Annotated in this window: 810 protein-coding genes, 19 tRNA genes, 5 pseudogenes and 3 riboswitches (2 of these 837 running past the window's edge); of the genes and pseudogenes, 313 read left to right on the forward strand and 521 right to left on the reverse strand. The window is 62.4% G+C overall.

Annotation, left to right across the window (positions count from 1 at the left end; genetic code table 11):
• Positions 1-907, forward strand: the 3' portion of a protein-coding gene (locus BLT98_RS03580) for a DUF1501 domain-containing protein (RefSeq protein ID WP_092605305.1). The gene continues 533 nt to the left of window position 1, outside the view; 907 of the gene's 1,440 nt are visible here — the last part of the coding sequence; its start codon lies off the left edge, out of view; its stop codon occupies positions 905-907.
• Here BLT98_RS03580 and BLT98_RS03585 read toward each other — a convergent pair.
• Positions 904-1,758 carry a dioxygenase family protein gene (locus BLT98_RS03585; RefSeq protein WP_092605307.1) on the reverse strand — a complete coding sequence of 285 codons (855 nt, stop codon included), beginning with the start codon at positions 1,756-1,758 and terminating at the stop codon, positions 904-906. The two genes, BLT98_RS03580 and BLT98_RS03585, sit on opposite strands and share 4 nt — an antisense overlap.
• Before the next feature lie 154 nt (positions 1,759-1,912).
• Positions 1,913-2,407, reverse strand: a complete 495-nt coding sequence (locus BLT98_RS03590) for a Spy/CpxP family protein refolding chaperone (RefSeq protein WP_092605309.1) — start codon at positions 2,405-2,407, stop codon at positions 1,913-1,915.
• A gap of 192 nt (positions 2,408-2,599) precedes the next feature.
• Here BLT98_RS03590 and BLT98_RS03595 point away from each other — a divergent pair, with 192 nt between their 5' ends.
• Entirely contained in the window at positions 2,600-3,289 is a 690-nt protein-coding gene (locus BLT98_RS03595) for a response regulator transcription factor (RefSeq protein ID WP_034784412.1), read from the forward strand.
• Positions 3,290-3,291: 2 nt separating this feature from the next.
• The gene (locus BLT98_RS03600; RefSeq protein WP_092605311.1) at positions 3,292-4,791 is read left to right on the forward strand and encodes a HAMP domain-containing sensor histidine kinase; all 1,500 of its coding nucleotides are present in this window, start codon (positions 3,292-3,294) and stop codon (positions 4,789-4,791) included.
• 42 nt (positions 4,792-4,833) lie between these two features.
• Here BLT98_RS03600 and BLT98_RS03605 read toward each other — a convergent pair whose 3' ends face one another.
• From BLT98_RS03605 to BLT98_RS03625, 5 genes are all read right to left on the reverse strand, one after another.
• Positions 4,834-5,175: a FlxA-like family protein gene (locus BLT98_RS03605; protein ID WP_092605313.1), complete on the reverse strand. Its 342-nt coding sequence runs from the start codon at positions 5,173-5,175 to the stop codon at positions 4,834-4,836.
• Positions 5,176-5,287: 112 nt separating this feature from the next.
• Complete coding sequence (gene dcd, locus BLT98_RS03610) at positions 5,288-5,857, reverse strand: dCTP deaminase (RefSeq protein WP_034755486.1); 570 nt, start codon at positions 5,855-5,857, stop codon at positions 5,288-5,290.
• 133 nt (positions 5,858-5,990) lie between these two features.
• Positions 5,991-6,791: an alpha/beta fold hydrolase gene (locus BLT98_RS03615; protein ID WP_034784409.1), complete on the reverse strand. Its 801-nt coding sequence runs from the start codon at positions 6,789-6,791 to the stop codon at positions 5,991-5,993.
• 58 nt (positions 6,792-6,849) lie between these two features.
• Positions 6,850-7,545, reverse strand: a complete 696-nt coding sequence (locus BLT98_RS03620) for an HAD family hydrolase (RefSeq protein WP_092605315.1) — start codon at positions 7,543-7,545, stop codon at positions 6,850-6,852.
• A 21-nt stretch (positions 7,546-7,566) separates the two neighbouring features.
• Positions 7,567-8,328 (reverse strand): sulfite exporter TauE/SafE family protein, encoded by a 762-nt coding sequence (locus tag BLT98_RS03625; protein WP_034784407.1) that lies wholly within the window; start codon positions 8,326-8,328, stop codon positions 7,567-7,569.
• Positions 8,329-8,479: 151 nt separating this feature from the next.
• On the opposite strand from BLT98_RS03625, the gene BLT98_RS03630 reads away from it, so the two are divergent.
• Positions 8,480-9,403, forward strand: coding sequence for a LysR family transcriptional regulator (locus BLT98_RS03630; protein WP_034784406.1), 924 nt, complete (start codon positions 8,480-8,482; stop codon positions 9,401-9,403).
• 3 nt (positions 9,404-9,406) lie between these two features.
• Here the strand turns inward: BLT98_RS03630 and BLT98_RS03635 are convergent, their stop codons facing one another.
• Together BLT98_RS03635 and BLT98_RS03640 are read right to left on the reverse strand one after the other, a co-directional pair.
• Positions 9,407-9,928: a GNAT family N-acetyltransferase gene (locus BLT98_RS03635; protein WP_070254206.1), complete on the reverse strand. Its 522-nt coding sequence runs from the start codon at positions 9,926-9,928 to the stop codon at positions 9,407-9,409.
• 44 nt (positions 9,929-9,972) lie between these two features.
• The gene (locus BLT98_RS03640) at positions 9,973-10,221 is read right to left on the reverse strand and encodes a ComEC/Rec2 family competence protein (protein WP_092605317.1); all 249 of its coding nucleotides are present in this window, start codon (positions 10,219-10,221) and stop codon (positions 9,973-9,975) included.
• 135 nt (positions 10,222-10,356) lie between these two features.
• On the opposite strand from BLT98_RS03640, the gene BLT98_RS28605 reads away from it, so the two are divergent.
• From BLT98_RS28605 to BLT98_RS03650, 4 genes are read left to right on the forward strand one after another with little or no spacing between them, the layout of a single operon-like run.
• Positions 10,357-12,471: a hypothetical protein gene (locus BLT98_RS28605; protein WP_170846276.1), complete on the forward strand. Its 2,115-nt coding sequence runs from the start codon at positions 10,357-10,359 to the stop codon at positions 12,469-12,471.
• Positions 12,461-14,680 carry a hypothetical protein gene (locus BLT98_RS28610; RefSeq protein ID WP_139179022.1) on the forward strand — a complete coding sequence of 740 codons (2,220 nt, stop codon included), beginning with the start codon at positions 12,461-12,463 and terminating at the stop codon, positions 14,678-14,680. The genes BLT98_RS28605 and BLT98_RS28610 overlap by 11 nt, the downstream gene beginning before the upstream one ends.
• A gap of 15 nt (positions 14,681-14,695) precedes the next feature.
• Positions 14,696-15,205 carry a hypothetical protein gene (locus BLT98_RS28615; protein ID WP_139179025.1) on the forward strand — a complete coding sequence of 170 codons (510 nt, stop codon included), beginning with the start codon at positions 14,696-14,698 and terminating at the stop codon, positions 15,203-15,205.
• On the forward strand, positions 15,192-16,664 hold the full coding sequence (locus tag BLT98_RS03650; protein WP_092605321.1) for a site-specific integrase: 1,473 nt from the start codon (positions 15,192-15,194) through the stop codon (positions 16,662-16,664). Before BLT98_RS28615 ends, BLT98_RS03650 begins: the two co-directional genes overlap by 14 nt.
• A 728-nt stretch (positions 16,665-17,392) precedes the next feature.
• Here BLT98_RS03650 and BLT98_RS03655 read toward each other — a convergent pair.
• On the reverse strand, positions 17,393-20,197 hold the full coding sequence (locus tag BLT98_RS03655) for a metallophosphoesterase family protein (RefSeq protein WP_092605323.1): 2,805 nt from the start codon (positions 20,195-20,197) through the stop codon (positions 17,393-17,395).
• A 137-nt stretch (positions 20,198-20,334) separates the two neighbouring features.
• Here BLT98_RS03655 and BLT98_RS29420 point away from each other — a divergent pair.
• Positions 20,335-20,536, forward strand: a pseudogene (locus BLT98_RS29420) (transposase); the annotation flags it as partial.
• A gap of 72 nt (positions 20,537-20,608) precedes the next feature.
• Positions 20,609-21,100: a helix-turn-helix transcriptional regulator gene (locus BLT98_RS03660; RefSeq protein ID WP_092605325.1), complete on the forward strand. Its 492-nt coding sequence runs from the start codon at positions 20,609-20,611 to the stop codon at positions 21,098-21,100.
• Between the two features lie 450 nt (positions 21,101-21,550).
• Here the strand turns inward: BLT98_RS03660 and BLT98_RS03665 are convergent, their stop codons facing one another.
• Complete coding sequence (locus tag BLT98_RS03665; protein WP_092605327.1) at positions 21,551-22,456, reverse strand: DUF4238 domain-containing protein; 906 nt, start codon at positions 22,454-22,456, stop codon at positions 21,551-21,553.
• 444 nt (positions 22,457-22,900) lie between these two features.
• The gene (locus tag BLT98_RS03670; protein ID WP_092605329.1) at positions 22,901-24,139 is read right to left on the reverse strand and encodes a Shedu immune nuclease family protein; all 1,239 of its coding nucleotides are present in this window, start codon (positions 24,137-24,139) and stop codon (positions 22,901-22,903) included.
• Positions 24,140-24,529: 390 nt separating this feature from the next.
• Here BLT98_RS03670 and BLT98_RS03675 point away from each other — a divergent pair, with 390 nt between their 5' ends.
• The 10 genes from BLT98_RS03675 to BLT98_RS03715 all read left to right on the forward strand — a co-directional run bounded on the left by BLT98_RS03675 (position 24,530) and on the right by BLT98_RS03715 (position 35,578).
• The gene (locus tag BLT98_RS03675) at positions 24,530-25,174 is read left to right on the forward strand and encodes a hypothetical protein (RefSeq protein ID WP_139179028.1); all 645 of its coding nucleotides are present in this window, start codon (positions 24,530-24,532) and stop codon (positions 25,172-25,174) included.
• A 684-nt stretch (positions 25,175-25,858) separates the two neighbouring features.
• Positions 25,859-26,965 (forward strand): glycoside hydrolase family protein, encoded by a 1,107-nt coding sequence (locus tag BLT98_RS03680; protein WP_092605333.1) that lies wholly within the window; start codon positions 25,859-25,861, stop codon positions 26,963-26,965.
• Positions 26,966-26,974: 9 nt separating this feature from the next.
• The gene (locus tag BLT98_RS03685; RefSeq protein WP_092605335.1) at positions 26,975-27,664 is read left to right on the forward strand and encodes a hypothetical protein; all 690 of its coding nucleotides are present in this window, start codon (positions 26,975-26,977) and stop codon (positions 27,662-27,664) included.
• Positions 27,651-28,652 (forward strand): MvdC/MvdD family ATP grasp protein, encoded by a 1,002-nt coding sequence (locus BLT98_RS03690; protein WP_139179034.1) that lies wholly within the window; start codon positions 27,651-27,653, stop codon positions 28,650-28,652. The genes BLT98_RS03685 and BLT98_RS03690 overlap by 14 nt, the downstream gene beginning before the upstream one ends.
• 543 nt (positions 28,653-29,195) lie before the next feature.
• On the forward strand, positions 29,196-29,441 hold the full coding sequence (locus BLT98_RS03695; protein ID WP_092605339.1) for a helix-turn-helix domain-containing protein: 246 nt from the start codon (positions 29,196-29,198) through the stop codon (positions 29,439-29,441).
• A 392-nt stretch (positions 29,442-29,833) separates the two neighbouring features.
• The gene (locus BLT98_RS28620) at positions 29,834-30,112 is read left to right on the forward strand and encodes a helix-turn-helix domain-containing protein (protein ID WP_139179037.1); all 279 of its coding nucleotides are present in this window, start codon (positions 29,834-29,836) and stop codon (positions 30,110-30,112) included.
• Positions 30,102-31,514 carry an Eco57I restriction-modification methylase domain-containing protein gene (locus BLT98_RS28625; RefSeq protein WP_139179040.1) on the forward strand — a complete coding sequence of 471 codons (1,413 nt, stop codon included), beginning with the start codon at positions 30,102-30,104 and terminating at the stop codon, positions 31,512-31,514. Before BLT98_RS28620 ends, BLT98_RS28625 begins: the two co-directional genes overlap by 11 nt.
• Before the next feature lie 20 nt (positions 31,515-31,534).
• On the forward strand, positions 31,535-33,811 hold the full coding sequence (locus BLT98_RS03705) for a sensor histidine kinase (protein ID WP_092605343.1): 2,277 nt from the start codon (positions 31,535-31,537) through the stop codon (positions 33,809-33,811).
• Positions 33,808-34,878, forward strand: coding sequence for a hypothetical protein (locus tag BLT98_RS03710; protein ID WP_092605345.1), 1,071 nt, complete (start codon positions 33,808-33,810; stop codon positions 34,876-34,878). Before BLT98_RS03705 ends, BLT98_RS03710 begins: the two co-directional genes overlap by 4 nt.
• Before the next feature lie 10 nt (positions 34,879-34,888).
• Positions 34,889-35,578, forward strand: coding sequence for a hypothetical protein (locus BLT98_RS03715; RefSeq protein WP_092605347.1), 690 nt, complete (start codon positions 34,889-34,891; stop codon positions 35,576-35,578).
• Positions 35,579-36,058: 480 nt separating this feature from the next.
• Here BLT98_RS03715 and BLT98_RS03720 read toward each other — a convergent pair whose 3' ends face one another.
• Positions 36,059-38,293 carry a DNA internalization-related competence protein ComEC/Rec2 gene (locus BLT98_RS03720; RefSeq protein ID WP_092605349.1) on the reverse strand — a complete coding sequence of 745 codons (2,235 nt, stop codon included), beginning with the start codon at positions 38,291-38,293 and terminating at the stop codon, positions 36,059-36,061.
• Positions 38,294-38,477: 184 nt separating this feature from the next.
• Here BLT98_RS03720 and BLT98_RS03725 point away from each other — a divergent pair, with 184 nt between their 5' ends.
• Together BLT98_RS03725 and BLT98_RS03730 are read left to right on the forward strand one after the other, a co-directional pair.
• Positions 38,478-39,311, forward strand: coding sequence for a class I SAM-dependent methyltransferase (locus BLT98_RS03725; protein WP_092605351.1), 834 nt, complete (start codon positions 38,478-38,480; stop codon positions 39,309-39,311).
• A gap of 85 nt (positions 39,312-39,396) precedes the next feature.
• Complete coding sequence (locus BLT98_RS03730; protein ID WP_092605353.1) at positions 39,397-41,382, forward strand: helicase-related protein; 1,986 nt, start codon at positions 39,397-39,399, stop codon at positions 41,380-41,382.
• 3 nt (positions 41,383-41,385) lie between these two features.
• On the opposite strand, the gene BLT98_RS03735 is transcribed toward BLT98_RS03730, so the two are convergent.
• The 11 genes from BLT98_RS03735 to BLT98_RS03785 all read right to left on the reverse strand — a co-directional run bounded on the left by BLT98_RS03735 (position 41,386) and on the right by BLT98_RS03785 (position 56,681).
• Positions 41,386-41,859 carry a T6SS effector amidase Tae4 family protein gene (locus BLT98_RS03735; protein WP_170846277.1) on the reverse strand — a complete coding sequence of 158 codons (474 nt, stop codon included), beginning with the start codon at positions 41,857-41,859 and terminating at the stop codon, positions 41,386-41,388.
• Positions 41,860-41,953: 94 nt separating this feature from the next.
• Positions 41,954-43,195, reverse strand: a complete 1,242-nt coding sequence (locus BLT98_RS03740; RefSeq protein WP_092605357.1) for a PQQ-dependent sugar dehydrogenase — start codon at positions 43,193-43,195, stop codon at positions 41,954-41,956.
• Positions 43,196-43,199: 4 nt separating this feature from the next.
• Positions 43,200-43,997, reverse strand: coding sequence for a TatD family hydrolase (locus BLT98_RS03745; RefSeq protein ID WP_092606860.1), 798 nt, complete (start codon positions 43,995-43,997; stop codon positions 43,200-43,202).
• A gap of 12 nt (positions 43,998-44,009) precedes the next feature.
• Positions 44,010-44,735 carry a lipoprotein-releasing ABC transporter ATP-binding protein LolD gene (gene lolD / locus BLT98_RS03750; RefSeq protein WP_034788536.1) on the reverse strand — a complete coding sequence of 242 codons (726 nt, stop codon included), beginning with the start codon at positions 44,733-44,735 and terminating at the stop codon, positions 44,010-44,012.
• A 16-nt stretch (positions 44,736-44,751) separates the two neighbouring features.
• Complete coding sequence (locus BLT98_RS03755) at positions 44,752-46,017, reverse strand: lipoprotein-releasing ABC transporter permease subunit (protein WP_034788539.1); 1,266 nt, start codon at positions 46,015-46,017, stop codon at positions 44,752-44,754.
• A gap of 32 nt (positions 46,018-46,049) precedes the next feature.
• A complete protein-coding gene (locus BLT98_RS03760) occupies positions 46,050-47,327 on the reverse strand; it encodes a lipoprotein-releasing ABC transporter permease subunit (protein ID WP_092605360.1) in 1,278 nt (425 codons plus the stop codon).
• Positions 47,328-47,421: 94 nt separating this feature from the next.
• Complete coding sequence (locus BLT98_RS03765; protein WP_244517371.1) at positions 47,422-48,714, reverse strand: TolC family protein; 1,293 nt, start codon at positions 48,712-48,714, stop codon at positions 47,422-47,424.
• A complete protein-coding gene (locus BLT98_RS03770) occupies positions 48,714-50,027 on the reverse strand; it encodes an HlyD family type I secretion periplasmic adaptor subunit (protein ID WP_034788545.1) in 1,314 nt (437 codons plus the stop codon). Before BLT98_RS03770 ends, BLT98_RS03765 begins: the two co-directional genes overlap by 1 nt.
• Positions 50,024-52,189: a type I secretion system permease/ATPase gene (locus tag BLT98_RS03775; RefSeq protein ID WP_244517372.1), complete on the reverse strand. Its 2,166-nt coding sequence runs from the start codon at positions 52,187-52,189 to the stop codon at positions 50,024-50,026. Before BLT98_RS03775 ends, BLT98_RS03770 begins: the two co-directional genes overlap by 4 nt.
• A 201-nt stretch (positions 52,190-52,390) precedes the next feature.
• Positions 52,391-53,056 carry a PEP-CTERM sorting domain-containing protein gene (locus tag BLT98_RS03780; RefSeq protein ID WP_092605364.1) on the reverse strand — a complete coding sequence of 222 codons (666 nt, stop codon included), beginning with the start codon at positions 53,054-53,056 and terminating at the stop codon, positions 52,391-52,393.
• A gap of 112 nt (positions 53,057-53,168) precedes the next feature.
• Positions 53,169-56,681 carry an SdrD B-like domain-containing protein gene (locus BLT98_RS03785; protein WP_170846278.1) on the reverse strand — a complete coding sequence of 1,171 codons (3,513 nt, stop codon included), beginning with the start codon at positions 56,679-56,681 and terminating at the stop codon, positions 53,169-53,171.
• Positions 56,682-57,073: 392 nt separating this feature from the next.
• On the opposite strand from BLT98_RS03785, the gene BLT98_RS03790 reads away from it, so the two are divergent.
• The 9 genes from BLT98_RS03790 (at position 57,074) to BLT98_RS03830 (ending at position 65,895) form a co-directional block, all read left to right on the forward strand.
• Entirely contained in the window at positions 57,074-58,126 is a 1,053-nt protein-coding gene (locus BLT98_RS03790; protein ID WP_092605368.1) for a hypothetical protein, read from the forward strand.
• The gene (gene recJ / locus BLT98_RS03795) at positions 58,123-59,823 is read left to right on the forward strand and encodes a single-stranded-DNA-specific exonuclease RecJ (protein WP_092605370.1); all 1,701 of its coding nucleotides are present in this window, start codon (positions 58,123-58,125) and stop codon (positions 59,821-59,823) included. Before BLT98_RS03790 ends, recJ begins: the two co-directional genes overlap by 4 nt.
• A 231-nt stretch (positions 59,824-60,054) precedes the next feature.
• A complete protein-coding gene (gene fos / locus BLT98_RS03800) occupies positions 60,055-60,468 on the forward strand; it encodes a fosfomycin resistance glutathione transferase (RefSeq protein WP_092605372.1) in 414 nt (137 codons plus the stop codon).
• 275 nt (positions 60,469-60,743) lie between these two features.
• Positions 60,744-60,830: riboswitch (cyclic di-GMP riboswitch) on the forward strand.
• An 83-nt stretch (positions 60,831-60,913) separates the two neighbouring features.
• Positions 60,914-63,535: a S53 family peptidase gene (locus BLT98_RS03805; protein ID WP_092606863.1), complete on the forward strand. Its 2,622-nt coding sequence runs from the start codon at positions 60,914-60,916 to the stop codon at positions 63,533-63,535.
• Positions 63,536-63,672: 137 nt separating this feature from the next.
• Positions 63,673-64,110 (forward strand): MbcA/ParS/Xre antitoxin family protein, encoded by a 438-nt coding sequence (locus BLT98_RS03810; protein WP_034755432.1) that lies wholly within the window; start codon positions 63,673-63,675, stop codon positions 64,108-64,110.
• A complete protein-coding gene (locus BLT98_RS03815; RefSeq protein ID WP_070282036.1) occupies positions 64,110-64,811 on the forward strand; it encodes an RES family NAD+ phosphorylase in 702 nt (233 codons plus the stop codon). Before BLT98_RS03810 ends, BLT98_RS03815 begins: the two co-directional genes overlap by 1 nt.
• A 51-nt stretch (positions 64,812-64,862) precedes the next feature.
• Positions 64,863-65,183: a DUF2288 domain-containing protein gene (locus tag BLT98_RS03820; protein WP_070254191.1), complete on the forward strand. Its 321-nt coding sequence runs from the start codon at positions 64,863-64,865 to the stop codon at positions 65,181-65,183.
• 107 nt (positions 65,184-65,290) lie between these two features.
• On the forward strand, positions 65,291-65,563 hold the full coding sequence (locus BLT98_RS03825) for a type II toxin-antitoxin system Phd/YefM family antitoxin (protein ID WP_092606866.1): 273 nt from the start codon (positions 65,291-65,293) through the stop codon (positions 65,561-65,563).
• A gap of 8 nt (positions 65,564-65,571) precedes the next feature.
• Positions 65,572-65,895 carry a type II toxin-antitoxin system RelE/ParE family toxin gene (locus BLT98_RS03830; protein ID WP_092605374.1) on the forward strand — a complete coding sequence of 108 codons (324 nt, stop codon included), beginning with the start codon at positions 65,572-65,574 and terminating at the stop codon, positions 65,893-65,895.
• Between the two features lie 56 nt (positions 65,896-65,951).
• Here the strand turns inward: BLT98_RS03830 and BLT98_RS03835 are convergent, their stop codons facing one another.
• The 4 genes from BLT98_RS03835 to BLT98_RS03850 form a co-directional block, all read right to left on the reverse strand.
• Positions 65,952-66,674: an ABC transporter ATP-binding protein gene (locus tag BLT98_RS03835; protein WP_070254189.1), complete on the reverse strand. Its 723-nt coding sequence runs from the start codon at positions 66,672-66,674 to the stop codon at positions 65,952-65,954.
• A gap of 10 nt (positions 66,675-66,684) precedes the next feature.
• On the reverse strand, positions 66,685-68,628 hold the full coding sequence (locus tag BLT98_RS03840) for a branched-chain amino acid ABC transporter ATP-binding protein/permease (RefSeq protein WP_092605376.1): 1,944 nt from the start codon (positions 68,626-68,628) through the stop codon (positions 66,685-66,687).
• Between the two features lie 7 nt (positions 68,629-68,635).
• On the reverse strand, positions 68,636-69,526 hold the full coding sequence (locus tag BLT98_RS03845; RefSeq protein ID WP_034782923.1) for a branched-chain amino acid ABC transporter permease: 891 nt from the start codon (positions 69,524-69,526) through the stop codon (positions 68,636-68,638).
• A gap of 85 nt (positions 69,527-69,611) precedes the next feature.
• Complete coding sequence (locus BLT98_RS03850) at positions 69,612-70,769, reverse strand: ABC transporter substrate-binding protein (RefSeq protein ID WP_070254187.1); 1,158 nt, start codon at positions 70,767-70,769, stop codon at positions 69,612-69,614.
• A gap of 345 nt (positions 70,770-71,114) precedes the next feature.
• Between BLT98_RS03850 and BLT98_RS03855 the strand changes: the two genes are divergently transcribed.
• Positions 71,115-71,990 carry a hypothetical protein gene (locus tag BLT98_RS03855; RefSeq protein ID WP_139179046.1) on the forward strand — a complete coding sequence of 292 codons (876 nt, stop codon included), beginning with the start codon at positions 71,115-71,117 and terminating at the stop codon, positions 71,988-71,990.
• Between the two features lie 9 nt (positions 71,991-71,999).
• The gene (locus tag BLT98_RS03860) at positions 72,000-72,398 is read left to right on the forward strand and encodes a hypothetical protein (protein ID WP_092605380.1); all 399 of its coding nucleotides are present in this window, start codon (positions 72,000-72,002) and stop codon (positions 72,396-72,398) included.
• 12 nt (positions 72,399-72,410) lie between these two features.
• On the opposite strand, the gene BLT98_RS03865 is transcribed toward BLT98_RS03860, so the two are convergent.
• Complete coding sequence (locus BLT98_RS03865) at positions 72,411-72,902, reverse strand: tetratricopeptide repeat protein (RefSeq protein ID WP_092605382.1); 492 nt, start codon at positions 72,900-72,902, stop codon at positions 72,411-72,413.
• Positions 72,899-74,932, reverse strand: a complete 2,034-nt coding sequence (locus BLT98_RS03870) for a bifunctional 2',3'-cyclic-nucleotide 2'-phosphodiesterase/3'-nucleotidase (RefSeq protein ID WP_092606869.1) — start codon at positions 74,930-74,932, stop codon at positions 72,899-72,901. The genes BLT98_RS03865 and BLT98_RS03870 overlap by 4 nt, the downstream gene beginning before the upstream one ends.
• Between BLT98_RS03870 and BLT98_RS29080 the strand changes: the two genes are divergently transcribed.
• The 4 genes from BLT98_RS29080 (at position 74,927) to lysS (ending at position 78,485) form a co-directional block, all read left to right on the forward strand.
• Entirely contained in the window at positions 74,927-75,097 is a 171-nt protein-coding gene (locus tag BLT98_RS29080) for a hypothetical protein (protein ID WP_170846279.1), read from the forward strand. The genes BLT98_RS03870 and BLT98_RS29080 overlap by 6 nt on opposite strands.
• Before the next feature lie 37 nt (positions 75,098-75,134).
• Positions 75,135-76,239 (forward strand): peptide chain release factor 2 gene (gene prfB, locus BLT98_RS03880; protein WP_115057524.1). Its coding sequence is split into 2 segments (ribosomal slippage): positions 75,135-75,215 and positions 75,217-76,239, totalling 1,104 coding nucleotides; the frame shifts between segments, so codons are not numbered across the junction.
• A 2-nt stretch (positions 76,240-76,241) separates the two neighbouring features.
• Positions 76,242-76,937, forward strand: a complete 696-nt coding sequence (locus BLT98_RS03885; RefSeq protein WP_092605385.1) for an HAD family hydrolase — start codon at positions 76,242-76,244, stop codon at positions 76,935-76,937.
• Between the two features lie 18 nt (positions 76,938-76,955).
• Complete coding sequence (gene lysS, locus BLT98_RS03890; protein ID WP_034782936.1) at positions 76,956-78,485, forward strand: lysine--tRNA ligase; 1,530 nt, start codon at positions 76,956-76,958, stop codon at positions 78,483-78,485.
• 74 nt (positions 78,486-78,559) lie between these two features.
• Here lysS and BLT98_RS03895 read toward each other — a convergent pair whose 3' ends face one another.
• The 11 genes from BLT98_RS03895 to ppnN form a co-directional block, all read right to left on the reverse strand.
• Positions 78,560-79,561 (reverse strand): Gfo/Idh/MocA family protein, encoded by a 1,002-nt coding sequence (locus tag BLT98_RS03895; RefSeq protein WP_092605387.1) that lies wholly within the window; start codon positions 79,559-79,561, stop codon positions 78,560-78,562.
• A gap of 12 nt (positions 79,562-79,573) precedes the next feature.
• Positions 79,574-80,590: a porin gene (locus tag BLT98_RS03900; protein WP_092605389.1), complete on the reverse strand. Its 1,017-nt coding sequence runs from the start codon at positions 80,588-80,590 to the stop codon at positions 79,574-79,576.
• Positions 80,591-80,625: 35 nt separating this feature from the next.
• Complete coding sequence (locus tag BLT98_RS03905; RefSeq protein ID WP_092605391.1) at positions 80,626-81,585, reverse strand: 2-hydroxyacid dehydrogenase; 960 nt, start codon at positions 81,583-81,585, stop codon at positions 80,626-80,628.
• 19 nt (positions 81,586-81,604) lie between these two features.
• The gene (locus tag BLT98_RS03910) at positions 81,605-82,579 is read right to left on the reverse strand and encodes a sugar kinase (RefSeq protein WP_244517373.1); all 975 of its coding nucleotides are present in this window, start codon (positions 82,577-82,579) and stop codon (positions 81,605-81,607) included.
• Complete coding sequence (locus tag BLT98_RS03915; protein ID WP_092605393.1) at positions 82,576-83,322, reverse strand: sugar phosphate isomerase/epimerase family protein; 747 nt, start codon at positions 83,320-83,322, stop codon at positions 82,576-82,578. Before BLT98_RS03915 ends, BLT98_RS03910 begins: the two co-directional genes overlap by 4 nt.
• Positions 83,319-84,053 (reverse strand): amino acid ABC transporter ATP-binding protein, encoded by a 735-nt coding sequence (locus tag BLT98_RS03920; RefSeq protein WP_092605395.1) that lies wholly within the window; start codon positions 84,051-84,053, stop codon positions 83,319-83,321. The genes BLT98_RS03915 and BLT98_RS03920 overlap by 4 nt, the downstream gene beginning before the upstream one ends.
• A complete protein-coding gene (locus BLT98_RS03925; protein ID WP_092605397.1) occupies positions 84,040-84,690 on the reverse strand; it encodes an amino acid ABC transporter permease in 651 nt (216 codons plus the stop codon). Before BLT98_RS03925 ends, BLT98_RS03920 begins: the two co-directional genes overlap by 14 nt.
• A gap of 1 nt (position 84,691) precedes the next feature.
• Positions 84,692-85,384: an amino acid ABC transporter permease gene (locus BLT98_RS03930; RefSeq protein ID WP_092605399.1), complete on the reverse strand. Its 693-nt coding sequence runs from the start codon at positions 85,382-85,384 to the stop codon at positions 84,692-84,694.
• Positions 85,385-85,475: 91 nt separating this feature from the next.
• The gene (locus BLT98_RS03935; RefSeq protein ID WP_092605401.1) at positions 85,476-86,282 is read right to left on the reverse strand and encodes a transporter substrate-binding domain-containing protein; all 807 of its coding nucleotides are present in this window, start codon (positions 86,280-86,282) and stop codon (positions 85,476-85,478) included.
• A gap of 210 nt (positions 86,283-86,492) precedes the next feature.
• The gene (locus tag BLT98_RS03940; RefSeq protein ID WP_244517374.1) at positions 86,493-87,560 is read right to left on the reverse strand and encodes a LacI family DNA-binding transcriptional regulator; all 1,068 of its coding nucleotides are present in this window, start codon (positions 87,558-87,560) and stop codon (positions 86,493-86,495) included.
• 203 nt (positions 87,561-87,763) lie between these two features.
• The gene (gene ppnN / locus BLT98_RS03945) at positions 87,764-89,134 is read right to left on the reverse strand and encodes a nucleotide 5'-monophosphate nucleosidase PpnN (RefSeq protein ID WP_092605405.1); all 1,371 of its coding nucleotides are present in this window, start codon (positions 89,132-89,134) and stop codon (positions 87,764-87,766) included.
• A gap of 311 nt (positions 89,135-89,445) precedes the next feature.
• Between ppnN and BLT98_RS03950 the strand changes: the two genes are divergently transcribed.
• The 4 genes from BLT98_RS03950 (at position 89,446) to BLT98_RS03965 (ending at position 93,884) form a co-directional block, all read left to right on the forward strand.
• Complete coding sequence (locus tag BLT98_RS03950; RefSeq protein WP_034782952.1) at positions 89,446-90,951, forward strand: peptide MFS transporter; 1,506 nt, start codon at positions 89,446-89,448, stop codon at positions 90,949-90,951.
• Between the two features lie 130 nt (positions 90,952-91,081).
• Positions 91,082-91,774 carry a UPF0149 family protein gene (locus BLT98_RS03955; protein WP_092605407.1) on the forward strand — a complete coding sequence of 231 codons (693 nt, stop codon included), beginning with the start codon at positions 91,082-91,084 and terminating at the stop codon, positions 91,772-91,774.
• Positions 91,775-91,786: 12 nt separating this feature from the next.
• The gene (locus tag BLT98_RS03960) at positions 91,787-93,490 is read left to right on the forward strand and encodes a hypothetical protein (RefSeq protein ID WP_092605409.1); all 1,704 of its coding nucleotides are present in this window, start codon (positions 91,787-91,789) and stop codon (positions 93,488-93,490) included.
• A 13-nt stretch (positions 93,491-93,503) separates the two neighbouring features.
• Entirely contained in the window at positions 93,504-93,884 is a 381-nt protein-coding gene (locus BLT98_RS03965; protein WP_092605411.1) for a hypothetical protein, read from the forward strand.
• Between the two features lie 9 nt (positions 93,885-93,893).
• Here BLT98_RS03965 and BLT98_RS03970 read toward each other — a convergent pair whose 3' ends face one another.
• Positions 93,894-94,121, reverse strand: a complete 228-nt coding sequence (locus BLT98_RS03970) for a hypothetical protein (protein WP_034755374.1) — start codon at positions 94,119-94,121, stop codon at positions 93,894-93,896.
• Between the two features lie 146 nt (positions 94,122-94,267).
• On the opposite strand from BLT98_RS03970, the gene BLT98_RS03975 reads away from it, so the two are divergent.
• A complete protein-coding gene (locus BLT98_RS03975; protein ID WP_092605413.1) occupies positions 94,268-95,461 on the forward strand; it encodes a prenyltransferase/squalene oxidase repeat-containing protein in 1,194 nt (397 codons plus the stop codon).
• Complete coding sequence (locus BLT98_RS03980; protein ID WP_092605415.1) at positions 95,454-96,383, forward strand: AAC(3) family N-acetyltransferase; 930 nt, start codon at positions 95,454-95,456, stop codon at positions 96,381-96,383. The genes BLT98_RS03975 and BLT98_RS03980 overlap by 8 nt, the downstream gene beginning before the upstream one ends.
• Before the next feature lie 56 nt (positions 96,384-96,439).
• Here the strand turns inward: BLT98_RS03980 and BLT98_RS03985 are convergent, their stop codons facing one another.
• On the reverse strand, positions 96,440-98,707 hold the full coding sequence (locus BLT98_RS03985; RefSeq protein ID WP_092605417.1) for an OPT family oligopeptide transporter: 2,268 nt from the start codon (positions 98,705-98,707) through the stop codon (positions 96,440-96,442).
• A gap of 199 nt (positions 98,708-98,906) precedes the next feature.
• Between BLT98_RS03985 and BLT98_RS03990 the strand changes: the two genes are divergently transcribed.
• Entirely contained in the window at positions 98,907-101,234 is a 2,328-nt protein-coding gene (locus BLT98_RS03990; protein WP_244517375.1) for a penicillin-binding protein 1A, read from the forward strand.
• 78 nt (positions 101,235-101,312) lie between these two features.
• Here the strand turns inward: BLT98_RS03990 and BLT98_RS03995 are convergent, their stop codons facing one another.
• Positions 101,313-101,987, reverse strand: coding sequence for a TetR/AcrR family transcriptional regulator (locus tag BLT98_RS03995; protein WP_244517376.1), 675 nt, complete (start codon positions 101,985-101,987; stop codon positions 101,313-101,315).
• A gap of 375 nt (positions 101,988-102,362) precedes the next feature.
• Here BLT98_RS03995 and BLT98_RS04000 point away from each other — a divergent pair, with 375 nt between their 5' ends.
• Positions 102,363-103,277: a lipase family alpha/beta hydrolase gene (locus tag BLT98_RS04000; RefSeq protein ID WP_092605423.1), complete on the forward strand. Its 915-nt coding sequence runs from the start codon at positions 102,363-102,365 to the stop codon at positions 103,275-103,277.
• A 10-nt stretch (positions 103,278-103,287) separates the two neighbouring features.
• A complete protein-coding gene (locus BLT98_RS04005; RefSeq protein WP_092605425.1) occupies positions 103,288-104,214 on the forward strand; it encodes a lipase secretion chaperone in 927 nt (308 codons plus the stop codon).
• Positions 104,215-104,217: 3 nt separating this feature from the next.
• Here BLT98_RS04005 and BLT98_RS04010 read toward each other — a convergent pair whose 3' ends face one another.
• The 4 genes from BLT98_RS04010 to BLT98_RS04025 form a co-directional block, all read right to left on the reverse strand.
• Entirely contained in the window at positions 104,218-106,947 is a 2,730-nt protein-coding gene (locus BLT98_RS04010; RefSeq protein WP_170846280.1) for an ATP-binding protein, read from the reverse strand.
• 99 nt (positions 106,948-107,046) lie between these two features.
• On the reverse strand, positions 107,047-107,892 hold the full coding sequence (locus BLT98_RS04015) for a putative bifunctional diguanylate cyclase/phosphodiesterase (RefSeq protein WP_170846281.1): 846 nt from the start codon (positions 107,890-107,892) through the stop codon (positions 107,047-107,049).
• An 86-nt stretch (positions 107,893-107,978) separates the two neighbouring features.
• A complete protein-coding gene (locus BLT98_RS29640; protein ID WP_280141156.1) occupies positions 107,979-109,577 on the reverse strand; it encodes a methyl-accepting chemotaxis protein in 1,599 nt (532 codons plus the stop codon).
• 344 nt (positions 109,578-109,921) lie between these two features.
• Positions 109,922-111,709: a methyl-accepting chemotaxis protein gene (locus BLT98_RS04025; protein WP_092605431.1), complete on the reverse strand. Its 1,788-nt coding sequence runs from the start codon at positions 111,707-111,709 to the stop codon at positions 109,922-109,924.
• A 340-nt stretch (positions 111,710-112,049) separates the two neighbouring features.
• Here BLT98_RS04025 and BLT98_RS04030 point away from each other — a divergent pair, with 340 nt between their 5' ends.
• The 7 genes from BLT98_RS04030 to BLT98_RS04060 all read left to right on the forward strand — a co-directional run bounded on the left by BLT98_RS04030 (position 112,050) and on the right by BLT98_RS04060 (position 120,402).
• Positions 112,050-112,985: a 5'-nucleotidase gene (locus BLT98_RS04030; protein ID WP_092605434.1), complete on the forward strand. Its 936-nt coding sequence runs from the start codon at positions 112,050-112,052 to the stop codon at positions 112,983-112,985.
• Positions 112,986-113,203: 218 nt separating this feature from the next.
• The gene (gene mfd / locus BLT98_RS04035) at positions 113,204-116,647 is read left to right on the forward strand and encodes a transcription-repair coupling factor (RefSeq protein ID WP_092605436.1); all 3,444 of its coding nucleotides are present in this window, start codon (positions 113,204-113,206) and stop codon (positions 116,645-116,647) included.
• Positions 116,648-116,702: 55 nt separating this feature from the next.
• On the forward strand, positions 116,703-117,545 hold the full coding sequence (gene serB, locus BLT98_RS04040) for a phosphoserine phosphatase SerB (RefSeq protein WP_070256887.1): 843 nt from the start codon (positions 116,703-116,705) through the stop codon (positions 117,543-117,545).
• Between the two features lie 98 nt (positions 117,546-117,643).
• Complete coding sequence (locus tag BLT98_RS29645; RefSeq protein WP_139179052.1) at positions 117,644-118,372, forward strand: nucleotidyltransferase domain-containing protein; 729 nt, start codon at positions 117,644-117,646, stop codon at positions 118,370-118,372.
• Entirely contained in the window at positions 118,369-119,295 is a 927-nt protein-coding gene (locus BLT98_RS29085) for a TIGR04222 domain-containing membrane protein (RefSeq protein WP_092605440.1), read from the forward strand. The genes BLT98_RS29645 and BLT98_RS29085 overlap by 4 nt, the downstream gene beginning before the upstream one ends.
• Positions 119,285-120,139: an MbnB/TglH/ChrH family RiPP precursor modification enzyme gene (locus BLT98_RS04055; protein ID WP_170846282.1), complete on the forward strand. Its 855-nt coding sequence runs from the start codon at positions 119,285-119,287 to the stop codon at positions 120,137-120,139. The genes BLT98_RS29085 and BLT98_RS04055 overlap by 11 nt, the downstream gene beginning before the upstream one ends.
• Positions 120,136-120,402: a hypothetical protein gene (locus tag BLT98_RS04060; protein ID WP_092605444.1), complete on the forward strand. Its 267-nt coding sequence runs from the start codon at positions 120,136-120,138 to the stop codon at positions 120,400-120,402. The genes BLT98_RS04055 and BLT98_RS04060 overlap by 4 nt, the downstream gene beginning before the upstream one ends.
• A 4-nt stretch (positions 120,403-120,406) precedes the next feature.
• On the opposite strand, the gene BLT98_RS04065 is transcribed toward BLT98_RS04060, so the two are convergent.
• On the reverse strand, positions 120,407-122,281 hold the full coding sequence (locus BLT98_RS04065) for a serine hydrolase domain-containing protein (protein WP_170846283.1): 1,875 nt from the start codon (positions 122,279-122,281) through the stop codon (positions 120,407-120,409).
• Between the two features lie 86 nt (positions 122,282-122,367).
• Here BLT98_RS04065 and BLT98_RS04070 point away from each other — a divergent pair, with 86 nt between their 5' ends.
• The gene (locus tag BLT98_RS04070) at positions 122,368-122,730 is read left to right on the forward strand and encodes a DUF4870 family protein (RefSeq protein ID WP_070256844.1); all 363 of its coding nucleotides are present in this window, start codon (positions 122,368-122,370) and stop codon (positions 122,728-122,730) included.
• 36 nt (positions 122,731-122,766) lie between these two features.
• Here the strand turns inward: BLT98_RS04070 and BLT98_RS04075 are convergent, their stop codons facing one another.
• The gene (locus BLT98_RS04075; protein ID WP_092606878.1) at positions 122,767-123,933 is read right to left on the reverse strand and encodes a cystathionine beta-lyase; all 1,167 of its coding nucleotides are present in this window, start codon (positions 123,931-123,933) and stop codon (positions 122,767-122,769) included.
• Positions 123,934-124,141: 208 nt separating this feature from the next.
• On the opposite strand from BLT98_RS04075, the gene BLT98_RS04080 reads away from it, so the two are divergent.
• On the forward strand, positions 124,142-124,717 hold the full coding sequence (locus BLT98_RS04080; RefSeq protein ID WP_092605448.1) for a PEP-CTERM sorting domain-containing protein: 576 nt from the start codon (positions 124,142-124,144) through the stop codon (positions 124,715-124,717).
• Between the two features lie 81 nt (positions 124,718-124,798).
• Here the strand turns inward: BLT98_RS04080 and rimO are convergent, their stop codons facing one another.
• Positions 124,799-126,154, reverse strand: a complete 1,356-nt coding sequence (gene rimO / locus BLT98_RS04085) for a 30S ribosomal protein S12 methylthiotransferase RimO (RefSeq protein ID WP_170846336.1) — start codon at positions 126,152-126,154, stop codon at positions 124,799-124,801.
• Between the two features lie 373 nt (positions 126,155-126,527).
• On the opposite strand from rimO, the gene BLT98_RS04090 reads away from it, so the two are divergent.
• On the forward strand, positions 126,528-128,057 hold the full coding sequence (locus tag BLT98_RS04090; RefSeq protein ID WP_139179055.1) for a hypothetical protein: 1,530 nt from the start codon (positions 126,528-126,530) through the stop codon (positions 128,055-128,057).
• Positions 128,058-128,149: 92 nt separating this feature from the next.
• Here the strand turns inward: BLT98_RS04090 and phaR are convergent, their stop codons facing one another.
• Together phaR and phaC are read right to left on the reverse strand one after the other, a co-directional pair.
• Positions 128,150-128,713 carry a polyhydroxyalkanoate synthesis repressor PhaR gene (gene phaR / locus BLT98_RS04095; protein ID WP_010399000.1) on the reverse strand — a complete coding sequence of 188 codons (564 nt, stop codon included), beginning with the start codon at positions 128,711-128,713 and terminating at the stop codon, positions 128,150-128,152.
• Between the two features lie 225 nt (positions 128,714-128,938).
• Positions 128,939-130,684, reverse strand: a complete 1,746-nt coding sequence (gene phaC, locus BLT98_RS04100) for a class I poly(R)-hydroxyalkanoic acid synthase (protein WP_170846284.1) — start codon at positions 130,682-130,684, stop codon at positions 128,939-128,941.
• Positions 130,685-130,766: 82 nt separating this feature from the next.
• Here phaC and BLT98_RS04105 point away from each other — a divergent pair, with 82 nt between their 5' ends.
• Positions 130,767-131,000: a hypothetical protein gene (locus tag BLT98_RS04105; protein ID WP_244517377.1), complete on the forward strand. Its 234-nt coding sequence runs from the start codon at positions 130,767-130,769 to the stop codon at positions 130,998-131,000.
• Positions 131,001-131,016: 16 nt separating this feature from the next.
• Here the strand turns inward: BLT98_RS04105 and pgeF are convergent, their stop codons facing one another.
• Both pgeF and BLT98_RS04115 read right to left on the reverse strand, forming a co-directional pair.
• Complete coding sequence (gene pgeF, locus BLT98_RS04110) at positions 131,017-131,802, reverse strand: peptidoglycan editing factor PgeF (protein WP_092605454.1); 786 nt, start codon at positions 131,800-131,802, stop codon at positions 131,017-131,019.
• Positions 131,802-132,827 (reverse strand): RluA family pseudouridine synthase, encoded by a 1,026-nt coding sequence (locus tag BLT98_RS04115; RefSeq protein WP_034781141.1) that lies wholly within the window; start codon positions 132,825-132,827, stop codon positions 131,802-131,804. The genes pgeF and BLT98_RS04115 overlap by 1 nt, the downstream gene beginning before the upstream one ends.
• 89 nt (positions 132,828-132,916) lie before the next feature.
• Here BLT98_RS04115 and BLT98_RS04120 point away from each other — a divergent pair, with 89 nt between their 5' ends.
• Entirely contained in the window at positions 132,917-133,720 is an 804-nt protein-coding gene (locus tag BLT98_RS04120; RefSeq protein ID WP_034781139.1) for an outer membrane protein assembly factor BamD, read from the forward strand.
• Between the two features lie 37 nt (positions 133,721-133,757).
• Here the strand turns inward: BLT98_RS04120 and yaaA are convergent, their stop codons facing one another.
• A complete protein-coding gene (yaaA, locus tag BLT98_RS04125) occupies positions 133,758-134,528 on the reverse strand; it encodes a peroxide stress protein YaaA (RefSeq protein WP_070281999.1) in 771 nt (256 codons plus the stop codon).
• 30 nt (positions 134,529-134,558) lie between these two features.
• Between yaaA and BLT98_RS04130 the strand changes: the two genes are divergently transcribed.
• The 3 genes from BLT98_RS04130 (at position 134,559) to BLT98_RS04140 (ending at position 137,413) form a co-directional block, all read left to right on the forward strand.
• Entirely contained in the window at positions 134,559-134,993 is a 435-nt protein-coding gene (locus tag BLT98_RS04130; RefSeq protein WP_092605456.1) for a putative toxin-antitoxin system toxin component, PIN family, read from the forward strand.
• Positions 134,994-135,076: 83 nt separating this feature from the next.
• A complete protein-coding gene (locus BLT98_RS04135; protein WP_092605458.1) occupies positions 135,077-136,255 on the forward strand; it encodes a pyridoxal phosphate-dependent aminotransferase in 1,179 nt (392 codons plus the stop codon).
• Between the two features lie 54 nt (positions 136,256-136,309).
• Entirely contained in the window at positions 136,310-137,413 is a 1,104-nt protein-coding gene (locus BLT98_RS04140) for an HD-GYP domain-containing protein (RefSeq protein ID WP_034781130.1), read from the forward strand.
• A 37-nt stretch (positions 137,414-137,450) separates the two neighbouring features.
• Here BLT98_RS04140 and BLT98_RS04145 read toward each other — a convergent pair whose 3' ends face one another.
• From BLT98_RS04145 to BLT98_RS04230, 18 genes are all read right to left on the reverse strand, one after another.
• Positions 137,451-137,909 carry a nuclear transport factor 2 family protein gene (locus tag BLT98_RS04145; RefSeq protein WP_081345643.1) on the reverse strand — a complete coding sequence of 153 codons (459 nt, stop codon included), beginning with the start codon at positions 137,907-137,909 and terminating at the stop codon, positions 137,451-137,453.
• A 235-nt stretch (positions 137,910-138,144) separates the two neighbouring features.
• Positions 138,145-138,807, reverse strand: coding sequence for a DUF2625 family protein (locus tag BLT98_RS04150; RefSeq protein ID WP_092605460.1), 663 nt, complete (start codon positions 138,805-138,807; stop codon positions 138,145-138,147).
• Positions 138,808-138,895: 88 nt separating this feature from the next.
• Positions 138,896-139,786 (reverse strand): alpha/beta hydrolase, encoded by an 891-nt coding sequence (locus tag BLT98_RS04155; protein ID WP_092605462.1) that lies wholly within the window; start codon positions 139,784-139,786, stop codon positions 138,896-138,898.
• A 26-nt stretch (positions 139,787-139,812) separates the two neighbouring features.
• The gene (locus BLT98_RS04160; RefSeq protein WP_244517378.1) at positions 139,813-140,892 is read right to left on the reverse strand and encodes a tetratricopeptide repeat protein; all 1,080 of its coding nucleotides are present in this window, start codon (positions 140,890-140,892) and stop codon (positions 139,813-139,815) included.
• 17 nt (positions 140,893-140,909) lie between these two features.
• Entirely contained in the window at positions 140,910-141,815 is a 906-nt protein-coding gene (locus BLT98_RS04165) for an ExeA family protein (protein WP_092605464.1), read from the reverse strand.
• Positions 141,816-143,600, reverse strand: coding sequence for a pilus (MSHA type) biogenesis protein MshL (mshL, locus tag BLT98_RS04170; protein ID WP_092606887.1), 1,785 nt, complete (start codon positions 143,598-143,600; stop codon positions 141,816-141,818).
• A 38-nt stretch (positions 143,601-143,638) separates the two neighbouring features.
• Positions 143,639-144,028, reverse strand: a complete 390-nt coding sequence (locus tag BLT98_RS04175; protein ID WP_092605466.1) for a hypothetical protein — start codon at positions 144,026-144,028, stop codon at positions 143,639-143,641.
• The gene (gene gspM / locus BLT98_RS04180) at positions 144,013-144,696 is read right to left on the reverse strand and encodes a type II secretion system protein GspM (protein ID WP_092605468.1); all 684 of its coding nucleotides are present in this window, start codon (positions 144,694-144,696) and stop codon (positions 144,013-144,015) included. The genes BLT98_RS04175 and gspM overlap by 16 nt, the downstream gene beginning before the upstream one ends.
• Positions 144,696-145,358: a hypothetical protein gene (locus BLT98_RS04185; RefSeq protein ID WP_092605470.1), complete on the reverse strand. Its 663-nt coding sequence runs from the start codon at positions 145,356-145,358 to the stop codon at positions 144,696-144,698. The genes gspM and BLT98_RS04185 overlap by 1 nt, the downstream gene beginning before the upstream one ends.
• Positions 145,355-146,314, reverse strand: a complete 960-nt coding sequence (locus BLT98_RS04190) for a type IV pilus biogenesis protein PilM (RefSeq protein WP_092605472.1) — start codon at positions 146,312-146,314, stop codon at positions 145,355-145,357. The genes BLT98_RS04185 and BLT98_RS04190 overlap by 4 nt, the downstream gene beginning before the upstream one ends.
• Before the next feature lie 131 nt (positions 146,315-146,445).
• On the reverse strand, positions 146,446-146,898 hold the full coding sequence (locus tag BLT98_RS04195) for a hypothetical protein (RefSeq protein ID WP_092605474.1): 453 nt from the start codon (positions 146,896-146,898) through the stop codon (positions 146,446-146,448).
• Positions 146,895-147,782: a prepilin-type N-terminal cleavage/methylation domain-containing protein gene (locus tag BLT98_RS04200; protein WP_092605476.1), complete on the reverse strand. Its 888-nt coding sequence runs from the start codon at positions 147,780-147,782 to the stop codon at positions 146,895-146,897. The genes BLT98_RS04195 and BLT98_RS04200 overlap by 4 nt, the downstream gene beginning before the upstream one ends.
• Positions 147,779-148,336, reverse strand: coding sequence for a type IV pilus modification PilV family protein (locus tag BLT98_RS04205; protein ID WP_092605478.1), 558 nt, complete (start codon positions 148,334-148,336; stop codon positions 147,779-147,781). The genes BLT98_RS04200 and BLT98_RS04205 overlap by 4 nt, the downstream gene beginning before the upstream one ends.
• Positions 148,326-148,865 carry a prepilin-type N-terminal cleavage/methylation domain-containing protein gene (locus BLT98_RS04210; protein ID WP_092606890.1) on the reverse strand — a complete coding sequence of 180 codons (540 nt, stop codon included), beginning with the start codon at positions 148,863-148,865 and terminating at the stop codon, positions 148,326-148,328. Before BLT98_RS04210 ends, BLT98_RS04205 begins: the two co-directional genes overlap by 11 nt.
• Positions 148,866-149,031: 166 nt before the next feature.
• Positions 149,032-149,622: a type IV pilin protein gene (locus BLT98_RS29650; RefSeq protein ID WP_280141157.1), complete on the reverse strand. Its 591-nt coding sequence runs from the start codon at positions 149,620-149,622 to the stop codon at positions 149,032-149,034.
• On the reverse strand, positions 149,592-150,098 hold the full coding sequence (locus BLT98_RS04220; RefSeq protein ID WP_092605482.1) for a type II secretion system protein: 507 nt from the start codon (positions 150,096-150,098) through the stop codon (positions 149,592-149,594). The genes BLT98_RS29650 and BLT98_RS04220 overlap by 31 nt, the downstream gene beginning before the upstream one ends.
• Positions 150,098-151,333, reverse strand: a complete 1,236-nt coding sequence (locus BLT98_RS04225; protein ID WP_034781100.1) for a type II secretion system F family protein — start codon at positions 151,331-151,333, stop codon at positions 150,098-150,100. The genes BLT98_RS04220 and BLT98_RS04225 overlap by 1 nt, the downstream gene beginning before the upstream one ends.
• Before the next feature lies 1 nt (position 151,334).
• The gene (locus tag BLT98_RS04230) at positions 151,335-153,038 is read right to left on the reverse strand and encodes a GspE/PulE family protein (RefSeq protein ID WP_070256793.1); all 1,704 of its coding nucleotides are present in this window, start codon (positions 153,036-153,038) and stop codon (positions 151,335-151,337) included.
• 207 nt (positions 153,039-153,245) lie between these two features.
• On the opposite strand from BLT98_RS04230, the gene BLT98_RS04235 reads away from it, so the two are divergent.
• The 17 genes from BLT98_RS04235 to BLT98_RS04315 all read left to right on the forward strand — a co-directional run bounded on the left by BLT98_RS04235 (position 153,246) and on the right by BLT98_RS04315 (position 174,069).
• Positions 153,246-153,974 (forward strand): ABC transporter ATP-binding protein, encoded by a 729-nt coding sequence (locus BLT98_RS04235; protein WP_092605483.1) that lies wholly within the window; start codon positions 153,246-153,248, stop codon positions 153,972-153,974.
• Positions 153,971-155,392 (forward strand): ExeA family protein, encoded by a 1,422-nt coding sequence (locus BLT98_RS04240; RefSeq protein WP_244517381.1) that lies wholly within the window; start codon positions 153,971-153,973, stop codon positions 155,390-155,392. Before BLT98_RS04235 ends, BLT98_RS04240 begins: the two co-directional genes overlap by 4 nt.
• Before the next feature lie 106 nt (positions 155,393-155,498).
• Positions 155,499-157,463 (forward strand): secretin N-terminal domain-containing protein, encoded by a 1,965-nt coding sequence (locus BLT98_RS04245; RefSeq protein WP_092606893.1) that lies wholly within the window; start codon positions 155,499-155,501, stop codon positions 157,461-157,463.
• Positions 157,460-158,866, forward strand: coding sequence for a tetratricopeptide repeat protein (locus BLT98_RS04250; protein WP_092605487.1), 1,407 nt, complete (start codon positions 157,460-157,462; stop codon positions 158,864-158,866). Before BLT98_RS04245 ends, BLT98_RS04250 begins: the two co-directional genes overlap by 4 nt.
• Positions 158,867-158,873: 7 nt before the next feature.
• On the forward strand, positions 158,874-160,577 hold the full coding sequence (locus tag BLT98_RS04255; RefSeq protein ID WP_092605489.1) for a GspE/PulE family protein: 1,704 nt from the start codon (positions 158,874-158,876) through the stop codon (positions 160,575-160,577).
• Complete coding sequence (locus tag BLT98_RS04260; RefSeq protein ID WP_070256783.1) at positions 160,577-161,782, forward strand: type II secretion system F family protein; 1,206 nt, start codon at positions 160,577-160,579, stop codon at positions 161,780-161,782. The genes BLT98_RS04255 and BLT98_RS04260 overlap by 1 nt, the downstream gene beginning before the upstream one ends.
• Before the next feature lie 21 nt (positions 161,783-161,803).
• On the forward strand, positions 161,804-163,366 hold the full coding sequence (locus BLT98_RS04265) for a hypothetical protein (RefSeq protein ID WP_092605491.1): 1,563 nt from the start codon (positions 161,804-161,806) through the stop codon (positions 163,364-163,366).
• On the forward strand, positions 163,363-164,034 hold the full coding sequence (locus BLT98_RS04270) for a hypothetical protein (RefSeq protein WP_244517382.1): 672 nt from the start codon (positions 163,363-163,365) through the stop codon (positions 164,032-164,034). Before BLT98_RS04265 ends, BLT98_RS04270 begins: the two co-directional genes overlap by 4 nt.
• Positions 164,031-164,444: a hypothetical protein gene (locus BLT98_RS04275; protein ID WP_092605493.1), complete on the forward strand. Its 414-nt coding sequence runs from the start codon at positions 164,031-164,033 to the stop codon at positions 164,442-164,444. Before BLT98_RS04270 ends, BLT98_RS04275 begins: the two co-directional genes overlap by 4 nt.
• Positions 164,441-165,175, forward strand: coding sequence for a hypothetical protein (locus BLT98_RS04280; RefSeq protein WP_092605495.1), 735 nt, complete (start codon positions 164,441-164,443; stop codon positions 165,173-165,175). The genes BLT98_RS04275 and BLT98_RS04280 overlap by 4 nt, the downstream gene beginning before the upstream one ends.
• On the forward strand, positions 165,172-165,882 hold the full coding sequence (locus tag BLT98_RS04285) for a type II secretion system protein (RefSeq protein WP_092605497.1): 711 nt from the start codon (positions 165,172-165,174) through the stop codon (positions 165,880-165,882). Before BLT98_RS04280 ends, BLT98_RS04285 begins: the two co-directional genes overlap by 4 nt.
• Positions 165,882-166,655 carry an ABC transporter permease gene (locus BLT98_RS04290; protein WP_070281978.1) on the forward strand — a complete coding sequence of 258 codons (774 nt, stop codon included), beginning with the start codon at positions 165,882-165,884 and terminating at the stop codon, positions 166,653-166,655. Before BLT98_RS04285 ends, BLT98_RS04290 begins: the two co-directional genes overlap by 1 nt.
• Positions 166,655-167,380 carry a hypothetical protein gene (locus tag BLT98_RS04295; protein ID WP_070256773.1) on the forward strand — a complete coding sequence of 242 codons (726 nt, stop codon included), beginning with the start codon at positions 166,655-166,657 and terminating at the stop codon, positions 167,378-167,380. Before BLT98_RS04290 ends, BLT98_RS04295 begins: the two co-directional genes overlap by 1 nt.
• A gap of 88 nt (positions 167,381-167,468) precedes the next feature.
• Positions 167,469-168,041: a prepilin-type N-terminal cleavage/methylation domain-containing protein gene (locus tag BLT98_RS04300; RefSeq protein WP_034781076.1), complete on the forward strand. Its 573-nt coding sequence runs from the start codon at positions 167,469-167,471 to the stop codon at positions 168,039-168,041.
• A 27-nt stretch (positions 168,042-168,068) separates the two neighbouring features.
• Positions 168,069-168,434 carry a YgiW/YdeI family stress tolerance OB fold protein gene (locus tag BLT98_RS04305; protein WP_092605499.1) on the forward strand — a complete coding sequence of 122 codons (366 nt, stop codon included), beginning with the start codon at positions 168,069-168,071 and terminating at the stop codon, positions 168,432-168,434.
• Positions 168,435-168,667: 233 nt separating this feature from the next.
• A complete protein-coding gene (locus tag BLT98_RS04310) occupies positions 168,668-173,140 on the forward strand; it encodes a PAS domain-containing protein (RefSeq protein WP_092605501.1) in 4,473 nt (1,490 codons plus the stop codon).
• Entirely contained in the window at positions 173,137-174,069 is a 933-nt protein-coding gene (locus tag BLT98_RS04315) for a diguanylate cyclase domain-containing protein (RefSeq protein WP_092605503.1), read from the forward strand. Before BLT98_RS04310 ends, BLT98_RS04315 begins: the two co-directional genes overlap by 4 nt.
• Here the strand turns inward: BLT98_RS04315 and BLT98_RS04320 are convergent.
• From BLT98_RS04320 to BLT98_RS04345, 6 genes are all read right to left on the reverse strand, one after another.
• Positions 174,060-174,515: a MaoC family dehydratase gene (locus BLT98_RS04320; RefSeq protein ID WP_070256766.1), complete on the reverse strand. Its 456-nt coding sequence runs from the start codon at positions 174,513-174,515 to the stop codon at positions 174,060-174,062. The genes BLT98_RS04315 and BLT98_RS04320 overlap by 10 nt on opposite strands.
• Entirely contained in the window at positions 174,508-174,996 is a 489-nt protein-coding gene (locus tag BLT98_RS04325; protein ID WP_034781070.1) for a MaoC family dehydratase, read from the reverse strand. The genes BLT98_RS04320 and BLT98_RS04325 overlap by 8 nt, the downstream gene beginning before the upstream one ends.
• Positions 174,993-176,138, reverse strand: coding sequence for an acyl-CoA dehydrogenase family protein (locus BLT98_RS04330; RefSeq protein WP_092605506.1), 1,146 nt, complete (start codon positions 176,136-176,138; stop codon positions 174,993-174,995). Before BLT98_RS04330 ends, BLT98_RS04325 begins: the two co-directional genes overlap by 4 nt.
• Before the next feature lie 16 nt (positions 176,139-176,154).
• Positions 176,155-177,345, reverse strand: coding sequence for an acyl-CoA dehydrogenase family protein (locus BLT98_RS04335; protein ID WP_092605508.1), 1,191 nt, complete (start codon positions 177,343-177,345; stop codon positions 176,155-176,157).
• 182 nt (positions 177,346-177,527) lie between these two features.
• Positions 177,528-177,878 carry a VOC family protein gene (locus BLT98_RS04340; RefSeq protein WP_034781067.1) on the reverse strand — a complete coding sequence of 117 codons (351 nt, stop codon included), beginning with the start codon at positions 177,876-177,878 and terminating at the stop codon, positions 177,528-177,530.
• A gap of 97 nt (positions 177,879-177,975) precedes the next feature.
• Positions 177,976-178,563, reverse strand: coding sequence for a TetR/AcrR family transcriptional regulator (locus BLT98_RS04345; RefSeq protein WP_034781153.1), 588 nt, complete (start codon positions 178,561-178,563; stop codon positions 177,976-177,978).
• 155 nt (positions 178,564-178,718) lie between these two features.
• Here BLT98_RS04345 and BLT98_RS04350 point away from each other — a divergent pair, with 155 nt between their 5' ends.
• On the forward strand, positions 178,719-179,927 hold the full coding sequence (locus BLT98_RS04350; RefSeq protein WP_092605510.1) for an MFS transporter: 1,209 nt from the start codon (positions 178,719-178,721) through the stop codon (positions 179,925-179,927).
• 12 nt (positions 179,928-179,939) lie between these two features.
• Here the strand turns inward: BLT98_RS04350 and BLT98_RS04355 are convergent, their stop codons facing one another.
• From BLT98_RS04355 to aceE, 3 genes are all read right to left on the reverse strand, one after another.
• Positions 179,940-181,529 carry an aspartate:alanine exchanger family transporter gene (locus BLT98_RS04355; protein ID WP_092605512.1) on the reverse strand — a complete coding sequence of 530 codons (1,590 nt, stop codon included), beginning with the start codon at positions 181,527-181,529 and terminating at the stop codon, positions 179,940-179,942.
• A gap of 231 nt (positions 181,530-181,760) precedes the next feature.
• Positions 181,761-182,381 carry a glutathione transferase GstA gene (gene gstA / locus BLT98_RS04360; protein WP_092605514.1) on the reverse strand — a complete coding sequence of 207 codons (621 nt, stop codon included), beginning with the start codon at positions 182,379-182,381 and terminating at the stop codon, positions 181,761-181,763.
• 17 nt (positions 182,382-182,398) lie between these two features.
• Positions 182,399-185,074 carry a pyruvate dehydrogenase (acetyl-transferring), homodimeric type gene (gene aceE / locus BLT98_RS04365; RefSeq protein WP_092606899.1) on the reverse strand — a complete coding sequence of 892 codons (2,676 nt, stop codon included), beginning with the start codon at positions 185,072-185,074 and terminating at the stop codon, positions 182,399-182,401.
• A 134-nt stretch (positions 185,075-185,208) separates the two neighbouring features.
• Here aceE and BLT98_RS04370 point away from each other — a divergent pair, with 134 nt between their 5' ends.
• Entirely contained in the window at positions 185,209-185,700 is a 492-nt protein-coding gene (locus BLT98_RS04370; protein WP_092605516.1) for a MarR family winged helix-turn-helix transcriptional regulator, read from the forward strand.
• Here BLT98_RS04370 and BLT98_RS04375 read toward each other — a convergent pair.
• Entirely contained in the window at positions 185,685-186,791 is a 1,107-nt protein-coding gene (locus BLT98_RS04375) for a transketolase-like TK C-terminal-containing protein (RefSeq protein WP_139179061.1), read from the reverse strand. The genes BLT98_RS04370 and BLT98_RS04375 overlap by 16 nt on opposite strands.
• Positions 186,792-186,928: 137 nt before the next feature.
• Between BLT98_RS04375 and BLT98_RS04380 the strand changes: the two genes are divergently transcribed.
• A complete protein-coding gene (locus tag BLT98_RS04380) occupies positions 186,929-187,117 on the forward strand; it encodes a hypothetical protein (protein WP_034781057.1) in 189 nt (62 codons plus the stop codon).
• A gap of 197 nt (positions 187,118-187,314) precedes the next feature.
• Here the strand turns inward: BLT98_RS04380 and metE are convergent, their stop codons facing one another.
• Positions 187,315-189,603, reverse strand: a complete 2,289-nt coding sequence (metE, locus tag BLT98_RS04385) for a 5-methyltetrahydropteroyltriglutamate--homocysteine S-methyltransferase (RefSeq protein WP_092605520.1) — start codon at positions 189,601-189,603, stop codon at positions 187,315-187,317.
• Between the two features lie 285 nt (positions 189,604-189,888).
• On the reverse strand, positions 189,889-190,923 hold the full coding sequence (locus BLT98_RS04390) for a LacI family DNA-binding transcriptional regulator (protein ID WP_092605522.1): 1,035 nt from the start codon (positions 190,921-190,923) through the stop codon (positions 189,889-189,891).
• A 339-nt stretch (positions 190,924-191,262) separates the two neighbouring features.
• Between BLT98_RS04390 and araD the strand changes: the two genes are divergently transcribed.
• The 15 genes from araD to glpK (BLT98_RS04465) all read left to right on the forward strand — a co-directional run bounded on the left by araD (position 191,263) and on the right by glpK (BLT98_RS04465) (position 209,673).
• Positions 191,263-192,999, forward strand: coding sequence for an L-arabinonate dehydratase (gene araD, locus BLT98_RS04395; RefSeq protein WP_070281966.1), 1,737 nt, complete (start codon positions 191,263-191,265; stop codon positions 192,997-192,999).
• A gap of 38 nt (positions 193,000-193,037) precedes the next feature.
• Positions 193,038-193,850, forward strand: a complete 813-nt coding sequence (locus BLT98_RS04400) for an HpcH/HpaI aldolase family protein (RefSeq protein WP_092605524.1) — start codon at positions 193,038-193,040, stop codon at positions 193,848-193,850.
• A 90-nt stretch (positions 193,851-193,940) separates the two neighbouring features.
• Positions 193,941-195,044 carry an ABC transporter ATP-binding protein gene (gene ugpC, locus BLT98_RS04405; RefSeq protein WP_092605526.1) on the forward strand — a complete coding sequence of 368 codons (1,104 nt, stop codon included), beginning with the start codon at positions 193,941-193,943 and terminating at the stop codon, positions 195,042-195,044.
• A gap of 47 nt (positions 195,045-195,091) precedes the next feature.
• Positions 195,092-196,342, forward strand: a complete 1,251-nt coding sequence (locus BLT98_RS04410) for an ABC transporter substrate-binding protein (protein WP_092605528.1) — start codon at positions 195,092-195,094, stop codon at positions 196,340-196,342.
• Positions 196,343-196,418: 76 nt separating this feature from the next.
• Positions 196,419-197,333, forward strand: a complete 915-nt coding sequence (locus tag BLT98_RS04415; protein ID WP_034755235.1) for a carbohydrate ABC transporter permease — start codon at positions 196,419-196,421, stop codon at positions 197,331-197,333.
• The gene (locus BLT98_RS04420; RefSeq protein ID WP_034755232.1) at positions 197,330-198,160 is read left to right on the forward strand and encodes a carbohydrate ABC transporter permease; all 831 of its coding nucleotides are present in this window, start codon (positions 197,330-197,332) and stop codon (positions 198,158-198,160) included. Before BLT98_RS04415 ends, BLT98_RS04420 begins: the two co-directional genes overlap by 4 nt.
• Positions 198,161-198,162: 2 nt before the next feature.
• Entirely contained in the window at positions 198,163-199,050 is an 888-nt protein-coding gene (locus BLT98_RS04425; RefSeq protein WP_092605530.1) for an aldose 1-epimerase, read from the forward strand.
• On the forward strand, positions 199,043-199,951 hold the full coding sequence (locus BLT98_RS04430; protein ID WP_092605532.1) for an SMP-30/gluconolactonase/LRE family protein: 909 nt from the start codon (positions 199,043-199,045) through the stop codon (positions 199,949-199,951). Before BLT98_RS04425 ends, BLT98_RS04430 begins: the two co-directional genes overlap by 8 nt.
• 27 nt (positions 199,952-199,978) lie before the next feature.
• Complete coding sequence (locus tag BLT98_RS04435) at positions 199,979-200,767, forward strand: SDR family NAD(P)-dependent oxidoreductase (RefSeq protein ID WP_092605534.1); 789 nt, start codon at positions 199,979-199,981, stop codon at positions 200,765-200,767.
• Positions 200,768-200,790: 23 nt separating this feature from the next.
• Positions 200,791-202,245, forward strand: a complete 1,455-nt coding sequence (locus BLT98_RS04440) for an NAD-dependent succinate-semialdehyde dehydrogenase (RefSeq protein WP_070281961.1) — start codon at positions 200,791-200,793, stop codon at positions 202,243-202,245.
• Positions 202,246-202,310: 65 nt separating this feature from the next.
• Positions 202,311-203,711, forward strand: coding sequence for a porin (locus BLT98_RS04445; protein ID WP_092605536.1), 1,401 nt, complete (start codon positions 202,311-202,313; stop codon positions 203,709-203,711).
• An 81-nt stretch (positions 203,712-203,792) separates the two neighbouring features.
• Positions 203,793-205,814, forward strand: coding sequence for an alpha-glucosidase (locus BLT98_RS04450; protein WP_092606902.1), 2,022 nt, complete (start codon positions 203,793-203,795; stop codon positions 205,812-205,814).
• 7 nt (positions 205,815-205,821) lie between these two features.
• Positions 205,822-206,583: a TSUP family transporter gene (locus BLT98_RS04455; RefSeq protein ID WP_092605538.1), complete on the forward strand. Its 762-nt coding sequence runs from the start codon at positions 205,822-205,824 to the stop codon at positions 206,581-206,583.
• A gap of 43 nt (positions 206,584-206,626) precedes the next feature.
• Positions 206,627-208,186, forward strand: coding sequence for a glycerol-3-phosphate dehydrogenase (gene glpD / locus BLT98_RS04460; protein ID WP_092605540.1), 1,560 nt, complete (start codon positions 206,627-206,629; stop codon positions 208,184-208,186).
• Positions 208,183-209,673, forward strand: coding sequence for a glycerol kinase GlpK (gene glpK / locus BLT98_RS04465; RefSeq protein ID WP_092605542.1), 1,491 nt, complete (start codon positions 208,183-208,185; stop codon positions 209,671-209,673). Before glpD (BLT98_RS04460) ends, glpK (BLT98_RS04465) begins: the two co-directional genes overlap by 4 nt.
• Before the next feature lie 181 nt (positions 209,674-209,854).
• On the opposite strand, the gene alaC is transcribed toward glpK (BLT98_RS04465), so the two are convergent.
• Positions 209,855-211,072 (reverse strand): alanine transaminase, encoded by a 1,218-nt coding sequence (gene alaC, locus BLT98_RS04470; protein WP_034778578.1) that lies wholly within the window; start codon positions 211,070-211,072, stop codon positions 209,855-209,857.
• A gap of 310 nt (positions 211,073-211,382) precedes the next feature.
• On the opposite strand from alaC, the gene BLT98_RS04475 reads away from it, so the two are divergent.
• Positions 211,383-212,066, forward strand: a complete 684-nt coding sequence (locus BLT98_RS04475) for a pentapeptide repeat-containing protein (protein WP_244517383.1) — start codon at positions 211,383-211,385, stop codon at positions 212,064-212,066.
• 163 nt (positions 212,067-212,229) lie between these two features.
• Here BLT98_RS04475 and BLT98_RS04480 read toward each other — a convergent pair whose 3' ends face one another.
• On the reverse strand, positions 212,230-213,444 hold the full coding sequence (locus BLT98_RS04480; protein ID WP_092605546.1) for an MFS transporter: 1,215 nt from the start codon (positions 213,442-213,444) through the stop codon (positions 212,230-212,232).
• 114 nt (positions 213,445-213,558) lie between these two features.
• Between BLT98_RS04480 and BLT98_RS04485 the strand changes: the two genes are divergently transcribed.
• The gene (locus tag BLT98_RS04485; protein WP_092605548.1) at positions 213,559-214,485 is read left to right on the forward strand and encodes a LysR family transcriptional regulator; all 927 of its coding nucleotides are present in this window, start codon (positions 213,559-213,561) and stop codon (positions 214,483-214,485) included.
• Positions 214,486-214,682: 197 nt separating this feature from the next.
• On the opposite strand, the gene BLT98_RS04490 is transcribed toward BLT98_RS04485, so the two are convergent.
• Positions 214,683-216,950 (reverse strand): carboxy terminal-processing peptidase, encoded by a 2,268-nt coding sequence (locus tag BLT98_RS04490; protein WP_092605550.1) that lies wholly within the window; start codon positions 216,948-216,950, stop codon positions 214,683-214,685.
• 520 nt (positions 216,951-217,470) lie between these two features.
• Here BLT98_RS04490 and BLT98_RS04495 point away from each other — a divergent pair.
• Together BLT98_RS04495 and BLT98_RS04500 are read left to right on the forward strand one after the other, a co-directional pair.
• On the forward strand, positions 217,471-219,441 hold the full coding sequence (locus tag BLT98_RS04495; protein WP_034778592.1) for a methyl-accepting chemotaxis protein: 1,971 nt from the start codon (positions 217,471-217,473) through the stop codon (positions 219,439-219,441).
• Between the two features lie 49 nt (positions 219,442-219,490).
• The gene (locus BLT98_RS04500; protein WP_070256715.1) at positions 219,491-219,763 is read left to right on the forward strand and encodes a putative signal transducing protein; all 273 of its coding nucleotides are present in this window, start codon (positions 219,491-219,493) and stop codon (positions 219,761-219,763) included.
• Between the two features lie 13 nt (positions 219,764-219,776).
• Here BLT98_RS04500 and BLT98_RS04505 read toward each other — a convergent pair whose 3' ends face one another.
• The gene (locus BLT98_RS04505) at positions 219,777-220,325 is read right to left on the reverse strand and encodes a thymidine kinase (RefSeq protein WP_034778598.1); all 549 of its coding nucleotides are present in this window, start codon (positions 220,323-220,325) and stop codon (positions 219,777-219,779) included.
• 316 nt (positions 220,326-220,641) lie between these two features.
• Between BLT98_RS04505 and BLT98_RS04510 the strand changes: the two genes are divergently transcribed.
• Positions 220,642-222,021: a pyridoxal-phosphate dependent enzyme gene (locus BLT98_RS04510; protein ID WP_092605552.1), complete on the forward strand. Its 1,380-nt coding sequence runs from the start codon at positions 220,642-220,644 to the stop codon at positions 222,019-222,021.
• Positions 222,018-223,199: a trans-sulfuration enzyme family protein gene (locus BLT98_RS04515; RefSeq protein WP_070281950.1), complete on the forward strand. Its 1,182-nt coding sequence runs from the start codon at positions 222,018-222,020 to the stop codon at positions 223,197-223,199. The genes BLT98_RS04510 and BLT98_RS04515 overlap by 4 nt, the downstream gene beginning before the upstream one ends.
• 83 nt (positions 223,200-223,282) lie before the next feature.
• Here BLT98_RS04515 and BLT98_RS04520 read toward each other — a convergent pair whose 3' ends face one another.
• Complete coding sequence (locus BLT98_RS04520) at positions 223,283-225,481, reverse strand: penicillin acylase family protein (protein WP_092605554.1); 2,199 nt, start codon at positions 225,479-225,481, stop codon at positions 223,283-223,285.
• Between the two features lie 26 nt (positions 225,482-225,507).
• Positions 225,508-226,344, reverse strand: a complete 837-nt coding sequence (locus BLT98_RS04525) for a hypothetical protein (protein ID WP_070257620.1) — start codon at positions 226,342-226,344, stop codon at positions 225,508-225,510.
• A 227-nt stretch (positions 226,345-226,571) separates the two neighbouring features.
• On the opposite strand from BLT98_RS04525, the gene BLT98_RS04530 reads away from it, so the two are divergent.
• The 7 genes from BLT98_RS04530 to BLT98_RS04560 all read left to right on the forward strand — a co-directional run bounded on the left by BLT98_RS04530 (position 226,572) and on the right by BLT98_RS04560 (position 233,847).
• Positions 226,572-227,264, forward strand: coding sequence for a hypothetical protein (locus BLT98_RS04530; protein ID WP_092605556.1), 693 nt, complete (start codon positions 226,572-226,574; stop codon positions 227,262-227,264).
• Between the two features lie 36 nt (positions 227,265-227,300).
• Positions 227,301-227,747: a DUF2939 domain-containing protein gene (locus BLT98_RS04535; RefSeq protein ID WP_092605558.1), complete on the forward strand. Its 447-nt coding sequence runs from the start codon at positions 227,301-227,303 to the stop codon at positions 227,745-227,747.
• A 125-nt stretch (positions 227,748-227,872) separates the two neighbouring features.
• The gene (locus tag BLT98_RS04540; protein ID WP_170846286.1) at positions 227,873-228,376 is read left to right on the forward strand and encodes a DUF2939 domain-containing protein; all 504 of its coding nucleotides are present in this window, start codon (positions 227,873-227,875) and stop codon (positions 228,374-228,376) included.
• A gap of 79 nt (positions 228,377-228,455) precedes the next feature.
• A complete protein-coding gene (locus tag BLT98_RS04545; protein WP_092605562.1) occupies positions 228,456-228,668 on the forward strand; it encodes a hypothetical protein in 213 nt (70 codons plus the stop codon).
• Between the two features lie 11 nt (positions 228,669-228,679).
• Positions 228,680-229,075 carry a nuclear transport factor 2 family protein gene (locus BLT98_RS04550; protein ID WP_092605564.1) on the forward strand — a complete coding sequence of 132 codons (396 nt, stop codon included), beginning with the start codon at positions 228,680-228,682 and terminating at the stop codon, positions 229,073-229,075.
• Positions 229,076-229,389: 314 nt separating this feature from the next.
• Entirely contained in the window at positions 229,390-231,114 is a 1,725-nt protein-coding gene (locus BLT98_RS29655; protein ID WP_092605566.1) for a methyl-accepting chemotaxis protein, read from the forward strand.
• A 441-nt stretch (positions 231,115-231,555) separates the two neighbouring features.
• Entirely contained in the window at positions 231,556-233,847 is a 2,292-nt protein-coding gene (locus tag BLT98_RS04560; protein ID WP_092606905.1) for a TonB-dependent receptor, read from the forward strand.
• A gap of 247 nt (positions 233,848-234,094) precedes the next feature.
• On the opposite strand, the gene BLT98_RS28635 is transcribed toward BLT98_RS04560, so the two are convergent.
• Positions 234,095-234,310 (reverse strand): hypothetical protein, encoded by a 216-nt coding sequence (locus BLT98_RS28635; protein WP_139144189.1) that lies wholly within the window; start codon positions 234,308-234,310, stop codon positions 234,095-234,097.
• A 549-nt stretch (positions 234,311-234,859) separates the two neighbouring features.
• On the opposite strand from BLT98_RS28635, the gene BLT98_RS04565 reads away from it, so the two are divergent.
• Positions 234,860-235,444, forward strand: a complete 585-nt coding sequence (locus BLT98_RS04565; protein WP_139179064.1) for a hypothetical protein — start codon at positions 234,860-234,862, stop codon at positions 235,442-235,444.
• Positions 235,445-235,578: 134 nt separating this feature from the next.
• Here BLT98_RS04565 and BLT98_RS04570 read toward each other — a convergent pair whose 3' ends face one another.
• Both BLT98_RS04570 and rnc (BLT98_RS04575) read right to left on the reverse strand, forming a co-directional pair.
• A complete protein-coding gene (locus BLT98_RS04570) occupies positions 235,579-236,166 on the reverse strand; it encodes a YcbK family protein (protein WP_092605570.1) in 588 nt (195 codons plus the stop codon).
• Positions 236,151-236,909: a ribonuclease III gene (gene rnc, locus BLT98_RS04575; protein WP_092605572.1), complete on the reverse strand. Its 759-nt coding sequence runs from the start codon at positions 236,907-236,909 to the stop codon at positions 236,151-236,153. Before rnc (BLT98_RS04575) ends, BLT98_RS04570 begins: the two co-directional genes overlap by 16 nt.
• A gap of 81 nt (positions 236,910-236,990) precedes the next feature.
• Here rnc (BLT98_RS04575) and BLT98_RS04580 point away from each other — a divergent pair, with 81 nt between their 5' ends.
• Positions 236,991-237,692 (forward strand): EAL domain-containing protein, encoded by a 702-nt coding sequence (locus tag BLT98_RS04580; RefSeq protein WP_092605574.1) that lies wholly within the window; start codon positions 236,991-236,993, stop codon positions 237,690-237,692.
• A 168-nt stretch (positions 237,693-237,860) separates the two neighbouring features.
• On the opposite strand, the gene BLT98_RS04585 is transcribed toward BLT98_RS04580, so the two are convergent.
• Positions 237,861-238,481, reverse strand: a complete 621-nt coding sequence (locus BLT98_RS04585) for a lytic transglycosylase domain-containing protein (RefSeq protein WP_244517384.1) — start codon at positions 238,479-238,481, stop codon at positions 237,861-237,863.
• A gap of 529 nt (positions 238,482-239,010) precedes the next feature.
• Between BLT98_RS04585 and BLT98_RS28640 the strand changes: the two genes are divergently transcribed.
• Positions 239,011-240,102 (forward strand): CAP domain-containing protein, encoded by a 1,092-nt coding sequence (locus tag BLT98_RS28640; RefSeq protein ID WP_170846287.1) that lies wholly within the window; start codon positions 239,011-239,013, stop codon positions 240,100-240,102.
• Positions 240,103-240,203: 101 nt separating this feature from the next.
• Here BLT98_RS28640 and BLT98_RS29320 read toward each other — a convergent pair whose 3' ends face one another.
• From BLT98_RS29320 to BLT98_RS04675, 19 genes are all read right to left on the reverse strand, one after another.
• Positions 240,204-240,722: a hypothetical protein gene (locus BLT98_RS29320; protein WP_211614830.1), complete on the reverse strand. Its 519-nt coding sequence runs from the start codon at positions 240,720-240,722 to the stop codon at positions 240,204-240,206.
• Positions 240,707-242,296 carry a type IV pilus modification PilV family protein gene (locus BLT98_RS04590; RefSeq protein WP_139179070.1) on the reverse strand — a complete coding sequence of 530 codons (1,590 nt, stop codon included), beginning with the start codon at positions 242,294-242,296 and terminating at the stop codon, positions 240,707-240,709. The genes BLT98_RS29320 and BLT98_RS04590 overlap by 16 nt, the downstream gene beginning before the upstream one ends.
• A gap of 57 nt (positions 242,297-242,353) precedes the next feature.
• Positions 242,354-242,935 (reverse strand): type 4 pilus major pilin, encoded by a 582-nt coding sequence (locus BLT98_RS04595; protein ID WP_092605580.1) that lies wholly within the window; start codon positions 242,933-242,935, stop codon positions 242,354-242,356.
• 9 nt (positions 242,936-242,944) lie between these two features.
• Positions 242,945-244,144 (reverse strand): hypothetical protein, encoded by a 1,200-nt coding sequence (locus BLT98_RS04600; protein WP_092605582.1) that lies wholly within the window; start codon positions 244,142-244,144, stop codon positions 242,945-242,947.
• A 2-nt stretch (positions 244,145-244,146) separates the two neighbouring features.
• Positions 244,147-245,976, reverse strand: coding sequence for an ATPase, T2SS/T4P/T4SS family (locus tag BLT98_RS04605; RefSeq protein ID WP_081345710.1), 1,830 nt, complete (start codon positions 245,974-245,976; stop codon positions 244,147-244,149).
• A gap of 9 nt (positions 245,977-245,985) precedes the next feature.
• On the reverse strand, positions 245,986-246,660 hold the full coding sequence (locus tag BLT98_RS28650; RefSeq protein WP_139179074.1) for a hypothetical protein: 675 nt from the start codon (positions 246,658-246,660) through the stop codon (positions 245,986-245,988).
• Positions 246,650-247,984, reverse strand: a complete 1,335-nt coding sequence (pilO2, locus tag BLT98_RS04615) for a type 4b pilus protein PilO2 (RefSeq protein WP_139179077.1) — start codon at positions 247,982-247,984, stop codon at positions 246,650-246,652. Before pilO2 ends, BLT98_RS28650 begins: the two co-directional genes overlap by 11 nt.
• The gene (locus BLT98_RS04620; protein ID WP_092605588.1) at positions 247,953-249,710 is read right to left on the reverse strand and encodes a type II secretion system protein GspD; all 1,758 of its coding nucleotides are present in this window, start codon (positions 249,708-249,710) and stop codon (positions 247,953-247,955) included. Before BLT98_RS04620 ends, pilO2 begins: the two co-directional genes overlap by 32 nt.
• 18 nt (positions 249,711-249,728) lie before the next feature.
• Positions 249,729-250,454, reverse strand: a complete 726-nt coding sequence (locus BLT98_RS04625) for a TcpQ domain-containing protein (RefSeq protein ID WP_092605590.1) — start codon at positions 250,452-250,454, stop codon at positions 249,729-249,731.
• Between the two features lie 223 nt (positions 250,455-250,677).
• Complete coding sequence (locus BLT98_RS04630) at positions 250,678-252,072, reverse strand: TraB/TrbI/VirB10 family type IV secretion system protein (protein ID WP_092605592.1); 1,395 nt, start codon at positions 252,070-252,072, stop codon at positions 250,678-250,680.
• 2 nt (positions 252,073-252,074) lie between these two features.
• Positions 252,075-252,911, reverse strand: coding sequence for a TrbG/VirB9 family P-type conjugative transfer protein (locus tag BLT98_RS04635; protein WP_070257638.1), 837 nt, complete (start codon positions 252,909-252,911; stop codon positions 252,075-252,077).
• Positions 252,908-253,600: a VirB8 family type IV secretion system protein gene (locus BLT98_RS04640; RefSeq protein WP_070257639.1), complete on the reverse strand. Its 693-nt coding sequence runs from the start codon at positions 253,598-253,600 to the stop codon at positions 252,908-252,910. Before BLT98_RS04640 ends, BLT98_RS04635 begins: the two co-directional genes overlap by 4 nt.
• Before the next feature lie 114 nt (positions 253,601-253,714).
• Complete coding sequence (locus BLT98_RS04645) at positions 253,715-254,587, reverse strand: OmpA family protein (protein WP_092605594.1); 873 nt, start codon at positions 254,585-254,587, stop codon at positions 253,715-253,717.
• A gap of 59 nt (positions 254,588-254,646) precedes the next feature.
• Complete coding sequence (locus BLT98_RS04650) at positions 254,647-255,774, reverse strand: type IV secretion system protein (RefSeq protein ID WP_092605596.1); 1,128 nt, start codon at positions 255,772-255,774, stop codon at positions 254,647-254,649.
• Between the two features lie 301 nt (positions 255,775-256,075).
• Positions 256,076-256,810 (reverse strand): hypothetical protein, encoded by a 735-nt coding sequence (locus BLT98_RS04655; RefSeq protein ID WP_092605598.1) that lies wholly within the window; start codon positions 256,808-256,810, stop codon positions 256,076-256,078.
• 28 nt (positions 256,811-256,838) lie between these two features.
• Entirely contained in the window at positions 256,839-259,331 is a 2,493-nt protein-coding gene (locus BLT98_RS04660; RefSeq protein WP_092605600.1) for a VirB4 family type IV secretion system protein, read from the reverse strand.
• A gap of 345 nt (positions 259,332-259,676) precedes the next feature.
• Complete coding sequence (locus BLT98_RS04665; protein ID WP_139144195.1) at positions 259,677-260,057, reverse strand: hypothetical protein; 381 nt, start codon at positions 260,055-260,057, stop codon at positions 259,677-259,679.
• Complete coding sequence (locus BLT98_RS04670) at positions 260,026-261,015, reverse strand: TadA family conjugal transfer-associated ATPase (RefSeq protein ID WP_070257645.1); 990 nt, start codon at positions 261,013-261,015, stop codon at positions 260,026-260,028. Before BLT98_RS04670 ends, BLT98_RS04665 begins: the two co-directional genes overlap by 32 nt.
• A 598-nt stretch (positions 261,016-261,613) precedes the next feature.
• On the reverse strand, positions 261,614-262,426 hold the full coding sequence (locus tag BLT98_RS04675; RefSeq protein ID WP_139179080.1) for a hypothetical protein: 813 nt from the start codon (positions 262,424-262,426) through the stop codon (positions 261,614-261,616).
• On the opposite strand from BLT98_RS04675, the gene BLT98_RS28655 reads away from it, so the two are divergent.
• The 4 genes from BLT98_RS28655 to BLT98_RS28665 all read left to right on the forward strand — a co-directional run bounded on the left by BLT98_RS28655 (position 262,425) and on the right by BLT98_RS28665 (position 264,666).
• The gene (locus tag BLT98_RS28655) at positions 262,425-262,652 is read left to right on the forward strand and encodes a hypothetical protein (RefSeq protein WP_139144196.1); all 228 of its coding nucleotides are present in this window, start codon (positions 262,425-262,427) and stop codon (positions 262,650-262,652) included. The genes BLT98_RS04675 and BLT98_RS28655 overlap by 2 nt on opposite strands.
• A complete protein-coding gene (locus tag BLT98_RS28660; RefSeq protein WP_139179083.1) occupies positions 262,652-263,647 on the forward strand; it encodes a hypothetical protein in 996 nt (331 codons plus the stop codon). Before BLT98_RS28655 ends, BLT98_RS28660 begins: the two co-directional genes overlap by 1 nt.
• A gap of 264 nt (positions 263,648-263,911) precedes the next feature.
• Complete coding sequence (locus BLT98_RS04685; protein ID WP_092605609.1) at positions 263,912-264,118, forward strand: hypothetical protein; 207 nt, start codon at positions 263,912-263,914, stop codon at positions 264,116-264,118.
• A complete protein-coding gene (locus tag BLT98_RS28665) occupies positions 264,118-264,666 on the forward strand; it encodes an AAA family ATPase (protein ID WP_139179086.1) in 549 nt (182 codons plus the stop codon). Before BLT98_RS04685 ends, BLT98_RS28665 begins: the two co-directional genes overlap by 1 nt.
• Before the next feature lie 82 nt (positions 264,667-264,748).
• On the opposite strand, the gene BLT98_RS29090 is transcribed toward BLT98_RS28665, so the two are convergent.
• Together BLT98_RS29090 and BLT98_RS04690 are read right to left on the reverse strand one after the other, a co-directional pair.
• Complete coding sequence (locus tag BLT98_RS29090; RefSeq protein WP_167468678.1) at positions 264,749-264,889, reverse strand: hypothetical protein; 141 nt, start codon at positions 264,887-264,889, stop codon at positions 264,749-264,751.
• Positions 264,886-265,140 (reverse strand): hypothetical protein, encoded by a 255-nt coding sequence (locus tag BLT98_RS04690; protein WP_070257650.1) that lies wholly within the window; start codon positions 265,138-265,140, stop codon positions 264,886-264,888. The genes BLT98_RS29090 and BLT98_RS04690 overlap by 4 nt, the downstream gene beginning before the upstream one ends.
• A 545-nt stretch (positions 265,141-265,685) precedes the next feature.
• On the opposite strand from BLT98_RS04690, the gene BLT98_RS04695 reads away from it, so the two are divergent.
• Both BLT98_RS04695 and BLT98_RS04700 read left to right on the forward strand, forming a co-directional pair.
• Positions 265,686-266,576, forward strand: a complete 891-nt coding sequence (locus BLT98_RS04695; RefSeq protein ID WP_092605613.1) for a hypothetical protein — start codon at positions 265,686-265,688, stop codon at positions 266,574-266,576.
• 41 nt (positions 266,577-266,617) lie between these two features.
• Complete coding sequence (locus BLT98_RS04700) at positions 266,618-267,124, forward strand: hypothetical protein (RefSeq protein ID WP_092605615.1); 507 nt, start codon at positions 266,618-266,620, stop codon at positions 267,122-267,124.
• Here BLT98_RS04700 and BLT98_RS04705 read toward each other — a convergent pair.
• The 4 genes from BLT98_RS04705 to BLT98_RS04715 form a co-directional block, all read right to left on the reverse strand.
• Positions 267,096-267,716: an IncC plasmid conjugative DNA transfer DtrJ family protein gene (locus BLT98_RS04705; protein ID WP_092605617.1), complete on the reverse strand. Its 621-nt coding sequence runs from the start codon at positions 267,714-267,716 to the stop codon at positions 267,096-267,098. The two genes, BLT98_RS04700 and BLT98_RS04705, sit on opposite strands and share 29 nt — an antisense overlap.
• Before the next feature lie 2 nt (positions 267,717-267,718).
• Positions 267,719-268,237: a hypothetical protein gene (locus BLT98_RS28670; protein WP_070257653.1), complete on the reverse strand. Its 519-nt coding sequence runs from the start codon at positions 268,235-268,237 to the stop codon at positions 267,719-267,721.
• A 95-nt stretch (positions 268,238-268,332) separates the two neighbouring features.
• Positions 268,333-270,186 (reverse strand): conjugative transfer system coupling protein TraD, encoded by a 1,854-nt coding sequence (gene traD, locus BLT98_RS04710; protein WP_070257654.1) that lies wholly within the window; start codon positions 270,184-270,186, stop codon positions 268,333-268,335.
• Complete coding sequence (locus BLT98_RS04715) at positions 270,186-271,340, reverse strand: TraI domain-containing protein (protein ID WP_170846290.1); 1,155 nt, start codon at positions 271,338-271,340, stop codon at positions 270,186-270,188. The genes traD and BLT98_RS04715 overlap by 1 nt, the downstream gene beginning before the upstream one ends.
• Before the next feature lie 565 nt (positions 271,341-271,905).
• Between BLT98_RS04715 and BLT98_RS04720 the strand changes: the two genes are divergently transcribed.
• Genes BLT98_RS04720 through BLT98_RS04730 form a run of 3 tightly spaced genes read left to right on the forward strand, consistent with a single transcriptional unit; the run spans position 271,906 to position 274,265 of the window.
• Positions 271,906-272,946 carry a hypothetical protein gene (locus BLT98_RS04720; RefSeq protein WP_092605621.1) on the forward strand — a complete coding sequence of 347 codons (1,041 nt, stop codon included), beginning with the start codon at positions 271,906-271,908 and terminating at the stop codon, positions 272,944-272,946.
• A gap of 47 nt (positions 272,947-272,993) precedes the next feature.
• Positions 272,994-273,716 carry a hypothetical protein gene (locus BLT98_RS04725; protein WP_092605623.1) on the forward strand — a complete coding sequence of 241 codons (723 nt, stop codon included), beginning with the start codon at positions 272,994-272,996 and terminating at the stop codon, positions 273,714-273,716.
• Positions 273,717-273,731: 15 nt separating this feature from the next.
• Positions 273,732-274,265 (forward strand): FlhC family transcriptional regulator, encoded by a 534-nt coding sequence (locus tag BLT98_RS04730; protein ID WP_071653700.1) that lies wholly within the window; start codon positions 273,732-273,734, stop codon positions 274,263-274,265.
• Between the two features lie 328 nt (positions 274,266-274,593).
• Here BLT98_RS04730 and BLT98_RS04735 read toward each other — a convergent pair whose 3' ends face one another.
• The 20 genes from BLT98_RS04735 to BLT98_RS04825 all read right to left on the reverse strand — a co-directional run bounded on the left by BLT98_RS04735 (position 274,594) and on the right by BLT98_RS04825 (position 296,885).
• Complete coding sequence (locus tag BLT98_RS04735) at positions 274,594-274,821, reverse strand: hypothetical protein (protein ID WP_139144199.1); 228 nt, start codon at positions 274,819-274,821, stop codon at positions 274,594-274,596.
• A 395-nt stretch (positions 274,822-275,216) separates the two neighbouring features.
• Positions 275,217-275,303: transfer RNA gene (locus tag BLT98_RS04740), tRNA-Leu, on the reverse strand.
• A 71-nt stretch (positions 275,304-275,374) separates the two neighbouring features.
• Positions 275,375-276,874 carry a nucleobase:cation symporter-2 family protein gene (locus BLT98_RS04745; protein ID WP_244517385.1) on the reverse strand — a complete coding sequence of 500 codons (1,500 nt, stop codon included), beginning with the start codon at positions 276,872-276,874 and terminating at the stop codon, positions 275,375-275,377.
• Positions 276,875-277,343: 469 nt separating this feature from the next.
• A complete protein-coding gene (locus BLT98_RS29095) occupies positions 277,344-277,502 on the reverse strand; it encodes a hypothetical protein (RefSeq protein ID WP_170846291.1) in 159 nt (52 codons plus the stop codon).
• Between the two features lie 221 nt (positions 277,503-277,723).
• A complete protein-coding gene (locus BLT98_RS04750) occupies positions 277,724-278,074 on the reverse strand; it encodes a hypothetical protein (RefSeq protein ID WP_092605627.1) in 351 nt (116 codons plus the stop codon).
• Positions 278,071-278,568: a glycoside hydrolase family 19 protein gene (locus BLT98_RS04755; protein ID WP_092605629.1), complete on the reverse strand. Its 498-nt coding sequence runs from the start codon at positions 278,566-278,568 to the stop codon at positions 278,071-278,073. Before BLT98_RS04755 ends, BLT98_RS04750 begins: the two co-directional genes overlap by 4 nt.
• A gap of 14 nt (positions 278,569-278,582) precedes the next feature.
• Positions 278,583-279,011 (reverse strand): hypothetical protein, encoded by a 429-nt coding sequence (locus BLT98_RS04760; protein WP_092605631.1) that lies wholly within the window; start codon positions 279,009-279,011, stop codon positions 278,583-278,585.
• 68 nt (positions 279,012-279,079) lie between these two features.
• Positions 279,080-280,909: a hypothetical protein gene (locus BLT98_RS04765; protein WP_092605633.1), complete on the reverse strand. Its 1,830-nt coding sequence runs from the start codon at positions 280,907-280,909 to the stop codon at positions 279,080-279,082.
• Positions 280,910-281,764: a hypothetical protein gene (locus BLT98_RS04770; protein ID WP_092605635.1), complete on the reverse strand. Its 855-nt coding sequence runs from the start codon at positions 281,762-281,764 to the stop codon at positions 280,910-280,912.
• A gap of 382 nt (positions 281,765-282,146) precedes the next feature.
• Entirely contained in the window at positions 282,147-283,997 is a 1,851-nt protein-coding gene (locus BLT98_RS28675) for a hypothetical protein (protein ID WP_139179089.1), read from the reverse strand.
• Positions 283,997-284,827, reverse strand: a complete 831-nt coding sequence (locus BLT98_RS04780) for a hypothetical protein (protein ID WP_092605639.1) — start codon at positions 284,825-284,827, stop codon at positions 283,997-283,999. Before BLT98_RS04780 ends, BLT98_RS28675 begins: the two co-directional genes overlap by 1 nt.
• A gap of 8 nt (positions 284,828-284,835) precedes the next feature.
• Entirely contained in the window at positions 284,836-285,555 is a 720-nt protein-coding gene (locus BLT98_RS28680; RefSeq protein ID WP_139179092.1) for a hypothetical protein, read from the reverse strand.
• Positions 285,556-285,838: 283 nt separating this feature from the next.
• Positions 285,839-287,416, reverse strand: a complete 1,578-nt coding sequence (locus BLT98_RS04790) for a hypothetical protein (RefSeq protein ID WP_092605643.1) — start codon at positions 287,414-287,416, stop codon at positions 285,839-285,841.
• Positions 287,413-288,882 (reverse strand): hypothetical protein, encoded by a 1,470-nt coding sequence (locus BLT98_RS04795; protein WP_092605645.1) that lies wholly within the window; start codon positions 288,880-288,882, stop codon positions 287,413-287,415. The genes BLT98_RS04790 and BLT98_RS04795 overlap by 4 nt, the downstream gene beginning before the upstream one ends.
• Positions 288,879-293,450 carry a phage tail length tape measure family protein gene (locus BLT98_RS04800; RefSeq protein ID WP_170846292.1) on the reverse strand — a complete coding sequence of 1,524 codons (4,572 nt, stop codon included), beginning with the start codon at positions 293,448-293,450 and terminating at the stop codon, positions 288,879-288,881. The genes BLT98_RS04795 and BLT98_RS04800 overlap by 4 nt, the downstream gene beginning before the upstream one ends.
• 51 nt (positions 293,451-293,501) lie before the next feature.
• A complete protein-coding gene (locus BLT98_RS04805) occupies positions 293,502-293,705 on the reverse strand; it encodes a phage tail assembly chaperone (RefSeq protein ID WP_051991236.1) in 204 nt (67 codons plus the stop codon).
• Between the two features lie 140 nt (positions 293,706-293,845).
• Complete coding sequence (locus tag BLT98_RS04810; protein WP_070220938.1) at positions 293,846-294,289, reverse strand: hypothetical protein; 444 nt, start codon at positions 294,287-294,289, stop codon at positions 293,846-293,848.
• 76 nt (positions 294,290-294,365) lie between these two features.
• Positions 294,366-295,571, reverse strand: coding sequence for a phage tail tube protein (locus BLT98_RS04815; protein WP_092605649.1), 1,206 nt, complete (start codon positions 295,569-295,571; stop codon positions 294,366-294,368).
• Positions 295,572-295,907: 336 nt separating this feature from the next.
• The gene (locus tag BLT98_RS04820) at positions 295,908-296,450 is read right to left on the reverse strand and encodes a DnaJ-like cysteine-rich domain-containing protein (protein ID WP_034783962.1); all 543 of its coding nucleotides are present in this window, start codon (positions 296,448-296,450) and stop codon (positions 295,908-295,910) included.
• A gap of 18 nt (positions 296,451-296,468) precedes the next feature.
• A complete protein-coding gene (locus tag BLT98_RS04825; RefSeq protein ID WP_034783960.1) occupies positions 296,469-296,885 on the reverse strand; it encodes a FeoC-like transcriptional regulator in 417 nt (138 codons plus the stop codon).
• Positions 296,886-297,034: 149 nt separating this feature from the next.
• Here BLT98_RS04825 and BLT98_RS04830 point away from each other — a divergent pair, with 149 nt between their 5' ends.
• Entirely contained in the window at positions 297,035-297,748 is a 714-nt protein-coding gene (locus BLT98_RS04830; RefSeq protein WP_092606911.1) for a S24 family peptidase, read from the forward strand.
• A gap of 44 nt (positions 297,749-297,792) precedes the next feature.
• Here the strand turns inward: BLT98_RS04830 and BLT98_RS04835 are convergent, their stop codons facing one another.
• The 7 genes from BLT98_RS04835 to prpB form a co-directional block, all read right to left on the reverse strand.
• Entirely contained in the window at positions 297,793-299,679 is a 1,887-nt protein-coding gene (locus tag BLT98_RS04835; RefSeq protein WP_092605651.1) for a propionate--CoA ligase, read from the reverse strand.
• A 116-nt stretch (positions 299,680-299,795) separates the two neighbouring features.
• The gene (locus BLT98_RS04840; protein ID WP_139179095.1) at positions 299,796-301,037 is read right to left on the reverse strand and encodes a hypothetical protein; all 1,242 of its coding nucleotides are present in this window, start codon (positions 301,035-301,037) and stop codon (positions 299,796-299,798) included.
• Entirely contained in the window at positions 301,037-302,590 is a 1,554-nt protein-coding gene (locus tag BLT98_RS04845; protein ID WP_092605655.1) for an MBOAT family O-acyltransferase, read from the reverse strand. The genes BLT98_RS04840 and BLT98_RS04845 overlap by 1 nt, the downstream gene beginning before the upstream one ends.
• 137 nt (positions 302,591-302,727) lie before the next feature.
• The gene (gene prpF / locus BLT98_RS04850; protein ID WP_092605657.1) at positions 302,728-303,918 is read right to left on the reverse strand and encodes a 2-methylaconitate cis-trans isomerase PrpF; all 1,191 of its coding nucleotides are present in this window, start codon (positions 303,916-303,918) and stop codon (positions 302,728-302,730) included.
• Between the two features lie 116 nt (positions 303,919-304,034).
• Complete coding sequence (acnD, locus tag BLT98_RS04855; protein WP_092606914.1) at positions 304,035-306,629, reverse strand: Fe/S-dependent 2-methylisocitrate dehydratase AcnD; 2,595 nt, start codon at positions 306,627-306,629, stop codon at positions 304,035-304,037.
• 11 nt (positions 306,630-306,640) lie between these two features.
• Entirely contained in the window at positions 306,641-307,795 is a 1,155-nt protein-coding gene (gene prpC, locus BLT98_RS04860; RefSeq protein ID WP_034783952.1) for a bifunctional 2-methylcitrate synthase/citrate synthase, read from the reverse strand.
• 69 nt (positions 307,796-307,864) lie between these two features.
• A complete protein-coding gene (gene prpB / locus BLT98_RS04865; RefSeq protein ID WP_034783951.1) occupies positions 307,865-308,752 on the reverse strand; it encodes a methylisocitrate lyase in 888 nt (295 codons plus the stop codon).
• 50 nt (positions 308,753-308,802) lie between these two features.
• On the opposite strand from prpB, the gene BLT98_RS28685 reads away from it, so the two are divergent.
• A complete protein-coding gene (locus BLT98_RS28685) occupies positions 308,803-309,087 on the forward strand; it encodes a hypothetical protein (RefSeq protein WP_139179098.1) in 285 nt (94 codons plus the stop codon).
• A 33-nt stretch (positions 309,088-309,120) separates the two neighbouring features.
• Here the strand turns inward: BLT98_RS28685 and BLT98_RS04870 are convergent, their stop codons facing one another.
• Together BLT98_RS04870 and BLT98_RS04875 are read right to left on the reverse strand one after the other, a co-directional pair.
• The gene (locus BLT98_RS04870; protein WP_034783948.1) at positions 309,121-309,369 is read right to left on the reverse strand and encodes a hypothetical protein; all 249 of its coding nucleotides are present in this window, start codon (positions 309,367-309,369) and stop codon (positions 309,121-309,123) included.
• 111 nt (positions 309,370-309,480) lie between these two features.
• Positions 309,481-309,717: a hypothetical protein gene (locus BLT98_RS04875; protein WP_070257673.1), complete on the reverse strand. Its 237-nt coding sequence runs from the start codon at positions 309,715-309,717 to the stop codon at positions 309,481-309,483.
• 188 nt (positions 309,718-309,905) lie between these two features.
• Here BLT98_RS04875 and BLT98_RS04880 point away from each other — a divergent pair, with 188 nt between their 5' ends.
• The 6 genes from BLT98_RS04880 to BLT98_RS04905 all read left to right on the forward strand — a co-directional run bounded on the left by BLT98_RS04880 (position 309,906) and on the right by BLT98_RS04905 (position 319,227).
• Positions 309,906-310,763, forward strand: coding sequence for an MBL fold metallo-hydrolase (locus BLT98_RS04880; protein WP_034783945.1), 858 nt, complete (start codon positions 309,906-309,908; stop codon positions 310,761-310,763).
• 290 nt (positions 310,764-311,053) lie between these two features.
• Positions 311,054-311,911, forward strand: coding sequence for a serine O-acetyltransferase (cysE, locus tag BLT98_RS04885; RefSeq protein WP_080753494.1), 858 nt, complete (start codon positions 311,054-311,056; stop codon positions 311,909-311,911).
• 190 nt (positions 311,912-312,101) lie between these two features.
• Positions 312,102-313,502, forward strand: coding sequence for an MFS transporter (locus BLT98_RS04890; protein WP_070257674.1), 1,401 nt, complete (start codon positions 312,102-312,104; stop codon positions 313,500-313,502).
• Complete coding sequence (locus BLT98_RS04895; RefSeq protein ID WP_092605659.1) at positions 313,499-314,641, forward strand: efflux RND transporter periplasmic adaptor subunit; 1,143 nt, start codon at positions 313,499-313,501, stop codon at positions 314,639-314,641. Before BLT98_RS04890 ends, BLT98_RS04895 begins: the two co-directional genes overlap by 4 nt.
• A gap of 9 nt (positions 314,642-314,650) precedes the next feature.
• Positions 314,651-317,791 (forward strand): efflux RND transporter permease subunit, encoded by a 3,141-nt coding sequence (locus BLT98_RS04900; RefSeq protein ID WP_092605661.1) that lies wholly within the window; start codon positions 314,651-314,653, stop codon positions 317,789-317,791.
• Positions 317,788-319,227 carry an efflux transporter outer membrane subunit gene (locus tag BLT98_RS04905; RefSeq protein WP_092605663.1) on the forward strand — a complete coding sequence of 480 codons (1,440 nt, stop codon included), beginning with the start codon at positions 317,788-317,790 and terminating at the stop codon, positions 319,225-319,227. The genes BLT98_RS04900 and BLT98_RS04905 overlap by 4 nt, the downstream gene beginning before the upstream one ends.
• 19 nt (positions 319,228-319,246) lie before the next feature.
• Here BLT98_RS04905 and BLT98_RS04910 read toward each other — a convergent pair whose 3' ends face one another.
• Positions 319,247-320,152: a LysR family transcriptional regulator gene (locus BLT98_RS04910; RefSeq protein WP_034783938.1), complete on the reverse strand. Its 906-nt coding sequence runs from the start codon at positions 320,150-320,152 to the stop codon at positions 319,247-319,249.
• A gap of 213 nt (positions 320,153-320,365) precedes the next feature.
• Here BLT98_RS04910 and BLT98_RS29100 point away from each other — a divergent pair, with 213 nt between their 5' ends.
• Entirely contained in the window at positions 320,366-320,530 is a 165-nt protein-coding gene (locus tag BLT98_RS29100) for a hypothetical protein (RefSeq protein ID WP_167468680.1), read from the forward strand.
• A gap of 8 nt (positions 320,531-320,538) precedes the next feature.
• Here BLT98_RS29100 and BLT98_RS04915 read toward each other — a convergent pair whose 3' ends face one another.
• The 5 genes from BLT98_RS04915 to gshA form a co-directional block, all read right to left on the reverse strand.
• Positions 320,539-321,351 carry an HvfC/BufC N-terminal domain-containing protein gene (locus tag BLT98_RS04915; RefSeq protein WP_092605665.1) on the reverse strand — a complete coding sequence of 271 codons (813 nt, stop codon included), beginning with the start codon at positions 321,349-321,351 and terminating at the stop codon, positions 320,539-320,541.
• A complete protein-coding gene (locus tag BLT98_RS04920) occupies positions 321,341-322,201 on the reverse strand; it encodes an MNIO family bufferin maturase (protein WP_092605667.1) in 861 nt (286 codons plus the stop codon). The genes BLT98_RS04915 and BLT98_RS04920 overlap by 11 nt, the downstream gene beginning before the upstream one ends.
• Positions 322,201-323,712, reverse strand: a complete 1,512-nt coding sequence (locus BLT98_RS04925; protein ID WP_092605669.1) for a BufA1 family periplasmic bufferin-type metallophore — start codon at positions 323,710-323,712, stop codon at positions 322,201-322,203. The genes BLT98_RS04920 and BLT98_RS04925 overlap by 1 nt, the downstream gene beginning before the upstream one ends.
• A gap of 85 nt (positions 323,713-323,797) precedes the next feature.
• A complete protein-coding gene (gene gloA / locus BLT98_RS04930) occupies positions 323,798-324,193 on the reverse strand; it encodes a lactoylglutathione lyase (protein ID WP_034783936.1) in 396 nt (131 codons plus the stop codon).
• Between the two features lie 34 nt (positions 324,194-324,227).
• Positions 324,228-325,859, reverse strand: a complete 1,632-nt coding sequence (gene gshA, locus BLT98_RS04935) for a glutamate--cysteine ligase (protein ID WP_092605671.1) — start codon at positions 325,857-325,859, stop codon at positions 324,228-324,230.
• 428 nt (positions 325,860-326,287) lie between these two features.
• Here gshA and BLT98_RS04940 point away from each other — a divergent pair, with 428 nt between their 5' ends.
• The 3 genes from BLT98_RS04940 (at position 326,288) to BLT98_RS04950 (ending at position 332,403) form a co-directional block, all read left to right on the forward strand.
• Positions 326,288-329,812, forward strand: a complete 3,525-nt coding sequence (locus tag BLT98_RS04940) for an indolepyruvate ferredoxin oxidoreductase family protein (protein WP_092606917.1) — start codon at positions 326,288-326,290, stop codon at positions 329,810-329,812.
• A 67-nt stretch (positions 329,813-329,879) separates the two neighbouring features.
• On the forward strand, positions 329,880-331,283 hold the full coding sequence (locus BLT98_RS04945; protein WP_211614832.1) for an SLC13 family permease: 1,404 nt from the start codon (positions 329,880-329,882) through the stop codon (positions 331,281-331,283).
• A 232-nt stretch (positions 331,284-331,515) separates the two neighbouring features.
• Positions 331,516-332,403 (forward strand): LysR family transcriptional regulator, encoded by an 888-nt coding sequence (locus BLT98_RS04950; RefSeq protein WP_034783934.1) that lies wholly within the window; start codon positions 331,516-331,518, stop codon positions 332,401-332,403.
• A 43-nt stretch (positions 332,404-332,446) separates the two neighbouring features.
• Here the strand turns inward: BLT98_RS04950 and BLT98_RS04955 are convergent, their stop codons facing one another.
• The 8 genes from BLT98_RS04955 to BLT98_RS04990 all read right to left on the reverse strand — a co-directional run bounded on the left by BLT98_RS04955 (position 332,447) and on the right by BLT98_RS04990 (position 338,601).
• Positions 332,447-333,574 carry an acyl-CoA dehydrogenase family protein gene (locus tag BLT98_RS04955; protein ID WP_092605673.1) on the reverse strand — a complete coding sequence of 376 codons (1,128 nt, stop codon included), beginning with the start codon at positions 333,572-333,574 and terminating at the stop codon, positions 332,447-332,449.
• A gap of 66 nt (positions 333,575-333,640) precedes the next feature.
• A complete protein-coding gene (locus tag BLT98_RS04960) occupies positions 333,641-334,333 on the reverse strand; it encodes a glutathione S-transferase family protein (RefSeq protein WP_092605675.1) in 693 nt (230 codons plus the stop codon).
• A 23-nt stretch (positions 334,334-334,356) separates the two neighbouring features.
• Entirely contained in the window at positions 334,357-334,965 is a 609-nt protein-coding gene (locus BLT98_RS04965; protein WP_070257682.1) for a flavoprotein, read from the reverse strand.
• Positions 334,966-335,001: 36 nt separating this feature from the next.
• Positions 335,002-336,222: a MalY/PatB family protein gene (locus BLT98_RS04970; RefSeq protein WP_244517386.1), complete on the reverse strand. Its 1,221-nt coding sequence runs from the start codon at positions 336,220-336,222 to the stop codon at positions 335,002-335,004.
• Positions 336,219-336,941: a glutamine amidotransferase gene (locus tag BLT98_RS04975; protein WP_034783929.1), complete on the reverse strand. Its 723-nt coding sequence runs from the start codon at positions 336,939-336,941 to the stop codon at positions 336,219-336,221. Before BLT98_RS04975 ends, BLT98_RS04970 begins: the two co-directional genes overlap by 4 nt.
• Complete coding sequence (locus tag BLT98_RS04980) at positions 336,934-337,629, reverse strand: peptidoglycan DD-metalloendopeptidase family protein (protein ID WP_034783928.1); 696 nt, start codon at positions 337,627-337,629, stop codon at positions 336,934-336,936. The genes BLT98_RS04975 and BLT98_RS04980 overlap by 8 nt, the downstream gene beginning before the upstream one ends.
• Entirely contained in the window at positions 337,626-338,183 is a 558-nt protein-coding gene (locus BLT98_RS04985) for a hypothetical protein (protein ID WP_092605677.1), read from the reverse strand. The genes BLT98_RS04980 and BLT98_RS04985 overlap by 4 nt, the downstream gene beginning before the upstream one ends.
• Before the next feature lies 1 nt (position 338,184).
• Entirely contained in the window at positions 338,185-338,601 is a 417-nt protein-coding gene (locus BLT98_RS04990) for an acyl-CoA thioesterase (protein ID WP_034783925.1), read from the reverse strand.
• Positions 338,602-338,874: 273 nt separating this feature from the next.
• Here BLT98_RS04990 and gshB point away from each other — a divergent pair, with 273 nt between their 5' ends.
• The 4 genes from gshB to BLT98_RS05010 all read left to right on the forward strand — a co-directional run bounded on the left by gshB (position 338,875) and on the right by BLT98_RS05010 (position 344,995).
• Positions 338,875-339,843, forward strand: coding sequence for a glutathione synthase (gene gshB / locus BLT98_RS04995; protein ID WP_092605679.1), 969 nt, complete (start codon positions 338,875-338,877; stop codon positions 339,841-339,843).
• The gene (paaZ, locus tag BLT98_RS05000) at positions 339,840-341,894 is read left to right on the forward strand and encodes a phenylacetic acid degradation bifunctional protein PaaZ (RefSeq protein ID WP_092605681.1); all 2,055 of its coding nucleotides are present in this window, start codon (positions 339,840-339,842) and stop codon (positions 341,892-341,894) included. The genes gshB and paaZ overlap by 4 nt, the downstream gene beginning before the upstream one ends.
• Before the next feature lie 245 nt (positions 341,895-342,139).
• Positions 342,140-344,185, forward strand: a complete 2,046-nt coding sequence (locus BLT98_RS05005; RefSeq protein WP_092605683.1) for a TonB-dependent receptor domain-containing protein — start codon at positions 342,140-342,142, stop codon at positions 344,183-344,185.
• A 45-nt stretch (positions 344,186-344,230) separates the two neighbouring features.
• On the forward strand, positions 344,231-344,995 hold the full coding sequence (locus tag BLT98_RS05010) for an SAM-dependent methyltransferase (RefSeq protein WP_092605685.1): 765 nt from the start codon (positions 344,231-344,233) through the stop codon (positions 344,993-344,995).
• Here the strand turns inward: BLT98_RS05010 and BLT98_RS05015 are convergent.
• From BLT98_RS05015 to BLT98_RS05035, 5 genes are all read right to left on the reverse strand, one after another.
• Positions 344,992-346,599, reverse strand: coding sequence for an ABC transporter ATP-binding protein (locus BLT98_RS05015; RefSeq protein WP_092605687.1), 1,608 nt, complete (start codon positions 346,597-346,599; stop codon positions 344,992-344,994). The two genes, BLT98_RS05010 and BLT98_RS05015, sit on opposite strands and share 4 nt — an antisense overlap.
• The gene (locus BLT98_RS05020; protein WP_092605689.1) at positions 346,593-347,378 is read right to left on the reverse strand and encodes an ABC transporter permease; all 786 of its coding nucleotides are present in this window, start codon (positions 347,376-347,378) and stop codon (positions 346,593-346,595) included. The genes BLT98_RS05015 and BLT98_RS05020 overlap by 7 nt, the downstream gene beginning before the upstream one ends.
• Positions 347,375-348,313 carry an ABC transporter permease gene (locus tag BLT98_RS05025; RefSeq protein WP_092605691.1) on the reverse strand — a complete coding sequence of 313 codons (939 nt, stop codon included), beginning with the start codon at positions 348,311-348,313 and terminating at the stop codon, positions 347,375-347,377. Before BLT98_RS05025 ends, BLT98_RS05020 begins: the two co-directional genes overlap by 4 nt.
• 64 nt (positions 348,314-348,377) lie before the next feature.
• The gene (locus BLT98_RS05030; protein ID WP_139179101.1) at positions 348,378-349,943 is read right to left on the reverse strand and encodes an ABC transporter substrate-binding protein; all 1,566 of its coding nucleotides are present in this window, start codon (positions 349,941-349,943) and stop codon (positions 348,378-348,380) included.
• 310 nt (positions 349,944-350,253) lie between these two features.
• Positions 350,254-351,702 carry a M20/M25/M40 family metallo-hydrolase gene (locus BLT98_RS05035; protein WP_092605695.1) on the reverse strand — a complete coding sequence of 483 codons (1,449 nt, stop codon included), beginning with the start codon at positions 351,700-351,702 and terminating at the stop codon, positions 350,254-350,256.
• 174 nt (positions 351,703-351,876) lie between these two features.
• Here BLT98_RS05035 and BLT98_RS05040 point away from each other — a divergent pair, with 174 nt between their 5' ends.
• The 3 genes from BLT98_RS05040 (at position 351,877) to BLT98_RS05050 (ending at position 354,093) form a co-directional block, all read left to right on the forward strand.
• Positions 351,877-352,419: a GNAT family N-acetyltransferase gene (locus tag BLT98_RS05040; RefSeq protein WP_034783919.1), complete on the forward strand. Its 543-nt coding sequence runs from the start codon at positions 351,877-351,879 to the stop codon at positions 352,417-352,419.
• A gap of 121 nt (positions 352,420-352,540) precedes the next feature.
• A complete protein-coding gene (locus BLT98_RS05045) occupies positions 352,541-352,987 on the forward strand; it encodes a glycine zipper 2TM domain-containing protein (RefSeq protein ID WP_034751896.1) in 447 nt (148 codons plus the stop codon).
• Between the two features lie 155 nt (positions 352,988-353,142).
• Positions 353,143-354,093, forward strand: coding sequence for a PP2C family protein-serine/threonine phosphatase (locus BLT98_RS05050; RefSeq protein ID WP_092605697.1), 951 nt, complete (start codon positions 353,143-353,145; stop codon positions 354,091-354,093).
• Here the strand turns inward: BLT98_RS05050 and BLT98_RS05055 are convergent.
• On the reverse strand, positions 354,074-354,493 hold the full coding sequence (locus tag BLT98_RS05055) for a DUF2177 family protein (protein WP_034783974.1): 420 nt from the start codon (positions 354,491-354,493) through the stop codon (positions 354,074-354,076). The two genes, BLT98_RS05050 and BLT98_RS05055, sit on opposite strands and share 20 nt — an antisense overlap.
• A gap of 439 nt (positions 354,494-354,932) precedes the next feature.
• On the opposite strand from BLT98_RS05055, the gene BLT98_RS05060 reads away from it, so the two are divergent.
• The 5 genes from BLT98_RS05060 to BLT98_RS05080 all read left to right on the forward strand — a co-directional run bounded on the left by BLT98_RS05060 (position 354,933) and on the right by BLT98_RS05080 (position 361,834).
• On the forward strand, positions 354,933-356,519 hold the full coding sequence (locus BLT98_RS05060; protein ID WP_244517387.1) for an FHA domain-containing protein: 1,587 nt from the start codon (positions 354,933-354,935) through the stop codon (positions 356,517-356,519).
• Positions 356,520-357,043: 524 nt separating this feature from the next.
• Positions 357,044-357,646, forward strand: coding sequence for a metal-dependent hydrolase (locus BLT98_RS05065; protein ID WP_092605699.1), 603 nt, complete (start codon positions 357,044-357,046; stop codon positions 357,644-357,646).
• 105 nt (positions 357,647-357,751) lie between these two features.
• Positions 357,752-358,270, forward strand: a complete 519-nt coding sequence (locus BLT98_RS05070; protein WP_244517388.1) for a sigma-70 family RNA polymerase sigma factor — start codon at positions 357,752-357,754, stop codon at positions 358,268-358,270.
• Positions 358,270-359,238 carry a FecR domain-containing protein gene (locus BLT98_RS05075; protein WP_170846293.1) on the forward strand — a complete coding sequence of 323 codons (969 nt, stop codon included), beginning with the start codon at positions 358,270-358,272 and terminating at the stop codon, positions 359,236-359,238. The genes BLT98_RS05070 and BLT98_RS05075 overlap by 1 nt, the downstream gene beginning before the upstream one ends.
• Positions 359,239-359,353: 115 nt before the next feature.
• On the forward strand, positions 359,354-361,834 hold the full coding sequence (locus tag BLT98_RS05080) for a TonB-dependent siderophore receptor (protein WP_092605705.1): 2,481 nt from the start codon (positions 359,354-359,356) through the stop codon (positions 361,832-361,834).
• 7 nt (positions 361,835-361,841) lie between these two features.
• Here BLT98_RS05080 and BLT98_RS05085 read toward each other — a convergent pair whose 3' ends face one another.
• The 5 genes from BLT98_RS05085 to BLT98_RS05105 form a co-directional block, all read right to left on the reverse strand.
• Positions 361,842-362,729 carry a pirin family protein gene (locus BLT98_RS05085; RefSeq protein WP_092605707.1) on the reverse strand — a complete coding sequence of 296 codons (888 nt, stop codon included), beginning with the start codon at positions 362,727-362,729 and terminating at the stop codon, positions 361,842-361,844.
• The gene (locus tag BLT98_RS05090; RefSeq protein ID WP_092605709.1) at positions 362,726-363,124 is read right to left on the reverse strand and encodes an OsmC family protein; all 399 of its coding nucleotides are present in this window, start codon (positions 363,122-363,124) and stop codon (positions 362,726-362,728) included. Before BLT98_RS05090 ends, BLT98_RS05085 begins: the two co-directional genes overlap by 4 nt.
• A gap of 78 nt (positions 363,125-363,202) precedes the next feature.
• Positions 363,203-363,922 carry an SIMPL domain-containing protein gene (locus BLT98_RS05095; protein WP_244517389.1) on the reverse strand — a complete coding sequence of 240 codons (720 nt, stop codon included), beginning with the start codon at positions 363,920-363,922 and terminating at the stop codon, positions 363,203-363,205.
• 62 nt (positions 363,923-363,984) lie between these two features.
• Positions 363,985-366,312, reverse strand: a complete 2,328-nt coding sequence (locus BLT98_RS05100) for a bifunctional serine/threonine-protein kinase/formylglycine-generating enzyme family protein (RefSeq protein ID WP_170846294.1) — start codon at positions 366,310-366,312, stop codon at positions 363,985-363,987.
• Positions 366,313-366,331: 19 nt separating this feature from the next.
• Positions 366,332-368,653: a coiled-coil domain-containing protein gene (locus BLT98_RS05105; protein WP_092605715.1), complete on the reverse strand. Its 2,322-nt coding sequence runs from the start codon at positions 368,651-368,653 to the stop codon at positions 366,332-366,334.
• Positions 368,654-368,975: 322 nt separating this feature from the next.
• Here BLT98_RS05105 and BLT98_RS05110 point away from each other — a divergent pair, with 322 nt between their 5' ends.
• From BLT98_RS05110 to BLT98_RS05120, 3 genes are all read left to right on the forward strand, one after another.
• Positions 368,976-369,212 carry a hypothetical protein gene (locus BLT98_RS05110; RefSeq protein ID WP_092605717.1) on the forward strand — a complete coding sequence of 79 codons (237 nt, stop codon included), beginning with the start codon at positions 368,976-368,978 and terminating at the stop codon, positions 369,210-369,212.
• A gap of 199 nt (positions 369,213-369,411) precedes the next feature.
• Entirely contained in the window at positions 369,412-370,110 is a 699-nt protein-coding gene (locus BLT98_RS05115; RefSeq protein WP_092606929.1) for a YXWGXW repeat-containing protein, read from the forward strand.
• 116 nt (positions 370,111-370,226) lie between these two features.
• Positions 370,227-371,255, forward strand: a complete 1,029-nt coding sequence (locus tag BLT98_RS05120) for a transporter (RefSeq protein ID WP_170846295.1) — start codon at positions 370,227-370,229, stop codon at positions 371,253-371,255.
• Positions 371,256-371,319: 64 nt separating this feature from the next.
• On the opposite strand, the gene rnk is transcribed toward BLT98_RS05120, so the two are convergent.
• Positions 371,320-371,727, reverse strand: coding sequence for a nucleoside diphosphate kinase regulator (rnk, locus tag BLT98_RS05125; protein ID WP_162835757.1), 408 nt, complete (start codon positions 371,725-371,727; stop codon positions 371,320-371,322).
• A gap of 580 nt (positions 371,728-372,307) precedes the next feature.
• Between rnk and BLT98_RS05130 the strand changes: the two genes are divergently transcribed.
• Entirely contained in the window at positions 372,308-374,200 is a 1,893-nt protein-coding gene (locus tag BLT98_RS05130; protein ID WP_070280342.1) for a putative bifunctional diguanylate cyclase/phosphodiesterase, read from the forward strand.
• Positions 374,201-374,318: 118 nt separating this feature from the next.
• On the opposite strand, the gene BLT98_RS05135 is transcribed toward BLT98_RS05130, so the two are convergent.
• Positions 374,319-375,995, reverse strand: a complete 1,677-nt coding sequence (locus tag BLT98_RS05135) for a peptide chain release factor 3 (RefSeq protein WP_092606932.1) — start codon at positions 375,993-375,995, stop codon at positions 374,319-374,321.
• A gap of 174 nt (positions 375,996-376,169) precedes the next feature.
• On the opposite strand from BLT98_RS05135, the gene BLT98_RS05140 reads away from it, so the two are divergent.
• On the forward strand, positions 376,170-378,227 hold the full coding sequence (locus BLT98_RS05140; protein WP_092605719.1) for a methyl-accepting chemotaxis protein: 2,058 nt from the start codon (positions 376,170-376,172) through the stop codon (positions 378,225-378,227).
• 226 nt (positions 378,228-378,453) lie between these two features.
• On the forward strand, positions 378,454-379,263 hold the full coding sequence (locus BLT98_RS05145) for a Crp/Fnr family transcriptional regulator (protein ID WP_034783188.1): 810 nt from the start codon (positions 378,454-378,456) through the stop codon (positions 379,261-379,263).
• A gap of 94 nt (positions 379,264-379,357) precedes the next feature.
• Here BLT98_RS05145 and BLT98_RS05150 read toward each other — a convergent pair whose 3' ends face one another.
• From BLT98_RS05150 to BLT98_RS05205, 12 genes are all read right to left on the reverse strand, one after another.
• Positions 379,358-380,773 (reverse strand): sensor histidine kinase, encoded by a 1,416-nt coding sequence (locus BLT98_RS05150; protein WP_092605721.1) that lies wholly within the window; start codon positions 380,771-380,773, stop codon positions 379,358-379,360.
• Between the two features lie 144 nt (positions 380,774-380,917).
• Positions 380,918-381,550 carry a response regulator gene (locus tag BLT98_RS05155; protein ID WP_034783185.1) on the reverse strand — a complete coding sequence of 211 codons (633 nt, stop codon included), beginning with the start codon at positions 381,548-381,550 and terminating at the stop codon, positions 380,918-380,920.
• A gap of 210 nt (positions 381,551-381,760) precedes the next feature.
• A complete protein-coding gene (locus BLT98_RS05160; RefSeq protein ID WP_034783182.1) occupies positions 381,761-382,165 on the reverse strand; it encodes a MerR family transcriptional regulator in 405 nt (134 codons plus the stop codon).
• Positions 382,166-382,175: 10 nt separating this feature from the next.
• Positions 382,176-382,523 (reverse strand): integration host factor subunit alpha, encoded by a 348-nt coding sequence (locus BLT98_RS05165; protein ID WP_010399205.1) that lies wholly within the window; start codon positions 382,521-382,523, stop codon positions 382,176-382,178.
• Positions 382,524-382,692: 169 nt separating this feature from the next.
• Positions 382,693-385,119, reverse strand: coding sequence for a phenylalanine--tRNA ligase subunit beta (gene pheT, locus BLT98_RS05170; RefSeq protein ID WP_092605723.1), 2,427 nt, complete (start codon positions 385,117-385,119; stop codon positions 382,693-382,695).
• 78 nt (positions 385,120-385,197) lie between these two features.
• Complete coding sequence (gene pheS / locus BLT98_RS05175) at positions 385,198-386,214, reverse strand: phenylalanine--tRNA ligase subunit alpha (RefSeq protein WP_034751917.1); 1,017 nt, start codon at positions 386,212-386,214, stop codon at positions 385,198-385,200.
• A gap of 270 nt (positions 386,215-386,484) precedes the next feature.
• Complete coding sequence (rplT, locus tag BLT98_RS05180) at positions 386,485-386,844, reverse strand: 50S ribosomal protein L20 (RefSeq protein WP_010399214.1); 360 nt, start codon at positions 386,842-386,844, stop codon at positions 386,485-386,487.
• Between the two features lie 26 nt (positions 386,845-386,870).
• Complete coding sequence (rpmI, locus tag BLT98_RS05185) at positions 386,871-387,068, reverse strand: 50S ribosomal protein L35 (RefSeq protein WP_038493025.1); 198 nt, start codon at positions 387,066-387,068, stop codon at positions 386,871-386,873.
• 227 nt (positions 387,069-387,295) lie between these two features.
• Complete coding sequence (gene infC / locus BLT98_RS05190) at positions 387,296-387,817, reverse strand: translation initiation factor IF-3 (protein ID WP_071650129.1); 522 nt, start codon at positions 387,815-387,817, stop codon at positions 387,296-387,298.
• A gap of 51 nt (positions 387,818-387,868) precedes the next feature.
• Positions 387,869-389,776, reverse strand: a complete 1,908-nt coding sequence (gene thrS, locus BLT98_RS05195) for a threonine--tRNA ligase (RefSeq protein WP_034783228.1) — start codon at positions 389,774-389,776, stop codon at positions 387,869-387,871.
• Positions 389,777-389,986: 210 nt separating this feature from the next.
• Positions 389,987-390,063: transfer RNA gene (locus BLT98_RS05200), tRNA-Val, on the reverse strand.
• An 81-nt stretch (positions 390,064-390,144) separates the two neighbouring features.
• A tRNA-Val gene (locus BLT98_RS05205) sits at positions 390,145-390,221 on the reverse strand.
• A 137-nt stretch (positions 390,222-390,358) separates the two neighbouring features.
• Between BLT98_RS05205 and BLT98_RS05210 the strand changes: the two genes are divergently transcribed.
• Complete coding sequence (locus BLT98_RS05210) at positions 390,359-390,823, forward strand: hypothetical protein (RefSeq protein WP_034783177.1); 465 nt, start codon at positions 390,359-390,361, stop codon at positions 390,821-390,823.
• A gap of 3 nt (positions 390,824-390,826) precedes the next feature.
• Here the strand turns inward: BLT98_RS05210 and BLT98_RS05215 are convergent, their stop codons facing one another.
• Positions 390,827-391,939 carry an acyltransferase family protein gene (locus tag BLT98_RS05215; RefSeq protein WP_170846296.1) on the reverse strand — a complete coding sequence of 371 codons (1,113 nt, stop codon included), beginning with the start codon at positions 391,937-391,939 and terminating at the stop codon, positions 390,827-390,829.
• A 147-nt stretch (positions 391,940-392,086) separates the two neighbouring features.
• Between BLT98_RS05215 and BLT98_RS05220 the strand changes: the two genes are divergently transcribed.
• The gene (locus tag BLT98_RS05220) at positions 392,087-393,040 is read left to right on the forward strand and encodes a M14 family metallopeptidase (protein ID WP_244517390.1); all 954 of its coding nucleotides are present in this window, start codon (positions 392,087-392,089) and stop codon (positions 393,038-393,040) included.
• On the opposite strand, the gene BLT98_RS05225 is transcribed toward BLT98_RS05220, so the two are convergent.
• On the reverse strand, positions 393,041-393,370 hold the full coding sequence (locus tag BLT98_RS05225) for an SMR family transporter (RefSeq protein ID WP_070280339.1): 330 nt from the start codon (positions 393,368-393,370) through the stop codon (positions 393,041-393,043).
• A 23-nt stretch (positions 393,371-393,393) separates the two neighbouring features.
• The gene (sugE, locus tag BLT98_RS05230) at positions 393,394-393,714 is read right to left on the reverse strand and encodes a quaternary ammonium compound efflux SMR transporter SugE (RefSeq protein ID WP_034783172.1); all 321 of its coding nucleotides are present in this window, start codon (positions 393,712-393,714) and stop codon (positions 393,394-393,396) included.
• Between the two features lie 212 nt (positions 393,715-393,926).
• Between sugE and BLT98_RS05235 the strand changes: the two genes are divergently transcribed.
• The 5 genes from BLT98_RS05235 (at position 393,927) to BLT98_RS05255 (ending at position 397,854) form a co-directional block, all read left to right on the forward strand.
• A complete protein-coding gene (locus BLT98_RS05235; RefSeq protein WP_092606938.1) occupies positions 393,927-394,286 on the forward strand; it encodes a DUF1304 domain-containing protein in 360 nt (119 codons plus the stop codon).
• 163 nt (positions 394,287-394,449) lie between these two features.
• Positions 394,450-395,031: a hypothetical protein gene (locus BLT98_RS05240; RefSeq protein ID WP_092605727.1), complete on the forward strand. Its 582-nt coding sequence runs from the start codon at positions 394,450-394,452 to the stop codon at positions 395,029-395,031.
• Positions 395,032-395,111: 80 nt separating this feature from the next.
• On the forward strand, positions 395,112-396,284 hold the full coding sequence (locus BLT98_RS05245; protein WP_034783169.1) for a helix-turn-helix transcriptional regulator: 1,173 nt from the start codon (positions 395,112-395,114) through the stop codon (positions 396,282-396,284).
• A 140-nt stretch (positions 396,285-396,424) separates the two neighbouring features.
• Positions 396,425-396,721 (forward strand): ArsR/SmtB family transcription factor, encoded by a 297-nt coding sequence (locus tag BLT98_RS05250; RefSeq protein WP_092605729.1) that lies wholly within the window; start codon positions 396,425-396,427, stop codon positions 396,719-396,721.
• Positions 396,722-396,789: 68 nt separating this feature from the next.
• Entirely contained in the window at positions 396,790-397,854 is a 1,065-nt protein-coding gene (locus tag BLT98_RS05255) for an alkene reductase (RefSeq protein WP_092605731.1), read from the forward strand.
• A gap of 179 nt (positions 397,855-398,033) precedes the next feature.
• Here BLT98_RS05255 and BLT98_RS28690 read toward each other — a convergent pair whose 3' ends face one another.
• On the reverse strand, positions 398,034-398,255 hold the full coding sequence (locus tag BLT98_RS28690) for a hypothetical protein (RefSeq protein WP_070258079.1): 222 nt from the start codon (positions 398,253-398,255) through the stop codon (positions 398,034-398,036).
• A gap of 250 nt (positions 398,256-398,505) precedes the next feature.
• On the opposite strand from BLT98_RS28690, the gene BLT98_RS05260 reads away from it, so the two are divergent.
• Positions 398,506-399,117 carry a 1-acyl-sn-glycerol-3-phosphate acyltransferase gene (locus BLT98_RS05260; RefSeq protein WP_092605733.1) on the forward strand — a complete coding sequence of 204 codons (612 nt, stop codon included), beginning with the start codon at positions 398,506-398,508 and terminating at the stop codon, positions 399,115-399,117.
• Here BLT98_RS05260 and BLT98_RS05265 read toward each other — a convergent pair.
• The 12 genes from BLT98_RS05265 to tssK (BLT98_RS05320) all read right to left on the reverse strand — a co-directional run bounded on the left by BLT98_RS05265 (position 399,114) and on the right by tssK (BLT98_RS05320) (position 414,079).
• Positions 399,114-399,674, reverse strand: a complete 561-nt coding sequence (locus BLT98_RS05265; RefSeq protein WP_244517391.1) for a HupE/UreJ family protein — start codon at positions 399,672-399,674, stop codon at positions 399,114-399,116. The genes BLT98_RS05260 and BLT98_RS05265 overlap by 4 nt on opposite strands.
• Positions 399,671-400,309, reverse strand: a complete 639-nt coding sequence (gene ureG / locus BLT98_RS05270; RefSeq protein ID WP_034783159.1) for an urease accessory protein UreG — start codon at positions 400,307-400,309, stop codon at positions 399,671-399,673. Before ureG ends, BLT98_RS05265 begins: the two co-directional genes overlap by 4 nt.
• A 22-nt stretch (positions 400,310-400,331) precedes the next feature.
• A complete protein-coding gene (locus tag BLT98_RS05275; protein WP_070258072.1) occupies positions 400,332-401,012 on the reverse strand; it encodes an urease accessory protein UreF in 681 nt (226 codons plus the stop codon).
• Entirely contained in the window at positions 401,012-401,527 is a 516-nt protein-coding gene (gene ureE, locus BLT98_RS05280) for an urease accessory protein UreE (protein ID WP_092605737.1), read from the reverse strand. Before ureE ends, BLT98_RS05275 begins: the two co-directional genes overlap by 1 nt.
• Before the next feature lie 13 nt (positions 401,528-401,540).
• Positions 401,541-403,241 carry an urease subunit alpha gene (gene ureC / locus BLT98_RS05285; protein WP_092605739.1) on the reverse strand — a complete coding sequence of 567 codons (1,701 nt, stop codon included), beginning with the start codon at positions 403,239-403,241 and terminating at the stop codon, positions 401,541-401,543.
• 1 nt (position 403,242) lies between these two features.
• Complete coding sequence (locus tag BLT98_RS05290; RefSeq protein ID WP_092605741.1) at positions 403,243-403,572, reverse strand: urease subunit beta; 330 nt, start codon at positions 403,570-403,572, stop codon at positions 403,243-403,245.
• A 29-nt stretch (positions 403,573-403,601) separates the two neighbouring features.
• Positions 403,602-403,904, reverse strand: coding sequence for an urease subunit gamma (locus BLT98_RS05295; protein ID WP_034751936.1), 303 nt, complete (start codon positions 403,902-403,904; stop codon positions 403,602-403,604).
• 25 nt (positions 403,905-403,929) lie between these two features.
• A complete protein-coding gene (locus tag BLT98_RS05300) occupies positions 403,930-404,796 on the reverse strand; it encodes an urease accessory protein UreD (RefSeq protein ID WP_092605743.1) in 867 nt (288 codons plus the stop codon).
• A gap of 130 nt (positions 404,797-404,926) precedes the next feature.
• Entirely contained in the window at positions 404,927-407,137 is a 2,211-nt protein-coding gene (locus BLT98_RS05305; RefSeq protein ID WP_092605745.1) for an EAL domain-containing response regulator, read from the reverse strand.
• Between the two features lie 175 nt (positions 407,138-407,312).
• Positions 407,313-409,478, reverse strand: coding sequence for a sensor histidine kinase (locus BLT98_RS05310; RefSeq protein WP_092605747.1), 2,166 nt, complete (start codon positions 409,476-409,478; stop codon positions 407,313-407,315).
• On the reverse strand, positions 409,475-412,498 hold the full coding sequence (locus tag BLT98_RS05315; RefSeq protein ID WP_139179104.1) for a sensor histidine kinase: 3,024 nt from the start codon (positions 412,496-412,498) through the stop codon (positions 409,475-409,477). The genes BLT98_RS05310 and BLT98_RS05315 overlap by 4 nt, the downstream gene beginning before the upstream one ends.
• Before the next feature lie 204 nt (positions 412,499-412,702).
• Positions 412,703-414,079 carry a type VI secretion system baseplate subunit TssK gene (gene tssK / locus BLT98_RS05320; RefSeq protein ID WP_348272727.1) on the reverse strand — a complete coding sequence of 459 codons (1,377 nt, stop codon included), beginning with the start codon at positions 414,077-414,079 and terminating at the stop codon, positions 412,703-412,705.
• A gap of 144 nt (positions 414,080-414,223) precedes the next feature.
• Between tssK (BLT98_RS05320) and tssF the strand changes: the two genes are divergently transcribed.
• The 7 genes from tssF (at position 414,224) to BLT98_RS05355 (ending at position 423,455) form a co-directional block, all read left to right on the forward strand.
• Positions 414,224-416,029, forward strand: coding sequence for a type VI secretion system baseplate subunit TssF (gene tssF, locus BLT98_RS05325; RefSeq protein WP_092605751.1), 1,806 nt, complete (start codon positions 414,224-414,226; stop codon positions 416,027-416,029).
• Complete coding sequence (gene tssG, locus BLT98_RS05330) at positions 415,993-417,018, forward strand: type VI secretion system baseplate subunit TssG (RefSeq protein WP_092605753.1); 1,026 nt, start codon at positions 415,993-415,995, stop codon at positions 417,016-417,018. The genes tssF and tssG overlap by 37 nt, the downstream gene beginning before the upstream one ends.
• Positions 417,019-417,047: 29 nt before the next feature.
• On the forward strand, positions 417,048-417,302 hold the full coding sequence (locus tag BLT98_RS05335) for a PAAR domain-containing protein (RefSeq protein WP_092605755.1): 255 nt from the start codon (positions 417,048-417,050) through the stop codon (positions 417,300-417,302).
• Between the two features lie 12 nt (positions 417,303-417,314).
• The gene (locus BLT98_RS05340) at positions 417,315-419,909 is read left to right on the forward strand and encodes a type VI secretion system Vgr family protein (RefSeq protein ID WP_092605757.1); all 2,595 of its coding nucleotides are present in this window, start codon (positions 417,315-417,317) and stop codon (positions 419,907-419,909) included.
• Entirely contained in the window at positions 419,906-421,765 is a 1,860-nt protein-coding gene (locus tag BLT98_RS05345; RefSeq protein ID WP_092605759.1) for an esterase/lipase family protein, read from the forward strand. The genes BLT98_RS05340 and BLT98_RS05345 overlap by 4 nt, the downstream gene beginning before the upstream one ends.
• A 2-nt stretch (positions 421,766-421,767) precedes the next feature.
• A complete protein-coding gene (locus BLT98_RS29105) occupies positions 421,768-422,892 on the forward strand; it encodes a T6SS immunity protein Tli4 family protein (protein WP_244517392.1) in 1,125 nt (374 codons plus the stop codon).
• Between the two features lie 83 nt (positions 422,893-422,975).
• On the forward strand, positions 422,976-423,455 hold the full coding sequence (locus tag BLT98_RS05355) for a GNAT family N-acetyltransferase (RefSeq protein WP_092605761.1): 480 nt from the start codon (positions 422,976-422,978) through the stop codon (positions 423,453-423,455).
• Positions 423,456-423,459: 4 nt separating this feature from the next.
• On the opposite strand, the gene BLT98_RS28695 is transcribed toward BLT98_RS05355, so the two are convergent.
• The 6 genes from BLT98_RS28695 to BLT98_RS05380 all read right to left on the reverse strand — a co-directional run bounded on the left by BLT98_RS28695 (position 423,460) and on the right by BLT98_RS05380 (position 426,930).
• Positions 423,460-423,648 (reverse strand): hypothetical protein, encoded by a 189-nt coding sequence (locus tag BLT98_RS28695; RefSeq protein ID WP_139179107.1) that lies wholly within the window; start codon positions 423,646-423,648, stop codon positions 423,460-423,462.
• A complete protein-coding gene (locus BLT98_RS05360; protein ID WP_092605763.1) occupies positions 423,626-424,003 on the reverse strand; it encodes a DUF2750 domain-containing protein in 378 nt (125 codons plus the stop codon). The genes BLT98_RS28695 and BLT98_RS05360 overlap by 23 nt, the downstream gene beginning before the upstream one ends.
• Positions 423,993-424,265, reverse strand: coding sequence for a hypothetical protein (locus BLT98_RS05365; RefSeq protein ID WP_092605765.1), 273 nt, complete (start codon positions 424,263-424,265; stop codon positions 423,993-423,995). Before BLT98_RS05365 ends, BLT98_RS05360 begins: the two co-directional genes overlap by 11 nt.
• A 1-nt stretch (position 424,266) precedes the next feature.
• Positions 424,267-424,650, reverse strand: coding sequence for an Imm1 family immunity protein (locus BLT98_RS05370; RefSeq protein WP_092605767.1), 384 nt, complete (start codon positions 424,648-424,650; stop codon positions 424,267-424,269).
• A gap of 2 nt (positions 424,651-424,652) precedes the next feature.
• Positions 424,653-426,293 carry a SulP family inorganic anion transporter gene (gene sulP / locus BLT98_RS05375; RefSeq protein WP_092605769.1) on the reverse strand — a complete coding sequence of 547 codons (1,641 nt, stop codon included), beginning with the start codon at positions 426,291-426,293 and terminating at the stop codon, positions 424,653-424,655.
• A gap of 67 nt (positions 426,294-426,360) precedes the next feature.
• Positions 426,361-426,930 (reverse strand): TetR/AcrR family transcriptional regulator, encoded by a 570-nt coding sequence (locus BLT98_RS05380; protein ID WP_092606947.1) that lies wholly within the window; start codon positions 426,928-426,930, stop codon positions 426,361-426,363.
• A 127-nt stretch (positions 426,931-427,057) separates the two neighbouring features.
• On the opposite strand from BLT98_RS05380, the gene BLT98_RS05385 reads away from it, so the two are divergent.
• From BLT98_RS05385 to BLT98_RS05395, 3 genes are all read left to right on the forward strand, one after another.
• Positions 427,058-428,044, forward strand: coding sequence for an SDR family oxidoreductase (locus BLT98_RS05385; protein ID WP_092605771.1), 987 nt, complete (start codon positions 427,058-427,060; stop codon positions 428,042-428,044).
• 3 nt (positions 428,045-428,047) lie between these two features.
• Positions 428,048-428,923 (forward strand): non-homologous end joining protein Ku, encoded by an 876-nt coding sequence (locus BLT98_RS05390; protein WP_092605773.1) that lies wholly within the window; start codon positions 428,048-428,050, stop codon positions 428,921-428,923.
• Between the two features lie 105 nt (positions 428,924-429,028).
• Positions 429,029-431,350, forward strand: coding sequence for a PAS domain S-box protein (locus BLT98_RS05395; protein ID WP_170846297.1), 2,322 nt, complete (start codon positions 429,029-429,031; stop codon positions 431,348-431,350).
• Here the strand turns inward: BLT98_RS05395 and ligD are convergent.
• On the reverse strand, positions 431,334-433,832 hold the full coding sequence (ligD, locus tag BLT98_RS05400; protein WP_092605775.1) for a DNA ligase D: 2,499 nt from the start codon (positions 433,830-433,832) through the stop codon (positions 431,334-431,336). The two genes, BLT98_RS05395 and ligD, sit on opposite strands and share 17 nt — an antisense overlap.
• Positions 433,833-434,045: 213 nt before the next feature.
• Between ligD and BLT98_RS05405 the strand changes: the two genes are divergently transcribed.
• The 5 genes from BLT98_RS05405 (at position 434,046) to BLT98_RS05425 (ending at position 436,915) form a co-directional block, all read left to right on the forward strand.
• Entirely contained in the window at positions 434,046-434,354 is a 309-nt protein-coding gene (locus BLT98_RS05405) for a hypothetical protein (RefSeq protein ID WP_034783132.1), read from the forward strand.
• Between the two features lie 216 nt (positions 434,355-434,570).
• Positions 434,571-434,912: a hypothetical protein gene (locus tag BLT98_RS05410; RefSeq protein ID WP_092605777.1), complete on the forward strand. Its 342-nt coding sequence runs from the start codon at positions 434,571-434,573 to the stop codon at positions 434,910-434,912.
• 223 nt (positions 434,913-435,135) lie between these two features.
• Positions 435,136-436,155, forward strand: a complete 1,020-nt coding sequence (locus tag BLT98_RS05415) for a serine hydrolase domain-containing protein (protein WP_092605779.1) — start codon at positions 435,136-435,138, stop codon at positions 436,153-436,155.
• A gap of 115 nt (positions 436,156-436,270) precedes the next feature.
• Positions 436,271-436,609, forward strand: a complete 339-nt coding sequence (locus tag BLT98_RS05420; protein WP_070258028.1) for a hypothetical protein — start codon at positions 436,271-436,273, stop codon at positions 436,607-436,609.
• 42 nt (positions 436,610-436,651) lie between these two features.
• Positions 436,652-436,915 carry a hypothetical protein gene (locus BLT98_RS05425; RefSeq protein ID WP_092605781.1) on the forward strand — a complete coding sequence of 88 codons (264 nt, stop codon included), beginning with the start codon at positions 436,652-436,654 and terminating at the stop codon, positions 436,913-436,915.
• A gap of 67 nt (positions 436,916-436,982) precedes the next feature.
• Here the strand turns inward: BLT98_RS05425 and BLT98_RS05430 are convergent, their stop codons facing one another.
• The 6 genes from BLT98_RS05430 to BLT98_RS29110 form a co-directional block, all read right to left on the reverse strand.
• Entirely contained in the window at positions 436,983-437,501 is a 519-nt protein-coding gene (locus tag BLT98_RS05430) for a fasciclin domain-containing protein (protein ID WP_170846340.1), read from the reverse strand.
• A 214-nt stretch (positions 437,502-437,715) separates the two neighbouring features.
• Positions 437,716-439,158, reverse strand: coding sequence for an efflux transporter outer membrane subunit (locus tag BLT98_RS05435; protein WP_070258148.1), 1,443 nt, complete (start codon positions 439,156-439,158; stop codon positions 437,716-437,718).
• Positions 439,159-439,202: 44 nt separating this feature from the next.
• The gene (locus tag BLT98_RS05440) at positions 439,203-442,403 is read right to left on the reverse strand and encodes an efflux RND transporter permease subunit (RefSeq protein ID WP_092605785.1); all 3,201 of its coding nucleotides are present in this window, start codon (positions 442,401-442,403) and stop codon (positions 439,203-439,205) included.
• A 2-nt stretch (positions 442,404-442,405) separates the two neighbouring features.
• Positions 442,406-443,650: an efflux RND transporter periplasmic adaptor subunit gene (locus BLT98_RS05445; RefSeq protein ID WP_034783118.1), complete on the reverse strand. Its 1,245-nt coding sequence runs from the start codon at positions 443,648-443,650 to the stop codon at positions 442,406-442,408.
• Positions 443,651-443,921: 271 nt separating this feature from the next.
• Positions 443,922-444,782, reverse strand: coding sequence for an alpha/beta hydrolase (locus BLT98_RS05450; protein WP_092605787.1), 861 nt, complete (start codon positions 444,780-444,782; stop codon positions 443,922-443,924).
• Complete coding sequence (locus tag BLT98_RS29110; RefSeq protein ID WP_161789575.1) at positions 444,779-444,949, reverse strand: hypothetical protein; 171 nt, start codon at positions 444,947-444,949, stop codon at positions 444,779-444,781. Before BLT98_RS29110 ends, BLT98_RS05450 begins: the two co-directional genes overlap by 4 nt.
• A gap of 189 nt (positions 444,950-445,138) precedes the next feature.
• Between BLT98_RS29110 and BLT98_RS05455 the strand changes: the two genes are divergently transcribed.
• The 3 genes from BLT98_RS05455 to BLT98_RS05465 are packed head-to-tail and all read left to right on the forward strand — an operon-like array spanning position 445,139 to position 447,530.
• Entirely contained in the window at positions 445,139-446,101 is a 963-nt protein-coding gene (locus BLT98_RS05455; protein WP_092605789.1) for a LysR family transcriptional regulator, read from the forward strand.
• Positions 446,098-447,075 (forward strand): D-2-hydroxyacid dehydrogenase, encoded by a 978-nt coding sequence (locus tag BLT98_RS05460; protein WP_092605796.1) that lies wholly within the window; start codon positions 446,098-446,100, stop codon positions 447,073-447,075. Before BLT98_RS05455 ends, BLT98_RS05460 begins: the two co-directional genes overlap by 4 nt.
• Complete coding sequence (locus tag BLT98_RS05465) at positions 447,072-447,530, forward strand: hypothetical protein (protein ID WP_092605798.1); 459 nt, start codon at positions 447,072-447,074, stop codon at positions 447,528-447,530. The genes BLT98_RS05460 and BLT98_RS05465 overlap by 4 nt, the downstream gene beginning before the upstream one ends.
• Positions 447,531-447,533: 3 nt before the next feature.
• Here BLT98_RS05465 and BLT98_RS05470 read toward each other — a convergent pair whose 3' ends face one another.
• The 8 genes from BLT98_RS05470 to BLT98_RS05510 form a co-directional block, all read right to left on the reverse strand.
• Positions 447,534-448,046: a DUF1993 family protein gene (locus BLT98_RS05470; RefSeq protein ID WP_244517393.1), complete on the reverse strand. Its 513-nt coding sequence runs from the start codon at positions 448,044-448,046 to the stop codon at positions 447,534-447,536.
• Positions 448,043-448,540, reverse strand: a complete 498-nt coding sequence (locus BLT98_RS05475) for a hypothetical protein (protein WP_092605800.1) — start codon at positions 448,538-448,540, stop codon at positions 448,043-448,045. The genes BLT98_RS05470 and BLT98_RS05475 overlap by 4 nt, the downstream gene beginning before the upstream one ends.
• Before the next feature lie 56 nt (positions 448,541-448,596).
• A complete protein-coding gene (locus tag BLT98_RS05480) occupies positions 448,597-449,472 on the reverse strand; it encodes a CE1 family esterase (protein WP_092605802.1) in 876 nt (291 codons plus the stop codon).
• Positions 449,473-449,548: 76 nt separating this feature from the next.
• Entirely contained in the window at positions 449,549-450,772 is a 1,224-nt protein-coding gene (locus tag BLT98_RS05485) for a sensor histidine kinase (protein ID WP_092605804.1), read from the reverse strand.
• Positions 450,769-451,470 (reverse strand): response regulator transcription factor, encoded by a 702-nt coding sequence (locus tag BLT98_RS05490; protein ID WP_092605806.1) that lies wholly within the window; start codon positions 451,468-451,470, stop codon positions 450,769-450,771. The genes BLT98_RS05485 and BLT98_RS05490 overlap by 4 nt, the downstream gene beginning before the upstream one ends.
• Positions 451,467-452,006 carry a GNAT family N-acetyltransferase gene (locus tag BLT98_RS05495; RefSeq protein WP_092605808.1) on the reverse strand — a complete coding sequence of 180 codons (540 nt, stop codon included), beginning with the start codon at positions 452,004-452,006 and terminating at the stop codon, positions 451,467-451,469. The genes BLT98_RS05490 and BLT98_RS05495 overlap by 4 nt, the downstream gene beginning before the upstream one ends.
• 15 nt (positions 452,007-452,021) lie before the next feature.
• The gene (locus BLT98_RS05500) at positions 452,022-452,375 is read right to left on the reverse strand and encodes an SMI1/KNR4 family protein (RefSeq protein ID WP_139179113.1); all 354 of its coding nucleotides are present in this window, start codon (positions 452,373-452,375) and stop codon (positions 452,022-452,024) included.
• Positions 452,376-452,639: 264 nt separating this feature from the next.
• Positions 452,640-453,203 (reverse strand): GNAT family N-acetyltransferase, encoded by a 564-nt coding sequence (locus BLT98_RS05510; protein WP_092605814.1) that lies wholly within the window; start codon positions 453,201-453,203, stop codon positions 452,640-452,642.
• Positions 453,204-453,383: 180 nt separating this feature from the next.
• Here BLT98_RS05510 and BLT98_RS05515 point away from each other — a divergent pair, with 180 nt between their 5' ends.
• The 3 genes from BLT98_RS05515 to BLT98_RS05525 all read left to right on the forward strand — a co-directional run bounded on the left by BLT98_RS05515 (position 453,384) and on the right by BLT98_RS05525 (position 455,546).
• The gene (locus BLT98_RS05515; RefSeq protein WP_092605816.1) at positions 453,384-454,151 is read left to right on the forward strand and encodes a CPBP family intramembrane glutamic endopeptidase; all 768 of its coding nucleotides are present in this window, start codon (positions 453,384-453,386) and stop codon (positions 454,149-454,151) included.
• A gap of 41 nt (positions 454,152-454,192) precedes the next feature.
• Positions 454,193-454,846 (forward strand): hypothetical protein, encoded by a 654-nt coding sequence (locus BLT98_RS05520; RefSeq protein ID WP_092605818.1) that lies wholly within the window; start codon positions 454,193-454,195, stop codon positions 454,844-454,846.
• Between the two features lie 193 nt (positions 454,847-455,039).
• Positions 455,040-455,546 (forward strand): P-loop nucleotide/nucleoside kinase family protein, encoded by a 507-nt coding sequence (locus BLT98_RS05525; protein ID WP_092605820.1) that lies wholly within the window; start codon positions 455,040-455,042, stop codon positions 455,544-455,546.
• Here the strand turns inward: BLT98_RS05525 and BLT98_RS05530 are convergent.
• Together BLT98_RS05530 and BLT98_RS05535 are read right to left on the reverse strand one after the other, a co-directional pair.
• On the reverse strand, positions 455,543-456,688 hold the full coding sequence (locus tag BLT98_RS05530) for an alpha-hydroxy acid oxidase (RefSeq protein ID WP_092605822.1): 1,146 nt from the start codon (positions 456,686-456,688) through the stop codon (positions 455,543-455,545). The genes BLT98_RS05525 and BLT98_RS05530 overlap by 4 nt on opposite strands.
• 94 nt (positions 456,689-456,782) lie before the next feature.
• Positions 456,783-457,742 carry a phytanoyl-CoA dioxygenase family protein gene (locus tag BLT98_RS05535; protein ID WP_092605824.1) on the reverse strand — a complete coding sequence of 320 codons (960 nt, stop codon included), beginning with the start codon at positions 457,740-457,742 and terminating at the stop codon, positions 456,783-456,785.
• Positions 457,743-457,857: 115 nt separating this feature from the next.
• Here BLT98_RS05535 and BLT98_RS05540 point away from each other — a divergent pair, with 115 nt between their 5' ends.
• Positions 457,858-458,730 carry a helix-turn-helix domain-containing protein gene (locus BLT98_RS05540; protein ID WP_092605826.1) on the forward strand — a complete coding sequence of 291 codons (873 nt, stop codon included), beginning with the start codon at positions 457,858-457,860 and terminating at the stop codon, positions 458,728-458,730.
• A 55-nt stretch (positions 458,731-458,785) separates the two neighbouring features.
• Here the strand turns inward: BLT98_RS05540 and BLT98_RS05545 are convergent.
• From BLT98_RS05545 to BLT98_RS05560, 4 genes are all read right to left on the reverse strand, one after another.
• A tRNA-Arg gene (locus BLT98_RS05545) sits at positions 458,786-458,862 on the reverse strand.
• A gap of 162 nt (positions 458,863-459,024) precedes the next feature.
• Positions 459,025-459,101, reverse strand: a tRNA-Arg gene (locus BLT98_RS05550).
• 78 nt (positions 459,102-459,179) lie between these two features.
• A tRNA-Arg gene (locus tag BLT98_RS05555) sits at positions 459,180-459,256 on the reverse strand.
• 82 nt (positions 459,257-459,338) lie between these two features.
• A tRNA-Arg gene (locus BLT98_RS05560) sits at positions 459,339-459,415 on the reverse strand.
• A gap of 427 nt (positions 459,416-459,842) precedes the next feature.
• Between BLT98_RS05560 and BLT98_RS05565 the strand changes: the two genes are divergently transcribed.
• Positions 459,843-462,326: a hybrid sensor histidine kinase/response regulator gene (locus tag BLT98_RS05565; RefSeq protein WP_092605828.1), complete on the forward strand. Its 2,484-nt coding sequence runs from the start codon at positions 459,843-459,845 to the stop codon at positions 462,324-462,326.
• A 350-nt stretch (positions 462,327-462,676) separates the two neighbouring features.
• Positions 462,677-463,660, forward strand: coding sequence for a GGDEF domain-containing response regulator (locus BLT98_RS05570; RefSeq protein WP_070256637.1), 984 nt, complete (start codon positions 462,677-462,679; stop codon positions 463,658-463,660).
• Positions 463,661-463,732: 72 nt separating this feature from the next.
• Here the strand turns inward: BLT98_RS05570 and BLT98_RS05575 are convergent, their stop codons facing one another.
• Positions 463,733-464,128 (reverse strand): hypothetical protein, encoded by a 396-nt coding sequence (locus BLT98_RS05575; protein ID WP_034783088.1) that lies wholly within the window; start codon positions 464,126-464,128, stop codon positions 463,733-463,735.
• A gap of 309 nt (positions 464,129-464,437) precedes the next feature.
• On the opposite strand from BLT98_RS05575, the gene BLT98_RS05580 reads away from it, so the two are divergent.
• Positions 464,438-465,151, forward strand: coding sequence for a sensor histidine kinase (locus BLT98_RS05580; protein ID WP_034783087.1), 714 nt, complete (start codon positions 464,438-464,440; stop codon positions 465,149-465,151).
• A 27-nt stretch (positions 465,152-465,178) separates the two neighbouring features.
• Here the strand turns inward: BLT98_RS05580 and BLT98_RS05585 are convergent, their stop codons facing one another.
• Complete coding sequence (locus BLT98_RS05585; RefSeq protein ID WP_092605830.1) at positions 465,179-465,778, reverse strand: hypothetical protein; 600 nt, start codon at positions 465,776-465,778, stop codon at positions 465,179-465,181.
• A gap of 147 nt (positions 465,779-465,925) precedes the next feature.
• Here BLT98_RS05585 and BLT98_RS05590 point away from each other — a divergent pair, with 147 nt between their 5' ends.
• Entirely contained in the window at positions 465,926-466,441 is a 516-nt protein-coding gene (locus BLT98_RS05590) for a DUF6265 family protein (RefSeq protein WP_139179116.1), read from the forward strand.
• 41 nt (positions 466,442-466,482) lie between these two features.
• On the opposite strand, the gene BLT98_RS05595 is transcribed toward BLT98_RS05590, so the two are convergent.
• From BLT98_RS05595 to BLT98_RS05655, 13 genes are all read right to left on the reverse strand, one after another.
• A complete protein-coding gene (locus BLT98_RS05595) occupies positions 466,483-467,781 on the reverse strand; it encodes an NAD(P)/FAD-dependent oxidoreductase (RefSeq protein ID WP_034783085.1) in 1,299 nt (432 codons plus the stop codon).
• Between the two features lie 15 nt (positions 467,782-467,796).
• A complete protein-coding gene (locus BLT98_RS05600) occupies positions 467,797-468,300 on the reverse strand; it encodes a hypothetical protein (protein ID WP_092605835.1) in 504 nt (167 codons plus the stop codon).
• Positions 468,301-468,392: 92 nt separating this feature from the next.
• Positions 468,393-469,178 carry a transporter gene (locus BLT98_RS05605; RefSeq protein ID WP_244517394.1) on the reverse strand — a complete coding sequence of 262 codons (786 nt, stop codon included), beginning with the start codon at positions 469,176-469,178 and terminating at the stop codon, positions 468,393-468,395.
• A gap of 76 nt (positions 469,179-469,254) precedes the next feature.
• Entirely contained in the window at positions 469,255-470,910 is a 1,656-nt protein-coding gene (locus BLT98_RS29660; protein ID WP_092606956.1) for a methyl-accepting chemotaxis protein, read from the reverse strand.
• A gap of 183 nt (positions 470,911-471,093) precedes the next feature.
• Positions 471,094-472,476 (reverse strand): multicopper oxidase family protein, encoded by a 1,383-nt coding sequence (locus tag BLT98_RS05615; RefSeq protein WP_092605837.1) that lies wholly within the window; start codon positions 472,474-472,476, stop codon positions 471,094-471,096.
• Positions 472,477-472,478: 2 nt separating this feature from the next.
• The gene (locus BLT98_RS05620; RefSeq protein ID WP_244517395.1) at positions 472,479-473,837 is read right to left on the reverse strand and encodes a TolC family protein; all 1,359 of its coding nucleotides are present in this window, start codon (positions 473,835-473,837) and stop codon (positions 472,479-472,481) included.
• Position 473,838: 1 nt separating this feature from the next.
• On the reverse strand, positions 473,839-474,180 hold the full coding sequence (locus tag BLT98_RS05625) for a hypothetical protein (protein ID WP_092605839.1): 342 nt from the start codon (positions 474,178-474,180) through the stop codon (positions 473,839-473,841).
• A 120-nt stretch (positions 474,181-474,300) separates the two neighbouring features.
• Entirely contained in the window at positions 474,301-474,726 is a 426-nt protein-coding gene (locus tag BLT98_RS05630; RefSeq protein ID WP_092605841.1) for a hypothetical protein, read from the reverse strand.
• Positions 474,727-474,767: 41 nt separating this feature from the next.
• Positions 474,768-475,304 carry a hypothetical protein gene (locus tag BLT98_RS05635; RefSeq protein WP_139144549.1) on the reverse strand — a complete coding sequence of 179 codons (537 nt, stop codon included), beginning with the start codon at positions 475,302-475,304 and terminating at the stop codon, positions 474,768-474,770.
• Positions 475,305-475,439: 135 nt separating this feature from the next.
• Positions 475,440-476,990 carry a sensor domain-containing diguanylate cyclase gene (locus BLT98_RS05640; protein ID WP_244517396.1) on the reverse strand — a complete coding sequence of 517 codons (1,551 nt, stop codon included), beginning with the start codon at positions 476,988-476,990 and terminating at the stop codon, positions 475,440-475,442.
• 167 nt (positions 476,991-477,157) lie between these two features.
• Positions 477,158-477,715, reverse strand: a complete 558-nt coding sequence (locus BLT98_RS05645; RefSeq protein ID WP_092605845.1) for an NADPH-dependent FMN reductase — start codon at positions 477,713-477,715, stop codon at positions 477,158-477,160.
• Positions 477,716-477,803: 88 nt separating this feature from the next.
• On the reverse strand, positions 477,804-478,922 hold the full coding sequence (gene alr, locus BLT98_RS05650) for an alanine racemase (RefSeq protein WP_244517397.1): 1,119 nt from the start codon (positions 478,920-478,922) through the stop codon (positions 477,804-477,806).
• Between the two features lie 13 nt (positions 478,923-478,935).
• Entirely contained in the window at positions 478,936-480,225 is a 1,290-nt protein-coding gene (locus BLT98_RS05655) for a D-amino acid dehydrogenase (RefSeq protein ID WP_034783073.1), read from the reverse strand.
• Positions 480,226-480,330: 105 nt separating this feature from the next.
• Between BLT98_RS05655 and BLT98_RS05660 the strand changes: the two genes are divergently transcribed.
• From BLT98_RS05660 to BLT98_RS05670, 3 genes are all read left to right on the forward strand, one after another.
• On the forward strand, positions 480,331-480,831 hold the full coding sequence (locus tag BLT98_RS05660) for an Lrp/AsnC ligand binding domain-containing protein (protein WP_070222192.1): 501 nt from the start codon (positions 480,331-480,333) through the stop codon (positions 480,829-480,831).
• Positions 480,832-480,979: 148 nt separating this feature from the next.
• Entirely contained in the window at positions 480,980-481,327 is a 348-nt protein-coding gene (locus BLT98_RS05665; protein ID WP_092605849.1) for a hypothetical protein, read from the forward strand.
• 101 nt (positions 481,328-481,428) lie between these two features.
• Entirely contained in the window at positions 481,429-481,995 is a 567-nt protein-coding gene (locus tag BLT98_RS05670; RefSeq protein WP_092605851.1) for a carboxymuconolactone decarboxylase family protein, read from the forward strand.
• A 31-nt stretch (positions 481,996-482,026) separates the two neighbouring features.
• Here the strand turns inward: BLT98_RS05670 and BLT98_RS05675 are convergent, their stop codons facing one another.
• Positions 482,027-482,965, reverse strand: a complete 939-nt coding sequence (locus tag BLT98_RS05675) for a DMT family transporter (RefSeq protein WP_092605853.1) — start codon at positions 482,963-482,965, stop codon at positions 482,027-482,029.
• A gap of 58 nt (positions 482,966-483,023) precedes the next feature.
• Positions 483,024-483,788 (reverse strand): AraC family transcriptional regulator, encoded by a 765-nt coding sequence (locus tag BLT98_RS05680; protein WP_092605855.1) that lies wholly within the window; start codon positions 483,786-483,788, stop codon positions 483,024-483,026.
• Positions 483,789-483,913: 125 nt separating this feature from the next.
• Between BLT98_RS05680 and BLT98_RS05685 the strand changes: the two genes are divergently transcribed.
• Complete coding sequence (locus tag BLT98_RS05685) at positions 483,914-484,774, forward strand: tetratricopeptide repeat protein (RefSeq protein WP_092605857.1); 861 nt, start codon at positions 483,914-483,916, stop codon at positions 484,772-484,774.
• Here BLT98_RS05685 and BLT98_RS05690 read toward each other — a convergent pair.
• Positions 484,751-485,749: a GlxA family transcriptional regulator gene (locus BLT98_RS05690; RefSeq protein ID WP_170846298.1), complete on the reverse strand. Its 999-nt coding sequence runs from the start codon at positions 485,747-485,749 to the stop codon at positions 484,751-484,753. The two genes, BLT98_RS05685 and BLT98_RS05690, sit on opposite strands and share 24 nt — an antisense overlap.
• A gap of 112 nt (positions 485,750-485,861) precedes the next feature.
• Between BLT98_RS05690 and BLT98_RS05695 the strand changes: the two genes are divergently transcribed.
• Both BLT98_RS05695 and BLT98_RS05700 read left to right on the forward strand, forming a co-directional pair.
• Positions 485,862-486,506, forward strand: coding sequence for a cysteine hydrolase family protein (locus BLT98_RS05695; protein ID WP_092605861.1), 645 nt, complete (start codon positions 485,862-485,864; stop codon positions 486,504-486,506).
• Positions 486,507-486,560: 54 nt separating this feature from the next.
• Entirely contained in the window at positions 486,561-487,121 is a 561-nt protein-coding gene (locus BLT98_RS05700; RefSeq protein WP_092605863.1) for a YdcF family protein, read from the forward strand.
• Positions 487,122-487,131: 10 nt separating this feature from the next.
• Here the strand turns inward: BLT98_RS05700 and glpK (BLT98_RS05705) are convergent, their stop codons facing one another.
• From glpK (BLT98_RS05705) to glpD (BLT98_RS05740), 8 genes are all read right to left on the reverse strand, one after another.
• Positions 487,132-488,625 (reverse strand): glycerol kinase GlpK, encoded by a 1,494-nt coding sequence (gene glpK, locus BLT98_RS05705; protein ID WP_034779104.1) that lies wholly within the window; start codon positions 488,623-488,625, stop codon positions 487,132-487,134.
• Positions 488,626-488,702: 77 nt separating this feature from the next.
• The gene (locus tag BLT98_RS05710) at positions 488,703-490,430 is read right to left on the reverse strand and encodes an ABC transporter substrate-binding protein (RefSeq protein WP_034779106.1); all 1,728 of its coding nucleotides are present in this window, start codon (positions 490,428-490,430) and stop codon (positions 488,703-488,705) included.
• A gap of 206 nt (positions 490,431-490,636) precedes the next feature.
• The gene (locus BLT98_RS05715; RefSeq protein WP_244517398.1) at positions 490,637-490,939 is read right to left on the reverse strand and encodes a DUF2160 domain-containing protein; all 303 of its coding nucleotides are present in this window, start codon (positions 490,937-490,939) and stop codon (positions 490,637-490,639) included.
• A 1-nt stretch (position 490,940) separates the two neighbouring features.
• Positions 490,941-491,744, reverse strand: coding sequence for a carbohydrate ABC transporter permease (locus BLT98_RS05720; protein ID WP_170846341.1), 804 nt, complete (start codon positions 491,742-491,744; stop codon positions 490,941-490,943).
• Positions 491,744-492,628, reverse strand: coding sequence for a carbohydrate ABC transporter permease (locus BLT98_RS05725; protein WP_034754965.1), 885 nt, complete (start codon positions 492,626-492,628; stop codon positions 491,744-491,746). Before BLT98_RS05725 ends, BLT98_RS05720 begins: the two co-directional genes overlap by 1 nt.
• Positions 492,628-493,719 carry an ABC transporter ATP-binding protein gene (locus tag BLT98_RS05730; protein ID WP_092605865.1) on the reverse strand — a complete coding sequence of 364 codons (1,092 nt, stop codon included), beginning with the start codon at positions 493,717-493,719 and terminating at the stop codon, positions 492,628-492,630. The genes BLT98_RS05725 and BLT98_RS05730 overlap by 1 nt, the downstream gene beginning before the upstream one ends.
• A gap of 1 nt (position 493,720) precedes the next feature.
• The gene (locus BLT98_RS05735; RefSeq protein ID WP_070280268.1) at positions 493,721-494,809 is read right to left on the reverse strand and encodes an ABC transporter ATP-binding protein; all 1,089 of its coding nucleotides are present in this window, start codon (positions 494,807-494,809) and stop codon (positions 493,721-493,723) included.
• Between the two features lie 74 nt (positions 494,810-494,883).
• Positions 494,884-496,440, reverse strand: a complete 1,557-nt coding sequence (gene glpD / locus BLT98_RS05740; protein ID WP_244517399.1) for a glycerol-3-phosphate dehydrogenase — start codon at positions 496,438-496,440, stop codon at positions 494,884-494,886.
• Positions 496,441-496,632: 192 nt separating this feature from the next.
• Here glpD (BLT98_RS05740) and BLT98_RS05745 point away from each other — a divergent pair, with 192 nt between their 5' ends.
• From BLT98_RS05745 to BLT98_RS05755, 3 genes are all read left to right on the forward strand, one after another.
• Complete coding sequence (locus BLT98_RS05745; RefSeq protein WP_170846299.1) at positions 496,633-497,391, forward strand: DeoR/GlpR family DNA-binding transcription regulator; 759 nt, start codon at positions 496,633-496,635, stop codon at positions 497,389-497,391.
• Between the two features lie 356 nt (positions 497,392-497,747).
• A complete protein-coding gene (locus BLT98_RS05750) occupies positions 497,748-498,251 on the forward strand; it encodes a MarR family winged helix-turn-helix transcriptional regulator (protein ID WP_052139937.1) in 504 nt (167 codons plus the stop codon).
• A gap of 85 nt (positions 498,252-498,336) precedes the next feature.
• Entirely contained in the window at positions 498,337-499,254 is a 918-nt protein-coding gene (locus BLT98_RS05755) for a pyridoxal-phosphate dependent enzyme (protein ID WP_092605869.1), read from the forward strand.
• A gap of 3 nt (positions 499,255-499,257) precedes the next feature.
• Here BLT98_RS05755 and BLT98_RS05760 read toward each other — a convergent pair whose 3' ends face one another.
• The 7 genes from BLT98_RS05760 to BLT98_RS05790 all read right to left on the reverse strand — a co-directional run bounded on the left by BLT98_RS05760 (position 499,258) and on the right by BLT98_RS05790 (position 510,011).
• Positions 499,258-501,252: a diguanylate cyclase domain-containing protein gene (locus BLT98_RS05760; RefSeq protein ID WP_170846300.1), complete on the reverse strand. Its 1,995-nt coding sequence runs from the start codon at positions 501,250-501,252 to the stop codon at positions 499,258-499,260.
• A gap of 25 nt (positions 501,253-501,277) precedes the next feature.
• A complete protein-coding gene (gene cysC, locus BLT98_RS05765) occupies positions 501,278-501,808 on the reverse strand; it encodes an adenylyl-sulfate kinase (protein WP_092605873.1) in 531 nt (176 codons plus the stop codon).
• Between the two features lie 63 nt (positions 501,809-501,871).
• Entirely contained in the window at positions 501,872-504,541 is a 2,670-nt protein-coding gene (locus BLT98_RS05770; RefSeq protein ID WP_092605875.1) for a nitrate reductase, read from the reverse strand.
• Between the two features lie 22 nt (positions 504,542-504,563).
• Positions 504,564-505,790, reverse strand: coding sequence for an NAD(P)/FAD-dependent oxidoreductase (locus BLT98_RS05775; RefSeq protein ID WP_071653678.1), 1,227 nt, complete (start codon positions 505,788-505,790; stop codon positions 504,564-504,566).
• Positions 505,787-506,140, reverse strand: a complete 354-nt coding sequence (nirD, locus tag BLT98_RS05780; protein ID WP_070256593.1) for a nitrite reductase small subunit NirD — start codon at positions 506,138-506,140, stop codon at positions 505,787-505,789. The genes BLT98_RS05775 and nirD overlap by 4 nt, the downstream gene beginning before the upstream one ends.
• 12 nt (positions 506,141-506,152) lie before the next feature.
• The gene (gene nirB / locus BLT98_RS05785; protein ID WP_092605878.1) at positions 506,153-508,705 is read right to left on the reverse strand and encodes a nitrite reductase large subunit NirB; all 2,553 of its coding nucleotides are present in this window, start codon (positions 508,703-508,705) and stop codon (positions 506,153-506,155) included.
• Positions 508,706-508,715: 10 nt separating this feature from the next.
• Positions 508,716-510,011, reverse strand: a complete 1,296-nt coding sequence (locus BLT98_RS05790; protein ID WP_034779126.1) for an MFS transporter — start codon at positions 510,009-510,011, stop codon at positions 508,716-508,718.
• 324 nt (positions 510,012-510,335) lie between these two features.
• Here BLT98_RS05790 and BLT98_RS05795 point away from each other — a divergent pair, with 324 nt between their 5' ends.
• On the forward strand, positions 510,336-512,024 hold the full coding sequence (locus tag BLT98_RS05795; RefSeq protein ID WP_092605880.1) for a CehA/McbA family metallohydrolase: 1,689 nt from the start codon (positions 510,336-510,338) through the stop codon (positions 512,022-512,024).
• Here BLT98_RS05795 and BLT98_RS05800 read toward each other — a convergent pair.
• The gene (locus BLT98_RS05800; protein ID WP_092605882.1) at positions 512,008-512,940 is read right to left on the reverse strand and encodes a LysR family transcriptional regulator; all 933 of its coding nucleotides are present in this window, start codon (positions 512,938-512,940) and stop codon (positions 512,008-512,010) included. The two genes, BLT98_RS05795 and BLT98_RS05800, sit on opposite strands and share 17 nt — an antisense overlap.
• A gap of 128 nt (positions 512,941-513,068) precedes the next feature.
• Here BLT98_RS05800 and BLT98_RS05805 point away from each other — a divergent pair, with 128 nt between their 5' ends.
• The 4 genes from BLT98_RS05805 (at position 513,069) to BLT98_RS05820 (ending at position 517,221) form a co-directional block, all read left to right on the forward strand.
• Positions 513,069-513,497 (forward strand): RidA family protein, encoded by a 429-nt coding sequence (locus tag BLT98_RS05805; RefSeq protein ID WP_092606962.1) that lies wholly within the window; start codon positions 513,069-513,071, stop codon positions 513,495-513,497.
• Positions 513,498-513,625: 128 nt separating this feature from the next.
• Positions 513,626-514,270, forward strand: coding sequence for a DUF4304 domain-containing protein (locus BLT98_RS05810; protein ID WP_092605884.1), 645 nt, complete (start codon positions 513,626-513,628; stop codon positions 514,268-514,270).
• Positions 514,271-514,273: 3 nt separating this feature from the next.
• Positions 514,274-514,933, forward strand: a complete 660-nt coding sequence (locus BLT98_RS05815) for a hypothetical protein (RefSeq protein WP_092605885.1) — start codon at positions 514,274-514,276, stop codon at positions 514,931-514,933.
• A 182-nt stretch (positions 514,934-515,115) separates the two neighbouring features.
• Positions 515,116-517,221: a prolyl oligopeptidase family serine peptidase gene (locus BLT98_RS05820; protein ID WP_170846301.1), complete on the forward strand. Its 2,106-nt coding sequence runs from the start codon at positions 515,116-515,118 to the stop codon at positions 517,219-517,221.
• A 140-nt stretch (positions 517,222-517,361) separates the two neighbouring features.
• On the opposite strand, the gene BLT98_RS05825 is transcribed toward BLT98_RS05820, so the two are convergent.
• Positions 517,362-517,985, reverse strand: a complete 624-nt coding sequence (locus BLT98_RS05825; protein WP_034779137.1) for a glutathione S-transferase family protein — start codon at positions 517,983-517,985, stop codon at positions 517,362-517,364.
• A gap of 262 nt (positions 517,986-518,247) precedes the next feature.
• Between BLT98_RS05825 and BLT98_RS05830 the strand changes: the two genes are divergently transcribed.
• On the forward strand, positions 518,248-520,953 hold the full coding sequence (locus BLT98_RS05830) for a M1 family metallopeptidase (protein WP_092605887.1): 2,706 nt from the start codon (positions 518,248-518,250) through the stop codon (positions 520,951-520,953).
• Between the two features lie 480 nt (positions 520,954-521,433).
• On the opposite strand, the gene BLT98_RS05835 is transcribed toward BLT98_RS05830, so the two are convergent.
• Genes BLT98_RS05835 through BLT98_RS05845 form a run of 3 tightly spaced genes read right to left on the reverse strand, consistent with a single transcriptional unit; the run spans position 521,434 to position 537,519 of the window.
• Positions 521,434-522,474 (reverse strand): OmpA family protein, encoded by a 1,041-nt coding sequence (locus tag BLT98_RS05835; RefSeq protein WP_139179119.1) that lies wholly within the window; start codon positions 522,472-522,474, stop codon positions 521,434-521,436.
• A gap of 53 nt (positions 522,475-522,527) precedes the next feature.
• Complete coding sequence (locus BLT98_RS05840; RefSeq protein WP_139179121.1) at positions 522,528-525,833, reverse strand: hypothetical protein; 3,306 nt, start codon at positions 525,831-525,833, stop codon at positions 522,528-522,530.
• Between the two features lie 52 nt (positions 525,834-525,885).
• Positions 525,886-537,519 carry a DUF11 domain-containing protein gene (locus BLT98_RS05845; protein WP_170846302.1) on the reverse strand — a complete coding sequence of 3,878 codons (11,634 nt, stop codon included), beginning with the start codon at positions 537,517-537,519 and terminating at the stop codon, positions 525,886-525,888.
• Between the two features lie 587 nt (positions 537,520-538,106).
• Here BLT98_RS05845 and BLT98_RS05855 point away from each other — a divergent pair.
• Complete coding sequence (locus BLT98_RS05855; protein ID WP_244517400.1) at positions 538,107-538,844, forward strand: YceI family protein; 738 nt, start codon at positions 538,107-538,109, stop codon at positions 538,842-538,844.
• Here the strand turns inward: BLT98_RS05855 and BLT98_RS05860 are convergent.
• On the reverse strand, positions 538,807-539,436 hold the full coding sequence (locus tag BLT98_RS05860) for a LysE family translocator (RefSeq protein WP_034779141.1): 630 nt from the start codon (positions 539,434-539,436) through the stop codon (positions 538,807-538,809). The two genes, BLT98_RS05855 and BLT98_RS05860, sit on opposite strands and share 38 nt — an antisense overlap.
• Between BLT98_RS05860 and BLT98_RS05865 the strand changes: the two genes are divergently transcribed.
• Complete coding sequence (locus tag BLT98_RS05865) at positions 539,435-542,485, forward strand: hybrid sensor histidine kinase/response regulator (RefSeq protein ID WP_244517401.1); 3,051 nt, start codon at positions 539,435-539,437, stop codon at positions 542,483-542,485. The genes BLT98_RS05860 and BLT98_RS05865 overlap by 2 nt on opposite strands.
• Here the strand turns inward: BLT98_RS05865 and BLT98_RS05870 are convergent.
• Together BLT98_RS05870 and BLT98_RS05875 are read right to left on the reverse strand one after the other, a co-directional pair.
• On the reverse strand, positions 542,470-543,381 hold the full coding sequence (locus tag BLT98_RS05870) for an alpha/beta hydrolase (protein WP_244517402.1): 912 nt from the start codon (positions 543,379-543,381) through the stop codon (positions 542,470-542,472). The two genes, BLT98_RS05865 and BLT98_RS05870, sit on opposite strands and share 16 nt — an antisense overlap.
• 46 nt (positions 543,382-543,427) lie before the next feature.
• Positions 543,428-546,565 (reverse strand): NAD(P)-binding protein, encoded by a 3,138-nt coding sequence (locus BLT98_RS05875; protein WP_244517403.1) that lies wholly within the window; start codon positions 546,563-546,565, stop codon positions 543,428-543,430.
• Between the two features lie 210 nt (positions 546,566-546,775).
• Here BLT98_RS05875 and BLT98_RS05880 point away from each other — a divergent pair, with 210 nt between their 5' ends.
• Entirely contained in the window at positions 546,776-547,324 is a 549-nt protein-coding gene (locus tag BLT98_RS05880) for a phosphohydrolase (RefSeq protein ID WP_092605902.1), read from the forward strand.
• Positions 547,325-547,687: 363 nt separating this feature from the next.
• Positions 547,688-548,287 (forward strand): response regulator, encoded by a 600-nt coding sequence (locus BLT98_RS05885; RefSeq protein WP_083299743.1) that lies wholly within the window; start codon positions 547,688-547,690, stop codon positions 548,285-548,287.
• A 417-nt stretch (positions 548,288-548,704) separates the two neighbouring features.
• Here the strand turns inward: BLT98_RS05885 and BLT98_RS05890 are convergent, their stop codons facing one another.
• Complete coding sequence (locus BLT98_RS05890) at positions 548,705-548,926, reverse strand: hypothetical protein (RefSeq protein ID WP_092605904.1); 222 nt, start codon at positions 548,924-548,926, stop codon at positions 548,705-548,707.
• 219 nt (positions 548,927-549,145) lie between these two features.
• Between BLT98_RS05890 and BLT98_RS05895 the strand changes: the two genes are divergently transcribed.
• Both BLT98_RS05895 and BLT98_RS05900 read left to right on the forward strand, forming a co-directional pair.
• Positions 549,146-549,733: a chromate transporter gene (locus BLT98_RS05895; protein ID WP_052139945.1), complete on the forward strand. Its 588-nt coding sequence runs from the start codon at positions 549,146-549,148 to the stop codon at positions 549,731-549,733.
• The gene (locus tag BLT98_RS05900) at positions 549,730-550,314 is read left to right on the forward strand and encodes a chromate transporter (protein ID WP_034779146.1); all 585 of its coding nucleotides are present in this window, start codon (positions 549,730-549,732) and stop codon (positions 550,312-550,314) included. Before BLT98_RS05895 ends, BLT98_RS05900 begins: the two co-directional genes overlap by 4 nt.
• Positions 550,315-550,316: 2 nt before the next feature.
• Here the strand turns inward: BLT98_RS05900 and urtE are convergent, their stop codons facing one another.
• From urtE to BLT98_RS05935, 7 genes are all read right to left on the reverse strand, one after another.
• Positions 550,317-551,015: an urea ABC transporter ATP-binding subunit UrtE gene (gene urtE / locus BLT98_RS05905; RefSeq protein WP_034779148.1), complete on the reverse strand. Its 699-nt coding sequence runs from the start codon at positions 551,013-551,015 to the stop codon at positions 550,317-550,319.
• Between the two features lie 18 nt (positions 551,016-551,033).
• On the reverse strand, positions 551,034-551,864 hold the full coding sequence (gene urtD, locus BLT98_RS05910; RefSeq protein ID WP_092605906.1) for an urea ABC transporter ATP-binding protein UrtD: 831 nt from the start codon (positions 551,862-551,864) through the stop codon (positions 551,034-551,036).
• On the reverse strand, positions 551,861-552,982 hold the full coding sequence (gene urtC / locus BLT98_RS05915) for an urea ABC transporter permease subunit UrtC (RefSeq protein WP_092605909.1): 1,122 nt from the start codon (positions 552,980-552,982) through the stop codon (positions 551,861-551,863). The genes urtD and urtC overlap by 4 nt, the downstream gene beginning before the upstream one ends.
• Entirely contained in the window at positions 552,979-554,580 is a 1,602-nt protein-coding gene (urtB, locus tag BLT98_RS05920) for an urea ABC transporter permease subunit UrtB (protein ID WP_092605911.1), read from the reverse strand. The genes urtC and urtB overlap by 4 nt, the downstream gene beginning before the upstream one ends.
• A 122-nt stretch (positions 554,581-554,702) precedes the next feature.
• Entirely contained in the window at positions 554,703-555,956 is a 1,254-nt protein-coding gene (urtA, locus tag BLT98_RS05925; protein WP_034779157.1) for an urea ABC transporter substrate-binding protein, read from the reverse strand.
• Between the two features lie 204 nt (positions 555,957-556,160).
• Positions 556,161-556,943, reverse strand: a complete 783-nt coding sequence (locus BLT98_RS05930) for a DUF4349 domain-containing protein (RefSeq protein ID WP_092605913.1) — start codon at positions 556,941-556,943, stop codon at positions 556,161-556,163.
• A 22-nt stretch (positions 556,944-556,965) separates the two neighbouring features.
• Positions 556,966-557,559, reverse strand: a complete 594-nt coding sequence (locus BLT98_RS05935) for a transglutaminase-like domain-containing protein (RefSeq protein WP_092606974.1) — start codon at positions 557,557-557,559, stop codon at positions 556,966-556,968.
• Positions 557,560-557,824: 265 nt separating this feature from the next.
• Here BLT98_RS05935 and BLT98_RS05940 point away from each other — a divergent pair, with 265 nt between their 5' ends.
• The 3 genes from BLT98_RS05940 to BLT98_RS05950 are packed head-to-tail and all read left to right on the forward strand — an operon-like array spanning position 557,825 to position 563,057.
• Positions 557,825-558,403 carry a DUF2760 domain-containing protein gene (locus BLT98_RS05940; RefSeq protein ID WP_070254543.1) on the forward strand — a complete coding sequence of 193 codons (579 nt, stop codon included), beginning with the start codon at positions 557,825-557,827 and terminating at the stop codon, positions 558,401-558,403.
• Positions 558,400-560,271 carry an Hsp70 family protein gene (locus BLT98_RS05945; protein ID WP_244517404.1) on the forward strand — a complete coding sequence of 624 codons (1,872 nt, stop codon included), beginning with the start codon at positions 558,400-558,402 and terminating at the stop codon, positions 560,269-560,271. Before BLT98_RS05940 ends, BLT98_RS05945 begins: the two co-directional genes overlap by 4 nt.
• Before the next feature lie 2 nt (positions 560,272-560,273).
• Positions 560,274-563,057 carry an Hsp70 family protein gene (locus BLT98_RS05950; RefSeq protein WP_092605915.1) on the forward strand — a complete coding sequence of 928 codons (2,784 nt, stop codon included), beginning with the start codon at positions 560,274-560,276 and terminating at the stop codon, positions 563,055-563,057.
• Between the two features lie 15 nt (positions 563,058-563,072).
• Here BLT98_RS05950 and BLT98_RS05955 read toward each other — a convergent pair whose 3' ends face one another.
• The 3 genes from BLT98_RS05955 to BLT98_RS05965 all read right to left on the reverse strand — a co-directional run bounded on the left by BLT98_RS05955 (position 563,073) and on the right by BLT98_RS05965 (position 567,577).
• The gene (locus tag BLT98_RS05955) at positions 563,073-564,614 is read right to left on the reverse strand and encodes a CHASE2 domain-containing protein (protein WP_092605918.1); all 1,542 of its coding nucleotides are present in this window, start codon (positions 564,612-564,614) and stop codon (positions 563,073-563,075) included.
• A gap of 118 nt (positions 564,615-564,732) precedes the next feature.
• Positions 564,733-565,929, reverse strand: coding sequence for a serine hydrolase domain-containing protein (locus tag BLT98_RS05960; RefSeq protein ID WP_244517439.1), 1,197 nt, complete (start codon positions 565,927-565,929; stop codon positions 564,733-564,735).
• Positions 565,930-566,080: 151 nt separating this feature from the next.
• Complete coding sequence (locus BLT98_RS05965; RefSeq protein ID WP_092605920.1) at positions 566,081-567,577, reverse strand: alginate export family protein; 1,497 nt, start codon at positions 567,575-567,577, stop codon at positions 566,081-566,083.
• A gap of 209 nt (positions 567,578-567,786) precedes the next feature.
• Here BLT98_RS05965 and BLT98_RS05970 point away from each other — a divergent pair, with 209 nt between their 5' ends.
• Together BLT98_RS05970 and BLT98_RS05975 are read left to right on the forward strand one after the other, a co-directional pair.
• On the forward strand, positions 567,787-568,929 hold the full coding sequence (locus tag BLT98_RS05970; RefSeq protein WP_092605922.1) for a sigma-54-dependent Fis family transcriptional regulator: 1,143 nt from the start codon (positions 567,787-567,789) through the stop codon (positions 568,927-568,929).
• Between the two features lie 142 nt (positions 568,930-569,071).
• The gene (locus tag BLT98_RS05975) at positions 569,072-570,880 is read left to right on the forward strand and encodes an NAD(P)/FAD-dependent oxidoreductase (protein WP_092605924.1); all 1,809 of its coding nucleotides are present in this window, start codon (positions 569,072-569,074) and stop codon (positions 570,878-570,880) included.
• A gap of 85 nt (positions 570,881-570,965) precedes the next feature.
• Here the strand turns inward: BLT98_RS05975 and BLT98_RS05980 are convergent, their stop codons facing one another.
• A complete protein-coding gene (locus BLT98_RS05980) occupies positions 570,966-571,532 on the reverse strand; it encodes a YceI family protein (protein WP_034779171.1) in 567 nt (188 codons plus the stop codon).
• Between the two features lie 322 nt (positions 571,533-571,854).
• Here BLT98_RS05980 and BLT98_RS05985 point away from each other — a divergent pair, with 322 nt between their 5' ends.
• From BLT98_RS05985 to BLT98_RS06020, 9 genes and pseudogenes are all read left to right on the forward strand, one after another.
• Positions 571,855-572,382, forward strand: a complete 528-nt coding sequence (locus BLT98_RS05985) for an RNA polymerase sigma factor (RefSeq protein WP_092605926.1) — start codon at positions 571,855-571,857, stop codon at positions 572,380-572,382.
• A complete protein-coding gene (locus BLT98_RS05990) occupies positions 572,379-573,389 on the forward strand; it encodes a FecR family protein (RefSeq protein ID WP_092605928.1) in 1,011 nt (336 codons plus the stop codon). The genes BLT98_RS05985 and BLT98_RS05990 overlap by 4 nt, the downstream gene beginning before the upstream one ends.
• Positions 573,390-573,490: 101 nt before the next feature.
• Complete coding sequence (locus BLT98_RS05995; RefSeq protein ID WP_092605930.1) at positions 573,491-576,412, forward strand: TonB-dependent receptor; 2,922 nt, start codon at positions 573,491-573,493, stop codon at positions 576,410-576,412.
• Between the two features lie 35 nt (positions 576,413-576,447).
• Complete coding sequence (locus BLT98_RS06000) at positions 576,448-577,068, forward strand: biliverdin-producing heme oxygenase (RefSeq protein WP_092605932.1); 621 nt, start codon at positions 576,448-576,450, stop codon at positions 577,066-577,068.
• Positions 577,068-577,478: pseudogene (locus BLT98_RS29465) on the forward strand (YbaN family protein); the annotation flags it as partial. The gene BLT98_RS06000 and the pseudogene BLT98_RS29465, both read left to right, overlap by 1 nt.
• Before the next feature lie 315 nt (positions 577,479-577,793).
• Positions 577,794-578,219 (forward strand): energy transducer TonB family protein, encoded by a 426-nt coding sequence (locus tag BLT98_RS29665; protein ID WP_280141175.1) that lies wholly within the window; start codon positions 577,794-577,796, stop codon positions 578,217-578,219.
• Positions 578,220-578,404: 185 nt separating this feature from the next.
• Positions 578,405-579,214 (forward strand): methionine ABC transporter ATP-binding protein, encoded by an 810-nt coding sequence (locus BLT98_RS06010; RefSeq protein WP_070222288.1) that lies wholly within the window; start codon positions 578,405-578,407, stop codon positions 579,212-579,214.
• Positions 579,207-579,881: a methionine ABC transporter permease gene (locus tag BLT98_RS06015; RefSeq protein ID WP_046683994.1), complete on the forward strand. Its 675-nt coding sequence runs from the start codon at positions 579,207-579,209 to the stop codon at positions 579,879-579,881. Before BLT98_RS06010 ends, BLT98_RS06015 begins: the two co-directional genes overlap by 8 nt.
• 32 nt (positions 579,882-579,913) lie before the next feature.
• Entirely contained in the window at positions 579,914-580,741 is an 828-nt protein-coding gene (locus tag BLT98_RS06020; protein ID WP_092605934.1) for a MetQ/NlpA family ABC transporter substrate-binding protein, read from the forward strand.
• A gap of 88 nt (positions 580,742-580,829) precedes the next feature.
• Here the strand turns inward: BLT98_RS06020 and BLT98_RS06025 are convergent, their stop codons facing one another.
• Together BLT98_RS06025 and BLT98_RS06030 are read right to left on the reverse strand one after the other, a co-directional pair.
• Complete coding sequence (locus BLT98_RS06025; protein ID WP_034779183.1) at positions 580,830-581,447, reverse strand: OmpW/AlkL family protein; 618 nt, start codon at positions 581,445-581,447, stop codon at positions 580,830-580,832.
• A gap of 166 nt (positions 581,448-581,613) precedes the next feature.
• The gene (locus BLT98_RS06030) at positions 581,614-582,510 is read right to left on the reverse strand and encodes a LysR family transcriptional regulator (protein ID WP_092605936.1); all 897 of its coding nucleotides are present in this window, start codon (positions 582,508-582,510) and stop codon (positions 581,614-581,616) included.
• A gap of 237 nt (positions 582,511-582,747) precedes the next feature.
• On the opposite strand from BLT98_RS06030, the gene fur reads away from it, so the two are divergent.
• The 7 genes from fur (at position 582,748) to BLT98_RS06065 (ending at position 587,461) form a co-directional block, all read left to right on the forward strand.
• Positions 582,748-583,188 (forward strand): ferric iron uptake transcriptional regulator, encoded by a 441-nt coding sequence (gene fur, locus BLT98_RS06035; protein WP_035820181.1) that lies wholly within the window; start codon positions 582,748-582,750, stop codon positions 583,186-583,188.
• A gap of 79 nt (positions 583,189-583,267) precedes the next feature.
• Complete coding sequence (locus BLT98_RS06040; RefSeq protein ID WP_092605938.1) at positions 583,268-583,633, forward strand: MerR family transcriptional regulator; 366 nt, start codon at positions 583,268-583,270, stop codon at positions 583,631-583,633.
• A 59-nt stretch (positions 583,634-583,692) separates the two neighbouring features.
• Positions 583,693-584,283, forward strand: coding sequence for an NAD(P)H-dependent oxidoreductase (locus BLT98_RS06045; RefSeq protein WP_092605940.1), 591 nt, complete (start codon positions 583,693-583,695; stop codon positions 584,281-584,283).
• 172 nt (positions 584,284-584,455) lie between these two features.
• On the forward strand, positions 584,456-585,673 hold the full coding sequence (locus tag BLT98_RS06050) for a SpoIIE family protein phosphatase (protein ID WP_170846305.1): 1,218 nt from the start codon (positions 584,456-584,458) through the stop codon (positions 585,671-585,673).
• 65 nt (positions 585,674-585,738) lie between these two features.
• A complete protein-coding gene (locus tag BLT98_RS06055) occupies positions 585,739-586,296 on the forward strand; it encodes a SiaB family protein kinase (RefSeq protein WP_034756676.1) in 558 nt (185 codons plus the stop codon).
• A 22-nt stretch (positions 586,297-586,318) separates the two neighbouring features.
• Positions 586,319-586,717 (forward strand): DUF1987 domain-containing protein, encoded by a 399-nt coding sequence (locus tag BLT98_RS06060; RefSeq protein ID WP_092605944.1) that lies wholly within the window; start codon positions 586,319-586,321, stop codon positions 586,715-586,717.
• A 3-nt stretch (positions 586,718-586,720) separates the two neighbouring features.
• Positions 586,721-587,461 carry a GGDEF domain-containing protein gene (locus BLT98_RS06065; protein WP_092605946.1) on the forward strand — a complete coding sequence of 247 codons (741 nt, stop codon included), beginning with the start codon at positions 586,721-586,723 and terminating at the stop codon, positions 587,459-587,461.
• An 8-nt stretch (positions 587,462-587,469) separates the two neighbouring features.
• Here the strand turns inward: BLT98_RS06065 and BLT98_RS06070 are convergent, their stop codons facing one another.
• From BLT98_RS06070 to BLT98_RS06110, 9 genes are all read right to left on the reverse strand, one after another.
• A complete protein-coding gene (locus BLT98_RS06070) occupies positions 587,470-588,183 on the reverse strand; it encodes a substrate-binding periplasmic protein (protein WP_244517405.1) in 714 nt (237 codons plus the stop codon).
• Between the two features lie 157 nt (positions 588,184-588,340).
• Positions 588,341-588,436, reverse strand: a tRNA-Sec gene (locus BLT98_RS06075).
• A 19-nt stretch (positions 588,437-588,455) separates the two neighbouring features.
• On the reverse strand, positions 588,456-590,411 hold the full coding sequence (gene selB, locus BLT98_RS06080) for a selenocysteine-specific translation elongation factor (RefSeq protein ID WP_092605948.1): 1,956 nt from the start codon (positions 590,409-590,411) through the stop codon (positions 588,456-588,458).
• Positions 590,408-591,817, reverse strand: coding sequence for an L-seryl-tRNA(Sec) selenium transferase (gene selA / locus BLT98_RS06085; RefSeq protein ID WP_092605950.1), 1,410 nt, complete (start codon positions 591,815-591,817; stop codon positions 590,408-590,410). The genes selB and selA overlap by 4 nt, the downstream gene beginning before the upstream one ends.
• The gene (fdhE, locus tag BLT98_RS06090; RefSeq protein ID WP_092605952.1) at positions 591,814-592,869 is read right to left on the reverse strand and encodes a formate dehydrogenase accessory protein FdhE; all 1,056 of its coding nucleotides are present in this window, start codon (positions 592,867-592,869) and stop codon (positions 591,814-591,816) included. The genes selA and fdhE overlap by 4 nt, the downstream gene beginning before the upstream one ends.
• A gap of 109 nt (positions 592,870-592,978) precedes the next feature.
• On the reverse strand, positions 592,979-593,650 hold the full coding sequence (locus tag BLT98_RS06095; protein ID WP_034779204.1) for a formate dehydrogenase subunit gamma: 672 nt from the start codon (positions 593,648-593,650) through the stop codon (positions 592,979-592,981).
• Positions 593,637-594,560, reverse strand: coding sequence for a formate dehydrogenase subunit beta (gene fdxH, locus BLT98_RS06100; protein WP_034779207.1), 924 nt, complete (start codon positions 594,558-594,560; stop codon positions 593,637-593,639). The genes BLT98_RS06095 and fdxH overlap by 14 nt, the downstream gene beginning before the upstream one ends.
• A 13-nt stretch (positions 594,561-594,573) precedes the next feature.
• A complete protein-coding gene (gene fdnG, locus BLT98_RS06105; protein ID WP_092605954.1) occupies positions 594,574-597,645 on the reverse strand; it encodes a formate dehydrogenase-N subunit alpha in 3,072 nt (1,023 codons plus the stop codon).
• 286 nt (positions 597,646-597,931) lie between these two features.
• Positions 597,932-600,076 (reverse strand): TonB-dependent receptor, encoded by a 2,145-nt coding sequence (locus BLT98_RS06110; RefSeq protein WP_092605956.1) that lies wholly within the window; start codon positions 600,074-600,076, stop codon positions 597,932-597,934.
• A 382-nt stretch (positions 600,077-600,458) separates the two neighbouring features.
• Here BLT98_RS06110 and BLT98_RS06115 point away from each other — a divergent pair, with 382 nt between their 5' ends.
• Positions 600,459-602,165, forward strand: a complete 1,707-nt coding sequence (locus BLT98_RS06115) for a methyl-accepting chemotaxis protein (protein WP_070254521.1) — start codon at positions 600,459-600,461, stop codon at positions 602,163-602,165.
• A gap of 25 nt (positions 602,166-602,190) precedes the next feature.
• On the opposite strand, the gene BLT98_RS06120 is transcribed toward BLT98_RS06115, so the two are convergent.
• From BLT98_RS06120 to BLT98_RS06265, 30 genes are all read right to left on the reverse strand, one after another.
• The gene (locus BLT98_RS06120) at positions 602,191-602,643 is read right to left on the reverse strand and encodes a hypothetical protein (protein ID WP_092605958.1); all 453 of its coding nucleotides are present in this window, start codon (positions 602,641-602,643) and stop codon (positions 602,191-602,193) included.
• A 33-nt stretch (positions 602,644-602,676) separates the two neighbouring features.
• Positions 602,677-604,164: a SulP family inorganic anion transporter gene (locus BLT98_RS06125; RefSeq protein ID WP_092605960.1), complete on the reverse strand. Its 1,488-nt coding sequence runs from the start codon at positions 604,162-604,164 to the stop codon at positions 602,677-602,679.
• A gap of 279 nt (positions 604,165-604,443) precedes the next feature.
• A tRNA-Cys gene (locus tag BLT98_RS06130) sits at positions 604,444-604,517 on the reverse strand.
• Positions 604,518-604,559: 42 nt separating this feature from the next.
• Positions 604,560-604,635: transfer RNA gene (locus BLT98_RS06135), tRNA-Gly, on the reverse strand.
• An 83-nt stretch (positions 604,636-604,718) separates the two neighbouring features.
• Positions 604,719-604,794, reverse strand: a tRNA-Gly gene (locus BLT98_RS06140).
• Between the two features lie 56 nt (positions 604,795-604,850).
• Positions 604,851-604,926 (reverse strand) — tRNA-Gly (locus tag BLT98_RS06145).
• A gap of 71 nt (positions 604,927-604,997) precedes the next feature.
• A tRNA-Gly gene (locus BLT98_RS06150) sits at positions 604,998-605,073 on the reverse strand.
• Positions 605,074-605,165: 92 nt separating this feature from the next.
• Positions 605,166-605,241 (reverse strand) — tRNA-Gly (locus BLT98_RS06155).
• A gap of 105 nt (positions 605,242-605,346) precedes the next feature.
• A complete protein-coding gene (pgsA, locus tag BLT98_RS06160) occupies positions 605,347-605,931 on the reverse strand; it encodes a CDP-diacylglycerol--glycerol-3-phosphate 3-phosphatidyltransferase (protein WP_034749601.1) in 585 nt (194 codons plus the stop codon).
• Between the two features lie 257 nt (positions 605,932-606,188).
• Entirely contained in the window at positions 606,189-608,069 is a 1,881-nt protein-coding gene (gene uvrC / locus BLT98_RS06165; RefSeq protein ID WP_070280221.1) for an excinuclease ABC subunit UvrC, read from the reverse strand.
• 24 nt (positions 608,070-608,093) lie between these two features.
• The gene (gene acpS, locus BLT98_RS06170; protein WP_070280220.1) at positions 608,094-608,489 is read right to left on the reverse strand and encodes a holo-ACP synthase; all 396 of its coding nucleotides are present in this window, start codon (positions 608,487-608,489) and stop codon (positions 608,094-608,096) included.
• 14 nt (positions 608,490-608,503) lie between these two features.
• A complete protein-coding gene (pdxJ, locus tag BLT98_RS06175; protein ID WP_034779221.1) occupies positions 608,504-609,265 on the reverse strand; it encodes a pyridoxine 5'-phosphate synthase in 762 nt (253 codons plus the stop codon).
• Between the two features lie 42 nt (positions 609,266-609,307).
• On the reverse strand, positions 609,308-610,156 hold the full coding sequence (gene recO, locus BLT98_RS06180) for a DNA repair protein RecO (protein WP_070280219.1): 849 nt from the start codon (positions 610,154-610,156) through the stop codon (positions 609,308-609,310).
• Between the two features lie 28 nt (positions 610,157-610,184).
• On the reverse strand, positions 610,185-611,087 hold the full coding sequence (era, locus tag BLT98_RS06185) for a GTPase Era (RefSeq protein WP_034749612.1): 903 nt from the start codon (positions 611,085-611,087) through the stop codon (positions 610,185-610,187).
• Position 611,088: 1 nt separating this feature from the next.
• Entirely contained in the window at positions 611,089-611,904 is an 816-nt protein-coding gene (gene rnc / locus BLT98_RS06190) for a ribonuclease III (RefSeq protein WP_077406693.1), read from the reverse strand.
• A gap of 92 nt (positions 611,905-611,996) precedes the next feature.
• Positions 611,997-612,914 carry a signal peptidase I gene (lepB, locus tag BLT98_RS06195; protein WP_034749618.1) on the reverse strand — a complete coding sequence of 306 codons (918 nt, stop codon included), beginning with the start codon at positions 612,912-612,914 and terminating at the stop codon, positions 611,997-611,999.
• A gap of 3 nt (positions 612,915-612,917) precedes the next feature.
• The gene (gene lepA, locus BLT98_RS06200; protein ID WP_034749621.1) at positions 612,918-614,708 is read right to left on the reverse strand and encodes a translation elongation factor 4; all 1,791 of its coding nucleotides are present in this window, start codon (positions 614,706-614,708) and stop codon (positions 612,918-612,920) included.
• Positions 614,709-615,026: 318 nt separating this feature from the next.
• Positions 615,027-615,272, reverse strand: a complete 246-nt coding sequence (locus tag BLT98_RS06205) for a glutaredoxin family protein (protein WP_034779226.1) — start codon at positions 615,270-615,272, stop codon at positions 615,027-615,029.
• Positions 615,273-615,326: 54 nt separating this feature from the next.
• Positions 615,327-616,829 carry a DegQ family serine endoprotease gene (locus BLT98_RS06210; protein WP_070255333.1) on the reverse strand — a complete coding sequence of 501 codons (1,503 nt, stop codon included), beginning with the start codon at positions 616,827-616,829 and terminating at the stop codon, positions 615,327-615,329.
• 252 nt (positions 616,830-617,081) lie between these two features.
• Positions 617,082-617,417: a sigma-E factor negative regulatory protein gene (locus BLT98_RS06215; protein WP_092605962.1), complete on the reverse strand. Its 336-nt coding sequence runs from the start codon at positions 617,415-617,417 to the stop codon at positions 617,082-617,084.
• Positions 617,418-617,489: 72 nt separating this feature from the next.
• Entirely contained in the window at positions 617,490-618,113 is a 624-nt protein-coding gene (rpoE, locus tag BLT98_RS06220; protein ID WP_070280215.1) for an RNA polymerase sigma factor RpoE, read from the reverse strand.
• A 66-nt stretch (positions 618,114-618,179) separates the two neighbouring features.
• Positions 618,180-618,728: a hypothetical protein gene (locus BLT98_RS06225; RefSeq protein ID WP_092605964.1), complete on the reverse strand. Its 549-nt coding sequence runs from the start codon at positions 618,726-618,728 to the stop codon at positions 618,180-618,182.
• A gap of 120 nt (positions 618,729-618,848) precedes the next feature.
• Positions 618,849-620,099, reverse strand: coding sequence for a beta-ketoacyl-ACP synthase II (gene fabF / locus BLT98_RS06230; RefSeq protein ID WP_070280213.1), 1,251 nt, complete (start codon positions 620,097-620,099; stop codon positions 618,849-618,851).
• Positions 620,100-620,128: 29 nt separating this feature from the next.
• Positions 620,129-620,368 carry an acyl carrier protein gene (gene acpP, locus BLT98_RS06235; RefSeq protein WP_008449912.1) on the reverse strand — a complete coding sequence of 80 codons (240 nt, stop codon included), beginning with the start codon at positions 620,366-620,368 and terminating at the stop codon, positions 620,129-620,131.
• Positions 620,369-620,546: 178 nt separating this feature from the next.
• Complete coding sequence (fabG, locus tag BLT98_RS06240) at positions 620,547-621,290, reverse strand: 3-oxoacyl-ACP reductase FabG (RefSeq protein ID WP_034749638.1); 744 nt, start codon at positions 621,288-621,290, stop codon at positions 620,547-620,549.
• Positions 621,291-621,339: 49 nt separating this feature from the next.
• Positions 621,340-622,281, reverse strand: coding sequence for an ACP S-malonyltransferase (gene fabD / locus BLT98_RS06245; RefSeq protein WP_092605966.1), 942 nt, complete (start codon positions 622,279-622,281; stop codon positions 621,340-621,342).
• Between the two features lie 32 nt (positions 622,282-622,313).
• Entirely contained in the window at positions 622,314-623,312 is a 999-nt protein-coding gene (locus tag BLT98_RS06250) for a beta-ketoacyl-ACP synthase III (protein WP_034779239.1), read from the reverse strand.
• A gap of 15 nt (positions 623,313-623,327) precedes the next feature.
• Positions 623,328-624,395, reverse strand: coding sequence for a phosphate acyltransferase PlsX (plsX, locus tag BLT98_RS06255; RefSeq protein ID WP_076566622.1), 1,068 nt, complete (start codon positions 624,393-624,395; stop codon positions 623,328-623,330).
• Between the two features lie 210 nt (positions 624,396-624,605).
• Positions 624,606-624,788, reverse strand: a complete 183-nt coding sequence (rpmF, locus tag BLT98_RS06260) for a 50S ribosomal protein L32 (RefSeq protein ID WP_034749653.1) — start codon at positions 624,786-624,788, stop codon at positions 624,606-624,608.
• 267 nt (positions 624,789-625,055) lie between these two features.
• A complete protein-coding gene (locus BLT98_RS06265; protein WP_034779242.1) occupies positions 625,056-625,553 on the reverse strand; it encodes a YceD family protein in 498 nt (165 codons plus the stop codon).
• A gap of 223 nt (positions 625,554-625,776) precedes the next feature.
• On the opposite strand from BLT98_RS06265, the gene BLT98_RS06270 reads away from it, so the two are divergent.
• Complete coding sequence (locus tag BLT98_RS06270; protein WP_092606983.1) at positions 625,777-626,385, forward strand: Maf-like protein; 609 nt, start codon at positions 625,777-625,779, stop codon at positions 626,383-626,385.
• 27 nt (positions 626,386-626,412) lie between these two features.
• The gene (locus BLT98_RS06275) at positions 626,413-627,162 is read left to right on the forward strand and encodes an SAM-dependent methyltransferase (RefSeq protein WP_092605968.1); all 750 of its coding nucleotides are present in this window, start codon (positions 626,413-626,415) and stop codon (positions 627,160-627,162) included.
• Between the two features lie 77 nt (positions 627,163-627,239).
• Here the strand turns inward: BLT98_RS06275 and rlmJ are convergent, their stop codons facing one another.
• Positions 627,240-628,157, reverse strand: coding sequence for a 23S rRNA (adenine(2030)-N(6))-methyltransferase RlmJ (gene rlmJ / locus BLT98_RS06280; RefSeq protein WP_034749665.1), 918 nt, complete (start codon positions 628,155-628,157; stop codon positions 627,240-627,242).
• Between the two features lie 277 nt (positions 628,158-628,434).
• On the opposite strand from rlmJ, the gene BLT98_RS06285 reads away from it, so the two are divergent.
• The gene (locus BLT98_RS06285; protein WP_034779256.1) at positions 628,435-628,863 is read left to right on the forward strand and encodes a thioredoxin family protein; all 429 of its coding nucleotides are present in this window, start codon (positions 628,435-628,437) and stop codon (positions 628,861-628,863) included.
• A gap of 6 nt (positions 628,864-628,869) precedes the next feature.
• Here BLT98_RS06285 and BLT98_RS06290 read toward each other — a convergent pair whose 3' ends face one another.
• Together BLT98_RS06290 and BLT98_RS06295 are read right to left on the reverse strand one after the other, a co-directional pair.
• Positions 628,870-631,143 carry a xanthine dehydrogenase family protein molybdopterin-binding subunit gene (locus tag BLT98_RS06290; RefSeq protein ID WP_092605970.1) on the reverse strand — a complete coding sequence of 758 codons (2,274 nt, stop codon included), beginning with the start codon at positions 631,141-631,143 and terminating at the stop codon, positions 628,870-628,872.
• Between the two features lie 10 nt (positions 631,144-631,153).
• Positions 631,154-634,291, reverse strand: coding sequence for an EAL domain-containing protein (locus BLT98_RS06295; RefSeq protein WP_092605973.1), 3,138 nt, complete (start codon positions 634,289-634,291; stop codon positions 631,154-631,156).
• 259 nt (positions 634,292-634,550) lie between these two features.
• On the opposite strand from BLT98_RS06295, the gene BLT98_RS06300 reads away from it, so the two are divergent.
• A complete protein-coding gene (locus tag BLT98_RS06300; protein ID WP_034779265.1) occupies positions 634,551-635,057 on the forward strand; it encodes a DUF1993 domain-containing protein in 507 nt (168 codons plus the stop codon).
• A 107-nt stretch (positions 635,058-635,164) separates the two neighbouring features.
• Here BLT98_RS06300 and BLT98_RS06305 read toward each other — a convergent pair whose 3' ends face one another.
• Both BLT98_RS06305 and BLT98_RS06310 read right to left on the reverse strand, forming a co-directional pair.
• A complete protein-coding gene (locus BLT98_RS06305) occupies positions 635,165-635,359 on the reverse strand; it encodes a DUF1289 domain-containing protein (RefSeq protein ID WP_034779267.1) in 195 nt (64 codons plus the stop codon).
• Positions 635,359-635,931: a DUF1415 domain-containing protein gene (locus tag BLT98_RS06310; RefSeq protein WP_034779269.1), complete on the reverse strand. Its 573-nt coding sequence runs from the start codon at positions 635,929-635,931 to the stop codon at positions 635,359-635,361. Before BLT98_RS06310 ends, BLT98_RS06305 begins: the two co-directional genes overlap by 1 nt.
• A 337-nt stretch (positions 635,932-636,268) precedes the next feature.
• On the opposite strand from BLT98_RS06310, the gene BLT98_RS06315 reads away from it, so the two are divergent.
• From BLT98_RS06315 to BLT98_RS06335, 5 genes are all read left to right on the forward strand, one after another.
• Positions 636,269-637,681, forward strand: a complete 1,413-nt coding sequence (locus tag BLT98_RS06315) for a transglycosylase SLT domain-containing protein (protein WP_034779271.1) — start codon at positions 636,269-636,271, stop codon at positions 637,679-637,681.
• A gap of 103 nt (positions 637,682-637,784) precedes the next feature.
• Positions 637,785-638,573 (forward strand): enoyl-ACP reductase FabI, encoded by a 789-nt coding sequence (fabI, locus tag BLT98_RS06320; RefSeq protein ID WP_092605975.1) that lies wholly within the window; start codon positions 637,785-637,787, stop codon positions 638,571-638,573.
• Between the two features lie 72 nt (positions 638,574-638,645).
• Positions 638,646-638,924 (forward strand): hypothetical protein, encoded by a 279-nt coding sequence (locus BLT98_RS06325; protein ID WP_092605977.1) that lies wholly within the window; start codon positions 638,646-638,648, stop codon positions 638,922-638,924.
• A 5-nt stretch (positions 638,925-638,929) separates the two neighbouring features.
• A complete protein-coding gene (locus BLT98_RS06330; RefSeq protein ID WP_092605979.1) occupies positions 638,930-639,451 on the forward strand; it encodes a helix-turn-helix transcriptional regulator in 522 nt (173 codons plus the stop codon).
• A gap of 382 nt (positions 639,452-639,833) precedes the next feature.
• Entirely contained in the window at positions 639,834-641,240 is a 1,407-nt protein-coding gene (locus tag BLT98_RS06335; protein WP_035820280.1) for a DEAD/DEAH box helicase, read from the forward strand.
• 88 nt (positions 641,241-641,328) lie between these two features.
• On the opposite strand, the gene BLT98_RS06340 is transcribed toward BLT98_RS06335, so the two are convergent.
• The 4 genes from BLT98_RS06340 to BLT98_RS29125 all read right to left on the reverse strand — a co-directional run bounded on the left by BLT98_RS06340 (position 641,329) and on the right by BLT98_RS29125 (position 642,915).
• Complete coding sequence (locus BLT98_RS06340) at positions 641,329-641,787, reverse strand: acyl-CoA thioesterase (protein ID WP_034750191.1); 459 nt, start codon at positions 641,785-641,787, stop codon at positions 641,329-641,331.
• Positions 641,788-641,871: 84 nt separating this feature from the next.
• Positions 641,872-642,240 (reverse strand): hypothetical protein, encoded by a 369-nt coding sequence (locus BLT98_RS06345; RefSeq protein ID WP_034779283.1) that lies wholly within the window; start codon positions 642,238-642,240, stop codon positions 641,872-641,874.
• A 129-nt stretch (positions 642,241-642,369) separates the two neighbouring features.
• Positions 642,370-642,507 (reverse strand): hypothetical protein, encoded by a 138-nt coding sequence (locus BLT98_RS29120; RefSeq protein WP_162483240.1) that lies wholly within the window; start codon positions 642,505-642,507, stop codon positions 642,370-642,372.
• A gap of 234 nt (positions 642,508-642,741) precedes the next feature.
• Positions 642,742-642,915 carry a hypothetical protein gene (locus BLT98_RS29125; RefSeq protein WP_162835752.1) on the reverse strand — a complete coding sequence of 58 codons (174 nt, stop codon included), beginning with the start codon at positions 642,913-642,915 and terminating at the stop codon, positions 642,742-642,744.
• Positions 642,916-643,049: 134 nt separating this feature from the next.
• Between BLT98_RS29125 and BLT98_RS06350 the strand changes: the two genes are divergently transcribed.
• From BLT98_RS06350 to BLT98_RS06360, 3 genes are all read left to right on the forward strand, one after another.
• Positions 643,050-644,282 (forward strand): glycosyltransferase, encoded by a 1,233-nt coding sequence (locus BLT98_RS06350; protein WP_139179127.1) that lies wholly within the window; start codon positions 643,050-643,052, stop codon positions 644,280-644,282.
• A 187-nt stretch (positions 644,283-644,469) separates the two neighbouring features.
• A complete protein-coding gene (locus BLT98_RS06355) occupies positions 644,470-645,450 on the forward strand; it encodes an EDSAP-1 family PEP-CTERM protein (RefSeq protein ID WP_070280200.1) in 981 nt (326 codons plus the stop codon).
• Between the two features lie 109 nt (positions 645,451-645,559).
• Complete coding sequence (locus BLT98_RS06360) at positions 645,560-646,555, forward strand: EDSAP-1 family PEP-CTERM protein (RefSeq protein ID WP_244517406.1); 996 nt, start codon at positions 645,560-645,562, stop codon at positions 646,553-646,555.
• A gap of 26 nt (positions 646,556-646,581) precedes the next feature.
• Here the strand turns inward: BLT98_RS06360 and BLT98_RS06365 are convergent, their stop codons facing one another.
• The 5 genes from BLT98_RS06365 to BLT98_RS06385 form a co-directional block, all read right to left on the reverse strand.
• Positions 646,582-647,682, reverse strand: a complete 1,101-nt coding sequence (locus BLT98_RS06365; protein ID WP_092605981.1) for a nitroreductase family protein — start codon at positions 647,680-647,682, stop codon at positions 646,582-646,584.
• Positions 647,683-648,552, reverse strand: a complete 870-nt coding sequence (locus tag BLT98_RS06370; protein ID WP_092605983.1) for a ThiF family adenylyltransferase — start codon at positions 648,550-648,552, stop codon at positions 647,683-647,685.
• A gap of 86 nt (positions 648,553-648,638) precedes the next feature.
• Positions 648,639-650,222: a methyl-accepting chemotaxis protein gene (locus tag BLT98_RS06375; protein WP_092605985.1), complete on the reverse strand. Its 1,584-nt coding sequence runs from the start codon at positions 650,220-650,222 to the stop codon at positions 648,639-648,641.
• Positions 650,223-650,366: 144 nt separating this feature from the next.
• Complete coding sequence (locus BLT98_RS06380; protein ID WP_010399555.1) at positions 650,367-650,564, reverse strand: hypothetical protein; 198 nt, start codon at positions 650,562-650,564, stop codon at positions 650,367-650,369.
• Positions 650,565-650,657: 93 nt separating this feature from the next.
• Positions 650,658-653,492 carry a M16 family metallopeptidase gene (locus BLT98_RS06385; RefSeq protein ID WP_092605987.1) on the reverse strand — a complete coding sequence of 945 codons (2,835 nt, stop codon included), beginning with the start codon at positions 653,490-653,492 and terminating at the stop codon, positions 650,658-650,660.
• 185 nt (positions 653,493-653,677) lie between these two features.
• A riboswitch (FMN riboswitch) is annotated at positions 653,678-653,828 on the forward strand.
• 95 nt (positions 653,829-653,923) lie between these two features.
• Here BLT98_RS06385 and ribB point away from each other — a divergent pair.
• Positions 653,924-654,571 (forward strand): 3,4-dihydroxy-2-butanone-4-phosphate synthase, encoded by a 648-nt coding sequence (ribB, locus tag BLT98_RS06390; protein WP_034779300.1) that lies wholly within the window; start codon positions 653,924-653,926, stop codon positions 654,569-654,571.
• A gap of 1 nt (position 654,572) precedes the next feature.
• Here the strand turns inward: ribB and BLT98_RS06395 are convergent, their stop codons facing one another.
• Positions 654,573-655,949 carry an MFS transporter gene (locus tag BLT98_RS06395; protein WP_092606992.1) on the reverse strand — a complete coding sequence of 459 codons (1,377 nt, stop codon included), beginning with the start codon at positions 655,947-655,949 and terminating at the stop codon, positions 654,573-654,575.
• A 134-nt stretch (positions 655,950-656,083) separates the two neighbouring features.
• Here BLT98_RS06395 and BLT98_RS06400 point away from each other — a divergent pair, with 134 nt between their 5' ends.
• The 5 genes from BLT98_RS06400 (at position 656,084) to BLT98_RS06420 (ending at position 661,010) form a co-directional block, all read left to right on the forward strand.
• The gene (locus tag BLT98_RS06400) at positions 656,084-656,959 is read left to right on the forward strand and encodes a LysR family transcriptional regulator (RefSeq protein ID WP_070282232.1); all 876 of its coding nucleotides are present in this window, start codon (positions 656,084-656,086) and stop codon (positions 656,957-656,959) included.
• A gap of 64 nt (positions 656,960-657,023) precedes the next feature.
• Positions 657,024-657,839 (forward strand): MlaE family ABC transporter permease, encoded by an 816-nt coding sequence (locus tag BLT98_RS06405; RefSeq protein ID WP_034779673.1) that lies wholly within the window; start codon positions 657,024-657,026, stop codon positions 657,837-657,839.
• 55 nt (positions 657,840-657,894) lie between these two features.
• Complete coding sequence (locus tag BLT98_RS06410; RefSeq protein ID WP_034779304.1) at positions 657,895-658,926, forward strand: MlaD family protein; 1,032 nt, start codon at positions 657,895-657,897, stop codon at positions 658,924-658,926.
• Positions 658,923-659,594, forward strand: a complete 672-nt coding sequence (locus BLT98_RS06415; protein ID WP_092605992.1) for a hypothetical protein — start codon at positions 658,923-658,925, stop codon at positions 659,592-659,594. The genes BLT98_RS06410 and BLT98_RS06415 overlap by 4 nt, the downstream gene beginning before the upstream one ends.
• A gap of 87 nt (positions 659,595-659,681) precedes the next feature.
• Positions 659,682-661,010, forward strand: a complete 1,329-nt coding sequence (locus BLT98_RS06420) for an ATP-binding protein (RefSeq protein WP_092605994.1) — start codon at positions 659,682-659,684, stop codon at positions 661,008-661,010.
• On the opposite strand, the gene BLT98_RS06425 is transcribed toward BLT98_RS06420, so the two are convergent.
• From BLT98_RS06425 to BLT98_RS06460, 8 genes are all read right to left on the reverse strand, one after another.
• Positions 661,007-662,332: a response regulator c-di-GMP phosphodiesterase, NosR family gene (locus BLT98_RS06425; RefSeq protein ID WP_092606995.1), complete on the reverse strand. Its 1,326-nt coding sequence runs from the start codon at positions 662,330-662,332 to the stop codon at positions 661,007-661,009. The genes BLT98_RS06420 and BLT98_RS06425 overlap by 4 nt on opposite strands.
• A gap of 14 nt (positions 662,333-662,346) precedes the next feature.
• Positions 662,347-663,810, reverse strand: coding sequence for an ATP-binding protein (locus tag BLT98_RS06430; RefSeq protein WP_092606998.1), 1,464 nt, complete (start codon positions 663,808-663,810; stop codon positions 662,347-662,349).
• Between the two features lie 14 nt (positions 663,811-663,824).
• A complete protein-coding gene (locus tag BLT98_RS06435; RefSeq protein WP_034779311.1) occupies positions 663,825-664,664 on the reverse strand; it encodes an HDOD domain-containing protein in 840 nt (279 codons plus the stop codon).
• Complete coding sequence (locus tag BLT98_RS06440) at positions 664,661-665,017, reverse strand: hypothetical protein (RefSeq protein WP_139179129.1); 357 nt, start codon at positions 665,015-665,017, stop codon at positions 664,661-664,663. The genes BLT98_RS06435 and BLT98_RS06440 overlap by 4 nt, the downstream gene beginning before the upstream one ends.
• Positions 665,014-665,862, reverse strand: coding sequence for a response regulator (locus BLT98_RS06445; protein WP_092605998.1), 849 nt, complete (start codon positions 665,860-665,862; stop codon positions 665,014-665,016). Before BLT98_RS06445 ends, BLT98_RS06440 begins: the two co-directional genes overlap by 4 nt.
• A gap of 148 nt (positions 665,863-666,010) precedes the next feature.
• Complete coding sequence (locus BLT98_RS06450) at positions 666,011-666,475, reverse strand: hypothetical protein (protein WP_092606000.1); 465 nt, start codon at positions 666,473-666,475, stop codon at positions 666,011-666,013.
• An 82-nt stretch (positions 666,476-666,557) separates the two neighbouring features.
• Positions 666,558-667,820, reverse strand: coding sequence for a DEAD/DEAH box helicase (locus tag BLT98_RS06455; protein WP_092606002.1), 1,263 nt, complete (start codon positions 667,818-667,820; stop codon positions 666,558-666,560).
• Between the two features lie 85 nt (positions 667,821-667,905).
• A complete protein-coding gene (locus BLT98_RS06460; RefSeq protein ID WP_170846306.1) occupies positions 667,906-668,964 on the reverse strand; it encodes an Lnb N-terminal periplasmic domain-containing protein in 1,059 nt (352 codons plus the stop codon).
• Positions 668,965-669,136: 172 nt separating this feature from the next.
• Here BLT98_RS06460 and BLT98_RS06465 point away from each other — a divergent pair, with 172 nt between their 5' ends.
• Together BLT98_RS06465 and BLT98_RS06470 are read left to right on the forward strand one after the other, a co-directional pair.
• Positions 669,137-669,841, forward strand: a complete 705-nt coding sequence (locus BLT98_RS06465) for a hypothetical protein (RefSeq protein WP_092606006.1) — start codon at positions 669,137-669,139, stop codon at positions 669,839-669,841.
• 42 nt (positions 669,842-669,883) lie between these two features.
• Entirely contained in the window at positions 669,884-670,246 is a 363-nt protein-coding gene (locus BLT98_RS06470) for a glyoxalase superfamily protein (RefSeq protein WP_070255437.1), read from the forward strand.
• Positions 670,247-670,249: 3 nt separating this feature from the next.
• Here the strand turns inward: BLT98_RS06470 and BLT98_RS06475 are convergent, their stop codons facing one another.
• Entirely contained in the window at positions 670,250-671,419 is a 1,170-nt protein-coding gene (locus BLT98_RS06475) for a mandelate racemase/muconate lactonizing enzyme family protein (RefSeq protein ID WP_092606008.1), read from the reverse strand.
• A gap of 98 nt (positions 671,420-671,517) precedes the next feature.
• On the opposite strand from BLT98_RS06475, the gene BLT98_RS06480 reads away from it, so the two are divergent.
• Complete coding sequence (locus tag BLT98_RS06480) at positions 671,518-672,438, forward strand: LysR family transcriptional regulator (protein ID WP_092606010.1); 921 nt, start codon at positions 671,518-671,520, stop codon at positions 672,436-672,438.
• A gap of 42 nt (positions 672,439-672,480) precedes the next feature.
• A complete protein-coding gene (motA, locus tag BLT98_RS06485; protein ID WP_034779327.1) occupies positions 672,481-673,344 on the forward strand; it encodes a flagellar motor stator protein MotA in 864 nt (287 codons plus the stop codon).
• A 26-nt stretch (positions 673,345-673,370) separates the two neighbouring features.
• On the opposite strand, the gene BLT98_RS06490 is transcribed toward motA, so the two are convergent.
• The 5 genes from BLT98_RS06490 to BLT98_RS06510 all read right to left on the reverse strand — a co-directional run bounded on the left by BLT98_RS06490 (position 673,371) and on the right by BLT98_RS06510 (position 677,767).
• The gene (locus BLT98_RS06490) at positions 673,371-673,769 is read right to left on the reverse strand and encodes a VOC family protein (RefSeq protein ID WP_092606012.1); all 399 of its coding nucleotides are present in this window, start codon (positions 673,767-673,769) and stop codon (positions 673,371-673,373) included.
• A gap of 139 nt (positions 673,770-673,908) precedes the next feature.
• Complete coding sequence (locus BLT98_RS06495; protein ID WP_092606014.1) at positions 673,909-675,375, reverse strand: aminotransferase-like domain-containing protein; 1,467 nt, start codon at positions 675,373-675,375, stop codon at positions 673,909-673,911.
• A gap of 10 nt (positions 675,376-675,385) precedes the next feature.
• A complete protein-coding gene (locus BLT98_RS06500; protein WP_092606016.1) occupies positions 675,386-675,970 on the reverse strand; it encodes a LysE family translocator in 585 nt (194 codons plus the stop codon).
• A 242-nt stretch (positions 675,971-676,212) separates the two neighbouring features.
• Complete coding sequence (locus BLT98_RS06505; protein WP_092606018.1) at positions 676,213-676,692, reverse strand: GNAT family N-acetyltransferase; 480 nt, start codon at positions 676,690-676,692, stop codon at positions 676,213-676,215.
• A 79-nt stretch (positions 676,693-676,771) separates the two neighbouring features.
• Entirely contained in the window at positions 676,772-677,767 is a 996-nt protein-coding gene (locus tag BLT98_RS06510; RefSeq protein ID WP_092606020.1) for an AraC family transcriptional regulator, read from the reverse strand.
• A gap of 59 nt (positions 677,768-677,826) precedes the next feature.
• Between BLT98_RS06510 and BLT98_RS06515 the strand changes: the two genes are divergently transcribed.
• Entirely contained in the window at positions 677,827-679,080 is a 1,254-nt protein-coding gene (locus BLT98_RS06515; protein ID WP_034779340.1) for an MFS transporter, read from the forward strand.
• A 129-nt stretch (positions 679,081-679,209) separates the two neighbouring features.
• Here BLT98_RS06515 and BLT98_RS06520 read toward each other — a convergent pair whose 3' ends face one another.
• A complete protein-coding gene (locus tag BLT98_RS06520) occupies positions 679,210-681,027 on the reverse strand; it encodes a DUF4153 domain-containing protein (protein WP_092607002.1) in 1,818 nt (605 codons plus the stop codon).
• A 101-nt stretch (positions 681,028-681,128) separates the two neighbouring features.
• Positions 681,129-681,566, reverse strand: a complete 438-nt coding sequence (locus BLT98_RS06525) for a hypothetical protein (RefSeq protein WP_092606022.1) — start codon at positions 681,564-681,566, stop codon at positions 681,129-681,131.
• Positions 681,567-681,648: 82 nt separating this feature from the next.
• Between BLT98_RS06525 and BLT98_RS06530 the strand changes: the two genes are divergently transcribed.
• Positions 681,649-682,038 (forward strand): MerR family transcriptional regulator, encoded by a 390-nt coding sequence (locus tag BLT98_RS06530; RefSeq protein ID WP_092606024.1) that lies wholly within the window; start codon positions 681,649-681,651, stop codon positions 682,036-682,038.
• Between the two features lie 58 nt (positions 682,039-682,096).
• On the opposite strand, the gene BLT98_RS06535 is transcribed toward BLT98_RS06530, so the two are convergent.
• The 3 genes from BLT98_RS06535 to BLT98_RS06545 form a co-directional block, all read right to left on the reverse strand.
• A complete protein-coding gene (locus BLT98_RS06535) occupies positions 682,097-682,738 on the reverse strand; it encodes a choice-of-anchor C family PEP-CTERM protein (protein WP_244517407.1) in 642 nt (213 codons plus the stop codon).
• A gap of 137 nt (positions 682,739-682,875) precedes the next feature.
• Positions 682,876-683,370: a ribonuclease E activity regulator RraA gene (rraA, locus tag BLT98_RS06540; protein WP_034779352.1), complete on the reverse strand. Its 495-nt coding sequence runs from the start codon at positions 683,368-683,370 to the stop codon at positions 682,876-682,878.
• A gap of 32 nt (positions 683,371-683,402) precedes the next feature.
• Complete coding sequence (locus BLT98_RS06545) at positions 683,403-684,653, reverse strand: MFS transporter (protein WP_244517408.1); 1,251 nt, start codon at positions 684,651-684,653, stop codon at positions 683,403-683,405.
• Positions 684,654-684,753: 100 nt separating this feature from the next.
• Between BLT98_RS06545 and BLT98_RS06550 the strand changes: the two genes are divergently transcribed.
• Entirely contained in the window at positions 684,754-685,554 is an 801-nt protein-coding gene (locus BLT98_RS06550) for an AraC family transcriptional regulator (RefSeq protein WP_070282210.1), read from the forward strand.
• A 112-nt stretch (positions 685,555-685,666) separates the two neighbouring features.
• Here the strand turns inward: BLT98_RS06550 and fliD are convergent, their stop codons facing one another.
• The 4 genes from fliD to alr (BLT98_RS06570) form a co-directional block, all read right to left on the reverse strand.
• On the reverse strand, positions 685,667-687,052 hold the full coding sequence (fliD, locus tag BLT98_RS06555; protein ID WP_092606030.1) for a flagellar filament capping protein FliD: 1,386 nt from the start codon (positions 687,050-687,052) through the stop codon (positions 685,667-685,669).
• 228 nt (positions 687,053-687,280) lie between these two features.
• Positions 687,281-687,601: a PilZ domain-containing protein gene (locus BLT98_RS06560; protein WP_280141164.1), complete on the reverse strand. Its 321-nt coding sequence runs from the start codon at positions 687,599-687,601 to the stop codon at positions 687,281-687,283.
• 131 nt (positions 687,602-687,732) lie between these two features.
• On the reverse strand, positions 687,733-689,109 hold the full coding sequence (gene radA / locus BLT98_RS06565) for a DNA repair protein RadA (protein ID WP_046683923.1): 1,377 nt from the start codon (positions 689,107-689,109) through the stop codon (positions 687,733-687,735).
• Between the two features lie 69 nt (positions 689,110-689,178).
• A complete protein-coding gene (gene alr / locus BLT98_RS06570) occupies positions 689,179-690,276 on the reverse strand; it encodes an alanine racemase (protein ID WP_092606032.1) in 1,098 nt (365 codons plus the stop codon).
• 248 nt (positions 690,277-690,524) lie between these two features.
• Here alr (BLT98_RS06570) and lplT point away from each other — a divergent pair, with 248 nt between their 5' ends.
• Positions 690,525-691,787 (forward strand): lysophospholipid transporter LplT, encoded by a 1,263-nt coding sequence (lplT, locus tag BLT98_RS06575; RefSeq protein WP_034779369.1) that lies wholly within the window; start codon positions 690,525-690,527, stop codon positions 691,785-691,787.
• Positions 691,788-691,862: 75 nt separating this feature from the next.
• Here the strand turns inward: lplT and BLT98_RS06580 are convergent, their stop codons facing one another.
• From BLT98_RS06580 to tsaB, 4 genes are read right to left on the reverse strand one after another with little or no spacing between them, the layout of a single operon-like run.
• Entirely contained in the window at positions 691,863-692,807 is a 945-nt protein-coding gene (locus BLT98_RS06580; RefSeq protein ID WP_244517441.1) for a DUF1853 family protein, read from the reverse strand.
• Positions 692,803-693,702, reverse strand: coding sequence for a uracil-DNA glycosylase (locus BLT98_RS06585; protein ID WP_092606036.1), 900 nt, complete (start codon positions 693,700-693,702; stop codon positions 692,803-692,805). The genes BLT98_RS06580 and BLT98_RS06585 overlap by 5 nt, the downstream gene beginning before the upstream one ends.
• Positions 693,699-694,208 (reverse strand): ribosomal protein S18-alanine N-acetyltransferase, encoded by a 510-nt coding sequence (rimI, locus tag BLT98_RS06590; protein WP_092606038.1) that lies wholly within the window; start codon positions 694,206-694,208, stop codon positions 693,699-693,701. The genes BLT98_RS06585 and rimI overlap by 4 nt, the downstream gene beginning before the upstream one ends.
• Positions 694,205-694,939 carry a tRNA (adenosine(37)-N6)-threonylcarbamoyltransferase complex dimerization subunit type 1 TsaB gene (tsaB, locus tag BLT98_RS06595; protein WP_170846307.1) on the reverse strand — a complete coding sequence of 245 codons (735 nt, stop codon included), beginning with the start codon at positions 694,937-694,939 and terminating at the stop codon, positions 694,205-694,207. Before tsaB ends, rimI begins: the two co-directional genes overlap by 4 nt.
• 224 nt (positions 694,940-695,163) lie before the next feature.
• On the opposite strand from tsaB, the gene dapC reads away from it, so the two are divergent.
• The 7 genes from dapC (at position 695,164) to BLT98_RS06630 (ending at position 703,781) form a co-directional block, all read left to right on the forward strand.
• Positions 695,164-696,396: a succinyldiaminopimelate transaminase gene (gene dapC / locus BLT98_RS06600; RefSeq protein WP_092606040.1), complete on the forward strand. Its 1,233-nt coding sequence runs from the start codon at positions 695,164-695,166 to the stop codon at positions 696,394-696,396.
• 13 nt (positions 696,397-696,409) lie between these two features.
• Positions 696,410-697,237: a 2,3,4,5-tetrahydropyridine-2,6-dicarboxylate N-succinyltransferase gene (gene dapD, locus BLT98_RS06605; RefSeq protein WP_070282206.1), complete on the forward strand. Its 828-nt coding sequence runs from the start codon at positions 696,410-696,412 to the stop codon at positions 697,235-697,237.
• Positions 697,238-697,469: 232 nt separating this feature from the next.
• Positions 697,470-699,017, forward strand: a complete 1,548-nt coding sequence (locus tag BLT98_RS06610; RefSeq protein WP_092606042.1) for an FAD-dependent oxidoreductase — start codon at positions 697,470-697,472, stop codon at positions 699,015-699,017.
• Between the two features lie 133 nt (positions 699,018-699,150).
• Positions 699,151-699,507: an ArsC family reductase gene (locus tag BLT98_RS06615; protein WP_092606044.1), complete on the forward strand. Its 357-nt coding sequence runs from the start codon at positions 699,151-699,153 to the stop codon at positions 699,505-699,507.
• Positions 699,508-699,555: 48 nt separating this feature from the next.
• Positions 699,556-700,692, forward strand: a complete 1,137-nt coding sequence (gene dapE, locus BLT98_RS06620) for a succinyl-diaminopimelate desuccinylase (RefSeq protein WP_092606046.1) — start codon at positions 699,556-699,558, stop codon at positions 700,690-700,692.
• A 56-nt stretch (positions 700,693-700,748) separates the two neighbouring features.
• A complete protein-coding gene (prmB, locus tag BLT98_RS06625; RefSeq protein WP_092606048.1) occupies positions 700,749-701,639 on the forward strand; it encodes a 50S ribosomal protein L3 N(5)-glutamine methyltransferase in 891 nt (296 codons plus the stop codon).
• Positions 701,640-701,777: 138 nt separating this feature from the next.
• Positions 701,778-703,781 (forward strand): ATP-binding cassette domain-containing protein, encoded by a 2,004-nt coding sequence (locus tag BLT98_RS06630; protein WP_092606050.1) that lies wholly within the window; start codon positions 701,778-701,780, stop codon positions 703,779-703,781.
• Positions 703,782-703,818: 37 nt separating this feature from the next.
• On the opposite strand, the gene BLT98_RS06635 is transcribed toward BLT98_RS06630, so the two are convergent.
• Positions 703,819-704,301: a chemotaxis protein CheW gene (locus tag BLT98_RS06635; protein WP_034779394.1), complete on the reverse strand. Its 483-nt coding sequence runs from the start codon at positions 704,299-704,301 to the stop codon at positions 703,819-703,821.
• Positions 704,302-704,496: 195 nt separating this feature from the next.
• On the opposite strand from BLT98_RS06635, the gene arfB reads away from it, so the two are divergent.
• A complete protein-coding gene (arfB, locus tag BLT98_RS06640; RefSeq protein ID WP_034779396.1) occupies positions 704,497-704,895 on the forward strand; it encodes an alternative ribosome rescue aminoacyl-tRNA hydrolase ArfB in 399 nt (132 codons plus the stop codon).
• Here arfB and BLT98_RS06645 read toward each other — a convergent pair whose 3' ends face one another.
• Both BLT98_RS06645 and BLT98_RS06650 read right to left on the reverse strand, forming a co-directional pair.
• Positions 704,896-706,755 carry a FapA family protein gene (locus BLT98_RS06645; RefSeq protein ID WP_092606052.1) on the reverse strand — a complete coding sequence of 620 codons (1,860 nt, stop codon included), beginning with the start codon at positions 706,753-706,755 and terminating at the stop codon, positions 704,896-704,898. It abuts the gene before it with no gap.
• A 159-nt stretch (positions 706,756-706,914) separates the two neighbouring features.
• Positions 706,915-707,304: a hypothetical protein gene (locus tag BLT98_RS06650; protein ID WP_070255514.1), complete on the reverse strand. Its 390-nt coding sequence runs from the start codon at positions 707,302-707,304 to the stop codon at positions 706,915-706,917.
• Between the two features lie 263 nt (positions 707,305-707,567).
• Here BLT98_RS06650 and ompR point away from each other — a divergent pair, with 263 nt between their 5' ends.
• Together ompR and BLT98_RS06660 are read left to right on the forward strand one after the other, a co-directional pair.
• Positions 707,568-708,269 carry an osmolarity response regulator transcription factor OmpR gene (ompR, locus tag BLT98_RS06655; protein ID WP_223278807.1) on the forward strand — a complete coding sequence of 234 codons (702 nt, stop codon included), beginning with the start codon at positions 707,568-707,570 and terminating at the stop codon, positions 708,267-708,269.
• A 13-nt stretch (positions 708,270-708,282) separates the two neighbouring features.
• Complete coding sequence (locus BLT98_RS06660; RefSeq protein WP_034779404.1) at positions 708,283-709,641, forward strand: sensor histidine kinase; 1,359 nt, start codon at positions 708,283-708,285, stop codon at positions 709,639-709,641.
• A gap of 125 nt (positions 709,642-709,766) precedes the next feature.
• Here BLT98_RS06660 and BLT98_RS06665 read toward each other — a convergent pair whose 3' ends face one another.
• Together BLT98_RS06665 and BLT98_RS06670 are read right to left on the reverse strand one after the other, a co-directional pair.
• Positions 709,767-710,246: an Imm26 family immunity protein gene (locus tag BLT98_RS06665; RefSeq protein WP_034779408.1), complete on the reverse strand. Its 480-nt coding sequence runs from the start codon at positions 710,244-710,246 to the stop codon at positions 709,767-709,769.
• A gap of 93 nt (positions 710,247-710,339) precedes the next feature.
• On the reverse strand, positions 710,340-710,645 hold the full coding sequence (locus BLT98_RS06670; protein ID WP_244517409.1) for a ferritin family protein: 306 nt from the start codon (positions 710,643-710,645) through the stop codon (positions 710,340-710,342).
• A gap of 142 nt (positions 710,646-710,787) precedes the next feature.
• On the opposite strand from BLT98_RS06670, the gene BLT98_RS06675 reads away from it, so the two are divergent.
• The 3 genes from BLT98_RS06675 to BLT98_RS06685 all read left to right on the forward strand — a co-directional run bounded on the left by BLT98_RS06675 (position 710,788) and on the right by BLT98_RS06685 (position 716,474).
• On the forward strand, positions 710,788-711,945 hold the full coding sequence (locus tag BLT98_RS06675) for an iron-containing alcohol dehydrogenase (protein WP_034779411.1): 1,158 nt from the start codon (positions 710,788-710,790) through the stop codon (positions 711,943-711,945).
• A 77-nt stretch (positions 711,946-712,022) separates the two neighbouring features.
• A riboswitch (TPP riboswitch) is annotated at positions 712,023-712,120 on the forward strand.
• Positions 712,121-712,205: 85 nt separating this feature from the next.
• A complete protein-coding gene (locus BLT98_RS06680; RefSeq protein ID WP_092606056.1) occupies positions 712,206-714,383 on the forward strand; it encodes a TonB-dependent siderophore receptor in 2,178 nt (725 codons plus the stop codon).
• Between the two features lie 135 nt (positions 714,384-714,518).
• On the forward strand, positions 714,519-716,474 hold the full coding sequence (locus tag BLT98_RS06685) for an alpha/beta hydrolase family protein (protein ID WP_092606058.1): 1,956 nt from the start codon (positions 714,519-714,521) through the stop codon (positions 716,472-716,474).
• A 7-nt stretch (positions 716,475-716,481) separates the two neighbouring features.
• Here the strand turns inward: BLT98_RS06685 and BLT98_RS06690 are convergent, their stop codons facing one another.
• The 3 genes from BLT98_RS06690 to BLT98_RS06700 all read right to left on the reverse strand — a co-directional run bounded on the left by BLT98_RS06690 (position 716,482) and on the right by BLT98_RS06700 (position 718,234).
• Positions 716,482-717,018, reverse strand: a complete 537-nt coding sequence (locus tag BLT98_RS06690) for an AAA family ATPase (RefSeq protein WP_092606060.1) — start codon at positions 717,016-717,018, stop codon at positions 716,482-716,484.
• On the reverse strand, positions 717,018-717,629 hold the full coding sequence (pnuC, locus tag BLT98_RS06695; RefSeq protein ID WP_092606062.1) for a nicotinamide riboside transporter PnuC: 612 nt from the start codon (positions 717,627-717,629) through the stop codon (positions 717,018-717,020). Before pnuC ends, BLT98_RS06690 begins: the two co-directional genes overlap by 1 nt.
• Positions 717,630-717,715: 86 nt before the next feature.
• The gene (locus tag BLT98_RS06700) at positions 717,716-718,234 is read right to left on the reverse strand and encodes a DUF2867 domain-containing protein (RefSeq protein ID WP_092606064.1); all 519 of its coding nucleotides are present in this window, start codon (positions 718,232-718,234) and stop codon (positions 717,716-717,718) included.
• Positions 718,235-718,301: 67 nt separating this feature from the next.
• Between BLT98_RS06700 and BLT98_RS06705 the strand changes: the two genes are divergently transcribed.
• Positions 718,302-718,949 (forward strand): TetR/AcrR family transcriptional regulator, encoded by a 648-nt coding sequence (locus tag BLT98_RS06705; protein WP_092606065.1) that lies wholly within the window; start codon positions 718,302-718,304, stop codon positions 718,947-718,949.
• A 36-nt stretch (positions 718,950-718,985) separates the two neighbouring features.
• Positions 718,986-719,477: a hypothetical protein gene (locus tag BLT98_RS06710; RefSeq protein ID WP_092606067.1), complete on the forward strand. Its 492-nt coding sequence runs from the start codon at positions 718,986-718,988 to the stop codon at positions 719,475-719,477.
• 27 nt (positions 719,478-719,504) lie between these two features.
• Here the strand turns inward: BLT98_RS06710 and BLT98_RS06715 are convergent, their stop codons facing one another.
• The 13 genes from BLT98_RS06715 to BLT98_RS06775 form a co-directional block, all read right to left on the reverse strand.
• On the reverse strand, positions 719,505-719,981 hold the full coding sequence (locus BLT98_RS06715) for a hypothetical protein (protein WP_092606069.1): 477 nt from the start codon (positions 719,979-719,981) through the stop codon (positions 719,505-719,507).
• 168 nt (positions 719,982-720,149) lie between these two features.
• Positions 720,150-722,297: a S46 family peptidase gene (locus BLT98_RS06720; RefSeq protein WP_348272728.1), complete on the reverse strand. Its 2,148-nt coding sequence runs from the start codon at positions 722,295-722,297 to the stop codon at positions 720,150-720,152.
• Between the two features lie 87 nt (positions 722,298-722,384).
• Positions 722,385-724,505 (reverse strand): PAS domain-containing sensor histidine kinase, encoded by a 2,121-nt coding sequence (locus BLT98_RS06725; protein ID WP_244517410.1) that lies wholly within the window; start codon positions 724,503-724,505, stop codon positions 722,385-722,387.
• Positions 724,502-727,096 carry a chemotaxis protein CheB gene (locus BLT98_RS06730; RefSeq protein ID WP_092607010.1) on the reverse strand — a complete coding sequence of 865 codons (2,595 nt, stop codon included), beginning with the start codon at positions 727,094-727,096 and terminating at the stop codon, positions 724,502-724,504. The genes BLT98_RS06725 and BLT98_RS06730 overlap by 4 nt, the downstream gene beginning before the upstream one ends.
• A 139-nt stretch (positions 727,097-727,235) precedes the next feature.
• Entirely contained in the window at positions 727,236-728,666 is a 1,431-nt protein-coding gene (locus BLT98_RS06735; RefSeq protein WP_244517411.1) for an efflux transporter outer membrane subunit, read from the reverse strand.
• Entirely contained in the window at positions 728,663-731,917 is a 3,255-nt protein-coding gene (locus BLT98_RS06740) for an efflux RND transporter permease subunit (RefSeq protein ID WP_092606073.1), read from the reverse strand. Before BLT98_RS06740 ends, BLT98_RS06735 begins: the two co-directional genes overlap by 4 nt.
• Complete coding sequence (locus BLT98_RS06745; protein WP_092606075.1) at positions 731,914-735,033, reverse strand: efflux RND transporter permease subunit; 3,120 nt, start codon at positions 735,031-735,033, stop codon at positions 731,914-731,916. The genes BLT98_RS06740 and BLT98_RS06745 overlap by 4 nt, the downstream gene beginning before the upstream one ends.
• On the reverse strand, positions 735,030-736,400 hold the full coding sequence (locus BLT98_RS06750; protein ID WP_070255545.1) for an efflux RND transporter periplasmic adaptor subunit: 1,371 nt from the start codon (positions 736,398-736,400) through the stop codon (positions 735,030-735,032). Before BLT98_RS06750 ends, BLT98_RS06745 begins: the two co-directional genes overlap by 4 nt.
• Positions 736,401-736,808: 408 nt before the next feature.
• Positions 736,809-737,348, reverse strand: coding sequence for a GNAT family N-acetyltransferase (locus tag BLT98_RS06755; RefSeq protein WP_092607015.1), 540 nt, complete (start codon positions 737,346-737,348; stop codon positions 736,809-736,811).
• An 88-nt stretch (positions 737,349-737,436) separates the two neighbouring features.
• Positions 737,437-739,311: a signal peptide peptidase SppA gene (gene sppA, locus BLT98_RS06760; protein WP_092606077.1), complete on the reverse strand. Its 1,875-nt coding sequence runs from the start codon at positions 739,309-739,311 to the stop codon at positions 737,437-737,439.
• Between the two features lie 75 nt (positions 739,312-739,386).
• Positions 739,387-740,865 (reverse strand): sodium:solute symporter, encoded by a 1,479-nt coding sequence (locus BLT98_RS06765; protein ID WP_092606079.1) that lies wholly within the window; start codon positions 740,863-740,865, stop codon positions 739,387-739,389.
• Positions 740,866-740,934: 69 nt separating this feature from the next.
• Positions 740,935-742,152 carry a YeeE/YedE family protein gene (locus BLT98_RS06770; protein WP_092606081.1) on the reverse strand — a complete coding sequence of 406 codons (1,218 nt, stop codon included), beginning with the start codon at positions 742,150-742,152 and terminating at the stop codon, positions 740,935-740,937.
• Positions 742,153-742,245: 93 nt separating this feature from the next.
• Positions 742,246-743,457 carry an MFS transporter gene (locus BLT98_RS06775; protein ID WP_092606083.1) on the reverse strand — a complete coding sequence of 404 codons (1,212 nt, stop codon included), beginning with the start codon at positions 743,455-743,457 and terminating at the stop codon, positions 742,246-742,248.
• A gap of 144 nt (positions 743,458-743,601) precedes the next feature.
• On the opposite strand from BLT98_RS06775, the gene BLT98_RS06780 reads away from it, so the two are divergent.
• Positions 743,602-743,838 carry a DUF3820 family protein gene (locus BLT98_RS06780; protein WP_034749909.1) on the forward strand — a complete coding sequence of 79 codons (237 nt, stop codon included), beginning with the start codon at positions 743,602-743,604 and terminating at the stop codon, positions 743,836-743,838.
• Positions 743,839-743,844: 6 nt separating this feature from the next.
• Here the strand turns inward: BLT98_RS06780 and BLT98_RS06785 are convergent, their stop codons facing one another.
• Positions 743,845-744,228 carry a glutaredoxin gene (locus BLT98_RS06785; RefSeq protein ID WP_092606085.1) on the reverse strand — a complete coding sequence of 128 codons (384 nt, stop codon included), beginning with the start codon at positions 744,226-744,228 and terminating at the stop codon, positions 743,845-743,847.
• 124 nt (positions 744,229-744,352) lie between these two features.
• Between BLT98_RS06785 and BLT98_RS06790 the strand changes: the two genes are divergently transcribed.
• The gene (locus BLT98_RS06790; RefSeq protein ID WP_070282181.1) at positions 744,353-744,880 is read left to right on the forward strand and encodes a hypothetical protein; all 528 of its coding nucleotides are present in this window, start codon (positions 744,353-744,355) and stop codon (positions 744,878-744,880) included.
• A 51-nt stretch (positions 744,881-744,931) separates the two neighbouring features.
• Here BLT98_RS06790 and BLT98_RS06795 read toward each other — a convergent pair whose 3' ends face one another.
• From BLT98_RS06795 to BLT98_RS06805, 3 genes are all read right to left on the reverse strand, one after another.
• Positions 744,932-745,579 (reverse strand): GNAT family N-acetyltransferase, encoded by a 648-nt coding sequence (locus BLT98_RS06795; RefSeq protein WP_092606087.1) that lies wholly within the window; start codon positions 745,577-745,579, stop codon positions 744,932-744,934.
• A 65-nt stretch (positions 745,580-745,644) separates the two neighbouring features.
• The gene (locus BLT98_RS06800; RefSeq protein ID WP_092606089.1) at positions 745,645-746,466 is read right to left on the reverse strand and encodes an APH(3')-I family aminoglycoside O-phosphotransferase; all 822 of its coding nucleotides are present in this window, start codon (positions 746,464-746,466) and stop codon (positions 745,645-745,647) included.
• A gap of 16 nt (positions 746,467-746,482) precedes the next feature.
• The gene (locus BLT98_RS06805) at positions 746,483-746,971 is read right to left on the reverse strand and encodes an Lrp/AsnC family transcriptional regulator (protein ID WP_092607018.1); all 489 of its coding nucleotides are present in this window, start codon (positions 746,969-746,971) and stop codon (positions 746,483-746,485) included.
• A 77-nt stretch (positions 746,972-747,048) separates the two neighbouring features.
• Between BLT98_RS06805 and BLT98_RS06810 the strand changes: the two genes are divergently transcribed.
• Positions 747,049-747,936 carry an EamA family transporter gene (locus BLT98_RS06810; RefSeq protein ID WP_092606091.1) on the forward strand — a complete coding sequence of 296 codons (888 nt, stop codon included), beginning with the start codon at positions 747,049-747,051 and terminating at the stop codon, positions 747,934-747,936.
• Positions 747,937-747,939: 3 nt separating this feature from the next.
• Here the strand turns inward: BLT98_RS06810 and BLT98_RS06815 are convergent, their stop codons facing one another.
• Entirely contained in the window at positions 747,940-749,163 is a 1,224-nt protein-coding gene (locus BLT98_RS06815) for an MFS transporter (protein WP_170846308.1), read from the reverse strand.
• A gap of 98 nt (positions 749,164-749,261) precedes the next feature.
• Here BLT98_RS06815 and BLT98_RS06820 point away from each other — a divergent pair, with 98 nt between their 5' ends.
• Both BLT98_RS06820 and BLT98_RS06825 read left to right on the forward strand, forming a co-directional pair.
• The gene (locus tag BLT98_RS06820) at positions 749,262-750,170 is read left to right on the forward strand and encodes a LysR family transcriptional regulator (RefSeq protein WP_092606095.1); all 909 of its coding nucleotides are present in this window, start codon (positions 749,262-749,264) and stop codon (positions 750,168-750,170) included.
• Positions 750,171-750,243: 73 nt separating this feature from the next.
• The gene (locus BLT98_RS06825) at positions 750,244-750,777 is read left to right on the forward strand and encodes a DUF4256 domain-containing protein (protein WP_092606096.1); all 534 of its coding nucleotides are present in this window, start codon (positions 750,244-750,246) and stop codon (positions 750,775-750,777) included.
• 11 nt (positions 750,778-750,788) lie between these two features.
• On the opposite strand, the gene BLT98_RS06830 is transcribed toward BLT98_RS06825, so the two are convergent.
• Positions 750,789-752,945 (reverse strand): putative bifunctional diguanylate cyclase/phosphodiesterase, encoded by a 2,157-nt coding sequence (locus BLT98_RS06830; protein WP_070255576.1) that lies wholly within the window; start codon positions 752,943-752,945, stop codon positions 750,789-750,791.
• A gap of 154 nt (positions 752,946-753,099) precedes the next feature.
• Positions 753,100-754,026 carry a LysR family transcriptional regulator gene (locus BLT98_RS06835; protein ID WP_034749931.1) on the reverse strand — a complete coding sequence of 309 codons (927 nt, stop codon included), beginning with the start codon at positions 754,024-754,026 and terminating at the stop codon, positions 753,100-753,102.
• 167 nt (positions 754,027-754,193) lie between these two features.
• On the opposite strand from BLT98_RS06835, the gene BLT98_RS06840 reads away from it, so the two are divergent.
• The 6 genes from BLT98_RS06840 to BLT98_RS06865 all read left to right on the forward strand — a co-directional run bounded on the left by BLT98_RS06840 (position 754,194) and on the right by BLT98_RS06865 (position 761,028).
• Entirely contained in the window at positions 754,194-754,895 is a 702-nt protein-coding gene (locus BLT98_RS06840; RefSeq protein ID WP_092606098.1) for a pirin family protein, read from the forward strand.
• 28 nt (positions 754,896-754,923) lie between these two features.
• The gene (locus tag BLT98_RS06845; RefSeq protein WP_092606100.1) at positions 754,924-755,310 is read left to right on the forward strand and encodes a DoxX family protein; all 387 of its coding nucleotides are present in this window, start codon (positions 754,924-754,926) and stop codon (positions 755,308-755,310) included.
• Positions 755,311-755,466: 156 nt separating this feature from the next.
• Positions 755,467-757,707 carry a PhoX family protein gene (locus tag BLT98_RS06850; RefSeq protein ID WP_034779476.1) on the forward strand — a complete coding sequence of 747 codons (2,241 nt, stop codon included), beginning with the start codon at positions 755,467-755,469 and terminating at the stop codon, positions 757,705-757,707.
• Positions 757,708-757,927: 220 nt separating this feature from the next.
• Positions 757,928-758,581 carry a GTP cyclohydrolase II gene (ribA, locus tag BLT98_RS06855; RefSeq protein ID WP_092606102.1) on the forward strand — a complete coding sequence of 218 codons (654 nt, stop codon included), beginning with the start codon at positions 757,928-757,930 and terminating at the stop codon, positions 758,579-758,581.
• A gap of 69 nt (positions 758,582-758,650) precedes the next feature.
• Positions 758,651-760,051 carry a S1 family peptidase gene (locus BLT98_RS06860; protein WP_092606104.1) on the forward strand — a complete coding sequence of 467 codons (1,401 nt, stop codon included), beginning with the start codon at positions 758,651-758,653 and terminating at the stop codon, positions 760,049-760,051.
• Positions 760,048-761,028: an FHA domain-containing protein gene (locus BLT98_RS06865; RefSeq protein ID WP_070255585.1), complete on the forward strand. Its 981-nt coding sequence runs from the start codon at positions 760,048-760,050 to the stop codon at positions 761,026-761,028. Before BLT98_RS06860 ends, BLT98_RS06865 begins: the two co-directional genes overlap by 4 nt.
• Before the next feature lie 93 nt (positions 761,029-761,121).
• Here BLT98_RS06865 and BLT98_RS06870 read toward each other — a convergent pair whose 3' ends face one another.
• Complete coding sequence (locus BLT98_RS06870; RefSeq protein WP_034779740.1) at positions 761,122-761,778, reverse strand: CCXG family PEP-CTERM protein; 657 nt, start codon at positions 761,776-761,778, stop codon at positions 761,122-761,124.
• 472 nt (positions 761,779-762,250) lie between these two features.
• Here BLT98_RS06870 and BLT98_RS06875 point away from each other — a divergent pair, with 472 nt between their 5' ends.
• The gene (locus tag BLT98_RS06875; RefSeq protein ID WP_225317377.1) at positions 762,251-762,631 is read left to right on the forward strand and encodes an MmcQ/YjbR family DNA-binding protein; all 381 of its coding nucleotides are present in this window, start codon (positions 762,251-762,253) and stop codon (positions 762,629-762,631) included.
• Here the strand turns inward: BLT98_RS06875 and BLT98_RS06880 are convergent, their stop codons facing one another.
• Positions 762,632-763,252: a TetR/AcrR family transcriptional regulator gene (locus BLT98_RS06880; RefSeq protein WP_034779484.1), complete on the reverse strand. Its 621-nt coding sequence runs from the start codon at positions 763,250-763,252 to the stop codon at positions 762,632-762,634.
• A 91-nt stretch (positions 763,253-763,343) separates the two neighbouring features.
• Here BLT98_RS06880 and BLT98_RS06885 point away from each other — a divergent pair, with 91 nt between their 5' ends.
• Positions 763,344-764,558, forward strand: a complete 1,215-nt coding sequence (locus BLT98_RS06885; RefSeq protein ID WP_092606106.1) for an MFS transporter — start codon at positions 763,344-763,346, stop codon at positions 764,556-764,558.
• Between the two features lie 3 nt (positions 764,559-764,561).
• Here the strand turns inward: BLT98_RS06885 and BLT98_RS06890 are convergent, their stop codons facing one another.
• The 34 genes from BLT98_RS06890 to rpsO all read right to left on the reverse strand — a co-directional run bounded on the left by BLT98_RS06890 (position 764,562) and on the right by rpsO (position 796,501).
• Positions 764,562-764,864: a hypothetical protein gene (locus BLT98_RS06890; protein WP_170846310.1), complete on the reverse strand. Its 303-nt coding sequence runs from the start codon at positions 764,862-764,864 to the stop codon at positions 764,562-764,564.
• A 57-nt stretch (positions 764,865-764,921) separates the two neighbouring features.
• Positions 764,922-766,151 carry a PQQ-dependent sugar dehydrogenase gene (locus BLT98_RS06895; protein ID WP_244517412.1) on the reverse strand — a complete coding sequence of 410 codons (1,230 nt, stop codon included), beginning with the start codon at positions 766,149-766,151 and terminating at the stop codon, positions 764,922-764,924.
• A gap of 59 nt (positions 766,152-766,210) precedes the next feature.
• Entirely contained in the window at positions 766,211-768,187 is a 1,977-nt protein-coding gene (locus BLT98_RS06900) for a PKD domain-containing protein (protein WP_139179135.1), read from the reverse strand.
• 220 nt (positions 768,188-768,407) lie between these two features.
• Entirely contained in the window at positions 768,408-768,908 is a 501-nt protein-coding gene (ispF, locus tag BLT98_RS06905) for a 2-C-methyl-D-erythritol 2,4-cyclodiphosphate synthase (RefSeq protein WP_092606110.1), read from the reverse strand.
• 17 nt (positions 768,909-768,925) lie between these two features.
• The gene (gene ispD / locus BLT98_RS06910; protein ID WP_092606112.1) at positions 768,926-769,627 is read right to left on the reverse strand and encodes a 2-C-methyl-D-erythritol 4-phosphate cytidylyltransferase; all 702 of its coding nucleotides are present in this window, start codon (positions 769,625-769,627) and stop codon (positions 768,926-768,928) included.
• A gap of 12 nt (positions 769,628-769,639) precedes the next feature.
• Entirely contained in the window at positions 769,640-770,335 is a 696-nt protein-coding gene (locus tag BLT98_RS06915; protein ID WP_170846311.1) for a hypothetical protein, read from the reverse strand.
• A gap of 8 nt (positions 770,336-770,343) precedes the next feature.
• Positions 770,344-770,901: an NUDIX domain-containing protein gene (locus tag BLT98_RS06920; protein WP_070255807.1), complete on the reverse strand. Its 558-nt coding sequence runs from the start codon at positions 770,899-770,901 to the stop codon at positions 770,344-770,346.
• Between the two features lie 75 nt (positions 770,902-770,976).
• Positions 770,977-771,300 carry a DUF2818 family protein gene (locus BLT98_RS06925; protein WP_070255601.1) on the reverse strand — a complete coding sequence of 108 codons (324 nt, stop codon included), beginning with the start codon at positions 771,298-771,300 and terminating at the stop codon, positions 770,977-770,979.
• Between the two features lie 3 nt (positions 771,301-771,303).
• On the reverse strand, positions 771,304-772,806 hold the full coding sequence (gene nuoN, locus BLT98_RS06930) for an NADH-quinone oxidoreductase subunit NuoN (protein ID WP_092606116.1): 1,503 nt from the start codon (positions 772,804-772,806) through the stop codon (positions 771,304-771,306).
• Positions 772,807-772,822: 16 nt separating this feature from the next.
• The gene (locus BLT98_RS06935) at positions 772,823-774,322 is read right to left on the reverse strand and encodes an NADH-quinone oxidoreductase subunit M (protein ID WP_034749975.1); all 1,500 of its coding nucleotides are present in this window, start codon (positions 774,320-774,322) and stop codon (positions 772,823-772,825) included.
• Positions 774,323-774,351: 29 nt separating this feature from the next.
• Complete coding sequence (gene nuoL, locus BLT98_RS06940) at positions 774,352-776,451, reverse strand: NADH-quinone oxidoreductase subunit L (RefSeq protein ID WP_092606118.1); 2,100 nt, start codon at positions 776,449-776,451, stop codon at positions 774,352-774,354.
• Positions 776,452-776,497: 46 nt separating this feature from the next.
• A complete protein-coding gene (gene nuoK / locus BLT98_RS06945) occupies positions 776,498-776,806 on the reverse strand; it encodes an NADH-quinone oxidoreductase subunit NuoK (RefSeq protein ID WP_010399724.1) in 309 nt (102 codons plus the stop codon).
• Entirely contained in the window at positions 776,803-777,435 is a 633-nt protein-coding gene (locus BLT98_RS06950) for an NADH-quinone oxidoreductase subunit J (RefSeq protein ID WP_034779507.1), read from the reverse strand. Before BLT98_RS06950 ends, nuoK begins: the two co-directional genes overlap by 4 nt.
• A 66-nt stretch (positions 777,436-777,501) precedes the next feature.
• Positions 777,502-777,990, reverse strand: a complete 489-nt coding sequence (gene nuoI / locus BLT98_RS06955; protein WP_010399726.1) for an NADH-quinone oxidoreductase subunit NuoI — start codon at positions 777,988-777,990, stop codon at positions 777,502-777,504.
• Between the two features lie 14 nt (positions 777,991-778,004).
• Positions 778,005-779,087 carry an NADH-quinone oxidoreductase subunit NuoH gene (gene nuoH, locus BLT98_RS06960; protein ID WP_070224109.1) on the reverse strand — a complete coding sequence of 361 codons (1,083 nt, stop codon included), beginning with the start codon at positions 779,085-779,087 and terminating at the stop codon, positions 778,005-778,007.
• The gene (gene nuoG / locus BLT98_RS06965; protein WP_092606120.1) at positions 779,087-781,420 is read right to left on the reverse strand and encodes an NADH-quinone oxidoreductase subunit NuoG; all 2,334 of its coding nucleotides are present in this window, start codon (positions 781,418-781,420) and stop codon (positions 779,087-779,089) included. The genes nuoH and nuoG overlap by 1 nt, the downstream gene beginning before the upstream one ends.
• Positions 781,421-781,442: 22 nt before the next feature.
• Complete coding sequence (nuoF, locus tag BLT98_RS06970; protein ID WP_010399729.1) at positions 781,443-782,738, reverse strand: NADH-quinone oxidoreductase subunit NuoF; 1,296 nt, start codon at positions 782,736-782,738, stop codon at positions 781,443-781,445.
• On the reverse strand, positions 782,735-783,214 hold the full coding sequence (nuoE, locus tag BLT98_RS06975; protein WP_034779513.1) for an NADH-quinone oxidoreductase subunit NuoE: 480 nt from the start codon (positions 783,212-783,214) through the stop codon (positions 782,735-782,737). The genes nuoF and nuoE overlap by 4 nt, the downstream gene beginning before the upstream one ends.
• 12 nt (positions 783,215-783,226) lie before the next feature.
• The gene (locus BLT98_RS06980) at positions 783,227-784,480 is read right to left on the reverse strand and encodes an NADH-quinone oxidoreductase subunit D (protein WP_034749992.1); all 1,254 of its coding nucleotides are present in this window, start codon (positions 784,478-784,480) and stop codon (positions 783,227-783,229) included.
• Positions 784,480-785,073 (reverse strand): NADH-quinone oxidoreductase subunit C, encoded by a 594-nt coding sequence (locus tag BLT98_RS06985; RefSeq protein WP_092606122.1) that lies wholly within the window; start codon positions 785,071-785,073, stop codon positions 784,480-784,482. Before BLT98_RS06985 ends, BLT98_RS06980 begins: the two co-directional genes overlap by 1 nt.
• Before the next feature lie 17 nt (positions 785,074-785,090).
• Positions 785,091-785,567, reverse strand: coding sequence for a NuoB/complex I 20 kDa subunit family protein (locus BLT98_RS06990; protein WP_010399733.1), 477 nt, complete (start codon positions 785,565-785,567; stop codon positions 785,091-785,093).
• 3 nt (positions 785,568-785,570) lie between these two features.
• The gene (locus BLT98_RS06995; RefSeq protein WP_010399734.1) at positions 785,571-785,930 is read right to left on the reverse strand and encodes an NADH-quinone oxidoreductase subunit A; all 360 of its coding nucleotides are present in this window, start codon (positions 785,928-785,930) and stop codon (positions 785,571-785,573) included.
• A 177-nt stretch (positions 785,931-786,107) separates the two neighbouring features.
• A tRNA-Leu gene (locus tag BLT98_RS07000) sits at positions 786,108-786,192 on the reverse strand.
• Between the two features lie 191 nt (positions 786,193-786,383).
• Complete coding sequence (gene secG, locus BLT98_RS07005) at positions 786,384-786,794, reverse strand: preprotein translocase subunit SecG (RefSeq protein WP_070255615.1); 411 nt, start codon at positions 786,792-786,794, stop codon at positions 786,384-786,386.
• 28 nt (positions 786,795-786,822) lie between these two features.
• Positions 786,823-787,572 (reverse strand): triose-phosphate isomerase, encoded by a 750-nt coding sequence (gene tpiA, locus BLT98_RS07010; protein ID WP_092606124.1) that lies wholly within the window; start codon positions 787,570-787,572, stop codon positions 786,823-786,825.
• Between the two features lie 72 nt (positions 787,573-787,644).
• Complete coding sequence (locus BLT98_RS07015; protein ID WP_092606126.1) at positions 787,645-788,625, reverse strand: NAD(P)H-quinone oxidoreductase; 981 nt, start codon at positions 788,623-788,625, stop codon at positions 787,645-787,647.
• Positions 788,626-788,696: 71 nt separating this feature from the next.
• Positions 788,697-789,305 (reverse strand): tetratricopeptide repeat protein, encoded by a 609-nt coding sequence (locus tag BLT98_RS07020; protein ID WP_070255624.1) that lies wholly within the window; start codon positions 789,303-789,305, stop codon positions 788,697-788,699.
• A 63-nt stretch (positions 789,306-789,368) separates the two neighbouring features.
• On the reverse strand, positions 789,369-790,130 hold the full coding sequence (locus BLT98_RS07025) for a GIN domain-containing protein (protein WP_070282256.1): 762 nt from the start codon (positions 790,128-790,130) through the stop codon (positions 789,369-789,371).
• 109 nt (positions 790,131-790,239) lie between these two features.
• The gene (locus BLT98_RS07030) at positions 790,240-790,449 is read right to left on the reverse strand and encodes a hypothetical protein (RefSeq protein WP_092606128.1); all 210 of its coding nucleotides are present in this window, start codon (positions 790,447-790,449) and stop codon (positions 790,240-790,242) included.
• Positions 790,450-790,600: 151 nt separating this feature from the next.
• Complete coding sequence (locus BLT98_RS07035) at positions 790,601-792,544, reverse strand: methyl-accepting chemotaxis protein (protein ID WP_170846312.1); 1,944 nt, start codon at positions 792,542-792,544, stop codon at positions 790,601-790,603.
• Between the two features lie 121 nt (positions 792,545-792,665).
• A complete protein-coding gene (locus BLT98_RS07040; protein ID WP_211614836.1) occupies positions 792,666-792,965 on the reverse strand; it encodes a hypothetical protein in 300 nt (99 codons plus the stop codon).
• A gap of 6 nt (positions 792,966-792,971) precedes the next feature.
• Positions 792,972-793,667, reverse strand: coding sequence for a hypothetical protein (locus tag BLT98_RS07045; protein WP_092606132.1), 696 nt, complete (start codon positions 793,665-793,667; stop codon positions 792,972-792,974).
• Between the two features lie 226 nt (positions 793,668-793,893).
• Positions 793,894-796,011 (reverse strand): polyribonucleotide nucleotidyltransferase, encoded by a 2,118-nt coding sequence (pnp, locus tag BLT98_RS07050; protein WP_010399742.1) that lies wholly within the window; start codon positions 796,009-796,011, stop codon positions 793,894-793,896.
• A gap of 220 nt (positions 796,012-796,231) precedes the next feature.
• Positions 796,232-796,501 (reverse strand): 30S ribosomal protein S15, encoded by a 270-nt coding sequence (gene rpsO, locus BLT98_RS07055; protein ID WP_010399743.1) that lies wholly within the window; start codon positions 796,499-796,501, stop codon positions 796,232-796,234.
• Between the two features lie 185 nt (positions 796,502-796,686).
• Here rpsO and bamE point away from each other — a divergent pair, with 185 nt between their 5' ends.
• Both bamE and BLT98_RS07065 read left to right on the forward strand, forming a co-directional pair.
• Positions 796,687-797,184, forward strand: coding sequence for an outer membrane protein assembly factor BamE domain-containing protein (bamE, locus tag BLT98_RS07060; RefSeq protein WP_092606134.1), 498 nt, complete (start codon positions 796,687-796,689; stop codon positions 797,182-797,184).
• A gap of 136 nt (positions 797,185-797,320) precedes the next feature.
• Complete coding sequence (locus tag BLT98_RS07065; protein ID WP_092606136.1) at positions 797,321-799,378, forward strand: Ig-like domain-containing domain; 2,058 nt, start codon at positions 797,321-797,323, stop codon at positions 799,376-799,378.
• Positions 799,379-799,405: 27 nt separating this feature from the next.
• Here the strand turns inward: BLT98_RS07065 and BLT98_RS07070 are convergent, their stop codons facing one another.
• The 9 genes from BLT98_RS07070 to BLT98_RS07110 all read right to left on the reverse strand — a co-directional run bounded on the left by BLT98_RS07070 (position 799,406) and on the right by BLT98_RS07110 (position 809,133).
• On the reverse strand, positions 799,406-800,950 hold the full coding sequence (locus BLT98_RS07070) for a 2-isopropylmalate synthase (protein ID WP_092606138.1): 1,545 nt from the start codon (positions 800,948-800,950) through the stop codon (positions 799,406-799,408).
• A gap of 48 nt (positions 800,951-800,998) precedes the next feature.
• On the reverse strand, positions 800,999-801,850 hold the full coding sequence (gene pssA, locus BLT98_RS07075; RefSeq protein ID WP_070255639.1) for a CDP-diacylglycerol--serine O-phosphatidyltransferase: 852 nt from the start codon (positions 801,848-801,850) through the stop codon (positions 800,999-801,001).
• A gap of 155 nt (positions 801,851-802,005) precedes the next feature.
• A complete protein-coding gene (locus BLT98_RS07080) occupies positions 802,006-802,764 on the reverse strand; it encodes an SIMPL domain-containing protein (RefSeq protein WP_092606140.1) in 759 nt (252 codons plus the stop codon).
• A gap of 100 nt (positions 802,765-802,864) precedes the next feature.
• Positions 802,865-803,620 carry an SIMPL domain-containing protein gene (locus BLT98_RS07085; protein WP_034779548.1) on the reverse strand — a complete coding sequence of 252 codons (756 nt, stop codon included), beginning with the start codon at positions 803,618-803,620 and terminating at the stop codon, positions 802,865-802,867.
• A 206-nt stretch (positions 803,621-803,826) separates the two neighbouring features.
• Positions 803,827-805,065, reverse strand: a complete 1,239-nt coding sequence (locus tag BLT98_RS07090; protein ID WP_092606142.1) for an MFS transporter — start codon at positions 805,063-805,065, stop codon at positions 803,827-803,829.
• 192 nt (positions 805,066-805,257) lie between these two features.
• On the reverse strand, positions 805,258-805,860 hold the full coding sequence (locus BLT98_RS07095) for a hypothetical protein (RefSeq protein WP_170846240.1): 603 nt from the start codon (positions 805,858-805,860) through the stop codon (positions 805,258-805,260).
• Positions 805,818-806,834, reverse strand: a complete 1,017-nt coding sequence (ilvC, locus tag BLT98_RS07100; protein ID WP_034750044.1) for a ketol-acid reductoisomerase — start codon at positions 806,832-806,834, stop codon at positions 805,818-805,820. The genes BLT98_RS07095 and ilvC overlap by 43 nt, the downstream gene beginning before the upstream one ends.
• Positions 806,835-806,908: 74 nt before the next feature.
• Positions 806,909-807,400, reverse strand: a complete 492-nt coding sequence (gene ilvN / locus BLT98_RS07105; RefSeq protein ID WP_010399754.1) for an acetolactate synthase small subunit — start codon at positions 807,398-807,400, stop codon at positions 806,909-806,911.
• Between the two features lie 2 nt (positions 807,401-807,402).
• On the reverse strand, positions 807,403-809,133 hold the full coding sequence (locus BLT98_RS07110) for an acetolactate synthase 3 catalytic subunit (RefSeq protein ID WP_052139969.1): 1,731 nt from the start codon (positions 809,131-809,133) through the stop codon (positions 807,403-807,405).
• Positions 809,134-809,630: 497 nt separating this feature from the next.
• Here BLT98_RS07110 and BLT98_RS07115 point away from each other — a divergent pair, with 497 nt between their 5' ends.
• From BLT98_RS07115 to BLT98_RS07135, 5 genes are all read left to right on the forward strand, one after another.
• A complete protein-coding gene (locus tag BLT98_RS07115) occupies positions 809,631-810,200 on the forward strand; it encodes an RNA polymerase sigma factor (protein ID WP_034779551.1) in 570 nt (189 codons plus the stop codon).
• Positions 810,197-810,601 carry a DUF3619 family protein gene (locus BLT98_RS07120; protein WP_092606147.1) on the forward strand — a complete coding sequence of 135 codons (405 nt, stop codon included), beginning with the start codon at positions 810,197-810,199 and terminating at the stop codon, positions 810,599-810,601. The genes BLT98_RS07115 and BLT98_RS07120 overlap by 4 nt, the downstream gene beginning before the upstream one ends.
• Before the next feature lie 2 nt (positions 810,602-810,603).
• Positions 810,604-811,368: a DUF3106 domain-containing protein gene (locus BLT98_RS07125; protein ID WP_092606149.1), complete on the forward strand. Its 765-nt coding sequence runs from the start codon at positions 810,604-810,606 to the stop codon at positions 811,366-811,368.
• Positions 811,358-811,894, forward strand: coding sequence for an RDD family protein (locus BLT98_RS07130; RefSeq protein ID WP_092606151.1), 537 nt, complete (start codon positions 811,358-811,360; stop codon positions 811,892-811,894). Before BLT98_RS07125 ends, BLT98_RS07130 begins: the two co-directional genes overlap by 11 nt.
• Positions 811,895-811,957: 63 nt before the next feature.
• The gene (locus tag BLT98_RS07135; protein WP_092606154.1) at positions 811,958-812,386 is read left to right on the forward strand and encodes a group III truncated hemoglobin; all 429 of its coding nucleotides are present in this window, start codon (positions 811,958-811,960) and stop codon (positions 812,384-812,386) included.
• Here the strand turns inward: BLT98_RS07135 and BLT98_RS07140 are convergent.
• The 15 genes from BLT98_RS07140 to BLT98_RS07210 form a co-directional block, all read right to left on the reverse strand.
• Complete coding sequence (locus tag BLT98_RS07140; protein ID WP_092606156.1) at positions 812,383-813,141, reverse strand: rRNA pseudouridine synthase; 759 nt, start codon at positions 813,139-813,141, stop codon at positions 812,383-812,385. The two genes, BLT98_RS07135 and BLT98_RS07140, sit on opposite strands and share 4 nt — an antisense overlap.
• A 163-nt stretch (positions 813,142-813,304) precedes the next feature.
• Entirely contained in the window at positions 813,305-814,222 is a 918-nt protein-coding gene (locus BLT98_RS07145) for a class I SAM-dependent methyltransferase (protein ID WP_092606158.1), read from the reverse strand.
• Positions 814,209-814,403, reverse strand: a complete 195-nt coding sequence (gene iscX / locus BLT98_RS07150; RefSeq protein ID WP_070288776.1) for a Fe-S cluster assembly protein IscX — start codon at positions 814,401-814,403, stop codon at positions 814,209-814,211. The genes BLT98_RS07145 and iscX overlap by 14 nt, the downstream gene beginning before the upstream one ends.
• 1 nt (position 814,404) lies before the next feature.
• Positions 814,405-814,746: an ISC system 2Fe-2S type ferredoxin gene (gene fdx, locus BLT98_RS07155; protein WP_034750070.1), complete on the reverse strand. Its 342-nt coding sequence runs from the start codon at positions 814,744-814,746 to the stop codon at positions 814,405-814,407.
• Between the two features lie 69 nt (positions 814,747-814,815).
• On the reverse strand, positions 814,816-816,696 hold the full coding sequence (gene hscA / locus BLT98_RS07160) for a Fe-S protein assembly chaperone HscA (RefSeq protein ID WP_092606160.1): 1,881 nt from the start codon (positions 816,694-816,696) through the stop codon (positions 814,816-814,818).
• A gap of 108 nt (positions 816,697-816,804) precedes the next feature.
• Positions 816,805-817,320 carry a Fe-S protein assembly co-chaperone HscB gene (hscB, locus tag BLT98_RS07165; protein ID WP_070255677.1) on the reverse strand — a complete coding sequence of 172 codons (516 nt, stop codon included), beginning with the start codon at positions 817,318-817,320 and terminating at the stop codon, positions 816,805-816,807.
• Between the two features lie 66 nt (positions 817,321-817,386).
• Positions 817,387-817,707, reverse strand: coding sequence for an iron-sulfur cluster assembly protein IscA (gene iscA, locus BLT98_RS07170; RefSeq protein WP_010399774.1), 321 nt, complete (start codon positions 817,705-817,707; stop codon positions 817,387-817,389).
• 51 nt (positions 817,708-817,758) lie between these two features.
• A complete protein-coding gene (gene iscU / locus BLT98_RS07175; protein ID WP_034779562.1) occupies positions 817,759-818,148 on the reverse strand; it encodes a Fe-S cluster assembly scaffold IscU in 390 nt (129 codons plus the stop codon).
• A 55-nt stretch (positions 818,149-818,203) separates the two neighbouring features.
• Positions 818,204-819,430 carry an IscS subfamily cysteine desulfurase gene (locus BLT98_RS07180; protein WP_275041781.1) on the reverse strand — a complete coding sequence of 409 codons (1,227 nt, stop codon included), beginning with the start codon at positions 819,428-819,430 and terminating at the stop codon, positions 818,204-818,206.
• Between the two features lie 70 nt (positions 819,431-819,500).
• On the reverse strand, positions 819,501-819,977 hold the full coding sequence (iscR, locus tag BLT98_RS07185) for a Fe-S cluster assembly transcriptional regulator IscR (RefSeq protein WP_034779566.1): 477 nt from the start codon (positions 819,975-819,977) through the stop codon (positions 819,501-819,503).
• Positions 819,978-820,181: 204 nt separating this feature from the next.
• The gene (locus BLT98_RS07190; RefSeq protein WP_034779567.1) at positions 820,182-820,733 is read right to left on the reverse strand and encodes an NADAR family protein; all 552 of its coding nucleotides are present in this window, start codon (positions 820,731-820,733) and stop codon (positions 820,182-820,184) included.
• A 38-nt stretch (positions 820,734-820,771) separates the two neighbouring features.
• Positions 820,772-821,551: a uracil-DNA glycosylase family protein gene (locus BLT98_RS07195; protein ID WP_092606162.1), complete on the reverse strand. Its 780-nt coding sequence runs from the start codon at positions 821,549-821,551 to the stop codon at positions 820,772-820,774.
• Between the two features lie 137 nt (positions 821,552-821,688).
• Complete coding sequence (maiA, locus tag BLT98_RS07200; protein WP_092606164.1) at positions 821,689-822,339, reverse strand: maleylacetoacetate isomerase; 651 nt, start codon at positions 822,337-822,339, stop codon at positions 821,689-821,691.
• 14 nt (positions 822,340-822,353) lie between these two features.
• Positions 822,354-823,376, reverse strand: a complete 1,023-nt coding sequence (locus BLT98_RS07205; protein WP_092606166.1) for a fumarylacetoacetate hydrolase family protein — start codon at positions 823,374-823,376, stop codon at positions 822,354-822,356.
• A gap of 60 nt (positions 823,377-823,436) precedes the next feature.
• Positions 823,437-823,970, reverse strand: coding sequence for a VOC family protein (locus BLT98_RS07210; RefSeq protein WP_092606169.1), 534 nt, complete (start codon positions 823,968-823,970; stop codon positions 823,437-823,439).
• A gap of 126 nt (positions 823,971-824,096) precedes the next feature.
• Here BLT98_RS07210 and BLT98_RS07215 point away from each other — a divergent pair, with 126 nt between their 5' ends.
• Positions 824,097-825,065, forward strand: coding sequence for a LysR family transcriptional regulator (locus BLT98_RS07215; protein ID WP_092606172.1), 969 nt, complete (start codon positions 824,097-824,099; stop codon positions 825,063-825,065).
• A gap of 61 nt (positions 825,066-825,126) precedes the next feature.
• On the forward strand, positions 825,127-825,717 hold the full coding sequence (locus tag BLT98_RS07220; RefSeq protein ID WP_092607027.1) for a gamma-glutamylcyclotransferase: 591 nt from the start codon (positions 825,127-825,129) through the stop codon (positions 825,715-825,717).
• A gap of 192 nt (positions 825,718-825,909) precedes the next feature.
• Here BLT98_RS07220 and BLT98_RS07225 read toward each other — a convergent pair.
• The 3 genes and pseudogenes from BLT98_RS07225 to BLT98_RS07235 all read right to left on the reverse strand — a co-directional run.
• A pseudogene (locus BLT98_RS07225) lies at positions 825,910-826,794 on the reverse strand (PA0069 family radical SAM protein); the annotation flags it as partial.
• 183 nt (positions 826,795-826,977) lie between these two features.
• Positions 826,978-827,367 carry a phospholipase effector Tle1 domain-containing protein gene (locus tag BLT98_RS07230; protein WP_092606174.1) on the reverse strand — a complete coding sequence of 130 codons (390 nt, stop codon included), beginning with the start codon at positions 827,365-827,367 and terminating at the stop codon, positions 826,978-826,980.
• A gap of 9 nt (positions 827,368-827,376) precedes the next feature.
• Entirely contained in the window at positions 827,377-827,676 is a 300-nt protein-coding gene (locus BLT98_RS07235) for a hypothetical protein (protein ID WP_139179138.1), read from the reverse strand.
• Positions 827,677-827,912: 236 nt separating this feature from the next.
• On the opposite strand from BLT98_RS07235, the gene BLT98_RS07240 reads away from it, so the two are divergent.
• Positions 827,913-828,836: a hypothetical protein gene (locus BLT98_RS07240; protein ID WP_139179141.1), complete on the forward strand. Its 924-nt coding sequence runs from the start codon at positions 827,913-827,915 to the stop codon at positions 828,834-828,836.
• A gap of 222 nt (positions 828,837-829,058) precedes the next feature.
• Here the strand turns inward: BLT98_RS07240 and BLT98_RS07245 are convergent, their stop codons facing one another.
• The 4 genes from BLT98_RS07245 to BLT98_RS07260 all read right to left on the reverse strand — a co-directional run bounded on the left by BLT98_RS07245 (position 829,059) and on the right by BLT98_RS07260 (position 838,639).
• On the reverse strand, positions 829,059-830,231 hold the full coding sequence (locus BLT98_RS07245; protein ID WP_092606180.1) for a hypothetical protein: 1,173 nt from the start codon (positions 830,229-830,231) through the stop codon (positions 829,059-829,061).
• Entirely contained in the window at positions 830,228-833,977 is a 3,750-nt protein-coding gene (locus BLT98_RS07250; protein ID WP_092606182.1) for a hypothetical protein, read from the reverse strand. The genes BLT98_RS07245 and BLT98_RS07250 overlap by 4 nt, the downstream gene beginning before the upstream one ends.
• Positions 833,978-834,441: 464 nt before the next feature.
• Entirely contained in the window at positions 834,442-835,599 is a 1,158-nt protein-coding gene (locus BLT98_RS07255; protein WP_092606184.1) for a hypothetical protein, read from the reverse strand.
• A 40-nt stretch (positions 835,600-835,639) separates the two neighbouring features.
• Positions 835,640-838,639 (reverse strand): DEAD/DEAH box helicase, encoded by a 3,000-nt coding sequence (locus tag BLT98_RS07260; protein WP_092606186.1) that lies wholly within the window; start codon positions 838,637-838,639, stop codon positions 835,640-835,642.
• Between the two features lie 402 nt (positions 838,640-839,041).
• On the opposite strand from BLT98_RS07260, the pseudogene BLT98_RS29475 reads away from it, so the two are divergent.
• The 3 genes and pseudogenes from BLT98_RS29475 to BLT98_RS07275 form a co-directional block, all read left to right on the forward strand.
• A pseudogene (locus BLT98_RS29475) lies at positions 839,042-839,203 on the forward strand (IS21 family transposase); the annotation flags it as partial.
• Positions 839,204-839,444: 241 nt separating this feature from the next.
• Positions 839,445-841,550, forward strand: a complete 2,106-nt coding sequence (locus tag BLT98_RS07270) for a hypothetical protein (RefSeq protein ID WP_092606190.1) — start codon at positions 839,445-839,447, stop codon at positions 841,548-841,550.
• Between the two features lie 466 nt (positions 841,551-842,016).
• Complete coding sequence (locus BLT98_RS07275) at positions 842,017-845,301, forward strand: metallophosphoesterase (RefSeq protein ID WP_092606192.1); 3,285 nt, start codon at positions 842,017-842,019, stop codon at positions 845,299-845,301.
• Positions 845,302-845,580: 279 nt separating this feature from the next.
• On the opposite strand, the gene BLT98_RS07280 is transcribed toward BLT98_RS07275, so the two are convergent.
• The 16 genes and pseudogenes from BLT98_RS07280 to BLT98_RS07355 all read right to left on the reverse strand — a co-directional run bounded on the left by BLT98_RS07280 (position 845,581) and on the right by BLT98_RS07355 (position 863,611).
• Positions 845,581-846,060 carry a hypothetical protein gene (locus BLT98_RS07280; protein WP_139179143.1) on the reverse strand — a complete coding sequence of 160 codons (480 nt, stop codon included), beginning with the start codon at positions 846,058-846,060 and terminating at the stop codon, positions 845,581-845,583.
• On the reverse strand, positions 846,047-848,248 hold the full coding sequence (locus BLT98_RS07285) for an integrase (RefSeq protein WP_092606196.1): 2,202 nt from the start codon (positions 848,246-848,248) through the stop codon (positions 846,047-846,049). The genes BLT98_RS07280 and BLT98_RS07285 overlap by 14 nt, the downstream gene beginning before the upstream one ends.
• A 4-nt stretch (positions 848,249-848,252) precedes the next feature.
• The gene (locus BLT98_RS07290; RefSeq protein WP_092606198.1) at positions 848,253-850,187 is read right to left on the reverse strand and encodes a hypothetical protein; all 1,935 of its coding nucleotides are present in this window, start codon (positions 850,185-850,187) and stop codon (positions 848,253-848,255) included.
• Complete coding sequence (locus tag BLT98_RS07295) at positions 850,184-851,452, reverse strand: tyrosine-type recombinase/integrase (protein ID WP_092606200.1); 1,269 nt, start codon at positions 851,450-851,452, stop codon at positions 850,184-850,186. Before BLT98_RS07295 ends, BLT98_RS07290 begins: the two co-directional genes overlap by 4 nt.
• 192 nt (positions 851,453-851,644) lie before the next feature.
• Positions 851,645-851,950 (reverse strand): annotated as a pseudogene (locus tag BLT98_RS07300) (hypothetical protein); the annotation flags it as partial.
• A gap of 80 nt (positions 851,951-852,030) precedes the next feature.
• Complete coding sequence (locus tag BLT98_RS07305) at positions 852,031-852,738, reverse strand: tRNA-uridine aminocarboxypropyltransferase (protein ID WP_092606202.1); 708 nt, start codon at positions 852,736-852,738, stop codon at positions 852,031-852,033.
• A 71-nt stretch (positions 852,739-852,809) separates the two neighbouring features.
• Positions 852,810-854,567 carry a methyl-accepting chemotaxis protein gene (locus BLT98_RS07310; protein ID WP_092606204.1) on the reverse strand — a complete coding sequence of 586 codons (1,758 nt, stop codon included), beginning with the start codon at positions 854,565-854,567 and terminating at the stop codon, positions 852,810-852,812.
• A 263-nt stretch (positions 854,568-854,830) separates the two neighbouring features.
• Positions 854,831-855,343, reverse strand: a complete 513-nt coding sequence (locus BLT98_RS07315) for a lipocalin family protein (protein ID WP_034779768.1) — start codon at positions 855,341-855,343, stop codon at positions 854,831-854,833.
• A 35-nt stretch (positions 855,344-855,378) separates the two neighbouring features.
• Positions 855,379-856,170, reverse strand: coding sequence for a substrate-binding periplasmic protein (locus BLT98_RS07320; RefSeq protein WP_244517413.1), 792 nt, complete (start codon positions 856,168-856,170; stop codon positions 855,379-855,381).
• A gap of 42 nt (positions 856,171-856,212) precedes the next feature.
• A complete protein-coding gene (gene tssA, locus BLT98_RS07325; RefSeq protein ID WP_092606209.1) occupies positions 856,213-857,244 on the reverse strand; it encodes a type VI secretion system protein TssA in 1,032 nt (343 codons plus the stop codon).
• Between the two features lie 20 nt (positions 857,245-857,264).
• A complete protein-coding gene (gene tssH, locus BLT98_RS07330; RefSeq protein ID WP_092606212.1) occupies positions 857,265-859,907 on the reverse strand; it encodes a type VI secretion system ATPase TssH in 2,643 nt (880 codons plus the stop codon).
• On the reverse strand, positions 859,904-860,377 hold the full coding sequence (gene tssE / locus BLT98_RS07335; RefSeq protein ID WP_035820620.1) for a type VI secretion system baseplate subunit TssE: 474 nt from the start codon (positions 860,375-860,377) through the stop codon (positions 859,904-859,906). The genes tssH and tssE overlap by 4 nt, the downstream gene beginning before the upstream one ends.
• A 66-nt stretch (positions 860,378-860,443) precedes the next feature.
• Positions 860,444-860,935, reverse strand: a complete 492-nt coding sequence (locus BLT98_RS07340) for an Hcp family type VI secretion system effector (protein WP_034779593.1) — start codon at positions 860,933-860,935, stop codon at positions 860,444-860,446.
• A gap of 31 nt (positions 860,936-860,966) precedes the next feature.
• Positions 860,967-862,466: a type VI secretion system contractile sheath large subunit gene (tssC, locus tag BLT98_RS07345; protein WP_092606215.1), complete on the reverse strand. Its 1,500-nt coding sequence runs from the start codon at positions 862,464-862,466 to the stop codon at positions 860,967-860,969.
• A 1-nt stretch (position 862,467) separates the two neighbouring features.
• On the reverse strand, positions 862,468-862,977 hold the full coding sequence (gene tssB, locus BLT98_RS07350; protein ID WP_034779597.1) for a type VI secretion system contractile sheath small subunit: 510 nt from the start codon (positions 862,975-862,977) through the stop codon (positions 862,468-862,470).
• Positions 862,978-863,014: 37 nt separating this feature from the next.
• Positions 863,015-863,611 (reverse strand): tetratricopeptide repeat protein, encoded by a 597-nt coding sequence (locus BLT98_RS07355; RefSeq protein ID WP_092606217.1) that lies wholly within the window; start codon positions 863,609-863,611, stop codon positions 863,015-863,017.
• A gap of 278 nt (positions 863,612-863,889) precedes the next feature.
• On the opposite strand from BLT98_RS07355, the gene tssJ reads away from it, so the two are divergent.
• Genes tssJ through icmH form a run of 3 tightly spaced genes read left to right on the forward strand, consistent with a single transcriptional unit; the run spans position 863,890 to position 866,692 of the window.
• Complete coding sequence (gene tssJ / locus BLT98_RS07360; protein WP_092606219.1) at positions 863,890-864,489, forward strand: type VI secretion system lipoprotein TssJ; 600 nt, start codon at positions 863,890-863,892, stop codon at positions 864,487-864,489.
• A gap of 50 nt (positions 864,490-864,539) precedes the next feature.
• A complete protein-coding gene (gene tssK / locus BLT98_RS07365) occupies positions 864,540-865,910 on the forward strand; it encodes a type VI secretion system baseplate subunit TssK (protein ID WP_092606221.1) in 1,371 nt (456 codons plus the stop codon).
• The gene (icmH, locus tag BLT98_RS07370; RefSeq protein ID WP_092606223.1) at positions 865,907-866,692 is read left to right on the forward strand and encodes a type IVB secretion system protein IcmH/DotU; all 786 of its coding nucleotides are present in this window, start codon (positions 865,907-865,909) and stop codon (positions 866,690-866,692) included. The genes tssK (BLT98_RS07365) and icmH overlap by 4 nt, the downstream gene beginning before the upstream one ends.
• A gap of 11 nt (positions 866,693-866,703) precedes the next feature.
• On the opposite strand, the gene BLT98_RS07375 is transcribed toward icmH, so the two are convergent.
• From BLT98_RS07375 to BLT98_RS07390, 4 genes are all read right to left on the reverse strand, one after another.
• Positions 866,704-867,483 carry an OmpA family protein gene (locus BLT98_RS07375; protein WP_092606225.1) on the reverse strand — a complete coding sequence of 260 codons (780 nt, stop codon included), beginning with the start codon at positions 867,481-867,483 and terminating at the stop codon, positions 866,704-866,706.
• A 9-nt stretch (positions 867,484-867,492) separates the two neighbouring features.
• On the reverse strand, positions 867,493-868,473 hold the full coding sequence (gene tagF / locus BLT98_RS07380; RefSeq protein WP_092606227.1) for a type VI secretion system-associated protein TagF: 981 nt from the start codon (positions 868,471-868,473) through the stop codon (positions 867,493-867,495).
• Positions 868,470-872,303 (reverse strand): type VI secretion system membrane subunit TssM, encoded by a 3,834-nt coding sequence (tssM, locus tag BLT98_RS07385; RefSeq protein ID WP_092606229.1) that lies wholly within the window; start codon positions 872,301-872,303, stop codon positions 868,470-868,472. Before tssM ends, tagF begins: the two co-directional genes overlap by 4 nt.
• A 217-nt stretch (positions 872,304-872,520) precedes the next feature.
• Positions 872,521-873,360 carry a M15 family metallopeptidase gene (locus BLT98_RS07390; protein ID WP_092606231.1) on the reverse strand — a complete coding sequence of 280 codons (840 nt, stop codon included), beginning with the start codon at positions 873,358-873,360 and terminating at the stop codon, positions 872,521-872,523.
• Positions 873,361-873,495: 135 nt separating this feature from the next.
• Between BLT98_RS07390 and BLT98_RS29130 the strand changes: the two genes are divergently transcribed.
• Positions 873,496-874,179 carry a hypothetical protein gene (locus BLT98_RS29130; RefSeq protein WP_170846313.1) on the forward strand — a complete coding sequence of 228 codons (684 nt, stop codon included), beginning with the start codon at positions 873,496-873,498 and terminating at the stop codon, positions 874,177-874,179.
• 26 nt (positions 874,180-874,205) lie between these two features.
• On the opposite strand, the gene BLT98_RS07400 is transcribed toward BLT98_RS29130, so the two are convergent.
• Positions 874,206-874,583, reverse strand: a complete 378-nt coding sequence (locus BLT98_RS07400; protein WP_092606235.1) for a VOC family protein — start codon at positions 874,581-874,583, stop codon at positions 874,206-874,208.
• Positions 874,580-875,371, reverse strand: a complete 792-nt coding sequence (locus BLT98_RS07405; RefSeq protein ID WP_070255744.1) for an alpha/beta fold hydrolase — start codon at positions 875,369-875,371, stop codon at positions 874,580-874,582. The genes BLT98_RS07400 and BLT98_RS07405 overlap by 4 nt, the downstream gene beginning before the upstream one ends.
• A 325-nt stretch (positions 875,372-875,696) precedes the next feature.
• Here BLT98_RS07405 and BLT98_RS07410 point away from each other — a divergent pair, with 325 nt between their 5' ends.
• Entirely contained in the window at positions 875,697-876,080 is a 384-nt protein-coding gene (locus BLT98_RS07410) for a hypothetical protein (RefSeq protein WP_244517414.1), read from the forward strand.
• A gap of 152 nt (positions 876,081-876,232) precedes the next feature.
• Here BLT98_RS07410 and BLT98_RS07415 read toward each other — a convergent pair.
• Positions 876,233-876,308, reverse strand: a tRNA-Asn gene (locus BLT98_RS07415).
• A 260-nt stretch (positions 876,309-876,568) separates the two neighbouring features.
• Here BLT98_RS07415 and BLT98_RS07420 point away from each other — a divergent pair.
• On the forward strand, positions 876,569-877,276 hold the full coding sequence (locus tag BLT98_RS07420) for a GntR family transcriptional regulator (RefSeq protein ID WP_092606239.1): 708 nt from the start codon (positions 876,569-876,571) through the stop codon (positions 877,274-877,276).
• Between the two features lie 81 nt (positions 877,277-877,357).
• Here the strand turns inward: BLT98_RS07420 and BLT98_RS07425 are convergent, their stop codons facing one another.
• The 6 genes from BLT98_RS07425 to BLT98_RS07450 form a co-directional block, all read right to left on the reverse strand.
• The gene (locus BLT98_RS07425) at positions 877,358-878,656 is read right to left on the reverse strand and encodes an NCS2 family permease (protein ID WP_092606241.1); all 1,299 of its coding nucleotides are present in this window, start codon (positions 878,654-878,656) and stop codon (positions 877,358-877,360) included.
• A 71-nt stretch (positions 878,657-878,727) separates the two neighbouring features.
• Positions 878,728-879,129 (reverse strand): GtrA family protein, encoded by a 402-nt coding sequence (locus BLT98_RS07430; RefSeq protein ID WP_034788967.1) that lies wholly within the window; start codon positions 879,127-879,129, stop codon positions 878,728-878,730.
• Positions 879,130-879,280: 151 nt separating this feature from the next.
• Positions 879,281-880,741 carry a c-type cytochrome gene (locus BLT98_RS07435; RefSeq protein ID WP_244517415.1) on the reverse strand — a complete coding sequence of 487 codons (1,461 nt, stop codon included), beginning with the start codon at positions 880,739-880,741 and terminating at the stop codon, positions 879,281-879,283.
• Positions 880,738-882,396, reverse strand: coding sequence for a GMC family oxidoreductase (locus BLT98_RS07440; RefSeq protein ID WP_092606243.1), 1,659 nt, complete (start codon positions 882,394-882,396; stop codon positions 880,738-880,740). The genes BLT98_RS07435 and BLT98_RS07440 overlap by 4 nt, the downstream gene beginning before the upstream one ends.
• A complete protein-coding gene (locus BLT98_RS07445; protein ID WP_092606245.1) occupies positions 882,393-883,052 on the reverse strand; it encodes a sugar dehydrogenase complex small subunit in 660 nt (219 codons plus the stop codon). Before BLT98_RS07445 ends, BLT98_RS07440 begins: the two co-directional genes overlap by 4 nt.
• A gap of 119 nt (positions 883,053-883,171) precedes the next feature.
• The gene (locus tag BLT98_RS07450) at positions 883,172-884,200 is read right to left on the reverse strand and encodes an SAM-dependent methyltransferase (RefSeq protein ID WP_092606247.1); all 1,029 of its coding nucleotides are present in this window, start codon (positions 884,198-884,200) and stop codon (positions 883,172-883,174) included.
• 148 nt (positions 884,201-884,348) lie between these two features.
• Between BLT98_RS07450 and BLT98_RS07455 the strand changes: the two genes are divergently transcribed.
• The 4 genes from BLT98_RS07455 (at position 884,349) to BLT98_RS07470 (ending at position 887,735) form a co-directional block, all read left to right on the forward strand.
• Complete coding sequence (locus tag BLT98_RS07455) at positions 884,349-884,873, forward strand: GNAT family N-acetyltransferase (protein WP_092606249.1); 525 nt, start codon at positions 884,349-884,351, stop codon at positions 884,871-884,873.
• Positions 884,858-885,595, forward strand: a complete 738-nt coding sequence (locus BLT98_RS07460) for an aspartyl/asparaginyl beta-hydroxylase domain-containing protein (RefSeq protein WP_092606251.1) — start codon at positions 884,858-884,860, stop codon at positions 885,593-885,595. Before BLT98_RS07455 ends, BLT98_RS07460 begins: the two co-directional genes overlap by 16 nt.
• Entirely contained in the window at positions 885,592-886,635 is a 1,044-nt protein-coding gene (locus BLT98_RS07465; RefSeq protein ID WP_092606253.1) for a sulfotransferase, read from the forward strand. Before BLT98_RS07460 ends, BLT98_RS07465 begins: the two co-directional genes overlap by 4 nt.
• 77 nt (positions 886,636-886,712) lie before the next feature.
• Positions 886,713-887,735 carry an alpha/beta fold hydrolase gene (locus tag BLT98_RS07470; protein WP_230520921.1) on the forward strand — a complete coding sequence of 341 codons (1,023 nt, stop codon included), beginning with the start codon at positions 886,713-886,715 and terminating at the stop codon, positions 887,733-887,735.
• Between the two features lie 323 nt (positions 887,736-888,058).
• Here the strand turns inward: BLT98_RS07470 and BLT98_RS28710 are convergent, their stop codons facing one another.
• On the reverse strand, positions 888,059-888,694 hold the full coding sequence (locus tag BLT98_RS28710) for a hypothetical protein (RefSeq protein WP_139179146.1): 636 nt from the start codon (positions 888,692-888,694) through the stop codon (positions 888,059-888,061).
• 401 nt (positions 888,695-889,095) lie between these two features.
• Between BLT98_RS28710 and BLT98_RS07475 the strand changes: the two genes are divergently transcribed.
• Positions 889,096-889,710, forward strand: coding sequence for a hypothetical protein (locus BLT98_RS07475; RefSeq protein ID WP_139179148.1), 615 nt, complete (start codon positions 889,096-889,098; stop codon positions 889,708-889,710).
• A 272-nt stretch (positions 889,711-889,982) separates the two neighbouring features.
• Here the strand turns inward: BLT98_RS07475 and BLT98_RS07480 are convergent.
• The 5 genes from BLT98_RS07480 to BLT98_RS07500 all read right to left on the reverse strand — a co-directional run bounded on the left by BLT98_RS07480 (position 889,983) and on the right by BLT98_RS07500 (position 892,234).
• Positions 889,983-890,058, reverse strand: a tRNA-Asn gene (locus BLT98_RS07480).
• Positions 890,059-890,151: 93 nt separating this feature from the next.
• Entirely contained in the window at positions 890,152-890,478 is a 327-nt protein-coding gene (locus BLT98_RS07485; protein ID WP_083299945.1) for a Dabb family protein, read from the reverse strand.
• Between the two features lie 123 nt (positions 890,479-890,601).
• A tRNA-Asn gene (locus tag BLT98_RS07490) sits at positions 890,602-890,677 on the reverse strand.
• A 135-nt stretch (positions 890,678-890,812) separates the two neighbouring features.
• A tRNA-Asn gene (locus BLT98_RS07495) sits at positions 890,813-890,888 on the reverse strand.
• Between the two features lie 131 nt (positions 890,889-891,019).
• Complete coding sequence (locus BLT98_RS07500; protein WP_170846314.1) at positions 891,020-892,234, reverse strand: amino acid aminotransferase; 1,215 nt, start codon at positions 892,232-892,234, stop codon at positions 891,020-891,022.
• Between the two features lie 112 nt (positions 892,235-892,346).
• Between BLT98_RS07500 and uvrB the strand changes: the two genes are divergently transcribed.
• On the forward strand, positions 892,347-894,434 hold the full coding sequence (gene uvrB, locus BLT98_RS07505; RefSeq protein ID WP_034788988.1) for an excinuclease ABC subunit UvrB: 2,088 nt from the start codon (positions 892,347-892,349) through the stop codon (positions 894,432-894,434).
• A 24-nt stretch (positions 894,435-894,458) separates the two neighbouring features.
• On the opposite strand, the gene BLT98_RS07510 is transcribed toward uvrB, so the two are convergent.
• Complete coding sequence (locus BLT98_RS07510; protein WP_244517416.1) at positions 894,459-894,956, reverse strand: DUF3224 domain-containing protein; 498 nt, start codon at positions 894,954-894,956, stop codon at positions 894,459-894,461.
• A gap of 56 nt (positions 894,957-895,012) precedes the next feature.
• Between BLT98_RS07510 and BLT98_RS07515 the strand changes: the two genes are divergently transcribed.
• On the forward strand, positions 895,013-895,855 hold the full coding sequence (locus BLT98_RS07515; RefSeq protein ID WP_244517417.1) for a helix-turn-helix domain-containing protein: 843 nt from the start codon (positions 895,013-895,015) through the stop codon (positions 895,853-895,855).
• On the opposite strand, the gene denD is transcribed toward BLT98_RS07515, so the two are convergent.
• From denD to BLT98_RS07545, 6 genes are read right to left on the reverse strand one after another with little or no spacing between them, the layout of a single operon-like run.
• Positions 895,852-896,829, reverse strand: coding sequence for a D-erythronate dehydrogenase (denD, locus tag BLT98_RS07520; protein ID WP_092606259.1), 978 nt, complete (start codon positions 896,827-896,829; stop codon positions 895,852-895,854). The genes BLT98_RS07515 and denD overlap by 4 nt on opposite strands.
• A 2-nt stretch (positions 896,830-896,831) precedes the next feature.
• On the reverse strand, positions 896,832-897,623 hold the full coding sequence (gene otnI / locus BLT98_RS07525; RefSeq protein ID WP_092606261.1) for a 2-oxo-tetronate isomerase: 792 nt from the start codon (positions 897,621-897,623) through the stop codon (positions 896,832-896,834).
• Positions 897,624-897,643: 20 nt separating this feature from the next.
• On the reverse strand, positions 897,644-898,288 hold the full coding sequence (gene otnC, locus BLT98_RS07530; RefSeq protein WP_034788996.1) for a 3-oxo-tetronate 4-phosphate decarboxylase: 645 nt from the start codon (positions 898,286-898,288) through the stop codon (positions 897,644-897,646).
• Positions 898,285-899,586, reverse strand: coding sequence for a 3-oxo-tetronate kinase (gene otnK / locus BLT98_RS07535; RefSeq protein ID WP_083299943.1), 1,302 nt, complete (start codon positions 899,584-899,586; stop codon positions 898,285-898,287). The genes otnC and otnK overlap by 4 nt, the downstream gene beginning before the upstream one ends.
• 20 nt (positions 899,587-899,606) lie before the next feature.
• Positions 899,607-900,506, reverse strand: coding sequence for an L-threonate dehydrogenase (ltnD, locus tag BLT98_RS07540; protein WP_092606263.1), 900 nt, complete (start codon positions 900,504-900,506; stop codon positions 899,607-899,609).
• Positions 900,507-900,520: 14 nt separating this feature from the next.
• Positions 900,521-901,831 carry an MFS transporter gene (locus tag BLT98_RS07545; protein ID WP_034789170.1) on the reverse strand — a complete coding sequence of 437 codons (1,311 nt, stop codon included), beginning with the start codon at positions 901,829-901,831 and terminating at the stop codon, positions 900,521-900,523.
• A gap of 208 nt (positions 901,832-902,039) precedes the next feature.
• Here BLT98_RS07545 and BLT98_RS07550 point away from each other — a divergent pair, with 208 nt between their 5' ends.
• Positions 902,040-902,852 carry a FadR/GntR family transcriptional regulator gene (locus tag BLT98_RS07550; RefSeq protein WP_092606265.1) on the forward strand — a complete coding sequence of 271 codons (813 nt, stop codon included), beginning with the start codon at positions 902,040-902,042 and terminating at the stop codon, positions 902,850-902,852.
• An 8-nt stretch (positions 902,853-902,860) separates the two neighbouring features.
• Here the strand turns inward: BLT98_RS07550 and BLT98_RS07555 are convergent, their stop codons facing one another.
• The gene (locus tag BLT98_RS07555) at positions 902,861-903,487 is read right to left on the reverse strand and encodes a flavin reductase family protein (protein ID WP_070282101.1); all 627 of its coding nucleotides are present in this window, start codon (positions 903,485-903,487) and stop codon (positions 902,861-902,863) included.
• Positions 903,488-903,681: 194 nt separating this feature from the next.
• Between BLT98_RS07555 and BLT98_RS07560 the strand changes: the two genes are divergently transcribed.
• From BLT98_RS07560 to BLT98_RS07575, 4 genes are all read left to right on the forward strand, one after another.
• On the forward strand, positions 903,682-904,743 hold the full coding sequence (locus BLT98_RS07560; RefSeq protein ID WP_092606267.1) for an AI-2E family transporter: 1,062 nt from the start codon (positions 903,682-903,684) through the stop codon (positions 904,741-904,743).
• A 293-nt stretch (positions 904,744-905,036) separates the two neighbouring features.
• Positions 905,037-905,501 (forward strand): hypothetical protein, encoded by a 465-nt coding sequence (locus BLT98_RS07565; protein WP_139179151.1) that lies wholly within the window; start codon positions 905,037-905,039, stop codon positions 905,499-905,501.
• A 74-nt stretch (positions 905,502-905,575) separates the two neighbouring features.
• Entirely contained in the window at positions 905,576-907,003 is a 1,428-nt protein-coding gene (locus BLT98_RS07570) for a Dyp-type peroxidase (protein WP_092606269.1), read from the forward strand.
• 125 nt (positions 907,004-907,128) lie between these two features.
• Positions 907,129-907,782 (forward strand): glutathione S-transferase family protein, encoded by a 654-nt coding sequence (locus tag BLT98_RS07575; RefSeq protein ID WP_244517442.1) that lies wholly within the window; start codon positions 907,129-907,131, stop codon positions 907,780-907,782.
• 19 nt (positions 907,783-907,801) lie between these two features.
• On the opposite strand, the gene BLT98_RS07580 is transcribed toward BLT98_RS07575, so the two are convergent.
• The 15 genes from BLT98_RS07580 to ispG all read right to left on the reverse strand — a co-directional run.
• On the reverse strand, positions 907,802-908,107 hold the full coding sequence (locus tag BLT98_RS07580; RefSeq protein ID WP_092606271.1) for an NIPSNAP family protein: 306 nt from the start codon (positions 908,105-908,107) through the stop codon (positions 907,802-907,804).
• Positions 908,104-909,030, reverse strand: a complete 927-nt coding sequence (locus BLT98_RS07585; protein ID WP_092606273.1) for a WD40 repeat domain-containing protein — start codon at positions 909,028-909,030, stop codon at positions 908,104-908,106. Before BLT98_RS07585 ends, BLT98_RS07580 begins: the two co-directional genes overlap by 4 nt.
• Positions 909,027-909,536, reverse strand: coding sequence for a GNAT family N-acetyltransferase (locus tag BLT98_RS07590; protein ID WP_034789022.1), 510 nt, complete (start codon positions 909,534-909,536; stop codon positions 909,027-909,029). Before BLT98_RS07590 ends, BLT98_RS07585 begins: the two co-directional genes overlap by 4 nt.
• A 67-nt stretch (positions 909,537-909,603) precedes the next feature.
• On the reverse strand, positions 909,604-910,149 hold the full coding sequence (locus BLT98_RS07595; RefSeq protein WP_034752020.1) for a phosphoribosyltransferase: 546 nt from the start codon (positions 910,147-910,149) through the stop codon (positions 909,604-909,606).
• Between the two features lie 66 nt (positions 910,150-910,215).
• Complete coding sequence (locus tag BLT98_RS07600) at positions 910,216-911,529, reverse strand: adenylosuccinate synthase (protein WP_034789024.1); 1,314 nt, start codon at positions 911,527-911,529, stop codon at positions 910,216-910,218.
• Positions 911,530-911,532: 3 nt separating this feature from the next.
• Positions 911,533-912,693: an ATP phosphoribosyltransferase regulatory subunit gene (locus tag BLT98_RS07605; RefSeq protein ID WP_070254058.1), complete on the reverse strand. Its 1,161-nt coding sequence runs from the start codon at positions 912,691-912,693 to the stop codon at positions 911,533-911,535.
• A gap of 270 nt (positions 912,694-912,963) precedes the next feature.
• Positions 912,964-913,851: a protease modulator HflC gene (gene hflC / locus BLT98_RS07610; RefSeq protein ID WP_034789029.1), complete on the reverse strand. Its 888-nt coding sequence runs from the start codon at positions 913,849-913,851 to the stop codon at positions 912,964-912,966.
• Complete coding sequence (gene hflK / locus BLT98_RS07615; RefSeq protein WP_070254060.1) at positions 913,851-915,143, reverse strand: FtsH protease activity modulator HflK; 1,293 nt, start codon at positions 915,141-915,143, stop codon at positions 913,851-913,853. Before hflK ends, hflC begins: the two co-directional genes overlap by 1 nt.
• Before the next feature lie 2 nt (positions 915,144-915,145).
• Complete coding sequence (hflX, locus tag BLT98_RS07620) at positions 915,146-916,369, reverse strand: GTPase HflX (protein ID WP_034752026.1); 1,224 nt, start codon at positions 916,367-916,369, stop codon at positions 915,146-915,148.
• Positions 916,370-916,483: 114 nt separating this feature from the next.
• The gene (gene hfq / locus BLT98_RS07625) at positions 916,484-916,720 is read right to left on the reverse strand and encodes an RNA chaperone Hfq (protein WP_008450615.1); all 237 of its coding nucleotides are present in this window, start codon (positions 916,718-916,720) and stop codon (positions 916,484-916,486) included.
• A gap of 241 nt (positions 916,721-916,961) precedes the next feature.
• The gene (der, locus tag BLT98_RS07630) at positions 916,962-918,308 is read right to left on the reverse strand and encodes a ribosome biogenesis GTPase Der (RefSeq protein ID WP_034752028.1); all 1,347 of its coding nucleotides are present in this window, start codon (positions 918,306-918,308) and stop codon (positions 916,962-916,964) included.
• Positions 918,309-918,312: 4 nt separating this feature from the next.
• Positions 918,313-919,458, reverse strand: coding sequence for an outer membrane protein assembly factor BamB (gene bamB / locus BLT98_RS07635; RefSeq protein ID WP_070254062.1), 1,146 nt, complete (start codon positions 919,456-919,458; stop codon positions 918,313-918,315).
• A gap of 85 nt (positions 919,459-919,543) precedes the next feature.
• A complete protein-coding gene (locus tag BLT98_RS07640) occupies positions 919,544-920,212 on the reverse strand; it encodes a YfgM family protein (protein WP_034752031.1) in 669 nt (222 codons plus the stop codon).
• Between the two features lie 53 nt (positions 920,213-920,265).
• Positions 920,266-921,627, reverse strand: a complete 1,362-nt coding sequence (gene hisS / locus BLT98_RS07645; RefSeq protein WP_034789042.1) for a histidine--tRNA ligase — start codon at positions 921,625-921,627, stop codon at positions 920,266-920,268.
• Positions 921,628-921,710: 83 nt separating this feature from the next.
• Positions 921,711-922,746 carry the 3' portion of a flavodoxin-dependent (E)-4-hydroxy-3-methylbut-2-enyl-diphosphate synthase gene (ispG, locus tag BLT98_RS07650; protein ID WP_034789045.1) on the reverse strand. It continues 239 nt past the right edge of the window, so only the last 1,036 of its 1,275 coding nucleotides appear in the window; its start codon lies beyond the right edge, outside the window; the stop codon is at positions 921,711-921,713.

Consider the following 922,746-nt stretch of genomic DNA (forward strand, 5'->3'; position numbering starts at 1 on the left):
CTGGGGCGGCCGCGTGGCCGACGTGGCCGGCTCGCTCAATACGAATGCCATGTTCACGGCCATTTCCGCTGCGGGCAACACTGTCTTTCTCAGCGGGCGCCAGGTGCGCCAGTTCCAGGTGGGCCAGGCGGGCGCCGTGCCCATCCGCGGCTTGAGCGGCAACCTGTTTGGCAGCACGGGCGGTGCGGGCGCATTGCAAGCCATCATCAACGATGCGGGAAGCGACCTGATCGAACAGGAGCACGTGGCCGTCGTGCAGCGCGCCATTTCCAGCCAGAGCATCCTCAGCGGCGCCATGCTGGCAGCCGGCGCGGGCGGCGTGCCCAATCCCCCGCCCTACATCAATCCGAACACGGGCGTGTCCGGCGTCAATCCGCTGGCCGTGCAATTGCAGACCGTGGCGCGCATCATCGGCGGGCGCGGCGCCCTGGGGGCGAAACGGCAAGTGTTTTATGTGACACTGGGCAGCTTCGACACGCATGACCGGCAAAAAGTGCTGCATGCCGACCTGATGGCGCGCCTGGCCCATGCGCTGGCGTACTTCGACACGACCCTGGCGGCCCTGCAGGGCGCGGACCTGCGGCGCCAGGTGACGACGTTTACAGCGTCGGACTTCGGCCGCACCTTCAGCAGCAACGGCGACGGCACGGATCACGGCTGGGGCGCGCACCACTTTGTCGTGGGCGGCGCCGTGAAGGGCCGCGACATCTACGGCGCCTTCCCCGTCACGGGCCTGGGCCATGAGCTGGACGTCGGTTCCGGCGCCCTGCTGCCGACCACCTCCGTCGACCAGTACGGCGCCACCCTGGCCAAGTGGTTCGGCGTGGCCGACAGCCAGCTGGCCGGGGTCTTCCCGAACATCGGCAACTTCAGCCGGCGCGACCTGGGTTTCATGACGACAACTTAACCGTTCACGGCGACAATCAGGGTGATGACATAGCCCTGCGTGGCATTGCCCGTCACCGTGGCCATCTGCAAGCTGGTGCCGTCGCTGAAGACATTGTCGGTGGCATAGCTAATCTGCGACAGATTACGCACGCTGGCCGTGTAGCCGCTGGCCGTGTAAGCCTCGCTCAACGTTGCCATCGGGAAAGTGAATTGCGACGTCTTGATGCGGTTCGCGGCAGAGGCCGCCTTGACCAGGCTGGGATAGACCTCGAAATGCACGTGCGGCATGCGTCCCGCGTAGCAGCCGGGAAAGATGGTCGTGAAGCTGAGGTTGCCGGCGCTGTCCGTTTCCTGCACGCCGCGCAAGTAATTCTGCGCCGTCACGCCGCTCGAATACAGCGAATACAAACCTTCGCGGTCGCAATGCCACAGATAGACGGCGTAGCCGGCCAGACTGGCGCAATTGCCGCTGGCGTTAAGCAACTGCAAATTGATGGTCAATGGCACGCCCGCCGCCACGCCCGTGGCGCCATTGAAACTGGCGCGGATATCGCTGCGCACGACGCCTGACTGGTTCAGCACGTTGATGATGCTGCCGCCATTCGTGTTCGTGCCGTCGGCCGGGTACGGCCCGCCCGTTTCTTCTGGAATCACCGTGCAGGCGCCCGTGGTCGGTATCGTGACGGTGCCGGCGCTGCCAGCGGCAGCGCTGCTGCTTCCCGTGCTGCTGGCGTCCGACCCGCCGCCGCAGCTCATCAAAGGCAAGGTGGCGGCGCCGGCCAGCAGCCAGCGCAACACTTGCCGCCGCTCAGCTGCCTGCTGCCGCATCATTTCGAGGTCGGATGCCAGGCCGTGATCATGTAATTCCATACATACTCCATCAAGGCAAGCCCGCCAAGGCGGGGCTCAGGCTGGCGCACAGGAACAGCGCCTGTGTCGCATGTCGCGAGAGCGCCTGCAAGCTGCTGCCCGGACGCAAGGCATGGATGCGCATGCTGACTCTCCCTGTGATCGCGCGTGCGTTTTACGGGAGGCGCCGGGGGCCGCGCGGAACTTGGCGGCTGTCGTGCCACTGCTGCGCCTGCTGGCGCTGTTCCGGCGTCAGCACGGCCAGCAATTGCTGCTCCAGCCGCGCCTGCTGCAAGCTGATCTTTGCCATGGCTTGCGCCGCCGTATTCGCCAGCGCGCTGGCCTTGGCATCGTCGTAGGCGCTGGATCCGGCCAGCGCGCGCAGCTGCGCATGGGCCTTGAAGGCGATCTTTTCCTGTTCCCGCAGCAAGGGCGCCTGGGCATAGGTGGCGGCGAAGACCTTGTCCTGCTGCGCTTCGCTCAAATCGATGCCGTGCAGGAACGGCGGCAAGCCTGGCGCGCCCGGGCCATGGCCGAAGCCGGGCGGCGGCCCTTCCACGGTGCGCGCTGGCGGGCCGTCCGGTGCAGATTCTTGCTGGGCCAGTGCCAGCAGCGGCATGCTGCAGGCGGACAGCAGCAACAGGGATACGGCAATACTCAGGTATTTCATCGGGCTTTCCTTTCGTGGCGATCAGCCCTGATTGTCGGCGCCTGACGTGTAAAGCAACGTTAGGGCCGCGTAAAAGCGTGTAAAGGAAAGGGGCGGAATGTAAGCAGACGTATGTAAAAGCGGGTAAAACCACCGTGAACAGCCCCCTTTGACTGCTATCATCGGGCGATATTCACCCGAAAAAGCACAGGCATGAGCAAGGTTTTGTTAATCGATGACGACGTGGAACTGGTCGGCATGTTCCAGGAATACCTGACGCAGGAAGGTTTTGACGCCCGCGCCGTGCATGACGGCGAAAGCGGTGCGGCCGAAGCGCTGACGGGCCTGTATGCCATCGCCATCCTCGACGTCATGATGCCGCGCATGAATGGCCTGGAAACCCTGCGCCGCATCCGCGCCGGCAGCAATCTGCCCATCTTGATGCTGACGGCGCGCGGCGACGATACGGACCGCATTGTGGGGCTGGAGCTGGGCGCCGACGATTACGTGACCAAACCGTGCACGCCGCGCGAGCTGACGGCGCGCATCCGCGCCATCCTGCGCCGCGCGCAAGCGGCGCCACCCGATACGTCGGGCCTGGCGCCGCTGACCGTGGGCCAGTTGACGATGTGGCCCGAACAGCGCCGCGCCGCCTGGGCCGGCATGCACCTGGAGCTGACGAGCACGGAATTCAACCTGCTGGAAGTGCTGGTGCGCCATGCGGGCAAGCCCGTCAGCAAGAATCAGTTGTCCGAACTGGGCCTGGGCCGGCCCATGGCCCGCTTCGACCGCAATATCGACGTGCACTTGAGCAGCCTGCGCCGCAAACTCGGCAGCCTGGCCGACGGCCGCTCCTGCCTGCAAACCGTGTACCGTCTCGGCTATCAGCTGATCAAGGAGTAAGCGTGGGCCGCCTGTTCTGGAAGTTTTTTCTGTGCATCATGCTGGCGCAAGTGACGGCCACCATCGGCATCGGCGGCACCTTCTGGCTGAAAAACCGGGCCGCGCAGCAGGAGCGGGCCCTCGACATCGATACCAGCCCGCCCGCGCAAATGATCATCGAGGCCGCCAGCGCCACCCTGGAAGCGGGCGGCAGTCAGGCATTACGGCAATTCCTGGGCAAGCTCGAACGCATGCGCGTGTTCGCCGTCGATGCCAAAGGGCAAGAATTGATGGGCCGCGCCGTGCATCCCGCCATGCTGGCCAAGGCGCGCGCCATGCTGAAACAGGGCCAGGCCCATCCTGTCGTGCGCGAAGCGGCCGGCAGCGACGGCCAGCGCTACCTGCTGTTCCTGCCCTCGTCCGAACGTTTCCGCAATGCCGAGGCGGGCGCCGCGCGCGACACGCTCATCGCCGTCGCCATGAGCGGCCCGCGCGCCATGGGACCCGGCCCACGGCCCAACGACGCGGGCGCCCCGCCGCCACGCGGCGAATTCGGCCGCGGCATGCCGCCGCGCATGGACAGCCCCTACCGCACCTTCATTCCCCTGGCGGCCGCCATCGCCGCCAGCCTGCTGTTCGCTTTTTTGCTGGCCTGGTATTTTGCGCGCCCCATCCGCGACTTGCGGCAAGCGTTCGAAGCCGCCTCGCACGGCAACCTGGCGCCGCGCTTTCACCCCAGCGGCAAGCGCGGCGATGAATTGACGGACCTGGGCCGCGATTTCGACCGCATGACGGGCCGTTTGCGCAGCCTCATGGATAGCCAGACGCGTTTGCTGCATGACGTCTCGCACGAGTTGCGCTCGCCGCTGGCGCGCTTGCAGGCCGCCATCGGCCTGGCGCACCAGCAACCGGAAAAGATGGCCGCCTCGATGCAGCGCATCGAACGCGAAAGCGAACGCATGGATAAGCTGATCGGTGAACTGCTGACCCTGTCGCGGCTGGAAGCGGGCGCCGTGCAAGCGGGCGCCGGGCACGCGCACAGCGAAGACGTCGGCATCGCCGACCTCGTGCACGACATCGTGGACGACGCCCGCTATGAAGCCAGGGCGCGCCTGATGGGCATCGACCTGGCGGTCGACGCGGCCATGGCCGACGCCAGCGTCACGGGCCAGCCCGAACTGCTGGCGCGCGCCGTGGAAAACGTGGTGCGCAATGCCGTCAAGCATAGCCCCGATGGCGGCACGGTGGACGTGGAGCTGTCGCGCCTGCATGACGGCAAGCAGGAGTGGCTGCGCATCGCCGTGCTGGACCGGGGGCCCGGCGTGGCCAGCGCCGACCTGGCCCGCATTTTTGAACCGTTCTTCCGCGCCAGCAATACCCAGCACAGCACGGACGGCCACGGCCTGGGCCTGGCCATCGCCCGGCACGTCATCAACGCCCATGGCGGCAGCATCGGGGCCAGCTTGCGCAGCGGTGGCGGACTGTGCGTGGAAATGCTGCTACCCGTCAAAACGCCAGGCTGACCTGTCGGCGAGCCTGGCGTCTTTTACGCGCGGAGAATGCTGTTACGCCTGCGTATCGATGATACTGCCCAAGGTGGACGAGGTCGATTTGGCCGGGCTCGTCGCCGTATCGGCGCTGCTGGCCGGCTGAGCATCCTGCTGCGCCGCCTTCTGCGCGGCCGCCGCCTGTAACTGGGCAATTTGCGCCTGCAAGGCCTGGATTTGCTGCGCCAGCTGCTGCTGCAGCTTTTGCGACGCCTCCGTCTGCTCGCCCTTCTGCGACTCCGTCAACTGCTTTTGCGCCGCCGTGATCTGCTTTTGCAGCGCCGCGATCTGCGAACCGCTGCCCGCACTGGCGCTACTGGCTGCGCTGACCGCGCCGCCTGAACCGATTGCCGCTACCATACTGCCTCCTCAGTGTTTCAATACCAAGGTTAACGGCAAGCATGGCGCGTGGATGTAGGGCGGCAGGTGTAAAGGCAGGTAAAGACGGCTGGCACCCCTCCCTGCACGGCGATCAGGTCTTCGGCAATGTCACGCCAACCTGGCCCTGGTACTTGCCGCCGCGGTCCTTGTACGACGTTTCGCACACTTCATCGGACTCGAAGAACAGCACTTGCGCCACGCCTTCGTTGGCGTAGATTTTCGCCGGCAACGGTGTCGTATTCGAAAATTCCAGCGTCACATAGCCTTCCCATTCCGGTTCGAACGGGGTGACGTTGACGATGATGCCGCAGCGCGCATACGTGCTCTTGCCCAGGCAAATCGTCAGCACATTGCGGGGAATGCGGAAATACTCCACGGTACGGGCCAGCGCGAACGAATTCGGCGGAATGATGCAATAGCCCTTGCCGGACACGTCGACGAAGTTGTTCGCGTCAAAATCCTTCGGGTCGACGATGGTGGTGTTGATGTTGGTAAATAACTTGAACTCGTCGGCGCAGCGGATGTCATAGCCATAGCTGGACGTGCCGTAGGAAACGATGCGGTTGCCGTCGCGTTCCTTGACCTGGCCCGGTTCGAACGGCTCGATCATGCCCGTTGTTTCCGCCATGCGGCGTATCCATTTATCGCTTTTAATCGTCATCGCAGGGGTATCTTTCTAGAATATCGGAATGGCTGGGGCCGCACGCTTGCTGCAGGCGCGGCCCGGATGGCAGGATTTTACGCGAAAATCCACCGTTGTTGGCCCCCATCCCCTGAAAATCCTTGGCGATATTCTATTGCTTCGCCAGCAATGCCGTGATCATCTCGCGCACCACTTGCGCCGTCAGTTCCGGGTTTTCCATGGGAAACAGATGCCCGCCCGGCACCTGACGGAAAAACTTGCCGACCAGCTTGCGCGTGGCCTTCAAGCCCGCTTGCCGGCATTCCACCGATTCCGTGCCGCCGATAAAACCGATGGGAACAGGAAAACCATCCTTGACGAGGCCGCCGATGTGGTGCGGCAGGCTGCGGTAGACCTGCGTTTCCACTTCGCGCGTAAAGCGCAGCTGCACCCCTTCCGGATGGGGAACCAGGCCGCTGTCGATGTAGTCGCGCAACACATGCGGTGCCCAGATGGCGAACATGTCCTTGGCCGCGAAGTGTTCATACGCGGCTTGCGCGTCCGGCCACAGCTTGCGCCGCCGGGCGGAAAAACGTGACGGCGAGAACCGCTCGCCCAGCGCCGTGTTGCGCGCCAGCCGCACCAGCAAGGCGCGCCAGCCCGCCACCACGGGCGAATCGAGCAAGACCACGCAGCGCACCAGGTCGGGCCGCTGCTTGGCCACCATCACGCTGAGCATGCCGCCCAGCGAATGGCCGACGAGGATCACGGGCGCACTGTAGCGGCGCTCCAGTTCATCGATATACTCGCGCACCAGCTCGGGCCAGCCCGTGCTGACGGGGTAAGCGGGGTCGTGTGCATGCATGTCGAGCGCCTGCACGGTGTAGTGCTGGCCCAGCAAGCCGAACAGCTTGCGGTAAGTGCCGGCAGGATAACTATTAGCGTGGGCAAAGTGCAGTTGCGGGAGGGTCATCGTGGGACGGTGCCGGTGAATGCGATAAACAATTGTAATGGCATGCCGGCAAGACGTATCAGAGGAAGGCCTCTAATTGCCGGGGCGCATGGGCCATGCCGGGCACGAACGCCGCCAGCACTTCGCCCAGCTCGGCGTTTGAATCCACCACGCAAAAAGCGTCGTCAAACGCGTGGTGACGGTTCATGGAATTGCGCACGACGATGCATTCCAGTCCGGCCGCGTTGGCGGCGCGCAAGCCGCGCGGCGAGTCTTCCACGGCCACGCAGTCGGCGGCGGCCAGCCCCAGGCGCTGCAAGCCCAACTGGTAGCCGTCGGGCGCCGGCTTGCTTTCGCCATACATTTCCCGCGTCAGCACGAAGTCGAAGTGGCCGAGCAAGCCCGTGGCAGCATGGCTGATGTCAAAGTGCTGCGCATACGCGCTGGTGACGACGCCCATCGCCACATGCGGGCGCAGCGCCGCCAGCACTGGCCCGATGCCGGGCATGGCCAGCTGGCGCGCCTGGCGCAGGCGCTGCGCGAACAGCACGGTGCGCTCGGCCCGCAGGCGCTCGACCAGCTCGATCTCATGGCCCTGCCCCAGCAGCACATGCCAGGCGCCGTAGTTATTGTCCAGGAACCAGTCAAAGAATTGCTTCGGCGTCAGGTCTATGCCGTAGGGCAGGAGCAAGTCGCGGTTGCTTTCGTAAAACAGCTGCTCGGTGTTGACCAGCACGCCATCGTTGTCCCACAGCACGCCCTGGATGGTTTTCATGGCTTGTTGTCGTTCAGAAACTTACTTGAAGAAAATGTCGTAGGACAACTTGACGATCAGCAGCACCAGCAGCACGAGGAAGAGGATGCGCACGAAGGCGGCGCCGCGGCGCACGGCGATCCAGGTGCCCGTCAGGGCGCCCAGGATGTTGCACACAGCCATCGGTGCGGCCACGGCGTACACCACGTGGCCGGCAGGAATGAAGAAGGCCAGCGCGGCCACGTTGGTGGCGATATTCACCAGTTTCGAGCAGGCCGAGGCGAGGATGAAATCGAAGCCGAAGACGCGGATGAACAGGAAAATCAGGAAGCTGCCCGTGCCCGGCCCGAACAGGCCGTCATAAAAGCCGATGGCGCCGCCGATGACGATGGCGAGGATGCGTTCGCGCGATCCGATGGGGCGCGCTTCGCGCGTCGTGCCGAAATCCTTCTTGATGAAGGTGTAGATGGCCATGATGATGATCAATACCAGCACCATGGGACGCACCACCTGTTGCGGCACGTAGGACACGGCGGCCGCGCCGATGAAGGACATGACGAAAGCGCTGGCCACGGCCGGCAGCACCAGCAGCCACGGGATGTGCACCTTGCCGACAAACGAGCGGGCGGCAAACGTGGTGCCGCAGGCGGACGCCAGCTTGTTCGTGCCCAGCAAGGAGGTCGAGGCCATGTTCGGCATCAGGTTGAACAGGGCCGGCAGCTGGATCAGCCCGCCCCCGCCCACGGCGGCATCGATCAGGCCGGCAAAGAAGGCAAATAAACACAGCAGCGAGATGGTCAGCATGATAGGCAGTAAGGAATGGGCGACAGCGGCAGTATAGGCGTCGTGGATTTTTCCGGATGCAACTTCATATTGCGGAAAACGCAATCAGGCGTAACGCTTGACGGAATGCGCCCCATGCGGTCTACTGGCCTCTTTTGCCGGGAGCCGCACGATGTCGATGAAACTGATGTGGGAGATCCGCGCCTTCTGCACCGTGGTCGAAAAGCGCAGCTTCATCCACGCGGCGCGCATGCTGGGACGCTCGCCGTCGGCCGTCACGCGCGCCATCCAGTTCCTCGAAGACGCCATCGGCGCCGAGCTGATCCTGCGCACGCAAAAGCAGTTCACCCTGACGACGGCCGGCGAAACGTATTACGCGTCGGCCAAGCACTTGCTGGAAACGCAAGCCGAAGCGGAAGACCAATTGGCGGAATTGAGCAACTCGCCGCAAGGCTGGGTGCGCCTCTCGGCACCGGAAATCCTGTCGCTGGGGTTCTTGCCGAAAGTGGTGGCGCAATTTTCGCGCGACTACCCGAATGTGTCGGTGGACATCCATTTCTCGGACAAATCGATCGACCCCATCCAGGAAAAGCTGGACTTCGCCATCCGCGGCGCCTTTCCCCAGTCGAGCGAGCTGATCGGCTACCCCTTGTGGAATTACCGCCGTTACATGTATGCCTCGCCCGACTATATAGAGCGCATGGGCGCGCCCGGAGAACCGGAGGAACTGGCCGGCCACGACATCATCATGCACTCGGCCCCCCGCATCCTGCGCGACTGGCATTTCGTTTCCAGCGAGCGCAACGTGCGCTACCAGGTGCAACCGCGTTTCCGCTTCACCTCCGGCATCGCCACCTTCCAGGCGGCACTGGAAGGCGCCGGCATCGTGCGTCTGGCCAGCTGGCTGGCGGAACCGGCCGTGGCAGCTGGCACCTTGCGGCGGGTCTGCACGGCCTACCGTCTCACGTCGTCGAAGGAGCTGGACCCCAGCATCCACGCCGTGTATGGCACCTCGCGCATGGCCAAGGGGGCGCGGCTGTTTCTGGAGTATGTGCGACAGCGGGGGCTGGAAATACCGGATGAACGTGTAATTTAAGGACTATTTCCCGACGATAGCATCGCTATACACGGCAAACTGCGCGCCATCGAAGTCAAAAGCGGCCACCTCATACATGCCCAGCCGTTCATGCGCGCGCAGCGAGCCTGGATTGTCGCGCCGGATGAACAGCACTGCTTCCTTGCCCGCATGCTGCTCGCGCATGGCAGAGTACAGCAGCGCCAGCAAACCCTGCCCACGCTCCGAGTCCGCAATGCAGACGGGGCCGTACACATAGGCGTTGCCACTGCCCGCATACGCGGCCAGCATGGCCAATACCACGGGCGCCTGCGCAGCGGCTGGCGCCGCGCTGAACAACACGCCAACGACAGGTCCGTCCGCTGCGCGCCGCGCCACGATGACGGGCGACGCGCCATCCGCCATGCTGGCCACCTTGTCGCGTGAAAACTCGCCCGTCAGACTGCCGCCCTGCGAGGGGGAATTGGCTTGCAGCAAGGCTGTGATGGAGTCGATGTCGGCGGCCTGGGCCGTGCTGACAAGATAAGGATGGCTGGAATGGCGCAATCTGGACTCCCGGGACGATGTTGCGGGAGCGTAGCATGAAAGCGCTAGCGCCCATGCCAGTAACGCGGCCGGCTTGCCCGATACAAGGTCACGCCGATACCATCGCCAAACGCCAGCACCACCGCTCCTTCCACATCCGTGCGCAGCCGCGCAATCCCCATGTCCCCATAGCGCGCATACACCTGCGCCTTCGGATGCTTATAACGGTTCCTGTGTCCCACCTGGAAAATCGCCAGGGTCGGATGGACGGCGTTCAGGAACGCCGGCGTCGACGAGGTGGGCTTGTTTTCCATACACCATATCCTGTCAATCGTATATTTTTGTGCAACTGTAGTACGGTCCATCCGACGAACAGCTAGTCGGATTTGCTTGCCTGACATGCAACAACCTGATACTTTTTCTCTGACAACTTCATTGCAGGTGACAACTTGGGCTTGAGAATAGAACAGAGTGACAACTCACTGAAAGCTGTTTTTTCTGGCGATTTCGGGGAGGATTTTCGATCGGACCTAACACCCCTCCTTATCCTTGGAAGAGACCTTGATCAGCTGTTGTTACCAATCCTAGACGGCATTCGCCTAAAGAGGCCAGCCACAATTAAGACCCATCTCCTCAAACTACGCTCACTTGGCGAAACTTTTATTTTTCTCGGTATAACAGAACTTCCTACAACCGAAGACGACTGGCAAAAACTTGTTTTGGATGTTCACCGACACGTTCTCACTCGCAAGGATAGAACAGCTAGTCTGAAAACACGGTCCATCGCCGACTGGCAGATGACCCGCAGCTTTTTCTTAATCTTAGCCGAGTCTGGAATAATGCCGATTTCAGTTATTCTGCCAATAGTAAGAGAAAATATGGCGTCGCTCGATATTTCACCATATCAAAATAAACTACTTGGAAAATCAAATCCTGTCGTGGTTACTGCAGATACACGGATGGATAAACTATTATATTCTATATCCCTATCTAGAACCGATGCTGAATATCTTGATGAAGTCCGAGACTCACTTACGCTGCGACGAAACACACTAAAGAAATCACTGACGGAATATTGGAAAACATTAAAGGAAAATCTAAACTTCGGCATAGAACTTAGAGCATCAGTTAACTGGGAGCAATTGACCCAGAAAATAGATTTAGCCACAAGCAAATCTAGCAAAAACAACTTACTCAATCCCAACAACGGACGCATCCAGCTTGCCAACTATCTAACAGTCATACAATATAAATTTAATGGATATCCGCCATCTGATGACAAATTACGCGCGGTCTTGGGTGGGGTTAGAAACTGGCCGTTGGTGTCATCGAATGGTGTAATTAGCTCGTGGGCAGAAAACAACGGTGGACCAGCCGCATTCTATGAAACGTCTGGATGGTCACACCGTCAAGCATTATGGTGGTGGTTAGGAAGAATCAGTCATTTTGATGTATCAATGCTGACGGCGCTACTTATTCTCCTACAACCATCGTGGACACCAGGATCAATTATTCAGGCAAAAATAGAAAATCGGCATGGGAAATCATATCTCGATTTTAGAGACGACGAAAAAACGTACACAGTTGAAAAACCTCGAGCTAAGGCAATGAAAGAAGAAATACTCGATCCAATTGCACTCGATATAATTTCAACATTAATTGAATGCAACAAAGATCTGCGGAATAAATTAATTAAGAGCAACGACCCCAAAGCGCATCTACTTTTCCTGCCGTATGGTAAAACCGTAGTCAGTGTTCCCAGTCCCGTGTTTGCGACCGCTTATCTTAGCGGGTCTGGAGATAAGCCGAATCACGTTCAAAGTACGCGGTCACCCGACTATATATGGATTGGAAATTTGTTCCCAGAGCTTGTCAAAATCGGACTAGGGAAAGGAACGATCAGCTTTAAGAAAATTCGGGCAACAGAGGGTGTACTAGAATGGTTCAGAACAAAGAGTTTACGCGCAGTTTCGAAAAAACTTGGAAACACGGAGAGAGTTGCACTTCAGCACTACATACCGAAGGCGCTCCTCGACTCCTGGAACACGCGAATCGTTCGACGATTTCAGAACCTGCTAATTGTGGTCGCAGCGGCAGACACGCAGTTTCTCCTCGATGTAAGCGATTTCGCGAACACAGCTGATCTACATGCATTTTTAGTAGACATGCTTCGACTACATGGACCTACTGAAGCTCCGCTAGCTCAACTTCTACATGAAAAATTTGGATTTGTAACCAATGATGGAAAGTCGAAGGTGCCTAAGATGTATGCCAACCCCAATAGTCAACTGCACGTTTCCATAGGCAAGGCCGCACTAACTGCTTTGTACTCATATCAAACAGCTCTGCAGAATTCCCCTTTTCCAGCCGACTTTTTGGACAAGGTCGATCCAGTCACAGGGCTATCCCCCAGGCACTTTATTTCGCTTACCGATCTATTGCAAATGAGATTACCAAAAGATAAAAATCCCGAATATGTCGCGTGTCATCAAGAGGCACTCGCAATTGCAGGATCTCCAAAAAATCTCGAAAAATGGGAAAGGTTATTAAGAAATGTTAAATAATTTCAAGATCTTTCCAGTAGAATTTACGCCTTTAGAACAAGCCCAGGCGCTCGTGTTGCTAGACGAGGCGAACCGTGCATCAATAACGTACAAAGGAAGTTATCAATCAAGCTGGCTACTATGCGATGTACACTCTAAAGTCTGGAGAATAAGTAAAGGTAACGAAACTAGAGATTTCAGCGGTGAAATTAAGGGCTTCTACGAGTATAACTGGGCCACCAAACTCTACGATGGAACTGAACTAACGGACAAGATAAATCAGGAAGCTTTGCACGGACTTCAACGTCTGGCGTTTTTGGCTCGAGAACTTCCTCGGGGCCCCGACACTCTATCGACCTATAAAAATTTTCTTTGGAGCCTTAATTTTTTGATTCGGTGGTGCTACCTCCACAGCGACATACTCAATCCAAGACAATACCTCTTCTCTAAGCTCGAGCACAATCATTTTGTCGACTTATTTACTCAATTAGGGGAAGGCGGCACCGCTTTCGCTCTTCGATACCCTGAACAATTTATGAGAACTGTCTTCCCTTTCGTGCTCGGACGCGATCCTTCATTGGATGAACTCGCGAATCCGCTATCCATAAATTTTGACGACCGTAAATCGGTGCGCGATTGGTTCTCATCGCATGGAGAAATGGAGCGTGTAATGCGCACGGAGCGGACTTTTACCATTAAAAAGTCCACGATCGCTAGGCTTTTAGGAGTAGATGTCAAGTTCGTAAGAGGCGGACAACGCTGGAGGGCATTTCTCAATCAATTTTCAATTAGTGACGAGTTGAGAGACGATCAAACCATCCTAACCTCTTCAAGACGAGAACACAAATCACAGCGCGATCTCTCATCAAACGAGATGCGTGATAGTGGAACAAAAGAGAAAACCCTACAAAAATATTATGATGATATCAAACACATAGTTTCATTGCACCGTAATTTACCTAATTTTTGCCCGCACCCAATTCACTTTAATCCAAAGAAATTGCGGCGGGTGATAATAGAAGTAAGCGTAGTGTCAAGTCGTACTCCGTGGATTCCACTTGACATAGCACTAGCCTACACGACTCAAGCCCTTCAATGGATACACGTGTACGGTAAGGATCTAGTTACCACATTTCTTTACGCATACCGCGAGTTGCATGCCAGAGGATTACTTATATCAGGGCCAGAACCCGACAAAGAGGCCCCTACAAAAGCAGATTATGTCACAGCAGCCCGGAGCCTAGCCGCAGCTCGCGACAAGTTTGTACAGAGCCTAGAAATACCGGAATCCCTTCGAGCACTGAAGCTTGAGGGATGGGGATGCCATGTACACCTAAACGGAAACAAAGCATTTTCGAAGCTGAGAGATAACCCTTCCTTACTAGATGCTTTAATGATTCTTGTTGGAGCAATAACAATAGTCGTGGCAACGATGAAGCCGATCCGCGAGTCGGAATTCCGGGCGTTAAAACGTGATTGTCTGCTGTTTGTCGACGGAGATGGATATTGGTTATCTCAAGACATGCGAAAGAAAAACGTAGGTGACGTGTGGCCAAAAGACGCGCGCCCAATACCCACTGTGGCTGCAACGGCACTTCAACTGCTCAAAGTACTCACAGATGAACTTAAGAACATTTTAAACGTAGAGGACCCTTGGATCCTAGATAGCTTGCTCACACTTCCATCATTTGGACGATATGAAGCTGAAGTGGATGGAACGTTATCAACGCATCAACTTAACGGAATACTGGACGCCTTTTGTGACCATGTAGCGCTACCACCTGACGCTACTGGGCGTCGCTGGTATCTAAGAATTCATGAAATGCGGAAGAGCTTTCTTATTACTTTTTTTTGGATGTACCGCTACTCGAACCTTGATGCCGCAAGGTGGATCGCAGGGCATAATAACCCAGAGCACCTTTATACCTATATTCAAGCAAATTTTCCTGGCGACGAGCTCCCCGCTATTGAGGCGGAATATGCCAGCCAGATTTTACGTGACTATGACAGGTGTTCGACTAGCGAAAAATTGAAAAATATTGACGCGTTGCATCAAGAAGTATGCACGCATTTCTCAGTCGGCGACGTTTCCTTAGTAGACGACGAGACGCTTAGAGCTTGGTTAGAAATCCAGTTTTCCACTGGCGAATTTGAGATCTTACCATACTCAATAAAGAATCCCGATGGCGGCCTTCGTACCGAAATCGGCTTCCGCATCACACCAATTTGATTAGGAATTAGGTAAATGAATACACGCGATAGCACATTAGCTCGCTTTGCGTTACTAGAAAAGGCGCTTAGAGGAGAAAAATCAATTCCGGCATCCTTAAGGCACGCTTGTAGGTCCCAAGGTAAGTTAGCGAGGCTTAGTTTACCGAATTTAGGCATTGAACCGATGTCTCTTAACACGCTAAAAAACCAGGCTGATGTTGCCATTGAGAGTGGTGGATGGGAGAAGTTGGACGAGATGAGGCAGTCATATTTACATGCAATAGAAGGTTCCGCACCCTCTTCGGAAAAACCACTCTCAGCAACAGAGCAGTTAAAGACAGCTATCGCTCGACTAGAGGAGTCGCTTGCAATTGAGCGACGCTATCGTCTACGACTCCAGACTTCTTATGCTGCCCTAATTAGAAGGATGCGGATATCAGCAGAATCTGATCAAGATCTCGCGATTTTTTTGAACAGACATCTCGCTGCCTTCTCTTTAAAAACTCTTTCAATCGCAAGCCGAACGGACGATGATGCGCCCTGACAAACAGCTATTCACACTTCTGCGTGACGTAGACGCGACTCATGAATCGGCATATAGCCCCGTTTCAGCGGTCTTTACCGCCAGAGAGCTTGTTCTTCCAGTCGCTTTTGCCATTTCTTGGCCAGACGGCACCCCCTGCAGCCTTGTGGAGAACTACTTGATTGAGCAGTATCGCGATGGTGCGTCCGTTCGCGAAGACGGCGGTAGCCTACGTGCTATCGCGTCGAAGCTAACCCATTTGATTAGGCATTGCTGGATGCTTAAGCGCGATTTTTGGGAACTCGACGATGACGACATATTCATCCTTATCAAAAATCTGATGGAAGAACGAAAAAAAACTGCACCCTTGGTACGTGCCAGGGATAACAACACGGTGCGAGCCATCATCTCAACAGTAGTGACCTTTCTCTCTTGGCTACAAAAGGAGTTTTTAATAAACCAGAAACTGATAGGCCCTGGAGCCGGGTACCGGATACGGCTTGCCGAGCGCAAAACTTTTGATCCATATAGCAATAAGTCGACGGTGCGTCTAGTCTACGGGAGGTTACCTCCAAAAGATTCTAAAGAGCCGAAACGTCCGATTTCACGAGAGAAGCGTAACCGGCTATGGGAAGGAGTTGGCGAACTAACAAAATCAAAATCCTTTGTGGTCGGACACAGTCATGACGCCCGACTGGGTAACTTTCTCAGCCATTATTTAAAACAAAGACGCGAGCTCCTGTTAGAGTTACTCGAAGCAACAGGCGCCAGGCCCGGCGAATTGGCTAGACTAAGCGTCCTCGCAAACGAGAACTGCTACAAAGCACAGGAATTGGTTTTAGACACGCTGAAGCGCCGTCGTGAAATACAGCGAAAAATCAAACTGCAACCGGGGGTAGCAATGCGGCTTACAGTCTTCATAAAAAAGCATCGTGCATCCCTCATTTCTGAACTGAGCAAGAAAGGAATAGTGAGCTTTCCAGACGACCGGGTATTCATTGGCGCCAATGGTCGGCCGCTATCCGAAAGAACTATGGGTTGCGAATTCAGGAGGATATCAACCGCTGCGGGATTGACGGACGTCCAAAGCTGTATGTCGATGTTCCGTCATAGATATATAACGAAACAGGTTGCTTTACATCTCGAAGCATACTTAGGAGCAAGCGGCCGGACGCAACAGATGATGACAGATATCGACTACCGAACAATCCTTAAGAAAGTTGCAACTACTACCGGGCACGGTAGCGAGACCAGCTTGTTACATTATCTGGATATGGCTTGGGATGAGCTTGGCCATGGCAGAAAGGTTGATGCTGCAAACTCAATAGATGCCGCCATTGATAGCGCTATGACGGGCATAATCTCATTGATCGGAACCCTTAGCCAATCGCAGCTAAAAACAAACATTGGGTTACAGTCTGCACGAGATTTCCTTGAGAAAATTCGAATGGAGTTACGAACAGCCCATCTAAAGTCGTAACGCAATGTAAGTAGCCATTGCCGTTGCCTAGCGCCCATCGCGGCCCTCTATGCTGATCGCCACTCCTTCCCAAAGCAACGCATCGATGCCACCAGCATATGTGCAAATAAGCCTGATGCGATGCTTCGCGCAATCGACCAACTCGGCACTGGCACCAGCACCATGGTGTCGCATCAGTTGCGAGCCAGTTTGAGACGCACGTATCAAATCAAACCGCAGCAGTCCGTTATGAGCTCCGCCCCCTCTAACGTTCCAGTTACCCCCCGCTGCCCAAGCGGGATAGCGGCATATGGTGCACTAGATGTCGTTAGAAGAAAGATGGTTAATAGAGATGGGTGTAAAAAAATCCTCCCACCTCACAACCATCTAACCCGGCTAGCACAATGAGAGCATTATAAAAAAAATAATAAAAAATTTTGTTTAATGACGCTTGCAAGCAGAAAGCGTAAATTCTTCAAATGCAAATTCCGCTTTACTAGAAATTTCAACTAGATATTCCGCAGTATCAATGCGAATCCCGGTCGAAATTTCGGTTGCTAGGATACTGTAAAATCCACAATTATTGTTACTCATTAACGCGACGCATCAACAAGTTAAATATTATTGACAATCACTAAAAATATGATACATCAAAGATGATGTGAATTTCATAGAGAAATTAATAATTAGAAAAATTTAGACACGGCTATATAAACCTCAAAAAATTACCCAGAAATATAGCGAAATTTTCATCCTTGAATATTCTGAGCGAGTCGCTCGACGCCTGAATAATCTTCGAAAGACATATTGAGCGATGACAATACATTATCACTTATACCATAATTTTTCAACCGACTAGTAGCATCTTTTATTTTCTTAATTGCATCATTACTTTTAAAAAGTGTCGCTCTCTTTCTTCCTACCAGTTTCAAAAAATCAGTCGTATTATAGCCAGATCTCTCTTTTATTGGTATTTTAGTTTCAAAAATAGAAAGCAGTGAACTGGCGGCATGCGATGCTTGTTCGAATATTGGATCGACATAACGATTATAGAGTTGATTGTAACATTGCGATAATGCATTAAGCATTTTGCAGCACGATTCCAGACTGATTGCGGTCTTCTCGATATCATCGCTCATTGCATATGCTATTAGCAAAGCGTTCTCAGAAAAGTTCCTTTCCTTACCTTCGCAGACGCCCCATTCAAAATAAAAACCACGATGAGCCGGATAATATGATGATTCTCGGAATAGCCTTATTGACTCCGCTGCATTATTTTCGCGCCGATACAAAGATGCGAGTTTTGTCAATAAATGAAAATTACCCTCTTCGTTCTCGTATAAATTTCTTGCCACATCGATAGCCAAGCCGGTTTTACCTGATTTAAAAAGACCTTCTGAGAGTTCAAAAAACCAAAAATTTTTATTTAGAACTTGCTCAGTCTCTGATCTTCGTTGCTCAGACAAGGCCAATTCAATAAAATATCGAGCAACATCTTTATTAAAACGACTTTCCAGCACTTCCACAATTGCGTCTGCAATATATTTATGGCGCGTAAAAATAAAATTAGCCGTTGTCGCGGCTGCAGCTTCCCTGCCAAGTGGGCGGATGACCTTTGCTACCATTTTGGAGATTGGAAGGTTTAAAACTCCAGCTAAAGTCGCAAAACTAAGCTTATCAAAGCCCTCAGAATGCATTGCAGCGATATAGCCTAATGCATCCATCAAACTTTGATCATCATTTAAGTTGTGCCCCTCAAGTCTAGCAAGCATTTTTTCAGCGTGGTCAAGCAAATCATTTCCGTGACGTGCGACAAGAAGTGCGCCAAAGAAAGCTCCATAATTACCCTTCGCCTCCTTCTTTGCGTAATATTTAAGTTTGTCGACACGTTTTGTCTCATCTAACGCCGATAATTCGGCACCAAGTCCATCTTCCCCATAGGCAGCCCACGCGTCAACAATAAATTCCGCATCACGAGTGCTTAAATCCTTTAGGATTATTTCTTTATACTTTGCGGTGTAATCCCATGCCAGTACGCTTGCTCCAGAAGAAAACCAATCCGAATCACGACTGGCCAATATAAAGCTAATTTGGCCATCGTAGCCATCGAAACCGTTATCGATAAACCGGAGTATTTCTTTTGCAGACTGGTCGGCCTCATCGATCACCATTAACCAGCTGTGATGGGTTTTTAAAATAGGCAATAAATCAATTACGGAAAATGGGCGAACATGGTTAGTTCTAATAAGTGCCTTTTTCTCCTGATCAATTTGCAGAATTTCTAAGCATGCCTGAAATAAAGCTGTAGTTTTCCCCTCACATCCAGCACCGACTACAGCAGAAACTATCGGATCAGCGCTAATCGATGAGAAATTATTAGTTATTTTCGAAACAATGTCTCGGCGAGGTATAGACTCAGAAAGAACTGTATTCCAAGTGGGCGCGGCGCCGTCGAAATAGCGCAATGCTTGATCTTTATCAAGAAATATTCTACATTTCTCTAATTCATCGAGACTTTTTACTATCCAGCCTGTTGGTGGATCAACTCTCTTTCTAGGAGTATAATCAACCTTTATTTTATTCGTAGGAGCTAAAAATCGCCATATCCCACCAATACGATTATTTTCATGAAATGTTTCTCCGCTTAATGTCCAACATTGATTGCTAAAACTCCATGTAAAGGGTTCCAAATCAATATTTTTTCGGTCGTCTGATAATTCCGCCCAGAGAAAACCATTTTTCCACTTACTTCCCTCAGGTGCTTGCCAAGCAGCACCACTCTGTATACAAATAAAATCTCCTGTTGCGCTTAACGCTGGCTTAGCCCAGGATTTATGCATATGGCCATGAAGGTAAATGACATTATGTTCGCCAAATATGACTTCTATCGGTTGAATTACACGTTCGTGAAACCACGAAAGAGGATGATGTCCAAGAACGATTTTTATTGAAGAATTTTTTGTTTTCGCTAAATTATCACGTAGGATTTGTAGCCCAGGTGTAATATTTCCGAAATCGCCCTCACCATCACAAAGCCAAGCAGTATTTATTCCGACAACACTAATCTCTACGTCATCTATTAAAAATTCCTGTACATAACCACCTACTTCGCTTCCGAAATTAACCAAATTATCGTTACCTACGCCAAAAATATAATTTTCAAAACGATCTGCCAGCATTTTTCTTTTTCTAAGGGATTCCACCGTTGGATAAAATGCTCCAGCATCATCCCTCAAAAATTTCTCTTTACTAAAGCCCGGATTGATTTCGCGGTCTAAGTCATGATTACCTGGCACCGTAATAATTCGATCAATAAATTCATTTCCAAAAATTTCCAAAAGCTTCTTGACTATTAAACTATTAAATAAATCATATTCATCCAACCGCCCAGAATTTGCAATATCTCCAGTAATAAAAACAAAATCAGGAAAAATTCCAGCACTTTTTTTCTGTTCAATATGCTCAATCAGTTTCTGCGCAGAAAATTTCTGCTCATATAAACTTTTACCAAAATGAAAATCTGAAAGGTGCAACCAATTAATTTTTCTGTTCATCTTTAATTTTCTTGTGTTTTTGCGAAAAAATTATGCAGTTAGAACCCTAACTGCACAATATTCTGGAGGATGTGCAATTAGACTAGGAACAACGGTTAAACTTAGCAGTACAGCATAGCATGTTGCCACAAGTAAAAATAGCCAAAGCACTTGTTCCTGATGCACTATGGCCACGGATCCAGCCTTTATCAACCTTCTCCCAAGGGAGGACGTCCTCGCTTTGACGACCGCGGTGCTTTGACCGGCATCCTGTTCGCCCTCTAGACCGGCTAGCCTTGGGAGTATCCGCCCCATGAATTTGGCAGTGGCAGTGGCGTCAGTTTCTGGAGGCATCTGCATGCATGACATTAGATGAGCGTAGGCGCCTAAAATGAATGTAAAATATTTTATATATCCGTCGAAGTCTAACGCATGAAAATTTATGAAGTCGGGAAAGCAATCCGCGTTCGTCGCCTGGCAGTTGGACTAACCCAGCTACGCCTAGCGAAGTTAGCTGGTCTCTCGCGCCAGACAGTGCAGCAACTTGAGGCTGGAACAATTGCCGACTTGAGTTTCGGACGGTTGGTTAATCTATTGGGGGTACTCGGACTCAGTTTTTCCCCGCCGTCAATTATGGCTAGGGAGAAAAAAAGCGGCTTGTGGATGGCGGCGAAAAACACCAGCATCAGCTACAGGGGGGAGTTAACTATCGACCAGCTGCAGCAAGCGTTGGCTACTGGACAGGTACCGGCAAAGCATAAGTCAAACTTACTACACTTCCTTGACGAAACTCCCTTGCAGGTAATTGTAATGGCGGTAGAGGAAACTGCGTATTTGGAGTCCGTTTCGCCGACCCGCATTTGGGCAAACGTCGGCCAGTTGGCCCGTCAACTAGAAAGTGTACGCAGCGATCTCTGGCTGTAGCTGTTGCTGCTCGGATTTTCATAGCAGCATGCTTAGTCTAGCGAGCTTTGACGATCCGTGTACGTGCCCCCCTGAATCGCAGGCGAGCGAACTGCAAACTGAGTTTCCTCATTGCCGCCCCACCCACCCATTCTCATAACTCACCGTCACCAAATCGTATAAAGCACCACCACCGGTACTCACAATTCACAGCCAGGTTCCCGCGATTATTGGATAAAGGGAGACATCTGATGTTGGTCAACTCAGATTGGTTGCTGGAGGCTCAGCGTTCCGATCGCCATTAGCTGATCGTATAATTCGTCGCCACCTCATTTTTGTCTCTGCTCAGATTACTCTGCCAAGTCCCGAGCGAGCCTGTCACTTCGCGTCGACAATCGCATGAACGCTCCCCCCTCGGCGCATTTTCCTTGAGTAATCGTTTGCGTACAACTTCCACGCATAGAAAACATCTTAAGTGCATTCGAGCCCACCTAGGATGTCGTCTTGAAGACGGAGAATTCCGGGCAAACCCTCATAGTTCGCGGCTAGCGCAATCACCTTGGTCAAATAGTCCTTGTTCGACGCAACTACATATCGATTTGCCTGCAGAAAGGAGAGGATCGAAATCTTCGCCGAAATAATGGAGTCTTGGGAGCCGAAATCGCGCGCGCGGTGTCCTCCAACGAGGAGCCTAGTGTTCGTCAACGGGAAGATAAATGGCGCTGAGAATGTCATGAAGTCTCCTGGTTGGGCAAAGATGAACGGAGTATCTGTGCATAGGTGATTAGACCAGCCACTTTCAGGTACCGCCTCGAGGACTTTCCACTCCATGTGGTCTGGGATCGGTCGGTTTAAATCAAATGTGGTTAGTGGAAGAAAAAATGCCCTCGCAAATTTCCGGTACCCCTCATCACTTTGCAGAAGCTTATGGATTTCACTAGCAGGTAACGGCGGAACAGTGATTGTGCACATCTGTGCGACTTGCTCGATAGTGCGCGATTTCAGAAATTGATCCGAAAATTGATCAAATCGAGGCAGCCGCCAAAACTGAAGCGCCATGTGAAATTTAAGCAAGAGAATGCCATCTGGACTGAGCAAAGTTGTCATTGAGGTTCCATTTCGAATTAACTTGAACAAATCAGATAGGGATGCCTCCAGACGTGAAAATTGTTGCTCAATGATATCTGTTGTTTTTCCCCGGTACTTGATGTTATTTCGCTTAGGTTCAAAGAATACAATTGCAGGAGTCTGTGGTGCTTTTTTGAATTTTCCAATGCTCTTGTCGTACACATCGAATGTACCGTCGTCACGACAGAAGCCCTTCAGGTAGAACTGTGGAATATAGTGATGATTAATTGACCCATTGTGTGGAAACATTTCGTGAAACCCCTAAGGAAACGCTGGTTAATTCAATTTTCGAAAATTCGTCACGTTAAAAATCAAAGACTTACATACGACGTTTCGGCGAAAAGTCGACTTAATCAGTGACTCCCTAAACTGAAGTCCAAGATGGTGATTCACTGAGCATAATTTCAATATGCTGGAAGCGCACGTGATTAGACATTGTGCCACGTCCTTTCTAGGTAGGTCATGGTTGCAGCACTTGCTAAGTACCGGCGGTGATCAATGAAAACGAGTGGCGGCGACTTATGAGAATAATCGGCGACAGTAATATGATTACTTAACGCATGCTGAAGTGAGAGAGGCACAGAGGCCGTGTTCCCAACTTTAATCCTGAAGACATCGATGATGTGTACTGCCTCAGATTTCATCACACAGGTTACCCTGAATGGCTTCTGTCCATGAGTATTCGCTCTCGAGCTAACGACCTGCTTTGAATTGTTGAATCACAACCTGTAATCGTCGCAGTAGATCATCGTACGTTATGATGTCAATGATATTCTTGTTTTGTCGACGAAAAACCTCAAAATCGCGCCGCTGCACATCAGTCATTTCATGATCTCGTCCCATAATAATGATACCGCATGGATTCGTAATCTTTATCTGCAATCCTACCGGTAGCCTGTCAGCATATTTGTTAGTTAAATAGGTTTCGCCAACAGTTCCCCAACGACAAAGATGGAAAATATATTTCTCGATCTGCATTATTGAACCCGTGAGCTCCCGAAGCGGAATATGATTCCCTCTATAAAGCGACTCCGTCATCACGCATTTTCTAAATGGTTGTTTGATCTCAATGACATCTACGTTACCCGCCGCATCCACAAGCAAAATATCCAATTGCTTATCGGTCGTATTTCCCACGTCTTTGAGTGGTACAGATTTAAATGCCGCGATGTATTTTGCGTTTAACAGCCGCACAACGTCTAGTATTTGCTCTTGCCAAACATACTCCGTATAACCGTCTTCAGAACTAAGCATTTCCTTTAATCTCGAGTATAAGAATTCAAACTTAGCGACTTCCGCCTCACGAAATAGTTGAATGTAACTCGCTGGCTTGGTCTTTATACGCTTCGTTAAATATCGGCGAAGCATCAGTTCGCCGTCCACTGACGCATCGGTGTACTGACGAAGCACTGCACTAACTCTTGCGACAACGTAACGCTTCAGTTCATAACCAGTCGGGAATTGATGGACGAGCCGTTCATACTCAGTGACAGGAATAGCATCCGGAGCATCTCCCCCGATTACGATGCGACTGGGCATTAGCTTTGCTGCGACACTCAGGATGGAGGTCTTCGCTTCAGTACTGAACCATTTCCAAGTTGGCTCGGCATCGCGCGCTATCAATATGGGTACCCCAACACGTAGTATATCGGGATAAAATACGAAATAACCGTCGGCTGCAGTTGCTACGGTAAATCGCATTTCGTTGTCATACATCCAAGATAGTTCATCACCTTCGACCTCTGACCTCGCTTCAAGCTCATCCAGATAGATTTGGGCAAAGTTTGATCTGGTCAAATGATACGTGCCCTTGATGATGAGCTCTTCTTGACGGTTGAACTTCCTGTGCACCCAAGAATCATCATCTCTTGGACGATAAATCAAATGTAGCTCTTCACCCAAAGCTTCAAATTCAACAGAAACTTTTGCCATATCAATCCGTTAGGTGAGCGATGGTCTGCGCTCGGCAAACCATACGATAAGAATATCGTTCACACGAAAAAAGGTCCTTTTGCGGCCGTGTCAGTCGACGTTGTGCAGGGTAGCATTTTGCTCGATCGAAAGGCGATACTGTTTCACATTGGTAGTTACCATCGACTACAACTCTCACCTTCGCCTGCAGCAGCCAAGTTTTTTGCAAGTAACATGAATCAGCATTGAACCAAAGGAATTCTTTTCCAAACCCCACATTAGCATCCCGGTGTGTAGGGCATCGCCGGCCCAGCCGCCTCGGAATTTGAACCGGCCCAACCGCCTAAGGCATGCATTGAGCAAGTTATCCACGATAGTTCCCCTAACGACCATCCCACCTCACAAGAATAGTTGTTTTTTGGCAAAAAAACTCAACTTAACTTGACGCCACCAAGAAACGCTGAGAAGCTTTATATTATCTATAAGGCAATGGCAATGCACGGGGGGACTCGAATGCTGACTGCGCTGTTTCGATGGGGCTGGGTGATGGTTCCGTTTTGGATTGTCGGGTGTGGCTCCGTGCAGCTAGAGGCGGCGCACGGTAACGCCGGATTTGGCGGCGCAGCGCAACAACACACCATGCCGCCGGCATGTATCGCACTGCTGACAAGCTCGCCTAACGGCGACCGGCTTGTTCAGGCTATTTCACTCGACAAATCTGATAAGGGATGCCTAGATTCCTCCGCGTACCCCGCAGCGCAGGCGCGTAAGGAGGGCGAGTGGCTCGTGAGCTTTGATCCAGCAACGAGAACGACTATCCGTTACCGCGTCGTGCATGCCAGTACTTGCATCTACTTGGTAGAGGTGCACCAAAACTTCGGAGGCAGCTTCACCTCAGGAGAATTGCTGGTGCTCGAAACTGGACGCACTGCCGTGCTGGGCGTGGCGTCAAAGGCGGTGTTGACGCTAATTGAGCGCTTCGAAGTCAGTCAGACCGAACAAGCCCTGCGGTTCGCACGGGCCGCTGGCAATGCCAGAACCTGCGCGTCTAGGTGAATCGAGTGCTATTGCCGACACATGTCCCGACGCGCCTACACGCCTTGATGGACGCTGAGCGCTTGTGCACTGAGTTGTCGCGGCTGTCAAAGCCTGCATCAGGTAAGCACAACGCCGAGCAGTTGCGCACTGTCGGGTGCCCTGCCTATATGAACCAGGAAAGCGGGAATGAGTACGAGCGTGGAGCGCTCTCTGCGAACGCAAGGCAATGGCGCCGGTTCGAAACACTGTATGCAGATGTTTTTGACGTGCTGGCCCGATTTCTTGGTGAGCGAGTTTTAGTGAGCCGGCGCGCAGCCATTCCTGGATTCCACGTCATTAGGAACAGCACTGACTTTCCGTGCTACCACGGAGGAGTGCCGCACGTCGACTCATCGTACCTCCACGTCCCATCATTTGCGAGTGAACTGCTCGGCAGTGACCAGTACTCCTTCACGTTGTTGCTGTCGCAAGATGGCGAAAACGTCGGACTGGAGTATTGGGCACCAGGTACCTCAGAAGCTGATGCCGGTGGACAAGCGCCACAGGGCTTCGTTTCGTACCGCAGCGGTAACCTAGTTATTTTCGATTCGCGACTGGTCCATCGCATCGCGCCATTCTCGAGTGTACCGGAGCGGGTGACGCTTCAAGGACACATCATACGGCTGGAAGGCCGCTTGGTAGCATTCTGGTAAAGGGAAAGAAATGCCGCTGACCCAGCAACAAATTCGGGAAATCCGAGAGCATGTCGCCTCCAACGAGAGCTGGCGTAATGATGTTTATCCCGACAGCCTTGGCATCCCGACAACGGGTGTCGGATTCAATTTGAATCGAGGTGATGCACGGGTAAAAATCGAGACGCTTGGCCTTGATTTCGACACGGTGTATGCCGGGCAGGTGGGGCAGCGGATGTTGACGGATGCACAGGTCGATCAGCTCTTTTCTGCCGACATTGCAGACGCCATCTCAGCGGTCGAAGCCCGTGTTCCTGGATTTTCAGGACTGACAGATGGGCGTCAGGCAGTGTTGGTGGATATGGCTTTCAACCTCGGACCAAGTGGATTCGGAGGCTTCACCGCAATGATAGCTGCGGTCAACGCTAGCAATTGGGACCTGGCTGCGGACGAGATGGCCAATTCCCGGTGGGCACGGCAGGTTGGGGCACGGGCCACCCGCAACATCGCCTCCATGCGCGGCGGCGCCGCGCCCCAACATGGCGGTGGCACCCCCAAGGCCAAGGACGCAGACGGTGGCGGGAAGACGGGTGACAAGGGTAAGGACGGAAAGGACTCACCCGACAAAGGCAAGGATGCAAAGGATGGCAAAGACGGAAAGGAGTCTTCCGACAAGGGCAAGGACGGAAAAGATTCTCCCGACAAAGGCAAGGATGCAAAGGATGGCAAAGACGGAAAGGAGTCTTCCGACAAGAGCAAGGACGGAAAAGATTCTCCCGACAAAGGCAAGGATGCAAAGGATGGCAAAGACGGAAAGGAGTCTTCCGACAAGGGCAAAGATGGAAAAGACTCGTCTGACAAGGGCAAGGATGGAAAGGATGGTAAAGACGGAAAAGACTCATCTGACAAGGGCAAAGATGGAAAAGATGGAAAAGACTCGTCTGACAAGGGCAAAGATGGAAAGGATGGTAAAGACGGAAAAGACTCGTCTGACAAGGGCAAGGATGGAAAGGATGGTAAAGACGGAAAGGACTCGTCTGACAAGGGAAAGGATGGAAAGGATGGTAAAGATGGAAAGGACTCATCTGACAAAGGCAAAGACGGTAAGGACAGCAAAGATGGCCTGGACTTGGGCTAAGGTAGACTGATGCGCTGTTTTCTCCTTGGCGCCGACCTTACAAGAGACGCTTGGCTGGTCGCCGCACTACGGGCGCGGCACTCCAGGGTGGTGGACATCCCACACTGCAACCTCCTAAAAGTCCACTTGGAAGCCGGAGGAGCGAGCGAATTGCTGTTGCACGGCCAGCCGCTGAACACTAGCGACCGGCTGTTTTTCCTGCGAATGCCGCAGTTACCCATGCAGATTCATGTTACGCAGCGAGACTTCGCCTACAGCGAGTGGAGAGCCGCTCTTGAAGCCGCGCTCTATGCGCGGTCGGCACAGGTCCTAAATGGCGAGTGGGTGCTGAAGAACTTCGCGCTACGCGGCTCCAATACGTTCTGGACCCGGATGTGCCAAAGGTTATGTTCAACTGGTGATACGCTGCGATTCGAGTGGCCTGAGAAACCGGCTAGCAACGCCATGGCGCTTTCTCAGTGTCTGGAAGTCACTGTGACGCGTCGTCGGTGGGTGGGTGAGCTTCCTCTACTTTACGAGATCGAACGTCACGAGGCCTCGTTGCTGATGGTGCAGGAGATCCTCCGACGCTATCAGTTAGACTTCTTACGGATATGGATCGACCCTTCGTCCGGCCCCATCCGCATAATCCAAGCCAGTGCCGAACTGCCGGCCGAACCCTCTCACATTTTTGAAACGGTGCTGGATGACTTCCTGTAACACGTTGCCCATTCTCGTGGGTTATAGGCGCGAAGGAACATTCGCGCACCTCGTTAATCTACAGCGCAGCTTCGGGAAGGAATTCCGGATTCTGGACCTCCATAGCGTCGAGCACTGCGAAAAGCTTGTACTGGAGCACATACCCAAAGGCTTCCGTGTGGAGATCGACGACGATGTATTCCACTTCGGGCATGGGGCGGTATTCTACCGTGGATTCTTTCGACCCTCGCACCAGTCGGCCCGTTCAGCGCTGCTTGCGAGATTCATATGGGAACTGGAAACGGGCCTGCAGATGCTGCCAGCTTCTTGTCTCGTGATGAACCGGCCCGAAGCAGGTATTGGCAATGCGTCGAAAGCACGGCACGTCGCCGAGCTTGCAAACTGCGGCTTCCGCATGCCGTCGACTCTGGTATCGAACCGAACCGATGCAGTCAGGGCATGTGTGGCGCCAAATGGTGCTTGGATCAACAAAGGATGCTCAGGTGTCCGGACCATCGCGGTGGCTGTAGGAGGACCGGAAGCCGCGCGCCTCGATATGTTGGACAGCTGTCCAACCTTGTTTCAGCAACATGTTCGCGGTTATGATGTTCGGGCCCACATGGTGGGTGCTTCCTGCATAGCGTTGAGGATCGAATCAGACCGGGTCGACTATCGGTACGCCAAGCGGCAAGGCGGTAGTATCAGGGTCTCGCCTGTAGATATTCCGACGGTAGAGCAATTCAAGGCGATCGAATACATGCAGCGCACTGGGCTGGAATTCGCCGGCTTCGACTTTAAGGTGGATGCGTCCGGTACCTGGTGGCTACTCGAAGCGAACCCCATGCCAGGCTTTGAATTCTTTGACCAGTTCGCAGGTGATCGTATCGGATCCGAAGTGCTTCGGAGCCTACTGGCCAACGGCCCTCTTCCGCGTCGCCCCGTCTTGAGCAAGCCTGGGGACCTTTTCATCGAAGCATCGAGAGTTCCAGGTGTTGACCGTGCAGATTAAACTAGCTAAACAACTACATCAACTTGGTGCCGTAACAAAGCGTTTCTCTACCATGCCCTTCACCGTCGGGCTTCGCACGTAGCCCCTTCTTTCGTACCATAAAGCAAGCTCGTCATCGTTCTGTTCCTCTCTAGCGAGCGAGCGCACCGTTAACGAGCACCATCTTCTTGTTGGCCTGCATCCTCCAGACCGCGTTCCTAAGCTCAGCGAATTTTTTTTATGGTCCCAGACTGTCGCTGCAACACATCACTAAGCATTTCAACGATTAGCGCAGGGACACTTACACTCTTACGCTGCAGGAGTGTCGCCGTAGCAGACAAATTTAGAAGGTCCTCATACATATTCTCTGGCACCCGAATCAAAACAGCCTTCTTTGTTCCTCGAAACTTCGGCTCATCCATTTGCAGCCTTTCCCATAATATGTGTTACGCCGTAAAACAAGTAATAAATTTATATATTGGAAATCTTATCTTAAGATTATTCCAACGAAAATGGGCCGCGGATGCCGTGGCCTATTTTGCACGAGAAACGCACGATACGGCAATGAAAACCGTACCGGCAGAAGTAGAGAGGAGCGAAGAACTATCCGCACTTGGTGAAGCGATACGCTCTCTCAGGAAGGGTCGCGGAATTTCCCAAGAGGAACTATCCCTTCTTTGCGGTATAGATAGAAGTCATATGGGTCGTATTGAGCGCGGCGAACGCAATGTCTCTTTTACAAACCTGCTTCGTATCGCACGCGGCTTGTCCTGTCTACCGTCAGAAATCTTGCTTAGCGCCGGTCTGTAATCGAATGAGACGTTCGCTGACACTCGCAATCGGAATGCTACGTCCAACTGTGAGGTGTTGCCGCCTGTTCATACAAAGCGGCATCCACAACAAGCCTCTCCCTCTATCTGAAAACTTCCCTGAACGTGCACATTCTTGGCAGCTTTGCCAGGTTGCGAAGTTGTGAGCACCTGACAAGTAACCTCATTGCCGCACTCTTCGCGTCTCAGTAGACCCTACGAAAGAAATATCCCTTACACACCATAAATTCGCGCCAAATTAAAATTGCTAATTTATCACCGAAAAGATCAATCCAAAGTGAATTTTCACGCTACTTCTTACATAAAAATGTAAATTATTACTTAAATTTTGCCAATCTGTACATTCCTGTGTGCTTGCCGTAAAATCGCCCCATGCCCACCCCATTCAACATCCAAACTCTTATATGCTCCGCCCATCGTCTCATCGAAATAAACGAGGGCGGAGCTCGCATCACGACCGCAGAACTAAGCAAACGCATGAAAATTAGCCCGCGCACGCTGACTGAGTACGAGCGGGGCACTAACCATCCGACCAGCATGCGAGCGTTGCTACTCTTGCTGGCACAGCTGCGCGATGATCAAATCGTGCATATGGTTCGGCAGTACGAGGTGGAAGTAAGCCTGGAAGTTGGTGCCGCTGATGACTGCTGACTTGACTGGCGTTCCGCACTTGGCGCCAACACATTCCAACATAATATCCACTGATACTCCACTCGAAGAGCACGCAATAGCGACCAGAGTTAATGGATTTGGGTTGGTCTCTGATGCGGGCTACCTCGCAAGGTGCCAGGTCGATACACCACTTAACATTGTGGCAGTCGTATGGGGAATCGTCGCACGATACCGAGCCAAGGTAGGGAAGGTTTTTGATGCTGGCGCAGGCGACGGGCGTTTCTCCGTGGGCGGTAGTTACGACCAGTATGTGGGCTATGAACTCGATTCTCGACGAATTCCGGTTGCTTCGCTGCCTGGGAACGCAACGATTCTCCGGAGCGATGCGTTCGCCCACGCAGGTCCATTTGACTTCGACCTTGCGATAGGCAATCCCCCCTATGTGAGGCATCACGACTTAGGGGACGAATGGCGAGATCATATTTCGGCCTGGATCAAATCGAGGACTGGTGTACGTCCCAGTGGCTGGTCGAATGCTTACCTTTACTTCTTTTGGCTTGCACTGATAGCTACTGTCGACGACGGACTAGTTGTTTACCTTGTACCTTTTGATTGGGTTAGTCGGCCCGCCGCAAAATCGCTGCGCAAATACATAGCAGACCGTGGGTGGAAGCTTGATATCTATCGTTTTGATAAAGAGCCGTTTGAGAGTGTTCTAACTACGGCTTGCGTCGTTGTCGTCGACAAGCGGCAGCGCGCTGATAAGGCGAGCTACTTTCGGATTGACCGAGACAATGGTATTTCTACGCTGCAGAGCCCAACCCTGTCGGAACATCAACCGCTCGCGTACAAGAACTGTATTGATACAGCGTATGCCCGCCGTGGCTTGAGTCCTGGAGACCAGACTGTATTTTTGCTGACGGAGGACGAACGGATCCAGAACCAACTTATTGTCGGGCGCGATGTGGTTCGAGCAGTTAGTACCTTCCGCTGGACTTCGTGCAACCAGATCAAATTGACAGACGCTTTTTTCGAGAAGAACTTCGTCCATGCAGGCGTGCGTTGTTGGTTAATCAATTCATCAAGCGTCCCGAGCGCAGTTCTTACAGCATATCTCGAGAAATACGGACACCTGTGTCAGGATAACTCTACCTGCCGTAGTCGAAACGAATGGTGGAAATTCACAATGCCGGAAGTCCCACGAATCCTATATTCGTCTGGCTTTCGGGGGCGAGGACCAAAAGCAATGATTAATCAGGTCGGTGCCATAGCCGTGGGTGCAGTGTGCGGCATATACGCATCATCAGAAACTACTGCGCGAACGATCTTTGATCACATACAGGCCTTCGACTTCTCAACTCAAGTCGTCGCCATGTCCAAAGGATTTACGAAAGTAGAAGTAAATCAGATGAACGGCGTTGTGCAGTCTCTGTTCGAATAATTATCGTGCGATGAGGACATATGGCTAAGATAGTACAGAAGACGGTCCTAAGTGGCGCCGCGCTACCGGTCCAAGGCAAGCGCGGCATTCTGCATTTTAATGCCGAAGCCCGGCTCATGCAGGAGCTTGGCGAGCGCCTCGTTGCAGTGCCAGAGGTGGCCTTGGTCGAACTCATCAAGAATGCATATGACGCCGATGCCGCCATATGCAGAGTTAGTCTTGACAATGCAGATCAAATGGAAATCGCGGACGACGGTCACGGAATGACATTCGCCCAATTTCAAAAGTTCTGGATGACTATTGGGACGTCTCACAAGGCGCGCGAAGAATATTCGCCGCTGTACCAGCGAGACCTGACTGGCCAAAAGGGCATCGGACGCTTTGCGGTACGTTTCCTAGCTACGAAATTGACCGTGACCACTACAGCGTTTGATACCCATTCAAACCAAACTACTCAGCTCACAGCAACATTTGACTGGATGAAGCTTGACACGAGCGAGCAGCTAGAAGGGACAGAAGTTCCGTACGTATTAACTGCCGTCCCCGATGGAACGCCCACTGGTACAACCTTGCGCTTGTCGCAGCTGCGCCACAACGCATCCTTCATGGACTCCTCATCGTTTCGTACACAAGTACTTAAAATTCTGTCTCCGCTTCAGGGTTTGGACAGAGGGCCTTTTAAGAACCGGTTTAAGGCGAAAGTACAACAGGCAGGAGATCCCGGGTTTAACGTCCACCTTCCCGGCAAAGGCGCGCAGGCGGAATCAAATATCGCTGCGGATATTCTGCAAAACTATGTCGCGCGTCTGATCATTCGTGGTGAAAAAGGACGAGTCAAGTACCAAGTCGATTTTGGCGATAACAGCGATGTGCGTGAACTGGAAGTAATTCAGAATCATTCCGTCAAAAATGGATTTCATGCAGATATCAGGTTCATTCCGCGCCGGAAAGGTCTATTAACAGGCAAGGACGTGAACGGGACCAATGCACGGTCTTGGCTTGCACAAAACAGCGGTGTAGCAATTGTGGATCGCGGCTTCCGTATTCGCCCCTACGGAGATGATGATGATGATTGGCTTGACCTCACAAATGATGCCAACACGAATCGACGTAATTGGCGTACCGATATCGCCAACGAGAACTTCCCGATGTCAACGATTGTGCGTAACAATCCCGCATTAAACCCAATGCTGAATGTTGCAGGCAACCACCAGCTTGTCGGTGCAGTTTTCGTCGCCTCGTCACGTACGACGTCCACAATCAAAATTGACGACCTTATCCCATCGACCGACCGTGAGGGCTTCCTGCGAACTCCAGGTTTTGAAGAACTCAAAACCTTCGTCCGCGCTGGTATTGAGTATATCGCGCACCTTGATCGCTTGCGTGGCCTTGAGGAAAAGCAGCGGCAAGCTGATCAACTCGTCGCCCAGACGAAAGACGAGTTCAAAGATGCAATTCGGTACGTTGCCGACATTCCGACACTAACGCAAGTAGAGCGCGCACGAATTGTTAGTCAATATTCTGAGCTAGCAGTAAAGATTGACGAGGTCGAGCAGTATGATCGGGAGGCTAGGGGCAAGTTGTCGGTCATGGGAGCAATGGGAGTATTAGCCGGTTTTCTAACACATGAGGCGTCAAGGCTGAAAACAACGTTAAGGAGGGCATCGCACGATGTTGCTACAGCGGCCAAGCGCGACCCGTCGCTGATGGGGATCGCGAAAAAACTGGAGGAAGGTGTAGAGACATGGAATGACCAACTTGAATATGTCAGCACCTTTATTGATGCAACGCAGCAATACAAGTCCGTAAGTTTTAAGGCAAAGCCCCAGTTGGCACGCGTCGTTCGGCTCTTTAAAACATTTTGCGAAGACCGGGGTATTGATGTTCAATTTACCGGCGATGCAAACGCAATGGTGCCCGCAATGCCAGTTACCACCTATAGCGGCATCTTTCTAAATCTACTGACGAATGCACTTAAAGCGGTGATGGCACATGACAAATCAAACGCACAATTGCTGATCGAAGTACGGATTTCGTCTGATGCGAAGCGCCACATTCTTGATATACTCGATACTGGTATTGGTGTACCGCCCTCTATGGTCAAACGGATCTGGGACCCTATGTTCACTACTACTGCACGTCTTGATAATTCACTGGGAACTGGTATGGGGCTTGGATTAACCCTCTCCAGGCAACTTGCAACGGAGGCCGGCGGCACCGTCGAGATCATTCCGGCTCCTCAAGGATACGCAACCTGTTTCCGCATCATTTTTCCCTTCAAGACAAAAAACTCATGAATAATCGAACCGTACTCTACTTTGAAGACACGCCTGAAAGGGCGGCCGAAATTCAACCCGCGCTAACCAAGCACCTTGCCGGTGTCGCAACCGTAGAACATTTTGAGGCGACATCGGATACAGATGAGATGTTCGATGCTAGGCTCGAAGCTGAGATCCGAACGCGGCAGGACGCCGGCAAGGATATCGTTTTCATCGTCTCTGATGCTGACCTTTCCAAGGTCAAATATTTCAAAGGACTATCGGATACGAACGTTCGAAAAGTGTCAACGGCTGCTGGCATCCCATCGGCGTATTACAGCAGTAATCTGACGGGAATTAATTTCTTAAAGGCGGACCAGGCCGGTGACGGTAGAATTCTCCTCGACGCATCTGATGTAGACGAACTTGCGGTTGAAGTAGATGCTCTGGTGCGTGGATTTATCAACATCGCGGGTAACCTCGCAGAGATCGTCAAGATGGACCAGGGCACCCGTCCTCAGGATACTGGGGCACTGTTAGCCAACCTTCTCGGCCGGCCTGATCTAGCAAACCGTGTTCGATTGTTCATTTCCGGGGACCAACGAATGGGAGCGGAACTTCTGTCTAGTCCGGATCACGAGCTACGGCGTCAGGCGAGTATCTTTGGCACGTGGATCTACGATTCCTTGTTGAAATATCCCGGCTTGGTTGTCAACGAAGTAGCTGCGGCCAGCTACTTAAACATTGCCGAGGACGACTTTGCAGATCCGGCTGTCCGCTCACTCTTCAAGGCAGCGCTTTACAGTGGGCCTTTCGCATGCGAAAGTCGGTCGCTTTGGTGGCGAGATCAACTTGATGAGTTACTCCTGGAAGCAGATGCTGAAGATGGTGTTGCTTTTGTAAGTAGCAGAATCGGCAAGGTGGTTGCGCAATGCAAGTGCTCCGAATCGGGCGAGGCGCCTGCTGGCTTCTACTGCATGGTGACAAAGAAACCAGTGAGCGAAGAATACTCGGTTGGTGGGATCAGCTGGTTCCCACCAGGCGCCGACCTCGCACGTATCGTGTCCACAAAATATGATGAACTCGCGCCTTGGCTTGGGCTGTAAGGATTAATTGATGGCCGTTCACCAACTACGTAAAGAGTACAATCTTTTCATCGATCAGTTTATGCAATGGGCACGAGCTGCGGGCGCGGAGGTACACGTCCCCGAGAATGCATCTGTTCAAATTGCAGAAATGGCGAACGGTCAGATTGCGGTAACTTCCCTGTTCCATCTCGCCAATTGGCCGTTTAAAGGTGCCTCTAGAAAAATCAACGGTCTGACCGTTCTTGTCAGGACACGCGAAATCTACGACAGCGACAATGTGCTAGTGAAATCAAATGTAAACACCTTGTACTTTAAGCCAACAAAAAAGGGAGCGCCTATGGTGCCAGAGGTAGCGATCCATTACGACTATAAGCAACAAATGGATATCGCTCATCCGGTTTTTCATGCTCAACTTGGCGCTAAAGACATTCCTGAGGCTGATTTGAAAGCGGTTGCCTTCAACCGGGAAATCGATTTATCCACCTACCAGCCGATCAGTTCCATACGTATCCCCACCGTTCACGTTGGCTTGCCTGCGGCTTTATTGGCAGTATGCGCTGATCACTTGGAAAAGGCTTCTTACTATGGCTTCCTGGACGCCTTTAGCAAGAATACATTCTTCAACCGCCCGTTATCATTCAGGCTGGATAGGTGCCGTGAGCTTAAGATGCGAACGCAGGACCAGTTGCCATTTCGTTCTCACAACATGTACATGTGAACTGAGAGCGCTAGTTACACTCAATATTTCAAGCAGCGTGATTGCATGCAGGTAGCAAAGGAACTTAAAAGTCAGCAGGTCACGCAAACCCTCGCGCGAAACTTTGCTAGGGAAACGCTGGTTAATTCAATTTTCGAAAAGTCGTCACCTTAAAAATCAAAGACTTACATACGGCGTTTCGGCGAAAAGTCGACTTAATCAGTGGCTCCCTAGGAGCCAGGATAGATCTTAGATCTAGAGTGACCCGAAACAACAGGGTCGATCGGGAATAAATAGTGTCGGTCGAGCGCCTCATCATACCGAAAAATGACGCTCCGCTGTAAATTGCGTCATCTACACGATATACATCATACGAAATCATCCTATACCAGAGATAGATTGCGATTCCTACCAACTGCTCCTCTGGATAGACAATTATTTATTTGACTTATAGGACTGCGTGGAAGGAAAAATATGAATGAAACGGCTTAACAACTGCCCCTATTTTGACAAGGCAGCTCGTGTGATTGGAAAACCGCTGCCATGATGGGGCGCCAGCACTACGTCGGCGGCCAGGTCGCCCTCCGCCGAGCGCGCCAGCAATTGCGCCTCTTGCGCCGCCTCGATGTCGCCGGCCAGCAAGATTGCATGCTTGCCTGCCGTGATTTTCACGGTGCAACTGCGGGCGTTCGGCGTCAAGCTGATGTCCGTGTGGCTGGCGGGCAGCGGGTGCAGCATGGCGAAGTGCACGCCTTCCCACGTCCAGCCCTGGCCCGCCATGCAGTGCAGATAGGGTTTGTGCAACTCCCGCCGCGCCTCGACGGCGGGATGGCCATCGAACAGCGACGAGGCCAGCCAGCCCACTTGCACGTTCTCCAACAGAGACATGGCGCCGCCGGCGTGATCGAGGTCGCTGTGGGAAATGATCACGCCGTCCAGCTTGGCTATGCCGCGTGCGCGCAGATAAGGCACGATGACCCGGCTGGCGCCATCGGAATCGAGGCTGTAGGCGGGCCCCGTGTCGTACAGCAGGCGGTGGCCGTGCGTTTCCACCAGCACGGCCATGCCTTGCCCCACGTCAAAGGCCGTCACCCACATGCCACCCGGTGGCGGACTGGACGGCAAGCCCGTCAGCAGCGGCAGCCAGCCCAGCATGCCCGCCCAGCGGTGCGGCCAGCCGCGTGGCGCCAGCAGCCAGGCCGTGCCAAACAATGCCCAGCAAAAACTCCACATTGGCGGCGCGGGCGCCGTCCACACGGCAAAGCGGCGCGCGCCCAGCCATTCGAGCACCTGCGCCAGCATCTGCACGATGGCGTGCGCCAGCAGCAGCAATCCGTCAGACAGGGGCGCTGGCAGCAGGCTGCCAGCCAGCGACAAGGGCGTGACGAGCAGGCTGATGACAGGAATGGCCAGCGCATTGGCGACAGGCGACACAAGCGACACTTGCGAGAACAGCAGCATCGTCAACGGCACCAGCCCCACCGTCACCACATACTGCGTGTGCGCGCCCAGCGCCACGGCAGCACGCAAACGGCGCCAGCGTCCGGCCTGCGGCGGCATGGACGCCGTGGTGCGCCCTGCCGTTGCGTACAACATGGTGGCGACGGCGCCGAACGACAGCCAGAAGCCGGGCCACAGCACGGCCCACGGATCGAGCAGCACGACCACGCCCAGCGCCAGGCACAGGATATGGACGATGCTGGTGATACGCCCCAGCCACAGGGCCAGCGCCACCACCAGCAACATATACAAGGTGCGCTGCGCGGGCACGCCAAAGCCGGCCAGCAGCACATACAAAAATGCCGCCAGCGCGCCGGCCAGCGCCGCCACCTTTTGCGCCGGCAGCCGCAGTGGCAACTGCCAGCCGGTAAAAAACGAGCGCCGCCACAGCGTGCCAGCACCAAGCGCGAAGAGTCCCGCGATCATGGTAATGTGCAGACCGGATATCGAAATCAGATGGCTCACGCCAGTGCGGTTGAACACTTGCCAGTCCGACTGGGGAATCGCGCGCTGGTCGCCCACCACCAGCGCCACGATCACGCCCGCATACTGCTTGCCTTCCAGGCTGCGCACGATGCGCGCGCGCAATGCCGCGCGGCTGGCCTCCACCACGTTGCCGAAACCGGGCACGAAAGCGGCCAGGCGCACGTTCGGCGTATCGGCGCGCGGCTGCGGCCGCACATAGCCCGTGGCGCGCACGCCCTGCTCCAGCAGCCACGCCTCGTAGTCAAAACCCATCGGGTTCGCATTGCCGTGCGGACGCTGCAAGCGCACCGTCAGGCGCCAGCGTTCGCCCGGCTGCACGTCGCCCACCTCGTTCGTCACTTCATCACGAAAACCTGCGTACCAGGACAGGGCGATCAGGGGCGGCACCTTCGCCCCAACAGCCTTCTCCACGGCAAAATTGAAGCGCACGCCCTGCTCGAAGCGGTACGGCAGGCTAGCTACCGTACCCGTGACAACAATGTCCTGGCCTTCATCAGCCAGCGCCAGTTGCGGCGCCATGGCGGCCTGGGCCAGCCAGGCGGCCCAGTAAAAGCCCAGTCCCACGCCAGCGGCAAGCGCGACAGTGGAATGCCACCAGGAACGCCAGCGCGCATGGCGGCACAGCAGCAGTGCCGCCAGCAGCGACACGCCAGCGGTCACCCACAGCAGTACGCCCCCGTACGGCGGCAAGCTTGCCTGCGTCTGCAACCAGGCGGCGCCAGCGGCAAAGCCGAGTATCAGGGTGCGCATGGGAGCTCGCTGCGAAAAGGGCTCAGCAACTGTGCCGTCTTTCCACTCTTTACCGTCTGATCTGGCGCAATGGTACCCTGAATAAGAACGTTCAGTCACGCCATCTCGCGCCACCGCTAACGAAACTTTCCGCATGCTAAGATGGCCATCCGGCGCAAAGGCGCCACGACTTTGCGGATCTTGCATGACCCTACTGACAGCGGCCGAAAGCTATTTACAGGACTTTCATCAAAGGCAAGTCGGCGTGACCAGCACCGCGTTTGGCCACCTGCCGGCCAGTTCCCCCGCCGGCAGCTGGGCCTCGTCCTACGACGTGCTGACCAGCCTGGTACCGGCCGTGGACACGCCATTGAGCGTGCTCGACCTGGCCTGCGGCGACGGCCATCTGCTGGGCTTGCTGGCAGCCAGGCGGCAGCCCCGGCTGCAACTGCTCGGCGTCGACATGAGCCAGACTGAACTGGCCGCCGCGCGCGCCGCCCTGCCCCCGTCCGTGCATCTGCTGCAAGGCCGGGGCCAGGCGCTGGACCTGCCATCGGCCAGCGTCGATTATCTCGTCTCGCACATGGCGCTGATGTTGATGGACGACATCGAACAAGTCATGCGTGAAATCCGCCGCGTGCTGCGCTCCGGCGGCCAGTTCGCGGCCATCGTCGGCCGGACGTTCTTGCTGGGCGAAGTGAACGACGTTTTCATGCGCGTGTTCAAGCCGGTCGCCAGCACCGAGCTGCCGCCGCTGCGCTTCGGCGATCGCCGCACGGGCTCCGAAGCCGGCTGGCGGGAACTGCTCGATGCCGGTTTCGCAGACGTTGAAGTCGACGACATCGACGTCCCATGGACGCCCACGCCGGGCGAACTGTGGACGGCCCTGCTGGACACCTACGATATCGACCGCCTGGACGATGGCGCCAGGCAGCGCCTGCGCGAGGCGTTCCTGGATGCGGCGGCGCATCTGCAAGACAGCGATGGCAAGATCGCCACGGGCTGGGGCCTGCGCCTGGTGCGCGCGCGTACCGCCTGAACATGCAAGCACCAGGCCCGGCCTCCACCGGTCGCCCCCATCGACGGTATAATCGGCCTCGCTTACTTCAACACCCAGGCACGACATGACTTCCTCCGCACTTCCTCCCGATACATCCACCGACATTTCCGACAGCAGCGAAGACAATAACGATGCCACCCTGGTCGCGGAACTGGGGGAACTGGCCGAGCATATCCGCCTCGTCAAGATGGAAGGCCGCGTCTTCGTGCGCTTTTCCGGCGTGGTCAAGGCGGGCCATCTGGTGGTGCCGTATGCGCTGGTACCAAGCCAGGGCGTGCTGGCGCGGCCTGCCAAGTGGCGCAAGATGGACCGCGAGACCAAGCTGGCACTGGTGCGCGAACGTGCCAGCGCGGCCGTCTTCGAGGAACTGCGCCAGCACGTGATCGATTTCGTCGCCGATATCGCGGGACTGAGCGAAGACGTCGACACGGACCCGATGGTTTTCCTGCATACCTTGGCCGACATGCAGACGTCGGAGCCGGCCGGCATGGTGTTCGACCGCATCCGCCAGCGTTTCAATCACGCCATCGAGCGCCAGCAGGAAGAACAGCACGCGGCGCGCACGCGCCAGAGCATCAACCTGGCCGAGTATCCGGCCTCGTTCGAGATGGCGCGCCGCTTGCCGCGCCGCTTCATCGCCCTGCTGGGCCCCACGAATTCCGGCAAGACGCACCGCGCCATGGAAGCGCTGGTGAAGGCAAAGAGCGGCATCTATCTGGCGCCATTGCGCCTGCTGGCCCTGGAAAACTACGAACGCCTGCAGGAAGCCGCGCCGCATGGCAAACCGCTGGCCGTGAGCCTGATCACGGGCGAGGAGCGCAGAGTCGTCGACGGCGCCACGCACGTGGCCAGCACGGTGGAAATGCTGGACACGAAAACCGTCGTGGAAGTGGCTGTCATCGATGAAATCCAGATGCTGGCCGACCCGGACCGGGGCGCCGCGTGGACGGCCGCCGTCTGCGGCGCGCCCGCCCACACCGTCTACCTGGTGGGGGCACCCGAAGCGCGACGCGCCATCGAGGCGCTGGCCGAGCGCCTGGACTGCCCGCTGGAAGTGCACGTACTCAAACGCATGGCGCCCCTGTCGATGGAACCGAACGCCGTGCGCAAGGTGCGCAACCTGCGCCGCGGCGACGCCGTCATCGCCTTTTCCCGCCGCGAAGTGCTGATGTGGCGCGACATGATCACGGAAACGGGGCTGTCAGTGGCGACTGTGTACGGCAACCTGTCGCCGGAAGTGCGGCGCGCGCAGGCGCAGCGCTTCCGCGACGGCACGGCCGATATCGTCGTCGGCACGGATGCGCTGGCGATGGGCCTGAACATGCCGATCGCGCGCATCGTCATGACCACCTGCGTCAAATACAATGGCCGCGAAGAGGAAGAGATTTCAGCCGCGCTGGCGCGCCAGATCGCCGGACGCGCGGGCCGCTACGGCGTGCATGAAGAGGGCCTCGTGGCGGGCTACGACAACGAAACGCATGAAGTGATGCGCGCCCTGCTGAAGGAAAAGCTGCACCCGCTGAACACCAGCGGCTTTGCCGTGGCGCCCTCGCTCGAACACCTGCACCGCATTTCGTCCGTGACGGGCGAACTGTCGCTGTCAAAACTGCTGCGCCGCTTCATCCACAATATCGACGTGCCGGACGGCTTTTTCTTCCCCCGCATCACGGAAGACCAGAAGGAGCGCGCCGTCTGGCTCGACACCCTGCCCCTGTCCGTGGCCGACAAGTTCACCCTGTCGCTGGTGCCGATATCGAGCAAGGTGCCGTCCTTGCAAACGGCGTGGGAGCACTGGGCGAAGAATCTGTCGCAGGGAAAAACGAGCACCTTGCGCCAGCACGCGTACGGCGGCGGCACGCAGAATCTGCAGCAGGTGGAAGACACCTGCCGTTACTATTCCGCGTATGCCTGGCTCAGCTACCGCCTGCCCGAGTTCTTTCCCGATATCGCCGTCGCGCAAAACCTGTCGCGCGATGCGTCGGAACGGGTCGACTCCATCCTGCGCGCGCACAATGCGGCTTCGCGCGGACGATCGAAGAAGTTCAAATAAGCCTCAAGCGAGCGGCCAGAACCAGACCTCGCCACAATCCCAGTAGCATTCGGTGCCGCACACCTTCACGCCGATGGACGGCAGCAGGATGTCGATATGGCCGCCCGCGCCGCCCAGGTAGCCGGGAATGCGGAAGAAGGCGACCAGGCCCTGGCGCTGGCCGATGCCGGCCATGGCGGCATCCCGGCTGAATTTTTCGGGCGCGCCGAACATCGACGGGCTGGCCAGCATGTGCGCCAGCTTGGCCTGTCCCGGTTCGATCAGCGCGCCCCTGAACGGTCCCTTGCGGATGGCCATGCGGCCCCTGACCTGGACGCCGGCCTTGATCAGGGCCAGGCTGACGCGGATGGCGCAGGTGTTGGCGAAGCTGTCCTTGCCGATCAAGTCTTCCCAGCCGATTTCGCGGAACAGGGCTGCCTGGTCGACGGCCGCCACGCTCGAGTAATTTTCACGCAGATTGATGAATGCAGGTTTCACGCCGACCTCCCGTTGCCCCTGGTCGCCAGGGAACATCAGGCAGATTGTAGGAGGATGCCGCAGCCCCGCACTGAGCGAAGTCAAGCGATCTGCATTACGGCTTGACCACCTCGTAATGCAGTTTCAGCACCAGCCCATTATGGTCGTCGGCCATATAGATATCACCATCCTGGCCCTGCTTCACGTCGACGGGCGCGCCCCTGCCCTGCTTGCCCTTGCGTTCCCAGTTGCTGATCAAGTCGACGGACTTGCCCATAGGCGCACCCGCCTTGTCGGGCAGCAGGGCCACCAGGCGGTGGCCGTTGCTGCGGTAGCCGTGGTAGCCGATGATCAGGCTATTCCTGTACAACGCAGGGAAGCGACTGGCCGTGTAAAAAGTCATACCCAGCGGGGCGGCATGGCCGGGCAGCAAACGCTCCGGCGCCGCATATTGGGCGTCGCAAGCCGTCTTCGGATATTCGGGACTGGCCACATTGTCGTCGTAGCAGTACGGCCAGCCGTAGTGCCGGTCTGCCTTGATCAAATTCAGTTCTTCGTGCGGCAGGTTCTCGTCGCTTTTCAGTTGCGGCATGGCGGCCTGGATGGCGTCGCGCGAGTTTTCCGCCTGCCACAGCTCGCCCGTCGCAGGGTGAAAAGCCAGCGCCATCGAATTGCGCAAGCCGCGCGCATGCGTGCGCCAGCTCGTCACCGTGCCGGCCGGCCAGGCCATCGTGTATTCGCGGATGGCGCCCAGCGCTTCCAGGCCTTCCGCCGAAGGACAAGCCTTGGCCGGATCGGGCGCCTTGCCATCATTCTCGCAATGGTCGGTGCTGGAACCCACGTTCACATACAGGTCGCCCTTGGGGCTGAAGCGCATGTTCGTCAGCAGGTGCAGACCGAGGCCCGGCAGGCGCGGCGTCTTGGCCTTGCCGCCGATCACGTCGGTGAGGGTGCGCGTGGTGTCGCGCAGGTCGAAGCGGAAGATGCGCCCCACCTCGCCCACGTAGACCATGCCGTCCGGCCCCTGCACGATGCCGTTCGGCCGATCGAGCTTGTCGAGCAGCAGCTTGCGCTCGTAGCCGCCACCGGCCGCCTTGGGCTGCAACAGCCACAATTTACCCTGCTTCGGCGCCCATCCCGTCATATCCGTGACGAGGATGTCGCCATTCGTCAGCGGCAGCACGCCACGGGGGAATTTCAGGCCGTCGGCCAGCACGGCCACGCAAAAGCCGGCCGGCGTGGTGACGTCCAGGCGCGGCATACCGCCGCACTGAGCGCTGGCCGTCGCCGCCATGGCGGGCGCCAACACGGTGGACATACAGGCTGCCAGGGCGCCCGCGAGCATTTTCTTGTTCATGGTCTCACTCCATCAGGGGTAATCGGGGCATCACGGCGCGCGCATTGGCGCTGGTGGCAACGGCCACGTCGGCCAATGCCAGGCCGCGCAGCTCGGCCAGCACGGCGCCAATGCGCGGCAATTCTTCGGGGCTGTTGCGGCCCGGGTGGACCCAGCTGGGGGAAATGTCGGGTGCATCCGTCTCCAGCACGATGGACGCCAAAGGCAGGTCCGTGGCCATGCGGCGTATCTGCAGCGCGCGGGTAAACGTCATGGCGCCGCCGAAACCGAGCTTGAAACCGAGGTCGATATAACCCTGCGCCTGCTGGAAGCTGCCGTTGAACGCGTGCGCGATGCCACCGTTCGGGCGGATCTGGCGCGCGTGCTTGAGGACGATGTCCTGCGAGCGGCGCACGTGGGCCAGCACGGGCAAATCGAAGTCGCGGGCGATTCTCAGCTGCTCGCGCAAAAAATGCTCCTGCTTGGCGCGCATGGCCGGCTCGCACAGCATGGGGATGAAGAAATCGAGGCCGATTTCGCCGATGGCGACAAAGCGCGGGTCGTTCATCGCCAGGGCCACGGCCTCGCGCAGGGCGATCAAATCGTCTTCCGTGGCGTGCGGCACGTAGATCGGGTGGATGCCCAGCGCATAGCAGGCGTTGGGCGCCGCAGCCGCCAGGTCGCGCACGATGGCGAAATTGGCCCGTTCGACGGCGGGAATGACGATCATCGCCACGTCCTGCTGCTGCGCGCGCGCCGCCACCTGCAGCGATTCGCTGCCGAATTCATGCGCGTCAAGGTGGCAGTGCGTGTCGATCCACAGCATGGCGGCTCCTTAATATTGGTACGGCTGCAGCCCTTCGTCCGTCAGGCGCAGCACGCGGTCGCAGCGCTTGGCCAGCTCGATATCGTGCGTGACGATGACGAAGGCCGTGCCCAGGGTGCGCGACAATTCCAGCATCAGGTCGAAAATCTGTTCGGCCGTGGCGTGATCGAGGTTGCCCGTCGGTTCATCGGCCAGCACGCAGGCCGGCTGCGTGACGAGGGCACGGGCCAGGGCCACGCGCTGGCGCTCGCCGCCCGACAACTCGCCCGGCGTGTGCGTGACGCGCTTGGCCAGGTTCACGCGCGTGAGGATCTGCTGCGCCAGCTCGGTGGCCGGCGCGCGCTTCATACGCCGTATCATCAAAGGCATGGCGACGTTGTCCAGCGCGGAAAACTCGGGCAGCAGGTGGTGGAACTGGTAGACGAAACCCAGCGAGGCGTTGCGCAAGTCGCCGCGCGCCTTTTCGCTGAGGTTAGCGAAGTCCTTGCCCAGCAGGGTCACCTTGCCGCTGGTGGGCGTATCGAGGCCGCCCAGCAGATGCAGCAGGGTCGATTTGCCGGAGCCGGAGGCGCCGACGATGGCGACCCGCTCGCCGCGGTGGACGTCGATGTCGATGCCGGCCAGCACCTGCACCTTGTAGCTGCCCTGCGTAAAAGTCTTGCCCAGGCCGCGGCAGGAAAGCACGGCAGAATCGGCGGAAGCGCCATTGGAGGCAGGTTTGTTCAGATCGGTCATGGTCGTAGTCAGTGGTTTATTCATAGCGCAGGGCTTCCGCAGGTTTGACGCGGGCAGCCCACCAGCTTGGGTACAGGGTCGCCAAAAAGGCGAGGATCACGGCCAGCACGCCGATCTTGGTGACGTCGGGCCAGCGCAGGTCGGACGGCACGGTGCTGATGAAATAGATGTCCTTGGAGAGGAACTGCACCCCCAGCAAATGCTCGATGAAGGGCACGATGACGTCGATGTTCATGGCCACCAGCACGCCGCCGCCCACGCCCAGAATTGTGCCCAGGATGCCCACCAGCGCGCCCTGGATCATGAAGATCTTCATGATGGAGCGGGGCGACGCGCCCAGGGTGCGCAAAATCGCGATATCGGCCTGCTTGTCCGTCACCGTCATCACCAGGGTCGAGACCAGGTTGAAGGCGGCCACCGCGATGATCAGGGTCAGGATGATGAACATCATGCGCTTTTCCGTCTGCACGGCGGCGAACCAGTTGGCATTGAGCTTGGACCAGTCGCGCAGCCACAAGTCGCCCGGCATGGTTTTTTTCAGTTCCGCCGCCACTTGCGGCGCCTGGTTCATGTCGGCCAGGCGCAAACGCAGGCCGGACGGGCCATCGAGACGCAGCAGGCGCTGGCCGTCTTCGATATTGATGAAGGCCAGACCGGCGTCGAATTCATTGTGGCCCGCCTGGAAGATGCCGCTGACGGTAAAGCTGCGCATGCGCGGCAGCACGCCGGCCGGCGTGACCTGGCCTTGCGCCAGCATCAACGTCACTTTTTCGCCGAGGTTGACGCGCAGGGCGCGCGCCAGCTCGATGCCCAGCACGATATTGAAGGTGCCAGGCTGCAGGGCCTTGAAGCTGCCCATGCGCGTCTGGCCGGCCACGTCGGAAACGTTCGGCTCTTCCTCGGGCAGCACGCCGCGCACGATGGCGGGACGCAGCGCATCGTCGCGCAGCAGCATGCCCTGCGTTTCCACGAACGGCGCGGCGCCCTTCACGGCCGGGTTTTTAAAAGCTTGCGCCGCTTCCGCGCGCCAGTCCGGCATGCTGCCGCTATTGTCGAACACTTCCACGTGGGCCAGCACGGACAGCATGCGGTCCGTCACTTCCTTCTGGAAGCCGTTCATCACGGACAGCACGACGATCAGCGCCGCCACGCCCAGGCCGATGCCGGCCATGGAAATGAGGGAGATGAAGGAGATAAAACTATTGCGGCCACTGCGCTTGCCGGCCCGCGTGTAGCGCAAGCCGACCAGCCATTCGAAGGGCAGATTCTTGAAAATACTCATTGTTCAGGCGGTCTTTATCGTTTCTTGATGTGTTATTCGTAGCGCAATGCCTCGGCCGGCTTGACGCGCGCGGCGCGCCAGCTCGGGTAGATGGTCGCCACCAGCGCCAGGCCAAAGGCGATCAGGCCGATCTGCGCCACGTCCAGCCAATGCACGTCGGACGGCACGGCGCTGATCTGGTAGATTTCCTTCGAGATGAAATGCAGGCCGAAGATGCCTTCGATGAAGGGCACGATGACGCCCACGTTCAGCGCCAACACGACGCCGCCGATCACGCCCAAAGCACTCCCCAGCAAGCCCACCAGCGCGCCCTGGATCATGAAGATCTTCATGATGGAGAATGGCGAGGCGCCCAGGGTGCGCAAAATGGCGATGTCGGCCTGCTTGTCGGTGACCGACATCACCAGGGTCGAGACGAGGTTGAACGCGGCCACGGCGATGATCATGCTGAGGATGATGAACATCATGTTCTTCTGGCTTTGCACCAGCGCATACCAGCTGGCGCTGGCGCGCGACCAGTCGCGCATCCACAGCTGGCCCGGCATCGAGGCTTTCAGTTCGCGCGCCACCCGCGGCGCCTGGTTCATGTCGTGCAGGCGCAAGCGCAGGCCGGACGGGCCGTCGAGCTGCAGCAGCTGCTCGGCGTCCTGCATGTTGACGAAGGCCAGGCTGCCATCGAGTTCATTGTGGCCGGCCTCGAAGATGCCGGCGACCTTGAGCGCGCGCATGCGCGGCATGACGATGCCATTGGCCGGGTCGCCCGCCCTCGGCTCGCGTTCCAGCATCAGGGTGACGTTCTGCCCCACTTTCACATCGAGGGCCTTGGCCAGGTCGATGCCCAGCACGATGTTATAGGAACCTGGCGTGAGATCCTTGAAACTGCCCTGCTTCATCTGGGAGGCCACGCTGGAGACGGTGGCTTCCTGCTGCGGCAGCACGCCGCGCACGACGGACGGGCGCATGGTTTCGTCGTTCAGCAGCATGCCCTGGATTTCCACGAACGGCGACACGGCTTTCACTTGCGGGTTGGCGTAGGCGGCGCGCTCCTGCGCCTGCCAGTTCGGCATGGAGCCGCTGGTATCGAACACCTCGACATGGGCCAGCACCGACATCAGGCGGTCAGTGACTTCCTTCTGGAAGCCGTTCATGACGGACAGGACGACGATCAGGGCGGCCACGCCCAGGCCGATGCCGGCCACGGAAATGAGGGAGATGAAGGAAATGAAGCTGTTGCGGCCACTGCGTTTCCCGGCGCGCGTATAGCGCACGCCGACCTGCCACTCGAAGGGAAATTGTTTGATGATGCTCATGCGCTCCCGCGACAACGATGATATGCGAGCGCGCAGTGTGCCACACAATGGGCATTTCATGCATCAAGTCTGCGTGAAACAGCGCACGCCGGCCCTATTTTGCCTCCTGCGCCAGGCCGAACACGGCCAGCAGCTGCCCCGCCAGCGCATATTGGCGCATCTGCGCCAGGGTCAGACGGTGCAGCTGGTCGATGCGCCGCTGCTGCACCGTGAAATAGCTGTCGCGCGTCTGGATGACCTGCTGCAGGTTGCGCCGTCCCGCCTCGTACTGGATGGTGCCGCCGCGCACGACGAAGGCCAACTTCCTTTCCTGCTCGTCGAGCAGGGCCAGGGTGCGCTGCGCATTGGCGATGCGCGGCAGCATGCTGGCCAGGTCGGCGCGCGTGCCCTGCTCGGCGCGCGCCACGTCCGCATCGGCCGCCTGGGCGCGGCTGATGCTCTCGTCGCGCTGCGCCAGGCTGCCGCCGCCGAGCGGGAATTCCCAGCTCACGCCCACCGACCAGCCCCGCTGCTGGATGGTCGAGGGCGGCGGCGTGGTCTTGTTATTGAGCAGATGGCTGACGTTCAGATCCACTTTCGGCGCCAGGGTGGCCGCCACGCCGCGCACGCGCAGCTGGGCCGCCGCCGCCCGCTCGCGCGCGGCGCGCAACTGCGCCTGCTGCGTATCGGCGTTTTCCAGGGCTTGCGCCGGCAGCGGCGCAAAGGCGAAATCGGCAAACTGCGCCACCGGCTCGAAGGCCAGCGCCTCGAGCTTGATGCGCGCCGCCTGCTGGTCCGTCAGCAAGCCGTCGTGCACCAGTTCCGCGTCCAGCTGCGAACTTTGCGCCAGTTCGCGGTCCACTTCCGATGATTTGCCCAGTTCCGCCTGGCGCGTCACCTGCCGCACCAGCTGCGTCACGTCGCGCAGGCGTTCCTGCGATTGCATCAGGCTGCGTTCCAGACGCTGCATGTCGAAATACGCTTCGGCCAGTTTTTCCGCGCTTTCCGCGCGTGCCCGCTCCACGTCGAAGGCGGCGCCCGCCATTTCGCGCTCGGCCGCATCGAGTTCGGCGCGGTCGGCGCCGCCGTTGTACACATTCCAGCGCAAGCTCGCTTCCACCTGGTGCGTGCGCCGCTCCACGTCCAGCGCGCCATCGAGGTCATTGCTGCGCCCCCGCGTCGCCTGCAGCGCCGCAGTCGGGAACAGCCGCGAGCGGGCCTGCTTGTAGCGCGCTTCGGTGGTGGCCAGCGCCGCCTGCGCCGCGATCACCTGCGGGTCGCGCGGCACGGCGCGCGCCAGCAAGGCGGGCAAGCCGCGCGTGGACTGCGCCTGGAAAGTGGCCGGCGGCGCCGGTTGGGCCACCGCGTTTGCGCAGGCGAATGCCATGCAAAGTAAAAACGCACGCATCACCGCTCCTGCAGGGAAGACTGCAAGCCGCGCAGCACGGGCTTGAACACATATTGCAGCACCGAGCGGCGCCCCGTCAGGATGCCCACGTCGACGGGCATGCCAGGCGTAATCGGCAGCACCTTGCCGTGCGCCGTCAACTGGCTGCGGTCGGTACTCAGCTGCACCTCGAAATACGGCTCGTTGCGTTCATCGGGAATCGCATCGGCGCCCACGCGCACCACCTGCGCCTGCATGCGTCCATAGGTGGTGGCGTCATACGCCAGCACATTGGCCGAAGCGCGCTGCCCCACGTGGATAAATCCGATGTCCGACGGTTTCACGCGCACGGAAATCAGCATTTCCGAATCGGCGGGCACGATTTCCAGGATAGGTTTGCCCGGCTGCGCCACGCCGCCGACCGTCGCCACCAGCACGCGGTTGACGACGCCGTCGACGGGCGCCGTCACATCGCGCCGGCTCACCTGGTCCTGCTGGCCTTTCACGGTGCTGGCCAGGGCTCCCGCCTTGGTTTCATATTCGCTGCGCTGGGCGCCCCACTGGCCGCGCATGCGCGCTTCCACTTCGCCGGCCTGCGCCTGCGCCTCGGCCAGGGTGGCCGCCAGGCGCGGCACGGAAGCGCGCAGGCTGTCGAGCTCCGTGCGCTGCTGCTGCACGCGCTGCTGCGCATTCAGGTAGTCGCCGCGCGAACCGGCGCCCTCCTTGAACAGGCGTTCCTCGATCGACAGGCTTTCCAGCGCGATCTTCAGGCCCGTATCGAGTTGCGCGATGCGGCTGTGCGCCTCGGCCAGCTCGCCGCGCCGCCGCGTCACGCCTTCGCGCGCGGCCGCCGTGGCCGACGCGAACTCGCGCTGGCCATCGCGCCACAACTGCGTTTCCTTGGCGATCAGCTCGGGCGCCTCTTTCTGCCATTCCGGCGCAAACCGGGGAGTACCACCGGACAGCAGCGCATCGAGGCGCGCCCTGCCCGCCAGCGCGGCCAGGCGATTCTGCACGCTGGCGCCCAGGTTGGCCTCGTACTGGGCCGTGTCCAGGCGCAGCAGCAAGTCGCCGCGGCGCACGCGCTGGCCCGGCTTCACCAGCATTTCGCGCACGATGCCCCCTTCCAGGCTTTGCACTTCCTGCAGGTGCGACGGCGGCGTGATGGCGCCGCGTCCATTCACGGACACGTCGAGCTGGGCGAAGGTGGCCCAGGCCAGCACCAGCACCAGCAATACGGCGATCAGCGCCAGCATGCGCATGACGATGCGCTGCGGTTCGCGTTCCGGGTCCGGGTGGGCCGCTGGCAGCGGACGGGCGTTCAGGGCGCTCATGCCGTGGCTCCCTGTTCCACAGCAGGCTTGGCTGCCTGGCTATTGAGCACGCGCATGACCTCATCGCGCGGGCCGTCGGCCACGATGCGCCCCTTGTCGAAGACGATCAGCCGGTCCACCAGCGCCAGCATGGCCATGCGGTGCGTGACGAGCACGATGGTCGTATCCTTTAAGGTACGCAGGCGGGCGATCAGGCGCTGCTCGGTGGCAGGGTCGAACATGCTGCTCGGCTCATCGAGCAGCAGCATGGGCGGTTTCACGAGCAAGGCGCGGGCCATGGCCACGGCTTGGCGCTGGCCGCCGGACAGGCGTTCGCCCCGTTCGCCCACTTCCGTCGCCACGCCGTTGGGCAGCTGGGTGATGATGTCATCGAGGCAGGCCAGGCGGATGGCATCGAGCAGGGCCGCATCGTCGGGCTGGCTGCGTCCCAGTTCGATGTTTTCGCGCAGGGTGCCGTGGAACAGGGTCACGTCCTGCGGCACGTAGCCGATCTGGCGGCGCAGGCTCAGAGGCTCCAGCTGGGTGCTGGACAGGTCGTCGAACAGTACGCTGCCGCTTTGCGGACCATACTGGTTCAGCAGCAAGCGCAGCAAGGTGCTCTTGCCGGAACCGAGCTTGCCGATCACGCCGACCCGTTCACCGGGACGGATGTGCAGGTTCAGTTTATCCAGCAGCGGCGGCGAATTCGGGTAGGCAAAGCCCACGTCGCGGAACTCGATGCGCCCGGACAGCGGGGGCGCCTGCAGACTGGCCACGTCGTCATCGGTCGGCGCTTCCATGATCTTGTTCAGCGCGTGGTAGGACAGCTTGGTCTGTTCCCAGCGGATGATCAGGCCCGCGATCTGGCTCACGGGCGCCAGGGCGCGTCCCGTCAGCATGCTCACGGCGATGATCTGGCCCAGGGTCAGCAGGTGTTCGCCCATCAGCAAGGCGCCCGTGGCCACCACGGCCACGCCGGACAGGGCCAGCACGGCCGTGTTGATGTAGTTGACGCGACTGACGATTTCGCGCGTCTCGACGCTGTTGGCGGCGATGGCCACCGTCAGGCTTTCCCATTTGCGCCGGCTCCACGCTTCGGCGCCCAGCGCCTTGATGGTGTCGAGGCCATTCATGGTTTCAAACAGGTGTGCCGTGCGCTGCGCGCTTTCCTGCATCGAGGCGGCCACGTGGCGCGCCAGGGCGGCGCGCGAGGCAAAGGCCACCAGCAGCAGGATCGGAATGACGGCCAGCGGCACGAGCACCAGCCAGCCGCCGACAAAGGCGATGACCAGCAGGAACAGCAGCAAAAACGGCAAGTCGCCCAGGGTCGTCAGGGTGGTCGAGGCAAAGAATTCGCGCACGGATTCGAAATCGCGCACGGTATTGGCCAAAGTCCCCCCGGAAGCGGGACGGCTGGCCGCGCGCAGGCGCAGACACTGGGCGAAGATGTTCGACGACAGCGCCACGTCCATGCGGCGCGACGCCGTTTCCACCAGTTCGCCGCGCAGCAGGCGCAGAGCCAGTTCGAAGCCCGTCAGCACCACCACGGCAATGGTCAGCACCCACAGACTGGACGTGGCATTGTTCGGGATCACGCGGTCATACACGGCCATCGCATAGAATGGCACCAGCGCGCCGATGACGTTCAGCACCAGCGTGCCCAGCAGGGCCCAGCGAAATACCCAGCGGTTGCGGTTGAAGACATCCCAGAACCAGCGTCCCGCCACGGGCATGCTGTAGAGCAAGCTGCGCTGGTCGAAGAACATCACGGGCCGCACGGCCACCCAGCGCCCGGCGGGCACTTCCAGGGCCAGCGCGGCCGCATCGAGCCAGAAGGTGCCGGCGATGCCGGGCACGTGACATTCATATTTACCATCGGCAATGCTCAGCACCACCAGCGCCTGCCCTTCCCCATTGAGCAGCAAGGCCGGCATTTCCGTCGGACGGCGCGGCTTGTCCATGGGTAGCGCGGTGCCGGCCAGGCTGGCATGGCTGAGCGCCTGGTCGAGAAAATCGGCGGCGGCCGGGTCGCCATGCGCGGTCACGCTGGCGCGCAGGCGCTCGGCCTGCACGCCGGTGCCAAGAAGGCGGGCCAGGAAGACGATGGCGTCGGCAAGCGTGTCAGCGCAGGCGGTGGATGGGGAAGCGTCGACGGCGGCGTGCGCGGCAGAAGGTGGCGTCATGATGAGCTCAAATCCGATCTCAGACAGTTGCAATGAACAGTGAGGAACTATTGTCAAGGTCGCGCAGTGGTGGCTTGCAGAAACATTGTGCCATAGTAATAACAGCTATTCAGAATGATGTTGTGAAAAAATAAAAACTGCGGTGCGTCTTGACGGACGCACCGCAGCAGAAACTACCAAGTCAATACCACTGCTGCCGATTTATACTGCGCCAGCCTTGCGACGGCGCGCCATGAAGCCCAGCAGGCCCAGGCCTGCGACCAGCATGGCCCAGGTTTGCGCTTCCGGCACCGGCGACACGCTGAGCAAGGTTTGCGAAGCCGGGTTGACACTCGTCAAGCTCGTGTAGCTGTACAGGTTCTGGATGGCGCCATTGCCCGTGGCCACGCCCAGCATGGTGTTGGCCTGGCTGACGACGGCATTGCTCAGGTTTTTGAAGCGCAGGTCGCCCGTCAGCAGGTTCGTGTTGTCGTTATTCAATTCCCACAGAGCCAGCTGGAAGGCGGCGGCGCTGTTAGCGCTGGTCGACACATTCGCGATGGACGAGGCGTAATACCCTTCATACAGGCGCTTGACGGAATCGCTGGCGGCAAAGGCGCCGCTGCTGTAGCTGTTCGAACTATTGCTCAGTGCAACATGGGGATCGAGGCAAAACGCCAGGAAAGTGTTGCTGTCGTATTTGACTTCCCACAAGGTCGGCGAGATGGCGTTGCCCGAGCCGAAGGCGCCGCCGGCAGCCGTAAACAGGCTGACGCTGTGCGAATCGACGACTTGCAGGTTGGAGGCGGCCAGGGCGCTGCCGCTGGCGAGGGCGAACGTGGCTGCGGCGATGGCGCCGCGAACGAGCAGGTGCATGGATTGTTTCATGGTGGTTTCCCTATTTCTGTTATGTAAGATGTAAGTGTGGAAAGCGCCGGCGCCCCGTGACGGGTGCGCCGGTGCGGCATTGCCGGGCAGGATTACGGCCCGGCAAGGGACATCAGGCAGCCATTTCCTGGGGCTGGGCATTCACATGGGCCATGGCGCGGCGCAAGGCTTCGGCCATCTCGCACTGGGCCTGGGCTTCGGCGGCCGGAGCTGCCTGGGCGGCAGCGACCGTGTTGACCGTGCCGTCCTGGCCCAGCACCACGTCGAGCGTGCTGTCGTCGCGCAGCAGGTCGGCCATGCTCGGCAAGGTGATGCCGGCCTTGGCCGCATCCTTGGCGTCGACGTTGAAATACACGTCCGTCATGTCGACCGTCTTGCCGTCGGCCAGGGTAGCGCTGCTGCGCTCGAGGTGCAGATTACTGTTGGCGTCGAGGAACGGCAGTTCCGTGTAGCTCACCGTCAGGCTGGCCACGCCGGCGTCGTGCAGCGACATCAGCTCGCCATCGTCCGTCACGCCATTGCTGTTGGCGTCGCGCCAGATGCGCAATTCGGCAAACTTGTCATCGTGCGCATCGACCACGCCGTCGCCGTTCGAGTCATAGCTGGACAGCTTGGCAAAGCCCGTGCCCTTCTCGTTGCCGCCGAACAGTTCCGAGATATTGTCGATCTTGCCATTGCCATTGCTGTCGATGGCCAGCAAGCCGTCCTGAGCCGAGACCCAGCCCGTCTGGATGGCGCTGCCCGTGCCCAGCAAGTCGAAGCTGCCGTGGAAGTCGGCGCGGGCGATCGTGTGCACGCCGTCACCGTTGAGGTCGATCACGATGGGCGTGATGGCCGCGTCCCAGCTCATGTCGTTCTGGCCCGACGCCAGCTTCAGGATATCCGTGTAGACCACGTTGGACAGGGTGCCGTTGCTGTTGACGTCGGAATCGATGTTGTCATTGCTGCCCACGTTCTTCACGCCCCAGCGCCAGCTGTTCATGGCGTAACCGGCATGCATCACATTGCTCTTGTCGAACTTGAGCGAATAGCTGCCCGGATCGAGGTTGCTGAACAGATAGTTGCCGCTGGCATTCGTGTAGGTGGTAGCCAGCAAAGCGCCGCTGCCGGAGTACAACTGCACCTTGATGTTGGCGATGCCTGCCTCGTTGTAGTCCTGCACGCCATCATGGTCGGCGTCGCGCCATACCTTGTCGCCCAGGCTGGCCTTGCGGTAGATGCCCGCATCCCAGCTCATGTCGTTCTGGCCGGCGGCCAGGTTGATCAGGCCGGAACGCCCCGTGCTCGTATCGACGTCGGAATCGGCCGTATCGCTGCCCACATTGGCCTTGGTGTAATAGAAACCCGATGGACGGACGACTTCCACCTTGTAGCCGCCGGCGACCAGCTTGTCGAACAGATAATTGCCACTGGCATTCGTCGTTGTCGTGGCGATGATCTGGTTACTGGCATTGAGCAGGTTGACCTTCACGCCCGCCACGCCCAGTTCGCCCGCATCCTGCACACCGTTGTAGTTATTGTCTTCCCACACGCGGTCGCCGATGCTGCCGGTGACAGGCGCGCATTTGACCAGGCCGGCATCCCAGTCCAGCTGGACGTCGCCCGATTTCAGCGCGATCCAGGTAGTGGTGAGGCCGGTGGCCGGATTGACATCCGAATCGGTGGCGTAGCCGCCCACATCCGCCTTGGTGAAGGTATAGCCGGCCGGTGGCACGAAGCCCAGATAGTAATTGCCGGGGACCAGATTGCTGAACAGGTAGTTGCCGCTGGCATCCGTGGTGGCGCTGGCCACCACGGCACCCGAGGCGTTGTACAGATTGACTTTCACGCCGCCGACACCCGCTTCGCCCGCATCCTGCGTGCCGTTGCCGTTGGCGTCAAACCACACGCGGTCGCCAATGGCAGCCGTTTTGTACAAGCCCGCATCCAGGTCCTTGTAGTTCTGGCCGGCGGCAACCGTCACCAGGCCGCTCTGGCCTGCGGCATTGATGTCGCTGTCGAGCGCATCATTGCCGCCCGCATCCTTGACCGTGGTCAAATAGCCTGGCGGCGCGACGACGGCAATCGAATACGTACCCGGATCGACATTGAAGTTGTAATAGCCGGTGGCGTCCGTCAAGGTCGAGCCGATCACGCTGCCGGCCGCGTTTTTCAGCTGCACCGTGACGCCGCCGATGCCGGCTTCGCCCGCATCCTGCACGCCGTTCAAGTTGGCATCATGCCAGACGCGGTCGCCCAGGGAGGCCGGCAGCGCAACGATGCCCGCATCCAGACTATGGTTGCTGTCACCGGAAGCAAGCAGCACTTGCGCCGTCTTGCCATCGATGGCGCTGGCATCGGAATCGCGCTGGTCGTCGCCGCCCTGGTCCTGGCCAGTAAAAGCGTAGCCGGCTGGCAAGGTGGTTTTATCGAACTGCACGCTGTAGGCGCCCGGCTTCAGATTCGTGAACAAATAGTTGCCATTCGCATCCGTGACGAGCGGGCTGCCGACGGCGTTGCCCGACGCATCGAGCAAGGTTACTTTCACACCTGCGGCACCCGCTTCACCCGCATCCTGCACGCCATTCTTGTTGGTATCGAACCAGACCCGGTCGCCCAGCTCGGCCGCGCGGTACAGGCCCGCATCGAGGGTCAGATTGGTCTCGCCCGGCGCCAGGGTGACGGGCGCCATCTTGCCGCTGGCATCGATATTGCTGTCCTTGCCCGTATCGCCGCCCTGGTTCGCTGCCGTCGGCACATAGCCGGCGGGCGCCACCACGGTCACCGAATAGGTGCCCGGATTGACATCGAAGTGGTAGCCGCCGGTCGCGTCCGTCGTGGTGGAGGCCACCACATTGCCGGCCGTATCCTTGAGTTGCACGACTACATTGGCGATGCCCGCCTCGCCCGCGTCCTGCACGCCGTTGGCATTCTTGTCTTCCCACACGAAATCGCCCAGGTGGGCCATCGGCACCTTGAAGGTCAGGTAATGGGGCGCCAGGCTCAGGTCTTGCGCATTGCAGCCTTCCGTGCCGCCATCATCGCGCACCTTGAAACCGAGGTCGAAGTCGCCGGCGACGGTCTGGCTCGGCACGAAGACCAGGTGGCCCGCGCGGATATCGTCGATGGAAATCTCCGTGCCCACCGCAACGGCCACGCCATTCAGCAAAACCTGGCCCGCCGTGGTGGTATTGGTGATGACGACGGACTTGAAGCCGTTGTTCTCGACGTCGTCGTGGAAGCCGAAATCGCTTTCGCTCAGCACGACGCTGGCGCCGTCGACCAGGGTGAAGGTCTTGTCGGCCGCATCGGGCGCGTCATTGACGGGATCGATGATGACTTGCAGGCTCAGCTGGACGATGTCGCCATTGCCCTTGTCGATCGTTACCTGGATGGTCGAGAAGCTGCCGTTGTAGTTGGCGGCCCAGTCGCCGGGGCGCACGTACACGGTGTCCGCGTCGAGCATGCCGAACAGCGGCGTGTTCTCCGTCGATTCCGTATCGTCCGGCAACAAAACCGTAAAATTCTTGATATTCAGTTCGCCTTGCACCGAGTAGCCGGCCTGGATCAGCAGGTCGCGGATATCGAAATTCTTGTTGATGTCTTCGCAGACGTGGACCGTGGTCGACAGGTTGTACGTAGTCATGCGGCCTCCTGACGGCATGCCACGGCGGCGGCAGGAGCGGAAATACGGGGGGCCAGGGCGCAATCAGCCTGGCCGCGCAAAGCGGCGAATGTATACATAGGTGGGCTTCCAAGAAAGAACTTGTTTAAAAAATGAAGCCGGCAGATCTTGTATACAGTTTCGAGGGACACAGGAGCCAGACGACGCAACCACGCAGCAGGGGGTGATTGTATTTCTGATATTTAAGTTGTCGCAATTATATCCAATATATTTTCAAAAGCAAATTAATTTCCATCAATGCTAATAAAATTTTTATAATTTTTGTGCATTTCCAGCGCCGCCGCCGCTGCCGTCGCGGGCCTGAAAATACATACGCCTTCTCGGCCCGCACCACAATCGCCTACAATCTCGGGATGAATCAACTTACCCTCGTCTTGCCCTTCGCCTTGCCCAATGCCGAACTGGCTGCCGACCTGCTCAAGGTCTTGCAGGCGCCCGCGCTGGCGGCGCTGCTGTCGCGCACCTCCGATTGCAATTTAGAAACCTTTGACAATGCCAACCGCCTGCTGCCGCACGAAGCGTGGCTGGCGCATGCCTTGGCCCTGTCGCCCGCGCCCAATGGCGAGGCGGCGCAAGCGGCCTTTGCGGCCCAGGCCATGCGCGGCTACGGCCTCGTGCCGGAACCGGGCGCGCGCTACTTCCTGCTGCATCCGGCCCACCTGGCCATCGCCCGCAGCCATATCAGCCTGGAAGACTTGCGCCAGCTCAAGCTGAGCGAGGCCGATGGCCGCACCTTGTTCGACACGGCGCGTCCGTATTTCAACGAAATCGGCCAGCCCCTGTCCTATGGCGACGCGGGCACCTGGTTCATGCGCGCCGATGGCTGGAACGATTTGCAGTGCGCCACGCCGGATGCCGCCACCACGCAAGACCTGTCCGTGTGGATGCCGGAAGGCGAGCATGCGCGCGCCGCGCGCCGCCTGCAGAATGAAGTGCAGATGCTGTGGCATGAACATCCGGTCAACGCGGCACGCGAAGTACGGGGCCTGAAAGCCATCAACTCGTTCTGGATCTGGGGCGGGAGCCTGGCCACGGCCGCACCTGCGCGCTGCGCGGCCAGCCTGCATACGAAGGACGCGCCGGGCTGGCTGGCCGCGCTGGCGGAACCGGCGCAGCGCGATGCCAGTCCAAACAGTGTGCTGGCAAGCCAACAGGATGCGATTGTCGTGCTGGGCGGATTGACCGAAGCGGCGCAGGCGCAGGAATGGGGCATGTGGCTGCAGCAGTTGCAAGCGCTGGAAGCGGACTGGTTCGCCCCGCTGCTGGCGGCCCTCAAGGATGGCCGCCTGGGCCAGCTGCGCCTGGTGCTGAGCCACCGCGACGCCTGGCTAGCCTGTACCACCAGCAAGCATGCGCAGCGCAAATTCTGGCGCGCGATTACCCTGAACAAGTTGAAAGCATCATGACCCGTACCCGCATCGCCACCCGTCCCTGCCCCTACCGCGAATCCGAATTGCTGCGCCAGGGCGGCATCCACCCCGTGCTGGCCCGCCTGTACGCGTCGCGCGGCCTGTCCGACGCGAAAGAACTGTCGATTGAGGCAAAGGACTTGATACCGCCGTCGGGCTTGCTGCACATCGGCGCAGCCGGCGTCTTCCTGGCCGACGCCATTGCTGCCAAGAAACGCATGGTCATCGTGGCCGATTACGATTGCGACGGCGCCACCGCCTGCGCCGTGGCCATCCGCGGCTTGCGCGCCATGGGCGCCGACGTCGATTTCATCGTGCCCAACCGTTTTGAGTACGGCTATGGCCTGACGCCGGAAATCGTCGAGCTCACCGCCCGCGAAAAGTCGCCCGACATCATCATCACCGTCGACAACGGCATCGCCAGCATCGACGGCGTGGCCGAGGCCAACCGGCGCGGCATCCAGGTGGTCGTCACCGACCACCATCTGCCGGCCGATACCTTGCCCGACGCGGCCGTCATCGTCAACCCGAACCAGCCCGCCTGCGGTTTTCCGTCGAAACACCTGGCGGGCGTGGGCGTCGTGTTCTACGTGCTGCTGGCCCTGCGCGCCGAAATGCGCCGGCGCGGCATCTTCGATGCGCAAACGCAACCCAAGCTCGACAACCTGCTCGACCTGGTGGCGCTGGGCACGGTGGCCGACGTGGTGCGCCTCGATACGAACAACCGCATCCTCGTCGCGCAAGGCCTCAAGCGCATGCGCAAAGGCAATATGCATGCGGGCGTGGCGGCGCTCTTTCGCGTGGCGGGCCGCGAAGCGCGCAGCGCCACGCCGTTCGACCTCGGTTTTGCCCTGGGACCGCGCCTGAATGCGGCCGGCCGCCTGCAGGACATGTCCCTGGGCATCGAATGCCTGGTCACGGACGACGAAGGCCGCGCCTGGGCGCTGGCCCAGCAACTCAACGACATCAACCTGAAACGCCGTGAAATCGAGGCGGAAATGCAGGATACGGCCCTGCTGCACCTCGATGCTTTCGAACCGGCCAACAGCAGCACCATCAGCGTCTTCGACGAATCCTGGCACCAGGGCGTGATCGGCATCGTCGCCTCGCGCCTGAAGGAAAAATTCTATCGCCCGACGATCACGTTTGCGCCCGGTGCGGACGGCTGGATCAAGGGTTCGGGCCGCTCGATCCCCGGCTTCCACTTGCGCGACGCGCTCGACCTCGTGTCGAAACGGGCGCCCAGCCTGATCGACAAGTTCGGCGGCCACGCCATGGCGGCTGGACTCACCATCCGCGCCGACGCCTTCGACGCCTTTTCCCAGGCCTTCGAAGCCGTCGGCCAGGCCTGGCTCAGCCAGCAACAGCTGGAACGGGTCGTGGAAACGGACGGCCCGCTGGAAGACGCCTACTACACGACAGCCTTTATCGAGCTGATGGACGGCCAGGTGTGGGGCCAGGGCTTCGCCCCGCCCGTCTTTTGCGATGAATTCCGCGTCGTCAGCCAGCGCATCTTAAAAGAACGCCATTTGAAACTGCTGCTGGAAAAGAACGGCGTGCGTTTTGATGCCATCTGGTTCGGGCATACGGACGCACTGGGCGAACGCACGCGGGTCGCGTTCAGGCTCGATGCGAATGAATACAATGGCACGACCAAAGTACAACTTATGGTGGAACACGCCGAGCCTGTGTAGTGACACCTGACACAACCTGCTGCGCGTCGGCATAGGTCGCCTGCGATGCTCACCGTACTGGAAGTACGGTTGCGCTTCTCGACCACCTCTTCCTTCCGCTCGCTACGGTTGTGTCAGGTGTTGCGACGTTTGTGGCCTTATTGCCGTGTCTCATACTTTTACCTGGAGCAATGTCGCATCAAACCACTGAGGAAGCTGAAACCGGCCTCCACTCCACCTGAAAGCAGCTCCATGTTGACCGGCCTGAACCACCTCACCCTGTCCGTGCGCGACCTGGCGCGCAGCATCGTCTTTTACCGCAACACCTTGGGCCTGTGCCTGCATGCGCGCTGGGACAGGGGCGCGTATCTGTCGGCCGGGGATTTGTGGCTGTGCCTGTCGCTGGATGGACAGGACACGGCCGCGCTGGCCAGCCCGGCCTATACGCACTATGCTTTTTCCATCGAGCCCACCGACTTCGCTCCGTTTGCCGCCCGCCTGCGCGCCGCCGGCGTGCCCGAATGGCAGCAAAACCGCAGCGCCGGCGATTCCCTGTATTTTCTCGACCCGGACGGCCACCGGCTGGAAGCCCATGCTGGCAGCCTTGCGCAGCGGCTGGCGGCCTGCCGCGCAGCGCCGTATCAGGGCATGGTGTTCGAGGATTGAGACCGGCAAGATCACATATTCAGTAAATTCGTTAAATTCAATATAAAACAAAAAATGCAAGCGCCGTTGCTGTTAAAAAACACCGTCACGCCTCGATACACCTCTGATAACCTTGCTTTTAAGACTTAATCAAGCTGACAAGGTTCCATCCATCCATAGGCAAATTCGCCACATTTTATTGCATAAATAAAAATATTGATTGAAAATAGTTAACATTTATTTGGCAAATTCACTAAAATCGATGACGCATCAGGAAATTCCCAATGATGCATGATCAGTTTTGAGGGCAAACCCGTCGAAAGGCGGGGACGCAAAGCCACCGGCCTACCGCACGCAAGCGCCACGGCAGCGGGGCTGCCAATGCAGGGCCGGGACCGCCAGCGCGCGGCGCCAGCCTGGAAGCATTGTCGAGATGTGGCCCTCGCCCAACTCGGAGAGTTTCGCCATGAAAAAAAACATTCCCCCGCATCACCGTCACGGGCGCCTGCTGCTGGGCGCCACAGCCGCCCTCCTGTTGGCCGCTTGCGGTCCCGGCCAGGAAACATCGACACCGCCTGCCGCCATCGCCACGGCCGCGACACAGTTCACTGTCGAGGTGCCCGTCATCCCTCCCGCCGTCGGCGAGCTGGTGGTGCAACCGATGTTCCATGCGGCCCCGGCCCTGCTCGATGCGCCTGACGGGCGCGACAGCGCCAACAGCAGCGGCTCGGCCCACTGGCGGCCGCACTTACAAAACGTGCCCGGCGCCATGCGGGAAATGACCACGCGCCGCCTGACGGCGCAAAAAATCGCCGCCTCGGAACAGGCGGCACAGGATATCGCCCCCTTGCTGAACGGCGGCGGCGCGAGCGACATCGCCGCGCCCATGGCCGGCAGCAGCGTGGTGGCGACCTATTCTCCCGCGCAAATCCGCGCCGCCTACGACTTGCCCGCCCTGCCGGCGGCCGGCACGGCGCTGACGCCAGCCCAGGCGGCCCAGCTGGGCGCGGGACAGACGATCTACATCGTCGACGCCATGCACAACCCGAACGCGGCGGCCGAACTGGCCATCTTCAACCAGAAATTCGGCTTGCCCGGCTGCACCACCAAGGCTATCGCCACGAATGCCACCCTGCCCCTGCCGCCCGCCCCGGCCAGCGGCTGTGAATTTTCTGTTGTCTACAACACGCCATCGAGCACCATGACGGCCACGGCGCCCGCCTATAACTCGGGCTGGGCCATGGAAATCGCGCTCGACGTGCAGTGGGCGCATGCCACGGCGCCGCTGGCGCGCATCGTGCTGATCGAGGCGCCCGACGCTTCCATCAACAGCCTGCTGGGCGCCGTGCGCCTGGCCAACCAGATGGGGCCTGGCGTCGTGTCGATGAGCTTTGGCGCCGCCGAAGGCAACTGGACAGCTTCCGTCGACAGCGCCTTCACGGGCAAGAACATGAGCTACCTGGCCGCCACGGGCGATTCGGGCAGCGGCGTGTCCTGGCCGTCCGTGTCGTCCAACGTGCTGGCAGTGGGCGGCACCACGCTCAGCTACAGCGGCAGCGGCGTGCGCAGCGAAACGGCCTGGTCCGGCACGGGCGGCGGCATCAGCGCCTATACGGCACTGCCCACCTACCAGACGGCCAGCGTGCCCGGCCTGACCAACTTGCTGCGCCGCAACGTGGCCGACGTGGCCTTCAATGCCGACCCCGCCACGGGCCAGTACACGGCCGTGATGACACCCGGCAGCAGCACCGCCAGGTGGCTCAGCATCGGCGGCACCAGCCTGTCCACGCCGCAATGGGCCGGCCTGGTCGCCATCGCCAACGCCAGCCGCGCGCTGCAGGCGAAGACGGCGCTCGGCTTGCCGCACAGCATCTTGTACGGCCAGATCGCCAGCGTGCCCGGCACTTTCGCCAGCAGCTTTGCCGACATCACGCGCGGCAGCAACGGCACGTGCAGCGTGTGCACGGCCAGGGTCGGCTATGACCCGCTGGGCGGCCTGGGCACGCCGAACGTGAAAAGCCTGCTGGCCGGCCTGTCGGGCACGCAGACCGCACCGGCCGCGCCCGTGGTGGCGCCGGCCAGCATCAGCGGCGCGGCCGGCAAGCCGCTGTCGTTCACCGTCTCGGCCAGCGCTTCGAATCCACTCAGCTATACCATGCTGGGCGCGCCGGCCGGCATGAGCATCGCCGCCACGGGCGTGGTCAGCTGGGCCGCCCCCACCGCGGGCACGTATGCCGTGACCATGGTGGCCAAGGATACCGTCAGCGGCCTCAGTGGCCAGGGCGTGTACAGCATCGTCATTACCCCCGTCGCGCCGCCCGTCGTCGGCGCCGGCGCCATCACGGGCAAGGTTGGCACGGCCCTGGCGTTCAATGTCAGCGTCTCCGCCCCCAATCCCGTCAGCTACACGCTGGGCGGCGCGCCGGCCGGCATGAGCATCAGCAGCGCCGGACTGGTGAGCTGGGCCTCCCCGGCGGCCGGCACCTACGCCGTCACCGTGACAGCCACGGACAGCAAGACTGGCCTGAGCGGCAAAGGCATCTATACGGTGGCCATCGCCGCCCCGCTGCCCCCCGTCGTCACGGTGGCCAGCGTGAGCGGCAAGCCGGGCGTGGCCCTGTCGTTCGCCGCCACGACGGTGGCGCCCAACCCCGTCACCTACAGCCTGTCGGGCGCGCCATCCGGCATGGCCGTCAGCGCCGCCGGCGTCGTCAGCTGGGCCAGCCCCGTGCTGGGCAGCTACAGCGTGACCATCATCGCCAAAGATACCCGGACGGGCTTGACGGGCCAGGCCGTGGCCGCAGTGAAAATCGCCGCCGCCGGTCCCACGATCAGCGCCGCCGCCATGACGGGCGTGGCCGGCAAGGCCATGAGCGGCAGCATCGTGCTGACGGCGCCGGGCGCGAACGCCCTGTGGATCTCCATCCTCGGTGCGCCGCTGGGCATGCAGTTTTCCATGAGCGGCATGACCATCACGGCCCGCTGGCCCCTGCCGGTGACCGGCAGCTATACGCTGAGGGTCGTGGCGCTGGACAGTAACGGCTTGACGGCGCAGCTCAACGTACCCATCACCGTTACGGCCAGATAAGCGAACGCGGCCCGCCAACGGGGCGCACCGGGACACCTGTCCTGCTGCGCCCCGTTTTGTATGCGCGCGGCCGTTGCAGAAAATCCAGAAAAGGAGTATAAATAGTCCACATACAGAGTTTTAACGAAGGACATGCCATGAATCTCGCCTACGCCTACCCCAAGAGCCGCTTCGAACCGGCCGTGCTCGTCGACCTGAATGCCAAAGCCGAGCGCGAGCGCTTGTCGCAGGCGGCATTGAAGGGTTTTTTCAAGCTGGCCGCCGCCTGGAAACTGCGCGACGACGATGCGCGCGAATTGCTGGGCGGCCTGTCCAGCAGCGCCTATTACGAGTGGAAGAAGCACCCGGACCGCGTGCTGGAAGTGGACCGCATCACGCGCATTTCCTACTTGTTGGGCATCTACAAGGCCTTGCACATCCTGTATGGCGACAAGCTGGCCGACGAATGGGTGAGTTTGCCCAACAAGAATCCCGTGTTTGGCGGCCGCACGCCCCTGTCGCAGATGCTGGCCGGCGGCTTGCTGGCCATGCAGACGGTGCGCAAGCTGCTCGATGCGCGCCGCGGAGGGTTGTAATGGTGGCGACAGTCCCGCATGCACAGCTGCCGCCGCTGGCCGCCTTGCGCCAGATCGACACTTGCCGTTTGATCCCCTCGCGCTTCGCCGACATGGAAGACTCCGTGCTGGCGCCCCTGGCCGAGGACGACGAGCACCTGCGCGAGCTGTTCGAACTCGATAACGCGACGAATGCGCGCCTGGTGGCCGAGTACGGCGGCGCGCCAGGAATTGGCGTGGACGAGCTGGTTTTTGGCGTGCCGCACTTTCGCATCATCAACGCCGCCTACACCTATGCCCGGCCGGAAGGGGCGCGTTTCAACGATGGCGAACGGGGCGCCTGGTATTGCGCCTTCGACATGAAAACGGCGCTGGCCGAGATCATTTTCCACAAGACCGTGGAATACCAGGAAATCGACTATTTCGACGACAGCGTCAATTACCAGTCGCTGCTGGCCGATTTTTCCGCCAGCTTCCACGACTTGCGCGGCCAGGAGCGCTATGCGGCCTGCCTCGATCCGGCCAGCTACATCGCTTCGCAAGACCTGGCCGCCATCCTGCTCGAAGCCGGTTCCATGGGCGTCATCTTCCCCAGCACCCGGCTGGCGGGCGGCACCAACCTGGCCTGCTTCCGCCCTGCCCTCGTGGGCAATGTTCGCAAAGGCGCCGCCTATCGGTTAACATGGCGGGGTACGCCGACGCCGCAGGTGGAAGCCTTGTAAGGCAACGCAAGCGCGCAACGGCACCCGACTCACAGCAACCTGATATTTCGCATGCAAACCAATCCTGAAAAAGACACCGAACTGCGCCTCAAAGTGAACAGCGAAACGGCCCGCCTGGCCTGGAGCGAGCTGGAAAAGCATTTCGCCCAGGGCAACGTCGTCTGGGTCGCCAATGAGCTGGATCTGGTCGAAGTGGCCGTGCGCATCTCGCACGATGACAAGGCCACCATCACGCAATGGATGGCCGATGGCAAGGTCGCCAAGGTGTCGGACCAGCAGGCGCTGGACTGGCAGGCCGCCGACGCCGCGCTGTGGGCCGTTGTCGTCAGCCCCTTCATTCTGGTGCAGCAGGAAAAGCCCACCAGACATTGATGCTTGCACGCTGCGCTCGACGTAAGGAAAATGTGCAGCCAACTAAATTTAGCACTTAATTTAGTCATCCGATGCTATCATCGGTCTGCCTACTTATGGAGGGCGGCATGAACTTTATCAATATTCAACCAATTAGCTACTTGAAGACGAACACCAGCGACGTGGTCAAACAGGTGCTTGAGACGCATGACCCGGTAGCCATCACGGTGAACGGCAGAGTTCAGGCCATTGTTCAAGACCCTGTCAGCTATCAAAAGACTCAAGATCAGCTTGCCATGCTCCGCATCCTTGCTCTCGGCCGTAAGCAGATTGAGGAAGGTAAAATCATTGACCATGATGACGTTGTGGCCCTTCTGGAAGCTGAAGACGGCGACAATTGATTACACAAATGAAAATCATTTGGACGCAGTACGCCTTGAACGATTTGCAAGACATTCGCTCCTATCTGAAGCAGAACGAATCCCTTGCTTTTACCAGGAAGGTGACGCAGGAGATTTTGGCTGAAGTCAATTCTCTCAAAGACTGGAACATGAAAGGTACCTTTGTTCCTGAACTTGAAGACCTTCATTTGACGACTCACCGCCAACTGTTGGCCGGCCAGAATCGCATCATCATCGAGTATGGACATAACGATATCGTTTATGTTCATATGATTGCCCATACCAGCCGTGACCTGGAAGCATTGATACGCCGTCGCCTGCTCACTGCGTAATGCGGAGGATGTGACAATGCGCAGCAAGCGCATTGTCAGCGCACTCTCAACTTGCCTCAGTGCCCTCCTCCCAGATACGCCGCAATCACCTTCGGATCGGTTTTGAGACTCTCCGCCGGCCCATGCACGGAAATGCTGCCGTTTTCCAGCACGTAGCCGTAATCGGCCACGTTCAGGGCGGCGGCGGCGAATTGCTCGACCAGCAGCATGGTCACGCCTTCCGCCTTCAGGCGCGTGATGATGCGGAAGACTTCTTCCACCAGGATGGGTGCCAGGCCCATCGACGGCTCGTCCAGCAGGATCACTTCCGGGTTCAGCATCACGGCGCGGGCCATGGCCAGCATCTGCTGTTCGCCGCCCGACAAGGTGCCGGCCAGCTGGTCGCGCCGCTCCTTCAGGCGGGGGAACAGTTCCAGCGCCTTGTCCAGGTCGCCCTTGATGTCGCCTTTCGGGCGCGAGCGCGTAAAGCGGGGGAAGGCGCCCAGCAGCAGGTTGTCCGTCACCGACATGGAAGCGAACACGCGCCGGCCTTCCGGCGAATGGGCCAGTCCGGCACGGGCGATGCGGTGCGAATCGAGGCCCGTGACATCCTTGCCGCCCAGGGTGACGGTGCCGGATTTCGGTTTCAGCATGCCGGAAATGGCGCGCATGGTGGTGGTCTTGCCGGCCCCGTTCGAGCCGATCAGGGTCACCAGCTTGCCCTTCGGGACGTCGAGCGAAATGCCGTGCAGGACTTCGACTTTGCCGTAGGCGGCGTGCAGATTGTTAATGGTCAGCATGGTCTTCCTCTCAGTGCGCAGCTGGCGCCAGGGTTTCGGCGCTGCCGCCCAAATAGGCTTCGATCACTTTCGGATCGCTCTGGACAAGCGCGGGCGCGCCTTCGGCGATCTTCTGGCCGAAGTCCAGCACCGTCACCACGTCCGACAGGGCCATCACCACGTCCATGTGGTGCTCGATCAGGATGATGGTAATGCCGTGCTCGCGGATCTTGCGGATGATGGCCATCAGCTCCTTGATGTCGGGCGCTGTCAGGCCCGCCGCCGGCTCGTCAAGCAGCAGCAAACGCGGGTTGAGGCCCAGCGCGCGGCCGATTTCCAGCAGCCGCTGCTTGCCATACGGCAGATTGCGCGCCTCCTCGTTGGCCAGGTTCGCCAGGCCCACGAACTCGAGGATGCTGGCGGCCCGCTCGCGCGCAGCCTTCTCTTCGCGCTTGTAGCGGGGCGTGTGCAGCATCACGTCCAGCACGTTCGATTTGAAGGTGTTGTGCAAGCCCACCAGCACGTTCTCGGTGGCCGTCATCTCGCCGAACAGCTGCACGTTCTGGAAGGTGCGCGCCACGCCCCCCAGGGCGATCTCGGATGGCGTGCGGCCGGAGATCACGGCGCCGGCAAATTCCACCCTGCCCGCCGTCGGCTTGTAGATCCCCGTCAGCACGTTCATCATCGTGCTCTTGCCCGAGCCGTTCGGCCCGATCAAGCCGTGCACGGAGCCCTGCGTGACGTTCAAGTCCACCTGGTTCAGCGCTTTCAGGCCGCCGAACTGCATCAGGGCCTGGTCCACGCGCAGCAGGGTCGCGCCCTGTTGGCCGCCCTGGGCGTGGTCAAACGGCGCCACGCCGTGCGAAGCGACGGCTTGCACATGGCGCCGGCCCTTGCCGATAAAGCTCATCAGGAAGCCGACGATGCCGTCCTGCAGGTAGTACACGACAAATAAGGTCATCAGGCCGAAGATGGTCAAACGCCAGTCGACCATGTTTTCCAGCTTGTACGAATACGCAGCCAGGCCGATGGTGGCCACCAGGGGCACGAGCACGCCGCGCACGGTGGAACGCTTCTTCGCCAGCATGAAGGCGGAACCGATCACGCCCAGCACGGCGGCGGCCACGGCGATCTTGCGGAACAATTCGATGTCCGACAGCAGGCTGGGCAGCATGACGACGATCAGGGCGCCGATCAGCGCGCCCGAACGCGTCTTGCGCCCGCCCATGATGACGGCCAGCAGGAACAATATCGTCAGCTCGAAGTTGTAGGTATTGGGCGAGATGTATTCTTCCGAATACGCGTACAGGCTGCCGGCCAGGCCCGCGAAACCGGCGCTGATGACGAAGGCATACACCTTGTAGCGGTACACGGAGACGCCCATGCAGTCCGAGGCGATGGGGCTGTCGCGCAAGGCTTCGAACGCGCGGCCCAGGTTTGATTTCAGGATGCGGTGCACCACCACCAGCGAGATCACCAGCAGCGCGGCGACCATGTAGTAGTACTCGACCTCGGAAAGCTTGTGGCCGAACAGGACGGGCTTGTGGATCTTGATGCCCATCGGCCCTTCCGTCAGGAAGCTCATTTCATTGATCAGGATTTGCACGATGGTGCCGAAGGCCAGGGTCACCATCGCCAGGTAGGGTCCCGTCACGCGCAGGGCCGGCAAGGCCAGGATGGCGCCAAACACGGCCGCGCCAAGGATGCTGGCGGGGATGGCCAGCCAGAACGACACGCCCAGCTTGAACACCAGCACGCCCGTGACGTACGAACCGATGCCGAACAGGCCCGCATGGCCCAGCGACACCTGCCCCGTATAGCCGACGACGATATCGAGGCCGAACAGCAGGATGGCGTAGATCAGAATGGTCTCGGCCAGGTGGATATAGTAGGGATTCGGGATGACGATGGGGAATAGCGCGAGCACGGCCAGGCCCGCCGCGCTCAATGCCAGCATGGTGATTTTCTTGTTCATGTCGTCCTCAGACTTTCTTGATCGCGGCTTTGCCGAACAGGCCGGACGGCTTGATGGCCAGTACCAGCAGCAGGAGCAGCAGGCCGGGCACTTCCTTGTAGCCGGTGGAGATGTAATAGCCGGTGGTGGTCTCGGCGATGCCCAGTATCAGCCCGCCGACGATGGCGCCCACGCCCGACGTCAAGCCGCCGATGATGGCCACGGCAAAGGCTTTCAAGCCCAGCGACGCGCCCATGGTTGCCCCCGTCAGTGTCAGCGGCGCCACCAGCACGCCCGCGAACGCCGCCGTGGCCGACGACAGCGCGTAGGAAAACGTGATGACCATGCCCGTGTTGATGCCCATCAGGCCGGCCGCATCGCGGTCGTTGGCCGTCGCCACGACGGCCTTGCCGTAGATCGATTTGCGGTTGAACACTTCGACGGCCAGCATGATCGCCAGCGCGCCGACGATGACGGCCACCTGCATCTGCTGCACGTTGGCGCCAAACACCTGGAACGGCGCGGCCGATAGCGGCGACGGGAACATCAGGTCATCCTTGCCCCAGATATTTTCCGCCACATTCTTGAAGATGATGGCCAGCGCGATGGTCGACATGATCCAGCCGAATTCGGACTTGATCTTGATGGCGGGCCGCACGCCTATCCATTCGACAAACACGCCCTGCAAGGCGCCGAAGACGATGACGATGGGGATCATCAACAGATAGCTCATGTAAGGGCCGCCGTGGATGGTGCCCACCAGGGAGAGGCCCACGAGCGCGCCCAGCATCAGGGATTCGCCCTGGCCAAAATTGAGGGTGCCGGAAGTGGCAAAGGTCAGCTGGTAGCCGAAGGCGATGACGGCATAGATCATGCCCAGCGCGATGCCGCTGAAGACGAGCTGCAGGAAGATTTCCATGGTATTCCCCGGAAGACGAAAGATGAAAAAATGGCCAGTCCTGATTCCTCAAGGCTGGCCACTGCGCGGCGAATGTCTGCCAGGCTTATTTCGCGAGGACGACTTTGCCGTCCTTGACTTCACCGAAGACTGTCAGGTCGGCCGTGATCGCCTCATGGTTGGTTTTACTGAACGGCTTGTTGTAGGTGGTGACGGCGCCTTCCACTTTTTCATTCAGGTTTTCCAGCGCGGCGCGTACTTTCGGACCATCCGTGCCGCCTGCCTGCTTGAAGGCCGCGGCCAGCAGGTAGATGGAATCGTAGCCTTGCGCGGCCGAGACAGCCGACGGCATGCGACCGCCCGATGGCTTGTAGGCGGCCACGTAGGCATCGATAAAGGCCTTGCGCTTCGGCGTACTGGCATCCTGGATGAAGGTTTGCGGCATGCGCGTGCCATTGCCGTTCTTGCCCGCGTTGTCGATGAAGTTACCCATGGCCAGGGTCCAGCTGCCGATCAGCGGCACTTTCCAGCCCAGTTTTTCCATGCCGTTGGCGATCTGCGCCAGTTCCGGACCGATGCCGTAGGTCAGCACGACTTCCGCGCCCGCCTGCTTGGCTTTCAGCAGCTGGGCCGTCATGTCGACGTCCTTGATGTTGTATTTTTCCACAACGACGGGCTTGATACCCTTCTTGTCGAGTGCCTTTTCCAGGTCTTCGCGGCCCAGCTGGCCATAGTTGGTGGAGTCGGCCAGGATCGCCACTTTCTTGAACTTGCGGTTCTCGACCGCCTCATGCACGATCATGCCGGACTGGATGGTGTCGTTGGCCGCATTGCGGAAAATGTAGTTTTCCGGCTGGTCGGCGAACTGTTTGGTGACGATGGAGCCCGTCGCCACATTGTTCATGACGGGAATTTTCGCTTCCTGGTAGAAGCGCTGCGAAGCCAGGGCCACGCCCGTGTTGATGTAGCCGACGGTGGCGGCAACCTTTTCCTTGTTGATGAGCTCCTGCGCGATCTGCACGCCGCGTTCATTCTTCGCTTCGTCATCGCGCTCGATCAGCAGCAGGGAACGGCCCAGTACGCCGCCCTTGGCATTGATCTCAGCAACAGCCAGCTTGACGCCGTCGCGCATCGACACGCCCATCGGCGCGGAACCGCCCGTAAACGGACCGGACACGCCGATCTTGATGGGGTCGGCTGCGACTGCCGCCTGCGAGAAACCCAAAACCAAACTTGCCACGAGCAATTTCTGTTTCAAATTCATTGTCATCTCCTCTGATACAACGTTTTTAATGCCACTTATTTTTATAGTCGTACGCTGGATAACCGCCCCATCGATAAATCATTGTAGGTGAGTAAACATGCACCAGCAACAACTACATATGACGCGTCGCAACATGCGGAAAAGCCGCAATTGCAGGCCTGTTGTCAGTCTTTTGTAAGGAAAATATGGCGCAAATTGACACAGGTGCTACACCTTGACACACGGTGCATATGTCTGACCTGCGTCAAAAGTATGGCGATGCAATGGTGATATGGTCATTGAACCAGGGTCAACCGGCCATGGCGGCAATCCCTTCCCTACCATGGAGACCCTATGCGCCAGCCCATGACAAGCATCTGCGCCTGCCTGCTGATCGCCGGCATGAGTAGCGCCTGCAAGAACTTCACGCCGGTCGACAAGTTCGCGGGACAGACGGTGGCGATAACGGAAGTATTCAAACCCATGCTGACGCACTCCATGAGCAGTTGCACCAATAATGTACGGCGCAACAGCATCATCACCGACCGCCCCTACGTTGCGCAGGAAACGGAACAGGACCTGCTCCGGCGCTGCAAGGACTATGCGGCGCAATTGGCAGGTACAGCCGAACTGAACGATGTATTGAAGCGCTACGCGGAAGTACTTGCCGCGCTGGCCAACGACAAGCTGGCGAACTACAAGGATGAGATCGGCGCCCTGGGCGGTTCGCTGGGCGCCTTGCAGCAGTCGGGCGGCATGGCGCCGGTGCTCGACGCCGACCAGCTGGACAAAGTCACGCGCCTGAGCGCACTGATCAGCCAGATCGTCACGCAGCAAAGACAGCAGTCGGGAATCAACGAACTGCTGGCGCGCGAGGACGATATTTATATCATCAGCAATGCGCTGAAAAAATATGCGCAGCAAAACTACCAGGCCAATCTGCACGACGAGAGCCTGACGCTGGCATCCCTGAATCGCTCGCTCGACAACGCCGCCGGCAGGGAACCCGTGACCAGCAACTATCTGAAGGCCAAGCTCTACCTGGATGGGCGGCAATTGCAGGAGCGTGGCAAGGTCATCGAGGCCTATCTTGCCGCCATGACCGAATTGCAAAACAGTCTCAGCACCTTGCGCGCCAAGCCCATGCAAGACCCTGCAGTGGAGCGTCAACTGGACACTTTTGCCAGGCAAGTCGATACCCTGCAAAAGCAGGCCGCCAATTATTCACCATCCCCTTGGTAGGAGCCGGACATGGGCAACGCTATCGCACTCGATGAAAAACAAACCACGGAAATCGCCGACAAGCTGGCACAGGCCTCGAACCAGGTACTGGAGCTGCGCATCGCGCTGACCGACCGCACGCCGCCAACGCCGTCAGCCGTGCTGCATGATCTCAAGCAATATGAAAGCCACCTGGATCAGATGGTGTCTTTTTTCCGCTCCCACGGCATCTACCTGATCAACCAGGGTGCGCAGCAGGCATTGGCCAATGTGAACACGGCCATCGACCAAGGCAGGAAAACCGTGGCCGACATCGAGCACACGCACGCGGCCATCAAGGCAGCGGCAGGCCTGCTGGACCTGGCTGCCGCCCTGCTGTCGCGCAACCCGCTGGCTATTGCCGAGGCTGCGAATAGCCTGCGGGCCTGACCTGGTGGACAATCACGGCTCTTCCGCCCTGTGCCCCATCGCGTGCGTGGCCATCTTCAGGTACAGGAAGGACTGCTCCTCGTTGTGCGCATACCCCATGCGGCCCTCCGCCAGGGCGACGGATTTCTGCTGCAGCGCTTCCGGGTATTCGAGGTCGCAGGCGGCGTCCAGCCAGTGACGCGCCCGTGTTTCATCGGCGTCCTGCAGCATATTCGCCACGATGAACATGGCTGGCGCCACGCCGCGTTGCGCGGCCAGTTCCAGCCAGCGCAGCGCGGCGGCGCTGTCTTGCGGGCCGCCCATGCCGTTCTTGAACATCAAGCCCAGGTAGTACGCGGCAGGCCCGCTGCCCTGCACCGCCGCCTGTTCGAACAGGACGCGCGCCTGCGGCTGGGTCGCCTCCCCCGCGCGCATCAAGACCTTGGCCTGTGCCGTGGCATCGGGCGCCGCGGCTGCCACGGGCGAAGCCAGGGCGGCGGCCAGCAGCAAATTTGCCAGCATCATTTCGACAAATCGAGCTGGTACAGCGCAAAGCCCTTGCCCGCGCCATCATCAAGCTTCAGCTGCGTGACGTTATCGATGCCCGCCGCTTTCGCCAGCTCAATCACGTTCGGCGCCGAATGGAAGACCACCGGGCCTTGCGTGGCAACCTTGGCAAAGCGCCAGCTGCGCGCCGAGCCGTTTTTTGCGCGCGTCAGGTTTTTCTGCTGCGTGACATAGGCGATCAGCAGTTCGCGGTTGTTGTCGGGCGAGGCCACCACCGTCTTGCTGCCGTCGAGGCCAGGGAAATTGCCGCCGCCGCTGGCGCGGTAGTTATTCGTCGCAATCAAAAATTCCTGGCTGGCTTCCACCGGCTTGCCCTGGTACGTCAGGCCCTGGATGCGACGGCCCGGCGGCTGCGTGACGTCGATCTGGTAGCGCACGTCAGCGCTGGTGATGGCGTCGAAGTTGTAGCTCGGATGGGCCGTGTTGACCAGTTCCTGCGCTTCCAGCCTGTTCGGATCGATGGTGTTGAAGCGCCGCGCCGACTGTTCCAGCCAGGCTTTCAGCTCCGCGCCATTCATCTTCACGCCGTACAGCGCGTTCGGATACAAATACAGGTCGGCCGCGTTGTTCAGCGCCACATTGCCCGCCTTGACGTCCGTGTAGTCGGACACGCCGGCCGAGCCGCTCTTGAACGGGGACGACATCGACAGCACCGGCAGGTTGGCATACTGCGGCAAGTTCGCCTTGACGTAGGCGGCCAGATAACCCGCCTGCGCCTGGTTCACCACTTCGATGGCGCTGACGTCGCCCACGTCGGCAAAATACGTCGACATGCGGAAGTCCGTGGCGCCAACGGGCGTCTGCACGTAGGCAATCGTCGCTGCGTGTTCTTCCGCCACCAGCCTGGCGATGGCCGGGTCAGGCTGGACGTAGCTCTTGTCCGCGTTCTGGATGCCGCGCGCTTCCACCGTGGTGGCGCTCTTGTCGACGACCCACTGCTTGCCGTCGTGGCGCAGGCGCAAACCGATCACGCCCAGGTGCTTGCCCCACAAATTGGCCATCACGGTGGGCACGCCATTGACCAGGCCCTTGACCTTGTCGACGCCGGGCAGATTGAACTGCGGCACCGTGCTGGCCGCGTTCGGGAACAGCTGATGCGAGTGGCCGATCAGCATGGCGTCCACGCCCGGCACTTGCGACAGGTAGTAATTGCCGTTTTCCATGGTGGGAGAATACGGGCTGCTATCCAAGCCGCCGTGCGAAATGGCCACCACCAGCTCGGCGCCCTTGGCGCGCATCTCGGGAATGAATTTTTCCGCCGTCTCGCGCACGCCCTGCGTATAGACGCGGCCTTCGAGCCAGCGCTTGTCCCAGGCCATGATGGTGGGCGGCGCAAAGCTGATGATGCCGACCTTCACGCTGCTCGTGATTGGCTGCCCATCGGGGCCGGTGGCCGTGATCTGCTTGGCGATGATGTGGTACGGCGCAAACAGGGGCTTGCCCGTCTTGACGCTGTAGACGTTGGCCAGCACTTGCGGGAACGCGGGACCGGTACAGCGCGGCTTGCCGGCATCGACGCTGTCGACGTCGAATTGGTTGCCCGTCACCTGGCTCAGGAACGCCAGGCCGTAGTTGAATTCGTGGTTGCCGATGCCGCCGCCATCGACCTTCAGCAAATTCATGGCCTTGTAGATGGCCAGGGTCTGGTCGCAGGCCAGCGGTTTCACGAGGGCCTGGTAGTCGGCCAGCGCCGTGCCCTGGATGGTGTCGCCGTTGTCGAGCAAAAGATTGTTCGGGAACTGCGCGCGCGCCTGGGCGATCAGCGCCGCCGTGCGTTCCAGGCCGATCGACGGTTCCGCCTGCAGCTTGTAATAGTCATAACTGAGCACATTCGCGTGCAAGTCCGTCGTCTCCAGCAGGGCCAGGGTGGCGCTGCTGCCCGCAGGCGCGGCGGCCAGCGGCTGGACGGGAACATGGGCGGCGGGCGGCAAGGCGCCGCAGCCGGCCAGCAGCAGCGGTAACAGGGCGAGACGGGGAAATTGATGCATGATGTATTCCTGTGGAAAGACAATATCGCCAGCATCATACGCAGCACGGTAGCCATCATCAAGGCAAAAATATTGTCGCAAATACAGCAAAATCGTCATTTTATTGCCCCGTGCGGCATCGATTCGGCGCCGCCGGCATCAGAAACCGGCCGCGCTCGCGTATAATTCAAGGTTTGATTTCACCATAGAAGACCAGAACATTATGGAAGCCGAACGCATCAATATCATCTCCGCCCTGCTCAACGACCTGACGGTCCGCGAAGCCGAACTTCGGAGGTATCTTTGACTTCACTGTCAAGTCGGAGAAACTAGAGCAAGTCAACGAAGAACTGGAAGACCCCACGGTCTGGAACGATCCCAAACGCGCCCAGGACCTCGGTAAAGAGAAGAAGGCGCTGGAAGCCATCGTCTTCACCCTGGCCAAGGCCGATGCCGACCTGCGCGACACCCGCGACCTGTTCGACATGGCCCGCGAAGAAGGCGACGACGACACGCTCGAAGCGATCGAGCAGGACGTGCAGGAAATCCGCAAGGTCATCGAAAGCATGGAATTCCGCCGGATGTTCAACAATCCGATGGACCCGAACAACTGCTTCATCGACATCCAGGCCGGCGCCGGCGGTACGGAAGCCCAGGACTGGGCCTCGATGCTGCTGCGCCAGTACCTGCGCTATTGCGAACGCAAGGGCTTCAAGGTCGAAATCCTGGAGCAGTCGGACGGCGAGGTCGCCGGCATCAAGACGGCCACCCTGAAGGTCGAGGGTGATCATGCCTACGGCTTCCTGCGCACGGAAACAGGCGTGCACCGCCTGGTGCGCAAGTCGCCATTCGACTCGGCCAACGGCCGCCACACCTCGTTTACGTCGCTGTTCGTGTATCCGGAAGTCGACGATTCGATCGAGATCGACGTCAACCCGGCCGATATCCGCGTCGACACCTACCGCGCGTCGGGCGCCGGCGGTCAGCACATCAACAAGACCGACTCCGCCGTCCGCATGACCCATGCGCCGACCGGCATCGTGGTGCAGTGCCAGAACGACCGTTCGCAGCACCGCAACCGCGCCGAAGCGATGGAAATGCTGAAAGCGAAACTGTACGAGCATGAACTGCGCAAGCGCATGAGCGAGCAGCAAAAGCTGGAAGACTCGAAGACGGACGTGGGCTGGGGTCACCAGATCCGCTCCTACGTGCTGGACCAGTCCCGCATCAAGGACTTGCGCACCGGTTTCGAGACGGGCAATACCAAGGGCGTGCTCGATGGCGACATCGACGACTTCATTTCCGCCTCGCTCAAGCAAGGCGTATAAGGATGAACGCATCCGCTCCGGCGCAGCGCGCCTTCCTGTTCGACATGGATGGCACGATTGTCGACAACATGGCCTTCCACACGACATCGTGGCTGGCGTTCTTTGAACGCCACGGCCATGCACTGGACGCGGACGCCTTTTTCCGCGACACGGCAGGACGGCAGGGGCACGAAATCATCGCCAAGTACCTGGGCGAGGAAGCCGACCACGCCACCCTGCTGGCTGAAAAGGAAGTCGTCTACCGCGAACTGTATGGCCCGCACCTGGCCACGGTGCTTGGTTTCGACCGGCTGATCGCCAGCGCGCGCCAGGCTGGCGTGGGACTGGTGGTGGGCACGGCCGCGCCGGACGAGAACATCGCGTTCACGCTCGACGGCCTTGACCTGCGCCACCGCTTCGACGCCATCGTCGGCGCCGCCGACGTGGAACGGGGCAAGCCGCACCCGGACGTTTTCCTGAAAGGCGCGCTGCTGGCCGGCGCGCTGCCGCACAACTGCATCGTTTTTGAAGACGCGCCCCTGGGCGTGGAAGCGGCGCGCCGTGCCGGCATGCGGGTCGTGGTACTCACCACCACCCTGCCGGCCGAAGCGTTTGCCGCCTTTGACAACGTCATTGCCATCGTGCCGGATTTCTCCTCGCTCGACGTCGACGCACTGTTTGCCAGCGTGGCGCCAGCGCTGGCACCACATCATCAATAATCACCAACGAAGAACACCATGACTACGGATATCCAAGAACAAGCCGCCGCCCCCGATGAAAACAAGATCATCGCCGAGCGCCGCGTCAAGCTGGCAGCACTGCGCGAACAAGGCGTCGCCTTCCCGAACGATTTCCGCCCCGAGCACAAGGCGGCAGATCTGCACGCGCAATACGGCAGCAAGACGCGCGAAGAGCTGGAAGCCGAACCTGTCACCGTGGTGCTGGCCGGCCGCATGATGCTCAAGCGCGAAGCGGGCAAGAAAGCCGCTTTCGCCACCCTGCAGGACGCCTCCGGCCCGAAAGCCGACGGCCGCATCCAGATCTACGCCACGCTGGATCTCACCGGCGAAGCAGCCATGGCCGCCCTGCACCACTATGACCTGGGCGATATCCTGGGCGTGACGGGCACGCTGTTCAAGACCAAGACGGACGAACTGACCATCAAGGTCACGGAACTGCGTTTGATCACCAAGTCGCTGCGCCCGCTGCCGGACAAATTCCACGGCCTGGCCGACCAGGAAACGAAGTACCGCCAGCGCTACGTCGACCTGATCATGAACGAAGAGACGCGCCGCACCTTCAAGGCGCGTACCGCCGCCATCTCGTCGATCCGCCGCTTCATGGAAAAGAACGAGTTCATGGAAGTGGAAACGCCGATGCTGCACACGATCCCGGGCGGCGCGGCGGCAAAGCCGTTCATCACGCACCACAATGCGCTGGACATGCAAATGTTCCTGCGCATCGCGCCCGAGCTGTACCTGAAGCGCCTGGTCGTGGGCGGCTTCGACCGCGTGTTCGAGATCAACCGCAACTTCCGCAACGAAGGCGTGTCGATCCGTCACAACCCTGAATTCACGATGATGGAATTCTACGCGGCCTACACCGACTACAAATGGCTGATGGACTTCACGGAAGCCGTCATCCGCCAGGCAGCCATCGACGCGCACGGCACCGCCACCCTGACCTACGGCGGCCGCGAGCTGGACCTGGCCAAGCCGTTCCACCGCCTGACCATCGTCGAAGCGATCAACAAGTATGCTCCAGGCTACACCGCCGAGCAGTTGAACGATGCGGAATTCATCAAGGAAGAACTGAAGAAATTCGGCGTCAAGCCGTTCGCCACGGCCGGCCTGGGCGCGCTGCAACTGGCGCTGTTCGAAGAAACGGCTGAAGCGCAGCTGTGGGAACCAACCTACATCATCGACTACCCGGTCGAAGTGTCGCCACTGGCGCGCGCTTCCGACACGGTGGCCGGCATCACCGAGCGCTTCGAGCTGTTCATGGTCGGCCGCGAAATCGCCAACGGCTTCTCCGAATTGAACGACGCGGAAGACCAGTCGGCCCGCTTCCTGGCGCAAGTGGCCGCCAAGGACGCCGGCGATGAAGAGGCGATGTTCTACGACGCCGACTACATCCGCGCGCTGGAATACGGCATGCCGCCAGCCGGCGGCTGCGGCATCGGCATCGACCGCCTGATGATGATCATCACGGATTCGCCGAACATCCGCGACGTCTTGCTGTTCCCGCATTTACGCCGCGAAGAATAATCACGGACGCAAGCCGATAAAAAGCCGCCTGATTTTTACGATCAGGCGGCTTTTTTTACGTCTGCCGCCGGCCGTCAGCCGGCCAGGGTCACGCGCTGGTGGCTGCGGCTGGCCTGCTGCGCCGCCAATGCCGTGGCCAGCGCGCGCATGCCGTCGTCGCCGGTGGCGGCAGGCTGCCCTTCGCCGCGCATGGCGCGCTGGAAGGCGCGCACCGAGCGCACGTACAGGTTTTCATGCTCGACGGGGATGTCGACGCTGCCGCCGTCGCGCGTCAGGGTAATGCTGCCGACGGGGCGCTGCGTCATCACGCCGGTGGCGAAGATGGTGCCCTTGCTGCCGATGATTTCCACGCCGGACAGCGAATGCGGCGCGTTGAACGCGTCGTGCACCTGCACCAGGGTGCCGTTGTCGAACTCGATGACAGCCATCAGGCCCTCTTCCAGCCCGGCCACCGTCATGCCGCCGCTGGTGGCGCAGGCCGTCACGTGGCGCGGCTCCGAGTCCAGCAGGAAGCGCAGGGTGTCGACGTCGTGCACGAACATGTCGAGCGTGACGCCGCCCGACTCCGGCGCGTCCAGGCGCCAGCCGCGCAGGTGCTGCGGCAGGTTGTTCGCGTGCAGCACGCGGCAATACAGGGGCTGGCCGATCTCGCCCGCGCGTATCAGCTCGCGCACCTTGCCGTGGCTGGCGGCGTTGCGCAGGTGGTGGTTAATCCCCAGCACCACGCCCGCTTCAACGCAGCCGTCCACCATGCGGCGGGCGTCGTCCAGGTTCAGCGCCAGCGGCTTCTCGCACAGCACGTGCTTGCCGGCGCGCGCCGCCTGCAAGGTTTGCGCCATGTGCAACTCGTTGGTGGTGCTGATGTACACGGCCTCCGCGCCTGGATGGGCCAGTGCCGCATCGAGGTCCGTGTAGCTGGCGCCGATGCCGAACTGCGCGGCAAAGGCGGCGCCGCGCGCGGCGTCCCTGCTGACCACAGCCAGCACTTCGGCATCGCCCTGCTGGCGGATCGCGTCGACCATCCATTCGCGCGCCACGGTGCTGGCGCCGACCAGTATCCATCCGATTTTCTTCATTCGATTCTCCCGTTAAAAAGTGTGACGCAGGCCGAGGTTCCAGGCCTGGTTGCCGGTGCCGTTGTCGGTGGCGTTGCCCACCACATAGACGGCGCCGTTGCGGTTGGCGATATGCGCGTAGGCGGCATACAAGGTGCTGCGCTTCGACAGCGCATAGGTGTAGCCGATGCCGACCTGGGAAGCGTCGCCGTTGGCGGCGCGCCGGTCGTCGCGCCGCACGTACGAGAACAGGACGCGGTGCGGGCCCACCGGCACGGTGGCGCCCAGCATCAGGTCCGCGCTGTCGACCGTGGTGGCCGCGCCCGCCGTGCTCTTGCTGAAGGCGACGGCGCCATGCGCCTTGAGCACGCCAAAGTCCCAGGTAGCGCCCAGCACCGTGTTGCGCGCCCTGCCCGCCACCTGCGCGCTGGATACGGTGTTGGCGTCCTGGTGCGCCAGGCGCACGTACAGCGGCCCGCTGGCATAGGTGGCCGCCGCGCCCGTGTAGCGCTTAGCCGAAGCGTCGCCGGGCACTTCGCCGAAACCGTACGCCAGTTCGCCGGAAAGGCCGCCGCGCACGGGCGAGCTGTAGGTGATGCTGTTGTCGACCCGGCTGATGTAGCCGGCCGTGAAGACGTTGCTCATCCTGCCCGCAAAACCCAGGTAAAACGGATCCAGCGCCCCCAGGCTGCTGTCGATGAAGGTGTACTGGCGGCCCAGCCGCAGCGTGCCCGCCGCGCCGCCCAGGCCGACGAAGGCCTGGCGCCCGAACAGCAGGCCGCCCTGGGCCGAAGCGCCCGTGTCGGCCAGGATGCCCGCATCCATCGTGAATATCGCCGTCAAGCCGCCGCCCAGGTCTTCGCTGCCCTTGAAACCGAGCCGCGAGCCATTGGCGATGCCGCTCGTCAGCTTGAGCACCCTGCCGCCGGGGCCGCCGCTCTCGGACACCACGCCCATGTCCATGATGCCGTACACGGCCACGTTCGACTGCGCGCAACACAGGCCGCTGCCGGCGCCAATGATCATTGCCCCTACTACCTTCTTCTTCATGTCTTGCCCTGTCTATCTTCTTGTGAAAACTGTTCCTAGCTCACCAGATGGCGCGGACGCTCGCCGCGCAAGCCTGCCAGCAGGTTGTCCACGGCCTGCTGCGCCATGGCGTAGCGCGTTTCGTGCGTGGCCGAGCCGATGTGCGGCAGCGCCACCACGTTGGCCATGCCCGGCAGCGGATTGTCCGGCGCCAGCGGTTCGCGTTCAAACACGTCGAGACCGGCGCCGTGGATGGCGCCCTGCTGCAGCGCCTCGATCAGCGCCGCCTCGTCGACGATGCGCCCGCGCGAGCCGTTGATGAAGATGGCGCCGGGGCGCATCAGCGCGAACTCGCGCCGGCCCATCATGCGTTCCGTCTGCGCCGTCAGCGGCAGCACCACGCAGACGAAGTCCGACCCGGCCAGCAAGTCGTCGAGCGCCACCTGGCGCGCGCCCAGCGCCGCCTCCACCTCGGGCACCGCTTCGCCATTCACATACAGCACCTGCATGCCGAACCCCAGCGCGGCGCGGCGGGCGACGGCGCGGCCGATGCGGCCCATGCCCAGCATGCCGATGGTCTTGCCATGCACATTGACGCCGTACTGGCTTTCGCCCACGCTGCGCGTCCAGCGTCCGGCCTTGACGAATTCGGCCAGTTCGACGACACGCCGCGCGCTGGCGAGGATCAGCGCGAAGATCGTATCGGCCGTCGTTTCCGTCAGCACATCCGGCGTATTGGCCAGCAAGATGCCCCGTTCACGCAAATAATCGACGTCGAACTGGTCGACGCCCACGGAAATGGTGGAAATGATGCGCAGCTGTTCGGCCGGATCCAGCAGTTCGCGGTCCAGGCGCACGCTGGCGCCCAGCAAGCCGTGCGCGCCGCGGATGGCGGCCGCGAATGCGGCGCGGTTGCCCGCATCGATCGCCTCAAAATACGTCACCTCGCATTCGGCGCGCAGGCGCGCCAGCAGCGGCTCGGCCAGCTTTTTATACACAACCACATGTTTTTTCACGAATTTTCCCCTGTTCGGTTCAAGATGGGACCAGCGCGTCGAGCTGGTCGCGGGTCGGCAAGCCCTCCATGTCGCCGGCCACCTGGATGGCGAAGGCGCCGACCCGGTTGCCGCGCCCTACCGCCTGCGCCAGCGGCAAACCCTCCAGCAAGGCGCTGACCAGGCCGGCCGCGAAGCCGTCGCCGGCGCCCACCGTGTCGACCACGTTGGCCACGCGCTCGCCCGGCACCATGCCGCTGTCGCCATCGGCCGTGCGGTAATAGGCACCCTCGGCGCCCAGCTTGATGACCACCAGCCGCGCACCCTGCTGCAGGTAAAAGCCGGCGACGTCGTGCGGCAGGTCGTGGCCGGTGAGGATTTTCCCCTCCCCCAGGCCGGGCAGCACCCAGTCCGCCTTGGCGGCGAGGCGGTTGATCTGTTCCACCATCACGGCTTGCGACGGCCACAGCGAGGGCCGCAGATTCGGGTCGAACGATACGCTCCGGCCGTTGGCGCGCATGAAGTCGAGGGCCTGGCCGGCGAACGCCAGGCTGGTCTCGGACAGCGCCGCGGCCACGCCCGTGGCGTGCAGGTGGCGCGCGGACAGGAAATAGGCGGGGTCGAAATGCTCGGGCGCCAGCCGGCTGGCGGCGGAACCCTTGCGGAAGTATTCGACCAGCGGATCGGCGCCGTTCTCGGCCTTCTCCTTGAGCAGGAAGGCGCTGGACTGGCCGGCGACGGTGACGACCCGGCTGCAATCGACGCCCTCGGCCTGCACGCTGGCGCGGATGAAGCGGCCGAACGAGTCGTCGCCCACCCGGCTCAGCCAGCCGACGCGCAAGCCCAGGCGCGCCAGGCCGATGGCGACATTCGTCTCGGCGCCGGCCAGGCGGCGCGTGAAACGCGCCACGGCCGCCAGGTCGCCCGTTTCCTCGGCAACGAACATCGCCATCGCCTCGCCGTAGGTGACGACATCGAGCGCGTACTCGCCTGACACCATTTCGTGTTTGATCATGCGGCCTCCAGGATTTGAATGTAGCGGCCCGTTTCGGCCACCAGGTCGGCGCCCTCGAGCGGGAATTCGATGGCCCGCTGCACGCCCGGCGCAAAGTGCGCGAAGACGGCGCGCCAGGCCGGATCGGCCTCGGAAACGGCGCAGGCGGACAACCTTCCCCCGTCATCGATGACAGCCTTGCAGTGCACATAGCGCACGTACGGCGCCAGCAGGCGAGCCGCCTGCTGCGCGTCCTCGCCCACCCAGCGCCAGTTGCCGATGTCGAAGGTCAGCCCCACCGGCAGCCCGCCTTCGCGCGCCGCCGCCAGGAAGCGCGCCATCGTCGCCAGCCTGCCGCCATGGGCCGTCTGGTCGTTTTCCACCAGCAGCGCCACGGGCGCGGGCGCCAACAAAGCGTTCAAGGCCTGCAGCTCCGGCGCGGCCGGGTAATGACCGAGCGACACCTTCAGGTAGCGCGCGCCCAGGCGCGCCGCCTCGTCCAGCATCTGCTGCAGCAGCTCGTGCTGCAGCAATCCGTCCGCGCCCCACAATTCGATGGGCGTGGAATACACGCAGTACAGGCCGCGCGCGGCCACCGCCGCGCCCATGCGCGCCAGGTCCGGCAAGTCGGAAGTAAACAGTTCGCGGCGGATCTCGATGCCGGCGCCGCCCGCATCGGCCACCACGTCGATGAAATGGCTTTGCCCCAATTGCCGTACCCTGCTTGCGCCATAGGCCGACGTCGCCACCAGGACGGGGCTCACTTGATCGCTCCCGCGCCGACGAACTGGCGCGCTTCGGGCGTTTGCGGGTTGCTGAAGAAGGCCTCCGAAGGCCCGCTCTCCCACACCGTCCCCTGGTGCATGAAGACGGTGACGTCGGCCATGCGCCGCGCGAACTCCATCTCGTGCGTCACCAGCAGCATCGTCATGCCAGCCTGCGCCAGCTCTTCCATCACCTTCAGCACTTCCTGCGTCAGCTCGGGGTCGAGCGCCGACGTCACTTCGTCGAACAGCATCACTTGCGGCTCCATCGCCAGCGAACGGGCGATCGCCACGCGCTGCTGCTGGCCGCCCGACAACTGCTCGGGATAGGCTTCGCGCTTGTGGTCCAGGCCCACCTGCTTGAGCACGCGCAGCGCCGTGGCACGGCCCTGGGCGTCGGGCACTTTCTTGACGATGCGCGGCGCCAGCATGACGTTTTCTTCCACGGTCAGGTGGGGGAACAGGTTGTAGCTCTGGAAGACCATGCCGACATCCTTGCGCAAGTCGAGCAGATGCTCCTGGCGCGCCTTCAGCGTATGGCCGGCCACGACGATGCTGCCGCTGTCGATGGTTTCCAGGCCGTTGATACAGCGCAGCATGGTGCTCTTGCCGGAGCCGCTGCGGCCGATCACGGCGATCACCTGGCCACGCTCGACGGCGAATGACACGCCCTTGAGCACATGGTTGGCGCCGAAGCTCTTGCTGATATGGTCGATTTCAACGATGGGCATGGAATTTCCTTTCCAGTGAATGGCTGTAGCGCGACAGCGGATAGCACAGCGCGAAGTAGATCAGGGCGACGACGGGGAAGACGATGAAAGGCAGGAAGGTCGCGTTGCTGACCAGTTGCCCTGCCCGCGTCAGTTCCACCACGCCGATGATCGAGGTGATCGAAGTGTTCTTGATGATCTGCACCATGAAGCCCACCGTCGGCGGCAGCGAATGGCGCAACGCCTGCGGCAGGATGACGTAACGCAGCTGCTGGTAGCGGTTCAGCGCCAGCGCGGCCGATGCTTCCCACTGCTGCCGCTGCACGCCTTCGATGCAGCCGCGCCAGATCTCGCCCAGGTAGGCGCTGGCAAAGATCGTCATCGCCGCCCCCGCCGCGATGACCGGCGACAGCTTGTAGCCGAACAGGGCCAGGCCGTAATAGGTGAGAAACAGCACGATCAGCACGGGCGTGCCCTGGATCAGCTGGATGTACAGGGCGCTGATGCAACGCAGGACGGGACTGCGCGCCGTGCGCAGCAGCGCCACGGCGAAGCCGGCGATGCCGCCCGTGATGAAGACGATCAGCGACAGGCCGATGGTCCAGCGCGTGGCCTCGAGCAGGAATTGCAGGTTATCCCAGGAAAAGTCACTGATCATGTCATGCTCCCATGCGCACCGCGCCCAGACGGCGGCGGCGTTTGAAGACGATCTGGCCCAGCACCCAGAAACCGAAGCGGAACAGCAGGGCCAGCAGGATGTACAGCACCATCACGACGATGTAGATCTCGAAGCTGCGGAAGGTTTCCGCGTCGAGCAGGTGGGCAGCGGCGGTCAGCTCCTCGGCGGAAATGGCCGACACGACGCTCGAGGCGAGCATCATCAGCGTGAACTGGCTGGCCAGCGCCGGATACACTTTTTCCAGCGCCGGCAGCAGCACCACGTGGCGCATCACCTGCCAGCGCGTCATGCCCAGCGCCTGCGCCGCTTCCAGCTGCGACGGATGCACGGCGCCGATACCGGCGCGCACGATTTCCGCCGCATAGGCGCCCAGGTTGACCGTCATGGCGACCAGCGCGGCGCCGTTCGCGTCGAGCTGCAGGCCCAGCGACGGCAAGCCGAAGTAAATGATGAACAGCTGCACCAGGAACGGCGTGCTGCGGATGATCTCGACATAGGCGCGCACGGCCGCGCGGGCATAGGCGGGACCATTCTTCAGGATGACGGCGGCGCAGACGCCCACCGCCAGCCCCAGCACCATGGACAGGGCGCTCAGGCGTATCGTCAGCGCCGCACCCCACAACAGGCGGTCCAGCGATTGCATGACGAGTTCGAAATGAAATTCATAAGGCATACTCAACTCCTTTTCTACGTGCGCATCCCCGGCGACGCCACTGTGGCGGCGCGCCGTGCGGACAAACACTCTCCCTGTGCGGGTGGCGGTATCAGAAGGTCGGCAGCGCTGGCAGCGGCGCGCCGCTCCACTTGCGCGCGATGGCGTCGAGTTCGCCGTTCAGCTTGACGTAGTAGATGAAGTTGTTGAGCCACTGGTGCAGCTCGAAGTCGCCGCGGCGCACCGCCATCGAGTTGGGCTGCAGCGAGTAGGCGAAGCGGACTTCGATCTTGCCCGCGCCGCGCGTCTTGATGATGTCGAGCGCCATCGTGCTGGGGATCGAGACGGCGTCGACCTGCTTGCTGAGCAAGGCCTGGGTGACGGTGGCGTCATCCTCGAAACGCACGATGCTGGTGCCGGCCGGCGCCATGCGGCTCAGCGCCGTGTCATTCGTGGTGCCGCGCGTCACGCCCACCTTCTTGCCTTTCAGATCAGCCAGGGCCTTGAGTTTGCCGCCGACCGGCGCGACGATCGCCAACTCAAATGCGCTGTAGGGCATGGTAAACATCAGTGTCTTGGCCCGCTCCGGCGTGGGCGCCAGGGTCGCCACGAGAAAATCGACCTTGCCCGATTCCAGCGACGGCACGCGCGACGGCGCCGTGAGGGGCACCACTTCCACGGGCAGGTTCAGGTATTTGCCGATCAGGTTGGCGACGTCAACGTCATAGCCGACGGGCACGCCCTTGGCGTCGATGCTGCCAAACGGCGGCGTGCCGCTGACCACGCCGATGGTCAGCTTGCCTTTCTTGATCAGGTCGCCAAGCGTCTGGGCGCCGGCGTCGGCGGCCGCGCCCAGGGCGCACGTGGCTGCCAGTGCGCAAGCCAGTATTTTCGAATAGAACAGTGTGGTCATCTTCATGTTTCCGTCTCCTGTGATCCCGGTACCGGCCTCGTCGAGGCGCTTCCGGGAATATTGTCAAATGGACGATTCAGATCGTCTCTTGCCGTGTTGTACCAACCTCCTGCCATTGCCCTGCCTTGCCGATTCATGCCCCTTTCCAGTGAAAACACCTTTTATGAAACCGGTTCCATTACTTACCCAAAAAAAAGGGCAAACGCCCTCTTCCCGTCAATCGCCGTCCTTGCGCACTTCGCTACCCTGGGTAGAATTGCGCACAATCAGCTTGCCTGGCAACAGCACCTCGCGCGGCGGGCACTGATCGCCCTGCAGGCGCGACAGCATGCACGTCATCGCCGAAAAGCCGATTTCATAGGTCTGCTGCTCGATCGTGCTCAGGCCAGCCAGCGGCGACCATGGCAATTCGTCAAAGCCCAGCAAGCCCACGTCTTGCGGCATGCGCAATGCAAGGCGTTGCAGCATCAGCGCCAGTTCCAGCGCCACCATGCCGTTCGAAGCCAGCAGCGCCACGCGGCGGCCGCGCCACCGCGCCAGGCATAGACGCACCTGCGCGTCGATGGAAGGCCGGTCGTCCAGGTCCACCGCCAGCACTTCGCCCACGCAGCCCGAATGCTCGGCCATCACGGACTGGAAACCGTCGGCGCGCATCAGGCGTGAACTGACACCGGTCAAGGGCGGCGCGACAAAGGCGATGGCGTCGAAACCCTGCCCGATCAGATGCGCCGTGGCCAGCCGGCCAGCCTGCACATTGTCCAGGCCCACCAGGTCGAAATCGACGCCTTCGATGCGGCGATCGACCAGCACGATGGGCATGCCCGCCTGCTGCAAGTCGGACGACTCGATATTGCGCCCCTGCGTGTTGACGATCAGCCCTTCCACGCTGTACGAGCGCAGCGCGGCAAGCGACTGGCGCTCGCGCAGTTCGTCATTGCCGGTATTACACAGAATCAAGGTATAGCCATGCTGCTGGCAAGCCGCCTCCACGCCTTGCAGCACGGCCACCGTGTAGGGATTGAGCATGTCCGCCACGACCATGCCGATCAGGCGCGTGCGTCCGCGCTTGAGGCCGCGCGCCATCTGGTTCGGCTGGTAGCCGAGGCGCGCGATGGTGCTGGTGATCTGCTGGCGGATGTTTTCGGACAGGGCATCGAGTTCGCCGCCGAGAAAGCGCGACACGCTCGTCTTCGACACGCCCGCCTCGCGCGCCACCTGGGCGATGGTCACGGGCCGGGCCGGCTCGCCGGAGACTGTTTTTTTGCTGCCGCGTACTGAATCCAAGGTTGCTCTCCACTGCCTGTTGATATGCATATTTTTATTTTGGAACCGGTTCCAAAGATAGCACCCACGAATCGATGACGCAAGCGATTTGATTGCCTGTGGCGGCGAAGGAACACGATGGGGGCATGGCCGGGAACGCGGATGAAAGGCGCCGCCCTGCCCTTGAACACGCAGGGGGCGGACGGCGCTGCTTGAAAAACGACTTACTGGACCACGGTATAGCAAGGCACGTATGCCGTGCCCGCCAGTTTCATGCGGTGCTGCGCCACGAAGGAAGCGAGCAGCGCGTCCATCGGGCCGGCGATGGATTTGTCGCCGTGGATCTCGAAGTTGCCGTACTCTTCGATCGAGCGGATGCCGTCATCCTTGACGTTGCCCGCCACCACGCCCGAGAACGCGCGTCGCAGCTGGGCCGCCAGCAAGTGCGTGGGCTGGTTCTTGTGCAGGCTCAGGTTGCGCATGTTTTCATGCGTGGGCTGGAACGGCTTCTGGAATTCGTGGTCGATCTTCAGCAGCCAATTGAAGTAATACGCGTCGCTGTGCGCCTTGCGGAATTCGCGCACCTGGCGTATGCCTTCGAGCATTTCGCGCGCCACCAGTTCCGGGTCGTCGATGATGATCTTGTAGCGCTGCTGCGCTTCCGGGCCCAGGGTGTCGCTGATGAACTGGTTGATCTGCACGAAGTACTCGCGCGAGGTTTCCGGGCCCGTGAAGATCAGCGGGAAAGGAATCTCGGCATTGTCCGGGTGCAGCAGGATGCCGAGGATATACAAAATCTCTTCGGCCGTGCCGGCGCCGCCGGGGAATACGACGATGCCGTGGCCCGCGCGCACGAACGCTTCCAGGCGCTTCTCGATGTCCGGCATGATGACGAGGTCATTGACGATGGGGTTCGGCGATTCGGCCGCGATGATGCCCGGCTCGGTGATGCCAAGGTAACGGCCATTGTGCAGGCGCTGCTTGGCGTGGCCGATGGTGGCGCCCTTCATGGGGCCCTTCATGGCGCCGGGGCCGCAACCGGTGCAGATATCGAGGCCGCGCAAGCCCAGCTGGTAGCCCACTTCCTTCGAATAATTGTATTCGGCACGGTTGATCGAGTGGCCGCCCCAGCACACGACCAGGTTCGGGTTGAGCTGGGTTTGCAGCACATTGGCGTTGCGCAGGATGTGGAAGACGGCGTCCGTCACGCCTTCCGTGCTCTGCAAGTCGAATTTCGGGTTGCCCGTCACTTCATCGCTGACAAAGATGATGTCGCGCAGCACGGCAAACAGGTGCTCGTGGATGCCCTTGATCATCTTGCCGTCGACAAAGGCGATGGCCGGCGCGCCCTTGATGTCGAGCTTGATGCCGCGCTCGCGCTGGATGATGGAGATTTCAAACGATTGGTAGCGCTCCAGCAGGGCGCGGCCATCGTCGATGGTGCTGCCGCAATTGAGCACTGCCAGCGCGCAGCGGCGGAAAGTGTTGTACAGGCCGCCCTGGCTGGTGTCGAGCAGTTTGTTGACTTCAGTCTTGGAGAGCACGTCCAGGCGGCCTTCCGGTGAAACCAGAGTATCGATAACGTCGTGTTCCATAATGCGAAAAATCCCTTTAAAAATCGATGCTCGAAGGTCTTGCAGCCTTAATATACGACAAGTCAGGCAAGTTGTGCTGTGCCGCCGCAAAATCGCCGGAGCCGCCCTTGCCTGCAAACCGGTTTGACCAATATGAAACAGTCATTCTTGCTAATGCGAATCGAAATCTTCGCTCAGCGCAATTTGTAGATTAGAATGCCAGCCTATTGGAATTCCCGTGCGTGAGGTTCTTCATGAGAGTCCCCGCCGCCCGCAGGCTTCCATAAGTTCGTTGTATCGATTGACTATAATAATTTTTCAGGAGGAACCGCATGAGCGGTGCGACTACGCCCAACAAGGAAGCCGTTATTCCCGAGTTCAAGCAGATTATGGGCCATCCAAGCCCATTGTGGATGTTGTTCATGACTGAATTCTGGGAACGCTTCGCGTTCTACGGAGTTCGCTGGGCGCTGGTACTGTACATCGTTGCCCAGTTCCACGGCGGCGACGGTTCGGGACAGGCTGCGGCCAACCTTACCTATGGTTCCTTCCTCGCGCTGGTGTACGCCGGCGCCCTGTTCGGCGGCTACATCGCCGACCGGGTCATCGGTTACCAGCGCTCCATCCTGCTGGGCGCCGTCTTCATGGCTGCCGGCCTGTTCTGCATCTCGGTACCGAACCAGGACATCTTCAACCTGGGCCTGGCCACCATGATCGTCGGTAACGGCATGTTCAAGCCGAACATCTCGACCATGGTCGGCAAGCTGTACACGACAGCCGATCCGCGCCGCGACAGTGGCTTCACGATCTTCTACATGGGTATCAACATGGGCGCCATGGTTGCCCCTGTCTTCACCCAGTGGCTGGCCGAGTCGATCTTCGGCACCAGCGCCATGCCTTCGTACAAGATGGTCTTCATGGCGTCCGGTTTCGGCATGCTGATCAGCCTGGTATGGTTCGCCATCGGTCGCCGCGCCCTGAAGGGCATCGGCGCTCCGGAAGCCGGCGCAGGCAACCCGATGCGCGTCATCTGGGTGGCCGTCGGCTCCCTGTGCGTGATCCCGCTCGTGTACTTCCTGCTGACCGTCGGCGCTGAAAAGCTGCAAATCGTCCTGACCGCGCTGTTCATCGGCCTGGCCGTGATGCTGATGATCGAAGGCATACGCAACGGTAAAGTGGCGCGTGACCGCGTTATCGCCATGCTGCTGATCTTTGTCTTCAACATCCTGTTCTGGATGTTCTTCGAACAGGCAGGCAGCTCGTTTACCTTCCTGGCTGACAAGATCGTCAACCGCGACCTGGGCTTCTGGATCTTCCCGACCGCCTACTTCCAGACCGTCAACTCGGTCGCCATCATCGTCTTCGCGCCGATCATCGCCGCCGTCTGGGTCTTCCTGGCGCGCCACAACGTCAATCCTTCGATCCCGCGCAAATTCGGCCTGGGCTTGCTGGGCAATGCCCTGGCCTTCGGCCTGCTGATCTTCGCTCTGTCGAGCCTGGTTGGCGCCGATAACAAGATCCCGTTCTGGACCCTGGCCACCGTGTACGTGCTGCAATCGATTGGCGAGCTGTGCCTGTCGCCTATCGGCCTGTCGATGGTCACCAAGCTGGCGCCAGTGCGCCTGGTCGGCCTGGGCATGGGCGGCTGGTTCCTGTCGACCGGTATCGGCAACAACCTGTCGGGCATCTTCGCCAGCCACGTCAGCGGCGAAAGCGGCATGTCGGTGCAATCGGCCCTGTCCGGCTACACCTTCGGCTTCTGGTCCCTGCTGGGCGCCGGCGTCGTGCTGTTCCTGATCGCACCGTTGATCAACAAACTGATGCACGGCGTGAAGTAAGTTTTCTGCCATAGCTGACAACGGCGGCCTGCGGGCCGCCGTTTTTCATTCCGGCGCCGTTTTTCCCATTGCCTGGCGGTACAATACCGCCAGGGCCAGCGGCCATCCACCCACATTACTGAAAAATCCCATGTCCAGCATCTCCACCACCTCGCCCCTCTCCGACGACGAATACGCCGAACTCGACACCCTGCTGGCCGCGCCCGCCCTGGCCAGCCGTGCCATGGACGTGTCGATGCTGGAAGGTTTTCTCACGGCCGTCGCCCTGAACCCGAAACAGATCGCGCCGGAACAATGGCTGCCCTGGGTCTGGGACAAGGCTGCCGGCAGCACCTTGCCGGCACAGGACGAAGCCAGCGAACGGGCGGCCAGCCTGGCGCAGCGCCACCATGCCTACATGGTCGAATGGCTGGCGAAAGACCCGGACAGTTTCGAGCCGATCTACGTATGCGGCCCCGAATGGAGCGTGCCCGCCTGGTGCGCCGGTTTTGTCCTTGGCACCAGCCTGGACAAGCCCCAGTGGGCGGCCCTGGCCGTCAGCCACCCGCAATACCTGGCGCCGTTCCAGCACCTGGCCACGGCCGGCGAACTCGATGACGATGCGGCCGAAACGGCCATGGATGGCGTGATTCCTTCCGTGATCGCCATCAACGCGGCCTGGGCGCGCCAGCGCCACCTGAAAAGCCAGGCACACAGCCAGCCCGGCGCCACCGTCCTGCGCGAAGTGCCGAAGACGGGCCGCAATGACCCGTGCCACTGCGGCAGCGGCAAAAAGTACAAGAAATGCTGCGCCGACGCCGATAGCGCGGCCAGCCAAGGCTAAGGCGACGCCAGCTTGCGCCAGCTGCTGACGGCCATCCTGCGCTTCCTGCTGCGCCACGCGCTGCAGTTCGCCCTGTTCATCGTCATCCTGCTGGCCGGACGCCTGCTGCTGGCCGAATGGCGCGCCTACAGCGCCAGCAGCGAGACCATCGCCGCGCTCAGGCTGGCCACCGACGGCGCCGACAAGCATGGCGCTGGCCTGGCCGCTGCGGCCACGACGCGCGTCAACGCCCTGCAAAAGACCTCACAAACGGCCATCACGGCCCGCCTGGCGCAAGTCCAGGCGCAGTTGGCGGCCCTGCGCGCGCGGCAGCAGCCATCGCTGTTTACCCTGCCCCTGCCCGATACGGACACCCTGGCCCTGCACGCGCAGGAGGAAGCCGCGCGCCGCGTGGAGATCGAAGTGCTGGTGCAGGAAGCCCGTTATCTGACCGCCCTGCAAGCGGCCCTGAGCGGCGAGGATGCGCGGCACACGCTGGCGCGCCTGCACGCGGAACACGTGAGCGCGTATGCGGCGCTGCAGCACAACCTGCGCCAGCGCCGGGAACTGGAAGCGCGGCACCCGCTGGCGGCCCGCCTGCCCGGCAGCGACGCTTACGCGCAGCTGTCGCTGCTTGAAGCACAAGGCCAGCGCCTGCGCGAGATCAATCTGCAAGCCTACCAGGCCTGGGCAGCGCAGCGCGCGCGCACCGGCAACGCCGCTAGCGCCGCCCGCCCCGCCCCATTTGCCATCGACGAGCCAGCGCTGGCCGGCGCGCTGGCGCCCGTGCAAAAGGCCATCGCGGCGGGCGAAGGACAACTGGCGCGCAACTGGATCGCCCGCTGGCGCGCCCCCGTCATGGACGTGGCGCCCACGGCCGCCCTGCTGGTGCTGTCGGCCATCCTGCTACCCGTCGCCATCAAGGCTTTCTTTTACTTCGTGCTGGCGCCCGTCGCTTCCCGTTTGCCGCCGCTGTCGATCGCGCGCGAACTGCAGCTGAATGGCAGCTCCCTGCCCCTGCCGCCGCATGGCGAATCGCGCATCTCCGCCGTGTCGCAGGCATTACAGCTAAAACCTGGGCAGCAGATGCTGATCCATCCCGAATACCTGCAATCGTCGCCCGTCAGCAGCACCAAGCGCACGCAGTGGCTGCTGGACTGGCGCTTCCCGTTCACCAGCCTGGCCGCCGGCATGGTGGCGCTGACGCGGCTGGAAAGCGAAACGACGGCATCCGTGACGATTTCCGCCAGCGACGACCCGCTGCTGGAAGTGGCCGTCGTCCACCTGCCGGCCGGCAGCGCCCTCGTGTTCCAGCCACGGGGACTGGTCGGTTTGATCACCGATGCGGGCCAGCCTTTGGCGATCAGCAGCCACTGGCGCCTGGGCAGCCTGCACGCCTGGCTCACCCTGCAGCTGCGCTTCATCGTCTTTCGCGGCCCCGTCACCCTGATCGTGCGCGGATGCCGCGGCGTGCGCCTGGAACGGGCCGGCCAGGGCCGCTCCATCAGCCAGTCCGCCACCCTGGGCTTTACCACCGATGTGCTGTATTCGACCCTGCGCAGCGAAACCTTCATCCCCTACCTGCGCGGCCAGCAGGCGCTGCTCAACGACCGCTTCGACGGCGACAACGGCGTCTACCTGTACGAAGAAACCCCGCGCCACGGCAAGCAGCCAGGCAAGGTGGGCAGCTGGTTCGAGGGTTTTACGGACGCCATATTGAAAGTGTTCGGCATCTAGCCAAGGAAACCATATGAACGACTTCCTGTTTGCCGATTTTCTCGAGGACCAGGCCGCGTATGCGGCGGCAGAGGCCTGGTGGCAGGCGCGCCTGGCTTTCCTCGATGGGCAGTGCACGGCGTATCTGCGCACCGCGTTTGCCAATGGCCAGCCGTTCAATGACGGCAATCCCATCGTCAACCTGGCGGACAGGAACGCCGGCAAGGCGGCGCGCATCGTGCAGCAATGCCCGCATGAATGCGGCCACGGCTACACGAGCTTCGAGCAAGCCATCGAGCTGGCCGGCAGCGATGGGCACCTTCCGGCGCAGGAAAAGATCATCGTGCTGGCCTTGACGCGGGAGACGGCGCAGAGGGCCGAGGATGAATTGCGCGCCTGGTTTGCGCCAGCGTAGGGCTGCCGGCTACGCCGCAATCGAATGCGACACCGTCAGCCACTCGCCCGGCTGCAGATTCGCCGCCGCCTCGCGCGTGGCCAGCACGCTGTCCGGGTCCAGGTCGGAGCGTTTCAGCTTGTAGGAATAGGCGAAATCGTCGGCATCGAATGCCTGTCCCGCCTTGACGTAGTACTTGAAGCCGACAAAGGAGTCGGGATTGGTGACGACCGAGTACTCAAGCGTGACATTGTTCATGGCGGGCCTCGTCAACGGTGGTGAGGCATCCATTATGCGTCAATTCCGGCGGCAGCGATGCGACGACAAAACCTTGCGGCAAGTCAATCGGCATAGCAGCTGCCAGCGCTACAGTAGCCGGAGCCAACCACCACGCCATCGCTGCCATGCGCACCTTGCTCACGAAGATCAGGAATACACTGGCACCGCAGGCGAGCCTGCCGGCAGCGGCGCGCATGGAGCGCCTGTCGGACCGGCGCGGCTTGCCTGCCTTCGACCCCAGCCCGCAAGCCGTCGTCAAGGCCTGCACGGCCTGGCTATGCGCGGCGCAGGACAATTCCAGATCAAACGACGGCGGCGTCGCGCGCGACTACAGCCTGCTGACAGGCTGGTCGACCTCCTACCCGGAGACCACCGGCTACATCATCCCCACCCTCATCGCCCTGGCGCAGCGCACAGGCGACGAGGGTGGGGGTGATGCGCTGCACGGACGCGCGCGGCGCATGCTCGACTGGTGCGTGGCCATCCAGTTCCCGGAAGGCGGTTACCAGGGCGGGAAGATCGATTCCACGCCGCGCGTGCCCGTCACCTTCAACACGGGCCAGATCCTGCTTGGCCTGGCCGCCGGCATGCAAGCGTACGGCGCGGCATACCAGGACGCCATGCACCGCGCGGCAAGGTGGCTGCGCGACAGCCTGGATGCCGATGGCTGCTGGCGCCGGCATCCGACCCCGTTCGCCAGCGCCGGCGACAAGGCCTATGAAACGCACGTGGCGTGGGGCCTGTTCGAAGCGGACCGCGTCGCGCCGGGCCACGGCTATGGCGCGGCCGGCCTGCGCCAAGTCGACTGGGCGCTGACCAAACAGCGTCCCAACGGCTGGTTCGCCTCGAATTGCCTGGACAACCCGCTGCTGCCCCTGACCCATACCATCGGCTACGCCTTGCGCGGCCTGCTCGAAGCGCACCGCTTTTCGGCGCGCGCCGACCTGCTGGACGCCGCCGCGCGCACCGGAACAAGCATCGCCAGGGCCGTGGCGGCCGACGGCCACCTGGCCGGCCGCCTCGGTCCCGACTTCCAGCCAGGGGCCGGCTACGCCTGCCTCACGGGTTCCGCGCAAAACGCGCATTGTCTGTTCCTGCTGTACCAGATCACGGGCGAGCGGCGCTACCGCGATGCGGCGCGCCGCCTGAATAGTTTCGTCCGGCGCTCGGTCAGCATCGACGGTCCCGCGCACGCGCGCGGCGGCGTCAAGGGCTCGTTTCCCGTCGATGGCGACTACGGCACCTGGGCTTACCTGAACTGGGCCGCCAAATTCTGCATCGATGCCAACCTGCTGGAAATGGACATCGGCGATGCTTGAACATGCAAGAAACGCCATCCACGCCGCGCTGGAAGCATGGCGCCGCGCCGCCAGCGCACGGCACGTGCGCCACAGCGCGCCCCATGTGACGCGCGCCGGGTTGGCCGCCGGTCTGGCACGGCTCGGCATCGCGCACGGAGATACGCTGTTCGTGCATTCATCGCTGAAAAGCCTCGGCTACGTGGAAGGCGGCGCGCTGGCCGTGATAGGCGCCCTGCAGGACGCCGTCGGCCCGCAAGGCACCCTGCTGCTGCCCACCTACTATCTGCCGGGCGGCACGCTGCGCGCCGCCTGCGCCATGCCAGGCTATGTGTTCGACCCGCGCCGCCATGGCACGCACATGGGGCGCTTGCCGGAAGCCTTCCTGGCCAGCGATGCGATCCATCGCAGCATCCACCCGACCCACTCCGTGTCCGCGTGGGGCCGCCATGCCGCCGAGCTCACCGAGGCGCATCACCGCGCGCCCTCGATCTTCGGCATCGACTCGCCCTGGCAGCGCTTCATCGGCTGCGACCACGCAAAAGTCCTGGGCCTCGGCATTTCCATGGGACCGGTGACGTTCTATCACGCGCTGGAAGACGCCATGGGCGACGCCTTTCCCGTGCCCGTATGGGAAGACGATACAAAGCTGCTGGCTTGCCTGGACCACGCGGGCCGTCGCTGGGAAGTGCCCGTGCGCCCTTTCGATCCGGCAGTCGCGCAGCGCCGCATCGACCAGCCCGGCCGCGGCGACCTGCGCGATTACTTTCACTGGGAATTCGATGCCGCCGGGCTGCGCGTCAACGGGCAAGTGGGCGATGCGGCGGCGTGGTGCATTCCGGCGCAGGCGTTCTATGCGCACCTGCACCGGCTGGCCATTGAGCACGTGACGATCTACGCGAGCGCGGCGCAACTGGCGGCGCGGCCCATCGGGCGCGCATAAAAAAACCGCCCGGATCGTCATGACGCCGGGCGGTTTTCCTTGGGTTGGCTACAACATCAAGCCTGCGAACTGCCCGCTTTCTTCTCGCGCGCCACGACATACAGCAGCACGATGATGGCCGCATACGGCAGCAGGGACAGCGCGTCCGAGTGCAGACCCGCGTAGAACGGGTTGCCGTGCTCGGCCCAGTCGGCCATCATCTGGTCGAAGTGCGTCAGCACGCCGGCCGTGATCGCGATGATGATGCCAGCCAGCGCACCGCCGGCGATGTAGCCGGAAGCGAGCAGCACGCCCGAACTGCGGTCGCCCGCCAGCTGGCGCTCTTCCTCGTTCAGTTTCGCGTTGTGTTCCAGCTTGTTGTTGCGGCGGTCCGCCAGCCAGCGCACCAGGCCGCCGACGAAGATCGGCAAGGTGGACGACAGCGGCAGGTATACGCCGACCGAGAACGCCAGCGACGGAATGCCGGCCATTTCCAGCACCACGGCGATCATCACGCCGAACAGCACCAGGGTCCACGGCAGTTGCTGGTCGAGGATGCCCTTGATGATGTAGGACATCAGCACGGCCTTAGGCGCATCGTATTTCTTCACTTCCGAACCGTCAGGACGCTTGCTGTAATGGCCATTGATGCCCGGATCGACCAGGTAAGCCAGCTGGCCGTCTTCCTTGACGAAATACTTGCCGGCCGGGCCACCCACGGTGTCCGTCTTTTGCCAGACTTTATACGTGTTGTGGTCCGTCTCGGCTTGCGGGCCATGCAGTTCGCCCGTCACCGTCAGCTTCGACGCATCGACCGTCAGGCCCGGCGCCACTTGCGCGGCCGGCACGTAGACGGTGCTCGCTTCGTTCAGTTTCAGCAAAATCGGTCCGAGGATCAGGGCCGACGACAGCGCGCCCGCCAGAATCGCGTACTGCTGCAGGCGCGGCGTGGCGCCCACCAGGTAGCCCGTTTTCAAGTCCTGCGACGTGGTGCCCGCATTGCTGGCGGCGATGCAGACGATGGCGCCCACCGACAGGGCCGTCACATAGTAACGCCCGCCCGTCCAGCCCATGATCAGGAAGATCAGGCAGGTAAACAGCAAGGTAGCCACGGCCATGCCGGAGATCGGGTTCGACGACGAGCCGATTTCGCCCGTCAGGCGCGACGACACGGTGGCGAACAGGAAGCCGAAGACGAGGATCAGCAGCGCGCCAAGAAAATTCATGTGCAGCGGCGTGGCGAAGGTGATCACGGCGATGATGGACAGGCAGCCGATGATGACCCATTTCAGGGGGATATCCTGGTCCGTGCGCAAGGTGGAATTGGTCTTGACGCCCTTGCCGATGCCCTTCAGGCCGGCCGACAGGCTGCGCCAGATCATGGGCATGGCGCGCACCAGCGAAATCAGGCCGCCGGCGGCCACGGCGCCCGCGCCGATGTACAGCACGTAGGCGCTGCGCACGTCGTCGGCGCCCATTTCGCTGATCAACTTGGTACCCGGCGAGAGCACGGTGGTCAGGCTGTCGCCGAAGAACTTGATCATCGGGATCAGGAGCAGGTACGACAGCACACCGCCGGCCGCCATGGTGGCGGCGATGCGCGGGCCGATGATGTAACCCACGCCCAGGAGCTCGGGCGAGATTTCGGCGCCGATGGAGCCGCCCTTCAGCGGCGCGGCAAATTCCACGCCCGGCGTATCCTTCCAGCCCTTGAACGAGATATTGAAGACTTTATACAGCAAGCCGACGGCAAAACCGCCGAAGATGATCTTGGCGCGGCGCTTGGCGTCCAGCGCGGCAGCCGAATCCTTCTCGATGCTTTCGCCGGCGGCGATGCGCGATTCTTCCGTGGCGGCCGCCTTCAGCACTTCGGCGCATGCCGTGCCTTCGGGGAATTTGAGTTCCTTGTGCTGGTCGACGATCATGGTGCGGCGCATGGGGATCATCATCAGGATGCCCAGCAGGCCGCCGAGGACGCCGACCAGCATGACTCTAGAGATTTCAAGGTCGAAGCCGAGGATCAGGATGGCGGGCATGGTCACGCCCAGGCCGAAGGCCAGCGATTCGCCGGCCGAACCGGCCGTTTGCGTGATGCTGTTTTCCAGGATCGACGAATCCTTGCCGCCCACCTTCTTGGCCAGGCCGAACAGGGTGATGGCGATCACGGCGACGGGAATCGAGGCGCTGACGGTCAGGCCCACTTTCAGCACCAGGTACAGCGAGGAGGCGCCAAAGACCATCCCCAGGATGACGCCCATGAACAGCGCTCGGAAGGTCATCTCGGGCAGCTTCGCATCGGCCGGGATGTAGGGCTTCACGACGCTCGGTGTTGCATCTTTTGCCATGGATATTTCCTTAATTTTTAAAAATAAACAGCCCGGATCGACGTCCGGGCTATTTTCTTGAAGCCGAGACTATCGCACAGCCGCGTTTCGATGAAAAGGTTTTTTGAGCCCGGCCCCGCCGCCATGCCCGCACAGGAAGCGCTGGCGCATTGGTCTATAATCGCTGCCACCGTGCCTTGCACGCTCACGTGAGACTGCCTTGACTGCCAAACGAACCGGATTCCCCTGGCCTTCCCGCCGCGCCGCCGTGCGCGGCTTCATCATCGCCGGCTGCGCCGCGCTGGCCGCAGCCGTGCTGCTGGCCGCCTGGCTGTTCCTGTACGTGCGCCCCCGCCTGCCCGAACTGGACGTCATCACGGACTACCAGCCGAAGATACCGCTGCGCGTGTACACGGCCGACAATGTGCTGATCGGCGAATTCGGCGAGGAACACCGCGACTTCGTGCCGATCGCGCAAGTGCCGGAAATGATGAAGAAAGCCTTGCTGGCCATCGAAGATGGCCGCTTCTACGAACACCACGGCATCGACTTCGTGCGCGCCGGCGGCGCCGTGCTGTCGAACCTGCGCCACGGCTTCGGCCACGGCGGCGGCTCCACCATCACCATGCAGGTGGCGCGCAACTTCTTCCTGACGCGTGAAAAAGTCGCCTCGCGCAAGCTCAATGAAATCATGCTGGCCCTGAAAATCGAGGCTGCCCTGTCGAAAGACCAGATTCTCGAGCTGTACATGAACCAGATGTACCTGGGCCAGCGCTCGTTCGGCTTCGGCAGCGCGGCGCAGACGTATTTCGGCAAGCCCCTGTCGGAACTGTCGATCGCGGAAATGGCCATGCTGGCCGGACTGCCGCAAAACCCCTCGCGCCACAACCCGATCAGCAATCCGAAAAAGGCGCACGCGCGCCAGCAGCTGGTATTGAAACGCATGCGCGAACTCGATTACATCAGCGAAGGCCAGTACCGGCAGGCGCTGGCCCAGCCGCTGCATATCAACAGCCGCGGCAAGCAGGGTTTCGACACGCACGCCGAATACGTGGCCGAACTGGCGCGCCAGGCCGTGTTTGCGCAGTTCAAGGAAGACAGCTACACCAAGGGCATCAGCGTCTACACGACGATTTTGAAAGCCGACCAGGACGCGGCCTACGCCTCGACGCGCCGCAACGTCATCGCCTACGACCAGCGCCACGGCTACCGCGGCCCGGAAACCTTCATCGACATGCCGCTTGAGGCCGAGCAGCGCGACGACGCCATCGATGCGGCGCTGCAAAAACGCCCGGACAGCGACGGCCTGATCGCCGCCGTCGTCACGGAAGTGGTGAGCGGCAAAGTGATCGCCGACACGGGCGATGGCGACGCCAAGGCCATCACGGGCGATGGCTTGCGCTTTGCCGCCCCGGCGCTATCGGCCAAGGCGGGCGCCGGCATCAAGCTGCGCCCGGGCGCCGTGATCCGCATCACCCAGGACGCCAAGGGCAACTGGGCCATCACGCAAGTGCCGCTGGTGGCCGCCGCTTTCGTCTCGCTGGACGCGGAGACGGGCGCCTACCACGCCATGGTGGGCGGCTTCGACTACAACCTGCAAAAATTCAACCACGTGACGCAGGCGTGGCGCCAGCCCGGTTCGGCCATGAAGCCGTTCGTGTATTCGGCGGCGCTGGAAAAAGGCTTTTCGCCTGCCACCCTGATCAACGACGCGCCGCTGGAAATGCAGGCGGGCGGCAAGGTCTGGGCGCCGCAGAATGACGACTTCAAGTTCGACGGCCCCATCACCATGCGCTACGCGCTGGCGCAGTCGAAGAACGTGGCCTCGGTACGCATCCTGCGCGCGCTGGGCGTGTCGTACACGCACGACTTCATGGAAAAATTCGGCTTCGACCCGGCCCGCCAGCCCAGCAATCTGACCATGGCGCTGGGCACGGGTTCCGTCACGCCCGTGCAGATGGCGGGCGCCTACGCCCTGTTCGCCAATGGCGGCCACCAGGTGGAACCGTATTTGATCGACCGCATCGTCGACGCCAAGGGCACGGTGCTGATGCAGACCAAGCCGCCCGCGCCGAACGACGACAAGACCCTGGCGCTGGACCCGCGCAACGCCTTCGTGATGGACAGCATGCTGCGCGAAGTGGCGCGCACCGGCACGGGCGCGGCGGCGACGAAAAAGCTGGGCCGCAGCGACATCGCCGGCAAGACGGGCACCACCAGCGACGCCGTCGACGGCTGGTTCGCCGGCTATGGCGGCGGCATCGTGGCCGTGGCGTGGATGGGCTATGACGAGCCCAAGTCCCTGGGCGGACGCGAATTCGGTTCGACCCTGGCCATGCCGATCTGGATCGACTACATGCGCACGGCCCTGTCGACGCGCCCGCAAATCACGCGCGCCGTGCCGGCGGGCCTGAGCCAGGTCGATGGCGAATGGCTGTACGACGAATTCATCGACATGAACGGCGTGAAAACGCTGGATATGGATGTGGAGACGCCGACGGATCCGGCGGCAGTGCCGGAGACGGTGCCGCCAGAAACCACGAACTGATGGTAAAGGGCAGTTCGCGTAGGTCGGGTTAGCCGGAACGGCGTAACCCGACATGAGCCGCCGTCCGCGCGTGTCGGATTACGCTACGCTAACCCGACCTACCTCGCCGCTCATACTCAAATACCCGCGCACCGTACTGACGACGCTATCGGCGAAATCGTCGACATTGACCTTCGCCGCGCGGTATTTCCAGCGTTTCACGTACCAGTCCTGGAACAGTGCCAGGCAGTGCGCGGCCAGCAAGGTGGGATCGCCCTGCGGCTTCGGTTCGATTTCCCCGATGGTGGCGGCGATCAGGGTCTGCACATACAGTTCCGAATTCTTCGCCATGCTGCGCTGCTCCACCTGCAGCACGCGCGAATCCATGAAGACAAAATAAAACCACGGCTGCAGCACTTCGGACAGGTAGATCGACGAGCGTATCATCGCCTCCAGGCGGTCCAGCGGCGACTTCACGTCGGCGAACAGCAAGGGCAACGCTTGCGTGGCGTGGCGCACCACGTCCTCGATCATTTCAGCCAGTTGGTCCTTGCTGGTGATGTAGCCATACAGGCCGCCCATCGACAGTCCCGTCTCGCGGCACAGGTCACGCAAGCTCATGGCGCGGAAACCCACGTCATTGGCCAGGCGGAAGGTGGCGACGAAGATGCGTTCAAGATTTTCCAGCGCCGGCTTGCGGCGCTTGACGCCGATACGTTCCGCGTGGCGGTCAAGAATATATTCCCAGATGTTTTCGCCATTCAAAGGCGTCATCTGCTGAAACTGTTCAAAATTAAAATGGGTCGACAAGTGCATTCCCAAGTAACGGTGTAGGAGCGATATCCATGCTATGCCTGGACGCGGCATGGCAAGACGGCGGGACGGCTGATGCCGGGCCGATTATAGCTCAGGAAAACAACTATTTGACTTTTCAACTATGCAATGGGCATATAAGCAACGTCAAATTCCCACAGTTATTGCGCTGCATCATGCAATTCAAATGCAATTTAAATCCAGCAGTGCTACATTCAAAAAACCGAGCGCTCGCTATTTTTAATGCATCGAGAATGTACAGGAGCGCACGGTTCATCGCTACAGCATCGACATTTCCACTCATTTCCACTATTAATAATACATAACGGAGACAAAATGAAGACTCGCTTTTGGCAACTGCTATCCACCCTTCTGCTTTCCCTCGCCATCCTGCCCGGCAGCGCCAGCGCCGCCGGCTACACGCAAACGAAGTACCCGATCGTGCTGGTGCACGGCCTGTTCGGCTTCGACAAGCTCGGTCCCGTCGAATATTTTTATGGCGTCCCCGCCGCCCTGCGCAGCGGCGGCGCGCAAGTGTATGTGACCACCGTGTCGGCCGCCAACAGCACGGAAGTGCGCGGCGAACAGCTGCTGTCGCAGGTGCGGCAAATCCTCGCCGCCACGGGGGCAAGCAAAGTCAATTTGATCGGCCATAGCCACGGCGGCCCCACGGCCCGCTATGTCGCCTCCGTGCGCCCCGACCTGGTGGCGTCCGTCACCAGCGTGGCCGGCGTCAACAAGGGTTCCAAGGTGGCCGATATCCTCAGCGGCGCCATACCCAACACCAGCGGCGCGCTGGGCAATGCGCTCGCCTCGCTGATCGGCATTTTATCGGGCAACAAGGGTTTGCCGCAAAACGCGGGCGCCTCGCTGGCGTCGCTGTCGACGGCCGGCTCGCTGGCTTTCAACAGCCGCCACCCGCAAGGCGTGCCCGCCTCCGCCTGCGGCGAAGGCGCCTACCAGGTGCAAGGCGTGCACTACTTTTCGTGGAGCGGCGCGCAACCGTACACGAATGTGCTCGACGTGGGCGACCCGCTGCTGGCCGCCATCAGCCTGGCCTTCGGCGGCGTCAAGAACGATGGCCTGGTCAGCAGCTGCTCCAGCCACCTGGGCAAGGTGATCCGCGACGACTACGCCATGAACCATCTCGATGAAGTCAACCAGTTCGTCGGCATCGTCAACCTGTTCGAGACGAACCCCGTCACGGTCTTCCGCCAGCAAGCCAACCGCCTGCAAGGCCTGGGACTGTAAGGAGCCTACGATGCGCACGAACGCGAAATGGATCATCGGCGGCAGCCTGGCCGCCCTGGCCCTGTACCTGGTGCTGCGCCCCGGGGAGCCGCCCGCCCCGCCGCCGGAAAAGGCGGAACCGGACTTGTTCGCGTTCGTGCGCTCGATGGAAGGCACGCGGCCCGACGGCAACGTGACGGTGGCACCCGGCGACAAGCTGGTGGTCGACGCGGAACTGGGCCACCTGTTCGACTACTACCTGGCGGGCCTCGGCGAAAAGCCGCTGGCCGCCATCCGCAGCCAGATCGAGGCGGAACTGGACCGCCGCCTGGCGCCCGTCCCCGCCCGCGAAGCCAAGCGCCTGCTGGGCGCGTACCTGGCCTACAAGCAGGCGCTGGCCGGCGCGGAACAGGCCTTGCCGGCGCAAGCCGATGCGGTCCTGGCGGCGCGCGCGCGCCTGCAAGCCATGCGCGCCTTGCGCGGCAACTATTTTACAGCCGAGGAAAGCGCGGGCCTGTTCGGCGCCAGCGACGCGTATAACGACGACGCCGTGGCGCGCATGGCCATACTCGGCGACGCCTCGCTCGACGAAGCGCAGCGCCAGGCGCAACTGGCCGCGCTGGACCAGAAAATGTCGCCGGCCCAGCGCGCCGCGCGTGACGCGCCGCTGCAGGTGGCGCAGCTGGACGCCTCCGTCAAGACCTTGCGGGCACAGGGCGGCGGCGACAATGAAGTCTACCGCCTGCGCGCCAGCACGTTCACGCCGGCAGCGGCGGCGCGCCTGGCGGAACTGGACCGCGAGGAATCGCAGTGGCAGCAGCGCATCATCGCGTACCAGGCGGCCAAGGCGCAACAGGCCGGCCAGCCCGGCGGCGCGCAGGATGCGGCAGCCCTGCAGCGGCTGCGCGACGCCAGTTTCTCGCCGGAGGAACAGCGCCGGCTGGGCGCCTACGAATAGCCATCAGGCCAGCTGCGCCAGCAAGGCTGCCGCCGCCATCACGTCCGTGCTCTCGCGCCCCTGCCGGTAGCCCGCAAGGACAGGAGCCAGCACGGCATGCGCGGCGGCGCCGCGGCCTTGCGCCTGCAGCACGGCCGCCAGGCTGGTGGCGCAGCGCAGTTCCCAGCCCGGCGCCTGCTGGCCCCTGGCCAGCAGCAGCGCTTCTTCCAGCTGCGCCCGCACCGCTTCCAGGCCGGCCGCATCGTCTTGCGCCAGCGCCCGCCAGCGGTGGTGCGCGTCGCGGCGCAGTACCTCCGGTGCGCTCCATGGCGCCAGGCCCATGCGCGCGCGCCGCAGCGCCTGGCTATCGGCGGCCGCGTCGTGCAGGGTGGCCATCAAATCGACCTGTATCGGCCAGCTGCGCACCGACGGCCAGGGGAATGGCGCCATCGCCTCGCCCCCGTCGAGCAGGCGCTGGTAGGCGGCGCCCCAGGCGCTCCAGTACAGCAAGCCATAGCGGGCCGCGTGTTCGCACAGCAGGCAAATCCACGCATGCGCCAGTTCCCGCTGCCCGCACCACAGGGCGACAGGAATGGCATTGATGGCCAGCGCCACGCACAGTGTGACGCCATTGTGCTCGAAGCCCACCGCCACCGCCTCGCGCGCCAGGACCAGGGCATCGTCGGGGCGGCCCTGCATCCACAGGCAGCGCGCCAGCGTGCCGCGCAGGCAAACCTGATGATCGGCCAGCAAGGCATTGTTGAAACCGAGCTGCGCCGCGCCCTCGGGATGCGCCAGCACCATGCGCGCCAGCGCCGCCGACTGCGCGTAGCGTCCCTGCACATATTCGCCCACGGAGCGCATGCGCGCCAGCACCAGGCGCATCGCCGTGTCGTCGCGCGTTGCGCACAGGACGGCCAGCTCGGTGACGTAGTTGTCGGCGCGCTGGAAATCGGCCAGCTTCAGGCTGCATATCCACATGCCGCAAATGGCTTCGGCGCGGCGGCTGCCATCGTCCGTGCGCATGGCCAGCGCATAGCCGCGCTGGAACGAACGCAGCATGGTGCCGGTGATGCCCTGCGTATGCAGCAGCAGGTGCGCCTGCGAGGCATGCAGCTGCATCTCGCTGTCGGGATCGTCCACCGCATGCGCGGCCATGCGCTCAAGCGCCCGCTCGACGCGCACGCGGTATTCATCCATCAGCGACAGCTGATAGAACAGGGTTTGCGCGGCCAGGGTCAGCGCCACGCCCAGCGCCACGTCACCCTCCTCGCCGAAAGCCCAGTCGATGGCGGCGCGCAGGTCATCGACATGGCGGCCATAGCACGCGCTCCAGCGGGCCGGCGGCATGCTTGCCCAGTCGGCGGCGATGCGCCCGGCCAGTCCCAGGCAATGACGCGCATGGCGCAGCAGCACGGCGCCCTCGCCCCCGCCCGCCGACAGCTGCGCGCCAGCATAGGCGCGCGTGGTGTCGAGCAGCCGGTAATACACATGCTGGCAGCAAAACTCGATGCTGACGAGGGACTTGGCGGCCAGGTCGGCCAGCGTGTCGAACACGTCGCATCCCGCCACGGCGCTGGCCGACTCCAGCCGGAAGCGGCTCCTGAACACGCTCAGCGCCTGCAGCACCTGGCGCTCCTGCGCGTCGAGCAGGCCGTAGCTCCAGTCCAGGGTGGCGCGCAAAGTCTGGTGGCGCAAGGGCATGTTGCGCGCGCCGCGCGTGAGCAGGCGAAAGCGGTCGTCGAGCTGGCGGCGCAATTCGTGCAAGCCGAAATGGCCGATGCGCCCGGCCGCCAGCTCCAGCGCCAGCGGAATGCCATCGAGGCGCCGGCAGATATCCACCACCACGGGCACGTCGGCGTCGACCAGCACGAAAGCATCGTCGACGGCCGCGCAGCGTTCGCAAAACAGCTGCACCGCGGCGAAGTGCCGGGCCGCCGCCGCATCGGGCACGGCATCGGCCGGCGGCAATTCCAGCGCGGGCAGGCGCTGCAGCTGTTCGCTGGTGAGGCGCAGCGGCTCGCGGCTGGTGGCCAGCACGTGCAGCAGCGGCGCGCCCTTGAGCAAGGCGTCGGCCAGGGTGGCGGCCGCGCCGATCACGTGTTCGCAGTTATCAAGCACGAGCAGCATGTGGCGCGGGCGCAGGTAGGCCAGCAGGACCGGCATGGCGTCGCCGGCCGGCACCGCCACCCCGAGCGCCGTGGCCAGCGCCAGCGGCACCAGGCGGCCCTCGTCCAGCGGCGACAGGTCGACGAAACATACGCCGTCGGCATAGCGGCGCAGCACGCGCGTGGCCAGGACGACTGCCAGGGTGGTCTTGCCGATGCCGCCCGGACCGGCAATGCACAGCAGGCGCAATTGCAGCAGCTGGTTGGCCATCGTTTGCAGCACCTCGGCGCGGCCCAGCATGCGCGTCAGCATGACGGGCAGGTTATGCCGCGGTTCGGCGCCCGCCGCACCGGACGCCGGCCCGCCCGTGTGCGCCAGCGGCGCCAGGAAGCCGTAGCCGCGCCCGGGGATGGTGGTGATGTAGCGCTGGCCATCGCGGCCATCGCCAAGCGCCTTGCGCAGCGCCGCCAGGTGCACGCGCAAGGTCGCGTCGTCGACCACGGCATTGGGCCAGACGATGGCCACCAGTTCATGCTTGTCGACGATGTCGCCGGCGCGCTCCAGCAGGGCCAGCAGCAAGTCCATGGCCCTGCTGCCCAGGCGCAGCGCGCGATCGCCCTCGAACAGCAGGCGTTCTAGCGGCAAAAGGCGAAACGGGCCAAAGACATAGGCCGGGACAGGACTGTTTATCATTCTTGCGTGGAGGAGAAGGTGTTAAAGCACGCGGCTTGCAGTGGCCATATTCTACTGAGCATCCGCGCCATGCCGCATGGCGCCGTGTTTCGGCACTGTTACAAGGCCGGCCGGCGCGCCAGCGGACAGCAGCGCGGCCACCTCGGACGCGGGCGCCGGGCGGTGCAGATAAAAACCCTGCACCTGCGGGCAGCCCAGCCGCCTCAGCTGCGCCAGCTGTTCCCCGTTTTCCACGCCCTCGGCCAGCGCCTGCAAGCCCAGGCCATGCGCCAGCGCAATGGTCGAGGCGACGATCACGGCGTCACTGCCTGCGCTGCCATCGAGGTCGCGGATAAAGGAGCGGTCGATCTTGATGGTGTGAATCGGCAGCATCCTGACATGGCTCAAGCCCGAATGGCCGGTGCCGTAATCGTCAAGCGAAATGCTCAGGCCCAGCGCGCGCAGCTGGCGCAATCCCTGCGCCGCCTGCGCCATGTCGTCGATGCAGCAGCTTTCCGTCACTTCCAGCTCCAGCAGGCCGGGAGGAATGGCGTGGCGCTGCAGGCAGCCCAGCACGAAGTCAGGCAAGTGCGGCTGGCACAGCTGGCGCGCCGAGACATTTACCGCGACCGGCACCAAAGGCAGGCCAGCCGCGCGCCACTGCGCCAGCTGGCGGCAAGCCGCATCGATGCCCCAGTTGCCCAGCGCCGCGATGGCCTGCGTCTGCTCGGCCAGGCCGATGAATTCGTTCGGGTAGACCAGGCCATGGCGCGGATGCTCCCAGCGCAGCAGTGCTTCCAGGCCGACCAGGCGCAGTTGCGCCGTATCGAACTTGCCCTGGTAGTGAAAGCGGAACTCGCCATCGACGATGGCGCTGTCCAGGCGCGCCTGCAGCTCCCGGCTGCGCGCCGACGCCACCGGTGTGCCTGCCGGCCCAACCCGCGCCTGGCGCCGCGCCCGCCACAGCACGACGCAGCCGAGCCAAAACCTTGCCAGGCGCGCCACTAGGCCAGCAGGCGCGGCGCGGCCGGCACACTGCGGCGCGGCAAGGTGTGCGCCGGCCCCTGCTGCAGGCGAAACACGCTGACCACCTGCAGCAGCTTCGCCGCCTCGCCTTCCAGCGATTGCGACGCGGCCGCCGCCTCTTCCACCAGGGCCGCATTCTGCTGCGTCACTTCATCCATCTGCAGCACCGCCTGGCTGACCTGGCCGATGCCCGTGCTTTGCTCGGCGCTGGCAGCCGTGATGTCGGCCACCATCTGGCTGACGCGGCCCACGGCCGCCACCACTTCCTGCATCGTGGCGCCAGCCTGCGCCACGAGGGCCGCGCCCGCGTCCACCTGCTGCGTGGAATTGGCGATCAGGGCGCGGATATCGCGCGCCGCCGCCGCGCTGCGCTGCGCCAGGTTGCGCACTTCCGTCGCCACGACGGCAAAGCCGCGCCCCTGCTCGCCCGCGCGCGCCGCTTCCACGGCCGCGTTCAGGGCCAGGATATTCGTCTGGAAGGCCAGCATGTCGATCACGCCGATGATGTCGGCGATCTGCGCCGAAGAAGCGCTGATGGCATCCATGGTATGGATCACCTGCCCCACGGCTTGCCCGCCAGCGCCGGCGATATTCGCCGCCTCGACGGCCAGCACGCTGGCGTGACGGGCATTGTCCGCGTTCTGCTGCACGGTGGAGCTAAGTTCCTCCATGGCCGATGCCGTCTGTTCGAGCGAGCTGGCCTGCTCCTCGGTGCGCGACGACAGGTCGATATTGCCGGCCGCGATCTGCGACGACGCCGTGGCGATGGTGTCGGTGCCGCTGCGCACCTGCTGCACGATGTCGAGCAGGTTGCCGTTCATGATGCACAGCGCGTCGAGCAGCTTGCCCGTTTCATCGCCGCCGTGGCGGCCGAAGGTCGATGTCAGGTCGCCGGCGGCCACGGTCTGCGCCACGGTCAGGGCATGGCGCAGCGGATTGACGATGCTGCGCGTGACCAGCCAGGCCGTGACGAGCGAAAAGAGCACGGCCAGCGCGCTCAGTGCCAGCATCATGTTGCGCGCCGTGGCGTATTCGTGGCCCACCTGGGCGCCCGCCTCCTCCATCAGGTCATGCTGGTGCGCGATGAGGCTTTCCAGCGCCGCCATGTAGCGCAGCTGGTCGCCGCGCACGGTGCCGAGCAGCAAACTGGTCGCTTCGTCGCGCGCCCCTTCTTCCAGCAGGGCCAGTACCTTGTCGCGCCCGCCGTTGAACGTGGCCCGCGCCTGCGTCACGGCCGCCATCTGCTGGCGGCCCTGCGGCGACAGCACCACCTTGTCCAGCTGCGCCAGGCCCTTTTCCGTTTCGCCGCCCGCCCTGGCGATAGTGGCGCGTTCCTGCGCCAGCTGCTGCGGCTCCGTCATCAGCAGCAGGTTGCGCGAGGAGCGCGCGATGATGTTGACATTCTTGATGATGTCGTTGGCCAGCACGGTTTTCGGATATTTGTCATCGATCACGTCGCGCATGCGCAGTTCCAGGCTGGACAGGCGCAGCATGCCCAGCACGGCGGTCGCCAGCAGCAGCAAGGTCAACAACGCAAAGGAGCAGCGCAGGCGCGTGCCGATTTTCATATTTGCCATCTTTATTCGCATCCTTCAGTGTGGTGCATCGGTCATCGCGCCGGGCTCGCATGCAAGGCTGACGGCAATGGCTGCCGCCTGCCACGAATGGCTGGACGCAGCAGGCGGAGGGGTCAGCCGGGATGTGGCCGAGGCGGGAACAAGGGTGGTACGGCAGGCAGTGTGAGTTATCTCACAAGCAATGTCGCGTTAAGTTTTGAAAAGATTTGCTTAGATGGCAAAACAGCTATTCTTATAACGCTGTTTTTTTAGTAAGTAGTAACCGCAGTGCGAACCTGTGCGCGCATGTGGAAACGGCCGCGCAAGGCGGCCGTCCGGAAGCGCATGCTGGCGCCGTCAATCCGTCAGAACACTTCCCACTCGTCGTCGCGCGGCGCGCTCTGGCGCTGGGATGGCACGGCGTGCAAGGCCGGGCGGCCTGCGGTGGGGCGTGATGCGGGACGCGATGCAGGACCCGCTGCCGGACGCTTCGGCGCCGCGCTGGCCAGCGCGGCGCGCGGCGCGGCCGGCCTTGCGTTCGCGTTTGCGCGCGCGGCAGGCGCCTGGGCGCCATCGATCTTGAAGACGCTGACCACGTCGGCCAGCTGGCCCGATTGCTCCTGCAGGGATTCGGCCGCGGCGGCCGCCTCTTCCACCAGGGCCGCGTTCTGCTGCGTCACCTGGTCCATCTGGCCGATGGCCTGGTTGATCTGGTCGATGCCCGAGCTTTGCTCCTGCGTGGCCAGGCTGATTTCCGCCATGATGTCCGTCACGCGCTGCACGCTGGAGACGATTTCGGCCATCGTGCTGCCCGCCTCGGCCACCAGCTTGCTGCCCGCGTCGACCGCCACCACGGAGTCGCCGATCAGGGTCTTGATCTCTTTCGCTGCGCCAGCGGATCTTTGGGCAAGATTACGCACTTCCGTCGCCACGACGGCGAAACCGCGTCCCTGCTCGCCCGCGCGCGCCGCTTCCACGGCCGCATTCAAGGCCAGGATATTCGTCTGGAAGGCGATGCCGTCGATGACGGAAATGATGTCGACGATCTTGCGCGACGAGTCGTTGATGGCGTCCATGGTCTGCACCACCTTGCCTACCACTTCGCCGCCTTTCACAGCCACGCCCGAGGCGCTCAACGCCAGCTGGTTGGCCTGCTGGGCATTGTCGGCGTTCTGCCGCACGGTGGACGTCAGCTCTTCCATCGACGACGCCGTCTCTTCCAGCGAACTGGCTTGCTCTTCCGTGCGCGAGGACAGGTCCAGGTTGCCGCTGGCAATTTCCGACGAGGCCGTGGCGATGGTCTCCGTGCCGCTGCGCACCTGGCCGACAATGCTGACCAGGCTGGAATTCATGTCCTTGAGCGCCTGCAGCAGCTGGCCCGTTTCTTCCGTCGTGTGCACCTCGATGTGGCTGGTCAGGTCGCCCGAGGCCACCGTCTGCGCCACTTTCACGGCCGAGTTGATCGGCTGCGTGATGGCGCGCGTGATGTAGGCGGCGCAACCGATGCCCAGCGCGGAGGCCAGCAAGCCGAGGATGACCATCAGGCTTTCCGAGCGGATGACGGCCGCGCTGCCGTCCTTGACGCTGGCGTCGGCCACGCCGTTATTGAGCTTGATGATGTCGTTGAGCGTGCCTTCGGCCTTGCCGAACAGCGCACGCGAATCCTGGTACTGCTTGTAGAACGCCACGAACAACTCTTTCTGCCGCGGCTCGTCGCGGTTGTCGGCCAGCTGGCGCAAGATGGCGCGCACCTTGTCGTCGTCCGCCTTCCAGGCCGTCCACTCGCCCTGGAAGCGCTGCCACAGCGCGGCTTCCTCGGTAGTCTGCGGCAGCGGTTCGTACAGCTTGCGGCCCGCCTCGATATTGTTCCAGGCCTTGGTGCGCAGCTGCAGCGCTTCCGCGAACTTGTCCTGTGCCTGGTAATTGTTTTCATAGATGGCGGCCGTCAGGGTGGCGGCGGCAACGGCCGTCTGGCCTTCGCTGATCATCATCAAGCCCTGGATCGACGGCAGGCGCACCACGCCGATTTCATTGACGGCGCGCCCCACGGTGGCGATGCCCGTGTAGCCGCTGATGCCCACCACCAGCAAGGCCACCATCATCACGGCGACAAGCGTCGCCAACTTCCATTTGATCAGTAAATTCTTAAACATGGCGAGGTCCTTTATAAAGTCACGAAGACTGCTGGCGAAGTCGGGGCTGGCATGTTCGAGTAAAACAGCTGACACTTGTATAAAGGCGGCGGGGATGGGGCGTACGCTTCGTTACAATTGGCGAGATTTTATAAGTGGAAGCATAGTGGAAAACGGACGCGCTGACAGCTACATACTTGATACAAATCAATATTTCTTTCCTTACTGTGGTGCGCCTTGCACAGTGGCATCGAAAAGCCGTCCCATGCCCTGCTTTGGTGCAAAAAATCCCCGCGTGTCGCTATTGGCTACGCAGTTGATAGTCGTATAAGATGAGCAACAAGCAAACAACAGGCAGACCATGGCTTATCCTATCGAACACAAACTGGTGATCGGGGTCGCTTCCAGCGCCCTGTTCGACCTGGCCGAATCGCACCAGGTCTACCTCGACAACGGCCCCGAGGAATACCGCAAATACCAGGAAACGCATATCGACACGGTCTTGCCGCGCGGCGTAGCCTTTCCCTTCATCCGCCGCTTCCTGAACATCAACAAGCACTATCCGCGCCAGTCGCCCGTGGAAGTGGTGCTGTTTTCGCGCAATTCGCCGGAAACGGGCTTGCGCGTCATGCACAGCATCGCTCACTACGGCCTGGACATTTCGCGCGCCGCCTTCATGACGGGCAAGTCGCCGTATCCCTACCTGCCCGCCTTCAATGCCTCGCTGTTCCTCAGCGCGAATGAAGACGACGTGCGCAGCGCCCTGGCCTGCGACTATCCGGCCGGTCTGGTGCTGCCGTCGCGCACGGAAGACGACGAAAACGACGAGGAACTGCGCGTGGCCTTCGATTTCGACGGCGTGATCGCTGACGACGAAGCGGAAACCGTATTCAAGCGCAATAACGACGTCGATGAATTCCACGCCCATGAAACCCTGAACGTAGGCACGCCGCACCGCCCCGGCCCGCTGGCCGGCCTGTTCCAGAAGCTGGCCACCATGCAGCGCCTGGAAGAAAGGGCCCAACGGCGCGACCCCGGCTATAAAAAGATCCTGCGCATCGCCATCATCACGGCGCGCAACGCGCCCTCGCACGAGCGGGTCGTGACGACCCTGAAAAGCTGGGGCGTGGCGGCCGACGAAACGTTTTTCCTCGGCGGCATGGACAAGTCCCGCGTGCTGGCCGTGTTCAAGCCGCATATCTTCTTCGATGACCAGTTGAGCCACCTCAAATCGGCGGGCGGCACCATCCCGATGGTGCATGTCCCGTTCGGCGTTGCGAATGTCCGCGCAGGATAAAACCTGCTGCCCGTCGTGCTTTGCGGCCTGCGATGCTCACCGTACTAAAGTACGGTTGCGCTTCTTAGCCACAAATCACTGCCCCTCACGACGGTTTTCTCAAGCGCGGAGATATAAGTGATGGTCTATAATCTCGCCTGTCGGCGCCGTCACTGGCGGCGCTGCGCGCACCACAGCTGTCCCATTCAACTGCCTCTGCCACTAGTGTCATCGCCTGCATGTCCTTAGACTTAACAAAAGCCCTCCCCAAGCCCGGCAACCGCTATGCGCTGCCCGCCCTGTATGGTTCATCCGACGCCTATGCCCTGGCGCTGGCCGCGCTGGAATTGAAAGCGCGGGGCCAGATGCTGGCCGTGGTGGTGGCGCAGGCCAGCGATGGCCAGCGCCTGCTCGATGAAATCCCGTGGTTTGGCGGCAAGGACCTGCGCTGCCATTTGCTGCCGGACTGGGAAACCCTGCCCTACGACGCGTTTTCGCCGCACCAGGACCTGGTCTCCGAGCGCCTGGCCACCCTGCATGAAATCCAGACGCGCCAGTGCGACGTGCTGATCGTGCCGGCCACCACGGCCCTCGTGCGCCTGGCGCCGCCGTCCTTTTTGGCCGCCTACACCTTCTTCTTCAAGAAGGGCGAAAAGCTCGACGAAGCGCGCCTGAAGTCGCAGCTGACCCTGGCCGGCTACAGCCATGTGTCGCAAGTGATGTCGCCCGGCGAATACTCGGTGCGCGGCGGCCTGCTCGACCTGTTCCCCATGGGTTCGGCCCTGCCCTACCGGCTCGACCTGTTCGGCGACACCATCGAGACCATCCGCACGTTTGACGCCGACACCCAGCGCTCGCTGTATCCCGTGCACGAAGTGCGGCTGCTGCCTGGGCGCGAATTCCCCATGGATGAAGCGGCGCGCACCACCTTCCGCAACCGCTGGCGCGAACAGTTCGAGGGCGACCCATCGCGCTCGGTCGTCTACAAGGACATCAGCAGCGGCATCGCCTCGGCCGGCATCGAATATTATCTGCCCCTGTTCTTCGAGCAGACGGCCACCCTGTTCGACTACCTGCCGCCCGACGCCTCGCTGGCCCTGGTAGGCGAGATCGACGCGGCCATTGGCCGCTTCTGGACCGATACCCAGTCGCGCTACCGCTTCCTGAAGGCCGACCGCGAGCGGCCGATCCTGCCACCCGAATCGCTGTTCCTGTCGGACGAGCAGTTCTTCGGCCTGGCCAAGCCGTATCCGCGCCTGGCGATCGCCAAATCGAACGATGCGCTGGCCTCCGAACTGTCGGCGCCCGTGCCGAACATCGCCGTCAACCGCCGCGCCGACGATCCGCTGGCCAACCTGCGCAGCTACCTGCTGCAAGCGGGCCGCCGCGTGATGATCTGCGCCGAATCGAACGGCCGCCGCGAAACCCTGCAGCAGTACTTCACCGAATACGATCTGCACCTGACGCCGGTGGAAGGCAGCGACGTCTTCCTGCAATCAAGCGCCAAGCTGATGCTGGGCGTGGCGCCGCTGCACGCGGGCTTCGAGCTGTTTACGCCGGAAGGAAATTTATCCTTCATCACCGAGACGGAGCTGTATGCCGGTTCCGGCCGCCGCGTCGGCACCAAGAAGCAGGAAGGCGTGACGCAGGTCGAGTCGATGGTGCGCGACCTGTCGGAGCTGAAGATCGGCGACCCCGTCGTGCACATCAACCACGGCATCGGGCGCTACATGGGCCTGACCAGCATGGACCTGGGCGAAGGCGAGACGGAATTTTTGCACCTGGAATACGCCAAGGACACCAAGCTGTACGTGCCCGTGTCGCAGCTGCACGTCATCTCGCGCTATTCGGGCGCGTCGCCGGAAGACGCGCCGCTGCATTCGCTCGGCTCGGGACAGTGGGAAAAGGCGAAAAAGCGCGCCGCCGAACAGGTGCGCGACACGGCCGCCGAGCTGCTCAACCTGTATGCGCGCCGCGCGCTGCGCCAGGGCCACTCGTTCGAATTCTCGTCGCACGACTACCAGCGCTTCGCCGACAGCTTCGGCTTCGACGAAACGCCGGACCAGGCCGAGGCCATCCACAACGTCATCAAGGACATGACTTCCGGCAAACCGATGGACCGCCTCGTGTGCGGCGACGTCGGCTTCGGCAAGACGGAAGTGGCGCTGCGCGCCGCCTTCATCGCCGTCATGGGCGGCAAGCAGGTGGCCATCCTGGCGCCCACCACCCTGCTGGCGGAACAGCATGCGCAAACCTTCGCCGACCGCTTTGCCGACTGGCCCGTGCGCATCGCGGAATTGTCGCGCTTCCGCAGCGGCAAGGAGATCACGCAGGCGTTCAAGGGCATGGCCGACGGCACCATCGACATCGTCATCGGCACGCATAAACTGCTGTCCGACGACGTGAAGTTTACGCGTCTGGGCCTGGTCATCATCGACGAAGAACACCGGTTCGGCGTGCGCCAGAAGGAAGCCTTGAAGGCGCTGCGCGCGGAAGTGGACGTGCTGACCCTGACGGCCACGCCGATCCCCCGCACCCTGGGCATGGCGCTGGAAGGCTTGCGCGACTTTTCCATCATCGCCACGGCGCCGCAAAAGCGCCTGGCCATCAAGACTTTTGTCCGCAGCGAGGGCGAAGCCATCATCCGCGAAGCCTGCTTGCGCGAGCTCAAACGGGGCGGCCAGATCTACTTCCTGCACAACGAGGTGGAAACCATCCAGAACCGCCTGGCCATGCTGACGGAATTGCTGCCCGAGGCGCGCATCGCCGTGGCGCACGGCCAGATGCATGAACGCGACCTGGAAAAGGTCATGCGCGACTTCGTCGCCCAGCGTTTCAACATCCTGCTGTGCACGACCATCATTGAAACCGGCATCGACGTGCCGACGGCGAACACCATCATCATGCACCGCGCCGACAAGTTCGGCCTGGCGCAGCTGCACCAGTTGCGCGGCCGGGTGGGACGCTCGCATCACCAGGCCTACGCCTACCTGCTGGTGCACGACGTGCAAGGCCTGACCAAACTGGCGCAGCGCCGCCTGGACGCCATCCAGCAGATGGAAGAACTGGGCAGCGGCTTTTACCTGGCCATGCACGACCTGGAAATCCGCGGCGCCGGCGAGGTGCTGGGCGAGAGCCAGTCGGGCGAGATGACGGAAATCGGCTTCCAGCTGTATTCGGACATGCTCAACGAAGCCGTGCGCTCGCTGAAAGCGGGCAAGGAGCCGGACCTGGCGGCGCCGCTGGCCTCGACCACCGAGATCAACCTGCACGTGCCGGCCCTGCTGCCGGCCGACTTCTGCGGCGACGTGCACGAGCGCCTGTCGATCTACAAGCGCCTGGCCAACTGCGCCACGCAGGACAAGATCGACGATATCCAGGAAGAGCTGATCGACCGCTTCGGCAAGCTGCCCGACGCCGTCAAGGCCCTGGTCGAGACGCACCGCCTGCGCATCGCGGCGAAAACCGTGGGCATCGTCAAGATCGACGTGCATGGCGAGGCGGCCACCCTGCAATTCATGGCCAAGCCGCCCATCGACCCGATGCGCATCATCGACTTGATCCAGAAGAACCGCCATATCAAGCTGCATGGCCAGGACAAGCTGAAAATCACGGCCGCCATGCCGGACCTGGCCGCGCGCGTGACGCAGATCAAGACCACCATCAAGCAATTGACGGTGTAGACCATTTCGACAATCTATGCAGGACTGCCCCATGACCAATACCAAGACCATCACCATGAATCTGATCCTGCAGGGCCTGGACGGCGATAGCGCCCGCCTCGAGCGCATCGCCGCGCTGGCCGCGCCCACGTCCATCACGCGCCTCGGCCCGAACGCCGTGCGCTGCGAGCAGATCGCCTATTCGCCGGCGCTGCGCCCCACCATCGAAGTGGCGGCCCAGGCGGCGCAGCTGGACGCCACCTACATGATGGGCCAGCGCGAACTGAGTGAATTCAAGCTGGTGGCGATGGACATGGATTCGACCCTGATCACCATCGAGTGCATCGATGAAATCGCCGACATGCAGGGATTGAAACCGCAAGTGGCGGCCATCACGGAAGCGGCCATGCGCGGCGAACTCGATTTTAGCGCCAGCCTGAAGCAGCGCGTGGCCCTGCTCGAAGGCCTCGACGCATCGGCCCTGCAGCGCGTCTACGACGAGCGCCTGAAACTGTCGCCGGGCGCGCAAGCCATGCTGGCGGCCGTGCAGAAGGCCGGCCTGAAAACCCTGCTGGTGTCGGGCGGCTTCACCTTCTTCACCGAACGCCTGAAAGAGCGCCTCGGCCTCGACTACACGCACGCGAACGAACTGGAAATCGTCGACGGCAAGCTGACGGGCAAAGTCCTCGGCGGGATCGTCGACGCCGAGGAAAAGCAGCGCACGGTGGAGCGCGTGTGCAAGGAGATGGGCATTTCGCCGTCTGAAGCCATCGTCATGGGCGACGGCGCCAACGACTTGAAAATGATGGGCATCGCCGGCCTGTCCGTGGCCTTCCGCGCCAAGCCCGTGGTGCGCTCGCAGGCCGACGTGGCGCTGAACTTCGTGGGACTCGATGGCTTGCTCAACGTATTGACCTGAGTTGGCGCCATCTGGCGGACGGTGCGCGCACGATGGCATAAGTTTGCTATATTGCAAACTTATGCGCATCCCGCCAACCCATCGTGAAAGTACACCGCATGCCGCCACCGCTGCCAGAAGAGATACAACGCCACCTGGATGTGTTTGTCGCCGCCGCGCACAGCGCGTTTGGCGACGACCTTGCCGCCGCCGTGCTGTTTGGCTCGGCCGCCGATGGCCAGGTGCGCGCCACCTCCGACGTCAACCTGCTGTTGCTGCTCAAGCGTTTTACGCCGCAGGCGGCCGATACATTGCGCGGGCCCTTGCGCCTGGCGCACGCCGCCATCGATTTGCAGGTGATGTTCCTGCTCGAGGGCGAATTGACGCAGGCCGCCGACGCCTTCGCCGTCAAGTTCGCCGACATCATCGCGCGCCACAAGGTGCTGCACGGCCTTGACCCTTTCGCCAGCCTGCACACCAGCCGCGACGCCGTGCTGCGCCGGCTGCGGCAAGTGCTGCTCAACCAGCAGGTGCGCATGCGCGAACGGTATATGCTATTGAGCCTGAATGAGGAACAGCTGGCCGGCGCCATCGCCGACGCAGCCGGTCCGCTGCGCGCGGCGGCGGCCTCGCTGGCGCAGCTGGAGGGCAAGTCCGCGCTGTCCGGCAAGCAGGCGCTCGAAGCGTTTGTCTACCAGCTGGGCGACCCTGCCCTGCACTCCGCCTTGCAAGCCATGTCGGCGGCGCGCGAAACGGCGCGCCTGGCGCCGGGGCAAGCCCTGCCCGCCTTTACGGGCTTGATGACGATTACCGGACACTTGCGCGAACACGCGGAGCACATGCGGTGAACGGCTTCAATCCCTTTGACTGGAGCGGGCCATGGTTCCTGCTGGCCTACCTGATCTTCGGCGTGCTCGTGTACTACCTCGCGCGCGAGCTGCTGATACGCCAGGAGCTGCGCAATCCGCATGCCAAGCTGTCGCTGGCCGATGATCCCTACCGCATCGCCTTCTTGCGCGGCGGCGCCCTCGAAGCCGTGAAAATTGCCGCCATCGTGCTGGTCGACCGCGGCTTGCTGCGCGCCGATGGCCCGCTGCTGGAAACGGCCAGCGCCGACAGCCTGCGCTTCGCCAATCACGACATCGAACGCGACGTGCTGCGGCTGTATCTGGGCCGCCAGGCCCACAGCAGGGAACTGGCCGAGCAGGCAGACATGCTGCCATCGTGCCGCGCCTACCTGGACTCCTTGAAATGGCAGGAATTGCTGGTCGGCCCGCGGCTGCTGCGCCGGCGCCAACGCATCACCGGGGCCGCGCGCTACCTGCTGCTGACGGTGGCCGCCGTCAAGGCCGTCATCGCCATCAGCCGCCAGCACTACAACCTGCTGTTCCTGGCCCTGCTGCTGGTGATATTCCTGCTCATGCTGCGCGGCTTGCGCACCCAGGCGACCAGCTGGAGCGCACAGCGGCTGCTGACCGACTTGCGCATGCTGTTTGGCCGCCTGAACATGCGCTCGTCGCGCCTGAACCCAGGCAGCAGCAGCGCCGACATGGCACTGCTGGCCGCCATCTTCGGCCTCGGCGCCCTGCCCGTGTCCGTGTACGCCTATGTCGCCGAGCTGTACCCGGTACCCCGGAAAAACACGGGCGGAGACTCCTCGTCCAGCAGCTCGGGCGACTCGTCATCGGGCGGTGGCGACGGCGGCGGCGATGGTGGCGGCTCTTCCGGCGGCTGTGGCGGTTGCGGCGGTGGTGGCGGCTGTGGCAGCTGACAAGAGTCCGGCACGCGACCGCGTCGGCCTGGGCTGGCGCGGCGAACTCGCTTCCGGCATCCTGTCCAACCTGGCGCACATCGACGTGCTGGAAGTGATCGCCGACGACTATTACCGCGCCGCGCGCGCCGGCATCGACGCCTTGCGCAGCATGGCGCGCCAGGTGCCGGTCAGCCTGCACGGCGTGGGCATGGGCCTGGCGTCGACGATACCGGCCGACCCGCGCCGCCTGCATGCGATGGCGCGCCTGATGCGCGAGGTGCAAGCCGAGTCGTGGTCAGAGCACCTGAGTTTTGTGCGCGCCGGCGGCGTGGAAATCGGCCACCTGGCGGCGCCGCCGCGCACGCCGCACAGCGCCGCCGGCGCCATCGCCAATATCGCGCTGGCCACGCGCATCGTCGGCAGCGCGCCGCTGATGGAAAACATCGCCCCCCTGGTGCAGCCGCCCGCCAGCACGCTGGACGAAGCCGCATGGCTGGCGCAGATCATCCACGGCGCGCAAGTGCCGCTGCTGCTCGACCTGCACAACCTGTATGCGAATGCCGTCAATTTTGGCGAGGCACCGGAGGAACTGCTGCTGCGCTTGCCGCTGGACAGGGTTGGCGCCGTGCACCTGAGCGGCGGCCACTGGATCGACGCGCCGGGCGGCGGCCAGCGCCTGCTGGACGACCATCTGCACGACGTGCCGCCCGCCGTCTTCGCCCTGTTGACCGTGCTGGCGCGCCAGGCGCCCCAGCCCCTGACGGTGATCGTCGAACGCGACGGCAATTACCCATCGTTCGAGCATGTGCTGGACCAGCTGGAGCTGGCGCGCGCGGCCTTGCGCGCGGGGCGAAACGCATGAGTTCCCCCGCACTGGAAACCTATTTGGCAAGGCTGTACACGGACGACGCCCTGCGTGCAGCCTTCCTGCGCGAGCCCCGTGCGCAAGCCTTGCTACAGGGCTTGTCGCCACAGGAAGTCGATGCCATGGCATCGATGGACCACATCGGCCTGCAGATGGCGGCGGCCAGCTATCGCGCCAAACGGGCCGGACGCGCCGAACAGGGCGGCCAGCCCAGGCCGGCGCAGCGCTGGTGGCGCCGGCTGCTGGCTGCCTGGACCTGACGGCCTACAAGTGCCACAGCCGCAGCGGCAGCAGCCCCCACCAGGCCAGCACCAGCAGCAGCTGCAAGGCCGCCAGCAAGGCCACCCAATCCCATTTCGCCCACGAGCCCGCCTCGGCCGCCGTGCCGCGGCTGCGCCAGCAGCGCGCCAGGCCGAACGCCGTCGCCAGCGGCAGCGCGCCTGTCGCCAGTGCCAGCAGCACGCTGGCGATGGTGACGTCGCCCAGGCGCAGGTAGGACTGGAAATAGAAAAACGGCAGCGGCAAGAGCAGCGCCAGCAGCGACAGCAAGGGCGCGAACAGATGGTCGCCCCGTCCCAGGCTGCGCCGCGCAGCGCGCCACACGCCCACCACCAGCACATACAGCAAGCCGGCAGCACCCAGGGCCAGGCTGCCCCACAGCACCAGCATGCGCAGCATCGATGCGCGCTCATAGCTGCGCAAGCCGTCGCTGAGCACATGCTTGCCATCCTCTTGCATCAGCACGTGCGACGGCGTGCTGCGGTCGCTGGCGCGGAACAGCAAGCCGCCCACCGGTTCCAGTTCCTTCGGCTCGCCCTGGAACGGGATCAGGAACAGCGACTCGCCATCCCATTTCAGGCGCGTAAAGCCAAAGACGGCATCGACCCAGGCCATGCTGGCCATGGGGCTGGGCGACGGCACATACACGCCCTGCCAGTTTTCCACCGTGGGCGCGGGCGTGCCGCGCGGGGCCGGCGCGCGCAGCGGCAACTCCAGGTCGCGCAGCAGCAGGCGGTTGAAGCGTTCATAGTCGGCCTGCTCCGCATCCGTATTGAAGGCCACGAAGAAGGCGCTGTCCTGCTCCGGATAGATGCACAGCATGGCGCGGAAACCCACGGCCGTGCCAGGATGGCAGGCGCCCACCACATTGTGGCGGTCGCGCACGGCAAGCGCCAGGCCGTGGCCCGTTGCCAGGCCCGCCTGCGCCGCATCCGTACCGGCCGGTTCGGACAAGGCGCCCATCAGCGCCATGTCGATGAATTGCTTGTCCTGCAGCTTGCCGTCGCCCATGAGGAATTGCGCCAGCTTGCCCATGTCGGCCGCCGTGGTGGTAAATTGCGCGGCCGGACGCAGGTATTGGGGCACGGCCGGCTGCGCCACGCCATGCTCGAAGTGGCCCATGGCCAGGCGCGGGTCGGCATGCGCTCCCGCCTGCGTGCTCATTTGCGTGACGAAGGCAAACGTGCTGTCCACCATGCCCAGCGGCTGCAGCAGCTGCGCATCGAGGTAACGCTCGTACGGCTGGCCCGTGACTTTCTCGATCACCATGCCCAGCAAGCCATAGCCCATGTTCGAATACGCATAACGGCTGCCGGGCCGCGCGCGCACGCGCAGCAGATTGCGGCCGCCGTCAAACGCCTCGGCCAGCGGCATGTCCGGCGCCGGGTTCAGGCTGAACGCCTGCCAGAAGCGCACGTTATCGAGGCCGGACGTGTGCGCCAGCAGGTGGCGGATGCGCACAGGATCGCTGGCTTGCCACGGGTTTTTCAGCGCCAGTTCCGGCAGCACCTGCTGCAAGGGCGTGTCGAGCGTGAGCCGGTCTTCGCTGACCAGGCGCAAGATGCCCAGCGCCAGCGCCACCTTGCCCACGGAGCCCACCTGCATGCGCGTGTCCGCCTGCATGGGTATTTGCTTGGCAGCATCGCGCAAGCCGGACGCGCCAACTTTGACTGTTCCGTCGGGCAAAACTTCACTCCAGACAGCGCCCCCCAGGCCCTCTTCCTTCAAGCCGGCGGCAAACTCCGCTTCCAGGGGGGCGGCGGCGTGGGCCACGCTGGCGCACAGCAGCAAGGCCGGCAAGGCCTGGCGCAGCCATGACCTGGCGCGCGCGGCCAGGGTGGGATAGCGATCTCGTTTCAACAATGTATTCTGCCTTTTTGCATGGACTGCGCTCCCGTGCCGCTTTGCTTGTTACAATTAAAAATTGAGCAACGACGGGAGCTTTCATGTCACAAGATATTATTTTGGATACCCAACTCCAGCAGACCAAGAACCTGGCCTGGTGGTTGTACCTGATACATGGCGCCAGCTTTGTGTTTTCGCTGGGCGCGTTTTCCTTCATTCCGCTCATCATCAATTATGTGAAGCGGGACGAGGCGGCCGGGACCTTCGTGCACAGCCATCACAGCTGGATGATCCGTTCCTTCTGGTGGTATGCGGCCTGGATCGTCGTCGGCGCCATCCTGTGGATCACGCTGATCGGCATTCCGCTGGCACTCATCGTGTGGGGCGTGGCCTGGCTGTGGAAAGCCTACCGCTTGCTGCGCGGCTTCCTCGACCTGAACAACAACAAGCCCGTGCCCATGTAAAAGGTGCTTCGCGGCAAGCCAACGGCTTGCCGCTGCCTACATCGCCGCGAACGCCCGTTCGATATCGGCGATCAGATCCTGCGGATCTTCCAGTCCCACGTTCAGGCGCACCAGCTGGCCCGGCAACTTCCAACCCTTGCGCATGGCCGCGATGCGGTACGGCATCACCAGACTGTTTGCGCCACCCCAGCTGTAGCCAATCTTGAACAACTGCAAGGCATCGACGAAGCGGTCCGTCTGCGCCTCCGTGTAGCGGGCATCGAACAGCACGGAAAACAGGCCGCCCGCGCCCGTGAAGTCGCGCCGCCAGATGGCGTGGCCGGGGCAATCCTCGAAAGCCGGATGCAGCACCGTGGCAATTTCGCTACGTCCCTTGAGCCAGGCGGCCACCGTGCGCGCGCCCGCATCGTGGGCGTCGAAGCGCAGTTTCATGGTGGGCAAGCCGCGCAGCAGCAGGTAGGCGTCGTCCGCCCCCACGCCCATGCCCAGACGCATGTGCGCCTGCGCCAGGCGGTCGTGCAGCGCCCGCTCGCGCGTGATGAGCGCGCCCATCAGCACATCGGAGCCGCCCGACTGGTATTTCGTCAGCGCCTGCATGATGATGTCCACGCCCAGCTCAAAGCCGCGCAGGGCCAGGCCGGCCGACCAGGTGTTGTCCAACGCTACCAGCACGCCGCGCGCGTGGGCGGCCGCGCAGATGGCGGGCAAGTCCGGCACTTCCATCGTCACGGAACCGGGCGCTTCCGTCCAGATGAGCTTGGTATTCTCCTGGATCAAGCCGGCGATGCCGGCGCCGATGAGCGGATCGTAATAGCGGGCCGTGATGCCGAAGTCCTGCGACAGCCAGCGTCCCAGTTCGCGGTTCGGGTTGTAGATATTTTCCGGCAACAAGACGTCGTCGCCCGTTTTCAGCAGGGCAAAGTCCGCCATGGCGATGGCCGCCAGGCCCGACGGCGCCAGCAGGCAATATTTGCCCCCTTCGATCTCGGCCAGCCGCGCTTCCAGCGTGAAGGTGGTGGGTGTGCCGTGCAAGCCGTAGGTATAGGCATTCTTCTCTTTCCAGTCGCCCGAGCGCATGGCCGCCACATCCTTGAACAGCACGGTCGATGCGTGATGGATGGCGTTGGGAAACGCGGCAAAGCCTTGCGGCGCCTGGTAATCGCTGTGGATCAGCGCGGTTTGCGGAGATTTGGGTGTGGTCATGGTGTCGGCAAATAAAAAAAGGCGGATCAGCAATTGCCGTTCCGCCTTGATTGTAAGGGCTTTGCTCAGAAACCGCCGTACAACTGGCGTCAGGCGCATGGTGAATGAAAGAATAAATCCGATAGTGGCTTAATATTCATCATGTATTATTTGCATGCTTTATTTTTAATATTTTGAATTTATACACTTCAATCTGAAGGGATATCCCATGTTGAGAAATGCAGTACTGGCTTGCGCCCTGGCCGCGGCCACGACGACGGCGCTGGCCGCTCCGGCCACGCCTTACCTGGTCAATTTTTCCTATACCGGTTTTTATGATGACTTGAACGGCGGCGCATGGAACCCCGACTTGCGACTGGAAGGAAGCTTTAATGTCAACAATGCCAATGGCGACAATATCATCACGAAAAACGAAGCCTACAACCTGGTGTTCAATGGACAGAACTACTACCACGACTGCAACAATGGCAATATCTACATGCGCTGCGGCGTCAATGTACTGGAGTATTCGGCTGAAGGCGGCTTGAAGATTTCAGCGTATTTCGCCGGCAGCTATCCCGATACCATCGATTTTGGCACCTTGAAGACGGGCGACTCTTTCGCCTACACCTATTACCATCCTTTCGATCCCGGTTCGAACAGCATCCGCGTACGCTGGTCGCCCGACACCAGGCTGACGATGAGTCCCGTGCTGCTCCCCGTATCCGAACCTGAAACCTATGCCATGCTGATGCTGGGCCTGGCCGGTATCAGCTGGATGCGGCGCCGGCGCCGCGCCATTTAAAACACGAAAAAAAGAGGGACCGCCAACTGGCGATCCCTCTTTGCAGAACAACATCAACGCGATCGGTCAACCAAGACAGCGTTACTCTGCAGCACCCCACAGGTCATGCGCATCTGCGGACGTAATTGTGACATCGACGAACTGGCCGACCGCTAGCTTGCGGTGCGGCTCGAATGGCGGCTTCACATACACGACGCCATCGATTTCCGGCGCGTCGGCGGACGAGCGGCCCACGCCGCCGGAGCGGGTGACTTCATCGATCAGCACGCGCACGGTCTTGCCGACCTTGGCTTGCAGGCGTTTTTTCGAGATTTCTTCCTGCAGCAGCATCACGCGGCCGCGGCGCTCTTCGCGCAGCTCTTCCGGCACGGGGTTGGCGATGGCGTTGGCGGTCGCGCCTTCGACAGGCGAATAGGCGAAGCAGCCGAGGCGGTCGATCTGCGCTTCCTTGAGGAAGTCCAGCAAGTACTCGAATTCCGCTTCCGTTTCGCCTGGGAAACCGGCGATGAAGGTCGAGCGGATCGTCAGGTCCGGGTTGATCGCGCGCCAGGCCTGGATGCGGTCGAGGTTTTTCTCGCCGCTGGCCGGACGCTTCATGCGTTTCAACACGTCAGGATGCGCATGCTGCATCGGAATGTCGAGGTAAGGCAGGATGTGGCCGCCGCTCATCATCGGGATGATCTGGTCCACGTGCGGGTATGGATACACATAGTGCAGGCGCACCCAGGCGCCGTAAGACTTGGCCAGTTCGCCCAGCGCTTCCGTCAGCTGCGTCATGTGGGTTTTCACGGGACGGCCGTTCCAGAAGCCGGAACGGAATTTCACGTCCACGCCATACGCGGAGGTGTCTTGCGAAATGACCAGCAATTCCTTGACGCCGGCCTTGAACAAGTTTTCCGCTTCGATCATCAGTTCGCCGATCGGACGCGAGACGAGGTCGCCGCGCATCGATGGGATGATGCAGAAACTGCAGCGGTGATTGCAGCCTTCGGAAATTTTCAGGTAGGCATAGTGCTTCGGCGTCAGCTTGACGCCTTGCGGCGGCACCAGGTCGAGGAATGGCGCGTGCGGTTTCGGCAGGTGAAAGTGGACGGAATCCATCACTTCGGCCAGCGCGTGCGGGCCCGTGACGGACAGCACTTTCGGGTGCACCTTCATAATGATGTCGTCGCCGGCAGCATCTTTCTTGGCACCCAGGCAACCGGTCACGATCACTTTGCCGTTTTCAGCCAGCGCTTCGCCGATGGCGTCGAGCGACTCTTGCACGGCAGCATCGATAAAACCGCAGGTATTGACGATCACCAGATCGGCGCCAGCGTAGGATTTCGCCGTTTCGTAGCCTTCGGCGCGCAGTTGGGTCAGGATTTGTTCGGAGTCGACCAGCGCTTTCGGGCAGCCGAGCGAGACAAAGCCCACTTTCGGCGCCGCACCTGGCATGGCCAGCATGGCCTCGGGCTGGGCGGAAGGAACGGGAATACGGTGAATTTCAGACATAGTTGGCAGCTAGAAAATGGTGAGGCGAATCGGCTATTGTACCCCGAGCCGCCCCTTGCTGTCAGCGCGGACTCCTTTTGCTGGCGCATCTGCAACGCTTCCACCGCAACTATGTTCCGGTCACTGCCATCAGGTCAGTGCTTGAAGCAGGTTCCGCCACGCATCACCGGTATCAAGAAATTAAAAAATAATGCCACAAAGAAACTAATGACTGGCATATAATTGTTTTTTAAAAAACTAAATGAGTCCCATGTCTTTTTCCATTTCCAATCTGAAAGCGCGGCGCCTGGCTGTCGCGGCTTGCGGTTTGAGCGCATTGCTGCTGAACGGCTGCGCCGTCAACACCTCGGTGGTTGATCCACTGAAAATGCAAGCACAATCGGGAGAAACCCCGGTGGCGGTCAGCATCACATCGAATACCAAAGATATTTACGGTTTCAATATGATCAAGTTACGCCGTGTCGTGGCGGGGGAGCAGCGCAGTGATTTCAAGCTGGTTTCCGAAAACCTGGTGATGAAAAAGGTCGAGAGCGCGATGGCAGGCGATACGTCCCTGTTCCTTGGCGCCCTGCCGCCTGGCGAGTATGAGTTTGTCGAATTGATCGATACCCGTGCCAACAAGCTCTTGCATGTGTACTCGACCATCGTGGGAAGCTTCAAGATCGAAGCGGGCAAATCGACGGATCTGGGCCGGCTGATTGTGACACGCGGCAATTACGGCGTGCAATACGGCCGTAGCGCCCAGGTGGCATCGAATGCGGAATTGATCCGGCGCTTTGCCCCTGACTACAACGCCATGTTCGGCGCTGCTGCGGCTCCTGGCTGGAGCACGCCACGCCACGCCCAGGACGATGTCGAGCAATTTGCCCGCGCCCACCCGGCTGGGGCCGAGTGCACCACCGAAATGCCCGATGGCCGGGTGGCTGCCGCCAGCCGCATGGGTGCCGTCCTGATGCGCTCGACGCAAGGGCTATGGAGCATCCTCAATGCGCCATCGGTTGAGTCTCTGTCCTGCGTGTTTCCTGTCGACCTGCCCAATGCCGAATTGATTGCGGTAGGCGAATCCGGTTCCCTGCTCCGCAAGGCGCGTGACAGTGAGCAGCTGTCACCTGTCGATACAGGCAACCTACCGCCCGGCAATCTGCTGCGCATCGGGGGCACCCCCAGGGATGGCTGGTACCTGATGCATCGCAAGGGAGACGAGTTGAACATTTTCCATGCGAACCAGCTGGACGCTGGCGACTGGCGATCCGTGTACCACGCCACCTTGCCCGGATCCTGGCTGCATGGCCCGGGCTTGCTCTGGACGTGGCAAGACGCGGGCCGCATCGGCTATGCGCTGGAAAGCGGCTTGATCGGCGAACTCGATTACAGCACGGGCAAGTTGACCGAACGCTTTAGTCCGCACAAGAAAAACCTGACGCAATTTACCCATCAACCGAATGGGACGGAAAGCGTTCTGGTAGCGGCTGGCTTGGCAGGAAGATTTCCCGACGCCTATATTTCACGGGATCGCGGCCAGAACTGGAAGACGATCGTTTCGCCGTTCAAAGTCCTGATGTCGCCCGTGGCGCCGCTCAATGACGGCAGATTGCTGATGGAAGCGGGCATGTATAACGAGGGCGCACTGCTGGTCAGCAGCGACGATGGTCAAACCTGGGGGCCGTATGCACCATATACATTGCGTCAGACGCCAATGATTTTCCCTTCCGGCCTTGCGCTCAATATCCAGGAAGATTTCAAGGGTCGCGTCAGCATTTACAGTTCCATGGACAATGGCAAAACATGGAAGCTCGAGCATTCAAACCAGGACCTGCTCTCCACGCTGCAACAACTGAAGCAATAGCATGCAGCATCGGCAGCCGCCGGCATGACATCCGCAAAGCACAACGGCACAGGAACTCCTGTGCCGTTGTGCGACGTAAAAACCGGATCAACTTATTTTTTGTCCGTCGGCGGCACTGGCGGCACAAACGGGAACGTGCCGAACAGATTCTTGCTCTGGCTCTGCATCTGTTCCTGCATCTGCACGAACAGGCTCTTGCTCTGGTCGATGTAGTTGTTCATCATGCCTTGCATCATCGGGCCCTGGACATTCATGAACTGGGTCCACATTTCCGGGCTGAATGGCTTGCCTTCGAAACTGCCGGCCGACGTGCCCGTGAATTTGTGCTGGATATCGGTGAACGCTTGCACGTTCTTTTCCAGGTAGGATCCCATCATGCCCTGCATGGCGTGGCCATAGTAGCGGATGATCTGCGACAGCACGCTGCTCGAGAACATGGGCGCGCCGTTCGCTTCCTCTTCCAAAATGATTTGCAACAAGATGCTGCGCGTCAAATCTTCATTGGACTTGGCATCGACGACGGTAAACACCTCATTGTCCAACACCAGCTGCTTGACGTCCGTCAAGGTGATGTAGGAACTGGTTTGCGTGTCATACAGACGGCGGTTGGGATATTTTTTAATCAGGCGGTCTATACTTTTTTTTGCACTACTCATCACAAGTTCCACTTATTGCGCCGCAGCGCATACTGAGTTAATCCGAAAAAAAAGCGAACGTGGGTCCGCTTTCGCACCTGCCTACGTTTTCCATTATAGAGTGGAAAACGGCTCCATTGCACATCAGGGTAGTAGATTCCCGCATTTATTGCAACGCAACTAAAAGTAGATTCTTGACAAGACCGGAGATTACGCCGGTCTTGCCAGGCCAGAAGCTTTTGTAAACTAGTCCGCCCTGACTTTAACATACCGCCCCGGCGCCGGCTCGATTGCCGCGTGGCGTTTGTTGCCCGGCTTGCCAGGCGCCTTCACCTGCGTGCCGCCGTGTTCGGCCAGGAAGGCCGCCCATTCAGGCCACCAGCTGCCCACGTGCTCTGTCGCGCCTTCCATCCACTGCTCGGCAGTCAAGGGCTTGGCTTTCGCCGTGCGGACGCCTTTGCCTGCGTCATTGCTCCAGTAGCTGCGTTTTTTCTTCGAGGCAGGATTGATCACGCCGGCGATGTGGCCCGAAGCGCCGAGGATGAAGCGGTTGGCTTTCGGTTTTTTCGGGTTCAGCACAGCCGTGCTGGCATACGCCGCGCCCCAGGGCACGATATGGTCTTCGCGCGAACCGTAGATGAAAGCGGGCGCGTCGATACTGCTCAAGTCGACCTTTTCCCCCGCCACCGTCAGCTTGCCCGGCACTTTCAGGCTGTTTTCCAGGTAAGTGTTGCGCAGATACCAGCAGAACATGGGGCCAGGCAAGCCGGTGCCATCGCCATTCCAGTACAGCAAGTCAAACGCGGGCGGCTCCTTGCCCTTCAGGTAATTCGACTGCACGTAGTTCCACACGAGGTCGTTCGGCCGCAAACTCGAGAAGGTACTGCCCAGGTCGCGGCCCGACATCAGGCCGCCCTTGGCCAGGGTTTGCTCGCGCAGCGCCACTTGCGGCTCATCGATAAAGACGTCGAGCGCGCCCGTGTCGCAGAAATCGAGGAAGGTGGTCAACAGGGTCAGGCTGGCGGCCGGATTCTCGCCCCGCGCCTTGAGCACGGCCAGCGCCGTCGAGACGATGGTGCCGCCGACGCAAAAGCCAAACATGTTGAGCTTTTCTTGGCCGGAAATATCCTGCGTGACCCGGATCGCTTCGATCACGCCTTGCTCGACGTAATCGTCCCACGTCAGGTGCTGCATGCTCATGTCCGGATTGCGCCAGGACATCAGGAACACGGTATTGCCCTGCTCCACCGCATAGCGCACGAGCGAGTTTTCCGGCTGCAAGTCAAGGATATAGAATTTATTGATGCATGGCGGCACCATCAGCAACGGCCGCTGGTGTACCGTGGGGGTGCTTGGCGTGTACTGGATCAGCTGGAACAAGGCATTTTCAAACACCACCGTGCCCGGCGTGGTGGCCACGTTGCGGCCCACTTCAAAGGCCGATTCGTCGGACTGCGAAATGCGGCCCTTGCCCATATCGGCCAGCATATTGCTCAAGCCCTTGGCCAGGCTTTCGCCCTTGGTCTCGATCAGGGTTTGCTGGGCGTCGGGATTGGTGGCAAGAAAGTTGGCGGGCGACATGGCGTCGACGATTTGCTGCACGGCAAACGCAATCTTTTGCTTCTGGTGCGGCGTCGCTTCCACGGCATCGGCCATGGCGCTGAGAAACTCCGCGTTCAGCAAATAGGCTGCCGCATTGAAGGCCGACAGGGGACTGGCGTGCCAGGCGGGCGCGGAGAAACGGCGGTCTTTCAATTCCGGCGCCTTGCCGGCCATAAAGTCAGCCCACAAGCCCGTCAGCTTGGCCACGTAGGCATTTTTCAGTTGCTCGATCGCTTCCGGCTTGATGCTGGCGCCCGCATCCTGCAAAATGCCGGCAATCGGATTGCCCTGGGGCTGCGGTACCATGTTGAACCACGTCTTCCACTGTTCAGGATTGCTGATCTGCGCCATCCATTCCTTGGTCATCATTTGAGGATCGGGCATGTTCATAGCTATATAAATCCATTCAAGAATTGATAAATAATTACTTCCGGGCCACCTGCATGCAAACTCTTACTAATTGGCAATACCAATGATGCTCATGACCGCTGTTGCCTGGATCTATGTCGTCGGCCTCATGGCGCTGACGGAACCGTCCATCGTCGCCGGGGTGATGACCTTCGTGCTGTACTGCGTCATCCCGCTGTCCATCCTATTCTATCTGACGGGCTCAAGGAGACGCAAACGCAAGGCGGCGCGCATCGCGGAACTGCATGCCCGCGCACTGGCCTCAGCAGACGATAAAACAAAAACGGCAGACACATAAGTGTCTGCCGTGCAGATTATTTGCGCCAGATCAAGCTGGCCTGTCGTCCCGTGACGCCATCGCGCCGGTACGAGTAAAACTGCGCCGCATCGCTGACGGTGCAATATTCCCCGCCCGCCACTTGCGCCACGCCATCGCGCAGCAGCATGGTGCGCGCCAGCGCATAGATGTCGGCCAGGTACTTGTCCGGCTTGCCAGCGATGGCGACGAAGGCGGAGCTCAATACTTGCCGCTCGACATCATCTCGCGCGCCGTCGCGGAACGCTTGCAACACGTCGTGTCCCACTTCGAATTGCTGCGGACCAATCGCCGGCCCCAGCCAGGCAAGGATATCCGTCGCGCCCTGCGCGCGCATGCTGTCCACCGTGCGCTGCAAGACGCCGTTGGCCAAGCCGCGCCAGCCCGCATGGGCCGCGCCGACCACCATACCATCCGTCGAGCAAAACAGCACCGGCAGGCAATCAGCCGTCATCACGACGCACACGGCGCCAAGCTGCGCTGCTACGCTGGCGTCGGCATCGGGCACGCAACCGTCCAGCTTCCCGGCATCGGCCACGGCCACGCCATGCACCTGCGACAGCCAGGCCGGCTGCGCTGGCAAGACGGTCGCCAGCCGCGCGCGGTTGGCCAGCACGTGCGCAGGATCATCGCCCACGTGCGTGCCCAGGTTCAAGCCGCCACCGCCCTGCCCGTCACCATACGGACCCTGGCTGACGCCGCCCGCGCGCACGGTCGCCAGCGCGCCCACGTTCGCGGGCAAGCCTGGCCAATGGGGAGTGATATAAGGCAAGGCAGCCGTCATCAGACCTGTTCCGGCTCGGGAATGCCGGCGGTGGCGATCAGCTGAGCGAAATCATCGGCCAGCGGCACGATCCACTCGCACGCTTCCAGGGTGCCCGGATGCACGAGGCCCAGGCGACGCGCCTGCAGTGCCTGGCGCGAGAAGACGGACACCAGGTGCTGCTTGCCGTACACGTAGTCACCGACCAGCGCAAAGCCCAGGTGCTGCATGTGCACGCGGATCTGGTGCGTGCGGCCTGTTTCCAGGCGGCATTGCATCAGGCTCACAGGACGGCGATCGAGTTCGCCGCTGCCGATCAATTCATAGTGCGTGATGGCAGGCTTGGCGGTGAAATTCTCCGAGACAGCCATCTTGACGCGGTCGCGCGGGTGGCGCGCGATGGACGCATCGATGGTGCCCGCCATTTTCGGCGTGCCCCACACGAGCGCGAAATACTCGCGCTTGACGGTGCGCGCCTGCAACTGGCGCACCAGGTCCGTTTGCGAGGCCAGCGTCTTGCCGACGACCATCAGGCCGCTCGTATCCTTGTCCAGGCGGTGCACGATGCCGGCGCGCGGCACGCCTGCCAGCTGCGGACAGTGGTGCAGCAAGCCGTTGAGCAAGGTGCCCGACCAGTTGCCAGGGCCCGGATGGACGACCAGTCCGGCCGGTTTGTTGATGACGATGATATGCTCATCTTCGTGCACGATGTTCAATTCCATCGCTTCCGGCTTAAAAGCCTCGTCTTCCGGCGCGCTTTGCGGCAGAATGACGATCTTCTCGTCGCCATAGGCGGTCATGTTGCGTTTGGCAACTTTTCCATCGACGGTCACGAAACCGGCTTCCAGCCACAATTGCAAGCGGCTGCGCGAGTATTGCGGCACCAGCTGGGCGATGACTTTATCGAGGCGGTGGCCGCAGGCGTCCGGCGTCAGTTCCAATGTAATCGGGGCCATTTCCTCGAAGACGTCGTCGGCGGCAAAATCGCCGTCAAACGCCTCTTCGGCAGCATGGTCAGAAAGGGAGTCAAACGCGGGGTCAGCCAAATTAGGCTTCGGAGTTAATATCACAGCATTCCCATCGGCTATAATCAGCCTATTGTAAAATCTTGGTTAAAACCTTCTTGCAAAACGTCATGCAAAAAAAATTATCGTTGGTAGTCGCTTCAGTCGTTCTGCTCGGCATGTCCGCTTGCAGCTTGTTGCCTGAAAAAGTGGATGAGACCAAAAACTGGTCCGTTACGAAATTATACTCGGAGGCGCGTGAAGAAATGGCCGGGCAGCACTATGAAGCTGCAATCGGCCTGTTCCAGAAGCTGGAGGCTAACTATCCTTTCGGCAACTATGCTCTGCAAGCGCAGATGGAGATCGCTTACGCGTATTATAAGTCGGGAGACCAGGCGCAGGCACTGGCTGCCGTCGAACGCTTCATCAAGTTGCATCCGAACCACGCCAATGTAGACTATATGTACTACTTGCGTGGCCTGATCAGCTTTAACGACCAGATCAGCTTCCTGAACTTCCTGTACGAGCAAGACCCGACCGAGCGCGACCCGAAAGCTACGCGCGAAGCGTTTGCGGCCTTCAAGCAACTGGTCGACAAGTTCCCAAATAGTAAATATGCGCCCGATTCGCTGGCCCGCATGAACTATTTGATCGATGCCATGGCGAAATACGAAGTGCACGTGGCGCGCTATTACTTCCGCCGCGGCGCCTACCTGGCCGCCGCCAACCGCGCGCAAACGACGGTCAGCGACTTCCGTGCCTCGCCGGCCATCGAAGAAGCGCTGTTCATCATGTACCGCTCGTATGACAAGCTGGGCTTGACCGACTTGCGCGACGATGCCTTGCGCGTGCTGACCAAGAACTACCCGAACACGGCATTCCTCAGCCCGGAAGGGGTGAACAAGGAACGCAAATGGTGGAAATTCTGGCAGTAAGCTGCAATAAAAAACCGGGCTAGCCCGGTTTTTTTACTTATTCGCCAACCTTGCGCCGGAACACCCAGCTCGTATCGTTCGACGCTTCCGGCACGAAACCATAGCCATCGACATCGAATTGCTTCAGCTGCTGCGGGTCGCGGATCTGGTTGACTGCCGCATAGCGGGCTAGCATGCCGCGCGCGCGCTTGGCGTAGAACGAGATGATTTTATACTTGCCGTTCTTCCAGTCCTCGAACACGGGCGCGATGACGGGCACGTCCAGCTGGCGCGGCTTGACGGATTTAAAATATTCTTCGGAAGCGAGATTGACCAGCACTTTTGCCCCCTGCTCCCTGGCCGTGCGGTTCAGTCCATTGGTGATGGTGTCGCCCCAGAACGCGTACAGATCCTTGCCGCGCGCGGTCGACAGGCGCGTGCCCATTTCCAGGCGGTGCGGGTGGATCAGGTCCAGCGGGCGCAGCAAGCCGTACAGGCCCGACAGGATGCGCACGCGCGACTGGGCATAGTCGAGCTGGGCCGGCTGCAGGCTGCGGGCCTCGAAACCGGCATACACGTCGCCATTGAAAGCCATGATGGCCTGGCGCGCTTCCGCCAGCTTGGGCGTCCAGGAAGCGTAGCGGGCCACGTTCAAGGCGGACAAGGCGTCGGAAATGCCCATCAGGCTGCCCACTTCGGCAGGCGAGAACTGGCGCATGCGCTCGATCAGCTGGGCGGAATGGTCGAGAAAATCGGGGGTGCTGTGCAACGAGGTTGTTGGCGGCGTCTCCAGGTCGAGACTCTTGGCGGGCGAAAGCACGATCAACATAAATTATCACTACAGAATAGAATTGCCGACATGATACCTGCTCCACAAAAACTCGTCCTCGACACCAACGTTTGCCTCGACCTGTTCGTCTTCAACGACCCGCGCTGGGCCACCCTGCTGGCGGCCATGGAAAGCGGCGCCGTGCACGCCATCACGCGCGAAGATTGCCGCGCGGAATATCTGGTCGTGTTGCACTACAAGCATCTGCCGCTCGATGAAGCCAGCCGCGCCGTTGCCGCCGCCCGCTTCGACGCGCATATCAGCGTGGTGGCGCCGCCCGTCTCCGGCGTGCGCCTGCCCGTCTGCACGGACAAGGATGACCAGAAATTCCTCGAACTGGCGCGCGACGCCAACGCCGACATCCTCATCACCAAGGACAAGGCCCTGCTGAAACTGGCCCGCAAGACGGCCAAGGCCGGCATGTTCAAGATCATGGTGCCGGAAGGCTGGGCATTGCCAGGCTGAGGCGCCAAAGCCCAACACGCAACGGGGCGCGCTGCGCTAGAATGGGAAACGATTCCACTTTCCGCACCGCGACCCTACCGTTCATGAACAGCCCGTCCCTGCCCTACCCGACTCCCGCCCTGACCACCCGCCTGCCTCTCGTGGGTACCACCGTGTTTACCCGCATGTCCAGCCTGGCGGCCCAGCACGGCGCCGTCAACCTGGGCCAGGGCTTTCCCGATTTCGATTGCGCCCCAGAACTGGTCGACCTCGTCAGCGACGCCATGCGCGCCGGCCATAACCAGTATCCGATGATGACGGGCGCCGCCCCCCTGCGCGAAGCCATTGCCGCGAAGATCGCCAGCCTGTACGGCCACAGCTATGACGCAGGCACGGAAATCACCGTCACGGCCGGCGCCACGCAGGCGCTCACCACGGCCATCCTGTGCTGCGTGCACCCGGGCGATGAAGTCATCGTCATCGAACCGGCCTACGACAGCTATCTGCCCGCCATCGCGCTGGCCGGCGGCGTGCCCGTGCTGGTGTCGATGCAGGTGGGCGAAGAGGGCTACAGCGTGCCGTGGGACAAGCTGGCCGCCGCCGTCAGCAGCAAGACGCGTTTGATCATCATCAACACGCCGCACAATCCGACGGGCACGATTTTGCGCCCTGCCGATGTGGCCGCGCTGGCCGACATCGTGCGCGGCACGCAAATTTTGATCCTGTCCGACGAAGTCTACGAGCACATGGTGTACGACGGCGTGCCGCATGCGTCGCTCTCGCGCAACCCGGAACTGGCGGCGCGCAGCTTCATCGTTTCCAGCTTTGGCAAGACGTATCACGTGACGGGCTGGAAGGTCGGCTATGTGGCGGCCCCGGCCGCCTTGACGGCGGAATTTCGCAAGGTGCACCAGTACAACGTCTTTACCGTCAACACGCCGATGCAGCACGGCTTGGCCGCCTACATGGCGGACCCGCAGCCCTACCTGGACTTGCCCGCGTTTTACCAGCGCAAACGCGACCTGTTCCGCGATGGCCTGGCGGGCAGCCGCTTCAGCCTGCTGCCGGCCGACGGCACGTATTTCCAGTGCGTGCGCTACGATGCTATTTCGCAAGAGACCGAAGCGCAGTTCGCCGAATGGCTGACGGCGGAAATCAAGGTGGCCGCCATTCCCGTGTCCGCGTTTTATGCGCAGGGCAAGGAATCGGGCATCGTGCGCTTCTGCTTTGCCAAGAAAGACGAGACCTTGCGCCTGGCGCTGGAGCGCCTGCGCAGCATTTAATGTAAATACGGCACTGCTGCGCTGCGGCGCAGAGAATGACTGAGGAACAACAACATGGTACAGCGTCGCATCGGCCCGGCCGACCTGGTTCCCGGCGAACCCCTGCCCTGGGATCTGTTTCTCGCCGACCATAGTGCCGGCCCGCAACTGCGCAAGGGGCAGATCATCACGGATGGCGCACAGCTGGGGCGGCTAATGCAGCTGGGCCTGTATGTGGGCACGCCGGATCAGCCTTCCGTCTTGCGCCTGCTCAACGAGGCGGCGCAGCGCCTGGAACGCTTGCTGTTGGCCTTGCGCAGCGAAAACAATGCCGAGCGCGACGTGCGCGACATCGCCCGCGAACTGCTGCGCGCGCTGGAACACGATGCCGATATCGCCCTGGCCAGCATCCTGCTCAACCAGATCGCCGGCAGCTACGCCGTGCGCCACTGCATCGAAACGGCCTTGCTGGCCATGCTGGTGGGCCGCAGCATGCACAAGTCCCACGATGAACTGCTGTTGATCGGCGCGGCCGCGCTGACGATGAACGTGGGCATGCTGCGCCACCACGACAGTTTCCAGGACCGGCGCGGCCCCCTGAATGACGACGAAATGCGCATCGTGCGCCAGCATCCGCAGGAAAGCGCGGAATTGCTGCGCTGCGCCGGCGTCGATGACGAGGAATGGCTGAGTTGCGTGCTCCTGCACCACGAAAACGACGATGGCAGCGGCTACCCGCAGGGGCGTACGGCCGATGAAATCCTGCAAAATGCCAAGCTGATCGGCCTGGCCGACCGCTATTGCGCCCGCGTCTCGGCGCGCAACTACCGCCGCTCCATCGTGCCCGACCAGGCGCTGCAGCATATCTTCCTCGACCAGGGCGTGCCCATCGACGCGCTGCTGGGCGAACAGTTCGTCAACTTGCTGGGCAAGTATCCGCCCGGCACCCTGGTGCGGCTGCGCAGCGGCGAGCTGGGAGTGGTGACGCAACGGGGCGCCGGCCACGTGCATCCGCTCAGCGACCCACTGGGCGCGCCGCTGGCCCCGGCCGAGCTGGCACAACTGTCTCCCCGCGACACGGCCGACAGCCGCTACGCCATCGTGTCGTCACTGCACGAAGACGATGCCGGCCTGCATTTCAGCATGCGGCATGTGTGGGGGGACGAGGCGAGGTTGTAGGCTGGCCGGGCAACGCCGGGCGCCAGGCACGGGGACTTCACGGTTTCGGCGGGCGGATGCCCGTGTACTGTGCGCTGACCAGCAGCCATTGCTTGTCGACAAGCCGGGCGACATAACCGGCGCGCAGGGCGAAGCTGCGGGCAGCCCCGTCCTGGTTGAGACGGTAGGACAGGCGCGCCGAGATGAGCGCCGTATCGCCAAACAGACGCACCACCGGTTCATCGACCTGGAGCTGTGGACTCGGCCGCTTCTGCTCCGGCGCATAGAAAGCGAGCATTTTTTCACGCCCGTCCACCTCGCCTACCGGCGATATTTCCACATAATTCTCCGCCGTGATGGCGTTCAAGGCCACTTGATCAAAGTTACTCTGCGCCTGCGCATGGCGCTGCACCAAGGCGACCAGTTCGGCATCGGCGGGAGCCGCGTGCGCGCTGCCGATCACGCCCAAGGCGCCCAGCAAACAAGTGGAGAGGACATGTGGAAGGGTCAATTTCATGCGTATTCATCCTGATCGAGGTCATTGAGAAGCATCCGTTGATTACTGCGGCACCGCCGGTATCGGACACTCGCTTGCGGGCAACTCATCATGGAGAAGCCCAGCGTATGCTATCCCCTTGCCCTTTTCTCGCGCCGGCCATTGCGACAAAGCGCTTGAATCGGGGGTTGAAACGCCATTTCGCCGGCCCGGGATGCGCATGGCGATGCCTTCAGATACGCCCGCAAGCCATGCCTCAGTTCGCGCCCGCAGGAGCGTCCAGCAACTTCTGTTGCAGATCAAGGTTAAGCGCCCACTGCTCTTCCACCGGAATGGCGCGCCGCGAGCTGGTCTTGAGGGAACCTTCTTGCGTCCACAGAAATGGATAAAAATTCAGGCAGAGTTCGCCGGGCAAGGGCAATTCGTCAAAGTCCTGCGCATCGCCGGGCTGCCGGCCGTAAAACTGCCGCAACTGGCGAGTAAAAGCCCATTCGACGAACGCCGTGTAGCCGATCTCCAGCGCTTCCCATGCCAGTGTCTCGGGCGCGAGGTAATACAGCTTGCCCTGGTCGGCCCCGAGCGCGCCGCCGTTGATGGCAAAAAAGCCGCCGAGCACGTCGTCGGCCACCAACAGAAAGCCCTCGGCCTTTCCTTCGTTCCACGTAACAATGTTCCGGCCCAGCTTGTCATGGCCGGACCCCAATATCCGTAGCCAGCCGTCATCCACCAGGATGCCGCCGGTTTCGTAGGCGATCGCGCCGAGGGGTGAACGCGTGGTGACTTGCAGGCTCAGCAGCACATCTTCCCTGCCGGCCGAGGGCGGCAGCAATTCCACCGGGATGTCGGCCTCGCTGGCCCATTGCCTGATCAGCGGAAACGCCGGGTCTTCACTATCCAATAATTCATTCAATGTACGCATGTCAGCTGACCTTATCGATGACCGCTTCCGGCGGTCGGAGTATGCATGGCGGCGCTGGCACTGTCTGGCGGGCGGCGCCCTGCACCCTTCATTTTGCGGACGTCAAATACGCCCGCAATCCATGCGTGAGCACGAAAGGAAACACGCTCGCGTGATCTTCATCCGCGAAGACGCGCAAGCGCGTCTTCAGGCCGGGGAACTTGTGCGATGTCAACTTCCCGTCGAACTCGCGCAAGTCGGCCACCATGTCAGCGTCCTCTTCAGAACGCGAACGCTTCTTGCCCGCCGCCAGCTTTTCCAGGCCGCCGATGCCAAAGAATACGGACGCGGGCAAGTCCTTGTGGCTGGCGGCATACGCCTGTTCGCGGTCGAACATGACGCCGGCGTCGTACCACAGCGACGGGCTGCCGAGGATGTAGTGCTCGAAGGTGCGCGGTTCCGTCAGCAGGAATTGCAGACCCAGCAGGCTGCCGTAGGAATGGCCGATGAAGACCTTGCGCTGCATGTTGACGCGATACTGTTGCGCAATAAACGGAAACACTTCGCCCGAGATGAACTGGCCATACGCCTTCGCTTCGCCGAACGCCGGTTGCCGCCCCGGCATGTCCGAGCGGTAATCATGCTTGCGCGGCGTGGTGGGCGTGTAATCGCGGCGGCGGCTGTACACCCCGCCATCGCCGTTGGCGTACGACAAGCCGACCACGATGACTTCTTCCATCCCCGCATGCTTGTTCAGGCGCTGCGCGATATTGCGCACGATGGCAAACGAATAATTGGCATCGACGACGAACAGCACCGGATAGCGTTTATTCCCCTGCCGATAGGAGTCGGGCAAGGCGACATACAGCTGATAATCGCGTTTCAGGGCTTGCGCACGGATGTCGCGCACTTCCGTATTGTCCAGAACGTAGCTGGCAGGCGCGGCAAGTGCGCTGTTGGCAAGGCAGCAAAGGACGATGAGCAGATGGAGAGGCTTCAATCTAGTTTCTTTCTTTGAGTTAAAAGTTACTTCGCCGTCGCCGCCGTCAGCTGCACCAGCTTGCGCTCGACAAACGCCTGCAACTGGGGCGACAGGGTTTGCAAGCCCTTGGCGCGCTCGAATGCCTGGCGCGCCTGGGCCGGGTGGTTGTCGGCTTGCAGGGCGATGCCGAGCCCCATCCACCAGACGCTGTTGTCGGGCGCCGTCTGCAGGGCCTGCTGGTAGTGCTCGGACGCTTCGCGGTAGCGCTGTTCGCGCTGCAGCACGCCGGCCAGGAAGGCATGGTATTCGCCGCTGTCGCTGGCGTACGGCAGGCTGCGCGTCAAGGTATCGAGGGCGGCCGCGCCGCCGCTCGTCTTGTCCAGCTGCAAACGGGCCAGCATCATGGCTTGCGCCGGCTGTTTCGGGTCCAGCGCCAGGCTCAGCTGCAGCTGGCGGGCCGCCTCGTCCGGGCGCTGCGCTTCGAGCAGCAGGCGCACCAGGGTTTCGCGCGCGCCCTGGTGGCGCGGGTCCATCTGCAGGGTCTGCTGCAAGGCCAGCATGGCGTCGGAGACGCGGCCATCCTGCAACTGGGCCAGCGCGCGCCGGTATTCATTCTCCACGCGCTGCTGCGCGGTGACTTGCTTGCCGTCGATGATGCGTTCGCTGGCAGCGGGCAATGCCGTCCTTACCATGGGCGCGGCGGCGGGCTTGGCGGCTTTTTCCATGACGCGGCGCAATTCGGCGGGCCGCGCCTTGCTCGGTGCGGGGGCGGCCTCCTCGGCCAAGAACACGGGCTCGGGTTCCGCCGCCGCGACGGGCACGGGCGCGGGCGCGGGCGCGGGAACAACGGCGGCAGGCGCCGGCGCCGGCACGGGAGCCGACACAGGAGCCAAAACAGGCGTGCTGGCCACGCTGACCAGCACGGGCGGCACGGCCGGACGCTTCAGGTAAACCCAGCCCAGGGCGATGGCGGCGGCCGTCAGGCCGGCAGCGCCGCCGAAGACCAGCGCGCGCGACACGCCCCGCTCGCGTTCGGGCACGGAGCGGATGCCGGCCGCGTCGCCGCGTCCATCGGGAGTACCGCGGGCATCGAGGTCTTGCAACATCTTGTTAATCAGGCTCATCTACAGGCTCATCTTCGTCATCGGTTCAATAAAGTCCAGCTCGCGCCGCAGGCGGCGGCCAGCACGCCGGCGCCTGCCAGCCATGGCCACGGCTTCCGCCAAAAGCGGCGCGGCTTGCTGGCCAGGGTATCGCTGGCGGCCAGCGCCACGTGGCGGCCGCTCACCTGCTGCCGGCCTTCGCCATACGCCACCATCAGCGCCTTGTGCGCCATGATGTTGATCAGGCGCGGGATACCCCCGGACGCCTGGTACAGCTTGCCCACGCCGCCACGGCTGAACAGGCGCGCGCCATCGAAACCGGCCACGCGCAGGCGGTGCGCCACATAGAAATCCACATCGTCGCGCGACAGCGGACCCAGGTGGTAGTGAAAGGTGATGCGCTGCGCCAGCTGGCGGATTTCCGGCAGGGCCAGCTTGACGTCCAGTTCCGGCTGGCCGAACAGCACGATCTGCAGCAGCTTGCGCTTTTCCGTTTCCAAATTCGTCAGCAGGCGCAGCGCTTCGAGGCTGTCGACGGGTATCGCCTGCGCTTCGTCCAGGCACAGCAGCACGCGCTTGCCCTGCGCCGCCAGGTTGAGCAAGCGCAAGTTGAGGGATTTGAGCAATTGATGCTGATCAGCATCTTTCTCCAGCAATACATCGAGGTCGTCGGCCAGCGCCAGGATCAGCGAACGGGGCGGCAAGTTCGGATTCGGGATGTAGGCCGTGACGAAGTCCGGCCCCAGCGATTGCATGAACTTGCGACACAAAAAGGTTTTACCAGTCCCCACTTCGCCAGTGATCTTGATGAAGCCCTCGCCATTGCGCGCCGCCACCAGCAGGGTGTTGAGCGCCTTTTGCGACTGCGGGCCGTTGAAAAAGAAACTGGTATCGGGCGTGAGGCCGAACGGCGCCTCGCGCAAGCCGAAATGGGCCTGGTACATTTAGCGCCGCTCCGACGGACGGCGCGGGTCGAGCGCCTCGATGCGCTTGCCCGAATCGAGCAAGTCCTCGTTCCAGCTATTGGCGCCATCGACGATGGTCGGCTTGATCAGCACCACCAGTTCGCGCTTCTGGATCACCTGTCCCGTGTTGCGGAACAGCGCGCCCAGCACGGGAATATCGCCCGCGCCCGGCACTTGCGAGCGGTCCGCCGTGGTGGCCTGGCGCATCAGGCCGCCGATGGCGACGATGCGGCCATCCTGGCTGCGCACCATGCTGTCCATCTCGGATGTGCTCGATGCGGCCAGCGGCAGTTTCAGCGAACCGGCGCTGCCCAGGTCGATTTCCTTGCTGATGGTCGACACCTGGCTGACGGATGGGTGCACGTGCAGGATGATGTTGCCATCCGCATCGATCTGCGGCGTCACGTCCAGCACCACGCCGGAAAAGAACGGTTGCAAGGTCACATTGGGGCTGGTCGTCGCACCGCTGGCCGTCGTATTCGTGGTGGTCGACACGCCCGTCACGTAAAACTCGTCCGTGCCGATCTTCAGCACGGCCTTCTGGTTATTCATGGTGGCGATGCGCGGGCTCGACAGCACGTGCACGGAGCCTTGCGATTCCAGGAAGGAAATCATGGCCGCAAAATTGGCCGTCTGGAAAGCCAGGCCAAACATGGAACCGGCCGAATTCGCCGCCGAACTGAGGCCAAAGCCGCTGCTGGCCGTCAAGCCGCTGCCATTCGTCATGTTGGGCGGCTGGCCGCCATTGAACGGCAGCGGCGCCAGGGTGCCGCCCGGCTGGATGAAGCCCGTCGAAATGCGGTTCGTGTGGCCGCTCTTGATCGAGGCAAACGAGGCCCAGTTGATGCCCGTCTGCGTGTTGTCGTTGAGTTCGACTTCGAGGATTTTCGCTTCCAGGATCACCTGGCGGTCGACGGACAGCTGCGTGGCCTTCAAATACATGTCGACATTGCGCAGCTCTTCCGGCATAGCGCGGATGACGATCACGCCCGACTGCGGGCTGAGCACCACTTGCCGCCCGCCTTCGGCGCTGCCGACGATGGCTTCCAGCGCCGCCTTCAACTCCGGCCAGAAATCTGCCGTGGACGAAGTCGTCAGGTTGCTGCTGTCCAGGGTACGGCCGCCCTGGCCGCCATTCGTTTGCTGGTTCTGCTCGTTATTCTGGTTATTGCCCTGGCCGCCATTCCCGCTGTTGCCCGAGCCGCCGGAATTGGTCGAACCGACCGAACCCACCGACGTCGACGAGACGCGCAGGTTGGAGCTGCCGCGGCGCGCGCCCGTCAGGTAATTGACGTGGAACAAACGCGTCTGCATGGTCAGGGGCTTGATGTAGATCTGCGTGCCCTCGACCTTGTAATCGTAGCCATACAGTTCACGCACGGCGTCGAGCGCCTGGAACAGGGTCACGTCCTTCAGATTGGCGGAAATCGTGCCGCCGATGTCGGGATGGACCAGCATGTTGTAGCGCGTGCCGGCCACGATGGAAGTGAAGAACTGGCGCGCCGGCACATTGTTGAAAGCCACGTTGAAGCGCTCGTCGAGCGCCGCGCGGGCCTTTGGCAATTGCTGGGCCAGGGCCGCCACGGGCGGCAGCAGCGCCGCTTCCACGGCGTCCGGCTGGGCCGCTGGCGCCGTGGTGGCCGCCGCGCCCTTGACGGCATCGGTGATCGCATTGTAGGTGTCGCGCTTGACGGGCGCGACGTTGCAGCCGCCCAGGCCCAGGCTGACGCTGATGACAGCCGCCATCGTACTGATCTTGAACATGCTCGCCTTGTGTTGATTGAGTTGCTTGGCCACTTCTTCTACTCCTGCTTGCGGTCGGTCTTGCGACCGGTCTTATTGTCGGTCTTGCTGCTCGGGTACAGCTTGAAGGTTTCCAGTGATTTTCCACGCCGCAACACGACGGCCGTGTCGTGGATTTCCGTCACCACGGCATCGCCCACCTTGCCGCCGACCTTGACTGTCTGGCCATCGATGACGGCCAGGCGGCGTCCGCCCGGCTGGGTGGAGATGAGCACCGATTGCAGCTGCGGCCGGGCCGCGACGACGGGCGCGGCAGTGGTCGGCGCCCACAGGGCCGCCGGCGGGCGCGTGGGGTCGTCCAGCGCCTGTGCCTGCGCGCCCGGCCATGCCAGGCTCAGTGCCAGGAAAGGCGCCAGCAGCGCGGGACCGAAGGTCAAAGTGCGATCCATGTATCGTCCATGCTGAGGGTATGTAAGGTCAGGGTCAGGGTGGCGCCCGGGTAGCTGGCAGAATCGAGGTGGGCGGCGCCCCAGAAGACGCGTGTCGGCATCGCTTGCAGCGCCTGCATGTATTGCACCATGTCGGCATAGCTGCCTTGCAGCACCACTTCCACGCCATGCTGGTGCAGCAAGGGTGCCGGGCTCGGTGCCTTGGCAGCGGCATCGCCGTTCGCGGCATCGGCCTGGCGCACGCCCACGGCGCTGGCGGGCAAGGTTTTCAGCGACACCACGCGCAATCCGGCATGCCGGCGCAGCAAGTACTCGAGCAAGGTGACCATGCGCTCGGGCGCCACCAGGCCATGCTGCTGCTCGCGCAGCGCCTGCGCCAGCGACGCCGTTTCCGCCTGCAAAGCCACCAGGCGCGTGCGCGCTTCCTGGTCGGGATCGGTGGCGTGGGCGAGCATGGTCAGCTCGATTTCCTTGTTCGTCGCGGTCAACAGGCTTTGTTTTTGCGCAATGCTCGCTTCCAGCGCGGCGCGTTTCACCAACAGGGGATTGAAGCTCATGAAATAAAACACGAACAGGACGGCGGCCGCAGCGGCGCCAAACACCATCAGCCGCTCGCGCAGGCTGAGGGCATCGAAGGCGGTGGCCCATTTCTTCAGCAAGGGCAGCATCAGTGTGTTCCTCCGGCAACGGGTTTTGGCGGCGTGGCGGCACGATCCGCAGATTGCAGGCTGAACGCGATATAAGGCAGGCCAGGTGTCTTGCCCTCGGCCACGGCCGGCTGCTCGGGCTGGCCGATGTCGAGGCTGGCGAAGGTCTTGCCTTTCAGTACCTCCTGCTGGCCCAGACGCGTGATGTAGGCGGGCAGCAGCGACGCATGCAAGGCGCGGCCCTGCAAGCCGAAATCATTGCCGGCGCCGGCGATATCCACGCCCGTCAGCCATACGCCCTCGACCCTGGCCTGCGCCAGCGCGCGGAAATAGCCGGCATAGCCGCGGGTATTGCCCAGCTTGCCGCTTTCCAGCACGTTTGACGCATCCTGCAGCAACTGGCGCTGCGCCTCGACGGCCGCCAGTTCCTGCGCCAGGGCCGGGTCTTTCTTGCGTGGAGGATAATCGCGCAGAATCTGGTCGCGCTTCGCCTCGCCTTGCGCCAGCGCCGCCTTGACGCCCGCTTCGCGCTGTTCCAGGCTGCTCAAAGCTTGCTGGGCCAGCACGCCCACGGCCAGCAGCGCCAGCGCCAGGCCGCCCAGGCCCAAGCTGGCCGTGCGCGCCGACATATGGTGTTTTTTCAGTTCAAACTGGGGATTGAACAGATTGATCTGCTGGCTCATGCGCCCTTCCCTTCGTGCTTGCCCGGGTGCAAGCCAACTTCGCGCAAGGCGCCGCCGATGGCCAGGAAGTAGCGCGCCTGCATGGCGGGGTCGCGCAGCTCGGGGGCCTGCGACAAGTCCAGCACCGTGGCCAGGTCCAGCTGCTCGACCGGCATGTAGAGATTGTCGGCAAGATATGCGTGCAAGCCATCGGCCGCGCCCGTCATCAGCATCAATCGGGACAGCGAAATGAAATGGAACTGGCGGTCGAAGTGGTCGAAGGAGCGCTGCAGTTCCAGGGTGACGCGGTCGTAGTACTGGCTGGCGTCGGGCGACTGCAATTGCGTCACAGTCACGTCGATGCGGCGCGCCTGGTACAGTTCGCCATTGAAACTCATGGTCAGCAAGCCACCGTCGCCATCGAAAGACAGCACGGCGATGCCGCGTCCAGGTGTTTCCAGCAAGGTGGCGATATTACGCTGCGCCATCTCGGGGATATCGATCACGGACAGGCCGATCTTGCATTCCGCGTATAGCGCCTGGCGGCGCGACACGGCGCTGTTGCGCGCGGCGACGGCAAACACGCTGCTGCCCCGCTGGGTACCGTTCGGGTCGCCGGGGATGTCGAACACGTCGATGGTGGCCTCGGCCAGGGGAAAGTCCAGCATGTCTTTCAAACGCCAGCCCACGGCCGTCTTCAGCTCCTCGCGCGGCACGGCCGGCGCTTCCAGCGACAGCAGCTGGTATTCGCCACCGGCCAGCACGCTGGTGCAGTGGCGCGCTGCCGCCTGCAGCTCCTTGCCCAGTTTTTCCAGCACCTCGGCCGGCGCAGGCCGCGCGGCCGCCTGGTAACTGGCGCCCCGCACGCGCGGCATGCCGCCGGCGGGACGTTCGACAACGACAGCGCTGACGCCTTCGCGGCCAAACGCCGTGGCCAGCCAGCCATCGTACTTCTTTGCTCTTGCGAATAAACCCATGCGAACTATCCAGTGTAAGTGCCTGCCCGATCTTGTCGCGCAGATAATGCATCCAGCCAATTTTAATTCATGAAGCCAACTTTATTGTGTAAAAACAATAAATTAGCGATCTTTTTTTCACCTAGTTGACCTTACTGCGACAACACGGCTTGCAGGCGGCGCTGGACATAATCCGCGTTATTGCCCGCATTCGGACAGCCGCCGGCTCCTGGCTGGTTGCAAGCCGTGGCCGTGATGGTCCAGCTGGTCAAGGTGCCGGGCCCCGTGGCCGTGCTGCATTGCACGGTGACGCTGAACGCCGACAGCGTCGTGCCGGCCGGCAAGCTGAACGTGCTGGCGCCGAGACATGCCGCGCCAGTGGTCAGGCCCGCGCTGATCTGTTTCTGCAGCCCCCATTCGAGGCCGGCACGGGCAGCCTGTTCGGCGCGCACGCCCTGCACGTCCATGGCCGATTCCGTCTGCTGGAAGGTGGAGATATTCACCATCACGGCCGCCAGCGCGGCCAGCACCACCAGCAGAAAAATGGCCGTGACGAGGCTGAAACCGCGCGTGCGGCGCGCGCGGTGGCACAGCAAATGCGTCATGGCGTATTCCTCGCCTGCACCTGTTGCACCAGGCGCAGCACGCCCGTATTGCTGTTCGCCGCGCCCAGGCTCAGGTCGATATTTACCAGGCCCCGCTGCACATTGGCCAGCACGGTATAGCTGAAGGCGCACGCCGTTACCTGGCGCGCCAGCAGTGCGCCATCCTTCAAGTCCGCCGCAACCGGCTGGGTGGCCTGGATGGCATAGCCCGCGTAGCGGGTCAAGGTGCCGGTCGCCAGATCGCACGCATAGGTGACGGGGGTCGACACCACCTGGAAGCGGTTCGACGGCGATGGCAGCGGCGCTGGCGCCGTCGTGAAAGGATAGCTGCCAAGCGTGACGACAGTACCGGCCACGCCCGTCACTGCCGCGCGGTTGCAGCCGTTTGCCGGACTGCACGCATATGCATTGTTCGGCGCGTAAGCTCCCCCCAGGTTGTAGACGACGATCTGGTCGCCCACGCTGATCGCCTGGCGCGCGCCCAGCGCATTGGCGGGCATGGCGCCGACGACGGTGAAGCTCCCCGGAACGCCGGGGGCGGGAGGGGTTTCGAAGCTCAGCACACTGCCCAGTCCCGACGGGTCGCTGTCGCTCAGGTAGCGTCCGCCCGTCTTGGTCAGCAGCAATTCCAGGAACAGGCCGTTGTTCGACACGCGCACGCTGTTGGGCAGGGCCAGGCGCACGTCGCGCGTCAGGCGCCGCGCCGCCGTATCGGCCGTGTCGGCCAGCGCCGCGCGCGCCGCGACATCCATATAGCCCTGCACGGGCACGCGGATGAAGACGGCGACCATGGTGCCGATGATGCCCGTAATGACGATCACGATGACCATCTCGACGAGGGTAAAGCCGCGCGCAAGGCGCCTGGCGTCAAGAAAATTTTTCATGGGATACTGTTCGGCGCATAGCGCACGCGATAGCCGTCGAGCACGATCTTCTGGTCGGCATACGGCACCGTCACCTGGATACGCAGACCTTCCGTGGCGGGCAAGCCGTTCAGGGCTGCCTGGGTGATCACCACAGAGGCAACGTATTCCTGGGGGGAACCTGCAGCCCAGACGGCGCCCTGCGCATCTGTCTTGTAATTCGTGGCCGTGCCATACGCGCTCACGTAATCGTTGACGTTGTCGAAAGGCCGCGTCACGCCGCCTGGCTCTTGTCCGGCCACTTCCGGGATGGCGCAGCCGGCCGGGCTGGTGGCCGTTTGCGCGGCAGGGTCTTGCGGATCGCAATACGTGAAACGCGCCAGCTGGATTTCTTCCAGCATGCCTTCGGCAATCGCCAGCGCCTGCTTGCGCAGTTGCGGGTCGGCGCTGTGCTTTGTCGTCAGGCTCATCACGCCCAGGATGGCGGCCGAGGCCAGGCCGACGATGACGATAAACAGCACCAGTTCGATCAGGGTCACGCCGCGTTCACGCCGGCGCCGCTGGCTAATGGACATAGCCCGTCTCCCCCTCGACCGTGACGACGCGCTCCGTGCCGTCGCCCCGGATGCTGATTTTCAGCCGCGCCGGGAAAGCCGATGGCGCAGGGAACACATCGCCCTGCGCATATGGCTGGCCCAGCGCATCGAAATAAAAGCTGGGCTCGCCTGTCACATCGGTGGACAGGGTAACGCCGGACGGACGGCCTTCGCACAGCCAATTGCTCCCCAGGCAATACTGCTGCGTCTCCTTGCTGCCGCTGTTCCTGCCCGTGGGCGGCACCACCTTCTGCTCATCGCTGCAACCGGCATCGAAGCACAGCGCCACGCTGTTGGTATCGATGTGCACAAACACGGCACGGTTTTGCGCCACCGCCAGCTTTTGCCCGTAGCGCACGATATTCGTCACCTGGTCGGCAAAACTGCGCGCGTCAAAAGTGTCGCGCTGGAAAAACCGGTTGACGGCAAACGTCGCCAGCAAGCCCGCCAGCACCAGCACGGCCACCAGCTCGATCAAGGTGAAGCCGCGCGCAGCCGTACGCCGCAGGGAGCCTGGCGGCCCTGCTTGGCGATGCGGATGCGGAAAGTCTGTCGGTGGCTGCTGCAATGGATGACCCGTAAAAAAGCCCAACGGGCTGGCGCCTGGGGTTGGGCTGGTGGTGCGCAAGAAGTGCCAGGATCTGGCCTGAACCTTCTTGCCGATGGCGAATGGTTTACTTGCAGGTCAAGGTAGTTGCCTTGAGATCGACAGTCAGGGCACCGCCTGCAGCGGCAGGGGCCGTATAGACCACCGAGCAGTCCTTGCGCGCCGCATTCGCGGTCACATCAACAGTCACGGTCAACGCCGTACCAGCGATAGCCAGACCATAATCTTTGTCTGAAAGACCTGCAGCGGCCTTGATACCTTCCGCAGTCGGATAGCCAAACTTCCCGGCGACAGTAACGCCTTCCATGGCGATATCATCAGCGGCACCGCCACTCACCAGATACTGGGCATGGTACAGCGCCGCACCCGCCTTGATCGCGCCAGCAGCCGCCTGCATCTTGGCCACGCGTGCATCGGTCGACATGTCGATGAATTTAGGAATCGCCGTGGCGGCCAGGATGCCGAGGATGACGATGACGACGATCAATTCGATCAGGGTAAAACCTGCCTGGGCGCCGCTTTTCATACTACGTAAAGACTTGTTCATTCTTGCTTTCTCCAAAATCAAATAAAAAAACTTCAAAACCAACGCCATGAAACTGTCGCTGCACCGGACCAGGAAGCGCGTCAGTTTGCTGCCGATTCCGGCGCTTTCCACACCACGATATCGGGCTCCTGGGCGAGCTTGTCAAGATCGGCGTCTGCACCCGGCAAGGTTACCTTAAATTTCACTGCATCAACCCCTGTAGTGGGAAAAATATTGCCTTTACTAAACAAATAGATGATTTTTTGTTCTTTTTTGTCGTATAACCAATTCCCTGCCGGCAATTTTTCAAGGTCCGCCTGCGCGAACTCGCCCAGGTAGTTGGCTGGCTTGTCGGCCAGCCAGTCGAACGGGTTTTGCCGCGCCAGCGCCGGCATCCTGTCGCGCCGGTCCGCCAGATATAAATGCAGCACCTGCACCCGCAAACTGGTGCGCAAGACGCCGAGCATCTGCGCCACGGCCACCTGCTGCGCCTGCTGCTGGTAATAGCGGACCCGGTTCAGGAATACCGCCATCAGGATGGCGAACACGCCCGCCACCACCGCCAGCTCGAACAGGGTGAAACCGCGCTGGCGGAGCGGTTTTCTCATCAGTGCAGGGCCGCCCGGCCCAGGTCCCAGATCGGCAGGAAGATGCCCAGCGCCAGCACCAGCACCATGGCGCCGAGGAAGACGATCAGTATCGGCTCGATCTGCGCCGACAGGGTCTTCAGCTCGTAATCGACCTCGCGCTCGTACATGTCGGCGATCTCGTCCATCAAGTCGTCCAGCGAACCGGATTCCTCGCCCACGGCGATCATCTGCAGCACCACGGGCGTAAACACGCCGGCCGCCACCGAGGTGCGCAGGATGCTTTCGCCCCGCTCGACGCCGTCGCGCATCTGCTCCACGCGCGCGCTCAGATACGTGTTGTCAACCGTTTGCGACACCACCGTCAGGGCCTGCACGATGGGCACGCCGCTGGTGCTCGACAGGGCAAAACTGCGCGCGAAGCGGGCCATCGTGCCCTTCAGGATGATCTTGCCGGCGATCGGCAGGCGCAGCTTGGCGCGGTCCCATTTATACAGACCCTCTTTCGTGCGCAGCCAGGCGCGCCAGCCGAAAAAGCCGCCCACGCCCAGCATCAGCAAGATGGGCCAGTACGTCACCGTAAAGCGCGAGGTGCCGATCAGGATGCGCGTCATCAAGGGCAGTTCCGCATGGAAACTGGCGAACACCTTCTCGAACTGGGGAATGACGAAGATATTCACCACCACCATGGCGGCGAGCATGGCAAAGACGACGAAGGTCGGGTAGCGCGTCGCCGTTTTCACGCGCGCGCGCATGTCGCGGTCGAATTCCAGGTGGTCGAACAGGCGCAGGAATACTTCATCGAGGCGCCCCGTCATTTCGCCCACGCGCACCATCGACAGATAAAACGGCGTGAAGATGGCGGGATGGCGCGCCATGGCGGCCGACAGTTCGCGGCCCGCGTCGAGCGACTCGCGCACATCCTTGATGATGCGCCCGAACGCGGGACTGATGGCGGACTCCTGCAAGCCGGCCAAGCCGCGCATGATGGGCACGCCCGCCTTGAGCAGGGTGTACAGCTGGCGGCTGAACAGCTGCACATCCATGGGCGTGACTTTTTTCTCGGTCAGCCTGGCCCACCAGCCCAGCTGGTTGGCGCCGGCCTTCGTCACCGTCTGCCTGGTGGCGCTGATGTCGACGGGCGTGCTGCCGCCCGCCATCAACTGGTCGGCCACGGCGCCGCTGTCGGCGCCTTCCATCACGCCGGTCAGCAGTTCGCCACTGGCGCTGCGCGCCTTGTAGGAGAAAAACGGCACCTCAATCCTCGCTCTGGTTGCTGATGCGCATCGCTTCCATCACCGTCGTACGGCCTTGCACCACCAGCTGCACGGCGTGGCGGCGCAGGGTTTCGCCCGCCATCTGCGCCGTCGCCACCTTCATGAAGTGCGAAGGATCGGCATGGTTGGCGGCGTCGGCCACGGCGCGCGTGATTTCCAGCAATTCGTACACGCCCGTGCGGCCCCGGTAACCCATGCCGTTGCAATGCGAGCAGCCCTTGCCGTGGAAATACTGGTTGCGCTCGACCAGCTCGCCCAGTTCCAGGCGCAGCCATTCGTATTCGTTCGGCGTGGGCGCGTACGGCGTGCTGCAGCTTTCGCAGATCACGCGCACCAGGCGCTGCGCCAGCACGGCTTGCAGCGAGCTGCCCACCATGTAGCGGGGCACGCCCATGTCCATCAGGCGCAGCGGCGTGCTGATGGCGTCGTTCGTATGCAGGGTCGACAGCACCAAGTGGCCCGTCATGGCGGCGCGCAGGCCGATTTGCGCCGTCTCCTGGTCGCGCATCTCGCCGACGAGCACGATGTCGGGATCCTGCCGCAAGGCCGAGCGCAGCACGCGCGCAAAGTTCAGCTCGATCTTCTCGTTGACTTGCACCTGGTTAATGCCGGGCAAGCGGTACTCGACGGGGTCTTCCACCGTGATGAGCTTTTTTTCCACGGAATTGAGTTCCGACAAGGCGCAGTACAGGGTCGTCGTCTTGCCGCTGCCGGTCGGCCCCGTCACCAGCACGAGGCCGTTCGGACGGCTGACGATGGCGCGGAACTGCGCCACCAGCGCAGGCGGCATGCCGATGGCGTCCAGGCGCAAGGTCGTGCCGCCCTGATTCAGCAAGCGCATCACCACCGATTCGCCGTACTGCGTCGGCATGGTGGAAATACGCACGTCGATGCGCTGGTTTTTCACGCGGATGGCGAAGCGGCCATCCTGCGGCAGGCGTTTTTCGGAAATGTCGAGGTCCGACATCAGCTTCAGGCGCAGCGCCAGCGAACTGGCGATCTTGCTGTCCGCTTCCGTCTGCAGGTGCAGCACGCCGTCGATGCGGAAGCGTATCTGCAGCCGGCCTTCCTGCGGCTCGATGTGGATGTCCGAGGCGCGCACCTGCGTGGCATCCTCGAACACGGATTGCAGCAGCTTGACGATGGGCGCCTCTTCCAGGCCCGGATTGGCGGCCAGTGCGCCGAAGTCGACGGAAACGTCGCCCAGGTCCTGCTCCAGCTCGCGCGTCAGGGTGGAGATATCTTCCGTACGGCGATAGATGCGGTCGATGGCGGCCAGCACTTCCGTTTCATTGACGACAGCGAGCTCGATATGGCGCTTGACCAGGCGCGAGATTTCATCGTACGCAAACAGGTCGGTCGGATCGGACATGCCGACCAGCAAGCCTTCGCGGCGGTCTTCCAGCACCAGCGCGCGGAAGCGCCGCGCCTGGGTTTCCGGCAGCAGCCGCACCAGTTCGGGATTGATGTTGAAAAACTTCAGATTGATGTAGGGAATGTCGAGCTGGCGCGCCAGCGCGCCAGAAATCTGCTCTTCCGTGACGAAGCCGTGCTCGACAAAAACGCGGCCCAGCTTGCGTCCCGAACGCTTCTGTTCCGTCAAGGCTTGGCCCAACTGTTCTTCCGTCAGCAATTTCTGCTGCACCAAAATTTCACCGAGCCGGACTTTCTCTGGCCTTGCCATGCTTGCTCCTCGACAAATTCTTCAGACGCTGCACGCCAGCGGCGCGCGGGAGTATTTTATTCCAGAACCTGTTGTTTCTTAAAGAAAATATATTCCATCGTTTGATTTTTGCGCATTTCAACACTCTGCAAGGAAACACTTGCCGCCCACCTGCGCCCATGCCAATAATGGGGGTCATTCCCCGTCTTGCTGCCGACTATTGCCCCTATGAACGCCTGCGCCATCGAGTTCCACAACGTGCATCTGCAGCTGGCGGGCAGCGCCGTGCTGCGCGGCGTCGATCTGCAGGTGCGCGCGGGGGAACTGTTCGGCCTGGTCGGCGTGAATGGCGCGGGCAAGACTTCCCTGCTGAAATGCCTGCTCGACTTTTGCATGCCGGAGCGGGGCGAGATCGCCATTTTCGGCCAGGCGCACCGCCACGGCGCGGCGCGCCAGCCCCTGTGTTTTCTGCCGGAACGTTTCCAGGCGCCGTATTACCTGACGGGTGGCGACTTCCTGCGCTACCTGGCGCGCCTGCATAATGTGCGCCCCGATGCGCAGGCCGAGCAGCAAGCCCTGGACGCGCTGGAACTGGCGCCGGACGCCTTGCTGCGCCCCGCGCGCGACTATTCGAAAGGCATGATGCAGAAACTGGGGCTGGCCGCCTGCTTGCTGTCGGGCAAACCGCAACTAGTGCTGGACGAACCGATGAGCGGGCTCGATCCGAAGGCGCGCGCACAGTTCAAGCAAGTGCTGCGGCAAGCGCGCGCGCAGGGCCGCGGCGCGCTGCTCACCTCGCATGCGCTGGCCGACGTGGAAGAATTGTGCGACCGCATGGCCATCCTGCATGCGGGTCGCATCGTATTTACGGGCACGCCAGCCGAATGCCGCGCGCGCCATGGCGGCGCGACCGATGCCAGCCTGGAACAGGCTTTCCTCAATTGCATCGCGGCATGAACGCCCCGCTCTCCGCGCCGCCCGGACGGCCTTACGCTCCCTCCCCGCACGGCATGTATCTGCGCCATTTCGGCTTGCGCACGGCGCCGTTCGGCATCACGCCGGACCCGGCCTTCTTTTATGCGGGCAATACCCGGGGCGAACTGCTCGATGCGCTGCTGTATGCCGTCACGCAAGGCGAAGGCATCATCAAGCTGACGGGCGAAGTGGGCAGCGGCAAGACCATGCTGTGCCGCATGCTGGCCGAACGCCTGCCGCCCCAGGTCGACGTGCTGTATCTGCTCAATCCCCGCCTGGAACCGGATGACGTCCTGCACGCCATCGCCGCCGAACTTGGCCTGGCGCTGGACGGATGCCGCGCCGACGCCGTGCTGCACACCCTGCACGGCGAGCTGATCGCCCGGCATGCGGCGGGACGCCAGGTGGTGCTGCTGGCAGAGGAAGCGCAAGCCATGCCGGGCGCCACCCTGGAAGCGCTGCGCCTGCTGACGAATTTGGAAACGGCCAGCCACAAGCTGCTGCAGATCGTCCTGTTTGGCCAGCCGGAATTGCAGCAGACACTGGACTTGCCCCAGTACCGCCAATTGAAGGAACGCATCACCCACAGTTTCACCGTGCCGCGCCTGCCGAAGTCCTTGCTGGACGACTACCTGGCATGCCGCCTGGCCGCCGCCGGCCGCACGGCGCCGCTGCTCTTCACGCCAGCCGCGCTGCGCCAGCTGGCGCGCGCCGCGCAGGGCATCGTGCGCAGGGTCAATATCCTGGCCGACAAGTCCTTGCTGGCCGCGTTTGCGGACGATGCGCAGGACATCAGCGCGCGCCACGTGCGCCTGGCTATTGCCGACAGCCCCTTCCACCGTCCGCCCTGGCATGCGGGCAAGCTGCTGGCGGGCGTCTTGAGCGCGCTGATGCTGCTGCTGGCCTTTGCTCTGCTGTGGCAATGGCTGACGAGCAACCAAAGTCAGATGCGCCGCAGCGCGCCCGCCGACGCAGCCGCAAGCGCGCTCCAGGCAACCGTTGCGCGCACGCCGTCGCCATTGCAGCCCACGCTGCTCGACAGCAAGCTGGCCGAATCGCGCGACTGGCTGGCAAAGCAAAGGCCGCAGCAACTGGTGCTGCAAATTGCCAGCCTGCCCGCCACCGAAAAGGCCGCGGCGGAAAGCTTCCTGCAGCAGGCGCAGCAAGCCATCGGCCTGCACGACCTCCACGTGTTTCGCCTGTCTGGCGCAGCCCCCTCAAGCGCCGCCGCGCGCCTGGTCATCGCCTACGGCAGCTTCGCCGACCGGGCCAGCGCCGAAGCCGTGTGGGCCAGGCTGGCGCCCACGTCGCCGCAGAAAATATTGCTGAGCGACATAGATAGTATCCGCACGGAAATGAAAGCCGCAGCGCCGCCACAAACAAGGCGTGGCGCCCCCTGACTTTATTTCGGTATATTGCCTCCCGGGCACGCACAGCGATTGCTTTTAGGCGATCATGCTGGGTAAAATTACAAAAGCACAACACGACTTCAAGGGCGAACTTTTCATGAATCAACACCCTATTCCTGTGCTGGCCTCCTGGGTCGCCCTCGCCTGCAGCACCATGCTGTCCGGCTGCGCCACGCATCAAACGCCGCTGTCGCCTGTCCACATCAATGCCGCGCCCCTCCCGGCCGGCGTCATTCCCGAACCTGTGCTGCAAAGCAGCGCACTGGCCGCGCCCCTGCCGGCGCCAAAAATGGAAACCTACAGCGTCACCGTGCACAAGGTACCCGTGCAATCGCTGCTGTTTGCCCTGGCGCGCGACGCGGGCATGAATATCGATATCCACCCGCAGATCGAAGGCAGCGTCACCCTGAATGCGCTGAACCAGACACTGCCGCAACTGCTGGCGCGCATCGGCAAGCAAGTCGACATGCGCTACGAAATCGATGGCAAGAACCTGACGGTGTTGCCCGACGCGCCCGTATGGCGCAATTACAAGGTCGATTACGTCAACATGGCGCGCAGCACCAACAGCAGCGTGAATATCGCCACGCAAATTTCCACGGCAGGCGGCGGGTCGAACAATGCCAGCAACCCCGTTGGCAACACGCAGGGCAGTGGCAGCAGCGGCAATAACAATTCGACCACCCTGGTCGTGAATCGTTCAGAAAATAATTTCTGGTACAGCCTGGAAAAGAATATCCGCGACCTGCTGCGCGAAACCACGCTCAACGACGTGCAGGTGGACCCGCTGGCGCAGCTGAACCAGCAGTTGACGACCATGCCCGGCCAGCAAGGGCAGCAAGGACAGCAGCAGAACCAGGCCGGCAACGTCCCTGCCGCCGGTGCGACTGGCCAGTACGGCGCCCAGCCGCCGATGCAGTATGGCAACCAGAATGGCAATCCGAATGGAGGTCAATCTGCGCCGGGCCAGCAGGGGGCCAGCCAGAACGCCACGCCTGGCCAGCCGCTGGACGCGAACGGCATGCCGCTGTTAAAACTGGCCAACAAGGGCAGCCCCTCGTCCGTCGTCGTGAATGTGGAAGGCGGCTTGATCGCCGTGCGGGCCACGGGGCGCCAGCATGAAAAGATCGCGGAATTCCTCGACGCCGTGTTGCACAGCGCCAAGCGGCAAGTGCTGATCGAGGCAACCATCATTGAAGTGCGCCTGAGCAATGAATACCAGCAAGGCATCAACTGGGCGCGCCTGACGGGCAGCCTGCAGCTGCGCCAGGGACAGGTGGGCACGGCGGCCCTGTCCAGCGGCGTCACGCCGAACGCCACGCCCGGCATCTTCCTGCTCAATTATCTGAAAGACAGTTTTTCCACCACCATCCAGCTGCTCGAATCGTTCGGCAAGGTGAAAGTGCTGTCCAGTCCGAAGATCAGCGTGCTGAACAATCAAACGGCCATGCTGAAAGTGGTCGACAACAATGTCTTCTTTACCATCAAGGTGACGCCTGCCGTGATCAGCTCGACAGGCACCATCACCACGCCAGCCACCTATGAGTCGAAACTGGAAACGGTGCCCGTCGGCTTCGTCATGAGCGTCACGCCGCAGATTTCCGACAGCGATGAAGTCACCCTGAACGTGCGTCCCACCATCACGCGCATCGTGGGCTATGTGCAAGACCCGAATCCGGCCCTCGCCAGCGTGATCAGCCGCGTGCCCGTGATCCAGGCGCGCGAGCTGGAATCGATCATGAAAGTGGGCAATGGCCAGATCGCCGTGATGGGCGGCCTGATGCAGGATTCCGTCGACAACGCCAAGGATGGCGTGCCTGGCCTGTCGAGCCTGCCAATCGTGGGTAATCTGTTTACCTACCGCAATGAGGCAAGCAGCAAGACGGAGCTGGTGATCTTCATGCGCCCCGTCGTGGTCAAGGATGCCAGCGTCGAGGGCGATTACCGCGACTACCGCTACTTGCTGCCCGGCCAGGCGCCGCTCAACAGCCAGCCATACACGGATGGCCCGCCGGCGCCGGCCGTCCGGCCGCAGGCGCGCCTGCAGGGAGACTTCCCATGAGTTTGCTGATGCAGGCGCTCAAGAAGGCCGAGCGCGCCAAACAGAACAGCCTTTCCGACGAGGAGCTGGAAAAGCCGTCCGAAGCCTACGACCAGGTACTGGAACTGGCGCCGGCCGACGCCCTGCCGCCCCGTCCCGCGCCAGCGCCAGCGACCGTGCAGCCGCCAAGCACCTTGCGCCTGGAACCGCTGGCGGACGCGCCCGCGCCGCAACCGGCGCAGAATGCGGCCCAGCCAGATCCACAGCCAGCTGCGCAGCAAGGCGCGCAGCCAAGTCAGCAGCAGCCCCCTCGCCCCGAACCGCCGCAGGCCAGGCCACGCGCCAGCCGCAGCAATCCGCCGCCGAAAGGCCCCACGGGGCCCATCAGCGTCGATCCGGCCACCGTGCGCCTGGCCGTGCTGCTGGCGATATTGCTGGTGGTGGCAGGTTCCATGGGATATTGGTACTGGCGCGCCAGCACCAGCCCCGGCGCGGGCGCCAACCTGCCCGGCGTGCCCATGCCGCTGACGGACGCTCCGGGCACAACCGGCGTTGCCGGTCCCGTGCTGGTGGTGCCGGCAACGGGTGCCGCGCCGCCCGACGCCGTGACGCCCGCCGCACTGCCGCCCGACTATCCGCGCGACACGCGCCAGCAAACAGGTGCTGCGGAGCAGCAGGCGATGATACAGGCGGCGGCCCAGGCCGCCGTGGCGGCGCAGCTGGCGCAGCTGGCGCCGCCCGCACCGCCCAGCCTGCCGCCCGTGGCGGCGCCCGACAATAGCCAGATCCAGGTGCAGCGCAGTGTCGCCGCGCCGCAAATCAACCCCGGCGTGCAGCAAGCCTACCAAGCCTTCAACGGGGGCCAGCTGGGTTCTGCTCGTCAGCAATATGAAACCGTGTTGCAGCAGGATGCCACCAACCGCGACGCGCTGCTGGGCCTGGCTGCCGTGGCCTTGCGCGAGCACCAAGGCGCGCAGGCGGCGGCGCTGTACGTGCGTTTACTGGAAATCAATCCCGACGATGGCGAGGCGCTGGCCGGCCTGATCGGGCTGCGCCAGGGCGACGTGGCGCTCAGCGAGGCAAAATTGAAAGCCATCCTGGCGCGCAGCCCCGACAGCGCCCCCGTGCTGTTTGCATTGGGCAATGTGTACGCCAAGCAGCGCCGCTGGAACGAAGCGCAACAGCAATTTTTCCGCGCCTACGGCGCCGCGCCCGGCAATCCCGACTATGCGTTCAACCTGGCCGTGGGCCTGGACCGGCTGAACCAGCCCCGGCTGGCCGCCACGTATTACCAGCGCGCCCTGACCCTGGCGCAAACGACGCCCGCCGCCTTCGACCAGGCCATCGTGCAAACGCGTTTGCGCGAACTGGCGTCCCCCGCGGCAGCGGCCGAGCCGGCCATCATCACACCCCGTCAGGAATAAGCATCACATGGCAGAACAGGCAAAACTTCCCCTCGGCAAGCTGCTGATCCAGAAAGGCGTGATCAGCGAAGACCAACTGCGCATCGCCCTGATCGAGCAGCGGCGCAGCAGCGAACCGCTGGGCAAGCTGCTGATCACCCTGGGTTTTGTGACGGAAGCCACCGTGCGCGAGGCCCTCAGCGAAAACCTGAAACAGGTCAGCGCGGATCTGTCCAGCCTAGTGGTCGACGCCATTGCCCTGAAGCTGATCCCGAAGGACGTGGCCAAGCGCTACCGCGTGTTTCCCATCGTGTATGAACGGCAGGCGGACAACCTGATCCTGGCCATGGCCGACACGAGCAACATCGTGGCGCTCGACCAGATCAGCGCCATGCTGGTCAAGGGCATCACGATTTCCACCGTGCTCGTCAACGAATCGGACATTTCGCGCGCCATCGACCAGTACTATGGTTTCGAGCTGTCGATCGATGGCATCCTGCACGAAATCGAAACGGGCGAAGTCAGCTATCAAAGCATGGCGTCGCCATCGGACGAGTACAGCCAGCCCATGGTGCGCCTGATCGATGCGCTGCTGGCCGATGCCGTGCAGAACGGCGCCTCGGACATCCATTTCGAGCCGGAACAGTCGTTCCTGCGCATCCGCTACCGCATCGACGGCATCCTGCGGCAAATCCGCAGCCTGCACAAATCGTACTGGCCGGCCATGGCCGTGCGCCTGAAGGTGATGTCGAACATGAATATCGCCGAGGCGCGCGCGCCGCAGGATGGCCGCATCAGCATCAAGTTTTCCGGGCGGCAAATCGACTTCCGCGCCTCGGCGCAGCCCACCACGCATGGCGAAAACGTCGTGCTGCGCGTGCTGGACCGGCAAAAAGGCATCGTCCCGCTGGATGCCCTGGGACTGGCCGACGCGGAACTGAACTTGCTGAAACTGATGATTGCGCGCCCCGACGGCGTGATCCTCGTGACGGGCCCGACGGGCAGCGGCAAGACCACCACCCTGTATTCGATACTCAACCATATCAATACGGAAAGCGTCAACATCATGACCCTGGAGGACCCGGTCGAGTATCCGATGAACATGATACGCCAGACCTCCGTCAACGAATCCGTCAAGCTGGGCTTTGCCGACGGCATCCGCTCGATGATGCGGCAAGACCCGGACATCATCCTGGTGGGCGAGATCCGCGACCGCGAAACGGCGGAAATGGCCTTTGCGGCCGCCATGACGGGCCACCAGGTGTATTCCACCCTTCATACGAGCTCGGCCATCGGTTCCGTCGCGCGCCTGCTCGACATCGGCATCCTGCCCGACATCATGGCCGGCAACATCATCGGCATCGTGGCGCAGCGCCTGGTGCGGCGTTTGTGTCCGCATTGCAAGGAAACCGTCATTGCCGACGATGTCGAGCGCCGCCTGCTGGGCCTGGCCACGGATGAGGCGCCCGCCTCCATCTGCCGCGCCGTGGGCTGCGAGCGCTGCGCGCATCAGGGCTACAAGGGCCGCCTGGCGATCATGGAAATCCTCAAGATGACGGCCGAACTCGATGAGTTGACGGCGCGCCGCGCCAGCAGCCGCGAACTGAAGAACGCGGCGCGCGCGGCCGGCTTCAAGGGCATCGTCGACGACGGCATGCGCCGCGTGCTCGAAGGCGTCACCACACTGGAAGAAGTGGGCCGCGTGGTCGACCTGACGGAAAGGCTGGCCTGATGGCGCAATATGTCTACCGCGCCATGGATGCCAGCGGCGCATTGATTCCCGGCAGCATGGAGGCGGCCAACGTGCCGGACCTGGAAGCGCGCCTGCACCGCATGCAGCTCGACTTGATCGACTGCAAGATCACGGGCCAGTACCTGGTGTTGCTGGGCAAGCGGATCATCCACCGCCGCGACCTGATCAATTTCTGCTTCCACATGGAGCAATTGACGGGCGCGGGCGTGCCCATCCTGGAAGGCTTGAACGACTTGCGCGAAAGCACGGACCACCCGCGCCTGCGCGAAGTCGTCACGGATCTGATCGAAAGCATCGAAGGCGGCTTGCCCCTGTCGGGCGCACTGGCCCAGCATGGCGACATCTTCGACGCCACATTCACCAGCCTGATCCTGGCGGGCGAACAGAGCGGCAGGATCGCCGACGTGTTCAAGAACCTGTCGGAAAGTTTGAAGTGGCAGGACGAGCTGGCCTCGCAGACGCGCAAGATCGTCATGTACCCCGTCATCGTGGCCATCGTCGTGGCGGCCGTGACGTTTTTCCTGATGATCTATCTGGTGCCCCAGCTGACGGCATTCATCCGCAACATGGGCGGCGAGCTGCCGCTGCATACGCGCGTGCTGATCTTTGTCTCGAATGTGTTCATCGATTACTGGTATCTGCTGCTGGCCTTGCCCGTGCTGCTGTTTTTCGGCCTGCGCGCGCTCATCCGCCGCAGCGAGGCGGCCCGTTATGCGTGGGATGGCTTGAAGCTACGGCTGTGGCTGGTCGGCCCCGTGCTGCACAAGATCATCCTGGCCCGCTTCGCCACGTTTTTTGCCCTGATGTATGCCTCCGGCATCACGATACTCGAATGCATCCGCCTGTCCGAAGGCATCGCCGGCAACCAGGTGGTGGCGGCCGGCCTGCGCCGCGCCGCGCAGCTGATCGGCGAGGGTTACGGCGTGACCGCCGCCTTCCAGCACACGGGCATCTTCCCGCCGCTGGTGATCCGCATGCTGAAGGTGGGCGAGGCAACGGGTTCGCTGGACACGGCCTTGCGCAATGTCAGCTACTTTTACAACCGCGAAGTGAAGGAATTGATTGAAAAAGTGCAAGCCATGATCGAGCCGGCCATGACGGTCATCCTGGGCTTGCTGCTGGGCTGGATCATGCTGTCGGTACTGGGGCCGATCTACGACACCATCAGCACGATCAAAACTTGAGATTCGAGACCTGAGGCCGCCGTGTTCCGCAAACAATTACTTTACATCACCAGCGACACCCTGTACGCCTACGACTGGAACCACGGCGTGCTGGGCCAGGGACAGGCCTTCCCCGCCAGCGCGGCCGGGCTGGACGGTTTCGCCGCGTGGCTGGAATATCCGCAGGCACAGCGGCAGGATGTGCCCGCCTACCTGCTGACGGACTTGATCGAGGAAGATTTCCAGCGCCACCTGCTGCCCCACGTGCGTGGCAAGGCGGGCCGTGCCCTGCTCGAGCGGCGCAAGCAGCAATTGCACCGTGACACGCCCTACCGGGGCAGCACCCTGCTGGGCCGCGAAAGCACGGGCCGCCACGATGACCAGGTACTGTTTTTCGCCCTGACCAACCCAAGCTTGCTGCAGCCGTGGACGGAGGCGCTCGAGCACTTGCGCGTGCCCGTGGCCGGCATCTATTCGACCAGCCTGCTCAGTATCGCGCTGGTAAAAAAGCTGTCGATCGCGCACGAACACCTGCTGCTGGTGACGCAGCAGTCGGGCGGCTTGCGGCAAAGTTATTATGAAAAAGGCCAGCTGCGCTTTTCGCGCCAGACGGCCACCATCGCGCTCGACGGCGTGGCCGTGAATATCGCGCTGGAAACGGAAAAAACGCGGCAATTTCTCACCAGCACACGCATGCTGGCGCGCGGCGACGTCTTGAATACCGTCATCCTGGCGCCGGCCGCGCAGATCGCCAAGCTCGAATTATTGTGCGACAACGGCGTGGAAGTGGCTTACCACTTCATCGACCTGCAACTGGCCGGCAAACGGGTGGGCTTGCGCCAGACGCCGGCGCTGGCCGACGAATTGCTGCTGACCTTGCTGGGCAAGCATCCGCCATCCAGCCACTATCCGCCCGGCGCGCTGGCCCGCTACTACCACTTCCAGCGCGCGCGCAAGACGCTGTATGGCGCCAGCGCGCTGATCGGCGCGTCAGCAGCCCTGTGGTGCGTGATCAATCTGCTTGGCGGCATAGCCGACGGGGCCGGCACGCAGCGCCTGGCGCAGGAAACGGCGTCCTACCAGGAACGCTACCGCAGCGTCATGTCGACGCAGCCGCCGGCGCCGGCCAAGACGCAGAACATGAAAGTGGCCGTGACCCTGGGCCAGATGATCGCCAGCCAGGCGCCGGAACCGGGCCGCCTGCTGGGCATGCTGAGCGCCGCGCTGGACCAGGCGCCGCAGGTTGCGCTCGGCCAGCTGCACTGGCATGCGGGCGGGGCGCCCGCGCGCGCGGCCGGCGGCCAGCCACCGCAGCAGCAGGCTGCGAGTTCGCCGCCCGGCAGCGCCATGGCCGGCATTCCAGTCGCGCCGCCGCAGGCGCTGCGCCTGGAAGCGGACGTGGCCATGCCGAACAATGACTACCGCGCCGCGCTGGCCGCCATCACGGCCTTCGCGCAAACCCTGGCGCGCCAGCCGCGCATGCAGGTGACGATCGAGGAAACGCCGCTCGACCTGCGACCCAGCGCGGCCCTGTCCGGCAAGAGCGCCGCGCCGGCGCCGGACAGCCAGGCCCGGTTTACCCTCTTGCTGGAGTGGCAGCCATGAGCGGCCCCGTCAAGCAGCCGCCCCTGCCCGGCATGCAGCGCGCTGCCACGCCCGCGCGCACCCTGCCCGCGTGGCTGGGCGAACTGCGCCTGGTGCGCCGCGCCCTGCTGTGCTTTGCCCTGACCTTGCTGGCCAGCGTAGTGCTGCTCAGCCTGAGCGCCGCCTACCGCACGCGCGAAGCGCAACGGCTGTACCTGGCCCAGCACACGCGCGCTGCGGCGGCTACCCTGTTCAACCACGTGGAAGCGGAAAAGCAGGAAATCCGCGCCTACGAACCGCAATTCCTGGCCCTGCGCCAGCGCGGCCTGATCGGCGAAGAAAACCGCCTGGCCTGGATCGATGCCATCCGGCGCAGCCAGGAACAGCGCAAACTGCTGCCGATCAGCTATGACATCAGTCCGCAGCAAGCGCTGAAGGTGCCGCTGCCCATGGAGATGGGGCAATATCATTTGCACGGCAGCCGCATGCGCCTGCAGATGGATTTGCTGCACGAGATGGATTTGCTGAACCTGTTTGACGATTTGCGCCAGGCCGGCTATTTCGCCGTACAGGATTGCACGCTCAAGCGCCACGGAGCGGCCGGCAGCCAGGCAGCACCCGCCCTGGGCGCCGAATGCGAGCTGCTGTGGCTGACCGTCAACAGCGTGCCCGTGCAGGAGCGGCCATGAAGCGCACCCTGACCCTTGGCGCGCTGCTGGCCGGCGCCGCGCTCACTGTCCATGCACAGGCGCAGCAGCTGGGGCGCCTGTTCCTGTCGCCCGAGCAACGCACCCAGCTCGACGCGCAGCGCTACGGGCCGCCGCCAGCCGATCCCGCCCTGGCTGCGGCGCCGCCACCACCGCCGCCACCGCCCGCCCCGCCCGTGGAATTGAATGGCGTGGTGCAGCGCAGCAGCGGCCACTCCACCGTCTGGCTGAACCAGGAAGTGCAGAACGAACCGCACAATCGCCTTGCCCTCGGCAAGCCCGGCACATTGACCCTGCGCCTGTCGAACGGCCAGGTGGTGCTGCTCAAACCCGGCCAGCGCTACGATCCTGCCAGCGGCACGGTCACCGAGGTGCAGGAGACGCCGCCATGACGCCACGCCAAGCTCATCGCCACCCTCGTCGCCAGCGCGGCGCCGCCCTGTTGCTGCTGGTGGCCGTGCTGGGCCTGGGCGCGGCCAGCCTGCTGATCAGCGCCTTCGGCCGCGGCACGGGCGAGGCCGAACGCCAGCAGCGCACCCTGGCCACCCTGGCGCAAGCACGCGAAGCCTTGCTGGGTTTTGCCGCCACGCAAGGCCGGCTGCCACGTCCGGCCGCCTCCGCCCTCGACGGGCGCGAACGGGCAGCCGACTGTGCCGACGATGCCGCATGCAGCGGCTTTTTGCCGTGGGTCGCGCTGGGCGTGGACGGTGTTGATGCCTGGGGCAAGCTGCTGCGCTACAGCGTCACGCCGGAAATGGCGCGCGCGCCCATCGTCTCGTTTTCCGCTGTCGCCAACAGGGTCGTGCTCGAACGCGGCGCGCGCGGCGAATTCGCCTTCGTGGCGGGCCAGGCACAATGCAACGTCAGCGCCCAATGCCTGCCCGTCGTACTATTCTCGCAAGGCAAGGAGCATCACGGCACGTCCGCCAGCGGCGTGACGCAGATCAATACGGCGCGCGGCAATATCGACGAAGCGGCCAACGACAGCGACAGCCGCAGTTTCATTGCCCGCCCCGCCACCGGCAATGCCGCGCTGCCCGGCGGCGCCTTCGACGACATGCTGACCTGGATTACCTTGCCCGCCCTGTACCAACGCATGCGCGCCGCGCGCAACCTGCCATGAGCGTCCTCCATGCGCGCCGCCAAAGCGGCTTTTCCCTGATCGAGATCGCCATCGTGCTCGTCATCGTCGGCCTGATGATAGGCGGCCTGGTCACGCCATTGACGGTGCAGCTGGAGCAGCGCAAGGTGGCCGAGACGCAACTGGCACTGAATGAGGCGAAGGAAGCGCTGACGGGCTACGCGCTGCGCTACGGCTACCTGCCGTGCCCCGCCGCCTCCGTCATGAGTGGCCTGGAAGACCGGCGCGGCACGCGCTGCACGGGCGAAAAACGCGCCGGGTTCCTGCCATGGGCCACCCTGGGGCTGCGCCAGGGCGACAGCTGGAACCATCTGTTCCGCTACAGCGTGACGCCGGCCTTCAGCGACAGCGGCCAGCTTTTCAACCTGACCACACCGCGCGACATCAGCATCGTCACGCGCAATGGCGGCGCCCTGCTGCAGGCGACGGCCTTGAACGACATCCCCGCCATGATCATGTCGCATGGCAAGAACGGTTTTGGCGCCACGGGCGTGCAGGGTCAGCGCCAGGCTGTGCCTTTCGGCAACAATGTCGACGAGCGCAACAATGCATCGAACGCCACCACCTTCATCAGCCGCGCCGCCAGCGGCCCGCAGCAGCCGGGCGGCGAGTTCGACGATCTCGTCGCCTGGGTGTCGCCGAACATCCTGTTCAACCGCATGGTGGCGGCGCAAAGGCTGCCCCGCTGATGCCGATGCTCTTGCCCGCCCTCACCATCGCCCGCTACACGCTGCTCGAAGCGCTGCGCAGCCGCCTGCCGTGGCTGTTCCTGCTGGCCGCCTGCGGCGCCGCCGCCCTGGCTGGCTTCCTGCAGCAACTGGCGCTGACGGAAAGCGGCGCCGTGCAGGCGGCCCTGCTGGCGGCCACCCTGCGCCTGGCCAGCATTTTCCTGCTGGCCACTTTCATTATTACCAGCATGGCGCGCGAAGCGGCCGACCGGGGCCTGGAATTGCTGCTCGCGCTACCCATGCCGCGCGCCGCCTACCTGCTGGGCAAGCTGCTGGGCTACGGGGCGCTGGCGGCCGTGCCCGCCATACTCTTCGGCCTGTTGATGGCGCTATTCGCCGCGCCCGCGCAATGCGCGCTGTGGGCGCTGTCGCTGCTGGGTGAACTGTGGATCGTCGCCGCCTTCAGCCTGCTGTGCGCGGCCAGCCTGCAGCAGGCCCTGCCTGCGCTGGCCGCCACCGGCGGCTTCTATCTGCTGGCGCGCATGCTGGGCAGCCTGCAACTGCTGGCCCACGGCCCGCAAGCGGGCGACTCCTGGCCGCAGCGCGCCATGACCGGCGCCATCGACGTGCTGGCCCTGTTGCTGCCCCGCCTCGACGCCTTTACACGCACGGAGTGGCTGCTGTACGCGACGGGCGACTGGCAAGCCCTGGCCAATGTAGCGGCGCAAACCTGCATTTATGTGGCCTTGCTGGCCAGCTGCGCGCTGTGCGACTTTTACCGCAGGAACATCTGATGGCGGCGACCACCCAGCGTCCCTGGTCCAAGGTGCCGCGCCCCCTGTGCTGGCTGCTGGCGGCATGCCTGCTGCTGCAGCTGGGCTGGCGCCTGGCGCAGCAGCATGCTCCCGCCCAGGCGCGTCCGCTGCCCGCCGCGCCGCCGGCTGGCGTGGCGCGCCTGGCCAGCCTGGGCGAGCCGCTGGCCATGGCTAAGGCCATGCTGCTGTACCTGCAGTCGTTCGAAGACCAGGCCGGCGTCAGCCTGCCGTGGCGCGAACTCGACTATGACCGCCTGGCCGGCTGGCTGGAGACGGCGCAAACACTCGATCCGCGCAGCCGGTATGCGCTGGTGGCCGCCAGCGAAGTGTATGCCGGGGTAGCCGACCCGCAGCGCGCGCGGCGCATGCTCAATTTTGTCGCCGCCAGCTTTGCGGCCGACCCGCAGCGCCGCTGGCCCGCCATGGCGCAGGCGGTGCTGGTGGCAAAACACCAGTTGCACGATTTGCCGCTGGCGCTCGGCTATGCGCGCGCGCTGCGCCAGCAGGCGACGGGGCCGCATGTGCCGGCGTGGGTACGCGAAATGGAAGCGTTCATCCTGGAAGACATGGACCAGCTCGACAGCGCCCGCCTGGTGATCGGCGGCCTGATCGCCAGCGGCCAGATCAGCGACCCGCACGAACTGGCCTTCCTCGCGCGCCGGCTCGACGAGCTTGCCAAGAAGAAAGCAAGGGCGGCGCCATGAGCCGCTGTCCGAAAGGCCATGCGCATCCGGCATCAATTGCAGTAAACTGCCATCTCAAGCTGTCGTACTTTTTTTTCAAGGAAACCCCATGCCCCCACGCCGCCAGCACGGCTTTACGCTCGTAGAAATCGCCATCGTCCTGGTCATCATCGGCTTGCTGCTCGGTGGCGTGCTCAAGGGGCAAGGCTTGATCGACAGCGCCAAGGTGAAAAACATCATCCAGCAATCGAATGCGCTGACGGCCGCCGTCAACGCCTACCAGGACAAGTTCCGCGCCCTGCCCGGCGACGATATCCAGGGCACCGTGCACGTGCCCAATTCGGCCGGCAATGGCAATGGCGACGGCCAGATCGGCGATGGCCAGCCGCGCGAATTCACCCTCGCGCCGCAGCACCTGGCGCTGGGCGGCTTCATTACCGGCTCGTTCAACGGCACTTCGCAATTCATGACCAGCGCCCAGGGCGGCGCCGTCTACCTGTACAACGATGAAGTGGGCGGCCGCGCCGGCAACGGCATCCGCTTCGACAACCTGCCGGAGAGCTACGCGGAGCAGATCGACAGCAAACTCGACGATGGTGTGGCCAGCACGGGCAGCGTCCGGGCGAACATGCCCTACGGCAATGCTGGTGCTATCATTCCCCGCACCGCCGTCTTTTTCTGAGCCTCCAGTCACTATCAAAGGAATACCATGTCACTGCACCGCAAACTCATCGTTTCCCTGGCCGCCGCCTGCGCCTTGCTGGCCGGTGGCGCGCAAGCCCAATACGTGGGACCGACGACCGGCCCGGCCGCGCCCAGCAATGTGGCGGCCATCCTGAAAAATCCCGTCGACGACCAGGCCGTCGTGCTGCGCGGCCATTTGCTGCGCAAAGTGGGCAACGAGAAATACACCTTCTCCGATGGTACGGCGGAAATCCGCGTGGACATCGACGACAAGGTCTTCATGAACCGCAAGATCGATGCCAAGACCCGGGTGGAAATCCGCGGTGAAGTGGAAAAAGACTTCATGGAAAGCCCGGAAATCGATGTCGACGTGCTGACCCTGGTCCAGTAAGCCGCCTTGCCATCCCGCCGCCACGGCGGGATGGGCATTACCCCTCTTCTGTATGCCTTGCGCAACCTTTTTTCCATGCCGGAAACTAGGCTTGTCAGAACAATCAATTTCGTCTAGCATCTTTTCATTCAACGTCAGCCAGCGCCAGCGTGAGCCTGCCTGTCGATTCATCCATTCTGGGAGCTTTCCGGGTGCAAGATTTGCCTTCGATACGCTCAAGAATTTCATGGCTGGTGCTCGCCTGGGTCATTCCGACGGCGCTGGTATTTCTGCTGCTCGTGGCGCAAAGCTACACGCGTGAACGCGACCATGTCGTCAGCGAAACGGCGCAGGCGGCGCGGGCTGTCGCGGCAGCCGTCGAACGCGACCTGAACGGCGCCCAGATGGCCGCGCGCATCCTGGCCGATACGCCCGCCCTGCAAGCCGGCGACATCGGCGCCCTGCGGGCCATGGCCGCCAGCCTGCTGCAGCCGGGCATGGCCGTCAGCGGCTTCATCGTCTCCGACGCCAAGGGCCGCCAGCTGATCAATACAGCCCTGCCCGCCAGCCAGGCGCCGCCGCCCTTGCCGCAAAAATGGGCCGCCAGCATGGAGCGCACGCGCGACTACGGCAAGCCGCGGCTGACCAGCCTGGCCAAGACGCCCGACAGCATGCCGCAGCTGGCCCTGAATCTGCCGCTGCCACGCACGCAGGGAAGCGCCTACGTGCTGACAGCCCTGTACCCGCCCGACTACCTGTCCGTGCTGCTGCGCGAGTTGCACCTGCCAGCCTACCTGGGCGCGGCCATCATCAATGCCGATGGCATCAACGTGGCGCGCACCCTGGCGCCGCAGCGCTATGTGGGCCAGCGCACTGCGGCGCCCCTGCTGGAACAGATAAGCCAGGCGCGCGAAGGCGTGCTGCGCCATGCCACCCTGGAAGGCATCGATGTGTATACGGGCTTTCGCCGCGCCCCGGACGCCGCCTGGACGGTGGCCGTCACCATGCGCACCAGCACGGTGGCAGAAGCGCTGCTGCGCTCGGTAGTCACGGGATCCGTCATCCTGGCGCTGCTGCTGGCCGCCGGCTTTGCCCTGGCCTGGCGCGTGGGCGGCCGCCTGGCCCGCACCCTGCAGGAACTGACGCAGCAGATCCACGCGCTGGCGCAAGGCAAACCCTTGCTTTCGAACAAGCACACGGACCGCGAATCGGCCAACATGGCCAGCGCCCTGGGCACGCTGGAGCGCGACCTGCGGCGCCACCGCACGCAACTGGAGAGCCTGGTGGCCGAACGCACGCTGGCCCTGGAAAAATCCACGCGGCTGCTGGAAACCGTGTACGCGACGGCGCCGATCGGCATGCTGTTCGTGGACCTGGACTTGCGCATCGTCATGATCAACCACTACCTGGCCGCCATCAACGGCGCCAGCGTGGCGCAGCACCTGGGCCGTCCCGTGGGCGCCATGCTGTTCGACGACGCCGTGCGCGCGGAGGTGGAACGTTGCGTGCGCCAGGTGCTGGAGACGGGACAGCCCATTGTCGACATCGAATTGAAAGGCCATAGCGGCCAGCAGCGCGAACAGCTGAGTCACTGGATCGTCTCGTATCACCCGATTTTCGGCCCGGAACAGCAGTTGCTGGGCGTATCGGGCCTGTGGCTGGACATTACCGAGCGCAAGCGCAGCGAAGCGGAATTTCGCCGTTCAAAACACCTGTTTGGCACCATCATCGAAAACATCCCGGCCATGGTCTTCGTCAAGCGCGCCGACAAGCTGAGCTTTGAAATGATCAACCGCCACGCGGAGCTGACGCTGGGACGCTCGCGCGAGCAGTTGCTGGGCAAGACGGACCACGATTTCTTCCCGCCGCAGCAGGCGTCCGCCTTCGTCAGCGCCGACCGCAAGCTGCTGGCCACGGGGCAGATGGTGGAAATCGAACAGGAAGCGATCAATACGGCCGATGGCACGACGCGCCACTTCACCACGCGCAAGGTGGTCTTGCGCGACGATGCCGGGCGCGCCAGCCATGTGCTGGGGGTGTCGATCGATATCACGGAACGCAAGCGCGCCACCGAAGTGCTGCACGCCGCCACCTGGCGCCTGGAACAGAATGAGCGCTTCATCCGCACCGTCACCGACAACCTGCCCGGCATGGTGTCGTACTGGGGCGCCGATTTGCGTTGCCTATTTGCAAATAAATTCTACAACGAATGGTTTGGCCGCAGCAGCGCCGAGCTGGCCGGTATCCACATGAGCGAATTGCTGGGGCAGGAACTGTTCGACGTGTATGCGCCCCACGTCGAGGGCGTGCTGGCGGGCCGGCCGCAAAGCTTCGAGCGCGACTTGCTCGATCCCGGCGGCCAGGTGTGCCACACGTGGACCAATTACATTCCCGATTTCGACGACAGCGGCCGCGTGCGGGGCTTCTTCGTGCTGGCCTCGGACGTCTCCGAACTCAAGCGCACGGAATTGCGCCTGCACGAACTCAATGAACAGATGGTGCGCGCGCGCGACAAGGCCGAGGCGGCCAGCATCGCGAAGAGCGAATTCGTCGCCAACATGAGCCATGAAATCCGCACGCCGATGAACGCCATCATCGGCCTGGCGCGGCTGCTGGAAGAGTCGCCGCTGGAACGGCGCGAGCGCAGCTATGTCGGCAAGATCCAGATGGCCACGCAATCACTGCTCAATATCGTCAACGACGTGCTCGATTTTTCCAAGATCGAGGCGGGGCAGATGGTGCTGGAACAGCGCCGTTTCCAGCTCGAACGCATGCTCGACAGCGTAGGCGTCTTGCTGGCCAGCAGCGCATGGGCGCGCGGCGTGGAACCCGTCTTCGTGCTCGCCCCCGGCGTGCCGGACGAACTGATCGGCGACGCCCTGCGCGTGGAACAGATACTCATCAACCTGGTGGGCAATGCCGTCAAGTTCACCTCGCATGGCGAAGTGGTGCTGGCCATCGGCAAGGTGGCCGAGGATGCTGCCAGCGCCACCCTCGAGTTTTCCGTGCGCGACACGGGCATCGGCATCGGCGCGGCCGAACAGGAACGCATCTTCGACGCGTTTTCCCAGGGCGACAGCGGCACCAGCCGCAAATACGGCGGCACGGGACTAGGGCTGGCCATCTGCCGGCGCATGGTGGAATTGATGGGAGGCACCCTCAGCGTGACAAGCGCGCTGGGCAAGGGCTCCGACTTCCGCTTCAGCTGCCGCTTCGACAAGGTGGCGCCACCGCCCGAGCCGCCCGGCAAGGGCGTGCCCAAGGCCCTGTCGCTGCTGATCATCGACGACAACGCCAGCGTGCGCGCCATGCTGGAAGACTGGTGCGCGGCGCAGGGCTGGCACAGCCGCAGCGCCGACAGCGGCGCGGCCGGCCTGGCGCTGCTGCGCGCCCACGCCAGCGGCGGGCCGGGGCACGATCTTGTGTTGCTCGACGCGGCCATGCCCGGCATGGATGGCATTTCCATGCTCACCGAGGCGCGCGCCGACGCGCTCCTGGCGCTGCCGCCCGTGATCATGCTGGTGGCCGACCAGGATAGCGAAAACCTCGAACGCCTGGCCGACAGCCTGATGCTGGCCGGCATCGTCTCGAAACCGGCCACCCCGGCGCGCCTGCTGGCGGCCGTGATGGCCGTGCGCGAAGGCCGCAGCTCCCCTTCCGCGCTGCCCGTGTCCACGCCCTTGTCGGGTTTGCTCACAGGCATGCGCGTGCTGCTGGTGGAAGACAATGAAATCAACCAGGAAGTGGCGCAGTACATTTTGCTGCACTCGGGGGCGCGCGTGGCCGTGGCCGCCAACGGCCGGCTGGCCGTCGACTTGCTCACCAGCACGCCGGACGCCTGGGACGTGGTGCTGATGGATTTGCAGATGCCCGTCATGAATGGCTACGACGCCACCCTGGCCATCCGCGCCCTGGGCTTGCCGGACTTGCCCATCATCGCCATGACGGCCAATGCCATGGACGAAGACCGTCTGCGCGCCATCGCCAGCGGCATGAACGCGCATGTGGCCAAGCCCATCGATGTCGACGAAATGATCCAGACCCTGACCCGGCTGGTGCGCGCCCCCCTGGGCAGCGGCGACGGCGCTGCCCAGGCAGGCAATGCCGCCACGCAGACGCTGGACCTGCCGGCCGCGGTGCCCGGCATCGACCTGGCAGCGGCTCTGCACCGCTTCGGCGGCGACTACGGCGCCTTCCTGGCCCTGCTCAAGCGCTTTGAAAATTCGCAAGGCGACGCCGTCGAGGAAACCCGGCGCCTGCTGGCCGCCGGCCAGGCGCCGCAGGCGGCGCAACTGCTGCACCGCGTCTGTGGCGTGGCGGCCAACCTGGGCGCCACGCAGATCGCCAGCCTGGCCGCCGAGACGGAAAAAACGCTGAAAACGGGGCGATCCCACGCCACGGCCGCCTTGCTGGGCCGCCTGGAACAGGCGATGGCCGAAGTCATCGAAGCGGCGCGCACCCTGCCCTCGCCCCTGCGGCGCAGCCAGCCGGCAGCGGCCGCGCCCGGCAGTGGGCCGCTCGACCTGCACGCCGGCCTGTCCGAGCTGCTGGTCTTGATCCGCAACAACAACCTGAAAGCGCTGGCGCAATTCCACGCCCTGCACCCCGCCATACAACAGTCAGACCGGGAAGCGGCACTGGCGATGGCACATGCGATTGAAACGCTGAATTTTGCCGAGGCGGAAAAACTCGTGCTCGATCAGCTGAAACGAGAGGAAAACAAGTGAGCTGGACCAACCTTGCCATGAACGGGCGCATCCTCATCGTCGATGACGCCATGGAAAACATCCAGATCCTGCACCAGCTGCTGCGCGAGGAACACGACGTGCTGTTCGCCCTGAGCGGTGAAAAGGCGCTGGAAATTGCGCATAATCAACAGCCGGATCTGATCCTGCTCGACGCCGTCATGCCCGGCATGGACGGTTATGCCGTCTGCAGCGCGCTGCGCGAATCGGCGCTCCTGAGCGCCATTCCCGTCATCTTCGTCACGGCCCTGAACCAGCCCGAAGACGAGACGCGGGCGCTGGAAGCGGGCGCCGTCGATTTCATCACGAAACCGTTCAACGCGGCCGTCGTGCGTGCCCGCGTGCGCAGCCAGCTGACCATCAAGCGGCAGGCCGACGCCATGCGCGAACTGTCGCTGACGGACTCGCTGACAGGCGTGGCCAACCGGCGCAGCTTCAACGACACGATGGACAGCGAATGGCGGCGCTGCGCGCGCGACGGCGTGCCGATGGCCATCATCATGGCCGATATCGACCACTTCAAGGATTACAACGATACGTATGGCCACCAGGCGGGCGACCTGTGCCTGCAGCAGGTAAGCGCCGCCCTGCGCCGCTGCGCCGTGCGCCCGCCCGACCTGCTGGCGCGCTACGGCGGCGAGGAATTCATCATCCTGCTGCCACAGGAAACGCGCGACGGGGCCGAAGTGGTGGCACAGCGCATCCTCGACGAGGTGCGCGCGCTGCAAATTCCCCACGCCAGATCAGGCGTCGGCCCGCACGTCACCGTCAGCCTGGGCATGGCCAGCGTCATGCCAACGGAAGGCATGGACCCCAGCGCCCTGATCCGCGCCGCGGACGCCCTGCTGTACCGCGCCAAGCATACGGGACGGGACAGGTATTGCGCGTCGGAGGGGAGTGATCAGGGATAGCAGCGCATTAAAAACTCCGCCACGCACACGGGTTTCGTGTCGCCTTCCCGCTCCATGGTGACGGCCCAGTTTACTTGCGCCCCTTCCGGCAAGTCGTCGACGGAGAGGATGTCGAGCCGCGCGCGCAAACGGCTGCCGACAGGCACGGGGGCGGGAAAGCGCACTTTATTCAGGCCATAGTTGATGGCCATGCGGATGCCGGCCATGTGCAAGGCGCCCTGCAACATGGCGGGCAGCAGGGATAAGGTCAGGAAGCCGTGCGCCACGGTGCAGCCGTACGGCGATTCGCGCGCGCAGCGCTCCACATCGACGTGGATCCACTGGTGGTCGTCCGTGGCGTCGGCAAAGGTGTCGATGCGCTGCTGGGTGATGGTGAGCCAGTCGGAAACGGCCACGTGCTGCCCCGCCAATGCCTGGAAACCGGCGATGCCGGCGATATCACGCATGATTTTCTCCTGCTGGACGGCGGCCGAACATGCCCATGCCTTCGACGGTGGTCACCACTTCGCCATGCTGGTTGCGCACGCTCCACACGGAAATGACGATGCCGCGATCCGGCTTCGACGTGGATGGACGCACTTCCTTGACCTGGTAGGTCAGCTGCAGGGTGTCGCCGGCGCGCACGGGTTTGAGCCAGCGGATGCTGTCCAGGCCGGGCGAACCCATGCTGGACGAATGCTTGAGCAGGTTATCCACCACCAGGCGCATCATCATGCCGCAGGTGTGCCAGCCGCTGGCGATGACGCCCTTGAAGATGGTCTTTTCGGCGGCCGCATGGTCGACGTGAAACGGCTGCGGATCGAAATCCGTGGCGAAGGCGATGATTTCCTTCTCCGTCACATGGCGCTGGCCCAGGTCGATTTCCAGGCCTTGCGTAAAGTCTTCGAAATACCAGTGTTTCGGTGCGATAGCAGTCGATGCGGTCATGCGGTCTCCGTCGGCAAGAAGCCCGGCTGGGCGATAAAGCGCTCGATATGGTGCTCCACGTCGCCCAGGGTCAGGGCGATCATGGAGAGGCGCTTGAAATGGTGGGCGGCGGGCAATTCGTCCGTGACGCCCATGCCGCCATGCAATTGCACGGCTTGCTGGCCGACAAAGGTGGCGGCCAGCCCTATCCGCGCCTTGGCGGCCGAGACCGTGCGTCGCCGCTCGGACGCATCCTCGCTGTCGACCTTGGCGGCGGCCAGCATGGCCATCGAACGCGCCTGCTCCAGATGGATGAACATGTCGGCCATGCGGTGCTGCAAGGCCTGGAACTTGCCGATCGGCGCGCCGAACTGCTGGCGCGTCTTCAGGTAGTCCAGAGTGGCGGCGAAGATGGCGTCCATGGCGCCCACGGCTTCCGCGCACAGCAAGGCGGCGCCATAGTCGAGCGCCGCGTCCAGCACGGTCCAGCCCTGTCCCGCCTGACCGACCAGCGTGTCATGCCCCAGCACCACTTGCACCAGGGTCACGGTGGCGGCGCGCTGGCCGTCGATGGTGCGGTAGTCGCGCACGGAAACGCCCGGCGCGTCGGCGGGCACGAGGAACAGCGAAATGCCATCCGTGTCCATCTGGCTGCCACTGCTGCGCGCCGAGACGATCAGCGCGCCGGCCTGTGCGCCATGGATGACGACGCTTTTCTCGCCGTCGAGCACGAAGCCGTCGCCGCTGGCGGTCGCCGTGGTGGCGATATCATGCATATCGTGGCGCGACTGCCGTTCGCCCAGCGCGCAAGCCAGTTTCAGACTGCCGCTGGCAACCTGCTCCAGCACGGCATCGTGGCCACCGGCCAGGGTCAAAAAGCGCGCGCCCAGCACGGTGGCCAGGTAGGGCTCGACCACCAGGCCGCGGCCCAGTTCCTGCATCACCAGCAGCATGTCGACGGCCGTGCCGTCAAAGCCGCCCGCGCCGGCCGGCAGCGGCAAGGCCGTCATGCCCAGCTCGGCCAGGGTGGTCCAGGCGGCATCGGACGTGCCGGTGGCGGAATGGATGATCTTTTGCCGCGTCTCAAACGGGTAATCCTTGTCGACCCAGCGCCTGAGCGCGTCGGCAAATTGCTGCTGTTCCTGATTAAAATGGAAGTCCATGTCGTCTCCTTCTGGCTTACAGGCCCAGGATCATCTGCGTGATGATGTTTTTCTGGATTTCATTCGAGCCGCCATAGATCGATGTCTTGCGGTAATTGAAGTAGTACGCGGCCAGCGGCGCGGCCAGGTCGTCGCCGCCAGCGCCGTGCGGCGCGCTGCCGTCAAGGAATGCCGGGTCGAACGGCAAGGCTTGCGGGCCGATGGCTTCGACCATCAGTTCCGTCAGTTGTTGCTGCAGTTCCGAACCGCGCACCTTCAGCATCGATGCCTGCGGCCCCGGTCCCTTGCCTTCTTCGCTGATGACGCGCAAGACCGTCATTTCCAGCGCCATCAATTCGATTTCCAGGGTAGCCACCTTGGCCGCAAAGGCGGGATCGTGCAGCAGCGGGGCGCCGCGCTTGCTCTGCTGCATGGCCAGCTGCTTGAGGAAAGTCAGCTCGCGCTTGGAGCGGCCCACGGCGGCGATGCCCGTGCGCTCGTGCCCCAGCAGATACTTGGCGTAGGTCCAGCCCTTGTTTTCCTGTCCGACCAGGTTGCTGACGGGCACGCGCACGTTGTCGAAGAAGACTTCGTTCACTTCATGTTCTTCATCGAGCATGATGATGGGGCGCACGGTGATGCCCGGCGTTTTCATGTCGATCAGCAAGAAACTGATGCCTTCCTGCTTGCGCACCGTGCTATCCGTGCGCACCAGGCAAAAGATCATGTCCGCGTGCTGGCCCAGCGTCGTCCAGGTTTTCTGGCCATTCACGACATAATGGTCGCCGTCGCGCTGGGCCGTGGTTTTCAGGGAAGCGAGGTCGGACCCGGCGCCCGGCTCCGAATAACCCTGGCACCACCAGTCGTCGCAGTTCAGGATGCGCGGCAGATAATAGGCTTTTTGCTCGACATTGGCGAAGGCCATGATGACGGGCGCCACCATGTTGACGCCGAACGGCAGGATGGGCGGCGTGGCGGCGCGCGCGCACTCGTCTTCCCAGATGTGGCGCTGCACGGACGTCCAACCCGTGCCGCCATGTTCGACGGGCCAGGCCGGCGCGGCCCAGCCTTGTTGCGCGACAATCTTGTGCCAGCGCACGTAATCGTCGCGGTTCAGGCGCAGATGCTGGCGCACCTTGCGCTGCAAGTCCGCCGGCAAATGGGTGTCGAGGAAGGCGCGCACCGTGTCGCGGAAGGCGCTCTCCTCGGCCGTGTAATGCAGGTCCATGTCTGTCTCCTTGTTCTTATCGGTTGCCGTGATGACTGCACGCAAGGAAGCTCAGCGCACAAAAAAGCACGACCGTTCTCAAGGATTGTACAACAGATTGGGAGGCGCGCCAGGCCTTTTACACAGGCTGGCGCGCCAGGGAAGCGGGTGGAATTGGCTGACTGCTGGCCTTGGGACCGCGTCTAGGTGTGCGACAGGATATTAATGAGCTTGCCGAAAGGATCGCGCACGAAAAACCGCCTGACACCCCAAGGTTCATCGGCAGGACCATATTCAATGGGGAATCCTGCTCCACGCATGCGTGCCAATGCGGCATCCACGTCATCGACTTCAATGGAAAGGTCGGGCACAGCGGTATTCGAGCCGCCTTCCGTCGCGAAGCTCACTTGCACGCTCATCTCGCTTTGCGAACCATACGTCATGATCCAGCCGTGGTCCATCAACAGGCTCAGACCCAGCACGTCCTGGTAAAACGTCCGCGCCAGGCCCGGATCCGACGCCGGGAAATTTGCAACGATACGCTTGACTTGCATATTTTTCCTCCATGTCTATATAAGTCCAACCCTGCTCAATATCGCCCTCCACGTCTCCAGACGTGTCCGCTTCTGGCGTGATGGCCACTTGACGCGATTACCTGTCAAGCAACATCCCCCGTAACAGCAATTCCAATGCCGCCACTCCTTTTATCAGACGCGCATTGCCTTCCTCACCTTCTGCGATCCAGAACGCCGCTTCTGCCAGACTGCCGTAGATCATCGAAGCCAGTGCTTCTGGGCAAGCGTCGGCCACGATGCCTCGGTGAATCAGCTGCTGGATAAGCTTTTGCATCGACTCGAGGCAATGGCGCTGCGAGTCCGGTGAAGCGCCACCGAGGACCGCCCTCGCATCGCGTAAGACGATGCGCTGAATTTCCGGTTCCAGAGCCATCTCCAGATAGGCACGGCAGCGGCTGCGAAAGCCTTCCCACAAGTCTTCGGCGCTGTCGGAGATGGCTTGCAGGCGGCCATCCATTTCCGCGTCGATCTGTTCGACCACCGCCAGCAGCAAGCCCTTCTTGTCGCCGAAGTGATGATACAGGGCGCCACGCGTCAGGCCAGCCTGCGCGGTAAGGTCATCCATTGACGTGTCGGCATAACCGCGCTCGCTGAACACTTTGCGGGCCGTGGCCAGCAACGATGCTCGGGTTTCTTCCATTTCCACACGGGTGCGGCGAACCATTGCTTCCTCCTTGCATACGTAGCGTATGATTATTTACATACAATACGTATGAATATATACTATTCATACGCGATGTATGTATTATCACGGCGACGTGTTTCCATTGCAAGCAGGGCACACGCCGTTTATCGAACGATCAATCAAGGATATGCCCCATGAGTACGTCTTACCACGCTTCCACAGCATCCTCTGGCCGCCATCCGTGGCTGGCAGTCACCGCCGTCGGCATGGCCACCTTTTCGGTCGTGACGACGGAAATGCTCCCCGTCGGCCTGTTGACGCCGATTGCCGGCGCCCTGGACACCTCCACGGGAACCGCCGGCCTGATGATCTCGCTGCCAGCCTTGCTGGCGGCCCTGTTCGCGCCGCTGGTCGTGGTCGCATCGGGCAGCCTGGACAGGCGCAAAATCCTGTGCGGTTTGCTGAGTCTGTTGGTGATCGCGAACATTGCCTCGGCCCTGGCGCAGAACATGGCGTGGATGCTGGCTGCCCGTGTTCTCGTCGGTTTTTGCATGGGCGGCATCTGGGCCATCGCCGGCGGCCTCGCTTCCCGCCTGGTTCCTGCGCGCTCGACCGGCCTGGCAACGTCGATCATCTTCGGTGGCGTGGCGGCCGCTTCCGTGCTGGGCGTGCCGCTAGGCGCACAAATCGGCGACGTTGCGGGATGGCGCTGGGCCTTCGGCGCCATGGCGCTGTTCAGCAGCCTGGTACTGGCGCTGCATCTGGCCGTCATTCCCGCACTGCCCGCTGCCGGTGCGGCGACCTTGCGCCAATTCGGCAAACAGCTGCGCAACAGACAGTTGCAAGCGGGGCTGCTTCTGACCCTGTTGCTGGTGACCAGCCATTTCATGGCCTTTACCTTCGTGCGCCCGCTACTGCTGTCCATGTCGGGGTTTGATACGCAATGGCTGGGCGCGCTGCTGTTTGCCTATGGCTGCGCGGGCATCATTGGAAACTTCCTGGCCGGTGTCGTGGCGGCGCGGCGCACGGCGACTACCATCGTCGCCATCTCGGGCGGCCTGCTGCTCACGCCGCTGCTGTTCCTGGCTGTCGGCGACTCCGGCATCGGCGGCGGCGTGGTGTTGCTGGCCTGGGGACTGGCCTACGGTGGCGTATCGGTCGGCCTGATGACCCTGATGATGAAGGCGGCGCCCGGGGCCGTGGAGATCGTCGCCGCGCTGTATGTCGGTGTCTTCAATATCGGCATTGCGCTCGGGGCGTGGACCGGCGGCCAGGCCGTGGACAGGCTGGGCCTCTCAGCCAACCTGTGGCTTGCCGCAGGATGCGCCGCTGCCGCCTTGCTGCTGTCTTTTGGCATCCGCTTGGTTGACGCCGACAGGCAGCCTGGCCCTGCAAGAGACTGACTGTGGCCGCAATCAGCCGTACAGATGCAGCAGCACTTGCACGGCAACGATCTTGACGATGGTCATGCTGGGGAAAATCATCGCGTAACCGAGGTTCGGGCGATCCGACTTGGCCAGGCGGTTGGCGAACACCAGCACGGCCGGGTTGCCCGTGGCGCCTGCCGCGATACCCAGCAATTCAGGAAACGGCAGGCGCAGGAAGACCTTGCCCAGGATCACGACGAGGGCCACCACCACCAGCACCGTCACGGCGCCCAGCGCCAGCATAGGCAAGCCATCGGCGCCCACTTGCTGCACGAAGGGCAAGCCGGATGCCATGCCGACGGAAGCGAGGAAAATCGTCAATCCATAGTTGCGCATCACCAGGTTGGCCGACAGCGGCAAGCGCCAGCTGATCCGGCCCACCCTACCCAGGCGGCCCAGGATCAGCGCCATCACCAGCGGCCCGCCGGCCAGGCCCAGGCTGAACGAACCGATCCACGGCAAGGGGATCGGTACCAGGCCCAGCAGCACGCCCAGCACCATGCCCATGCCCAGCGAGACATAGCTGAACTCGGCCGTGGCCGTGATGGAATTGCCGAACAGCTTGCGCACATCGGCCGCATGTTTCGCCGGCGCAATGGCCATCACCCTGTCGCCGAATTCCAGGGTCAGGAACGGATGCGGCAGGATGATGGCGTCGCCGCGGCGTATGAACGCGATCTGCAGGGGGAAGTCTTTCGCCAGGTTCAGCTCGCCCAGGGGCACGCCGACGATTTCCGCGTCCGACACGAACACTTCGGTGCCATCGAACGCGCTGCGGTCCTTCATCAGCCGGCCCGGGTCCAGGTGGCCCAGCGCCGTGCGCGCCGCTTCCACCCCCGCCACCGTGCCCGACACCATCAGCGCGTCCCCGACGCCGAGCACGAGGCCAGGGTCGGGCAAGCGGTTCTGGTGCCCCTGGCGCACGCCGATCACTTGCACGCCAGCCAGGGGGCCATCGGCCAGTTCGGACAGGGCCGCACCCGCCAATGTTGCTGCATCGATGGTAATTTCGGACACGACGATGGGCGCCGGCGGCGGCGTCAGCACGGGTTTCAAGATGCGCCCGGCCAGGTACAGGCCCAACATGGGGCCGACAACGCCGAACGGATACGCGACGGCATAGCCGACGGCCGCGTCGCCATTGCCGTGCGAGGCCTCCAGCGCCGCCTGCAAGGCAGCCGTGCTGGTCATGGCGCCGGCAAACACGCCGCTGGCCATGCGCAGAGAAATGTCAATCCACTGCCCGCCCCAGACAGACACGGCCAGGCCGCCCATGACGGCAATAAAAGCGATCAGGTTGTGTTTCTGTCCCGCACCGCGCAAGCCGGCGAAAAACTGCACGCCATACTGCACGCCTATGCCATACAGGAACAGCAGCAGGCCGATGGAGCCGACCATCGGCGGCGGCACGGAGCCGGGAGCAAACGCGCCCAGCGCCAGCCCCGCGAACAGCACGCCGCCCACGCCCAGAGAAAAGCCGAACACGCTGATGCGCCCCAGCGCATAACCGGCGCCGATGACGAGAAACAGGGCGAGAATGGGCGTGGACTCCAGCGTGTGGCGAAATAATTGAAGCATCAGGCAACCTTGGTCTGGGGAAGGCCCAGTTTAGCATGCACAAAAGCAACACGATGGCGATGATGACAAGCAAGCGTGCGCAGGTTTGTACCTGAAAAACGGGCAAAAAAAAGCCCGCTATGGCAGCGGGCTGAATCTAATTCCTGTGAGGAAGTAGAGGAGACAGGTGAATGATGCCGCATCGCAGCATATCATTCCAATTGCATGTTGTGATGATGGAAATATGATTTATCAATATCTGCTCGCCTCCTCGCGCAGCGCCTGGCGCACGGCGGGGCGCTCGCCGACGCGCTCGATCAAGCGCCTCACTTGGGGGAAGGCCGACAGATCCACCTGCGTATGCGCCGACCAGCCGAGGATGGTGTACAGATAGGTATCCGCGATGGAATAGCGCTCGCCCAGCAGATACGGCCCGCCGGCCGCCAGTTGCCGCTCGACATAATCGAGGCGTGCGGCCAGGCGCGAGCGGGCCACGTCCTGCGCCTGCGTGCCGTATTCCGGGTGGAACAGCCAGGGGCTGAACACCTTGTGCAGCTCGGTGGCAATAAACCCCAGCCACGATTGCAGCTGCACGCGTGCCAGGGAACCCGGCGGCGGCGCCAGGCCGCTGTCCGGCGACAGATCAGCCAGATATTGCACGATGGCGGTTCCCTCCAGCAAGACGGTGCCATCGTCCAGCGCCAGCGCCGGCACGTACAGGTTCGCATTCACTTGCGCATAGTCAGCGCCCGTTTCCGTGACGCGTGGAATCTTGCGAATGTCGACTCTTTCCAGTTCCAGCGCGATGCCCGCCTCGATGGCCACGATGTGCGGCGACAGGGAACACGTGCCCGTTGCGTAATACAGTTTCATGATTACTCCTCGAAAAGTTACACGGACGCGGGATCAAGTTTTTCCACGTCAATGCCATATTTGGCGATGGCTACGCCAATCTTGTTGCGCGGCAGCTGGCCCCCGTCAGCCAGCGCAGTCAGGGCGGCCAGCACGATGAAATGGCGGTCCACTTCAAAGAAGGTGCGCAAGGATTCGCGCGTATCGGAGCGGCCGAAGCCATCCGTGCCCAGGGCAACGAAGCGCCGGTCTTGCACGAAGGGGCGCACCTGGTCCGCCACGATCTTCATGTAATCGGTGGCGATCACCACCGGGCCTTGCCGGCCGGCCAGGCATTGCGCGATGTACGGCTCGCGGGGCGCGCTGTCCGGGTGCAGCATGTTCCAGCGCTGCACGGCCAGGCCGTCGCGCCGCACTTGCGTCAGGCTGGTGGCGCTCCACACGTCGGCCGCCACGCCGAAATCCTGCTGCAGCAGCACGCTGGCGGCCAGCACCTCGCGCAGGATGGAACCGCTGCCCATCAGCTGCACGCGCGGCGTGGTTGCCGTGGGTGCAGCCGGGCTTTCCTGCAGCAGATACAGCCCCTGCAGGATGCCCGCCTCGGCTCCTTCCGGCATGGCCGGGTGCGGATAGTTTTCGTTGAGCAAGGTGATGTAATAGAAAATATCCTCTTGCTCGGCAAACATGCGGCGCATGCCGTCGTGGATGATCACGGCCAGCTCGTAGGCATAGGTGGGATCGTAGGAGATGCAGTTGGGAATCACGGACGACAGCACGTGGCTGTGGCCATCGTCGTGCTGGAGTCCCTCCCCCATCAGTGTCGTGCGTCCCGAGGTGGCGCCCAGCAAGAAGCCGCGCGTGCGGGCATCGGCGGCCGCCCAGGCCAGGTCGCCCACGCGCTGCAAGCCGAACATCGAATAGAAGATGTAGAACGGGATGGTGGCCAGGCCATGGTTGCTGTAGGACGTGCCGGCGGCGATCCAGGAGGAAATCGCACCCGATTCGTTGATGCCTTCCTGCAATATCTGCCCATCCTTGGCTTCCTTGTAATAGCTGAGCTGGCCCGCATCCTGCGGCGTGTACAGCTGGCCCAGGTAGGAATGGATGCCGATCTGGCGGAACAGGCCTTCCATGCCGAAGGTGCGCGATTCGTCGGGCACGATGGGCACGATGATCTTGCCCAGGGCAGGGTCTTTCAGCAGGGTGCCGAGGATGCGCACGAAGGCCATGGTGGTGGACGCGCCCCGCTCGCCGCTATCCTTGAGCTGGGTGGCGAACGCGGACAGCGGCGGTATGGGCAGGGGCGCCACCTTGCTGATGCGGGCCGGGATGTAGCCGCCCAGCTGTGCCCGGCGCGCGGCAAAGTAGCGCGCTTCCTCGCTGTCCGGCGCCGGTTTCAGGTAGGGCATGTCTTCCAGCTGCGCATCGCTGACGGGCAGCGCGAAGCGGTCGCGGAACGCGCGCACGGCGTCGGCGCTCATCTTTTTCAGCTGATGGTTGATATTCTGTCCTTCGCCCGCCTCGCCCATGCCAAAGCCCTTGACGGTCTTGGCCAGGATCACGGTGGGCCGGCCAGTCGTGCGCATGGCTTCCGCGTAGGCCGCGTGGACTTTTTCGGGATCGTGTCCGCCGCGCGTCAGCTGCCAGATTTCGTCATCCGTCATGTGCGCCACCAGCGCCAGCAGTTCCGGATACTTTCCAAAGAAATGCTCGCGCACATACGCACCGTTCTGCGACTTGAAGGTCTGGTAATCGCCATCCACGCATTCCATCATGCGCTGACGTAACAAACCGCTCGTGTCGCTCTGCAATAAAGCATCCCAGCCGCTGCCCCAGATGACCTTGATGACATGCCAGCCCGCCGCGCGGAAGGTGCCTTCCAGTTCCTGGATGACCTTGCTGTTGCCGCGCACGGGGCCATCCAGGCGCTGCAAGTTGCAGTTGACGACAAAGATCAGGTTATCCAGGCGCTCGCGGCCGCCCAGGGAAATGGCCGCCAGGGACTCTGGCTGGTCCATCTCGCCATCGCCGAGGAAAGCCCACACCTTGCGCCCCTGGTGCTCCTTCAAGCCGCGGTACTCGAGGTACCGCATGAAACGGGCCTGGTAAGCGGCCGTCAGCGGCCCCAGTCCCATCGATACCGTGGGGAATTGCCAGAAATCCGGCATCAAACGGGGATGCGGATACGACGACAAGCCCTCGCGGCCCGCTTCGCGGCGGTAATTGTCCAGCTGCGCTTCCGTGATGCGGCCTTCCAGATAGGCGCGGCCATAGATGCCGGGCGCGGAATGGCCCTGGATGTAGACCAGGTCACCGGCAAACTGGTCCGTATGGCCGCGGAAGAAATGGCTGAAGCCGACGTCGTACAGCACGGCCGCCGACTGGTAGGTGGCGATGTGGCCGCCCACGTTCGAGTGCCTGGCAGCGCGCAGCACCATCACCATGGCGTTCCAGCGGATGTAGGCATTCAGGCGGCGCTCGATGGCCAGGTCGCCCGGATAAGCGGGCTGGCGCGCCGTGGCGATGCTGTTGGTGTAGGCGGTGGTAACGCGGCCGGGCATGCCGCCGTGCTGCGCGGCGTCATGATCGACGAGCTGGTCGAGCAGGTAGTGGGCGCGCGGACGCCCTTCCACGGCGACGACGGCTTGCATCGCCTCCAGCCATTCTTTGGTTTCCTGCGGATCGATATCGGGTACAGCGAGGGATGGGGTCATGGCAGTCTCCTGGGGGTGGGCATTCATCGTCATGATCGATTGCCATTGCAATCATTGCATTTGCAATCGTTATGCGGGCCATTGTATCGCGCTATAATTGCATTTGCAACTGTGATCGATCTGGAGGAATACCGATGTCTGCAACTGAGCCTGCAAGCAAGTCCGCAACCGCGCCCGACCTGTGGTTTTCATTCGTGCGCACGCACCGTTTGATGATCCGCGAGATCGAACGCCGTCTGGCGGCGGCCAAGCTGCCCGTGTATGCGTGGTATGACGTGCTGTGGGGACTCGAAAGCGGCCCGGACGGTTCGCGCCGCATGCACGAGCTGGCCGACGCGCTGGCCATCGAACGCTACAACCTCACGCGCCTGGTGGACAAGCTGGAAACGGACGGGCTGGTGACGCGCACGCGCTCGATGGAAGACGGACGCGCCGCCTTTGTCTCCATCACGGAAGACGGAAAGATCCTGCGCAGGCAAATGTGGGCCGTGTACCAGGCCACGGTGGCCGACCTGTTCCTGGCGCAATTTGACAGCGGCGAGCAGCAGGACTTCAGCGCCGCCCTCGCGCGCGCCGCCGAGGCGGCCCGCGGCGCAGGCCAGAGCAAGGTTCAGAGCAAGGCGTAGCGCCGCAGCGCGTAATCGACGAACTGCACCGGCAGCGCGCCATCGTCGGCCAGGGCTTTCAGCGCGGTGACGGCCAGCCACGGCGCACTCGTTTCCATCCGGGTATCGGCACCGACGGCGATAAAACGCCCGCGCACACAGCCGCCGATCTGGCCCGCGATATGCTGCCCATAGCCGGTGACGGCGATGACGGGCGCGGCACTGTCATCGAGGCATCGCCGCACATGGGCCAACCTTGGCGTGGCGCGCGGGTGGAGCAGGTTCCACTGTTCCGCCGCCTGCGCATCGCGCGCCAGGCGCGTATAGCTGGGGCAACTCCACACTTGCGTGACAATATCCCAGTCCTCCTTCAGCAGGCGGGCGGCATCGGCAACGACGGCCAGCATCTTCCCCGCCCCGCACAGGCGCACCCGGCCTGGTGCAGGGCCCGGCGGCGACACGCGGTACATGCCCAGGCTGGCCGCTGCCGCATCGGCTGCCGACAAGGGCGCCGCCACCGCATCTTCATCTTCATCATGTGTGGCCAGGTAGTAATAGCCAGGCTGCTGTTCCAGGTACAGCGTTGCCAGTGCCGAGCGCAGGATGGCGCGCACTTCCTCGCCCGTCGCCGGGTCGAACGGCATGCAATTGTGCTGCGCGGCCAGCCAGGCGGGCAGCGCGGGGGGCACGCCTTTCGGCCAGTGCGAGGCTTGCGTTTCCGCATCATTACAGACGATGCCACGCTCACCCGACTCGGCCAGCACCGCGCGCAAGGCCGGCAGCGAGGCGGGGCTGCACAGGTAGAGCAGCGGCTTTTCCGCCTGCGTCGCGCCATGCCGGTAGCGCATAGTCCAGGCACCCGCGGACGCTCCCACTTCCCATGCGTCGCCGTCCGAGAACGGCGGCGCGTGCGTGCCCACCTTGCGCATCCGCGCCACCACGGCGCCGCCCTGCTTTAGGCTGCCCGCCATGGCGCCCAGCGCGCGGCGCGGCGAAGCATGTGCCAGTGGCAAGCCCGACGCTGGCGCCAGCGCGGCCATGCAGGCATGGGCGGCACGGCCCGTTTCGCCGCCTGGCAGTGGAGAATGGGGAAATAAATGGGGTGACTGCATGGCGGCTCCTGTTTCCGTATCGCTTGCGCAAGGCAGACATTGCCTATACGATTGCAAATGCAATTATTGTAGTTGCAATCCTTTGCGCGAGCAAGGGACACGAGAGTCAACCGGAGTTCCTGCCTTCAAGGTGAAAAATGACACTGAACAATTCTGAAACCGTGCGCATGGCCTACGCCGTGAAACTGACGAATGCGCAAGTCGAAGCGGCCAAGCGCCTGTATGCCGCGCATTTCGGCGCCACGGACAACCCGCAGGCGATGGCCGCCATCATCGCGGCGCTGGCGCGCAACTACAGTTCCGCCGTGGCGGCGAATGTGCTGTAGCCCATCACGCATGACGCATGACGCGGGCAAAAAAAAGCCCGCTACGGGAGCGGGCTGAATCTAATTCCTGTGAGGAAGTAGAGGAGACAGATGCATGATGCCGCATTGCAGCATAGCTATCCAATTGCATGTTGTGATGACAGAAATACGTTTGTTCTATATCTCAGCCATAGCGGCCTCCCCTGCTCCTGCGATCCTTATGCCACGTTGTCGCCGCGCAAGGTTTTCGCTGCCGCCACCATGTTGGCCAGCGCGGGGATCACCTCTTTCCAGCCGCGCGTCTTCAGGCCGCAATCGGGGTTGACCCACAGGCGCTGGGCGGGAATGCGCTCGGCCGCCTTGCGCATCAGTTTGACCATCTGTTCCTGGCCAGGAATATTCGGCGAGTGGATGTCGTAGACGCCAGGGCCGATTGCGTTCGGATAGTTAAAGTCATCGAAGGCATCCAGCAATTCCATGTCGGAGCGCGACGTTTCAATGGTGATGACATCCGCATCCATGTCGGCGATCTGCGCGATGATGTCGTTGAATTCCGAATAGCACATGTGCGTGTGGATCTGCGTCTCGTCGGCCACGCCATTGGCCGTGATACGGAACGATTCCACGGCCCAGCGCAGGTACTCGGCCCACTGGGCTTTACACAGTGGCAAACCTTCGCGCAATGCCGCTTCGTCGATCTGGATCACGCGGATGCCGGCCTGTTCCAGGTCCTGCACTTCGGCGCGCATGGCCAGCGCCAGCTGGTGACACGACACGGAACGGGGCTGGTCGTCGCGCACGAAAGACCAGTTCAGGATGGTGACGGGGCCCGTCAGCATGCCCTTCATCGGTTTATCCGTCAGCGACTGGGCGTAGGTGCTCCACTCGACCGTCATGGCGCGCGGGCGGCTGATGTCGCCGAACAGGATGGGCGGCTTGACGCAGCGCGAACCGTACGATTGCACCCAGCCGAACTGGCTGAAGGCGTAGCCGTCGAGCTGTTCGCCGAAATATTCCACCATGTCGTTGCGTTCCGCTTCGCCGTGCACGAAGACATCCAGGCCCAGGGTTTCCTGTTCCTTGACGCAATGCGCGATTTCCGCCTGCATCAGTTTCTTGTAGCTGGCCGCATCCAGCTGGCCGCTGCGGAACTGGCTGCGGGCCTGGCGGATTTCCGCCGTCTGCGGAAACGAGCCGATGGTCGTCGTCGGGTACAGCGGCAGTTGCAGCAGCGCGGCTTGCTTGGCGGCACGCACGGCATAGCTGCCGGCGCGCTGGCCCAGGCTTGCGTCGATGCGGGCCACGGCCGCCTTCACTTCCGGATTGTGCACGCGCGGCGACTGGCGGCGCGCTTGCACGGCGGCCTGATTGGCGTCCAGCGCCGCTTGCACGGAAGCGCGTCCATTATTCAGCGCGCCGGCCAGGGTGCGCACTTCATCGAGCTTTTGACGGGCGAAGGCCAGCCACGACCGGATATCCGTATCCAGCTTTTGCTCACTGTCCAGGTCGACGGGCACGTGCAGCAGGGAGCACGACGGGGCGATCCACAGGCGCGACCGCAGGCTGGCGTGCACGGGTTCCAGCCATGCCAGCACTTGCGTCAAATCCGTCTTCCAGATATTGCGGCCATTCACCACGCCCAGCGACAAGACGCTGGAACTTGGCAATTGCGCGATCACCTGCGCCACTTCCTCGCGGGCGTTGACGGCATCCAGGTGCAAGCCTTGCACGGGCAGCTTGCACGCCAGTGCCAGGTTATCTTGCAGCTTGCCGAAATACGTGGCCAGCAGCAGTTTGACGTTGTTGACCTTGCTCAAGGCAGCGTAGGCCGTGACCAGCGCCTGCTGCCAGGCGCTGTCCAGTTCCGTGACGAGTACCGGTTCGTCGATCTGCACCCACTCCACGCCCTGGGCGGCCAGTTCCTGCAACAGTTGCACATAGACGGGCAGCAAGCCTTGCAGCAGCGCCAGCTTGTCGGAGTCATCCTTGGCCTTGCCCAGCCACAAATAGGTGACAGGGCCGATCAGCACTGGCTTGGCTTTTACACCGAGCTGGCGCGCCTGCGCCAGTTGCTGCAACAGGCGGCTGCTGTCGAGCTTGAACTGCGTGTCGGCCGCAAATTCCGGCACGATGTAGTGATAATTGGTGTCGAACCATTTCGTCATTTCTCCGGCGTGGATGCAGCTGCAATCGCTGTCGCTGGCCGAGCGGCCACGGGCCACGCGGAAATAGTTGTCGAGCGCCGCGCCAGTCAGGTGGCGCACGCGCTGCGGCAAATTACCCAGGGTAAAACTCAGGTCCAGCACCTGGTCATAGAAGGAAAAGTCGCCCACGGGCGCCAGGTCCAGCCCATCCTGGTCTTGCCAGTGGCGCTGGCGCAGTTCGGCGCCCCGGCCTTCCAGCGCGGCCAGCGTGCTGTTGCCTTTCCAGTAGTCTTCCAGTGCGAACTTCAGTTCGCGTTTGGCGCCGATGCGCGGGTAGCCCAGATTATGTGTCGTGACGGTCATGGCGGTAGTGCCTCCTCGTGAAGTATGGAGACATCATAGAGGCTTTCATCCATGAAAAATAATGGCAAAACTTCATGCATCCATTATTAATATTCATGTGAGACCAGGCTCGAACGCGGCGGGGCGCAGGCAAAAAAAAAGCCCGCTGCGGGAGCGGGCTGAATCTAATTCCTGTGAGGAAGTAGAGGAGACAAGTGCATGATGCCGCATCGCAGCATAGCTATCCAATTGCATGTTGTGATGATGGAAATATGATTCATCAATATCTACCGTCAACCGTGGCCGTCAGGCGCTGGCCCGCGCGATCAGCTGGTAGGCCAGCGGCGCCAAGGCTGGCGGCGCGGCGCCCTCGTCCACTTCGCCCAGGCGCTGCAGGATGGCCTGTGCGGCCAGGCGGCCGATGTCATAGCGGGGTACGCGGATCGTCGTCAGCGCGGGCATGAGTTTTTCCGAGAACGGGAAGTCGCCAAAGCCCGCCACCGCGCATTGCGCGGGAATGCGGATGCCCAGGCGCGCCGCTTCGTAGATGGCGCCGGCAGCCATGTTGTCGTTGGCAAAAAACAGGGCGTCGGGACGCTCGGCGCGCGCCATTTGCTCGCTGAACACTTGCCCGCCCGCGTCGAGCGGCGCCGTCACCAAAGCTTGCACGATTTCAGGACGCAAACCCAGCTGCCGCATGGTTTCCTCATACCCCTGGGCCCGCTTGCGCGCGCGGAAATCGCTGCCGATGCCGCTGTCCACATACACGATGCGCCGGTAGCCTTGCGCGTGCAGATACAAGGTCATGTCGCGCCCCGTGGCGATATGCGAAAAGCCGATTTGCGGATACGGCCGCTCGGGGCGGATATCCCACGTTTCGATGACGGGAATCTGCAAGCCCGCCAGCAAGGTTTCCGTGGCGGCGCTGTGGTCGGCGCCCGTCAGCACCAGCGCGCGCGGCGACCAGCCGAGAAAGGCGCGCACCACCTTCTCTTCCGTCTCGATCGAATAATCGTGGGTGGCCAGCAGCAACTGGTAATTGTGCTGCGACAAGGTAGTCGACAAGCCCTGGATGGTTTCCGCAAAAATGGAATTCGACACGCTGGGCACGATGGCGCCCACGATGCGGCCCTGGGTCGACGCGAGGCCGCCGGCCGCCTCGTTGCGGATATAGCCGAGCTGGTCGATGGCGCTCTTGATGCGCTCGCGCGTTTCCTGCGACACGCGGTCCGGCTCCTTGAAATAGCGCGACACGGAAATGGCCGAGGTCTGTGCCAATTTGGCCACATCGAACACGGTGCTGCGGCCGAGGCCGCGCCGCTTGCGTACTGGGTCGTTCATGGGTACTGCCTTCTCAAAAATCGGTGATCACCACGCATCATGCCATGGCCGGCTGCACAGGGGATGCCAGAGTGGCGCCGGTGCGCCATGGCTCGCCGCGATACTGGCAGGCCGGGCCGCAGAAATTCCACCCTGGAAATTGGCGCCAATGAAATCATGCCGATAGTGTAATGGCTGCGCGCACTTCCCTTGGATTAAATCTGTTGACAGCCCCCGGCGATTCAAATTATATTTCGCTGTACTTGCAATGTTAGCGCTAACAAAGACTAACAGCAAGACCCGAGACAGCCGCACTGGAACGCCATACGCAGCGCGCCAGGCAACCAAAAAGGACACACATTGAGCTCCGCTACCTCCCGCCGCACGCTGGAATCCCTGCGCAGCCAGCGCTGGCTGGCCCCAGACGACATGCGCTCGTTCGCCCACCGCCAGCGCTTGCAGCAGATGGGCTTGCGCCGCGAGGAATTCCTCGACCGCCCCGTCATCGCCATCATCAATACCTGGAGCGACCTGTCGCCGTGCCACTCGCACCTGCGTGAGCGGGCCGAAGCCGTCAAACGGGGCATCCTGCTGGCCGGCGGCTTCCCCGTCGAGCTGCCGGCCCTGTCGCTGGGCGAAGTGATGGTCAAGCCCACCACCATGATCTACCGCAACTTCCTCGCCATGGAAACGGAGGAACTGCTGCGCTCGCTGCCCATCGACGGCGCCGTGCTGCTCGGTGGCTGCGACAAGACGACGCCAGGCATGCTGATGGGCGCCATCAGCATGGACATCCCCGCCATCTTCTGTCCCGCCGGCCCCATGCTCAACGACCGCTACCGCGGCCAGAGCGTGGGCGCGGGCACGCATACCAAGAAATTCTGGGACGACTACGTGGCCGGCGACATCGCCAAGCCCGAGTGGATCAAGCTGGAAGCGAAGATGACGCGCTCGCCCGGCACCTGCAACACCATGGGCACGGCGTCCACCATGACGTCCATCGTCGAAGCGATGGGCTTTACCTTGCCGGGCGCCACCAGCATCCCCGCCATGGATGCCAACCACGTGCGCATGGCCTCGCAATGCGGCGAGCGCATCGTCGGCATGGTGTGGGAAGACTTGAAGCCGTCGCGCTTCTTCACCCGCGCCGCGCTGTCGAACGGCGTGGCCGCCTACATGGCGCTCGGCGGCTCGACCAACGCGGCCATCCACCTGGTGGCCATCGCCGGGCGCGCCGGCCTGGCGCTGTCGCTCGATGAAATGGATGCGATGGCGCAAAAAGTACCGGTCATCGCCAACCTGTTCCCTTCCGGCGACAAGCTGATGGAAGATTTCTTCTATGCGGGCGGCATGCCGGCCCTGCTCAAGGAAATCATGCCGCAGCTGGACTTGACGGCCTTGACGGTGACGGGCCGTACCTTGGGCGAGAATATCGCCGACGCCGTCTGCCTGGACGACAGCGTCATCCGCAAGGTGTCGCAGCCGGTGGCCGATGGCGCGGCGCTGGCCGTGCTGCGCGGCAACCTGTGTCCCGGAGGCGCCGTCATCAAGCCGTCGGCCGCCAATCCGAAGTTCGCCAAACACCGCGGACGCGCCCTCGTATTCGACTCGAACGCGGAGATGCTGGCGCAGATCCACGCGCCCGACCTCGATATCGATGAAAACACGGTCCTGATCCTGCGCAATGGCGGTCCCATCGGCGCGCCCGGCATGCCGGAATGGGGCAATCTGCCGGTGCCGAAAAAGCTGCTGCAGCAAGGCATCCGCGACATGGTGCGCATCTCCGACGCGCGCATGAGCGGCACCCACTACGGCACCTGCGTGCTGCACGTGACGCCCGAAGCGGCCGTCGGCGGCCCGCTGGCCCTGGTGCGCAACGGCGACATGATAGTCCTCGACATCGCCGCGCGCACCCTGAACATGGAGGTGACGGACGAGGAACTGGCGCGCCGCCGCGCCGAGTGGCAGGCGCCGGCGCAAAAATATGCGCGCGGCTACACCAAGCTGTACATGGAGCACGTGACGCAGGCGGACCAGGGCTGCGACCTGGACTTCTTGCTGGGCAACGCCGCCACGCCGGAGCCGCCGATTTTCTGACGCCGCCGCCTTCCCTACCTATATTAGAGAGCACAACTATGGATATCCTGGACAACCGTTTCCGCGCCTTGCTGGCGGACAAAGCAGTACCGCTGGGCAGCTGGCTGATGGCCGGCACGCCCGTGACGGCCGAAGCCATGGGCTGCGCCGGCTTCGACTGGCTGGTGCTGGACATGGAACACGTGCCCATCGACTACCAGGACGCCTACCAGATCCTGCAGGCAGTCGGCGGCACGCCGGCCTGCCCCGTCGTGCGCCTGGCCTGGAACGACCTGGTGCAGATCAAGCGCGCGCTCGACATCGGCGCGCAAACCCTGATGTTCCCCTTCGTGGAAAACGTGGCCGAAGCGCGCAGCGCCGTGGCCGCCACCCGCTATCCGCAACCGGGCCAGGCCGTACCCGGCACGCGCGGTTTTGCCGCCATGCACCGCGCCAGCCGCTATGGCACCGTGCCCGACTACGCCACGCGCGCCAACGCCGCCGTCTTCTCGATTATCCAGCTGGAAACCCCGGCCGCGCTGGCGCAGCTGGAAGAAATCGCCGCCGTCGATGGCGTCGACGCCCTGTTTGTCGGCCCCGGCGACCTGTCGGCCGCCATGGGCCACATCGGCAACATCGGCCACCCGGACGTGCAGGCGGCCATTGCCGATGCGGCCCGCCGCGCGCGCGCCATCGGCAAACCCATCGGCATTGTCGGCCCCTCGCCGGAAATGGTGCACACTTTCATCAGTTACGGCTATGACTACGTGGCCATCGCTTCGGACATGGGCATGATGATGCGCCAGGCCAATGCCTTTATCACGGCCCTGAAACCGTCGCTGGCGAAAGCCCTCGACACGGGCGCCTACTAATTGTTCTGTTGCAACGCACTGTTGCAACGCACTGTTGTAACGCACATAACGCGCGCTCAGACGCGTCATTCGCATCTTTTGGAGACAAGCATGTCAGGTGTAAAACTGGAAAAGGTCGTCAAGAAGTACGACAACGGCGTCGAAGTCATTCATGGCATCGACCTGGAAATCAAGCAAGGCGAATTCGTCGTCTTCGTGGGCCCTTCGGGTTGCGGAAAATCAACACTGATGCGCATGGTGGCGGGCCTGGAATCGATCACGGGCGGCACCATCTCCATCGAGGGACAGGTCGTCAACGACTTGCCGCCACGCGAGCGCGACATCGCCATGGTGTTCCAGGACTATGCGCTGTATCCGCACAAGTCCGTGTTCGACAACCTGGGCTTTGGCTTGAAGCTGCGCAAGTTCCCGAAGGCGGAAATCGAGCAGCGCGTGCGCGCCGCCGCCACCATCCTGAAAATCGACCATTTGCTCAACCGCAAGCCGCGCGCCCTGTCCGGCGGCCAGCGCCAGCGCGTGGCCATGGGCCGCGCCATCGTGCGCCAGGCCAAGCTGTTCCTGTTCGATGAACCGCTGTCGAACCTGGACGCCCTGCTGCGCTCGGAAATGCGCACGGAAATCAAGAAACTGCACCAGCGCATCGGCGCCACCACCATTTACGTCACGCATGACCAGGTCGAGGCGATGACCCTGGCCGAGCGCATCGTCGTGCTGTCCGGCGGCAACATCATGCAGGTCGGCACGCCGGACCAGATCTACAACGAACCCGTATCGAAATTCGTCGCCGGTTTCACGGGTTCGCCGCCGATGAACTTCCTCGGCGCCAAGGTGGCGCGCAACGGCGCCGGCCAGGCCGAGATCGTGCTGGGCGCGGCCCGCCTGGCCCTGCCGCCGGAGCGCCAGGCCGCGTGCGGCAAGCTCGACGGCCGCGCGGTGGAATTCGGCATCCGCCCGGAAGACATCACGCTGGAAGCGGCCAGTCCCGCCAGCGCCGCCCTGGCCGCGACAGTCGTGGTGGTCGAACCGCTGGGCGCGGAAACCCTGGTCATCTTCCAGTGCGAAGGGGGCGAATTGACGGCGCGCCTGCCGCCTACGTTTGCCCTGGCGCCGGGACAGCAAGTCTCGGTACAGCTGGACATGGAGAAATTCCATCTGTTCGATCCGCAAGGGGGCGCGGTACTGCCCTCCCGATAAGCCGCGAACGACCGGCATACCCATTCCAAAAAACAGGAGACAACATCATGCGTATCAAATCCCTCGTCCTGGCGCTCGGCGCCACCTTCGTCCTCGCTACCGGCGCGCACGCGCAAACCGTCAAGGTGTTCGTCGGCGGCCAGGAGCGCCCCGAAGTCATGCGCGAACTGTTCGCCAAGTTCATGGCCGCCAATCCCGGCGTCAAGATCAACCTGGAAACGGGCGGCGCCACGTCCGAACTGCAGCAGAAATACCTGAACACGGTGCTGTCGGCCGGCGACACCACCCTGGACGTATTCCTGATCGACATCATCCGCCCGGCCCAGTACGCGTCGGCCGGCTGGATCGAAAGCCTGGACAAATACCTGGGCGCCGACCGCGACAAGATCATGGGCCAGTACTTGCCCGCCTACAAGCAAGCCAATATGGTCGACAACAAGGTCGTGGCCCTGCCCGCCTTTGCCGACGCCATGTTCCTCTACTACCGCAAGGACTTGCTGGCGAAGTACAAGCTGGCGGCGCCGAAAACCTGGGATGAACTGGCCAGCGTGGCACGCACCATCCAGGCCGGCGAAAAGAATCCGGAACTGCAAGGCATCAGCTTCCAGGGCAAGGCCATCGAAGGCGCCGTCTGCACCTTCCTGTTGCCGTACTGGAGCCAGGGCGGCGAACTGGTCACCAATGGCAAGCTGACCCTGGACAAGCCCAAGGCGGAAGCGGGCCTGGCCATGTGGCGCAAGCTGGTCGACCAGGGCGTGGCGAAAAAGAATATCGCCGAAGTGGCCACCGACGATACGCGCAAGGAATTCCAGGCCGGCAATGTGTTGTTTGCCGTCAACTGGGGCTATGCCTGGAATCACTTCCAGGATGGCGCCGACAGCAGCGTGAAAGATAAAGTCGGCGTCGTCAGCCTGCCGGCCATGGCGGGCGGCAAACCGGCCTCGTGCATCGGCGGCTGGCAGTGGGCCGTGTCTTCATTCTCGAAAAACAAGGAAGCATCGGCCAAGCTGGTGCGTTGGCTGTCGAGCCCGGAAGTGTCAAAGCAGCTGGCCATCAAGGCGTCCAACCTGCCCGTCTACCCGTCCGTCTACCAGGACAAGGAAGTGCTGGCCGTCAATGGCTGGTTCGCCGATGCCTTGCCGGTGGTGCAAAGCGCCCGTTCGCGTCCCGTCACGCCGCGCTACAGCGAAGTGTCCGAAGCCGTGCGCGTCAACACGAATGCCGTGATGGCGGGCGTGAAAACGCCGGCGGCGGGCGTGGCCGAGATCGAAAACCGGGTCAAGCGCATCCTGCGCTAAGGAGACCGAACCCGTGCCGCCACGACGGCGGCGCGGGCGGCACACGCATACGCACACCGCAACAGACGAGGAAATCATGAGGCAACGCACCCTGAAAAGCCGCATCACGGACCCCAGCGAAACAACGCTGGCCTGGGTCCTGCTGACGCCGGCGATTCTCTTTTTACTGCTGATCGTGGCCTACCCGGTCAGCAAACTGATCTACAACAGCTTTTTCGACATCCGCCTGTCCGGCGGCAGCCTGCCCAGTTTCGTGGGCCTGGACAACTACAAGATGGCGCTGGAAGACAGCCTGTTCTGGAAGTCCTTGAAAAACACCGTCATCATCACCGTCGTCACCGTGCCGGGCGCGCTGGTGGCGGGCCTGGGCCTGGCCATGCTGGCCAACATGCCGTTCAAATACCGCTGGCCCGTGCGCCTGGCGCTGCTGCTGCCGTGGGCCTTGCCGCTGGCCTTCGTCGGCCTGATCTTCGCCTGGTTCTTCCACAGCGAATACGGCCTGGTGAACGACATCATCCGCCGCATCGACCTCTTGATCCCCGGCCTGGGCTGGGAACCGCAAATCTGGTTCAATTCGCCCGCGCTGACCATGGCCGCCATCTGCATCACGACCATCTGGAAAACCTCGTCGTTCATGGCGCTCATTTTGCTGGCCGGCCTGCAGACCATCCCCGCCTCGCTGTATGAAGCGGCCGAAGTGGACGGCGCCAGCAAATGGAAGCAATTCACGGAAGTGACCTTGCCCCTGCTGGTGCCGTCGATGCTGGTGGCGCTGATCTTCCGCACCCTGACGGCCATCCAGTCCTTCGATATTCCGTACAACATGCCTGGCCCTGGCGACGAAACCAAGACCCTGGCCATGTACATCCAATCCAATACCGTCGACTACCTCGACGTGGGCTACGGCTCGACCCTGGCGGTCTTCATGTTCCTGCTGTCGATGGCCACCACGTTTGTGTATCTGAAATATGTAAGAGGAGACAAAGAATGAGCGGCCTGTTTTCATCGAAGCGCCTGCGCTGGTTCGCCGCCGCGATCGTCATCCTCAACGGCGTCTTCCCCGCCCTGTGGATCCTGTTTACCTCACTGAAAACCGAGAGCGAACTGACGCAAAAGCCGATCACCTACTGGCCGCACGAACCGACCATCGGCAATTTCATCTCCGCCTTCCAGGACCAGCCGCTGCTGACGTTCCTGACGAACAGCCTGATCGTGGCCGGCCTGTCGACCCTGCTCAGCCTGTTCATCAGCGCGCTGGCCGCGTATGCGATTGCCCGCTTGCGCCTGCGCTTCCGCGGCCTGATCCTCACTGCCATCATCGGCGTGTCGATGTTCCCGCTGGTGACGCTGATGGTGCCATTGTTCGAGATCATGCGCAGCCTGGGCTTGCTGAACTCCTACTGGGCGCTGGTGCTGCCGTACACGGTGCTGAACCTGCCCATCTGCACCCTGATGATGGTGAGCTTTTTCCAGGATATCCCGCGCGACATCGAGAACGCGGCCATGCTCGACGGCTGCACCCGGTTGAGCGCCCTGTGGCGCATCGTGCTGCCGCTGGCCGCGCCTGGCGTGGCGACGGCCGCCATCCTCGCGTTTGTGAATTCCTGGGACGAGTTCCTGCTGGCGCTGTCGATGAATTCGGCCGTGGCTTACCGCACCCTGCCCGTCGGCATCCAGCTGTACCAGGGCGAGTTCGCCTTCCCGTGGCCGATCATTTCGGCGGCACTGGTGGTGGCCATCGTGCCCATCGTCGTGCTGATCGTGATCTTCCAGGAAAAGGTCGTCAGCGGCCTGACCTCGGGCGGCTTGAAGGGCTGAGAATGGACCACCAGTCTCCCTTCACCCTGGCGCACGGCGACTGCCGCGCCGACGTCCACCCGGCCACGGGTGGCGCGCTGGCGGCTTTCCGCTGGCGCGGGCGCGACATCCTGCGCGCCGCGCCAGCCGCTGCCGACGTGCGGCAGATGGCCTGCTACCCTTTGGTGCCGTATTCGAACCGCATCGGCAACGCCGTGCTGCAGGCGCAGGAACAGGCGCATGCGCTGCGCGCCAACTTCCCGCCCGAGCCGCACAGCATCCACGGCTTCGGCTGGCAGCGCGCCTGGCACGTTGCGGCGCGTGCGGACGACAGCGCCGAACTGCTGCTGGTGCACGGCGGCGACGCCGACTGGCCATTCGCCTGCGAAGCGCGGCAAACCGTGCTGCTCGACGCCGCCGGCCTGCGCCTGACTTTATCCGTGCGCAATGACGATACGCGCGCCATGCCCGCCGGCCTGGGTTTTCACCCCTACTTTCCGCTGGCGCCCGGCCTGCGCCTGCAGGCGCAATGGGATGGCGTGTGGAGCATGGGCGATGACCACTTGCCGGCCGGCCTCGCGCCCGTGGCGCAAGCGTCGCCATTCGCCACGCCGCAGCCGCTGGCCGGCTGGCGCAGCGACCATTGCTACAGCGGCTGGACGGGCCGCGCCAGCCTCGATTACGGCGACTACAGCGTGCAACTGTCGGCCAGCGAGAATTGCCGCCACCTCGTGTGCTTCGCACCCAACGACGAGCGCAGCTTCATCGCCATCGAACCCGTCACGCACGCGAATAACGCGTTTGCGCTGGCCGCGCGCGGCTCGCGTGACACGGGCATGCGCTTGCTGGCGCCCGGCGAGAGTCTGCACATCGCCATGCGCCTGGCCATCGAGGAGAGCCAGCATGCGTGAATGGCAAGCCGAACTCGTGCTCGACGCGCGCGCCCAGCTGGGCGAATGCCCGCTGTGGAGCGTGGCCGAGCAGTGTTTGTACTGGATCGATATCGCCGGGCGCCGCCTGCACCGCTACGATCCGGCCACAAGCCTCGACCGCGTCTGGTGGGTGCCGTGCGAGCCGGGCTGCATCGCCCTGGCTGAAAAGGGCGGCCTGGTGGCGGCCCTGCGCGACGGTTTCTACCGCTTCTATCCGCAGGAAGGCTTGCTCGACAAGCTGGCCGACGCCCCCTACGACAGCCGCGATATGCGTTTCAACGATGGCCGCTGCGACAGCGCCGGGCGTTTCTGGGCCGGCGCCATGTACGAACCGCGCACGGCGGAACTGGCTGCCATGTTTTGCCTGGAAAGGGGCGCCACGCGCCTGGGCTGGGGGCCGCAGCAGGATCTTGGCGTGAAAGTCAGCAATGGCCTCGCCTTCGCGGCCGATGGCCAGTCGCTGTTCCAGTCCGACACGCCGAACCACGTGATCTACCGTTACGCCTTTGACGCGGCCAGCGGCCAGGTGGGCGAACGCAAGGTGTTTGCCCGCCTGCCCGCCAAGGGAGAGGACGCCGTCTACGGCGGCCGCCCCGATGGCGCGGCGCTCGATGCCGAAGGCTGCTACTGGAGCGCGCAATACGAAGGCGGCCGGGTGCTGCGCTTTTCGCCGCAGGGAGAGATCATCGGCATCGTGCGCGTGCCCGTCACGCTCCCCACCATGATCGCCTTTGGCGGCGCCGACCTGCGCACCATGTACATCACCAGCGCGCGCGAAGGCGCAAGCGACGACGAACTGGCGCGCCAGCCGCAGGCCGGCGGCCTCTTTGCCGTGCGCCTGGACGTGGCCGGCCGCCCCGAACCCCTTTACCGGGATTGATATCCGGATCTTCACCCTGAGGACAGCATGAACGCCAACATCACTCTCTACCCCAGCCTGCAGGACCGCGTGGTCTTCGTTTCCGGCGGTGGCTCCGGCATCGGCGCTGCGCTGGTCGAACACTTCGCCCTGCAAGGCGCGCAAGTGGCTTTTTGCGACATCGATGGCGACGCCAGCGCCGCCCTGGCCGCGCGTCTGGCGCCCCTGTGCCGGCACGCGCCCTATTTTGTCTACAGCGACATCCGCGACATCGCCGCCTACCAGGCCAGCCTGGCCGACGTCGAGGCGCGCTTCGGCGCCATCCGCGTGCTGCTCAATAACGCGGGCCGCGACGACCGCCACAGCCTGGCCGAACTGACGCCCGAATACTGGGACAACTGCCTGGCGCTGAACTTGAAACACCACGTGTTCGCCATCCAGCAGGTGGCGCCCGGCATGGCGGCCGCCGGCGGCGGTTCCATCATCAACCTGGGCTCGATCTCGTGGATGCGCGGGCGCCCCAACCTGGTCGGCTACACCACCTCCAAGGCGGGTATCGCGGGCCTGTCGCGCACCCTGGCGCGCGAGCTGGGCGAGCAGAATATCCGCGTCAACGCCATCGCGCCGGGCGCCATCGCCACGGACCGCCAGGCCGCGCTGTGGCGCGACCCGGAAGAAGACCGCCGTTTCATCGAACTGCAATGCCTGAAATACCGGCTTGACGCGGGCCACGTGGCGCGCACGGCCCTGTTCCTGGCGGCCGACGATTCGGACGGCATCACGGGCCAGAACATCATCGTCGATGCCGGCCTCGCGCAAGTATCTGTAGCTGGCTAAGCCCCCATTCAAGGAGAACCCTCATGTTGAACCTGCAAGACGCAAGCCTGTTGAAACAGCAATGCCTGATCGACGGCGCCTGGTGCGACGCCGATGACGGCGCCACCATCGATGTCACCAACCCGGCTACCGGCGCCGTGATCGCCACCGTGCCGCGCATGGGCGCCGCCGAGACGCGGCGCGCCATCGCCGCCTCGCATGCGGCCTTCCGGCTGTGGCGCAAGCAGACCGTCAAGGCGCGCGCCACGGTGCTGCGCGCCTGGCATGCGCTGATCCTGCAGCACGCGGACGACCTGGCGCTGATATTGACTACTGAACAGGGCAAGTCGCTGGCGGAAGCCAAGGGCGAGATCGTCTCGAACGCGGCCTACCTGGAATGGTTTGCCGAGGAAGGCAAGCGCGCGTATGGCGACGTGATCGCGCCGCCGTCGAACGACAAGCGCATCGTCGTCATCAAGCAGCCGATCGGCGTGTGCGCGGCCATCACGCCGTGGAATTTCCCGAACGGCATGATCACGCGCAAGGCCGGCCCTGCCCTGGCCGCCGGCTGCAGCATGGTCCTGAAACCGGCGTCGCAAACGCCGCTGTCGGCCCTGGCGCTGGCCGAACTGGCGCTGCGCGCCGGCGTGCCGCCCGGCGTGTTCAATGTGGTGACCGGCGCGGCGCAAGCCATCGGCACGGAACTGTGCCATAACGACCTGGTGCGCAAGATCACGTTTACGGGATCGACAGAAGTGGGCGCCTGGCTGTCGCGCGAGGCGGCCGGCACGATCAAGAAGCTGTCGCTGGAACTGGGCGGCAACGCGCCCTTCATCGTCTTCGAGGATGCCGATATCGACGCGGCCGTCGAAGGCGTGCTGATGTCGAAATACCGCAACAGCGGCCAGACCTGCGTCTGCGCCAACCGCATCTACGTGCAGGACAGCATCTACGACGACTTCGCCGCCCGCCTGGTGGCCAAGGTGGCCGAGCTGAAACTGGGGGCCGGCACCGAAGCAGGCGTCACGCAAGGCCCGCTGATCGATGAAAACGCCGTGCGCAAGATCGAACAGCACATCGCCGACGCGCTGGCCAAGGGCGGCAAGCTGGCCATCGGCGGCAAGCGCCACGCGCTGGGCGGCAGCTTTTTCGAGCCCAGCGTGGTGCTGGAAGCGAACAGCGACATGCTGGTCGCCACCGAGGAAACCTTCGCCCCGCTGGCGCCCCTGTTCCGCTTCGGCAGCGAAGAGGAAGTCGTCGCCATGGCCAACGCCACGCAGTTCGGCCTGGCCGGCTATTTCTACAGCCGCGACCTGGGCAGAGTCTGGCGCGTGGCGGAAGAACTGGAAGTGGGCATGGTCGGCATCAACACGGGCATGATCGCCAATGAAATGGCGCCGTTCGGCGGCGTCAAGCATTCGGGCATGGGCCGCGAAGGCTCGCATTACGGCATGGACGACTTTCTCGATATCAAATATTTGTGCATGGGAGGGATTTGATTATTTCAAGGTAGGCAAGGCAGGGATCAGCAACCATACTCATAAAAAACACAGGAGACAAGATCATGCAAACGACTTTACGCAAAACCACATTGGCCGCGGCCATCACCGGCGTGCTTCTCTCGGCACCATTTGTTAGCGCTAACGCGCGCGCCGACGAACTGAGCGACATGAAGGCCATGCTGGCGCAGTTGCAGGACCGGGTGGCGCAGATGGAAGCGAAAGCGGCCCAGCCAGCACCAGCAGCGCCAGCAGCAACGATGGCTGCCGCACCGGCAGCGGCGCCCGTGAAACCGGTCACCGGCTTCAACTGGAAACTGTACGGCCGTGGCGACATCGGCTATACAGTTTCGCGCGGCAAGGATGCCAGCGGGCGCCAGCTGACCAACCACCGCCTGAACCAGGGCGAGATGGCCAGCCGCCTGGGCCTCACGGGCGCCTGGGTCTTCAGCGATGAATACAAGGCCATCTTCGGCGTCGAGACGGGCTTGAACCTGTTCAACGGCAATGCGGGCGGCGGCACGCAAAACAACACCACCTCGTCCGTGCTGTTCAACCGCGGTTCCACCGTCGGCTTTGCCTCGACCACCTGGGGTTCGATCGAAGGCGGCACCATGTACATGGCGCCGTTCTGGGTCTCGCTGGGCGCCGACCTGGCCTCGGCGCACAATTACGGCGCCAACGACTTCAGCGCCCTGTTCTCGCTCACGCGTCCCGAATCCCTGGGCCGCTACCTGAAGGATCCCGTCACGGGCAACGCCAGCAAGACGACGAGTTTAGCCGGCAACAACTCGGGCACGGCCTTGTTCTACGGCAATGCGCTGCGCTACCGCAGCCCCACCTGGAACAACATCTCGGCGGAAGTGTCGTATTCGGCCGGCCAGCAGGCGTCTTCCGCCACCGACCTGGAAAACGATGGCCGCAGCTGGGCCGCCAACGTGCTGTACAAAAAGGGCGACCTGTTCCTCGGCTATGCGCACATGGATTACCAGCAGAGCAACGACATCAGCACGGGGGGCACGCCGAACTTCCTCAAGCGCAACCAGGTCACGGACATCGTTGGCGCGCGCTACAAGTGGCACGATTTTACCTTGGGTGGCTCCTACACCTCCTACCGCGTGTCGAACGCGGGCGGCTATGCGGCCGACGCCTTCGGCGTCTCGGGCGCGTATGACCTCGGCAAGCACCGCATCGAGGGCAGCCTGGCGCACATCAGCTATGACGGCGCCAACGCCAAAGGCGCGTTCGGCACCAACACGGGCGATGGCGTAGGCAAGCCCACGTCGACAGCCTACTCGCTGGGCTACCTGTACAACTTCCAGCCGACCCTGTCGTTCTACGCGTATGCCACGCGCATCGCCAACAACAGCCATGCCAAGCTGGGCGTATTGCAGTTCCGGGGGGACAATAACTACTTCGGCTACAGCCCCGTCGAGCTGACCGCCGGCATGTTCCTCGTCTTTTAATTTAGTGCTTATTTGTTGATGCACCGCCGGCCCGCCCCACGCCACCATGCGGGCGGCCGGTTTTCACAGGAGTTGATCGTCATGCAGTACACACTACACCAGGAAAATGACAGCGTCGCCCTGCGCTGCGCCGGCCGCTTGTTGCTGCGCCACGGCGCCGCTGCCCCATGCGTGTTCGTCGGCCAGGGCCGCGAAAGCATGGAAATGTACCGCGGTAACTTCGCCATCGAGGATTACGTCGAGGAGCGCAGCGCCCTGCGCGCGCTGGCCGTCACACAGGACGGCGACGGCGCCACCCTGAGCTTTGCGCGCCATGCGGGCGATTCTCCGCAACTGGTGCTGGCCGTCCAATCACAGCCGCATGGCGTGCACCTGGTGGTGCGCTACGCGGCGCCGGGCTGGAACCGGCTGTGGCTGCGCCTGCCCGCGGAACAGGACGAGCATGTCTGGGGCTGCGGCGAGCAGATGTCGTACTTCGACCTGCGCGGCCGCCATTTCCCCCTGTGGACGTCGGAGCCGGGCGTGGGCCGCGACAAGTCGACGCACCTGACGTGGCAGGCGGACGTGACGTCCAAGTCGGGCGGCGACTACTATCACACGAATTATCCGCAGCCGAGCTTTATCTCCTCGCAGCGCTATTGCCTGCATGCGGAGACGACGGCGTATGCGGACTTCGATTTCCGCCAGCCGGATTTCCACGAGCTGCAATTCTGGGCCATGCCCGAGCGCCTGGAATTCATGCTGGCCGAGACCTTCGTCGACCTGGTCGGCGTCGTCTCGCAGCGCTTCGGCCGCCAGCCACAGCTGCCCGCCTGGCTGCAAAATGGCGCCATGCTGGGCCTGAAAGGCGGCGAAGATCACGCGCGCGCCATCCTCGCGCAGGCGCAGGAGCACGGCTTGCCCGTCAGCGCCCTGTGGTGCGAAGACTGGGTGGGCTTGCGCCAGACCTCGTTCGGCAAGCGCCTGTTCTGGGACTGGCGCTGGCAGCCGCAGCGCTATCCGGACCTGAAAAACTGGATCGCCGACCTGGCCAGACAGGACATCCGCTTCCTCGGCTACGTCAATCCGTATTTGTGCAACGACGGCACCCTGTACCAGGAAGCGCTGCGGCAGGGCTTTCTGGCCACGGCCATGGACGGCGGCGCCTACCTGGTCGACTTCGGCGAATTCGATTGCGGCGTCGTCGACTTCACCAACCCGGCCGCCGCGCAGTGGTTCGAGGAACGCATCCTGCGCCAGGAAATGCTCGACTTCGGCCTGTCCGGCTGGATGGCCGATTTCGGCGAATACCTGCCGATCGACCTGCGCCTGCACAATGGCGTCGATGCGCGCCTGATGCACAACGCCTGGCCGACCCTGTGGGCCGAAGTCAATGCGCGCGCCATCGAAGCAGCCGGCAAGACGGGCGACGCCACCTTCTTCATGCGCGCCGGCTATACGGGCGTGCAGGCGCACTGCCCGCTGCTGTGGGCGGGCGACCAGTCGGTCGACTTCAGCCGCCACGATGGTTTGCAGACGGTGATCTGCGGCGCCCTGTCGTCCGGCCTCCTGGGCAACGCCTACCACCACAGCGATATCGGCGGCTACACGAGCCTGTTCGGCAACCTGCGCACGGCGGAACTGTTCCAGCGCTGGACGGAGATGGCCGTATTCACGTCGATGATGCGCACGCACGAAGGCAACCGTCCCGACGAAAACTTCCAGTTCTACCAGGATGAACAGGTGTTCCGCCACTTCGCCCGCATGACGCGGCTGCACGTGGCGCTGGCGCCGACCATCCGCGCCCTGGCCGAGGATGCCGTGGCGCGCGGCCTGCCGCTGCAACGCCCCCTGTTCCTGCACTATGAGCACGACCGCGCCACCTACGCCATCCAGGACCAGTACCTGTTCGGCCCCGACCTGCTGGTGGCGCCCGTGCATGCGGCGGGTGCTGCGCGCTGGAGCGCCTACCTGCCGCAGGGCGACGCCTGGATCCACCTGTGGAGCGGCGCCGCCTTCGAAGGCGGCCAGCGCGTGGAAGTCGATGCGCCTTTGGGCCAGCCGCCTGTGTTCGTGCGGCGCGACTGCGCGCAGCAGGACTTCTTCCTGTCGCTGGCGAAATGAGCCTGGCATGAGCGTGGCGTCGCATCTGCTGTTCCTGGCCTGCGTGGCGCTGGCCAGTTACGCGCAGAACTTGACGGGCTTTGCCTTCGGCCTGATCCTGCTGGGCCTGACGGCCGTGCTGCACCTGGCCAGCCTGGGCGATGTCGCCAACGTGGTCAGCGTGCTGGTGCTGGTGAATGCCGCCATCACGTTTGGCCGCACGCGCCCGCAGCTGGCCTGGCCCGTATTCGGCCCTGCCCTGGCCGTCAGCCAGCTGGGCGTGGGCGCGGGCGTGGCCCTGCTGGGCTGGTTCAGCGCGCAGCAAGTGACCCTGCTGCGCTTCCTGCTCGGTTGCGCCATCGTCGTCTGCGCGTGCATGCTGGTGCTGCGCGCCAGCGCGCGTGCGCGGCAATCCGGCCTGCCCGCCTTCCTGTTCTTCGGCGGCGTGTCCGGCGTGATGGGCGGCCTGTTCGCCAGCGCCGGCCCGCCCATGGTGTACCACCTGTACCGCCAGCCATGGCCGGCCGACATGATCCGCCATTCGCTGATCGTGCTGTTCGCCGCGAATGCCGTGCTGCGCCTGGCCCTCGTGCTGGCGCATGGCGAGTTCAGCATGACGGCCCTGTGGCTGACCCTCGAGGCCTTGCCGCTGGTGACGGGGCTGACCTGGCTGGCGCGCCGCCACCCTTCGCGCCTGCCCATCGAGCACGTGCGCCGCGCCGTCTTCGTGCTGCTGCTGGTCGCCGGCCTGGCCCTGGTGCTGCCGCCCGTGCTGTCGCTGCTTGCCTGAGGCGGCGCCTTTTTTCCTTTTACTTTTACAAGACGAACCTTCCATGTCCGCTTCCCGCTTTTCCTCCCTGCCCGCCGACTGCGACCTGCTGGTCGTCGGCGGCGGCATCAATGGCGCCGGCATCGCGCGCGACGCGGCCGGCCGCGGCTTGCGCGTGGTGCTGTGCGAACAGCACGACCTGGCGCAGCACACCTCGTCCGCATCCACCAAGCTGATACACGGCGGCCTGCGCTACCTCGAATACTATGAATTCAAGCTGGTGCGCAAGGCGCTGCAGGAACGCGAAGTGCTGCTGCGCGCCGCGCCGCACATCATGTGGCCGATGCGCTTCGTCATGCCGCACGACGCCGCCCAGCGCCCCGCCTGGATGATACGCGCGGGCCTGTTCCTGTACGACCACCTGGCCAAGCGGGCCTTTCTGCCCGCCTCGCAAGGCATCGCGCTGGACAAGCACGCGGCGGGCGCTCCGCTGAAGGCCGGCTACCGCAAGGGCTTCGTGTATTCCGACGGCTGGGTCGACGATGCGCGCCTGGTGGTGCTCAACGCGCTCGACGCGCAGGAGCACGGCGCGCACATCCTCACGCGCACGGCCTGCATCGATGCGCGCCGCGATGGCGGCACCTGGCACGCCACCCTGCAAGCCGAGGATGGCCAGCGCAAGACCTTGCGTGCACGCGCCATCGTCAACGCGGCGGGACCGTGGACGGCGCAATTTGCCGGTGCGGCCGGCGGCGGCAAGACGCAGGGACTGCGCCTGATCAAGGGCAGCCACATCATCGTGCCGCGCCTGTTCGAGCATCCGAACGCCTATATCTTCCAGAACCCGGACCAGCGCATCATCTTCGCCATTCCCTACCAGGACGACTTTACCCTGATCGGCACCACGGACGAGGAATACAAAGGCGAAGTCAGCCAGGTGAAGATCAGCCAGGCGGAGATCGATTACCTGTGCCAGGCGGCGAACCGCTATTTCAAGCGCGAGATCGGCCCCGCCGACGTCGTGTGGACGTATTCGGGCGTGCGCCCCCTGCTCGACGACAGCGCGCAGAACGCGTCGGCTGTCACGCGCGACTACCTGCTGGAAGTGGCGCGCGGCGACGCGGCGACGGGCGCGCCCCTGCTCAATATCTGGGGCGGCAAGATCACTACCTACCGCAAGCTGGCCGAGGAAGCATTGGGCTTGCTTGCGCCCCTGCTGGAGAATGGCGCCCCGGCGTGGACGGCGCAAGCGCCCCTGCCCGGCGGCGACCTGCAGCAGGAGAATCGACTCGTGGACAGCCATGATTTCGACGGTTTCCTCGCCCGCTTCCAGCGCGACCACGCCTGGCTGCCGCCCGCGCTGGCGCGCCGCTATGCGCGCGCGTACGGCAGCCGCGCCACGCGCCTGCTGACGGGCGCCGCTTCGATGGCCGACCTGGGCGCGCAGCTGGCGCCCGGCCTGTACGAGGCCGAGGCGTGCTATCTGATCGAAGTGGAATGGGCCAGAAGCAGCGACGACATCCTGTGGCGGCGCAGTAAACTGGGTTTGCGCTGCGCGCCGGCCGACGTGGCCCGCCTGCAGCAGTGGCTGACGGCCCATCTGGCGCAAGAGGTGGCGGCATGACGTATTTGCTGGCCCTCGACCAGGGCACGTCCAGTTCGCGCAGCATGGTGTTCGATGAAATGGGCGCCATCGTCGCCGTGGCGCAGCGCGAATTTCGCCAGCTCTTCCCGCAACCGGGCTGGATCGAACACGACCCGATGGAAATCTGGCACAGCCAACTGGCGACCTGCCGCGAAGTACTGACCAAGACAGGCCTGAAGGCAGATGCCCTCGGCGCGCTGGGCATCACCAACCAGCGCGAGACGACGGTGGTGTGGGACCGCGCCACGGGCGAACCCGTCTACAACGCCATCGTCTGGCAAGACCGCCGCACGGAAGCGCTGTGCGAGGACTTGCGCGCGCGGGGCCTGGCCGGCGCCATCCACGCGAAAACGGGCCTGGTGCTCGACCCGTATTTTTCCGGCACCAAGCTGCGCTGGATACTCGACGCCGTGCCAGGCGCCCGCGCGCGGGCCATGCGCGGCGAACTGGCCTTCGGCACCATCGACACATGGCTGGCATGGAAGATGACGGGCGGCCGCCTGCACGTGAGCGACGTCACCAACGCTTCGCGCACCATGCTGTGGAACCTGCATGAAGGCTGCTGGGATGCCCAGCTGCTCGACTGGCTGGGCATTCCCGCCAGCCTGCTGCCGTCCGTCCATCCATCGAGCCACGTATATGGCGAAACGGATGCGCAAGTGCTGGGCAGCCCCGTCATCATCGGCGGCATCGCGGGCGACCAGCAGGCGGCGCTGTTCGGCCAGACCTGTTTCACGCCGGGCATGGCCAAGAATACCTATGGCACGGGCTGCTTCTTGCTGCTCAACACGGGCGAGCAGTGCGCGCAATCGCAGCATGGCTTGATCAGCACGGCCGCCTGCCAGGTGGGCACGCAGCCCGCGTATGCGCTCGAAGGCAGCGTCTTCATCGGCGGCGCCGTGGTGCAGTGGCTGCGTGACGGCCTGGGCGCCATCGGCCACGCGGGCGAAGCGGAAGGCCTGGCCGCCTCCGTGCCCGATTCGGGCGGCGTGGTCTTCGTGCCCTCGTTTACAGGCCTGGGTGCGCCGTACTGGGTGCCATCGGCCAAGGGCGCCATCCTGGGCCTGAGCCGGGGCAGCACGGTGGGCCACATCGCCCGCGCGGCGCTCGAAGCGATCGCCTTCCAGAGCGCCGCCCTGCTGGATGCCATGACGCGCGACGCGCAAGCGCCCATCACCGAGCTGCGCGTGGACGGCGGCGCCTGCGCCAACAACCTGCTGCTGCAATTCCAGGCCGACCTGCTGGGCATCCCCGTGGTGCGCCCGCAAGTGATTGAAACGACCGCCCTGGGCGCGGCCTATCTGGCGGGCCTGGCCATCGGCCAGTACCGTGGCGTGGAAGAGCTGGCGTCGCACTGGCGCGCCGACAGGACGTTTTTGCCCACCATCGGCCGCGACCAGGCAGCCAGTCTGATGCAGCAGTGGGAGGTGGCGGTACGGCGGTTTGCGGGAAATGGGGAGGGATAGCCAATATAACAGGCAAAAAAAAGCCCGCTGCGGGAGCGGGCTGAATCTATTTCCTTGGAGGAAGATAGAGGAGACAGATGAATGATGCCGCGTTGCAGCATATAAAACCACTTTATATTCGTGATGTCAGAAATACGCAACGGTGATATTAAGGGCAACGAAGAATTCCATGCGGCAACTTTTATGCTGCCGCTTCCGTTTTCCCGTCGCCAGAACGCAACATATTCTTGATGCCTCGCAACGCTTGCCGTACCCTCGCCTCGTTTTCGATCAGGGCGAAGCGCACGTATTCGTCGCCGTATTCGCCGAAGCCGATGCCGGGCGACACGCTGACCTTGGCTTTTTGCAGCAGCAGCTTGGCGAACTCCAGCGATCCCAGGTGGCGGTACGCTTGCGGGATATGCGCCCAGATATACATCGAGGCCTTCGGTTTTTCCACCATCCAGCCCGCTTCATGCAAGCCTTTCACCAGCACGTCGCGGCGGCGCTGGTACTGGGCGCAGATTTCCGTCACGCAGCTCTGGTCGCCTTCCAGCGCGGCAATCGCCGCCACCTGCACGGGCGTGAAACTGCCATAGTCGTGGTAGCTCTTGATGCGCGCCAAAGCCGCCACCAGTTCCGCATTGCCCACCATGAAACCGATGCGCCAGCCCGCCATGTTGTAGCTTTTCGACATGGTGAAAAATTCCACGGCCACGTCGCGCGCGCCGGGCACCTGCATGATGGACGGCGCCTTCCAGCCATCGAAAGTGATGTCGGCATACGCCAGGTCATGCACCACCAGAATATTGTGCTGTTTCGCCAGCGCGACGACCCGTTCAAAGAATTCCAGCTCCACGCATTGCGCCGTCGGGTTGGACGGGAAGCCCAACACCATCATCTTCGGCTTCGGGTAGCTTTCGCGGATCGCCCGTTCCAGCTCGGCAAAAAAATCCACGCCCGGCCCCATGCGCACGGAGCGGATGTCGGCGCCCGCGATGACGGCGCCCCAGATGTGGATCGGATAGCTGGGATTGGGCACCAGCACCGTGTCGCCACGGTCGAGCGTCGCCAGCATCAGGTGCGCCAGGCCCTCTTTCGAGCCGATGGTGACGATGGCTTCGCTGTCCGGGTCGATGTCGACCTCGTAGCGCTTCTTGTACCAGTGTGCAATGGCGCGGCGCAAACGGGGAATACCTTTTGATGCGGAATAGCCGTGCGTGTCGGGGCGTTTCACCGTCTCGACCAGCTTGTCCACGATGTGGGCCGGCGTGGCGCCATCGGGATTGCCCATCGACATGTCGATGATGTCCTCGCCACGGCGGCGCGCGGCCATCTTGAGTTCGGCGGTGATATTGAAAACGTAGGGGGGAAGGCGATTGATGCGCGAAAAGCTGCGCGGAGCTTGGCTGTCGGTCATGGTTATCTCTGTACGTAAGCGCCCGGATCCGTCCGAGCGACGTTGGCGCAGTGGCTGCACCTGCAACGATACTAACCCGAGCTTGCGCAAACTGGCAAGGGCGATTCGGACGCGCTACAATACGCGCTGATCGAAAATGAGCGCACCGGTTGGTAACCCGGTAAGTGCCTGGCCCCGTCCAGCATGCTCCCGCCCACGCGGACCCACGGCGCTGACCCTTGGCTGTTACACCAGCCGGGGAGGTGTTCTGGTTCGTGCATCTTTCCGCCGCGCCATCCCTCCCCTGCTTTCTATTTTAGGAATGAGACGGATGGCAACACACGACACCGCAGTAACTGGCTTGACCCTGGACCGGACCGGCATCGAGCAGCAACTGGCCCTGCCCGTGCGCCACTTCATCGATTGCGCGTTCGACGGCGAAGACTTGTCGCGCCTCGATTTGCAAGGCTGCACCTTCGAGCGCTGCACCTTTGCCGACACCAACTTGTTCGCCAGCAAGCTGGCGCGCAGCACCTGGCGCCGCTGCCGCGCGGGCAGCGCCGATTTCGAATCCGTCGACGCCGTCGACGCCAGCTTCGAAGGCTGCGACCTGAACAACACGAAATGGCGGCGCGCCAAGCTCGCCTCGGCCACCTACCGCGGCTGCAAGCTGACGGGCGCCTCGTTCGAGGAAGTGGCCCACCTGGGCCTCACCTTCGAAGACAGCCTGCTGGTGGGCGCCGATTTACGCGGCTTTTCGTTCCGCAAGGCGATACTCAAACAGCTGGATTTTTCCGACGCCTACCTGGCCGGCTGCGATTTCCGCGACGCCGTCTTCGAAGGCGGCAGCCTGCGCAACGCCACCATCAAGCTGGCGAAGTTCCAGGGCGCGGACTTGCGCGGCGCCGATATCGACGGTTTCAAATTGAACGAAGCGGCGCTGCTGAAGGGCGCCGTCATCACGCATGCGCAGGCGGCGAACTTCATGCGCGCGCTCGATCTGGTGGTGATTTGATCTGAACAGGCAAAAAAAAGCCCGCTGCGGGAGCGGGCTGAATCTATTTCCTTGGAGGAGATAGAGGAGACAAGTGCATCTTGCGGCATCGCGGCATATCACGCCACTTTATCTTCATGATGATAGAAATACCTGTCAGTGATAATGAGGCGCCATCAGGGTTTCACGCCGTGCGGCGTGTGGCTTGCGGCAGAAATTCTCCCAGCCACACCAGCAGGGCCAGGCCCGGAAACGCCATGCCTGTCAGCAAGGTCGCTTGCCAGCCATAGCTGGCGTACACCCAGGCACCGATGGCCGAGCCGGCCGCGCCACCGGCAAAGAACAGCGCGAAATACAGGCCGTTCAGGCGACCCCGCACTTCCGCGCCCAGGCTGAAGATGGCGCGCTGTCCCAGCACCAGGTTGGCCGCCACGCCCATGTCGAGCACGATGGAAGCGACGACCAGCAGCCCCAGCGCCACATGTTTTGACTCCGGCGCCAGCATCGGCAAGGCAAAGGCGACGATGCCCAGCGCCAGCGCAGCGGCCGTGGCCGGCAAGGTGTGGCCCGCATCGGCCAGACGGCCGGCGATGGGCGAGGCAACGGCGCCAGCCATGCCCACCAGGGCAAAGATGGCGATACCCGTTTGCGACATGCCGAACGCGGGGCTGGACAGCACCAGCGGCGTGACGGTCCAGAACAGGCTGAAGGCGCCAAACAGGCCAGCGTGATAGGCGGCGCGGCGGCGCAGCACGGGCGTGCCCAGCAGCAAATGCCACAAGGACGCCATCAAGGCCGGATAGCGCATGTTCGACACGGGCTGGCGCACGGGCAAGGCGCGGCGCAGCACGAGCGCCAGCAGCACCATCAGCACGGCGGCGCCGCCAAACACCACATGCCAGCTGGCATGGGCCGCCACCAGCGAGGCCACGGGACGGGCCAGCATAATGCCCAGCAACAAGCCGCTGACCACCTTGCCCACCGTCTGCCCACGCGTCGCTTCCTGCGACAGGTGGGCGGCAAACGGCACGATCACTTGCGCCGCCACGGAACCGAGGCCGATGGCCAGCGCGGCAGCGAGAAACACGATGGCGCCCGTGGAGAGGGCCGCCACGACCAGGGCCGTGGCCGTCACCAGCAAGGCAGTGATGATCAGGCGGCGGTTTTCCAGCAAGTCGCCCAGGGGCACGACAAACAGCAGGCCCAGGGTATAGCCCACTTGCGTCAGGGTAACGATCAGCCCGGCCGCCTTGGCCGACAGGCCAGTCGAAGCGCTGATCGGCCCGACGAGGGTTTGTGCGTAATACAGATTGGCGACGATCAGGCCGGAAGCGATGGCCAGCAGCAGCACCATGGCGGGCGCAATGTCGTGGGGAGCGGAAGGTGAGGCCTTGTTCATGTTGTTTCCTCGGTTCGATAGGGATGTCGCTATTTTATGCAAAGCCGGGGCAAAGATAGTTAGGGCATAATCGCCCTACACTTTTCACATAATATGAACAATGAAAGCTATCCCATGGACAAGATCAAGGCCATGCAGACCTTCGTGCGCATCGTCGAAGCCAACAGCTTTTCCAAGGCAGCCGAGACACTGAATTTGCCGCGCGCCGCGCTGACGGCCACCCTGCAAAAGCTGGAAGCCTACCTGGGCACGCAATTGCTGCAGCGCACCACGCGCCGTTTGTCCCTCACGCCGGAAGGGGCCGAGTACTTTCACCATTGCCTCGATATCCTGAAAGCCGTCGACACGGCGGAACTGGCCTTCCGTGGCCCTGACGCGAAAAAACCGCGCGGTTTGCTGCGCATCAACCTGCCCAATACGGTGGGCCGGCGCCTGATCATTCCCCATATCGCGCAATTCCACGCCGCCTGGCCAGACGTGCAATTGCAGCTGAGCCTGACAGACCGCCTGGTCGACCTGACGCAGGAAGGCATCGATTGCGCCTTGCGCGTGGGTACCTTGCAAGATTCCGCCTTCATCGGCAAGCAGGTCGGCCTGATGCGCTTCGTCACCTGCGCGTCCCCTGCTTACCTGGCGCGGCACGGCACGCCGCACACCCTGGCCGACCTGGCCGCGCACCGGGGCATCATGCATTACTCGGGCCGCACGGGGCGCGCCTTCGATTGGGATTTTCTTCAAGGCAAGGAGGTCGTGCGCGTACAGATGGCCGGCCCCATCGCCGTCAACGACGCGGACGCCAGCGTCGACTGCGCCCTGCAAGGGCTGGGCCTGGCGCAGGCGGCCGTGTACCAGGTGCGCGCGCATCTCGACAGCGGCGCCCTGGTGGCCGTGCTGCCCGGCTGTTCGCCGACGCCGATGCCCATGTCCCTGTTGACGCCGCAAGGCCGATTGGCCACGCCCAAGCTGCAGGCGTTTGCCAGCTGGATCACGGCCCTGCTGGCTGCCCAGCCCGACGTGCAACTGCCCACGCACAAAATCTGAGACAAAAAAAAGCCCGCTACAAAGAGCGGGCTGAATCTATTTTCTTGGAGGAGAATAGAGGAGACAAGTGAATTATGCTGCATCGCGGCATATCAATCCAATTGATTGTTGGAATGATAGAAATACACCAGACAGATAACTGATGGCGAAAAAAAACCGGCTCCGCAAGGAACCGGTTTTTTACTGCGTGAAAAGCCTTACTTCGCCGCCGTCACCGGTGTTGCCTTGGTATCCGCGCCATACGGCAAGACCTTGGACGCCAGACGGGTATCGGCCTTGATCAGCGCCACTTCGTCGGCCAGGATGCGCGCCGCTTCGTTCAGCAGCACGTCCTTGGCGCTCTTCGCGGCCGTTTCAGCGTCCAGTTCGGCGCTCAGGGCCCGCTCGTCGCCCTGCAAGCCGTCGTCGGTGCGCAAGGCGCCTTTCACGGCGGCAATCTGCTTGGCCGTCTTGTTGGCCGCTTTCGCGCCCTTCAGCACGTCTTTCGGATCGGGAATGACCACCAGGTCGTCGGCAGGATTCGAAATCTGCGCGATCAGGCGTTTTTCACGGGCCTTGGCGCGCGCTTCCTGGGCATCGCGCTCCTTGCGACGCACGGTTTCATTGAGCGAAATCTGGTTTTCCTTGCGCTGCTTGACGACGAGGGCGATGTCATCGAGCAAATACTGGAAATCCTTGTCCTTGGCCACGCGCGCATCATGCTTCTTGTCCAGCAGGGGCACGATGTCCTTCAGGTCGCCCGTCGGCATGTAGGGCGCCGGCTTGATGGCTACCCATGGCAGGGCATTGTCATAGCTCGATTCGCCGAAGTTTTCCGCGTCCGACATGGCTGGCAGCTTGATGTCAGGCGTGACGCCGCGCAACTGCGTGGTGCCGCCATTGATGCGGAAGAACTGGGCGATGGTCATTTTCAGCTCGCCGAAACGGGCTTTCTCGCTGCCGCCGAAACGGTCGAGGTTGAACAAGGTCTGCACCGTGCCCTTGCCGAAGCTGCCTTCGCCGATGATCACGCCACGGCCGTAGTCCTGCACGGCGGCGGCGAAAATTTCGGAAGCGGATGCCGAGCCGCGGTTGATCAGCACGCCCATCGGGCCATCCCAGGCCAGGCCGGCATTCGTATCGCTTTCCACCTCGACCTTGCCTTCGGCATTGCGCTGCATCACGACAGGGCCCTTGTCGATGAACAGGCCCGTCAGTTCGACGGCTTCATTCAGCGATCCGCCGCCATTGTTGCGCAAGTCGATCAGGACGTTGTCGACCTTGTCTTTCTTCAACTCGGCCAGCAAGCGGCTGACGTCGCGCGTGGCGCTTTTGAAGTCCTTGTCGCCGCGGCGGCGCGCTTCAAAGTCCTGGTAGAACGTCGGCAGGGAAATGACGCCGATGCGGCGCTTGACGCCGTTCTCGCGCACCTCGATGATCGATTTCTTCGCCGCCTGCTCTTCCATGCTGATTTTCTTGCGCACCAGCGGCAAGACCACGTGCTTGGCGTCCGGGCCGGCGTCGGCCGGCAGGATGTCGAGGCGCACCACGGAATCCTTGGCGCCGCGGATCAGTTGCACCACGTCGTCGATGCGCATGCCCAGCACTTCGGTGATGGGGCCGCTTTCGCCCTGCCCCACGCCGACGATGCGGTCACCCACTTTCAGCTTGCCCGACAAGCCGGCCGGGCTGCCCGGCACGACTTCGCGCACCACCGTGTACTCATCGCGCGTCTGCAGCACGGCGCCGATGCCTTCGAGCGACAGCCGCATGGCGATGTCGAAGTTGTCCGAAGCGCGCGGACCCAGGTAATTGGTATGCGGTTCGATCGACATGGCGTAGGAGTTCATGAAGATCTGGAACACGTCTTCGCTGTTGAGCTTGCGCGCACGGGTGGTGTAGCTCTCATAGCGCTTGTCCAGCGTCTCGCGGATGGCCTTGTCTTCCTTGCCCGCCAGTTTCAGGCGCAGCCAGTCGTTCTTGACGCGCTTGCGCCACAGGTCCCGCACTTCCTCGTCGTTCTTCGGCCAGGCAGCCTTTTCACGGTCGAGCTGGTAGCTCTCATCGGCCGTAAAGTCGAACTTGGTTTTCAGCAATTCACGCGCATACGCCATGCGCTCGTCGAAACGCTGCTGGTACAGGTTATAGATGGCAAACGGCGCCGTCAGGTCTTCATTGATGATGGCGTCATCGAGCTTGGTGCGCAAGGGCGCGAAACGGTCGATGTCGGCCTGCACGAAAAACAGCTTTTCCGCGTCCAGGGACTTGAAATAGCGGTCGAAGATCTTCTCCGACATGGCGTCGTCGAGCGGCATGGCCTTGTAATGGACGCGCGTCAATACGCGCGATGCCCACAAGGCGGCCTGCGTTTGCTGGGCCAGCGGCTTCATGGGTAGCGGAGGAGCGGCGCTCTTGTCCGTCTGGGCTGCGCCAGCATGGGCTGACAGGGCAAGCACCAGGGTGACCAGCATCATTTGCTTCTTCATCGGCTTCTCCGAAAATTAGTTGAATCAATTCCAGGCGGCGCAGCCATGCATGCGCCAGCCAGCAAGACAGTAAGGGGAATACACGACTGGTCTGCATATTATTCTACAGGATACGGCCTGGCAGTCTCCCATGGAATATCAGTTTCTTCCTGGAAGCTTAAACGCGAATTAAAGGCGGCGTCTCATTCATTACAAAGTGAAACATTCGTGAGAAAAATTACATCGCCCCTCGGCGCCAAAGATCAAATGCATCACTGAAATCGAAAAAGTCAATAGGCCGTTTTTATAATCCTTGATACGGATGATGTTTTTACGCGAAAAATTGATTCCTGCGGGAAACACTTAGTAACAAAACGCAAGCAACATGCTATCATCGCGCCCTGAAATCCAGCTTGCCTGTGCGCGGCTCCCAACGCCGGCGCGCCTCAGTTTCAACAGTATTCCCCACCAGATCCCCTCCCCGCGTGTCATGTCATGACCAGGAATGGCCGAGCTGATTACCCTTTGCCAGACTCACACTATGCCTACAAAATCATTCTCCCCCCGCCACTGGAGTGTCGGCGGCAAGATCACCATTTTTACCTTTGCCCTGGTCAGCCTGATCCTCGCCAGCCTGACGACCTTGATCAGCATCCGCACCTCGGCTGCACTGGAACAGCGTGCCGAAGCGGCCGTCACCAGCGAACTCAATAGCGTCATGACCACCACGGAAGTGTTTCACACGGCCATGGTCAACGAGGCGGCCAGCTTCGCGCGCCTGTTCGCTGCCGAATTTCCCGGCCCGTTCACGGTCGACGCGGGTGCGATGGTGGCCGTGGCAGGCAAGGCCACGCCCGCCCTGGCCAACGGCGGCAAGGTACTCAACCTCGACACGGCCGTGGTCGACCGCTACACGGCGCAAACGGGCGTGATCGCCACCATTTTTGCCGCCAATGGCGATGAATTCGTGCGCATCAGCACCTCACTGAAAAAGCAGGATGGCGAACGGGCCATCGGCACGCAGCTCGACCACAACCACCCCAGCTATGCACCGCTGCGCGCCGGCCAGCGCTTCGTTGGCATGGCCACCCTGTTTGGCAAGCAATACATCACGCAATATGATCCCGTGCGCGATGCGGGCGGCAAGGTGGTCGGCGTACTGTTCATCGGCCTGGACATCAGCAAGAATCTGGCCATGCTGAAAGAGAAGATTCGCCAGGTCAAGATCGGCCAGACGGGCTACATCTATATCGTCGACACGGCGCCCGGCGCCAACTACGGCCACCTGGTGCTGCACCCGAACAGCGAAGGCAAGAGCGCGCTCGAGTTCAAGGCCAGCGACGGCCGCCTGTTCATCCAGGAAATGCTGGCGCAAAAAGACGGCGCCATGCGCTACACGTGGACGGCGCCCGGCGAAACGGCGGCCCTCGCGCGCGAAAAGCAGCTGTTTTACCGCCAATTCAAGGATTGGCAATGGATCATCGCGGGCGGCACGTTCACGGACGAGATCACCCTGGAAGCGCGCCAGATGCGCAACCAGCTGGCCATTTCCGGCTTCATCGCCCTGCTCGTCTTCGCCCTGCTGCTGTACTGGCTGGTGCGCACCCTCGTGTCGCGCCCGCTGGCCGCCGCCGAAACGGCCGCCGCGCAGATTGCCGCCGGCGATCTGACGGTGCACCTCGATACCAGCAGCCTGGACGAAATCGGCCGCCTGCTGCTCGCCATGAACCGCATCAGCGACAACCTGTCGCAAGTGGTCAGCAATGTGCGCGGCAGCGCCGGGCAGATCGCCACGGCATCCGGTGAAATCGCCAGCGGCAACCTGGACTTGTCGAGCCGCACGGAACAGCAAGCCAGTTCACTGGAAGAAACAGCCGCGTCAATGGAAGAACTCAGTTCCACCGTGCGCCAGAACGTCGACCATGCCCAGCAGGCAAGCCGGCTCGCGCACGACTCCTCCAGCCTGGCAGCAGAAGGCGGCGCGGCCGTGGCGCAGGTGGCCAGCACCATGGATGCCATCCGCAGCTCCTCCGGCAAGATCGCCGACATCATCGGCGTCATCGACGGCATCGCCTTCCAGACGAATATCCTGGCCTTGAACGCGGCCGTGGAAGCGGCGCGCGCCGGTGAACAGGGACGCGGCTTTGCCGTCGTCGCCACGGAAGTGCGCACCCTGGCGCAGCGCTCGACGGCAGCGGCGAAAGACATCAAGGACCTGATCCAGGCATCCGCCAGCACGGTGGACCTGGGCCACGCGCAAGTGAGCCAGGCCAGCGCCACCATGGACACGGTGGTGGCCAGCGTGCAGCAAGTGAGCACCATCATGGCCGAGATCGCGCAGGCAAGCGAAGAGCAGCGCAGCGGAATCGAGCAAGTCAACCAGGCCATCGCCCAGATGGACCAGGTAACCCAGCAGAATGCGGCCCTGGTGGAAGAAGCGGCCGCGGCCGCCGACGCCTTGCAGGAGCAGGCGCAGGAGCTGAACCAGGTGGTAGGCGTGTTCAAGCTGTAAAAGCGGGTCCGGTGCTAAGATGGCGCATCCCACCGCGCCAGGAGAGACCATGCACGACGACTACGTTTTAATTGCCCGGCTGATGATCCCCACGGATGCGCACGTCATCCGCGGCTGCCTGGCAGCGGCCGGCATCGACGTGCTGCTGACGGACGACCAGCACATGCAGGCCGACATGCTGCTGGCAGCCGCCATCGGCGGCGCCCGCGTGCTGGTGCGCGAACACGACGTGGCGCGCGCCAATGACATCCTCGCCGCCTTCGAGCGGGGCGATCTGGCGCTGGCGGATGATGCTGATGTAGGCGCGCCCGTCGCCGAATAATTTACGAGTAGATTTACGAGTAGAAACAGCGCCCGCATGCCTGGCGGTAACTCTCGTTGCCGCCAATGCTGATCTGTTCGCCTTCCTTGATGCGGCGGCCCTGCTCATCCACGCGGATGTTCATCGTGGCCTTCTTGCCGCAAGTACAAATATTCTTCAATTCCTCGATATCGTCGGCCAGCGCCAGCAGATAGGCCGAGCCGGGGAACGGCTCGCCCTTGAAATCCGTGCGCAAGCCGTAGCAGATGACGGGCACGCCCTTCACTTGCGCCAGCTGGTGCAGCTGCTGCACCTGGGCCGTGCTGAGAAATTGCGCCTCATCCACCAGCAAACAGGCGACCTGGGGGATATCGTTGAGGAAATTCGTGTCGGCATGGAAGATATCGACCTGACGCTGCGGGCCCAGGCGCGACGTCACTCTGCCCACGCCGTAGCGGCTGTCGATGGCGGCCGTGTACAGGCGTACCTGCTGGCCCTGCTCTTCATAGTTGTGCGCGACTTGCAACAAGGCCGTCGACTTGCCCGCGTTCATTGCGGAATACCGGAAATAAAGTTTTGCCACTGCCGCCTGCCCTGTTTGTCTGGTTTTCAGGATACTGTTTAGTTCCTTTTCGAGGCGTGATTATAAATCGCAATGGCGGGCTTGCGGCAGCTTAATAGTCGTGTCATTGGTGCGGCAAGCGGGCAAAAAACGGCGCATACTCGAAGCGCGCACGCTGTTGCCGCGCTGCAGCCGATATGCGCAAAGCGCATATGCAAGCATGCAAACATTCGTTCGCCGCACTCGTCCACCCGCCTACACTGCGCGGCACGGAAGGCGGCTCGGGACACAATCCCGGGCGGCTGTTTCTCTGACAGGAGCCACCATGAATGATCGAATGCCATCCCCACCCCAGCCGCCAGCGCTATACAAGCTGATCGGCAATACCCCGCTGGTCGAAGTGACCAGGCTCGACACGGGCCTGTGCCAGCTGTTCCTGAAACTGGAATCACAAAATCCCGGCGGTTCCATCAAGGACCGCATCGGCCTGTCCATCATCGAAGCGGCCGAAGCCGACGGCCGCCTGCAGCCGGGCGGCACCATCGTCGAGGCAACGGCCGGCAACACGGGCATCGGCCTGGCGCTGGTCGGCCGCATCAAGGGCTACCGCGTGATTCTCGTCGTGCCCGACAAGATGTCGACGGAAAAAGTGCTGCACCTGAAAGCCCTGGGCGCGGAAGTGCACACCACGCGCTCGGACGTGGGCAAGGGCCATCCCGAGTACTACCAGGATTACGCGGCGCGCCTGGCGCGCGAACTGCCGGGCACCTTCTTTGCCGACCAGTTCAACAATCCCGCCAATCCGCTGGCCCACGAAACGACGACGGCGCCCGAAATCTGGGAACAAAGCGGCCATGACGTGGACGCCATCGTCGTCGGCGTCGGCTCATCCGGCACCCTGACGGGCCTGACGCGCTACTTCCGCAAGGCGCAGCCGAAGCTGGAATTCGTGCTGGCCGACCCGCAAGGCTCCATCCTCACCGAATACATCGACACGGGCAAGGTATCGGACACGAGCGGCTCGTGGGCCGTCGAAGGCATCGGCGAAGATTTCATTCCCTCGATTGCCGACATGGACAGCGTCACCAAGGCCTACACCATCAGCGACCAGGAAAGTTTTGATTCCGCGCGCGCCCTCTTACGCGCCGAAGGCATCCTCGGCGGCTCGTCCACCGGCACGCTGCTGGCCGCCGCCCTCAAATACTGCCGCGAACAGACCACGCCGAAGCGCGTCGTCACCTTTGTCTGCGACACGGGAACGCGCTATCTATCCAAAGTCTATAACGATGGCTGGATGCGCGACCAGGGCTTGTTGCAACGGGCAGTGTCGGGCGACTTGCGCGACCTGATCGGGCGCCGCTACGACGAGGGCGATGTCGTCAGCGTGGCGCCGGGCGACACCCTGCTGACGGCCTTCAACCGCATGCGTGCCAGCGACCTGGCGCAGCTGCCCGTCATCGATGGCGGCCAGCTGGTCGGCATTATCGACGAATCGGACTTGCTGCTGCATGTCTCGGGCGACGCCGCCCATTTCGCGGGTCTGGTGGGCGCCACCATGACGACGCAGATCGAAACCCTGGCGCCGTCCAGCGGCTTGCCCGCCCTGCGCGCCACCCTAGACCGGGGCTTGACGGCCGTCGTCGCCGACGATAATGCCTTCTATGGCCTGATCACCCGCTTCGACCTTCTCAACCACTTACGCAGGACACTATCTTGAGCCAGCACATTCCCCGCAAGAGCCGCCTCGCCACGCGCGTCATCCACGCAGGCCAGTCGCCCGACCCGTCGACGGGCGCCATCATGCCGCCCATTTACGCCACCTCCACCTTCGTGCAGGACAGCCCCGGCGTGCACAAGGGACTCGACTACGGCCGCTCGCACAACCCCACGCGCTGGGCGCTCGAGCGCTGCGTGGCCGACCTGGAAGGCGGCAGCGCCGCCTTCGCGTTTGCCTCGGGCCTGGCCGCCATCTCGTCCGTGCTGGAATTGCTGGACGCGGGCAGCCATATCGTCGCCGGCGACGATATGTACGGCGGCACGTATCGATTGTTCGAACGGGTGCGCCGCCGCTCGGCCGGCCATGAGTTCACGTATGTCGATCTGACGAATCCGGAAAACCTGCTGGCCGCGCTGCGCCCGGAAACGAAGATGGTGTGGGTGGAGACGCCCACCAACCCGATGCTGAAACTGGCCGACCTGCGGGCGATTGCCGACATCTGCCGCGCACGGGGCATCATCGCCGTGGCGGATAACACCTTCGCCAGCCCGCTGGTGCAGCGCCCGCTGGAACACGGCTTCGACATCGTCGTGCACTCGACCACCAAGTATTTGAACGGCCACTCGGACATCATCGGCGGCATCGCCATCGTCGGCGCGGAAGAGCGCCAGGCGGAGTGGCGCGAGCAGCTGGGCTTTTTGCAAAACTCGGTGGGCGCGATTGCCGGGCCGTTCGACAGCTTCCTCGCACTGCGCGGCGTGAAAACCCTGGCTATCCGCATGCAGCGCCATTGCGAAAGCGCCCTGGCGCTGGCGCAGTGGCTGGAGCAGCAAAAGGAAGTGCGCAAGGTGTTTTATCCGGGACTGGCCTCGCATCCGCAGCACGCGCTGGCGCAGCGCCAGATGGATGGTTTCGGCGGCATCATCTCGATCGACCTCAATACGGATCTGGCCGGCGCGCGGCGCTTCCTCGAACGCTGCGAGGTGTTTGCCCTGGCCGAAAGCCTGGGCGGCGTGGAAAGCCTGATCGAACACCCCGCCCTGATGACGCATGCCAGCATCCCGCCGGAACAGCGGGCAAAACTGGGCATAGGCGACGGCTTGATCCGCCTGTCGGTGGGCATCGAGGATATCGAGGATTTGCGCCACGACCTGCGCACGGCGCTCGACGCGATTTGATATTTCAGGTCAACCCAGGACCAGTACCGTAGGTCGGATTAGCGAAGCGTAATCCGACACATTGTTGCCATGAACAGCAACGCTCACTCCCCCGGCCGGTACCTGCGTTCCAGGTGCCTGGCCACGTCCTCGGGATAAAACAGCACGTCCTTGAATTCACCGCGCGTATACATGGCCGCCTGGTCCTGGAAGTGGGGCGACTTCGGGTCGCCGCTCTGGCCGCCGGCGAGGATGCTTTTCGCCTTGATGCGGGGGCCGAATTCCACGGCCGCGACAAAGCTGTTGCCACGCTCGCCGTAGATGCGTCGCGTGGTGCTCTTGCTGCTCTGCCCATATGCGGCCAGCGCGCCCCAGTTTCCCGACGCGTAAGGCACGGGCAGGCTGGCTTGCGCATCGTCGAACGGCTGCACCACGTCGCCTGTCAGGCGCTGGAAGCGGTTGATCTCGCCCCACGGCGTTTGCCAGTTGCCGAAATCGCGCCGCAGCTTATCGGCGGCACTGGCCAGTGCCGCCAGCCGCTGGTCGGCCGGGACCCTGTCCGTCGCCAGAAAATCGACCACGGGCACGCCCTGCTCGCGCGCCTGCTTGCCTGCCAGCTCGGCCAGCTCCTGGCCCCAGAACACGGCCAGCGAGGTGGCGGTGGACGTCAGCGAATAGCGCCAGTCCCAGGCACGCAGCAAAGCCACCTTGTCGGCCAGCGCCAGCTTTTGCGGCGAATTCTCCGGTAGCGCATCGTACGCCGCGAACAACGGCGGCAGCAAGGATTCGAACGCCGTCAGTTCGCTGTCGTAGGAGGCGGCGATCAGGCTGTCCAGGGTAAAACCCGTCCTGTTCTGGAAAACCTTGACGGCATGCAGGCCGCGCGCGTTTTCGCCATACACGGACATGTAGGCGGGATAGTCGTGCTGGCGCGGGCTGTTGGCGCCGGCCGCCGAATACGGCCAGTTGTTCGTGTTCTGGATCCAGCCATTCTTCGGATTGAACAGGGTAATGGTCTGCGCCACCGTGTGCAGCCCTTGCCATTCCGTGGCCGGGTCGCTGCCATCGACGGGCTGCTTCCAGTTGAAGCGCGGGTCGCGCACGGGGATGAAATTGCCGTGAAAATAGGCGATATTGCCATCCGCATCCGCGTACACCGTATTGTTCGACGAATTCGTGCGCAGCTCCATCGTCTTGTAGAACGCCGCGTAATCGCGCGCCTTGGTGCGCGTGTACGACTGCATGAGCGCCTTCAACGGCTCGTTCATCAGGCGCACGGCCACCCATTTACCGTCCAGCGCGCGCACGATGGGGCCGTGGTGGCTGTAGTAGACGGTGATGGTTTTCGAGCCCATGCCGCCATCAGCCAGCCTATATGGCAAGGTGATGGGCACGGCCTTCAAGGGACGCAGCCCGCCGTCATAACGGTAGAACCATGCGCCATCCCGGTCGACGATGCTTTCCAGGTATTCGTCGATGACATCGCCGCCGCCCGACGTATGCATCCAGCCGAGACGGTCGTTAAAACCCTGGTAGACAAAGAACTGGCCCCAGGTGACGGCGCCATACGCGTTCAAGCCTTCGCCGCTGGTGACTTGCACTTCGGGGCGGAAGTAGAACGAGGTGTGCGGATTGATCATCAGCAGCGCATGGCCGTTTTTCGTGATGGCGGGTGCGATGGCGAAACCGTTCGAGCCGCTGGGCTCCGGATCCAAGCCCGTCTCCACGCTGGCCAGCGCCACGGCGGCAGGCCTGGCTTGCTGGCCATAGAACGCTTCGAGCTGCGCCAGGTTGACCGATTCGATATCGCCGCCGATGCTGCCCTCGCTGAAGCTCAAGGCCATCCACGGCTCGAAATGCGCGATCAGCCGCGGTTTCACCTGCGGATGCGTGGCCAGGTAAAAATTCAGGCCATCGGCAAAGGCGTCCATCAGCTTGCGCAGCCACGGCGGGCTGGCGCGGTACTGCGCCTGCAAGTCGGCCGGATCGATGAAGAGCTTCATGCGCAGGTCGCGGTACAGCTCCCGCTCGCCCTCCACTTCCGCCAGGCGCCCCATGGCGTTGATGTAATTGAGTTCCACGCGGGGGAAATCGTCTTCGGCCTGGGCATACATCAAGCCAAAGACGGCATCCGCATCGCTCTTGCCCGTCACATGGGGCACGCCCCATGTGTCGCGCGCGATGCTGACATTGGCGGCTTGCGCCTGCCAGCGGGCCATGTCGGGACTGGATGCCGCCAGCACGGGAGGAACGGCAACGATGCCGCAGGCGATGGCGGCGAACAGGGTACGGCTATGCAGCATGCACTACTCCAGAATCAAGTCGGCAATCAGGATGCATCGATCAGCGCGGCGATGCGCTGGTTCAATTCGGTATTTTCCGCCTGCAGCTGCGCCACTTTCTGTTTCAGGCTGGCGATCTCGCCGCGCAGGCGTTCCGCTTCGGACGGCGCCTGCGCCGCGTTTTCCGCCCACGGCTCGTTGCCCGTTTCCGGCGTATCCTGCGATACATGCACCTTCGGCTCGCGCGGCGTGCGCGTGGCGGCGCGCTGTTCGCGGATTTCCTTGGCCGCCTGGCGTAATAATTTCTTGCCGCCGGCGACGGCCGCCACCTGCTCTTCCGGCGGCAGGGACGCTACGGTGGCCGCCGCATTGATGGAGATCGTGCCCGAGCGGACGGCTTCCACCAGTTCCGGCGACGCCGCCTTCTGGATCTTCTCGATCTGGCTGATCTGGTTGCTGCTCAAGCGGGCCGCCTTGGCCACCTCTTCGCGCGTGCTCATGGCCGGCTTCGGCGCGTTTTCGCCGTCCGGCGCATCCTGGGCACTGACGGGCGCCGGGCTGCGCGCGGCGACGATTTCCTTCTTGCGCAGGGCCAGCACGCCGCGCTGGAAGTCCGACACGCTGCGGCGCGCCAGGTGATTGTCGATCATCCACAGCATGACATCGTCGAGCGAGGTAAAGCTGGTGTTCTGGATGGTCTTGAATTCGATGCCGTGCTGGCGGCAGATGGCATAGCGGTTATGCCCGTCGATCAGCACGTCGTTCCACAGCACCAGCGCGTCGCGGCAGCCTTCGGCCAGCAGGCTGCGTTCGAGCGCCGCGTATTCGCTGGCGGTGAGCGGGTCGATATACGACTGCAGCACCTGATTGATAGTGATATTCATGGTTGTCCTCAATATTGCGGCGCGATGGTCCGCGCCGGCACGAATGCTACACCATCCGCCATCCATAAAGCTGATCGAGGTCCGCCATCGCTTGTCACGGCGAGAAAAAGCGCATTTTTCCTTTCTTTCACAGGCAACTGAACTTATCATTTGGCAATATTTAGCTACCATTCCCCTTACTCGCGCCTGCTTGCGCATGAGCGCTCCGAAGACAAACAAGGAAATCAATGAAAAAGTTATGCCGCATCGCCATCGCTGCCCTGGTACTCAGCGGGTGCGCCACCATGGAGGTCCGCGAGACGACCCGCACGATGGAGCGCATCGGCCATGATCCGCAACTGAACATCGTTTCAAAGGTCACTGCTGGTGAAGCACTATTGTCTACCTTCCAGTACACAAGCAAAACGGGGTATCAGATTTACGACGGGCGCGCCGTGTCAATCGGCGGCGGACGTGTCGCCGTCATCGAGGGTGACTTCCTGTACCGCGCCGATGTCGAGGGGAAACCTGCTTACTGCACTGAACGGCAGGTATTCAACATGTTGCTACCCGGAATGACCAAGAATGCCTGTTTTGCCGACCGCAACAATGATGGCCTGCTGGACCAAGTAATGATCGCAAGCGATCTGGCGTGGTGGCATGAAGATGTCAGCCCCGGCATCAAATTCGGCCCGGGAGTGGAAACAGCACCTATCGACAGGTCCATCAATTCGCAATTGCTATACCAGGGCTACAGCAATCAAACCTTGCGCATTGCCTACCGGGAGTATGCGGGCAACCTGGCACGGCCTTCGTTTTCGCAAGACTTATCGTTTGAGATCACCAGTTTTCCTGCAGAAATCACCTTCAGGAAAGTCAGGATCCAGGTACGCAGCGCAGGAAATCAGGGCCTGGAATACCAGATCCTTGGCGGCTATTGACTCTCACGGGCAAGCTGCGATCCAAGCAGATATAGTATGAAAAGAAAGTACGCCACCGCGATCATTTTTACCGTTGCCGCCATCGGCTTCACCTGGGTCAGCCCCTACATCGCCATGTACCGCATCAGCATCGCGGCGAAATCCGTGCGCCTGGAAACCCTGGCGCAGCAGGCCGACCTGCCCGCCGTGCGCGCCAGCGTGGCGCGCCAGTTGCGGGTGGCCGGCGAAACGGCCAACGAGGACGATTTCAAGGAAATGCTCGACACCATCGTCTCGCCGCCCGGCATTACGGTATTGATCCTGCACGGCAAGCAGGGGACGGACGGCAAGCGCCACGACTTTGGCATGGCATACCGCTCGTGGAACGAAGTGGTGCTGCGGCGCAGCGGCGCCGGCCCCGCCGCCAGCCAATTTTTGCTGCGCCGCCATGGCATCTGGGACTGGAAACTGACGGACATCACCTTGCCGCCGGAATTACTTTAAAGAAACTTGATCTAAAACAACACTTACCTAAACCTCTATATTGATTTTGGGAAATATTATGTAGAATGCCAACACTTCAGGCGCACCGGGTCGCCAGGCATCCAAAAGATTGCACAATGAAAAGAATGATGCTTCTTGCTGTAGTGGCACTGGTCGCGCTGGCCGGCGTCTTCTATGGCAGCCCGTATTTCACCATGAACAAGATACGCGCGGCCACGATGAACGAGGATACCCAGGCCCTGGCCGCGCATATCGACCTGCCCCAGCTGCGCGGCAGCCTCGGGCAGCAACTGCATGCCCTGTTCTCGGCGCCGGAAGTGGCCGACGACATCAGCCCCGACGTCATCGACCCTTTGCTCGATACCATGCTGATGCCCGAGGGCATCGTCGCCTTGATGAAGCTCAATGACCGCTACGAAAAACCGATCGCCAAGGTCAGCGATATCAGCGGCCGCAAGCGTACTACCAAACCCGACTACAAACTGCGCTACACCTCCTGGGATAGCGTCGTGGTGCAGCGCGCGCACAGCAAAAGCCATATCGGCGAGCTGACCCTGGCGCGCGACGGCCTGTGGCACTGGAAGCTGGTGTCGGTGGCCCTGCCGAAAAACTTGCTGGCCGACGCGTAAGGCGCCAAGCCCGCGTAGCGGCAAACCAGCGGCGGTGCGACACTGCTATCATCGGGTTTTGATTTCCAACGGAGGCAACATGTCAGACCTGGTACAACACGCCCTGACCCACGCGGGCAAACCGGCCACCACGCCGTGGGTGGTGACCCTGACCAGCGGTGAGAAACTCACCGGCCCCATTTCCCCGCTCAGTGACGGCTGCTACGCCATCGGCCTGGGACAAATCAAGTATTTTTCCAGCGACAAGGTCGCCTGCCTGAATGTATCGGGCGCCGGCGCGTTTCCCATCTGAAGACCTTGGCAATGGACCGCACGCAGGACAGTCCGCAAGGCAACGCACACCTGGCGGCGCAGTTGCAGGCGCTGGAAGCGGCGCTGCAAAGCCAGGCGGTGCGCGCTGACAGCGCCAGGCTGGCAGCTCTGCTGGCCGACGAGTTCGTCGAATTCGGCAGCTCGGGCAATCTCTGGACGCGCGCGGCGACCTTGGCAGACCTGCCGGCAGAAATTTTTTGCCTGCGCAGTATCAGCGATTTCCAGGCCCGCTTGCTGGCCGAGGATGTTGCCTTCGTTACCTACCGCTCGCAGCGGCACGCCAGCAGCGCCCTGCCCGCCAGCGCCAGCTTGCGCAGTTCGCTGTGGAAGTGGCGCGATGGCCGCTGGCAAATGGCGTTTCACCAGGGCACGCCAATTCCCGGCTGATCCGCCTCCCTTGGGACGCTTTTCCCACGCCCGCTCCACAGGCGCGGGAACAAGCCGCGCATGTCGAAAAATTGTTTTTTTGGTCCGTAAAATCTCATTGATTTACTGAATTTTTTATGTAAAAATGATTTTAATAAATAAAACAAATAAATTATTTAAATCGGTTTTCAAGTAACGCGATCCTCACACCACGAATCCGTGTTCTGGATAGAAAAGCACTGCGCAGGCCACGACCCGTTGCCAGGCAATCGCCTGCCCTCGTCCCGCGCAAGTCCCCTTTCTAATCGTCAGCACGTATTTTTGGGAGAGACATCATGGATAAATTCACCGTACGCACCCAGCTCACTCTGGCTTTCGGCCTGCTGGTCTTTTTCCTCATCGGCATCTCGGTCTTGTCCGTGCGCAGTTTTTCCACCTTCAACACCGGCTTTGACCAGTATGTCAACGGCATCACGGCCCGCGCCAATACGGCGCACCGCGTGCGTGACGCGATCGACATGCGTGCCGTGGCGGCCAGGAATCTGGTACTCGTCACCAAGCCGGAAGACCTGGAAATCGAACGCAGACAGGTCTTGCAGGCGCACGCCGATGTCGTCAAGAACATGCAGCAGCTGCTGCAGCTGGCACAGCAGCCGGAGGTATCGGACGAGGTGCGCGCCATCATCAACAAGATCGACAGCATCGAAAAACGCTATGCTCCCGTGGCGCTAGGCATCGTGGACCTGGCGCTGCAAAAGAAAACCGAACAAGCCATCGTCAAGATGAACGAGGAATGCCGCCCTCTGCTGGCCGCCCTCGTCGCCGCCAGCAATGAATATTTCGCCCTGACGGACCAGCGCTCCGCTCTCATCCTGCAGGAAGACAACGAACGCTACATTCTCAACAGGAATATCCTGATCGGCACCAGCTTGCTGTCCATCGTGCTGGCGGCCCTGGCGGGTTGGCTCATCACGCGTCACCTGCTCAAGGCGCTGGGCGCCGAACCGAAACAGCTGTGCGACGCCGTCAGCCTGCTTGCCGCGGGCGACCTGACAGGAAAACTCAGCGTCGCTCCGAACGATAGCGTCAGCGTGCTGTCCGCGCTGCAGCGCATGCAGGTATCGCTGACTTCGGTTGTGTCCTCCGTCCGCCAGGATTCCGACACGGTAGCCCTTGCCGCCACGGAAATTTCCACCGGCAATAGCGACCTGTCGCTGCGCACGGAACAGCAGGCCAGTTCACTGGAAGAAACCGCTTCCTCGATGGAAGAACTCACCAGCACTGTGCGCAAGAATGCGGAAAATGCCCGCGAAGCCAATGTGCTGGCCACGACCGCCTCGGACGTCGCCAGCAAGGGCGGCGCCGTGGTGGGACAAGTGATGGGCACCATGGACCTGATCAGCGAATCGTCGCGCAAGATTGTCGACATCATCAGCGTCATTGACGGCATCGCCTTCCAGACCAATATCCTGGCCCTGAATGCCGCCGTGGAAGCGGCGCGTGCCGGTGAACAGGGCCGCGGCTTCGCCGTCGTGGCCACCGAAGTGCGCGGCCTGGCCCAGCGCAGCGCCAGCGCGGCCAAGGAAATCAAGACGCTGATCGACGATTCCGTGAGCCGCGTCGATGCGGGCGCCAGGCTGGCGGCGCAAGCGGGTACGACGATGTCCGAGGTGGTCGCCAGTGTCGCCCGCGTCAGCAACATCATCGCTGACATCACGATGGCCAGCCAGGAACAGACCACCGGCATCGAGCAGATCAATCAGGCGGTGGCCCAGATGGATAGCGTCACGCAACAAAACGCGTCGCTGGTGGAAGAAGCGGCGGCGGCAGCCGAATCCCTGCGCGACCAGGCCAGCCACCTGGTGCAGACGGTGAGCATCTTCAAGACGCACGACGGCCATGTGGCGGCGCCCACGCCAGCATCAGCGCGCGCCAGCCGCAAGCCGCTGCGCCTGGTACCGGCCCCGGCCAGCAGCACCGTCAAGCGCCAGGCAGCGCCGGCAAAACACCGTGCGGCGCAAGCGGAGACCGTGACGGCCGGCGATTGGGAAGAGTTTTAAGCGTTAAACCGATATGGGCATGCCGCCACGCATGCCCCCGTGACGCGCGCAGGAGATAGCCGCCACCGGCACCGTCCCCTGTCGCGCAGCAACAACACGCCCTTGCCGAAAAAATCCGCGGCAGCTGTTGTATTTCCACTGTCCGGACATGGGCAGCACGGCAAAAACCATCCCTCTTTTTGCGCTCCCGCAGGAAACCCCATCCCCATGCCAGGCCACTTTTGCGCTCGCGCAAGCCTGGCGGCACTCCACTATGCACCCGCCAGATATTGACGACAAATACGATTTTATTCGTGTATTCAGTCGAAACGGATATGAATAGCCGTCGCTGGAAAATGGCATGAATACCAAAACTTTCCGTGCTAGCATGATTTTTCGTCCAGCTGGCCAGCGCCAGCTAGCAGTGCCCCAACAACCTTCACCGACAGGAGCCGTTTCATGATGACACCGCATGCCAGCACAATACGCCACACCCTGATTGCCCTGGCAATCACTGCCGCCTTCCCCCTGCAGGCGATGGCGCAGGCACAGGACGGCATCCCGGCGCCAGCCGCCGACGCGCCTGCGGCTCCGGTGGCACAGGCCGGCCCTGGCCAGCTGGAAACGGTGATCGTGACGGCGCAGCGGCGCGCGGAAAACATCAAGGACGTGCCCATGTCCATCGCCACCCTGAAAGGCGACAAGCTCGACACCCTGACGACCGGCGGCGCCGACATCCGCTTCCTCAACAGCCGATCGCCCAGCGTGTCCGTCGAATCGGATTACGGCCGCACCTTTCCCCGCTTCTACATTCGCGGCTTGGGCAATACCGACTTCGACCTGAATGCCTCGCAGCCCGTGGGCCTGGTGATGGATGACGTGGTGCAGGAAAATGCCATGCTGAAAGGTTTTCCCGTGTTTGACGTCGATCAGGTCGAAGTGTTGCGCGGCCCGCAAGGCACCTTGTTCGGCCGCAACTCGCCAGCCGGCGTGATCAAGTTCGATTCCGCCAAGCCCGTCTTCAAGACGGAGGGCTACCTGAGCGGCGGCTTCGGCAAGGATGGCATGAAGAACCTGGAAGGCGCCTTCAACGTGCCGGTCAGCGACACGGTGGCCCTGCGCTTTTCCGGCCAGACACAGCGCCGCGACGACCGCGTGCACAACCCGCGCCCGACCGGCACGCGCGACTTCGAAGGCTATGAAGACAGCGCAGGCCGCCTGCAGGTACTGGTCAAGCCCACGCGCGACTTCAGCGCCCTGTTCAACGTGCACGCGCGCAACCTCGACGGCACGGCCACGCTGTTCCGCGCCAATATCCTCAAGCAAGGCACCAACGACCTGGTCGACGGCTTTGATTACGATAACTACCCGACCGACGGCATCAACCGCCAGCACCTGAAAACCAAGGGCGGCAGCATGCGCCTGAAATGGGACTTGCCCGGCGTCACCCTGCATTCGATCACCGGCTACGAAAAACTCGATTTCTTCAGCCGCGCCGACGTCGACGGCGGCTATGGCGCCGTGTATGCCCCGCCGATGGGCCCGGGCTTCATCCCCTTCGTCGTGGAAACGGCCGACGTGATCCCCAACCACAAGCAGATTTCGCAGGAATTCCGCGCCGAATCGTCTGCCCGCGGCCCGCTGCAATGGATAGCCGGCTTGTTCTACTTCAAGGAAGATATCCAGATCGACAGCATCAGCTTTGACAGCCTGGCGCCCGGCAATCCGCAAAACAGCGCCTACGCCACGCAAAACCAGAGTTCGAAGTCGTACGCGGCCTTCGGCTCGCTCAACTACACCGTCTCGGACGCCCTGAAACTGCGCGCCGGCCTGCGCTACACGACCGACAAGAAGGATTTCTCCGCCAAGCGGGTGGAAGCGACCACGGCTGGCCCCTTCAACCTGAACGACACCTCGCACAACATCAGCTGGGACGTGAGCGGCACCTATGTGCTGACGCCGGAAACCAATGCCTACGCGCGCATCGCCACCGGCTACCGCGCGCCGTCGATGCAGGGACGCCTGAACGGCCTGGCCGACCGCCCCTCGTTTGCCGGCGCCGAGAAAGCGCTGTCCGTCGAGGCCGGCATCAAGCAGGACCTGTTCGACAAGCGCGCGCGCCTGAGCCTGGCCGTGTTCCAGTACCGTGTAAAAGACAAGCAGTTGACGGCTGGCAGTGGCGCCGTCAACATGAACCAGCTGATCAACGCCGACAAGGCCACGGGCAGTGGCGTGGAACTCGATTTCCAGGCGAACCTCAGCGACTCGCTCAGCATGACCCTGGGCGGCAGCTATAACCACACGGAAATCCAGGACAAGAAGCTGTTCGTGCAAAGCTGCGGCAACGCGCAAAACAACCCGGCCAGCGGCTGCACCGTCACCGACCCGCTGGGTCCGTTCAAGGGCACGGCCTACATCGACGGCAACCCGCTGCCGCGCGCGCCGGAATGGCAAACCAACTTCACCCTGAAATACAGCATTCCCCTCGCCAATGGCGAGTTCTACGCCTATACGGACTGGGCCTACCGCACCAGCTACAACTTCTTCCTGTATGAAGCGAAGGAATACAAGGCCAAGGAACTGCTCGAAGGCGGCTTGCGCGTCGGCTACAAATGGGACCGCTATGAACTGTCCGCGTACGGGCGCAACATCACCAACCAGATCCAGTCGCTGGGCGCCATCGATTTCGACAACCTGACGGGCATCATCAACGAACCACGCACGTATGGGGTGCAGTTCAAGGCGACGTTCTGATTTTTATTGCTGGCGGCAACGCCAAAGCATGTCGGTGGGAGCAGCCGTCCGGTGAAAACCGGGCGGTTTTTTTATGCGCTCTCGCGTGCGCCTTCATTTACGCGCATGCGTCCGTGGAAAGCCTGTGCGCATGAGACGAACCACAGGCGCTCTCCTCGATGGCCGGTACAAGCGGGCTGCCATCTGGTCTCTGCATATAAAGAAAAGCGGCCAAGGGCTTAGCTTGGCCGCTCTACGTGGCTGAGGGCTAGAGGGTCAAAAAGGTCTGGACCGGTGATGGGCTGTTCAGCAAACCGGTCACAGCTTTTTGGTACAAGGCTTCGAATTGCTCCAAAACGGTGGGATTGTAAATTTCTTCACTCTCTCTGACGCTTTCAAGCCATGCGATGTCTTTTTCTGTAATACCCACGTTTCTCATCCATTGCAAGGAATTTAATTTTGTAGGTTGAGCAGTTACGGTCATCTAGATCTCCTGAAAAGGTAACGGACAAGACTGTCCCCCATGAATACGCTATCAACATCCACATGGGAGACAGCCCTGTCCAAATCTAGAATTCTTGAATATACAACAGGTATTGCCGGCAAAAAAATCTTGCGGTCAATTTTATTTCATGCTCGCCTTAGAAAATACGTTCGTAGCAAGCAATCTTCAATTTTTTTCAGCCACAGACAATCAGATAGCATCCAAGGATAACTAACCATTGCACCAGGTTTCCGTCACGATAAGAATGAAATTTTTTCCGCTTAGGCGATTAAATAAACTGATCACTTGAATATGCCAGTGGCAAGCTCAAGGAATTGATTTGATGTCGAAATAATATGATCAATGCCGTTTGACGGCATTCGGATAATAACATAAAGTGACATTAAACATTTCTCAAAAGAAATTCTCTGTGCAAATATTATTCATTATGCCCTTCGTCTTGCGCCGAGACTGGAATGTGTACACAATATCCTTGTGCCTGCCACAGTGAGTATTCTGCCAACTGTTCAATTTATATCCAATACCAACATGACTTCTCCTGACTTTGCTGATGACTCCTTGGAAATATCCGTATCTGTGCCTGTCAACACCTCAATCACGGAAGATGGTTTTGTCTTGAAAAATGTTGACAGGATTGAACGGATTCGAACCCGGATGGATAGCCGCATGACCGTGAGCCTGTACTCCTGGCAGGCAAGCCGTGAAATCAGGCGTGACTTTAATTTATTAAGCTGCAAAATATTTACCCGCGGCCAGGATAAGCGCTTTCTGGCGCAGGTACGGGAACTGCTGCTTGAGATGGTCACTGAAGGAGAGTTTCTGAAAGCAGATGCCTTGCCATTTTTTGATGGCGCCCTTCCCGAGCCAATGCACTTCCCATTACGTATCGTTTGCCCTGAAGCAGGCTTGTTATTACGTGCGTTCCAGGATGCCGACAAGCCAATCGCTTATCTAAACCTGGCTGCCAGTTCAGGCAAGCTTGACAGAATAGCGGCCAATGACATGGCCTTTCCTTTCCTGGCTGCTTATCGTAACTTGAAAATATTCTTGCTAGGCATTAATACCTCAAAGGAGACTGCCCAGGCCTTGGGCGAGCAGGCGGGTATCTCCTAAAGGATCGGCACATGGCGACAACGGCCGCATGCATGGCACACCGTGTGTGTACTGTAATTACGCTACATTGTTGATTTTACTAGTGAATAATGCGCTCTCCGACATTTCCAGGTTCCGAATATTGCGCTGACAAACTAACCTCGCCAATATCTTATACGGCCGCGGTCCAGATGTGTAAACCGCTTTCCTGGATAAAAGCCAACTCCTCCGCCCGCCAAATATAGCCCAAAGCGGGCGATCGCTTCGGGACTGACTCCCTGTATCCGCAAGTCGAGTGCCTGCGCTCTGGTATGCAGGCTATTGCGTACTCCTCCTTCCGAGGCATTGGTGCGAGGGTCCCGGTAGCCGGACGTGATAATTAATGGCCGGTCCACACCGAAACTACGAATCCATCCGTAGACGCCCCGCGCAATATCCAGCGTGACCAGATCAAACTGGACAGCTCTGTTGACGTGGATGTCCCGCAACAGCTGGCATATTGCGATATACCCTTCAGGCACGATTTTTCCGTCTGCCCAATACACAGCGCGCACTTCTTCCCCGGAATCCGGACGCCGCAGCCACAATTCCCGCGGCAGGTCCCAAAAGCCAGCCTGCTGGGCTAATGCCGGCGTTGCTATCGATGCGACGGCGCCGGCTGCGGCAAGCAGCAATCTGCGCCGGCCAGGCTGCACGATGCAATCGATCCCCTCCGGGGTGGGAAGGATTATCGTATCCGGCATTTTTGCAGCGCTTCCGCGGCGGCTTTACCTTCAGCCATTTTACGGCTTGCTCCGACGCCGGAGGTGGTAATGCCGAGTTTCTGGATTGTGCAGGTGACCTCAATTCTTTGCTCAACGGAGTCCTTCGACTCGCGCAAAATAGCGTATTTTGGAAGTGCGATCCCGTTCCCCTGCAGGTGTTCCTGAAGCGCGGTTTTAGGATCCTTGTCAAGATTGATCGCACCGCTGACAAGCAGAGCCTGCAGGTGGTGCCGGATCACTTTTCTTGTCGCATTAAAACCCTGGTCTATATAAGCGGCGCCAATGAGCGCCTCTACCGCGTCAGCAAGCATCGACGGGCCAGTTTGCGTGCGGCTGTCGCTATGTTCCACACGAAGATAGGTGGCCACGTCAATGCGCTTGGCGATCTGCGCCAGGCTGTCCTGACGCACCAGGGCAGCCCGGATGCGCGACATATTTCCTTCAGTCATACGGGGAAATTGTTCGAATAGCCAAAGTGCGGTTTCGCAATTAAGCAAAGCGTCGCCGATAAACTCCAGGCGTTCATTGTTCATGGGGCCGCAACTGCGGTGACTCAGCGCCTGCTGAAGTAAATCCTGATTCATGAATACATGACCAAATCTGTTTTGAAGCTCGACCACATCACCCCCTAAGTATTGCCTCAGGATAACAATGATCAATTCCAGGCCACAGCAGAAAAGGCGTGCAATTCCGTTAAGAATCGTCTTTAAATCCTCGTGCATTTCCGTACGTTCAGCCAGACGGCGCTTGATACAGTGTGTGCCTTAACTGCCTCCAGGCGGCATGCCCGATGCCGCAATCTCATGTCAAGCCACCGTCAAGCATTCGAAACTTCTCCAGTATCCCCATTTCCCGGTGGTGCGCAGATCCCCTTCGAACTTCAGCCGATTGTGAGCATTGCTGAAAATCGCATCGTCGCGTACGAACTTCTCTTTCGCGGGGACCGCAAAATGCCATGGGTCGACGTGGACAGAGCCGTCCTGCTGCATCTTTCAAGCCAGTGTTTTACGTCCATCGACATCTATGTCAACCTGACAAATGAAACCCTGCTGGAGGTATCCTCCGAGGTTTTTTCCCGGGCCACGCAATTGAATTCAGTCGTCTTCGAAGTGAGCGAAACCCTCGGTAGCGCCACTGATTTTGGCCTCGTGGCTGACAAGGTGAATTTACTGGCACAACGTGGTGTGCGCTTTTCGGTGGATGATTTCGGTAGCGGGCAAGATGGTTTATTACGCCTGTACTCATTGGATCGAGTCGAATCGGTAAAAATCGACGGTGCATTTCTGGCGCGGAGTATCCGGCGGCCGGATGCAGCCCGGGTGCTGTGCGCGTTGATCGCGCAATGGAAGCAGAATGGCATTGCCGTCATCGCCGAATGCGTGGAAACGGCTGAACTGCTGGCGTTCGCAGCCTTGATCGGAGTTGAACGGGTGCAAGGATGGCATGTCGATACGATGCATCCCCCGATCCAGCTGTCAAGCCTGTGGCCGCCATCGTGGGCATAGATGGGGTTCTGGCTGCTAGCTGAAGCAAGGCGCAACAAACGATATTACCGCACGCGTGCCTCCGAGTTGAACAACTTCAATTGCTCCCCTCCTGCGCATGCCGCCGCACGGTCTTTGCAGACCAATGAGCAAGCATAGGCAAGTGCAATACAAAACCTCCCCGCTTGCTCACTGTCCCCGAATCCAGCCGCGATCGCTCCACTCTTCTATACGCCTGCGGACTTTGGCGGCATAGAGATCGCGCTTAGCCGGTGTTTCGCTGTGATAGGCGCCAACGGCCGTGTAGTTGTTCCCATGCTTGCTCATTTTCTTCTTCAGCAGCCAGGCAGCCACATAAATTGACTTGCACGCGTCAAACATGTCAGCGGCGCCGATGCCGTACTTGGCAAGCTCAGGCAGATGAACGCTATTGATGCCTGTCATGCCACGGTCGACCGATCCATTGTTGTTCGACACAATCGTTCTCGGCCTGAAATCGGATTCGACCGACGCAATGCCACGCAGTATCCAAGGATTAACCTGGTGAAAAAGAGCCGCGTCATCAAAACAGTCCGCTCTTGCAGCTTGAACGGGGCCGGCCAACAGCACGGCAAATGCTAACTTCTTGAACATTCCAGTTAATTCCAAAAAATTAAATCTTTCACAGAAAAACACACGGGCAGTGAATAAAGATGGCCAGCCTAACTCAATACCATCAAAATCGTCAGAAAAATAGGCCGTTCTCGATGGATCTCGTACCGGCCATGAAATTCTTTTCAGGCCAGGCCTGCCAATCAGAATACTTTCCATGTATCTCACCAATCCGAAAGGGCCTGGAGGCTTCCACGGCACATCAATTCTATGGCCAATGGCTGCTCCTGTTTCTGGCATAAACCCCTTATTTATGGATTGAATCAAATTAGTGCAATTCCACCTTGGCAAAATAAAGAAAATGCGTTAAAGTTTCACTGTCGCAACTGCGGCACGGCAACACCACCCATTCATACTCCAATCCCCCATACTTCATCAATATTCAATTATTGATGAGGCATCCTCAAGTCTCTCCTATTTCTCACAGCCGCACCGCGGCAAGGAAATAGCACATCTCCCTCTACACACTTCACCCATTTACTCTTTTCACCTTCAGCAATCCGCTTTTCAAAAACTGTTTCTGACGTCATCGCATCTTTCATGGAAGCCTTAAAAACTCCATACAAGAACTTCGCATGACTTAATTTTCCACCACGACCTTAACTTTCTGCACAAAAACTTGTTTCGACATTTTTCAACAGTTGCATCCACAGCAATTCAATAAACCTTCAAACCAATAGGAAACAAAATGAAATCAATTAAAACTAGCGTGTACGTGACGGCCCTTGCAACTCTGTTGGTTGCGTGCGGTGGCGGTGGTAGCGACAGTGGTAATAACACCGGCATCGGTGTAACGCCACCTGTAATTCCGCCAGTATCGCCTCCAATAACGCCGCCTGTAACTCCACCTATTCTTCCACCTGTCAATCCTCCCATAACACCTCCTGTCCTGGAATCAACAATTCAAAAGGAAGTGCTTGCCGCTACCTATGCTGCCAATACTGAGCAAAGAAATGCCTATAATTATCTGAACGCGCAGCGTCTGGCGTGCGGATTTGGACAACTGCAGCAGGATGCAAAGCTTGATGTTGTTGCACAAGGTCACGCAAGCTATTTGTCGGCGAATCATTTGATGAGCCACTACCAAGACAAAATAGCCTATCCAAATGGCTTTACTGGTAAAACACTTGCTGATCGGTTTTCTGCAGCAAGTTATGCCGCAGTCTCTGGCGCGGAAGTGCTGACAGCACCATATGCAGATACCTATTACCAGTCGTATGGATTTTCCTATGGTCAATCCGCAGTAATGGATCTGCTTGCAAGTCCGTATCATGGCAATGGCATGCTGCAAGGTGAGCGTGATGTAGGCGTCGGCTATGGCGTTACGGATACATATTGGAGACGCGTTGTCATCAATATGGGATCCACGTCAGAACGTCCACGTCAACAACTTGCAGCTGATCAGGTAGTGACATTTCCATGTGCTGGCACAAGTGGAATTCTCTCGAAGACATATACCAACGAAATTCCATCACCGATCGCTGGCCGTGATTTGCTGGACAATCCAATTGGCCATCCAATCTATGTCAAAGTACGCGATGGGAATTCTTTGGTGTTGAACGGGTACGTTTTAAGAAAAGATGGAACCAATACTGACATTCCACTGCAGTTACTCAACAAGGAAAATGATGCGAACGGACTTATTACGGATGCATCGGCCGCAATTCTGATGCCTTTAGTACCACTTGAGAAAAATTCCTCATACGTTTTCACTGCATCAGGAATCAACAATAACAATTCCATTTCAATATCAATCAAATTCAATACCGGAGCATATTAATTAACTTAAATTAAATTCAATAAAATTAACATATAATAAATTTCTCCTCACTATTCCACAAACGCCCAAGATAATAATTCTTGGGCGTTTTTTATTGGAAATCAAGTTTTAATGCATGACCATGTCTCATATATAATAGTTCCCGCACCATCCCCCCCACCCGCCTCCGTAATGCGTCCAGTTTTGCTTATGACAGCCGCCACATAACTTGGCGGGCATTCCTTATAATTTACCTTCCCTACGTTATACGCAATTCGATACCCCATGCAGGAGGAAACCAATTGAAATCTCCAGGCCATGTCCTCCCATCCACTTTCGCCATCCCTATTAAAGCGTCTTTCAAGCGTGGCAACGCCGCAGGTTGTTCCCTGCTGAGTTCCGCCTGCGGCCCCTGTTTCTCCGGTAGCTCCGGTGGCGCCAGTCGCCCCGGCAGGTCCCGGAATTGCCGCAGGAATGAAATTTTCTACCCGAGTGCTGATACCAGACAATTTATCCATCCCGGTAGAATCAACCGCTTGACCATTGGCATTAATCGCTGAAATAGCACACACCGTTGCCACAAAAAAAATAATTCTACATTTCATTTTAATACTCTCCCAATTAACTACAAGTAATAACAATAAGTCTGTGCGATCATAATTCCCTTAACCGGATTACCTTCGCCATCCTGAACATAAACATTCCAAGGCCCGGATCCCGTAGCAAAGTGGTTGATATAACCAATTTGCTCTTCGCTGCGCGGCACCAGATAAATTTTTGGAACGCCATTGGCCAAACAGCTTGGCGCAGGAACGAATGCCCCTTGACTGGTGGTAGAGACCGTAACCATCGTCGCCGCTTGAAAAGCGAATTTGCCCATGCGCCCCACCAGATCAACCCACACGCCTCCCTGGCAAATCAATGACGAGCCACCAGAGGTTTGGGAGATGGCGGTTTCCGGGCTACATGCAGACCCGGCGATTGACGTTCTTGTGAAGTTTTTTAGCGGCACGAACACGCCGGACTGGCACACCAGCGTTTCTTGATTGCCGCTGTTGACGGCGATCCCCCCCTCCACGGAACAAGGTGCACCGGAGCTGCTCGTGACGAGCGCTGGATTCCGCCAGCTTCCGCCTCGGCAAACCAGGATACCGGCAGCGGCATTCGATGACTGGGTATTGGCAATGTCATTTTCTTTGGCGCAGCCGCCCCCTGGAAAGGCCTGCGTTGCGGCATTCAGCAGTGCGCCAGAGACGCGTCCCGAGTTGCCATCCAGTGTCGCACTCGGGCTTCCCCCGTTGTCTGTCACGCCGATACTCGCCGTATTGGGATCGAGGTAGGCCCGCACCAGGCAGTTGGTTGCGCGGGAGACGATCTCGCCGTTCTTGTACAGCGCTGCCCTGAGGCAGGCCTCGATATCCGAGGCACTGATCGACTCGCTTGAAGAAACTTCCTTGCCGAACGCCCCTTTTCCGGCCACGCTGAGGTCTCCGCGCAAGCTCGGATCACGGTTATCGTTGATGCGGACAAACTGGCTCAGGCCCGAAGCCCCATAGCCGAAACGCGCCACGACAACACCGGCCGGATTGCCGGCGACAGGATTTGGCGTTGATCCGGCGCCGCCCAGATACATCACTCGGGATGGGTCGGGCAGGATGGAAAACCCGGCATTCACCCCGACTTTCTCGGCCATTGCGGATATGGCAGGCCCATCCGCTTCGTTCGTTCCGGCGCTCTGGATCGGCTTATCGATATAGACCCGGCCGCTAACATCGCACTGCTCGCCAGCGCCAGTTTCCCAGCACCGGTCAGGTGTCCGCTCAACTTCGAACCGGAACTTGCCGGGCGCCTGTCCGTTGCTGAAAAAGGATACGGCCGAGAAACCGCTTTGCAGGTAACCCAGCTGTATCAGGTTGCTAATAGTCGGCCGCATGGTTTGACCTTCGGCATTACCCGCACTGAGCGTGAACCCGTTTTTTGTGACCGCCGCGCCTCGCTGAAGTGCCAGATAATTTTCCTGCGCGTATGTCTCGCCCGCGGTGCGCGCAATAGCCAACGCGCCCCCCTGCGCGGAAGCGAAATTCAGCTTGCGCGCCAGCGCGGATGCCTGCATCGCACCAAGCGCCACGACTGCGGATACGAGCAACGCAAGCGTTACCTCGATCATGGCGAAACCAGCCTGCGATTCTCGTTGATGGGGATTGGTTCGTGTCATATGAAAAACATGTGATACTGGAGCAGGCGTTCGTCAGATAGCCTGCGCTCCAGCGGGTTAGGTGCCGGAACGGCCAATTGCCCAGGTGATGGTGACATCGGTAGCCGATTCGCATGCGGTCGCCAAGGTTGCGGCGTTCAACGTGGCGTCGGCGGCTTTGGCGGTCGAGCTGCCCACGGTAATCCGGCGCGCGAGCGCTTGTGTCGCGCTGACAATGTCGTAGCATTGAGCGGACGGCACCTTCGTGAAGGCCAGGTTTGCCACGTCATTATCGACAGTGATGGTAGCTGGCGCCACGGTCACCGTCCCGCCCCACATATTCGATGCGGTATCGGCTGTGCCGTCACGAAAGTTGCGCGGGATCGCGCCGGACTTGACGGCGATCGCGGTCGTCAGGGAGCCATACTCATTGTTCATGCCAAAGTTCTTGCGAAGGTCGCCCGCGATGATGGTAATCGCGCTGGCAACAGCGTTATTCTCTTCCTTGCGCGACGTATCGCGATAGTTCAGAAAAGCCTTGCCGACGATGACGGCAACCACGATTAATGCGATCACCAATGTGAGCATAAAGTCGCCCGCCTGCTGGCGATGCTTGTAGAGGGAAGTCTTGACGAGATTGTTTTCATGTTCGAACTGCATAGATACCTTTCAGTTTTGGTTTTGAGTTGCAAGAGTGTTGCCTGGTTGCTTAGATGCTTTCTTCTCCATCTCCCTTTGTATTTGGCGGATCGGATCCATTTCCTGCTCCATGGAGTTGCTTATGTTCATCAGCCCGAGGTATAGGAACATGACCAGCCCGACAACGATTGCGATGTAAGTGAAGTTCAGGACCGCAGCATTTTTCGTAACCTGCTCCCTCGCCTCTGTATTACCTTTCAAGCCGACTTCAATAATGACGTCACTAAAACTTGGCGTGTTTCGTATGGAGCTGCCGAGTCTGGCCAACAGTTTTTGGGAAACAAGACCTTTGGAAAAAGCCTCGACATACTCGGTCGGCCTGGCGTTCAAATGATTCAAAATGCGCCGTATGTGCAGCCGCAGCCAGGGCGATGCATCTTTATGGATCGCTTCAAGCGACTCCTTCAAGTTGCGACCGGTTCCTAGCCAGACCGCCAAGGCAGAGAAAACCAGTCCAGCCTGGAAGTCCCGATACATCGACAACGGTATTAACCAGGGTGCGACTGGGGTCAGCCACATCGCCAGGGTAGGATTGCATTTTTCCATTTTCAGCCGCAGCGGGCCGCGCCATGTGGGAAGGCGGGACAGAAAGAACAATACAAGGACCAGCGTAATCAGACAGATTGAAAGCCCGTGGTTATTGATGACGTTTGCAGTGATGCGAACAGCATTGTTAAATGGCGTCCAAACCTCTTGCGGAGCGGTCTTCTCGATAGCGGGAATCGCTTTGGAACTGATCATGTAGCCCAGGGCTGCGGCACCCGGCAGTATCAGCATCGGCTTCACCGCTGCCATGGCGATGGCTTTCTTGGCCTCCATTTGATCGTCGATCGCATTTGCCAGAACCCTCAGGGTTGTTGGCTGGTCCTTCGAACGGTCAACTGCGCTCAGCATCAGCCTATCCTCTGCCGGCATGATTTCCCCAATGGTCGCCCTGATCGAGTGGTTGCTGCCGGAGGTGAGCAAGCGTAGTGCATGCCGCATGGCATATGCCTTGGAACGGGAGCGTGTTATGGGATTTCTGGCGAGTTTCAACTCCGCTTCCACGAAGTCGCGCAGCGGCTCGGTCTTTTCCACGGATTTTGCCAACTCACGGTAGAAGTCACTTCGTCCGACACGGAAGTCAAAGAGTTGGAATGTATTTTTGATTGTTTTTAAACGTCGCAGCATATTTATTTCCCAGGTATTGCAAAGCGGGCGAATGATCCAAACGGCGCCACATTCCGGGGATCCGTGAGACCGCATATCGCCTTGAACAACGTATGTTCAAATACCGTTTTTCCACGCATGTCCGATGTATCAAATCGCTTGTCCGAATCCGAGCGGAAATGCCAATACGCTTCAATGTCTCGGCCCTCCCGTGTCAGTTGAAGCCAGCGCTCGTCTGGAATCATCATTTCGGCCACAACCGTTTGACCCTTGATGCCACGGCCACGGCAGCAATTGCAGCCGCCATCTCTTCGCAAGAAGAAGTTGTCTCGCGGGAGATCAAAGCGTGTTTCGAAAATCGCCATATCATGGTGAATCCGATGCAGTTCCATGTCGGCGCCGTAACGCGTTCCCGCGATACCATGGGCGAATCTGGTTTCTCCCACATCCTGTATTGCGATCTTGCAAGTCGGACATAACAGCGGCACCAACGCCTGGTAGGACAGAAGGCCGAGTACATTGGGTGCTGTCAGGACGCTCCGGTTCAGGCCTATGCTTTGATCGGTTAGGCGCGGAACGATACCGGAGATAAACTGGGCGTGAAGCGTTCCCATCGCCATGTGGCCAGTAAAGACAATTTCTTGCGCAGCTGCCCCGCTCGACCGGTCTCGTATTTCGCCAATAAATGCGGCATCCAGGTCGCCACGCAGAAGATCCATCACGATTCCATTGAATTCCCGCTCGCTTCCGGCACGATCTTGCAGATTGCGTTGAAAGCTGATCTGATGCACACCCTTCAGCCGCAGTTCGATCGGGTCTTCAATGGAAAAAAATGCCTGCCTTCCGTTACCCGGATGGCTTTCCCAAAATGATTGCGCGGTGGTCGTCTTTCCCGAGCCGGTAATGCCCGCGAGGATATTTATTTTCGGCGGCCCATAGGGAACCTCCTGGAACAAATCGATGTGTTCGGATGCATATCCCAACTCCTCGAACGTTCGTGATGGCGCATCGCTATCCGTATTAAGCAGCCGGCAAACGATCTTCGGTCCCGTTGGGCTTCGAAAGGATTGATAGCGCATCGCTATTTTTTTACCGTCAATCACCCGGCTTTTAATCATCGCGCTCGCGTTGACGTCGTCTTGAAACTGCGATTCGGTATTGGATCCGGTTTGTACATTGTTGGTATAGGCCCAGCTCACGGCGCCGCGCAATTGGGTGGCAGTGAAAATACCTTTATCTTTGCCTGGAAGCGGCTCAAGCTCTCCATCGATGCGGATCTGTACCGTTCCGCGTTCATTCTCGCAAACACAATGAATGTCGGAGGCGCCGGCACGCACAGCGATGTCGCCGATCGACTCGAAAAGCGTCTTCCACTCTGAGGAAGACGAGGCTTCCTCGCCACCGAATTGAGAAATGCGATGTTGATAATCATCAACCAGAGACTTGATGACCGCCGGCGAGCACGGAATCTGTCCACTCTCGACATGGTAGCCATGACTAACCAGCTTGGTACGCAGGTTGGTCAACGTCGCGCTGAGGTTGCCGGCATACTCTGGATCAACAATTATCGTTGCCCTTCCCTTGCTCTGCGTGATTGCTGCAACGGCATACTCCTGACCTTTGGGAATCTTGTACTGTCCCAGTTGATCGCCACCACTAACCAGCAGAATCTTGCCATCGCCCAATTGGTCAAGATGCTCAACCTTTAAGGTGCGCCCAGTATGCAGCTGGCCCGCTGAATCAGCGCCGCCTGAAGCATGTTCAAGGCGCTGTCCCGCAGGCCTCACGGTGACCATCGTGCCAGGGCCAATGGGGTGCTCGGGATGGTTATTTCCTCGGAAAAGTGTGAGCATGCCTACCGCCTACTTCAACGATTGGCCAACAGCCATCAACCTGGAGGCAGGCGCTTTGACTTTCTTTTTTTGTGCGCCTTTCAACGATGAAGCGTTGGCCGGCATTTCAAGATATACCTTGCCATTGGCAATATTCTTGATTTGCCATTGCTTGATGGTGTCACCGGCTTCCAGTTGCAGAAGTTCGCCGTCGGGCATGCGGAATCCAGCCTTTTCGTCACCGGCGGCACCAGCAACGTATTCGATTTTCGGGTAGATTTTTGGAGCACGATACAGTTTAGGAAATTCAGCCGGAGGCGCAGCGGCAGATGGCGCTGTGCTCATCAATCCTAACTTTTGAAACGCTTCGGTAGTGAGTTGTTGGCGCTGCGCATCGGCCACCTGCTGGATGGATAGAACGCCAGTGGGCGGCGTTTGTATTGCCTGCGCAATTGCCGGCGCGGCTGGAACATGCGCAGTTTTTGCGGATGCAGAAACGGATGGCGCCGCCTGGCCGGCCTTTGCCTGATCCGTTTTGGACGGCTCGGCCTTCGCCGGCAATATGGGAGCCCGTACGGTTGATGGCGGGCTGGCGACGAGGGACGAATTCGTTTTGCCACTGCCCTCTGGTACTGGCATCTGTTGTGCGATCGCGGAAGTTGCCAGAGCAACAGCCGCCAATGTAGGTAGCAGTTTAGCGAACATATGTGGTGCCTTTTAGGGTAATTTTGAGTTGCTCGGATTTCCCGCCAGGAGAAAAGGTAATGGCAATGCTTTGCCACCACACGGATGCGGGAGTTCCATTAATGATGTCTTCGGCAAATGGGAATGGCGCTGTTACCGAGATCGGCCGAGCGATTACCGCGCTACCCCTTGGAAGACGGCTCCCATCGCCAATTGGGGGCTTGGGCCATGTCACAAAATCTTTCACCGGTTCGTCGATCGCAATGCCCGCATTGCGCCACAGCTGGAACGTATTGATGTTGCCTATCGTTGCTTGAGACTCTGTTTCAAATTGGCTCAATGAAGAAAGACCAGACGATTTGAGCTTCGACTTCCAGGCAAACAGCGAGACCTCTTCATTGCTTTCTGCCAGATAGGTTTCCTGCTGACGTGCCGCAATTAGCGTATTCGTCGTTCCGCCCATGCGGTCCCAGAATGAGACGCAGCGCGAACGGTCGCACTCAATTTTCCGAAGCATCCAGCCCTGAGACCATACGGGGTAATTTTGCAGTTGGGCTAACGTCGCCTTGATCGAGGCACGCTCAAAGCCCAACGCACCGATATTGTCAGTCAATGCGGCTTGATAGGAAGGCATGGGGTTTTCCGCATCCAATGCAGCCTGGGCCGCGGCCAGCCTCCTGCTGGACTGTTCCTGATCATAGTAATAAACGCTGGCTGCCATGAGGACTGCGGCCAGCGTACCCAGCATGGCAACCGACCTTTTAAGCGGAATTTTTGCCAAGCGCGTGGATTTGCTTGCACAAGTCCAAAGCTGGCTTTCGCTTATCAGCTCGGCGAATGGGTGTATCTCTGTTTCATTGCTATAAATGGTATGCCCAAGGCAACCAAAACTGCCATTGATGACCGCCTCAAGAAAGGCCAGCGCGTCCGTGTCGGCCTTGAGCATGTCGACAACGGGTAAGCCGTCTTGTACCACGACAATTGCCACGGCCGAGTCAAGACGCCATGCCAGGACCATATTGGCGTTCTCTGGATACGCGCGCGCAAACACGGCGGCCAATGAGTGCTGTTCCCGCCCGGTGGGGCCCTCAATTTCGGCCAGGTTGGCAGTGCCGATGGTGGCTGACACCATCCCCGCGACGTTCGCCGCATGGATAATAATACGGTCAGCACCGTGATCGCCCGCAATGGTTCGCACTTCCCTTGTGATCGTGTTGCCGGACCGGTAATGCTGAAGAACACTCCAGTCCAGGCCAGCAATCATTACGCGCTTCTTTTCTTTAAAGATAAGCTGAGTCATATCAATTTGAACTTTAAAGAATGACTGGGCGAACGAAAATGACAAAATTCTCCCGCTGCATTTCTATCTTGCGGCTCCCCCCCCAACCGATCGATGCACCTTCCGCCAGTGACCGCTGATCCGTGGTCGTAACCAGGCGCGACAGGCCGGAAATCGCAATCACCTCACCTGGTTTCAATGCCACGGTGTATTGGTCGTTGACACTGCTGACCCGGGGTGTCTGTACCTTCTGAATAGTCAAACCGCTGCCAACGGTAACGTCAAACAGGCCGAGCAGATCCGACAAGGAAACACCGAATTTCAACAGCACGGTGTTGTTGTCCAGGATTTGCGGAAGAGCGACATACTGGTCGCCTGTCGTGATCTTGTCGGTTTTCAAGCCAGGGGCGCCCACTCCAGTCGAGCTTGCCGGTCCCGGAGTCGTCTCAGCCAAGTAGCCTTCCGTGGACAAGCGGGATTTCTTCGCCCAGGTCCGATTCAGGGCCAATAGAGAAACCGGGCGATATTGCACGCTTGTGCCGTATTGCTTCAGCAGGTTCACGATCACGGACGAATTGCCGAAACGCGCACTGGTGTTCGAATTGTTTCCATCACCAGTATTCAGGATGTTCAGACCAATGCTGCCGCTTGTGGCGCCAGTCAAGGTGGATGGCGAGGTGATATTGGCACCGTAAATACCGGAGAGGGTATTAAACACAGCGGACCAGTTCAAGCCACGCTCGTCGTTGTCTGCCGTTCGCACGGAATAGATATCGAATTGGATCTGCGCCTGCCGGAGCATGGAAGTATTTTCCGATTTGAGGAAATCACGGACCTGACTCTGCATTTCACGCGACGTTTTCACGACCATGCGTCCAGAACCTTCAGAGCGGGTCACCGTTGAGCCAGGCACCGAGGAAATCATTTGCTTGACCGCCACCATGATTGAATTGACGGCATCGGCCTCTTTTTCACTTTCCTTCACTTCCAGCTGTGTCGAAGCAGTTTGAGATGCGCCAGCGCCAGCAGTTCCACTGGAACCATTCGAAGCCCCCCCGGTTGACATCGAATAATTGGTCTGGCCAGAAAAAGCCGCAACCTCATGGAATTCAGTGACGTACTTCATGATCACCACCGTGTTGTCGCGAAATTCCCAGGCCAGGCCAAGGCGATCAGTCAAGTGATTCAGAAAGCCCACCAAGGTTCCGTTCCACTTCATCTCCAGCGAATCAACAAGCACCTGCGGTGCCGCTGACTGAGGTGCAAAGGTATTTTGAATGAGCGGCAAAGGGCTTGGCGACAGCTGTCCAAGAGCTTGTGGATTAAATGGCGCAGGCGCGGCGCCACGTTGCACGCCCGCCTCGCCGTTGCGGGCCCACCCTTCCAGTGCATCCGGTTGTACGCGCACGGCAACGCCGGTCAACTCGGTCAATCGTGTGGCCACCGTGGTCAGCGATACAAAACGATTCTCCTTCTTGTCATTGAATTCGAGCCAGTACTTGGTTTTAAAGACCGACGGCAATTTGTCATCGTTTGTTACAGGAACCATTTGGGAACCCAGCCAAGCCTTTTTGGAGCGGCGCAGAACGGGCATGTTTGACTGCTCTGCGGCCAGCTTGTCCGCGTAATCGGATGATCCTCGCGTGGCGGCGCCGCCTTTGGGCGCAATGCCTCCCGTTCCCATCGAGGCTTTGTTAAGCGCGTTGCTGACATCATCGCTGGCGGCGCGCTGCAGTTGAGGCGACGTGCAGGCGGAAAGCAGGAATAGACCCAGCGGTATAATTTTCTTCATGGTTTCAAATTTAAGGAGTTAGTCGGGGCACTCTTGCGACTGCTCGCCTTGGCGCGTAATGCGCACCAGTGGCGGAGAATTCGCGTACACGCAAGCCTCGAGCGGATACGCCCCATAGCGGATACCTGGGGTCATCAATGCCGCCTTCACGGCATCCTCAAAAGAACCAGTGAACGTTGACGTACTCTCGATAAGCAAATGCTTATTCGCATCCCACTGGATGCGCCACCCTGCGGTTTTGGCCCACCGTTCGAAGGTATTTGCCAAACGAATGTCTTCCGGTCGAACATCCCATTGCTGGACGGGATCGCCTCGCCCTTGAACCGTCTCGTCATCGCTGAGATAAGCGACGCCGTCATTGCTGCTTCTGGCACCTTCAGCTTGCTTAAGTTTTAATTCCAGGCGCTCGATCTTGTTCACAATGTCAGCAGTGGCAGCATTGCGCGCTGACGGGCCAGCAGGCATGGTCTGGCGTTGGCCATGGATCAACGATGTCTGCCGTCCATTCAGCTGAATTTTGATTTCTCGCGGCACCCCTGGCATCACGTAGGAATCGCCATCGGCCGTTGCGCCACGCACAATCAAGCCGGGAATGGCGTCGATGTACGTATTCTTTCCATCACTGTATGTCCGAACTTGTTGGCTCATCATCGCGTCCGCCAGGTAATATTGACTGTCGATGGCCGCCGCCGAGCTCGCGGCAAGCATTAACGCAACGAGGGAAATAGTTTTAAAAGAGTTCATGGGGGTAGTAATGTCCTGGTGGATAGTCGATGCCTATATTCGATTTTGAGCCAGAGCGCATCATTTTCCTTGCCGAGATGCCCATCTTTATTGGCAGTTTTTGGCCCAAGCGAACGCGCCTGATCACAACGGAAGTCAGCGCTGAATGAAGTGCTGACCGGCGCAAATTGCACGCCTGATCAGCAACTTAGGGAAAGTCGCCTTGTGGCAGACTGTGCGATTTTTAATCGTGATAAGGCATGACCGCCATGTCTTGCGCGACCATGAACATGAAGGGGCTGCCAAAAGAAGTGCTAAGCGTTGGCGACAGGCTCTTGTTTCTCGCCATCATCGTATTCAAGGCATCGTTCAGAGCCAGCCCTGCTACGGAGCCAGTCGTCACATTGCCCCCGCCGTTTGAGGTTGTCGACACGGTATTCTGGCTACTAGGAAGCATGAGCGAGGTGGCCCCCAGAATGAAACTGGTCGAAAACATTTTCATGAAATGATTGTTCACGTCGGCCTTAATTCCACTTTGCCCGATCATGTTCGTCGCCGGCGCGCCGGCGAGGGAAATGTAACTACCATTGGGCAAGATTAATCGCGTCATGGCGAATAACAAGCTTTCTTGCCCGATCACTACTTCGCTGCTGTAGACGCCAATTAGCTTGCTTCCTTTCGGAATGAGGACAAAGCGTTGATGAATACTGTCGTAGACATCTGATGTGACTCGGGCGACAATTTTGCCAGGCAAATCGCTATTCACGCCGGTCAATAAAACGGCACGAATGGCCGTTCCTTCCTGAATCAGCGTGTGCGTCGGTGCGGACTGCTGGTGGAGCAGTGGCGTGGGACCAGTTCCTGCGGCGGCCGATAGAAACTCCTCATTCCGGCCCTTGGCCCTGCTGGCAACCGGCGCCGGGTTTCCGGCTAATGCGCGTAAAGTCGCATCGGCTTGCGCCTGCGCGGCGCTGTCGCGTTTACTATTGGTCGCGGCAATTTCGGCTTCCAGTTGCTGTAGCTGACTTACAGGCTGACCCGCGTTTGCAACATCAGTGGCGAGCTTGAATTGCCCGGACACTTCGATTGGTGCCGAGCGTATCTCCTGTTCCCGCTGTTGACGCCCAAGGGCAGCGGCTTGCGCCGCCTCCTGTGGACTCATTCCGGAAGTCGAATTAAATGCCGCCGGCAAGGGATATGCCATATTGGCAGGTTCGGCATAGTCGCGGGAAACACGCGTGTTTACGCTGGCTTGAGCCGCTCCCCGACTTTGTCCGGACGGATTGTTTTGAGCTGCAGCTTGCGCTGGCATCTGTGGCCCAGGCGCCTTGGATGCCTGATCCTTCAGGCTATCGAGCAAAGTATTTGTATTGTTGGCTTGAGTCGCCTGATTGACGACCACATCAGGCTGGGCGGCTACTTTTTTTGCTGTCGCATGATCGCCTGGCGCAAACATCCATACCAGGATGCCAATGATGGCGACTGGCATCAGGATCTTGCTGATACTGCTCAGCATATTCCTCGGTGGTTTTCCCTGATTGAGCTTATTGTTCTCCAGAACATGATTGGGAGCCCCGGATGGTGGAAAACCATCCCCTTCATCCAGTTCGGGGATATTGCTAAATGGGTCTTTCGCCATGATTACCGCCAGAATGTGCTGTGATTCGGTTTGCGCTTGGATATTTTCACTTCTGCCTTGCCTAATTTCAGAAGCAAATGTTGCGCGACTCTTTCGACGACGATCAATTCGCCCTTCACCTTGTAATTGATCAAAGAAGGACTCCCATCGTCCTCAATCAAAAAGACTGCCGGACTATCCTGGCTGTTCGGCATCCTGAGGTAGGTGGCCTTTCCATCCGTGTAGGCAGCGGTCGGCTTGAAAGTGGCATCGCCGCTGATATCGAACTCGAAGCTGAGTTCAGCTGGGCTTACATTCGCAGCCAAAACTTGCTCCCTCAGCCGGTCGTCTTCCGCGACGCGCACCGCTGCGGCGTTGTCTTGGCGAAGGCGAATTTCGGCAATCCGGTCGGGGTAGTCAAAACTCACTTTTTGATAAAGTTTTGATTCGCGCTTTCCGGAAATCAGCTGAAATATGTACGAACGCTTGTTCGTGACGATCGTGAGCGAGGTTTCGATGCCTTCCCGATTCGGCTTGACATAGATGTTCCGAGGCCCGCCCGAAACGCGCCACTGGATGGAATCTCCCGTCTTTGGCTCCTCCGTCAGGCCTTCATCCTCGCCCAGCTCAATAAAGGTGTGCCGGTTGGGCTGCGTAAACACCCGGAAAATGATATCGGGAGAATAGGTATAGCGGACGATTCGGTTTTCCATCGGTACGGGAATGGCCTCTGCCGCGGCGTCGATCAGCACTGGTTTTCGGGCTGTGATGGATTTTTGAACCGATGCACTTTGCACGTGCGGCGTCATGAAAATAGCGGAAAGGAGCGCGACGCTCACAATGTGGGAGGAAAGTTTCATTTCGAGAGCGCTTCTTCGCTGATGTTAAAACTGGTAATGAACAGGCCAGCCGGATTGCGCATGAGCTGTTCCCGCGTGGTCGGCTTTACGCGCGTAAAGGTAATACTCATGGCATATGTCATTTCAGTAACCTGGTCATTGCTGCGCGTGATGGTCTTAAACCGCAGGAAAGCAACATCGTTTTCAATGAAATTGATCGACTTGTATTCGTAGGTGCGAGAGTAGTTTGCATTGTTTTTAAGCGCCAGAAACGGGTTGTCCTTGATGCGAAGCTCCTTCAGCTGGGCCTGTGCGGTACCAACGACCAGTTCGGACGCCTCGCGGGTCGTGCCATCGATAGTGGCGCGATTGACGTCATATACAGAGTTGGCCCAACGGTTGAGGAAGAATCCGATGGAATCCTTGTCCGGCGTCCAATTGCCGACTGCCACACCATCCGCCACCAAACGCCCGCCAGCTTCCTTGGTCACCTGGATGGTTTCTACAGACTTCATCGGGAATAGATAGTTGAAGAGCGCTCCCTGCACTACCAATGCGACGGTCAGGCCACATGACACAAGAAACCAGCGATTTCGCTCAATAGTCGCGCGGGCGCCAGACTCAAAATGTTGTCGGGCAGTGTCGTCGGCAATCTGGCCTGGAGCGAAATCGGGAACCTTGCCCGCGAGGTTTTTTTGTTGTGGTTTCATGTGTTGATTGTGAAGAGGAAGGGCAAAGGAAGAACGACAAAACGACGCATTTTTCTGATCGGAATTTCAAAGGCAAGATACGCGTCGTGCAGGGGCAATAAAGATGGATAAAAATCAGATAAACTGGACCTCTACCCTTCTATTGGCCAGTTTTCCCTCCAGCGTTGAGTTATCGGCGATGAATCCGCCGGCGGGCCTATACGACAACTGGATCTTCTCCGGGGAGATGCCGCCTTGTATCAAAAATGCCTGAGTGGATGCCGCCCGCCCTTTTGCCAATCTGGAGCTTGCCGCATTGGCCTGAACGCTATCCGTGTATCCGGTAATTAACACTCTGCTCGCCCCTTTTGCCTTGGCAAGAAACAGGGATTTAGTTTGTCGATTGGGGGAAAAAGACACGCTGTTATTCTTGAAGTTCACACTGTAGGATGTGATCTTGATTTCGGCTGAGATCGGCGCAAACCGCTCGGCCAATGCCGTCTCCGATGCAGAAATCGGTGCTGATGGCACGATACGATCTGACGCCAGTTGGCTCTTCAACCGCGTGAGCTCCGCCCGCACTGCCGCGATTTCTGCCTTGAGGCGCCGCGTGGCTTTGAACTCTTCACTATCTGGACTGCCTGCTGTGCCGATCGCCAATGCGGGCTTGGGTAATACCGGCTTTGGAACGGTATTTCGCCTTATCGCGATTTTTCCCCAGCTGCGGTCCAGGCTGAGTGCCGTATGAATTCCTTTTACTACGGCACTTTGACCAACGCGCGAATAGGTAATGGCACCTTGCGCCCCCATGAACACGGGTGCGCTTTCCTCAAAATTTCTGAGTTGTATGACGGTGTCCCCTTTTAATTCGAAGACCTGCACTATTTCATGCGCTTCGTCACCGTCCACAACGTACCCGAATTCAATCGCATCCTGAATTGGATTCGCCGTGCTGCATGCCGACAAGCATGCAACCAGGGCGAATCGAGAAATCGTCTTTTTTGTCATACTGATCTTCCAGGGTTTCTGAAGGCCTGAGCAGATGAACGCTCCGGCCGGTAGCGCGGCTAAGAAGTTTTCTTGCCGGGCAAAATCTTTGCCATGGCAGCCTTGCGAATTTTTCCTGCCCCGCCGGAGACTGACTTGGCTGCATCCTTGGCCGTTTTTGCGCCATCCTTGACGGCCGCTCCCGCTGTTTTAGTCGCGCCAAATGAGCCAGGAACCAGTGCATTGGCAATTGCAGGCGTTTGCTGGATAAGCGAATTAATGCTCATCAGGGTTATGGTGGCAATCAACATTCCGATTGCTGTAGGCGTGGGACTTGCGACCACTTCGGCAAAGCCAAATTGCTCAAACAGCGTCGCGGCGATGGAAACACTGACACCCAGCACGCCAGTCAAAACGGCTGCCGCGACCAGGAAACCGAGCCATTTCGAGAAATATTCCCGTGTCCACGGAGTGACAATCCCCGCAATGAAGATCGGGCCAAACGCCACAGCAACAGCGGTAAGAAATGGGCCCATCAGCAGCAGGCCCATGATCTCTGCCAAGCCGACGAAGCATAAAAGAATAATTGCCAAAGCAAAAATAACTGTTATCAATGCATCAAAAATCGCGACCATGGTGTTGTCAAGATTGAAGAAGCTTGCAGTTTTCAGGACGGTAGCCGTGCTGTTGGAAATCGCAGAAGCGATCATTTTTAGGATACTGGAATACATATTGAAGACCGATGTAATGGCATCCCCGCCGATCATTCGTATGAATTGAAGCGGTCCATCCGCCCCAGCGAAATCCTTTATGACCGTTGGATACTTGAGCAACAAGTAGGAGCAAAGGACCACCGGCAATCCAACATCGAATATTACGGTGAGCATTGAACCATTTTTCCCACTCAAGACTCCCATTGCCTCAATGATCATGTAAAGAACAGCCAGCGATCCGGCGATCGCCAATGCCCACGGGATGGTCCTGAACGCGATTGTCAGACCTGCGTCAAACAGCGTTGTGGCAATAGGTCGGCGGGCATTTTCCTGGATATTTTTGACGCCATTATCGAGTTTATCAAAAAATGCACCAGGCGCCTTATTACCCTCCGCACTCGATGCGGCAGCCGCCGAGGATGCAAAAACTGCACACATAACAAGAAGCATTGCGAGAAAGATGGATTTTATTTGGTTGTATTTTTTCATTTCCATTTACATATTTGAAAATCTTAGAGGTTGATTGACATAATTTTCCAGTCAACCGCCTGAATCAATTATGTGAAATTCTTACTAGAATATCTTTGAAAAACCAGAGAGGCAAAACATGGCGATCAAAAAAAGAGTCTTGACGCGGAATAGCCATGCATGTGCTTATCTGACGGGAGTGGCAGACTATTTCATGTTGTCATGTATCGTTATCACCTGGCAATAAATAAGCTACTCAACGAAAATCTTGTACCCCCATGACCATCTTCGCCCTGCGTACATTTCTATACGCAGGTTAAGTCGTCCACTACGGGCGATCGTATTTTGCAGCCTCATCCAGCAGTTTTTGCTGATATTCACTCATTACCTTTTGCCCTGCTTTTCGGGCGGCATCATCAAGATGAACGTCGATTTGCTTAGAGTCTCCCTGCATCTTCAATGTCGCCACCATCAGCTGATTTTGTCCTACCATCATGTCAATTGCGGCACCAACGCTTTGGATGGCCGCAGTCTGCCCCGTCGACTTCTCGAGCTCTTTCACGATAACTTGACGCCGTGTCGCAATTTGCATCAATGATTTATTAAGCAATTCGTATTGTGCAGCCAATGATTGGGCTTGATTACCCAGAATGGTCGAGCGAGAGGTCAAGAATCTTTTCCAGCTGAAATCCGAAGAACCGAACTCAGCCTTTACATTCTGCGAGAGTTGTTTACTTTGATTCATTACCACCACCAACTGGTCGCCAGCTTTTTTGAGGTCCCGGTACAACGCCAATTCATTCTCGACGCCTGCCAATTTCGCGAGCCCATCGACAGACGCCAAGGATCTGGCCAAAGCAATTGTTTGTTGAATCTGCTTAATATACGAGGCAGCGGTGCTAACCTCTGTTTTAACAGCCGCGATGGCAGTCGATGTATTTTGGATGAGGTTAGTTGGATCAATCACGATATCACCTACGCCAAAGATGGCGTTCGCTGGCGCGGTCAGAAAAGCCAACAAAAAGGATGAGATCACGACGAAAAATTTGAACTTGGATTTCATATGATTTCCCGGGTTAATTGAATTGCACTCACATCGAACTGACTTCTTGCAGATATCTTGCCTTCCAGTCGACAGCGCCGCTGGCGTAATGCCGATCGAAAATACCCAGGATCGTTTCCTCGGATCTGAGGTAGGCCAACTCAGCCGCGCTGAATGAGGTCTGTAAGACGCGGGCTGTCGATGCTCCGCCCCCCTCGGAAGACTGGATCAGAAGATAGTCACGTTTTGGTATCAGCTGGGCAATCATGTCGATATGATGATCTGCCAAAGCGAAATACTTCTGGTACGCCGCGCGATGTGGCTCCACCTTTTCGTTGTAGAGCATCAGGAAACTGAAAATATTATCCAGAATCGATGCCGCGATATCTGAATTGCTGATCGCTTCCGGGGATTGGATCGTCATCCAGATGAATGCATTCTTTTTGCGGAAAGTTTTCAGCCAGTCATCAATGATGTCCTTGAACTTGGGGTTCGCGATCAGAAAAGTGGCCTCTTCGATATAAATAAATGTCGGCGTGCCATCCAGCGAGACATAGATTTTTCGGAATGCATAGTCCATGAAGGCGCGCGACAAACGCTCTACAGCCATCAGATCCTTCATTTCGATAGTGGTCCAGTCGGCCAGTGAAAAGTCGTCTTCGTCCGTATCAAACATCCCGTACGGCCGGCCCTCAAGCCACTCACCTAGTTCGGCCTCAAGCCGCCTCGGCAGCATTGCTGCAAGCGTGCTCAAGCGAAGTGGCTTGCCCGTCCGTTCATATTCTTGCGCCAATCCAGTCAAGGCCGTGTCGAGGTCGGCGCGGTCTTCGGTAGTCGCGGCAAAGTCTCCCTCGGCAAATCGCCGCAGAATAAATTCGCGCACCCAAAGCTGGCCGTCCGGCGAGCCGTCCATCATGGCAAACAGCGGATTGAACTTCCCAACGCCAGTACGGATGTCAATATGACGCCCATCGTGCAAGGCTGTCAGAACCTTGCACGAATAATTCCGGTCGAAGATATATGTATTTCTCTTCGGATAACGCTGAAATTGCGACAGACAGAAGTTGACGAATGTGGTTTTGCCGCCGCCAGTGGGAGCGATCAGGAGCAGATGACCAATTTGTCCCACATGGGGGGAGAAATAGGATCGCGTACCGTATGCATTGCCGAATACGGCGAAACTCGACACGGGGCGCTGAAAAATCATCGAGGAAAAGTACTTGTGCGAACGTGACCCTTCATCAAGCGTAAACATCGGCGTACAGTCGGCAACGTTTTCCCCGGACATCAATTCATAGCGCGTTTGCATTGCCCACTGGCCAGGCAGCATCGACGCGAAGGCCGGCAAGGTGTTCAGCCGTTCACGTATCATTCCAAACCGGGCTGCGCTCATTTTTTGATCCGCCTCTGAAACGCGCGCCTCCAGTTCCGGAATGCTATCGCCGTACAGGAAGACTGTAAGATTGTGGTAGGCGTAGGTAATGCCCTCGCTGCCAATTCGCGCGTTCGCGGCCTTGCACTCGTCGAACAGCTCGCGTTTGCCAGCCTTTGGCTCGGCTACGTTGCCGGTCGCCGCAGCAAACGAATGCGCAATAAGACCATACTGCGTCAGGTTGTAATATTCGATAGCCTTGTCAATCTCAGCGGTACTTTCAGGAGAATTGAGGAAGCGCGTGATTTGACACACGGTCAGCTCGGCGTCCATCTTCAACAATGTCTCAAATAACATCGGAGAGGTATGGTCTGGCCATTTGATGACGCCCATCGCCGCGCAATAAACCGTACGCGTGTTGCCCTTGAACTGAATCACATCAGGCCCACTGGCGACGTAGTTTGCCGGTGCCCAGGAGTCAAGCATCATTCGCTCAGGCTTGGCATGCGTGGCCGGCGGGCTGGCGCGATTCAGAAGCGTAGCGAGGGTCCTGTCAAAACCCGAGCTTTTGGAAAGGCGCGTGAAATTCAGCGGCGATGCGCTGGTAAAGGCGGAGATAATCCTTTCAAAGGCCCCAATATTGCTACGCAGGACACCCATGTCTTTGGCGAATGCGCGGCTACCTGACAGCGACTCTTTGATTGCTTTAATCACCGCGCTACCGATGGCCGCGCCCTCCTCAGTTTGGATGCGTTCCACTCGGTCAAAGAACTTGTTCGCCCCAGTTTCACCGGTGAACAACATATAGAACTTGTAATCAAGGGTGTAGTGCTCTCCGTCCGTAAAGCTCCTGGAATAAATAGTGTCCAGATCCTTCGCCGCCTGGCTGGTAAATTCCCCGCTGATATAGGATGTATCCTTGCGCTTGTCAACGATCCACCAGGCAGTGATACGGCTGTCCAATAGCGCATTCGATGCTTCGATACGCGTAGCTGTCCCGTTGACCTTTGAGTCGCTGACATTGTCAGGATCGATGCCGCGGTAGTCAAAAGCGGCCAATAAGGAACCATCTTTATTCAGCACGAGTTCGGGTGTGATGAAGTCGATCCATGGACAAAGCGCCTGCAGGGGATGCCCCAAGTCCGTCTCGCGGAATTTAATTTTCAACATGATTTGGTGTCGCTAGAATCTGATTCCGCGCCCGACTTTGTGTGGGCGTTCAAAAGTGGCGGGTAAACTTTCTCGGGCATGGGGGTGATAGGAATCCGCCAGCCGCGCATAGTTGACATACATCTCAAAGATCCTGGCATCCTTTTGGAAAAGCCATTGCAATATGAGGTGCGCTGTGAACCCGACGCTGATCGGGATTGCCGCCCAAAGCCAGCCTTGGGAGGAGCCGGTGAGAACTGCCACTAGGGCGGTCGGTCCCCAACAATACCCAAGAGCCTTGGAGGACACTCCGTAGTTTAGTCTGGGCAAGCTGATTGCCCGGGTCACTGGCGAAGTGCGCATGTGTTATACGACGCAGGAAGTGGTCAAGCCGGAATTGGTAATCAATGCCGAACCGGCAATGACGACTGCAGCGGTAACACCAACCTTGATTACAACGTCATGCAGTTTGGCTACGCCAAAGATGTGCTCAAGAGCCCAAAGTACGATCGTGACCAAACACGCCGTGCCGACAATCGCCTTGAAATACTGTGCGATATAGCAGAAGAAATTTGCGCCGGCGCCAGCTTGAGCCTGCGCAAGCGCGATCTCTGGAATGGCCACACAAAGGATAGCCGCCAAGGTTTGGAGGCAGGATTTCTGAGATGGTGTATTGGCGATGATCGCGGCCTTAAGGTATGCAAAAGTGAACTTCTTAGGCGACGTTTTCGAGGACATAATTTCCATTTATAACTCCTTTAACAAGACAGATTTCTTGGATTTTGCGAATTACCCGGGCCTGTCCATCCGAGAATTCGATACTGCGATTTACAAAGACAACGACCTTTACCGACTTTGCGATATAACCCCTGGCAAGTTCCGAGGAAATCGATGCATTTGCTGGCAAGCTCATCTGAAACAACATCTCCAGCGCGCCAAGGGCTTCCTCTGCAGAGTCAGCATGGATGGTAGAAATCGAACCCGGGTGGCCAGAGTTGAAGGCACGAATCAGGTCGTAGGTTTCGTCGCCGCGGGTTTCTCCCAATATCAGGCGGTCTGGCCGCGACCGCATGGCCATCTTGACCATGTCCCGGGCCGAAATGCCTTCATCCGGATTTGTCAGCAAGGGAATGAAATTCGGGACAGATATCTGGATTTCGCGCGAATCCTCGATCGTGATGATGCGCTCATGACCAGGAATCTTGTTCAGGAGGGCGTTCAACAGCGTTGTTTTGCCAGATCCCGTGCCACCGGCGATGATCAAGTTGTTCCGATCATGAAGAACTAACTGTTCAATCGTCTGCGCTTGTTTTGCGGTCAACGCCTGCTTCTTATTGATCAGATCCTCCATGGTGGGGCGATCTCCCGCATCCTGGTGTTTGCGGATCGTGATGAACGAACCGCCTGGACTCACGGGGGAAAGTGCACCCGAGATTCGCAAATCATCAATGCTTGCATTAACAATTGCCGAGTTAGTATTGGCCCGGGCATCCTTCCGGACATGTTTTGCCACTGCCTTGATGGCAGTCGAGATCATGTGTTCGGTGAGCAGTTGGCCGACATAAGTAATTGTTCCCGCTGCCTCGACAAAGACGTGGCCACCTGGATTGACCATGATCTCTGTGACCGTTTTGTCTTTCAGCCAGGCAGCCAGTGGAACGAGTTGGCTATTCAGGATATCAATTACAATTTGCGGATTCAGCATCGGGTTTTTTTTGATTTGTTTCGATCATCATGGGAGCAACAGCTGGACGAATCATCCATGTAGCGCCGGCTTGCAATCCGTCAAATCCGACACTCAATTTCCCATGTTTCAGAATGCCTGCCTGGAGCAACATAAAGTTCTACCGACGCACACATAAACCGTTGATCTGCTGGGACTATTCTTCATGCACCTCGGAAATTGGACCTTGCTTGTGTTGGAGGTCGGAAATTGAGCGGCGTATGAGAAGGCGTTTGGCTTCTGCTTCGACAACAACAGCGAATGCTTCTCATGCCGCATGCCGCATGCCATTTTTGCAGGACGTGCGGACACTGCAGGAGACCGGCGAACCACGCTGGCATGCGTTTGCTGCCAGCGTTAGGCGGCGGCCTGTGGCCTTTGAGAACGGCATGGCCGCGCCCCTGCGCCCTCAGACAGGTCCGCCAGCAACATGTCAAAACGCTGGATGTGAGGAACAAGATATGCTGCCGGCGTTAGCGCCGGTTCAGGCCTGGCATAGCGTGGTTGAGCAATGCCAATCAACGCCCACCTGTCACTACCGTGCAGGCTGACGAAGGGTTAAGAGGAATCGACGGCGCGATCAGGCTATCTTGGCAACTGCAGCGGATGCATCAATAGCGGTCGCTTGTATCAGGCCCTGCCCTGCCTCCTGACCGGTATTCGCTTCCGCCAATGCATCGCCACGTTGACGGAAGGCACGGACTGTGCGGTTAAGCAGGCCAGCAAGTTCCCGCAGGCCCTTTTTGACCTTGCCTTCCTGGGCTTCGATCTCATCTTGTCCAACTTCGCCATTCCATTGCAATTTAACCAAGTTAGTCAGCGTACGATCGTTTCTTTCGATTACGCTAAGCACGCGCTTGCTCAAGAGAGTGCGCAGCTGTACCTCATGCTTTGCTGCCGGACTGGTATACATGGGCAGAACCGATGAGTCGGTTAGCATCATTTGCATGGATTGCTGAACTGATTTTTCGGAGGCGCTCGCGTCTGCTTCCAGTTCACCGACCTTATCGGTAATCATCTGCATCAATACTTCAGCACCGGCCTTGCCGACAAACATTTCACCGCGCTTCCACGTGACATAGATACCATTCTCAATGCTGGAAAACCAACGTTCGAATGCAGAGCCGACGCTGCGTTCGTTCAAGCTTACCGTCACAAGAATGGAGGCGACACCGTCATGCCGGTTGGACAGCTGCTTTACACCGCGCGCCCGTTGACGCTGTGCGCGCTCGCGCAATGCGACAACTTCGCTCTCCGAAATAATGCTGACTCCAGAAGATGCGCCGCCAGCTGCGCCACCGTCGAGAATATGGGTGAGTTGATCATCCGCGGCAGCGATTTCCGAGATCGCTGTGTGCAATTCTGTGGATGCGGTTGGACTTTCGATTGTCATGACGATTCCGTTTGTGGTTAAGAATCATCATGCTGCCAATCTTCCCGGCAACGCTTACAGTGAAAAACTGTATTTTTTCAGCAGTATTGCCGTCCCCAGGCAGACCATCCAGGAAATGCCGAATTCCAGTTGTTTTGGGTTTGATATTGCTCTAAGAAAATATTGCGCCGTTGCTAAAGTCCAAGTTTCAACTAACTATGGCGCGTTGTCGCGAAGGTCTTCTTGATGAGTGAAACTATAGAATCACGCCCGCTCCATTTTGGAGAAGACCGGCCTGTCGCTGCGATGTGGCGCCGGTCGGAAGCAAAGCCATATAGCCGTCTCTTTTCCACAGAATGGGCCAACCTCGCCGAAGAACAATATCTGTCAAGAGCGATTCAAAGCTTGCCGAAGACAACAGCTGATAATACGCCTGCAGCAACCGAGTCACTCAGCGCGCGCTTTGGTTGCGCAGCAAATGATCATCATGTGGGGCTGCCGCAGGAGCGCCAACATCCAAGACCTGCAGCGTATATGCCCTTTTTTGATCAACAGCATGCTGCCGTGCGGATACAGGATGGTGCTTCAGGCAATCCGGCAGGAAAATGGTTTGGCGATACAGCCATTTTCTCAACGCTGTTGCCACGGTACTCTCAGCAGTTCTTGCATTCAGCGGCATCCCTGTCCCGACAGTGCTGCTATCACGCAGGCACGCTCATTGCCGAGCAACTTCGATACCGCGCTGCTCCTTTTTTCCAGAAGTCCATAGTATTGCCATGGCGCGTAGTGCTGGCCACGGCGGCCGTCGTCATCGTTGCCGGTAGTGCCCATCATTTCTACGCTCGGGCAGAAAATTTATACCGCGATTTTACAATGGCGACCCGTACGATCTCCGAGCTGCAAAGCAGATTGGCAACGATTGAAACGACGTCGCGTCCAATGCAGCCAGTAAAGCCAGTATCCGTCACCGTACCAGACCAGGCGAACATGCAAATGCAAGCGTTCGGATCTGTCGATTTGCCACTGCCGCCACTACCAATCGTGATGCAATCGAATAGCCGCCAGGTAGCCACCGTAAGCGTAGGCAAGCTGACTTCAAAGGAGGCTGCACGGGAAGGTGAAGACATCGCGGAGAGCCCGATGAAGAAGGTTGATGATATTCCCGAAGCTGGCAAATTTGTTCTTTTATCTCAAGAGCCAAGACCAGCCAGCAAGAGCTTCAGACTGCTCAGCGAGAAATAACTTGCGACGATCAAAAATCGAGTCATTTCTGCTGCGCACCAACTCGCGATACCGCAAGCCAAGCGAAGCTTGGTGGAATCGGCGCTGGTTCGTTCTGGCAAAAGTCATTCTCGCTATTTCAGTGCTTGGATGGATGGGCGACCTTAGCGAGCTGTGGGCTACGGCAGAAAAACTGAATTTGGCGCTTATGCAACTGATGCCGATTCTCGTATCAACAGGGATCGCCGAAGCGCCATAGTATTAATGTACATTGATTGGAAAACGATGAATACAGCAGATGGGAAAGTCACGGAGAATCTTCGCGATGGCAACGACTGTCTATCGGAAGGAATGAAGGCCTTCCGGCGGCTAAAGAAAATATCGCCGGCCGATGCGCCCTTGATTGATCAAGCGCTATCGCATGTCAGCTCCGCACGCGAACTGGTCCTGCAGCTGGAGGCCGATATCTTGAAGCGTACCAGGATGTTTTGATGGCCGACCTTATCTGTCTTATTGGTCGCCATGGCGTGGGGAAATCGACGTTAGGCCAGGCACTCGCCAGAATCGGGTATGCGCATCTGAACCTAGGCCTGCTCCGAAGATTGGCGATCTCCGGCACCTACCCTGGCGATATCCCCATCACCCTGATGTTGTCAATTCGAACAATGAGACCAAGCAAGCCGCTGTCTGACGATGTTGTGCGCAAGCTATTGGCGCATGCCTTGTCTTATGATCGCTGCGTGATCGATGGCTTTCCTGTACTAGCTGCACATCTGCCGCTATTACCGGCGACTGCCAAGATCGCCTATGTATGGGCACCGGCGCAGAGCCGGAACGAGCGGCTACGATCAAGGGCAGCGACGACCAAACGCCACTGGACACCCGGCCTCAACTCCCATCGGGATGCTTCGCTCTGCGAAGTATTGAAGCAGGTACGGAGTAACTCGAATTTTTACTTTGTTCGCAATGCGCATGACGCTAAAGAAGAGATCAATGCGTTAGCCAATTTCATGGCCTCACTGTATATTGCTCCTCGCTGAAGGGGCCGAGTCCATTCACTCCTATCTGATTTAGCCTGGATGTGAGGAAGCAGTCTACCGAAGGTAGACTGCTGGGTGAATATTAAGCTGCTTTGGAAGACAGTGCTAAATTGATGACCTTGATCAACGTTCTGAGCAACCGCCATACTGCGACGAGAGGCTTGAAGAAGGCTTGGGGCGTTTCACGTGCACCGGCAATAAAACCTTGCATAAACATGTTCATTTTATCATTTCCTTAATTGCCGTATACGTTGAATAAATTGCCCAATACATAATGAATGTTGCATCTGTATATAAAATAATTTTTTCTACGATCTTCATCAAATTCGCAAAAGAATTGTCACCAACGATTGGCGTTGCCCAATGAACCAGAACATTCAGTACCCCGCCAAAAAATAGCAGTGCAGCAAACATCAGTGCGCCTATTGTCAAATGCCCTACATATTCTCCGAGAATTTTCAAGTGATGTTTCATGGAACTCCATATTTGCAATGTGTACCGCCAGAAATCAGACCTGACGGAATATTTTAAAAAATTTTCATTGATTAAATATATATAAAATCCAAAAAATGCATTTTGATATTTTTTTGCGCAATGTTTTTATACAAGGATTTTTAACATGTAGCCTCCAATAATTTATGCCAAAAACTGGCGAAGTAAAAATTGGAGATTGGAATATCTTTTCGTTGAAAGACCAATGAAAAGACTGGAGATTTTGTTTTTTGACGCCAGATTGAAGCGGGCACCAAGGTGGGAGTATTAATTTAAAAACCGCAATGCCGCAATTTCGACACAGCAACTTTACCGCACTTTCCATATTTTGCCAACCATAAAATAAAATATTTTCGATTCCTTCAAAAAATTGAGAGTTATATTGAATTGTTGGCAAAGAACATTGCCTTAGAATATGAAACAACATGGAAATTTCAATCCGTCTTGAAATTTCACACAAGGACGAACGGCGGGCGACAAAGCCTGGGAAGTGATTTGCCTGGATGGGCCTCAGTTCCTGAGAGAAGATGAAGAACGATCATTTTATGAGAATTACAAAGGACTTACGTATGGATATTGTTGATGGCTATTTTGATCAAACCGAATGCGACAAAGAAAAAATGTTGGCGCAAGTATCGGAAAAACTGGGATTTTCGCCATCCGCGTCGGCTGTATATGACCTTTTCAGACAAGCCAAGCAGTCCAGAGACATGCGTTTTTGTGAAAATGTAGTGCTTGAGCTAAAAGCCCATCTCATTCCAATAGCAAAACGACAGAGTGTCCTGGCCAAGATAAAGGAAAATATCGGCGACTCCCCAGGGCGCCAGAAAATTCAGAACTTTTACCTGAGCCTTGGAGAACGCAAGAGCTTTTCTTACTGTGCTGCGGTGGTTGCACTGATTAGCCTTGAGAAGTGTCGCTACTTTGAGACCATATGCAGCTTGCTACGTACCTCCCTTCCCCCGAATCCAACCATGGGTCAGGTTGCGCGACATGTCGAGGCATATGGATACCCACGGCCTTCCGACTTTACGACACGAAAAATTTATTCACATATAAAGACTTTCTCCGAGTTATGGTTATCGCCAAAGGGGAAACGAACAATGGCCCAAAGCGAAACTCAGATCCAGCACGAGGAAAGTGAGGAAAGTGCTCTCCACGCGATAGTCAAGAAAAGCAATTTTAGGAAAATCACGTTCGGGTCGCTTACTGAGGAGATGGTCCTCGATGCAATGATGAAATCTACCGGCCTTTCTTCAAGTCTTGCCGTGTCACTTGCACTGAATTCTTTCCTGCTCGTTGTTGCACGGGGCAAGGTCGACCTATTGCAACTCGTACGTGACTCAAAGCATCCGAATTTTTCAGAGGTAAAACGAGGGCTCAGGCTCCTGTCAAGCCTGAACTTGCGCGGAGTGTAAGCGGAACTCATCAAAGAGATTGAATTTTTAAGGAAATAGAAATGAAGATGAAACAAGATAAATTAGCTACGGCCCTAAGGATCGTCAACACAAGACCTCTGCTGAGATTTCTGGTTTGTATCGCACCTGGTGTGATGCTGAGTCAACTCACATTAAAACTGGGCATGCCTGATCCAGTACGAGTTTTTGCAACAGTCTGGACATTAGGCGGGGCCGTTTTGTTTATCGCGTGGCCAACGCTTTATAACCGGCTATTCGTCCTGGAAGCTGACGTGCCGACCGTGGCGGACAACAAAAATGGGCAAGTGGAGCCCATGTCAGGGTTAAGCCAGCCGCCAGCACCCGGCATGGCAGAGGCATCAGCGGATATACACTCGAAGCTGATGCTTGAGCTGCTTGCCATGTGCAGTGGAGACGCCCAAAGGATGCTGAGAGTGATCTCGGAAGAATGCACTCTCAATCCGCACGAGTCGTATCTGACAGCGATTATGCGTGCCCACCACCGCCAGAAATTGTTGCTTAATTCCCCGACTGAAAATTTGAGCTAGCTACCCACACGGCAATCGCAAGGCTGCAGAGCATGACCGCGAGTATATTTGCCGATAGCGTAACAGGAGCTATCGGCAGAAAGAAAAACAGACCAAATACCAAACTAAATACATGCATCGAGGAGTAAAAGAAAACAGGATTCGATGTCTCAAATTTATAGCTTTTCCTTGCTCGAATCATGAAGCCATCTACTGCGGATGGAATACACAGCGCGAGCACAGGGATAAAAAACATGGACGTCAGTGCATATATACGCCATATGCTTTTATATATCATCAGATATACTCCTCGTAGCCATTTTGCTGCATACCTTGTAGCTGCAGAACTCGGGAATTTTGTATTAACCAAACCTTCCGTTGATTGCATCACGCCAGTCGCAATAAATGCCGAAGTAAATGTATCGTTGGCTGAAGCATTTACCTTATCCAGATTCACGCCAAAACTTCTCAACATCTCAACTTCCTCGCTCTGCACCCCCTGGTCAGGACTGAATAATGGAACCGATATTATAGTCAATAAAGGCAAAAACAGTGCCCACAAGATGAAGTGACTCAAGAATGTATTTTTTACTTCAACAGGATGAATAGCCATGACTAGAAATTTTTTTCATTTTTTGGAAAAAATTCTGCCAATGACTCATTATCCAGAAGAGAGTGAGGCATAATCTGGATCATCAAAAATGCAGAGGCTATTGAAACTGAAATATTAGATTCAATTCTTGAATTCCTCATGGGATACTCAGCCCATTTATTAATAAATTTATCGGCACCACAAACGAACGGCGACCATACAATATCACCGCTAGAGGTTTCCACCACCAGTTGCTGAGAAAATACATCCTGACTGTGATTTATCAACACCCTTGCAAAAGCCCCGGCAGCCGCTTGCACATCCCCGCTTCGGTCGTTCTCTTTTTTGTGCTGACTAACAGCCTGTTTAAGACAATAACCAAGAAGAGATTTTCCGCTTTTCGTCAATGAGTATGGGCCAACGTAGTTGGCAAATTTAAGCGCCATATCCTCCAACAATGGATTGACTAGCCATATAAATTTTGTCTGCGTCAAGAGCCCAGCATTCTTTATCGCATCTAATAGAATCTTTTTTTCATTCATGGTTATGTCTTTTTTGGTTAACTCTTCATTGTGCTTCTACCACATGGCTCATCACTTCCATCCAGACAAGAGAGCAATAGTAATTTAGTATACATTCAATATAAAAGAGGAAGTCGCCCTTTGTATAGTGTACTGCCTGCCAAGAAAGCAAAGTATTGCAACCCGGGCAATCTAGTTAATAGTTCTGGGGCAACAAAAGGTATTTCCACTTCACTCATTGTCCTGGAGGTTGATCCACTGAATTCGGTGAACGACTTTGACGAGCCAGAGCCACTTGAATGCGAAGTAGTCACCGCCCTTGCCGCTGTTGTTCCGAATGACTTCGCAATCCACTCAGCCATATCCGGGTCTTTGACACGAAGACAAATTACGTTGTTAAGGTTGCCGAGTGCCTGTTTTGTACGAGCGCTGTCGCCAAAAACAACATCGAAGTCTGCAATTGTTTGAGTCGCAATGTACGCCTTGATTCCTGCCCCACCACCTTTATTTAAGAGTTGAATGCCTTGTTCGTTCATCACTTCCGCTGCTTCATCGATAATTAGGTGAATGTCTTTTGGATTTTTGAAGTTATAAATTGAGCCGGCCACAGATGCAAAATCAGCAAGCATAATTGATCCGATCGCCGACCCAATAGTCTTGTTGGACAGCGAATCCAACCCGACATATAAAACCGCATTCTCTTCTATAATTTTTGTCGTGTCGTAAATTGGCCTCTTGTCATTCAGGTCGAGTGGATCTGGAGATAACATGGATCCAAGTTCATCCGAACCGAGCATTTCCAGGATCGGCTCAAGTACCTGAATCATTTTAGTGTAGTGCTCTTTTGAGTGATTTACCATCGCGATCAACGATTCAATAGCTTCATCTTTTAATCCAGAATGCTCGAATTTTGCGACCATGCACTGCAGACGATCCGTTTTGATAGTCGGCATTTTACCCTTTGGAGTCTCTATCTTGAAAGTATGCAGGTTTGCGTCCCACTTCGTTCCTTCGAGATTGAATAGCTGCTTTTGGATAAGCGATTCCAACAGTGGTTCCACTCCTTGCTGGACAAATTCTTTCGCTGATTTTATCGATGGCATCGAGCCATTTGCAACCTGTGCACGCATAATCCTGAACAATGTTTTCCAGGCAAACGCTGCGAAAGTTCCCTCTGCACTGATTAACTGGCCGATGCGCGTTGCTGGCTCGCCTACGGTGTTCCAGTTAGCCAAGGGATTGATGCGAATGGACTTCGATGGATGCGCCGGATGGAAATATAAGAATTTCCGTCCGGTCCTCTTGCATTCCATTTCAATACGATTTTTTAGATCTTTATCACCCTTGGGATCCATCACAATCAAGCTATCGCCTTTATGGATGATCTGTGTTGCCAGTACTTCGTACAGGCGAGTTTTACCCGCCCGCGTTGTTCCAACTATTAACGTGTGCCCCGACAATCCTTCAAACGGTAATCTGAGTTCCGTTTCCTCCGGATTTATGCCATGTATCCACGGTACGCCGACAACGTTCTCTTTCATGGCATCATTGAGCGTTACAGAGTCTCTGGGGTAGACGGCTTCCCGGATAAAGGGAGGTAACCAAGCCGGCGGACCTTGAATCTCACCAGGGCTGCGGAACATGATTTGTCGAGCGATTTCGGCATGTTGCTGCGTCCATTTGAACCCGCTGCCGAGCCAGAAACCACCTCGCTCCCACTGCCGCTTTGATTTTTCGACGGCGGCAAGTACGGGAATCTTTTGAACGCGGAGCGCCGATATCGACGCACGGAATCGATATAATTGAAATGCCTCTCTGGCACGCAAACCAGAGAGCGCCAATGTCCCCGCTGCTAGCAGTGGCCACATCGGCGGCTGTAGCACGAGCATTGAAACCGCCGATGCGCCCCAGGAAAGAGTAGCGGTGGCCTCGTATGCAGGCCGAAACATATCATTGTATGTCCGTGCCATTAGCTACCTCCCATGAACCAAGGCTGAAGTTGCAATTTGAGTAGAATACCTCTTCCGTCTTCAGTACGGTCGACGATCAAATCTGCATCTACCATCATCTTGCGGATGGATGTCCCTGCAACGCCGAAAGCTCCTAACATGGTGATAGGAACAGCAATCCCTCTTTCTGAGACCTTGAGCAGCTCTTTTAGTTTGGGAAAGTTTTCATGTTTCGACAGCATCTGAAACCATTCGCGCAGAACCGGATGGGCCATATTAAGTAGTGCGTCACCCTTGTCGTTGTTCTCGATATTGCGGACGGTTCCCCCCGGCAGCGCAGAACTATGATGGGTTGCGGGTGCAGTTTGGAGCGGGGACTCAATCGATTCGATTGTACTTCCCGGCCCTATCATGTCGTCTTGCATAAATGCATCAGCTTTTATGCACAGATCTGCCGCAGGATCATAGTGAACGTCCGATCCGCGTTCCTGATACTGGCGTACTTCTACCTGAACATGATGTGTAATTACCTTGCTTATCGTTTGCCTGACGACGCGCGCGATTGTACTTTCGATACCATTCTGAAGCGGTTTGGGATTGATGGCGTTGTATAGCATCAATGACACACGTAAATCGAAATTGTTAAGAATTCCATTTGGCATAAACCGTGCCGCAATAGCTGCACCCTCACTCTGGGTAAGTTCCTGTGCTCCTTTTCGCCATGTAAACATCGAGACCGGATGCTGCGCTAGCCAAACCGAGAGAGGGACAGGGGACACAAGTGGATGATATTCAACATCATTGTCACGCGTAGTAATCAGCGTATTTTCTGAGAGCAACACAACCCCAGTGGCCATGGTCGCGGCAAAAGCTGCAAACCGGCATTGTGGTTCCAGCACACGCCTTTCTTCCGATGCCAGTGTTGGATTGAACATTTGCGTTCCGGCCAAACGCAAAGAAATCAGAGCGGACGTCAAGCCGAAATCGATCGCACCGCCAGGCCTGGAAAAAGCGGCGTTGGATAGCGGCATTTTTTGCACGTGGTCCATATACGCCAAGAGCACAGGAAGGTAGAACCGTGAAAAAACCTTTTCCGGAACGCCAGCTGCAGTGTGAATTTCGCTTATTCGAGTTGCTTCTGATGCAATTAAGTCAGACGAGCTCGCTGGTAACATAAAATTTTGCATCCATACATTATCGGATTAGGGCTACATAGCACGGAACCAATAATTGACTAAATATTCGTACCATTTAATAATGTTGCCCAGTGGCAAACCGGCATCTTTTCTGGACAATTTGTGATGCGATTTTTTTTATAAGTACATGATTATTATGTACTTTTTTAATTATAAAATCCAAATATCGCACTAATTCACGTTGAATACACTACATTCCTAAAACAATCGTTGTGCCTAAAATGCAATGAAAATTGTTATTTTGATCTCAGTTTGTGTATTTTATTAATTTCTTCGAGACTACTTTTAGTTTGTCTATTTCGTCTTTCCAAAAATTAGTATATGTCGCAACTACCAAATGATTACTGGTCTCTGGCGAAGTGGTCAGACCGGACGGAAACGAGGATTTGTTAGTCGCCTTCTGCGCTAAGAGTTGGTTTGTCTCCGAAGGAAATGAAAAGGAATTTGAAACCCATTGAAATTTATCAATAATTTGAAAAATTTCCATGTGGCAAATAACGCATACTTTTTACACAAATAGCAACGCTGATTTTAGAGGTTCGTAATGCTTCAAACATTTGACGTAACGACTACTGCTGGTTCTTCGGTAGACATAAGCAATATCGATTTGGGAAACCTGAACAACGAACAATTGCTCTCTCTGCATATTTATGTAGCGGAATACAGGGCATCATTTACACGGGTAGAAGGAGAGTATCTGATCCTTTCATCTCGTCTTAAAGCGATTCAGGATCTTTTAAAAGACAAGTTCTATGAATTCTCTGAACGGGAATTGGGCCTCAAGCGCCATACTGCCCGGCGTCTTCTCGCCATCAACGCATGCCTGGTCAAGCATATCTCCACCAATGGACAGATCGATTTGAATGAGGCACGCAACTATCGTCGCAACGCCTTATATCTGCTCGAACCCGTGACCGATGTCGATGTGATCGAAGAGGTACGTGCACTTGCAAAAAATGGACAGACTATCGATGAAGCAACAGTTCGACGTATCATCGATTCACGCAATGTGGACTATGAAGAAAAAATTGCGTTAGCGGAGGCCAAGCTGCGTAGTCAGGAGAGCGATCTGCAAAAGAAAGAGCAGCAGCGCGCTTTGGAAAATGGCCGACTTAAGGATCGCTTGGCCAATCAAGACGAGTTGCTACGCAGGGAAAAGGAAAAGACCGTGGCACTTGTGGAAGAGCTGAACGAATCCCGCAGCCAGGCCACGATTGTCGCCCATCCGGTCGAGATCGTGCGCGAGGTTCTTCCCGCTGGATTGGCAAGTATCGAAGAAGCCACTGTGGCTGCAGAAATCCGTTTGGCTGCAATCACTGCCCGCGCTGAGTTGGCTGAGGCACAAGCGAAGACGTTAGAAGAAAAGCATCAGGCCATTGAAAAAAATGCGGGCCTTCTCCGTGCTCAACGAGATGAACTGGTTGAAATCAAAGCTGCTGTCGAGTCCATTCTTCTCAAGTTCCCACTGGCTAAGTTGCGAGCAATCTCAAGCAAAAGCGCTGAAACAAAAGCCGCGCTGGAGGCAATGGGGCAGCTCATGATTCAATTTGGTAATCAACTTTGTACAGCAACAGAGCAAGCTTAGTTTCTTGCCGCGGCCATTTTTGACCGGAAAGCCCGTAAGGAATTTTAATGAACAGTCTTCACCTAGATCTACCTGAGTCGCAATTGGTGCTCAACGCACAAGATAAGTTCCAGAAACAAATCATTGCGGCCAATTACGCTATCATTAGCGCCATCAATGGCACGATGGACTTCGATGCACCCATTGCTGCGAATCTATTCGGATTGTCCAATGAGCATCTGGCACTTATCACTGGAGCAACGAAAAGTGCTCTTGCCACGGCGTTAACAATAGGCTTGCCAATTTTCTCGCTACGCATCGCCACCATGGGGTTCATGAACGTCCTTAACGAACCGCAAGGCACGGATACGGCAATGACGATGCTCCTTGACACTTTCGATCAACCTCCACCGCTCCTGTCCCTGGGGGAACCGTTTAGTGTGCAACGGCCACCAAATTCCTCTGAAGCAATGCTGGAAGTTCAGGATGGCGCACGTCGTCTGATCGAACTGGCTAACTATAGTGTGTTAGATGCTGTACGAAGCCTGCAAACTTTTGACGATCCATTAGCATCTCATTTGTTTGGAGCAGAACAGGATGTTCTTCTTGCTCTGTCCCAGTTACCGCGAGCCCGTACATTGCAATTGGTACTCACTGGGGTCCCCATCTTCGCTGTACGTCAGGATTGGCCACAAGCCTTGCTCTTCGCGGAGAACGATGGAATATCCGCGCCAGTTTCGATGCTTCTCAATTCGTTCGGACTCGCGTCCCTCAGCGCAATGAGCGCTTAAGATCGGGAGACGAACTTGACACACATAAGCAGGAATTACGCAGCGAAGCTCGCTATTGCCCGCGAATTAGCGAGTCTGGGTGCACGTGCAGTAACCATATCATCAATCGCAAAGACGAAACCAGCCGATTCTCGCGCGCAATACAAGCTGGTCCGTGGAGTTCAGTCCCAGCCGGGCCAGACTCCAACTGACCACGAATGGTTTCTTTTTAACCAAGTAAGGCGGCAGCACGGAGCGCTATTGCTGGCGATGTATGCATCCTATCGCGCAGCTCTTGACTCTTCTCCAGATGCGCATGGCTTAGCCGTCGTTATCACTTATAAGATGTACATACGCTTGACTTTGAACAAGCCAATTGTCAGTGTGGAACGTTTGAATTTACTGGTAGGTACAGGCTTTAACATCGGCTGGCGTGGCATTCTCAAAGGAGGTTCATCGAAATTTTCCTCTGACAATGTCAAGGTTGCTCTTTGCAAAAAGTGCCGGGTTCCCCATTTGGTGGAAGCCCATTATTTGAATTATATCTGTCCCAGTCATCAGAACGCATAGCCATATTTTAGGCTAATACGCAAAAAGGCCACTCTCTGACATCAGAGAATTGGCCTTTGTTTATTTTTATTCAGGGAAAATGGATTGTGATGCAGATTGGCAGCACCACCGAAGCAACCACGCCATGGCCAGTTAGCACCTGGGATTTAATTTCCGGCAGGAAAAAATAGGGAAGCTTGCACGTCCAGAGGCTACGAAAAGTAGTCTTGCGACAACACCATCCCGGTATTTTGAGCCTTCTGCAGATCCCGTACATTGACGTAGGCAGTAGAGAGTTTCAGCGCGTGCCGAAGCATGTGGTCCACCGACCTGGACCGATGGGTAGAAATTACATTTTCTTGGAGGATATTAGCGAGCCTGCGAACTTGATCATCTTCCCCAGCAAACGCCACAGTGCGATCAGCGGCATGAAAAAGCCTCGAGGAGTTTCCCGTGCGCCAGTAATAAAGCCTTGTATAAATGCATTCATTTCAATATCTCCTGAGTTACTTGTTACGGAAAAAATTACTGACTGAACATTAAATTCCGCATCGTCATATAGTAACAGCTTTTCCACGATTTTCAGCAACTGCGTAAAGCATGGTCTCCCACGACAGGTATTGCCAAGCAAGCCAAACTGCATTGATGACTATTTTTAGAAACGGCTTGATCGTCCTGTCCCCAATTTACAGATGAAGATCAAACACGATGAGAGGCAAATGGGTGCATCGGATCCTGGCCTGCACAAGTTGTTGGTCAACGGCCGAACCGCCCCCTGACCAACCTTCACGAATGGACGGCAGTCGTAAGCAGATAGCGTAGCCGTGCTCAAGCACAGTAAGTATTACAAGCGGCAGACACCGGCATGCCACAAAATTTTGAGCGGTGTTAGCAAGCTCCGGCAATAAAAAACCCGCACTTTTCAACGAAAAATGCGGGTCTTCTACAATTCTTGATCTTTTAACTTTTTCCTGGTGCCCGGAGCCGGAATCGAACCGGCACGCCCTTACAGGCGGGAGATTTTAAGTCTCCAGTGTCTACCAGTTTCACCATCCGGGCAGCGCGGCAAGATTCTAGCACAAGTGATACCGATTACACCATCTTGCCCATTAATTGCCGCACTCTCAGTGCTACTCGCTCCCATGGCTACTTTCCCGCGCCCGGTGCTGCGCATCATCCGCTGATGCCAGCCCGTTGAAGAACAGGTTCAGCAGCACCGCGACGATGGCGGCCAGCAGGATGCCGCTGTGCAGCAACGGCGACAAGGCCTTGGGCATGTGCTGCGCATACTGTTCCGCCACCAGCGGCAGCATGCCGAAGCCGATCGACAGGGCCACGATGAACAGGTTGTTGCGGTTGCTCTTGTAGTCGACACCAGCCAGGATGCGGATGCCGGTGGCGGCGACCATGCCAAACATCACCAGCCCAGCCCCACCCAGCACGAACGCCGGCACGGCTTCGGCCGTCTGCGCGATCTTTGGAATTACGCCCATGACGAGCAGGATGATGCCGGCCGCGACACAGACCCAGCGGCTGCGCACGCCCGTTACGCCCACCAGGCCCACGTTTTGCGAGAACGAGGTGTACGGGAAGGTATTGAAGATGCCGCCAATCAAGGTGCCCAGGCCATCGACGCGCAAGCCGCGGCTGATATCGGCCTGCGTGATGCGCTTGTCCGTCATTTCTCCCAGCGCCAGAAACATGCCCAACGATTCGATCATGACGACGATCATCACCAGGCTCATCGTGACGATGGCAACCACGTCGAAGGTCGGCATGCCGAACTGGAATGGCGTGACGATGGCAAAGGCCTTGGCGCTGGCCACCTTGGCGAAATCGGCCTTGCCCAGGGCAAACGACAGGGCCGTGCCGGCGATGATGCCGATCAATACCGCAATATTCGACAGGAAACCGCGGCCATACTTGGCCACCAACAAGATGACAGCCAGCACGAAGAAGGCGATGCCCATGTTATCGAGCGCGCCATAACCGGGGTTGGCAATCATGGGCACGGGACCGGCTGGCGCGGGCAAGCCGGCCGCCGTGGCGGCAGCGGCCATCTTGACGAAGGCAGGATCAGCAATCTGCGCCATGGCTGGCGGCCCGCCCATGGCCCAGTTCACGCCCACGCGCATCAGCGACACGCCGATCACGGCAATGATGCTGCCCGTGACCACGGGCGGAAACAGGGCCAGCAGGCGGCTGATGAAGGGAGCGATCAGCATGGACACGACGCCGGCGCCGATCACGGTGCCAAAGATGCCGGTGATGCCCAGGGCCGGATTGTTCGCCATGGCCAGCATGGGACTGACGGCGGCAAAGGTCACGCCCATCATTACGGGCAGGCGGATGCCGAAGTACTTGCCTATCCCCAGGGACTGGATCAGGGTCACCAAGCCGCAGCAGAAAAGATCGGCACTGATCAACGCCGCCACCTGCTCGGGCGGCAGCTTGAGGGCGCGGCCGACGATCAGCGGCACGGCGATGGCGCCCGCATACATGACGAGCACATGCTGCAAACCCAGCGTAAACAGCTTGCCGGCTGGCAGGATTTCATCGACGGGCGATGGCACGGCAGGCGTGGTGCCCGGCACGCTGCGGTGGATGGATTTCAGACGGGGAGTGGCCATTTACGCTCCATTTCCTGGGTTACCGCGGCCCGGATGGGCGCAGATGAAAGGGAAAAGCAAGAGAGAAACGGGACGACAGGAACGCACTGGCTGCGGATGATGCATGCGAAGCTCCTTGGATGGGACGACCAAGGAATGCCAAGCATGCATCGTGCCAGGTAAATTGTATACAGGAATTGTGCCGAAATAGCATCGCGGCTGTAAAAATCGGAGGCTGGACGCGCAGCCGTGCACTGTTTTCTGGCGCGCCGGCACGCGGCCGCACCAGAAGGCAGCATCGCAAGCGGCGTCCAGACCTGGTACGACGAAGCGGTATCAAGGTCTGGAACTCTGGGACTCTGGCATGGCGAGTGGCGCCAGGCGACGACCTCAGGGGATCACGCGCGGCGCAAGCAAGCTGCAAGCCAACTGCAAACAGCCGCAGGCCAGCCGTAGAGCAGCCGCCGACGTCGTTGCGCAACGGTCGACGCTAGCTGCCGGCACAGCCATCCATCAGCGCTTCCAGCTGCCGCACATAGGCCGCGCGCAAGTGTTCACGCGCCAGCAAGGCTTGCACTTGTTCAAAAATGCCATGCTGCGGCACGGTTGGCAAGACGGGTGCCGCAGGACGAACGGCGATACAGGGCACGCCGATGGGCAGCCTTTCCGCCGCGGCTTCCAGCTTTGTCCCACCTGCCGCGCAGCCACCCAGCAGCCCAGCAAGCACGCAGACCAATACACAGGCCCATGAACAGGTCAATGAATGGGGTAGTGAGCAGGCTGATGAGCAAGCCCGTGCGCCAGCCCGTGAACAAGCCTGCAAGTAGCCCCGGACACGCAGCAGCGCCGGCGCACTCGTCATTGCCGCCCTCATGGCATCCTGCCAGCGGGTCTTCCAGCCATTTCACTGGCGATCAGCACCTCGGCCGCCTGGCAAGCGTCATCATCCGGCTGCAGCGCCAGGATGCGCGCCACTGCCGCCTGGGCGTCTGCCTGCCCGGCCTGCGCAATGTCCAACGCCTGCCGGGCCCGTGTCGACCGTCGTACGCCCTCCTCCCGCATCGCATTCAGGGCCTGGGTCTGGCGCCGCAACACTGCTTGCACCTCCAGCACCTGTGCCGCGCATGCGACACGGCCAGCCTCATGCCCCCAGCGCTGGGCGCAAAACACGGCCGCGCCCAGCAACAGCAGCATGGCCAGCACAAGCAACGGCGGCTTCATGCCAGCACCTTGCGTGCTGCTGCATACAAAGCCAGGCGCTCGGCCAGACCGTTCACGCCACCGTTGATGCGGCGCGTAACGCGCTCCTGGTCGCCCGCGTCGGCCAGCCGGTTCAAGCCGCGCGATTGCCAAAACCAGCCCGCCGAGCGGCAAGCGGCAGTCGTTTGCTCCAGCAACTGCGGCGCGGCCAGCAAGTCCAGGCCCAGCGCCACGCCGCACGCCGCATAGTTGGCGCGCCCCGTCACCTGCAGCAAGCCGCGTCCCTTGAAGCGCACGCCATCGCCAGCAATCACATTGCCCAAGTCCGCCCGCCCTTCATAGGCCGCGCCGCTGGCCAGTTCGCGCACATAGCGCAACTGTCCCGATTCGTGGCCCACCTGCGCCAGGAACGACGCCTGGCGCTGCGGCGTATCAATCTCGAACTCGGCCATCGCCGCACTCAAGGGCGCCAAGAACAGCGTAGCGCGGCGGCCGGCCAATGGCATGATCTGCATCAATTGGGCGCCTGTCACAGCAGGCCCCGCACGTCCTTGACGGCAGCGGCCGCATCAGCCGCCAGTTCGCCGATATCCTTGCCGCGCCGCTTGTCGAACCAGCGCACGCAGGCGCCCAGTACCCACCAGGCGGGCAAGCCGGCCGCCACCATCAGCGGCGCGGCGATGAATAAAAAACCCGTGGCCGGATCGCCGCCATACAAGCCCGCCACGGTCTTCGCGCTGTCGAACAGGCTGGGCCACCACGACAGCACGGCGGCCACGAGCACGGGACCGAGAAAGGTGGAAATGATGATGCTGGAACAAAAACGGATAAATGCCTCCTTGGTGGATTGGGGCCACATGAACATGAAGCCCAGCGACGTGGCAGCGGCGCCGGCCAGCACGGGCACGCCAAACAGTTTGATCAATGCGCCGCCGGCGGCGGTGGTTTCGAGGGCCATGGTTGCCTTTCAGGTGGTGGAAATGAAAAAACCCGCCGAAGCGGGTTTGGATGTTGCAAGCACAATCTTTATGCCACCTTCACGATTACACGGGCGCGCCCATCGTCTTCGGTGGCGATGACCTTGCCAATCGCCAGCAAATAAAGCTTGAAGGTCATGTCATCCTCGTGCACGGCCAAGCCCCCGATGCCCTCGCCTTTCTGCACCGGGACAATGTACTGTCCTGGTGTCGCATCCAGAACGTTCACAGGCACCTGGCCGCAGAAAGCGATGCGGTCAACCTGCTGGCGCGCCGCTTCCAGAGCGGCCTCAAACGCCAGACCGGGTGCGCATTTAAGGCCCCATTCCTCATCCGTATCTCCCGGTATGGTTTCGTCGCGATATTGCGCCTCGCGGGCCGGTACTGCGGGTGCAACCTCAACCAGCCTGCCATCGACCTCTTCCAGCACAGCATCCATGGCATCAACGGCCGCGCTGAGCAGCACTTTACGCGTGGAAGGCATGAGGCGCTCTACCGGCACTGGCCGGTCACCCAAATGCCGCGCCCACCGATCTCCGCCAACCATACAAGGATCGGTCGATTTAACAGCAAAGGCAATGGCGCGCTGCCACTGGTCGGTTAGTTTCCCATCAACATCAATACCGATAATCTGCCCCGGAAGAATACCCATGCATCCAGGCGCTTTTAACATGTATTCGGCGTAATCGGTACCGCCGGCGTTGATGGTGCCGGCGGCGCTAATCGAGCGCGCTGTCGTGGAATTTCGCCCCACGTATGCAACCGAGGCACTGTTGCCCCAACCGCCGGCACCATTGGAGGCTCTAATCGCAAAACACGAGGAGGTTACCCCCGTCTCTACGCGCCCGACGTAGCAAAGTTCGCCGAACTCTGCAGTCCTACGGGTTAACTGATGCGCACTTAACGGGATAACTGGGCCAGCAGTAATAATGCCTGGCAGGGTAATGTCGCCGGAGCCATTCATATCCAAAACTGGTGTGACATTGTCAGGCAAGCCTGCATCGACAACATTCAAACGCAGTTGAAATCCCTTTCCGTTAGTCCCCGGATGACTGCGTGTACTCCAAAAAAATCTACCTGTATTGGAGTAGCCTGGAACCGATGCAGCCCCCATGGAGAGTACTTCATAGTAGATGCCAGCGCCACCCGCTCCACCATCATTCGGTGCCCGAAGAGCGCTTGCCCAAAGAGTACTGGATATCCCACCTGCAATTATTTGTTTCGGACCGATCAATACTGACGAAGAATCGAAAGTAGTCCGCTGCCGCTCGAACGTAACCGTATTCTGCGCACCAAGTTTCAAGCCAAAGATGGAAGACGCCAAGGTCCCGGCTGGGGGCTCAGCCGCCACACCGTAATACGATACGTCAGAATCCTGCCAGCAGCTGGACTCACAGTAAACCGCCAGAGAGAAGAAGGTGCCACACAGGATGTATACCTGACCATCATCCGTGATGGTTACTTCCGATACCGTATTATTTGTCATGCCACCTTCGTTGTGAAAAACGCTGCGTATCTTGCTGTCGTTGTCTACTCGAAGCTGAATAATGGTTACCATGGCGTTCGACATACTGGCAATAGCACCGTATGACGTGGTTCCACTTACACGAATTGATGCCTCCATTCCCTGCTGTGCGGGATTAAACTTCCCGATTCGCCACCAGCCTGCCTTCATACCGGTGTTCACGATAGCGCCTGGGACATACGCGCAAGCTTGCACATATTGCGATGTGATGATCGGGGCATTCGAATAGATCGTGCCCTTCATATTCCCCCCGGACAATGGCAATGCATTGTAGGGACCCGCCGCAAACGCCCGATCAATTTCATTCAATTTCTCGTTGACGTTAGGCATACCGTCATAAAATTTATCAGCCATTTAAATTCCTTCAATTTGTAGAGCTGCAGAGTAAGTGTCAAAGTACGGCGTAGCCACAGCATCGATATTGCTGACCTTGCCATACAGCATGTAGTCCTGTTCCACCAACGGATCCGGATTTTCCGGGAACAAGCTGAATAGCATCGGCTTGCCCTTGCCGTTCTCGCGCAGGATGCGCATGAAGCGGGCGCGGTCCATCGGTGTCAGATGCGTCAGATTGATGCTCAGCTTGTCGCTGGTCGTGCCCAGCGCGGTTTTCAGGTTGCCTGCACCCGTTCGGTAATTTTCACTGCTATCCTGCGTCTGCAACTGGGCGCCGTACTCGGCGTTATATTGCGGTGACCAGTAGTTGCCCACTACCAGACGCGAGATTTCCAGGTAGCCTTCCGGGCTTTGTGGCGCAGACACGTCGATCACTATCTGGCGCACGCGCACCGGCGCGAACCATGTCACGCCGTCAGAGCCGCCGCCGCGCGGCCAGGTGTTCACACCGCCCCACTGGTAGGCGTTCCAGCCGAGCGGCAGCACACCCCAAGGATAGGATCCATGCACAGCAGCCGGACACGGGAAGATGCTGCCTGTGTCGAATACCGGCACGGCGTCGCCCGGCCGGGCATAACCGCGCACGCGCATGCGCGCGCTACTGGTCATGTTGGTGGAGATCAGCGCCACGCAGGCGATGGACTCCTGTGTCGGCCATATAGCTGAGATGGTCTGCGCCGTGCCGGCGGCGCGCAGCACGGCATTCTTGCTGTCGCGCTGTAGGTTGGCCGGGCCCAGTTCGCCGGTTTGGCTTAATGCAGTCAACACCGCGCGGTCAGCGGCATTGTCGTGGATGATGCGAAGATTTCTCATGGCAGCATTGCCCCTTCCAGGATGAGGTAAGTGGTTGGTAAAATCAACCCAGTGGTAACGCCGATAGGCTCGGTGGCGGTATATCAACAGCGCCGCTTCGACAGCATCACCTCGACTATCTCGGCACCGGACGTGCGGCGCCGCATGCTCCGATAGAATTCGGCGCGCCGGCGATTGGTGCCAACGCTGGGATCGTATGACGGGTCGGAGGTTGGGCAGCCCGTCACGACAGGCCGGATCGTCATGACGGCCCCATTTGCTACACAAGATGCGAGCGGAAACTCAACGCGCCGCCGGCGCTAGTTTCGACGGCCATGGTTGCCTTTCAGGTGGTGGAAATGAAAAAACCCGCCGAAGCGGGTTTGTGGTGACTACTGTTTTGCTACACGACCTTGACCATGACATAGGCCCGTCCGTCCGGCTCAATCGAGATCACGCGCCCGACCGCCTGCAGGTACTGCAAATGGGTGAGGTCCGCCTGGCGGACGGGAAGGCCCTCGATGCCGGCACCGTCCTGGACCGGCACGATGTAGTCGCCCGGCTGGGCGCCCAGCACGTTCACCGGCACGCGGCCGGCGATGGCGATGCGGTCGACCTTCTGGCGCTCGGCTTCCAGCGCCGCGTCGAAGGTGGCCATGGCCTCGGCGTCTTGCAGCACGGCAAGTTCGTGGGCGGCGAATGCAGCGGCGAACGCTGCCTGTTTTTCTGCCCACTCGTCGTCGGTGTCTCCAAGCTCGGTGACCACGTCCTCGTATTCCGGTGGGTTGGTGCCCGGTACTGCCTGCTGCGCGACCACGTCATCACGGCGGACGGCTTGAGTCGGCGCCGGCCCTGCCTGAGGCGATGGTCGCTGCCCTACGTCATTCGCCCAGGAATCGCCGCCAACAAACGAGGGCGCCGTCGATTTGATCGAAAACATGACGGCATCGGCCCACTGGTCGGTGACTTTATTATCAGCAGTGATGCCTACTATTTGACCAGGAGCGACAATGCCGCAGGTCGGACACTTGAAAATATACTCCGCATAGTCGTTACCCCCAGTATTTACTGTCCCCGCTGTAGATACACTACGTCCAGACACAGAGTGCTTACCGACGTACAACACGTTATTGGCACCGTTCCACCCGCCAAGCCCGTCTGCCGCAAGGACTGCCAAACTAGGGTTTGTTGCGCCGTCCCTACCGACATACAATATCTCCTCGCCCTGGGCTGAGCCTCGGCTGATGTTATGCCGGGCATTAACATCCCCGCTACCTGCTTTTAAGAGCTGAATATAGACCAGGCCATTCCCGCCAAACCTTGCTATGTCCGCCGAGGTCGTATTGGAGTTTTTGTCGTAAGCCCGAAGGATATACCGGTAACCTTCTTTGCCTGGCAAGGCTCCGTTTCCGCCGGACACGTACCAACCGATACTGCCAGCCGAGTAGGTGCCGACCAGTCCGCCGATGCCCGAAGAAATGACGCTGTTCACACTGCCTGCTGCAGCGCCAACTGGGCAGTTCAAAATATATGACCCGCCCGTCGTCCAGTCACCGATAAATAAGCCGTTGTTGATCTGCACAGCGTTCTGTGCGCCGGAGTACAGGCCGGACGAGGATATTCCCCTTATGCGTGGCGGGTACGCCGCTGCATTGCCCGAATCGTAGATCAGTGTTCCAGGAGGTGTTGCTGTTACTGATACAGGTTGTGCGTATGTAGTGGTGGTAAAGCCCAGCAGATTAAACGACGCTGCGCCGAATGAACCTGCCCTGAAGTTCAAATACACCTCAAACGTCCCATTTACCAGTTGATATACTTGTATTCTGGCGTTGTTCGGGACTGCTCCATTAAAGGTCGAATCGTAATAAAATCCACCTCGGACGGCCAGCATAAGCACGAAGGGGGAATTGGCGTTTGCTGCCCAGCCATCATTCAATACCCCGTCAATGCGCAGATGCTGCGCATTGCTGCTGTCGTCAGCTGCAAATGTGGCGATTCGATACCAGAGGCCTGTTGGTGGATTTTGGCCAATATAGCTGTACCCGTACTTATTAGAAACTCCAACTACTACAGGTGCTGATGTCGTGATGGAAATACTTGGATCAAGCCACGCTGGATTCATGTACCCATTCGGCCCACCAAGCGGCGACCGCCCCACGGCTGGCGCATACGACGCCACCACGGCGCCCCGTCCAGCCAGCTCGTTCAAGCGTTGGATCGTGTCCTTCTGGCCATAGTAAAAAAAATCACCCATTACAGTTCCTCGATTTCAATGTTACTGGCATAAGCCTGGAAAGATGGCGTCGTGATGGCGGCCAGGTTGGTCAGACGGCCATACACCTGGTGTGCCTGCTCCAGTTCGACATCGTCGCTATCCGGATACAGACTGGCGAAAAGCGGGCGCGACAAGCCGTTGCCGCGCACGATCCGCCACAGTTCCGCGCGGTCCAGCGGCGTCATGTGATCGAGCGCCAGCGACAGCTTGCGGTAAATCACACCCCGTTCCACCTTCTGTTCGCCAGCGCCGTTACGGTATTGGGTGCTGGTATCGACCGGTGTAATACCAGCGCCATACGAGGCGTTCTGCTCGGGACTCCAATATGCCCCTGCGACCAGGCGCGCAGCCTCGATGTAGCCGGCAGGATTGTCGGGGTCGGCCAGGTCGATCACCAGCTTCCTGATACTGCGCATCTGGAACCAGCAACGGGCGTAGGTACCGCCGCCATAACTGTAGGCATTCAAGCCCAGCGGCAACGCGCCCCAATCCCACATGCCCAACCGCGCATACTCGCACGCAGGCATGAGGCCCGTATCGAATGCAGGCGCAGTGTGGCCAGGCTCGATGTAGCCGCGTGCGCGGATGGTCGCCCCTGAGGTCAAGTTGCAAAACGGCAGCGCCACGCCACCGATGATTTCCGGTGACGGCCACGTTGCCGTGATGCTCAGCGCAGCGCCGGTTGAGCGCAATACCAGAGACTTTCCCTCGCGCTGCAGATTGGCCGGCCCCAAGGTGCCGGCCTGGCTCGATGCCATCAACACCGCGCGGTCGGCCGCGTTGTCGTGGATAATTCGGAGATTCGTCATTTTTTAAATTAAGCCCAGTTGGCTAAAGCAAAAGATGCACTTTTCCCGTTGTAGGGATCAGCATTCTTTGCTGCAACTAAACCATAAGTATCCAGAAAAGGGGTGGAGGCAGCGCCATTAAGTTGCAAACCAATCGTTATAGAATTTACTGCAGTCACCTTGGCGTAGACCCCAGCAGGGTAATCTTGCTCCCCTAGAAAACTGGCTACCAATGGATTGACAACAATCCAAGGCATCTCGTTGAATCCTGAGAACGCATAGGAGTACGGGTAAGTGAAGTTCGGCGTTGCCGTGTGGATCAAATTTTCAATAATCCTCGCATGCCGATTATTACTGTTATATGTAATTTCCCCTGCGGCGTTGAATACCTGCAAACCAAAGTTACCGGAATCGGTTACGCCGCCAACACGAGTGGAGAATACTGCATAGTCGAAGCCAGAGTCTGAAGCATCGATCAAGCAGAAGTTTCCCCCGAACACCGTACCATATTGTTTAGTCAAGAAGATGCCGCCAACGTATTTACCATATTCATTAGGACGAACAAGGATAAGCGGAATCTCTGCATTCAGATCAATACCGAAATCGCCAAGGTTTATCACATAGTTGCCGTAGCCGCTGTTATCCGCGCCTTTAGCGACAGAACCTCCGGTAACGTAACGAGGATTTTTTAAGTTATCGTCAATCTGGACAACACCGTTAGTATTGAAGATTTGAAGACCTGCTGTCATTTTTATATCCGATATACTGTAATAGGAACAGAGGTAAAGCCGGTGAATCTGACGCCGGTAGACCACACGTTAATTCCACCATCTACAATCTGATAGTAATAATCTGGGCAGGGCAGTGTAACAGCCCAGAAACCGTCGTCAGACATACCAGTAACAGGTATAAATCGTAACGCTGTGTCATTCCATGCCGGTAATGTGAAAGTTCCAACCAATCTAGTCAATCGATCGGTAATTTCCAATCGAAGTACCCCATTAGCATTAAATACCTGAAGACCGGCAGGCATTACCACTCCCCCAATCTGACAATTAATTTGCCTGCTGCGTTATAAATACGGATACCCTTACTGTCATATTCAGTCCGTTGGCCGCTCTCTGCGCTGCGAATCAGGCCAAAGGTTCCAGTAGCAGCCACCAGCTCGCCTCTAAACGACCCGCCAGCCGCCGACAGCTGCCCGCTGAATGACGCCCGCCCATCCGGCGAAATGGTCAGGCCTGGCATGGCCACATAACCGTCGCTGCGCATTTCTACGAAAGCGCCGGCATTGCGATTGCCCATCAACAGGCCGGCCGCGCTTAGGTGAAATCCTCCACCGGCGGCGGCGCCCGGCCAGGAATATGCATTGGTCGGGTACCCAGGTCCACCGTGCAGTGTAGTGCCGTACAGGTCACCAGCGGTCACACTCCCCAGGTCCGCGCTGATAGCCGCCAGCTTGTCCACCGACAGCGCCTTGGCCGCCACCGAACCGTCCACCAGCAGATTGCCATTCAGCACCGTGCCCAGCACTAGCCAGGCGCCATTATCAAAATACTTCGTCACCGCATGCGTCGCGTCATACAAGGTCACCACGTCGCGGTTGACCGGTGCGCCATAGCCTGCACGCCCCAGTTCATACACTGCCGAGGCATCCGACCAGGCCGAGTACCCGGGCGCCGTCACCGTCACGGTACCGCGCTGGCCGGTGGCGCCATCGGCGGCCAGGCGCGCCGCGGCGGCCCATTCGCCTGGGGCGATGTCGTCGGTCGCCGTGCGCGATGCGGCCGTAGCACCTGAGGTGAACAGGTACGCACCGCCCGTCGTCGGCACCTGGGCCGACCAGCCATTGTTCAGGCCTGTCAGTGCGCCTGTGGCAAACGTGAACGTGCACGCCGCACTCGGTAGTGCCGGCGCGATGTTGGTCGCGCCGCGCTGGTAGATGCGCACGGGCGCCACGTTCAAGCCGTCGGTGCCGTCCTTGGCCAGCTGCACCGCCGCCGACCACTCATTGGCGGCGATATTGTCCGTGGCATTGCGCGAACTGGCTGCTGACACGCGCACGTACAGCGGCGCCGTGCCGGCAGGGATGTTCTTCGACCAGCCATTGGCCAGATCATTGCCGGCCGGCGTCGTGATGGCCGCCGTGGCGAAGGTAAAGATAACGTCGCCTGGAGAATCACCAGGTACCGCAGCGGCGCGCTTGTAGGCGAAGGCCTGGCCCGTGTTCAATCCGGCCAGGCCGGTATCGCCATTGACGCCGTCGAAGACCTTGCTGACCATGTAGCTGGCGATGTAATCGACACCAAATTCACGGATGCGTGCCTGCACCAGCGCCGTATCCGTAGTCATGCTGGAAAAATCGACGGTGGCCACGTTGCCGTTGACCTGCAACGCCGTGCCGGCGGATACGGAAAAGACGATATCGCCCACCACATTAACGGGCTTGGCGGTGATGGCGATCGAGCCGGGCGCGCCGGCGCCGGCGCTGTTCACGCGAAAGACGGGCGTACTGGCGGACATCAGGATCGCCTTGCCATCGGCCGTCGTGCTGAAGCGCTCCGCAGTCGCCTGCAGCAGCGTATCGCGCTCTCCCACAATCGCGCTCATGCCAGCACCCCCACCGTCACTCTGCCCGTCAGCCAGAAGCGCGACAGCAGTACCACCACGCCCGCCACGCCATCCTGCAAGCCGAAGCGTTCGGCGCGCAGCCGCACTGGCTGCCCCAGTTCCAGCATCATCATCTCGGGTTCTCCATCGAATTCATAAATGGTGCGCGGCACCTTGTTCAGGGCCAGACGCCGCTGCGCTTCCGCGCGGGCGTCGGCCCGCGTCTTGAGGCACGTATCGATCTGCACCGGGTCGTCGCTCAGGCGATAGCGTGCGCGCACCGCCTCGTCCACCACGGTCTCCGTCAGCCATTCCGTCGCATACAGGTCGGCATGCGCCGGCGGAATGCTGGTCGTCAGGCCAGCCTGCGGCGTCCAGTTCCGGTCAAAACCGATCTTCACGGCGGCCGTCACCGGCAGGCGCTGCGCGGGACGCAGCGAGCGTTCGCGCATCTGCTCCGGACTGATCGCCACCGGCACGCCGGCGGCCGGCAGCGCGATCTGCACCAGGCGCAGCTGGCCGGTGCGCGACATGATCGCCTGAGCGCCCACGCTGGCCGCCAGTTGCTGGATGGCCTGCGCCTGGTTCGTACGGTCAGCAACATACAGCCCCACCGGCTGCGGGTGGGACGCGTCGAAGGCGGCCAGGTTGTCCAGGTCCAGGTCCGCCAGGGCAAAACGGTCGGCCACCTTGCCGTAGGCCGTGGCGATACGCTGCACCAGCGGCGCGATGCGCGGCGCATAGCCGCCGCCCTTGTCGCCCTGTACGCTGGCCGTGATCGTGGTGGAAAACGGATCAGTAGTCAGGTTGAAGCGGCCCGCCTGGTCATTCAAGGCCACGGCAATCGGCTTGCCGTTGGTGCGCACTTCAAACGTCGATTCGACCGCGCCAAGAAAACCGTATTCCAGCGTGGCGGGATTGGTCAGCAAGGGCGCCACGTTGTGGCATTCGCCAAACGGTATCGGCAGGATGGCGTCCTTGTTCGGCGTCGTGCCACCCAGCTTCGCCTCGGAGATCGGCGTATTCAGGCGCTGCAGCTTGTCGCGCAGTACCAGGTTGACCGACTCGCGCCCCGCACTGGCCACGTCGGCGATGATGCCGTCAAAGACCAGCTGGAAGTCGGCGCGCGGCCAGGACGGATCGCCGGCCCAGGCCTTGATCGGCCGGTTCATCCAGACGTCGTCCAGCCATCCATCGAGCGCGCCATCGGCGTTATCGAGTTCGATATCGCCGCCCGACAGCCCCGCCTCGCCGGACAGGCTGACCTGTTCCGTGAAAGCCAGGCCGCCCTTGGCCAGCGGCTGATAGGCGGTATTCGCCGGCACTTCGCGCGGCCCGGTGATGTAGGGCCGCGAAGCGATATACCGCGTCACCTCGCTGCCGGCCACGTTCACTTGCGCCTCGATCAGCACCATGCGGATGGCCGACGGGCTTTGCAGCCAATCCTGAAATTGCGCATCGGTCATGCGTACTCTCCTTTCACTGCATTGGCCCAGGCGGATGCCCGGGACGATTTATCCACGCCATCGACCACCGTCCTGGCGGCGTTGGCATTCGATTCAAAGGTAGCCTGGATGGTGGCGCCCGTCTGCGACCGCTGGTCGGCGCGCAAACCTTCCAGCTCCACGCGCATGGCCTGGTTGTCTTCGCGCAGGCCGCGGATTTCGGCCACCAATACATCGGAGCCGACGTTCGCCGCCGACGAGTAGCGCACGGGGTCGAAGACGGCCGCCGTCACGGGGGAAGTCATCGCCGCCAATGCAGCGACCACGGGAGGATTACTGAACTGCACGCCGAGGTCCGCCGCACCACCCATCGCCGCCCGCAGACCGGCAATGGCCTGCGCCACCGTCAGCACACTGTCGTTAATCGTGATCAAGCCCGACACCTGGGCATTGAGCGCATCCAGGCTGGCCTGCTGCACGTCGACCTGCGCGGCCGCCCATTTCAACGCTTCCTTGTTCGCTTCCACCACGCGGGCATAGTCCGCCGCATAGCGGGCGTCGGACGCGTTGACCACTTGCGATGCCGTCAAAAACGCCTGTTCGGCGGCAGACAGGCCCGATTGCGCCGTCGTGTCCCCCGCATTCGCGGCAGCCAGGGTTTTCTCGAACTGGGCGCGCGCCTCGGCATATTTCTGTTCCGGCGTCAGCGTCGACTGGGCGCCCAAAGCCATGCTGGCATTGAGCCCGTTCAAGGTCGTCACCCACGATTTCGACTTCTCCAGCGCCGATTTGGCCGCCGCCGATTCCGTCTCGTAGGCTTTGGCCAGCGCATCCTTCGCGCTGGTCACCGCCTTGACAGCCTGGATCTGGTCGAACAATCCGCGATTAGCATCAGCGACGCTGGCGCGCTGGGCAGCCAGCAACTGCGCTTCAGTTTTCGTCAGCTCGTTCAACTGCTGCTGCATATCCTTGCGTTCGCCGGCGATGTCACTGGCCGTCTTGCTTACTTCGGCCAATTCGCCCGTGGCGGCGGCCAGGTCGGCCGCATAGTCGGCGGCCTTCTTGAACGGTTCAGCGATGGCAAGCAGCTGCACATACATGTTCTGGCCAGCGACCGTGTTCAAGTCCTGCGCCAGGACCAGTGCCTTGAATTGCTCGCTGGTCGTCACGCCGGATTGCCCCAGCGCCGCCATGGCGCTGCGCACCGACTTGGTGACCGGGTCCATCTGCTCGGCCTCGCTCAGGAAATTCTGCACGAAGAAGCTGGTGCCGCTGGTCAGGGTGTCGAGGTCTCCCGCCGCGTGTATCAGGCTTTCGCTCAGGGCCACTGCGGAAAGGCCGGAGGTGTTGAACGACTTGCCCAGCACGGCCAGCACGTCCGACACCTGCATGTAGTTGTTGGCCACACGCGCCAACGTTTCCAGGTAGCCCTCGCCCACGGCCTGGTATTTCTCCAGGCCGCCCACGCCGAACTTCGCCATGTCGTCGCCCAGCTTCGAAAAGGCTGCTTCCAGGGCTTTTTGCACTTCCTCGCCCTTCAAGTCCTTCAGGCTGATCTTGCCCAGGCTGACGACGAAAGAATTCAGGCGCGAGGTAAAGGCATCGCCACCCATGCCGAGCAAGTCGGCGGCAGAGACGATGCTCGTGCGCAGGCCGAGAACAATTTTCGTAAACTGGTCATTCGTTTCGGCTCCCATGGCCGTGAGGTTCGTGGACTTCTTGTCGCTGGAAAACCAGCCGCCGGACTTCTTGATATCGACATAGGAATTCACGTTGAAGCGCTTAGTATCAAGGTCGCCCAGGCTCGACGAGTTGGTGACTATGCCCACATCTTGCACCGTGGTCTTGCCGCCAAAGATGCTGCTGACGACATTGCCGATGAAGCCGCCGCTGGCACTGCCTTTGGTTCCCAATGCGGAGGTCAGGATGTCCGAACGCACCAGCAAGCTGCCCAGGCCGCCGATGCCCGAGACGATCTGCTTGAGCGAGACCACCATCGACGAGGAATACGCCAGGCCCAGGCCGGAATTTTTCTCCATGATTTCCAGGCTCTTGGCGATCGAATCCGACTTCGCGGATGAATCGCCGAGCACCGTGCCGGTGCCGTTGGCGGCCTGGCGGTCCTTGGCCGTCGTGTCGGCGCCACCGCCGCCGCTGAAGGCGCCGCCCAGCACGGCGGCAATCGCCGCCGCTGCCGCCGCATAGCCCCACGGCCCCATGGAGCTCATGAAGGACATGAACACGCCGGGTACCTTGGCCGCATTCTGCGCGGCCTGACCTGCCATTACCGCGCCGGTCTCTGTCGCCTGCCCGACTACCACCCCAGCGGCGGACGAACCCGATACAAACAGGCTGGTGGCCAGTTTTTGCAATTGGCCGGCCATTTCCACCGCGCGAAACGCTTTTTCGGCCCCTTCCATCAGCTTGTAGCCCGTGCTGTTTTCCTTGAAAAATCCCTTGGCCGCACCAGCCATGTCACGATAGCCCTTGATTTGCGCCTGCGCGCCATCTTCTCGGGCCTTGGCATACGCAGCGTCCTTTTTGGGTTCATCGTCGCCGGCATCCTTGAGTCCTTCTTTCAGGGTGCGCTGAACATCACGCTGGGCCTTCTGATAATCGGCAAAGGCCGTGCCCAACTTGCCTACCGCCGCCCCAGCCTTGCCGAACGCCTTTTCCAGCGCGTCGCCAATGGCCTTGGCGCCATCGACCGTGTCTTTCCACGTTTTTTCATCCGCTGCCTTGGCATCGGCGCGGTTCTTGGTCTCTTTTGCCTTGGCCTCCTCGTCGCGTTTCTTCGCCGCCGCTTCCTTCTCCTGGCGCGCCGTTTCCTCCAGTTGCGCCAGATCGGCGTTTACTTGCTGCTGCACGCGCACCTGCGCCGCGCCCGCTTCGGCGATCTTGTTGTCCCTTTCCTGCTGGCCCTGCGCCGTCTTCGCCTGAAAACCTTTTAATACGTCGGCTTGCTGCTGATAGGCCGCCACTTCGGCCGCACCACGCGCGCTAATGGCCATGCGGCGGTTCGCAAAAAACTCATCCTCGCTCAAGGCGCCGCCCTTGCGGCGCGCGTCATCGAGCTTGGCCTGCTGGTCATAACCTTCGGTCTTGATGCGCAACGCGCTTTGAATCGCCTGCAACTGACCTGCCAACACAGCGTCGCGGGGATCCGAGCCAGGCGCAGGGGGCGCGGCAACCTTGGCAGATCCCGCAAACGAGGCGTGCACTTTCTGCCGCAACTCTTTTTCCTTTTCGGGAGAGACGGCAACACCGCCGGCCCTGGCATTGGCCAGGGTTTCCTCGAGCTTCTTGATTTCCGCTACTTCACGCTCCGCCTTGGTGACATAGCGCTTCTGCATCTCATCAAGATCCTTGACCGCCTGCTTGCCATCGGCATTGCGTTTCGATTCGTCCTGGTCGGCCTTCGCCTTTGCTTCCCGCTGCGTCTTCTTGTTCGTCGCCACTTCCAGGGCCCTGGCCTGCTCCTGCTCGAACTGTTCCATCTGGACGCCTGTCAGGCGCGCCGCCGGGTGCGTGCCGGGAACCAGCTGACCCGTGCGGCGCACTTCAGCCGTGCGTTTCTTGATTTTTTCAATTTCGTCTTCCGGCGTCTCCTCGCGTCCGATGGAACGCATACCGTCCATGAAGCTGGACCAGAGATTCTTGCTACCTTGCAGCAAGGTGCCGATCATGCTGAGCTTTTCAGCCCGTTTTTGCAGGCCCGCGTTGATCAAGTCGCTCGCCACGACCATGGCTTCCTGCGTCTTGCCTTCCTTTTCCAGCGCGGCGATATGCGCATACTGCGCGCCCGTCAGGATGTTGTAGTTCTTGTCGTGCGTATCGACCCAGTTGGTCACGCCATCGGCCATCGTCGCGAAGTCAGCCGCCACGGCGCCGGCCGACTGGCCATTCATTTGCGCCATGGTGACGGCGGCCGCGCCAACGGAATTGAGCGCTTCGCTGGTAAACTGCCCCGTTTCCACCAGGGTCTGCAAGGCAACACGGGTATCGCCAAGACCTCCCTGGCTGGAATCTGCTACCGATGCCACCATGGTATTGAACTGCCCTTCCGTGATGCCGGCGGCATTGCCGGTCAATTCCAGGGCACGCGAAAACTTGTCCGATTCCAGCTGGCCCTGCACGAAGGCCTCTGCCACGAACGCCGCCACGTCAGCCGCCATCTGCAGCGCCAACAGCGGCCCCGCGCCCAGGCGCTTCATGGCCAGCTCCGTCAAGCCGGTGGCATTGGCCATCTCGCCCAGGCCATCCTTGATCTTCCCGATGTCGGCGTTCAATCCGGCTTCGCCGATCTTGGCCGAAGCCTTGGTAAAGCCATTGACCGCCTCAAGTGCCTTGAGCAGACCGTCCGCGGCGTCGCTGCCGCCCGCGCCCAGGGCGATGTTCGCGTCGGCCGCCGTGCGCGCCGCTTCGGCCTGCGCGCGCACCCGTGGTTCAAAATTGCCAAACTTGCTGCTGGCTTTCTCAACCTGTTCGCCTGTCTGTTTACTGGCGGCTGCCAGGTCATTCACTGCCTGCGTTCCCGCCTTGATCTCCGCCGCATTCACGGCAATTTTTAACTCTGTTATCTCTGGCATGGTTGGCCCATAAAAAAGGCCGCGCATGGCGGCCGGGTTGGAAAATGCGGGTCAGCCCGCCGCATGCTGGTGCGACAGGAACAGCGCGTCGAGCTGGTCCAGCAGCTGGTGCTCGAACGGCTCGATGGCGATGGCGTGGCGCGCCTGCCAGGCGAGAATTTCCGTGCTGGCGATGGGGTTGACGGCCATGCCGTTCTGCCGCTTGCGGTTCAATTGCGCGAACCATTCCCACACGTGGGCCAGCTCGAACGGCATTGGGGGCGTCGCCTCTTCAGGCGGCGCGCGGTACAGCGGATGGCGCCGGGCGGCATCGATATGCTCGCCCTTGGCATGGCCATCGGCCGCGCGCGCGCCGCGCTCGAACTGGTGCCCGGCGTAGTGCAGCAGGCTGGCCGTCAGAGTTTCAAAAAATTCGACTCGTTTTCCAGCGCCGTGGTGACCTTTTCCTGCCAGGTCGGGTATTTTTCAAAGGCCGCTTCCAGCAGGGCCGGATCGAGCGGCACGGGGGCGCCATTGCTGGTGAAGCCGTACCAGCCCGTGACCACGGCCAGCGCTAGGCGCTTCTGGTTGCCGTCGATGGCTTGCACCAGCAGTTCCGCGCCTTCGTCGGTGGAGGCGTCGATGGCCGTCTTGCGGCGCGCCGATTTCTTGTAGCCTTCTGCGCGCACGGCGTTGTTGGCCAGGCGATACTGCTCGCTGTTCTTGCCGACGATGGTCAGGCCGGCCACCGCTTCGCCATCCGCGTCGAAGATGACGGGCACGTCGAACGTGACTGGAGTGGCGGCCGCATGGATATTGCCGATGTCGAAACCTGCCTGGATTTTTTGCGCGTTGTTCATATGTGCTGCTTTCTGGATGATGTGAAAAAATGTAAAAAGGCCGCCATCAGGCGGCCCCGGGTCAAGCGTCAGCCGCTTACAGCGCGCTGTCCTGGATGGTCAAGGTGGTCGCTTCGTGCTGCGCGTCGGTGCCCTTGTAGCGCAGGACGTCGAAGGCGCAGGTGACGATCTTGTTCTTCTCGCCGTCGTCGATCTTGGCCGAAGTGATCTTGATGCGGCCCATGGCCAGCGCCAGCACGTCGGCGGTGGGCACCGTGCCCGACGCCATGGCGTAGGCCAGCGGGATTTCCGTCTCGGACTTGAAGTAGTCGAGGTAGGTGGCGTCCTGCAACAGCACCGTGAACTGGCCCGAGCCCATCACCTTGCCGCGCGAGGCGGCCGTGGCGTACTTCGAGCCGATCACCGGGTCGACCTTGACCTGGCCGTCCAGCGAAACGGACATGCCGGTGCAGATCTGCGACGGGATGCCGTTCACCGACAGCATGGCCGTGGCGCCCGAAAACTTACCGGAGCCCGGTGCGGCCAGCGGCGCGGGGAAGTACGGCACGGCCGTGGTCGGGCCTTCCGCCTTGCCCATCAGGGTAAAGTCCAGGCTGGTGATGCCGTTCGGCTGCACGGCGATATCCATCTTGCTGACCAGCTGGTCGACGAAGCTGCGGTGCACGCCGATCTTCGGGTCCTGCACTTCGGCCGTGAACCAGTCGGTGGTATGGCCCGTCAACGGGGTGAAGCTGCGCTTGCCCACGGCCGCCACGCCGACCGAGTCGCCGGCCGCCTTGACGATCATCGCCGAGCCGTCCATGAACTGGCCATTCAGGTTGGTGGCCGTCACCGACGTGACGAAGAAATTCTTCGCGTTGTTGGCGGCGGCCGGCGCCGTCATGCCGGTGATGCGCACCACGCTGCCGGCGCGGAAGCCTTCGCTCAGCCAGGAACCGGCGCTGCGCGTCAGGCCGGAGGCTGCCGCGGCGATGGTGGTTTGCGCCGCAGCCACGCCGCCTGCCGTGAAGTCGCGGCGCAGCAGCGCCGCCATCAGCGGTGCATACGTGCCGCACGCCGCTTCGGCCTTGATGGCGCCCGTGGTGCGGAAATTGCCCAGGCGGGTATCGCCCTGCTGCTGGCTGGCGTCGATTTCGGCGCTCGCGTATTTGTCCGCTTCCGTGTCGAAAGTGGCTGTGACGCGGGGGTAAATCTGGCCGCCGCCGGCGGCAGCCTTGCTGCCTTCGGCGCTTTGTTTGCTGATAACGATCAAGCTGTCGATGCCGTTTGCTGTCGATGCCATAGTTGTAAAACCTTTCGTGAGATAAAAAAAGACCGCCAGGGGCGGTCTTGGGGAAGGAACTGCGAATAATCAGGAAGACAAAAACCCGCGCGCGGTGAGGCGGCGGGCTGGCGTCCGGATGGCGCGGGGCCATGCCGGACGGAAGGTGGGCGAAGAGGCCATGAAGGCCGTTCGCTGCGCTGAGTTCCCCTATCGGTGTCGCGCCTTGGGCGCGTCTATTACGAGTGGAGAAGCATGTGGTGTACTGCGGTGCTGCCGGTGTTGCCTGTTGCTGCGTGATCGAGACTCTATTGTAGGGGCGTTTTTTCCAGTGCCAGGCATATTGCAGAAAATTTGTCAGTGGCCGAGGCGGCGCATGGCGCGGGCGCCGTGCGACTGGAAGATGCCTTCCAGTTCGCTGACCATATCCTTGATGCGTTCGAGCTCGAAGCCGCCGGAGCAGCTGATGGCCGCCTCGCCGGCGCCGTGGCAAGCCTTGCAGACGACAGGCGCGCCGGCCTGCATGGCAGCGACGACGCCCGTGCCGTGGCAGACCTTGCATTTGCTGTCGAGCCAATGCGCGAGCGACGCTTCGGCAACGCGGCGGTACAAGGTATTGGCCGCCTGCGCATCCCAGGCCGTCTGCGCCTTGACCCAGCGCCGCGCACGGCCCTTCTGCGTCACGGCAGCCGTCCAGGCGCGCAGCAACTGCGCCAGGTTGCCCGCATTGCCTTCGAACAGGCGGCTGACGGTGCCGTCCGCATACTTGACGCGGCACAGCAAGGCACCCATGTCGCCGGCCAGCGCGGCCGCCGCGATAACATCCAGGTCGTGGTGGACGGCATCGTCGCGCAAGTTCTGCGACGACAGCGATGCGATGAATTTTTCTGCAAACCCCATGATTTCTCCTCGTTGATACTAATCGTTATTCTGTGCCGGGCCAAACAGCGCCGCCACCAGCGGATCGCGGTGCGCCGTGCCGCGTGCCCAGCTGGCCGTGCGGCGCACTTGCGGCGGCAGTTCGGCCCAGCCATCGACCTCGTCATCCTGCTCACCCAGCGCGTACAGGGCAGGCCGCTGGCGTCCCGGTTCCGTGCAATGGCGCTGCGCCAGGTGGATCTGTCCCATGCCGCACATGTGGCGCAAATAGCGGCTCATGGTGCCCGCATCGAGTCCCAGCAAGGCGGACAATTGCGCCGCGCTGGCCTGGCCCTGCTCGCGTATGTACTGCGCGATGCGGGCGATATGCAGCTGCGACTTCTTGCTGCGTCCCTGTAACTGGCGCCCCTGCCGCGGCGCCGCCCTGCTTTCAACCAACTGACTGCTGTTCAACATCTGCCTGACCTCCCGTGGTGTCGCCAACCGGCAGACGCTGTAGTGCGTTTGCGACAGGCAACGAGTGGACTTTATCAATCGCTAATGTTAAAGTCAAGCATTTGGTAATTTATCAAACGGTAAATTTCAGGTTTAATGTGGAGATGAATATGTATCAATACAGACGCGACCGCCTGCTGGTCCTGATCCGCGAGCACTACGACAACACGCGCAAGAAAATTTCCGACGTCAGCGGCTGGAGCGAGGCACGCATCTCGCAAATCCTCTCGCCCACCTACCGTGAGGGCCGCGCCTTCAGCGAAAAGATCGCGCGCAAGCTGGAAGCGGACCTGCAGTTGGACAGCATGTACTTCGACCAGGGTGCGGCGCCGGACCAGGTGACCATGGCCGCGCGCGCGCTGGCAGGCGTGCAGGCCGTGGTGGTGGAAGATGGCGAGGATGAACGCTTCTACCCGATCCGCAAGGTGAAACTGCGCCTGTCGGCAGGCATCACGGGCTTTGCCATCGAACCGGAAACGCACGACGGCAGCACCATCAGCGTGCCGCGCAGCTGGGTCGAGCGCAATGGCTACCATCCTGAAAAACTGGTGGCGATCAAGGTCAAGGGCGAGAGCATGGAGCCAGCCCTGTATGAGGACGACGTGGTGATCATCAACACGGCCGACAACCGACCAGCCGACGGCATTGTGTTTGCGATCAATTATGAAGGCGAGCCGGTGGTCAAGCGCATGGCGCGCGATATCGGCGAATGGTGGCTGACGTCGGACAACCCCGACCAGCGCAAATACCATCGCAAGCTGTGCCGTGGCAATGAATGCCTGATCGTCGGCAGGGTCGTGCGCAAGGAAAGCGACCGGATTTGAACGCGAAGTTTATCAATTGATAAACTTCGCTTGCTTCCTGGCGCTTACGCCAGCGCTGCCTGGATCTGCTGCAGCGATGCCGGGTCGTCCATCGACGTCAGGTCGCCCGGGCTGCGCCCTTCGCAGATGGCCTGGATCGAACGGCGCAGCAGCTTGCCCGAGCGCGTCTTCGGCAGCTGCGACACGAACAGCACGCGCGCAGGCCGCGCCACGGCGCCCAGCTGGCGGTCGACGACGGCCATCACTTCGCGCTCCAGCACCGCTTTCGCTTCAACGCTGTCGAAACCGCGCGGGTCCTTCAGGATCACGAAAGCCATCGCCACCTGGCCTTTGAGCTTGTCTTCCACGCCCACCACCGCCACTTCCGACACATTCGGGTGGCTGGTGATGCTTTCCTCGATTTCGCGCGTGCCCAGGCGATGGCCGGCCACGTTGATCACGTCATCGGTGCGGCCCAGAATAAAATAATAGCCATCCGCATCGCGCAGGCCCCAGTCGAAGGTGGAATACACTTGCCGGCCGCTGAAGGTGGACCAGTAGGTGTCGACGAAGCGCTCGTCATCACCGTAGACTGTCTGCATGCAGCCCGGCGGCAGCGGGCCTTCCAGTACCAGCACGCCCTTCTCGTTGGCGGCGCACTCCTCGCCCGTCGCTTCGTTGAGCAGCTTGACCTGGTAGCCGTACATGGCCAGGCCGGGGCTGCCCAGGCGCGTCGGGGTATCAGCTACGCCTTTCGCCACCGAGAGAATCGGCCAGCCCGTCTCCGTCTGCCAGTAGTTGTCGATGATGTCCACTTTCAGTTCATCGGCGATCCACTGCGAAGTGGTTTCATCGAGCGGCTCGCCCGCCAGGTACAGCGCCTTCAGGGAAGACAGGTCATATTTGCGCATCAGTTCCACCGGGTGCTTGCGCAGCACGCGGATGGCCGTCGGCGCCGAGAACATGCGCGTGACCCTGTATTTTTCAACGATGCTCCACCAGATGCCGGCATCAGGACAGATGGGGAGGCCCTCGTACAGGATGGTGGCCATGCCGGCGATCAGCGGACCATACACGATGTAGGAATGGCCCACCACCCAGCCGATATCCGAGGTGGCAAAGAAGGTTTCGCCGGGCTTGCCGCAGAAGTTGTACTGCATCGACGATGCCAGCGCCACCGCGTAGCCGCCCACGTCGCGCTGCACGCCCTTCGGTCTGCCCGTCGTGCCCGAGGTGTACAGCACATACGACGGCTCGTTCGATTCGAGCCAGGCGACGGGCACCTGCGCGTCCAGGTGCTGCTCGCGCAGGGCCGCGTAGTCGACGTCGCGGCCGGGCGTCAGCTCCATCGGCACAAGATGGCGGTCGACCAGCAGCACCTGCTGCGGCTTGTGCGTGGCGATGCGGATGGCTTCGTCGAGCAGCGGCTTGTAGGCTATCGCCTTGCCATTGCGCGAGCCGGCATCGGCGGAGAACACCAGCTTGGGCTGCGCATCGTCGATGCGGCTGGCCAGGCTGTTGGCGGCAAAGCCGCCGAACACCACGGAATGCACGGCGCCGATACGCGCGCAAGCGAGCATGGCGAACGCCGCCTCGGCGATCATCGGCATGTAGATCAATACGCGGTCGCCCTTGCCCACGCCCAGCGCCAGCAACATGGCGGCGCAGCGCTCCACTTCGCGCTGCAGCTCGCGAAAGCTGTAGCTGCGCTCGGTATTGGTCTCGGTGGAAATGGCGATCAGCGCGGCGGCATCGCCCTGGCTTTCCACCCAGCGGTCAACGGCGTTGTGGCACAAATTCGTGGTGCCGCCGACGAACCATTTGGCGAATGGCGGACGGGAATAATCGAGCACTTGCGAAAACGGGATGTTCCAGTCGATCTTGTCCGCTTCCTCGCGCCAGAAAGCGTCAGGTGTGTCGATCGAGCGTTGGTAAAATGCTGCGAAATTCATGTCTCCTCCGGTAGTCGTGCAACCTTGTATCGGGCTTGGGCGAACTGGTCTGGCCGCCGCGCTTTTGTGTTCCACCTGTGTATCACCTGTATATCGTCTGCCTGCGCAGCTCTTTTTTATCTGTGGATGGGGGCACCCTCCAAAAATTTTTCAAACAGTTTTTTCGAGAACGCGAACATCTCCGGCTGCGCCGCCACGCAGGCGCGACGCTCGGCCGCAATCCTGTCGCGGTTCGCCGCCAAGGTGGCGCCGGTCAGCGGCATGCCAAACTGGCCGTCGTCCGGCGCGCTATCCTTTTGCGTCATGATGCGCTGCATGACGATATCGCCCAGCGCCTTCTTGAAGTGTCCTGCTTCCCAATACCACCGCGTGCTGGCGTGGCGCTGCTGTTGTGTGGGAATCGGCTCGCAGTTGTACGGGCCAAAGCCACTGAAATCGGTCACCGTGATGCTGGCCGACGGGTTCATTTTTTTCACTGCCGCCACTTCCAGCACAACCTGCCGTTTCCACTCGTCGAACAGGGGCCACAGGCCTGCCCCTTCGAACAGGGTAAGCATCTGTGCGTGATACGGATAGATCACCAGTTTGACATCGGCCTGCGTGGCCGCCATCGCCAGCAAGAAGTCGTGCAGCGATTGAAAATCGCCGTCGGCAAAATCGGTCGTCGACATTTTGACAAATCGAGCGGCACTTTTCTGTGCCCGATGCTTGAACACCTTGTAATAGCCATCGCGGACCACTTGCGCGCCATAGTCCAGCGCGGGATTGAGGCCGCTCGGCGCCATGGTGAACGCCGCCCTGTCATGCTGTATGAGCGGAGTCTTCACGGCGTCCTTCACCGAGGCCAGAGAAAACAAGGTATCGAAACGCCAGAATCCGGCAACATGGCCGGACGGCGCCTCTGTACGCGCCGGCGGCGCGATGGCCGGCTTCAGAAAGTCGATGAACTCAAGTCCCACGATCACCGTCCCCGGCTTGATGCCTGCCTGCGACAGTTGCGCGAACTGGCTGATGGCCGTGGCCATTCCGGTGCCGGGAATCCCCATATTGTAGCCGGCACCATGCATTGCACCAAATGCAGCGGCACGTGGATCGAAGCCAATCTCCGCGCGCGAATTGCCCAGGATGATGAAGCGCGGCTGCAGGCGCAGCGCGTGTTCGTGCTTGATCTGGCTCTGGTAGCGTTGCAGGCCAGGCTTGACGGCGTTGAAATTGTCGCGCCTGACCGCGCCATACAGATTGTAGGGGTCGACAATGTACACAAAGGCGCATATCAGGCATGCGCAGGACAGCAGCACCAGCACCAGAATGGACAGATATCGGCCGTACGATGGTCTTGTCATTTCACCGATCCCCATCAGAACTGGAAATACAGGAAATCGGCAGGCCGGTTCAGGGCCAGGATGCCCGCCAGCGCCAGCAGCGCGATGGCGGCCGCCCACGCCGGCGAGGCGCGCCACGTCAGCAGGCGCGCCATGTCCCGGCTTGCCGTTCCTGCAGTGCGCGCACGCCGGAAATCCAGCGCCGGTTCGCAGCGGCGCATGATTTGCTGCGTGTTCGGAAAGGCAAAGGCCAGCAGCGCGGCGACGGCTATCCACGCCCAGGTCTCGACGAACAGACGTCCACCGCCCAGATAAAACGTCGTGCCTGTCGTCTCCAGCAGATGCTGCAGCGACGGCACGCCGCTGGCCAGCACATCGGGCACGGCCACGCCATAGCTGCCCGCCATACCCTGCAGGATCGTCCATGACGTCGCCATGTCCGGGGCGCGGAAAAAGACCCACGCAACGCTGACGGCGGCAAAGGTGATCAAGGTGGCGACGATCTTCCAGGCGCGACTATCGAGCGGCAGATGCAGCCGCCGCGCAGCCGCGCTCCAGGCCTTGTGGATGGCCAGGTAGGCGCCGTGCAGCGCACCCCAGACGAGAAAATTCCATCCGGCGCCATGCCACAAGCCGCCCAGCACCATGGTGATCATGAGGTTCAGGTAGCGCCGCGCCGGCCCGCAGCGCTTGCCACCCAGCGGAATATACAGGTAATCGCGCAGGAAACGCGACAGCGTCATATGCCAGCGGCGCCAGAATTGGGCGATATTGCGCGATTTATAGGGCGAGTCGAAATTGAGCGGCAGGCGCACGCCGAACAGGCGCGACAAGCCGATGGCCATGTCGGAATAGCCGGAGAAATCAAAGTACAGCTGGAAGGTGTACGCCAGCACCCCGCCCCAGGCGAGCAGCAGCGAAGGTTCGGCTGGGGCATCGAACAGCGGCGCCGCATACGGGCCGACATTGTCGGCAATTAACACTTTTTTTGCCAGGCCGATGAAAAAGATCGTGCTGCCGATAGCGATGTTCCGGGTCGAGAGCCTGAATATCCGCCTGTCGGCAAACTGCGGCATCATTTCCTTGTGATGCAATACAGGGCCGGCGATCAGGTGAGGGAAATAGGTCACGAACAGCAGATAATGGACAAAGCGGCTTTCCTGCGCCTTGCCCTGGTAGGTATCGACCAGGAAGGCGATCTGGGTAAACGTAAAGAACGAGATCCCGATCGGCAGAATCACCTGCAGGGCGGGCAGCGGCTGCGCCAGCAATTGCGCCAGGCTGGCCACAAAGAATCCCGCATACTTGTAATAGGCGAGCAGCCCCAGGTTGGCGGCAATGGCCACGATCAACAGGCCCTTGCGGTGGCGGATGCGTCCTGGCCCAAGCAGGGCGGCGCTGCCGTAATTGAAGAGAATGGAGCCGAGCAGCAGCGGCAGGTAGCGGTAATCCCACCAGCCATAGAAAAACAGCGAGGCACAAGCCAGCCAGGCGGCGGCCCACAACTGGCTGCGCCGTCCCAGGATGAAAAATCCCGCCACCGTGATGGGCAGATACGCAAACAGGAAGACGTAGGAGTTAAATAGCATCAATTCACCCGTCGGGAAGCATGGAAGGTCGCCGCCGCATGCGCATCGCTGCCGGCGCTCCCCCATTTTCCTTGTCGCTCAATTTCTTTGCTAGCAGAAATATCAACTGATCTGCATGCGCATCCGCCTGCTTGGCCTTAAAACGCGTCGCCGGGAATGCGCACGAACCCTTCCATCAGCACGCGCGCGCTGCGGCTCATGATGGCCTTGGTGACGCTCCATGCGCCATCGGCCAGCGCCGCTTCCGCGCCCACCATCAGGGTGCCGGACGGATGGCCGAAGCGCACGCTGGTTTTTTCGCCGCCTCCCGCCGCCAGGTTGACCAGGGTACCGGGGATGGCTGCCGCCGTGCCGATGGCGACAGCGGCCGTGCCCATCATGGCGTGGTGCAGCTTGCCCATGGACATGGCGCGCACCAGCAGGTCGATATCGCCCGCGTCCACCTGCTTGCCGCTGGACGAGACATAGCCGGCCGGCTTGGCGACAAACGCGACCTTCGGCGTGTGCTGGCGTTTCGCCGCCTCGTCGAGATGCGCAATAAGGCCCATGCGCAGCGCGCCATGCGCGCGGATGGTCTCGAAACGGGCCAGCGCGGCAGGGTCGCCATTGATGGCGTCCTGCAGTTCCGTGCCCGTGTAGCCGATGGCGTCCGCGTCGACAAAGATCGTCGGGATGCCGGCGTTGATCATGGTGACTTTCAGGCTGCCGATGCCGGGCACGTCGAGGTCATCGACGAGGTTGCCAGTAGGGAACATGGCGCCACCGCCCCCCTCTTCCTCCGCGGCCGGATCGAGGAATTCCAGTTTTACTTCGGCGGCCGGAAAAGTCACGCCATCGAGTTCGAAGTCGCCCGTTTCCTGTACTTCGCCATGCGTCATGGGGACATGGGCGATGATGGTCTTGCCGATATTGGCTTGCCAGATGCGCACCGTGGCGATGCCGTCTTGCGGCACGCGGGCGGCGTCCACCAGTCCGCTGGCGATGGCGAACGAGCCGACGGCGGCCGACAGATTGCCGCAATTGCCGCTCCAGTCGACAAAAGGCTTGTCGATGGAGACCTGGCCGAACAGGTAGTCGACGTCGTGCTCCGGCTTGCTACTTTTTGCCAGGATCACCGTCTTGCTGGTGCTCGACGTGGCGCCGCCCATGCCGTCGATCTGCTTGCCGTACGGGTCGGGGCTGCCGATGACGCGCAGCAGCAGCGCATCGCGCGCCGCGCCCGGCACTTGCGCGCTGGCGGGCAGATCCTGCAGGCGGAAGAACACGCCCTTGCTGGTGCCGCCGCGCATATAGGTGGCGGGGATCTTGATTTGGGGGATGTGAGTCATGGTCTGTCCGAAAGTAGGTCGGATTAGCGTGGCGTCGCCACGCGTAATCCGACACATTGTTGGCGGGTTTTTCACAAATATTGTCGGATTACGCTACGTTAATCCGACCTACCCGTTTACGCCGCTTTTGAGGACTCCAAAAAGTCCTGCGCAAAGCGCTGCAAGACGCCGCCGGCCTCGTAGATCGACACCTCTTCCGCCGTGTCGAGGCGGCAGGTGACGGGCACTTCCACCGTTTCGCCATTCTTGCGGTGGATCAGCAAGGTCAAGCTGGAGCGCGGCGTGCGCTCGCCGATGACGTCGTAGGTTTCACTGCCGTCCAGGCCCAGGGTCTTGCGGTTCACGCCAGGGAGGAATTCCAGCGGCAGCACGCCCATGCCCACCAGGTTGGTGCGGTGGATGCGCTCGAAGCCTTCGGCCACGATGGCTTCCACGCCGGCCAGGCGCACGCCCTTGGCGGCCCAGTCGCGCGAGGAACCCTGGCCGTAGTCGGCGCCGGCGATGATGATCAGGGGCTGCTTGCGCTCCATGTACACCTCGATGGCTTCCCACATGCGTGAAATCGTGCCTTCCGGTTCGATGCGCGTGAGCGAACCGGCCTTGACCTTGCCATCCTCGATGACCATCTCGTTCTTCAGGGTCGGGTTGGCAAACGTGGCGCGCTGCGCCGTCAGATGGTCGCCCCGGTGCGTGGCGTAGGAATTGAAGTCTTCCTCCGGCAAGCCCATCTTCGCCAGGTATTCGCCGGCCGCGCTATCGAGCATGATGGCGTTCGATGGCGACAAGTGGTCGGTCGTGATGTTGTCGCCCAAAACGGCCAGGGGACGCATGCCTTTCAATGGGCGAGCGCCAGCCAGCGCGCCTTCCCAGTATGGCGGACGGCGGATATACGTCGTCTGCGGACGCCAGTCGTACAGGGGGCTGACCTTGATGCCGTCGTCCGCTTGCTTGGCGAACATGGGGATATACACCTTGCGGAACTGCTCCGGCTTGACGCTGGAAGCGACGATGGCGTCGATTTCCTCGTCGGACGGCCAGATATCCTTCAGCAGGATAGGCTTGCCGTCCGCATCATGGCCCAGCACATCCTTTTCGATATCGAAGCGGATGGTGCCGGCGATTGCGTAGGCCACCACCAGCGGCGGCGAAGCGAGGAAAGCCTGCTTCGCATATGGGTGGATGCGGCCGTCGAAGTTGCGGTTGCCCGACAAGACGGCCGTGGCGTACAGGTCGCGCGACACCACTTCATCCTGGATCACGGGGTCGAGCGCGCCCGACATGCCGTTGCACGAGGTGCAGGCGAAAGCCACCACGCCGAAGCCCAGTGTTTCGAGTTCCGGCATCAGGCCCGCTTCCTGCAGGTACAGTTCCACGGTTTTCGAGCCGGGCGCCAGCGACGATTTCACCCACGGCTTGCGCGTCAAGCCGAGGCGGTTCGCATTGCGCGCGATCAGGCCGGCCGCGATCATGTTGCGCGGATTGTTCGTGTTGGTGCAGCTGGTAATCGCGGCGATGATGACGGCGCCGTCCGGCATCTTGCCCGGCTCGTTTTCCACCACGCCGGAAATCCCGCGCGCGGCCAGTTCCGACGTCGGCACGCGGTTGTGCGGGTTCGACGGGCCGGCGATATTGCGCACGACGGACGACAGGTCGAAGCTCAACACGCGCTCGTACTGCGCGTCGGCCAGGCTGTCGGCCCACAGGCCCGTCTCTTTGGCATACAGCTCCACCAGCTTCACCAGTTCGTCGTCGCGGCCCGTCAGTTTCAGATATTTGATGGTTTGCGCGTCGATGTAGAACATGGCGGCCGTGGCGCCGAATTCCGGCGCCATGTTGGAAATCGTGGCGCGGTCGCCCAGGGTCAGGTGCGAAGCGCCTTCGCCAAAGAATTCCAGGTAGGACGAGACGACCTTCTGCTTGCGCAGAAATTCCGTCAGCGCCAGCACCGTGTCCGTGGCCGTGATGCCCGGCTGCGGCTTGCCCGTCAGCTTGACGCCGATGATGTCGGGCAGGCGCATCCACGAGGCGCGGCCCAGCATCACGCTTTCCGCTTCCAGACCGCCCACGCCGATGGCGATCACGCCCAGCGCATCGACCATGGGCGTGTGCGAATCCGTGCCCACCAGGGTGTCGGGATAGGCCACGCCGTCCTGCACCTGGATCACGGGCGACATGCGCTCAAGATTGATCTGGTGCAGGATGCCGTTGCCCGGCGGGATCACATCGACGTTCTTGAACGCTTTTTTCGTCCAGTCGATGAAGTCGAAACGGTCTTCGTTGCGGCGGTCTTCGATGGCGCGGTTCTTGGCGAAGGCGTCCGGGTCGAAACCGCCGCATTCGACGGCCAGCGAATGGTCGACCACCAGCTGCGTGGGGACCACCGGATTGACCAGCGCCGGGTCGCCGCCCTGTGCCGCGATGGCGTCGCGCAGGCCGGCCAGGTCGACCAGGGCCGTCTGGCCCAGGATGTCATGGCAGACGACGCGCGCGGGGAACCAGGGGAAGTCCAGGTCGCGGCGGCGTTCGATGAACTGGCTCAGCGAAGCGTCCAGGGTGGCCGGGTCACAGCGGCGCACGAGGTTTTCGGCCAGTACGCGCGAGGTATAGGGCAAGGTGGCGTAGGCGCCTGGCTGGATCGCATCGACGGCGGCGCGCGTATCGAAGTAGTCTAGCTGGGTGCCCGGCAAGGATTTGCGGTGCAAGGTATTCATCTTGATGCTCATTATTTGCGGTCCTTGATCGGCACGAATTCCAGGTCTTCCGGGCCCACGTAGTTGGCGCTCGGGCGGATGATCTTGTTGTCGATACGCTGCTCGATGATGTGCGCGGCCCAGCCCGAGGTGCGCGAGATGACGAACAGCGGCGTAAACATCGCCGTCGGCACGCCCATCATGTGGTACGACACGGCCGAGAACCAGTCCAGGTTGGGGAACATGTTCTTGATTTCCCACATGACCGATTCCAGGCGCTCGGCGATGTCGAACATTTTCGTGGAACCGGCTTCCAGCGACAGATTGCGCGCCACTTCCTTGATGACGACGTTGCGCGGGTCGGAGATCGTGTAGACGGGGTGGCCGAAGCCGATCACCACTTCCTTGTTGGCCACGCGCTCGCGGATATCCGCTTCCGCTTCGTCGGCGTTGTCGTAGCGTTTCTGGATCTCCAGCGCCACTTCGTTCGCGCCGCCGTGTTTCGGGCCGCGCAGCGCGCCGATGGCGCCCGTGATAGCCGAGTGGATGTCCGAACCCGTGCCGGCGATCACGCGGCTGGTAAAGGTCGAAGCGTTGAATTCGTGTTCCGCGTACAGGATCAGCGACGTATGCATGGCTTTTTCCCACGACGCCGACGGTTTTTCGCCATGCAGCAGGTGCAGGAAGTGGCCGCCGATCGAGTCGTCGTCCGTTTCCACTTCGATACGCTTGCCGTTATGGCTATAGTGGTACCAGTACAGCAGCATGGAGCCGAACGACGCCATCAGGCGGTCGGCGATGTCGCGCGCGCCTGGCGCGTTATGGTCGTCTTTTTCCGGCAAGGTGCAGCCCAGCACGGACACGCCCGTGCGCATCACGTCCATCGGGTGGGCGGCGGCGGGCAAGGCTTCCAGCGCGGCTTTGACGGCGGACGGCAGGCCGCGCAAGGATTTCAGTTTGGCCTTGTAGCCTTTCAGTTCGGCGCTGGTGGGCAGCTTGCCATGCACCAGCAGGTAGGCGATTTCCTCGAACTCGCAGCTGTCGGCCACGTCCAGGATGTCATAGCCGCGGTAGTGCAAATCGTTGCCGGTCTTGCCGACCGAGCACAGCGCCGTGTTGCCGGCGGTGACGCCGGACAGGGCGACGGATTTTTTAGGCTTGAAAGTGGCGGCTTGCGGTGCGTTCATTGATTTCTCCAAAAATTGACTAGTCTCGGTTGCGTCACTGCGGGGCCGGCATGCGGCCCCTGCTTCTGTTTATTTCTTTTGCGCGGCGAACAGCGCGTCGAGCTTTTGCTCGAAATCATGGTAATTGATCGATTCATACAGCTCCATGCGCGTCTGCATGGTGTCGACCACGTTCTTTTGCGTGCCATCGCGGCGCAGCGCCTGGTAGACGTTTTCCGCCGCCTTGTTCATGGCGCGGAAAGCCGACAGCGGATACAAGGCCAGGCCCACGTGGGCGCTGCGCAATTCGTCCAGCGTGAACAGCGGCGTGGATCCGAATTCCGTGATGTTGGCCAGGATCGGTACGTTGACGGCCTTGGCGAACGTGGCGTACATATCCAGGTCCGTGATGGCTTCCGGGAAGATCATGTCGGCGCCCGCTTCGACGCAGGCGACAGCGCGCTCGAGCGCCGCTTCCAGGCCATCGACGGCCAGCGCATCGGTGCGCGCCATGATGACGAAATTCGGGTCCGTGCGCGCATCGACGGCCGCCTTGATGCGGTCGACCATTTCTTCCTTGCTGACGATTTCCTTGCCCGGACGGTGGCCGCAGCGCTTGGCGCCCACCTGGTCTTCGATGTGCAGGCCCGCCGCGCCAAACTTGATCATCGATTTCACGGTGCGCGCCACGTTGAAGGCGGACGAACCGAAGCCCGTGTCGGCATCGACCAGCAGCGGCAGATCGCACACGTCGGTGATGCGGCGGATATCGGTCAGCACGTCATCCAGGCTGGAAATGCCCAGGTCGGGCAAGCCCAGCGAGCCGGCCGCGACACCGCCGCCAGACAGGTAAATGGCCTTGTAACCGGCGCGCTTGGCCAGCAAGGCGTGGTTGGCGTTGATGGCGCCGACGACTTGCAACGGGGATTCTTCCTGGACGGCCTTGCGGAATGCGGCACCTGCGGAGTATTGAGTCATGTGTTCACCTTATGGGTTTCGGATGGTCCCGAATGTTTCACGGAGTGGCTATGAGCATCAGTATTGCAAATGCCGTGCCAGGACCTGCCGGCCAGGGGACACACCATCTGCCGCAGAGTGAAAATGCGGGCAAGACGGCCATGGGCTGGGCATCGTGGCTGTCACGCGGCGGAGCAGCGATGTCACGTTTGGCGTCAAGGATGTTTCAATTATGTTTCATGCCATTCATTTTGAAACACATCATGAAACATGCAACAAACAGGAGAACAGCGGAGACGAAAGCCAAGGCTGGCAAGACGCGCAATAAAAACAGCCGGCGGGCGCCGGCTGAGTAATACAGGGACTGCGACAGATGCTGAGAAGGCAAACTAGGCCAGCCGCACCAGCGGATTGGCGATGATGTTGTCGATCTGGCGCACGGCTTCTTCGCAGGCGGCGGCAATAGCGCCCTCCTCGTCGTCGCGCACGAATTGCATGGTCGAGCCTTCGAACACTTCCAGGCCTTCGGCCGTGGCGCGCTCGATATCGCAACTGGCCGACCATTTGCCGTCGGTGGTGGGCACGGCCAGGGGAACGATTTCCCAGCCTTTATAGTGAATTTTAGAACTGCTATCCATGGGTGCCTCCTTCGTGACTGACTCAATAGTGGAAATCGTAGCATGAAGCGCGACTGGCAGCGATGTGTTTCACGCGCCAGCGGGCAATCGGGCTAAACGATTTACGCCGGCTCAAGGGCGCAGCAGATTATCCACTTCCGTCCTGGCCACTTCCAGGCCAGCCGTGCAAGCCGTTTCCGGGGCCGCGTAGCCGCCCAGGGTGCGGCTGCGCGTGATCGCCTGCGCCTCGGGTTCGCCTTCGCGCTGCAGGCGGTAGGTGAAATCCCATAAATCGTCGTTATCCTTTTGCGGGGTCACCGAAATCGTAAAACCGCGGTATTGTTCGCTGCGTGCAGTGATATCGTTCATGAATTCCTCCTTGTAAGAATGAGGTTACCATGCTGCAAGCGCCAGGGTGCGCACGACTGTGCCAGGCGCATGCGCGCCCGCTTATCTGTTTTTCGCATGTTAAATGTCAATTTTCAACATTTTTTGGGCGAACTCTGGCGATATAATGCCATTCCCTGTCCCTCCCTTGCCCGCCCCTTGCCGCCGTGATGACTCCACAAATCCAAGCTTTCTTCGACCCCGCCACCGCCACCGTCACCTATGTTGTGTACGAGGCCGATGGCCGGGACTGCGCCATCATCGATTCCGTGCTCGACTACGACCCCAAGGCGGGGCGCACGTCCACCTCCTCGGCCGACAAGGTGATCGCCTTCGTGCGCGAACACGGCTTGCAATGCCGCTGGCTGCTGGAAACGCACGCGCACGCCGATCATCTTTCCGCCGCGCCCTACCTGCAGCAGCAGCTGGGTGGCGACGTGGCCATCGGCGCCGCCATCCAGACGGTGCAGCAGGCGTTCGCGGCCGTCTACCACCAGGATGACGCCAGGGCCGACGGCTCGCAGTTCGACCAGCTGTTCGCGCCCGACCAGGTCTTTCATATCGGCAAGTTGGAAGTACGCGCCCTGCACGTGCCCGGCCATACGCCGGCCGACCTGGCGTACCAGATCGGCGACGCCGTGTTTGTCGGCGACACCCTGTTCATGCCGGACGTGGGCTCGGCCCGCTGCGACTTTCCCGGCGGTTCCGCTGCCCTGCTGTACCGCTCCGCGCAGCGATTGCTGGCGCTGCCGCCGCAGACGCGGCTGTTCATGTGCCACGACTACCCGCCCAACGGCCGCGAGGCGCGCTGGGAAGTGACGGTGGCCGAGCAGCGCGCCGGCAACATCCACTTGCGCGACGGCATCACGGAAGAGCAGTTCGTGGCCATGCGCACCAGCCGCGACGCCACCCTCGACATGCCGACACTGATCCTGCCCGCCATCCAGGTCAACATCAATGCGGGCAAGCTGCCCGAGCCGGAAGACAACGGCGTGCGCTACCTGAAGATTCCGCTCAACGCGCTGTAATTTCGCGGGGCCACGCTGCGCCCCCTCCTTCCCGCCGCACCGCACCGCCCCCCTGGCGCCGCCTGCCCGAGCGCCGGCGCGGCATGCGCCCCTGCCACACCCTCCCCAAGCATCAGGAATCGTGAGCCGCGCGCTCAGTATTTACGATTTGCTTCGCCCCCTGCGGCGGCTTATCGTGTACCCGCAATCCGCGCAGCCCGGCCTTCCGGGACCCTGGGCACTTGCCAGCCGGCGCCGGCGTTGTTGCCAGGCGCTCCACTTTTCCTTCCTTTGCCTGGACAGGCGCCACGATGACTTACTTGACATACGCCAGCCCCCTGCCGCCCGCGCCGCCCCTGCGCCGCATCGACGCCGCCGCAGCCTGCCAGCCCGCCAGCGTGGACTGCGCCTGGGAGCAGGTACGCGAACTGGCGCTGCGGCTCGCCGCGCGCGAGCCCTTGCTGCGGCCCATGCTCGACGAGCTGATTCTGCCGCATGACAGCCCCGCCGGACTGCTCGCCGCCGTCCTGGCGCACCGCCTGGGCGCCCGCGACATGCGCCCGGCCGTGCTGCGCCCCCTGTTCGAGGACATTTTAAGCACGCAGCCGCGCATCCTGGCCAGCATCACGGCCGACCTGGCGGCCATCGCGCAGCGCGATCCGGCCTGTCCCGACGGCCTGCACGCGCTGCTGAACCTGAAGGGCTTTCATGCGCTGCAGACCTACCGCATGGCGCACCATCTGTGGACGGCGGGCCGCAGCGAGGCCGCCTTTGCCCTGTCCAGCCACGCGGCAAGCGTCTTCGGCATCGACATCCATCCGGCCGCGCGCATCGGCGCGGGCATCATGCTCGATCACGGCAGCGGCATCGTCATCGGTGAAACGGCCGTGGTCGACGACAACGTTTCCATCCTGCAGAACGTCACCCTCGGCGGCACCGGCAAGGAGCATGGCGACCGCCATCCGAAGATCCGTTCGGGCGTGATGCTGGGTGCGGGCGCCAAAATCCTCGGCAACATCGAGATCGGCGCCATGAGCAAGGTGGCCGCCGGCAGCGTGGTCCTGCGCGACGTGCCCGCGCATTGCACCGTGGCCGGCATTCCCGGGCGCATCGTCCGCTACCACCAGGCCGACAGCCTGCCGGCCTTCGAGATGGACCAGATGCTGTAGCGCTGCCCGGCGCACCAGACATGGCGTCAAACGCAATAACAAAGTGCAAATTGTGCGTCTTCCGCCATACCAAATCCCTCAGTACCATGTAATGACCGTTAATGGATGGATCAACCACCTTATGAATTCGCCGTCAAAACCCCTACCACCCTCACCCAGCCAGCAGGCCGCCCCGGCCGGTACCGCCACGATGCCCGTGCGCGGCGCGCTTGCCAGCCTGTCCCTGTCGATGCTGCTGCCCGCGCTGGGCACCAGCATCGCCAACGTGGGCCTGCCCGACATGGCCAAGGCGCTGCATGCGCCGTTCCAGGATGTGCAATGGATCGTGCTGGCCTACCTGCTGGCCATCACCGCGCTGATCGTCAGCGTGGGCCGCCTCGGCGACATGATCGGCCGGCGCCGCCTGCTGCTGGCAGGCATCGCGCTGTTTGCCGTCGCCTCCATCCTGTGCGCCCTGGCGCCCACCCTGTGGCTGCTGGTCGCCGCGCGCGCCCTGCAGGGCCTCGGCGCTTCCGTCATGATGGCCCTGACCATGGCCTTTGTCGGCAGCACCGTGCCCAAGGCGCAGACGGGCAGCGCCATGGGCCTGCTCGGCACCATGTCGGCCGTCGGCACCACGCTCGGCCCCGCACTGGGCGGCCTGCTGATCGCGCAGTTCGGCTGGCAAGCCATTTTCCTCGTCAACGTGCCGCTGGCCGGCGTGGCGCTGCTGATGGCATGGCGCTTCCTGCCGGCCGACCAGCGCGGCGCGCACGCCAGGCGTCCCGTCTTCGACCACCGCGGCACGCTGCTGCTGGCGTTGACCCTGGCCGCCTATGCGCTGGCCATGACCCTGGGCCGCGGCCATTTCGGCATGCGCAACGTGGCGCTGCTGCTGGCAGCCTGCGTGGGCGGCGCCCTGTTCGTGTATGTGGAACTGAAGGCGCCGGCGCCGCTGATACGCCTGGCCATGCTGCGCGCGCCCGTGCTCAGCGCCGGCCTGGCGACCAGCATGCTGGTGTCGACGGTCATGATGTCCACCCTGGTGGTCGGCCCCTTCTACCTGGCGCGCGGCCTGGGCCTGGGCACGGCCGTCACCGGCATGGTGCTGGCGGCCGGACCGCTGGTGGCGGCGTTCTGCGGCGTGCCGTCCGGCTGGCTGGTGGACCGCTACGGCGCGCAGCGCATGGGCGGCGCGGGCCTGTGCGGCGCGACCGCTGCCTGCCTGGCGCTGTCCCTGCTGCCCGCCAGCCTGGGCATCCCCGGCTACGTCGCGCCGATCATGCTGCTCACGGCCAGCTACGCGCTGTTCCAGGCAGCCAACAATACCGCCGTGATGGGCGACATCGTTCCCGACCAGCGCGGCCTCATCTCCGGCATGCTCAATCTGTCGCGCAATCTGGGCCTCGTCACGGGCGCCTCCGTGATGGGCGCCATCTTCGCTTTTTTTGCCAGCGCCAGCGATATCGCCAGCGCCCAGCCAGCCGCCATGATCCGTGGCATGCACGCCACCTTTGCCGTCGCCAGCGCGCTGATACTCGCCGCGCTGGCCATTTTCGCGCTCGGCCGCGCCCTGGCCAAGCCCCCTACGCCTTCTGGAGACCCCGCATGATGCGCCCCCGTCCGATCCCGTCCCTGCCCGTCCCGCTGTTAATGCTGCTGGCCCTGGCCTGCAGCGCCACCTTGTCCGGCTGCGGCCGTTCCCAGGCCGCGCCTGGCGGCCCGCCGCCCAAGCCCACCGTTTCCGTGGCGCTGCCGGAAACGTCGATGGTGCAGGCGACCCTCGACTACACGGGCCGCATCGAGCCGTCGCAGCGCGTGGAAGTGCGCTCGCGCGTGTCGGGCTATCTGCAGCAGATCGCCTTTCGCGATGGCCAGCAGGTCAAGGCCGGCGATGCGCTGTTCGTCATCGACCCGCGTCCCTTCGCGGCGGCGCGCGACCGCGCCCAGGCCAGCCTGGCCCAGGCCAATGCGCGCAGCAAGCTGGCAACGGCCCAGTTCGAGCGCAGCAGCCGGCTGCAGCAAACGGGCGCGGCCAGCACCGAGGAACTGGAACGGGCGCGCGGCGAGCTGGAAGGCGCGCAGGCGGCCGTCATGCTGAGCAAGGCGGAATTGCGCAGCGCCGAACTGGAGCTGTCCTTCACCACCATGCGCGCGCCCATCGCCGGCACGGTGTCGGACCGCCGCGTCGATGTCGGCAACTACGTGGCCGGCGGCGCGGCGCAGAGCGGCGTGCTGACCACCATCGTTGCGCACAGCCCCGTGCGCGCCATGGTCGACCTGTCCGAAGCGGATTTCCAGCGCCTGCGCCAGCAAAGCAAGCTGCCGGGCAAGGTGCAGCTGGCGCTCGATGGCGGCGGCCCCGCCCAGGATGCCACCGTCGACTTTGTCGACAACGAGATCAGCGCCCGCTCGGGCACGGTGCGCCTGCGCGCCAGCCTGGCCAACGCCGACCGCGCCGTCATGCCGGGCAGCTTTGCGCGCGTGCGCATTCCCGTCGGCGCGGCGCAAGAGCGCCTGCTGGTGCCCGACGCCGCCATCCTCAGCGACCAGAACAAAAAGATGGTGTTCGTCGTGGACGCGGCGGGCAAGGTGGCGCCGCGCAAACTGGAACTGGGCGGCCTGCAGGGCGACAAGCAGATCGTGCTCTCCGGCCTCACGCCACAGGACAGGGTCATCGTCTCCGGCGCGGCCAAGGTGCGGCCGGGCGACCAGGTGCTGGTGGCGACTCCCCGCGCCAACGGCGCATAAGGAGAGACCATGCGTTTTTCCCAATTTTTCATCCGCCGTCCCGTGTTTGCCATCGTGCTGTCTATCCTGATCACGCTGGTGGGCGCGGTGTCGGCCATGCGCCTGCCGATCTCGGAGTTTCCCGAGATCGTGCCGCCCACGGTCACGGTGAAGGCCAACTACCCGGGCGCCTCGGCGCAGGAAATCGCCGATACCGTCGCCGCGCCGATCGAACAGGAAATCAATGGCGTCGACGGCATGCTCTACATGTCCTCGCAATCGGTGGGCGACGGCAAGCTGACCATCAGCGTGGTGTTCAAGCCGGGCACCAATGTCGAGCAGGCCCAGTCGCTGGTGCAGAACCGCGTGGCGGTAGCCGAAGCGCGCCTGCCCGAAGCCGTGCGCCGGCTGGGGCTGGCCGTCAAGAAGGCCTCGCCCGACCTGCTGATGGTGGTGCTGTTCGATTCGCCGAAAGGCACGCGCGACCAGCAGTACATCTCCAACTTCATCGGCACCGCCATCAAGGACAAGCTGGCCCGCGTTGAAGGCGTCGGCGACATCTACACGCGCGGCGCGCGCGACTTCTCGATGCGCATCTGGCTCGACCCGGCGCGCGTGGCCTCGCTGGGCCTGACGGCGCCGGAAGTGATCGCCGCCGTGCGGCAAGCCAATTCGCAGGTCGCGGCGGGGGTATTGAACCAGCCGCCGGGCGGCAGCGACGGTGCCTACCAGGTGCAGGTGCAGGCGCAAAGCCGCTTGCGCGACGTGGCCGAATTCGAAGCGATCGTCGTGGCCGCGCATGCCGATGGCGGCGTGGTGCGCCTGCGCGACGTGGCGCGCGTCGAGATGGGCGCGCAGGATTACACGGAAAGCGGCTTTGTCGACAACCGCACGGCCATCGCGCTGGGCATCAGCCTGCTGCCCGGCTCGAACGCGCTGGCCACGGGCGACCGCGTGCTGGCCCAGCTGGCGAAGATGGAAGCCGATTTCCCGCAGGACGTCGCCTACCACGCCTACTACAACCCGACCGAATTCATCCGCTCCTCGATCGACAAGGTGCGCGACACCATCTTCGAGGCGGCACTGCTGGTATGCCTGGCCATGCTGCTGTTCCTCGGCTCGTGGCGCGCCGCCATCATTCCCATCCTGGCCATTCCCGTGTCCCTGGTCGGCACCTTCACGGTGCTTGCCACGATGGGCTATACGCTCAATACCCTGTCGCTGTTCGGCCTGGTGCTGGCGATCGGCATCGTCGTCGATGACGCCATCGTGGTGGTGGAAAACGTCGAGCGCCACATGGAGGAAGGCATGAGCCCCGTCGCCGCGGCGCAGCGCAGCATGAACGAGGTGGGCTTCGCCCTGGTCGCCATCGCGCTGGTGCTGGTGGCGGTGTTCGTGCCGACGGCCTTCATCGATGGCATCTCCGGCATGTTCTACCGCCAGTTCGCCGTCACCATCGCCGCCTCCACCGTGATCTCGGCGCTGGTCTCGCTGACGCTGTCGCCGGCCCTGGCCGCGCTGCTGCTCAAGCCGCAGCACGATGCCAACAGCCTGGGCGCACGCTGGATGACCATCTTCAACCGCGGTTTTTCCCGCCTGACAGGCGGCTACGTGCAGCTGACCGGGCGCATACTCTCGCGGCGCTGGCTGATGCTGCCCGTGTATCTGGTGCTGGCGGGCCTGACCCTGTGGCGCCTGGACGTGACGCCGCGCGGCTTCGTGCCGCAGCTGGACCGCGGCTATGCCATCGTCTCGATCCAGCTGCCGGCCGGCTCGACCCTGGCGCGCACCAGCGAAGTGGTGCAGGACGCCACGGCCCGCCTGATGAGCCACCCCGGCGTGGCCCACACGGCCGCCTTCGTCGGCACCGACGGCGCCACGTTTACCTCGGCGCCCAACACGGCCGTCATCTTCACCATGTTCAAGGACTTCGGCGCGCGCGCCAGCGATGGCCTGGACGGCCCGGCCATGCTGGGCGCCATGCGCGCCAGGCTGGCGCCCATCAGCGCGGCGCGCGTGATGGTGATACCCCCGCCTTCCGTGCCCGGCATCGGCACCGGCGGCGGCTTCAAGCTGATGCTGCGCGACACGGGCGGCCTGGGACCGCAAGCGTTGCAGGCGGCCGCGCGCGGCATCGCCGAGGAAGCGGGGAAACTGCCCTCTGTGATGGGCGCCTTCACGCCGTTCAACGCCATGAGCCCGCAGATCAAGGTTGAACTGGACCGCACCAAGGCCGAGTACCTGGGCGTGCCGCTGCTGCGCGTCAACGAGACCCTGCAAAGCTACATGGCGCCCGTGTTCGTCAACGACATGAATCTGATGGGCCGGGTCTGGCGGGTCACCGCGCAGGCGGACGCGCCCTACCGGCGCAGCGTGGCCGACCTGGCCGCGCTGAAGACACGCGCCGCCAACGGCGACATGGTGCCGCTGGGCAGCGTGGCCACCTTCAGCGAAGGCACGGCGCCGTTCCGCGTGCCGCGCTACAACCTGTATCCCGCCGCCGAAATCCAGGGCAGCACCAAGCCTGGCTACTCGACGGGGCAAACCATCGCCGCGATGGAAGAGCTGCTCAAGGCGCGCCTGCCGGCCGGCTTCGACTACGAGTGGACGGAACTGGCGTTGCAGGAAAAGCACGCGGGCGGCAGCACCGGCATGGTGCTGGGCCTGGCCGTGCTGCTGGTGTACCTGCTGCTGGCGGCCCTGTTTGAAAGCTGGCTGCTGCCCCTGTCCGTCGTGCTGATCGTGCCCAGCTGCGTGCTGGCCACGCTGATCGGGGTATCGTGGCGCGGCCTGGACAACAACGTGCTGACGCAGATCAGCATCGTGGTGCTGATCGGCCTGGCTGCCAAGAATGCCATCCTGATCGTCGAATTCGCGCGCCAGGCGATGGCGGCCGGCGCCGATGCGCGCGAAGCGGCCATCGCCGCCGCCCGCACGCGTCTGCGGCCCATCCTGATGACCTCACTGGCTTTTTTGCTGGGCGCGATACCGCTGATGCTGTCTTCCGGTGCGGGCGCGGAAATGCGCCAGTCGATGGGCACGGCCGTCTTCGCCGGCATGCTGGGCGTGACCTTGTCGGGCCTGTTGTTTACACCCTTGTTTTTCACCTTGCTGAGCAGACGCCGCACGGCGCCTGCCGCGCGCACGGTCGCGCTGGGAGAAGCCGCATGAGCCGCATGATTCACTTGAACACGCGCAACGCCGCGCCGCTGCTGGCGGCCGCCATGCTAACCCTGGCCGGCTGCAGCGTCGGCACACCCACGGCCACGCGGGCGCTCGACACGGCGCAGTTGCCGGTCCTGCCCTCGGCCGCCGGCGCACCGGAGCTGCAGGCCGGCGCGCCGCCCGCGCTGTGGTGGCAAGAGCTGGGCGATGCCAGGCTGGAGCAGCTGGTCAAGCGCGCCTGGCAAGACAATTACGACGTGCGCATCGCCACCGCGCGCCTGGCCAGCGCCAGCGAGTTCGCGCAAGCGGCGCGCGGCGCCCGCCTGCCGACGGTAGATCTTGATGCCCAGGCCGGGCGCGCGCGCCTGGCGGCGATCGAGAGCAGCGATGGCCGGCCGCACATCGCCTCGCCGGTGCAGTGGAACGCCGTCTTCAGCTGGGAGCTCGACCTGTTCGGCCGCGTGCGCCACAGCATCGCCGCGGCCGAGGCTTCGGCGGACGAGCGCGCCGCCGTGCGCGACGACGTGCGGCGCCTGATCCTGGCGCAGGTGGTCGATGCCTACCTGGTGCTGCGCGGCGCGCAGCAGATGCGCGCCAGCCTGCAGGAGCAATTATCGAACCAGTCCGGCACCTTGCGGCTGGTGCGCGAGCGCGAGAACGCGGGCCGCGCCGCGCCGGCCGAACGCATGCGCGCCGAGGCGCAGATGCGCCTGGCCAGTGCCCGCCTGCCCAGCCTGAACTTTGATGAGCGCGTGGCGCGCAACCGGCTGGCCACCCTCACGGGACAGCGCCTCGATGCGCCGGAACTGGCGGCGCTCGACCAGCCGATGCCGCTGGCGCTGCCGCAATCCTTGCTGACGGACGAACCGGCCCATTTGCTGCTGCGCCGGCCCGACGTGCGCGCGGCAGAACGGGCGCTGGCGGCGGCCAGCGCCCGCGAAGGCGCCGCCATCGCCGAGCGCTTCCCGCGCATCAGCCTGGGCGCGCTGTTCGGCGCCTCCGGCGTGGCCGGCGACTGGAATGGCGGCGATGCGGCGCGCTGGCATGCGGGCGCCGCCTTTTCCCTGCCGCTGTTCGACGGCGGCACGCGCCGCGCCCGCGCGCGCGCAGCGGGCGCCGAAGTGCTGGCCGCGCAGGCCGGCTTCGACAAGGCGCTGGCGCTGGCACTGGAGGAAACCGACAGCGCCATCGCACAATGGGTACAGCTGCGCAGCCGCCACGCGGAACTGCGCGAGGCGCACCAGCTGGCGCAGGAAAGCGCGCGCCTGGCAAGGGTGCGCTACCAGGAAGGCGCGGAAAGCCTGCTCGGCGTGCTCGAAGCGGAACGTATTGCGCTGGCCACGCAGGAGCAGCTGGTGACGGCTCACCGCGACGTGGCCATCGCCACGGCCCGTGGCTACACGGCCATGGCGGGCGGCTTCGACGGACCCGTGACGCGCTAGGATGACGCTGCCGGCGGCGTCAGGCGGCGCCTGACTGGCCGGCGCAGGCGTCGACCACGCAGCCGCGCAGCCAGCGGTGGGCGGGGTCGGCGTCCATGCGTGGATGCCACATCAGGGAGACGGTCAGATCCGGCATGCGCAGCGGCAGCGCAAAGCTGAACATGCCGGCGCGCAGATTGCCCGTATGCCGTTCCGGCACGGTGGCGATCAGGTCGGAACCGGCGGCCAGCGCCAGCGCCGCAGTGAAGCCGCCGACGATGCTGGCGATCGTGCGCTGCAGTCCCAGCGCCGCCAGCGCGTCGTCCATCGGTCCCGTATCCTGGTCGCGCCGCGCCACCAGCACATGCTGGCCGGCCGCATAGCGCTCGGCGCTGATCTCGCCCTGGGCCAGCGCATGGCCGCTGCGCACCACGCCCACGAAACGGTCGCCGAACAGCCTGCGCGTGCGCACTTCCGGGCTGGTGAAATTGCCGATCACGCCCGTCTCCAGGTCGATGCTGCCCTCGCGCAGCTGCACGCTTTCACGGTCGACCTTTTGCACGAAACGCAGGCGCACGCCGGGCGCTTGCGCGCCGATATGCGCAAGCAGCGCAGGACCGAAATTTTCCACGAAACCGTCGCTCGAACGCAGCGTGAAGGTCTGCTCCAGCTGGCGCGGATCGAGCCGCTGCGCCGGTCCCAGCACGGCCAGCGCCTCGCCCACCAGCTGGCCCACCCGTTCGCGCAGCTCCAGCGCGCGCGGCGTGGGCACCAGTTCACGCCCGGCGCGCACCAGCAGCGGATCGCCGGTCGTCTCGCGCAGGCGCGCCAGGGCGCGGCTCATGGCCGATGGACTCAGGCGCAAGCGCCGCGCGGCGCGCGTGACGCTGCCTTCGGCAAGCAGGACATCGAGGGTGATTAACAGGTTCAGATCGGGTATCGACATAGTTTCTTACCTTAGCATGATTTGCTGGCGCCATGGCGCCAGACGCATGGATACATTGCGCGCCACACGCCTTCCGGCGCGCCCGGCGCGGCGCTACGATGGCTGCATCGCCACTTTGATCGACAACGACATGCCAGCCATTCTTGCTCCTTCATCCGCCCCAGCCGCCCGCACCATTTACCACGCACTGGCATCGATGCCAGGGAGCAGTCGGTGAGCCGCCTGCTGTCCTGGGCCGCGCGCTTCCTTGCGCCGGCCAGCGAAGCGCCGATCCAGGAGCAGGAGCAAGACGGCAGCGAAGGCAAGGCTGCGGCCGCGCCGGCCGATGCCTATCCTCTGGACGCCACCGGCTGGGGTACCTGCGGCTGGCCATTGTAGGCACGCCTCTACTTCAGCGCGCGCGCGCCATCACTCGCCTGCACCAGCAAGCCATCGGCCAGCCAGCGCAGCAGCAAGGGCGCCGGCGCGAACGGCGTGCAGCCGTTGCCCTTCAGGTGCGCCTGCTGCGCCGCCGCCAGCGCAGCGCCCAGGGTGGACCCGCCAGCCAGCACGTCCAGCGCCGCCGCTTCCACCGCGTCGATCTCGCGCACCTGCGCCGACCAACCGTGGCGGTACACGAGTGCCAGCGTCTCGCCCCGTGCATCAGGCGGCATGGCATGCCGCGCCGCGGCGTCGTGCGCCAGCCAGATCGCCGCCGCGCGCCAGGGCGAACGGTACGGCACGGCCGCCGGATGCAGCGCCAGCTGCCAGGCATCGACCTGGCCCGCCCCGGCCGCCTGCACGTCGCGCAAGGTCAGCGCAGCGGCATCGGGCGCGCCATGGGCTTCATGCAGCAGCCACTCCAGGCGCGCCACGTCGGCAAAATAGCCATGCGCGGCGGCCGGCGGCCAGGCGGCAAGAAACACCGGCAGGCTGGCGCCGAAACGGGCCAGGTCGGCGCTGCGTGACGGATGCGCATCGCCGTAGGCATGCGCCATGGCCAGGAACCAGGAGGCGCCGCCCAGCGCGCGCAGCACCGGATACACGAGCTCCAGCGAGCGCGCGTGATGCTGGCGCAGCGCCTGGCCATAGCGCGCCAGGGCGCTGGCGCTGCGCGCATCGGTGTCCAGCCACGGCGCCAACGCGCAGGCATCCGGCGTCTGCGCGCTGATCTGCGCGCCGAACGCGGCCTGCAGGCGCGCCAGCTCCTCAAGCGTCATCGCGCGCCGCCAGGCCCGCCGGCGCGAGCACCTCGCCGGCAAGCGCCCGCGCGCGGGCCACTTCGTCGAGCAAGGCGGCGAAGGGCGGCAAGTTGGTATCCCATTCGACCAGGGTTGGCAGCGGACCGTAGCGGCGCAAGGCGGCCCGGTACAGTTCCCACACGGCAGCGGCCACGGGCGCGCCGTGGTGGTCGACCAGCAGGCCGCCATCTTCGCAGTGGCCGGCCAGATGCAATTCGCCGACCAGGCCCGGCGCCAGCGCCGCCATCGCGGCCAGGGCATCCTCGCCGTGGTTGCATTGATTGACATACAGGTTATTGATGTCCAGCAGCACGCCGCAACCGGTACGGCGCGCCACGCAGGCGAGGAACTCCGTCTCGCCCCAGCTGTCGCCGGGAAAACGCAGATAGGTCGAGACGTTCTCCAGCAGGATGCGACGGCCTAGTACCTCCTGCACCAGGTCGACGCGCCGGCAAACCAGTTCCAGGCTGGCACCGTTCAGCGGCAGCGGCAGCAAGTCGTTGAGCATCGCCTCGCCGGTGGCGCCCCAGCAGAGGTGCTCGGACACCAGCATCGGCTCGATGCGCGCGGCCAGGCGGGCGATCCGCTCCACGTGCGCGCGCGAAAAGCCGTGCACGGAGCCGAGGCCCATGCCGACGCCATGCAGCGAGACGGGATAATCGGCGCGCAGCGTCTCGAGCACGTGCAGGTCCCAGCCGCCTTCGGCCAGGTAGTTCTCGCTGTGGACCTCGAGCCAGTCCACGGGCTGGCGCCGCGCCAGCATGTCGCGGTAATGCGCGCCGCGCAGGCCGACGCCCACCAGGGGCGCGGCCTGCGCCACCTCGCGCATCAGGGCAAGCCGCGCGTGCCCGCCGGCGCCGCGCCGCCCTTGGCCGCCGTGCCGGGCGCCGCGTCCATCTCGCGCACCACGCGCAGGCCGATCCAGCCGCGCCGCCCTTCCGCGCCCAGGCCCAGGCGGGTGGCCGCGCGCACGAAGTTCGGCGTGTCGGTCCAGGAGGCGCCGCGCGCCACGCGCTTCTTGCAAGCCGCTTCATCCCACACGCGGCCATCTTTCGGCGCGCCTTCGTAGTCGCTGTGCCAGCAATCGGCCGTCCACTGCCACACGTTGCCCAGCACGTCGTACAGCCCTGCCGGATTGGGCGCGTAGCTGCCCACGGGCGCCGTGGTGGGCCAGTTGCCCGAACCGGATACCACGCCGCCGCAATGCTTCTGCTGCGGACAGTCGTCGGGGCCGTACTTGGCGTCGCCGCGCGTGATGTCCTCGCCCCACCAGCGCGCCGTGACGGTGCCTGCGCGCGCCGCATATTCCCACTCGGCCTCGGTGGGCAGGCGGTAGCGCGCCCCGCTCTTTTTCGACAGCCAGCGCAGATAGCTTTGCGCATCGTTCCAGCTGACGTTGACGGCCGGGCGCGTGCCGCGTCCCCAGCCTTCGTCTGACGGCCGGTAGCCGTCGCAGCCGCCATCCTGGATGCAGGCGTCGAACTGCTCGAACGTCAGGCTGAAGCGGCCGATGGCAAACGGCTGCAGGATCTCGACCGGGTGCTGGCCTTCATTGCCGAAGCGCCCGCTCTCGCCAGGCGGCGATCCCATGAGGAAGCGCCCGGCCGGCAGCGGCACCATCTCCGGGCACGCGCCGTCGCAATCGCGGAACGACTTGCCGGCGGCCACGGGGGTGGTCAGGCTGGGGTCGATGGCGTCCGGCTTTTGCCTGGACAAATAGGCGGACAGGTTGGCGATATCGCCATCCGTCAGGGGCGCTACAGCCGTGTTCATCAGGGGGCTGACGCGCGCATGCGAGCGGAAGGCGCGCAGCTGGCCATCCAGGTAGGCCAGGTTCTGCCCGGCCAGCTTCGGATAATCGGCGACGGCGGCATTGCCCTTGGGGCCATGGCAGGCGGCGCACGCCGGCAGCGCGCGCGCCGCGTCGCCCTCGTGGTACAGCGCATCGCCCGCCGCCACATCGGCCGGTGGTCCGGTCCTGGCGGGCGCCGCGCCCGGGCAGGCCAGCGGCGCCGCCTCCACCTTGCCGCCCAGCGCCGTGCACGTGCCGGCCGGGACGGTCATCCATTCGCCAGGATCGCGGTCGACGGTCGCCATGCCCGAACACAAATGGAAGCAGGTGGTATTGGCACATTCATTCTGGCCGGCCTTGGCCACGCCATAGCAGATTTCGCTCTTGGCGGCGGCCTTTTTTTCCGGCGCCTGCGCCGGCGCGGGGAGCGCCACGGCCAGGGCGCAGGCCGCGGCCACGGCCGCCTGTACCAGCGCCTGCCGGTTCTGCGGCTGCGGCACTGGCGCTGGCGGCGTGGCGGCCTTGCCTGTCGTTGATACTTGCACCATGCGGTGGCTTCCTTTTCAAAAATGCCGGCAGGCGCCGCCAGCGGCGCGCCTGCCATGCCGTGTCAGTCGTTGTTAAGTCGATGCATCAGTCATAGTGCGCGCTCGCTTCGATCAGCTCGATGCGGTAGCCGTCGGGGTCCTGCACGAAGGCGATGACATTGCTGCCGTGTTTCATCGGTCCCGCCTCGCGCGTGACCGTGCCGCCATGCGCGCGCACCCTGGCGCAGACGCTGGCCGCATCGTCGACCGCCAGGGCCAGGTAGCCGTAGGCGTCGCCGTGGGTGTAGGCTTGCCGGTCCCAGTTATGCGTCAGTTCGATGGCGGCGTGCGCCGGCGCTTCGCCATAGGCGACAATGGCGCGCGTAAAGCGCGCATCGGGATAATCGTGGCGCCGCTGCAGGGTCATGCCCAGGGCGTCGCGATAAAAATGCAGCGCGGCGTCGAGGTCGGCGACGCGCAGCATGCAATGAAGTATGCGCATGGTGTGATGGCTCGGATCAAATTGGGACAAGGGGTCAGGCTACGCGCTGCTGTGGCAAGACAGTTTCCATGGCCGGTTCGTCCGGCACCGGCAGGTAGCGGGCGCCCGCCTGGTAGCGCTGGACGAACTGGCCGAAGTCGCCGCTGTCGGCGCGTTCCACGCGCTCCTGCTCGGCCAGCGAGGCATCGGCCTGCGCCGTGAAGCGCGCCAGCGCCGCAGGCGCCAGGGGTCGGCCGCGGAAATGCGCCGCGTGCGCCGCGCTCTGGCGCAGGGCGAAGGCGTCGAAACTGCCTTGCTCGGCGCGGATCGCCGCCAGCACGCGCGCCGAAGGCGTCAGCGTCACGTCCGCCAGCTTGGCGCGCTGCGCCCCCAGCGCCGTGGCGCAATCGTCGCCGCCGCGCGCCTGGTCCAGCAGCGCGGCCATGGGGGCAATGCGATCGAGCAGCTCGCCAGCCCAGGCCTGCAGGCTGAGCTGTTCGCCGTGGCGCTCCAGCAGCAGTCCCGGACGGCGTCCTTCCTTGACGGTGCGGGCGAAATTCTCGGTGTTCTCGCGGCTTTCCGCATGGCCGGTGAGCGGGCTGTCCTGCAGCCCGCAAAACAGCAGAAAGGCGTCGAGGAAGTGGCAGGCTGGCGCGCCGATGCCCAGCGGCTCGAACGGGTCGACATCGAGGCAGCGCACCTCCACGTACTGCACGCCGCGCTGGGCCAGCGCATGCAAGGGGCGCTCGCCGCTGTGCGCCACGCGCTTGGGGCGGATCGCCGAGTAGTACTCGTTCTCGATCTGCAGGCGGTTGGTATTGATCTGCACCCACTGCCCCTCGCGCCGCGTGCCCAGCTCGACATACGGCAGGTACGGATGGTTCATCGCCGCCGCCAGGCTGGTGATATAGCTGTCGAGCGTGTTGTAGTCGGGGGTCAGGCCGGCCTGGGCATCGTTCTGGTAGCCCATGTCACTCATGCGCAGGCTGGTGGCGTACGGCAGGTACAGGGTATCGGCCGACAGCTGCTCCAGCGGGAAGTCGCCGCGTCCCGGGAAATGCGCCGACAGGGCTGGCGCGGCTCCGAACAGATACATCAGCAGCCAGCCATAGCGGCGGAAGTTACGGATCAGCCCGACATAGCTTTCCGACTGAAACTGCATCGCCGTGCGGCCATCGCCCTCGTCCGCCCGCAGGCGCTCCCACAATGCGGGCGGCAGCGAGTAGTTGTAGTGGATGCCGGCGATGCACTGCATGCTTTTGCCATAGCGTAGCGCCAGGCCGCGCCGGTAGACATGCTTGAGCATGCCGATGTGCGAGTTGCCGTACCAGGCGATCGGGATGTCGGGGTCGGCGGGCAGACGGCACGGCATCGAGTGGCTCCACAGCATTTCGTCGCCCAGTCCGCTGAAGACGAAACGGTGCAAGGCGTCGTAGCCGTCCAGCATGGTGGCCGTATCCTGCTCGGGCGGCGTGATCAGCTCGATCAGCGCCTCCGCATAGTCGGTCGTGATGGTGGGATGGGTCAGGGCCGCGCCCAGCGCCAGCGGATGCGCCGTGGCGGCCAGGTGGCCGCGGCCGTCCACGCGCAGCGCTTCGCGCTCGATGCCGCGCAATCCCTGGGCCAGCAGCGCATGTCCGTCCGCGCCTGCCAGCAGCGCCATGCGGCGCGTCAATAATGAACTCATAGCTGTGCTGCCTTTACAAAAAAACATCGTTCGGCTTTCCATCTCGACGCCGACGATAAGCCCCAAGCCCCGCACCACACAACTCGCAAATCCTGAGTACGGGGATCAGAAACACTGATGCCAGGGGCCAGGCACCCGGATTTCCGAGGCATGCGCCCGGCACCGGCGTTCGCATCAGTGTTATTGAGTGCTGCACTCAGCATTTGCGAATTGCGCCGTCCCGCGCGGCCCCTTATCTTGATAAACGAATATCAATAGACGGAAAAGTTTGGTTGCGCCGGCATCGCAGCGCCGGCGCGCCCCTCTTCCGTATCCGGCGCGCCGACACGGCAGCGTGCTCAAGACACATGCATGCGTGCATGCGGCATGCAAGCCAACAAGGAAGCCGACAAGGCGATGGGAGAACACAGGTGGAAGTGATGGACAAGATGGTCGCGGACGACCCGGGCGTTGTACGCCTGAGCACTTATGCGCTGGAGGACAACTTGCTGGCACGCGGCGGCAGCGTCTTCCTGACCGGCACCCAGGCACTGGTGCGCCTGCCGCTGATGCAGCGCTGGCTCGACCGCGAGCGGGGCCTGAACACGGCCGGCTTCATCAGCGGCTACCGGGGCTCGCCGCTGGGCGGCTACGACCAGGCGCTGTGGCGCGCGCGCGGCGTGCTGGAAGCGCAGCAGATCCGTTTCCTGCCCGCCATTAACGAAGAGCTGGCAGCCACCGCCGTGCTGGGCAGCCAGCAGGTCGAGACCGATCCCCAGCGCACGGCCGACGGCGTGTTCGCCCTCTGGTACGGCAAGGGGCCGGGCGTCGACCGGGCCGGCGATGCGCTCAAGCATGGCAATGTGTACGGCTCCTCGCCGCACGGCGGCGTGCTGGTGGTGGCCGGCGACGACCACGGCTGCGTCTCGTCATCAATGCCGCACCAGAGCGATTTCGCCATGCAGGCGTGGAGCATGCCCATCGTCAATCCGGCCAGCATCGCCGAATACCTGGAATTTGGCCTGTACGGCTGGGCGCTGTCGCGCTTTTCCGGCATGTGGGTGGGCTTCAAGGCCATTTCCGAAACGGTGGAAAGCGGCGCCACGGTCGACCTGGACGGCCTGTGCACGCGCTTCGAGCAGCCGGCCGACTACAGCGTGCCGGCCAGCGGCCTGCATTACCGCTGGCCCGACCTGCCCGGCCTGCCCATCGAGACGCGCCACGCGCACAAGCTGGCCGCCGTGCACGCGTTCGCGCGCGCCAACAGCATCGACCGCCTGCTGTGTCCCAGCCCGCAAGCGGATATCGGCATCGTCACCTGCGGCAAGGCGCATCTCGACGTGCTCGAAGTGCTGCGGCGCCTGGGCCTCAGTCTCGATGTGCTGGAACGCGCCGGCGTGCGCCTGTACAAGGTGGGCCTGAGTTTTCCGCTGGAAGCCGAACGCCTGGCACAGTTCAAGGCGGGCTTGCGGGAAATCCTCGTCATCGAGGAAAAGGGGCCGCTGGTGGAGCAGCAGATCCGCACCCTGTTCTACAACCTGCCGGACAGCGCCCGCCCGCTGGTGCTGGGCAAGCTCGATGCCGGCGGCGCGCCGCTGCTGCCGGCGCAGGGCGAACTGCGCCCGTCGCGCATCGCCGGCGTGCTGGCGGCCTGGCTGGCGCGGCACAAGCCGGCGCTCGACCGCCGCGCCCTGCTGCCCGGCTTCGCGCCCGCCGCGCTGCTGGCCAATGCGGCCGACGGCGTGCGGCGCCAGCCTTATTTTTGTTCCGGCTGCCCGCACAACAGCTCGACCAAGGTGCCGCAGGGTTCGCGCGCGCAAGCCGGCATCGGCTGCCATTTCATGGCCTCGTGGATGGAGCGCGATACCACCGGGCTGATACAGATGGGCGGCGAAGGCGTCGACTGGGTGGCGCACTCGATGTTCAGCACCACCCCGCACGTGTTCCAGAACCTGGGCGACGGCACGTATTTCCACTCGGGCTTCCTGGCCATCCGCCAGGCCATCGCCGGGCGCGCCAATATCACCTACAAGATTTTATACAACGACGCCGTGGCCATGACGGGCGGCCAGCCCATCGACGGCAGCCTGACGGTCGACGCCATCGCCTGGCAAGTGCATGCCGAAGGCGCCAAGGCGATTGCCGTGGTCAGCGACGCGCCGGAAAAATACGCGGGCTTGCACGGCCGCTTCCCGCCGCCCGCCACCTTCCACGGACGCGAAGAGCTCGACCAGGTGCAGCGCCGCCTGCGCGACGTCAAGGGCGTCACCGTGCTGATTTACGACCAGACTTGCGCGGCCGAGCTGCGCCGGCGCCGCAAGAAAAAGGAATTGCCCGATCCGCCGCGCCGCATGGTCATCAACAGCGCCGTGTGCGAGGGATGCGGCGATTGCGGTGTCCAGTCGAACTGCCTGTCCATCGTGCCCCTGGAAACGGGCTACGGCCGCAAGCGCGCCATCGACCAGTCGTCCTGCAACAAGGATTATTCCTGCGCCAACGGCTTTTGCCCCAGCTTCGTCTCCGTGCGCGGCGGCGCCTTGCGCAAGGCAGCCGACGCCGCCATCGATCCGCAAGCCCTGCGCCGCGCCGCGGCAGCCCTGCCCCTGCCCGCGCCGCATGCCTGGCACGGCCCGTTCAACCTGCTGGTGACGGGGGTGGGCGGCACGGGCGTGGTGACGGTGGGCGCGCTCGTTTCCATGGCCGCGCACTTGGAGGGAAAGCAAGCCTCGGTGCTCGACTTCATGGGCTTTGCGCAAAAGGGCGGCGCCGTGCTGTCCTTCGTGCGCCTGGCCCTGGCCGGCCAGGATCTGCACCAGGCGCGCATCGACATCGGCCAGACCGATGCGATGCTGGCCTGCGACATGGTGGTCGGCGCCAGCGCCGACGCGTTGCAGACCCTGCGCCACGGCCACACGCGCGTGGTCGCCAACACGCACCAGTTCCCCACCGCCGCCATGGTGCGCGATCCGGATGCGCCGCAGCATGCGGGCGCCCTGATGGACAAGCTGCGCCACGCCGTCGGCGTGGAACACATCGCCGAATGCAACGGCCAGGTGCTGGCGCGCCAGCTGATGGGCGACACCATCATGGCCAATATACTGCTGATGGGCTTTGCGTGGCAGCGCGGCCTGATCCCCGTCGGCCTGGCGGCGCTGGAACGGGCCATCGAATTGAATGGCGTGGCCGTCGACGCCAACAAGGCGGCCTTTGCCGCCGGCCGCCTGGCCGCCTGCGGCGCGCCCCTGCTGCAAGGCGTGGCCGCGGGTCCGGTGGCGGAAGACGCCAGCCTGGGCGCGCTGATGGAACAGCGCAGCGCCATGCTGGCGCGCTACCAGAACGCGGCGCTGGCGGAACGCTTCCAGGCGTTTGTCGCGCGCGTGCGCGAGCGCGAAAGCGCCGTCTTCGGCGCCGATGCGCCGCCCGTGCTGACCCTGGCCGTGGCGCGCGGCTACAGCAAGCTGCTGGCCTACAAGGATGAATACGAGGTGGCGCGGCTGTTCTCGGACGGCCAGTTCCAGCGCGAGCTGCAGCAGCAGTTCGAGGGCGACGTGACGCTCACCTTCCACATGGCGCCGCCGCTGCTGGGCAAGCGCAAGCGCGCCTTCGGCCCCTGGATGGGCAGGCTGCTGGCGCTGCTGGCCAGGGCCAGGGGGCTGCGCGGCACGCGGTTCGACGTGTTTGGCTACAGCGCCGAACGGCGCCGCGAGCGCCAGCTGATCACCGACTACACGGCACGCCTCGACGCCCTGCTGCCGCGCCTGAGCGCCGGGAACCTCGATTCCATCGTGGCGCTGGCCGAACTGCCGCAGGCCATCCGCGGCTACGGCCACGTGAAACTGGCCAGCATCGATGCCGCCGAACTGCGTGCGCAGGCGCTGCTGGCCAGGCTGGAACAGCCGGCCGCTGCCGCCGTCCCCGCCGCGCCACACGCCCAGCAGCCTTTCCGCACCATCGCCATCCGGCGCTACCAGTAAACATGTTTTCCATTGACCACCACACGGCGCGGCGCCTTGCCGCGCCGGCGCGCCCAGGAGCCCAGCCTTGAAGTCCTTGTCCCTCGCCCTTCCCCTGCCCGTTGCGCGCCTGCGCGCGCTGGCCGCCATCGCCGCGCTGACGCTCGCCAGCGGCCTGGCGGCCGCGCTCTACCTGCCGGCCTCCATGGCCGGCGTGGTGGCGCTGCTGGTCTTTTGCATCAGCATGTGGGCCACGGCCCTGGTGCCCGAATACTGGCCGGCCCTGGCCTTCTTCCTGGTGGCGATGCTGTGCAATATGGCGCCCGCGCAAACCGTGTTCTCCGGCCTGCAGTCGACCACCTTCTGGCTGCTGTTCAGCGGCGCCGTGATGGGGGCGGCGATCGGCCACACGGGCCTGGGCAAGCGCGCGGCGGCCATCCTGTCGCGCATGCTGGGGCGGCGCTACGCGGGCGTCATCGCCGGCATCGTGCTGTTCAGCGTGGCGCTGGCCTTCGTCATGCCTTCAGGCATGGGCCGCGTGGTGCTGCTCATTCCCATCACCATGGCCGTGGCCGAGCATATCGGCTATGGCGCGGGCCATAACGGCCGCACGGGCATGCTGATGGCGGCCAGCTTTTCCAGCTTCCTGCCGACCTTCGCCATCCTGCCGTCGAACGCGCCGAACATGATCCTGTCCGGCATGGCGGACAATCTATATGGCGTGCAGATCGCGTATGTCGACTACCTGCTGCTGCATTTTCCCGTGCTGGGCATCCTCAAGTCCGTCCTGCTGGTGCTGCTGATCCTGTGGATGTTTCCCGCCGCCGATCCCGTGCACGCGGCCGCGCCGGCGCAGCGGCAAGGTCCCATGTCGGCGCAGGAGACGGGACTGACCGTGGTGCTGGGAGGCTGCCTGGCCCTGTGGATGACGGACGGCCTGCATCATGTGTCGCCGGCCTGGGTCGGCCTGGCCGCCGCCCTGGTCTGCCTGTGGCCGGCCGCCGACCTGACGTCGAAAAAATGCCTGAACCAGGAAATCAACTACGGTTCGCTGCTGTTCGTGGCCGGCGTGATGGGCCTGGGCGCGGTGATTTCGGAAAGCGGCCTGGGCGAAGCCGTGGTGCACGGCCTGAGCCGGCATGCGCGCTTTGCCACCGACACGCCGCTGTGGAACGCCGCCGTACTGACGGTGATCTCGACGGTGGTGTCGCTGGTGACCAACCTGGCGGGCGTGCCGGCGACGATGACGCCGCTGGCGCAGGACCTGGCGGCCGTCACGGGCCTGCCGCTGATGACGGTGCTGATGACGCAAGTGCTGGCATTTTCCAATGTCTGCCTGCCCTACCAGGCGCCGCCCCTGATTTTCGCCATGCAGGCGGCCAGCCTGCCGGTGGCGGCCGTCACCCGCCTGTGCCTGAGCCTGTTCATCCTCAGCCTGCTGATACTCACGCCGCTGGACTTCGTATGGTGGCACGTGGTCGGCCTGCTGTAGCGCTGGCCCGCGGGCAGGAACTTTCTCACGAAAAGTAACAATTTACGCCATTTCAAGGGCTGACGCGCGTCGCGGCAGTGACAGGGAGAAGGGAAAAGTCACAAATAATTACCCATCTTGCAGGCATTGTTAATGCGGTTTTCTTAATGAAATCACATATAATGCATAGTTGAAAAACAAATAAGAATATCTGAAATTTCACCCATATTTTAACTTAGTGGACCCGCCCCTCATGGAAATCCATCACCTGAAAACCTTCGCCACGGTGGCGCGCGAGGGCAGCATTACGCGCGCATCCGAACGGCTCTTCCTGAGCCAGCCCGCAGTCAGTGCCCATGTCAAGGCGATGGAGGATTATCTCGGCCTGACCCTGTTTGAACGCACGGCGCGCGGCATGAGCCTGACCAGCAGCGGCCAGCGCATCCTGGCCAAGGCCGAACGCACGCTCAACATCCACCGCGAGCTGCTTGACGAAGCCAACCACATCAAGGGCCGCCTGGCCGGCAAGCTGCGCATCGGCGTCGGCGGCCAGTCCAACAACGAAGCCATTGGCCGGCTGGTGCGACGCTTTTCCGAGCACCATCCGGAAGTCGAGGTCTCGCTGGAGCACGGCAGTTCCACCGGCACCCTGAACGGCATCCGCAGCGGCACGCTCGACGCGGGTTTCTACAACGAGGCGCGCTCGCCCGACGATGACCTGATGACGATCGAAGTGGCGTGCTTCCCCGTCTACGTGGCGGCGCCTGCCGGCATGCTCGACACCACCCAGCCGCTCGACTGGAACGCGCTGGCAGAGCTGCCGTGGATCTTCGCGCCATCGAGCCTGTGCTGCGGCGGGGCCGCCGAGCACCTGTTCAAGACGCGCAATTTCCGTCCGCGCCGCATCATCAGCATCGACCGCGAAAGCGTCACCCGCTCGATGCTGGCCGAGCGCCTCGGCGTCGGCCTGCTGCATGGCGACACGGCGCTGGAAGCGCAGCGCCTCGGCGAAATCGACATCCTGTGCGTGGCACAGTCGTCCGTGCGCAATCTGTTCGCGCACCTGGCCTCGCGCGCCAGAGAGCCGATGTTCGAGGCGATCAATGATGCGCTGAGCGAATCGGGCATATTGGCGGCCTGAACCGCCAATATGCCGTGCGAGTGCCACAGCCAGCCCGGGAAACCTAGCGAGCCAGGCGCTGCATCTGATTGAAGATATTTTTGCGGTGCATTTCTTCGGTGCCGCCCACGCTGGCGAAAGCCAGGGCGTTTTTCATCAGCTCGGCCACGCGGCCGTTGTGATAGCCAAGACTGCCGTATAGCTTGACGAGGCTGGTAGCGCTGTTGATCAGGTCTTCGGATCCCACCAGCTTGGCGATGGAACAGCTCATCAACCCTTCCCGCTGGCCTGCCAGCAACTGCGACAGCGCGCCAAACGCCAGCCATCGCGAACGTTCCATGCCGATGCGGATATCGACCAGGCGCCGCTGCACGTACTGGTGGTTGTCGATGCTGCTATTGAAGCTGCTGCGGCTGGCCGCGTAGCGCATCGCCTCGTCCAGGTAGGGCGCGATCAGGTTGGCCGCCGCCAGGCCGTAATACAGGCGTCCCAGCGAAATGGTGTCGATCAGCGTGGCCAGGCCGCGACCGGGCGCGCCCAGCAGCTGCGACGGGCGCACGGCCACATCCTCGAAATGCAGGGCGCCGGTGGGCAGGTTGCGATTGCCCAGCTTGTCGTCCACCAGGCCGGCGCGCAGGCCGGGCGTGTCGCGGTCGACCAGCGCCAGCGCGATATTGTGCTCGTCCTTGTCCGCCAGGCGGCAGACGATCAGGGCGAAATCCATGATGGGCGCGTGGGCGATATTGTACTTGCCGCCATTGAGCACGTAGCCGTCGGCCGTGGCGCGCAAGGTGCTCTGGATGCTGCGCACGTCCGTGCCCGTGCCCGGCTCGGCGATACCGGTGGCGCTGACGTCGCCGCGCAGGATGGCGCCGAAATAGCGGTCACGCTGCCCTTCCGTGCCGTGCCGCTCCAGGCCCCGCACCATGCCGGCCTGGGCGATGACCGACAGCAGCAGCTCCGGCGCGCCGATGGTGGACGACAGGCCGTCGAGGGCGGCGGTAAAACTCCACCAGTCGCCCGTCGCGTGATCGCTGCCGGGCACGATCATGCGCCACAGACCGGCATCGCGCAGGCGCTGCCAGCCGTCAAAATCGAAACCTTCGGCGCGCGCGGCGGCGCCGGCGGCAATGTCGCTGCCGATGCCGGCATAGCGCTGGCGTATCTCGCCCTGTTGCGGTGTAAACATCATGGTTAGCCTTGTTGGTCAATGAAAGAAAAAGGGCCGCGCGGGCGGCCCTGGCAGGTACGCCGGCCGTCAGTCCGACAGGACGACGGAGCGCCCGATGGCGCCGTGCAGGTCGAGGCAGCGCTCGAACCAGGTACTGACGGGATCGTCGACCGGCAGCAAGGGATACGGCACGGTGATGCGCGCCCATTGCAGCACGCCGAACAGGATGTAGTCGGCAAACAGGGGTTGCGCACCGCCCAGCCAGGGCTGCCTGGCCAGCACGCTGCGCAGCGGCGCGAATTTTTCCGGCAGGGCCGCCAGCTCGATGTGGCGGGTGGCCGAGGCCTCTTCCAGGGTCTTGCCGAAGCGTTTCTCGCGCGCCGCGCGGAAATACGCCTGGTCCGCCGGCGACATCAGCGCATGCATGTCCATGGCGGCGATGGCCGAGACGGGCGGATGGATGACCGTCTGGCTGAAGCTTTCGACGAAACGGGCCATGGCCTGGCCGCCCGGGCCGCCGAACAGGCTGGGACGGTCCGGATAGGCGCGCTCCAGGTACACGGCGATTTCAAAGCTGTCGCCCTCGATATGGCCGTTGTCGTTCAGCACCGGCACGCTTTTATAGCTGCCGTCCTCGATGCCGGCGATTTCCGCGAAGGAGACGGGCCGCACCTCGGCCTGCAGTTCCTTGTGCTTGAGTGCCATGATGATCTTCCATACATGGGGCGAATAATGACGGCGCCGGTCGGCGGCGCACAGGCTGTACAGGATGATGGACATGCGGTTCTCTCTGGTTGTGAAGGTCAGGCCGCGGCGCCCGTCAGCGCCAGGCGCTGCACGCCGCTGGCGGGGAAGCGTTCGCGCAGCAGCGCCAGCACCTGCTCGGGACTCGGCAGCGAGTGGTGGCCGTGCATGCGCTCGAGCAGCGGATCGAAATGGTCGCGCCAGACGGGGTCGATGATGATGTAGCCGTCCTCGCGCAGCTGCGCCAGGTTGCGCTGCACGGCCGGCTTGGCCAGCATCGGCCCGCCCATCACGGGGAACAGCAGCACGGGAAAGGTGGCGGCCAGGATCACGGTGGTCAGGCGGTTGCCGGAAAAGCCGTTTGCCACGGCCGCCAGCGTATTCGCGGTGGCGGGCAGCACCAGCAGCAGGTCGTGCTCGGCGGCCAGGCGGCCTGGCTTGTCGGTCGGCCAATCCTGCGGCCGCTCGCCGCTGATGACGCGGTCGACGTACAGCGCGATCGATTCCGGCTTGAGGAAGTTGGTGGCATTCGGCGTCATCAGCACGCTCAGCTCGCAATCGAGGTGGTCCTTGATGATGCGCAGGTAGTTCGGCAGCAGGGTCGAATCGAGCGATCCCGTGACGCCGATGAGGATGCGCGGCTTGTGTTTGTTGATGGGCGTTTCCATGGTGTTGTGTCCAGGTGGTGGCACGGCTATGCCGGGTTAATGGGGTGCAGGCGGACGGCGGCGCTGGTGCGCGCGCACCGCCATGACCATGCGGTCGAGGATCTCGGCCAGCAGCGGCTGCGAGGTGGCGAAATTGAGGCGCGCGCAGTGCGCGGCGCGCGCGTCGAAGACTTCGCCCGGGCTGAGCGCCACGCGCGCATGCTGGAGGAAGAAATCCGCCGCCGGCTGGTCCAGCTCCAGCGCGCCGCAATCGAGCCACAGCAGATACGTCCCCTGCGGCACGTGGAAGCGGACGGACGGCAACTCGCGGCGCAGGATCTGCGCCGCGTAGTCGCGCATGGCCAGCAGGTGCGCCAGCACGGCGTCGAGCCAGGGCTGCCCGTCGTTCCAGGCCGCCACGGTGGCGTCGATGCCCAGGTTGTTGACGGCGCCCGTCAGGCGCGCCGGCAGGCGCGCATGGAAGCGCTGCTGCAGCTGCGGCGTGCCGAAATGGGCGACGGCGCAGCGCAGTCCGGCGATATTGAAGCTCTTCGTGGCAGAGTTCAGGGTGACGGTGCGCGCGGCGGCCGCCTGCGACAAGGAGGCGAATGGCAGATGGCGCGCGCCCGGGTAGACCAGGTCGGCATGGATTTCGTCGGACACCACGATCAATGCATGGCGCTCGGCAAAGGCCAGCACGCCGTCCAGCTCCGCGCGGCTCAGCACGCGCCCCGTCGGATTGTGCGGATTGCACAGGATCAGCACGCGCGTGCGGGCATCGACGGCTTGTTCCAGGCTCTCCAGGTCGAGCTGGAAGCCGTCGGCACCCGTGCGCATTTCCAGCGCGACCAGGCGCCGGCCCGTGCCCTCGACCGCTTCGCGGAACGGCGCATAGTGCGGCACCTGCACGATCACGCCGTCGCCCGGGTCGGAAAACGCCATCACCGCGGCAAACGTCGCCTGCACCAGGTCGGGCAGGACCAGTACCTGGTCGGCCTCGGCCTGCCAGCCATACAGGCGGCGCATGCGCGCGGCGAACGCGTATGCCACGGCGCGGTCGGCCTTGCGTCCGTCACGCAGGGGATAAGTGAAATCGACGCGCTGCAACACCTGCGCCAGCGCCGCCTGCACGGCGGGCGCGGTGCCCAGGTCCATGTCGGCCACGCAGGCGGCAAGCACGCCGGGCTGGTACTGGCGCCACTTGAAACTCTGGCGCGCCAGCAGCTGGTCCAGGGTCAGCGCCAGGCCGTCCTGCAAGGTAGCGAGCTGGCGGCTCATGCTTCGGTAAACACGCGGTTCAGGAAGCCGTTGAACCATGCCCGCAGCGCCTTGTCGTGCAGCACGCGTCCCTGCAGGTGCTGTTCGCCCTGCTGCGCGTTCGGCAGGTGGAAGCGGTGCGCGCCCTTCACCGCCCAGCGGCGCTGCATGGCAAGGGTCAGCTCGGGATGGTACTGGATGCCCCAGGCTTTCTCGCCGTAGCGGAATGCCTGGTTGCGGTAGGCGTCGCCCTCGGCCAGCAGGATGGCGCCCTTGGGCAGCTCGAAACCCTCCATGTGGAAGTGGTACACCATGTCAGGCCACTTGGGCATGATGCGCTGGCCTTCGGCCGTCGGCTTCAGCGGATACCAGCCGATCTCCGTGACGTCGCCCTCGGCCGCCGTCACCTTGCAGCCGAGATTCTTGGCCAGCATCTGCGCGCCCAGGCAGATGCCCAGATACGGCCGGTTTTCCGCCAGCGGCACGGACAGCCACTCGATCTCGCGGCGGATGTGCGCGTCGCTGTCGTTCGCGCTCATCGGGCCGCCAAACGAGATCACGCCCGCATGCCCATCGAGGGTGTCGGGCAGCGGGTCGCCGCACACGGGACGGCGGATATCGAGTTCAAAGCCCTTGTCGCGCAGCAGCTTGCCGGCGCGGCCCGGCGTCGACGCCTCCTGGCGCAATATCGCCAGGATCGGCCGCTTGCGCCCGCGCCGGCCTTGCATCGTTTCACTCATGCTGCTCTCCTTGTATCTTGTTGCGCTGGATGTAGGACTCGACCAGGCTGGCATACGGCGGCACGAAGGTCACCAGGGTCTGCTGGCCCACCTTGATGGTGTCCTTGACGTCGAAATGCAGGTGGATCGGCAGCTTGTCGATCCAGTTGTTCGAAATCCTGCCGATGCGCGCGCCGCGCGCCACCGGCTGCAGCTCGCGCACGGCCAGGTCGCTGGTATTGAGGTGCACATAGCGGTACAAGGTGCCGGCGGCCGTCTGCAGGGTGACGCTGAAACGCGCGATCTGCACGATGACGCCATCGTCGGCCGCTACGGCCCAGTGAAAGTTGGCGCGGCAGGTGGCCGGGCGCAAGTCTTGCCCCTGATGTCCACCGGACAGGCAGAACGGCAGGTTGTCCTTGCGCAGCTCGCAAAAATTGTCGCGCCATGGATAGGCATAGTTGGCGTCGTCGCAGGAATCGCCTGCCTTGCCGCGCTGGCCGCCCACGCCGTAGAAATGCGAACTGGCGTAGGCCGCGCCCTTCTCGATGGGAAAGCGCATGTCCGGGTACAGCACGGCGGCGCTGGCCACGCCGCTGCCGCTGCCAGGCAGCAGTGCTCCGGGCGGCAGGAAACGGTCATCATTGCCGGCCAGTGCCGGCAGCGCCAGCGCACCGAGCACGCCAGCCAGTAACAAAGTCTTCATCATGGTTTTTCTCCCGCCACGAGCAGCAGCGCACGCGCCGTGTCGGTCAGATATTGCGGATCGGTGCAGCGCTTGTCCTTGAGCGGCTCGTCACAGCTCATGCGCAGCGTGTAGGCGGCGCCGAAGCGCGTGAAGCTGTAGTCGGCGCCGTCGCCTATCGATTCGAAGGCGCCGCCCGCATGTTCGAGCTTCAGGTCACCTGGTGCGACGAGGTGCGTGGCGCTGCCGAACAGCCCCAGCTTCGCGCCCGCCGGCGCATACAGGGCCGCATAGGCCGTGCCCTGGCCATGGAAACGCGGGGCGCCCCAGTCGCCTTCGGCCGGCAGCAGCAGTACCGGGATGTTGACCTGCGCCAGCCCGGCGGGCGCCGTGGCGCGCAGCGGCCGCAGCACCGCGTCGGCCTGCGCCGCGCCGGCACGCGCCAAGCTGGCCGCGGGCCAGTCGATCGGCGTCAGCACGCGCCGCACCGGTTCGCCGGCGCTGGCGGCCACCGGCGCCGCAGCGCCCGCGAGCAGGCCCAGCGCGCCAAGCGCTTGCAGGAATGCCAGGCGCGCCATCTTAGAGGCTGCCCTGGTAGGCCAGCACGGTCTGCTTGAACGACTCGGGCACGGGCTGCGTGGCCTGCTTTTCATAGTCGTACATGACGTGCACGGAAATGGCCTTGGCCATCACCACGCCCTGCTCGTCGCCGATGTGCATGATGTGCTCCATTTCAAAGCTCTTACCGCCGAACTTGGAGACATGGCTGAGCACCAACACCTTGTCGCCGTACTTGGCCTGGGCGATGTATTCGCACGCGGTTTTCACCATGATGTGCGGCAGCTTTTCGCTCTTCGGAATTTCCAGGATGCGGTGCATGTATTCGAGGTAGGCCGTCTGCATGTACTCGTAGTACACGGGGCTGCTGACGTGGCCCATCGAGTCGGTGTCGCGGTAACGGATGTCGAGATTGGTCTTGAAAGAGCGGCGCATCATTGTGTCCTCATGTGGCGGTTATATCCGGTCAGGCCGGCTTGGGTAGTGACATTTCGCCAATGATGCTAAGACCGATAGCGGGTACCTCACAAGACGCAATATCTGAGGGCGGACGTCCAAATATCTGAGGAGCCGAATGGCGCCCGTTGCGCTACCATCGCTGCAGAAATATTCCAGCAACAAGGACCCGGCGCATGGCGCCACGGCTGCCGCGCGCACTGGCGCGGCCCACCGGTTTCCTCTACCCCATCCTATTGAATGAAAGGCGCATCGATGAAAATCGCGATCCTGGCTGACCGCCTCGAGCTGTTGAACATCAAGAAAGATTCGACCTACGCGATGATGCAGGAAGCGGCCGCGCGCGGCCACGCACTGCATGTGTTCGAACAGCAGCATCTGCACTGCGAGGGCGGCGTGGTCAGCGCCCATGCCGCGCGCGTGCAGCTGGTCGACGACGCCGGCACGTGGTTCCACCGGGAGGCGGCGGCGACGCTGCCGCTGGCGCAGTTCGACGCCGTCCTGGTACGCAAGGATCCGCCTTTCGACATGGAATACCTGTACAGCACCTACCTGCTGGAAATGGCGCAGCGCCAGGGAGCGCGCATCTTCAACCGGCCATCGGCCGTGCGCAACCACAACGAGAAACTGGCTATCCTGGAATTTGCGCCGTTCTGCGCGCCGACCCTGGTCAGCCGCGAGCCGTCGCGCCTGCGCGCCTTCCACGCCGAGCACGGCGACGTGATCTTCAAACCGCTCGACGGCATGGGCGGCGCCGGCATCTTCCGCGTGCGCGAGGACGGCATGAACCTGGGCGCCACCGTCGAAATGCTGACGCGCGACGGCGCCGTCACCATCATGGCGCAACGCTACATTCCCGCCATCAGCGAGGGCGACAAGCGCATCTTGCTCATCGGCGGCAAGCCGGTGCCGCATGCGCTGGCGCGCATACCGCAGGCGGGCGAGGTGCGCGGCAACCTGGCTGCCGGCGGGCGCGGCGAAGCGCGCGTGCTGACGGCGCGCGACCGCGAGATCGCCGACACCCTGGCGCCGGTGCTGGCGGCGCGCGGCCTGCTGCTGGTCGGGCTGGACGTGATCGGCGCGCATCTCACCGAAGTCAATGTCACCAGTCCCACCTGCTTCCGCGAAATCATGCAGCAGACGGGTTTCGACGTGGCAGGCATGTTCATCGATGCGCTGGAAACGGCGGCATCGCTCACGCACACGAACGAGGAACAATCATGAGCAAGGTAAGCACACTGCAAAGCTGGATAGGCGGACGCTGGATGGGCAGCGAAGCGGGCCTGTCGCTGCACAGCGCCATCGACAATTCGCTGATCTATCACACGCATGCCGAGTCGGTCGACGCGCAGCAGGCGCTCGACTATGCGCGCCGCACCGGCGTGCCGGCGCTGATGGCCCTCGACTTCCAGCAGCGGGCGGCCTGCCTGCGGGCGCTGGCATCGCACATCCAGCAGCATCGCGAGGAGCTGTACACGATCGCCTACCTGAGCGGCGCCACGCGCGCCGACAGCAAGCAGGATATCTGCGCCGGCATCGGCGTGCTCAATTCCTACGCCGGCATCGCCGCCAGCGGCCTGCCTTCGGGCAATGTGCTGCACGAAGCGCCCGCCATGTCGCTGTGCCGGCGCGGCGGAGCGGCCGGCACGCACATCATGGTGCCGCGCGGCGGCGTGGCCCTGCACATCAACCCGTTCAACCTGCCCGTCTGGTCGCTGCTGGAAAAATTCGCCGCCAGCTTCCTGGCCGCCATGCCCTGCATCGTCAAGCCCGCCACCTGCACCAGCTACCTGGCCGAAGCGCTGGTGCGCCTGATCGACGCGTCCGGCGTGCTGCCGAAAGGCGCGCTGCAGCTGGCCATCGGCCCTGCCGATGCCTTGCTGGCCCGTCTGCAGGACAACGATGCCGTCAGTTTCACCGGTTCGGACGCCACCGCCACGACCTTGCGCAACCATCCCAACCTGCTGGCGCGTTCGGTCCAGGTCAGCCTGGGCGCGGCGTCGCTCAATTGCGCCATCCTGGGACCGGACGTGCGCAGCGGCGAGCCGGAATTCGAGCTGCTGGTCGACGCCATCGTGCGTTCGATGACGGTCAAGGCGGGCCAGGACGGCGCCGCCATCCGCCGCGTGATGGTGCCGCACGGGCAGATCGAAGCGCTGACGGCGCGCCTGCGCGAACGCCTGGCGGCGGTGGTGATCGGCGACCCGGCCCAGGCAGGCGTGCAAATGGGACCGCTGGCATCGCAGGAGCAGCGCAGCGAACTGGGCGCCCGCGTGCGCGCCCTGGCCGAGGAAAGCGACATCGTCTGCGGCCAGGCGGACGGCTACGCGCCTTCCGGCGCAGGCGTGCGCGATGGCGCCTTTGCCGCACCCACGCTGCTGCTGTGCCGCGGCGGCGCGCGCAGCGACGCCGTGCATGAAATCGAGGCCTTCGGCCCCGTCTGCGCCCTGATGCCGTATGCGGACGTGGAGGAAGCGCTGGCGCTGGCCGCACGCGGCAGGGGCAGCCTGGCCAGCACCCTGGCCACGCGCGATCCGAAGCTGGCCGCGTATGCGGTGCCGCGCCTGGCCGCCTCGCACGGGCGCGTGCTGGTGCTGGAACGCGAAGTGGCGGCGGCGGGGACGGACGTGCTGGCGTCGGCGCACCTGAAGTACGGCGGCCCTGGCCGCGCCGGCTGCGGCGAGCAGCTGGGCGGCCTGCGCGCCATCTCGCAATACCTGCAACGCTCGGCACTGCAAGGCTCGCCCACCATGCTGACGGCCGTGACGGGCGAATACGTGCGCGGCGCCGCCGTGCGCGAAAGCGTGCAGCATCCGTTCCGCAAGCATTTCGACGAGCTGGAAGTGGGCGAATCGCTGCTGACGCACCGGCGCACCGTCTGCGAAGCGGATATCGTGGCCTTCGGCGGCATCTCGGGCGATTATTTCTACATGCATTTCGACGAGATCGCCGCGCGCGATTCGCAGTTCGGCCGGCGCATCGCGCACGGCTATTTCGTGCTGGCCGCCGCCGCCGGACTGTTCGTGTCCCCGGCACCCGGTCCCGTGCTGGCCAACTACGGGCTCGACGACCTGCGCTTCGTCGCGCCGGTCGGCATCGGCGACACCATCCGCGCGCGCCTGACGTGCAAGCGCAAGGTCGACCGCCAGCGGCGCGACGACAAGGGCGTCGGCCAGGGCGTGGTGTCGTGGGACGTGCAGGTCACCAACCAGAACGATGAACTGGTGGCCAGCTACGACATCCTGACCCTGGTCGCCAAGCGCGCAGGGCCGTGAGCGGCAGCCCTCAGTTTTCCTGATGGCGCCGCTCAAGAAATACAAATAGCCAACGTTGCCCCCGTCTTTCAGAATGGCGGCTGACGAGATGAAGCCAACCGGGTATTTCAGGGACCGGAAGCGGTGCGGCGCGCCGCTTCCAGTCCCGGGACAGCGCTGCTGTAGCAGATTCGACTGACGCTGCGCAGGCCAGCACCTGCGCCCTCCCTTCCCGTAGCTTCCCTTCTGACAAAGACGACCTTCCCATGCGACATGCCGTTCCCCTTTTCCTGCTTGGCGCCAGCGCGCTGCCCATCGCCCCCTTCTCTTTCGCCCAGCAAATGTCCGACACGCGCGCCGAACAGGCCGCGCCGCTGGCGACCCTGCCCGAAGTCAAACTGATCGACCAGTCCGCGCCGGACGCGCCCCTGCCGGGCATCACGCGCATTTCCCGCGAGACCCTGCAGCGCCAGCAAGCCATGGACATGGCCGACGTCTTCGCCAGCGAACCTGCCGTCAGCGTGGGCGGCGGGGCCAGCAATGCGCAGCGCATCTACCTGCGCGGCGTCGACGGCGCCAACCTGAACATCAGCATCGACGGCGCGCGCCAGGGCCGCAGCCTGCACCAGCACCGGGGCGACCTGGGCGGCATCGATCCCGACCTGCTGAAACAGGTCGATATCCAGCCCGGCCCCAGCGCCGACGCGGGACCGGGCGCGCTGGGCGGCAGCATCCGCTTTGACACCGTCGATGCGCAGGACTTGCTGGCGCCTGGCAAACGCGCCGGCGCCAGCGTGCGCGCGGCCTACGCCAGCGCCGACGAGGCGCGGCGCGGCGCCGTCAGCGTGTACGGCATGCCGGGCGAGACGCTGGACAATAAGCTGGGCTTGCTGGCCCATGTCAGCGCCGTCAACCGCGACAACTACCGCATCGGCGGCGGTGGCGACGTGCCCAATTCGGCCGGGCATGACCGCGACTACCTGCTCAAATTGAGCTTGCTGGACCTGGCCGGGCATAGCCTGCGCCTGGGCGCGGCGCGCAACCGCAATGCGGGACTCTACCTGTTCAGCCGGGTCGGCAGCGACAACGGCTATGCGCCCGCGAACGCCGTGCCCACCTACCAGCGCAGCGAACGCCATACCTATACCCTGGAACACCGCTACCAGCCGGCCGGCAATGCGCTGCTGGACTGGAAATTCAATCTGTACCTGAACGAGAACGAGCTGGAAGACGTCAGCCAGGCGCGCAGCGCGAAGACGACGGAACGGGGCGGCAGCGTGCGCAATACGGCAAACCTGGCCTTGGCCGGCACGCAGCACCGCCTGACGGCCGGCGCCGACTTCATGGGCGAGGAAGGCATCACCAACGGCGTGCTGGGCGCCGCCATCCTGGGGCCGGGCCGCAAATCCACGCAGGCGCGCAATCTGGGCCTGTTCGTGCAGGAGCGCATGCGCTGGCAAGCCCTGCAGCTGTCGCTGGGCTTGCGCCACGACCGCTACGATACCGCCTTCGGACCGCGTACCTTCAAGAGCGGCAAGACATCGCCGAACGCGGGTGCCGAGCTGGAGCTGGGCCGCGGCGTGGGCGCCTTTGCCAGCTATGGCGAAGCCGTGCGCGCCAGCGGCATCATCCCCATCGGTTTCCTCACCAGCCTGGACAAAAAGAGCAATTTCAACAACGGCAAGCCCTTCAAGCCGGAAACCTCGACCACGCGCGAAGCGGGCCTGAAGTACGAGGGCGCCAATGCGCTGCTGGACGGCGACAGCCTGACCGTACGCCTCGGCTACTTCGACACCCGCATTGCCAACCTGATCGAATGGGCCGGCCAGGGCGTCGTGTATCCCGCGTATATCCGCAACATGCCCGAGACCCTGCGCTCGAAGGGCTGGGAATGGAAGGCGCGCTGGCAGCGGGGCGGCTACGGCACGTCCGTCGGCGTGGTGCTGGCCGATACCACGGTGGGCGGCAAGCCCTTGAACCCGGCGCGCCGCGTGGGCACGGCGCTGGGCGACCGGCTCACGTGGGACAGCCACTGGCAGATGCTGCCCGGCCTCACGGCCGGCTATACCCTGAACGCCGTGCGGCGCCTGGACGACGTGCCGAAAACGGCGCTACAGCGGGCCGGCTACGTGCTGCACGACGTCCAGCTGCAATGGCAGCCGGCCGCGCTGCGCGCGCTGAGCCTGGCGCTGGCCGTGCGCAACCTGGGCGACAAGCGCTACACGAGCCACAGTTCGCTCGACGGCGGCGTCGGCAATATCCTGCCGGAGCCGGGACGCGACGTGCGCGTGAGCGCCAGTTACCACTTTTAAGCGATTCCACCATCCCAATCACCCATCCGTAAAGAGAAGAGAACCATGACCTATACCACCCAAGCGGGCGCGCGCTGCGGCCTGTACCTCGTCAGCGCCGGCATCGGCGACCCTGACAGCATCACCGTGAAGGCGCAGAAAACCCTGCGCGGCGTCGATATCGTGTTCGGCATCCCGCGCCTGCTGGAAGCGTTTGCCGACCTGCTTGACGGCAAGGAACTGCACAAGGCGGGCCACGGCCTGTTCAGCCCCCTGGCGCGGCGCGACACGCCGGAAGAGGAAGTCGACGCCATGGAAAAACAGACGCGCGACATCATCCACGCGGCGACGGCGGCCGGCAAGACCGTCGCGGTACTCGACTATGGCGACGCCATGATCTTCGGGCCGCAATCGGGCTACCTGAGCGAGTTCAGCGAACTGAACCCGGTCGTCATCCCTGGCATCTCCTGCTTCAATGCGGCCAATGCGGCGCTGGCCCGCGATGTCACCGGCGGCAAGCACAGCCGTTCCGTGATCCTCGCCGCCTCGGCCGACACGCGCGACGACTACACGGGCAGCGACACCCTGGACAAGCTGGCCGCCACGGGTTCCACCCTGGTCTTCTTTACCATGCGCGCCGACCTGCCCTCGCTGGTCGAACGCCTGGCGCGCCACCTGCCCGGCAGCACGCCGCTCGCCATCGTCGCCCACGCGGGCGCCGACGCGAAACAGGCCGTGCTGCGCGCCACGCTGGGCACGGTGCTGGCCCGCACGGAGAACGAAAAGCCGCCGTTCGAGCACCTGGTGTATGTAGGCGATTTCCTCGGCTAGGCCAGGCGCATCCAGGCCGCCGGCACGGCGCCCTCCGTGCCGTCCTGCGGCTCGGGCAACGCCGCGCAGCGGCCATCTTCCAGCCGCACGATGCGGTCCGCCACGTGGCGGGCGACAGGCAGATTGTGCGTGATGAGCAGCAGGGCCAGGCCGCGCGCCTCCTGCACGTCGAGCAGCAGCCGCAGCACCTTCGCCTGCACCGAGGCATCCAGCGCGGCGGTCGGTTCATCGGCCACCAGCACGGCAGGATCGGCGATCAGCGCCCGCGCGATGGCCAGGCGCTGCAATTCCCCGCCGCTCAAGCTGCGCGCCTGGCGCGCCAGGAAGGCCTCTGTCGCCGGCAGGCGCACGTCGGCCAGCGCCCGCAGCGCCGCCGCGCGGATCGCATCCACGCTGACGCGATCCGCGATGGCGAGCGGCTCGGCCACCGCCTCGAACACGCTGAAGTGGCTGGCCACCGAGGCGCCCGCATGCTGCGGCACGTAGGCGATGCCCGCCGCCGCGCCCCCCTCTTCGCGCTCCGGCGTGGTCACTGTGCCCGTATCGGCCTGCTGCAGGCCGACGAGGATGCGCGCCAAAGTCGATTTGCCCGCGCCGGACGCGCCCACGATGACCACCGTTTCGCCCGACTGCACGTCCAGATCGACGCCCGCCAGTACGGCTTGTCCGCCCAGGCGCTTGTGCACGCCGCGCGCGGACAGCACGGTGACGATGCCGCCGCGCAGGCAAGCCACGCCCGTGGCATCGAGCGCCGGCGCTTCCTCGCCGCAGCGGGCGATGCGCTGGCTGCAGCGGCTGGCGAAGGCGCAGCCGCGCGCGCCTTCTTCATGGGTGCCGGCGATGCCCTGCAAGTCCTTGCCGTTCTCGCGCGGCCAGGCGCGCAGCAGGCCGCGCGTGTAGGGATGGCGCGGCGCCGCCAGCACCGCTGCGGCAGGCCCCGTTTCCACGGCGCTGCCGCCGTACAGCACCAGCACGTCGCCATCGAGCGCGCGCGCCAGCTCCAGGTCGTGCGTCACCACCACCAGCTGGCACTGCGCCGCTTCGGCGCGCAGGCGCCCGAGCACCAGCGCGCTGGTGGCGGGATCGAGCGCGGACGTCGGCTCGTCCAGCACCAGCAGTGCCGGGTCAGGCGCCAGCGCCGCCGCCAGCAGGACGCGCTGCAGCTGGCCGCCGCTGCATTGGGCCGGATAGCGCCGGTGCAGGTTTTCGGCCAGGCCCAGCGAAACCAGCAGGGCACCGGCCGCCAGTTCGGCTGGCCCGCGCCGCATGCCCAGATGCCGCCGCAAAGGCGCCGCCACCTGCGCCAGCAAGGTGTGCTGGGGATTGAGGGCGTCGTGCACATCCTGCGGCACCAGGCCAGCCTGGCGGCCGCGCCAGCGCCGCAGCACCGCTTCGTCCGCATCCACCAGTTGCATGCCGCCGGCGCGCAAGCTGCCGCTGCCGCGCCCCGGCGCCATGCCGAGCAAGGCCCGCGCCAGCGTGCTCTTGCCGGCGCCCGATTCGCCGATGATCACCAGCGGCACGCCGGGGCGCGCCTGAAAATGCAGCTGGCGCAGCAGCTGGCGGCCATCCGCCTCGATGCAGAAAGCGGCCGCCGCTAGCATCGCGCGCGCTCGTCGAGGCCCTGGCCCAGCAGCGCCAGCGCGATCAGCAGCATGGCCAGGCACAGCCACGCCGCCAGGATCCAGGCGCGCGCGTCCGGGTGGGCAAGATAGGGCATGGTTTCATTGAGCATGCCGCCCCAGGTCGGGGTACGCGGATCGGCCAGCCCGAGGAAGGCCAGGCCCGCGTAGTGAAACACGGCGCGGCGCACCAGGGCCACGGCTTGCACGGCCAGCAATCCCGCCATGGCCGGCCACACATGGCGGCGCAGCAGGTAGATGCCCGACGCCGCCGCCAGGCGTGCCGCGTCCAGGCTCTCCTGGCGCCACACCTGGCGCAGGCGCAGGCGCAGCGCGCGAAATTCGACATCCCAGCCGAATGCCGCCAGCATCGCCACCAGGGCCGCCACGCCCGGCTGCATGGCCGAGGCGATGACGATGAAAACCAGAGTCGATGGCAAGGCGCTGAACAGGTCGGCCAGCCGCAGCACCAGCGTATCGGCCGCCGGCCAGGCCAGCCCGCACAGCGCCAGCAGCACGGCCAGCGCGATGCTGGCGGCGCTCACGGCCACGCCGATGCCCAGGGTCGGCAGCGCGGCGACGGCCAGGCGGCGCAGCACGTCGCGGCCCAGGTCATCGGTGCCCAGCCAGTGCAGGGCGCCGGGCGGCGCCAGCACGGCATCCATGGCGCCGTCGGACGCCGGCTGCAGCCAGCTGGCGCCGGCCAGCATCAGGGCCAGCACCAGCAGCAGCCCGGTCCCCGCGCGCACGGACGCGTTCATGGCGCGCGCTGCGCGCGCCGTGCCAGGCGGGCGGCCAGTGCATCGGCCAGCAAGTTCATGGCGAACAGCAGCAGCCCCGTCGCCAGCAGGGCGCCGCGCACCAGCGGGTAGTCGTGCTTGACGATGGCGTCCGTCAGCACCAGGTTGATGCCGGGATAGGCAAAGACGGTTTCCGCGTACACGGCGCCCGATACCAGGCGCGCGGCCACGCCGCCCAGGCGCGACAGCACGACGGCAAGCACGTTGGGCGCCAGGTGGCGGTAGCGCAAGGCGAACGCCCCCACGCCCTGCGCGCGGGCCAGCTCCATGAAGGTGCGCTGCCGTACGCTGACGGCCGTGGCGCGCGCGCTGAGGAATACGCCGGCGGCCGCTGGCAGCGCCATGGCGCACACGGGCAGCACCAGGTGCTGCGCGCGCTCCAGCCATGCGGCCGCACCCGTCTGCATGGAAAACGGCGCCATGGCGCCATTGCTGGGAAGCCATTGCAAACCATAGGCGAACAGCATGACCAGGCCCATCGCCAGGGCGAAAGGCGGGATGCTGTCGAGTGCCAGGGTGGTGGCCGTCAGCACGCGGTCCGGCGCCCTGCCCTGCGCGAACGCGGCCTCGATGCCCAGCACCACGCCCAGCAGCAGGGCCAGCACCAGCGCGCACGCCACCAGCAGCATGGTCCAAGGCAGGTGCTGCGCCAATAAGTCCTTCACCGGCATGCCGTGGCGGATGGAATAGCCGAAATCGAGCCGCAGCAGCTGCGCCAGGTGCCCGAGGTACAGCTGCCACAGCGGCTGCCCGCCGCCCAGGCCATGGCGCGCCAGCAGGGCGCCGCGTTCGGCCGCATCGAGTTCGATCAGCGCATCCTGCCCCAGGATGGCCGTGACAGGGTCGCCGGGCATGAGCAGCGGCAGCGCGAAGTCGAGGCTGACGAGCGCCAGCAAGGCCAGCGCATAGCCCGCGGCGCGCCGGCCCGGGAACGTAGAAGCGCTCAGCGTCGGCTCCCGTCTACTGCACGAACATCAGTTTGTTCAGCGGCAGCGAGATGCCGACGGCGATGCCGCCCGGCGTGAACCACGGCCGCAGGCGCGCATTGGCCGCCGTGATCCACTGCGGCGAATACAGGAAAAACGCCGGCAGCTCCTCGGCATAGATGGCCTGGGCGCGGTCGAGCAGCGCGCGCCGTTTGGCCACGTCGACGGTGCCGACCTGCTGCTGCAGCAGCTCGAGCAGATCGGCGCGGCGGAAGGCATCGCTGAAGGCGCCGTTACCCGCCGTTTGCCGCAGCATGCTTTCCGGGTCCCCATTGCTGCCCTGGCTGACGAGCGCCAGGTCGAAATCGGCCGCGACCATGCGCGCGCCCAGGATACCGCCGTCCATGATGCGCACATTGACTTCCATGCCCAGCTTTTCCAGCTGGCCAGCCAGCTGGCTGGCGGGCCGCGCCAGGCTGCGCGTCGCCGCCAGTTCGAGCACCCACGGCTTGCCGCCGCTGTCGCGCAGGCGACCGTCCGGCGCGGCGCGGTAGCCCAGCTCCGCCAGCATGCGGCGCGCTGCCGCCGGATCGTAGGCATACGCATCGAACGGCGCCCCGCTCTGCCAGATGCTGCCCCGCACGAAGCGTCCGGCGGACACCTCGCCCTGCCCGTTCTCGACCACCCGCAGCAGTTCCTGCCGGTCGATGCCGCGCGCGATGGCCTGGCGCAGGCGCTTGTCGGCAAACGGCGGGCGCGCATGATTGAAGCGCAGCCGCACCGGATGGCCGGAAGGCGCGCTGACCACGGTGGCAAAGCGCGTCACTTCGGCAGCCAGGGGCGCCGGCAGGCTGCGGATCATGTCCACCTGGCCCCGCTTGAGCGCGCCCACGGCAAGCGAAGGCTGCATGCGCAGGAACAGCAGGCTGCGCACCCTGGGCGGGCCCAGGTAGTACTCTTCGTTCGCGGTGAAAAGATAGCGGCCCGCCGCCTTGTCATACGCCCCCAGGCGATAGGGGCCGCTGCCGACGATGTCGGCCTGTTTCACGTGCTGGGGGTCGTCCAGGCGCGCGTACACATGCTGCGGCAGGATGGGCACCGAACCGGCCAGCTGCGCCACGAACGGCGCATATACGCGCTTCAGGCGCACGCGCACGCGCCCCTTGCCCAGGTCGTCCACGCCGTCGATGGCCCCCAGGTCGAACAGGGGATGCGGGTGCTGGCGCAAATACGCAAAAGTAAACACCACGTCCGCCGCCGTGACGCTCTTGCCGTCATGCCAACGCGCATCGGGGCGCAAGGTGAAATCGATGGTGCGGTGGTCGGCGCTTTCCCGCCACGCGCTGGCCAGCCCCGGCACCAGCTTGCCGCTGGCATCGCGCCACACGAGGGTGTCGAAAATCAGGCTCGTCAGCGTATAGCCCATGCCGCCGCTGGCATGGGTGTAGGGCGTCGGCAAGCCGAAGTCGCCCTGTTCATCGGCAATGGTACAGCGCTCGATGCGCGGCGCCGGCGACGGCTGCTGCGTACTGGCGCTGGCGCCGGCACACGCCAGCCAGCCGGCAAGGAGAAGGGGAAAAAGCAAGCGAAGACGGGGCACCAGCGTTCCTGACGATCAGAAGAGAGGCAAACCCCGGCCGCCATGGGCCGGGCAAGTGTGCTGCGTAGAATGGATTCCCAACTAAATGAGAATTATTTACAGCTGCATATCTTATGGTTGCCACGCTGGCCAGGCAAATTGTCTTTCCGGAGGGCTGGTATCTGAAAAACTGAGGGGCCGGGGCAGGCTCCCCTCGCCCTGGCGCCGGCCCTGTCAAGGCGCCACAGCTGGCGCTGTCCCGGCGCGATCGTCTGCAGTTCGCCCGCTGCGCGCGGCCGCGCCGGCAAGGCAGCGGCCGGCGCCATGCCGCTTACTCGCCCTGCTCCGGCGCGCGGCCGATCTCGCCGTCGATATTGGCCAGGAACCAGGCCAGCGACGACATCAGCGCCACGTTGCGTTTCAGATTATTCGGGTCGACCTTGTCCAGTGTGTCGGCCGGCGTATGGTGGTAGTGGAAATAACTGTGGCTGTCGACCAGCGGCTCGAAGCTGGGCACGCCTCCCGTTTCCAGGCGGTGCAAATCGCCGGTGCCCAGCGCATCGCGGCGCGTGAACGCGTGTGCGCCCATCGGCTGCAGGGCAGCCAGCAAAGGCGTGAACAGTTTTTCCGCCTTCGGTCCCACGCTGGCTTTGATGCCAAACGGGCGGCCGGCGCCGCTATCCATCTCGATGGCCGCATATTGCTTGCCGAGCGCCTGCTTGTGGGCCTCGAAGTAGGCCTGGCCGCCGCGGCCGCCGTTTTCCTCGTTCATCCAGGCGATCACGCGGATGGTGCGGCGCGGACGGTAGTCGAGCTTTTTCAGGGTTTCCACCACGCCCATGGCCGCCACCACGCCGGCGCCGTCGTCGTGCGCGCCCGTCGCCAGGTCCCAGGAGTCGAGGTGGCCCGAGACCACCACCACTTCGTCGGCCTTGTCCGTGCCCGGCCAGTCGGCGATGACGTTGTAGCTATCGGCTTCCGGCAGGTTTTGCGGCGTCAGGGTCAGGTGCATTTTCATCGGGCCGCGCGCGGCCAGGCGGCCGATCAGCAGAGCGTCTTCCACGGTGACGGCGGCGGCGGGAATGCGTTTATTGTCGTCCAGGCCCGTGGCGCCCGCATGCGGGATGCGGAAATCGGCGCCGCCCACCGAGCGCACCAGCGCGGCCGCCGCGCCCAGGTCGGCCGCCGCCTTCGGTCCGAGGAAGCGCGAGCGCGAACCCTGGCCGTAGGTGACGCCGGCCAGCCCCCGCTCGGCCATCTCCTGGTCGAACGGCGTGTCGATCAGCACGATGGCGCCCTTCACTTCCGCCGCGCGCGCCTTGAGTTCTTCCAGGCTCTTGACGATGATCACGGGCGCCGTCAGGCCGGCGGCCGCAGTGGCGCCGGAGCCGCCCAGGGCCGTGAGCACCACGCGCTGCGACACGCCCTGCGGACGGCCCGCATAGTCGACGATTTCCGCCGTTTCCACGCCGCGCACCCAGTGCGGCACTTTCACGGGCTGCAAGGTGACCTTGGCGCCCAGCTGGCGCATGGTGTCGGCCACCTGCTGCACGGCGGCGGCGGCGCCGGCGGAGCCGGACAGGCGCGGGCCGATCAGATCCGTCATGTCGGCCAGGCGGGCGTAGGCCCAGTCGCTTTGCAGCGCGGTGTCGCGCACCTGCGCCAGCGCTTGCGGCGTGTTGCCTGGCGCGGCGGCAAAGGCGCCGGCGCTGACGATGCAGCCAAGGGCAAGGGATACGGCGGAACGGCGCAGTGGCGCGCCAGTCAGGATGCTATGCATGTGTTCAGTTCCAGTCAACAAGGTCGAAGCGGGTACGCCGTGGCCATGGGCAAGGCGCGAATTTTTCTACGATAGCGTATTTATTCTGTCATTGCAGCAACTTTTACGGGATCGATTGCCTCTTTCCCCCACAGTCGATTACCATGCAGATCGTGATCGCTACCGGATACCGCCATGCTCAAGGGAAGACTCTGTATCGTCCGGCATTTGACCGCCGCCGACCTCAATACCTATATCGCGCTGATCAACGACCTGCCCGCGCGCAGCGAGTTCTTTTCCATGCAATTCAAGTCGCCCGAAGCGATCCGGCGCGAATTCCTGCAGACGGGCCTGGTCACGGAGGATAGTGAACTGTTCCTGATTGAAGACCATCACCAGCACATCATCGGCTCGATCACGCACTTCAAGGGCCGCACCCCGGCTTGCCGCGAAATCGGCTACCGCCTGTTCGACCCCAAGTGGGGCGGACGCGGCTATGGCGGCGAGGCGACGCGCCTGGTGGTCGACTACCTGTTCAATGCCTATCCCTACCACCGTCTGGAATTGCTGATGGACCCACAAAATACGGCTTCCGAACGGATCGCGCAAAGGTGCGGCTTTACCGAGGAAGGCGTGAAGCGCCAGGCCTTTTTCATCAATGGCGTCATGCGCGACGTGAAAATGTATAGCCTGCTGCGTCCGGAATGGCAAGCGTTTGCACCTGTCGTGTCAGGCTGAAACTGTTACCACGCCGCCCTGATTGTAATAAGTTGTATTAGACGTGGAACAAGCTTGCGGCAGCGGATATAGTCCACTCCATGCAGATCATTGTGATCTCGCCGGAATGGAAGGAAATGCCATGTTGAACAAGAAACTCCTGGGTGCGGTAATGGTAGCGGCAGTGGCTGTGTCTTCGGCCGCAGTCGCCGGTGACCGCGACTTCAATACCGTTGCAGGCGCCGTTGTCGGAGCGGCCATTGGCAACAGCACCGGCGGGCGCAATGGCGCGATCGTCGGTGGCGTGCTTGGCGCCGCCGTCGGCAACAGCATCAGCACGAATGACCGTTATTATGACCGTGGCGGCTATCGCGGCGGTTACCGCGAAACATATTATGCGCCTGCGCCGCAACCGGTGTACTACGCCCCTGCCCCGCAGCCAGTGTATTACGCGCCGCCACCGCGCTACTACGGCCCGCCGGCTGTCGTCTACGTGCAACCGGGCCGCGGCTACTACCGCGACCATGGCCGCCGCGACTATTATGACCGTGGCCACGGTCACGGCCACGGCTGGGGCCATCGCCGTTAAGCACCGCCCTGCACCTGCACCTGCACCATGAAAAACCTGCGCCAGCCTGCTGCCGCAGGTTTTTTTGCGCGACAGGCAAGGTATCGCCCCTGCACAATATCGGCTAAGCTGTGTCCTATGATCAACATTTCTGGCCGCCTGGACCGCACCAACCGATGCATTTAATCAAAGACGGACTTGACTTCGGCCCCTGGCTCGATGCCGCCGCCGGCACCAGCGTGGGCGCCGGCCCCCTGCCGCGCCGCGAGAACCAGGACAACTTCCTGCTGATCGATGCCAGCGGCCACGCCGTCTGCCTGTCGCAGCAAGCGCCGTTCCACTGCCAGGTGCCGGGCTGGCCGCGCGGCCATGTACGCGCCGCCGTGCTTGACGGCATGGGCGGTCACGGCCAGGGGCGAGAAGCGGCGGAAGCGGCCGTGCAAGGCTTGCTGGCCATGCCCGCCTGCCTCGACACGGCCAGCCTGGCCGACAGGCTCGACGAGTTGCACACGCGGCTGCAGGACAGTTTCGCCAGGGCCGCGCCAGCCCAGGCGCGTCCGCCTGGCACCACCCTGACTTTGCTGGAAGTGCCGCCCGGCGAAGCGCCGCTGCTGTATCACGTGGGCGATTCGCGCCTGTATGAAATCGCCGACGGGACAGCCAGCATCCTCACCGTGGACCACGTGCCGGCCACCGTGTACGCCATGCGCGGCGCGCTCGACGAGACGCGCTGGCGTGCCGCCGTGCACGGCGAGCATCATCCGCAAATCTCGCAGGCATTCATTTTAGGCAATGCCATCAGCGACAGCTTGCAGCTCGACAAGCCATTGCGCGGCCTCGATGCGGCCACCCTGCCGCCCTTCCTCGCGCACCTGGGCGACCGCCGCGTGCTGCGCGTGCGCCCCGGCGCCCACTATCTGCTGGCCAGCGACGGTTTCTGGGCCTGCGACGATCCGCTGGCCCTCACGGCCCGCTGGCCCGCCTTGTGTGCCGGCAAGACTGCGGCACAGGCCGTCAGCGCCCTGTTCGACGACTTCCTCTTCCACCCGCCAACAGGTTTGCATAGCGACAACATTACCATGCTGGCGCTGCGCTTCGATGCGGAATTCACCGCCCCAGGCGGCTAGCGGCCAGGTAGCCGGCCGTCGCCGACACGGCCGACAGCACGGCGCCCCAGGCCATGTCGATCGCCGTCAAGGCCAGCGGCCAGTCGCGCAATGTCGCGTAGTTGCTCAAATCATAGGTGCCGTAGGCAAGCAGCCCGAGCAACGCGCCCAGCGCAGCCGCAGTGCGCCCGCGGCGCAGGCGCAAGCCGGGCAAAATGGCAAAGACCAGCAGCCCCGCCACGTACAGCAGGTAAAACAGCGTGGCTGGCGCCCAGCGGGGCGTGTCCGCCAGCAACGGCCCCAGCGCCGCGGCGTACATCGGTTTCATCAGCACGGCCAGCCACAGGGCATCGATGGCCAAAAATACGCACAAGGTGGCGCCATAGGCAATGGCAAGCTGGAGCGGACGTTGGACAGGCATGGTCATCTTTCGGCGTCAGGCAGCGTGTGGGGGATAACGGTTACGCCAGCATAATGCAAAACGCCGCCATGGATGCCATGGGATCAAATAGCCCGCATGAAAATACACCATGGCTCAGGTGCGCGAACTGCCCGCCTTACTCGAACGCATGAACTCTGCCTGCATCCTCTCGCTGGCGCTGCGGCGAGTATCTGGAAGTGACCGCCAACCAACGACGCAATGATAAGGAATATCAAAATAACATGCCAACAAAGACATTAAATGTGTTTTTGAGCAATAGTTTCCATGGCTTGCATGGCAAGATGTGACCAGGGACATGAATTTGAGCAAAAAGAGCGCGTTCCGGCGCCGTGAAAGTTGCCAAGCAGGCGCAAAAGCGCGTAAGCTCTCATGTATAACAGAGGGCAAAATGTCCCCGCTCGATTCGAGTCAGAATGTCATGAAAAAATGCAGCAACCCGGAGCACCCGCACTGTACGTTCTGGGTCTTGCCTGGGGAAACAGTCTGCGCGGGCAACCACCCGCAAACGACGACTGCCCCCAGCAGCTACGACCTGTTGACCGCACTGCGCAGCGCCCGTTCCGAGCCATCGGCAACGGCGCCTTCGCACGCCCCTGCCCGTGATGCTGTTATTCGCGATGCGGCTATGCAAACGCTGACGAGCCCCGTGCCGGCTTCCGCCGCGCCTCCGGCGTTCACGCCAACGCCGGAGGCGCCGCCATCGGGCCCGCAGGCCTACCAGCCGGTGCAAGCCCACCTGCACATCAGCGGCTTCGATCCGCGCGCGGCAGGCGGACGGCAAACCCTGAAAATGGAATTGCGCGGCATGAGCGCCGCCTGCGCGCCGCAGCTGACCTTGCGCCTGCGCTCGGACCTGATCCTCCGCGGGCACGTGCAGCATGATTTCGTGCGCACCACGCGCGGCGACTGGCGTCCCGTGTTTGTCGAGTTTTCCTCGCGCAACAAGGAACACGGGCAATACCAGATCGAAGTGGAAGTGCACAGCCACGTCGATGGCGCCGTGGCGCAGAAATGGGTGTGCACCTTCGTCATCCTCGTGCCGCGACGCGACGCCACCCTGACGGAAATCCACCAGATCTTCCTCAGCACGCACAAGAACGTGCGCGTGATGGCCGATGACGCCTCGATCGCCCGCGTGACGGGGGGCGACGGCTGCAACCTCGACGTGACGGCGCGCAATGCCGGCATTGCCCACGTGGATTTATCTGCGCCGCAAGGCAAGATCGACATGGGTTTTACCACCATCGCCTGGGACGAGGAGTTGATCGAAGTCGACCTGCCCGCCGCCAGCCACTGCCATCCGCACCCAAGCCAGGCCGCCTGCCTCGTCAATGCGGCGCCGGAAGCGGGCGAACAGCGCCAGATCCGCCTGTTCGCGCTGGAAGAATGCATGCTGGGCCGCTTCGAACTGGTGGACCCGGAAGCCGATGTGCTGCTCAGCCATTTCAGCCCCGACGGCCAGGACAACAATGGCTTGACGCGCCGCCTGTCGGGCCGCCACGCCATCATCCGGCGCAGCCAGCAAGGCTTTGAAATCGAGGATGTGTCGCGCTATGGCGTGCTGCTCGACGGCGTGTGGCCCGGCAAGCACAAGCCCGTGCCCCTGCGCCTGGGCATGCGCATCGAATTGACTGCCAGCATCAAGGGCATCGTCGTGCTCAGCGTCACGGCCCTGCTCGCGCACGGCGTGATACTGCACCGTATCGACCACGGCGCCCGCGCCGAATGTTTTTACCTCTTGCTGCCCGACACCCAGCCCACGCCGGCAAGCCACCTTGCCACGCCGCAAGCCAGCTGCCTGCCCGTGCTGTTCCACCGCAATGGCGGCTTCTGGCACCTGGACACGGCCAGCGGCAAGGAAACCGCGCTGGCCCCCGCTACCGCGCTCGACAAGCTCAGCGGCTTCGCGCGGCACAACCGCTTCGCCAGCGAACCGTATCCGGAATGCTGGATCATCCGCACCGAAGGTGCTGCGCTATGCGACAGCGCCATGCAAACTGCATAGGGACACTGAACCAAACCTACTGCGCGTCGGTATAGGCGGCCTGCGATGCTCACCGGCTCGGCGCCCCCGTACCGAGTACGGTTGCGCTTCTCGACCACCTCTCCCTTCCGCTCGCTACGGTTTTGTTCAGTGTTGTAAATCTGCAGTTATCCGCAAGGCACTAGCGGGGTACTAGTACGAGAAAAATCATTGACAAACCGAATATAAACACCGCTTCCAGCGTAAACACGATGGCGGGAATCTGCAATTCGCGCGGGATTTTCATGGCGACACCTCTTCAAAACACAGGACTGCCTTCAGCATAGCGCGCCCTGCGCCAATTGCATTATCAGCCACGCAATACACTTGACCGCACGGCATGACTTGCCGAGTCCGCTGGCCAAGCCATCCCGACACACAATTTAACAAATTATCGGCAGATATTCTGCAAATAGCCTCCCTCCACGCCCTTGCATACTGTATATTCATCCAGTTAATATCCCCCGTACTTCACACAGCGCGCCGCATGGCGTTTTACATTTCCTATGGCTTCCAACAAAGCGCATCATGCGACCGGTTGGGCTGCCGGCGTGATCGCCGCGGCCCTGGTCGCGCACGCTGGCGCCGGTGGCCCGTATCAAGTGCTGAGCATGCTCGCCTTTGTCATGGGTGCGCTGGGCGGCACGGCGCCGGACTGGCTGGAAGTGGCCTGGTGGGCGCGCACGCACCGGCTGTGGATCACGCACCGCACGTGGACGCACTGGGGCCTGGCCTGGATCGCCCTGCTCGTCTACACGTACCTGCAATTGCCGCACCACCTGTGGGCGCCGCCCCTGTTCGGCTTTGCCGCCGGCGGCATCATGCATTTGCTGGCCGACTGGCCCAATCCGCTGGGCGTGCCGTGGATCTTCCGCCGCCACTCGCTGCGCTGGTGGAAAAGCGGCCGCCACGACATCATCGTCATCATCGCCGCCTGGCTGGCCGCCACCATCGTGGCCGACCATGTGTTTTTTGACGGCATCCACCTGCGGCGCACCCTGCTGGCGTTCGACAGCCTGCTGCACTGGTCCGCCAGCGCCCTGCAGCAGGCTTGGGCAGATCTGCAACAATGGCAGCTGCGCTGGCGCCTGGGCGGCGACGCCAATTGACGCCGGCGGCGTGGCAATGTGATAATGAGTATCATTCTCAAACAGCCCAGCCAGCCGGCACCGCGCGTTCCGTCAGCCCAGCTCTTCCCTTGCCTGGAGAACGCAGTGAGCACCGTCAGTCCCGTCCCTACCAGCCACCTGAGCACCCTGTACAGCGAGCACCACGGCTGGCTGTATGGCTGGCTGCGCGGCAAGCTGGGCAACCGCGCCGAGGCGGCCGACCTGGCGCAGGATACGTTCGTGCGCCTGCTGGACAAGCGCGAGGTGACACCGCTGGCGCCCCTGCGCGAACCGCGCGGCTACCTGGCGACCATTGCGCGCGGCTTGCTGATCGACCGCTACCGCCGCCAGGCGCTGGAACAGGCCTACCTGGAAGCGCTGGTGCAGCAAGCCGAGCCGGCATCGATGTGCGCCGAAACGCATGCCATCATCATCGAAACCCTGCTCGCCATCGACCGCCTGCTCGACCGCCTGGGCCCGCGCACGCGGGCCATCTTCCTGCTGGCGCAGATCGAGGAGCTCAGTTATGTGGACATCAGCCGGCGCCTCGGCGTCTCCCTGCCCACCGTGAAAAAACACCTGGTGCGCGCCTACACGGAATGCCTGATGCTGGCGGCCGGCTGATGTTCGGCCCCGCGACCTCGCCTTCCGCACCCATTGCCCGCAAGGTGCTGGCCGCCGCCGCCCACTGGCATGTGGAGCTCCAGTGCGGCAGCGCCGACCCGGCCGCCGTGCAGGCATGGCGCGACGCCAGCGCCGAGCATGAACGGGCCTGGGATCTGCTGCGGCGCATGCACGGCCAGCTGGGCGCAATACCTGCAGCGCTGGCGATGCCGGCGCTGCAGGCGGCGCAGCAGCGCCGGCGCGCGGCCGCCAGGATACTCGCCCTGCTGGTGGCGGCCGGCGGCGGCATCGCGCTGGGCCAGGCGGGCCTGCAATCCGCCCCATGGCAAGCCCTGACGGCGTCCTTGCGCACGGCGCCGGGCCAGCGCCGCCACGTGACCTTGGCCGATGGCGGAGGCATGGAGGTGAATACAGATAGCGCCCTGGATGTCGCTTACGGCGCCAACCAGCGCCGCATCCGCCTGCACCATGGCGAAATCATGATCACGACGGCGCCCGACCCGCGCCCCTTCCTGGTCGACACCCCGCATGGCGTGATCCGCGCGCTGGGCACGCGCTTCGGCATACGCTGCGACGACGATGGCAGCACCGTCAGCGTCTTCGAGCACGCCGTGGAAGTGCGTTGCGCGGCGCGCCCGGACGCCGTGCGCCGTCTGGAAGCGGGACAGCAGCTGCGCTTTGGCGACACCGGCGCGGATGACGTGCAGACCATGCCGGCGCACCAGGACAGCTGGTTGCGCGGCATGCTGGTGGCCGCCGACTGGCCGCTGCAACAACTGGTCACGGAACTGGCGCGCTACCGGCGCGGACGCCTGGCGTGCGACGCCGGCGTGGCGCGGCGCCCCGTCACGGGCACTTACCGCCTCGACGATATCGACGCCGTGCTGGAAAGCCTGTGCGCCTCGCACGGGCTGCAAGTGACGTACTTCACGCGCTACTGGGCCACGGTGGCGGCACGGCCGGCATAATTATTTTCAGTTTTTTTGCGCCAGGGGTTGGTGTTTCGATGCGCTGCTTCGGCTTGACAAGTAAGAAGCCGATTCATACGCCATTTTCTTATCCCTCTGAGCAGAAAGACCGAGCATGCAGCTGACCACCCCCGTTCTCCATCCCGCCGCGCGCGCCATCCGCCTGGCCGTCATCGCCATGGCTTGCGCCGCCCCCGCCGCCTTTGTCGCCGCGCCCGCGCTGGCGCAAGGCCAGGTCCCCGCCACCGCAGCGCCGCAAGCCTATGCCGTGCCAGCCGGGCCGCTGGCCACCGCCCTCAATGACTTTGCCGTCGCCGCCGGCGTCAGCCTGTCGACCGATCCCGCGCAGACGCGGGGCCTGCGCTCGCCCGGCGTGCGCGGCAGCCATAATGTGGCGCAGGGTTTCGCCCAGGTGCTGGCCGGCAGCGGCCTGGAAGCCGTGCAGCTGCCGAACGGCGCCTACGTGCTGCGCCAGGCCCCTCCCTCCTCCGCGTCGGCGGCCGGCGTGGAAAAGACCATGGCGCCCGTGACGGTCAGCGCCAGCATGGAGCGCGACCCTGTCAGTGAGCACAGCAACTCGTATGCGGCGCGCGCCGTCACCGTCGGCAAGGGCGTGCAGACCCTGCGCGAGATCCCGCAATCCGTCAGCGTCGTCACGCGCCAGAAGATGGATGACCAGAACCTCAACACCATCGACGCCGTGCTGGCCAATACCACCGGCATCACCATGTACGACAGTCCCATGGGCGGACGCTATGTGTATTCGCGCGGCTTCATGGTCGAAACGTACCAGTTCGATGGCGTGAACCGCGCCATGTACTACCCGCAGGCGAACAGCTTTACCAGCAATACGGCCATGCTCGATCGCGTGGAAATCGTGCGCGGCGCAACGGGACTGCTGCAGGGCACGGGCTCGCCGGGCGCCGCCATCAACATGGTGCGCAAGCGTCCGCTGGCGGAAAAGCAGATACAGCTGGCGCTCGGCGCGGGCCGCTGGAACGACGTGCGCGGCGAAGTCGACGTCACCGGCCCCTTGAACGAATCGGGCAGCATCCGCGGCCGCGCCGTGGCCGCGCACGACCAGCGCGATTATTTCTATGACGTGGCCGACAGCCGCACCGACGTGCTGTATGGCGTGCTGGAATTCGACCTGGCGCCGGGCAGCAAGCTGACGACGGGCGCCAGCTACGAAAAACTGCACTCGACGCCCTTCTTTTCCGGCATGCCGCGCTACCGCGATGGCAGCGATCCGAAGCTGCCCCGCGCAACCTTCCTGGGCGCCGACTGGAACCGCTGGAATAGCAGGCAGACGGCCGTCTTCGCCGAATTCGAGCACCGCTTCGACGCCGACTGGTCGCTCAAGGCCAGCGCCAACTACACGCGCGAGCGGCATGACGTGAAATACATGTTCAGCCAGGGCGCGCTCAATCCCGCCACACTGGCCGGTATGATGATGTATGGCGGCGTGTTCGACTACGGCAGCACCAACAAGGGCATCGACCTGTCGCTCGATGGCAAATTCAACGCCTTCGGCCGCCGTCATGGCTTCAGCGCCGGCATCAGCACGAACCGGCTGGAAAGCGACAGCGATTTCAGCCTGGCCCTGCTGCAGCAAGCAAACAATCCGCTGCGGCCGAACCACGGCGTGGCCGAACCGAACGACGCCTGGTTCCGTGAAAACAGCTACCGGGGCGATCCCAGCGTAACAAAGATGACGCAGACGGGCGCCTACGGCGTGGCTCGCTTCAGCGTCAGCGATCCGCTCACGGTGGTGGCCGGCGCGCGCGTGTCGAACTACAAATGGAGCAGCGTGTACCGCGACACGGGCGAGGTGTATATCGACCCGTACCGCGAAAATGGCGTCGTCACGCCGTATGGCGGCGTCATTTACGCGTTCGACAAGCGCTGGTCCGCCTACGCCAGCGTTTCCGACATCTTCCAGCCGCAGAACCAGCGCACGGCCGAAGGCGTCCTGCTCGACCCGCTGAAAGGCCGCAACCTGGAAGTGGGCGTGAAAGGTGAACTGTTCGACGGCAAGGTAAACACCTCGCTGGCGCTGTTCCGCATCGAACAGCGCAACCGCGCGGAGCTCGACCTGGTCAACACCTGCTCCAGCGGCACGGAGTGCTATTTCTCGGCGGGCAAGGTGCGCAGCGAAGGCCTCGATGCGGAAATCAGCGGCGAAGTGGCGCCGGGCTGGCAGCTGTTCGCCGGCTATACCCTGAACAACTTCAAGTACCTGGACCAGACGTCGAATGCGGGCGTGATGTTCGCCAGCACCTACTCGCCGCGCCACATGCTGCGCGCGTGGAGCGACTACCGCCTGCCCGGCGCCCTGCAGAAGTGGAGCGTGGGCGGCGGCGTGAACTTCCAGACGGAGAGCTCGCGCGTCACGCAGAACATCACGGTGGCGCAAGGCGCGTATGCCTTGTGGAGCGCGCGCGCCGCCTACCAGATCGACCGTAACTGGACGGCGTCGCTGTCCGTGACGAATCTGCTCGACAAGCGCTACTACCAGACGGTGGGCGCGCCTGCGTGGGGCAATTTCTATGGCGAGCCGCGCAAGGCGCAACTGACCTTGCGCGCGCGGTTCTGAACGAAGCCTAGCTTGCCGGGCGCAATGGCGCTTTCGGCAGCGGGATGAATTCCGTCTCGCCCGGCACTTGTCCCATGCGCTGGGCGCTCCAGTCCTCGGCCGCCTGCGACAGGCGCTCCTTGCTCGACGAGACGAAGTTCCAGAACAGGAAGCGGTGGCCGTCCAGCGGCTCGCCGCCGATGACGACGAACTGCACCGGGCCGCCGCCTGCCGTCACCACGGGCGCGGCTCCAGCTTCCAGCAAGGCCATGGTGTGTGGCACCAGCGCCACGCCATCGACCAGCACTTCCCCGCTGATCGGATAAATCGCCGCTTCCGCCGGCAAGCCCTCCAGCCGCAGCTCGCGCCCTGCCTGCAGCGCCACGTCCAGGTACACCGTCTGCATGTAGGTGCGCACGGGCGAGGTCTGGCCAAAGGCCGTGCCGATCAACACTTTCACCACGGCGCCATCGAGCGGCACGACGGGAATGTCGGCTTGCGGCGTGTGCGTGAAACTCGGTTCGTCCTCTTCATGCGCCTTGGGCAATGCGGCCCATAGCTGCAAGCCGTGCGTGCGGTGCGGCTGGCCGGCCAGGTCGGGCGGCGTGCGCTCCGAATGCACGATGCCGCGTCCGGCCGTCATCCAGTTGATGGCGCCCGGTTCGATGCGCTGGCAGGAACCGATGCTGTCGCGGTGGTCGATCGCGCCCTCGAACAGATAGGTGACGGTGGCCAGGCCGATATGCGGATGGGGGCGCACGTCGTGGTTGGCGTCGGGCGCCACGTCGATGGGGCCGAAATGGTCGAAGAAGATGAAGGGACCGACGGCCTGTTTTACTGCGGAGGGCAGCAGGCGCCGCACGACGAAGCCGCCGCCGAGGTCCTTTTCGTGGCTTTTCAGGATGGCCGCGCTCATGCCAGCACCGTCGTCACTTCGGTCGTCACGGCCGTCATCAATTTATGCAGCGGGCATTTGCCTGCCGCGGCCAGCAATTCCTCGCGCTGCGCATCCGTCAGCTCGCCCGTCAGGTGCAGGGTGGCGGCCAGGCGGTACACGCCCTTGCGCTCTTCGCTGGCATCGCGCTCGGTCGACACTTCCACGTGTTCCAGGGGGATGCCCTTGTGCTTGGCGTACCAGACGACGGTGAGCGCCTTGCAGGCCGACAGGGCCGCGTCGTACAGGTCGTGCGGCGAGGGGCCAGAATCGCCGCCCCCTTCGGCCACCGAGGCGTCGGCGGAAATGATGTGATCGCGCACGTGCACGATGTGGCGCATGGGTTGCGACTGATCGCGGATGGCTTTGATGGTCATGGCGTTCCTTGGTGCGTTTGGAAAGCCACAATTTACACCGTTTGCCCGCTTTGCGCAGCCTGCTGCCCTGCTACCTGGTCATTTGATACGGAACACGGCGTCGACCGTCTGCGCCATTTTGAGGCTGGTGACCATCAGCATGTCTTCGGGGTTCTGGCGCTGGCGGCTATTCGCGCGGTTGTAGCGGTCCGAAGGCACCAGGCCTACCGCATTGCCCAGGTTTTTCAGCTGGTCCGACGAGATGCCGGCCACGGCGCCCGCGCGCTTGCCGAAGCCGCGCGCCATGGCATCGGCCTTGCGCTGCGCATCCTTGACGGCTTCGCCCATCAGTTCCTCTTCCAGGCGGATGCGCTCCGTGGCGCCAAAGGTGACGGCAAACGCATCGAGGTTGGGCATGGCCAGCAGCGGGCGCATGACGGCGGGCCATTTCGACAAATCCGCCACGTTGATATGCACGCTCGCCTTGATCTGGTACTGCGGGTTGGCCGGGTCCTGCTCGGCGCCCTTGCGGATCTCCTTGCGCACGTCGCGCACCTCGATGCCGGCCGCCGCCTCGGGCAAACCCTGCTCCACCAGCAGCGCCTTGATTTCCGCGATGCGCGCCGCTACCTGCGCGGTAGCCACGTCCGGCGCCGGGTCGAAGACACTGACGTCGAAATCGATCTCGCCCAGGTCCGGCGTGACGAAACTGTACGCCGTGCCCGTCGCGTGGATGAAGGGATAGGAGGGCAAATCGCCGGCCAGGGCGGCGAGGGGCAGGCAGGCAAACACGATGGACAGCAGGCGGCGTTTGAACACGGACACTCCGGCACGGTTAAGGTGCATGAAGTATCCGCCAAGATGACCGATTTAACAACATGCTAATCGAGCGTGCGCGCCACCCTGAAGCCCACGATGTCGTTCGACAGCACGGTGGAAAAGCCGTTGCGCAAGGCCGAGCGCAGGTAGCGCGGGTGGTACAGCCAGGAGCCGCCGCGCAAGATACGCCGGCTGCTGTCGCTGCCCTCTTCCCACGCGCTGCCGTCGACGGGCGCGCCTTCGTAATTATCGTGCACCACGTCCTGCACCCATTCCCACACATTGCCATGCATGTCGAACAGACCCCAGGAATTCGGCGCGAATGTGCCCAGCGGCGTCGTGCCGCCCCGGTACACGCCGCGCGGGCCGCCGTTGTACACATACAGGCCGTCGTAGTTGGCTTGCTCGGTGCTGATCGTGTCGCCCACGTTGAAGGCCGTGCGCGTGCCGGCGCGGCACGCGTATTCCCATTCCGCTTCGCTGGGCAAACGGTACTGGCGGCCCGTGCGTTCGCTCATCCACGCCAGGTACAGCTGCGCGTCATTCCAGCTCACGCCCACCACCGGGTGCTGCTCGTTCTGCACGAAGCCGGGATTGTCCCAGTCCGTTTCCGAACCGCCCGCCCAATCGGTCGCCTTGACGAAGGCGCGCCATTCGCCCACGCTGACTGGGTGGCGCGCCAGCGCGAACGGGCGCTCGATGCCGACCCAGTGCTGCGGCGTTTCGCGGTCCAGCCATGACTGCTGCGAACCGGCCTGCAAGGCCGCCTTGTGCTCCGTCTCGTGCGCGCCCATCTGGAAGCGGCCGCTGGGGATGAGCACCAGTTCCGGCCCCTGTCCCGCGCCATCGAGGAAATCATCGCGCAAGATGCCTTCGGCGTTGGCCACCGGTTCCGCGTGTGCGGGCGCCGGTGCCGGCTCGCTCACTGCGGCGGCGGCCGGCGCCTGCTGCTGCGCTGCGCGGCTGGCCTCTTCGCGGCGCGCGCGCTCCTGCTCGGCGCGGTAGGCCGCCTCCGCCTTGGCGACGATGGCCTTGCGCTGCAATTCCTGGTGTTCCTGCAAGGCGGTGGCGGCATCGGCTTCGCGGCGCGCGCGCAGCTGGCCACGCAGCGCTTCCTTGCGCAGCTTGCGCGCCTCTTCCGCTTCGAAATGGCGCTGCGCCTCCTGCTCGCGGCGCAGTTTGTCCTGGCGCTGCTTTTCCAGCGCGGCCGCCTGGATTTCCGCCTTGCGGCGCTGATCCAGTTCTTCCTGGCGTATCCGGGCCCGCTTGATCTCTTCCTCGCGGGCCTGTTCGGCGGCCAGCGCCGCCTGCCGTTGTTGCTGCGCCTGCTGCGCCGCACGCGCCTGCTGCTGGCGCGCCTGTTCCGCCAGTTCTTCGGGCGACGGCCCGGCGGCCCGCTCCAGCCCTTCCAGCAAGGCTTGCACGGATTGCGGCCGCAATTCCGCCGTCAAGGAAAAACCGTTCTGCAAGACTTGCCACTGTTGCGCGTTGAGCGCTTGCGGCGCCGACGGCAAGTGGCTGGCGCTGCGCGTGTCGTCGAACGGCATGCGCCCTTCCAGCATCTGGTAAATCATCACAGCCACCGCATATACGTCCAGGCGCGGGCTGGGCTGGCGCTGGTTGGCGCCTGCCTCGGGCGCCCGGTAGCCGTGCGTGCCCGCATTTGGCATGTCCAGCGCCAGGCTGCTGTCCGCATTGCGCACGCGCGACGCGATGCCGTAATCGAGCAATTTGACATCGCCCTTCGCCGTCAGGAAGACATTGCCAGGCTTGATGTCGCGGTGCACCAGCTTGTGCTTTTCCCACGCATACGACAGGGCGTCGGCCACCGGCTGCAGCAATTGCTGCACGGTCGACAGCGGCAGCGCGCCCTCGCGCGCCAGATAGTGCTCGAGGTCTTCGCCATCGAGGCATTCCATGATGATGAAATAGCTGGCCGTGGCAGGATCCTGCGCCCACTCGTAGACACGCACGATGTTTTCATGCGCGAGTTTGCGCGCCTGGGTGGCTTCCTCGATCAGCAGTTTTGCATGCGTGGCGCTTTGCGTCAGCTGCGGCGGCAAGATCTTCAGCGCCACCATTTCGCTGCTGCCCAGCTCCGCGTGCGTGGCCAGGTCGGTGGCTTGCCACACCTGCCCCATGCCGCCCGTGCCGATCAGCCGTTCGAGCCGGTAGCGGCGGTTTTGCGGGCCGATTTCCTGGCCCGTCATGAAGCCCAGCTCCGTGCCCTGGCGCACGGGCGGTGGCGCGGGCGCGGCTGCGGCGCCGGGCGGCGCGTACTCGGCGTCGAGGATGGCGTTCTTGCGGCTTTCAAATTCCTGCTCGCTGAGCAGCCCGTCATCGTGGAGGGCGCGCAGTTCCCGCAGTTTGTCTCGTGCTTTTTGCATCATCTGGGGTGAAACGCTTCCATCAAGGCTGCAAGGCGACGCCGCAGGCGGCGCAGAATTTATCTTCCGGATGGCCCGCGCGCTGCGCATGGCCGTTCTTGCAGCGCAGCGACGCAGCGGCGCCCAGCCCGACACTTGGCTGCAGCGCCTGCGCCACGGCCACGCCCAGCTGCGCCTGCGCCGACAGGCCATGCGCATGCGCCGCATTTTGCAGGGTGATCAGGTCCAGCTGCTGGCGCCGTTCGCGTTCCGCCTGGCCTTCCAGGTAGCTGCGCTCCTGCGCCACGCTGTCCTGCGCCATGCGCATGGCGTCGAGCGGCGCGACGCTGTTCTCGGCCGCCGCCAGCGCCGCCAGCGCGTGGATCTGCTCGGCGCTCATGCCCGCCTGCAGCTGCGTTTTCAGCACCTGCGCCAGCGCGGCCGCGTTCTGCCCGGCGGCCATGGCCACCTTGCCCGTGTCGCTCAGCGAGCCGATTTTCTCGATGCGGTCGATATCGATGCGCGCCAGTTCGGCCGCATGCGCCTGCTGCGCCAGCAGGGCTTCGTACTCGCCCTTCCAGCGCGCGTAATCGCTTTCGCGCTGCTGCGCCATGGCCAGCAGATCGCGCTGCCATTGCGCTTCCTGCTCCAGCTGGCGCAGCTGCTGGCGCTGTTCCTCGATGGCCAGCGCGTCGAGCTGTGCCAGTTGCGTTTGCTGCTGCAGCTGGCGCGCGTGCACGCCATCGGCCTCGATGGTGCGCAGCAGCTTTTCCTGCTGCGCGATGGCATCTTCGCGGGCGCCGCCGCGCCGCAGCGCCGCCACCTTTTCCGCGATTTCCGCCGCCTGCACCTGGGCCGCTTCATCCTTGTGCGCCTCGGCGCGCAGCAGTTCGCGCTGGCGCGCCAGCTGCATCTGGTCTTCCCACTCCTGCACCCGCTCGGCCTCGCGCTTGCGCGCCGCGTTCGCCAGCATCAGGCCCTGCCAGGCGGCCTGGTGCTGTTCCGCTTCCAGCTGCGCCTCGCGCTGGGCCGCATCCGCTTCCGCCTGGCGCAGGCGCGCCAGCTGGGTGCGGCGACCCGTCTCGTCGTCGATCAGCAGCGCGCTTTCCACTTGCTGCGCGATCGACTGCAAGTGGACTTGATGCGTAAAACGCTGCTGCGCCAGCTGGATCTGTTCGCGCCCATGCAGCTGCGACAGTTCCAGCTCGCTGCGCATCTTGATGGCGGCCAGCGCCCGCACGTGTTCCCAGTTGGCCGCTTCATCGGCGCGCTGCGCGCCCTTCTGCGCCAGTTCCTGTTCCAGTTCGCCCAGCGCCAGCGCGGCGCCATGGTCGAGCGCCTGGCGCCGCGATTTCGCTTCCAGGATGCGGCCATACAGGTCGATCTGGCGTCCGCGCAGCGCTTGCAGGCGCTCCGCTTCCTGGTGGTTCAGTTCCGCCTTTTCCACCGTCGCGTCCTGCTGCAGCTCGGCGCGGCGGTGCGCATGGCGCGCCGCCAGTTCCTCGCGGCGGATGCGCTGCCACTCTTCCTCGTCATACAGCTGGTCGAGCTGCTTCATGCGTTCCAGGCTGTGCTGCTCCAATTCCTGCGCCGGCAAGCCTCCCAGCCACAGGGTGCCGATGCTGGCGCCGGCGTCGCCTTCGCGCTTGTCGTGCCGCAGGCTGAGCGTTTCCACGCGCGCCACGGCCAGGCCGCTGGACGCCAGGCGCTGCGTCAGCGCCGATTGCAGGCGTTCGTTCAATTCCGGCCGCAGGTCGGCATTCGCATCCATCTCGCGCAGCGCGCGGCTGCCGATGAATTCCAGCGCAATCTGGCGCACGGACGGCAGCAACAGAGCATGCAGGTGCGCGCGCGTGACGGCGCCCGGTGCGCGCATGAACTGGCGCGCGAACGCATCGGGCTGGCCCAGGGCGATATCCAAGCGCAGGGACGCGGCGACGTTCAGCCGCTCCGTGCTGGCCAGGCCGGGCAAGTCGAATTCCAGGCTGACGGCGTCGGCGCGCGCGATCAGCACTTCGGCCGGACGTGCCGGCAGCAGCGCGGGCAGGCGCGCAAAAAAGGCGGCGCTGTCATAGTCGCCGGCCGGTATCAAGGTGAAAGCGTCCGATTGCACGATCCAGGCGCGCGACTCGGCCGGCACCTGCAGGCGGCGCGCGGCGCTGCCGAACAGCGAAGACAGTTCGCGCACGCCAAAGAACAGTGCCAGTTGCCCATCAGCAAGATGCCATTGATTGGCATGCAGCACCGCGTCGCTGTCGGGTGCCCCCAGCGACAAGCCGCATTGCGCGCAATAGCCGGCGGCAGCGCCGTTCTTGTGCTCGCAGCGCGGGCAGCGGGCGCCGCCAAAACCAAACAATTGGAACATATGTGACTCCTGATGATATTTTTATCCATGCGACGGGGCCGCCATGCCGATTCTAGCAGGACAGCTGGCCCTGCACTTGCCGCGCGCGGCAGTGTGCAGCGTCAAATAATGCCACGCGGCAATTACATTCATATGCCCGGATACAGGGCAATTTAGGCCTCAATTCAAGCGGTCGGCTTGCCAGCCCCGCGCGCAGGCATTTCAGCGCCGTTTTTTTGCAGGCCATCCCGCCAAAACCACGGCTGGTCGCATCCGCATGGCGCAGAGGAGCGCGCATGGCTACAGTGCATGCATACCCACCCGCCACCCGAAAGGAAACATCATGAAAGCCTTGAAAAACATGGAAGCCATCTTCACCGTCGCCGTCGCCATCGCCTGCGGTGCCAGCTATGCCAGCTTCATGCAGCCATCGGCCGCCAAGGCTGCCGATGTGGCGCAAGCGGGCGCCATCCCCGTCGTGGTGGTCAGCGCCAAGCGCATGACGGAATCGGAAAAGAAAATCTCGCTGATCGAGGAAAGGCAAGCCTTGCTGGGCAACGCCACCGCCAGCACCCTGTGAGCCACCGATGCTGACACCACGCCGCCTGGCGCCCGCTTGATCACCGCCGCGCCAGGCCGCCATTTGCATCGCAAATGTATCCGCCACGGATACACGGACACACAGCATTGTGTCAATTGTAATAAGTTGAATCAAAGGCGAAAAACCGCCGGCAAGCGCCTATAGTCCATTTCACGCAATCACCGAAATGGAGTACACCATGAAACCCATCACACTCTACGCAGCAGCCATGCTTGCCATCAGCACCGCGGCGTTCTTGCCCGTGCAGGCCATGGCACAGAATCAGCTCGGCGTCAGCATTGTCGTCGGCAGCGCCCCGCCTCCGCCACGGTTTGAAAGCGCACCCGCGCCGCGCGCCGGCTATGTCTGGGCGCCCGGCTACTGGAACTGGGATGGCCAGCGCCATGTCTGGAACAACGGTGAATGGCTGCGCGAACGCAGCGGCAACCAGTACCGCCGCGCCGCCTGGATACAAGAGAACAACCGCTGGCGCCTGGACCGTGGCGGCTGGGTCGCCGCGCAAGTGCAGCCCGTGCGCTATGACGACATCCGCATCGCCCCGCCGCCGCCGCGCCGCGAAGCCATCCCGCGCGCCCGCCACGGCTACACCTGGGCGCCAGGCCACTGGGAATGGCGCGGCCAGCGCTACGCCTGGACGCCAGGCGTATGGATCGCCGAACGTCCCGGCTACGTGTATGCGCCGCCCGCCTGGAACCAGCGCGATGGCCGCTGGCAGATGGAGCAAGGCCGCTGGTCGCCACGCGGCCCGAACGGCGACCGCGACCGCGACGGCATCCCCAACCGCTATGACCGCGACAATGGCAACCGCCATGACCGCGACCATGACGGCGTGCCGAACCGCGACGACCGGCGTCCGGATAACCCGAACCGCAGCTGATATGCGGCTGTAATTGGCACCAAGGCCACCGTTCGCGGTGGCCTTGTCATTTTCCCGACATATCCGTGTATTAGAATCGCGCGACGATCAATCACACTGCGCGAGAAAGATTCACGATGGCGATGGAAACTGCCGGTTTTACCTACGGCTCGGACACCTCGGGCCTGGTCTGGGGCTTCCTGTTTGGCCGCGACGGGCCACCGCTGGCGCTCGACTCGACGGCGGCACTGGCCTGGCTGGCCGATGGCGCGGCGCGTCCGGCGCAGGAATTCGTCTGGCTGCATTTCAATTTGTCGCATGCGGCCAGCGAAAAATGGCTGATGACGCATACGCAGCTGGCCGACGAATTCTATGAAACCCTGCACCAGGGGTCGCGCTCGACGCGCATCGAACAGGCGGAAAACACCCTGATCGCCGTGGTCAACGATGTGGTGCACAATTTCTCGTTCGAGGCATCCGATATTTCCACCATGTGGGCCAGCGTGGCGCAAAACCTCGTCATCACGGCGCGCCGCGCGCCGCTGCAGTCGATCGAGCGCCTGCGCCAGGCCGTCATCAAGAACCACGAGCCGATCCGCTCGTCGGTGGAGCTGCTGATTCATTTGCTGCGCGACCAGGCGGACGTGCTGGTCAACATCGTGCGCGACGCCGTGGCGCGGGTCGACGATATCGAGGATCACTTGCTGGCCGGACGCCTGGTGCCGAAACGCGAAGACCTGGGCGCCATGCGGCGCGTGCTGGTGCGGCTGCAGCGCCTGCTGGCGCCGGAACCGGCCGCCCTGTTCCGCCTGCTGCAACGCCCACCTGCGTGGGTGTCGGAGCTGGACAGCCTGGAACTGCGCCAGTCGACGGAGGAATTTTCCGTGGTGCTCAGCGATATGTCCTCGCTACAGGAACGCATCAAGCTGCTGCAGGAAGAGATCGCCGCCAGCGTCAACGAGGAAAACAGCCGCAGCCTGTTCGTGCTGACCATTGTCACCGTGCTGGCCTTGCCGATCAATATCATCGCCGGCATGCTGGGTATGAATGTGGGGGGAATTCCGCTGGCCCAGCACCCGCAGGGCTTCTGGATCATCGTTGCCATCATCGTCACGTTTACGGTCGTGGCGGGATGGCTGGTGGTGCGCGTGCAGCGAAACAGTTAATTCCCGTCCCGGCACGGCCTGGCAGGCGAACGGCAGGCGCCGTCCGCCTTACTGCTTGCTGCGCTTAACGGTGGTATTCGCCAGCCCGTTCAGGCTGATAGACGATTTCCTCGATCTTGACCTTCACCACGCCGCCAGGCATGGGCCAGGCGATGCTGTCGCCCACGGACAAACCCAGCAGCGCGCTGCCGACGGGCGCCAGCACGGAAATGCGGTCGGCCTGGCCTTCCACATCCTTCGGATACACGAGCGTCAGGCAGAATTCCTCCTTGTTTTCCACCGTGAAGCGCACGGTGGAATTCATCGTCACGACGGTCGGCGGAATCTCTTGCGGCTCGAGCACCTCGGCGCGGCCCAGCTCATCGAGCAAGGCGGCCTTGTCCGGCGACAGATTATTACCCAAGGCATACAACAACGCTTCCAGTCGTTCCAGGTCTTGTGACGACAAAATAATTTTTGGTTTTTTTTCCAAGATATCCTCACTATTGATCATTAGGGCGACGTCCGGTTTTACTGGCGGCAGCTTGCTTGGCCGCGGCAGACAAAACAAACAGCATCAGAACGTCCATCATCAGCGGATTATGGACGAAGTCGCGGAGCAAGGCCATAGCGTTCGCGCATTCTTCATTAAAATTTATTAAAATCAATGACTTGCAATCGACCATACGGACCAGAAATTAATCCATGCCGGGATGGTCGCAGGTATTGAAGTTATTCTTGATGGTATTTTGTTTACCATCAGCATGTTTTTAAAGAAAAAAACCGGCGGGCAAAAAAAGGATTAAAATTCATCTGGAATTATTATTAGAAAGACACGTCCCGCCTTTTCCGTCCGTCTTGTCGCCTTGCCTGCTGCCACCGGCCTGCGGTATGGACACTAAATTGCCGCGCGCCCTGTACTTTCACGCTGCAAAATGACAATATGTCGGCCTTAACAACACGTTGAGAGTTCCGGCTCACTTCGGTTTTCATCAGACTGGAACGTAAAGTATGGCAGGGCGAGGCGGGATCACACGGGGCGGCGGCAAGCGGGGCCGGCAGGAGGGCGCGTCATGATGGCGCCATTGATGCTGCCGTCGGCGCAATTGCGCGGCGACCGGATTGCCCGCTTGAACTTGCTGGCCGCGGCGGCCATGCTGGCGATGGCCAGCCTGCTGCTGATCCTCTTCCAGTTGTTTTCCCTCCAAACATCCTTCCAGCGCACGCTGCGCATCCAGGCCGACATGCTGGCGCCTGCCGCCACCCAGGCCTTGCGCCAGGACAATCGACTTGCAGCGCAACAACTCCTCGCCTCCCTGGCCGCCGCCCCGCATGTCCGGCAAGCACTGCTCTACAGCCCCTATGGCGCGCCGTTTGCCAGCTACGCGCGCAGCGCCAGCGATGCCGCGCCCGCGGCGCCGCGCAACGGCCTGCACATCGATTACCTGGACGGCAGCGCCGCCATCCTGAAAACCTTGCCCGGAGGCGGCGCGCTGTACCTGCGCGCCAGCCTGGCGCCGCTGTACGCCAGCCTGGCGCAATTTGCCGCCTTCACCCTGCTCGTCTGCCTGTGCGCGTTCGGCCTGACGTTCCTGATGGTGCGCCGCACGCGCACGGCCGCCCAGCATGCGGAAAGCCATTTGCACTATCTGGCCCATGTCGACCCGGTCACGCAACTGCCGAACCGCCATGAATTCAACGATGCCCTGGCCTACGCGCTGGCGCGCGCCGACCGCCAGGACAGCAGCGTGGGCCTGCTGCTGCTGGACCTGGACAACTTCAAGATCGTCAACGATACGCTGGGTCACCACTGCGGCGACCAGCTGCTCAAGCTCGTGTCCGAGCGCCTGGTGGCCATCCTGCGCGGCACCGACATCATCTGCCGCATCGGCGGCGACGAATTCGTCGTCATCGTCGAACCGGCCGACGACGCCTCGGAAATGGCCAGCGTGGCGCGCAAGATCCTGGCCGTGCTGGCCGCGCCGTTCGACCTCGAAGGCCACCAGCTATATGTCAGCGCCAGCATCGGCGTGAGCCTGTATCCGTTCGACGCGCAGGACGTGGCCACCCTGACGCGCAATGCCGATACCGCCATGTACCACGCCAAGCACCAGGGCAAGAACCGCTACGCCGTGTTCAAGGCCGAAATGGAATTGCGCGCCCAGCGCCGCCTGCGCATGGAAGCGAACCTGCGCAAGGCTCTGCAGAACGAGGAACTGTATCTGCACTACCAGCCGCAGATCGACTTGCGCAGCGGGCGCATCGTCGGCGTGGAAGCGCTGATACGCTGGAACTGCCGCGACATGGGCCAGCTGAGCCCCGCCGAATTCATCCCCGTGGCCGAGGAAAGCGGCATCATCGTCGACCTGGGACGCTGGGTGCTGCAAAGCGCCTGCCGCCAGGCGGCCCTGTGGTGCAAGGCAGGCCTGCTCGATTCGCTCGAGCACGTGGCCGTCAACCTGTCGGCCTGCCAGGCGCGCGACCCGGGTCTGATGGACGATATCCGCGCCATCCTGGATGAAACGCAGCTGCCGCATGGCTTGCTGGAACTGGAAATCACGGAAGGCGTCCTGATGGACAATGTCCACGCCAACGTGGAACTGATGCGGCGCCTGCAGGAAACGGGCATCCACCTGTCGATCGACGATTTCGGCACCGGCTATTCGTCGATGTCGTACCTGAAGCGCCTGCCCATCGACCAGCTGAAAATCGACCGCAGCTTCGTGCACGACCTGCCCGGCGAGGGAGAGGCCATCGTCACGGCCATCATCGCCATGGCGCACAGCCTGCACCTGAAAGTGGTGGCGGAAGGGGTGGAAACCTTGCGGCAGGTGGAGTTTTTGAGAAAAGCCGGCTGCGACAACGTGCAGGGCTTTTTCTTCGCGCGTCCGATGACGGCGGCACAGTTGACGGCGCTGCTGCTGGAACGGCGCGACTGGAGTACGCGCACGATCCTGCCGGCTTGAATTGCTGCCAACAAGGATGTCGGATTACGCACGGCATTGCCGCGCCAATCCGACCTGCGCCAGGAACCGGTAGGTCGGATTAGCGCAAAGCGCGTAATCCGACACCACCAGCGCTACATCAAGCCAGCTTGGCCGAATGCTCGCGCGTGGCGTGGAATGTCAATTTGGGCCAGCGCTCTTCCGTCAGGCGCAGGTTCACGCCCGACGTGGCCAGGTAGGCCATGTTGCCTGCCGCATCGTAGGCCACGTTGTGGCCCAGCGCGTTTTCGAAATCCTGCAGGATGCGCTTGTCGTCGCAGCTGACCCAGCGGGCGCTGCTGATGCTGGTGCCTTCAAACACGGCATCGACGCCATACTCGTTGAGCAAACGGCTGGCCACCACTTCGAACTGCAGCACGCCGACGGCGCCCAGTACCAGTTCGCCGCCCTGCACCGGCTTGAAGACCTGCACCGCGCCCTCTTCGCCCAGCTGCTGCAAGCCCTTGTGCAACTGCTTGATCTTCAGCGGATTACGGATGCGCACGGAGCGGAAGAAGTCCGGCGCGAAGTACGGGATGCCCGTAAAGGTCAGCATCTCGCCTTCGGAAAAACTGTCGCCGATCTGCATGTTGCCATGGTTCGGCAAGCCGATGATGTCGCCCGCGTACGCTTCTTCCACCTGTTCGCGCGAGGAAGCCATGAAGGTCACCACGTTCGACACCTTGATCTCGCGCCCCAGGCGCAAATGCTTGACCTTCATGCCGCGTTCGAAACGTCCCGAGCACACGCGCAAAAAGGCGATGCGGTCGCGGTGGGCCGGGTCCATGTTGGCCTGGATCTTGAAGACGAAACCGGTAAACGGCTGCTCGGACGGAGCCACCGAACGCACGGTCGCGTCGCGCTCGCGCGGCGCCGGCGCCCAGTCGACCAGCGCGGAGAGAATCTCGCGCACGCCGAAGTTGTTGATGGCCGAACCGAAGAACACGGGGGTCTGCACGCCGGAGAGGAATTCCTCCAGGTTGAACGGATTCGACGCGCCGTGCACCAGCTCCACTTCCATGCGCAACTGGTCCATCTCCAGCGGGAACATCTCCTGCAGGCGCGGGTTGTCGATGCCCTTGATGATTTCAAAGGCGCCATCGGCCTTTTCTTCACCGGCCTTGAACAGCATGATCTCGTCGTTCAGCAGGTGGTACACGCCGCGGAAGTTCTTGCCCATGCCGATAGGCCAGGTGACAGGCGCGCACTGGATCTTCAGCACCGATTCGAGTTCGTCGAGCAGGTCCAGCGGATCGCGCGTCTCGCGGTCCATCTTGTTCATGAAGGTGACGATCGGCGTATTGCGCATGCGGCAGACTGCCAGCAGCTTGATCGTCTGCGCTTCCACGCCCTTGGCCGCATCGATCACCATCAGCGCCGAGTCGACGGCCGTCAGCACGCGGTAGGTATCTTCCGAAAAGTCCTGGTGGCCCGGAGTGTCGAGCAGGTTGACGACGTGGTCGCGGAATTCGAACTGCATCACCGAGGAAGCGACGGAAATGCCGCGCTGCTTCTCGATCTCCATCCAGTCCGACGTCGCGTGGCGGCCCGATTTGCGGGCCTTGACGGTACCGGCCATCTGGATCGCGCCCGAGAACAGCAGCAGTTTTTCCGTCAGCGTGGTTTTACCCGCATCCGGGTGGGAAATGATGCCGAAGGTGCGGCGGCGCTGCACTTCGCGCGCGATCACGGCCGGCGCCTTGCAGCTCGCTGGCGCTGCGGCGATGTCCGCATTGTCGCTGGAATCGGGGGTGTTGATGTCGTTCTCGTTGGCCATATTGGTGACCATAATATGGCCCTCGCAAAAAACCCTCGATTTTACAGAAGGATCGGCCTTCCGTGTGAACTGCTTCACTCTGGCGAACGGCAAAATCGCCCACTTCATCAAGGGGTCACAATCCGCAGGCAACATTGCACTGCAGAAATGTTGCCACTCTTTCCTGGAAACCCGATGAAAATGCTCCTCACCCCCGCCATCCGACTCATGCAGCGCCTGCGCCTGCTGCCCAAATTCATGCTTGTCTGCCTGGTCTTCCTGCTGCCGCTGGCGCTGGCGACCACCCTGCTGATCTCGGAACTGGGCAAATCGCTGGCCCAGGCGCAGGATGCGCAGCGGGGCGTGGCCTATGTCCGCCAGCTGCAGGAAGGCACGCGGCTGCTGCAGCAGCGGCGCGGCCTCGAACATTTGCGCCTGAGCGGCAAGGCTGGGATGGACAACACGGCCCTGAATGCGCGCATCACGGCCACGCTGGCCGCCCTGGCGCGCTTGCCGGCGGGCGCAGGCCTGCCCCAGGCGGCCGAACTGACGAAGCAGTGGCAAGCCCTGCTGGGCCGCCAGGCGGGCCTTGCGGCGCGCGACAGCTACGCGGCGCACACGGCGCTGCTGCGCCAGGCGGCCAAACTGGGCCAGCTAGTGGCCGACCGTTCGCACCTGAGCCTGGACCCGGACGCGGGCGCCAACCACCTGAGCGCAGTTTTCACCGCCACCCTGCCCGACCTGGCCGAAAGCCTGTCGGACATCGCCGGGCGCGGCGCCGCCTATATCGACACGGGCCTGTTCGAGGCGAATGAAGATCAGCTCGTCAACGCCAACGCCCTGATCGCGCGCCACGAACTGGAACGCCTGCCGGCCCGCTTCGACGAAATCATCGCCGCCAAGCCCGAACTGCGCGCCAGCCTGCAGCCAGCCCTGAAAGCCGTGCCGGCCGCGCTGGCCTTCCTCGAACGCACGAAGAATGAAGTGACGAATTCCTACGATCAGACCTCGGGCGCGCAATTTCATGCGGCCGGCATGCAGGCGATCGATGCCCTGCAGGCGCTGTCCGGCGCCTCGGCCACCGCCCTGGACGGCTTGCTGGCGCAGCGCATCGCCCGCGACGAGGCGCGCCGCGGCCTGATCCTGGCGGCCATGCTGCTGGTGCTGCTGGCCGCCGCCTACCTGTGTGCAGGCTTCTATGCCGCCTTCGCGCGCGACGTGACGCAATTGCGCGTGGCCGTCGGCGCGGCGGCGGCGGGCGACCTGTCGCAGCGCATTACCTCGCAGGCGCACGACGAGATCGGCGACCTGGTGCGCGACTTCGGCGCCATGACGCACGGCCTGGCCACCCTGGTGCAGGAAATCCGCGGTGGTGCGGCCGTCATCGCCGCGGCCGGCGCCGATATCGCGCAGGGCAACGCGGCCCTGTCCGGCCATACGGCCACGCAAGCGGATGCGCTGGGCGCCACCGTGGATTCGATGCGCGAGCTGACGGCCACCGTGGGCCGCAACGAAGCCCACGTAGGACAGGGGCGCACCCTGGTGGCCTCGGCCGCCGAAGTGGCCCTGCGCGGCGGCGAGACCGTCAGCGCCGTGGTCGAGACCATGGCCTCGATCAAGGCCAGCTCGCACAAGATCGTCGACATCATCGGCGTCATCAACGGCATCGCCTTCCAGACGAACATCCTGGCCCTGAACGCGGCCGTCGAAGCGGCCCGCGCGGGCGAGCAGGGACGCGGCTTTGCCGTCGTCGCGTCCGAGGTGCGCAGCCTGGCGCAGCGCTCCAGCGAGGCGGCGCAGCAGATCAAGCGCCTGATCGGCGATTCCGTCGCCACCGTGGATGCGGGCGGCGACCTGGTCAATGCGGCCGGCAGCACCATGCGCCAGGTCGTCGATGCCGTGCAGCAGGTGTCTGTCGTCATCGGGCGCATCAGCAGCGCCGGCGCCGAGCAGAATGGCGAAATCGCCCGCATCAACGGCGCGCTGGCGCAAATCGACGACATGACGCGCCAGAACGCGGGCCTGGTCGACGAGGCACGCGCCGGTTCGCAGCGCCTGCACCAGGAAGGCGAAGCGCTGACGCAGGCCGTCAGCCGCTTCCGTCTGGGGGAACACGAGGCGCCAAACGTGCGCCAGACACCCGCCGCAACCGTGCGCGACGGCCTGCCCAGCGTGCGTCCGGCCGGCCTGTGGAGCGCCAACAAGCCGCGCGTCATATCACAAAATCGCGCGGAACGGCGCAAGGCTAGCTAGTCAAAAGTGTGCACGTAGGACAAGGACTACAATTTCGCCTCAATGGAGACTACAAAGTGGCGACTGCTAATCTTATGTTCGCCACTTACATAAGCTTTTAAAGTAGCTACATCGCGATCTGCACCGCGCGGTCGACAAAAACGCCGTTACCACATGAGTACGGCAGTTTTTTTTGACCAGCAACGCGGCAGTCGCACTCCGATGTAAAAAGCCTGTGAGGAATACTATGAGCCATACTCAACTTATCGCCCCGGTCCAGAAGAACCAGTTGCTGCCGCGCGCCATGCCGGCGGCCGGTCGGGAAATCAAGCTTGCGTCGCGGGTTAGCCTCAGCAGTGCACAACAGAATGAATTGCTGGCCGCCCTGCCGCGCGCCGCGCTCGAATCGCTGTTCGAAGACCTGGAACTGGTCGAACTGCCTTTCGGCAAGGAACTGTATGCCTACGGTAACAACCTGGAATACAGCTACTTCCCTACCACCGCCATCATTTCCTTGCTGTATGTAATGGAAGACGGCGCCACGACGGAAATCGCCGTTGTCGGCCATGAAGGCGTGGCCGGCGCCTCGCTGCTGGCAGGCGAGCGCGCCATGTGCACGGCTGTCGTGCAAAGCGCCGGCTACGGCTACCGCCTGAAAACGCAAAGCTTGCGCGATGCCTTCAATCAAGGCGGCGCCCTGCCCCAGTTGCTGATGCGCTATACCAACGCCCTGTTTGCGCAAATGGCGCAGAACGCCGTCGGCGGCCGCCACAGCTCGATCGAGCAAAAGCTGTGCCGCTGGCTGCTGGACCGCCTGGACCGTTCGCCATCGAATGAATTGAAAGTCACCCAAGAGCTGATCTCCATCATGCTGGGCGTGCGCCGCGAAAGCATCACGGCCGCCGCCGGCAAGCTGCAGGAAGAAGGCTTGATTCACTATCGCCGCGGCAATATCACGGTGCTGGACCGCGCCGGCCTGGAATGCTATGCGGGCGAATGCTACAAAGTGGCCAAGACGGAATACGACCGTTTGCTGCGCGACGTATCGCGCTGCTGATGGGAAGCTGCCGCAGATCCGGCGGCATGGATAAAAAAATGGCCGGGCTGCATGCCCGGCCATTTTTTTGCCGCAACCTCAACCTCAACCTCAATTAGGCTTCGACATCCGCATCGATGTCTTCCGGCTCCGGCGTCAGCGGCAGGGGAATCACGGCTTCCACACAGGTCCCCTTGCCTTCCGGACCCTGGCGCACGGTGAGAGTGCCGCCCAGCAACAAAGCCCGTTCGCGCATGCCCAGCAAGCCATGCGACATGGGTTTTTGCAAGGCATCTTCCGTGATGCCGATGCCGTCGTCGATCACGCGCAGCACCAGGCCGTGCTCGTTGCGTTTCAATGTCACGCTGACCATGCCGGCGCGCGCATATTTCAGGATGTTCGTCAGCGATTCCTGCACGATGCGGAACAGGGCAATCGTCAGGGTGGCTTCGCGGTTGTCGATATTGATGGCCACGTCCGTTTCGCAGCGCACGGAACTCATGCGCGTAAAATCCTCGCAATAGCTTTCGATGGCGGCGCACAGGCCCAGATTGTCCAGCAGGCTCGGGCGCAAATCCTCGACGATGCGGCGCTTCAGCTCCACCGTTTCCAGCAAGGTTGCCTTGGCGCGCCGTAATTGCGCGGCCAGTTCCGGCTGCGCGTGCGCCAGCTGCTGCGTGACGGCGCCCAGGTCCATGCTGATCGAGGTCAAGTTGGCGCCCAGCTCATCATGCAATTCGCGCGCCAGGCGCGCCTTTTCCACTTCGTTGACGCTGATCAAATGGCGCGAGAGCACGGATAGCTGTTCCGTGCGCTTGCTGACCGTCGATTCCAGATTGTCGTTGGCATTTTGCAATGCATACTCGACGGCCGCGCGGTTCTGGAAGCTGCGCCGCACCAGCTGGTAAAACATGATCAGCACGAGGATGGCCAGGGCATTGATGCCGATGCCGAGCAGCACGGCTTTCTGGTACTCATGGTAAAAGGCGGCGCTGCCGGACGACAGCGCTTCATTCTGCTCGCGCGTCATGATCACCACCTGCAGGCGGATCTCGTCCATGGTGGCGCGGTCATCGGTCACGCGGGAAATGTTGACGATCTCGGCCAACCCGCCCTGCCTGTAGACCTCGATCGACTCTTGCAGCATCGACATCTTGCGGCGGATCAAGCTTTTCAGCTGGCCCAGGTTTTTCAGCTGGGTGGGACTGCCCGCGAGCAAAGTCTGCAGCTCGTTGAATTCGTTTTCAATTTCGGTGGTAGCCGTCTTCGACGGCCCCAGATAGGTTTCGGAGCCGGAAATGAAATAGCCGCGCAAGCTGCTTTCCGCGTCGAGCACGAGCACATTCAAATACTGCAGGCGGTCCGCCACGCGGGCGCTCTGGCTGAGCAAGGCATTCGTGCCCTTCAGCGACTGCAGGTTATGAAAGAGACTGAAACCATTAAGTACAAGCAACAAGGCGCACGTCACGCACAGGATCGTCTTGTACAGGGGCAGGCGGTGATTCGGGGCCGGTTCAGCGGTGAAATACATCCTGATGTGCATCCTTAGCAAGGTTCGGCGCGGGAGAGAGCGCCGGCGCCGGCCAATTATAGTCCTCGCCACAAACTGCTGCACTGCACAAGTCGTGCTGGCCAGCTGGCTGAGCGATCATGTTTCCATGATCGCACCGCAGCGCTAGTCAAGCAAATTGTTTTTCATTGCGTAATAGGTCAAGTCGCTGTTGGATTGCAAGCCCATTTTTTCCATGATGCGCGTGCGGTAGGTACTCACCGTCTTGATGCTCAGCGACAAGGCCACACCGATATCGGACACGGTGGCGCCGCGCGCCAGGCGCAGGAAGACCTGGAACTCGCGGTCCGACAATTCCGTATGCAGGGCGGCATTCGTGTCGCGGTCGAACGACTGCGCCAGCAATTCACCGACGGTGGAGCTGACATAGCGGCGTCCCTGGAAAACGGTGCGCACGGCCGTCATCAGCTCGTCGGCTTCGCATTCCTTGTTCAGATAGCCATTCGCGCCCATCTTGAACAGGTTCAGCGCGTATTGCTGCGCGGGATAGCCGCTGAGGATCAGCACGGGCAATTCCGGCTGGCCCTGGCGGATCGTGCGCAAGGTATCGATGCCGCTCTGATCGGGCATGGCTATATCGAGCAACAATACATCGCAAATTTCGCGGCGGGCGATATCGAGGGCTTCACGCCCCGTACCGGCTTCCGCCACCACACTGAAATCGCTTGACGACGAAAAAATCTGTTTGAATCCAGCTCGTACTATTTGGTGATCATCACAAATGGCAACGCGTATCATTGTTTCCCCTTAAATTTTCCTGGCCTGGGAAAGACTACCGGAACCTGAACGCTGCTCCGGCTTAGCGTCACTAACAAAAACGCAACATTAACATTATATTCAAAATATGGCGCGCCGTACGGTAGCGTCAACGCCAAGAGGGAGCGCCCATGCAGTATGGGCAACTTAGTCAACTGCTACCGGACAACCCCACCTATATTGGTACAAATCTTATTTTAGCAAGTTTAAAATCGCAATTAATTCATTGCGTATCCACACGCGGTCCAGCGGCGCTTCCTGCGGCACAACGGGCATGGCCGGCAGCACTGGCAACTCGTCAAGGATGGCATGCGATGCGCCACGGCTGTCGAGCTTGTTTCGCGCGCCGCTGATGGTAAAGCCCTGCTCGTACAGCAATTCGCGGATACGGCGTATCAGCAGCACCTCATGGTGCTGATAATAACGGCGGTTGCCACGTCGTTTGACCGGCTTGAGCTGGGAAAACTCCTGCTCCCAGTAGCGCAACACGTGCGGTTTGACGCCGCACAATTCGCTCACTTCGCCGATCGTGAAATAGCGTTTCGCCGGAATGGGCGGCAAGGCGATCAACTCGGTTTTACTGATGCGCTCGTTCATCGCCACTCACTCAGGCAGCACGTGCCAGCGGACTGGTCTCTTCGACCATGCTTTTCAGCTTCTGGCTCGCATGAAAGGTCACGACACGACGCGCCGTGATGGGAATCTCTTCGCCCGTCTTCGGATTGCGGCCGGGCCGCTGCGGCTTGTCGCGCAACTGGAAATTGCCGAAACCGGACAGCTTGACGGCCTCGCCACGTTCGAGCGCATTGCGGATCTCGTCGAAAAAGGTCTCGACCATATCCTTCGCTTCGCGCTTGTTCAGGCCCACTTGCTCGAACAACAGTTCGGCCAGTTCCGCCTTGGTCAAGGTGGGTAAATCTTTTTCCGCTTCCTGGCGCACTTTGGCAACCAGCATGGCCCGATGCAAATCGGCGGCCAGTGCGGATTGCAGTACGGCGGAATCAACGTCGCTGTTATTAATTTTCCTGCCCTGCCTTTTCTGTGCGCCCGAGCCTGCCACATGGCAAGCTCGTCTACGGTTGACGACGGAAAGGCCGTCACGCAAGGCGACGGCCGTCCGGTAATTACGAACGCAGTTTCGCGTCGTGGCCCTGCTTGGCCGCATCGATCAGGACAGCCATCAGGCCGTCGACGACATCGTCTTGCAGGGTGTTTTGAGTATCTTGCAAGCTAATCCGGAAAGCAAGGCTTTTTTCATCCACTTCCAGCCCTTTTCCACGATATTCATCAAATAAAACAATGGCTTGCACGATACGCGCTGCCGGGCTCGACTTGGCGGCGGCATGGAAGCTGTCGAGCAGATCCTGCACGGCCACCGATTGCTTGACGACCACGGCCAAGTCGCGGCTGGCGCCAGGGAATTTCGAGATTTCCTGGTACGACGGCACGACTCGTTGCGTCAAGGCAGCGGCATCGACTTCGAACAGCACGGGCGCCAGCGGCAAGTCGTACTTTTGCATCCAGCGCGGGTGCAATTCGCCGATGAAACCGATGACCTTGCCATCGAGCTCCACATTGGCCGAACGGCCCGGATGCAGGGCCGGATGCTCCGCCTTGGTGAAACGCAGGACCAGCGGTGCAAACAGCGCTTCCAGGTCCGCCTTCACGTCGAAGAAGTCGACCGTGCGCGCAGCCTGGCCCCACTGCTCGTCGGCAACCGCGCCATAGGCCATGGCCGCCACGCGCTTCGGCTGGGCGTAGCCAGCCACCGACAAGGGGCCGTTTTCCACGCTGTCGTCGCGCTGGTAGATGGCGCCCACTTCGAAGATGCGCACGCGGTTCGTCTTGCGGTTCAGGTTGTAGCGCACATTGGCGATCAGGCTGCCGATCAGCGAGGAACGCATCACGCTCATCTGGCTGGCGATCGGGTTCTGCAATTTGATCGGGTTCGTATTGCCCGAGAAATCGAGCTCCCATGCCGTATCGACAAAGCTCATGTTAACCACTTCCTGGAAGCCCAGGTCGGCCAGCTCATGACGTACCGCAAACAGGGAGCGGGTATTTTCCGGTGCAATCTGCATCACGTTCGCAGCCACAGGCGGCAAGGTCGGGATGTTTTCAAAGCCGTACACGCGCGCCACTTCCTCGATCAGGTCTTCCTCGATCTCGATGTCGAAACGGTAGCTGGGCGACGTCACGGAAAACACGCCGTCCGCCAGGGTGTATGGCAGGGCCAGGCGCGTGAAGATATCGGCGATCAGCTCATCGTTGAGCGGCACGCCGATGACTTTTTGCGCGCGCGCCGTGCGCATCGACACGGGCTGGCGCTGCGGCAAGTTCACCACGTGGTCGTCGACGGGACCGACCGTCGTGGCCGGCGTGCCGCAGATTTCCACGATCAGGGCCGTGATGCGCTCGATGTGCTCGACGGTGGTGGCGAAATCGACGCCGCGCTCGAAGCGGTGTGCCGCATCGGTCGAGAAATTCAAGCGGCGCGCGCGGCCTTGAATGGCGTTCGGCCACCAGAATGCCGCTTCCAGGTAGATGCTGTCCGTATCGTCCGACACCGAGCTGGCGTCGCCGCCCATGATGCCGGCCAGCGATTCGATTTCCTGCTCATCGGCAATGACGCCGATCCACTCGTCGACGGCGATGGTGTTGCCATTCAACAGCTTGACGGATTCGCCCGCCTTGCCCCAACGCACATCGAGGCTGCCGTGGATCTTTGCCAGGTCAAACACGTGGCTGGGACGGCCCAGTTCCAGCATGACATAGTTGGAAATGTCGACCAGGGCCGACAGCGGACGCTGGCCGCTGCGCTCGAGGCGCTGCTTCATCCAGTCCGGCGTGGCTGCCTTGGCGTTCAAGCCGCGGATGACGCGGCCCGTGAAACGGCCGCACAGGTCCGGCGCGCTGACTTTCACGGGCAGGATTTCGTCGCTGGAAACCGGCACTGTGCGGAACTGCGGCGCATTCAGGGGCACGCCCGTCAATGCCGACACTTCGCGCGCCACGCCCAGCACGGACAGGCAGTCCGCCTTGTTCGGCGTCAACTTGATGGTGAATTTCAAGTCGTTGAGCGCAAAGTAATCGCGGAAATTCTGGCCGATCGGCGCGTCGTCCGGCAATTCCATCAAGCCGGCGTTTTCTTCCGACAATTTCAATTCGCGCGCGGAGCACAGCATGCCTTGCGACTCGACGCCGCGCAGCTGGCCCACCTTGATTTCAAACGGTTTGCCATCGGCGCCAGGCGGCAGCACGGCGCCCGCCATCGCGCACACGACTTTCAAGCCCGGGCGCACGTTCGGCGCGCCGCAGACGATATTGAGCATGGTGCCCGTGCCGACATCGACCTGGCACACATTCAGGCGGTCCGCATTCGGATGTTTTTCCATCTCCAGGACCAGGCCCACCACCACGTTCGAGAACGGCGGGGCGACAGGATCGACGTCCTCGACTTCGAGACCGGACATGGTCAGCAGATGGGCCAGTTCGTCCGAAGTCATCTTCGGATCGACCATGGTACGGAGCCAGTTTTCGGAAAATTGCATAATCAAGCCTTCAAAGGGTCAAAGCTCACAGCGCGAGCGCACAGGCGCTCAAGCGCCATGAATCAAACGGAACAACGCTTAGTTGAATTGCTTCAGGAACCTTAAATCGCCTTCATAGAACAGGCGCAGGTCGTTGATGCCGTAACGCAGCATCGTCAAGCGTTCCAGGCCGGAGCCGAAAGCAAAACCGATGAATTTCTCGGGATCGAGGCCAAAGTTCTTCACCACGGTCGGATGCACCTGGCCGGCGCCCGACACTTCCAGCCAACGGCCTTTCAATGGACCGGAGCCAAAGGCGATGTCGATCTCGGCCGACGGTTCCGTGAACGGGAAATACGATGGACGGAAGCGCACTTGCAGGTCGTCCGTCTCGAAGAAGGCCTTGACGAAATTCAGGTACACGCCCTTCAGGTCGGCAAAGCTGATGTCTTCGGCGATCCACAGGCCTTCGACCTGGTGGAACATGGGCGAATGGGTGGCGTCGCTGTCGACGCGGTAGGTGCGGCCTGGCGCAATGACCTTGATCGGCGGCGTGTGCGTGCGCGCGTAGCGCACCTGCATCGGGCTCGTGTGCGTGCGCAGCAGCAAGGGCTTGCCATCGGTATCGTTGCCGTCGATGTAGAAGGTGTCTTGCATGGAACGGGCCGGGTGGTTTTCCGGGCTGTTGAGCGCCGTGAAGTTGGTCCAGTCGTTCTCGATTTCGGGGCCGTCGGCCACGTCAAAGCCGATCGAGCGGAAGATTTCCTCGACCCGTTCCCACGTGCGCATCACGGGATGGATGCCACCGGGCATGCGGCCACGGCCTGGCAGGGTCACGTCGATCGCTTCGGCGTTCAGACGACCTTGCATCTGGGCATCGGCCAGCGCATCACGGCGCGCCGTCAGCGCGTCCTCGATCTGCACTTTGACGGCGTTGATCAGGGCGCCTTGCGCCTTGCGCGCGTCCGGGTCCAGCTTGCCCAGGCCCTTCATCATTTCAGTAATCTGACCAGTCTTGCCCAGGTAGCGGGCTTTGGCGTTTTCAAGTGCGGCAGCGTCTGCGGCGGCGATAAAGTCAGCCTGGGCCGAGACGACGAGTTCTTCTAGGGAGTTCATGCGGCATTTCCTGTTTTGGACATCAATTCTGGACTCGCTTATCTAAAGTCCAACAATCAAAAACGGAAACGGGGCATAAGGTTCACACCCCTGCCCCGCTCTTTATGACAACCGACCTAATCTGCTGCGCGTCGTGATTTACGGTGTGCGATGCTCACCGTACCTTCGTACGGTTGCGCTTCTCGACCGCAACTCCCTTCCGCTCGCGACGATTTTGTCGGTCGCCGTTCTAACGTCACCCTACGGATGACGTTGTGCAATGACCGATGCTTACGCAGCGATTTTTGCTTTAACTGCGTTGACAATCGCAGCGAATGCTGGCTTGTCCATCACAGCCATATCGGCCAGGACTTTACGGTCCAGTTCGATATTTGCTTTTTTCAAGCCGTTCATGAATACGCTGTACGTTACGCCATGCTCACGGGAAGCGGCGTTGATACGGGCGATCCACAGGCGGCGGAAAACGCGTTTCTTGTTGCGGCGATCGCGGTAAGCGTATTGGCCAGCGCGCATAACTGCTTGCTTGGCAACACGGTATACACGGCTGCGGCGACCACGGTAGCCTTTAGCTTGAACAAGAATCTTTTTATGACGGGCACGAGCTGTAACCCCACGTTTTACTCTAGGCATAGTAACTCCTTAAATTGAGTGTGAGATTAAGCAGTCGGCATCATGCGCATGACGGATGTGACATCCGATGCGTTGATGTTACGGGTACCGCGCAACTGACGTTTGTTTTTGGTGGTTTTCTTGGTCAGGATGTGGCGTTTGAACGCGTGACCCGACTTGACTGTTCCACCTGGACGCACGCGAAAACGTTTTTTCGCGGAGCTTTTGGTCTTCATTTTAGGCATAGCAATCTGTCCTCTTACGGACAGCTCCATTTATAACAGGATTGCAGGTGGCAACACGACGCTGCGCTTAGATGCCTGCTTTCACATGTTGTGCAGCGGATGCGAGTCCACTACAGTTCACGCGGCCCGGGCATTGCTGACCGGGCCGCGCAAATTCTGCCTGGAATCTGGTGTCGCGCCCATGCAGGCACAAACCACGTCGATCCACAGTAAAACGCTATTGTAGCTTACTTCTTCTTCTTAGGCGAAAGAACCATGATCATTTGGCGGCCTTCCATCTTCGGGAACTGCTCGACCTGGCCGTACGGCTCCAGGTCGGCTTTCAGACGTTCCAGCATGCGGAAGCCAATATCCTGATGCGCCATCTCACGACCGCGGAAACGCAAGGTGATCTTGGTTTTATCGCCATCTTCGAGGAACTTGATGAGATTACGCAACTTGATATTGTAGTCACCATCATCAGTCCCCGGACGGAATTTGACTTCCTTCACGAGGATGATCTTTTGCTTCAATTTGGCTTCGTGAGCTTTCTTTTGCTCCGAATACTTAAATTTGCCGTAGTCCATCAAACGGCACACCGGTGGCTGCGCGGTAGGCGCAATTTCCACCAGGTCGACGTTTGCCTCTTCCGCCAGACGGAAGGCTTCAGCCAAACTTACGATACCGAGTGGCTCGTTATCGACCCCGCTTAAACGCATTTCAGGGGCAGTGATTTCGCCATTGATGCGATGTGACTTGTCAGTAGCTATTGTAATTTCCTTTAAAAATCTTGTAAGACGGTCGTGCAGCGAGTTTCCTCGTCAGGCCTTGGTGTCGACTTCATGTTTGAGTCGCTCAATCAGGGCATCGACGGACATGACGCCCAGATCGACATTGCCCCGCGCCCGCACGGCCACTGTATTCGCATCCCGCTCTTTGTCGCCAATCACTAAGATGTAAGGCAATTTTTGTACGGAATGTTCACGTATTTTATAGGTAATCTTCTCGTTACGCAAATCAGCCTGTACGCGCAGCCCCGCTTTGCGCAGTTTTGTTGTAACTTCCTGTACATAGTCGGCTTGAGCGTCGGAAATATTCAACACCGACACTTGCACTGGCGACAACCACAGCGGCATGGCGCCCGCATAGTGTTCGATCAGGATGCCGATGAAACGTTCCAGCGAACCGACGATCGCGCGGTGCAGCATGATGGGCACCTGGCGCGTATTGTCCACGGCCACGTATTCCGCACCCAGGCGGCCCGGCATCGATGGATCGATCTGCACGGTACCTACTTGCCATGCGCGGCCCAGGCTGTCTTTCAGGTGGTATTCGATCTTCGGACCGTAGAACGCGCCTTCGCCCGGCAATTCCGTCCATTCCACGCCGCAGGCGCGCAAGGCCGAACGCAGCGATTCCTCGGCGAAATCCCACGACTCTTCCGTGCCGATGCGGTTATCCGGGCGCAAGGCCAGTTTCACGTCGATATTCGTGAAGCCGAAAGCCGTGTACACATCCATCGCCTGCTGGTGGAACGCCGTCACTTCGCCGGCGATCTGCTCTTCCAGACAGAAAATGTGACCGTCGTCCTGCGTAAAGCCGCGCACGCGCATCATGCCGTGCAAGGCGCCCGACGGTTCATTGCGGTGGCATTGACCGAATTCGCCGTAGCGCAATGGCAAGTCGCGGTAGCTGCGCATGCCATTGTTGAAAATCTGGATATGGCCAGGGCAATTCATCGGCTTCAGCGCATAGGCGCGGTTTTCCGATTCCGTGATGAACATGTTTTCACGGTAATTGTCCCAGTGACCGGTTTTTTCCCACAGGCCACGGTCCAGAATTTGCGGCGCCTTGACTTCCTGATAGCCGTTGACCTGGTACACATTGCGCATGTATTGCTCGACTTGCTGCCAGATCGACCAGCCTTTCGGATGCCAGAAGATCAGGCCTGGCGCTTCTTCCTGGAAATGGAAGAAATCGAGCTGCTTGCCCAATTTGCGGTGATCGCGCTTTTCCGCCTCTTCCAGGTTGTGCAGGTACAGTTCCTGGTCTTCCTTCTTGGCCCAGGCCGTGCCATAGATACGCTGCAGCATCTCGTTTTTCGAGTCGCCGCGCCAGTAGGCGCCGGCCAGCTTCATCAGCTTGAAGACTTTCAGCTTGCCCGTCGATGGCACGTGGGGGCCGCGGCACAAGTCCGTGAACTTGCCTTCGGAATACAGCGACACTTCCTGGTCGGCGGGAATCGAGCCGATCAGCTCCGCCTTGTACGCCTCGCCGATGCCCTTGAAGTAGTCGATGGCTTCGTCGCGCGCGACAACCTTGCGCGTGACTTGCTCATCCTTCTTGGCCAGTTCCGCCATTTTCTTTTCGATCGCCGTCAAATCTTCGGGCGTGAACGGACGCTTGTAGGCGAAGTCATAGTAAAAGCCGTTGTCGATCACGGGACCGATGGTCACTTGCGCGTCAGGGAACAACTCCTTGACGGCATACGCCAGCAAGTGGGCCGTCGAGTGGCGGATCACTTCCAGGCCGTCCGCGTCCTTGTCCGTGACAATCGCCAGTTCCGCGTCCTGCTCGATCAGATAGGAAGTATCGACCAGTTTGCCGTCGACCTTGCCGGCCAGCGCAGCCTTGGCCAGACCGGTACCAATATTGGCCGCAACCTGGGCCACGGTGACCGGGCCGTCGAATTGACGGGCGGAACCATCGGGAAGTCGGATTGTAAGCATATTGATCTCCATATCGGCGCTGGCGCCAGGTAAAACTGCAATGTGATGGGTAAAATACTGAAAGGAAAACGCAGACGCAAAAAAACGCGGACTAGCCGCGTTTTTCACTTTCTTGAGACAAAGGAAACCCGTTCGACTAGCGTCACTCCCAAAGCTTGGTAGTAGTTCGCGGTGTCATAACCGGTTTTACCTTTCTCTCTAACTGCATTCTGGTGGGCGGTGAGGAATTCGAATCCCCGACCCCTTGGATGTCGACCAAGTATTCTAACCAGCTGAACTAACCGCCCGTAAAACTTTTGTTGATCATTGTATTTCAAATGACCGCTTGCGGCTTGCGCCAGCTTAAAAAACCATCTACTGCCAAATTCTGGTGGGCGGTGAGGAATTCGAATCCCCGACCCCTTGGATGTCGACCAAGTATTCTAACCAGCTGAACTAACCGCCCCGAAGACCAGCATTATAGAGAGGCTTTCCCAGAATGACAAGGGCTGTTTTACAGGAAACTTTAATCATTTCCCGGGGCGTCAGTCCCCTTTATATGGAGATGGCCCGGCACACGCGGAATGCCGCTAGAATCGCGGCATGAACTCCACCATATTAGCCTGGCTGAAAACCCTGAGCCGCATCTGCGGTTTTGAAACGGCCGACTCCTTCCCGCCCGGCCACCCATATGCGCGCACGCGCTGGGAAGCCGCATATTTCGATATCGCCTCCGACGTGAAGCCGGACGAGATCGAACGGCGCATCTGCGCGGCCATCGCCAACACGCCGAGCGTCTTCGCCTACATCACCAATCCCACGCCGCGCATGCAGCGCGCGCTGCTGAACGTGATCCACGACCGGCTGCGGCGCCAGCCCGGCGCGGGCGCCACGGACCTGGTCTTGTTATTGATCAATGCCTACGCCAGCGACCACATCACGGAAGCCGTGCCCGGCCTGCGCGCCCTGATCTACAACACGGAGCACGAAGACACGAATCTGCGCGTGCATGCCATCCTGGAATTGCTGGTGGGCACGCCACGGGGACTCGATGTAATCGACATGTAGTCGTCACGCATGATTGGCGGGAACATAGCGTGCCCGCAAGCGCATGAACGGCGTTTCCACTAATTTATATAAAAGCCAGCCCGTGGCGATGCTCACAGCGATACTGACCAGTATCGCCGTGAGGCCATCCGGCCCGTAGCCAAAGTCTTGCAACAAGGGTCGCAGCAAAATGCACAGCTGCTTGTGCAGCAGATAGATCGCATACGACCACAAGGCCAGGCTGGCGGCGCCCGGCACGCGCAGTGCATAGAGTGCGCTGGCGGGACTGAGCGCCGCGATCAGCAGCAGGGTAAAACTGGCCGCCAGGGCCGGATAGCCGAACACCGTCACCCAATAGCCATAGTGATCGGTGAGAAACACATAAAACATCAGCGCCGTGCCCGCGATTCCCGCCAGCAAGCTGCGGTTGCCGTAAGAGGTCAGGCGCGACCAGGCGCCAAAGTGGTAGTTCTTCAGCAGCGCCAGCGCCACGCCCGCCACCAGCTCGTCGAAGCGGCACCACGACGCGTAATAAATATACTTGTAATACCCGAGGCCGCCGCGCGGCACTTGCACGTATTCATCCCACAAATAGGCGCGCACCAGCATGCCGACGATAAAGCTGGCGGCCACGGCCAGCCAGGCCCACAGCAGCGACTTGCGGCAGGCGGCGATCATCAGGGCCGCGGCCGGCAGCAGCACATAGAACTGCTCCTCTACGCACAAGGACCACGCATGCGAAAACGCCGTGCCCGGCGTCAGATTGATGTTTTGCGTAAAGGTCAGGAATTTCCACAGGGGCAGCAGCGCGCTATCGCCGCGGAACGCGGGCCACAAGTAATACAGCGCCAGCACGGCATAAAAACTGGGCAAGGTGCGCAGGAAGCGCCGCGCATAGAAACGCGGCAAGGAAAAGCCATGTTCGCTGCGCAAGGCCGCAAAAATCTGGTTGCCGATCAGATAACCGCTGAGGGCAAAGAACAGGTCCACGCCCACCCAGCCGATTTCGCCCCAGAAACCAAACGCCCCACCCTCGCTAACGAACAGCAAATAATGGTTCATGAAGACAAGCACGATGGCCAGCGCGCGCAAGGTATCGAGGCCGTACAGGCGGGAAGGATGGGAGGTACTGGACATGGAATCGGCAAGGGAAAACAACGGTGGCGCCGATCATGCCACGCCGCACGCCGCCATGGCCAACTTTTTACAGGCGTCCACGGCGAATCCCGCTAAAATATGCCGACCCCGCTTTCCCTTCCCGCAACAGCATAGGATATGTCCAGCATGAGCAGCGCACTCCACTTCAAATCCATCAACTACACGGGCCAGGGCAGCGGCCCGCGCCTGATCGTCACGGGCGCCGTGCACGGCAATGAAACCTGCGGCACCAAGGGCATTCACCGCGTGATGGCTGAACTCGACAGCGGCGCCCTCTCCATCGTGGCCGGCAGCGTCACCTTCGTGCCCATCACCAATCCGCTGGCCTATGCCAAGGGCGTGCGCAGCGGCGACCGCAACCTGAACCGTAATCTGTTCCCGAACGACAATCCGCAGGATTTCGAAGACCGCATCGCCAATTGGCTGTGCCCGCTGTTGGGCCAGCACGACGTGCTGCTGGACTTGCACTCGTTCAATGCCGACAGCCAGCCCTTCGTCATGGTCGGACCACGCAACAACGATGGCCCGCTGCAGCCGTTCAAGCACGAGGACAAGGAACGCGCGCTGGCGCGCCGCCTGGGCGTGCGCCGCTTCGTCGACGGCTGGCTGCATGCGTACGGCCAAGGCGTGCAGCGCCGCCTGGGCAATAGCGACCAGGTGGGCCTGGTCTTGCGCTACGGCGTGGGCACGACCGAATACATGCGCTCGACGGGCGGCTACGCCTTGACCCTGGAATGCGGCCAGCATGCGGACCCGGCCGCGCCGGATGTTGCTTACCGCGCCATCATGAACACCTTGGCTTTTTTGGGTTGCATCGACGCGCCGCAGCCGGAAGCGATCGCCGACGCCGACATGGAAGCGCTGAACATGGTCGTCGTGCACGACAAGCTCGATGCGGGCGACCGCTTCATCAAGACCTGGTCCAGCTTTGACAAGGTCAAACAGGGCGAGCAGATCGGCGTGCGCGCGGATGGCACGCCCGTGACGGCCGAGTTCGACGCCTACATCCTGTTCCCGGACGTCAATGCGGCGGCGAATGCGGAGTGGTATTACCTGGCAAGGGTCGCCGCCAGCTTTTGATCAGTGGCCGACCGACTTGGAAAACAAGTTAATGACGAGCACGCCGGCAATGATCAGCCCCAGGCCGATCAAGGCCGGCGTGTCGAGGCTTTGCTTGAACCAGAACCAGCCGACGGCGGAAATGAGCACGATACCCACGCCTGACCAGATGGCGTACACGATGCCGGTAGGAATGACCTTCAAGGTCAGGGACAGGCACCAGAAGGCGATGCTGTAGCCAATCACGGTGATGACACTGGGCCACAATCGGCTAAAGCCCTCGGACGCCTTCAAGGCGCTGGTGGCGATGACCTCGGCGATGATGGCGATAGCCAGGTAGAAATACGTCATGGCGAGACTCATGCTGGCATCCTTTATTGTGGGCTGAGCAGTTTCAAGCCCAGGATGCCCGACACGATCAGGGCGATGCAGGCGATGCGCGCGGCGCTGGCCGGTTCGCCCAGCACCATGATGCCGAAGATGGCCGTGCCGACGGTACCGATGCCCGTCCAGATGGCGTAGGCCGTGCCCAGCGGCAAGGTGCGCAAGGCCAGGCCCAGCATCACTACGCTACCCAGCATGGAAATGGCGGTCAATACGGATGGCACGAGGCGGGTAAAGCCGGCACTGTATTTGAGGCCGATGGCCCAGCCGATTTCCAGCAAGCCCGCCAATACCAGAATGATCCACGCCATACTTTTCTCCCGAGGCGGCAGGGTCGTCCCCGCCATACAGCCCCGTCATCGAGCAGGGTCGTCCCCACTGGAGCAAAGGGAAAAGTATACCATTGGGTGAAAACTCTTGCCGCCAGCACATTTTTTCTAGTGCGGCCGCTCCAATCGAAAGTTGCCAAAAAACATGCTGATGGCAGCATAATTGCCGCATCCATTCACTTTCGGGAACAATGATGCTACTTCTGGCCCAAATCCTTACCGCCCTCATCCTGCTGCTGCACGTCTACATCGTGCTGCTGGAAACCGTGCTGTTCGATGCGCGCGGACGCAAGGTGTTTGGCCTGTCCAAGGAAAAGGCGGAGATCGTGCGTCCCGCCATGTCGAACCAGGGTTGCTACAACGGCTTTCTCGTCGCCGCCCTGACGCTGGGCTTTTTTCACCCGGACGCGGCCATCGCCTATGCGTTCACCGTGTTCGGCCTGGCCTGCATCGCCGTGGCCGGCGTGTGGGGCGCAGCGACCGTCATGACGCGCATCCTCTACCTGCAAACCGTGCCTGCCGTCATCGCCCTGCTGCTGTTCCACTTCGCCTGATACCTGCCAGGGCGGCCAGCCGGCCGCCCTGGCCCGCTCCGCTCCGCACTGCCTGCGCATACCCCAAATGGGTGATGTTTCCAAAAAACATGCCCGATACAATTCCTTGTAGCAAAAATACCACCAGACACATGGTGGCAAGTCACAGTCCACAGGGGAAATCATGCAAGCACATCCAACCACCTTTGCCGTCACGTTGCTCGGCTGCCTCATGCTGTCCGCCTGCGGTGGCGGCGGCAGCGACGGTAGTGGCTCCGGCAGCGGTTCCACCAGCGCCGGCGGCACCAGCGGCACCTCGGCAAACTGCCAGTACAGCAATCTGATCAGCGATACGGAACGCAAGCAGGCCAGCGCCTGCGGCGTCCAGGTATCGGGCAACTACGCCCAGGCGGACTCGGGATACGACAGCGTGGTCGCCGCCTGCAAACAGGGGCAGAAAACCGTTGCCGATACCTATTACAGCGGCACGTACCAGAAAATGGTCGACTACGCGCGCTCTGTGAGCAAGGAGCTCGGCTGCGGGCAAAACAATGGCCCCACCTTGCCCAACAACACGGCGGCAAGCAACTACAATTTCTGTGTCAAGAGCACCACCGTCAGTGGTAAGCTCAGCTATGAAGGCGCTTGCTACGGCCCCGTCAAATCGGGCGAAGGCGGCTGCGGCAGCGGCTATAACTATGTCAGCCAGTATGCCAGCCTCAGCACGTGCACATCCGGCGGCAAAAGCTGGCTGGAATCGCGCTAGGGAAGCCGGGCGGCCGTAGCAAGGGCCGCCCCCCCCCCAAGATGTGTCTTGTCCACCGCTTGCCGCCATGAGGATCGCCAATGACGCCATCGCTCGCTGTCGCCAGCCAGGCACTGACTGCCCTGATCTACGAAGCGGCCACGCGGCATGGCGCCTGGTCGCAATTCCTCGCCGCCTTTGCGCAACAACTGAAATCGCACGCGGGTTTGATCTGGGCCAATGATTTCAGCAACCGCTCGGTCGACGTCCAGCTGCCCGGCAGCGGCCTGTCCGCCACCTATGGCTTCGAGTCGGATGCCATGGCCAGCTTTGCCAGCTATTACGGCGCGCGCAATGTCTGGCTGGAAGACGCCACCCTGCACCGCGAAGGCGCCGTCGTCACCGGCTCCATGCTGTTTCCCGACCATTGCCTGAAGAAAACCGAATACTGGAACGACTGGCTGCGCCCGCAAGACATCTTTTATACGGCGGCGGCCATCGTCGAACTGCGCGCCGAGCGCTCCACCAATGTCACCGTGGTGCGCCGCGAACAGGCGGGCGCCTATGACGCGGGCGAACTGGCGCTGGTCCGCAGCCTGATGCCGCATTTGCAAACGGCCTTTGCCCTGCAGCGCAAGCTGCGCCGGCTGGAAGTGCTGTCCCAGAGTTCCACGCAGGTGCTGGAATTGCTGCCGTTTGGCGTGCTGCTGCTCGACGCCACGTCGCAACTGCTGTACGCCAACGAGCGGGCACTGGCCATGACGGCCGCGACGCGGCTGCTGCATCTGCGCGAAGGCGCCCCCCTGTATTGCCCGCGCGAAGCGGACAACGGCGCGCTGCGGCGCATGCTGCACGAGGCGGCCCAAACGGGCACGACGGCGGCAGGCGGCCCCGGCGGCGTGCTCAACCTGAACGGATTGACGGGCGAGCAGCTGCGCCTGCGCGTCACGCCCCTGCCTTCCTGGCACAGCCCGTTCGGCTCGGCCAGCGCCATCGCCGTCTTCCTCAGCGACAGCAGCGACCTGATCACCTCCCTGGCCGCCACCCTGCGCAATTTCTATGGCATGACGGTGGCCGAAGCGCGCCTGACGGAAGCGCTCGTCAACGGCTATTCCTTGCAGGAATACGCCGAACGCCAGCGCATTTCCATCCACACGGCGCGCACGCAGATCAAGAGCGCCACCGCCAAGGCCGGCGCCCAGCGCCAGGTGGATCTGGTGCGCATCGTGCTGACGGGCCCGGCCGTGCTGCAGCGCAATCCCCTTCCCGCCTGAATCCGTTCAAAAACGCGCGCCGCCAGCACGCTTTTCATTTATATCGTAAGATGGCTATATCGTAAAACAGCGATATTAGAATTGAACAACTACGATATATACATCGCTGAAAAGCGAATTGTATATTCAGGAGAAACAATATGGATATCGACGCCATCCACAAGGCGCTGGCCAATCCGGTGCGCCGACAGATTTTGCAATGGCTCAAGGAGCCGCAGCTGTATTTCCAGGAGCAGGATCACCCGCTGCACCTGGGCGTATGCGCCGGCCTGATCGACCGCCGCCTGAACCTGTCGCAATCGACGGTCTCGGCGCACCTGGCCAGCTTGCAGAAGGCGGGCCTGATTTCGGCAACCAAGGTGGGTCAATGGAGTTTCTTCAGCCGCAACGAAGCCACCATCGAAGCCTTTCTCGATCACATGCAGCAAGGTTTGTAAGTACAGCTTTCATCTCGATAACTCCGTCTCAACGCCGCCCGAGCGGCCCCAACAAGGAAATGACAATCATGGCAACTTTATTCGACCCCATCACCATCGGCAGTTTGCAACTGAAAAACCGCATCATCATGGCGCCGCTGACGCGTTCGCGCGCCGGCAACCCGGGCCGCGTGCCCAACGCCCTGATGACCGAGTACTACACGCAGCGCGCTTCGGCCGGCATGATCATCTCGGAAGCGACGGCCGTCACGCCCCAAGGCGTGGGCTATGCCGACACGCCGGGCATCTGGTCCGAGGAACAGGTGGAAGGCTGGAAACACATCACCCAGGCCGTGCATGACGCAGGCGGCTTGATCGTATTGCAACTGTGGCATGTGGGCCGCATTTCCGCCCCCGTCTTCCTCGATGGCGACTTGCCCGTGGCGCCCAGCGCCGTCAAGCCGGCCGGCCACGTGAGCCTGCTGCGCCCGAAACAGGAATTCGTCACGCCACGCGCGCTGGACACGGAAGAAATCCCCGGCATCGTGGCAGCCTACCGCCTGGGCGCCGAGAATGCGAAAAAAGCCGGTTTCGACGGCGTGGAAATCCACGGTGCGAATGGTTATTTGCTCGACCAGTTCCTGCAAGACAGCACCAACTTGCGTACCGACAACTATGGCGGCTCCGTTGAAAACCGCGCCCGCCTGATGCTGGAAGTGACGGACGCGTGCATCGAAGTCTGGGGCGCGGACAAGGTGGGCATGCATCTGGCACCGCGCCGCGATGCGCACGACATGGGAGATTCCGACCCGCGCGCCACCTTCGGCTATGTGGCACGCGAGCTGGGCAAACGCGGCATCGCCTTCATCTGCGCCCGCGAAGCGCTGGGCGACGACCGCCTGGGCCCGTACCTGAAGCAGGAATTTGGCGGCGTGTACATTGCCAACGAGAAAATGGACAAGGCGGCGGCCGAAGCCCTGCTGGCCAACGGTGAAGCCGATGCCGTGGCCTTTGGCCTGTGGTTCATCGCCAACCCCGACCTGCCCATCCGCCTGCACAGCGACGCGCCATTGAATCCCCTGAACCCGGATACCCTGTACGCAGCGGACGCTGCCGGTTACACGGACTACCCGGCACTGGCGGCACACGCCTGAACGGCTCCCTGAGACTCCCTGAGAATACCCTGAGAGCTCCCTGAGCGGCACTAAGCTGCTCATCCCCGCTCATCCCCCACCGGCGGCGGACGCAACGATACCAACGCAACTCACTGCGTGACGATCGCGGCGCCCGCCGTTTTCGCCGCTTTTTTTAATGACACCGCCGCTCCCCATCGTCAGCGCCATCGGCGCCGTGCCGGCCGGGCCGGACGACGCGCCTGCACGCTGCTGAAGACCCGGCGTATCACCTCGACCGGTACCGCGTGTTCGCGCAAATAGGCTGTCGCCACCGTCCGTCCCAGGGTGTGATGAAAAGCGACGCCTCGCTCGACGAGCTCGGCCATCACTTTGTCCGTTCGCACATGCTCCCCATTTACATCATCGATGTTGTTTTTCATGCCATGGCTCCATGTCGGGTGGATCAACGCTGCGTCAAGTTTTGACCACATTGTGCGCATTTAGTGCCCGACACAGTGGCCAAGCATCGTTAAAATAGCGGCAGCAACCGCCCCGACACCGCATGAATAGCGGCCTCGGCTGCTTGTCGCCATCGCCAGCCCCGTATAGAATGCCTGCGCAGAATTTTTGCTTCAAGGAAAATGGCCACCAGCGCCATCCCATTAAGAACAGTGTCACTGAAGGGTATCAATGGACGATTTATTTGTACAAGCGGGCGACTTGCCGACCTGGCACCAGCGCTGCGCGCTGCGCGTGCTGCACCTGTTTGGCTGGCGCATGCGCTTCCGTCCCCTGCCGGGACCGCGCGGCATCGCCGTCGTCTACCCGCACACGTCCAACTGGGATTTCATGGTGGGCCTGTTCGGCAAATGGGCGCTGTCCCTGCCGTTCCGCTGGCTGGCCAAGGATTCCCTGTTCCGCGGCCCGATGGGCAAGGTGCTGCGCTACCTCGGTGGCGAACCCGTCGACCGCAGTACCACCAGCGGCACGATCCAGCGCCAGGCCGAGCGCATGCTGGCCGCCGACTGGTACTGGCTGGCCATCACGCCGGAAGCGACGCGCAGCTACCGCCCGAACTGGAAGAGCGGCTTTTATCACCTGGCCCTGGCCGCCAAGGTGCCGCTGTTGCTGGTGTATATCGACTACCCGAACAAGGTGCTGGGCGTCGTCGACCATATCTATCTGACGGGCGACAAGGACGCCGACATGGCCGCCATCGCCGCCGTGTATGCGGGCCATCAGGGCTTGCATCCTGAAAAGGCGGCGCCCATCGTGCTGTCCGAGAAGCGCCCCGGCGCTTAATTCATTCCCATCAGCACCACGCCGGCGGCCGTCATGGCCACGCCGGCCAGGCGCAGCATGCGCTCGGCCAGTACCTGGCCGATGAAACGTCCCGCCCCCAGCAAGGTGGCCGAAGCCAGCAGGAAGCCGCACGCGGCCGAGGCGGCAGGCAATTCCTGGCCATGAGCATTGCCATGCGCCAGCGCAAACAGGCCCACCAATCCCATGCCCAGCCAGTTCGGCAAGGCCAGCGCCAGCGCGATGGCCAGTCCCACCAGCGCCACCGTGGCGGCGATACCCGTTTCCAGCCCGGGTACCGCCACGCCCGCCATGCCTGCCAGCGCGCCGAGCAGCATCATGCAGAGGAAAGTGGCGGGCTGGGCCAAGCCGCGGCGCTGCTGGCCGCCCCAGATGCCCACGCCCAGCATGGCCAGCAAATGGTCGATGCCCGTGAACGGATGGGCGAAACCGGCCAGGAAACCGGCGCTCTCGCCATGGCCGGGGTGGGCCATGGCGGGCAAGGCCAGCAGGCACAGCACCGCCACGGCGGCCGTATTCTTCATCAGTCTTGCGCTCATTGCAGCTCCTTGCCTGGTTGATCGAGCAAACCTTGCTCGCGGATAAAATCAATGACGACCTGCACGCCGTCGCCGCTGCGCAGGTTGGTGAACACGAAGGGGCGCTCGCCGCGCATGCGTTTGGCATCCTGCGCCATGATGTCCAGATTGGCCCCCACATACGGCGCCAGGTCCGTCTTGTTAATAATGAGCAAATCGGAACGCGTGATGCCGGGCCCGCCCTTGCGTGGGATCTTTTCGCCGCCGGCCACGTCGATCACATAAATGGTGAGGTCCGACAATTCCGGACTGAAGGTGGCGGCCAGATTGTCCCCGCCCGATTCGACCAGGATCAAATCGAGATTCGGAAAATCTGCCTGCATGCGCGCGATCGCTTCCAGGTTGATGGACGCGTCTTCGCGGATGGCCGTGTGCGGGCAGCCGCCCGTCTCCACGCCCATCAGGCGCTCGGCCGGCAAGGCATCCGCGCGCAGCAGGATTTCCATGTCTTCCTTGGTGTAGATGTCATTCGTGATGACAGCCATGTCGTAGCGCTCGCGCATGCCCTTGCACAGCATTTCGCACAGGGCCGTCTTGCCCGATCCGACGGGGCCGCCGATGCCCACGCGCAAGGGATTGGAGGTGATCGATGTCATTTTTTGCTCTCTCATAAAATTGTCAGGAACGGTACAGCCGGCTGTACTGCACTTCGTGCCGCATCGACAGCAGCGACAGGCCGGGCGCCCAGTTGCCCATCTCGTCGTCTGCCAACGTTTGCGCCGTGAGGGCCGCCGCTTCCAGCTCCGGGCGCAGCGACAGCAGCAATCGCTGGCCCGCCACCTGCCCCAGCGGCACGGATTTCACGCAGACGAGCACCTGGTTTTCCGCCCACGCGAACAGCATGGCCAACAGCGCCTCTTCGCGCGGAATCGCCAGTGCCGCCACGGCGCAGGCATAGGCCGTGGGCAAGGCCACCTCCGGCTGGCCCTGCAGCATGTCGATCAGCACGCCGTCGGCCACGCCCAGCTCGGCCAGCAACTTGGTCAGCGAATAGCCCATCTGGATGGTTTCGGCGCGAAATTCCGCCGTGTCGCGCGAAGCGATGAAACGCTCGCTCCAGCGCTGCACGGCGCACAAATCCTGCGCTTCGAACGCTTGCATCAAGCGCCAGCACAGCGGGGCTTCCCAACGCGCCACCACGTGCGTCAGATGCTGGGCGATCCACTCGCGCGCCGTGGCCGCATCCACTACCAGGCCGGATTCGAGCGCCGCCTCCAGCCCCTGCGAATAGCTGTAGGCGCCAATCGGCAAGGCCGGACTGGCAAACTGCAGCAAATGCAGCAGGGCGGACGCCTGCATCATGCAGTGTCACCGGGGCGGTGGATTTTCTGCCGCAGCGGCACGGGCGCCAGCAAATGCTGGTCATGGCCGTCGTGGTGGCCATGGCCGCCGCCATACGCGCCAGCTTCCGGCTCGAACGGCGCGCTTTCTTCCGTCACGCTCGCCTGCAAGCCTTCCAGCATCTCCTTCAGCACGACATCCTTGCGGATGCGCAAAAAGCCGTCGCCCACCTGCGCCTGCGTGTGGCGGTTCCCCAGGTGAAAAGCGCAGCGCAGCAGGGTATGCGCATCCGCGCAGCGCACCAGGTAGGTCGGTTCGCGCGCGGCGACGATCTGCACCACCTGGCCATCCGGCCCCGTCATGCGCTCGCCATCGCGCAGCACCGTGCCGCGCACGGTAAACACGGCCACATCGTCGCCAGTCGACAGCACGGCGCGCAGCCGGCATTTTTCGCGCTGGTCGTAGGGCAGAACCAGTTGCGCAAACGGCGCGCGTTCATCGCCAGGTGCCAGCTTGGTATGCAATGTGAGCATGATTGTCTCCTGCTTAAAATAGAAAATAGCGCTGCGCCATCGGCAGCACGGCGGCCGCCTCGCACACGAGCAGCTGGCCGTCGGCGCGCACGGCGTAGGTTTCCGGGTCCACTTCCATGTGCGGCGTGGCGCTGTTGTGGATCATGTCGTGCTTGCGCAAGCCGCGCATGTTCTTCACGGCGATGATGGATTTATTCAGTTTCAGCTGGTGGCCGATATCGAGGTCGTAGGCTGCCTGCGAGACAAAGGTAAACGACTTTTTCAGGCCGCCGCCGAAGGCGCCGAACATCATGCGGTAGTGCACGGGCTGCGGCGTGGGGATCGAGGCGTTCGGGTCGCCCATCTGCGCGGCCGCGATCATGCCGCCTTTTAGAATCATCGACGGCTTGACGCCGAAGAAGGCCGGCTTCCACAGCACGATGTCGGCGATCTTGCCCGCCTCGATCGAGCCCACCACGTGCGAGATCCCATGCGTGATGGCCGGGTTGATCGTGTACTTTGCGATATAGCGCTTGGCGCGGAAATTGTCGCTGCGCGCCGTGTCGGGCGCCAGCGCCCCCCGCTGCACCTTCATCTTGTGCGCCGTCTGCCAGGTGCGCATGATCACTTCGCCGACTCGCCCCATCGCTTGCGAATCGGACGACATCATCGAAATGGCGCCGATGTCGTGCAGGATGTCTTCCGCGGCGATGGTTTCGCGGCGGATGCGCGACTCGGCAAAGGCCACGTCTTCGGCAATGGCCGGGTCCAGGTGGTGGCACACCATCAGCATGTCCAGGTGCTCGTCGAGCGTGTTGACGGTGAAAGGCCGCGTGGGATTGGTCGACGAAGGCAGCACGTTGGCCTGGCCCACGGCGGCGATGATGTCGGGCGCATGGCCCCCGCCCGCCCCTTCCGTGTGGAACGTGTGGATGGTGCGGTCCTTGAAGGCGGCCAAGGTGTGTTCGAGAAAACCGCCTTCGTTGAGGGTATCGCTGTGCAGCGCCACCTGGATATCCATGCGGTCCGCGACGGACAGGCAGTTGTCGATGGCGGCCGGCGTGCTGCCCCAGTCTTCGTGCAGTTTCAGCCCGATGGCGCCCGCGCGCACCTGCTCTTCCAGCGGCAGCGGCAGGCTGACGTTACCTTTCCCCATGAAGCCCAGGTTCATCGGGAAGGCATCGGCCGCCGCCAGCATGGCGTGCAAGTGCCACGGCCCCGGCGTGCAAGTGGTGGCGGCCGTGCCCACGGCCGGTCCCGTGCCGCCGCCCAGCATGGTGGTCACGCCGCTCATCAGCGCTTCCTCGATCTGCTGCGGGCAGATGAAGTGGATGTGGGTATCGACGCCGCCGGCCGTGACGATCAAGCCTTCGCCGGCGATGATCTCGGTGGCGCCGCCAATAACCAGGGTCACGCCGGGCTGGATGTCGGGATTGCCCGCCTTGCCGATGCCGAAGATCAGCCCGTTTTTCAGGCCGATATCGGCCTTCACGATGCCCCAGTGGTCGAGGATGACGGCATTCGTGATGACGGTATCCATCACCTCGGCCGCGCAGCGCTGCGACTGGCCCATGCCGTCGCGGATCACCTTGCCGCCGCCGAATTTCACCTCTTCGCCGTAGATCGCGTAGTCATGCTCGATCTCGATGAACAGTTCCGTGTCGGCCAGGCGGATGCGGTCGCCCTTGGTGGGACCGAACATTTCGGCATACGCGCTGCGGGGAATGCTGGCCATCTCAATCCTTTCCCGGTGGAGTATCTTGCAGTTCGCCCATCACTGCGCCATTGAAGCCGTAGACCTTGCGCTCGCCCGCCAGCGCCACCAGTTCCACCGTGCGCTGCTGGCCCGGCTCGAAGCGCACGGCCGTACCGGCCGTGATATTGAGGCGCATGCCGTAGGCGCGCCAGCGCTCGAAGGACAGCGCAGGGTTGACTTCGAAAAAGTGGAAATGCGAGCCCACCTGGATCGGCCGGTCGCCCCGGTTGGCCACTACCACGGTGGCCGTGGCGCGTCCGGCATTCAAGCTGATTTCGCCTTCTTCCAATTTGTATTCGCCTGGGGTCATGACCGGCTCCTGTAATGTCGCTTGGTTGGTTAAGGTATCGGGTGGTGCACGGTGACCAGCTTGCTGCCGTCGGGGAAGGTCGCCTCCACCTGGATATCAGGGATCATCTCGGCGATGCCGTCCATGACGTCGGCGCGCGAGAGTATCTTCGTACCGTCCGACATCAGCTGCGCCACCGACTTGCCATCGCGCGCCCCTTCCATGATGGCCGCGCTGATCAGGGCCACCGCTTCCGGATAATTCAACTTCAAGCCGCGCGCCAGGCGCCGTTCGGCCAGCAGCGCGGCCGTAAAAATGAGCAGCTTGTCTTTTTCGCGGGGAGTCAGGTCCATGATTTTCCTTGCGTTTCTTTCCTGATTAAGTGTTCCAGATGCGGGGCACGACGGCGTCGCGTCCCAGCATGGCGGGACGCAGCAACTGCCAGGCGGCCAGCATGATGCGGCGCGCCGCCTCGCTGTCGCCGCACAGCAGGCGCACCGCCACCAGCGATTTCATGTGCGTGGCGCCAAACGCGGCGCCTTCCGGCACGGCGATCTCGCGCACGGCCGCCAGCACGGCGGGAGAAACGGGCGTGCCGATGGCGATCAGGGTGGCGCACACGGTGTGGCCTCCCAGGCCCAGTGGGCTGGCCATCAGCGCGCCGCCGGCGGCCAGCAAGCCCTGCTCCCACCACAGCAGCTTGCCGCCGCGGCGGATCCGCACCTGCTGGCTGATGCTGCCCGTGTTGAACATTTCGCCCGAGGCGCTGCGGCCCAGGCAGACGATGTCGCAGCCGATGTAGCCCGCGTCCGGCGCCAGGTCCACCTCGTGGCGCAGGCGCACGCAAGCCTGGTCGAAGAAAATGCTCTCCTGCGGCAGCCACTCGATAGCCGCACCGCTAGCGGCGCGCAGCATGATGTGCTGGCCCGAGACATGGCCGTTGGCGCGGTACCACTTGGCGGCGCCCGGGGACGTGAGCAAGGCGTGCGCACCCGCGCCCACCGTGGCGTCGACGGCCAGCTGGTCGCCGCCCACCACGCCGCCGGGCGGATGGACGATGATGGCGTGGCAGACGCGATCACCCTCCGGATACAGGGGCTTTTGCACGCGCAGGGGGCCGCTGTGCGTGCGCTCGACGAGGCGGCTGACGCCATCGTGCAGCGCAAAGCCCAGGCGCAAGTGCGCCTGCCAGGCGCCGTGCGCGCTGGCCTGCAAAAGCATGGCTGGAGGGGTACTGTCTGGCATGCGGGGCAATCGCGTAAATAAGCGATTACCTAAGCAGGATATGTGCCAGCGTCAGGGGAAATAAAAGTGAGAATCGTGCACCGCGCTGCAGCGAACGCACCGGCATGGTGCATCGGCCGCACCGCGGCGCTTAGGCCGCCGCCACGGCCAGGGTGCGCCGTTCGCGCAGCAAGGCCGTGAAGGCTTCCGCATCCAGGGGGCGGCTGAAGTAATAGCCCTGCATTTCGTCGCAGCCGTGTTCCGTCAGGAAGTCGACCTGCTCGCGCGTTTCCACGCCTTCGGCGATGACGCGCATGTCCAGGTTGTGCGCCAGCGAGATGACGGAACGGGCGATGGCCGCATCGCTGCTACTGGTGGTGACATCGTCGACGAACGATTTGTCGATCTTCAGCACGTCGATGGGAAAGCGCTTCAGGTAGCCCAGGCTGGAATAGCCGGTGCCGAAGTCGTCGAGCGAAATGCCCACGCCGATATCCTTCAGGCGCGTGAGGGCCGCCACGGCCTTGTCCGGATCGCCCATCACGGTGCTCTCCGTGATCTCGATGCCCAGGCAGGCGGGCGCGATGGCGTATTTGCGCAAGGCCGCCTCGACGAACGGCACCGTGCGGTCTTGCGCGAACTGCTTGCCGGACAGGTTGACGGCCACCTTGATGCTGCCCAGGCCCGCGTCGTGCCAGGCGCGGATCTGCGCGCACACGCTTTCGAGCACCCATTCGCCGATGGCCGTGATCGAGCCATATTCCTCTGCCAGCGCGATGAACAGGCCGGGCGGCACCTTGCCCAGCACCGGATTATCCCAGCGCAGCAAGGCTTCCGCGCCCAGCAAGGCGCCCGTGCGCAAGCACATCTGCGGCTGGTAGTGCACTTCAAATTCATCGCGGCCGATGGCGCCGCGCAGCTGCTGCTGCATCGCCAGGCGGGCGCGGATATCGCTGCCCATGCGCTCCGTGAAGAAGGCGTAATGGTCGCGTCCCATTTCCTTGGCGCGCACCAGGGCCGTATCGGCGTGGCGCAGCACGTCGTCGAGGCTGTCGCCGTCGGCCGGGCACATGGCGATGCCGATGCTGGTGGTCAGCGCCAGGCGCTCGCCATCGACGCTGAGTTCTTCGCGCAAGCCGGCCAGGATGGTTTGCGCCAGCCCCAGGGTGCGCCCCAGCAGGGCATCGTCCTGCAGCAGGATCTGGAATTCGTCGCCGCCCTGGCGCACCACCGTGTCGCCCTCGCGCACGCAGCCGGACAGGAAACGCGCCACCACTTGCAGCGCCTTGTCGCCCACGGCCTGGCCGTGCGAATCGTTGATGTTCTTGAAGCGGTCCAGGTCCAGGCACATCAGCACCACTTGCTGGCTGTCGCGCAGGGCGTTCGCGCGCGCCTGTTCGAAGCGCTCGCGCAGCAGCACGCGGTTCGGCAAGCCCGTCAGCGCGTCGTGGTAGGAGAGGAAATCGATCAGATGCTGCTCGGCCTTGCGCTCGCTGATGTCGAGGAAGACGCCGATGTAGTTGACGACGGCGCCATCGGGGCCGTGCACGGTGGAGGCGCTGAGCAGGCAGGGATAGGTGTCGCCGCTCTTGCGCCGCGTCTGCACCTCGCCCGACCAGCAGCCGCTGCTGCGCAAGCCCTGGCGCAGGGCCAGCAGCACCGCCTCGCCCGTGTGTTCGGCATGCAGGCGCAGGATGTCCGTGCCCACCACTTCCTGCGCCGCGTAGCCGGTGATGCGCGTAAAGGCGGGATTGGCCGTGACGATGACGCCGGCAGGATCCGTGATCAGGATGGCGTCCTGGGTCGCTTCAAAGACCTGGCCCGACAGGCGCAGCAATTCTTCATTGGCGCGGCGGATCTGCACTTCGCGCGCCAGGGTGCTGGCCACCTGTTCCAGTTCGGCAGTGCGTTCGGCCACGCGCCGCTCCAGGTTGGCTCGCTCCTGCGCCAGCTGCAGCTGCGCCCGCGCCAGGCGCACGTGGGCGTCCGTACGGGCCAGGATTTCCTCGGCCTGGAAGGGCTTGGCGATGAAATCGACGGCGCCCAGCGCGAAGCCCCGCACCTTGTCGTCCGTATCGTACTGGGCCGACAGGAAGATCACCGGCACCTGGCGCAGGGACGGTATTTCCTTCAGGCGGCGGCACACTTCAAAGCCGTCGAGGCCCGGCATGCGCACGTCGAGCAGGATCAGCTCCGGCGGGCGCGCCTGGGCCGTCCACAGGGCCAGTTCACCGTTCGGCGCCTGGCGCACCGCATAGCCGGCGCCGCCCAGCAAATCGCTCAACAGCTTCAGCGAAGCCGGCGTATCTTCAACGATCAGTACTTCGCCCTTCGAGTTCACTTCCGAAAAATCGCGGTGCATGTAGCAGTTCTCTCAGCTTTGGATGAGGCGCGGCGATCCGTTGCCGCGCTGGACAAGACATTTCTTTGCGATGAACTACGTACTATCATCATAATCTTTATTGCAATTTAGCACCATCCATCGGTGGCACTTAGCCCGTCTTTTCATCGAATCCGATGTTGTCAGCCCACACTTTTCAAGCGTGCGCCGGCGCGCCCTCATTCTCCAGCAAGTCGCACAGCTGGCGGTACTGATGCTGGTCGAGCATGGCCTGCAGCGGCGCCAGCACGGGCGCAGCCGCCGGCGGCAAGTCACCCAGCAGCAGCGCCACCCTGGCCAGATTCAATTCGCGCAGCGCCACCAGCAAGGCCGCGCGCTCTTCACCTGCCAGCAACAGCAAGTCTCGCGCCCGCAGCGCCGGCGGCGCCTCGGGCACCGGCGCCGCCGGCAGCGGCACGGGCACCTGCACGGGCGCTTCCGCCGCCTGCGCGGGTATGCTGAAACGGAAGGTGGCGCCCTGCCCCGGCATCGATTCCACTGTCAGTTCGCCTTTCATCAATTGCACGAATTCGCGCGAAATGGCCAGGCCCAGGCCCGTGCCATCCTTCGGTCCCGCGCTGTCGGCCTGCACGAAGGGTTCAAAAATGCGCTGCTGGTCTTCCGGGGCGATGCCGATGCCCGTGTCGCTGACGGCGAACGACAGCATCCATTGATCGCCATCGCGCCGCTCAGCGCGCACGCGCAAGGTCACTTCGCCGCCGCCGGCAAATTTGACGGCATTCGACATCAGGTTCAGCAGCACCTGGCGCAAGCGCGTCGCGTCGAGCACCACGGCCGCCGGCAGGTCCGCGCAATCGAGGCGCAGGGCCAGGCCCTGCTGCTCGGCGCGCATGCCCAGCATGTCCATCACTTCCTGCAACAGGGGCGCCAGCGCCGCCACGGCCGTCTGCGCGTGCAGGCGTCCCGCCTCGCCCTTCGACAGTTCGAGGATTTCATTGATCAGGGTAAGCAGATGATTGCCGGAGCGGTGAATGATGGCCAGGTTGCGCTTTTCATCGTCCTGCATGTTAGGCGAGGCGGCCATCAGGCGCGAAAAGCCGATCACGGAATTCAAGGGCGTGCGCAGTTCATGGCTCATGTTCGCCAGGAAGGTACTCTTGGCGCGGTTCGCCGCCTGCGCCTGGCTGACGGCCACCGACAGGGCGCTCGTGCGCTCGGCCACCAGCTCTTCCAGGTGATGGCGGTGGCGCAGCAGTTCCAGTTCGGCCTCGCGGTGCGCCGTGATGTCGTAGTTCGAGCCCACCAGACGCATGGGCTGGCCCTGCCCGTCGCGGAAGATCACGGCATCGGCCTTGATGTAGCGGATGGCGCCATCGGGCCACAGGATGCGGTACTCGTGCGTGAACGCCTGGCCGGCTCCCAGCGCGGCACGCAGGGCTTCCTTGGCGGCCGGCACGTCGTCGGGCATCAGCGCCGCGCGCCAGATCGCCGCGGGTGCCATCCTGCTGTCCGCATCGGCCTTGAACTGCGCGTACATCTGCTCATCCCACTGCAAGGCATCGTTGATGACGTTCCAGTCCCAGATGCCGATGCTGGCCGCGCCGGTGGCCATCTGCACGCGCTCCTCGCTGCGCTGCAGGGCGCGGTAGCGGCTGTCGAGCAGTGCCACCATGTCGCGGATGGAGCGGTACAGCGTGCGTAGTTCGCCCAGGAACCAGGCTTTCGGCGGCGTGCCGAATGCTTCACCCTGCCCCGCCTTGATGCCGGCCGCATACTGGCCAATCGCCTTCAGGGGCTTGAGCATCAGACACCACATGAGCAACCAGACGCTGGCCACCAGGATCACGTCGAGCGCCACGATCATGGCGCCGATGCCCAGCGCGCGCTGCTGCAGCTGCGCGTGCAGCAGCGCCGGCGTCGCATACACGGCCACGCTGCCGATGACCTGTCCGCCCATCGTCACGGGGCGCCGCTGCACCAGCCAGTCGGGCTCCGCGGACAACGAGGAAAAGCTGTCGATGGCGCCGCTTGCCGTGCGGCGCAAGACCAGCGCCTCCTTGCCGATGCCCGGCGTCAGGGAACTGGCCACCAGGTCGCGCTTGCCCAGCATGCTGCGCATGATGGCCTGCATCTGCTTTTCATCGAGATTCCACAATGGCAGTTCGATGGCCACGGCCAGCTGGTCCGCGCTCACGGCCAGGCTGCGATGCAGCTGCTGCCAGCGCTGCTCGCGTTCGGACTGGTAAAACAGCACGGCAAACACCAGCAGCAGCGCGGTAACGACAAAGGTCAGCGCCACGCTGACGGCCAGCACGATGGACACGCCGCCCAGGCGCGCGTCTTTGGGCAAGTGAAAAGTCATGCGTCCTCGCCCTGCGGCTCGCTCGCCAGTTGCGCCAGCAAGGCGCACAGCGGCTGGTACTGATGCTGTTCCAGCATGGCGGCGATATGCGCGGCCAGCTGCGGCAGGCTGGTCGCCACGCCGGCCAGCACGATGGCGCTGCGGCGCAGATCGAGGGCCTGCACGGATTCGAGCAGCGCCTGCCGCTCGGCAGCGCCCAGCTGGCCCAGCGCCTGCTGCAAGTCAAAGACAGCCACCGGCACGCGCGGCGGCGCGGCGGCAGTACGCTGGAAGCGCACGCCCAGTTGCTGCTCCAGCATGGCGAACAGGTGTTCCTGCTCGATCGGCTTGCGCAGGAAACCGTCGGCGCCGGCCGCCAGCGCTTCCTGTTTTTCCTCCTCGAAGGCGGAGGCGGTCATGATCACCAGGCGCGGCTGCACCAGCGCCGGCTGCGCGCGCAGCCAGCGCGTCAGCGCCAGGCCGTCCATGTCCGGCATGCGCCAGTCGCTGAGCACAATGTCGTAGCGCTGCGCCGCCAGCATGGCTTGCGCCTGCACGCCGCCCGCCGCCTCCTGCAGCTGGAAGCCCAGCGGCGCCAGCAAGCCGGCCAGCAGCTTGCGGCAGTTATCATCATCGTCGACCAGCAGCACCATGCGCCCGCGTTGGGCTGGCGGCAGGCGCGCCACGCGGCCCGGCGCCAGCGACGCGATGGCCGGCTGCTGCAGCACCGGCGCGCGCAGCTCGAAACTGAAGCGGGACCCGGCCCCCAGGGTCGATTCGACACGCAGCTCGCCGCCCATCAGACGCACGAATTCGCGCGAAATGGTCAGCCCCAGTCCCGTGCCAGCCTGCGCCACGGCGCTGTCGGCCTGCACGAACGGTTCAAAGATGCGCTCCAGATCCTCTTCCGCGATGCCGCTGCCCGTATCGCGCACGGCAAACGCCAGCGCCACCTGTCCATCGCCGTCCGCCTGGCAGGCCAGCGACAGGGTCACGCTGCCCTGCTCGATGAACTTGAGCGCGTTCGACAGCAAATTCAACAGCACCTGGCGCAGCTTGGCGCCATCGAGACGCACCAGCGGCGGCACGCCGGCACGTTCGAGCCGCAGCGCGATACCCTGGTCGCCGGAGCGCATGCGCACCATCTCGAGCACCTCGTCGAGCAAGCCATTCAAGTCCACGGGCCCCGCTTGCAGCTGCATGCGGCCCGCCTCGATCTTCGACAATTCCAGGATATCGTTGATCAAGGTCAGCAAATGATGGCCGGCGCGGTTGATGATGGCCAGGTTATGCTTTTCTTCCTCGAACATGCTGCTCGAATCGGCCATCATCTGCGAAAAGCCGATCACGGAATTCAAGGGCGTGCGCAATTCGTGGCTCATGTTGGCCAGGAAGACGCTTTTCGCGCGGTTCGCCGATTCGGCCTCCGTGACGGCCACCGACAGGGCCGCCGTGCGCTGCTGCACCAATTCTTCCAGATGGTCGCGGTAGCCGAGCAGCTCCTGCTCGCTTTGCTTGCGCTCGGAAATGTCGACGATGCCGCTGCGCACCAGGCGCCGCCCTTCCATCGGCAAGCGCACCAGCCGCACTTCGCAGGGAAAGATGCTGCCGTCGGCGCGCCGCACATTGCGTTCAACCAGGATGGGTTCACCGAGCATGGCGCGGCGCAGATGCTCTTCCATCATCAGTCCCAGCGGCAGGCCATCGGGCTGCTCGCCGGTATACAGGTCGAACGGCCCGCGCGCCAGCAGCGCTTCGCGCGACATCCCCAGCATGCGCTGCGCGCTGCTGTTGGCATCGATGAAGCGGTCCAGGTCCAGGTCATACACGACGATGGCTTCGGGGGCATGTTCGACGAGGATGCGGAAGCGCTGCTCGCTTTCGCGCGCATCGCTCTCGGCGCGGCGCAGGCGGCGGCGCTGCAGCAGCAAGGCGCTCAGCATGCACGCCATGGCAAGAAACACGGCGCCGGCCGACAGCACGGCGACGCGGTGTTCGTGCCACAGTTGCGGCGGGCGGTTGAAGAACAGGGTGTGCGGCGGCAGCCGGCTGAAGTCCGCATCCCAGCGCTGCAGCTGTTCCCAGTCATACATGGGCACCGGGCGGACCGGCGGCAGCAAGGCGCCCGGCGCGGCAGGCGCCTTGCCGGCCAACACGGCCAGCGACATCTGCGCCACCTGCTGCGCGGCCCCTTCGATGTGCAGGATGGAGCCGCCAAGGATCCCCTTGCCCACGTTCGTGTTGTACATGCCGAACGCGGGCACGTTCGCCAGCCGCGCCAGTTCCCCTGCAAACTGCACGGGCGTGGCGATGGCGCCGTCCACGTCGCGGTTGACATTGCCCGCCACCAGCAAGGTATCGGCGGGCAGGTGCGCCACGGCCGCGCGCATCTGCTCCAGGGTCAGGTCATCGAGGTAGCGCATGGCCACCTTGCCCTGCCACGCCTGCGCCGCCTGCTGCATGTTGCGCTTCAAGGCCTGGTCGGCCTCGCTGGCGCCGACGGCCATGACGATGGTTTTGGTATCCGGGAACAGCGCCATGGCTTGCGCCAGGGTGCCGGGGAAATCGACATTCGCCTTTTGCTGCCAGATGGATGCCGGGCTGCCGGCCGGCAAAGCCTTGCCCGAGGTGTTAATCGCCAGCACGGGCACGCCGCGCGCCAGCGGCGCCAGGTCGGACAATAAAAAATCAAGCGCCGGCTGCTGCATGGCGATGATCAGGTCGGCCTTGCGGCCCATCATCTGGGTGTATCTTAAAAGCAACAAATCACGCATCTCGTTGCGCAGCGCCGGGTCGCCCTGGGTATTCAGGTTCAGGTGCTCGACCATGATGTCTTCGCTGGCCAGGCCCGCGGCGGCCATGGCGGCAACATAGGTCCGCGTGTACGACTCCACGCCGGCGCGGCCGTAATCGTAGGCGTTGAGAAACAGCACGCGCTGGCCCTGGTGCGGCGGCGCAGCCGGCACGGCGGCCGGGGCTGCGGCGACACAGAACGCCAGCAGCAATGCGCGGCCACAGCGACGCACCGCTGCCCTGCTCATCCCGCCGCCAGGCCGCCAGCCGCCCGGCACATCACGCATCATTCGCCATGCCCATGCTCACTCCCGCCTGTCACCATGTTTCAACTATGCGCTGACTGCTCAGCCACCGACACTTACAAAAACATGATAACGTCAACTGCAGGGGCAAGTCTATTCCTTAGGGCAATCTTTTGACAAGACATCCGCTCGCAGCGCCCACCATCGTTACGCGGCGGTGCCGCTGATACCGAACAATTCCAGCTTTAACCCTTTTATGCCAGACGGCACATAAATCGCAATCGCCTGGGCCTTGATCATGCTGTCATAAATACTGCCCTTGTTATCGATCGAAAAGTAATACGTATTGGGCCGTACTGGCACTTCGGCAGGGACCTGGGCCATATGGCGCAACTCGGCACCCGGAAGCGCCCGCCCCAGTAATAGTTCGATAGTGTCCGGAGAGGAAACTTTGAACTGTAATGGCACCGTGGCGACCAGTTCCAGCGCCGGCATATCGGCGTTTACCGCAAGACAGAGTTCGGTCTGCCGGTCAATCCGCTTGGCATCGAGCAAGCCGTGATAGTGGGTGTTTTGTTGCATGTCGTTGGACAGCGCAATCGGGAAATAGCGCGACAGCAGCACAGTATCGATCAGGTCGCGAATGATGCCATCGAGCTTGCCGAAACCGGGAGCCGCGTCATCGTGACAATACGCCGGCAAGTCGCTCAGTGTGTATTTTTTCGAAAACGTCATCAAGCCACCGGCCAATGCCATCAATTTTTCAAACAAATATACGGGATGGTGGTGCCGATAACTGGCGCAATGGCTGAGCGTGGCGCTGGCCGTACTCAATGTATTGAGCATCCAGAATGAGGAAACATCCCCCCCATGAAATTCAACCGTATTTTTACCGGGCTGACGGTGGCGGCTGTACAGCGCCTCAACTTTCGCGCCCATGCGGTCGATCAGCGATTCGAGTATTTTTTGCAGAGAAGACTCGGCGCTGATGGTCAGGCCAGGTGGAATGAAGGACGTATCGACTTCAAAGCCGCCATTGCCAGCGCGGTACAAACGGATCAGCGGAATGGCAAGGTAATCGTTCAGGGGCTCCAGTTGCGACAGAAGATACACGCGTTTCTTCAGGTAAGCCACGTCAATGCTGACTGCTTCGCTATACAGATCAGGGGTTTCGATATCCACCTGAACATAGCGCGCGCCGGCAGAACTCGAATTGCCGCCATGTGCCCGCAGCGCGGGCAGCGCGGCATAAAACGTAAAACTATGTTCGCTGGAAGGTAGCTTGGACAGGTCAACCGCACTGGGCAATACATCGCCAAGCGGCGCGTCAAAGAGCTCTCCATCCTGAAAGACGAGCGACATGGCGTCCGCCCGCAGACTGTTGTTGGCCAGTGCATCCGCATTCCAGCTGACGCTGTGCACGCCCCATAAATGTGGATTAATGAGTGAGGCCAGACGTTGCAGGCGCGCTTCATGGTAGCGGTCCAGTTGCTGGAACTGCTGGGGACCGATGGCCAGTCCTTCGGACCAAAGTAATTTGGATGGCAATGTCATCGCGTTCTCCATGTTGACCGTTGGAATCATGCTGCCTTGCCAGTCTGATGTTGCCAGCGTTGACGTCTTTGATGTTGCGCAGTAACCCTATTCAATTATTTGCGCAAACGCAATTTACCTTTGAGCAAACGCTCGGATACTGGCCATTCCGCCGCAAAGACACAGGAAACAGAGATGGAGGACTTGCTGCCGTATTTCGAACGCGAGCTGGTGATGCTGCGGCGACATTGCCGTGAGTTCTCCGAACGCTATCCGCGAATCGCCGGCAAACTGCACATGTCCGGCGAGTCTTGCGAAGATCCGCACGTCGAACACTTGATCGAATCGGTGGCCATGCTGGCGGCACGCATCTCGAAACGGCTCGATGACGACTATCCGCAATTTACCGAAGCCTTGTTCGAAGCCCTGTTCCCCCATTATCTGCGGCCCTTTCCATCGTGCACCATCGTTCACCAGTCCGTCCCAGCCGCTGGAGCGGGCGTATTGCACTTGCCGGCGGGCAGTGAAATGGACGCAACGCCTGTGCGCGGCGTGCGCTGCCGCTTCAAGACTGCCTACGGCATGACGACAGGAGCATCGGTACTGGAAAGCACGTTTTTCGATACGATGATCAAGGCGCCGCCAGGCGTACGCCTGCCAGCACAAGCCAGTTCCTCGCTGAACATTGGCATCCGGCATCTCGACGCAGCACCTGCATCACTGCGCGTTTTCATCGATGGCGAAGCTTCTTTTTCCGCCGCATTGCGCGATGCCTTGTTCATGCATGCAGTCTGCGCTTTTGTGTCCATCGACGCAGTGCAATGGTTTGCTTTACCCGCCGTGCCCTTGACGCCCGTCGGCTTCGCCGACGCGGATGCCTTGATACCTTTCGGTGCCCGTTCCCAGCCGGCCTACCGCATCCTGAGCGAGTATTTTGCGTATCCGGAAAAATTCAATTTCTTCGACATCGATATCGCGACGCTGAGTACGGCCCTGCCGCCTGGGTGCCAGCGCTTTACCCTGCATCTGTGCATGGCAGGTTTGCGACCCGATTGCGCTGCGGCACGCATGTTATCCAGCATTTCCAGCGAAAACTTAAGGCTGGGCTGCAGTCCGGCGGTCAATCTTTTCCGCCAGGAAGGCGTGCCGATCGCCATCACCCGGCAGAAAGCCGACTACGCCGTGCTGGCCCATGCTACCCATGCCCATGGTTACGAAGTCGTCACTGTCGATATGGTGCGTTTGTTGCGCCAGCGGGGAGGGGAAAGCACGCTGACCGAATTTCGCCCGCTGTACAGCCTGCGCCATGGCGAAAGCGCGGCGCAACAAGGCCATTACTGGATCGTTCGCCACGACATGGCTTTGGCCATCAAAAGTCCTGGCCATGAAAAGAAAATCACGCTGGTCGATGGCGACTTCAATCCCTTGATCCATGAAAAGGCCAGCTTGTCGCTGTCGCTGACATGCAGTAACCGCGATCTTCCGCTATCGCTCAAATATGGCCAACCGCAAGGAGACTTGCAACCGTGCGGCGGCGGACCCGCATTGCACATGCTGCGACGCCCCAGCCAGCCGCGACGCTTTTCACCGGGCGCGGGCCTGCACTGGCGCCTGATTTCGCACCTGACGCTGAATCATCACGCGCTGGTCCAGGAGGGCTTGCCGGCGCTGCGCGAAATGCTGACACTGTATGACCTGTCCCAATCGGCAAGCTCGCAACGCCAGATCGACGGCATCGTCGCACTGACGCACTCGCCGACCACGACCTGGCTGCGGCACAAGCGCGGCACCTCGCTGGCGCATGGCGTGGAGGTGCGCATCACGCTTGACGAGGGGGCGTTCGTCGGCAGCAGCATGCACCTGTTTGTGCAGGTGATCGATCACTTCCTTGGGCTATATGTGCAAATCAACAGTTTCATCGAACTGGTGGTGCTGTCACTGCAAAGCGGAGAGGAGCTGATCCGATGCAAACCAAGAAGCGGACTGCAGAATCTGGTGTAATGCACCACTTGCTGGCCGAGCCGTACCGCTACCAATTCGTGCAGGCAATACGTATTCTGCTGTGCTGGCTACGTCAGCAGAACGTGTCCCATGCGCAAGCCTTTGGCCAGGTGTTGCGTTTCAAGAACAGCTTGTCATTGAGTTTTCCCGCCAGTGAAATCGAACAGCTTTCACTCGACGACAATGAACAGCTGACCTTGATACCGACGTTCATGCGCTTTCTGGGCATCGGCGGTACCTTGCCTTTGCACCATTCGGAACGTATCGCCGGCCACCGCTTGTCGAGCAAAGACGCCGGCGTTCCGGCCTTCCTCGATATCTTTTCGCACCGCATGCTCACGCTGTATTACCAGGCGTGGGAAAAGTATCGACTGGAATCCGCGCTCCAGACCCAGGCAACGGATGCGCAACTACCTTTGCTGATGGCACTGGCCGGCGTGCAGCGCACTGCACTGCCGTCGAACGGAGAAACTGATGCTGTGACGCAGGATGTCGCGGCCTGGTACGCGGGTCTGCTGCGCTGCCGCCCCGTCTCCGCGCAAGTAATCGGCCCCGTGCTGGCCGAGTACTGCGCCGTACCCGTCACCCTGCAACAATTTGTCGGCGGCTGGGACTATCTTGAAAAAGATAGGCGCAGCCTGCTGGGCAGTGTCAACTTTACCCTGGCGCGCGGCGCAACGCTTGGCCTGCGGCTGTGGCGCCAGGATATGCGCGTGTGCCTGCATATCGGTCCGCTGGATGCTGCTGGCCTGCAACGCTTCCTGCCGCGCAGCACAGGCGCGGCGGCTTTGGCAAAGATGCTGGCGATGTTCGGCGTACCAGACTTGCAATATGAAGTGCGGCTGATATTGAGTCCGTCATGCATTACTCCCCTGCTCCTGAGCTCCAACCCTTCAGAAAGACGGCGCTTGGGCTGGACGACGTTCTTGCAGACAGCACAAGGCAAGGTACGCGGCGCCGAAGTGCGTTATTTGCTGCAACTGGCTTGAGTACTTCACTCTTGGAAAGCGAGGCAAGCATGAAACATGCGGGACGCGGCGTCATCCGGCTCGGAGACGCAACCGATCACGGCGGCAAGGTCACCAGCGCATCGTCCGGCAGCACCGTGATGGGGAAGACTGCGGCGCTGGCCGACGACACAACGTTCTGCCCCAAGTGCAAGGGCAGTTTTCCGATCACGCCGGATGGCGCCGGCGCAAAACACATGGGCAAGCCGTACGCCTATGACGGCGATGCCACCGCCTGCGGCGCCCACCTGATCACATCCCTGTAACGGAGGCAGGCCATGCATGCAAGCATCCAGGCGGCACTGTCGGCCTTCGACCTCGCCGCGCAAGAACGGCGCCTGCTGAAGATCGATTTCCCCCATGAAGATGGGCCAGCCGGCGCCATCCTGCTGGTCAATTCGCTGACTGCCAGGGAGGAGGTGTCGCGCGACTTCCGTTTCGAGGCCGAACTGCTGTCCGATGACGCGCATATTGCGCTCAAGGCCATGATGGGCCGCATGGTGAGCATTTCCATGGTGCGCGACGATGGCACGCTGCGCCACTTCAATGGCTATGTGGGCGAGTTTTGCCTGCTGCGCGCCGATGGCGGCTTTGCGTGGTACCGCATGGTGCTGCAACCATGGCTGGCCTTCGCCCGGCTGCGCCAGGACAATGTGTCCTTTCATGGCCAAAGCGTGATGCAGCTGACCGAAACAACGTTCGCACACTACGAGCAGCGCGACTGGAAAACCAGCATCCATGGGGACGATCCGCAGATCACCTGCGCCAACCAGCACAATGAGACCGACTATAACCACCTGCACCGGCGCTGGGAGGCGCGGGGCTGGCATTACTGGTACGAACACCGCGCCGATGGCCATACGCTGTGGCTCGCGGACAACAGCACCCTGGCGGACATGGTCGCCACGGCGTCCGGAGACGGAGCCATGCGTTTTCACGCCGAATCGGGTGCCATGGAAGACGATGGCCTGCAACAGTGGCAAGCCGTGCGCCGGATCGGCTCCGGGCAGCTGACTTTGGCCAGTTTCGACTATAAAAATCCCCAGCCGCGCCTTGCCAGCGGCTACTCCCTGAATCGCCAGGGTGATGTATTTGCCCATGAGCTATATGAAAACACGGGCGCATATGGCTATAAGAATATCGACGAGGGAGAATCCCTAGCGCAACGCCGCATGGAAGAAAGCGACCATTTGCGCCAGTATTTCGAGGCAGCCGGCAATCACCGTGGCGCACAGCCTGGCCTTTGCTTCCGGCTCGATGGACATTTCAGCGCCGAGGAAACACGCTGCCAGCCTGGCCAGGAGCGCCCGGACAATATCGCCGAACGCGAGTACCTGATCCTGTCAGTCATGCATAGCGCCAGCAATAATTATCAGCTTGGCCCTGGCACACCTTCCCACTATGTCAACAAGTTGGTGTGCGTGCGTCGGGACATCCGCTGGCGGCCGGGTCGTGGCTACAACAGCACACCGTGCGTGGTTGCCGGTGTGCAGACGGCGCTGGTGGTCGGACCGGCCGGAGAGGAAATCCATACCGATGCACTGGGACGCATCCGCCTGCAGTTTCACTGGGATCGTCTGGGTGAATTCGATGAGCGCAGCTCGCCATGGATACGCGTCATGATGCCGATGGCGGGTCAGCAAATGGGACACATCGCCTTGCCGCGCGTGGGCCAGGAAGTCGTTGTGCAATTCCAGGACGGCAATATCGACCACCCTATCGTCATCGGCGTGGTCTACAACAGCGCCAATCCGCCGCCGTGGCAACTGCCGCAGCAGCGTGCCCTGTCCGGCTTGCGCAGCCGTGAACTGGGCGCCCGCAGCGCCAACCATCTCGTGCTCGACGATACCAAGGGTGCGATCCAGGCGCAACTGCGCAGCGAACACCAGGACAGCCGGCTTTCACTGGGCAACATCACCCGCATCGACGACAATGCCGGCCGCAAGGAAGCGCGCGGCGTGGGCTTTGAACTGGCCAGCAGCGCCTGGGGCGCCCTGCGCGCGGCCAAAGGCATGCTGATCACCACCGAAACACCGGCAGGCGGCGGCTCCGTCAAACAACTCGACGAAACACAGGCCCGTCTGGCGCAAGCACGTCAACTGCAGCAAGGCTTGGCCGGCATGGCTGTCGACGCGGGCGCGCAAGACAGCGCAGCACAACAAGGCGCCGTCGCCGAGTCCATCCAGCGGCAAAACGCCGCAATCAAGGGCGCCGGCGGCGATTTTCCGGAACTGGCCGAACCGCATTTGCTCCTGGCCAGCCCGGCCGGCATCGAGTTGAGCACGGCCCAGTCGATCCACCTCGCCGCCAGCGAGCATGTGGCGCTCACCAGCAGCAAGCATATTTCACTCGCCAGCGGCGACAGCATGTTTGCCAGCATTGCCAGGACCTTCAGCCTGTTCGTGCACAAGGCCGGCATGAAACTGATCGCCGCCAGCGGCAAAGTGTCCATCCAGGCCCACAGCGACGAGGTGGAAATCCTCGCCCAGAAAGTCTTGTCTCTGATCAGCGAAGCGGACTGGGTCAACATCAAGGGCAAAAAAGGCGTACGCCTGCACGGCGCCAACCACATGCTGGAAATCAGCGACAAGGTGCAGTTCTTCACCTCTTCTCCCGTGCTCTTTAACGGCAACCTGGAAACACTGGCGCCGAAGAGCGTGTCGCAGGAATTCAATGAGAGGCCAAGCAGCAGCTTTGATCAGGAAGTGTTGTTGATGGAAGCGGCCGACGAACCCGCTGTCGGCATCGATTTTGAAATACTGCGAGAGGACGGCAACATGGCTGGCAAAAGCGGTGACGACGGCTCGACGAGCCTACAAAAATCCACCGGCATGGACAGCTATGTGATTCGATACAAAGGAGAACTGCCATGAGTGATAACGATGAGCTGAACAAACGCGGCAATCATCCAAGACAATTTACACAGGGTGTGGGCGGATGGGCTGAGTATGCAGTGCAGATGACCAGAACCAGCGATACAGCACGCCATGAAGTCGCCAAGCCCCCCGGCAAAGTGATACCGATCATTTTTCTGCCAGGTGTCATGGGCAGCAACTTACGTACGTCCAAGGCACGACAAAAACGGTTGGAGCGCCCAGACAATCGAGCATGGCGACCGGACGACTTGATGGGGGTGGGGGGAATGGCAGATGTCGCCGCCGGAACTGGTTTGGGCGGATGGTTCAGAGAGGCTACGCCTCAACAACGTCAGTTGGTGTTTGACCCCAACGAAACAGAAGTCGAATATTACCATTACACAGAAAACAATGGACGATTTGACGCGGAGGGGCCAGAAACAATGGCTTCCGATATGCGACATCAGAATGTTCCTGACAGTCTGACACCCATTCCCCCCCTGATTGGATCGAACAGAATCAATCCCGGCAGTCGTCCGGTACAAGGAAAACCGCAAGCGTTCGCAACTCCAGCGCAGGTGGCGCGATGGCGCGGCTGGAGTGAAGTGTTGTTTGATGGCGCTTATGGCTCCATGCTTCAACACACTGAAAAACATATGAACAATATAGTCTTTGGCGGAAAGCTGCATCCAGTCTGGCGCGGCACAAGTGGCTTGAGTGCGTCGGTGATGAAAGACCCTTCCACGTTTGGTGGCATATCAGGTAATCCCATAACTGAAGAAGACTTGAAAAAAATCGCGGCATGCTGGTATCCAGTTCACGCGATGGGCTACAACTTTGTGCAGAGCAATGGCGTCACTGCCGTGACCATTGCCAAACGCCTAAAAGGCCTGGTCAAAGGTTATCGTGAGCGAGGCTTCAAGTGTCATGAAGTCATTCTGGTCACGCACAGCATGGGTGGCCTGCTGGCCCGCGCCTTGATACATCCCGACTATGGAAAAATAGTCAACGACAAGGACCTGACAATACTTGGCATTTATCACAGTGTTATGCCCGCCATCGGCGCCGCCGGAGCATATAAACGCATGCGCTTCGGCTTTCAGGAAAAAGACACTACTGCGGGTGAATACGAAGCAGAGGTACTTGGCATCAATGGCATCCATGCGACCGCTATTCTGGCGAATGCTCCGGCACCGCTGGAGATGATGCCTGGCGTCGTCTACGGTGAAAAATGGCTCAGGGTGGTAGATCAGCAAGACAAAGAACTGTGGAGCTGGCCGCGCGAGGGCGCTACGGCATTGGATGCTATTTACTTGCAGCCACCGAATGCGTGGTGGCGGCTGATAAATCCGAAATGGATAAATCCGGCAAACATCGACAAAAAAAGTGGAGGTGGCCTTGAGAAGGTCAAGTATAGGCTTAACGATGCATTCAAATTCCTGAACTCAATAAAAGAAACTTTTCACACCACCACCTTTGCAAGCTACTGCGCCTCACCAAAGAGGTTAAGTTATGGGAATGTCGTATTTAAAGTAATTGAAGGACTCAACAGCGGACTATCAGTTCCTATGGAAAGTCAAAATTTACCTCCATCTGAAAAATGGACACTACTTGAAGACAATGCTAAAAATGAGCTTGTTGTTCAAGCTGGCACTCGAAAATTACGATTAAAGCTAATGCCAGCCAGCGCCGCTGGCGATGACACAGTTCCATCACAAAATTTAGAGAAGTGCTTTAAAAAGGAAAGATTATTTATTCACGGGGTAAAAGATGGCACCGATTACGGACATCAAGATAGCTATTCAAATCCCAATGTACTTGCTTCAATGCTGTATTCCATCATACAAATCGCAAAAACCGCAAAGTGGACCTAATCATGTTTAGTCAAAAAAAAATATTAATTCTTTTCACTACCATTGCATTGTTTGGATTATTTCAACCTTGTAAAGCACGAAGCACCATCGAGGAGAATGCCGTGTCAGAAAATATCGCTCTTACTAAACGTTTTGAAGTGCTCTTTCTGCAAACGAAATTGGCATGTTTTGGGCGTTATGCACTGCGCATACCGCAAGAGGTTGAATTGATTTCTGGCGAGACATCCCTCCCATCAACGATTAGAATAAGAACCGATGGATTGGTAGGGAGGGACATACAGGTTTTAGAGGATATTGAACAAATAAAGTTCAATAATCCAACCTCGGAAATTATCTACAACGGCATAGGTCCAATTGAAGACAGTTGGCAGATTCAGTATTTTGAGAATGAATACACCAAAAATGAAGGTGATATATATTTCAACACATACATTACAAAAGGAAACATAACATTTACGATAGGAGATTCGACCCCAGAAGGCCAGACCAAGCAAAGTGCTGAACAAAAACAAGTAGTTCGCGCAAAAAATTTACACCTACGCAAAGAAGATGAGATACCGTCCGAATCCGGCAACTGTATTCCTTATGGGTTCATTTTTGACAATATTTATGACGAACAAGAAATAGTCAATACAGGACTGTATCTCCCAAGCTTCCCAGATGTAACGTTCTCCGTCAGCTCGAATAAGAACGCTTATGGTGACTACTCACCTGCTGAGTTCGAAAATAATGTGAGAGGTGACCTTTCCTTAATTCACCGAATTCAGCAAGCAAAAGACCGGCAAGGCAATCGCTATCCCAAGAGAACCGTGCTACGCGAAGGCAAACGCAACGTCCAGCACTGGCAAGGAGAAGAGTCGCTGATACGACGAACCGATGGCGTACACGATTTTGAATGGGCCCTGGTCGGCAAGCCGCGCGATGTCGCGAATCCATCGGTACTGGAGGTCAGGATGTTCACCAAAGTCGCCCACAATATGGTCGGTGCCGCCGAAGCATCGTCGCTGACCGACGAGGAAGCCATCGCCTTGTGGGACAAGCTGCTGTCCGGCCTGAAGTTCCGGGTGAAGGTGCCGGGTGCGCCGCCAGGTTCGTACTACATCGATCCGGACAAGCCGGCGCAGTGATGGCTGGACAAACGTGGCAAGCACTCTTGCTGGCGTGATACAAGCCATTGCGCTAGCATGGTCCTTTTGCCCGGAAGGCTTCCATGCCCATTACCCTGCGCCCCGCCCTGCCCGACGACATAGCCGCCCTGTGGGCCCTGCGCACGGTGGCCGTGCGCGTCAGTTGCGCTACGCACTATGCAGCGGAGCAAATTACTGTGTGGACGGCTTCGCCCGTGCCGGACTCTTATGCCGCCATGCTGGCTGCGGGTGGCGGCATCGTGGCGATGCAGGGCGAGATCATTGCCGGTTACGCCATGCTCGATGCGGACAAGCAGGAAGTTGACGCCGTTTTTGTCGATCCCGCGCATGCGGGACTCGGCATCGGCAAGCGCCTACTGGCGGCGCTGGAGCAACTGGCGCGCGGGCGCGGCATTGCGCGTCTGCATCTGTCCGCGTCGCTCAATGCCGTGCCTTTTTACGCGGCTGCCGGCTTTACAGCCTTGCGCGAGGAAGCGTATGCGCACCCGAGCGGCATCAGCCTGGCCAGCGTGGCGATGGAAAAGGCGCTGGCGGCCGCCTGAGCCGTCAATCGTCCGTCGCAGCAGCCTCGGACTCGGCCAAGCAGTGCTGCGGCGTCGCGATCAGGGCGCGCACTTCATCGCCGCCCAGGTCCAGCGGGTCGCCTTGCGCGCCGACGGCGATCAGGCAGATGGCCGAGCCGTCGTACCAGGCGTCCAGGCGTTCCTTGCCCTCATTCATATTCCTCTGATTCATGTTGCAAATCCCTCAGTAAATCAGCCGGCGCCGCGATGCTGGCGCTGCCTTGCGGCACAGGGAAAACGAAAGCCAGCTGGCCATTCTGGTTCATACCGGGCAGCCACTTGGCCAGGAAATCGCCGAGCGCGATGGCGCGCGGCTGAAAATGTTCCCAGTCGCCGCTGGCGCACGCCTGCGCAAACGCGGCTTCCGGCCAGAACGGGATGGCAACCTTGCCGTCGACTTGCGCAGTGGCCCAGCCATCGCGGTACAAGCCCCACACTTCTTGCGTATCGGCTGCCTTGCGCACAAAGTAGGCATGGCGCTCGGCGGACGGCAGCCCCGCCACCTGCTTGAACTTGTCAGGATGCATGCTCGTCTCCTGCCCCGTCCCATACCCGCAGCTGCGGCGTGCACCAGCCCGTCACCATGTCGAGGGCGTCCAGTATCACGTCTTCCAGCGGCCCTTCCTGCGTGGCGGGACGCAATTCCTGCAACAAGGCGGCCACTTGCGCCGCCGTCACGCCGCTGGCCTTGTAACGCAGCAGGATGGCGCGCAACGTGAGCAAACCTGCCCTGGCGTCCAGCGCGGCCAGCAAGTCCCGGTCGATATCGGCGATGATGGTTTGCGGCATCTCAATCCGCCTCCCACGCGAGGGCGGCCGGCCGCGCGCCGCCCGTCCTGAAAAACTCGGCAAAAGCACGCTGGCCTTGTTCCACGTCCACGCACCATGCCTCGGGATACTCGTCCACCTGGCCATTCGACAGCAGATAGCTGCAGGCACCGTCTGCCTCCTCGTCGCCCAGCGAGTGAAAACTCAGGTCGTCCTGCCCCGACAGATACATCAGCCAGGCATTGCCGCCATTGCGCAACATGCACAGGGCCGGACCCTGCTCCGCGTCCGTGGCCAAGGTCAGCCACAGCTCGCACTGCGCCAGCGCGCGCGCCTCTTGCAGCGCTTGCTCCAGCGCAAGGATGCTATCCACCACGCGCGGCTCGCCGTGCAGATTCATTTCCATGTTCACGCGTTTTCTCCACTTAGATCGGCCGTCGCCAGGGCCGTGCTCAGGTACAGCTTGCCGCTCAGGTCTTTCAATAGACTGCTCTGGCGCAGACGGTCCATCACGGGCCCTTTCACTTCGGCCAGGTTCAGGCTGATGCCGCGCTTGATCAACGCGCTGTTGAGTTCGATCAAGCCCAGCAAGGCCGTACTGTCGATCTGGTTGACGGCCGACAGCACCAGCACCAGGTGGCGCGCCGTCGGGTGGCCGCGCAACTCGTCTTCCACGCGCTCCGTCACGGCTTCGACGTTGCCGAAGAACAGACCCGCATCGATGCGCAACAGCAAGACGTCCGGCAAGGTCTGCGCCTCATAGCGCTCCACGTTGCGGAAGTGCTCGCTATTCGGGATGCGGCCCAGCACGGCGATGTGCGGACGGCTGGCGCGCCAGATCAAGGTGCCCATCGACAACAGCACGCCGATCACCACGCCCGCTTCCACGCCCAGCACCAGCACGCCGGCCGTCGTCGCCAGCAGGGCCAGCGCATCGCTGCGGTCGTAGCGCCACGACAGTTTCAAGGTGTCCCAGTCCAGCAGGCTGCTGACGGCAAAGATGATGGTGGCTGCCAGAACGGGCAGCGGCAGCAGGGCCAGCCAGCCCGTGGGCGCCACCAGCGCAAGCGCCAGCAGGCCGGCCGTGATGATGCTGGCCAGGGGCGTGTTGGCGCCCGCCTGGAAATTGACGGCCGAGCGGGAAATCGAGCCCGTGACGGGGAAGCCGCCCGACAGCGCGCTGGCCACGTTGGCCGCGCCCAGCCCCAGCAGTTCGCGGTTGGTCTGCAGCTTTTCACCGCGTTTTTGCGCCAGGGTCTGGGCGGCGGACATGCTCATCAAAAAGATGATGAAGGCGATCAGGAGCGCCGGCGACAGCAGGGTGCGCCAATGGGCGCTCGAGGTAGCCAGGTTCAGGCCCGGCAAGCCGCTGGGCACGTGACCGGTCGTCTGCACGCCCATCGCTTCCAGGCCGCCATAGGCGACCAGCGCGATGCCGGCCAGCACCAGCGCCATCGGCGCCAGGCGCGCGCCCACGTCGGCCGCCACCTTGTTCAGGCCGCAACGCTGCAGCAGGCGCGACAGATAACGCTTGGCCAGCCACAGGAACAACAGGCCGGACAGTCCAAGCACGAGGCTGGGCGTATGCCAGTGGGGCCAGGTGGCACCCAGCAAGGGCGTGATCTGGCCCCAGATGATCAGGATCGCGGCGCCATTGCTGAAACCGCTGATCACGGGGCGCGACAGGAAACTGGCCATGAAGCCCAGGCGCAGCACGCCGCACAGCAACAGGACGAGGCCGCTGATGAAGGCCAGCTGGGCGGCCAGGACGATATACAAGGAGGAGCCGGGGTCGGCCAGCGGCGCCAGGGCGGCGGCCGTCATCAGGGATACGATGGCCATGGGGCCCACCGATTGCGTCATGCTGCTGCCGAACAGGGCGTACAGCACGGGCGGCAAGATGCTGGCATAGATGCCCACCACGGGCGGCAAGCCGGCCACCAGCGCATAAGCCATGCCTTGCGGCACCATCATCATGGCGACAACGATACCGGCAGTGATGTCTCCGGCCAACAGAGGACGCCGGTATTGCCTGAGCCAGAGCAGCATGGATGATCCCGAAATCTGAAAACCGAAGCCTATCATGCGATGCGGCCGGCCGACAGGGGGAACGCGTTCACTCTTGCAGCAATTGCGCCTTCACGGCATCGAGGATTTCCGCCGACAGGGCTTCGTCATCGACGGAACGGGCCAGCACCATGCCCCCCACCATGGCGGCAAACGTGGCGATCGCCTGCTGGCGCCGCTCTTCCGGTGCGCCGTCGGGCAGCAAACCCTGCAGCAAGGCGAACTGCTGCTGCGTGGCCGCCGTAAACGCGGGACGCGCGCCGGGCGACATGCGCGCCACGTCGACGCCCATGGCCGCCGCAGGGCAACCACCGCCGGGCTGGTCGCGGTGCCGGGTGGTCAAATAATTGTCGATAATGGCCGGCAACGCCCGCTGCGGGTCGCTGGCGACCTTTCCCTGCCAGCCTTCCAGCGATTTCTCCAGGGCATGCTGGCACGCCTCGATCATCAAGTCTTCCTTGGACGCGAAATGGCCATAGAAGCCGCCATGCGTCAGGCCCGCGTTCTTCATCAAATCGGCCACGCCGATGCCGTCATAGCCCTTTTCGCGGAACAACTTGGCCGCCACCTCCACGATGCGCTCGCGGTTCAGCGCCGCCTGTTCCCTGCTTACCTTCATGCTGCCCTCCCACATTTATGTCAATCATCATATAACTTTACGCCTGTTTGCGCCACTCTGTTAGCAAGCGCACCGTTTGATGCGGTTGCCGCGCCGATACTGGATCTTCGTTTCCAGGGAGGCCAGCATGAACGAGAACAAGGACCAGTCCGCCGGTAACTTGCAGCGCAGCATACAGCAGGAGCAGGATCAGGAGGACAAGCAGCGCGATGCCGCCAAGCAAGGCAAGGCAAGCAAGCCGCCTTTGCAGACGGGCCACCGCAACCAGCCGACGCCTCCCCTGCCCGCCCAGCACCTGGACAAGCCCGGCCTTGAAACACAGATGGCATTGAAACCCCGCTTCCTGGCGCCCGACTACTGCGGCAGCGGCAAGCTGGCCGGCATGGTCGCCATCATCACGGGCGGCGATTCGGGCATCGGCCGCGCCGTGGCCGTGCTGTACGCGCGCGAAGGGGCGGATGTCGCCATCATTTACCTGAACGAACACGCGGACGCCCACGAAACCAAGCGCTACGTGGAAGCGGAAGGCCAGAGCTGCCTCCTGATTGCCGGCGACGTGCGCGACCAGGGCTTTTGCCAGCAAGCCGTCAGCCAGGTGCTGGACAAGTTCACGCACATCGACGTGCTGGTCAACAACGCAGCCTTCCAGGAACATGCGGAATCCTTGCTGGACCTGAGCGAGGAACGCTTCGACCTCACCATGAAAACCAATGTCTACGGCTACTTTCATATGGCCAAGGCCGTCCTGCCCCACTTGCAGCGCGGCGCGTCCATCATCAATACGGGCTCCGTGACGGGCTTGCAAGGCTCGAAGCACTTGCTCGACTATTCCACCACCAAGGGTGCCATCCATGCGTTTACCATGGCGCTGGCCGGCAACTTGCTGGACAAGGGCATACGCGTGAACGCCATCGCGCCCGGACCCGTCTGGACGCCCCTCAACCCGGCCGACAAGTCGCCCGAGGACATCCAGAAATTCGGCCAGGACACGGACATGCGCCGCCCGGCCCAGCCGGAAGAGCTGTCGCCCGCCTACGTCTTCCTGGCATCGCCCGCCTGTTCCAGCTATATCAGCGGCATCGTCCTGCCCATCACCGGCAGCGTGGGGGACTAGGCGATGGCGCGCGCACTGTGGAAAGGCGCCATCAGCTTCGGCCTTGTGCACATCCCCGTCGAGCTGATTTCAGCCAGCCTCGACCATGAACTGGACTTGTCCATGCTGGACCGGCGCGACTTTTCACCCATCGGCTACAAGCGCTACAACAAGAAGACGGGCAAGGAAGTCGAGTGGGACGACATCATCAAGGGCTATGAATACAAGACGGATGAGTACGTGGTGCTGTCCGAGGAAGATTTAAGGCAAGCCAATGTGAAGGCCACGCAAACCATCGACATACTGACCTTTGTCGATGCGCTTGAGGTGCCGCTGACCTTTTACGAGCACCCGTATTATTTGCTCCCCGCCAAGGGCGGCGAAAAAGTCTATGCGCTGCTGCGCGAAACCTTGCGCAAGGCGAACAAAGTGGGCATCGCCAGCGTGGTCATGCGCACCAAGCAGCATTTGTGCGCACTCGTGTGCGTGGGCGACGCCATCGTGCTCAACACCCTGCGCTACGCCGATGAAATCCGCCCCACAGACGACCTGGACTTGCCCGGCAGCACCCTGAAATCGGCCGGCATTTCCGACAAGGAACTCAAGATGGCCCTGTCGCTGGTGGAAGGCATGAGCGAAGCGTGGGAACCTGGGCAATACCACGACAGCTACCGCGAAGACGTGCTGGCGCTGGTCAGGAAGAAAATCAAGGCCAAGCAGACCAAGACCATCACGCCGCCCGCGCCCGAGCCAGCAGAAGAGCACGGCAACAACGTGATCGACCTGGTCGCCCTGCTGCAGCAAAGCCTGGGCAAGAAAGCGTCCGCCGCGCCGGCCCGCAAGCGCGCGGCCTCGTCCACCGCCCGCAAGCCGCCGCCCGCCAGGCGCAAGGCGGCCTGAACCACCCCACCCGCTTAGCGAGACTCTGCCATCATATAAATGCATTGACTTTGATCCGGCTTCTCGCTACGTTATGCACAGGCCTGCCACCCGGCAAGCCCTGTCATGCGTGCGGAAAAAATGGATGCCGAGTTTGATCAGCTTATCCTCAGCAACGCCCCTGGCGGCGTTGTCATCACGAACGAAGAGCATGCCGTCGTGCGCTGGACAACCGGGGCGCAGCGCATCTTCGGCTATGCCAGCGACGAAGCGCTGGGCCGCACGCTGTGGGAACTGATCTCCTTGCCGGGACAGGCAGAAGCGCCCGCCCTGATTGACGAGCAGCTGGCCTTGCATGGCAGTTACGACCGCGAATCGCTGCGGCGGCGCAAGGACGATGAGCTCATCTACGTCGACGTGGCATGCCAGGCCGCACTCGCGGCGCCGGACGGCCACCGCTACCTGATTTCCACCATGAAGGACACGACCTTGCTGAAGGCGGCGCGCGACGCCCAGTTCGTTGACGTGCGCTACCGCGTGCTGTTCGAGTCCACGCCGGACAGCGTCATCATGGTCAATGCGACGGGCGCCATCGTGCTGGCCAACCAGCAGGCACAGCGACTGTTCGGCTATGCGGAAGGCGAATTGAGCGGCAGGCAAATCGATAGCCTGCTGCCGCAACGCCTGCGCCATGCGCACGTGGGGCACCGCGCGCGCTATTTCGACCAGCCCCGTACGCGCACCATGGGCGCCGACCTGGAATTGCTGGGTTTGCGCAAGGACAACGTCGAGTTCCCAGTCGAAATCAGCCTGTCGCCGATCCAGACGGAAATCGGCACCTTCGTCATCAGCGCCATCCGCGACGTCAGCGACCGCCGCCGGGCCGAGCAGAAGTTCCGCGGCCTGCTCGAATCGGCGCCGGACGCCATCGTCATCGTCAACGGCGATGGCGAGATCGTGCTCGTCAACTCGCAGACGGAACGGCTGTTCGGTTACTCGCGCGCGGAGTTGCTCGGGCGCAATGTGGAAGTGCTGATCCCGGCCCGCTATGCACACGATCATCCGCATCACCGCCAGTCCTTTTCCGCGGCGCCGCGCGCCCGCTCCATGGGCGCCGGCCTGGAACTGTACGGCTTGCGCCGCGATGGCACCGAATTTCCCGTCGAAATCAGCCTGTCGCCGCTGGAAACGGAGGAAGGCGTGCTGGTCTCGTCGGCCATCCGCGACATCACGGAGCGCAAGCGCATCGAGCGCACGCTGAACGAACAGAAAATCGAACTGGAACGGGCCAGCCAGGCGAAGGACCGCTTTCTCACCAGCATGTCGCATGAATTGCGCACGCCGCTGAACGCCATCCTCGGCTTCGCCCAGCTGCTGGCCAATGAAGCCCTGCCCGCGACCGTGCTGCAAAAACGCGCTTTCGTGCACAACATCGTCACCTCGGGCCGCCACCTGCTCACCCTGATCAATGAAATCCTCGACCTGGCGAAGATCGAATCAGGCAGTCTGAGCCTGTCGATCGAGCCGGTGGCGCTGCCCGTGCTGCTCGAGGAAGTGCGCGTCATGGTGGAAGAACAGGCGCAGCAGCGCCAGATTCAGCTGGTGTTTCCAGCCTGCGAGGCGCTGACGCTCAGGGCCGACCATACGCGCCTCAAGCAAGTGCTGCTGAACCTGCTGTCAAACGCCATCAAGTACAACCGTCCGGCCGGCAAGGTAGAGCTGGAAGTGTCGCAGCCCGGGGCGCAGCGCGTGCGCATCGCCATCCGCGACACGGGCAAGGGACTGGATGAGACGCAGATGGCGGAACTGTTCCAGCCGTTCAACCGCCTGGGTCAGGAGGCAGGCAGCGAGGAAGGCACCGGCATCGGCCTGGTCGTCACCAAGCGCCTGGTTGAGCTGATGGGCGGCAGCATGGGCGTGCACAGCTGCGTCGGCGTGGGCAGCGTGTTCTGGATTGAACTCGACACCATGACCGCCCCGCCCGCCAACCGACAGCCGGAATACCTGCCCGAGCCCGCCTGCGACGTCCGGGACGATGCCGGCGGCCAGGCCCTGCTGCTGTACGTGGAAGACAATCCGGCCAGCCTGCGGCTGGTGGAAGATATCGTCAGCTTCCTGCCCCATCTGCGCATGATCTCGGCCACCGACGCCCGCCAGGGTATCGCGCTGGCGCTGGAACGCCGCCCCGACGTGATCTTGATGGATATCAACTTGCCCGGCATGAATGGCAACCAGGCGCAGCGCATCCTGCGCAACGATACGCGCACGGCGCACATCCCCGTCATCGCCTTGACGGCCAACGCCATGAAGGGCGATATCCGGCATGGCCTGGCCGCGGGCTTTTTTCGCTACCTGACCAAGCCCGTCGAGATCACCCTGCTCAACGCGGCCATCGAGGAAGCGCTGCAACTGGCGCGCGCCGTCCTGCCATTCAAGCCGGAGGAGTAAAGGCCAGCTTTTTCATCGCCGCATCGATGCCCTTCGCGCTGCGCGCGTAGCCGTCCCATGGCGCATTGCCCACGTCGAGGCGGCTGTGGACATTACCCACGTTCCACTGATCGCCCGCCTTCAGTTTGTCGAGTTCATCCCAGGCCAGCGGCACGGAAATGCCCAGCCCCGACCGCGTGCGGGCAGACCACGCGCATACGGTGGTGGCGCCCCGGCCATTGCGTAAATAATCGATGAAAATCTTGCCGACGCGGTTGGCGGGGCCGCTTTTCAGGACGAAGCGCTGCGGAATGAGCTGCGCCATGTGCGCCACGATGGCTTGCGAAAACGCCTTGACCGTATCCCAATCGTGTTTCGGGCGGATCGGCACGACCACATGCAAGCCCTTGCCGCCGCTGGTTTTCAGCCAGGCAGGCAGTCCCAGCTCCGTCAGGAATGCACGCAGCAATACGGCCGCCTCGCGGATGGCGGGCCAGGCCACGCCCTTGCCCGGGTCCAGGTCGAACACCAGGCGGTTCGGCGTGTCGTAGGCGCTGGCCAGGGCGTTTTGCGTGTGAAATTCCACCACATTCCACTGCGCCGCAGACAATAAGCCCTGTGTGCTGGCCACTTCCAGCATGGCGGCATGCTCCGGATCGAGGCCGGGATCGAGCTGTTTGACGCCGGGCATGCTGGACGTGTCCGCATGCTTCTGGAAAAACAGCTCGCCGCCCACGCCGGCCGGCGCGCGCACCAGCGACACGGGCCGCCCGCGCAAGTGCACGAGCATCAGCTTGCCCACCAGCGCGTAGTAGCGCACCAGGTCGATCTTCGTCGCGCCACTGTCCCGGTCGATCACCCGGTCCGCATGGCTGACCTTGAAACTGGCCGGCAAGACGCCGTCCGGCGTGGATTTGCTCTGCATCGTCTTCTCCCTGTCGATTCGCTGCGCCCGCTCGCGCACGATGGCGGCTGGCTGTTTATCCTCGCGCAAGCCGTGAAACACGGCATGGCGCACGGCGCCACCGCTGGTCCATTGCGCAAAGCTCACTTCGGCCACCAGTTGCGGCTTGACCCAGATGGGCTGGCGCACGCCGCCCGCCTTGCCCGCGAACGGACTCGTCCCGGCTGCCAGGGCGTCAAGCCGGCGCCGCAATTCGCGCAGGCTGGCATCGCCGAAGCCGCTGCCCACATTGCCGGCATAGAGCAGCCTGCCCTGGTCATCATGCACGCCCAGCAACAGAGAACCGATGCCTTCGCGCGCGCCCTGCGGCGCCGTATAGCCGCCGATGACGAATTCCTGGCGCAGCCCGCATTTGAGCTTGATCCAGTCGCCCGAGCGCCGCGAGACGTAGGGCGAACCGCGCCGCTTGCCGATCACGCCTTCCAGCCCCAGCCGGCAGACGTGGGCCAGTATCTGCGGCGGCGTCGCCTCGAGCGCGGCGCTGAAGCGCACCAGGGGCGATGCGGGCAAGCTCTGCAGCAGCTGTTCCAGCAAGGCCCTGCGCGCCTCGACAGGCTGGCCCCGCAGATCGCGGCCATCGAAAAACGCCACGTCGAACAGGTAATACACGATCTCGCTGGTCGTTTCCGCATCGAACGCGCGCTGCAAGGCGCCAAAATCCGGGTGGCCGCTGGCGTCGTTGACGACGATTTCACCGTCATACCAGCCCGGCGGCAAACTCAACTGTTCCAGCGCCTGCCGCAGCTTCGGCAGTTTTTCCGTCCAGTCATTGCCATTGCGCGTGATCAAATTGATCCGTTCGCCATCGCAACGCGCGAGGATGCGGTAACCGTCGAATTTCACTTCGAAAAGCCACTGCTGCGCGTCTGGCGGCGGCGCATCGACCAGGGTGGCCAGCTGCGGCGACAGGGTGGCGGGCAAACCGGCATCCGGCGCTGCGGAGCCGTCCGCGCTCTTCTTGCGCTTGGGCATGGCCTTGTTCTTGACGCTGTCGGGAAACTCGTCCACGACAGAAAATTCCAGTGCCGGCCGGGCAAATGCGTCCTTTTCCTTGATCAGCAGCCAGGCAGGCTGCTTTTCGCTGCGTTTATCGCCCTTGCCTTTCATGCGCACCAGCACCCAGTTGCCATGCATCTTGTGGCCATGCAGGGTCAATTTCAGTTCGCCGGCCGCCAGCGCCTTGCGCGCATCAGGCGTGGCCGGCTGGGCTTGCCACGTCCCCTTGTCCCAGATGATGACCTTGCCCGCGCCATACTGCTTTTCGGGGATCGTGCCTTCAAAACCGGCATACGCAATGGGATGGTCTTCCACCTGCACCGCCATGCGCTTGTCGCGCGGGTCGTAGCTGGGCCCTTTTGGCACGGCCCAGCTTTTCATCGTGCCGTCCAGTTCCAGGCGAAAGTCATAGTGCAAACGGCTGGCCCAATGCTTCTGGATGACGAAGGTGAGCGCCTCGCCCGCTTCCTCCCCTCCATCCGCAGGCTCGGGCGTGGCGGCGAAATTGCGCTTGGCTTGATAGGTTTTCAAGGCGGCTTTCATGGCGGACCCATGCGGTGACGATGGCATCGAGTCTAGGCCGCTGCCGTCCCTGGCGCGGTACGCCAGCTAACAGAGTACCTGCCCCGGCAAATGTAAGTGTTTGTAATTAGCCCGAATCGCTGTCAACGCTATTGCCGTACGGCGCGTTTTTGCCTCAGTGACAGGGGAAATGCATCTCCTGAACTACAACCCCACTTCTCGAGGAACTGCACCATGAAAAAAGTAATCGCTACTCTGATCGCCGGCTTGTTCGCTACCGCAGCCTTTGCTCAAACGCCAGCCGTGCCTGCCAAGGCCGAAGCCAAGCACACCAAGGAAGTGGCAAAAGCGGAAGCCAAGGAAACCAAGGCCGTCGTGAAAGCCGATGCGAAAGAAGCCGCCGTCGCCGCCGATGCGAAAGCCGATGTGGCCAGCGCCAAGGCCGACGCCAAAGCCACCAAGGCCAAAGCCCATCACAAAGCCACCAAGGCCAAGGCAAAAGCCGCCGAAGACAAAGCTGAAGCGACCGCAGCAGCGAAGTAATCGCCATCCCGCCATGGCGGGAGGCACCATGCAAAAAGACAGCTTCGGCTGTCTTTTTGCATTTTCACACTTTCTTCTTCAATTAACGTCGCTCAAATCACCTGATTGTAAGAAAGTGTAAACCAGGTCAACCATTACCTTCCGGGCCGCGTTTTCTGCTCAGTGACACGGGAATCATCCCGGCACACCAGACAAACCACCACCGAGGACTGCACCATGAAAAAAGCAATTGTTACCCTGATCGCCGGCCTGTTCGCTACCGCAGCCTTCGCCCAAACCCCTGCCGCTCCGGCAGCATCGGTTCCCGCCAAGGCGGAAGCGGCCCACACGAAAGCCGTGGCCAAGGCTGAAGCCAAGGAAACCAAGGCCGTCGTGAAAGCCGATGCCAAGGAAGCGGCCGTCGCCGCCGATGCGAAAGCCGATGTGGCCAGCGCCAAGGCCGACGCCAAAGCCACCAAGGCCAAGGCCCATCACAAGGCCAGCAAAGCCAAAGTGAAAGCGGATGCGGCCAAAGCGGCGGAAGCCGTTCCCGCAGTGCCGGCAGCGCCAGCGAAGTAAGCGCGAACGACGTCACGGGAGCGCGTCCGCCGGGTCTGCGCTTGCGTGACCACGCCGATTACCAGGGACAGCTTCGGCTGTCCTTTTTGCATGGCGCGGTGCCAAATGACATGGCTTCCTGCGCGCCTTCATGCAAACTTCATCGAACCGGCCAGCTTGCGCGCGACAAAGCGGTGCACATGGAGGACACTGGCACTTCCACCATCGCCGCGAAGCCTATCCCATGCGCCACCTGCCCCTCATCCTGACTACCGCCCTGTCCCTGTCTTTCGCCGCCAATGCGCAAGACGTTCCCGCCACCCTGGAGCAAGTCCTGCAAGCCCAGGACGGCGACAGCCATGGCGATTTGCGCGCCGTCGTCGTGCTGCGCGATGGCGCCGTCGTGGCCGAACGCTATTACAACGGCGAGACGGCCGATACCCTGCACGACATCCGCTCGGCCGGCAAGAGCATCACCGCCCTGCTGGTGGGCGCGGCCGTGGCGCGCGGCCAGCTGGCCACGACAAAAACGGTGGGCGACTACTGGCCCGAGGTCGCTGGCAGCCGGGCGGGCAAGGTCGTGCTCGACGACTTGCTGACCATGCGTTCGGGCCTGGCCGCCTTCGATGAAGACGAACAGTCGCCTGGCAATGAAGACAAGCTCGATGCGGCGCCCGACCCGGCCGCCTTCGTGCGTGCGGTACCGGCTGCCACGGCGCCGGGCAGCATGTATCGCTACAACTCGCTGGGATCATATGTCGCGGGCCGAGTGGTGGAAAACGCCAGCGGCGCCGACCTGGAAGACTACGCCGCCAGGGTGCTGTTCGCGCCACTGGGCATCACCCGCTGGAGCTGGGGCCGCGACGTGGCACGCCACCCGAAAGGCCAGGGCAATCTGTCGCTGCGCGCGCGCGACACGGCAAGGATCGGCCAGATGGTGCTCGACGAAGGCGTATTTGACGGCAAGAGGATAATCGATGCCGCCTGGCTGCAAGCGGCGCTGGCGCCGCGCGTGGCCATCGGCGCCGTGGACCGCTACGCCGACAGCTACGGCTATTTCTGGTACGCGAAGACGCAGGACGTCGGAGGACAGAAGATTGCCGTGCATTTCGCCTCGGGCAATGGCGGCAACAAGATCTATGTGATACCCGCCCGTCGCATGGTGGTCAGCATCGCATCGAGCGCGTATGGCAAGGGGTATGGGCAGCGCCGGTCGGAAGACATCCTGAAGGCCATCCTGAAAGCGGATGCAACGCAGATGTAAGCGTTTGTAATGACCGTCAACGCAAGCGTCCGGGGGCGCGTTTTATGCTCAGTGACACGGGAATCATCCCGACACCAACAGACATACCAGACAAACCACCACTGAGGACTGCACCATGAAAAAAGTAATCGCTACCCTGATCGCCGGCCTGTTCGCAACTGCAGCCTTCGCCCAAACCCCGGCAGCACCTGCGGCCGCTCCGGCAGCGCCCGCCAAAGTGGAAGCGGCCCACACCAAGGCCGTCGTGAAAGCGGACGCCAAGGAAGCGCAAGCCGTCGTGAAGGCGGACGCCAAAGAAGCGAAAGCCGTCGTCGCCGCAAAAACGGACGTCGCCAGCGCCAAAGCGGAAGCGGCCACCACCAAAGCCAAGGCACACCACAAAGCCAAGAAAACCAAGGCCAAGGCTGACGAAAAGCTGGCATCGGCTACCGCCGAAGCGGCTCCAGCCAAGTAATTCCGACACACTTTACTGACCACGCATACCAAGGATCCTAAAATGAAAAAAGTTATCGCCACCCTGATCGCCAGCCTGTTCGCCACCGCCGCTTTCGCCCAGACGCCAGCCGTCGCGCCAGTCGCTCCAGTGGCACCGACTCCTGTCGTCGCCCCTGTCGCCAAGGCCGAAGCGCCGGCAGCCGCCGTCAAGCCAGCGGCGCACAAGAAAGCCAAGCATCACAAGGCGAAGAAAGCCGCGCCAGCCGACAAGGCAGCGCCTGCGGAACCAGCAGTACCGGCAACGCCAGCAGCGCCAGCCAAGTAATCGCGGCGGCACCATCAAAAAAGACAGGGTTTTCCCTGTCTTTTTTTTCGTCCGCTTTTTTGTGCGCTTATTTCGGCATCAGCACCGTGTCGATCACATTGATCACGCCATTCGACTGATACACGTCATAGGTGCTGATAGTGGCGCTGTTGCCGCCCTCGTCCATCACGACGATGTTGTGCATGCCGTTCATGGCGAACATCAGCTTGCCGCCGCTGGCCGTGGGCAAGGTGGCTTTACCGTCGTGCATCTTGATTTCCTTCGCCAGCGCCTTGAAGTCGTATTTGCCGGGCACCACGTGATAGGTGAGGATCTTCGTCAGGGTCGCCTTGTTTTCCGGCTTCACCAGGGTCTCGACGGTGCCTGCGGGCAGCTTGCCGAAGGCCGCATTCGTCGGCGCGAACACGGTAAATGGCCCCTTGCCTTTCAGGGTGTCGACCAGGCCGGCCGCCTTGACGGCAGCGACCAGGGTCGTGTGGTCGGCCGAATTGACGGCGTTATCGACGATGTCCTTGGACGGATACATGCTCTGGCCACCCACCATGGTCGTCATGTCGGCGGCAAACGGGGCGCTGGCGGCCAGCATGGACGTAATGAACAGTGCTGCGGGAACGAAGGTGCGCATGATGGTATCTCCTGGATGACTGCATTTGCATGATTGCAGGAGTACTTACGCCGCCTTTCCGCAAACGGATTCAACTCGCTGAAAACAGAAAAACGGCGCCGTGCAGTGCACGACACCGTTCTTGGCAGGCTCCCGAGTCGCGGGCCGGATTGATCCAGCCCGCGGTGCCGGGAAACTAGTTGGCCGCGACCTGCGGCTCCGTTTCGCCCCAGCCGCCGCCCAGGGCGCGGATCAGCGCCACCGTGGTGACGGCGCGGTTGCCGCGCAGCTGCACGGCATTGCGCTCGATGGTGGCCAGGTTGCGCTGCGCGTCCAGCAGATCGAGGTAGCTGGAACGGCCCGCGTCATACAGCTTTTGCGCCAGGTCGGCCGAGCGGCGTGCCGAAACAACGGCTTCGTCGATCTGCTGCGTCTGGCCCGACAGGATGCGCAAGCCGGCCAGGTTGTCTTCCACCTCGGCGAAGGCCACCAGCACGCTCTGGCGATACGTCGCCACCGACTCTTCCAGCTGCGCTTCGCTGCGGCTCACGGCAGCTTTATTGCGTCCGCCGTCGATGATCGGCATCGACATCAGGGCGCCCAGCAGCCAGGAGCGGCTGCTCCACTTGAAGATGTCCGAGAAGGTATCGGACGCGCCGCCGCCGGAGGCGTTCAGGGTCAAGGCGGGGAACATGGCCGATTTCGCCACGCCGATGCGCGCATTCGACGCTTCCATGGTGCGCTGCGCCGACGCGATGTCGGGACGGCGCTCCAGCAGGGACGACGGCATGCCGGCCGGGATCACGGGCAGGAAGCCGCTGTCCTGCAGCGGGTTGACGGTCGCCGTGAAACTGGCGGCAGGTTTACCCAGCAGGACGGCCAGCGCATGTTCGCTGGTGGCGCGCTGGCGCTGCAGGCCGATGGCTTCGGCGCGCGTCGTCGACAGCTCCGTGCGGGCACGGGACAGGTCGAATTCGCCGATGTCGCCCAGGTCGTAGCGGCGCTGGTTCACATGCACGCTTTCCTCGCGCAGGCGCACCGTCTGTTCCAGGGTCGCCAGTTCCGCATCCGTGGCGCGCAGCTGGAAATAGGTCTGCGCCACGTCGGCCTGCAAGGACAGCAGCACGGAACGGTATGTCGCTTCCACGGCCAGCGCATCGCTGCGCGAGGCGCTGACGTTCGATGCGACCCTGCCGAACAGATCGACTTCGTAGCTGGCCGTCAGGTTGGCCTGGTAGACATTCGTGGCAGCCACCGGCGCGCCGTTCGGCAAGCCGAGCGACACGGCGGAAGCGCGGTTGCGCTGGCCGCCCACGTTCACGCCCACTTGCGGGATGCGGTCCGCTTCGGCGATGCCGGCAATCGCCCTCGCCTGCTTGACGCGGGCGGCGGCGACGGCCAGGTTGGCATTGGCCTGCGTGGCTTCGTTGATCAGGCTTGTGAGGGCCGGATCATTGAAGGCCAGCCACCACTCGCCGCGCGCCTGGCGCTCGGCTGGCACGCCCTGCTTCCAGCGCGTGCCGTCCGCCGCCGTCTGCACGGCAGGCGTTTGCGCTTCCTTGAACGCCGTCGGCGTCTCGATCTGCGGCTGCTTGAACTCCGGCGCCGCGCAGGCGGCCAGCAGCACGGCTGCGGCCATGGCGGTCAGCACGGGCTTGACGCGCCAGATGATTTCCTTGGTTTTCAATATATATCTCCTTCCAGGTTCAATGCTGGCGCGGCGGCAGGCTTGGCGGCAGCATCGGCTGGTTTTTTCTCAAAACGCTGCGCCAGGGTGCGCAGCAGTACATAGAACACGGGCGTCAGGAACAGGCCGAAGAAGGTCACGCCCAGCATGCCGGCGAAGACCGCCACGCCCATGGCATGGCGCATTTCCGAACCGGCGCCGTGCGAGAACACCAGGGGCACCACGCCCATTATGAAGGCGATCGACGTCATCAGGATCGGACGCAGACGCAGACGGCACGCTTCCAGCGCCGCTTGCACGACGGTGCGGCCATGCTCTTCCAGTTCGCGGGCAAATTCCACGATCAGAATCGCATTCTTCGACGCCAGCCCCACCAGCACGAACAGCGCAATCTGGGTAAACACGTTGTTGTCGCCGCCGGTCAGTTTGACGCCCAGCAAGGCACACAGGATCGACATTGGCACGATCAGGATCACGGCCAGCGGCAGGGTCCAGCTTTCGTACTGGGCGGCCAGCACCAGGAATACCAGCAGCACGCACAGCGGGAAGACATAGATCATCGTATTGCCGGACAAGATGTCCTGGTAGGTCAGCTCCGTCCATTCATACGAAATCCCCTGCGGCAGCACTTCCTTGGCGATGCGTTCCAGCGCGGCTTGCGCCTGGCCGCTCGATACGCCAGGTGCGGCGCCGCCATTGAAGTCGGCTGCGGCATACGCGTTGTAGCGCTGCACGCGGTCCGGACCATAGCTGTCCTTCACGCGCATCAACGACGACAGCGGGATCATTTCGCCCTTGTCATTGCGCACCTTCAGCTGCGCGATATCCTGCGCATGCGAACGGAACGCCGCATCGGCTTGCACGCGCACCTGGTAGGTGCGGCCAAACTGGTTGAAGTCGTTCACGTACAGCGAACCGAGGTTGATCTGCAAGGTCTGGTAAATCGTTTGCAGCTGCACGCCCATCTGCTTGGCTTTCACGCGGTCGACGTCGGCGAACAGCTGCGGCACGTTGATCTGGTAGCCCGAGAACACGCCCGCCAGTTCCGGCGTCTGGTACGCTTTCGCGGCCAGTGCCTGGGTGGCGTTGTACAGCGCGTCGTAACCGAGATTGCCGCGGTCTTCGATCATCATCTTGAAGCCGCCGATGGTACCAAGGCCGTTGACCGGCGGTGGCGGGAAGACCATGATGAAAGCGTCCTGGATGCCGCCCAGGCGCTTGTTGATCTCGGCCGCGATGGCGCCGCCCGACAGTTCCTTGCTGCTGCGTTCGTCGAACGGTTTCAGGGTGGCGAAGACGATACCGGCGTTCGGCGCATTGGTGAAGTCGTTGATCGACAGGCCGGGGAAGGCGATGGTCGATTCGACGCCAGGCACCGACTTGATGACGTCGGACATGCGGCGCACGACATCTTCCGTGCGGTCCAGCGAAGCGGCGTCGGGCAATTGCGCAAAGCCCACCAGGTATTGCTTGTCCTGCGCTGGCACGAAGCCGGCCGGCACGGACTTGAAGGTGAAGATGGCGGCAACAACCAGCAGCGCATACACGCCCAGCGAAGCGCTCTTGCGGCCCAACACGCCTTTCACGCCCGCCTCATAGCGGTGCGAAGCGCGGCCGAAGAAGCGGTTGAACCAGGCGAAGAAGCGGCCGAAGACCATGTCCATGCCGCGCGTCAGCGCGTCTTTCGGCGCATCGTGCGGTTTCAGCAGCGCGGCCGACAGGGCTGGCGCCAGGGTCAGCGAGCTGAAAGCGGAGATCACGGTCGAAATGGCGATGGTCAGCGCGAACTGGCGATAGAACTCGCCCGACAGGCCAGGCACGAAGGCGATCGGCACGAACACGGCGCACAGCACCAGGGCGATGGCGACGATAGGACCGCTGACCTCTTTCATGGCCTGGATGGTGGCGTCGCGCGGCGACAAACCTTCCTCGATGTTGCGCTCGACGTTTTCCACCACCACGATGGCGTCATCGACGACGATACCGATGGCCAGCACGAGGCCGAACAGCGACAGCGTGTTGATCGAGAAGCCAAAGCCCAGCATCACGGCAAAGGTGCCGACGATGGAGACGGGTACGGCCAGCAGCGGAATGATCGATGCGCGCCAGGTTTGCAGGAAGATGATCACCACCAGCACCACCAGGGCGATGGCTTCCAGCAGGGTATGGATCACGGCTTCGATGGACGAGCGCACGAACTGCGTCGGGTCGTACTCGATGCGGTATTCCACGCCTTGCGGGAAGTCTTTTTTCAGTTCGTCCATCTTGGCGCGCACGTCGGAAGACAGCTGCAGCGCGTTGGCATTCGGCGCTTCGAAAATACCCATGCCGACGGCCGGATTATTGTTCAGCAGCGAACGCAGCGAGTAGCTGTTGGCGCCCATTTCCACGCGCGCCACGTCTTTCAGGTGCGTCACGGCGCCGTCGGCATTCGTGCGCACGATGATGGCGCCGAATTCCTCGGGCGTCTGCAGACGGCCCTGGGTATTGACGGTCAGCTGGAAGTCCGAGTTCTTCGCCGGCGAAGCACCGATGACACCTGCAGCCACCTGCACGTTCTGCTCGCGGATGGCGTCGACGACGTCATTGGCCGTCATGCCGCGCGCCGCCACCTTTTGCGGGTCGAGCCAGATGCGCATGGCGTAGTCGCCGGCGCCGAAGATCTGGATGTCGCCCATGCCGGGCAGACGTGCCAGCTGGTCCTTGACGTTCAGCACCGCGTAGTTACGCAGATACATGTCGTCATAGCGCTTGTTCGGCGAAACCAGATGCACGACCATGGTCAGATTGGGCGACGATTTGACGGTCGTCACGCCGATCTGGCGCACTTCCTCGGGCAGGCGCGGCAAGGCGCGCTGCACGCGGTTCTGCACCTGCGTCTCGGCCTGCTCGACGTTGGTGCCGATCTTGAAGGTCACGGTCAGCATCATCGCGCCATCGGACGTGTTTTGCGAGGACATGTAGAGCATGTTCTCGACGCCGTTGATCTGCTCTTCGAGCGGCGCGGCCACGGTTTCGGCGATCACTTTCGGGTTGGCGCCCGGGTATTGCGCGCGCACCACCACGGATGGCGGCACGACGTCGGGATATTCGGAGATGGGCAGGCCGAAAATCGACAGCAGCCCGGCCACGAATATGACGATCGACAGCACCGCCGCGAAAATCGGCTTGTCGATGAAAAAGCGGGAAAAATTCATGTTTATTCCTTGGAGGTCGATGCTGCTTTCGCGGCGATCTTGGCGTCTTTTACTTCAGGTTTTGCGGGAGCGGCAGGCGCGGTCGGATCGAAGTCCATGGCCACCATCTGCGGCGTCACGGGTGCGCCGGGGCGCACGCGCTGCAAGCCGTTGACGACGATCTTCTCGCCCGCCTTCAAGCCTTCGCGCACCACGCGCAAGCCATCCGAGGCCGGGCCCAGCTTGACGGCGCGGTATTCGGCCTTGTTGTCGGCGCCCACCACGTACACGTATTTGCGGCTCTGGTCCGTGCCGACGGCGCGGTCGCTGATCAACAGGGCCGTGCTTTGCGCCTGCGGGCCGTTGCCGCCGTCAAGCTGGATGCGCGCGAACAGTCCCGGCACCAGCTGGCGCTCGGCGTTGGCGAAGGTGGCGCGCATGCGCACGCTGCCCGTGGCCGGATCGAGCTGGTTGTCGACGAATTCCAGCTTGCCTTCGTGCGGGAAGCCCGTTTCGTTGGCCAGGCCCACCTTGACGGTGACGGGTGTGCCCTTTTGCGCCGTGCCGGCCACGCGCAGATAGGTATCTTCATCGCCGTCGAAGCTGGCGTAGATGCGGTCCGTCGACACCACGGAAGTGAGGATGGCGGAAGCGTCGATCAGGTTGCCGACGGTGATTTCCGCCTTGCTGACGCGGCCGCTGATCGGCGCCTGCACCTGCGTGTACGACAAGTTCAGCCTGGCCGCTTCATACGCGGCTTGCGCCGAGCGGGCGTTCGCGTCCAGCTCTTTCAAGCCCGACGCCTTTTCGTCGAATTCGCGCTGGGCGATGGCTTTTTCTGCCAGCAGCTTTTCAGCGCGCGACAGTTCCAGTTTGGCCAGTTCCGCCTTGGCGCGGGCCGAAGCGGCCGTGCCTTCGGCGCGCGAGACTTCGGCCTGGAATGGGCGCGGATCGATGACGAACAGTACGTCGCCCTTTTTCACTTCGCTACCCGGCTTGAAATTGACGGCGGTGATGAAGCCGCCGACTCGCGAGCGGATTTCCACGCGCTCGATCGCTTCCAGGCGGCCCGAGAATTCCTGTGTTTCCGTGATCTGTTTTTCAACGACGGCGGCGGCCGAGATGGGCGGGCCGCCGGCTGCTGGCGCGTCGGGCACCTTGCTGTTGGCCGAATCGCAGCCGGCCAGGCTCACGGCCACCAGTCCTGCCAGCGCGAGCGAGGCAGCCAGGGGCTTCAGCAGAGTGGAAAATTGTTGAACGTTTTTCATTTTATTTCCCTGTTTTATGAAAATTTCTAATGATATGGGCGGCAGGAAGCAACCCAACTGAAAAAGTGAATGGTGGTGCCATGGCGCCCGACGGCGCTCGATCAAAGGTAAACAGGCCGCCAGCTGCTTAAAAGCGGACGGGGACGACGAAGCTGGCTGTGCGAACGCACAACTCAGGCATGAAGGGAACTACACTGCGTAGTGTAGCAACCAAAACTCAAAAAGTAAACTGATTAGTGTAAGTTTTTTTGCGGTGCCGCGGATGGCGGCGTCATGACTCGGGCTCCTGCCCCAGTCCGGCGACGAAACTGCTAATTTCGCTCAATACCTGCACCTTGCAAGCGCACTCATTGCGGGCGGTGGCGTCCTGCAGCGGCGCGGCGGCCATGCGCCGCACGGTGGTCTTGATGCCGCAGGCGATCAGTTTGCTGCCGTATTGTTCAGCCTCGTCGCGCAATGGGTCGTCTTCGCTGGACAGGATGAGCGCCGGCGGCAGGTTCTTCAGGCGGCTCGACTGCAATGGCGACGCATACGGATGGGTACGGTCAGCGGCATTCGGCAGGTAGCCGCGGTAGGCGGCGGCGCATTGATCGGCCACTTCCGCCAGGTCAGGACAGGTCGGCAAGTTGCGCATCGAGCAGGTCGACAGGCCGGGATCGAGCATGGGCATGATCAGCACCTGGCCCGCGAGGGGCGGTCCGCCCCGGTCGCGCGACATCATGGCGCATACGGCAGCCAGGTTGGCGCCCGCTTCGATGCCCGACACCACCATCTGCTTGCCCGTCCAGCCCAGCTTGGACTTGTTCTTTTTTGCCCACAGCAGCACGGCATGCGCGTCTTCCACGGCGGCGGGGAATGGCCGCACACGGGCCAGGGTGTAGTTCGCGGCCAGCACCACGTGGTCGGGGTTGCTCAGCACGAGGCAGCGCAGGAAGTCGTCCGCATCCTCCAGGTCGCCGTCGACAAAGCCGCCGCCATGGAAGAAAACCATCAGGTTCGGCTGCCTGGCGCCCGGCACGCCGGCCGTGTAGACGCGCGCGCCGAGCGCATCCTGCGCGCCCTGCACCTGGATATCGCGTATCTTCAGCGCCTGGCCAGGTGCCAGTTCGGCCGCGGTGTCGGCAAAGCTCATTGCGCCACCACCGGCTGCACCGCAACATCGAGCACCGTGTCGTTCAGGCACAACAGGGCGACGCCGCCCACTTCATGGGTCAGGGCGCTATAACCGCTGGCTTCGCTTTGCGCCGCCATCGAGTATGCATCCGTCGATACCATCGCGGCCAGAGCGAGCGAGCTCATAGCGAGAGCGAGCACTGCAAAGATTCCATTCCGATGACCCATGATTTTTCTCCTGTGAACTTCCTGCGGCAATCATCTTATGCTGCAGTACAACAACTATAGACTTGATCTACAATCTGATAAAGAGTGCAATGACGAATTGATTGTTCAGGATTCTGAATAATCACGCATAAAGTGATAGGAATTCAAGTGAACAAGCTGCAAGCCATGGAAGTTTTCATCCAAGTCGTCGATGCGGGCGGCTTTACGCGCGCGGCGGAAAACATGCAGCTGCCGAAAGCCACCGTGTCGACCCTGATCCAGTCGCTGGAAGCAAGCCTGTCGGTTAAGTTGCTCAACCGCACTACGCGCCATGTCAGCATCACTTCCGACGGCGCCGCCTATTACGAACGCTGCGTGCGCATCCTGTCGGACGTGCGCGAGGCCGAGGAATCGCTGTCGCGCACGCGCCTGAGTCCCAGCGGACGCCTGCGCGTGGATGCGCCCACGGCCCTGGCCAGCGAACTGATCATACCCGCCCTGCCCGACTTCTTTGCCCGCTACCCGGACATCTCGCTGGAGCTGGGCTGCAGCGACCGTCCCGTCGACCTGATCGAGGAAGGCGTCGATTGCGCCGTGCGCGGCGGCGAATTGGGCGACCTGAACCTCATCGCGCGCCGGGTCGGCGTGCTGCACTTCATGACCTGCGCCTCGCCCGGCTACCTGGCGCAGCACGGCACGCCGCTGCATCCGGACGACCTGGCACAGCACCGGGGCGTGAATTTTTTCTCCGCCAAGACGGGCAAAACGTTTGATTGGGATTTCACGCGCGCCGGCGAACGCATCCAGATCGCCATGCCCAGCCATATCGCCCTGAACGATTCGAACGCCTACACGGCCGCCGGCCTGGCGGGCCTGGGCATCGTGCAAATGACGCACTTCATGCTTGCGCCCCTGATAGAACAGGGCAAAATGGTGGAATTGCTGGGCGAATGGGAATCCGACCCGTTGCCCATCCACGTGATCTATCCGCCCAACCGCCATCTGTCCGCCAAGGTGCGCGTGTTTGTCGAATGGGTCGCCGACATGTTTACCAACCACCCGGCCACGCAGCTCAAGAGCAAGAGCAGTCCCGCGAGCGCGCGCGCCAACCTGACCGAGGTCCAGCCATGACAACAGCAAGCACATCGCCGCAGCCGCACCGCATCGTCTTTCTCGACCGCGACAGCCTGATCGCCACCGTGCGCCCGCCCGCCTTTGCGCACGGCTGGGAAGAGTATCCGCACACCAAGGGCAGCGAACAGACGGTGTCTCGCCTGCAAGGCGCCAGCATCGCCATCACCAACAAGGTGCCGCTGCGCGCGGCCGAGCTGGCGCAGCTGCCGGACCTGAAGATGATCGCCGTGGCCGCCACCGGCACGGACATCCTCGACCTGGCCGCCTGCCGCGAACGGGGCATCGTGGTGGCGAATATCCGCGACTATGCGCGCGCCACCGTGCCCGAGCATACCCTGGCCCTGATGCTGGCCCTGCGCCGCCAGCTGGTCGCCTACCGCGCCGATGTGGAAGCGGGCCTGTGGCAGGCGTCCGACCGCTTCTGCCTGTTCGGCCACCCGATCCGCGACCTGGCCGGCAGCCGCCTGGGTTTGCTCGGTTATGGCGCGCTGGGCAAGTCCGTGGCGCAGCTGGGACGCGCCTTCGGCATGCAGGTGCAGGTACACAACCGCTCCCCTATCGATGAGGACGGCGTGACGCAAGTGACGTTCGACGAATTGCTGGCCACCTCCGACGTGCTCAGCCTGCACCTGCCCTTGACGGACAAGACGCGCAACATCATCGGTGCGGCAGAGCTGGCGCGCATGCAGCCCACGTCCCTCCTGATCAACACGGCGAGGGGCGGCCTCGTCGACGAGGCGGCACTGGCCGAAGCGTTGACCCGTGGCGTGATCGCCGGCGCCGGCTTCGACGTGTTATCCAAGGAGCCGCCGCTGCCGGACAACCCGCTGCTCAATTTGCGCCTGCCCAACTTCATCCTCACGCCGCACACGGCCTGGGCCAGCGGGGAAGCCATGCAGAAGCTGGCCGACATCTTGATCGGCAACGTGGAAGCGTTCGAGCGCGGCGCGCCCACGAACGTGGTGGCATGAGCGTATTGCACGAACTCGATGAGCTGCTGGGCCTGGACAGCGGCGAGTATGACCGCCTCGACCTGTTTCAGGAGGCGGCTGAGCTGATCGGACAACTGCGGTCGGCTGACGTGCCTGCACTGCTGGCCCTGTGGCAGGCGCGCCCGCTATCCTGGCAGCAGCGCTACACGCAAGCGAGCACCAGCATCGACACCGCCGTGCTGCGCGCCCTGCTGGCAGGTTTGCTGCAGATCAAGCAAACAACCCACGGCATGTTCGAGCTGATGGCGCGCCTGCCGCCCGTGGCCGACGCCTCTGCGCTCAACGAAGCGCTGCTCGATTACGCCGAGCAAGCCTGGCATGCGCAGGGGCCGGCCCGGCACCGGCAAATCCAGATCAGTTGCTGGAGCTGCGGGCTATCGGGCCGGCTGCTGAAGCGGCTGGGACTGGCATCGTGGAAGGATGCGGGCTTGTAGGAACTACGGCGCGGCAGGCCGCTCAAAGGAAAAGCCAGGCGCATACGCGTGATAACCGTCGAAATCGCCCTTGCCGATGGCCGCGCCGCCGCTGCGCGCGATCGCATACGCCATGCTGAAGTGAAAATAGAAATTCGGCAGGATGTACAAATTCAAATATTCGTCGGCGGGCAAGGCGATGTCGGCAAAGCCGGCGCGGTCGCGGCAGATGCGCCCCGGCGGCCCGTCAAAGCGCTCAGGGGGGATGGCCTTGAGGTAGCGCATGGTGTGCGCGATCTGCTCCTGCAGGCTGGCGGCGGCGCTGAAATCGGCCACCTCCAGCCCCGCCAGCGGACAGCAGCCGCGCAGGGAAAAGCTCACGGCCGCGCGCACTTGCTGGGCGAACGGCAGCATGTCAGGGTGCAAACGCGCCGCCAGCATGTGCGGCGCGGTGCCGGTCTTGCCGAGCATGGCGGAGAGCTGCGCCAGCGGGCGGCAAAAGATGGTGGCGGGATTGATGTGCATCGCGTCCGTCATGACAAGCCTTCCTGCGCGGCGACCTTCTTCAGCACACGGATCAGCCGGCGTTCATGGCGACCCACGGCATCCCAGTGCCAGGCCTCGGTCGGACCGAATTCCGGGTAATGCGGCTGCCATTTCTCCGCCCGCTTCTGCGAATTGGCGCCCACATGCGACGCCAGTCCCTTGCCGCTGGACAAGCGCAGGTACACGCGGATGAGGCCCCAGCCTTCGCACACGTAACGGTAGGTGAGGCCAGCGCACTTGGCCGGGTCGAGCGCGATACGGCGCGGGGCAAACTGCCCGCCCATGTCCGGGTAATGCACGGCCAGGAGCGCCTCGCTGGCGCCTTCGGCCTCCAGCCTGGCCGCATACGCGCACAGCTCGGCCGGCGAATGAAAGTGCAGCGTTTCCTGTTCCGCCTCCGAATACGCCTGCGCCACGGCCGCGCCGGGCTTGGCGAAGATCGCCTCGGCCATGGCCGCGATACCTGCTTCTGACATTGCCACCATGCTCCCCTCAAGTTGCCGCATAGCACTGCAGCGATGGCCGCCATCCTAGCATGGCGTCAGCGGCGATGGCGGCTGAAAAAGTCCCACATGACTTCATTCACATCGATGGCGCGCGTGGTCTTGCCGATGGGCAGGCCGATATTGAAGGCATCGGCGCCCGGCCAGGTATGGCCGCCGTCCTTGACGGTGAGCAAGGCAACCTGCTGCGCGCCATTGCCCTGCGCCACATGCGTCACTTGCGTATCGTCACCTGCCACGGTGGGTAGCAGGCGCGCCGGTGGCGTGGCGCCTACGATGCCGTTGTGCCTGCGCCAGTAATCGAACGTGCCTGCTGCCGACAGGTAGCTGGCAGCCTTGCCTTCATGCAGCACGACCTTGTCGGCCGTCCCCTGTATCAACAGCATGCCGACCTTGTCCGTCTTTTTATGATGCTGCAGCACCGGTTCCGGCATCGGCGCCCCCACCGAGGCGACGGCGGCGAACTGCTGCGGCAGCTCGGCCGCCAGGCGCAGGGCAAAGAAACCGCCACGCGACAAGCCCGTGGCATACACGCGCTTGTCATCGATGCGGTGAGTCTGCTTGAGCTTGGCCAGCATGGCTTGCGTAAAGCCGATATCATCCGTGCCCGCCAGGTAATCCATGCCGAAGCCGACGTTCCAGTCTTGCTTGATACCTTGCGGGTACACAACGATGAACTGGTGCCGTTCGGCCGTCTTGTTCATCTGCGTGTACAGCATTTGCTCGGCCATGCTCATGCCGCCGCCATGGAAATTGAAGACGACAGGAAAGGCTTGCTGCGGCGCACTGTCGTAGGCGGCGGGCGTATAGACGATGTAGCGGCGCTTGTCTTCCTTGTGCTGCAGCGATTGCACCTGCGCCAGCACTGGCGTACACAGACAGGACAGGACGAACAGGCTGATGGTGATTTTCATGGGCTTCCCTTCAAATAAAAGAGCAGCCAGCATAAGCAAGGCGAGGTGAAATCGCGGTGAAATCCGGCGACTTCTTTTATGGCGCCTGGGCGGGAAGGATGGCGACACGGTACTGCGTCGCGCCGGGGTGGAAAACAATGTCCCATTGCATGGCTTTTGCCAGGCGCAGCAGCAGGTTCTGGCCATGCGCGAAACCGTGGATGCGCCGTGGATGCCCTGCCTGCACGGTATTGACGATGTTCAGGCGGCCTTGCGCGAACGCAATGCTGATGCGGCAGTCGGGGCCGCCATGGAACAGGGCATTCGCCAGGCAATTATTGATCAGCAACATGAGCAGTTGCGGGTTGCCAAACACCTCCAGCCGCTCGGGCAAGTCCAGGGTCAGCAGGCTGGCATCCCAGCGATGTTCGTCGAGCAGGCGCAGCAGGCATTGCTCGATGCAGGCGCGCAACTCCACCACTACACCCGATAGCTGTTCCGCCCGCGCCAGCGCGAACAGCACGTCGATGGTGGCGCGCATCTCGTCCGTGGATTGCCGCAGCTGCGCCTGCTCCTGCCCGCCCAGGGGCTGCGCATTCGCCAGCGCCAGGGTGTTATGCATCAGGGTGAGCGGCGTGCGCAATTCATGGCTGACGTCGCGGGTGAATGCCTGTTCGCGCCGCAAGACCGACTGCAGTTCGGCAAAAGTGGTTTCCAGGCGGCGCGCCAGGAAACCGATCTCGTCGGGGCGGTCGCGCTCGCTGAAATGGACGGCGCTGCCGGGCGCCAGCTGGCGCGCTTCCTGGGCCAGACGCTGCAAGGGCAGCACGAGGCGCCGCGCAAGCCAGTATGCCAGCAGCAAGGCCAGGGCGATCAGCGCCAGCGCCACGCCAGCCACGACACCGCCTACTTCCCGCGCCAGGCGCGACACCACCAGCACTGGTGCCACGTCGGCCAGCAGATAGCAGCGGGCCGGCTTGCCGCCGGCAAGGACATCGAGCGCCAAGACATGATAATGCTGGCCCGTCGTGGTAAACACTTCGCCGCGCGGGGCAGACTGCGGCACTTGCGCGCGCACCGCTTGAGGCAAGTCAAGGTAACTGCCATAAACCGTGATGAGGTCGCTGCCGGAAGGCGTAAGCTTGCCGTGCTGCTGCCAGCGCATGCTGACGGCCGCCGCTTCGCGCTCGAGCAGGCGCTGCACCAGCATGTCTTCCGTCACGTAGGCGATCACCAGCGCCATGCCCGTGTAGCACAGGCACAGCAGGACGGCGAAGCCGGCCAGGGCGGCGAACAGGCGCTGCCGGATCGACTTGCTCATGCAGACGCCGCAGCATCGAAGGCCAGGCGGTAGCCCAGCTGCGGTATGGTCACCAGCATGCCCGCCCCGCCAACCAGCTCCAGCTGCTTGCGCAGCGCATAGATGTGCGATTTGAGGGCGTCGCTGTCGGGTGGCTGACTGCCCCACAGTTGCTGCAGCAAGGCCGAGCGCGACACGGCATGCGGATGTTCGCGGCACAGCAGCAGCAAGATTTTAAAACCCGTCTGCGTCAGCGGCAGGGATACATCGCCATACAGGGCGCGCCCTGCGCGCGTCTGCAAGGTGAATGGCCCCACGCGTATTTCCTGGTGCACGTGCAACTGCTGCCGGCGCGCCAGCGCTTCGCAGCGCAAAGCCACCTCGCGCAGGTCGAACGGTTTGGTCAGGTAATCGTCGGCGCCGTCGCGAAAACCGCGCGCCTTGTCTTCATACGCGTCGCGCGCCGTCAGCATCAAAATCGGCACATTGCTGGGAGCGGCCGCCTTGATGGCGCGGCATACTTGCAAGCCATCCATGTCGGGCAAGTTCAGGTCCAGCAGCACCACGTCATAGCTGTTGCACGTGGCCAATTGCACGGCCAGCGCGCCCGTGCCCGCATGGTCCGTCTGCCAGCGCAAGCCGTCGAGAAAGTCGAGCACCTGGCGCGCGATGGCCAGGTGGTCTTCCACCAGCAAGATACTCAAGGGTAGCTTGTTCATCGCACGCCGGCAATGCGCGCATACAGCCAGAAATTGCCGGATCTTCCGCGAACTTGCCGGTAACAGCGCAGATAGCCCTCCCGCTCGAAAGCGCAGCGTTCGAGCACGCGGATCGAACGTTCATTGCTTTCCAACACAGTGGCCTGGATGCGCAGAAAACCAAGGCGCTGGAAGCCCCAGTCCACGACCGACGCGGCGATGGACGTGGCCACGCCCTGCCCCCATACAGCTGGGGCCAGGTCATAGGCGATCTCCGCCGTGCGGTGCTGCGGAGAAATGGCGTTGAAGCCGATCGTGCCCACCAACTGGCCACCTTCGCGCAGCACGACAGCCAGCCGTATGGACGAAGACGCCTCTGCCGATGCGTAGTCATCAAAATTGGCCTGCAGATCGTCGACGCAACGCAAGTTCCAGCTGGTGTGCTCCACGACGGCAGGGTCGGCCAGATAGGCATACCAGGCGGGCGCGTCGCTACGTTCCAGCGGACGCAAAGTCACCAGCGGATGGTCTGAAGCGGGTAAATCAGCAGCTTTCATCGCCTTGCATCCTTTTTAGTCAAGCGGGCAATCGGCGGCCAGCCAGGATGCGAAATCATCGGCGGCCAGCTCGAAATCATCGCGCTGCATCGAGCCATGCCCCACCAGGTAGACGGCGCGCTCAGCGCCATCGAGCGCCAGCATGACGGCGCGTCCGCCGCTGTCGTCGCCGATGGTCATATAGCCAGGACAGGATTGCTGCGTGTCATAAGTTTCGTTGCGTTCCAGCAAGCTCTCTGCGCCGTACAGCAATACCTGTTCGCCGCGCATGTCTTCGTGCCAGTCCTTGAGAAAAGCCAAATAGTACGCTGGCAAGGTGTGGCCCAACGCTTGCTGGAAGACATCGATTTCTTGCATCGTCTTACTCATGACTCCTGATCCTGTCTGTGCCTCAGCGGCACTTGCATTGTGTCGACCCCTTATCTCTCATTCCCGCCGTTTGCTGCGCGCTATGGAGATACTCCAGATAGCCGACCTGGTTCTCCTTCGCGCACGTGGCGGTGCACATCTCCTGCTCCGAGGGGAAAAAGCGCGACAGATAAGCAGCCAGCACATACACGCTGATCGTCGCAATGATGGCCAGCGCCACGATCGCAGGGGACGACCAGCGCGCAGTCCTGTGCTCTCGCATGTTTATTCCTCCAGCAGGCGCCGCGCTTCCCACTCGCGGCGCAGCAAGCCGTACAGGGCCGAATCGCTGACCTGGCCGCCGACGATCCAGCGTTCGGGCAGAAAACCTTCCTTGTTGAAACCCTGGCGTTCCAGGGCGCTGGCCGAACCGGCGTTGTGCGGGTCGATGTCGGCTTCCAGGCGGTTCAGGTCGCGCTCGATGAAGGCAAATTCCAGCAGCGCCGACAGCGCTTCGTGCATATAACCGTTGCCCCAGTACGGACGGCCCAGCGCGTAGCCGATCTCGGCGCGGCGGTTCTGGCGGTGCTCGGAAAACAGGCTGCAGCTGCCCAGGTATTCGCCCGTCGCCTTCAGCTCGACGGCGAAGCGGAAGAATTCCTCTTTCTCGAAAGCGGCGATGTCCTCGGCAATCTGGCGCGCGGCGCGGCTGGCATCGGTCCATGGTGGTTCGCTGAAATAGCGCATCACTTCGGGGTCGGAATGCATGGCGAATTGCGCCGCCTCATCCGATGGTTGCGGCTTGCGCAGGATCAATCGTTCAGTGGTGATGGTCTTGCTGTAGGTCATGGCGCTCCAGTCTGGCGGCAAACGGACGAATGCTTATTATTCCATGCAACTATAACGATGTGGCAATTTTGTGACGATGCTTTTAATGTACTATGGCAATATTTTTCACCATATCATTGATGCAACTTCATGATTCGCCCATGTACGCAGTAACCGACGCGGCCAACACCGAAGCCAACCATGCCCTTCCCTAGAATCGCCCTCACCATGCCCGTCTCCCTCATCGCACTGGCCATCTGGCTGGGCTTGAGCCTGGGCGGCCGCTGGCTGGAAGCGGCCGGCTACGCCTTGCCGGGCGCCGCCGTCACCGGCCGCATCGGCCTGTCGTGGGCGCTGGCCGCCCTGTTCGCGCTGGCGCTGCTGCTGGCCTCAAGCCGGCGCCGCGCGGCGGGCCTGGGTGCGCCGCAGCCATGGAAAACGCTGTGGCTCGTCTGGCCGCCCCTGCTGTATGCGCTGCTGATGCTGTTGCTGGCCTGGGCCGGCGGCTGGCCGCAGCCGCGCGTGCTGCTGATCGTCGCTTGCAATGCGGCCCTGGTGGCCGTCTCGGAAGAGCTGATGTTCCGCGCCATCTTGCTGCAAGGCATGCTGGAGCGCTACGCCGTCTGGCCCGCCGTCCTGATGTCCTCGGCACTGTTCGGCCTGGCCCATACGGCCAACGGCCTGGCCACTGGCGACGTCAGCGGCGCCCTGTGGCAAGCCGTGGCCGCCACCCTGCAAGGCGTCGGCTATGCCGCGATTCGCCTGCGCACCCGCTCCATCTGGCCCATGGTGCTCGTGCATGGCTTGTGGGACTACGCGCTGGTGACGGCCACCTTGCCCAACCCGGCCGAAGACGGCGCGTCGATCCTGCCGTATGTCGCCCTGCTGGCCGTGCTGCCCCTGTGCCTGTACGGCGTCTACCTGCTGCGTCCCAGCCAGCGCGCCGTCCTGTCGCAAGCGCAACTATAATATTGCGACACATTTTTCCATCCACTTGCCGAGGAAGCTGCATGGCGTTTTTTTCACGTGATTACGAAGTATTCCTGCTGCTGGCCGCGCCCGCTGCGGCGCCGCTGTGGGATGCGGCGCAATGGATGCCATTTGCCGCCAGCCTCGATGGGCTCATGGCGCAGGCAAGCGCGAGGGGCAAGCCCGGCGTGCGCAGTCATCAATACAATCCCAAGGGCAAGCCGATTCCCTATGGCCGCCTGGGCTGGGACGACAAGTCACACGCCAAGTGGACGCATACGCCGGAAACACGCGACGCCCGCTTCATGAGCCTGGAAGCGTGGGCGCCCACCTGGACCATTTGCGAAAAGGACGACCAGGCGCCCGATGTGTTCCTCGCCCTGGCCAACGAATCGCTGCTGGGACGAGCAGGCAAGCCCTTGCAATTTGGCCAGCGCCTGGTGTGCGCCATCGCCACGGACATGGGGCCGGAAGCGAGCGCCACCTTGCGGCACTCCTTGACGCAGCTGGCGGCGCAGCAAGACGCCGTCCTCTTCGCCTGCACGCAACGCCAGTGGGGCCGCGCCGCGTACGGCGGTTTCACGGGCGCCATCCAGGATATGCTGATCGGCGGCCTGTTCCAGCCCGACGACCCGCATGCGCGGCCGCTCGATGCGGCCACGTTCCGCGAGCCATGGACGCGCATCGGCAATTGACAGCGCCAGCCATTCCATGGCATCGTTCAGTCATGCAATCGCCATTCCCGCCCCTGCCATCGATTATTGCCGCCATTCCAACGATGGTGGCTTGGCAGGACTGAGATTGCCAAAGCCGCCTGAGAGGCGGCTTTGATTTGCAGCAACTGGTCAAGACGTCTCGCAGGCTTTATGTCTTTTTTAGCGAGCGACCATGCAACCCACTCCCCGCACCAGCGTTACCGCCACCCTGCACCTTGTGTGCGGCAAAATTGCCTCGGGCAAATCCACCCTGACCGCCCGGCTGGCCAGCGCGCCACACACCGTGCGCATCAGCGAAGACAGCTTGCTGGCGCAGCTGTATCCGGGCCAGATCGCCAGCCTGGCCGACTACGCGGCTTGCGCTGCGCTGCTGCGCGCGGCCATCGCCCCTTTGGCCCTGCAGATGCTGCAGGCGGGCGTGTCCGTCGTGCTCGATTTCCCCGCGAATACGCCCGCCAGCCGTGCCTGGATGCGCGAACTGTTCCAGCAGGCGGGCACGCCGCACGTGCTGCATTACTTGGACGTGCCGGACGAGGAATGCAAGGCGCGCTTGCGCCAGCGCAATGCCAGCGGGCTGCACCCGTTCTCCACCAGCGACGCCGAGTTTGACGCCATCACGCGCCACTTCGTGGCGCCACAGGCGTCGGAAGGCTTTGATATCGTGCGGATTGCCGCTTAAAACGTCCCCGGCAGCAAGATCTTCTTGTCCACCTGCTGCAGGTCGCGCAAGCCGCAAAAGGCCATCGTCAAATCGAGTTCGTTGCGGATGATGTCCAGGCATTTGGTGACGCCAGGACCTCCCATGGCGCCCAGGCCATACAGGAAGGGGCGGCCGATGTACACGCCTTTCGCGCCCAGGGCCACGGCCTTGAGCACGTCCTGGCCCGAGCGGATGCCGCCGTCCATGTGCACTTCGATCTGGCTGCCGACGGCGTCGACGATGGCGGGCAAGGCTTCGATCGACGATTGCGCGCCATCGAGCTGGCGCCCGCCGTGGTTCGAGACGATCAGCGCGTCGGCGCCGCTTGCCACGGCCAGGCGCGCGTCTTCCGGGTCCATGATGCCCTTGATGATCAATTTCCCGCCCCAGCGCTGCTTGATCCATTCCACGTCCGCCCACGACAGGCTCAGGTCGAACTGCTGCTGCGTCCAGGCCGACAGGGACGACATGTCCGACACGGACGTGGCATGGCCGACGATGTTGCCGAAGCCGCGCCGCTTCGTGCCCAGCATGCCCGCCACCCAGCGCGGCTTGGTGGCCATGTTGATGATGTTGGGAATCGTCAATTTCGGTGGCGCGGACAGGCCGTTGCGCAAGTCCTTGTGGCGCTGCCCCAGCACCTGCAAATCGAGCGTCAATACCAGCGCGCCGCATTTGGCCGCCTTGGCGCGGTCGATCAGGCGGTTGATGAATTCGCGGTCCTTCATCACGTACAGCTGGAACCAGAACGGTTTCGTCGTGTTCGCCGCCACGTCTTCGATCGAGCAGATGCTCATGGTCGACAGCGTGAACGGCACGCCGAAACGCTCGGCCGCCTGGGCCGCGAGGATTTCGCCATCCGCATGCTGCATGCCCGTCAAGCCCGTGGGCGACAGGGCCACCGGCATCGATACGTGCTGCCCCACCATGGTCGAAGCCAGGCTGCGGTTTTCCAGGTTGACGGCCACGCGCTGGCGGAATTTGATCTTCGCGAAATCGCTGTTGTTGGCGCGGTACGTCGACTCCGTCCAGGAGCCGGAATCGGCGTAGTCGTAAAACATGCGCGGCACCCGTTTCTGGGCCAGCACGCGCAAGTCTTCGATGCAGGTGATGATACTCATGCGTTTCCTCGGTCGATGGCAAGTCGAACCATGATCGTGCATTTGCCTGCAATTGTCTATCCGGCAGGCAATGCCATCGGAACCCGCGCCACACTTACCAGTCGCGCGCGCCGAGGATTTGCTCGCCCAGCGCCGTCAACCGCGCCTGCGGATAGCGCAGCTTTTCCTTTTCCTCGGGGTCGCCGGGAAACGCATAGCCTTGCGGCGCGCTGCGCTCGCGCCAGCTTTGCACGCGCCAGTCGCGCAAGGCTTGATTGTCTTCCTGCGCTGGCGTGAAGGAAATATATTGCGCCAGGCGCACCTGGTCCGCCGATGTGTTCGGGCGGATGCCGTGCGCCAGCAGGCTGTTGAAGATCAGCAGCTCCCCTTTCTTCATGGCGATGAATTCCATCGGGTACGGTACCGTCGCCAGGTCTGGCTGCCACGGGTTGCGATCGAGCGGCACCGTCTTGCGCCACGCCAGCAAATTGTTGAACAATTCTGGATAACACTGGAAACCGCCGCTCTCGGGCGAGGTGTCGGACAGGGCCAGCACGCCTTGCACGTTGACGGGCAGCGGGTCGAGCGTGGTGTCGGCATCCCAGTGGATGAAGCCGCCAAACTTGCGCTTGCCATTGTTCGGCGTGTTCAGGTTGGCGCGGTCGATGGTCACCCACAAATCCTGACGGTCCCAGATGTCGACAAAGGCGTCATACACGCGCTGGGTCTGGCGGTTATCCCACAGGGTCTGGTTGTGGTAGGCCTCGACCATGCCGGAACCGTTGAGCTCTTTCATGGCGTGGTCGCGCAACTGGTCCCGGTTCCAGGTGGCGGGGTCATGTTGGTCCAGTCCCTGGAATTCCCACAGGAAATCGGTTGTGCGGCGCACCTGTTCCGGCGGCACCGCATCCTTGACGATGACGTAACCGTAGGTTTGCCAGTGCAAAAAGTCGCTGTCGGACAGTACGCGCAGGGGCAGCTGTTTTTGTATATCGCGCAACTGGGTTTGTTCCGTGTAGGCCACGGACGGGTTGCCGGGCCGGTCTTCGCCGTATTGATATCGGTCTTCTTGCATCGCTGTCTCCTGTGTTGGTGTGAGACAGATTGTGCTTCGGCAGTGCCGTGTAAAATGGGTGCGCAGCAACCAATACTGATACTATCCTGACTATCCACTACCTTAAAACGTCACGATGACGCCTTTATTCGAACAAGTCACGATCCCGACAGGCCACTCCTGGGGCTTGCTGTGGCGCGAACTCGATGCCATTCCCTTCATCTGGCACTACCACCCGCAGTTCGAGCTGACCTTGACGGTCAATGCGCGGGGACAACGTTACATCGGCGACCACCTGGGCGATTTCGAGCCGGGTGACCTGGTGCTGCTGGGGCCGAATTTGCCGCACACGTGGTCGGCCAGCGAACGCATCGACGGCACGCAGCCCATGCTGGCCGTCGTCGTGTGGTTTTCCCTCGAATGGGTGGAGCAGCTGGCGGCCTGTTTTCCGGAGTTGCACGGCGTCCGGCAACTGGCGCGCCGCGCCGGCCCTGCCCTGCATTTTTCGCCGGCAACGAGCGCGCGCAACGCATCCAGACTGCTGCAATTGAATGCGCTGCCCGTACCGCAGCGCTTGCCGCTGCTGCTCGACGTGCTGCTGGATCTGGCGGGCGATGGCGGTGCGCAGCCGCTGGCGTCAACAGCGCAGGCGCCGATGCCCGATGGGCAGCAAAAGCGCATGGCAATCGTGTTTGACTTCATGCACGCGCATTTCCGGGAAGAGATCGCACTGGAAACGCTGGCGCAGCGGGCGGCCCTGTCGCTGGGCGCCTTTCACCGCTGTTTCAAGCGCCATGCGCACTGCACGCCGGGCGAATACCTGGCGCGGCTGCGTATCGGCCGCGCCTGCCAACAGCTGATCGAAAGCAATCTCGCCATCGCCGTCATCGCGCAAGAGGCTGGCTACCGCAACCTCGCGCATTTCAACCGCCAGTTCCGCGCCGCCAGGCAAGTCACGCCGCGCGCGTTTCGCCTGCAATACCGGCGTGGCGCCACTGGCGCAGCATAAATCCATTCAGAAACGAAAAAGGGGATCAGATTTTACAATCTGACCCCCAATATTCTGGTGCGGCTGGCAGGAATTGAACCCACGACCCCTTGGTTCGTAGCCAAGTACTCTATCCAGCTGAGCTACAGCCGCCTAAGACAAGATTATAGCAGGGCTTTGCAGAATGGCAAAGGGCGCCGTGCGGATATTTCACAATTGCCCAGGCCGCCAACATGCACCCTGCCCGCGTCCCGTCAGGACGAAAAAAAAACCCGGAAAGCGAACTTTCCGGGTTTTTTTCACTACTACTGATACTGGTGCGGCTGGCAGGAATTGAACCCACGACCCCTTGGTTCGTAGCCAAGTACTCTATCCAGCTGAGCTACAGCCGCAAACTCTGACACACTTCGCCGGACGGCGCGAAGCTTGAAACTTTCATCAACATGAAGCGAACTTCATCTTGGCAATACTGGTGCGGCTGGCAGGAATTGAACCCACGACCCCTTGGTTCGTAGCCAAGTACTCTATCCAGCTGAGCTACAGCCGCAAAACTTCTACAACATTCCATCAACAGCATGGAGGTGAAACTTGTTACAACAAAACCAGGCAAAGTCTGATTTTCAGTATTCTGGTGCGGCTGGCAGGAATTGAACCCACGACCCCTTGGTTCGTAGCCAAGTACTCTATCCAGCTGAGCTACAGCCGCGCAGGCAAACATTATAGCGTATTCATTTCGCTTTGAAAAGTTCGATTTTTCAATCGCTTAGCTGATTTTGCAGAATACCGCCCCGCATGATCGACTACCTTTTCACTGCCAAAAAGCTCACGCCTTTTTATCGATGGATACTTCTGCTTTCACAGGAGCTTCCAGCGAATCGAGAAGTTGCTGTCTCGAAAGAAGCGGGATTATAGGGACTGCTTTCCAGCCTGTCCAGTGCTATCTGCAGGCGGCGCGCAAGCGTGCGGTGGCGGCGCGGCGCTTGGGGCTACAATACCACTCAGGCAGGGGCGCTTGTGCCTCCCCTAATTCATGACGGCGGGTAATTCCATCATGCTCCATTTAACTGAGCTTAGCGGCGGCGGCCCGGCGGGGCAAGCGCCCGTGCGGCAGACTCACTGTTGCAGGATTTCCGATGGCCAAGCATGACCGCGAGCAAGATCTGCTTCCCCCATCAGCGCCGCTGAGCCTATCCGACGAGCGCCTGGCCAACCTGCTGGAGGGCATCACCGATGGCTTTTGCCTGCTCGACCGCGACTGGCGCATCCGCTATATCAATACGCGCGGCACCGACATGCTGGCGCCGCAGCGTCCGCCTGGCGCCAGCCTGGCCGGCAGCAGCCTGTGGCAAGCCTGCCCGGAACTGCTGGGCACGGAACTGGAAACGCAGTATCGGCGCGCCATGGCGCAACAGCACGGCGGCAGCTTCGAACTGCTGTACACGCCGCTGGGGCGCTGGCTGGAAGTGCGCATCTTCCCTTCCAGCGATGGCTTGACCACGTATATCCAGGACATCAGCCAGCGCAAGGCCAGCGAAGAAAGCTTGCGCCACAGCGAGGAAGACTTGCGCGCGCTGGCCAATTCCATCCCGCAACTGGCCTGGATCGCCGGCTTCGACGGCACCATTGCGTGGTACAACCAGCGCTGGCACGACTATACGGGCACCAGCGCCGAACAGATGGCGGGCGATGGCTGGAGCATCGCCTATCACGCGCAGCATCTGCCACCCATGCTGCATGCCTGGAAGGCCGCCTTGCGCGATGGCACGCCCTTCGAAATGGAATTCCCCATCCGCGGCGCCGACGGCCAGTTCCGCTGGTTCCTGACGCGCGCCAATCCCGTGCGCGACCGGGGCGGCCAGCTGCTGCGCTGGTTTGGCACGAGCACCGATGTCGACCAGGTCAAGCGCGCGCAGGAAGCCCTGCGCGATGAAACGCGCGTGCTGGAGTTGCTCAACAATACGGGCGCGGCCCTGGCCGGTACCCTGGACTTGCCAGCCCTGCTGCAGGAAACCGTCGATGCGGCCACGCGCATCAGCGGCGCGCACTTCGGCGCCTTGTATTATGACGATGCGGGCGAGCTCCACGACAGCGCCGCCCCGCTGCCCGCGGCGCGCGCCGTCAACGGCATCAGCCTGTGCGAGGCCGATGCCATTGCCACGGAACTGCGCCAGGGACCAGCCATGCGCCAGAACGACTTGCTGGCCGCGCCCGCCGCCAGCGCCGGCGGCGCGCCGCCGCTGCGCAGCTGCCTCAGCCTGCCCGTCAGCTCGCGCTCGGGCCTGTTGCTGGGGCGCTTGCTGCTCGGCCATCCGCAGGCGGGCATGTTCAGTGCGCGCAGCGAACGCATCGTTTCGGCCATCGCGGCCCAGGCCGCCGTCGCGCTCGACAATACGCGCTTGTACGCGGCCGCCACGCGCGCCGCGGAAGAGCGCAAGGTGCTGCTCGACAGCGAACGCGAGGCGCGCGCCGAGGCCGAGCGCACGAACCAGCTGAAAGACGATTTTCTCACCACCCTGTCGCATGAACTGCGCACGCCCTTGTCGGCCATCCTGGGCTGGGCCCAGGTGCTGCGGCGCGGCACGCGCGACGAGGCCGACCTGCACCGCGGCTTGCAAAGCATCGAACGCAATGCGCGCGCGCAGGCGCAGCTGATCGAAGACTTGCTCGACATGAGCCGCATCACCTCCGACAAGGTGCTGCTCGACCTGCAAACCATCGTGCCCGCCAGCATCATCGCCTCGGCCATCGAAACCCTGCGCCCGGCGGCCGACGCCAAGCACATCGCCATCCACAGCAATATCGCCAGCGATGCGGGCCGCATCACGGGTGACCCCAGCCGCATCCAGCAAGTGATCTGGAACCTGCTGTCGAATGCCTTGAAGTTCACGCCACAAGGAGGGCGGGTCGATATCGGCGTGCACCGCGAAGCGACCCGCCTGGCCATCACGGTGGCCGACAACGGCGTCGGCATCAAGAAAGATTTCCTGCCCCACGTATTCGACCGCTTCCGCCAGGCCGACGCCTCGACCACGCGCCGGCATGGCGGCCTGGGGCTGGGGCTGGCCATCGTCAAGCACCTGGTGGAGCAGCACGGCGGCACAGTCACCGTCAGCAGCGCCGGCGACATGCAGGGCGCCAGCTTTACCGTGCGCCTGCCCCTGGGGACGCCGGCCGTTGCCGCGCGCCAGGCGGGCAGCGTCCCGTCCGCCAGCCATGACTTGCGCGGCGTCACGGTGCTGCTGGTCGATGACGAAGCCGATGCGCGCGAGCTGACGGAGCGTATCTTGCGCGACAACAACGCCGAAGTGCACAGCGCCGGCAGCGTGGCGCAAGCGCTGCAACTGCTGGACCAGGTGCGCCCGGATGTGCTGGTCAGCGACATCGGCATGCCCGATGCCGACGGTTTCGACTTGCTGGCGCAAGTCCGCGCGCACGCCTCCCCTGAGGCGGCCCGGCTGCCCGCGCTGGCGCTGACGGCGTTTGCGCAACCGCAGGATCGCCAGCGGGCGCTGGCCAGCGGCTTCCAGGACTGGGTCTCGAAACCGCTCGACCCGGCCGAACTGGTGGCGGCAGTGGCGCAACTGGCCGCGGCGCGCGTGACCGGCTCGCCGCCTTGAACAGCGCCGCCAGGGCGGCAAGATAGTCGGCAAAAAGATGATGCAAAGAAATACATAGTGCAGAACAAAATAACTATTTTGTGGTTTAGCCTTCCTACTTTCAGACGCGGCACTGTCCTACAAGCAACTAAGCTGAAGTTTGCTACACTGAAATGCAGAAGCACACCTGCATGGCAGGCTGGAGACCGTCGACCTTGGCTGCCGTCATTGGCAGAAGCGAGTTCAAGCGCTGTTGTGCGCCCTATCTTGTTGCAAGGCGCTACTATCATCCGACCGCCGTCAGCCGCGCCGCCAGCCTATTCGCTGCGGTAGAAGCCAGTGTTGCATAGACCGTATAACCGAGACCCTACATGCCCAGCCAAGATGAGATTTTGAAAGCCAAAATTTTGGTCGTTGACGATTCACCCGACAATGTCGACCTGATGCTGGAAATCCTGCGCGATGCCGGCTACACCAATGTCACGGCCACCATGCGTCCGGCGCAGGTCTGCCCCCTGCACCAGGAGCATTGCTACGACCTGATCTTGCTGGATCTGCAAATGCCGGAACTCAATGGTTTCCAGGTCATGAAAGGCTTGAAGGAAATCGAACATGGCGGCTACCTGCCCGTGCTGGCCCTGACGGCGCAGCCGAGTTTCAAGATCGCCGCCCTGGAAGCGGGCGCGCGCGACTTCATCAGCAAGCCCTTCGACCTGATGGAAGTGCACAAACGCATCCACAACATGTTGGAAGTGCGCCTGCTGTACAAGGAACTGGCGCAATACAGCAAGCAGCAGCAGGAACTGGCGCTGCACGATCCGCTGACGGGCTTGCCGAACCGACGCCTGCTGGAAGACCGCATCGAGCATACCTTGCAGCAATCGGCCCGCAACCGCGGCAAGTCCGCCATCCTGTACCTGGACCTGGACGGCTTCAAGGCCATCAACGACAGCTACGGCCACGGCTATGGCGACGATATCCTGAAAATGGTGGCGGGCCGCCTGGTGGGCGCATCGCGCAAGGAAGACACGGTGGCGCGCATCGGCGGCGATGAATTCGTCATCGTGCTGGGCAACCTGGCCGGCAAGGGCGACGCGCGCGAACCGGCCGCCAAGCTGATCGAAGTCATTTCCGAGCCGTATTTCATCAACGACCTGACCCTGCGCCTGTCGACCAGCATCGGCATCGCCATCTACCCGGACGACGCCAGCACCGTCGAATCCCTGCTGGGCGCGGCCGACACGGCCCTGTATGAAGCCAAGCGCGCCGGCAAGAACCGCTTTTGCTGCACGCCGCACGAAGTGATCGCCTCGCAGGTCAACATGCAGAAAAGCAGCATCCCATCGATCGCCTGAAGTTCTTTACTGAGCGGCACGTAAAAAAACCGGCAAGCCTCACGGCCAGCCGGTTTTTTTGCTTTGGACGCTTTATTTCTTGCCAGCGCTCACTTCATGCTGGCCCGCATGCTGGTGATCCGTTTGCGCATTGACGGTTTCGGGCGGCACTTCGATGCGCGTGATGCCGGCATCGACGGAAATCGGGTCGCTGGCAGGGAACGTCATTTCCACGGCATCATCGAGCAATTCTTCCTTGGCCCGCTCTTCGCCGCTCATGCCCTCCTCATCGGCCAGGATGGCCAGCGCGCTGGCCCATTTGACGAAATTGAGGTTAGACAGTTCGCGCACGGTGTTCACGCCAAACGCTTGCTGCAAGGCCTTCGCATCCTTCGCGCTGACGCCGCGCAGGGCGCTGATGGGCGCATTGACGATGTCGCGGAAGCTTTTGTCGAGGTATTCCTTGTCGACGATGGTATCGATATTCATGGCATGTCCTTTCGTTTCGGTAAGCGGGCCTGTATCGCGCCCTGCGCCGCGGGGCGGCTATGCTGCATGGGGATGCACAGCCCCACTATGGCAGCGCGCAGCGTCCCGGTATGTGCGCAGCCGTACGTAACGACGGGAACTTTGCCCGCTGGCGAAAGCGATAATATTGCCTATCATATAAAAGTGATGGAAGGAGATCAAAATTGCCGAAAAGACAGAAATTTTCCATCCATGCGCCCCGCGATGAAATCCTCATGTATGATCCACAACTTGAATTTGGTCCTCACCTTTCACCATTCACGGGGCGCTATGTCCGCACAAACAGATCCGAACAAGGAAGCGGCCCAGGCCGATGCGGAACGCGCCGCCGACCTCAGCGAGTTGCTGGGTCATGTCAACACCAGCTGGGACAATGAACGGCGCGCCCTGTCGCGCCAGTTGCACGACAGCCTCGGCTCCTCGCTGACGGCGCTGACCATGCACCTGTCGCTGCTGACGCAAAAGATGCCGCAGGAAGCCGCCTTGCTCGACCGCGCGGCAACCATGAAGCAATTGCTGCTGAATGTGATCGAGACCAACCGCCAGATGCAGATGAAGCTGTGGAACGACAAGCTCGAGTTTCTCGGCGTGAATGTGGCGCTGGGCGAGCTGGCCGCGCAATTTGCCGAACAGCACAAGATCACCGTGCGCTGCAGCCTGCCCGAAGATGAATTGATTTGCCCGCGCAACGTGGGCGTGGCCCTGCTGCGCACCCTGGAAGAAGCGCTCGGCAACATCGCCGCGCACGCCCACGCCACGCAAGTGGATATCATCATCGACGACAATGAGGACGCGCTGATGATGACCGTCAAGGATGACGGCGTGGGGCTGCCGAAGAGCGAGCCCGTCGAAATGAGCAAGCACGGTCTGCGTTCCGTGCGCGAGCGCGTGCATTACCTGGGCGGCAGCCTGAGCCTGACGGCCAATCCGCAAGGCGGCACGGCCCTGACCGTCGTCTTGCCGCGCGTTACGCCAAAAGAATAATTTCCCGCAACGGGCGCCCTGCCCGCCTCAACGGGGTAGCGGCATCCCCTCTTCCGGCAACAGCAGTTGCGCCCCCAGCACATCGCGGCGCGCGCCATGCCCGGCCAGGCTGGCGCGATCGCCTTCCAGCACCTGCAAGAAATGTCCAACACGCAACACATCCGTCAATTGCGCCGCCAGGGCGGCATCGGCCGGAGAACCCGCCTGCCGCCATCCCAGCGCCAGCAGGGTTTGCCAAACGTCGGGCAGTGCCGTGCGCCAGCCGGTCGAGGCGAGGAAGACGCCGACCGGCTGCTCCAGCGCTACACAGGCCCGCGCCAGCAAGTCCTCGCGCGCCAGTTCGCCGGGCCAGCCGTCAAGCTCGGCGCGCCACAGGGGAAACGTGGCCAACGGCGCCGGCAACGCATCCAGGCTGCTGATGAAGCGGGACTTGCCATAGCCATCCGTGCGGAAACGCGCGACCTGCCGCAGGCTTTCCCCGGCTTCCCCCTTCGCCCTGCAGGCCAGCAGCAGCTGGTAAAAATCGAGCTGCTCCGGGTCCAGGCCCAGACTTTTCAGACTGATGTAGCGGTCGTCGAACTGGCCCGGCCTGGCGGCGCCGCGCGGCTGCGTGGAAGTATCGTGCATGATTGTCCTTGGCGTGATGATAGTGACGGTCGGCATCTTTCCCGAGTATAAAGTGTTTGCCGTGTGCAGCCCAGCATCGGCTACACTGGGCAGGCGCGCCGCCGGCGTGCCCTAGTGACCGCTAACATCGCAACGACAGGAGATGGCATGCAACGACTCGCAACGACCTTGCTGGCAACGCTGCTGGCCATGGGCGCCGCCCAGGCCGCCGACAACACCGTGCCGCCGCCGGAAACCGTGGACAAGCTGGCCTGGCTGGCCGGCTGCTGGAACGTCGATGGCGCCGAGCCCGGCTCCGGCGAACAATGGAGCACGGCCGCCGGCGGCACCATCCTCGGCACCAGCCGCACCGTCAAGGGCGGCAAGACAACGGCCTTTGAATTCGTGCAGATCCGCCTCACGGAGCCGGGCCAGCTGGCCTACATCGTGCAGCCGTCGGGCCAGCCGCCCGTGATCTTCAATCTGCTGCGCCAGGACAAGCCGAATGAATTCATCTTCGCCAACCTGGACAATGACTTCCCGAGCCGCATCATCTACCGCCACGACAGCGAGCGCATCCTGCATGCCAGCATCACCGGCACCTTGAAAGGCAAGCTCACCACCATCGATTTCCCCATGACGCGGGGACGCTGCGAAGCGGCGCCCATCGCGCGCGGCAAATAAAAAGGGGCCGCAAGGCCCCTTTTTGATGGGATGGCAACGGCTTAGTGCAGCTTGACCTGCGGCGTGCTGCGCTTGATCAGGAAACGGCCCATGGCCATGACGGCCGTGCGCACGCTGCCCAGCACGGCATTGTGGTGCATCAGGTGCAGGCTGACATACATCATGCGCGCAACAAACCCTTCGACGAACCAGCTCAGGCCCTTCAGGGAACCCATCAGGGTACCGACCGAGGTGGTGCGGCCAAACGACACGAGCGAACCGTAGTCCAGGTATTCGTACGGCTTCGTTTGCGGCGGCTTGCCCTTGGCTTGCAGCAGGAACGTTTTCAGCAGGTAATCGGCTTGCTGGTGGGCCGCCTGGGCGCGCGGCGGCACCAGCTTGCCATCGGGCCCCGTGCAGGCGGCGCAATCGCCGAGCGCGAAAATATTCGCGTGGCCCTGCACATTGAGCATGCCCGTCACTTCCAGCTGGCCGGCACGGTTGGTCGGCAGCCCCAGAGTGGACAGGAATTCCGGCGCGCGGATGCCGGCGGCCCACACGCAGATGTCGGCCGCATAGCTGGTGCCGCTGGCCACCGTCACCTTGTCGGCTTCGATCGTGGTGACGCGCGTGTCGGTCACCACCGTGATGCCATGTTTATGCAGCAGTTTCGAGGCGGCGATGGACACGCGCTCGGGCAGCGGCGCCAGGATGCGCGGCGCCCCTTCGAGCAGGGTGATGCGCACATCCTTGATGGCATTGAGATTCTGGAAACCATATGCCGCATACACGCCGCTCGCTTCGCGCAATTCGGCCGCCAGTTCCACGCCCGTGGCGCCGCCACCGATGATGACGATGTCGACACCGGGGTGGCCCGCGTCGCCCTGGCGCTGCTCGGCCATGGCCAGCAGTTTCAGCAGGGTCAACCGGAAACGTTCGGCATCTTCCGTGGCATTCAGGGAAATCGTGTTTTCCTGGGCGCCGGGCACGCCGAAGTAATTCGAGGTGCTGCCCACGGCCAGCACCAGCTGGTCGTAGCTGACAGTGCGCTGCGGCAGCAGCTGCTCATCCTTGTCGGTGGCGATGGCGCCCACGGTGAGGCTGTTCGACGCGGCGTCGAGCCCGATCAAAGGACCATAGACATAGGTAAAACCATTGTCATGCGCCAGCATCTGGTACGACAGGCCCTCTTGATGAATGTCCAGGGTACCGGCCGCCACTTCATGCAGCGAAGGCTTCCAGATATGGTACAGCCGGCTGTCGACCAGGGTGACCTGGCCGGCGCCGAGCTTGCGGCTGAGTTTGCAGGCCAGCTCCAGGCCGCCTGCTCCTCCCCCTACGATAACGATTTTACTGTGCAAAGATCCTCCTGCGTGTTAATCCCTGTGCCCGTTGCCATTGCCGTGACCATTGCCATGGCCCTTGCCCGGCTTGTTGTCATGCTTGTTGTCATGCTTGCCGCGCTTGTCATCATGCTTGTCAAAGTGCTTGTCATGCTTGTTGTCATGACGGCCGCGGTCACCGTAATCGGGACGGCCATGGTCGCCATGCTGCTGGCGGTAACGGGGCACATATTGGTTGTTATACCAACTATCCTGGACGAAATATACCTCTTGGTTACACGCATTATACTTGCGGCAGTGCTTCGACCAGTTTTTCGCATGGCCGGGCGGCACGCGCAGATAAATGGGGCGCGCCGAATAGTATTGCGGGCGCTGCACGATGATGGGCTGGGCATAGATCAATTGCGGCGCTGGATAGTCGCCTATGTCGATGCGTCCGTAAAAGCCCGGCTGGCCGACGGTGACGGAGACGCCAACCTGGGCGACGGCAGCGGTAGCGGCCGACAGCAAGACGGCGGCGAGAATGAGGGTTTTCATGGGGCACTCCTTTTATCAGTTATGCCGCAATTGTAGACCTTGTACAAGCAACTGTTTGTTCGCAAGGACACATAAGGAAAGCCGTGGCAATCTCACCACAGCTTACCCAACGGCACGACCAGGCCGCTGAACAGCGACCAGTCCGGCGACGCCGCCGTCACACCGCGCGCCAAGCCGATATCGATGGCCAGCCGCGGCGTGGGACTGTAGGTGGCGGCCAACAAGAGCTGGGCCGTGGCCGGCGCGCCGCGCAAGTGCGTGCCCGACACTTCCGCCGTGGCGCCCCAGCGGTCGCTGACGGGCGTGGAAAAGGAGGTCGCCCAGCCCGTTTGCACCCTGCCCGCGCCAGGGTCCGATGCCCCCAGGCGCGTGGCGTTCAGGTTGGCATCCACGTGCACGGCGCCCAGGTCGCGGCTGAGAATGCCGTTCAGCGACACGTCGCTCTTGCCGCTGCCGATGCTGTCCTTGGCTGTCGGCAACTTCCAGCCCAGCTCCAGACCCAGGGCCGTGGCGCTGTCGAGCAAAAAGGCCCGCTTGAGCACGACCGTCGTGTCGCCAACGCCCGTTTCGCGCCGGCCCGTTGCGTCGCGCGCGCGCACAAAACCCTCGCCTTCCAGCAGTACGCCCCATTCGGGCGTAAACGCCAGTTTGAATGTGTACGGCAGGCTGGCGCGGCGCGTGTCGTCCGTTTTCGACAGCAGGCCGCCGGCCTCGAATTCCAGCTGGCCCGGCACGGGCAGCTGGGCGGGACTGGCCACCGAAGGACGGTAAGGCAGGACGGGATCACCCTGCTGCGCCTGCGCCAGCGGCGCCAGGGAGAGCAATAGCAAAGAGAAACGCAGGGAGAAACATAACTGCGGCAGGAAAAGAGACGGCATGGAAAACCCGGAAGTGGCAAACGCGCAATAGCGACAGCCTACCACCACCGTGCCGATCGCGCCCAGCCCGCCGCCGTCAGGCCAGACGTCGCACCCGCTGCCTGGCGGCCGGCACCGGCCGGCGCAGCGGCGTGACGTTGCTGGCCGGCGCCACGGCAATGTGCTCGGCCTGGGCATGCAGGCGGAAGACGCCCACCAGTTCCGTCAGGGAGTGCGCCTGGTCTTGCAGCGATTCGGCGGCGGCCGCCGCCTCCTCCACCAGGGCCGCGTTTTGCTGCGTCACCTGGTCCATCTGCAGCACGGCCTCGTTGACTTGCTCGATGCCGGCGCTTTGCTCGGCGCTGGCGGCCGTGATTTCCTGCATGATGTCGGCCACCTGGCGCACGCTGGCGACCACTTCATCCATCGTCTTGCCCGCGTCATGCACGAGTTTGGAACCGATCTCCACCTGCTCGACGGAGTCGCCGATCAGGGTCTTGATTTCCTTGGCGGCACTGGCCGAGCGCTGCGCCAGGTTGCGCACTTCGGATGCCACGACGGCAAATCCGCGCCCCTCCTCGCCCGCCCTGGCCGCTTCCACGGCCGCGTTCAGGGCCAGAATATTCGTCTGGAAGGCGATGCTGTCGATGACGCTGATGATGTCGACGATCTTGCGCGAGGACGCATTGATCGATTCCATCGTCTGCACCACCTGCCCCACCACGGCGCCGCCCTTGCCGGCCACCTCCGAGGCGGCACCGGCCAGAGCATTCGCCTGGCGCGCATTGTCCGCGTTCTGCCGCACGGCCGACGTCAGCTGTTCCATCGATGACGCCGTTTCTTCCAGCGAACTGGCCTGCTCTTCCGTGCGCGACGACAGGTCGAGGTTGCCCTGGGCGATTTCGCCCGAGGCCGTGTTGATGGTGTCCGTTCCCGAGCGCACCTGGCTGACGATGCCCACCAGCTTGTCGCGCATGGTTTTCATGGCAAACAACAGGCTGGCGCTGTCGTGGCTGGCCGTGCGGATATCGACGGTGAGGTCGCCCTCGGCGATGGCGCCGGCGATCTTGACGGCATACGCCGGTTCGCCGCCCAGCTGGCGCGTCAGTCCGCGCGTGATCAGCGCACCCAGCGCCAGGCCGGCGGCCACGCTGCCCAGCACCAGCGCGATCATGAAACTGCGGCTGGCCTGGTACACGCCCGAGGCTTGCTCGGAAGCGGCCTTGGCGCGCTCTTCTTTCTGCAATGATAATTTGTCGAGCACACCGTCGAGCTCATCGGCATGCAGGCGCGTCTTGTTGAGCAGTTCGATCAGCTGCGCGCTGCGCTGGGCCAGCGGTTCGGCCGCGGCCAGCGTGAGCGCCTGCTGCATGGTGACGACGTACTCGGCTTCGACGGCGGCAAAGCGGGCAAACAGTTCCTTGGCGGCCGGCGTGACGAACAGCGGCTGGGCCTTGGCAAGATAGGCCCTGTTTGAATCGAGAAATTTGGCGATATCGGCCTGGCGCGTGGCGCGCTCCTCGGCGGTCGTCGCCAGCAAGAAATTGCTGCGCGCGCGGCCCACCTTGATCAAGGCGATATTGGCTTCCTTGATGTACGACAAGCCCAGCAATTCATGGTTGTACATCTGCCCCGCCATGGTATCGATCTTGCCCATGTTGAAGATACCGATGCCGGCCACGATGGCCCCCATTAGCGCGACGCAAAAAAAAGCCGCCAGCAAACGCGTTCCCACCTTCATCCGGTTCAACATGATTTCTCCCATAAGACTGGCCGATACTCGATGTAACTGGAGCGTACTGGCTTGAATATAAAGAAAAAACACGGAAAAAAATGCTCGGATTGTCACCAAACAACAATTCATTGATTTATAGCAACACACGAAACGGCTTGCCATGCTAGGCAAGCCGTTCGGGACGGTACCTGATTGCCCGCGTTAATGGCCCGAGTGGGTGCCAGGTTTACGCACCGTCATCTCGACGCCGCCTTTCACCACTTGCTTGCCCGCACCCTGGCCGCGCACGGGTTCCGGCAAGGCGCCCGTCCATTCATAGGCCACGCTGCCGGCCGGGTGCTTGTACCAGCCCGGGTCGCGGTAGTCGCCCGGTTTCTGGTCCTTGCGCACCTTGACTGTGGTAAACATGCCGCCCATGCCGATGGCGCCGAAGGGGCCGTCGCCCGCCATCATCGGCAAGGTATTGTCGGGGATCGGCATCTGCATCTCGCCCATGTCGGCCATGCCCCGCTCGCCCATCACCATGTAGCCGGGCACGAGCTGGTTGATCTTTGCGGCCACGCCCTGGTGGTCGACGCCGATCATGGTGGGCACGTCATGCCCCATGGCATTCATCGTGTGGTGCGACTTGTGGCAGTGGAAAGCCCAGTCGCCCAGGTCCGTGGCCGTGAATTCCACGGCGCGCATCTGGCCCACCGCCACGTCCGTCGTCACCTCGGGCCAGCGCGACTCGGGGCGCGTCCAGCCGCCATCCGTGCCCGTCACCTCGAATTCATGGCCATGCATGTGGATCGGGTGGTTCGTCATGGTCAGATTGCCCACGCGCACGCGCACCTTGTCGCCCTGGCGCACGACCATGGGGTCGATGCCGGGGAAGACGCGGCTGTTAAAGGTGAATAAATTAAAATCCGTCATGGTCATGATCTTCGGCGTGTAGCTGCCCGGATCGATGTCGTAGTTGCTGAGCAAGAAGACGAAATCGCGGTCCACCTTCATGAAGTTCGGGTCTTTCGGGTGCGTCACCCAGAAACCCATCATGCCCATGGCCATCTGCGTCATTTCATCGGCATGCGGGTGGTACATGAAGGTGCCGGGCCGCTTGGCGACGAATTCATAGACGAAGGTCTTGCCCGGGGCGATGCCGGGCTGGGTCAGGCCCGTGACGCCATCCATGCCGTTGGGCAAGCGCTGGCCATGCCAGTGCACACTGGTGTGCTCCGGCAATTTATTGGTGACAAAGATACGCACCCGGTCGCCCTCCACCACTTCGATGGTGGGCCCTGGCGACTGGCCGTTGTAGCCCCATAGATTCGCCATCATGCCGGGCGCCAGTTCGCGCACGACGGGTTCGGCCACCAGATGGAATTCCTTGACGTTGTTGTTCATGCGCCAGGGCAAGGACCAGCCATTCAGGGTGACGACGGGGTTGTACGGACGCCCGTTTGGCGGCGGTGGCGGCGCCTTGGTGTCGGCGCCAGCCATGCTGACGGCTTCCGGCAACGATGCCGCACCGACTCTGCTGACAGCGGCGGCACTCAGGGCGACAGCGCCCGCGTTCATGAAAAAGTTTCTACGTGTAATCATCATTATTCCTTGTTGGCTGGGCCGCTGCCATTGATGGCGCCTTGCAGTTCGGTTTGCGCAATCCAGAAATCGCGCTGGGTCTCGATGGCACTGTTGACGCTGGCAACCTGTTCGCGCGCATCGGCCAGCAGTTCGAACACGCTGGCCAGCATGCCGTTGTAACGCAGCAATACTTCATGCGAGATCGTCTTGCGCAGCGGCACAACTTCATCGCGGTAGTGGCGCGCCAGGTCATAGGCTGTGCGGTAGCTCGAATAAGCCTCGCGCACTTCCGAGCGGGCCCGTACGGCCGTGCCTGCCGTGCGCTGCAGCGACTGCTCGTACAACGCTTGTGCCTTGGCATTGCGCGCCGAGCCCCAGTCGAACAGGGGCAGTTCCAGCGAAACTTCATAGCCATTTTCGCGCGGCGCCTCGCTGCTGCTCTTGTTGGTATAGCCCACGTCGAGCACGTTGACGAATCCCGTCACCTTGGCCAGGCCCAGCGCGTCGGCCGTCGCATGCGCGTCGAGTTTGCTCATCTGCACGTCGAGCCGCTGCTCCATCGCCTGCGCCTCGATATTGCCCGCGTCAACGGCCTGGGCCGGCAAATCGGGCAAGCGCGACGGCAAGGTGAAGGCCGTTTGCTTGCCCCACAGGCCCAGCAAGCGCGTCAGGTGCTCGCGCGTGGCCGTGGCCTGGTGGCGCGCGCGGGCCAGGTCGCCGACGGCGTCCGCATAAAACACTTGCTGGCGCGCCTGGTCGAGGCGGCTCCAGTTGCCCGCCTGCTGCAAGCGCGTGGCCAGTTCGGCGCCCGCCTCGGCCGACAGCAGCGCCCGCTGCATGAAAGCTTCCGTCTGCACGGCGGCCACGGCAGTAAAATACGCGCGGCGCGTGTCCGACGCCAGTTGCACGGCGCTATTGGCGGCCTGCAGCTTGGCTTGCTCGAAACGGCCCTTCTCGATGTTGACGCGCATCGGCATGGTCAGCAGGCCGGCCAGGTCGAAGCTGACGCCGCGGTCGATTTCATTGCCGTGACTGCCATGCGAGCGGCCGAACGACAGGCCGGGATTGCGCAAGCGCCCCGCCTGCACCAGATCCGCTTCGGACGCGCCCAGTTCGGCCAGCGCCACCTTCATGCCGTGGTTGTTCATCAGGGCGATGCGCACGGCGCTGTCGGCATCCAGAGGCTGGGCCAGCAGGGCAGCCAATTTTTCCTCGCCGCCCTTGTCGGCCAGCGCTGCGGGAGCGCCCGTGCGGGCGTCGGTCAGCGCGGACACCGCCTGCATGCCGCCATCCTGGCTGAAGCTGGCGCAGCCGCTCAGCAGCAGGACGGCCGCCAGCGCCAGCGGCGTCAGGCAAGTTGATTTTGTGAAGCGGGCCATGTCAGTGTCCTTCATGCTGGTGTTGCGGGGCGGGCTGGGCATCCGGCTTGGGACCCGGCTTATCCATCGGCATGTTGTGCCCCTCCATCTTGTGGCCATCCATCTTGTGGCCGTCCATCTTCATCATGCCCATGTGGCCGCCGGCCTTGCCGACTTTCTCGTTGACGGCGCGCCAGGCCTGGTCGGGCGTGGCGTCGTCCTCGGCGGCGGGATGGTAGCCGAGGAAGGCGGAGCGGTAAGTGGTGGCCGGCACGGATGCCTGCGCCTCTTGCGGGGCGGACGGGGATTGCGCTGCGGCGGCCAGCGGCAGTACAGCCAGCGCAAGGCTGAACAGGTGTTTCATGGTATTCCTTGAATGACAGGGTGTGGCGCGGCGGGCGCGCGACTGGAACGCTGGCGCAGCCGGTGCAAGGCTCAAGATGCTGGGACGTGCGACGGCGGCACCGCCAGGTTCAACGGGCGGTCAGGCGGAGCGCGTGCTTCTCGGGGGACGTTCGGGACCAGGCGGGATATGCCCGGCGAACAGGGAATCGGGCGCCAGCGCGGGAGGCGGCGCGCGCAGGGTCAAGGCGTGCAAGGCAGGCATGCCGGGCGGCGCCGTGGCGCCCACCGTACACGCACCATGGTTGCTGCAATCGTGGCCGTGGTGCGTGGCGCCGCCATCGTCCATGGCCATTTTCATCGGCTGGTCCTGCATGTGCATGCCGGCCATGTCGCCCATGTCATGGCACTGGGGTGCCTGCATGGCCTCGACGGCAACCGTGACAGCGACCGCCAGCTCGTCCACGCAGCAGCTGCGCATGGCCGACGCAAAGCCCTGCATGGGCAGCGTGACGGCCAGCAGCCAGAGCAGCGAGCGGGCGAGAAAGCGGAAAAAGGCACGGTTCATGGCGCCACTATAAACCTTCCCACATAAGGAAGGTCAAGCCCCTATTTGCGCCGGTAGCCGTGCGTCAGCCAGATGACATAGATGCCGTAGTAGCCCTGCCCTTCGAAGATGGCCTGGCCATCGGCAAAAGACACTTTTTGCACTTCATTGACGGTGAAATACGCGCGGGCATCTGCCGCCTCGACATCGCCCCAGTAGCGTGCGCGCAGGGGCCGGTAGCCGCTGGCGCGCCCGATCGCGTCCATCAAATCGCTGATCATGAAGTCGTACAGCATTTCGGCCAGCAGCGGCCGGTGGCCCGCCAGCATGGCCGTGATGTCGGGATAGCCGGCCTGCATCAGCTCGGGCAAGTCGCTTTCCTCGTCCTGCAGGTCGTCTTCGCGGCAAGTCTGGATAAAACTGTTGAACGGCTCGTCAAGCAGGCCCGCCAGCGCCGTTTCCGGCACGCTCAGGCGAAATGGGTGCAGCGGCAGCACGCTGTGCTGGCCATAGTTGAGTCCGCGGCATCCGAGGAAGGCCAGCGGGTGTGGCCGCCCATTGACGTCGCAGCGGATACCAAGTTCTTGCTCAAACGTCATCAACATCCAACCCTGCCATGTCCGTTATCCTCGTTGTACTTCATCAGGGCTATATGGTAAGCGCTGGCAGGCAAACGAAACAGGCTCAGATGCAACAGAAAACAGCGTATCAGTTCATGCCGCACGGCCCGCCTGTCAGGCGGGCTCCGTGATGCCCACGCAATTGCGCCCATTTTCCTTGGCCACGTACAGGGCCGCATCGGCGGCGCGCAGCACGGCGTCCGTATTGCCCGCCTCCTGTTCCGACGATACGACGCCCAGCGATACCGTGACAAAGCCCGCGCCGGGAATCACGGCGGCGGCTACCTTGGCGCGCAGGCGCTCGGCCACCTGCATGGCCACGTCGAGGTCGGCATCGGGCAGCAGCATGATGAATTCATCGCCGCCATTGCGGCACAGCACGTCGGCATCGCGCGAACAGGCGCGCATCAGCTGCGCCAGGCGCAGGATGACTTCGTCGCCCACGGCATGGCCCCACTGGTCGTTGACTTGCTTGAAATGGTCGATATCGATGGCGATGACGGAAAACGGCCGCGCCTGTGCCTGCCACGCATCCAGCGCCGCCGCCATGCCGCGCCGGTTCGACAGCCCCGTCAGCGGGTCCGTCTGCACGTCGGTCTTCAACTTGCCGATCTTGTTCTGCAACAGCGCCAGGCCCTTCAGCAGGGCTTTCTTGATTTGCGCCGCCTCCACATACCAGGAGCGGATGGCGGCGATGTGCTCGGCAGTGCCGGGCGCATCCATGCGCCGCGCGCCCTCGGCCAGCTGCACCAGGGGCCGCGAAATCAGGCTGGCCAGCCACCAGATGAATGGCAGGCTCAGCAAGGCAATCGGCAGGGAATGCCATACCGTGTTGGCCATCAGCTGGTTCAGCGGGGCCAGGGTCATGGCCGTGGGGCGCTGCGCCACGATGCCCCAGCCCGTCGACGGCATGATGGCGTAGCCCGCCAGCATGTCCACGCCCAGGCTGTTGTGCATGCGCCGGTTGCCGCCGCCCTGCTGCGCGATGATGGCGTCGATGACTTCATTGCTGCCGGCCACGTCGCCCAGGCGCTCGGGGTCCGGGTGGTACAGCAGGCGCCGGCTCTGGTCGACCACGTACAGGTAGGAACCGTCGCGGTAGTAATGCTGGCCCAGCATGGTGTACAGGATGTTTTTCTGTTTCAGGTAGATGCTGCCGCCCACATAACCGAGGTAGCGGCCATCCTTGCCCAGGATGGGGTGCGAAACGAAGACCACCAGATTGCCGGCCGAGGAGACGTACGGCTGCGTCACCAGCGGGCGCCGTTCGCGCAGCGCCTGCACGGCACCGGCCGAATCGAGCGTGCGGTTCTTCAAGGCCAGCGTTTCCGGCGACACGCCCAGCACCTTGCCCTGGGCATCGACGATGAGCACGGAATTGAAGCTGTTCGTTTGCAGGCGCAGGCGCTGCGCCTCGTCCGTCAGCCAGTGCTCGTCGCCCATGCGCGATGGCAGGCTGCCGGCGCTGTAGGCCAGTTGCTGGCGCGCCGACTGCAGGAAATCCTCGGCCGTGCTGGCCAGTTTGCTCGCGTAGGCGTGGTTCGCTTCCAGCGTGGTATCGATCAGCAACTGGCGCTGCACGCTGTAGCTGGCATAGAAGGTATTGGCCAGGGACACCAGGGCGCTGGCGAAGGCCACGAGCACGATCAAACGGCGCAAATTCATGCGCAGAACAGGTTTAGTCCACATGGGGTCGGCAAAAAAATGGAAAGTATTGCGCTAAAGAAAGGGCGCATTATACCGAGACACCCGTGCCAATATTGAAATGTTGGCATCCATGGTCAAAGAATGTGTACAAGCGGCAACGCAGAGCGCTGCCGCCTTGATATGCGTCAAGCGTGGATGGCGTGCTTGCGGACCCAGTCCGTGTAGCGCTGCATCCAGCCCTGGAAGAAACCGAGGCTGGCCGCGCCGATGCCGCCATGCTCGTCGAACAGGCCTTCCTTGGCCTGGATGAACATTTCCGGTTGTCCCAGCAGCGGCACGTCCAGGTAAGCGAGTACATTGCGCAAATGCTGCTGCGCCAGCGCCGTGCCCGTGGCGCCCACGGAAACGCCGAGCACTGCGCCCGGCTTGCCGCCCCACACGCTCTGGCCATACGGACGCGAGCCGTGGTCGAGAGCGTTTTTCAGCACGCCGGGGATCGAGCGGTTGTATTCGGGGGTGAGGAAGAGCAAAGCTTGCGAAGCAGAAATATCCGACTTCAGACGCAGCACCTGCTCGGACTGCGCGCCATCGTCATCCTGGTTGTACAGCGGCAAGTCGCCAATTTCAATGTGCTTGAAGGAAAATTCGGGCGGCGCCAGTTTGACGAGCGCATCAGCCAGTTTGCGGTTGAAGGAATCCTTGCGCAGGCTGCCGACGATGATAGCAACGTTATATTGACTCATATAAATCCCCGATGATGATTAAAAAGAAGCCCCGGAGTGGAGTTCACACCGGGGCTATCTTGCCACACAATCATCGGTTTTGCGCTGCTTAGCGTGCGCCGCCAGCCAAGCCTCGATACTCGCGGTAATAGCGTCCGCCCAGGTTGGTCAGCACCTCATAGCCGATGGTATTGGCCATGGCCGCCACCGCGTCGACCGGATGTTCGGCGCAGATCAGGTCGACCAGGCTGCCCGGCGCGACGCGGTCGCCGGCGATGGCACTCACGTCGAGCGTGATGGAATCCATCGAGATGGCACCGATCTGCGGCACTTTCACGCCGTCGACGATGGCCAGGCCCTGGTTGCTCATGCTGCGCAGCCAGCCATCGGCGTAGCCGACGGAAACTGTCGCCACCTGGCGCGGCTCGCTGGCCGTGTAGCGGCGGCTGTAGCCCACGTGGTCGCCGGCGGCAATCGTGCGCGTTTGCATGACCTTGCCTTGCAGGCGCACCACGGAGCGCAGGGGATTGGGTTCGCCGCCCTGCGGCCCGATGCCATACAGGGCAGCCCCCGGGCGCACCAGGTCAAAGTGGAAATCGGGTGATAAAAAGATGCCCGAGGAATTGGCCAGGCTGGCGCGGTACTGCGGCAGACGGGCGCGGATGGCGGTGAAACGGGCCAGCTGCTCGCCATTCATGGGGTTGCTGCGCTCGTCGGCGCAAGCCAGGTGGCTCATGATGTAGCGCACCTTGATGCCGTCGAGAAAATGCGGGTCCAGCAGCCAGGCGTCGATTTCCTGCGGCGACAGGCCCATGCGTGACATGCCCGTGTCGACCTGCACGATGGCGTCCAGTGTGGTGCCCAGCGCCTTCGCATGCGCGCGCCAGCCGGCCACCTGGGGCTCGCTGTTGAGCACTGGCGTCAAGCCATGGGCCGTGAATTCGCCTTCCGTGCCGACGGGCGGGCCGTGCAGCACGAAGATGGCGGCATCCGGCGCCACGTGCGGGCGCAGGCTGATCCCCTCTTCCAGGTGGGCCACGAAGAAATGGCGGCAACCTTCTTCATACAGGGCCGCGCCCACTTGCGCGGCGCCGAGGCCATACGCGTCGGACTTCACGACGGCCGAGCAGGCGGCAGGATGCGCCTTGTCGCGCAACAAGCGGTAGTTGGCGCGCACGGCGTCGAGGTCCACCGTCAGGATGGCGCCGCTACGCTCTTTCGGAGGCATGCTGGCCCCCATCTCAGGCCACCGCGTGTTGCAGTTTGCCATTGCCCTGTGCGCCGCTGTAGCGGCTGACGGACAGGTCGTCGGCCAGGATGGCCGGCTTTTTCGACGACATCAGGTCGGCCAGCAATTGCGCCGAACCGCAGGACATGGTCCAGCCCAGGGTGCCGTGGCCCGTATTGAGGAACAGGTTGCGCAGCGGCGTGCGGCCGACGATCGGCGTGCCGTCCGGCGTCATCGGGCGCAAGCCCGTCCAGAACGTGGCCTCGGCCGTGTTGCCGCCGCCGGGGAACAGGTCGTTGACGACCATTTCCAGGGTTTCGCGGCGGCGCGGGTTCAGGTTCAGGTTGTAGCCGGCGATTTCCGCCATGCCGCCCACGCGGATGCGGTCGTCGAAACGCGTCACGGCGATCTTGTACGTTTCATCGAGGATGGTCGACACGGGCGCCTTGGCCGCGTTAACGATAGGCACGGTGATCGAATAGCCCTTCAGCGGATACACGGGGATGTCGAGCAGCGGCTTCATGAAGCCCGTCGAATAGGAACCGAGCGCCACGACATAGGAGTCGGCCTTGACGATTTCCGCGCCACATTGCACGCCAGCGATTTCATCGCCCTGCGTCAGCAATGCATCAATGGCGACGCCATAGCGGAACTTCACGCCCAGCGCCACGGCCATTTCGGACAGGCGCGTGGTAAACAGCTGGCAATCGCCCGTTTCATCGTTGGGCAGGCGCAAGCCGCCGAACAGTTTATCCTTGACCGCTTCGAGGGCCGGTTCGGCGCGCGACAGCTCGTTGCGCTGCAGCACTTCATACGGCACGCCCGCGTCTTTCAGCACTTCGATATCCTTGGCGGCGTCGTTGTATTGCTTTTCGGTGCGGAACAATTGCATCGTGCCTTGCTGGCGGCCTTCATACGTGATGCCGGCCTCGGCGCGCAGCACCTTGAAGCAATCGCGGCTGTATTCGGCCAGGCGCACCATGCGTTCCTTGTTCACCGCATACGCTTCCGGTGTGCAATTACGCAACATTTGCCACATCCACTTGAGCTGGGCGGCGCTGCCGTCGAGCGAGATGGCCAGCGGTGCGTGGCGCTGCATCATCCACTTCACGGCTTTCAGGGGAATGCCGGGCGCAGCCCATGGCGAAGCGTAGCCGGGCGAGATTTGCCCCGCATTCGCGAAGCTGGTTTCCAGTGCCGGGCCCGGCTGGCGGTCGATGACGGTCACCTCATGTCCTGCCTTGGCCAGATAGTAAGCACTGGTGACGCCGATGACGCCGCTACCCAGAATCACGATACGCATAGTTTCCTCATTATATTTTTTAGGCTGACGCCAGATTAACCGCTATCATATTGGGAAAGAGCCAGTATTTGTTCACGTATAAATCGAGATATTCAGCAATAAATCATGAGAATCCTTAAAGAATCGGCACGTGGCCTCGACAAGCTGGATCGCCACATCCTGCGCATCCTGCAACAGGATGGCCGTATCTCGATGAAAGACCTGGGCGAACAGGTGGGACTGTCCATCACGCCCTGCATCGAGCGGGTCAAGCGCATGGAGCGCGACGGCGTCATCACGGGCTACCATGCCAAGGTGAACCCGGCCGCGCTGGGCGCCAAGCTGCTCGTCTTTGTGGAGATTACGCTGAATCAAAAATCCGCGTCCGCCTTCGAGCAATTCCGCCGCGAAGTGCTGCAGATTCCCGAGGTGCAGGAATGCCACCTGGTGTCGGGCGACTTCGATTACCTGATCAAGGCGCGCATCCATGAAATGGCCGAGTACCGCAAGCTGCTGGGCGACATGCTGCTGCAGCTGCCCGGCGCCGCGCAATCGAAAAGCTATGTGGTGATGGAAGAAATCAAGGAAACCCTGGCGCTGTCGACCGACGTGCTGCAAAATCGGTGAAGGTACCGCCTGCCGGTACCGACAGCATCAAATTTTGCACCTTTGTATAATCTTGTAGCACATTCGCGGCGACACAAGCACACTCCTGTCCTGACATCACGCCCGTCCCCTCTGAGATTGGAAGCAGTGATGCACACTGGGAGTCCGTATGAACACATTGATAAAACTGGCAGCTTCCTGCCTCGCGGGCCTGGCCGTGGCCATGTGCACCGCCAGTGAATACAAGGTCAACCGCGCGCCGGACAATGGCGCCATCTATCAAAACATCAAGGTGGGCAAGACCACCCGCCTCGACCTCGACGCTGCCCTGGGCAACGCCACCGTCGTCAGCTTCGATCCCGGCTATGAGGTCTGGGTCTACAAGAACCAGCTGCAAGCGCCCAAGATGACGCGCCTGATCCCCCTGCTGGGCGAAAAAGGCACGCGCGAGGTGGCCGTCATGTTCGACCAGGCGGGCATCGTGAGGAAATTCCGGATACACGAGCCGCGCAGGTAGGCGCCAGCCGCGCCAGCGTGCGCCAGCGAACGGCCGCCGCCAGCCAGACGGCTATACTGGTTGCTGGCTCCCGCCGCCCACCACCCCTGCAAGGAGTTTGCATGCGCCTGCCCCTGATCGCTCCGCAAGACCTGACGCCCGAACAAAAGCCGCTGTATGACGATATGCGCAAAGGCATCAGCAGCAATTTCAACGATTTCATCGCCGTGCGCGAAGACGGCGCCCTGATGGGGCCGTGGAATCCATGGCTGCACGAACCGGCCATCGGCAAGGCCATCTGGAACCTGACCCTGGCCATGACGGCCAATGCCACCTTGCCCGACAAGGTGCGCCAGATTGCCATCCTGGTGGTCGGTGCGCGCTACAACGCCGCCTATGAAATCTATGCCCACATCGCCGTCGCCGAGCGCGAAGGCATGCCGCCCGAGCGCCTCGCCACGCTGGTGGCCGACGTCAAGCCGGTCGACCTGGACAAGCACGAAAGCGTGGCCTACGACCTGGCCTACGCGCTCAGCGGCGGCGGCACGCTGCCGGAACCGCTTTACCGGCTGGCGCTGGCCACCTTCGGCCAGCATGGCACCAACGAGCTGATCTACCTGGTGGGCCTGTACGCGCTGGTCTCGACGACGCTGAACGGTTTCAACGTGCCGGTGCCGGAACGCGACTGAAAGGCATTGCCCGCAGCATGCGCGATGCCGGTCAGGCAGGCGCCGCATTGGCTGCCCGCGGCGGCCGGTGCGGCGCGGCGCACGCCGCTACGCCTGCCAGCAACAGCATGGCGGCCGCAGCCTCGGCCAGCGTAGGCCAGCGCTGCTCCCAGCAGTAGCCGTACAGCATGGAAAACAGGAATTCAAAGACGATCATCTGTCCCATCAAGGTCAGCGGCAGGACGCGGCTGGCATGGTTCCACAAGCCATTACCGACGACGGAACACAGCAGCGCGACACCCGTGACGACGCCGGCAAACTGCAGCCACGCCGTGGCGCCATGCTGGGCCGGTGCGGCAAGCGCAACGGGAATGGCCAGCAGCAGCGCGGCGGCGCCCGTGACCACGCCCGTCAGCAGATTCCATTCCTGCGCCGAGACCGAGCGCAGCCGCCCCAGCCAGCGGCTGTTGCCAACCGCATACACCGTCCACGACAGCAGCGCCGCCAGCGCACATAACAATCCCAGCAGGGACGATTGGCCCGGATGCGCCAGCGACTGCCAGCTGATGCAGGCCAGCCCGCCCGCGCTCAGCACCAGCGAAGGAATCAGGCGCCGCAGGGGCACGGCATGCCGGTCGCGGCTGCCCACGAGCGTGACGACCAGCGGCAGCAAGCCGATCACCATCGACGTCATGGCCACGCCGCCCATCTGCACGGCGCTGGCCAGCAGCACGTAATACACGATATTGCCTGTCAGGCTGAGCCAGATCAGGCCGCGCCATTCGCGCCAGCCCAGGCTGCGCAGCAGGCGCCGCCACGACGGCGCGACCAGCACGGCCGCGATCAGGCCATACGCGAGGTAGCGGCCCACGGACAGTTCCAGCGGCTGGAAGGCAGGGATCAGCGCCGGTGCAAGGAACACCAGCCCCCACAGTGCGCCCGCGGTGATGCCAGCCAGCATGCCCAGCCGGCTCTTGTTTTCTTGATGCATGATCAATCTCCTGAAACGGAGATTGTGGCAAGTCTGCCGCGACCATTCTTGGCGCCAGCTACTGCCTTGTTGACCGTTTCTCGCGACATGCGCGCCGGTAGGCCGCTGGCGTAATATCCATGCTGTCGCGCATGGCGCGCGTCCATGCGCTCTGCTCGGAAAAGCCGGCTGCCAGCGCGATTTCGGCAAGGCTGGCATCGCTGGCGGCAAGCAAGTCGCAAGCGCGCCCTATGCGCTGCTGCAACAGCCAGGCATGCGGGCTGGTATCCATTTCCTCGCGGAACAGTGCGTGCAGACGACTGACGCTCAGGCTGGCAAAGCGCGCCATCGATGCCGTCGACCACGGCAAGCCCGGCTCGGCTTGCACACGGGCAATCAACGCACCCAGGCGCGAGCGCGCTTGCGGCTCGCCCAGCAGCAGGGTATCGAGCAGCAGCGGCGTCCAGCCCGTGACGATGGCCGGCGTCAGCGCCTGCTGCTGCGCCATGACGCCCAGGTAGTCAATCAGCTTGCGGGCGCCCAGCCCGATCGCCGTGTACGGACGCTCCAGCAGGCGCTGCCAGCTGCCGCTGGCCACGGCGGCCGCATCCACGTCGACGATGATGGAATGGTTGGCCACCTTGCTATGCTGGGCATGCCACGTGTGCGCCGGGATCACCACGCCCTGCTGCGTATCGACTTTCCCCTCCCTGCCGTCGATTTCCAGCAACAACTGGCCGTGCACGGGCAACACCAATTGCACGAAATCATGCCGGTTCGGCGCACCGATTTCCGCATAGCTTCGGAAGCTGAGATCGATGGCAGAGTGGGGTGTGCTGGACATGGCGAGGCCGCCTGGGCGAAGAATCCCCCATTTTATCAGTTCGCGCATGGCTTGCCGGCGCTGCGATACGCGCGCCCGGCGCCGCCCGCTTGCCCTACACTGGCGTTTTATCCTTCTCTACTTCCATGCAACGACCCGCAAACCTCGCCCACATTTCGGCGCAACAAGACTGGCAACACACAACAGCGTATCCGCCCCTCGGCTTCACCCCCTTTTCCGAAGGCGCCCTGGGCAATGGCGACACCTTCGGCCTGTACTGGCCCATCGGCCGCGAAGCGGCGGAACCGATCGTCGTCGAGACGTGGCACGACGAGTGGCGCATCCAGCCGCACTTTTCCAGCCTGACGACGTTCTTGCAAGCCTGCGCGGCAGCGGAGGACGAATATGTCGGCGCGCCATCGCTGGCCGACGACCCAGCTTCGCCGCGCGCCGCCTATCTGGAGGCCAAGGAATTGATTGCGCAGCGCAACCCGGATGCGGCCATCGCGCTGCTGGAAGCGGCGCTCGCCATCGTGCCCGAATATACGGATGCGCTGGTGCTGCTGCACGGCCAGTATGTGCGCGCGGGAAGAATCGATGAAGCCGTCAAGGTGGCCATCCAGGCGATCATTTCGCCGCCGTCATTTGGCGGCCCGCCATTCAAGGCCTTGCAATGGCTGCGCACGCAGGCGGTGCCGGAGGGGGAACTTGACCCCATCTGGCGCGCCTGCGGCCAGCTGTCGTTCAACTTTGGCGGCAGCAAGGAAAATGGGGATTATCCCGTGCTGCTGGCCGCCATCGCCACCTACCTGGAGCAAGGCAACCATGTTGGCGCCTCGACCCTGATGCAGACCTATGCCGAGCTGATGAGCGCGGAAACCGTCTCCTTCCAGGAGCGCTACGCCTTCGAGCCGGCCGCCTTCCTTGCGCGGCAAATCGCCGTCAGCGCGAAGCTGCCGCAGGGCAGCCGCGACCCGGCGGCGCTATGGTCGTCCGGCAGGAATTAGCTGCTGCCGGAACAGCTTGCGATACGCCGATGGCGACGTCTGCAAGCTGGCCCGGAAATGCTGGCGCAGCGACAGGGCCGTGCCGAAGCCGGCCTCTTGCGCCACAATATCGATCGATGCCGCGCTTTTCTCCAGCAAGCCTTGCGCATGCGCCAGGCGCTGATTCAGCAGCCACTGCTTGAACGAGGTGCCCATGGCCTGGCGGAAGTGACGCGTAAAGTTGCGCCGGCTCATGGCGGCCTGGTCGGCCAGCGCATCGATGCTGTGCGCCTTCCCCAAGTTGGCTGTCACGCTGGCCAACACCTCGGCAAAACGCCCTTCGCTGCCGGACACGGGCAGCGGACGCGCGATGAATTGCGCCTGCCCGCCCTGGCGGTGCGGCGCCACCAGCAGCCGGCGCGCCACCCGGTTGGCCACCTCGGCGCCCGCCAGCTGGCGCAGCAGGTACAGGCAGCAATCGAGGCCGGCCGCCACGCCGGCCGACGTCAGCACGCCGCCATCATCCACATACAGCACTTCCCGGTCCACCCTGACCTTGGGATAACGGGCCGCCAGCCGGTCCGCCATGCCCCAGTGCGTGGCTGCGCTCTTGCCATCCAACAAGCCTGCCTGTGCCAGGGGAAACGCGCCCAGGCACAGGCCCACCATGCGCGCCCCGCGCCGGCTGGCCGCCTGCAGCGCCGCGACCAGGGGCGCCGCCGCAGCGCGGCAATCGTCGTGCCAGGCGGGCATGATGACAATATCGGCCCCCTCCAGTCCTTCCAGGCCGAACTCGGGCGTGATGCCGAAGCCGGCCGCCGTGCGCAAGGGCGCGGGATCGGCGGCGCACACGCGCACGTGGAAAGTCGGCAGATCGGCCTCGTCCGTCTGGGCGCCGAACACGAGGCAAGGCACGGATAGGTGAAACGGCGTCATGCCGTCAAAGGCGATCACGGCCACACTCAAGGGAGAGGCAGAAGCGGGAATAGGAGTCATGGCCCGATTTTATCGCAGATATGCCTTCGGGCCACTTTTTATTGACAGGATACGGGCAGACAATGACGGTATCGGGGAAGCCTTCCCCGCTCAACCATGCCAGGAGTTATCCATGTCTGCCGCAACATCCACCACCCCGCGCCGCGCCCTGCTCGTCATCGATGTACAAAATGAATACTTCACGGGCGACATGCCCATCGAATATCCGTCCGTCGAAATTTCCCTGCCGAACATCGTCACCGCCATGGCCGCCGCCCGCGCCGCCGGCGTGCCCGTCATCGTCGTCCAGCACGATGCGCCGGAAGCCTCTCCCATCTTCGCCAGGGGCAGCGACGGCTGGCAGCTGCATCCGCAAGTGGCCGCCTTTGCCGCCGACCACCGCATCAACAAGAGCATGGGCAGCGCCTTTGCGGGCACGGACCTGCGCGCCTGGCTGGAGGGCCACGGCATCGACACCCTGACGGTGGTCGGCTACATGACGCACAACTGCGACGCCGCCACCATCTACCACGCCGCGCACGATGGCTTGCAAGTCGAATTCCTGCTGGACGCCACCGGCACCCTGCCCTACGCCAACGCGGGCGGCACGGCCAGCGCCGAGGAAATCCACCGCGTCTTCAGCGCCGTCTTCCACTCGAATTTCGCCGCCGTCGCCAGCACGCAGGACTGGCTCAATACCGTGCGCGAGGGCAAGCCGCTGGAAAAGGACAATATTTATCTGTCGAACCAGCGCGCGCGCAAGGCGCAGGCGAACTGACGCCGGCGGGAATGGACGGGTATCATGCGTCCATTCCTTACTTGATGATGCGCAATGCGAAAAATAATACTGCTCGGTTCAAGCGTTGCCGGTCTGTTCCTGCTGGCCACCGCCACCCTGGTGCTGGCGGGACTCCGCGACAAGCTGGCGCCCGCCGACGTGATCGTCGTGCCCGGCAATACGATTGCGCCCGACGGCACGCCCAGCCCCCGCCTGCAGGCGCGGCTCGACGTGGCGCTCAAGCAATTCCAGGAACACCGGGCGCCGCGCATCCTCGTCAGCGGGGCGACGGGCAAGGAAGGTTTTGACGAGGCCGCTTCCATGGCCCGCTACCTGCAGTCGCGCGGGGTGCCGGCCAACGCCATCCTTGAGGATAATCAAGGCTGGACCACGGACGCCACGGCCCGCAATGCGGCGGCCCTGATGCGCCAGCATGGCTGGCGCACGGCCATGGTTGCCACGCAATATTTTCACGTGCCCCGCTTCCGGCTGGCGCTGGAGCGCAGCGGCATCGCCGTCAGCGGCAACGTGCACGCGCCCTATTTCGAGCTGCGCGACCTGTATTCCGTGCCGCGCGAAACGGTGGGCTATGCCGTGTATTTCATGCGCCACTGAGCACGAGTTTTCACTCGCTCCAGTCGCGCGAGCGCTCCACGGCGCGCTGCCATTTGTGCAGCCGCGTCAGGCGTTCGTCGGCCGCCATGGCCGGTTCGAAACGGCGTCCCACCTGCCACTGGGCGGCGATTTCTTCCTGCGATTCCCAGAAACCCACGGCCAGGCCCGCCAGGTAGGCGGCGCCCAGGGCCGTCGTTTCCGTCACCACGGGGCGCACCACGGGCACATTCAAGATGTCGGCCTGAAACTGCATCAGCATGTCGTTGCGGGCCGCGCCGCCATCGACGCGCAACTCGCTCAAGGCGATGCCCGCGTCATCCTGCATGGCCGACAGCACGTCCACGTTCTGGTAAGCCACGCCCTCGAGCGCCGCGCGCGCGATATGCGCCTTGCCCGTGCCGCGCGTGATGCCGATCAGGGTGCCGCGCGCATACGGGTCCCAGTACGGCGCGCCCAGGCCCGCGAACGCGGGCACGAAGACGAGACCGCCCGAATCGGGCACGCTGGTGGCCAGCGCTTCCACTTCGGACGAGTCGCGGATGATGCCGATGCCGTCGCGCATCCATTGCACGGCAGCGCCGGCGATGAAGGCACTGCCTTCCAGCAAATAATCTGTCTTGTCGCTGCCCGCGCCCAGGCTCCAGCCCACCGTCGTCAGCAGCCGGTTTTTCGATGGCAAGGGGCGCTTGCCCACGTTCATCAGCATGAAGCAGCCCGTGCCGTAGGTATTCTTCGCCATGCCCGGTTTCAGACAGGCCTGGCCGAACGTGGCCGCCTGCTGGTCGCCCGCGATGCCGGCGATCGGCACGGAGACGCCCAGCAAGTCGGTATAGGTGTGCGCCGCCACGCCGCTCGAGGGTACGACGTCGGGCAACAAGGAGGCGGGAATGTCCAGCAGCGCCAGCAGATCCGTGTCCCACTGCAGGGTGTGGATATTGAACAGCATGGTGCGCGCCGCGTTGCTCGTGTCCGTCAAATGGGCGCCGCTCATTTTGTAGATCAGCCAGCTGTCGACGGTGCCGAAGGCCAGCTCTCCCCGCTCGGCGCGCGCGCGGGCGCCGGGAACGTTGTCGAGCAGCCATTTGAGTTTGGTGGCGGAAAAATAGGCGTCCAGCACGAGACCCGTTTTTTGCTGGATCAAGTCCGCCTTGCCCTGCTCGACCAGTTGCTCGCAGTAAGCCGCATTTCTGCGGTCTTGCCAGACGATGGCATTGGCAACGGGCTCGCCCGTGGCGCGCTCCCACAGCACCGTCGTTTCGCGCTGGTTGGTCACGCCGATGGCGGCCACGTCGGAAGCGGCCACGCCGCTGTCGCGCAAGACCTGCTGCAGCACGCCCTCTTGCGACGCCCAGATTTCGCCCGCATCATGCTCGACCCAGCCCGGCTGGGGGAAAATCTGGCGAAATTCCCGCTGCGCGCTGGCGTGCGGCCGGCCCGCATGGTCGAACAGGATGGCGCGCGAACTGGTGGTGCCCTGATCTAAAGCAAGTATGTATTTGGTCATTGTCTGGTGGTGCGAAAAGCGGGTAAAAACAGGCACGGAGGGTGTTCACTCCGTGCCCTCAGGACAGCGCAGGCAGTTTACCTTACCTTGCCTTCTTTCCAGGCTTGCAGCAGCTTGTCGTAGGCAATCGTTTCACCCTTCGGCTTTTCATTCGCCAGCTTTTTCCATGGGGCGTGCTGGTCCGACAGATACTGGTTCGGATCGACCTTGGGATTGAGCTTGGGCGCGCACGCCTTCATGCCGGCACGTTGCAGGCGCGCCATGACCTGGTCCATTTCCTCGGCCAGGTTATCCATGGCGGCTTGCGGCGTTTTTTCCGCCGTGATGGCCGTGGCCACGTTCTTCCACCACAGCTGCGCCAGCTTCGGATAGTCGGGCACGTTGTTGCCGGTAGGCGTCCACGCCACGCGGGCGGGGCTGCGGTAGAACTCGATCAAGCCGCCATACTCGTTCGCGTGCTTTGTAAAATAATCGTGGCGGATGTCGGAATCGCGGATGAAGGTCAGGCCGACGATGGATTTCTTCAGCGACACGGTTTTCGACGTGACGAATTGCGCATACAGCCAGGCGGCGGCCTTGCGGTCATCCGGCGTGGACTTGAACAGGAACCAGGAACCGACGTCCTGATAGCCATTCTGCATGCCTTCTTTCCAGTACGGGCCGTGCGGCGACGGCGCCATGCGCCATTTCGGCGTGCCATCCTTGTTGACCACTGGCAAGCCCGGTTTCGTCATGCCGGCCGTAAACGCCGTGTACCAGAAGATTTGCTGGGCGATTTCACCCTGTGCCGGCACGGGGCCCGATTCCGAGAAATTCATGCCGTTCGCCTGCGGCGGCGCGTATTTCTTCATCCAGTCGATGTATTTCGTCAGCGCAAAGACGGCGGCCGGCGAATTGGTGGCGCCGCCGCGCGACATCGATGCACCCACGGGCGTGCACTTGTCGGCCGCCACCTTGATGCCCCATTCGTCGACCGGCATGCCGTTCGGAATGCCCTTGTCGGCCGCGCCAGCCATCGACAGCCACGCATCCGTGAAGCGCCAGCCCAGGGATGGGTCTTTCTTGCCGTAATCCATGTGGCCATAGACTTTTTTGCCGTCCAGTTCCTTCACGTCATTCGTGAAGAAGTCGGCGATGTCTTCATACGCGGACCAGTTCTGCGGCACGCCCAGCTCGTAGCCATACTTGGCCTTGAACTTGGCTTGCAAATCCTTGCGCGCGAACCAGTCGGCGCGGAACCAGTACAGGTTGGCGAATTGCTGGTCGGGCAACTGGTACACCTTGCCATCGGGCGCCGTCGTAAAACTGATGCCGATAAAATCCTTCAGGTCCAGGCCCGGATTCGTGAATTCCTTGCCCTTGGCGGCCATGTAGTCGGACAGCGGCTCGACGGCACCATAGCGGTAGTGCGTGCCGATCAGGTCGGAATCGGAAATCCAGCCGTCATAGATGCTCTTGCCGGACTGCATGGAGGTCTGCAGCTTTTCCACCACGTCGCCTTCCTGGATGATGTCGTGGCGCACCTTGATGCCCGTGATTTCCTCGAAGGCCTTGGCCAGGGTCTTCGATTCATAGACGTGGGTGTCGATGGTTTCCGAGACCACGGAAATTTCCTTGATGCCCTTGGCTTTCAGCTTGGCCGCCGCATCGATGAACCATTTCATTTCAGCAAGCTGTTGCTGCTTGCTCAGGCTGGATGGCTGGAATTCCTTGTCGATCCAGGTTTGCGCCTGCTTGGCGTCCGCCAGGGCCGCATTCGACACGAGCATGGCCGCAGCCGCGAAGACCGTGAACTTCAATTTCATCGTGAATCTCCCTTATAGTTGTCATCCGGCCTGCCGGAGGCGGGCCGCTTTTTCATCTACGATTTAACACACCCAACTAACTTAACGCACCTGACAGAAGCGTAGCGAGCGGCAGTGATTTGTGGCCGAGAAGCGCAACCGTACTTTAGTACGGTGAGCATCGCCGGCCGCAAAGCGCGCCACGCAGTAGCTTATGTCTGGTGCCCTCACCCCCAACGCATTACGATTAACAGTACAACAAAACTGATTGCAGCCCCGATGGCTTGCTGCATTTCCGTGAACCCCGCCCACGCCAGATTCACGTAGGCGGCCGTCAACAGCCCGATGAACAGGCGGTCGCCGCGCGTGGTCGGCATCGGCAGGAAGCCCTTGCGCTCGATGCTGGGCGAACGGATCTGCCACACCGTCATGCCGGCCAGCATCAGGCCGATGCAAATGAAGAAGATGGCCACTTCCGGCGTCCACGCCATCCAGCCGAACAGGCTGGCTGTGCTATCGGTATTTTCCATGTCACACCCTCCCCATCGCGAAACCCTTGGCAATGTAATGCCGCACGAACCAGATCACCAGCGCGCCGGGCACGATGGTCAGCACGCCGGCCGCCGCCAGCACGCCCCAGTCCATGCCGGCCGCCGAGACGGTGCGCGTCATGGTGGCGGCAATCGGCTTGGCATTGACGGACGTCAAGGTGCGGGCCAGCAGCAATTCCACCCAGCTGAACATGAAGCAGAAGAAGGCCGTCACGCCCACGCCCGACTTGATCATTGGCAAGAAAATGCGGATGAAGAAGCGCGGGAAGCTGTAGCCGTCGATATACGCCGTCTCGTCGATTTCCTTCGGCACGCCGGACATGAAGCCTTCCAGTATCCACACGGCCAGCGGCACGTTGAAGACCATGTGCGCCAAGGCCACGGCCAGGTGCGTATCCATCAGGCCCACCGTCGAGTACAGCTGGAAGAAAGGCACGAGGAAGACGGCGGGCGGCGTCATGCGGTTAGTCAACAGCCAGAAGAACAAATGCTTGTCACCCACGAAGTTATAACGCGAGAACGCATACGCGGCCGGCAAGGCGACCGTAACGGACATCACCATGTTCAAGGCGACGTAAATCATGGAATTGATGTAGCCGCTGTACCAGGACCGGTCGGTGAAGATCGTGTGGTAGTTGGCGAACGTCAGTTGCTGGGGCCACAGGCTCAGCACGCCGACGATTTCCTCGTTGGTCTTGAGCGACATATTGAGCATCCAGTAGATGGGCAACAATGACGCCAGCAAAAAGACGGCGAGGATGGCACTGCTCATTTTCTTGTGCATCATTTCTGGTCTCCCGTGCCGACGCGCTGCATCCACGTGTACAGCACAAAGCAGAACAGCAGGATGATGAGGAAATAGATCAGGGAAAAAGCGGACGCCGGCCCCAGGTCGAACTGGCCCACGGCCTTTTGCGTCAGGTATTGCGACAGGAACGTGGTGGCATTGCCGGGACCGCCGCCCGTCAGCACGAACGGTTCCGTGTAGATCATGAAACTGTCCATGAAGCGCAGCAACACGGCGATCATCAGCACATTGCGCAGTTTCGGCAGCTGGATGTAGCGGAACACGGCCAGGCGCGAGGCGCCGTCGATGCGCGCGGCCTGGTAATACGCGTCGGGTATGGCGCGCAAGCCCGCATAGCACAGCAGCACGACCAGGGGCGTCCAGTGCCAGATATCCATCACCATCACCGTCAGCCACGCGTCGAGCGAATTGCCGTTGTAATTGTAGTCAAAGCCCAGCTGGTTCAGGGTATAGCCCATCAGGCCGATGTCGCCCCGGCCAAAGATTTGCCAGATGGTGCCCACCACGTTCCAGGGAATCAGCAAGGGCAGCGCGATCAGCACCAGCGCCAGCGACGCCTTCCAGCCATCGGCCGGCATGCACAGGGCAATCAAAATACCCAGCGGAATCTGGATCGCCAGCACGGAGCCGGAAAACAGCAGCTGGCGCAGCAAGGCGCTGTGCAGGTCGCCGTCCAGCATGACCATGCGGAACCACTCCGTGCCCACGAAGACCTTTTGCGTGGGGCTCAGAATATCCTGCACGGAATAGTTCACCACCGTCATCAGGGGCAGGATGGCGGAAAAGGCCACGCACAGCAGCACGGGCAGGATCAATAGCCAGGCACGGCGGTTGTTATCGGTTTTACCGTTATGTATCATCAGGCCACCCGCTTATCGTTGACATAGAACAAGGTGCGTTGCGGCGGAAAGCGCAGCCGCACGGCATCTCCCGCGACGGCATCGATGGCGCGCAGCTTGGCCGCCACCGTCGCGCCACCCAGCTGGAATTCCGCCAGGTAATGCGTACCCATGTTGCGCACGGCGGTAACGGTGGCGGCAAGGGTATCTTCCCCGCCCTCTCCAGCCCCGATGCACTCGACGAATTCGGGCCGCACGCCCACCGTGATTTTTCCTTGCGCACCGGACAGCGCCGCGCGCGCGGCGGCGGACACGGCGAGTAGCTGCCCCGCCACGCGCACGCCGCCATCGTCCAAGGTGCAATCGAGCAAGTTCATGCCCGGATTGCCGATGAAATAGCCGACAAAGGTGTGCTCGGGTTCCTCGAACAGGGCTTGCGCGCTGCCCGTCTGCACCACTTCGCCCTGCGTCATGACGACCACCTGGTCGGCAAAGGTCAGCGCTTCCACCTGGTCATGCGTGACGTAGATCAACGACAATTTCAGTTCGTGGTGGATTTCCTTGAGTTTCCGGCGCAGCAGCCATTTCAGGTGCGGGTCGATCACCGTCAGCGGTTCGTCGAACAGCACGGCCGCCACGTCGGGACGCACGAGGCCCCGTCCCAGCGAAATCTTTTGCTTGGCATCCACGGACAAGCCGCTGGCGCGCAATTTCAGGTCGCCCGTCAATTCCAGCATCTGCGCCACCTGCTGCACGCGCTTTTTGACTTCCGTCTCTTTCCAGCCGCGATTACGCAACGGAAACGCCAGATTGTCGTGCACGGTCATGGTGTCGTAGATGACGGGAAACTGGAACACTTGCGCGATGTTGCGTGCTTCCGTGGGCAGCTGCGTCACATCCTTGCCGTCGAACAGCACCTTGCCGTGCGACGGTTTCACCAGACCGGAGATGATATTGAGCAAGGTCGTCTTGCCGCAGCCGGATGGCCCCAGCAAGGCGTAGGCGCCGCCGTCATGCCATTCCATGCTCATGGGCCGCAGCGCATAGTCGCTTGGCGCCGTCGGGTTCGGTTTATAGGCGTGCGCCAGGTCGACCAGTTCGATGCGCGCCATGTCAAGCTCCTCCCGGTGCAAACAGCAGCCCGCCGTCTTGCGCGAAGATCAGCAAGGCGTGCGGCTGGCAATACACGGTGCAGGCGCTGCCGATCTCCAGGTTGTGCACGCCGCCCAGCTGCGCCACCAGGGCCAGCTCGCCGCGGCGCGCATGCACATAGGTTTCCGAGCCGCTGATTTCCGCCAGGTCCACCTGCGCCGCGATGGGCACGTCGCCATCGGACTGGGGAGACAGATGCAGGCTGTGCGCACGCACGCCGAGGATCACCTCCGTACTGTCGCCCAGGCGGGCGCGCTGTTCGCCGCTCAGGTGTATCGACAGGCCGTCCGCCGCCTGCGCCACGCCGTGCGCATCCACGCGCGCGGGGATCAGGTTGATGGGCGGGTCGCTGAAGGTGCGCGCCACATCGATGGAATTGGGGGCATTGAAAACGTCCAGGGTCGGCCCCTGCTGCAGCAGGCGTCCCTCGTGCAGCACGGCCACGTGGCCGCCCAGCTGCAGCGCTTCCAGCGGCTCCGTGGTCGCGTACACGACCGTCGTGCTGCCGCTGGAAAACAGTTCCGTCAATTCGCGGCGCAATTCCTCGCGCAGCTTATAGTCGAGGTTGACAAGCGGCTCGTCGAGCAGCAGCAACGATGCATCCTTGATCAGCGCGCGCCCCAGCGCCGTGCGCTGCTGCTGCCCGCCCGACAGTTCCCCGGGCGTGCGCTGCAGGTACGGCGTGATGTGCAGGCGCTCGGCCAGCGCCAGCACTTTCGTCCGTATCTGTTCCTCGGGCACCTTGCGCAAGCGCAAGGGCGAGGCGATATTGTCGTAGACGGTGAAGGCCGGATAGTTGATGAATTGCTGGTACACCATGGCCAGGTTGCGGCGGCTGACGGGCACGCCCGTCACATCGACGCCATCGGCCGTCACGGTGCCCCCGCTGGGCTTGTCCAGGCCCGCCATCACGCGCATCAGGGTCGTCTTGCCGGCACGCGTGGTGCCCAGCAAGACGTTGATGGCGCCCGGCACCAAGGCCAGCGACATCGGATATAAAAAGTCGTCAGCCCCCTGCTTCCTGCTGATCTTGTCCAGTACCAGTTGCACGCGCTTCTCCTCCAGTGATGGTTTCTTATTCTTCGCCGCACCCTCTGCGGGGCGCGGTCGCCAACGTGTTGTGCTTACGGCAAAGGGTGCTGCAACAGCCAGGCATCGAGCCTGTCCGCCGTCTCGCGCGGCAGGTGCAGACCCAGCTTGGAGCGCCGCCACAGGATGTCGGCCGCGCTGACGGCCCATTCATGGCGCCGCAAATATTCGACTTCCGCCGCGTACAGGCCGGCGGCGATTTCCTCGCCCATGGCCGCCACGTCTGCCCTGCCCTCGAGCAGCACGTGGATGCGCGTGCCGTAGGCGCGCGCATAGCGCGCCACCAGCGCCGCCGGCAGCCACGCATACTCGCGCTGCAAGCCTTGCACGAACTGGCCGAACTCGCGCACGGCCCTATTCTGCGGCACGGCGCCATACACATCGCCGCCGGGCAGGCAAGCCTGCTCCGTCCAGGCCCGCCGCCGCTTGCCCTGCTCTGGCACCAGCAACGGCTCCAGCACATCGAGCGCTTCCTCGGCCAGCTTGCGGAAGGTGGTGATCTTGCCGCCGAAAACACTGAGCAGCGGCGCACCTTCCTGGTCCAGTTCGAAGCGGTAATCGCGCGTGACGGCCTTGGCGTCGGCCGCCGCGTCTTCCACCAGCGGGCGCACGCCCGCATACGTCCACATCACATCGGCAGGCACAATGGGCTTGCTGAAATAGTAACTGGAAAGCTCGCACAAGTAACGAATTTCCTCGTCGTCGATTTCCACCTTGCCGCTGTCGCCGTGATAGTCGAGGTCGGTGGTGCCGATCAGGGTGAAATCGTGCTCATACGGAATGGCAAACACGATGCGCCCGTCCGGATGCTGGAAGATATACGCGTGATCATGCTCAAACAGGCGCTTGACGACGATATGGCTGCCCTTGATCAGGCGCAAATGCCGGCCCTGTCCGCCGGGCGCCGCCTGCTGCAGGAATTCGGCCGTCCACGGCCCGGCCGCATTGACGACGCTGCGCGCACGCACCATCGTCTGCCTGCCGCCCGCGTGCTGCAAGGTGGCCAGCCAGGAAGCCCCCTCGCGCTCCAGCGCCGTGCAGCGCGTCTGCGTCAGCACGTGCGCGCCCTTGTCCGCCGCATCGATGGCGTTCAGCACTACCAGGCGCGCATCGTCGACCCAGCCGTCGGAATACACGAAGCCGCGCTTGAACTCGGGTTTTAACGGTTTGCCGGCCGCGTGGCGCGTCAGGTCGATGCCGCTGGAGCCCGGCAGAATTTCCCGCTTCGCCAGCATGTCGTAGAGGAACAGGCCGGCGCGTATCAGCCAGGCGGGGCGCTGGCCCTGCGCATGCGGCATGACGAAGCGCAGCGGCCACATGATGTGCGGCGCCGAGCGCAGCAGCACTTCGCGCTCGATCAGCGCCTTGCGCACGAGGCCGAATTCATAGTATTCGAGGTAGCGCAGGCCGCCGTGTATCAGCTTGGTCGATGCGGATGAGGTGTGCGCGGCCAGGTCGTCCTTTTCGCACAGCACCACGGACAAGCCCCGCCCGGCCGCATCGCGCGCGATGCCGGCGCCATTGATGCCGCCGCCCACCACCAGCACATCGCATGCCATCGCTGTCTCCACACCTTGCTGTGCTGCGGTCATCGGGACTCCGTGTATGTCGAGGACACGCTGGCGAGGAAAGACTAGGCATCGCCGGCGACTGTCGTTAAGATCACCATCTGGTAATACGCATGCAATATGAATAAGATACGCCAGAATGCGAACTCATAGCAACATATTTTCACCACTATTTGTTCGTTTCTGTTCGTTTATGATTTTTAAAGAGACAAACCCATGATTTTGAATCCCCGCCAGCGCCGCCTGCTCGAAGTGGTGCGCCAGAAGGTCACCATGTCCGTCGAAGAGCTGGCCCAGCAGCTGGGCGTGACGCCGCAAACCGTGCGCCGCGACGTCAAGCAGATGGAAGAAGCGCGCCTGCTGGCCCGCTACCACGGCGGCGTCGGCTTGCCCTCGTCCGTGGAAAATATCGATTACAGCCAGCGGCAGGTGTTCAACAGCGACGCCAAGCGGCGCATCGCCGCCGCCGTCGCCACGCAGGTGCCACACGGCTGTTCGCTGCTGATCAATATCGGCACGACCACCGAGGAAGTGGCGCGCGCGCTGGGCCGGCACACGGGCTTGCACGTGGTGACAAACAACCTGAACGTGGCCGCCATCCTGGCCGACAACGCCGCCTGCGAAGTCATCGTGGCCGGCGGCGTGGTGCGCGGGCGCGACCGCGGCATCGTCGGCGAAGCCACCATCGACTTCATCCGCCAGTTCAAGGTCGACATCGGCATCATCGGCATTTCCAGCATCGACGAAGACGGCAGCCTGCGCGACTTCGACGCGCGCGAAGTGAAGGTGGCGCAAGCCATCATCGAGCAGTCGCGCGAAGTGTGGCTGGTGGCCGACCAGCATAAATTCGGCCGCAAGGCGCTGGTGCGCCTGGCCGACCTGGCGCAAATCGACATCTTGTTTACAGATGCGCCGCCACCGCCCCGCTTTGCCGAAGTATTGCGCGACGCGGGCGTGAAGGTGGTGCTGGCCTGAGCGGGCCGCATTTCTGCAAGAAAACCCCGCACTGTCGCGTGGGCAATACGCCGTGTGTGGGCAAGCGCACCGAATGATATGAAATATTTATCAATTCGGCAAAAATGCTGTTACCATTGATGCAACATGAGTTATTTTTTTAATCTTCCTCTCTGGCAATACGATTATTTGCTTGATATTGTTTTTTTATCTCTCCAGAGCAAGAAAAAAGGAAAAACTCTTTGCCGGTAAGTGATTTCCTGTGAAAACAGTGTTAAAACTATCTCAAGCACGATGATTGTTCCCAAACAAACCACTCGACAGCAAGCGTGAAGGCCTTAACCATGCCGGCAACGCCGCCCAGTGAAGGAAAAGAAATGAGCCATAATTTTGAAGCGGCCGCCATGCCGCAATCCGCCCATCCCAACAGCGTCCCCGTCAGCGAGCTGGAAGCCCACCTCGGTTACTGGCTGCGTTTCGTTTCCAACCACGTTTCCCACAGCTTCCAGAAAAAAGCCGAAGCCAATGGCGTGACGGTCTCCGAATGGGTGGTGTTGCGTGAAATGTTCCGCCTGGGCTGCACCTCGCCCACGGTGCTGGCGCAAGTGTCCGGCATGAGCAAGGGCGCCGTATCGAAACTGATCGACCGCCTGGAAAGCAAGGGCATGGTCAGCAAGTCCATCCTGCTGGCCGACCGCCGCCAGCACTCGATCGAACTGACCACGGAAGGCGAGGCGCTGGTGCCCGTGCTGGCCGAGATGGCCGACCAGAACGACGAGGAATTCTTTGGCAAGCTGCCGCGCCAGCTGCGCGACGACCTGCTCGAAGCGATGAAGGAAGTGGCACGCACGCATCAGCTCAAGAGCGCCCCGCTGAATTAACAGCAGTAACACTCCCTGCAAGGGTGACACGGTGGCGCGGGCGCTTCGGCTATGATGCTGGCCTGACTGTCTACCAGGAACACGCATGGCCCTGCACATCGAAACCCCTTTGCTCAATTCACGCGCCCTGAGCCTGCACAGCGAACGCGCCATCTGGCTCAAGCTCGAAGCCCTGCAGCCGCCAGGCTCCTTCAAGATCCGCGGCATCGGCCTCGCCTGCGAAGAATACGCGCGGCGCGGCGCCAGCCGTTTCATCTCCTCTTCCGGCGGCAATGCCGGCATCGCCGTCGCCTATGCGGGACGCCAGCTGGGCATTCCCGTCATCGTCGTCGTGCCGGAAACGACCAGCCAACGGGCCAGGGCCCTGATCGCGCAGGAAGGCGCCGAAGTCATCGTGCACGGCGCCGCATGGCAGGAAGCGAACGCGCTGGCGCAGTCGATGCTCACGCCGCAGGACGCCTTCTTGCATCCGTTCGACGACCCGCTGCTGTGGCAGGGCCACGCCGGCATGATCGATGAAGTGGCGCGCGCGGGCCTGAAGCCGGACGCGGTGGTGCTGTCGGTGGGCGGCGGCGGCCTGCTGGCCGGCGTGGCCGAAGGCTTGCAGCGCAACGGCTGGGATGACGTGGCCCTGGTGGCCGTGGAAACGCAAGGCGCGGCCTCGCTGGCGGCGGCCGTGGCCGCGCGCGAACACGTGCCCCTGCCGGCCGTGACGAGCATCGCCACGTCGCTGGCCGCGCGCCAGGTCTGCGCGCAGGCATTCGCCATCAGCCAGACGCGCCTGCTGCACAGCGTGGTGGTGTCGGACCAGGCCGCCGTCGACGCCTGCCAGCGCTTCATCACCGACCAGCGCCTGGTGGTGGAGCCGGCCTGCGGCGCGGCGCTGGCGGCCGTCTACGGCAAGGTGCAGGAACTGGCCCCCTACCGCAATGTGCTGGTCATCGTGTGCGGCGGCGTGACGGCCACCACGCAGCAGCTCGACCACTGGACTGCCACCCTGTAATACTCAGGGCGCCGCCTCGAGCAGCGCCACGCCATCGCGGCCCTGCCCCTTGGCGGCATACAGGGCCTGGTCGGCCAGGTCCAGCAACTGCGCCGCCGTCAGCGCGCCTTCGCGGAAGATGGCGATGCCGATGCTGGTCGTCACCGGCAGCGGGCCGCTGGCCAGTTCAAAGGGCTGGCGGATGGCGTCGATGATCTTGGCGCCCACGTGGCGCACTTCGGCCGCGCCGTTCACGCCTTCGAGAATGATCACGAATTCATCGCCGGCCAGGCGCGCCACCAGGTCGCTGGCGCGCACGCTGCGCACCAGGCGCGAGGCGAATTCCTTCAGCACCTCGTCGCCCGCCTTGTGTCCCAGGCTGTCGTTGATGGCCTTGAAACGGTCGATATCGAGATAGGCCAGCGCCATCGGCGCGCGCGCAGCCCGCGTGCGCTGCATGCTTTGCGCCAGCTGCTCGTCGAAGCGGCGGCGGTTGGCGATGCCCGTCAGGGTGTCGGTGGCGGCAGCAAACTGCAGCGCCGTGTGCATCGCCTTGGTCTTGGTGATTTCATGGATCAGGCCATACACGCCTTCCACCGTGCCGCTCTCGCCCACGTCGGGCACGTAGCTGGTCTGGAAGGCGCGCCGGCCGGCGTCCCCCTCGCCGCCGATGGTGAATTCATATTCGACCTCCTCGCCCGCGAAGGCGCGCCGCAGGTATTGCTCGCGCAGCTGGTACGCTTCCTCGCCCAGCACGTCGCGGATCGACTGCATCAGGCTTTCCTGCTGCGACCTGCCGAACCACTTTTCAAACGTCGCGTTGATGAACTGGTAGCGGTGCTCGCGGTCGATATAGACGATCACCACGGGCACGTGGTCCGTCAGCAGTTTCAAGCGCCGCTCGCTGTCGCGCGTCTGCGCCTCGGCGATTTCGCGCTCGGCCACCAGCGAGTAAAAGTCGCGGCTCAAGTCGCCGATCTCGTCGCGCCGCTCGATTTGCAGCGCCTCGATGCCCAGGCGCTGGCGGCGGATCTGGTGCACCTGGCGGCGCAAGCGCTCCAAAGGCTGCAACAGGCGCAGCACCACGCGCCAGCCGGCCAGGCCCGCCAGCGCCGCCAGCAGCACGGCGGCCAGCAGGATCTTGCTGCGGATGGCGTGCAGCGGCGCGAAGGCTTCGCTCATGGGATACACGGACGCCAGTATCCAGCCCGTCGAGGCGATGCGGTGGTAGGCGAACAGGGCATCGACGCCTTGCGTGGTGGTGCCGGTCAGCCAGCCCTCGTAGCCCTGCATGGCGCGCCGCGTGGGCACGCTGACGGGGCCATGGGCTTCGATATGCTGCATGATGCGCGACTTGTCGGGATGCTCGACGATGACGCCTTCGCTGGTCATGATGTACAGATAGCCGCCCTGCCCCGGCTTGAGGGCGCCCAGACGCCCCAGGAAATCGGGCTGGCGCAGGTTGACGCTGGCCGCCAGCACATAGCGCACGCCGCCCTGCGCATCGAACACGGGCTGCGTCACCACCACGATGGGCATGCCGGAGATGCTGCCGTTGAGCGGCGCGGAAATCACCGAGCGCCGGGTCGCCAGCGTCTGTTCAAAGTAAGGACGGCCCTTCACGTTCAGCCCCGCCTGCGGCTTGAAGGGACTCACGCTGGCCAGGACGTCGCCGTCGATACCGACCACGCCGGCCGAATAGAACTCCGTCCCCAGCACCGTCTGCGCGGCCAGGAAACGCTGCAGGCTGGCGCCGTCTTGCGCGCCGCTGGCCGCCAGGCTGTCTGCCATCGCGCGCAGCACATTGCGCTTCGCGTCGAGCTCCTCGTCGATGAAGACGGCGGCGCTGGCCAGCGATACGTACTGCTGGCGTCCCATCACGTCGCGCATGCCGCGTTCGGCCACGGCCAGGGTGGCCAGCGCCAGCGAAGCCACCGCGCCCAGCACGAGCAGGAAGACGACCACGCTCATGCGCGCCTTCAGGCTGGCGGGCAGGCGCCGGCGCAGCCATTTGCGCAATGTCCCTCTTGTCGCCGTCATGCCGTCACGTCCGCCGCTGCAAATACCGGTACAGGCGCTCGACCGACTCGTCCAGCGCCAGGGTGCCCGTATCCAGGGTCAGCGCGGCCGCCAGCGGCGCTTCGTAAGGGGCGGAAATGCCCGTGAATTGCGCCAGCTGCCCCGCGCGCGCCTTTTCATACAGGCCTTTCGGATCGCGCGCTTCGCACACGGCCAGCGGCGTGCTGACGTGGACTTCAATGAAATGCGCCGTGCCGATGATGGCGGCGGCCATGGCCCGGTCGGCGCGATACGGCGAAATGAGGGCGGCGATGACGGTCAGGCCCGCCCCGTTCATCAGGTGCGCCACTTCGGCCGTGCGGCGGATGTTTTCATGCCGGTCTTCGGGCGTAAAACCCAGGTCGCGGTTCAAACCATGGCGCAGCTGGTCGCCGTCGAGCACCGCCACGGCGCGGCCCTGCGCCTTGAGCCGGCGCGCCAGCGCATCGGCGATGCTGGACTTGCCGGCGCCGCTCAAGCCCGTCAGCCAGACCGTGTCGTGTTGTCCTGCTGTCATCACACTGCCTCTCCTCTTGTAGAGCTGGCAATATAACAAAGCCGCGCAGGAAAGGACAGATTATCAGGCAGCGCTGCGCGTCTCAAGCAGCAATTGTCGTATCTCCGGCACGCAGGAGCCGCAATTGCCGCCCGCCTTGACGCAGGCCGTCACCTGCGCCGTCGTCGTCAACTGCTGTTCCACGATGGCCGCGCAAATGGTGTTGCGTCCCACGCCAAAGCACGAACACACGGTGGGCCCCGCGTCCACGCCCTTGCCGATGGGCTGCCCCAGCAGCACGCCGGCGCGGTCGGCCGCATCCATTTGCGCGTGCGCAAACAGGCCCGCCAGCCAGCTGCGCGACGGCAGGTCGGGACGCGGCGAGACATACACGCATTGCGCGATGCGCCCCTCGTCCAGGTGCACGGCGCGGTACACGCCGGCACTGGCGTCCGCATAATCGAGCCAGTCGGCATTGTCGTCCGTGACGCCCAGCAGCGCGCGCGCCCAGGCGCCCAGGTCTTCGATGCGCTGGCGGCCGGCCAGCTCATAGCGCAGGAACTGCTCGCCCTGGATGCGCGTCCAGTGCGCCACGCCATCGAGGCTCAAGGGCGTGCGGCTCAGGACAAACGCATGCCAGTGCACGCGGAACTGCTCGATGCGCACGGGCGTGTGCTTGAATTCCGGCTCGCCCGAGACAGGATCGACGACGGGATTGACGACGGCGCCCACGCGCGCATCGGACGCATTCGCGTCGCTCCAGTGTATCGGCACGAAGACCTGGCCGCGCGCGATGCCGCCGCCATGCACGACGCGCGCCACCATCGCGCCCCAGGCGCTGGAAATGCGCGCCAGCTCGCCTTCGCGCACGCTGTACAGCAGCGCATCCTGCGGGTGGATGTCGATGAAGGCTTCGGCGATGTGGCCCGACAGTTTCGCCGCCTTGCCCGTGCGCGTCATCGTGTGCCACTGGTCGCGCACCCGGCCCGTGTTGAGGATCAGCGGATAGTCCTCGTCGGGCATGTTGCGCGGCGCGCGCGGCGCCGTGGGAATGAAGCGCGCGCGCCCGTCCGCATGCGCGAAACGGCCGTCGCCGAACAACCTCGCCTGGCCCTGCGGCCACTGCTGCGGCGCCAGGGCGTCATAGCGCGCCGCATCCAGGCCGGCCAGGTGGCCCAGGTTGAACAGGCGCGCCGTGTCTCCCGCGTTGCGGAAGGCGGACAGGCGCGCATGTTCGTCGAAGATGGCCTGCGGCGACGTGAAATCGAAGCCGGCATGGCCCATGCGCCGTGCCACGTCGCACAGCACGTCCCAGTCGGCGCGCGCCTCGCCGGGCGCCGGCAAAAACGCCCGCTGGCGCGAGATGCGGCGCTCGGAATTGGTCACCGTGCCATCCTTCTCTCCCCAGCCCAGGGCCGGCAGCAGCACGTCGGCATGGGCATTCGTGTCCGACCCGGCGCTGATGTCCGACACCACCACCAGTTCGCATTTGGCCAGCGCGCGGCGCACCTGGTCGGCGTCCGGCATGCTGACCAGCGGATTGGTGGCGATGACCCACACGGCCTTGACCTTGCCCGCCTCGATGGCCTGGAACAGGTCCACCGCCTTCAGGCCAGGCTTGCTTGCCATGCGCGGAGAGCCCCAGAAGGTTTGCACGGCTTCGCGGTGCAGCGGCTTGTCCAGCTCCAGGTGCGCCGCCAGCATGTTGGCCAGGCCGCCCACTTCGCGCCCGCCCATGGCGTTTGGCTGGCCCGTAAGGGAGAACGGCCCCATGCCAGGCTGGCCGATGCGCCCCGTCGCCAGATGGCAGTTGATGATGCTGTTGACTTTGTCCGTGCCGGAGGACGACTGGTTCACGCCCTGCGAAAACGCCGTGACGACATTGCGCGTGGCGGCAAACGCCTGGTAAAACGCCAGCAAGGCGTGCGGGTCGACCTTGCAGATGGCCGCCACCTGCAAGGGGTCGCCGCAATCCACGTGGGCGGCCGCCAGCGCCTCGTCCAGTCCCGCACTGTGCCGCGTGACGAAATCGTCATCGATCACGCCTTCGCGTGCCAGGTAACACAGCAAGCCGTTGAACAGCCACACGTCCGTGCCCGGCTTCACGGGCAGGTGCAAATCGGCCAGCTCGCAGGTGGCCGTGCGGCGCGGGTCGATCACCACCAGTTTCATGTGCGGCCGGCTTTCCTTGATACGTGTGATGCGCTGGAACAGGATCGGGTGGCACCAGGCCGTGTTCGAGCCCACCAGCACCACCATGTCGGCCAGTTCCAGGTCTTCATAGCAGCCCGGCACGATATCCTCGCCGAACGCGCGCTTGTGGCCCGCCACGGCCGACGACATGCACAGGCGCGAATTGGTGTCGATATTCGCGCTGCCCACATAGCCCTTCATGAATTTGTTGGCGATGTAATAGTCTTCCGTCAGCAGCTGGCCCGAGACATACAGGGCGACGGCGTCGGGGCCGTGCTCGGCGATGATGGCGCGCAAGCCGCCGGCCACCTGCTCCAGCGCTGCATCCCAGGAAGCGCGCTGCAGCACGCCATCGACACGCACCTGCGGATGCAGCAGGCGCTTGTCGAGGTCCAGGGTGCCGCCAAGGGCCGAGCCTTTCACGCACAGCTTGCCCAGATTGGCCGGGTGGCCGCTATCGCCGGCGATGCGGATGGCGCCGTCGGGAAGGCGTGTCGCTTCCACGCCGCAGCCGACGCCGCAATACGGGCAAGTGGTTTTCACGGGCATGCAGCTAGTCATGAAAGTATCCTGTTGGTCGCTGTCAGGCGGCCTGGGCGCACAGCGCCTGGCCAAACAATAAATGGGTGCGCAGTTTGCTGATGTCGCGGCGCTGCTGGATCAGGTCGAAATACCAGGGACCGTCCTGCACGTCGCCATACAGCACGGCGCCGGCCAGGCGGCTGCCCTGCACCACCAGCCGCTTGTAGACGCCGCGGCGCGGGTCGCGCAGCACCAGGTCTTCGCTGCCCTCGCCGCCGATGATGTCGCCGGCCGAGTACAGGTCGATGCCCGTCACTTTCAGTTTGGTGGCGCTGGCCTGCTGCACGTAGCGGCGGTGTCCCGCGCCGGCCAGGTGCGCGCCGCACACGCGCGCCTGTTCCCAGATGGGCGCGACCAGGCCGAAGGTGGCGCGCCGGTGCTGCACGCATTCGCCCACGGCATACACGCGCGGGTCGTAGCTTTGCAGGCAGTCGTCGACGACGATGGCCCGTTCGCAGTGCAGGCCGGCCGCTTGCGCCAGGGCGATGTTGGGGCGCACGCCGGCCGTCATCACCACCAGGTCGGCGGGGATGCTGCTGCCGTCCGCAAACTGCACGCCTTCCACGCGGGCGCTGCCCATGATGGCGGACGTTTGCGCGTGCATCAGAAAACGCAGGCCGCGCGCTTCCAGCGCCGATTTCAGCAGCATCGATGCGGGCGCATCGAGCTGCTGGTTCATCAGGGCGCCGCTCATGTGCACGACCGTGACGTCCATGCCCTGGCGCTGCAAGCCGTTGGCCGCTTCCAGCCCCAGCAAGCCGCCGCCGATGACCACCGCGTGGCGGTGCGTGCGCGCCGCCTGCAGCATGGTGTCGACGTCGCTGATGTCGCGAAAGCCGATCACGCCGGGCAGCGCATGGCCCGGCACGGGCACGATGAAGGGCGTGGAACCGGTGGCCAACAGCAGGCGGTCATAGGCAACCGTGATGCCGGACAGCGACTGCACGGTGCGCGCCTTGCGGTCGATGCGCACGACGGGGTCGCCCGCGTGCAGGGTGATGCCGTTTTGCGCATACCAGTCGCGCGTATGCAGCATGATGTCGTCCACCGACTTTTCGCCGGCCAGCACGGGAGACAGCAGGATGCGGTTGTAATTGCCGTGCGGCTCGGCGCCGAACACGGTGATGTCGTACAGGTCCGGCGCGAGTTTCAACAGTTCCTCGACCGTGCGCATGCCGGCCATGCCGTTGCCGACCACCACGAGCGCGGGACGCCGGGGCGGGTTCACAGGGCCACCCACACCATGTCCGCGAACACGCGCGCCGGCCAGGTGGCCACCGAATGCTCGGGCGCTTCGATGCACTCGCCGCTGGCCAGGTCGAAGTGCTGCTTGTAGATGGGCGAGGCCACCACGACGCGCTCGCCGATGCTGCCCACGAGGCCCCGCGACAGCACCGAGGCGCCCGCATTCGGGTCGACATTGTCGATGGCGTACACGCGCGGCGCGGCATCGCCGACGCGGAACACGGCCACGTGGCGGCCACCGAGCAGCGCGCACACGCCCGTGTCGGGCACGATGTCGGTCAAGGGACAGATGGCTACCCAGTTGTCGGCGGTGGCGCCGGAAAGTTCATTCATGGCGTTCATGGCTCAAGCCTCCACGGCAAGGATGGGGATCACGGTGCTGCGGCGTTCCATCTCGGTGGCGGGCCGGATCTGGCCCCGCTCTTCGACGAACACCACGTTTTCATCGCCCTTGTCGCTGTTGACGAAATGGCGGAAGCGCTGGCGCACGGCGGGGTTGGAAACGGCTTCCTTCCACTCGCAGGCATACGTGTCGACCACGTGCTGCATGTCCGCTTCCAGCTCATGGGCGATGCCCAGGCGGTCGGCCACGACGACGGCTTTCAGGTAATCGAGCCCCCCTTCCAGATTGTCGCGCCACACGCTGGTGCGCTGCAGGCGGTCGGCCGTGCGCACGTAGAACATCAGGAAGCGGTCGACGTAGCGCACCAGGGTGGCTTCATCGAGGTCGGACGCCAGCAACTCCGCATGGCGCGGCTTCATGCCGCCATTGCCGCACACGTACAGGTTCCAGCCCTTTTCCGTGGCGATCAGGCCGATATCCTTGCCCTGCGCCTCGGCGCATTCGCGCGTGCAGCCGGAGACGCCGAACTTGATCTTGTGCGGCGTGCGCAAGCCCTTGTAGCGGTTTTCCAGCTGGATCGCAAACCCCACGCTGTCGGCCACGCCATAGCGGCACCAGGTGGAGCCGACGCACGATTTCACCGTGCGCAGCGACTTGCCGTAGGCGTGGCCCGACTCGAAGCCGGCCGCGATCAGTTCTTCCCAGATGGCCGGCAACTGGTCGACGCGCGCGCCGAACAGGTCGACCCGCTGGCCGCCCGTGATTTTCGTGTAGAGACCGTATTTTTTCGCCACCATGCCCACGGCGATCAGGCCGTCAGCCGTCACTTCGCCGCCCGGCATGCGCGGCACGACGGAATACGTGCCATCCTTCTGGATATTGCCGAGAAAATAATCGTTGCTATCCTGCAGGCTGGCGTGCACGGGAGACAGCACGAAATCGTTCCAGCACGATGCCAGGATGTTCGCCGCCACGGGCTTGCACACGTCGCAACCCAAACCCTGGCCATGCGCGGACAGCAGCGCGCCGAAGCTGCGGATTTTGCCCACGCGGACCAGGTGGTGCAATTCCTGGCGCGAGTACGCAAAGTGTTCGCACACGTGGTTGTTGACGGCCAGGCCCTGCTTCTGCATTTCCGCCTTCATGATCTGCGTCACCAGCGGCACGCAGCCGCCGCACGCGGTGCCCGCTTTCGTGCAGGATTTTAATGCGCCGATGGTGGTGGCGCCATCGGCGACGGCAGCGCACAGCGCGCCTTTGGACACGTCATTGCACGAGCAGATTTGCGCCGACTCGGGCAAGGCATCCACGCCCAGGCCCGCCTTTTGCTGGCCGTCGGCCTGGGGCAGGATCAGGAACTCGGGGGATGCCGGCAGCTCGATTTTATTGAGCATCATCTGCAGCAAGGTGCCGTACTCGCTGGCGTCGCCCACCATCACGCCGCCCAGCAGATACTTGCCGCAATCGGAAACGACGATCTTCTTGTAGATCTGCTTGCGTTCATCCATGAACTGGTAGGAGCGGCTGCCCGGCGCATTGCCGTGCGGGTCGCCCAGGCTGGCCACGTCCACGCCCATCAGTTTGAGCTTGGTGCTCATGTCGGCGCCCTTGAACGAGGCTTCGCCCTCTTCCTGCAGCACGTGGCGCGCCGCGATGCGCGCCATTTCATAGCCGGGCGCCACCAGGCCAAACACCAGGCCGCCCCACAGCGCGCATTCGCCGATCGCGTAGATGTCCGGGTCGGACGTGACGCAGCTGTCGTCGATGGCGATGCCGCCGCGTGGTCCCACGTCCAGGCCGCAGGCGCGCGCCAGTTCGTCGCGCGGGCGGATGCCGGCCGAGAAGACGATCATGTCCGCTTCCAGGTGGCTGCCGTCGGCGAACTGCATGCGGTGCGTGGCCGCTTCGCCGTCGACGATGGCCAGGGTATTCTTTTGCGTGTGCACGGTCACGCCCAGTTCCTCGATCTTGCGGCGCAGGACGCGCGCGCCGCCTTCATCGACCTGCACGGCCATCAGGCGCGGCGCGAATTCCACCACGTGGGTGTCCAGCTTCAAATCCCTCAAGGCCTTCGCGCATTCGAGACCCAGCAATCCCCCGCCGATCACCACGCCCGTTTTTGACTTTCCGCCCCAGGCCAGCATGGCTTCCAGGTCTTCGATGGTGCGGTAGACGAAGCAGCCATCGCGCTCCTTGCCCGGCAGCGGCGGCACGAACGGCGTGGAGCCGGTGGCGAACACCAGCTTGTCGTAGCCCAGCACTTCACCCGTGCTGGCGGTGACGGTTTTCGCCGCGCGGTCGATGGACACGGCGCGCGCATTGAGCTTCAGGACGACGTTGCCCTTGTCGAAGAAGCCGGGCGCCACCAGCGACAGGTCCTCGGCCGATTTTCCGCTGAAAAATTCGGACAGGTGCACCCTGTCGTAGGCGGGGCGCGGCTCTTCGCACAAGACCATCACGGACAGGCGCGTGTTGTTCTCCAGCGCCAGGCGTTCGAGGAATTTGTGTCCGACCATGCCATGGCCAAGGACGACGATATTCAAGGGGTGGTTCATTGCTCTCTCCTCAGGCCGCGGCCATGTTTGGTTCAGCCGCTTCGCGGGTAAAGCGCACGGCGATGGCGCACAGGGCCGAGATCACCACCAGCGCGCTGAGGATAATCAGGGTCTGGCGGATGTCGCCCGTGCCCTTCATCAGGAAGCCGGCCGCCACGGCGCCCACGTTGCCGCCGGCGCCGATGATGCCGGCCACGCCACCCAGGGCACGGCTGTCGATGAAGGGCACCAGCGCGTAGGTCGCGCCGCACGCCATGTGGGTGAACAGGCCGAAGACCAGCATGGCGATGACGGCGTACGTGACGCTATCGACCTTGGCAAACCACAGCAAGCCCACGCCTTCGCCGATCATCAGCATGAACAGCAGGGTGACCCGGCTGTTCAGGTTGCCGCGCAGGGCCAATTTATCCGACATCCAGCCGCCCAAAGCGCGGGCAAACAGGGCCAGCAAGCCGAAGCTGCCGGCGGCCAGGCCGGCCGATTTCAGGGACAGGCCGAAATGGTCGACGTAGTACACGGCGGCGATGTTGTGGATGAAGATTTCGATGCCGAAGCAGGCACCGTAGGTGACGAACAGCAGCCAGACGCGATAATTGCTGCTGGCGGCCTTGAAGCTGTCCCAGCCCCCCTTCTTGCCACCCTCGATAGGCACGCCGGCGGCGCGCAAGTCCGCGTAATTACCTTCCGGGCAATCCTGCGTATAGCGCCAGTAGAGGGCAGCCATCACCAGCATCAGCACGCCCGGCACCAGCAGGGCCACGCGCCAGCCCATCGATTCGGACACGCCCAGCATCAGCACGGCACCGAGCAACAAGGGCATCAACGCCTGCGCCGCGCCGCCGCCCGCATTGCCCCAGCCGGCTGCCGCCGCATTCGCCGTCCCCACCACGCGGGGCGCGAACATCACGGAGGTGTGATATTGCGTGATGACAAAGCTGGCGCCGACGGCGCCGATGCCCAGGCGGAAGAACAGAAAGCTTTCATAGCTTTGCGAAGCGGCCACACCCAGCACGGGAATGGCGCCCAGCAACAGCAAGCCCGTGTAGGTCTTGCGCGGGCCGTAGCGGTCGCATAATGGCCCCACGATCAGGCGCACGAGGATGGTGATGGCGACGGCCGCGATATTGATGTTCGCCACTTGTGCCAAGGAAAGGCCGAACTCGCCCTTGATGACCGGCATCAAGGGGGCGCAGGCGAACCAGGCGAAGAAACACACGAAAAATGCCATCCACGTCAGGTGGAATGCGCGCATGGGTGGCGTGGCGAGGGAGAAGAGCGCGATGCTCGTTGCTTTTTGGCTGGCCATGATAGGTTCCCGAAATATCCCGTTGATAAAACAAAACGGCGCCCGCCCCCGCCGATGAGAAAAATCAGCCTGGGCGGACGCCGTTGTCCATGTGGTCCGTCGTTGGACCGTTGTGCGTTTATTCAGGGGATCGCCGTTGATCCGTACCTTCTGTTTAGCAAGTGCCGTGCCAGCTTGCCTGACGGGCACGCAGCATCATTCACACCGGCTTTGCGCCAGATCATGGCCAATCACGGTGCAAGCATGCCACTTGCTGGTGCATGCGGGAACCAGCGAATGGCATATCTTGTCTAACTGCCATCTGAAGCAGTACGGGAGGCCACGATGGTCAAGACACTGCGTTGGCTACGGCCGCCATGGCTGGCTGGCGTGTGTGCGGGGCTGCTGCTCATTACGTGGAGTAACACTGCCGCCGCGCAAGAGCCGAAGGAACACAGCGAACTCGATGCCACCGTCGCCGCGCCCTTTCACGCCGCGCGCGGCGAGCGGGCAACGCAGGCGCGTGCATTTGTCGTGCACCTCGCCTATCCGGGCGAAGGCCGCACCCATGCGGTGCGCTGGACATTGACCTTGTCCGGCCCGGGGCCGCAAGGCGCCGTGCTGCGGCGCTGGTCGGGCACGCAACAGGTAGGGGCCGGCGGCAAGAGTGTCACCTTGCCCTGGGATGGCCGCGCCGACGCCGAAGCGCCCAAACGGCGGCGGCTGGCGCCAGACGGCTTGTACCAGTTGCGCCTGCTTGCCGTGGCCGATGCGGGCACGCCGCAGGAAACGCAGGTGGAGCAGCAATGGCCGATCCAGGTGCGGCGGCGCAGCGGCACGGCGCCCACGGTGCCCGCCTTCCAGGCCGGCTTGCAACAACTGCCCAGCCTGGAAGGCCAGCCCGGCTACCGCATCGTCTACGCCAACCTGCACAGCCAGACGCGCCACAGCGACGGCGGCGCGGCGCTCGACGCCTGTCATGGTGCGCAGGATCCGCAAACGGCGCCCTTCGGCCCCATCGATGCCTACAAGTATGCGCAGCAACATGGGCTCGACGCCCTGCTGACATCCGAGCACAACCATATGTATGACGGTTCCGACGGCACCAACCCAGCCGCCACTGCCGCCGAAGCGACAGCCCTGTACCAGACGGGGCTGGCCGAAGCGGCCGCGTATACCGCCGCCCACCCCGGTTTCCTGGCCCTGTACGGCATGGAATGGGGCGTCATCAACAAGGGCGGCCATGTGAATATCCTCAATAGCGAACAGCTGCTGGGCTGGGAACGGAATGCCTTGGGCGAGCTGCTGGCCGACGTGGAAACGCCGAAGGGCGATTACGCGGGCCTGTACGCGCTGATGCGCGAACGGGGCTGGGTCGGCCAGTTCAACCACCCCGCCCAAACGGGCCAGTTTCTCGTCAATGGCCAGCCGCTGGGCTACACGCCGGATGGCGATGCGGCCATGCTGCTGTGCGAAGTCATGAACACGTCCGCGTTTTCCACCAACAACCAGGAAACGGAGACGCGGCGCAGCAATTACGAGGCAGCCTGCAATCGCGCCCTGTCGGCCGGCTACCACCTGGCCTTCAGCAGCAACCAGGACAACCACTGCGCCAACTGGGGCGCGTCGTATGGCAACCGCACGGCCGTGCTGGTGACCAGCCCGGCCGCCGGCATGCCTGTTTCACGCGACAGCTTCCTCGAAGCGCTGCGCGCGCGCCGCGTGTTCGCCACCATGGACAAGCATGCGCAGATGCTGTTCACGGCCAACGGCAAGCTGATGGGCGAGCGTTTCGACAACCATGGCCCTTTGCACCTGGCCTCCCATTTCAGCAACAGCGCGGGGCGGCAAGCGGCCGCCGTCGCCATCTTCCACGGCGTGCCGGGAAGCAATGGCTCCGTCACACAGGTATCGGACCAGGCCGAGCTCACCCTCACGCCCGCGCCCGGCCCCCATTTCTATTACGCGCGGCTGGCGCAGGACGATGGCAATATCGTCTGGTCGGCGCCCGTGTGGGTCAATCAGTTGCCGTGACAGTGACAGCGGGGGCGGAATGCCGGGCCATCAGCTCGGCCACCCAGTCGATAAAGACGCGCAGTTTCTTGCTGACATGGCGGTTCGGCGGATAGGCCAGATAGAGCGGCATGGCATCGACCGTCCATGCGGGGAACAGCGGCAGCAGCTCGCCCCTGGCCACGTGCGGCCGCGCCATGTAGTCGGGCAGCCACAGCACGCCCAGCCCCGCCACCCCGGCCGCCAGGTAGGCGTTGCCGTCGTCGATCGACAGCACGTACTGGCCATGGATCTTGACGCTCTGGCCCTCGCGGTGCATCACGTACGGAAAGCCGTTGCCGCTGCTGGCCCAGCGAAAGCGCACGATGCGGTGCGCGCTGTCCTGCAAGTCCAGCGGATGCAAGGGCGTGCCCACCCGCTGCAGATAGGCGGGCGCCGCATACACGCCCAGCGGCAAGTCGGCGAGCTTGCGCGCCATCAGTGACTGGTCGGTGATGTCACCGCCGCGTATCACGCAATCGACATTCTCGCCGATCACGTCGACCATGCGGTCGCTGGCGCCCATGTCGAGCACGATATCGGGATACCGCGCATGGAACCCGGGCAGCGCCGGCACCAGCAGCAAAGCGGCGAGCGGACTGGGCACGTCCACGCGCAACTGGCCCCGCGGCAAGGCGGCGGCGTGCGGCAAGCTCGTTTCGATTTCTTCCAGGGTGTCGAGCACCTGCACGATGCGCTCGTAGTAGGCGGCGCCATCGGCCGTCACATTGACCTTGCGCGTGGTGCGGTTCAGCAGCTTCAGGCGCAGCCGCGCCTCGAGCTGCTGCACCAGCTGCGTCACCGTGGTGCGGCTCATGTGCAAGGTCGCGGCCGCCCGCGTAAAACTGCCCGTCTCGACCACCCGCACGAAAGCCTTCATCGCATCAAACCTGTCCATCTACACCTCCGCCATTCGATTGTTTGGATTATACAAACAGTGCAGGCGATTCTGGCCGCTTTATCAGCAGGCTGGCAGCAGATAAAGTGTTCTCCAGGCAGCAACTTCGCTGCATCAACAAAGGAAAGCTGATGAAACGCGACGTGGTATTCCCTCCGGGCCGCCAAGCCCTGTATGAACAGAACCGCTATTCCCCGGCCGTGCGCGCCAACGGCCTGCTGTTCGTCTCCGGCCAGGTCGGCAGCCGCGAAGACGGCACGCCCGAACCCGGCCTCGACGCCCAGGTCCGGCGTGCGTTCGACAACCTGAACGCCATCTTGCAAGCGGCCGGCTGTACCTTCGACGATGTGCAGGACGTGACCATCTTTATCGTCGACCCGCAGGCCAACTTCCAGCGCATCTGGAATATCGTGCAGGCCGGGTACTGGGGCCAGGCGCCGCACCCGACGGTGACGGCCGTGGGCGTGACGTGGCTGTATGGTTTCCAGTTCGAGATCAAGGTGGTGGCCAGGCTGCCTGGCCACCACACAGACCCTGGAAGCGTGCAGGAAAAATAGCGGCGGTTGTCCCTCGCACGATTGCCCGCCGCAAGGTGCGCTGGCACTAATCTGTGGCAACATGGCAGCGCCGTTTTGACAGCATGTTGACAGCAAGGCGGCGCAAGCAACCCATGCCAGGAAACCCAATGAAGCCAAAAGCGCTGATCGTCGCCCATATCGAAGCGTTCTTGCTGGAGCCGCTGAGCGCAGCAGGCTTCAAGTTCTCGCCAAGCCAGCTGACGTTCAAGCGCACGCAGAACGAATTCGTCCAGGCCATCCATTTCCAGGCCAACCGCCATAACGAAGAGCATCTCTGCGTGGCATTCTGGAGCCACTATCAGGTTTCGTCCAGATCCTATACATCGTGGCACAAGGCGCGTTACGCTCACGAACCTGCCAACAATATCGTTGGCGATGTGGCCGACTGGAATATCAGAAACTGGCAATTCCCTGTCATCGATGGCAAGGAGGACAAGGAACACCAGCTCGTCGATCCGTCCCATCGGACAACAGTCATGGCCTGCCTGCGGGACAATCTGCTGGAGTTGGCCATTCCCTGGCTCGACCACCGGTCCAACTGGGAAAATGCGGCCCTGGCCCTGGTCGAAGCGCAAGGCTCGCATGCCAGGGCCTGCGATTTTTATCTGATGGCCGGCAAGCAGGAAAAAGCCTTGTGGGCCTTGCACGAAGGCATTGCCTACTGGGAAAGAAACCCCAAGGCATCTTATCCGCAAGAAAAAGAGGAGATCGCTTTGCGTATGGAACACTACTTCAATGCGACACCAATCTGAACCATGACAGAGATCACTTGCCCCTACGATGGCGACTGCGGGCACTCATTCGCCCCCAGCGCAATGGCAGCGTCGGATGGCGCGTTCTTAACGACGGCCGTCGCCAAAAAGATGACGTTCATGTTCCTGCACTGCCCCGCATGTACAAGGATGTTCCAGTTCAATCCGGTCGCCTGGACAGCGCAGGCTTGCGAAGCCGCCGCGCCCAAGACTGCCAGGGTCGCGAAGAAAAGCGGCAAGCAGCTGGACAAATTGCTGGCCAGGGAAAAAGTGGCCCTGCCCCCGGCCTATCTCGATCACCTTCACAGCGGAAAATCGCGTCGCGAGGTGGCGATTTGCAGCGATGAAGATCCTTTCACGCTATACAGCCTGGACGAGCTGTGCAAGGAGGTCGATGTGGATGGAACAAGCTATCTGGCAGTCAGGCAACTGGCAGGCTTTGCCCAGGCCCTGGCGCAAGCGGCGGGAGCCGGCTCGAAGCAGGCAGCACCGTTCAGCCCTGCCGAGCTGGCGGCTTGCCTGGCCATCGGCGAGGAAAATACGCGCATCCTGTTCATCGACAGCCGCCACAACGAGGCATTGTGGATTTATCACCCCGACGGCGGCGATGTCGACAAGACACGGCTCACCGTGACCTCCCTGATTGGGCCTGGCGCCCCCTGAAGGGCGCATCACGCCGCAGATTCTGCGGCCTGCTTCCGTTCCAGCAAACAATATTGGAAAAGCATGTTATTTTTTAAATAGTCGTTTATAGACACTGGTTCCCCGCAGCAATCCATGGCACCATAAGCGCGCCGTTTTGACAGCAACACGGCACAACCGACCATCGTCAAGGAACCCTGTCCATGTCTTTTTATCGCAAGTTTGCCGGCAGCATGCTGCTGGGCCTGGCCACAGCGGGCGTCGCCCATGCCCAAGCCCCGGCGCCCGCCTCCACCCCTACCGATCCCCACCTTTGGCTGGAAGAAGTCCTCGGCGACAAGCCGCTGGCCTGGGTCAAGCAGCACAATGCCGTGAGCACCAAGGAACTGGAAAGCCAGCCCGGTTTCGCCGCCCTGCAGGCGCGCCTGAAAACCATCCTCAATTCCAAGGAACGCATTCCCTACGTCAGCAAGGAAGGCGAGTACTACTACAACTTCTGGCGCGACGCCCAGCACGTGCGCGGCATCTGGCGCCGCACCACCCTGGCGCAATACCAGCTGGCCGAGCCAAATTGGGAAACCGTGATCGACCTCGACCAGCTGGCCGCCGGCGAAAGTGAAAACTGGGTCTGGGGCGGCGCCACCTGCCTGTATCCGAAGGGCGAACGCTGCCTCATTTCCCTGTCGCGCGGCGGCGGCGACGCCAAGGTGGTGCGCGAATACGACGTGGCCAGGCGCGCCTTTGTGGACGGCGGCTTTACCCTGCCCGAAGCGAAGGGCAGCGCCAGCTGGATCGACCAGGATACCCTGTTCGTCTCCACGGATTTCGGCCCCGGCTCGATGACCAGCTCCGGCTACCCGCGCATCATCAAGCAGTGGCAGCGCGGCACGCCGCTGGCGCAGGCGCAAACGCTGTACGAAGCCAAAGCCGACGACCTGAGCGCGGGCGCCTACAAGGATTTCACGCCCGGCCACGAACACCAGTTCATCGAGCGGCAAATCGATTTCTACAGCGGCGAAATGTTCCTGCGCGACGGCGCCGAGTTGAAGAAAGTGCCGAAACCGGACGACGCGACGGCATTCACCGTGCGCGACCAGCTGGTCATCACCCTGCGCTCGGACTGGAAAGTCAACGGCAAGACCTATGCGCAAGGTTCGCTGCTGGCGACCGACTTCAAGTCTTTCATGCAGGGCAAGCAGGAACTGGAAGTGCTGTACGCGCCGACGGCCACGTCTTCGCTGGACAATGTCACGGCGACGAAATCGGCCATCCTCGTGACGACCCTGGACAAGGTCAAGAACCGCCTGACGGAATTGCGCCACGTGAACGGCAAGTGGCAGCGCCGCGCCGTCGATGCGCCGAAACTGGGCACCCTGGCCGTCAGCGCGCTCGATCCCGTCGATTCGGACCAATACTTCCTGACGGTGACCGACTTCCTCAATCCGACCACCCTGTACCTGGCCACGGCGCAGAGCGACAAGCGCACGAAAATCAAGTCGCTGCCCGCCTACTACGACGCGGCGCCATACAAGGTGGAGCAGTTCGAATCGACGTCGAAGGATGGCACCAGGGTGCCGTATTTCGCCATCATGGCCAAGAAGACGAAGTTCGACGGCAGCAACCCCACCGTGCTGTATGGCTATGGCGGCTTCGAAGTGTCGCTGAAACCCAGCTACAGCGGCACCACGGGCGTGGCGTGGCTGGAAAAGGGTGGCGTGTACGTGCTGGCGAATATCCGCGGCGGCGGCGAATTCGGTCCCCGCTGGCATCAGGCGGCATTGAAGGAAAACCGCCAGCGCGCGTATGACGACTTCATCTCCGTGGCGCAGGATCTGATCAAGCGCAAGGTCACCAGCCCGCGCCACCTGGGCATCATGGGCGGCAGCAATGGCGGCCTGCTGACGGGCGCCGTGCTGGTGCAGCGTCCCGACCTGTTCAACGCCGTCGTCAGCCAGGTGCCGCTGCTCGACATGCGCCGCTATAACAAGATGCTGGCGGGCGCCTCGTGGATGGGAGAGTACGGCGACCCGGACGTGCCGGAACAATGGGCTTACATCAGCAAGTACTCGCCTTACCAGAACGTCTTCAAGGACAAGAAATATCCGCGCGTGCTGTTTACCACTTCGACGCGCGACGACCGGGTCCACCCTGGCCATGCGCGCAAGATGGTGGCGAAGATGGAAGAGCAAGGCCACGACGTGCTGTACTGGGAAAATACGGAAGGCGGCCATGCGGGTGCCGCCAACAACGACCAGCAGGCGCTGATGTGGGCGCTGACCTACACCTTCCTGCTGGAGCAGCTGAAGTAATGGGGTGGTGTCGGTAGGCGTAGGTCGGCTTAGCCCAACGGGCGTGAGCCGACAACATTGTTGGCCCGCCCGCGGTGATGTCGGATTACGCGTTCCGCTAATCCGACCTACCGGGCGAAAGCGGCCGCCGCAGACATTGCCTACTTCGCCTGCGCGCTGGGGCGTTCGGCGATGCGGTCGCGGTAAGCCTGCAGGTTGGACAAGCCTTCCGCGCCGGGGCGGTACTTCATCAGGCCACGCGCAAATTCCAGCGCACAAAAGGCCGTGATGTCGGCAATCGTGAACCGTTCGCCGGCGATGTACGGCTGGCTGCCCAGCACCTGGTCCAGCCATTGCGCCGTTTCGCGCAGCTTGCCCGCCTGCGCCGCGGCGAAATCGGGAAACTGCGGGTTTTCCAGCGCCACCAGGGCCGGATGGCCGTGGCGCACCCAGTTGGCGGTGGCGCTGAACAAATGCAGTTCCACGCGGCGGTCGGCCATTTCGATGAAGGCGCGCTCCTCGAAGCCTTCGCCCATCAGGTTCGGCTGCGGCTGCAAGCCTTCCAAGTAGGTGCAGATGGCGCGCGTCTCGGTCAGCACGCGCCCGTCCGCCAATTCCAGCACGGGCACGCGGCCCAGCGGGTTTTTCGCCAGGAAGGCGGGATCGCGGTGCTGCCCCGCCATCAGGTCGAGCGCCACTTCCTCGATGCCGGTGATGCCCTTCTCGGCGATGAACATGGTGACGCGGCGTGGATTGGGCGTGCGGGGGCTGATAGTCAGTTTCATGTGCAGGTCTCGTCTCGTTGTAATGGTGGATGGTGGTTGACAATCAGGTGCGGCACCAGCCTGTGGCAATGCAGTCAGGCGCCCATCATACCAGCGCACCGTCGTGGTGCGGCGCTCCTGGCGCGTTGACTTTGCCCCCGTTTCCACTTAGATTGCTGTACGGGAACGCTGGCTTCCAGTTCCAGCGATGTCCCCCAACCGCCATCAACGCTCGCAGCCTACCCGGCCGGCGGGCGTTTTACCCATGAACGAAGGGCATACCATGCATCGCACACCGACTCCGCGTTTCCGCCGCAGCCATTTGGCCGCCGCCGTCCTGGCGCTGACCGCCGTCACCGGCTTCACCCCGGGCCACGCCGCGCCCGCCGCCAAATACGCGTCGGCCAGCCACGCCCTTGGCACCACCACGCAGCTGCCGCGCGGCGTCACGCCTTTGCACTACATCCTGTCGATCACGCCGGATGCCGCCGCCTCGACCTTCAAGGGCGAAGCCGCCATCAAGGTGGCCGTCGACACGCCAACGGCCAGCATCACCTTCAATGCCCTGAACCTGGCGTTTGCCGCCGCCGCCATCGAAGGCGCGGGCGGCAGCAAGCAGGTGACGCGCAAGATCGATATCGATGCGGACAAGCAGACGGCCACCGTGCATTTTGCCGAGCCGCTGGCCAAGGGCGAGTACCTGTTGCGCATCGACTACACCGGCAAGATCGGCACGCAGGCGACGGGCCTGTTCTCGCTCGACTACGATACGCCGCAAGGACGCCAGCGCGCCCTGTACACGCAGTTCGAGAATTCGGATGCGCGCAGCATGCTGCCATCGTGGGATGAACCGGACTACAAGGCCACCTTCGCGCTGGACGTGGTCGTGCCGAGCAACCAAATGGCCGTCGGCAACATGCCGATCGCCCGCAGCGAAGAGCTGGGCAATGGCAAGAAGCACGTGTATTTCGCCACCACGCCGCGCATGTCGACCTATCTGCTGTTCTTCGGCCTGGGCGACTTCGAGCGCGCCACGGCCATGAGCGACGGCACGGAAATAGGCGTCATCACGAAGAAGGGCGCGCTGGCGCAAAGCCGCTTCGCGCTCGACGAATCAGCCGCCCTGCTGCGTGAATACAACGATTATTTCGGCGTGCGCTATCCGCTGCCCAAGCTCGACAATATCGCCGCGCCGGGCCGCAGCCAGTTCTTCGGCGCCATGGAAAACTGGGGCGCCGTCTTCACCTTCGAATACGGCCTGCTGCTCGACCCGACCATCTCGACGCAGACCGACAAGGAAAACATCTACACCACCCTGTCGCATGAAATGGCGCACCAGTGGTTCGGCGACCTGGTCACCATGCGCTGGTGGGACGACCTGTGGCTCAACGAAGGTTTTGCGTCGTGGATGGAAAGCCGCACCACGGAGCGTCTGCACCCGGAATGGAACACGGCCCTGTCCAACGTGGGCGGACGCGAATCGGCGATGAGCCAGGATGCGCTGCGCACCACGCACCCGGTGGTGCAGCGCATCGCCACCGTGGAACAGGCCAGCCAGGCCTTCGACGGCATCACCTACCAGAAGGGTGAAGCGGTGATCCGCATGCTCGAAGCGTACGTGGGCGCCGACACGTGGCGCACGGCCGTGCGCAGCTACATGCGCAAGCATGCGTATGGCAATACGGTGTCGGACGACCTGTGGCGCGAAGTCGATGCGGCCGCGGGCAAGCCCGTCAGCGCCATCGCCCATGACTTCACCCTGCAACCGGGCGTGCCGATGATCACCGTCGGCGCAGCCGTGTGCAGGAAAGGCAGTACGCGCGTGACCTTGACGCAGACGGAATTTTCCAAGGATCAGCCGGACAAGAAGCCGCTGTCGTGGAAAGTGCCGGTGATCGCTTCGACGGTCGGCAACGGCAAGCTGGCCAAGGTAGTGATCAAGAATGGCAAGGCGACCCTGAACGTGCCCGGTTGCGGCGCCCTGCTGGTGAACGCGGGCCAGAGCGGCTACTACCGCACCCTGTACGCGCCAGCCGGTACGCACGCGCTGGCGGGCAGCTTCGCGCGCCTGGCGCCGATCGACCAGCTGGGCTTGCTGGCGGACAGCCAGTCGCTGGGCATGGCGGGCTTGCAAGACCCGGCGGCTTTCCTGGAACTGGTGAAGGCCACGCCGCTGTCGGCCGATCCCCAAGTGCTGGGCCGCGTGGCCGGCTCGCTGAACGGCCTGTATGAGCAGTATGCGGGCGATAGCGCGGAAAGCAAGGCGCGCCAGCAGGCTTTCGGCCGCTTCGCCATGGCGCGCCTGGCGCCGATGATGGCGCAGACGGGCTGGGAAGCGCGCGCGGGCGAAGCATCGAGCGTGGCGACCCTGCGCGGACGCCTGATTTCCATCCTCGGCGACATGGGCGAGCCGGGGGTGATCGCCGAAGCGCGCCGCCGCTACGCCGCCAGCGAACAGGATCCGGCCGCCATGCCTGCGCCGCTGCGCCGCACCATCCTGGGCGTGGTGGCGCAGCATGCGGACGCCGCCACCTGGGAGCAGCTGCACGCCAAGGCGCAGCAGGAAAAGACGCCGCTGGTCAAGAACCAGCTGTACGACTTGCTGGCCTCGACCGACGATGCGGCCCTGGCGCAGCGGGCGCTGGCGCTGGCGTTGACGGATGAACCTGGCGTGACCAACAGCCCGGCCATGATCTCGCGCGTTTCGCGCAGGCATCCTGAACTGGCCTTCGACTTCGCGCTGGCACACCTGGAGCAAGTCAATGCGCGCATCGACGCCAGTTCGCGCAGCCGCTACTTCCCGCGCCTGGCGGCCGGTTCGGCACAGCCGGAAATGATCGCCAAGCTGGAAGCGTATGCGCAGGCCAACCTGCCGGCCAGCGCGCGCGGCGACGCCGACAGTTCCGTGGCCGGCATCAAGTACCGCATCAAGGTGCGTGCCGAACGCCTGCCGGCCGTCGATGCGTGGCTGGCCAAGCAAACGGGCTAAGCGCCCGCGCCCGGCGCCGCAGTACGGCGGCGCCGGGCATTTTCCAGCCCTGTACGAAAATCCGGGCAAAAAAAACCGGCTTCGCAAAGTGCGGTAGCCGGTTGAAACGCTGTTTCAGAGCGCAGGGATAAAGCAGGAAAACACATGAAAAAGTGGAAATCGTGCCGGTCATTGAGGTGTCCGGCAACCTTGCGCCCGGGGTTTCCGTGCGCCATGTATCCACTATGCCAGCCCTTGCCGGAAACAGGCTTAGGACTTCATTAAATCCCCGCCCGATCCCCGCATTTCCCCTGTCCCACCCTGCAATCATTACTATAAAACAAGTTTTACATATCTGGTGCCGATGGTTGAGCTCACCGGCTAAGCTGTTGAGTCATGCCTGCATCCTATCGCTCCCGGAGCGTAGTGATTTGCGCATTGCATGCTGTGTGCCAACAAAAGCATCATAACAGCGCCATATGACCGCCTTATGACGTAGCGCTATGGTGCGCCGCCCTCCTTCGCGGAACTTTTGATACCCGTCAACTCTATTTCCACGCGGCGGTTCGGCTGCAGACAGGCGATCAGGGCGGCGCGCGGCGCCACCTTGTCGCAGGCGGCGACGGGTTCCGCCTTGCCCTTGCCGTACGCGCTGATGACATTGGCGATGCCTTGCTCGCGCAGCAACTGTTTCACCGTCAGCGCGCGCCGTTCGGACAGGGCCTGGTTGTAGCTGTCCGAACCCAGGCGGTCCGTGTGGCCCGTTACGGAAAGCGTATCGATCTGCACATAGCCCTGCTTCAGGCGCGCCGCCAGTTCCCGGATTTTCTCGACGCCCTGCGGCAGCACGTCGGCCGCACCCGCCTTGTCGAAGCGGAACAAGGCATCCATGTCCAGCGTGATGCGCTCATGCTCGATGCGCGGCGGCAGGATTTCCGGCGGCTTCGGCTTGTCGGCCGGACAAGCCGAAGCGGCGGACTGGGCGGCGGCCTGCGCATCCTCGGCCAGCTGCACGTAGGGATTCGCGTGGCGCCAGCCCTGCTGCTTGTACTCATTGCCCGCATGCACCAGCTCCACTTCGCCGCACGCCACTTTCTGCGCCGCGCAGGCGAAGCCGGGCGACTCGCGCAACGCTCCAAAGCCGGACCACAGATCGTCGCGCAGGCGCGTGGCATCGTTCAGCAGCGGCGTGGCGTCGCCGGGATTGGACGTGCTGCCGTCTTCCAGCGCGGCGACGATCTTTGCCGATTCCTGCAAGGCTTGCAGGGGAAAGGCCGAGCGGTCGTTGCGCGTGTACTCGTGGAAGGACACGTCGAGCCAGCATTGCGCCTTGGACAGGTAATAATCGCCCACGCGCACGCCGCCGTCGTTGAGCTTCTTGATGCGCTCCTGCAGCACGCGGTAAGCCTGCTGGTCCGCGGAGACGGCCTGGTCGCTGATGCGCAGCTGGGGCATGGCCAGCGGCGCCGTCGGCAGGGTGGGCGTGGCCGCCTGGGCCAGTCCCATGGCCAGCAGGCTGGCGAGCGGTATCAGTGCGTTCATTGGTATCTTCGTCGGTGTCATCGTCGGTGTCATTTTCGGAGTCATGGTGGTTTTCATGGCCGGGCCAGGGTACGGTTGATGGTGGCGTCTTTTCCTTTGAACAAGTTTTCATCGAACTTGAAGCGCAGGCGCAGGTAGGGGCCGCGCGCCGTGTAGTCGGCGCCCGTCAGGTCGCGGTCGGAAAAGCCCGACCAGTTGTGTCCGGCCGACAGCCACAGGTTTTGCGCCAGCAGATAGCCCACTTCGACACCATTGGCCCACTGGCGGCTGCCCCCTTGCGGACTGCCCATCACGGCAGCCAGCACGCCGATGTCCCAGTGCTTGCTGATGTCGTACACGGTGCGCCCGGAAAACAGCCATGCCGTGTATTTCTCTTGCCCGGCAGGCAGGTTCTTGTCGTTGTTGTGTTTGGCGGCGACCCGGCCCGTGAACCACCACGGACGGCTGGGGTGGTAATCGAGGTGCGTGGAAACGATATGCGCGCGGTAATTGTCGCCATCGATCTGCGACTGGTCGCGCACGGTCTTGTACTCGTAGCGGGCCAGGCCGTTGAAACGGTTGTCGTCCACGGGGCGCCAGGCAAAGCCCAGCTGCGCCCTATCCTGCAGCACGTTGCCGACAGGCGCGCCGCTGGCGTCGTCGTTGTTGCGCGTGTACAGCAGGTAATTACGCGCAAGCAAGGTCCAATCGCGGCTCAGCTTGCGCGCCCAGGCGATGGTATTGAGCCATTGATCCTGGCGCTGGTTGCCCGGCGCGATCTCGCTGTCGAACAATCGCCGGTACTCGAGCTTGACGGAGCCGCGCCACAGGGGATTGACGGCATAGTCGAATCCCGCCGCCACGGCCACGGCTTGCTGTTGCTGGCCATTCATGACTTTCAGGTATTCGATATTCGTGTTCGCCGCCAGCCCCTCGCCCAGGTTCCACGTGTTGCGCAAGCCGGACGCCAGCTGCAGGTCGCGCTGGTTGCTGAGGCTGTAATCCATGGCGTCGCGCATGCGGTACTCGCCAAACACGGTGCCGCCCGGCATGTAGCCCGTATCCGCGCCGGCGATGAAACTGGTGCTGCGGTCGGCCGGATTGAGCGAGTAGGCGGATGCCAGCCCCGTCTGGTTTTCATAGCGCGCGTACAGGCGGCTGCGTTCGGCCAGCTGGTATTGCGCGCCCAGGCCATAGCGGTGCTGGTCCGCATCGGAGACGCTTTTTTCCACGTCGCCATTCAGCGTCCAGCGCTCCGTGGCCTTGTATTGCGCCCCCAGGCGCACGGTGGTGGCGTCCAGCGGCGCCGTCGTGCCCGTGCCAGCGCCGGGATTGATCGGCGCAAACGTGGTGATGCTGCCGCCCGTGACGGGGTCGATGGCCGTGTTCGCCGTGCCGTTGCCGAAGAAGCCGCCCGTGGGATTGAGGCCCGTGCCCAGCGGCGAGGTATTCGGCGCGATGCCGGCCGTCGACGGCATGCCGCCGCTCTCCTTCATGTGCTGGACGGACACGTCGAGCAGCCAGCGTTCGCTGGCGTTCCACGCCACGCCCAGGCGCTGCGCATCGCGGCGCGCATCCGTGCTGCGCTCGTCGCTGCGGATGGCCTCGCCATACACGGTGACGGCGGGACTGAGCTTGTAGCCCGCCTTCACGCCTGCCTCGCCCCGTCCGCCCGTGATGCCGGCCGCAGTATTGTTGAAATCCCTGTCGGAACGGTTCCAGTAGGCTTTCGCTTCCAGCTTGTCATCCTTGTGCTGCAACTCGACCCGGGCCGCATTGCCGCTGACTTCATCGCGCAGCTCGCCCGCCTGGCCGGACGGCGTCGTGTAGATGCTGCCGCCCGCGCTGTAGCTGGTGGACGTGGTGCGCGCCACTTCGAGCACCAGCAGGCTGTGCTCGCCGAAGCGCAAGCCCGCATTGACGCTGTGCAATTTATACGGCGACAAGGGGTTTTTATCTTCCACGGCCGAGCCGCCGAGCGACACCATCTTGCCCAGTTGCACTTGCCCATCCACGCCCAGGGTCCAGAATTTCTCGCCGCCCTGGTCCACCTCATAGCTGATGCGGATCGATTGCGGGTCGCCATTCGGCGTCAGCACGGGGATCGCCTGCTTGAACAGGATGCGTCCGCTGAACGGCTCGAAGCTGTAATCCTCGAAACGGCGCAGCTGCGTCACTTGCACGATATTGCCGTTCTGATTCTTGTCGCGCACCACGATCTCGATCTTTTCCGAGTTTTCGATGGCGTTGTTGTTGCGCACGGCAAACGGTCCCGAGGTGCCGTTCGCCCGGTATTCCTCGACGACCTGCTTGAGGCTATCGTTGATGGCGAAGGCATTCGCGACGATGCCATCCCGCTCGTAATGGCCGCGCCCGCCCGTGGCCGTGCGGTTGTACTGGCCCAGTTTTCTCTGCTGCAAGTTGGCCACGGCGCCGCCGCCCGTCATCTGGCTGAAGCCGTCTCCCGTGGCGAAGTCGCCGTACAGCACATAGCTTTTCTGCTGGTCGATGCGCACATACAGGCGGTCGCTGGAGCGGGCGTCGAAATTGCGCACGGAACTGTCGCCGTAGACGGGATAAAACTCTTCCGGATTGACGTCGCGCATGAGACGCGCGCGCGTATCCTTGTCCGAGTCGTAGGCGGCCGTCAGCAAGGCGTCGCCACGGATCGTCCCTTTTAAAAACATCGCCGCGCGGCCCGCCACGTTGGCCTTGCCATTGTTGAAGGCGCGGCTCCAGCGCTGGATGTCGCGTTCGAAACCGTCATTGAAACGCGACGGCGAAATGTCGCTGCTCGACAGGCTGCGCTTGCTGATGATGCCGTCGATCAAGCCCACGGCCAGCATGTCGCGCAGTTCCGGCAAGAAACTGATCGTGCCCTGCGCCGCCACGGCACCGGCCGACACGCGCAGCAGCACGTCCTGCGGCGTGGCCGGAGCCAGCAGGCTGAAGCTCGCTACACCATCCTCCACCGTCAATTGCGTGCCGGGCGTGACCTTGTCGGCGTCGCGCCGCTCCGGGCCCAGTTCATCGGTCCGCGCGCCGGGCAGCAGGATACGCCCGCCGCTGGCCTCGACGGTCAGCAAGGCCGTGCCCGTCAAGGGCTTGCCCTGCGCGTCATACAGCCTGACCGTCACCTTGACGGGGCTCTGGCCATCGGCCGGTGCCTCGCCGTGATCCGTCTCGACGGCGATGCGCGCCACACCCCGGTTGATGGCGTAATCGGTGCCGCCGACCTTGCCGGCGAGGAAGGACGGCGCCGCCACGACGGAGCCTGCCGCATGCTCCGGCAAGGGCAGTTGCGCCAGGCTGGCGGCCGGGAATGCCAGCAGGGCCAGCGCGGCGGCCATGCGCCGGGGCGCGGGGAGCGTTCTCTTCATGGCTTGTTTCTCTTTGGCGGCATTGGCAGGCGGCAAGTAGGGTAAAAGAGGCTTATTGCGCATGGCTGCCTCCATCGGCTGGCGTGACCAGGCGGGGCGCGACGACAGGCTGGTTGGCGCTGTCCGTCGCCTGGGCCGGTGCGGCGGCCGGCTGGCTGCTGAAACTCAGTCCCGGTCCCCTGCCCTCCCTTTCCACGCTGCGCACTTCGCCCTGGGCACGGCGCGCCTTGACTTGCTCGAGCACGGGATTCGAGCACGAGCCCTCGATGAAGTCGGCGCGCAGCAGTTCGCCGTTCTTGGTATCGAGGAACAGGCTGTGCGGGTCGCCGAGGTTGCGGTTCGACGCTTCCATCATGCGGCTCAAACGTGGCAGGGTCGCGCCATCGACCTTGATCACATGGCTGTTCGGCGTGATGCCGCAATAGCTGTACTTGCCTTCCACGTCCGTGGTGAAGTTCGTGCCATCTTCCATGTACAGGCGCACGCCCGGAATGCCCAGCTCCTCGCCGTCCTGCACGTGGTTGTTGTTGCAGTCCACAAACACCTTGCCGGCGAGGCAGGCATCCGTGGTGAACACGCCGCCCGTGACTTTCACTTTCGCGCGCGCTTCGTTCGACGGCGGGCCGTTGGTGGTCGTTGCCTGGGCGCGGTTGACGCCGTCGCCCTGCAGCGAACCGACGCCCACGCGCAGGCGGTAGCGGAAGCTGGCGCTGGCGTTCGGCGCCAGGGATTCCAGTTTGAAGCTCAGCTGCGGCCCCGGCTTGCCGGACGGATCCGGCTGCACCACATTGTTGCGCGTGGTGGTGCCATCGATATAGCGGAAACCGGCCGGCAGTTTATCGAGCACGCTGACGCCGAATGCCGTCGCCACGCCCGTGTTCTTCACCTCGATCGTGTATTGCAGGCTGTCGCCGATCTCGGCCTGGGTCTTGTTGACGCTCTTGCTGATCAACAACATCGGCTTGTCCGTCGTGTTGAACACCACGGGCGTAAAGCTCGGCGGCGTCGCGCCGGGCGTGGCCGGCAGCAGCAAGGTATCGGCCGAACTGGCCAGGGCCAGCACGCTGGCGGGGGCCACCGGCGTCGTCGACGTACCCGTGCCGCTGTAGCTGTGGCCGATATTCATGCCACCGCCGTCCGTGCCGAACATGGTGCTCGCATACACCTGGTTCAATTGCGGCACCGTGGGAATCGCCGCCACGCTGCCGAAGTCGACCAGCACCGTGAAGCCGATGCTGCAGCTTTCCTGCGGCTGCAAGTCACCCTTGCCATTCAACAAGCCAAACACGGTGGCACCGTTGAAGTCGGGATTGGCGACGCAGGCCGTGGCGCTGGCGGGCCGCGCCGTGACGGCCAGGCTGCCCGGCTTGAGGGTGACGCTGGTGGCCGTGGGGAAGACGGCCCTCAGGTTTTCCGCCACCTGCACCATGGTCGAGGTCGGGTAACCGGCAGGATAGCGGTTGGCCGCCTGCACCGTGTAGCTGATCTCGAACTTGCTGGCATCGACTTGCTGCTGGGCCGAAACCGCCTTGATGACATCGACCACCTGGCGCAGCAAGACCACGGGCGTGGGCGTGTCTTCACCCGTGAACGGCACGCCGCCCACGGTTTCCGACGCATTACCGTTGCGGTTCGGGTCGACCTTTTCCACCAGTGCGGCCACCTCGGCGGCCGTGGCCACGGCGCCCGCATGGCCGCCGCCATTGTTGGAAGCGTCAAACACCAGGCTGCCCGCCGGCGGCGTGTAGCCCGGATTGGCGGCGATGACACCTGCCGCAGGCGCCGGCGGCACGCTGATGCTGCCGCCACCGTTGGTGATGTTGCCGCCCAGGGCGCTGGCAAACACGCTGTTGTTGTACTGCGGCGCGCTGCTGTCTTGCACGGTGATTTCCACGGTGAAAGTAATGACGCTCAGTTCGCCTTCGGCCAGGGCCGCATCACCGCTGAGCAAACGCAGATCGCTGCCGCCGCAGCCGCCCGTGAAGCCCGGGTTGACGGCCAGCTGCCTGCTGCCGCCGATGGCAGGAGCGGCAGGCGGCGTGACGATGCGGCACGCCACTGGCTCTGGGAAGGCGGCGCGCAGGCTGTCGAGCGCCTGCACGTTCGATGCCGTGCCCTTGCCCACATTCTTGACGACCACCGTGTACGGCACGTTGAAGACCTTGGCCGACAGCTGGGTCACCTTGCCCACGCCCAGCGCCGCGCCGATGGCCGGATTCGCCACTTCCGTGACGGCCGTGCAATCGGATGCTTGCGCGCAACGCGGCAAGTCCGTGCCAGTCGGCACGATGGTATTGCTCAAGCTGCCGCTGGCGGCCACTTTCGCGCTGACGGTGACGGCGGCCACGGCATTGGGCGCCAGGCCGGCCGGCACCGTGCAGACCAGTTTATTTGCCGCCAGCGGTGCGCACACGGTGGGGGCCGCTGGCGTGACGGCGATGTCCGTCAGGCTGGTAGCCAGGTCATCCGTCAGGACGATGGCCGCCGTGGTGGCGCCGCTGCCACCGTTGGCGGCCGTGATCGTCCAGCTGACGGTGTCGCCGATGCTGGCGTTGGCCTTGTCCGCCACTTTCTTCACCATTACGCTGGGGCTGGTGACATTGGTGCTGGTCTGGCAATCGCTTGGGGTCAGGCACAGCGGCGCATCGGGACCCGATGGCACGACGCTGTTGCGCGCGCTGCCTGCCTGGGTGACGGTGGCCGACACTTCCACGCTGGCTTCGCCGCCATTGCCGATCAGGCCGGCAGGCACGCTGCAGGTGAGCACATTGCCGGCCACGGGCGCGCAGGTGGCGCGCAGCGGCGTCACCACCACATTCGTCAAGCCGGCCGGCAAGGTATCGACCAGGATCATGGCGGCGCGCGTGGGACCACTGCCCGAGTTGGTGGTGCTGATCGTCCACACCACGGTCTCGCCCACGTTGGCGGCCGCGCGGTTGGCGATTTTCTTGACGGCCACTTTCGGCCCCGTCAGCACCACGCTCGATTCGCAGCTGCTGGCCTGCGCGCAGGCCGGATTGTCCGGACCGCTCGGCATGACACGGTTCGACAGATTGCCTTCCAGGGTGCCGGTGGCCGTCACGCGCACGCTGCGCGCGCCATTCACGGCTGCCAACTGACCCGCCGCAATGCGGCAGCTTTGCACGCTGTTCGCGACCCAGCTGGCCAGCGGCGGACACGTCACACCGGCGTCGGCATTGACGGCCAGCACGGAGATATTCGCCGGCAGGATATCGGCCAGGGTCACAATGCCCGCGTTGGCCACGCCGCCGCTGTTGACGGCCGTGATGGTCCAGACGATGCTGTCGCCCACGTTGGCGTTGACCGTGCTGGTGCTCTTCGTGACGCGGATCACGGGACCCGGCATGGTCACCGTTGCCGTATTCGGCAAGTCGTTCGCCACTTCCGTGGAACTGGTGGCGATGATGCTGACGATGGTCGACACATTGCTGGCCGGCTGGATATAGGACAGGCCAAAGCTGTGCACGTCGTTCAGCGCCAGGCTGGACGGCAAACCCTGTACCGTCAGCATGCCGCTGACGGCGTCATAGTTGCCCACGGCGCCGCTCAAGGTCACCCCCATCAGGCCCTGCGCCAGTTTCAGGTTGTACGTCACGTTCTCGGCGGTGCCAGGGCCCGCATTGCTGAAGGTCACGATGCCGTTGATCTGGTCGCCCGCATTGGTGGTGCCGGGGAAACCGTTCAAGGTGGTGGTCACGTCGACCAGCAGTTTGATGGCCGTGGTGCTGGTAGTGCAATCGGCCGCCTGGATACACACGGGGTTGTCTGGACCGGCAGGCAACACCGTGTTTTGCAGCACGCCGGCGGCGCTTACCGTGGCGCGCAGCACGACTTGCGCCTGTCCGCCTGGCGCCAGCCCAGCCGTCACGCTGCAGGTGACGATATTGCCGGCCACTGGCGCGCAAGTGGCCAGTTGCGTCGACAACACCTGTACGCCGCTGACGCCGGCTGGCAAGTTGTCGGTCAGCACGATGGCGGACTTGGTCGCGCCCGTGCCGCCATTGCTGGCGGTAATGGTCCAGGTCAGCAAGTCGCCCACGTTGGCGCTGCTCTTGTCGACGCTCTTGCGCACCGCGACTTGCGGCGCCACCAGGGTGCTCGTGGCTTGGCAGGCGCTGGCAGTGTCGCAGGCGGGATTGTCGCCGCCGGAGGGCACGACGCGGTTCGACAGGTTGCCGCCCACCGAGCCCCGGCCCGTGACGACGATCTTGCGGCTGCCATTGCTGGCGGCCAATTGACCTGCCGCCACCGTGCACGCCTGCACGCTGCCCGGCGTCCAGCTGGCCGCCGGCGGACACGTGACGCCCGCATCGGGCATCACGCTGACGATGACGATGTTGGCGGGCAGCACGTCGCTGACGACGACCGGGTTTTGATTCGGCAAGTTGCCCGTGTTGACCGCCGTGATGGTCCAGGTCAGGATATCGCCCACGGCTGCGTTCGCTTTGTCGACCGTCTTGCTGGCGCGGATCACGGGGCCTGGCAAATTCGTCGTCGCCGTGTTCGGCAAGTCATTGACGATTTCCGTGGAACTGGTGCCCACCACGCTGCTGATGCGCGAACTGTTGCTGGCCGGCTGGGTGTAGAACAGGTTGAAACTGGCGCTCTGCCCCGCGATCAGGGTGGCCGGCAAACCGCTCAGCACGAACAGGCCCGTGCTGCTGTTGTAGGCGCCGCTGATGCCGGGCGCGCCGCTGATGGCGCTGAGCGACACGCCGGCCAGGCCCGTTTCCAGCTGCAGGCTGTAAGTAACATTTTCCGCCACGCCCGGCCCCGTATTGGCAAAGGTCACCACGCCACGGATGGCGTCGCCCGCATTGCTGCTGGCGGGGAAGCCGTTCAAGGTCGTGGTCACGTCGACCAGCAGTTTCGACACCACCGTGGTGGTCTGGCAATCGCCGGGAACGGCGCAGGCGGGATTGTCCGGCCCGCCGGGTACCAGCGCGTTGACAAGGCTGCCCGATGCGCTGGCCGTGGCGCTCAGCTTGACGCTGGCGGCGCTGCCCGCGGCCAGGCCGGCCGGCACGCTGCACGTGACGACATTGCCCACCGGTACGGCGCAAGTGACGGGCGCCACCGGCGTGACCAGCACGTTCGCCAGGCCCGCAGGCAAGGTATCGCTGAGGGTAGCGATGGCCGTGCTGGGCCCCGTGCCGGTATTGCGCAAGCTCAGGCTCCATATCAGGGTGTCGCCCACGTTGGCCACCGTCTTGTCGACGGTTTTGCTCGCCGTCAACAGGGGCGAACTGACCGTGCTGGTGGTGCCGCAATCGCCCGCCTGCAGGCAAACGGGGGTATCCGGACCGCTGACGCTGACGCTATTGGCCAGACTGCCGGCGGCGACGGCGCGCGCCGTCACTTGCAGCGTGGCGGCACTGCCTGCGGCCAGGCCGGCCGGCACGCCGCACGTCAGGATATTGCCGGCCAGCGGCGCGCAGGTGACGGGCGCGGCGGGCGTGACGACGATATCCGCCAGGCCGGCCGGCAAGGTATCCGTTACGGTGGCAACGGCCGTGCTGGCGCCCGTGCCCGTGTTGGCCAGGGTGATGCTCCAGCTGAGGCTATCGCCGATATTCAGCGCAATCTTGTCGACGGTCTTCTTCAGCGCCAGAGCCGGGCTGGTGATGGTGGTATTGGTCTGGCAACTGCTGGCCTGGAAGCAGGCCGGATTGTCCGGTCCGCTCGGCATCAGCTGGTTGGCCAGGCTGCCGCCCGCGCTGGCCTTGCCGGTCAGCACGATCTGGCGTTGGCCATTGCCCGCCGCCAACTGGCCGATAGCCACGCTGCAGCTCTGGCTGCTGTTGGCGACCCAGCTGGCCAGCGGCGGACACGTCACGCCGCTGTCAGGCGTCACTGCCGTGATGACAATATTTGGCGGCAGCAAGTCCGTCAGCACCACGGCGCCCTGGTTGGCCAGGCTGCCCGTGTTGCTGGCCGTAATCGTCCAGATGATTTCCTCGTTCACGTTCGCCACGGCCTTGTTGGCCGTCTTGCTGACGCGGATGATGGAACCAGGCATGGTGACGGTCGCCACGTTCGGCTGGTCGTTCGCCACTTCCGTCGACGTCGTGGCGATGCGGCTGACCACGGTCGACAGATTGCTGGCCGGCTGGGTGTAGCCAAGCTGGAAGCTGAAGCCCTGCCCCAGCGCCAGGGTCGCGGGTACGCCGGTGAACGTCACCAGGCCCGACCCTGCATTATAGTTGCCTGTCACGCCATTCAAGGTAACGCCGGCAAGGCCGGGCGCCAGCTGCAGGCTGTAGCTCACGCCTTCGGCCGCGCCGGGACCAATATTGCTGAAGGTCACCGTGCCGGCAATCGTGTCGCCGGCATGCGTGCTGCCGGGGAAGCCGTTCAGGGTGGTGGTCACGTCGACCAGCAGTTTCACGGCCGTGCTGGTGGTGCTGCAATCGCCGGGCTGCAGACAGGCCGGGTTGTCCGGACCGCTCGGCACCACCGTATTGACGAAGGCGCCAGCCGCCGTGGCCAGGCCCTTGACGATGATATTCAAGGTGGAACCTGCGGCCATGCCGGCGGGAATCGCGCACACCAGCTGGTTGCCATTCGGCACGGCGCAGGTGGCCGGCGCCGATGGCAGGACCTGCCATACGGTCAGGTTGGCCGGCAAGGTATCGGTCAGGGTGATGACGCCGCGCGTCGCACCCGTGCCCGTGTTCGCCACGGCAATGGTCCACGTCAGCGCGTCGCCGACATTGATGCTGCTCTTGTCGACGGTCTTGCGCACGGCCACCTGCGGACTGAGGATGGTAGTCGTGGTCTGGCACGAGGCGGCCTGCGCGCAGGCGGGATTGTCCGGTCCGCTCGGCAGCACTTTATTGCCCAGGCTGCCGCCTGCCGTTCCCGTGGCGCTGATGGTGATGCTGCGGCTGCCATTCAGGGCGGCCAATTGGCCGGGGGCGACGGTGCACGCTTGCGCGCTGTTGGCCAGCCAGCTGGCCAGCGGAGGACACGTCACGCCAGCGCCCGGCGTCACGGCCAGTACCGTCACGTTGGCCGGCAGGATATCCGTCAGGGTCACCACGCCCAGGTTGCCCAGGCTGCCCGTGTTCGTCGCCGTGATGGTCCACGTCACCGTCTCGCCCACGTTGGCCGTCGTCTTGTCGGCCAGTTTCGTCACGCGGATGATGGGACCGGGCACGGTCGCCATGGCCGTGTTCGGCAAGTCGTTCGCCACTTCCACCGAGGTGGTGGCGATCGTCGACGTCACCGTCGACAGGTTGTCGGCCGGCTGCGTATAGCCGACATTGAAGCTCGTGCTCTGGCCATTCGCCAGGGTCGCAGGCAAGCCGCTGAGGGTCACGACGCCCGTGGCGGGATTGTAGCTGCCCACGGCACCCGTCAAGGTGACGTTGGCCAGGCCCGGCGTCAGCTGCAGGGTGTACGTCACGCCTTCGGCCGGTCCCGGTCCCACGTTGGCATAGGTGACGGTGCCGGAAATGCTGTCGCCCGCCAGCGTATTCGGCGGGAAATTGTTCAGGGTGGTGGTGACGTCGACCAGCAGCTTGACCACCGTGGTGGTGGTGCCGCAATCGCCGGGCTGCACGCAGGCCGGGTTATCGGGACCGCCCGGCACCACGCCGTTGACGGCGGCGCCGGCCAGGGTGGCCGTGGCGCTCACGAACACCTTGGCGGAAGCGCCCGCGGCCAGGCCGGCCGGCACGCTGCACGCCAGGGTAGCGCCGGCCAGCGGGGTGCAGGTGGCGGGCGATTGCGGGCTGACGACGACGTTCGTCAAGCCGGCCGGCAAGGTATCGTTCAAGGTCACCGCGCCCGTGCTGGCGCCCGTGCCGCTATTGCTGACATTCAAGGTCCAGGTGATCGTCTCGCCCACGTTGACCGTGGCCTTGTCGACGGTTTTCTTCACGCTCACGTTCGGGCTGGTGACGGTCGTCGTTGTCTGGCACACGCCCGGCGTGGCGCAGGCAGGATTGTCGGGGCCGGAAGGCACGAGGCTGTTGGCCACCGTGCCCGGCGCATTGGCCACGGCTTTCACGACGATGCTCGCTTCCGTGTTGGCGGCCAGGCCAGCCGGCACGCTGCACGTGAGCGTGGTGCCGACCGGCACGCCGCATGATGCTGGCGCAACGGGCAATATTTGCAGCGCGCCCACATTGGCGGGCAAGCTGTCCGTCAAGGTAATGACCGCGTTCGTCGGACCGCTGCCGTTATTGCGCGCTTTCAAGGTCCAGGTGATCGTGTCGCCCAGGTTGACGGTGGTCTTGTCGACGCTTTTCGTCACGGCCACGCTGGGGCTGGTCACCGTGCTGGTGGTGGCGCAATCGCCGGCAGTGGCGCACGTCGGGTTGTCGGGACCGGACGGCACGACGCTATTGGCATAGGTGCCGGCAGCCGTGGGCTGGGCCGTGACGGTAAAGCCGCCAATGCCGCCGTTCGCGGCCAGGCCGGCTGGCACCGTGCAGGTGAGGATATTACCCGCTGGCACGGCGCAGGTGGCGCTGCCGACCAGCGCCACGTTCAGGCTCGCCAGATTGGCCGGCAAGGTATCGGTCAGGGTGATGGGCGCGGTACTCACCCCATCGCCGCTGTTCGTCACCACGACGCTCCAGCTCAGGGACGCGCCGATATTCACGCTGGCATGGTCGACGGTTTTCTTCACCGCTACTTTCGGACTGGTGATGGTGCTCGTCGTCTGGCATACGCTGGCCGAGCTGCAAGCCGGGTTGTCCGGACCGCTGGGCATGATGCGGTTCGACAGGCTGCCAGCGGCCGTGGCGTGTGCGGTGATGATGACCGTGCGGCTGCCGTTCAGGGCGGCCAGCTGGCCGGCAGCGACCGTACACGTCTGCGTGCTCGACGCCACCCAGCTGGCCAGCGGCGGGCACGTCACGCCCGGTGCGGCCACCACGCTGGTCACCACCAGGTTCGGCGGCAGCAAATCGGCGAGGCTGACGACGCCCTGGTTGGCGACATTGCCCGTATTGCTGGCCGTGATCGTCCAGACGATATTCTCACCCACGTTGGCCGTGGCCTTGTCGGCCGTCTTGGTGACGCGCACGTTCGGTCCCGGCACCGTCACCGTGGCCGTGTTCGGATAATCGTTCGCCACCTCGGTGGAAGTGGTGGCGATGATGCTGGTCACCGAGGAAATATTGCTGCCCGGCTGGGTGTACGACAGGTTGAAACTGACGCTCTGTCCCGGCGCCAGGGTCGCGGGCAAGCCCGTGAACGTGATCAGGCCGGTACCCGCGTCATACGTGCCGCTCACGCCAGTGACCGACACGCCGGCCAGGCCTGTGGCCAGTTGCAGGCTGTACGTCACGCCTTCGGCCGCGCCCGGTCCCAGGTTGGCATAGGTCACGACGCCAGCGATGACGTCGCCCGCGTTCGAGGTGCCGGGGAAACCGTTCAGTGTCGTGGTCACGTCGACCAGCGGCTTGCTGACGACGGTCGTCGTCTGGCAGGCGGCCGGCGTGACGCAGCTGGCGCCGTTGCCTCCCGACGGCAGCACGCTGTTGATGAAATTGCCTGCCGCCGTGGGGCTGGCGCTGACGATCACCTGGGCGCTGGCGCCCGGCGCCAGGCCGGACGGTACCGTGCAGGTGAGCGTGTTGCCGGCCAGCGCCGCGCAGGTGGTGGGCGCCGTGGGCGTGACGACGATGCTGGCCAGGTTGGCCGGCAAGGTATCGGCGAGGGTCAGGGCCGCCGTGGTGGCGCCCGTGCCGGTGTTAGCGGCGCTCAAGGTCCATTGCACGGTGTCGCCCACCGTGGCGGCCGCCTTGTCGACGGTTTTCTGCACGCGCACGAGCGGGCTGACGACGCCCAGCGGCTCGCTGTCGACGTTATTCGCTGGGATCGGGTCCAGCGTAGTCGAGCCGGCCGTCGTGGTGATCGTCAGGCTGCCGCTGGCGGGCAGGTTGAAGGTCGAACTGCAATTGATGCGCGAGCCGGGAATGAAGGGCGACACGGGCGCGCTGCAGCTGGGCGTGGCGCCGGCCGGCAAGCCGCTCATCACGCAGGTGGGCGCGGCCGCGTTGTCGGGGCCGTTATTCGTGCACACGCCCGTGACGGTGATGGCGCTGCCCGCATTGTAGGGGCCGGGCGGCACGGTGGTGACCGCCTGCATGTCCGCCTGCAGGCGGCGATTGCTGATAGTACACGTGACGGGGGCTTCCGGCATGGTGAGGTTGCCCGCGCTGGCCGCGCCGCTGGAAATGACGGCGGCCGTATCCGTGCGCGCGCAGCTGTAGCTGCTCTGGTACTGGGCCAGGATGGTGGCCGTGCCCGCGCTTTCCGCGAACGTCGCGAGGTTGCCAACTCGCACTACGGCGCTGGCCGTGGCGCCATTGCCGCCCTGCGCGCCAGCCGTGCCGTTGGCATTCATGATGAACAGGCCGCTGTCGCTGGCGGGCGCCAGCACCTTCAGCACCGTCAAGGTATTCGTCCTGACCGTGGCCGTGGTGCTGCTGCTGTTGTTGCTGAGATCGCTATCCGTTTCATTGGGCGAGACGATCACATTGGCCGTATTCACGATGCTGGCGGCGTCGCCTGGCGTGGCCGTGATCGTCACGGTCAGATAAGAACCCGTGGTGGGGTCGCTGACGGCCGCATTCACGGGCAAATTACCCAAGGTAATACCGACACTGTTGCTGCCCGAACCCGAGGTTTTCGTGCCGCAGGAAGCGCTGCCGCTGGCGGCGCAAGTCCAGCTGACATTGCTCAAGCTGGCTGGCAATATATCGTTGAAGGCAGCGCCCGTGCTGAGGGCCGGGCCGCGGTTCCAGATTTTCACGGTATAGCTCAAGGGCTTGCCGACAGAGAACTGCGCCGGGCCCACCTTGCCGACGGCCAGGTCGGTCTTGCTATTGGTGCAATTGGCATAGGAACTGGCCAGGCTGGGATCGCGCAATTGCGCTGCGGGAATAATTTCCGTCACATTGTCAGGACGCGTCCAACGCATGTGCAAATAATTGATGCCGCCCACGTTATTCCACAGGACGCGGGCCAGATAACAGCCGCCCGGCGTGGCGCTATTGAAATTGCCGGCCAGATTCTGGAAATCCGTTTCATTATTCGAATATTCGGCCACGCTGCCCACGGGCACGTTGTACACGGTATTGCGGTAATTCGTCGAATACTGGGTCGAGAAATCGACTTTCACGTCATCATCATGCGCAACGCTGAATTTGTAATTTCCCGCCTGTGGAAAGACCACCAGCGTGTACATCACCCGGCCCATGATCCAGGCCCGGCAGGCAGCCGACGTTTGCTGCGTGTCGAGGTTGCATAACTGCGCAGGATTGCCGGCCGTGCCATTGGCCCAGTCCAGCTGCGGCGAGGTACCCATGCGCGCCGCGTTGGCGGGAGGATTGGTGGCCAGCGCCGCCAAACTGGCGAGCCGGCCAGCGCTGCCCGCGTTGAAGCCATTGTTGTAATTGGGCGCGAGCGGATTGGCCGGCACCCGCTCGACGCCCCGGTAATCCTCCCACAGCACTTGCGCACTGGCGGGCGCGGCGGCGCCCAGCAGCAGGGAAGCCAGGGCCAGCGGAACGACATGACACTTGGAAAACTGGGGCAAGCGGGTGCGGCGGATTATCGCGGCCAGCATCCCCGTGTAGCGCCCGGAGGACGAAAAAGCTGCATGGCGGCCGGAACGGCCTGCCGTTTCCTGTGGTGTTTTGATCATGTTGTTCGCTAAGAAGTGTACTGCGGCAAGCACAGATGCATATAAAAATGACATTTAATTGTCATGATTATATGAACAAGTAACAGTTCAAGCGTACGACAACAGTGACTTTTTTATTTTCAACAAAGAAATTAAATTATCTCGTTGATATTTCACAACACAATCATCAAATTAATCGTGTAGTTACGCTGACATTCTATTTTCTGCCGCATACTGATCAGCTCGACATAATATTTAAATTATCATTTACATAATGATGCGAAACTATCAAACGCGTAGTTTGTTTTTCAAAAGAAATTATTAATTCTTATTATCACTAATTATTTCAATACGAATTTTCCTTCCGCGGCCAAGCGCCCATAATTCGATCCTGCGCAGCCTCCCATTCATTCTCAAACATCTGCGTTAATACCAATTTCATTTCATTCACGCATGCCGCCCTGCGAAACAGGGCATCCGGCAGGCCGAATTGGTCTTGTAAAACGGCCGCGCGCACGATCCTGCTATCGCGCCGGTGCCCGGATCGCTTACTATCGCCCCATTGCGCCCTGCGCCACACCGTTGCCATCCACTGCCAGGAGTCCTCATTGACGCCACACGCCCACCGCCGCACGCTGCTGGCCTGCGCCTGCGCCTTGCTCGCGGCCTGCACCCCGTTCGCGCCGCCGCCCGCCGCCTCCCTGCCAGCCGCGCCAGTTCCGGCACCAGCCATGCAAGCGCCAGCGTGGCAACAGCAGGGCGTGCAGGTGCTGCACATCGTCCCGCAAGAATCCCTGCTGACCATCACCGTGCGCCGCGGCGGCGCGCTGGCGCGGCTCGGACATGACCACGTGATCGCCAGCCGCAGCCTGCAGGGCGTGGTGGCGCCCGCGCCGGGTCGCGCCGCCTTTCAGTTCCGGCTGGACGAGATGAGTGTGGATGAAGAAAGCCTGCGCCAGGCGGCCGGCTTGACGACGACGCCGTCGGCCGACGCCATCGCCGGCACACGCCACAACATGCTGGTGCGCGTGCTCGAGGCGGAACGCTATCCGTGGGTGCGCATCGACGCCCGGCGCACGGGCAACAAGGAAGTGCTCGAGGCCGACATCACCCTGCATGGCGTGACGCGCACGGTGCAGCTGCCGGTGCGGATCGAACAAGCGGCCGATGGACGCCGCCTGCAGGCCAGCGGCAGCCTGCTGCTGAAACAGAGCGACTTCGGCATCGTGCCATTCGCCGTCCTGGGCGGGGCCATGGCCGTGCAGGACCAGATGGAACTGGCGTTCCGCATCACCGCCCGGCAGGAAATCAGCGCGCCAGGATCAGGCGCAAGCCCAGGCCGATGAAGATGGTGCCGGCCACGCGGTCCAGCCACAGGCCGGCACGCGGGCGGCGGTTCAGCCACTTGCCGACGGCGCCGGAAAAATAGCCGAGCAGGCCGAACAGCACGCAAGCCTGCGCCGTGAAGACCAGGCCCAGCTGCGCCGTCTGCCAGCTGGCATTGCCCTGGCCAGCGACGATGAACTGCGGCAGGAACGAGAGGAAAAACAGCACGACTTTCGGATTGATACTGTTGGCAAACAAGCCCTTGCCGAACAGGCGCAGCAAGGACTCGTCGGGCAAGGCCGCCGCGCCATCGACCCTGGCGCCGCCACGGCTGCGCAAGGCGCCGATGCCCAGCCACACCAGGTACAGGCCGCCAGCCACTTTCAGCAGGGTAAATGCGGTGGGCGAGGCGGCCAGCAGGGCCGACACGCCGATGGTCGCCAGCACGGTGTGCGTAAGGCAGCCGAGGGCGCAACCGAGGCCGAACGCCATGCCCTGGCGGCGCCCGCGCGACATGCCGACGCCCAGCACCATCAGGTTGTCGGGGCCGGGACTGGCGGTAATGACGACGGCGGCGGCCAGGAAGGCCAGGAACTGGTCAGGACTGAGCATGAATATCTCGCAGGCAAAAGGCGCCATGATACCGGAGCGCTCGCCATGCCGGCAGGACATGAAATTGCCCGTGTGCCACCGAGAGTCGATTAAAATGGGTACTCCACAGCAAACGGCGTTGCCGCCATTTCCCGCGCGACCATCACCAAACCCATCGATGCCAGCCCACCCGCCCCCATCCAGCCACCGCGCTTCCAGCTCCCGCGTCAGCGCCTGGCTATGCGGCTGGCCGCTTCTGTTCAGCTTGCTGATCAGCCTGCTGGGCCTGGCGGGTGCGGCGCAGGCGACACCCTTGCCCCTGAACAAACAAGGCATCCAGCATCTGGGCAACGGTGGGCAACTGTTTCTCGCCGGAAGTGACGCCGCCCCTGCCGATGCGGCCGCCCTGCCCGCCTGGCTGGCGCGCCAGCGCCCGGCCGAACAGGTCGACCTGTTCGGCGGCGCCTACTGGCTGCATGCGCAAGTGCGCAACGACAGCAGCGTAGCGGCCTGGGTCATCGACCCGAACGATACCCTGATCGACCTGGTCGATCTGCACGTGTATGGCCCCGGGCCACAGACGGCGCCGCAGACCCTGCTGACGGGCTACCAGCGTCCGCACGAATATCTGCTGCACTACGGCAGGAACGTGCAGCTGGCGCCGGGCGCCACATATGACATCCTGATCCGCTTTTCCAGCCCCTACTATGCGCGCGCGCCCATGTTCGGCGTGAAGACGCAACAGGATTACCGCAAGCTGGTGGGCAAGGAAAACTTCCTGATGGTGGCATCCATCGGCGCCCTGCTGGCGCTGGGCCTGTTCAATTTCTTCATCTTTTCCATCACCCTGGAAAAAGCCTCGGCCTATTACGCGCTGTACGTGCTGACCTATGGCCTGGCCTGGGCCATGACCTTCCACGTCTTTGCCGACCTGTTCGACTGGCACATGCTGCAGCTGCATTACGTGCCGTTTTTCCTGCTGCCCGTCTTCAGCACCTTGTTCTACACGCATTTCCTGCGCCTGCGCGACTACTCGCCCCTGCTGTACCGGATCAGCAAGGTCAATCTGGTGCTGCCCTTGCTGCTCTTGCCCAGCTGCTTCTTCGCCCTGTCGTATGCCCACACCCTGGCCACCATCGCCATCAGCATCTGGATGCTGCTGGCGCTCATCTGCGGCATCGTCGTCTGGTGCCGCGGCTACCAGCCGGCGCGCTTCTTCGTGCTGGCCTTCGTCGCCCTGATGCTGCCCGGCTTTCTGATCCTGCCGGCCAACCTGGGCCTGATGCCCGCCATGGTGGCCAACGCCCAGCTGGTGACCCTGCTCGGCGGCACCTTCGACGGCTTGCTGCTGGCGTTTGCCCTGGCCGACCAGATCCGCCTGCTGCGCAACAACCTGGAACAGCGCGTGCAGGAACGGACTTTGGCGCTCACCCTCAGCAACGACGCCCTGCTGAAGGCCAAGGAACACGCGGAAGTGGTCAGCCGCCACCGCATCGATTTTCTGTCCGCCATGAGCCACGACATCCGCACGCCGCTGGCCGGGGTCATCGGCATGCTGAAATTCGCCCTGCGCGACCAGTCTGTACGTGGCCGTACGCAGGAATACCTGCGCATCGGCCTGCACAACGGCGTGTCGCTGCTGACCATCCTCAACGACATCCTCGATTTCTCGAAGATCGACGCGGGCAAGCTGACCCTGGAAACCGTGGACTTCGACCTGCTGGCGCTGATCGGCGACGCGGCCGGCATCGTGCAGGGCCAGGCCGATGCGAAAAGCCTGCTGCTGCGGCGCGAACTGGCGCTGGACCTGCCGCGCTACGTGCGCGCGGACCCCACGCGCCTGCGGCAAATCCTCATCAACCTGCTGGGGAACGCGCTGAAATTCACGGCCAATGGCGAAGTGCTGCTGGAAGTGCGGCGCGCCCGCACGCCGCCGCGCCACGATGGCCGCAGCGCCATCGAATTCATCATCAGCGATACGGGTCCCGGCATCGACGCGGACACCTTGCCCCGTTTGTTCCAGAAATTCGAGCAGGCCGACCATTCCACCACGCGCCGCTACGGCGGCACGGGCCTGGGCCTGGCCATCTGCAAGGAACTGGTCGAGCTGATGGGTGGCACGATCGGCGTGGAGAGCCGCGTCGGCATCGGCTCGCGCTTCCATTTCACCTTGCCGCTGCAAGACGGCAGCGCGCCGGCGGCCGACGCGCGCCGGCCCGCACGCCACGCGCGCCACGCCTGCCGCCTGCGCATCCTGTGCGCCGAAGACGTGCGCACCAACCAGATCATCATCGGCACCCTTCTGGAAGGCATGGGGCATGACGTGACCATCGTGGAAAACGGCGAGCAGGCGCTGCGCGCGCTGGAATCCGGCGCCTACGATTGCGTGCTGATGGATGGCCGCATGCCGCTGATGGATGGCGAACAGGCCGCGCGCCTGATCCGCGACGGCGGCAACGCCCAATTCCCCATTCCCGACGCGCACATCCCCATCCTCGCGCTGACGGCCAACGCCAGCGAACATGACCGGCAACGCTACCTGGCCGCCGGCATGGACGACTTCCTCAGCAAGCCGGTCGACGAAGCGCTGCTGTTCGAGAAAATCGACGCCATCATCGACCTGCTGCTGGCGCGCGGCCACGCGCTGCCGCCTGCCACGCCCACCGAAGACGACGCCCTGGCGCGCCAGTTCGGCCTGGAAGGCGCCGCCGACGAGCCACCCGCGCCGGCCGATCCCATGACGGCGCCCGTGCACATCCTGCCGCTGGCGGGCCTGTCGCCGCAGCACTTGCAGCGCATCGCGCAAGCGTTCCTGACGGAAGCGCCGCGGCGCCTGGACCTGGCCTGCCACGCCGTGCGCGACGGCAACGCCAGCGCTGCCGCTGCCGCCTTCCACGCCTTGAAGGGCAGCGCCGGCTACCTGAGCCGCCCTACCCTGCACGGCCTGTGCCACCAGATGGAAACCCTGGCATCGAACGGCCAGCTCGATAACGTGGAGCAGTTCCTGCCGCAGCTCCAGGCGGCGCTGGATGCGGCACGGCGCGACCTGGAAGCTCAGCCTGCCGGCTGAGCCATCCAGCCATGCGCCCGCAGCCATGCCAGCAGCAGCTGCGGCCAGGCGGCCGGCTCGCTGCCCGGCTTGCCCAGGCCCCAGCCATGGCCGCCGTGCTGGAACAAATGCAGCTCGACGGGCACGCCTGCGCGGCGCAGGGCTGCTGCCATCAGCCGGCTGTTCCCGGGCGGGGAAATGGGATCGTCCAGCGCCTGCGCGATGAAAGCGGGCGGCGTGCGCGCATCGACATGCAGCTCCACCGACAAGGCGTCGCGCGCCGCCTGCGTGGGATGGGCGCCCAGCAACTGCTTCTTCGCGTGCGTCGTGTCGAATGGCGCTTGCATGGTCAGCACGGGGTACAGCAGCACGGCAAAGTCGGGCCGCGCGGAGACGCCATCCATGGCGTCGACGGGCGCGTAGCGGGAAGCGTCAGGCTGCACGGCCGTCATGCCGGCCAGGTGCGCGCCGGCGGAAAAACCGAGCATGCCGATGCGCGCCGGATCGATGCCCCACTCGGCCGCCCGCGCGCGGATCACGCGCATGGCGCGCTGGCCATCCTGGAATGGCGCGCTGACGCCTCCGCCCTCCTGCGGCAGGCGGTACACAAGCTCAAACGCCGTGATGCCCTGCGCCTGCAGCCAGTTGGCGGCCGGGCCGCTCTCCTTGCCCGCCTCGATATGCGCATAGCCGCCGCCGCTGACCAGCAGGATGGCCATGCCGTTCGGCTGCGCCGGGCGGTGGGCGATCAGATACGGTTGTTCGACCTGCGTAATCGAGCCTTTGGCGCTGTCGCGCTGCGGACCGGGCGCCGCGCCGCCGGGCGGCGCGCCGGGCCACAGCACAATCGCGCCGGCCGGCGCGGCGCCCGCGTACAGGTGGACAAGGAAAAGACTCAACAGCATCAGGCGTTGCATGGCTCGCTCGCGCAGGGAACAATGAAACGCCATCATAGCGAAATAACTAAAAATCCGTCTCCCCCTGGATCACGGCCGGATAGCCCGTCATGGCACGCGAGGTCTGCATGCCAGCCATCACGGCCGCCTCCACGCAGCCCGCATTGATGCCCGTCTTGATCCAGTCGCCCGTGAGGAACAGGTTGCTGAAACCCGACTGGTCGGTGGCCAGCCGGTACTGCGTGCTGCCCACGACCGACATCACGTAGCGCTCGGACGGGTCGACATTCGCGCGCCAGTACTGGCTGTCGAAGCGCGCCGGCCCCGCCCCCTCCTTCGCATCGACCAGCCATTGCCACGGAAACGCGCCCGGCCCGCCCGCCTCGGGCCACAGCACGCCGATCTCGCGCTCCAGCTGGTGCAGCGCGCCCTGCTTCGCCCTGGCCGCGCAGCGGGCCGGGAAATCCGTGTCGGTGACGGGCGGGTAGCTGTCGACGGGGAAGGCGCTGCAAAAATACGAGACATTTTTCGGTTCATGCCCCACCGGCCAGTCTTCGTGCGCCAACAATTGGTCCATCGGCGCCCATGTGTCGTACGGCTCCGTGAAGGCCGACAGCACCGGCTGCTGGCCTTTCGGCTGCGTGGTCCAGCCCATCTGCCCCAGATTCTTGTTGAGCCATACCTGATAGGCCTGCGTGGCCACGGTCTGTACCTTGTCGGCCGCCAGTTGCAGGGCCGGGCTTTGCGCCAGCAGTTGCGGGCACAGGGCCTGCAGCGAACCGATGGAAATGCCGAACACCACCTTGTCGAAGTCGACGCCCTTCTTCAATACCGTGGCGGGCAGCTGCCGGCCGAACGCCTGCTGGTACTGCTGCGGCCAGTCGCTCCAGTACGACTCCAGGTTGACTTCCTGCGCTTGCAGCAGGGCCGCTTGCGCTGGATCAAGCTGCGCATAATCGGGCGCGCTGGGCCAGCAAGCCAGTCCCTTGACGTCCACCAGCGGCGCGTAGCCGGCGGCGGGGTCCTTCAATTGCACCTGCTGCGTGATGCGGATGCTGTCGATGTCGCCCGCGCCCGGCACCAGCTCTTCCACGCGCTGGAAGAATTTGAATTCCACGCCGCGCTTGCGCAGCACTTCGTACAGCGGCGTGAAAATCGTGTCGCCCATGCCGGCCTGCATCTTGAACATGATGCCGCCCTTGTAGGCCAGGCCGATGCGCGCCATCGCCCGCAGCAAGGTGCCCGCCTCGATATTCGGTTTCGCAAAATCGCCGCCCTCGTAGGCGAACACCAGGTCATAGAAGCCGCGCACGGGCGCCGAATTGACGCTGAACTGCTCATCGCCGCCATGTTTTTTCAGCCAGGCGCGGAAGTCGATATCGTTGATGACGTCGAAGCCGTTCTTGAACACGCCATCCTCGAACATGCCCTTCATGACCGTGATGCCCAGGTCCAGGCAAATGAACAGGCGGCGCAATTCATCGTCGCCGTCGATCAGGGCGCGGTAGCGCAGGCGCAGCCACGCGCGGATGCCGTTCAGGGTACTGGCCAGCAGCTGGTGGCGCGCCTGGTCGTGGCGCGTGGAATCGGGCGCCAGGTCGGCCACCAGCGCCACCAGCGCGCCCACGGACAGGCCCACGTCCAGGCCCAGTTCGTCGGCCTGCCCCACCACTTCGTCGGCCAGGCGGCGCAGCCAGCCCGGCCACACGCCTTCGCCTTGCGATGCGCTGGCGCGCACGATGCGCGCGTCGGCATCCGCCACTTGCCGGATCTGGCGGATCCACTGCTCGATCCAGCCCACCATGGCGATGGCCATCTGCCACAGGGTGATGTCTTCGCCGCCCTCGCCCGGTTCGCCCGGCAAGGTGGGAAAGACGATGGACCAGTTGCGCCACTTGCCCTTGACGTCTTCCGACAGAGCCACGTAATCGTGCTGTTTGAAAGCGTCGCGCCAGGTGGCCAGCGGCGCGCCGGGCGGACGGTCCAGGCTCGCGTACGCTTCCTTGATCATCTTGAAGGCGTTCGCGTAGAAGCCGAACCAGATGTGCAGGCCGTGTTCCTCGATGCGCTGGCCCACCTGTGCATTGCGCCCGCTGGCCCCCTTGCCGCCCAGGCGCCAGCCCAGCTGGTAGACGGTGATGGCATGCCGGTTTTGCCAGCCCGGCTGGTTCGTCAGATAATACGCCGTGGTCATGGCAGCCACGCCACCACCAAGGATGGCGATCTTTTCCGGCGCGATGCGGGAATTGTCGACCAGCTCCTCGCCCGGCATGGCCGTGAAGTCGAAATTCACCTGGAAGGGCAATATCGCCGCCTGCGGCCCCAGTTTGAGACCCAGGGTCTGGTCCAGCGGGAAGCTGTCGAACGCGTGCAGCGTGCATTCATACTCATAGCCGAGCAGGCGCGCGCTGTGCAGGCGGTTGATCTCGGCGGGCGCGGCCACCAGGGCCTGGTACACGGCTTTCACGCCGGCGCTGTCGGGGAATTGCTTGAGGAATATCTGGTCGATACGGGGGTTGCGCAGCAAGGACAAAATATCGGCCCAGCCGGCCTGGTCCATGTCGAAGAAATCGGGGATGGAGAGGAAAATCTGGAACGCCTGCTCGATGAGTTCCAGGAAACTGTTGACGCTCTTGTGCTGCCCTGTCTGCACGGTGGCGTTGACTTCCAGCAACGGATGCAGGGCCAGTTTCGTTTCCGGCGAAAAATGCTGGAAGCCCTTGGCAGCCACGGAACAGCGCAGCGGCTCGCTGCCGGCGGCGGGAATCTCGTAGTCGCACAGGTATTTCGGATAGCCGAACAGCTCGCGCCCGTTGATCAGGGCCATCGCGTCATCGACGAAGATATGGCACGGATACCAGTAGATATGCGCAAGCTTGCCCTCGGCATCCATCTGGCCGACCATGATCCAGGTGACGATGTCGACTTCCGTGATCCAGCCCTTGGCCTGGTCGACGGGGTTGGCGGAGTCCGCATGGTTGACGCGCGTAAACGTCAGCATGACATACGGCGACAGGGCTTTCAGGGTCATCTTGCTGCCCGCCACCTGGTTCAGGGTGGTATTCACGGTCGCTTGCAGTTTCGCCAGCTCGCCCCTGACGAAATAACCGTACATTTCCGACTGTTTCAATTGCAGCGGCGAGTGCATCATCACCGAACCGCCCTGATAGATATACGAAGGTCTTGCCGAAGGTGTCGCCGTCATTGCCCTGTCCCCTTTAAGTTTCAGTCAAACAAGATTTCTACAGTGTATTTGAGAAATATCAATGAATGATATGAAATAAATTAAAGGATTTACCAAGATGCATAGGCTTGGAGGCGATCCCGGCAGAAAGCCGCTTGCGCACGGCAGCCGGGGCAAGCCCATGCCATCGGGTGTACGATGAAGCATCTTGAGCATTCCGAGCACCATGCCATGGCAATGATTACCACCGACTACGTTTCCACCTATTCAGGCAACCGTTTTTATCCCTTGCGCCCGCATATCGACAAGGTCGCCATCGAGGACATCGCCCACGGCCTCGCCTACCAGTGCCGCTTCAATGGACAGACGCAAGTGTTTTACTCGGTCGCCCAGCACAGCCTGATCGTCGCCGAACTGGTGCCCCCCCATTTGCGCCTGGCCGCCCTGCTGCACGACGCGGCCGAAGCCTACCTGGGCGACATGGTGAAACCCTTGAAAGTGTTGCTGCCGGAATTTGCCGTACTGGAAGACAAGGTCAGCGCCATCATCGCCGCCACGTATGGGCTGGATTTTTCCGATTACGCGCCCATCAAGCGGGCCGACCTGATCGCGCTGGCCACGGAAAAGCGCGACCTGATGCCGCACTCGGCCGAACGCTGGGCTTACCTTGACGGCATCGCCCCCTTGCCCGGTATAATCGAGGCCATGGGTCCGGCCGAAGCCAAGCAGCGCTTCCTGCATGCCTTTGCCCAACTGGGCGGGCTTGGGCTGGCCGCATGAATGCTTCCACCCCGCCGTACGAATCGGCGCTAAGCCCCGGTTTTTTCACGGCTTTTTTAGATATCCACAGCAACTGTGGATAAAGTTGTTGATAAGCCCCTCTTGACAAGCCGCAACGCCAGTATTGATGCGGGTTTCAATAATTTGCTGATTTCACAGGCAATTTTTTACCCCAATGAAATCAATGACTTGCAATCATGAATTTGCGCTGGCGCAAACTTAATCTGCCACCGTGAAAATATATTTTTGCTGTGCATAAGCCGATGTGGCGCGAGGCCGTCTTGCTTGAACAGCATTGTTTTGACAAACCCCGCAGACTGGCATAGTGTGGAGTAGCGAGTACGATCAACGGTGGATAAACGCATGAATATAGATAGCGATAGCGCCGCCAAGGAGGCGGACGAACCCGACTGGCTGGTCGACGAACCGCTGGGACGGACAGACGCGGCGGCAGAACCGTCCACTGCGGCGCCTTGGCGCGTGCTGATTGTCGATGACGATGTCGATGTGCATGTGGTGACCAAGTTCGCCCTCAGCCAAGCCAGCTTCCAGGGACGCAGGCTGAGCTTTTTGCACGCGTATTCGGGCGCCGAGGCGCTGGCCTTGCTGCGCAGCACGCCTGATATCGCCGTGGTGCTGCTCGATGTCATCATGGAAACCCAGGATGCCGGGCTGCAAGTGGCGCGCCAAGTCCGTGAAGAACTGCACAACAGCGCCGTGCGCATCATCCTGCGCACGGGCCAGCCAGGCCAGGCCCTGGAACACCGCATCATCATCGATTACGACATCAACGATTTCTGGTGCAAGACCGACCTCACCACGCGCAAGTTGTTTACCACCGTGATCGCCTCGCTGCGCACCTATGCCACCTTGCGCGAAGCGCAGCAACAGGTTACCGAACTCGCTGCCGCGCTGGCCCAGTGCGGCGACACGCCGGCGGCGCCGGCCAGCGGCACGCCCTGACCAGCGGCCGCTACTTTCAGTCATAAAAACAAGAGCACTGGATAGGCATACAGGCTTGTGGAATGCCCCGTTTTGGCCCATCTTGCCCGCCGATTGCATGGGTTGGGCGGCTCCCATTTCCTAAGTGGCGGATTGTTAAGCGCTTTTTCAGATATCCACACGGACTGTGGATATCTTTGTGGATAAGGGCCTATTGACAGGCCTCAAAGCCACAGCCCGTGCGGCTTTCAATAAACTGCTCAATCAAACAGCAAAAATAAAACACATTAAAATCAAGCACTTAGAAACTCACACATAATCACAAGAAAATTATTTCGCCAATTTCGTTAACTCATCATTTGTGCATAACTGAGCCGTAATGATCAATCCGACAACAGCGGATCGCGGCCTCCGGCAACACAGTTGCCGTGGGGATACTCAATGCACGGTCTGGCGGCGCTGCTCGGGATGCAGCAGCACGCGCTCGATCAGTTCCGGGGCGACATTGTATGACTTCAGGTATTCCAGCGCGCACAAGGTACTGAAGGCCGCCTGCACGGCGATGCCCAGATTGACGATATCGCACATCTTCTGGTCGACCCGGGTATGCAGCACCACGGTTTTGACGGGCATATGCAGCGTTTCTGTGGAATGAGGCATGATGAACAACTCCTGCGAAGGGGACGGAGGGAGGAGACGGCGTAGCGGTGCGACCCGCGACAGCCCGGACAGGGATAGCGGTCATGTTGCCGATAAAAGTATTGCCGATAAACTCTCGATGTCAATGGCAGGGAAACATGAGCCACGGTTTTTTTCTTGCAGGCACAAGCGCAGCCGAAAGCGATGGACAAGCGCGATCGGCCACGGCGATAATCAGCCATGCCATCCCCCTCCTCCATCCAGCCCGACCTGCCCCGCCCGCAACCCGCCTCGCTTGCCGACCTGTTCTTCTCGTTCACCTGGCTGGCCCTGCAGGGATTCGGCGGCGTGCTGGCCGTGATCCAGCGCGAGATGGTCGAGCGCAAGCGCTGGCTGACGCAGGAAGAATTCCTGGAAGACTGGGCCGTGGCGCAAATCATGCCCGGGCCAAATGTCGTCAACCTGTCGCTGATGGTGGGCGGGCGCTATTTCGGTTTGAAAGGCGCGCTGACGGCGCTGGCCGGCATGCTGGCCGTGCCCCTCCTCATCGTGCTCGTGCTGGGCGTGCTGTACACGCGCTTTGGCGACAATGCGCAGATGGCGGGCGCCTTGCGCGGCATGGCGGCCGTCTCGGCCGGCATGATCGCCGCCACGGGCGTGAAACTGGCTGCCGCGCTGGGCAAGCATCCGCTGCCCTTGTGGCTGACCTTGTCCATCACCGTGCTCGGCGTGCTGATGGTGGCGATCTTCCGCTGGCCCCTGCTGTACATCCTGCTGGGGCTGGGCGGCATCGGCTGCCTGCTGACCTACCGAAAGCTGTCCGCATGAATCCGCCCCTGCAACTGGTGTTGAGCGCGGGCGACTGGCTGAACCTGTTCGGCCACTACCTGATGCTGTCGCTGATGTCGATCGGCGGCGCCATTTCCACCACGTCCGAAATGCACCGCTTCCTCGTCGAGCAGCATGGCTGGCTGACACAGGCGCAATTCAACGAGTCGATCGCCATCGCCCAGGCCGCGCCCGGCCCCAACGTGCTGTTCGTCGCCCTGATGGGCTGGAACGTGGGCATGAACGCGGGCAGCTACGCGGCGGCCTACCTCGGCGTGCTGGTGACCATGGTGGGCATCATGCTGCCCAGCACCACCCTCACCTACGTGGCGGCCCAGTGGGGCTACCGCAACCGCGACCTGCGCCCCGTGCGCGCCTTCAAGCAAGGCATGGCGCCCATCGTCGTCGCCCTGCTGATTTCCACGGGCATGATACTGGGCGGCGCCAACCATGACATCCGCACGGACTGGCCCCTGTGGAGCCTGTCCATCGTGGCTGGCCTGATCATCTGGCGCACGAAGATCCATTTATTGTGGCTGCTGGCAGCCGGCGCCGTGCTGGGCTGGTTCCAGCTCGTCTGACCTTACACGGCCAGGTGCCGCTTCACGTCCTCGCCATCCATCTGTTCCGCCTTGCCGCTGGCGACGACACTGCCGCGCGACAGGACGATGAATTCGTCGGCCAGTTCGCGGGCAAAATCAAAATACTGTTCGCACAGCACGATGGCCATGTCGCCCCGCTGTTTCAACAGGCTGATCACGCGGCCGATATCCTTGATGACGGAGGGCTGGATGCCTTCCGTCGGCTCGTCGAAGATGATCAGCTGCGGCTCGGCCAGCAGGGCGCGGGCGATGGCCAGTTGCTGCTGTTGCCCGCCCGATAAATCTCCGCCGCGCCGCTGCAGCATCTCCTTGAGCACCGGAAACAGTTCATACACGTGGGGATCGATGCGCGCAGCTTGCCGGCCGCCCTTGCTCGCCATACCCATCAGCAAGTTTTCCTCGACCGTCAGGCGCGCAAAGATGTCGCGGCCCTGCGGCACGTAAGCGATGCCCAGTTTTGCCCGCGCATGGGGCGCCAGCCTGGTGATGTCGCGTCCATGGAACACCACCTTGCCCTGCGCCACGGGCAGCACGCCCATCAGGCATTTCAGCAAGGTCGTCTTGCCCACGCCATTCCTGCCCAGCAAGGCCAGGCATTCGCCCTTGCGCGCCGACAGGTTGATGCCGCGCAAGGTGTGCGAGGAGCCATAGTATTGATTTAACTGTTGCACTTCCAGCATAGTCTGTGATCTCCCCTATTACCTTCCCAGATAGACTTCGATGACCCGCTCGTCCGCTTGCACCTCGTCCATGCGGCCTTGCGCCAGCACGGTGCCTTCATGCAGCACGGTAACGATGCCTTGCCGGGCAATCTCCGTCACAAAACCCATGTCGTGTTCGACCACCATGATCGAATGCTTGCCGCGCAATTCATTGAGCAACTCGGCCGTGCGCGCCGTTTCCGCATCCGACATGCCGGCCACGGGTTCGTCCAGCAAAATCAGCTGCGGCTCCTGCATCAGCAGCATGCCGATTTCCAGCCACTGCTTTTGCCCGTGCGACAGCAAGCCCGCCGGCCGCGCCTCCTGGCCGTTGAGGCGGATCAGGCGCAATATCGCTTCAATCTTGCCTGCCTGCTCGGACGTGAGGCGCGCAAACAGGGTGGGCGCCACGCGCTTGTCCATCTTCATCGCCAGCTCCAGGTTGTCGAACACCGTGTGCTGCTCGAACACGGTGGGGCGCTGGAACTTGCGGCCGATGCCGGCATGGGCGATCTGCGCTTCCGTCATGGTGGCCAGGTTCATGGTCTGGCCAAACCAGGCCGTGCCGGACGTGGGACGCGTCTTGCCCGTGATCACATCCATCATCGTCGTCTTGCCCGCCCCGTTCGGACCAATGATGCAGCGCAATTCGCCCACGGAAATATCGAGACTGAGCTTGTTGATGGCCTTGAAGCCGTCGAACGACACGCTGATGTCTTCCAGATACAGAATGGCGCCGTGCGTCGTATCGACGCCCTCGCCTTTCACGCGCGAGTACGTCGGCCCCGCTTCCGCGCTGGCCATGCCGGGCAACATGCGGATACTCATGCGGCCTCCTCTGCCATGGCGGCGGGTTTTTTACGTTTGAGCTTGTTCAGCACGCCCAGCATGCCCTGCTGCATGAACAGCGTCACGACGATGAACAGCAAGCCCAGCGCGAACAGCCACAGTTCCGGCAAGGCAGCCGTGAACCAGCTTTTCAAGCCGTTGACGGTGAAGGCGCCCAGGATGGGGCCGATCAAGGTGCCACGTCCGCCCACGGCCACCCAAACGACCATCTCGATGGAGTTCGCCGGCGACATTTCGGACGGGTTGATGATGCCCACCTGCGGCACGTACAGGGCGCCGGCGATGCCGCACAGCACGGCCGACAAGGTCCACACAAACAGCTTGAACCACAGCGGGTTGTAGCCGAGGAACATCAAGCGCGCCTCGCTGTCGCGCACGCCCTGCAGCACCCGGCCCAGCTTCGAGCGGACGATGGCGCGCGCGCCGATCAAGGCCGCCAGCAGGAAGGCCAGGGTCAGCAGGAACAGCACGGCCCGCGTGGCGGGCGCCGTGATGCTATGGCCGAGGATAGTCTTGAAATCCGTGAAACCGTTGTTGCCGCCAAAGCCAGTGTCATTGCGGAAGAACAGCAGCATGAAGGCATACGTCATCGCCTGGGTGATGATGGAAAAATACACGCCCTTGATGCGCGAGCGAAAGGCAAAGTAGCCAAACACAAAGGCGAGCACGCCCGGCACCAGCACGACGAGCGCCATGCAGTACCAGAAATGTTCCGTAAACGCCCAGTACCAGGGGTAGGTTTTCCAGTCGAGAAAGACCATGAAGTCGGGCAGGCTGCTGCGGTACTGGCCCTGGTCGCCGATGGCGCGCATCAGATACATGCCGTGCGCATACGCCCCCAGGGCAAAGAACACGCCGTGGCCCAGGGACAATATGCCCGTGTAGCCCCAGACGAGGTCCAGCGCCAGCGCGGCCAGCGCATAGCACATGAACTTGCCCACCAGCGCCACCGTGTAGGCGGACACGTGCAACGCATGCCCTTCGGCAAACGCCAGGTTAAATACCGGCAACAACGCCGCCAGCACAGTGCATCCGGCGATGGCCAGCCAGACGGGCCGCGTGAACAGGCCAGGCTTGATTTGATAGGAGGTAGTCATTCGACGCTGCGTCCCTTCATGGCAAACAGGCCCTGCGGCCGGCGCTGGATGAAAATGATGATGAACACCAGAATGGCGATCTTCGCCAGCACGGCGCCCGCCACCGGCTCGAGGAATTTGTTGACTTCACCCAGCCCCAGCGCGGCGATCACGGTGCCGGCCAGCTGGCCCACGCCGCCAAGCACCACCACCATGAAGGAATCGACGATGTAGCTTTGGCCCAGGTCCGGCCCGACATTGCCCAGCTGCGACAGGGCCACGCCACCAAGTCCCGCGATGCCGGAACCGAGACCGAAGGTCAGCATGTCGACCTTGCCCGTGGCCACGCCCACGCAATCGGCCATGCGGCGGTTCTGCGTGACGGCCCGCACGAACAGGCCCAGGCGCGTCTTGTTCAGGATCAGCCATACGGCCACGACGACGACGATGGCAAAGACGATGATGGCCAGGCGGTTGTACGGCAGCACGAGGCCGCCCAGCACGGTGACGCCGCCCGACATCCAGGCGGGATTGGCCACTTCCACGTTTTGCGCGCCGAAGACCGTGCGCACGGCCTGCATGAGGATCAGGCTGATGCCCCAGGTGGCCAGCAGGGTTTCCAGCGGCCGCCCATACAGCCAGCGGATCACCGTGCGCTCCAGCATCACGCCCACCAGTCCCGCGACAAAAAAGGCGGCCGGCAAGGCGGCCAGCAGATACGCATCCTGCAAGCCAGGCAGGTAGCTGCGGAAGAACAGCTGGCACAGGTAGGTCGTGTACGCGCCTATCATCAGCAATTCGCCATGTGCCATGTTGATGATGCCCATCAAGCCGAACGTGATGGCCAGCCCCAGCGCGGCCAGCAGCAGCACGCTGCCCAGCGAAATGCCGTAGAACACATTGCCGGCGAACTCCATGCGCGCCACCCGTCCCTTGATCTGGCGCATGGTCTCGATGGCGGCCAGCTGCACGGCCTCGTCCGGCTCGCCGGCCTTGCCATCTGGTCCTTTCTCCAGCATGGCTTGCAGCGCGGGCAGCAGGCGCGCATCGCTGCTGCCCGCCAGCGCCTGCACGGCGGCCTTGCGCATGGCGGCGTCGGGCGCATGCAGGTTGGCGCTGGCGATCAGCACCTGCAATATCTGTTTGATGTCAGCATCGTTTTCCTGCGCCAGCGCAGTGCGTATCAGGGGGACCTGTGCGGGATCGACGGATTGCTGCAGCGCCTGCGCGGCGGCCAGGCGCGTGGCCCGCTCGGGCGCCAGCAGTTTCAACCCCGACAAGGCGCCCGCCACGGCCGCGCGCAAGCGGTTGTTGACCATCACGCCGTCGATGCCATCGGGCAGCGCCACGCCCTGGCCGCTTGCCGGCTCATATGCCTGTTCACCGTCGACGATATACACCTTTCCGTCGGGGGCCGCATATAACTGATCGTCCTGCAAGGCTTGCAGCACCCGGGCGGCCTCGGGCGTAGCCAGGGCGGCGATCTGGGCGACGGCCGCGATCCTGGTATCGGGATCGTCGCCGGATAGCGCTTTGAGCAGGTCGGGGGGGATGGCGGCCTGCGCCAGCGAGGATAGCAACAGGCAGGCGAGGACCAGCAGTTTGGGGATGAACCTCATTGTAAGTTCCATGGAAAAACTGCACGGGGCGAGCGCTTACCCCAAAGGCGAGGACTGGGGTCGGATGGGGACGCCTAGTCCCTCAGGGTCCGACCCCGGCATTTGCTGGTGGGTGATAGCGCCTACAGCTTCTGCTTGCCCTCATTCCCCTTGATGAACGGGCTCCACGGCTGGGCGCGTATCGGTTCCTTGGTTTTCCACACGACATTGAATTGACCATCGGCCTTGATCTCGCCGATCATCACGGGCTTGTGCAGGTGGTGGTTGGTCGGGTCCATGGTCAGGGTAAAACCGGACGGCGACTTGACGCTCTGGCCCGCCATGGCGGCGATCACCTTGTCCGTGTCCGTCGATTTCGCTTTTTCCACGGCTTGCGCCCACATGTGGATGCCCACATAGGTCGCTTCCATCGGGTCGTTCGTCACGACAGAACCCGCGTTCGGCAGCTTTTGCGCCACGGCATACGCTTTCCACTGCTTGATGAAGGCCGTATTCACGGGGTTCTTTACGGATTCAAAGTAATTCCACGCCGCCAAGTGCCCCAGCAAGGGCTTGGTATCGATGCCGCGCAATTCTTCCTCGCCCACGGAAAACGCGACGACGGGCACGTCCGTGGCTTTCAAGCCCGCATTGCCCAGTTCCTTGTAGAACGGCACGTTGGAATCGCCATTGATGGTGGAAATGACGGCCGTCTTGCCGCCCGTGGAAAATTTCTTGATGTTGGCGACGATGGTTTGATAGTCGGCATGGCCGAACGGCGTGTAGACCTCGCTGATATCGCTATCCTTGACGCCTTTGCTTTTCAGGAAGGCGCGCAGGATCTTGTTGGTGGTGCGCGGATACACGTAATCCGTGCCCAGCAGCACGAAGCGTTTGGCGCCGCCGCCATCCTTGCTCATCAGGTATTCCACGGCGGGAATCGCCTGCTGGTTCGGCGCGGCGCCCGTATAAAACACATTCTTTTCCAGCTCCTCGCCCTCGTACTGGACCGGGTAAAACAGCAGGCTGTTGAGTTCCTTGAACACCGGCAAGACGGATTTGCGGGACACGGATGTCCAGCAGCCGAACACGACAGCCACTTTATCCTGCGCCACCAGCTGGCGCGCTTTTTCCGCGAACAAGGGCCAGTTCGACGCGGGATCGACGACGACGGCTTCCAGCTTCTTGCCCAGCACGCCGCCCTTGGCATTGATCTCGGCGATCGTCATCAGCGCCACATCCTTGAGCGACGTTTCGGAAATGGCCATGGTGCCCGACAGGGAGTGCAAGATGCCCACCTTGATCGTGTCGGCGGCCAAGGCTGCCTGCATGGTGGTGGACATGGCCAGGGCCAGTGCGCCGGCGGCGGCCGCTTTCAGGATGATGCGTCGTGACATGGGGACTCCTGTGATGGGTTCGTGGGGGTCGAGCTGGGTCTGCCATGTTGTTAAAGCAGAATGCATGCCAGCACCGGCAGGCGTCCGCCATGGTGCAAGCGGCGCTCGCCGCACGAAAAAAAACCTGGCTGCACAAGGACTGTGCAGCCAGGTTTCAAATTGCCGTAAAACGGTGCGCAGGACGCAACAATCCCGGCATCAATCCTAGCGCGGAGCTCCACGCAGACGGCGCCAGCCCTTGCGGCCCAGCGGGAACAGCAGCACGAAAGCGATCAGCCAAGGCAGAATGTAGGCCATGGCAGTGATGGCGTTGGCCACGCCTTCCGACAGGTTTTCCGTGAAATTGCCCAGCGCGCGCTTGACGGGCCGCCAGAACGATTGCCTGCCTTCGGCGCTGATGGCCACGTTCAACAAGTCCGTATCGATACGCTGCATCAACAGCGCATTGGCGGCCGTCGCCTGCTCCAGTTCCACTTGCACGGTGGCCAGTTCCTTGGTCACCTTGATGAGGGCATCGACGTTAGCTCCCGAACGTTTTTCCAGGTCTTGCAATTGCGCCTGGTATTGCTTGAGCATTTCCAGGCGTTTCTTGCTGTCGAGCACGGGACGGCCCAGGTCTTCCACCTTGGTGCCCTGGCTGGTGACGTCGCCTTCGGCCGCGACCAGCGCGACGAGCTTCTTGATGCCGGCCGGCTTGGCGCGCATGCTGATGCGCGCATGCACGTAGCGGCCGCTGTCGACGCTGGAATCGAGCAGCAGGCAGCCGTTTTCCGTATCGGCCTTGCAGGCGGCGACCACTTTTTCATACAGGGGCCGCACTTGCGCCTCGCGCGTATCGACGCTGACATTATGTTCATAGGCAAGGAACTCGCTGCCCTTTTCCTTGCCTTCGAGACGCGCGGCGCTCGACTGCCCGCCGCTCTCGCCCTTGCTGCCGCAGCCGGCCAGCAGCAACAGTCCAAACAGGCATATGGATATTTTTTTCATGATTTCTTTCTTTGGATTATTTTTACAGCGGCAACAATTCGATATCGGGCAAGTGCGCCGCCACATCCTGCACGGTCGCATGGCAGGTCAAGGACGCCACCACCTGCGGCAACGGTTCCGGCCAGATTTCCGGCAAGTCGCGCTCTTCGGGCGCCAGCACGGGAAAGGCCAGCTGTTCCCGTGGCGGCGTGAAGGCGGCAGCGACGCCGGGCTTGTTGCCGCGCGCATCGATGCGGTACCAGCCGAACTCCTGCAGATGCACGGCATTCAAGCCATGCAGGCAGAACGGCGGCCCCACCTCGCCCACGGCCAGGCGCTGGTAACACAGGCCGGCAGGAATGCCGTTGGCGCGCAGCAGCGCCGCCAGCAGATGGCTCTTCGCATAGCAATAGCCCGTGCCATGCTGCAAAACGTCGGAAGCGCGGCAGGTGACGGGATTGCGCTGGTAGTCCCAGCTATGGGCGATCTCGTCGCGCACGAAGGCAAAGCAGCGGGCCGCGATGGCGGCGTCACCCACCGCGCCTGCCGCCAGTGCAGCCGCCTTGGCGCGCACGGCAGGATGGTCGCTGTCGATGTAAGTGCTGCTGGCTAGATACGGGGAAAAGTCGGTAGACATGGCGTCAAGGTCAGGCAAAAAGATAATGCGCGATTCTAGTCGAAACGGCACGAAATCGAGCGTTTCCTTGCGCAGGAACAAAGAAAAACCACGCCTCAGCCTTACTGCGCGGGGGGCGGCGACTTTGGCGGCGGCCCGGTAGCTGGTATCATGCGGGCAAACGCAGCCGGCCATATTGGCGCGGCACATGCACTACCCTGCGAAGCGGACCTGCCCTCCGGCGCGCCGCCGACGCCTCCCTACAGATCAGAGAAACGAGTTCCCTATGAGCACATCATCGTCGCACCCATCGTTCTGGCGCCGTGTCCCGCTGGCTTTCGGCGCCTTCTTCAGCACCCTGTCGGACGCCGCCTATGCGGCCCGCGTGGAAAAGCTGGCCTTGCCCGAGGCGGCGCCCGCCGCTCCCGTCGCGCCAGTGGCCCCTGCCCCGGCGCCAGCCGCCGCGCCCGTCATTTTGAAGGAAGCGACGCCGGACGCGGCCCTGCAATTGCTGGCCCTGCTGCAACGCGAAGCGCGATTGATCGACTTCACCCAGGAAAACCTGGGCAGCCATGCCGATGCCGATATCGGCGCGGCCGCCCGCGTGGTGCATGAAGGCTGCGCCAAGGTCATGCGCGAGTATTTCACCATCGAGGCCGTGCGCCAGGAAGCCGAGGGCAGCCGCATCGTCCTGCAGGAAGGTTTTGACTCCGCCCAGGTACGCCTGACGGGCAATGTAGTCGGCTCCGCGCCGTTCACGGGTACCCTCAGCCACCGCGGCTGGCGCGCCTCCAGCGTGCGCCTGCCGAAACTGAGCGAGCAGCACGACGCCGCCATCCTGGCACCGGCCGAGGTGGAACTGTGAGCGACGCGATCAACCCTACCCCGCGCTACGCCATCGGCATCGACCTGGGCACCACCCACAGCGCCCTGTCATATGTCAACCTGGTCGAGAGCGACGGCGAAAAGTCCAGCCATGGCGTGCTGAAAGTGCCGCAACTGTCGGCGCCGGGCACCGTCGAAGAGCTGTCGCTGCTGCCATCGTTCGTCTACCTGCCGCACGCCGATGAAGTGGCGGCGGGCGACCTGGCCCTGCCCTGGGTCACCGAGGAAGCCGAAGCGCCGTTCGTCGTTGGCGAAATGGCCCGCAGCCGCGGCGCTACCACGCCGATCCGTTTGGTGTCGAGCGCGAAAAGCTGGCTGTGCCACCCGGGCGTGGACCGCCGCGCGGCGATCTTGCCGAACGACGCGCCGGCCGAAGTCGCGCGCATTTCGCCCATCACGGCCGCCACGCGCTATCTGACGCACTTGCGCCAGGCCTGGGACAACGCCCACCCGCAAGCGCCGTTCGCCGAGCAGGAAATCACCGTCACCATTCCCGCCTCGTTCGACCCGGCAGCGCGCGAGTTGACGATGGAAGCGGCGCAGGCGGCCGGTTATTCCTCATTGACCTTGCTGGAAGAGCCGCAAGCGGCCCTGTACAGCTGGATCCAGACCAGCGAAGGCCGCTGGCGCAAGGAAGTCAAGCCGGGCGACATCATCCTGGTGGTCGACGTGGGCGGCGGCACCAGCGACTTTTCGCTGATCGCCGTCCTCGAGCGCGACGGCGTGCTGGAACCGCACCGCGTGGCCGTCGGTGAACATATCCTGCTGGGCGGCGACAATATGGACCTGGCGCTGGCCCACCTGGTGGCCCGCAAGCTGGCCGTCAACGGCACCCAGCTGGACGCCTGGCAAATGCGCGCGCTGACCTATGGCTGCCGCAGCGCCAAGGAAAGCCTGCTGGCCGACAGCGGCCTCGATGTGGCGCCCATCGTCGTGCCGAGCCGCGGTTCGAAACTGATCGGCGGCTCCATCCGCACGGAACTGACGCGCGCGGAAGTGTCCACCTTCATCCTCGACGGCTTCTTCCCGCAAGTGGAAGCATCGAGCCGTCCTGCCGTGCGCACGCGCGCCGGCCTGACGCAACTGGGCTTGCCGTATGCGCAGGATGCGGCCATCACGCGCCACCTGGCCGCGTTCCTGGGCCGCCAGGTGGCGGCCACCAGCGAGCTGGAAGGCTTTGCCGGCCGCCAGGTGGACGGCGCCAGCTTCCTGCACCCGACGGCCGTGCTGTTCAACGGCGGCGTCTTCAAGTCGGACCTGCTGGTGCAGCGCATCATGGCCACCGTCAACGACTGGCTGTACATGGAAGGCGCGGAACCGGCGCGCATGCTGGCCGGGGCCGACCTGGACCTGGCCGTGGCGCGCGGCGCGGCCTACTACAGCTACGTGCGGCGCGGCCATGGCGTGCGCATCCGCGGCGGCACGGCCAGCGCCTTTTATGTCGCCATCGAGTCGGCCATGCCGGCCATCCCCGGCATGGAGCCGCCTATCCAGGCCCTGTGCGTGGCGCCGTTCGGCATGGAAGAAGGCAGCGAACTGGAATTGCCAGGCCAGCAATTCGGCCTGGTCGTGGGCGAACCCGTGCACTTCCGCTTCTTCGCCTCGTCCACGCGGCGCAACGACCAGATCGGCGACTTGCTCGATTTCTGGGGCCCCGATGAATTGCAGGAGCTGAGCGAAATCCAGGCGACCTTGTCCGCCGAAGGCCGTCAGGCCGGCGACGTGGTGCAAGTCAAGCTGCACGCGCGCGTGACGGAAGCGGGCACGCTGGAGCTGCTGGCCGTCTCCCCTGATGGCGCCGAGCGCTGGAAGGTGGAATTCGACGTGCGCGGCACGCCGCAGCAATAGGCATGCGCAGCGCAGTGGGCAAGCCGGCCTTCCTGGTCGGCATCGACCTGGGCACCACCAACACGGTGGTCGCCTATGCCAATGCGGCCAATGCAGCCGATATGCAGGCGGGCATCGAGCTGTTCGCCATCGAGCAGCTGGTCGCTCCCGGCGAAGTGGGCGCACGCCCCCTGCTGCCGTCCTTGCGCTACCACCCTGCCGCCGGCGAACTGGCGGCGGGCGACTTGCAGCTGCCATGGCAGCAGCAGGACCTGGAGCATGCCGTGCTGGGCGCTCTGGCGCGCCAGCTCGGCGCCCAGGTGCCGGGCCGCCTCGTTTCCAGCGCGAAGAGCTGGCTGTCGCACGCGAACGTGGACCGCCAGGCGCCCATCCTGCCGTGGGGCGCCGAGGCCGACGTGGCCAAGGTGTCGCCTGTCGCGGCCAGCGCCAGCTATCTCGCGTATGTACGCGCCGCGTGGAATCACCGCTTCCCGGATTCTCCGCTGGAAGAACAGGAACTGGTGCTGACCATCCCCGCCTCGTTCGACGAGGGTGCGCGCGCACTCACCCTGGAAGCGGCCCTCATGGCGGGCTTGCCTGCGCTACGATTGGTAGAAGAACCGCAGGCGGCCTTTTATGACTTCCTGCAGCGCCAGCACGCCACCCTGCGGGAGGACCTGGCCGATACGCGTCGCATTTTAGTCTGCGACGTGGGCGGCGGCACCACGGATTTCAGCCTGATCGACGTGGACTTCGATGACGACGGCGAACCGCAGCTCACGCGCAGCAGCGTGGGCAATCATTTGATACTCGGCGGCGACAATATGGACCTGGCGCTGGCCCACCTGGTGGAAACGCGCATGGCGGCAGGCAGCGAAGGCGGCATGAAGCTATCGGCCGCGCGCTTGTCGCAGCTGATGGAACGCTGCCGCGCCGCCAAGGAATTGCTGCTGTCGAACGATGCGCCGGAGAGTGCCACCGTCACCCTGCTGGGCGCAGGATCTCGTCTGATCGGCGGCAGCCGTTCCGCCGACGTCACGCGCGAGGAAGTGGCGGCCATGGTGGTCGACGGCTTCTTCCCGAAGGTGGAACTGAGCGAGGTGGCGAGAAAGGGCCGCGCCGGCATCGTCGAATTCGGCCTGCCGTATGCGCAGGACGCGGCCATCACGCGCCACCTGGCCAGCTTTCTACAACAACATCAGGGCGCACTGCCCGATACCCTGCTGCTCAATGGCGGCGTGTTCCGCGCCGACGCGCTGGCGCGCCGCCTGGCCGAGACCCTGGCGCACTGGCGTGGTCAGCCCTTGACCATCCTGCACAATGACAATCCAGACGTGGCCGTGGCCCGTGGCGCCGTCGCCTACGCGCTGGCCCGGTGCGGCCAGGCGCCGCGCATCGGCGGCGGCTCGCCGCGCAGCTATTTCCTCGTGCTGGGCGAAGCGGGCAAGGACAAGCGCGCCGTCTGCATCCTGCCCCGTGGCAGCGCCAGCGGCGAGGAAATCCGCCTGACCGAACGGCTGTTCGCGCTGCGCCTGGGCAGGCCCGTGCGCTTCCACCTGGCCACGTCCCTCTTTGAGGCGGGCACGCCGCCGCAACTGGGCGAAATCGTCGACCTGGACGCCGGAGAATACTTGCGCCTGCCGCCGCTGGCCAGCGTGCTGCACGACAAACAGGATGCCAGTGACAAGCGCGAAATCACCGTGCAGCTGGCGACAGTCATGACCGAGGTAGGGACTTTGGAAGTGCATTGCGTGGCCGCAGCGGATGCCTGCCAGCGCTGGCTGCTGGAATTCCAGTTGCGCGCTGGGCAGGAAGAGCAAGGAGATGGCGAGGCTCAAGCCGTTTCGCCACGCGTGAAAGAAGCGGTCGAGAAGATCGAGCGCATCTTCGGCGGCAAGGCGCAAAAGGTCGAAGCCAAGGAAGTGCGGCAGCTGCGCCAGCACCTGGAACGGGGGCTGGGCGGACGCGAAAGCTGGGAGACTCCCCTGCTGCGCCAGCTGTTCGACGCCCTGCTGCTGCGCGCCCGTGGCCGGCGCCGCTCCGCCGAGCATGAACGTGTCTGGCTGAACCTGGCCGGCTACTGTTTGCGGCCCGGCTATGGCGACGCGCTGGACCCGTGGCGCATCGAGCAGCTGTGGGCCCTGTTCGACACGGGCGTGCAGCATCACAAGGACAACCAGGTGTGCGCCGAATGGTGGACCCTGTGGCGCCGGGTGGCCGGCGGCTTGAACCCCGAGCAGCAACTGCGCCTGCTCGACGACTTCGCCTTCAACCTGCAAGCCGATGCGGCCCAGCGCGGCAGCCGCCCCGTCACCCTGGTCAACGGTAGCGACGACGACATGCTGCGCCTGGGCGCGTCGCTCGAGCGCATCCCCGGCGCCTACAAGGCCGAAGTGGGCGTCTGGCTGATCAAGCGGCTGGAGAAAGCCAGCAAGAAGGGGGAAGCGGCCGATACGAATACCCTGTGGGCGCTGGCCAGGGTCGGCGCGCGCCAGCCCTTCCACGGCAGCGCGCACGAAGTGGTCGACAGCGCCAGCGTGGCCGACTGGCTGCACGTGCTGCTGGCGCTGGACTGGAAAAAAGTGGAACCGGCCGCCTTCGCCGCCACCCACCTGGCACGCATGACGGGCGACCGCTCGCGCGACATCGGCGACGAGCTGCGCGCCACCATCCTGGCCCGCCTGAAAGCCGTGGGCGCCCCGCCCCTGTGGCAAGCGATGGTCAGCGAAGTGACGCAGCTGGACGAAGCGAACACGAAACGCATGCTGGGCGAGGCGCTGCCGCCGGGCTTGAAGCTGATCAATTAATCAACTGCCATCTCGCTACACCAGCGCCACCACCAACAGCACCACCGCCAGCGGCGCCTGCACCAGCACGATGCCCGGATGCGTGCGGCGCAGCTGGGCCCACACGGACAGGCCCGGCACTTCCTCGTGCGGATGGTGGGCTTCGTCGCGCAGCGACATCGCGTGCAGGAACATGCCGGCGATCAGGGGGCCGGGGTTGACCCACCAGCCCTGCTCCAGCAAGCCGCGCGACAGGTAGATGGCCAGTGCGCCGATGGCAAACGGCGAGGCCCACACCAGCACCAGCATCAGGCGGATGCCATAGAATTCCGCCAGCGTGCCCATGCGGTGCAGGCGGCTGAAATCGTGGTCTTCCATGCGCCGGTCGATGGCCAGCTCGGCGCGGCCGTATAAGGTCCACAGGCCGCCGAACAGGCAGCCCAGCAGCACGCCGATGACGATGTCAGCCACGAACACCGCATATTTGTTGACGTCGGCCGTGCCGATGCCCAGCGACGTGTGGGCGGCCGCATGCAGGTGCAGGCTGGCCTGCTCGCCTTCGGCCGTCGTGTAGCGGTCGCGCACGTCATACGTGCTGCCGAGATACACGACATTCTTGCGCAATGCCACGGCCTCCACGCCGGCCTGGCCATCGATCAGTTTCACGCGCGTGCGCGTGGGATTCAGGAATGCCGGCGCCACGGCGGCCGGGTGAAACGGTGCGGTGACGGCGTTCTGTTCTGCCGCCGCCTTGGCGTCGCCGCGGATGACGGGCTCGAACGCCCAGCGCGCCAACTCCTTTTCGCTGCCCGTACGCCGCGCCAGTTGGCACACGCGGCCAGCCAGCGCCACCACTTCCTTTTGCTCGGACAGGGCGGCCGGCATGGGTTGCTTCTGCTCCTGCTCGTCGGCGCCATGCGCCAGCTCGAAGGCCACGGCCGCCAGCACGGGGCTTTTCAGCTCGATGCGCGTGACGGCGCCCATGCGTTCGCGGATCCGCGGGCTGGCAAAGTGGATGCCGGCGGCGCAGCGCGCACGTATCCACGGCAGGTTCGCATTGCGGTCCGATTGCTCGGGCAGGATCAGCACCAGTCGCCGGCCATCGGCGGCCAGCCGGTCGAGCAGGCGGTCCAGCGGCCGCTCGCCCGCCTTGTGCTGCTCGTACACGGCTGGCGCCAGGTCCAGGTCGATGGCCAGCACCTTGCTGCCGCGCGCTGCGGCGCTGGCGATCAATTGTTCCAGGCGCGTGCGTTCCAGTGGTTCACGCTCGTCGAAGACCTGTTCGAACGCGGGCTGGTCGATTTCGATGATGCCGGGCCGATAGGCGGCGCCCGGGTCCTTGCCCCGGTTTAGCAGTTGCCCCTGTTCCGCGCTGGCGCGCAGCATGGCCGCATCGAGCCATTCGAGCACGTGAAAACCTTCCAGCGCCAGCATCAGCGCGGCGATCAGGCTGGCGCCGATCACGTGGTGCAGCAGGTGCGTGCCCGTCAGCTTGAAGGCCGAGCCCAGCTGGGTGACCGGCCACAGCAGGCGCCGCCAGAGCGGCGGGCGCGGTTGGTCCTGCTGGCTGGTTTCCACGGTGCTTCCCCTTGCGTGCGCTGCATGAATACCATTCAAGCAACAAATAATGACGAAAGGATAGTGTATTGCAGTTGCGCCCGTTCCGCCGCACGGCTGGCACGGGCCCGTCCGCAGATTACTTCGGCTTGGCCAGCAACAACTTGCCCAGCGCCTCGAAGGCCGGCGTGGTGGTCGGGTCGTTGGCCGCGTTGGCCGCCGTCGGCGTGGAGGCGAAACGCACGATCACCATTTCCGCCTTCGGGTCGATGTAGATGCGCTGGCCGTACACGCCGCGCGCCATGTAGGCGCCATGGTCGTTATGCGTGACCCACCACATGTCGCGGTAGCTCCAGCCCTTGAGCAAATCATAGCCGCCCTTGGCGAACAGCTGTTTGTCGCCGCCGCGGCGGATATCGTCGACGGCCGCGCGGGGGATGATTTGCTGGCCGTTGTAGCGGCCATCGTTGCGCAGCATCTCGCCGAAGCGGGCCAGGTCACGCAAGCCCGCATTCAAGCCACCGCCGGCAAACGGCGTGCCCGTCGAATCGACCGTCATGTAGGCATCCTGCTCGGCCCCCAGCTTTTGCCAGATATGCTCGGACAGGTATTCGTTGACGTTCTGCCCCGTGACGCGGGCGATGATCCAGCCCAACACGTCGGAGTTGACCGTGCGATAGCCGAAGCCCTCGCCATGCCTGCCCTCGTGCCGCACCGTCTGCAGATACTCGAAATAACTGCGCGGCCCCGTGTAATCCTTCGGCTTGGGCAGCGGGCTGCCGGCCGCCGCGTGCTGCCATACTTCCGCTTTCGGGTCCGCGTAATCTTCGCTGAATTTCAGGCCCGTGGTCATGTCGAGCACCTGGCGCACGGTGGCGTCGCCAAACGCGGACTTCGCCAGTTCCGGCACATACTCGGCCACTTTCCTGCCTGGATCGAGCTTGCCTTCGGCCACCAGGGCCGCGCCGATGGTGCCCATGACGGACTTCGTCACGGACATGGCGCCGTGCTGGCCGCTCTCCTTCAATACGCCGAAATAGCGTTCATACACGATGCGGCCCCGGTGCAGCACGACGATGCCATCCGTGTAGTTGGCGCCCAGCGACTGCTCCCAGGTCATCGTGTCCTTCGCGCCCAGGGGCGTAAAGCGCAGGCTGTCGATATCGCTGCGCAGCGCGCGCGGCAAAGGCACGGGCGCTTTCAGGCCGCGCGCCACTGCCACCGTCGGCATCAGCTGGCGGAAATGCGACACGCTCCAGCGCAGCTGGGGGAAATTGAAATAGCTGCCATCGTCGAAGCGGATGATCTTATCGGCCGGCGGCGGCGCGCCCACCATCCATTGCAGTGTAGCCGGGTCGCTGGCGGCGGCAGACAGCGGCGCTGCCGCATGGGCGCTGGCAGCCAGCGTAAGGCAGGCTGCGGCCAGGGCCATACGTTTCATGCTGGGGAAATCGTTCATGTGATGCTCTCCTTGATAAACGGAATACTTAATATACCCATACGACGTTGGCCAGCCATCCCGTCCAGGTCCGGGCCTGCCCGTTCACCAGCTGGTTCACGCCGGACTGCGCGAACGAGGCGCTGAAGCCCAGGGTCAGGTAGGTATTCGGGTTGACGACGCGCACATACTTGACGAAGACATCGTTCGCCAGCATCGGACGCAGCACGCCGGAGATCACCACGGGCGCGTCGCCCGGCACATCGAGGCGCGTCGCCTGGCCGAACTGCAGCGGGCTGCCCATCCGGTTGGCGCGTACCTGGGCCAGGTAAGCGGTCACTGTGTCTTTCGGCGTCGGGTGAAGCTCGATGGTGGCCTGCAGCGCATTCACGTTGGCATTGACAAAGACCCAGGTCGCCTTGCTGCCCGAAGCCCAGGCGCCCGGCGTGCCTTCGAAAAACAGCGGATCGAAGCGCTCGTTGCGCGCCGTGCGCGGATCGTCGCCGGAAAAGCTCTGGTAGCCGAGGGTGAACTTCGGCGTCCACGCCACGTCGGGCAGCGAAAAGCCCCCTTCCGTGCGCCAGCCCCAGGCCCGCATCGGCTCGCGCGTGTTCCATTCGCGCGCCGCGTCGATGCCGAACCAGCCTTTCGGCAGCACGGAGGGCAGTACGGGCACGCGCGCATAGCCATGCACGAACTGCAGGTCCTTGCGGCCGTCAGGCACCGCCAGCGGCGCGCCGATGCCGCCCGGCGCCGCCTGCGGATACGCGGCATGCGAACGGGGCGCCTTGCCATACGCGATGCCGGCCTTGCGGTCGTTCGCGGGCGCGTAGCTGACGTCAACGCCGACGACGCGCGTGCCCGAATCATTGTCGGGGTTTTCATTCGGGTCGAGATAGAACGCCTGGGCGCTGAGCGCATCCTGGCTTATTTTGGCCACCACGGAATTCTGGAAGGCCTTGCGCGGTCCCAGCTTCAGCGCGCCACGGTCAAAGCCGTTCGAGCCGCCATTGGCGACCAGCATGCCCGTGCCCAGCGTGAAATTCTGTGCGCCGGCCGACAGGTCGAGGGTGGCGCGCGTGCCGCCGAGCGGCATGCGGATGCCGGCGACGAATTCCTCGATCGAGATGCGGCCCGTATCGCCCGCGCCAAAAGGGTCGTGGCGCAAGGTGCCCGAGCCGACGGCGGACACGCGCGCATACAGCTGCTTGCCGTCGCCCAGATTGCGCTTGAAGCCGAGCGCCGGCTTGACATAGAACTCGTACCAGTAGGGATGGAAATCGAAGCCGGGATTGCGCGCCGGCGTATTCGACAGCTTCCAGAACAGATTGCTCTCGCCTGCCACTTGCACGCCCGCTTCGACGGAACGCGTCACTTGCCAGTCGGCGCCGATGGCCGGCTCGACGGCGGCGCGCCGGGCCACTTCCTTTTCCATGCTGCTCTGGCCATCGGGGTCGAGCTGGCCGGCGGCGCCGCAGGCGGCGCTCCAGCCCAGCAGGGCCAGCACCATCGTTCTGCGTACCAGGAACATCGCTTGCATTGCCATAGATATCCCTTGCGCTGGCTGACTGTCAATTTGAGCGAATGTTATCAGAGATGCTCTTGTTGTAAGGCATCCTATCGTGCGGTGCGGCCGTGGTGAGACAAACGTCTCACGGCAGTCCCATGCTGCAATGCGGCATGCATGTGCCGGCGCTTCGTGCTACAAACGGAAAGACCATCACAACACCAGATACCGAGACATTGGAGAGCGCCATGCCCTACGTCCGCCAGACCAGCCATATCGACCGCGTGCGCGACCTGATCGCCGGCCGTATCGTCAATCCGGGAGCCGATACGGCCAGGCTGGCCTCGTCGTACCGGCGCTCGCTGGACGACTACCGGCTCGACCCCGCCTCGACGACAGGGCCGCGCATCCTGACAAGCGCCGAACTGCGCGCCATCCAGCAGTCCGAGGAAAATTTTCTGCGCTCCACGGGCCAGTGCCTGCCGCGCCTGCACGCCATGGTGCGCGAAGCGGGCTATTGCGTCATCCTCGCCAATGCGCGCGGCGTGACAATCGACTACGCGGTCGACACGGACCAGCGCAAGGATTTCAAGAAGGCGGGCCTGTATCCCGGTTCGTGCTGGTCGGAAGAGGAGGAAGGCACGTGCGGCATCGCCTCCGTGCTGCTCGACCACGAAGCCATCACCGTGCACAAGACCGACCATTTCCGCGCCGCGTTCACCGGCCTGACCTGCAGCGCCGCGCCGATTTTTTCGCCGCACGGCGACTTGATCGGCGTGCTCGATGCGTCGGCCCTGAGTTCGCCCGACGCGCGCGACAGCCAGCGCCTGGTGAAACAACTGGTGCGGCAAGGCGCGACCCTGATCGAGGACGGATTTTTTCTCAAGTCCTACGGCCATTGCTGCATCCTGCTGGCGCACCGCAACCGCCACTTCGTGGAAGTGCAACCGGAGATGCTGCTCGCCATCGACGAGCATGGCGACATCGTCGCCGCCAACCGCTGCGCGCGCGATGTCATCGGGGGCCTGGACGTCCTGCCGCGTCCCGTCAACGAGGTGCTCGAAGTGCGCGCCGAGCGGCTGGTCGATGCGCGCGCGGGGCACAATCTGCTGTCCCTGCGCCTGGCCGGCGGCAGCAACTGGCTGCACGCCCGCGTGCGCGCGCCGCTGCGCCAGGCCAGCGCGCGAACACGCGTCAAGAACACGGCCCCTGTGACGGAGGGCGTGCTGGCCTGCACGCCGCCGGAACTGGCCGAGCGCACGCGCATCGTCCACGCCATGAACGCCGCCAAATGGCGTCCGCTGCAGGCTGCCGCCATGCTGGGCATCTCGCGCGCCACCCTGTACCGGCGCCTCAAGCAGCTGCACATCGTGCCGCCGCACCGCCAGTAACCGATCGAAAAGCTGAGATTTCCGTCTCAATCGCCGCCATGCTGCGCTGCGGGATGCGGCGCCAGAACGCCAGTGTTACAACATCGTCAGCGGCAAGACAGCCGCATCCCATCATAAAGTCAGCAGACTTGGAGGAGACACGATGCAAACCGAAATCAACCCGCACGACCTGGCCGTGGCCGGCATCCTGGAGCAGCTCGAAGGCTTTCTTCGCGCCAGCGACAGCACGGGCGCCGCGCAACTGTTCGAACAGGACGGCTACTGGCGCGACCTGGTGCTGTTTACCTGGAACCTGAAAACCCTGGAGGGCCGCGAGCAGATCGCCGCCATGCTGGCCGCCCAGCTGGGCGCCGTGCAGCCCGTTTCCATCCGCATCGCCGATGGCGAACATGCGGTGGAAGCCGGTGGCGTGCTGCAAAGCTGGATCACGGTGGAAACGAACGTGGCGCGCGGCGTGGGCTTCATCCGCATCCGCGACGGCAATATCTGGACCCTGCTTACCACCATGAGCGAATTGAAGGGTTTTGAGGAAGCCAAGGGCGGCCGGCGGCCCATGGGCGCGGAACACGGCGCGCGCACGAACCGCAGCAGCTGGCTGGAGCACCGCGAGCAGGAAGCGGCGGAACTGGGCTACGCGCGCCAGCCCTACTGCGTCATCATCGGCGGCGGCCAGGGGGGCATCGCGCTCGGCGCGCGGCTGCGCCAGCTGAACGTCCCCACCATCATCATCGAGAAAAATGCGCGCCCCGGCGACAGCTGGCGCAAGCGCTACAAGTCCTTGTGCCTGCACGACCCCGTCTGGTACGACCACATGCCGTACATCCCCTTCCCCGACAACTGGCCCGTCTTCACGCCCAAGGACAAGGTCGGCGACTGGCTGGAGATGTACACCAAGGTGATGGAACTCAATTACTGGGGTTCGACTTCCTGCGAATCGGCCAGCTTCGACGAGGCCAGCGGCGAGTGGACGGTGCAAGTGCTGCGCGACGGCCAGCCCGTCACCCTCAAGCCAAAACAGCTGGTGCTGGCCACCGGCATGTCGGGCAAGGCGAACATGCCGAAGTTCAAGGGCATGGACATATTCCAGGGCGAGCAGCAGCACTCGTCGCAGCATCCGGGGCCGGATGCGTATGCCGGCAAGAAGGTGGTGGTCATCGGCGCAAACAATTCCGCGCACGATATCTGCGCCGCCCTGTGGGAAGCTGGCGTGGACGTGACCATGGTGCAGCGCTCGTCGACGCACATCGTCAAGTCGGACTCGCTGATGGACCTGGCGCTGGGCGACCTGTACTCGGAACGGGCGCTGGCCGCCGGCATGACGACGGCCAAGGCCGACCTGACGTTCGCCTCGATCCCCTACAAGATACTGGCCGACTTCCAGAAGCCCGTCTTCAAGGCCATCCGCGAGCGCGACGCGGACTTTTATGCGCGCCTGGAAGAACGGGGCTTCATGCTCGATTTCGGCGACGACGATTCCGGCCTGTTCATGAAATACCTGCGCCGCGGCTCCGGCTACTACATCGACGTGGGCGCCTCCGAGCTGGTCGCCGAGGGCAAGATCAAGCTGAAAAGCGGCGTCGGCGTGCAGGAATTGAAAGCCCGTTCCATCGTGCTGTCCGACGGCACGGAACTGCCGGCCGACCTGGTGGTGTACGCCACCGGCTACGGTTCCATGAATGGCTGGGCGGCCGACCTGATCTCGCCCGAGGTGGCGAATAAAGTGGGCAAGGTGTGGGGCCTCGGTTCCGCCACGACGAAGGACCCGGGGCCGTGGGAGGGCGAACAGCGCAATATGTGGAAGCCTACGCAACAACAGGCGCTGTGGTTCCACGGCGGTAACCTGCACCAGTCGCGCCACTATTCGCAATACCTGTCGCTGCAGCTGAAGGCGCGCATGGAGGGATTAACTACCCCCGTGTATGGGCAGCAGGAGGTGCATCACCTGGCGTGATCGTAACCAGCAATCCGACCTACCAATGACAAAAAAATGGCGACGGACCGAAGTCCGCCGCCATTTTGCATCATGCAGCCAACAATTACTGTTTGATGGCTTCGATGGCAAACGTCAGGGTGACATCATCGCTGACGGCTGGCGCATATTTGCCGGCGTTGAATTCCGAGCGCTTGATCTTGGCCGTGGCGTTGGCGCCGCAAGCGTCTTTTTTCAGCATCGGGTGCGGGGCGCAGGTGAACGAGGTGACGGTCAGGGTGACTGGCTTGGTCACGCCTTTCAGGGTCAGGTTGCCGTCGACGGACGCCAGCTTGTCGCCGTCAAAATTGAACTTGGTCGATTTGTAGGTGGCGACCGGGAACTTAGCCGTGTCGAGGAAATCTTCGCCCTGGATGTGCGAGTTGAACAGGGTCGAACCCGTATCGACGGACTTGGTGTCGATCAGCACTTCGACGGCGCCCGTCTTGGCGGCGCGGTCCAGGGTGACCTTGCCGGTGGTGTTATTGAAACGGCTTTGCTGCGTCGAGAAACCCATGTGGGTGTACTCGAAACGGGGGAAGGTGTGGCTGCCATCGATGACATAGACTTCAGGAGCGGCAAACGCGGACAGCGAGAAGCCGGCGGCGGCGATAAAAGCGAGCAGTTTTTTCATTGTAGGTTCCTGATAGAAAGTGGAGGATGTCAAAACCGCAAGCAGCTGCAGGCGAATGGCGCATGCGGCTGATTGTCTGGCTTCAGTTGCAACAGATTATGCATGGCATGAAGATCGATGTAAAACGGAAAATATACCTAGTTAGCATCGATAAAATCGATAATACCCGCCAATAAGGTCCGCCACAGCGCCTTCTGTTGCCGATTATTGTCTGCATTACCAAAAATATCCAGCGTTATCCAGTAATACAGATGAGAATGATTCTTGTTATTATTTGATGGGCTTGCTATCATTGCCGGCTTTGATAACGAGGAAACGCGCGGTGCTTGAACGCTATTACCAGGAATTGCTGCGCTTGATTTCGCGCTCCACCGGCTGCCGCGACAAGGCGCAGGACGTGGTGCAGGAAGCCTACGCCCGCATCCTGGCGCGCAAGCCGCTCGGCGGCGCAGCTCCCCTGCAAGGGAACATGGCGCCCGATAGCGGCCAGCGCGCACTGCTGTACGTGACGGCAAAGAACATCGCCATCGATGAACAGCGCTTGCGCCAGCGCCGCCCCCACGACGACATCGACACACCGCATTTCCAGCTGCGCGCGCCACGCGCCGACGAACCCGAACAACGGCTGCACGACCGGCAAACCATGGAACGCCTGCTGGCCATCATCGAAGCCTTGCCGCCGCGCTGCCGACAGGCTTTCGCGCTGTACAAATTCGAAGGTATGAGCCAGATCGAGATCGCCGCCCTGATGGACATCTCCGTCAACATGGTGGAAAAACATATCATCAATGGCATGCTCGCCTGTAAAAAAGGCATGCCCGAACGCGATACTGGAAAAGACCGCGCATGACACCCAACCCGACACCGGCAGACGATATCGATTTCCAGGCCGCGCAGTGGCTGCTGCGCCACGACGCCGGCCTGGCCGCGCCTGAACTGGCGGCGCTGCGGCAATGGCTGGAAGCGGACGCGCGCCACCAGCATGCCTGGGATGCGCTGGCGCGCACCGACGCGCTGCTGGCCAGCCTGCCCGCCCAGCGCGTGGCCGCCTTCAGCCAGCCCGCCCTGCCCTCATCCGCCGCGGCACCTGTTTCGCTGCTACAGCGATTGGCGCATTTACCGATGGCGGCAAGCCGGTTGCCGCGCGGCGCGCTGGCCGGCGGCTGCCTGCTGCTGTGCGGCCTGCTGGCCTGGCCGCTGGCCAGCCATCTGCAGCAGCCGGGCTTCCAGCACGATTACAGCACGCTGCGCGGCCAGTTCGCCATGCAAGTCCTGCCCGATGGCAGCCGCATCGAACTCGATAGCGGCAGCGCCGTCGACGTGGCCCTGTACCGCGACAGGCGCACCGTGCGCCTGCTGCGCGGCCAGGCCATGTTCCATGTGCAGGCCGACCCGGCGCGTCCATTCCAGGTGCTGGCGGGGCCGGCCACGGCCACGGTGCTGGGCACGCATTTTTCCGTGCGCCATGTAGGGGCCGCCACGCAAGTCAGCGTGGCGCAAGGCACGGTGCGCGTGGAAGGGGAAGGCGACGCGCGCGCTGAAGTGCTGCAGGCGGGCGACGCTGTCACCGTCACGCCGCAGGGCGTGAAAACGCTGGCCCGGGTCAGCGCGCAAGCGGTGGGCAACTGGCGTGCCGGGCGCCTCGATTTCGAGGACGCCACCCTGGCCGAAGCGCTGGCCGAATTCGAGCGCTATGGCGACACAAACCTCGTGCTCGGCGATCCGGCCCTGGCCGGCCTGCGCCTGAACGGCAGCTTCGACGCGAAGCTGCCGGCGCAATTTGCCGCCGCCCTGCCGCTGGCGCTACCCGTGCGCCTGCTGCGCCAGGACGGCAAGCTGCATATCGTCGCCCGCTGATTGCCGGAACATGCAGCGAAATAAAATCAATCCGCACGTCAGGGTAAATGATACTCATTCGTCTTAACTATGAATGATCACCACATCACCATAGGAAAAACATGCACATGACTCCACCGCGCCATCCCTTGCACGCCCGCCTGTCTCCCCTGTTCCTGGCCATCGGCCTGGCCTTCGCCACACCCGCCACGCATGCCGCCACCGCGCCGGTGGCGCAGGTGGAATGGCAGATCCCCGCGCAACCGTTGAACCGCGCGCTGAACGAACTGGCGCGCCAGGCAGGCATGGTGCTGCTGGCCGATGCGCGCCTGACCGAAGGCCGGCACAGCGCCCCGCTGCAAGGCCGGCATTCGCTGCCCGAGGCGCTGCGCCAGCTGCTGGCCGGCAGCGGCCTGCAAGCACAGCTGCAGGGCGGCACGACCATCATCATCAGCGCACCCGCGCCTGTCGCCGCCGGCGCTGTGCAGATCGGCACCCTGCGCGTGAATGGCCAGGGCGGCAGCGGCACGTTCGAGGCGGACGACACGGATCCGGCCGACCTGCCCTACCTGACGCCGGCCGCCTCCGTGTACATCGGGCGCGAACAGATCGAGCGCTTCCGCGGCACCTCGCCGGCCGATATCTTCAAAGGCGTGGCCGGCGTGCAGGTGGGCGACAGCCGCAACAGCGGGGCCGTCGACGTCAACGTGCGCGGCATGCAGGGCCAGGGCCGCGTGCCCGTGCTGATCGACGGCAGCCTGCAATCGTCGACCGTCTACCGCGGCTACGCGGGCATCGCCGACCGCAGCTACATCGACCCGGACCTGATCAGCGCCATCCGCATCGACAAGGGCCCGAACCTGTCGGCGCAGGGCGCGGGCGCCATCGGCGGCATGGTCAGCATGCAGACCCTGCGCCCGGAAGACATTCTGCTGGCAGGCCAGCGCACGGGCGTGCGCCTGCGCGGCGGCATCCAGGACAACAGCGTCACGGCACCCGGCGATTTCGGCAGCGCGCCGCGCACGCACCGCAACAAGCTGGGCGACCCGCGCAGCGGCTTTGGCAGCATCGCCGTGGCGACGCGCCAGGACGACTACGACCTGGTGGCGGCCATCAGCCACCGCAGCATCGGCAATTATTTTTCCGGCACGCGCGGTTTCGAACGCTATCAGCTGCTCAACGAATGGGGCGACGACAATGGCGTGACGCAGTTCTTCAAGCGCGGCGATGAGGTGCTGAACACGGCCAACCGCACCACCTCGGCCCTGCTGAAGGCCAACCTGCGCCTGCCGCACGAGCAGAAGCTGGAGCTGGGCTACCGCTATTTCGACAGCAGCTATGGCGAAATCATGCCCTCGCAAATCTACCGCAACAGCACCGGCAGCATCCCCCAGTGGGACCCCAGCCAGGTGCGCACCAACGCGCTGACGGCGCGCTACGAGTGGAAGCCGGAAGGCCAGAACCTCATCGACCTGAAGGCCAACCTGTGGCTGACGGACATGCAAAGCAAGTCGCGCAACGGCGACATCTTCAGCAATCCGCTGGAAGGCAAGGCCAATCCGGGCGACCATGAATGCAAGGAGTGCGTGGAAGTGCTGTACCTGGCGAAGAACCAGGCGCGCCGCGTCGGCGCCGACCTGACGAACACCTCGCGCTTCGCCACCGGCATGGGCGCGCTCAAGCTCGATTACGGCTTGTCCCTGCAGAACGAGGATATCGGTCCGGCCGACAGCGTGCGCATCCTCGATGAAGACTTGAACGCCAATCACACGCTGCGCAACGGCAAGCGCCACGAGCAAAGCGTATTCGCCTCGCTGCAGTGGCAGGTACGCGACTGGCTGACCGTTGACGCGGGCGGACGCTTCCAGCGCTTCGATTCCCGCGACCGCAACCGCCGCGCGGAACAGCAGTACCAGCCGCAGGGCTGGCAATGGGTCACCATGTGGGACAAGGACGGCGACCAGCTCGGCGCCGCGAAATGGTACCAGGATGCGCAGGGCCAGTTCACGGCGGCCACCAATCCCGCGCTGGTGGGCGGCATGGTGGAACGCTATGGCGAGGAACCGGCGCCGCTGGACCTGTCGCAGGTGGACCAGTGGAGCGGCAACGATTATGTCTTCCGCGACGCCATCCCCGGCCTGTTCAAGTACAGCACGCCGATCCGCCGCAAGGACCACGGTTTCTCGCCCACCTTCGCCCTGACGGCGCGCCTGTCCGACAGCGTCAGCCTGTTCCTGCGCGACGCGCGCGGCCTGCGCATGCCCAGCCTGTACGAATCGACGATGGGCTTTTCCGCCACATATTCGTCGCCGCTCAAGCCGGAGCGCAGCCATAACCGCGAAATCGGCGTCAGCCTGGTCAAGGACGGCGTATGGAGCGCCGCCGACAAGCTGCGTCTGCGCGTCGCGTATTTCGACAACGTCACGCATGGCTACATCACGCGCCGCCCGATACCGGACCTGCCGGCCTACGCGCAGAATTTCTCGATGGCGAACACGGACAAATACAGCGTCTCGGGGATCGAACTGCAATCGTCATATGACCGGGGTAGCGTGTTTGCCGATTTTTCCGGCACCTGGAACCGCAAGACCCTGATCTGCGACGCGGCCACCGCAGCGTATTTGCGCCAGGCCAGCAAGTGGCAATCGGATATCTGGAACACGCCAGACTGCTCGCCCATCGGTTTTTCCAGCTCGTATGTCAGCAACCATATCCAGCCCAAGCTGAGCGCCAACCTGACCCTGGGTACGCGCTGGCTGCAGGAAAAGCTCACGGTGGGCACGCGCCTCACGCACGTGGGCCATCCGCTCGCGCGCCAGGACGACAAGGCCGTCTGGCAGTCGTGGACAGGCACCTCGCCGCAAGTGCTGACGCAGGCCTACACCCTGGCTGACCTGTTTGCCAGCTACAAGATCACGCCCAACGCCACCCTGGACGTGGCGGTGGACAACCTGACGGACCGCTACTACCTCGATCCGCTGACCCTGAGCCTGATGCCGGGACCGGGCCGCACGGCGCGCGTCACGCTTGGCCTTCGTTTCTGATTTGATTCATCCTTATAATAGAGAGCAGATATTCCATGCATGCAGCAAGCGACACCAGCAGCACCTTGAACGCCATTCCGATTAACGCGGCCCCAACCCGCAGCCAGCGCCTGAAAGCCGACACCATGGCCACCCACGAATTGCTGGACCAGCGCATCATGGCCAGCGCACCGTTTTCCAGCCGCGAGAACTATGCGCGCTTTTTGCAGGCGCAGTACGCGTTCCTGCGCGACGTCGACGCGCTGTACGACAACGCGCAGCTGGCGGCCCTGCTGCCGGACCTGGAACAGCGCCGCCGCTACGCCAGCATCGCCGCCGACCTGCGCGACCTGGACACCGCGCTGCCGTCCGATGCGGCCACGCCGCCGTTCGACGCGCAGCTGGACCTGGCCACGGCGCTGGGCTGGCTGTATGTGAGCGAAGGCTCGAAGCTGGGCGCGGCCATCCTGTATAAACTGGCCGGCAAGATCGGCCTGGACGAGCATCACGGCGCGCGCCACCTGGCCGGCCATCCTGACGGACGCGCGCGGCACTGGCGCGAATTTACCTCCGTGCTCGATACGGCCATCCTCGATGAGGCGGGTGAAGCGCGCATGATCGACGGCGCGCGCGCCGCGTTCCTGCGCATGCACGGCCACGTGGAGGCCTGCGCCTGATGGAAGAGCCAGTCATCCAGGCCGGCGCGGAAGCGCACACGGCACGCCTGCGCCGCTGGGCGTGGACGGCCGCCGGCATGCTGATGGTGGCGCTGGGCGTGATCGGCGCCCTGCTGCCCGTCATGCCGACGACGATCTTCCTGATCCTGGCGCTGGCCTGCTTCAGCCGCGCCTCGCCGCGCCTGGAGCACTGGCTGCTGCATCACCCCCGCTTCGGCGCGCCCCTGCGGCAGTGGCGCGAACACCGCGCCGTGTCGCGGCGCGGCAAGGCCATGGCCTGCCTGGGCATGGCCATCGGCTTTGTCGCCATGTGCCTCGGCCATCCGCCCTGGTGGGTGATCGCCATGGTGGGCGCGATGGAAATCGCCGTCCTCATCTATCTGCTGCGCCGCCCGGAAGGGCCGGCGCCGACGGCGGCCGCCGACAAGACGCCGCCGACCGACTGGCGCCGTCCGCTGACGATAGCCGCCGTCTTCGCCATGCATGGCGCCCTGCTGGGATGGGCGCTGTACCACCGCGCGCCGGCAGCGCCCGTGCTGGCCATCGCGCCCGACTCCGCGCAACCGGCCATGCTGCTGTTCCTGCCGGCCGCCGCCCCGCCCCGGCCTTTGGAGCAGAATCTTGCTGAACGGGTCAGCGCCGCCGCCGCGCCATCCGCCGCCATTGCAAAAAAGGCAGCGCCAGCAATCCAACAATTGGTACTGCCGCAGCCGGATGCCGCCCCCATGCAGCCGCAAGCCGAGAGCATCGCGGCCGTTGCCGAGGTGCGGCATGCCCCCGTGACACCGGCACCGGCGGCGGCGCCGTCCATCGCGGCGGCGCCGCCCTCGCCCGCCCTGCCGCCCGCGCCGCAGGAGCTGCGCAGCGGCGTATCGAGCTGGGAAGGCAAGGTTTTGGCGCGCATGGAGCGCTTCCGCCGCTACCCGACGGCGTCGCGCGCCAAGCAGGAACAGGGCGTGGTGTATCTGCGCTGCCGCATCGACCGCGATGGCCAGGTGCTGGCCGCCGCGGTCGAGCGCAGCTCCGGTTCCGCGGCGCTGGATCAGGCCGCGCTCGATACTTTGCAACGGGCCGCGCCATTGCCGCGCATCCCCAAGGAACGGCCGGACCCGCTGGAATTATCGATTCCCGTCGAATTTTCCATTGGCTGATCGCACAAAAACCGCTTTTACTCTCGCCAAACACCCATATAGACATTATTTGCATATTCAAAGCAAGATTCTGTCGTAGGAGTAATAACACGATCGGAGGTATACTACGCAACCGACGTGGCAGGCTGGGCGATTTGGCCCCTGCAAGCAAGCCTGTCACGGTCCAATAAAAAAGGAAACACTGCATGACCACACCACACCGTACGCCGGTGATTCGCATCGATGGCGCAAACAAGACCTTCGCGCTACCCAAAGGCGAACAATTCCACGCGGTCAAATCGGTCACGCTGGAAGTCTATCCCGGTGATATTTTCGGCCTGATCGGCAAGAGCGGCGCCGGCAAATCGACCTTGCTGCGCCTGATTAACCTGCTCGAGCGCCCCGACAGCGGCACCATTACCGTGGCCGGGCGCGAATTGACACGCCTGGGCAAGAGCGAATTGCGCGACGCGCGCCAGAACATCGGCATGATTTTCCAGCAATTCAACCTGCTGCAAAACGCCAGCGTGTTCGACAACGTCGCCTTCCCACTGAAAATCCATGGCACGACCAAGGGCGAGCAGATCGCCGCCCGCGTCGAGGAATGTCTGGCGCTGGTGGGCCTGTCCGACAAGCTGCACAGCTATCCGGCACAATTGTCCGGCGGGCAGAAACAGCGCGTGGCCATTGCCCGCGCCCTGGCCAGCCACCCGGACGTGCTGCTGTGCGACGAGCCGACGTCCGCGCTGGACGCGGAAACCACGCGCGCCCTGCTCGACACCCTGCGCGACATCAATGCGCGCCTGGGAGTGACCATCGTCATCGTCAGCCATGAGCTGTCGGTGCTGGGCGCCATCTGCAACCGCGTGGCTGTCGTGGAAAACGGCGCCATCGCCGAACAATTCGATTTGAGCGACACGGCCACCCCGCGCAAGACGGCGCTGGGACGCGAGCTGGCTTATTACGGCACCGAGGCGTTTGAAGCCACCGCATGGAAGGATGCAACACATGTTTGAAGAATCGATCAATAACGTCATCAACCTGCTGCCGGAAATCTGGGTGGCGCTGGGCCAGACCATGACCATGCTGGGCATCGGCCTGACCGCCGCCATCCTGATCGGCGGCCCGCTGGGCATCCTGCTGTTTCTCGTCTCGGAAGGCCAGTCGCTGGAAAACCGTCCGCTGTCGACGATCCTGGGCTGGCTGGTGAACACCGTGCGCAGCTTCCCGTTCATCATCCTGCTGGTCGCCCTGACACCGTTTACGCGCATCATCGCCGGCACCTCGATCGGTCCGCTGGCGGCCAGCGTGCCGCTATCGTTCGCCGCCATTCCCTACCTGGCGCGCCTGGTGGAACAGAACCTGCGCGAAGTGCCGCGCGGCGTGATCGAGGCGGCGCACGCCATGGGCGCGTCGGAAATGCAGATCATCTTCCGCGTGCTGCTGGTGGAAGCGCGCTCCGGCCTCGTGCTGGCCCTGACCGTGCTGTCGATCAGCTTCCTGTCGTATTCGGCCGTGGCCGGCGTGGTGGGCGGCGGCGGTATCGGCGACCTGGCCATCCGCTACGGCTACTACCGCTTCGAGACGGACATCATGGTCGCCACCGTGGCCATCCTGATCGTGCTGGTGCAAACCATCCAGTTCGCCGGCACGCGCATCGCCAAGCGCCTCGACAAACGTTAATTCATATTCAGTATTTCAGTACAAGGAAAAGCATGAACCATATTCGCCGCAACCTGCTCCTGGCCGCCGCCAGCCTGGCCTTCGCCACCGCCGCCCACGCCAAGGACCCGAAAGAACTCGTCATCGGCACCAGCTCCGGCCCGTATTCGGACCAGCTGAAGCTGGGCATCAAGCCTATCCTGGAAAAACAGGGCTACAAGGTCAAGATCGTGGAATTCAACGACTACGTGCAGCCGAACTACGCGCTGGCCGAAGGTTCGCTGGACGCCAACGTGTTCCAGCACATCGTCTATCTGACCAAGTTCGCCACCGATAACAAGCTGCCACTGAGCTCGTTGATCACCGTGCCGACCATGCCGATCGGCCTGTACGGCGGCAAGCAAAAGTCCTTGGCCGACGTGAAGAACGGCTCCACCATCACCATGCCGAACGATCCGACCAACCAGGCGCGCGCGCTGGTGATGCTGGCCAAGATGGGCTGGATCAAGCTCAAACCGAACGTCGATCCGCTGCGCGCTTCCGAGCGCGACGTGCTGGAAAACCCGAAGAAGCTGAAACTGGTGCCGCTGGAAGCGGCGCAGCTGCCACGTTCGCTGGCCGACGCCGACTACGCTTTCGTCAACGGTAACTTCGCCCTGGCCGCCGGCATGAAGCTGACGTCGGCCCTCTCCGTGGAAAAGATCTCGGACAGCTACATCAACCTGGTCGCCATCCGCACGGCCGACAAGGCCAAGCCATGGGTCAAGGACCTGGAAGCGGCCTACCGCTCGCGCGCCTTCCTCGACGCGACCAACAAATACCTGGCCGGCTACGAGAAGACGGACTACCAGCTGGCGCTGGAAAAGACGCTGAAAAAATAAAGCAAAGCGCTGCACGCAAAAAAACGGCCAGGTTCACACCTGGCCGTTTTTTTATTGCCCGCGCCGCGTGGACGCCGTCATGCCATGCTTAGAAACGGTAACCCACACCGACGCCGATCAGGAGTGGATCCACCTTGACCTCGCTGATCTTGGCGCCACCGGCCAATACGTCGCTGCGGATCTGCACTTTCTTGATGTCGAAGTTCAAGGACCAGTTTTTGTCCAGTTTGTAGTCGACACCGGCTTGCAGCGAGAAGCCCCAGCTGTCATGTTCCAGGCGGCCGGCACCGTTCAGCAATTTCACGTCCGAGATATTCGTGTAGTTCACGCCCGCACCCACGTAAGGGCTGAACTGTTTTTCAGGCATGAAGTGGTATTGCAGCGACAGGGTCGGCGGCAAATGCTTGAAGCTGCCGATCTTCGTGCCGGACAAGGTGACGTCATGCTTTTGCGGATACGTCAGGATCAGCTCGGCAGCGATATTTGGCGTGAAGAAGTAGGAAATATCGATTTCAGGAATCGTCTTGCTGCTGACGTGAATCAGGTCGGATGCGCCGACGCCACCAACGGGAGCAGATTTGTTGGCCGGATCGATATGCACGGCGCGCGCACGGACCAGCCATGGGCTTTCCTGTGCCATTGCGTTGCCGGCGAATGCGCCGATGGCGGCCAGGACGATTGCTGCTGCAGTTGCGGACTTTTTCATTTTATTTCCCTCTGTCGTTAATGTCGTTAAGTAACGCTGCGAAGTCTAAGAGTGCAGTGCAACAAAAACTTTGATCCACATCAAATAGTGCTAGATGGCATCATCAGAGGGATTTTTTCCTTTGCCCAGGTCAAGAAAATGCGGCAGCGCAGCGCACGCATACGTATCAATGCACGCCGTCAAACAGGCTGGCGACCCAGTCGGCAAACACGCGCACACGGGGCGACAATTGCCGGTGGTGGGGATACAGCACGGACACGGGCAGCGGGTCGGGACGCAAGTCGCGCAGCACTTCCACCAGGTCGCCGGCCGCCAGCGCCCGCTCCAGATGGTAGCGGGGCGCCTGGATCAAGCCCATGCCCGCGCGGCAACAGGCGTGGTATGCGTCCGCACTGTTGACGGACACGGTGCCCGGCAAGGCCACGCTGTGCCGCTGGCCGTCCGCCTTGAAATCGAAGGGCCAGACCTTGCCCGTCTGGGCGGAAAAGAAATTGACGGCGCGGTGGCCATCCAGTTGCGCCAGAGTCTCCGGCGTGCCGTGCGCGGCCAGGTAGGCGGGGCTGGCGCACGTCACCTGCTCCAGCAGCGCCACGCGGCGCGCCACCATGGACGAATCGCCCAGCTCGCCCACGCGCAGCACGCAATCGACGCCTTCGCGCACCAGGTCGACGAGGCGGTCGCCCATGCCGATTTCCAGTTCGATCAGCGGATAGCGGGCGCAGAACTGGTCCAGCACGGGCATGACGAAATGCATGGCCAGGGTCGCGTGCAGGTCGATGCGCAGCTTGCCGACCGGCTGCTGGGCCGCCGAACTGAACACGGCTTCCGTTTCTTCCAGGTCCGCCAGCAGGCGCACGCAACGCTGGTAATACGCCTCGCCATCGGGCGTGGGCGTCACTTGCCGCGTGGTCCGCTGCAGCAGGCGCACGCGCAGCCGCGCTTCAAGCTGCTTGATCGCATGCGTGACGGTCGCCTTCGGGTAGCCGAGGTCATGCGCCGCCTGGGTGAAACTGCGCAGTTCGACGATGCGGGTAAAAATGCGCATCGCATCAAATCGGTCCATCTTCCTGCCCCATTGTTATTCCTTGCTGCACAGTGTAGCGATATCACCGTTGGTTTTGCAATTGCAACGCAAGATGCGTGCAACGCAATCGACGCTTGCGCCGATGTCACTGGTCTGCCGGCCGGCTAGCCAGCATAATATTTCCACTCCGCACAATACAAATGAGAATAGTAATGATTATCATTTGCGATATAATGCACTACCTCGCTCAAGCGACTACAAAAAGGAATGGGAGACATGGATATATTGAGGGAACTGCGTGAATCGGGCTTGAAAGTAACCATCCCCCGCTTGCGGATTCTGCAGCTGTTTCAAGAAGGCACGATCAAGCACCTGAGTGCGGACGATGTCTACAAACTCTTGCTGGCCGAAAAAATCGACGTGGGCCTGGCCACCATCTACCGCGTGCTGATGCAGTTTGCCGAAGCGGGCATTTTGTTTCGCCGGCACTTCGAATCGGGCCACGCCGTGTTCGAACTGAACGAAGGCCAGCACCACGACCACCTGGTCTGCACAGGCTGCGGCAAGGTCGATGAATTCGTCGACGAAGGCATTGAACTGCGCCAGAACGAGATCGCCGCCGAGCGGGGCTTCGTGCTGCACGAGCACGCGCTGTCGCTGTACGGCACCTGCGCCGAGTGCACGGCGAAGAAAGTCCCGCCGCGCAAACCGTCCTGAGGCATCGCGCAGCGTAGCGCCTGGCAAGCCACCTGCGCTACACTGCGTGCGCCGCAGCTCAGCTTAATAAAGGACCAGCATGTACATCGGAGAAATCGCCCGCCTGGCGGGCACCTCGCCCAAGGCCTTGCGCCACTATGAAGCACTGGGCTTGCTGGGCGATGTGCGCCGCTCGGGCGCCTACCGCGTCTACACGCAGCAAGACCTGGCGCAAGTGAGGCTGATACGCCAGGCGCAGGCCCTGGGCTTCCGCCTGGCCGAACTGCTGCCCATCCTGGCCGGCGACGATACCGACTGGGCCGTCCTGTCGCAGCACATCGCCGCCAAGCGCGCACAGGTGCGGCAGGATATCGCCCGCCTGCGCCAGCTCGATGCGCAACTGGCCGACATCGACACGGAAATCCGCGACTGCCTGGCGCAGCAGCGTCTGCAAGAGGCCGCTTGACTCTGCCCTCAGGGGCAGGCTTTAGCATGCAAGCTCTTCTTTAACGGACAGCCTGCATCATGACCAAGACGACACCCAAGCGCATTTTGATACTCCTCGGCCACCCGTCGGGCGACAGCTTTTGCGCCGCCCTGGCCGAAGCCTATGCCGCCACGGCCCGCAGCGCAGGCCACTGCGTGCGCGAACTGCGCCTGGGCCAGCTGGACTTCGACCCCATCCTGCACGAAGGCTACCGCCAGGTGCAGCCGCTGGAAGCGGACTTGCTGGCGGCGCAGGAAGCCATCAGCTGGGCCGAACACCTGGTGTTCGCCTACCCGATCTGGTGGGGTGGCGCACCGGCCCTGCTGAAGGGCTTCGTCGACCGCGTCTTCCTGCCCGGCTACGCTTTCAAATATCGCCCCGGCAAGGCTTTCCCGGCGCAACTGCTGAAAGGCCGCACGGCCCAGCTGCTGGTGACGATGGATACGCCGCCCTGGTATTTCCGCTGGGTCTACCGCATGCCCGGCATCCACCAGCTGCGCAAGACGACGCTGGAATTTTGCGGCATCAAACCCGTCAGGGTGGCCAGCTTCGGCCCCATCCTGCACTCCACCGAGCCGCAGCGCGCGCGCTGGCTGGCGCAGGCACAGGTGCTGGCCCGGCGCCTGTAAGTTGCTTGCCATGCAGCCATCTTGCATACGGTTTTGACAAGCTGGTAATCAAGCCGTCATATTCCAAGGCTACCATGATGATATTGCCTGTTTGTCAGTCGCCTTGCCGTCGCGACAACAAGGGTCCGATCGTCATGTAAAGGTAGCCGCTGTGGAGTTCAACGCTTCTCGATTGCATCTTCCCCGTTATCGCACGTCCGTGGCGTCCGACCTGTGCATCCCCACGGAATCCGTGCAGGCCGACGCCAGCAACTTCGCCGTGCTGGAATTGTTCACGGAACGGCGCGACATGATGAGCCTGCCCGTCACCGAGCAGCAGAAGCCCATCGGCCTGATCAGCCGCAACATCTTCATGTCGCAGATGTCCAAGCCCTTCTATCACGAGGTGTACGGCAAGAAGAGCTGCATCGCCTTCATGGACAAGGAACCGCTGATCGTCGATGGCGCCATGAGCATCGAAGACCTCACCTTCCGCGCCGTGGAAGCGGGCGAAAAGGCGCTGGCCGACGGCTTCATCATCACTGCCGATGGGGCGCTGGCCGGGGTGGGCTTCGGCTTGCAGCTGATGAACGTGGTGGCCACCATGCAGGCGGAAAAGAACCGGCAAATCATGCACAGCATCGATTACGCCAGCGTGATCCAGCGCGCCCTGCTGCGCACCTCCGATGCGGAATTGCGCGCCACCCTGCCCGACGCCCACCTGGAATGGCAGCCGCGCGACGTCGTCGGCGGCGATTTCTACTTCTTCGAGCGCCACGCGGGCGGCTGGTTCGCCGCCATCGCCGACTGCACCGGCCACGGCGTGCCGGGCGCCTTCATGACCCTGATCGCCTCGTCGGCCCTGAGCCAGGCCTTGCGCGAACTGGGGCCGCACGATCCGGCCGCCCTGATCGGCGCCGTCAGCCGCGCCATCAAGACCCTGCTGGGCCAGGACGGCGCCGGCAGCGGCGAAGCCACCGGCCACGCCGGCTCGAACGACGGCATGGATTGCGCCTTCCTGTGCTACGACACGGCCAGCGCCAGCCTGCGTTTCGCGGGCGCGAAACTGGCGCTGCATGTGGTCGCGCCGGGCGAAGAGAGCGTACGCGCCATCGACGGCGCGCGCATGGGCGTGGGCTATGTCGACACGCCAGCCGGCTACTGCTGGCACAACGAGACGCTGGCCATTCCCGCCGGCAGCCTGCTGTTCCTCACCACCGACGGCTTGCTCGACCAGATCGGCGGCGCGCGCGACATCGCCTACGGCAAGCGGCGCATGCGCGAGCAATTGCTGGCGCGGCGCGACGCTTGCGCCGGCGACGTGGCGGCGGCGCTACTGCAGGACAGCGCCGCATGGCAAGGCAAGCAGCCGCGCCGCGACGACCTGACCTTTTTCTGTTTCCGCCTGTAGTTTTGGCGCCATCGAGCCACCTTATCAACAAGAAACCGGGTCACCGGCTAGCCAGGAGCACGGACGTGCTGTACGAAGAATTCAACGAGTTTTGGGATGTGGCCCGCAAGCGCAACATCATCTTTTTTTACGTGGGCTATTTCTCGCAGCACGTGGTGAATGCCATTTCCGAAACCATCAAGGCGCGCCTCGATACGGCCGGCGCGGCCGGGCCCACGCGGCGGCGCATCTTTTCCTCGTTCATCGAGATGTCGCAAAACATCATGCATTATTCCGCCGACAGCCTGACGCCCGATGCGCAGCTGGACCAGCAGATGCGGCGCGGCTCGTTCTGCATCGGCACGCGCGGCGACAGCTTTTTCCTGCTGTGCGCCAACCCCGTCTCGACGGACAACGTGGCGCAGATCCGCGCCCGACTGGAGCCGCTGCACACGATGACGATGGAGGAAATCCGCCTCGCGTATAAAAAGGCCCTGCGCGAGGAAGCGCCCGCCGACAGCAAGGGCGCGGGCCTGGGTTTCCTCACCATGGCGCGCGACGCCAGCGAGCCGCTGGAATTCGAATTCGTCCAGGATCCCCAGGAACCGGGCCACACCATCTTCTGCATCAAAGCCATCATTTGAAAGAGCCGACTCAGGAAAGCATATGCAATTACCGTCACCACTGTTCATCGCCGCGACCCCGAGTTCGCCCGAAATCGACTTCCGTTTCGAGCACCACACCCTGTCGATCAAGGGCGAGTCGTATCCGGAAAACGCGGCCGCCTTCTATGGCCCGCTGATCGCCGCCGTGCGCGCCTACCTGGAAGGCTGCCGCGAAGCGGCCATCACCGTCAACGTCTCGCTGGCCTACTTCAACAGCTCCAGTACGAAGATGCTGTTTACCCTGTTCGACACACTGAATCAGGCGGCCGTGGACGGCAACCAGGTGCGCCTGAACTGGTATCACGACGAGGACGACGACACCATCCTGGAATTCGGCCAGGAGCTGCAGCAGGACTTCACTGCGCTGGACTTCCGCGACCATCCCGTGCAGGGCAGCTAGGACATGCGCGCCGCCATCTCCGAGTCCGGACTGGAGCCCGACCTGTTCACCGTGGAAGCGGCGGCGCTGGCTGCCGCGCGCCGCATGCATGCCGACGCCAGCGCGTCGAGCGCGGAACAGCGGCGCGTGCTCGGTGAACTGATCAATCACTACGAGCGGCTGATGCGCGAGACGCGGCGCCTGATCGGCCGCAGCGACCGCGCCGAGCGCGACATGCATCTGCTGAACCGGCAATTGCAAACCCTGGCCGGCCAGCTCGAATACCGCGCCACGCACGACCCGTTGACGGGCGCCCTGAATCGCGGCGCCGTGATCGACCACGCCTCGCGCTGCCTGGCGCAGGGCGACATGGCGCTGATCGTGCTCGACATCGACCTGTTCAAGCAGGTCAACGACGATTTCGGCCACCCTGCCGGCGATGGCGTGATCCAGGCCGTGGTCGACTGCCTGAAAGGATTGCTGGGACAGGAGACGGCCATTGGCCGGGTCGGCGGCGAAGAGTTTTCCGTGGTCTGGCCCACCTCCTCGCGCGACGACGCGGCGCAAGTGGCGCAGCGCATCTGCGAGACTGTCGGCCGCCAGCGCCATGCGGCGCCCATCACGCGCGCCATCACCATCAGCGTGGGCCTGAGCTGGAACCGCGCCGGCACGGCATTTGAAACGGCCTACAGCCACGCGGACCAGGCCCTGTACCAGGCCAAGCGCGAAGGACGCAATTGCGTGCGCCAGTGGCTGGAAAGCTGAAGCGGCCCTTAGCGGATATGTTCGCGCGCCATGCTGCCGTCGCGGCGCATGGCCGCCGCCGCCCGCTGCATGGCCAATGCCTGCGTCTCGGGCAATTGCTTGTTGCAGGCGAGGTAAGTCTGCACCCGGTTGAAGGTCAGCAGCGGCACCACCTTGCCCTCCCACTCCTTGCCGGCAAACGGCTTGCTGCCCACCGCCATGCCGACGGCCCACAAGTCGATGCGTCCGAGCAGCAGCTTTTGCGGATTGAGCCACTCCTGCGTCACGGGCGCCACGTTCAGGCCGCGCTGGCGCAGGTAATCGTCGCGCGCGTCGCCGAGCACAGTGCCGATTACCAGGCCGCGCGCATCGGCCAGCGTGCGCAACGCCAGGTGCCGTTCGGCCAGGCCGTAGAGTATCCATTCGGCTTCGTTGAGGGGACCGATCCAGCGAAATTGCGCTTCGCGCTCCTGCGTGCGGCTGGTGGAAAAAATGCAGGTATCACGCTCGCGCAGCGCCTGCGCATACGCGCGCTTCCACGGCAGCAGCTCGATGCTGTAGGAAAGGCCGGCGCGCGCCATGATGTCGCGCACCTTGAGCGTTTCACGTCCCACGACGACATTGCCTTCCATCATGCTCGACGGCGGCAAATGCTCGCCGACGATGCGCACGTCCGCCGCCGCGGCCAGCGCCGGCATCAGCAGCGCCACTGCCAGCAGCCGTGCCATGCTTGCTTGTTTCATGCTTGCTTTCATCTGCCACAGGGGATACAAGCCGATGTTACCATCGGCTCACCCTGGCATTGCCGGATATTGTCAATTTCGGGACATACTTTCCACAACGTGGCAACAGGCCAACGCCAGCGGATGATGATGCAAGGGAGGAGGAGAGAGAAATGATTGGCGGAAAACAGTAGGAGTCGAACCTACGGGAGAACGTCTGACGCCCTCCACCGGGTTTGAAGCCCGGCCACATCACCGGATGAGTGTGCTTTCCGCGGTACCTGAACTAGTACTTAGCTCTTGGGCAAGGCTGTGGTGTAGGACCACAACGCTTGCGGGCGTAATAGATGCCCATTGCCAACACGGCGAGTATAACCGACGCGGTCAAAAAATTCCAAAACCTGGATCGCCCGCTTGCGGCCCAGGCCGCTGGCGTCGCGGAAGGTGGCCGCGCCCACGGCGCCATTACCGGCCGGCAAGCCTGCATCCGCTTCCGCCTTGTGCGCCAGTTCCCGCACCAGCTGCGCCAGCTCGGCCAGCGCCGCCTGGTGATAAAACAGGTCGTGCACGACCTGGCTGATCTGCCCTGCCTTGGCAAGTTTGCGCAACAGCCGGCGCGCTTCATCCTCGGCCAGGCCGAAGCCGCGCGCCAGGTCGCGCGTCCACGGGGGATCGGATCGCCCCTGCTCCAGGGCGGCCAGCAAGGGCTCGGCCACCGCCTGCTCCTGCGGCGTCAGTTCCACGCTGTGCGCCGGCAAGTGCAGGCTGGCGCCGCGCGCCAGCACCTCGCCGCGCGCCAGCAAGCCTTCGACCAGGTGGCTCCACAGGGCATCTTCCATCTCCGCGTCGACGATGCGTTTCAAACGCCACAATTCCGGCCCCGCCTCGTCGGGGGCGCGCGCGTGGAAGACGGCCAGGGCCACCAGCACCCGCTCTTCCAGTGCCAGTAAAGCTGGCGGCGCCACCAGCAGGGCGTCGCCACCGCGCAGGGCGATACGCCGCGTGTCGGGCGGCAGCGCCAGGGCGTGCGCCGGCAACAAGGACAGGCGCACCAGCAGCGATTCGCGCAAGCCCAGCGGGCCTTGCGCCAGCAGGGCCGCATAGTCGCCGTGCGCGACAAACGCGGCCAGCGCATCGAGCCAGGCCAGCCTGGCCGGGCTGCGCCGCTTGCGCGCGGGACCGAACGGATCGAGCACCATGCCGCCGCCCACAGTCTGCGTCGCCTGCGCGTTGCGCACGACGAAACGGTCGCCCGGCACGCCGTGCATGGGAGACTCGAATACCAGTTGTACCCTGCCCGTCTGTCCCGGCGACAGGGTTTCGCCATCGAGCATGACGGCGCGCGCCAGCTGGTGCGCCGCGCCCAGGTGCACGTGCAGCGGCGACCAGGCTTTCAGGTGTACTCCCGCGTCGGGCAGCAGGGTCAGTTCCACGTCGATGCGTTCGGCACACTGCGCCAGCTCGGGCGCGACGATCCAGTTGCCCCGCTCGATGCGCTCGCGGTCGATGCCGGCCAGGTTCAGCGCCAATCTCTGGCCCGCCATGCCCGTCCCGGCTGCGCGGTTCTGCGCATGGATGCTGCGCACCCGCGCTTGCGCGCCACCGGGCGCCAGTTGCAGCACGTCGCCCACTTGCACCCGTCCCGCCAGCGCCGTGCCGGTGACGATGGTGCCCTGCCCCGACAAGGTGAACACCCGGTCCACGCCGAGGCGGAACAAGCGCCGTTCGTCACGCTGCGGCAGGCTGCGCGCCGCTTGCGTCAGGTGCGCCAGCAAAGCGGCCACGCCGGCATCGTTGTCGCGATTGGCGGCGGTGGGGAAAATCGGGCTGCCCGCCAGCGGCGTGCCGGCCAGCAGCACTTCGATATCCGCTTCCACCTGCGCCACGCGGGCGCCATCGGCGCGGTCGATCTTCGTCAGCGCCACGGCGCCCTGCGTCACGCCCAGCAGCTGCAAGATGGCCAGGTGCTCGTGCGTCTGCGGCATGATGCCGTCATCGGCCGCCACCACCAGCAGGGCGAAGTCGATGCCCGTCACGCCCGAGGCCATGGTGCGGATGAATTTTTCGTGGCCGGGCACGTCGATCACGCCCAGCACCGTGCCGTCCGCCAGCGGCAGATAGGCGTAACCGAGTTCTATCGAAATGCCGCGCGCCTGCTCTTCCTTCAGGCGGTCCGTGTGCACGCCCGTCAGCGCGCGCGTCAGCGTCGTCTTGCCATGGTCGATATGGCCTGCGGTGCCGACGATCATGCGGACAACCCGGCAAGCTGCGCGATGAAGGTCGTCTCGTGCGCCGCTTCCAGGCAGCGCAAGTCGAGCCATAGCGTATCTTGCCCGATGCGCCCGATCACGGGGCACGGCAAGGCGCGCAAACGCTGCTCCAGCACGCCCAATGGATTGCTCAGGCGCGAACCGGGCGCGCTGCGAATCGCCAGGCCAAAGCTGGGCAGCTGGTCGACGGGCAAGGCGCCGCTGCCGATCTGGCTTTTCATGGCTTCGGCGCTAACCATATAGGTGGCGCCGAGTACGCTTTGCAACAGCGGCAGCAGGGTTTGCGCCTGCGCGCGCATGGCGGCGGCGGGACGCGTCAAGAGGCGCAAAGTGGTCAGGCGTTCGGCCAGCAAGTCCGGCGCGCGGTACAGCTGCAATACGGGTTCCAAGGCGGCCAGCGTCAGCTTGCCGACCCGCAGCGCGCGTTTCAAGGGGTTCCGCTTGATCTTTGCGATCAGGTCGGCGCGCCCGACGATGACGCCGCATTGCGGGCCACCGAGCAGCTTGTCGCCGCTGAAGGTGACCAGGTCGGCCCCCGCTGCTATGGTTTCGCGCACCGTCGTTTCATGCGGCAGGCCGTATTGCGCCAGGTCGACCAGGGTCCCGCTGCCCAGGTCCACGGCGGTCGGCACATGGTGTTTTGCCGCCAGCGGCACCAGCTCGTCGAGCTGCACGCTCTTGGTAAAGCCGGTGATCGCGTAATTGCTGCAATGGACCTTCATCAACAGGGCCGTGTCTTCATTCACGCCATTCGCATAGTCGGCCAGGTGCGTGCGGTTGGTGCTGCCCACTTCGCGCAGCACGGCGCCGGCGCGCGTCATGACGTCGGGGATGCGGAAGGCGCCGCCGATTTCCACGAGTTCGCCGCGCGAGACGATGACTTCCCTGTTCTGCGCCAGGGTGTTCAGCATCAGCAGCACGGCGGCCGCATTGTTGTTGACGACGGTGGCCGCTTCGGCCCCCGTCAGTTCGCGCAACAGTTCCTCGACGAGGTCGTCGCGGTCGCCGCGCTTGCCCGTTTCCAGGTCGAATTCCAGGTTCATCGGCCACTGCAGCGCTTCCACCACGGCTTGCACGGCGGCGTCGGGCAGCAGCGCGCGGCCCAGGTTCGTGTGCAGCACGGTACCCGTCAGGTTGAAGACGGCGCGCAGTTGCGAGCGCGACTGCGATTGCAGCCGTTCTTCCATGTGCGCGGCGATGGCGGCAATCGACGCACCCTCTTCGCACACGGCGCCCGCCAGCATGGCCGTACGCAATTCGGCCAGCACGGCGCGCGCACAGGCCAGCGTCTGCACGCGGCCATGGTGCGCAATCAGGGCCAGGCAAGCCGTGTCGCCCAGGATGCGGTCTACCGATGGCAGGCGCACGGTTTGCCCCGTCGTCATGACTGCTGGCCCTCGCTGCTGTCGCTCTTCCCCAGCCACAGCAGCGGATTGCCGCTGGCGCGCTGGTAGCCCGCTTCGCCCACCAGCAGGTCGAGCATCAGGCTGGCCAGGTCGTCGGCCAGCGGTTCGACGTTGTAATCGTGTTCCTGGTTGAAGACCTTGCGGTAGGTGTGGCAGTCGTCGCAGGTTTCCGCGCGCGCCACCTTCTTCGGATCGTTCGCCTTGTTGGGCAATTTGTCGTCCTTCGCCGTCACGGGGTCGAACGGCGCGGCGTCGGCAGCGTCCAGGCCCTGGTAGGCGATCTTGCCATTCTGTTCGCAGGTCGAGCACTTCACGCGCACCATATGCCATTCGCTTTCGCAAATGCCGCAGTGCAGATAGCGGTAGCCCTGCGACCCGCCGCCGATGCGGATCACGCTGGCGACGGGGTGCGAACCGCAAACGGGACACAGGGCGCCCGTTTCCAGGTCCGGCACGCGCGCGGCGCGCAGTTCGCTGGCCGACACCGACCACAATATTTGCAGCGCGGCCGCGACGAACGGCGCATGCATGGGATTGAGGTTGTCGCCGTTTTCATCGAGCACGGCATTGGCGCAGGCATCGAGCGCTGGCGCGTCGAGCGCGCGCAGCTGGGCCAGCACCTGCGTCAGGCCGCCGGATAATGCCGGCTGGCTGGCCGCCGTGGCGGCCAGCTCATCGAGCAGGCTGGCAAAGATGTCGCGCCACACTGGCGGACGGGCGCCGCTGACGGGCAGCACGGGCATGCGGTGCTGGATCGCGCGGCGCAGCGCGTCGGGGTCGGCGGCAGGCACGGCGCCGGGCGCCAGTTTTCCCACCACGGCGGCCTGCGCATCGGCCAGCGCGGCCATCAGCACCAGGTAGCCCTGCATGCCCGCATCGACGGGAATGCCCTTGATTTTTCCCTGCGCCAGTTCGCGCAAGCGCAAGGCGCGCGCCTTGAACAGGCTGTCAGGCTGCGGCAGCAGCAGGCGCGGAATCGCGTTGTGGTCCAGGCCTTCGATTTCGCCTGGCTGAAGAATGCGTTGTACCAATGGAGTTTCCCATCAAAAAAGGGGCTGTAAAGTATTCTAATCGATAAAAAGAAAGGGGTCAGTCCTGGGACTGACCCCGGGTAATGCCGGTGTCATCAATATCAAGAACTTAGTCTTTTGTATTGCGAATGACAGCCTCAAACCACTTCGGATGGTGCTTGCGCGCCCAGCCGTAGGTGACGGTGCCGCGCACCATGGCACCGATCGAACCCTTGACCCATAGTGCCGCATAGATGTGCACGATGATGGAGCAGATGATGCCGAACGCGCACACGGCATGCAGCAAGGCGGCCGCGCGGATGACGGGAATCGGGAAATAGAACGCAAAGTACGCGCGCCAGATCACGATACCCGACAACAGCAAGCCCACCATGCAAGCGAGCAGCACGAAGAACAGGATCTTCTGGCCGGCATTGTATTTGCCGATCTTCGGAAGCTTTTCTTCGCGGTTGTTGAGCACGTCGTCCATCTGTTTCAGCCACTGCTTGTCGCCGTCCTCGAACTTGTTGTGGTGCCAGAAGCGCACCACCAGGATCGCGAACGAGACAAACATCACCAGGCCGGCAAACGGATGCAGGATGCGCGTCCATTGCCCGCCGCCGAACAGGTTCGCCAGCCACGCCATCGAGGGATGGAACATGGCCAGGCCGGACAGCGCCAGCATGACGAAGGTGATGGCGGTCACCCAGTGATTCGTGCGCTCGTTCGGGTCGTAGCGCTGGATCAGCGGGTTGCCATCCTTGTCGCGCAGCTTTCCATCATGCAGATCACTGTGGCTCATGGTCTTCCTCCCGGATGCGCTTGGCCTCTTCCAGCGCTTCGTGCTCTTCGTCCTTGCTCACTTCGTTCGGACCGACTCGCGTGTAATGGAAGAAGCCCGCCAGCGCCGTGGCGGCCATGCCGGCCACCGCCAGCGGCTTGGACCAGCCCTTCCAGAAGCCCACCATCGGACTGATGCGCGGGCGCTCCGGCAAGTTCGAATACAGCTTCGGCTTGTCGGCATGGTGCAGCACGTACATCACGTGCGTGCCGCCCACGCCCAGCGGGTCGTACAGGCCCGCATTCTCGAAACCGCGCGACTTCAGGTCGACGATGCGCTCTTCCGCATGCACCTTCATGTCTTCCTTGGTGCCGAAAACGATGGCGCCCGTCGGGCAGGTTTTCACGCAGGCCGGTTCCTGGCCCACGGCCACGCGGTCCGAGCAGAGCGTGCACTTGTAGGCGCGGTCGTCCTTTTTCGAAATGCGGGGCACATCGAAAGGACAGCCGGCCACGCAGTAGCCGCAGCCGATGCAGTTTTCCTGGTGGAAATCCACAATGCCGTTCGTGTACTGCACGATGGCGCCCGGCGCCGGACAGGCTTTCAGACAGCCCGGGTCCTCGCAGTGCATGCAGCCATCCTTGCGGATCAGCCACTCGAGGTTGCCGTCGTTGTTTTCGTGTTCGGCAAAACGCATCACCGTCCACGATTGCGGCGTCAGGTCCGTCGGATTGTCATAGGTGCCATGGTTTTCGCCGACTTCATCGCGCAAGTCGTTCCATTCCATGCACGCCGTCTGGCAAGCCTTGCAGCCGATGCATTTCGACACATCGATCAGCTTGGCCACGGTGCCCGTCACCGGGCTGCGCGCTTGCGGCGGCGTTACCGTGGTAGCCGACAGGCGCCGGATATCTAAGGATTGCAGTGCCATTATTGAGCTCCCATCATGCTTTTTCCACCTTCACGAGGAAGGACTTGAATTCCGGCGTTTGCGAATTCGCATCCCCCACGCCCGGTGTCAGGGTATTAATCAGATACCCCGGCTTGGCCACGCCCGTGAAGCCCCAGTGCAGCGGCAGGCCCACGGTATGCACCGGCTTGCCCTCGATCATCAACGCCTTGATGCGCTTGGTGACGACGGCCTTGGCGATGATGTGGCCCCGCTTGGAACTGACGCGCACTTCACCGCCGGCAACGACGCCGATGCTCTTGGCCAGCTCTTCGCCGATTTCAACGAATTGCTGCGGCTGGATGATGGCATTCAGGCGTGCATGCTTGGTCCAGTAATGGAAATGCTCGGTCAGGCGGTAGCTGGTGGCCACATGCGGATATTCCTCGTGCGTGCCGAACATTTTCCGGTCATCGGCGAACACGCGCGCGGCCGGATTGCTGGTCGCCTGCGGGTTTTTCGGATGCATGGGGTTGTAGCCCAGCGGATTTTCGAACGGCTCGTAATGCTCGGGGAACGGCCCTTCGGCCATGGCGCCACGCGCAAAGAAGCGCGCCACGCCCTCGCCCAGCATGATGAACGGGCCCATGCCGTTTTCCGGCGGTTCGTCGACCTTGAAGTCGGGAATATCGGCCCCGCTCCAGTTCGTGCCATTCCACTCGATGAGCTTGCGGGTCGGATCGAAAGGCTTGCCCTTCAAGTCGCACGAGGCGCGGTTGTACAGCACGCGGCGGTTCGCCGGCCACGCCCAGGCCCAGCCCAGCGTCTGGCCGATACCGGTCGGGTCGCTATTGTCGCGCCGTCCCATCTGGTTGCCCGCCTGCGTCCAGCTGCCGGCGAAGATCCAGCAACCGCTGGTGGTCGTGCCGTCGTCGCGCAATTGCGCGAACGAGGCCAGCTGCTCGCCCTTTTTCACCAGCAGCTTGGTCGCGTCCTTCGGATCGTACAGGTCGGCCAGCGCACGGCCGTTGAATTCGCGGGCGATTTCTTCCGGCTGCGGATTATGCGGCTGCGCATAATTCCATGTCAGGTTGACGATAGGATCGGGGAACTTGCCGCCCTCCTTCTGGTACATGCTGCGCATGCGCAGGAACAGGCCGGACATGATCTCCAGGTCGCTGCGCGCCTGGCCCGGCGGTTCGGCCGCCTGCCAGTGCCATTGCAGCACGCGCGAAGAGCTCACCAGCGAACCGCGTTCTTCGGCGAAGCAGCTGGTCGGCAGGCGGAACACTTCCGTCATGATCTTGGTGGGATCGACTTCGTGGTACTGCCCGTGCGCCTTCCAGAATTCGCCCGTTTCCACGGCCAGCGGATCCATGATGACGAGGAACTTCAGCTTCGACAGCGCTTCCGTGACCTTCTGCTTGTTCGGCGCGGACGCCAGCACATTGAAACCCTGGCAGATATAGCCCGTCATCTTGCCTTGGTGCATGTTCTCGATGGCTTGCATCAAGTCATACGGCTTGTCGAGTTTCGGCAGGTAGTCAAAGGCGTAGTTATTTTCCGCCGTGGCAAAGTCGCCCCACCACGTCTTCATGAAACTGACGTGGAATTTGCGGTAATTGCTCCAGTAGCTGAGCTGGTTCGGCCGCAACGGCTTGGTGGCGCGCGCGGCGATGTAGGCGTCGAAATCCTGCTCGCCTTCGTTGGGCAGGGTCATGTAACCTGGCAACAGGTTCGACATCAGGCCCAGATCGGTCAAGCCCTGGATGTTCGAGTGGCCGCGCAAGGCGTTCATGCCGCCGCCGGCGATCCCCATATTACCCAGCAACAGCTGCACCATGGCGCCCGTGCGGATGGTTTGCGCGCCCGTCGAGTGGTGCGTCCAGCCCAGCGCGTACAGGATGGTACCGGCGCGTCCCGGCACGGCGGTCGAAGCCAATGCCTCCGCCACCTTGTGGAACTTGTCGGCCGACACGCCGCACGTGCGTTCGACCATCTCGGTCGTGTAGCGCGCATAGTGCTTCTTCATCATCTGGTAGACGCAGCGCGGGTGTTCCAGGGTCGGGTCGACCTTGGCATAGCCGTCGTCGCCGATCTCGTAATCCCAGGTGGCCTTGTCCGTGTACTTGCCTTTTTCCTTGTCGAAACCCGAGAACAGGCCGTCCTCGAACGCATAGTCTTCGCGCACGATGAAGGGCATGTCCGTGTAGTTGCGCACGTACTCATGCTGGATCTTGTCGTTCGTCAGCAGGTAATTGATGATCGCGCCGAGGAAGACGATGTCCGTGCCGGTACGCGTGGCGCAGTAGTAATCTGCCACGGATGCGGTACGGGTAAAGCGCGGATCGACAACGATCAGCTTGGCCTTGTTATGCGCCTTCGCTTCCGTTACCCATTTGAATCCGCAAGGATGTGCTTCTGCTGCATTGCCGCCCATGACCAGAATCACGTCGGCATTCTTGATATCGACCCAATGATTCGTCATCGCGCCACGGCCAAACGTCGGGGCAAGACCTGCCACCGTCGGTCCGTGTCATACACGCGCCTGATTATCAAAGGTCAGCATCCCCATGCTGCGCACTGTCTTGTGGGTCAGATACCCCACCTCGTTGCTGCCGGCGGACGCGGCAAGCATGCCGGTGGAGAGCCAGCGGTTGACGGTCTTGCCGTCGGCATTCTTTTCGATCAGGTTGGCGTCGCGGTCATCCTTCATCAGGCGCGCGATCTTGTCGAGCGCCACATCCCAGGAGATCGGTTGCCATTCCGTGCCGCCCGGTGCGCGGTATTCGGGCACTTTCAGGCGGTTCGGACTGTGGATGAAGTCGACCAGGCTGGCGCCTTTCGGGCACAGCGTGCCGCGGTTCACCGGGTGATCGGCATCGCCTTCCACGTGGATGATGCTGGAAACGGCATTTTTCGCGCCGTCGCCCAGCCCATACAGCAGGACGCCGCATCCTACCGAACAGTAGGGACAGGTATTGCGTGTCTCGGTCGTGCGAGACAGCTTGTATTGCCGCACTTCCGCCATCGCCTGGCCCGGTGCGAAACCGAGCAGGGCGAGGCTGGAACCAGCAATGGTCGCGCCAGTTACCCGAAGGAACTGGCGCCTGGACATCTGAACCATATTCAGGCCTCTATGATGTGAGTAAATAAAAAGTCATACGGCGTCGTGGTCGTGTCATATCACCAAGATATAAGCACCATGCCTGTGCCGTATGACAGTATTTTACCCCTCAAACTCCGACAAGGCTTAGTCCGCTGGAAAAAATTGCCTTTAGTCAACATTAATTTGACGATACCGAATATTCCCTCTAAACAATGCCAGCCTGCCCGGCACGCTTGCACATCGCTACCCACCATGAAAAAACCCGCTCGCGAGCGGGTTTGGTATGCGTCAGAAAAATGACAAATTACAAGCTGTAGCGCAAGGTCAGCGCCACGTTGCGCGGCGCGCCCGGCAAGCTCAGGTTCGGGCTGGAACCGTGGCCCGAGACGATGTAGCGCGTGTCGCCGATATTGTTGACGTTCAGTTGCACTTCATAGCGGCCCGTGCGGTAAGCGGCCATGGCGTCGGCCGTCACGTAGCCTGGCAGCACGACGGTGTTGCCAGGGTTGGCGAAGCGGCTGCCGACGGCATTCGCGCCGCCGCCCACGGTGAAGCCGTGGCCCAGGTCTTTCGTCAGCCACAGATTGGCCGTGTTGCGCGCCGTCAAAGTGGCGCGCTTGCCCTTGATGGCGACGGAACTGGCCGTCGTCGTGCCCGGCGCATTCACGCTGCGGTCGACGGCGATGGAATCGGTGATGGTGGCGTCCAGGTAAGCGTAGCCGGCCATCATCTTCCAGCCATCGTGCAAGTCGGCGTTGAAGGTCAGTTCCAGGCCATCCGTGCGCTGCGTGCCGACGGGCACGATGCGGTTCGTGATCGGGTCGCTGGTCTTGATATTGTCGCGCTCCAGGCGGAACAGCGACACGGTGGCGTTGGCGCGGCCGCCCCACAGGTCGTATTTGGCGCCCACTTCCGTGTTGCGCGTGGTTTCCGGCGCCAGGTCGGCATTGTTGGCGGCCAGGGCGAAGTTCTCGCCACTCGGCTGGAACGAACGGCTCCACGACGCGTAATACGATTGCACGGCGCCCGGTTGCCAGACGAGGCCGGCGCGGGGACTGTAGGCCGAATCCGTGCGTGACAGGTCCGCCGTCGTCAGGCCGGCCGCATTGGCCAGGCGCGACTGCTGCTTGTAACGGTCGTAGCGCAAGCCGGCCAGCGCCTTCCACTCGTCGCTGAAACTGATGGCGTCCTGCACGTAGGCGGCGGCCGTGTCATAGGTGCCGAAAGTATCGCCGCGCGCGCCCAGCTTGCTGCGGTTGACCTGCGGCAGGACGGGGTTGAAGATCGATACATTCGTCGCCACCACGGTCGAAGCCCAGCTCGACGCATCCTTGTTTTGCTTGCCGAACTCGGCGCCGTACAGCACTTCGTGGCGCATGGTGCCCGTGACCAGCTTTTGCGTCAGTTCCGTCTGGTTAAACCAGCCGCTCTCGTCGCGGTTGAGCTTGGCGTGACCCAGGCTCATCGTGCCCTTGACTTCGTTGACGTTGCCGGAAATATTCGTGTTGTTGCGGTCCAGGTGGTAGTCGTAGTAGCGGAAGGCATTGCGCAGCGATAAGGAATCGCTGAACTTGTGCGTCAATGTCGCGGCCGTGGACACCACGCGCGACTGGCTGAAGTCCGCATCGCGGGCGTTGGCCGCGCCATAATAGGTGCCCGCATCGACGGCGACGGGGCGGCCCTGGTAGGACGGAATGCCGAAGTCCGTCAGGCGGCGGTCTTCCAGGTAATCGCCCTGCAGCAGCAGTTTCGTCGCGCTCGACAAGCGGATGGCCACGGACGGGGCCAGCGCCGTGCGGTTGATGAATTGCTGGTCGCGGTAGCTGTCCGACAATTCGCGCGCACCCGTGACACGCCAGTCCACCGTCTCGCCGACACGGCCGACGTCGACTTCGCCGCGGCGCCCTTTTGTGTTCGTCAGGCTCAGGGCCACGTCCGTGATGTCCACGCCCGGTTTTTTGGTGATGCGGTTCACCAGGCCACCCGAGGAGCCGCGGCCATACAGCACGGCGGCCGGCCCCTTGATCACTTCCAGGCGCTCCACATTCGACAGGTCGCGGAAGTACAGCGCGTCATCGCGGAAGCCGTCGACGAACTGGTCGCCGATGGCCGTGAAGCCGCGGATGAACACCTGGTCGCGCTGGCCGTCGCCCGTGGACAGGCCCACGCCGGGGATGTTCTTCATGATGTCCTGGATCGACATGGCGTTCTGGTCGCGGATGACGGCGGCCGGCACCACGTTGATCGTCTGCGGCACGTCGCGCAAAGCCATTTCCATCTTGGTGCCGCTGGCGGAGGTGGCGGCAACATAGCCATCCTTGTCCTTAGCCGCCGTCACGGTGACGGCGGGCAAGCTTTCCTGTGCCCAAGTAGCCAATGGCGTGGCGCCAAAGGTCAAGGCGCCCAGTACGGCGATGGTGATCGGTTTGAATCCTGGCTTGCGCTGCATACAATTCCCTGGTCGATGTTTTAATACGAATGATTATCATTAGTATTTTATCAGGCGGCCATGCGATAAGTCAGCACTTATGTAAGTGATAGTACTTATAGCGCAGGTACTTGATGTAAAAACACAACAGGAAATCAATATCAAAAAACAATTAAAATTGCTTTGAAAAACTATTTCTCTGCGTCAATGCTATACTTGCGGCTTGCTGGGCAGCGGTCAGCCTGACCGACATGCCCCTTGCTTCACCTCCATCGCCACGCTCAGCGTGGCGCGCCGCACAGCCATCACGCGGCACCCGAAGACCCCGATCCCATGCGCCTTGCGGCGCCTGTCCGCCCCTGCTGGCGGCGGCGATCATGACTATTAAACTGTTAGGAATTACATGAAAAACCTGAACATCGGCAGCCGCCTTGGCGTCGGCTTTGCTGTCGTATTGCTGTTGCTTGCCGCATTGACCATCACCGCCCTCGTGCGCATGCAAACGGCCAGCGACCTGACTTACCGTCTCATCAATACCAGCATCAAGAACCAGCGCATGGTGGCCGAATGGTCGAAGATCATTGAACTCAACAGCGTGCGCGGCGTCGCCTCGTTCGAGATCACCGATCCTGTCGTGCGCGCCAAGATCGAGGAAGACTTGAAAGTCGATGCGGAGCGTTCCAGCAAGCTGCAGGACGACATCATCGCGTCCTTGCTCAATCCTGCCGTGATCGAGCAATTCAAGGTCGTGCGCAAGGTCCGCACCGACTACGTGACGACGCGCGCGCGCGCCTTCAAGATGAAGGCCGACGGCGACGTGGCGGGTGCCAAGGTCGTGTTCGACAAGGAAGTGGCGCCGATCACCGTGGCCTACCTGGCCGAAGTCAAACGCTTTGCCAACATGCAGATCAAGGCCGCCGACGGCGTCGGCGCCAGCATCATCGAAGCCTACAGCGGCACCCGCATCTTCCTGATCACCATGGGCGTGCTGGCCGTGCTGATGGGCATCGGTTTCGCGTGGTGGATCACGCGCTCGATCACCGGCCCCATCCGCGCCGCCGTGAAAGTGGCGGAAACCGTGGCAGCTGGCGACCTCACCAGCACCATCACGGCACAGGGCCGCGATGAAACGGGCCAGCTGATGCATGCCCTGAAAACCATGAACGACAGCCTGGTGGGCATCGTGGGCCAGGTGCGCAGCGGCACCGACACCATCGCCACGGCCTCCGCGGAAATCGCCGCCGGCAACCAGGACCTGTCGTCGCGCACGGAACAGCAAGCCAGCTCGCTGGAAGAAACGGCGTCGTCGATGGAAGAACTGACTTCGACCGTGAAACAGAACGCGGACAATGCGCGCCAGGCGAATAAACTGGCCGGCGACGCGGCCGGCATCGCCAGCCGCGGTGGCGCCGTGGTGGCCGAAGTGGTCGCCACCATGGGCGAAATCAATACCTCGTCGAAGAAAATCGTCGACATCATTTCCGTCATCGACGGCATCGCCTTCCAGACGAATATCCTGGCATTGAACGCGGCAGTGGAAGCGGCGCGCGCTGGCGAACAGGGCCGCGGCTTCGCCGTGGTGGCCACGGAAGTGCGCAACCTGGCGCAGCGCTCGGCAGCGGCGGCAAAAGAGATCAAGGGCTTGATCGACGACTCCGTGCAAAAGGTCGACGTGGGCACGGACCTGGTCGACAAGGCCGGCAAGACGATGGAAGAAATCGTGCAAAGCATCGGCTTTGTCACTTCCATCATGAGCGAGATCAGCAACGCCAGCGAAGAGCAGAGCGCGGGCATCGAGCAAGTCAACCAGGCCATTTCCGAAATGGACCAGGTGACCCAGCAAAATGCGGCCCTGGTGGAAGAAGCCTCAGCAGCGGCCGAAGCGATGCAGGAACAGGCGAGCGAACTGGCGCAGGTGGTCAGCGTCTTCCGCCTCGATGCCAATGCAGTAGCGACCGACCGTTTCAGCGTAAAAGCGGCACAGCGCAGCGCAACGCCAACTGCTGCCGCACCAGCCCGCAAGGCTTCGGCCCCTGCCCTGCGCCTGCCCGCGACGCGCGCCAGCAGCAAGGCAACTGCGCCGGCCGAAGGCGAGTGGGAAGAGTTTTAAGTCTGCTTAAGCAAGCCGTGCGGCATCAAGCCGCACGGGCTTGCGCTTTGGCGATCAGTACCGCCAGCTCGCGCGGCACGGATTGCCCCAGAAATTCCAGCGCCAGCGCCTCCGGATCGATGGCGACGTCCGCTGGCAAACCATGCTCGAAGCCCCCCACCATGATGCGGCAAAAATGCGGCGATTCCGGCCGCGTTTCCACATACCAGCAGCCCGCATGGCCTTGCACGAAGTATTCGCCGATAAAATAGCCGAGCATGGTTTTTACCCACTGCCAGCTCTCGTCGCGGATGACGATGGTGCGCATGGCCGCGTCGATATACGGCAGGTATTCGGCCGCGCTGGTCAGCACTTCGTGCGCCGGCTGGATGCCGAGGCGCTCGACGAAATTTACCAGCGAGGCGCCCAGCGCGTCATAGTAGGCGTCGAAGCCCGCCTGGCTTTGTTGCAACAATTGTTCTTGTTCGTTCGACAGCATTCACACTCCACAGACATTCAACAATCCCCTATTTTACGCCACGCCGACATCCACCCCGGCCCGCTGCAGCAATGCCTGGTTGCGGGTGGAAAGATGCGTCACCTGCAGATGCTTGCCCGCCTTGTCATAGCGTTCATACAAGGATTCGATGGCGGCAATGGCCGAGTGATCGGCCATGTGCAGGTGCCTGCAGTCGAGGATGACGCGGGCCGGGTCCGACGCTGGCTGGAACAGCTCCTGGAAATGCGTGGTGGAAGCAAAAAACAGCGTGCCATGCGGCAGGTACACGCGCATGCCGGCGCTGCTGTCATCGATATCGGCACGCATTTCACGCGCATGCTGCCAGGCAAAATTCAAGGCGGCGATGACGATGCCGCACAGCACGGCCATCGCCAGGTCCGTGAATACGGTAATGACCGTCACAGCAACGATCACCAGCGCATCCTGCAACGGCACCTTGCCCAGTACGCGCAAGGAACCCCAGGCAAACGTCTGCTGCGCCACGACGAACATCACGCCCACCAGGGCGGCCAGCGGGATGCGCTCGATCAGCGGCGACAGGAACAGGATGAACAGCAAAATCATCACGCCGGCCGTCACGCCCGACAGGCGCGAGCGGCCACCCGAGCTCAGGTTGATCATCGTCTGCCCGATCATGGCGCAGCCGCCCATGCCGCCAAACAGGCCGGAAACGACATTCGATGCGCCGAGGGCGATGCATTCACGGTTCGGATGGCCCCGCGTTTCAGTCATCTCATCGGTAAGATTAAAAGTGAGCAAAGTTTCCAGCAAGCCCACCATGGCCATCAGCGCCGCATACGGGAAGATGATATGCAAGGTCGCCATGTCCAGCGGCACGGTGGGCCAATGCAGGGCCGGCAGGCCGCCGGCGATATGCGCGAGGTCGCCCAGGGTGCGCGTGGGCAGGTGCAAGAAATGGCTGAGCACGCCCACGCCGAGGATGGCCACCAGCGCGGGAGGCACGGCCTTCGTGACGCGCGGCAGCACGTAGACGATGGCCATGGTCAGCGCCACCAGCGCGCCCATCACATACAAGGGCATGCCTTGCAGCCAGGTTTCACCCTGCGGCGTGGCCTGACGAAAGTGTTCCAGCTGGGCCATGGCGATGACGATGGCCAGGCCATTCACAAAGCCCAGCATCACCGGATAGGGCACCATGCGGATCAGCTTACCCAGGCGCAAGATGCCGAACAAGGCCATCAGGATGCCGCTCAGCACCACGGTGGCCAGCAGATACTGCACGCCATGCTGCGCCACCAGTGCCACGATGACGACGGCCATGGAGCCGGCGGCGCCGGAAATCATGCCGGGGCGTCCGCCAAAGATGGCCGTGAATGCGCAAATGATGAAGGCGCCATACAGGCCCATCAGGGGATTCAATTGCGCCACCAGGGCAAAGGCGATGCATTCAGGCACCAGGGCAAAGGAAGTGGTCAAGCCCGCCAGGACGTTCTTTTGCAGGTTCGAGAACCACTCATCCCGAAAAGTTGTGTTGATCATTGATGCGTATCCAAAGTCGGAACAGGAAAATGCCGGCCTGATGGACAATCATCAGGCACAGCCATACCAGCGGGCGTCACAAAAAAGCTGCGCTGAGGTCGAACGGAGCAGGAAAGTCGTCAGTGACTACATCGGTATGGCGGAAAGGGGAAGTTTCATCAAGGCGCCAGGCGGCGCGGCTGAGCTTGCCGGCATTATACAAGATGCGCAGCCGGCAAAAGTCAGGCAAATGCGCGGACAAAAAAATAGCCCACTCGAAAGTGGGCTATTTTTTTCATCTGGAGGCGAGGACGGGAATCGAACCCGTCTAAACGGCTTTGCAGGCCGCTGCATAACCTCTTTGCTACCTCGCCAGAGGAACTGCTTGGATGGGCCTTGCGGCACACCTTGAAAACTGGAGCGGGAGAAGAGTCTCGAACTCTCGACCTCAACCTTGGCAAGGTTGCGCTCTACCAACTGAGCTACTCCCGCATTGGAGCTTGGTTACTGCTTAATCTCGCTGCGTACCGCGGCGGATAAAAAAAGGAAGCCAGCTTAGCTTCCCTTTAGAATTCTGGAGCGGGAGAAGAGTCTCGAACTCTCGACCTCAACCTTGGCAAGGTTGCGCTCTACCAACTGAGCTACTCCCGCATTGGAGCTTCTATTTTCTGCTACTGCCATTCTTGCTGTACTGCTTCAGCTTTCGCTGGAGCGGGAGAAGAGTCTCGAACTCTCGACCTCAACCTTGGCAAGGTTGCGCTCTACCAACTGAGCTACTCCCGCATACGAACCGCTATTTTACTGCTTTTTGCTACCGTTTACCAGTGCTGCTTTACTGCTGATCCAGTATTCACTGGAGCGGGAGAAGAGTCTCGAACTCTCGACCTCAACCTTGGCAAGGTTGCGCTCTACCAACTGAGCTACTCCCGCAGTGGACAACATTGTATCAGAAGCTCTACTACATCGCCAGTACTACTTTTTACTGCAGTCGCTGTTTTTACCTATGACACGATCCAGAAAACTGGAGCGGGAGAAGAGTCTCGAACTCTCGACCTCAACCTTGGCAAGGTTGCGCTCTACCAACTGAGCTACTCCCGCGTCATCAACAACAGGCCAGCATTATAGAGGGATTACAGGGGCTGTCAACGGGCAATATCTGGTCTTTTGCAAAATATTCCGCACAAAGCAGCCGCCTGCCTATTCTTAGTGCAAATTTCCCGCTTTTTCTTTAATCAGCGGCCACGCCAGGCGCAAGTAATAGAACATCGACCACACCGTCAGCACGCAGGCGATCCACAGCAGCTTCTCGCCCCACACGTGCGTGTCGATCGCGCCAAAGATCACTTCGTGGTACAGCAGCAGGGGAATGGCCGTCATTTGCGCGGCCGTCTTGATCTTGCCTATCGAGCTGACGGCCACCGATTTCGATGCACCGATCTGCGCCATCCATTCGCGCAACGCGGAAATCGTGATTTCGCGGCCGATGATGATGAAGGCCAGCACGGCATTCACACGGTCGAGCTGCACCAGCACCAGCAAGGCGCCCGCCACCATCAGCTTGTCGGCGACCGGGTCGAGGAAGGCGCCGAAGGCCGAGGTCTGGTTCCAGCGTCGCGCGAGGAAACCGTCGAACCAGTCGGTGACGGCCGCAACAATGAAGACCAGGGTGGCAACCAGGTTCTGGTCGCCATGCAGCAGCATCGACGGCGGCAGATAAAACACGCCGACGACGAGCGGTATCAGGGCCACGCGCAGCCAGGTCAAAAGGATGGGAATATTAAAAGGCATAAGAGAGCAATCGGCCGACGGGTAAATTGAACATGAGGAAAGCGTGAAGAAAGCGCCACTAGTCTACATGGCCCCAGGGTATTAGCCTAGTCCGGTTGCCGCGGCACCGGACCAGGCCGTCATAGAACCCTCACAAAACCGTAGCGAGCGGCAGTGAGTTGCGACCGAGAAGCGCAGCTGTGCTTGACACGGGGGCGCCGAGCCAGTGAGCATCGCAGGCCGCAAGTCGCGACGCGCAGTAGGTTTGGTTAGGAGTTCTAATGCAGCTGCTTGTAAATCTCTTCTGCCAGCTGCGTGGAAATCCCCTCCACCGACATCAGATCCTCGATGCTGGCGTCGACCACGCCGCGCAAGCCGCCAAAGCGCGACAGCAATTTCTGGCGGCGCTTGGCGCCGATGCCCTCGATCTCTTCCAGGCGCGACGTCTGGCGCGTCTTGGCCCGCTTGGCGCGCATGCCAGTAATGGCGAAGCGGTGCGCCTCGTCGCGGATCTGCGCGATCAGCATCAGCGCCGCCGATTCCTTGCCCAGTTCCTGCGCCGCGCGGCCATCGACGAACAGCAGGGTTTCCAGGCCAACCTTGCGTCCCTCCCCCTTGGCCACGCCGACAATCAAGCTGATATCGAGTCCCAGCTCGGCGAACACCTGGCGCGCCATTTCGATCTGTCCCTTGCCGCCGTCGATCAAGACCACGTCGGGCATCACTCCATCGCCATTCGCCACTTTCTCGTAACGGCGCATGAGGACCTGGCGCATGGCCGCGTAATCGTCGCCTGGCGTGATGTCGTTGATGTTGTAGCGCCGGTATTCGCCATTCTGCATGGCGTGATGGTGGAACACGACGCACGATGCCTGCGTCGCCTCGCCCTGCGTGTGGCTGATGTCGAAACACTCCACGCGCAGGCTGTCGAGGTCTTCCGTTTCCAGGCGCAGCGCCTCGGCCAGCGCGCGCGTGCGCGACTGCTGCGAACCCTGTTCGGACAACAAGCGCGCCAGCGAAATCTCGGCGCCCTTCTGCGCCATTTCCAGCCACTGGCGGCGCTGCCCCTGCGGCTGGAAGATCAGGTTGATGCGGTGGCCACACTGCTCCATCAGCGCCACCATCAGGGCTGGCTGGTCGAATTCGATATTCAGGATCAGGGTGCCGGGAATGAATTTTTCCGTGTAGTGCTGGGCCAGGAAGGCGGCCAGCACTTCCACCTCGATCGGTTCCTCGGCAATCGCCGCCGCATCGCTGAGCTGGCTGGGGAAATAAGCACGGTCGCCCAGATGGCGTCCGCCGCGCACCATGGCCAGGTTGACGCAGGCGCGCCCGCCCTGCACCAGCACGGCGAGGATGTCGACATCGGCGTCACCGGTCGTCTCCATGCTTTGCTGGTGCAGCACGCGCGACAGCGAGGCGATCTGGTTGCGCACCACCACGGCCTGCTCGAATTTTAATTCAGCGGCAAACGCGTGCATCTTCTTTTCCAGGTCGGCCAGCACTTCGCTCTGGCGCCCGCGCAGGAAGCGCGCCGCGTTTTCCACGTCGTTCTTGTAGTCTTCCTTGCTGATCAGGTCCACGCAGGGCGCACTGCAGCGGCCGATCTGGTGCAGCAGGCAGGGACGCGTGCGGTTCGCATACACGCTGTCCTCGCAGGTACGGATCAGAAACACCTTTTGCAGAATCTGCATCGATTCCTTGACGGCCCAGGAGCTGGGGAACGGCCCGAAATACTGGTTTTTCTTGTCTACCGCACCCCGGTAATACACCATGCGCGGCGCATCGCCATTCGTGATCTTCAGATACGGATACGACTTGTCGTCGCGGAACAGGATGTTGTAGCGCGGCTGCAGCGCCTTGATCAGGTTGTTTTCCAGGATCAAGGCTTCCGCTTCGCTGTGCGTGACCGTCGTTTCCAGGCGCGCGATGCGCTCGACCATCATGGCGATGCGGGGACTGGCCAGGTTCTTCTGGAAGTAGCTGGAGACGCGTTTTTTCAGGTCGCGCGCCTTGCCGACATACAGCACCTTGTCGGCGGCGTCGAAATAGCGGTACACGCCGGGCAAATTCGGCAGCTTGGCGACGGTCGCCAGCACTTGCGCGCGGGGATCGGGTGGCGTTTCCGCCAAGGAAGATTCTGGGCTTGCTTCGGTCATTGCTGGCTCATTGCGCACTTATAGTTACACTGCCTGTTCCACGATCACGAACGCGACCGCATATTCTTCTTCATCGCTGATGGTCACTTGCGCGCTCAGGCGGTTTTTCTCCATGAACTGCGCCAGCACGCCGCTGCAGACGATCATCGGCTTGCCGCTGGGGTGGTTCAGCATCTGCGCGGCGGGCCAGGTCATCGGCATGCGCAAGCCCAGGCCGATGGCCTTGGAAAACGCTTCCTTTGCCGCGAAGCGCGTGGCAAGGAAGCGCACGCCGCGCGCGGCATTCTTGGCGCTGCGGGCGCGGAATTTTTCCAGCTCCTGCGGCCCCAATATCTTTTTCGCGAAACGCTCGCCGTGCCGCGCCAGGGCCGCCTCGATGCGGGGTATCTTGCAGATATCGGTACCGATGCCGTAGATCATGCCCTACTCCCCTGTCAGGCCCTGTGACCGAGGCGCGTGGCCACCATGATGGCCTTCATTTCGCGAACGGCGTTTTCCCAGCCGACAAACACGGCATGCGCGACGATGGCGTGGCCGATGTTCAGTTCAGCAATATCGGGAATGGCGGCGATGGCCTGCACATTGGTGTAATGCAAGCCGTGACCCGCGTTGACTTTCAAGCCACGGCCCACGCCAAACAGCACGCCCGCCTTGATGCGCTCCAGTTCCGCCAGCTGCTCGGCGCCTTGCGTATCGGCATAGCGCCCCGTGTGCAGCTCGATCACGGGCGCGCCGAGCTCGGCGGCGGCAGCGATCTGCTGCTCGTCCGCATCGATGAATAGGCTCACGCGGATGCCCTCGCCTTGCAATTGTTGCACCGCCGCCTGCACTTCCTTGAAGTAGCGCACCACGTCCAGGCCCCCTTCGGTCGTCACTTCCGTGCGCTTTTCCGGCACCAGGCAGACGTCCGCCGGCTTGATGCGGCAGGCGAAATCGATCATCTCGGCCGTGACGGCCGCTTCCAGGTTCATGCGCGTCAATAATTGCGGCGCGATGGCGATCACGTCCGCATCCTTGATGTGGCGGCGGTCTTCGCGCAAATGCAGGGTGATGGCGTCGGCGCCGGCCTGTTCGGCCAGCAGTGCCGCGCGGATCGGGTCAGGATAGGCAGTGCCGCGCGCATTGCGCAAGGTGGCCACGTGGTCGATGTTGACGCCCAGGTCGATGACGGGGCCGGAAGGCTGCAAAAAGCTCATATAAATGGTATCCGTAAAGTGCTGTCCTGCTGCAAATCTCAGCTACAGCTGCATTAAATCAATCAGTATCTGGCGCGTGTTCAAGGTGGCGCCGCCCAGTTGATGGGCCAGCAAAAAGCGCATCAGCAGCTTGCTTTGCGCCTGCGTGGCCACGTCAAGATAATCTTCGCGCTCCATGTCGAGCAAGGTCTTGCCCGTGATCCTGGGCCAGGCGTCGGCGGCGCGCGCCGGGCGCGGCCCCCGCTCCGGGTCGACCACGTACACCTGCCCCGCCTCGACGGCCTGGCGCGTGCCCGTGCAGCGCGTCAGGTCGGCCGCCACGCCCGTTTCCTTGAGCAGGGCGCGCTCGAACTTGCGCAGCACGATGGGCGGGGGCTCATTGTGCGCCAGTTGATTCAAGGTAGCAACGTAGTGGTCGAACAGGACGGGATGCGGGTCGTCGCGCGCGAGCAATTTGACCAGCAATTCGTTCAAATAAAAGCCGCACAGCAAGGCTGTCTTTTCCAGCGGCAACATACCACCCACCCATTCCGCACCGGTGAGAATGCGCAGCTCGGACTTGCCCGTCCAGCCCGCTTGCAGCGGCTGGAACGTCTGCAGCACGCCGCGCAACTGCGAATGGGGCCGCTTGGCGCCCTTGGCAACGAGCGCGATGCGGCCGTACTCGCGCGTAAACACGTCGACGATGAGGCTGGTTTCTTTATGCGGGTAGCTGTGCAGCACGAAGGCTGGCTGGCCCGTGATGCGGCCGTCGCGCGTGGGCGGACGGCTGCGCCGGGGTGCTGTGGGAGGTACGGCCGGCGGCGCGATGGCCACCGGCGCGGGGACAGGTGCGGAAACAGCAGGTGAAGCTGGCGCAGGATGGTGCAGCGCTGGCGTGGTGGTGCTCATGCGTGTGGCGTCGCCCCCGGGTTGCGGATTACTCGTAGCCGTAGGCGCGCAAGCCCGCCTCGTTGTCGGCCCAGCCCGACTTGACCTTGACCCAGATTTCCAGGTACACGGGGCCGCCGAACAGCTTTTCCATATCCAGGCGGGCCTGGGTGGAGACTTCCTTCAGGCGCGCGCCCTTGTTGCCGATAATCATGGACTTGTGCGTATCGCGCTCGACCAGGATGGCGGCAAACACGCGGCGCAGATCGCCTTCCTGCTCGAATTTCTCGATCAGCACGGTGCTCGTGTACGGCAGTTCGTCGCCGACAAAGCGGAAGAGTTTTTCACGCACGATTTCCGAGGCGAGGAATTTCTCGCTGCGGTCCGTGATGTCGTCCGGTCCAAAGATCGGCTGGTTTTCCGGCAAGAAGCGCTTGATTTCATTCTGCAAGCCTTCCAGCTGGAAGTGCAGCTTGGCGGAAACAGGCACGATGGCGGCGAAGTCGCGCATGGCGGCGATCTTTTGCGCGAACGGCAGCAGCACGGCCTTGTCCTTCACGCGGTCCGATTTATTGATGACGAGGATGCATGGCACTTCCTTCGGCAACAGGTCCATCACTTGCTGGTCGGCCGGGCCGAACGTGCCCGCTTCGATCACGTACAGGATGACGTCCGAGGAAATCAGGGTGTTCGTGACGGTCTTGTTCAGCGTCTTGTTCAGCGCGTTCGAGTGGCGCGTCTGGAAGCCTGGCGTGTCGACGTAGATGAACTGCGCATCCGGCACCGTCTGGATACCCGTGATGCGGTGGCGCGTGGTTTGCGCCTTGCGCGAGGTGATGCTGACCTTCGCGCCGATCAGCACGTTCATCAGGGTCGATTTGCCCACGTTGGGGCGGCCCACGATGGCGATATAGCCACAGCGGAAGTTGTCGGGCATTTTGGTGGCTGTCATGCTAGTGTCGATTCTGTTTAGTGTGAGCGGCGATCGCCGGGGCAGCTGGGGCTGCCGCGTCGTCGCTCTGGATGGTGGCAATGCCGGCCAGCTTGAGCTGGGCGGCGCGCGGTTTGGGCTTGCGGCTGGCGGCTGGCGACTTCAACAGTGCCTGCTCGGCCACGTCCAGCGCCAGTTTGGCGGCGGCTTGCTCACCGGCGCGGCGGCTTCCGCCACGGCCGTAGACCTGGATGTTCAATTTCGGCACCAGGCATTCGATCTCGAATTCCTGGCTGTGGGCGGCGCCGTGGGTGGCCACCACGTTGTACTGTGGCAGCGAAATTTTCTTGCTTTGCAAAAACTCCTGCAGCAGGGTCTTGGCATCCTTGCCCAGGGTTTGCGGATCGACCGAATCGAGGATGGGGATGTAGAAGGCGCGTATCACCGTGCTGGCGGCATCGAAGCCCGTGTCGAGGAAAATCGCGCCCAGCAAGGCTTCCAGGGTGTCGGCGAGGATCGATGGACGGCGGAAGCCGCCCGATTTGAGTTCGCCTTCGCCCAGGCGCAGGAATTGCGACAGTTCCAGCTTTTGCGCAATTTCATACAGCGACTGCTGCTTCACCAGATTGGCGCGCAGGCGCGACAGGTCGCCCTCGTCGATGGACTTGAAGCGCTCGTACAGGATGGAAGCGACCACGCAGTTGAGGATGGAGTCGCCGAGGAATTCCAGCCGCTCGTTATGCAAACTGCTGTGGCTACGATGCGTCAAGGCTTGCTGCAACAGGCCAGCATCCTGGAACGTATAGCCTAAACGGGTTTGCAATAGCTGAAGATTCATTGTTGTTTCTGTGTCATCTGAGTAATTCGGCTAGCCGCCACGCGGGGAATCGGCGCGGCAGCCATGGCTGGTCCTTTACAGACCAGACCGGCTTAGTGTATGCCGCCCACGCGTTTCGGATTGCTGAAGTTCATCCACACCAGGAAAGCCTTGCCGACGATGTTCTCGTTCGGCACGAAGCCCCAGTAGCGGCTGTCCGCACTATTGTCGCGGTTGTCGCCCATCATGAAATAATTGCCTTGTGGCACTACACACGTAAAACCGTCTTCGTTGTAGTTGCACGCATCCTTGTGCGGGAAATCCTTCACTTCGCGCAAGTTCAACGTTGGAGCAGGCTCGTCGTTGAGGATGCGGTGGCTCACGCCCGTCAGGTTTTCCTCCAGCTGCTTGTGGTAGACCGTGCTTTCGTCATCGAGGTAGTCGTCCAGCGGCGTGTAGGCCACTTCCTTGCCGTTGACCGTCAAGCGCTTGTTTTCATAGGTGATTTTATCACCGGGCACACCGATCACGCGCTTGATATAGTCTTGCGACATATCTTTCGGATACTTGAACACCATCACGTCGCCGCGCTGCGGATCGTTGACTTCAATGATGCGCTTGTTGACGATCGGCAAACGGATACCATAGGTGAACTTGTTCACCAGGATCAGGTCGCCCACCAGCAAGGTCGGCACCATCGAGCTCGACGGGATCTTGAATGGCTCGTACAGGAACGAGCGCAGGCAGAACACGAGCGCGATGACGGGGAAGAAGCTGCCCGAATACTCGACCCAGGTCGGCTGGCGCAACAGGGCCGCCTCGATGCTGGCGCGGCTGCCGCCCGCATCGGACTTGATGCCCTCGGCGGCCAGCTTGGACTGGCGTGCATCGAATTCAGCCAGGGCGCGGTCGGCCGCCTTGCGGCGCTGCTTGGACAGATAAAACACATCCAGGCACCAGACCAGGCCCGTCAACACCATCAGCACGAACAGGATTAAAGCGAAATTTCCTAAAATCACTTGCAGGTTCATTGATTAACCATCCACTTGTAAAATTGCCAGGAATGCCTCTTGCGGGATCTCCACGGAACCCACTTGCTTCATGCGTTTCTTACCCGCTTTTTGTTTTTCCAGCAATTTTTTCTTGCGGCTGATATCGCCGCCATAGCATTTGGCCAGCACGTTCTTGCGCAAGGCTTTCACGTTCTCGCGCGAAATGATGTTGGCGCCGATGGTCGCTTGAATGGCCACGTCGAACATCTGGCGCGGGATCAGTTCACGCATCTTGGCAGCCACCTGGCGGCCACGGTACTGGCTGTTCGAACGGTGGACGATAATCGCCAGCGCATCGACTTTTTCGCTGTTGATCAGCATGTCGACCTTGACCACGTCGGCCGCGCGGTATTCCTTGAACTCGTAATCCATCGAGGCATAGCCGCGCGACGTCGATTTCAGGCGGTCGAAGAAGTCCAGCACGATTTCGGCCATCGGCATTTCATACACGAGCTTGACCTGGCGGCCGTGGTAGCTCATGTCCATCTGGATGCCGCGCTTGCCGATACACAGGGTGATCACGGAGCCCACGTATTCCTGCGGCATGTACAGATTGACCGTGACGATAGGCTCGCGCACTTCCTCGATGCGCGACGGATCGGGCATCTTCGACGGATTGTCGACGTTGATCATGGTGCCGTCGCGCTGGATCACTTCGTACACCACGGTAGGTGCCGTCGTGATCAGGTCCATGTCGAATTCGCGTTCGAGGCGTTCCTGCACGATTTCCATGTGCAGCAAGCCCAGGAAGCCGCAGCGGAAGCCGAAGCCCAGCGCCTGCGACACTTCCGGCTCGTACATCAGGGCCGCGTCATTCAGTTTCAGCTTTTCCAGCGAGTCGCGCAGCGCGTCATACTGGTTCGCTTCCACAGGGAACAGGCCGGCGAACACTTGCGGCTGTACTTCCTTGAAGCCGGGCAATGGCGCGGCGGCAGGACGGTTGGCCAGGGTGACGGTATCGCCCACTTTCGCCGCCTTCAATTCCTTGATGCCGGCGATGATGAAGCCCACCTGGCCTGCCGACAATTGCGGCAAGGATTGCGAACGGGGCGAGAACACGCCGATGTCTTCCACCAGCTGCACCGAATCGGTGGCCATCAGGCGGATCTTGTCTTTCGGTTTCAGGGTGCCGTTGATGACGCGCACCAGCATGACCACGCCCACATAGGCGTCATACCAGGAGTCGACGATCAGCGCCTGCAGCGGCGCATCTGGGTCGCCCTTCGGTGGCGGCACCTTGACGATCAGCTGCTCGAGCACGTCCAGCACGCCGAAGCCCGTCTTGGCCGAGCAATGCACGGCGTCGCCCGCGTCGATGCCGATCACGTCTTCGATCTCGGCAATGGCGCTCGGAGGATCCGCGTTCGGCAAGTCGATCTTGTTCAGGACGGGCACCACTTCCACGCCCAGGTCCAGCGCCGTGTAGCAGTTGGCCACGGTTTGCGCTTCCACGCCTTGCGACGCGTCAACAACCAGCAGCGCGCCTTCGCACGCCGACAGCGAGCGCGACACTTCATAGCTGAAGTCGACGTGGCCTGGCGTATCGATCAGGTTCAGATTGTAGATCTGGCCATCGCGCGCCTTGTAGTGCAAGGCCGCCGTTTGCGCCTTGATGGTAATGCCGCGCTCGCGCTCCAGATCCATCGAATCGAGCACCTGCGCCTCCATCTCGCGGTCGGACAAGCCGCCGCACAATTGAATGATGCGGTCAGCCAGGGTCGATTTACCGTGGTCAATATGGGCGATGATGGAGAAATTGCGTATGTTGTTCATTAACTAATATAAGTGCGAAGTTGACGACACTGCTTTAACAGGAATCATGGGGATCATGCTCGGGCCAAACAGGGCCAAAACCGGGCGCCCCACTCATGATGAAAAAAAGCGCTCCGAGCAGGACATCTGCATGCCCAGGCGAGCGCTTTTGAAGCGACAGAAGCTGCTGCCTCGGACAGTAGCTTTTTCGACCTCCCCATTTTACCGGATTTCAGAGTAGAAAGCCCGTCTTATGAGGCCGGCACCGGGGCAAGCCAACATTTTCGGCTGTTTTCGGCACCAGAATGGTGCAATGCAGCGTCAATATTGACAGTTAAGCTACACCAGGCAGCGCCGCACAGCCTCTTCGTCAAGAAAATAATGACATAGCTCGGGCTGCGCCAGGTCGCCAAACAGCACCGGCACCAGTTCATCGAAACGGGCCAGCAGCGAGGCATCGGGCGAGGCATCGATATCGATCACGTCCACGGTAAACGGTTTTTCAGGCGGCTGCAGCAGGAGCAAGGCATCGAGCATATCCTGGCATAAATGGCAATAACTGCGGGAATAGAGGGTGAAGTGCATAGCAGGAAGAATACCGCATCCCGGCTGCGGCCGGAATGCGGGATGATCACATAGTTACTTCGCTGATGGACGCAGCGAAACGAATTGCGCCACGTCGCCACGGCGCACCAGCACGGCCGATGTCTTTTTCGGATCGAGCTTGGCGACCAGGGCGTTGAATTGCTTGGCGTCTTTCACGGCAACATTATTCAATTGCAAGATCACGTCGCCAGGCTGCAGGCCAGCCAGGGCCGCCACACCATCCGCCTCGTCGACCAGCACGCCCGCGTCGATCTTCAATTCCAGCTTCTTCGCGGCCGGCACGTCGCTGACCTTCAGCCCCAGTGCGTTGACGGCTTGCGCTTCCGGCTCCTTGGCGCCCTTCTTCGCCGTCTTCTCGCTTTCCAGCTCGACGACGGTGACGGGAATGTCCTGCTGTGCGCCCTTGCGCCAGACCGTTATCGTGGATTTGCCGTTGACGGCGGCACCGCCTACCAGGCGCGGCAGATCGGACGAACGCTCGATCTGAGCACCGTTGAATTTCAGGATGATATCGCCCGGCTTGATGCCCGCCTTGTCGGCCGGACCGCCCGGCTCCACCATCGATACTTGCGCGCCCTTGGCGTTCGGCAAGCCCAGCGATTCCGCCACGTCCTTGCTCACTTCGCCGATCTGCACGCCGATGCGCCCGCGCACAACCTTGCCCGTCTTTTTCAGCTGCTCGCCCACGCGCATGGCTTCATCGATGGGCACGGCAAACGAAATGCCATTGTAGGCGCCGGACAAGGTGGCGATCTGCGAATTGATGCCGATCACTTCGCCGCGCATATTGATCAGCGGACCGCCCGAGTTGCCAGGGTTGACGGCCACGTCGCTCTGGATCAGCGGCAAGTAGTCGCCCGTGTCGCGCGACTTGGCGGAAATGATGCCGGCCGTCACCGTATTTTCCAGGTTGAACGGCGAACCGATGGCGATGACCCACTCGCCCACGCGGATCTTGTCCGAGTCGCCGATGGTCAGGCGCGGCAGGTTGCCGCCCTCGATTTTCAGCAGAGCAACGTCGGTACGCGCATCGGCGCCAATCACCTTGGCCTTGAATTCGCGCTTGTCCGTCAAGGTCACGTACACCTCGTCGGCGCCATCGACCACGTGGGCATTGCTCAGCACATAGCCATCGGCCGAGATGATGAAGCCGGAACCGACACCGCGCTGCACTTCCTGCTCCTGCGGCACGGCGCGGCGGCCGCCGCGTGGCGCCTGCTGGCGCGGCGTGGGCATGGCGCCGCCAAAGAAGCGGCGCAGGAATTCCTGCATTTCCTGCTCATCCTGGCCGCCCACGCCAGCCCCGGCGGCGCCCATTTTCAGGCGCTCGGTGGTGCGGATATTCACCACGGCCGGGCCGACGGCATCGACCAGGTCCGAAAAATCAGGCAGTTTCACGGAAGGCACGGCGGCCTGCGCCTGCGGCGCCAGGCCCAGCATGGTGGGAGCAAGGAAGACGCCAGCCGTACCGAACAATAAGGCGGAAAGCGTCTTCACTGAAAACGACTTGCTGGCGGCACACATGTTTTTTTTCATGGAAAGGATCTTTTCGAGTATATATAAACGGTAAACGGATCAAAACGCGGATCAGGCAATTGCCTGCGCGCATGATTGGCCGTCATGACGGAAAACCAGGGGCAAACCCACCTGACAGCGCGCATGGCAAACAATGCAACAATATATCGCAAAAGCAAGATATTGCCTGTGCACAGTGTCAATCGTACCGAAGGCCAGTGTCAAGAGGGCGACAGGAACGTTAAGCCTGGCATAAGATGGAAAACGCGACAGCTAGCGCTGCGCCAGCGGCCCCGCCTCCAGCGGTTCGGCCGCGCCCGGCGGCACGATGCCAGCGGCAAGGGGTGGTAGCGGCTCTGCATGGGCAGCCGGCTCATCGGGCGCCGGCTCGGCGGCCAGGCGGCTGGCCAGGCGCGCATCGAACTGGGCGCTCAAGGCATGGCCGTACTGCTCCGAGCGCAGCACGTCACCTATATGGCGATAGGCATCCCAGGCTTGCCGTCCCGATGGCGTATCGAGGGCGGCAAAAGCCAGTTCGAGTTCGTTCGCCGCCAGCTCGCCATCGGCCAGCGCGGAAATAGTCTCGTGCAATCGTGTGTGCGTATCCATGATGGATCCTGCCATTTCAAGAGGGTCGGTGCGGAAAACGGACGCAGCCATGCCAACCTCATACTCCCCAGATTACCAGCGCTTGTCAATCGGCATGTCCAGCAATGGCTTCAATTTCTCCGCAATCACTTCGCGCGCGCGAAAAATCCGGCTGCGCACGGTGCCGATGGGGCACGCCATGATCTCCGATATTTCCTCATAGCTCAGGCCCTCGATCTCGCGCAGCACGATGGCCGTGCGCAACTCGATGGGCAGCACATCCATGGCCGCATTGACGGTGGCGGCAATCTGCTTGCTGGCCAGCACCGATTCGGGTGTATTGTTATCGCGCAATTTATTACCGTCATCGAAAGACTCCGCCTGCTCGGCGTCGGTATCGCTGGACGTGGCGGCGCGCCGCCCCTGCGTGACGAGATAATTCTTGGCCGTATTGATGCCGATGCGGTACAACCACGTATAAAAGGCGGCCTCGCCGCGGAAATGGCGCAGCGCCCGGTAGGCCTTGATAAAGGTTTCCTGCACCACATCTTCGGCCTCCGCCGGGTCATGCACGAGGCGCGACACCAGGCGCATCAAGCGGCGCTGATATTTCGATACCAGCACATCAAATGCCCGTTTGTCGCCAGCCTGTACCCGCTCGACCAGCAACTGATCATACTCGCGCTCTGTCCTCACGCCCGATGTCCCTGTAGTCATGCAGCGTGGGCGCCTGTATGGATATAGAGTTGGCCCGCTGCAAGAAGTTCAGTGTTCGCCGCACTTTTATTCTTCCCTGTTCCGCGCCGCGATCGCCCGGCAAGCCACGGCCAGCGGACGGAAGGCGGCGCAGCTGCCACCGCGCTGCACCAGCACATCCGTGCGCCGCCCGGCAGCATCGGCCAGGCACAGCACGAGCAGCGACGGCCACAAGGTCGAGCCCGGCAACAGGCGCAGCCCCTGCACCCCCGCAAGCCCCGGCCCGACCGTCTCCGCTCCCCCGTCAGCAATAGCCCCTGGCACCTCGCCATGCTCCAGATATACCGCCAGGCGCAACTGGCCAACCGGCGAAATATCAAGCGCCTGCGGCTTTCTGCGCCGGCGCAGCAAAGCCAGCAAAAACACGCCGCCAGCCGCGCTCAGCAGCGCAGAACCCCAGCCCAGCGCGTAGCCGCCCACCAGCTGACCAGGGCCGGAAGCAGTCCCGGGCACGGCAGCAACGCGCCACGCACCGCTCAAGGGCCAGGCGGCCAGCACCGCGCACAACCCCAGCACCGCTTGCAACAGGCGCAAACAGACAGGCGTGCGAATGACAGCCGCTACCGCGATCGACATACTTCATGGGAAAAAAAGGCGCGCCGGCACCATGCCGGGCAAATTCAGGCGCCAACGAGCGTTGGCGCCGAATCAGCGCTCACTACAGTTTGACCGTAGCGAGCGCTTGAAAGTTCCTGCTTATTTCGCTTTACCGAAAATCAGCGTGCCATTCGTTCCGCCGAAGCCGAACGAATTCTTCACTGCATAATCGATCTTCATATCACGTGCCGTGTTGGCACAGAAATCGAGATCGCAAGCCGGATCCTGGTTGAAGATGTTGATGGTCGGTGGCGACACCTGATGGTGCAATGCCAGGACCGTAAACACCGCTTCCAGACCGCCCGCGCCGCCCAGCAAATGGCCCGTCATCGACTTGGTCGAGTTGACAACCAGATTCTTGGCGTGCTCGCCGAAGGTGCGCTTGATGCCCATCACTTCCGCCACGTCGCCTTGCGGGGTCGACGTGCCGTGCGCGTTCAGGTACTGAATCTGATCCGCGTTCAAGCCAGCGTTGTTGAGGGCCGCGATCACCGATTTGCTGCCGCCGCTACCATCTTCCAGCGGCGAGGTCATGTGATAAGCATCTGCGCTCATCCCGAAACCATGCACTTCGGCATAGATCTTGGCACCACGGGCCACCGCGTGCTCGTACTCTTCCAGCACCATGACGCCAGCGCCCTCGCCCAGCACGAAGCCGTCGCGGTCGGTATCCCACGGACGCGATGCCGTTGCCGGATCGTCGTTGCGGGTCGACAAGGCACGCGCCGAAGCGAAACCGCCCAGGCCCAGTGGCGACACGGTCGATTCAGCACCGCCGGCGATCATGACGTCGGCATCGCCGTACTCGATCATGCGCGCTGCGGCACCGATGCTGTGCAAACCGGTGGTACACGCTGTAACGATCGCCAGGTTCGGGCCCTTCAGACCATATTTGATCGAAAGGTTGCCAGAGATCATGTTAATGATCGAGGCAGGCACGAAAAATGGCGAGATACGGCGCGGACCGCGCTTTTCGTACTCGGACTTGGTCTCTTCGATCAGCGGCAAGCCACCGATACCGGAACCGATGATCACGCCGATACGCTCGGCGTTCTCTTCGGTGACTTCCAGACCGGAATCCTGCATCGCCTGGATGCCCGCAGCCATGCCGTAATGGATAAAGGTATCCATGTGGCGGGCTTCCTTACCGGAGATGTACTCTTCGATATTGAAGCCTTTGACTTCACCAGCAAAATGCGTGGTGAATGGCAGTGCATCGAACTTGGTAATCGTGGCAATGCCGGATTTACCTTCAATGATTGCGCCCCACGCCTCGGCAATAGTATTGCCGACAGGTGAAACGCAGCCCAGGCCGGTGACAACAACACGACGGTTTTTAGAACGGCTCAAGCGATTCTCCTGAAGTCGGTCAGACAGGCTTAGGCCTTGACGTGTGCAGTGGCGTAGTCGATCGCCTGTTGCACGGTGGTGATTTTTTCAGCTTGTTCGTCAGGGATTTCCATTTCGAATTCGTCTTCCAGGGCCATGACCAGTTCCACGGTGTCCAGGGAATCGGCGCCGAGATCGTCGACGAAGGAGGATTCGATTTTGATGTCTGCTTCTGCAACGCCCAGTTGCTCAGCGACGATTTTCTTAACGCGTTGTTCGATATCCGACATGTTATGGCTCCAAAGTGTGTGTTACGGAAAGTGCGCGCATTTTATCAGGTTTGCGCGTCCGAATACTAATTTCGGTGTCTGCTGCTAATTCGACCGAAGCTGCTGCTAAAAGATGCGATTATAGACAAAAACGGCCGTTGAATCATGCCACAAACGCCCGCCCCGTCTAGCTTTCACATCAATTCATGTACATTCCACCGTTCACGTGCAGGGTCGTGCCCGTGATATACGCCGCTTGCGGCGAAGCCAAAAAGGCCACCGCCGCTGCCACGTCTTCCGGCTTGCCCAGGCGGGACAGGGGAATTTGCGTCAACAGGGCCGCGTGCTGCTCTTCGCTCAGCGCCTTGGTCATGTCGGTATCGATGAAGCCCGGGGCGATGCAGTTCACGGTAATGTTGCGGCTGCCGATTTCGCGCGCCAGGGCGCGGCTCATGCCTTCCACGCCGGCCTTGGCCGCCGCGTAATTCATTTGCCCAGGATTACCCGACGAAGCCACCACCGACGTGATATTGATGATACGCCCAGTTTTGGCTTTCATCATGCCGCGCAACACGGCACGCGACAGGCGGCCGACGGCCGACAGGTTGGTGGAAATGACGCTGTCCCACTCTTCATCCTTCATGCGCATGGCCAGCTGGTCTTGCGTGATGCCTGCATTGTTGACGAGGATCGACAGGCTGCCGTAGGTTTTCTGCACCTCATCGACGACGGCAGCGCAGCGCGCCGCATCGGTCACGTTCAGGACCAGGCCCTTGCCCGTCACGCCTTCGGCGGCCAGGTAATCGGTGATCGCTTGCGCGCCGCTTTCCGAGGTGGCGGTGCCGACCACGGTGGCACCCTGCTTGCCCAGTTCGGTGGCGATGGCGCGGCCGATGCCGCGCGAGGCGCCCGTGACCAGCACGACTTGATTTGCTAAATTCATGAGTATCCTTAAGAGCAACCGCGGCAGGCAGGCTGCCGCGGTCTGATGTTTATTTGAGCTGCGTCAAAATGCGTTCCAGCGAGGCCTGGTCAACGATGGCGTCGCCCACCAGCACCGGATCGATGCGCTTGGCCAGGCCCATCAGGACCTTGCCCGGACCGCACTCGATCACTTGCGTGATGCCGTCGGCCGCCACTTTTTGCATGGTTTCCACCCAGCGCACGGGGCTGGCTGCCTGGCGCACCAGTGCATCCTTGATGCCGGGCACATCGTTGACGATGGCCACGTCGACGTTGTTGATCAGGGCGATCTGCGGCGCCGAGAACGTCAAGCCGGCCATGTATTCGCGCAAACGGTCCGATGCGGGCTTCAGCAGCGACGAGTGGAATGGCGCGGAGACGGGCAGCTTCATGGCGCGCTTGGCGCCCTTGGCCTTGGCCAGTTCGCAGGCGCGCTCGACGGCCGCCGTATGGCCGGCGATGACGACTTGTGCTGGCGCGTTGAAATTGACGGGCTCGACCACCAGGGCCGGGTTTTCCGCCGCCGCTTCCGCACAGGCGGCGCGCACGTCCGCATCCGACAGGCCCAGCACGACAGCCATCGTGCCCTGCCCGACGGGCACGGCTTCCTGCATGGCTTGCGCGCGGAAACGCACGAGCGGCACGGCATCCTTGAACGGGATGACGCCGGCGGCGACCAGCGCCGAGTATTCACCGAGGCTGTGACCGGCCACGACCGTCGGCACGGGGCCGCCGGCCGCCAGCCAGGCGCGGTAGAAAGCCACGGCCGCCGTCAGCATCACCGGCTGCGTATTGGTGGTGAGATCGAGTTCTTCCTTCGGACCTTCGGCGATCAGCTTGCCCAGGTCGAATTGCAGGGCGTCCGACGCCTCGGCAACGGTCTGCGCAACCACGGGGTTGCCGGCGAAACCGTCGAGCATCGCAATCGCTTGCGAGCCTTGACCTGGGAAAACAAATGCAAATTGTGTCATGTCGACTCCGTTTTTTTAATAGTGTTGCGGGATTACATGCGCGCCAGCACGGCGCCCCAGGTAAAGCCGCCGCCCACGCCTTCCATCATGACGTTGTCGCCCTTCTTGACGCGGCCATCGCGCACGGCGATGTCCAGCGCCAGCGGGATCGAGGCGGCCGAGGTGTTGCCATGCTGGTCGACGGTGACAACCATCTTCTCCAGCGGCAAGCCAAGTTTCTTGGCCGTGCTGTTCATGATGCGGATATTCGCCTGGTGCGGGATCAGCCAGTCGATCTGGTCCGACGTCATGTTGGCGTGTTCCAGGGCTTCGTGCGCGACCTTTTCCAGCACGGACACGGCCAGCTTGAATACGGCCGGGCCATCCATGTAGAGGAAGGCGCTGCCGTCCAGCGCGCCGCCAGCCAGGCTGCCCGGCACGCTGAGGATGTTCGAGTGGCGGCCGTCCGCGTGCAGCTTGGTGGCCAGGATGCCCGGCTCCTTGGAGGCCGTCATGACGATGGCGCCGGCGCCGTCGCCGAACAGCACGCAGGTGCCGCGGTCGTCGAAATTGAGGATGCGCGAAAACACTTCGGCGCCGATCACCAGCACATTCTTGTGCATGCCCGACTGGATGAAGCTGTCGGCCGTGGCGACCGCGTACACGAAACCGCTGCAGACGGCTTGCACGTCGACGGCAGCGCAGTTGTTCGTGATGCCCAGCTTGTTTTGCACGATGCAGGCCGTGCTGGGGAAGCTGCCGAAGAAATCGGGAGTCGAGCTGGCAACGATGATCAGGTCCAGGTCATTGCCGTTCAGGCCAGCCATTTCCAGGGCCTTTTTGGCCGCTTCCACGCCCAGGTCCGAGGAGTTTTGCGACGGCGCCGCGTAATGGCGCGCCGAAATGCCGCTGCGCGACACGATCCATTCATCCGACGTCTCGATGCCCTTGGCGGCGAGCTGTTCGGTCAAATCCTGGTTGGTGACGCGCTTCTCCGGCAAGTAGCTGCCGGTACCGATAATTTTGCTGTAAGTTTTGCTAAAAACAGTCATGCAAATACCCGTCCACTAAATGGTAGAGCTTGTTGATGTAGGTTCGTCCGGTACTGGCGTGCGCGGCATCAGCTCGGCGATCAGGCTGGCCAGGTGCGCTTGCACGTCATTTTTTGCCGCATCAAAGGCGCGGCGCAAGGCCCATTCGAACGAATAGGCATCGGCGCTGCCATGGCTCTTGAAGACGAGGCCACGCAAGCCCAGCAGGCTGGCGCCGTTGTAACGCGATGGATTCAAACGGTTGCCGATGGCTTTCAGGGCCCCGCGGGCGATCAGCGCGCCCAGCATGGTAATCGGATTGCGCTTGAATTCGGAAGTGAGCACGTCTTTCATGAAGCGCGCCAGGCCTTCGATGGCTTTCAGGGTGACATTGCCGACAAAACCGTCGCAGACGACGATATCGGTCGTGCCCTTGAAGATATCGTTGCCTTCCACGTTGCCGTAGAAGTTCAGCGCGCCACGCTCGTGGTCGGCCTGCAGCAGCTTCGAGGTGAGCTTGACCACTTCATTGCCCTTGATATCTTCCGTGCCCACGTTCAGCAAGCCGATCGTCGGGCGTTCGATGCCTTCCATGGCGGACACCAGCACGGACCCCATGATGGCGAACTGGTGCAAGTGATGCGGTTCGCAATCGACGTTGGCGCCCAGGTCCAGCATGTAGGTGGGGCCGTTCTTTTGATTCGGCAAGATGCTGCAGATGGCCGGGCGGTCGACGCCGGACATGGTTTTCAATACATAGCGCGACACGGCCATCAGGGCTGCCGTATTACCGGCGGAAACGGAGGCTTGCGCCACGCCGTTCTTGACCTGTTCGATGGCCACGCGCATGGAGGAATCCTTCTTGCGGCGCAGGGCCACTTCCAGGGGATCGTCCATGGTAACTTGTTCGGAGGCATGCAATACCGACAGGCGCGGGTGCGTGTCGGCTTTATGTTTTTTCAGTTCGGCACGAATCACGTCTTCCAATCCAACCAGGATCAGTTCAGCTTCAGGCTCATGTTTTACGAAGGAAATTGCTGCGGGGATAGTGACTGAGGGACCGTGATCTCCGCCCATGCAGTCGATAGAAATTTTGATTGTCATTTGTGTTGATTCAATACCGCTGCGGGCGTGCGGCAAGATGTGAATCGGACTGGAGCATATGCAGGGCGCAGCATGTCATGCACCGCCTGAGCAAGCTTGATTCAAAATGACGGGTGCGCAAGATGAATTGCAGCCGATAAAAAAGAAGAAGCGGCGCCACGCCGAATAACCACGCAACACCGCTTTCATCTTACCCAACAAAAACGTCGATTACTCGTCGTTTTTGGTCTTCAACACTTTACGGCCACGATAGAAGCCGTTAGGGCTGATATGGTGACGCATGTGTGTTTCGCCGGTAACTGGCTCGACGCTCAATTGCGGCGCGACCAGGAAGTCGTGCGAACGGTGCATGCCGCGCTTGGAAGGGGTTTTCTTGTTCTGTTGAACTGCCATGATGACTCCTAATACATAAGTTCTAAAATTTTAGCACAATCGATTAGCAAATACATGCGAATCGAGTATCCCAGCGGCAAAGACTACCCGAAAATAGCCCGGACCGACATCGTTTATTACAATTACATTTCACTACACTTGCCATACTCGATTACTACACGCGTTTGACACGTTCTTTACTCGGAACCTCACAAACCTGCTGCGCTGACCGCTCGCTACGGTTTCTGAGGCTCCCTACAAACTACCACTACTACTTATTCTCTTAACTTATTCTGGCTTCAAGTCTTTCAGGGCCGCAAACGGCGACTTCTTTTCAGTCTTGAGAGCATCGAGCTGCGCCGTATCGGGGCAGACGTCGTGTTTGGGTACCTGCGGCAGGGCCAGCAAGGCTTCATCTTCGATCAGGGCCGCGGCATCCATGCTGCGGCTGCCGACGATCACGTCGATCGATTCATCGTTGATGATTTCTTCGATCTCGTCCGCGTGCTCGTCATCCTTGCCCAGCATCAGAGTGGTCGTCGAATCAATTGCGTAAGCATACGGAGTCAGGCAGCGCTGGCAAACCAGCTGAACGGTGCCGTTGACCGACAAGGTCAGTTGTGGGTAGCCCAGCTTGCTGGTGCCGCCGACGATCTTCCAGGCGATCTCACCGGAACTATCTGCACAATCCTTGGTCAACCGGGTCATTTCAGCGACAGGAGTTACACCCTCGCGGCTCCCGCTGATACGACAAAAATCAAAGGCGTCGATCACAAAAGCATTCATTGGTAGAAAATTTCCCCGGAAAACCTGCGATAATAACAGGGTTTTTAGCACGGAGTCAAAGGCTAAGCATCTTTTTTGACGCAATCATTGCCATAAACATGACAATTCCATCAACACCGTCATGCCGCATGGAGCCTCAGTTGTGGGCTCTGCGCCCTGGAATTTGCGTGAAATTCCACTGACATCGACCAGCGCGGCCATGCCGGCCGCCATCCACTACCGAATGATACCAACTTCCGTCCCATTGCGCTTGATTCTTGCATCGAGTTCGACCTACCGCAAGGAATTACTGGAACGCCTGCGCCTGCCTTTCGAGGTCGCCGTGCCCGATCTCGACGAAAGCCCGCTGCCAGGCGAAAGCCCCAGCGCCACGGCCCTGCGCCTGGCGCGGGCCAAGGCGCAAGCCGTGCTCGACCGCTACCCTGGCAGCCTCGTCATCGGCTCCGACCAGGTCGCCACCCTGGACGGCGCGCAGATCGGCAAGCCCGGCAACCATGCCAACGCCCTGCTGCAGCTGCAGACCATGCGCGGGCGCCAGACCGTCTTCCACACGACCCTGTGCCTGCTCGACGGCCGCCAGAGTCCGCCTGTGGCGCAGGTGGAAGATATCCAGACCCTCGTCACCGTGCGCGACTTGTCCGATGCGGAACTGGACGCCTACCTGCGCATCGAGCAACCCTATGATTGCGCCGGCAGCGCCAAGAACGAGGGCCTGGGCATCGCCCTGCTCGAGCGCATCGACAGCACCGACCCGACCGCCCTCACCGGTTTGCCGCTGATCGCCCTCACCGGCATGCTGCGCAAGGCGGGCGTCGCGTTTTTCACCCTTTAATTCATTGAATATACCGACAATAACAATATGACCGGCACCCTGTACCTGATTCCCAACCACCTCGGCCTGTCCGACAGCCCGGCCGACCCGCTGGCCCACATCATTCCCGAGCAAGTACGGCAGATCACGTCGCAGCTCGATTATTTCGTGGCAGAAAACGCCAAGACGGCGCGCGCCTTCCTGAAACTGATCGGCAACCAGCATCCGCTGGCCAAGCCGCTGCAGGAAATCACGATTTCCGAACTTAACGTAAATACCCCGGCGCAAGCGCTGGCCGGCTTGCTGGCACCCCTGCTGGCGGGGCGCGATGCGGGCCTCGTCTCGGAAGCGGGCGTACCCGCCGTGGCCGACCCCGGCGCCGACCTGGTGCGCCTGGCGCATCAGGTCGGCATCAAGGTGCGCCCGCTGGTGGGGCCATCGTCGATCCTGCTGGCCGTGATGGCCAGCGGCTTGAACGGCCAGAGCTTCGCCTTCAATGGCTACCTGCCCACGGACGCGGCCCTGCGCGCCAAGCGCATCAAGGAACTGGAAGTGCGTTCGCGCACGGAAAAGCAGACCCAGCTGTTCATCGAAACGCCGTACCGCAATGCGGCCATGCTCGAAGCGCTGGTGGCGCAATGCGCGCCGTCGACCCTGATCTGCGTTGCCACCGACCTGAGCCTGGACACGGAAAGCGTGCAAACGTGGAATGGCGGCCAGTGGAAGAAACAATTGGCCGCCGGCAAGGCACCTGACTTCCACAAGAAACCGACCGTGTTCTTGCTGCTGGGACAGTAATCCCCCGCCCATAAAAAAACGCCACGGGTACATTGCCCGTGGCGTTTTTTATTACAGCACTACCAAGAGAAGTATGATTACACTCTTCTTGTACCGGTATTTTTCTGTCCGCCCTTGCCCGTTTCCAATACGAACTTCGCGCCATCGTCGCGGCCCAGCACTTTCACCAGGTACGGCATGACTTCGCGCAACATCGGCTCCAGCGTGTATGGCGGGTTCAAGATGAACATGCCGCTGCTGTGCAAGCCAAAACCGTCCGGCGACGGGGTGTTGACCGTCAGGGTCACGTGCAGCCAGTCCGAGCTGGGCAATTGCTTGAGCTTGTCGGCGAACTGGCGCGATTCCATGCGCTGCAGCACGGGGTACCAGACGGCATACATGCCGGACGGGAAGCGCACGAGGGCGTCGGCCAGGGTGTCCTTGACCTTGCGGTAATCCATCTTGTCTTCATATGGCGGGTCGATCAGCACCAGCGCGCGGCGCGATGGCGGCGGCAGCAGGGCTTTCAGGCTCTGGAAACCGTCCGCCTTGGTGATCAGCACGCGCTTGCCGCGCACGGTCGGACGCTCGCCCTGGGCCAGCGCATGCGCCTCGACCTTGCGGAAGTTGTCGGCCAGAATCTTTGCGTCCGCCGGATGCAGCTCGAACAGGCGCAGACGGTCTTGCTCGCGGCTGACCTTGTCCGCGCAGTACGGCGAACCCGGGTAATAGCGCATCTTGCCGCTCGGATTCATTTCCTTGATCAGCTTCATGTACTCGGCCAGCGAGGCCGGCAAGTCCGTGCGGTCCCACAGGGGGGCGATGCCCGTTTCGTACTCGGCATTTTTCGACGCATAGCCGCCGTCGAGCGCATACACACCCGCGCCGGAGTGGGTATCGATATAACTATAGGCGGTATCTTTTTGATTCAGATATTGCAACAACTGAATCTGCACATAATGTTTCAACACATCGGCGTGATTACCCGCGTGAAAGGCGTGGCGGTAACTCAACATAAGCTGGCTAATTCCATAATAAAAATAAATAAAGGCGGGAGCGCTGACACCGGGCAGGGCATGAAAACAGACTGGAGGGGTCAGGCTGCGGGGCCAGGAAACAGCATGGACCAGCGTAATCAGCGCGCAATAACCAGCATTATCCACCAGAAAGGTGTATTGCATCAAAAAACACGGATAAACAAGCCCATGCATTCCCGGGACTGCGGTGGCCGGGCGCGGTAGAATACGCGCATCGGGCGCCCGGCGCCCATCGCCCTACTAACCAGATACGACCATGCACAGCCTGACCCTCACGACCGATAACCGCGCCGACGTCGCGGCAGCCCTGGCCGGCCCGCGCTGGACGGTGGCCTGCCTGTGCGCGCTGTGGTGCGGCACTTGCGGCAGCTACCGCGCCACATTCGAGGAACTGGCCGCGCGCCATCCTGACACCGTCTTCGTCTGGGTCGACATCGAAGACCAGGCCGACGTGGTGGGCGACCTCGACATCGACAACTTCCCCACCCTGCTGATCCAGCACGAGGACAACGTGGCCTTCTTCGGCACCGTGCTGCCCGACGGCGGCCTGGCGCACCGCATGGTGCAGGCGCAGCAGGCGCTCAGCGGGGCGGAACTGGCGGCGCTGGCCGCCAGCACGCAGGAGCGGCGCGACTGGCAGCGCGACTGCAATCTGCGCAACCTCCTGGCCGCCACCCTGGCTTGATGTAAATTAACCCAGGCGCAGCGGCAGGCTGCGCAGCCTTTTCCCCGTCAAACTGAACACGGCGTTGGCCACGGCCGGCGCGATCGGCGGCGTACCGGGCTCGCCCACGCCTTCCGGATGCTCGGCGCTGGCGATGATGACAGTTTCCACCTCGGGCGTTTGCCCCATGCGCAGCACGGGATAGTCGTGGAAGTTAGCCTGCTCGACTTTCCCCTCCTTGAAGGTAATCTCGCCGCCCAGCGCCGCCGACAGGCCAAACAGCACGGCCGACTCCATCTGCTGGGCGATGATGTTCGGATTGACGGCGATGCCGCAATCGATGGCGCACACCACGCGCTGCACGCGGATTTCTCCGTTTTCCACGGACACCTGCGCCACTTGCGCCACGATGCTGCCGAACGACTGATGCAGGGCCACGCCATGCGCATGGCCGGGCGGAGGCGTTCCCGCCTTGGCAACTGCCGCATCGAGCACGGCCAGGTGGCGCGGGTGCCGCACCAGCATGGCACGGCGGAAAGCGATGCCATCCTGCCCCGCCGCGTGGGCCAGTTCGTCGATAAAGCTTTCCTTGAAAAAAGCGTTGTGCGAGTGCCCCACCGAGCGCCAGTAACCGATGGGCACGGGACTGTCGGCGATCACGTGGGCGATGCGCTGGCTGGCAATTTCATACGGCATGTCGAATTCGCCTTCGGCCGTGGTCTTGTCCGGCCCCGCACCGGGCAAGCCGAAATTACGCTGCAAAAACTGGTGCGTGATGGAGCCGCTGACGGATTTGTTGTCCCAGGAAGCGATGCGGCCGTGTTCATCGAGGCGGGCCGCAAAGCGGGCCAGCGCGGCGGGACGGTACATATCGTGCTGCGTATCCTGTTCGCGCGTCCACACCAGCTGCACGGGCGCGCCGCCGCACTGCAGTGCGATGGCCACGGCCTGGGCGATCATGTCCACTTCCAGGCGGCGGCCGAAACCGCCTCCGAGCAGCAGCACCTCGATGACGACGTCCTTCGCATCGACGCCGGCCACTTTCGCCGCCACATCGACGGCGATGCCGGGCGCCTGCGTCGAGACCCACAGCATCACCTTGCCATCCTTGACTTGCGCGGTGCAGTTGACGGGTTCCATGGCGGCGTGCGCAAGGAATGGCGCGCGGTACTCGGCAGTAACCTGCCGCATGCCCTGCACGGCCTTGCTTTCCACCTGGCCGCTGGCGTGATAGGCATAGCCCGCTTCGCTATCGAGCAGGCGGGCAAACTCCGCATACACGCCGGCGCTGGACAAATTCGCCTGCGGGCCAGCCTTCCACTGCGTCGGCAAGGCGGCGGCCGCCTGCCTGGCGCGCCACCAGGTGTCGGCCACCACGGCGGCACACGAGACGCTGCGCTGAGCCAGGTGCGGCGTCAGGTCCAGCACCTTTTTCACCCCGGGCATGGCCAGCACCGGCGCCGCGTCGAACGCGGACAGGATATCGCCCAGGCGCGGCGGCAGATGCAGGGCCGCATACAGCATTCCGGGCGGGCGCGCATCGATGCCGAAACGCGCGCTGCCATTGACTTTGGATGGCGTGTCGCGGCGCGGCGCCGGCTGGCCGATCAATTTGAAATCCCTGGGCAGCTTCAGCACGGGCGTGCCCGGGTCGATTGCGGCGGCGCGCTGCGCCAGGCTGGCGTAGCTGGCGCGCCGGCCATCCGGGTGCAGCACTGCGCCATTTTCCGTGCGGCACTGCGCAGCCGGCACCTGCCACAACGCGGCGGCGGCCCCCACCAGCATGGCGCGCGCCGACGCGCCCGCTTCGCGCATGGGACCCCAGCCATCCTTCACGCTCGACGAGCCGCCCGTGACGATCACGCCCAGCTCGCGCGCCGCCTTGGCCACCGTCCACTGGGCCAGCGCTTTTACGCGGCCCTGGTCGTCCGGGTGGAAAGGCAAGCCATCCGTGAGCATGGCGACATTGCCGAAGATCTTGTCCATGGGCGCCTGGATCAGCTTCACGCTGGAGAGCGGCACGTCGAGCTCCTCTGCCACCAGCATCGGCAAGGCCGTGTGCACGCCCTGCCCCATCTCGCTGCGCGGCATGGCCAGGGTCACCGTGCCGTCGGTGCCGATAGCCAGCCAGCCGTTCAGCGCCACGGCGCCATCCTGCAGCGGCAGCGGCACGCTGCCATGCAGGCGCTGCCGCGGCGGCAGCACGCCCCAGCCCAGCACCAGGGCACCCACGCCGGCCACACCGAGACCAAGGCCGCGGAGCAGGAAACGGCGGCGCGACGTATTTTTTTCTCCGGCCATGGGATACCCTTTAATTGGTTAGTGGTTGATCCAGCGGGTCGATCCAGCGCTCCAGCATATCCTGTGCCAGCACCGGGCGGCTATAAAAATAACCTTGCGCCAGCTTGCAGCCATGGCGCAGCAGGAAAGCCGCCTGCTCTTCCGTCTCCACGCCTTCGGCGATCACGGACAATTGCATGCTCTTGCCCAGCTGGATGATGGCAATCGCAATCGCTTCGTCATTGACGTCCGTCGAGATATCCTTGATGAAGGAGCGGTCGATCTTCAGGGTTTGCACGGGCAGCTGCTTCAGATACGCGAGCGAGGAATAGCCGGTGCCGAAATCGTCGATGGCCAGGCCCACGCCGATGGCGTGCAAGTCGTTGATGAAACCGAGCGCGTCGCCCGTGTTCATGATGACGGACTCCGTCACTTCCAGCTGCAGGCGCTGCGGCTCGAGACCCGTTTCCTTCAGAATGTCGGCCACCATGCCGGCGATGCTGCCCCGTTCGAACTGCTTTACCGACAGATTCACGGCCATTTTCGGCACGTGCAAGCCCTGCGCCTGCCAGCGCATCATCTGGCGGCATGCTTCGTCGAGCACCCATTTGCCCAGCTGGTTGATGAAGCCGCTGTCTTCGGCCAGCGGGATAAAGCGCGCAGGCGGCACCAGGCCCAGTTCCGGGTGGTTCCAGCGCACCAGCGCCTCGACGCCGACCAGGCGGCCCGTGTCGATTTCCACCTGCGGCTGGTAATTGAGGAACATCTCGTTCTTTTCCAGCGAACGGCGCAAGAAGGTTTCCAGGCGCAGCCGCTCGACGCCTTCGCCCGTCATCGACGGCGCATAGAAGCGGTAGCCATTGCGCCCGCGCGCCTTGGCCTGGTACATGGCCACGTCGGCATTGCGAATCAACATGTTCAAGTCCAGCGCATCGTCCGGATACAGGCTGATGCCCACGCTGCAGGTGACGAACAGTTCATGGTCGGCCACCGTGAACGGCTGGTCGAACATGGTCATCAGCTTTTCCGCCACCTGCGTCGCACCGTACTCGCCGTCGACGCGCTCGAGCAGCACGATGAACTCGTCGCCGCCCAGGCGCGCCAGGGTATCGCCTTCGCGCAGGCGGGCCGCCAGCTGGCCGGCCACCTTTTGCAGCAATTCGTCGCCCACATGGTGGCCCAGGGTGTCGTTGACGTTCTTGAAGCGGTCCAGGTCGATAAACAGCACGGCCAGCTGCTCCTGGTCGCGCGCGGCGCGCAGCAAGGCGTGCTGCAGGCGGTCGTGGAACAGCAAACGGTTCGGCAGGGCCGTCAGCGGATCGTGGTGGGCCATGTGGTCGAGCTTTTCCTGCGACTCCTTGATCAGGGTGATATCGCTGAACACGCCCACGTAATGCGTGGTGCCGGCGCGCGCGTCGCGCACGGCGCTGATCGTCAGCCACTCCAGATACAGCTCGCCATTCTTGCGCTGATGCCAGATTTCGCCGCGCCAGAAACCGCTGGCCTTCAGCTCGTTCCACATGGCTTCGTAGAACGCAGAGTCGTGGCGCGCCGAGCGGGTCAGCGAAGAGTGCTGGCCCACCGCCTCGGCTTCGGCATAGCCGGTGATCTGCGTGAAGGCGGGATTGACGGTGACGATGATGCCGCTGGCATCGACCACCATCACGCCGTCGGCGATATGTTCGAGCACGGTGGCCGACAAGCGCAGTTTTTCCTCGGCTTCCTTGCGCGCCGTGATGTCGGCATACACCCAGATGCTGCCTTCATTGGGGCGCAGCGGATCGAGCGCGCAGCCGCTGACCAACGCCCAGAACAGGCTGCCGTCGCGGCGCTTGTACTGGCGCTCCTCGCTGAAATCGCCGCCCATGGCCAGCGCCGGATACTGGCGCTCGCCCGCCTCCTCGAAGTCATACGAACTCATAAACACCATGGCCGTCGAATTACCCGTCATCTCGGCATGCTCGTAGCCGAACAGTTCCTCGCAGCGGCGGTTGACGGAAATGATGCGGCGGTGGCGCACGAACATCACGCCGAACATCACGTTGTCGAGAATCGCGCTCTGCTCCGTCAGCAGCGCTTCGATGCGCATCTCGTGGTGCTTGCGCTGGCTGATGTCGGCGATGATGCCGTCGACCCAGATGACGCCCTGCTCGCCCGCCTGCGGCTGGCCATTCTCGGCCACCCAGCGCTCGATGCCGAAAGCGTCGATGATGCGGTATTCCAGCGCATATGGACGCACCTCGGCCACCGCCTGGCGGACGGCGCGGCGGTGCTCGCGGCGGTCTTCCGGGCAGATCAGGTCGGCCCAGGCATGCGTGGTGCCGCGCATGAACTGGCGCGCCGAATAGCCGGAAATCTCTTCGATGGCATCGCTGACAAAATCGATGGGGCCATCGGGCCGGTAGCGGAAGACGGCGCCCGGCACCTGCGTGACGATGGTGCGGAAACGCTCTTCCCGCTGGCCCACATCCTCGAACAGCTGGCCGATGGCCGCGCGCATTTGCTCAAGCTGGGCCGTCAGGCGACCCAGCTCGTCAGTGCTGTGCGAGGTCAGGGGCGTGTCGAAATCGCCGTGCGACAGGCGGTCGGAAAAGCGCGTCAGGCGGCGCAGGGGTTTCAACAGGCGGCGGTTCAGGAACAGCACGATCAGCGCCATCGACACGGCCAGTTGCGCGCCCAGCACGAAAATATAGGAGATCTGCTTTTCGCGCAGCTCCTGCTGGCTGCGTGCATCGTCCATCTCGACGACGACGTGGCCGATGCGTTCGCCGCGCACGAGGATGTCGCGCTCGGCGCGGTACAGATTGCCCACGGGCCGCTGCGGCGCCTGCAGGCGGATGAATTCCGTGTCGCCCTGCCCCAGCACCTTCACCAGCAGCACGGAACGGTCGCGCATCACCGACTCGACCAGTGAATGGGCCGATTCCGCGTTCATGTTCCACAGCGACTCCTGCATGCCCAGCGCCAGGATATCGGCATTGCGCTGCAAGGCTTCGTTCAGGCTGGTGCGCGCCGACTGGCGCTCATGCACGCCGACCAGCACATAGCTGCCGAAGATGGCGGGAACGACGAGGCCGCCAAATACCACCAGCAGCAAGGCGCCATAGATAGACGAGCCGTACAGCACACGCAGGCTGGCGCGCAGGCGCTGGTAAGGTGAATTAAACATGCGGCAACAGGGCAACAGGGATCAGGCGGGCGATCATTGACTTTACAGGGGAATCGGGTGGTGAGGCGGGAAGAAACTTTATCAGGAGCAATTATGCATGGAAAAAGCGGGGAAAGTCACCAATAAACACACGCTAACGGCTACCTCATGTCATATAAACAGGGTTGAAAAACCACACGCCGCCCGGCACGCCCGGCCGGCGCCAGCAGAAAAGCGCGCAGCTTGCTATCATCGCGCCACTTTACCTAGAGGAACCACCATGACCTTCTCCATCTACTCCGCTTCGATCCCCGTCTTCAAACAGATCCTGGGCAGCCTGGCCGCCATCCTGGACAAGGCGGAAACGCACGCGCAAGACAAGAAAATCGACCCGAACGCCCTGCTGCAATTCCGCCTGTTCCCGGACATGCTGCCGTTCGTGCGCCAGATCCAGATCGCCACCGACTTCGCCAAGGGCTGCGGCGCGCGCCTGGCCGGCGTGGCCGTGCCACCGTATGAAGACAGCGAACAGAGCTTTGCGGAACTGAAAGCGCGCATCGTGAAAACCATCGCCTTCCTGGAAAGCCTGCCGCAAGCGGACATCGACGGCAGCGAAACGCGCGCCATCACTACCGGCAGCGGCGAAAAGACCAAGCACTTCACGGGCCAGACCTATCTGTTCCACTACGCGCTGCCGCACTTCTTCTTCCACGCGACGACGGCGTACGACATCCTGCGCCATAACGGCATTGAAGTGGGCAAGAAAGATTTTATTGGTAGCTACTGATCGTTAGCGCCAAAAGTACCGGGGTCAGTTCCTTCGGAATCGGAATGCTTCCCATTGGGAAGCATTCCCCCGCCTGGTCTGACCCCGACAATTGCAGCTGGGTTAAATCAGGTATTCCGGCGCGGATACCCCTGCGCCAGAATCCTCACCCACACCACTTCCTTCTCTTCATCCGTCATCGACACCCAGTGGGCCACTTCCACTACGCTGCGGCCGCAGCCGCGGCAGATTTCATCAAAGGTTGTCGAGCACACGGCCACGCAGGGCGTGTCTGGACGCGGCGGCAATTCCTTGTCCGCCATCAGGACACCTTCGGCAAGCCGAGCTTTTCCCAGCCTTCGGTGCCCAACGCTTCCAGCGTGGCAATATTCTTGTCAAAGATCTCCGACGCTTCCGGGAACGCCTCGACGGCGCGCTCGATGCTGTCTTCGCGCAGCAGGTGCAGGGTCGGGTACGGCGAGCGGTTGGTGTAGTTGCTGATGTCGTCCTCGAACGTCTCGGCAAACTGGTAATTCGGATGGAAACTGGCCACTTGCAGTTCGCCGGCCAGGTGCATGTCTTCCACGGCCGCGTCGGCCACGTCGAGAAACTCGTTGTAGTCGAGGAAATCGTTCAAGGTGTACGGATGGATCAGCAGGGTCGTGTCGATCTGTTCGGGGTCCGTGTCGGCCAGGGTTTGCAGCTCGTCCATCAGCATCGCCAGCAGATCTTCCGGATTGCCCGATTCGCACACCACATAACGGATCTGCTTCTTGACGTGCACGGCCTTGGCGAACGGGCACAGGTTCAGGCCGATCACGGCCTTTTCCAGCCAGGCAACGGTATTGGCGATGATGACGGCGTTGTCGTCGTCGTGGCGCGGCGGGGTGTTCATATACTTGACTCTCTATTAATAAGGCGGCCGGCGGCTGAATGGCCGGCCAAAGCCAATTGTACGCACTTTTGCGCAGCCTCATACCGGGCGCCATCCAGGCTTGCGCCAGCCTCCTCGCCATGTATGCTATAACAGCGGCCGAATCACGCATCGGGCAAATTAAATTTGCAATAATGACAGCATTTGCGAATGGAAACTCAGCCGTTACCCACTTATTACCGCTTATTTCCTGTCATCATGCTGACATAATTCTTGACTCCGGCATGTGGATATACGTACACTCGCTGCTTAATCATGGGTCTGTCCGATGTTTCTCCGACGACAACAATGGAACACTATGCACGAAAACTCCTTTAAATCTACCGTCCTGGCGGCGTTGGCCCTGGCGCTTGCGCCCGCCCTCAGCCAGGCGTACGAAGCCGGTGTTGAGAGCGATAACGCGCCAGTCGCCGCCGCCGCACCCGCCCTGATCCCGATGACCGCCCAGGTCACGGCGAAACTCCCCACCCTCGACAACCGCCTGCAAAAGACCGACCGTCTGCTGAAAAACCTCAGCGACAATTCCGATCCGCTGCGCGAAGCCGACGTCTGGGGCCGCATCCGCAGCGGCTATGCGATTCCCGACATCAACAACCAGCTGGTGGCGAACCACGTCAACTGGTACGCCACCCGCCCCGACTACATCGCCCGCACCACGGCGCGCGCGTCGCGCTACATCTTCCACGTGGTGCAGGAACTGGAAAAGCGCGGCATGCCGACGGAACTGGCCTTGCTGCCGTTCATCGAGTCCGCCTTCAACCCGCAAGCATTCTCCAGCGCCAATGCGGCCGGCATGTGGCAATTCGTGCCCGCCACCGGGCGTGATTTCAACCTCAAGCAAAACATGTTCAAGGACGAGCGCCGCGGCGTGCTGGCCTCGACCGATGCGGCCCTGACCTACCTGCAGCGCCTGTATGACATGTTTGGCGACTGGCAACTGGCCCTGGCCGCCTACAACTGGGGCGAAGGCTCCGTGCAGCGGGCCATCAAGAAAAACCAGGCGCTGGGCAAGCCGACCGACTTCGAAAGCCTGGCCGACCTGATGCCGGCCGAAACGCGCAACTACGTGCCGAAACTGCAAGCGGTGAAAAACATCATCGCCAATCCGGCCCAGTTCGGCCTGACCCTGCCCGTGGTCGACAACCAGCCGTATTTCACGGCCATCGACAAGACCAGCGACATCGACATCACCGTTGCCGCCCAGCTGGCCGAGCTGTCAATGGATGAATTCAAGGCCTTGAATCCGCAATTTAACCGCCCCGTCATCATCGGCGGCGAAAAGACCAAGATTCTGTTGCCGCAGGAAAACGCCGCCAAGTTCACCACCAACCTGGCGCAATGGGGCCATGCCTTGTCCAGCTGGACGACGCACAAGATCACCAATGCGCGCGAACGCATCGAAACCCTGGCGTCGAAATTCGGCACCACGGCCGACGTGCTGCGCCAGGCCAACAATATTCCCCAGCGCACCAGCCTGCGCGCCGGCTCCACCATCCTCGTGCCGAAAACTTCGGCCACGATGAACAAGGACATCACCCAGGAAATCGCCGACAGCGCCACCATGCTGCTGGAAGCGGACCGTCCGGAACGGGCCGCCAAGGCACTGCGCCGCGCCGCCAAGGGTGGCAAGGTGCAAGCCGCGCCAATTTCCCTGGTGAAACCGCGCATCCAGCGCGGCGGTGGCAACAGTCGCGCCAAGGCCCGTCACTGATCGCCTGAGCTGTATTGACCTACCTCACCGGCCGCCACAGCTTTGCTGTCGCGGCCGGTTGTACATCCGCCCACCCCGCCCACCTACCCAGACAGGAGTCGTCATGGCTTTCTTGCAAGGCAAAAAAATCCTCATCACGGGCTTGCTGTCGAACCGCTCCATCGCCTATGGCATAGCCAAGGCATGCCACCGCGAAGGCGCCACCCTCGCCTTCACGTATGTGGGCGAACGCTTCAAGGAGCGCATCACGGAATTTGCGGCGGAATTCGGCAGCGAACTGGTATTCGACTGCGACGTTTCCAGCGATGAACAGATCAGCGCCGTCTTCAGCGACCTGGCGCGCCACTGGGAACACCTCGATGGCCTGGTGCACGCCATCGGTTTTGCGCCGCGCGAAGCGATCGCCGGCGACTTCCTCGATGGCCTGTCGCGCGACAGCTTCCGCATCGCGCACGACATTTCCGCCTACAGCTTTCCCGCCATGGCCAAGGCCGCCCTGCCCCTGCTGCATCCGGGCGCTTCGGTGCTGACCCTGACCTACCTGGGCGCCGTGCGCGCCGTGCCCTACTACAACACCATGGGCCTGGCCAAGGCGTCGCTGGAAGCATCCGTGCGCTACCTGGCCGAATCGCTGGGCCCGCGTGGCATCCGCGCCAACGGCATCTCGGCCGGCCCCATCAAGACCCTGGCCGCGTCCGGCATCAAGGATTTCAGCAAACTCCTGGGCTTTGTGGCCGAGCACGCCCCGCTGCGCCGCAACGTCACCATCGAGGAAGTGGGCAACACGGCCGCCTTCCTGCTGTCCGACCTGGCCTCCGGCATCACGGGCGAGATTACCTACGTCGACGGCGGCTTTTCGCAAGTAATGGCCGTGAATCCCGAAGTAGAGTGAGGCGGTGATGGTCGATATTTTTCGGTTGTCACTTGACAACCGCAAAATATCGACCTACATTGGAGGCATCGCATGGCGCGCTCCCCGCCCCCGAAGAAGGACATAGAAGCGGCGCTGCGCCACGCGGAAAACCAGGGCTGGCGCGTGGAAACGGGTGGCAGCCATGCCTGGGGCAAGATCTGCTGCCCGTACAACGATGCCGGCTGCCACTGCGGCGAATTCTGCATCGCCTGCATCTGGAGCACGCCGAAAAATCCCGGCAACCATGCGCGGGCGATACGGCGGGTGGTCGACAACTGCACTTTCAATAAGCTGATGCACGACTGCATGCAACGCAAATCCAGGGGGTAGCCATCATGGATTACATCTTTACTCTCAAATACCGCCTGCCAGATAACGAAACCGACCTCGATGCGCTGACCGAGCGCCTGGGCGTCGGCGGTTGCGACGATGCCCTGGCCGGCATCGGCCAGGCGGGACGCCTGGCGCTGGAATTCACGCGCGAGGCCAGCAATGCCAGCGAAGCACTGCTGAGCGCCATGGCCGATGTGAAAGCCATCGTGCCCGGGGCCTTGCTGGTCGAGGCCGCCCCCGACTTCGTGGGACTGACGGACGTGGCGCAAGTGCTGGGCTTGTCTCGCCAAAACCTGCACAAGCTGATGAACAAACACCGCCACAACTTCCCCGCGCCCGTACATGAGGGCAGCGCCACCATCTGGCACCTGGCCGACGTGCTGGCCTGGCTGCAGGCCAAGGGGACTTACCAGCTGGAACGCAGCCTGGTCGACGTGGCGCAAGCGGCCCGGCAAATCAACCTGGCCAGGGAAACGCGACAGGCGCCGCCGCTGCCCGCCGACATCGTGGCCATGCTCCATTAAACGGAAGAAAACTACGTATTCTTACTGATTTCACATAGGAAACATGATCAAAACGTGGTAGGACTGTCGTTTCTTCCCATTTAAGCCGTGCAAAACGGCAGCAAATACGGTATAGTGTCGTTGTGCGCTGCAATATGTTTCCTTGAAGCGATGGCAACACCGCAGTTACATGCACTACAAACTTAGCAGCTTCGCAAGCCTTAGCGCATCCACAGGATGCCGCTTATAAAGCCCTCCCGCCTTGTGTGTCGCACCTGACACCGTCCCGGCGCAAAGCTTTTGTGCCGAAATTTCTTTCTAGTTGAGTCATTTCGTTTTGGTTGGCGTTGCTATTTTGCGTTCTGCTTTTTGCAAGAACGCTGATTTTCACGAAAGAAAAAGAATGACATTTGAATCCTTAGGCCTGCATCCGTCCATCATCGCCGCTCTGACCGAATCGGGCTACACCGCGCCAACCGCGGTACAGTCGCAAGCGATTCCAGCCGCGATCGAAGGCCGTGACCTGCTGGTCTCGTCGCAGACCGGTTCGGGCAAGACGGCAGCTTTCATGCTGCCATCGCTGCACAAACTGGCCAGCGCCGAACAAAGCGCCGCCGGCAAGACGCCGAACCAGGAAATGCAAGCATCGCGCGCCCGCGGCGAGCGTCCACGTTTCAAGGCTGCCCAGCCAAAAATGCTGGTGCTGACGCCAACGCGCGAACTGGCCCTGCAAGTGACCACCAATACCGACAAGTACAGCACCGGCATCCGCCGCATCAAGGCTGTGTCGATCCTGGGCGGCATGCCTTACCCTAAACAGATGCAATTGCTGGCCAAGAATCCTGAGATCCTGGTCGCTACCCCTGGCCGTCTGATCGACCACATGGACTCGGGCAAGATCGACTTCTCGCAACTGGAAATCCTGGTGCTGGACGAAGCCGACCGCATGCTGGACATGGGTTTCATCGACGACATCGAAAAGATCGTGGAAGCGACGCCGGAAGGCCGTCAAACCATGCTGTTCTCGGCAACGCTGGACGGCGTCGTCGGCAACATGGCTCGCCGCATCACGAAGAACCCGCTGGTCATCCAAGTGGCAAGCTCGAGCAACAAGCATGAAAACATCACCCAGCGCGTTCACTTCGTCGACGACCTGTCGCACAAGAATCGCCTGCTGGACCACCTGCTGCGCGACGAATCGCTGGACCAGGCTGTTGTGTTTACCGCCACCAAGCGTGACGCCGACACCATCGCCGACCGTCTGAACATCGCCGGCTTCTCGGCTGCCGCCTTGCACGGCGACATGCACCAGGGCGCGCGTAACCGCACCCTGGACGGCATGCGCCGCGGCCAGGTCAAGGTGCTGGTTGCCACCGACGTTGCCGCCCGCGGTATCGACGTGCCAACGATCACCCACGTGTTCAACTACGATCTGCCGAAGTTCCCGGAAGACTACGTCCACCGCATCGGCCGTACCGGCCGCGCTGGCCGCAATGGCCTGGCCATCTCGCTGGTGAACCACGCTGAAGGCATGAACGTCAAGCGTATCGAACGCTTCACCAAGCAATTGATCCCGGTCAATGTCATCGAAGGTTTCGAGCCTAAGAAAACGGCATCGGCACCACGTTCGAGCGCCCGTCCAGGCGGCTGGAAACCAGGCGACAACCGTGGCGGCGCGAAGCCAGGTCAACGCACGTTCAGCAAGCCAGGCGCACCACGCAAAGACGGCGCACCGAGCACCGGCGGCGGCTACAAGGGTTCCAACCCGCGCAGCACCGACGGCGCACGCCGCAGCTACGGCGACCGTTAATCACGGCGCCATGCCGCCCACGGGCGGCATGCAATAAAAAACGGCCACCAGATCACTCTGGTGGCCGTTTTTTTATGTCCGCAACGACTTATTTCTTCGACACCTTCTGGCGCGACAGCTTGCGCAGCTTGGCCTGCTCGAAGCGCGCGTGCTGTTCCGGCGTTTCCAGCACCAGCGGCGGCACGGCCACCGGTTTGCGGTTGGCATCCACGGCCACCATCGTGAAATAGCAGCTGTTGGCGTGGCGCACCAGGCGCTGCTGGATGTTTTCCGTCACCACGCGAATACCCACTTCCATCGACGTCGTGCCCGTGTAGTTGATCGACGCGAGGAACGTCACCAGTTCGCCCACGTGGATAGGCTGCAGGAACATCACCTGGTCCACCGACAGGGTCACCACATAGCTGCCCGAATAGCGGCTGGCGCAAGCATAGGCGACGCTGTCGAGGTATTTCAGGATGGTGCCGCCGTGCACATTGCCGGAAAAATTGGCCATATCGGGCGTCATCAAGACCGTCATCGTCAGTTCGTGGGCCGACCAGTTCATCGCGCTGTCCAAAGTATTCTCCAAAGGGGGAAATTAAAAGTGAGGGGAGATGTGAAAACCGGCCACGAGGGCCGGTTGTGAGCCTTACAGGCCCAGGGTGTCGATATCGGCCAGCGACTCGCGGCCCTTGTCGGAAATGTCGTAGCCTTCGCCTTCGGCGCGCGCCACGATGTGGGCTTTCTTGCCCAGGAAGTAAGCCACGTCCGATTCCAGCTTGGTCAGTGGATCGGTGGCGACGGCGCGCAGCCCCATGATGCAGCGGCGCAGGAACAGCAGTTGCTGTGCTTTCTCGGTGATGGACAGACGGCCATCGCGTGCATAGCTGAGCAGCTTCAGGCCGGACAGGCGCTTGGCATTGCGGGCAACGCAAGCGCTGGGGCGCTCGGTCTTGATGCCGCGTGCAACTTGCTCCAGCGCGTCATATTCATCGGTTGTTAATTTCTCGTTCTTCATTACTTTTCCATAAAAGGCCAGGTGTTCGGCCCCCATGGTACGCGCCCCGCTGCGCATCGGCAACAGGCAACGTGAATCAGTCACCGCCCGCGCGGCGGACGGCTGACTGGAAGACGGGCAGGACAGCCCTTATTTATAGTTGCGCAGCAGCAGCCAGGCCAGGCCGCAACCCGCCACGGCGCCCGCCAGGGCCAGCGCCACGAGGTTTTTGCTGGTCATCACAGGCCGCCGGCCCAGGTAGATTTTGTTATGCAAGGAATTGCCCATGATGGTCTCCTGTACAAGAATTTTTATGATGTCTCATTATAAGAACAGAATCGTGACGGCCGCATGACACTCGACAGTTAGAGTTTGATTTGTATCCACTCGGCAACATTTATTGACGTTTTTGTTGTTTAAATGGCGTGGCGCCGGCGGCGGCCCCGCAGTCCATTTCCGATCGGAAATAAACACGGCGCACATCTCCCCGTCACCGCCATGCCGGCGGCGCACCGCGCCCCGTCACTGCATTTTCACGGGCGGTGGCGGCGGCGTCGGCTCCTCGACGGGCACGGGCTCGATGTGGGGCGGCGTTTCCGGCGGCGGCGTGACGGGATCGCCTTCCGGCGGTGGCGGCATATCGGGTTCGGGCGTGCTGTGCGCACGCAACAGGGCAGGACGGAATTGGGTTTGCATGTGACCTCCTTTGCCCCACTCTAGCCGATACGGCCAAATCCTGGCGCCCGCCAGTGGCACGCGACGGGGGAACTAAACGGCGTGGCGCCACTCCAACCTGGCAGGCATCCCCTCCTGCGAGTACAGCGGTTCCCATGGCGCGCAAAAAAATCCTCTTTATGGCCGAGGCAGTGACCCTGGCCCACGTCGGCCGCCCCCTGAGCCTGGCCCAGGGACTCGACGAGGACAAATATGAGGTGCATTTTGCCTGCGCCGATGGCTATGACTTTTGCTTCAAGCAAGCGCCCTTTCGCCGCTGGCGCATCGACAGTATTTCATCGTTGCAATTCCTGCAGGCGCTGGCCCACGGCAAGCCTGTCTACACGGAAAGCACCCTGCACGCGTATGTGGAAGACGACTTGCGCCTGCTCAATGCGGTCCAGCCCGATCTCGTGATCGGCGACTTCCGCCTGTCGCTGTCGGTCAGCGCGCGCCTGCAGCGCATTCCCTACATTACGCTCAGCAATGCCTATTGGAGTCCGTACGTGCGCCAGCACTACACGGTGCCCAGCCTGCCCCTGACAAGCCTGCTGCCCATCTGGCTGGCCGCCCCCCTGTTCCGCCTGATCCGCCCGCTGGCCTTCGCCTCGCATGCCGTGCCCCTGAACCGCGTGCGCCGCAATCACGGCCTGCCATCCTTGGGCAGCGACCTGCGGCGCATCTATACGGATGCCGACCGCACCTTGTATGCGGATATTCCGCAACTGTTCCCACCGCACGCCATGCCGTCCACGCACGGCTATCTGGGCGCCGTCATCTGGGCGCCGCCACTCGACTTGCCGGACTGGTGGCAGCGCCCGGAACTGAGCAGCGGACGGCCCATCATCTACGTCACCCTGGGCAGTTCCGGCCAGGGGCAATTGCTGCCGCGCGTGCTGCGCGCGCTGGCGCCCCTGCCTGTCACCGTATTGGCAGCCACGGCCGGCACCATCCGCGTCGACGCCGTGCCGCCGAACGCCTATGTCGCGCCCTTTCTGCCGGGCGACGCGGCCGCGCGGCGCGCCAGCCTGGTGATCTGTAACGGCGGCAGCCCCACCAGCCAGCAGGCGCTGACGGCGGGCGTACCCGTCATCGGTATCGCCGGCAACCTCGATCAATTCCTCAACATGCACGGCATCACGGAGGCCGGGGCCGGCCTGCTGCTGCGCGCCGACCGCTTCCAGGAAACCGCCCTGCGCCATGCCGCCACGCGCATGCTCGACGATGGCCGGGCCAAGCTGGCGGCGCGCCAGCTGGCCACGGCCATGCGCGACTATGTGCCAGGGCAACGCTTGCTACCCCATGTGCACGCCCTGCTGGGCTCGTTGCCTCTAGGCAGCCAGCCTTGACGGGCAGCGTCGGTTTTTCTTACAGCGAGTCCGGCAAAGCCTGCACCGCATCAACAAAAACACGCCAAGTCATTGATTTCAAAAGGGCCTCATGCGTTGGCATGGAAGTCGCTAGGTACTGGCCATGAGCACCTGCCGACAGGACTCAGCAAGACTTCCAGACTCACTCAACCACGAGGTGAATACAATGAAACTCTCGAAACTGAAACTGCTCCCGGCCGCAGCGGCACTGGCCATGCTGTGCGCCGCAGGTAGCGCACAGGCGGGCGCCTACGGCTATTCCTACAACAACATCTTCGGCCTCGTGATCGGCGTGCCAACGGGCCAGATCACGGTGGCCAACAGCACCACCATCTCGCGCAGCACGGCCACCCTGAATGGGGTAAGCGTCATCAATGGCGGCGCCGGCTCGCTCGATGCCCTCCGCGCCAACGTCGGCGCCGTCACCAAAGGCGAGAACGACTTCACGCAGCAAGGCCCCACCAACACCTATTCGCGCGGCGATGCGCAGATCGTCAGCACGCAGTTCCCTTCGTTCCCGCCCGGCTCCACCTCCACCCAGGTGGTGAACGTGGCCGAAGCCCACCTGGACGGCCCCGCCGGCACGGCCGATGCGTCCGGGCGCAATGGCTCGACCACGGGCTTCTCCGTCGATTTCATCGTCGGTTCGCCCACGGCAACGCTGAGCTTTGACTTCCTGGCCTCGCCCTTCATGCAGGTCTTCCTGCAAAGCACGGTCGGGCAGCTGTCCACCGCCACGGCCAATCTGGTCGTCACCTTCACCATCACGGATGCGACCGGCGCAACCGTGTTCAACTGGACTCCCGATGGCGTGATCGGCTCGGGCATCTCGGGCGGCACGGAAAACGCCGATGGCGCCAATCTGAACACCAGCCTGGCGACCAATTTCCTCACGCGCGGCAATCTGTTCACCTACGACCCATCCGGCTGCGGCACGCCCACGGGCACCGGTGTCGGCACCGCGTGCGGCAGCAACTTCAGCTCCGTCAGCAATGCTTTGACAGCCGGCAACTACACCTTGACCCTGAATGCGGTGGAAAGCGTGGATCTGGTGAAACAGGCCGCGCCTGAGCCCGGCACCCTGGCTCTGCTGGGCCTGGGTCTGGCTGGCCTGGGCTATGCCCGTCGCCGCAAGGTTGCCGCCTGAACCAGGCAACAGGGGGATTCACAGGCGAGGAGGCTCTCCTCGCCTTTTTTATGTGGCAAGCCTGTCGGTTTTCCTTACAACGCGGCCGATCAGGAGATGAGGATTTTTCATGATGACATTTTCTTGCACCCGACTGCCAATGGTCTTGTTCGCCTTTCTGCTGCTGGCCAGCAGCGGCACCGCCAGCGCCGCCGCCTACGGCTATTCGTACACCAGTGTCTTTGGCCTGGTCATCAGCAATCCCTCCGGCTCCGTCTCCCTGCTCAGCAACATCGACCTGTCGCGCACCACCGCCACGCTCAACGGCAGCAGCATCATCAAGGGCGGCAGCAATGAGATCGACGCGCCGCAAGCGACACGCGGCGCCGTCACCAAGGGAGAGAATGATTTCACCCAGCAAGGCATGGGCAATGCCTCGTATGCGCGCGGCGAGGCGCAAATCGTCACCTCGCAAATCCCCCCCTTTCCACCGGGCTCGACCAGCACACACACCGTAAACGCGGCAGAAACCTTCCTGGCGGGCGGCGGCAGCGCCGACGCCTCGGGACGCAATGGTTCCAGCACCGCGATGACCGTCAATTTTGTCGTCGGCCAACCGGGCGCAACCATGGCCTTCGACTTCCAGGCCCTGCCCTTCATGCAGCTGTACCTGGACGCCTTGGCCGGCACAGGCTCGGCGGCCACCACGAATATGGCGATGACGTTTAGCATCATCGATGAACATGGCCAGATCGTCTTCAGCTGGGCGCCCGACGGCAACCTCGGTTCCGGCATCCTGGGCGGCACCGAACTGGCCGATGCCGCCAACCTCAATACCGGCTACGCGCAAACGCCGCTCACCAGCGGCAGCATGTTCACCTACGACCCCAGCGGCTGCGGCGCCCCCACAGGCACCGGCATCGGCACGACGTGCGGTGGGCAGTACAGCGCCGTCACGGATCACCTGGTGGCGGGCAACTACACGCTGGTGTTGAACATGCTGAACAGTTCCGAACTGGTCTACGTGCCAGGCGTCACGCCAGTGACGCTGCCGGGAACCTTGCCGCTATTGGCGGCTGGCCTGGCAGCGCTGGCCAGCCTGGCGCCACGGCGCCGACAAGGCTGAAGCGCGCGCATGGCGTCACGCGCGCCTCACTGCCCCGCCGTCGGCGCCACCAGCAAGTCTTGCAGCGGACGGCGCAGCGAGCGCGCACTGGCCGCCGGCCCGGCGCCTATGCGCCCGAGAAACACGGCCCGCTCAACCGCCGTGGCGCCCAGCACGGCCTGGCATTGCGCGGCCAGCTCCTGTGCCAGCTCCTGCATGCCATCGGTGCGCGAAAAAGTACGCCGTTCGCGCACATAGCGGGCAAAGATCAGCGGCGTCAATTCCGGCTGCAATTGCAGGCCCAGCTGCGTGGCCGTCAGCCAGAAGCGCTGCATGGCGCGGCCGGCCGCCACGTAATCGTCGATGTGGCGCGGCGGCGCATCGGCCAGCAGCATGAAATGCGCGGCACAATACAGGCCTGGCAGCAAGTCCATCTGCAGGCGCGGCGCGACGGTGCCAGCCAGCCAGGTATTGAAAAAATCCACGCGGCGCCAGCTGTGCATGACCCAGCGCATCAGGCGCGCCGTCATCGGGTCGACGCCGAGCGCCTGCTCCGGGATGCGGTCGCTGCTGAAGCGCGCGCCCCATTCGATGACGTCGCGGTGCACCTTGTGCGCCTCGGGCATGGTCAGGCGCAGCTTCGCATTGTCGAACATCAGGCGCGCGCAGGCCAGGCGCGCGCGCCCGCCTTCGAACCACTGCACGCCGTACCCGGGCGGCAAGCTGGCCGCCAGCGCCGCCTTTTCGCTGGCGCGCAAGCTGCGCGTGCTGAGCCGGCGCCGCTGCACACTGCGCTGCGACAAGAAGGCCGCCAGCGGGTCGGGCTGCATGCCGGGACTGTCGACCAGGCGCACATCGAAGGTGGGTAGCGTGTCGGGCATGGACAGACGCCGGCGCGCTTCCATGCGCAAGCCATGGCTGCTGGCCGCCAGTGCCATGCTTTCGAGCAAGGCACCGAGCGATAGCTGGCTGGGATGGCCGTCGAGGTCATACACGCAATGGCTGCGCGTATCGAAGCCATGCACGACCACGTGCCGCGGGTCCACGACTTCAAAGCGCCACGGCTGCGTGTTGTCGCCGCTGGGCGCCCAGCGCGCCTGCTCGAGGATGTTTTCCAGTACGGGATCGATCTGCGGTGCTTGCGCCATTTATACCCCCTGCGCCGCGCGGCGCCGCTTGATGACGGCCATCGTCAGGCGCTGCAGCGGATGACGGTTGCCGCCCGGACGCCAAGTATGCACGAGCTTGTTGCGGTAGGCGTCGAAATGCATGCCGTGCGGCGCCGCCATCACCTTGCCCCGCTTTAACAATATCTTCAAGGCTTCCGTGGCGGCCGCGCCCGCGCACAGCTGGCAGCCCATGATGGTCGACGGCCCGCGCCGCTCCTTCAGGTTGATGGCGGACGGGTCGACCAGATAGGGGCCGTGCAAGCCGGCCGGCGCCAATCCGACCAGGAAACGCAAGGCTTTTTCTTCCTCGGGCAAGTCGCCCCAGCCAAAATACTCTTCGAACGTCATGCCGCCCGGCATGAAGCTGAGCACGGCCGTGCCCATGCCCAGCGGCGCGGCCGTGATAGCGGGGATGCCCAGGCGGGCGCACGTGGCGAAGGTAGCCTGGCGCGCGGGAAAGGCGAAGAAATCCAGGCCGTCCACATACAGGTCGACACCGGCAAAGAACTCGGCCAGGTTGCTGTCGTGTATACCGTCTGGAAATTGTTTAATCTCAAGTTCGGGATTGATGTCACGCGCCATCTGCGCCAGCACGGCCACCTTGGGCTGCCCCAGGGTGGAGACCATGGCGCCGGCCTGGCGGTTGAAGTTGGCGATATCGAAGGTGTCGAAATCGGCGATATGAAAAGCGCCGATACCGAGCCGCGCCAGGGTCAGCAAATGCACGCCACCGACGCCGCCCATGCCGGCGATGGCCACGCGCTTGCCGCGCAAGCTATCCTGCTCCGCCTGCGTGACCCAGCCCAGGTTGCGGGCGAACGCCGCGTGATAGGAAAAACCGTCTGTCATGCTCACCTCTTCTGTGCGTCCAGTGCGGACGAAAAAGTTTGGACAGGTGAGCCGGGGTTAAGTTCCCCAGTGACAGAAAAAAGCGCTTAGCGCGTCAGGCGCCGCGCCGCAGGCACGCTGCGCTGTAGTGCTGCCGCTGCCGGCGCCACTGCGCCCACCTTGAACACGCTGACGATCTGCGCCAGCCCCGCCGCCTGCTCGTTCATGGCTTGCGCCGCCGCCGACGCCTGCTCGACGAGGGCCGAGTTTTGCTGCGTCATGTTGTCCATCTCGACGATGGCCTGGTTGATCTGCTCGATGCCGGCGCTTTGCTCGGCGCTGGCAGAGGAAATCTCGGCCACGATATCGGTCACGTGCTGCACGCTGGAGACGACTTTTTCCATCGTCTCGCCCGCCAGCGCCACCAGTTTTTCACCGGCGCCCACTTGCTCGGCGGAACTGTCGATCAATTGCTTGATCTCCTTGGCGGCCGCAGCCGAACGCTGCGCCAGGTTGCGCACCTCGCTGGCGACGACGGCGAAGCCACGGCCCTGCTCGCCCGCGCGCGCCGCTTCCACGGCCGCATTGAGCGCGAGGATATTCGTCTGGAAGGCGATGCCGTCGATGACGGCGATGATGTCGCCGATCTTCTTCGACGAGGCATTGATGGCGCCCATGGTGTTGACCACCTGGCTCACCACACCGCCGGCCTGGCTCGCCACTTGCGAGGCAGAAATAGCCAGCTGGTTCGCCTGGCGCGCATTGTCCGCATTCTGACGCACGGTCGAGGTCATTTCTTCCATGGTCGAGGCCGTCTCTTCCAATGAGCCCGCCTGCTGCTCCGTGCGCGCCGACAGGTCGTGGTTGCCGGAAGCGATCTCGCCCGATGCCGTGGAAATGGATTCCGCATCGTTACGCACCTGGCTCACCAGATGGGCCAGGTTGTCGCGCATGGCCTTGATCGCCATCAACAGACTGGACGTATCGCCGGGGCGCGTATCGATCTGCGTCGTCAGGTCGCCCTTGGCGATTTGCGCCACGATGGCCGCTGCATAGTCGGGTTCGCCACCGAGCTGGCCCAGGATGCGGCGCAGCATCAAGGCCGCCAGGGCGCCCACCACCAGCATCAGCGCGCCGCCGATGGCCAGCAGCACGCCCGCCTGGGCCCAGAATTTGTGGTTGATGTCATCGATGTACGTGCCTGTGCCGATCAGCCAATCCCACGGCGCAAATTTCACCACGGCATACATCTTCGCCACCGGGTCCTTCACGCCCGGACGTGTGCCGTCCGCCTGCACCAGGCCGATGCGGCTGGTGGCCAGGGCCGCGCGGTAGCGGTCGCCCGACTGTTTCATGTTCTTTTGCGGCACGCCGATGCGCGACGCATTCGGGTGCACGTACAGCAAGTCCGTGCTGAAATCGCGCACAAAATAATACATCTCGTCCTTGACGAAGCTGCCGATGACCAGCTTGGCCTGCTGCTGCGCCTGTTCACGCGTGAGCTTGCCAGACTGTTCCAGCGCATACGCCTTTTCCACCGAGGCATTGGCCAATTCCACCAGCACCGTCAGCTGCTCCACCCTTTCCGCCATCATGGTCTGACGCAGGGAATACAGGGAAAACGAGGCGATGAGGACGATGCCCAGCAAGGTGCTGAAACACAGGAGGAGAATGCGCGAACGGAGTGTCATGGGTGCCTGGGTAAAGAATAAAATGTGGAATTATAAACAATTTCCATGCGGAAATCTTTTCAGAAAAGCAAAGCGGGCGGCGCTACCAGGCTGATGCCCGGCAGGCACCGCCCGCATATGTCTTGCTGAAGTCTGACTGAAAGGTCAGGCCAAGGCTTCCTTGGCTGCCTCTTCCGGCGTCAAGCCGTCGTAGAACTGGTCGGTAAACCACTCGACCTGCTCTTCGATGTGGTCCTGCGCCTGCGCCACGGTGGCGCCGCCCGCCACGAGGAAGCCTTCGACCTCGATACACCAGTTGATCAACTCCAGGGTTTCCGGATCGAGTTCTTCTTTCTTAGCCATCGTATTTCCTTGCTTGTTAAATTGCGATCACATCAATAAGCAGCAGTTTAACAGCTTCGCCACACTGCCGCCCCTGCAGTTCAACAATGAAGCTTACTTGGCTGCAACGTTTTTACGTTCCGGATACAGCACTACCTGCACATAATTGTGCATGTCCAGGTAGCGTTGCGCCGCCAGTTTCACGGCTTGCGGCGTGATGGCGCGCACGCGCTGCTCGTAGCGCAGGATGTGCGCGGGGTCGCGCCCCTGCGTTACCGAACCCATCAATTGGTTCATCCAGTAGTTGTTTTCCCGCAAGGATTTCTGCTGGCGCGTGATCCAGTTCAGCTTGACCTTTTCCAGGTCCGCCGCGGATGGCCCGTCCGTCTTCATCTTGTTGATTTCGGCAAACGCCGCGGCGATCACCTTGTCCACGTTTTCCGGTCCGGTGGGCAAGTTCAAGGCCACCGAGTAGTGGCCGTACGGATGCTGGCCCATCGAGGTTTCAAAGCCGCCGCCATAGATCATGCTCATCTTTTCGCGCAGCACTTCGATGACTTTCAGGTTCAGCACCTCGCCCAGCGCCTGCAGGGTCAGCTTTTGCTCATCCGAATACGCCACGTCGCCATTGAAGGTGATGGAAATCGTGCTTTTGGGCTCGCTGCCCATGTAGATATCCTTCTTGACGATCCCGGTCACCGGGCGCATGCCCACGTCGCGGTAGGCGTGCGGCACGTCGGCCACGGGCAAGGTGCCCAGGTAGCTGGCGATCAGGGGCTTGATCTTGTCGAGCTCGAAGCTGCCCGTGAAGATGAAGGTCATGCCGCGCGCGCTGGAAAAACGCTGGCGGAAGATTTCCAGCGAACGGTCCAGGCCCACCTTGTCGAAGTCGGCCACGCGCGGCACGCCATCGACGCGCGGGTTGTCGCCAAACATGGCGTGCTGGATGGCATCGTAAAACACGGCCTCCGGCTGCGCCATGCTGTTTTTCGCCAGGTCCTGCTGCTTGCCGATGAAGGACTGGTACAGGCCCGCATCCTTGCGCACGTCGTTGAAATACAGGTACACCAGTTGCAGCATGGCTTCCACGTCGGCACTGCTGGCCGAGCCGCCAAAGCCTTCGCTCAGTTCGCCCAGCGAAGCGCCCACGTTGACCGTCTTGCCAGCCAGCACTTTCTGCAAGTCCAGCGGCGCCAGGTCTTTCAGGCCCATGCTGCCGACCACGGCGCTCGCGTAGCGGGCGTTGTAGATGTCGGCATCGCCAAACAGCGACTGGCCGCCGAAACGCGTCGAGCCCATCAGCACCTGGTCATTCTTGAAGTCCGTGGGTTTGAGCAGCACGCGCACGCCATTGCCCAGGGTCAGTTCCGTCACGCCGATGGCGCTATTCAACTTTTCCGAGGCGATGCTGCCGCCGGCCGGCGGGCCGTCCATCAGCTTGCTGGCCAGGACTTTTTCCGTGCGCGGCTCGATGGTTTGCTGCTCGGCCTTCGCCACCGCGTCGAGCAATTGCTGCTGCGTCGGCACGCTGGCGCCCGCTTTCGGCTCGGCGCCCATGAAGACCACCAGTTTCTTTTGCTGGTCGGGAATCACCTTGGCCACCGTCTCGTTGATTTCCTGCAGAGTTACTTGCGGCAAGAGTTCCTGCGCGTACAGCAATTCATTGGCGATGCCGGGGATGGCTTCCTGCTCCAGGAAGTTACGCGAATACTCGGCCACGAAACCGGCCGAGTCGGACTTGTCACGCTCGCTGTACGCGCGCTCGTAATTGCGCAGCATGTTCTTGCGCGCACGGTCCAGCTCATCCTGGCTGAAACCGAAGCGGCGCGCCCGCTCATCTTCCTGCACCAGCGCATCGACGGCCGGTTGCACGCCGCCCTTGCCCAACAAGGCATACGCGCTGAACGATTCATAGCCGCGCACCAGCTTGCCCATGCTGCTGCCGCCCTGGATGAACGGGGGATTGGCTTGCTGCGTCAATTCCTGCATGCGCGCGCTGAGCATTTGCCCATACAGGTTTTCGATCATCTGGCGGCGGTAGTCGGCAATGGTGACGGGCTCCTGCGCGGCGCGGATCGGGTAGCGGATGAAGACGGTGTCGTCCGGCGCTTCCTTGTCCGTGATCACCAGCGCTTCCGTTTGCGAGCGCTGCGGCACTTCCGCATACAGGCGCGGACGCGGTTTCACGGGATTTTTCAGTTTGCCGAAATGCTGCTGGATCAGCTTTTCAGCCTGTTTCGGTTCCACATCACCGACCACCATCACGGCCATCAGGTCGGGACGGTACCAATCCTTGTAGAAACGCTTGATGGCTTCCGGCTTGAACGTTTTCAAGACGGATTCCTTGCCGATCGGCATGCGCTCCGCATAGCGCGAACCGTTCAGCAGCTTCGGATACAGGATCTTGTTCATGCGGTCGCTGGCGCCCTTGCCCAGGCGCGCCTCTTCCAGCACGATGCCGCGCTCGCTGTTGATGTCGGCTGGATTGAATTTCAAGCCATGCGCCCAGTCTTCCAGCACGAGAAAACCCTTTTCCAGGTTTTCCTTCTTGTTCGTCGGAATCGGCAGCACGTACACGGTTTCATCAAAGCTCGTGTAGGCATTCAGGTCGGCGCCGAACTTCACGCCGATCGATTGCAGATAGGAAATAAGCTCATTGCGCTTGAAATGCGTGGAGCCATTGAAGGCCATGTGTTCCGTGAAATGGGCCAGGCCTTGCTGGTCGTCATCTTCCAGGATGGAACCGGCTTTCACCACCAGGCGCAATTCCACTTTTTGCGCGGGACGGGCATTTTTCTTGATGTAATAGGTCAAGCCGTTCGGCAGTTTTCCGACGGTAACTTCTGGTGCCTGCGGCAAGGGATCGCTCAAACGGATTTCCGCCTGGGCCATGCAGGCGCACGCCAGCAAGACGGCGCCCGAGATCAGGCGTAATTTACTCAGCTTCATGTATTCTCAACGGTAAGATTCAGTAAGCGTACCTTACACTGAAATCGTCTTTCCGCCATTAAAAACAGCTTAGGAAGAACTGCTTTCCCCAGGCAACTTTGCCGAATGACAAACTCAACAGTGCCCTGCCAGCTTCTTTCAATTGTGCTAAAGTATTGCCGCCGGTCATGTGGACCGGCACAACAATACGTCTTCGGGGCGGGGTGCGATTCCCCACCGGCGGTAAGACCGGCAACGGTCAAGCCCGCGAGCGCTTGTCAGGCTTCGCCTGATAAGGTCAGCAGATCTGGTGTGACTCCAGAGCCGACGGTATAGTCCGGATGAAAGAAGATGTGCAGTAAACGCGATGTCCGATCGACCTGTCGATACGGCCGGCTGCGTCTATTCGCTTGCCCTGCAGCGTTTTTCGCCTATGCGAGGAGCGTTTCACCATGTTAGTCAACAGCTACACCCTGCTTTCCAACGACCTGGAAGGTCGCATCCAATCCGCCCTGGCCGCCATGCGCGCCGGCATTCCCGTCATCCTGCTCGACGATTTCGATCGTGAAAACGAAGCCGATTTGATCCTGTCGGCCGAGAAATTGACGAACGAAACCATGGCCCTGCTGATCCGCGAATGCAGCGGCATCGTCTGCCTGTGCCTGCCGACGGACGTCGTCAGCGCGCTGGAATTGCCGCCCATGTCGTCCGACAATGGCAGCCGCTACGGCACGCCGTTCACGGTCTCCATCGAGGCGCGCGACGGCGTCACGACGGGCGTGTCGGCCGCCGACCGCGTGACCACCATCCGCGCCGCCATCGCCAAGGATGCCAAGCCATCCGACCTGGTGCGCCCTGGCCACGTGTTTCCCCTGCGCGCCGCGCCCGGTGGCGTGCTCGAGCGCCGTGGCCACACGGAAGGCTCCGTCGACCTGTCGCGCATGGCGGGCCTGAACCCGGCCGCCGTGCTGTGCGAGCTGATGAACCCGGACGGCACCATGATGCGCGGCGACGATATCGAACGCTTCGCCGAATTGCACGGCATGCCGATCCTCACCATCGAGGAACTGGTGGAGTGGCGCAGCACGCGCGAACAGTAAGCTAGCTTAAGGCGGCCACGGCCTTGGGCAAATGTACATGCTTGTACACGAGGCACGCCGCCAGGCCATACGCGGCGGCAATCGTCGCGTAGGCCAGCGGCAAGCGCAGCGACCAGTCCGGCACCATGTGCAGGATGCTGCCGATCAGGGCCACGCCCACCAGGGCGCCAATTTGCCGGTTCGCATTCAGGGCTGCCGCCGCGCTGTTCGCATGCTGCTTGCCGGCCACCCGCATCACGGTGGCCGTCATGGCGGGAATGGCGATGCCGATGGCCACGTTCATGACGGCCGTGCCCAGCGCCAGCAACACGTACGGCGTACCCGGATGCAAGGCCATCAGCAGCAAGGCCATGCCAGCGCCCACCAGCAAGCCTAGCAGCATGGGCAAGCGCGTGCCATAACGCGCCGCAATACTTCCCGCCATAAAGTTTCCCACCGTATAGGCCGCCATCATGGGCAGCAGGTGCAAGCCCGACTGCAAGGCATCGGCGCCGCCCGACTGCTGCAGGAACAGGCTCAATAAGAACAGCTGGCCGAACACGCAGAAATTGATCAGGAAACCCACGCCATTGGCCGCGCCAAAGCTGCTGCTGTGGAACAGTGCGCGCGGCAACAGCGGATGGCTGCCGCTGCGCTCGCGCCGCAGCAATTGCCCGGCGGACAGCACCGTCAAGGCCCCCGCCGCCAGCACGCCCGGCGACAGCCAGCCCAGCACGGGACCTTCGATCAGCACGAAACTGAGGCCCGCCAGCGCCGCCACGCCCAAGACATGGCTGAGCAGCGACAGATCGCGCGGCTGGCGCGCCGGCGCGGCCAGCAGCACTTGCGCCATGACGATGGCCAGCACGCCGAGCGGCACATTCACCCAGAACACGCTGCGCCAGCCGAACTGGTGCACAAGGATGCCGCCGATCAAGGGGCCGGACGCGCCGGCCACGCCCACCAGCGCCGACCAGGCACCCAGCATGCGCGTGCGCTCGCGCTCGTCTTCAAAGCTGTGCGTGAGCAAGCTCAGGGAACTGGGCATGAACAGGGCCGCGCCGGCCCCTTGCAGCAAGCGCGCGGCGGTGAGGAAATGCCCGTCGGGCGCGGCGCCGCACAGGATCGAGCCGAGGAGGAAGACGCCCAGGCCGCCCTGGTACACGGCTTTCGGGCCGTAGCGGTCGGCCAGCGCGCCGCCCGCCAGCAGCAGCGCGGCAAACGTCAGGGTGTAGCCGTCGACCACCCAGACCAGGCCCGTCAGCGGTATGGCCAGGTCCAGCGCGATATCGGACAGGGCCACGTTGACGGCCGTGACGTCGATCATCGCCATGACGAAGCCGAACGCCAGGGTCAGCAGGATGAAGCCGCTGGCGCGGCGCGGTGTGGGGGCGGACATGGTATTTCCTTGCAGGGACAGCGGGGCAGCCATTATGCGAGCGTTGCATGATGCAGTAAACAGGCATAAAATCAGCACTATGATGCAAAAATGCATCAAGATAACGACAGGGAAACAAGTCATGGACTGGGCTTATGGACTGGGATAACGCGCGCATCTTTCTGGCCATCGGCCGGGCCGGCACCCTGCGCGGCGCGGCGGCCCTGCTGCACATCGACCAGGCCACTTGCGGGCGCCGCCTGGCCGCGCTGGAAAGTTCGCTGGGCGCCACCCTGTTCCTGCGCACGCCGTCGGGCTACGTGCCCACGCCGGCCGGCGAACTGGCGCTCACGGCGGCCGAAGCCATGGAACGGGCGGCCGACAAGCTGCAGCGCGAGATGCAGGGCGTCGACAATCGTTTAAGCGGCCTGGTGCGCGTGGCCACCACCGACACCATGGCCAGCCATTTCGTCATCCGCGCCATGCAGCAGCTGCATGCGGCCCACCCGGACATCCGCATCGTGCTCAACGTGGCGCCCGCGCTGGCCAGCCTGACGCGGCGCGAAGCGGACCTGGCCGTGCGCGGCGTGCGTCCCACCGACCCGGACCTGATCTCGCGCCACCTCGTCAAGCGCAGCCTGGGCCTGTACGCGTCGAAAAGCTACCTGGCCGAACGGGGCGAACCCGTGCGCGGCACGGCGCTGGCCGGCCACGATATCGTCATCTACCACCATTCCGTGACGCCCCGCCATGCGGAAAAAATCGCCGGCGAACCCGTCGCCAACGCCCGGGTCGCCATGGAAGTGAACTCGGCGGCGATGCTGCAGGACGCCACGCGCGCGGGCCTGGGCGTGGCCGAGCTGGCCACGCACCTGGGCGACATCGACCCGCAGCTCGTGCGCATCTGGCCCGAGCGGGCGGAAAGCTACGACGTGTGGCTGGTCATGCATGCCGACCTGAACCGCTCTGCCCGCGTACGGGCGGCGGCCGACGCGATTATCCACAGCGTCGCCAGCGTGGCCGGCCAATAGCGGGCCTGCCGTGCACTGCTGGACAATCGCTTGTATCGAACGCATCCAATGTTAAGATGCCATGATGACCCTATCCGTCTCCCTCATCATCAGCCTGCGCCGCCTGCACCGGGCCACCATGGCCTGGCTGGTCAGCTGGTGGCGCATGCTGCATTTCGCCATCCTCGTGTTTTCGCTGGCCCTGTCGCCATCGAGCTATAACCGCGACAACCGCCCCATCCTCGCGCACCGCCTGGTGACAAATACGGCGCCGAACCTCGTGTGGTTCAGCGTCGCCTGCGCGCTGGTCAGCCTGGTGCTGATACGCATCGTCGTCGTCAGCGCGCAAAGCTACGGCCTGTCGCGCTATGCGCTGGAAATGGTGGTGCGCGTGCTGGTGCTGGAACTGATACCGCTGACGGCCGCCCTGTTCGTGGCGCTGCGCCTGACCTTGCCCGACGGCATTGCGTTCGCGCAAATGCGCTCGTCCGGCATGCTCGAGAAAATGCAGCGCCAGGGCGTCGACCTGCTGCGCCGCGAATACTTTCCACGCGTTATGTCGGGCATCTTTGCCGTGTGGATGCTGGCCATCGTCAGCTGCGTCACCTCGCTCATCCTCGCCTATGTCACCATCTACGGTTTTACGCCGTGGGCGCTGCAAGGCTACACGCGCGTCGTGGGGCAGATATTCAATCCGGCCGTGGCCCTGATCCTGATGCTCAAAGTCATCTTCTTCAGCTTTGCCGTGGCCCTGATCCCGCTGGCCTCCTCCTATTATCCGGAGGAGCCGCACGGCCGGCGCAACCGCCTGTGGGCCGCGCACGGCCTGTCCGAAATGCTGCGCCTGTTTTCCGTCATCCTGCTGGTCGAAGTGGCTTCGCTGATGGGCAATTACTACTGATGCCCCGCCCGCCACCGCCAGCGATCCCGAACCACCCATACGAGAGCCAGAAGCCATGAGCCAGAGCCAACCCCCGAATCCCGACCAGGTCGACGTCACGGCGCCCGCCGGTCTCACGCAAGATTCCGTGCTGCCCGCCCCGCCGCCCGTGCGCCACGCCGAACTGAAGGCGGCCATCCTGCTCGTCTTCATGTTCGTGCTGGTGGTCGGCTCCGTCGTCTACCTGATGTATGCGCGCGGCGCCTTCGAAGCCACGCAGACGCTGGTGCTGACGGCCGACGATTCCGACGGCGTCGGCGTGGGCGCCGACCTGACCTTTTCCGGCTTTCCCATCGGCCGCGTGCAACGCATCGAGCTGGCGCCGGACGGCCGCGCGCGCGTCATCATCGACGTGCCGAGAAAAGACGCGCACTGGCTGCGTACCAGCTCCATCTTCACCCTGGAACGTGGCATCGTGGGCGGCGCCAAGCTGCGCGCCTACAGCGGCATCCTGACGGACCCGCCGCTGCCCGACGACGCCACGCGCGACTTGCTGGTGGGCGACATGGCGGCGGAAATCCCCCGCCTGCTGGCCGCCGCCAAGGACTTGCTGAACAACGTGGCCAGCCTGACGGGCACCGATTCCGCGCTCGACGGCACCTTGCGCAATGTGCAGGCCGTCACCGGCAAGCTGAGCGGCCCGGGCGGCGCCATGGGCTTGCTGACGGGCGACGACAAGCAGTCGCGCCTGCTGGTCGAGCGGGCCAACGCCCTGCTGATCACGGCGGACCAGCTGGCCCGCCGCACGGATGGCCTGGTGGCGAATGCCGATACGCGCGTCTTCGGCGACAAGGGCGTGATGACGGATGCGCAGGCGACCATCGTGCAGCTGAACGCCCTGCTGGCCGACACCCGCAACAGCCTGAAAAAAGTCGACGCCGTGCTGGTCGAGGCGCAGGCCGTGGGCGCCAATGCCAAGGCGGCGACAGCCGACCTGGGTCCGCTGCGCGCCGACGTGGAAAGCAATCTGCGCAAGGTCGAGCAGCTGGTCAATGAAATCAACCGCAAATGGCCGTTCAAGCGCAATCCGGAGATCAAACTGCCATGAAAATATCCCGCCCCGCCATCGCCGCCCTGCTGTGCACCTTGCTTGCCGCCTGCTCCAGCGGCCCGCCGGTGCCGGACTGGAAAATGAATGCACAAAGTTCCGTCGAGCGCTTCCAGGCGGCTTACCTGGGCGGCAACGCGCTGGTCGAGCAGACGGAATTCCGGCGTGCCCGCAGCCAGGTGGCCGGCACGGGCAAGCTTGAACTCGTGGCGCGCATCGAACTGCTGCGCTGCGCCACGCGCGTGGCCAGCCTGGCGTTCGAGGACTGCAGCGGCTTTGACGCCCTGCAAGCCGATGCGACAGCCGCCGACCGCGCGTATGCGGCCTGGCTGGCCGGCAAGGCGCAGGCGGCCGACGTCGCCCTGCTGCCGGAAGCGCAGCGGGCGGCCGCCGGCGCCAGCTCCGACACGGCCGCCGCCAGCGCCGTGGCGGCCATCAAGGACCCGCTGTCGCAACTGGTGGCGGCCGGCGTGCTGCTGCGCTCGGGCCGCGCCACGCCGGAGCTGCTCGACACGGCAGTGGCCACCGCCTCGGACCAGGGCTGGCGCCGGCCGCTGCTGGCCTGGCTGGGCGTGCAGCGCCTGCGCGCCGAACAGGCGGGCGACACGCAGGCGGCGCAGCGCATCGCGCGGCGCATGGCGATCGTCGAGCAGCCGCTGGCCCCCTGATCGCGCCGATGCCGGCCCAAGGCAGGCGGAATCAGGCATAATCGAAGCAGGATGACAGCTATGCCGTGCAGGCAGCGAGGTGTGACGATGCAGTTCGAGGATTTCGACCTTTCCACTCACGATACCGGCCGGCATGCCGGGGCGGCGCCTGGCGATGATGCACCGGCCGCCACGGCCGTGCGCCTGCAATACCTGCTCGACAATACTCCCTCCATCATCTATTGCACCGTGCCCAGCGGCGACTTCAAGATGACGTTCGTCAGCAACAATGCCCTGAATGTGCTGGGCTACCAGCCCGAGGAGATGGTGGCCGACCCCAATTTCTGGTTCGACCATATCCACCCCGACGATGCGCCCGGGATTTTTTCCAGCCTGGCGCAGATCTTCGTCGAAGGCGCGCGCGCCTACGAATACCGCTTCCGCGTGCGCGACGGCAGCTATCTGTGGATGCACGACAGCCTGCGCCTCGTGCGCGACGAGCATGGCGTGCCGTTCGAGGTGATCGGCTCGCTGACGGACATCACGGAACGCAAGGGCATGGAAGCGATGCTGCAGGCGCGCGGCGAAGAGCAGCAACTACTGATCAGCAAGCTGCAGGAAGCGCACGACCAGTTGCTGCAATCGGAAAAGATGGCGTCCATCGGCCAGCTGGCGGCCGGCATCGCGCATGAAATCAATAACCCGATCGGCTTCGTCAATTCGAACATGAGCTCGCTGCAAGCCTATGTCGGCACCCTGTTCGACGTCATCACCCAGTATGAGGCGGCGATGCGCGAGCCGCTCGACGGCCCGGCCCTGGCCGCGCACGTGGTCCAGGTGCGCGCGCAGGCCGACCTGGCCTTCCTGCAGGACGACATCGGCGACCTGGTGCGCGAATCGATGGATGGCCTCAAACGCGTGCGCGACATCGTGCAGGCGCTGAAGGATTTTTCCCACGTGGGCGAGACGGACTGGCAAGTGGCCAGCCTGCATGCGGGCCTGGACAGCACCCTGAATATCGTCGCCAATGAATTGAAATACAAGGCGCGCATCGAGAAGCAATATGGCGAACTGCCGCCGATACTGTGCCTCGCCTCGCAGCTGAACCAGGTCTTCATGAACCTGCTCGTCAACGCGGGCCAGGCCATCAGCAGCGACGGCGTGATCAGCATCCGCACCGGCCATGCGGACGACTGGGTCTGGGTGGAGATCGGCGACACGGGCGCCGGCATCGCGCCCGAGCACCTGAACCGCATCTTCGAACCGTTCTTCACCACCAAGGCCGTCGGCAGCGGCACGGGCCTGGGCCTGTCGCTGTCATACGGCATCGTCAACAAGCACGGCGGACGCATCGACGTGGCGTCGGAAGTGGGCCGCGGCACGCGCTTTACCGTGCACCTGCCCGTATCGCCGCCGGCGGCCCAGGCAGTGTCCTAGCCTTCCTTGACGGGCGCATACACGCGGATGCTGAGGCGGCCGCCATTCTTGCTTTCGAAGTCGAGCAGCTGGGCGATCACGCGGGCCGTCAGCACGTGCTCGGCCGCCAGCAGCATCAGGCCATCGCGGCTGATCAGGTCGCGCGACAGCACCATGCCCGGTTCCAGCTGGCCCGACAGCACGGTCAGGTCGCGCGCCGGCGGTTCCGTCTCCTCCATGATGCTGCGGAAAGCGGCCACCACGGCCGGGTCGTAGCGCTTGCCGACGCTGTCGTAGATCAGGGTGCGGGCCTCCTCGGCGCGCAGGCTGCGCTGCACCATGGCGCCGATCTGCAAGCCGTCGTAGTCCGACGCCAGCGCGAGGATGCGCGCGCCCATCGGAATGGCCAGGCCCACCAGGCCATCGGGAAAGCCGCCGCCGTCGAAGCGCTCGAGCTGCGAGCGCAGGATCACGGAGACGGCGCGCAGCTCGTCGAGCGCCATCAATAATTGTTCGGCGCGCAGCGGATGCTTGCGGAACGCGGCCAGCTGCTCGCCCGTCCAGGCGCTGGCCGGCAACTCCAGCACATCGTCGCTCAAGCTGAGCTTGCCGATATCCTTGAGCAGGGCCGCGATGAACACGTCGCGCGCCTCCTGCCCTTCCAGGCCCAGCGCCTGCGCCAGCTTGCGCGACAGCTCGGCCACCCGTCGCGCATGGCCTGCCAGCTTGCCGCCGCGCATCTCAATCAGGTTGGAAAACACCTTGATCGTCGTCACGAACGTGGCCTTCAGGCGCTCGTTGGCCGCCTGCACTTCGTCGTGCGACTGCTTCAGCTGCTGCGTGCGCGTGGCCACCTTCGCTTCCAGGCTGGCGTTGAGCGCCTGCAGCTCCACGTTCTGGCTGGCTGTCAGCGCTTCCAGGCGCAGCTTTTCCTGCTCCAGCGCGCGCCGTTCCAGCGCGTGGCGCACCACCAGCACGATATCGTTCTCGTCCCACGGCTTGGTCACGTAGCGGTAGATCTCGCCCTGGTTGATGGCGTCGAGGATGGACTGGATGTCGGCATAGCCGGTCAGCAGCAAGCGTATGGTGCCGGGCCAGCGCTGGCGCACCTGGGCCAGGAACTGCGCGCCATCCATGTGCGGCATGCGCATGTCGGAAATGACCAGGTCCACCGTCTCGCTCTCGAGCAGGGCCAGGCCGGCCGCGCCGCCATCGGCCGTCAGCACGCGGTAGCCGTGCGGGCGGAACAGCCGGCGCAGCGACGAGAGGATATTCGGTTCGTCATCGACGCACAGGATGGTGGGCGGCGCGGCCGCGGTGCTGGCGCTGGTACTGGTGCTCATGCTGTCCTGTTCGGTCATGGTGCGACGGCCTGCGCCTGGCGCACGGGCAAGGTGATGCGGAAGGTGGTGCCTCGGCCGATGATGCTGCGCACGTCGATGCGGCCGTGATGTTTCTGCACCGTGGTGTAGGCCAGTGACAGGCCCAGCCCCGTGCCCTTGCCGACGGCCTTGGTGGTGAAGAACGGGTCGAAGATGCGCGACAGGTGTTCGGGCGCGATGCCGCCGCCCGTGTCCTCGACCTCGATCCACACTTCCGTCGCGTTGTCGCTGCCCGTGCGCAGGGTGATGCATCCGCGCGCCTCGCCCATGGCGTGGGCCGCGTTGACGACCAAGTTCAAGATTACCTGGTTCAGTTCGGAAGGCTGGCATTCGATATCGGGAATGTCGGCGTACTCGCGCACCACGTCGGCCTTGTACTTGACCTCGTTATTCACGATATTGAGCGTGGTATCGATGCCCTGGCGCAGGTCGGCCCAGACCCACTCCTGGTGCGCATCCGTGCGCGAAAAATCCTTCAGGTCCTGCACGATGCGGCGCACGCGCGCAATGCCTTCCTTCGACTCGCCCATCAGCAGCGGAATATCGGTGCGCAGGAAGTCCAGGTCGACCTGTTCGCGCAGCGCCCGCAGGCGCGCCGCCACCACGGGGTCGGCGACGGCCGGTTCGGCTTCCTCGTAGGCGTCGAGCATGCTGAACAGGTCGTCCAGATACCCTTCCAGCGTGCCGACATTGGAAAATACATAGCCGATGGGATTGTTGATCTCGTGCGCCACGCCGGCGGCCAGCTGGCCGATCGAGGCCAGTTTTTCCGACTGCAGCAGTTTTTGCTGGGCCAGCGACAGCTTGCTGTTCAATTCCGTCAGGGCCAGGTTACGCTCGCGCAATTCGAGATCGGCGATCTGGCGCTGGCGGATATCGTCGGCCAGGCGCTCGTTCATGTCGGCCAGCTGGGCCGTGCGCTTGGCCACCAGGTGTTCCAGGTTGTCGTGCGCCTTGCGCAGCGCCAGTTCCGCAAGGCGCCGCTCGCTCACGTCGCGCAGGGTTTCGATGGCGCCCACCAGGCGTCCCTGGCGGTCGCGCAGGGGCGCCGCCGTGAAATGCAGCCAGTGGCCTTCGGGGCCGATATCGGCAAAGAAATCCTCGGCCTCAAAGGCGCCGGGGATCACGGGAGAGCGCTTCAGCTTGCCGAGGTAGAGGTCATTTTCGCCGAGCGCGATATCGTCGGCCACCAGCAGGTCGGCCAGGCAGGCGCGCGGCTGCGGATAAAACGCCTTCCAGTGGTCGCGCGTGCCGACCATCTCGGCGGCCGTAAAGCCCGTCAACTGTTCGCAGGCGCTGTTCCAGTGCGTGATCACGTGGTCCGTGTCGATGGCGAAAGTGGCCACGGGATGGCCATCGAAAAACGCCGACAGCGCGATGGAATCGCCCTGGCGGCGTTCCGGCGTGGCGGACAGTGCCTGCCCTGCGTCTGTTTCCATGGCCTGTATCCTGTTCATGCCAGCATGATCCGCGACATTTCATCGAAGGTGTGTTCCGTTTGCCGCAGCAGCGCCAGCCAGGCCTGCTCATCCAGCGCGACGCTGCGCCAGCCCGCGGGCGACAGGGGCGGCACCAGCGCATCATCGACGCCGGCCAAGTCGAGCGCCAGGGCGACGGCATTGGCCAGATGCACGGCCAGCGGCAAGCCGCCCGCCTCCAGCCGGTCGATGGCGTGGTGGTCGGCCACCGCCTGCTGTATCGCCTCGGGAAACTTCCAGTAGGCGGCCAGGGCGCTGCCCACCTGCGCGTGGTCGATGCCGATGACGGCCAGTTCCGCGTCGGCCATCTGGCAGTCATGCGCCTGGCGGTAGCTGCGCACAAGCGCGTGCTCGGCCGGGAAGCGCGTCACCAGCACCAGGGTGCCCAGGTCGTGCAGCAGGCCGGCCGTGAACGCCGTTTCGGGATTGACGCGCAGGTGCGGCGCCAGCAGGCGCGCGGCGATGGCCGTGGCCAGCGAATGGCGCCAGAACGCCTGGAAATCGAAGCCGCCGCTGACGGGCGCGAAACTGCCCGTCAGCGCGCAGGCCGTGACGACGGTGCGGATGCTGTGAAAACCCAGCACGGAAACGGCTTGCGGAATGCTGGTGACCTTCGATTGCATGCCGTAGAACGAGGAGTTGGCGATGCGCAGGGTCTTGGCCGCCAGGGCCTGGTCCAGCTCGATCTTTTGCGCCAGCACATGCACGTCCGTGTCGTCCTGGTCCATGCTCGACAGCAGTTCCAGCACCACCACCGGCAGCGAAGGCAGTTCCTGTATCTGGCGGATGATGTGTTCAAAACTGAGCCGTGTCATGCCGCGCCCCCTTGCCGGTAGCGCTGCAGCAGCGCCAGCAGTTCCGCCCCTGCGGAATCGGGCGGCGTGGCGCGGAACAGCACGGCCAGCCGTTCCAGGCGGCGCGCCCGTTCCTGCTCGGCATGCGCCTGCGCGGCGGGGTCAATCGCCTCGTCCATGACGACATGGCAGCGCTCCACATTGCGCCTGCGCAAGGCCGTCAAGTTCGCCGCCGTCAGGGTGGCGCCCTGGGCCAGCAGCACGGCGCCGCTGGCGTCGCTCAGCGCCTGCGCCAGCACCATGCCTTCCTGCGCCTGCTCCATGGAAATCTCGCGGCCGCTGTCACTCACGCTTTCACTCACGCTTCCACTCATGTGTCCACTCCATGACGACTCAGGGTGACCAGGCTGCCGCGCGAGCGCGAATGCAAGCCCATCGGATGGACCGCCACGGCATACGGCTGGCCATCGATGGCGGCCAGGCAAGGCGCCCCCTGCCCATCGAATAATTGCGGCAAGACGATCGCCGCTTCGTTGCCCAGCAGGGCCGCGCCCCGTTCGAACAGATTGGCCGCCGCCGCGTTGATGAAGGCGATCATGCCGTCCTCGTCGAGTCCGATCACGGGCAGCGGCAGAAATTGCAGCAATTCGCGCGCGATGCCCAGGCTGACTTCGTCGCGGCTGATCTGGTGCTGCTGCTGGCTCACCAGCGCCTGCATGGCGGCATTGGCTGCCGCCAGCGCCAGGTTGACCTCGCGCAACTGCGCATTGAGCCGCACATTGTCGTCATCGATGCCCTTCAGACGAAAGGCTTCGGCGATATGCTCGCGCAGCTGATGGTCTTCCCATGGTTTGGTGAGGAACTTGAAGATGGCGCCCTCGTTGACGGCATCCGTGACGGCCTGCAACTCGGTATAGCCCGACAGCATGATGCGGATGGTTTGCGGACACAGCAGCTTGGCCTTGCGCAGGAAGTCGGCGCCCAGCATGCCGGGCATGCGCTGGTCCGACACGATCACATCGACGGCATGGCTGGCCAGCACCTCCAGCCCTTCCTGGCCGCTGCCCGCCGTCAGGATATGGTAGCCATCGCGCCGCAGCAGGCGCTTGAGGGAAGCGAGGATATTCGGCTCGTCATCGACCAGCAGCAAGGTGCGCGGTGGCGCCACGGCGTCCGCCGCCACAATCCCTGGCATACCCTGTTCGTCGTGCACATCCATCGGACCATCCTCTCATCGCCGCGGCGATATCGGAGCTTGCCTGGAGGGGGGAATCTGCTACGCGGGACAGTCTTGCGAGTCTTGCGCGGCAGCCAGCTTGCGTTGAAATTATACGACTAAATATTCCTGTATGGCATTTATCCGCTACCTATCCGCGCCGTGCCGGGCAAGGCGTATCGCGGTAAAACACAAAACCGCCCAGGCCGATGGCCTTGGTATCGGCTTTCACCCCATACACCAGCGTGCTCTTGTCCGCCTCGATGCGCAGCAGGTTCATGTGCTGCACGATTTGCGCGTGCGACAGTTCCAGCGATGGCGTCGGCGCCAGTTGCAAACGCAGCTCGGACGTGGCGCTGTCATACGCCCAGCGGCCCGGATTATAGAAGGCGAAGCCGCCATCGAAACGCAGGCTGCCATCCTTGAACTGGGTCAGGCAAATGCCGGGAAATTCGCTGGGCGGGTTGTACCAGGTGGCGGCCACGGCGGCATCGGCAGGTGTCTTGCCCGGCATCTGCATGCCGCTGCCATCACTTTTGCCGCCCATGCCGGCACAGCCTGCCAGCGCCAGCGCGCAAGCCAGAGCGCCCGCACGCGTGATGAATGTCATGTGCATCAACAGTCCCCTTGCTTTATAGAAACATCATCTTAAAGCGGGACGGCCAGCCGTTCAAGCGGCTAGCGCACATAAGGGCGATTTAATTGCCCTCGGCCGCCTTCGCCGCCAGGGCTGCCGCTTCGCGCAATTTATCCTTCTTGCTCTTGCGCGCCCCCTTCACGCCGCCGTTCACCGTGTCCGTCACGGTGCTCACGGGCGCGGGCAGTTCCGTCGGTTCGAAGCCAGCCACCACTTCGCGCACGATGCGCAAGTCGTTGCGGTTTTCGATCAGGCGGAAATGCGCTTCCGTATCGGCCGTCACGAAACTGATGGCCGTGCCGCTTTCGCCGGCGCGGCCCGTGCGGCCGATGCGGTGCGTGTAGTCGACGGCCGAGCGGGGCAAGTCGTAGTTGACGACGGCAGGCAGGCCGGCGATGTCGATGCCGCGCGCGGCCACGTCGGTGGCCACCAGCACCTGCAAGCGGCACGCCTTGAAGTCGGCCAGCAGCTGGCTGCGCGTGCCCTGGCTGAATTCGCCGTGGAAGGCGCCCACGTGCAGGCCCGCGCGCTGCAGCTTGTCGGCCACGTGTTCGGCCGCGTACTTGGTGGCGACAAACACCAGCACGCGCTCCCACTGCTGCTGCAGGATCAGGTAGCGCAGCAGCTGCGTGCGGCGCGGCACGTCGACCGTGATGGCCCGCTGCACGATGTCGGGCTTGTCCTGCGGTTCGGACGCCACTTCGATGCGCACGGGCTCCTTGAGCAGGCTGTCGGCTAGTGCCTGCACGCTGTCGGGGAAGGTGGCGGAGAAGAACAGGTTTTGCCGCTGCTTGGGCAGCAGCGCGAGGATGGCGTTGATTTCCTCGCTGAAGCCCATGTCGAGCAAACGGTCGGCTTCATCCAGGACGAACAGCGACACGCCGCCCAATTTGACGGCGTTCTGGCGCACCAGGTCCAGCAGGCGGCCCGGCGTGGCGACGACGATATCGGCGCCGCCGCGCAAGTCCATCATCTGCGGATTGATCGACACGCCGCCGAACAGCACGGAAATCTTCAGTTTGATCGGCAGCGGCTTGGCCAGCGCGTGTACCGTCTGCCCCACCTGCGCCGCCAGCTCGCGCGTAGGCACGAGGATCAGCGCGCGCACCTGGCGCGGACCGGAGGCCGGCGCCATCAGCGCCTGCAGCAGCGGCAGCGCGTAGGCGGCCGTCTTGCCGGAACCTGTCTGCGCCGCGCCCAGTACGTCGCTGCCGCGCAGGATGGCGGGAATGGCGGCCGCCTGGATGGCCGTCGGCGCGGCATAGCCGGCCTTGTCGACGGCGCGGACCAGGGAGGGAATCAGACCCAGTGAGGAAAATGGCATAGCGGGCCTTCTTATTATTTAGTCATGAAGTGAGACCGGCCGCAATGTGCGGCCGGTCGGAATAGCGACAGTATAAAGCAGGCGCTTACTGCCTGGGCATTTGCAGCTTCGGGAAGCCCGCTTCGTCGTAGCCCGGCATGCCGCGCCGGATCGCGTGCGAAAAATCCGCATCGTCGTTGGCGGCACGCGCGCGCGCCGTGACGTGGCCGCCATCGCGCAGCTGCTGGAAGCTCAGGCCGGGCACCAGGCCCTTGACGTCGAACAGGTAGCGGTCCAGGTAGCCCGAAGCCATCAGCCGGTAATCGAGCGGCAGGCCCGGCACGATGCGGCGCACCATCTCGAAGACGATGGTGGTGCAGTTGGCCGTCAGGGTGTTGTAGAACTGCGGCGTGTTCTTCAGCGCCTGCGCCTCGTCCAGGTAGGCCAGGAACAGCGAGCGCATGGCCGCTTTCGGCATCATCACGCGGTACAGATGCATGTCCTCGCCCCGCGCATTCGTGCGCACGCGCAGGATGTCGCGCTCGTCGGCGGCGATCAGGCTCATCTCGAAATGCTTGAAGAAGCCGCCGATGGCGGAAAAGCTCTCGCCTTTTTCCTTGCGGATCTCGATGGAAAACGTCAAAAAGCGCCCGTCCGCAAAGCCGAACGAGATCAGGGTATGCGCGATATAGGGCCCCGTCCAGTACGACAGCGCCGTGTCCACCGTGCGCAGTTCGTCGAGGTCGTAGCTGCGCTGCTCCCACTTGACCGTGTAGTCGTCATCGCTGCGCCAGTCGAAATTGCGCACATTGTCCAGGGTGACGAGATTGCCCTTCAGCGTGCCCGTCACATTGCGCGCCACATCGTCGGCCCACACGCGCTGCTGTTTCGGCGTGATCAGGCTCCACCACAGGAGCAGCAGGATAAAACCGGCCGCATACGGCAGCAGCACGCGCGCATCGCCGCGCGTCCACCACAGCACGATGCTGGCCACGCCCAGCGCGCCCCACAGCAGCGCGCCGATGGCTTGCGCGGCCGTGCCGCCGGACAACTGGTACCACAGCGCCAGTGCGCCCCACAGTGCAGTCCACAGGAGAATCAGGGAAACGGCCATTTTGCCGATACTGCCCAGCACGGAGCGGGCACGCAGTGATAAGAAAGTCATGCCATGATTATAGGGGCAAGTACGGCGAGAGGTGAGTTCGGGCAAGTATTGGCAAAGTCAGCCAGACATGAAATATTGCTTGCATGGCAATTTACCTCGTGAGAATATGTTGCAAAATGTATAGACAAGGCGTCCCATCTCGCAGGGCTGCCTTGTCCTCCAGGAAGACACCTTGCAGCATCAAGCCCTCTACGCCCTCGCCGGCAGCCTCAACTCCCTCTTCATCGTCGTCAGCCTGCTTGGTTTATGGTCGCAGCTGCAAAAAATCTGGCGGCGCAAGCACGACGCCAGCCTGGGCGCAGGCCAGGCGACGGACATCCTGTCGCTCAACCAGTTCACCGTCAGCTTCCTCGCCTACTGCGCCTTCTTCGTGTACGGCTATTCGATCACGCCCTTCAACCACTACATCGTCTGGCCGCGCCTGATCGCCTCGCTGATCGCGCTGGGCATCCTGTATGAAATCAACCGCGACCGCCCCAGCCGGGCATCGCGCAACGCGCTGCTGGCGTGCGCGCTGCTGCTGGGTGTGGGCGTGGCGGGATTGCTGTTCGGCCCCACCTTCACGGATGAAAAACGCGTGATCTCGCAAAGCCTGATCGTTGTCGTCACCGTGCTGCTGGCGCAGGGCTATGCGCACCAGATCCGCTTGATCTGGCGCTCGGGCAAGACGGGTGCCGTGTCCCTGAAAATGAGCCAGTTCATCCTGGCGATGGATGTCAGCACCATCTTCTTTGCCTGCGTCATGGGGCTGGAAACCGGCTGGCCCTTGCTGCTGCTGGCCTGCGTCAGCGCCACGACCAAATTGATCATCATGTGGCTGTTCCGCTGGGAGAAGGCCAGCCCCGCCGCGCGCATGAAACGGCAGGCGCTGGCCTGACGCTAGAATAGGAATCTTGCCACCTTTGTTGAAAGGGCCGCCATGCAGCTGTCCCCCGCCATCCCCATCCTGCGCAGCTTTTCCGAAGAAAAAACGCGCGAGTTCTACCTCGGTTTTCTCGGTTTTACCCTGGACTGGGAACACCGCTTCGCGCCCACGGCGCCGCTGTACCTGCAGGTGACGCGCGGTGATCTCGTGCTGCATCTGTCCGAGCACTACGGCGACGCCACGCCAGGCACGGCGCTCTTGATCCCCGTCGACGACATCGCCGCCCTGCACGCGGAGCTGCAGGCGAAGGATTACCCGTATGCGCGGCCCGGCATCCGCGACGAGGACTGGGGCCGCATCCTGGAAGTGGCGGACCCGTTCGGCAACCGGCTGCGTTTCTGGCAAAGAACGCCATAGCGCTTACTGGCCGCTCAGGGCGCGCATTTCCGCATACAGGTTGGCCTTGCCCTCGAAGCCGATGCCGACCAGGTCCGGCATGGTGATATGGCCGTTTTCCACGCGCACGCCATCGGGAAAACCGCCGAACGGCTGGAACAGGTCCGGGTACGATTCATTGCCGCCCAGGCCCAGGCCGGCCGCGATATTCAAGGACATCTGGTGCCCGCCGTGCGGAATGCAGCGGCTGCGCGACCAGCCGTGCTGGTGCAGCATGTCCAGCGTGCGTAAATATTCCACCAGGCCGTAGCTGAGGGCGCAATCGAACTGCAGCCAGTCGCGGTCGGCGCGCATGCCGCCGTAGCGGATCAGATTGCGCGCATCCTGCATGGAAAACAGGTTTTCGCCCGTCGCCATCGGCTTGTCGTAGTAGCTGCGCAAGGTCGATTGCAACTCGAAGTCGAGCGGGTCACCCGCCTCTTCATACCAGAACAGGTCGTACTGGCGCAGCGCCTTGGCGTAGGCGATCGAGGTGTCCAGGTCGAAACGGCCGTTGGCATCCACGCACAGCTTTTGCCCATCCTGCAGCACTTCCATGATGGCGTCGATGCGGCGCAGATCCTCGTTCAGCGAGGCGCCGCCGATCTTTTTCTTGACCACCGTGTAGCCGCGGTCGATATAGCTGCGCATCTCATCCTGCAAGGCAGACAGGCTCTGGCCCGGGTAGTAATAGCCGCCGGCCGCATACACGAAGACTTTTTTGTCCTGTGCCCCCGTGCCGTGGCGCTCGGCCAGCAGCTGGAACAGCGGCTTGTTATCGATCTTCGCCACGGCGTCCCAAATGGCCATGTCGATGGTGCCGATGGCCACCGAACGTTCGCCGTGGCCGCCCGGCTTTTCATTCGTGTACATGCAGTCCCACACCTTGTGCGGATCGAAATTGCTGCCGTCATCCGTCACCAGCGAGGCGGGATCGGCGTCGAGGATGCGGGGAATGAAGCGCTCGCGCATCAGCATGCCCTGGCCGTAGCGGCCATTCGAATTGAAGCCGTAGCCGACGACGGGCTTGCCGTCGCGCATGACATCCGTGACGACGGCCACCAGGCTTAACGTCATCTTGCTGAAATCGATGTAGGCGTTGCGGATGGGGAAAGAGATGGGGATGGTCTTTTCGCGGATATCAACGATTTTCATGCGGCTCTCCTGTAGTGAAAACAATGACGCCAGCTTAACTGCGATATGAAACCGTATAATCGATAGTAATTTAAACCATTCTTCACTTGAAGTTAATAATGAAAAGCGACGCCACCACGGAAATGGCTTTCTTTGTGCTGCTGGCCAAGCTGGGCAGCCTGTCGGCCACGGCGCGCGAGCTGGGCATCACGCCGCCCGCCGTCAGCAAGCGATTGGTGCTGATGGAGCAGCGCCTGGGGGTGCGTTTGCTGAACCGCAGCACGCGGCGCATCAGCCTGACGGGCGACGGCGAAAGCTATCTGCAGCAGGCCCGGCAAATCCTCGACGATATCCGCGCCATGGAAGAGTCCTTGGCCAGCGGCAGCGCGGAGCCGAAAGGCTTGCTGCGCGTGAATGCCACGCTGGGCTTCGGGCGCACGGTGATCGCCCCTCTGCTGTCGCAATTTGCCCTGCGCCACCCGCAGCTGGAAGTGCAGCTGCAACTGACGGACAGCCCCATCAACCTGGTCGAGCAGGCGTACGACCTGGGCATCCGCTTCGGCGACTTGCCCGACACGCGTTTGTCGGCGCGCAAGATCATGTCGAACCGGCGCTTCCTGTGCGCCTCACCCGCCTACCTGCAGGCGCACGGCACGCCGCACACCCCGGACGAGCTGGCGCAGCACCGCTGCATCGTGCACCGGCAAAACGACGACGCCTACGGCATCTGGCGCCTGAGTAAAGGCCGCGCCACGCACACGGTGAAGGTGCGCGGCACGGTGGCCAGCAATGATGGCGACGTGGTGCTGGGCTGGGCGCTGGACGGGCACGGCATCCTGCTGCGCTCGGAATGGGACCTGGCCCGCTACCTCGACAGCGGCCGCCTGCGCGTGGTGCTGGCCGACTACGCGCTGGCGCCGGCCGACCTGTACGCCTATTATCCGAGCCGCCATCAGTTGCCCGCCAAAGTGCGCGCTTTTATCAATTTTCTCATCCAGCAGTTGCAGCCGGAAGCGGCCACGGCGGCCAAATCAGGTTAAACTACAATATTGCGATATGGCAATATTATGAAGGAGTAGGTTTTGCTAGTCATACTCGGATTTCTCGTCGTGCTGTTTTCCGTCTTTGGCGGCTTCGCCATGCAGGGGGGCCACCTGGGCGCCCTGTTCCAGCCGCTGGAACTGTTGATGATCGGCGGCGCCGCGCTGGGCACCTTCTTTGTCGGCAACGACGCCAAGGCCATCCGCGCCACGTTCGCCGCCCTGCCCACCCTGTTCCACGGCTCGCAATACACGAAGGCGCGCTATATGGAACTGATGGGGCTGATGTATGAAATCCTCAGCAAGATCCGCAAGGAAGGCTTGATGTCGGTCGAGGACGATATCGACGACCCGTACCGCAGCCCCATCTTCGTGAAATACCCGTACACGCTCGGTGACGAGCACATCCTGGAATTCATCACCGACTACCTGCGCCTGATGGTATCGGGCAATATGGATGCTTACCAGATCGAAAACCTGATGGATAACGAGATCGAGACGCACCATGAAGATGCGGAAATGCCGATCCAGACGATTTCGCAGCTGGCCGACGCCATGCCCGCCTTCGGCATCGTGGCCGCCGTGATGGGCGTGGTGCACACGATGGCGTCCGTCGGCTTGCCGCCGGCCGAACTGGGCGTGCTGATCGCGCAGGCGCTGGTGGGCACCTTCATCGGCATCTTGCTGGCCTACGGCTTCATCGCGCCGCTGGCCAGCTTGCTGCGCCGCAAGCACCATGAAACGGCAAAGATGTACCAGTGCGTGAAAGTCACCTTGCTGGCCAGCCTGAACGGCTACGCTCCGGCGCTGGCCGTGGAATTCGGCCGCAAGGTCATTTCCGCCACGGAACGCCCCTCGTTCAGCGAACTGGAAAACCATGTGCGCCAGGTGCGCACGAAGAACTGATACGGCCTGTTTGCTGACTCGGCGCGTCAGGCTTCCGGCGCCGTCCAGACCAGGTTCCACAGGTGGCCATCGATATCCTCGAAGCCCTGGTCATACATGAAACCATGGTCCTCGGGCGGATGCGGTATGCGGCCACCTGCGGCCTTGGCCCTGGCGATCAGGCTGTCCACCTCTTCCCGGCTTTCGCAGCTGAGGCAAATGACGACTTCATTGGCTTGCTTCGCATTCGCCACCGGCTTGCCGATCAGTGACTGGAAAAAGGCTTCGGTCGTCAGCATGGCCTGGATGCTGCCGTCGATGATATTCATGAACGCCGCGTTCTCGCCGCTGAAGCGGGGATCGAAGGCAAAGCCGAGGGCGGAAAAGAAGGCCCTGGATTTCTCCAGGTCCTTCACGGGCAGGTTCAGGATGATCTGTTTGTTCATGGCGCTTCCCTGGTGAAAGTGGAATGGGCAACCGGTGCGCCGTCCCGGTGAAGGGTGGCGGCACACCAAATTGACACGCTGGCGAAAAAAGAGCCCCTCCAGAATATCAACAAATGACAAGGAAAGGCGCAGACCATGCTCAGGACTTGCCGCCGATGCTGGCGGCGCGGCTGGCGCGGGCCAGGCTTGAGCGCGCGCCAGCCACCGCCCGCAGGCGTTCTTCCAGGTAGGCGCTCACGCGGGGATGCTGGCTGAAGGCGACGTTGAAGCGGATGTGCTGGTCGGGCGTGTCGTTGGCCGAGAACGCGGCGCCGCGCATCAGCAGGATCTTGTTGCGGTAGGCGTCCTGCACCAGCAAGTCCACGTCCAGCCCTTCGGGCATGCTGCCCCACAGGAAAATGCCTGCGTCGCCGGGCTGCTCGAACAGCACGCCGGCCGCGCTCAGTTGCCGCGTGCTGGCGTTGCGCGCCACCATGATCTTGCGTTGCAGCCGCTCCAGGTGCTTGCGCAGGTTGCCAGCCTTGAGCACTTCCAGCAAAACGTATTCGTTCAGCGCAGGCAGAGTCATGATGGCGTGGATCTTGGTGCGCATCAGCAGCTTGAGCAAAGCGGGCGCCGCGGCCAGGTAGCCCATGCGCAGAGCCGGGCTCAGCGCCTTGCACAGGCTCGAGTAATAGATCACGCCGTCCAGTCCGGACAACGATGCCAGCCGCGTGCTGTGGCCGGGCTGGAAATGGCCGTGCACGTCGTCTTCGGCGATCAGGAAGCCATGCTGCTGCGCCATGATCAGCACCTTGTGCAGGTTGGCGGCGCTGCTGCTCCACCCCGTGGGATTGTGCAACGCCGTCTGCACGAACAGCAGGCGCGGACGGTGCGCGCGGCAGGCCGCTTCCAGTTCGTCCAGGTCGAGGCCATCGGGACGGCGCTTGATGGGTACCAGGCGCACGCCGTCCTGGCGCAGCCTGCCGAACATCAGGAAGTATCCGGGGTCTTCCACCAGCACCGTATCGCCGGGCTGCAGAAACGTGCGGCAGATCAGATCGATTGCATGGGTGCCGCCGAACGTGGTGAGGATGTGGCTGGCGTCCGCAGCGATGCCGATGCCGCGCAACAGCAGCGCGATCTGCTCGCGCAGTTCGGCCAGCCCTTGCGGCGGACAGCGCGAGGCCATGCCGGCCGCGCTGCGCGCCAGACCACGTTGCACGGCAGCCGCCGGCAGCGCGTCCTGCAGCCAGGTGGGCGGCAAGGCGCCGCTGCTGGCCAGCAGCACGCCCGGCCGCTGGTCGTTCACTTGCTGGCTCAGCCAAACCGGCTCCTGCTCCTGGCCCGCTTCCAGCGCCACCTCGTCGGGAATGGCGCGGCTGGCATCGCTTGGTGCGCAGACGAAGAAGCCTGTCGTGCCGTGCGTATCGATGACGCCTGCGGCCACCAGCCTGTCATACGCCACCACCACGGTGTTGGTGCTGACCGCGAGCTGCGTGGCAAGCTGGCGGATCGACGGCAGCCGGGTCCCGCCAGGCAGGACGCGTTGCGCGATCTGCAGGCGCAATGCGGCCTCGATCTGCTTGAACAGGGCGATGGGGGAGGAGCGGTCGATGGCGAACATGGGTGGAAGTCTAGCGTAAAAACATCAAGGCGAGGACCAGCAGGATAGCCCCCATCGCCAGATTGAATAGGCGCTGGTTGCGGGGCGCTTTCAGCACGCTGCGGATCGAGATGCCGAACAACGCCCACATGGCGTTGCACGGCGTGCCCACCACGGTGCCGGTCACGGACACCAGCAGCGCGCTGGCGAGCATATTGCCCTGCGCAGGCATGAAGACCGACGCCATGGTGACCGCCTTGAGCCAGCTCTTGGGATTCAGCGCCTGAAACAGGGCCGCCTGCGCAAACGACACGGCCTTCGGCGCGCTGCTTCCGGCCACCGAGGCGCCAGCCAGCTTCCAGGCCAGGAATATCAGGTACAGCGCGCCCGCGATCCGCAGCACCTGCTGCGCCATCGGATACGCGACAAACACGCTGCCCAGCCCCACGCACATGAGCACGGTCTGCACAAAGATGCCGACCTGGATGCCGAGGATCACCGGCAGCGCACCGCGATAGCCGAAATTGGCGCCGGTGGTGGCCAGCATGACATTGTTCGGCCCGGGCGTGGCGGACATCACAAAGCAATAGCTCATCAGGGGCAGCAGTTCGGTCATGGCAGGCAGTCGCAGCGTGGAGAAGGCCCCAGTCTAGAAGCGCGGCACGGCAGGGACAAGGCACAAGGCGACGCGTACAAGCACATGCTGTATCAGTCGGACGACTGCTACAGCGGCGATACAGGCAGCCCTGCCCGGACAAACTCCACCGCAGGCGCGCAACGCAACTGGCGGATTGTCAATTGGACTCATTGGCAGTTTCCGCCACAAAACGGAGGCTCATCTTTATTATAAATGGCGCTCTACATTTGATCCGGGCGCCTGGTGTCCATTTCGCATGGACGAATGTAATAATTGTCAAAGTCTCCTTCCTCGATCAATGTAAATCCGTGACGCACATAGAAACGGTTTGAGTCGCTACCGCGCAGGGCTCCCACTCGAACCGGCAAACCAAGAGCGTTTGCCTCTTCAATAATACGAGCGAGAACAACGGCCCCGATACCATGGCCCTGGTTGTCTGGATGAATATAGAGGTGGTCGAGCAGCATGGCCTTTGGTTGCTGTTTGAGAACAACAAAGCCGACCCGTTTGCCTTCTGTTTCAATATGGCGTGTGTGCTCCGGCAAGAAGCCTGACAGAAACCTCTCTCTCGCTCGAACCGGATCGAATCTCCCCACCTGCATCAGGCTATCGCGCATCGCCTCAATGCGAAGTGCGACAAGTTCATCTGCGTCGCCTTCCTGCGTCGGTGTAAACGTTACAAACGGTGTTTTCAATAACATATCAAAAATAAACCTTCCAGTAGCGAGGTTTGAAAAGTGGCGCGACCAATCAATATTTGCTCCCCGAAAGCTATTCTCCTCACAGCACTTCCCGATCGCGACCCGGTGGCCTGCCGATGACGCGCTTAAAAGCACGACTGAACGCGGCTTGAGATGTATAGCCAAGGCGTTGGGCAACGGCGTCGATGGACACTCTTTCATGAGTGAGCAATTGTTTAGCAAGACGCATCCGCAGTTCCGTGGCATACCGCAGGGGCGGCACCCCGATGGTGGTTTGAAAGCGTCGTGCGAAGACAGAGCGAGAGACATGAGACTCCGCAGCCAACTGTGCAACTGTCCATTCCCGTCCTGGCTGGCGGTGCAGCGCCAATATGGCAAGAGCGAGGCGCGGATCACGCAATGCGGCGAGGAGACCGGAGGCGCTTTCACAACCGCATTCAATCCAGCCGCGCACGATCATTGCTGCCGCAACCTCTGCCAGTCGAGCCAGAATGCCTGCAAAGCCAATACGACCGGCGCAGATTTCACGCTTCATTGAATCCAGCACCGGCAGCAAGCCGGGATAACCTTGCGCTTGCGTGTCGGCCACCATGACGGTTGGCATCAACTTTCCGACCCCCTGCATCCCGCCGAGATCGAATTCCATGCAGCCGTAAAAAATAATTGCACTGGGCACGGAGGCCGTACTGGGACATGTGTCGACTCCGCTAACGGCGTCACCAAGGGGCGCGACATCGAACTTGTCGATGTCCTGAAATGCAACGCCCGCATCCGATAGCAGCTGGTGCCTCCTGCCGTGCGGCATGAACACCGCGCTACCGGCGGACAGCTCATGCAACTCGCCATCATCCGTACATAGGTAGGCAGTGCCAACAGCCACGAAGTGGAAGTAGGCGTGGCCTGGCTTGTCTTCAAAGCCTATGCCGAAAGCTGGACCGGTCTGAATGCGGCGGTACTGGACGCCACGCAGGCGCATCCCCATCAACAGTTCACTGACGAGACCAGAGGACAGGAAAACTTGATTCTTCTTGGTCATTTCAGGAGTTTCGATCAAAACATCAAGACTTATCATCATAGATCATCCTGAGCTTTCCCTCTAGACTTTCGACTCTGATCGTTTTAGGAATGTTAGAGATGAACAATGATGTTTTGGGTAACGGGCAAACGCCCAACGCGAGCGATGCGTCTGTTGCAGAGCCAGCGGCAGCGGCATGGATGGCAGTGTTTTCACTGGCAATGGGGGTTTTCGGCCTCCTGACGGCGGAGTACCTGCCAGCCAGCCTATTGACCCCGATGGCCTTCGATCTCGGCGTGTCGGAGGCGCTGGCTGGTCAGGCAGTGACGGTGACGGCCGTCGTGGCCATGGTCGCGGGGCTTTCAGTGCCGCGCCTGACGCGCAGTTTTGACCGACGTGTCGTCTTGTTAGCTTTCACAGTGCTGATGATCGCGTCGAACTTGCTGGTGGCGTTATCGTCAAGCCTGACAGTTTTGTTGGTGATGCGCATTCTGCTGGGCGTCGCCTTGGGAGGCTTTTGGAGTATGGCGGCAGCCGTGGCTATGCGACTGGTGCCAGCAAAGTCAGTGCCGCGAGCGCTATCCATAATCTTCAGCGGTATCGCCATCGGGACGGTTGTTTCCGTACCGTTGGGCAGCTACTTGGGGGGGATATATGGCTGGCGCAGTGCATTTATAGCAGCCGCAGCTGTCGGAGGGCTAACACTGTTGTTTCAATTGTTCACACTGCCCCGTATGGCACCGCGCACGATGATGCGCACCCCGTCTGTCCTGGCACTGCTGCGTCGCCCGGGGATCGGGATCGGGATGTTGGGCTGTGTACTTGCCCATACGGGGCAATACGCATTGTTCACCTATATTCGCCCCGCGCTTGAAAGCGTTGCCCATATTGATGTAAACAGTTTGTCTCTGATGCTCCTGGGTTTTGGTGTCGCCAACTTCATTGGCACGCTGCTGGCCGGCTGGCTAATGGAGCGTAGCCTGCATGCTACTTTAGTGGGTATGCCTGCGCTGGTGGGCTTGGCGGCATTCGGCATGATTTTACTGCCAGTCCAGGGAACCGGCCTGATGCTTTTGGTGGCCCTCTGGGGCTTGGCGTTCGGCGGCGTACCTGTCGCCTGGTCCAACTGGGTAGCTCGTGCTGTTCCAGATCAAGCGGAGACGGCTGGCGGCATGGTCGTCGCTGCGGTGCAATCCTCAATAGCTGCCGGCGCGGCATTGGGCGGCATGATGTTCGGGTTTGGTGGCGTCACGGGCGTTTTCATTATTGCTGGCGTTGTGATGCTGTTCGCTTCTCTCGTCATCGCTTTCAGAGTTCAAGTCGAACTGCCACAGGAAGACGCGACACTACCAGACACCGGCTCAACGATCTGAACAGTGTGTTGCGTTGACCGATTGAATCCGCAGCCGATACCGGGCAGCCTGCAGATTCAGTGCACGAAGTTGCTGCCTTCGGAAGCAGCAAGAGGCTTGGTCCCGTGCGCCAAGTCCTCTCACTGCCATTTACGGAGCCGGCGCCGTCTCATCGGGGCAGCTGACCTCGTCCTCTGGCGTATATAAAGTCATCGGCACGCGCTGGCCGTCGACTTCCAGTTCGCGCACTTTCGGCGGCACCAGCTGGAATTCGCCCGCCTGCAGCTTCTCGCGCAGGGGCTTGCAGCGCAGGGCATCGGTGGGGATCTGTCCGCGCGCGGTCCAGCTGCCGTCTTCCTTTTCCGCCAGCAACACCGACGAGGCGCGCGGGTCATTGCTGATCAACAGTACGTCCTGCTTGCCATCGCCATCGAAATCGAGCAGATACGCGTCGCACTGCGGCCCTGCCCGCTTCAAGCAGGCGGGCAGGCGCCAGGCCGGACTCACTTGCGTCCAGTCCTGGCGCAGGAAGCTCTCCGGCAACTTCGCCGTGGCCGGGCGCAGGGTCAGGTTGATCGACACGTCGCTCAGCGCGCCCGTTTCGTCGAGGCGGTTCTGGCGCTTGAGCATGGCGTCGGCGCGGGCCCGCACGATGGCCGCGTCAGGCCCCGTCGTGCGTTTGCTCAATTCCTGCAAGGCCGCCTGGCCATAGCGGGCGCCCTGGAAGCGCAGGTATTCGAAATCGAACTTGTCCACGCCAACCTTGCCGCTGTTCAGGCGCGCCATCTGGCTGGCCACGGAAATGCGCGCCGGGTCCGCCAGCGGCGAGAACAGGGCAAACAGCACCAGCAGGGTGACACCGGCGGTGGCCACGTTGACGTTGGCGATCAGGTGCAGCCAGTCGCCATACTTGCTGGCCGCCCAGGCATAGCCGGCGGCGTAGCAGGTGGCGACGAGCAGGCAGGCGGCGGCGATCAGGCGGTCGGATGTCCAGCCGTGCGACATCACGCGCAGGGTCAGCGCATAGATGGCGATGCCCACCACCCACGGCAGCAGCAGGCAGGCCAGGCGCGTGCCCAGGCGGATGCCGCGCGCCACGCCATGGCCCACTTCGCCATTCTGGAAGGCGGCATTGATCAGCACCACCAGCACGCCGGCCATGCCCAGCAGTACAGAAGCGGCGTGGCGCGTGGCCCACAGGCGCTCGAAGCCGATGAATGGCAAGGTCAGCAGGAAGCCGGAGACCAGCACGGCGGCGATCGGCATCAGCCACGACAGCAGCACCAGCAGCAAGGTGCGGATACCGCGAACGATGGATGGGCGCACGTCCGTGATATGGATGGCAAACGAAAACGCGAAACAGATGACGGGAATCACGAACCAGGCCTGGCCCAGCAGTTTTTTCAGGAAACTCAGCTTGATGAGCAGGAACAGCTGCCCGCCCAGCCACAGCACCAGCCACAGGCCCAGCACGAACAGCAGGGAAAACAGCAGCTGGATGCCGAGCTTCCAGGCGATTTCAAAGTAGGTGGGATAGCGGGCGATGCGCTGGCCATCCTGGGCGCTGGCCAGCACCAGCGCGTGGGCGATATAGAAGCCCACCACGCAAAAACCGAACAGCTGGGCGGAAATGACGCGCAGGGGCGCGCCCGGCTTGTAGTTGCCCCAGATTACGTGCTCGGCGCCGCGCGCCACGTCATGCCAGGCCAGCACGGCCAGCACGACGGCGGCGCCCGCCATCCACAGCACGATGCGCTTCGCCGACATATGGCCCAGGCTGGATACCAGCAGGATCGGTAGCAGCAAGCTGATCAGCATCAACGGACCCAGCAGATAGGCTTCCGTGGCGGGCCACACCTTGTCCTGGGCCGTGCTGTACAGCCAGTACAGCAGCAAGCCTTGCAGCAGGCCCGTCACCAGGCGCGTCACCGCGATGCGCGGCGCCACCACCGGATCGAGTAACGCCATGTTTTTTCCAGCCGCATCCTGCTGCATATTCATTCCCTTAGAGTCGTTCATTGCAGTCATTGTTGCACTGCGAGCACGGCCATTATTGCATTTCGTTATCGTCATCTCAACAGCGATTCGCGTGGATGCCCTTCCCGCCCACCTTCGCTGCGGCGCAATGGCAAGCTTTGCGCGAGGCCCCAGGCCAGTTCCGGCACGAGGAACAGCCACAGCAGGGGCTGGCCCGTCATCAGCAAGGCCCACGCCATCCAGGTGGAAAACAGGTAGCGGGCCACCGCGTCGTAGCGGCCGAAGCGCGGCTGCGGATCCAGCATGCGCAGCACCGACCAGACCATCACCACGCTGCCCATCATGCTGCTGATGAGCAAATGCAAGGGTTCGAACACTGGCAGTGGCGCGCCGCCCAGGGCCAGGTTGAGGGCGTTCAAGTGCTCGCGCATGAGCAGGAACGTCCACGGCGTGACAAACGCGGCCGTCATGAGCACATCATAAATGGCGCTGGCGCGCACCAGGCGGCGGAAAGCAACAACAGATAACATGGGAACTCCTGTGTATGGAAAGCATTCATTCTCAAGGCTGGAGTACACTCCATGGTCAAGCATTTTATGAAGGAATATTTCCATGCAGATCGGCGAGATGGCGCAGGCGACGGGCTTGAGCCGCGATACCCTGCGCTTCTATGAAAAGCGGGGCTTGCTGCGCGCGCGGCGCGGCGCGAATGGCTACCGCGACTATCCGCCCGAGGCGGCGGACTGGCTGCGCTACCTGCGCACGGCGCAGCAGCTGGGTTTTACCCTGGCGGAAATCGAGGCCGACATGCCGCTGCTGGCCGGCGCAGGCGATCCGGCCATGGCGGACCTGCTGCGCGCGGCGCTGGCGCGCAAGCTGGCCGACATCGATGCGCGCATCGCCGGCTTGACGCAGCTGCGCGGCGAACTGGCGCGGCGGATGGAGCCGCAGGCGGCCGCCTGTCCGTTGCGGGGAGATGCCGAGGCAGCACCAGCCCCCTGAAAAACAAAAAACCGCCTGTGCAATGCAGCAGGCGGTCTGACGTGGGGCGGAGCCGGGATTACCTGGCGGCCTTGCGGCGGCGCAGGAAACCCATCAGGCCCAGGCCGGCCAGCAGCATGGCGTAGGTTTCCGGTTCCGGCACGGCGACCATCACGGAAACATTATCGATCACGGCGCCCGAGTAATTGTCGAACGGCGTACCGGCCTTGGCGGCGCTGGCAAACGACAGGGTCGCCAGGCCGGTGGCAGCGGCCGTGAAGCTCAGCGTGTTGCTGTACAAGGTGTTCGAAGCGGCAGCCGTCGAGTAGAAATCCCCGGCCACGCCGCCGAAATTGACGCTCACGCCCTGGCCTGCCGGGCCGCCGGAATTGCGCGCCATGTCAAAGCTCAGGTTATATGTCTGGCCGGCAACGACACTGAAATTTTGCGACAGGAAACCCGGACCTGGCGTGCCCAGCAAATCGATGCTGTAGCCGTCGATGGCGTTATACGCATTGCGGATCAGGTCGACGGAACTGGCACCCACGGTCCAGCCCGTGATGCCCGACGAACCGCTGTTGACGACTTTAAAGCCGCTGTCGAAGGCGTAACCGGAAGCGACCGTTTCAAAATTGCCATTCGCGATCAGGTTGACGGGGCTGGCGCTGGCGCTGCCGGCGACGAACAGGGCGACAACTGCGGCGATGGTGGCGATTTTCATGATCTGATTTCCTTGCTTTGTTGACATTAAAGTTACCTTAAGTGAAATCATATCCCAGCCATGATGAAAATCAAAGAACTTTGCAAAAATATATTTAATGTAGACAATTTGCAACGCATCTTCCGGAGAGGAATGCCTCAATCAAGTTCCTGGCGCGCCACCAGGATGCCGTCCGCATCGGCGTAGATCCAGTCGCCCGGATGCACGGCCACGCCGCTGATCTGCACGCGCACGTCGCGCTGGCCGGCGCCCGTCTTGTTGCTCTTGCGCGGATGCGTGGCCAGGGCGCGCACGCCGATCTGGCAGACATTGATTTCCTCGCTGTCGCGGATGCAGCCATCGACGACGATGCCGGCCCAGCCGTTGCTTTCGGCCAGCACGCCCAGCTGGCCGCCCACCAGCGCGCGGCGCAGGCTGCCGCCGCCATCGATCACCAGCACATGGCCGTGGCCTGGCGTTTCCAGGGTGCTGCGCACGAGCGCGTTGTCTTCGAACACGTGCAAGGTGGTGGCGGGGCCGCTGAAACGCACACGCTGGCCAAAGGCGCGGTACACGGGCGGCAGCACGGCCAGGGTGCCATCATCCAGCATGGCTGCATAGTCGTCGCACAGGTCGGTGGTGGCAAAGGTCATGGGAGTTCCTTGAGTGGCAGATGGCAACGATTCTATGCCTTTTGCAGCGCCGCGGCGCGGGTTTTGCCGCCCACGCCCACGGCCGTGGCAATCGCCAGCGCCTGGAACACGCCGATGAAGACAAACAGCAGGGCCGGATGGTTGCCATCCATCAGCGCGCCAAAGAACAGGGGACCGACGGCCAGGCCGCTGTCGAGGCCCGAATACACGACGCCATACACGCGCCCGGTGGCATTCTTCGGCGCTGCCGCGCGTATCATCAGGTCGCGCGATGGCCCCGCCACGCCCGACATCAAGCCGATGGCGCCCATCAGCGCCACCGCGCCCCAGGCCGGCACGACGGCCATGGCCAGCAGCACGGCCAGCAGCGCGGCGGCGGAAAAGGCGATGGCGACGTTACGGTCCGGCTGCTTGCTGCGCGCGCCCACCACGCCGCCGGCCAGCATGCCCACGGCCGAGGCCAGCATATAGGCCGTGTAGGCACTGGTGGCGAGCGCCAGGCTCATGCCGTACAGCTTGACGAGGGCCACGCTGGCAAAGCTCTGGATGCCGCCCAGGGCGATGGCCGTAATGAAGAAGAAGGCAAAGCACATCCACACGGCTGGCAAACGCAGAAAGTCCAGCGTGCCTTCGCCGCCGGCCGCCTGGCCTGGCGCAGCCATTTTCACGGGCTCGGGGCGGATGGCGTGGCGGTTCAGGAACAGGATCAGCAGCACGCCAAACGGCAGCACGGCCGCGCATTGCAGCGCCACTCGCCAGTCATAATGGGTGGCAACATACGTCATGAACAGGGGCGCCAGGGCCCAGCCGATGTTGCCGCTGATGCCATGCACGGAAAAGCCGTAGGCCACGCGGGCCGCCGAAACGCGCTGGTTGAGGATCGTGTAGTCGGCTGGATGAAACACGCTGTTGCCCATACCGGCCAGCATGGCGCCCAGCATCAGCGCCGCATAGCTGTGCGCGGTCGACAGGGCCAGCGCCGACACGCCCAGCAAGAAGATGCCAGAAAACAACACGGCGCGGGCGCCAAAACGGTCGACGACAAAGCCGGCCAGCGCCTGCCCCACGCCCGAGATGATGAAGAACACCGTCATCAGCAGGCCCAGTTCCGCATAGGACAGGTCGAATGCCGGTTTCAGCCAGACGAACAGGGCCGCGAGGATCAGATGGTAGAAGTGCGACACGCCATGCGCCAGCCCCACCAGGGCGATGACGCGCGCATCGTTGCGCAGAGTTGGCGGTGAGTGCGGTGGCAAGTCCATTGCCGAGTTAGTTGTTATCATGTCATACCCTGTCTTATACTGGTGAAGCTCAAGTGTATGCAAAATACCATCGTCTGTTTTCCGACAGAACGACATAATTTATCGAATTAAGGCCAAGCTGATGGGTGTACCTATCCTCCACCATACCCGCATGTGTCCGCCACGGGAAGCGCCCAGCGCGACCATCCCCGTGACGATGGTCGCGCGCGACCTGCAAACCGATGAATTTCTCTTGCCGCACAGTCATCCATGGGGTCAGGTGACCATGGCGCTCGAAGGCGTGCTGCGCATCACCGCCAACAACAGCAGCTGGGTGCTGCCGCCCATGCGCGCCATCTGGATCGCGCCCAACGTGGAGCATGCCGTCACGATACTGGAAAAAACCCGCTTGCGCCCCCTGTGCATCCATGCCGCGCGCGCGCCATTCGCGGGCCGCGACTGCAAGGTACTGGAAGTGTCGAACCTGCTGCGCCAGCTGATCATGGCGCTGGAACAGCTGGATCCGGGCCAGGAACCGGCGCGCGAGGCGCTGCTGGCCGAGCTGATCCTTGATGAGTTGAAACGCTCGGCCACGCGCCCCATCCGCGTGCCCTTGCCCAGCGACAAGCGCCTGAAAACCCTGTGCGACAGCCTGATCGAGAAACCGGGTTCGCACCAGACCCTGGAACACTGGGCGCAGCAAGTCGGCGCCTCGGAGCGTACCCTGGCGCGGCTGTTCGAACGGGAATTGGGCATGAGTTTTGGCCAGTGGCGCCAGCAAGTGCGCCTGGCGCACGCGGCGCCCCTGATCGCGCGCGGCGTGCCGCTGTCGCAAGTGGCCGAAGAACTGGGCTATGCCAGCCAGTCGGCCTTTTCCGCCATGTTCAAGAAGACTTTCGGCAGCTCGCCGTCAGCCTTCTTTGCCCAGGGCGACAGAATCTAGCCAACTGGAAAGCGTGCCGATACAGCGCTCAGGGCAAGGCGCAGCGCCGCAGGCAGTACGCTGGTACGGCAAGGCGATGCAACGCCGCCCTGGGCGCTTTAGCGGTGCGCTCTTAAGCCATGAAGTCGAACAAGGAATTCTTGCCGGTATAACCCGGCAAGGCCGAGTTCGTTCCCATCTGTTCCTGGGCCGAATATGCTTTCACCAGCGCCTGCGCCTGGGCCGTCAGCGCCTTGGCCAGCACGGCTTTCTTGTTGGTGAGCGTCGTGATGTCCTTGCCGACCGTCTGCACTTCCTTGCGGATGATGCTCGTTTCGCCTGTCAGCTCGCCGATCTTGCTGACGAACTGGTCCGCCACGCCCTTGCCGTTATTGGTGAACATCTTGCTGACGGCGTCCGGATCGGCCGCGATGGCGGCCTTGAGTTTTTTATCGTCGAGCACCAGCTCGCCGCTCTTGCCCAGGGTCACGCCGGCACTGCCCAGCACCGACGATGGCACGCCCGTGCTGGCCGTGCGCAGCACCTGCTCCATCTGCGAACGCACCTGGCCCAGGGCCGTGTCGGACTTCAAATCGCCCTGCTGCAAACTCTGCAGCTTACTGTTGAGTTCATTGTAGGCCGTGACGAAGTTGGCCACGTTGCTGGCGATCTGGCTGCTGTCCTTGGCGATGACGAGGTCCGTCGTGCCTTTTTTCTTCAATTCGATGGTGGCGCCCTCGACGGCCGTCGTCAGGGTATTCGTGGCGCTCTTGATTTCCTTGCCATCAACGGTCAGCAGCGCGTCCTGCGCGGCGGCCGTTTGCTGCATGCCCTTGCCGGCGCCGGGCGCATAGCTGAGCAAATTACTGACGGCCGCGTCGCCAGCCACGCTGATGCGCATGCTGCTGTCGGCGCCGCTCTTGCCGTTCAAGGCCAGCGAGTAGCCATCGGGGCCCTTGACCACGCTGGCGTCGATACCCTGCTGCTTGAGCGCGGCGGCGATGCCGTCGAGACTATTGTTGCTGCTGTCAATCGTCAGCGAAATGATCTTGCCGCTGCCTGGCGTAAATTGCTTGCCGTCGGCCGAGCCCACTTCGATCTTCACCAGCGCGGGCGCGCCCGTGCCGATCGCCGCGCTCGAGGATTTCTGCGCGCCGCTGAGCAAGGTCTGTCCCTGCGCCAGTTGCTTGACGTTCAGTTCATGGCTGCCGCTGGCGGCCTTGTCGGTGGTGGTGGCGCTCAGCACATCCTTGCTGCTGGACGTGGCCGACGTGGCCAGGCCGCTGCCGGCCATGTTCTTGGCCACGGTCTGAAATTTCGCCAGCGCCGATTGCAGCTGGCCCAGGCCCGAGAACTTGGCCTGGTCGCGCGCCAGGCTGGCGTTGAGCTTGACGACGCCCGTGTTTTGCGACTGCATCTGGCGCTCCACCTTCGCATACACATCGGCCGAGATATTGCCCTGCGTCGTCTGCTGCGTATTGTTGGTGTAGGCCCTGCTGTTGATGGTCGAATTAAACATGGTAGGCGTTCCCGTCGGATGTAAGGTCATGGCGCACGGTTCAGGTCGTGACCGTGCTGCGCGCGAGACGGACGGCAGGCGCGCGTGGCGCGGCAAGGCCCCTCTTCTGGTTGATAATTATGCAGTATTACTGGAATATCAAAACAGCGAACAGAACAGGTTTTTCCTGACTGCAAACCCATATGCACCATTTTAGCGCAGTTCACCTGCAGCACTCTCCGACTTGCCTCAGCGCATGAATTTCGAGATGGCGCTGCTGACGGCCATGTCCAGTTGCAGGAAAGTGAGTCCCACCTTGAAACCTGCGCTGCTGAAAATGCAGTGCGAGACGGACACGCGCGCCTCGATGATGTGCGCCGCACCATCGTAAAACAATTCGAACAGCACCTTGCCCTGCTTGCCTGTCGGCACCGGTTCCGCGATGACGGCCGCCATCCCGCCCGGCCCCACATCGAGGGTGCGCGCCGCCACGGGGCCCGCGCCATCCATTACCAACATTGCCTTGGCACGCAATATCTTGCGTGCGCCCTGCCTTTGCTCAACTGACACTGTATTCCGCTTCTCTATCAATTCATTGTCGATGCGGATTCATGGGGAGAATCCATCGGACAAATATTATAGTTCTAAACGGAAATTCTGTTTGACTTGTCTCAAGCTTGGCATTTAAACCATACCAACTATTACTCCAGGTCGCGCAACTTGTTAAACGCTTCATCGATACGCTCGACGCCGATGACCTTGAGGCCTTCGATGACTTGCTTGGGCAAGTTCGACTTGGGCACCACGGCCAAAGTAAAGCCCAGCTTGGCCGCTTCGCGCAAGCGCTCCTGGCCCCGTGGCGCGGGGCGGATTTCACCGGCCAGCCCCACTTCGCCAAACACCACGAGTCCCCGCGGCAAGGGCTTGTTGCGCATCGACGAGTTAATCGCCAGCAACACGGCCAGGTCGGCCGCCGGTTCCGTAATTTTGACACCGCCGACGGCGTTGATAAACACATCCTGGTCGAAGGCGGCGATGCCCGCATGGCGGTGCGCCACGGCCAGCAGCATGGCCAGGCGGTTTTGCTCCAGGCCGACGGACAGGCGGCGCGCGTTGGGCAAGTGGCTCGTGTCGACGAGGGCCTGGATTTCCACCAGCAGCGGGCGCGTGCCCTCCTGCGTCACCATCACACAGGAACCGGGCACCTGATTGTCGTGCTGCGACAGGAACAGGGCGGACGGATTCGATACTCCCTTCAAGCCCTTTTCCGTCATGGCGAACACGCCCAGTTCATTGACGGCGCCGAAACGGTTCTTGATGGCGCGCACCAGGCGGAAGCTGGAATGGGCGTCGCCCTCGAAGTACAGCACCGTGTCGACGATGTGTTCGAGCACGCGGGGGCCGGCCAGCGCGCCCTCTTTCGTCACGTGGCCCACCAGAATGATGGTCACGCCCGTCTGCTTGGCCGCGCGCGTGAGCTGGGCCGCGCATTCGCGCACTTGCGCCACGGAACCGGGCGCCGAGCTGAGCGCGTCCGAATACACGGTCTGGATCGAGTCGATCACCACCACTTCCGGCTTCAGGTCGTTCAAGGTGGACAGGATCTTTTCCAGTTGAATCTCGGCCTGCAGTTTGAGTTCCTTGGCGTCGATGACGAGGCGCTTGGCGCGCAGGGCGATCTGCGCGCCCGATTCCTCGCCGCTGACGTACAGCACGCGCTTGTGGTGCGACATATTGGCCAGCGCCTGCAGCAGGAGGGTCGACTTGCCGATGCCGGGGTCGCCGCCGATCAGCACGACGCCGCCCGCCACCATGCCGCCGCCCAGCACGCGGTCGAATTCCTCGATGCCCGTGCCGAAGCGGGGCACGTCGATGGCGTCGATATCATCGAGGGACAGCACGGGCGCCGTCTGCGCCAGCGACATGTGCTGCGGATTCGAATAGCGGTTGTTGCCGCCCGTCTCGGGCAGGGTTTCCACCATGGTGTTCCACTGGTTGCACGAGGTGCATTGCCCCATCCATTTGTTGCTGATGGCGCCGCAATCGCTGCAGGTGTAGATGGTCTTGACTTTTGCCATGGTGTACTTTGCCCGGGTAAGGTGAAACTGCTGTCTATATATACAGTATATACAAACAGCGGGTCGCCGTCACTGTGTCGCTTCGACCACGGGCACGCGCGGCGCCAGTGCGCACATCAGCTCGTAGCCGATGGTGCCGGCAGCCAGGGCCACTTCGTCGATCGGCATGCCCTGGCCCCACAAGGTCACGGCACTGCCAACTTTTGCGCCCGGCACGTGCGTCAGATCGACCATCAGCATGTCCATCGACACCCTGCCGATGAGGCCCGTGCGCACGCCGTCGACCAGCACGGGCGTGCCTTCGGGCGCGTGGCGCGGGTAGCCATCCGCATAGCCGCAGGCCACCACGCCCACCTTGATATTGCCGGTCGCTTCGTAGCGGCTGCCATAGCCCACCACTTCGCCGGCGGCGATATCCTGGATGCCGATAATGCGACTGCGCAAGGTCATGGTGGGCAGCAAGCCGAATGCCTGCGCCGACGTGCCGCCGGGAGCGCCACTGGGCGTGCCGCCATACAGCATGATGCCGGGACGCACCCAGTCGCTGTCCAGGTGGTGCAGCAGCACGCCGGCCGAATTGCACAGGCTGCGCGGCAGCGGGGTGCCTATGCTGGCCGCGCCCGCTTCAAAACGCAGCATCTGCTGGGCCAAAGGCAAGCGCGTGGGCGCCGCCTCGTCCGCATTGGCGAAGTGCGTCATCAAGGTGATCGTACCGATATGCGGGATGGCGCGCAGGCGCGCATACGCACCCGCCACGGCCTGCGGTGTGAAACCCAGGCGATTCATGCCCGTATTCATTTTCAAGTGCACATCAATACTGTGCGGCAAGTGCACCGCTGCCAGCATGGCGATCTGTTCTTCGCAATGCACGCTACCGTTCAATCCATATTGCGCCATGACCGGCAAATCGCTGGCATCAAAAAACCCTTCCAGCAGCAAGATGGGCTTGGTCCACCCCAGTTCGCGCAAGCGCACGGCATAATCGACCTCGACCAGCGCGAGGCCGTCAGCGTCAGAAAAGCCCCGCATGGCCCGTTCCAGGCCGTGGCCATAGGCGTTCGCCTTGACGACGGCCCACACCTTGGCGCCGCGGGCGCCGGCACGGGCGCGCGCCAGATTGTGTTGCATGGCATCGAGATGGATGGTGGCGATAAGGGGCCTGGGCATATGCGTCGTTCACGGCGGGTGGGAAAGCCGTATTTTACCGGATGAGCCGCAAGGGGGAGCCGCTAGCGGTAGCAGGATAGGCGCGCAGGACACCATGTACAAAATGCTCACATGTATGTGTATTTTTCTACGGCAGAAAAATTAAGCTTCGCTTAGACAAGACTATGCAAAGCAGCCCCTTCCAAACTTGGGGTTTGCCGTTTTTTCGTGGTATAAAGCAAGCCAGATATGATTTCAGGCATTCCAGAATGAATCGTGGTTTTTATACCATCATGGCGGCGCAGTTCTTTTCCTCGCTGGCAGATAACGCCCTCTTTTTTGTCGCCGTCGATTTATTGGTGTCCATGAAATCACCGGCGTGGATCACGCCGCTGCTCAAACTGTCATTCGTCCTGTTTTACGTGCTGTTGGCCGCTTTTGTCGGCGCCTTCGCGGATGCTCTGCCGAAAGGCAAGGTCATGTTCATTGCCAACATGGTCAAGATCTTCGGCTGCGCTCTTGTCTTCTTCCACGTACACCCGCTGCTGGCCTACGCCGTCGTCGGTTTTGGCGCGGCCGTGTACTCGCCCGCCAAGTACGGCATCCTGACGGAACTGCTGCCGCCGGAAAAGCTGGTGGCGGCGAATGGCTGGATCGAAGGCTTGACCGTCACCTCCATCATCCTCGGCACCGTCATGGGCGGCGCGCTCGTCAGCGGCCACGTGTCCGACATGCTGCTCTCCTTCGACTTCCCCCTGATCGACACGGGCATCACCAACAAGACGGAAGCGGCCCTGTGCGTGGTGGTCGGCATCTATGTGCTGGCAACCCTGGCCAACCTGAAGATTCCCGACACGGGCTGCGTGTATCCGCACCAGGAACGCAATCCTATCAAACTGATTACCGATTTTGCCAATTGCTATTCCATCCTGTGGAAAGACAAGCTGGGCCAGATCACCCTGGCCGTGACGACCCTGTTCTGGGGCGCTGGCGCCACCTTGCAACTGATCGTGCTGGAATGGGCCAAGCAATCGCTGAACATGCCATTCGACAAGGCGACCAGCCTGGTGGGCGTGGTCGCCATCGGCGTGGCCGCCGGCGCCGTGCTGTCGGCACGTTTCATTCCACTGCGCAAATCGCTGACCGTCATTCCTCTGGGCATAGCCATGGGCGTGATCGTCATGATGATGACGCAAGTGCACTCCGTGTGGATCGCCTACCCGCTGCTGATACTGATCGGCGCCCTGTCCGGCTTCTTCGTCGTGCCTATGAATGCCCTGCTACAACACCGCGGCCACGTGCTGATGAGCGCCGGCCATTCCATCGCCGTGCAGAACTTCAATGAAAACCTGTCGATTCTGACCATGCTGGCCGTGTACTCGATCATGATCCGCCTGCACCTGCCGCTGAACATCATCATCACCCTGTTCGGCCTGTTTGTCGCCGGCACCATGTACATGATCATGCGCAAGCACAAGCTGAACCAGGCAGAGCATGACAATCTGTCCTTGATTGGCGAGCAGAAACATTAAGCAATGTGGCGTCGGATTACGCGCTACGCGCTAATCCGACCTACATGACTTCGGCATTAGGCTCACGGTACATGGTTACGCAGGTAACGTGCCTGTCAGCCGCCGCACGGCAGCCTGCTCCGTCCAGTCATGCGGCACGACAAAACCGCGCGTGCACTCCACTTCCCAGCCTTCGATAGTATCCACCGTAGCCACCATCACGGGTTGCGCCAGATCAAACAACTGTGCGCGCAAGGCATCCACGTCCAGCACTTCCACGTCGCGCCCCTTGAATGGCGCCAGCCATTGCAATCGCGGCAGCACGACATAGCGCCGCGCCGGCAATTGCGCCGGCGTGCACCAGAAGCCGTGTCCATGCTCCCGGGAAATGCCGTCCATGGCGGGCGTGGCGTCCGATGGATAGAACAGCCAGCCCTTGACCAGTGCCTGCGCCGCGCGCACAGGTTGCGCCAGCAGGCTTTGCGCGGCCGGATGACGGGACAAGGCCAATTGCTTGTCGAGAATCTTGCGCATCTTCAAGCCCAAAGTGTCGGCCAGGTTGGGGCCGATCAAGTGGTTGAAAATACCGGGATCGGGCGCGCCTTCCAGCAGGTAGAACTTGGTGGCGAATTCCCAATGCAGCAAGTCGTTACCCTGCGCCCCATCGCGCAGCAAAAAATCGAACTCGCCCACCGTGTCGTTACGGTTGACCTGCACTTGCAAGCCATGCGCTTGCAATAGTCCATGCTGCTCAAAATAAAAGGCCAGCAGCTTTTCAGCATACAGGCCCAGGCGGGAATAGAATTTCGGCCCCAGCGCCGCATCGAGCGGCGACGGATCATCCTGCAACGCCCCCAGCCAGGCCGCCACAGTTGGCGTGACGAGCGCAAGGCTGGCGATGCGCCCGCGCCAGTGGGGGCTGGCCGGGTCCAGCAAGTCGGGCGAGTCCAGCAGCCAGGCCAGCGCACGCACGCGGGGGTGCGTCAGATGCCCCCAGCGCTGCTCGAAGCGGGCCTGGAAGGTGACGACGGCCGCATCAATCACCGTGCGTGCTTTTCGCCAGGCACAGGTCGGCCCAGGCGCGCGCCTTGGCCTTGCCCGTCTCATCCTGCAACAACATTTCCGGATGGAAGGTAGCCACGACCGAGGCATTGCCCAGTTGGCGCACCTTGCCACGCACGGGTTTTTCGCCCGGATTGATGCCGGCGGCGGCCATCGACCCCAGTGTCACGATGGTGCGCGGCTGCAGCAGGGCCAGTTCGCGGTCAAAGTACGGACGGCAGGCGGCGGACTCGGATTCAGTCGGCAAGCGCTCCTGGCCCGCCTCGTCGAGCGGACGGCATTTCAGCAAATGCGTGATGTACACGTCGCGCCCCGCATCGACTTCGATGGCTTTCAGCATATTGTCGAGCAACTTGCCCTGCTCGCCCGGCAAGGCGCGCCCTTCGCGTTCTTCCGTGCGCGAGGGGCTGCTGGCCAGCATCAGCCAAGCGCCCTGGCGGTCGCCACGGCCCATGACGACGCCCTTGCGCGTCTTGCACAAGTCGCAGCGCGCGCACTTGGCGACGGCCGCCGTCAAGCCCTCCCAGTCGAGGGCGGCGATATCGGTATCGCTCAGCTGTTTGGCAGGCGGTGGTGGCGGCGCATCGTCGAACCAGGCCGTGTCGTCCGGCTCGGCGGCGGGAACCGGTGTAGCGGCAACGGCAGCGGGTACGTCAGCCTTCACCTCGGCGACCACTTCGGCGACGACCGCAGCGGCCACCTTGGCAACCACCTCAGTCACGGCTTGAGCGGCTTCGGCCATGGGGGCCGCCACGGCGACTTCCATCTCCACGGGAGCTTCGACGACATCAACGGCTTCGGCTGCGGCGCCCTGGCGCAGGCGCCACAGGGGACCGACGCCCATTTCATCGAGGAAAACAGCGCTGCGGCTCATAAGGTATAACGCATCACGATGGCGTCCTCACGTTGCGAGTTGCTGGCCGGATAGTATCCCTTGCGCCGGCCGATCTGTTCAAATCCATAGCGCTGGTAAATATCGAGCGCGCGCACGTTCGACGGGCGCACTTCCAGCAGCATCGATTCCATGCCCAGCTGGCGGGCGCAGGCGCAGGACTGATTCAACAGGAAGCGGCCCAGCCCCTGGCCCTGGATGGCGCCCTCGACGGCCACGTTGAGCAAGTGCGCTTCATCGACAACCAGCATCAGCAAAAAGTAGCCGAGCAAGGTGCCATACACGTCACGCAGCACCCAGGCAGGGTAGCCGCTCTTGAGGGAATCGACGAAATTGCCATGCGTCCAGGGATGCGGATACACGCGCTGCTCCAGCGCCAGCACCTCAAGCAGGTCCGCTTCGACCATAGGCTGATAGTCGAGGCGCAGCAAGTCCCAGCCTGCCGCGCTGCCATCCTGCGTCACTGCGTCCTTGCCCGCCTCCATCATTGTGCCGCCTCCGCGGCGGCCTTGGCCTGTTGCATCTCGTGCCGTTCCGCGCTCGTGTAGGCGATCTTGTTGCGCAAGTACAAAGGCTGTGCCTCGGCCGCCGTCACGAAATGTCCGGCGGCAAAGGCGATGCGCGCCAGTTGCGCCACTTGCACGGCATGCGGCATGATGGCCGCATCAGCAGTCGCAGCGCATGGCAGCGCGGCCAGTGCTTCGGCATAGGCACTAAAGCCGTTGCCACAGCCGGCAACATCGCCTTGCGGCGCCACACCAGCCGGCGCGCTCAGTGCCGGTGGCGAAACGAGCTGCAAGCCATCCTGGTAATCAAATTGCGCCCAGTACACTTCGCCCATGCGGGCGTCAAGCACGGTCACGATGCGTTGCGCCCCATGCTGCTGGTGGCATGCCAGCGCCATGGCGTCGAGCGTGACAACGGGCACGACGGGCACGACGGGCAGGCTGGCGCCATAGGCCAGGCCTTGCGCGATGCCGCAGGCCGTGCGCACGCCCGTAAACGAGCCGGGACCGGAGCCATAGGCGATGGCATCGACGTCGGCCAGGGTCACGCCCGCTTCGGCCAGCAATTCCTGCACCATCGGCAAGATGGACTGGGAATGGGTGCGCACGCCCGACGACGCGCGGGACAGGACGACATCGCCGCGCAGCAAGGCGCAGGAGGCGAGTTCGGACGAAGTTTCAATAGCAAGCAGGGTGGGAAGTAAGGTAGACATAGCGTATTTTACCTTGCCGCGCCATGGCGCGGCACTCCCCGCTACGGCATGCCGTGGCAAGCCGGGCAACGATCAGGCCGGCGCGGCCCGATGCGGCTTGCACAGCGGGCCCGCGAGGACGGCTATAATGAAAGACGCAGCTTATTATTTGACCGGCATCAAGTCTGCCGCGCCAGTTAGTCGCTTAGCAACATCGTCTTTCCACTCTTGCCCTGGTCCGTTCCGTGAATCCACTTCTTGCTAAACTGCAACCATATCCATTTGAAAAGCTGCGCCAGCTGTTTGCCGGCGTGACAGTCAACCCCGAGTATGCGCCCATCAGCCTGGGCATGGGCGAACCCAAGCACCCGACGCCGGCGTTCATCGAACAGGCATTGATCGACAATATCCATGGCCTGGCCAGCTATCCGACCACCATCGGCTCGGAAGCCTTGCGCACGGCCATCGCCGGTTGGCTGGAACGCCGCTACGGCATCCCCAAGCTCAATCCTGCCACGCAAATCCTGCCCGTGAACGGTTCGCGCGAAGCGCTGTTTGCGCTGGCGCAAACGGTGATCGACCCGTCGGCCGGCTCGCTGGTGATCAGCCCGAACCCGTTTTACCAGATCTATGAAGGCGCGGCCTACCTGGCTGGCGCCGAGCCGTATTTCGTCAATTCCGACCCTGCGCGCAATTTCGGCTGCGACTATGACAGCGTACCGGCCAGCGTGTGGGAAAAGGTCAAACTGCTGTTCCTGTGTTCGCCCGGCAACCCGACCGGTGCCGTCTTGACCCTGACGGACTGGGAACATTTGTTCGCCCTGTCCGAGCGCTACGACTTCGTCATCGCCGCCGACGAGTGCTATTCCGAGATCTATCACGGCGACACGCCCCCGCTGGGCGCGCTGCAGGCGGCGCACATGCTGGGCCTGTCCACCATCGAGCGCCCGTATGCGCGCCTGGTGGTGTTTTCCAGCCTGTCGAAGCGTTCGAACGTGCCGGGCATGCGCTCGGGCTTTGTCGCCGGCGACGCGGAAGTCCTGAAAAAATTCCTGCTCTACCGAACCTACCACGGCGGCGCCATGAGCCCTGCCGTGCAGGCGGCCTCCGTCGCGGCCTGGAACGACGAAACCCATGTCGAGGAAAATCGCGCCAAGTACCGCGCCAAGTTCGACGCCATCACGCCGCTGCTGCAATCGGTGATGGACGTGCAATTGCCGGACGCCGGCTTCTACCTGTGGGCCGACGTCAGCCGCACGGGACTGTCCGACACGCAATTCGCGCAACGCCTGTACGCCGAATATAATGTCACGGTATTGCCTGGCAGCTACCTGGCGCGTGACGCGCACGGCATCAATCCGGGCCGCAACCGCATCCGCATGGCCCTCGTGGCCGAAACGGCCGAAGGGCTGGAAGCAGCGTTGCGCATAGTAAAATTCTGCCAGCAGCTTTCCGCATCCGCATCAACCCCTACATAAACAAGACATCATCATGAGCCAACAACTGCAAAACATCATCGACCAGGCCTGGGAAAACCGCGCCGAGATCAATCCGGGCAACGGCACGGCCGAATTGCGCGACGCCGTCTCCCACGTCATCAATGGCCTGGACAACGGCAGCATCCGCGTGGCGGAAAAAACCTCGGGCGACTGGGTTGTCAACCAGTGGGTCAAGAAAGCCGTGCTGCTGTCGTTCCGCCTGGAAGACAACGTCGTCCTGCCATCGGACGGCACGATGCAGTTCTACGACAAGGTCCCGACCAAGTTCGCCAACTACACGAAGGAAGACTTCGCCAAGGGCGGTTTCCGCGTCGTGCCGCCAGCCGTCGCCCGCCGCGGCAGCTTCATCGCAAAGAACGTCGTGCTGATGCCTTCCTACGTCAACATCGGCGCCTACGTCGATGAAGGCGCCATGGTCGACACCTGGGCCACCGTCGGTTCCTGCGCGCAGATCGGCAAGAACGTCCACCTGTCCGGCGGCGTCGGCATCGGCGGCGTGCTGGAACCGATGCAAGCAAACCCGACCATCATCGAAGACAACTGCTTCATCGGTGCCCGCTCGGAAATCGTCGAAGGCGTGATCGTCGAAGAAAACTCCGTCATCTCGATGGGCGTCTACATCGGCCAGTCGACCAAGATCTACGACCGCGCCACGGGCGAAGTGACGTACGGCCGAGTGCCAGCCGGCTCCGTCGTGGTCTCGGGCAACCTGCCATCGGAAGACGGCAAGTACTCGCTGTACTGCGCCGTGATCGTCAAGCGCGTGGATGCAAAGACGCGCGCGAAAACCGGCATCAACGAACTCTTGCGCGGTATCTGATGACACCTCTGTAAACCTACTGCGCTGCCCACTATCGGGTTTCCGTTGCTCACTGTACTAACTGTACAGTTCCGCTACTCGACCCGATATTGAGCGTGCTCGCTACGGTTTGCAGAGGCGTCGTGACGCACGTAAAAAATCCTGTCCTGCCATTTGGCGGGACATTTTAATTTCCGGCCAGCAACTTCAATCGTCGCGCAGCCATGCCGCATCCTGTCCTATACTGGATGGCATGAATACTCCTCCCGTATTGATCGTCGGCGCCGGTCCTACCGGCCTCATGCTTGCCTTGCGCCTGGCGCGCCATGGCGTCGATTGCCGCATCATCGACAGGAATAGCGGACCGGGCCAGGCGTCGCGGGCCATGGCCGTGCATGCGCGCACGCTGGAGTTTTACCAGCAGCTGGGCTTTGCCGACGAGCTGGTCAGCCTCGGTATCAAGATCAATGCCATGCACATCCACGAAGGCGGCGAAGAGCTGGTGAAACTGGCGCTGGGCGAGATCGGCGAAGGGCTGAGCCCCTATCCTTTCGTGCTGAGCCTGCCCCAGGACGAGCATGAACGCTTCCTGATCAGCAAACTGGCGGCGGCCGGCGTGCACGTGGAGTGGAACGTGGCGCTGGACCTGTGGACGCAGGACGATAGCGAAGTGCAAGCCATCCTGCTGAACAATGGCGAACGCCAATATTGCACGTTTAACTATATTTGCGGCTGCGACGGCGCCCGCAGCAAGGTGCGCGAGATCGCCGGCTTTGCGTTCTCCGGCGGCACCTACGACCACCTGTATTACGTGGCCGACGCGCAAGTGGCCGGCAAGAATACGGACTTGCACGCCCATTTGGGCGCGAACTCGTTTGCGCTGATGCTGCCCGTGCGCACCAGCGGCATGCAGCGCCTGATCGGCATCCTGCCCGACCGCCCCGATGGCGCGCCGGCGCCCGTCTTCGACGACGTGCGGGAGCAGGTGCAAGCCTTGCTGGGTATCGAGGTCGAACACGTGAACTGGTTTTCCACCTATAAAGTCCACCATCGGGTGGCGGCGCAATTTCGCGAGCGGCGCTGCTTCATCCTCGGCGACGCGGCCCACCTGCACAGCCCCGTGGGCGGCCAGGGCATGAACACGGGACTGGGCGACGCCGTCAACCTGGCCTGGAAACTGGCGCAAAAGCTGCGGGGACAAAGCAACGACGCCCTGCTCGACACCTATGAAAGCGAACGCATCGTGTTTGCCCGCAAGCTCGTCGCCACCACCGACCGCGCCTTTCAGGCCATCGTCGCGCAAGGCATCGCCGGGCAATTCCTGCGCCGCTGGCTGGTGCCGCACGCGCTGCCCTTCCTCTCCGGCTTCGCGCGCGCGCGCCGACTGCTGTTCCGGACCGTGTCGCAAATCCAGATCAGCTATGAAGACAGCGCCCTTTCCGCCGGCCATGCGGAATACCTGCGCGGCGGCGACCGCCTGCCGTGGTTCTCGGACGGCACGCAAGACAATTTCACGGCCTTGCGCAGCATGGATTGGCAATTGCACATCTATGGCGAAGCAGCGCCCGAACTGCTCGACGAAGCGCGCGTGCTGAAACTGCCCGTGCATTGCTATACCTATAACGTGGCCGCCAAACTGGCCGGCCTGGGCCGCGACGCGGCCTATCTCGTGCGCCCCGACGGCCACATCGCGCTGGCCCTGCACCTGCAGGAAAGCGGCGCCCTGCGCGCCCTGGCCTTGCGACTTGGCCTGCATTTCGGTCCGGCCGAATCGGGCAAGGCGGCGCCACGGCCCGTGTAGGGCAAATCACTGGGGCGTGTTGCACTGCCGCATCGACTGCGCATCGACTGTATAATGGCGGCTACCATCGCATTTTTCCCTGGCGCAAGCGCCACGGTCAAGCGAACCGCATTCATTCCCCTTAGCCCTACCCATGACGACCATTACACTCTACGGTATCCCCAACTGCGATACCGTCAAAAAGGCCCGCACCTGGCTGGCCGCGCAACAACTCGATTTCACCTTCCACGACTTCAAGAAGCAGGGCCTGGAACGCGCCACCGTCGAGGCGTGGCTGCAGCAATTGCCGTGGGATGTGCTGGTCAACAAGAAAGGCACGACCTGGCGCGCCCTGTCCGACGAGCGCAAGGCGTCCACCGTCGATACGGCCAGTGCCCTGGACCTGATGCTGGAAAACCCGTCCATCATCAAGCGCCCCGTGCTGGACAAGGATGGCCAGTTCAGCGTGGCGTTTTCCGATGCGCAGTACAAGACCCTTTTCTCGCTGTAACCATACTTAGTTGACCACCGGAACGATGTTGCCGGCACGACCTTACCCATGACCACCTCCAAAACCCTCGCCCTGACCGAAAAACTGATCGCCCTGTCTTCGGTCACGCCCGACGACAAGGGCTGCCAGCAGCACCTGATCGACCTCCTCACGCCGCTGGGCTTTGTCTGCGAGACGATACAGTCGAACGACGTCACCAATCTGTGGGCGCGCCGTGGCACGACATCGCCCGTCTTCGTCTTTGCCGGGCATACGGACGTGGTGCCGACCGGTCCCGTCGAGCAATGGCGCTCGCTGCCCTTCATTCCCACGCACCGCGACGGCAAGCTGTACGGCCGTGGCGCGGCCGACATGAAGACCTCGATCGCCGCCATGGTGGTTGCTTGCGAGGAATTCATCGCCGCCACGCCCGGGCACACGGGCTCGATCGCCTTTCTGATCACGAGCGACGAGGAAGGCCCGGCCACGGATGGCACCGTCATCGTCTGCGAGCAGCTGAAGGCGCGCGGCGAGCAGATCGACTATTGCCTGGTGGGCGAGCCGACCTCGAGCGCGCAGCTGGGCGACATGATCAAGAACGGCCGCCGCGGTTCGCTGTCGGGCCGGCTGACGATCAAGGGCGTGCAAGGCCATATCGCCTACCCGCACCTGGCAAAAAACCCGATTCACGAAGCGGCGCAGGCGCTGGCCGACCTGGTCGAGGAAAAATGGGATGCCGGCAACGAGTACTATTTGCCGACCTCGTGGCAAATGTCCAACATCAACGCGGGCACGGGCGCCAATAACGTGATTCCCGGCGACATGGTGATCGATTTCAATTTCCGCTTTTCCACGGCCAGCACGGCGGAAAACCTGCAGGAACGGGTCCACGCCATCCTCGACAAGCATGATTTGCAATACGATTTGCAGTGGACCCTGAGCGGCCTGCCCTTCCTCACGCCGCGCGGCACCCTCTCCGATGCGCTGTCGTCCGCGATCCACGCGGAAACGGGCATCACGACGGAGCTGTCGACCACGGGCGGCACCTCGGATGGCCGGTTTATCGCGCAAATCTGCCCCCAAGTGATAGAATTCGGGCCGCCCAATGCCAGTATTCACAAGATCGACGAGCACATCGAACTGCGCCACATCGATCCTCTGAAGAATATTTACCGGCGCACGCTGGAGCATTTGCTGCCCGTCTGAACCAGAATACCGAGGCCCGTCACGGCGGGCCAGAACACCGTCTTTTCGAGAATGCCATGACCCCGAACCCGTTTTCCACGCCACGCGACCTGCTGCGCTACGCCGTTACCCGTTTCAATACCGCCAAGCTGTTTTTCGGCCACGGCAGCGCCGAAGCGTTCGACGAAGCGGCCTATCTGATCCTGCACACCTTGAAGTTGCCGCTCGACAAGCTCGAACCCTTCCTCGACGCCAAGCTGCTGCCGTCGGAAGTGGCCAGCGTGATGAGCGTCATCGACCGCCGCAGCATCGACCGCGTGCCGGCCGCCTACATCACCAAGGAAGGCTGGCTGGGCACGTATAACTTCTACGTTGACGAGCGCGTGATCGTGCCCCGCTCCTTCATCGCCGAACTGATCCCTGAATACTTCTCGCCATGGGTGGCGGAACCGGAAGCCGTGGAAAACATCCTGGAACTGTGCACCGGCTCGGGCTGCCTGGCTATCATGATGGCCGATGCCTTCCCGAACGCCGCAGTCGACGCCGTGGACATTTCCGCCGACGCGCTGGCCGTGGCCAAGCGCAACGTCGACACGTACAAGCTGCAGGACCGCGTCACCCTGATCGAATCGGACCTGTACGCCAACGTGCCGACCAAGAAATATGATTTGATCATCAGCAATCCGCCATACGTGAATTCCGCCTCGATGGGCGCCCTGCCCCAGGAATACCTGGCTGAACCGCAAATCGCCCTCGACGGCGGCAGCGACGGCATGGACCTGGTGCGCAAGATCATCGCCGGCGCGGCCGAGCGCCTGACGGACGACGGCATCCTGATGATTGAAATCGGCAACGAACGCGCATACGCGGAAGCGGCCTTCGGCGAGCTGGGCCTGACCTGGCTGACGACGAGCGCTGGCGACGACATGGTCTTCCTGCTGACGGCCGAGCAGTTGAAGCTGGTTTAATGGAATTGGTAGGTCGGATTAGCGTAGCGTAATCCGACATGCCTGTGCGGCACCCGTCGGATTACGTCCTTCGGACTAATCCGACCTACACGATGTTTTTACGGCGGGGGTCAAAGCCCAGCCTTTACAAAGAAAAAAATGATACGTTTCCTACAAGTAAGCCTGATGCGCGGCATCAAACCGTTGCTCGAACAAGTCGATGTCACCCTCAATCCGGGCGACAAGATCGGCCTGATCGGCGCCAATGGCGCGGGCAAATCGAGCCTGTTCGCCATGATGCGTGGCGAATTGCACCCTGACCAGGGCGAGATCGATTTCCCGGCCAAATGGCGCGTGGCTTACGTGGCGCAGGAAACGCCGCCGCTGGACCGTGCCGCGCTCGACTATGCAATCGACGGCGACGTCACCCTGCGCAAACTGGAAGCGGAACTGGCGCGCCTGGAATCAGAGCCTGCCACGTCGGAAAACGGTATCGCCATCGGCGAAATCTACAGCGCCATGGCCGATGCCGACGCGTATACCGTGCAATCGCGCGGCGAGCAATTGCTGCTGGGCCTGGGCTTCACCCTGGACCAGATGCAGCAACCGGTGGCCAGTTTCTCCGGCGGCTGGCGCATGCGTTTGAACCTGGCGCAAGCGCTGATGTGCCCATCCGACCTGCTGCTGCTCGATGAACCGACCAACCATTTGGATCTGGACGCCATCATCTGGCTGGAAGACTGGCTCAAGCGCTACGCCGGCACCCTGCTGATCATTTCCCATGACCGCGACTTCCTCGATGAAGTCGTCAACGTGGTCGTGCATATCGACGAACGCAAGCTGAAACGCTACTCGGGCAACTACTCGAGCTTCGAGCGCCAACGCGCGGCGCAGATGATCCTGGCCGCCGGCGCGCTGGAAAAGCAGCAGCGCAAGCGTGCCCATCTGGAATCGTTCGTGAACCGCTTCAAGGCGCAAGCCTCGAAGGCCCGCCAGGCGCAAAGCCGCATGAAGGCGCTGGCGAAGATGGAAGAGCTGGCGCCATTGCGCGCCGCCGCCGAATTCTCGTTCGAATTCCGCGAACCGCTGTCGGCACCAAATCCGCTGCTGGTGATGGAAGACGTCGATGCGGGCTACAAGATCGAGAACGAAGCGACGGGCGAAATCACGCATAAAACCATCGTCAACGGCATCAAGTTTTCGCTGCAGATCGGCCAGCGCATCGGCCTGCTGGGCCAGAACGGCGCCGGCAAGTCGACCCTGATCAAGACCATCGCCGGCGAACTGATGCCGCTGACGGGCGACGCCACCATGGGCAAGGGCCTCAACATCGGCTACTTCGCCCAGCACCAGGTGGAAATGCTGCGCCACGACGAATCGCCGCTGTGGCATCTGGCGAAGATCGCCCCGACCGTGCGCGAGCAGGAACTGCGCAACTTCCTGGGCGGCTTCAACTTCCCCGGCAACATGGTCACCGCGTCCATCGCACCATTCTCGGGCGGTGAAAAAGCCCGTCTGGCGCTGGCCCTGATCGTCTGGCAGCGTCCTAACCTGCTGCTGCTCGATGAACCGACCAACCACTTGGACCTGGAAACGCGCGAAGCGCTGACGGAAGCGCTGGCCCAGTTCGAAGGCACCCTGGTCGTCGTGTCCCATGATCGCCACTTGCTGCGCGCCACCACGGACGAATTCATCATCGTTGCCGACGGCAAGCTGCAACCGTTCGACGGCGACCTGGACGACTACAAGGATTGGCTGTTCAAGACCAAGCTGGGCAAGGGCACGGACGTGCTGCCGGCCGCCGGCAAGGCCAACAAGACCGATTTCCCCGTGACGTCTTCCGTACCTTCGCCGGTAGCCGCCGCCCCGGCCCCTGCCGCGCCCGTGCGCGACAAGCGCAAGGAAGCGGAAGACCGCCAGAAGGCCGCCGCCCTGCGCAAACCGATCGAAAACAAGATCAAGCGCCAGGAAGAGCAGATCGCCAAGCGCAATGCGCAAAAGGCGGAAACCGACGCCAAGCTGGGCGAGCCGACCATCTACGACGCGGCCAACAAGGCCAAGCTCAAGCAATTGCTGGCCGACCAGACCTTCTTCACCAAGGACCTGGCGCAGCTGGAAGCGGAATGGCTGGACTTGCAGGATCAGTTAGAGAAACTGGGCTAACACAAAACACCAAGACGACTCCCGGGTCGTCTTTTTTTTAGGCTGCCTGCATGGGACTGGGGCTGCGGATCGCCATCAGGCGGTCGATGTCGACGAGGATCAATCGGCGCCCCGCCACCGTGCCCAGGCCCAGCAGGTAATCGGCTTCCGCCTCGCCCAGGCCGGGCACGGCGGCGATGTCGCTGGCGGCCAGGCTGACGATATCGGTGACGCCATCGACCACCATGCCCATCACGCCATTGCTCAGCTGCAAAATGATCACGTCGGTGGCCGGGTCGGGCGCGCCGTGGGCGCTGCCAAACGCGGCGCGCATGTCGACGATGGGGATGATTACGCCGCGCGAAACGGCCACGCTGTGCAGCACTTCCCCTTCCGAGGAAAAACGGTCGAGTTCCTTCAGGGGGCGCAATTCCCGCACGCAACGGTAATCGAGGCCGTATTCCAGGCCGCCCAGCCGGAAGCTCAAGTACTGCGTCAGGTATTGGGTCGTTGCGGCGCCAGGCGTGGTCGTGGGCTGCATGGTGTTCCTTTCATCCGGTAGGCGCTGCCAGGATGCGCAGTGGCGCAACGTTGGCCCCATGCTAACCAGCATCGCCGCAGGCGGCGTTGAGAAACATCAACTTTCCCGGAAGGCAGCCTGGCCTCGGCGCCCGGCCTTGCGCCGGCGCAGCCATCTTCCCTTACAATACCCCCATCATTCCCCAACAGGCAGGCCATGCAACACCTCGTCAACCCCGCTGAAGTTGAATTTTCCGCCATCCGCGCCCAGGGCCCGGGCGGGCAGAACGTCAACAAGGTGTCCAGCGCCATCCATCTGCGCTTCCCCATCGCCGCCTCGTCGCTGCCGGAAGCGTACAAGGAACGGCTGCTGGCCCTGCGCGACAGCCGCATCAGCAAGGATGGCGTGCTGGTGCTCAAGGCGCAGCAGTCGCGCAGCCAGGAGCAGAACAAGGAAGAAGCCTTGCGGCGCTTGCAGGAAATCATCGACAGCGTGACCTTCCTGCCCGCCGTGCGGCGCGCCACCAAGCCCACGCGCAGCTCGCAGCGGCGCCGTCTCGACAGCAAGAGCACGCACAGCGTCCTCAAACAATCTCGCGGCAAGGTTATCGACTGATCAGAGTGGCGGCTGGTAGGTCCAGTCCAGGCTGCCTGTGCTGTCCGCAAACACGGGCTGCGTGGCCGGCGTGGCGCTGCGCAGCAAGGCCTTGATTTCCTTCGGCGGCCGGTCGTAGACCTTGGCCGGTCCGGGCGGCACGACCAGGGCGCGCACCGTCGTCTCGCCATCAATCAGGCTCAGGGTGCAGCGCGACTGGCCCGCCGTTGCCTGCCGCTCCTGGCGTACTTGCTCCACCAGCGCCAGCATCTGCGCGTGCAGGATTTCCGACTGTTTTACCTCCACGCGCAGCCGCGCCACCTCTTTCAGGACGGGAGCGATGCGCGCGGCCAGCTTGTCGTACTGTACCTGCTGCGTTGCTTGCAGTTGCAATTCGCCACGCCGCAGCTGGCCCGCCAGGGTCAGGTAATTGCGTACCTCGGGCAATTGCGCGATGGCATCGATTTCCTGCTGGCGCTTGTGCTGCACCTGCAGGAATTGCGCCGCCTTCGCCAGGCTCTCGGCGATCTTTTGTTCCAGCGCACTCAAGTCGGGCACCAGCGGGAACAGCAGCATCTCCACCTGCTTGCGGGGACCGGCGCTGCCGATGCGGATGGTGCGCGCCGCCACGGCGCAGCCTTCGGCCAGTTCGATGACGACCTCGTCGGCGATGATCTCGCAATTGCTGGCGCTGTCGATCACCACGCGCGTGCCGGCGATGACGCAGCTTTCCGCCCGCTTCACATGCACTTCGCCGCTCAGCGCCTGCAGCACGGAGCCGGAAGCGACGCCCTCGACGCGCACGTCGCCATGCTCGTTGAAGGCCGTGCCGCCCACCAGGTTGCGATGTAGCCATATTAATCCGCCATGCGAGTGCAAGTGGCCGTAGACGTCGCCATGGATGGTGATGTCGCTGCCGTCGAGCTGGCGCTGCTCCTGCACTTCGCCGTACTCCTCGTAGGCGGCACTCAGCTTCAAATTGCCCGTCGTACGGCTGCTGACGCCTTCGCGGCTGACGATCTTGTTTTCGATGGACATCTTGCCGTGTTCATCGACATTCACATAGCCATCTTGCGTGGCCACGACGAAATCGCCATCGCTGAAATGCTCGACCGCCGTACCTGGCCCCGCCACGGTGGCCAGGTCCAGTTCCAGCGGCGCGGGCGGTGGCAGCGCCTTGCCGGCCAGGTCGTAGCCAGGCAAGCCGGGAGTCCCCGGCAGCAGACGCAGCAGGCGCGCATGTTTTTTCACTTGCGGAAAGCGGTTCTTGAAGCTGAGCAAATCCAGGCGGCCATCGGAGCGTTCGCGCGGCGCATCGTCGCGGTGGATGCCTTGCGACACTTCGACCAGCTGGGCATCGCGCCCCGGCTGTGGCGGCAGCACCCGCGCCACCGTGATGCGCTCGGCCTTGCCGCTGGCAAGAATGGCGCGCACGGCCGCGCTATCGATGCCGTAGTGCACGCCCTTGCACCACAGGTCGGCCACCAGCTCGTCGAATTCGCGGCGCGCCGGCACCTGGCCGTCCGCGTCCGCAGGCAAGGCTTCAAAGTAAAACTCGGCGCTGTCGCCGCGGATCTTGATTTGTTTGTACAGCGCGCGGCGCGCGGGCGGGAATGGGGCCACGCGCACGGCGAGGCGCAGCAGGGCATCGCCCTTGGGCGCGGCGCGGGGAGCGGGGGCATGGAACAGGGTCAGCAGGAACAAACCGTAATCGAGGCCGGCCAGCAGCTGGCCCGACTGGAACAGCTGCCCGACGGCGGTGCGCAGCTGCGCCGGCGCCAGCGACAGGTCAAGGAACACGCCCTCGTCGCGCTGGACCAGGCCGTGCGGCAAGCCGCCTGCGGGGACCGCATCCGGAACGGGTGTGTCGTCGTCGCTCACGCCTTGCCTCCCCCAGCAGCCATTTCAAAGAATTGCCTCCGTGCACTAGAACAATATCACGGGGCGGGGCCGTGTGCCTGACTGAGCAACAATGCTTGCGGCCAGATGCAAACAGGGCCATGTCTTGCGAGATGGCCCTGTCGGAGGGGGGATGGCTGCCTAGCGGCGCGGGGGATTCGAGTAAATGTCCTGCCCCACTTCGTTGATCTGGCGGCGCAGGTCGCGCCGTTCGTCGGGCGTCATGCGGCCCGTGCGGCGCGAGGCGTCGGCGCCTTCGTTGGCGCGGCGCTGCTCTTCTGCGCGCGTGTCGAAACTGCGTGCGTCACGCTGTTCGCGCAGTCGCGTATCATTGCTGTTGCTGCGCTGTACCTGTTCATACCGCTGGGCCTGCATTTGCTGCTGGTCGTCACGGCGTGGCGGCGGCTGGTTTTGCGCTGCCGCCAGGCTGGCGGCAAACACGGAACAAACGGCAAATGCGGACAGCACGGTCGTACGTGCAGCAATAGCTGCGCTGGGAGCGGCGTGAATTTTTTTAGTAAAGATATTCATTGAGTTCCTCTTCCGCGATGCCGTATAAACTAAAGCTGATTTCCACTGTGGCCCCAGTGTATGATGCTTTACACGGTGCAGTAAGAGTAATTGGGTAAAGTTTGTAACACTTTGTAATGGGTCGCCACAGCCCCTTGCCGACGCCGCGCGAGGCGTTACTATAGCAACTAATATAAGATAACACGACACCCTAAATGACCACAACCTCCACTTCCGGCAGCAATACAACAACGCAATCGATCCACGGCCACCAGGCAAAAATCATGGTAGTCGATGACGATGTGCGCCTGCGCGACCTGCTGCGGCGCTACCTGACCGAACAGGGCTTCAATGTCTTTACGGCAGAGAGCGCGACGGCCATGAACAAACTGTGGCTGCGCGAACGCTACGACCTGCTGGTGCTCGACCTGATGCTGCCGGGCGAAGACGGCCTGTCGATCTGCCGCCGCCTGCGCGGCGCGGGCGACCAGACGCCGATCATCATGCTGACGGCCAAGGGCGAGGACGTGGACCGCATCGTGGGCCTGGAAATGGGTGCCGACGATTACCTGCCGAAACCATTCAATCCGCGTGAACTGGTGGCCCGCATCGGCGCCGTGCTGCGCCGCAAGGGTCCCGATGAAATCCCGGGCGCGCCGTCGGAAACGCCGCAAACCTTCGAATTCGGCGACTTCGTGCTGGATCTGGGCACGCGTACCCTGAAAAAGAATGGCGAAACAGTGCCGCTGACGACCGGTGAATTTTCGGTGCTGAAAGTGTTTGCCCGCCATGCGCGCCAGCCGCTGTCGCGCGAGAAACTCATGGAACTGGCGCGCGGCCGCGAATACGAAGTGTTCGACCGCAGCCTGGACGTGCAAATCTCGCGCCTGCGCAAACTCATCGAACCTGATCCGTCGAGCCCGCTGTTCATCCAGACCGTGTGGGGCTTAGGTTACGTCTTCATCCCGGACGGACAGCCGCGCTGATCGCAGGCGAGGCATGATGAAGCTTTTTCCCGATATCAGCCTGGCGCGGCTGAAAAGCGGCTTGTTCTGGCGCACCTTTTTGCTGCTCGGCACCTTGACCACGGTCAGCATGATCGCCTGGTTCAGCATGATTTCCTTCATCCAGCGCGAGCCGCAGGCGCAGCAGATTTCCGCCCAGATCATTTCCGTCGTTACCATCACGCATGCGGCACTGACGCACTCGGCTCCCGAGCTGCGGCGCGAGCTGCTGTTCGATCTCGTCAGCAATGAAGGCATCCGCATCTTCTCGCTGGAAGAGGACGACCGCATCGAGCCGCCGCCCGACAATTACCTGATGCCCGACATCGAGGCGCTGGTGAAGGCCAAGCTGGGCAAGGACACGCGCTTTTCCGCGCGCGTCAACGGCGTGGCCGGCTTCTGGGTCAGCTTCAAGATCGACGACGACGAGTACTGGCTGATGCTGGACCGGGAGCGCCTGCGCGGCCTGACGGGCTTCCAGTGGCTCGGCTGGGCCAGCCTGGTGTCGCTGCTGTCCCTGCTGGGCGCAGCCATCATTTCCAGCCTGATCAATCTGCCGCTGTCGCGTTTGACGGCGGCCGCGCGCGACATCGCCAAGGGCAAGCAGCCGGCGCCGCTGCCGGAAAAGGGCCCGATCGAAATCATCGAGGCGAACCGCAGCTTCAACCAGATGGTCGATGATCTGAAACAGGTGGAATCGGACCGCGCCGTGATTTTGGCGGGCATTTCGCACGACTTGCGCACGCCGCTGGCGCGCATGCAGCTGGAAGTGGAAATGGCGAACCTGTCGGACGAGGCGCGCGAAGGCATCCAGTCCGATATCGGGCAGATGGACGCCATCATCGGCCAGTTCCTCGACTATGCCAAGCCGACGGAAGCGTCGAGCTTTACGGATGTCGACCTGAGCGGTTTGCTCAGCGACATGACGCGCGAAGCCATGCGCCTGCCGGATGTGAAGATCAACGCCAGCATCGCCGACGGCGCGCATGCGATGGGCAACCCCACCGACCTGCGCCGCGTGCTGAACAACCTGATCGAGAATGCGCGCCGCTATGGCAAGACGCCGGGCAGCGACGTGACGGAAATCGACATCGCCTGCCAGGTGCGCACCAGCCACGGCGCGAAAAAGGTCATCATCGAAGTGCAAGACCACGGCACGGGCGTGCCGGCAGAAAAGATCGAGCAACTGATGAAGCCGTTCACCCGCCTCGATACGGCGCGCGGGCAGGCAAACGGCGCCGGCCTGGGCCTGGCCATCGTCGACCGCGTGCTGCTGCGCCATGGCGCCGAATTGCAAGTGCGCAACCGCGAAGGCGGCGGCCTGGCGTTTCAGATCAGCTTGCCAGCGGCGTAGGTCGGATCAGCGAAGCCTTGCCTCGCATAATCCGACAACATTGTTGGCTATTCCTGTCGGATTACGCGCCAGGCGCTAATCCGACCTACGCTACCGGCTCCGGCGTTTCCGCCGCCCGACAACGGTCAAGCGGACGCCTGCTCCTGCGCCAGCAATTTATTCATCAGCAATTCCGTCGCCCCGTAGCCGTACAGGGAATCGCTCTCCATGCCCGGCGTATCGAAGGGGATCGATTCTTCGCGGTTCAGCTTGGCAGGGTCGGCGTCCGCATAGCTGGCGCGCCAGGCGCGCTGCAAGGATTCATTGCGGCGGATAAAGGCCGGCATGGGCCAGGCGTCGCGCTCCCAGTGGAGGCTGTCACCCAGCAGAGGCCAGCGCTCGTTGAGCAGGGCCATGTCGCCCGTGCGCAGGCGGCGTACGGCCTGTTCCGGCCGCAAGCCTTCCAGCTCATCGAGCGTCGGCAAGCTGTCGCGCTTCGGTCCGAACATATACGCCAGCATGATGCGCCCGGCAGGCGCCCTGCGCGCCACCACGCCGACGGCATAGCCGCCGCCCGGCAAGGGCACGGCAAACCAGCTGCCTTCTCGGTATGGTAATGATCTCATCGTTGCAAACTCCCCCAAAATCGTGTCCGGGGCACAGTCTACGCGAAACGATGCAAAAGTGGCGCATGGTACGCCACAGCAACAAACCAATAGTTACAATATTTTCTCGTCATAGTGATACTGAGCAACAATCGGCCCCGCCTTGAACAGCGCTTCCTTCATGGCCGCATCCAGGCGCGCATCGCGGCGGCGCATCCATTCGAGCAGCATGGATATTTCGCGCCGGCTGGTGTCGCCCGCATGCGCGAGCACGCGGCGCAGTTCCGGGTCCGTGCATGCCTCGAAACGCTGGCTGTTCAAGTCCAGCGCCTGCAGCGCGGCGATGGTGGCGCCGATGGCGCGGTGCATGTCGAGCGCGGTGGCCGGCAAGCCGGATTCTTCCAGTGGGACGTTGGTCATGCGCATTCCTTTTCGCGTGGTGGTGACATCGGCTGCATTCTCCACCGCGCGGGCGAAAAGCTCAAGCGTCCACGACACGTTTCCACCCGTTCGGCCATAATCATGGCTCAGCAACAGCCTAAACCCCAGCGGCAGGAGCCCCATGTTCAATTTCGACTTTTACAATCCGACGCAAATCCTCTTCGGCCAGGGCCAGATCGCCGCCATCACGGCGCTGATCCCGCCGCATGCCAGAGTGCTCATGACGTATGGCGGCGGCAGCATCAAGCAGAACGGCGTCTATGATGAAGTCAAGGCGGCGCTGGCCGGCCATACCTTGCTGGAATTTGCCGGCATCGAACCCAATCCCAGCTATGAAACCCTGATGCAGGCCGTGGCCATGGTGAAAAGCGAGCGCATCGATTTCCTGCTGGCCGTCGGCGGCGGTTCCGTGGTCGATGGCACCAAATTCATCGCCGCGGCCGCCCTGCATGAAGGCGAGGCGTGGGACATCCTGGCCAAAGGCGGCAAGATCGTCGAGGCCGCCCTGCCCTTCGGCACGGTATTGACGTTACCGGCAACGGGTTCCGAAATGAATGGCTCGGCCGTGATCACGCGCAAGGCCACGCAGGAAAAGCGCTCGTTCATGAGCCGCAAGGTGTATCCGAAATTCTCCGTGCTGGATCCGTCGAAAACGTTCACCTTGCCGCTGCGCCAGGTGGGCAATGGCGTCGTCGATGCGTTTGCGCATGTCATGGAGCAGTATTTGACCTACCCCGTGAACGCGTCCGTGCAGGACCGCTTCGCCGAAGGCATTTTATTGACCCTGATCGAGGAAGGCCCGAAAGCCCTGTCGCACCCGGACGACTACGACGTGCGCGCCAACGTGATGTGGAGCGCCACCCTGGCCTTGAACGGCCTGATCGGCGTGGGCGTGCCGCAGGACTGGTCCACGCACGCCATCGGCCACGAATTGACGGCCTTGTACGAGCTCGACCATGCCCAGACCCTGGCCATCATCCTGCCCAGCATGCTGCGCGTGCGCAAGCAGGCCAAGCGCGCCAAGCTGCTGCAATACGCGGCCCGCGTGTGGGGCCTGGACGGCGGCGACGAGGATGGCCGCATCGAGGCCGCCATCGCGCGCACGGAATTCTTCTTCCGCCATATGGGCGTCAAGACGCGCCTGGCCGACTACGGCCTGAACCACGCCAGCGTGGATGCCGTCGTATCCGCCCTGGAAGCGCACGGCATGACGGCGCTGGGCGAACAGCGCGAAGTGACGCCCGCCGTCAGCCGCAAGGTACTGGAACTGAGTCTGTAGCGCAGTTTGCAGATTCCAGCCACACTGTTGTAAAACGGTCAGCCAGGGGGACAGCTGGCCGTGGTTCATGCTAAGCTGTCAACCGCTAGGGGTCCTGGAGCAGTTATCCGGGTGAGAGATACCCTTCGTACCTGATCTGGATAATGCCAGCGAAGGAAAGCGCAAAGTACCTCCCTCCTTTGATAGCTCCTGCGTTGGCGCCAGCCGAACAAGCAGCCTGCCGTGCTCTTTACAGAGACGGCTTGAACCACGAGCAATCTATGTCCACACCGAATTTATCTGCGCATTTTTCCCGTCCTGTACTGACCCTGGCTATCCTGCACGCGTTTGCCGCGCCTGCCTTTGCTGCGAACGACACCACCGAAGCCGCTGACCCGCAGGCCCAAAACATGGCCGAAGTCGTCGTCACGGCCAGCAAGGCGCCGGCCGCCAAGCGCGCCTCCGTGGGCGGCTTTGCCGACGCGCCGCTGCTGCAGACACCGGCGTCCGTCACCGTCATTTCGCAAAAAGACATGCAGGACTTGCAGATCCGCAATCTCAGCGATGCCGTCAAGCTCGACGCCAGCATCAATGAGTCGTACAACGCCGTCGGCTACGCGGAACAGTTCACCATCCGCGGCTTCAAGCTCGACACGAACTCCAGCTACCGCAAGGATGGCGTGGCCATTCCTGGCGACACGCAAATTCCGCTGGAAAACAAGGAACGCATCGAAGTATTAAAAGGCCTGGCCGGCTTGCAGGCAGGCGTGGCCGCGCCTGGCGGCGTGATCGACTTTATCGTCAAGCGCCCCACCGCCGCACCGCTGCGCACCGTCACCGTGGAAGCGCGCGAACGGGGCACCGTGTATGGCGCCGTCGACCTGGGCGGACGCCTGGAAGACACGCGCTTCGGTTACCGCGTCAACGTGGCGGCCGAGCGCCTGCGTTCCTACATCAAGGGCGCGGACGGCAACCGTCGGTTCATTTCCGGCGCCTTCGACTGGCAGATTTCCCCGCAAGCCCTGCTGCAGCTCGACGCCGACTACCAGGACAAGGCGCAGGTCACGGCGCCCGGCTTCCAGCTGCTGAGCAACGGCAGCCTGCCGGCCAACGTCAGCGCCGACACCATGCTCAACAAGCAGCCGTGGACGCATCCGGTGGAAACCGTCACCAGCAACCTCGGCCTGCGCTTCCAGTACGCCTTCAATGATTACTGGCACGCCACCCTGTCCGCCAACCAGCACTCGTTCAAGCGCGACGACTACACGGCGTATCCGTATGGCTGCAGCCCGGAAGGCTGGGCGCCCGTCTTCTGCAGCAATGGCGATTTCTCCGTATGGGACTTCCGCAGCCTGGGCGAGACGAAGAAGCCGCTGAGCGCGCAAGCCATGATCCAGGGCAAGTTCGCCACCGGCAGCCTGCGCCACGAATTCACTGCCGGCGTGTCGTACTTCAACCGCAAGGACCGGGCCGGCAAGTACGTGTACGACGAAGTGGGCATCAGCAACATTTATCGCCCCGTCATCGTCGCGCCATCCGACGGCGTCACGGGCCCCGTGCGCCTGGTACGCAACGACAAGGAAAAATCCGTCTTCGTGCAGGACATCGTCAGCCTGGCGCCCAACTGGAAGCTGCATGGCGGCCTGCGCCACATCAATGTGGATGGCTACCAGTATGTGCTGAAGGCCGACACGGAAATCCGCGCCAAGCACGACTTCCTGTTGCCGAACGTGGCGCTGGTGTACAACCCGCAAGACAATATCGCCGTGTATGCATCGTATTCGCAGGGCATGGAGCACGGCGGCACGGCCGACCGCTACGCGGAAAACGCCAATGTGGAACTGACGCCGAGCCGCTCGAAGCAGGTCGAATTGGGCGTGAAGGCGGACCTGACGCAGGACTTCATGGTGGCCGCCACCCTGTTCCAGATCCGCAAGGGCCTGGAATTCAACCAGTACCTCGACAGCAGCATGAGCACCTACAACTTCGTGCGCGCGGGCCAGGCCCAGCACCGTGGCCTGGAATTGTCTGCCCAGGGCAAGGCATCGGCCAACCTGAACCTGGGCGCGTCCATCACGGCCCTGAACAGCCAGCAATCAGGCACGGGCAGTGCGGACTACGATGGCAAGCGCGTGCCCAACGTGCCGGCCTTCAAGGCGGCCGTGCACGCGGACTACGCCGTGCAGCAGGTGGCGGGCTTGAGCGTGAATGGCAGCTGGGAATATGCGGGCAAAAAGGCGTTTGAAAACAACAACACCACCTTCGTGCCTTCGTACAGCGTGTTCAACCTGGGCGCCGCCTGGGCCACGCGCCTGGCCGGCACGCCAGCCGTGCTGCGCGCCACCGTCAACAACGTGACGGACAAGTTCTACTGGCGCGATGTGACTCCGGAAGCAGGCGGCTACCTGTTTCCGGGTGCAAGCCGCACCTTGAAGGTGTCGGCGCAATTCGACTTCTGACAACCACATGGGGCATGCGCCGGACATGCCCCTATTCGTGGACGAAAATATCAAATAATTAAAATATTACACTGTGGTAATTATTAAATTGCTATAATTACCACCCTTATTTTATTATCCGCGCAAGGCATCTCCATGAAACAGCATGTGTCGTCACTGATATTTGCCAGCCTGATCCTGATCACCGGAGGCAGCGTCCACGCCACCGAGGCAGCGATTCCCATAGAGCAATTCACCAGCAAGGATCGGTTCAGTACACCACGCCTGTCGCCAGATGGCAAACACATAGCGGTCACGACTCAGATGCAGCAGGGCGGGCGCAGCATCCCCATCATCACCATCTATGCATTGCCGGACATGAAAGCGGTAGGCATGCTGCGCCTGCACATATTTGAAGTGCCGCTTAACTACCTTTGGTTGACGAACACGCGTTTGGTACTGCGCAAGGGTCTGGAACTGGGGGAGCTGGAACAACCGGTATCAACTGGTGAAATCATCGCTTTTGACCTCGACGGCACCAACCAGGAATACCTGTTCGGCTACGATATGTTCCGCTCGTCGAGTCGAGGCGACCGCCTCGACGATGATCATGGCTATGCCCGCATCAACGGCGTTCCCTTGCCGCGCAATAGTCACGTCTTTCTGTCAGCCCAGGAATGGGATCGTGACCGGTCAAAGTTATACGACGTCGACAGCAAGAAGGCCCATCGCAAGACCCTGGCCGACATCGCTGCACCACGCCTGCAGTTTGTGCAGCAGCGCAATAGCGTACCGCGCTTCGCCTACGGCTGGGACGACAAGAACGAGCCGGTGTTGTACCGTCTTGATGACGTCAGCGGCCAGTGGCGTCTCACCCCTCCCATCCCAAAACAAACCACAATCCCGTTCCACTTCACAATGGACGACAGCGCTTTTTTTGCTACCCATGCCGTCAACGGTGGCCCTGAGGCCCTGGTGCGGGAAGAGCTGGCTAGCGGAAAACGAGTGGTTCTAGCGCAAGATCCTGTTGCCGACCTGAGCAGCGTAATGTATGACGCCAACGAGATGCCTTTCGCAGTATCTCACCAGCTGGGCCGTACCCGTGCCATCTACCTGGACGCCAATAGTGCGGACGCCCGGCTGCACAAGCAATTGAGCGCATCTTTTCCGGACGAACATGTACGCTTCATCAACTTCACAGATGACGGCACCACCTTGCTGTTTTCCGTCTACAGCGATCGCGACCCGGGCAGCTATTACCTGTACGACAAGGCCAGCAACAAGGCGGAACTGCTGTACTCGACCATGCCTGGCATCGACCCGGATCGCATGGCCGAGCGCCGCCCCATTGCCTTCAAGGCACGCGACGGATTGCAACTGCATGGCTATCTGACCATGCCGAAGCATGCGCCAGGCGTTAAATTACCGCTGGTTGTCATGCCCCACGGCGGACCGCACGGCGTCTACGATACCTGGTCGTTCGACAGCGATGCGCAGTTCCTCGCCAGCCGCGGCTACGCGGTACTCCAGGTTAATTTCCGCGGTTCCGGGGGCCGTGGCGAGACTTTCATCCGGGCAGGCTACCGTCAATGGGGCGAAAAAATCCAGGACGACATCCTGGACGGCCTCGCCGCTGTAATTGCCGAAGGCGAAGTCGATGCCGGGCGCGTCTGCTCATACGGCGCAAGCTTCGGCGCCTACTCGGCAATGATGCTGACCATACGTGCACCTGGCACCTTCAAATGCGCTATCGGCTATGCCGGCGTATATGAGCTTAGGTTGTTCAAAGAGGAGGATGATGCGCGCCGCCACAAATATATCCGGCATGCCTACCAGGACTATATCGGTGAAAACAACAAGGAACTCGACGCCATCTCGCCTTCACGCCTGGCTGACCGGATCAAGGTGCCGGTATTGCTGGTGCACGGCGACAAGGACAAGACGGCACCACCGGAACACGCCGAGTTGATGCGCAAGGCCTTGGTCAGGGCCGGCAATACACCGCAATGGATGATGGCGCAAAACGAAGGACATGGCTTCTACATGACCAAAAACGCCACCGCGTTCTATCAACAACTGGAAAGCTTCCTGGCCGAACACATCGGAAAATAAGGCCGGTTTACCCCACCCTGCCTGGGGTGCTGGCGCTCAACCAGGCATCCGCCTGCGCCAGCCGCACCGCCAGGCTACCGCTGACGAGCAGGTAGGAAATCTGGCGCTCAGCCAGTTCATCGAGCAGCTGGCGATGAATCAGCTGGCGCACGGCTTCCGACTCGCGCTGCAAGCCGTCGGCTACCCACGGGCTGTCGGGCGCCGTCACCAATGTCAGATCGTACTGCGTGGCATCGGCCAGCGCCGCCAGCGGCGCATCGGCGCCATTGAAATAATGGCGGCTGTAGACCACCGTCATCAACGGCGTCGTATCGCAAAACAGGAAGTGGCGCGCCTGCGCGGTGGCGGCCGCTTCGCGTTCGACTTGCGTTCGCGCAATGCCAAACTGGTCGGCCGCAACGGGCACCCGGCCCTGCTTCTCGACAAATTCGCGCAAGTATTCCGGCACCCAGACGGTGCCGTAGCGTTCGGCCAGGGCGGCTGCCAGGGTCGACTTGCCCGACGATTCCGCGCCCAGGATGGCCACGCGCACGCAACGCTCCATCACTTGAGGACCATCGCGCTCGGCGCGGCCGGGGCCGACTTTCTCCACGCCAGCAAGCCGATGATGGCCATCACGACGAAGAAGGCATACAGCACGGCCGTCAGGGTCAGGCCCTTGTGCACATACAGCCACACGTACAGCACGTCGACGATGATCCAGGCGATCCAGTTTTCCAGTTTCTTGCGCGACAGCAGGAATTGCCCCACCAGGCTGCCTGCCGTGAGGAAGCCGTCCGCGTGGGGCACGTCCGTATCCGTCGTCGTCAGCAGCCAGGCGATCAGCAGGAAGCCGACCAGCCAGCCTGCGGCGCACGCCATCCAGCCGCGTCCATCGAGGCGCGTGACGGGCAAGGTCTTGCCGCCGCTGGCCGGGTGCAGCCACTGGTACCAGCCCCAGAACGAGACGCTGATGAACAGCAGTTGCAAGGCCATGTCGCCATACAGGCGCGATTCGAAAAACACGAAACCGTAGGCGGCCGAGGAAATGATGGCGAACAGCCACGCCCAGTGATTCTGGCGGATGTTCAGCGCAACGGTTGTCAATGCCAGGACAAAGGAAATCAGTTCAAGCGGCGTGGTGGCAAAACCCAGCAGGAGAAGCGTATCGTTCATGGGAATCGTGATGAGGCTGGTGGTGCAGTATGCAATACCAGCCATGAATAAGCAAGATTGCCCGCACCGCCGCAGCCCTTCCCTACTCAGGCAAAGCCCCCCTTGACGGCGCGCGCCAGCGTACGCCGCACGATCAGCTTGTGAAATGGCCGGATCACCAGGATGTAGGTACGCCCTATCCAGTTATGGCAATGCACGACGGTGGAAAAGGTGACGCTGCCATGCAGCCCCGCGTCCCGGTTGCGCAGCACGGACAAACGGAAGTCCAGGTGGCTATCGTCCTCGCCCACGATGATTTCATCATCGCTGACGGCATAGATGCGAAAGATGCCGATGCGTCCATCAGGCTTGGCCGCCAGCTGTCTTGCCGTCTTGATGCCGAAGGGCGAGACTATCGTGTCGCGCACCGCCAGCAGCCACTGCGCCCAGCGCGGCTGGCTGCACAGCACCACACGCGCCAGGGCCTGCATATCCATCTGCCGTACACCAGCGCTGGGCAGGCCGACGGCATACGCGTCGGCCAGGTTGCTGCCCGGATACAAGGGGGCGATGCTGGCGCCTGGCGGCAAGGCCACGGCGCGTACCACGTTGCTTATCTCTTGCATGTGCTCTCCATGTGTTCAGTGATAACATGGCCATCATACACGACAATGTGAACAGCGATAACATAGAATGACAAGCACAAGTACTTACCATCACGGCAACCTGCGCGACACCCTGGTCGCCGCCACCATCGCCCAACTGGCACAGCAAAGCGACGCCACCCTCTCGCTGCGCGAACTGGCGCGCACGGTGGGCGTGTCGATCGCCGCCGTGTACCGCCACTTCCCCAGCAAGGAAGCCTTGCTGGCCGACGTGGCGGCAGCCGGTTTCGCCAGCCTGATCGCCAAATGGGAGGCAGAACTGCCGCCGCAGGGCAGCCTGCCCTCCGAACAGCGTTTTCAGCTGCTGGGCCAGCAATACATCGAATTCGCCCTCGCCGCGCCGGCCCATTACCGGCTGATGTTCGAACACCAGGACGTGCGCCAGTTCCCCGCCCTGATGGAAGCGGCGCAAGCGTGCTTCCAGTACGTGCTGCAGACGGCCGGCGCGGCCGTGCGCGAAGCGGGCCTCGACCCGCGCTGGGACAAGGCCGCCGCCAGCGCCGGCTGGTCGCTGGGCCATGGCTACGTGATGCTGCTGCTCAGTGGCCGCCTGGCCATGGCGGACGGCGGCAACGATTTGTCGCCGGCGATGGTGCCGCGCTTTTTCCAGTTGCCGGTGGAGGCGTTGCGGCAGGCTGCCTTGCCAGGCGGGGCAACCGCAATCAAGTCAGATTGACCCAGTGATCGGCGAGTGCCAACGTCAGGAACTTTCATGCGCAACATATCGATAGACACGCTCTCGGTGACCGCCAGGCAATGCATTGCCGTAAGCTGCCTGCAACGCTTTTGCCAGCGCTTTGACATTCACCATCCGGCGCTGTCCGCATTCGCCGAACACGTGTGGAAGGTGGCGCAGCTCGCGCCTGGGGATTTTGCAGCCTGGGAACGCGGCTTTGCTTGCCTGGCCGTCACGGGCATGGGCGACCCCTGGCCGGATGACATCCGCCTGGCCATGCCCGGGCACCTGCTCGGCACGCTGGAGCAGCTTGTCGGGCATGTGCTGGAAACGAGCGCCTGCACCTGGCATGGCGATGACCTTCCGGCAAGCCGGCGGCAGCTGGAAGCCGTGCTTGATATCTGTGCCAGGCACGGCGTGGCGGCGCCACCGCTTGCGCACTATGTGCAGCACGATGCGGCGCTGCGCGGCGGCTGGGGGCCGGTGCTGACGGACGGGGAAGTCAGGCGCTGGCAAGCCCTGCTATAGCGCGCGGCCTGCAATGGCGGCGGAGGCTCACGCCGGCAAGCCCTGGCGCACCTGGTCGAGCAGCCGCTCCTCTTCCTCCGTATCCGCATCGATTTGCGTGACGACGGTCCAGAATTGCGGGCAGGTCCTGATCTGCTCGAAAGCCTGGCTCGTTTCAAGCCGCACCATGGTTTTCCTCAGGCTGTGCAGATAGCCCTCCTCGATGGCATCGAGCAGTTCGTCATCGGCAGCGTCGATCAGCTCGAGCAGCGCGCCTTCGATCCTGGCATACCCCTCCTCCCACAGCTGGCCGATTTCCGGCACGTCGACTTCGATGCACTCGTTCGACCAGTCCGGCGGATAGTAATCGCGCTCCCGGTTGGCGGGATCGGTGTCAAGGCTCAGCGAAAGGGATGGAAACGATACGGCGTTGAAGGCAAAGGCGGAAAATGCCTGATCCTTGAATGGGGACGCGCCCAGCAAGGCCAGCGACGCGCTGGCCAGCTTGAAGCAGGTTTCTTCCACGTCGTACGCAGTTTCAAATGTCTGCCAATCAAGGGGCAAAGCGGGAGTCGTGGGCATGGCGGGCCTGTCGGAAATGAATAAAGGTGAATGGGAATTATACGTGGCGCCGCCGCAAAAAAGCCGCATCGGCCCTGCGGCGGATGCGGCTTTTATCCCAGCTGGGAAAAATTACTTCTTGGCAGCCTTCGGATACTTGATGGTCATTTCCTGCAGCAAATTATCCGCGTGGTCCACTTCCTTCATCACCCACAGCATGTAACGGATGTCGAGGTGGATGGCGCGCGTGATGGCCGTGTCGAAGTACCAGTCCTTGGTGATCGATTCATACGTCGAATCGAAGTTCAGGCCGATCAATTCGCCGCGCTTGTTCATCACGGCCGAGCCGGAATTGCCGCCCGTGGTGTCGGCGCTGGTGAGGAAGTTGACGGGCACCGTACCCAGTGCCGGGTCGCGGAACTGGCCGTAGCGTTTTTGCTTGACGGCGTCAATCAGGCCTTGCGGCGCTTCGAACGGGGCCTTGCCCGTGACTTTCTCGACGATGCCTTCCACGGTCGTGAACGGTCCCTTGGTGATGCCATCGCGCGGCGAGTACGGCGATACCGTGCCATACGTGACGCGCAGGGTCGAGTTGGCGTCAGGATAGACCGGCTTGCCTTGCGACTTTTTCCAGGCAATCACGGCTTGCATGTATTGCGGAATCACGCGTTCCAGGTTGCCGTCGATTTCCTTGCGGCGCTCTTCCAGTGCCGCTTCGACGGGCTGCAGCTTGATGGCCAGCGCCATGAAGGCGTCGTCGGACTGGGCAACAGCGGCCTGGTCCTTTTCCAGCCAGGCCAGGCGCTTGGCCGTATCAGCCAGTTGCGTCTGCTGGTACAGGGCCGCCACGGCACTTGGCGCCGGCAGCAGCGCGTCCAGGCCTTGCGGATGGCTCTTCGCCGCCAGTTGCGCGTAACGCTTCAGGCCCGCCTCAAAACGCGCCTGGTCGACCTTGTTGACATACGACTGTTCCAGGCGGGCCAGACGGGCCTTGATGAAAGCCAGGTCGCGCTGCTGGAAGCCCGATTCGCGCTCGGCGTCCGCCTTCTGGCGCTCCAGCGACAAACGGTAGAGGGTGCGCGCGCTTTTCAGCAAGTCGCTGTTGGTGGCCACGCTCCAGGCGAACTCTTCTTCGCTCAAGGCCATGTCGCTGGCGATCGCCGCGTCCAGTTCGGCCAGCAGGGTCGGCGACACGTTCGGCTGTTTCGCATACCAGGCGCGGAACTCGGCATCCTGCACGTCCTTGATGGCAGCGATGTCCTTGCGCGCGAAACCGTCGAGCAAGCCCTGGGTTTTCTTCAGCACGTTGTTGATGCTTTTCACCACGCTCGCATAGCGCACGGCAGCGGCCGCGTCGCCATTCGTGGCGTCAGCCATCACGGCCAGGTCCGCTTGCAGTTCCGACACTTTCAACGGGAAGGCCGTATCGCGCGCGAAGCGGATTTCCGCCGGCAGCTTGTAGCGGCTGGTGCGGCCGGGGTAGCCCGCCAGCAAGATGCCGTCACCGGCTTTCAAGCCTTCGGCCGAGACCACCAGGAAATCCTTCGATTTGTACGGCACGTTGTCGGGCGACGGGTCGGCCGGACGGCCATCCTTGCCCACGTAGGCGCGCAGGAACGAATAATCGCCCGTGTGGCGCGGCCATTCGTAGTTGTCGATATCGCCGCCGAAGTTGCCGATCTTGTCCGATGGCGCGTACACGAGGCGCACGTCGCGTATCATCATCTGGCGGATGCGGTAGTACTCGAGGCCGCGGTGGAAGGCAGGCACGGAGCAGCGGTACATCTTGTCCGTTTCGCATTCGGCGATCAGGTCCTTGACGCGCTTTTCCACGGCTTCGTGGCGCGCGCGGCCGCTCATGTCCGCCGTCAAGCCTTTCAAGACGCGGTCGCTGACGTTCTCCACCTTGTCCGTCACATACACGAGGCTGTTCGGACCGCCCGGCAGCTCTGCGGCGCGCGTCTTGGCCAGGAAGCCGTTGGTGATGTAATTGTGTTCCGGCGTGGAATTGCGCTGCACGGCACCATACGCGCAATGGTGGTTCGTCACCACCAGGCCGGCGTCGGAAACGAAAGCGGCCGAGCAGCCGCCCAGCGACACGATGGCGCTCATCGGGTGCTTGCTCAGGTCAGCCAGTTTTTCTGCAGGAATTTCGATGCCGACCCGTTTCAGTTCGGCTTTCAGCTGTGGCAGCTGATGTGGTTGCCACTGCCCTTCGTCGGCGTGTGCGCCGGCGAACGCGCCCAACAAGGCGACTGGTAAAACGATTGTTTTGAACAAGATATGCCCCTCCATAAATAGCAGGCGAAAGTATAGCCTGTCCAGGCGGCATGAGTCGGCAAAAATTAACCCATTGCAATTTCTGTATCAGGCGGCCGGCCGCCCCGCCCCCTGCAAGGGAATCTGCAGGGCCAGGCGGCAACCGGCGCCCGATGCCGGCATGCCGACCTCGAATTGCCCGCCCAGCGCCGTCACCCGCTCGGCGATGCCGATCAGGCCGAAGCACTGTTTCTTGCGCTGCTGCTGCGGCGTGATGCCGATGCCGTTGTCGCTGATGACCATATACACGGCGCAGGCATCCGAGCTGAGTTCGATCTCCACCTGGCTGGCCTGGGCATGGCGCATGACGTTGCTGAGCGCTTCCTGCACGATGCGGAACAGCACGATCTCGACCTGGCTGCCGATGGAGGAAAACAATGCCTCGTCGCGTATCAGCAGCTGGCAAGCGATGCCGCTGCGCTTGCGGAAGTCGCCCACCTGCCACTCGATGGCCGCTTGCAGGCCAAGGTCCAGCGCCATCGGGCGCAGCTCGTTCATGATGCCGCGCACGCTCTTGATGGTGGTGTCGACGTTGCTGAGCACGGCACCGACGCGGCGGTGCAGGCGCGGATGGGAACCTTCCGTGCGCGCGCTGAGCATGGAAATATCGATGCGCAGCGCCAGCAGGTTTTGCCCCAGCTCATCGTGGATATCGCGCGAGATGCGCTTGCGCTCGTCTTCCTTGGCCGTTTCCAGGTGCAGCGCCAGCTGGCGCAGCTGCGCATGCGACTGGCGCAGGGCGCCATCCATCAGCTTGCGTTCGGTGATATCCGTATGCGCCACCACCACGCGCAGCGGCCCTTCGCCGAGAAAGCGGCTGATCCTGGCCTGCGACCAGCGGGGGCCGGCGCGCGTGGCAAACTCATACTCGAGCGCAAACGTGTCCGCATTGCCGGCAATGACGGCGCGGATGCCGGCGGCCAGCTCGCGCCCGGCGCTGCGCTGCCAGCGCGGGTCCAGCTCGCAAAACTCCAGGTAATTCTGCGGTTTTTGCATCTGCCCGACAAAATCCAGGCACGCCTGGTTGGCATGCGCGACGCGGCCCGCCCGGTCCAGCACCAGCACGCGGTCCGTCAATGAATCGATGGTGGCGTGAAAGAAGCGCTCGGCATCGCGCAAGGCTTCCTGCGCCCGCTCGCGCTGGTGCACTTCCAGCTGCAGATGCTGGTTGGCCCGCAGCAATTCGGCCGTGCGGTCGACCACCCGCTGGTCCAGCTCGCGGTGCAGCTCGCGCAAGTCCGCCTCGGCCAGCTTGCGCTCGGTGATGTCGGAAAACACGCCAACGAAATGGCTGATCGCGCCATCCGGGCTGCGCATCGGCGTGATCGACAGCGACTCGACGAAGCGCTCGCCATTCTTGCGGCGGTTCACCAGTTCGCCATACCAGCTGCCATCCTGGTGCAGGCTGCGCCACATGGCTTCATAGAAATGCGGCAAATGCGTGCCGCCGCCGAGGAAGGACGGATCGCGGCCGATGGCTTCCTCCGCCTGGTAGCCGGTAATGGTGGTGAAAGCGGGATTGACGGAAATGATGCGGTTGGCGCTGTCCGTCACCAGCACGCCTTCGCGGATACTGTCGAGTATCACAAAAGCGCGCCGCAAGGCCGATTCGCGCGCGTGCTCGTCGCCCAGGTCCGTCACCACCATGCGCGCCGTGGCGCTGTCCGCATCGTAATTGGCTTCGATGCGCACCATGCCGCTCATGCCACCCGCTTCGCCTTCAAACAATTGCGCTTCAAGCACCTGGCGCGCACCGTTGGTAAAGACCGCATCGAGGAAGCGGCGGAAGTCCCCTTGCGCCTGCGGCGCAACGAATTGCTCGAAACGCCGTCCCAACAGCCGGTTCTTGTCGCGTTGCAACAAGCCGCAGGCTGCCACATTGACACGCGTGATCACGCCTTCGCGCGCCAGCGAAAAGTAACTGACGGGCGCCTGTTCATACAGCTGCGCATAACGGTCGCGGCTGCTTTCAAATTCATTTTTCAGCTGTTCCAGCTCGGCCAGGGCCGCGCTCTGCATTTCCAGCTCGATCTGGCTGACCTGCAGCTCATGCAGCTGACGCATCACGTCTTCATTCGACTGCGGCACGGGCTGGCGCTGCTCCGCGGCCAATTGCTCCGCCTGCTCTCTCAGGCGGGCCGGCGCGCTGCCGTCGAATGGTTCGCTCATGACGCGTGCTCGCCGCTACTGCCGCCGGTCACGGCGCCGGACTGGATCTGGCGCAGCTGGGCTTCCAGCAGTTTCGACTCTGTAATGTTGATGAAGGTCACCACCACGCCATCGATCACATTTTCAATCGTGCGGTACGGCATGATGCGCACGTTGTACCAGCGCCCCGTCTTGGTTTCCACTTGCCGCTCGCAAAACACCAGGCTGCGGATCACTTCCAGCGCATCGTCTTCCAGGCCCGGATAATCGAGGTCATTGACGATGTCGCTGAGCGGACGGCGCAAGTCCGTCTGGATCAGCTTATAGATTTGCGTGGCCGGCGCCGTGAAGCGGCGGATGCGCAGGTCGCTGTCGAGGAAAATGGTGGCGATATCGGTACTATTGAGCAGATTCTTCATGTCGCTATTGACCAGCGACAAATCATCGACCTTCGATTGCAGCTCGGCATTGACCGTGTACAACTCTTCGTTGAGCGACTGCATCTCTTCCTTCGACGTGGTCAGCTCTTCGTTCGTCGATTGCAGCTCTTCATTGGTCGACTGCAGTTCCTCGTTGGCCGATTTGAGTTCTTCGCGCGACGTCTGCATCTCGTCGCGCACGGCCTGGATTTCATTGCGCGCCTGCGCCAGTTGCTGTTCCAGTTCCAGCACCTTGGGGTTCGGCGAGCGGCCGCGGCGCGCCTCGGCCACCAGCGGCGCGCTGGCAAACGTGACGAACACCATGCCGCGCAAGGATTCAGGCTGGCTCAGCGCTTCCGCGCTCAGGTCGACGCCCAGCGACTGTCCCAGGTGGTCCTTGACCACCAGCCCCTTCAGGCGCACCACCCTCTCGCTCTGCAAGGCTTCCTTGATGAGGCCAGCCAGCTCGTAGCGCAAGCCTTCGCGCGCCATCGCATGGATATTCCAGTTGGCCTTGCCGGCTGCCGGTTCGAGGAAGGCGCCCGTGCGCCCGTTGATGTACAGGATGTCGCCATCCTGGTTCAGCAGCGCGGCGGCAGGCGAATATTTCTGGAGCAATAATTGCTCGACATGGGATTGAATCTTTCCAGTCATGCTGACTTCTCTCGTGTCGCTAGGTGTAGGGGGGGATGCCAACGATACCTTGGTAGGAAAATACGTGGGCAGACGCTGACGCGCCAGGTTGTCGAGGCGGCGGTACAGTCGGGTCGACGTGGTCAGCGGCGAAAACAGGTCGGAAAAATGGCCGGGCGTGTCGGCGCTGCCCAGCAGCAAAATCCCGTCGCGGTTCAAGGCGTAATGAAACAGGGGTATCAAACGCTGCTGCAGCTTGGCATTGAGATAAATCAACAGATTGCGGCAGCACAGGATGTCGAGCTTGGTGAACGGCGGGTCGGAAATGATGTTTTGCTGGGCAAAGATGATCGTGTTGCGTATCTCTTTTTTCACGTGATAATCGTTCTTGTCGCGCAAGAAGAAACGCCCGAGGCGTTCGGCCGACACGTCGCTGCTGATGCTGTGCGGAAAGCGTCCCTGGCGCGCGCGGTCGATGGCGTCGGCCGACAGGTCGGTGGCAAAGATCTGCAGGCTGTACTTCGACGGCGGATTGATGCTGGCCACCACTTCATGGAATACCATGGCCAGCGAATACGCTTCCTCGCCCGTGGAACAGGCGGGCACCCAGGCCTTGAAGGCACGCCCGTCCGGATGGGCCGCCAGCAATTGCGGCAAGGCGACCATCTTCAGATATTCCCACACTTTCGGGTCGCGGAAGAAACTCGTCACGCCGATCAGCAATTCCTTGAACAGCAAGTCGATTTCGGTGGGATTGGCACGCAGATACGGCACGTATTCTTCCATCGACGTCATTTGATACAAGCTCATGCGCCGTTCGATGCGCCGCAGCACCGTGTTGATCTTGTAATCCGTGAAACTGTTGCCCGTGTGTTCGGACAGCAAGGCGACAATTTCCTGCAAGGAATTGCGCCCGTTCGGTTCGTGGCCCGGCAGGCTGAGGAAGCTGCTGCGGAACAGATAGGTGATGATCTTGTCCGGCATCTTGTCGGGAAAGTCGACCAGGTCCACCACTTCCGCGGCAATCGCGCTTTGCGGCATCATGTCGAACTTGGCCGTGTCCGGATGCTGGGCCAGGGTCAGGCCCCCTGCCTGCTTGATCGCCTGCAAGCCGCGCGTGCCATCGTTGCCCATGCCGGAAAAAATCACGCCCACGGCCAGTTCGCCCAGTTCGCTTGCGAGGCTTTCGAAAAAGGTGTTGATGGGCAAGCGGTGCCCGCGCAGCTGCACCGGTTCGCTGAGCACGAAACGCCCCTTGGACAAGCCCAGGTCGGCATTCGACGGTATCACATAGATATGGTTGGGCCGCAACTCCGCCTGGTGCGTGATTTCCGTGACGGGGATGCTGGTGGCGCGCTGCAGCAGTTCCGGCAGCATGGCCTTTTGCGTGGGATCAAGATGCTGGATCACCACATAGGCAATCCCGCTCTCCTGCGGCACGTTCGCCAGGAAGGCAACGATGGGATCGAGTCCGCCGGCGGATGCGCCGATGGCCACCACGGGGAAAACGATGGTGGCCACTTCAGGGACGGAAGCATTGCTGTGTTTACTGCGTGTCATCTTCTGCAAGAGTGCAGCCACGGCCAAAGCGTCAGGCTGGGAATTGATAATCTTGCATTCTAGCACTCAAGATGCGCGGCAAAACACGAATTTGGCGCAGGGCTTTTCCCTGCGCCAGGCTGCCCCCTAGCCGTCCCCTTTACTGCGCCTGCGGCACGTGCCAGCCGCCGCCCAGCGACTGGATCAGGGCCACGGCCGTCGTCTGGCGGTCCGCCTGCGCCTGCACCAGCGAACGGCGCGCCGACAGGGCCGTCACTTGCGCCGTCACCACGTCCGTATAGCCGACCTGGCCCGCGTTGTAGCGGTTCAGCATCTGCTGCTCGACCTGGTCGGCGGCGGATGACGCCTGCTGGCGCAGGGCCAGCTGTTCGGCCAGCGCGCGCGTGGCCGACAACTGGTCTTCCACGGCGCCAAAGGCACTCAATACCGTCTGGCGGTAGCGCGCCACGGCCGCCTCGTGTCCCGCCTTGGCCGCATCCACGCTGGCCGTCGTGGCGCCCGCGTTGAACAGGGTTTGCGCGGCCGACACGCCCAGCGACCACAGGCTCGACGATGCATTGAACAGGTCGCCCACCTTGCTGGCGCCGGAACCGTAGGAACCCGTCAGGTTCAGGCTCGGGTAATACGCGGAACGGGCGATGCCGATCTGCTCGTTGGCCACGGCCACCCGGCGCTCGGCGGCGGCGATGTCGGGACGGCGCTGCAGCAGCGTCGACGGCACGCCCAACGGCACTTCGGGCACGGTCAGGGTCCACGGCGCCACGGCCAGGCTGAAGTCCGACGGGGCCTTGCCCAGCAAAATCGCGATCGCATGTTCCAGCTGCGCGCGTGAACGCGTCTGGCTGGACAGGTCGATCTGCGCATTGGCCAGCTGCGTCTGCGCCTGCAGCAGGTCGGACTTGGCGGCGATGCCCGAATTGAAGCGGTTGCTGGTGATGTCAAGCACGCGCTTGTAGCCATCGATGGTGGCATTCAGCAGCGCGATCTGCGCATCGCTCTGGCGCAGCGAAAAGTAATTGGTGGCCAGTTCGCCCTGCGCCGACAGGCGGGCGGCGGCCAGGTCGGCCGCACTGGCACTGGCGCTGGCGTCCGCCCCCGTCACGCCGGCGCGCAGCTTGCCCCACACGTCCGGTTCCCACGACGCGCCGATGGCGGCCTTGAAGTTGTTGTTGGTCTGCTGCTCGCCCCCGCCGCCCGAGCGGGCGCCGCTGCCCGTCAGGTTCACGGTGGGGAACAGCGAGGCGCGCTGTTCGCGCACCAGCGCGCGCGCCTGCTCGTAGGAAGCGATGGCGGCGGCCACGTTCTGGTTCGAGATGTCGATGCCTTCGGCCAGCTGGTTCAATTGCGCGTCGCCGAACAGGGTCCACCACGGTCCCCGCTCCAGGGTGTCGGCCGGCACGGCAGGCTGCCAGCCGGCCGCCTCCTTGAACGTTTGCGGCGCGGCGGCCGTCGGCGTTTCATACGCGGGGCTGACGGCGCAGCCGGCCAGCAGGAGGACGGCGGTAGCCACGCCCAGTGCCAGCAGGTGGCGTGCAGGGACGGTCGATACGATAGGTTTTACTTGCTTCATGATTGTGTGCTCGGGTTATCTGGCCCAGGAATGCGGCTCAATTGCTGCTCGTCGGCGCTGCGCGTGCGCAGCTTGTCGAGCAGGATGTAGACCACCGGGGTGGTCAGCAATGTGAGTAACTGGCTGGCAATCAGGCCGCCGATGATGGCGACCCCCAAGGGCTGGCGTAGCTCTGACCCCTCGCCGAAACCGATCGCCAGCGGCAAGGCGCCAAGCGCCGCCGCCAGGGTGGTCATCAGAATGGGGCGGAAACGCAGCAAACAAGCCTCGCGCACCGCTTCCACAGCTGTCAGCCCGCGCGAACGCTCGGCCTCCAGCGCGAAGTCGATGATCAATATAGCATTTTTCTTGACGATACCGATCAACAGGAACACGCCGATCAGGGCGATGATGGAAAACTCCATGCGGAACAGCAGCAGTGCCAGCACGGCGCCCACCCCCGCCGACGGCAAGGTCGACAGCACGGTGACGGGATGGATCAGGCTTTCGTACAGGATGCCCAGCACGATGTAGATCACCACGATGGCCGCCAGGATCAGCAGCGGCTGCTCCTTGTTGCTGTCCTGCGCGCTCTTCGCCGAACCCTGGAAGCTGCCGCGCACGTTCACCGGCATGCCGATTTCCGACTCCGCCTGGGCCACGGCAGCCTGGCCGTCGCTGAGCGGATAGCCGTCGGCCAGGTTGAACGACACGGTGGTGGCCAGTTCGCCGCCCTGGTGGTTGATCGACGTCGCCGTCGAGCTTTCCGCGAAGCTGCTGAACGACGACAGCGGCACCATCTTCGCCAGGGTGGTGCTCAAGGCCGAGCCGCCGGACGGGTCGCGCGCCGCCGTCGTATTGGACGTCGTCGCCGCCACGCTGGTGCTGGCCGCGGCGGTGCTGGCGGCCGTCGTCCCGGTGGCGGCGACGGCGGCCGCATTCGACGCCGGCACGTACACGGAGCGCAGCGCTTCCGGGCTTTGCGCGTAGCGGGGCGCCACTTCCATGATTACGTGATACTGGTTCAGCTCATCGTAGATGGTCGCCACCTGGCGCTGGCCGAAGCTGTTGTACAGCGCATTGTCGATATCCTTCACCTGCACGCCCAGCTGCGTGGCGCGGTCCTTGTCGATGCTGACAAACGTTTCCACGCCATTTTCCGCCTGGTCCGTGTCCACGTCGATCAGGGCTGGCTGCAGCTTCATCTGGTCGGCCAGTTTCGCCGCCCATTTCTTCAAGTCCGCCTGGTTGTCGCTGATCAGGGTGTACTGGTACGTGGAATTGCTGGAGCGCCCGCCCATGCGCAAATCCTGCACGGGGTTGAGGAACAGCGAAATGCCCGTCACCTTGGCCAGTTGCGGGCGCAGGCGGGCGATCACAGCTTGCCCCTTGTCCGTGCGCTGCGAGGCCGGCTTCAAGTCGATGAACATGAAGCCGCCCCCCGCCCTGCCGCCGCCCGTGAACCCGACGACGGTGGCGACGGCCGGATCGTCCTTGATGATGTCGACCAGTTGGCGCAATTTGGCCTGCATGGCCTGGAACGAGATGCTCTGGTCGGCGCGCATGCCGCCATTGATCTGGCCCGTGTCCTGCTGCGGGAAGAAGCCCTTGGGCGCGGCCGCGAACAGGTACACGTTCAGGCCGACGACGAACACGAGGATCGTCATCACGAGAGCGGCGCTCGACAAGGCCCAGTCCAGGCAGTGTTCATACACGTTCAGCATGCGCTCGAAACCCCGCTCGAACCAGCGCGCGACGACGCCTGGCGGCTTGTGCTGCTCGCCGCTCTTCAGCAGCCAGGCGCACATCATCGGCGTGGTGGTGAGCGAGATGACGAGCGAAATCATCACGGCGGCCGACAGGGTCACGGCGAATTCGCGGAACAGCCGCCCCACCTGGCCGCCCATGAACAGCAGCGGGATGAAGACGGCCACCAGCGACAGGCTGATCGACAGCACCGTAAAGCCCACTTCGCGCGCGCCCAGCAGGGCCGCCTTGAAACGGTCCATGCCCGCCTCGATGTGGCGCTGCGTATTTTCCAGCACCACGATGGCATCATCGACGACAAAGCCCGTGGCCACCGTGAGCGCCATCAAGGAAAGGTTATTTAGCGAAAATCCCAGCATGTACATCACGCCGAAAGTGCCCAGCAGCGAGACGATGGTGGCCACGGCGGGGATGATGGTGGCGCGCACGCTGCGCAAAAAGGCGCTGACCACCAGCACGACGAGCACGATGGACAAGATCAGCGTGAACTCGATCTCGTGCAGGGACGAGCGGATGGAATTGGTGCTGTCGGACGCCACCTGCAGCTTGATGTCGCCCGGCAGCTGCGCCTGCAGTTGCGGCAGCAGCGCGCGCACGCCGTCCACCGTGGCGATGACGTTGGCGCCGGGCTGGCGTGTGATCAGCACGATGACGGCCGGGTCGCCATTGAACAAGCCCAGGGTATTGTTGTTTTCCACGCCGTCGACCACTTCGGCCACGTCGTCGAGGCGGATGGCGGCGCCGTCGCGCCAGGCCACCACCAGGCTGCGGTAATCGGCGGCGCTGCGCCCGCCCGACGCCGTCGCCGCGCCCGAATAGATCTGCAGGCTGCGCTCGTCGCCGGAAATCGCCCCTTTCGGGCGGTTGGCGTTGCTGGCCTGGATGGCCGCGCGCACGTCTTCCATCGACACGGCATAGTGATTGAGCTGGTACGGCAGCAGTTCCACGCGCACGGCCGGCAGCGAGCCGCCGCCCAGTTCCACGTCGCCCACGCCTTTGACTTGCGCCACCTTTTGCTGCACCAGGTTCGACACGGCGTCGTAGATCTGGCCCGGCGTGCGCGTCTTCGACGTCAGCGCCAGGATGATCACGGGCGCGTCGGACGGATTGGCCTTGCGGTAGGTGGGGTTGCTGCGCAGGGTGGCCGGCAAGTCCACGCGCGAGGCGGCAATGGCGGCCTGCACTTCACGCGCGGCCGAATCGATCTTGCGGTTCAAGTCGAACTGCAGATTGATGCGCGCCGAGCCCGTGCCCGACGACGACGTCATCTCGTTCACGCCCGAGATCACGCCCAGGCGCCGTTCCAGCGGCGTGGCCACCGACGTGGCCATGGTCGCGGGACTGGCGCCGGGCAGGCTGGCGCTGACGGAAATGGTCGGATAATCGACCTGCGGCAGCGGCGAGACGGGCAGCACGAAGAAGGCGCCGATACCCGCCAGCGCGATGCCGATGGTCAGCAACACGGTGGCGATGGGGCGCTTGACGAACGGTTCGGACAGGTTCACGCGGCGCTCCCCGCGTTATCGGTCGGCTTGTCCAGGCTCACGCCACGTGTCTTTGAAGCGAAACGCTGGCCCAGGCGGTCGAAGCCCAGGTAGATGACGGGCGTGGTAAACAGGGTCAGCACCTGGCTGACGATCAGGCCGCCGAAGATGGCCAGGCCCAGCGGACGGCGCAACTCGGCGCCCTCGCCCCAGCCCAGCATCAGCGGCACGGCCGCGAACAGCGCCGCCAGGGTCGTCATCAGGATGGGGCGGAAGCGCAGCAGCGCAGCCTGGTGAATGGCTTCCTGCGGGCTCTTGCCCTCGTCGCGCTCGGCCTCGATGGCGAAGTCGATCATCATGATGGCGTTCTTCTTGACGATGCCGATCAGGAGGATGATGCCGATGATGCCGATCACGCCCAGGTCCTGCCCGGAGAGCATCAGCGCCAGCAAGGCGCCCACGCCGGCCGACGGCAGGGTCGACAGGATCGTCAGCGGGTGGATGTAGCTTTCGTACAGCACGCCCAGCACGATGTACACGCAGACGACGGCGGCCAGAATCAGCCACAGCTGGTTCGACAGCGAGTTTTCATACGCGCCGGCCGCGCCGAGGAAGGTCAGGGTCACCGATGGCGGCAAGGCGATGTCCTTTGCGGCCTGGCGGATGGCGTCGACGGCACTGCCCAGCGCCACGCCCTGCGTCGTATCGAAGCCGAGTGTCGTGGCCGGGTATTGCGCCACGTGCGTAATCTGCAGCGGCGCCTGTTTTTCGCTGACGCTGGCAAAGGCGGACAGCGGCGTCGACTTGCCGGAACCCGTGCGCACCTGCAGGTCCGACAGGTCGGACGGCGTGGTGACGATGCCAGGCTGCGCTTCGAGGATCACGCGGTACTGGTTGGTTTCCGTGAAAATCGTCGAGATGATGCGCTGGCCGAAGGCGTTGTACAGCGCGTCGTCGACGGTAGCCGTGGTGACGGACATGCGCGCGGCGCTGTCGCGGTCAATGCCCACGGTGACGGCGGCGCCCGTGGCGCCCGCATCCGTGACGACATTGCGCAGCTGCGACTTTTCGCGCATGCGCGCGGCCAGCTTGCCGGCCCACTCGGTGACGGTGGCCGTGTCGGCCCCTTCGAGCGACACGCGGTACTGCGTCGGCCCCGATTCCGCATCGATGGTCAGATCCTGCGTCGGCTGCAGATACAGGGTCACGCCGGCCACCTTGGCCACGCGGTTGCGCAGGCGCTCCATGATGTCATCCTGGTTGCCGCTGCGCGGACGCTTCAGGTTGATCAGCATGCTACCCGTATGCAGCATGGTGTTGTTGGCAGCATCCACGCCCACCAGGGAACTCAGGGTATCGACAGCGGGATCTTCCAGCAGCGCGCTGGCGGCAGCCTGCTGCAAGGCAGCCATGCGCTCGTAAGAGACGGCTTGCGAAGTTTCGATGCGCGCCTTCAGCTGCCCCGTGTCCTGCGTGGGGAACAGGCCTTTCGGGATGGTGATATACAGGACGACGGTCAGCAGCAAGGTGGCCAGGGCCACCAGCAGGGTCAGGCCCTGGCGTTTCAGCACCCACACGAGCGCATGGTCGTACTGCACGATGACGCGGTCGAGAAAAGCCTGGATGCGCTGGCCCGTGGCGCTGACCTTTTCATCGGCACGGCTTTTCAGCCAGCGCGCCGACATCATCGGCACCAGCGTGAGCGAGACCACGGCGGAAATCAGGATCGTGATGGCCAGGGTCATGGCAAATTCGCGGAACAGCCGGCCCACCACGTCGCCCATGAACAGCAGGGGAATCAGCACGGCGATCAGCGAGACCGTCAGCGAAATGATGGTAAAGCCGATCTGCGACGCGCCCTTCAGGGCGGCGGCCATCGGCGTTTCGCCCTCCTCGATGTAGCGGGCGATGTTTTCGATCATGACGATGGCGTCATCGACGACAAAGCCCGTGGCGATGGTCAGGGCCATCAGCGACAGGTTGTTCAGGCTGTAGCCGAGCAAATACATGACGCCGCAGGCGCCGATCAGCGAGATCGGCACAGACAGGCTGGCGATCACCGTGGCGCGCATGCTGTGCAGGAAGGCGAAGATCACCAGCACCACCAGCAGCACGGACAGCAGCAGTTCCATTTCCACGTGTTCGACGGAAGCGCGGATGCCCGTCGTGCGGTCGCTCAGCACGTCGAGCTTCATGGCCGCCGGCAGGCTGGCCTGCAAGTCCGGCAGCAGGGCCTTGATGGCGTCGACCGTTTTGATGACGTTGGCGCCGGGCTGGCGCTGCACGTTCAGGATGATGGCCGGCTGCTTGCCGGACCAGGCGCCCAGGCGCGTGTTTTCCGCACTGTCGACGACATTCGCCACGTCGGACAGGCGCACGGGCGCGCCGTTTTTATAGGTGATGATCAGGCGCTTGTAGTCTTCCGCCGTGACCAGCTGGTCGTTGGCGTTGATGGTAAACGAGCGCGTGGGGCCGTCGAAACTGCCCTTCGCGCTGTTGACGTTGGCCGCCGCGATGGCCGTGCGCAGGCTGTCGAGGCCCAGGCCGTACGAGGCCAGCAACTTGGTGTCGCCCTGGATGCGCACGGCCGGACGCTGGCCACCCGACAGCGAGACGAGGCCCACGCCATTGACCTGGCTGATCTTCAGGGCCAGGCGCGTGTTGACGATGTTCTGCACCTGCGTCAGCGGCATCGTGTCGGAGGTAATCGCCAGGGTCAGCACGGGCGCGTCGGCCGGGTTGATCTTGGCGTACACGGGCGGCGCCGGCAAGTCCGTCGGCAGCAGCGAGCCGCCCGCGTTGATGGCCGCCTGCACTTCCTGCTCGGCCACGTCCAGGGTCTGGCCCAGGGTGAATTGCAGGGTGATGATGGAGACGCCGGCCGCGCTGGTGGAACTCATGCGCTGCAAGCCCGACATCTGCCCGAACTGGCGCTCCAGCGGCGCCGTCACCGTCTGCCCCATGACTTCGGGACTGGCGCCCGGGTACAGGGTCTGCACCTGGATGGTGGGGAAGTCCACCTGCGGCAAGGCGGCCAGCGGCAGGAACTTGAAGCCGACCAGCCCCGCCAGCACGATGGCCAGCATCAGCAGCGCCGTGGCGACGGGGCGCTGGATGAATGGCGTCGATGGACTCATTGCGCTGCGCCCTTCGCGGGGGTTGCAGCCGGTGCACTGGCCGGCGCGGATGCCGAGGCCGATGCGCTGGCCGCGCCGTCAGCGTGCTGGCGGCGGTGGCGGCGTTCGCCGTTGGCGGTTCCCGCGCCCCCTGCGCCGCCCATGGCAGGCTTGTCGCCCGCCAGGGTGACTTTCGCGCCTTCCTTCAGGCGGTCGGCGCCTTCCGTGATGACTTGTTCTCCCGCTTCCAGGCCGGCGCGGATTTCCACCATGTCGGTGGTGGCCTGGCCGCGCGTGACCATGCGCACGGTGACGGTTTTATCCGCTTTCAGCACGTAGACGAAGTCGCCGTTATTGCTGTGACGCAGGGCCGTGACGGGCACCAGCACGGCGCCCGTGATATTGCCCAGCTCCAGGCGCACGTTGACGAACTGGCTGGGGAACAGGGCCATCTTGTCATTCGTGTAGCGGGCCTTGGCGCGCACGGTGCCCGTCTGTACGTCGACCTGGTTGTCCAGCGCGCTCAAGCTACCCTTGTCCAGGGTATGCGTGCGCGTGCGGTCCAGCGCCAGCGCCGCCAGGGCCGAACCCGAATTCAGGCGCTCCTGGATGGTCTGCACCTTATCCTGCGGCACGGAGAATTCCACGTCGATGGGCGAGAGCTGCGTCACCACCACCACGCCGCCCGTATCGCTGGTGCTCACCAGGTTGCCGATGTCGACCACCTTCAGGCCCGCGCGTCCGCTGATCGGCGACACCACCTTGGTGTAGCCCAGGTTCAGCCGCGCCGTGCCTTCGGCCGCGCGGTCCGTCATGACGGTGCCTTCCAATTGTTTCACCAGGGCGGCCTGCGTGTCGACGTCCTGGCGCGCGATGGAATCCTGGCCCAGCAGGGTTTGATAGCGCTTCAGGGTCAGGCGCGCGTTTTCCAGCTGCGCTTCATCGCGCTGGCGCTGGCCCGTGGCCTGCATCAGCGCCATCTCGAACTGGGCCGGGTCGATCTGCGCCACCACCTGGCCCGCCTTGACCATGCCGCCTTCCTTGAATTTCAATTCCTTCAGGATGCCCGACACTTGCGGGCGCACCGTCACGGTGGAGGCGGCCGTCACGGTGCCCAGCGCATCGAGCACCACGGGCAGGTCGGACTTGACGGCCGTGGCCACGCCCACGGTGGTCGAAGGGCCGCCGCGGCGCCCGCCCGGGCCACCTGGCCCGCCGGCACCGCCAGGACCGCCCATGCCGGGGCCGCCCTGGGCGCTGGTGCCGGAGTGGGTCAGGTACCAGGCACCGCCCCCCAGCGCAGCCATCACGGCCAGCGCGATGACCGTGCCGACGATTTTCGAACGGCGGCTGCGCCGCGGGGTGTTGGGTGTTGTCTGCGAATCCATCGCTTATCCTTGTAGTGGCCGCTGGCACGGCGAGTCTGTGGCGCCGGCCGAGGTGGGACACACTCAGGCCGGACGACCGTTTTTCGGGGTTGTTTCGGTACAAAGCCGGGGGAATCAAGAGCTGAAAATCAGCTGAAAAAACATCGTTCCCTAGCGTGAAACGACTCTAGCATAGTCATGTAACTGTTTCATTTCTACTTGAAACAATTACACACAGCCAGGCAGGCATGGGAGGATCAGGCGGGCCGGCAGGCATGCCGCCCCTGTGGGGGAACGGTGGAAAAATCAGGCTTGCGGGGCGCCGCAGGCGGACAACCGCGTGGCGCGGGCGACTCGCATGCAGATACAAACTCGCTACAAATCTCCCGCCAGCCGGCTTGACCTGGCGCCGCGCGGGGACGTTTGCGCTTACAACGTCATGCCGAGGATGACATCCTGATAGTCGGTGCGGCCCACGCGGAAGGTGCGCCGGCCCACCTGCGCAAAGCCGCAGCGCATATAGAACGCCAGCGCATCGTGGTTTTCCGCGTACACGCCCAGCAGCACGCGCCCTGCCCCGCTGGCGCGCGCTTGGCTCAGCGCCGCCTGCATCAGGCGCTGCCCCACGCGCTGGCCCTGGAAACGGTGCAGCAGGTAGATGCGCTTGATTTCCAGGTCGTCCGGCCGCGGGTCGGCCACCGGCAAGCCGGCGGGGCTGAGCACCAGGTAGCCGACGGGCGCGCCACCCGGCGTGGCCTCGGCCAGCCACAAGCGCATGGCCGGCAGCGCCAGCCAGTCGCGGTACAGCTGCGCGTCGTGCTGGCGCTGGCAATGGGCGATGACGTCGGCGCCATCGAGGATGCCCGCGAAGGCTTCCAGGAAGGTGGCCTGCCCCACCAGCGCCAGCGCCTGTTCATCACCCTTGGCGCACGGCCGGATGGTGATCGCCGTGTCAATTTCTCCGCTCATGTCGCTTGCCATGCCTTGCTCCTCATCGCTGTCCTGCATATGAAACAAGCCGGGCGAAGCCGGCTTGGGTAGCTTGTCTATGCTGGTGTTACTTGCCGCCCAGGGGCACCTCGCACAGGCAGTGCGTGAGGGCCATGAACGGTTTGTGCTCGCGCGTGATGCCCGACAGCCAGCTCAGCTCCTGCGCCATGCCCAGCGCCGCGTCGGCCGGCAAGCCGGTCGTGGCCAGGCCCAGTTTCACGTGTTCGCCCAGCCCCAGCGAGGCCATGGCCTTGGAGCCGAACATGCCGATCAGGCGGTCCACGTTCGACGTTTCCTGCTCCAGGTACGTCACGCGGTAGTCGGCGCCCAGGTTGGCGCGCTTGGCCGCCGAGGCCAGTGCATCGCCATAGCTGCCGATGCGGTCGACCAGGTTGCGCTCCTTGGCCTGCAAGCCCGTCCAGACGCGGCCCTGCGCCACTTCATCGATCTTTTCCGGCGTCGTCTTGCGCGCCTTGGCGGCCAGGCTCAGGAAGTCGCCATACACGTGGTTGATCGAACCCTGGATCAATTGCGCAAAGCGGGGGTCGAGCGGACGCAACGGGTTGCCCGCGTCGGCCAGCCAGGTGGTCGGCGAGCCGGCCGTGTGGATGCCCAGCTTTTCCACCACCTTGTCGGCCGTCGGCAGAATCGCGAAGACGCCGATGGAACCCGTGATGGTGGCCGCGTCGGCGATCACTTCATCGGACGAGGTGCTGATCCAGTAGCCGCCCGAAGCGGCCACGTTGCCCATCGAGACGACCACCGGTTTGCCGGCGGCGCGCGTCAGCTCCAGTTCGCGGCGGATCAATTCCGAGCCGAAGGCGCTGCCGCCCGGCGAATCGACGCGCAGCACGACGGCCTTGATCGACTTGTCTTCGCGTGCCTGGCGGATCAAGCGCGAGGTGGACAGGCCGCCGATGGAACCCGGTGCCGCGATGCCGTCGCCGATTTCACCGGAGGCGATGACCACGCCGACGGCGTCGCCGATGTGCACGGGGCGCAGGCGCGCCAGGTAATCGGCATAGTTCACCTGGCGGAAATTCGTGCCTTCCGTGTTCTTGGCGCCGCGCGCCATCATGAACTGGCGCAGTTCATCGCGCGTTTTCAGGCCGTCGACCAGCTTGGCGTCCAGCGACAGCTTGCCCAGGTCGCCGCCGGCCGCCGTCATCAGCGCTGGCAGCGCATCGATCGATTGCATGATGGCGCCGGCCGGCAGCTTGCGCGCCTTTTCCACGTCCGTCGTATAGGTGGTCCACAGGCCATTGTTCAGGTAGCGGTCCGCTTCGGCCGCCGCTTCGGACGGGCCGTTGGCGATGAAAGGCTCGGCCGCGCTTTTATACGTGCCCACTTTCAGCAGGTTCACCGTCACGCCCACTTTGTCGAGCGCGTCGCGGTAGTAATTGCGGTAGCGGCCAAAGCCTTCCAGCATGACGCCGCCCATCGGGTGCAGGAATACCTCGTCGGCCTTGGCCGCCACCAGGTACTGGCGCTGGTTGTAGCTCGAACCCCAGGCCGTGACTTTCTTGCCCGTGGCGCGGAAGCGTTCCACGCCGGCCGCCACTTCGCGCAGCGAAGCGAGGCCGCCGCCCTGCAACTCGTCGAGCAGGATCACCATGGAGCCGATGTTCTTGTCCTTCGATGCCGTCTCGAGCACGGCCAGCACATCGCGCAGCTGCACGTTTTTCTTGACTTCGCCGCTGACATTGGCCAGCACCGCCTCGCGCACGCCGCCCGGGGTTTCCTCGACCAGCGGGCCTTGCAAGTCCAGCACCAGGGTGGTCTTTTCCGCCAGGGGCTTGGCGCCGCCGCCAAAGATGGCGATCAGGATGGCGATGACGATCAGCAGGAAAATCAGGTTGATGACCGCGCGGCGGGTGGCGTCCAGCGCGCGCCAGAATGCGCCAAAGCCGCGGCGCAGCGGCGGGAAGGGGTTGAGTGACATTGATGCTCCGTGAGGTTATGTACCTAAAGGAAATCAATATAGCTGAAAATGGCTGCGATCGTCTTGGGATTCGTCTTATTTTGACAAGTATTGCGCGCTTTGGGCGCCCTGCCCTGGCGGCGTGGAAATGAGGAACAGGCCGCCCAGCACGAGGGAACCATTCAGTATCAGCAATTCCAGGCCGATGCGGTAATGCTCGAACAGCAGCGCCTGTTCCCCTTCGATCAGCGCGCACAGCAGCGGCCCGGCCACGGCCACCAAAGGCACCCAGCGGTCGCGCACGCCACGCCGGCTGAGCAGGCCAAAAGCGAACAAGCCCAGCAGCGGACCATAGGTATAGCTGGCCAGCTTCAGGATCACGACTATCATGCTGGGATCATCGAGCCATTTGAAGGCCATGATCAGGATCAAAAACAGTGCGGCAAACCCCAGGTGCACGCGGCGGCGCCAGCGCATCTGCGCCGCCTGGCTCAAATCCCGCCTGCGCTGCACGCCGAGGATATCGATGCAGAAGGTGGACGTCAAGGCGGTGAGCGCCCCGTCCACGCTGGGAAACAGGGCGGAAATGAGGGCGATGAAGAAAATCAGCTGCACCACGGCGGGGAAATGCCCGAGTACCACGGCGGGAAACAGTTTATCCCCTGTCGCGGTGACACCCGCCAGCGGCGCATACAGGTGCAGCAAGCCGCCGAGGAACAGGAACAGCAGCAGCACGCCGGTCAGCACCACGGTCAGGCTGAGCATGTTCTTTTGCGAATCGCGCAAGGTCCGCACGGAAATGTTCTTTTGCATCATCTCCTGGTCCATGCCCGTCATGGCGATGGTGATGAACATGCCGGCGAGAATGTGTTTCCAGACATAGGCGGGACTGTCCGGGTCGGTGGTGAAGATGCGCGTGAGGCCTTGCGCGCGCATGCGCTCAAGGCTGTCGATGAGCGACAGGTCCATCTCGCGCAGCAGGAACACGCTGCAAATCACGAGGCCCGCCAGCATGCACGCCGTTTGCAGGGTATCGGTCCAGACGATGGTCTTGACGCCGCCTTCATACGTGTACAGCAGGATCAGCAGCAGCACGACGCACGACGTCAGCCAGAATGGCACGCCCAGGTTATCGAGAATGGTCGCTTGCAGGATATTGACCACCAGATACAGCCGCGCCGTGGCGCCCAGCAGCCGCGACAGGATGAAAAACGCCGCCCCGCTCTGGTAGGAACGCCGCCCCAGGCGCAGTTCCAGGTAGCGGTAAATCGACGTGAGCTGCAGCCGGTAGTACAGCGGCAGCAAGATGAAGGTGATGGTCAGATAGCCCAGCACATAGCCGATCATCAGCTGGATATAGCCGAAACCATTGCTCCCCACGGCGCCGGGCACGCTGATGAAGGTCACGCCCGTGAGCGTCGTGCCCACCATGCCGAAGGCCACCAGCATCCAGTTGCTGTCCTTGTTGCCGATGAAAAAACTGTCGTTGGTGGCATGGCGCGACGTGCGCCACGCCACGCCCAGCAGGATCAGGAAATACGCGAGGACAACGGCAAACAGGATGAGGGGGGACATTGGCGATGCGCTGGCGACAAAGGGGAACAGGGGCAGAAATATACAGCAAAGCCCCTGATTACGCCGGCGTCAGCAGCCGGTCGGTTTGACTTTCTCCACTTCCAGGCCGAACCACGGCCGCAAACGCGTGCCGATGACGTTGCCCAGGAAGGCGCAGACCAGCCACAGCCAGCCGTGCAGGCTGCCCGAGACGATGCCGCTGAAATACGCGCCGATATTGCAGCCGTAGGCCAGGCGCGCGCCGTAGCCGAGCAGCAAGCCGCCGACGATGGCGGCGATGATCGAGCGGCGCGGGATGCGCCATACAGGCGCGTAGCGGCCGGCCAGCGCCGCTGCCAGCATGGCGCCCAGCACGATGCCGATGTCCATCACGGAAGTCTTGTCTTGCGTCAACGGAGCGGCCAGGGCGGCGGCATTCGCCTTGGTCGACCAGTAAGCCCAGCTGGCCGTGTCGATGCCGACCACGGACGCGGCCTTGGCGCCCCACAGGGCGAACGCGGACGTCACGCCCCACGGCTTGCCCGACAGCGCCAGGGTGGCGAAGTTCAGCACGACGAGCGCAACGGCGCCCGCCACCAGCGGCCAGGGGCCGTGCAGCCAGGGCGACGCCTGTGCCGGACGCAGGGGCGTGGCGACGAGCTTGCCATGGCGGCGCTTTTCCACCAGCACCGTGATGCCGGCGATCAGCGCGAAGACGATCCAGTTCAGCGCCAGCGCGGGCGCCAGGCCCAGGGTCGTGACGAGGGAAATCGGCTGGAGCTGCGGCAGCGCCGTCCAGAACGGCATGTGCGCCGTGCCGATCACGGAGCCGACGATGAAGGCGGCCAGGGTGATGAGCATGCGCGTGCTGCCGCCCCCCACCGTGTACAGGGTGCCGGACGCGCAACCGCCGCCCAGCTGCATGCCGATGCCGAAGATGAAGGCGCCGAAGATGACGGAAGTGCCGGCGGGAGAAACGAGGCCCGCGACGGGCGTGCCGAACAGGGTCCCGGCCGACAGCGCGGGGAAGAACAGCGCCACGCCAACAGCCAGCATCAGCATTTGCGCGCGCAAGCCGTCGCCGCGGCCATCGGCGATGAAGACGCGCCAGGCGGACGTAAAGCCGAAGGCCGCGTGATACAGGGTGATGCCGAGCAAGGCGCCCACCACATACAGCGCGGCCTGTTTGATGCCGACCGTGTGCGCCAGGTACCACGCGCCGAGCAGGATGAGCACAAGCGCAACGCCCAGCGGTTTCGGATTGATGGCGGCGCGCAAGCGCAGGGGTGACGTTGCTGTATCGGACATGGGGAGAATGGGCCAGAGGAAGGTAAGCCCTATTCTCGCCCGTTTTGATGTTTTCTGCCAGAAACTTACTGTACAGACCGGGCCGCCAGAAATTTAATGCCCCACCGCATGGATCGACTTTTCACCGCCAGCGCGCACGGGGATGGGATAGCGCCGATCCATCCGGCCGCTCAAGGCCGTCAAGCCGAACGCGCCCAGCACGACGAGGGCACCGATCCAGCCCGTGTGCACGAGACCCAGGTGTTCGACGATCAAGCCGCCGCCCCAGGCGCCGCCGGCGATGCCCAGGTTGAAGGCGGCGATATTCAAGCCCGAAGCCACGTCGACGGCGCGGGGCGTGAAGTGCTCGGCTTGCTGCACGACATACACTTGCAGGCCAGCCACATTACCGAAGGCCACGGCGCCCCATAGCAGCACGGTGATGACGACGAGCACGGGATGCGGCGCCGTGAAGGTCAACAGCAGCAAGACGGCCGCCAGCAGTAAAAAGATCAGTTTCAGGGCACTGACAGGGCCTTTCCTGTCGGCCAGCTTGCCGCCCCAGATATTGCCGAACGCCACGGACACGCCATACACGAGCATCACCACGCCCACGGCGCCCGCGCTGAAACCCGATACTTGCTGCAAAATCGGCGCCAAGTAGGTAAAGGCGATGAAGGAGCCGCCATAACCGACGGCCGTCATGGCATACACCAACAGCAGGCGCGGCTGGCCCAATACCTGCACTTGCTGCAGCAAGGACGCCGGTTTGCTGTGGGCGATATTCGATGGCACGTACAGCAGGCTGCCGATGAACGCCACGAGGCCCAGGGCCGAGACGGCGAGGAAGGTTTCGCGCCAGCCGAAATGCTGGCCGATGAAGGTGCCCAGCGGCACGCCCGTCACCAGGGCCACGGTCAGGCCCGTAAACATGATGGCAATCGCGCTGGCCGCCTTGTCCTTCGGCACCAGGGACGTGGCGATGGTCGAGCCGATGGAGAAGAACACGCCATGCGCCAGCCCCGTCAGGATGCGCGCCACCACCAGCGTTTCATAGCCGGGTGATTTCCACGCCAGCAAATTCCCCAAAGTAAACAAGACCATCAGGGACAATAACAAGGTTTTGCGCGGGATCTTGCCCGTCAGGGCCGTCAGCACGGGCGCGCCGACGGCGACGCCCAGCGCATACAGGCTGACCAGCAAGCCGGCCGATGGCAGGTTGACGCCCAGGTCCGCGGCGATGGTGGGCAACAGCCCGACGATGACAAACTCGGTGGTTCCGATGGCAAATGCGCTGAGGGTCAGCGCGAGCAAGGCAATGGGCATGGCAAACTCCGATAAATGATGTTGGCATGCAGTATCGGGGTTTTCTTTGTTTCGAAAAATACCTCATCAGGAAGAAGATAGTTGCGCACAAATCAACAATAGTGCGGTCTGCTACACTGGCCGCATCCACACGGGATCACCACCATGAATTCAGAAAAACTGGCGCTGCTGGTCACGCGCGAAATGCCATATGGGAAATATCAGGGACGCTTGCTGGCCGACTTGCCGGGCCACTACCTGGGCTGGTTCGCGCGCGAGGGCTTCCCCTCGGGCGAACTGGGCAGCTTGATTGCGCTGATGTACGAGCTCGACCACAACGATCTGCGCAGCTTGCTCGACCCCTTGCGCACGCGCAAGTCGCCGTGGCGGCCTGGGGAATAAGGCAGGCTAAAACTGGCGCACCTTCTTTGCCAGCATGGCGCTGAAGTCGCCATTTTCCACCAGCTTTTGCAGCTCGCTGGCGCCACCTATGAGCACACCGTTGACAAAGACCATGGGAAACGTGGGCCAGCCCGTCCACATCTTGAGGGCATTGCGGCGGTGCCACTGGTTCAAATAGCTGCCGTATTGCAGGTACTGGTAGGGCGTGCCCAGCACGTCGAGGATCTTGCGCGCCTTGCGCGGAAACGGATTGAGCGCCATGCCGACCACCACCACCTGGTGCGCGGCGATGGCCGCCTGCACCTCGCGCACGATGTCCTTGTGTTTGCTGCCGATCAAGGGGCGGGCGGCGGAATGGATATGGGCTTCGTCAAGGATGGCACGGGTCATGAAAGTCCTGGGATGAGTGGCACGTGGCGTGCGGATCACGCATTGTGCCATGCGCACTGCGTGGCGTGCGCTACACTGCGCCTCTCCTCCTCTTCACGTGAAATGTATGCCAGCAATCCACCCCATGCTTGAATGGCGCCGCACTCGCCGCCTGATCGGCTCGTTTCTGCTGGCGGCCAGCTGCGCCAGCGCCTTCGCCGCGGCCGATCCAGGCCTTGAAAGCGGTCTGATCCATGCGCTGCACCTGAAAAAAGGCACCACGGAAAGAGTCGGCACCTCGGGCAAGGCCATCGCCGCCTACATGCGCGAAGGCTACATCGGCAAGCACCCCGACCAGCGCGCCGACTACACCGATTACTACCTGCTGAAAAAGCCCGCCAGCTTCATGGGGCATGAATTGGTGCTCATCGAGGAAGAATACATCACGCAATACATCGGCTGCTGTGTCAGCCCCGGGGCCGGCGTAACGGTGAAGGTGCGCGGCAACACGCAGAAGCTGCAAGCGTTCGCCCGCGCCCAGCGCTGCACCTTGACCGACCCTGTCGATGTGCAACATGCACTGAACGACGTCGCCATCAAGACCCGGATGCCGAAAGGCCATTACGCGTCATTGAGCTGCCGGGAACGCGATGCCGAGCGCGACGAGCCGTGAGCTGTGCCCTGGCCTGCCAGCATCCACGTGCGGAAGTGCAATATCCAGGCCTTACATGATGGTTGCCGTCGAATACGGCGACTGAGTATGCCAGCCCAGGCTCGCATACAGTTTCGACCCATCTTCCGTTGCCACCAGCACCCGGCGCACACCGCCCGACCTTTGCCTGGCCGCCAGCGCGGCCATCAGCGCCCGCCCCAGCCCCCGACGCCGGTGGCCGGCTTCGGTGACGATGCGGTCAAACACAAAGACGCCCGCATATTCCACGGCATGGCCACTGGCGACAACAGCGCCATCGCCGGTCAGAATGCGCGCCGTCGTGATGGCCTGCGACGTCGTGACGTCAAGCAGGTACCCGGCCGGCAGAGCTGGCGCCTGCAGCCTGCCTTCATGCGTCATGAAGAACCCTCCGGGTAGCAATTGCCATCGATCCGGCAAGAGGCGGAGCAATTGTTCTCCAGAGCCACACATCTTGATGAAAATATGCGGATGCTCAATCGAGGCCGCCAGCACGCTGATGCCTGGCACAGGTCCCGAAAAAACATGGCGCCGGATTTCACCGGGCAAGCCCGTATCGACGCGCCACCCGCCGTGATCAGGCACGGGCAACGGCAAGCCCCGGGCAATGGAACGTGCAGCCAGCCAGGCAGCAAGAAGGCCAGGCTCAAGCAGACGCGAATTTTCTTGCTCACCCATCATTCGGCTCCCACATTCATCCTGCTGATTATCCCGGAACGCAGGCGGCGGCTACCCGCGGATCGCATTCAAAACAGCTCGTCGAGTAGCAAGTGATATTGCAGCTTGCCTTGATCGGCATCAAGGATCCCATATTGCCGCAACAACCTTTGCTGTAGCGAGGTGTCCAACTCACCGAGACCACGCCAGGCGATGGCCAGGTCCTGATAGCGGTCGGCGACGCCTGCCCGCCCCACATCGATGCAGCCGACGACGGCGCCTTCGTACAGGAGGATATTGTCCAGCGAGAAATCGCCATGCGTGACGACGAGGTCGGGTGCGAGGGGTAGACACTCCTGCAGCGCCAGCCACACTTGCTCCGTTGTCCAGCCCGCCCGCCCGGCATCGAAATCGCCGGCATCGACCAGGCCCGCATCAATGCGCTGGCGCGCCTGGGACAGCCGGACAGCATGGCCGGCGTCGAACGGGCAGTCGCTCACGGGCAGCGCGTGCAGGCGGCGCAGGAAGGCCGCCAGCGCGTCGACCACGGCGAACCCCAGCGCAGGGTTCGCTTCCAGCAGCGCTGACGCCGTTGTGCCTGGGATGGCCGTCATCAGCAGCCATGCCTGCTCCGGGTCTGCCACGCGGGCGAACTCGACCACGGCAGGCACGGGCAGGTATTGCGCCAGCCAGCGCAGGCGCGCCAGTTCATCGGCGATGTCGGCGGCGGCACAACCCCTGCCGTGCTTCAGGTAAAGGTCCGGCACACCGTCCCTGCCATGCAAGCGGTAGACGGCAGCGTCCGACTCGCCGCCGCTGTCGCGCGACCATTGATAAGCAACCACGGCGGCGGACAGGCTGGCGGGCATGGCTGCCGTCACGGCGGCTTGCTTGCTTTTGGATAGGTTCATCTGCCTGGCCTTTTCTCTATCCCAGCGGCACGTACAAGCCCATCTTGAGACAGGTCAAGGCCACCGAGGTGCGGTAGCGCCGGATATTGTCGTCGCCGCCGAACAGGCGTTCCGTCAGCGCTTCGTATTCGGCCATGCTGCTGGCGGTAATGATCAGCAGGTAGTCGGCCTCGCCCGTGATCCCGTAGCACTGCTGTATGGCAGGCTCGGCCATGATGCGCGCGCGCATGCCGGCCGTGCGCTGCGGGTGCTCGTCGTGCAAATGCACTTCCACCGTCAGGATCAGGGGGCGGCCCAGGAGGCTCGCGTCGAGCACGGCCACTTCATGACGGATCACGCCGCTCTCGCGCAGGCGGCGGATGCGCCGCTGCACGGCAGGTGCGGACAGGTGCACGGCCTGGGCGATTTCGCGCTGCGAGGTCGTGTTATCGCGCTGCAAGATGTCGAGGATCGCCAGGTCGAAGGTATCGAGGGCAAGGGAAGGCGTGAGCGAAAGTTGCGTCATGAAGGTCAAAATGCAGTGCAAATATCGGAGCAGACACAATAAACTTTCGCTATTCCGATATCAAGCCTTTTATCACCATGCCATTACGCCGCTATTCCTCATTGATTCCCCTGCTGGCCATCCTCGGCTCAGTCACCTGCCTGGGACTGGGCACCTCATGGGCCAAGCACAGCCTGTTCCCACTGGTGGGCGCACAGGGCACGACGGCCGTGCGCGTGGGCTTTTCCGCCTTGCTGCTGTTGCTGTTCTGGCGCCCGTGGCGCTGGCAGCTGAGCCGCGCCGACCTGCGCACCGTGGCCCTGTACGGCGCGGCGCTGGGCTTGACGAACCTGTGCTTCTACATGGCCTTGCGCACGATCCCGTTCGGCATCGCCGTGGCGATCGAGTTTTCCGGCCCGCTGGCCGTGGCCCTGCTCGCCTCGCGCCGCCCCATCGACTTCGTCTGGGTGGCCCTGGCCGTGGCGGGACTGGCGCTGCTGCTGCCGCTCGGCCACGACGTCAGCAACCTCGATCCTACCGGCGTGCTGTTCGCCCTTGGCGCCGCCGTCTGCTGGGCCTCGTATATCGTCTTCGGCAAGCGCGCCAGCCATTTGCATGCGGGCCACTCCGTGTCGCTGGGCCTGGCCATGGCTGCCCTGGTGGTGGTGCCCGTCGGCGTGATGCACAGCGGCGCCGCCCTGCTCTCGCCTGTCGTGCTGGCCGTGGGGCTGGGCGTGGCCCTCATTTCCAGCGCCATCCCGATCTCGCTGGAAATGGTGGCCCTGAAGCGGCTGACGCCGCAAGCGTTCGGCATCATGAGCAGCATGGAACCGGCCGTGGCCGCCATGCTGGCGTACATCCTGCTCGACGAGCGCCTCGGTGCCGGGCAATGGCTGGCCATCGCCATGATCATGGCCGCATCGATGGGCAGCTCTTACATGGCGCAGCGCCAGAAACGGGCGCCGGCCGCCGCCGTGCATACCTGAACCTCAGTGCGCGGCAGCACCCGCCACATGGGCGGCCAGGTTCTTGCGCGCCAGCCACGCCAGCGGCAGCAAGGCGAGCAATGCGGCAGCCACGCCGGCCCACGGCGACGAGGCCATCAACTGGCGCGAGACCATCAGCGCCCCCAGCATGGAGCCGAAGGAAATGCCCAGGTTGAACGCGGAGATGTTCAGGCCCGAAGCGAAATCGACGGCTTGTGGCGTATAGCGCTCGGCCGTGGCCAGCATGCCGGCCTGCAGGGCGGGCGACAGGCCGAAGGCGAACACGCCCCAGACGAACAGCATCGCCGTCATCATCCAGGGCGAACTGATGCTCATAGCCACACCCGCTTGCGTGACGGCCAGCAATAGCAGCATCGCGCGCAAGGCCTTTTGCCAGCCCAGGTGGCTGGTCAGGTAGCCGCCCGCCAGGTTGCCGGCAAAGGTGGCGACACCGAACACGATCAGCAAGGCGCTGGCCATGGTGGCGGAGAAACCCGTCACATCCGTCAGGATGGGCGTAATGAACGTGAACGCGGCAAAGCTGCTGCCAAAGCCGAACGTCGTCACCGCCATCATGGTGAGGATGGGGCCGCTGCCGAGGGCCGCCAGCTGCGTCATGGCCTTGCCGCCCTTGCCCTGCTGTAAGCCGGCCGGCAGCCAGCGCGCCATTGCCGCCAGACCCAGCGCAGCCAGTATGGCGACGGCAAAAAAGGGCAAGCGCCAGCCCATCAAATTGCCGAGGAAGCTGCCGAACGGCACGCCGATCACCATGGCCAGGGTCAATCCCGCAAACATCACGGAAATCGCCCTGCCCGCCTGCGCCTTGTCCACCAGGCTGGCGGCCACGGTGGCGCCGATGGCAAAGTAGGTGCCGTGCGCCACGGCCGTGATGACCCTTCCCAGCAGCAACAGTTCAAACGTGTGCGAAAAGGCGGCCAGCAGGTTACCGGCAAGGAACACGCTCATCAATCCCAGCAATGCCGCCTTGCGCGGCAGGCGCGACATCAGCAGCACCAGCAGCGGCGTGCCGATGGCCAGCGCCAGCGCATACAGGCTGACCAGCGAGCCGGCCGATTCGATGGAAATGTGCAAATCCTTGGCAATGGTCGGCAGGATGCCGACGACGATGAATTCGGTGACGCCGATGGCAAAGGCGCCGACGGCCAGCGCCAGCACGCCGGGCGGCATCTTGCTGGCTGAAGGGGAAACAGGGCTTGCGGTGGTCATGGTATTTCTCCGGCAGAGTTCAAGCCAGCCAGTGTATCGATGAAAACGCTTTTGATATAGACTCCAATAATGGAAACACCTGTGAAATGGATTCAATAATGGCCAGGCAAGACATCAACCGCGCGTTCGAGATGGCCGTGTTTGTGGCCGTGGTGGAAACGGGCGCCTTTTCCGCCGCCGCGCGCCGCCTGGCCTTGACGCCGTCGGCCGTCAGCAAACTCGTCAATCGCCTGGAAGCGCGACTCGGCGCCCGTTTGCTCCAGCGCAGCACGCGCCAGCTGCACACGACGCCCGAGGGCGACGCCTTCTTCGTGCAGTGCAAGCGCATCCTCGACGATATCGATGGCGCCGAGCGCGAAGCGGCCCAGGGCGCGGCGCCGCGCGGGCGCCTGCGCATCAACTGCTTCGTGCCGTTCGGCGTGCGCCATCTGCTGCCCATCCTGCCCGAGTTCGCGCAGCGCTATCCCGACATCGTGCTTGACGTGGTGGTCAGCGATGCCATCGTCGACTTGCTGGAAGACCGCACGGACATCGCCATCCGCACGGGCAAGCTGAAGGAATCGAACCTGGTGGCGCGCAAGCTGGGTGAAGACGCGATGGTCGTGGTGGCCTCGCCTGCCTACGCGGCACGGCACGGCCTGCCGCGCACGCCGCAAGACTTATCCACGCACAATCTGCTGGCCTTCAATTTCCGCTGTCAGAACGAAACCTGGCCCTTTCTCGATGAGGCGGGCAACACCGTGCAGGTGGCGCCGCAGGGCAATACCTGCGTCAGCGATGGCGAAAGCATGCGCCAGCTGGTGCTGGCAGGCATGGGACTGGGACGCTTTTCGCGCCAGCACGTGCTGCGCGATATCGAGCAAGGCGATTTGATACCCGTGCTGCAGGACTACAATCCGGGCGACAAGGAACTCGTGCACGCCGTCTTCGTGGGGCCAGGCTTGCAAGTGCCGGCCAGGGTGCGCGTGATGCTTGATTATCTGCTGGAAAAAGTAAAACTGGGGTGAGCGCCGACAACAAGCAGCGCGTCCTATAATCGGCCCTATCGTTGATATCGTTGAAACTTCAGGGAGCCGCGTCATGCACGATGACTTGATCCACACCTTGCAAACCCGCTTCAGCCAGCACATGCACCGCCATCCGGACTTGACGTGGGACAGCGTGCTGGCGCGCTTGAATGCCGCTCCCGCCAGCCTGGCCGCCTTGCAGCAAATGGAAGACACGGGCGGCGAACCGGACGTCATCGGACATGCCGGCGACACGGGCGCCGTCACGTTTTGCGATTGTTCCGCAGAAAGCCCCATCGGCCGGCGCAGCCTGTGTTTCGATGCCGCGGCCCTGGCCGCGCGCAAGGCCAACAAGCCGGCCGGCAACGCGGTTGCCATGGCGCAAGCGATGGGTATCGCATTGCTGACGCAGGCGCAATACCGCCAGTTGCAGGAACTGGAACCGTTCGACCGCAAAACCTCGAGCTGGATCGCGACGCCCGACAGCATCCGGGCGCTGGGCGGCGCCCTGTTTTGCGACCGCCGCTATGAACAGGTCTTCGTCTACCACAATGGCGCCGAATCGTATTATGCGAGCCGGGGTTTCCGTGGACGACTCAAGGTCTGACAATCGCTGGCTCAGGCCAGCTCTTCCAGCCGCAACTGCCGGCCTTCATCGAACATCAGCTCGAACTCGGCCGCCGGCACGGCCGGGCTGAACAGATAGCCCTGCAACTGGTCGCAACCGAGTTCGCGCAGGAAGCGCATCTGTTCGGCCGTTTCCACCCCTTCGGCGACGATTTCCTGGCGTAACTGCTGCGCCATGGTGACGATGGCGCGGGCGATGGCGCAATCGTTTTCCTCGAAGGGCAAGCCGATGACGAAGGAGCGGTCGATTTTCAAGGTACTGATGGGGAATTTCTTCAGGTAGGCGAGGCTGGAATAGCCGGTGCCGAAGTCGTCCAGCGCCAGCGCCAGGCCCATGGCCACCAGCTGGTTCATGATGTCGATCACCTTGTCGGCGCCGCGCATCAGCAGGCTTTCCGTGATTTCCAGCATGATCTGGTCGGGCCGCACGCCGTAGCGTTCCAGCACGGCCGCTATGCGCGCGGGCAATTGTTCATCGAACTGGCGCGCCGACAGGTTGACGGCGATGGCCGGCATGTGCAGGCCCCGGTCTTCCCAGCTGCGGATCTGGCGGCACGCCTCGTCCAGCACCCAGGTGCCCAGCTCCAGGATCAAACTGGTTTCCTCGGCGACGGGGATGAAGACGCCGGGCGAGACCATGCCGCGCATCGGATGCTTCCAGCGCAGCAAGGCTTCCGCGCCGACGATGCGCCCGCTGGCCAGGCTCACTTTCGGCTGGTAATGCAATTCCAGTTCCTTGTCGCCCAAGGCCAAACGCATTTCGCTTTCCAGTCGCAAATGTTCCTTGGCCCTGCGGTTCATGTCTTCGCGGTAAAACAGGAAGGTCGATTCGATGGTCTGGCTTGCCTTGGACACGGCCACGTCGGCAAAGCGGAACAGGGCCGGCGCTTCCAGGCCGTCTTCCGGATACACGGTGATGCCGATGCTGGCGCCCACGTGCAGGGCGTGCGTATCGATATTGATCGGCGCTTCGAGCAAATTGAGCAGCTTTTGCGCCACATTCGCCGCGTGTTCGCGCTTTTCGATATGCAGCAGGGCCACGACGAACTTGCTGTTGTCGACCCGCGCCAGGATGTCCGCGTCGCGCAGGGCGCCACGGAACAGCTGGCCGATGGCGATCACCAGCTGGTCGCCCACTTCATGGCCCAGCGTGTCGCTGATGGAACCGATGCGGCTGATGTCGATGACCATCAGCGCGCCATGCGTGCCCTGCCGTTTCGCTTCGGCCAGGCCCTGGTCGACCAATTGGTTCAGCAGGCAGCGGTTGGGCAAGCCCGTCAGGCTGTCGTAGTTGGCCATACGCTGCATGCGCGCTTCGGCATCCTTGTGCACCGAGATATCGGAAAACAGGGAAAACACGTGGCTGATCTCGCCAAATTCATCGCGCACGACGCTGATGGTGACGTCTTGCGGGAACAGTTCGCCATTCTTGCGCTTGCCGATGATTTCGCCGCGCCAGGAGCCGTGTCCCCGCATGGCGGCGCGCACCTTGGCGCGGAAATCGGGGTCGTGCACGCCAGAACGCAGCAAGTCCGGAGTACGGCCGATGGCTTCTGCCGGCGAATAGCCGGTGATGCGGCTGAAGGAACTGTTGATCGAGACGATGCGCTCTTCCGCATCCGTGATCAGCACGGCTTGCTCGCTGTCTTCGATGATGCGCGCGTGCAACCTGACCTTGTCCACGTCGGACAGCGGCTCGCTCATGGCCGACAGGCGCACGGCCATGCCGCACGCCTTGCCGGCCTGGTCGTGGATCACATGGCGGTGCATGCGCAACCACGTCACCATGCCCGACTTCTTGCGCCGGCGCACATCGGTGGCCACGTCGCCCTGGGTGAAATGCAACTCCAGCACGCTCGCTTCCGCGTCGTCTTCCGGATACAAAAACAGGATGTGCTGGCCCAGCGCTTCCAGTTCGGAATAGCCGAACATCTGTTCGGCCCCATGATTCCAGCCGATCAAAAAGCCATCGGGGTCGATTTCCAGCAAGGCGTCGGCCGGCGCCACGCGCACCACGGGCCGGCTGGCGCCGCGCAGCCGCTCCAGTTCTTCCTCCAGCCGCGCCATGGTGGCAGCCTGCTGCGGCCCCGCCTGTTCACGGGCATCCTGGGCCAGGCGCAGGCACAGCGCAACCTTCGCCTCAAGCATGGCAACCCCACTCTAGAGCCAGGTCAGGGGAACATATCAGGGGCGCTGCGGTGTGTGTAATCATCAAAATCCCACTATGGGGCGTGGAGGTCGGGCGGGAAATACTGTGAATATGGTAACTTAAAAGTGTTGGCGTATGTCAACATTTTAAGGCCTACGCCGAATGGCCCGGCAGATGCTGCGCCAAGCGGGCAAACACATCTGGTTCGCGCATGCGCGCCATCCACCAGCGCAGCGCAGCGCCATCCTCGCCCACTCGCCAGGCCAGGTAAAACGTTTCCGACGGTTTCGGTTCTTCCACGGCCTTTTCCACCAGCAAGCCGCGCGCGATGGCGGCGCGGGCGCACGGCCCCGGCAGGAAGCCAAAACCCAGCCCCAGCACCTGATAGTCGAACTTGACCTGCATGTTCGGCACGCTCAAGGCATCTTGCCCCAGCAGCAGCCCCACCGTGCGCGGCGCCATCTGGCGCGCCGAATCGGCCACCACCACGGCCCGGTGCTGCTGCAGGTGGCCGCGCGACAAGGGTTCCCGCACCTGGGCCAGCGGGTGCGTGGGCGCCACGGTAAAGACGAAGTCGAGCATGCCGATCGGCTGCGCGATATAGCCGCCGCCGGCCGGCCCGTCGCCGGGCGCGCCCACCAGCAAGTCGGCGCGCCGGTCCAGCAGCGCTTCCCACGTACCCGACAGGGTGTCCTGCGACAGGCGCAGCCGCGTCTGCTGCGCCACGTCATAGAAGGCGCGCACGTCGTCGGCCAGGGCCACGGCGGAAAACATGGAGTCGATGCCGATGGACAATTCCGTTTCCCAGCCGGATGCCACCCTGCGCACGCGGTGCTCAAGGTCCTGCGCCGCCTTCAACAGATAACGGCCCTCCTTCAGCAATTCCTGGCCGGCCGCCGTCAGCATGACTTTCGGGCCATTGCGCTGGAACACTTGCACGCCCAGGTCGTCTTCCAGCTTGGCCACGGTATAGGAAATGGTGGACGGGACTTTATGCAACTCCTTGCCGGCCGACGAGAACGATCCGCGGCGGTCGATGGCGTCAACGATTTGCAGGGCTTCCAGGCTCAGTCTTAACATTCGATTTTTTCGATCATAGGTCGCAAGATTTTCCGTTTTTCTTTCTCTGCAGAGGGGCCTATACTTTGTTCATCGTACAGCGAGGGGCAGAAAAGACGCCACGGCACAGCGCCAGGCAACGGTCCTTCGAAATTATCGCACATTAACTTATAGAAACGGAGTCCACCATGTTACAGATTCGTCATAGCGAAGAACGCGGCGCCGCCAACCACGGCTGGCTCAATTCCCACCACAGCTTTTCCTTCGGCAGCTACCATGATCCGCTGCACATGGGCTTTGGCCCCTTGCTGGTGATCAATGAAGACCGGGTCACGCCAGGCCAGGGTTTCGGCACGCACGGCCACCGCGACATGGAAATCATTTCGTATGTGCTCGACGGCGCGCTGGAACACAAGGACAGCATGGGCACGGGCTCCGTCCTGCACTACGGCGATGTGCAGCGCATGAGCGCCGGCAGCGGCGTGCGCCACAGCGAGTTCAACCACTCGGCAACGGATGGCTTGCACTTCCTGCAGATCTGGATCCAGCCGAACGTGACGGGCATTCCGCCCAGCTATGAAGAGAAACACTTCACGCCGGAAAGCAAACGGGGCAAGCTGCGCCTGATCGCCTCGAGCGACGGCCGCCAGGGTTCCGTGCTGATCCACCAGAATGCGGCCATCTACGCCAGCATCCTGCAGGAAGGCGAACAGGCCGAACATGCGCTCGACGAAGGCCGCCTCGCCTATGTGCACCTGATCCGCGGCAGCCTGGTGGTCAACGGCACGCCATTGAAAGCGGGCGATGCGCTGAAACTGACGCAGGAAGCCAGCATCATCATCACGCAGCCGGAAGACGCGGAATTCCTCGTCTTCGACTTACCCAAATAATTGATCAATATAGAAAAAGAGAAAAATCGTGGAAAACAAAACCAACATCTTGCTGCCCCTCGGCCGTGCCGCCCTTGGCGTGCTGTTCTTTGTCTCGGGCTTGCTGAAAATCGGCGGCTTTGCGGGCGTGGCCGGCTACATGGCCAGCCAGGGCTTGCCGATCGCCAATATTTTGCTGGTGGGCGTGATCGTGCTGGAAGTGGGCGGCGGCCTGCTGCTGATCACGGGCTGGCAGGCGCGCTGGGCGGCGCTGGCCCTGGCGCTGTTCCTGATCCCCACCACGCTGATCTTCCACGCCTTCTGGAGCGCCGACGCGGCCCACTTCCAGGACCAGTTGACGAATTTCCTGAAGAACCTGTCCATCTTTGGCGGCATGCTGTTGCTGGTGGAGCGCGGTTTTCGCCAGGCCAAATAAGGCCAAGGCTGCCTGACCGGACGGGCCCGTCATGGACGCGGCCCGCCGGGCCGGCAGCCTGTCACCGTTTTGTCATCAAGCTGACATGGCGCTGTCACATTCGACAACTATCATGCGGTTGCCTTTAAATCACGCAACCACAGGACATCGCAGCCCATGAACAAGCCCAACGATCTGGCCATCAGCGCCACCGATCTGAACGACATTGACAGCAACGCGTCCCACGACAACCACTTCAACAGCATCCTGAACGCCCGCCTGAGCCGCCGCAACTGGCTGCGCGGCAGTGCCGTCACGGCCGCTACCGCCGTCATGGGTTCGATGGGCCTGTCCGCTTGCGGCGGCAGCGATGCGGTCGCCATCACGCCGACGCCAACGCCGACGCCCGAAAAACTGCTGGCCTTCACGGCCGTGCCGAAAAGCCTGGCCGACGTCGTGTCGGTGCCGGCCGGCTACACGGCCACCGCCCTGTATGCGCTGGGCGACTCGCTGCGCGCGGCGACGCCTGCCTACAAGAACGACGGCAGCGATACCGATTTCGACAACCGCGCCGGCGACCACCACGACGGCATGGAATACTACGGCCTCTCCGCCGCTGGCGCGCCGCTGGCGTCCGGCGCGGAACGAGGCTTGCTGGCCATGAACCACGAAGCGACCACGGACGAAAAACTGTCCTCGCACTTCCTGCACGTCAATGGCGGCACCACCACGCTGCCGCGTCCCGCCGCCGAAGTCGACAAGGAAGTGGCCGTCCACGGCCTGAGCGTGGTGGAAGTGAGGAAGACGGGCAGCGCCTGGGCCACCGTCAACGATTCCGCTTTCAACCGCCGCGTCACGCCGCTGACGGACATCGAGATTGCCGGCCCCGTACGCGGCAACGCCCTCGTGGTGACCAAGTATTCGCCGACCGGCACCAAGACGCGCGGCACCATCAACAACTGCGGCACGGGCAAGTCGCCATGGGGCAGCTACCTTTCCGGCGAAGAAAACTGGGCCGGCTATTTCACCCGCTCGGCCACCGACAACGCGGCGCGCGGCGACAAGTCCGTCGCTTCGCTGAACCGCTATGGCCGCAGCCAGGGCGGCGCCTCGCGCCACGGCTGGGAAACGGGCGGCAGCGACGACAAGTACGCGCGCTGGAACCTGAGCAAGATCGGCGCATCAAGCAACGGCAGCGACGACTACCGCAATGAATTGAACGGCATGGGCTACATCGTCGAAATGGACCCGTACGACAAGACCAAGGCTATCCGCAAGCGCACGGCCCTGGGCCGCTACGCGCATGAAAGCGCCGCCTTCAGCGTGCCGGCCGTGGGCCAGCAGCTGGCCGTCTACATGGGCGACGATTCGCGCAACGAATACATCTACAAGTTCGTCACGACCGCCGTCTGGGCCGCCGCGGACGCAAACCCGGCCGACCGCATGGCCACCGGCGACAAATACCTCGATTCGGGCAAGCTGTACGTGGCCAAGCTGGCCGCCGACGGCACGGGCCAGTGGATCGAGCTGGCCATGTCGAACGCGCTGATCCAGGCGTACAGCGCCTACAAGTTCGCCGACCTGGCCGACGTGCTGGTCAATGCCCGCCTGGCGGCCGACGCCGTGGGCGCGACGAAGATGGACCGTCCGGAATGGTGCTCGGTCAATCCTGCGAATGGCGAGATCTATTACACGCTGACCAACAACTCGAACCGCACCGTCAATCCGAGCGGCTCGTCGCAGCTGGCGCCGGACAGCGCCAACCCGCGCGCCTACACGGACATGAAGGGCAGCAGCGCGCAGAACGGCAATCCGAACGGCCACATCATCCGCTTCAAGGAAGGCACGGGCGCGGCCGCGGCCACCAGCTTTACCTGGGATGTCTACCTGTTTGGCGCCGAAAGCGGCGCTGACGCCAGCAAGATCAACCTGTCGAACCTGACGGCCGATCAGGATTTCTCGAGCCCGGACGGCCTGGCCTTCAGCCCGTACACGGGCATCTGCTGGATCCAGACCGACGATGGCGCCTACACGGATGTGACCAACTGCATGATGCTGGCGGCCATTCCCGGCAAGGTCGGCGATGGCGCCAAGTCCACCCTGAACTACGCGACGGCGGCCGGCGGCAACCTGGCGGTCGACACCTTCATCGGCAAGAAACCCACTGCCGACACGCTCAAGCGCTTCCTGGTGGGACCGGTCGGTTCGGAAATCACGGGCATCAGCGAAACGCCCGATGGCAAGACCATGTTCATCAACATCCAGCACCCGGGCGAAAACACCTCGCTGGCGAATATCGGCGATCCGTCCAAATACACGAGCCAGTGGCCGGCCAACGCCGGCTATGGCGCCGGCAAGCGTCCCCGCTCGGCCACCATCGTGATCACCAAGAACGACGGCGGACGCATCGGCAGTTGATGTCCCGTGCCTGGCGGCGGCATCCGCCAGGCAAAGCCAGCAGTTCACCTTGTAAAAGGAGGAAGTGTCCCTAAGTAAGGCTTATCACCAGACATTGCAACGACCGAATGGCAGCCAGGGAAAACGTTTCCCTGCTTTTTGGTATGATGGCAAGGCGCGCCGGCACCGGAGTGGTGTCGCGCGCCTTTTATTTTTGATAATTACTTATATGAGCACAACCATGCAAAGCGGCGCAGACATCCTGGCGACAGGCGAATTGGATTACACGACTTCCTGCGCACTGCCGACGCCGTGGGCCCAGTTCACCCTGCACGCCTTTGTCGAGCACGCCACGGGCAAGGAACACCTGGCCATGGTGCTGGGCGATATCGGCAACGGCGAACCGGTGCTGGCGCGCGTGCATTCCGAGTGCCTGACGGGCGACGTGCTGTTTTCCCAGCGCTGCGACTGCGGCGCCCAGCTCGAAGGCGCCCTGAAACGCATCGCCGAGGACGGCCGCGGCATCTTGCTGTACCTGCGCCAGGAAGGGCGCGGCATCGGCCTGATCAACAAGATCCGCGCCTACCGCCTGCAAGAGGCGGGCGCCGACACGGTGCAGGCGAATGAACAGCTGGGCTTCAAGGCCGATGCGCGCAACTACACCTTGTGCAAACCCATGTTTGCGCAGTTCGGCATCCACAGCCTGCGCCTGATGACGAACAACCCGCGCAAGATCGCCGCCATGGAAGCGCTGGGCATCACGGTGGCCGAACGGGTGCCGCTGCTGGTCAACCGCAACGCCTTCAACCAGCATTACCTGAATACCAAGCAAAGCAAGCTCGGTCACATGATGACGCCGGAAACGGCACCGGCGCTGGAAGACGGCGCCCTGTAGTGCCCCGGGCCGGTGCGTGCTCGATACCGCGCCGCGCCGGCCGCGCTCCTGCTCACGCACAAAGGATGCATGAAATTATCTAACCTCGCCTTCTTGCTGGCCAGCCTGAGCGCTGCCGCAGGCGCCCACGCGGCCCCAGCGCCTGTACCTGCCGCGCCAGCCGCGGCCCCCACCGCTTCGACTCCCCCCCTCAAGCCGCCGCCGGCCACCGCCGCGCCAGCCGCCACCGAACACGCAGCCCTGCCGCCGCCCTCCTCGGCCGCACAAAAGCTGTATACGGCCGCGCGCGCCGACATCCTGCAAGTGCGCGTGCTGCTGAAAAACGGCCGCACGCAGTCGTCCGTCGGCTCGGGCTTTTTGATCGGCACGGGCGACCTGGTGGTGAGCAACTATCACGTGGTATCCCAGTTCGCCCTCGACCCGGACACCTATGTGGGCGAATGGGTCGACACGAGCGGCCAGCGGGGCAATGTGGAATTGCTGGCCGTCGACGTGCTGCACGACCTGGCGGTATTGCGCGTGAACCGCCATGGCACGGGCTTCTTCAAGATGCCGGAAGGGCTGGCGCCGCTGACGCAAGGCCAGTACCTGTATTCGATGGGCAATCCGCTGGACCTGGGCTTCGCCATTTCGGAAGGTTCCTATAACGGCGTCGTCACGCGCAGCTTCTACGACCAGCTGATGTTTACGGGACCGATCAATTCCGGCATGAGCGGCGGCCCCAGCGTGACGGCAAATGGCGACGTGGCCGGCGTGAACGTGTCGAAACGCCTCGATGGCGAACTCGTCAGTTTTCTCGTGCCCGCCCGCTATGCCCAGCAATTGCTGGCCAAGGTGGCGCAGCAAGGCAAGCCGCCGAAGGACTTCAAGCCGCTGGTGACGGCGCAGCTGCTGGCGCACCAGGAAGTCATGCTGGCGCGCCTGCTCGACACGCCATTGAGCCTGAAAGCCATGGGCCCGTACCGCGTGCCCGTGCGCGAATCCAACCAGATGCGCTGCTGGGGCCGCTCCAACGTCAAGTCCGACAAGCCCTATATGCTCGACAACACCAGCTGCGCCATGGAATCGGCCATTTTCATCTCCGGCGCCCTGCAGACGGGGCAGGTGTCGATGCGCCACGAATTTTTGCGCAGCAGCGAACTGGGTCCACTGCGCTTTTCCGAGCTGGCCAGTGCCTCGTTCAAGAATGAAAGTTTCGGCAGCTACAAGAGCGCGCACCTGACGGGTCCCCATTGCACCGAACAGTTCGTCAAGAACAAGACCTTGCCCTTGCGCGCCGTCCTGTGCGTGCGCGCCTACCGCAAGTTTACGGGACTGTACGACTTTGCCCTGCTGGCCGCCAGCACCGATGAGCCATTGATGAGCCTGCAAAGCCGCATCGACGCGCGCGGCGTGTCGTACGCCAACGGCATGCGCGTCACGCGCACCTTCCTCGAAGCGCTGTCGCGGGAAAGCGCGCGCAAGCCATGAAAGCACCATACTTCATCGAAATCCTCGCCGAGAATGGCGAAGTGCGGCAGCGCCAGCGCATGGCATCCCTGCCGATCCGCATCGGCCGCGGCTACGACAACGACTTCATCCTCGATGATGCGCATACGGCCGCCGCGCACGCCATTGTCGAGGACGACGGCGCAGGCGGCCTGCTGCTGCGCGACCTGGGCAGCCAGAATGGCGTGATCCACCGGGGCCAGCGGCAACTGCAAGTGGCCATGACCGGCAACAGCATCGTGCGCCTGGGCCACACGCGCCTGCGCGTGCGCGCCAGCGACCATCCCGTGGCGCCCGAACTGGGCGACACCACCCGGCATGACTGGGAAGGCTTGCGCCCCGCCGTCGCCGGCCTGGCCATGATCGGCGCCTCGGCCGCCTTCAGCAACTGGCTCAGCGATGCGGACGCCTTCGACCCGATTTCCTACCTGATGATCATCGCCTACGCGCTGGCCGGCGGCCTCGTGTGGGCGTCGATCTGGGCCGTGGCAAACCGCCTGTTCGGCCATGTGGCGCGCTTCGGCCGCCACCTGTTCATCATCGGCTGCGGCTTGCTGGCCATGGAGGCGTGGGAACTGGGCAGCAACATGGCGGCGTATGCGCTGTCGCTGGAAGTGCTGACGCGCTACGGACGGCACATGTTCATCGTCATCGTCTGCGCCATGATCTACTACCATTTGTGCACGATCAAGCCGCAGCACCCGCGCCGCTTCGGCCTCGTTGCCGTCGTGCTGGCCATCCTTGGCTCGACCCTGATCCTGCTGAGCAATTTGCAGAGCAGCGGCCGCCTGGCCGACGAACCGTACATGTCCGTGATCTACCCGCCGGCCTTGCGCCTGAGCCCGGATCACACGACGGACGCCTTCTTCCGCGATGCGGCCAGCCTGCAGCGCGCCGTCGATGCCGAGCGCGGCAAGGCGGCCAAGGGTGCCGACGAGGACGAAGACAGCGGCGATTAAGCCGCCGTCATGCAAAAAGCCCGCCGTGTCCTGACAGACCGGCGGGCTTTTTTATCGCGCGCCATCAGGCGCGGCAAGGTCGGCGATACAAACTTAGAACTTGGATTCCTGCTTGCGGCGTGCCGTAAAGCCCAGCAAGCCCAGGCCGATCAGCAGCATGGCGTAGGTGGTTGGCTCTGGGACAGCCGAGATCAAGCCATCATTGGCGCCGAAGCTGACGAAATTGTTGTTGCCCGCCTTGAACTGCGCTTGCTGGCCGCCATCGCAGCAGCCTTCCAGGCCGTAGATGCTCAGGGTATGGTTGCCGGCCGCCAGGGTGCTCGAACCGCTGAGGAACTGGCTGCCATTGTTGTAGTTGCCTGCCCACCACATGTCATTGCTCTTGAAATCCAGCGCCACGCCGTCGAGGAACAGGGCGCCGCCCTTGCCGAAATCGACGCCGCTGCGGAAGCTCCAGGTGCCCGCATCGGCCGCGCCGACGCCAAAGTTGATGACGGATTTGAAGGCGATGTTCGAGCCGCTGCCAAACAGGCCGCTGTTGTTGACGTTGTCATAGCTGGCAATCGTCGTCGAGCCATAACCGGCGCCAGGCGTGGCCACGGCGGCATTCACAACGGACTGGTAGTCGGCGGCGGAGCTTTGCGCGCCGGCGCCCGAATAGCCGGTGGACAGGGTGATGGTGCTGGCGTTCGCGTGGGCAAACACACCGACAGCGATCAGGGACAAAGCGATTTTAGGCAAGTTTTTCATGATGGTATCCAGTAAGTAAGTATTCAGTGGGCGCAGCAAGGGGCGCTGGAGCTGAATACACGCTGCATTGAGGCGTGTCGGCGTAGCGCTAGGGATTGCAGGAATGAGCGGTCGGGGGCATGGCTTCCGCGAAACAGCGCGGACTTGCGGCGTGCCATGGCGGCACTGCAAGCGTCCTGGAAAGGGTTCGGGTTCCCGGGACAAGGCCAGACAATTGACGGGTCAGGTAAGACGATGAAGCTATTCTAGCTCAAATTCCCTGGAAGAAAAGTATTTTTCTTTTAACCATGAAAGATATTTTTATGGCAAGCACCTGTCCAGTGGCAGAAAAAACCCATCCCTCACTCTGGAGCGGCGACCATGCGCGGCACGTGACGTGTCGCGGCTGCACCACAGACCAGTCCGTCAGTGTCGCATCTTGCGCATTTCTTTTCGCATGCCTCTGCACCACGGGGTGAAACAGCATGGCAAAATGCAGTCACGCTGCTATCTGTCCGATGAGGGGGAAAGAGGAATGGTCGACCTGGAAGAACTACGCTATCTGGCACTGTCGTTTCCCGACACCACCGAGGAAGAACACCACGACCGTCCGGCGTTCCGCGTGGGCGGGAAGATCTTTGCCACCCTGCCCGATGACGAGCACATCAACGTGCTGCTCGATGCGGAAGCGGCGCACATCGCCACCGTCATCACGCCATCGGGCTGCGAGAAACTCTGGTGGGGAGAACGCCTGGCCGGCATCACGGTGCGCCTGGCGGACGCCGAGCTGGACATGCTGGCCGCCGCCCTGACGGCCGCCTGGCGGCGCAAGGCGCCCAGCGACCTGGCCAAGACCATCGCCCCGACAGGATAGTTACAACGGCCAATTGCGCAGCAGCAATCCCACCATTTGCTGCAACTGCTCGCGCGATACGCCGGCCGCCGCCTGGATGGCCATGCCCTGCGACAGGGTCACGACAAAACGCGCCTGCTGCTCCGGGCAGGAATCGGGCGGCAAATCCCCCTCTTCCCTGGCGCGCCGCAAGCGGTCGCGCAGCTTGATTTCACCGCGCAGCCGGCGCGCAAACAATTCATCGCGGATCGGCAAGGCATCGTCGCTGCAGGCGAGCGCCGCATTGACACCCATGCAGCCGTGCGGGCCATCGGGCATGGTTTGCGCGTCGACATATTGCGTCAGCAAGGCTTCCACCACCTGGCGCGCCGTCGGCTGTTCCAGCGCCGCGTCGAAGAACCGCATGCGCGTGTCGCTGTAGCGCTCGAGCGCCTTGTGGAACAATTGCTCCTTGTTGCCGAAGACGGCATACAGGCTGGGCCGGTTCATGCCCATGGCTTTCGTCAATTCCGGCAGGGAGCTGCCCTCATAACCCTTTTCCCAGAATACTTTCATGGCGCAATCGAGCGCCTGATCCGCGTCAAACGTGCGTGGCCGCCCCGTTTTCGCCTTGACCGCTTCCTCATTTTTATCTTGTTTCATACCGTTCGGTAAAAAATTATTGACAACACTGTCTGCCTTCCCTGATTATATACCGACCGGTTAAAAACCTCCCGGCTTTTCAGGAACCCCTATGCACACACCTTCCAACGCTACTGGCGACGATACCACCGTGGCGCCATGGCTGGCCGTCTTATCGGTCGGCATCGGCGCCTTCGCCCTCGTCACCTCCGAATTCCTGCCCGTCGGCCTGCTGCCCGCCATGGCGGCCGAACTGGCCATCAGCAAGGGCCAGGCGGGGCTGATGATCACCACGCCCGGCATCGTTGCCGCGTTTGCCGCCATCTTTGTCACCGTCGGCTCAGGCCGCCTGGACCGCCGCATCGTGCTGCTGGCCCTCACGGCCCTGCTGGTGGCGTCGAACCTGCTGGTGGCGCTGGCGCCGTCGTATGCGTGGATACTGCTGGGCCGCGCCATGCTGGGCGTGGGCGTGGGCGGCTTCTGGGCCATCGGCAGCGCCATCGGCCCGCGCCTGGTGGCGCCGCAGCATGCGTCGCGCGCCATGTCCATCATCTTCGCCGGCGTCTCGCTGGGCACGGTGGCGGGCGTGCCGGCCGGCGCGCTGGTGGGCGAGCTGGTGGGCTGGCGGGTCGCTTTCGGCGCGGCCAGCGCCATTGCCGTACTGGTCTTCCTCGGCCAGCTGTTGCTGCTGCCCAAGCTGCCGCCGACGCAAGCCATCCGCCTGCGCCAGTTGCCGATGATTTTCGGCATTCGCAAGGCCAGGCTGGGCCTGATCGCCACAGCCATGATCTTCACGGGCCAGTTCGCCGCCTACACGTATATCGCGCCCTTCCTCACGCAAATCTCGCACCTGGCAGCCGGCACGGTCAGCGCCATGCTGCTCGTGTATGGCGCTTCCGGCTTCATCGGCAACCTCGCGGGCGGCTGGGCCGCCGGCCGCTACGAACGGGCCGCGCTGATGGTGACGGGTGCCGTGCTGGGCTTGTCCACCCTGGCCCTGGCCGCGTTCGGCAGCCATTCGCTTACCGCCATGCTGCTGGTGGCCGTGTGGGGTTTCGGTTTCGGCGCCATGCCGATCGCCGTGCAGACGTGGATGTTCAAGGCGGCGCCACACTTGATGGAAGGCAGCAGCGCGCTGTTTGTCGCCATCGTGCAAGTGTCGCTGGCGTCGGGCGCCTTGCTGGGAGGCATGGCCGTCGACCGGCTGGGGGTATCGAGCGCGATGGTGGTCGGCGGCCTGTTCGCCCTCGGCTGCGCCCTGACGATCGCCATCTTTGGCAAGCCGCAGGCCAGTCCCAAGGCTGGCGCGGCCTGCGTCCCATCGTAGGAATCAAATGCGGCCGCGGCGGAATTCGCCAAGGAATTTCGTCACTTCGGCCGGCGTCATCACGACGTCCGCATCGCCGTGATACGCATACAGGAAGGGCGTGCCGCCCAGGCGATCCGTCAGCTTGGCAAAGAGCAGAAAGCGGCTGCCCAGCGGGTAGCGCTGCAGGTCGACGAGGCGGCGCGAGCACTGCACGGCCAGCTCGGGCGAAAAAGCCTGGCCCGGCACGGGGCGGATTTCCACGCGGCCATTAATCGCGCGCGATTCGACGGCGACGTGCCGGTATGCATAAGTATCACGGGCCATGCCGCCACCTTGAATGAAGTAAAGGCGCCATCTTAAGCGAAGATGGCGCCTGCCGTGCTACTGCGCCACGATGCGCAGCAAGCGGCCATTGTCTTCATCCGTCAGCGCATACAGATAGCCGTCCGGCCCCTGGCGCACGTCGCGCACGCGCGCGCCGATGGCCAGGCGGTCCTGCCCCGTCACCTTGCCGCTGGCATCGACGGCGATGCGGCGGATATCCTTGGCCGCCAGGCCGCCGCTGAAGATGCTGCCGCGCCAGGCGGCAATCTTGTCGCCCGTGTAGACGGCCAGGCCCGACGGCGCCGGCGACGGCACCCAGGCCACGCTCGGATTGAGCATGCCGGCCACTTCATGCTTGCCGACCGGTTCATGCGTCGTGTAGTCGGCGCCATAGCTTTGCAGGGGCCAGCCGTAGTTGCCTCCCGCCACCACCAGATTCATCTCATCGCCGCCATACGGTCCGTGTTCCGTGGCCCACACGCGGCCGGAAACAGGATCGAGCGCCAGGCCCTGCACGTTGCGATGGCCGTACGACCAGATTTCCGGCAAGGCACCCTTGGCGGCCAGCGGGTTGCCAGGTGCCGGCTTGCCGTCTTCCGTCAGGCGCAGGATGGAACCCTGGTGCGTGGCCAGATTCTGTGCCTGCTCGCGCGCCAGGCGGTCGCCGATGCGCAGCGGCGGGTTGCCGCCATCGGCCACGCTCATCAGCAAAGTGCCGTCCGGCAGCCACAGCAGGCGCGAACCGAAATGCTGGCCGCCGCTCTTGTCGGTGGCGACCTTGAACAGGGTCTGGATGCCCGTCACCTTCCTGCCGTCGAACACGCCGCGCACGAGGGTCGTGCGGTTGGCGTCATTGGTGCCGGTCGACACCGTCATGTAGACGCGCGGATTCGGCTTGGCCGCATCCTGCGGATGAATCACGATATCGAGCAAGCCGCCCTGCCCGCCCGTAAACACCTTGGGCATGCCTTCCAGCGCCACGTCGGTAAAAGTCTTTCCATTCAGCAGATGCAATGTTCCCTGCTTGCTGGTGACCAGCGCGCGCCCCTCGCCCAGCCAGGCGATGCCCCACGGCTGGCGCACGCCCTGCGCGACGGTCTCGGCCTTCCAACCCTGTTTCGCGGCAGGCGGCTCGCCCGTGGCTTGCAGTTCGGCGTGGGCAGGCATGGCGCAGGCGGCGAAGGCTCCCAGCAGCAATGCGGTGGCAAGGCGTGTACGCTTGATGATTGGCATCGGGAATTCTCCTGTGTCGTCAATAAAAAAGGCGGCCGCGATGGTCTTTGCCATCGTGCCGCCTTTAAAAATAGCACAGATTGCACGGCGGACGCGCCGCCGTTCTCATGCCATCAGCGATACACCAGATAGTATTTCGGGCGCGCGGTGGTTTTCTGCGCGCCGCCCGTCTGCACCAGCGCTACAGGGTCGCCTGCGGCCGTATGGAAGATGCCGATGCCATAACTTTGCTCGCCGCCAATCACCGGCAGGCTGACGCTGCCTGCTGGGAAGAGCAATTCACCGCTATATTTCTTGTAACTGCCCTGATATACCGTATCGTAGCCTGGATAAGCGTACTCAAACGAACTTTCCATCAGCAGCACTTCCGCTTTGGTGGGCGAATAAGTCATCGATTGCATGCTGCTGGTGCCGCTGCTGCTTGAGCCGAGGGTAAAGCGCCCCATGTATTGCAGCGTGTCGGCATTAAAGTAGGTACCGTTTCCGGTAAACAAAATATCTTCCTTCGGCGACAGGAAGAACGGTGACGAAATGTAATAGTCGCCATAGACAGCGCCGTTAGTGAGGATGGCATGCGTTTGCGGGTCAAAGGTGAAATACGAAAGCGTTGAGTAATTGCCCTGCGAGAGAAAGACCTTGTCCTTCGATGCTGCAAATACGCCGCGCAGAGCGCCATAGAAACCGCCACTGGCAAAATCAAGCGAAGGCAATGCCTGTCCCGTACGTGCGTTAATAACAGCAACAGCGGGCCGCGCGGATGAACCAATCGATTGGCCCGAGAGAAATACCACGCCAGCATTGGTAACGAATACCTCCGTCTGCGTGCCACCGGTGCCGGTCGATTTCAACAGGCTCCCCGACACCAGATCCACCAGACTGACCACGCCATCATGCAACACAGCGGCCAGCTTGCCATCCGGACTCAGATTGAGGGCCTTGACCGCTGTCGGCAGATCAACGCTGCTGGTCGCGCCGTTAACCGGATTGATGACTTTGACGGTGTACGGCTCGGCAGTGACGACAACAAGGCGGTCGGTAGCCAGGCTATAACGCATCTCAACCGGCTTGAACGGCAATGCGACCACACTCGAAGTCGACGTGACCGCATTGAATTTCAGGTAAGCGATCGCCGTCTGGCGGCCATTGCTCACTGTCAGCGACAGCACGTAAGCGCCAGCCACGTCCGGTGTAAATGCAGGAATCGCCGCCGTCGCTGCGCCCACCGCCGCGACAGAACCGGCGGGACGGGTATCGACCGCCCAGGCATAGCTCAGGGGAGCGCCACCCTCGTCATAACTGAGGATGCCGCTGGTGACCAGCGGCTGGCCGACGGGGACGGTCTGGTTGTTGCGGCTGACCACCGCGACCGTGCCCTGGATCACGCCCATCGGCATGCTGTTGTTGGCATCGAACAGGTACACCGTTTCGGCATACGCGCCCTTGCCGTCCGCACCGCGGGCACGCACTTTGTACAGGCCCAGCACATCGGGCGAGAAACGCGCCGTTTGACCGCTGACAAACAGCAGGGACGTACTGCCGGCCGGCTTCTGGATCAGTTCCCACGTCGTGGTCACCTTGTCGCCGTCGATATCGACGCTGCCCGTGGCATCAAGCACGATGCCGGAACCTGCCGAGACACTCACGGCATCCTTGACAAGCGGCTGCGCCGTAAACGTCGCATTGACCACCAGCACCGCATTCGGCACCCGGTTATTCACCAGCACGGTGGCATTCTTTTCCGCAAAACCGCCCTTGCCATTCGTCACGCGCAGCTTGAAGACATAGGTACCCAGCGCGTCGGGCTGGAAGTTCAGTTTCGGGGTCGAGACGGCGCCCATGTTCAAGCCGCTGCCGGCAGGTTTCGAGACCATGCTCCAGGCAAAGCTCAGCGTCCCGCCGTCGCTATCCTTGCTGCCACCGGCATCGAGTTCAATCTGTCCACCCATGCTGCCGATGGCATCGGCACCTTCTGCCGCCGCCGACACGGCACCGGCAAACAGGATGGCAGGCTGCGGCACGGCCGCCACGGGCGGCGGCGCCGCAGTTTCACTGCCACCGCCTCCACCGCCACACCCGGCCAGCATGGCCATGGCCAACATACCCGCTCCCAACCAGCGCGCGGCTGGTCCCTGCATACGACTACGCATATGATTCCGTTCTTTCAATATTTCCCGTGGTTATAAAGTGACGTCTTGTCGCGTCCGAAAAAGCGGACAAATATTATCATGACAATAACGTTAAATTTTCACCACATTTCAATTTGGAAATATTAATTTTCAGGAATTATTAAAAAGGAGCTGCCGGGTACGCTCAGGCGCGCAGCAGCAAGGCCACGGCTTCGGCCGCGATGCCCTCTTCACGACCCAGGTAGCCCAGTTTTTCATTTGTCTTGGCCTTGATGTTGACCTGGCCCACGCTCACACCCAGGTCTTCGGCCACGTTGGCGCACATGGCGGCGATGTGCGGCGCCATTTTCGGGCGCTGGGCGATGATGGTGGCGTCGATATTGCCGATGATATAACCGGTCGCTTGCACGCGGCGCGCGGCCTCGCGCAGCAGGGTGCGCGAATCGGCGCCCTTGAACTGCGCGTCCGTGTCGGGGAAATGGCGGCCGATGTCGCCCAGCGCGGCGGCGCCGAAGATGGCGTCCGTGATCGCGTGCAGCAATACGTCCGCATCGGAATGGCCGAGCAAGCCCAGGTGATGGGGGATGTTCACGCCGCCAATGATCAGGTCGCGGTTTTCCACCAGCGCGTGGCAGTCATAGCCCTGGCCGATGCGGAAAGGCAGTACGGGAGTCGTTGTGTTCATGCGGGTCTCTCTGGAATTCAAGGGTTGGCCAAATACAGTTCGGCCGTGTATATGTCGCGCGGCAAGGTCACCTTCAGGTTGCGCGGGTGGCCTTCGACCAGCATGGGCGCCAGGCCCAGCGCTTCGACGGCGCTGGCGTCGTCCGTGATCGCTTGCGGGTCGGGCGCTTCGGATAAGGCTTGGTGCAGCAAGGCATAGCTGAACATCTGCGGCGTCTGTGCCAGCCATAGATGGTCGCGCGGCACCGTCTGCGCCGACAGGCCGTCCGGCCCCGCCCGCTTGACGGTATCGACCACGGGCAAGGCCAGCAGACCGCCGGCCGGGTGGTCGCCCACCTCGTTGATGAGTTTTTCGATCAGGGCCGGCGTCAGGCCGGGACGCGCCGCGTCGTGCACCAGCACCTGGTCGTGGGCACCGATGCTGCCGTGCACGGCCTGCAAGCCATTCAGGATCGTCTCCATGCGCGTGGCGCCGCCGCAGCGCAGCACAGTGATGCCCTGCTCCGGCACGACCGTGTCGATCACGCTATCCTCCGCGCTGACGACGACATACGTGTGCGCGATCAGGGGGCTGGCGAGAAAGGCGTCGAGCGCGTGGCGCAGCATGGGTTTGCCGGCGATAGGTAAATATTGCTTGGGACTGCCCGCTTCCATGCGCGCGCCCACGCCGGCGGCGGGGATCAGCGCAAAATAACGGACGGTGTTCGGTGCTGCTGTCATGCCATTCCTTGTCTAGTTGGCGGGCGCTGCCTTGCCCGCCAGGATGTTCTGGATTTCGCCCTTGCACGCCTTGCCCAGGCGCGCATATTCTTGCGGAGAATCGATGGCCGCCTGCAAGGTTTCCACCTTGCGCATTTCAGCCTTGATATACGGCAACCAGCCCGTGTCGATCTCGCGCGCCAGCGCCGCCTTGGCCGTGCCGCTGGGCGCATACAGGGGCCGCGCCTCGAAGCGTTTGGCCAGCGCCGCGCGCACGGTCTTTTCCACGCGCGGCAAGTGTTCCATATAGGTCTTCATGTGCCGCAGCTCGTGCGCGAGTATCTCATCATACGCGCAAGTGCCGGGGGCAAACTCGCGGCCGATATAGATCACCACGGGCGCATACGTGAGGGACACGGTAATCTGCGGCGCCACGCATTCATAGCCGCTGGCCGGGTCTTGCAGCATGGGGCCGGCCAGGGCGATGGCCACGCGCGAATCCGTCTTCGTCAATCCCAGTACCCAGGTATTGGCGCGCGCCGTGCCCTTCATCACGGTCAGGGCCTTGTACGGCAGATGCGTGTCGATGCTGTAGCCATTCTGCTGCGCCGTCAGCACGGACACCGTCTTGCTGATCGTGTCTTCGCAGCGCACCTGGAACGGCGTGCGCGCGGCCCCGTGCGCGCCCAGGCTGGCAGACGCCAGCAGCAGGAAGATCGCCGCGCGCATGTGCGGAATCAGGCCGGTTGCCAGGCGCCGCTGGTGATCTTGTCGAGCCAGAAGATGCCGATGACGGTTTTCACGTCCGTGATCGTGCCATCCTTGACCCAGTCGAGCAGCTGCGGCACGGTGGCCGTAAACGTTTCCAGGAATTCGCCTTCATCGAGCTGGCGTTCGCCGGCCACCAGGCCGCGCGCCAGGAACAGCTCCAGGTGTTCATCGGAATACGCGATGGCGTTATGGATGGTGGAGACGAATTGCCAGTCGCTGGCCGTGTAGCCCGTCTCTTCCAGCAATTCGCGCTGGGCGCAGGCCAGGTGCGATTCTCCCGCGTCGATCTTGCCAGCGGGGAATTCAATGAAGACCCGGTCCAGCGGATAGCGGTACTGGCGTTCCATCAGCACGGTGCCATCGTCGAGCAGCGGCAGGATGACCACGGCGCCCGGATGCAGGACGAATTCGCGCGCCGTGATCTTGCCGTCCGGCAGCGCAACCCGGTCGCGCTGCACGCGCAGGAAGCCGCCCTGATAGACGAGCTCGCCGTCCACCTTGGTTTCAGTTAAATTCATATCCATGCGTTCTGTATCCATACGTTGATTATGCTCAATAAAAAAAAACGGCGCCAGAGGCGCCGCTTTCGGTCGATGGGGCTAATGTCGTTTGCGCAGGTAGCGTGTGACAAAGCCTGGGAAAGCCAGCACCAGGAACAGACATCCCGTGATGGCATAGAACTCCCAGGTCTGCGGGAAACCGTTGCCGATGCGCGCTTCGAGCGCGAACGCCACGGCGCCGACGATGAAGTACAGAATCACCATCTCCAGCAGGCGCAGCGCCAGCGGCTTGCGCCAGCCCTGCTCTGCTTGCGCCGCCCTTTTCAGGGGCACGGCGGCAAACAGCTTCTCGTTCAGGAAAGGCAGGTTGGCGCCCAGGATGCCCAGGGCGATCACCAGCCAGCTCGAGGCGGTGACATCCATCGGTCAGGACGCCAGCGTCTTGGTGATGGCGGTCGCGCAGGCAGCCAGGATGCTGTTAGGCATCACACCCAGCGCCAGGACGAACACGCCGTTCAGGGCCAGCACGACGCGCATGTCGCCATGCACGACCAGCACATTGCCGTCCGTCGGCTCGTCGAACCACATCATTTTCACGACGCGCAGGTAGTAGAAGGCGCCGATCAGCGAGAACAGCACGGCAACGATGGTCAGCCACAGCTGGCCCGTCGCCAGCACGGAAGCGAGCACCGAGTACTTGGCCATGAAGCCCATCAGCGGCGGCACGCCGGCCAGCGAGAACATGAACAGGGTCATCACCAGCGCGAAGATCGGGCTGCGTTTGCCCAGGCCCTTGAAGTCGGCCAGTTCGTCTGCTTCGAAACCATTACGTGCCAACAACATGATCACGCCAAAGGTACCCAGGGTGGTGAACACGTAGGTGATGACGTAGTACATCGAGGCGCCGTAGGCGGTGGCTGCGCCAGCCGCGTTCAGGGTGTTGTTCGGTGCATCCACGGTACCGGACAGCAAGCCCAGCAGAACGAAGCCCATTTGCGCGATGGTCGAATACGCCAACATACGCTTCAGGTTGGTTTGCGCGATCGCGGTGAAGTTGCCGATCGCCAGCGACATCACGGCCAGCACCAGCAGCATTTGCTGCCAGTCATGTGCCATCGGCAGCAAGCCTTCGGCCAGCAAGCGCAGGGTGATGGCGAAGGCGGCCAGTTTCGGCGCCGCGCCCAGCAGCAGGGTCACAGCCGTCGGCGAACCTTGATACACGTCAGGCACCCACATGTGGAATGGCACGACGCCCAGTTTGAAGGCCAGGCCGGCAACGAGGAACACCAGGCCGAAGACCATGATGGTGCCGTTGGTCTTGCCGTTTTCCAGCGCCACGCGCAGTTCGCCCAGGTCCAGGGTGCCGGAGGCGCCGTACAGCATCGAGATACCGTACAACATGAAACCGGAGGCCAGCGCGCCCAGGATGAAGTATTTCATGGCCGCTTCCGTGGCCTTGGCATTGTCACGGCGCAAGGCGATCAGTGCGTACAGCGACAGCGACATCAGTTCCAGACCCAGGTAGATGATCAGGAAGTTGTTGGCCGAGATCATGATCATCTGGCCCAGCAGTGCAAACAGGGCCAGCACGTAGAACTCGCCGCCCAGGTTACCCGACAGCATGCTGCGGTCGGTGGCATAGGCGCGCGAGTAGATCAGGGTCAGCGCCACGGCGCCGTACGAGAACAGTTTCAACAGCTGCGACATCGGGTCCGACACGAACATGTTGTGGAACGTGTAGACGGTGGTGCCCGCATTGAAGTCGCCCACGGTCAGCAAGGCGCAGCCGGCCAGGGTCAGCAGCGACAGCGCATAGGTGATCGAACGCTTCGCCGCAGGCAAGAACATATCGATCAGCAAGAGCGCCGACGTGGCGATCAGCAGAAAGATTTCCGCGTACAGCGGTACCAGATTAGGTGCATTAGTCATGTTATCGGTCTTCTATTTAAGGCAACTTGCTGGTGGCGACATGCTGCAGCAGGTCAGCAACCGAAGTTTGCATCGTGTCGGTGAACGGGGCTGGGTACAGACCCATCACGAGCACGGCGATGGCCAGCACAGCAAGCATGAAGAATTCACGTTTGTTGATGTCGGTCAGTTCGGCCACATGCTTGTTCTTGATCTTGCCGAACACCACGCGCTTGGCCATCCACAGCGAGTACGCCGCGCCCCAGATCAGTGCCGTTGCAGCCAGCAGACCGATCCAGAAGTTGTATTTCACCGCGCCCAGGATCACCATGAACTCGCCGACGAAGCCGGACGTCGCAGGCAGACCGCAGTTGGCCATCGAGAACAGCACGAAGAAGGCGGCAAATTTCGGCATGCGGTTCACGACGCCGCCGTAGTCGGCGATGTTGCGGGTATGCATGCGGTCATACAGCACGCCGATGCACAGGAACATCGCGCCGGAGATGAAGCCGTGCGAGACCATCTGCACGATACCGCCCTGCACCGAGATGTCGTTGAACATGAAGAAGCCCAGGGTCACGAAACCCATGTGCGCGATCGACGAATAGGCGACCAGTTTTTTCATGTCGGTTTGCACCAGGGCAACCAGACCGATGTAGATCACGGCGATCAGCGACAAGGCGATCATGAAACCCGACAGGTAGTGGCTGGCGTCCGGCGTGATCGGCAGCGAGAAACGCAGGAAGCCGTAAGCGCCCAGTTTCAGCATGATGGCGGCCAGCACGGCGGAACCGCCCGTTGGCGCTTCCACGTGGACGTCCGGCAACCACGTGTGGACGGGGAACATCGGCACCTTGACGGCAAACGCCATCAGGAAGGCCAGGAAGATGAAGATCTGCTCGTTCATCGTCAGCTTGAACGCATGCCAGGCCAGGATGTCGAAGGTGCCCGACACATTGCGCAGGTAGATGATGGCAACCAGGGTCAGCAGCGAACCGAAGAAGGTGTACAGGAAGAACTTGAACGACGCGTACACGCGGTTCGAACCGCCCCAGATACCGATGATGATGAACATCGGGATCAGGGTTGCTTCAAAGAAGAAGTAGAACAGCAAGCCGTCCAGCGCGCAGAACACGCCGATCATCAGGCCCGACAGGATCAAGAACGAGCCCATGTACTGGGCGATGCGCTTCTCGATCACTTGCCAAGCGGAAATAACGACGATGACGGTGATGAACGCCGTCAGTGGCACGAACCACAGCGACAGGCCGTCGATACCCAGCGAGTACCAGATATTGAAGGTTTCAATCCACGGTGCTTTTTCGACGAATTGCATGCCGTGCGCGGCGTTGTCGAAATGCTGGATCAGCGGCAAGGTGCACAGCATGCTGAGCACGGCGCCAGCCAGCGACAGCCAGCGGGTAAAGCCCGCTTTGCTGTCACGGCCGAGAGCCAGGATCAGGACGCCGCAAATGATCGGCACCCAGATCGACAGACTCAGGTAAGGAGGTAGTGTAGAAATCGTAGACTGCATCATGGTTCTCAGTATTCTTTTATCAGGTCAGCTTACTTAGCGGGCCAGAATGGCAGGAAATAGATCAGGAAGCCCAGCACGCCCAGGATCATCACGAATGCATAGTGATAGATGTAGCCGGTCTGCAGCACTCGCGACAGCGAGGACAGCCAGGCGACGACCTTGGCGCTACCGTTGACCAGCAGGCCATCGATCAGCTTCTTGTCACCGAAGTTCCACAGGCCATTACCCAGCAAGCGGGCACCGCCGGCGAACACGACTTCATTGAACTTGTCCATGTAGTACTTGTTGTCCAGCAGGGTGTGGATCGCGTGGAACTTGGCAAAGAACCAGGCCGGTACACGCGGGTTGACCATGTAGCAGTAGTAGGCTGCCACCACGCCGGACAATGCCAGCCAGAACGGTGCCGTCGACAGGCCGTGGATCGCCATCGCCATTGCGCCGTGGAATTCATGCGACAACTCTTCCATTGCTGGATGGTTTTCGCCCACAAAAATCACGCCCTTGAAGAAATCGCCATGCAGCATCGGGCCGATCGTCAGGTAGCCGATGATCAGCGACGGGATCGCCAGCATCACCAGCGGGAACCATACGACGAATGGGGACTCGTGCGGCTTCTGGCCAGGTTCCAGACCGTGGTGCGCGTGGTCGTCTTCCTCTTCTTCGTGGTGGTCGTCATGCGCATCGCCGTGCGCGCCATGGGCCGCTTTCGGTGCGTGATGGTCGTCATGGCCATGCGCATGCGCTTGGCCGAAACGTTCCTTGCCATGGAAGACGAGGAAATACATGCGGAACGAGTAGAAGGCGGTAACAAACACGCCAGCCAGCACGGCGAACTGGGCAAAGCCAGCACCCCAGATGTGCGTCGCTTCGACGGCTTCGATGATGCTGTCTTTCGAGTAGAAACCGGAGAACAGCGGCGTGCCGATCAGGGCCAGCGAACCGATCAGGGAAGTGATCCAGGTGATTGGCATGTACTTGCGCAGGCCGCCCATGTTGCGGATATCCTGGTCGTGGTGCATGCCGATGATGACGGAACCGGCGCCCAGGAACAGCAGTGCCTTGAAGAATGCGTGCGTCATCAGGTGGAACACGGCCACGGAATACGCGGACGAACCCAGCGCCACGGTCATGTAACCGAGCTGCGACAGCGTCGAGTAAGCGACGACGCGCTTGATGTCGTTCTGGATGATGCCCAGAAAGCCCATGAACAGCGCCGTGATGGAGCCGATCACCAGGATGAAGGACAGTGCCGTGTCGGACAGTTCGAACAGCGGCGACATGCGCGAGACCATGAAGATACCGGCCGTCACCATCGTCGCGGCGTGGATCAGTGCCGAAATCGGGGTAGGACCTTCCATCGAGTCAGGCAGCCACACGTGCAGCGGGAACTGCGCCGATTTACCCATCGCGCCGATGAACAGGCAGATGCAGGCAACGGTCAGCAGGGCCCAGTCGGTACCTGGCAAGCTCAACAGCGCCAGTTCGTCTTTCTTGGCAAACACTTCCTGATAGTTCATGGTGCCGGCGTAGGCCAGCAGCAGGCCGATGCCCAGGATGAAGCCGAAGTCGCCCACGCGGTTGACGAGGAAAGCCTTCATGTTGGCCACGATGGCCGTCGGACGCTGGTACCAGAAACCGATCAGCAGGTAGGAAACCAGGCCCACGGCTTCCCAACCGAAGAACAGTTGCAGGAAGTTGTTGGCCATGACCAGCATCAGCATCGAGAACGTGAACAGCGAGATGTAGGCGAAGAAGCGGTTGTAGCCTTCGTCGTCCTTCATGTAGCCGATCGTGTAGATGTGCACCATCAGGGAGACGAAGGTGACCACGCACATCATCATCGCCGACAGCGAATCGATCTGGAAGCCCACTTCCATCTTCAGGGTGCCGATCGTCATCCAGTTATAGATCGTGCCATTGAATGTCGCGCCATCCATCACTGCCAGCAGTGTCTGCACGGACAGGATGAACGCAATCAGTACGCCCAGGATCGTCGCGGTATGCGACGTCTTGCGTCCGACCAAATTACCCAGGAACTGGGTGCCAAGCAAACCTGCAATCGCGGCACCGGCCAGCGGCGCCAGCGGTACGGCAAGAAGGAGGTTAGGGTTGAGGAGTTGCCCCGCCATGATGAACCTTAATCGTTATTATTCGAGAGATCGAGTCTGAAAAACATCAGCCTTTGAGGCTGTCCAGGTCTTCGACGTTGATGGTATCCAGATTACGGAACATCACCACCAGAATAGCCAGACCGATAGCCGACTCAGCGGCGGCAACCGTCAGGATGAAGAAAACGAAGATCTGACCGGCCGCGTCGCCCATGAAATGGGAGAACGCGATGAAATTCATATTCACCGCCAGCAGCATCAATTCGATTGCCATCAGCAATACGATGATGTTCTTGCGGTTCAGGAAAATACCGACGATCGAGATTGCGAACAGGATCGCGCCCAGGACCAGAAAATGTGTGAGCGATAATGTCATGGTGCCTCCTTAACTTCCGGCTCAGCCGCAGGACGCTCGACGACCGCGTCCATCTTGATGATCTTCAGGCGGTCGTTGCGCTTGACGCGCACGGCATCGCCTGGAGCAAAGTGCTTGGTGTCCTTGCGTTTGCGCAGGGTCAGTGCAACCGCGGCAACGATGGCCACCAGCAGCACGACGGCAGCGATCTCGAAGGCGAACACATATTTCGTGTAGATCAGCAGGCCCAGTTCCTTGGTGCCGCCCAGGTTGACGTTGACCGGAGCGATGCTAGGCGCAAAGTTGCGGAAACCGTGCCACAGGACAGCGGCCATTTCCAGCACGATGATCACGCCCACCGTCACGGACAGTGGCAGATAGCCCCAGAAACCTTCGCGCATGCGGTCGATATTGATATCGAGCATCATGACCACGAAGAGGAACAGCACCATCACGGCGCCGACATACACCAATACCAGCACGATGGCCAGGAATTCAGCTTGCAGCAGCATCCAGATGCCCGCTGCGGAAAAGAAGGACAGTACCAGGAACAGTACTGCGTGGACCGGATTACGGGCCGTGATGACGCGCGTCGCTGCCAGAATCAAGATCAGCGCGAAGGCGTAAAACAAAATTGTTTTAAAGTCCATAAAAAACCCAATAGACGTACAGATGAACGAGGGGCGCGCCGCAGCTGGTCAGCTGCGGCGCATCCATCAGCGATAAGGTGCGTCGGCGGCGCGCGCAGCGGCGATGTCATTTTCATAACGATCACCCACGGCCAGCAACATCTCTTTCGTGTAATACAAATCCCCGCGTTTCTCGCCGTGGTATTCCAGGATTTGCGTCTCGACGATCGAATCGACCGGGCAGGACTCTTCGCAGAAACCGCAGAAGATGCACTTGGTCAAGTCAATATCGTAACGCGTGGTGCGGCGCGAGCCGTCGTCACGCTGTTCCGATTCGATCGTGATGGCCATCGCCGGGCAAACCGCTTCGCACAGTTTGCAGGCGATGCAACGTTCCTCGCCGTTCGGGTAGCGGCGCAGCGCGTGCAAGCCACGGAAACGCGGCGAGATCGGTGTCTTCTCTTCCGGGAATTGCACCGTGATCTTGCGCGAAAACATGTACTTGCCTGTCAACGCCATGCCCTTGATCAGCTCGCCTAACAAGAGGCTGCTGAAGAAATCTTTTACCTTATCCATTCGTATGCACTCTCTTACTTCCAAATATTCCAGGATGTCTGCATCCAGGCAGCGACGAAGACCAGGTAGACCAGCGTCAACGGGATAAACACTTTCCAGCCGAGGCGCATGATCTGGTCATAACGGTAGCGTGGGAAAGTACCGCGCACCCAGATGAACACCGACACGATGAAGAAGGTCTTGGCGAACAGCCAGAAGAAGCCGCCGAAACCACCCCAGAACTCAAGGAAAGCAAATGGTGCGGACCATCCACCGAGGAACATGATCGAAGCCAGCGCGCCGATCAGGATCATGTTGGCGTATTCGGCCAGCATGAACATGGCGTAGGCCATGCCCGAATATTCAACCATGTGGCCGGCCACGATTTCCGACTCGCCTTCGACAACGTCGAACGGGTGACGGTTGGCTTCAGCCAGGCCCGACACCAGGTAGATGACGAACATCGGCAGCAGCGGCAACCAGTTCCACGACATGAAGTTCACGCCCTTGTCGGCGAAGAAGCCGATTTGCTGGCCGCCGACGATGTCGATGAAGTTCAGGCTGCCCGAGACCATCAGCACGATGACCATCACGAAGCCCATCGGGATTTCATACGAAATCATCTGTGCCGAAGCGCGCATGGCGCCCATGAACGAGTACTTCGAGTTCGAGGCCCAGCCGGCGATGATGATGCCGTAGACTTCCATCGAGGTAATCGCCAGCAGCATCAGCAAGCCTGCGTTGACGTTGGCCAGCACGGCTTGCGGGCCGAACGGCACGACCGACCAGGCGGCCAGGGCCGGCATGATGGTCATGATCGGGCCGATCACGAACAGGCCCTTGGCGGCCTTGGACGGGATGATGATCTCTTTGAACAAGAGTTTCAGCGCATCGGCGATCGGCTGCAGCAAGCCCAGCGGACCCACGCGGTTCGGGCCGACGCGGATCTGGATCCAGCCGATCAGCTTGCGTTCCCACAAGGTCAGGTAGGCAACCAGGCCCATCAGCGGCAGCAGCACGCACAGGATCTTGATCAGGGTCCAGAAGAACGGCCACGAGCCGCCCAGCAAATCCTGGCCGCTGCTGTTGATGACGTTTACAAATTCAGGCAGAGCCATCAGATTTTCCCCTCTGCTGTTTCAACTGTGATGTCACCGAACATGCCGCCCAGGCTAGCCGTCGAGGCATGTGCCGCCGACACTTTGACCACATTGGCTGGCAGGCCGGCATGGAGTGCAGCCACCAGGATGGCGCTGCCGGAGCCTTGCGCCACTTTGACCTTGTCGCCCGCCTTGATGCCCAGCTTGTCAGCCAGCGCCAGGGACAGGTGCGCTTGCGGTGCGGCGCCATCGACCGTGCGCAGCAGCGGTTCGGAGCGGCGCACGAGCGCGTCGGCGAAGTAGATCGGCACGTCGGCGATGCGTTGCAGCGCAGGCGAAGCCGGTGCGTAGCTTGCCGCTTCCGGCGCGTTCTTGGCGATGTTGTTCAGCTGTGCCGACAGATCGGTCACGCCGGTGCCAAACGCTTCGTCGCGGATCGCTTCGGAAGTGTCGTAGTCGAAACCGGCCAGGCCCAGGATGTTGCCCAGGACGCGCAGCACTTTCCAGGCTGGACGAGTTTCCGCCAGCGGTTTCACGGTGCCGTTGAAGCTTTGCGCGCGACCTTCGCAGTTGACGAAGGTACCCGAGGTTTCAGCGAACGGAGCGATCGGCAGCAAGACATCGGCGTAATCCATGCCGTGCTTGAAGGCCGACATCGCCACGACCATGTCGGCGCCATCCAGGGCGGCGCGGGCCGCTTGCGGGTTGGCAGCGTCGAGTTCCGGCTCGGCGTGCAGCAGCACGTAGGCTTTCTTCGGCGCGGCAAAGGCAGCTTGCACATTGGCGCGCGGCTTGGCGACCAGGTGCGCGCCAACCGTGTTGGCCGCTTCCGTCAGGTAGCCGAGCTTGGCGCCCGTCTGTTCGGCGATCCATTGCGCGGCAGCATGCAGTTGCGACGCTTGCGGGTGTTGCGTTGCCGCGTTACCCAGCAGCACGGCGCCGTGGTCGCCAGCCATCAGGCTGGCGGCAATCGCAACGGCCACGTCCGAAGCGGTCACCGCTTCAAAACCGGCTGGCGCGGCGATTTCTTTGGCTTTGGCAACGGCGACGACCACTTCCGACAAGGCCGCCAGCCAATCACTAGGCGCGACGATCATCTTGTTGGCGATGGTGATCAATTGATCATCGTCGGAGGCGTGCAGGATCGACAGCTTGGCGCCGCCCTTGACGGACGCGCGCAAACGCGTGGCCAGCAATGGGTGGTCCTTGCGCAGGAACGAGCCGATGACGAAGGCGCGCTTGATCTGGCCAAATTCGTTGATCGGCATACCCAGCCATGGCTTGACGCCGGCGTCCAGCGCGAAGTCGGTCTGGCGCAGGCGGAAGTCGACGTTCTCGGAACCGAGACCGTTGACCACTTTTTGCAGCAGTACCAACTCTTCGACGGTCGAATGCGGCGTTGCCAGCGCGGCGATGGCGTCAGCGCCATGCTCGTGCTTGATGTTTTTCAGGCCGTGCGCCACGTATTCCAGCGCCGTTTGCCAATCGACTTCTTTCCACTCGTTGCCTTGTTTCAGCATCGGGGACGTCAGGCGTTCGGCGCTGTCCAGCGCTTCGTACGAGAAACGGTCCTTGTCCGAGATCCAGCACTCGTTGACGGCTTCGTTTTCCAGAGGCAATACGCGCTTGACCTTGCCAGCTTTCACTTGCACGATCAGGTTCGCGCCCAGGCCGTCATGCGGGCTGACCGATTTGCGGCGCGACAGTTCCCACGTACGGGCGCTGTAGCGGAACGGCTTCGAGGTCAGTGCGCCGACCGGGCACAGGTCGATCATGTTGCCCGACAGTTCGGAGTCGACCGTCTGGCCGACGAAGGACACGATTTCCGAGTGTTCGCCGCGGCCGATCATGCCCAGCTCCATCACGCCGGCCACTTCCTGGCCAAAGCGTACGCAGCGGGTGCACTGGATGCAGCGCGACATTTCTTGCATGGACACCAGCGGACCGGCTTCCTTCGGCTGCACGACGCGCTTGTCTTCCTTGTAGCGCGATTCGCTCTTGCCGTAACCCACGGCCAAGTCTTGCAACTGGCATTCGCCGCCCTGATCGCAGATCGGGCAATCGAGCGGGTGGTTAATCAGCAAGAATTCCATGACCGACTTTTGCGCCTGCACAGCTTTATCGCTGGCGGAGCGCACGATCATGCCGGCACTGACCGGGGTCGCACAAGCGGGCAAAGGCTTGGGCGCCTTTTCCACTTCGACCAGGCACATGCGGCAGTTCGCTGCGATCGACAATTTCTTGTGATAGCAGAAGTGCGGAATGTAGGTTCCCAATTTGTTGGCGGCGTCCATCACCATGCTACCAGCAGGGACTTCGACTTTTTTGCCGTCTATTTCGATTTCAACCATGGTGATCGTTACCTGACGCAGCTTAGATATATGCGGGCACTAAGCAATGCTTGTGCTCGATATGATATTCAAATTCTTCACGGAAATTCTTAATGAAGGCCCGTACCGGCATGGCAGCCGCATCGCCCAGCGCGCAAATGGTGCGGCCCTGGATGTTGTCGGCGATCGAGTTGAGCATGTCCAGGTCGTCTGGACGACCCTGCCCCTGCTCGATGCGGTGCACCATGCGGTACATCCAGCCTGTGCCTTCACGGCAAGGCGTACACTGGCCGCACGATTCTTCAAAGTAGAAGTAGGACAGGCGTTCCAGCGCCTTTACCATGCAGCGTGTTTCGTCCATCACGATGACGGCGCCCGAACCCAACATCGAACCGGCTTTCGCGATCGAGTCGTAGTCCAGGTCGGTCTGCATCATGATGTCGCCGCGGATCACCGGAGCGGACGAGCCGCCAGGGATCACGGCCTTGATCTTTTTGCCACCGCGCATGCCGCCTGCCAGTTCCAGCAGGGTCGCAAACGGGGTGCCGAGCGGCACTTCATAGTTGCCCGGTTTTTCCACGTCGCCCGAGATCGAGAAGATCTTCGAGCCGCCATTGTTCGGCTTGCCCATCGCCAGGTATTTCTCTGGACCGATGTTCAGCACGAAAGGCACGGCCGCGAACGTTTCCGTGTTGTTGATCGTCGTCGGCTTGCCGTACAGGCCAAACGAGGCAGGGAAAGGCGGCTTGAAGCGCGGCTGGCCTTTCTTGCCTTCCAGCGACTCCAGCAGGGCCGTTTCTTCGCCGCAGATGTAGGCGCCATAACCATGGTGCGCATGCAACTGGAACGAGAACTCGCTGCCCATGATCTTGTCGCCCAGGAAACCGGCGGCGCGCGCCTCTTCCAGCGCTTCTTCGAAACGCAGGTATTCCTGGAAGATCTCGCCGTGAATGTAGTTGTAACCCACGGTGATGCCCATCGCGTAAGCGCCAATGGCCATGCCTTCGATCAGGGCATGGGGATTGTAACGAATGATGTCGCGGTCCTTGAAAGTGCCCGGTTCGCCTTCATCTGTATTGCAGACGAGGTATTTTTGACCCGGGAACTGGCGCGGCATGAAGCTCCACTTCAAGCCGGTAGGGAAACCCGCGCCGCCACGGCCGCGCAAGGACGAAGCCTTGAGGTCGGCGATGATCTGTTCCGGCGTGATTTTCTCTTCCAGGATACGCCGCAGGGCACTGTAGCCGCCGCGGTTCACATAATCTTGCAAATGCCAGTTCTTGCCATCCAGATCCTTCAGGATCAATGGATCGATATGGCGGTTGTGGAGTGACGTCATTTCTTGAGTTCCTCCAGCATGGCGTCGATCTTCTCGTTCGACATCCAGCTGCACATGGTTTTATTGCTGACCAGCAAGACAGGCGCATCGCCGCACGCACCCATGCACTCGCCTTCAACCAGGGTGAACTGGCCGTCAGGGGTGGTTTCGCGGAAATCGATACCCAGCTTCTGCTTCAGGTAGTCTGCAGCGCGCACGCCGCCCGACAGGGCGCATGGCAGGTTGGTGCACACGGTGATCTTGTGCTTGCCCACGGGTTTCACGTTGTACATATTGTAGAACGTGGCCACTTCCTGCACGGCAATCGCCGGCATGCCGATGTAATCGGCCAGTTCCTTCATGGTTTCCGGTGCCAGCCAGCCCAGTTCATCCTGGGCATGGGCCAGCGCGGCCATGACGGCGGATTGACGCTGGTCGGCCGGATACTTGGCCAACTCACGGTCAATTTTCTTATAGCATTGCTCTGATAACAACATACTTTTTGCCTCTTAGCGGTCAATACTGCCGAACACGATATCTTGCGTCCCGATGATGGTCACGGCGTCGGCAAGCATGTGCCCACGCGCCATTTCGTCGAGCGACTGCAAGTGGGCGTAGTCTGGCGCGCGCAGTTTCATGCGGTACGGCTTGTTGGCGCCATCGGACACCAGGTACACGCCGAACTCGCCCTTCGGATGTTCCACGGCGCTGTAGGCCTCGCCTGGCGGCACGTGGAAACCTTCCGTAAACAGCTTGAAGTGGTGAATCAGCGATTCCATGTTGGTCTTCATGTCGACACGGCCCGGAGGCGCCACCTTGCGGTTGCTGGTCATGACAGGACCTTCATTGTTGCGCAGCCACTCCACGCATTGCTTGATGATGCGGTTCGACTGGCGCAGCTCTTCCACGCGGACCAGGTAGCGGTCGTAGCAATCGCCGTTGGTGCCGATAGGAATGTCGAAATCCATCAGGTCGTACACTTCGTACGGCTGTTTCTTGCGCAAATCCCACTGCACGCCCGAGCCGCGCAGCATGGCGCCCGTAAAGCCCATGGCCAGCGCATCTTCCGGCGAGACCACGCCGATGCCGACGGTACGCTGTTTCCAGATACGGTTGTCGGTCAACAAGGTTTCGTACTCGTCCACAGAGTTCGGGAAGCGGCGCGCGAAGTCTTCGATGAAGTCCAGCAGGGAACCCTGGCGGTTTTCATTCAGCTTGCCGATGGCCTTGGCGTTGCGGATGATCGACGCCTTGTGCTGCGGCATCGCGTCCGGCAGGTCGCGGTATACGCCGCCCGGACGGTAGTAGGCCGCGTGCATGCGCGCGCCCGACACTGCCTCGTAGGCGTCGAACAAGTCTTCGCGGTCGCGGAAGCAATACAGGAACGGACCCATGGCGCCAACGTCCAGCGCGTGGGTGCCGAGCCACATCAGGTGATTCAGGATGCGCGTCATCTCGTCGAACATGACGCGGATGTATTGCGCGCGCAGCGGCACTTCCAGGCCCAGCATCTTTTCGATGGCCATCACGTACGCATGTTCATTGCACATCATCGACACATAGTCGAGACGATCCATGTACGGCACGGATTGCAGGTAGGTCTTCTGTTCGGCCAGCTTTTCGGTGGCGCGGTGCAGCAGGCCGATATGCGGGTCGGCGCGCTGGATGACTTCGCCATCCATCTCCAGCACCAGGCGCAGCACACCGTGCGCGGCCGGATGCTGCGGCCCAAAGTTCAGGGTGTAGTTCTTAATCTCAGCCATTATTTCATCCCGTAATGTTCTTCGCGGATCACGCGCGGCACGTTTTCCCGCGGCTCGATCGTCACGGGCTGGTAAATCACGCGCTTTTGTTCCGGATCGTAGCGCATCTCGACATAGCCGGAGACGGGGAAATCCTTGCGGAACGGATGGCCGATGAAACCGTAGTCGGTCAGCAGGCGGCGCAAGTCGTTGTGGCCTTCGAAGAGGATGCCCAGCAGGTCGAATGCTTCGCGCTCGTACCAGTTGACGGCACGCCAGATGCCCACCACGGAAGGCAGCAGCGGCATGTCGTCGTCCGGTGCGAACACGCGCACGCGCACGCGCCAGTTGTGCTTGACCGACAGCAAGTGCGACACGGCCGCGAAACGCAGGCCACCCCAGCTACCGTCGCCATAGGTCGAGTAGTCGACGCCGCACAGGTCGAGCAGCTGCTCGAAATGCAGGGTCGGATCGTCGCGCAAGGTCTGCATCACGGCCAGGTAGTCCTCGGCCTTGACGACCAGGGTGACTTCGCCCAGCGCAACCGTCGTGCTAACGCGATCGCCCAAGGCAGTGCCGAGGGCGTTTTGCAATACTTCTAAATGTGTTGTCATAATCTGAAGCGGCCCCGTTAGCGTGCGATCGTGCTGGTACGCTTGATCTTGTTCTGCAACTGCATGATGCCGTACAGCAAGGCTTCAGCGGTCGGAGGACAGCCAGGCACATACACGTCGACGGGCACGATGCGGTCGCAACCGCGCACCACGGAATAGGAGTAATGGTAGTACCCGCCGCCATTGGCGCAGGAACCCATCGAGATGACCCAGCGTGGCTCTGCCATCTGGTCGTAGACCTTGCGCAGGGCCGGCGCCATCTTGTTGCACAGGGTGCCGGCAACGATCATGACGTCGGACTGACGCGGCGACGGACGAAACACGACGCCGAAACGGTCCATATCGTAGCGGGCTGCGCCCACATGCATCATTTCGACCGCACAGCAGGCCAGACCGAACGTCATCGGGAACATAGACCCGGTGCGCGCCCAGTTGATCAGCTTGTCGGCCGAGGTGGTGATGAAACCTTCGCTTAATACGCCTTCAATAGCCATGGCTTATTCCCAGTCAAGGGCACCTTTCTTCCAAATGTACCAAAATCCGACCACGAATTCAGCGATGAACACCATCATCGTGACGAAACCGGCCCAGCCCAGGTCGCGCATTGCAACGCCCCATGGGAAAAAGAATGCCGTTTCCAGATCGAACAAAATAAACAGGATTGCGACCAGATAGTAGCGCACATCAAATTTCATGCGCGCGTCTTCGAATGCTTCAAAGCCACATTCGTACGGGGAGAGTTTTGCTGCGTCAGGCTTGTTAGGACCTAACAGGCGCCCCAGGAGCTGGGGAGCGATACCGACACCAAGGCCGATAATAATGAACAGCAGGACGGGGAAGTAATTTTCGAGGTTCACGATTGATGAGCTTATATTGAACGATCGGTTAAATGAGGACGCTGCGATCATTTGCAGCGTATCTAACGCACGACCCCAATCAAAGCTAAGACCAGGATCGAACGACACATCCTCGTAAAAAAAGCCAGCAACTTTGTACGAGCCATGGCTCGTGCGCCGTTGCTGGCTTCTGATTTCTGGTGCCGACGACGAGACTCGAACTCGTACAGCTTTCGCCACTACCCCCTCAAGATAGCGTGTCTACCAATTTCACCACGTCGGCGGTAAGGCCCGTATTCTACTCTGCTTTGCCGCTAAAGTTAATGCATAAATGCATCAAAACACAGATAAAAACGATAAATTTTTACATCTTCCAGCGCGTCACGATTTTTTCCTGCCGCACTGCTAAAACATTGAGCAATAATCTGCCCGTAATGAGAATTACTCTCGATGAGGTATCGAGTTAATACAGAATTACTTCGGAATCGCGCCGGCCGGGGTGCTGGCAACCGGTGCCGCCGCCGCTGGAGCGCTGGCCGCTGGTGCCGCAGGGGCTGCTGGCACCGTCGTCGGGATCGCGCCCGCGCCGGTGACCGGCACTGGCTTGACGACTTTATCCATCACGCCGCCGCCGACCGTGGTGGCGCGCTGATTGGCCATCAGCGACAGAGCCAGGGTGGCGCCGAAGAAGATCGCGGCGGCAACACCCGTCGATTTCGACATGAAGTTCGACGAACCCGTCGCACCGAACAGGCTGCCCGAGGCGCCCGAACCGAAGGCGGCGCCCATGTCGGCGCCCTTGCCGTGCTGCAGCAACACCAGCGCGATAATCGACAATGCCGAAATAACCTGTACTACCACTACCAGATTGAACATCATGTTCATTGCAATTCCATTCTTAGTTTAAATTAATTCAATCAGCGGCGTGAATAATTGCCAGGAAATCCGCCGCCTTCAATGCTGCTCCACCGATCAGACCGCCATCGATATCCGGCATCGCCATCAATTCTTTTGCGTTCTCCGGCTTCATGCTGCCGCCGTACAGGATTTGCACGCCGGCGGCCGCTACCGCATTCTTTGCCGCCAGCTGGCCGCGCAATACCTGATGCACGTCCTGCGCCATTTGCGGCGTGGCGGTCTTGCCCGTGCCGATGGCCCAGACTGGCTCATAGGCCAGTACCAGTTTCGCCACGTCGTCGGCGGAAATCGCCGCCAGCACGGCGCCCAGCTGCTGCGCCACCACGGCATTGGTCTGGCCCGCTTCGCGCTGCGCCAGCGTTTCGCCGATGCAGACGATAGGCGTGATACCTGCCGCCAGCGCGGCAACCGTCTTGGCCGCCACCTGCGCATCGCTCTCGCCATGGTAGGCGCGGCGCTCGGAATGCCCGATCACCACGTAGCCGCAGCCAAAATCCTGCAGCATGGCGACCGAGATTTCTCCCGTGTAGGCGCCGCCGGCATGCGCGGACACATCCTGCGCACCCCAGCCAAGAGCCGTGCCTGCCAATTGCGCCTGGCACTGCGCCAGATACGGCGCAGGCACACAGACGGCGCTGGCGGCGCCAGAGGCAGCCAGGCCAGCAACTATTTCAGACAATAACACCGCGTTCGAGGTGCGACTGCCGTTCATTTTCCAATTTCCGACGACGAGTTTGCGACGCATAGTAGCCTAAATTCTAATAACCCGTCATTCTAACTCCGGCACCGATGCCGGTCAAACAGGCAGTGCCCCGTTTCAGGCAACTTGCAACATGATCTTGCCCACGTGCGTGCTCGCCTCCATCAAGGCATGCGCCTCGCTGGCCTTTTCCAATGGGAAAGTTTGATAGATCACGGGCTTGATCTTGCCTGCTTCGATCAGCGGCCAGACGGTCGCGCGCAGGTGGTTGGCGATGGCCGCCTTGAAGGCGACCGAACGGGGACGCAAGGTGGAACCCGTCACCGTCAGGCGGCGGCGCAGCAAGCTACCCAGGTCCAGTTCCGCCTTGGTGCCGCCCTGCACGGCGATCAGGCCGATGCGGCCATCGTCGGCCAGGCAATCGATTTCGCGCGGCAGGTAGTCGCCGCCCACCATGTCGAGGATGACATCGACGCCCTTGCCCTCAGTCAATTCCTTGACGACGGCAACGAAATCTTCCGTGCGGTAATTGATGCCCCGTTCGGCACCCAGGGCCTCGCAGGCGCGCGCCTTCTCGTCGCTGCCCGCCGTGGCAAACACGCGGTGACCGAGCGCGGCAGCCAGCTGGATGGCCGTCACGCCGATGCCGGACGTGCCGCCCTGCACCAATAACGTTTCGCCATCGGCCAGCGCGCAGCGGTCGAAGACATTGCTCCAGACGGTAAAGAAATTTTCCGGCAGGGACGCGCCTTCCAGCGCCGTCAAGCCTTTCGGCAAGGGCAGGCACTGGCCGGCGGGCGCGGCACAGTATTCGGCATAGCCACCGCCCTGCACCAGTGCGCAGACCAGGTCGCCTTTCTTGAATGCGGTGCTGGTGAAATCGCCATCGACGACCTCGCCCGCCACTTCCAGGCCCGGCAAGTCCGACGCGCCGGCTGGCGGCGCGTATTTGCCCAGGCGCTGCAGCACGTCGGGACGGTTGATGCCGGCCGCGTGCACCTTGATCAGCAGTTCGCCCGCCTTATATTGCGGCATGGGACGTTCGGCGATCTGCAAAACGTCGGCGGGACCTGGCTGGCTGATGGCAACTGCACGCATGGCGGAACTCTTTCAAGGGAAAACGGCGATTGTACGCCAAGCCGCCAGCCCTTGCAGAGCACCACCTCCCCTCAAGCGCCGCCCGTCTTCGACTGGCGCGGCAATGGCGTACCCGGCTTCCATTTTGCCGACAGGGCCTGCCCTTCTTCGACTTGCTCATGCGTCATCTTGCGCACCACGGCGGCGCGCTGGTCGGCCGCATTCGCGTTGCCATTCGCGGCCGCCAGGTTCCACAGCATGTAGGCGATGACATTATCCTGCTGCACACCGCCCATGTGGTAACGGTACATCAGGCCCAGCACCTGCTGTGCCTCGGCATGGTTCTGCTCGGCCGCCTTGCGGAACCAGCCGACGGCCTGCTTATGGTCTTGCAGCACGGCGTTGCCCGTGTAATACATGGCGCCCACCACATACTGGGCATCGGCCTTGCCCTGCTCGGCCGCCTTGCGGTGCCAGAACATGGCTTGCTTGTAATCCTGCGGCAAGCCCCGTCCCATGTAATACATCAAGCCCAGCAAGTGCTGGGCATCGGCGCTACCGGTTTTAGCCAGTGGCAATATTTCCTTGTAGGCCAGCGCGTAATTCTTGTTGTTGTAGGCGCTGGCGCCTTCGGCGAAGCCAGCCCGCGCGGGTAGCTGTATCGTCAACAGCATGAGTAATGTAATGATCAGTTTTTTCATCGGAATGGGATGTGGTCTGACTACTTATTCTTGTCCTGCCAAAAGGCCTGCGGCAGGATGCTTTTACTTCCAGCTAACTTTGCCCAGGCCTTCGACGCTGACATCGCGGTTGACCGGCTTGCCGTACACCACCACCGAACCGAGCCCGCTCAAGTTCAGCTTGGCATTCGTATGGGCATTCACCGTGGCGTTGCCGAGGCCGCTCAATTCCAGGTTGACGGCGTCCGCTTCAAACTGCTGCGCATTCAGGCTGCCCAGGCCACCCAGGCTGGCTTTCAGGAGCCGCCCGCGTCCGCCCAGCATCACCGAGCCGGCGCCCTGCAAGTCCAGCTCGGCCCGCTCATTGTTACCTATCCATATCTGCATGCTGCCCACGCCGCCCAGGCTGGCATTGAGCTTGCGGTAATCGCCCACCAGCTTGATGCTGCCCGCCCCTTCCAGCGACAGGGTCAGTTCCTCGCCCTTGAAACCCGTGATGTCCGTGCTGCCAAAACCTTCCGAGCTCAGTTCGCGCAAATTCGGCAAGACCAGGTCGGCTCGGATCGAGGAAGGGCCGATCTTGAAGCCGCGCACTTCCGTTTCGATGTGCAGGGTATCGCCGCTTTGCGCCGTGCTGACATCGGCGATATAGCGCTTGTCGGCCGTGATGCTCAGCGAAGGCACGTTGCCCTGGCGAATGCGCACTTCCATCACGCCATCGAGCTTGACGCGCACCACGCGGGCGTCGACGTTGCGCATTTCCAGCAAGCGGGTCTCGGCGGCCGCGCCGCGCACCAGGCCCAAAGTCGCCAGGAACAGCAGCGCCAGTTGCAGTGTCTTTTTCATGTAATGCATCCTCGGTATCTTGTTTTTATGTGCCGCGGCGCCCTCGTGGAGCTCCCGCGCATTGCCACTGGCTACCACTGTAGCAGCAGCAAAAATTGCTGACAATCAATTATGCGAAACGGGCTTTTTCGGCGGCGTTCAGGCGCTTGGCCTTGACGACCACCACGTGCATGGCAGTCTTGCCCGCTGGCACGGCCAGGGTGGCGGTGGAGCTGGCCACTTGCAGGGCCGGGGCGGCCGGGGCGATGGCGTAGCAGCTGGCGCTGATCAGGATGGCGGCGGCAACGGCAATGACTTCCATGTTTTTAGCGACGTTCATGTTGTTCTCCTCGGGTGTCTGGCAGTGGGCTTGCGGTATGTGATCACTATAGCCATACCGCTCCCGGCAGACACGCCGATTGCGACGAACTGCGCTTTTGGCAGGCTGGCCTGACAAAAACGCGGATAAACGTCGATTTACTGCTGCGCGCTTAAAACTCTTCCCACTCGTCGGCGCCGGACTTGGCCGCCTTGACGGGCCTGGCCGGCGACAGCGCGCGGGCCGGCGCGCGCGGCGCAGGAGCAACAGGCTTGGCCTTGAGGCGCGTCACGGGCGCCGGTGCCGCAGCAGGCGCATCGCCCAGGCGGAACATGCCGACGGCTTGCGCCAGGTCCACGGCCTGCTCCTGCAGGCTTTCCGCGGCGGCGGCCGCCTGCTCGACAAGGGCCGCGTTTTGCTGCGTCATGGTATCCATGTGCGTGACGGCCGTATTGATTTCACCGATGCCGGCGCTCTGTTCGCGGCTGGCCACCGTGATCTCGCTCATGATGGTGGTCAATTGCTGCACCGACGCCACCACCTGATCCATGGTCTGGCCCGCTTCATCGACGAGGCGGCCGCCGGCATCAACTTTTTCCACCGAGTCGCCGATCAATTCCTTGATTTCCTTGGCCGCGCCAGCGGAGCGTTGCGCCAGGTTGCGCACTTCGGACGCCACCACGGCAAAGCCCCTGCCCTGCTCGCCCGCGCGCGCCGCCTCGACGGCCGCGTTCAGGGCCAGGATATTCGTCTGGAAGGCGATGCCGTCGATCACGCCGATGATGTCGACGATCTTGCGCGAGCTTTCCTGGATGCCGGCCATGGTGCCGACCACTTGCTGCACCACGCGGCCGCCCTTGGCCGCCACTTCCGAGGCGGATACGGCCAGTTCATTGGCCGCATGCGCGTTTTCCGCATTCTGCTTGACGGTCGATGTCAGCTCATCCATCGAACTGGCCGTTTCTTCCAGCGCGCCCGCCTGCGCTTCCGTGCGCGAGGACAGGTCGGCATTGCCGGCGGCAATATCGGCCGATTCGCTGCGCACCAGGGTGCTGATGCTGCGGATCTGCACCAGCACGGTGGCGATCTTTTCGACAAACAAGTTAAACGCCTTGGCGATCTGCGCCAGCTCATCCGAGCCTTCCGCGTCGAGGCGGCTGGTCAGGTCGCCGTCGCCCGTGGCGATCGCTTCCATCGCATCGCGCACCAGGCCCAGGCGGCGCAGCGCGCGCGCCACCAGCGCGCTCAATACCGTGGCGGCCAGGGCCAGCACCAGCAAGGCCGTCAAGGCCGAGGCGCGCAGCATGGAAGTCAATGCTTGCGTCGCTTCTGCGCGGTCGAGCACGGTCGCCAACAGCCAGTCGCTGCCCGGCACCTTACTTACATGCAAGATGCCGTCACGCTCGCCCAGGCGAATGGCGGCGCCATCGCCGCTCTTTTCAATGTCGGCCAGCGCCTGCGCACTGAGGCCCGGATCGAGCTCGGCCAGCGGCTTCAAGGTCAGCTTGCCGTCCGGGTGGGCGATGATCTTGCCGCCGCCATCGACGAGGAAGGCATAGCTGGACGCCGTCGGCTTGATCGATGCGACGTTTTGCACCACGGCATCCATCATCACGTCGGCCGCCAGCACGCCCGTCACGCTGCCCTTGCCGCCCAGCGGCTCGGCAAACGTCACCACCAGCTTGCCCGTGCTGGCGCCGATATACGGCGCCGTAATGACGGGGCCGCCCGCTTCGGACGCCAGCTTGTACCAGGGCCGCGCCGTGGGATCGTAGTCGGCGGCGCGCTTGCGCTCCTGGGAGAAGACGGCGTGCTTGTCGGCAAAGCCGATATACGCCATGTCGAAGGTGCCCGCCTGCTCGGCCGCCTTCAGCGCCGGCAGCGGATCAGCCGCCGTGGCGCCCTGCTTGAGCGAACCGACGACGGCTTGCTTGGAACGCAGCCATTCGGCGATGGCCGCGGCATGGCTGTGCGACAACTGCAGCATTTGCGTGTCGAGCGCGGCCAGGGTGCTTGAGCGCGTAGTGAAGAAATTGGCGATGGCAACGGCCAGCATGGCCAGCACGACGATGGAAACGGCGATGGCGATCAGCCGCGCCTTAAGGGAGGACAACATGGTGCATCCAATAAAAAAGAGAAAATCGGGAGGGATGCGCCATGGTCGATGAATAAGATTTTGTCGTCAAGCAATACTGACAGTCAATTACCCATAAACAACAATTGATACCATATATTAATTACAGCTCGCCGCGCAGCTTGCGCAAGGCCGGCGATTCGCCACCGGTCGCTTCGATGCGGAACCGGGCAAATGCCTGCTCCAGTTCAGGGTACTGGCGCAAGCCGCCTTCCGTAAAGTAACGCCCGCCGGGGATGTCGCCCCACGGCAGCGGCGCGCTCAAGGCCCCGCTGCCAGCCAAGGCCAGCAGCGGCTCCAGCGCGCTGCGCAGGTCGGCCACTTCCCCATCGGTAGGCGCCAGCCGGGCCAGCAATTGCTCCAGTTCGGCGGCATGGGCTTGCAAACGCTGTTGATCCATCATCTCTCCTTAATTCTTGATCGTGCCGATCAGCACGGGGGCCGACCACAGGCTGCGGTTGGGCAATAGATACTGCTGCGCCCCACCCTTGCGCCGCACCAGCCCACCCAGCTCTTGCGTCGGCGCCACCTGGCTGACGAACACGTTGACAGTGCCCTTGGGCATGATCTGATACACATCATACAGCGGCGCCTCGCTCTTCAAGGGCAAGCCGAAACAGTCGGCCAGGCTGGCGCAACGGCCCGACGCCAGTTGCAATTGCGCGCTGGTGGTGAAATATGGCGAGTACGGCGACACATTCTGGCCATGCGGCACGATTTTTACCAGCGCGGCCGACATGGCTTGCAAATCGGGCAAGGTGCTGCCGGAAGCAAGCTGCTCGACGGCGCGCGCGTAAATCGTCTCGGCCGGGGCGGCGGGATCGGCGGCGCGCAGTTCGCGCAGGAATTGCCGGCCCGGTGCGCTGTCCAGGTAGGGATCGATCGCTTCGCGCTGCAAGCCCGCCGTCTTGAAGGTGCTGAGGTCATTGATTTCGCGCGCATGCACGGCGCGCAAGGCGTCGAGGTCTTGCGCCGGCATGGCCGCGGACGCGGCGGCGATGGGAATGGGCAGCGGCACCGGCGTGGGTGCATTGTCCAGCTGTGCCCGGACACCGGGCGCGACGGCAAGCAGAAAGGCGGCGGCCAGCCCGCAGAATGTGCGCATGCTGCATCTCCTTGGAAGACTCGTTCAGGGGAAGATCCCCTTCCGAATCTACAAGGCGTGGCGGCGGCCGATACGCGCTGGATCAAGGCCGGTGCAGGCAGGCGGGCAATGCGGCACACGCCTTCGATACAGCGCAAACGCGGCGCATAAAAAAACCGCCAGGGCTTGCGCGCCGGCGGTTTTTAAGCATGCGGCCGAAGCCGCACTCAGGCGTACCTGAAGGACATCAAGCGGCTGGCGCTTCGTTGCCTTCGGCAGCCTTCATCGACAGTTTCAGGCGGCCGCGGTCGTCTGTTTCCAGCACTTTGACGCGCACCAGCTGGCCTTCTTTCAGGTAGTCGGCCACGGCGTTGACGCGCTCGTTGGCGATCTGCGAGATGTGCAGCAAGCCGTCCTTGCCTGGCATGACTTGCACGATGGCGCCGAAGTCCAGCAGTTTCAGCACGGTGCCTTCGTAGGTCTTGCCCACTTCGACGGAAGCGGTCAGTTCTTCGATGCGGCGCTTGGCTTCCTGGCCGGCAGCGGCGTCGACGGAAGCGATGGTGACCACGCCTTCGTCGCTGATGTCGATCTGGGTGCCCGTCTCTTCGGTCAGCGCGCGGATCACGGCGCCGCCCTTGCCGATCACGTCACGGATTTTTTCCGGGTTGATCTTGATGGTGATCAGACGCGGTGCGAAATCGGACAGTTCGGTTTTGACGTGCGGCATGGCTTTTTGCATTTCGCCCAGGATGTGCTCGCGGCCTTCCTTGGCTTGCGCCAGTGCCACTTGCATGATTTCCTTGGTGATGCCCATGATCTTGATGTCCATCTGCAGCGCCGTGATACCGTTGCGGGTACCGGCTACCTTGAAGTCCATGTCGCCCAGGTGATCTTCGTCGCCCAGGATGTCGGACAGCACGGCAAACTTGCCGCCTTCCTTGATCAAGCCCATGGCGATACCGGCCACGTGTTCTTTCATCGGCACGCCGGCGTCCATCAGTGCCAGGCAGCCGCCGCACACGGAAGCCATCGACGAGGAACCGTTCGATTCCGTGATTTCCGATACCAGGCGCACCGAGTAGCTGAACTCTTCAGCGGCTGGCAGGGCGGCGATCAGCGCGCGCTTTGCCAGGCGGCCGTGGCCGATTTCGCGGCGTTTTGGCGTACCGACACGGCCCGTTTCGCCGGTGGCGAACGGAGGCATGTTGTAATGCAGCATGAACGAGTCGGTGAACTCGCCCATCAGCGCATCGATCTTCTGGCTGTCGCGGGCGGTGCCCAGGGTAGCCACGACCAGCGCTTGCGTTTCGCCGCGCGTGAACAGGGCCGAACCGTGGGTGCGTGGCAGCACGCTGGTGCGGATCGAGATCGGACGCACGGTGCGCGTGTCGCGGCCGTCGATGCGTGGCTCGCCGTCCAGGATTTGCGTACGCACGATTTTCGCTTCGATGTCGAACAGGATGTTGTTGACTTCGGCGCTGTCGATGGACGCGCCGCCGGCGGCAGCCGCTTCGGCCGACAGGTCGGCGATCACTTCCGACGTCGCTGCTTTCAGCTTGGCCGTACGCTCTTGCTTGTCCTTGGTTTGATACGCGTCATTGATCTTGGCGTTGGCGAAATGCGCGACGCGGGCGATCAGTGCTTCGTTTTTCGGCGCAGGCGCCCATTCCACTTCCGGCTTGCCGCCGTCACGCACCAGGTCGTGAATCGCGTCGATGACGACTTTCATCTGGTCGTGGCCGAATACCACGGCGCCCAGCATGATTTCTTCGGACAGCTGTTTCGCTTCCGATTCGACCATCAGCACGGCCGTTTCGGTACCGGCGACAACCAGGTCCATTTCCGACGTTTTCAGCTGCTGGACGGTCGGGTTCAGGATGTACTGGCCATTGGCGTAACCGACGCGCGCGGCGCCGATAGGACCGTTGAAAGGCACGCCCGATACGCACAGGGCGGCCGATGCGCCGATCATGGCGGCGATGTCCGGATCGATTTCAGGGTTGACCGACAACACGTGAATGATGACTTGCACTTCATTCAGGTAGCCTTCCGGGAACAGCGGACGGATAGGACGGTCGATCAAACGGGATGTCAGTGTTTCTTTTTCGGAAGGACGGCCTTCGCGCTTGAAAAAACCGCCCGGGATTTTACCGGCAGCATAGGTTTTCTCGACATAATCAACCGTCAAAGGGAAGAAATCCTGGCCTGGCTTGGCATCTTTGCGTGCCACTACCGTTGCCAGAACGACGGTATCTTCGATCGACACCAGCACTGCGCCGGATGCCTGACGTGCGATTTCGCCGGTTTCCAGGGTCACTTGGTGTTGACCGTACTGGAAGGTTTTCGTAACTTTGTTAAACATGGGGTATCCCTTTTCTAATTGCCGACAGATTTTCAGGGGCTGTCGTTCACCTCACCACAGGCGGCAGAAACATCGTTGCCACCTTTACTACTTTACTTTTAAAACATGATATCGGGAGAGAATACTGTACTTCTCGATATAAATCCGGAATTCAAATGACAAAATGCCCGCGTCAGCGAACTGGCGCAGGCATTTCTGTATAAACCTTGTACGGCAAAAATTACTTGCGCAGACCAAGTTTAGCGATCAGGTCGCGATAACGGGTAGCGTCTTTAGCCTTCAGGTAGGACAACAGGCTCTTACGACGGTTGACCATCATGATCAGGCCGCGGCGGGAGTGGTGATCTTTCGAGTGGGCTTTGAAGTGGCCGTTCAGTTCGTTGATGCGAGCTGTCAGCAGTGCAACTTGCACTTCAGGGGAGCCGGTGTCGTTTTGACCACGTGCGTTGTCCGCGATGATAGCGGCTTTGTTGATGTTTTCTACTGTCATGATAAACCTTTCACATGCGGTGCACAGAGTCTGAACCCTATCCACCGTGAACTACGATTATTAAAATACTGGCCTATGCTGCCAACCAGACGCGCAAGTATATCGGAAAAATGCCCGCCTGTATCCTGCCGTGCGGCCTTTTCTCGGTGCATGATAGGATTTTCCTGCATTTCAGGAGGTCAAACATGAAAAAACTGCTCAAATCAGCAACACCGCTGCTGTTTGCCGCACTGGCCGGCTGCGCCAGCTGGAACGCTCCGCCGCCCCAGCCGGGCGAACCGCGCGCCGCCGTGGAAGCGCGCCTGGGCCGGCCGACGAATATCTATCAATTGCCCACCGGGCCTGAACTGGAATACGCGACGGGACCGTACGGCCAGTACACGTACATGGCCCGCTTCGGCCCCGACGACAAGTTGATTTCCTACGAGCAAGTGCTCGATACGCCGGGCTTTGCCCGCATCAAGGTGGGCGTGTCGACCCAACAAGACGTGCTGCACACCCTGGGCCGCCCGACGGAAACATCGTACCTGTCGCTGCCGAAACTGCACGTCTGGTCCTACCGCTACAAGGAATCGGGCGTGTGGGATTCCATGATGCACGTGCACTTCGACCACGACGGCATCGTACGCATGATGATGAACGGGCCCGATCCGGCCAAGGAAGAGCGGCGCTTTTTCTGGTAGCGGGCATGGCAGGCAGCCGTGCTCCTGTGTGCCGTGACAATGTGTGACTTTTCACCTGTGAACATTGTGTAAAGTCCTGCGGATAAAATGGCCCGTGCCGTGTTGGCCACACATTCAATCGACTGCAAGGAACCAGATGCCGCATCAGCAGGAAGTCAGCCGTCCATATCATCGTTTCGCCCCTCCCCTGTCCCTCGCACTCGCCCTTCTGCTGTCCGCCTGCGGCGGCGGTGGTGGGGGCGGTGGTGGGGGCGGTGGCGGCGTATCGCCGCCCGTCACACCACCGGTGACGCCACCCGCCAGCAGCAGCGATACGCCTCTGCTACTCACGGCAGGCAATGCCTCGGCGGCCCCCGTTCTGGCCTTCGGCAATGGCGCCGTGGCACTGGGCGCAGCACAAATGGTCGTCGACTGGGCTGGCCAGTTCAGCACGAGTACCACGCAAACGAAGCCCTGCCGCGGTGGCGGCACGCAAAGCGCCACGTTTAGCGACGCCAACGCCAACGGCAAGGTCGACGCGGGCGACAAGCTCAGCGTGACATATGTCGCTTGCCATTCAAAGGAACTGGAAGGCGTTGTCGACGGCACCATGAATGTCACGTTTGCGGCGCCAGTCAACGACCAGCATCTGGCGGGAACGATCAGCTTTGCTCCCGGCTTTGGCGACCACACCAGCACGCCGCGCGAAGATCTGGCGGGCAGCCTGCGCTTTGACCATAGCATCGGGCCACTCTCGCGGATGCTGCGCATTCATTCCGACACGCAACCATTCATCATGGTGTATTCCGACGCCAACCAGACTAAAAAGGAAACCATTACCGCGCTGGAGTTACAGCACGAGTTGCGCATCGATACGGCACGCGCCACCACCAGCATGCGCTACCACCTGGCCAGCGATTTGCTCGGCGGCAGCCTTGAGGTCAGCACGGCAACGCCATGGCGCGCCTGGTTCGACACCTACCCCGACGCCGGGGAACTGCTGCTGACCGGTGCGAACAACAACAAGGCCAGCCTGCGCGTCAATCCACGCCCGGCGCCGGACCAGCTCAACATCTTGCTCGGCGACACCGTACTGGCTACCGCCCCGGCCCAAGGCACAGGCTTTTTATGGAGTAGTAGCGCCTGGCGGCCACAAAATGCCAGCCTGGACCGCTACGACACAAAGTCCGACCTGCCCAGCGGCTTCCAGCTGCTGATCGCGCCGGACACGGCCAAACTGGCTCCGGCCGGCACACTGACCTGGGTATATACGCGCACGCTGGACACGCCACGGCTGCACAACGCGCTATTCCGGCAGCAGGGCAACGATCCGGTGGATATTCCGGCAACCATCAGCACCAATGGCGCCATACTGACAGTCCAGCCGGCCACACAACTGCGGGCCGGTGCCACTTATCAACTGACATTCGATAACCTGCAAAGCGATCCCATACGCGATATGGCCGGCAATGCCCTGAGTGCGCCGGCCGGCATCGTGAATGTGACACAAAGCATCAGCGCAGTCATCGGCACCAATGGAACGCCGGCCTTGATGCTGGGCGCCGGCGCCACGCTGACACTTGATGCCGGCGGCTCGTCGGCCCATGGTGCGCCGGCCAGCGGCACGCGCTGGCGGCAGCTTTCCGGCCCCGCGCTCGTCATGGATCAGCCGAATGCACAACGCGTCACGCTGTCGAGCCCGACGCCAGCCAAGGGCGTGGCCGTCATTGAATTGGAAGCAAGCAACGCCATAGGCGAATCCGACAAGCAGCGCATCAACATTGATGTACTGACCGATACCACACAGGCGCTGGTCTTCAGCTATCGGATCGGTACGGGCGCCCCGGTGATCGACAGCAACGCGGCCACTGCGGAAGCCAGCTATGTGCGCTACTTTTTGGACAAGAACGTGCTCGATATCATGTCCACCCGGAGCCATCTGCGCTTCCTGACAGGCTTGCCGGCCAACCAGGCCTGGCAGGCGGGCACCACCTTTTCCTATGGGCCGGGCAACACTGACGGCGTCGAGGGCGGTTTGCTCGGACGCTACAATTTACCGCAATGCACGTCTGCTGCAGGCAGCTTCACTGTGCTCGAATTTGCGCGTGACGCCACCGGCCAGCCATCGCGGGGCGCGCTCGATATCGACGACATGTGCGCCGGCACGCGCACGCAAATGTCGATCCGGTACGGCAGCGACTTGCCCTTGCGTTAAGAGCCCACCGGTCGCGGACTAGCGTTTTCAAGGCTGCGGATCGATACGCTCATCCTTGGCGTGCAGTTTATTTAACGCCGACAGATACGCCTTGGCCGAGGCGACGATGATGTCCGGGTCGGCGCCCACGCCGTTGACGATGCGCCCGTCGCGCGACAGGCGCATGGTGACTTCGCCCTGCGACTGCGTGCCCGTGCTGATGGCATTGACGGAGAACAAGACCAGCTCCGCACCGCTGGCGGCCGCGCTTTCGATGGCGTTGACGGTGGCGTCGACAGGGCCGTCGCCCCGCCCTTCGCAGCTCAGTTGCTTGCCGCCGACGAGAAATTCCACGCGCGCATGCGGCACGGCGCCCGTCGTCGACTGCTGCGTCAGTGAAATGAAACGATAGTGCTCACTCTCCTGCGCCTGCTGTTCCTCGCTGACGAGGGCCATGATGTCTTCGTCGAAGATCTCGGATTTCCGGTCCGCCAGCTCCTTGAAGCGGATGAAGGCGGCGTTGACTTCCGCTTCCGATTCCAGCGCGATGCCCAGCTCGTGCAGCCGCTGCTTGAAGGCATTGCGGCCCGACAGCTTGCCGAGGACGATCTTGTTGGCCGTCCAGCCCACGTCTTCGGCGCGCATGATTTCATACGTCTCGCGCGCCTTCAAGATGCCATCCTGGTGGATGCCGGACGCGTGCGCAAAGGCGTTCGCGCCGACGACGGCCTTGTTCGGCTGCACGGCAAAGCCCGTGATTTGCGACACCATCTTGGATGCGGCCACGATCTGCGTCGTATCGATGCCCACCGTCAAGTTGTAATAGGCGGCGCGCGTGCGCAGCGCCATCACCACTTCTTCCAGCGCCGTATTGCCGGCCCGCTCGCCGAGGCCATTGACGGTACACTCGATCTGCCGCGCGCCGCCGATCATGACGCCGGCCAGCGAATTGGCGACAGCCAGGCCCAGGTCGTTATGACAATGCACGGACCAGATGGCTTTATCGGAGTTCGGTATGCGTTCGCGCAAGCGCTTGATGGTATTGCCGAAGATCTCCGGCACGGCGTAACCGACCGTGTCGGGGAAATTGATGGTGGTGGCGCCCTCGGCGATCACGGCTTCCAGCACACGGCACAGGAAATCCTCGTCGGAGCGGCTGCCGTCTTCGGGGCTGAATTCAATGTCGTCCGTGAACTGACGCGCGTAGCGCACGGCGTTCTGTGCCTGCAGCAAGACTTCCTCGGGCGTCATGCGCAGCTTCATCTGCATGTGCAGGGGCGACGTGGCGATGAAGGTGTGGATGCGCTTGCGCTCGGCCGGCTGCAGGGCTTCGGCGGCGCGGGCGATGTCGCGGTCGTTGGCGCGCGACAGCGAGCAGATGGTGGACTCGCGCACGGCGCCAGCAATCGCCCGTATCGACTCGAAATCGCCCTGCGAGGCAGCGGCGAAGCCCGCTTCGATCACGTCGACCTTCATGCGTTCGAGCTGCTTGGCGATGCGCAGCTTTTCCTCGCGCGTCATGGAAGCGCCCGGCGATTGCTCGCCGTCGCGCAAGGTGGTGTCAAAAATGATGAGTCGGTTGCTGGTGTTCATGGCTGCTCCTGGCTGGCTGAAGACTGGCGACGCTACCGACTCAGCGCATCAATGCTCGGGGTCGGTCTGGATGATGCTGACGGGCTTGCCCTTCGCCATGCGCCAGAAAAACACGGCGTAGCCGGACAGGCCATAGGCGACGAAGATCGGGAACAGCACTTTCGGCGGATCGATGGAAATGAGCGCAAAGAACAATGCCAGCAGGAATACCACGATAAAGGGCACGGACTTGCGGAAATTCACATCCTTGAAACTGTAGAACGGCACGTTGGTGACCATGGTCAGGCCGGAGAACAGGGCGATCGTCCACGAGACCCAGGCCAGCTGGTTGCCGGCAAATTCCAGGTCGTTCATCAGCAGGATGAAACCGGCCACCATGGCCGCCGCCGCCGGGCTGGGCAAGCCCTGGAAGAAGCGCTTGTCGACCACGGCGATATTCGTGTTGAAGCGTGCCAGGCGCAAGGCGGCGCCGGCGCAATACACGAAGGCGGCCAGCCAGCCCAACTTGCCCATGCCGCGCAGCGACCATTCATAGATCACCAGCGCCGGCGCGGCGCCGAACGACACCATGTCGGACAGGCTGTCGTACTGGGCGCCGAATTCGCTCTGCGTATTCGTCAGGCGGGCGATGCGGCCGTCGAGGCCGTCGAGGATCATGGCGATGAAGATGGCCCAGGCTGCGTGTTCGAATTTCTGGTTCATGGCCATGACGATGGCGTAGAAGCCGCAAAACAGGGCTGCCGTCGTGAAGGCATTCGGCAACAGATAGATGCCGCGGCGGCGCAAGGTTTTCTTGCCAGTGCCATCGCTCACCGGCTGGCGCACGAATTTGCTGAAGCGGGACGCTTTGGATACTGCGGGGGTGCCGTTCTTGCCTCTACGACGGGGGAAGTTTGCCATGTTGTTCCATATCTTGTGTACTGCGGGGATTCGGTGCCAGATGGCAGGCGCATTCGTCTTGCGGCATGCGCCTGCCGATGTTGCCATTATAGAGGAGCCACCGCCAAAGAAAAGCGCGGCGGCGTCAAGCTGGCAATATTGACGCCGATACTATCCTATTTGAACTTGATCTTCGCCACCAGGCCCATGTTCAGGGTCGTTTCGCCCGCTTCGAAACTCGGTTCGGCCACCTGGTTGCCGCCATAGCCCATGGCATCGGCGCTCATGCTGGCGCGCGCACCGGTAATGTTGACGCGCTGCGCGTAGTTGCCCGAACCTTCGAAATCGATGGTGTCGATCACGGCGTCATTGACATTGCGGCCCATGGCGCCGGCGATGGCGGCCACGCGCTCGTTCAAGTTCTTGTACGCGGCCGCGATGCGCTGGTCGTCGAGCTTGCGGATGGTGGCGGGCGCCAGGCCGAAATTCAGGCGGTTCAGGGTCAGCACGCCTTGCGCCGCGGACACGGTTTTCGGCAAGGCGGCCAGGTTGGTCGTCGTCACCTGCAGATACTGGCCCACTCGCCAGCCGGTCGGCACACGCGGCTTGGCGGCGGCGCCCGGCGGCAGGGGCGCCGTTTCCGGATACACGGCATACGTGTAGTAGCCCTGGGTCTTCAGCACGGCTTGCGGATCGGCTTTCTTGACGATGGCCGCGCCCTGGTTCATCTTCTGGTTCACGCGCGAGGCGGCGGCGGCCTTGTCCTTGTCCTGCTCTTCGATGGCCAGGGTGACGGTCACCTGGTCGTTCGCATGCACCACTTCGCCGTTGGCGGGCACCACCACGAGGGTGCCGGAGGTGGGCAAGGCCTGGGCTTGTGCGCTCAGGGCAACGGTAGCGGCGACGGCAGCCAGCATAGCTTTCATGACGGTCATAGTGTTCTCCTGGAAATAATGGGGCAAAAACGACCATGGGGCCAGCAGCCCCATGATCTTTACAACATGCTAACGCGGAAGCCTTTCCGCGCGACTCAGCTTACTTGAACTTGACCTTGCCGACGACGCGCATGTCAAGCGTCGTTTCGCCCGGCTCGAAGCTCGGTTCGGCAACGGTGCTGTCTTCAGCCATCTTGGCGCTGCGCATCATCATCGGCGCGGCGGCAGCACGGTTTTCGGTGACATAGTTGCCCGAACCTTCGAAGTCCACCGTATCGAGCACGGCGTCGGAAACGTTGCGGCCCATGGCCTTGGCGATGGCGGCCACGCGTTCGTTCAGGTTTTTATACGTGGCGGCGATGCGCTGGTCATCCAGCAGGCGGATGGTTTCCGGCTTCAGGCCGAAATTCAAGCCGTTCAGGGTCAGCACGCCTTGCGCCGCCGACACGGTTTTTGGCAGGGACGCCAGGTTGGCCGTCGTCACTTCCAGGTACTGGCCCACGCGCCAGGCCGTTGGCAGGCGCGGCTTGGCCACGGCGCCAGCCGGCAATGGACGCTCTTCCGGATACACGGGATAGGTGTAGTAACCGTACGATTTCAATGCTGCCGACGGATCGGCCTGCTTGACGATGGCGATACCCTTGTTCATCTTCTGGTTGACTCTCGACGCGGCCGCAGCCTTGTCCTTGTCCTGTTCTTCGACGGCCAGGGTAGCGACCACCTGGTCATTGACATGCTTGACTTCGCCAAACGCGGGTACGACCACCAGGGTGCCGTTGGTCGGCAGGGATTGGGCTTGTGCGCTCAGGGCAACGGTGGCGGCGGCGGCAACAAGGACGGATTTCATCACGGTCATGGGGGTACTCCTAGGTAGTTAATATGGCTGACAGCCAGCGAAGGAGACGCTTTTGCCATCCCTTTCGCCTGAGAAACTTGTCAAACTGTGTAGATTCTAACGCCTCATTCATTCCTGTGGCGCAAATTAACAAATCGTCACAAAATGTGCTTGCCAGTCACATCTGCTCACATTTCAACACACCGACATTCAAAATAACAATGTTATTAGTGGCCGTGCACTGCACCGCCGCTGCGCCGGCCCGGCTTGAAACTATGCCGGTGCGCGCGCCAGGCGATGGTCAGTGCCACCATCAGCAAGGCCAGCATGGCCCACGGAAACGACGCCGCGCCATAACCGTCGAGCAGCATGCCGCCCGCCAGGCCGCCGCCCGCGATGGCCACGTTCCAGATGGTCGCCACCATCGCCTGCGCCACATCCATGCCGTCGCCAGCCGCGTCCGCCGACGCCGTCTGCAGCAAGGTGCCGGCGCCGCCAAAGGTGATGCCCCAGATGGCCATGCTGACATAGATGACGATCGGGGAGTCCATCGCCAGGCCCAGCGCCACCATCACGAGGGCAAACGCGGCGATGCAGCCAAGCACGAGCGGGCGCAGCCAGCGGTCGATCAGCTGGCTGACCAGCCAGATGCCGGCCAGCGAGCCCACGCCATACACAAGCAGCACCAGGTCGACGCGGGGGCGCAAGCCGGACGGCGCCAGGAACGGCGCGATGTACGTATACAGAATGTTATGCGCCAGCATCCAGGCGACGATGACGGCCAAGATCGGCCGCACGCCCGGCGTCATGAACACCTGACGGATCGACAGGCGTTCGCCATTCTTTTGCCCCGGATAATCGGGCACGGCCAGCAACACCCACGCGACCAGCACCACGGCCAGGCCGGACATGATGCCGAAGATGCTGCGCCAGCCCAGCACGCCACCCATCAGGGTGCCCAGCGGCACGCCCAGCGACAGGGCCAGCGGCGTGCCGATCATGGCAATGGCCATCGCCCTGCCCTGCTGTTCGACGCTGACCATGCGGCGCGCGTAGCCGGCCATCAAGCCCCAGGCCAGGCCAGCGGCCATGCCGGTGACGAAGCGCGAGGCCAGGGCGACCATATAGTTGGGCGACAGGGCCGTCGCCGTATTGAAGATCAAAAAGCCGATGATGGCCAGCAGCAAGACATTGCGCCGGCGCCAGCCGCTCGTCAGGGCCGTCAGGGGAATGGCCGTCAGGATCGAGCCGATGGCGTAGACGGTCACCAGCTGGCCCGTCATGACTTCGGAAATATTCAGGTCCCGGGCAATCTGCGGCAGCAAGCCGGCCGGCAGGGTTTCCGACAGGAGGGCGAGAAACGCCGTCATGGCCAGGGCCAGCAAGGCCAGGACGGGAAGCCGTTCGGAAACGGAGGATTCTGCAGTGCCCGGCATGGGTACTGTGGCGGTAATGCGGTCAGTCATAGGGGTCCTTCAGGTTGCGCAAGCGGCTGATCAATTAGCGCCTGGCGTGCTACAAAAGCGGTGATGCGCGTTGCGGTCGGCAGATACCGAAACAGATGCAGTCCATAGGAAACTGCAAAGGAAGGGCGGAATTATATAGGAGGCGGGCGAAAAGCGTGCGCGCCAAGACAGCCGTGCTTGAACCGGCAGTGCTCAAGCTGGTGTCATGCAGGCATCATTGGCCGCCTTGCGTGGCGAAAACCAGGCATTCGATTTCGGACTGTACAGGAAGGCGCAGATGACGGCGAACGTCAGCGCGCCAGGCAAGACGCTCATCTTGACCGGCAAGGTCGCCAGGCAGAATGCAATGTCGATCACGCCCCACACCAGATACACCGTGCGCGCGCCACGCTGCCGTTGCAGCATGGCCAGCGCCGCCACCAGGGTGATGCCCTGGCTGAAGAGCAACATCGCGTATTGCACCTCGGCGGGAATCACGCCGTCCCCCATTGCGGCCAGCATGGCGGGATCGTGGCGGCCGAGGAAAGCCGACGCCAGCGCTAATAGCGAGCCGATGACCAGAAACCAGCAGCTGACGGCAACCGCGACGGGGCGCTTGACCACATGAAGATTGCCGACAAAAACTTTAGAAAAAACAAGCATGAGGCTGACGGTATTGTTGAATGGGCCTGATTGTAACGGATGTTGCCTGCCAAGCGCCTGCGCACAAAAAAGCCGGCTTACGCCGGCTTTGTCTGAAGACCTGGAACTGCTTAGTTTTTCGACTGGTCGACCATCTTGTTCTTGGCGATCCAAGGCATCATGGCGCGCAGTTTCGCGCCCACTTCTTCGATCTGGTGCTCGGACGTCAGGCGGCGGCGCGAGATCAGGGTCGGTGCGCCTGCCTTGTTTTCCAGGATGAAGCTCTTTGCGTATTCGCCCGTTTGAATGTCTTTCAGGCATTGACGCATCGCATCCTTGGTGGCCGAGGTCACGACCTTGGGACCGGTCACGTATTCGCCGTATTCGGCGTTGTTCGAGATCGAGTAGTTCATGTTGGCGATGCCGCCTTCATAGATCAGGTCAACGATCAGCTTCAGTTCGTGCAAGCACTCGAAGTAGGCCATTTCAGGCGCGTAACCGGCTTCCGTCAGGGTTTCGAAGCCAGCCTTGATCAGTTCCACGGCGCCGCCGCACAGCACGGCTTGTTCGCCGAACAAGTCCGTTTCAGTTTCTTCGCGGAAGTTCGTTTCGATGATGCCGGCACGGCCGCCGCCGTTGGCCGAGGCGTACGACAGGGCGATATCGCGGGCGATGCCCGATTTGTCCTGGTACACGGCGATCAGGTGGGGCACGCCGCCACCCTGGGTGTAGGTGGCGCGGACGGTGTGGCCCGGGGCTTTCGGCGCGACCATGATCACGTCCAGGTCGGCGCGTGGCACGACTTGGCCGTAATGCACGTTGAAGCCGTGGGCGAAGGCCAGGACGGCGCCTTGCTTGGCGAACGGGGCGATGTTTTCGTTGTAGACCTGGGCGATGTTTTCATCCGGCAACAGAATCATGATGACGTCGGCTGCTTTCACGGCGTCGTTGACTTCCGCTACTTTCAAGCCCGCTTGCTCGACCTTGGTCCACGAAGCGCCGCCCTTGCGCAGGCCGACGGTGACGTTGACGCCCGAATCGTTCAGGTTTTGTGCGTGTGCATGGCCTTGCGAACCGTAGCCGATGATGGCAACGTTTTTGCCTTTGATCAAGGAGAGGTCAGCGTCTTTGTCGTAAAAAACTTTCATGGTATTTCCTATAATTTGATGATGCGTTGTTGTTTTAAATGCGGCGCCAGGGCCGCGTAGAGCTGCTTGTCTTTTTATACTTTGAGGATGCGTTCGCCGCGGCCGATACCGGAACCACCCGTGCGGACGGTTTCCAGGATGGCGGCGCGGTCGATCGAATCGATGAACGCGTCGAGCTTGACCTTGTTGCCGGTCAGTTCGATCGTGTACGTCTTTTCGGTGACATCGATGATGCGGCCACGGAAGATATCGGCGGTGCGCTTCATTTCCTCACGCTCCTTGCCCACGGCACGAACCTTGATCAGCATCAACTCGCGTTCGATATGCTGGCCTTCGGTCAGGTCCACCACCTTCACCACTTCGATCAGGCGGTTCAGGTGCTTGGTGATCTGCTCGATGATGTCGTCCGAGCCGCTGGTGACGATGGTCATGCGCGACAGGGTCGAGTCTTCCGTCGGCGCCACCGTCAATGTTTCGATGTTGTAGCCGCGTGCCGAGAACAGGCCCACCACGCGCGACAGGGCGCCCGCTTCGTTTTCCAGCAAGACAGAAATAATATGGCGCATGATTAGAGGTCCTCCGAGCCGAGCATCATTTCGGACAGGCCTTTGCCGGCTTTCACCATGGGCCACACGTTTTCGGACTGGTCGGTAATGAAGTTCATGAATACCAGCCTGTCTTTCATGCCAAACGCCTCTTTCAGGGCGCCGTCGACGTCGCCCGGTTTTTCAATTCTCATGCCCACGTGTCCGTAGGCTTCAGCCAGCTTCTCGAAGTCGGGCAGCGAATCCATGTACGACTCGGAATAGCGCGAACCGTAATCGATTTCCTGCCACTGGCGCACCATGCCGAGGAAACGGTTGTTGAGCATGATGATCTTCGGCGTCAAATGATACTGCTTGCACGTCGCCAATTCCTGGATGCACATCTGGATCGAACCTTCGCCGGTAATACAGGCAACGGTGGCGTCCGGATTGGCCATCTGCACGCCCATGGCATACGGCAAGCCGACACCCATGGTGCCCAGGCCGCCGGAATTGATCCAGCGGCGCGGCTTGTCGAAGCCATAATATTGCGCAGCCCACATCTGGTGCTGGCCCACGTCGGACGTGATGAAGGCGTCGCCCTTGGTGATTTGGAATACCTTTTCCACCACCGCTTGCGGCTTGATGACCAGGTCGGAGGTCGGGTATTTCAGGCATTCGCGGCCACGCCATTCGGCGATCTGCTTCCACCAGTTACTCAATGCATTGACGTTCGGCTTGGCTTCGGCCGCGTCCAGTTGCGCCAGGAATTCGATCAGCACATCCTTGACGTTGCCGACGATGGGAATATCGACCTTCACGCGCTTGGAAATCGACGATGGATCGATGTCCACGTGGATGATCTTGCGCGGATGCGAAGCGAAATGTTTCGGGTTGCCGATCACGCGGTCATCGAAACGGGCGCCGATGGCGATCAGGACGTCGCAGTTCTGCATCGCCATGTTCGCTTCATAGGTGCCGTGCATGCCGGGCATGCCGACATACTGCTCGCTCGAGGCGCGGTAGCCGCCCAGGCCCATCAAGGTGTTGGTGCATGGGAAACCCAGGCGGTCGACCAGCTTGTTCAGCTCGGCCGAGGCATTTGCCAGGATCACGCCGCCGCCCGTGTAGATCATCGGACGTTCCGCTTGCAGCAGCAATTGCACGGCCTTGCGGATCTGGCCGGAATGGCCCTTGTCGACGGGACGGTAGGAGCGCATCTCGACTTCCTTCGGATAGTCGAAATGGCATTTGTGCATGCTGATATCCTTCGGGATATCGACCAGCACGGGTCCCGGACGGCCGGTACGGGCGATGAAGAAAGCCTTCTTGATCGTCGCTGCCAGGTCCTTGACGTCCTTGACGAGGAAGTTGTGCTTGACCACGGGGCGGGTGATGCCGACCGTGTCGCATTCCTGGAACGCATCCTGCCCGATGGCGTGGCTCGGCACCTGGCCGGAGATCACGACCATGGGAATCGAGTCCATGTACGCGGTGGACAGGCCCGTGACGGCATTCGTGACGCCCGGACCGGACGTGACGATGGCGACACCGACCTTGTTCGAGCTGCGCGAATAGGCATCGGCGGCGTGGATCGCGGCCTGCTCGTGGCGTACCAGGATATGCTGGAATTTGTTTTGCTGGAAGATGGCGTCGTAGATGTAGAGTACGGCTCCGCCCGGGTATCCAAAGACGTGCTCGACGCCCTCTTCAGCCAGACAGCGCACGACAATTTCTGCGCCGGTAATTGGTCCTGCTGCTGCTTCGGTATTCATGAAACATTCCTTTCAAGGTCCATTGGAGATTGATCGGATGTTCTTTCCTGACGAAGTTCGCCGTGCGCGACAGTGCTCCTGCTTCCCTTTTCATGCGGTCACGACATTTCTTTGGGCACCCATAGATACCTTACAAAACAACGCTTAACGCAACTCGTTTGGCCGGAGTTTCTGTGGCGCCTGTACGAACCGCTCGCGCTTGTGGCGCGGGTTAGAACAAACTGCCTACAAATGAAAGCGCGTCTTGCCGCGGATGGCCTTGTGTGCCGGTCGCGACCTGACCATAGGGCTTTGGGGTGTTCAAAGCGTCCCATACGTTATCGCGTTGCACCATTATGGTCAAGGAAAATGTCAGCGCTGCTGCCTTTTTGCTCACCCGATATGCAAAAACCATGCGGAAACGCACATTTTTTGCTAGCATGCGCTCAGTTTACGAAAAGCAGTCCCGCCTCCTCTCCGCCCACAGCACACGCAGCCGTTAGCTCGCCCCATACCGCATGGCAACAGACAAAGAATTATCCGACTTTCTAGAAAATGTCGAGCGGCGCGCTTTCAAGCAGGCCGCCTACGCGGTCCGCAAGGAAGAATCGGCACTCGACATCGTGCAGGACGCCATGATCAAGCTGGCCGAAAAGTACGGCGACAAGCCGGCCGCCGAGCTGCCGATGTTGTTCCAGCGCATCTTGCAAAACACCATACTCGACTATTTCCGTCGCGAAAAAGTGCGCAACACCTGGGTCAGCCTCTTCTCCGGCATGAAGCCCTCGGGCGACGAGCATGAGGATTTTGATATACTTGATACTTATGAATCGGAACAGGGCTCCAGCGCCGCCGAATCCTCGGCCGACCAGGTCGAACGCGCGCAAATCCTTGATTTGATTGATGCAGAGGTACAAAAACTGCCCTCACGTCAACGCGAAGCCTTCCTCATGCGTTATTGGCAGGACATGGATGTGGCTGAAACAGCGGAAGCGATGGGTTGCTCCGAAGGTAGCGTGAAAACACATTGCTCTAGAGCTACCCACACGCTCGCCGAATCGCTGAAAGCCAAGGGAATTAAATTATGAACACCGACGATCTCAATTTCGCTTACAAAGTGCGCCATGCACTGAACGAAAAACTCGACGACCTGCCCGCATCGGCCACCGATCGCCTGGCAGCGGCACGCAAACTGGCCCTGTCGCGCAAGAAGGCGGACGCGCCCGCCGCCGTCACCGTGCGTCAGAACGTGTTCGCCGGCGTGGCCAGCAGCCTGTTTGTCGAGCCGCTGTCGTGGCTGGGCCGCATGAGCGTGATCATCCCCCTGCTGCTGCTGGTCGGCGGCATGGTGGGCATCTATCAGTTTGAGCAGGAACAACATATTGCCGAACTGGCAGAAATCGACGCCGCCGTGCTGTCGGACGAATTGCCGCTCTCCGCCTACATGGACCATGGCTTCAACGCCTACCTGACGAAACGCGAGCAATAAACATGGCACGCTCGAGCGTACGCAAAGGCTGGCTGGCTGGCGGCATCGGCCTGGGTGCTTGCGCCCTCGCTGGCGCCGCCTGGGTAGGCGCGCAGCAACATGCCGCTCCCGTCGCCCCTCCCGTGGCGGCCGCGCCCGTGTTGGCGCCGCCCCCGGCCCCGGCCGTCAAGCCCGGCTCCCCCCGCACGGCAGGCAAAGGCGGCACGCCGCCCAAGGCCAGCGACAACCCGTCCTGGAACAAGCTGTCGCGCGCGCAGCAGGAAGCCCTGCAGCCGCTGGCGGGCGAATGGAACAAGCTGGAAGCCTTGCGCAAGCAGAAATGGCTCGATATCGCCAGCCGTTTTGCCTCCATGACGCCGGACGAGCAAACCCGCGTGCATGAACGCATGCGCGAATGGGTCAAGCTGACGCCGGAACAGCGCCGCCTCGTGCGCGAAAACTATACGCGCACGAAGAAGATTGATCCGGGTCAAAAAACCGCGCAATGGGAGCAGTACCAGCAATTGCCGGAAGATCAAAAGAAAAAGCTGGCGACGGAACCCGTGCCGAAAAAACCGCTGGGCAAAGTGCCCGCGATCAATTCCAACACGAGCAAGCCGCCCGTGCTCATGGCGCCCGCCACGCCGGCAGCGCCTGCCGCCGCCGCGCCCGTCCTGCCGCCCGCTCCCGCAGCGCCGGCAGTGCCGGCAGTGCCGGCAAGCGATCCTGCCGCCGTGCCAGTCACGCCACCTACCACGCCTGCCCCACTGCCAACCAATGTCAAATAGCACGCCTGCCGCCAGCATCACTTCCCATCCCACGATCAAGCGTCGCCTGATTTCCATGGTGTACGAGTCGCTGCTGGCCCTGGCCGTGCTGTTCCTGCCCTTCCTGCTGTTTGAACTGGCCGTGCAAGGCGCACATACGCCGTTGACGGAACACATGCGCCAATGCCTGGCCTTCCTCGTCATGGGCGCGTATTTCATCCATCAATGGAGCCGCGAAGGGCAAACCCTGGCCATGAAGACGTGGCGTTTGCAACTGGTACTGCCGGGCCATGCCCACGTGCCGCTGCGCGTGGCCGCGTACCGTTACGTCCTGTCATGGATGTGGCTGCTGCCAGCGCTCGTGGCAGCGTATGCCTTCGAGCTGCAGCACTGGACTGCCCTGGGTGCCATCGGCATCGGCATCCTGGCCTGGTCAAGCACGGCCCTGTTCACGGGCAATGGGCAATTCCTGCACGACAAGCTGGTGGGCACGCAGATCGTCCAATTGCCGGCCCCCGCAAAGAAGTCGAAGAAAGTCGCCGCCTGAGTTTTTGCGCGGCTTGACCTGGGTCATTGAAGCGCCACGGGGGCTCTGCGATCATGGCATGCCATGAATAATACCGCCCCCCTCCCCCACACACGCTTCGCCCCCTATCGCGAGGAAGTCTGCAGCGAAGACGAAGTCAGGCATCTCGTCCACACCTTTTATGCGGCCGCGCGCGACGACGTCATGCTGGGTCCCATCTTTGCCGCCGAGGTCAAGGATTGGGATGCCCATCTGGCAACATTGATCGATTTCTGGTCAGGCTTGCTGCGCGGCACCATGCGCTACCACGGCAAGCCTCTGGCCCAGCACGCGCAAATGGAAAATTTGACGCCCTGCATGTTCCGCCGCTGGCTGACCCTGTTCTTCGCCACGACCGAGAGCATGGGCAATGCGGCCCTGCAAGAGAAGGCCGATACCATCGCCTTGAATATTGCCGAACGGCTATGGAAAAGCTTTGCGGAAAGCCATTCCATCGTGGCGCCGCAGCTTTAGAACCTCTCGTAACCCTGCAGGTAGCGCCACTGACCTGACGGCATGGCGCCCATCGGGATACGGCCGATGCGCAAGCGCTTCATGGCGACCACTTCCAGTCCCACCATCTTGCACATGTGGGCGATCTGGCCCGGCTGCACGTTTTTCAGGGCGAAACGCAAACGCGTTTCATTTTGCCAGCTGACCTTGATCGGCGGCAAAGGCTTGCCATTGAAGGGCAAGCCGTGATTGAGCAGCGCCAGGCCGTTTTCCATGATGTCGCCGGCCACTTCCACGATGAATTCCTGCTCCACCGTTTTCGCTTCGTCGACCAGCTTGCGGGCGACGCGGAAATCCTGCGTGAATACCAGCAAGCCGGACGCCATGGTCTCGAGCGGGTTGGTGATGGTCAGGCCGATCAGGTGGCGCTTGAGGAAGCGCGTGACGGAGCTGGGCGCCACATTTTCCGGTGTGAAAATCTCTTCGGGACGCAAACAGCTCAATGCCGGTTTCCCCTCGCTGCCCACGCCACCGTTGATCCCGACCGGCTTGTGCAGCAAGATCGTCACGGGCGGCATTTCTTCCAGGGTCGCATTCGGCAGCAGCACCACCGTTTGATTATCGGCCACGCGCGCGCCCGACTCTTCCACCAGCACGCCATCGACCGTTACCCAGCCGCCCTCGATATACAGCTCGGCCTCGCGGCGCGAACAGGGCACGTCTTCAGACAGGCGCTTGGCCAGGCGGACGGTGGGCATTTCAATAGGTGTGGTCATGGGGAGGCGCAAAAAGCAAGAGGAGGAGAAAGCCGGTATTGTAACCGACCCGCTCCTCCCCTCTTGTTGATTGCGCAGGTGGTTGTCGGATTACGCTGCGCTAATCCGACCTGCGTGGCGCATCAGGTAGGTTGGATTAGCGGCTTGCCGCGTAATCCAACCATCAGGCCGTGGCCTTGGCCAATTCCTCGGCAAAGAAACGGTGCCCCATCTCTTCCAGGCCCAGCGTTTGCAGCACTTCCTGCAGGCGCTCCGTCGGGCGCTGGCGCGGCAAGTTCTTGTAACTGGCGATGATCAGCTCATTCTTCATCGAATGCTCCCAGCCCACCAGTTCCGTCACGCTGACCTGGTAGCCATGGGCTTCCAGCTGCAGACAGCGCAGCACGTTGGTGATCTGGCTGCCGAACTCGCGCGTGTGCAACGGGTGGCGCCACAATTCCGTCAAGACACTCTTGCCCAGGCTCTTGCCCTTGTTCTTCTTCAACACGGACGCGACTTCCGCCTGGCAACATGGCACCAGCACCATGAATTTCGCCTTTTTCTTCAAGGCGAAGTGGATGGCGTCGTCGGTGGCCGTATTGCACGCGTGCAAGGCCGTGACGATGTCGATCTGCTGCGGCAGCAAGGTCGATTCCGTCGATTCGGCCACGGACAGCGGCAAGAACGACATGCCGGGGAACTTGAATTTCTTGGCCAGCTCCTGCGAACGCTGCACCAGTTCTTCGCGCGTCTCGATGCCGTAGATGTGCGAACCGTCATTGCCATTCTTGAAGAACAGGTCGTACAGGATGAAGCCCAGGTAGGACTTGCCGGCGCCGTGATCGACCAGCGAGACGCCAGGATGGTCCAGCTGCACTTCGCGCAGCAGCGGCTCGATGAACTGCGTCAGGTGATATACCTGTTTCAACTTGCGGCGGCTGTCCTGGTTCATCTTGCCGTCGCGCGTCAGGATGTGCAATTCCTGCAGCAAGGCGACCGACTGGCCATCCTTGATTTCGGGCATGTTGCTGGCGGCGGTGATGACGTCTTTCGGCACAGCGGCTACGGTGGCGGCGGTTGCCGCGCCCTTAGCGCGCTTCATCGATCCACGCCATCTGTATCGCTTCGAGCACTTTTTCGCCGCCGCGCGTGTGGTCATCGTCGAAGCCGTCCAGCTCCACCACCCAGTTGTGCAGGTCGGTGAAACGCACGGTCAGGGGATCGATGTCCGGATGCGCGTCGAACAAAGCCTCGGCGATCGCGTGTATGTCGGACCATTTCATGTTAGTGGCTGCCTTCGCTGACCTGGTTGATCGTGTATTTCGGGATTTCGACGACGAGATCGGCCTCGGCCACGATGGACTGGCACGACAGGCGCGACACGGCTTCCAGGCCCCAGGCCTTGTCCAGCATGTCCTCTTCCAGTTCCGTCGCTTCGTTCAAGGATTCGATGCCTTCGCGCACCAGCACGTGGCAGGTGGTGCAGGCACACGATTTTTCGCAGGCGTGCTCGATGTCGATGTCGTTTTCCAGCAGGATGTCGCAGATGGACTTGCCGGCAGGTGCTTCGATGACGGCGCCGTCCGGGCAAAGCTTGGCGTGCGGCAGGATAACGATTTGTGGCATGGTGTCTTCTTTCAGTCTGTCATTCGGGGCGCGGCCGCGGCATGTGCGCGGCCCGCTGTTCAATTGGTTTTATACGACCTGGTCGAGCGATTTACCCGTCAAGGCCGTGCGCACGCTGCGGTCCATGCGGCGCGAGGCGAAATCCTCGGTGCCGTCGGCGAGCGCCTCGATCGCCAGCTTCAAGGCCTGGTGGTCGATGGCGCCGCTTTGCGATTGCGCAATAGCGTCACGCACCTTGTTCATCAAGCCATCCACGGTGACGCGTTCGGCGTCATCGAGCAAGCCGCCGTCTTCGTCCAGCGCCGACTGCGTGGCCAGCAGGATGCGTTCCGCTTCCACCTGCTCTTCGCGCAAGGCGCGCGCCACCATGTCGACGTCGGCCGACGTGTACGAATCCTGCAGCATGCGGGCGATGTCATCGTCGCCCAGGCCATACGCCGGCTTGACGCTGATCGACGCTTCCACGCCCGAGCGCAATTCGCGCGCCGAGACGGACAGCAAGCCATCCGCATCGACCTGGTAGGTGATGCGGATGCGCGCTGCGCCCGCCACCATCGGCGGAATGCCGCGCAGCTCGAAGCGCGCCAGCGAACGGCAATCGCTGACCAGTTCGCGCTCGCCCTGCAGCACGTGCACGGCCAGGGCCGTCTGACCATCCTTGAATGTCGTGAATTCCTGGGCTCTGGCGCACGGGATGGTCGAATTGCGCGGGATGATCTTTTCCACCAGCCCGCCCATGGTCTCGATGCCCAGCGACAGTGGGATCACGTCCAGCAGCAGCCAGTCGTCGCCGGCGGCGCGGTTGCCTGCCAGTAAGTTCGCCTGGATGGCCGCGCCCAGCGCCACCACTTTGTCCGGGTCGATGTTCGCGTGCGGCGTCGTGTGGAAGAATTCGCTCACGGCGCGCTGCACGTGCGGCATGCGCGTGGCACCGCCCACCATCACCACGCCGTCGACGTCGTCCGCATCCACGTTCGCGTCGCGCAGGGCTTTCTTGATGGCGTTCATGGTTTTCACGACCAGGTGCGAAGTCATGGCGGCGAATTCTTCGGCCGTGATGCGCAGATGGATCTCTTCGCCCGAGTTCAGCTTGGCGTCGATCGTCGTTTCCGACTTGGTCGACAGCAATTCCTTGATCTCGCGTGCCTTGACCATCAGGATGGCCGTGTCTTCGTCGGACAGCGGCGCCAGCTTGGCATGCTCGCTGATCCAGCAGAACAGGCGGCGGTCGAAGTCGTCGCCGCCCAGGGCCGAGTCGCCGCCCGTGGACAGCACTTCGAAGACGCCCTTGCTCAGTTTCAGGATCGAGATGTCGAAGGTACCGCCGCCGAGGTCATACACGGCGTACACGCCTTCGGAAGCGTTGTCGAGGCCATACGCGATGGCGGCGGCCGTCGGCTCGCTCAGCAGGCGCAGCACGTTGATGCCGGCCAGCTGCGCCGCATCCTTGGTTGCCTGGCGCTGTGCGTCGTCAAAGTAGGCTGGCACCGTGATCACGGCGCCCACCAGGTCGTCGCCGAGCGAATCTTCCGCGCGCTGGCGCAGGGTGGCGAGGATTTGCGCCGACACTTCGACGGGGCTTTTCACGCCGGCCACGGTTTTCAGCTGCACCATGCCAGGCGTATCCTGGAAGTCGTACGGCAGGTTTTCCGCGTAAGCGATGTCAGCCAGGCCGCGGCCCATGAAGCGTTTCACGGAAACGATGGTGTTCTTCGGGTCGGTGGTTTGCGCAGCCAGGGCCTTGTAGCCGATGTTGGCGTGGCCGTTCGACAGGTAGCGCACGACGGAGGGCAGCAAGGAGCGCCCGTCTTCGTCGTTGAGCACCTCGGGGATGCTGTTGCGGACGGTGGCGACCAGGGAATTGGTGGTGCCAAGATCGATGCCGACGGCCAGGCGGTGCTGGTGCGGCGCGGTCGACATGCCTGGTTCGGAAATTTGCAGAAGTGCCATTGTATTCGTGCCTCGATTAATTTTTTGCGTGATGCAGTTGATGCCTGACGCGCATTATAAGTCGCGGGCCAGACTGGCGCTTGGCACGCCGGTCAAGCGATCGCCTGGTCAAGCCTCGATGGCCTCATAGGCAAAACGCACTTCCTCGCCGAATTTGTCGAGGAACATCAGGGCGCGCACGCTTTGCGCGGCATTCGCGTAGTCGGCAGCATCCAGCTGGGCCGCCACCTGGGCCAGCAAGGCCTTGCGTTCGCCGCGCAGCTGGCGATCCAGCGCATCGAGCGCGTCGGCATCCTTGCCGGCACGGGCGTCGCCCAGCTCTTCGCGCCACTCCATCTGCTGCATCAGGAAGCTGACGGGCATGGCCGTGTTCGACTCCGTCTGCAGGTCGACACCATTGAGTTCGCACAGGTATTGCGCGCGCTTTTGCGGGCTTTTCAGGGTTTGATAGGCTTCATTGGCGCGCGTGGCCCATTGCATCGCCACGCGCTTTTCAGCGCTGCTGGCGTTGATGAAACGGTCCGGGTGGACCTTGCCCTGCACGTCGCGGTAGGCAGAGTCGAGCGCGCTCATGTCGAGCGAGAACTGCGCCGGCAACTGGAATAATTCGAAGTGGTTTTGCATAATGGTCAGTGGTCGCTGTACCGCAATCGATGGGTACAGCGCACCGACCGGGGTCTTGCCAGCTGTTTAAATCCTGAAGGACTCGCCGCAGCCGCAGGCGTCTTTTTCGTTCGGATTGTGGAACTTGAAGCCTTCGTTCAAGCCTTCGCGCGCGAAATCGAGCTCCGTGCCGTCGATGTAAGGCAGGCTTTTCGGGTCGACGAAGACTTTCACGCCGTGCGATTCGAAGACGCTGTCTTCGGCCGCCACTTCATCGACATACTCAAGCTTGTAAGCCAGGCCCGAGCAGCCCGTGGTCCGCACGCCAAAGCGCAGGCCCATGCCCTTGCCGCGCCGTTCGATATAACGGTTGATGTGTTTCGCCGCTTTTTCGGTCAGTGTGATCATGTATTTCTCCGTAACTGCCCCGGCCTTGCGGCTGGGGCGGGCTACCAACGTTTAAGCTGCTGCCGGGTGACGGGTCTGGTAATCCAGCACTGCCGCCTTGATGGCGTCTTCCGCCAGGATCGAGCAGTGGATCTTCACTGGCGGCAGGGCCAGTTCTTCGGCGATCTGCGTGTTCTTGATGGCCAGTGCCTGGTCCAGGGTCTTGCCCTTGACCCATTCGGTCACCAGCGAGCTCGACGCGATGGCCGAACCGCAGCCGTAGGTCTTGAATTTCGCGTCTTCGATCAGGCCATCGGCGCCGACCTTGATCTGCAGTTTCATCACGTCGCCGCAGGCAGGCGCGCCTACCATGCCGGTGCCGATGGTTTCATCACCCTTGTCGAAAGCGCCCACGTTGCGCGGGTTTTCGTAGTGATCGAGTACTTTGTCCGAGTAAGCCATTTTGATGCTCCTTTAATATTCTTGCCGGTCCCGTCAACAGGGGCCACGGTGTTGGTTAGTGGGCTGCCCATTGGATGGAATTAATGTCGATGCCATCCTTGAACATGTCCCACAGCGGCGACAGGTCGCGCAGCTTGTGTACTTTCGATTTCAGCAGGTTCACGGCGAAGTCGATGTCTTCCTCGGTCGAGAAGCGGCCGATGGTGAAGCGGATCGAGCTGTGCGCCAGTTCGTCGCTGCGGCCCAGTGCGCGCAGCACGTACGATGGTTCCAGGCTGGCCGAGGTGCAGGCCGAACCGGACGACACGGCAATATCCTTGATCGCCATGATCAGCGACTCGCCTTCAACGTAATTGAAGCTCACGTTCAGGTTGTGCGGCACGCGGTGATCCATGTCGCCGTTGATGTAGACTTCTTCGATCTCTTGCAAGCCCTTGGCCAGGCGGTCGCGCAAGGCCTTGATGCGACCGATTTCGCTGTCCATTTCTTCCTTGGCGATACGGAACGCTTCGCCCATGCCGACGATCTGGTGCGTCGGCAGGGTGCCCGAACGCAGGCCGCGCTCATGGCCGCCACCGTGCATCTGCGCTTCCAGGCGCACGCGCGGCTTGCGGCAGACGTACAGGGCGCCCACGCCTTTCGGGCCGTAGGTTTTATGTGCCGTGAAGGTCATCAGGTCGACCTTGGTCTTTTGCAGGTCGATGACGACCTTGCCCGTCGCTTGCGCGGCGTCGCAATGGAAGATGATGCCTTTCGAGCGGCAGAACACGCCGATTTCGTCGATCGGCTGGATCACGCCGATTTCATTGTTCACCAGCATGACCGACACGAGGATGGTGTCCGGGCGCACGGCCGCGGCCAGCTGCTCGACGGTGATCAGGCCGTTGTCCTGCGGTTCCAGGTAGGTCGCTTCAAAGCCGATGCGTTCCAGTTCGCGCACCGTGTCCAGCACCGATTTGTGCTCGGTCTTGACGGTGATGATGTGCTTGCCCTTGGTCTTGTAGAACTGTGCCGCGCCCTTGATGGCCAGGTTGTTGCTTTCCGTCGCGCCGGAGGTCCAGATGATTTCGCGCGGATCGGCGTTCACCAGGGCCGCCACGTAGCCGCGCGCCTCTTCCACGGCTTTTTCCGCCGTCCAGCCATACATGTGGCTGCGCGATGCCGGATTGCCGAACTGCTCGCGCAGGTATGGAATCATCTTGTCGGCGACGCGTGGATCGATCGGCGTGGTGGCCGAGTAATCCATGTAGATCGGGAAATGCGGTGCGGTTTCAAAGTGCACTTGGCCTACGTTTTTTTCTGGGGCGTTCATCAATAACTCCTGCAATCAGCAACTGGTATTTTTGTCATTATCAACCGAGGGCGGCGTGGTTACGGTGCATCACCATCACGCTTTGTTCGGCAATCTTTTGTCTCTGCTGGTCGACCAGGTCCTGCAAGGACACAGAATCCAGATAATCGACCATTTTTTCGTTGAGTGTGGACCACAATTCATGCGTCATGCAGCGCGCACCCGTGGCCGCATCGGCGCCGTGGCAATGTTCCTTGCCGCCGCACTGCGTGGCGTCCAGCGGTTCGTCGACGGCGATGATGATGTCGGCCACCGTCACCTTGTCTGCACGGCGCGCCAGGCTGTAGCCGCCGCCGGGACCGCGGATCGACTCGACGATCTCATGCCGGCGCAGCTTGCCGAACAGCTGTTCCAGGTAGGACAGGGAAATCGACTGGCGCTGGCTGATACCGGACAAGGTGACCGGTCCCTTGCCCTGGCGCAGGGCAAGATCGATCATCGCTGTCACGGCAAAACGGCCTTTTGTAGTCAGACGCATACATCCTCTGGTCAACTGGTTTAAAATATTGCGGTTTTTCAACTCCTCAAACCCCGAGTAGTTGAATGATTTAGTCAAGTATAACAAATTCGGCGGGGTTTGTCAGAGCGCCCCTCGATGACCACAGGGCTGGAAGGGGCATGGCCGGCCGCGCCAGGCGCGGCGGCTTCAGGAAAACAACAGTCGGGAAATCGCAGGGCGTTCTCAGCCCCGTAAAGCGGTCCGCACCTTCATCAGTTCAAACCCCAGCAGGTTCAAGCCGTCCCAACTGGCGGGGTCCAGGATGCGCGGATTGTCCGACGCCAGGCCTACGCCCCAGATGCGGTCGACGGGACTGGCTTCGACGATGACGCGTTCGCCCGTGCCCAGCAAGAACTTGCGCAGCGCGGCCTTTTGCGAGAACTTGGCAAAATTGCCATCGAAGACGATGCCGGCACGTGCCGCTTCCCATACTTTGGCGTCAAAGTTCGCCACTTCGCGTCCCAGCTTCTTCACTTCCGACGGCCGCTCGGCCGCCACGATGCGCGCCTGGACGGCCGTGTCGCCAAACAGGGCCGCCTTTTGCGCCATCATGTAGTGCTCGGCCGTCGCATACGTCACGCCGGCCAGGCTGAACGGCGACGGAAACCACTGGCTGAAGCAGCTTTTGTCGGCCACCTGCGGCTGCGCCGGCGTGTGGCCCCAGAAATACAGATAGTCGGGCACGCCGCCCGCCGCGATCCACGCCTTCAATTCTTCCACGTTACTGATTTGCATATTCCCCGCACTTCCGCCAGACAGGCGATGATTCAAGCTCAAGCACGCAATAGTTGCATCGGGCCAAACAAGGCCTGCATGTCACGATTGCCGATAAAGGACAGATTATACGGATGTTCCGCCGTCACCTGCGGCAAGGATGCGGTCACCGGCAGGCGTTTGATGAGCTCGGCGATCTTGCCCCACAGCACCAGCTGCGGCGTGGCCGCCCCGCCCTGCTGCGCCAGCGCTTCCAGCACCACCTGCAGGAAGGGCAGCCAGCCGCGCGCATCCTGCACGGGCGGCACGTGGGAACGGAACACCAGCGCCGCGTTCAGCAGCAAGAAGCCCCGCTCCGTCATCTTGCGCTGCAAGTCGGGCAGGGTCTGGATCACGCCGCTGCCCGGCAACTGCGCGGCGGCCGCCACGGGCGCCATGGCCACGCCGGACGTGTCGCCACCCTGCAACTGGCCATCGGCCACCAGCAGCATCTTCATGAAGTTGCGCAGGGACGTGGCGCGGTTGACGGGCTTAGACAGGCCCGTCGCCGACCACAGGCTGCCGACGGCGCCATCCATGAAGCACACGCCCGTGGCGCTGTCGGCGCGCGGATACGGCCCCTCGCCCACCAGCACGTAGCGCACCTGTGCCAGCGGCAAGGCAAAGGCGGCAAACAGCCTGCCCTGCGTGGGCAGGTAATCGTCGACGGCCAGCGCCGGCAGGTAGGCGGGATCGGCCGCCATCACGGCCTGCAAGCCGCGCAGGAGGATGGGACGCCAGGAAGCGTGCGCCAGGGACAGGGCATCGGTGATGCTGGCAGGAACGATTGTTGCGGTCATGGGGCGTGAAGTATTTGGGCAAACGCAAATTGTAGCCTACCGGCAAGCTGGTACTGACTGCCCAAAATCAAGCACGCATAAAAAAGCCCCGGCCTGCATGCTGGCCGGGGCGGTTCGCGGCTTGACGCGGATCAAACTTATTCTGCGTCAGGCTGCTGCGACGGATGCGCGGCGGCAAACGCAGGCAAGCCGGTGCAATGCGCGTGAATGCGCGCCACGCGCGGGTACGGCGCCAGGTCGATGGCGAAACGCTGTGCATTGAATACCTGCGGCACCAGGCAGCAGTCGGCCATCGTCGGGCTGCCACCATGGCAGAACAGGCCCGTGCCGGCCGGGTCGCCCTGCGCCAGCAGCGCTTCCACGGCCGCCAGGCCCTCGGCCATCCAGTGGCGGTACCACTCCTGCTTGGCCTCGTCCGACAGCCCCAGGGTATTTTTCAGGTATTTCAAAACGCGCAGATTCGTCAGCGGATGGGCATCGCAGGCGATGGCCAGCGCCAGCGCGCGCACCCTGGCGCGTCCCAGCGCATCGGCCGGCAGCAGCGGCACGGCTGGCCGCGTCTCGTCCAGATATTCCAGCATCGCCAGCGACTGCGTCAGGATGGCGCCATCGTCGTCGAGGGCAGGCACCAGCGCCGACGGGTTGACGGCGCGGTAGGCGGGCAGCAGTTGCTGGCCGCCGTCCTGCAACAGATGCACGGGGATGCTGTCGTAGGCGATGCCCTTCAAATTGAGGGCGATGCGCACCCGATAGGCGGCCGAACTGCGGAAATAGGTGTACAGCTTCATGGGGCGCCCTCCCCTCAGGCGCGGCCAGCGTACGGGGCCACGGTCTGCTCGATGCTGCCGAAGATGCTGGCACCGGCCGCGTCGCGCATCTCGATGCGCACCGTGTCGCCGAACTTCAGGTAGGCCGTCTTCGGCGCGCCGTGTTCGATGGTTTCATACATGCGCACCTCGGCCAGGCAGCAGTAACCGACGCCGCCGTTCCCGATGCTGGAGCCAAACAGGTTGCCCTGCTTGTTCGACACGGTGCCCGAACCGACGATGCTGCCGGCGCCCAGTTCGCGCGTCTTCGCCGCATGCGCCACCAGCTGGGCAAAGTTGAAGGTCATGTCTTCGCCTGCATTCGGCTTGCCGAACGGTTTGTCGTTCAGGTCCACCAGCAGCGGCAGGTGCAGCTTGCTGTCCGCCCAGTCGGCCCCCAGCTCATCGGGCGTGACGGCGACGGGCGAAAACGCGCTGGCCGCCTTCGACTGGAAGAAACCGAAACCCTTGGCCAGTTCGCCCGGGATCAGGTTGCGCAGCGAGACGTCGTTGACCAGCATGACCAGGCGGATCGCCTGCGCCGCGTCGTCCACGCTGGCGCCCATGGCCACGTCGCCCGTAATCACCGCCACTTCCGCTTCCAGGTCGATGCCCCATTCTTCCGACAGCGCGAAGATCGGGTCGCGCGGACCGATAAAGCTGTCGGAGCCGCCCTGGTACATCAGCGGGTCCGTGTAGAACGAAGCCGGCACTTCCGCGTTGCGCGCCTTGCGCACCAGTTCCACGTGGTTGATATAGGCGGAACCGTCGGCCCACTGGTAGGCGCGCGGCAGCGGCGAGTGGCACAGCGCCGCGTCAAAGGGCTGGGCGTCCGGCGCCTGGCCTGCATTCAGGTCGGCGTAGGCAAGTTCGAGCTTGGGCGCGACGGCGTCCCAGTTGTCGAGCGCCGCCTGCAGGGTGGGCGCGATGGCGGCCACGCGCTGGTACTGGCGCAGGTCGCGGCTGACGAGGATCAGGGCGCCGTCGCGGCTGCCGTTTTTCAGGGTTGCGAGTTTCATGGTGTTCCTTGTTCTGTGTATTTCAGAGAGTGTCGGTTTGCAGCATTCAATCTGCTGCGCTCAGGCTTCCGCCGGCGCGTGCATCCAGGCGGCGTGCTTGGGCGCGCGGCGCGTCTGCGACCATTCTTCCAGCATTTCCCATTTGACGGCGTCCAGTTTGGCCATCATTTCAGGCGTGCCCACGTTGGCCGCCAGTTCCAGGCGGTGGCCGTTGGGGTCGAAGAAATAGATCGACTGGAAGATGGCGTGATTCACGGGACCGAGCACCTCGATGCCGCCGGCCACCAGCCGCTCCTTGGCGGCCAGCAGTTCGTCCATGCTGCCCACTTCCAGCGCCAGGTGCTGCACCCAGGCCGGGGTATTGCGGTCGCGGTCCATCGGCGGCTGCGTCGGCAGCTCGAAGAAGGCCAGCACATTGCCCTGGCCCGCGTCGAGGAAGACGTGCATGTACGGGTCCGGCGCCTTGGTCGACGGCACCAGGTCTTCCGCGATGGCGAGGACAAAATTCATGTTCAAATGCTTGACGTACCACTCGACGGTCTTCTTCGCGTCGATGCAGCGGTAGGCGACGTGGTGGATTTGCTTGATCTTCATGTGCTTGTCTCCAATGGATGGCGCCCTGGGCGCAATGGCTGGCCTGTTTTTCAGCTTTTCACCATTAGAATCGAGTTCCAGCTATCATACAAACAATTTTTAACCATTGATTTATCGGATTATCTTATGAGTCCCAGCCTGCGGCAGATGCGCGCCTTCGTGGCACTGGCCAAGACCGGCAGTTTTACCCTGGCCGCCGAATACCTGCACGTGACGCAGTCCGCCTTGAGCGGCTTGATCAAGGAACTGGAAAGCGTGCTGGGCGTGCGCGTGGTCGAGCGCAGCACGCGCAAGACGCAGCTGTCCGAAATCGGCCGTGAACTGTATCCGCTGTTTGAAAAGATGATCGAAGACCTCGATGGCGCCATGGCTGGCATCGCCCAGCGCAAGGCCCTGAAGACAGGCCTGGTGCGCATTGCCGCGCCGCAGATGATGGCGTGCACCCTGCTGCCGGAAGTGATCGCCGCCTACCGGCAGGCGCACCCGGACGTGCAGCTGCGCCTCGTCGACTGCCCCGTGGAAAACGTGTCGGCGCGCGTGTTCAGCGGCGAAGTCGATTTCGGCATCGGCCCCGAACGCGATCCGACGGCGGAAATCGCCGCGCAAGTGCTGTTCGAAATGCCCTTCGTGCTGGTCTTTCCCGAACAGCACCCGCTGCGGCAAAAGGAAAGGGTCACCTGGGCCGACGTGGGCGACCACCCGTTCATTTCGCTGCAGGGACAATTTACGGAACGCCTGCTGCGCGACATGCACGGCGCGTTTCGCGAGCTGTCGCTCAATCCCTATAACGAAGTGACGTTCATGACGACGGCGCTGGCCATGGTCAGCGCCAACCTGGGCATCACGGTCTGCCTGCCGTACGCGGAACCGATGGTCAAACTATATAATTTGCACATGCGCGCCCTGCACGAGCCGGAACTGACGCGGCGCTTTTTCGTCTACACGAAGACGGGACGATCGCTGTCGCCGGCGGCCGAAAGCTTCATGGCCTTCCTGTTCCAGTTCGTCGAGACGCACGAATGGAACGTGGGGGCGAACGGCGGCGCAGCACGTGTGGCCTTGCCTGCGGACGGTTCGGCCGCCGCCCCTTTATAATGGCGCATCACTCCATACCGCCCGCACCATGACCCAAGCTGCCCTGAACGAGCTGTCATCCATCGACGCCGCCACCATCGCCATCAACCAGCGCATGAACAAATTCGACGGCCATGCACAGGTCTGGCTGTTCGGCTATGGCTCGCTGATCTACAAGGCCGATTTCCCCTACATCGAGCGCCGCCCGGCCAGCATCGCCGGCTGGACGCGGCGCTTCTGGCAAGGTTCGCACGACCACCGCGGCACGCCGATGGCGCCGGGCCGGGTCGCCACCATCGTGCCGCAGGCGGGCGCCGTGTGCGACGGCATGGCCTACCTGATCACGCCCGAAGTCTTCGCCCACCTCGACCACCGCGAAAAGAACGGCTACCTGCGTTTAGCCACCGACATCACCTTCGACGATGGCAGCAAGGTCGAAGGCCTGGTGTACATCGCCAACGAGGAAAACGCCGCCTTCCTCGGTGCCGCTCCGGAACTGGACATCGCGCGCCAGATCGCCCGTTCAAACGGCCCCAGCGGCCCGAACAGCGAATACCTGCTGCACCTGGCCAGCGCCCTGCGCGAGCTGGGCAAGAGCGATCCCCATGTCTTTGCCATCGAACAACATCTGGCGCAGATGCAGGCACAGACACAGAATAACGCGGCAGGATAACGCCCCAAGATAGCACCGCACGGCAGCACCGTGGCACCCTGCCGTGCCCGGGCAAGACCCTGCATCAAGATTCCCGGACGATGGCGCGCCGCTCCCGGTGACCTGCGGCAATCCCCCGGCCGCAGGTCAGCGTCGCCCGCCTTTCAGCTTGTGAGCGCGCCCCAGCATTCTCGGCCGTGACAATGACTTAACTTAAAACAAATCCAGCTGCCCCGCATTGCCATTTTTTACTTTCGCGCCCAGCGGCGGCACCACCAGCGGGCGGCGAAACTGCGTGCAATCGAGCTGCTTGAAGCGGCCGCCCTTGCCATGCAAGCCCAGCCGGTGCACCGCCTTTTCAAAGCGCTGGCGGATGAGGTCGGCCCATACGCCCTCACCCCGCATGCGCGCGCCGAATGCGCTGTCGTAATCCTTGCCGCCACGCATTTCGCGCACCCGGTTCATCACGCGCTGGGCCCGTTCGGGGAAGTGTGCTTCCAGCCATTGCTGGAACAGGGGGCTCACTTCCCACGGCAGACGCAGCACCACATAATGGGCGTGGATGGCGCCCGCGTCGCGCACGGCTTCGAGCAACTGCTCGATTTCCGGTTCCGTCACGAACGGAATGATGGGCGCGATGCTCACGCCTACGGGGATGCCCGCCTCCGTCAGGGTGCGGATCGTGCGCAAGCGCCGCGCCGGGGCGGCAGCGCGCGGCTCCAGGGTACGCGCGATGGCCGGGTCGAGCGTGGTGACAGTGACGGCCACGGCCGCCAGGCGCCGGGCCGCCATCGGCGCCAGAATGTCGATATCGCGCTCGATCAGCGACGATTTCGTGATCAGCGCCACGGGGTGGTCGCATTCGTGCAGCACTTCCAGCACGCGCCGCGTCAGCTGCCGTTCGCGTTCGCACGGCTGATACGCATCGGTATTAACGCCCAGGGCGATCGGTTCGGGCACATAGGATGGCTTGGCCAGTTCGCGCCGCAAGAGTTCGGGGGCGTTCACCTTGGCGTAGATGCGGCTTTCGAAGTCCAGGCCCGGCGACAGGCCCAGATAGCTGTGCGTGGGGCGGGCAAAGCAATAAATACAGCCGTTCGTTATGTCGACCCGATTTGTTCACATACTCAATTAATGCATTGAATATAAAAGACTAATTCCAACTTCGTAGACACCGTGCGTTCATGAACAATTGCTTTAGCCAGAAGTAGGGGTAGAGGGAATAGTCAGCCAAAACGAGCAAAGGCGCATACCCAGCCGTAGTTTGGTCTCGCTTGCTCGCTATGCAGACTGAACTGGTTTTCTGCCGCTTACTGAAGCTGACGGCCAGATACAGCCGGTGTCCGCCAGGTTGAGGAAATGCCGCGCCGAGGCGGCGCCCCGGCTGAAGCCGATCACGTAGACATAGGGCACAACGCCGCCATTCGCAGAAGTGTCCGCCTTGAGGTCTAACAACGCGAACCCGGCGCGTTCAATGGTGCCGTGGCCGGTCGCGCCGTCCCACAGCCTGAGCAGAACCCACTCTCGCGTGCCAACGCCTTCGTAATAGTGGGGCTGCACCAGCGGATCGGTCAGGGCGAGCTCCGCCAAGTCGTTGGCCAGTTGCACAGGCACTGTGCGTGGCGGGTCCGGGTCTTCCTTATCATTCCAAGTACCGTCGAAGACGGCCACGAAAACTGGTCAGAGTTTACCGTCAATGGAGTACCACACATCAGGAACCCAGAGCGACTCAAGCCGCCGCGATGCGATCGTCCACTGATTCATCTCGGGGATGGTCAACGTAAGGCGTCCGGCCGTTCGAGCGGCGTCTATCGGCTTCGCGTGGCCCGTCTGAATGGCCTGGGTCAATGCCAGTTGCTGGTCGGTGAAGGCGCAGCTAGGGGTCCAATTGATGCTAAAGTCGAACTCCTGAGCGTGCAATGTCATTGCCAGCAAGCCTAGCATCAGGGCCGAGATCGTTTGGGCGAGTGAAGGATTCATGTGCCTGTCAGTTTATCAGCATGCGGCGTTGGAGTTATGCTGCAGAGCACTAGTAATGGCAACTGCACAGTCGACTTGAGGTGGCGTCATAACATAGCCTCAAACCACCTTGCCTTCGATCAGCAGCAGCTGATGCGGCTTCCTTCATCGATTTTTCAGCCATCACTGCGTATCGCTTATTGTGAGTTTTCAAAGGCGGCCATCTGCCGCTCATCACCTTGCTTATGGGAGTTTTAATGAGTCGCCTCAAGTGCATTTATATCGACTGGAATATTTTTCAGGACCTGATCCAGGCCCGCAAGAGCCCGCGTCTGGCGGAGAATCTGGACGCAGGCAAGGCAAAGGGCTACGCGCTCCCCTATTCGCACGCCCACCTCAGTGACTTGCTGAGATGCTCCAGCTTAGAATGGGTGAAAAAAGATCTGGACCAAGTCACAGCGATCACTGGCAGTTGGTGCGTCGGCCCACAGAAGGATGGCTCTGGATTTGGCTTGGACCGTATCCGGCCACATTTGGTGTACGAAGCCATGGCGCGGGAGGCGCAGCAGGCTGTACCGAACTCTAGCAACTTCCAATTTCCACCCTACACTGTGGACGTTAGCAAATTATCGGCTGACAACGTGATCCGGCCTTACCTGCAACAATCAAACAACTTGATGTCGCCGGCTGTGTTGCAATGCTTGATCAACGACATCCTAGAGCGGGGACTCGACGACCACAAGCTGCAAAAGAATTTCCGGGAATCTTTCACCGAAGTAGTCAGACTGAACCAACCCAACAACAAAGAAATCGCGGCCTGGCCGATTTACCAGTATTTGCTGGCATCCGCAGAGGAAATTGAAGACAACTTCATGACCATCTTCCGTTCATTCCTCAGCATAGACGGAAAGTCGCTGGAAACCATCAGCGAGGAAGATAAAATTCGGACGGCGTATGGAATATTGGACTTCTTCCCTGTTTTCAAGGAAAAGATCGAAAGAAAAAACAACCTGAACAATATGATCACCGATGGCCTGCATGTGTATATCGCAGCGCAATGCGCCTATTACATTTGCGGAGACCGCAAGTCCGTTATCAAGGCCAAGATGGTTTATCGCGCATTCCGCATACCGACCAAGGTGTACTACGTCGACGACTTTATCCGCAACGTTGAACTGTGACGTAGGTACGAACAGCCGGTAGCTGAAGCTGGCAGCATCACCCGGAACCAATGAGGTGACCGCATGAAAGTGATCGATCAGACATGGACATCGTTTTTGCTTGCTGATCGCGTTTTCTTTTGCGAATCAAGGCAAGGACTGAAATTCCAGCGCTACTGGCCCGAAATGCAATTCGCTAGCGCGGATCACACCTCGCATCAGCTTGCTCGGTACGACGGACTGCTAGCGCAACAGGTCAGGCAAATCATAGAGCAACTGCAGCGCTTCCGGCCAGCCTGCATCAGCGAACAGATCAAGTATCGCAACCAAATTATTACGATGAAGCTCGTCTTCGAAAATTGAGCGATAGTCGGCGAGGTAGCGGCGGACGATGCCAACGATGACGCATATGGCGAGCGATTCGTAGTGATACCCCTGCTGCTCTCCACGCCCGACGAGGATCGCATGCAAAGCAACAAAAACAGCCGATGGATTACCTGGGATCAGAAATTCGTACAACTCGATCACATGGTGCAGCGCCTCCGGGTTGCGGCTGTTGGCCAACATCTCTAGAACGCCGGAATAATCTGCAAGAAAGCGCGCCATGGAGTTGGCATCACGCAGACCGGGGCCGTCTTCGATGTGGTTTTTCCCTAAGGCACCAGAACCGAAATAGAATTGGTTGATCGTGTGCAGGACTACAGATTCCGCTGCTCGGAATTGCTCGATCGCCTGCTGCTTGTCGACTTCGGATGCCGTATCGAGGGTGGCTGTGGCATAGGCGTTGGCTGAAATTCTGCTTACGGACGAGAGGATAACTTCGATTGCATGCTGTGCACGATCGTTCATGGCAGACGCTTCGGCCGTAGGAGTGGGTTCATAGCGGCCGAAGAATGCCGCGCGCAACGCGCCGACGAATGCGGTGAGCAGGTTGTTGAATCGCAGAGGATCGGTGGCCCATTGTGCCAGCCATTCGCGCACCTGGTCCCGTGCCTGTCCAACAAAGAGCTGCGCAGTCCAAGCGCCAAGCTGTTCACACAGCTCGTTGATACCGGACATATTATCAATATGGCCTTCGGCCCATCGAGTGGCGGCAACGACCAACATTATCTCGCAGCGTTCGGGGGCAGCATGGCAGTAATAACGCATGGAATTCAGGCAAGATGCCAGGACGTCGGCATTGGTTTCCAGCCTCGCAATCCGCTCCGCCATTGCCCACATCCGCTCGGGCGCCGTATTTCCGACGATCGCGAGGTTCTGCGCGGCCTGCAAGCGTACGGCGGGTACAGGATCTTCGAGTACGGCGTCCAACCGATCCACGATGAGTGGATGAGTGGAAGCGTAGTGCTCTGCAAGACACATCCAAGCTTGCGCAGCGTCGACCCTCACGTCCCAACCGCCCCAGAAGATAGTCATGACGTTTCCTCCGGCGAAAGCGGATAAGGGCTTGACGATAACCGATCGAGCGTCGAAAACATAACGGCGAGTTCAGGCATCCCATTCTGTCCCGGCGTATAGTTTTTTTCTGACGCCACTCGCACGACAGCGTTCGCTATATGTCCCCAAGCTGAATGGCTGGTCCGCTCATGGATTGCGGGCGAGGCGTCGAGCAGCGCGAGCAGTCCGACGGCCAGGTTCCAAAGCGCCACCAGCTGCGGCGCTTGACTGCCGGACGACGTCTGCTTGACCAGGGTGTTAAGCGCTTCCGACGCGTCCAATAAGTTGCGATCTGGACCAGCGTCCATGTCAACGCCGGCGCTGCGCAGATGATCTCGCATGCGAGCGTCTTGGTCCACGGAGGTTACGCTGACGCTGAATCCAGCCACGTCGCCAGCTGAGCTAGGGCTTTCGGCGGTGGCACGGCGCAAGGCCACCAGCCGCTCTGACTGGAGCGTTTCCTCGGGCACAGCTTTCACAATGCGGCTGAGGATCGAATGCCAGCGAGCCAGCTCGTCCTCTCCGGCGAGGCGCGACTCGTCCAGCACCATCGTCTCGAAGCGGAAACGCGCCTCCGGTGGCCTCGATGGCCAGACCGCAGCAACAAATTTTTCCGCATCTCGGCACGTGCCCGGATGCTCAAGCATGTCCGGTCGCTCGAACAGCGGCCAAAGCAGATCGCCGACGTCGCCAACACGTTCCGCACCGACGCCCAGAATGCGCGCCCAGACCGAAGCAGTGGCATATCCGTTCGAAGCAGCTGCAACACAGGTGTCAAACAATTCCGTTTCACAGCGGCGCAGGAACTCGACAAATTTGTGCAGCAGATCGTCCGTGCGGTGCGATATGCCCGCCTGGCTCCAGTCGCTGTATTCGTAGGGAGCGCCGCGCAATGCAATCGACACAGAACCGAGATTGAACCGGCCGACATCTGGAGCATTGGCGCTGCGGCGGACGGCATGCTGGCCGATCAAGGCATCTATTAGCGCGCGGGTGCCGTGATACGGCGAGATTACAAGGACCTCCCCGATCGCCATGGCGAGCAAGTGGAAGCTGCTTTCATAATCCTGCCGCCGCGTGGAAGTGAGCCTTAGGATACGGTCGCTGCCCATCGACGACGCAGTCGTGTCTGTGATCGTCTGCCCGTAAAGCATGGCATAGATTTGTACAGTGAAGTCTGGATCCGCGCGAGTAATGGACTTGATCTGCATGGCGAGCCAGCGCGCCTCGCGATCGGCATTTTGCGAGAAGTGGGGTTCACGCAAAATACGATCTAGCAGGGCACGCGAGGCGGCCGCTTCCGAAGCGAAGCTCTTGCCGACGAATTCGATGAACATCGGGGTAAACTGTGTCAATTGCGCCGATGCCGTCCATCCCAGTTCGAGCAACGCGCGTGCTACCTGGCCAAGCACACCAAGGAGCGTGGAATCAGCTAAGTCCCCATGGTCGAACAGCGCCTTTAGCAGCAAACGGGCAGGATCGATGAGCAACCTCTCTTGCGTTGCGACGAGTGCTGCTGCGAGATGCGCCCATGCCTGCGCGGCGGGCGGGGTGAGAACCCGGCGCTCGGCAATGTTCATCGAAGCAAAACGGGCCAGCCGACGAACCTCGGCAGCCAGTGCGGGGTCACCCGGCGTAGCGACAATGCGCGCCGTCAGGCCGGCCAAGTCTCCCTGTTCGCGAACATTTTCGACGAGCGTGCGCAGCGCTACGTTGCCCAGCACCGGGTCGACACCGCCAGCGAACAGTCCCGCGATCAATCGCCAAATGCGAGGTCGCCCCGCGCTGTCGTCCCGCCACAGCCGCTCGACGGCAAAGCGCAGCGCCGGAGCTAGCATCAGTGCGGTCGACGTATCACAGGCAAGCTGGGTTCGCAATGCATCCGGGTCATCCCATTCCAGGTAAAAGCGGCCGGTGACGTGATCGAACAGTACATGGTGCGCGAAGCTCACCAGCTCGCCCGCTTCGGCAAGTACGCCAGTTCCAATCACGGAATCAAGTCCATCGTGTTCGACCGCGATCTTGCGCACAGAGAGGCGGCGACTTCGCACCATCACGGACGCCGCCCCACGGGCTGCACGTCGCAGGGGTGTGGAATCCAAGCGCTCATTCTCATAGGCATCGATCAACCCCGACTGGGTGCCAATTTCGGCGAACGCAGACGGTTCGGTGCCACTGGCAAGCAGTTGAGCGGCCAGCGACAGATTGAAAACATTGCGCAGCAACTCGACGAACTGGGGGGGCGCCGAAGTTAATAAACCAGCCAGTACAGGTGATGCTGTCGATACCATCCCAAGGTCGGCGTCAGAGAGGTGCGGCACCGCAAAGTGACGAACGCCTGCCAGTCCCTGTTCCATAGGTAGCAAAACGTCCGGCGTCCCAGCGAAGGCTTGCCGATAGCGACGTCCACTCTTGAGGTCGAAGGTGCGGATCGATGCGACGACGGTCCATTCGCCTGAGAGCCGGGTTAGTACCTGTTCAATGAGCGTTGCGAAAACTCCCTCCGCATGACCCCCGCGTGCCGCATCGAGAGCGTCGATGAACAGTATCCTGCGACCGGCGCCAGGAATGGCCGCCAAGATGTCCAACAGCCTGTGGCCAAGCCCGAGTTCGGAATCCACGTCGGCGGCGATCGCTACGCCAGGGAAACGATCAACCGACAGGAACACGACAGTGTCGCCCGCAGCCGCCAGTGTGGCCGCCGCGTGAACCAGAGCGCCAGTCTTGCCCGCACCAGGTTCGCCGACCACCAGCAATGAACCATCCCGTATTGCTGTAAAAAGAAGGTCGCTGCATTCGCGTGCGATCGAAATGCCGACACCGAGGGGTAAGGCGCCATGCACTGCAAGGCGCGCGAGCTCGTTGCTCGTAGCGTCACGCAACCTAGCGATATCGGCATCGAATCCCGGTACTCCAGTATCGTTATGGCCGCGCTGGCGCAGCGTACGCAGCAGTCCGGTGCGATCCGCCGGCGCACCGCTGCTGATCAAGCCGCGCACGATGCCCTTCAAATCACGCAACGGCGCATCGCCGTTAGAATCGCCGCCGTACAGGTGACGGCCCAGCAACTGGGATGCTTCGCGCCAGTCGCGGTCGCCCTCGTCCATCGAGAAACGCGCGACATGAAAAATTCGCGCCAAATCTACCAGATCAGCGTCCTGCGGCTCCATTCCTCGGAGTGCTGTCCAGACAGGCTTCACGGCCGCCTCTAGGAGATCAAGTGCGGCGCGCTCAGCCTGATTGCGCTCGCCACACGTTACCGCCCAGCTACCACCGCTATCGAACGCACGGCAACCGGCTTCGAGGACATCAAGCGTCATCGGCGAGTCGGCGCGTACAGCTAGTACAGCGGCGTTGCTGGCTACACTGGGAAGGCAGCCGGACGCCTTCTCATTTGCAATCCATTTCGCTACCTGTCCGACGGTTTTCGCTAGCGCCGAGTCAGCACTAGTACCAAGACTGGCCCTGGTCTTACATTGCAAATGCAGCATGCCGTCATCCGACTGCGTGACTTCGATATCGTCAAGGGCACCGCCAGTTTCGAGACGTATCGCAACCGGCAGCGCCTGATTGTTGATGCCGAAACGACCGCCGACAGGAAGACGAACGAGGATATGCACTGCGAGCCAGGTCGCCACCTCGGCCTGAAAGGCCATACCAGCTTCGGTGGCGCGGCCGCCAGCATTCATCCGTGTGATCGGAGTAGGCGTGGGCATCAACGTCATCAAAAGCTTCCTTTATGAGCACTTGCGATGCCTAATTTTAACATTTAGCATTGGATTGATTTCTATATAAATCCCATCGGAGGTTGCTGAAAGAAGCTCACAACTCGCACGGAGATACCCGCTAGAGGCGAATCTAGACCACGCGGATGCCGCGCGCCATACACTACTACGATCTTGCACCAGCCTCATCCGGCATAGGTAGCCAAACACATATCTTTGCCGCAGTCAAACAGACGCATAACCTTGCCGAATGGCGAAGTTATGAATACAGGCACACCCAACGACGCCGACAGGCAGCTAGACCGCCAGTTATAAAAAATTTCCCATGGGAATTAGTGGAAATTATGTGTGGCGTATAATTCCCCAATAGCAACATCTTCGCCCGTCCTCCCCCCTTGGGTACACAGCAACTCAGCTGACCATACTCATCTGTTCCCATCGCAGTGAAGCGCTTTTGACGGCACTCAAATCAAGGCCGCCAACCCTTCTTTGACATTAGAAGCGACTCGACAACCATACAGGATATCAAGTGCAACGTGCTTAGCAGTTACCATTGCCCTCAAGCTACGCTCGGTAAGAAACACCTCGCAGTACGCCAGCGCAGCGCATGCGTGGTGAAAATCGTGAAAGTCGTTTGCTTCGAGCTGCTGGGTTTTATTCCATCGTGCTGCCGCGTGAAGACATGTGTTTATATGCAGCGTCCGTAGTATATTCTTGCCATCGTCTTCCTCGACTGCTTTAAAGAGGAAAACTTCCCACTGCTGCACTAGACTGCTCCACTCCGGCCCCTCACGCGGCACCGAGCGTCCAGTAACCCGCTCCACCATCTTGGAAACAATATCAGCCCCGATTGGGGCTATCAGGTTAAGGACACCTCTAAGCTCGATAGCGTAAGTTTTTTGGAAGCTTTTCAGTTCATGCGCATGTTCAGCGTTGCCTGCATTTAAACGACCGGCGAGGTAGTCAAAAGACATATCGGGCGGCATGGAATCCCCCAAGATCCGGACTATTTCCGATAAGGGACGTGTCCACATATGGTCGAAAAATGCTTTTTGCAATGCGAGCTCAGTTGCGTCATCAAACCCTGTATTAGTGGGATGGATGTGGCCGAGTACATAGCTGAGCTTTGACCAGACAAGATGCCGGATCGGGACTGGATTGCGCTTTTCGGCCTTCGAACGAACGAAGTACTCCAGCTCCAATTCGATCCGCTCATCGTACGCGATCAGTGAAATGCCAAGGCTAAGCTCATCAATTAGCTTAGCTGTGGCGAGTCTTGTTGCCGAATCTTCCTGTTTGAGTAGCTCTGCGAATGTACTTTCGCTAATCGGACAGAAAACAATGCCTGATTCCACAGCCTGCTTGATTTGCGCCAATAATGCAATCTCATCAGGGGCGCTTCGCTCGCCTGCAGCGACGCCTCTGAGAATGATCCAAAACTTCTGATCGAGATAGATGGCTCTGCGGGATTGAAGCGACTCTCCAAGCTCTCTTTGACGGCGTCGCACATGCTCACCTAGCGATACATCCGGCGATGCCAGATGTTCCTCCACTCCATACGTATCGTTATTAGCCATGTTCAGGCGATCTTTACCTTTAATGCGTACTTCAACGAATATCATTTATCCAAACTATTCGTGCTCCTGCGCAGTATCATGCTGTTCATGCTTGGGGCCTCAACAGCGACGCGCTAGTTGGACCAATACATGCGTCTAGCTGGCCTACGTTCAAGTCGTTCACGGCTTCTGGCGTCAAGCATCCGGCGTTGAAAAGCCCGAGGTATTGCCCCCTGATCAGAGCGATCGGCAAGTTTGTGAGCGGCAGCGCACCGGCCGGAAGGCCGAATTCGAGTCGTTGCAGGACTTCGTCGAGTCCCGCCAGGAACGTGGGCTGGTCCGGGAAGAGCGCCGACAGGATTTGGTGCGTCGACCGCAGGTGAAAGCGGGTTGCGTCGGCGATTCCGATGATGTTCCCATATCCGACAGCGCCTCCGAATGGCGTGGTCGAGAACCGCTTCTCCAACACGTCAACGGGGGTGCCCTCGATCCAGTCGTACAAGAGCGCCGCGCGCTTGCATCGGCACCAGAACTCAATCTCGTCCCGGCAATATCGCTGCAGTGCCTGCGTCATCGCATGCCCATAACGCTGCGCCACATCATTGGCGCGCACGCTTTCCGACCGCCCCCGTTTCATGACCGGTGTGTAGATCGCATCCATTTCGTCGAGGACCTGCACCATCGCCAGCACCTGGATGGGCGACGTCTGTGAGGCGTTCAGTTGTTTCATCAACTCGACCAGCCGCAGGCTCGACTCAAACGACAAGGACGAAGCGCCGCAGGCGCGTCCGAGCAAGGTCAGGTGGATGAACTCGCCCTCTCGCTCGGCCAGCCCGGCCTGCAGCAGGCGCTCGACCAATGCAGTGACTTCATGCTCCACGATCGCGATCCATTGCGGGTTTGCGCGTGATGCAGAGTAGCCGCCGAACGTGTTGACTAGGAGGCCAGGAATTTCGATGGCGCGCACACCCCGAACCTGGCTAAGCAAGCGTAACGTCCAGGTTGGCAGGTCGCGCTGCTGGAAGGATGACTTCACGTCTTCCGGTACGCCGAGCACGTACTTCTGGAACAGTTGCGCACGTTCCATCGGCGTCTCGGCGAGGATGATGGCCTTGCCGATTTCGTTGTATCCGAGCCGTCCCGCCCGTCCCGCCATGTTCTTGTACTCGGCGACGGCGAATGGGCGGCCATCCTCACCGACGAACTCGTTCTCGGCCAGGATCACCGTCGATGCCGGGGTGTTGATACCAGCCGCCAGCGTCGTGGTGGCCACCAGCGCATGGATACCGCCACCAGCGTTGCGGTATCCTTTCTCAACGGCTTCGCGCTCCGCGCGCAAGAGATTGGTGTTGTGGAACGCAGTGCCCCCCGCAAGGCATTCCCGCAGATCCTGCGAGGCGCCGGTCAGATCCTGAGTCGGCAGCACGTCCAGGACGGTCGTCGCGGGACCCAGGCCCAATTCCTTGGACAAGTATTTGGCGCAGCCCTGTGCCGGACCACGCATGTTGCGGAAGACCAGCAACTTCTCGCCCTGTGCGACCAGTTGCTGAACAAGCGGCACGATCACGTCTTGCGAACTGGGCTTATCGCGACGCTGCACGATGTGATGTGCAGGCAACAGGGCTTCGGTCTTGGTGGTGCCGTCCGCATCGACGAACTGGAACGTCCCTCGCCGATCGAGCACGCCCTCGACCAGAGGCACAGGCCGCTCGCGGGACATCAGCAAGGGCAGATCGAGCCAGCGATCGAAGCTGTTGAGGTTCCCAATGACCGCCGACAAGATCACCAGTTGCGGCTCGATGCCGCGCTGACGCGCCCGCAGCAGAAGCGCGAAAATCAACTCGACCGTAATCCCTCGATTCGGGTCCGTGATGAACTGCCCCTCGTCAAGTACAACGAGGCCGAGCTGGTTTAGCAGACGCGGCGAGCCGAGCGCCAGATTGAGAAAAGTTTCGTAGGTGAAGAAACCCAAGTCATAGCGACCTCCCAACACGGGGCCAATGCCATCCGTTGCATCACCGCTGCACCGTACGACGCGTAGCCCTGCGGGTCCGTATCGCTCGCTAAATTCCTCGAACTTCTCGTTTACTAGCGCGCGATATGGCAGTAAAAACGCGGCTTTCTTACCGGCTGTGACTGCCTGAATCGCAGCCAGTTCACCGATCATGGTCTTACCCGAGCTGGTCGGCGCGACCACCAGCAGCGATCTGCCGGCCAGTACGCCGTGTTCGTTGACTGCCTTGAGTTGCAGCGCGTTGAGACCGCGCGGGAAGTCCGTCGTCCACTGATCGACGATTTCTGGTGGAAAGCCGTGCGCGGAAAATTCCGCAAACGATCCCGACATTTGCTGGACCGCTCTAGCCGGGAAAGCAGCGGCGTAGTTGTCACCGCGCTTGAGAGTCGGAAACACGAGGCCACCCTGGACGTTGCCCAGGAATACAGGCGTCTGTGTCACGCTGATGCGCTCGGCCTCGACACGAGCCAGCCGGATGATCTCGCCGGCGACTTCCGGAAAACTGACCGAGTCGCCGATCGCACCCGTCAACGCCTCGATCACTGCGTGCGTGAGCAATCCATGTCCAGTGCCCGGCTGCTCCCAGGCGGATTCGTTGGTTGCACAGGCGGCAAGCAGAATGCGCCCCTCGCCGTAAATCCCGGTCAACGCAAATGCGCTTCGCGAGCGCGATGCAGCCTCCAGCACGCGCGCAGGCGCCTGCCCGCTAAAGCAACAGTCAAGCACGCACAGCACCGCGCGCGCCTTTGTCGCCTTGAAAGCATCGGCCAAGCTCGCCATCGACAGGCCTGTACCGGAAAGATCGGCTGCGTTGGTATCGAACAAGACTAGGCTTCCATCGGGAGAACCGTGGCCAGCGAATGTAATGACGACAACGTCGTCCTGATCTGCGGTCGACAACGTTCCGAGGATGGCCTGCAAAACCTCTGCATGCGTAGCGGCTTCATCGACAAGCAGTCTGCCAGCCAGGTCTTCGACGGTGTCGGTAAACAGTGCCCACAACGCGGTTGCATCGCGGCGAGCCCCACCTAGCTCGGGAATCGTCACATCAAGGTATTTGTTTATGCCGATGAAGATCGCTTTGTTTGCCACGCTACTCCCTATCCGATTCTCTTAGCAACCAACTCAACAGCCTAGCAGTTTTCCCACGAGAAAAATACGTACTTTGTCACCGTTGAGACTTTGCCACTCTAGTCTGTGGAAAAGAAGATTATTCAAAACGAATTGCCCGTTCAGATAAACACAAAAGAACTTAGAACAAATCCAACCGTCCATTTCCATGCCTAACCGCCGCCGGCACCAACAACGGCGGCCGGAACCGCCCGATATCAAGTTGGCGGAATCGAATCATGCGTTTTTCCAGTCCCAAGCGATGCACGGTTTTTCCCACCCGCTGTTTGATCAAATCAGCCCACACGCCCTCTCCGTGCATGCGCGTACCTGCGCTCGGAAACCATAGAGCTTACCTACGCTGAGCGGCGCTCCAGCCGTGCCATCGACAAACATGCGTTCCAACTTTCAGCGCTCCTCAAGACTGAGGCGGCCAAGTCCCGCAAGCAGCGGCGCACGCTGAAGCAGATCCATGAGGACTTGAAGGAATTGGGGTTCGAGGGGTCTTACGACAGGGTCGCGGCGTTCGCGAGGGTGTGGCGGGAGGGTCAAAATGAGAGGGTCAATCCTACCAGCAAACGAACATACAGCACTTGTCAGCGCTGCCGACTTCTGTTCTAATATAGGAAAAGGGCAGTCACTCTCCTGGACCAGTCGCGCAATACTGTGCCAAAAGTGAATTTCTTCAGTTGTATGTCACATCAAACTGTATTTTTTTCCCCTAAATGCTGTAGACCCAGGCAATGCGCGACGTCTGACCAAGTCTACGACAATCGAGGAGAATCAAATGCACGTTCCCCCTACCATTTCCCAAAAAACTACCGAGTTGTTTGCACCTGCAGTGATCCGTGCGGCTACGCAGGCGCTGAATCAGTTCACGCCACCGTCCGATGTCCTGCCGTCTGACGTCAAAGTCAAAAATTTTGCTGATGCAATTCAAAGTACGGGCAAGATGTTGGGCACGAAAATCGCACGCAATATCGCACTAAACGCTGCAGCACACATCCTGATGCACAAGCCATGGCATGCAGTTAAAACATCCGGTTCCGACAAGCCGCTCGCATACTCGATCTCATTGATTGTCCTCGGTGGCCAGCATAAGCCATGCGAGATTTCCGCAGCGACTGCTGGCGAGATGTGCAGTGCCGCCGTAGAGCAAATTGTTCCGATGCTGTCAAAAAGCCAAGGTGCGGTGATTGACATGAAGCGCACGCCGTACAACCTGACGTTGACCGTTACAGATGTCAACGGCCCCTCTTTCATCATTGACTGTCACGGTCCGCTCGTACCGGACGACCACGTGCGCTTCACCCATCGCTTCGAGGAAGCCTTGATGACACGCGCACCAACCGTCTTACTCAACTATGCTTTGCTCCCGACGAAAGCTAAGCACGGCGCCTACACGCAGCCCTTCTTCCGCGTTACCTCTGTCGAAGATGCCCATCGTTCCACACAATTAGTCGGCGAATTGGATCTCTTCGAACTGTTTGCGAGCGCGCGCATGTCCAACATGGATACCCGTGCCGACACGATTATGACCGCGGTCGGTACGGCCCGCGTGCAGGTGGCGTTCCTCGACTATGGTGAACCCTTCGCAAAAGAGTATGTCCCGATAACCGCAGGCCAGTTGAACAAGCTCTGGAAGCGCTATCACCTGTGGAGTGGCGAAATCGGTCAGCCAGTAAACGACATAGTTAAAACTTTGAAGGAAAAACGCCGCTCGCCGGCACTGAACTTGTCGGACACCGGTGGCCAACCGGGCGAAGTATCGTTCGCTGTTAGCGTTGCCGCCCGCCTGCCGATAACGCTGGCTCTCGGTAACGATTTCATGGACGCAGCGATAGCCAGCAACAACCTTCGGACGACAAGTGACATCCTGCTTCACACGGTGCGCCCTCTGATACCGGACCATGTTGAGCTGCTGAAGCAGAAGGTGGAGGAAGCATCCCCTGGCTGGCCGGACCGCCTCGACAAAAATAGCTTCGCTGCCATCCAGCCATTGCCTAACGAGCTGATGGGCTGGAAAATCGGCGTAGACAACACTTATATTGCGCTTGGATACTGGGCCCATAGCCAAGAAGTAGTCGGCACTAGCGGGCGTTATTCCGCCCGCGAATACAGCACTCGCATCGACGACTACAATCTGGCCACTGCACTCAAGGACGGTGCCATCAGCACAACCACCCCCTGCCCCTGCTGCGCTGAACCCGCAGTTGCCATCGTGACGATGCTGCCCACAAGTAACTCGTATGGTGTGTGGGCAGTAAATTGCAACAGCTGTGGTCACCATGAGAAAGTCTCGGATGCACCAGACCAAAACTTCGAATCGAGTCTGCCAGCCTTCACTTGCGGTTGCCGGACATGCGTTGCGCGTGGTCACGAGTTGGCTCAAGTGTTCAGCCCGAAGGCTCTACATTTTGCATCACATCTGAACAAAGCCCTGGTGTTGGCAGCGGACAACTTTGCGGCTTCGACCCCTGGCTGGCGGCTGGACGACGATAACATGGCGCGCTTCGGTGAAGACCAATACGGCCGCTACTACGAACGAGTTGTGCACGTTGCCGGTATTGCGGCCGGTGAGCCTATCTACCGGCACCTCCCGGCAGAATACACGGAGATGAAGCGCAAGGGTCTTGCAAGCTCTGCGCAACTACAGAGCCAGCACGGCTTCGACCGTAAGCTGACTTATCGCGCACTACCGGCTTTGGACGACAACGATATCAGCAAGGTGTACGCGTACTCCATGGCCTGCGCAGGCTTTGATCCAACGGACGTGGCCTCGTTCCGCAGCTGGGCGTCCAACACTCTGACGTTTGCGATGGTGTGCACATTGCAACTGCCCCTCATTGCCACTGTTCGCAAGCACATCGCAGCCCCAACAAGCGCGGCATAATCTACAGATCGGTCACTTTCAGTAGCAAACTCCCCATGCAGCTGGAGTGACCTCCGCATCTGCCACGTATATTGCGACTTACAGGACTGGCGCCCATCACACGCCCCTCCGGCTCCTCAGTTCGCGGCGCCCCCATCTCAGCGCGAAAACAAGTTACTTATGGCAACTGAATTTTTTTAGTTTGGCTTATAAATAGCTGAATTTTAATGAAAAATTGGCCTATGTGCGTTTCTTTAATCCCATGAACAAAGTACTTTTTGAAAATTTGACCACTAGTCAAAACTACTTGAGCGAACCATAGCTGCTAGTCAAATGTGCAAAGTCTGGGAACACTCTCAAAATTGCGTATAGCTTGGGCACCAATGCGGAATTTTTCTTTCAACATCCAAGTGAATAAAATTTTCGCGTAGACAACATCAGCAAACGCTTGTAGACTAATTTCTTTTATGCAACATGGGTCAATGAAATGAAAGAATTCAAGTGGCTTCACCTTACAGATTTGCACGTTGGACAACACTCTCATAATTGGCTTTGGCCCAATTTGAAAAAGATATTTATAGATGATTTAGAAAGAATTTCCAAAAACTCAGATGGCTTGGACGCCATAATTTTCTCTGGAGACATAACTCAAAAAGGTTTAATTAGCGAGTTTGATGCATTTACAGCCTTACTTTTAGACCTATATGAAAAATTAGATAAATGGGGCTACAAACCGGGATTCTTTTGCGTTCCGGGAAATCATGATCTAGTTAGACCCGATCCTGAATTACAAGAATCTCTACTCTTAAAACGATGGAAAACAGAACCCTCCGTTTCAAAACAATTTTGGAAAAATGAAACAAGCTCCTATAGAAAGCATATCGACGCTGCCTTTCAAAACTACACTAACTGGAAGGGAAAAATAAAAACGCTAGGAATTCCTATTCTGCCAACTAAAAATGGGATAATCCCTGGTGACGTATCCGCTAGCACCAAGTTCGGAGAAGTATCAGTTGGGTTTATTGGCTTAAATTCAACATTTTTACAATTGGGCGATGGTGATTATAATCAACAGCTCGATTTAGATATCAGGCAACTACTTGCTGTAACCGATGAAAATCCCGATGAATGGTGTTCGCAACACGACGTGAATTTTTTAGTTACTCATCATCCAACAGGTTGGCTCAATCCTGAAGCCAAGAAAAATTTCGATACTGAAATTTATCCGCCAGAGAGATTCACTGCTCACATATTCGGCCACATGCACGAATCTAATTCGCAGACAATATCCACTGGCGGTGGCCCAAGCAGAAAAAGCGTTCAGGGCCCCTCAATTTTCGGTTTGGAATATCTTGCAGATGGTACTACAGCGCGCCTTCACGGTTACACGGTGGGAAAAATTTCTATTGAGGAAAACTCTGCCGAATGGAAGCTGTGGCCGCGAATTACTCACATTCGTGGTGATGGTGCACGCAATTTTATTCCCGACTTTAATCACGCAATCATTCCCGGCACAGAACACACATCTGAACCATTAAAAATTTCCACATCGAGCATTACTCGCGATTCACAGCAACTTATTTCTGATATCGAGAGACAAATTACAGTTACTTCAATCAATGAAGTAACAGTAAATTCTGGCTTTCTTGAGGCCACAAAATATAACATTAATCAAGCCGATCAGCATATCGGGATTCGCGTTCCAGCCCAACAAGCGTGCATAGCAGCCATTGCGTTAGAACGCATGGTTTGGATTTGCACAGATTGGGGATTAGGAACGGATGGTTTTTTATATTCCGTGGTGAAATCTATGGGATATCAAGAAAATCCAATATATCGTATCGATTTAGGAAACTACATCAAACGTAGTGAATTTCTAGAGCGATTCCCCGAACTTTATGGCTGCTCGTTTTCCGAGTATTGTAAAAACCTATTACAAGTAGGTCCAGCAATTCTTATTTTTGATGAAGCACCATCTGACAATATCTATGAATCCAATATAGTTTCCGACGTTGAAAGCTTAGGGAATATGGTCCTGGATTTTTGCCCGCAGGTTACTATACTAGCTATCACTCGTGTCCCTCCTACAACAGGAAAATTTAGCAAAATAAGCTTAACCCCATTGGACGAAGTAGAGACGAGGGCATATGTTTTATCTCACAAAAACTGCCAAAGTGACATAAAAAATCCATCTTCAATTAGCGAAATTCATAAATTAACTGGCGGAGTGCCAAGTAAAATTGAAAAAGTTCTAAAAAGCCTTCGTGTAGTAAACCTGTCTGATTTACAGGTTGGCGGATTGATTACAAATCCCTCCGAAAGTGAAGTCGTCCCGCGTGCACTCTCCACAGCGATAGAGGCAATTTTTAATTCTCTCGATAGCAACCTTAAACGTACGGGTTTAATGTTGAAGCTCCTCTGCATTCTTCCACATGGAGAAACTCTTCAAAAAATTCGCCGCTTTGATTCGGAGTATATTTTTTACGAAACACAAGCTGTTACTTTATTAGAATATGACCTAATTGAGATTAGAAATGGTTTTGGCGTAATTCCAAACGCCAGTAGCAGGGAAAACAAAATAAAGTTATTATTTGCAAAAGCTGCTGTTAGAGAGTATGTACTATCGTTGCTCAGCGAAAAAGAAATCGACTCTCTAACAAAAAAGGCAATGTCACTTTATTTTGAAGAAAATCGTTCTTCAGGCCTATGGAAAATAAAATCCCGCGAAGGCTTTAAAATATCAGAAGATGTGACCACTTTGGATAATGGCCACGAATTAGTTCTTCGCATATTATCGCTGGCGGTGCTAAACTCACAAAACTCTCGCATTAAAACAGCGCTTAATCTTGCCCAAATATACTGTGCAGAATTGCTAACCGGGAAACATTATAGAAGTTGTACGGCTGCATGCGATGCTGTACTTTCTACGGCAGGAACCGAGGCAAGCAATTATGGAAATGAAGTACTTTCCATACGATACATGCTGGCCAAAAGTTCTCGAATGCAGGGAAACCATCAGCGCTCAAGACAAATCTTAGAAGAATTGATAGAGCATGAATGGCCAAAAGATCTCAAAATTTCCCTATTATTAAATTATGCTTTATGCCTACAATCATTAGATGACCCAGGAGCAATTAAAGCTGCAGAAGATTTAATTAAACTCTCTCCAAAATCAAATGCCGCAATCCAAGCTCGAGGAATAATTATTGAGTTGAGTACTCAGGATGATTCCAAAGCAAAGCTATTAAAGCTTGAGGAGCAAGCCAAAAAAAATGGTGCGATCACCGTTCGCAACAATCTTATTCTATCGAGAGCAGATTCTTATTCCGACGACTCTGACATTCTGGGCGTATTGCAAGAGGTTGTATCAAGCTCTATCAAGGATCGCGACCCATATAATGCTAGTCGTGCGGCAGTGAAAATTGCAACAATTTCAATTGAAAGAAAAACCAAGCTTTCCAATGAGAATATCAATACTTTGGTTAGCGCATATCAGTATTTTTATGGACAACGCTTCGATACGCTTTTTTTGAGATCACACAAGGCGCTTTGGGATATTTTTGAAAGTACCGGAGACATCCAAAATTTACTTAGCTTATTCAAGCATAGTTCGTTTATTTGGCGTTTGAATGGAAATGAAGATCGAGAGAAGCCTTATGTAACTAGAATGATTAGATCAGCAGCGGGCCTTCTCAAGTCCAACATAATTACAGCTGATCATGACACTGCGTACTTTATTGCTCGCGCCAAGCAAGTGAAAAAATTGAAATGATACTTATGGGTTTACTGAACTAAAAACTGATCTGCTTCCCACAACGCTAATGCCAGAGAACCGCGAGAGCAGCGACGAGGTGGAGCAGATCAACCCTCACATGAAAGAGTTGGCTTATGCAGAGTCTTACAATTTCTGGTAGCAAGAGAGGAATCAATACAGGGAACAAACGAACATGGATACAAGTTTTTTCAACGCCGACCATGGGACGCGGATTGAATCGAATGTCCCAACACTCCAACCTAAACGTCTAATCTTGGGGGACGATGCAGGGACAGCTCATTGCACCTCCTTCTGAACGATCGCCACCACCGTTCCCGAGTCCGCAATTTCCTTTCTCAATCGCGACGCGATCCCGCGTTCGCGCGCCGCCTCCTTTTCAGCCTTGTCTCGGGCATTGAAATGCGCCAATAAAGCCGCTTTATGTGAATTCAACTGGGCTCTTAGTTCCACATTGTCGGCTCGTAATCGAGCAATGACTTCGTTCAAGGTCGTGGGCAACCCATTGTGACCGGTCTTGGCCTGTTTTATTAGTTCACGTACGCGAGGGTAGCGACATCCCGTTTCCAAGGCGATCAGCGTGCGCGAATGGCCCGCTTCCAACGCCACGTTGGCGACGTTGACTTTCAGCGTTCCCTTGGCTTTGCGCACCTTGAGCTGTTTATTTTTCGGCTCGCCGTCCTGCAGTCGGTCGATGGCGGCCAAAAAATCCTGTTCGATCGGGTCTTGCGGTGGTGCTTCCTTCTTAAGTCTTGGCATGTCCGTTCCCCATAAGCGACACCACGCAGGCATCCAGCGCATCCAAATCGGCACCGAACTTCTTCAGAATACTCCGGGCCTGATCAGCTCGGAAGCGAACCTCCCGGAAGGGACCGGAGTGTAGGCCCGCCGCTTCGGCCTGGCGCACGGACACCTCGCAGCCGACATAGCGATCAGACCAGAACGGTTCATGACTCTTGTCCATGATCGCGCAAGCGCAACCGGCGCACACACTCGGTTCGCGCGTTGAGGTATTCGGCGCGTTGCGCAGCCAGGCCGGGGTGTTCGATGCGTCATGACAGCGCATCTTGCTGGTGCGCGTCGGACAGCAGGTCGCGTGCGCTGTGAAGAACATCTTGAGGTCGTTACGCTCGCTCCACTCGACGGTTCGACGCCATTTCTCCGATGTCGGCAACTCACCGACCTCGACACGCAGCTTCACCAGCGCCTGTTCCAACTGTTCCCCCATCCGCCCCGCCAGCTTACTTTTCCCTACGATGACGTCGAACACGGCGAGATTAGTCTTCTGGACGGACATGGAATCCAGCTCGCCCAGCAACAGCGGATTGTTACCAATATAGCCCCCTTCAGTCATTGCCAGACTAATGTGATGGAACTGCATCTGGATCACAGGCAACAGCCGGGAATCGCACGCCAGCGCGAACTGGGCCCATGTCTTGCGCAACATGTGCGTTGTGAAGACCATACCCTTGCTCTCGCGCCAGCGCACGAGGTCGTTGTCTTCGGTCTTGCGCACGCTCTCGTCGGGTAGGCCGGAAAGGTCGATCCAGCGACCGATGAAGCGCTTCATCGCTAGATTGAGTCTGTAGCCTGTCATTGCGCCAAGCCGCGTTGAGGCCAAGGGAAGCGTAGTACCAACTCGATTAGCGAGAATCAACCGGTCGGTTTGCGCGCACGCACGCCATGGCTCGTGCAACTGATCGAGGATTTGCAGCGCCCGGACGGCCAGCGGCAATTCATTACTTCCGATCGGCCGCATGCCCAAGACCCAATCCACTTCGCGAGGCAACCCTTCCTCGGTTTTGAAAAGTTGTGAACGAATGACAAACCATTCATACAGGCCAGTGGCACTCAATTCCAGGCGCACGCCTTTCGGAAAGCCGGTGGTTTCATCGGTTCCGGCCAGTATCCCTAGCAGTTCTGACACCCGCATTCCAGACGTTGCTTGGACGATGATCGCCGCAGCATCCCGCACAGTCTCCCACAACCTTCTAACTTGCACCCTCCTCGCGTTATGACTTCCAGACGGCACATCATTAGCCGAATGGAGCGGTTCATGCCACGGTAGACTGTCGCCCGGAGGCGCGCTAAACTCAAATGCATCAACAAACGCATTGGCACGCTTTAATCTCGCAGATTTCTTGGCCCCGGCTTTGCAAACGGCTACTTTTGTGCCCCGCGATCTTTTCACAATAACCTTGGTGCCGGCCAGCGAATCGCGCACCACGTCGAGCAGCCTTTGCACGTCGTCCGCCGGCGTACCGAGGAACCATGCAGCCTTGTTCAGCAGTGGAATGGCCACCTCGTCTGGTAACGGCATTATCCATCCCGTCGCCTTGGTGGCGACCTCCATGGCGACAGTACGCGCGCTTCGTCCCTCAATTGGATGGTTTGCTATAGATTCCACTCCCATTCTTGCGAGCGCTTGCCTCTGATCCCACAATTGAATGAGGGTCGTCAGCGCAAAGATCACCACGCTAACGGTAATCTCGCCATCACCGCTACGGGCCGCTATAAACTCCGGCAACTGTGCGAGATAGCCCCGCATAACGGCAGACGTCAGTTCGTGGGGATGGTGGTATCCTGCACTGTGCATCCAGGAAAGCAACCATTTGAGTTGAAATTGGATCGCCCCCATAGATCCTGGGGCGGGTTTGCGTCCATCTATTGGCAATACAATAAGAGTGAGTATAAGTAACTTTGCCCAGCGCAGCCGCGCCGCGTGCCGAGCGTCAGTTAACCTGCTGCCGTCAAAAAGAACCATTCCCCAGTTGAGAGTGGACTGTGACCTTTGTGAACCAGGTGTCGGATTAGAAAAAAACCAGACTCCGTCCTGAAACTGGCTGTGTTCGCTGATCCGGTACTGGCCGAGTTCCTCGCCATTCATTTCGTGAATCTTCTTGCGTTCCGGTTGCCAGGCCTTCTGGCCTTGCTGATTCGTTTTCATTTTCTTACCCCACGTTCGGAAGCCGGATGGAAAGCTCACGTGACGCCTCTAGAACGTCTGGCGAAATCCACGTACGTAGCGCAGCCAAGTCGGCCAAGACGGGTGTCCAACGCTCAACCCATGTTCGCGCACTCATCCCGCCTTGGCTTCGGTAGATAGCCACTTCAAGCGCCATGTAGTACGCGACGCACTGTGGATCGTCAACATGCGCAGCACCTAAAGGACAGGATGCGCAACCGCCGTAGTCCTTGCACAGAACGCCCGGTTGTTGGTTCGGGCGAGGCGAATCAAATGGATTAAGGCAGGAAAATCCAGGCGTTGCGGCGCCTTTGTCCTGTCCCGGAACTAGGCGCCGCGGATCGATCACGCCATCAGTTTGCAGCCACCGTTCGCGCAGAACGATGACCTGTCCTATTCGCTCCCGGTAGCGCGCCCTGACGCCGCCGCTAGTGTAGTGGGTCCAAGTGGTCGCCTGGCTGCTGTGGTTACCGACCTTGCGGGCGGCTTCCAGGCTTCCGTCCATGAACTGGACCAGATCGAGGATGGTTGGACGCAACTGGCACAGCGTGAACGAAGGGAGATTGTTATCTTTGATGAACTTCTTGAGCGAATTCATCCATACAGGATCAGCTGATGATTGCATGCTTCGTTCGCCATCCAAGCCGAATGCCTTGGGCCGCTTAGCCGACGCTTGTTGAACGTAGACGAACAGGTGGTTCGCGTGTTCTGATGCGAGATGCGGTCTGATGCGTGTTGTGATATCCCGCAGACATGCAAGCATCTGTTTCAAGCTAAATTTAGACGAAACCGTAGCATCCGGATCAAGGAGCCGCACCATATCACGAGCGGCCCGGTCTTTAATCCCAACGATTTCGATCGCTGGCATGCCGGCCTGATCCTTGTTACAGTCGATGTTGGTCCAGTTCAGGCTCAACAATGTATTTGGATTAAACACAGTGGCGATGGCCATGAGCAGCGCGAACGGTACCAAATCGCGGGCGCATGGGTAAAAATAGGATGAAATCAAACCCATGCCGTGTATACATTGCACCGCCCCACCCAAAGCCCCATTTCTTGCCTTTATCACCGCCAGATCGGGAACCACGCCCGAATAGGCTTCGTCCACTGCGGCGAGGCATACCGCAAGATCGCGGTAATTCGCGCGAATATTGTCCGTCAGTCGGCTTGGGTCTCGCAATCGCGCATAACCTTCGGCCAGCAACGTTGGGGTTCTTGCAAAGCGCTGCTCAATAGCCATCACCTCCTTTTCCGCAGCCTCGATAATAGCCAGCACCTGCTCCAGCCCGAGTATTTCGGTTGGATTATTTTTCCGATTGGCTCCACTCGGCCCGCAGGGAACCCGCTCGACTATGCGATTGGCGGCGCGTGCCCACGGTCCAGTGACGAGTGTTCCAAGAACCGAACGCAACACGCTCAGCGCATCAGCCACCGTGCCGGGATGAAGGGCCTTCCCACGCCCACTGGATTTGAACAACAGGTTGTCCCGGAACCCAGACAGCAACTCGTCATCGATTTCACCTGGATGCAGCATATTCGACCAACTCGATTTCAGATATGCGAAGAAGTAACGTCGTAAATTGTCCCTGCTGTTGAGACGCGTGCTGGGCAAGAGAGCTGCCCCCCAGCTTAGGAAGGCGTCCGTAAACATTGGTTGAAGGCTGGGAAAGGCCAGCAAGAAGCTCAAGTCCACATGATGCGGCTCGAGGGCCCCCTCTCGCGGGAATATGGCGGTCAGCGTCGGTTCGCCGGTTTTGAGGTCGATCCCATGCTCGGCGCGGGTCTGGGCAATGTAACCGACTTTGCCACCCCGCATCATTCTTGCCTTCGCCTGCGCGACGTTGCTAGCCGCTGAAGACAGTTTCTTGTCCTTCCGCGGCTCACGCTTTCGTGCCTGCAGGCCCATCGGGTCAGTTGTCACAGTCCAAGCATCCTTCTCACGTCGAGTAAGCCTGGCTGGTCGGTGAATATCTCGACATGGGACAGGTAAGTATCAATTGTCGTCTGGAGATTACGGTGGCCGAGCTGGGCCTGTATCTTCTTCCATGGTTCAGCGTTACCGTTGGCCCGTTCGGCGTGATAGGTCAGTACGGCGTATGTGTGGCGAAGATCGTGGATCGAGTGCCGCGGCGTCTTGTACATAAATTTCTCCCCCGTTTCCGGATCGGTCTTCTCGACAATTTCCACCAATCCCAGCGTCAGGCATGCCTCCCTGAACATTTTCTGTAACGCCGCGTTCGTGATGGGCCTTCCGGCGCTGCTGGAGTGCTCATGCCCTAAGAGCAGGCGCGTAGGCGCGTTCTTGGTTTTTGTCTTGCATGCCCTCAGCGAAGCGACGCGTTCGCCCTCCATATATGCGTGAACATCCATGACCAGCCAGGCCGGAATCATTACCTGCCGCGTCTTGTTTCCCTTTCCATGGAGGATGGTGAGCGCCATGCCAACGAATGGTGCACAACTGTCAGGACTGAGCGTCATAAATTGCAGCGTGGTCAGGTTGTTGATTTCGTTCAGCCGCAGCCCGACAGCCCATCCGAGGTCGCAGATCAGGCGGTCGCGCGCCACGCGCTGGTCGCCATCGCGGGTGCCGGCCTGGGGGCCAACGTGATAGAGCAGGTTTTTCAGATCACGCGGCGTCAGTGGATGAATTTTGACGCCAGGACGCACCTTTGGCAGGGCCCGGTCCTTGCCCTTGATGACGCCAGCGGATCGGGTGTGCGCCAAGGCATCCCGGTCTATCGGCACCTTGTACTCCTCAGCCGACCGACTTCCACTAATGTCGCCATGGTATGTGCCCCGATCCGCACAATGCTGATAGAAGGAACGTATTACGACCATGGCATCGCGCACACCCGCGGCGCCGTAGGCTCTGCCAGTCTTTGGACTGATCGAACCCAGATACACGTCCCGGAAATCGACTCGATCCTGTTCACTCGCGGTCGGCCAGTCACGATCAATAGCCTGCAGGAACTGAAACCAGCTCTTGAGGCCATAAGCCGCTTTCGCCCAAGTATGGGGACTAGATGTCGAACCGGACCTGACATAAAACTCGCCCAGGAAACGTGTGGGTTCCTCGAACAGATCCAGTTTGTCCCTGGATTCCAGAAACAGCGTCGGCGCCCCCAACTTCAACTCTGGGTTATCGGTGTTGTTGATAAAAAGGACGACCTCCGCTTGAAGAAACATGTTCTCCACCTTGTCGCTTGGCCAAAGCCATTGTGAACAAATATTTTCTAAGAATAGGATGTTTTTTCAATAGATCAAGAACAAACGTCACGTACGTGCACAAACTTAATGGTTCAATATTATTAACACTAGAAAAAAAAAGAACACAGACGTCCCCCATGAACGCCGCACTTAGACTGCAGTTTACATTTCATGTTCGCAGCCCCGGTACGGGTTCAGCGACACATTGAACGGCAAATCGGGCGAAGCGTTGCGCGTGAGGATGGTGCGCGCCTGTTCCTCGCTGACCTGCGTCTTCCAGCCCGGCGCCGCCTCGTCCCCAGCCGCATCCAGGCCGCCTACGCTCCAGCCATCGTCGAAACCGGCGCGCGCGTGCGCCTCGTAGCGCCCTTGCAGGTTCGAGACGGCACCGCGCCCCTTGCGGGCTTTCAGCGATTGCGGCGGCAATATGGCTTGCCCGGCGAAGCTGTCATCGTGCTCTGGAATGATTGCTTTCATGAACGGCCCCATCAACTGTATATACGTACAGTATACTATGCCGCTGTGCGGACAAGATCAAGGGCTGGCGTAATGCCGTTTCACGCTTTTTCGCCATGCGGCATGACATAACTCAACTGCTGCGCGACAAAGCCGTCAAATGCCGCGATCAAGGGAACGAAGCGGTCCGCGTCCTGCTCCAACTGCATCAGCGCATAGCACGTCGCTTCCAGGGTCGATAGCTGGTCTGGCGCGTGCGCCTTGCGGATCAGGTAATGGGAAGCGGGCGTATCGCGCAGGGGCAGGCGCGGCAATTGTTGCAACGGGGGATTCAGATACAGCATCTTGCGGCTCTTGCGCCAGGTAGCGTCCAGCACCACCAGCCGCAACCGGGCCGAGAATCGGGCCGGATCAAGCAAGATGGCGGGGTCGAGCGCTGGCGGCGGCGCGATGCCCAGCGAACGGTCGCCGGGCGTCTCCGGATACAGCAGCACATTGTGCTTGTCTGCCAGCAATTCGGCGAGCGTATCCGGGGCAAACTGCTCGCCCGTCAACATGCGGCAGTTGGGCAGGCTCAGGTGCAGCAATCGGGCACTGCCCTTGGCATTGTGGATTTCCAGCGGATGCTGCAGGATCAGCACTTCCACCGCGTGGGAAACGGGGGAGATCCAGCGGCAGATGCAGCTGGATGCGGCGCGCAGGCAGGCTGGGCAGCGCGCCCGTTTGGCCGGTTCCGCCAGGGAGGACGAGGCAGCGGCAGGGCTGGAGATAGCGCTGGAAATCGGGCTGGAGGTACGGCGGGTAGTCATGGCGGAGCGGGTTCGCGGCTGTCTTCAAGCCGCGATTGTAGCGCCCACGCCATGCTACGGGGAATCTGCGCTTAAAACTCTTCCCATTCGTCGGCGCCCGACGCCACCGGCGCCTTCGGCACGCGTGCGCGCGCAGCTTCCGCTTGCGCCGCCTTGCCCGGCGCGGGCGCGGCTACGGTTGCCGCCGGCGCGCGGTGCCTGGCAGGCTGGATGGCGGGTCGCATCGCAGATTTTCCTGGCGCAGACGCTGTCACGGACAGACCAGCACTGGCCGAAACATAGTGCTGCGTTGCATCGAGCTTGAACAGGCCCACCACGTCAGCCAGCTTGGCCGCCTGTTCCTGCATGGATTCGGCCGCCGCGGCCGCTTCTTCCACCAAGGCCGCGTTTTGCTGCGTCACCTGGTCCATCTGGCCGATGGCCTGGTTGACCTGCTCGATGCCGGCGCGCTGCTCATCGCTGGCGTCGGTGATCTGGTTCATGATCTGCGTCACATGGCTGATGCTTTGCACGATCTCGTCCATGGTACGGCCCGCCTTGTCCACCAGTTGCGAACCGGCCTCGACCTTTTGCACGGAATCGTCGATCAAGCCCTTGATTTCCTTGGCTGCCGCGCTGGAACGCTGCGCCAGGTTGCGCACCTCGGACGCCACGACGGCGAAACCACGGCCCTGCTCGCCGGCCCTGGCCGCTTCCACGGCCGCGTTCAGGGCCAGGATATTCGTCTGGAAGGCGATGGCGTCGATGACGCTGATGATATCGACAATCTTGCGCGAGGAATCGTTGATCGAACCCATGGTGCTGACCACTTCCGACACCACCACGCCGCCCTTGCTGGCGATCTGCGACGCGTCGATGGCCAGCTGGTTGGCGCTGCGCGCATTGTCCGCATTGAGTTTCACGGTGGACGTCAGCTCTTCCATGGAAGACGCCGTCTCTTCCAGCGAACTGGCCTGCTCTTCCGTGCGTGACGACAAGTCCAGGTTGCCGGCGGCAATTTCGCTCGACGCCGTACTGATGGACTCGGTGCCCGCGCGCACCTGGCCGACGATACTGACCAGCTTATCGTTCATGTTTTTCAGCGCATGCATCAATTGCCCTGTCTCATCGCGGCTTTCCACGACAATATGGCTGGTCAGGTCGCCGGCGGAAACGGCTTCCGCCACTTCGACGGCACGCGTGATGGGGCGCGTGATCGAGCGCGTGATCCAGTAGGCGCAGGCGATGCCCAGCAAGATGGCCACCACGCCCAGAGAGATCAGCAGCATGCGACCATTCTCGTAGCGCGAACGGATTTGCGCGGCCGTTTCATCGAGCAATTTGGCTTCCAGCAATTCCAGCTTCTTCAGCGACGCCAGGTAGATGTCGCGCTTGACGGCCATGTCGCCTTCGTACAGGCGCTTGCCCAGTTCCAGGTCGCCCGCATTCTTGGCCTTGAACACATTCTTGCGCACTTCCGTGTAGGCCTTGCGCGTGCTCAGCACTTCCTGGTACAGCGCCTGCTCGTCCGCGCTCAGTTCGCTCTTGCCGATATCGTTCTGGATTTCCGTGGCGCGTGCAGACGAGACCGCCATTTCCTGTTCAAACTGCTTCTGGTGTTCGGGATCGCTGACTTTCCAGGCGGCCGCCGTGCGCGCCGCATTGACCTCGATGACCTTGGTCCATTCACCGATCAGGCGCTCGTTGCGCACCTTGACGTTGACGAGCGCATCGGTTTCCTTGCTGGCGCTTTGCATCTGCACGATGCCCACCACGGTCAGGCTGGTCAACAGGAGCAGGACGGCGGCAAAACCGCCACCGAGACGTACGCCGATTTTGAGGTTTTTCATTGCGTGATTCCTATCTGAAGAAAAACGATGCACAGACGCCACGAAACCGACCTACTGCTACGTATCATATAGCAGGCATCTGCCGTGCGGCAATCACGAGCGATGGCGCAACGGACACTCGCCACCGGAATGGCAGCGCGCCGCAGCGCACTACTTTGGAGCAGATTGTGAGTGAATCAGAGTGGTATTGCAAGAAATAACATGCAGAAAAGCAACAGCCAGAAGGCGGTATGCCGCCACGAACGGGCGGCAGGCAAGCAAGGTCAGTTTTGCTTTACATAGATCAATTTTGACGTATCGAAACCCAGGCCAGCGGCTTTCTCTACCAGGCGCTGCTGCAAGGCCGGGTCCATGGTTGGCGTGCGCGACAGCAACCAGAAGTAAGACTTGTCGGGGCCGCTGATCATGGAATAGCTGTAATTTTGCTGGTCGAGGTCGAAGACGATGTAGGAACCATAGAAGGGACCAAAAAACGACACCTTCAGGTAGCCCACGTCTTTCTTGTCGACGAAATACGCCTTGCCTTCCGCGTCCTTCCAGACAGCGTCCGCATCCTTGTAGCCGCGGTTGAGCACTTTCAGGCCGCCATCCTGGCGCAGGCTGTAGTCGGCCGTCACCTGGCTCAGGCCCCGCTCGAAGGAATGATCGAGGCGCGCGATCTCATACCATTTGCCCAGATAGCGGGCCGTGTCGAAGTTATTGACGGGATGAATATTCTCGGGCCGGCCCACACAGCCGGCCAGCACGAGCACACACAGGAACAGCAATTTTTTCATGGTCTTCTCCATCGGGGGAAATCAAGGTTGCAACGTCAGGGTTGCAATGCGTGGTCGACAATGCGGCGGATCGCGCCATTGTTCTGCATGCGCACGATGGCGGTATTGAATTGTTCGATAAAATCATCGCGATACGGGTAGGCGGCAGGCCGGCGTGCCGTAAAACCCAGGTGGCCATGCTGGCTTGCCAGCTGCGCGGTTTCGTGTATCGCCTGCATCGGCGTGCCCGGCGGCCCCTCGCGCCGGATGCGCTGCAATTCCCACTGCGCCGACAGGCGGTCGCTGACATAGCAATCGATGCGCCCGCGCATCAGCTTGAGCAGATTCGTGCGCGTGCCCTTGGCCGTATCGAACACGATGTTGGCCGCTTGCACGGCAGCCGTCAGCTTCGCATCGCCCAGCAAAAAACCCGCGTTCACGCCGATGTGCAGGCCGCCGTAATCGGCGGGCCACTGCCGCAGCGTGCGTTTGGCCAGCACGTCCTGGTTGCACAGCACCACCAGCTGCTCCATCAGCAGCGGCACGGAATAGCGCACATACGGCCGCTCGCTGCGCCATGAATACGGTGGATACAGGGCAAACGCCTCGCCCGTCTGCAGCATCAGCACGCCCCGTTTCCAGGGCACGGGGCGCAGCTGCACCGCATACTGCGGTATCGATTGCACGGCTTCGCGCACGATCTCCGTGTAGATGCCTTTCATCTGGCCATGTTCAACATAGGAGTACGGCGGATAATCATCGTCGCCATAAATCACCAGCGGCACCGCAGCTCCGGCCCGCGCGCTGGCAGCGATGAACAGGCATAGCGCGGCAGGAAAAAAGAGCATTCTGAACATGCCCGAAGAGTAGCATGGAAGGGCCCAGCGCCATCACCCGTTTGCACTGTTCGTGCCCAGCATGTCGTCGAGCTGCGCCAGGGTGGCGGAGTCCTTCACGACGGCGCGCAGCCACAGGTGCAGCGGCAGTTCGCCCCAGCTGGCGGCCTTCTCGGCCAGGTAGGCGACGGGGCTGTGCGGCTCCGTGCGGCGGAAGAAATCGGCCACCTGACGCAGCTGGGCCAGCGCTTGCTGGCGCTGCACGATGGCCCCCCCGCTGCCGCCAGCGCCTTGGCCAGCGGAGGGTGGCGCGCCGGCAAGATCAGCACCTGGAGACAGCGGCGCGATAAAGTGAATGACGTTTTCCAGCGCTTCGCGCGCGGCGCGAAAACTCGGGCCATCAGCGCCGAAACGCGCATCGACGCTGCGCTCGAACGCCAGCAGCGACTGCATGCAGTACTGCGCATCGGCCAGCAAGCCGTCGGAAAAGGCACGCGTATTTCTTTGCCGCGCCGCCTCCATCTGCGCCAGGGTCGCCCCTTCGTCGTGCCGCGTATCGCCCCAGCCCTGATCCGCTGCGCCCTGCGCCAGGCTGGCGGCCGCGCGCTGGCGCGCCGCATCGAAATCCTGCAATGAAAACAGGCCATCTGCGCCTTCGGTCAGCGGGATCTCGCGCAGCAGCTGCGGCGTGCGTGACAGCAGCCAGAAGACATTGCCGATGCGCTGTTCCTGGTCACCCTCTTCCGCCAGCGGGTACAGGCCATCCCAGTAACGCTCGCACAGGCCGGCCAGCAGCGCATAGCCATCGCCCAGGCCACGGAAGTGGCGCGTCTTTGCATGCGCCTCGGCCAGCCACACGGCCACGCGCAAATCCTTGCTGCGCGCCGCGATCAGCTGTTCGCAGCGCGTCGCCACGAAAGGCCAGTCGGCTTCCTTCAGCGCCGTCACCCACTCGCCCTGGTCCAGGGAGGGATCATCGTGCTGGCGCGCGCGCGCGATGGCGTCGAGCTCCTGGCTGAAGGTGAGGTCTTCGCCGCATGGACTGACGGCGCTGACGGGGTGCAGCAATTGCTCCAGATTGAACATGGCGCTCTCCGGAAGATGGATTATCGGATCGTGTACTTGAACTGTCCCTGCTTGTTCGCGCTGACGCGTATCGACGCCACCGGCTCGCCGTCTGCCATGCGCGCCAGCACCGCTTCGGCGATCGCCGGCAGCAAGCTGCCATTGAGGATCTGGTCGACATTGCGCGCGCCCGAATCGACCTCGGTGCAGCGCGCCAGCACGGCGTCGACCAGGCCCGCGTCATGGCTGAACTGCGCCTGGTGGTTGCGCGCGATGCGCGCGCCTATCCGCGCCAGCTTCAGCACGATGATCTCGGCCAGCACCGCGTCGTTCAGGGGATAGAACGGCAGCACCTTCAGGCGCCCCAGCAAGGCCGGCTTGAAGTGCGCCACCAGTTGCGGGCGCACCAGTTCTTCCAGCGCGGCCGGCGTGGGCAAGTCTTGCGCCGCCCGGTTCAGGCAGGCGGCCATCATGGCGCCCGAGCCGAGGTTCGAGGTGGCGATGATGATGGTGTTGCGAAAGTCGACTTCGCGCCCTTCCGCATCATCGAGCACGCCCTTGTCGAACACCTGGAAGAACAGTTCCAGCACGTCGGGATGGGCTTTTTCCGCTTCATCGAGCAGCACCACGCTGTAGGGCTGGCGCCGCACGGCTTCCGTCAGCACGCCGCCCTCTCCGTAACCGACATAGCCGGGCGGCGAGCCTTTCAGGCCGGCCACGCTGTGCGCTTCCTGGTACTCGCTCATGTTGATGGTAATGAGCTTGCGCTCGCCCCCATACAGCAGGTCGGCCAGCGCCAGCGCCGTTTCCGTCTTGCCCGTGCCGGACGGTCCCGTGAACAAAAACACGGCTTGCGGCTTGTTCGGGTCGTCCAGGCTGGCGCGCGCCGTGCGCACGCGCTGCGCCACCGCCTCGATGACATGGTCCTGTCCCAGCACCCGTTCGCGCAGCGCCCCATCCAGGGTCAGCACCGTGCGGATTTCGTCCTTGAGCATTTGTCCCAGCGGGATGCCGGTCCAGCCGGCGACGATGCCGGCCACCACCTGCGCATCGACTTCCAGCGGCGACAGCGGCGCCTCTCCCTGCAGAACCGCCAGCTCTTCCTTCAGCGCCAGCAGACGCGCCGCGCCGATCTCGCCCGGCCGCTCGCCGCGCAGCTGCGCGCGCAGCTCGCCGATCTGCGCCACCAGCGCCTTTTCGCGCTCCCAGCGCTGCGCCAGCGCCGCGACCGCCGCCTGCCCCTCGTCATGTTCGCGCCGCAGCTGCGCCAGGCGTGCGGCGCCGGCTTTATCGGGCACTTCGCCATCGGCCGCCTCGCGGGCCAGGGCGGCGATTTCCGCGCCGACGCGTTCCTGGCGCCGGTGCGCGTTTTCCAGCTGCGCCGGCGTGGCGCGCTGGCCCAGCGCCACCTTGGCGCACGCCGTATCGAGCACGCTGACGGCCTTGTCGGGCAGCTGTCGCCCGCTGATGTAGCGGTGCGACAGGCGCACCGCCTCGACGATGGCGGCATCGCGCACGCGGATGCCGAAATGGCGCTCCATCAGCGGCGCCATGGCGCGCAGCATGGCGCAGGCGATGTCTTCGCTCGGCTCTTCCACCTTCACCACCTGGAAGCGCCGGGCCAGCGCCGCATCCTTTTCAAAATACTTTTTGTACTCGCTCCAGGTGGTGGCGGCAATCGTGCGCAGGGCGCCGCGCGCCAGCGCCGGTTTCAGCAGATTGGCCGCATCGTTCTGCCCCGCCTGGCCGCCGGCGCCGATCATGGTGTGCGCCTCGTCGATGAAGAGGATGACCGGATGCGGGCTCTTCGCCACCTCGTCGATGACATTCTTCAGACGGCTTTCGAATTCCCCCTTCACGCTGGCGCCGGCCTGCAGCAAGCCCATGTCGAGCGCGTGGATGTGCGCGCCCTGCAGCACCTCGGGCACGTCGCCGGCGGCGATGCGCAAGGCCAGGCCTTCCACCACGGCCGTCTTGCCCACGCCCGCCTCGCCCGTGAGAATCGGATTGTTCTGGCGCCGGCGCAGCAGGATATCGACGGCCTGGCGTATCTCCGCCTCGCGGCCGATCACGGGATCGAGCTTGCCATCGCGCGCCAGCTGCGTCAGGTCGGTGGTGAACTGGTCCAGCGCCGGGGTTTTGCTGGCCAGGGCAGTCAGCGGGTCGACGGCCGTTTCGGAAGGCTGCGGCACTGCCGCAGTTTCCTCCTCGCCGGAGCCGGCCGTCAGCTTGTCCGGATGGTGCTTCAATTGCTCCACGCTGAAGCGGGCGAACAGCTTCGAGCCGCGGTACGCGAGCTGCGACAGTTCCGGCTCCGTCAGCAGCGCCAGCAACAGGTGGCGGCTGCGGATGGGTCCCGGCTGCGCCGCATCCAGCGAGGCGATCAGCCAGGCATGTTCGAACAGCAGCGGCAAATGGGGAGAGAACACGGGGGTGCGCGCACTGCCCGTCCTGAAGCTGCCGATCTCGCGGCGCAGGTCCGCCTCCAGCGCCGTCAGGCTGATTTCGCTGCGCCGCGCGATGGTGACGAAATCGCTGCGCTCCTGTTCCAGCAAGGCCAAAAACAGGTGTTCGATATCGACTTCGTACTGGCCCAGGCCCACGCAGATGGCGGCGGCGCGGGTGGCGGCCGTGCGCGCCGTGTCATTGAATTTGGCGATCAGGGTTTTCAGGTTGTTGCTCATGCGGCGGCTCCCTTGCGGTTGATCGAATAGCGCAGCGACGACGGCTGCAGCACGGCGTCGAAATTGACCGTCTCGCCGCCGGACCTCACGGCCAGGGTGCCGCTGATCACAAAGCCGACCCGGTTGATGGCGCCCGCTTCGCGCTCCAGGCGGGCGCGCACATTGCGCAGGCGCGGTTCGTGGCGTTCGATGGCGGCCTTCAGCGCCGCACAGATGCGGGCGCGGTCATCGCTGCTGGACAAGCACATGCCGGCGAAGTCGATCAAGCCATAGTTGACGATGGATGCCGCGCATTCCGGATAGGCGTCGAGCGCGCCGGGCGGCAGGGCCACGCGCGTGTTGAGTAGCTCTTCCAGGTCGCGCGCCACCGCATCCTTCAATTGTTCCAGCGACAGGCGCACCGCCACGCCGCCCGCCGCACCGCCGTCGCCCATCAGGCGGTCGAACAGGCCAGGTACATAACTGTCCATGCGCTCTCCTGAAAAGTCGGCGCGGCGCGCGGGCGAAGGTGGCCGCCGCGCGCCGCGCGCCATGGATCAAGCCACGCGGTTCGCGGCCAGGTCCCAGCCGCCCGAGGTATTGCCGCCGGCGCCGCCCGTCACTTTTTGCTGCGTGTATTTCCACTTCACTTTCGAGAACTTGAAGCCGACGTGTTCACCGAGGATATCGCCCTCTTCCACGTTCGGCGTCACGGCGCCGATCAGCACATTCTCGATTTCGATTTCAAAATACTTGACGCGCTCGCCCTGGCCGTCGGCGCGCATGAATTCGAAGCGCGCCTTGGGGATGGTCTTGCCGGCCGAGCAGGTCTGCAGCAGCACCGGCGAGGCCAGGTCGGCCAGCTTGGAGATGACGATGTCCTTGTGCTCGCAGCGTTCGGCCGTGTGGCCGCCGCCCGTCGATGCGGTGGCGGACTTCGGCTGCGCGACGCTCCAGCTGACCGATTTGCATTCGATCCAGTCCTTGTGCTTGTCATCGGTGGACTCGCCCTTGATGCCGTCTATCTGCAGATATACATCGATTGCCATGGTGTGCTCCTCTGGTTGAAAGATGGGTGAATCAGGAATTGGTCGACTTCGGCAACTCCGCGACCAGTCGGAGCGAAACGGATAACTCATCGAGCTGGAAGTGCGGTCGCAGGAACGACACGGCGCGGTACACGCCGGGCCGGCCCGGCACTTCATGCACCTGCACCGAGGCCTCGCGCAGCGGGAACTGCGCCTTCTGTTCCTGGCTGGCGTTATCGTCGAGCAGCACGTACTGCATCAGCCAGCGGTTCAGAAAATCCTCCACGTTCGAGGCGGCGGCAAAGCTGCCGATCTTGTCGCGCATCATGGCCTTCATGTAGTGGGCGATGCGCGAAACGGCAAAGATGTACTGCAATTGGGACGACAGCACCGCATTCGCGTTGGCCGCGTCGCTGTTGTACTTGCGGCTTTTCTGCGCCGACTGCGCGCCAAAAAACGCCGCATACGCCGTGTTCTTGCAGTGCACCAGCGAGATGAAGCCCAGGTCCGACAATTCCTTTTCGCGGCGGTCGGTGATCGCCACCTCGGCCGGGCATTTCAGGGCCACGTCGCCCTCGTCCGTCTTGAAGGTGTGGGTCGGCAGGTCGTCCACCAGGCCGCCGCCCTCCACGCCGCGGATGGCGGCGCACCAGCCGTAGTCGGCAAAGGCGCTCGTCAGCTTGCAGCCGAACGCATACGTGGCGTTACACCACAGGTATTTGTGATGGTCGCTGCCATCGACTTCCTCGACAAAGTTAAAACCTTCGACCGTGGTGCCATCGACGGGATTGAACGGCAGGCGGCCCAGGAAGCGGGGCAAGGTCAGGCCGACATAGCGCGCATCCTCGGATTCGCGGAAGGCTTTCCATTTCGCGTACTCGATGGTGTCGAATACCTTGGCCAGGTCGCGCGGCTTGCCCAGGTCGCCGTAGCTTTCCAGGCCAAACAGTTCCGGCGCGGCCGAGGCGATGAAAGGCGCATGCGCGGCGGCGGCGATGTGCGACATCTGCTCGACGAAATACATGTCTTCCGGCTGGCGCGAGATGGCGAAGTCGCCCAGCAGGGCGGCAAACGGCGCGCCGCCGAAGGTGCCGAATTCCTCTTCATACACCTTCTTGAACATGCTGCTCTGGTCGAACTCCAGCGCGGCCTGGAAATCCTTCACCAGTTCGCGCTTGGTGGCGTTGAACATGCGGATCTGCAGGCGCGAGCCCGTATCGGAATTGCCGACCAGGTAGCGCAGTCCCGTCCAGCTTTGCTCAAGCTGCTGGAACGGCGCCGCATGCATGATTTCGCTGAGCTGGGTGGAGATCAGGCGGTCGATTTCCGCCACGCGCCCGTCCAGGGTGGCCGACAGGCTGCTGGACATCAGCACCGTGCCATCGAGCACCTGTGCCACCAGCTCCGAGATCAGGTCGCGCGCGCGCGCATGTTCGGCGCCGGACTTGGCGACGCGGCTTTGCTCGACGATCTGGTCCAGCAAATCGGTGGCGGCCGGCGCATCGGATGCGGATACAGCGAGGGATTCTGGGGCTTCTGCCTGGGCGCTCATCTCAATCCTCCTGCGCCGGGAACTGCGGTTTCAGGGTGGCCAGGCTGTCCGTGTTGCTCAGCACTTCCGTCAGCAAGTCTTCCAGCTTGTCGTTGCCGGCCAGCTTGTTGCGCAGGTCGGCCAGCTTGGTGCGCGCCTCGAGCAGCTTGCGCAGGGGCGCCACCTGGCGCACCACCGATTCGGGGCGGAAGTCGTCCATCGAGCGGAAATGCAGGTCGACGGCGAACGTGCCGCCCGCCTCGCTGAGGCGGTTCGGCACGGCGAAACGCGCCACCGGCGCCACGCCGGCCAGCACCTCGTCGAAGTTGTCGCGGTCGAGGGCGACGAACTTGCGGTCCTTCAGGCGCTTTTTCTCGCTGTCCGGATTGCCGCCAAAGTCACCCAGCACGCCGACCACGAAGGGCAGCTCCTTGTTTTCAATCGCGTCGCCGATCTCGACGTCATAGGTCATTTGCACGCGCGGCGCGCGTATCTTCTGCAGGCGTTTCTGCACGCTGTCGGACTTGGGCATGTCGCTTCCTTTGCAAGGGGATGGTGGGGATGCTCGCTTATTTCAAGCCGCTGAACGGATCGGCCACGCTTGCCGGCGCTGCCGCGCCCTTCGCCGCCGGTGAGCCGGAGCCGGACATTGCAGCGCGCTTGCCGGCCGCCGGCGGGCGCTTGGCCGGCGGCACCAGCACGTCTTCGCCGATGCTCGCGCGCAGCAGCTTGGCCAGGTCCTGCGCTTCCGAGCGCAGCGAGCCATTCAGATTGTTTTGCCGCGACAGGTCGGACAGCGCCTTGCCGGACAAACGCAAGCCGCTGACGGCGACGATGCTGTTGGCGACCTTGTCGTCCGGGTCGCGTTCCAGCGCTTCGAGCGCATGGCCGATGGCGTCGCCGTACTGGCCGCGGTCGAACTTCATTTGCGCCATTTGCAGCCATGGCACCTTGTCGGCCGGGTAACTGCTGCCGCCGGCCTTGAGCAGGGTCATGGCGCGCTCGTACTGGCCGGCACGCGCAGCCGCATCGGCATCGCTAATCACTTGCGCCAGGGTCGGCGCGGCAGGTTTTTGGGGCGCCGGCTGTTCTGGCGTGGCGCAGGCGGCCAGCAGCAGGGCGCTGGCGAGGCAGGCAATACGGGGCAACATGGTGGCTGGCTTCATCGGGGCATTCCTTCACGTGGAGGACGCTACCGCTGGGAAAGATGGGCGGCGCCTTGGTGGAGGCCATTATTGATCGCCAATTTTTTTGCCAAATTGAGATTAATCAGCAAAGAAGAAGTTCCACATCACAGCCGCGCGCACCGACATGAATCCTGATCTGGCGCAGTAATTATCTTGATCGCAGGCGGACTTTGTGCCAACGCAAGCGGGTCGCCCCTGCATGCGCTTAAATGACTGCAACACTTTTATTTCCACCGTTCACCTTGCAAAGATCACCCATGCCATTTGACGCCCCGCTCCGCCGCCTGGCCCGCGCCACAGCGCCACTGCTGCCGGCCCTTCTGCTGGCCGGCTGTGCGGGCGGCGCCATCGGCACCCTGACCAACGCGGCGCTGCAAGTGGCCGGTGTGGCCAAGCCGCCAGCGGAACTGCCCGACGCGCAAAAGCCGCCGCGCAATGTCAGCATCCGCCTGCATGCGGCGCAGCGCCTCAACACGGATGCCGACGGCCGGCCGCTGGCGCTGGTGGCGCGCATCTACAAGCTGCGCCAGCGCGCCGCCTTCGAGCAGGCGCCCTACGACAGCTTCCTCGACGCGCAGCGTGAAAAGACCGCGCTGGGCGCCGACCTGATGGAAGTGAAGGAAGTGCTGCTGGTGCCGGGCCAGCGCTACGAAGTGCAGGAAAAAGTCAGCAAGGAGGCAGATTTCATCGGCGTGGTGGCCCTGTTCCGCGCGCCTGCGGTACAGCGCTGGCGCGCCACCTTTGTCGCCGCGGACGCGGAACGCGGCGGCATCACCGTCGGCCTGCACGCCTGCGCGCTCAGCGTCGCCAGCATGGATAGCGGCATGGCGCCGCTGGCTGCCCTGCGCTGCCAGTAGCGCAGGGCAGCAAGGCACACCGGCACGCCACACATTCAAGGAGAAACGAGATGGGCATGGCAGCGAAAATCTTGTGGGGAGAGGGTCTGTTCCTGCGGCCGCAGCATTTCCAGCGCCAGGACCAGTATCACGAAGCACGCCTGCATCACACGGCCAGCGCGCTGCATCCCTACCTGTGGGGCGTGGCGCACATGGCGTGGGACCTGGCTGCGCTGAAGACGGGCACCTTGCGCCTGCATGCCCTGTCGGCGATCTTCCGCGACGGCGAAGTGTTCGAGTCGCTGGGCGACGGCGCGCCCGGCAGCGATACCCTGCCCCCGCCGGTGGACCTGGAAGCGCTGCCGCCGGCGGTGCAGGAAGTGACGTATTACGCGGCGCTGCCCATCCTCAACCGCGAAGGCATGAATTACACGGCACAGGCATCGACGGCAGGCATGCCGGCGGCCACGCGCTTTGCGCACGCCATGCGCGCCACGCCCGACCTGTTTACGGAGTCCGCCGTGGCCGACGTGGCCTACCTGAAGAAGACCGTGCGGCTGATTCCCGAAAGCGAGGCACGTGGTTCCTACGACTGCCTGCCGCTGATCGCCCTGCGGCGCACGGTATCGGGCGGCTTCGAACCCGTGCCCTCGTTCATGGCCCCCAGCCTGGCCATCGCCGGCGCGCCGCGCCTGCAGGGCGTGCTGGAACACCTGCTCGACGCCTTGCAGGCGAAGGTGAGCGCGCTGCACGGCCACCACCGCGAACCGAGCCGCAACGTGATCGAGTTCCGCTCCGGCGACGTGTCCTCGTTCTGGCTGCTGCACACGGTCAGCACGGCCGCCGCCGCGCTGATGCACTATGTGCGCCATCCGGCCCTGCATCCGGAGCGCCTGTACGAAGCGCTGCTGGGACTGGCGGGCGGCCTGCTCAGCTACTCCAAGCATTACACCCTGGCCAGCCTGCCCGCCTACGACCACGCGCAACCGGGCGCCTGCTTCGACGCCATCGACGGCATCATCCGCGAACTGCTCGACACCGTCATCTCGTCGAAGTATTTTTCCATCGCCCTGCTCGAGGACCAGCCGTCGTACTACCTGGGCAAGCTCGATTCGGGCAAGATCGACCAGCACACCACCTTGTACCTAGCGATCCGCGCCGCCATGCCCGCCATCGAACTGGTGGACGTGGTGCCGCTGCGCGTGAAAGTGGGCGCGCCCGACGACGTGGAAAAATGCGTGCTCACGGCCATGCCCGGCCTGAAACTGTCGCATGCGCCGCAAGTGCCGGCCGCCATTCCCGTGCGTCCCGACACCTATTATTTTGCGATTGAAAACCGTGGCGTGCTATATGAACAGATGCTCAAGGCGCAGTCGATCTCCGTGTATGTGCCGGCCGGCATACGCGACCTGCAGCTGGAACTGATCGCGGTGACGGCATGAGCCAGCTCATCGAACGGCGCGCAGCGCCCTCCCTGCTGGGACAACGCGGTTCCGCCCCAACCGGCAGCAGCCGGCATGCCGGCAGCGCCCTGCTGGACCTGATGCACGAAGGCTTTTACATGCTGTTCATGCTGAAGCACGGTTCGGCGCCCGGCGACGAGCAAAGCTTCATGGACCGCATCACGGCCTTCCTCGACGACTTCGAGCGCGAAGCAAAAAAGATCCGCGCCGATGGCGACGATATCGAGGCAGCCAAGTATGCGTTTTGCGCGGCCGTCGATGAAATCATCCTGGCTTCGCCTTTCACCCTGCGCAAGCAGTGGGAGCGGCGCCCGCTGCAGCTGCTGATCTTTGGCGACCAGCTGGCCGGCGAACACTTTTTCGACCGCCTCGACGCCTTGCGCGGCAAGGGCGCCATGCGCGTGCAGGCGCTGCAGGTCTTCCACATGTGTTTATTGCTGGGATTCCAGGGCAAGTATGCGATCGACGGCGGCGAAAAACTCAGCTACCTGACGGCGCGCCTGGGCGACGAGATAGCCCACATCAAGGGCAAGAGCCGTGGCTTCGCGCCGCGCGCGGAACGCCCCGACCAGGTGGTCAACAAGCGCGGCAGCGACGTGCCGCTATGGGCGCTGTCGAGCTTTTTCGCCCTGCTGGCCATCTGCGCCTACCTGGGCCTGAAAACCCATCTGACGCGCGGCACGCAAACGACCCTGGCCGCGTATGCGGACCTGGTCAAGCTGGCGCCACGGCCAGCCAACCTGACCATCACGCTGCCGTGAAGCGCAGCTGACTACTGCGCGATCCTGAACTCGATGCGCCGGTTCCTCGCCCGGCCATCGGCCGTGGCGTTGCTGGCCACGGGACGGTCCGGTCCCTGGCCCGACACCAGCACCGAATCGGCCGCGACGCCCTTGCTGGCCAGGTAGGCGCGCACGGCTTCGGCGCGCGCCTGGCTCAGGGCCACATTGCTGGCGCGCAGGCCCGTGTCGTCCGTGTGGCCGATCACCTCCACCTTGCGGCCCCGCAGCCTGAGCATGGCGGCCGCCATCTCGTCGAGGATGGCCAGGCCCGCCGGCGTGATGAACGCCTTGCCGCTGTCGAATTCGATGATGCGTTTATCCAGCGCAGCATCAAGCAAACCCTGCTCCGCCTCGGCCGCCTTGACCCGCAAGCCGTTGTTGACGACGTAGGTGGGATTGAGGCTGGTGGCGATGTCGCTGGCGATCTGCTGGCGCTGCGCCTCGTTCGCCACTTCGCCGCGCACGCTGACGTTATTGCCGTCGATACTGATCTGCCCCCGTGAAATCAGCTTCAGGTTCGGCGCAATCAGCTTGTGCACGTAGGCGTTCCAGTTGGCCGGCACGGCCACGCTGCCGATGGCGATCTGGTCGACCACGCGCTCGGCGCCATACAGTTCGCGCAGGCGGGCCAGCACGGCCGCCTTGCCCGCCTCATCGGCCAGGGTGCCCGTGACAAGAATCTGCCCCGGCATCGGTGTCTGGGGCGCTTGCGCCTGCGCGTGGCAGGGAGCGGCTGCAGCAAGCAGCAGGAGAATGACAGGATATTTCATCGCAATCCTTCAGACAAAGGTATCGGCAAACATGGCGCAGGCCGAGCGCAGCGACAGCTGTTCCTGCTGCAGGCAGGCGGAAAAACGGCGCAGCGCCGCATCGCGTCCCAGCTGCTCCTCGACCCAGTCGAGCTGGTCGAACACGATCAGCCGTTCGCAGCCGGCCTGCGGATCGATCAGCGCGCGCAAGCCATGCGGGTCGGCGCCGCAAAAGCCGATCACCAGCACGGGCGCCTCGTCGAGGTGGGAAAAGAACAGCGCCAGTTCGAAATCGGCCAGGCTCAGAAAAGGCGCGATCAGGTGCAGCCACAAGCTGGCCACCAGCTCGCGCAGCTGCCCGTCCTGCGGCAGCGGCAGCACCAGGCTTTTTTCCAGGCGCGGCAAGCCGCTCTGGCGCACCGGCTGCAGCAGCATGCCCAGGCCCAGCAGCAGTTCGCGCACCGTCACGGGAAACGCGGGCGATGCCAGCAACGTCTGCAAGCCGTGCACCGTCTGCGCCTGCAAGAAGGCAGCCAGCCGCGCCGCGTGATCAGGTGCCGCCGGTTCGACTTCGACCACGTTGCCGGCCAGCGCCAGCAGGGCCGGCCCCGGTTCGGCGCTGGCCACGATGCCTTGCGACAGCTGCTCCACCCGCTGCCACAGCGGCGCCAGCGCCAGCGGGCTGCAAGCGACAAAGGTCTCGGCGTCATCGACTTCCAGCGCGCCCATGGCCATGAAGGGAAAGCGCCGCAACGACTGGTCATTGCTCGCTTCCAGGCGCCCGGCGATGGCGCGCCGGCTGCGCGTGCCGACGAAGGCAAAGCGCAGCGGCGGCAAGGCGTCGTAATTGAGCTTCCAGCGCGGTTCCACCGTCAGGGCAGTCATGACCTGCGCCAGCCAGTCGTCGAGCAGCTGCACCAGCGCGTGATTGTCGCAAGCCTTGATGAAGTCGCCCCGCGCGGGAATCTTGCCAAAGTAGCCGAGGCGCACCTGCTGCGCCGCGCGCATCATGGCGAAACTCCGGGCATGACTGCGGCGGCGATGGCCTGCGCGGGAGGCGCGGCAGAAGCACCGGGCGCGCCGACGATCGTCTCGGGCAGCTGCATGCCGCGAAAGCCCTGCTCCTGCACCGCCGTGGCGGATCCCGCGCCCGTCGTCTCGGCGCTGCTGGTGATTTTCAGGTCGACCGCCACGGCCACCTCGCCGCGCGCCCAGCGCAGTTCGAACACGCCACCCTCCTTGCGCTTCTTGGCCGCCGCGTCGATCATGCGCTTCAAGCCGAACTGGCCCGACTCGTTGAACAGTTCCACCGTGCGCCCGTCGAAGGTGACGGCCGTGATGCGCGCGCCCTGCTGGCCCGCCGCGCCTTGCGGGCCCGGATGGACCATGTTCGTCCACTGCGTCGGGGTGTTGCGGTAGCGCAGCTGCTGGCCGTCGATCTCCACCGTGTATTCCAGGGTGCCCGGCGCGGGCGACGGCTGGATCTGGAAGACGGTTTGCGCCGCCGTCGACGTGGCTGCCACGCCGCCCGCGCCCAGCGGCGCGATCCAGCCGGGGAAACGCGCCACCACCTGCGGCGACAGGCTGATGCCCATGTCGGCCCAGGTGCGCGGCGCCAGCACGTCGCCGCGCCGCACCACCAGCGGGCCCATGGACGTGGTGACGAATTTCGCCACCAGGCCTTCCGGGCCGAAGAACTGGCCGATCTCGAGGTTGCTCGCCTCGATGCGCGCCGTGGGCGCGAATGGATATTTGTTGGCCAGCGATTTCTGGAACGGTTCATACACCTGCGCCGCCCAGGTCTTGTTGATATCGAGTTCGGCCGGCGCGACGATGACGGCAAAGGTCTGCATCAGCGGGCGCACGAGAATGGGGCGGATCGCCTGCTTTTGCGCGTCGCTCATCCCCGTGAGCACCTGCTCGTCGACCAGTTTCAGGGCGTCGGCCAGTTCGGAACCGCTGCCCTCCAGGGTCTGCTGCATGAACTGGCGCGCGCCCGGCCCCGCGTCGCCCTGGTTCTTCAGCTGGTTCAAACGGCTGCGCAGTTTCGACAGCGCTTCCAGGTAGGCGCGCATCAGGGATGCATTGTTGTCCCTGGCCGCCACCAGCTTGCCCACGCCGGCAAATTCGCGCCCCACGGGACCCATGGGCTTGTCCAGGCGGGCCGGGTCGAGCTGTGCATGGAGAGCGGCGGAACTGGCCGTCAGCGGCGACGGCGCGCGGCGCAGCACGGTTTCCTTGAACCAGGCGACGATGCCCCGCTCGGCCTGGCGCAACTGGGCATTCTGCAGCGCCGGGTTGTCCCACGAGGTTTCCTGATAGATGGTCGTCAGCAGCCTGGCGATCGGCGACGACTGCGGGTCGCCCAGGCGGTTCATCGCCTGCACGGCACCGTCGAAGCCTTTCAGGTCGGCGACCGCCACGCCCTGCACGAATTTTTGCCACTCGCGCGCATAGTCGGCCTTGTACATGGCCACCAGGTTTTTCTCGATCTGCTCGGGACTGCCTTCCAGGGTCAGGTCGTCGGTGGAAGCGCTTTTCAGCACCCAGTCGGCGCTTTGCAGCTCGCGGTTGGCGGCATCGCGAAACGCGCCCTCGACGAACTTTTCCCAGGCCTGGCGCGTAAAGGCGCCGGAGACGGCGTAACTGCCCGCCAGCAGCGCCTGATCCTGTTCGCCGACGATGCGCGCCACCGTCATGCCGGGAAAGCGCGTCGAGGCACGCGCCTTGACGTCGGCATACACGCGCTCGCGCGCCGGCATGCCGCGCACCACGCGGCGCAGGTTTTCGCGCGCCTGGTCGACCAGCGCCAGCTTCTGCTCGATGCGCGGCCAGGACGGATCGCCGATCTGCGCCAGGTAGAACGTCAGCAGCCGTTCGGCGCTGCGTATCATCTGCTCGCGCGGCATGGCGCCCCGGTTGCCTTCCAGCCAGGCGCGCCAGAAACGCGTCAGCTGGTCATTCAGGTGGCTGCTTTCCGCATGCGTCTTATCGGCCAGCATCAGATAGGTTTTCAGCGCGTTGTAGGCATCTTCCACATTCGTCGCGCTGGCCGCCTGGTACTGGACGCTGCGCGGTGCCGCGGGCGCTGCTGGCGCGGCGGCCGGCGTCTGCGGCGTGCGCGCCGTGGGCTGCAGCTGGTCCGCGCTGGCGTTCATTTCAAACAGCAAGGCTTCCAGCGCGCCCGCCACGGGGCCGAGCATGACCTGGCGCGCACCGGCAAAATATTCCTCTCGCAGCTTGCGTTCAAGCAGCTCACCCTGGTACAGGCCCAAGCGCAGGGACCACGGCCGTTGCGTGCGGTACGCTTCCAGCTGCTCGATGCGGTCCTGCAAGATCTCGAGCGCTTCCAGGCGCGACTGCAAGTCCAGGCGCCGCTCCTGCAGCTTCACCACCTTGTTCAAATCGGCCTCGACGTTGGCCACCAGTTGCCGGTTGCCCAGGTAGGACCAGCTCCAGCCGCCCAGGCAGGCGCCCAGCGACACGGTGGCGGCAAAGAACACGGCATATTTGAAGCGCAGCTTGGCACGGTTGGCATAGTTGGCCACCAGGTGCTTGTCGGCAAAAATCACCTTGCGGAACAGCTCCAGCAAGAAATAGCCATGCTGGCGCGCGCCGGACGGCGCCGCGGCCGGGGCCGGCGCGAAGGCCAGGTCGAAGCGGCGCGCCACCTGCTGCGAGGAGGCACTGACGGGCTCGCCTTCCTGCAGCGCGCTGGTAAAGTAAAAGCCGCGGAACACGGGCTGGAACTGGAACGGGTTCTCCTCGAACAGGGTGGCGATGAAGGCGCGCAAGGCCGGCTTGATGGCGGCAAACTCCAGCGGAAAGGTAAAGACGCCGGGCGCCATCGTCTTGCGTTGCCGGTGCGCCATGTTGGCCAGGCTCAGTTCCGTCAAGCCATCGTGCAATTCATCGAAACCCTGGTCGAAAAACGCCAGCAAATCCGCCGTGGGCAACTTGCGCTGGTACGGCATGGTGGCGCCCCATACACGCTCGCGCTCGCTACGCTCGGCATCCGCGAAAAACTCCGTGAAGCCGGCGATCAGGTCCGCCTTGGTAAACACGATGTACAGGGGCGCGAATACTTCCAGGCGTTCGATGACATCCTGCACCCGCTTGCGCAGGCTGCGCGCCAGTTGCATGCCGACATCAGGGTCGCCTTTCAATTCGGCGATGCTGACGGCGATGAGGATGCCGTTGATGGGCGCCTTGCGCCGGTATTTTTTCAGCAGGTCGAGAAAGCCGAACCACTCGCCGCGGTGCTCGTCAACGACGGAATAGCGTCCCGCCGTGTCGAGCACGATGCCGTCCGTGGTGAAAAACCAGTCGCAGTTGCGCGTGCCGCCCACGCCTTGCACGATCTTGCCGTCGGCAAAGGGAAACTGCAGGCCCGAATGCAGGATGGCGCTGCTCTTGCCGGCGGCCGGATTGCCAATGATCATGTACCACGGCAGTTCGTACAAGGCGGCGGCGCCCGATTTGATGCCCAGCTTGGACGTCTTGATGGTCTCGATGGCGGCCAGCATGCCCGTGCGCACGGCGTCGAGTTCACCCCGCTGGGTGCTGCCGGCCGTGGATGCCGAAGCGGCTTGCGCGGCGGCGATCTCGGCTTCGTTGAGGATGGCCTGCCCCAGCGCCTGCGCATCGCGCCGCGCGCGGCGCCGGCGCCACAGCCACAGGCCCAGCCACGTGACCAAGGCCAGCAGCAGCAAGGCCAGGGCCCAGACCAGCGCCACTTCCAGCACTTCGGCGCCCAGGTACAGGAACACGGCCAGCGCCATGAAGCCGAGGATGGTCAGATTGCGGCTGTCGGTGAGGAAATGCCAGATTCTTCGCAGCATGATGAGCCCAGGGTGAGGTCGCAAAGCAGGAGGAACGCCGCCGCGCAGCGAGGCGGATTCGGCCCATGCTGACAGCAATGCGGCGCGCCTTTGTTGACATATGACAAGTACCAGGTGCCAGCGCGCGGCAGGCGCTGGCCTGCCATTGACGCCGCGCAAGCAAGCTTGCAGCGGTGAAAATCAGGCCGAAACCCGGCGCTAGAATGACTGGCGCGGCTTACTTGCCCAGCACGCGCGGTTGCGGCAATTCCGTGTGGCCAAAATCCATCATGGTCCAACGCCCGCCCCAGCGCAGGCCCACCGATTCGGCAGTCACGCCATATAAACGGTAGCCGCGCATGGCCCAGGCATTTTTTTCAGAAATGATGAGCTTTCCTTCATGCATGAATGCGCAATCGGCCGCCAGGCCATACTGGTGATAGCTTTGAAACGCCCTCGCGTTCGTCACGTTCGGGCCGGCCACCGCCAATTGATCCTGGCGCGCAGGGCTGCGATAACCTTCCAGCAAGACCATGTCGTAGCCATGCACGTCTTTCATGATCTTGAAGACCAGCAGCAGGCGCTGCGCGAAATCGTGGTCGAGCAATTGCCAGTTGCGGCTGGCGCCGCCCAGCAGCGGGCGCAGCTGCGTTACTTCCGCCGTGGAAAACAGCAGCGGCGGCAAGGCTGGCGGCGGCACCAGCTGCTCGCCCTTCAGCAAATCGCTGACCTGGTCATTGATCGCGTGTTGCTGGTCAGCATAGCCGCGCAAGGCGATGCGGTCGCTGGACAGCCAGGCCAGCAGCGGCGGCACGATGACCAGCACGCTGCCCGCCAGGCTCAGCCAGCGATGCAGCCACAGCAGCTGCCAGGCGCGCGCCATGCCCGAGCCCGTTTGCCGCTGCACGCGTTGCCACTGCGCGCCGCTGCCGCCCTTCAGGTGCTGCGCGCGCCGCTGCATGCGCCAGCCCAGATTGACGAGCGTGTGCAGCACGATGGCGCGGCCGCCGGGAAACAGCAGCAGCCAGCAGGCAAGACAGGCGAGCAGGAAATACATCAAGACCAGGGCGACGAACATGGGCGCTCCGTGACGGGGATAGCGGGGGCCGGGCAGCATGCTCGGCGGCATCGCTAGATCGTAGGCGTCCGCGGCCCGCATGAGCGCGGTTTACATCAAGGTCAGTCGAGTTTGTTCCACTGCGGAGGTGATATTTTGTCTTTACTGAAAAACGGGGATGGCCAGGCGCGCAGCCCTGACCTGTTGAGCAAGACCGGCGCGGCTGGCGCGCGCATCGAAGGCAAGGGCATCCTGTCGCAGCTCGAACACGGCATCGCCGCGCCTGTGGCCAGACCTGCACTGCGCTGGCGCTCCGGCTGGCGGCACTGGGCCGCTGGCGCGCTGTGTCTGGCGCTGCTGATCACGGCCGTGCTCGCGTATGACACGGACGTCCTGCCCCTGCCGCCGGCGCCCGTCACGGCCGTGACTGAGGCTCCGCCCGCAATGCCGGCGCCAACGGTGCCGCCGCACGCGTCGCAGGCGGCCACCATCGTCAATACGGCGGGACCGCCCTTGCCTGCGATGGCCGCCACGACAGCAAGCGCACCGCACAAGACGCTACCGCCCGTGCGCCAGGCCGCCGCGCGCCCTCAGGGGCCGAGGCCGGTTGCCGCGCCCGGCGACAGCGACGTAACCTTGCTGACGGCGTTGGTGGCCCATGCGCACCGGCAAGAAAGCACGGCAGTGCCAGTGCGCGACGTGGTGCTGCGCCAGCGGGAGGGGGAACAGGAAACGGCGGAACTGTTGCGGCGCTGTCAGCAGCTGGGCCTGATCGAAGGCATGCTGTGCCGCTCGCGCATCTGCTCGGGCCGCTGGGACAGCGATCCCGCCTGCCATTGATGGGGGTTGCCGGTGGTTGACGAACCTCAGGCGCGCTCGGACACTTCGATCAGGTTGCGGTCCGGGTCGCGCAGATACACGGAGCGGATGGGCCAATTGGCGCCCGTGCGGGCCACCGGTCCCTCCTCGATGGCAATCCCCAGCGCCGCCAGGTGGGCGATGAACGCGTCGAGCGGCACGGCGGCGATGAAGCACAGGTCCAGCGAGCCGGGCGTGGGCAAGTCCGCCTTGGGCAGGAATTCCTTGCCGGCCTCATGCAGGTTGATTTTTTGCGCGCCAAACTTGAAGGCATGGCGGCCGGCGCCAAACGTTTCCAGCTGCATGCCAAGCACGCGCGTATAGAAATCGATGCAGGCGGGCTTGTCGCGGGTGGTCAATACCAAGTGATCCAGGTGGTCTATCATACAGTTCTCGGGTGAGTGGCCGCGTCCATGCGGCCTTGCAAAAAACCTTCCATCAGCGCCAGCAGTGCCTGCGGCTGCTCCTGGTGCGGCGTATGGCCGCACTGCTCGACAATGGCGGGCACGGCGTTGAGCGCCTGCGCCACGATCGTGTCGACCTGGGCCGCGCTGCCGTACTGGTCCTCGCTGCCCTGCACCACCAGCGCCGGACATTCGACGGAGGGCAGCAGGTATTCGATATTCCAGAACTGGAAACCATAACTGAGCCAGGTATCCGACCAGGCCTTGAAGATGGTCTCCGTCTTGTCGCCATGGTATTTCGCCAGCGCGCGCAGCTTGCCCGCGCCAAACGCCGCATCCGCCACGCGTATGCCATCGAGCGTGATGCCCTCGACAAACACGTGCGCCGCTTCGGTGATGATGCCGCGCAAGCGCGGCGGCTGCTGCGCCGCATAGATCAGGGCAATGCTGCCGCCATCGGAGTGGCCGACGAGAAAATGGTCCTGTCCCGGCAGCAGTGCGGCGAGCACCTGCGGCAGCTCGCACAGCGCATAGTCGTGCAAATAATGGAGTTGGCGGCGCGCCGCCAGCGGCGACGACTGCCCATAGCCATGGCGGTCATACAGCAAGCCGCGGCACCCCGTCGCCTGGCATAGCTGCGCGGGGAAATCTTTCCACATCGCACAGCAACCGAGTCCCTCGTGCAGGAATACCAGGCAAGGCTTGGCGGGGTCGCCTTCGATCAATTCGTAATAGATATCGGTTTCGGCGCTCAGGTTCAGTATCGGCATGGGCTAGGCTCGCATCGGCAGGTCGGCTGGGCCTATTGTGCCATTGTCCTGCACGGCATGCGTGGCGCCCCGTAAAAATAGCCTACTGGAAAAGATATTCCCGCCTGCCTGCAAGGTGTTTGCGCCAGCACAAGTGAGCGCCGTTTTTCCGGCGGCGCCGCGCGCTTTTTGCCTGCGCGTTTGCCTAGAATGGCTTACTCCAACAGCATGGAGCAGACGGCTACCTTATCAGCCAGGACGTGACACTGGCCGTCACGGCAACAGATAAGGCGTCTTGCCGCACGACGACAGGCGCGGCGTCCAAACTATCGATCAGGAGTACATCATGGAAATGAAAGTAGAACACCGCACCGGCAGCAACCTGGCACTGGAAGAAACCGATGCGCCGATGGAACAGGAAGGCAAGACTGCAAAAGGCGCTGCCGCACAAGACTTGAACCTGAGCCCCGCCGCCTTCACCACCTATTACACGTGGACGGCCAATGGCGTGCATCCTTCGGTCAACTTCGCCAATGCCAACGTGAAGGCCAATTCGCGCGTATTGCTCAACATCAGCGAGTATGCCGCGACGCCCCAGGACCGTTTCATCGGCGCCGCCCGCATGGCCGTGTACAACATCGCACCGTATAACGGCGGTTTCCGGGCCTGGGTGGATATCTCGTGGGGCAGCCCGCTGAAGGTGCGTTTCGACGTGTTTGTGGATCCCTGATCCGGGAAACACTGCGCGCGCCCCCGCCACCAGCGGGCCGGCATCGCGCACGTCACCAAGGCACTGAAGCAATGGCCAGCGCGAACGGGAAACCGTGCGCGCATGACAAAAGGGCCACGTGTTGCCACGTGGCCCTTTGCTGCTGCTTGTTCTGGCTCCCCGACCTGGACTCGAACCAGGGACCTGCGGATTAACAGTCCGTCGCTCTACCAACTGAGCTATCAGGGAAAGGAGGCCGAATTATATACGTCAAAATTTCCCATGTCCAGTTTCAATCTGCATGGCCAGCAAAGCAGGCCGCCAGCGAGCAAGCCTCGCCAGATGGCAGGGTCCGTCTGCGCTGCGCCACGCAAGATAGTAGAATAGCCAGGCCTTAGCGACACGCAAGGCGCACAACCGCATGCCGGCAGCGGGGCGTCAACCACGCCGCCACGCGGACATGCGCTTGCAAGGTTCGCCTTGCCCCTGGCTTACTGCTCTCATCCGACATGACAGAATCAAGCGCAACCCTGGTGGACCAACCCGGCAGCGGCGACAGCTCGGCGGAAATTGCCGAGCATATGGCGGCCGCCATCGTGGCGCGCCAATTGCCGCCCGGCACGCGGCTGCGCGAAGAGGCGCTGTGCCGGCTGTATGGCGTCAGCCGCACCAAGATCCGTGCCGCCCTGCTGATACTCTCGAAAGACAAACTCATACGCATGGTGCCCGACAAGGGCGCCTTCGTCAGCCAGCCAACGGAGGCGGAGGCACGCGACATCTTTGCCGCGCGGCGCATCATCGAGGCGGCCCTGGCGCGCGAATTCGTCGCGCGGGCCAAAGCGGCCGACTACAGGATGCTGGAGCGGTACCTGAAAGCGGAACGCCAGGCGCTGGCACGGGACACGCCGCTGCGCTCGCAACTGCTGGGCGACTTCCACGTATTGCTGGCCGATATCGCCGGCAACGCCGTGCTGCGCGACATCGTGCGCGAACTCGTGGGCCGCAGCTCGCTCATCACCATGCTGTACCAGTCCGGCCACGACGCGGCCTGCTCGTGCGACGAACACGGCCGCTTTCTCGACGCGGCGCGCAGCGGCGACGCCGACCTGGCGGCGCGCCTGATGGTCGAGCACCTGGCGCATGTGGAAGCGGCGTTGCGCTTCGACGGCAGCGCCGGCGACCACAAGAAAGACCTGGTGGCCGCACTGCTGATGTAAGCCTCCCATCAAAAAAGGCCGCCGATGCGGATGCACGGGCGGCCTTGTCATTGCTGCGGCAACTGCTTGCCGGCAAACTTGCTATTCGCCCAGGTAGATAAACTTGAACAGGAAGATGGCGGCGATGATATAAGCCACCACCGATACCTGCTTGCCCTTGCCCGTCAACAGTTTCAAGACGGCATAGGTGATGAAGCCGAACGCCACGCCGCTGGCCACGGAATAGGTAAACGGCATCATCAGCGCCGTAATGGCGGCAGGAATGCTTTCCGTGCTGTCATCCCAGTCGATGAAGGTCAGTTCGCGCAGCATCAGGCAGGCCACGTACAGCAGCGCGGGCGCCGTCGCGTACGGCGGCACCGTGTGTGCCAGTGGAGCGAAGAACAGGCTGCCCAGGAACAGCAGCGCGACGGCGACGGCCGTCAAGCCCGTGCGGCCACCCGCTTGCACGCCGGCCGCGCTTTCCACGAAGGCCGTCGTGCTCGACGTACCCAGACAGGCGCCGGCGGCAATCGCCGTGCTGTCGGCCAGCAAGGCCTTGTTCATGCGTTCCATCTTGCCGTCTTTCAACAAGCCGGCGCGGTTGGCCACGCCCATCAGGGTGCCCGTCGCATCAAACAATTCCACGAGGAAAAACACCAGCACCACGTTGACGATGCCGATCGACAGCGCGCCCATGATGTCGAGCTTGAACAAGGTCGGCTCGATGGCGGGCGGCGTCGAGACGATGCCGTTGAACTGGTTGCCGCCAAAGAAGAAGCTGGCGACGGTGATGGTGAGAATCCCGATCAGGATGGCGCCCGGCACTTTCAGGCGGTCCAGCGCGACGATGATGAAGAAACCGAGGATGGCCAGGATCGGCGCCGCCTGATGCAAGTCGCCCAGGGCGATGATGGTGGCCGGGTTCGACACCACCACGCCCGCGCTTTTCAGGGAAATGATGGCCAGGAACAGGCCGATACCGACAGTGATGGCCGTGCGCAGCGCGGGCGGGATGCTGTTGATGATCATTTCGCGCACCTTGAACAGGCTGACGAGGATGAACAGGCAGCCGGAAATGAAGACGGCGCCCAGCGCCACTTCCCAGCTCATGCCCATGCCCTTGACCACCGTGTACGAGAAGTACGCATTCAGGCCCATGCCCGGCGCCAGCGCGATCGGGTAGTTCGCATACAGGCCCATGATCAGGGTGCCGATGGCGGCCGCCAGGCAGGTGGCGACGAAAACGGAGTCTTTCGGCATGCCCGCGTCGCCGAGGATGGACGGGTTGACGAAGATGATGTAGGCCATCGTCAGGAACGTGGTCAGGCCGGCCAGCAGCTCCGTGCGCACATTGGTCCCGTTGTCCTTCAGTTTGAAATAGCGTTCCAGGAACTGCATGATTAACCCCTTGTTTTGGTAAAACCGGGCGCCTGCGTGTGGCCAGTGCGCCTCTTTTTATGACGAAATGACTACTTTCCCGCTGCGCCGGCCGGCTTGAAGGCCCACCAGCGGCTGCCCGCGAAATTCCAGACCAGCCCGATGCCCGTCGCCAGCACCTGCGCCAGCCAGTAATACCAGCCCAGCTGGTGTACCAGCAGCCACATCAGGCCCGTATTGATGCACCAGCCGATGCCCAGCAAGGTGAAATACTTGCTGGCCGCCTCGCCATGTCCCTTGTCGCTTTTAAACGTAAAAAAGTAATTGAGGAGGTAGTTGACGACGGAACCGAGGATGTAGCCGATGCCGGACGCGGCGGCAGCGCTGATGCCGGCCCATTCCACGCCGCCCCACAGCACGCTGTATTGCACGGCCGTGCCGGAAGCGCCGACGGCGGCGAAACGTAAAAATTGGTGATGCAGGGAATGGGACATTGTCAATTTTCAAATAAGACGAAAACAATCGCCAGGATCAGGCCAGAATAAAAAATGGCTACGATTGCTCGTAACCATTTTTCAGCCTGCATTTTACTGCAAGTTGCGCCCAACGTTCATATTCGCCGCCGCTGCGGCGTCGCTTCTACCCTTATCCCTTGCGCTGGCGGCGCCGGCGCAGCCACACGAACAGCGCGATCAGCAGCAAGATTCCCACGATGCCGCCCGGCAGCATGAACGGTTGTACCCGCGCCAGCACAGGTTTCTCGCCGCCGCTGCGCGCCTGCGCCACGTAGGCCGGCGTGACGGATACATCCGGGTTGCCGTACTGTTTCAATACGTAATTGGCGATCGAGGCGATCTGCTCGTCCGTCAATGGCTGCACGTAGGAACGCTGGTCGAAACGGGGCATGAACGCTTCGTGTTCTTCCCCTTCGATCTTGCGCTCGACGCCAAACAACATGGCCGAGACCAGGTTGGCCGGCGTGTTGCCGCCCGTCGCCGTGTTGTGGAACAGGGCGGGATACGCCTGGCCCGTGCTGCCGGCGCCGCTGGCCGAATGGCAGCTGGCGCAGTAGCCGGAAAACAGCACGGCGCCACTGTTGAGCGAATGGTGCTCGGTGGACCCGGCCATGCCGCGCAGCAGCGGCTCTTCGCTAGCGGCGCTGCCATGGCTGAAGGCAGCTTTCGTTTGCCCCGGCGCGCGCACGGGCGGCACTGTGCGCAGCCAGGCCACGATGGCCGCCACGTCGTCGTCGCGCAAAAATTGCAGGCTGTTCTGGATGGCTTCGGCCATGCCGCCCGCCGCCTGCCCCTTGCCTTCCACGTGGCCCGTCTTCAGGTAGGCCGTGATTTCCGCATCCGTCCACGCGCCGATGCCGCTGACCTTGTCGGACGTGATGTTCGGCGCATGCCAGGAACCAAGCGACGCGCCGGCCAGGGTCTGACTGCCGATTTCCGCCATCAGCGCGTTGCGCGGCGTGTGGCAGGCGCTGCAGTGCGCCAGGCCTTCGGCCAGGTAGGCGCCGCGGTTGATCTGCGCGCTCTTCGCCGCGTCCGGCACGAAGCGTTTATTGTCCAGGAACAAGGTATTCCAGCCCAGCATCGACAGGCGCACATTGAACGGGAATGGCAGGGCCGTCTGGCGCGCCGGCTCGTCGACGGGCTTGACGGCCTGCATGAAGTAGTAATACAGGTCGCCCACGTCCGCATCCGTCAGCTGCGCATAGCTGGTGTAGGGCATGGCCGGATACAGATGGCTGCCGTCGGCGCGCACGCCTTCCCGCAGCGCGCGCGCAAAGTCGGCTTCCGTGTAGTGGCCGATGCCGCCTTGTTTCGACGGCGTGATGTTCGTCGCGTAGATCGTGCCCAGCGGTGAATCGATGGCGTAGCCACCCGCATACGGCTTGCCGCCCGCTGCCGTATGGCACGCCATGCAATCGGCCGCGATGGCCAGGTAGCGGCCCCGCTCCAGGCGCGCATCGGGACTGGCGGCGGCAGGCGCGGCCGGGCGGTCCGGCGTCAGGGTGATAGGCGGCGCCGCTGGCACAGCGTGGGCGGCTAGCGGCAAGCCAGCCGCCAGCGCCAGGCTCAGTAATAAACGGCGCATCATGCTGCCTCCCTTGCCAGGGTGCGGGCGATGTCATCGGCCGCGCGCAAGCCGAGCGCGGCCATGCTGAGGGTGGTGTTGACCACGCTGGCCGACGGCATGGCGCCGCCGCCCGGCAGCCACAAATTGGCATGGTCGTGCGCGCGGCAATTGCCATCGACCACGGAGTCAAGACGGTTACTGCCCATGATGACGCCGCCCATGATGTGGTTGTTCGCGTTCAGGCTGTCGGTGATATGGAATTCCACGGCGCCGAACAGCTTGCCGATGTGCTCGAGCTGCGCATGCGCGGCCTTCGCGCCATCGCGCACGTAATCACCCACGTCATAGTAAATGTCCGGGCAGGCCAGGCCCAGCGGGTCCTTGCGCGTCTTGCTCAAGGTCAAACGGTTATGCGCTTCCGGCAGCGGTTCCAGGCTGATCGACAAGTCCACGCCAAACGCGGCGCGGCGGCGGATTTCATCGTCGAGGTCCTTGCCCACCAGGCCCAGCTTTAACGACTGCTGCGTAGCGGGTCCGACGCGGGTGATATTGTTCAGGATCATCTTGTTGGCCGAATACTGCGCGCGGAAGGCGCCGTCGCGCGGGCCCACTAGGCAGCTGCTCTGCGCAGGACCACGGCCCGTCCAGATCGGTTCATTGGCGAGGAAAGTACAGTGGAAACCCGAGTGGTCCATCATGTTGCGGCCGACTTGATCGGAACTGTTGGCGATGCCGTTCGGATTGTTCTGGTTGGCCGCCAGCAGCAGCAAACGCGGTGTTTCAATGCCGTTGCAGGCAATCACGAAAGCCTTGCCCGTCGCCATATGCGACTGTTTCTTCGCGTCATACCAGTGCACGGCCGTCACGCGGTTGTTCTGGTCCGTGTCGATGCGGTAGACGACGGCCTCGGCCAGCACGCCCGCGCCCTTCAGCTCGGCCCGCTCCACGTGGTGGATGCCGTTGTACATGGCGCCGATGGGGCAGATCGGCTGGCAATTATTATTGCCGCAGCACGTCGGGCGGCCCTGCCATGGGCGCGTCGAGCGGCCTTGCGGGATCGGCACGGAGCGGTAGCCGTGCGGGTTGACCACTTCGGCGAAGCGCTTGTCGCCATAGCCCCAGGGCACCATGTCCATCGGGTACGGCGCACTGCGTTCGCTGGGCGACTGCAAGGCGGGATCGTTGGGGCCGGCCACGCCCATTTCCTGTTCGGCGCGGCAATAGTACGGTTCCAGCTCATCGTAGGAAATGGCCCAGTCGCGTCCCACCCCGTAATCGCTTTTCATGCGCATGTCGGACGGCAAGTGGCGCCAGCACGACGCGGCCCAGTGCCAGGTGGTACCGCCCACCGTGCGCAGATAGCCCTGCTGGAAACTGCTGCCGCTGGGGCCGGACAATTCCACGTAGTTATTCTTCGGGAAATACAGCGGCGCAGGCGCGTTGTCCGCCTGCGGATACAGCCCCTGGAAGTCGGAGCCGACGCGGTTCTCGAACGGCATGTTGCGCCAGTTTTCCACGGCTTGGCCACGCTCGATGCGCAGGCCCGCTTCCAGCATGATCACGGAATGGCCCTGCGCGGCCAGCTGGTCGGCCATCATGGCGCCGACGACGCCAGTACCGACGATGACGACATCGGCGACGACGTCGCCATTACTCTTGAATTGGGGTGATTTCATTTTGCTTGCTTGCCTTTCGGTTCGGGAGTGCCGGTGGTGGCCGGGGCCGGTACGGGTTTTGGCGCCACGGGCGCGGAGACGCGCACGGCCGGCGGCGCCTTCAGCCACCACAGGGGGCCGTAATTGCAATAGGTCGGCACGACCTGGCCATCGGCCACCGTGCGGTACATCAACGCTTCCGCATACGCGACGACGATGGACTTCGTGCCCTGCGCCGCGTTGCCGGCGACAGTGCCCGTGTACCAGGCGGCAACGATGGCCAGCGCCAGCTCGCGCAAGCCGGCGTCCGCGGCGCTGGCGGCCGCCAGCAGGGCTTTCGCTTCCTGGCCCGTGACGAGCAGCGCGCCCAGTTGCGGCAAGCGCTTGGCGAAGCCGGGCACGTTCGTGCGCATGGCTTGCTCGATGCGCGCCGCCGTGTCGGCGGACAAATCGCGGTGGCCCGTGATCGTTTGCGACAAGGTGTAGAACAGCATGGTGACGGGCGCCAGGCCGGGTGCCGGAGCGCTGGCCGGCGCCTGCATGGCGGCGGACAGGGGATTGCTCCAGAAACCTGCCTGCGCCAGCAAGGCGGCCAGGCCGATCAGGGCGTGGCGGCGGCTGATGCGGGGAAGGGATGAAACGGATGTTGCAGATGGTTCGCTGCCTGGATGGTTCATGAGACTCCCGCAAGACTTGTTGTTTTATTGACTTCGATGATTGCGCTACATTGCATTTGCGCATAGATGGAACCGGTTCCATATTATCCTACAGAAGTAAATTGTCTGCCAATGAAGTATTACGACTGAGATACTGGCTGGTGCAATTCCTGGATGGATTCAGGCGTGTCGCGCACGCTGAACACCAGTCCCGGCTGGCCGCCCAGGCGGTAATGGAAGTCCAGCACGCTGCCGCCAGCCAGGGCCGGCTTGCCCGGCAGGGCCAGGGGCAGGTTCAGGCTGCAGTCATGGTCGCCCAGGACGATGTCGCCATGCACGCGGATGCGCGTCAGCAGGCGCGGCGCCTGCTCCAGCACGTCGGGCAGGCGGATGCTGGCGGCCGGCAAACTGTCGCCCTGCTCGTCCTGCCTGCCCTGCCAGGCGCGCAAGGCGTCACCATCGAGGGCAAAAACGCGGCCCCAGTCGGTGCACGGCGCATCCGGCGCGCGCCGGTCCAGGCCCAGGTGCACGGTAACGGACGCCGGCAGCAGCGCCGCAGCAGGCGCTTGCGCGTGCAGATTGCGCAGGATGGCCACCTGCGGCTCCTTGCCCAGCGCCGTATTCATGGTTTCGCTGACGATCACGTCCGGCATGGCGCCGCCAGCAATGCGGTAGGCGGCCGCATCGGCGCAAATGTATGCCGTGACATGGCTATCCAGGCCCAGGCTTGCAATCAGTTCGCGCGCATAGGCCAGGGTCTCGGCATGCACGTCGAGGATGGCAAACTGCACCAAATCCGCATCCAGCACGGCCATCACCGGCAGGGCCAGCAAGGCGAACGGGCCGCAGCCCGCATACAGCACGCGCACGGGCCGGCCACCGCTCACCTCCAGCCGCTCGCGCACGGCCAGCGCCAGGCCCTGGATGAAGGCGGCGCTGCGGTACGGCTCGCGCGCGCACAGGCCCGCCTGCACGGGCGAGATGGCCCAGCCGCTGGGAAGAAAGCTTTCGCCGTCGCGCAAACCGTCCTGCCGGTCCATGGGCAGGCGCGAATGGCGTTCGACGAGCTGGCGCAGCTGCACCGTTTCGCCGACCAGGCTTGCCAGCGAACGCTGCGGATCGCACAGCGCAGCCGCGATGGCGGCCAGTTCCGCGCGTGCCGGATTCATGCGAGACTCCACTGGCAAGACGGGATAAAGACAGAATGCATGGCGGCTTCCTTGAAATGATTGCAAGTACGCGGAAAAATTGGCAGCATAGCAAATAACTGTACGCCTGTTAATTTATCTCCAGCCGCAAACACCTACCGGAGCATCGATGCACGCCTTGCCGCTTTCCGACCTCACCCTCGTCCTCGCCAGCCTGCCCACCCCCTACCAGTTGCGCGTCCAGCGCGACGACGACGACGACGATGGCTTTGCCGCCGCGCTGTACAGTTCCACACGCGGCGACTTGCGCCAGATGCCGGCCGAGCCCGCCGTCATCGAACAGCTGATCGCCATGCAGCAGCGCATGCAAAGCCACGGCTACCGCCAGGCCTATCCGCACGCCGCCTACCTGGTGCTGCAGCACGGCGATACACCCATCGGCCGCCTGATCCTGGACCGCCAGGATCAGGTGCTGCACCTGGTCGACATCGCCATCCTGCCCGCCGCGCAAGGCCAGGGCGCCGGCAGCGCCGTGCTGCGCGGCCTGCAGGCGCAAGCGGGCGCGGAGCAATGGCAGATCCACCTTGCCGTCAACAAAAGCAACGCCGCCGCGCGCGCCCTGTACCAGCGGCTGGGCTTTCGCCTGCGCGGGGAAAACGAGGTGCAGGAGCAATTGGAATGGAGCGCGCCATAGTGCCGGCGCAGCATATCCCCAGCAGCTGGCTGCAGCTGCCGCTGCACTTCGACGTGGTGCGCATGCAGGGCGACAGCGACCAGTTCGCCGCGGACGAGTGGATCAGCCATTTCAATACGGGGGCCTACGACCAGGGCTGGAGCTGCGTGCCGCTGCGCTCGCCCGGTGGTGCAGCCGACAACATCATGCCCGTCGACGGCGCCGCCTACGCAGGCACGGCGCAACTGGCGCGCTGCCCCTGCCTGCGCGAAGTGCTTGCCAGCTTCGCATGCGAGATCCGCGCCGCGCGCCTGATGGCGCTGGCGCCGGGCGCCATCATCCGCGCGCACCGCGACGCCGGCACGTCGCTGGCCGATGGCCTGATCCGCATCCACATCCCCATCCACACTTCGCCGCAGGTGCTGTTTACCATCGATGGCGAAACTGTCCACTTCACGGCTGGTCACGCCTGGTACATGGACGCCAGCTGCCTGCACGCGGTGCACAACCGGGGCACGACGCCGCGCATCCACCTCGTGCTCGACTGCGTCACCAATGCCTGGCTCGAAGCGCTGTTCGCCTCGGCGGGATTCGTGCCGAAAGCGGCCCACAAGTATGGCGACCCCGGCATCCACGATGGCAATGTGCGGGCCGTCATCGCCCAGCTGCGATTGTCGCCCTCGCCTGCCAGCCTGGCACTGGCCAGGGAATTGGCCGCCCTGGCCGACGGGAGCGCGCCGTGAGCGCCGCGCCGGGCCTGGCCCAGCAAGAACGCCTGCTGGCCAGGGGCGAGACGGTGGCATGGCACGAGGGCATGGATCTGCGCGGCTGGTATCCGCTGTACGTGGAGCGCGGCGATGCGCTGGCGGACGCTGCCATGTGCTGGCGCAAGCTGGGAGAAACGGCTTTCAGCGACGCCTTCTTTGTCAATACGCTGACACGCCAGCCGCACGAGGAGCGCCGCGTCTGCCGCACGCCGCTGGCCGCGCTGGCGACGCCCGGCGATTGCCTAGCGCCCGACGCCTTCATCTTCCACGTCTCGCGCTGCGGCTCAACCCTGCTGAGCCAGCTGCTGGCGTCCTTGCCGCAATGCATAGTCATGTCCGAGCCGCCCGTTATCGACTCGCTGCTGCGCCTGCATCACGACAGCGGCGACCCGGCGGCCAGCATCACCCTGCTGCGCCAGGCCATCCTGGCACTGGGCCAGCGCCGCTCCGGCGAAGAATCACACTTCATCATCAAGTTCGACTGCTGGCACATCCACAGCCTGGACTTGCTGCGGCAAGCATTTCCCGGCACGCCCTGCCTGTTCGTCTACCGCGAACCGCTGGCCGTGCTCGCCTCGCACCAGCGCCAGCGCGGGCCGCAAATGGTACCCGGCATGCTGCACCCGGCACAGCTGCCGCTGCCCGCGCACCAGCTGGCGCCGGGCGATATCGACGGTTATACGGGCCTGGTGCTGGCCAGCCTGCTCAATGCCGCCCTGCCCCATGCGGCCGCCGGCCAGTTGCAGTTAATTAACTACAAGCAATTGCCAGGCATCCTCTTCAGCGATTTATTGGCCCGCTTCGGCATCGCCACTACAGCGACGCAGTTGCAAGCGATGCGCGCGCGCGGCGGCGTGCATGCGAAATACGGCACCGTCTACCGCGGCGATCCGCCAGTGCCAGCAGCAGACGGCCTGGCCGCCATCGCAGCGCAATTGCAACCGGGCTATCTGGCGCTGGAAGCGTTGCGGCTGCATGGAGGGCAAGCCAATGACTTCCATGAAACCCAACTCTGACAAGGAGGCATGTCGACGTACCCGCTGAAGACCATGCGATAGATAGCTGTTCAACTACGGCGCAATCCCCCCTTGCAATGCGCCGCCCTTACAAGCAACCTGAAACTGACCCTCACACCATGATAAAAAAAATGACATTGGCAGTGCTCTTGACCGCCCTGATTCCCTTCTACGCATGCCAGGCGCAAACCACGGCGGAAGCGAAACCGGCTTCCGCGGAAGTCACCACCACCCTGACACCCGATATTGGCGGCATCAAGCAAGTGGTGGAAATCAGGACGGACGACGCGAACAAGCCCGTCCTGCTGTTTTTATCCGGCGGCCCGGGAAGCTCCATGATCAAGGGGGCGGATGCGTTTACGAATCTCCTGAAAAGCAGATTTACGATTGTGCAATGGGACCAGCGGGATGCCGGAAAAACCCTGAAACTGAATCCCTCCCCCACGCAGCCATCCGTCGGGCAGATGGAGCAGGACACGTATCAAGTCATCCAGTTTCTGCGCAAAGAGTTAAAGCAGGACAAAATATACTTGCTGGGCAGTTCCTGGGGCAACGTCCTGGGCTTTGATATCGTCAAGCGTCACCCGGAACTGCTGCATGCCTATTTCGCGTCGAATCCTGTCGTGAGCCAGCTGGAAAGCGAGAAGGAATTGCTGCAAGCCTTGAAAGTGCATTTCAAGGACAATGCCGTCGCCAGCCAGGAGCTGAACAGCATCAATTTTCCGTTTGCAAGTGACGAAAGCATGTTTTATTTAAGGAAATGGCTTTTTTACAAGGATGGCAAGGCATTTGCGACGAGTGAAGGTTTCAAGACGGGTTTTCTGCAATGGTCAAAAACCTGGTCGCCCGTCTGGAACGAGGTCATGAACATTGATTTGCCCAAGACATTGAAGAGCGTTGACTGCCCCGTGTATTTCTTCGTCGGCAAAAACGATATCCAGACCTCGACCAGGATCACGCAGGCGTATTTCGAGACCTTGAAGGCGCCAAGGAAGGGCTTGTTTTTCTTCGAGCATTCCGGACACCAGATACACCAGGATGAACCGGTGCAATTTCAAGAAGCCATCATCAAGACATTGGATGCGACTGCCAAGTTCTGATACGACGCCCCATGACATGGGGCCCTTTTCGAGGGCCGGCGCACTGGCCGGCGCACTGCCGGCCTAGTCGCCGGCAATGCTCGCCGCGGCCTTGCGGATCAGCGACGCCACCGCGTTGGCTTGCGAAATGTAAATGGCATGGCTGCCGGCAACTTCGACCACCGCCGAGCGACAAGGGCGTCGCACGCGGGCCCTGCAACGCAAAAAGCCCAACCGGTGAAGGCTGGGCTTTCTGCTACTGCGTGTTCTGCCTCCCCGAACAGGCCTTACTGCGAACCAAAAAACTTACAATACCTTTGCCACATCGGTTAACCAGCAGATCTTTACACAGGTATAAGTCCCTGAACTCTGGTACCTGGAACGGTTAGCAATCCACGTCCAGTATTTTGATCACAAAGAATCGTAACATTGTAAAATTCACATGATTCCACGATGCAATGATCGAACACAATTATGCCGCTAAGAGCAGTATGTTCCGGCAATGCGATAACGTCACCACATTCATAAAAAGAAACATTTTGAAAATTTCCCCCTTGTATAAAGACTGTACCCGGGCCAACGAATTTGCATCTTTTAAATGTTTTATTTTTATGCAACGATATACCAGGAAGCCCTAGGTCGTGTAGGGCCAGCACAGAATCAGTAAAAATGTCTGCTAGTGGATTTACTGTTGTTCTCGATGCGGATAACGATCGATAATACTCAGCCTCAGATCTTTTTAATTCCGCCATTCGCATCAACAACAATATCCCTGCAACTATAAGACTTACGATTACACCAATCGAGATCCAATAAATAGGGCCGAGTTGCTTAAGGAGCGGATCAGCTTTGGCAAACAATGCCGATCCTGTACCAGCGAAGGCGACGAAGAGCCAGGTGCCAATGGTAAGAACCCGATCTGCCGCTGACAAACTTGTATCAAATATCGAAACAACATTAAAAAAGCTTCTTCTTGTCATATTTGCATTCTATTGGAAATGGAATTGTCATAAGACTAGCATTTTACTTAGCATTTTCTAAGTTTTTTTCAAGCATCCTAGGAAGCATTGCCGGAGTACCTTATGGTCAGCCAAAGGCTCTCCCGTCACTCTTATTACATCCCCACCCCTCCTTTTGTAGTGCACGACCGTTCAAGATTAGGAAATCTCAATTCTTGCGCCCTCTCCTCGTGGCTACCCCAAAAAAAGACCCCAGCATAAAATTGTCTGAAGTCACCTTCCGGTGCGCAAAGGATGGCTCATTCAAAACTGCGCCGGCGCGCGTAGATCCAGATCCCAGCGACCCGGTGCACCCTTGGCGCTATTACGCACTGTGCCCAGAATGTGGCAACGAATGCGCGCAGGCGCACTGGGAGCGCTCCTTGATGAAGGCCTGGCGATCGACCACCGGGCCGACTACGTCCGAGGGCAAGGCCGCTTCAGCGGAAAACCTTGTCGGGCACCCGACAAAAGAAGAAAGCCTGCGCACGCGCTTCAACGCGATGAAGCATGGCGCGTCCGCGAAGGTGGCAACGTATTTCCCGGCCAAGCTGGACGGCTACGCCCTGTGCAAGAGCTGCGACGTCGACCGCGGCTATTGCGCCGCTCAGCCATGCTGCGTCAAGCAGACGCAGAACTTCATGACCCACCATGCCGCGTTCGAACAGCGCAAGCCAGGCCTGTTGACCAGCATGTACAGCGAAATGCAGGCGGCCGTGTTTTCCATCCTGCAGCAGGTAATCATGACCATCATTGCCGATGGTGTGAAGCTGACGCGGCCAGAGTTCCATTTTGATGAAAACGGTTCGGTCAGCATCGCTACCTATACCGACGCCGAGTCGGGCGAGCGCCGTACCATCATGGAAGTATCAGCACATCCGCTGCTCAAAGTGATGGCCGACCTGCTAGTCAAAAATAATATGTCGCTGGCTGACATGGGCATGACCAACAAAGTCATCGAGGCCCAAGACCTGATGCCTGGCCAGGTTCGCCGCTGATCACCGACGACGAGTAGAAGCGCTCGAGCAGAGCATCGTTGCCCTGGAAGCACAAACCGACCCGGAACTGGATAGCAATCAGGCCGATATCGCCCAGGCCACAGAAGCAATTCGCGGCATGGTGCTTGACGCAGACGACCCGGTGACGGTTCGTACGTTTTTTGGGACTTTTGTGGAGAAAATTACGATAGAGGCAGAGCGGGTCACAATAGAATATGACCCTGCCAAGATTATGAACCACGGCATTTCTGTGGTTCATAATAAGAGTGTTCTGGCTCCCCGACCTGGACTCGAACCAGGGACCTGCGGATTAACAGTCCGTCGCTCTACCAACTGAGCTATCAGGGAAAAGAGGCCGCATTCTATAGGGTAAATTTTACGATGTCCAGATTTCCCCCATAAAAATGTGTATTTTGCCGACGCTACCCTGCCTGGCAGCGGTCAGCCGGGATGCTCTTGCGGATAGTAGTCAAAGACCAGCACGCGACCCAGCCATGGCTTGAGCTGCTCGACAAAGGCCAGGTGGGCCGCATGGCTCAGATACACGTCGCGCGCGCCGGCGTCATCGAAGGTCAGGGTAAAGCAATCGGTAAAGCCATCGTCGAGGCCTTCCGGGCTGACGTTCGGCCCCCATTCAAATTGCCGCACGCCGGGAATGCGGTGTTTCAGCTGGGAAAACTCGTAGACGAGCTCGGCATGCTTGGCAGACGTGATGCCATCGAGGAAGTCGCACAGGACGATATGGCGCAAGGCAGAGGTACAAGTCATGGGAAGGCGCTCCTGAAGTGATGCATTCAGGATAGCGCAAAACGCGATAACGCACCGGCCGGCCCTGCGGGCTGCGGCAGAAAACAAAAAAGGCCATGTTTTTCAACATGGCCTTCCGAATTCTGGCTCCCCGACCTGGACTCGAACCAGGGACCTGCGGATTAACAGTCCGTCGCTCTACCAACTGAGCTATCAGGGAAAAGAGGCCGTATTATATAGGCCAAACTTGGCGCTGTCCAGATTTCCATAGGGAAAATCTTATCTTGCCCTGGCGCCCATGCAGGCGGCGCAATAACAAAAAAGGCCACGTTTTTCAACGTGGCCTTCCGAATTCTGGCTCCCCGACCTGGACTCGAACCAGGGACCTGCGGATTAACAGTCCGTCGCTCTACCAACTGAGCTATCAGGGAAAAGAGGCAATATTATATGTCGCTTGTTCCACATTTGCAAGACTGATACTGCATCTACACAAACACGGCCATCGCCGACTTTCTACCGCCATCAGCGCCGCACTTGCATGCAGCGCCGAAGAAGCAAGATCTTAAAGCACTTTGGCGATCGCGTCAATAACGATGTCGATATTGCGCGAATTCAATGCTGCTACGCAAATACGGCCCGTGTCGACGGCGTAGATCGACTGCTCGCGCAGCGACGCCACCTGCTCCTTGGTGAGGCCGGAGTACGAGAACATGCCGATTTGCTGGCGCACGAATTCGAAGTCGTGGGCCGGCGCCTTGGCTTTCAGCTTTTCCACGAAGGCATTGCGCATTTCGCGGATGCGCACGCGCATGCCGGCCAGTTCCTCTTCCCACAGCTGGCGCAGTTCCGGCGTGGCCAGGACGGTGGCGACCACCTTGCCGCCGTGTACTGGCGGGTTCGAGTAGTTGGTGCGCACGACGCGCTTCAGTTGCGACAGCAGGCGGGCCGCTTCGTCGGCGCTGGCGGCGACGACGCTCAGGGCGCCCACGCGCTCGCCGTACAGCGAGAACGATTTCGAGAACGAGTTCGACACCAGCAGCGGGCCGCCCGCGTCGGCGAAGCGGCGCACCACGGCGCCATCTTCGGCGATGCCGTTGGCGAAGCCTTGATACGCCATGTCCAGGAACGGCACCAGGCCGCGCGAGGTCACCACGCTGATGATCTGATCCCACTGGGCCACGCTCAGGTCGGCGCCGGTCGGGTTGTGGCAGCAGGCGTGCAGCACGACGATGGAGCCGGCTGGCATGGCGTTCAGGCTGGCCAGCATGCCGTCGAAGTTCACGCCATGGGTGGCGGCATCGTAGTAGGTGTAGTTATTCACGACGAAACCGGCGTTTTCAAACAGCGCGCGGTGGTTTTCCCAGCTTGGGTCGCTGATGTAGACCTGGGCACCCGGCGCGAAGCGCTGCAGGAAGTCGGCACCGATCTTCAATGCGCCCGTGCCGCCGATGGCTTGCACGGTCACGGCGCGGCGCTCTTGAATTACGGCGCTATCGGCGCCAAATACGAGTTCTTGCACCGCCTTGTCGTAGGCAGCGAGGCCTTCGATCGGCAGATAGGTGCGTGGCGCCGCCTGTTCGATCAGGATGGCTTCTGCCTTGCGTACGCAAGCTAACAGAGGCACCTTGCCGTTGTCGTCATAATAGACGCCAACGCCCAGATTGATTTTGGCGGGATTCTGGTCCGCGTTAAATGCTTCGGTGATGCCCAGGATCGGGTCGCGTGGGGCCATCTCGATGGCGCTAAACAGACTGGCAGAAACAGTTGGGTTCGTCATGATAAGATTGGATTCGATTGGAAGCAGGTTCACAGCGGAGTTGTAGACAGCGCCCCAAAATACAACGCCAGGGCCGCCAGCAGAGCACTATTCTAACAAAGGTCTGATTCACATGCCCGAATTATCTACCGCCAGCGAGGCGGAAAGCGCAATTATCTCTTTCCCGGACTCCCCCTTCAAGCTGCACCAGCCCTTCCCTCCGGCCGGTGACCAGCCCACGGCAATCGACCAGTTATCAGAGGGGATTGCCGACGGACTGGCCTTCCAGACCCTGCTGGGCGTGACCGGTTCGGGCAAGACCTACACCATGGCCAACGTCATCGCGCGCATGGGCCGGCCCGCCATCGTCTTCGCGCCGAACAAGACCCTGGCGGCGCAGTTGTACAGCGAATTCCGCGACTTTTTCCCGCAGAACGCGGTCGAATACTTCGTCAGCTACTACGATTACTACCAGCCGGAAGCCTACGTGCCGCAGCGCGACCTGTTCATCGAAAAGGACTCGTCGATCAACGAACATATCGAGCAGATGCGCCTGTCATGCACCAAGTCGCTGATGGAGCGGCGCGACGTCATCATCGTCGCCACCGTCTCGGCCATCTACGGTATCGGTAACCCGAACGAATACCACCAGATGATCCTGACCCTGCGCGTCAAGGACAGGGTCGCGCAGCGCGACGTCATCGCGCGCCTGATCCAGATGCAGTACACGCGCAATGAGGTCGATTTCGGCCGCGGCACCTTCCGCGTGCGCGGCGATACCATCGACATCTTCCCGGCCGAGCATGCGGAACTGGCCGTGCGCCTGGAAATGTTCGACGACGAGATCGAATCGATCCAGCTGTTCGACCCGCTGACGGGCAGAGTGCGCCAGAAAATCCCCCGCTTCACCGTGTACCCGGGCTCGCACTACGTGACGCCCCGCTCCACCGTGCTGCGCGCCGTCGAGACCATCAAGGACGAGCTGCGCGAGCGCCTCGAGTTCTTCCGCAAGGAGAATAAACTGATCGAAGAGCAGCGGCTGGAGCAGCGCACGCGCTTCGACCTGGAAATGATGGCGGAAATCGGTTTCACGAAGGGCATCGAGAACTACTCGCGCCACCTGTCCGGCGCGCTGCCGGGCGAGCCGCCGCCGACCCTGGTCGACTACCTGCCGCCCGACGCCCTGATGTTCCTCGACGAGTCGCACGTGCTGACGGGCCAGCTGAGCGCCATGTACAACGGCGACCGCTCGCGCAAGACGAATCTGGTCGACTACGGTTTCCGCCTGCCGTCGGCCCTCGACAACCGGCCCTTGAAATTCGAGGAATTCGAACAGAAGATGCGCCAGACCGTGTTCGTCTCGGCCACGCCGGCCGAATACGAAAAGAGCCATTCCGACCAGGTGGTCGAGCAGGTCGTGCGCCCGACCGGTCTGGTCGACCCGCAGATCATCGTGCGCCCCGCCAGCAGCCAGGTGGACGACCTGATGTCGGAAATCGTCGAGCGCATCAAGAAGGACGAGCGCGTGCTGGTGACGACCCTGACCAAGCGCATGTCGGAACAATTGACGGAATACCTGGGCGACCATGGCATCAAGGTGCGCTACCTGCACAGCGATATCGAGACGGTGGAGCGCGTGGAAATCCTGCGCGACCTGCGCCTGGGCACCTTCGACGTGCTGGTGGGGATCAACCTGCTGCGCGAGGGCCTCGACTTGCCGGAAGTGTCGCTGGTCGCCATCCTCGACGCGGACAAGGAAGGATTCTTGCGTTCCGAGCGCAGCCTGATCCAGACCATCGGCCGCGCCGCGCGTAACCTGAACGGCACGGCGATCCTGTACGGCGACCGCATCACGGACTCCATGCGCCGCGCCATCGACGAGACGGAACGCCGCCGCGCCAAGCAGATCGCCTTCAATACGGCCAACAACATCATCCCGATCGGCGTCAAGAAATCGATCCGCGAAATGATCGACGGCGTCTACAGCCCGCAGGAAGCGCGCGAAACCCTGCAAGTGGCGCAGGAAGCGGCCAAGTTCGAAGCCATGAGCGAGAAACAGGTCAGCAAGGAAATCAAGCGCCTGGAAAAACTGATGGTCGACCACGCCAAGAACCTGGAGTTCGAAAAGGCGGCGCAGGTGCGCGACCAGCTGCACGTCCTCAAGCAGCAGCTGTTCGGCGCGCCCGGCACCGACAACGTGGCGTCGATCCTGGGCAAATAAACGGCTATCCGTGCCTTGGCTGGCCTACGGCTGCGGCAGCGAATAGTCGATGTCGTAGAAATGCTGGCCGTTGACGATGCGGATGGCCAGCGTGCCGCTGATGCCCGTCAGCTGCCCCGTGCCGGAATGCGGCACGATGACGATGGACAGCTGCTGCTTGCCATCGGCCATCGTGCCCGCATGCTGCGCCACGAAGCTGCCTTCCCTACCCTGCAGGACGCCCGTGATGGCTTCCATGGCGACATAAGCGGCCGCGCCCGTGGTGTCGGTGACGGCATTGAGCATCTCTCCCGTGGCAGTGGCGACCAGGTCGCCGGCATAGACTTTGTCGAGCAGTACCTTGCCCAAGGTCGTGCGCCCGGAGCGCTGCGGCGCTGCGGATGGCGTCATGGTGATGCTGAAACTTCCTGTGGCGTGCACATGCATGCGATGATCCCCTTCTGCAAACGAGGCGGCGCCGGCTGGCGCCACCGATAGACAACATGCGGCCAGCACCAGGCCCGGCAAGCTGTGTGATTTCATGAGTCCCCTTCAATCGATGCGAGAGAACCAGCTTAAGGCAGCGCAGGAGACAAATATTGGATAAAACCGACAGCACGCGCAATGTGCTCGCCGCGCGCGGCCAGGCGCCGAAAGGCATCGTCGACCCGCAGGCAGCGGCGCGCCGCATACGGCTGGCGACCTATCCGCCGGCTGGCGCGCTGGCGCCGTTCGTCGAGTACTTCTGGGTCGTGGAATGGGACAGGCGGGGCTGCGCGCCGCAGACGCAGCGCGTGCTGCCCTACCCGAACGCCCACCTGGTGTTCGAGCTTGGGCGCACCGCCATCCATGGCGTGGTGCGCGGCGCCTTTGACAGGCCCTTGATTGGTGCAGGCAAGGTGCTGGGCGTGCGTTTTGCGCCGGGCGGCCTGCGCCCGTTCATCACTCAGCCCTTATCGTCGTTCACCGATACGACCATCGCCGCCGATGCCCTGCTGGACATGCCGGCTGCGCGAGCCGAGGCGCTGGTACTGCGGCAAGCCGGCGATACGGCCATGGTGGCGCAGGCACAGGCGCTGCTGCAGGCAAGGCTGCCGCAAGTCGATGACGCCGCCCTGCTGGCCGCCAGGCTGACTGCCGCGGCGGCGGCCCGCAACGGCCCGGCGAGCGTGGCGCAGTTGTGCGAAAAGATGGCCATCGGCGAACGCCGGCTGCAGCGCCTGTTCGCCAACTACGTGGGCGTGCCGCCGAAATGGGTGATCCAGCGCTACCGACTGCAGGAAGCGATCTGGCGCCTGGCTCAGCCCGATGCGCCCGACCTGGCCAGCCTGGCGCATGAACTGGGCTTTTTTGACCAGGCCCATTTCAGCCGCAGTTTTGCTGAACTGGTGGGCAGTACGCCGCTCGACTATCGCCGCTCGCAGCTGGCGACAGTCGCCTAGCCGGCCGCTTTCATGTCGTCGACATACGCACGGATGATGGCGGCGAAATCCGCATCGGCCGTCAAACCCAGCGCTTCGGCCCGTGCCGTATCCCAGGCGCCGGGCCAGCTCTTGACGATGCGCTCGACGGCGGGATCGGGCGCGTAGCTGATGCGGGCCGCCACTTCGCTGCCGGCCACGGCTTCGAGTGAGGCGATCATTTCGCCCACGCTCACGCTCAAGCCCGGCAAGTTCACCGTGCGGCTGGCGCCAAACGCCTCGCCCGCCAATTCATGGCCGGCGATCAGGGAAGCGATGGCCCCGCGCGGCGACAGCAGCCACAGACGCAGGTCGGTGGACACGGGGCAGACGGCCGCCTCGCCATTCAAGGGTTCGCGGATGATGCCGCTGGCGAACGACGACGCCGCCTTGTTCGGTTTGCCCGGGCGCACGCTGATGGTCGGCAGGCGCAGCACGCGGCCATCGACAAAGCCGCGGCGGCTGTAATCGTTGAGCAGCAGCTCGCCGATGGCCTTTTGCGCGCCGTAGGACGATTGCGGGTTCAACGCCGTCGTATCCTGCACCACGTCCGGCAGCTTGCCGCCATACACGGCCACGGAACTGGTAAACACCACTTTCGGCTTGTGTCCCAGTTCGCGGCAGATATCGAGCAGCAAACGCGATGCATCGAGGTTGATGCGCATGCCCAGCTCGAAATCGGCTTCCGCCTGGCCGCTGACGATGGCGGCCAGATGGAAGATCGAGCTTGTCTGCGCATCGATGGTGGCGCGCATCAGGGCACCGTCGGCGATGTCGCCCGTGACGACTGTTACGCGCGCATCGTTGAAGTCATGCGCAGCCACCACGTCGACCAATACCAGCTCGCTGATCGTTTGCAACTGGCCCTGGCTGTCCGTCAGCTGGCCTTGCGCCAGCAACTGGCGCGCCAGGCGCTGTCCCAGGAAACCGGCGCCGCCGGTAATGAGTACTTTCATCTTCATGCTCCTTGTTTGTTGTTGTAAGCGGCGAGCCAGCCCAGACCATCTTCGGTGCGCCCGCGCGGACGGTATTCGCAGCCGATCCAGCCCTCGTAGCCCAGGTCATCCAGCAGCGTGAATAAATACGGGTAATTGACTTCGCCATCGTCCGGTTCATTGCGGGCCGGGACACTGGCGATCTGCACATGGCCGATGCCGTCGAAGTTGTTCCTGAAAGTCATGGCGATATCGCCCTCGACGATCTGCGTGTGATAAAAATCCATCTGCACCTTGACGTTGGCCGCGCCCGACTCCAGGCGCAGCGCATGGCCCTGCGCCTGCGTGACGAGGAAGTAGCCGGGCATGTCGCGTCCGTTGATCGGTTCGATCAAGAGTTCGATGCCATGCTCGCCCACGGCCCTGGCCGCGTACTGCAGATTGGCCAGGTAGGTGGCGCGGTGCAGGGCAAGGTCGGCGCCCACGGGCAGCAAGCCCGCCATCATGTGCACGCGCGGGGTGCCCAGCGCCAGCGCGTATTCGATGGCGCGCGCCACGCCAGCGCGGAATTCCGCTTCGCGGCCCGGCAGCGAAGCGATGCCCCGCTCACCGGCCGCCCAGTCGCCCGGCGGCAGGTTGAACAGCACGTTCTGCAAGCCGTGCTCGCGCAGCCATACCGCGACTTCCTGCGGCGCGTAATCGTAAGGGAACAGAAATTCGACGCCCTGGAAACCCGCTTGCGCGGCGGCGGCAAAGCGCTGCGGGAAGGGAACTTCATTGAACATCATGGTCAGGTTGGCGGCAAAGCGGGGCATGCGGTATCTCCTTGGGAATCTTATAGTTCGAGTTTGAACGTGTGCTTCAGGTCGGCGATCTGCGCCGCGTCGAGCGGGCGCGTGGGCACGTCGCGCAGCAGCAGGAACAGCTTGGCCGTCTCTTCCAGTTCCTCGGCCGCATACACGGCCGCTTCCAGGCTCGTGCCAGAGACGACGGGACCGTGATTGGCCAGCAGCACGGCCGAATGCTTGCGCGCCATGGCGCCAATCGCGCCCGCCAGCGCCGGGTCGCCCGGCCGGTGATACGGCACCAGGGGCAAGCGCCCCACCTTCATCACAAAATATGGCGTCAGGGGTGGAATGCAGTCGTCATGGTTCAAGCCGCACATGCACGACACGGCCGCCGAATGCGTCGAGTGCAAATGCACGATGGCGCCGGCACCGCCCCGCTCCGCATACATGGCGCGGTGCAGGAATGCCTCTTTTGACGGCGGCGCGCCGCTGATCAAGTTGCCGTCCCAGTCCAGCTTTGACAATTGCGCCGGATCGAGCCGCCCCAGGCTGGCATTCGTTGGCGTGAGCAGCCAGCCGTCGGACAGGCGCACGCTCAAGTTGCCGCTGCTGCCGGCCGTCAAGCCCCGCTCGAACAGCGACTTGCCGAAGTCGACGATCAGCTCGCGCTGGCGCGATTCCGTGGTGCTCATGCCAGCACCTGCCAGGCCTTGCTGAAGAAATCCACCGTGCCGAAATTGCCGGACTTGAGGGCCAGCGCCAACGGCGCCGCGCCATCTTCGCCCAGCGCCGGCAAGGCTTGTGTCCACGGCACGCCAGGATCGATCTCGGGCCCGATGCGCAAACCCGCCACGCCCAGCGCTTTTACTACCGCGCCCGACGTTTCGCCGCCAGCGACGATCAGCTGGCCCACGCCGAGGCGCACCAGCCCCTGCGCGATGGCGGCCAGGGTTTCCTCGACGAGGGCGCCGGCCCGCTCCACGCCCAGTTGCGCCTGCACGGCGCGCACGGCGTCCGGCGTGGCCGTGGCGTAGATCAGCACCGGGCCTTGCGCCAGGTGCGCGCCGGCCCAGGCCAGGGCTTGCTCCACGACGGCGTCGACCACCTCGCCACCGGCAGCCAGCTGCAAAGGGTCGACGTGGAACGATGGCGCCAGTTCGCGCAAGTGCGCCACCTGCTGCTGCGTGGCCACGGAGCAGCTGCCCGAGATCACGGCACGCAAGCCCGTCGGTGGGGGCAAACGTCCCGCCTGGCCCGCAGGCGATGGCGCCAGCTGGCCCCGCTGGCGGAAATTCTGTGGCAGTCCCAGGGCGATGCCGGAGCCGCCCGTGATCAGTTTCAGGTCGGCGCAGGCGGCGCCGATGGCTTCCAGGTCGCGGTTCGAGACGGCATCGACGACGGCGAAATGGCAGCCCTGGCCACGCAAGTCCGTAAAGCGCTGGGCGATGGCGGCGGCGCCCTTCTCCACCACGGAGAAATCGGCCAGGCCTACCTTGGCTTGCACCTGCTGCTGCAGCACGCGTACCAGGTTAGAATCCGTCATCGGCGTCAAGGGATGGTCGCGCATGCCAGATTCGGCCAGCGGCACGTCGCCGACGAACAGGTTGCCTTTGTAGATGGTGCGGCCGTTGGCGGGGAACGCCGGGCAGGCAATCGTAAAATCCGTGTCGAGCGCCCGCATCAGCGCCTCGGCCACGGGGCCGATATTGCCGCGCGGCGTGGAGTCGAACGTGGAGCAGTACTTGAAATAGAACTGCCTGCATCCGGCTTGCTGCAGCCAGGCCAGCGCGGCCAGCGATTCAGCCACCGCCTCCTCGGGCGCATTCGTGCGCGACTTGAGGGCGATGACGACGGCGTCGACATCGGCTGGCGGCGGACCTTGCGGCACGCCGATCAGCTGCACCGTGCGCATGCCGGCCTTGACCAGCATGCCGGCCAGGTCGGTGCCACCCGTGAAATCGTCGGCGATACATCCCAGTAGTACGGTCATGATTGTTCCTTTTTATTCAGTTACGCTTTCGCCGGCAGATCGATGCCCGGGAAAGTCTTGATGACGGCCGAGTCGTCCTCGCCGCCAAAGCCTGCCGCCGACGCCTGCATGAACATCTGGTGCGCCGTGGCCGACAGGGGCAGCGGGAACACGCTTTTTTTCGCGTAATCGAGCACGATGCCCAAATCCTTGACGAAGATATTCACGGCCGACAGCGGCGCGTAATCGCCTTTCAAAATATGCGGCACCCGGTTCTGGAACATCCAGGAACTGCCGGCGCTGTTCGAAATGACTTCGTACAGGGCGTCCGGATCGCAGCCGGCGCGCAAGCCCAGCGCCATCGCTTCGGCGGCGGCGGCGATGTGCACGCCGGCCAGCAACTGGTTGATCATCTTGACTTTCGAACCCTGCCCCGGCTGTTCGCCCAGGCGGTACAGCTTTGCACAGATGGCGTCGAAAATCCCGCCGCAAGCGTCGAACGCATCGGGCGCGCCGGCCGCCATCACCGACATCTCGCCGGCAGCCGCCTTGGCCGCGCCGCCGGAAATGGGCGCGTCGATGAAGCGCAGCCCCATGGCCGCCAGGCGCGCGCCCAGCGCCTCGGCAAACTCGGGCGCCACGGTGGCGCAGGCGATCACCACGCTGCCCGGCGCCAGGCTGGCCGCCGCGCCGTGTTCGCCAAACAGCACGGCCTCCGTCTGCTGCGCATTGACGACAACGATCAGCAAGGCTTGCACCTGCGCCGCCAGCGCGGCGGGAGACGGCGCCGCATGGGCGCCCTGGCCGGCCAGCGTCTGCACGGTTTCCGGACGCACGTCGCAGGCATGCACGTCGAAGCCCGCGCGCAGCAACGATTGCGCGATGCCCATGCCCATGGCGCCCAGGCCGATCACGCCCACTTTTTTGATTGCTACGTTCATCTTCTACTCCAGTTTTATTTGTTCACCAGCTTGGCCGGCACGCGCATGATGATGATGGCGCCAATCACCAGGATGCCGGCCAGCAGGTAGATGGCGATGTCGGTCGACTGTGTCAGGTCCTTGATGGAACCGATCATGTACGGCGCCGCGAAGCCGGCCAGGTTGCCCACCGAATTGATGGCGGCGATGCCGGCGGCGGCCGAGACGCCACCGAGGAAGGCCGTCGGCAAGCTCCAGAACATGGGCGAGGCGGCGAGGATGCCGCCGGCGGCGATCGTCAGGAAGAAGATGGCCCAGCCCGTGTTGTGGGCGCCGGCCAGCGCGCTGCAGACGATGGCGGCGGCGCCCACCACGAGCGGAATGGCCATGTGCCAGCGGCGTTCGCGGTATTTGTCCGAACTGCGGCCCAGCAGGATCATGGACGCCACGGCTACCGAGTACGGGATCGCCGTGAACAGGCCGATATTGAGCACGCCCGTCACGCCGGCCGCCTTGATCAGGCTGGGCAGCCAGAAGGTCAGCGAATACTGGCCCATCACGCAGCAGAAATAGATCAGGGCCATGACCCAGATGCGCGGGTCGGCAAACATGGCGCGGATCGACGGGTGCGAGACCTTGCCCTGCGCTTCCGTGGCGATGCGCTGTTCGAGGATGACTTTTTCATCTTCCGTCAGCCACTTCGCGGCGCGGATGCTGTTATCGAGGTACAGCAGCACGGCCACGCCCATCAGCGCGGCGGGAATCGCTTCGAGCACGAACATCCACTGCCAGCCCGCATAACCGTGCCAGCCGGCGAAGGTTTCCATGATCCAGCCCGACAGGGGGCCGCCGATCAGGCCCGCCACGGGAATGGCGGCCATGAAGGTGCACACCATGCGCGCGCGGCGCTCGGACGGATACCAGTAGGTCAGATACAGGATGATGCCGGGGAAAAAGCCCGCTTCGGCGATGCCGAGCAGGAAGCGCATGACGTAGAACTGGGTTGGCGTGGTAACGAACATGAAGGCGCCCGAGATGATGGCCCACGTGATCATGATGCGGGCGATCCACACGCGCGCGCCGATCTTGTGCAGCATCACATTGCTGGGCACCTCGAACAGGAAGTAGCCAAGGAAGAACACGCCCGCACCCAGGCCATACACGGTTTCGGAAAACTGCAGGTCGGCCAGCATTTGCAGCTTGGCGAAGCCCACGTTCACACGGTCGAGGTAAGCGACGATGTAGCACAGCATGAGGAAGGGAATGATGCGCCAGGTCACCTTGCGGTAGACGGCGTCATCGATGGTTTTCTGGCTTGCGGCCGCGCCGGCCGGCTGGCCCGGCATTGTCTGTGACACTTCCATGCTTGTCTCCTGATCACTGGGGGATCGACCGTGCCGGGTTTTTATGGTCCACCGGTGGTGGCTGGCAACTTGTCTAAAATTTGTATGGATGTATATTATGTGTGTGTTTTATGTGTGTCAAGCTGTATATTCCATATAATGGCAAGCAGGCAATCCCCATTTGAAAACCGTTAGCGCAAGGATGCACCCGATGGACCGCACGTTCAGCTTCACCCTTCCCCCGCCGGAGCCCGCTGCGGGCAGCTTCACCACCGGCACCCTGGGTGCGCGCGTGGCGGCACGGCTGCGCCAGCAGCTCCACCACGATGGCCTGGCCGGCGGCACGCGTTTGCCGTCGGAGCAAGCCATGGCCAGCCACTTTGGCGTCAGCCGCACGGTGCTGCGCGAAGCCATCGCCCTGCTGCAGGCGGACGGCATCCTCGTCACGCGCAAGGGCAGCGGCACGTTCGTGTGCGCGCAGGATGGCGCGAAGGCCGGGGAGCGGGGCGATGCGCTGACGGAGCAATCGGTGCAATCGCTGCTGAACCTGATCGAAGTGCGCCAGGGACTGGAAGCGGAAATCGCCGCGCTGGCAGCCGTGCGGCGCACGCCGGGCCAGCTGGCCGACATCGAACACGCGCTGCGGCGCATCGAGGAAGCCGTGGCGGCCGGCGTCGATGGCGTGGAAGAAGACGTGCGCCTGCACCTGTGCATCGCCGAGGCGACGGGCAACCCTTACTGGCCGAAGTTTGTTGCCATGTTCGCCGACCCGATCCGCTCGGCCGTCAAGGTGACGCGCGCGAATGAAGCGCGGCGCACGGACTTTTCCATCGAAGTGCGGCGCGAACATGAAAAGATCGTGCAGGCGATTGCCGACGGCGACCCGCAGCGGGCGCGCCAGGCGGCCATGGAACACATGCAGCATGCGGCCGAGCGCGTGCGCCTGGCCGACCGCGAATTCTGGCGCGGCGACGGCGGCGCGCTGGCCCGCACCCTGGGACGCGATCCCATCATGCAGAAATAAATCCTGGCTCAGGGATAGCTGGGCCGGCGCATGTGGAACAGGCTGTCCGGTCCGATCTCGAAATAATCGGCCGGACCGCCGCCGCGCAATATCGGCGCCGCTGCCGCGGTGTCGTACACGCCATCGGTCAGCAGGTGGCGCGCGATATGTACGCCCACCACCTCCCCCAGCACCAGCCAGCTGCCGACACCAGCGCCATTGACGCCCTGCAGCTCGATGATCTGCGTGCGCCGGCATTCGAAGGAGACGGGGCTTTCGGCCACGCGCGGCACATTCACGATGCGCGAGGCGGCCGGCGTCAGGCCGGCCAGCGCGAATTCATCGACCTCGGGCGGCGCCGGCGCGCAGCTGGCATTCATCGCCTCGGCCAGCGGACGGGTTGCCAGGTTCCACACGAATTCGCCCGTCTGCTCGATATTGCGCAAGGTATCCTTGCGGCCGATGCTGGAAAAACCGATCAGCGGCGGGTGGTAATTGAAGGCGTTGAAAAAGCTGTACGGCGCCAGGTTGAGCACGCCCTCGCCGCTGCGCGAAGCGATCCAACCGATGGGCCGCGGCCCCACGATGGCGTTGAAGGGATCATGCGGCAGGCCGTGGCCCTGTGCAGGTTCATAAAAGTGAATGTTGTCGGCCACGCGCGTTCCTGAAGTCCAAGTCAAAGGCGCCCGGGATGGAACGCCTGGAGCGACAGCTTACTGGATTTGCCGCTACCGTGTTGCCAGCCCGCCGCCAGGTGCGCTCGCGCACGCAGCACCACAATTGTGTAGCACACGGCCCTTGGCCTCGCTTATGATGGCACAACTCAACCATTATCATTCCGCTACCGCCCATGCATACACTCACGCTGCACCAGAAAGTGTTCTTGCTCCTCCTGAGCATCGTCACCATCGGCTTCGGCTGGATACTGGCGCCGTATGCGGGCGCCATCTTCTGGGGCGTCATCCTGGCGATCCTGTTCGCGCCCGTGTACCGCTGGCTGCTGCGGAAAACCAGGGGCCGTGCCGGCCTGGCGTCGCTGCTGACCTTGCTGCTCATCGTCGTCATCGTGATCCTGCCGCTGTCGCTCATTTCCGTGTCGCTGGTGAACCAGGCGGCCAGCGTCGTGGAAATGGTGCGTTCGGGCGAAATCACGGTCGCCATGTTCTTCAATAAAATCATGGCGGTGCTGCCGCAATGGCTGATCAACTTGCTCGAGCGCTTCCACCTGACCAGCCTGGCCAGCCTGCAGGACAAGCTGGCCGAGGGCGCCACGCAGGTGAGCCAGGTGGTGGCCGTGAAAGCCATCAATGTGGGCCTGTACACGTTTGAATTCCTCACCAGCCTGTGCATCATGCTGTACCTGCTGTTTTTCCTCATGCGCGATGGCTCCGCCCTGTCAGCCCGTATCAAGGGCGCCGTGCCGCTGAGCCGCAAATACAAGCAGCGCCTGTTCACCAATTTCACCACGGTGATCCGCGCCACGGTGAAAGGCAACATCCTCGTGGCGATCGCCCAGGGCGCCCTCGGCGGCCTGGCGTTCTGGTTCCTGGACGTGCCCGCGCCCCTGCTGTGGGCCGTGCTGATGGCCTTCCTGTCGCTGCTGCCGGCCGTCGGCGCCGCCCTCGTCTGGGCGCCCGTGGCCGTCTACTTCCTGGCCACGGGCGCCATCTGGCAAGGCGCAGGCCTGGCCGCCTTCGGCGTCTTCGTCATCGGCCTGGTCGACAACGTGCTGCGCCCCATCCTGGTCGGCAAGGACACCAAGATGCCCGACTACGTGGTGCTGCTGTCGACCGTGGGCGGCATGGCCCTGTTTGGCCTGAACGGCTTCGTCATCGGCCCCGTGGTGGCGGCCCTGTTCATCGCCTCGTGGGATCTGTTCGTCTCGGCCAGCGAATTCCAGGCCGAGGATTGAGGCGTGGCAATCGGGAGCGTCAGCGTCCCATCCTGCAAAAATAATGGCGACGGAACCCGGCTTGCCGGCGGCGCCCCTTGCGCTTCCCGAAACAGGCTGGAACAGCACGGCGGCAGAGTGTCCGCCTGCGCTGGCCAGCCTCGGCAACTATCCACATGAGACCGGATTTCATATCGACTATCATGTTGCAATAGTGCGCATTTAGCAACAAATGCGAAAATATAGCTTTTGACGCAGTGGGCGCCGCGGCGTAGTGTCGGTCCTCCCGACAACCACGTAATGAGGAGCCTCCCATGGCAAATCCACTGTGCTTAATGATGCCGGCGCTACCCGGCACCAATCCGACCGCCATCGCCGCAACATTGGTGGAATTCCAGGCAAAGATCAATGCCGCCCTCACCGAGATCGGTACCGTGCACTTTGCCCGCTTCACCCTGCTGGACCGCTCCCAGCCCAATCTGCTGCCCAACATTCAATCGGCGGGCACTTCCGATAGCCTGATCATCGGCGTGATCACCGAGTATGACGGCAACTTCAACGACTACATCGAAGATTTCGTGGGCAAACTGGGCGAGGTGTTCGACGCGCTGCTGCAATTTGTCGTGGGCGGCAAGGCGCTGATTCCTGTTGCCAACCATGTGGCCGCATTTGAAGCCTTCATCACGGCCAACGACGCCGCGCAGCACGTGCCCAATAACGGCCTGTATAGCGCCTATCCACAGACCGTCCAGAAAATCATCGCCGCATTCCGAACCTGAGCCGAAAGCCACGCCGGGGCTGCGCAAGCGGCCCCACCACCCTGCCAGCCACCACCCCAGCCCCCGGAGACAGCATGGCCGATTCCACCATCGATTACGACGACGTGCAAGGCACGATCCTGCGCGGCTACCGCGTCAACCTGGCGCGCCATTTCATCTTCAGCATCACGGATGCGGCGCAGGCACGGCGCACCATCGCGGCTCTGCTCGACGGCAGCGACGGCTTGCCGTCCATTACCACCGCGCGGCACATCCACCCCAAGCCGCCCTGCTTCCTGAATCTCAGCTTTACCGCTCCCGGCCTGTCGGCGCTGGGCGTTGCCGCGACCGACCTGACCACCTTTGACCAGGCATTTCAACGGGGCGCGGCCGATCCGGCCAGCGTCACTGCCGTGGGCGACGTGGGCGACAGCGCCCCCGAGCACTGGCTCGGCAACCTGGGGCCGGCTACCCAGCATGGCCAGGTGCATGCGCTGCTGAGCCTGTGGGTCAGCGAATCGACGGAAGTGCTACAGGCGACCTCGGCCACACTACGCCGCGCCTTTGCCGCGGGCTGGCGCGAACTGTATGCGCATGACGGCGTGGCCCTGCCAGACAACCGCGTGCATTTCGGCTACCGCGACAGCATCGCCCAGCCCGACGTCGATGGCGCCCCGCAGCGCAAGCGCGAACACGACCCTGACCCGCTCAACAGCGTGAAGACGGGGGAATTCCTGCTCGGCTATCCGAATGAAAACGGCGGCACCTACCAGGTGCAGCCGCCGCAGCTATCCACCAATGGCAGTTATGCCGCCTTCCGCATCCTGGAGCAGGACGTGCCCCTGTTCGACAGCATCCTGAGCCAGGGCGCGGCCAGTTCCGGACTCACGACCGAAATGGTGGCCGCCAAGATGTGCGGGCGCTGGCGCAACGGCAATCCGCTCGTGCTCAGGCCGGACGAGGCCGGGCCCGTGCTGCCAGACGCCAGCCTGAACCGCTTTCACTATGTCGATGGACAGCCGGACCTCGATGACACGCTGGGCCTGAAATGCCCGATCGGCGCGCACATCCGGCGCAATAATCCGCGCGACGAAGCCGTCGTGGGCGCCTCCGCCCGCCACCACCGCATCGTGCGGCGCGCCATGCCCTACGGCAGCGAATATGATCCGGCAGCGCCCATCGCAGAGCGGCGCGGCCTGGTCGGCTATTTCATCAATGCCAGCTTGCGCAATCAGTTCGAATTCCTGATGAAGCAATGGAACAATGACGATGCCTTCGTCAAATCGGCCGTCGGCCCGGCCGGTCCCAAGGCGGGCGATGCCACGTTCAACATCAGCGGCCAGGACGTATTCCTGGGCATCAACGACCCCGCCGTCAGTTCCTTCACCTTGCCCGGCGTGGGCGCCAAGGGAAGCGGCAATACCGAACTGCAGCATTTCTCGCGCAGTGTCATCACGCGTGGCGGCGTGTATTGCTTCTTCCCCAGCATCACGGGATTGCGCTACCTGGCGAACCTCGGCTAGGCGGGCGCGCCACGGGGGCAAGCGGGAACGGCGCGGACCGCTTGCATTGATCCTGTCATTGCACTATCGTTGGCACACGCGCGTGTTGCCAACCTTTCACAATGACAGGAGTTCCCACCGTGTAGCTGATACTCTACGGCCATCCCTTTTCCTCGTACACGCAGAAGGTGCTCATCGCGCTGTACGAGAACGCCATCCCGTTCTCCTTCCGCTGCCTGGCGCCGGACATGCCGCAGCACCTGCAGCAATGGCTGGAACGCTGGCCGCTGCGCAAGTTTCCGCTGCTGGTGGACGGCGAGCGCAACGTCGCCGAGACCAGCATCATCATCGAATACCTGCAACTGGCCCATCCCGGCCCGCTGCGCCTGCTGCCGGACGATCCGATGCAGGCGCTGGACGTGCGTTTTCTCGACCGCTATTTCGACCTGCACGTCATGACACAAGTGCAGCATGCCGTCGGCGCCGCCCTGACCGGCGACCCGGTGAAGACAAGGGAAGGCCGCGCGTTTGCCGGCGAAAAGCTGGACCTCGCCTACGCCTGGCTGGAAGAGCGCCTGGCCGGCAGGACGTGGGCCGCCGGCGACCACTTCAGCCTGGCCGACTGCGCCGCCGCCCCCGCGCTGTTCTACGCGGACTGGACCCAGCCGATTCCCGCAACGCTGCCCCTGCTGCGCGCCTACCGCGCGCGCCTGCTGGCCCGCCCCTCGTTCGCCCGGGCGGTGGAAGAGGCGCGCCCATACCGCCACCTCTTCCCCCTGGGCGCGCCGCAGCGCGACTGACCTTGTTCAGTAAACCTGTTCAGCCAAACACGGGGCGGAAAAAACTGCGCTCGTAGCTGACGATGCAGCGCGTCTCTTCCGCATAGCGGAAGGCGGCCTGGCATTCGGCGTCCTGCATCGAGTCAATGCGGTACTGCTCGTACAACGCCAGGCTGGGAAACGAGAACATGGCCAGCGCCACGTTGCTGGCGCCTTCGGAGGGTAAAAAGTAGCCGTGGTGCTGGCCGCCGAAACGCTCGACCAGCGGTATCCACAGCTTGCCGTAGGCTTCGAATTCCTTCAGTTTGTACGGATCGATGACGTAGCGCAGGTAGCAGGTGATCATGAGTCTTCCTTTTGTAAATTCAGTTCCATCAGCATGCCAGCTTCCCAGGAACCGATGGCGGCCAGTGGCGAGCCAGGCAAGAAGTCCAGCGCGCAGGGATAGGCAACGGCGTGTTCGGCAAGCACGCCGAGTCCCGGCCAGGCGTAGAACAGCAGCTTGCCCTTGCCGATGCGCCCCAGCGCGCTGCCCTCGGGCAGCCAGCGCAAGGCGCCGCCCGTGCCGCCGCCCGCCTCCACGGCCACCGTGGCCAGCCGGCGGCCATCAGCCAGCGCATGCACGGACAGTGACTCTTGGCCGTCAGCGTAATGCAGCACTGCCAGGAGCGTGCCATCGGGCGACGGCGCGCACGACGCCAGCTTCGGCAGCGACAGCACCACGCGGCCGGCGCCCGCCTGCAGCGGCCAGTCCCACACGCTGCAATAGTCGGGCGGCTGCACTTGCCCCTCTTCCACCGATTTGACGCCATGCAGGAGCAGCAAACGCCGTCCGCCATCGATAGCCCACATGCCGCGCAGCATCTCGCCCGGGTGCGCCTGCGTGAAAAGCGCCTCGCCCGTCTGCGCGTCGCGCACCCGCAGGCGGCCATCCCAGCCGCCGTCGGCAAGATACTGCCCGCAAGGCGACCACGCGGGACCGCAGCCTTCGCCATCCTTCTTGTTCTGGAAGTTGAAGGTCAGCTGGCCCGATTGCACATCCACCACGGCCAGCTGGCCCGTCGTGCTCTTGATGGCGAGCCGGCTGCCATCGGGCGAGAAGGCCATGCCCGACATGTGCGCGATGAATTTGCCGCGCCACAGTTTCTGTCGTGCCGCCACGTCCCACAGCACCAGGTCGCGCCCCAGCACGGCCAGGCGCGTGCCATCGGGTGAAAACCGCACGCCGTAGCTGCAGCCCAGTTTCAAGGGCCTGCGCGTCGCCGTCACGGGCGTGCCAGGCGGTACACGACGCAATCGAGGTCGTAATGGCGCCCCATGCCCACGTATTGCATGCCCAGGCGCGTCATGACCTTGATCGAGGCGGCATTGTCCGGATGGGCCACGGCCACCACTGCGGGCGCGCCGACGACATCGAACGCGTGCGCGACGATGGCGGCAGCCGCCTCGCTGGCATAGCCCTGGCCCCAGCCTGTACGCGCCAGGCGCCAGCCGATTTCATGCGGTTTAGTCTTGTCGCCATCGAGATGCTGCAGGCAAGCCATGCCCACCATCTCGCCATCATCGAGGCGTATCAGCGCCCACCACGAATAGCCCCACTCGGCCCAGCGGCCCGTGATGCGCGTGACGGCCGCGCGCGTATTCTCTTCCGTCTCGGGCTGGCCCGCATTCAGATACGTCATCACCTCGGGATCCGTGTTGAGGGTGCGCATGCGCTCGTAGTGCTGCTCGGTGATCGGTTCCAGGCGCAGACGCGCCGTCGTCAGTATGGTCATGGCATTTCCTTGGACGAAAAAAAAGACGATACACGATCGTCTTTTTTTAGCAAGAGTGCACGCAAAATTACTTGCCTGCTTCGCCCTTCTTGATCCACGCCGCCAGCTGGTGCGGACGCAGGCCGTCGTAGTCTTCGAACGGCTGGTGGATCCACGGATTGTGCGGCAGTTCGTCCAGGAAGTAGTCGGGACGCACGACGGAGCAGCCTTTCAGCCAGATCACGGCCGATTTGACTTCGGTCACGTCAGGGAAGTTTTCCTTCAGGTGACGCGTGACCTTGTCCAGGGTGACGCCGGAATCGGCCAGGTCGTCGACCAGCAGGATGCGGCCAGCCAGCGGGCCCTTGGTCATCGTCATGTACTTGGCGATATCGAGGTCGCCGCGCACCGTGCCCGCGTCTTCGCGGTAGGAGCTGGTCGACAGGATGGCCAACGGCAAATCAAAAATGCGCGAGAACACGTCGCCGGGACGCACGCCGCCGCGCGCCAGGCACAATACCTGGTCGAATTTCCAGCCCGATTCGTAGACCTTGAGCGCCAGGCGCTCGATCAGGCGGTGGTATTCTTCCCAGTTGACCCAGAGATGTTGATCGTTCGATTGTGGGGTAGTCATGATAGTGAAATCTTATTATTAGCGTGATTAAAAAAATCCGCCTTGCGGCGGATTGTGTCCAGCAGCTTACTCGAATGGGTGGCGCAGCACGATCGTTTCTTCACGATCCGGACCGGTCGAAACCATGTCCACCGGCACGCCGACCAGTTCTTCGATGCGCTTGATGTAAGCGCGCGCCGTTGCCGGCAGGGCCGCCAGCGATTTCGCGCCGACCGTGCTTTCCGTCCAGCCTGGCATCTCTTCGTACACAGGTACGCAACGGGCGGCTTCTTCGGCGCCCGATGGGAAGATGTCCGTGGCCACGCCGTCGATGGTGTAGCCGGTGCACAGTTTCAGCGTTTCGATACCATCCAGTACGTCCAGCTTGGTCAGGCACATGCCCGTCACGCCGTTGATCTGCACGGAGCGGCGCAGCAAGGCGGCGTCGAACCAGCCGCAGCGGCGGGCACGGCCCGTCACGGTGCCGAATTCATGGCCGACTTGCGCCAGGTGGTGGCCGACGCCCGCATCCGTTGGCAGTTCCGACGGGAACGGGCCGGAGCCGACGCGCGTCGTGTACGCCTTGGTGATGCCCAGGATATAGTGCAGCATGCCAGGACCGACGCCCGAACCGGCGGCGGCATTGCCAGCCACGCAGTTCGACGAGGTGACGAACGGATAGGTGCCGTGGTCGACGTCGAGCAGGGAACCCTGTGCGCCTTCGAACAGCAGGTTCGCGCCGGCCTTGTGCGCCTTGTACAGCGCGCTCGACACGTCGGTGACCATCGGGCGCAGGCGCGGCACATAGGCCAGCGCGTCGTCGAGGGTCTTCTGGTAATCGATGCGCGGAGCTTTCAGGTAGTGCTCCAGCACGAAGTTGTGGTAATCGAGGTTTTCCGCCAGTTTTTCAGCGAAACGGCTCTCGTTCAGCAGGTCGGCGACGCGGATGGCGCGACGCGCCACCTTGTCTTCGTAGGCCGGGCCGATGCCCTTGCCGGTGGTGCCGATCTTGGCCGCGCCGCGCGCAGCTTCACGGGCCAGGTCGAGTGCCGAGTGGTAAGGCAGGATCACCGGTGCGGCGTCCGACACTTTCAGGCGCGAGGCGACTTCGACGCCGACGGCTTCCAGCTTGTCGATTTCGCGCAGCACGTCCGGCACGGAAACGACCACGCCGTTACCGATGTAGCAGGCGACGCCTGGACGCATGATGCCCGACGGGATCAGCTGCAGCGCGGTTTTCACGCCACCGATGACCAGCGTGTGGCCTGCATTGTGGCCGCCCTGGAAGCGCACCACACCCTGGGCGTGATCGGTCAACCAATCGACGATCTTGCCTTTACCTTCATCGCCCCATTGGGTGCCGATGACAACAACGTTCTTTGCCATAATTTTCTTTGACATCACTCAACCTAAGTTTTTAAGAATCCAGCTACTACCATTATCGGCAAGTACCAGCACGCGATCGCACTCGAACTCGTCTTGTTCATTACTGTGACCCGGCATACTCTGGATCACGACCTCGCCCGCCTTGCGCAACTCGGCGATTTTTTCCTTCAATTCTGGCGCGCTGCCCCACGGCGCGCGGATCGAATGCTTCCGTTCCGCGGTCGGCAACAGGCGCGCCAGTTCGCGCAAATCGAGCGAGAAGCCGGTCGCGGGACGAGCCCGGCCGAACGCTTCGCCGACGTGGTCATAACGGCCGCCGCGCGCAACCGCGTTCGGCAAGCCAGGTACATACAGCGCAAACATCGCGCCACTTTCATATTGGTAGCCGCGCAGGTCGGCCAGGTCGATCGCCACTTCGGCGCGGCCCAGCGCGGATCCTGCCAGCGCGGCCAGTTCGGCCAGCGCCTTGAGCACGCCCGGCAGCGGCGGCAGCACTTCGCGCGCACGCGCCAGCACGTCGATGTCGCCATACAGGTTCGGCAAGGCCAGCAGCGCATCGCGCGTCACGGCGTCATAGCCGGCCGTGAGGGCGCGCAGGCCCGGCGCATCTTTCGCGCGCAGCAGGGTGTACAGCGCAGCTTCGTCGCGCTCGGCATTGGCGTCTTGCGCAATGATAGCGCGCAACAGGCCGACGTGCGACAAATCCAGGCGTACCGCGTCGAATCCGGCCAGTGCCAGCGAAGCGAGCGCCAGTTCCTGGATCTCGGCATCCGCTTCCAGGCCGGCGTGGCCATAGATTTCGGCGCCGATCTGCAGCGGCTCGCGGGTGGCGTGCAGGCCCGACGGACGGGTATGCAGCACGCTGCCGGCGTAGCACAGGCGGGTGACGGTGGCACGGTTGAGCAGGTGCGCGTCGATGCGCGCCACTTGCGTCGTCATGTCGGCGCGCAGGCCGAGCATGCGGCCCGACAGCTGGTCGACCAGTTTGAACGTGCGCAGGTCGGTATCCTTGCCAGCGCCAGTCATCAGCGATTCCAGATACTCGAGCAGCGGCGGCATCACCAGTTCATATCCGTACAGACGGAAATTATCCAGCATGAGGCGGCGCAGCTCTTCGATCTTGCGCGCTTCCGACGGCAGAACATCGGCAATATTTTCGGGCAAAAGCCAATTCGGCATGAGGGAGCGAGATACGGAAGAAAGTTGAAAAAATGCATCATGCGAGGCAGCGGCAGGCGCGCCAGGCAAGAGGCCGAACCTGATATTTTACGCGAAAACACGGGCCTTTAGGGATAAGTTGTCCGAAACGCTGCCGCACAGCCCTAAAAACACCGCATTTTACGCCTTCCCGCAACAACATGGCGGACACAAAAAAACGGGGCCGGCATTGATGCCGGCCCCGCTGCTGCCGCACCCGTCCTTGCGGCCGGGCGCAGTCTGGATGCTGCCTTACTTCTTGGCCGAGCCGGCTGCGCCGCCGCCCTTGAAGTACTTGAAGAATTCCGAACTCGGATCGACCACCATCACGTCGCCCTTGTCCTTGAACGTGGCGCGGTAGGCTTCCAGGCTACGGTAGAACTTGTAGAACTCCGGATTCCTGCCAAACGCTTCCGCATAGATCTGCGATGCCTTGGCATCGCCCTCGCCGCGGATCTTCTCGGCTTCGCGATACGCTTCGGCCAGGATCACCGTGCGCTGCTTGTCGGCGTCGGCGCGGATTTTCTCGGAGTCGGCCGAACCGGTCGAACGCAGCTCATTGGCCACGCGCACGCGCTCGGACTTCATGCGCTCGTACACGGAGTTGTTGATCTGCTCGACGTAGTCGACGCGCTTCAGGCGCACGTCGACGATTTCCACGCCGATGGCCTTGGCTTCCGCCGAGACCTTCGCCAGGATCGCTTCCATCACCTTGCCGCGCTGGCCCGAGATCACTTCGCGCACGGTGCGCTTGGTGATTTCATCGTTCAGCGCTGCCTTGACGATTTGCGACATGCGGTTGCGGGCCGGCTTTTCATCGCCGCCAAAGCTGCGGAAATACAGGCGCGGGTCGGCGATGCGCCACTTCACGTACGCGTCGACGAGGATGTTCTTCTTTTCGGCCGTGATGAAGCGTTCTGGTTCCGGCGTATCCAGGGTCAGGATGCGCTTGTCCAGGTACAGCACGTTCTGGAACGGCGGCGGCAGCTTGAAATACAGGCCCGGCGTGCTGATGACTTCCTTGACTTCACCGAGGGCGAAGACGACCGCATACTTACGCTGGTCGACCACGAACACGGTCGAGGACAAGAGCATGATCGCGATAAAGCCCGCGATCAGGGCGGCTACGATACGGTTCATTAGCGGCTCTCCCGTTCACGCGAAGAGCGGCTGTCGCGGCGCGTATTGACTTCTACTGTCGGCATGGCTTCCTGTGGTAAAACGGTGTTGGCTGCGGGTGTCGCGGCAGCACGGGCGGCGGCAGCGGCAGCGTCGGTGGCAGCCGTCTGGGCGATCAGCTTGTCGAGCGGCAGGTACAGCAGATTGCTGCCCGTCTTCGCGTCAACCATGACCTTGCTGGCACTGCTGAACACTTGCTGCATCGTTTCGAGGTACATGCGGTCGCGCGTGACAACCGGCGCCTTCTGGTACTCGACCAGCACCTGCTTGAAGCGCGAAGCATTACCAGCGGCGTTCTCGGTCACCATCGCGCTGTACGCGGCCGCTTCCTCCATCAGGCGGAATGCGGCGCCGCGGGCTTTTGGAATGACGTCGTTGGCGTAGGCCTGGCCTTCATTCTTCTGGCGCTCGCGGTCCTGGCCTGCCTTGACGGCATCGTCGAAGGCGGCTTGCACCTGCTCCGGCGGCTGCACGGCCTGCATCGTCACGTTGGTGATGACGGCGCCGACCTTGTAGCGGTCGAGAATCTGCTGCATCAGCTGCTGCGTATCGTAAGCCACCTTTTCGCGGCCCTCGTACAGCACGAAGTCCATCTTGCTGCGGCCGACGACTTCGCGGATCGCCGTTTCGGCGACCTGGCGCAGGGTGTCTTCCTGGTCGCGCGTGTTGAACAGCCACGCCACGGGATCCTTCAGGGTGTATTGCACCGCGAACTGGATGTCGATGATGTTTTCATCGTCCGTCAGCATCAGCGACTCGCTGGCCTGCTTGTTGCGCAGCGACTGGCGGTAACCCACTTCCACCGTGCGCACCTGCGACACGTTGACGGTTTCGTCGGTCTGGAACGGGTACGGCCAGCGCCAGTTGAAACCGGCCGGCGTGGTGTGGCTGTACTTGCCGAACGTGAGCACGACGCCGTTCTGGCCCTCTTGCACGATGAAGGCGCCGCTGGCGAGCCAGATGAAGACGGCGATCACGCCGACCACGCCGGCGGTGATGCCGGCGCCCTTCATGTCGGGACGCGGGCCACCGCCGCCACCGTTGTTATTGCCGCCGTTGTCGGGACGGTTCTTCTGTCCGAAAAAGGCGTTCAGGCGCTGATTGAAATCGCGCCACAACTGATCGAGGTCCGGCGGACCTTCGCCGGGCTTTTTGCCTTCTTGGGCTTTCTTGCCGTCGTCCTTGCGATTGCCCCAGCGGGGATCGTTCAGGGACAACTTCAAGCCTGTTTTTTTGAGTAGGGAGACAAGCATAACTATCGTGTTCCGACTTGGGAGTGGGTGGAAATCCTATCGTCCTCGCCAGGCTCTTCGTCCTGGTCCGGGGCGGCGCCATCGTGCTGGTCGTACTGACCGTCAAACTGATCTTCCTGCGGTGCTTCATCGTTCTGGTACAGGTGGGCCGAACCGGGCGCCTTCCTGGCCATCTCGACTATCGCATCGCGCAGCAGGTCGAGCCCGCTGCCCTTCTGCGCACTGACGAACACGCGACTGATCGTAGCATATTCGTCGCGCTCCACCGAAGGCTCCAGCCCGGCCGCATCGATCTTGTTCCACACGAGGATTTGCGGAATATGATCGGCGCCGATCTCTTTCAAGACCAGGTTGACCTGCTCGATCTGTTCCATGCGCACCGGCGACGCGGCGTCGACGACATGCAGCAGCAAATCGGCATGGATGGTTTCTTCAAGCGTGGCGCGGAATGCCGCCACCAGCTGGTGCGGCAGTTCGCGCACGAAGCCGACCGTGTCGGAGATCACCACGTTACCCACTTCCTGGCCCAGGTAAACCCGGCGCGAGGTGGTGTCGAGGGTGGCGAACAACTGGTCGGCGACATACACGCCAGCCTTGGTCACGGCATTGAACAGGGTCGACTTGCCGGCATTGGTATAGCCGACCAGGGACACCGAGAATGTGTGATTGCGGCCGCGCGCGCGGCGCTGCGTTTCGCGCTGCTTGTGCAGCTTTTCCAGACGGGCGCGCAAGGCCTTGACGCGGTCGCCGATCAGCCGGCGGTCGGTCTCGAGCTGCGTCTCGCCGGGACCGCGCAAGCCAATACCGCCCTTCTGCCGCTCAAGGTGGGTCCAGCCGCGGATCAGGCGCGTGGCCAGATGCTGCAGCTGGGCCAGCTCGACTTGCAGCTTGCCCTCGTGGCTCTTGGCGCGCTGCGCGAAGATGTCGAGGATCAGGCTGGTACGGTCGAGCACGCGCACATTCAGGCGCTTTTCCAGATTGCGCTGCTGGGCAGGTGAGAGGGCGTGATTGAAAATGACGATTTCCAGGCCATCGTTGACGACGACGTCGCCAATTTCATCGGCCTTGCCGCTGCCGACGAAATACGCGGAATCGGGACTGGATCGCTTGGCCGTGATGGTGGAAATCGGGTCCGCGCCAGCCGAACGCGACAACAGCATGAGTTCCTCCATGCTGGCGGCGAAGTCGCTGTGACCGAAGTCAACCCCGACTAGTGCCGCGCGCATGATGGCATCTGATGAGTTGCGGCGGACGCCGACGCCGATGCAAACGCATCAGCGCCGCTGGCGCGGACGGGGGCGATAGAGGGTGAAAGGCGCTGGGCCGTCAAGCTCAACGCTTTACTCCGCTTCAGATTCAATATTGAGATTGACGGCACGAGCCGGCACCACTGTCGAGATGGCATGCTTGTACACCATCTGTGTCACCGTATTGCGCAGCAATACGACATATTGATCGAACGATTCGATATGGCCCTGCAATTTAATGCCATTGACCAGGTAAATCGAGACAGGAACATGCTCTTTGCGTAATGCATTGAGGAATGGGTCTTGTAACAGTTGCCCTTTGTTGCTCATAACAGCTCCGTTGTTTATGTTGTTGTGTAAGAATTGGAGGCGACTCGCTTGATTTCAAGTGCTCTCACACCTTTCAAAGAAAGAAAGATGCGTCATAGCTACTGTAACCTGTTTTCGCGATCGCTGTCGCGCATGGCGCATTAACACTTTATTATTCTCGTGCAAAAGCCATTGAATTGGCTGTCGGCGCCGCATTATCTCTGCGGCGCCTTAATATGCACTTAATTCAGCATTTAAATCATTACTTGCTTGGCGTGCGTGCAAACGGGTTTTTACCCGTGCGCAGTTCGATGCGCAGCGGCGTGCCGACCAACGCAAACGTATCGCGGAAATGTTTTTCCAGATAGCGTTTGTAAGGATCGCCAACGGCGTCGAGCGCATTGCCGTGAATAACGATCACAGGCGGGTTCATGCCGCCCTGGTGAGCGTAGCGCAACTTCGGACGAATCGACCCCTTGCGGCGCGGCTCCTGCTTCTCCACGGCCTCGATCAGGGCACGCGTCAGCTTCGGTGTCGACAGGTCGCACATGGCGGCCGCATACGCGGCGTTGAGCGACTTCATCAGCGGACCGATATTGGTGCCCTTCAGCGCCGAAATGAAATGCATCTGCGCGAACGACAGGAAATCGAGCTTGCGGTCGATATCGATCTTGATTTCATCGCGCTCGTGCGATTGCAAGCCATCCCATTTATTCACGGCCACCACCAGCGCGCGGCCCGATTCCAGGATAAAGCCGGCGATATGCGCGTCCTGTTCCGAGATATCCTGCTGCGCGTCGAGCATCAGCACGACCACGTTGGCTTCGGAAATCGACTGCAGCGTTTTCACCACCGAGAATTTCTCGATCGCTTCAAACACCTTGCCGCGGCGGCGGATACCGGCCGTGTCGATCAAGGTGTATTGCTGGCCATCGCGCTCGAACGGGATTTCGATCGAATCGCGCGTCGTGCCCGGCATGTCGAAGGCGATCACGCGCTCTTCGCCCAGCAGCGTGTTGATCAAGGTCGACTTGCCCACGTTCGGACGGCCGACGAGGGCGATCTTGATGCCGCGGTCGGTCTTTTCCAGCTCTTCAGGCTCATCCGGACGCTGCGCGAACGCCAGGTCCAGCATCACTTCGACGAGGTCGTTGACGCCGTCGCCGTGCGCCGACGAGATCGCATACGGATCGCCCATGCCCAATTCATAGAATTCGGACACGACGGCCGTGTAGCGCATGCCTTCGCTTTTGTTAACCACCAGCAAGACCGGGCGGCCGCTCTTGCGCAGGAAGTCAACGATGGTCTTGTCATGCGGGGTCAGGCCCTGACGGCCGTCCACGATGAACACCACCACGTCGGCCTCGGCCACGGCCTGCTTGGTCTGCAGTGCCATCTGGTGCATGATGCCTTCCTTGGCGACGGGTTCGAAACCACCCGTATCGATGACCAGGAAGGGACGTTCGCCGACACGGCCTTCGCCATAGTGACGATCGCGCGTCAACCCAGGCAAATCCGCCACCAGCGCATCGCGCGAGCGGGTCAGACGATTGAATAAAGTCGATTTCCCAACATTGGGTCGACCTACTAGTGCAATTACCGGCTTCATTGTATTACTCGACCGCGAGAGCGGTCACTGTCCCTGATTGGGTTTGAAAAATCAAATTCGAACCGGCAACAACGGGAGCCGAAACAATCGGGCTACCGTCGGTGCTGACACGACCTATTAATGCGCCATCTTCCCGTGACAGGAAGTGGATGTAACCTTGATAGTCACCGACGGCAACGCTGCGGCCGTAGGAGGCCGGCGTCGACAGGCGGCGGCGCGCCAGCGCCTCATTCTTCCAGGCGCTCTGGCCGCCTTCGCGGCTGAACGCCACGACGGCGCCCTGGGCGTCGGCAACAAACACGAAACGCTGGTCGACGGCCACGCCCACATCGGACGAGATCGGCTTGGTCCAGCGCGGCACGCCCGTGGCGGCATCGAAGCAGCCCGCCTTGCCCTGGTACGTGACGGCGCACACTTCGCCTTCGAATACCACCGGCGCGCCGGCGATATCGGAAACGCGTTCCAGTTCGGTGGCGCCGCGCGGTTCACTGACGACGATCTCCCAGCGTACCACACCGGTGGCCGCCGTCAGAGCCAGCAGCTTGCCGCCTGGCTGGGCCACGTAGATGTTCGCGCCGCCCAGCACCATGCCCGGCGCATTGCGCAAGGTCAAGGCCGGCGTGGCGCGCTGCACCGTCCACTTGCGTTCGCCCGTCTTGGCGTCGAAACCGACGATACGGTTGTCCACGCTGCGCACCACCACCACGCCCTGCCCTACGACGGGCGCCGTCAAGACTTCGCTGGACGCCTGCGCCTTCCACAGCTGCTTGCCGTCGGCATCGAACGCCAGCACGGCGCCCTTGGCGGCGCCCACGGCCACCAGCGTGCCATCGCTGCCGGCGCTGGACGTGATGTCGCTGCCGGCCTTGACGCGCCACGTCTCACGGCCGCTGGCCGCGTCCAGGCGTGCCAGCGCGCCATCGGCGCTGACCACGTACAGGCTGTTGCCGGCCAGCGCAGGCGTGAAGGCGTACACGCCGGCCTTGCCGATCGAATACTTCCAGGCGTCGCGCACGGCGATGCTCGATTTTAACTCGACCAGCTTGGCCGGTTCGACTTTCGGATCTTTCGAGGCGAACGGGTTCCAGGACGAGCAACCGGCCATCAGGGCCAACAGACTTGCAGCTACCAGCTTTTCAGTGACACGCATAAGTGTTATCCAACCTTTTTCTTGTACTTGTAAGGGCGAGGCAGGCGGTGCAAAGCGCCACGCGGCCACGCCATCAGTGTTCCTGTCAGGCGGCAGCCTTGTCAGCCTTGGCCTTGTCTTCCGGTACCGTACCGCCAATCGCTTCCAGCTTGACCTGGATCAATTGACGGCCTGGATTGTTCTTGTCCGTCGCGGCCAGAGCGGCCAGGTAAGCCGTGCGCGCATCGGCCAGCTTGTTTTGCGCCACCAGGATGTCGCCCTTGCGGTCGGCCACGGCGCCGGCAAATTGCGCCACGGAAGCCGTCGCCAGCACTTTCAGCGCTTCATCGTAGGCTTTTTCATCCAGCAGGACGCCGGCCAGGCGCAGCTTGGCGATGGCCTTGTACTCTTCCGTGCCGTGCTCGGCAACCCATTGCAGCTGGGTCTTGGCCGTTTTCAGGTCATTCGCGTCAAACGCCACCTTGGCCGCGGCCAGGGCGCTCATCTGCGCATACGCCGTGCCGCTGAAACGCGATTGCATGTCGCCAGCCGCGCGCATCACCTTGGCGGTGTCCTTGGCGGCGATGGCGTTTTGCAGTTCGTCGTACAGCTGGCCCGCTTGCGCAGCCTGCGTGCGCTGGTAGTACTGCCAGCCAGCCCAGCCGCTGTAGCCTGCCAGCGCCACGATCAGGACCCAGGAGGTCAGATTGCCATTGCGCTGCCACCAGGCCTTGAGGGTTGCCAGTTGTTCTTGTTCTTCGTGATCGTATGCCATGGGTCGTCAGTTTTAATGAGTAGTTGATCGAGGGTAGTACGGTCTTGCTGAAATCAATGGTGGTGATGCACGTGGCCGCCAGGGCCGTGGTCATGGCCGCAATCGTGGTCGCCGATGATCTGGTCCACCACGTAGTCGACGACATCGTCGAACGGCACCGTGTTCTGCTGCGCGCCGGCATCGGCTTCGCGCATGGCTTTCACCGTAGCGACATTATTGGCGATTTCATCGTCGCCCATGATCACGGCAAACGCCGCGCCGCTGGCGTCGGCCTTTTTCATTTGCGTCTTGAAGCTGCCGCCGCCGTTGCTCGCTGCGCAATGTAGCACAACGTCCAGGCCCGCATCGCGAATCCGCTCGGCCAGCACGAAAGCTTGCAAGCCTGCCTGCTCGCCCTGGTGCACCAGGTAGACGTCGCACTGGGCCGGCTGCTCGGGCTCGGCCGCGTCTTTCATCAGCAATACCAGGCGTTCGACGCCCATGCCGAAACCGACGGCGGGCGTCGATTTGCCGCCGAACATTTCCACCATGCCGTCATAGCGCCCCCCGGCGCAGACCGTGCCTTGCGCGCCCAGCTTGTCGCTGACCCACTCGAACACCGTGCGGTTGTAGTAATCGAGGCCGCGCACCAGGCGTGGATTGATGGTGAACGGGATATTGTTGTGGTTCAATATCTTCTGCACGCCGTGGAAGTGAGCCAGCGATTCTTCGCCCAGGTAGTCCAGCAGCTTCGGCGCGCCATTGACCAGGTCCTGCATCGCAGGGTTCTTGGTGTCGAGGATGCGCAGCGGATTGCTGTGCAGGCGGCGCTTGGCCTCTTCGTCGAGCAGCTCGCTGTGGCTTTCCAGGTAGGCGATCAGGTCGGCGCGGTGGCGCAGGCGCTCGGCCGCGTCGCCGATCGAGTTCAGTTCCAGACGGATGCCTTCCAGGCCCAGGTCATCCCACAGGCGGCGCGACAGCATGATGATCTCGGCGTCGATATCCGGGCCCGTGAAGCCGATGGCTTCCACGCCGAACTGGTGGAACTGGCGGTAGCGGCCCTTTTGCGGACGCTCGTGGCGGAACATCTGGCCCTTGTACCACAGGCGTTTCGGGCCTTCGTAGACGAGGTTGTGCTCGACCACGGCGCGCACCACGCCGGCCGTGCCTTCAGGACGCAGGGTCAGGTTGTCGCCGTTCATCGAATCTGTGAACGAATACATTTCCTTTTCCACGATATCGGTCACGGCGCCGATGGCGCGCGCGAACAATTTCGTTTCTTCCACGATCGGCGTGCGGATTTGCTGGAAGCCATAGCTTTGCAGCACGGATTGCGCCGTGTTTTCAAACAATTCCCACAGCGGGGCATCGGCTGGCAGGACATCGTTCATGCCCTTCACGCCTGTAATTTTTTCTGCTTTTTTATTTTCGGACATAGTGTTCTTCTTTGCTTTAACTTGATTGTCGGATGACGCGCTTCGCGCCTCGGCGGCCCCGCTAATCCGACCTACCCGACCGATTACGCGGCAACCGGCGCGGTCTTGCCATAATGGCTTTTAACATAATTCAAGACGATGTCCTGGAATTCCTCGACGATGCGTTCGCCGCGCAGGGTGACGACTTTTTCGCCGTCGACAAACACGGGCGCGGCAGGCGACTCGCCCGTGCCGGGCAGGCTGATGCCGATGTTCGCATGCTTCGATTCGCCGGGGCCGTTGACGATGCAGCCCATGACGGCCACGTTCATCGCTTCCACGCCCGGATACGATTTCTTCCATTCCGGCATCTGCTCGCGCAGATACGTCTGGATGTTGTCAGCCAGCTCCTGGAAGGTGGTCGACGTCGTGCGGCCGCAGCCTGGGCAAGCGATGACCATGGGTGCGAACTTGCGCAAGCCCATGGTTTGCAGGATTTCCTGGCCGACGATGACTTCGCGCGTGCGGTCGCCGCCCGGTTCGGGCGTGAGCGAAATGCGGATGGTGTCGCCGATGCCTTCCTGCAGCAGCACGGCCAGGGCCGCGGTGGATGCCACGATGCCCTTGCTGCCCATGCCCGCTTCCGTCAAGCCCAGGTGCAGCGGATAGTCGCAGCGCTGCGCCAGTTCGCGGTACACGGCGATCAGGTCCTGCACGCCCGAAACCTTGCACGACAGGATGATCTTGTCGCGCGCCAGACCCAGTTCTTCGGCGCGCACGGCGTTTTCAATCGCCGACGTCACCAGCGCTTCATACATGACGGCTTGCGCCGGCCACGGTTCGGCGCGGCCCGCGTTTTCATCCATGATGCGCGCCAGCAAGGCCTGGTCCAGGCTGCCCCAGTTCACGCCGATGCGCACCGGCTTGTCGTAGCGGCAAGCCGCCTCGATCATTTGCGCGAATTGCGTATCGCGCTTGGCGCCCTTGCCCACGTTGCCCGGGTTGATGCGGTACTTCGACAGCGCGCGCGCGCAATCGGGGTAATCGTTGAGCAGGGTATGGCCGTTATAGTGAAAATCGCCCACCAGCGGCACGTCGATGTCCATCTTGTCGAGCTGCTCGCGGATGTAGGGCACGGCC

Origin of the sequence: Janthinobacterium sp. YR213 (genome assembly GCF_900099875.1) — a bacterium.
Lineage (GTDB): Bacteria > Pseudomonadota > Gammaproteobacteria > Burkholderiales > Burkholderiaceae_D > Janthinobacterium > Janthinobacterium lividum.

What these genes read in the sequence shown, in the direction of transcription:
- BLT98_RS03585 (WP_092605307.1), bottom strand. Translation starts at nt 1,758, where the DNA reads ATGGAATTACATGATCACGGCCTGGCATCCGACCTCGAAATGATGCGG.
- BLT98_RS03590 (WP_092605309.1), bottom strand. Translation starts at nt 2,407, where the DNA reads ATGAAATACCTGAGTATTGCCGTATCCCTGTTGCTGCTGTCCGCCTGC.
- BLT98_RS03595 (WP_034784412.1), top strand. Translation starts at nt 2,600, where the DNA reads ATGAGCAAGGTTTTGTTAATCGATGACGACGTGGAACTGGTCGGCATG.
- BLT98_RS03605 (WP_092605313.1), bottom strand. Translation starts at nt 5,175, where the DNA reads ATGGTAGCGGCAATCGGTTCAGGCGGCGCGGTCAGCGCAGCCAGTAGC.
- dcd (WP_034755486.1), bottom strand. Translation starts at nt 5,857, where the DNA reads ATGACGATTAAAAGCGATAAATGGATACGCCGCATGGCGGAAACAACG.
- BLT98_RS03615 (WP_034784409.1), bottom strand. Translation starts at nt 6,791, where the DNA reads ATGACCCTCCCGCAACTGCACTTTGCCCACGCTAATAGTTATCCTGCC.
- BLT98_RS03620 (WP_092605315.1), bottom strand. Translation starts at nt 7,545, where the DNA reads ATGAAAACCATCCAGGGCGTGCTGTGGGACAACGATGGCGTGCTGGTC.
- BLT98_RS03625 (WP_034784407.1), bottom strand. Translation starts at nt 8,328, where the DNA reads ATGCTGACCATCTCGCTGCTGTGTTTATTTGCCTTCTTTGCCGGCCTG.
- BLT98_RS03630 (WP_034784406.1), top strand. Translation starts at nt 8,480, where the DNA reads ATGTCGATGAAACTGATGTGGGAGATCCGCGCCTTCTGCACCGTGGTC.
- BLT98_RS03640 (WP_092605317.1), bottom strand. Translation starts at nt 10,221, where the DNA reads ATGGAAAACAAGCCCACCTCGTCGACGCCGGCGTTCCTGAACGCCGTC.
- BLT98_RS28610 (WP_139179022.1), top strand. Translation starts at nt 12,461, where the DNA reads ATGTTAAATAATTTCAAGATCTTTCCAGTAGAATTTACGCCTTTAGAA.
- BLT98_RS28615 (WP_139179025.1), top strand. Translation starts at nt 14,696, where the DNA reads ATGAATACACGCGATAGCACATTAGCTCGCTTTGCGTTACTAGAAAAG.
- BLT98_RS03650 (WP_092605321.1), top strand. Translation starts at nt 15,192, where the DNA reads ATGATGCGCCCTGACAAACAGCTATTCACACTTCTGCGTGACGTAGAC.
- BLT98_RS03655 (WP_092605323.1), bottom strand. Translation starts at nt 20,197, where the DNA reads ATGAACAGAAAAATTAATTGGTTGCACCTTTCAGATTTTCATTTTGGT.
- BLT98_RS03660 (WP_092605325.1), top strand. Translation starts at nt 20,609, where the DNA reads ATGAAAATTTATGAAGTCGGGAAAGCAATCCGCGTTCGTCGCCTGGCA.
- BLT98_RS03665 (WP_092605327.1), bottom strand. Translation starts at nt 22,456, where the DNA reads ATGTTTCCACACAATGGGTCAATTAATCATCACTATATTCCACAGTTC.
- BLT98_RS03670 (WP_092605329.1), bottom strand. Translation starts at nt 24,139, where the DNA reads ATGGCAAAAGTTTCTGTTGAATTTGAAGCTTTGGGTGAAGAGCTACAT.
- BLT98_RS03680 (WP_092605333.1), top strand. Translation starts at nt 25,859, where the DNA reads ATGCCGCTGACCCAGCAACAAATTCGGGAAATCCGAGAGCATGTCGCC.
- BLT98_RS03685 (WP_092605335.1), top strand. Translation starts at nt 26,975, where the DNA reads ATGCGCTGTTTTCTCCTTGGCGCCGACCTTACAAGAGACGCTTGGCTG.
- BLT98_RS03690 (WP_139179034.1), top strand. Translation starts at nt 27,651, where the DNA reads ATGACTTCCTGTAACACGTTGCCCATTCTCGTGGGTTATAGGCGCGAA.
- BLT98_RS03695 (WP_092605339.1), top strand. Translation starts at nt 29,196, where the DNA reads ATGAAAACCGTACCGGCAGAAGTAGAGAGGAGCGAAGAACTATCCGCA.
- BLT98_RS28620 (WP_139179037.1), top strand. Translation starts at nt 29,834, where the DNA reads ATGCCCACCCCATTCAACATCCAAACTCTTATATGCTCCGCCCATCGT.
- BLT98_RS28625 (WP_139179040.1), top strand. Translation starts at nt 30,102, where the DNA reads ATGACTGCTGACTTGACTGGCGTTCCGCACTTGGCGCCAACACATTCC.
- BLT98_RS03705 (WP_092605343.1), top strand. Translation starts at nt 31,535, where the DNA reads ATGGCTAAGATAGTACAGAAGACGGTCCTAAGTGGCGCCGCGCTACCG.
- BLT98_RS03710 (WP_092605345.1), top strand. Translation starts at nt 33,808, where the DNA reads ATGAATAATCGAACCGTACTCTACTTTGAAGACACGCCTGAAAGGGCG.
- BLT98_RS03715 (WP_092605347.1), top strand. Translation starts at nt 34,889, where the DNA reads ATGGCCGTTCACCAACTACGTAAAGAGTACAATCTTTTCATCGATCAG.
- BLT98_RS03720 (WP_092605349.1), bottom strand. Translation starts at nt 38,293, where the DNA reads ATGCGCACCCTGATACTCGGCTTTGCCGCTGGCGCCGCCTGGTTGCAG.
- BLT98_RS03725 (WP_092605351.1), top strand. Translation starts at nt 38,478, where the DNA reads ATGACCCTACTGACAGCGGCCGAAAGCTATTTACAGGACTTTCATCAA.
- BLT98_RS03730 (WP_092605353.1), top strand. Translation starts at nt 39,397, where the DNA reads ATGACTTCCTCCGCACTTCCTCCCGATACATCCACCGACATTTCCGAC.
- BLT98_RS03740 (WP_092605357.1), bottom strand. Translation starts at nt 43,195, where the DNA reads ATGAACAAGAAAATGCTCGCGGGCGCCCTGGCAGCCTGTATGTCCACC.
- lolD (WP_034788536.1), bottom strand. Translation starts at nt 44,735, where the DNA reads ATGACCGATCTGAACAAACCTGCCTCCAATGGCGCTTCCGCCGATTCT.
- BLT98_RS03755 (WP_034788539.1), bottom strand. Translation starts at nt 46,017, where the DNA reads ATGAGTATTTTCAAGAATCTGCCCTTCGAATGGCTGGTCGGCTTGCGC.
- BLT98_RS03760 (WP_092605360.1), bottom strand. Translation starts at nt 47,327, where the DNA reads ATGAGCATCATCAAACAATTTCCCTTCGAGTGGCAGGTCGGCGTGCGC.
- BLT98_RS03765 (WP_244517371.1), bottom strand. Translation starts at nt 48,714, where the DNA reads ATGCGTGCGTTTTTACTTTGCATGGCATTCGCCTGCGCAAACGCGGTG.
- BLT98_RS03770 (WP_034788545.1), bottom strand. Translation starts at nt 50,027, where the DNA reads ATGAGCGCCCTGAACGCCCGTCCGCTGCCAGCGGCCCACCCGGACCCG.
- BLT98_RS03775 (WP_244517372.1), bottom strand. Translation starts at nt 52,189, where the DNA reads ATGACGCCACCTTCTGCCGCGCACGCCGCCGTCGACGCTTCCCCATCC.
- BLT98_RS03780 (WP_092605364.1), bottom strand. Translation starts at nt 53,056, where the DNA reads ATGAAACAATCCATGCACCTGCTCGTTCGCGGCGCCATCGCCGCAGCC.
- BLT98_RS03785 (WP_170846278.1), bottom strand. Translation starts at nt 56,681, where the DNA reads ATGACTACGTACAACCTGTCGACCACGGTCCACGTCTGCGAAGACATC.
- BLT98_RS03790 (WP_092605368.1), top strand. Translation starts at nt 57,074, where the DNA reads ATGAATCAACTTACCCTCGTCTTGCCCTTCGCCTTGCCCAATGCCGAA.
- recJ (WP_092605370.1), top strand. Translation starts at nt 58,123, where the DNA reads ATGACCCGTACCCGCATCGCCACCCGTCCCTGCCCCTACCGCGAATCC.
- fos (WP_092605372.1), top strand. Translation starts at nt 60,055, where the DNA reads ATGTTGACCGGCCTGAACCACCTCACCCTGTCCGTGCGCGACCTGGCG.
- BLT98_RS03805 (WP_092606863.1), top strand. Translation starts at nt 60,914, where the DNA reads ATGAAAAAAAACATTCCCCCGCATCACCGTCACGGGCGCCTGCTGCTG.
- BLT98_RS03810 (WP_034755432.1), top strand. Translation starts at nt 63,673, where the DNA reads ATGAATCTCGCCTACGCCTACCCCAAGAGCCGCTTCGAACCGGCCGTG.
- BLT98_RS03815 (WP_070282036.1), top strand. Translation starts at nt 64,110, where the DNA reads ATGGTGGCGACAGTCCCGCATGCACAGCTGCCGCCGCTGGCCGCCTTG.
- BLT98_RS03820 (WP_070254191.1), top strand. Translation starts at nt 64,863, where the DNA reads ATGCAAACCAATCCTGAAAAAGACACCGAACTGCGCCTCAAAGTGAAC.
- BLT98_RS03825 (WP_092606866.1), top strand. Translation starts at nt 65,291, where the DNA reads ATGAACTTTATCAATATTCAACCAATTAGCTACTTGAAGACGAACACC.
- BLT98_RS03830 (WP_092605374.1), top strand. Translation starts at nt 65,572, where the DNA reads ATGAAAATCATTTGGACGCAGTACGCCTTGAACGATTTGCAAGACATT.
- BLT98_RS03835 (WP_070254189.1), bottom strand. Translation starts at nt 66,674, where the DNA reads ATGCTGACCATTAACAATCTGCACGCCGCCTACGGCAAAGTCGAAGTC.
- BLT98_RS03840 (WP_092605376.1), bottom strand. Translation starts at nt 68,628, where the DNA reads ATGAACAAGAAAATCACCATGCTGGCATTGAGCGCGGCGGGCCTGGCC.
- BLT98_RS03845 (WP_034782923.1), bottom strand. Translation starts at nt 69,526, where the DNA reads ATGGAAATCTTCCTGCAGCTCGTCTTCAGCGGCATCGCGCTGGGCATG.
- BLT98_RS03850 (WP_070254187.1), bottom strand. Translation starts at nt 70,769, where the DNA reads ATGAATTTGAAACAGAAATTGCTCGTGGCAAGTTTGGTTTTGGGTTTC.
- BLT98_RS03855 (WP_139179046.1), top strand. Translation starts at nt 71,115, where the DNA reads ATGACAAGCATCTGCGCCTGCCTGCTGATCGCCGGCATGAGTAGCGCC.
- BLT98_RS03860 (WP_092605380.1), top strand. Translation starts at nt 72,000, where the DNA reads ATGGGCAACGCTATCGCACTCGATGAAAAACAAACCACGGAAATCGCC.
- BLT98_RS03865 (WP_092605382.1), bottom strand. Translation starts at nt 72,902, where the DNA reads ATGATGCTGGCAAATTTGCTGCTGGCCGCCGCCCTGGCTTCGCCCGTG.
- BLT98_RS29080 (WP_170846279.1), top strand. Translation starts at nt 74,927, where the DNA reads ATGCATGATGTATTCCTGTGGAAAGACAATATCGCCAGCATCATACGC.
- BLT98_RS03870 (WP_092606869.1), bottom strand. Translation starts at nt 74,932, where the DNA reads ATGCATCAATTTCCCCGTCTCGCCCTGTTACCGCTGCTGCTGGCCGGC.
- BLT98_RS03885 (WP_092605385.1), top strand. Translation starts at nt 76,242, where the DNA reads ATGAACGCATCCGCTCCGGCGCAGCGCGCCTTCCTGTTCGACATGGAT.
- lysS (WP_034782936.1), top strand. Translation starts at nt 76,956, where the DNA reads ATGACTACGGATATCCAAGAACAAGCCGCCGCCCCCGATGAAAACAAG.
- BLT98_RS03895 (WP_092605387.1), bottom strand. Translation starts at nt 79,561, where the DNA reads ATGAAGAAAATCGGATGGATACTGGTCGGCGCCAGCACCGTGGCGCGC.
- BLT98_RS03900 (WP_092605389.1), bottom strand. Translation starts at nt 80,590, where the DNA reads ATGAAGAAGAAGGTAGTAGGGGCAATGATCATTGGCGCCGGCAGCGGC.
- BLT98_RS03910 (WP_244517373.1), bottom strand. Translation starts at nt 82,579, where the DNA reads ATGATCAAACACGAAATGGTGTCAGGCGAGTACGCGCTCGATGTCGTC.
- BLT98_RS03920 (WP_092605395.1), bottom strand. Translation starts at nt 84,053, where the DNA reads ATGCCCATCGTTGAAATCGACCATATCAGCAAGAGCTTCGGCGCCAAC.
- BLT98_RS03925 (WP_092605397.1), bottom strand. Translation starts at nt 84,690, where the DNA reads ATGATCAGTGACTTTTCCTGGGATAACCTGCAATTCCTGCTCGAGGCC.
- BLT98_RS03930 (WP_092605399.1), bottom strand. Translation starts at nt 85,384, where the DNA reads ATGCCTTATGAATTTCATTTCGAACTCGTCATGCAATCGCTGGACCGC.
- BLT98_RS03935 (WP_092605401.1), bottom strand. Translation starts at nt 86,282, where the DNA reads ATGAAGATGACCACACTGTTCTATTCGAAAATACTGGCTTGCGCACTG.
- ppnN (WP_092605405.1), bottom strand. Translation starts at nt 89,134, where the DNA reads ATGGAACACGACGTTATCGATACTCTGGTTTCACCGGAAGGCCGCCTG.
- BLT98_RS03950 (WP_034782952.1), top strand. Translation starts at nt 89,446, where the DNA reads ATGAGCGGTGCGACTACGCCCAACAAGGAAGCCGTTATTCCCGAGTTC.
- BLT98_RS03955 (WP_092605407.1), top strand. Translation starts at nt 91,082, where the DNA reads ATGTCCAGCATCTCCACCACCTCGCCCCTCTCCGACGACGAATACGCC.
- BLT98_RS03965 (WP_092605411.1), top strand. Translation starts at nt 93,504, where the DNA reads ATGAACGACTTCCTGTTTGCCGATTTTCTCGAGGACCAGGCCGCGTAT.
- BLT98_RS03970 (WP_034755374.1), bottom strand. Translation starts at nt 94,121, where the DNA reads ATGAACAATGTCACGCTTGAGTACTCGGTCGTCACCAATCCCGACTCC.
- BLT98_RS03975 (WP_092605413.1), top strand. Translation starts at nt 94,268, where the DNA reads ATGCGCACCTTGCTCACGAAGATCAGGAATACACTGGCACCGCAGGCG.
- BLT98_RS03980 (WP_092605415.1), top strand. Translation starts at nt 95,454, where the DNA reads ATGCTTGAACATGCAAGAAACGCCATCCACGCCGCGCTGGAAGCATGG.
- BLT98_RS03985 (WP_092605417.1), bottom strand. Translation starts at nt 98,707, where the DNA reads ATGGCAAAAGATGCAACACCGAGCGTCGTGAAGCCCTACATCCCGGCC.
- BLT98_RS03995 (WP_244517376.1), bottom strand. Translation starts at nt 101,987, where the DNA reads ATGACGCCTTTGAATGGCGAAAACATCTGGGAATATATTCTTGACCGC.
- BLT98_RS04000 (WP_092605423.1), top strand. Translation starts at nt 102,363, where the DNA reads ATGAAGACTCGCTTTTGGCAACTGCTATCCACCCTTCTGCTTTCCCTC.
- BLT98_RS04005 (WP_092605425.1), top strand. Translation starts at nt 103,288, where the DNA reads ATGCGCACGAACGCGAAATGGATCATCGGCGGCAGCCTGGCCGCCCTG.
- BLT98_RS29640 (WP_280141156.1), bottom strand. Translation starts at nt 109,577, where the DNA reads ATGGCAAATATGAAAATCGGCACGCGCCTGCGCTGCTCCTTTGCGTTG.
- BLT98_RS04025 (WP_092605431.1), bottom strand. Translation starts at nt 111,709, where the DNA reads ATGTTTAAGAATTTACTGATCAAATGGAAGTTGGCGACGCTTGTCGCC.
- BLT98_RS04030 (WP_092605434.1), top strand. Translation starts at nt 112,050, where the DNA reads ATGGCTTATCCTATCGAACACAAACTGGTGATCGGGGTCGCTTCCAGC.
- mfd (WP_092605436.1), top strand. Translation starts at nt 113,204, where the DNA reads ATGTCCTTAGACTTAACAAAAGCCCTCCCCAAGCCCGGCAACCGCTAT.
- serB (WP_070256887.1), top strand. Translation starts at nt 116,703, where the DNA reads ATGAATCTGATCCTGCAGGGCCTGGACGGCGATAGCGCCCGCCTCGAG.
- BLT98_RS29645 (WP_139179052.1), top strand. Translation starts at nt 117,644, where the DNA reads ATGCCGCCACCGCTGCCAGAAGAGATACAACGCCACCTGGATGTGTTT.
- BLT98_RS04060 (WP_092605444.1), top strand. Translation starts at nt 120,136, where the DNA reads ATGAGTTCCCCCGCACTGGAAACCTATTTGGCAAGGCTGTACACGGAC.
- BLT98_RS04070 (WP_070256844.1), top strand. Translation starts at nt 122,368, where the DNA reads ATGTCACAAGATATTATTTTGGATACCCAACTCCAGCAGACCAAGAAC.
- BLT98_RS04075 (WP_092606878.1), bottom strand. Translation starts at nt 123,933, where the DNA reads ATGACCACACCCAAATCTCCGCAAACCGCGCTGATCCACAGCGATTAC.
- BLT98_RS04080 (WP_092605448.1), top strand. Translation starts at nt 124,142, where the DNA reads ATGTTGAGAAATGCAGTACTGGCTTGCGCCCTGGCCGCGGCCACGACG.
- rimO (WP_170846336.1), bottom strand. Translation starts at nt 126,154, where the DNA reads ATGCCAGGTGCGGCGCCGAAAGTGGGCTTTGTCTCGCTCGGCTGCCCG.
- phaR (WP_010399000.1), bottom strand. Translation starts at nt 128,713, where the DNA reads ATGAGTAGTGCAAAAAAAAGTATAGACCGCCTGATTAAAAAATATCCC.
- phaC (WP_170846284.1), bottom strand. Translation starts at nt 130,684, where the DNA reads ATGAACATGCCCGATCCTCAAATGATGACCAAGGAATGGATGGCGCAG.
- BLT98_RS04105 (WP_244517377.1), top strand. Translation starts at nt 130,767, where the DNA reads ATGATGCTCATGACCGCTGTTGCCTGGATCTATGTCGTCGGCCTCATG.
- pgeF (WP_092605454.1), bottom strand. Translation starts at nt 131,802, where the DNA reads ATGACGGCTGCCTTGCCTTATATCACTCCCCATTGGCCAGGCTTGCCC.
- BLT98_RS04120 (WP_034781139.1), top strand. Translation starts at nt 132,917, where the DNA reads ATGCAAAAAAAATTATCGTTGGTAGTCGCTTCAGTCGTTCTGCTCGGC.
- yaaA (WP_070281999.1), bottom strand. Translation starts at nt 134,528, where the DNA reads ATGTTGATCGTGCTTTCGCCCGCCAAGAGTCTCGACCTGGAGACGCCG.
- BLT98_RS04130 (WP_092605456.1), top strand. Translation starts at nt 134,559, where the DNA reads ATGATACCTGCTCCACAAAAACTCGTCCTCGACACCAACGTTTGCCTC.
- BLT98_RS04135 (WP_092605458.1), top strand. Translation starts at nt 135,077, where the DNA reads ATGAACAGCCCGTCCCTGCCCTACCCGACTCCCGCCCTGACCACCCGC.
- BLT98_RS04140 (WP_034781130.1), top strand. Translation starts at nt 136,310, where the DNA reads ATGGTACAGCGTCGCATCGGCCCGGCCGACCTGGTTCCCGGCGAACCC.
- BLT98_RS04145 (WP_081345643.1), bottom strand. Translation starts at nt 137,909, where the DNA reads ATGAAATTGACCCTTCCACATGTCCTCTCCACTTGTTTGCTGGGCGCC.
- BLT98_RS04150 (WP_092605460.1), bottom strand. Translation starts at nt 138,807, where the DNA reads ATGCGTACATTGAATGAATTATTGGATAGTGAAGACCCGGCGTTTCCG.
- BLT98_RS04160 (WP_244517378.1), bottom strand. Translation starts at nt 140,892, where the DNA reads ATGAGCCTGATTAACAAGATGTTGCAAGACCTCGATGCCCGCGGTACT.
- BLT98_RS04165 (WP_092605464.1), bottom strand. Translation starts at nt 141,815, where the DNA reads ATGTACCAGGCCCATTTCGGCTTGCGCGAGGCGCCGTTCGGCCTCACG.
- mshL (WP_092606887.1), bottom strand. Translation starts at nt 143,600, where the DNA reads ATGTTCAAGATCAGTACGATGGCGGCTGTCATCAGCGTCAGCCTGGGC.
- BLT98_RS04175 (WP_092605466.1), bottom strand. Translation starts at nt 144,028, where the DNA reads ATGGATCGCACTTTGACCTTCGGTCCCGCGCTGCTGGCGCCTTTCCTG.
- gspM (WP_092605468.1), bottom strand. Translation starts at nt 144,696, where the DNA reads ATGCTGCCCTTGCTGAAGAAATGGGCCACCGCCTTCGATGCCCTCAGC.
- BLT98_RS04185 (WP_092605470.1), bottom strand. Translation starts at nt 145,358, where the DNA reads ATGAGCCAGCAGATCAATCTGTTCAATCCCCAGTTTGAACTGAAAAAA.
- BLT98_RS04190 (WP_092605472.1), bottom strand. Translation starts at nt 146,314, where the DNA reads ATGGGTTTATTCGCAAGAGCAAAGAAGTACGATGGCTGGCTGGCCACG.
- BLT98_RS04195 (WP_092605474.1), bottom strand. Translation starts at nt 146,898, where the DNA reads ATGACGCATTTGCTGTGCCACCGCGCGCGCCGCACGCGCGGTTTCAGC.
- BLT98_RS04200 (WP_092605476.1), bottom strand. Translation starts at nt 147,782, where the DNA reads ATGAAAAATTTTCTTGACGCCAGGCGCCTTGCGCGCGGCTTTACCCTC.
- BLT98_RS04205 (WP_092605478.1), bottom strand. Translation starts at nt 148,336, where the DNA reads ATGTCCATTAGCCAGCGGCGCCGGCGTGAACGCGGCGTGACCCTGATC.
- BLT98_RS04220 (WP_092605482.1), bottom strand. Translation starts at nt 150,098, where the DNA reads ATGAGAAAACCGCTCCGCCAGCGCGGTTTCACCCTGTTCGAGCTGGCG.
- BLT98_RS04230 (WP_070256793.1), bottom strand. Translation starts at nt 153,038, where the DNA reads ATGGCAAGGCCAGAGAAAGTCCGGCTCGGTGAAATTTTGGTGCAGCAG.
- BLT98_RS04235 (WP_092605483.1), top strand. Translation starts at nt 153,246, where the DNA reads ATGAACGCCTGCGCCATCGAGTTCCACAACGTGCATCTGCAGCTGGCG.
- BLT98_RS04240 (WP_244517381.1), top strand. Translation starts at nt 153,971, where the DNA reads ATGAACGCCCCGCTCTCCGCGCCGCCCGGACGGCCTTACGCTCCCTCC.
- BLT98_RS04245 (WP_092606893.1), top strand. Translation starts at nt 155,499, where the DNA reads ATGAATCAACACCCTATTCCTGTGCTGGCCTCCTGGGTCGCCCTCGCC.
- BLT98_RS04250 (WP_092605487.1), top strand. Translation starts at nt 157,460, where the DNA reads ATGAGTTTGCTGATGCAGGCGCTCAAGAAGGCCGAGCGCGCCAAACAG.
- BLT98_RS04255 (WP_092605489.1), top strand. Translation starts at nt 158,874, where the DNA reads ATGGCAGAACAGGCAAAACTTCCCCTCGGCAAGCTGCTGATCCAGAAA.
- BLT98_RS04260 (WP_070256783.1), top strand. Translation starts at nt 160,577, where the DNA reads ATGGCGCAATATGTCTACCGCGCCATGGATGCCAGCGGCGCATTGATT.
- BLT98_RS04270 (WP_244517382.1), top strand. Translation starts at nt 163,363, where the DNA reads ATGAGCGGCCCCGTCAAGCAGCCGCCCCTGCCCGGCATGCAGCGCGCT.
- BLT98_RS04275 (WP_092605493.1), top strand. Translation starts at nt 164,031, where the DNA reads ATGAAGCGCACCCTGACCCTTGGCGCGCTGCTGGCCGGCGCCGCGCTC.
- BLT98_RS04280 (WP_092605495.1), top strand. Translation starts at nt 164,441, where the DNA reads ATGACGCCACGCCAAGCTCATCGCCACCCTCGTCGCCAGCGCGGCGCC.
- BLT98_RS04285 (WP_092605497.1), top strand. Translation starts at nt 165,172, where the DNA reads ATGAGCGTCCTCCATGCGCGCCGCCAAAGCGGCTTTTCCCTGATCGAG.
- BLT98_RS04290 (WP_070281978.1), top strand. Translation starts at nt 165,882, where the DNA reads ATGCCGATGCTCTTGCCCGCCCTCACCATCGCCCGCTACACGCTGCTC.
- BLT98_RS04295 (WP_070256773.1), top strand. Translation starts at nt 166,655, where the DNA reads ATGGCGGCGACCACCCAGCGTCCCTGGTCCAAGGTGCCGCGCCCCCTG.
- BLT98_RS04300 (WP_034781076.1), top strand. Translation starts at nt 167,469, where the DNA reads ATGCCCCCACGCCGCCAGCACGGCTTTACGCTCGTAGAAATCGCCATC.
- BLT98_RS04305 (WP_092605499.1), top strand. Translation starts at nt 168,069, where the DNA reads ATGTCACTGCACCGCAAACTCATCGTTTCCCTGGCCGCCGCCTGCGCC.
- BLT98_RS04320 (WP_070256766.1), bottom strand. Translation starts at nt 174,515, where the DNA reads ATGCGTGATATCGCCGGCATCGCCGGTTTCCAGGCATTGGCGGGGCAG.
- BLT98_RS04325 (WP_034781070.1), bottom strand. Translation starts at nt 174,996, where the DNA reads ATGACCGCATCGACTGCTATCGCACCGAAACACTGGTATTTCGAAGAC.
- BLT98_RS04330 (WP_092605506.1), bottom strand. Translation starts at nt 176,138, where the DNA reads ATGGACTTCCATTTTAATCAGGAACAGCAGCAATTTGCCGACGCGCTC.
- BLT98_RS04335 (WP_092605508.1), bottom strand. Translation starts at nt 177,345, where the DNA reads ATGGACCTGCATTACACGGCCGAGGAGAGCGCCTTCCGCGACACGGTG.
- BLT98_RS04340 (WP_034781067.1), bottom strand. Translation starts at nt 177,878, where the DNA reads ATGCAAGTCAAGCGTATCGTTGCAAATTTCCCGGCGTCGGATCCGGGC.
- BLT98_RS04345 (WP_034781153.1), bottom strand. Translation starts at nt 178,563, where the DNA reads ATGGTTCGCCGCACCCGTGTGGAAATGGAAGAAACCCGAGCATCGTTG.
- BLT98_RS04350 (WP_092605510.1), top strand. Translation starts at nt 178,719, where the DNA reads ATGAGTACGTCTTACCACGCTTCCACAGCATCCTCTGGCCGCCATCCG.
- BLT98_RS04355 (WP_092605512.1), bottom strand. Translation starts at nt 181,529, where the DNA reads ATGCTTCAATTATTTCGCCACACGCTGGAGTCCACGCCCATTCTCGCC.
- gstA (WP_092605514.1), bottom strand. Translation starts at nt 182,381, where the DNA reads ATGAAACTGTATTACGCAACGGGCACGTGTTCCCTGTCGCCGCACATC.
- aceE (WP_092606899.1), bottom strand. Translation starts at nt 185,074, where the DNA reads ATGACCCCATCCCTCGCTGTACCCGATATCGATCCGCAGGAAACCAAA.
- BLT98_RS04370 (WP_092605516.1), top strand. Translation starts at nt 185,209, where the DNA reads ATGTCTGCAACTGAGCCTGCAAGCAAGTCCGCAACCGCGCCCGACCTG.
- BLT98_RS04375 (WP_139179061.1), bottom strand. Translation starts at nt 186,791, where the DNA reads ATGCAGTCACCCCATTTATTTCCCCATTCTCCACTGCCAGGCGGCGAA.
- BLT98_RS04380 (WP_034781057.1), top strand. Translation starts at nt 186,929, where the DNA reads ATGACACTGAACAATTCTGAAACCGTGCGCATGGCCTACGCCGTGAAA.
- metE (WP_092605520.1), bottom strand. Translation starts at nt 189,603, where the DNA reads ATGACCGTCACGACACATAATCTGGGCTACCCGCGCATCGGCGCCAAA.
- BLT98_RS04390 (WP_092605522.1), bottom strand. Translation starts at nt 190,923, where the DNA reads ATGAACGACCCAGTACGCAAGCGGCGCGGCCTCGGCCGCAGCACCGTG.
- BLT98_RS04400 (WP_092605524.1), top strand. Translation starts at nt 193,038, where the DNA reads ATGGATATCCTGGACAACCGTTTCCGCGCCTTGCTGGCGGACAAAGCA.
- ugpC (WP_092605526.1), top strand. Translation starts at nt 193,941, where the DNA reads ATGTCAGGTGTAAAACTGGAAAAGGTCGTCAAGAAGTACGACAACGGC.
- BLT98_RS04410 (WP_092605528.1), top strand. Translation starts at nt 195,092, where the DNA reads ATGCGTATCAAATCCCTCGTCCTGGCGCTCGGCGCCACCTTCGTCCTC.
- BLT98_RS04415 (WP_034755235.1), top strand. Translation starts at nt 196,419, where the DNA reads ATGAGGCAACGCACCCTGAAAAGCCGCATCACGGACCCCAGCGAAACA.
- BLT98_RS04420 (WP_034755232.1), top strand. Translation starts at nt 197,330, where the DNA reads ATGAGCGGCCTGTTTTCATCGAAGCGCCTGCGCTGGTTCGCCGCCGCG.
- BLT98_RS04425 (WP_092605530.1), top strand. Translation starts at nt 198,163, where the DNA reads ATGGACCACCAGTCTCCCTTCACCCTGGCGCACGGCGACTGCCGCGCC.
- BLT98_RS04430 (WP_092605532.1), top strand. Translation starts at nt 199,043, where the DNA reads ATGCGTGAATGGCAAGCCGAACTCGTGCTCGACGCGCGCGCCCAGCTG.
- BLT98_RS04435 (WP_092605534.1), top strand. Translation starts at nt 199,979, where the DNA reads ATGAACGCCAACATCACTCTCTACCCCAGCCTGCAGGACCGCGTGGTC.
- BLT98_RS04440 (WP_070281961.1), top strand. Translation starts at nt 200,791, where the DNA reads ATGTTGAACCTGCAAGACGCAAGCCTGTTGAAACAGCAATGCCTGATC.
- BLT98_RS04445 (WP_092605536.1), top strand. Translation starts at nt 202,311, where the DNA reads ATGCAAACGACTTTACGCAAAACCACATTGGCCGCGGCCATCACCGGC.
- BLT98_RS04450 (WP_092606902.1), top strand. Translation starts at nt 203,793, where the DNA reads ATGCAGTACACACTACACCAGGAAAATGACAGCGTCGCCCTGCGCTGC.
- BLT98_RS04455 (WP_092605538.1), top strand. Translation starts at nt 205,822, where the DNA reads ATGAGCGTGGCGTCGCATCTGCTGTTCCTGGCCTGCGTGGCGCTGGCC.
- glpD (WP_092605540.1), top strand. Translation starts at nt 206,627, where the DNA reads ATGTCCGCTTCCCGCTTTTCCTCCCTGCCCGCCGACTGCGACCTGCTG.
- glpK (WP_092605542.1), top strand. Translation starts at nt 208,183, where the DNA reads ATGACGTATTTGCTGGCCCTCGACCAGGGCACGTCCAGTTCGCGCAGC.
- alaC (WP_034778578.1), bottom strand. Translation starts at nt 211,072, where the DNA reads ATGACCGACAGCCAAGCTCCGCGCAGCTTTTCGCGCATCAATCGCCTT.
- BLT98_RS04475 (WP_244517383.1), top strand. Translation starts at nt 211,383, where the DNA reads ATGGCAACACACGACACCGCAGTAACTGGCTTGACCCTGGACCGGACC.
- BLT98_RS04480 (WP_092605546.1), bottom strand. Translation starts at nt 213,444, where the DNA reads ATGAACAAGGCCTCACCTTCCGCTCCCCACGACATTGCGCCCGCCATG.
- BLT98_RS04485 (WP_092605548.1), top strand. Translation starts at nt 213,559, where the DNA reads ATGGACAAGATCAAGGCCATGCAGACCTTCGTGCGCATCGTCGAAGCC.
- BLT98_RS04490 (WP_092605550.1), bottom strand. Translation starts at nt 216,950, where the DNA reads ATGAAGAAGCAAATGATGCTGGTCACCCTGGTGCTTGCCCTGTCAGCC.
- BLT98_RS04495 (WP_034778592.1), top strand. Translation starts at nt 217,471, where the DNA reads ATGCCTACAAAATCATTCTCCCCCCGCCACTGGAGTGTCGGCGGCAAG.
- BLT98_RS04500 (WP_070256715.1), top strand. Translation starts at nt 219,491, where the DNA reads ATGCACGACGACTACGTTTTAATTGCCCGGCTGATGATCCCCACGGAT.
- BLT98_RS04510 (WP_092605552.1), top strand. Translation starts at nt 220,642, where the DNA reads ATGCCATCCCCACCCCAGCCGCCAGCGCTATACAAGCTGATCGGCAAT.
- BLT98_RS04520 (WP_092605554.1), bottom strand. Translation starts at nt 225,481, where the DNA reads ATGCTGCATAGCCGTACCCTGTTCGCCGCCATCGCCTGCGGCATCGTT.
- BLT98_RS04525 (WP_070257620.1), bottom strand. Translation starts at nt 226,344, where the DNA reads ATGAATATCACTATCAATCAGGTGCTGCAGTCGTATATCGACCCGCTC.
- BLT98_RS04530 (WP_092605556.1), top strand. Translation starts at nt 226,572, where the DNA reads ATGAAAAAGTTATGCCGCATCGCCATCGCTGCCCTGGTACTCAGCGGG.
- BLT98_RS04535 (WP_092605558.1), top strand. Translation starts at nt 227,301, where the DNA reads ATGAAAAGAAAGTACGCCACCGCGATCATTTTTACCGTTGCCGCCATC.
- BLT98_RS04540 (WP_170846286.1), top strand. Translation starts at nt 227,873, where the DNA reads ATGATGCTTCTTGCTGTAGTGGCACTGGTCGCGCTGGCCGGCGTCTTC.
- BLT98_RS04545 (WP_092605562.1), top strand. Translation starts at nt 228,456, where the DNA reads ATGTCAGACCTGGTACAACACGCCCTGACCCACGCGGGCAAACCGGCC.
- BLT98_RS04550 (WP_092605564.1), top strand. Translation starts at nt 228,680, where the DNA reads ATGGACCGCACGCAGGACAGTCCGCAAGGCAACGCACACCTGGCGGCG.
- BLT98_RS29655 (WP_092605566.1), top strand. Translation starts at nt 229,390, where the DNA reads ATGGATAAATTCACCGTACGCACCCAGCTCACTCTGGCTTTCGGCCTG.
- BLT98_RS04560 (WP_092606905.1), top strand. Translation starts at nt 231,556, where the DNA reads ATGACACCGCATGCCAGCACAATACGCCACACCCTGATTGCCCTGGCA.
- BLT98_RS28635 (WP_139144189.1), bottom strand. Translation starts at nt 234,310, where the DNA reads ATGACCGTAACTGCTCAACCTACAAAATTAAATTCCTTGCAATGGATG.
- BLT98_RS04565 (WP_139179064.1), top strand. Translation starts at nt 234,860, where the DNA reads ATGACTTCTCCTGACTTTGCTGATGACTCCTTGGAAATATCCGTATCT.
- BLT98_RS04570 (WP_092605570.1), bottom strand. Translation starts at nt 236,166, where the DNA reads ATGCCGGATACGATAATCCTTCCCACCCCGGAGGGGATCGATTGCATC.
- rnc (WP_092605572.1), bottom strand. Translation starts at nt 236,909, where the DNA reads ATGCACGAGGATTTAAAGACGATTCTTAACGGAATTGCACGCCTTTTC.
- BLT98_RS04580 (WP_092605574.1), top strand. Translation starts at nt 236,991, where the DNA reads ATGTCAAGCCACCGTCAAGCATTCGAAACTTCTCCAGTATCCCCATTT.
- BLT98_RS04585 (WP_244517384.1), bottom strand. Translation starts at nt 238,481, where the DNA reads ATGGAAAGTATTCTGATTGGCAGGCCTGGCCTGAAAAGAATTTCATGG.
- BLT98_RS28640 (WP_170846287.1), top strand. Translation starts at nt 239,011, where the DNA reads ATGAAATCAATTAAAACTAGCGTGTACGTGACGGCCCTTGCAACTCTG.
- BLT98_RS04590 (WP_139179070.1), bottom strand. Translation starts at nt 242,296, where the DNA reads ATGACACGAACCAATCCCCATCAACGAGAATCGCAGGCTGGTTTCGCC.
- BLT98_RS04595 (WP_092605580.1), bottom strand. Translation starts at nt 242,935, where the DNA reads ATGCAGTTCGAACATGAAAACAATCTCGTCAAGACTTCCCTCTACAAG.
- BLT98_RS04600 (WP_092605582.1), bottom strand. Translation starts at nt 244,144, where the DNA reads ATGCTGCGACGTTTAAAAACAATCAAAAATACATTCCAACTCTTTGAC.
- BLT98_RS04605 (WP_081345710.1), bottom strand. Translation starts at nt 245,976, where the DNA reads ATGCTCACACTTTTCCGAGGAAATAACCATCCCGAGCACCCCATTGGC.
- BLT98_RS28650 (WP_139179074.1), bottom strand. Translation starts at nt 246,660, where the DNA reads ATGTTCGCTAAACTGCTACCTACATTGGCGGCTGTTGCTCTGGCAACT.
- BLT98_RS04620 (WP_092605588.1), bottom strand. Translation starts at nt 249,710, where the DNA reads ATGAAGAAAATTATACCGCTGGGTCTATTCCTGCTTTCCGCCTGCACG.
- BLT98_RS04625 (WP_092605590.1), bottom strand. Translation starts at nt 250,454, where the DNA reads ATGAACTCTTTTAAAACTATTTCCCTCGTTGCGTTAATGCTTGCCGCG.
- BLT98_RS04630 (WP_092605592.1), bottom strand. Translation starts at nt 252,072, where the DNA reads ATGGCGAAAGACCCATTTAGCAATATCCCCGAACTGGATGAAGGGGAT.
- BLT98_RS04635 (WP_070257638.1), bottom strand. Translation starts at nt 252,911, where the DNA reads ATGAAACTTTCCTCCCACATTGTGAGCGTCGCGCTCCTTTCCGCTATT.
- BLT98_RS04640 (WP_070257639.1), bottom strand. Translation starts at nt 253,600, where the DNA reads ATGAAACCACAACAAAAAAACCTCGCGGGCAAGGTTCCCGATTTCGCT.
- BLT98_RS04645 (WP_092605594.1), bottom strand. Translation starts at nt 254,587, where the DNA reads ATGACAAAAAAGACGATTTCTCGATTCGCCCTGGTTGCATGCTTGTCG.
- BLT98_RS04650 (WP_092605596.1), bottom strand. Translation starts at nt 255,774, where the DNA reads ATGGAAATGAAAAAATACAACCAAATAAAATCCATCTTTCTCGCAATG.
- BLT98_RS04655 (WP_092605598.1), bottom strand. Translation starts at nt 256,810, where the DNA reads ATGAAATCCAAGTTCAAATTTTTCGTCGTGATCTCATCCTTTTTGTTG.
- BLT98_RS04660 (WP_092605600.1), bottom strand. Translation starts at nt 259,331, where the DNA reads ATGTTGAAAATTAAATTCCGCGAGACGGACTTGGGGCATCCCCTGCAG.
- BLT98_RS04665 (WP_139144195.1), bottom strand. Translation starts at nt 260,057, where the DNA reads ATGGAAATTATGTCCTCGAAAACGTCGCCTAAGAAGTTCACTTTTGCA.
- BLT98_RS04670 (WP_070257645.1), bottom strand. Translation starts at nt 261,015, where the DNA reads ATGCTGAATCCGCAAATTGTAATTGATATCCTGAATAGCCAACTCGTT.
- BLT98_RS28655 (WP_139144196.1), top strand. Translation starts at nt 262,425, where the DNA reads ATGACGATTCCGTTTGTGGTTAAGAATCATCATGCTGCCAATCTTCCC.
- BLT98_RS04675 (WP_139179080.1), bottom strand. Translation starts at nt 262,426, where the DNA reads ATGACAATCGAAAGTCCAACCGCATCCACAGAATTGCACACAGCGATC.
- BLT98_RS28660 (WP_139179083.1), top strand. Translation starts at nt 262,652, where the DNA reads ATGAGTGAAACTATAGAATCACGCCCGCTCCATTTTGGAGAAGACCGG.
- BLT98_RS04685 (WP_092605609.1), top strand. Translation starts at nt 263,912, where the DNA reads ATGAATACAGCAGATGGGAAAGTCACGGAGAATCTTCGCGATGGCAAC.
- BLT98_RS28665 (WP_139179086.1), top strand. Translation starts at nt 264,118, where the DNA reads ATGGCCGACCTTATCTGTCTTATTGGTCGCCATGGCGTGGGGAAATCG.
- BLT98_RS29090 (WP_167468678.1), bottom strand. Translation starts at nt 264,889, where the DNA reads ATGAACATGTTTATGCAAGGTTTTATTGCCGGTGCACGTGAAACGCCC.
- BLT98_RS04690 (WP_070257650.1), bottom strand. Translation starts at nt 265,140, where the DNA reads ATGAAACATCACTTGAAAATTCTCGGAGAATATGTAGGGCATTTGACA.
- BLT98_RS04695 (WP_092605613.1), top strand. Translation starts at nt 265,686, where the DNA reads ATGAAGAACGATCATTTTATGAGAATTACAAAGGACTTACGTATGGAT.
- BLT98_RS04700 (WP_092605615.1), top strand. Translation starts at nt 266,618, where the DNA reads ATGAAGATGAAACAAGATAAATTAGCTACGGCCCTAAGGATCGTCAAC.
- BLT98_RS04705 (WP_092605617.1), bottom strand. Translation starts at nt 267,716, where the DNA reads ATGGCTATTCATCCTGTTGAAGTAAAAAATACATTCTTGAGTCACTTC.
- BLT98_RS28670 (WP_070257653.1), bottom strand. Translation starts at nt 268,237, where the DNA reads ATGAATGAAAAAAAGATTCTATTAGATGCGATAAAGAATGCTGGGCTC.
- traD (WP_070257654.1), bottom strand. Translation starts at nt 270,186, where the DNA reads ATGGCACGGACATACAATGATATGTTTCGGCCTGCATACGAGGCCACC.
- BLT98_RS04715 (WP_170846290.1), bottom strand. Translation starts at nt 271,340, where the DNA reads ATGTTACCAGCGAGCTCGTCTGACTTAATTGCATCAGAAGCAACTCGA.
- BLT98_RS04720 (WP_092605621.1), top strand. Translation starts at nt 271,906, where the DNA reads ATGCTTCAAACATTTGACGTAACGACTACTGCTGGTTCTTCGGTAGAC.
- BLT98_RS04725 (WP_092605623.1), top strand. Translation starts at nt 272,994, where the DNA reads ATGAACAGTCTTCACCTAGATCTACCTGAGTCGCAATTGGTGCTCAAC.
- BLT98_RS04745 (WP_244517385.1), bottom strand. Translation starts at nt 276,874, where the DNA reads ATGGCCACTCCCCGTCTGAAATCCATCCACCGCAGCGTGCCGGGCACC.
- BLT98_RS04750 (WP_092605627.1), bottom strand. Translation starts at nt 278,074, where the DNA reads ATGAAGCCGCCGTTGCTTGTGCTGGCCATGCTGCTGTTGCTGGGCGCG.
- BLT98_RS04755 (WP_092605629.1), bottom strand. Translation starts at nt 278,568, where the DNA reads ATGCAGATCATGCCATTGGCCGGCCGCCGCGCTACGCTGTTCTTGGCG.
- BLT98_RS04760 (WP_092605631.1), bottom strand. Translation starts at nt 279,011, where the DNA reads ATGGCCCTCGAAACCACCGCCGCCGGCGGCGCATTGATCAAACTGTTT.
- BLT98_RS04765 (WP_092605633.1), bottom strand. Translation starts at nt 280,909, where the DNA reads ATGGCTGATAAATTTTATGACGGTATGCCTAACGTCAACGAGAAATTG.
- BLT98_RS04770 (WP_092605635.1), bottom strand. Translation starts at nt 281,764, where the DNA reads ATGAGAAATCTTCGCATCATCCACGACAATGCCGCTGACCGCGCGGTG.
- BLT98_RS28675 (WP_139179089.1), bottom strand. Translation starts at nt 283,997, where the DNA reads ATGGGTGATTTTTTTTACTATGGCCAGAAGGACACGATCCAACGCTTG.
- BLT98_RS04780 (WP_092605639.1), bottom strand. Translation starts at nt 284,827, where the DNA reads ATGACGAATCTCCGAATTATCCACGACAACGCGGCCGACCGCGCGGTG.
- BLT98_RS28680 (WP_139179092.1), bottom strand. Translation starts at nt 285,555, where the DNA reads ATGACAGCAGGTCTTCAAATCTTCAATACTAACGGTGTTGTCCAGATT.
- BLT98_RS04790 (WP_092605643.1), bottom strand. Translation starts at nt 287,416, where the DNA reads ATGAGCGCGATTGTGGGAGAGCGCGATACGCTGCTGCAGGCGACTGCG.
- BLT98_RS04795 (WP_092605645.1), bottom strand. Translation starts at nt 288,882, where the DNA reads ATGACCGATGCGCAATTTCAGGATTGGCTGCAAAGCCCGTCGGCCATC.
- BLT98_RS04800 (WP_170846292.1), bottom strand. Translation starts at nt 293,450, where the DNA reads ATGCCAGAGATAACAGAGTTAAAAATTGCCGTGAATGCGGCGGAGATC.
- BLT98_RS04805 (WP_051991236.1), bottom strand. Translation starts at nt 293,705, where the DNA reads ATGCCGTTCGAGCTGGCCCACGTGTGGGAATGGTTCGCGCAATTGAAC.
- BLT98_RS04810 (WP_070220938.1), bottom strand. Translation starts at nt 294,289, where the DNA reads ATGAACAACGCGCAAAAAATCCAGGCAGGTTTCGACATCGGCAATATC.
- BLT98_RS04815 (WP_092605649.1), bottom strand. Translation starts at nt 295,571, where the DNA reads ATGGCATCGACAGCAAACGGCATCGACAGCTTGATCGTTATCAGCAAA.
- BLT98_RS04820 (WP_034783962.1), bottom strand. Translation starts at nt 296,450, where the DNA reads ATGGGGTTTGCAGAAAAATTCATCGCATCGCTGTCGTCGCAGAACTTG.
- BLT98_RS04825 (WP_034783960.1), bottom strand. Translation starts at nt 296,885, where the DNA reads ATGTTGAACAGCAGTCAGTTGGTTGAAAGCAGGGCGGCGCCGCGGCAG.
- BLT98_RS04830 (WP_092606911.1), top strand. Translation starts at nt 297,035, where the DNA reads ATGTATCAATACAGACGCGACCGCCTGCTGGTCCTGATCCGCGAGCAC.
- BLT98_RS04835 (WP_092605651.1), bottom strand. Translation starts at nt 299,679, where the DNA reads ATGAATTTCGCAGCATTTTACCAACGCTCGATCGACACACCTGACGCT.
- BLT98_RS04840 (WP_139179095.1), bottom strand. Translation starts at nt 301,037, where the DNA reads ATGGGGATCGGTGAAATGACAAGACCATCGTACGGCCGATATCTGTCC.
- BLT98_RS04845 (WP_092605655.1), bottom strand. Translation starts at nt 302,590, where the DNA reads ATGCTATTTAACTCCTACGTCTTCCTGTTTGCGTATCTGCCCATCACG.
- prpF (WP_092605657.1), bottom strand. Translation starts at nt 303,918, where the DNA reads ATGACTCACATCCCCCAAATCAAGATCCCCGCCACCTATATGCGCGGC.
- acnD (WP_092606914.1), bottom strand. Translation starts at nt 306,629, where the DNA reads ATGAATACCTTGCACCGCAAATCCTTGCCGGGCACCCAGCTAGACTAC.
- prpC (WP_034783952.1), bottom strand. Translation starts at nt 307,795, where the DNA reads ATGAACGCACCGCAAGCCGCCACTTTCAAGCCTAAAAAATCCGTCGCC.
- prpB (WP_034783951.1), bottom strand. Translation starts at nt 308,752, where the DNA reads ATGACTCAATACTCCGCAGGTGCCGCATTCCGCAAGGCCGTCCAGGAA.
- BLT98_RS28685 (WP_139179098.1), top strand. Translation starts at nt 308,803, where the DNA reads ATGAGCATCAGTATTGCAAATGCCGTGCCAGGACCTGCCGGCCAGGGG.
- BLT98_RS04870 (WP_034783948.1), bottom strand. Translation starts at nt 309,369, where the DNA reads ATGGATAGCAGTTCTAAAATTCACTATAAAGGCTGGGAAATCGTTCCC.
- BLT98_RS04875 (WP_070257673.1), bottom strand. Translation starts at nt 309,717, where the DNA reads ATGAACGATATCACTGCACGCAGCGAACAATACCGCGGTTTTACGATT.
- BLT98_RS04880 (WP_034783945.1), top strand. Translation starts at nt 309,906, where the DNA reads ATGACTCCACAAATCCAAGCTTTCTTCGACCCCGCCACCGCCACCGTC.
- cysE (WP_080753494.1), top strand. Translation starts at nt 311,054, where the DNA reads ATGACTTACTTGACATACGCCAGCCCCCTGCCGCCCGCGCCGCCCCTG.
- BLT98_RS04890 (WP_070257674.1), top strand. Translation starts at nt 312,102, where the DNA reads ATGCCCGTGCGCGGCGCGCTTGCCAGCCTGTCCCTGTCGATGCTGCTG.
- BLT98_RS04895 (WP_092605659.1), top strand. Translation starts at nt 313,499, where the DNA reads ATGATGCGCCCCCGTCCGATCCCGTCCCTGCCCGTCCCGCTGTTAATG.
- BLT98_RS04900 (WP_092605661.1), top strand. Translation starts at nt 314,651, where the DNA reads ATGCGTTTTTCCCAATTTTTCATCCGCCGTCCCGTGTTTGCCATCGTG.
- BLT98_RS04905 (WP_092605663.1), top strand. Translation starts at nt 317,788, where the DNA reads ATGAGCCGCATGATTCACTTGAACACGCGCAACGCCGCGCCGCTGCTG.
- BLT98_RS04910 (WP_034783938.1), bottom strand. Translation starts at nt 320,152, where the DNA reads ATGTCGATACCCGATCTGAACCTGTTAATCACCCTCGATGTCCTGCTT.
- BLT98_RS04915 (WP_092605665.1), bottom strand. Translation starts at nt 321,351, where the DNA reads ATGACGCTTGAGGAGCTGGCGCGCCTGCAGGCCGCGTTCGGCGCGCAG.
- BLT98_RS04920 (WP_092605667.1), bottom strand. Translation starts at nt 322,201, where the DNA reads ATGCGCGAGGTGGCGCAGGCCGCGCCCCTGGTGGGCGTCGGCCTGCGC.
- BLT98_RS04925 (WP_092605669.1), bottom strand. Translation starts at nt 323,712, where the DNA reads ATGGTGCAAGTATCAACGACAGGCAAGGCCGCCACGCCGCCAGCGCCA.
- gloA (WP_034783936.1), bottom strand. Translation starts at nt 324,193, where the DNA reads ATGCGCATACTTCATTGCATGCTGCGCGTCGCCGACCTCGACGCCGCG.
- gshA (WP_092605671.1), bottom strand. Translation starts at nt 325,859, where the DNA reads ATGAGTTCATTATTGACGCGCCGCATGGCGCTGCTGGCAGGCGCGGAC.
- BLT98_RS04940 (WP_092606917.1), top strand. Translation starts at nt 326,288, where the DNA reads ATGGTCGCGGACGACCCGGGCGTTGTACGCCTGAGCACTTATGCGCTG.
- BLT98_RS04950 (WP_034783934.1), top strand. Translation starts at nt 331,516, where the DNA reads ATGGAAATCCATCACCTGAAAACCTTCGCCACGGTGGCGCGCGAGGGC.
- BLT98_RS04955 (WP_092605673.1), bottom strand. Translation starts at nt 333,574, where the DNA reads ATGATGTTTACACCGCAACAGGGCGAGATACGCCAGCGCTATGCCGGC.
- BLT98_RS04960 (WP_092605675.1), bottom strand. Translation starts at nt 334,333, where the DNA reads ATGTCCATCATCCTGTACAGCCTGTGCGCCGCCGACCGGCGCCGTCAT.
- BLT98_RS04965 (WP_070257682.1), bottom strand. Translation starts at nt 334,965, where the DNA reads ATGGAAACGCCCATCAACAAACACAAGCCGCGCATCCTCATCGGCGTC.
- BLT98_RS04970 (WP_244517386.1), bottom strand. Translation starts at nt 336,222, where the DNA reads ATGAGCCGCCAGCTCGCTACCTTGCAGGACGGCCTGGCGCTGACCCTG.
- BLT98_RS04975 (WP_034783929.1), bottom strand. Translation starts at nt 336,941, where the DNA reads ATGAGTGAAACGATGCAAGGCCGGCGCGGGCGCAAGCGGCCGATCCTG.
- BLT98_RS04980 (WP_034783928.1), bottom strand. Translation starts at nt 337,629, where the DNA reads ATGATGAAGACTTTGTTACTGGCTGGCGTGCTCGGTGCGCTGGCGCTG.
- BLT98_RS04985 (WP_092605677.1), bottom strand. Translation starts at nt 338,183, where the DNA reads ATGGCGCGCCTGGCATTCCTGCAAGCGCTTGGCGCGCTGGGCCTGCTC.
- BLT98_RS04990 (WP_034783925.1), bottom strand. Translation starts at nt 338,601, where the DNA reads ATGATGCGCCGCTCTTTCAAGACCAATCTCGACATCCGTTACCGCGAC.
- gshB (WP_092605679.1), top strand. Translation starts at nt 338,875, where the DNA reads ATGAAAATCGCGATCCTGGCTGACCGCCTCGAGCTGTTGAACATCAAG.
- paaZ (WP_092605681.1), top strand. Translation starts at nt 339,840, where the DNA reads ATGAGCAAGGTAAGCACACTGCAAAGCTGGATAGGCGGACGCTGGATG.
- BLT98_RS05005 (WP_092605683.1), top strand. Translation starts at nt 342,140, where the DNA reads ATGCGACATGCCGTTCCCCTTTTCCTGCTTGGCGCCAGCGCGCTGCCC.
- BLT98_RS05010 (WP_092605685.1), top strand. Translation starts at nt 344,231, where the DNA reads ATGACCTATACCACCCAAGCGGGCGCGCGCTGCGGCCTGTACCTCGTC.
- BLT98_RS05015 (WP_092605687.1), bottom strand. Translation starts at nt 346,599, where the DNA reads ATGCTAGCGGCGGCCGCTTTCTGCATCGAGGCGGATGGCCGCCAGCTG.
- BLT98_RS05020 (WP_092605689.1), bottom strand. Translation starts at nt 347,378, where the DNA reads ATGAACGCGTCCGTGCGCGCGGGGACCGGGCTGCTGCTGGTGCTGGCC.
- BLT98_RS05035 (WP_092605695.1), bottom strand. Translation starts at nt 351,702, where the DNA reads ATGCATAGCATCCTGACTGGCGCGCCACTGCGCCGTTCCGCCGTATCC.
- BLT98_RS05040 (WP_034783919.1), top strand. Translation starts at nt 351,877, where the DNA reads ATGCTCAAGGGAAGACTCTGTATCGTCCGGCATTTGACCGCCGCCGAC.
- BLT98_RS05045 (WP_034751896.1), top strand. Translation starts at nt 352,541, where the DNA reads ATGTTGAACAAGAAACTCCTGGGTGCGGTAATGGTAGCGGCAGTGGCT.
- BLT98_RS05050 (WP_092605697.1), top strand. Translation starts at nt 353,143, where the DNA reads ATGCATTTAATCAAAGACGGACTTGACTTCGGCCCCTGGCTCGATGCC.
- BLT98_RS05055 (WP_034783974.1), bottom strand. Translation starts at nt 354,493, where the DNA reads ATGCCTGTCCAACGTCCGCTCCAGCTTGCCATTGCCTATGGCGCCACC.
- BLT98_RS05060 (WP_244517387.1), top strand. Translation starts at nt 354,933, where the DNA reads ATGAAAAAATGCAGCAACCCGGAGCACCCGCACTGTACGTTCTGGGTC.
- BLT98_RS05065 (WP_092605699.1), top strand. Translation starts at nt 357,044, where the DNA reads ATGGCTTCCAACAAAGCGCATCATGCGACCGGTTGGGCTGCCGGCGTG.
- BLT98_RS05075 (WP_170846293.1), top strand. Translation starts at nt 358,270, where the DNA reads ATGTTCGGCCCCGCGACCTCGCCTTCCGCACCCATTGCCCGCAAGGTG.
- BLT98_RS05080 (WP_092605705.1), top strand. Translation starts at nt 359,354, where the DNA reads ATGCAGCTGACCACCCCCGTTCTCCATCCCGCCGCGCGCGCCATCCGC.
- BLT98_RS05085 (WP_092605707.1), bottom strand. Translation starts at nt 362,729, where the DNA reads ATGAGCGCGGCCATCCTGAAAAGCCACGAAAAGGACCTCGGCGGCGGC.
- BLT98_RS05090 (WP_092605709.1), bottom strand. Translation starts at nt 363,124, where the DNA reads ATGACCATCAAAGCCATCCGCGATCAGTCGCAACCCATGCGCCACATC.
- BLT98_RS05100 (WP_170846294.1), bottom strand. Translation starts at nt 366,312, where the DNA reads ATGATGCAAAAAGCACGAGACAAACTGCGGGAACTGCGCGCCCTCCAC.
- BLT98_RS05105 (WP_092605715.1), bottom strand. Translation starts at nt 368,653, where the DNA reads ATGTTCCAATTGTTTGGTTTTGGCGGCGCCCGCTGCCCGCGCTGCGAG.
- BLT98_RS05110 (WP_092605717.1), top strand. Translation starts at nt 368,976, where the DNA reads ATGAAAGCCTTGAAAAACATGGAAGCCATCTTCACCGTCGCCGTCGCC.
- BLT98_RS05115 (WP_092606929.1), top strand. Translation starts at nt 369,412, where the DNA reads ATGAAACCCATCACACTCTACGCAGCAGCCATGCTTGCCATCAGCACC.
- BLT98_RS05120 (WP_170846295.1), top strand. Translation starts at nt 370,227, where the DNA reads ATGGCGATGGAAACTGCCGGTTTTACCTACGGCTCGGACACCTCGGGC.
- BLT98_RS05130 (WP_070280342.1), top strand. Translation starts at nt 372,308, where the DNA reads ATGATGGCGCCATTGATGCTGCCGTCGGCGCAATTGCGCGGCGACCGG.
- BLT98_RS05135 (WP_092606932.1), bottom strand. Translation starts at nt 375,995, where the DNA reads ATGGCCAACGAGAACGACATCAACACCCCCGATTCCAGCGACAATGCG.
- BLT98_RS05140 (WP_092605719.1), top strand. Translation starts at nt 376,170, where the DNA reads ATGAAAATGCTCCTCACCCCCGCCATCCGACTCATGCAGCGCCTGCGC.
- BLT98_RS05145 (WP_034783188.1), top strand. Translation starts at nt 378,454, where the DNA reads ATGAGCCATACTCAACTTATCGCCCCGGTCCAGAAGAACCAGTTGCTG.
- BLT98_RS05150 (WP_092605721.1), bottom strand. Translation starts at nt 380,773, where the DNA reads ATGTATTTCACCGCTGAACCGGCCCCGAATCACCGCCTGCCCCTGTAC.
- BLT98_RS05155 (WP_034783185.1), bottom strand. Translation starts at nt 381,550, where the DNA reads ATGATACGCGTTGCCATTTGTGATGATCACCAAATAGTACGAGCTGGA.
- BLT98_RS05160 (WP_034783182.1), bottom strand. Translation starts at nt 382,165, where the DNA reads ATGAACGAGCGCATCAGTAAAACCGAGTTGATCGCCTTGCCGCCCATT.
- BLT98_RS05165 (WP_010399205.1), bottom strand. Translation starts at nt 382,523, where the DNA reads ATGCTGGTTGCCAAAGTGCGCCAGGAAGCGGAAAAAGATTTACCCACC.
- pheT (WP_092605723.1), bottom strand. Translation starts at nt 385,119, where the DNA reads ATGCAATTTTCCGAAAACTGGCTCCGTACCATGGTCGATCCGAAGATG.
- pheS (WP_034751917.1), bottom strand. Translation starts at nt 386,214, where the DNA reads ATGAACTCCCTAGAAGAACTCGTCGTCTCGGCCCAGGCTGACTTTATC.
- rplT (WP_010399214.1), bottom strand. Translation starts at nt 386,844, where the DNA reads ATGCCTAGAGTAAAACGTGGGGTTACAGCTCGTGCCCGTCATAAAAAG.
- rpmI (WP_038493025.1), bottom strand. Translation starts at nt 387,068, where the DNA reads ATGCCTAAAATGAAGACCAAAAGCTCCGCGAAAAAACGTTTTCGCGTG.
- thrS (WP_034783228.1), bottom strand. Translation starts at nt 389,776, where the DNA reads ATGCTTACAATCCGACTTCCCGATGGTTCCGCCCGTCAATTCGACGGC.
- BLT98_RS05210 (WP_034783177.1), top strand. Translation starts at nt 390,359, where the DNA reads ATGAACTCCACCATATTAGCCTGGCTGAAAACCCTGAGCCGCATCTGC.
- BLT98_RS05215 (WP_170846296.1), bottom strand. Translation starts at nt 391,939, where the DNA reads ATGTCCAGTACCTCCCATCCTTCCCGCCTGTACGGCCTCGATACCTTG.
- BLT98_RS05220 (WP_244517390.1), top strand. Translation starts at nt 392,087, where the DNA reads ATGAGCAGCGCACTCCACTTCAAATCCATCAACTACACGGGCCAGGGC.
- BLT98_RS05225 (WP_070280339.1), bottom strand. Translation starts at nt 393,370, where the DNA reads ATGACGTATTTCTACCTGGCTATCGCCATCATCGCCGAGGTCATCGCC.
- sugE (WP_034783172.1), bottom strand. Translation starts at nt 393,714, where the DNA reads ATGGCGTGGATCATTCTGGTATTGGCGGGCTTGCTGGAAATCGGCTGG.
- BLT98_RS05235 (WP_092606938.1), top strand. Translation starts at nt 393,927, where the DNA reads ATGCTACTTCTGGCCCAAATCCTTACCGCCCTCATCCTGCTGCTGCAC.
- BLT98_RS05240 (WP_092605727.1), top strand. Translation starts at nt 394,450, where the DNA reads ATGCAAGCACATCCAACCACCTTTGCCGTCACGTTGCTCGGCTGCCTC.
- BLT98_RS05245 (WP_034783169.1), top strand. Translation starts at nt 395,112, where the DNA reads ATGACGCCATCGCTCGCTGTCGCCAGCCAGGCACTGACTGCCCTGATC.
- BLT98_RS05250 (WP_092605729.1), top strand. Translation starts at nt 396,425, where the DNA reads ATGGATATCGACGCCATCCACAAGGCGCTGGCCAATCCGGTGCGCCGA.
- BLT98_RS05255 (WP_092605731.1), top strand. Translation starts at nt 396,790, where the DNA reads ATGGCAACTTTATTCGACCCCATCACCATCGGCAGTTTGCAACTGAAA.
- BLT98_RS28690 (WP_070258079.1), bottom strand. Translation starts at nt 398,255, where the DNA reads ATGAAAAACAACATCGATGATGTAAATGGGGAGCATGTGCGAACGGAC.
- BLT98_RS05260 (WP_092605733.1), top strand. Translation starts at nt 398,506, where the DNA reads ATGGACGATTTATTTGTACAAGCGGGCGACTTGCCGACCTGGCACCAG.
- BLT98_RS05265 (WP_244517391.1), bottom strand. Translation starts at nt 399,674, where the DNA reads ATGAGCGCAAGACTGATGAAGAATACGGCCGCCGTGGCGGTGCTGTGC.
- ureG (WP_034783159.1), bottom strand. Translation starts at nt 400,309, where the DNA reads ATGACATCGATCACCTCCAATCCCTTGCGCGTGGGCATCGGCGGCCCC.
- BLT98_RS05275 (WP_070258072.1), bottom strand. Translation starts at nt 401,012, where the DNA reads ATGCAGGCGTCCGCCCTGCTGCATTTGCTGCAGTTTGCCAGTCCGGCC.
- ureE (WP_092605737.1), bottom strand. Translation starts at nt 401,527, where the DNA reads ATGCTCACATTGCATACCAAGCTGGCACCTGGCGATGAACGCGCGCCG.
- ureC (WP_092605739.1), bottom strand. Translation starts at nt 403,241, where the DNA reads ATGGCCAGCATTCCCCGCAGCGCGTATGCCGAAATGTTCGGTCCCACC.
- BLT98_RS05290 (WP_092605741.1), bottom strand. Translation starts at nt 403,572, where the DNA reads ATGACCCCAGGCGAATACAAATTGGAAGAAGGCGAAATCAGCTTGAAT.
- BLT98_RS05295 (WP_034751936.1), bottom strand. Translation starts at nt 403,904, where the DNA reads ATGGACCTGACTCCCCGCGAAAAAGACAAGCTGCTCATTTTTACGGCC.
- BLT98_RS05300 (WP_092605743.1), bottom strand. Translation starts at nt 404,796, where the DNA reads ATGCCAGACAGTACCCCTCCAGCCATGCTTTTGCAGGCCAGCGCGCAC.
- BLT98_RS05305 (WP_092605745.1), bottom strand. Translation starts at nt 407,137, where the DNA reads ATGCACCGCGATTTTTCGGAAGTGAACTCGAAGGGCGAAGTACTGATC.
- BLT98_RS05310 (WP_092605747.1), bottom strand. Translation starts at nt 409,478, where the DNA reads ATGACTTTTCACTTGCCCAAAGACGCGCGCCTGGGCGGCGTGTCCATC.
- BLT98_RS05315 (WP_139179104.1), bottom strand. Translation starts at nt 412,498, where the DNA reads ATGAGCAGGGCAGCGGTGCGTCGCTGTGGCCGCGCATTGCTGCTGGCG.
- tssK (WP_348272727.1), bottom strand. Translation starts at nt 414,079, where the DNA reads ATGATTCCAACGGTCAACATGGAGAACGCGATGACATTGCCATCCAAA.
- tssF (WP_092605751.1), top strand. Translation starts at nt 414,224, where the DNA reads ATGGAGGACTTGCTGCCGTATTTCGAACGCGAGCTGGTGATGCTGCGG.
- tssG (WP_092605753.1), top strand. Translation starts at nt 415,993, where the DNA reads ATGCAAACCAAGAAGCGGACTGCAGAATCTGGTGTAATGCACCACTTG.
- BLT98_RS05335 (WP_092605755.1), top strand. Translation starts at nt 417,048, where the DNA reads ATGAAACATGCGGGACGCGGCGTCATCCGGCTCGGAGACGCAACCGAT.
- BLT98_RS05340 (WP_092605757.1), top strand. Translation starts at nt 417,315, where the DNA reads ATGCATGCAAGCATCCAGGCGGCACTGTCGGCCTTCGACCTCGCCGCG.
- BLT98_RS05345 (WP_092605759.1), top strand. Translation starts at nt 419,906, where the DNA reads ATGAGTGATAACGATGAGCTGAACAAACGCGGCAATCATCCAAGACAA.
- BLT98_RS29105 (WP_244517392.1), top strand. Translation starts at nt 421,768, where the DNA reads ATGTTTAGTCAAAAAAAAATATTAATTCTTTTCACTACCATTGCATTG.
- BLT98_RS05355 (WP_092605761.1), top strand. Translation starts at nt 422,976, where the DNA reads ATGCCCATTACCCTGCGCCCCGCCCTGCCCGACGACATAGCCGCCCTG.
- BLT98_RS28695 (WP_139179107.1), bottom strand. Translation starts at nt 423,648, where the DNA reads ATGAATCAGAGGAATATGAATGAGGGCAAGGAACGCCTGGACGCCTGG.
- BLT98_RS05360 (WP_092605763.1), bottom strand. Translation starts at nt 424,003, where the DNA reads ATGCATCCTGACAAGTTCAAGCAGGTGGCGGGGCTGCCGTCCGCCGAG.
- BLT98_RS05365 (WP_092605765.1), bottom strand. Translation starts at nt 424,265, where the DNA reads ATGCCGCAAACCATCATCGCCGATATCGACCGGGACTTGCTGGCCGCG.
- BLT98_RS05370 (WP_092605767.1), bottom strand. Translation starts at nt 424,650, where the DNA reads ATGGAAATGAATCTGCACGGCGAGCCGCGCGTGGTGGATAGCATCCTT.
- sulP (WP_092605769.1), bottom strand. Translation starts at nt 426,293, where the DNA reads ATGCTGCTCTGGCTCAGGCAATACCGGCGTCCTCTGTTGGCCGGAGAC.
- BLT98_RS05380 (WP_092606947.1), bottom strand. Translation starts at nt 426,930, where the DNA reads ATGAAGGTAAGCAGGGAACAGGCGGCGCTGAACCGCGAGCGCATCGTG.
- BLT98_RS05385 (WP_092605771.1), top strand. Translation starts at nt 427,058, where the DNA reads ATGAACGAGAACAAGGACCAGTCCGCCGGTAACTTGCAGCGCAGCATA.
- BLT98_RS05390 (WP_092605773.1), top strand. Translation starts at nt 428,048, where the DNA reads ATGGCGCGCGCACTGTGGAAAGGCGCCATCAGCTTCGGCCTTGTGCAC.
- BLT98_RS05395 (WP_170846297.1), top strand. Translation starts at nt 429,029, where the DNA reads ATGCGTGCGGAAAAAATGGATGCCGAGTTTGATCAGCTTATCCTCAGC.
- ligD (WP_092605775.1), bottom strand. Translation starts at nt 433,832, where the DNA reads ATGAAAGCCGCCTTGAAAACCTATCAAGCCAAGCGCAATTTCGCCGCC.
- BLT98_RS05405 (WP_034783132.1), top strand. Translation starts at nt 434,046, where the DNA reads ATGAAAAAAGTAATCGCTACTCTGATCGCCGGCTTGTTCGCTACCGCA.
- BLT98_RS05410 (WP_092605777.1), top strand. Translation starts at nt 434,571, where the DNA reads ATGAAAAAAGCAATTGTTACCCTGATCGCCGGCCTGTTCGCTACCGCA.
- BLT98_RS05415 (WP_092605779.1), top strand. Translation starts at nt 435,136, where the DNA reads ATGCGCCACCTGCCCCTCATCCTGACTACCGCCCTGTCCCTGTCTTTC.
- BLT98_RS05420 (WP_070258028.1), top strand. Translation starts at nt 436,271, where the DNA reads ATGAAAAAAGTAATCGCTACCCTGATCGCCGGCCTGTTCGCAACTGCA.
- BLT98_RS05425 (WP_092605781.1), top strand. Translation starts at nt 436,652, where the DNA reads ATGAAAAAAGTTATCGCCACCCTGATCGCCAGCCTGTTCGCCACCGCC.
- BLT98_RS05430 (WP_170846340.1), bottom strand. Translation starts at nt 437,501, where the DNA reads ATGCTGGCCGCCAGCGCCCCGTTTGCCGCCGACATGACGACCATGGTG.
- BLT98_RS05435 (WP_070258148.1), bottom strand. Translation starts at nt 439,158, where the DNA reads ATGGCCGCAGCCGTGCTGCTGGCCGCCTGCGCGGCGCCGGAGTTCAAG.
- BLT98_RS05440 (WP_092605785.1), bottom strand. Translation starts at nt 442,403, where the DNA reads ATGAATTTTTCCCGCTTTTTCATCGACAAGCCGATTTTCGCGGCGGTG.
- BLT98_RS05445 (WP_034783118.1), bottom strand. Translation starts at nt 443,650, where the DNA reads ATGAAAAACGTTCAACAATTTTCCACTCTGCTGAAGCCCCTGGCTGCC.
- BLT98_RS05450 (WP_092605787.1), bottom strand. Translation starts at nt 444,782, where the DNA reads ATGAGCTTTGCCGACACCGCGGCCGAACTGGCACCTGGCCAGGCGCTG.
- BLT98_RS29110 (WP_161789575.1), bottom strand. Translation starts at nt 444,949, where the DNA reads ATGAGCTCGCTCGCTCTGGCCGCGATGGTATCGACGGATGCATACTCG.
- BLT98_RS05460 (WP_092605796.1), top strand. Translation starts at nt 446,098, where the DNA reads ATGACAACAGCAAGCACATCGCCGCAGCCGCACCGCATCGTCTTTCTC.
- BLT98_RS05465 (WP_092605798.1), top strand. Translation starts at nt 447,072, where the DNA reads ATGAGCGTATTGCACGAACTCGATGAGCTGCTGGGCCTGGACAGCGGC.
- BLT98_RS05470 (WP_244517393.1), bottom strand. Translation starts at nt 448,046, where the DNA reads ATGACGGACGCGATGCACATCAATCCCGCCACCATCTTTTGCCGCCCG.
- BLT98_RS05475 (WP_092605800.1), bottom strand. Translation starts at nt 448,540, where the DNA reads ATGGTGGCAATGTCAGAAGCAGGTATCGCGGCCATGGCCGAGGCGATC.
- BLT98_RS05480 (WP_092605802.1), bottom strand. Translation starts at nt 449,472, where the DNA reads ATGAAAATCACCATCAGCCTGTTCGTCCTGTCCTGTCTGTGTACGCCA.
- BLT98_RS05485 (WP_092605804.1), bottom strand. Translation starts at nt 450,772, where the DNA reads ATGAGCAAGTCGATCCGGCAGCGCCTGTTCGCCGCCCTGGCCGGCTTC.
- BLT98_RS05490 (WP_092605806.1), bottom strand. Translation starts at nt 451,470, where the DNA reads ATGAACAAGCTACCCTTGAGTATCTTGCTGGTGGAAGACCACCTGGCC.
- BLT98_RS05495 (WP_092605808.1), bottom strand. Translation starts at nt 452,006, where the DNA reads ATGAAAGCTGCTGATTTACCCGCTTCAGACCATCCGCTGGTGACTTTG.
- BLT98_RS05500 (WP_139179113.1), bottom strand. Translation starts at nt 452,375, where the DNA reads ATGAGTAAGACGATGCAAGAAATCGATGTCTTCCAGCAAGCGTTGGGC.
- BLT98_RS05510 (WP_092605814.1), bottom strand. Translation starts at nt 453,203, where the DNA reads ATGACCTACAGCAAGACCATCACCACTGAACGATTGATCCTGCGCAAG.
- BLT98_RS05515 (WP_092605816.1), top strand. Translation starts at nt 453,384, where the DNA reads ATGCCCTTCCCTAGAATCGCCCTCACCATGCCCGTCTCCCTCATCGCA.
- BLT98_RS05520 (WP_092605818.1), top strand. Translation starts at nt 454,193, where the DNA reads ATGGCGTTTTTTTCACGTGATTACGAAGTATTCCTGCTGCTGGCCGCG.
- BLT98_RS05525 (WP_092605820.1), top strand. Translation starts at nt 455,040, where the DNA reads ATGCAACCCACTCCCCGCACCAGCGTTACCGCCACCCTGCACCTTGTG.
- BLT98_RS05530 (WP_092605822.1), bottom strand. Translation starts at nt 456,688, where the DNA reads ATGAGTATCATCACCTGCATCGAAGACTTGCGCGTGCTGGCCCAGAAA.
- BLT98_RS05535 (WP_092605824.1), bottom strand. Translation starts at nt 457,742, where the DNA reads ATGCAAGAAGACCGATATCAATACGGCGAAGACCGGCCCGGCAACCCG.
- BLT98_RS05540 (WP_092605826.1), top strand. Translation starts at nt 457,858, where the DNA reads ATGACGCCTTTATTCGAACAAGTCACGATCCCGACAGGCCACTCCTGG.
- BLT98_RS05565 (WP_092605828.1), top strand. Translation starts at nt 459,843, where the DNA reads ATGGCCAAGCATGACCGCGAGCAAGATCTGCTTCCCCCATCAGCGCCG.
- BLT98_RS05570 (WP_070256637.1), top strand. Translation starts at nt 462,677, where the DNA reads ATGCCCAGCCAAGATGAGATTTTGAAAGCCAAAATTTTGGTCGTTGAC.
- BLT98_RS05575 (WP_034783088.1), bottom strand. Translation starts at nt 464,128, where the DNA reads ATGAATATCGATACCATCGTCGACAAGGAATACCTCGACAAAAGCTTC.
- BLT98_RS05580 (WP_034783087.1), top strand. Translation starts at nt 464,438, where the DNA reads ATGTCCGCACAAACAGATCCGAACAAGGAAGCGGCCCAGGCCGATGCG.
- BLT98_RS05585 (WP_092605830.1), bottom strand. Translation starts at nt 465,778, where the DNA reads ATGCACGATACTTCCACGCAGCCGCGCGGCGCCGCCAGGCCGGGCCAG.
- BLT98_RS05590 (WP_139179116.1), top strand. Translation starts at nt 465,926, where the DNA reads ATGCAACGACTCGCAACGACCTTGCTGGCAACGCTGCTGGCCATGGGC.
- BLT98_RS05600 (WP_092605835.1), bottom strand. Translation starts at nt 468,300, where the DNA reads ATGAAAACCCTCATTCTCGCCGCCGTCTTGCTGTCGGCCGCTACCGCT.
- BLT98_RS05605 (WP_244517394.1), bottom strand. Translation starts at nt 469,178, where the DNA reads ATGCCGTCTCTTTTCCTGCCGCAGTTATGTTTCTCCCTGCGTTTCTCT.
- BLT98_RS29660 (WP_092606956.1), bottom strand. Translation starts at nt 470,910, where the DNA reads ATGTTGAACCGGATGAAGGTGGGAACGCGTTTGCTGGCGGCTTTTTTT.
- BLT98_RS05615 (WP_092605837.1), bottom strand. Translation starts at nt 472,476, where the DNA reads ATGATTACACGTAGAAACTTTTTCATGAACGCGGGCGCTGTCGCCCTG.
- BLT98_RS05620 (WP_244517395.1), bottom strand. Translation starts at nt 473,837, where the DNA reads ATGGCCCGCTTCACAAAATCAACTTGCCTGACGCCGCTGGCGCTGGCG.
- BLT98_RS05625 (WP_092605839.1), bottom strand. Translation starts at nt 474,180, where the DNA reads ATGAAACACCTGTTCAGCCTTGCGCTGGCTGTACTGCCGCTGGCCGCC.
- BLT98_RS05630 (WP_092605841.1), bottom strand. Translation starts at nt 474,726, where the DNA reads ATGAACCGTGCCTTTTTCCGCTTTCTCGCCCGCTCGCTGCTCTGGCTG.
- BLT98_RS05635 (WP_139144549.1), bottom strand. Translation starts at nt 475,304, where the DNA reads ATGACGTTTGAGCAAGAACTTGGTATCCGCTGCGACGTCAATGGGCGG.
- BLT98_RS05640 (WP_244517396.1), bottom strand. Translation starts at nt 476,990, where the DNA reads ATGAATTTGCGCCGTTTGATCGTGCTCGTGGCCTTCGCCAGCGCCCTG.
- BLT98_RS05645 (WP_092605845.1), bottom strand. Translation starts at nt 477,715, where the DNA reads ATGAGTCAATATAACGTTGCTATCATCGTCGGCAGCCTGCGCAAGGAT.
- alr (WP_244517397.1), bottom strand. Translation starts at nt 478,922, where the DNA reads ATGCCTCCGAAAGAGCGTAGCGGCGCCATCCTGACGGTGGACCTCGAC.
- BLT98_RS05655 (WP_034783073.1), bottom strand. Translation starts at nt 480,225, where the DNA reads ATGCGTATCGTGATTCTGGGTAGCGGCGTCATCGGCGTCACCAGTGCT.
- BLT98_RS05660 (WP_070222192.1), top strand. Translation starts at nt 480,331, where the DNA reads ATGAGAATCCTTAAAGAATCGGCACGTGGCCTCGACAAGCTGGATCGC.
- BLT98_RS05665 (WP_092605849.1), top strand. Translation starts at nt 480,980, where the DNA reads ATGAACACATTGATAAAACTGGCAGCTTCCTGCCTCGCGGGCCTGGCC.
- BLT98_RS05670 (WP_092605851.1), top strand. Translation starts at nt 481,429, where the DNA reads ATGCGCCTGCCCCTGATCGCTCCGCAAGACCTGACGCCCGAACAAAAG.
- BLT98_RS05675 (WP_092605853.1), bottom strand. Translation starts at nt 482,965, where the DNA reads ATGCATCAAGAAAACAAGAGCCGGCTGGGCATGCTGGCTGGCATCACC.
- BLT98_RS05680 (WP_092605855.1), bottom strand. Translation starts at nt 483,788, where the DNA reads ATGTCCAGCACACCCCACTCTGCCATCGATCTCAGCTTCCGAAGCTAT.
- BLT98_RS05685 (WP_092605857.1), top strand. Translation starts at nt 483,914, where the DNA reads ATGCAACGACCCGCAAACCTCGCCCACATTTCGGCGCAACAAGACTGG.
- BLT98_RS05690 (WP_170846298.1), bottom strand. Translation starts at nt 485,749, where the DNA reads ATGACTCCTATTCCCGCTTCTGCCTCTCCCTTGAGTGTGGCCGTGATC.
- BLT98_RS05695 (WP_092605861.1), top strand. Translation starts at nt 485,862, where the DNA reads ATGTCTGCCGCAACATCCACCACCCCGCGCCGCGCCCTGCTCGTCATC.
- BLT98_RS05700 (WP_092605863.1), top strand. Translation starts at nt 486,561, where the DNA reads ATGCGAAAAATAATACTGCTCGGTTCAAGCGTTGCCGGTCTGTTCCTG.
- glpK (WP_034779104.1), bottom strand. Translation starts at nt 488,625, where the DNA reads ATGACCAAATACATACTTGCTTTAGATCAGGGCACCACCAGTTCGCGC.
- BLT98_RS05710 (WP_034779106.1), bottom strand. Translation starts at nt 490,430, where the DNA reads ATGAAATTGAAGTTCACGGTCTTCGCGGCTGCGGCCATGCTCGTGTCG.
- BLT98_RS05715 (WP_244517398.1), bottom strand. Translation starts at nt 490,939, where the DNA reads ATGGAAAATACCGATAGCACAGCCAGCCTGTTCGGCTGGATGGCGTGG.
- BLT98_RS05720 (WP_170846341.1), bottom strand. Translation starts at nt 491,744, where the DNA reads ATGCACAAGAAAATGAGCAGTGCCATCCTCGCCGTCTTTTTGCTGGCG.
- BLT98_RS05725 (WP_034754965.1), bottom strand. Translation starts at nt 492,628, where the DNA reads ATGATACATAACGGTAAAACCGATAACAACCGCCGTGCCTGGCTATTG.
- BLT98_RS05730 (WP_092605865.1), bottom strand. Translation starts at nt 493,719, where the DNA reads ATGGCGCGCATCGAACTGGTCGACCTGGCGCACGCCTATAAACCGAAC.
- glpD (WP_244517399.1), bottom strand. Translation starts at nt 496,440, where the DNA reads ATGACCGCAGCACAGCAAGGTGTGGAGACAGCGATGGCATGCGATGTG.
- BLT98_RS05745 (WP_170846299.1), top strand. Translation starts at nt 496,633, where the DNA reads ATGATTTTGAATCCCCGCCAGCGCCGCCTGCTCGAAGTGGTGCGCCAG.
- BLT98_RS05750 (WP_052139937.1), top strand. Translation starts at nt 497,748, where the DNA reads ATGAGCCATAATTTTGAAGCGGCCGCCATGCCGCAATCCGCCCATCCC.
- BLT98_RS05755 (WP_092605869.1), top strand. Translation starts at nt 498,337, where the DNA reads ATGGCCCTGCACATCGAAACCCCTTTGCTCAATTCACGCGCCCTGAGC.
- cysC (WP_092605873.1), bottom strand. Translation starts at nt 501,808, where the DNA reads ATGACAGCAGGACAACACGACACGGTCTGGCTGACGGGCTTGAGCGGC.
- BLT98_RS05770 (WP_092605875.1), bottom strand. Translation starts at nt 504,541, where the DNA reads ATGACTAGCTGCATGCCCGTGAAAACCACTTGCCCGTATTGCGGCGTC.
- nirD (WP_070256593.1), bottom strand. Translation starts at nt 506,140, where the DNA reads ATGAATGAACTTTCCGGCGCCACCGCCGACAACTGGGTAGCCATCTGT.
- nirB (WP_092605878.1), bottom strand. Translation starts at nt 508,705, where the DNA reads ATGAACCACCCCTTGAATATCGTCGTCCTTGGCCATGGCATGGTCGGA.
- BLT98_RS05790 (WP_034779126.1), bottom strand. Translation starts at nt 510,011, where the DNA reads ATGGCCAGCCAAAAAGCAACGAGCATCGCGCTCTTCTCCCTCGCCACG.
- BLT98_RS05795 (WP_092605880.1), top strand. Translation starts at nt 510,336, where the DNA reads ATGGTCAAGACACTGCGTTGGCTACGGCCGCCATGGCTGGCTGGCGTG.
- BLT98_RS05800 (WP_092605882.1), bottom strand. Translation starts at nt 512,940, where the DNA reads ATGGACAGGTTTGATGCGATGAAGGCTTTCGTGCGGGTGGTCGAGACG.
- BLT98_RS05810 (WP_092605884.1), top strand. Translation starts at nt 513,626, where the DNA reads ATGAAGCCAAAAGCGCTGATCGTCGCCCATATCGAAGCGTTCTTGCTG.
- BLT98_RS05815 (WP_092605885.1), top strand. Translation starts at nt 514,274, where the DNA reads ATGACAGAGATCACTTGCCCCTACGATGGCGACTGCGGGCACTCATTC.
- BLT98_RS05820 (WP_170846301.1), top strand. Translation starts at nt 515,116, where the DNA reads ATGTCTTTTTATCGCAAGTTTGCCGGCAGCATGCTGCTGGGCCTGGCC.
- BLT98_RS05825 (WP_034779137.1), bottom strand. Translation starts at nt 517,985, where the DNA reads ATGAAACTGACTATCAGCCCCCGCACGCCCAATCCACGCCGCGTCACC.
- BLT98_RS05830 (WP_092605887.1), top strand. Translation starts at nt 518,248, where the DNA reads ATGCATCGCACACCGACTCCGCGTTTCCGCCGCAGCCATTTGGCCGCC.
- BLT98_RS05835 (WP_139179119.1), bottom strand. Translation starts at nt 522,474, where the DNA reads ATGAACGCACTGATACCGCTCGCCAGCCTGCTGGCCATGGGACTGGCC.
- BLT98_RS05840 (WP_139179121.1), bottom strand. Translation starts at nt 525,833, where the DNA reads ATGAAGAGAACGCTCCCCGCGCCCCGGCGCATGGCCGCCGCGCTGGCC.
- BLT98_RS05845 (WP_170846302.1), bottom strand. Translation starts at nt 537,519, where the DNA reads ATGATCAAAACACCACAGGAAACGGCAGGCCGTTCCGGCCGCCATGCA.
- BLT98_RS05865 (WP_244517401.1), top strand. Translation starts at nt 539,435, where the DNA reads ATGAATATCTCGCAGGCAAAAGGCGCCATGATACCGGAGCGCTCGCCA.
- BLT98_RS05860 (WP_034779141.1), bottom strand. Translation starts at nt 539,436, where the DNA reads ATGCTCAGTCCTGACCAGTTCCTGGCCTTCCTGGCCGCCGCCGTCGTC.
- BLT98_RS05870 (WP_244517402.1), bottom strand. Translation starts at nt 543,381, where the DNA reads ATGCAACGCCTGATGCTGTTGAGTCTTTTCCTTGTCCACCTGTACGCG.
- BLT98_RS05875 (WP_244517403.1), bottom strand. Translation starts at nt 546,565, where the DNA reads ATGACGGCGACACCTTCGGCAAGACCTTCGTATATCTATCAGGGCGGT.
- BLT98_RS05880 (WP_092605902.1), top strand. Translation starts at nt 546,776, where the DNA reads ATGGCAATGATTACCACCGACTACGTTTCCACCTATTCAGGCAACCGT.
- BLT98_RS05885 (WP_083299743.1), top strand. Translation starts at nt 547,688, where the DNA reads ATGAATATAGATAGCGATAGCGCCGCCAAGGAGGCGGACGAACCCGAC.
- BLT98_RS05890 (WP_092605904.1), bottom strand. Translation starts at nt 548,926, where the DNA reads ATGCCTCATTCCACAGAAACGCTGCATATGCCCGTCAAAACCGTGGTG.
- BLT98_RS05895 (WP_052139945.1), top strand. Translation starts at nt 549,146, where the DNA reads ATGCCATCCCCCTCCTCCATCCAGCCCGACCTGCCCCGCCCGCAACCC.
- BLT98_RS05900 (WP_034779146.1), top strand. Translation starts at nt 549,730, where the DNA reads ATGAATCCGCCCCTGCAACTGGTGTTGAGCGCGGGCGACTGGCTGAAC.
- urtE (WP_034779148.1), bottom strand. Translation starts at nt 551,015, where the DNA reads ATGCTGGAAGTGCAACAGTTAAATCAATACTATGGCTCCTCGCACACC.
- urtD (WP_092605906.1), bottom strand. Translation starts at nt 551,864, where the DNA reads ATGAGTATCCGCATGTTGCCCGGCATGGCCAGCGCGGAAGCGGGGCCG.
- urtC (WP_092605909.1), bottom strand. Translation starts at nt 552,982, where the DNA reads ATGACTACCTCCTATCAAATCAAGCCTGGCCTGTTCACGCGGCCCGTC.
- urtB (WP_092605911.1), bottom strand. Translation starts at nt 554,580, where the DNA reads ATGAGGTTCATCCCCAAACTGCTGGTCCTCGCCTGCCTGTTGCTATCC.
- urtA (WP_034779157.1), bottom strand. Translation starts at nt 555,956, where the DNA reads ATGTCACGACGCATCATCCTGAAAGCGGCCGCCGCCGGCGCACTGGCC.
- BLT98_RS05930 (WP_092605913.1), bottom strand. Translation starts at nt 556,943, where the DNA reads ATGAAAAAAATATCCATATGCCTGTTTGGACTGTTGCTGCTGGCCGGC.
- BLT98_RS05935 (WP_092606974.1), bottom strand. Translation starts at nt 557,559, where the DNA reads ATGTCTACCGACTTTTCCCCGTATCTAGCCAGCAGCACTTACATCGAC.
- BLT98_RS05940 (WP_070254543.1), top strand. Translation starts at nt 557,825, where the DNA reads ATGAGCACATCATCGTCGCACCCATCGTTCTGGCGCCGTGTCCCGCTG.
- BLT98_RS05950 (WP_092605915.1), top strand. Translation starts at nt 560,274, where the DNA reads ATGCGCAGCGCAGTGGGCAAGCCGGCCTTCCTGGTCGGCATCGACCTG.
- BLT98_RS05960 (WP_244517439.1), bottom strand. Translation starts at nt 565,929, where the DNA reads ATGGTGGGCGCGCCGCCGCCGGCCGATAAGATCATCCGCTTCGACGAT.
- BLT98_RS05965 (WP_092605920.1), bottom strand. Translation starts at nt 567,577, where the DNA reads ATGGCAATGCAAGCGATGTTCCTGGTACGCAGAACGATGGTGCTGGCC.
- BLT98_RS05970 (WP_092605922.1), top strand. Translation starts at nt 567,787, where the DNA reads ATGCCCTACGTCCGCCAGACCAGCCATATCGACCGCGTGCGCGACCTG.
- BLT98_RS05975 (WP_092605924.1), top strand. Translation starts at nt 569,072, where the DNA reads ATGCAAACCGAAATCAACCCGCACGACCTGGCCGTGGCCGGCATCCTG.
- BLT98_RS05980 (WP_034779171.1), bottom strand. Translation starts at nt 571,532, where the DNA reads ATGAAAAAACTGCTCGCTTTTATCGCCGCCGCCGGCTTCTCGCTGTCC.
- BLT98_RS05990 (WP_092605928.1), top strand. Translation starts at nt 572,379, where the DNA reads ATGACACCCAACCCGACACCGGCAGACGATATCGATTTCCAGGCCGCG.
- BLT98_RS05995 (WP_092605930.1), top strand. Translation starts at nt 573,491, where the DNA reads ATGCACATGACTCCACCGCGCCATCCCTTGCACGCCCGCCTGTCTCCC.
- BLT98_RS06000 (WP_092605932.1), top strand. Translation starts at nt 576,448, where the DNA reads ATGCATGCAGCAAGCGACACCAGCAGCACCTTGAACGCCATTCCGATT.
- BLT98_RS29665 (WP_280141175.1), top strand. Translation starts at nt 577,794, where the DNA reads ATGCAGCCGCAAGCCGAGAGCATCGCGGCCGTTGCCGAGGTGCGGCAT.
- BLT98_RS06010 (WP_070222288.1), top strand. Translation starts at nt 578,405, where the DNA reads ATGACCACACCACACCGTACGCCGGTGATTCGCATCGATGGCGCAAAC.
- BLT98_RS06015 (WP_046683994.1), top strand. Translation starts at nt 579,207, where the DNA reads ATGTTTGAAGAATCGATCAATAACGTCATCAACCTGCTGCCGGAAATC.
- BLT98_RS06020 (WP_092605934.1), top strand. Translation starts at nt 579,914, where the DNA reads ATGAACCATATTCGCCGCAACCTGCTCCTGGCCGCCGCCAGCCTGGCC.
- BLT98_RS06025 (WP_034779183.1), bottom strand. Translation starts at nt 581,447, where the DNA reads ATGAAAAAGTCCGCAACTGCAGCAGCAATCGTCCTGGCCGCCATCGGC.
- BLT98_RS06030 (WP_092605936.1), bottom strand. Translation starts at nt 582,510, where the DNA reads ATGGACCGATTTGATGCGATGCGCATTTTTACCCGCATCGTCGAACTG.
- fur (WP_035820181.1), top strand. Translation starts at nt 582,748, where the DNA reads ATGGATATATTGAGGGAACTGCGTGAATCGGGCTTGAAAGTAACCATC.
- BLT98_RS06040 (WP_092605938.1), top strand. Translation starts at nt 583,268, where the DNA reads ATGTACATCGGAGAAATCGCCCGCCTGGCGGGCACCTCGCCCAAGGCC.
- BLT98_RS06045 (WP_092605940.1), top strand. Translation starts at nt 583,693, where the DNA reads ATGACCAAGACGACACCCAAGCGCATTTTGATACTCCTCGGCCACCCG.
- BLT98_RS06060 (WP_092605944.1), top strand. Translation starts at nt 586,319, where the DNA reads ATGCAATTACCGTCACCACTGTTCATCGCCGCGACCCCGAGTTCGCCC.
- BLT98_RS06065 (WP_092605946.1), top strand. Translation starts at nt 586,721, where the DNA reads ATGCGCGCCGCCATCTCCGAGTCCGGACTGGAGCCCGACCTGTTCACC.
- BLT98_RS06070 (WP_244517405.1), bottom strand. Translation starts at nt 588,183, where the DNA reads ATGAAACAAGCAAGCATGGCACGGCTGCTGGCAGTGGCGCTGCTGATG.
- selB (WP_092605948.1), bottom strand. Translation starts at nt 590,411, where the DNA reads ATGATCGTCGGCACCGCAGGCCATATCGACCATGGCAAGACGACGCTG.
- selA (WP_092605950.1), bottom strand. Translation starts at nt 591,817, where the DNA reads ATGACGACGGGGCAAACCGTGCGCCTGCCATCGGTAGACCGCATCCTG.
- BLT98_RS06095 (WP_034779204.1), bottom strand. Translation starts at nt 593,650, where the DNA reads ATGAGCCACAGTGATCTGCATGATGGAAAGCTGCGCGACAAGGATGGC.
- fdxH (WP_034779207.1), bottom strand. Translation starts at nt 594,560, where the DNA reads ATGGCACTGCAATCCTTAGATATCCGGCGCCTGTCGGCTACCACGGTA.
- BLT98_RS06110 (WP_092605956.1), bottom strand. Translation starts at nt 600,076, where the DNA reads ATGCAGCGCAAGCCAGGATTCAAACCGATCACCATCGCCGTACTGGGC.
- BLT98_RS06115 (WP_070254521.1), top strand. Translation starts at nt 600,459, where the DNA reads ATGAAAAACCTGAACATCGGCAGCCGCCTTGGCGTCGGCTTTGCTGTC.
- BLT98_RS06120 (WP_092605958.1), bottom strand. Translation starts at nt 602,643, where the DNA reads ATGCTGTCGAACGAACAAGAACAATTGTTGCAACAAAGCCAGGCGGGC.
- BLT98_RS06125 (WP_092605960.1), bottom strand. Translation starts at nt 604,164, where the DNA reads ATGATCAACACAACTTTTCGGGATGAGTGGTTCTCGAACCTGCAAAAG.
- pgsA (WP_034749601.1), bottom strand. Translation starts at nt 605,931, where the DNA reads ATGCCTTTTAATATTCCCATCCTTTTGACCTGGCTGCGCGTGGCCCTG.
- uvrC (WP_070280221.1), bottom strand. Translation starts at nt 608,069, where the DNA reads ATGACCGAAGCAAGCCCAGAATCTTCCTTGGCGGAAACGCCACCCGAT.
- acpS (WP_070280220.1), bottom strand. Translation starts at nt 608,489, where the DNA reads ATGATCTACGGCATCGGTACCGATATCTGCAAGATACCCCGCATCGAG.
- pdxJ (WP_034779221.1), bottom strand. Translation starts at nt 609,265, where the DNA reads ATGAGCTTTTTGCAGCCTTCCGGCCCCGTCATCGACCTGGGCGTCAAC.
- recO (WP_070280219.1), bottom strand. Translation starts at nt 610,156, where the DNA reads ATGAGCACCACCACGCCAGCGCTGCACCATCCTGCGCCAGCTTCACCT.
- era (WP_034749612.1), bottom strand. Translation starts at nt 611,087, where the DNA reads ATGACAGCCACCAAAATGCCCGACAACTTCCGCTGTGGCTATATCGCC.
- rnc (WP_077406693.1), bottom strand. Translation starts at nt 611,904, where the DNA reads ATGAATCTTCAGCTATTGCAAACCCGTTTAGGCTATACGTTCCAGGAT.
- lepB (WP_034749618.1), bottom strand. Translation starts at nt 612,914, where the DNA reads ATGAACCTGCAAGTGATTTTAGGAAATTTCGCTTTAATCCTGTTCGTG.
- lepA (WP_034749621.1), bottom strand. Translation starts at nt 614,708, where the DNA reads ATGAACAACATACGCAATTTCTCCATCATCGCCCATATTGACCACGGT.
- BLT98_RS06205 (WP_034779226.1), bottom strand. Translation starts at nt 615,272, where the DNA reads ATGCACTTCACCCTCTATTCCCGCAGTTATTGCCATTTATGCCAGGAT.
- BLT98_RS06210 (WP_070255333.1), bottom strand. Translation starts at nt 616,829, where the DNA reads ATGAAAAAAAACATGTGTGCCGCCAGCAAGTCGTTTTCAGTGAAGACG.
- BLT98_RS06215 (WP_092605962.1), bottom strand. Translation starts at nt 617,417, where the DNA reads ATGGATACGCACACACGATTGCACGAGACTATTTCCGCGCTGGCCGAT.
- rpoE (WP_070280215.1), bottom strand. Translation starts at nt 618,113, where the DNA reads ATGACTACAGGGACATCGGGCGTGAGGACAGAGCGCGAGTATGATCAG.
- BLT98_RS06225 (WP_092605964.1), bottom strand. Translation starts at nt 618,728, where the DNA reads ATGTCGATCGCGGTAGCGGCTGTCATTCGCACGCCTGTCTGTTTGCGC.
- acpP (WP_008449912.1), bottom strand. Translation starts at nt 620,368, where the DNA reads ATGTCGGATATCGAACAACGCGTTAAGAAAATCGTCGCTGAGCAACTG.
- fabG (WP_034749638.1), bottom strand. Translation starts at nt 621,290, where the DNA reads ATGAATTTAGCAAATCAAGTCGTGCTGGTCACGGGCGCCTCGCGCGGC.
- fabD (WP_092605966.1), bottom strand. Translation starts at nt 622,281, where the DNA reads ATGACACAATTTGCATTTGTTTTCCCAGGTCAAGGCTCGCAAGCGATT.
- BLT98_RS06250 (WP_034779239.1), bottom strand. Translation starts at nt 623,312, where the DNA reads ATGACTGTTTTTAGCAAAACTTACAGCAAAATTATCGGTACCGGCAGC.
- plsX (WP_076566622.1), bottom strand. Translation starts at nt 624,395, where the DNA reads ATGACAATCAAAATTTCTATCGACTGCATGGGCGGAGATCACGGTCCC.
- rpmF (WP_034749653.1), bottom strand. Translation starts at nt 624,788, where the DNA reads ATGGCAGTTCAACAGAACAAGAAAACCCCTTCCAAGCGCGGCATGCAC.
- BLT98_RS06265 (WP_034779242.1), bottom strand. Translation starts at nt 625,553, where the DNA reads ATGAATGCTTTTGTGATCGACGCCTTTGATTTTTGTCGTATCAGCGGG.
- BLT98_RS06270 (WP_092606983.1), top strand. Translation starts at nt 625,777, where the DNA reads ATGATACCAACTTCCGTCCCATTGCGCTTGATTCTTGCATCGAGTTCG.
- BLT98_RS06275 (WP_092605968.1), top strand. Translation starts at nt 626,413, where the DNA reads ATGACCGGCACCCTGTACCTGATTCCCAACCACCTCGGCCTGTCCGAC.
- rlmJ (WP_034749665.1), bottom strand. Translation starts at nt 628,157, where the DNA reads ATGTTGAGTTACCGCCACGCCTTTCACGCGGGTAATCACGCCGATGTG.
- BLT98_RS06285 (WP_034779256.1), top strand. Translation starts at nt 628,435, where the DNA reads ATGCACAGCCTGACCCTCACGACCGATAACCGCGCCGACGTCGCGGCA.
- BLT98_RS06290 (WP_092605970.1), bottom strand. Translation starts at nt 631,143, where the DNA reads ATGGCCGGAGAAAAAAATACGTCGCGCCGCCGTTTCCTGCTCCGCGGC.
- BLT98_RS06295 (WP_092605973.1), bottom strand. Translation starts at nt 634,291, where the DNA reads ATGTTTAATTCACCTTACCAGCGCCTGCGCGCCAGCCTGCGTGTGCTG.
- BLT98_RS06300 (WP_034779265.1), top strand. Translation starts at nt 634,551, where the DNA reads ATGACCTTCTCCATCTACTCCGCTTCGATCCCCGTCTTCAAACAGATC.
- BLT98_RS06305 (WP_034779267.1), bottom strand. Translation starts at nt 635,359, where the DNA reads ATGGCGGACAAGGAATTGCCGCCGCGTCCAGACACGCCCTGCGTGGCC.
- BLT98_RS06310 (WP_034779269.1), bottom strand. Translation starts at nt 635,931, where the DNA reads ATGAACACCCCGCCGCGCCACGACGACGACAACGCCGTCATCATCGCC.
- BLT98_RS06315 (WP_034779271.1), top strand. Translation starts at nt 636,269, where the DNA reads ATGCACGAAAACTCCTTTAAATCTACCGTCCTGGCGGCGTTGGCCCTG.
- fabI (WP_092605975.1), top strand. Translation starts at nt 637,785, where the DNA reads ATGGCTTTCTTGCAAGGCAAAAAAATCCTCATCACGGGCTTGCTGTCG.
- BLT98_RS06325 (WP_092605977.1), top strand. Translation starts at nt 638,646, where the DNA reads ATGGCGCGCTCCCCGCCCCCGAAGAAGGACATAGAAGCGGCGCTGCGC.
- BLT98_RS06330 (WP_092605979.1), top strand. Translation starts at nt 638,930, where the DNA reads ATGGATTACATCTTTACTCTCAAATACCGCCTGCCAGATAACGAAACC.
- BLT98_RS06335 (WP_035820280.1), top strand. Translation starts at nt 639,834, where the DNA reads ATGACATTTGAATCCTTAGGCCTGCATCCGTCCATCATCGCCGCTCTG.
- BLT98_RS06340 (WP_034750191.1), bottom strand. Translation starts at nt 641,787, where the DNA reads ATGAACTGGTCGGCCCACGAACTGACGATGACGGTCTTGATGACGCCC.
- BLT98_RS06345 (WP_034779283.1), bottom strand. Translation starts at nt 642,240, where the DNA reads ATGAAGAACGAGAAATTAACAACCGATGAATATGACGCGCTGGAGCAA.
- BLT98_RS29120 (WP_162483240.1), bottom strand. Translation starts at nt 642,507, where the DNA reads ATGGGCAATTCCTTGCATAACAAAATCTACCTGGGCCGGCGGCCTGTG.
- BLT98_RS29125 (WP_162835752.1), bottom strand. Translation starts at nt 642,915, where the DNA reads ATGCAAACCCAATTCCGTCCTGCCCTGTTGCGTGCGCACAGCACGCCC.
- BLT98_RS06350 (WP_139179127.1), top strand. Translation starts at nt 643,050, where the DNA reads ATGGCGCGCAAAAAAATCCTCTTTATGGCCGAGGCAGTGACCCTGGCC.
- BLT98_RS06355 (WP_070280200.1), top strand. Translation starts at nt 644,470, where the DNA reads ATGAAACTCTCGAAACTGAAACTGCTCCCGGCCGCAGCGGCACTGGCC.
- BLT98_RS06360 (WP_244517406.1), top strand. Translation starts at nt 645,560, where the DNA reads ATGATGACATTTTCTTGCACCCGACTGCCAATGGTCTTGTTCGCCTTT.
- BLT98_RS06365 (WP_092605981.1), bottom strand. Translation starts at nt 647,682, where the DNA reads ATGGCGCAAGCACCGCAGATCGATCCCGTACTGGAAAACATCCTCGAG.
- BLT98_RS06370 (WP_092605983.1), bottom strand. Translation starts at nt 648,552, where the DNA reads ATGACAGACGGTTTTTCCTATCACGCGGCGTTCGCCCGCAACCTGGGC.
- BLT98_RS06375 (WP_092605985.1), bottom strand. Translation starts at nt 650,222, where the DNA reads ATGACACTCCGTTCGCGCATTCTCCTCCTGTGTTTCAGCACCTTGCTG.
- BLT98_RS06380 (WP_010399555.1), bottom strand. Translation starts at nt 650,564, where the DNA reads ATGGCTAAGAAAGAAGAACTCGATCCGGAAACCCTGGAGTTGATCAAC.
- BLT98_RS06385 (WP_092605987.1), bottom strand. Translation starts at nt 653,492, where the DNA reads ATGAAGCTGAGTAAATTACGCCTGATCTCGGGCGCCGTCTTGCTGGCG.
- ribB (WP_034779300.1), top strand. Translation starts at nt 653,924, where the DNA reads ATGTTAGTCAACAGCTACACCCTGCTTTCCAACGACCTGGAAGGTCGC.
- BLT98_RS06395 (WP_092606992.1), bottom strand. Translation starts at nt 655,949, where the DNA reads ATGTCCGCCCCCACACCGCGCCGCGCCAGCGGCTTCATCCTGCTGACC.
- BLT98_RS06400 (WP_070282232.1), top strand. Translation starts at nt 656,084, where the DNA reads ATGGACTGGGATAACGCGCGCATCTTTCTGGCCATCGGCCGGGCCGGC.
- BLT98_RS06405 (WP_034779673.1), top strand. Translation starts at nt 657,024, where the DNA reads ATGACCCTATCCGTCTCCCTCATCATCAGCCTGCGCCGCCTGCACCGG.
- BLT98_RS06410 (WP_034779304.1), top strand. Translation starts at nt 657,895, where the DNA reads ATGAGCCAGAGCCAACCCCCGAATCCCGACCAGGTCGACGTCACGGCG.
- BLT98_RS06415 (WP_092605992.1), top strand. Translation starts at nt 658,923, where the DNA reads ATGAAAATATCCCGCCCCGCCATCGCCGCCCTGCTGTGCACCTTGCTT.
- BLT98_RS06420 (WP_092605994.1), top strand. Translation starts at nt 659,682, where the DNA reads ATGCAGTTCGAGGATTTCGACCTTTCCACTCACGATACCGGCCGGCAT.
- BLT98_RS06425 (WP_092606995.1), bottom strand. Translation starts at nt 662,332, where the DNA reads ATGAGCACCAGTACCAGCGCCAGCACCGCGGCCGCGCCGCCCACCATC.
- BLT98_RS06430 (WP_092606998.1), bottom strand. Translation starts at nt 663,810, where the DNA reads ATGGAAACAGACGCAGGGCAGGCACTGTCCGCCACGCCGGAACGCCGC.
- BLT98_RS06435 (WP_034779311.1), bottom strand. Translation starts at nt 664,664, where the DNA reads ATGACACGGCTCAGTTTTGAACACATCATCCGCCAGATACAGGAACTG.
- BLT98_RS06440 (WP_139179129.1), bottom strand. Translation starts at nt 665,017, where the DNA reads ATGAGTGGAAGCGTGAGTGAAAGCGTGAGTGACAGCGGCCGCGAGATT.
- BLT98_RS06445 (WP_092605998.1), bottom strand. Translation starts at nt 665,862, where the DNA reads ATGGATGTGCACGACGAACAGGGTATGCCAGGGATTGTGGCGGCGGAC.
- BLT98_RS06450 (WP_092606000.1), bottom strand. Translation starts at nt 666,475, where the DNA reads ATGCACATGACATTCATCACGCGTGCGGGCGCTCTGGCTTGCGCGCTG.
- BLT98_RS06455 (WP_092606002.1), bottom strand. Translation starts at nt 667,820, where the DNA reads ATGCCATTTTCCTCACTGGGTCTGATTCCCTCCCTGGTCCGCGCCGTC.
- BLT98_RS06460 (WP_170846306.1), bottom strand. Translation starts at nt 668,964, where the DNA reads ATGACTTTCTTATCACTGCGTGCCCGCTCCGTGCTGGGCAGTATCGGC.
- BLT98_RS06470 (WP_070255437.1), top strand. Translation starts at nt 669,884, where the DNA reads ATGCAGCTGTCCCCCGCCATCCCCATCCTGCGCAGCTTTTCCGAAGAA.
- BLT98_RS06475 (WP_092606008.1), bottom strand. Translation starts at nt 671,419, where the DNA reads ATGAAAATCGTTGATATCCGCGAAAAGACCATCCCCATCTCTTTCCCC.
- BLT98_RS06480 (WP_092606010.1), top strand. Translation starts at nt 671,518, where the DNA reads ATGAAAAGCGACGCCACCACGGAAATGGCTTTCTTTGTGCTGCTGGCC.
- BLT98_RS06490 (WP_092606012.1), bottom strand. Translation starts at nt 673,769, where the DNA reads ATGAACAAACAGATCATCCTGAACCTGCCCGTGAAGGACCTGGAGAAA.
- BLT98_RS06495 (WP_092606014.1), bottom strand. Translation starts at nt 675,375, where the DNA reads ATGTTCGCCATCGACCGCTCCTCCCCCATCGCCCTGTTCAAGCAGATC.
- BLT98_RS06500 (WP_092606016.1), bottom strand. Translation starts at nt 675,970, where the DNA reads ATGACCGAACTGCTGCCCCTGATGAGCTATTGCTTTGTGATGTCCGCC.
- BLT98_RS06505 (WP_092606018.1), bottom strand. Translation starts at nt 676,692, where the DNA reads ATGTTATTGAAAACACCGTTTGTAACGTTTACACCGACGCAGGAAGGC.
- BLT98_RS06510 (WP_092606020.1), bottom strand. Translation starts at nt 677,767, where the DNA reads ATGATGATAAGTCTTGATGTTTTGATCGAAACTCCTGAAATGACCAAG.
- BLT98_RS06515 (WP_034779340.1), top strand. Translation starts at nt 677,827, where the DNA reads ATGAACAATGATGTTTTGGGTAACGGGCAAACGCCCAACGCGAGCGAT.
- BLT98_RS06520 (WP_092607002.1), bottom strand. Translation starts at nt 681,027, where the DNA reads ATGGCGTTACTCGATCCGGTGGTGGCGCCGCGCATCGCGGTGACGCGC.
- BLT98_RS06525 (WP_092606022.1), bottom strand. Translation starts at nt 681,566, where the DNA reads ATGTTATCTGTTGTTGCTTTCCGCCGCCTGGTGCGCGCCAGCGCCATT.
- BLT98_RS06530 (WP_092606024.1), top strand. Translation starts at nt 681,649, where the DNA reads ATGCAGATCGGCGAGATGGCGCAGGCGACGGGCTTGAGCCGCGATACC.
- BLT98_RS06535 (WP_244517407.1), bottom strand. Translation starts at nt 682,738, where the DNA reads ATGAAAATCGCCACCATCGCCGCAGTTGTCGCCCTGTTCGTCGCCGGC.
- rraA (WP_034779352.1), bottom strand. Translation starts at nt 683,370, where the DNA reads ATGACCTTTGCCACCACCGACCTGTGCGACGACTATGCAGCCATGCTG.
- BLT98_RS06545 (WP_244517408.1), bottom strand. Translation starts at nt 684,653, where the DNA reads ATGATAACAACTAACTCGGCAATGGACTTGCCACCGCACTCACCGCCA.
- BLT98_RS06550 (WP_070282210.1), top strand. Translation starts at nt 684,754, where the DNA reads ATGGGTGTACCTATCCTCCACCATACCCGCATGTGTCCGCCACGGGAA.
- fliD (WP_092606030.1), bottom strand. Translation starts at nt 687,052, where the DNA reads ATGTTTAATTCGACCATCAACAGCAGGGCCTACACCAACAATACGCAG.
- radA (WP_046683923.1), bottom strand. Translation starts at nt 689,109, where the DNA reads ATGGCAAAAGTCAAGACCATCTACACCTGCAGCGATTGCGGCGCCATC.
- alr (WP_092606032.1), bottom strand. Translation starts at nt 690,276, where the DNA reads ATGCCCAGGCCCCTTATCGCCACCATCCATCTCGATGCCATGCAACAC.
- lplT (WP_034779369.1), top strand. Translation starts at nt 690,525, where the DNA reads ATGAATCGTGGTTTTTATACCATCATGGCGGCGCAGTTCTTTTCCTCG.
- BLT98_RS06585 (WP_092606036.1), bottom strand. Translation starts at nt 693,702, where the DNA reads ATGAGCCGCAGCGCTGTTTTCCTCGATGAAATGGGCGTCGGTCCCCTG.
- rimI (WP_092606038.1), bottom strand. Translation starts at nt 694,208, where the DNA reads ATGATGGAGGCGGGCAAGGACGCAGTGACGCAGGATGGCAGCGCGGCA.
- tsaB (WP_170846307.1), bottom strand. Translation starts at nt 694,939, where the DNA reads ATGTCTACCTTACTTCCCACCCTGCTTGCTATTGAAACTTCGTCCGAA.
- dapD (WP_070282206.1), top strand. Translation starts at nt 696,410, where the DNA reads ATGAGCCAACAACTGCAAAACATCATCGACCAGGCCTGGGAAAACCGC.
- BLT98_RS06610 (WP_092606042.1), top strand. Translation starts at nt 697,470, where the DNA reads ATGAATACTCCTCCCGTATTGATCGTCGGCGCCGGTCCTACCGGCCTC.
- BLT98_RS06615 (WP_092606044.1), top strand. Translation starts at nt 699,151, where the DNA reads ATGACGACCATTACACTCTACGGTATCCCCAACTGCGATACCGTCAAA.
- dapE (WP_092606046.1), top strand. Translation starts at nt 699,556, where the DNA reads ATGACCACCTCCAAAACCCTCGCCCTGACCGAAAAACTGATCGCCCTG.
- prmB (WP_092606048.1), top strand. Translation starts at nt 700,749, where the DNA reads ATGACCCCGAACCCGTTTTCCACGCCACGCGACCTGCTGCGCTACGCC.
- BLT98_RS06630 (WP_092606050.1), top strand. Translation starts at nt 701,778, where the DNA reads ATGATACGTTTCCTACAAGTAAGCCTGATGCGCGGCATCAAACCGTTG.
- BLT98_RS06635 (WP_034779394.1), bottom strand. Translation starts at nt 704,301, where the DNA reads ATGCAGCCCACGACCACGCCTGGCGCCGCAACGACCCAATACCTGACG.
- arfB (WP_034779396.1), top strand. Translation starts at nt 704,497, where the DNA reads ATGCAACACCTCGTCAACCCCGCTGAAGTTGAATTTTCCGCCATCCGC.
- BLT98_RS06650 (WP_070255514.1), bottom strand. Translation starts at nt 707,304, where the DNA reads ATGAATATCTTTACTAAAAAAATTCACGCCGCTCCCAGCGCAGCTATT.
- ompR (WP_223278807.1), top strand. Translation starts at nt 707,568, where the DNA reads ATGGTAGTCGATGACGATGTGCGCCTGCGCGACCTGCTGCGGCGCTAC.
- BLT98_RS06660 (WP_034779404.1), top strand. Translation starts at nt 708,283, where the DNA reads ATGATGAAGCTTTTTCCCGATATCAGCCTGGCGCGGCTGAAAAGCGGC.
- BLT98_RS06665 (WP_034779408.1), bottom strand. Translation starts at nt 710,246, where the DNA reads ATGAGATCATTACCATACCGAGAAGGCAGCTGGTTTGCCGTGCCCTTG.
- BLT98_RS06670 (WP_244517409.1), bottom strand. Translation starts at nt 710,645, where the DNA reads ATGACCAACGTCCCACTGGAAGAATCCGGCTTGCCGGCCACCGCGCTC.
- BLT98_RS06675 (WP_034779411.1), top strand. Translation starts at nt 710,788, where the DNA reads ATGTTCAATTTCGACTTTTACAATCCGACGCAAATCCTCTTCGGCCAG.
- BLT98_RS06680 (WP_092606056.1), top strand. Translation starts at nt 712,206, where the DNA reads ATGTCCACACCGAATTTATCTGCGCATTTTTCCCGTCCTGTACTGACC.
- BLT98_RS06685 (WP_092606058.1), top strand. Translation starts at nt 714,519, where the DNA reads ATGAAACAGCATGTGTCGTCACTGATATTTGCCAGCCTGATCCTGATC.
- BLT98_RS06690 (WP_092606060.1), bottom strand. Translation starts at nt 717,018, where the DNA reads ATGGAGCGTTGCGTGCGCGTGGCCATCCTGGGCGCGGAATCGTCGGGC.
- pnuC (WP_092606062.1), bottom strand. Translation starts at nt 717,629, where the DNA reads ATGAACGATACGCTTCTCCTGCTGGGTTTTGCCACCACGCCGCTTGAA.
- BLT98_RS06700 (WP_092606064.1), bottom strand. Translation starts at nt 718,234, where the DNA reads ATGCAAGAGATAAGCAACGTGGTACGCGCCGTGGCCTTGCCGCCAGGC.
- BLT98_RS06705 (WP_092606065.1), top strand. Translation starts at nt 718,302, where the DNA reads ATGACAAGCACAAGTACTTACCATCACGGCAACCTGCGCGACACCCTG.
- BLT98_RS06710 (WP_092606067.1), top strand. Translation starts at nt 718,986, where the DNA reads ATGCGCAACATATCGATAGACACGCTCTCGGTGACCGCCAGGCAATGC.
- BLT98_RS06725 (WP_244517410.1), bottom strand. Translation starts at nt 724,505, where the DNA reads ATGAGCGAACCATTCGACGGCAGCGCGCCGGCCCGCCTGAGAGAGCAG.
- BLT98_RS06730 (WP_092607010.1), bottom strand. Translation starts at nt 727,096, where the DNA reads ATGACACGCAGTAAACACAGCAATGCTTCCGTCCCTGAAGTGGCCACC.
- BLT98_RS06735 (WP_244517411.1), bottom strand. Translation starts at nt 728,666, where the DNA reads ATGAAGCAAGTAAAACCTATCGTATCGACCGTCCCTGCACGCCACCTG.
- BLT98_RS06745 (WP_092606075.1), bottom strand. Translation starts at nt 735,033, where the DNA reads ATGAGTCCATCGACGCCATTCATCCAGCGCCCCGTCGCCACGGCGCTG.
- BLT98_RS06750 (WP_070255545.1), bottom strand. Translation starts at nt 736,400, where the DNA reads ATGGATTCGCAGACAACACCCAACACCCCGCGGCGCAGCCGCCGTTCG.
- BLT98_RS06755 (WP_092607015.1), bottom strand. Translation starts at nt 737,348, where the DNA reads ATGAGCGGAGAAATTGACACGGCGATCACCATCCGGCCGTGCGCCAAG.
- sppA (WP_092606077.1), bottom strand. Translation starts at nt 739,311, where the DNA reads ATGTCACTCAACCCCTTCCCGCCGCTGCGCCGCGGCTTTGGCGCATTC.
- BLT98_RS06765 (WP_092606079.1), bottom strand. Translation starts at nt 740,865, where the DNA reads ATGTCCCCCCTCATCCTGTTTGCCGTTGTCCTCGCGTATTTCCTGATC.
- BLT98_RS06770 (WP_092606081.1), bottom strand. Translation starts at nt 742,152, where the DNA reads ATGTCCGATACAGCAACGTCACCCCTGCGCTTGCGCGCCGCCATCAAT.
- BLT98_RS06775 (WP_092606083.1), bottom strand. Translation starts at nt 743,457, where the DNA reads ATGCCCATTGCCTTGCTCGCGCTGACCCTCAGCGCATTTGCCATCGGA.
- BLT98_RS06780 (WP_034749909.1), top strand. Translation starts at nt 743,602, where the DNA reads ATGAATTCAGAAAAACTGGCGCTGCTGGTCACGCGCGAAATGCCATAT.
- BLT98_RS06785 (WP_092606085.1), bottom strand. Translation starts at nt 744,228, where the DNA reads ATGACCCGTGCCATCCTTGACGAAGCCCATATCCATTCCGCCGCCCGC.
- BLT98_RS06790 (WP_070282181.1), top strand. Translation starts at nt 744,353, where the DNA reads ATGCTTGAATGGCGCCGCACTCGCCGCCTGATCGGCTCGTTTCTGCTG.
- BLT98_RS06795 (WP_092606087.1), bottom strand. Translation starts at nt 745,579, where the DNA reads ATGATGGGTGAGCAAGAAAATTCGCGTCTGCTTGAGCCTGGCCTTCTT.
- BLT98_RS06800 (WP_092606089.1), bottom strand. Translation starts at nt 746,466, where the DNA reads ATGAACCTATCCAAAAGCAAGCAAGCCGCCGTGACGGCAGCCATGCCC.
- BLT98_RS06805 (WP_092607018.1), bottom strand. Translation starts at nt 746,971, where the DNA reads ATGACGCAACTTTCGCTCACGCCTTCCCTTGCCCTCGATACCTTCGAC.
- BLT98_RS06810 (WP_092606091.1), top strand. Translation starts at nt 747,049, where the DNA reads ATGCCATTACGCCGCTATTCCTCATTGATTCCCCTGCTGGCCATCCTC.
- BLT98_RS06815 (WP_170846308.1), bottom strand. Translation starts at nt 749,163, where the DNA reads ATGACCACCGCAAGCCCTGTTTCCCCTTCAGCCAGCAAGATGCCGCCC.
- BLT98_RS06820 (WP_092606095.1), top strand. Translation starts at nt 749,262, where the DNA reads ATGGCCAGGCAAGACATCAACCGCGCGTTCGAGATGGCCGTGTTTGTG.
- BLT98_RS06825 (WP_092606096.1), top strand. Translation starts at nt 750,244, where the DNA reads ATGCACGATGACTTGATCCACACCTTGCAAACCCGCTTCAGCCAGCAC.
- BLT98_RS06830 (WP_070255576.1), bottom strand. Translation starts at nt 752,945, where the DNA reads ATGCTTGAGGCGAAGGTTGCGCTGTGCCTGCGCCTGGCCCAGGATGCC.
- BLT98_RS06835 (WP_034749931.1), bottom strand. Translation starts at nt 754,026, where the DNA reads ATGTTAAGACTGAGCCTGGAAGCCCTGCAAATCGTTGACGCCATCGAC.
- BLT98_RS06840 (WP_092606098.1), top strand. Translation starts at nt 754,194, where the DNA reads ATGTTACAGATTCGTCATAGCGAAGAACGCGGCGCCGCCAACCACGGC.
- BLT98_RS06850 (WP_034779476.1), top strand. Translation starts at nt 755,467, where the DNA reads ATGAACAAGCCCAACGATCTGGCCATCAGCGCCACCGATCTGAACGAC.
- ribA (WP_092606102.1), top strand. Translation starts at nt 757,928, where the DNA reads ATGCAAAGCGGCGCAGACATCCTGGCGACAGGCGAATTGGATTACACG.
- BLT98_RS06860 (WP_092606104.1), top strand. Translation starts at nt 758,651, where the DNA reads ATGAAATTATCTAACCTCGCCTTCTTGCTGGCCAGCCTGAGCGCTGCC.
- BLT98_RS06865 (WP_070255585.1), top strand. Translation starts at nt 760,048, where the DNA reads ATGAAAGCACCATACTTCATCGAAATCCTCGCCGAGAATGGCGAAGTG.
- BLT98_RS06870 (WP_034779740.1), bottom strand. Translation starts at nt 761,778, where the DNA reads ATGAAAAACTTGCCTAAAATCGCTTTGTCCCTGATCGCTGTCGGTGTG.
- BLT98_RS06875 (WP_225317377.1), top strand. Translation starts at nt 762,251, where the DNA reads ATGCAGTCACGCTGCTATCTGTCCGATGAGGGGGAAAGAGGAATGGTC.
- BLT98_RS06880 (WP_034779484.1), bottom strand. Translation starts at nt 763,252, where the DNA reads ATGAAACAAGATAAAAATGAGGAAGCGGTCAAGGCGAAAACGGGGCGG.
- BLT98_RS06885 (WP_092606106.1), top strand. Translation starts at nt 763,344, where the DNA reads ATGCACACACCTTCCAACGCTACTGGCGACGATACCACCGTGGCGCCA.
- BLT98_RS06890 (WP_170846310.1), bottom strand. Translation starts at nt 764,864, where the DNA reads ATGGCCCGTGATACTTATGCATACCGGCACGTCGCCGTCGAATCGCGC.
- BLT98_RS06895 (WP_244517412.1), bottom strand. Translation starts at nt 766,151, where the DNA reads ATGGCAAAGACCATCGCGGCCGCCTTTTTTATTGACGACACAGGAGAA.
- BLT98_RS06900 (WP_139179135.1), bottom strand. Translation starts at nt 768,187, where the DNA reads ATGGCCATGCTGGCCGGGTGTGGCGGTGGAGGCGGTGGCAGTGAAACT.
- ispF (WP_092606110.1), bottom strand. Translation starts at nt 768,908, where the DNA reads ATGAACACAACGACTCCCGTACTGCCTTTCCGCATCGGCCAGGGCTAT.
- ispD (WP_092606112.1), bottom strand. Translation starts at nt 769,627, where the DNA reads ATGACAGCAGCACCGAACACCGTCCGTTATTTTGCGCTGATCCCCGCC.
- BLT98_RS06915 (WP_170846311.1), bottom strand. Translation starts at nt 770,335, where the DNA reads ATGCGCGCGGCGATCTTCCTGCTGCTGGCGTCTGCCAGCCTGGGCGCG.
- BLT98_RS06920 (WP_070255807.1), bottom strand. Translation starts at nt 770,901, where the DNA reads ATGGATATGAATTTAACTGAAACCAAGGTGGACGGCGAGCTCGTCTAT.
- BLT98_RS06925 (WP_070255601.1), bottom strand. Translation starts at nt 771,300, where the DNA reads ATGGATGTCACCGCCTCGAGCTGGCTGGTGATCGCCCTGGGCATCCTG.
- nuoN (WP_092606116.1), bottom strand. Translation starts at nt 772,806, where the DNA reads ATGACTAATGCACCTAATCTGGTACCGCTGTACGCGGAAATCTTTCTG.
- BLT98_RS06935 (WP_034749975.1), bottom strand. Translation starts at nt 774,322, where the DNA reads ATGATGCAGTCTACGATTTCTACACTACCTCCTTACCTGAGTCTGTCG.
- nuoL (WP_092606118.1), bottom strand. Translation starts at nt 776,451, where the DNA reads ATGGCGGGGCAACTCCTCAACCCTAACCTCCTTCTTGCCGTACCGCTG.
- nuoK (WP_010399724.1), bottom strand. Translation starts at nt 776,806, where the DNA reads ATGACATTATCGCTCACACATTTTCTGGTCCTGGGCGCGATCCTGTTC.
- BLT98_RS06950 (WP_034779507.1), bottom strand. Translation starts at nt 777,435, where the DNA reads ATGGACTTTAAAACAATTTTGTTTTACGCCTTCGCGCTGATCTTGATT.
- nuoI (WP_010399726.1), bottom strand. Translation starts at nt 777,990, where the DNA reads ATGGATAAGGTAAAAGATTTCTTCAGCAGCCTCTTGTTAGGCGAGCTG.
- nuoH (WP_070224109.1), bottom strand. Translation starts at nt 779,087, where the DNA reads ATGGCTCTGCCTGAATTTGTAAACGTCATCAACAGCAGCGGCCAGGAT.
- nuoG (WP_092606120.1), bottom strand. Translation starts at nt 781,420, where the DNA reads ATGGTTGAAATCGAAATAGACGGCAAAAAAGTCGAAGTCCCTGCTGGT.
- nuoF (WP_010399729.1), bottom strand. Translation starts at nt 782,738, where the DNA reads ATGACGTCACTCCACAACCGCCATATCGATCCATTGATCCTGAAGGAT.
- nuoE (WP_034779513.1), bottom strand. Translation starts at nt 783,214, where the DNA reads ATGTTGTTATCAGAGCAATGCTATAAGAAAATTGACCGTGAGTTGGCC.
- BLT98_RS06980 (WP_034749992.1), bottom strand. Translation starts at nt 784,480, where the DNA reads ATGGCTGAGATTAAGAACTACACCCTGAACTTTGGGCCGCAGCATCCG.
- BLT98_RS06985 (WP_092606122.1), bottom strand. Translation starts at nt 785,073, where the DNA reads ATGACAACACATTTAGAAGTATTGCAAAACGCCCTCGGCACTGCCTTG.
- BLT98_RS06990 (WP_010399733.1), bottom strand. Translation starts at nt 785,567, where the DNA reads ATGGCTATTGAAGGCGTATTAAGCGAAGGTTTCATCACCACCTCGGCC.
- secG (WP_070255615.1), bottom strand. Translation starts at nt 786,794, where the DNA reads ATGAACATGATGTTCAATCTGGTAGTGGTAGTACAGGTTATTTCGGCA.
- tpiA (WP_092606124.1), bottom strand. Translation starts at nt 787,572, where the DNA reads ATGCGTCGCAAACTCGTCGTCGGAAATTGGAAAATGAACGGCAGTCGC.
- BLT98_RS07015 (WP_092606126.1), bottom strand. Translation starts at nt 788,625, where the DNA reads ATGCGTGCAGTTGCCATCAGCCAGCCAGGTCCCGCCGACGTTTTGCAG.
- BLT98_RS07020 (WP_070255624.1), bottom strand. Translation starts at nt 789,305, where the DNA reads ATGAAAAAACTGATCATTACATTACTCATGCTGTTGACGATACAGCTA.
- BLT98_RS07025 (WP_070282256.1), bottom strand. Translation starts at nt 790,130, where the DNA reads ATGAAAAAGACACTGCAACTGGCGCTGCTGTTCCTGGCGACTTTGGGC.
- BLT98_RS07030 (WP_092606128.1), bottom strand. Translation starts at nt 790,449, where the DNA reads ATGAACGTCGCTAAAAACATGGAAGTCATTGCCGTTGCCGCCGCCATC.
- BLT98_RS07035 (WP_170846312.1), bottom strand. Translation starts at nt 792,544, where the DNA reads ATGTTGTCCTCCCTTAAGGCGCGGCTGATCGCCATCGCCGTTTCCATC.
- BLT98_RS07040 (WP_211614836.1), bottom strand. Translation starts at nt 792,965, where the DNA reads ATGATGGATCAACAGCGTTTGCAAGCCCATGCCGCCGAACTGGAGCAA.
- BLT98_RS07045 (WP_092606132.1), bottom strand. Translation starts at nt 793,667, where the DNA reads ATGCGCACATTCTGCGGGCTGGCCGCCGCCTTTCTGCTTGCCGTCGCG.
- pnp (WP_010399742.1), bottom strand. Translation starts at nt 796,011, where the DNA reads ATGTTTAACAAAGTTACGAAAACCTTCCAGTACGGTCAACACCAAGTG.
- rpsO (WP_010399743.1), bottom strand. Translation starts at nt 796,501, where the DNA reads ATGACAGTAGAAAACATCAACAAAGCCGCTATCATCGCGGACAACGCA.
- bamE (WP_092606134.1), top strand. Translation starts at nt 796,687, where the DNA reads ATGAAAAAACTGCTCAAATCAGCAACACCGCTGCTGTTTGCCGCACTG.
- BLT98_RS07065 (WP_092606136.1), top strand. Translation starts at nt 797,321, where the DNA reads ATGCCGCATCAGCAGGAAGTCAGCCGTCCATATCATCGTTTCGCCCCT.
- BLT98_RS07070 (WP_092606138.1), bottom strand. Translation starts at nt 800,950, where the DNA reads ATGAACACCAGCAACCGACTCATCATTTTTGACACCACCTTGCGCGAC.
- pssA (WP_070255639.1), bottom strand. Translation starts at nt 801,850, where the DNA reads ATGGCAAACTTCCCCCGTCGTAGAGGCAAGAACGGCACCCCCGCAGTA.
- BLT98_RS07080 (WP_092606140.1), bottom strand. Translation starts at nt 802,764, where the DNA reads ATGACCGTCATGAAAGCTATGCTGGCTGCCGTCGCCGCTACCGTTGCC.
- BLT98_RS07085 (WP_034779548.1), bottom strand. Translation starts at nt 803,620, where the DNA reads ATGACCGTGATGAAATCCGTCCTTGTTGCCGCCGCCGCCACCGTTGCC.
- BLT98_RS07090 (WP_092606142.1), bottom strand. Translation starts at nt 805,065, where the DNA reads ATGACTGACCGCATTACCGCCACAGTACCCATGCCGGGCACTGCAGAA.
- ilvC (WP_034750044.1), bottom strand. Translation starts at nt 806,834, where the DNA reads ATGAAAGTTTTTTACGACAAAGACGCTGACCTCTCCTTGATCAAAGGC.
- ilvN (WP_010399754.1), bottom strand. Translation starts at nt 807,400, where the DNA reads ATGCGCCATATTATTTCTGTCTTGCTGGAAAACGAAGCGGGCGCCCTG.
- BLT98_RS07110 (WP_052139969.1), bottom strand. Translation starts at nt 809,133, where the DNA reads ATGAATACCGAAGCAGCAGCAGGACCAATTACCGGCGCAGAAATTGTC.
- BLT98_RS07115 (WP_034779551.1), top strand. Translation starts at nt 809,631, where the DNA reads ATGGCAACAGACAAAGAATTATCCGACTTTCTAGAAAATGTCGAGCGG.
- BLT98_RS07120 (WP_092606147.1), top strand. Translation starts at nt 810,197, where the DNA reads ATGAACACCGACGATCTCAATTTCGCTTACAAAGTGCGCCATGCACTG.
- BLT98_RS07125 (WP_092606149.1), top strand. Translation starts at nt 810,604, where the DNA reads ATGGCACGCTCGAGCGTACGCAAAGGCTGGCTGGCTGGCGGCATCGGC.
- BLT98_RS07130 (WP_092606151.1), top strand. Translation starts at nt 811,358, where the DNA reads ATGTCAAATAGCACGCCTGCCGCCAGCATCACTTCCCATCCCACGATC.
- BLT98_RS07135 (WP_092606154.1), top strand. Translation starts at nt 811,958, where the DNA reads ATGAATAATACCGCCCCCCTCCCCCACACACGCTTCGCCCCCTATCGC.
- BLT98_RS07140 (WP_092606156.1), bottom strand. Translation starts at nt 813,141, where the DNA reads ATGACCACACCTATTGAAATGCCCACCGTCCGCCTGGCCAAGCGCCTG.
- BLT98_RS07145 (WP_092606158.1), bottom strand. Translation starts at nt 814,222, where the DNA reads ATGAAGCGCGCTAAGGGCGCGGCAACCGCCGCCACCGTAGCCGCTGTG.
- iscX (WP_070288776.1), bottom strand. Translation starts at nt 814,403, where the DNA reads ATGAAATGGTCCGACATACACGCGATCGCCGAGGCTTTGTTCGACGCG.
- fdx (WP_034750070.1), bottom strand. Translation starts at nt 814,746, where the DNA reads ATGCCACAAATCGTTATCCTGCCGCACGCCAAGCTTTGCCCGGACGGC.
- hscA (WP_092606160.1), bottom strand. Translation starts at nt 816,696, where the DNA reads ATGGCACTTCTGCAAATTTCCGAACCAGGCATGTCGACCGCGCCGCAC.
- hscB (WP_070255677.1), bottom strand. Translation starts at nt 817,320, where the DNA reads ATGCAAAACCACTTCGAATTATTCCAGTTGCCGGCGCAGTTCTCGCTC.
- iscA (WP_010399774.1), bottom strand. Translation starts at nt 817,707, where the DNA reads ATGATCACACTGACCGAAAAAGCGGCGAAACACATCAACCGTTATATC.
- iscU (WP_034779562.1), bottom strand. Translation starts at nt 818,148, where the DNA reads ATGGCTTACTCGGACAAAGTACTCGATCACTACGAAAACCCGCGCAAC.
- iscR (WP_034779566.1), bottom strand. Translation starts at nt 819,977, where the DNA reads ATGCGTCTGACTACAAAAGGCCGTTTTGCCGTGACAGCGATGATCGAT.
- BLT98_RS07190 (WP_034779567.1), bottom strand. Translation starts at nt 820,733, where the DNA reads ATGCAAATCAGTAACGTGGAAGAATTGAAGGCGTGGATCGCGGCGGGC.
- BLT98_RS07195 (WP_092606162.1), bottom strand. Translation starts at nt 821,551, where the DNA reads ATGACCGCAACAATCGTTCCTGCCAGCATCACCGATGCCCTGTCCCTG.
- maiA (WP_092606164.1), bottom strand. Translation starts at nt 822,339, where the DNA reads ATGAAGCTGTACACCTATTTCCGCAGTTCGGCCGCCTATCGGGTGCGC.
- BLT98_RS07205 (WP_092606166.1), bottom strand. Translation starts at nt 823,376, where the DNA reads ATGAAACTCGCAACCCTGAAAAACGGCAGCCGCGACGGCGCCCTGATC.
- BLT98_RS07210 (WP_092606169.1), bottom strand. Translation starts at nt 823,970, where the DNA reads ATGAAGATCAAGCAAATCCACCACGTCGCCTACCGCTGCATCGACGCG.
- BLT98_RS07215 (WP_092606172.1), top strand. Translation starts at nt 824,097, where the DNA reads ATGAGTCCCAGCCTGCGGCAGATGCGCGCCTTCGTGGCACTGGCCAAG.
- BLT98_RS07235 (WP_139179138.1), bottom strand. Translation starts at nt 827,676, where the DNA reads ATGAATCCTTCACTCGCCCAAACGATCTCGGCCCTGATGCTAGGCTTG.
- BLT98_RS07240 (WP_139179141.1), top strand. Translation starts at nt 827,913, where the DNA reads ATGAGTCGCCTCAAGTGCATTTATATCGACTGGAATATTTTTCAGGAC.
- BLT98_RS07245 (WP_092606180.1), bottom strand. Translation starts at nt 830,231, where the DNA reads ATGACTATCTTCTGGGGCGGTTGGGACGTGAGGGTCGACGCTGCGCAA.
- BLT98_RS07250 (WP_092606182.1), bottom strand. Translation starts at nt 833,977, where the DNA reads ATGACGTTGATGCCCACGCCTACTCCGATCACACGGATGAATGCTGGC.
- BLT98_RS07255 (WP_092606184.1), bottom strand. Translation starts at nt 835,599, where the DNA reads ATGATATTCGTTGAAGTACGCATTAAAGGTAAAGATCGCCTGAACATG.
- BLT98_RS07270 (WP_092606190.1), top strand. Translation starts at nt 839,445, where the DNA reads ATGCACGTTCCCCCTACCATTTCCCAAAAAACTACCGAGTTGTTTGCA.
- BLT98_RS07275 (WP_092606192.1), top strand. Translation starts at nt 842,017, where the DNA reads ATGAAAGAATTCAAGTGGCTTCACCTTACAGATTTGCACGTTGGACAA.
- BLT98_RS07280 (WP_139179143.1), bottom strand. Translation starts at nt 846,060, where the DNA reads ATGCCAAGACTTAAGAAGGAAGCACCACCGCAAGACCCGATCGAACAG.
- BLT98_RS07285 (WP_092606196.1), bottom strand. Translation starts at nt 848,248, where the DNA reads ATGAAAACGAATCAGCAAGGCCAGAAGGCCTGGCAACCGGAACGCAAG.
- BLT98_RS07295 (WP_092606200.1), bottom strand. Translation starts at nt 851,452, where the DNA reads ATGTTTCTTCAAGCGGAGGTCGTCCTTTTTATCAACAACACCGATAAC.
- BLT98_RS07305 (WP_092606202.1), bottom strand. Translation starts at nt 852,738, where the DNA reads ATGACTACCCGCCGTACCTCCAGCCCGATTTCCAGCGCTATCTCCAGC.
- BLT98_RS07310 (WP_092606204.1), bottom strand. Translation starts at nt 854,567, where the DNA reads ATGAAAAACCTCAAAATCGGCGTACGTCTCGGTGGCGGTTTTGCCGCC.
- BLT98_RS07315 (WP_034779768.1), bottom strand. Translation starts at nt 855,343, where the DNA reads ATGAAAAAATTGCTGTTCCTGTGTGTGCTCGTGCTGGCCGGCTGTGTG.
- BLT98_RS07320 (WP_244517413.1), bottom strand. Translation starts at nt 856,170, where the DNA reads ATGCTCTTTTTTCCTGCCGCGCTATGCCTGTTCATCGCTGCCAGCGCG.
- tssA (WP_092606209.1), bottom strand. Translation starts at nt 857,244, where the DNA reads ATGTTCAATCTGGAGCAATTGCTGCACCCCGTCAGCGCCGTCAGTCCA.
- tssH (WP_092606212.1), bottom strand. Translation starts at nt 859,907, where the DNA reads ATGAGCAACAACCTGAAAACCCTGATCGCCAAATTCAATGACACGGCG.
- tssE (WP_035820620.1), bottom strand. Translation starts at nt 860,377, where the DNA reads ATGGACAGTTATGTACCTGGCCTGTTCGACCGCCTGATGGGCGACGGC.
- BLT98_RS07340 (WP_034779593.1), bottom strand. Translation starts at nt 860,935, where the DNA reads ATGGCAATCGATGTATATCTGCAGATAGACGGCATCAAGGGCGAGTCC.
- tssC (WP_092606215.1), bottom strand. Translation starts at nt 862,466, where the DNA reads ATGAGCGCCCAGGCAGAAGCCCCAGAATCCCTCGCTGTATCCGCATCC.
- tssB (WP_034779597.1), bottom strand. Translation starts at nt 862,977, where the DNA reads ATGCCCAAGTCCGACAGCGTGCAGAAACGCCTGCAGAAGATACGCGCG.
- BLT98_RS07355 (WP_092606217.1), bottom strand. Translation starts at nt 863,611, where the DNA reads ATGAAGCCAGCCACCATGTTGCCCCGTATTGCCTGCCTCGCCAGCGCC.
- tssJ (WP_092606219.1), top strand. Translation starts at nt 863,890, where the DNA reads ATGCCATTTGACGCCCCGCTCCGCCGCCTGGCCCGCGCCACAGCGCCA.
- tssK (WP_092606221.1), top strand. Translation starts at nt 864,540, where the DNA reads ATGGGCATGGCAGCGAAAATCTTGTGGGGAGAGGGTCTGTTCCTGCGG.
- icmH (WP_092606223.1), top strand. Translation starts at nt 865,907, where the DNA reads ATGAGCCAGCTCATCGAACGGCGCGCAGCGCCCTCCCTGCTGGGACAA.
- BLT98_RS07375 (WP_092606225.1), bottom strand. Translation starts at nt 867,483, where the DNA reads ATGAAATATCCTGTCATTCTCCTGCTGCTTGCTGCAGCCGCTCCCTGC.
- tagF (WP_092606227.1), bottom strand. Translation starts at nt 868,473, where the DNA reads ATGATGCGCGCGGCGCAGCAGGTGCGCCTCGGCTACTTTGGCAAGATT.
- tssM (WP_092606229.1), bottom strand. Translation starts at nt 872,303, where the DNA reads ATGCTGCGAAGAATCTGGCATTTCCTCACCGACAGCCGCAATCTGACC.
- BLT98_RS07390 (WP_092606231.1), bottom strand. Translation starts at nt 873,360, where the DNA reads ATGTTCGTCGCCCTGGTCTTGATGTATTTCCTGCTCGCCTGTCTTGCC.
- BLT98_RS07400 (WP_092606235.1), bottom strand. Translation starts at nt 874,583, where the DNA reads ATGATAGACCACCTGGATCACTTGGTATTGACCACCCGCGACAAGCCC.
- BLT98_RS07405 (WP_070255744.1), bottom strand. Translation starts at nt 875,371, where the DNA reads ATGCCGATACTGAACCTGAGCGCCGAAACCGATATCTATTACGAATTG.
- BLT98_RS07410 (WP_244517414.1), top strand. Translation starts at nt 875,697, where the DNA reads ATGGAAATGAAAGTAGAACACCGCACCGGCAGCAACCTGGCACTGGAA.
- BLT98_RS07420 (WP_092606239.1), top strand. Translation starts at nt 876,569, where the DNA reads ATGACAGAATCAAGCGCAACCCTGGTGGACCAACCCGGCAGCGGCGAC.
- BLT98_RS07425 (WP_092606241.1), bottom strand. Translation starts at nt 878,656, where the DNA reads ATGCAGTTCCTGGAACGCTATTTCAAACTGAAGGACAACGGGACCAAT.
- BLT98_RS07430 (WP_034788967.1), bottom strand. Translation starts at nt 879,129, where the DNA reads ATGTCCCATTCCCTGCATCACCAATTTTTACGTTTCGCCGCCGTCGGC.
- BLT98_RS07435 (WP_244517415.1), bottom strand. Translation starts at nt 880,741, where the DNA reads ATGATGCGCCGTTTATTACTGAGCCTGGCGCTGGCGGCTGGCTTGCCG.
- BLT98_RS07440 (WP_092606243.1), bottom strand. Translation starts at nt 882,396, where the DNA reads ATGAAATCACCCCAATTCAAGAGTAATGGCGACGTCGTCGCCGATGTC.
- BLT98_RS07445 (WP_092606245.1), bottom strand. Translation starts at nt 883,052, where the DNA reads ATGAACCATCCAGGCAGCGAACCATCTGCAACATCCGTTTCATCCCTT.
- BLT98_RS07450 (WP_092606247.1), bottom strand. Translation starts at nt 884,200, where the DNA reads ATGAATCCGGCACGCGCGGAACTGGCCGCCATCGCGGCTGCGCTGTGC.
- BLT98_RS07455 (WP_092606249.1), top strand. Translation starts at nt 884,349, where the DNA reads ATGCACGCCTTGCCGCTTTCCGACCTCACCCTCGTCCTCGCCAGCCTG.
- BLT98_RS07460 (WP_092606251.1), top strand. Translation starts at nt 884,858, where the DNA reads ATGGAGCGCGCCATAGTGCCGGCGCAGCATATCCCCAGCAGCTGGCTG.
- BLT98_RS07470 (WP_230520921.1), top strand. Translation starts at nt 886,713, where the DNA reads ATGCGCCGCCCTTACAAGCAACCTGAAACTGACCCTCACACCATGATA.
- BLT98_RS28710 (WP_139179146.1), bottom strand. Translation starts at nt 888,694, where the DNA reads ATGACAAGAAGAAGCTTTTTTAATGTTGTTTCGATATTTGATACAAGT.
- BLT98_RS07485 (WP_083299945.1), bottom strand. Translation starts at nt 890,478, where the DNA reads ATGACTTGTACCTCTGCCTTGCGCCATATCGTCCTGTGCGACTTCCTC.
- BLT98_RS07500 (WP_170846314.1), bottom strand. Translation starts at nt 892,234, where the DNA reads ATGACGAACCCAACTGTTTCTGCCAGTCTGTTTAGCGCCATCGAGATG.
- uvrB (WP_034788988.1), top strand. Translation starts at nt 892,347, where the DNA reads ATGCCCGAATTATCTACCGCCAGCGAGGCGGAAAGCGCAATTATCTCT.
- BLT98_RS07510 (WP_244517416.1), bottom strand. Translation starts at nt 894,956, where the DNA reads ATGAAATCACACAGCTTGCCGGGCCTGGTGCTGGCCGCATGTTGTCTA.
- denD (WP_092606259.1), bottom strand. Translation starts at nt 896,829, where the DNA reads ATGAAAGTACTCATTACCGGCGGCGCCGGTTTCCTGGGACAGCGCCTG.
- otnI (WP_092606261.1), bottom strand. Translation starts at nt 897,623, where the DNA reads ATGCCCCGCTTTGCCGCCAACCTGACCATGATGTTCAATGAAGTTCCC.
- otnC (WP_034788996.1), bottom strand. Translation starts at nt 898,288, where the DNA reads ATGAGCACCACGGAATCGCGCCAGCGCGAGCTGATCGTCGACTTCGGC.
- otnK (WP_083299943.1), bottom strand. Translation starts at nt 899,586, where the DNA reads ATGACCGTACTACTGGGATGTATCGCCGACGATTTCACGGGTGGCACC.
- ltnD (WP_092606263.1), bottom strand. Translation starts at nt 900,506, where the DNA reads ATGAACGTAGCAATCAAAAAAGTGGGCGTGATCGGCCTGGGCGCCATG.
- BLT98_RS07545 (WP_034789170.1), bottom strand. Translation starts at nt 901,831, where the DNA reads ATGCCGGGCCAGCCGGCCGGCGCGGCCGCAAGCCAGAAAACCATCGAT.
- BLT98_RS07550 (WP_092606265.1), top strand. Translation starts at nt 902,040, where the DNA reads ATGGACCGCACGTTCAGCTTCACCCTTCCCCCGCCGGAGCCCGCTGCG.
- BLT98_RS07560 (WP_092606267.1), top strand. Translation starts at nt 903,682, where the DNA reads ATGCATACACTCACGCTGCACCAGAAAGTGTTCTTGCTCCTCCTGAGC.
- BLT98_RS07565 (WP_139179151.1), top strand. Translation starts at nt 905,037, where the DNA reads ATGGCAAATCCACTGTGCTTAATGATGCCGGCGCTACCCGGCACCAAT.
- BLT98_RS07570 (WP_092606269.1), top strand. Translation starts at nt 905,576, where the DNA reads ATGGCCGATTCCACCATCGATTACGACGACGTGCAAGGCACGATCCTG.
- BLT98_RS07580 (WP_092606271.1), bottom strand. Translation starts at nt 908,107, where the DNA reads ATGATCACCTGCTACCTGCGCTACGTCATCGATCCGTACAAACTGAAG.
- BLT98_RS07590 (WP_034789022.1), bottom strand. Translation starts at nt 909,536, where the DNA reads ATGACCATACTGACGACGGCGCGTCTGCGCCTGGAACCGATCACCGAG.
- BLT98_RS07595 (WP_034752020.1), bottom strand. Translation starts at nt 910,149, where the DNA reads ATGACTACCCCACAATCGAACGATCAACATCTCTGGGTCAACTGGGAA.
- BLT98_RS07600 (WP_034789024.1), bottom strand. Translation starts at nt 911,529, where the DNA reads ATGTCAAAGAAAATTATGGCAAAGAACGTTGTTGTCATCGGCACCCAA.
- BLT98_RS07605 (WP_070254058.1), bottom strand. Translation starts at nt 912,693, where the DNA reads ATGCCGAATTGGCTTTTGCCCGAAAATATTGCCGATGTTCTGCCGTCG.
- hflC (WP_034789029.1), bottom strand. Translation starts at nt 913,851, where the DNA reads ATGAACCGTATCGTAGCCGCCCTGATCGCGGGCTTTATCGCGATCATG.
- hflK (WP_070254060.1), bottom strand. Translation starts at nt 915,143, where the DNA reads ATGCTTGTCTCCCTACTCAAAAAAACAGGCTTGAAGTTGTCCCTGAAC.
- hflX (WP_034752026.1), bottom strand. Translation starts at nt 916,369, where the DNA reads ATGCGCGCGGCACTAGTCGGGGTTGACTTCGGTCACAGCGACTTCGCC.
- hfq (WP_008450615.1), bottom strand. Translation starts at nt 916,720, where the DNA reads ATGAGCAACAAAGGGCAACTGTTACAAGACCCATTCCTCAATGCATTA.
- der (WP_034752028.1), bottom strand. Translation starts at nt 918,308, where the DNA reads ATGAAGCCGGTAATTGCACTAGTAGGTCGACCCAATGTTGGGAAATCG.
- bamB (WP_070254062.1), bottom strand. Translation starts at nt 919,458, where the DNA reads ATGCGTGTCACTGAAAAGCTGGTAGCTGCAAGTCTGTTGGCCCTGATG.
- BLT98_RS07640 (WP_034752031.1), bottom strand. Translation starts at nt 920,212, where the DNA reads ATGGCATACGATCACGAAGAACAAGAACAACTGGCAACCCTCAAGGCC.
- hisS (WP_034789042.1), bottom strand. Translation starts at nt 921,627, where the DNA reads ATGTCCGAAAATAAAAAAGCAGAAAAAATTACAGGCGTGAAGGGCATG.